The sequence below is a fragment of the Serratia sp. AR11 genome (assembly GCF_056376275.1).
This window is the reverse complement of sequence record NZ_CM150739.1, coordinates 2,474,540-3,397,285: the sequence shown is the minus strand read 5'-3', so window position 1 is coordinate 3,397,285 and position 922,746 is coordinate 2,474,540. Positions and strand designations below refer to the sequence as shown.

Sequence of the window (922,746 nt, the reverse complement as noted above, 5' to 3'; positions counted from 1 at the left end):
ATAAAGCAAACGATCTTTCTGCCTTGTAAATCATCTTTCAGCAGAACGATATTTTGTTTCTGCCAAATAAGTGCCTCTGCAGATTTGAAACGGTAAAAAATCTCTATGGATGGCTGCTGATTTATATCCCCATGAGATGATGATATCAACTCGAACCCTTGAACGGTGGTCTGAAGATCCTGAGTTAACCGCGCAGCAACTTTTTGCAGCGTATCCTCTACCGTTGCATTAGCGCGTGAAACAACAAAGGTAAATTCACTGGCGTTGTTTTCGCTGAGGGTGAAAATGTTCATTGTCCGGTCTTTAAATGCGTCGGGAAGTTCGAAGCTGGCTTCTTGCGTTAAATAATGGCTCATTCAATATCCTATATTACTTTTCTTCCTGTGAGAAAAAACTGTCTATTTGACTTTGAATTGTTTTTTGATGTTCGTCGCCTGGCGCATCGGTTTTCTTCTGGCCACTCGAAGGGTTGAGATTTAGCTTGCCGCTGGATGTGTTAATTTCGCCAGATTGGTCAACGGTAATATTAAAATTAATACCGGTAATATTAATGTCACCATCTTTGGTCAGTTCCAACACGCTTTTGCCACATTCAAGACGAATCGACGTACCAGAGCCAATAACCAATGCGCCGATAACGTTATCTGTACGCGTATGCTCAGTCAGCATGGTTGAGTGGCCTTTAACCGCAATAGTCTGGTCTTCGATAACCCGCTGTTCCTCATTAGCACCAACGAAATGCGTATGGTTCTTATCGATGGTATGGCTCTCATCGTTCTTCACCTGGGTGTCCATGTTGCGTTCCGCCTGGATCCACACCTGTTCCGAACCGGCTTTATCCTCGAAGCGCAGGGCGTTGGCGTTGTCGGCGGTGCCATCCTTGGTGCGGCTCATAAAACCCATCTGGGTTGCGGCGGCCGGCAGTGCCCAGGGCGGCATACTGGCGTCGTTATACACGCGACCGGTCACGATCGGCCGGTCCGGATCGCCATTGATAAAGTCCACCACCACTTCGTCGTTGACGCGAGGGATCTGTACTCCGCCATAACCCTGGCCGGCCCAGGCGCTGGACACGCGCACCCAGCAGGAGCTGCCGTCGTCTTTGGGCCCGAAGCGATCCCAGTGGAATTTCACCTTGATGCGGCCGTATTTGTCGGTCCAGATCGACTCACCGGCCGGGCCGACCACTTTTGCCGTCTGCGGGCCGTGAGTTTTTGGCCAACTGGCCTGTTGCGCCGGGTGCCAGGGAATATCCGCCGGCAGCACGGTGAAATCGATACGGTGTTCGCTGTGCTGATCGTCGCCGCTGGCGTAGCGGTTTTCCTTCAGGTGATATTTGGCCTGCAACGTCAAATATTCCCGGTTGTCGTCCGCATGCGGGGCGTTATACAGCGTGAAGGTGCTGCCGGGGGCAATGCCCAGTGCGGTAGCGGTGCCTTCAATCTGCTGATGCTCGGCCTGCCAGGCTTCCTGACGGATACGGGCGTAGAATTCCCCCTGCTGATGCTCGGTATAGCGGCCCGGCCAGTCGTAAACGTCAATCTGGCCCGGCGTCGGTGAGGCGGGGTTCTGACGGGCCTGGAACAGCCAGGCATTGGGTTTGCGGAAGTCGTAGTCGTCGAGGCTGTAAATACCCGGCGTGACGTGATCGGACAGGGTCCACTGGCTGATGCCTTCTTCGCTGGTACTGCCGCCAGACGGCGTCAGGTGGTAAGGGATCATCTCATAGCCCGGATAGGGCTGATGATGGTGAGGCGCATCGCCCAGCACCAGGGTGTGCTTGTCCATCTCGTGTTTGAAATAGTAATAGATACCCTCCAGCTCCATCAGCCTGCTGATGAAGTTGAAGCTGCTCTCGTTGTACTGCACGCAGTAGCCCCACAGGCGGTAGTCGCCCGTGAGCTGGTCTTCCAACTGAACATTATGTTCGGTCAGCAGGGTTTTGACGATCTGCGGTACCGTCTGTTCCTGGAAGATGCGGAAGTTGCGGTCCTTGGTCATCGGCCACAGATCCGGCTGCACGTGCAGGTTATACACCGCATAACGGGTGCCGCCGATCTCTTCGCTGCTGACGGCGATCGACGTGATCTTGCCGTTCAGGTAACGGGGCGGGCCAAGAAAACCCTGGGTCGGGATCTCCAGCGTCAGGGGTTGGCCCAGCAGCGCTTTGCGGTCGAGGCGGGCGTTTTTGCTCAGCAGTTCGATGGCGAAATCGAAGGGTGAGGAAAGGGCTTCAGTCCCTTCCAGCGAACGGAACAGCAATGACTCCTGGCCCAGTGGCGTATGCGCAATAATACGATCCAACATGAGAACGTCCTCTGTGAATGACGCATGCGTCAATCTCATGAAAATACGGTGAAGGCCCGCGGTGACGGGCCGGAAAAGCGGAGGGTTAGCCTGCGACGACCGGGTTGACCAGCCAGGTGCCGGCGTTCTCGATGCTGAGCTGTTGGCGGCGTAGCTGGTCGTTATGGCGGATTTCCAGCTGATAGCTGCCCGGAGCCAAATTCAGGCGGGCAAAACCGTTGTCACCTGGGGTCACCTGCTGGAGCTTGCCGTCCAGGCTGACCTGCTCACCGGGTTGCAGTTTGAAATACACCAGTGCCACCGGCGGTAGTGCCGGAGGGGTCTGGGCTGCAGGCGGCTGTTCGGCCGTCTGCGGTGCGCTTGGTGGCGGCGTTATGGGTTTATCCACCGCTGCACTGTCTGGCGTATTGGCCGCTATCGGGGCAGGGGCACTGTCGCCGCCGCTTAGCCAGGCGATGACGCCGATCACCAGCAAAGCGGCCACGCCTGCACCTGCCATCATCGGGCGTGTGAGCTTCATGCCGTGCGCGGTAACGGTGCCTGCCGCTGCGGCACCGGCGGCCGGATTGGTGGCCACCAGCAGGTTTTCCGGTGCGGCGGCCGGGGTGCTGATGATTTCGTTTTCATCGGCAATCGGCAGATGCAGCAGTTCGGCCATTTCGTCGATGGTTTGTGGCCGGTCTTCCGGTTTCAACGCCAGTGCATGGTCGATAGTGCGCAGCAGTTCCAGTGAATACCCCGCCGGGCGCTGCTCGGTCAGCGGTTGGTAGCTGTCCTCGATGCTGCGCACCACGCTGACCGGCGGCGGTGAACCGACGATCAGCGTATGCAGCACGGCGCCCAGAGCGTAAATGTCGGTCCAGGGGCCTTGCTCACCGTCGCTGTTCTCGGTGTATTGCTCAATCGGCGCGAAGCCCGGTTTGAGCATGATTTCCGTTTCGTCGGACAGGTTGCCGATCTCTTTGCGCGCTGAGCCGAAGTCCAGCAGCACCGGCAACTGGTTTTCCTGGATCTGAATGTTATCCAGTGAAATGTCGCGGTGCAGGTAACCTTCCTGATGGATGGTGTTGATGGCGCTGAACAGCGGGGGCAACAGTCTGCGGATCCAGGCCTCGTCGATTTTCTCCGGCTGCTGCGCCTGCAGGTTCTTCAGGGTAGTGCCGCTGTAAAACTGGGTGCCCATGTAGGCGGTACCGTTCTCTTCCCAAAAGCGCAGTACGTGCAGCAGCCCTGGATGTGAGAAACGCGCCAGCAGGCGGGCTTCCTGAATAAAGCTGTTTAACCCGGCCTGGAAGGTTTTGCTGAAACGCTCACCGCGTAGCCCGATGCTCAGATCGTCATTGCGCATCGCCAGCGAGGTCGGCATGTACTCTTTGATGGCGATGGTGCGTTCCAGCTGATGATCGTAGGCGCGGTAGACGATGCCGAAACCGCCTTCGCCGATAGCTTCCTTGATCTCGAATTCATTGAACCTATAGCCTATCGGCAGGCTGTTTGAATTCGGTTTGCTTACCCCGGTTCCCGACATAATGATGACTCTCTGTGAACAATGGCCGCCATACCGGCGGCCGCGGCGTTATGCCTGAAATTGACAAATAAATTCGTTTTGCTGCAGCGCGATATGCAGTTGGCGATAGCGCTGATCGTTGGCGCTGCCGGTCAGTAAGGTGTGGCTGATCTGCGGCAGCAGGGTGTTGGTCAAAATAGCGTCGACCATGCGGCCGCCGGACTCCACCTCGGTGCAGCGGCTGACGATTTGCTCGATCACCGCGTCGTCGAAGGTGCAGACGATATCGTGGTTCTCCGCCAGCCGGCGCTGCACTCGCCCCAGTTGCAGGCGCACGATATTGCCCAGCGTGGCGTCGGTCAGTGGGTAGTAAGGCACCACCAGCAAGCGGCCGAGCAGCGCCGCCGGGAATACCGACAACAGCGGCTCGCGCAGGACGCCGCTCAGTGCCTCCGGCTCCGGCATCAGGTCCGCATCGCTGCACAGCCCGGCGATCAGATCGGTGCCGACGTTAGAGGTCAGAATAATGATGGTGTTACGGAAATCGATGTGGCGGCCTTCGCCGTCCTCCATCCAGCCTTTGTCGAACACCTGGAAGAAGATCTCGTGCACGTCCGGGTGGGCTTTTTCTATTTCGTCCAGCAGCACCACGCTGTAAGGGCGACGGCGCACCGCTTCGGTCAGCACGCCACCCTCGCCGTAACCCACATAGCCGGGAGGGGCACCTTTCAGGGTTGAAACGGTATGCGACTCCTGGAACTCGCTCATGTTGATGGTAATCACGTTCTGCTCGCCGCCGTACAGCGTTTCCGCCAGCGCCAGCGCGGTTTCGGTTTTCCCGACGCCGGAAGGGCCTGCCAACAGGAAAACCCCGACCGGCTTGTTCGGATCGTCCAGCCGCGCGCGTGAGGTGCGTACCCGACGGGCGATCAGATCCAGTGCATGCCGTTGGCCGATAACCCGCTGGTTCAGCGTATCCGCCAATTGCAGTACCGCGTCGATCTCGTTTTTCACCATGCGACCCAGCGGGATGCCGGTCCAGTCGGACACCACTGCGGCTACCACGTTGGCATCGACGGCGGCGAAAATCAGCGGGGCCTCGCCCTGCAGTTCGCCAAGCTGTTGCTGCAACTGCGCCAATTGCGCGCGCAGTTCATCGGCAGAGGGCGCGGGTTGTGGCTCCTCGGTGGCCTCGTCAGTCGGTTCGGCCTCAACTTCTTCCCGATGCAACTGGGCGCGCAGGTCGATAATCTGTTGGATCAGCGCCAACTCATCCTGCCAGCGGGCAGTGAGCTGCTCGAGTTGTTGTTGCAACAGCGCCAACTGAGCTTCGATTTCCTGTGGGCGCAGCGGATTGCCGATGCCGACCTTGGCTTCGCGCCGGGCGATATCCCATTCAATCTGCAACGCTTCAATGCGGTGGCGGCAGTCTTCCACCTGGGCCGGCTCGGCATGTTGGCTGACCGCCACGCGGGCGCAGGCGGTATCCAGCAGCGCCACGGCCTTGTCCGGCAACTGGCGCGCCGGGATGTAGCGATGCGACAGGCGCACGGCGGCGTCGACTGCCTCATCGAGCAGCAGCACGCGGTGGTGCTGTTCCAGCGGACTGACGGTGCTACGCAGCATCAGCAGCGCTTTGTCTTCGCTCGGTTCATGCACCTGCACCACCTGGAAACGGCGGGTCAGCGCCGGATCTTTCTCAATGTATTTTTTGTATTCCGACCAGGTAGTGGCCCCGACGGTACGTAATTGGCCGCGTGCCAGCGCCGGTTTCAACAGGTTGGCTGCGTCGCCGGTGCCCTGTGCGCCACCGGCACCAATCAGCGTATGGATCTCATCGATAAACAAAATGATCGGGGTGGGGCTGGATTGAACTTCGTCAATCACCGTTTGCAGGCGTTTTTCGAACTCGCCCTTCACCCCGGCCCCGGCCTGCAGCATGCCGATATCCAGCAGATACAGCTGGACGTCGCGCAGCTGTGGCGGAACGTCACCGGCCACGATACGCAGCGCCAGGCCTTCGACCACGGCGGTTTTGCCGACCCCGGCCTCACCGGTCAGCAGCGGGTTGTTCTGGCGGCGACGCATCAGAATATCGACAATCTGGCGGATTTCCTCGTCACGCCCGGTCACCGGGTCAATCTCGCCATTACGCGCCTTGGCCGTCAGATCCTGAGCATATTGCGCCAGCACGCTGCCGCCGGTCTGCGCTGCCGTCGGCGTGTTGTCGGCCTGGGCGCTCGGCGTCAGGCTGTTTTCCGCCGAGTGGGCGGTGATAGTGGCAAATTGCTCCATCAGCAGATCGGCGTTGATGCGATCAAACTGTGAGGAGATGGCTTTCAGCAAGTGGCGCAGGCTGTAGGTTTTCAGGATACCGAGCAGCAGGTGGCCGCCGCGGATTTGCGCAGCACCGAATTTCAGCGAGCCATAAACCCAGGCCCGCTCCACCGCGCTGTCGATATGTTCGGACAGATCGGAAATCGCGCTGGCCCCGCGCGGCAGGCGATCGAGCGCCTCGACGATGTCACGCGCCAGTTGCCCCTCATCCAGCGCAAAGTGGCGGATCACCTGTTGCAGGTCAGCCTCCGGTGCCTGCATCAGTTGATGCAGCCAGTGCGCCAGCTCAACGTAGGGGTTACCGCGCAGCTTGCAAAACGCCGTCGCACTTTCCAGAGAGGTGAATAACAGGCTATCGAGTTTGCCAAATAATACCGAGCGGCTGATTTCAGACATGGTTTTCCTCAGGTCGTGGCGGAGCGCTGTGCGGCTCAGGCCAAAATAATAGTCAGAACGGGTTTTCCAGCGGTTCGGGGCTGAAGATCAGATCGTCAAGGTCGCGTTGCTGACGGGCGTCTTCCAGCCAACTGCTTAATCCCAGGAGCTGGGCACCGCCGAGTTGGGTACCGCTGAGCTGATCCTTGGCCAGGATCAGCCGCAGTTCCCAAACAAACTCAATGCCCAGATACTGGCGCACCCAGTCACGTAACTGCCGGCACAGTTCGGCTCCGGGCAAGAAGCCTTCATAGTTTTGTTGCGACATCGGCCCCAGTTCGATGCGGAATTTGTGCTGGATATCGCGCACGGCAATCCCAAGGAACGAAGACTCACCGAGCCGGGGGGCGCCGCGACCGGCCTTCAGGCGCGCCTGTTCGCGCGGTTCCACCCGCAGCCAGTGCGGGACGTTTTCCACGATGCGCACCGGCACCTTGAAGTACTGCTGCAAGATTTTGCTCAGGCCTTCCGGATCGCGGCTGTGGCGAATCAGATGACCGGCCATAAAATGCTTGGCATGGGCATTGATGCTGTCGCGCTGCTGCTGCGCCGGCTGGCCGATGCCAATCAGGCTGGAAAGGTATTGGTCGAAACGCCGGCTATCCTGACGATCCAGCGATACCGTGGGCTGTGCGTCGGCCCAGGCTCGGTAAAACAGCAGCGTCAGCCGGTGGTGAAACAGGTTGGCAAAGGCCAGCAGGGTGGTGTCCTGGTGGTGATAGACCCGTTCACGCACGTATTCGGTCAGGTGCAGCGGCAGCGGCCCGTTGGGGCCAAACAGGCCAAAGCTGAAAATCGAAACGTCGTGCAGCGGGCTTTGCGGCCGTGGGCTGACCTGTGCCAGCGTCGACGGAGCGAACGAAAGTGAAGGTTCTTGCCCCAGCCGCAGCATCTCATGGCGCGGCAGGGGGGCACGGCCCAGCAGGTATGGCTGGCCGCCCTGGGCGTCGAGGCGCCGCAGCAGCTGAAACAAATCGTGTTTATAAGGCGCATTGCCGAGCCGCAGCCAGAAATCCTCCGGCAGGCGGTGCAAGGCATTGATCTGTGGCGGTGCCGTCAGTTCCGCCTCGGCGTCAAGAGTGCTCAAATCAGCGTCCTTTTGCCCATGCGCGCCTGCCAGTGGGCTATCTCACCGCGCTGCTGGCTGGAAAGCGTCATTTCGGTAAAGGTGTTCATCGCTACCAGCCGGGAGAACAAACGCTCCAGAACGCTACCCAGCAGGTAGGGGCTGCTGCCGGAGAATGACTGTTCATCCACGGTCAGGTCGATGGCGATACCGCGGGCAAACACGATCGGCCCCGGCTCGGGCACCCGGCGGTATACCGGGCGCAGGTTACAGTGGCGAACGCCCTGGATCTGTTTGGTGATCGCCGGCTCGCTCAGGTTGCCGTACAGGCCGAGCAACTGACGCAGGCTGGCAGCCCCCTGTTCCGGGTCGCCGTCCATCATGCTGAGGTAGTTCAATTGCAGTTGGCTGATCAGCCGCCAGGTGATCATGCCTTCGGCCAGCGCCGGGCGCGGCGGCGTCGGGCCTTTTTTCAGCGACACCTGTTTGATCGGGATCGAGTCCGGCATCACGAAATTGCCCTGATCCTGCTGCAACAGCATCAGCGGCAGATCGCGACTGGTACACAGCACGTCGGCGGTGAGGTATTTCAGGTCGCTGTGCCACGGTGACTGCCGTTCATCTACCAGCGAGACGAACACTTCCGAGCCGACATAGCCGGTGCGGGTGCCGTAACGACGGGCGTGTTCGGACAACGTGCGCTGTTCGCGCCGCAGTGAAAAGTAGGCGCCGTAGTTGCCGTCATCCGCGCTCAGGGTACTGTAAAACGGTCGGAATTCCTGCTCATAGCGTTTTTCGCTGGCGCTGCCACCGAGCCGCTGAACAGAGAACACCTCATAATCAAGCGGACGAATGTTATCGACCACCAGATGATATTCATGGCTTTTTTCGCTGACCGTGATGCGTTCGGCGACCTTGGGGAACAGATTAATCACCGGCGTGCAGTGCAACGCCAAATGGGCGACGTCGATTACCCGCTCCAGCGCCGCATCCTGACGGTCAAGCAGCACCAGGATCTCAAACTGCCGCAGCGTTTTTTTGCCTTCGCGTACGCTTTGCAACAGCGGGCGTATGCCATTGACGCTGAAGAACTGAAAGCGCGCCGGAAAGGCAAAATATTCCTGCAGCAGGCGATAGCCTTCAAAATTACGCAGATCGTTCGGCAGCAGCGCCTGATCGGCGGCAAAGCCTTCCTGCCGCAACCCGTCCAGTGCCAGCACCCGCCGTTGCGGTTGCGCTTCCATCGTCTGGCAAATCAGCCCGACGCTGTGCTGCATCAGCAGTTCCAGCAGTTGCTGTGCCTGCAAGTCCGGGCCGGAGAGATAAAACATCAACTGGTCCAACTGCAGGTTGTTGAGCGTGACGCTGTCATAGCACTCCAGCCGGATGCGCAGCGCGCTGACGCAGCCACTTTGTTGCAACCCCAGGCTGGCCAGCGGAATATCGGCCGGAATGCCGCCCAGTTCGACGCTTTTTAGCCGCACCGGCTGCAGCGTGACGTCGTGTGCGGTGGTGTAGCTGCAGGTGATGCCACTCTTTTTCAGCGACTGGCTGTCCATCATGGTGCCGCGTGGCACGACAAAGCCGTTGCTGATATCGCCCTTGTTGCTGTCGGGTTGCAGCTCGGCAATCGCCATCGATGGCGTTGGCGACAGATAGTTGGGGTAGATAATCTCCAGCAGACGTTGGGAGAAACGTGGGAACTCCGCGTCCATCTTCAGTTGTACGCGCGAGGTGAGAAAGGCAAAGCCTTCCATCAGCCGCTCGATATAAGGATCCGCTACGTCGATACCGCGCATGCCAAGGCGGCCTGCCACTTTGGGATACTGCTCGGCGAACTCTGCGCCCATCTCACGCAGATAGGCCAGCTCGCGGTTGTAATAGTCTAAAAGTTTACTGTCCATCGGCTTACCCTATGTCTTTCAGATCGAAGTGGCCGTTCTCCAGGTCCACGTCGGTACGGAACAGAAACTCCAGCGGATAGGGCACGCACCACAGGCGCCCCTTGATTTCAATCGACAATACGTTGTGCAGCTCCAGCGAGCCGGTGTCTGAAATGCAGCGCACCTGCAGCCCTTCGGGCAGGATGCGCGGTTCGAAATTGAGGATGGATTCGGTCAGCGCCAACTGGATATCCTGCCATTCGATGTCTGACATGCGTTTGCCGGCCAGCGAGGCGATGCCGTAGTTCAGGGTTGAACGCCGTACCTGCGGAAAATCGCCCAAATCGAGGCTAGACTCGCTGTTCACGCAGTTAAACAGCCACTGCAGGTCGCGCAGCACCCGGCGGCGCAGTTCGCTGTGCGAGACCAGGTTGCGCACCTGAGCTTCCTTTTTTTTCTGTGGTTCGTCGTCGGTCAGCATGTCGAGCAGCACCGGCTGCATTTTGTCGCGCGAGGTCAGGCGTTCGCTGTCCTGGCGGGAGCGATAGCCCTGACGGCGCAGGTCACCATCATCATGTTGGGTTGGCCGCTTGCTGTTCATCGTCAGGCGCTCGCGTTAAAACTCAGGTGGCGCAGGCTGTGTAGCGGGAACTCATCGTTCTCGCTCAGCCAGGTTTTCAGACCCTGTCCGGCGTAGTGCGTCCCTTCGCCCAGCGCTTGCCATTCGGTGCGTTTGCCGAGCAACAGCGCATCGTCACTGTCTGCAATCAGGGGGTAGCGGGCAGGCAGTTGGCAGACCTGCTCGCGACCGTCGTTCAGGCGCACCAGTGCATGGCTCCACACCAGATCGACGGCGCTTTGTGGGGCCTGGAACTGAATTTCCGCAATCTCGGCGAACGGCAGCCAGTAATAGGTGCCGTTCAATGCCAGTTCGCAAACCGGGCCAAGACGACCATCACCGTCGGTCAGCCAATCAAACGCCACGGGCTGTGGCCGTTCAGCCAGGGTCAGTTGCCCGGCACTGGCCGGTGCCGCTTCCAGCGTGTCGTCACGCAATGCCTGCGCCTGTTTGGTTTCGCCCAGGGCATCGTGACGCAACGCCTGGATCATGGGTTGCAACCAGGGCTGACTTTGTTGCAGCAGCGCGGGAGGGGCCTCGCCGGCGAACACCGCCTGACGCTGCAGTTCCGCGTTGACCGATTGCATTAACAGCAATGTGGTGGGCTGGGCGATGGGCTTCAATGCCTGCCAGGATTTCAGCTGCGCATTGGCGCGCTGCCAGTTGCCGGCCAGACACAGCAGTTGCACCAGCGCGGCACGCAGATCGGCATCCGCCGGTCGCGCTTTGATTTCATTTTCCACTGCGCCGATAGCGGCGCTGACCGTGCCGCCTTGCAACATGTTTGTTAATGATTTCACAGGGCTTTCCTTAATAATCAATGAGTGGCGTTGTTAACCGACAGGTAGCTGCCACTGGCAGGGTCAAGGCGATCGTCGGCCAGCTTTTCCACCAGCTTGAAGTTCAGCGGCGTGGCCGGGCTGGCAAGCAGTGGCTGCCAGGCGCGCTGTGCCTGCTCAATACGTTGTTTGACTTTGGCGGTGTCTGCGGCTTCTGCACGCGGCATTTCGACGATCACTTCACCGTTAAATGACCAGGCGTGAAGCTGCGGGGCGAAAGGTAACAGCGCGAAACTGCCTGGTGCCTGCGGGTTGGCACCGAGGACCAGCCGCTGCACGTTGGCGCTGACCACGTTCAAGGGGTGTTCACCCACGTTGATCTTCACCAGTGGATAGCCCTGATAGAACGACAATGCCGGCGAGGCGGTTTTGCCATCTTGCTGTAGCGTGACGCTGCTGCTGCCGTTTAACCAGCCGTCATCACCACAACGCAGGGCGTCGTCACTCGGGATAAACAGCGCGCTGCCGTTGGCTTCTTCGCTCCAGTAGGTGCGGAAATGGCAGCCCTGCGGCAGGTCAAACTTGGGCACCGGCGCGCTGTCTGCCTGCGGCGAGGTGACCGCCACGGCGGCGGGGATCACCGGCGCTGGGGGTTCAGCCGGTTCGACGGCCTGCTGTTTGTGCACCGGCTTCCAGCCCCGTGCCTTGCTGGCTTCGCCGGACGCCAGTTTTTCACCGCGTTTGTCGGTCAGAGTCCAGGGGAGTTGGCTGGCTTTGGCGCACTGCTTGGCCAACAGATTGCCAACTCGCGGCAGGAAGTCGTCCAGCACTGCGGGATCTTTGCTCTGTGCCGAAACGATGCGCAGCGGGATGGTTTTGCCGCACCAGCTTGCCGGTTGGCTGTTTTTGACGCCATCGATAAACACTTCCAGCTTCTGGCTGGGGGAGTAGACCAAGCGATAATTCGCCGCCTGCGCGGCCGGTATCGCCATCAGGGCGATAAATCCGGGCATCCAGTATTTCATAGGTAACCTTGCTGTGAATTTGTACCTGACTCAGTCGCGGGACAGAAACCGCTCCGCATCCGCCAGAGAATGCAGCAGGGTGGTTTCCTGCGGTGAGCCAATCCAGACGGCGATAGCGCTGTAGTTATCGCTGTTATTATTTTTCTTCCATGCCTGCTCCATCAGGGCAATCCACTCGCTGGGGGAGTTGACCATATGTAGCGATTGTTCCAGTTCAGACTGGCTAAAGCTGTGCCAAAAACCGTCGGTACACAGCAGGAAAACGTCGCCGTCTTCCAGTTGCAACACGTCGCTGTAACTGGCGTCGCGTTCTTCATTCAGGCCCAGGGCGAAATACAGCAGGTTGCTGTTGATGCCGCTGGTTTGGTAGCCGGCGTCCTGCATTTGCTGGATCAGGCTGTGGTCGGTGGTCACCGAATGCAGATAGCCGCGCCGGAACAGGTACAAACGGCTGTCACCGGCGTGCGCCCAGTAAGCCAGTTGGTAATCGCGATCGATAAACAGGCTGACCAGCGTGGTGCCCATCTTGCCGTATTCGTCCGACTGCCGTTGCTGCTGGTGGATGGCGGCATTGGCACTGGCAATGTGTTGGCGAATGCTCTGGGCATTGAGATGTTTTTCACCGTCGAAGTTTTGCAGGATGGTGTCGTGTGCCAGTTTGGCGGCAACGTCCCCACCGGGAAAACCGGCGATGCCGTCACAGACCACGAAACAGGCGGCGCGGTTACCGACCACTTCACCGGTCTGATCCTGATTAGAGGCGCGGCCGCCCTGATTGGAGGTAGAGGCTATAGTGATATTCATTACGCGTCCGGTTGGGTCTGTGAGTCTTTATATTGATTCACTTCAACGTCATAGGCGTGCAGGAAGGCTTCGCCGAACAGGGTGTGAAAGTCGTCTTCGATTTCGCCGGAGGTCTGCTGATAGCTTTTCACGAAGTAATCCCACAGCGCCGCCTTGCGGCTGGCCGGCAGGGAAAGACGAGGTGCCGCGCCTTCCTTGCGCGCCTCCTCTTCGAGGCGATCCGGATTGAACGACTGCAGCATGGCGGCGATGATGGCGCGAATACCGGCGATCATGCCTAACTGGTGCGCCTGCAGGTCGATCAGTGCGTCGCGTACCGCCTGTTCCGGCGGCATAAACCCCGGCATTTTGCTGCCGAACATCTGCATCAATACCGTTTTGCCCGAGGGCAGCAGTTTGAACGGGTTATTGGCCTCGTCGAGGATCATGGTCATCTCGGCCTTCACACCGCGCTTAAGGATTGAGCGGGAAGAGAGCAGGGCGACGGTACCCTGAGAAAACAGGCTCAGCAGCCGACCGGCCTGGCGGAGCTGTTGCTCATCAAAGTGCGGCTGTGGCTGCAGGTCATCCAGACCCACCCCCTGCAGTAATGCGGCTAACAGTGGGCCTTCCAACCGCTCTCCCGCAGGTGCGCTACCGTTTTGGGCTCGCGCAGTCTGATAGGCAATAGGATCGATACCCAGGCGGTTGGCCGGGCGTGGACGCGGTTGCGGTGAGGGCGGTGGAGTTGAAGGCGAAAACTGTGGCTCAGGTTGCGGCATGGGCTGCGGTTGAGCGACCGGCTGCGGCGCGGCTTTGGGTTGTGGTGCTTCCATCGGGGCGGCCATCACCGGTTGCTGTAATGGGGACGCCGGTGGTGGCACCGCAGCCGGAGGCTCTGGCTGTGCCAGGGGGACAGCACTGCCCATCAGCAGGCCGAGCGGATCGTTGCTGTTCAACGCGTCCGGCGACGTGGGGGCAGAAGAACCGCCAAACAGCGCCAGCGGATCGAGCTCCTGCGCATTTTTTTCCGCCTCAGCGGGTTTGAGCGGCGCAGCCTGGCTGGTGGTCGGGCGTTGTTCGGCCAACAGCGCACTTGGGGTGGTATCGGCCAAAATAGGATCGCGTTCGAAAGTGGTGTCGGTGTTGAACAACATTGCCGGATCGGTTTGCTGCGACTGCAGTTGACATAGTTCGACGTCGCCCGCCAACTGCGCCAGCGGATCGGCCGGGTTCATCTCAGGCTCCGGCGTTTCCAGCAGCGGATGGCGGTCCTGATTAATGACCGGTGCCGAGGGCGCAGTCACCGCCGCGGCTGGCGTGAACTCTTCTACCAGGCTGTCCCAGATCTCATTCGGGATGGGGGCTGCCGCTTTCTCTTTGGCAGCCGGCGTAGTGACTGGCGCGGTGTCGGCGGTTTTAATTGCCGGCTGAGCCTGCGGTGCAGCCGCTTGCTGTAAGGAGCTGACCTGTATCTGATAATCGTCGATGCCGAGAATATCACCATCCTGCAGCTCCACCTGACGGCCGCGCTCCAGTGGAATATCGTTCAGCAACACGCGGGTGACGTTGCCACGGTTGGTTACGCGGCATTCGCCATCAGCAGAAATATGTACGATCGCCTGCAACCGGGAGATGGCACGCTCTTCGTCCGGCAATACCAGGTTGTTGTCCACGCTACGGCCAATGGTGCCGCCGGGCGGCAGAAAGTCGCAGCTGCTCTGTGGCGGAACCTGGCCACTTTTATTTTTGACAATAGAAAATCGCATAAGGCATTCCTGCTGATTAGAATATACTGCAGTTAATTATTATTTCGGTGTCTGGCTTACCAAAATTGGCGGTTATTTTGGTAAGCCGGTTAGTATGCGGCTTTTTGATTATGTGACTGGCTTTCTATTTTAATATTAATGGCGAGATGACTGCAGGCACGAATAGCCCGGTTTACTAATGAGAGGGTATAAATAGCCCCCGGCCGGAACCGGGGGAAACAGATTAAGCTTCGCGGTTTTCCTTGATATTCCAACCTGCGCTGCTTTCTGCGCCTTTACCACCTTTATCACTCTGCTCCCAGTACTGCTGTTTAACTTTCGATGCCTGGAAGGAGTAGGTTACGCCCACGGTGTCTTCACCGCCGGCACCGGTGTACTGCACGGCAGTGACCAGCACGTCATCCAGAGTGATTTTGACGTATTCAACCTGGCTGCCACCGGCTTTACAGACTGACAGTTCAATCTTGGTTAGGTGTTTACCGCTGGAGCAGTGCTTCAGCAGCGCCGGGGTTGATTTATCGACCAGCGCATTGACATGCAGATCGTTAAAGCAAACCTTACCGGCACCGCCGCCACCACCCACGCTCATGTTGCCTGGTTGAGAAGCGCCCCAGGAGAAAGAAGTAATGTCGGTCCAGCCTTTGTGATTTGAATCTTTAGATTCACCGCTGGCACCTTCAACTTTCAGGAACATATCAATAGCCATAGTATCTACTCTTTTTAGGGATAAATAACATTGCTGCTTTCGAAAAAGCACTGAATATGGCAAATAGGAAAGCATGGGGCCGAATAAAATCGTCCATATTTTACCTCTGCCTCGGCTTGAACTATTTTCATAGCTCAGTGAAACTCGAAACGACGATATAAGGTTCTCGCTCCGAATGGGTTAACCACAAAACACGGATGAAATGCTAGACATTAATCTACCTGTTACACTAGAATCATTCCCCAGTGTTTGTTTTGTGATCTTAGTGAGGTTGAAATGAAAAAAATTATTGCTGTCGTACTTTTGATTACTTCGTTCATTATTGGCGTTTATGCACTTGTTGATGTCATTCGCTCTGTTTACTATGTTGTGGCATATGAGTCTTTGACTGCAAATTCTATGGGGGTTGTTTTTGGTAAAACACTTTTCTTTATAATTTTGGTTGTCGTATTTTCACTATCTCATAAGTTTTATAAAAAAAATTAAATTTTTGATTTTATTTTTTCCGCAACATAGTAAATGGCGATCGACGCTAGGACTAATAACAAAAATGCTCCAGAGTTTATCGCCAAATTGGAAGGCTCATTACTCCAGTCAAAGAAAAGAATGTAGTAGCCTAAGGTCGAAAAGAAAGTTACGGAGGAAATGAAAATCATCATATATACCAATGAGTACTTAATGATTTTTCTAATCACGTGGTACCCCTGCTAAAAAACGGTCAAATATTTGTTTGTCAATACTACCATGCGAGCCTTGATAATTTATTGCATCAATAAATGGTTTGATATTATCTTCAACTAAAAAATAAAGTAGATCTAAATCTCCGGCAGCTCTTAGTTCGTTATAGATGTTTTGATTTAGTTTTCTTAGTTCGTATGATGAGTAAATAGAGCGTGAAACAGATGCACCAATGCTTAAAACCCCGGTCATGCCAGCAGAAACCAAAAACCTAGGGATGATTTTCGATACGAATAAAGAAATTAGTTCATTAATGAAGATCATTTTAAATGCCATATTACCTGAGGTACTGCCTGTTTTTTTTAACAGCAACTCTTTAGATTGCTCCTCAGTTAAACCTGTTAGATATTTTCTGATCACAATGTTAAGTAAACGTCGAACATCTTCTGAAGTTAAACCTTTTTTTATCAGTGTGATTAACCGAATTCTGTCCGTTTGATTGCGCCAACGATTATCTGAGTCAAAAAAATCCTTGGTAAGCATCCATAAATCTTCTGGGATCTCTATAAATCCGCTAACGGCACTCTTGGCAAAGATTTCAGCGCCATTTTTCTTGCGTGTATCGAAAATTTTCAACATGCCATCGGCAATTTCTCTTGGTGAGCTGGTTGCCATCATTAATCCCTATCATTAACGTTATCAGACTATTGCTACATAAAATTAGAATAGCCAGGCCGTGTTTCCACGGCCTGACTTTCAGCACGTCAGGATGCGTCGTTCTGCTTCAGTGAAGGCAGTTTCGATACCAGACGCAGGGAGACGGTCAAGCCTTCCAATTGGTAATGTGGGCGCAGGAAGAACTTGGCGCTGTAGTAGCCCGGGTTGTCTTCGATCTCTTCCACCTGAACTTCCGCAGCGGCCAGCGGTTTGCGCGACTTGGTTTCCTGCGAGGAGTTGGCCGGGTCGCCGTCCACGTAGTTCATGATCCAATCGTTTAACCAGCGTTCCATATCGTCGCGCTCGCGGAAAGAACCGATCTTGTCACGGACGATGCACTTCAGGTAATGCGCGAAGCGGCAGCAGGCGAACAGATAAGGCAGACGGGCGGAGAGTTGAGCATTGGCAGATGCATCGGCGTCGTAGTATTCGGCCGGTTTTTGCAGCGACTGGGCGCCGATAAAGGCGGCAAAGTCGGAGTTTTTCCGGTGCACCAACGGCATGAAGCCGTTCTTGGCCAGCTCGGCCTCGCGACGATCGCTGATGGCGATCTCGGTCGGGCACTTCATGTCCACGCCGCCGTCGTCGCTTGGGAAGGTGTGGCACGGCAGGTTCTCTACCGCACCGCCAGACTCCACCCCACGGATCGCGGTACACCAGCCGAACTCTTTGAACGAGCGGTTGATGTTGGCGGCCATGGCGTAGGCGGCGTTGGTCCAGGTGTAGTTACCGTGGTTCGCGCCGTCGGTTTCTTCCTCAAAGTCGAACTCGTCAACCGGATTGGTTCGGATGCCATACGGCAGGCGCGCCAGGAATCGTGGCATTACCAGGCCCAGATAGCGGGCATCTTCCGATTCACGCAGGCTGCGCCAGGCGGCGTATTCGGTATTTTGGAAGATCTTGGTCAAATCGCGTGGGTTGGACAGCTCCTGCCAGGATTCCATCTGCATCACGCTCGGTGCGGTACCGGCGATGAAGGGGCAGTGGGAGGCGGCGCTGATTTTCGCCATCTCACCCAGCAACTCTACGTCCTGTGGGCTGTGGTCGAAGTAGTAATCGCCCACCAGGCAACCGAAGGGTTCGCCGCCGAACTGGCCGTACTCTTCCTCGTACACTTTCTTGAAGATGGGGCTCTGATCCCAGCCCACACCTTTATGGCGCTTCAGCGTGCGGCCCAGCTCCTGCTTGGAAATGCTCATAAAGCGGATTTTCAGCATTTCATCGGTTTCGGAGTTGTTGACCAGATAGTGCAGGCCATGCCAGGCGCCTTCCAGCTTCTGGAATTCGGCGTGGTGGATAATCTGGTTAACCTGTTGCGACAGTTTTTCGTCGATTTCGGCGATCAGCGCCTGAATGGTGCGATAGGCGTCAGAGGAGACCGTCACGGTGTTTTCCAGCGCCTGCTGCGCCAAGGTTTTTACCGCATTTTCCACCGCTTCCTTTGCCTGATCGGTCTTGGGGCGAAACTCTTTGTTCAGCAGCGCGCTGAATTCATCGCTGGAGAAAGCTTCGCTGGTCTGCAGCGCTTTTTGTTGCTGAGGCGAGTTGCTCATCGATTAGTCCTCACGCTGATTGTTGTCGTCCGTGGCGGCCGGTTTCGGCGCATCGGTCAGGGATTGCAGTAAGGCCGGGTTTTGCAGGATTTTGGAGATCAGTTCTTCAGCGCCGTTTTTACCGTCCATATAAGACAACAGGTTGGAAAGCTGGGTGCGGGCGTCCAGCAGGTTGTCCAGCGCGTCCACCTTGCGGGCAATCGCCGCAGGGGAGAAGTCTTCCATGCTTTCAAACGTCAGATCGATATTCAGCTTGCCTTCGCCGGTCAGGGTGTTGTCGACCTGATAGGCAACGCGCGGTTTCAGCGATTTCATGCGTTCATCGAAGTTGTCGATGTCGATCTCCAGGAACTTGCGCTCATCAACGCTCGCCTGTGGATCAACCGATTTCCCCACCAGGTCTGCCATCACGCCCATCACGAACGGCAACTGGATTTTGCGCTCTGCGCCATAAATTTCGACATCGTATTCAATCTGTACGCGCGGTGCGCGGTTGCGGGCGATAAATTTCTGCCCGCTACGGGATTTCGAGTTTGGCATGATTTACTCCATCTAATGGCGATTGGGAACGCGCCTCTTCCGGCTTGGAGAGTCAGGTTCAAATGCGGTTATGAGTATCGTTAAGAGAACAAAGGGGTCGGCGGCTAGTTGTTCTCCTCGTTATCGGGGCGACCTAGAATGGTCTCCAGTTGGTTAAGACCATCGGGTGCCAAATCGCGGATTATTTGCATAAAGTCCAGTGCAATCAGCCGCTGTACCCGGTCGATCATCAGCGGCGCCGGGTGGCTGGGCTCATGAAGACGAAAATAGTGTTTTACCTTGTCCAGCATCAGTTGGGCGTCGTCGCGTGACTGAATTTGCGCACTGCGCCAGTTGAGCGTGGCGGCCGGGGCCGCTGCGGCAGCGCTGGTCGGTGGTACGGCGGCGTCATTTGGCTGTTCGGCTGACTCGCTGGCCGGGGCGCTGTCCTGGCCGAACTGAGCGACCAGGGCGAAAATTTTTGTCAGGTTGTGCATTTCCGGCAGGGCGCTTTCGCCTAAATGGCGAGTGACCGTAGTACGGATGGCAGCGAGGGTTTCGGCGATGCGTATCACCAATTGCGCCTCCGGGCGCTCCGGCTGAGACAGTTCATCCTGCAGGCGCGCACGGCCGCCAGGAAAGGTCGGGCACTCGAGCTTACTGCCGTCGAGCAGAGCTCCGGCGTCGCGCAGCGAGATTTCACCGGTAGCCCCTTTCAGCAGCGGCGCAGCGCGCACGCTGGTGGTCAGCGCGGCCTTGTCGCCGAGATCGGCCAGCACGTTGATGCGAAACAGCGGGTCAGCCTCGCCGTCGAACTCCAGCAACGGCAGCAGCGTGTCCCAGTAGCGCTCCAGCGCCTGGTGGATCAACATCAGACCGTCGGCGTAACCTTGCAATCCGCGCAGTTGCGTCCAGGCGCGGGTCAGGCACAGCATCACCCGTAAATCTTTGGTACGCATCAGCAGCGTGGTCGCGAGCCGTTCCACCTGCACCCAGTCCGGTGCTTCTGCCGGAATGATAGTGCTGCCGAACTGCTGCTCGCTCTTACCGGTCGCAGCCTGCTCCATCGCCAGAAAATCGGTGTCATATTCCAGGTTTTCGCCGCAGGGATTTTCTGCGTCAACCGGGGCTAACAGGGTGTCGATAGCCATAAAATTTCCTTCAACAGGCGAGGTTAATCAAACATCTGCGGATATTGACCGCCACGACCGGGGCGCGCCCAGCCATTGGGTTCAAACAGCAGAGAGAACAGTTGCACGGTAAGGTTACCGCTGTGCACATGGGTATAGAGCGGATGCCCATCGGCCTGATTGGTCCACCAGAAACTGGTGTATTGCGCCGGGTCGAAACAGTCGGCCGCCTGTTGCCAGCCCAGGCCGGGCACGTCCGGATGCTGGAAGCCAATAATCGACAGGATCTCGGAATCGGCCTCCGCCGGTGGGGTCGGCAGCGCGGGGATTTCCAGCAGCGAACGGTCGAGCTGCTCGGCGGAAAAACCGTTGCGTACGCCATTGAGCAGCCGGTGGCCGAGCTGGTTGTACCATTCCGCCGCCATGTTCAACTGCTGAGTTCGCCAGTCTTGCTGGCAGAACAGGCGCAGGGCGCAGATCGGGTAATGACGTCCCACCCGGTCACGAGCGGGCAACAGGCAGCCCATCTGGACATACTGACTGCCGAGCGTGGCCGGAATGACGAAGTTCCATACTGGCGCATTGCTGAAAGGATTTCCGTTCGGGCCCGGTGGATTGCGCTGCAGATTCACCAGGCCGTTATGGAACCAGTGGGCCCAATTGTTAACCACCATATCCGGCAGACGACGCTGCAGGAAGTCACCGGCGGAAGGGATCTTGCCATACCAGCCAATGCTTGTGGTTGGGATCAGGTCATTGCTCATCATCTTGTCCTTCGGGCCTACGGGCAGGAGAATGCCGGTAACTGGAACGGATTGCGGATACTGTTGGGAGTGAACTCCAGCGTTACGCGGTGGCCATCCAGGTTAAAGGTGGCCTGACGACCGAGGCTGCTGCTGCCGGCGGAAGTCTGCGCCATATCCACCAAACGGTTTAGCGCCCAGGGGCCGCTGGTGACCAGGCTGGCGGTGGAGCCGTTGGCCAGCGCCAGCTGCAGGTGCACCTGATTGGTATTGCGGGTACCCGGCCAACTGATCACCAGAGGAACCTGCGGCCCGTGGCTGTATTTGAACAGTTGCCCGTCGATATCCAGCGTCAGGTTGAGGATGTCGTTATCCATCCGTACCGGTCGAACGGTCACGCGGTAAGACGGCGTCGCGGTGCCGTTGGCGAAGAAGGCGTCACGAATGCGTTGCGCCTGCTGAAATGAACGCAGGATGCCTTCGCCACCGGGCAGCGTTTTGCCGTCTACGCCGGGAGTGAAACGCCAGTTGGCACGGGTGGTGTCGACCTTGCCCTGCAAATTGTCACGGAAGAAGCTGTCCATCAGCCCGCTGTTCGGCGCAAACATGCGCGCCAAATCGTCTGGCGTCACTTCCTGACGTGCCCGGGCGACCAGAGGATAACGCGCGGCAATCGCCTGGCGGCAGAAGCTGCCGACTTCGACGCTGATGCGTTTCTTGACGTTTTCCATCTCTTTGCGTTGCGTGTCGCTGCTGGCACCAATCGCCAGCGACAGCAGCATCTGTTTGAACGGCACCGGTAAACGACCGGACTCGGCCTGCAAGCGCGGGATGATATCGCTGGGCGGTGCCGACATGCCGCTGTTGGCCGCACCCTGAACCGCGGTCAGGTAGCTGTACAACTCATCAACCTGTTTCAGCACGCTGTCGAACGGGATCTCCTTGTTGCCTTCTCCCTGACTTTGCGCCAGCTCCAGTAATGCGGCGAAATGTGCCATCACCAGTTGTTCCGGCTGGGCAGAGACATCGCCGTCGGCGTTGGCCGGTCGATGGGTGAACAGGGCTTCCAGTTGGTGGTTGGCACTCTGGCTCAGCCGGTCTTCGGTTTTATCCAGCAGCGAACGGGAGTCAGCAGTGCTTTTCTCGTCGCGCAGGGTGACATTTTTGCTGACGTTAACCAGCAGGTTACGCATCGGCGAAGGGTTGCCTGACAACAAGCGTGCGCTGCTGATGCGCTGACTCAGGTTTCCGATATTGGCCAACTGAATATCACCCAGCAGTTCATCCCAGGCGCTGATAAAGTCCTGCATGTACAGTTGGCGAATGGTTTTGATCAAATCGGCATTTTTCTGATCCGGGGTTTTGCTGTTCAGTACCCAAACATCTTCCTGACGCAGGGTATCGGTCACCGGATCAATATTGTCGTTGAAGGTTTTCCAATAGCCCCGTGAGGTAAACAGGCCTGGCACCCCGTCGGTCACCGGCTTGCCGCTTTTGCGCGAAAAGGCCAGTTCGGTCTGCGGGCCGGCCAGGTCAACCAGGCTGACCGGTTTAATCTCGGTTTGCTTAAGCAGCAGGCGTTTCAGACGGCCGTACACCCGCTGCGACAGGGGAGCACGGTTTAGCGCGGCCTGGGCCTGTTCCACCATAGGTTCATCTTTGGCGTAAGGCGAAGCCTGGATCTGCTCGTCGAGCAGTTGGCTCAGGTGCCATTCAATCTGCTGCAGCTGCTTCTGGGTGCTGCCCTGCGGCAGGTTGCGTTGCAGGTTGAGCATGACCCAGGCGCGCAGGAATTTGCCGTCATACTGTTTCGGCAGATACAGCATCTGGTAGGCCTTCAGTGCTTCGTAGCTAAAATCGGCATCGCCGTGGTTGTCGTTGCGCAGCGTCGTGGCGATCTGCTGTGCCACCTGTGGCAGCAGCAACTCCTTTAGCGCTTTCTGATACAGCGAGTCGCTGGCATCACTGACCTGATCGCCACGATACAGCCCCATGCGATAGGTGAACGGGGGATCTTCCAGCGAGAAGTTCTGACTGTCCGGCAAATGCAGCACGCTGTTGAGGAACGGCAGCAGCGAAAGCATATCGCCATTGCCCAACTGCGTCAGACCCAGCCCCTGGCGTTCTACGCCGGGTACCTTGGCGGCCACTTCAGCCAGATAAGCCTTGTTGTTGCTGTAGCTGGTGAACCAGAAAATCGCCAGGATCGCCAGGCAAGCCGCCAGCAGGATATAGCCCGCCCAATGCACAGCGCGGTTACGGTATTCCCACCAGCGGTTGCTGCCCGCCAATCCGGACTCCTGGAAGATCACCGATTCCAGCGTGTCTTTCAGGAAGAAGCTTTGGCCCTTGCCAGCCGGGATGGGTGCGGCCGGATCCACATGGTTCCAGGCCGGGTTGGCGTGTGGTTGGCTGTTCGCCGTTGGCAATTGCAGGTAACGGTTCAGTTCGCCCATCACCCGATCGAACGGCAGACCTTCCTGGGTGCCGCTGGTGAAGTAAATACCGCGCGGAGTGAAGCGGGTTTCAAAACTGGAGGTGGCAAACACCTGTTCCAGATACTGGCCCAGCAGCGGACGCAGGGCCGCGAATTCCTGCGGGAACAGGTAGCTTTCAGCCCGCTGGCGACCATCATGCTCAACCAGCAAGGTCTCAGGCAGCGCGGCATCCAGCCGTTGCTGCAGCAAAGCATACTGTTGTTCGAAGGTGGCATTCAGATTGAAATCTGGCTGACGCGATGCTTCATAGGGGAAGGTAAACCCCCAGATTTGCTCGCGCTGCGCTTTATCAAAGCCGTTGAAATAGGCCATAAAGCCATTAAGCAGGTCGGTCTTGGTGACCAACACATAAACCGGGAAATGGATCCCCAACTGTTCATGCAGCTCAATCAGGCGTTTACGCAGCGAGCTGGCCTGCGCGGCGCGGGCTTCGCTGCTGTCGCTCAACAAATCGGCGATGCTGATGGTCACCATCACGCCGTTGATCGGCTGACGGGTACGGTATTTTTTCAGCAGGCCGACGAAGCTTTTCCACTCGTCGGCGTCTTCCTCGCGCTGGCTTTCCTGAGTGGTATAACGACCGGCGGTATCAAGCAGCACGGCGTCATTGGTGAACCACCAGTCGCAGTTACGGGTACCGCCCACACCGCGCAGGGCTGACTTGCCGAAGCGATCCGCCAGCGGAAAATGCAGGCCGGAGTTGACCAGCGCGGTGGTTTTACCGGCACCCGGCGCACCGATGATCACATACCACGGCAGCTGGTAGAGATATTGGCTGCTGAAGTGGGTCATCCAGCGGTGTTTGCTGTCCCCCTGACCCGGTGCGAAGCGGGCTTTCTTCAACAATTGCGCCGCTTCATCAAAGCGCTGGGCCAGCTGCTCATCCTGTTTGGCTACCGGCTTGCCGTTTTCAGCCGGGACTTCTTCGGCGGCACGCAGGTTACTCAGCAGGCGGCGGTTGAACCAGGCACTGTAGATGCGTGGAATAATGCGGCACAGGAACCAGATCAGATAGATAGCGCCGATGGTTAACTGGCGGTTGAGTGCCGGCTCCAGCGGCCGATAATCGCCGATAGCCACCAACGGGCCGATCATCCAGATGATGAACGCCAGCGCAGTAATGCCGGCAAAGCCCCATAACAGGCGGCTGGTGATGATGGAGAATAACGTACTGAGCATTACTTTCCGTTTCCTTGCGGCAAGCCGTTGATTTCCGCCTGGGTATTTTCTGGCGCAACCAACAGCGTAATTTCTACCCGGCGATTCAGCGCGCGGTTCACTTTGCTATTGTTCGGTGCGACCGGGTTGCTTTCACCGCGGCCTTCCGCCTTCACCCGTTGCGGGTTGTCGAGATGTTTCTGCAGTTGGGCGCTGACCGCGTCGGCGCGTGCCAGCGACAACTCCCAGTTGGAAGCGAAGCGTGCGCTGCGGATCGGCAGATTATCGCTGTAGCCGGTGACCAGGATCTTGCCGCTGACGCCGTTCATCGCCGCGGCAATGCGGTCAATGACCGGGATATAGTTGCCGCGCACCGTCGTTGCGGCGGAGTCGAACAGGCCATCCCCTTTCAGGATCACCACGCTCTGCTGAGCTTCGTCACGCACCACCACCAGACCTTCGGCAATTTCTTTGCGCAGGAAGCTTTTCAGGCTCAGCGTCGGTGGTGCCGCCGGTGCCGGATTGCTGATGGCAACCTGTGGCAGGTTGGTCTGATAAATAGCTGCCAGCACCGGACTGGTGCTGTCGCCCAGCCGCCAGTTGAGGCCGATAAACAGCAACGACGCCAGAAAACCGGTCAGTGCTACGCAGGCCCACAATGGCACCAGAGGGCGCCACAATTTTTGCTGTACCGGCAGATCCAGTGCGTTGGGGGACAGGGGCGGGGCGTAACCGCCGCGTACCGAGCGGATCAGTTGCAGCAGGCGTTGCTTCATGGTTTCCAACTGCGAGCGGCCGTTCTCCATCACTCGATAGCGGCCTTCGAACCCCAGCAGCAGGCAGAAGTTAATCAGTTCCAGCAGTTGGATGTGTTCGCGTGGGCTTTGCGACAGCTTGGCCAGCAGTTGGAAGAACTTCTCTCCGCCCCAGGTTTCGTTGTGGAAAGTCACCAACAGCCCGCTGCCGGACCAGACGCTGCTGCTGCCCCAGGGCGTTAGCGCGGCGGCTTCGTCCAGCGCGGTACACAGGCAATAACGTGCGCCGATAATCACTTCATACGGCAGGTTGGCGCGCTGACCCTGGAGTTCGAAGTGGCGAACTTTATCGATCAGTTGCTGGCGCAGCTGCGCCGGATTGGCGTGGGTGGCCGATTGGCGGATTTGCGAAATGGCGTTCAGCAAAGGGTTCGCGGCTTCTACCAACGGGTTGCCAGCCGGCGTCATGTTATTTTCCTGAGTCATAGGTTACCGGTCCGTATGGCTGCGAATCGCCCAGAATTCCATATCCAGACCCGGGAAGTCGCCGGCCAGGTGCAGAGCGAAGGCGCTGGATTTTTCCATCTGCTTCCACAGGTCACTGCCTTTTTCCAATTCGAAATAGGTATAACCCGCGTGATAGGGGATCTGGCGTGGTGCCGCCGGCATGGTGCGCAGCCCGATGCCTGGCAGTTGCAACTGCACCAGATCGCGAATACGCGTTACCGGGGCAATCTTCATTTGCGCCGGGAAGTGAGTCAGCAGCACTTCGGCGGCGACATCGGCACGTACCGCCAGCACGAAACCGAAGTCGCGCATCATTTTGGTGTCTTGTACGGTGGCAATGTTCAGACCATGCGAGCGTTCGACCAGCGTCAGTTGGATGGCGTTGTCTTCCAGCACCACCGACAGCCCCTGGCGCAGCAACAGCATCAATTTGCCGAAACACAGCGCCAGGTTGTCATGGTCATACACCGGCAGCCGGGCTTCCGGTGTGCGCTGCGCCGAGAAGCTGGCTAGCTCGGTGGCGAACTGCAGCCAGTCGGCGAACAGTCGTTCCGGGTGCAGGTGATCGAGATGGTAAGCGTGGCTCACCTGGCCGAGATGGCGGTTAATCAGTTGCAGCAGCATGAAATCGACCATCTCGGAACTGCCGCCGCGACCCGGTTGCAGCAGGCGCTGACTCATCTGCTGGCTACGCTGTTGCAGCAGGCCTTGCAGATCGTTGATAAAGGTTTTCAGCACCGAGCTTCCCTGACAGTTCAGCATCGGCGGAATTTGCACCTGATCGAGACGCAGGCTGGCGTCACCGCGTTTTTCCAGCACCCGGGTTACGCCGAGGGCCGTCCATTCGGCATTGAGTTCGCTTTCCAGCATCAGACGCAGACGCAACTGACCAAACTGCAATGCCGCGCTGCCGACCGAAACGGCGTTCAGGTCGTCGACTTCGTTTTCATAGGCCAGATAACGCGCCAGCGCGTCCGGTGCTTCCTGAAAAATCACGTCTTCACGGCCCGCGCGGTAGGTTGGCAATGCCAGAACCACGTTTTCGCCGGTTTTGTTTTCGGCAATGGCCAGCGGAGCAGGCGCCTGTTGGGCGCCGGAAAAACGAAAGGGCGTGCCGTCCGGCATGATGCCACTGGCGGCGTTAAGCGCAATTTTGCCCTGACGCAGCAGGGTTTGATCCAAATCCAGCTGGAGGAAGCCCCAAAAATAACCTTGGTGGGCCTGGCCCCAATTACGCATGTAGCTTTCGAGATAGTTTTCCGCCTGCTGGAAATGATGAGGGCGCAAAAACATCCCTTCAGTCCAGACGACCTTATGAGCATCTTTCATCGTCACACCTATAGTTACTTCGCTTGGCCCTGGCTGCAGGTCAGTCGGGATCTTTCACGGAGTGCAGGCCATTAATGCCTGCCACAATGTGGGCTTCCAGCTCATCCGGTGAGAATTGCCACACCTTGTAGAAATTGGTCTCGGTCGGTTCCGGTAGCGGCAGTGAAATGCGCCAGGCTTTGCCATCGAGGTTCTGATATTCGGCGATGATGCCGATATAACGAGTTTCGAGCGTGCTTTGGCCGCCGAGTTTCTTGCCCCTTTGGCCCGGGGTCAGGAAGAACTGGTCGCTGTCCAGCAGGCTGGCGCCGAGCTCGCTTTTGGCATCGCTCTGCAGGCTGAAGAAGTCAGCGTCCATAAATTCCGCATCGGAACGTAGCAGCAGTACCCGAATCTTTATCGGTGCCGGTCGTTGGCCTGCCGCGGCGTTCACCTGGCTGTCGGCATCGAAGACCAGGCTATAACGCGAGGGCACGCTCTTGGCAGAAGACATGCAGCCGTTGAGCACCAATGCGCCCAACAGCAGGAACACTATCCCGCACCAGCGGGAGGTGGTGGGTGTTGTTGTCATGGTGAGTCTCGTCAACCAGGGGGAAACTACTGAAGGATCCAGGTGGCAGAACCGCTGTCTTTACAGGCTTTGCTGTCACTGCCGACTTTCACGCAGTCCTGCCGGGTAGCACGATTCCGACGCGGTAAATCTTTACGCAGCGTCGATTTGTAGCGTGAAATCGGCACGCCGGCGTTGGCCTGGATGTAGCCCATCAGGTTTCCACCTTCGGCCTCGGTGATCGCCAGCCAATTGTTTTCGACTTCCCCCAGTGCATAAAACGCGGTGGCATTGTCCAGGCTGCCGACGGCGCTGCCGCTGTAACCCGGGCTACTCATGATGCTGGCCGCATACAGGCTGCGGTATTCCTTGCCGATAGGTTTGAACCGTTGCGGGGCCTTGATGGCTGCGCGGTGCTGAAGTTTTACGCCGTCCACCTCACTGCTGATCATGGCGTTGATATCGAGAGCCGGCGGCGGCGGTGGCGGGGTGGAACAACCGGCAAGCGTCAGGGCGGTTAGCAGCGTTAGGGCAATCCGTGTTTTCACAATATCCTCTTTGATCTTTTTATGGGCAGAAATGACATGAAGGGCTGTGTAATAAAAACGTCTATTTCAGGGGGAAAACAGCAATATCTCTGACCGACTGGGCGCGGTGTAGATGCCCAATGCAGTCGTGGAGTTTTGCAGATGGAGATTGGCTTTGAGAATGACGGGCTGAGGACGCCACTGTGTAAGCCGTAGCTCCTCGCTGGCGAGTTGCCGTAGTTCAGGCTCAGGGCGCAGACGCGGGGAAACCCCCATGTCGGTTAGCACCAAAATGGAGACATCCGGGTGATGTTGTTCCTGCCGGTGGCAAGAACGATAAGGCACGCTTGGACGCAATGTTTTTATGAGTTTCATTGTGTGTGTCAGGCTTCCTGTAGATATCAGCGAACAGTTGGCTGTATCGCTCAAAAACAATCCCGTTTTTCGGTTTAATAGATATCAGGCTACTTCACAATCTTGATGTTTTGGCTGCTTGTACGTCGTGGTTTTGTAGGGGCGGTGGTCAGGTTTTCAAGACTCAAAAATTCCAGTGAATTTCCCCTCCCGGAAGGTTCTTAAACCGTGGCTAAACAGGGTGGAGGGAATTGAGTAATGATAAGTTAATTCGTACTATCCCTGGCTTTAGGCATGGCTACCGCACGAGAGTTGACGCGCGATCCCGATAGCGTATTTGTCACGATTTGAGACATGGGCTGACGAAAAATTTAACAAAGTTTACATATAAACAGAGAATCTGCAGTCTACAATAGCCCTGAAAATTTGCAAAATAACCTTCTGGATCAATGTTTAATTCGTTAGCTCACTCACGTTTTGTTTTTAATGCATATAAAACATGGTGTTATGTGTAATTGATTTTTGTGCTCGCCTTTGGTGGTTCATTGGTAATACCATGAAATAATTATGTAACACTTAAGCCAATGTACTTAAATAACAACTATTTTTTAACGAAAAAAAAGTGACAGGCTGTTTTATGTGCTTACCATTTGCAGGGTAAAGATGATCACATATATAAATAAGTGGAATGTAATTTAGGAGGATTCCTATTTGTCTGGACGCGAAGCCACTCGCGCTGGGGCGCCTGGCTTGTTTGTTAAAACAGCAGAGTGGATGATTAACGGTGAAAAGAAGGAAGATTTAGCTGACTGAGAGTGTCGCATAACCATGCCAGCGCAGGGTCGCGTTTAACCTGCCGGCCGGCGACACATTCGATAGGGAAGGCAGGCATAGCCAATTCACTGGGGAGCGGCAGGAACTGAATTCGTGAAGGATCGGCAAATTGCCGGGCAACGCTGGTGGCCAGGGTGGCTATCAGATCGCTATCCGCCACCACGGCAGGTAGCGCGATAATATGTGAAAACGTCGCGGCGACCCGCCGCGCCAGCCCCATTTCAGTCAACCTCTGATCGATGATCCCGCGTGCCGAACCGTCGTCCGACGGCGCATAAAGCGCATGGGGCAGGCCAATGTATTGCTGCAAACTCCAGCTTTCGGCCGCTAGCTGTGGGTGATGTCGGCTGGCGATACAGGTGAAACTCTCGTTAAATAACGGCTGCACCAGCATGCCTTCCGGCACTTCAAGATGCCCGCCCAGGGCGACATCTATCTCTCCACGTTCAAGCTGTTGCACCACCGTGCGCCGATCCAGCCGTGATACGCGGATATCAATACCGGGCGCAGCCTGACGCAGCCGACTGATGATGGTGGGTAACAGTGTGATATCCGCATAATCACCGGCTGCCAGCCTAAAACGGCGCTGGCTGGCCGTTGCCGGATCGAAACGGGTCGGCGGCGTTAATGCCTGATGGATCTGTTCCAACACCGGTTGTATCTGCAGCATCAGTTGGTGAGCACGGGCGGTGGGCAGCATGCCGCCGCCGCTGCGAACGAACAATGGATCGTCAAACAGGGTACGCAGCCGGGCCAGCGCATTACTTACCGAGGGTTGAGCGCGGTTCAGGCGTTGGCCGGCGACGGTGACATTACGCGTTTGGTACAACGCCTCAAACACCACCAGAAGATTAAGATCGACGTTGGATAAATTCATATTATGAATACTCTATATACAGATAATCCATTTCCAGAATCATACCGCGTTGTTTAGGCTGAGAGCACGGCTATTCAATAACAACATAGGTGTGGCGATGGACAGGGTATTAGTGACGGGTATAGAGCCGTTTGACGGCGATGCGATTAATCCTTCATGGCAGGTCGCGCAAGCTCTGGCCGGGGAACAGGTGGCGGGTGCGGAGGTGGTGGTACGTCAATTGGCTTGCGTGCTGGGTTTGTCCAACCAGCAGCTCATTGCCGCGATTGAAGAGTTGCGCCCAAAGGTGGTTATCTGTCTGGGGCTGGCGGGGGGGCGCGGAGAAATCTCCATTGAGCGGGTGGCCATCAACCTGATCGATGCCCGTATTCCTGATAATGCCGGTAAACAACCGATAGATATACCGGTGGTGGAGGGCGGCCCGGTGGGCTATTTTTCCACGCTGCCGGTGAAGGCGATTGTGCATCATCTGCGTCAGTCAGGCATTCCGGCTGTGGTTTCGCATACGGCGGGGACCTACAACTGCAACCAGCTTTTTTATGGCCTGAGTCACCATATCGCCAGCCATAATCTGGCGATCAAGGGCGGTTTTATCCATATTCCCTACAGCCATGAGCTGGCGGTCAATCATCCGGGAAAACCAAGTATGGCATTAGCGACGATGATCGCGGCGGTGCGCAGTATTGTGCATACCGCGCTGACGGTGGGGGAAGATTTAACCATCACCGGGGGAGCGCTGCATTGAGGTGCCGGTAAAGTGTTCAGTGTTTCATGGTAGGGGCGCCGCATGCTGCGTCCGCCGGCATCATCAATGGGTTAAATCGGGTCGAACTCATTTTCGACCCGTAGCGGTTTTAGCGTTATTCGTCGCCGACGCGGATCACCAGTTTGCCGAAGTTCTTGCCGTGCAGCAGGCCGATCAACGCCTGTGGCGCATTCTCCAGTCCGTCGACCAGATCTTCGCGGAATTTGATTTTCCCTTGCTCGACCCACTCGCCCATCTGCTGCAGGAATTCGCCAAAGCCTTCTGCATAGTCATCAAAAATGATGAAGCCCTGCATGCGGATGCGTTTACGCAGAATCAGCCCCTGCAGCATCGGCAGGCGATCCGGGCCGGCAGGCAAGTCGGTGGCGTTGTAGTGGGCGATAATGCCGCACACCGGAATACGCGCCTGGGTATTGAGCAGCGGGATCACCGCATCAAACACCGCACCGCCGACGTTCTCGTAGTAAATGTCGATACCTTGCGGGCAGGCAGCGGCCAGCTGCTCGGCAAAATCAGGCGCCCGGTGATCGACACAGGCATCGAAGCCCAGCTCTTCTACCACATAGCGGCATTTCTCTTTACCACCGGCCACGCCGACCACGCGGCAACCCTTCAGTTTGGCGACCTGTCCGACGACCGATCCGACGGCGCCGCTGGCGGCTGCAACCACCAGGGTTTCACCGGGTTTCGGCTGACCAATATCCAACAGGCCCATATAGGCGGTGAAGCCCGGCATGCCCAGGACGCCGAGCAGGCGGGAAGGGTGTTTCTGGTCCGGACCGAGATTACGCAAGCCACTGCCGTCAGATAAAGCATAATCCTGCCAGCCGTCATAGCCTAACACCCAGTCACCGGCTTTGAAGTCGGGATGCTGTGACGTAACAACACGCGATACCGTGCCGCCAACCATCACTTCACCGATCTCTACCGGTGGTGCGTAAGAAGGGGCATCGCTCATCCGGCCGCGCATGTAGGGATCCAGTGACAGATAGACGGTACGTAACAGTACCTGGCCAGCAGCGGGTTGCGGCGTCGCCACTTTTTCCAGGCGGAAATTGTCTGCGGTAGGCTCACCATGCGGGCGTGAGGCAAGTAAAAAACGGCGGTTGTGTTGCATAGACTGGGACATCAGACATTCCTTATGCGGATGGAATCCCAAGTCTAGTCAATCATTGACCAGAGGAAATAGCCGAATGTGCTCAGCGTTAAAGAGGAATGATCAGTACGTCGATATGACTGGTATTGATAAAGCGTGCTGCAGAGCAGGAAACCTTGTTCATCATGCTGTCGCTATGATTGCCGCAAACCACCAGATCATAGGTCTGCCGATGGCTGGCGTAGTTGAGGCTGTCACCCAACTCGCCGTGGACGATCAGCGTATCGGCTATTGGATAATCGGCCCGCAGGCGCAGTTCTTCCATAAACAACAGAGTTTCCTCCTCCATTAAGGCACGCAGATCGCCCAACATCGGCCCGGCGAAGTTATTGTACATTTCTGGATTGGCGATCATGCTCAGCAGGGTGATTTTGCCGTTGTAGGGGCGCACGATGGAGACGGCTTTTTCAACCAGGCGATGGCTGTCTGCCGCTACGGCGACGGTAACCAAAACGTTTTGATATCCCATCTTCCACTCCTGTTTCCTGTTGTTAGGGTAAAAGGGTAGAACCTGGCGAAACTAATAAATGTGTTTTGTATCACGCGCGTCAATAAATCATGGGGCATTGCCGTTATTTAGCAATAAAAGATCAACAGACACGCGCGCGTAATAAAAAAATTATAGCACCTGCGCCCACAGAGTTTTGGGTACCTTGCCCAAATCGAACAGTTTTCCGGCAACCAGCTCGGCACGACGGTGATCGGCAGCACGGTACATGTTGCTGATTTCAATATCATTATCAATGGAATAATTGAGCTTGTCGTACACCTTTTCCACGCTGTCCAAACTGGTGCATTTGCGGAATGTCATCAGGTAATCCAGGGTATCGGTCATGATTAAAATATAGCCTGTTAAGAGTTGTTGTCGGACGAAGAAACATCACCCTGTCATCATGACAGCAGCAAAAGTGTGATGTGCGACCTGAAAAATTAATTTCAAATAAATAAATTTCAATACGGTAATAAATGGCTGCGCGCAAGTTGACCCTGCGCTGCAAATAATAATATGCCCGTGGATTGTCGGCAATGCCTGGCTGTCGATCGGCATACAAAATAGGGAAAGTCTCAGGCTTAAAAAGTCCGGGCGGCAAGGCTGGCGGGCGCCTTTCCCCCGACTTGTGCAAATGCGACATGCCTTGCTCTTGGGATCACAGAGGAGGGGGGATGCCAACCCGAGCTTTTTCATTCCCATTAGTGCCAACCTGACCACTCTTCTTCAGCATGAGCGACTGCCTGGCTGCAACGTGAAATCCACTGGGTATATATGAAACCCGTATAAAATAAAACGAAACTACGTTTTATTTTATACGGGGGGTTTTTAATGACCGATAAACATGAAGTGAGGTTTCAATCATTTTTAACTAACGATAAAAAATGATTAAAGTTTTAATTAATACCGCCGATAAATCGTTTTGAGATAATTTTAGCCAAAAAACATCCGAAACCTGCCGCTTTCATTCCCATGATCATGAAACATATGGTTACCTCTGCTTTCTTGTTCACAACCTCAGCGAGACATTGTTAACCTGATTGGATCATTAGCTGAAAATTAAAACAGCCAATGACTCGAATTTTAAGTCAAATCCGAAACCCTAAAACCATATAGTTTACGAGAGTTACTTTTCAATGCGGATAGTTTATTCGTCGGAAAATGGTTATTTATACTGTCTTTATCGGCTACGAGCAGATTTTTGTTCTGTTATTTTAGTTTGGTTATGCTTTTGTTCGAATTGATCTAAAAACGATATTTTTTTGGCTTATATACATTGTTTTTTAGACGTTTTTTTACCTGCGGTGATTTTGCGAGCAAAAATAAGGTCAAAAAAAACACTATAAATGCGATATTTGGCTTAATTATTTTTTATTTTTGTGATGCAGATCACATTGTATTTAAAATTGCCTCTCACTTACATTGTGTGTGCTAATGGTTCGGGGGTAGAGTTGCGCTGCATTAGGAATAATCTTATTAATTTTGTAAAAATAGTTTCACGGTGATTAAACACTGCTGAAGCAAAATGCTGTACATCCATACACGTTGGTTTACGCACGTATCAAATACTGAATGACGGTCCGAATTTAGTGATGTTGAAAAATTTATAACGGTCGTTATTCAGGGATTCATTTGCCAATTTAGGGAACAAACCCAGGTCACGGGCGATAAAAATTATCACCCAGCGTATGTTTTTAAACATAGTCTGTCGGGATGGGGAATATGGGTACGTCTGAATTACTTAAGCATATTTATGACATCAATTTGTCATATTTACTTTTAGCACAGCGTCTGATTAATGATGAAAAAGCATCGGCAATGTTCCGTCTGGGGATCGACGAGACCATGGCTGATGCGCTCGCTCAACTCACGTTGCCACAAATGGTCAAACTGGCTGAGACCAACCAGTTGGTCTGCCAATTCCGTTTTAACGATCACCAGACGATCGAGCGCCTGACGAAAGAGTCGCGCGTGGACGATCTGCAGCAAATCCATACCGGCATTTTGCTATCAAGCCACTTACTGCAAGAACTATCGGCTAAAGACGGTAGTGCGACGAAGAAAAGAGCTTGAAGATGGCAGAGAAAAGTATTGTTCAGGAAGCCAAGGACATTCAGCTGGCAATGGAGCTGATCACGCTGGGCGCCCGTTTGCAGATGCTGGAAAGTGAAACTCAGCTCAGCCGCGGGCGTTTGATCAAACTGTATAAAGAATTGCGCGGCAGTCCACCGCCGAAAGGGATGTTGCCGTTCTCGACCGACTGGTTTATGACCTGGGAACAGAACATCCATTCATCGATGTTTTATAACGCCTACAGTTTCCTGATGAAGAGTGGGCACTGCACTGGCGTTGAGGCGGTGATTAAAGCCTATCGTTTGTATCTGGAACAGTGTCCGCACCAACCGGGAGAACCGCCGTTGTTGGCGTTGACCCGTGCCTGGACACTGGTGCGTTTCGTCGATAGCGGTATGCTGCAGCTCTCGGCCTGCAACTGCTGTGGCGGCACTTTTATCACCCACGCGCACCAGCCGTTGAACAGTTTTGTATGCAGTTTATGCCAGCCCCCATCCCGCGCAGTAAAAAGACGTAAACTTTCGCCGCAACTGGCCGATATTATTCCTCAACTGCTGGACGAGCAGGTTAAACGCGCGATTTGAGCCGGCGACAGCGCCGGTTTATCCAGACTTAAATCGATTTGTGACACGCAAGGTTCGACATACCGAACCCATCGACGCAGCCCAGACTGCTGCGTTGGTGCGTCTCAAACGCGCGCTTATCCCACCTTCCATCCACATTGTTAATTTAAGGAATGCGTGTGCTAGTTATTTTGGGTTATCTCGTGGTATTGGGTGCGGTCTTTGGGGGCTACCTGATTGTGGGGGGCCATCTGGGCGCGCTTTATCAGCCGGCAGAATTTTTGATTATCGGCGGCGCGGGTATCGGCGCTTTTATCGTGGGCAACAACGGTAAGGCGATAAAATCCACGCTGCGTGCCATTCCCAAGCTGATGCGTCGTTCGAAATACAGTAAAGATTTATATATGGACCTGATGGCGCTGCTCTTCCTGCTGCTGGCCAAATCTCGTCAGCAGGGCATGCTGTCCCTCGAATTCGATATTGATAATCCGCAAGAAAGTGAAATTTTCTCTAATTATCCGCGCATTCTTGCCGATAACACCCTCGTGGAGTTTATTACCGATTACTTACGGCTAATGGTGAGCGGCAACATGAATGCGTTTGAGATCGAAGCGTTGATGGACGAAGAGATCGAAACCTTTGAACAGGAAAGCGAAGTCCCGGCAGGCAGCCTGGCGATGGTCGGTGATTCGTTGCCGGCTTTCGGCATTGTTGCGGCGGTGATGGGGGTGGTGCATGCGCTGGCCTCGGCCGATCGCCCGGCGGCCGAGTTGGGGGCGTTGATCGCCAACGCCATGGTCGGTACCTTCCTCGGTATTTTACTGGCTTATGGTTTTATCTCGCCGTTGGCCACTCTGCTGCGGCAGAAAAGCGCTGAAAACGTCAAAATGATGCAGTGCATCAAGGTCACTTTACTGTCCAGCCTGAATGGCTACGCACCGCAGATTGCCGTCGAATTTGGCCGTAAAACCCTGTACACCACCGAGCGTCCGTCCTTCGTCGAGCTGGAAGAACATGTGCGCCGGGTGAAGGCGCCGGCACAGCAGGCGACGGAAGAAGAACAGGCATGAAGCAGAATCACCCGGTTGTTTTGGTCAGAAAACGCAAGTCGCATCAGGCCGGTCATCATGGCGGCTCCTGGAAGATTGCCTACGCCGATTTTATGACGGCGATGATGGCGTTCTTCCTGGTGATGTGGCTGCTGGCGATCGCCAGTCCGCAGGAACTGACGCAAATTGCCGAATACTTCCGCACGCCGCTAAAAGTGGCGCTGACCAGTGGCGACAAGAGCAGCTCGGAAAGCAGCCCGATCCCCGGCGGTGGCGATGACCCGACTCAGCAAGACGGACTGGTGAAAAGGCAGATTGATACGCTGGAGAAGCGCGACGAGGAACTGCGCTTGAACAAACTGCGGGAAAAACTCGATGAGCTGATTGAGTCCGATCCGCGGTTGAAAGCGCTACGTCCGCATCTGCTGATCAACATGATGGATGAAGGTCTGCGCATTCAGATCATCGATAGTCAGAACCGCCCGATGTTCAAAACCGGCAGTGCGCAGGTTGAAAGCTATATGCGTGACATCCTGCGGGCGATTGCCCCGATCCTCAATGATCTGCCGAATAAAATCAGCCTGTCCGGCCACACCGACGACATTCCTTATGCCACGGGAGAGCGGGGTTACAGCAACTGGGAGCTTTCGGCCGATCGCGCCAATGCTTCCCGGCGTGAGCTGATTGCCGGTGGGCTGTCGGAAGGGAAGGTGCTGCGGGTGGTGGGCATGGCTGCCACCATGAGCCTGAAACAGCACGGCGCCGATGACGCCATCAACCGCCGCATCACCGTGCTGGTGCTGAACAAGCAAACCCAGCAGGGCATTGAACACGAAAATGGCGAAAGCAACGCAATCGAGGTCGCTCAGCCGGTCGAACTAAAATCGCTGACCCCGGCGGCGACGGCTCCGGCCACCCTCATTGCACCGGAGCAGCCGGCGGCTGACCCAGTACCGACTAACAGCGACTCACAGCAGAGGTGATCCCGTGAGCATGGATATTAGTGCGTTTTATCAGACCTTTTTTGATGAAGCAGACGAGTTGCTGGCCGATATGGAGCAACACCTGCTGGAGTTGGATCCGCTGGCGCCGGACATTGAGCCGCTGAACGCCATTTTCCGCGCAGCGCACTCTATAAAGGGCGGGGCGGCTACCTTTGGTTTTACGGTACTGCAGGAAACCACCCATCTGCTGGAGAACCTGCTCGATGGTGCGCGGCGTCAGGAAATGAGCCTGAGCACTGAGATTATCAACCTGTTTCTGGAAACCAAAGACATTATGCAGGAGCAACTGGACGCCTATAAGACGTCACAAAAACCTGACGCCGACAGTTTTGAATACATCTGCCAGGCGTTGCGGCAGCTGGCGTTGGACGCACAGCAACAGGATGCCCCCGCAGCGCATCCGGCCACGGAACATGCCGTCGCGGTACCTGCGGCGATCGAAGGCGGGATGCGAATTTGCCTGAGTGGCCTCAAATCCAGCGAAGTCCCGCTGATGCTCGAAGAGCTGGGGAATCTGGGCGAGGTGAAAAACCCGCAGCAGACCGAAAACAGCCTGGAAGTGACGCTGCTGACCTCCGCCAGCGAAGATGACATCAGCGCGGTACTCTGTTTTGTACTGGAGCCGGAGCAAATCAGCTTCGCTACGCCGCCGCAGGCCGAAGTCGCGCCTGCCGCACCGGTACAGTCAGCGCCTGTCGTCGCGACAGCACCGGTGGTCAAACCGGCACCTGCGGCTGTCGAAGTCGCCAAACCACGGGCCAAGGCCAGCGAATCCACCAGTATCCGCGTCGCGGTAGAGAAAGTGGACCAGTTAATTAACCTGGTCGGTGAGCTGGTGATCACCCAATCGATGCTGGCGCAGCGTTCGGGCAGCCTGGATCCGGTGAATCACGGCGACCTGCTCAACAGCATGAGCCAGTTGGAACGCAATGCGCGCGACCTGCAAGAGTCGGTGATGTCGATTCGTATGATGCCGATGGAGTACGTGTTCAGCCGCTTCCCGCGGTTGGTGCGCGATCTGGCCGGCAAGCTGAATAAACAGGTGGAGTTGCAGCTGCAGGGCAGTTCTACCGAACTGGACAAGAGCCTGATCGAACGCATCATCGACCCCTTGACCCACCTGGTGCGCAACAGCCTGGATCACGGCATTGAAGATCCCGATACGCGCGTCGCCGCCGGCAAATCGGCGGTGGGTAATCTGATCCTGTCGGCGGAACACCAGGGCGGCAATATCTGCATCGAGGTGACCGACGACGGCGCCGGTCTGAACCGCGAGAAAATTCTCGCCAAGGCGGCCTCGCAGGGGCTGGCGGTCAGTGACAGCATGAGCGATGAAGACGTTGGTATGTTGATCTTTGCTCCGGGCTTTTCCACTGCCGAACAGGTCACCGATGTGTCCGGGCGTGGCGTCGGCATGGACGTGGTGAAGCGAAATATTCAGGAGATGGGTGGGCATGTAGAAATCCATTCTCAGGCAGGCAAGGGGACCGCGATCCGCATCCTGCTGCCGTTGACGCTGGCGATCCTCGACGGTATGTCGGTCAAGGTGAACGACGAAGTGTTTATTCTGCCGCTCAACGCGGTGATGGAATCACTGCAGCCGCAGGCCGAAGACCTGCATCCATTGGCCGGTGGCGAGCGAGTGTTGCAGGTGCGCGGTGAATATCTGCCGCTGGTGGAACTGTTCCGGGTGTTCGAAGTGGCAGGCGCCAAAACCGATGCCACTCAGGGCATTGTGGTGATCCTGCAAAGTGCCGGTCGTCGCTATGCGTTGCTGGTAGATCAATTGGTCGGTCAGCATCAGGTCGTGGTGAAGAATCTGGAAAGCAACTATCGCAAAGTGCCGGGTATTTCCGCCGCCACTATTCTCGGCGATGGCAGCGTGGCGCTGATTGTCGATGTCTCGGCGCTGCAAACGCTGAACCGTGAACAGCGTCAGACCGACGCGGCCGCATAATAATTAATCTATTGATTTGAAGGGTGAATGACATGGCAGGACTGGCAACCGTCAGCAAACTGGCTGGCGAAACGGTAGGGCAAGAATTCCTGATTTTTACCTTGGGCAATGAGGAATATGGCATTGATATCCTCAAGGTGCAGGAGATCCGTGGATACGATCAGGTTACCCGCATCGCCAATACTCCGGCCTTTATCAAGGGCGTCACCAACTTGCGTGGCGTGATTGTGCCGATTATCGACCTGCGGGTGAAGTTTGCCCAGCAGGATGTGTCTTACGATGAAAACACCGTGGTGATCGTGCTGAACTTTGGCCAACGGGTGGTGGGTATTGTGGTTGACGGCGTATCCGACGTGCTGTCGCTGACCACCGAGCAGATCCGTCCGGCACCGGAATTTGCCGTGACGCTGGCGACCGAATACCTGACCGGCCTGGGTTCGTTGGGTGACCGTATGCTGATTCTGGTGGATATTGAAAAGCTGCTGAGCAGCGAAGAGATGTCCCTGGTCGACAGCGTGGCAAAAAGCGCCTGATCCGCCGATAGCATTCAGCGTAGGGGCGCTGTATACCGCGCCTTTAAGGCGGCTAACATTGCCCGTTATTAGGGAGAGCGTGCCGAAGGGGTCGTAGCAGCTTTAGCTGCCGGAGCCGCCCCTCGGTGCGCTAGGCCCGGGTATCTCAGGCTCAAAGGCAACCTTTGCATCAAAACCCTACATAAAAATAGTTACCTCCCCGCATAAAGTTCTTCCCCGCTGCGCCGATAACTCTGTCAGTCAACGTAATCAGGGCCTGTCCGCGCGGGCGTTTATCAAGGGAAAACATGTTTAATCGTATGAAGGTGGTCACCAGCCTGTTACTGGTGCTGGTGTTATTTGGCGCCTTGCAGCTGGTTTCAGGCGGGCTCTTCTTCTCCTCACTGAAGAATGATAAAGAAAACTTCACCGTATTGCAGACCATTCGTCAGCAACAGTCCGAGCTGAACGAAAGCTGGGTCAACCTGCTGCAGGCGCGCAACACGCTAAACCGTGCCGGTATCCGCCACATGATGGATACCAATAATATTGGCAGCGGTGCTACCGTCGCCGAGCTGCTGGCGCGAGCCAAAAGCAACCTGGTGGTGGCGGAACAACACTATGCCGCCTATGACAAAATCCCTCTCAATGCCCGCCAGGACTTGCAGTCGGCCGAAAAGCTCAAACAGCAATACGGCATTCTTCACGGTGCCTTGACCGAACTGACGGTGTTACTGGGCGAGGGCAAAATCAACGCTTTCTTTGACCAGCCGACGCAAAGCTATCAGGACGCGTTCGAAGATATCTACAACACCTATCTGGCGCAAAACGACAAGCTTTACCAGAGCGCAGTGGAAGACAGTAACCACTCCTTCAACTTCGCTATCTGGACGCTGGCGGTGGTGCTGTTGACGGTACTGGCAGTGATTGTTCTGGTGTGGAGCGGTATTCATCACATTCTGGTGCGTCCGCTGAATCGCATGATCGAACACATCAAAATGATTGCCGCCGGCGATTTGACCCAGCCGATCGCAGTGACCAGCCGCAATGAAATGGGCGTACTGGCCGCCAGCCTCAAGCATATGCAAAACGAACTGATCGACACCGTTAGCGGTGTGCGTCAGGGGGCCGACGCTATTTATAGCGGCGCATCTGAAATTGCCGCCGGCAACAACGACCTCTCTTCACGTACTGAGCAGCAGGCCGCCTCGCTGGAGGAAACCGCTGCCAGCATGGAGCAACTGACCGCTACGGTGAAACAGAACGCCGAAAATGCTCGTCAGGCCAGCCAACTGGCGTTGAGCGCCTCCGAAACCGCGCAGAAAGGCGGCAAGGTGGTAGCCAATGTGGTGCAAACCATGCATGACATCGCCGGTAGTTCGCAGAAAATTGCCGACATTACCGGCGTGATCGACGGTATTGCCTTCCAGACCAACATCCTGGCATTGAACGCGGCGGTAGAAGCGGCACGCGCCGGTGAACAGGGCCGTGGTTTTGCGGTGGTAGCAGGCGAAGTGCGCAATCTGGCACAGCGTAGTGCCCAGGCGGCGAAGGAAATCAAAGGATTGATCGAAGACTCCGTCAATCGCGTCGATATGGGCTCGGTACTGGTAGAAAGCGCCGGTGAAACCATGGGCGATATCGTCAATGCCGTCACCCGCGTTACCGACATTATGGGTGAGATTGCCTCGGCGTCCGACGAACAAAGCCGTGGTATCGATCAGGTCGGCCAGGCGGTAGCGGAAATGGACCGCGTCACCCAGCAGAACGCCTCGTTGGTGGAAGAGTCCGCGTCTGCGGCGGCGGCGCTGGAAGAGCAGGCCAGCATGCTGACCCAGTCCGTGGCGGTATTCCGTCTGAAAGCGGCAGGCCAGGACGAATTCAAAATGCCCGTCAGCAGCAAGGCAACAGTGACCCCGGTACTCAATCATAAAAAAATGAACGCCAGCGATCCGCAGGATAACTGGGAAACGTTCTAACCGGCATTGGGCCTCCTGCCTTTCAGGGGGAGGCCGATTCCCCGTTGGCCGATTGGCACAAGGCAGGAGAAACCCCGTTTCCCCGCCTGGCCAGAAATCTGAGCTGGCCACCGGCCGGCTGCAAGGAGGTTCACAGTGTTTAACCGAATCCGCGTCTCTACCAGTCTGTTTCTGTTGTTGATGACTTTTTGTGTTATGCAGTTGGCCACCAGCGGCCTGTCGTACACCGCTTTTCGTTCCGATAACCACAACCTGAATCTGATCACCCTCGGCAGCCAGCAGCGCGATGCCCTCAGCCTGAGCTGGGTATCGCTGTTACAGGCTCGCAATACGCTCAACCGCGCCGGAACCCGCGCGGCGCTCAAGCTGCCGCAGGATCAGGTCAATGCGCTGATGGGCAACGCGCGTAGTTCACTGCAAAAAGCCGACCTCTATTTCAACCAGTTCCTGGCGGTACCGCGTAACAGCGAACAGGAACAACAGCTGACGGCAACCACCAAGGCCAGCTATGACCGGCTGCGCAATACCCTGCGCGAGCTGATTGGCTTCCTGGAGAACGATAACCTGCAGGCGTTTATGGACCAGCCGACGCAGAAAACCCAGGACCTGTTTGAAGCCGATTTTGTCCAGTATCTGCAACTGGTGAGCGCCAACGTCAGTGAAGCCAATGCGGCGAATCAACGCTCCTTCACCCTGTCCGGCTGGCTGGTGGCCGGTGCGGTACTGATGCTGATCGTGGTCACCGGCAGTGCCATGTGGTGGCTGCGTAATATGTTGGTACGGCCGCTGAATATCATGCGCAGTCATTTTGACCGCATTGCCGCCGGCGATCTGGCCACGCCGATCCAGGTTTATGGCCGTAATGAAATCAGTCAATTGTTCGCCAGCCTGCAGCGTATGCAGCAGTCACTGATTGGCACCGTGGGTGCGGTACGCGACGGGGCGGAATCGATCCTGATCGGCCTGCAGGAAATTTCCGAGGGCAATAACGATCTCTCTTCCCGTACCGAGCAGCAGGCGGCCTCGCTGGAGGAAACCGCTGCCAGCATGGAGCAGTTGACCGCCACGGTGAAACAGAATGCCGATAATGCACGCCAGGCTTCACAACTGGCGCGTGATGCTTCCACCACCGCGGCCAAGGGCGGCGAGCTGGCGGGCGACGTTGTCACCACCATGCACGACATTGCCAATAGTTCGCAGAAGATTGGCGCTATTACCAGCGTGATCGACGGCATTGCCTTCCAGACCAATATCCTGGCGTTGAACGCGGCGGTTGAAGCGGCGCGTGCCGGTGAGCAGGGCAGAGGTTTTGCGGTGGTGGCCGGTGAAGTACGCAACCTGGCGCAGCGCAGCGCGCAGGCGGCGAAAGAAATCAAAGGGCTGATCGACGAATCGGTCAGTCGCGTCAAGCAAGGGTCGGTGCTGGTGGAAAACTCCGGTGCCACCATGCAGGACATCGTGCGTTCGGTCACCCGGGTGACCGACATTATGGGAGAGATCGCCTCGGCGTCTGATGAGCAGAGCCGCGGCATCGAACAGGTGACGCAGGCGGTCACCCAGATGGATCAGGTTACACAACAAAATGCCGCATTGGTGGAGGAAGCGGCCTCGGCGGCCGTCGCGCTGGAAGAACAGGCGATTACCCTGGCCGACGCGGTGTCGGTATTCCGCCTGGCGGACGATAACTTCACCGCCCCGGCCAACTCTCAAAACGCAGTTTCACCCGTGGTAAAGGAAGCCCCAGATTGTCAAACCGCATAAGCAGCCCGTTTTTATTGAGTGAGATGGTATGAAGCCGGCACCCTCGACCCCTAACCGAGACCCTGCGACCTTATTGACGCAGATGGTACAGCGTCTGCCGTTGCTGGATGTGCATTTCCGCCGTATCAGCCAGCTGATTTACCAGCGCGCCGGTATCGTGCTGGCAGAGCACAAACGCGAGATGGTTTACAACCGTTTGGTACGACGTCTGCGACTGTTGGGCCTGAACGATTTTGGTGACTATCTGGCGCTATTGGAAAGCGATCCGAACAGCGCCGAATGGCAGGCGTTTATCAATGCGCTGACCACCAACCTGACGGCTTTTTTCCGCGAAGCGCATCACTTCCCGATCCTGGCGGAGCATGCGCGTCAGCGGCCTAACGGTTATTGCGTGTGGAGCACTGCGGCATCGACCGGCGAAGAGCCTTATTCGATCGCCATCACGCTCAGTGAAGTGCTGGGGCAACGCGCTACCGGTTGCCAGGTGTGGGCCAGCGACATCGATACTCAGGTGCTGGAAAAGGCCGAAGCGGGCGTTTATCGCCAGGAAGACTTACGCACCCTGACGCCGACGCAGATGCAGCGTTATTTCCTGCGCGGCACCGGGCCGCATCAGGGGTTGGTGCGGGTGCGGCCGGAACTGGCGGGGCGGGTGAACTTTCAGTCGCTCAATCTGTTGGCCCCTGAATGGGCACTGCCGGGGCAATTTGACGCCATTTTCTGCCGCAACGTGATGATCTATTTCGACAAGGCGACACAGGAGCGCATTCTGCGTCGCTTCGTGCCCTTGCTTAAACCTGGGGGCTTGATGTTTGCCGGCCATTCAGAGAACTTCAGCCAGATCAGCCGGGATTTCTACTTGCGTGGGCAGACCGTGTATGGCCTGACCAAGGAGAGGTAATGAATAAAATCAGAGTATTGTGCGTGGACGACTCGGCCCTGATGCGGCAGTTAATGACCGAAATCGTCAACAGTCACCCCGATATGGAAATGGTGGCGAGCGCGCCGGATCCGCTGGTTGCACGCGATCTGATCAAAAAATTTAACCCACAGGTGCTGACGCTGGACGTCGAAATGCCGCGCATGGATGGCCTCGATTTCCTTGAGAAACTGATGCGTCTACGGCCGATGCCGGTGGTGATGGTGTCGTCACTGACGGGCAAGGGTTCAGAAATTACGCTGCGTGCGCTTGAGCTGGGGGCGGTCGATTTCGTCACCAAACCGCAGTTGGGTATTCGTGAAGGCATGCTGGCCTACAGCGAACTGATTGCCGAAAAAATCCGCACGGCGGCCAAGGCGCGGTTACCACAGCGCTCCAGCAGCCCGGCCCCGGCGATCCTCAGTCATGCGCCGCTGTTGAGCAGTGAAAAACTGATCGCCATCGGCGCCTCTACCGGTGGTACCGAAGCGATCCGTCAGGTGCTGCAACCGTTGCCGGCCACCAGTCCGGCGCTGTTGATTACCCAGCACATGCCGCCGGGCTTTACCCGTTCGTTTGCCGAACGACTGAACAAACTGTGCCAGATCACGGTGAAAGAGGCCGAAGACGGCGAACGCGTGCTGCCGGGCCATGCCTATATCGCACCGGGCGATCGCCATCTGGAGTTGTCCCGCAGCGGGGCTAATTACCAGGTGAAACTGCACGATGGCCCGGCGGTCAATCGCCACCGGCCTTCGGTGGACGTGCTGTTCCGCTCGGTCGCGCAGTACGCCGGCCGCAATGCCGTGGGCGTGATCCTGACCGGCATGGGCAATGACGGTGCGATGGGCATGCTGGAAATGCATCGCGCCGGGGCTTATACCCTGGCGCAGAACGAAGCCAGTTGCGTGGTATTCGGTATGCCGCGCGAGGCGATTGCTACCGGTGGCGTCAATGAAGTGGTGGAACTGGAGCGCATGAGCCAACGCATGCTGGCGCAAATTGCCGGTGGCCAGGCATTACGTATTTAATTTTATGTTGCCGCCCGATGGTGTTATGCCAATCAGAAAAGCAAAGTGCTGTAAATTTGTACGATATTGCTTGAGTGAAAGTCACCCTCTCCCTTGGGAGAGGGGACTATTACACCTTAACTGAAGAGCATGACCCAAACGGCGGCAGTTGTTTTGCATCTTTAACGGTTAAACCTTGGAGTAAAAATGGCAGACAAGAGCCTCAAGTTTCTGGTGGTCGATGATTTTTCCACTATGCGTCGCATCGTCAGAAACTTGCTGAAAGAGTTGGGATTCAACAACGTTGAAGAAGCCGAGGACGGCGCGGACGCACTGAACAAACTTCGTGCCGGTGATTTCGACTTTGTGGTCTCCGACTGGAACATGCCGAACATGGACGGCCTGGAACTGTTGCAAACCATTCGTGCCGACGGCGCATTGGCGAGCATGCCGGTATTGATGGTCACGGCGGAAGCCAAGAAAGAAAACATTATCGCGGCGGCGCAGGCCGGTGCCAGCGGTTACGTGGTGAAACCTTTTACGGCGGCAACGCTGGAAGAAAAGCTCAACAAGATCTTTGAAAAACTGGGCATGTAAGGAGAGGGGCGATGAGAGACATTCCAATGCCTGCCAGCGATGCGGCAACCGCGGGAGAGATTATCTCCCGCATTGGCCAACTGACGCGCATGTTGCGCGACAGCATGCGCGAACTGGGGCTTGATCAGGCGATCGCCCAGGCGGCAGAGGCAATCCCGGATGCACGCGATCGTCTGGATTACGTGGTCACCATGACGGCGCAGGCAGCGGAACGGGCGTTGAACTGTGTGGAAGCCGCGCAACCGCGTCAGGCGTCGCTGGAATCAGAGGCCAAGGCGTTAAAAGGCCGCTGGGACGACTGGTTCGCCGATCCGATTGAGCTGGACGATGCGCGCGAACTGGTCACCGACACCCGTCAATACCTGGAGCAGGTGCCGGAGCATACGTCATTCACCAATGCCCAGTTGCTGGAAATCATGATGGCACAGGACTTCCAGGACCTGACCGGTCAGGTGATCAAACGCATGATGGACGTGGTGCAGGAGATTGAAAAGCAGTTGCTGATGGTGCTGATGGAAAATATCCCTGAACAGCCGGCGAAAGAGAAAAAGCCAAACGACAACCTGCTTAATGGCCCGCAGCTCGACCAGAACGGTGCCGGTGTGATCGCCAACCAGGCGCAGGTGGACGACCTGCTCGACAGCCTGGGTTTCTGAGGTTCTCTGGGGCGCGGCTTTGCTGCGTCCCAGGTATCAGAAAGGGTCTTAACGCTGGGTCATTCACTCATCCCGCAAATAACCCGTCTTTTTCCCCGCTGTTCCATCAATGAAATCCGCGATTTTTTGGCATGCTGGCGGCAATTTTATTCCCTCCCGGCACAGGAAGCGCATCCGTGGCTGAAGACAGCGATCTGGAAAAGAGCGAGGCCCCCACACCCCACCGGGTGGAAAAGGCGCGCGAAGATGGCCAGATCCCGCGTTCGCGCGAGTTGACGTCGGTGTTGATGCTGGTGGCGGGCTTATCGATTATCTGGGTGGCTGGCAGCAATATGTCGCAACAGTTGGCGATGATGCTGACGCAGGGCCTGAATTTCGATCACAGCATGGTCAGCAACGATAAACAGATGCTGCGCCAACTGGGGATGCTGTTACGTCAGGCGGTATGGGCGCTGTTGCCGGTGATGGCAGGATTGACGCTGGTGGCCATCACCGCGCCGATGCTGCTCGGCGGCCTGCTGCTCAGCGGCAAATCGCTCAAGTTCGATTTAAAGCGCATGAATCCGCTGTCCGGTCTGAAACGGATCTTTTCCAGCCAGGTATTGGCGGAGTTGTTGAAGGGCATCCTGAAGGCGACGTTGGTGGGCTGGGTCACCGGTTTATATCTGTGGCACAACTGGGCGGCGATGCTGCATCTGGTAACGCAACAGCCGCTCGACGCGCTCGCTAATGCGCTGCAGATGATCATCTTTTGCGGTTTGCTGGTGGTGCTGGCGCTAACGCCGATGGTGGCGTTTGACGTGTTTTATCAGCTGTGGAGCCACTTCAAAAAGTTGAAGATGACCAAGCAGGACATCCGCGACGAGTTCAAGGACCAGGAGGGCGATCCGCACGTCAAAGGGCGTATTCGCCAACAGCAGCGTGCCATCGCCAGGCGGCGCATGATGGCCGATGTGCCCAAGGCCGACGTTATCGTCACCAACCCAACCCATTACGCTGTCGCACTGCAGTACAACGACAAAAAAATGAGCGCGCCCAAGGTGCTGGCCAAGGGTGCCGGCGAAATTGCGCTGCGTATCCGCGAACTGGGTATGGAACACCGCATCCCAATGCTGGAGGCACCGCCGCTGGCGCGTGCGCTGTATCGACACAGCGAGATTGGACAACACATTCCCGCCACCCTGTATGCCGCCGTGGCCGAAGTTCTGGCCTGGGTTTACCAGCTAAGACGCTGGCGGCGCGAAGGTGGGCTGATCCCGAAAAAACCTGAACGTTTACCGGTGCCGGAAGCACTGGATTTTGCTGGAGAAAGTGACACTAATGGCTAATTTGGCCGCCCTGCTTCGTTTGCCGGGCAGTTTTAAAGATACGCAGTGGCAGGTATTGGCCGGCCCGATACTGATTCTGATGATCCTGTCGATGATGGTGCTGCCGTTGCCGGCATTTATCCTCGATCTGTTGTTCACCTTCAATATTGCCTTGTCGATCATGGTGCTGCTGGTAGCGATGTTTACCCAGCGCACGCTGGAATTTGCCGCATTCCCCACCATCTTGCTGTTCTCGACCTTACTACGCCTGTCGCTCAACGTGGCGTCGACGCGCATCATCCTGATGGAAGGGCATACCGGTTCCGCCGCTGCCGGGCGTGTGGTGGAAGCCTTCGGCCACTTCCTGGTGGGCGGTAACTTCGCCATCGGTATTGTGGTGTTTATCATTCTGGTGCTGATCAACTTTATGGTTATCACCAAGGGTGCCGGACGTATCGCCGAAGTAGGCGCGCGTTTTGTACTGGACGGCATGCCGGGTAAGCAGATGGCGATCGATGCAGATCTCAACGCCGGCTTGATCGGTGAAGAAGAAGCGAAAAAACGCCGTTCTGAAGTTACGCAGGAGGCCGACTTCTACGGCTCGATGGACGGTGCCAGTAAGTTCGTTCGTGGCGATGCGGTCGCCGGCCTGATGATCATGATACTGAACGTGGTCGGTGGTCTGCTGGTCGGGGTGATCCAGCACGGGATGGAAGTGGGTACGGCAGCGGAAACCTATACCTTGCTGACTATCGGTGACGGCCTGGTAGCGCAGATCCCGGCGTTGGTTATTTCGACCGCGGCCGGCGTTATCGTGACCCGCGTGGCGACCGATCAGGATGTCGGCGAGCAAATGGTCGGCCAACTGTTCAACAATCCGCGCGTAATGTTACTCAGCGCCGCCGTGCTCGGCCTGCTTGGCATGGTGCCGGGGATGCCGAACCTGGTCTTCCTGCTGTTCACCGCCGCTCTGTTGGGGTTGGCCTGGTGGCTGCGTGGGCGCGATCAGCAAGCTCCCAAAGAGCAGGAAGCGCCGATAACGCAGGACAACCCGCAGGCGGTAGAAGCCAGTTGGTCTGACGTGCAGTTGGAAGATCCGCTGGGGATGGAAGTCGGTTACCGATTGATCCCGATGGTAGATTTCCAGCAAAACGGCGAACTGCTTGGCCGTATCCGCGGCATCCGTAAAAAGTTCGCGCAGGAGATGGGTTACCTGCCGCCGGTGGTACATATTCGCGACAACCTCGAATTACCGCCAGCCAGTTACCGCATCCTGATGAAGGGAGTAGAAATCGGCAGCGGCGAAGCCCAACCGGGACGTTGGCTGGCGATTAACCCAGGCAACGCGGTGGGTGAATTGGCGGGGGATAAAACCACCGACCCGGCGTTTGGGCTGGAAGCGGTATGGATTGACAGCGCGCTGCGTGAGCAGGCGCAGATCCAGGGCTTTACCGTGGTAGAAGCCAGCACCGTGGTGGCAACCCATCTGAATCATCTGATTGGTCAATTCGCCAGCGAGCTGTTTGGTCGACAGGAAACGCAGCAGCTGTTGGATCGCGTAGCGCAGGACATGCCGAAACTGACTGAAGATTTCGTGCCGGGCGTGGTGACGCTGACCACGTTGCACAAGGTGTTGCAGAACCTGCTGACGGAGCGAGTTTCGATCCGCGATATGCGCACCATTATTGAAACTCTGGCGGAGCATGCACCGACGCAAACCGATCCCTATGAACTGACCACCGTGGTGCGGGTCGCGTTGGGACGAGCCATCACCCAGCAGTGGTTCCCGGGCAACGGTGAAATTCAGGTCATTGGTCTGGACACCCAGCTTGAGCGCTTGTTATTGCAGGCGTTGCAGGGTGGTGGCGGTTTGGAGCCAGGGCTGGCGGATCGTCTGCTGGATCAGGCCAAACAGGCGTTGCAACGTCAGGAAATGTTAAGTGCGCCGCCGGTGCTGTTGGTGAACCATGCGCTGCGGGCCTTGCTGGCACGCTTCCTGCGCCGTAGTTTGCCGCAACTGGTGGTGCTGTCTAATCTGGAAATCAACGACGACCGTCAAATCCGCATGACCTCGACCATTGGGGCCGCATAATGAAATACAGCATGGCGATAATCTGCCTGTTGGCTCCGCTGAGCCTGCAGGCGGCGTCCGGTTCCTGGGTAGCCGACAGCGTGGGGGCTACGCTGGAACATGGCGGGGAACGGGGAGAGTCACCGGGGCTGCGTGCACCTAACGAGTTACCGAATGCCAATGCGCGTATTACCAGCGTCAGTTGGCGTTACCGGTTGCTGGCCACCGAACCGGCCGGTATGCAGGCGCAGCTTTGCAGCTTGACCCGCTGCATTGCGCTGAGCGGCGGCAGTGGCAGCAGCACCGGGTTACAGGGCGAACCGGCCAACGCCGAGCTGCGTTTTGTCTACTATGTGCAGGCGCGCGGCAGTTTGAACCCACCGCTGCGGGTGATCAGCAATCAGGTGATTGTCAATTACCAGTAACGGTCTAGGCGAGGATCGCCAGACCGTTGCGATCGACCAGCGAAAGAAGCTTCATGGCGGCGGAGTTGGGCACGGCTTCGCCACGCTCCCATTTTTGCACCGCCTTTTTGCTGACGTTCAGATGCAAGGCAAACACCGGCTGGCTGACGTTTTCACGCTCGCGCAGGGCGCGGATGTCCGCTGGAGTATATTGTTTGACCGGGCGTAAACACAGCATGTCGAAGGTGCGCATGGTGCCGGCATCAACAAATCCTGCCTGATGCAGTTCTTGGACTTCCTGATGGATCTCAGCAAGGATCTTGCTCATAGGTCAGTCTCCTCAACCTCTTGTCATTAACCAACTGATAAAGCCTGAAAGGCGAATAGTCCAGATAAAGGTAGATATCGATCATTCACTCCCCCTCAGAAATTATCCCCTTTACGGGTATAGATTAAGTGATTTAAAAACCAACACAGGGTGGGGGAACGGCATGGGAGAGGACAGGCGGAAATGCCAGGTTTGCGTAGTGTTACGAATACAAAATCAGAGGGCTGGATAAAGTGGCAATTGAAGTGCGAGTTGTCTCGCAATAGGGGAGACACACCCGGCGGAACGGTGACATGGCCGGGTGAGGTTTGGTTGATTTAAACGCCGATTTTTCGCCCCAGCAGGCTGGCGTTACGCGACTGGCCATCCGGGCCGTACAGCGATTTGTTTTGCTTGCTCAGGATCGCCAGCGCCTGGGCGTTGTGATCGATCTGCTGATTGAGCAGCATGCCGTTATGCTGGTTTTTTTCCCGCAGCAATTGGCTGAGCGACTGCACCCGTTGCCAGGCGTCTGCCAGGCGCGGATGAGCGGAATAGGGGGCTTGTTGCCCCAATGCACTTTCCAATTTCAGTCGCTGCTGTTCCAGGTAGTTTACCGTAGCCAGCAGTTGGCTCTTGGCGTCGGTGGCACGTTGCAGTGCCACGCCGGGCAATTGGCCGGAGCACAGCAAATGATGTTCTTCCGCCAGCACCGTATCCAGCGCTTGCAGGGTTTCCAGCAGCTTATTAATCAGTTGCGCCAGATTTTCCATTACGATAAATCACCTTTCAAAGAGTTCCGGATGTTTAACCTGGCGGTCAAACCTTTGGCGATGGGTTGCCGTTCGACATCCACTGGGCATCGCTTTGCACGTCCTGCAGCAATGCATCGGCAATTTTGCCGGCATCCATTTTCAGTTCGCCGTTGCGGATCGCCTGTTTGATGGCGTCCACCCGGTTTATATCAATATCCTGCGTTCCCGGTTGCATCAGGCGCGCTTGCGCGTCGCTCAATTTTACCTGGGTGCCGCTGACGGCGCTTTCCGTCTGGGCGGTTTTACGTGGCTGAAGTTGATTCTCCGCCGGCGTCTCACGCGCTTGCACCGTGGGAACGGGTTGCAGCCGCTGGGTGCGATCGATACTCATGGTCAATCTCCATCAATGCCGTCACCTGGCAGGCAATGGCTGATATTTTTTGTGGCCCTGGCGGCCAATAAAATACTGCTTATGACTTTGTTATCGGCAAGGTTTGATAAACCTTTACTTATTTATAGGGTGATGCGAATAGCTCCGTCGTCACCGACAATGCCGTTAACAATTTGCCCGGAGGCCATGCGCACGCGGACGCTATCTTCTGTGGCGGCGTTGTTCATCGCCTTGCCCGAGCCGCTGATGTTAAATCCGTCCCCCTGTGCGGTCACCTGCACTGCCTGACCGGCCTTGACCGCCCAGGCGCGACGCAGCATGGCCAGGTTCAGTGGCTGGCCAGGACTGATATTACGCAGGCTGACGGCCCCAAGAGCTTTGCCGGCCTCGGTCAGCGTGCGGGGTGGCAGAGTGTCGAGCCGACCGGTCTTCAACTTGATATCCGCCGCCGTCAGCTTGCTGCCAGCACTGATGCCGCGTGCCGACACCAGGTATTTGCCGATCACCTGAACCTGCGTCTGGATGAAACGCCGTTCCTGACCACAGCGCGCAGAAATACTGATGTTGCCCCAACGGCGGGCATTGGAGGCGAGAGACAGCTGTGGAAATTCGCACGCTGGCCACAGGGCTGCAGGCGTGCGCACCAGCACTTTAACCTGTACCGGACTGCCGCTGAATTGGCTGGTGACGAAGTTTTCAATCTGCGCCGCCAGATCCTCGGCCCGTGCGTTCAGGCTGCACAGCAGCGCTGCCAACAGCAGCATTCTACCTTTCATCTTCGCTTCCACCACAACCATCAGGATACGCGTAAGTGTACCCGGACTGTGTTCAGGCTAAGCAGATAAATAGCGACGCATTTTGCTCTTATTCCCACGATAGGCTGGCACAAGGGGCGTTTATGCTGTCGGCTCCAAATTCTAACCTCGCGGAGGGAGCATGATCGACAAACTGGACGCTGCTCTGCGCTTTGGTCAAGAGGCGCTGAACCTGCGCGCCCAGCGGCAGGAAATTTTGGCCGCCAACATCGCCAACGCAGACACCCCGGGTTATCAGGCGCGGGACATCGATTTCGCCGGCCAATTGAACAAGGTGCTGGAACAGGGCCGCGTCAGCGGCAGTGGCATTGCGCTGAACATGACGTCTGCGCGCCACATTCCGGCGCAGAACATGCAGCCGCCACAGCTCGACTTGCTGTTCCGCGTGCCGGATCAGCCGTCCATGGACGGCAACACGGTGGACATGGATCGCGAACGTACCAACTTCGCCGATAACAGCCTGAAATATCAGACCGATCTGACGCTGATCAACGGTCAGATCAAAGGGATGATGTCAGTGTTACAACAAGGATAAGGCGCATGTCGCTACTGAATATTTTTGATATCTCCGGCTCGGCGCTGTCCGCACAGTCGCAACGCCTGAACGTCAGCGCCAGCAACATGGCCAACGCCGACAGCGTCAGCGGCCCGGACGGCCAGCCTTATCGCGCCAAACAGGTGGTGTTTGAAGTCGCCAGCGCGGCCGGGCAGCCAACCGGCGGCGTACGCGTAGCACAGGTGGTCGACGACCCCGCTCCGGAGCGCCTGGTTTATCAGCCGGGCAACCCGCTGGCGGACGGCAAAGGCTATGTCCGGATGCCGAACGTGGATGTGGTGGGAGAAATGGTCAACACCATTTCCGCCTCCCGCAGCTATCAGGCCAACGTCGAGGTGCTCAACACCACCAAGTCGATGATGATGAAAACCCTGACGCTGGGTCAATAACCGGAGCTTGCCATGGCCATTGCCGCAACCACCACTGAATCGCTGGATAACAGCGTCATCGGTGCCAACGCCAAAAATAACACCAGCCAGGATCTGAACAACAGCTTCCTGACGCTGCTGGTGGCGCAGTTGAAGAATCAGGATCCGACCAACCCGATGCAGAACAATGAGCTGACCAGCCAATTGGCGCAGATCAACACCGTTCAGGGCATCGAGAAACTCAATACCACGCTGGGCTCGATTTCCGGCCAGATCAACAGCAATCAGTCACTGCAGGCCAGCGCCCTGATCGGTCACGGCGTGATGGTCCCCGGCAGCAATATCCTGGCCGGCAGCAAAGACGGCAAGGTCAGCACCACGCCGTTTGGTCTGGAACTGGAGCGTGCCGCCGATTCAGTGACCGCCACCATTACCGACGCTACCGGTAAAGCGGTGCGCACTATCGAACTCGGCGGCCTGACCGCCGGCGTGCATTCGTTTAGCTGGGACGGTTCGATGACGGACGGCACCGCCGCACCCGACGGAGCCTACAGCTTCACCATCAACGCCAAGGGCAACGGTGAGCAGTTGGTGGCGCGCAGCCTGCACTTTGGCATGGTCAACGGCGTTATCCGCGATGCGAACGGCGCGAAGCTGGATCTGGGCCTGGCGGGCAGTACCACGCTGGAAGAAGTCCGCCAAATTCTTTAATACGATTTTTTATTTCACTCATTCACAGGGCGTTATCGGACGATAGCCTAAACATTATTCGGAGAATGACATGGCCTTTTCTCAGGCAGTAAGCGGCTTGAACGCAGCAGCAACCAACCTGGACGTGATCGGTAATAACATCGCTAACTCCGCCACTTCCGGTTTTAAATCAGGCACCGTTTCCTTTGCCGACATGTTTGCCGGTTCGCAGGTCGGGCTGGGTGTCAAGGTTGCGGGCATCACCCAAAACTTTAAGGGCGGCACCACCACCGGGACCAGCCGTGCGCTGGACGTGGCGATTTCCGGCAACGGTTTCTTCCGCATGCAGGACCAGGACGGTGGCGTTTTCTACAGCCGTAACGGCCAGTTCAAACTGGATGAAAACCGCAACCTGACCAATATGCAGGGCCTGCAGTTGACCGGTTATCCGGCTGCCGGTACGCCGCCGACCATTCAACAGGGCGCCAACCCGGTGCCGCTCAGTATTCCTGAAGGCATGATGAACGCCAAGGCGTCCACATCAGGCACCATGGTAGCCAACCTCAAGTCCACCCATAAGGTACCGGACAACAAGACCTTCGATCCGGCCAAGCAGGATTCTTATAACTACGTCAACACCATCACCGCCTACGACTCATTGGGCAATGCACATAACATCAATGCCTATTTCGTGAAGACTGACGAAAACAAGTGGCAGGTGTATACCCAGGATGGCTCCGCTGCGCCTGTCGATGCCGGCACCATGACCTTCGATACCAGCGGCAACTTGACCGGTACCACCAGTAAACAAGGCACCGCCGCCGAGTTCAGCATGCTGGTCCCGATGTCCGCCAAAGACGGTGCTCCGGCACAGAACCTCAGCCTGAGCTTTGCCAAGAGCATGCAGCAGAGCGTTAGCGCAGATTCGGTCAGCAAGGTGTCGCAAGACGGCTATGGCGCCGGTGAGTACACCAATTTCCAGATTAACAACGACGGTACGGTCGTGGGCATCTATTCCAACCAGCAGACTCAGGTGCTGGGGCAGATTGTGATGGCCAACTTCTCCAACCCGGAAGGCCTGTCCTCGCAGGGCGATAACGTCTGGCAGGAAACCGGTGCATCGGGCCAGCCGCGTGTGGGTATTGCGGGTGGCGGCGGCTTCGGCAAGTTGACCAGCGGTGCGCTGGAAGCCTCCAACGTCGATCTGAGCCAGGAGTTGGTGAATATGATCGTCGCCCAGCGCAACTACCAGTCGAATGCCCAGACCATCAAAACCCAGGACTCCATTCTGCAGACGCTGGTCAGCCTGCGCTAATAGGATTGATTTATGGATCACGCGATTTATACCGCGATGGGCGCGGCGCGGCAGACGCTGGAGCAGCAATCGGTTACTGCCAACAACCTGGCTAATGCCTCGACGCCGGGTTTCCGTGCTCAGCTTTCGGCGCTGCGTGCGGTGCCGGTAGACGGGCCAAGCCTGCTGACGCGCACGCTGGTTACCGCGTCAACTCCGGGTGCCGACATGAGCCAGGGGGCGCTGAACTATACCGCGCGCCCGCTGGACGTGGCGTTGCAACAGGACGGTTTTCTGGCGGTCAGCCTGCCGGATGGCGGCGAAGCCTACACCCGCAACGGCAATCTTCAGATTTCCTCCACCGGGCAGTTGACGGTGCAGGGCAGGCCAGTAATGGGCGATGGCGGGCCGATTGAGGTACCGCCGTCGGCAGAGATCACCATTGCCGCCGACGGTACCATCTCGGCACTGAATGCGGGCGATCCGCCGAATACCCTCGCACAGATTGGTCGGCTGAAACTGGTCAAGGCCGACGCGCGCGAAGTGATGCGCGGCGATGACGGTCTGTTCCGTCTGACGCCGGAAACCCAGCAGCAGCGCGGTAATCAGTTGCCAAACGACCCATTGGTACGGGTCATGCCGGGCGTGCTGGAAGGCAGCAATGTCAAACCGATGGAAACCATGGTTGACATGATCGCCAACGCCCGCCGGTTTGAAATGCAGATGAAAGTCATCCACAGCGTGGATGAAAATGAACAGCGCGCCAACTCGTTGTTATCACTGAGTTAAGCAGCAAGGAAATAACCCATGATCCCATCTTTATGGATTGCCAAAACCGGTCTGGATGCGCAGCAGACCAACATGGACGTGATTGCCAACAACCTGGCCAACGTTAGCACCAACGGCTTCAAACGCCAGCGTGCGGTATTTGAAGACCTGCTGTATCAGACCATGCGCCAGCCGGGGGCTCAGTCCTCCGAGCAGACTACGCTGCCGTCCGGTTTGCAGATTGGTACCGGTGTGCGTCCGGTGGCCACTGAGCGCCTGCACAGCCAGGGCAATCTGTCGCAGACCAATAACAGCAAAGACATCGCCATCAAGGGGCAAGGCTTTTTCCAGGTGATGATGCCGGACGGCACCCTGGCTTACACCCGCGACGGTTCGTTCCAGAGAGATCAGAATGGCCAACTGGTGACGGCCAGCGGTTTCCAGGTGCAGCCGGCAATCATCATTCCGGCCAATGCCCTGAGCATTACCGTGGGTCGCGACGGCATTGTCAGCGTCACCCAGCAGGGCCAGACCGCGGCCCAGCAGGTGGGCCAGCTGACGTTGACCACCTTTATCAACGACAGCGGCCTGGAAAGCATGGGTGAGAATCTGTACCAGGAGACCGAAAGCTCAGGCGCGCCGAACGAAAGCACACCCGGCTTAAACGGCGCCGGCCTGCTGTATCAGGGTTATGTGGAAACCTCCAACGTCAACGTGGCGGAAGAGTTGGTCAATATGATCCAGACCCAGCGTGCTTATGAGATCAACAGCAAAGCGGTATCGACTTCCGATCAGATGCTGCAAAAACTGACTCAACTGTAATTGACGGGCGCGGCAGCGCCCGTAACCCTATTTTGTGAAACAAAGGCGATACCCGTGGTAATCACAACTCTGATGGCAAACGTGCCGCCGCAAGGCAAACGCTGGTTGGCGGCGATGGTGATGCTGACGCTGGGCGGCTGTGCTTATATTCCGCATAAACCTCTGGTGGATGGCACGACCACGGCGCAACCGGCTCCGGCGGGCGCACCGGTACCCAACGGCTCGATTTTCCAGACGGTACAACCGATGAACTACGGCTATCAGCCTCTGTTTGAAGATCGCCGCCCGCGTAACGTGGGTGACACTCTGACCATCGCGCTGCAAGAAAACGTCAGCGCCAGCAAAAGTTCTTCCGCCAATGCCAGCCGCAACGGTGCCAGCAAGTTTGGCGTTGCCACGGCGCCGCGCTACCTCGACGGCCTGCTGGGCAATGCGCGTGCCGATATGGAGATGTCCGGCGACAGCACCTTCGGCGGCAAGGGCGGAGCCAATGCCAACAATACCTTTAACGGCACCATTACCGTCACGGTCAATCAGGTGCTGGTTAACGGCAACCTGCACGTGGTGGGCGAAAAACAGATCGCCATCAATCAGGGCACCGAGTTCATTCGTTTCTCCGGGGTAGTGAATCCGCGCACCATCAGCGGCAGTAACTCGGTCACTTCCACTCAGGTGGCAGATGCGCGCATTGAATACGTCGGTAACGGCTATATCAACGAGGCGCAGACCATGGGTTGGTTGCAACGCTTCTTCTTAAATGTCTCACCGTTCTAAGGATTGACCGATGCTGAAAAAAATACTGCTTACGCTGTGGATTGGGCTGGTGTGTTTACCGGCAACGGCGGAGCGCATTCGCGATCTGGTCACGGTGCAAGGCGTGCGTGATAACGCGCTGATCGGTTACGGGCTGGTGGTGGGGCTGGATGGTTCCGGTGACCAAACCATGCAGACGCCGTTCACCACCCAGAGCCTGAGCAATATGCTGTCGCAGTTGGGGATCACCGTGCCGCCGGGCACCAATATGCAGCTGAAAAACGTGGCGGCGGTGATGGTGACCGCCAGGCTGCCGCCGTTTTCTCGTACCGGACAGAATATTGACGTGGTGGTGTCCTCAATGGGCAACGCCAAGAGCCTGCGCGGCGGTACCTTGCTGATGACGCCGCTGAAAGGCGTTGATAACCAGGTTTACGCACTGGCGCAGGGCAACGTGCTGGTGGGCGGTGCCGGTGCTTCGGCCGGCGGCAGCAGCGTGCAGGTCAACCAACTGGCCGGTGGCCGCATCAGTAACGGGGCCACCATTGAACGCGAACTGCCAACCACTTTCGGTGCCGGTGGCGTGATTAATCTGCAACTGAACGATGAGGATTTCACCCTGGCGCAGCAGATCAGCGATGCCATCAACCGCCAGCGCGGTGGTGGCACTGCCTCACCGTTGGACGCCCGCACTATTCAGGTATTGGTGCCGCAGGGCAACAGTTCACAGGTGCGTTTCCTGGCGGAGATCCAGAACATTAACGTCAGCGTCGGGGCGATGGATGCCAAAGTGATCATCAACTCACGCACCGGGTCGGTGGTGATGAACCGCGATGTGATCCTGGATTCTTGTGCGGTGGCACAGGGCAATCTGTCGGTGGTGGTCGATCGGCAAAATACCGTCAGCCAACCAACGACGCCGTTTGGCGGCGGGCAGACTGTGGTGACGCCAAATACCCAGATTTCGGTGCAGCAGCAGGGCGGTTCGCTGCAGAAGGTTAATGCCAGCGCCAATCTGAATAACGTGATCCGCGCGCTGAATGCTCTGGGGGCGACACCGATCGATCTGATGTCGATCCTGCAGGCAATGCAAAGTGCGGGCTGTCTGCGTGCCAAGTTGGAAATCATCTGATGGCCGGCGATCTGATGGCGATGTCGGGTGCCGCTTATGATGCGCAGGCGCTAAACGGGCTTAAGCGTGACGCGGCGAGCGATCCGCAGGGCAATCTGAAACAGGTGGCGCAGCAGGTTGAAGGCATGTTCGTGCAGATGATGCTGAAAAGTATGCGTGCCGCGCTACCCAAGGACGGGGTGCTGAGCAGCGATCAGTCGCGGCTCTATACCTCAATGTATGACCAGCAGATTGCCCAGCAGATGTCGCAAAAGGGGCTGGGGATGGCCGACATGATGGTCAGGCAGATGAGCAACGCCAACGCGGTGCCGAGTGAGACGGCGGGCATGTCGCCAATGGCGCTGGACCTTCTTTATCAGGACAGTGAGGTGCTGCAAACGCTGCCAAATCAGGCGCTGGAGCAAATGATCCGTCGTGCGGTACCGAAAGCACCTGCCGCGTCGCCGCTGTCGCTCAATAACGGCAACTTTGTCGCCAGGTTGTCTGTTCCGGCACGGGTTGCCAGCCAGCAGAGCGGCATTCCGCATCAGTTGATTGTGGCGCAGGCCGCGCTGGAATCGGGCTGGGGCCAGCGTGAGATCCCGACCGCCAACGGTTCGCCGAGCTACAACCTGTTTGGCATCAAGGCCGGCAGCAGCTGGAGCGGGCCGGTTACCGAGGTCACCACCACCGAGTTTGAGCAGGGGGCCGCGAAGAAGATCAAGGCGCAGTTCCGGGTGTACGGCTCTTACGTTGAAGCCATTGCCGACTACGTCAAGCTGTTGACCAATAACCCACGCTACGCCGAAGTGGCCAATGCGCGCAGCCCCGAACAGGCGGCACATGCGTTGCAGAAGGCCGGTTACGCTACCGATCCGCAATACGCCAACAAGCTGGTCAGCGTGATCCAGCAGATGAAAAACACCGGCGAGCAGGTGGTTAAGGCTTATACCCATGACCTGAAGGATCTGTTCTAAATCCCCGTCATTCTTGACGCTGCAGCTGTGTTGGCTGCACAAGCTCACCCCGGTCACTTGGCAGACCAAGCTTCCGGGGACTCCCTTGCTGGCCGCCGTGCTGCAACGCCAATTATTTTGGGGATTTGCGAATGTCATAAATCATGAATAGGGCTAGCAATTTGCTATCAAGTTTCCCCGCTTTTTGCCGATAACCAACACAGGCTGGGTGAACGACTCAGCAGATTAATTGACTTCTGTGGGCCAGCGGCGCCGCAGCAAAAGGAACTTTTATGTCCAATAGCTTAATCAATACCGCGATGAGCGGGCTGAATGCGGCTCAGGTGGCGCTCAGCACCGTCAGTAACAACATCTCCAATTACAACGTGGCGGGCTATAACCGCCAAACGGCAATTCTGGCGCAGAATGGCGGTATGAGTACCATGAATGGTTTTATTGGCAACGGCGTTACCGTCACCAGCGTCAACCGCGAATATAATCAGTTCATTACCAACCAACTGCGTGGCGCGCAGAGCCAGGCCGGGGCGCAGAACGCCTATTTCGAGAAAATTTCGCAGATCGATAATCTACTGGCCAGCAAAACCAATACCCTGTCGACCAACATGCAGGACTTCTTCAGTAACCTGGAGAATCTGGTCAGCAACGCCGGTGATGACGCAGCGCGTCAAACGGTGCTGGGCAAAGCCAATGGTCTGGTCAATCAGTTCAATAACACCGATAAATATCTGCGAGATATGGACAGCGGCGTTAATCAGCAGCTCAGTGATAGCGCGACGCAGATCAACAGCTATAGCCAGCAGATTGCCAAACTCAATGATGAAATCACCCGCCTGCGCGGCAGTGGCGGTGAGCCGAATGCCTTACTGGATCAGCGCGACCAGTTGGTCACCGAGCTAAACCAGGTGGTGGGGGTGCAGGTGACCCAGCAGGACGGCGATGCCTATACGGTCTCTTTCGCCAACGGCCTGACCCTGGTGCAGGGTAACAACGCCTACCAGGTTGAAGCCATCCCCTCCAGCGGCGATCCTGCCCGTTTGACCATCGGCTATAACCGCGGCAACGGTGTCAGCGAAGTGCCTGAAGGGCAAATTACCAGCGGCAGCGTTAGCGGCGTGTTGAAATTCCGCACGGAATCGCTGGATGGCGCTCGCAACCAACTGGGGCAGTTGGCGCTGGCGATGGCCGACAGTTTTAACCAGCAACACCGTGCAGGGTTTGATCTCAACGGCGATGCCGGGACCGACTTCTTCAACTTTGGCGGCGGACGCGTGGTGGATAACAGCCGCAATACCGGCGATGCGGCGCTGTCGGTGTCCTACACCGATACCGGCAAGGTAAAAGCCAATGACTACCGGGTAGAATTTGACGGCAGCAACTGGCAGGTGAGCCGTCTGCCGGACAACGTGAAGGTGAATGCCACCGCGGGTACCGATGCCGATGGCAAAGCGACGTTAAGTTTTGACGGCCTGAAGGTCGGCATCGAAGGTAACGCGCAAAAGAATGACAGCTTCACCGTGAAACCGGTCAGCGACGTAGCGGGCAGCCTGAAGGTCGCCATCACCAACTCTTCAAACATCGCCGCTGCCGGTAAGGATGACAGCGGCCGCGGCGATAACGAAAACGCCAAAAAGCTGCTTGATCTGCAAACCAAGAAGCTGGTCGACGGCAAGGCCACCTTCAGCGGTGCTTACGCCAGCATGGTTAGCAGTGTCGGTAACCAAACGGCATCGGCCAAGGTTTCGGTGACCTCACAGAACAATATCGTCAAGCAGCTGACTATCCAACAGCAGTCGGCTTCCGGCGTTAACCTGGATGAAGAGTACGGTGAGCTGCTGCGTTTCCAGCAGTATTACATGGCTAATGCGCAGGTGATCCAGACCGCCAGCTCGATGTTTGATGCGTTACTGAATATCCGTTGATTTTCATTTTGACCGGGGCCGCATTGGCTCCGGTCACCGATTTTGAGGAATCTGCACCATGCGTATGAGCACCAGCATGATGTACCAACAGAACATGTCCGGCATTACCGACAACCAATCACTGTTTATGAAGGCGGCACAGCAGCTTTCCAGCGGTAAAAAGGTCAGTAATCCGTCCGACGATCCGCTGGCGGCATCACAGGCGGTGATGCTGGCTCAGTCCCAGTCGGAAAACACCCAGTATGCACTGGCGCGGACCTTTGCCCGCCAAAGCGTGTCGATGGAAGAGACGGTGCTGGGCGGGGCAACCAGTACCATCGCCGATATGAAGGCGCTGATCGTCAATGCCGGCGGCACCGAAAGCGATAACGACCGCGATTCGCTGGCGACCCAACTGCAGGGGCTGAAAGACCAACTGCTCAACCAGGCCAACAGCACTGACGGCAACGGCCGCTACATGTTTGGCGGCTTCGTCAATGACAAGCCCCCGTTTGTCGATAACGGCGGTTCAGTCAGCTACGCCGGCGGTAACAAGGCCGTCGAGCAGAAAGTGGATGCCAACCGCACCATGACCATTGGTCATACCGGCGATACGGTGTTCATGTCATTGACCAGCAACCCGAAGCCGGAGCCGGATGGCAGCGCGCCGGTTTCTAACGTGTTTGAAAGCATTGATATCGCGCTGAAGGCGTTGAAAACCCCCTTGAAGGACGCGGACGACGCCACCAAGCAACAGGTGAACGATGCGCTGGCCAAGGCCAACCGTGGCCTGGACAACTCCTACAACAAGGTGCTCAGTGTGCGTGCCGAACTGGGTAACCAACTGCAGGAAATGGATACGCTGGACAGCATTGGCAAAGATCGCGACATGATCAACCAAACGCAGATGAGTGCGCTGGTGGATGCCGATCTGGCCGAGTCAATTTCCAGCTACTTTATGCAGCAGGCGGCCTTGCAGGCGTCGTATAAAACCTTCGGTGATATGCAGGGGATGTCGCTGTTCCAGATGAACCGTTGATACCCGTCGTCTTTCAAGCTGCAGCGTTGTTACCTGCACTCACACACCCCAGTCACTTACTTAAGTAAGCTCCTGGGGATGCGTGAGCTGGGCGCCTGGCTGCAGCATGAAATCCATAGGGTATGTTAATGAAACATCTCCGTTAGTTAGGGCGCAGCATGCAGCGCGCCTACAGAATGAATGGCAATAATAAATATCCGTTGTGAAGTCATGGCGGGTTACTAATTGGGTGTGCTTAGAAAACTCTATCTCTGTAGAGCATTCTTGAAACCGGGCGCACTTTTTTGGCACGTCACTCTTTCCCCCACGAAGGTTCGAGTGACGTGCTTTTTTTTCGCCTGATTTAACGGTGGGAAACGTTTAAATATTCAGACGGGAAGGGAATAACACCATGGGCTATATTTTATTTATAGCATGGCTGTTATTTTTTCTTTTTCACCATGGTCCACTTTTCACCGTTCGGTGAAGAGGATAGTGAAATTTGAATACGGTTGGTTGCCCAGTGCGCCATGCCTAAGGCTCTGCGTGCTCTTCGGTTGGTTTTCGCTTTCATTTCTGTGCTCCTGAGGGTAGAGGTAAAACCGCAGATAATAAATATGCCTGTCCCGCCGGCTGACCCCGGTGAGAAAGTATTTTTATCCCTGCAGATGATGGATGTCAGAGTTTTTATTTAACTTCCCTGTGCGTTATTTAATATTTAAATTCACTCCTTTATTTTGTTTTCGACGGCTGTTTTTACTGATGGCTTTATATTTAACAAGGCCATTCTAAGGTGGGTATTTTATTATTCAAGGCAATAACAATAATCGAAGCCAAATCGTGTTAATTTGGTTTTTTCAACTTTTTATAGCGAGAAAGGGGTTTTACTGCCAGTTTGTCCGGCGAGGTGCGGCCGTTAAGCCGCACTAATGGGGTAACGCTAGGGGGTCATGCTGCCAATCACATCGGCCAGCCTGTCGAAGAACTCACCGAACAGGTGCTCACAAAACGGTGCCAGCATCGGCATCATCATGCCAATGGTCATAATGCCGATGGTCATGGTGACCGGGAAGCCGATGACGAATACCGACAGTTGCGGCGTCATACGGTTGAGCAGGCCGAGCGCCATGTTCAGCGTCAGCAACAGGCAAATCAGCGGCAGCGCCAACATCATACCGTTGATGAAAATCAGCGAACCGGCCTGGGTCAGTGCCAGAAAACCGTTGCCGTTGAGCGGCTCGGCCTGGATAGGCAGGGTATGGAAGCTGTCGACCAGCAGGGAAATCAACCACAGATGGCCGTTAAAACTGAGGAACAGCAGCATTGCCAGCAGGTTGAGCAGCCGCGCCAGCACCGGGGTGTTCGGCCCGCCGCTGGGGTCAAAGAAGGTGGCGAACGACAGGCCCATCTGCATGCCGATCACTTCGCCGGCCAGGCGTATTGCCGCGAAGGCGAACTGCATGGTCAGCCCCAGCGCCACGCCGATCAGGATTTGCTGGGCGGCCAGCCATAGCCCGGCGGCGGAGAAGATAGGGACGGTACTGACGGGTAAACCAGGGGCGATCAGGATCACGATCAGTCCGCCCAGACCGATCTTCACCTTCTTGCTGATTTGTTTTTCGCTGAACACCGGCGCGGTGCTGATCAGCGCCAGAATGCGCAACAGCGGCCAGAAATATTGGCTAAGCCAGACGCCGAACTGCGCGCTGTCAAATGTCAGCATGGTTAACCAATCAGATTCGGCAGGTTGGTGAACAGCGTGCGCATATAGTCCAGCAGCAGGTTGAGCATCCAGGGGCCGGCAATCACGATGGTGGCGACCACCGCCAGAATTTTGGGGATAAACGACAACGTCATTTCGTTAATCTGGGTGGCGGCCTGCAGCAAACTGACCACCAGACCGCTGATCAAGGCAGCGAGCAGCATCGGGGCCGCCAGCGCCAGCGCCACTTTCATCGCTTCGGTGCCCAGCGCCATTACGGATTCAGGGGTCATCGGCGGCTCCGGTTATGAATAGAAACTTTGTGCCAGCGAGCCAAGCAGCAACTGCCAGCCATCCACCAACACAAACAACATCAGTTTGAACGGCAGCGAGATAGTCGCCGGGGGCACCATCATCATCCCCAACGCCATCAGCACGCTGGCCACCACCAGATCGATAATCAGGAACGGAATAAACACCGTGAAGCCAATTTGGAATGCGGTTTTCAGCTCGCTGGTAACGTAAGCCGGCAGCAGAATACGCATCGGCACCGCTTCCGGCCCGGCCAGTGGCGGCAGGTTGGCGAGCTTGGCGTACAGGGCCAAATCGGTTTCACGCGTCTGGCGCAGCATAAATTCGCGCAGCGGCTGCGAGCCTTTATCCATTGCCACGTCCAGGCTGATTTTGTCCTGGCTGAACGGCAGGTAGGCATCCTGATAGACCTTGTCGAATACCGGCGACATGATGAAAAAGGTCAGAAACAGCGCCAGACCCAGCATCACCTGATTCGGTGGAGCGGATGGGGTGCCCAGCGCGTTGCGCAATAGCCCGAGCACGATGATGATACGGGTGAAACTGGTCATCATCAGCAGCATCGCAGGCAGGAAACTGAGCGAGGTCAGCAGCACCAGCGTTTGCACCGGCAGCGACCAGCTTTGGCCGCCGCCCGCCAGTGGTTGGCTGATAAGCCCAGGCAATTGCGCGAAAGCCGCTGGGCTTGCCAGCAGCAGGGCAGTGGCCAGGAGGTGTTTTCCCCTCACCCCGACCCTCTCCCGGCAGGAGAGGGGGAAGATGGTGGCCTTCTGGCAATCCGCGCCGAGGGGGGCAATAGCCGGGGATGCTGATTGTTGAGTGTGAGTCATGCCGATTTTTCCGGACGTTTCAGAACTTTTTGCATCAGTTGGCGAAAATCAGCCGGCGCTGCGCTGTCGGTTGTGCTGCTATCTTGTGTTTGCGCAGGGACAGGCATGGTATGCAGCGGGGTGATTTGCTGGGCGGTGACGCCCAGTACCAGCAAGGTGTTGTCCACCTCGACCACCACCACGCGCTCACGCTGACCGACCTGGCAACTGGCCCGCAGGTTTAACAGCTTGCTGTTGCGTGCCTGTGGGGCGAACCCCAATCGGCGAAACAGCCAGCCGGCCAGCAGGATCAGCAGCAGGATCCCGCCGAGTGCGGTACTGACCTGTGTCAGCACCGAACCGGCCGGTAACGCCGGCGTGGCGGGTTGCAAGGTGCCCTGACCGGGCGCGGTGGCGTTTGGGTTCATCAGCGGCTCAGGCGGCGCATACGTTCGGATGGGGTAATGATGTCGGTGATGCGCACGCCGAACTTGTCGGCCACCACCACCACTTCGCCCTGGGCAATCAGATAACCGTTGATCATGATATCCAGGGGTTCACCCGCCAACCCGTCCAACGCCACGACAGAGCCTTGCGACAGGCGCAGCAGCTCCTTGATGGTCATTTTGGTGCGGCCCAGTTCGACGGTCAGTTTGACCGGGATATCCAGGATCAGATCGATATCCTGCAGGCTACCGCTGGCATCCTGCGGTTCCAGCGATTTGAATACCGCGTCGCTGGCAGAGGTTTTGTCGGTGGCAAGCTGCTCGTTAAACGCGTCAGCCCACAGGTCGTCCACGGATTCCTTTCCTTCGCCAGACGGTTGCTTAGGATCACTCATTTGGGCTGTTCCTCACTCAGGGCATTCAAAATAGGGTTAATCAAATGTTCAACACGCAGGGCGTACTGCCCGTTTAACGTGCCGTATTGGCTGGTTAGCACCGGTACGCCATCCACGTGGGCGATCAGGCGATCCGGTTTATCAATCGGTAATACGTCACCCGGCTGCAGCTTCAGGATTTTTGACAGCCGCATCGGGATATCGACGAAGTTGGCAATCAGCTCCAGTTCGGAATGCTGCACCTGTTTCACCAGCGTTTCGCGCCAGTGGCTGTCCTCCTGCCGTGAATTTTCCAGCGGCGGGTTGGTCAGCAGTTCGCGCAGTGGCTCGATCATCGCGAACGGAATACAGATGTTGAATTCACCGCTCAGCGCGCCGATTTCCACCTGGAACGGCGTGGTGACCACAATGTCATTCGGCGAAGTGGTGATATTGGTGAATTTCACCTGCATTTCGGCGCGCACGTATTCCACGTTGATCTTGTAAATCGCGCTCCAGGCATCGCCGTAAGCATCCAGCGCCAGACGCAGCATGCGCTTGATCACCCGCTGCTCGGTGGGGGTGAATTCGCGACCTTCCACTTTGGTCGGAAAGCGGCCGTCGCCACCGAACAGGTTATCGACCGCGATAAACACCAGGCTCGGCGCGAACACGAACAGCGCGGTACCGCGCAGCGGGTTCAGGTGCACCAGGTTGAGGTTGGTGGGCACCGGCAGGTTGCGGGCAAATTCGTGGTACGGCTGAATTTTGATCGGGCCGACGGTAATGTCCGGGCTGCGACGCAGCAGGTTGAATAACCCCATGCGGAACTGCCTGGCAAAACGTTCGTTGATGATTTCCAGCGCGTGCAGACGCTCGCGCACCACGCGGCGCTGGGTAGTCGGATCGTACGGCTTGACCTCGCTCTCGTTGCTGGTGACCGCGACGGGTTCATCTCCCGCGCTGTCGCCGTTGAGCAAGGCGTCGATCTCTGCCTGTGAAAGAATGCTGTCGCCCATAGTGATTACCGCAGTATGAAGGCGGTGAACAGCACGTCGCTGACCACCTGCTTCGGTTGTCCTTTAACCAGCGGCGGGCTAAGTACGTCCTTAATCTGCGCCACCAATTGCTGTTTCCCTTGTTCACTGCTCAACTGACCCGCCTCCTGACGGGACAGCAGCATCAGCAGACGGCTGCGCACCTCCGGCAGAAAATCGTTCAGTTGGCGGCGGGTGTTCTCGTCCGGCAAGCGTAATGTCAGGCCGATGTACAACACGCGATCGGGGTTGTTATCCGGCGTCATCAGATTGACGGTAAAGGTGTCCAGAGGCATAAACACCGGTGCGGCCGGAGGTTGCGGTTTGTCTGCGGGCTGTGCGCCATTCTGGTGCTGTTTAAGCTGCCACCAGCTGTAGCCGGCTGCGCCGCAGGCGAGCAGGGTAATCAACACCAGCAGGTAAGCCAGTAGCGGACGTTTTTTTGAGGCTGTTGGAAGGGAGTTCTGAGACATTGCTAAGCCAAATTCCTGTTTTCTGCGTACATGAAAACCGCACGCATGACATGTAGCGGTATTATCCCGTCTATTCCGGCGTGCAATAGCCAGAATAGGCGGGGAAAAGCGTGCCAGCTTGGGCGTTTGCGCTCAGTCAGGCGAAAATATCAACGCCGCTGACGGCCCGAGCCATCGCCTGCAATGCCTGTGGAGCACTGAGGGCCTCTGCGCCCGGTTCGTTGCCGGCGTGGCTATCGCGATAACCTGGTTGGCCCTGTTGCCCGGCGTTTTGTTGTTGCGCCTGTTGCCCCTGCGGCATGGACTCACTGCCGACGCTGCTTTGTCCCAGATTGATGCCGCTCTCTGCCAGCGCATGGCGCAGTTGCGGCATGGCGGCTTCCACGGCGGCACGTACCTGACCGTGGGCGGAGGCAATATGTAACTGTGCCTGGCTGTCATCGAGCTTGAGGGTGATCTGCAATGCCCCCAACTCCTGCGGATGCAGGCGCAGTTCTGCGCTTTGCTGACCGTTGCGATGGAACATCAGTACCTGCTGATTCAACGCCTGTTGCCACTCGGGGCTGCCAAGCTGAGCATTTAGCTGTGGCGTCGGCGGGGCGGTAACCAGCGAAGAGGCTGGAGCGGCTGCCACCGTCGGGCTGGAGACAGGCGGTGCCATCAGTTGATTGACCGGTGCCTGCGTATCGGCGCCGAATTTCAACGCGGTAGCATCCGGCTTATCCTGAGTGGCCGCCGTCTTTTGTGGCGCGTCGCTGCCGCTTTCCGTGCTGAGAGGATCTGTGCTCAGGGTCGGCGGGGTTTTCTGCGTGTCCGTTATCGGGCTACCGGAGGCGTCCGAGGGGCGGCCCAGCGTGGCGCTCAGCACAGCCGTAGGTTGTGTCGTACCCGATTCGCCTTCAATGCTCAGTTCCCCGGCGCCTGCCGCGGTGGCCGGCATCACCGGCGTTACGGCGATCGGTAACATGGCAAACAGCGCCTGTAAGGTGGCCGCGTCGATTTCACCGGCGGGGCGCAGGGCCGTATTTTCCGCAGTTTGATCTTTCAGCGCCTCTTCACCCGGCGCGACGGCCGCCTGCTGACCGCTGCTTAATAGCGAGGGTGCCAAAAGTCCATCTCGTTCGCCGAAGGTGGCCAGTAGCTGGGTTAGCTGATTGCGGCTCAGCGGCGCGGAGTCCTCGTCGGCACTCAGCGTCATCGGCGACAGCTTGCCTGTAGCCTTATCGGCCGGCAGCACACGTGCACCGAGCAGTTGAGCAAAGGCGGACGAAAGAGAGGATTCATCCAGCGGCAACTGCGCGTCCGGCAGTACTCCGCTGTCGCCTGGGGTCGACAGACCTGATAATAGGTTGAGGTTCATGGGTGGATATTCCTTTGTGCACTGCGTTGAGCAAACTCATCCATCAGTTTTTGATCCCGTTTATTCTCCAGCTGCAGCTGCGCACTTTGAGCACGGGTATGCAGGGTTTCGAAGGCATTCAGCCGTTGCTGTTTGTCCTGCCAGTGTTTCACGGCGCTCTCGACCTTTTCCCCCCACTGCGTCAGTTGCTGGCGATGCTGGGTGATGGCCTGCTCCAGCGTGCCGATAAACTGCTGGTAGTTCTGCCAGTTGGACGATTCCATACCGCCGCTCAGTTGATTATTCAGCTTCTGGCGGTACTCATCCTGATAATTGAGCAGCATGGAAAGCTGCTGCTCTGCCGCCTGTTGTGCCTTACGCACCTGGCCCAACTGCTGCGTCGCCTGTTCCACTGCGTCCTGCGCCAAATCGCGCAGGGTAATCAGGGGGGACTGTGATTTCATCGGATTTTCGCCTTTGGTGACGTTAAACGATCAACTGCTGTAACTGTTGGCAGGCGTCGTCATAACCGCTGCGTTCAAAAATGCCCTGTTGCAGATAGGCTTCCATCTGCGGGTAAAGTGCCATCGCCTTGTCCAGCAAAGGATCGCTGCCTGAAACGTAGGCACCGACGCTGATCAAATCACGGTTGCGTTGATAGCTGGCCAGCATCTGTTTGAAGTTACGTACCCGGCGGTAATGCTCCTCATCGATCAGCGAAGTCATGGCACGACTGATCGAAGCTTCAATGTCGATTGCCGGGTAGTGACCGGCCTCTGCCAGCCGTCGCGACAGCACCACGTGACCATCGAGGATGGCGCGCGCCGAGTCGGCAATCGGATCCTGCTGGTCATCGCCTTCGGTCAGTACGGTATAGAAGGCGGTAATTGAACCACCACCGCTGATGCCATTGCCCGCGCGTTCCACCAGTGCAGGTAATTTGGCAAACACTGACGGCGGATAGCCTTTGGTGGCCGGTGGCTCGCCGATGGCCAGGGCAATTTCACGCTGCGCCATGGCATAACGGGTCAGCGAATCCATAATCAGCAGCACGTGCTGACCGCGATCGCGGAAGTCCTCGGCGATACGCGTGGCATAGGCTGCCCCCTGCATGCGCAGCAGCGGCGAGACGTCTGCCGGTGCGGCAATCACTACCGAGCGTGCCCGACCTTCGGGGCCGAGGATGTTTTCGATAAAGTCTTTGACCTCGCGGCCACGTTCGCCGATCAGCCCGACGACAATCACGTCGGCCTGGGTATAACGCGCCATCATGCCCAGCAGCACGCTTTTGCCGACGCCGGAGCCGGCGAACAGCCCCATGCGCTGGCCACGGCCGACGGTTAACAGACCATTAATGGTGCGCACGCCGACATCCAGGACCTGTTCGATCGGCGTACGCTGCAACGGATTGAACGGGGCGGTGATCAGCGGCGCACGATAGCCGGTTTCCGGTGCGGGCAGGCCGTCGAGTGGCTTGGCGCTGCCGTCCAGCACCCGACCCAGCAATGCCGGGCCAAGCGGTAGCTGTTTGCTGGCGCTTTGTCCTTCCGGCGAGACGCGGGCATAAACCCGTGCGCCGGGCACAATGCCTTCCACTTCTTCCAGCGGCATCAGGAACAGCCGCTGGCCGTTAAAACCGACCACTTCGCTCTCGACTTCCTGAACTTCACCGCCGTCGTGACGTTCGATCAGGCAGGTGGCACCGATCGGCAGTTGCAGCCCGGTGGCTTCCAGCACCAGCCCGGTTGCGCGCGTCAGGCGGCCGTAACGACGAACCTTCGGCGCGTGCGTGATGCGTTTTTCCAACGTATCGAGTGAGGTCAGCCAGCGGCCGAGTCGAAGCGTCATTACACTTCTCCCGGAGCCGCCAGGCGGCAGAGTTCGTGCCAGCGGGTTGCCAGACTGGCATCCAGGTCGCCTTCATCGGCGCTGACCTTGCAACCGCCCGGGTGCAGTTGGCCATCTGCCAGCAGTCGCCAGCCGTGTAGGCTGAGCGTCGCGCCCAGTTGTTGCTCTATCCGCTGATAATCATCCGGATGTACGCGCAGCTGGGGTTTGCCGCTGAACATCGGCTCCTGCTGGATCAACTGCTGTATCTGCGCCAGCAGGGCGGTGCCGTCACACTCCGGCGGTTGACCGAGCACCTGTTTGGCGGCGGTCAACGCCAACTGCATCAGGCGCGAGGCGATCACGCTGTCCAGCGCGTCCAGCGTATGCTGGAATTCAGTCACCAATTGTTGCCAGTGGGCGGTCAGCGGTTGCTGTTGCTGTTGCGCTTCCAGCAAGCCCTGTTGACGGCCTTCTTCCATGCCGGCCTGGAACCCGGCTTCGTAACCTTTTTGCTGGCCGTCGGCATAGCCCAACTGCTGGCCTTGCTGCTCTGCCTGCAGGCGCAATTGGGCCAGTTGCTGTTCCTGAACCACGGTGTCGTCCAGTGGTGTGCCGAAAGATTCCACCGGCGGCAACGGCAGCGGCTCGACCACCGTTTTCGGCTCGGTCAAATCGTTAAGCGACCAGGGCTGCCAGGGCAGGGTGTTAATGCGATCAGACATAGGTGTCCTCGCCACCGCCAATAATCATTTCGCCGCTTTCCGCCAAACGACGGACGACCAACAGGATGGCTTTCTGTTCGTTCTCGACCTGCGACATGCGTACCGGGCCACGGTTGGCCAGGTCGTCGCGCAGGATATCGGCGGCGCGTTGCGACATATTCTTGAGGAACTTCTCGCGCAGCGGCTGTTCCGCGCCTTTGAGCGCCACCAGCAAGGATTCGCCTTCCACTTCCTGCAACAGGCGCTGGATGCTGCGGTCGTCGACCTCCACCAGGTTTTCGAACAGGAACATTTCGTCGATGATCTTCTGCGCCAGCTCGCCGTCGTATTCGCGCATGGCGTCGATCACCGCTTCTTCCTGCTGAGTTTTCATCAGGTTGATGATCTCGGCTGCGGTGCGTACCCCGCCCATTTTGCTGCGCTTGAGGTTCTGGCCGTCGAGCAGGTTGTTCAGCACTTCGGTCAGTTCCGCCAGCGCTGCCGGTTGCACGCCGCCGAAGGTGGCGATACGCAGCATCACGTCGTTGCGCAGGCGTTCGTCGAACAGCGCCAAAATATCCGCCGCCTGGCCACGTTTCAGGTGGACCAGAATGGTGGCGATGATCTGCGGGTGTTCGTCGCGGATCAGATCGGCGGCGCTCATCGGCTCCATAAAGTTGAGCGTTTCCATGCCGGTGGTGGTCTCGCGGGATTCGAGAATATCCTCCAACAGGCTGGCGGCGCGCTCTTCGCCCAGCGCTTTAACCAGCACCGAACGCAGATAGTCGCTGGCGTTGACGCTCAGTGCCGCATATTGTTCGGCGTCATCTTCAAATTCGCGCAGTATTTCATTCAGTTGTTTGTGCGAGACCTGGCTCATGCTGGCCATGGTGCCGCTCAACTGCTGGACTTCCCGCGATGAGAGGTGTTTGAACACCTCGGCGGCGCGATCTTCACCCAAGGTCATCAGCAGGATGGCGCTTTTTTCGGTTCCGGTCAGACTCATAATTCGTTGCTCATCCATTGGCGGATTACCAGAGCGACCACGCGTGGGTCTTTATCAGCCAGATCGCGGATCCGCTGGCTCTGGACTTCTGCACTGACGCGCTGTTGTGATTTACGGTGCTGCGCCAGCTCCTCGTTACTCTGTTTATTGCTCTCTGCCGGTTTGGCCATTGGCGTATTGGCGGCGGCGATAGCGGCCTTTTGTACTGCCTGACGGTTTTGCAGCTGCGGACGTACCAGTTTGCGCCATAGCAACCAGCCGACCAGCAGGACCAGCAGATAGCGACCGGCGTCGAACAGGCGATCGATAAACGCCTGACTTTGCCAGAACGGCAGCTCACCGCCGGTGATTTCGTTATCGGTAAACGGCGTGTTGACCACGTTGAGCGTGTCGCCGCGGGTGCTGGAGAAACCCATGGACTCGCGCACCAGCGATTCGATCTGCGCCAACTGCTCTTTACTCATCGGCAGTGGTTTGCCGTCTTTATCCGTACCGCGATAGTTAACCACCACTGCCACCGACAACCGCTGTACCGTCCCGGCTTTTTGCTGGGTATGGCGGATGGTGCGATCGACTTCGTAGTTGGTGGTTTCATCCAGGCGTGAATTTTGCGGCCCCGAGGCTGCGCTGCGGGTTGCCGCGGCATTGGGCTGGGTGGCGTTGGCGTTGTTGCCGGTAGCCGCCGGTTTGGCGGTTTCAATCGGCGCGGTCGCTGGAGCGCTAGGCTGATTGGACAAGGCACCCGGTACGCCACCGACCAGTGGCCCGCCAATTTGATCGCTTTGACTCATTTGTTTGGAGCGGACGGCGGCCTTATTCGGCAGTTGGTTCGGTTGGTATTCTTCGTCGGTTTGCTCGCGGGTGGCAAAATCAATCTGCGCAGTGACCTGGGCGCGCGCGTTACCGTTACCGACCATCGGTGCCAAAATTGCTTCGATACGGCGCTGGTAGCGGCTTTCCACTTCGTTGGCGTACTTGAGCTGTGCGGCGTTCAGATCGCGCCCGGCACCGTCAGACTGGGTCAGCAGGCGACCGGATTGATCGACCACGGTCACGTTGCCCGGCGGCAGGCCGGCGACGCTGCTCGAGACCATATAAACGATGGCATTGATCTGGCCGTCATCCAACGCGCGGCCGGGTTGCAGCGTCAGGGTCACCGAGGCGGAAGGGGATTTTTGCTCGCGCACGAACAGCGAGGGTTTTGGCAGTGCCAGATGCACCCGGGCGTTTTGTACCGGCCCCAGCGATTCGATGGTGCGTGACAATTCGCCTTCCAGCGCGCGCTGGTAGTTGATTTGCTCACTGAACTGGCTGATGCCGAATTTTTCCTGATCCAGCAGTTCGAAGCCAACGGCACCGCCTTTCGGCAGGCCCAACTGCGCCAGACGCAGGCGGGTTTCGTGCACTTTGTCTGCCGGGATCAGCAGCGCCGCGCCATTTTCGGCAAAGCGGAAGGGGATGTTCATCTGCGTCAGTTGGGTGACGATGGCACCGCCGTCGCGATCGTTAATGTTGCTGTACAGCACCCGGTAATCAGGACTTTTTGCCCATAACAGCAGCGCGACCACAATGGCGATGGCGGCGGAAGCGGCGATCAGCAGTGGGATTTTCGGGTTGGCGCGCAGACGGTTCCACATGGCTTGCAGGCCATTATCGCGGCTTTCGGTGGCGGAGATTGAAGCACTCATTTTAGCCAGTGTCCTTCAATGACGCTCAGGATCCGGTTCGGGCCACGGCGTAGCTCCCTGCCAGGCTGATGAACGATGTGGTTAGCGTTGTGTGACAAAACAGACTCCCTGATACACATATAAATACACCCTATGCCTTTCAAGTTGCAGCTAGGCGGCCAGCTCGCTCATCCCCAGGCGCTTACTCGAGTAAGTAACTGGGGATGAGCGAGTGCAGATAACAACGCTGCAACTTGAAAGACGACGGGTATAGCGGCGCTCCCATTACTGGGCAGGCCATTATTTGCTTTTATGGTGATTTCGATGGCCCGAAAAGCCGGGTTTTTTGCAGTTAATTAGCCGCTTTAGGATAAAAACGCTGTGTTAGGGTGTGCAGCATCAGAGTAGTGTCTGCCGCCACAATGGCCGGCAGCCGCATTTTTATTGGGGTTACCATGGCAATTCAGGGTATTGAAGGGGTATTGCAGCAGTTACAAGCCACCGCGATTCAGGCCGGGCAAATGGATCGCGGTGCTGCTGCGCCGGGCGTCAGTTTCGCCAGCGAGCTGAAAACGGCTATTGGCAAGATCAGCGATACCCAGCAGACGGCTCGCAAGCAGGCGCAGGATTTTGAGATCGGTGTACCGGGCATCAGCCTGAATGATGTGATGGTCGATCTGCAAAAATCGTCAATCTCGCTGCAGATGGGCGTGCAGGTGCGTAATAAGCTGGTTTCCGCTTACCAGGAAGTGATGAATATGGCGGTGTAATTGAATGTCACGCGCGCATCGCGTACCACGACATTGTCTTATTAAGTCTTATTAAAAGTCCGGCTGGCAATAGATCAATAGCTGGAGTAACAGGGCAGAAACCCTGCTTCAACTCACATTGCGGCACTTGTCACAGAGTTATAATTTTTGGGTTAAGGATGTTTTATTACCGGGAAAGACAATGAGCAGCAAAAGTGAACACAGATGGCGACTGTTGAGTATTTTGATTCTGGCCGTTTTGGTCGTATTAATAATCGTTTTAATTAAACAAAGCTAAAAACCCCGGGCCACTTTAGTGGCCTTGCCAGTTTATTTTCCCGCCAGTATCCGCATGACATCTTCCTCGTAGGTCAGGCCCAGTAGCCACATGCCGAGCAACAATATGGCCAGGGAAAACAGCAGTTTTTCGTTGAGCATGGTTTATCACCCCTGATTGAATTAATGCTCGCCGATGCTATCCCACCCGGCTGTTTTCCGCTAACCCGCACTGCATAAACGAGGCTCCCGTTGTTCAATGATTTAACTTATTGCCGTGGCTGTCATTCCTGCGCCTCCATCATGCTGAAATGATCGGGGCGAATAGCGCTGCCCTCCATTGCCCGTTGGTGGCCGCGAATGGCGGTGGGGGCAAAGCCAAAACGTTTGCGAAAACGTTCTGCAAACCTTGAGGAACTTTCATAACCGATGTGCTGGGCGATGGCGGAGATGGGCCAATCGGTGGATTGCAGCAGTGCCAGTGCGCTGCTCATGCGCACGTCTATCATCAGGGTACGCAACGAGGTATTTTCTGCCGATAATTTACGGCGCAGCATCACTTCACTCATCGACAGGGTGTCCGCTACCTCGGCCGCCGTCCAGATATTATGCGGATCGGTCGCCAGACAACGGCGCACCTGCTGGGTTAAATTTCTGACTTCGTTATGAATGAAGCTGATATTGAATTGCTTCAGCCACAGCAGAATCTCCAGCATTTTGTGGCGAATGATGACCGCAGGGAAACGATGTTTAAGTGCCAGCGCCAGGCTGGTGGTTTCAAAACTGTGTATTAGTGCGCAGGGCAGGTTGCGCAATGCCAGTACTGCGTCGAATGCCGTTGGGGCCTGGGTTTCAACCTGGGCCAGTGGTGCGGCGAACAGCAACGGATCGCAGGTCAACAACTGACAGCTGAATGCCCCTTCCTCTGAGGGCTCATTAATGATATCCACGGTTTGCCCTCCGTCGATAATCAACAATTCCCCGCTATGAGCCACCACTTCACGCTGTTGCCAACGTACGCGTTTATGGCCTTGCTGTACCAAATACAGATGGGGTTGTTCAAAATAGACTGAAGGGAATAATAATTCAGTATGCTGAATGATATGCGCCGAGGCACCAATTCCAGGACAAAGATTAATTGTACGTTCCATCGATATTCATTTCGCAGCCAGTATCTGGGAATATCTTTACGCTTTGATCGGCGCTGGAGCAACATTTTTCCATGCGTTGTGAAACACAACGACGTGTTTTATCTATCAAAAATCAATTTCCTGCTGAACAGAAAACGTCCGTGTCGGCGTAATATTTATCCGTCTCATAGGGGCGTTGCATGCTGCGCCCGTGTAGGTCGGGGCGAATATATTCGCGCCCTACCAGACCGAGGTGAAAAATACTATAGGTGTATATAATTCAAATGTCATGGATTAATATCCTGACTTAACCGGAGAATAATAGTGCATAGTGCTATTAATTCTGCTTTTCCCGTTATTGTTATGAGTTCATCTGATTTGCGGCTCTCCCAACAGCAGGGCGCGGTCGTTAAACTGGCCATAGGTGCTGTTAACCACGTTCTGACGAGTTGACTGGCCGATCAACTCTTTTAATTGGTCCATGCGTTGTTGCAGCAGGCGTTTGAGCTCGGTTTCGTTGTCCAGGATCTGCTGCAGCTTATTGCGCAGCAACTCCTGCAGTGCCATCGATGGGCCGGCCTGCCCGGTAAAGGCGGCGGTGCTTTCCACTGCGGTGACGTAGGCCAGTTCCAGTTCGACCAGATCCTCCCATCTTTCGGTTTGCGCCAGGGCGATCATCTGGCTGCTCAGGCTATGTATTTGTTGATACGCGGCTAGCAATTGCTGTTGACGTTCCATTAAACGGCGTCCTGAGAGGGGTGATAATTGGGGCCGATTTGGCGCCAGGCGTCGGCAATATTTTCCAACAGTTTGACCACTTCGGTGATCGCCGCCTCGTCATTATGCAGGTTGGCCTGCATCAGGCGTCGCTTCATATAGTCATACAGCGCCGCCAGATTATCGGCCATTTCGCCGCCCTGTTGGTGGTCGAGACCACTTTTCAGGCCGTTATCGATAATGTTGATGGCCTTTGACAGTGCCAGTCCCTTGCCGGCGATATCGCCCTGGTTCATCAGAATGCGTGCGCGTAACAGGGCGCTAAGCGCCCCGTCGAAAAGCATCACGATTAACTGATGCGGGCTGGCGCTCATTACGCCGCTTTCCAGACTGACCTGGGCGTAGGCTTGAGTTCCGCTTCGGTTATACATGTGATTTCTTACCTGGTTAAAAAGTTCTTATTTGAACTGTTGGGTTAAATAATTACCTGTACTGCCCAACTTGGACATCATGGTATCCAGTTGAACGAATTGTTGTTTATAGCGATCTATGGTGTTTTGAATACTGGCGGTCACGGTGGTGATCTGGCTGTTCAGGCGGTCGAGGTTGGTATTGATGCTTTTGGTCGAGTTCTCGATGATGCCGCCGGCCTTGATGTAGTTCTGGATCTCGTTATGGATCTCGGTCGCCATGCCGGTGTCTTTGCCGTTGCCGGCGAAGAAGTTGGCCACCTGTGCCGGTTTCTCATCAATGGCTTTGTTCAGCTTGGTGCTGTCGATTTCCAGTTTATTGGTTTTGGGGTTGGTCGAGATGCCCAGGTTGCCCAATCCTTTCAGTTCCGGGTTGTCCTGTGCGGCGCTGAGCGCGCTTTTAATCGACGACTGAATGCCACGCAGGGTGTTATCGCCCAGCAGTGCGCCATTTTTGGCATTCTGCGCTTCGCCGGTTTTGACCGGGGTAAATTTGCTCAGCGAATTAAAGGTGTCCAGCAGCGAGTTATAGTTATCGACCCACTCTTTTACTTTATCGGCGGTGCCGGCTTTATCGGTGCTGATCACCAGGTTCTGTGGTGCATCGGCTTTGGTGACGGCTTTTAGATCAATAGTCACACCCTGCAACGCATCAACAATCGAGTTGGTGCTGCGTTTGATCGGCGTGCCGTTGACCTCAATCAGGGCATCCTGACCGGCCACGGTTTGCTTCATCGAACCGCTTTTAGCCTTGTTGTCATAGTTGAGAATGGCTCCGAGCTTATCGTCATTATTGACCTTAACCGAGATAGTGCTTTTTTCCCCGGTGGTAGTAGAACTGAGCGCCAGTTGGTAGTCGTCATCCCCTACGCGCATGATGGTGGCATTGACGCCGGCCTTGGCGTTGTTAATCGCATCGCGCATTTCCACCAGTGAGGTTTGCTCATCGCTCAGTGGGATCTTCACGTCTTTTTGCGGATTGCCTGCGGTGATGGTAATTGAGCGGTCGCTGCTGCCTGCTGCGCCCAGTTTTTCCGTCTGATTGGCGATCGGGGCTTGGGTGGTCAGCGTTTGCGGTTGGGCCAATGCGTTTACTTTAACAATGTAGTTACCCGCTACGGCTTTATCGGTAGTGGTGACAGTGAACTGGTCGTGGGTGCTGGCGGTGGTGTTGTTGAAAAACGCCGGTTTCGCCAGTTCTTTACTCAAGTTATCAAACTTTTCCAACGAACCTTTCAAAGTGCCGTAAGCCGTCAGTTGGGCGTTATAGCTGGTTTGCTGGGTAGTATAAGGCGTCAGCCGCTGCTGTTCCGCTTTGGTTAGCTTGTCCAGCAAGCCGTTGAGGTCGAGTCCTGAGCCGATGCCTAATGAGCTGATCGATGCCATTGGTAATTCTCCTTGATTATGACTTTATTCGCTTTACGCGTTATCGGCCCAGTGGAGAAAAAGTTTACCGAAAAGTTTAAAAACCGATGGCGCAATAGAAGAAGGAAAAACCGCGTTATTTCTGCCATTGCTGCGAAGAGAAAAAAAAACAAAAAATTTCTAAAGGTTGCAGGGGGAGGGCCGATACCTGATGGGACGGTGGTTGACGCCGTGGGCAAAGCAGCCCGAACCATTTAAACCCTGTTGCGAAGATCGCAACTGACTCGTAAGGAAAGCATACAATGGCACAAGTAATTAACACCAACAGCCTGTCGCTGATGGCGCAGAACAACCTGAACAAATCTCAGTCTTCTTTGGGTACTGCGATCGAGCGTCTGTCTTCTGGTCTGCGTATCAACAGCGCCAAGGATGACGCCGCGGGTCAGGCAATCTCTAACCGCTTCACCGCTAACATCAAGGGCCTGACTCAGGCTTCCCGTAACGCTAACGACGGTATCTCACTGGCGCAGACCACTGAAGGCGCACTGAACGAAGTTAACGACAACCTGCAAAACATTCGTCGTCTGACCGTACAGTCTCAGAACGGTTCCAACTCTTCCAGCGACCTGCAGTCCATCCAGGACGAGATCACTCAGCGTCTGTCCGAGATCAACCGTATCTCTGAACAAACCGATTTCAACGGCGTGAAAGTGTTGAGCGGCGACCAGAAACTGACCATCCAGGTGGGTGCCAACGACAACGAAACCATCCAGATTGATCTGAAAAACATCAATGCTAAAACTCTGGGCCTGGACAAGTTCAGCGTTGCAGATCCAATCGATACCTCTAAAGTGGGTACGACTAAACTGACCACTACCGACAAAATGGGCGCACCGACCATTGATGCGGATTCCAAAACGGCACCAAAAGCTACCAGCGATGGCAAACTGTACTCTGCTGATGACGGTACTGGCACTGTTAACTACTTCGTTAAAGACACCGCTGGCGCTATCTATGACGCGACTGTAGATGGAACCGGTAAAGCGAGCTGGGACTCTACTGCTACTGCGACCAAACCGACTGCGGGCATGAAAGAAGCTACTCAGGTTAAAGTAGGCACCAACCCAGTAACCGGTCTGGCCGCTGGTGACGAACTGCGCACTTACACCGATCCAGCAGGTAAAGCCGGCTACGTGGTGAAAGGCAAAGACGCTGACGGCAACGACGCTTTCTTCAAGGCTTCTGTAGACTCCGCCGGTAAAGTGACCAAAGGCGTTCAGCAGTCTACCGACCCTAAAACTGCTGACCCACTGGCAACTCTGGACAAAGCACTGTCTCAGGTTGACGGTCTGCGTTCTTCTCTGGGTGCGGTACAGAACCGTTTCGATTCTGTTATCAACAACCTGAACAGCACTGTGAACAACCTGTCTGCTTCCCAGTCTCGTATTCAGGATGCTGACTACGCGACCGAAGTGTCCAACATGAGCCGTGCCAACATCCTGCAACAGGCTGGCACCTCTGTTCTGGCACAGGCTAACCAGTCTACTCAGAACGTGTTGTCCCTGCTGCGTTAATCGACTCTCCCCGATTAACCTGTCGCAAAAGAACCCCGCCTCGGCGGGGTTTTTTTATGGTCGCTTGCCGCCGGGATAGTGCATGGCGCAAATAAGGCCTGTTTTGTACGACTGTTCAGCCGATTGGCATTTTGCCCCCTACGGATAATAGCGCTGACTCTCTTATCCGCAGGTTTTAGACATAGTGAGCGATTTGTATACCGCCGAAGGCGTGATGGACAAAAATTCTCTCTGGCTACGCTACGTTCCGTTAGTGCGCCACGAGGCGTTGCGCCTGCAGGTCAGGCTGCCCGCCAGCGTGGAGCTCGACGATCTGTTGCAGGCCGGAGGAATCGGCCTGTTGAACGCCGTTGAGCGTTATGACGCTATGCAGGGCACGGCCTTTACTACCTACGCGGTGCAACGTATCCGTGGCGCCATGCTTGATGAGCTGCGCAGCCGCGACTGGGTGCCGCGCAGTGTACGTCGCCATGCGCGTGAAGTGGCGCAGGTTATGCGGCAATTGGAACAGCAACTGGGCCGCCCGGCCAGCGAAGTGGAAGTTGCGCAGACGCTGAATCTGTCACTGGATGAGTACCGTCAAATTCTGTTGGACACCAATAACAGCCAGCTTTTCTCCTACGACGAATGGCGGGAAGAGCATGGCGAAAGTGCGGAACCGCTGCTGGAAGGGCACGAAGAGGCCAATCCGTTACATCATCTGCTGGAGGGCAATCTGCGCCAACGGGTGATCGACGCCATCGAGGCGTTGCCGGAACGCGAGAAAATGGTGCTGACGCTGTATTACCAGGAAGAGTTGAACCTGAAGGAGATCGGTGCCGTGCTGGACGTGGGGGAATCGCGTGTCAGCCAACTGCACAGTCAGGCGATCAAGCGCCTGCGCGCCCGTTTGGCAAGCGAGAACTGACATGCATTCAACTCTGAACCTTCAACCTTGCCACCATTGCGAAAACCGGACTGCCTAATGCCAGGAATAATGTTGAAAAAACGGCCGCTGAGCCGTTATTTAAAAGATTACAAACACAGCCAGACTCATTGCTCCCAGTGCGGCAAGTTGTTGGATCGCATGGCGTTGGTGTTTCGTGGAAAAATCATCAATAAAGACGCCATCGCGCGTATGGATCAGCCGATTGACGATCACGTCTGGCTGAACGTGCAAAATGAGCTGACCGCACTGTGCCGGTTCTGCAGTGAAATTTCCTGCAACAGCCATCCGAGCTATTTCGACATTATGGCCTTCAAGCAGTATCTGTTTGAGCAGACCGAAATGAGCCACAGCACCATTCGCGAGTACGTGGTGCGCCTGCGTCGGCTGGACGAAATGCTGGTGGAGCGCAACTACCCGGCTGACAAGTTTGCCAGCAATGCCAGCCATCAACGCATCATTGAAGACTTACCTTCTGCTGCACACAACAATTACCGCATTGCCCTGCGTAAATACGACCAATATCTCGCCTGGCAGAAAAGCTACTGATCTTGCCTCCCCGGCAGGCCAGCCGGGGTTTCCACCGCTCTCCCATTACGAATAAAGAGTGATTATTAGGTTCACATCTGCTAAATCTATCCTTTAGCTATTGATACCTTATTCCCTGGGGGAAGTTGTGAATCTGCAACAAAAATTGGCGCAGTTCCCGCGTCTCGATTTAGTCGGTTCTGCCACACCGCTCGAAAAACTGTCTCGCCTCTCAGACTACCTTGGCCGTGAAATTTACATCAAACGTGACGACGTCACGCCGATGGCACTGGGCGGTAACAAACTGAGAAAGCTTGAGTTTTTGGCCGCCGATGCGCTGCGGCAGGGAGCCGATACGCTGGTCACCGCCGGTGCCATCCAATCCAACCATGTGCGCCAAACGGCGGCGGTGGCGGCCAAGTTGGGCCTGCACTGTGTGGCGTTGCTGGAAAATCCGATCGACACCCAGGAAGAAAATTATCTGACCAACGGCAACCGCCTGCTGCTCGGGCTGTTCAACGCGCAGGTGGAAATGTGCGAAGCGTTGCACGATCCGCAGCAGCAGTTGGCCGATCTGGCTACACGCCTTGAAGCACAAGGCTTCCGACCTTATGTGGTGCCGGTAGGTGGCTCCAATGCGCTGGGTGCATTGGGTTACGTACAGTGTGCGCTGGAAATTGCCGAGCAGAGTCAACGCAGTAACGTCGCTTTCAGCGCGGTAGTGGTGGCGTCTGGCAGTGCCGGTACCCATGCCGGGCTGGCGGTCGGTCTGCAGCAATTGCTGCCGGAGACTGAGCTTGTCGGTGTGACCGTTTCACGCAAAGTTATCGACCAATTGCCCAAGGTGGAACAGATCCAAAAAGCGCTGGCCAACAGTTTGGCTATCGACGCACTGGCACCCATCACCCTGTGGGATGATTACTTCGCACCGCAGTACGGCATGCCCAATGAAGAAGGGCTGGCGGCCATCCAGTTGCTGGCGCAGCAGGAAGGAGTGTTACTGGATCCGGTGTATAGCGGCAAGGCAATGGCTGGGCTGATAGACGGCGTAGCCCAGCAGCGTTTCCGCGATGACGGCCCGATTCTGTTCATCCATACCGGCGGTGCTCCGGCGTTATTTGCCTACCATCCACAGGTGTGAGCGCACTTGGTTATTCCATTTTGAACTATATTTATAATGTTATATTCCTGCGTTCAAATGTTGTGGCTGTTAAAGTGCTGATATCAAAAAAGATAAACAACAGATGGGGTGTTTATGATGTTTTCTAAAGTTCGTCGTCAATTGCTGCTGGGTGTGATGAGCGTGGCGCTGACCGCCGGTTTGAGTGCGCAAACCTATGCCGCCGATAACCTGCTGGAGCAGGTGAAGCATCACGGGACTCTGGTCGTCGGGCTGGAAGGCACTTACCCGCCGTTCAGTTTCCAGGGGGAAGACGGCAAACTGACCGGCTTCGAAGTAGATTTCGCCAATGCGTTGGCGCAGCATCTTGGCGTAAAAGCCAAGCTGAACCCGACCAAGTGGGACGGCATGCTGGCCTCGCTGGATTCAAAGCGTATCGACGTGGTGATCAACCAGGTGACCATTTCGCCAGAGCGTCAGAAGAAATATGATTTCTCCACGCCTTATACCGTCTCCGGTATTCAGGCGCTGGTGAAGAAGGGCAATGAAGGCACCATCACCAAGCCGGAAGATCTGAAGGGCAAGAAGGTCGGCGTCGGCCTGGGCACCAACTACGAACAGTGGCTGCGTGACAATGTGCAGGGCGTGGACGTGCGCACCTATGATGATGACCCGACCAAATACCAGGATCTGCGCGTAGGCCGTATCAATGCCATTCTGGTTGACCGTCTGGCCGCACTGGATCTGGTGAAGAAAACCGGCGATACGCTGGCGGTAGCCGGCCCGGCGTTCTCTCGTCAGGAGTCTGGCGTTGCGGTCCGTAAAAACAACCCGGAACTGCTGGCCGCGATTAACCAGGCAATTGCCGACATGCAAAAAGACGGCACGCTGGCGAAGATCTCTGACAAATGGTTTGGCGCGGACGTAACTAAATAATGCACGAAAGTATTCAACTGGCGCTGGATTCAGCGCCATTTTTATTGAAGGGCGCGATACTCACTCTCCAGCTCAGTCTGGGGGGCATGGCGCTCGGTTTAATGCTCGGTTTTCTGCTGGCGCTGATGCGCCTTTCGCCGTTATGGCCGCTGTCCTGGCTGTCGCGTTTCTACGTGTCGCTGTTCCGTGGCACGCCGCTGATTGCCCAGCTGTTCATGATTTACTATGGTCTGCCGCAGTTCGGCATCGAGTTTGATCCCTTCCCGGCGGCGCTGATTGGCCTGTCGCTCAATACCGCGGCCTATACCTCAGAAACCCTGCGTGCGGCGATTTCGTCGATCGAAAAAGGGCAGTGGGAAGCCGCGGCCAGCATCGGTATGACCCGCTGGCAGACGCTGCGCCGGGTGATCTTGCCGCAGGCGGCGCGCACCGCATTGCCTCCGTTGGGTAACAGCTTTATCGGCCTGGTGAAAGACACCTCGCTGGCGGCGACCATTCAGGTACCGGAGCTGTTCCGTCAGGCACAGTTGATTACCTCACGCACGCTGGAAGTGTTTACCATGTATCTGGCGGCCTCGCTGATTTACTGGGTGATGGCGACTCTGCTTTCTGCGCTGCAAAATCGTCTGGAAGCCCACGTCAACCGCCAGGATCAGGAGTAACGCATGAGTGCCATCGAAGTAAAACAGCTGATCAAGCAGTTCAAAGGTCAAACGGTGCTGCATGGGATTGATCTGGAGGTCAGTGCGGGCGAAGTGGTAGCGATTATCGGGCCCAGCGGCTCGGGTAAAACCACCTTGCTGCGCTGCATCAACCTGTTGGAAGTACCGGATTCCGGTACCATTCGCGTCGGCGATATTCAGATTGACAGTTCCAAATCGCTGAGCAAACAGAAAAATTTGGTGCGGGCGTTACGCCAGCAAGTCGGGTTCGTGTTCCAGAGCTTCAACCTGTTTCCACACCGTTCGGTGCTGGAGAATATTATTGAAGGCCCGGTTATCGTTAAAGGCGAGTCAAAAGCCAGCGCCGAACAGCGGGCACGGGCATTGTTGGCTAAAGTGGGTTTAAACGGTAAAGAGTCTGCCTATCCACGTCGTCTTTCCGGTGGCCAACAGCAACGGGTGGCGATTGCCCGGGCGTTGGCGATGCAACCGGAAGTGATCCTGTTTGATGAACCCACTTCTGCGCTGGATCCAGAACTGGTGGGCGAGGTGCTCAATACCATCCGTTCGCTGGCGGAAGAAAAGCGCACCATGGTGATTGTGACGCACGAAATGAGCTTTGCCCGTGATGTGGCCGACCGCGCCATCTTTATGGATCACGGCCGCATCGTTGAGCAGGGCCCGGCGAAAGAGCTGTTCGCTAATCCGCAACACCAGCGCACCCAACAATTCCTCGACAAGTTTTTGAATCAGTAAGAAGGGGGGTATTTTGCCCCCTGACTCTCGATTAGCCAGCGTTCAATAATTCATTACGGGCGGCTGCGGCCAAAAAGGCGCTGCGGCTACCATAGCCCGGATGCTGCTGTACCATTGAATCGATACGGTTCAGCAGGCGGTGCGGCAGGGTAATATTGATACGTTCAGCCCGACCGTCAAACTTATCCATATTGATGTCGACCAGCAGCCACTGTCCGCCATTCAGCGTGTCGCTCTCCTGCGCCAGATGGAAGGAAACGGCCTGTGGGCGTGGGATGGACTGGTTGTCTTCGCTCAGAAGTTCGAAATGTGCGTCCAGCGCGCTTTTGGCGTCTTCAAAGGCTCTATCGAGGGTATCGCCTGCAAAATAGCAGCCCGGCACATCGGGAAAGAAACCGCTGGCGCTGCCGTCGTGTTCTGAATGTACATAAGCAGGGTAGAACATAATTTCTCCTGTTAATTCATGGTGCCGGGGGTTAGCGCAGTCCGGCATCTTTCATGATTTGGCGCAGCGTTCCCGGTTTAAGATCCTTACGCGGGTGTGGAACGGTGATCACCAGGCGGGATCCTGGGTGTTTAAACTGATGGTGGCTTCCCTTTATCCGCTCTAAAACCCAACCTTCCTGTTCTAATAGCCTGATCAGTTCTGAACTTTTCACACGCCTACCGTCCTTTTATTGTACACACCATACACACTCAATGGCAACGAGATTAATACGCTAACGTGCCGCTTTTGTGCAGACAATAAAAAACCCTGCACGAGTGCAGGGTTTGCGGGAAGGTACGCAGGCTGGATGATAAAAGGCAGTAATCCAGCGCTACGGATTAACCAATGGTCATCAGGCTGGCGTTACCGCCGGCGGCTGCGGTGTTGACACTCAGCGAGCGTTCGATCAGCAGGCGTTCCAACAGGATATTGGTCTCGCCGTGGGCAAAGCCCTGCACCGAAACGATCGCGCCACTGCGCTGGGCAATTTGCTCGCACAGGGTACGCAACTGATCGGCGTCGCCGTGGTAAATGGCGGCGTCAAACTCCACCTTGTCCTGCTGCCAGTCCTTGCTGAAACTGATGCTGGCCTGAACCGCCACCGGCAGGCGGCGATACAGGGCGCGTTGCAGCTCGGCTTCCGGCCACAGCACGCTGCTGCCCACTGCCAGTACCGCAGCCAGTTGCGTCAGAGCATCGGCCTCGTTATCGGCCAGGCACAGTACCCGCTCACGCGGCAGCAGGGCGTAGGTATTGCGCTCGCCGGTCGGGCCTGGCAGAGGGCGCAGGGTGCCGCCCTGGCCCAGTTCGGCGTAGCGTTGTGCCAGCGTCACCAACTCAGATTGTTTTTCGGCAACGGCCCATTGCTCCAGAGCCTGATGGGCTTTGAGCAGTTGTGGCCGTGCGGTAGCCTCCAGTGGGCGCTCGTCGTCCTGACGGTTCAGGGTACGCAGCACTGCGTCATCCGGACGGTTGGCCAGCAAGCGGTACAGATACAGTGGGCCACCGGCTTTCGGACCGGTGCCGGACAGGCCTTCGCCACCAAACGGCTGCACGCCGACCACGGCACCGACCATGTTACGGTTAACGTACAGGTTACCGACCTTGGCGCGTTCGGTGACGCGGGCAATGGTCTCGTCGATACGGGTGTGGATACCCAGCGTCAGGCCATAACCGGCGGCGTTGATCTGATCGACCAGCGATTCCATATTCGAGCGCTGGAAGCGCACCACGTGCAGTACCGGGCCGAAGATCTCTTTTTGCAGCTCGTCGAAGCTGTCCAGTTCGATCAGCGTTGGCTTGATAAAGGTGCCGCGTGACCACTCTTTCTCATCCTGCGCATTGCCTTTCGCCGCCTGATAGACCTTGCGGCCCTTGGCGCGCATTGCCTGGATATGGCGTTCGATACCGGTTTTGGCCTCGGCGTCGATCACCGGCCCGATGTCGGTAGACAGGCGTTCCGGGTTACCCATGCGGCACTCGGCCATCGCACCGCGCAGCATTTGCAACGTATGGTCCGCCACGTCTTCCTGAATGCACAGGATACGCAGGGCAGAACAACGCTGGCCGGCACTGTCGAAGGCGGAGGCGACCACGTCCGTCACCACCTGTTCGGTCAGGGCGGAAGAGTCGACGATCATCGCGTTCAGACCACCGGTTTCGGCGATTAGCGGCGTTGGGCGACCTTGCGGATCCAGACGACCGGCGATATTGCGTTGCAGAATACCGGCAACGTCGGTAGAGCCGGTAAACATCACGCCACGCACGCGGGCATCATTGACCAGCACCGAGCCGACGCTTTCACCCTGGCCTGGCAGCAGTTGCAGCACGCCTGGTGGAATGCCGGCTTCCAGCAGAATACGTACCGCCTGTGCGGCGATCAGCGGGGTTTGCTCGGCCGGTTTGGCCAGCACGCTGTTGCCTGCCGCCAGCGCAGCGGCAATCTGGCCGGTAAAGATTGCCAGCGGGAAGTTCCACGGGCTGATACAAACCACCGGGCCCAGTGGACGGTGGCTGTCATTGGCGAAGTCATCGCGTACCTGACCGGCGTAGTAATGCAGGAAATCGACCGCTTCACGCACTTCGGCAATGGCGTTGTTGAAGGTTTTACCCGCTTCGCGTACCAGAATACCCAACAGGCTTTGCAGCTGGCCTTCCATCAGTTCAGCGGCGCGTTCAAGAATGGCGGCGCGTTCGGACGGCGGGGTGGCGAACCAGATTGGGCCGGCAGCGGCAGCGGCGTCGAGCGCCCGGCTGACTTCCCCTTCGGTGGCTTCACGCACGTAACCGACGATATCGCCCGGTTCGGCAGGGTTAATCACCGGTTGTTCCACGCCCTGATCCAGCTCGGCATCGATAATCGGTTCTGCGCGCCATGGCTGTGTGGCGCTGGTCAGCAATGCGCTGGACAGTGACGCCAAACGCTGTTCGTTGGACAGATCCAGACCGCTGGAGTTGGTACGTTTCTCGCCATACAGCTCACGCGGCAGCGGGATACGTGGGTGCGGCAGGCCAATTTGCCCTTCGCTGGCCGCCATGGCTTCAACGGCGGTGACCGGATCGGCCACCAGTTCGTCGAGCGGCAGGGTAGCGTCGGCGATACGGTTAACGAATGAGGTGTTGGCCCCATTTTCCAGCAGGCGGCGCACCAGGTACGCCAGCAGCGTTTCATGGGTACCGACCGGAGCATAGATGCGACACGGACGGTTTAACTTGCCGTCGGCCACTTTACCCACCACCTGCTCATACAAAGGTTCACCCATGCCGTGCAGACACTGGAACTCATACTGACCTGGGTAGTAGTTGTTGCCCGCCATGTGGTAAATCGCGCTCAGGGTGTGGGCGTTATGGGTAGCGAACTGCGGATAAATCAGGTTTGGCACCGCCAGCAGTTTGCGGGCGCAGGCCAGGTAGGAAACGTCGGTGTAAACCTTGCGGGTGTAAACCGGATAGCCTTCCAACCCGTCCATTTGGGCGCGTTTGATTTCGCTGTCCCAGTAGGCACCTTTCACCAGACGGATCATCAGGCGACGACGGCTGCGCTGCGCCATGTCGATCACGGCGTCGATGGCGAACGGGCAGCGCTTTTGATAAGCCTGGATCACGAAGCCGATACCGTTCCAGCCGGCCAACTGTGGTTCAAAGCACAGCTTCTCCAACAGATCGAGTGAGATCTCCAGGCGGTCGGCTTCTTCGGCGTCGATATTGATGCCGATATCATATTGGCGCGCTTGCAGGGTCAATGACAGCAGGCGAGGGTAAAGCTCTTCCATTACGCGTTCGTACTGCGCACGGCTGTAGCGCGGATGCAAGGCGGAAAGCTTGATCGAAATGCCCGGGCCTTCATAGATCCCACGGCCGTTAGAGGCCTTGCCGATGGCGTGGATCGCCTGCTGGTAGGACACCAGGTAGGCTTGCGCGTCGGCTTCGGTCAGCGCGGCTTCACCCAGCATGTCGTAGGAGTAGCGGAAGCCTTTGTCTTCCAGCTTGCGGGCGTTGGCCAGCGCTTCGGCGATGGTTTCACCAGTCACGAACTGTTCGCCCATCAGGCGCATCGCCATGTCCACGCCTTTACGGATCAGCGGTTCACCGCTCTTGCCGATAATACGGTTCAGTGAGCGCGACAGATTGGCTTCGTTATGGGTCGCGACCAGTTTGCCGGTAAACAGCAGGCCCCAGGTGGCGGCGTTAACGAACAGCGACGGGCTACGGCCAAGGTGAGAATGCCAGTTGCCGTTGCTGATTTTGTCGCGGATCAGCGCGTCACGGGTTGGTTTGTCAGGAATACGCAGCAGGGCTTCCGCCAGGCACATCAGTGCCACGCCTTCCTGTGAAGAAAGTGAGAACTCCTGCAGCAGGCCCTGCACCATACCGGCGCGGCCGTTTGCACTCTTTTGGTTACGCAGTTTCTCGGCAATATCGTAAGCCATCTTATGGGTGGCTTTGGCGAGATCGGCAGGTAAGCGCGCCTGTTCGAGCAACATCGGTACCGCTTCGGTCTCAGGACGGCGATAGGCTGCGGTGATCGCCGCGCGGTTGACCGACTGCGGCAGAATTTGTTCAGCAAATTCAAGGAATGGCTGGTGGGACTCTTCCTGCAGTTGCGGCATAATGTCGTCCGCTTCGGCCTGGCCGGCAGCGGCAATGGCAGGGATTTCAGGAATGTCGGAACCGTTCTCGAGACGCTCGAGATAATTAAAAATGGCCTGCTTGATCAGCCAGTGCGGCGTGCGATCGATACGCTGTGCTGCGCTTTTGATGCGATCGCGAGTTGCCTCGTCGAGCTTTACGCCCATGGTGGTAGTGCCCATGCCAATCCAACTCCTGTGTTTAAGAACCTATATACAAACGGCGGGCCAGATAGGCTGCTGGGATAGGTTCGTGCGTTGTGTGCTGTGATGAATGCAGACAATATCCAGCATGTTGCAACTTTGTGCAACCGTGTTAAATCAGGCGGATGAACGAAGTGTGAGTTCCATCGATTTTTTAACATCAATAATCGGCATGGTTCTTGCGTGGCCTTTGGTACGACAGGGTGGCGAGGGAGGGTTTGAGTGGGATATCCCCAGTGATATCAGGGCTAACATCAGATTTTTATTAGGTGCAACTCCGTTTAGTGTCGTTGGGTGTAACCCTGAGAGCGGTTAAATGTGACGCAGGGTAAACTTTGTGTAACTTTGTTGTTAAATATCTTGTTGGATAATGAATGGGTCATCTAGGATAGCCGGCAGTCAGACAATTGCGGGCGGAAACTATTTTCACCTGCGGGGGCCCGCAATTTCGCCACGTTCCGGCGGATTGGCAAGCAGTAACTATCGCAATACAGCGCGAAATAATAATGAGAGTGGAGAATTTCATGACAATGAGCACACCGATGCTGGTGACCTTCCTGGTGTATATCTTCGGGATGGTGTTAATCGGCTTACTTGCCTATCGGGCAACCAATAACTTTGACGACTACATTCTGGGCGGTCGTAGCCTGGGTAGCGTAGTGACCGCGCTTTCTGCCGGCGCATCAGACATGAGCGGCTGGCTGTTGATGGGCCTGCCGGGCGCCATCTTCCTGTCCGGCATCTCCGAAAGCTGGATTGCCATTGGCCTGACGATCGGTGCTTATTTCAACTGGAAATTGGTGGCGGGGCGGCTGCGCGTACATACCGAAGCCAACAATAATGCCCTGACGCTGCCGGATTACTTCACCAGCCGTTTCGAAGACAACAGTAAGCTGCTGCGGGTGATTTCCGCCATTGTTATCCTGGTGTTCTTCACTATCTACTGTGCTTCCGGCATTGTGGCCGGTGCGCGCCTGTTCGAGAGCACCTTCGGGATGAGCTACGAAACCGCGCTATGGGCCGGTGCTGCTGCTACTATCCTTTATACCTTTATCGGCGGATTCCTGGCGGTGAGCTGGACCGATACCGTGCAGGCCAGCCTGATGATTTTCGCGCTGATCCTGACGCCGGTGATTGTTATCTTCGCGGTTGGCGGCATTGATACCTCAATGATGGTGATTGAGGCCAAGAATCCGGCCAATCTCGATATGCTGAAAGGTCTGAACTTTGTGGCGATCCTCTCGCTGCTGGGTTGGGGCCTGGGTTACTTCGGTCAGCCACACATTCTGGCGCGCTTTATGGCGGCAGACTCTCACCGCACCATTCGCAGCGCACGCCGCATCAGCATGACCTGGATGATCCTGTGTCTGGCCGGTACCATTGCGGTCGGTTTCTTCGGGATTGCCTACTTCGCCAATAACCCGGATCAGGCGGGCAATGTGTCACAGAACGGTGAACGCGTGTTTATCGAATTGGCGATGCTTCTGTTCAACCCGTGGGTAGCGGGCATTCTGCTGTCGGCGATTTTGGCGGCGGTAATGAGTACTCTGAGCTGCCAACTGTTGGTGTGTTCAAGCGCGATTACCGAAGACCTGTACAAGGCCTTCCTGCGTAAGGGTGCCAGCCAGCGTGAGCTGGTGTGGGTCGGGCGCTTCATGGTGTTGCTGGTGGCGCTGATTGCCATTGCGCTGGCGGCAAACCCGGAAAACCGCGTACTGGGTCTGGTGAGCTACGCCTGGGCCGGCTTCGGTGCAGCCTTTGGTCCGGTGGTGTTGATCTCGGTAATGTGGTCACGCATGACGCGTAATGGCGCTTTGGCCGGTATGTTGGTGGGCGCGGCAACGGTGATCGTCTGGAAACAGTTTGCCTGGTTGGATTTGTATGAAATTATCCCGGGCTTCCTGTTCGCTTGTATCGCCATCGTGGTGGTGAGCCTGATGGGGCGTCAGCCTTCGGCAACCATCACCGAACGTTTTGATCAGGCAGAAGCCGAGTTCAAAACCGTTTAATCCTCTCGAGGTAATCATCTCAAAGGGCGCTTAATGCGCCCTTAGGTTGCTGACAAAGCAGGAAAAAACGTGGTTTTTCCTGCTTTGTAGTGATCAGCCGAAAATCAATAAATTGATTTTCCTGATTTTTATTTATCGACCTCTACTCGCTCTGGGCAGGAATGAGGTTTGTCATCAGTCTGAGGGCGCTTAATGCGCCCTTTGTCATTTATCACGCCGCGGTTTTCTGTCACCTGCCTGAAACACCTGGCGACATTTGATTAGAAAAAATCACCCTTGCGGCTCTTGTATTTCTTCCAGCCAGAATGATAATCACTATCGTTGTGTTTTACTTTTCTTTACATTGGCGTTGCCGCTATTTCTGGCGTGCGGGCGCTTCGCAGCAGATGCCTTTTTAGGGGTTATTAATTATGTTTGTTCCCTTCCTTATCATGTTCCGTGAGGGGCTGGAGGCGGCGTTGATCGTCAGCCTGATTGCCAGTTACCTGAAACGCACGCAGCGCGGTCAATGGTTAGGCGTGGTATGGATAGGGGTGATTGTTGCCGCTGCCCTGTGCCTGGCGCTCGGCATTTTCATCAATGAAACCACCGGCGAATTCCCGCAGAAGCAACAAGAGCTGTTTGAAGGCATTGTTGCGGTGGTGGCGGTGCTGATCCTCACTTATATGGTGTTCTGGATGCGCAAAGTATCCAAGTCGGTCAAGGTGCATCTGGAAGGCGCTATCGATAACGCACTCAACTCAGGTAAAGGCCAGGGCTGGGCGCTGGTGGCGATGGTGTTTTTTGCCGTGGCCCGCGAAGGCCTGGAATCGGTGTTTTTCCTGCTGGCAGCCTTCCAGCAGGACGTTGGCATTGCGGCGCCTATCGGTGCGGTACTCGGCCTGGTGGCGGCCATCGTGCTGGGCATGATGATCTACTGGGGCGGGGTAAAGTTGCACCTGGCCAAGTTCTTCAAGTGGACCAGCCTGTTTATCCTGTTTGTGGCCGCCGGTCTGGCTGCCGGGGCGATCCGCGCTTTCCACGAGGCCGGGCTGTGGAACCACTTCCAGGATATCGCGTTCGACTTCAGTAACCATCTGTCGACCCATTCGCTGTTTGGCACCCTGCTTGAAGGCATCTTCGGCTATCAGGAAGCGCCAACGGTAAGCGAAGTGGCGGTCTATTTCCTGTATCTGATCCCAACGCTGATTTTCTTTTTCCTGCCGCAGCGTGCGGAACCGTCAGCGGTTTCGGCGCAACGTAAAATCAATCATTAATTTAAATAGGGAATCTGTATGTCTACTCCATTATTCCGCCGCAAGGCGTTGCACGCAGCATTACTGGCTCTGCCGGCGTTCGCGCTAAGCATCAACGCTCAGGCGGCGGACGTGCCGCAGGTGAAAATTACCGTTAACGACAAACAGTGTGAGCCGATGCAGTTGACGGTAGCGGCCGGTAAAACCCAGTTTGTGGTGCACAACACCAGCCAGAAAAACGTCGAATGGGAAATCCTCAAAGGGGTGATGGTGGTGGAAGAGCGTGAGAATATCGCGCCGGGCTTCACCCAGAAGATGACCGCCAACCTGGAGGCGGGCGAATACGATATGACCTGCGGACTGCTCAGCAATCCGAAGGGCAAGCTGACCGTGACCGCTGCCGCAGGTGCCGCCACCGACGGCAAACCGAATGCGATGGATTTGGTCGGGCCGATTGCCGAATACAAGGTTTATGTGACCAAAGAAGTGGAAGGCCTGGTTAAACAGACCAAGCGGTTCACCGATGCGGTGAAAGCCGGCAACGTGGCCGAGGCGCGTAAACTCTATGCACCGACGCGCCAGCACTACGAGCGCATTGAACCGATCGCCGAACTGTTCTCCGACCTGGACGGCAGCATCGACGCCCGTGAAGACGATTACGAGAAGAAAGCGGAAGATCCGAAGTTCACCGGTTTCCACCGCCTGGAAAAAGCGCTGTTTGCCGATAACACCACCAAAGACATGAGCAAATACGCGGACCAACTGTACAACGACACCGTCGAGCTGCAAAAACGCGTCACCGATCTGACCTTCCCGCCGAGCAAAGTTGTCGGCGGGGCGGCCGGTCTGATCGAAGAAGTCGCGGCGAGCAAAATCAGCGGTGAAGAAGACCGTTACAGCCGTACCGACCTGTGGGACTTCCAGGCTAACGTCGACGGCGCGCAGAAAATCGTTAACCTGCTGCGTCCGTTGCTGGTCAAGGCCAACAAACCGCTGCTGGACAAGATCGACGCCAACTTTAAAACCGTTGATACCATTTTGGCGAAGTACAAAACCAAAGACGGCTATGAGTCTTACGAGAAGTTAACTGATGCCGATCGCAATGCCATGAAAGGGCCAATCACCACTCTGGCGGAAGACTTGTCACAACTGCGTGGCGTTCTGGGTCTGGATTGAGGCAAGCATAATGAGTAACAAGATCGGCCCGGAAAACGGGCCGCATCCACAGGGCGCGGCGTCACCGTCGCGCCGCCGTTTGTTGCAGGGGTTGGGGCTGGGTGTGCTGGCGCTGGGCGGCAGCCGTCTGACCCAGGCGGCGGATAAAACGGCCGAACCGCTGGCGGTACCGCAGGACGAACGTTGGCAGAAGCAACCGTTCTATGGCGTGCATCAGGCCGGGATCCTCACGCCGCAGCAGGCCGCGATGATGCTGGTCGCGTTCGACGTGCTGGCGAGTAACAAGCAGGATTTAGAGCGTTTGTTCCGGTTGCTGACCACCCGTATTGCCTTCCTGACTACCGGCGGCAGGGCACCAGAGGTGGATCCCAAACTGCCACCACTTGATTCGGGCATCATGGGGCCGGAGATTTATCCGGATAACCTGACGATCACCGTGTCGGTCGGTACCTCGTTATTTGACGAACGTTTCGGTCTGCAGGCGCAAAAACCGCTGCGGCTGCAGAAAATGACGCGCTTCCCGAACGACTCGCTGGACGCCAGCCTGTGCCACGGGGATTTGGTGCTGCAGATTTGCGCCAATACCAATGAAACTGCTCTCCACGCGCTGCGCGACATTATCAAGCATTCGCCGGATCTGCTCAGCGTGCGCTGGAAGCGGGAAGGGTTTATTTCTGCCCACGCCGCGCGTAGCAAAGGCAAGGAAACGCCGATCAACCTGCTGGGCTTTAAGGATGGCACTGCCAACCCGAAAACCAGCGACAAACCCTTGATGGATCAGGTGGTGTGGACAGCAGACAACGCCGGGGAACCGGCATGGGCGGTGGGTGGCAGCTATCAGGCCGCGCGTATTATCCGTTTCCATGTGGAATTCTGGGATCGCACGCCGTTGCAGGAGCAGCAAACCATCTTCGGTCGCGACAAGCACAGCGGTGCGCCACTCGGCATGAAGCATGAGCACGACGAGCCGGACTACGCGCAAGATCCCGAGGGCAAAATGATCCCGATGGACGCGCATATTCGCCTGGCCAACCCGCGCACGCCGCAAACCCAGAGCAACTTACTGCTGCGCCGTGGTTACAGCTATTCAATTGGCGTGTCCAATTCCGGCCAGTTGGAGATGGGGTTGCTGTTTGTTTGTTATCAGGCCGATCTGGAAAAAGGCTTCCTGACGGTGCAAAAACGCCTGAACGGCGAAGCGCTGGAAGAGTATGTCAAACCGATCGGCGGCGGCTATTTCTTTGCGCTGCCGGGGGTAAAAGACGCCAATGATTACCTGGGCAGCGGCCTGTTGAAAGCGTAACTCACCTCTTACAAGGCGGGGGATCCCCGCCTGAATTTTGCAGCCATTCACGACGAACCGCCGTTAATTAAAATCAATAGTGACCTTGCGCAATTGGGGGACCGGGCTTTAATTAGGCTAACTATTTTCATTTTTTGTTAAAAGCATTAACATGCTGGCCATAACGTTCCAAATGGTTCATACCCTTCGATCCCTTTAACGGCATTTTCCTGATGAAAAGCACTCATAAAAACCGGTTGGCAGTTTCAGCGCTGGTTATTCCAGCCCTACTGCCTGTTTCTGCCAGCTTTGCGCAGGACAAGGATAGCGAACAGACCATGGTGGTCACGGCCAAACGCAGCGGTCTTTCTGAACTCTCAACCCCGGCTGCCGTCAGCGTGGTCACGGGCGATCAAATCCGTGAGGCGAGGCCGCAGATCAACCTGTCGGAAAGCCTGGGCAGCGTGCCGGGTCTGCAAATTCAGAACCGCCAGAACTATGCGCAGGATTTGCAGCTCTCGGTGCGTGGTTTCGGCGCGCGCTCAATGTATGGCGTGCGCGGCGTGCGTATCTATGTCGATGGCATTCCGGCCACCATGCCGGATGGGCAGGGGCAGACCTCGAATATTGACCTTAACTCGGTCGAGAAGGTGGAAGTGTTACGTGGCCCGTTTTCCGCGCTCTACGGTAACGCCTCCGGCGGCATGGTGAATGTGGAAACCGAAACCGGCCAACAGCCGCCCCGCATTGAGGCCGGTTCGTACTTCGGCAGCTACGGCACCTGGCGCTATGGCGTCAAGGCCACCGGGGCAACCGGTGACGGTACCCACGCCGGTGATGTCAACTACACCATTTCCGGCACCCGTTTCACCACTCAGGGGTTCCGTGACCACAGTGGCGCGCGGAAAAATCTTGGTAATGCCAAGCTCGGTGTTCGCATCGACGATGTCAGTACGCTCACGCTGCTGTTCAACAGTGTTGATATCAACGCCAACGATCCGGGCGGCCTGACGAATGCCGAATGGCACGATAATCCGCGCCAGGCACCACGAGCCGATCAGTACAATACGCGCAAAACCACGTCACAAACTCAGGCCGGGTTGCACTACCAGCGTGAGATGGGCGTTGATGACGATCTCAGCATCATGATGTATGCCGGTGAGCGTGAAACCACTCAGTACCAGTCGATCCCGGTCGCGGTACAGCAGCGCAGTGCGCAGCATCCGGGTGGGGTGATTGATCTGACGCGCCATTATCAGGGGATTGATACCCGCTGGACGCACCGTGGCGAGCTGGGCGTGCCATATACCCTGACCGGCGGGCTGGATTATGAAACCATGACCGAGCAGCGTAAAGGGTATGAAAACTTTACTCAGGTCAACGGCGTCACCGAGTTGGGCACCGAGGGAGCGCTGCGCCGTAACGAACGCAACCTGATGTGGAATGTGGATCCTTACCTGCAAACCTCATGGCAGTTGACGCAACAGCTGACGCTGGATGTTGGAATGCGTTACAGCACCGTCAATTTCGACTCTAACGATCACTACGTTACCGGTGCCAATGGCGATGACAGCGGCAGCGCCAGTTACCATCAGTGGCTGCCTGCCGGTTCCCTCAACTATGCGGTGATGAGCGGTTGGAACCTGTATCTTTCCGCCGGTCGCGGTTTTGAGACGCCGACCATTAACGAACTGTCTTACCGTTCAGGCGATCAGGCCGGGCTGAACTTCGGCCTGAATCCCTCGACCAGCGACACGGTGGAGTTGGGCAGTAAAACCCGCATTGGCAATGGCCTGCTGACCGCCGCCGTTTTCCAGACTGACACCCGCAACGAAATCGTGGTGGATGAAAGCAGCAACGGGCGCACCAGCTACAAAAACGCTGGGCAGACCCGCAGGCGTGGTTTGGAGCTGGCGCTGGATCAGCAATTCGCTTATGACTGGCGGGTACAGTTGGCCTGGACGCTGCTGGATGCACGTTATCGCGATGATGTGTGCGGCGACAGCCAGTGTTCGGCGACCAACATGGTGCCCAGTGGCAACCGCATGCCGGGCATTGCGCGCAATATGGGCTATGCCTCGCTTGCCTGGTCACCACCGGAAGGTTGGTATGCCGGCGCAGAGGTGCGCTATATGAGTGATATTGAAGTTAACGATGCCAACACGGAGCAGGCCCCGGCTTATACCACCGTTGGTTTGAATACTGGCTACCGCTATCCGCTGGGTAATTGGATGCTTAACGTTTTCGGCCGGGTAGATAATCTGTTTGACCGACAATATGTAGGGTCGGTGATCGTTAATGAAGGTAATGGCCGTTACTACGAACCGGCACCGGGCAGAAACTGGGGCGGCGGATTGAGCGTCTCTTATACCTTCGAGTAACTTCAGGACTTGCCTGTCGGCGTAATCATTCAGCATCAGGGCGGGAGCTTTCCCGCCTTTTTTATTTATAAATTTCGGCGGATTGACAGGTTCTGAGTTGGATGAAATTTAATCGGGAAACCAAACTGTCATCAACGCCATTTAATGGTAACTATTTGATATTATTCATGTTAAAAATTTCATTGAATGACGTAATCGGCGTGATATAGTGTTCTTGCGCCGCGTGAAAACAAAAAAGATTAAAATTTTTTACATTTTAGTAACGCGGCAGGGTTGAATGTCATTATACTGTAATCATCTGGCGGTAGTTTTCACAAGGTGCACAGCTCGAAGCTGTAAATAACACTGCGGGGATCGCTAATGGTAAAGTCCTTGGTTGGGCTAGAAAGAAAAAATAACAGACCTTCCCTGATTTCTCGTTGTAACGAGGGCATTCGCTCCGACTCTCTTTTCCTGGCTACTCCGCACTCTCGTCATCACAAATTCTTGTCACTTTTTAATCTGGTTTTAATTACGCAATCGCGTTATCCCGTGAAACATCGGTGTGCCGTCACGCCCGCCGTATATTCACTTTTTCAATTGGCTATTGTTGGCTCGAAAGGAAGCCGAAACCTAATCTGTGTGTGAAACATAATCGCGCGGCCAGGCCGTTGCGGTAGGTGAAACAAACTGTAAGGTGCCACTATGAGACAAAAAGCAGTGATCAAAGCACGTCGTGAAGCGAAACGCGTTATTCGTCGTGACGCTCGTAGTCATCGCCAGCTTGAAGAAGAGTCCGTAACCTCGCTGGTACAAATGGGTGGTGTTGAGTCTATCGGCATGGCACGTGACAAGCGCGATAGCTCTCCCATAGAGGCACGAACCGAAGCTCAGGGTCATTACTTAATCGCCATAGATAAGAAGCAGTTGATTTTTGCCACCGGTGAAGCCGGCTGCGGCAAAACTTTCATCAGCGCTGCGAAAGCGGCAGAAGCCCTTATACATAAAGAAGTGGATCGGATTATCGTTACTCGTCCGGTTCTGCAGGCGGATGAAGACCTCGGTTTCTTACCCGGGGATATTTCTGAGAAGTTCGCCCCTTATTTCCGTCCGGTGTATGACATTCTGGTGCGCCGTTTAGGATCGTCCTTTATGCAATACTGCCTGCGTCCGGAAATCGGCAAGGTAGAGATCGCGCCTTTCGCCTACATGCGCGGGCGTACCTTCGAAAATGCGGTCGTTATCCTGGATGAAGCCCAGAACGTAACCGCCAGCCAGATGAAGATGTTCCTGACCCGTTTGGGTGAGAACGTAACGGTAATCGTTAATGGTGACGTCACCCAATGCGACTTGCCACGCGGCGTGAAGTCCGGCCTCAGCGATGCGATGGAACGCTTCGAGGAGGATGAAATGATCGGCATCATCCGCTTTGACAAACAAGACTGCGTCCGCTCCGCCCTGTGCCAGCGTACGCTCAACGCCTACAGTTAAAACCTGCCTGCTAATTCAAGGCCGCCTCGGCGGCCTTTTTCATGATGTTCCCCGCACGTATTATTTGTTTTTATTATTGTTCGTGGTGTTGTTATTTATTTTAAATAACACCCTGAGTTAAACATGGGGGGATTATGATGCACTGATCGAAATCAAATTATTAATTTATTGTTTTACCGTGACTTACACGTTCCACTTATAGCTTAACGGCAAAGTTAATTTTTGTTTATTGCCTTTGGCGGGCCGCTTTGGTTGGCCTGGTTGGACAGCGCTGAACCGTCAATCTCCGCTTGTTTACCTCTTGTGTAAACTATTGTGGTTTTTTGTATAGATTTTAGTTGGGTTAGCGTTAATGCTTAGTGGTGTTCCAGACGGGCGAAGGGGTTCATCCGCCAAAAGGAAATATCTGGGAGTATGCTGGGTTGGCGTACTGGGCATTGGGATTTTCAAAGCGGTTCAATCATGAAATATATTATTTTATTGCTATTTATTTTGTGCGTTGTGTATGTCCATTACCGTGGCAGGGTGCGTTACACCTTCTGGCGGCAACTTTCCGATCATTCGACCTTCACTGCGCCATTGAACGTTTTTATGTATTTATTCTCACGCGTGCCGACCACGCCTTATCTGCAACCGGAGCAATTTCCAGAACTGCAGGTGCTGCGGGAGAATTGGCAAACCATTCGCGATGAAGGGCTGCAGCTGATGGCGATCCAACAGATCAAAGCCTCGGATCAATTTAATGACGCCGGATTCAATTCGTTTTTCAAAACCGGCTGGAAGCGTTTCTATTTAAAATGGTATGAAGACAGCCACCCGTCGGCGATGAGCCTGTGTCCGCAGACCACGGCTTTGTTACGCAGCCTGCCTTCGGTCAAGGCGGCGATGTTTGCCGAACTGCCGGACGGCAGCCGCCTGCCGCGTCACCGCGACCCTTACGCCGGTTCGCTGCGTTATCACCTGGGGCTGATTACCCCGAATGACGACCGCTGCTTTATCGAAGTGGATGGCGAGCGTTATAGCTGGCGTGATGGTGAGGGGGTGATGTTTGACGAGACCTATCTGCATTTCGCCGAAAACCAAAGTGGGCAAAACCGGCTGATCCTGTTTTGTGATATCGAAAGACCGATGCGTTTCCGCTGGGCGCAAGGCATCAACCACTGGTTGGGGCGTAACCTGATGAGCGCGGCTACCGCACCCAATGAAGAGGGCGATCGCACCGGTGGCGTCAACAAGCTGTTCAAGTACATTTATGCGGTGCGTAAAGTGGGCAAGCGGCTGAAGGCGTGGAACCGTACCGGGTATTACATCATTAAATGGATTTTGTTTGGTGGGATTGCGGCGGGCATTTTCTTCGCGATTTAAACTTTCGCGCTATAAAGGCGATGGGCGCCAACAGGGCGCCCATCGGTTAATCAGGCAAAGATAGTCATCATATAGGCGGCGAACAGCGCCAGGTGCGCAGTCCCGTTCAGCACGTTGGTTCTGCCGGTGGAGAACGAAAGCTGGCACAGCAGCAACACCGTCAGCATCACCACGATATGTGGCGTCTGCAAACCGAAGATCAACGTCTGACCGGTCAGCGTGGCGATGACGGTGACCGCCGGTACCGTCAGGGAAATGGTAGCCAGCACCGAGCCGAAGAACAGGTTCATGGCGCGCTGTACCTGATTATTCAATACCGCACGCAGTGCCCCCAGACCTTCAGGCGACAGGATCAGCAGAGCGACCAGGAAGCCGGTAAATTGCGCCGGGGCATTTACCTTGGTCAACAAACCTTCCAGCGGATTGGCGTTAAACTTGGTTACCGCGATCACCGCAACCAGATGCACGATCAGCCAAACGGCATGCCAGGCACTGCTGTGCGAGGAAGGCTTGCCATGGTGCGGATCGCCATCGTCATCTTCGTGCTCATAGACAAACAGGCTCTGGTGAGTTTTGGTCTGGATCACCAGGAACACACCGTACATGGCGGCAGAAATCACCGAAACCAGCAGTGCCTGACCGGTAGTGAAGTTACCGCCGGGCAGCGCACTCGGGAACACCAGCACAATCACCGCCAGTGGGAAAATCGCCATCAGATACTGTTTTATGCCGCCCAGGTTTACGTACTGGGTAGCGAATTTACGGCCGCCAAGCAGCAGCGCAACGCCGACCAGCCCCGCGCTGACAATCATAATGATCGAGTAAAGCGTATCGCGCATCAGCGCCGGCGCGGCGTCGCCGGTGGCCATCAGCGCTGAAATCAGGCTGACTTCCAGGATCACCACCGACAGGCTGAGGATCAGCGAGCCATAGGGTTCACCCAGGCGGTGGGCCAGAACGTCGGCGTGGCGCACTACGCTGAACGCGCTGCTGAGAATACCGATCAAGGCAACGATGTTAATGCCGACGATCAGCGGAAAGTTGCTGGTAGTGCCCCACAGATTCAGCACCACCAGGGCGGCGATAGGGAGCAACAGGGAATACTCAGTGTGGCGGGATTTGGATCGGCCAGGATCGTTTTGCGACTTCATTTTGATGGTACTCCTTCTCAAACAGCGTGGTCCCGTCATCGCTGACTGCCGTTAAAGGCAACTCTGCGCATCCAGAATGTAATTATATTTAATAATAATAGGATACACCCGGTGGTGCGTGCCGGGGAATGATGTGATGTTGTTTTAGTTGCGAAAGCAAATGCTTGCTTTATGTGACTAGGTTAACAAAAAAACCGCACGGGATGCGGTTTTCTTTACTTTCTTTTACGCAGTAACATGAAATTACTTCATTAACGGCACATAAATTGCAGTTTGAGCGTGTATGACACCGTTAATAAAGGAAAAAATCCACATCAGTCATCAATATTGTCCATAATTTCATGCCGTTTATTATGATAACCCTCTTCGTTTAACCCCTCACGCCAGTAAGGTACGGCATAAAGCCGATTACGCTCACATTGACGATCGCGGCGCAGGAAGCGGCGCAGTTCAACCACCAGACGATCTTCACCGGCCAGCCAGTATTGGGTCGCGGCCTGTGGCTGCGGCAAGGCGCAAAACTGGGTGATCAGCTCGGCGGTTTTCTCGGTGCCGCCAATAATCCAGCTTAGCTCAAGGCCTGCAGGTTTTTTCAGCTCGATCACGTCGGCCGAGCTATCTACACGGATAAAGGCATTGCCTTCGCTGTGTGCCGGTAGCCCTTCCAGCAAAGCCGCCAATGCGGGTAAAGAAGAAGGATCGCCGGCCAGGCAGTAGAAATCGGCCTCTGGCAGCATGGGTTTCGGGCCACCGGGGTTACTGATGCCAATTTTATCACCGGCTTTTGCCGCGCGCGCAAAGTCAACGGCCGGGCCGCTGTGATCATGAATGGCGAATTCAATGTCGACCTCTGCCAGTTCTGGACGCACCGCACGGATGGAATAGGTGCGAACAATGGGGCGTACCGCGTCTGCTGCCCAGCGCGGGCCATTTTCGGTCAGTGTCGGCAGATCCGGTTGTGTCTGGCCTGCAAGCGGTAGGAAAACCTTAATGTGTGCGGCGGCGGCGTTGGCCGGGTAATAGCGCAGGTCCGGCGCGGTGAAGGTGATACGGCGCAGGTGCGGGGTAATATCGCGAATGGCACTGACTGCAATCAGGTAGGGTGCGCGTGAGCGTGGGGCTTCGGTAGTCACGGGTTTCTCCTTATGTTCGTTTGGCGCAGAGTATATCACGCCATTTGATAATGAGAATTGTTTGCTGATGAGGCTGGTGACAACGGCAGCTGCGCAAAAGCAGGCATTCTTTCCGAAGGGATAACCTAATTGGGAGGCATCATCTGGTTATGCTTAGGTGTGGCATTTTACCTTTTGATATTATTGCTGCTGAGTACAAATACTTTTTCACTTTAAATCCCGCGTGAAACTTGATTGCTCCACGAGAAAAGAATAAGGTCATTATTATCGCGGAAAGGGTTATAGAATTAATAAAATTCCGCAGCTAATAAATATACCCTATAGCTTTCAAGTTGCAGCTAGGCGACCAGCTCGCTCATCCCCAGGCGCTTACAAAAGTTAAGTAACTGGGGTGAGCGACAAATCTGTCGGAAACAGATTTGAACGCTGCTTGCAGCGGCCCTGAAAGGGCAAGGCCCATGGATGGGCCTTGTAAGCAGATAACAACGCTGCAACTTGAAAGATGACGGGTATAAGATGAACAGTGGCAAGGGAGTATGAGCAATCTTATTCCCGGGAGGTTGTTAAGGTGTTAACGCGAGATTTTCTGCAAAATGCGGATTGCAAAACAGCATTCGGCACCATTGAGGAGTCGCTGTTACTGACATCAGAGCAGCGTGCGGCCTCACTGGATTGTACTTTATCCCGCCGGCCGGATAACAGCCCGGTGTGGGTTTTCGGCTACGGTTCATTGATGTGGAACCCGGTGTTTGAATCCGAAGAAGTGCGACCGGCCACGCTGCAAGGTTGGCACCGTGCCTTCTGTTTGCGGTTGACTGCCGGACGTGGCACCTTGCATCAGCCGGGGCGTATGCTGGCGCTGAAAGAGGGCGGCCATACCACCGGTCTGGCGTTCCGCCTGCCGGAAGCCAAACTGCGCGAAGAGCTGGAACTGCTGTGGAAACGTGAAATGCTGACCGGCTGTTATTTGCCGACCTGGTGTGACCTCACCCTGGCCGATGGCCAAGTGGTGACCGCGTTGGTGTTTGTGATGAACCCCCAGCACCCGCTGTTTGAAGAAGATACCAGCCACCAGGTGATCGCGCCGTTGATCGCCAGCGCCAGCGGGCCATTGGGCACCAACGCTCAGTACCTGTTCTCACTGGATAACGAGCTGAGAAACCATGGTATGAAAGACGACTGCATTGGCGATTTGGTCAGCTATGTGCAGCAGTGGTTGCAGCAAAATACCTCCGGCCCTGTTGGTGGAGAGGCGACGGCATAATCCCCGCACCGCGCTTTCATAAGGCTCAGCATGCTGAGCCTTTTTTATTTGATATATCTAATACCTATATTTAATAACTTTATTCTGCATGAGCACTTAATCCATGCTTTATTAGTGGGTATTTATCTCATTAATATTAAAGGAATTGATTATTTTCTGGCTTGGAAACAGTTAATTCACCGCGGTGAAAAAATTCACTTAGCATGAAAATGCATAACTAAAGGTTATTTCTTATTTGTCCCCTTACCCCAGACTCCGTATCACTGTGTTTAACAATATTGTTCGACCGGGGGGAGTGGATGAACTTTCAACAATTAAAAATTATTCGGGAATCGGCGCGCTGCAACTACAACCTGACCGAGGTAGCCAACACTTTATTTACCTCACAATCTGGGGTCAGTCGTCATATTCGGGAACTGGAAGAAGAACTGGGTATTGAGATATTTATCCGCCGTGGCAAACGTTTATTAGGCATGACCGAGCCGGGCAAAGAGCTGCTGGTGGTGGCAGAACGCATCCTGAATGATGCCAATAATATCCGCCGTCTGGCAGACGTATTCAGCAGCAACGACGCCGGTCAGTTGCACATTGCCACTACCCATACCCAGGCGCGCTACAGCCTGCCGGGGGTGATCAAAGAGTTCCGCGCGCTGTATCCACGGGTGAGAGTAGTGCTGAATCAGGGCAGCCCCGAGGAAATCGTTGGCATGCTGGCCTCTGGCGAAGCCGATATCGGCATTGCCAGTGAGCGCCTGATGAGTGATGAGTCTCTGGCGGCGTTTCCCTACTACCGCTGGCACCACACCATACTGGTACCGGAAGGGCATGAACTGACCCGCCAGCCGCAGGTGACGCTGGAAATGCTAAGCACCTTGCCGCTGATCACCTATCGACAGGGTATTACCGGCCGTTCACGGCTGGATAGCGCTTTCAAAGCCGCCGGGCTAACGCCGGATATCGCCTTAAGCGCGCAGGATTCAGATGTGATTAAGACCTATGTCGAACTGGGGTTGGGAGTGGGGGTGTTGGCGGATATGTCTTACGAGAAGGAACGCGACCATGGGTTGGTCAGCCTTAATGCCGAACATCTGTTCGAACCCAATACCGTTTGGTTGGGTTTGAAACGCAGTCAGTTACAACGTAACTATGCCTGGCGATTTATCCAGCTGTGTAACCCGACGCTGTCGCTGACGGAAATCAAAGATAAGGTATTTTCCTCACAGCTCGATACGGTGATCGACTACCAGATTTAGTTCAGAGGGCGGCGAAAACGCGCCGGGCATAGCACCCGGCGATAGATAAAGCTAAAGCTGTTTTCTCAACAGTTTTCTCACCAAACGGCGTTTGCTTTTTTGCACTGGGCCAATGACTTCCAAAATGGGGATTTCTTCAGGAGGCAGTGGATTCGCCATTTGCCAGCGAAGTTGTCGCTGCAAAATTTCGATCATGATTTCTTTTTCTTCTTGAATGGTTAGCGTTGGGTCGTTCAGGTCCCTGTCCTTCATGCTGCTCTCCTTTTTGAACGTTATTTGTACACACCATATCACGCAAGGACTTACCGCTGAATTTTTTTAAAGCGGCGTAGGTATTTTCTCAACGAGTTAAAATCCGTTGTGCAGTTCATGGTACCGGGTATCACGGTGAATGATGCCTGGCGGGTATAAAGCTCGAGCAGATGATTGTTGAGAACGTTGCTGATCAATATGTTGGGCAGCGCTGCACTTATCAGATCTTGCCCACGCAGATTAACGCCATAAAAGTAGAGGGCGTGCATGCAGTGTTGCAGCATATTACCGCTTAGCGGATGTTTAGCGGCATGGCCTGTAAATCTCTCTAATGCGACCAGTTCGATGACGTTATCCACTCGGTGGTAGTAACACAGGCAAAAGCCAGCACGAGTCAACGGCGCAGCAATCCACCTGAAAACAAAAGCAAAGCTTCCTGGCCTGAGCGCTGTGCTGTTATAAAATTTCAACAGTGAGCGCCAGTTAAGCGTATGACCGTTTTTTCTGCCCTTTTGCCAGCGGCGATCTTGTTCGGTCAATGGGCTAATGAACAGCCCCGATTGGGCCAGCACGGTGTTCATATCTTCAATTGTTTGTTGAACCGCCCGATTATGTGAATCTTTACCGCCATCCGTTGGCGTGTTTGCTTCCATTTGATAGCTCCCTGTAGCAATTAGTCGCACACTAATTGCTGCTAAGGGGCTGTACAAAACGTTGTTTTCTCTTATGCGCAGCGGTACGCAAAAGATGTCACTAGTACTCAGAATTTCCACGGCGATTGCGCCGCCACCCGCAAAACCCCGCCTGCTTAATAATCAAAATCGCAGCTATAGACATAAAAAGAATATCTATAGTTATTTAAGTACCTTCGCCTGCCGATGGCTCTCACATACACTCGCGAAATTACTATAAATTCCATCCGCTTGGAGAGTTTTGATGAAAGCGTTCGTCCCTTCTTTGGTGTTTTTGGCCGTGGCGGCCAGTTTCAGCACGCAGGCAGCAACTCCGGCGAATACGTTGGTCATTGCCCAGTCAATCGATGACGTAGTCAGTTTTGATCCGGCTCAGGGTTTTGAATTAACCACGGTGCAGTCATTTAACAGCCTGTACCAACGCCTGATCCAGTCCGATCCAAAAAATCCGATTGAGCTTAAACCGACGCTGGCCAGCGAATGGCAGGCGGGCAGCGACAACCGCAGCCTGACTTTTACCCTGCGACCGGACGCCAAATTTGCCAGCGGCAATCCGCTGCGCCCGGAGGATGTGATCTTCTCGCTGTCGCGGGTGGTGAAGCTGAATCTGGAGCCGTCGTTTATCCTCACTCAACTGGGCTGGAACGCTAAAAATGTCGACCAGTACCTGACCAAGGTTGATGACCATCGGGTAAAAATCAGCTGGAGCGAAAACGTCAGCCCGGCGTTTGTGCTTAGCCTGCTTTCGGCACCGGTGTCTTCCATTGTCGATGCCAAAGAAGCGTTGGCACATCAGCAGGGTGATGACTTTGGTCATCAATGGTTGAACAGCCATTCCGCAGGTAGCGGCCCGTATAAAATTCGCACCTATGTGCCGCATGAAGTGGTGGTGCTTGACGCCAACCCTGGCTCGCCGGAAGGCGCACCCACGCTGAAAACCATCCTGATCAAGAACGTGCCGGATCCGGCCGCCCGCCGCTTGCTGATCGAACAGGGGGACGCCGATATTGCGCGAAACCTTGGTGCAGACCAGATGGCAGCGCTGAAAGGTAAGCCGGGCGTCAAGCCGCTGGCGATCCCGTATGCCTCACTCTATTTCCTGCAGTTCAACGCCAAGGCGTCACCGGCACTGGGTAACCCGGCATTTTGGGAGGCGGCGCGCTGGCTGTTTGACTATAAAGGCATTGCCGACGATCTGCTGAAAGGGCAGTTCCAGACCCATCAGGCGTTCCTGCCGGAGGGTTACCTGGGGGCGTTGAAGGATAAGCCTTACAGTTTTAATCCGACCAAGGCCAAGGAGATTCTGGCCAAGGCCGGTTTGAAAGACGTCAGCTTTAAGCTGGAGGTCAACAACCAGCCGCCGTATCTGGATATCGCACAGGCATTACAGGCCAGTTTCGCGCAGGGCGGGGTGAAGGTGAGTCTGGTGCCGGGCCTCAGTGCACAGGTCTCCACCAAGGTCAAATCCCTCAACTACGACGCGACCCTGACCTCCTGGGGGCCGGATTATTTTGACCCAAATACCAACGCCGCCGCCTTCGCCTATAACCCGGAAGACGGCAGCAAAACGCTGGCCTGGCGTGCCAACTGGCAGATCCCTGTGCTGAACAAGCTGACGCTGGCGGCCACGGCGGAAAATGACACCGCCAAACGGGTGGTGGATTACCAACAGTTGCAGCAAGCCGTTCAGCAAAGCTCGCCGTTTGTGATCGGTCTGCAGGCACGCAGCCTGATTGCGGTGCGCGACAACCTGAAAGGCTATGAGCAGGGCATCAACCCTGACATGGTGTTCTACAGCAAGGTCAGCAAGTAATGATCAGCCGTTCCTCTTCGGCCGGGTTCGCCCGGCACGGTTGGCGCTGGGGCCGCAGGCTGTTTACCGGCTTGCTGTCGCTGTCGCTGACGCTGCTTGGCCTGCTGCTGTTCACCTTTATGCTCTCACACCTGGCACCGATCGATCCTACGTTGCAAATTGCCGGCGATCACGCCAGCGAAGCGACCTATGCTCAGGTGCGCCATGATTTGGGGCTGGATCAGCCGTTGCCGGTGCAGTTCTGGCGTTACCTGGTGCATCTGGCGCACGGGGATATGGGCATCTCACGCATTACTTCGCAGCCGGTGCTGAGCGATTTACTTCGTACCTTCCCGGCAACGGTGGAACTGGCGACCTGCGCGATCATCCTCGGCGCCGTCGGCGGCATTACGCTGGCGTTTCTGGCGGTGATCAAACCGGGCGGCTGGCTGGACAACGTGGCGCGCCTGCTGTCACTGATCGGCTATTCGGTGCCGATCTTCTGGCTTAGCCTGCTGGGGCTGCTGCTGTTTTATGCCACATTGCATTGGTCGGCGGGGCCGGGGCGGCTGGACGATATCTATCTGTACAGCATGGAGCCGCGCAGCGGATTTATCCTGGTTGACAGTTGGCTGTCCGGCGATCGTGAAATGTTCTACAACGCCATCAGCCACCTGTGGCTGCCGGTGGTGGCGCTGGCGCTGCTGTCGATGGCGGGCATCACCCGTTTACTGCGTGCCTCGATGCTGGAAGAGTGCAATAAAGAGTACGTTACCCTGGCGCGTTCCAAAGGGGCCAGCCGCGCGCGCATTCTGGTGCGTCACGTATTCCCCAACGTGTTGGGCACGTTGATCACCGTACTGTCGCTGTCCTACGCCAGCCTGCTGGAGGGCGCGGTATTGACCGAAACGGTATTTGCCTGGCCCGGTGTAGGGCGTTATCTGACTACCGCGCTGTTTGCCGCCGATACGCCGGCCATCCTTGGCGCCACCTTGCTGATTGGCACCTGTTTTGTGGTGCTTAATGCGCTGGCCGACGCGCTGACCTATTTAGTGGACCCGCGAACCCGATGAGCCAATATCTTTCTGAACATGAACCCCAGGGCGAACCGGCCGCCGCTTACCGCCCACGCGGCCGACTGACCACGCTAACGATTGGCGCAACGCTGGTGGCTATTTTAATCCTCACTGCGCTGTTGGCCCCCTGGCTGGCGCCGTTCGATCCCAATTTGCAACACATCGAGCTGCGACTGTTGCCGCCTTCTTCCGGCCATTGGCTGGGCACCGACGGCTTTGGTCGTGACCTGTTGTCGCGGGTGATTTACGGGGCTCGTCCAACGCTGATCCTGGTGTCATTGATCCTGCTGCTGACCATTCCGATTGGCCTGCTGGTGGGCATTAGCGCCGGTTATCTCGGTGGCTGGGTCGAGCGTATTCTGATGCGCATAACCGATATTTTTCTGTCGTTGCCCAGCCTGGTGATCGCACTGGCGTTTGTTGCCGTGCTGGGGCCGGGGTTGATGAACGGTGCGCTGGCGTTGGCGTTAACCAGTTGGCCTTCTTTCGCCCGGCAGGCGCGGGCAGAAACGCTGGCGCTGCGTCGCAGTGATTATTTGGCGGCGGCGCGGATGCAGGGCATTGGTGGTCTGCGGTTGATGATTGGGCACATTTTGCCGTTATGCCTGCCGAGTGCAGTGGTGCGTGCGGCGCTGAGCCTGGGCGGGATTATCCTGTCTGCCGCCGGTTTGGGCTTTCTCGGCATGGGCGTGGCGCCACCGACTGCCGAATGGGGGTCAATGGTAGCCGAGGGCAGCAAAGTGATTTTTGACCAATGGTGGGTCGCCGCGGTACCGGGTGGGGCGATCTTGTTTGCCAGCCTGGCCTTTAACCTGTTGGGCGACGGCCTGCGCGATAAAATGGATCCTCGTCATGGGCACTGATAACAATTTATTGACCGTTGAACGGCTATCGGTAGCGCTGCCGGGCGCGCAGCCGCTGGTCAAAGGCATTTCTTTCAGCATGGGACAGGAGCGGCTGGCGCTGGTCGGCGAATCCGGTTCCGGCAAATCTCTGACTGCGCGGGCCTTGATGGGGCTGCTGCCGCCGCCGTTGCAGCTACAGGCGCAGCGTTTAACCTTGGGCGGGGACGATCTGGCACGCCTGAGCGAGCGTCAGTGGAACCGTCTGCGCGGCAACAAAGTGGCGATGGTAATGCAGGATCCCAAGCATGCGCTGAACCCGACCCAGCCGATTGGCCGTCAGGTGGAGGAGCCGTTGCTGCTGCATACCCGCCTGGGCCGCGCCGAACGGCGAGAGAAGGTGCTGGATATGCTGGCGGCGGTTGGCTTGCCCGACCCTGCCGCGCTGCGTCAACGTTACCCGCACCAGCTGTCTGGCGGCATGGGACAACGGGTGATGCTGGCAATCGCGTTGATTAACGATCCGCAATTACTGATTGCCGACGAACCCACGTCCGCTTTGGATCACCAGATGCGCGATCAGGTATTGCAACTGATTGAGAACCTGGTGGAGCAGCGCAATATGGGCCTGATTTTGATCAGCCACGATTTACAACAGGTGGCGCACTACTGCGAACGGGTGTTGGTGATGTACAAGGGGGAACTGCTGGATCAGTTACCCGCCGATCGTCTGGCCTCGGCCACTCACCCCTATACCCGCACGCTGTGGTCGTGTCGGCCAAGTAAGGAAACCCATGGCAAACTGTTGCCGGTGTTGGATCGCGCGTTGCTGGAGTCGCTGAAATGAGCCTGATTACACTGGATAACCTCAGCGTCAGCCATCGGCAGGGCTATGACGTACGTACCGTGGTGCATGAGGTCAACCTGCATATCGAAGCGGGCGAATGTTTCGGCCTGGTCGGGCCTTCCGGCTGCGGTAAATCGTCGCTGCTGTGGGTGTTGGCCGGGCTGAATGAAAACTGGAGCGGCGGTTTCCAGTTGTTGGGGCGCAATTTGCAACCGGGTCGCCCGTTCACCGGTACGTTGCGGCGCGAGGTGCAGATGGTGTTTCAGGATCCTTATGCCTCGCTGCACCCCAAACATCGCTTGCTGCGCACGCTGGCGGAGCCGCTGAAATTGCTCAAAGAGAGTGATATCGAACAAAAGATCAGCGCCGGTTTTCGTCAGGTAGGCTTGGATCCGCGCTTGTTGGACCGTTATCCGCACCAGCTTTCCGGCGGTCAACGTCAACGGGTAGCGATAGTGCGCGCACTGCTGTTAAAACCCAAACTGCTGTTGCTCGATGAGCCAACCTCGGCGCTGGATATGTCGGTGCAGGCGGAGATCCTCAACCTGCTCAATGAGCTGAAACAGGCGGGTGACCTGACGATGATCCTGGTCAGTCACGACGCCGATGTGATCGACCACATGTGCGATCGCTCGGTGGCGATGGCGCACGGCCGTCTGGTCAGCTGAATTCTGCCCGCCGTTAACCCGGCGGGTATTATTTGAAATCAATAGACATCTGCGTAATAAATAAAGCAATTTATAGTCGTTCTTCATCTAAGCCACTGCCCCTACACTCGAAAAATAACGCATCCGCGTAATTCTGGAGAGTGCATCTAATGAAACGGTTAATCCCCACCTTATTGTTCAGCGCCCTGGCGGCGAGCTTTGGCGCACAGGCGGCTACCCCGAAAGACCAGCTAGTAGTGGTCAGTTCGCTGGAAGGCATCATCAGCCTGGATCCGGCGGAAAGTTTCGAAACCGTCAGCTCGGCCAACCTGGTCAATCTGTATCAGCGGTTGCTCACGCCGGACCGTACCACGCCGGAAAAACTGGCGCCGGAGTTGGCCAGCGGTTGGCAGGCGGGGGCAGACGGTCGCAGCCTGATTTTTACCCTGAAGGCAAACCAGCGCTTTGCTTCCGGTAATCCGGTGCGGCCGGAGGATGTGATCTTCTCCCTGGTAAGAGCGGTGAAACTGAACAAGGCGCCGTCGTTCATTCTCGGCGAATTTGGCTGGACGCCGGAAAACGTCGAGAGTCAGTTGAAGAAGCTGGGCGATAACCAGGTGCAGTTAAGCTGGTCGGCCAGTATCGGTAGTGGGCTGGCGCTGCGGCTGTTGACCGCGCCGGTTGCCTCGATCGTCGATGAGAAACTGTTGAGTGAGCACAGCCAACAGGGAGATTTCGGCAACGCCTGGCTGCGTTCCAATTCCGCCGGTGCAGGGCCTTATCGCGTCAGTAACTATGTGCCGCATGAGGCACTGTTATTCAGTCGGAACGACTACGCTCAACCGCAGGCGAAGATAAAAACGGTGCTGCTGAAGAACGTCAGCGATGCCGGAACCCGGCGCCTGTTGCTGCTGAAAGGAGACGCCGACGTGGCTTACGACCTGGGTGCCGATCAGTTCAATTCGTTGCGTAAAGAGCCGGGGGTCAGGATAGAGCAGCAGGACTCGTCCAAAGTCTATTATCTCGGCTTCAACACTGGCAGCAAACAGACGCCGGCGTTGAGCAACCCAGCCCTGTGGCAGGCGGCGCGCTGGCTGGTGGACTATCAATCCATTGCCGACAACCTGTTGAAGGGGCAGTACCGTGTTCACCAGGCGTTTCTGCCGCTGGGGCTGGATGGCGCGATCGACGACCAACCGTTCAAGCTCGACGTAGCCAGGGCCAAACAGATTTTGCATGACGCCGGGATTGCCGAAGGTACGCGCATTGATCTGATCGTCATCAACCAGCCGCCGTATACCGATATTGCCCAGGTACTGCAGGCCAGCTTTGCCAAGGCCGGTTTGCAACTGGATATCCATCCGGTGGTGGAAAGCGATCTGTGGGGCAAGATGCGCAGTCGTGATTTCCAGGCCATTTTCACCTATTGGGGTGCCGACTATCTGGATCCGAACACTAACGCCAGCGCCTTTGCCTATAACGTGCCTAACGGGCCGAAAACCCTGGCATGGCGTACCCAGTGGAACATCCCGGCGCTGAGTGCGGAAACCCGCGCAGCGGCGGCGGAAGGTGACGGGGCAAAACGCGCCGCGCACTACGCCAGCTTGCAGCGTGAATTACAGACCAGCTCACCTTACGTGGTGGCATTGCAGGGGCAAACGCTGGTGGCGCTGCGCGACAACGTTAAAAACGCCAAAGTGGATATCGCCAACAGCATGCTGTATCTCGATCGCGTGAGTAAGTAACCCACCACGGCACGGCTTTTGCAGGATCGGTTTATTTAGCGAATCGGGGATCCTGTCATGAGCCGCAATCACGTTTTCCCACCCAGCGCCGGCGACTTTTTGCTGGCCTCCAGGCGCTGTGAAATCACCGTATTGCAGCAACTGTTGCAAATGGGGCAGTTGGTCGGCCGGGTCAGCCAGTTGATCCACGTGCTCCAACGGGAACGCGGTACCGTCAATATTTACCTGTGTTCACAGGGAGCATTGTTCGGTGAACGCTTGGCCGGAAGGGCGCAGGAAGTGGAACAGGCTGAACTGGCGGTGCAGCGCCAGTTGATGCAGTTGGATGACAACACCGCCCCCCTGGCCAGCGCCAGCCGTCTTTTCAGCCGCATTGCCTGCGCATTGCATAATCTTGCCGGCCTGCCCGCGTTGCGCTGCCAGGTGCAGCAACGTCAAATTTTGCAGCCTGCCGCCATGGGCATCTTTAATGAAGTTATTCATAGCCTGCTGGCGCTGGTGTTCGAAGCGGCGGATGCCTGCGCGGAACCCACCACGGCACGTGCGTTGATCGCCATGTTCAGCTTTATGCAGGGCAAGGAGCTGGCTGGGCAGGAACGGGCGATCGGCGCGGCCGGTTTTGCCTCCATGCATTTCGATGAGTCGGCGCACCAGCAGCTACTGGTGCTTATTGAAGGGCAAGAGCGCTGTTTTGCCACCTTCGGCGAGTTTGCCGATGAGCCTTCGCTGGCCCAGTGGCGGCGAATGCAGCAACAGGATGACCGCGAGTTTGAGCGCCTGCGCCGTATTGCCTGCACCCAATGGCAACTGAGTAACAAAGCCGACACCAGTCTGCGCTGGTTTGAGATCACCAGTGCGCGTATCGATCTGATGAAACAGATTGAGGATCGGCTGGAGGAGGCGCTGATGGTCAGTTGCCGCCACAATCTGACCCAGGCCCGGCACGCAATGGCGGAGGACTGCGCAATTTACGCGCCACAGCCGATGCGAGAAAGTTACGCGGTTTTCGTGGCTGCGCCTTTGGGGGATGCATCGCCGCTGGTGGGGGATGGTATCCACCCGCGCCTGGGACGCTCGATGCTGGAATTGATTCAGCAGCAGTCACAACGTCTGCATGCGCTGTCGGAGGAACTGGCCACGGCGCGTGCGACCTTGAGTGAACGCAAGCAGATAGAACGCGCCAAAGCGCTGCTGATCCAGCATCGCGGATTGACCGAGGCGGCGGCCCATCGGCTGTTGCTAAAGATGGCGATGAACCAGAACCAACGGCTGATTGATATCGCCAATGCCATGCTGGCGGTGGCGGATATTCTGCCGCCAGTGGCGGATACTCCCTAAGGGGTATATGCACACAGTCGGTGCAGTTACTGCCTTGCGATCGTGCAAATACCCGTCGCCTTTCAAGTTGCAGCGTTGTTACCTGCACTCAGTTATGTGGCCCGTCCATGGGCCACACCCCTTTGGGGCCGCTGCTGGCAGCGTTCAAATCTGCTCCCGGCAGATTTGTCACCCCAGTTACTTAACTTTTGTAAGCGCCTGGGGATGAGCAAGCTGGGCGCCTAGCCGTGCTGTACAGGGATGTACAAATGCCGCGAGCGCATGGACGCGCTAGAGCGGCCAACTTGAAATTCATAGGGTATAAATTACATAACTATAAATTGGGGTATGTAAAATGACAGATCTGGCACGCAAGCTGCATTACTAAAACGTAGCCCGGCCAATGGCGGTCGGGTTGCCAACAAGATTATGGATAAAGGCGTCCTTTCAGCATGTTCACCCCAACGGTGGAATGTGCTGATGGGACGCCTTTTTTATTTTATTGCCTGATTGAAGGAATTGCCGATGACGCACACCAAACCCTCCGGACTTAGCCTGACGCGCCGCCGTTTTTTGGCCGGTAGTGCGGCGTTGGGCGGCAGCATGATGTTGCCCGGCCTGATGAACGCCGCCTGGGCGGCAGGCTCTGACGCCCCGGAGAAAAAAGAGATCCGCGTGGGCTTTATTCCACTTACCGATTGCGCTTCGGTGGTGATGGCGGCGGTGAAACAGTTCGATCAGAAGTACGGCATCAAAATTATCCCCAGCAAGGAGGCCAGTTGGGCGGCAGTACGCGACAAACTTTTGTCCGGTGAACTGGATGCGGCGCACGTACTGTACGGCATGGTGTATGGCCTGCAGCTTGGCGTCGCCGGGCCGCAGCAGGATATGGCGGTGTTGATGACGCTCAACAACAACGGTCAGGCGATTACGCTCTCCAACCAGTTAAAGCAGGTCGGTGTCACCGATGCTGCGAGCTTGAAAAAAACCGTCGATGCCAGCGCCAAAGGCACCTATACCTTCGCCCAAACCTTCCCGACCGGCACCCACGCCATGTGGCTGTATTACTGGCTGGCTAACGCCGGAATTCACCCGTTTGACGACGTGCGCAATGTGGTGGTGCCGCCGCCACAGATGGTGATGAACATGAAAATCGGCAACATGAGCGGCTTTTGCGTGGGTGAGCCGTGGAACCAACGTGCAATTGCGGAAGACATTGGTTTTACCGCCGTGACCAGCCAGGAGATTTGGCCCGATCACCCGGAAAAGGTGCTGGGTACCACCGGTAACTGGGTGACGACCAACCCCAATAGCGCCCGTGCGCTGACCGCTGCGGTACTGGACGCCGCACGCTGGATCGACAGTTCGGACGCCAATCGACAGGAAACCGCTCAGGTGGTGGCGGGGCGCGCCTATATCAACACCAGGCCGGAAATCATTACCGGCCGCATGCTCGGTCAATACCAAAACGGTCTGGGTAAGTCGTGGCAGGACTCACATGCGATGCGTTTTTTCCACGATGGCGAGGTGAGCTACCCCTACCTGTCCGACGGCATGTGGTTCCTGACCCAGCATCGCCGCTGGGGCTTGTTGAATGCCGAACCGGACTATCTGGCCGTCGCGAAGAAAATCAACCGTATCGAAATCTATAAGCAGGCGGCCAGCGCGGTGGGTGGAGTGAACCTGCCCGGCAGCGATATGCGTACCAGCACGCTGTTAGACGGCAAGCGCTGGGACGGCAGCAATCCGGCGGAATACGCCAACAGTTTCACTTTAAAGCGTTGAGGTCACCAATGAAAAATCTTGCTGAACGGATCGAGATTCCTGCGTCATCGCGGGCAGAAGTCAGTGCGGAAATCGTGCCGCTAAAGCGCCCGGTAATGCCATTGCCGCAGCGCAAAGCCCGCTGGGGTTTGCTGTTACAGCAGAGTTTCCGCCGTGGCGTGCCCGCCGCGTTGGGATTGGTGCTGACCCTGGTGGTGTGGCAGGTTGCGGCGCTTAACAGCAAGGGTTTCCCTACGCCATGGGCCACCTGGCAGGCGGCACTGGTGCTGTTTGCCGACCCATTTTATTCCGCCGGGCCGAACGATCAGGGCATTGGCTGGAACGTACTGGCCTCGCTGCAGCGTGTGGCGACCGGTTTTGGGCTGGCGGCGCTGGTCGGTATTCCGGCCGGTTTTCTGCTGGGGCGCTTTGCGTTTTTGGCCAACATGCTCAACCCGATCATTTCACTGCTGCGCCCGGTCAGTCCGCTGGCCTGGTTGCCGATTGGTCTGCTGCTGTTCCAGCGGGCGGAGCCTGCTTCAACCTGGACCATTTTCATCTGTTCCATCTGGCCGATGATCCTCAACACCGCCGAGGGTGTCACGCGTATTCCGCAGGATTACCTCAACGTGGCGCGGGTGCTCAAGCTGTCGGAGTGGACGGTAATGCGCAAAATCCTGTTCCCGGCGGTGCTGCCTTATGTGCTGACCGGTGTTCGCCTGTCGATTGGCATCGCCTGGCTGGTGATTGTGGCGGCGGAAATGCTGACCGGCGGCGTTGGCATCGGTTTTTGGATCTGGAATGAGTGGAACAACCTCAACGTCGAAAACATCATTATTGCCATCATCGTGATCGGTGTGGTCGGGCTGCTGCTCGAACAGGGACTGATGTTACTGGCAAAACGTTTTAGTTATCCGAACCGCTAGGAGTACGCCATGAAACCGATTATTCAGGTCCAGAACGTCAGCCAGCGTTTTGCCACCCCGCAGGGGGAGTTTATTGCGCTGGATCGGGTGAGTTTTGATATTCAGGCCGGGGAAACCCTCAGCCTGATCGGCCACTCCGGCTGCGGTAAATCAACGCTGCTGAATTTGATCGCCGGGCTGACCTTGCCCAGCGACGGCGTGTTGCTGTGTGACAACCGGCAAATCACCGGGCCTGGCCCGGAGCGCGGGGTGGTGTTCCAGAACCATTCACTGCTGCCGTGGCTGACGACCTACGAGAATGTGGCGCTGGCGGTGCATCAGGTGTTTCGCCATGAGATGACGCGCAGCGAAATGCGCGACTGGATTGAACACAACCTGGCGCTGGTGCATATGAGCCATGCGCTGGACAAACGGCCGCATGAAATCTCCGGTGGTATGAAGCAGCGCGTTGGCATAGCTCGCGCACTGGCGATGAAACCCAAAGTGCTGTTGATGGATGAACCCTTTGGCGCACTGGATGCGTTAACTCGTGCACATCTGCAAGACGCGGTGATGGAAATTCAGCAGCGGCTGCACACCACCATAGTGCTGATTACCCACGACGTCGACGAAGCGGTGCTGCTGTCTGACCGGGTGTTAATGATGACCAACGGCCCGTCGGCCACCGTCGGCGAAATCCTGCCGGTGGCGCTGCCACGCCCGCGTTCACGAGTCGCGCTGGCGGATGACCCGCAATATCACCATTACCGTCGGCAGGTGCTGAAATTCCTTTACGAGAAGCACGCGAAAGCGGCATGAGAGCCGGACGATGGATAAACCCAGACTGGTGGTGATTGGTAACGGCATGGCCGGTATGCGGCTGGTGGAAACCCTGTGTCGGCTGGCGCCAGAGCGTTATGCCATCACGGTGATTGGCGAAGAGCCGCGCGGCAACTACAACCGCATTCTGCTGTCGCCGGTGTTGGCAGGGGATAAGGCCTTCAGCGACACCCTGCTGCATGACTATGACTGGTATCGGCAGCAGGGAGTGCAACTGCTGCCCGGGGAACCGGCGCTGGCGGTGGATCGGCAGCAAAAGTGGGTGAGTACTGCCCGGCATCGGTTGCCTTATGACCTGCTGGTGTTGGCTACCGGTTCGCGCCCCTTGCTGCCACCGCTGCCGGGTGGGGCATTGAACGGCATTTATGGCTTCCGCACTCTGGATGATGTTGAAGCGATGATCGCTCGCTGTCGTCCAGGCCGACCGGCGCTGGTGATGGGCGGCGGCGTCTTGGGGATTGAGGCGGCGGCGGCACTGGCGCAGCGCGGCATGAGCGTCACCGTGGTGCACCGGGGCGAGCACCTGATGGAACGTCAGTTGGATGCCCGTGCGGGGCGGATGCTGCAACATAACCTGTTGCAGCGCGGAATCGAATGCCGGCTGAACTGCGAAGTCAGCCGGTTTCAGGGAAGCGAGCGGGTCAGTTCGGCCAGCCTGAGTAACGGCGAGATAGTGGCCTGCGAACTGGTGGTGATCGCCGTCGGGGTGCAGCCGGAAATTAGCCTGGCGCACTCCGCCGGACTGGCCTGCCGGCGCGGCATCGTGATTGACGACCAGATGCAAACGGCAGATCCGGCGGTGTTCGCCATCGGCGAATGTGCTCAGTTTGGCGAGACCACTTTGGGCCTGGTGGCCCCCTGCTGGCAGCAGGCTGAACTGTTGGCGCGACGGCTGAGTGGGGAACTGGTGGCGGGCTACCGGCCAACGCCGTTACATACCCGCCTGAAGGTCAGCGGCGTCGAGGTGTTCAGTGCCGGTGAGATGGCCACAGACGGGCTCACCGAGGTCCATCACGCCGAAGACCCGCAGGCACAGCATTACCGCCGCCTGCTGGTGCGCGACGGAAAATTACAGGGCGTGGTGTTGTATGGCGACGCTCAGGACAGCCCTTTTTATCTGCAGCAGCTTGGCCTGCCGGTGCAACACCCGGACGACTTGCTGTTTGGCAGCAGCGAACCCGTGACGCCTGCGGCGTCTGACGAGAGGATATCTGATATGCACAAGCCCGTTTTGGTGGTTGCCGGTCACGGCATGGTCGGTCATCACTTCCTGGAACAACTGGTTACGCGCGAGCTGCATTTGCAGTACCACATTGTGGTGTTTGGCGAAGAGCCGGTGGCGGCTTACGACCGGGTACACCTGTCCGAGTTTTTCTCCGGCCGCAGTGCGGACTCGCTGTCGATGGTCGAGGCGGGGTTTTTCGAGCGTAGTGGCATAGAACTGCGGTTGGGGCAGGAGGTGTGCGCTATCGACAGACAACGCAAATGCGTGATTGATGCCGAGGGCCGTGAGACGGCCTACGACCAGTTGGTGCTGGCGACCGGCTCTTATCCGTTTGTACCGCCGATCCCCGGCAACGATCGCCCTGGCTGCCTGGTTTACCGCACGCTCGACGATCTGGCCGCGATCGCAGACTGCGCCAAAACCGCGCGCGTCGGGGTGGTGGTCGGTGGCGGCTTGCTGGGACTGGAGGCTGCCAATGCGTTGCGTCAGCTTGGGCTGAACACCCATGTCGTGGAGTTTGCGCCGCGCCTGATGGGGGTACAGTTGGATGACGGTGGCGAGACCATGTTGCGCAGTAAAATTGAGGCATTGGGCGTCAGTGTGCATACCGGCAAGCAAACTCAGGCGATTATTGAAGGTTCGTTACACCGTCACTGCATGAGTTTTGCCGATGGGGAGCAGTTAGAGGCTGATTTAATTCTGTTTTCCGCCGGTATCCGTCCTCGTGATCAGCTTGCCCGAGCTGCCGAACTGGAGGTGGGGGCACGCGGCGGTATTGTGATTGATAGCCAGTGCCGCACCAGCGACGAGGCAATTTATGCCATCGGTGAATGTGCCTTGTGGAACGGGCAAATTTTCGGCCTGGTGGCACCGGGCTACCAAATGGCGCGTATCCTGGCCGATCGGCTGGCCGGAGGCGAAAACGTGTTCTGTGGCGCGGACATGAGCACCAAACTGAAACTGTTGGGCGTGGAAGTGGCGTCGATCGGTGATGCCCATGCTCACACCCCCGGCAGCCAGAGCTACACCTGGGTCGACGGCCCGCAGCAAGTGTATAAAAAAGTGGTGATTGACGCGGATGGCAAGCGATTGCTGGGGGCGGTGCTGGTGGGCGACAGTGCTGAATACAGCACGCTGCAACAGATGATGCTTAACTGTCTGCCGTTACCCACCACCCCGGAAAGCCTGATTTTACCCGCAACGGCGGGGGCTGCGCCGAAAGCGCTGGGCGTTTCCGCCTTGCCAGCCACGGCGCAGATCTGTTCTTGCCATAACGTCAGCAAGGGCGATATCAGTGACGCGGTGGAGCAGGGTTGCGGTGATTTGGCGGCGGTAAAAGCCTGCACCAAAGCGGGCTCCGGCTGTGGCGGCTGTTCGGCGCTGGTAAAACAGCTGATGGAGCACGAATTGCAGCAGCGCGGCGTGGTGGTGAAGAAAGACATTTGCGAGCATTTCGCCCATTCACGCCAGGAGCTGTATCACCTGGTCCGCGTTGGCAACATCCGCACCTTTGACGAGTTGCTGGCCCGACATGGTCATGGGTATGGCTGTGAGGTTTGCAAACCGCTGGCGGGGTCGATTCTGGCTTCGTGCTGGAACGAATATCTGCTAAAGCCGCAGCATCTGCCGTTGCAGGATACCAACGATCGCTTTTTTGCCAATATCCAGAAAGATGGCACTTATTCGGTGGTACCGCGGGTACCTGCCGGGGAAATTACTCCGCAAGGATTGATCGCCATCGGCCAAATCGCTCTGCGCTATCAGCTCTACACCAAGATTACCGGCGGCCAGCGGGTTGACCTGTTCGGCGCCCGGCTGGAGCAATTGCCGGAGATTTGGCAGCAGCTGGTCGACGCCGGATTTGAAACCGGGCATGCCTACGGCAAGTCACTGCGCACGGTGAAATCTTGCGTCGGCTCCAGTTGGTGCCGCTATGGCGTGCAGGATTCCACCGCGCTGGCTATCGAGCTGGAGCATCGCTACAAGGGGTTGCGGTCGCCGCATAAAATCAAGATGGCGGTTTCCGGCTGCACGCGAGAGTGTGCGGAGGCGCAGAGTAAAGACGTCGGGGTCATTGCCACCGAGAAAGGCTGGAACCTGTACCTGTGCGGCAACGGCGGCATGAAACCGCGCCATGCCGATTTATTTGCCAGCGATCTTGATACCGCCACGCTGATCCGCACGGTCGACCGTTTCCTGATGTTCTACATTCGTACCGCCGATCGCCTGCAGCGCACCAGCACCTGGATGGACAACCTGGAAGGCGGGCTGGACTACCTGCGTGGCGTGGTTTTGCAGGACAGCCTGGGGATCGGTAGCGAATTGGATGCCGAAATGGAAACTGTGGTCAGCCATTACCAATGTGAATGGCAAACCACGCTCGCCAGCCCGGATCGCCTCAAGCTGTTCCGTCCGTTTGTGAACAGCGAACAGCCGGATGAGGCCATAGTCTGGCAGGCGGAGCGCGGACAACGTCGCCCGGCGGCAGGAGTGGAACGCGGGCAGGTGATTGAGGTGCAACCGGCAGTGGCCGCCCGGGAACAGTGGCTGGATGTCTGTGCGCTGGCGGAAATCCCGGTCAACGCCGGCATTGCCGCCCGGCTGGGGCAGCGGCAGATTGCGCTATTCCATCTGGCGGACAAGGGCGTTTATGCGTTGGCCAATCAGGAACCGGACAGTGACGCCAACGTGCTGGCACGCGGGCTGTTGGGGGACGTAGCCGGTGAGCCGGTGGTGATTTCTCCGCTATACAAACAGCGTTTTCGTTTGAGTGACGGTATCTGTGCAGATAATGCCGGGCGTGCCGTCACCGCCTGGCCGGTCCGGGTAGAAGCAGGCCGTGTGTGGGTATGCAGTACGCCGCTGTCGATACAGGCCAAACTGCCAGAAACGGCGGAAGTGACGTCATGAGCGCGGTACATTGCACCACCTGTCCCTACTGTGGCGTGGGCTGCGGGGTCGCCATTGAACAGCACAGCAACGGTGAACTGACGGTCGGCGGCGACGTTACGCATCCGGCCAATCAGGGACGGCTGTGTGTCAAAGGCAGCGCGCTGGGCGAGACGCTGAGCCTGACGGGCCGCCTGTTACAGCCGCAGGTCGATGGCCTGCCGGTTAGCTGGGATCAGGCGCTTGAGCAGGTGGCACAGCGTTTTAGCCAGATTATTGAGCAATATGGCCCGCAGGCGGTGGCGTTTTATGCTTCCGGTCAGCTGCTGACCGAAGATTATTACGTGGCAAACAAACTGATGAAGGGATTTATTGGTGCGGCCAATATCGACACCAACTCCCGGCTGTGCATGGCGTCGGCGGTAGTCGGTTACAAGCGGGCATTCGGCGGGGATGTGGTGCCTTGTTGTTATGAAGATATCGAACAGGCGGATCTGGTGATATTGACCGGTTCCAACACCGCCTGGGCGCATCCGGTGGTCTACCAACGGTTGGTGAAGGCCCGTAAGTTGCGCCCGCAAATGCGGGTGGTGGTGATTGACCCGCGTGAGACGGCGACCTGCGATATTGCCGACTTGCATTTGCCGCTGCGGCCCGGCAGCGATGCGGCTTTGTTTACCGGAGGGCTGCACTGGCTGGCTGAACAGCAGGCTCTGGATACCGCCTTTTTGCAACGGCATGCCAGCGGCACAGAGGCTACGCTGGCAGCGGCGGCGGATTGGACACCACGGCGGGTGGCCGATTTTTGCGAACTGCCACTGAGTGCCGTGCTGGCGTTTTTCCACCTGCTGACCGCGTCCCACAACTGGGTCACGCTCTATTCGATGGGCATTAACCAGTCTGCCAGTGGCGCGGATAAATGCAATGCGATTATCAATCTGCACCTGGCGGGAGGGCGCATTGGCCGCGCTGGCAGCGGCCCGTTTTCGATCACCGGTCAACCCAATGCCATGGGCGGACGGGAAGTCGGTGGATTAGCCAATCAGCTGGCGGCGCATATGACGTTCAACCCCGAGGACACCGATCGGGTACAACGTTTTTGGCAGTCGCCACGCATCGCCCAACAACCGGGGCTGAATGCGGTGGATTTATTTCAGGCGATCGCCGCTGGGCAGGTAAAGGCGGTGTGGATTATGGGCACCAACCCAGTGGTTTCCCTGCCGGATGCCGATGCAGTCAGGCAGGCGCTAAAAAATTGCCCGCTGGTGGTGGTGTCCGAAGTGATGGCGATGACCGATACCGCCGAACTGGCACATATCCGCCTGCCGGCATTGGCCTGGGGAGAAAAGGAGGGCAGCGTGACCAATTCCGAACGCTGTATTTCACGCCAGCGTGCATTTTTGCCGGCGCCGGGGCAAGCCCGTGCCGACTGGTGGATCCTTAGCCAGGTTGCGCAGCGTATGGGGTATGGTACGGCCTTTGGCTATCAACATCCTTCGGAGATATTCAGTGAGCACGCGGCGCTGTCAGGATTTGAAAATAACGGCACGCGCGCGTTCGATATCAGTCAACTGGCGGGATGGGATCTACAGCAATGGTTGCAGATGGCACCGGTACAGTGGCCGGTCAATGCACGGCATCCTGTGGGTTGTCGACGAATGTTTGACGACGGGCGTTTTTTCCATGCCGATGGCAAGGCGCGACTGCTGCCGGTGACGCCACGCTTGCCGCAGAATGCGCTATCACCCAGTTATCCACTGGTGCTGAACACCGGTCGCATCCGCGATCAGTGGCACACCATGACGCGCACCGGCAAGGCCGCGCGGCTGATGGGCCATTTGAGCGAACCCTTCTGCGAAATACACCCGCAGGATGCGGTCGAACTGGGAATTGCCGATAGCAGTCTGGTTCGCCTGAGCTCGCCCCACGGCTGGATGCTGGCGCGTGCACAGTACCATCCTGGGCAGCGGCGCGGTAGCCTGTTTGCGCCGATGCACTGGAACGGTCAATTCACCGCGCAGGGTCGGGTCGACAGCCTGATCCCGCCGATAGTGGATGCCGACTCCGGCCAGCCGGAAAGCAAGCATGCGCCAGTGCGGGTCAGCCATTGGCCCACGAGCTGGCAGGCGGAAATTTTTATTCGTGCCGAGGTTGCCGCCCCCAAGGGTATCTACTGGAGCCGGGTCGCGCAGGAGGGTTTGACTCACTACATTATGGCCGGGCAGCGGCCGGTTGAAGACTGGCAAGCCTGGTTACGACGGCATTTCTCGCTGGAGGGCATGACGCTGCAAACGGCACAGTTGGCCCAGTGCGGTCTGCACCTGATTGGCTGGCGGCAGGGCGAGGTGCAATTGGCGTTTTATGTTCGCCAGCAGGCCCCGCAGCTGGATCGCCCGGCGATCCTCCGTGCCTTTGAACAGGCTCCCACCGCAGGGGCTGAACGGCTGGCACTGCTGGCGGGGCGTGGTGCGTCAGGCCAGTCAGCGGCTGGTGCCACGATTTGTAGCTGTTTCGGCGTGGGCGAGAATCGCGTCATTGCGGCCATCCAGGCAGGTTGCCACAGCACAGAGGCATTGGGTGCCCGTCTGCAATGCGGCACCAACTGTGGCTCCTGCCTGCCGGAGCTAAAAAAACTGATTCAACAGCATACATCCCAACGGGTGGCCTAGCGGAGGTAGTGAGATGAACAATATAGATAAACTGATGCTGGCCGGAGATCTGCGCCAGCCGGTACGTAACGGTGAAGTGTGGCTGGTGGGCGCCGGGCCGGGGGATGCGGAGTTACTGACGTTAAAGGCATTACGGGTGATTCGGCAGGCGGACGTGGTGGTGTTCGATCGTCTGGTTTCCCCGGCGGTAATGGCCTTGCTGCCGCCGGAGGCGCTGTGCATTGACGTGGGAAAATCCATGGGGTGCCACACTTTGTCGCAAAAGCAGATTGACCACCTGCTGGTCGAATTAGCCCTGTCCGGTAATCGGGTAGTGCGACTCAAGGGCGGCGACCCTTTTATTTTTGGTCGCGGCGGCGAAGAGATGGTTGAATTGCAGCGCCATGGCGTGGTTTGCCATGTGGTGCCGGGTATCACCGCCGCCAGCGGTTGTGCGGCGGAGAGTGGTATCCCGCTGACACACCGCGATTACGCGCAATCGGTGCGTTTTGTCACCGGCCATTGCCGTAACGGTGAGGTGAGTCTGGACTGGCACGGCCTGGTCTCTGCGGGGCAGACGCTGGTGTTTTATATGGGGCTGACATTAAGCGAAACCATTGCCACGCAACTGATGCGCCATGGCATGGCGGCACAGACACCCTTGGCCATTATTGAACGCGGTACGCTACCGCAGCAGCGGGTATTAACCGGTACGCTGTCAGAATTACCGACGTTAATTGCCCGTCAGCGGCCGGTTTCACCCAGCCTGCTGGTGATTGGTGAGGTGGTCAGCCTGTACCGCGCGCCGGCTATCGTCAGCGAAAAACCGGCAGAGGCGTTGACCGCCTGAGCCGCTATTGGCCGAAGCGACCGATAATGCCTGCACCGCCCTTGGCGTGGCCCTGTAATTTCTCCAGTAGTTGTTCGCGGGTAAGCCCCGGCCCGAGCGCGTGGGGGGGCAGATCGGTGGCGATCAACACAAAGGTGTAGTGGTGAAACCCGGACCCCGCTGGAGGACAGGGACCATGATAAACCGAGGTGCCCGGTGAGTTTTTGCCACCGACAAAGCCTTTGCCCTGGGTGAGATCGCCCTCGGCGAAGCCGCTGGCGTTGGCAGGTATGCCATAGGCCACTAAATGGCTAACGCCCAGACCTGCCTTGCCCTCGGGATCGGACAGTAACAGGGCGAAGCTTTTGGTGTCTGCCGGTGGGTTGGCCCAGCTTAGCGGCGGCGAAACATTGTCGCCGGTGCAACTGGCGTTGCCCGGTGTAGCTCCGGCATATTTCTGCGCCAGCGAGCCACCATCCTGGAATGCCGGTGAGCTGAGGGTAAAGGTGCCGGCGGCCTGTGCCGCGAACGACAGCAAACCGCTGGCCAATGCCGCGCTAAGCGCAAGTGCAGATAAACCACGACCTGACATACAACCTCCTGTGTTGATTTGGGTAAACCCCGTTTTGCCTTGGGCAAAGCATAGTGCTGCAGGCGGAGGGGCGCCATAACAGCTACGCCAACAGTAGGCTATAACAGCGGGAAAATAGCCGGGCCAGTCTGGCATCAGGGTGAAATAAGGTGAAATGCTGTGATTTCTCCGCTGAAAGGTGAAGGGCCGCTATCGGCGGTCGCCAACAGAACCAACCAGCCGGAAAGCGCCAGATAAAGGCCAAAGGGCAGCGTATCCTGCCTGCCGGCTTTGCGCAGTAAACGGGCTATTGCCGTAGCGCACAACCCGGCCGCTGCGGCGCCGCTGACCAGCATCGGCAGGGCGGCCCAGCCGGTCCAGGCACCCAGTGCCGCCAACAGTTTAAAATCCCCCTGACCGATACCGTCCATTTTCCGCCTGCGGCGATAAGCCACATTGAGCAACCACAGCGAAAGATAACCGATGCAGGCCCCGGTCACCGCTTCGGTCAGCGAAACAAAATAGCCTTGTTGATTGACCAACAGCCCGGCCCATAGCAGCGGTTGGGTCAGGCGATCCGGTAATAGTCGCTGTTGCCAGTCAATGAGAGCCAGCGCCAGTAATATCGCCGCTGCCGGCAGCAGCAATAGCCGTTGTAGCAGTGGAATATTGAAAGGCAGGGCCGCCAGCCCGGCACTGACGGCAATCAACATCACCGTGCGTTCCCTCGGTAGCGGGTGTTGCGTCAAGCCTGGTGAGAGGATGCCGATCAGTCTGGTGGCGAGCGCTGCGGGCAGTAACATGGCCGGGATAAATAGACCGCGAAACCAGAAATCGAGCTGAGGATTATCGAACATAAAAGCTTCCTTACCGGTCTGAAATTAGCGTTCAAAATAGCGGCAAAAAGGGTTTCATGCAGAGCGATTGTTTTATCGATTACCGGTATTGCGCAGGGGGCCGCAATCCACGGTTAAGTGCCAGGTGAAATACACTGAAATTGCGAATTGCTACGCATAATCAATAGATTAATTTCTTGGTGAATTTAAATTTGCGGTTTTTTTCGGCAAAATCAGCGATGAAATAAAGTGAATTCTCGTTTTCAGCCGCAAGAGTTTCAGCGTTTTTCTGGCACTCCATCACCGACTGAAATAATTGAAGGCCATGTGACGTTGTCACTAAATTAAATGAGGTTTATCCGATTGTTTCTGATGATAAAGCCATTAGACTTTAGGGTTCATGATGCAGTTTGGCTCGCAACTGCCCGTTAGGGGCAAAATGCCAGACTGCGCAAAGTTTGGGTGGTCTGTCGTCTGGAGTGATGGCAGCAAGAAAGGGTTTATTTGCCAACCCTCTGGATCAAGGGGTGGCGACTGTGCAATGACAGACGTTATTCATAAAGCGCGTTACCGATTGAAAAAAGTTGTGCCTTTTGCCACGGGGTGTTTACCGGCGATGGGGTTGGCGTGGCTATGCGGCGCGTTGCCCGCCTACGCCGAATCGCCACCCGCACCGGACTCGGTTGTTCAGCAACCGGCCAACGATTTGCCGGAACTGGGCGGCAATGCTTCCAATGACGCCGAGCGTGAAAAAGAGTGGGCCACCATGGCCAAACAGCTGGGCGAACGTAACCTGAATAACGTTTCGAGCCAACAGGTGCGTACCCGTGCCGAGAGCTATGCGGTCGGTCAGGCCAGCAGCGTGCTGCAACAGCAGGCCCAGGAACTGCTTTCACCGTTGGGTAACGCCAAACTGTCGCTGGTGATGTCCGACCAGGGGGATTTTTCCGGCAGTAGCGGTCAGTTGTTCAGCCCGCTGTATGACGTTAACGGCTTGCTGACCTATAGCCAACTCGGCCTGTTGCAGCAAACCGAGGGTTCGCTGGGTAATTTTGGCCTCGGCCAGCGTTGGGTCGCCGGCGATTGGCTGTTGGGGTATAACACGGTGCTCGACAGCGATTTCGAGCGCCATCATAACCGTGCCAGCCTGGGGGCCGAAGCCTGGGGAGATTTCCTGCGTTTTTCCGCCAACTATTACTACCCGCTGTCGGCGCTGGCGCAACAGAGGGATAACGCCCAGTTCCTCAGCCGTCCGGCGAGCGGATATGACATCACCACTCAGGGCTACCTGCCGTTTTATCGCCAGATTGGCGGCTCGCTCAGCTATGAACAGTACTGGGGTGAGAACGTCGATCTGTTTGGCAGCGGCAAAAAGCAAAATGACCCGCGTGCCATGCAACTGGGGGTGAATTACACCCCGGTACCCCTGGTGACGGTGAAAGCGTTGCACAAGATGGGAGAAGGCGGGGTAAGTCAGGATCAGGTCGAGCTGGCGTTAAATTATCGGCTTGGTGTGCCGCTGGTGAAGCAGATTTCGCCGGAATATGTTGCTCAGGCCAAGTCGCTGCGTGGCAGTCGTTATGACAACATCGAACGGAAAAATGTGCCGGTGATGGCGTTTAAACAGCGTAAAACGCTGCAAGTGTTCCTGGCCACGCCGCCATGGCGCCTGCAACCGGGAGAAACCTTGCCGCTGGTGCTGGAAATCAAAACCACCAACAAAATTACCCGGGTCAGTTGGCAGGGAGATACGCAGGCACTAAGCCTGACGCCGTCGCAAAACGGTAACGATCCACATGGCTGGAGCCTGATTGTGCCGCAATGGGATGACTCACCGGATGCCGCCAACCGCTACCACCTGTCGGTGACGCTGGAAGATGACAAACAGCAATTGGTGACCTCTAACTGGATCCAACTGCAGGTGACGCCGCCTTTGACCGTTTCATCTGAAATAGAGCAGGGGCTGCCACCGGCAAAAGTACTGCAACCACCGACTATCCCGGCAGAAACCGGGCCGTTGAACGGCAGTGATTAACCGTTTTTTCCCTGCAGTACCCAGACGGCGGCTTCAACGCGCGATTTCAGCTTCATTTTTTTCAACAGGTGTTTGACGTGCACCTTGACGGTGCTTTCGGTGATGGTCAGCTTACGGGCGATCATCTTGTTCGGCAGACCCTGGGCGATCAGTTTGAGAATGTCACGCTCACGTGGCGTCAACTGCTGGATATCGCGCTCGGCACTGGGGCGGTTCTCACGCAGGCTGGCCGCCAGGATCGGTGTCAACGCCTCGCTTAACACCATCTGACCGGCCGCCGCCTGATGCAGGGCTTTCAGCAACTCCTCTGGCTCCATATCCTTCAGCAGATAGCCGTCGGCACCGCGTTTTAGCGCGCTGACTACGTCATCCTCGTGATTAGACACGCTAAACACCACAATGCGCCCAGAGAGCGCAGTCATGCGCAGGCGATCCAGCGTCTCCAGGCCATTGATGCCCGGCATGTTCAGATCAAGCAGGATCAGATCCGGATCATGCTCTTCGGCCAGTGCGACACCCTGTTCGCCGTTGCCGGCTTCAGCGATCACCTGCAGGCGGGAGTCCATGCCGATGAGCTGTTTTACGCCATTGCGCAGCATCGGGTGGTCATCAATCAATAAAATAGTGGCGGCAGTTTCGGTGGTCATGGTTTCTCCCATTAGTCGATGGCGTGGTTGTCCGGTTTAAATACCACCCGGACCTCAGTGCCGCCGCCGCTGCGGGGTAAAATCTCGCAGCGGCCGTGCAGGCTTTTGGCGCGATCGCGCATAATTATCAGGCCGTAGTGATCGGGGCGATCGGTGTCTGGCGGCAATCCGCAGCCGTTATCGCAGACGCTCAGTGTGACCTCGCCTCGTTGATTGACTACCTGAATGCTCACCTGGCTGGCCTGAGCATGTTTGTTGATGTTGCTTAACGCTTCGCGGGCAATTTGCAGCAGGTGGATAGCCTGATAAGCGGGCACCGTACGCGGCGTTAACTGATAGTCGAGCTGGATGGAAATGCCGAGCCGTTGGCTAAACTCCTGCACCGTCGACTGCAAGGCTGCCAGCAGTCCTGGCTCTGTCAGCCGCAGGCGGAAGGTGGTCAAGAGTTCACGCAACTGGCGGTAGGCGATGTTTAACTCTTCGCGCATCTGTTGTACCAGCGCCAGGTTGGCGGGTGAAAGTTCGGCCCCCTGCATTTGCAGGCAACTGGTTTGCATCTTCAGGCACGATAATGATTGGGCAATAGAGTCATGCAACTCACGGGCTATCGCCGCGCGTTCTTCCATCAGCATCAACTGCTGTTGATGATCCACCTGGCGTTCAATCGCCAGCACGCTGGTCAACTGTTCGACCAGGGTACTCATCAACTGCCGATCTTCGTCATTCAGCGGGCGTTGTGGCGCATGTTGCGCAACGATCACCCCGTAATCTCCCAGTTTGTCACTCAGGCTCCAGCTCAGCGAAGGATGATCGGCATGTTGCTGATTGTCGTCGCTCAGGCAGGCGCTGCACACCGGATTATTGCAATATTCCGGCCGCAACGGCTGGTTGCCGCACAGCTGTACAAACTGTTCCTGACTGTTGTTTTCGTACAGGCGTACCTGGATGGCGCGCAGTGGCGTCAGGGTTTGCAACTGATTGAGGATCGGTGTCAGGCGGCTGCACAATGGTTCGTTGGCATGCAACTGACGGCTGGCGTGATACAAAAAGCCCAGCACCTGATTCTTTTGCTGCAGATCGGCGGTTTTTTCTGCCACCCGCTGCTCCAGCCCGTTGTACATGGTAGCCAATTCGTCGGACATGGTGTTCAACGCGCCGCCGAGTGAGGCCATTTCATCCTGATGGCCACGCTGGGCAAAACGGCGGCTGAAATCGCCGCGACCCGCTGACAGCGCCATCGCCACCAATTGACGCCACGGATGCAGCAGACGACGGCGCAGGTAACAGATAGTCCCCACCAGCAGCAGCAGCGTCAGCGCGATAAACACCGCCTGTACCAGCGTCACCGTCAGCAGGCGCCGCTCGGTATGGTGGTCAATATCCGAGACCAGCGTATCGAGCAGGGAGACGAAATGTACCACCTGCGGGGTTGCCTCCGCCGGTTGCCGGGCTGACCGCAACCTTGGCAGCAGGGTTTCTTGCCAGTAATTATTCAGCGCCTGAAACTGTTCGGTCAGTTGCTCTTGCGTCACTGAACGCTGAAGATCGGGACTGTTGGCGTCCTGATCCAGCTCACGGATCAGTGCTTCGCTGTGTGAATTCAGCGGCACCTGAGCCAGCAGGCGATAACTTTGCATTCGCAGCGAACCGGCTTTGTTGATGGCATGCGCGTTGCCCTGAATGCTTTGTGACATCCAGGCTGAAATGCTCATACCGGCCACGCCCAGTATCCCCAGCAGCAACATCAGGACGGCCACCTGATTCACGATGGAAAGTGGTGCTAACAGGCGTTTCATAGGTTTTTGGCCCCCGAAGGCAGAGCAAGATACGGCTGGTAACCAGAGGACAAGCGCAGGTGGCATCAGCGGGTGTGGTAACGATTCCGCGTTATTTTTCATCATACCCGGCGATAACCCCATACCTCTAACGAAGTACCCACTAGTTTCCCGTCTGCCTTGCCAGCCGCTGCCAATGGCGTTGAGTAATAGCCAATAGATTGATTTTCAATGTTTTAAATCTATGCGGAGAGTTACTCATAAAGGGATGGCGGGGCTTTTCGGGCGGTTGGCTACCTGCATCCGGGTTGATTTACATCAACTTTGCCGTAGGGGCCGCCGCCTAGGGTGGGCGAAGTTATCATCCTGTGTCTGAGGTTTTTATGTCGCAATCTGCAACGTCATTATCAAAACAAACAGGCGCGGTTATTCAGGACTGGCAGCCTGAGGATGCCGCATTCTGGCAACAACGCGGCCAACGTATCGCCAACCGCAACCTGTGGATTTCCATTCCTTGCCTGCTATTGGCTTTCTGCGTCTGGATGCTGTTTAGCGCGGTGGCGGTCAATTTGAATAAGGTTGGCTTTAATTTCACCACCGATCAGCTGTTTATGCTCACCGCGTTACCTTCCGTTTCTGGCGCTATCCTGCGTGTGCCTTATTCCTTTGTGATCCCGATGTTCGGCGGCCGTCGCTGGACGGCGATCAGCACCTGCCTGCTGCTGGTACCCTGCCTGTGGCTGGGGTTTGCGGTGCAGGACGCGACCACGCCATATAGCGTGTTTGTGATTATCTCTTTACTGTGTGGTTTTGCCGGGGCCAACTTTGCCTCCAGCATGGCCAATATCAGCTTCTTCTTTCCAAAGGCCAGACAGGGCGGTGCGCTGGGTCTGAATGGCGGCCTGGGCAACCTGGGCGTTAGCGTGATGCAGTTGGTGGCTCCACTGGCCATCTCTGTTGCCATCTTTGGCGCCTTTGGTGGTACCGGTCAGGTACAGGCTGATGGCAGCTCACTGTGGCTGGAGAACGCCGCCTGGATTTGGGTACCTTTCTTGCTGGTCGGTACGCTGGCGGCCTGGTTCGGTATGAACGATCTGGCGGCCTCCAAAGCGTCGCTCCGTCAGCAACTGCCGGTACTCAAACGCGGTCACCTGTGGGTGTTGAGCCTGCTGTACCTCGCCACCTTTGGTTCCTTTATCGGTTTTTCCGCCGGTTTTGCCATGCTGTCCAAAACTCAGTTCCCGGACGTGGTGATTTTGCATTATGCCTTCTTCGGTCCGTTCCTCGGCGCTCTGGCACGGCCGGTGGGCGGGGCGCTGTCGGATCGCTTCGGCGGCATTCGCGTCACGCTGATTAACTTTGTGCTGATGGCCGTGTTTGCTGCCTTGCTGTTCCTGACTTTACCGGGAGCAGGGCATACGGGCTCGTTTATCGCATTTTATAGCGTCTTTATGCTGCTGTTCCTCACTGCGGGATTGGGCAGTGGTTCCACCTTCCAGATGATTGCCGTGATCTTCCGTAAAATTACCGTAGATCGGGTTAAGGCCAGCGGCGGCAGTGACGAAAGCGCTCAACGCGAAGCGGTTACCGATTCCGCGGCCGCCCTGGGCTTCATCTCGGCGATCGGGGCCGCAGGCGGCTTCTTTATCCCAAAAGCCTTTGGCACTTCCCTGGCGTTGACTGGCTCACCGGCAGGGGCGATGAAAATCTTCCTGGTGTTCTACGTGGTCTGTGTGCTGGTCACCTGGGTCGTCTACGGCCGTAAAAAATAGTTCACATATCCCCAGTTCCTCCCCGGCAGGGGAGGAGCTATTTCCCTTCTTTGCCATGTGAAGTTTTACTCCCTCAGTGAAATCCCTGTCGCTCTAGGTAATATTCTTATTACCGCTCACCATTTTTCCCTTTGTTTATATACCCGTCATCTTTCAAGTTGCAGCGTTGTTATCTGCACTCGCTCACCCCAGTTACTTACTTGAGTAAGCGCCTGGGGATGAGCGAGTTGGCCGCCTAGCTGCAACTTGAAAGCTATAGGGTATAGGCATCTCTCTCAAATTGCGTTTTTCACTTTAGATAGACGGTTTTTTTTCTGTTGGTTATTTTTCATTTTTCAGTCGAATTTCTTACTAAAATAAAACACTGTGAATGACCCATAGCATGGTAATAATTTTGTTTTTTCCGTTATTCGAGAATCATCCCATCAAGTTAACAATAGTCCTTTGTAATTTGGTGCTATATTTTAACCTGGTGCCCTGTGAAGGATTAAATCAGACAACTCTCATTCTGTTTTGACAGGCTTTTTGTAGGCTATCTGGCAATCGGATTAGGTGGAAAAACAGGTGATATTCTTCAAGGGCAGGGTAGGATTTCACAATTTCACTTAGCTAACAAACTGATAACATAATTATATTTTTATTTAAAAACAGTGTGTTGGCTGTATTTTATTGCCGGTAAGCATGATGAGAAACCATGTTGCCAACAGGGAAATAATGACATTCAAACAATCATAACCTCCATTTGAGGAGGGATGTAAAAAATGAAATCAGCAAATTTTTATAAAAATAAATATCTGATGAATGCAACCTGTTGAGTTTACATTTAATTTCTTGAACATTTTTTCATATTTCTATACAAAGTGTGCAGGACAGGCACGCTAAGGAAATTAAAAGTGAATCTTGATAAAAGAATAAAGATTAGGAATCTAGATGTTCTGACACCGTCCAGGGAAAAGTTTCGCCTACGTTGGAAGGAGTATCAGATACTTTCACTTCTTGTCGCCAGATCCCCAGAACTGGTTAGCCGTACGGAAATTATAGAAAACATATGGAAAGGAACTTATTGTTCAGATTCAACGATAAATCAAACGATTAAATCTATTCGTCAAAAAATAGGGGATGCTGAGCATACACTTATCAGAACCATTCCTCGCCTGGGCTATAAGGTGGAAAACAAGGCGGTTTTTCACTTTATTTCTGAAGAGGATGAATACGTCGCCGATGAAATATGGAATATCGAAAGCGATGCCAATAAAGATATTCAAGCGGAACTTTCTGAAAGTGACAATAAAGATGATGAAATTATTACTGAGGAAATAGAACGGCCGGAGGAAGTGGTTGCTCCGGTTTCTTCGTCTGTCACGCCCGCAGCGCTTAAAAATACGGCAATAAGAAACAAAGCTTCGGCCTCAGCGGGTTTTTTCTCAGTTCCTGCCATTCGCGTGGTGAAATACCTGTCGGTATTCGTGTCATTGCTGGTTATTTCACATTTTTCATATGTACTGGGGAACCAAACTCGTCCGCCAATTATCAATGATATTCAAAACAATACCCGCGTGGTACTCACTCTGACGCTGAATAATCCTTTGGCCAAGGGGCCGCAAAGCCTGCTTTGTCTGTATCAGGGTGAAAACCTGGAGCAGGCGACCATTGAGTGCGTTGACCCCAAGCAGGGGAAGTTTAAACAGCCGGTGAAATACGATACTTCAGACGCACAGGGGGTGGGTAAGATTAATCTTATATTGCCGGGTAAAACCATGGAATATCAAGTTGCTTACGATGTTAAAAATTAGCACCAGATGATATTTCACCTTTGTCGATAATTTTACATTCGGCTAATATTTTTATTTCATTATTTGTTATTTGAAAGCCCGCTCTGTTTTGTCCAGTCTGGTTTCCATGTTCTAACGCCAATTAGCGTCCTGCCTCATGGTGCGGTAGGGAATAATGGGAAACCGGATTGAGTGACAAATTATGGATAAGCGTAAAGTAGCTATCATCGGGGGTTCCGGCTTTATCGGGACGCGTTTGGTTAAACGTCTGAGTGCGCGTAACGACCTGCTGTTGACCATCGTGGATAAAAAGCAGAGTGAGCATTTTCCTGAACTCTATCAGTTTGGCGATGTAACCCAGCCCGAAACCCTGCGGCAGGCGCTGGCGGGTTGTGACGCCGTGATTAATCTTGCGGCCGAGCACCAGGATAACGTCGATCCTGTCTCACTGTATTATCAGGTTAACGTTGATGGTGCGCGCAATGTTTGCATGACGGCCTCGGCGCTGAATATCCAACAAATTATCTTTACCTCCTCAGTGGCGGTATACGGTTTCGTGACTCAGGAAACCGGTGAGGAAGGGCTTTTTGAACCCTTTAACCATTATGGCAAATCCAAGCTGGAGGCCGAGTATGTTTACGAAGCCTGGCGCAAAGCCGATGCTGGCAACAAATTAACCATCATCCGCCCAACGGTGGTGTTTGGTGAAAATAATCGTGGCAACGTCTATAACCTGTTCCGGCAAATCGCCAGCGGCCGATTCGTGATGATTGGCAGCGGTAATAATATGAAGTCTATGGCTTACGTGGAAAATATTGCCGCCAGACTGGAGCATGCGCTGGATCAGCAGGCAACCTACCAGGTCAGCAATTATGTTGATAAGCCCGACTTCACCATGAATCAACTGGTCGACGTTATTTCTTCTTCATTAGGAAAAAGTAATAAGACTATTCGCATTCCCTATTTATTTGGCCTCTGTGGCGCAACGGCATTGGATGTGGTGAGCAAAATAAGTCACCGTAAATTCCCAATTAGCCGCGTGCGAGTGCAAAAATTCTGCGCCAGAACGCAATTTAAAAGCAATGTGCAAAATGATTTCGTGGCGCCGGTCGATCTTAATTTGGCAATCGAAAAAACAATTAAACACGAGTTTTCCTAGAGATAACTTTTTCTAAAACCAGGGCTGTTTATTTTTCGTCGATGACAACCGGATAAATCTGTAATTAACAGGATTAACTCATGCTGACTTATATCCTGGCAATATCAATTTTGTTTTTGTTAATAGCGCATTGGGAGCTGTAACTCAAGGGCGGTAGCGTGCTTATTCGCTGGAGGAACCATGTTATATCAACTGAGTGTGATATTTATTTTGGCGCTGATGCTGGTAGTTATTGCCCGCCGCGCTGCGCTGGCGGTGGGGTTAGTGGATAAACCCAATGCCCGTAAGCGCCATCAGGGGCATGTACCGCTGGTCGGTGGCATTGCTATCTACCTGATCATGACGCTGGTGACTTTCTGGCAACCGGACTGGTTGCCGCACAGTACCACCTATTTGTTGTGCGTCACCGCATTAGTGATGCTGGGGGTGCTTGATGACCGTTTTGATCTGCCGGTGGCGCCGCGCGTCATTGTGCAGGGAGGGATCGCGCTGGCGATGATGCTGGCGGCAGGGATGCAACTCTCTTCATTGGGGTTCCTGTGGGGCCACCAGGAGCTGTTGCTGGGTTATGCGGCGTTGCTGATCACCCCGTTGGCGGTATGGGGGGCGATCAACGCCTATAACATGGTTGACGGGATCGACGGCCAGCTTGGCGCACTGTCCTGTGTCACCTTTATGGCGTTGGCCATTTTGTTCGGGCTGGCCGGGCATGAGGCTCAGGCCTTGTGGTGCCTGAGCCTGATAGCGGCCCTGGTGGCCTACCTGCTGTTCAACCTCAGCGTATTCGGTGCGCGCAACAAGATTTTCATGGGTGATGCCGGCAGCATGGTGATTGGTTTCAGCGTGTTGTGGTTGCTGATTGTCGCCACCCAGGGTGCGGACGCGGTCATACGACCGGTGACCGCACTGTGGTTAATCGCCATCCCGCTGATGGATATGGTGACCGTGATGGTACGCCGTTTAATGCGTCGCCAGAGCCCTTTCAAGGCAGGACGCGATCACCTGCATCACATTCTGATGCGCCGCGGTCTCAATGCGCGCCAGGCGCTGGGGATGAGCTGCATGTTGGCGGTCACTCTGGCCTGTGTCGGCATCTGTAGTGAAGTGCTGCAGACACCGGACCACCTGATGCTGCTGGCCTTTGTATTTTGTTTCTTCGGTTATTTTGCCCTGTTGCGCGAACCGCGCCAGGCAAGCATTTTTACTGATAATCCCACCGCCGATCGTTAATCCCCAACGTGGCTCTGACCAAGCCCGTTATTAGGGAGAGCGTGCCGAAGGGGTCGTAGCGGCTTGTCCGCCGGAGCGCCCCTCGGTGCGCTAGGCCCGGGTATCTCAGTTCTTAAAGACAACTTTGTCATTCATCTGACGGGCCGCAATGGTGGCCCGTTTTCTCACGGTACCGTTATGAACCTTCATTTTCCTCATTGGATGCCACTGGTGCTGTCCAGCGTTTTGCTCAGCGGTTGCACTGCCTTTCCGGGGTCGCACCTGCCGACCCATGGCAAAGACGTCGTGACTCAGCAGGACGAAGACTTCGATTTGAACAAGCAGGTCCAGGTGTATCGCGTTACGCCGCTGCTACTGCAGAAAATGCGCCGGGTAGAGCCGGTGGCGCGGCCAAATCTGGCGCTGGACCAGCGTCTGCAAAGTTATCAGTACCGTATTGGTATCGGCGATGTGCTTAACGTTACCGTCTGGGATCACCCCGAATTGACCACCCCGGCGGGGCAGTACCGCAGCGCCAGCGACACCGGCAACTGGGTGCATGCCGACGGTTCAATCTTCTACCCCTACATTGGCCGGGTGAAGGTAGCAGGTAAAACCGTCAGCGAAGTGCGCAACCAGATCGCCGGCCGGTTGGCGACCTATGTGGAAAGTCCACAGGTCGACGTCAGCATTGCCGCCTTCCGCTCGCAAAAAGTCTATGTGACCGGCGAAGTGAAAACCTCCGGGCAGCAGGCGGTGACCAACGTGCCGCTGACCATTCTTGATGCGATCAATGCCGCCGGTGGTCTGACCGATAACGCCGACTGGCGCAACGTGGTGCTGACGCATCAGGGCAAAGAGCAGCCGATTTCCCTGCAGGCGCTGATGCAGCGCGGCGATATCAGCCAGAACCACCTGCTGGAGCCGGGAGACATCCTGTATGTGCCACGTAACGACGAACTGAAAGTCTTTGTGATGGGTGAGGTCGGCAAGCAGTCGACGCTGAAAATGGACCGCAGCGGAATGACGCTGACCGAGGCACTGGGCAGCTCCGAAGGGATCAGCCAAACGGTGGCCGACGCCACCGGCGTATTCGTGATCCGCCCGAATGGCGGCAAACAGCCGCAGCGGCTGGCGTCGCTGTACCAGTTTGACCTGTCCGATGCCTCCGCGCTGGCGATGGGCACCGAATTCCAGTTGGAACCTTACGACGTGGTGTACGTCACTGCGGCGCCGATCGCGCGCTGGAACCGTTTGATCAGCCAGTTGGCACCGACCATTTCCAGCTTTAACGACCTTAGCGAGGCCACGTTGCGGGTCCGTAATTGGTAAACCCGTAACGGTGACTTAAGGAATACTGATGATGAAGAACAACGCATTGCCGATTGTGATGGCTGAACAGGACGACAAACTGGAGTGGGAGCGCCTGATTGGCCCGCTGTGGGATAACCGCTGGCGCATTCTGCTGGTGACCGGCGTCGCCGGTATTCTGGGCTGCGCTTATGCACTGATGGCGACGCCAATCTATCAGGCTACGGCCCTGGTACAGGTGGAAAAGCAGCTCTCGGGCGATTCATTGCTGCGTGAAACGCTGGACAGCTCTATTGGCGGCTCCATCGGGCAGAACTCGGCGACTCAGGACGAGGTTTCGCTGGCGAAATCGCGCTACGTGATTGGCAAAACCGTCGACGATCTTGGTCTGACTGTGCGTATCAGCCCGGATTACTTCCCGCTGCTTGGCAAGGGCATTGCCCGCCTGAGCGGTGAAACGCCGCCGCTGTTGAACATCTCCGGCATGAAGGTGCCGGCGGTCATGCAGGGCCAGGAACTGACCCTGACCGCAGAAGATCAACAGCGTTATAGCCTGAGCCATGACGGCAAAAAATTGTTCAGCGGCAGCGTGGGGCAAGCCCTGCAGCAGGGCGGTTGGGCAATGAATGTGACCGCGCTGGAGGCCTTGCCGGGCACGACTTTCACTATAGTTAACGTGCCGCGCCAGAAAGCGGTGGATGACCTGCGCAATATGCTTGACGTTGCCCCCGGCGGCAAGGAAAGCGGCATCATGACCTTCAGCCTGGCGGGGGAGGATCCGCAGCGTGCAGAGGCGGTGCTCAAAAGCATCACCGATAACTACCTGCAACAGAACGTGGATCGCAAAACCGAGGAGGCGCAGCGCATGCTGGCCTTCCTGCACGAGCAGTTACCTCGTACTCAGAGCTCGCTCAACAACGCCGAAAATCAGCTTAATCAGTTCCGTCAGCAAAACGACTCGGTGGATTTGTCACTCGAGGCCAAATCGGTGCTGGATACCCAGGTTCAGCTTGAAGGCCAGTTGAATGAGCTGACCTTCAAAGAGGCGGAAATCTCCAAGCTTTATACCCGCGTGCATCCGGCCTATCGGGCGCTGTTGGAAAAACGCGCCACGCTGGAAGCGGAAAAAGCCCGCCTTGGCAAGCAGGTACAAAGCCTGCCGAAAACCCAGCAGGAAATTCTGCGCTTAACCCGCGACGTGCAAGTGGACCAGCAGGTCTATATGCAACTGATGAACAAACAGCAGGAGTTGAGCATCAGCAAGGCCGGCACGGTGGGCAACATCCGCATTATCGATGAGGCGGAAACCGGTCTGCGCCCGGTGCAGCCGCAAAAGGCGATGATTGTTTTGTTCGCTCTGTTGATGGGGGGCGTGCTGTCAGCCTCGGTGGTGGTGTTGCGCGCCGCGCTTCATCGCGGCATTGGTGACACCGATACGCTGGAAAAACGCGGTATCAGCGTGTACGCCACGGTGCCGCTGTCGCCATGGCAGCAAAAACGCAACCGCGCTCAGCAGCAACTGTTGACTAAACACGGCAGCGGCAAACTGCCGATATTGGCGCAGGAGGAACCGGAAGATTTATCCGTTGAGGCGATCCGCAGCCTGCGCACCAGCCTGCACTTCGCCATGATGGAGGCCAAAAACAACATTCTGATGGTCTCGGGCGCCAGCCCCGCCAGCGGCAAAAGCTTTACCAGTACCAACCTCGCGGTGGTGATCGCTCAGGCCGGTCAGCGTGTGTTGTTGATCGACGCCGATATGCGCAAAGGCTTTTTGCACCGCTGGTTGAACAACAGCGCCAAGGCCGGTCTTTCAGACATGCTGTCCGGGCTGATCGCACCCGACCAGGCGGTGAAGAAAACCGATATCGTCAATCTGGACTTTGTGCCGCGCGGCCAGGTGCCACCGAATCCGTCTGAACTGCTGATGCATCAGCGCTTTGCCGACTTCCTGCGCTGGGCGGGGCAAAATTACGATCTGGTGCTGATCGACACGCCGCCGGTACTGGCGGTAACCGACGCCGCCATCGTTGGCCATCATGCCGGTACGGCGCTGATGGTGGTGCGTTTTGAGGTCAACACCGTCAGACAGATTGAAACCAGTATCCGTCGCTTCGAGCAGAACGGCGTGACGATTAAAGGGGTGATCCTTAACGGCATGGTGAAAAAAACCGCCACCGATGCCGGTTACTATGCTTTTGCTTACCCCAGTCACCAGGAAAAGGTTCAGTAACCGCATGAAAGCGATGCTGATGAACTCCCTGTGGTTGATGTTGGAACGGGTATCGCTGAGCCTGTCAGGCATTTTTGTTTCGGTGTACGTGGCGCGCTACCTGGGGCCGGCGCAATACGGGCTGATTAACTACCTGCTGTCGGTGATCGCCATTGCCGTACCGCTGGTGCAGCTGGGGGCCGACGCGGTGTTGTTTAACCGTGTCGCCCGGCACCGGCACAGCGGCATCCGGCTGATGCTGGCCTCGATGCGCCTGCGGCGGCAACTGTTCGCGTTGATCGCCATACCTCTGATGGCCTGGGCGTTGCTGACGCAGGATCGTACCAGTCAGATCATGATGGCGTTGATGCTGTTCAGCGCCTATTTCTCGGTGCAGGACGTTTATAAGATTTATTACGACGCCCTGCTGAAATCTAAGTTGAACACGCTGATCAACAATTTGGCGCTGTTACTGTCGATCGTGGTTCGGCTGGCGCTGGTGCATGCCAAACTGCCGCTGGAGTGGTTTGCCGTGCCCTATGTGCTGAGCAGCCTGATCCCCTACGCGGTGCGCTGGCTGCTGTTTCGCCGTGAGCAAGTGGGCATGCGGCCGATCGCCAGGCGTCATCAACGGCGTTACGGACGTTACCTGCTGAAAGTAGGGTTGCCACTGGCGGTTTCGGGCCTGTCGATTGTCATCTACACCCGTATCGATCAAATCATGATCGGTAACTATCTGGGGGAACATAGCGTCGGGTTGTACAGCGCCGCCATCACCCTGAGTCAGGGCTGGATCTTTGTGCCGATTGCGCTGATCACCTCAATGATGCCCGGAGTGGCGAATGCCCGCACTTTGCTCGAACAGGAAGGGCGTATCCGGCTGCTGTATCTGGTGGTGCTGCTGCTTTCGATGCCGGTGATTTTGCTGCTTTCACTGTTTCCCGGGCCAATAGTGGCGCTGATGTTTGGCGACAGCTACCGTGAAACCGCCACTATCCTGGCGCTGTGTTCGGTGACTTCGTTGTTCTCGGTGATGGGCACCGTCTCTTATCGGGCGATTGTGCTGTTCGGCGGCTACCGGTTTATCGCGATAAAAATGCCGCTGGCCGCCTTGGCCAATGTATTGATGAATCTGGTGTTGATCCCGCGTTACGGCATTGCGGGCGCTGCGGTTGCAACGCTGATCACCGAGTTTATTTCATTTTTTGTACTTAATGGTTTTTTCAGAAGAGGACAAATTACCCGGCTGCAGGTGACCTGCTACCGTTGTTTACCTCAACTAATAGGGAAGGTGCGAGAACTTTATGCTAAATAATCTGGTGGAGGGTTTTTACCGTAATATACCCGATGCACTATATCATCAGTTAAAGTACGCATTATTTTTCCGCAAGATGCCGCATTTGGCCAGACCGGTGGGGTATAGCGAAAAACTGATGCGTAGAAAAGTCTATCCCCTGGCAATGTACACGCAATTATCCGATAAATATCAGGTGCGGGAGTATATTAAAAAACTGTGGGGGGAAGAGTACCTGATTGAACTTTACGCACAGGGAAAAGAACTGACTGAGGAAATATATGAGGCATTGCCTGATGCATTCGTTATTAAAGCCAACCATGGCAGTGGCTATAACAAACTGGTTTTTGATAAGAGCCAGACCAGTTTTAATGAGCTAAGAGTCCTGACCAACAGTTGGCTGCGGCAGAATTTTTATCAGGTTTACCGCGAGCGCCATTATAAGGATATTCCGCCCTGTGTAATGGTGGAAAAAATGTTGCTGGAAGACGGCAAAACGCCGAATGACATCAAGGTCCACTGCTTTAATCGCGGCGGTGAAGTGCGGTTTTTCATCCAGATTGATTATCAGCGTTTTATTGATCACCGGCGTGACTTTTTTGACGCCGACTGGAACCGTACCGAAATCCGCCTGGGCGTGCCCAACAGCGAAGTGCCGATGGATAAACCCTGCCGGCTGGAGCTGATGCTGGCGTTGGCACACCAGGTCGCCGAGCAATTCTCTTATGTACGTGTTGATTTTTATCAGGTGCAGCAACGTATCTATTTTGGCGAGCTGACATTCACCCCGGGGGCCGGCCTGCAAAGGCTGACGCCAGAAACCATTGAACAGGAGTGGGGAGGTTATTTCCAGGAGTAGTTGAATAACCGGTAGGCTGCGCGGGTTTTACCCGCGTCAGGACGGGGGGTAATAACCGGACAAGGATATTCTGGGATAACAAACTATTCCGTTGGCAATAATGCTGTTTTGCCAAATGATAATATATTGTTGAGGTAATAAATGGACTTATCGATTGTCATGCCCGTTTTTAATAACTCAGCCAGTTTGGCCGCCACATTAGTCAGGATGACTAATGCCTGCCTGGGGTTCGATTATGAAATTATCGTGGTTGATAATGCTTCCGACCAATCAGAGCTGGATAATATGCGCGGCTTATTGGCCGCCAATCGCCGGGCACGGTTACATGAAAATAAAGTTCGCAGTAATACGGCGGTTTCCTGTAATACCGGTTTTCGTTTGGCGCGCGCGGAAGTGGTTTTCTTTCTGGAACCGGAGGACTCCTTTAGTACCAACTATATTATCCGCCGCCTGGAACGCCATCAGGACACCCGGCTGGACATTATTTTTGGTAATTACGCCACGGTGAGTGACAAAAATATTCGCAGCTATCGATTTGATTACAAGGAGGGGGCGGCAGGGGCGGATTTTTTATTTCTCGACATGGGGGATATTCGCACCTCCACCATCAGTCTGCGTAAAAAAGATGACCGACGGTTTTTATTCCCGGAGTTCCTCTACAAGTACCAGGACTGGGGGTTTTTGGTCAATGCCACCAATCTGGGGGCTAAAGTGGCCTTTGACGAAGGGCTAGGGGTGTTCATCCGCTGCGGTGATGCCGATACGGATCGTTGCCGGATGAACCTCGACGACAGCGAACAGTTTATTGATGCCTACCTGAATGCCAGTGGCCGTTACATCAGCGGGTTTGCCTGCAAACACCTGCTGGCCTCGCTGTACAGCGAGAACCTGCAGGCTTTCAACTATTACTCATCGCGCACGGAACGCCAGGCTCTGAGCAGCAAGTTCAGGGCGATCAAACTGTACGGCGACTGCCTGGCCAGGCTAGGGCTGTTTCCGTTGGGGGGACGTCTGTTACGCAGCGCCCGTGAGGGATTTCGGAGATGACATGCAGCAACGAAAAGTAGCAATCGTGATTGAGAACATCGCCGAAAAAGGCGGTACCGAACGGGTCGCCAGCAGCCTGGCCAATGCGTTGGCTACGCGTTTGGGGCATCAGGTGGAACTGGTGTCGATCAGCGGCGACCGGGCATTTTACCCGCTGGACGCCGCGGTGACCCTGCGCTTTATGCCCGGCAGAACGCTGCTGTGGCCCTGGCGGCTGGCGTGGTTTCTGCGGCGCGGCCGTTATGACGTGATTATCACCGTTTCGATGGGAAAACTCTCGTCGCTGATGGTGCCCTACCTGCGTTTACTGTGTCCGCACAGCCGCCTGTTGCTGAGTGAGCACGTCAGTTTCCATCAATACGCCTGGCCGATGAAATGGCTGAAGGTGCTGGTTTATCGGTTGGGCGACCGCACGGTACTGCTGACCCAAAAAGATCTGGCCACCATCAGCCGCTGGGTACCGGAACGCAAATGTCTGGTTATCGAAAACGTCTCCCCCTTCCCGGTGCAATCGCCGCAGACGAAGTTGCAACAGCCGGTGGCGCTGGCGGTCGGTCGGCTATGCCATCAGAAAGGGTTTGATCGCCTGATAGCCGCCTGGCAACGGGTGGCACGGCAAACGGCGGGCTGGCAACTGCATATCGTCGGTGATGGCCCGGATCGGGCGGCGTTACAGCAGCAGATTGACGCCGCCGGGTTGGCTGAACAGGTGAAGTTGCTGCCGGCGACCGCGGACATTGCCGGCCATTATCGCCAGGCGGCAATGCTGTTAATGACCTCGCGTTACGAGGGGCTGCCGATGGTGTTGATTGAAGCCATGAGCTTCGGCCTGCCGCTGGTGGCGTTTGACTGCCAGACCGGGCCAGCTGAGCTGATCGATGACGAGGGCAATGGCTATCTGGTGGCGGAGGGCGATATCGAGGCCTTCAGCCGACGTACGTTGGCGCTGATCGACGACGGTGAATTGCGTCAACGTTTTTCCCTGCGCTCGCTGGAGCGGGCGCAACAGTTCATCCCAGAGCGGATTTATCCCCAATGGCAACAGCTTATCGCTGGAGGTTAAGATGGAAAAAGTTTCAGTTATCATGCCGGCTTACAACGCCGCAGGCTTTATCAAACAGTCGATCCTCGGGGTGCTGAACCAGACCTATCAGGATTATCACCTGTATGTGATCGACGATGCCTCCACCGATCAAACCGCTGAGGTGGTGAAACCCTTTATTCACGATCGCCTGACTTACATTCGCAACAACACCAACCAGGGCGTGGCCGAAACCCGCAATATCGCGATAGAAGCGGCGCGTGGCGATTATATTGCCTTCTGCGACAGCGATGATGTCTGGCACCCGAACAAGCTGGCACGCCAGGTCGGCATTCTGAAAACCGACCGCTATGACGTGGTGTGCTCGCACTATTACACCTTTGAAGATGACCCGGCGCGGGTGAAAAACTACCGCGGTTCCGGGGAGATCATCGCCTACCGGGACATGCTGAAAAGCAACTGGATCGGCAATTTGACCGGGATGTATAACCAGCGCCAGGTCGGCAAGGTGTACCAAAGCAAGGTCGGGCACGAGGACTACGTGATGTGGCTGTCGGTGCTGGAAAAAGCGCGTAACCACCTGGCGTATTGCATACCCGAGCCGCTGGCCTTTTATCGCCTTTCTGCACAGTCGTTATCCGGCAATAAAATTCAGGCGGCCGACTGGCAATGGCAGATTTATCGCCGTCATCTGGGGCTTTCCTACCAGAAGTCCTGCTATCTGTTCTTCTCTTATCTGTACAACGCGGTGATGAAACGCCAATGAAACTCAGCAAGCTAACCACCGCCTGCCTGCTGGTAGGCTCCGGGCTGGCCAATGCCGCCCCCTGCGGTAATAACCTGCTGCAGGATCCCGGGTTCGAGCAGGGAGGTGCTGGCTGGTCACTGGCCTCGGCACAGGTGGTAGCGGGCGGCCACGGTGGCCGGAGCAGCCTGTTCTATCAAAATCACAATCCCGCCAACTACCACAATATGCTGCAGACGCTGGCGGTTAAACCGGGCCAGCAGCTGGCTTTTGGCACCTGGGTGCGCGGTGAGAACCTGAAGGGCAAGGGCGAAAATCAGGGGGCCGGGGTGTTTATCGAAAGTTATGACAGCCAGGGGCGTTTTTTGGCCGGCAGCTACCCGCAGGGCCTGCTGGGCACCAGCGGCTGGCAGCCGGTCACCGGGGATTTTCGGGTGCCGCCGCGCGCGGTGAAGGTGGTGCTGGGCGTTTACCTGCGGCGGGGGACTACCGGCAGCGCCTGGTTTGATGACGTCTACGCCTGTCAGCAGCCGGTCGCGCCGGAGCTATACCAGATGCGCAGTAGCCAGGGGACGGCATCGAGCCTGATCGAAGTGGTTGATCCGCAGCAGGTGCAGGTGGACAGCACGCTGGTCGACGACAAAAACACTGCCGTGAAACACGACAGCCGCCGTTACCGCATTAACGGAAAGCAGCAGGTGGAGTTCCCGCTGCCTGCCGACCTGGCTGCCGGGGAATATCGCCTGCAGCAGCAGGTGACGGACGTGGCTTCACAGCGCAGCCAGAGTAGCGAAATGCCGATCAGCGTCGGCCGTGAACAGCCTAAAGTGGCGTTGGATGCACAGGGTTATACGCTGAAACAGGGCAAGCGTTTCTTCCCGCTCGGGATTTATATGTACGGCGAGATGGTGACGGATGAGCATCTGGCACGCATCCGCGATGCCGGTTTCAACACCTTGCTCAATTACAACTACGGCACCGGACGTGACCCCGATAACTATTTCCGCAAAACCCAGCAGTACGGTTTGCAGGTGATTTTCTCGCTCAAGGACATGTATGCCGGCACCCGCTTTGCGCCGGAAACCAAAATGAGCTATCCGCAACTGACGGCGAGCTATGTGGAAAGGTTTAAACACCAGCCAAACCTGCTGGCCTGGTATATCAACGACGAACTGGGGCCGGAATACGTGCCGCAGATTGAGCAAAAGCATCTGCAGGTAAAACGCCTGGATCCGGATCACCTGACGTTCCAGGTGCTGGACAAGACCGGCACGCTCAACGCCTATTTCAACAGTTCGGACGTGCTGGCCAGCGATCCTTACCCGGTCGGCAGGGACGCAGATCTGACGCGGACGCTGGAGTACAGCCGCATTACCAGCCAGGTCGCGCGGCAGGTCAAAGGGGCCTGGCTGGTGATGCAGATTATGGATCACGCCGCTTATGCGCCGGGGCGTAAACCGCGCCAACCGACGGAGGCGGAGATGCGCAATCAGGCCTGGCTGGGGCTGATTGGTGGCGCTAAAGGCATTCTGTTTTATTCCTATACCGACTTGTTCTACAAGCGCCAACGCGGCGGCTTTAGCCAGCAGGAGTTTGATGCTATCTGGCGGGGTGTGGCCAGCGTGGCGCAGCAGATTGTCAGCTTTAACCCTTACCTGCTTTCCGGCGAAAGCACCCTGCTGCAGGGCAACAATACCGCCATCCCGGCAAGGTTGTTTATCGACGGTGATAAGGGCCTGGTGCTGATCGCCAACCCTTACTACCGGCCGATGTCGGCGCGCTTTGATTTGCCAACCGGTTGGCAGGCGCAAGGCCAACGGCAGATTGAGGCCGAGTTGCCGTCGATGGGCAGCCGGGCGGTTTGGGTGCAACTTCAAAAAGAAAAGAAAGGATAACCGATCATGAATATCACTCTGAGCCTGATTATTCCGGTGTATAAGGTCGAGGCTTATATTGAGGCTTGCCTGTGCTCAGTGCTGCAACAACTGCCGGACTGGGCGGAAGTGATCATCGTGGATGACGGCAGCCCGGATGGCGCTATCGGCATTGCCGAAGAGGTGCTGTGCCGCTATCCGCAGCACAAACTGCGGGTCAGTATTCTGCGTCAGCAAAACCAGGGGCTGAGCGAGGCGCGTAACAGCGGCATTGCCCATGCCGAAGGACGCTATATCGGCTTCCTCGACTCCGACGATGTGCTGCTGGAAGGCTATTTCAGCATTTTGGGACGCCTGCTGGCGGATAACCCTTTGGCAGACATCGTCGCCTTCAACGCCCAGCGTTTTTCGGCTTTCAATAACGGCAAGATCCAGCCGGACGGCACCCTGGCTATCGTACCGGGCAATGCCGCCCCCCAGCAGCGTGATGCCCATATGGCGCTGCTGGCGGACAGCTTCAACCGCAGCCTGTGGTACGCCTGGGCGCGTATTTATCGCAAAACGCTGTTCGAGCAGGCCCGCTTCCCGGCGGGGCGCAATTTCGAAGATATTCAGCTGATCCCGCAACTGTACCTGAAAGCGGAACGTATCGTGTTGTGCGACACGCCGCTGGTGGGTTACCGCGCCAACCCGAATGGCATTACGCGTGCGCCTAAACGCCGCGATCTGGACGATCTGGATTATGCGCTCGGCGGTGCCGACACGGGACGCCGGGAGGGAGTGGGTCATGGGTTGTACTCGGTACTCTTCGTTACCACGCTGAAGGCGCGTTTGCTGGTCGGGCTGGATTTTTTCGGGCTGCGTGACGCGCTGCGCGAAACCCGCGAGCTGAAACGCCGCTACTCCGGCCTGCGGGCAGAGGAGCGCAAAATGCTGAGCCGCAAGAATCGGCTGTTTTACCGCAGCCCGCTGGCTTACTACCTGATGGCCCGGCTGTATAACCTACGGGTGAAATAAAACTATGAGTATTACCGTCAGCGTCATCATACCCACCTATGGCCGCAGTGAACTGTTGGCACGCGCCATCGACAGCGTGCTGGCGCAAACCCATCGCCCGCTGGAAATTATCGTGGTGGATGACAACCCGCAGGGCGATGCGCATCGCCTGGCGACCCGCGAACGCCTGGCCGACTATATCGAGCAGGGGCAGATCATTTACTACCCGCGTCGCCACAACGGCGGGGGCGCACAGGCACGTAACAGCGGGATCCTGCGCTCGCGCGGTGAGTACATTACCTTTCTGGATGATGACGACTACTACCATCCGCAAAAAATCGCCCGTCAGTTGGCGTTTATGCAGCAGGGCAATTACGACGTCAGCCTGTGCGACATGGATATTCTCAAGGACGGGCAGATCAGCGCCGGGCATTATTACCGGGCGCGTTGCGCAGGGCTGGAAGATTTTATGCTGGCCGGCGTCGCTTACACGCCGATGATCATGATGCGGCGCAGCATGGCAATTGCGGTGCGCGGTTTCTTTAATACCCCGCGCTATCAGGATCATATCTTCCTGTACCGGCTGTTGGCGGCCGGGGCGAACATCGGCACGCTGCATGAACGCCTGGCAGTGCATAACGATCATGATGGTGAACGCATCACCTCCAGCCCGAAAGGCATCCTGGGTTACCGCAATAAAATGCAGTTTGAAAAGCGCTTGATGCCGCAGATCTCGCCCAGGGCGCGCAACATCATGCGTTTGCGCCACACCTGCATTAACTCGCGCATCATTACCGACGGCAAGAGCCGTCTGGCTGGGGTGTTATACGGGCTAAGGGGCATTGTCTACGTCAATAGCGGCCTGATGGCTGGGGTCTATATGAAGAATATCATCCGCAATGTGTTTTTCCGTGGCGTGCCTTTCTGAATAAACATAACCCTCTCCCAAAGGAGAGGGCCGGGGTGAGGGGCTTTTGCCTCTGATCTGTCTGTTTCCCCTCACCCTAACCCTCTCCCACAGGAGAGGGGACAATATCGCCTAATACTCCCAAATGAGAGGGAATTATTTAGCCAGAGGATGATTATGCGCTTTGAACGTTCTACGCTGATTGGCAGCGTGCTGCTGCTGACGGTACCGCTGTTTGCCTTGCTGCACAGCATTGGCACCCTGCGGGCGGGAAAGAAAAATACGGTGGCCTATCTGCTGATTGCGCTGTGTTTTTTCTTCTTCTTTATCAAGATCCCGCCATTGGCCGATCTCTACCGCCACTTTGCCAACTATGATGCGATTAACTCGGCCACCAGCCTGGGTGATGTCGTTCAGGGCAAGGTGGACGTGGTGCTGTACGCCAACTTTTATATTTTCAAAACCCTGGGTATCCCTTTTTACGTCATTCCGGGGCTGTACGTTGGCCTGTCGGTTTACTGCTATCTCGCCGCGCTCAATATTGTCATGTTGCACTCCGGCAAGGTGTTTTCAGCCAGGCAGTTTGTATTGCTGCATCTGGCGGTGCTGTTTCTGATCAACCCGTTTATCATCGGCATGGGGCTGCGTTTTGGCTTCTCGATGGCGGTGATGACGCTGGCGATGGTGCTGTTTTGCCATAAACAGAATCGGCCGCTGGCCGCCGGCCTGATGTTATTCGCCATGCTGACCCACTTTTCCAGCATGCTGCTGGTCGGGGTGTTTCTGTGCAGCCGGGTAATGCGGCTAAACCGCCTGCTGACGGTGGTGTTTAGTGCCATTGCGTTGCTGACCGCCAAGTTCGCACTGCCGTTTATTCTTTCTCACATTACGATTTCTGGCATTAACAGTTATTCCGACGTCTATACCTCCGGCATGTATGCCAGCGATTATCTGACCTCCGGCAATGCCAATGGGATGATTAACTTCCTGATTGTGCTGTTCCCGGCGCTGTTTCTCGGGGTCTTCATGCTGGCGAATCCGATGCGTAACCAGGCGGGGGACATCAAAAACACCGCGGCCTGGCTGGTGGTATTTGTGTTCCTGTGTTCCAGTTCGCTGCAGGCGGCCAGCCGCTATGCCAGCGTGGCGTCGGTATTCCTGCTGTTTTACTATGTGGCTCATCATCGCTCGTTCATGCGCGGCAGATTTAACTACTTCTTCCTGTGCTTCATGCTGATGGCCACCGGTTATAACCTGATCGAGAATATCTATGTCCCGCGTCGGCCGATCATGCTGGGGCAGATGTGGCAGTCATTTTATAAAACGCCGTTGCTGAACCTGTTCTACGGCGAACAGGAGTATGAGCAGTATCTGCGGGTTATCAACCGTGACAGCGGCGAGTGGATCGGCCATGAGATGGATGCAGGTTAATGAGCTTCTTCCTCCACTAACATCAACATAGCAGCCAGGGATGCGGACGCCCGCCCGCATCCTACCCCCAAATACCCCAACTCACTTCGCAGTACATCCCGCCTAATATCTAAATCATGATTTTTATTCTATTTTCAATTAATTAGCGCCACTGCCTGCCCTGATACTTTAGGGGTAGGCACGCCGTTGCCGCCGTTATTCTCCCTCCGTTCTCTTGATCGCAATCAATTTGCCGCTGCAACCGCATTAGTAGGCTGGCGGCAGATTGAGCAATGCCGTTCCTTTAACGGTAAAAATATTAAAAGCTTTCAGGAGAATTCCGGATGAGCAAGTTTCTAGACCGATTCCGCTATTTTAAGCAGTTGGCGGAACCCTTTTCTGGCGAACATGGCCAGACGCTAAACACCAACCGCGACTGGGAAGACGGCTATCGCAGCCGCTGGCAACACGACAAGATTGTGCGATCCACCCATGGGGTTAACTGCACCGGCTCCTGTAGCTGGAAAATATATGTAAAAAACGGCCTGGTGACCTGGGAAACCCAGCAAACCGATTACCCGCGAACCCGCCCGGACTTGCCCAACCATGAACCTCGCGGTTGCCCACGTGGCGCCAGCTACTCCTGGTATCTGTACAGCGCCAACCGACTGAAATACCCATTGATGCGCAAACGCCTGATCAAACTGTGGCGTGAGGCCAAGGCGCTGCACAGTGACCCGGTCGATGCCTGGGGCTCGATCGTCAGCGATGTCGAAAAATCCAAAAGCTACAAAGTCGCGCGCGGACGCGGTGGTTTTGTCCGATCCAGCTGGCAGGAGGTGAACGAACTGATTGCCGCTTCCAACGTCTACACCGCCAAAACCTTCGGCCCGGATCGCATTATCGGCTTCTCACCGATCCCGGCGATGTCGATGGTGTCTTACGCCGCCGGTGCCCGCTATCTGTCACTGATTGGCGGCACCTGCCTGAGCTTCTACGACTGGTACTGCGATTTACCCCCGGCCTCGCCAATGACCTGGGGCGAGCAGACCGACGTGCCGGAATCGGCCGACTGGTACAACTCCTCCTACATCATCGCCTGGGGTTCTAACGTGCCGCAGACGCGTACCCCGGACGCCCACTTCTTCACCGAAGTGCGCTACAAAGGCACCAAAACCGTGGCGGTGACGCCGGACTATGCCGAAGTCGCCAAACTGTGCGACCAGTGGCTCAATCCGAAGCAGGGCACCGACAGCGCCATGGCGCTGGCAATGGGCCACGTGATGCTCAAAGAGTTCCACCTGGATCGTGAGGTGGGCTACTTCCGTGACTACGTGCGTCGCTACACCGATATGCCGATGCTGGTGATGCTCGAGCCGCGCGAAGCGGGCTATTACGCCGCCGGTCGCCTGCTGCGAGCCGCCGATCTGGTGGATGGCCTGGGGCAGGAAAACAACCCAGAGTGGAAAACTGTCGCCATAGATCAGCGCAACGGTGAGCTGGTGGCACCGCAGGGGTCGATTGGCTTCCGCTGGGGCGAGCAGGGCAAATGGAACCTGGAACAGCGCGCCGGTGAAGACGGGCAGGAAGTCGAATTGCAACTCAGCCTGCTGGGCGCACATGACGAAGTGGCCGACGTCGGGTTCCCTTACTTTGGCAGTACCGAAAGTGAACATTTCAACAGCGTGACGCTGGACGAGATCCTGCTGCACAAACTGCCGGTCAAACGCCTGCGCCTGGCGGACGGCAGCGAAGCCCTGGTGACCAGCGTTTACGATTTAACCCTGGCCAACTACGGCCTCGATCGTGGTCTGGACGACGCCAACTGCGCCACCGACTATGACGACGTCAAAGCCTACACTCCGGCCTGGGCCGAGCAGATCACCGGCGTCTCACGTCACAACATTATCCGCATTGCCCGTGAGTTTGCCGACAACGCCGAGAAAACCCATGGCCGTTCGATGATTATCGTCGGTGCCGGAGTTAACCACTGGTACCACATGGACATGACCTACCGTGGCCTGATCAATATGCTGATCTTCTGCGGCTGCGTTGGCCAGAGCGGCGGCGGCTGGGCGCACTACGTCGGCCAGGAAAAACTGCGGCCGCAGACCGGTTGGCTGCCGCTGGCGTTTGGCCTCGACTGGCAACGTCCGCCGCGCCATATGAACAGCACCTCGTTCTTCTATAACCATTCCAGCCAGTGGCGCTATGAAACCGTCGGCACCGAAGAGCTGCTGTCGCCGTTGGCGGACAAGACCCGCTTTGGCGGTAGCCTGATTGACCTAAACGTGCGCGCCGAGCGCATGGGCTGGCTGCCGTCGGCACCCCAGTTGGGCACCAACCCGCTGCATCTGGCGGCGCAGGCGAAAGCCGCCGGTCAATCGCCGCTGGACTATACCGTCGAAGGGTTGAAAAAAGGCAGCCTGAATTTTGCCGCCGAACAGCCGGACAACCCGCAGAACTTCCCGCGTAACCTGTTCGTTTGGCGTTCCAACCTGCTGGGCTCATCCGGCAAGGGCCACGAGTACATGCTCAAGTATTTACTGGGCACCGAAAACGGCATTCAGGGTAAGGATCTGGGCCAGCAGGGCGGCGCCAAGCCCGAGGAAGTGGAATGGCTGGATAACGGCGGTGAAGGCAAGCTGGATCTGGTGGTGACGCTTGATTTCCGCATGTCCAGCACCTGTCTTTACTCCGATATCGTGTTGCCGACCGCTACCTGGTACGAAAAAGACGACATGAATACCTCGGACATGCATCCGTTTATTCACCCGCTGTCGGCAGCGGTCGATCCGGCCTGGGATTCGAAAAGCGACTGGGAGATTTATAAGGGCATCGCCAAAGCCTTCTCCGAGGTGTGTGTCGGGCATTTGGGCCAGGAAACCGACGTGGTGACGCTGCCTATTCAGCATGACTCGGCCGCCGAGCTGGCGCAGCCTTATGGCGTCAAAGACTGGAAAAAGGGCGAGTGCGAACTGATCCCGGGAGTTACCGCGCCGCATATCATGGTGGTAGAGCGTGATTACCCGGCCACCTACGAGCGTTTCACTTCGCTGGGCCCCTTGCTGGATAAGCTGGGCAACGGCGGTAAAGGGATTAGCTGGAACACCCAGACCGAAGTCGACTTCCTGAAAAAACTCAACTACGTGAAGGCCGATGGCCCGGCGGCCGGTCGGCCGAAGATTGAAAGCGCCATCGATGCCGCCGAGGTGATCCTGGCGCTGGCACCGGAAACCAACGGACAGGTCGCGGTCAAGGCGTGGGACGCGTTGGGCAAGATGACCGGCCGCGATCACCGCCACCTGGCGCTGAACAAGGAAGATGAAAAAATTCGCTTCCGCGATATTCAGGCCCAGCCGCGCAAAATCATTTCCAGCCCGACCTGGTCAGGTTTGGAAGACGAACATGTGTCTTACAACGCCTGCTATACCAACGTGCATGAGCTGATCCCATGGCGCACCATCAGCGGCCGTCAGCAGCTGTATCAGGACCATGAGTGGATGCGTGCCTTTGGCGAAAGCCTGCTGGTGTATCGCCCGCCGATCGACACCCGTGCCGCGCAGCCGTTGCTGAACCAGAAGCCGAACGGCAACAAGGAGAAGGCGCTGAACTTCCTGACGCCGCACCAGAAATGGGGCATTCACTCCACCTACAGCGACAACCTGCTGATGCTGACCCTGTCGCGCGGTGGGCCGATCGTCTGGATGAGTGAGGAAGATGCCAAAGATCTGGGGATTGAGGATAACGACTGGATCGAAGCCTTTAACGCCAACGGTGCGTTGACGGCGCGGGCGGTGGTCAGCCAGCGCGTCCCGGCCGGCATGACCATGATGTACCACGCGCAGGAACGCATCGTGAATATTCCCGGTTCGGAAATCACCAGCCAGCGCGGCGGTATTCATAACTCGGTGACCCGCGTCTGCCCGAAACCGACCCATATGATCGGGGGTTATGCGCAGTTGGCCTACGGCTTCAACTATTACGGCACCGTCGGCTCCAACCGCGATGAGTTTGTGGTGGTACGCAAGATGAACCGCATCGACTGGTTAGACGGTGAAGGCAACGACGACTCGCAGGGTAGCCAGCAGGAGAAAGCAAAATGAAAATTCGTTCGCAAGTTGGCATGGTGCTGAACCTGGACAAATGCATCGGTTGCCACACCTGTTCGGTGACCTGTAAAAACGTCTGGACCAGCCGCGAGGGCATGGAATACGCCTGGTTCAATAACGTGGAAAGCAAACCCGGCGTCGGTTATCCGCACGCCTGGGAAGATCAGGAAAAGTGGAAGGGCGGTTGGATCCGTAAAATCAACGGCAAGCTGGAGCCGCGCATGGGCGGCCGCGTCGGCCTGTTGTCGAAGATATTCGCCAACCCGGACGTGCCGGCGCTGGACGACTATTACGAGCCGTTCGACTACGACTACCAGAACCTGCATACCGCGCCACAGGGCAAGCATCAACCGATCGCCCGGCCGCGCTCGTTGATCACCGGCCAGCGCATGAAGAAGATTGAAAATGGCCCGAACTGGGAAGAGATCCTCGGTGGCGAATTCTCCAAGCGTTCGAAGGACAAAAACTTCGACAATATGCAAAAGGAGATGTACGGCCAGTTCGAAAACACCTTCATGATGTACCTGCCGCGCCTGTGCGAACACTGCCTTAACCCGGCCTGTGTCGCGACCTGCCCGAGCGGGGCGATCTACAAGCGTGGCGAAGACGGCATTGTGCTGATCGATCAGGATAAATGCCGTGGCTGGCGCATGTGTCTGACCGGCTGCCCGTACAAAAAGATCTATTTCAACTGGAAAAGCGGCAAGTCCGAGAAGTGCATCTTCTGCTATCCGCGTATCGAGTCCGGCCAGCCGACGGTGTGTTCGGAAACCTGTGTGGGTCGTATCCGTTATCTGGGCGTGCTGCTGTATGACGCCGACCGCATCGAGCAGGCGGCAGCGGTCGAAAATGACAAGGATCTGTACCAGAGCCAGCTGGATATCTTCCTCGACCCGCACGATCCGGCGGTGATTGCCCAGGCGTTGGCCGACGGCATTCCACAAGGGGTGATCGAATCTGCCCAGCAGTCGCCGGTATACAAAATGGCGATGGACTGGAAGCTGGCGCTGCCACTGCACCCGGAATACCGCACGCTGCCGATGGTGTGGTACGTACCGCCATTGTCACCGATTCAATCCGCCGCCGATGCCGGTGAGCTGGCGCACAGCGGCGTATTGCCGGACGTGGAAAGCCTGCGTATCCCGGTGCAATACCTGGCCAACCTGCTGACCGCCGGCGATACCGCTCCGGTGCTATTGGCGCTCAAACGCATGCTGGCGATGCGCCACTACAAACGGGCGGAAACCGTTGACGGCGTGCTGGACACCAGCGCACTGGAACAGGTGGGGCTGAGCGAAGCGCAGGCGCAGGAGATGTACCGCTATCTGGCGATCGCCAACTATGAAGACCGCTTCGTGATCCCGTCCAGCCATCGCGAACTGGCGCGTGAGGCCTTCCCGGAAAGCAAAGGCTGCGGCTTTAGCTTTGGTGACGGCTGCCACGGTAGTGACGGTAAATTCAACCTGTTCAACAGCCGACGCATTGACGCTATTGATGTGACGAAAAAAACGCCCCGCCAGGAGGATGCCTCATGATCAGCCTGAAAGTGATTGCTCGCCTGCTGGACTACCCGGAGCAGGCGCTGTTTGACCATCAGCAGGCGCTGGTGGAGGCGCTGGAACCGGCCAGCGAACTGGATTTGCACCACAGCGCGAAGTTGATCCTGTTTATTCGCCGTTTCTGCGCCCGTCCGTTGCTGGATGTGCAGGCTGAATACTGCGAGCTGTTCGATCGGGGCCGCGCCACCTCGTTGCTGTTGTTTGAGCACGTACATGGCGAGTCGCGCGATCGCGGTCAGGCCATGGTCGATCTGATGGCGCAATACCGCGAAGCCGGGCTGGAGATCGACAGCCGCGAGCTGCCGGACTTCCTGCCGCTGTACCTGGAGTATCTTGCCAGCCGCAGCAAGGAGCAGGCCGCGGAGGGGTTGCAGGACATCGCACCGATCCTGGCGCTGTTGGGCGCCCGGTTACTACAGCGGGAAAGCCCGTATGCGGTGCTGTTTGATCTGCTGCTGGTGCTATCTGGCAGTGACGTTCAGGCACAGGCGCTGACGTCTCAGGTAGCAAAAGAAACCCGCGATGACACGCCGCAGGCGCTGGATGCGGTATGGGAAGAGGAGCAGGTTAAGTTTCTAGGTGAGGAAGGTTGTGCTTCGGCACAGCAGGCGGCGCACCAACGGCGCTTTGCCGGTGCGGTAGCCCCGCAATACCTGGACCTGACGGATGCGCTAACCGGAACCAAAGGACGCTAATCATGCAATTTTTAAATCAGTTCTTCTTCGATATTTACCCCTATCTGGCGGGAGCGATTTTCCTGATCGGCAGTTGGCTGCGTTACGATTACGGCCAATACAGCTGGCGCGCCGGATCCAGCCAGATGCTGGATAAAAAAGGAATGCGACTGGCCTCCAACCTGTTCCACATCGGCATTCTGGGCATCTTCGCCGGGCATTTCCTTGGCATGCTGACGCCGCACTGGATGTATGAATCCTTCCTGCCGATCGACGTGAAGCAGAAACTGGCGATGATCGCCGGGGGGGCCTGCGGCGTAATGACCCTGATCGGCGGTGCGCTGCTGCTGAAACGTCGGTTGACCAACCCGCGGGTGCGGGCGACCAGCAGCTTTGCCGACATCATGATCCTGACGTTGCTGGTGGTGCAGGTGTGCCTGGGGCTGCTGACCATTCCGTTCTCCGCCCAACATATGGACGGCAGCGAGATGATGAAGCTGGTGGCCTGGGCGCAGGCGGTGGTGACCTTCCACGCCGGGGCGTCACAGCATCTGGTGGGCGTTGCGCCGATTTTTAAACTGCATATGGTGCTGGGCATGACGCTGTTCGTGCTGTTCCCGTTCTGTCGCCTGGTGCATATCTGGAGCGTACCGGTGGAGTACCTGACCCGCCGTTACCAGCTGGTGCGTAATCGCCGCTAAAGACATTTCCACCTCTATTACCCTCTATCTGGCGAAACGCGATCCGTCAGATGGGGGGAATTCGTGATACAAACTTTTTCTTCCCTCAGCCCCAGTTCCATCGACGCCTGCCAGTTTGCCAGCAAGGCTCGCGCTCGCTGTGGCGCCAGAGCAAATAACTCCACCTCACTGTGCAACCCCAACTTCTGCATTAAGTGGCGCTTCTGGAAACTGACCGTTTTCACGCTGCGCCCCTGCTGGTGTGCGATGTCCGACACGCTGTGGCCATTGAGCAGGGCATTGAGCACCTGTTGCTCGCGCGGCGCCAGTAACTGACGGCGGGCGGTAATATCCACAGATAGCGGCGGATTGAGCAGCGCCCCCAGCGCATACAGCATGGCATTGCTGGTCAGACCGAGCTTACCCATAGCCCGTTGCTTGTGGCTGCTGATGGTGCGGATATTGCGTTGCAGCTTCCAGGCAATTGCCGTCAAGTCCTGGCCACTGAGCAGCGCCTGCACTATATGGCGCTCCGTGGGGGTCAGGCGTGCGAGCAGATAGGCCGGCAGCAGAGCCTGGCGAACAGGCTCACTGTCGTGCTGGAGCGGCTGCGGACCCGCGTGCGTGTAACACGATGCCGCAAAGGGATAAACCGGCGTGAGCTTCAATTGTTGTACCAAATGGTAAAGGTGGCGCTGGCATTGGCACTGCCGCCGGTCACCGTGTCGCTGGTGGCGATGTAGCGTGCACTGAAGGTCAGGTTGTTGATCGTGCCGATGCCGCCCTTGATCGGCATCAGGGCGGAAAGTTGGCCCGGTGGCAGTATGTTGCCCGCCGCATCCTGCAGCAGCACCCCCACACCGCTCGCGACCTTGGTACTGGTGGTTAACGCCAGGGCGTTGCTGTCTCCACTGGCGGAGGTGCCGTCAAACTGTACTTTTACCTGGCTGATTTCCGCCGGGCAGTTTTTCAAACGCAACTGGAAGTCGACGCCGGGGGAGGTGGCACCTTTGGTGCCAAACACCGAGCGGTGAATGGTCCCGAGCGGTACGTTTAGCGGGTTGACGTCCGGCTGGCAGGCGGACGTCAGGATGCGCCCGGTGATATTCACCGTGGCGCTGTCGGCCAGGGTGGTACCGGACAGCAGTAATGCCAGCCCGGCCGCCATCAGGGGCTTGAAAACGGTCATGTGCTTCTCCCGGTTTACTGGTAGGTGATATTCAGGGTGGCGCTGCTGTTGGCCAGCCCACCGCCGATGGCGGTTTGGGTCTGGTAATAGCGTGCGCTGAACGGCAGGGTTTCCTGACCGCCGACGGAGGTTTTCAGCAGGATACGGTTGTTGAGTTTGAGTGGTACGCTGCCGTACAACAGTTGCACCCCGACGCCTTTGGCGGTGCCGCTCTGCCCGGCGTTGGTCAGCGCCAGCACGCTGGTGTCGGTGGTGTCCGCGTTTTGGCTGCCGGCCAGTGCGACGTTGATGTTGGCGTCCTTGTCGCAACTCAGACCCAGATTGAAGGTTTTATCGCCGGCACCGCTGCCGATCCCGCTAAAGGCGCTGCTCTGCACATCCCCCAGCGGCACGCTGATGGTGGTATTGGTGAGGGAGCAGGCGAGTTTGGTTACGGTACCGGTGATATAGATAGGGATTTCAGTGCCCCAACTCGTCGGGAGGATATTATTATTTCCATTTATCAGAGCACCGATTTGACCAGTCAATGGACCACTATCCAGCATGCCTGTTTTATACAGCTGGATTTGGGGAGTTAAAGGCCAGTTAGGGTTGACGGTAGCTCCAGCACTAGTAGCCATAATCCAGGTGTCGGTAGAACCCGGAATACCCTTACCACCAATCCATCTGGAGTTTTTATCAACACCAAGAATGTATCCGATGCCGGATATATTGCTGGCAAAAACCCGCTTTACCCCATCAATATTGTTATTTGCGTAAGCGCCATTGGTTTTGACTCCAACAGCAACGATGCTATCCGAATTTGTGCAGTTGTAGCCGCTGCGGGTTCCTTGCAGCACACCTGTTAATGCGGTTAAATTTGGTGTATCTCTCTGCACAATAATTGTGCCCACATTTATTGTGGCCGAACTGGTTATCGATGTACAAGTCCATGCTCGCCCTGGCTGGCTATACAACCCCATCAGTGCAGCGGCAGCCACCAGGCACCGCATCTTCAGGCAATGTGTTGTTGCCATTGTCGGTCTTCTCTTTTTTATTGGACCATTCATCTGCACACCTCGTTAATCTGTACCACACCACCCGGCTGGGGCGCTGTGGGCAATTGATAATTGACCCGACACTCTCCACCGCTGCCGTTGCCCCATTTCACCCGCAGCCTGCCGCTGTCGGCCAGGCCGCTCAGGTACACCTGGCCGCCGTCGCCGACAATGCTACCCTGTGCCGCGTTTTGGTCGGCCTCGCTGACCGTGGCGCCAAAGGGCACCGGGCGGCCATCGGCCTGGGTTAAGGTCATCAACACCCGTGCGCCCACCTTGGCCATAAAGGTGGCGCGCACCAGCGCGCCCCGCGTCGGGGTGACCCGTTGGCTGTTCTGCTCAATCTCCGCGTCCGTCGGCAGCGTTTCCGGGTTTAGCGTCACGTTGCCGTATCGGTACGGCGTCAGGTAGGGCACCAGCGCGTAGCCGCGGTAGTCGGTGCGCACCCCGGTCTGGTTGCTCACGCTCACCCCCGGCGCGCCCGGGGCCGCCACCAGCGCGGCGGTTTCCCCCAGCGGCTGGCCCAGCGTAATGCCATTCTGGTGCGCCACCAGGCTGCCCTGCAGCCCGTAGTTCAGGCGTCGGTTGTATTTGTCGTAGCCGTAACCGGCAGCCACTTCGCCGTAGGTGCCGCGGTAATCCAGATTGCTGTTGCCGCCATAGCCCTGGCCCCGGCTACCGTAGGTCTGCTGCACGCCCCAGCTCAGGCTGTTGTCACGTAGCGCCACGCCGCTCAGCCCCAGATTGTGGCTGGTCGCCCCCCCTTTGGTGTTGTTGAGGCCGTAGTTGACCCAGGCGCTGTTGTTGTCCCACAGGTTCAGCGGCACGTTGAGGTTCAGCGCTATCTGCTGGTCGTTACTGCGGGTGGCGCCCTGGGTGTTGCGGTTGTAGTTCCAGTTGACGCCGTAACTGATGCCGCGCCAACTGTTGCTGTAGCCCAGCCCCAGTGACGCCAGGCTGCGCTCGCTGTTCCAGTAGTCTTCCCGTACCGCGCTCAGCGACAGGCTGCCTGCCTGCTGCCCCAGTTGCTGGTTCATGCTCAGTTCGGCCCGATTGCGCCGCCGCTCGTTCAGCCAGAACGGGGTGGCGCTGCTGCGCCAGCCGTCCAGCACTTCCGCCAGCGAGTAGAACCCCGCGGTGGAGTAACGGTAACCGGCGATGGCGAAGTTGGTGCCGGTCTGCACCAGATTCTTGCTGTAGCGTACCCGCCATGACTGGCCGGTGGCGCTGTCCTGGTCTTTCGGCTGGCTGCGCGACTGCGTCATGTCCACGGAGAACGCCCCCCAGTCGCCGAGGTTGTTGCCCAGCCCCAGTGCCGCCGACTGGTAGTGTTGCGCCGCCTGCACGCCGCCATACAGGGTGGTGTTCCACGGCAGGCCGTAAATCGCGGTGCCCTGCATCAGGGCGCTGTTGTCGACGTTGTTGTCATAGCTGCGGTACTGGCCGCCGGTCAGGCTGTATTTGAGCCGGCCTTCCCGCTGCAACACGGGCAGGGAGGCGAAGGGCACCACTAACTGTTGTTCGCTGCCATCGGCTTCTTTAATGGTGACCTGCAGGTCGCCGCTGCCGCCGGTGGGGTACATGTCGTTAATCACGAAGGCGCCGGGGGCCACAAAGGTGCGGTAGATTTCATAGCCGTTCTGGCGCACCACCACCTGGGCATTAGTGCGGGCGATGCCGCGAACCGAGGGTGCGTAACCGCGCAGGCTGTCGGGCAGCATCTCGTCATCCGAGGCCAGCTGCACGCCGCGAAAGGGCACGGCGTCAAACACCTCGGCCGGGGCATTGCTGTCGCCCAGGGTCAACTGGCTTTGCAGGCCAATCAGGTTGCGCTGGGCGTAGGTGTACACCGTATCCCACTTGTCCTGGCCGTCACTGCTGCGGCTCCAGGTGGTGTAGTTGCGCAAGCGCCAGGGGCCGGCGTTCAGGCCGGGCCGCAGGTTGGCGAACTGGCTGTTGCTGTCGCCGCCCTGACCGCTGCCGCGGGCGGTGTTGTCTGCGCCGTTCAGGCTGTAATTGAGTATCAGTGCCGGGATACCCTCGTCCCATTGTGACGACGGCACATAGCCGCGCGGTTGTCGATCCAGTGCGGCCTGGGGAATGCTCAGCACCAGTTGCTGACGGTCAAACAGCAAGCGTGCCGAGGCCTGGGGAATGGCGGCCAGATTGGCGCAATGGCTGTCTGCGTTACCGAGAGCAGGGAACAGAGTGGTTCGCACCCCCCAGCCGGCCAGGTCATCCACGCTCAGACAGGGTTGTAGCCCCTGACCGTCAGCACCGGTTGAAAAGGTCACCGTCCGGGCATCGATCTGTTGATCGTTAATCAGAATATCAACCCGGTAATCCCCCGGTAATTGGCCGCCGTTCTCTTCGAACGTTGCCAGATTGGCGGCCCCTTGCTGTGGCCCATCCAATTCCAACAAGGCGGGGTTGAAGTAGTCTCGCGCCTGTACCGGTGGTGAGCCGGTCAGTGCCAGTGCTATCAACATGGTAAGGCGGTCCGGACGATATGCCGGCCAAAAGTGTGTCATACCTTGCTCCTTATTATTTTCCGTTGCCGACAGTCGATCCTTGCTGTCGTAGCGGCGCACCGCCCGGTCGTCACTGCATTAATGGACCCTGTTGTGGGGCGCCGATGCCGCCGTAGTCAGTAATCAGCCGCCAGATAACCGCTTTGCCGCGTGCGGTGGCCGGCAGATTGAAGGTGGCAGTGCTACGCGGAGCTACATAGGTAGCGTCTTGAACTTCCAATCCGTTGATCGTCACGCTCTGAAAATTCATATAGAAGGGCGTGGGGTTGTTTACGGTCAGCGTTGTGCCGGCCTGTCGCCAGGTCAGTTGTCCGCTGACCGCTTCGGGGCTTTGCCCGTTCAGGGCTGCGGGACGATAAAGCAGTTTGATGCGGGTTTTGACGGCGATTTGCAGGGTGTTGTCCTGGCGGGATGCCGACGGGATGGATTTGACGTTCAGCCAGTACAGTGATTCGCGGTCTTCGGGCAACGTGCCCCCTACGCGCACTACACGCAGTACGTTTTGCAGCCCGCCGTCCAGGCGAAACAGCGGTGGCGTCAGGATGAATGGGGCTTTTTCGCTGCTGCCTTCCTGTGGGTCAACCCAGGACTGGATCAGATAGGCCAAGGTGTCGGGATTACTGACGCTCAGGGTGCTCTCTTTTTTATCTCCGTCATACACCAGACGGGTGGCGCCAATCACCACGCCGGCCTCAGCCAGGCTGCTGGCCATCATCACGCCGCCACACAGGGCGGTGAGCCAATACTTCATGCGCTTTCTCCCAGAAAAGGGCGGCGGGTTTACGCCGCCCGAACACCGGTACTGCGTGTGGCGAGCGTTACCGGGGGTGGTTCATCAGTTGTATTTGACGATGAAACTGGCGGTGGCGTTGGCCTTGCCTGAGGTTACCGCCGTTGCGGTGGCGATATAGCGAGCGGTGAAGTCCAGTGAGTTGACATTGTCAGCCGTAGAAGTACCTGCAATCAGGTCATAGCTGGCGGATTCTGTTTTCAGCGGCAGTACGCTACCGCTCTTGTCGCTGATCTGGATACCGACGCCGGTAGCGGTCGGATCCGTGACAGTACCGGCGGTGAGTGCCAGCACCTGGTTATTGTTGCTGTCGGCCGTGCCATCGAACTCTATGGTGGCCTTGGTGTAGGCCGCCGGGCAGGTTTTTAACTTGATTGAAAATTTGGTGGCGTTTGAGACGGTGCCTGAACCGCCGCTAAAGGCGGTTTTGTTAAAAGTACCCATTGGGATACTTAAGCTGGTAGTTCCCCCCAGATCTACCACGCAGGTGGTGTCTTTGATATCACCGGTAAAGTTTAGGGTGCCGTCGGCGGCAAAGGCGGAAGAGACAGAGAATATTGTGGTTGTGGCCAGGGCGGCCGCGATCAGAGTCTTTTTCATAAATACGATTCCTTGAGGAGTGCATTCTTGCACAATGTCCATTTAACTCATTGATTGAGTTGTCCTTTTTTTAGTCGACGCTCGTGTTGCCATAGCGATGCAAACGCAACATTTTGAGTCAAACTGTCACATTAGGCAGATAGTTCTTCTGGTTGATTGGTTTGGAGTGATGTATGGGAGATAACACCATGGATGGTGTTTAAATTGGTGAGTGATGCTGCTTAATTATTCATTAATGATTCAGGGAGAGAAAAGAAATCGACCGAGTGTGACGGAAAGTCTGGAATTGATGAGAATAGTCATGTGAAGGCGTTAGTGAGGGATGGGTTTATTGTGTTGATATTGATAGAGTTATAGGCAAGAATAAAAAAACCACAAAACAAACATTGACTTTTTTTCAGGATATTCCTAGTTTAGTTGTCAGTTTGACTCAAAATGTTACATTTTCCTCCTCTTTTTCCTCCTTCCACAGGTGTTTAAATCGTCCGGCATTGGCCGCGGTGTACAGCACCGTATGCTGAATATTACGGTGTCCCAGATAGTCCTGTATCACCCGGGTATCGGCGCCATTATCTGCCAGCGCATAGCCACAGGCATGGCGCAACATGTGCGGATGGGCGTCCACATCAAGTCCGGCCTGCTTACCGTAAGCCTGCAACATGCGATAAATGCGCTGGCGTGACAACCGGTAGCCTTTCTGCGACAGAAACAGCCACTCTTCATCCTCCAGATTGCGACAGGACCGGCGTTTTTCCAGCCAGCGGGTCAGTAGATTTTTCTCGGTGGTTTCCAGCGGATGGATGGTGGATAGCCCGTTTTTAAGGCGGTTCATATAGACGCAACCGCTTTCCATATCCAGGTCCGCCATGCGCAGGCCGTTAAGCTCACTAACGCGGCAGCCGTGAATGAAACCCATCCAGATCAGGCAGCTGTCTCGCTCGGGCGCTCGTCCGGCGGCGGCCTGTTGCAGCAGGCGGGTGACCTCGGTACGGGTCAGGTGCTTGCGGTGGTTGTGAGATTTTTGCATTGCTTCTCCTCGAAAAAAACAAAGGCCGGCAACAGGCCGGCCATTGGCGTCGTCCGTCAATCATTGACGATGCAAGGGGCAGTATAGTGCAGGTTGGGTGCAAAAGTTCGAAAGTCTGTGGGCTGTAAAATCCGATCTTCTTTAATATCTGGCAGCAATAGGCTGACTTTTCATATTTGCCAGTTCGATGAGACGTTTATTTCGCGCAACCTGCTGAATTTGCGAAGCGTTACGCAGTTCACTAATTGAACAATGATCGCTGGTGAAGTAAGCTTTTCTCCACTAACTGACAGCCACAGGAGGTGGGGTATGCGTAGTTTGCCAATTCGGTTATCAAATAAAATTGACGACGATCTGAATGATATTGCCAAGCGGCATGGAATGGAGAAAACCGAGGTGATCAAGATGGCTTTCGCGTTGATTGCCATTGCTGATAAACAGTGGGTGAAACAAGATGGTTCATCCCTGGGTATCGTGCGAGGGAACGGCCAGGATTTGGAGGCGGTGGGGCAGGTCGTGGGGATTTTTCCATGAAGGCTGAAGAGACGAAAATACTGGCAGAAGCCAATGGACTTTATCAGGAACAAGTGTTGGTGTTTGACGAAATGGAACGTCTTCGTCTGGCGCGACAGGTATTGTGCGGTATCTTCGTTATCAGCGTGGGCGTTTTTGTTGCCCACGCGTATTGGGATCAAAATGAATCCATCAGGCAGGTGTTTGAACTGTTGAAGATTGGCGCACTGCCGTTGGTCACATTGGTGATCTCCTTTTATTTCCCTCATCGTACCGCCAGATAATGCCTGCCGATTTGCGCATTTTTGCTTCCTTGCCGTAAACTTGCTATCTCAGTATTGTTACAATTAATTGTCGGCGGCCGCCGGCTGTTTGCAGTGCATAACAACAATCAATAGCCCAGTTTTGCGGGCACTTTGGGATTTAAAACCGGGGATGGCTCGGTGCTGTCACAGGATAGCGCCGGGAGATCGCTTTATGGATATGCAGGTTAGTTAACAATAATAATGACAACACAATCATGTTCACCCACGTTGCTGCCGTTGAAAGTCATCGCCACGGGGGCAGCACTGCCACCCAACCGAGTCGACTCCTCCGCGCTCGATAGCCTGCTGTGCAAGCCGACAGGCTACGTCGAGAAACGCTCCGGTATCAGCTACCGTTTTCACGCCAGCGATGATGCCAGCCAGGCTGAACTGGCCGTCGCCGCATTGCAGGATGCCTTAAACCGTTACGGGATCGACGCGCAGTCGATAGATCTGCTGATTTCCGCGTCGGCGATTTCAGTACAGGCCCTGCCTTGCACGGCGGCGCATATTCTTAAGGTGGCCGGACTGGCACCGGGCACTGCCGGTTTCGATATCAACAGCAGCTGTGTCAGTTTTATCTCCGCCCTGCAGGTGGCCGCCGGGCTGCTGAATGCCGGTACCTACCGGCGAATTGCTATTGTCTCAGCCGATTTGGCTTCTCGCGGTATTGACTGGGAGCATGAAGAGTCCTCGCTGATTTTTGGCGATGGCGCGGCCTGCGCCATCGTCGAGCGTGGCGACGGCAGCAGCGGTATTTTGGCCAGCCTGGTGGAGACCTATCCTGAAGGTAGCGAGCTGTGCGAGATACGTGCCGGGGGGACGCGGCGCAACCCGCGCGCCGGCATGACTAACAGCGATTTCCTGTTCCATATGCAGGGCAAACAGCTGTTCCGCCAGGCGTCGGCACTGATCGAAGATTATCTTGCTCGTTTGCTGGCAGCCAGTGGCCTGACACTGGCGCAGATCGCGACGGTGGTGCCGCATCAGGCAAGTCACCTGTCGCTCGAACATATGCGCAAGCGGCTGCATGTTCCCCCTGAAGTGCTGGTGGATATTTATCGCTATCACGGCAATCAGGTGGCGGCATCTATCCCCACGGCGTTACACGCTGCGGTTACCGGCGGGCGATTTAACCCAGGTAAGCCGGTGATGCTGATCGGCACCGCAGCCGGGCTGTCGCTGGCCGGCATGGTGCTGCTGCCATGAGGGTGTTGGTCACCGGGGCCACCAGTGGGCTGGGGCGTAACGCGGCACAGTGGCTGTTGGAAGCGGGTCATCAGGTGCATGCCACCGGTCGTGACAGTCACGCCGGTCAGGAACTGCGTGAGTTGGGTGCCGAGTTCAGCCCGCTGGATTTGGCGCAGGCCACGGTGGAGCAGTGCCGTCAACTGATGGCCAACTGTGATTGGGTCTGGCACTGCGCAGCAAAATCTTCACCCTGGGGCAGCAAAAGCGAGTTCTATCAGGCCAACGAGGCCGCGACCGAAAAACTGGCGCAGGCGGCAGGGGACTGTGGCGTCCGGCGTTTTGTTCACATCTCCACGCCGGCAATCTATTTCGATTTTCGGCCGCACCAGAATATTGACGAAGGCTATCGCGCCAGGCGTTTCGCCAACCATTACGCCGCCAGCAAATATGCCGCCGAGCAGCGGTTGCAGGCACTGGTACCGAGTTACCCGCAAACGACCTATATTATTCTACGGCCCAGAGGGCTGTTCGGCCCACACGACCGGGTGATTGTACCGCGGGTGCTGCAACAGTTGGATCGCGATCGCGGGGTGCTACGGTTGCCTGGCGGTGGCAAAGCGGTATTGGATCTGACCTTTGTACTTAACGTGGTGCATGCGATGGATCTGGCCAGCCGCCAGCACGGGTTGCCATCCGGCGCGGCCTACAACATCACTAATCACCAGCCGCAGCGGCTGGCGGAGATGCTGGATTCGCTGCTGCGTCAGCAATTGGGGCTGCGCTACCGGTTGCAGGCGGTGCCTTATTCCTTGCTGTATGCTCTGGCGGGCGGGCTGGAGTTGCTGGCCCGTTTTACCGGCAAAGAACCCATGCTGACGCGCTATAGCGTGGCGGCGGTGCATTTCGATATGACGCTGAGCCAAACCCTTGCCGTGGAACAGTTGGGCTATCGGCCACGCTATTCGATGGAAGAGGGGATCCGCATCACCGGCGAGTGGCTTAAACGGCAAGGAGAGCAGCTCCATGGCTAAGGTCACTGTTTTTGAGGTGGGGTACTGTACCCATATCGGCTGCATGGCGTTGCGTGGTGCGGGATTCCGGGTGTGCAAGTTCCCGGCCCGTGCTTATTTGCTTGAAGTGGGGGATCGCCGTTGGCTGTGGGATACCGGCTATGCGCACTATTTCCAGCAGCAGACGCAGTCCGGCATTTTCCGCATTTACCGCCAAATGACGCCGGTGTATTTCGACCCCCGTGAGTCACTGAGCCAGCAGTTGCTGTCTGCCGGTTACGCCGCTAATGATATTCAGGCGCTGATTATTTCGCACTTTCACGCCGACCATATTGCCGGGCTGCGTGATTTCAAACATCTCGATTTTATCTGCTCTGGCGAAGGCTGGCGGCAAACTCGTACCTTACGGGGCTTCGCGGCATTAAAACGCGCCTTTATCCCCGGTTTGATCCCTGATGATTTTGAGAGTGGCCTGCAGTTTATCGAGGGTTTCCAACAGGTCAGCCTGCCTGCGCTGCTGGCACCCTTTGATCGCGGCTATGCGCTGCCGGGCAGTGAAGGGCAGATCCTGCTGGTTGATTTGCCGGGGCATGCGGCCGGGCATATTGGCGCGTTTATTCTCACCGACGGTGGCTGGACGCTGCTGGCCAGCGACGCGGCCTGGTCACCGCTGAGCTATCAGCAATTGCGCGGGCCTTCACGCTTGGCCAATCTGGTGATGGACGACGCCAAGGCTTACTACCGCACGCTGGAGCGACTGAATCAGCTATGGGCGAGCGGCAACGCGAATATTTTACTCTGTCATGAGGGGGATTTATGATCCCGCTGATGACGCTGTGGCATTACTTTCGCACCCGACGCTTAACTTTTGCCGACCGCCAGGCGCTGGAGGCATACCAGGCCAAACGGTTAAAGAGTTTTGCGCGCCGGGTGCTGGCGAAGAGTCCTTATTTCAGGCGTTTCAACCGGCAAGATATTGCCACCTGGCCGCTGATGGACAAGGCGCTGATGATGGCGCAGTTTGATCAAATGAACACCGCCGGGCTGCAGCGCGATCAACTGCTGGCCTGCGCGCGGCGCAGCGAGCAGCAGCGAGATTTCAGCCCGAAAATCGGTAAATACAGCGTGGGCCTGTCGTCGGGGACTTCCGGACAGCGCGGTATTTTTGTCGTCAGCCCGGATGAACAAAGCCTTTGGGCCGGTGGCATGCTGGCGAAAATGCTGCCGGACGGCCTGTTTGCCGGCGAGCGTGTGGCGCTGTTTCTGCGGGCGGACAATAACCTGTATCACAGCGTCAACAACCGCTGGCTGAGCCTGGAGTTTTACGATCTTTTCGCCCCCTTTACCGCGCAGTTGGCACGGCTGGAGCAACAGGCGCCCACCATTATTGTCGCGCCGGCTCAGGTACTGCGGGCGCTGGCGCTGGCGGTGCTGGCCAACCAGATTCGGCTCGAGGTCAAAAAGGTGATTTCGGTAGCCGAAGTGTTGGAAGAGCAAGACCGACGGCTGTTGGCGCAGGTGTTTCCGGCGGTGGGTGAGGTCTATCAGGCCACCGAAGGCTTCCTGGCGGCCACCTGCGCGCACGGGACTCTGCACCTGAACGAAGAGTTTTTGCATATAGAACCCCAATGGATTGATGATCAGCGCTTTACGCCGTTAATCACCGACTTCACCCGCAGCACCCAACCGATCGTACGCTATCGGCTGGATGACGTGCTGGTCAGGCAGACGGAGCCATGCCCCTGTGGGCAGGCGTCGATGGCGATTGCCCGTATTGAAGGGCGACGGGACGATCAACTGATGTTGCCGGATGCCCTTGGCCTGCCTCAACTGGTGTTTGCCGATTTATGCAGCCGGGCGATCGCCAATGCGCTGCCGCTGACCAGCGATTACCGGCTAATCCAGAGCGGCGAGCGGCAGTTGCAACTGATTGCCGACTGTAGCGAAGCAGAACTGGCGCACTGCCGGCTGCAGCTGTCTGCCTTGTTTGAACGCCATGGTATCGACAGCGCTGGGCTGGAATGGCAACTGAGCGTGCAGGCGGTGATGCCGCAGTTTGACCGCAAGAGAAGACGGATTACCCGGCAGGTGGCGGCATGATGAAAACGCTACCGTACCGGCTGTGGCAAATGCTGTTGGGTTGGGGATTCGTTGGGGTGATTTATAGCAGTACCGATCGCCTGCAGGGCGTGGGCACGCTGCTTCCCCCTTCGGCGATTGACCGTTGGATCCCCTTTAGTCCGACGGCCATTTGGCTGTACCTGTCTTTCTTTATCATTATTCCGTTGGGCTACTTGTTGGCACCGATCCCGCGGGTTCGATGGTTGCGTGCCGCGATGCAGCTGACGGCATTGGGGGCCGGGGCGGTTTACCTGTTGTGGCCGACCACTATGGCTTACCCGCCGGACAGCGGGGTAGGCGTAAGTTCAAAACTGCTGGCGGTGCTGACCCAGGTAGATTCGCTGCAAAACTGCCTGCCCTCACTCCATATGGCGCTGACGGTGCTGGCGGTATGGGCACTGAGCTGCCGACAGCGAAAAGTGAGAACCGCGCTGTTGATACTGTGGGCGCTGGCGATTGCCTTTTCCATTTTGCAACTGCGCCGCCATCTGCTGGTCGATCTGGTCAGTGGGGCGTTGCTGGCATTTTTGGCCGGCTGGTTGGTTCAGCGCAAACAAAGTTGGCGGCGTAATGCCACCAAAGGAGAGATAGGATGAGCGAACTGGCGATGCCGATCCTGTTCATGCTGTTTGTGGTGATTGGCGAGGCGCTGGTGCTGCAGTATGCACAGCGCCAGCAGGTCAACTGGCACGATCTGGTGTTCAATCTCAACTCCGGCCATATCATGCTGTGGTTGTTCCGCGGGCTGGAAATCACCTGCTACGGCTATGTGGCGGCGCACTTCAGCCTGGATCTGCTGAGCAGTTGGCCACCGGTGCTGATGTGGCTGTTTGCCCTGCTGGCGTGGGACTTCGGCTTTTACTGGTTGCATCGCTTGCATCATCACCTGCGCGTGCTGTGGGCGGTACATGTGGTGCATCATCAGGGTGAGCATTTCAATCTGTCGCTGGGGGTGCGCAATTCTTGGTATTCGTCGTTGACCTCGATCCCGTTCTTTTTATTGTTGGCGTTGCTGGGCGTGCCGCTGTCGGTGTTTGTCACGGTCTCGATCCTGCATTACAGCATCCAGCTGTTTAACCATAATGCGCTGACCCCCAAGCTCGGCTGGCTGGAGCATATTCTTGTTACGCCAGCGCACCATCGGGTGCATCACGTTAAAGATATGGCCTATTCGAACCAGAACTTTGGCGGCAGTTTTATTTTTTGGGACAAACTGTTCGGCACTTTTTGTCCGAGCCTGCCGGAAACGCCGTTTGTGTATGGCGTTAGCGGCGATAAACCTTCCGCCAATCCGTTCTGGGCCAGCAATCTGCCATTCTTGCGTTACTTTCGCCTGCGTTGGCGGCCCAGGGCGAGCAACGGCCGATTCCGCTACTCGGCGCTTAGCGTGTTCAGCGGCGCGATGCTGCTGTTTGCGCTGGTGATTGGCTATGTTTACCAGTACGGCTATGGCTACAGCGATATCAGCTGGCCGCAAATGGCGCTGTTGATGTTGTTGGCGTTGGGTTCGGTGGCGCTGGGCGGCATGACCGAAGGGCGTCGCTGGGCGGTTGTCGCCTGGTTGATGATTACGCTGAGCCTTTCGCTGCTGTTTATTGGTTACCTCGGCTGGTCGCAACTTTATTGGCATCTCGCGATGGTCTTGATCACATTGCACGGGGTTTGCGTGGCGCTGGGCTGGGGCCGCGTGCGCGCTCTTAAGCCGGTGGAGGAACCCCATGGCTGACACACTGGCACCACTGAAGTTTCCCGCCGACGGTGAGCAGGCGTTTCATCGCGATCTCAAACGGGCGGCTCATGCCTATCTGGCCGGTGACCATCGCTATGCCGACGGTTGGCGGCTGGCAAAGGCGGCGCTGTTGTTGGCGCTGTGCGTGGGCTTTTATGCGCTGAGTCTGATGCAGCAGCAGGTTTGGGCATTTTTGGCCTGCTATTTTTTGTTCGTGATGATGGGCATGTTACTCAACGTGAATGTGAACCACGATGCTTCGCATAATGCTTTTCTACGCGCCCCTTGGGCCAACCGATTGGCGGGGCGGCTGGTGACGCTGCCGCTGGGGGTAGACCCGGATTATTGGCGGGTGCGGCATGTGGAATATCACCACGTTTATGCCAACGTCGAACACTACGATCTGGATACCGAAGAGAATGGTTTTTTCCGCCAGACGCCGTTCCAGCGCTGGCGCAAACATATGCGTTATCAGCACCTGTACTGGCCGTTGATTGCCGCACTCTCCTTGCCCTATATCGCCTGGATATTTGACTGGTCGGATCGCCTGGGGAAAACCCCGCTGCATGAAAAGAACATTTTACCGGGCCGCAGCGGCTGGGCGGTGTTTATCCTGTGCAAGATTGGCCATCTGTTGTTGGTGCTGGCAATCCCCCTGGTGCTGTGCCAGCAGAACGGTATCGGCTGGCCGTGGGTGCTGCTGGCCTATGCGCTCAGCCAGATGTGTGCCTCGTTGTTGGTGGTGTTTCTATTGCTGGGAACCCATTGGGCGCAGGCCGAATTTTACCCGGTGCCGGAGGGCGAAAGCATGCCACATGGCTGGTATCGCCATAATTTCGCTACCGCCTGTGACTGGCAGACTTCGCCGCGTGGGTTGCAGCACCTGACCGGCGGGCTGAATTATCATCTGACCCATCATCTGTTTCCCGGCTGGAATCATCGCCATTATCCGGCGCTGGCCGCCATAGTGGCGCAGTTGGCGGCGCAACACGGTATGGAATACCGCTGCATTGGCTACCGCGAACTGCTGGCGCAGCAACAGCATTTCTTACGTCGGATGGGGCAGCCATGAAGCCGTTACGGCCGTTGGCTTTCAAGCCGGATGACACCGGGCTGCATCGTGCGCTGATGCAGGCCGCGCAGGGTTATCTGGCCGACAATCGCGACCATCGTTTTGCCGACGGCGGCATGCTGGCGAAGGTGCTTTTCCTGCTGGCGCTATGCGCGCTTTGTTATGGGTTGAGCCTGCTGCAGCAGAGCCTCTGGGGCTTTTTTGCCTGCTACTTCGGGTTCATTTTCATCGGCATGTTCCTCACGGTCAACGTGGTGCACGACGCGTCGCACAACGCATTTTTCAGGCAGCCCTGGGCCAACCGCTGGCTGAATTGTCTGGTGAGTATCCCGCTCGGGTTAGATCCCGATTGCTGGCGGGTGCGGCACGTTATTTTTCATCATGCCCACAACAACATCGAGCATTACGATCCCGATATCGACGCCAATGGGGTGCTGCGGCAGACGCCGTTCCAGCGTTGGCGGCCCTTTATGCGTGCGCAGCGCTTTTACTGGCCGCTGGTGGCGGCGATGACCTTTCCGTATTACATCTGGCTGTTCGACTGGCTTGACCGGGCAGGGCGAACCCGGGTCAGGGCGCGGATGGCGCAACAGGGCCTGCGTGGTTGGAGTATTTTTCTGGCGGGCAAAGCGGCGCATTTGCTGTTGGCGCTGGCGATCCCGTGTTATCTGCTGCCGCCGGCAATCGGTGTCGGGCAGATCCTGCTGGTTTATCTGCTAAGCCAGATGTTGTCGTCACTGCTGTTCGTAATGTTGATTATCGGCACCCACTGGGCCAAGGCGCAATTTTATCAGGCACCGACGCAGGGGCCGTTAGCGCACGGCTGGTACCACCATGTGTTTGCCACCACCTTTGACTGGTTCCCGCGGCCGCGCTGGCTGGGCTATTGGTTGGGCGGGGCAAATCTGCACCTGACCCACCATCTGTTCCCGCACTGGAGCCACCGCCATTACCCGGCATTAAGCCGTATCATTGCCGAGGTGGCACCTCGCTTTGGCATCGACTATCGGGTATTGGAACTGGGGGAGTTGCTGCGTCTGCAACAGCGTTTTCTCAGCGCTATGGGGCGTAAACCGGTTTAGTTATTAGCGTGGGCATTTTACTGCCCACGCTTGCCAGACAGCGCCTGGATTAATGCGATCTCATGCCCGCTGCATTCATCAACAGGCGGAACAGCGAAGCGACCGCGAACAGCCCCAGCACGCTGGCGCTCCAGATCACGACCAGCCAGCCGACGCGTTTCCACCAGGGGGCCGGTACAGGTGCGGTTTTATCCTGCATAGTTTCTTCCCTCATCAGTGATAACCCTGTTCATGGCTGACCTTGCCGCGGAACACGTAGTAGCTCCAGAAGGTGTAAACCAAAATAATAGGAATGATAAACAGCGCGCCAACCAGCATAAAGCCCAGGCTTTGTGGCGGCGCAGCGGCTTGCCACAGAGTGATGGAAGGGGGGATCAACAGCGGCCAAATGCTGATGCCCAACCCGCTCAGGCCAAGGAACACCAGCAGCAGGGTGAGCAAGAACGGCGAGTAGTGCGCCGCATTTTTCACCCCATGCCCAATGCCCCAGGCGCTGAGCAGCACCAGGATCGGCACCGGCAGCAGCACAAACAGATTCGGCAGTGAGAACCAGCGGGTGGCGATCTCCGGGTGAGCAATCGGCGTCCAGATACTGACTACCGCCAACACCAGCAGCAGGGTAGCCAACAGTGGCATTGTCAGCCGGTACATCCGCGCCTGCAGGTCACCGGCGGTTTTCATCACCAGCCAGGTGCAGCCGAGCAACGCATAGGTCACCACCAGCCCCAACCCGCAAAACAGCGCGAACGGGGTCAGCCAGTCGAGGGCACCACCGGCATAGGTGCGGCCGTTGACCGGGAAACCCTTGATGATGGCACCCACCACCACCCCCTGGCTGAAGGTGGCGAACACTGATCCCCAGATAAACGCCTTATCCCAGATGTGACGTTTTTCCGCCGTGGCCTTAAAGCGAAACTCAAAGGCCACGCCGCGGAAGATCAGGCCAAACAACATCAGGGTCAGCGGAATGGCCAGCGCGTCGAGGATCACCGCGTAAGCCAATGGGAAGGCGCCAAACAGCGCCGCTCCGCCCAGAACCAGCCAGGTTTCATTGCCGTCCCACACCGGGGCGACGGTGTTCATCATCACATCACGGTCACCGCTGTCCTTAACCCAGGGGAACAGGATGCCGATACCCAAATCAAAGCCGTCCATTACCACGTACATCATGGTGCTGAACACGATGATCACAAACCAAATCAGCGGAAGATCAATGCCCATGCTCAGCTCCTGTCATCCAGAGTTTCTTTCACCGCAGACAGCGGACGTGCCGGTCGGCCTTCGGTGTCATCTTCATGCACTTCATGCTGCTGCGGCCCTTTGCGGATCAGCCGCATCATGTAGGAGTAGCCCACGCCGAACACCGAACAGTAGACGATGATAAACGCCAGCAGGCTGATGCTCATGTGCAGGTCGCCGTGCGCGGAGACCGCATCCTTGGTGCGCAGCAGGCCATACACCACCCACGGCTGACGCCCAATCTCGGTAGTGAACCAACCCGCCAGCAGGGCTAGCAGCCCGGAAGGCCCCATCCACAAAATGAAGTAGAGGAACGGCCGGGACTGATACAACCCGCCGCGCCAGCGCAGCCACAGGCTCCAGACCCCGGCGAGGATCATCAGCATGCCCAGCGCCACCATGATGCGGAACGACCAGAACACAACGGTGGAGTTCGGGCGGTCCTCCGGCGGGAAGGATTTCAGCGCCGGTACCTGCTCGGTCAGGCTGTGGGTCAGGATCAGGCTACCGAGATACGGCACTTCAAGCTTGAAGCGGGTTTCCTCACGCTGCATATCCGGCCAGCCGAACAGGATCAGCGGGGTGGCTTCACCCGGCGGGTTTTCCCAGTGGCCTTCGATGGCTGCGATTTTTGCCGGCTGATATTTCAGCGTATTCAGGCCGTGCGCATCGCCGATCATCGCCTGTATCGGCGCGACAATCAGCGCCATCCACATTGCCATCGACAGCATTTTGCGCATCGCCGGAGTGTCACGTCCGCGCAGCAAATGCCAGGCGGCGGAGGCACTGACAAAGAACGCCGAGGACAGGAAGGCGGCGGTCGACATGTGCAACAGCCGGTACGGGAATGACGGGTTGAAAATCACTTTGAGCCAGTCGACCGGTACCACCTGGCCGTTAATGATTTCGTGGCCCTGTGGGGTCTGCATCCAGCTGTTGGACGCCAGGATCCAGAAGGTGGAAATCAGCGTCCCCAGCGCCACCATGCAGGTAGCGAAGAAGTGCAGGCCAGGGCCGACGCGGTTCCAGCCGAACAGCATTACCCCGAGGAAACCGGCCTCCAGGAAGAAGGCGGTCAGCACTTCATAGGTCAGCAACGGGCCGGTGATACTGCCGGCAAACTCGGAGAAAAAGCTCCAGTTGGTGCCGAACTGATAGGCCATCACCAGGCCGGATACCACGCCCATGCCGAAGTTGACGGCGAAGATTTTTGACCAGAAATGATAGAGATCGCGGTAGGTTTCATTTCGCGTTTTCAGCCACAACCCTTCCAGCACCGCCAGATAACTGGCCAGACCGATGGTAATTGCAGGGAAAATAATATGGAAAGAAACGGTGAAGGCGAACTGTATTCTGGCAAGTTCCAGTGCATCAAGACCCAGCATGGCGCCTCCTTGGGTTGTACATAAAATGGCCTCTTCAGTATAGCGGTAATTTTTCTATCGAAAGCTTGGCGTCAAGTTAAGCACGGAGTACATTAACTATAATAGTGACAGTTATTTCACTTTTTCATATAACAGTTAGGGCCTATGACCAGATACGAACAGCTTGCACAACAGATTCGTGAACAGATCCAGAACCGGGTATGGCGGGCGGGGGATAAGCTGCCGTCGCTGCGAGAGAGCGGCAAACGCGCCGGGCTGAGCCTGATGACGGTGGTGCAGTCGTATCAATTGCTGGAGAGTCAGGGTTGGATCGTCGCACGGCCGCAATCCGGTTATTACGTGGCGGCGCGTCCGCAGCCATTGCCGCAGCCGGCACACGGCGCAAAGCTGTTGCTGAGCGAGCAGGTGGATATCAATACCTTCATTTTTGATGTGCTGCAGGCGTGCCAGGATCCGGATATTGTGCCCTTTGGCTCGGCGTTTCCCGATGCCACCTTATTTGCCCAACCGAAGCTGGCGCGGGCGCTGAGCAGCGTGGCACGCAAGTTTACGCCGCACAGCTCACTGGCCAATCTGCCACCCGGCAATGAAGCACTGCGCCGCCACATCGCCCAGCGTTATGCGCTGAGCGGCATGCAGGTGGCGCCGGACGAAATCGTGATCACCGCCGGGGCGATGGAATCATTAAGCCTCAGCCTGCAGGCGGTGACCCAGCCGGGGGACTACGTGGCGATTGAATCGCCGGCGTTTTATGGCGCGTTACAGGCACTGGAGCGGCTGCGTCTGAAGGCGGTGGCGATTGCCACTCACCCGCAGGACGGTATTGATCTCGATGCGCTCGAACAGGCGCTGGAGCAGTATCCGATCAAGGCCTGTTGGCTGATGACCCACTTCCAGAACCCGCTGGGGGCCAGCCTGTCGGACGACAACAAGCAGCGGCTGGTGAGTTTGCTGCGTGAGCGGCAGATTTCCCTGATTGAGGACGACGTTTATGGCGAGCTGTATTTCAGCGCCGAGCGGCCGCAGCCGGCCAAGGCGTGGGACAGCGGCGGGCAAGTCCTGCACTGTTCGTCGTTCTCCAAATGTCTGGCCCCGGGTTTCCGCGTCGGTTGGGTGGCGGCGGGGCGCTATGCGCAGCAGATCCAGCGTTTGCAGCTGATGAGCACGGTGTCCACCAGCGTGCCGACCCAGTTGGCGATAGCCGACTATCTGCTGCACGGCGGCTACGATACTCACCTGCGGCGCCTGCGCCGTTTGCTGGCGCAGCGCCAAAGCATGATGCGCCAGGCGATTGCCCATCATTTTCCGCCTACCGTCAAAGTCAGCCAGCCGGACGGCGGCTATTTCCTGTGGCTGGAACTGGATCCGGCGCTGTCGTCGATGGAACTCTACCAGCGAGCGCTGGCATTGGGAGTGAGTATCGCGCCGGGCCGAATGTTCACCACCGGTAACCATTTCAATCACTGCTTCCGCCTGAACGCTTCTTTTGACTGGAACGACAAGCATGAGGCGGCAATCAAAACCTTAGCCAAACTTATCCGGCAGCTCGAACCGGCAGGCTGAACAGCGCCAACGGCGGGGCATCGCAATAGAAAAATTCATAATGCTTTTTTTGGCAATGGAATGCCGGTTTCGTTGTTAGACAGCCCTCCGGCCGCCCATTACTCTGCGATAAATTTTGTCACATTTTATCAACGGGTAGACAAGGGGCAGTGGGTGAGAAAAATAAAAAATAATATAAACAGACTGTTGCAAAAACGACTGGTGCCCCTGGCGCTGGCTGGTGCGATAGGCATTTCATTGGGTGCGCAGGCGGAAACGCTGACGGAAGGGATCACTCCGGCCACCGACGCCAGCCTGGTACCGAATGCCGCCAAACTGCGTAAAGACACCGTGGTGGCCGGTATTCTCGAGCCACAGGGCAACTTTAACCCTTATCTGTTCACCAACGGTTGGGATGAGAACGTCACCGACGTGATCTTCACCCGGCTGATTGGCCTGGACAGCCAGGGTAAACCGGTCGCACGGCTGGCGGAGTCCTGGCAGGTCAGCCCGGATAACCGGGTGTATACCATCAAGCTGCGCCCGAACCTGCTCTACAGTGACGGCTCGCCGATCAAGGCCGAAGACATCGCCTTTACCCTGACGCTGCTGCATGACCCGGCCTATGATGGGGATACCGACATTGCTCCGGCGCATATTCAGGGCGGTACGGAATACAAAAACGGCACCGCCCCCAGCATCAGCGGGTTGAAGGTGATTGACGATCGCACTCTGCAGATCACCACCACCCAGCCGGGTGCGACCACGCTGCAACTGATCGGCGGGCCGGTGTTGTCGAAAGCCTACTATGGCAAGGATTATCAACGCGGCAAGCTGGAAAGCGTGCGCGCGTTGAATGGTAAGCCGTTGGGCAACGGCCCCTATATTTACGACAAATACATTCCGGGGCAGGAAATCCGCTTCCACGCCAACCCGAATTTCTACCTCGGCCAGCCGGCGGTGGCGCGCTTTATTTACCGCGTGACCAACCCGGCCACCAACTTCCAACTGTTCCAGACCGGTGAAACCGACTATGACGCCTTCACCTCCAAGCCCGATGACATTGAACAGTTGAAACTGTTGGGCTTTGCCAACATCAATTTGTACAGCTCAAGCGACTACAGCCGGGTGGATTTCAACTTTAAGCGCCCGGCGTTGCAGGACGTGCGTGTCCGTCAGGCGCTGATCTACGGTTTGGATCGCCAAAAACTGATTACCGTGGTGTATCAGGGATATGGCTCAGTGGCTAACCAGCCGATCTCACCCGTTTCCTGGGCCTATGATCCGCAAGGCATCAATCCATACGTTTATGACGTCAACAAAGCGAAACAATTGCTCGATCAGGCCGGGTGGAAACCGGGTGCAGACGGCATTCGCCAGAAAGACGGCAAGAAACTGGAGCTGACGCTGCTGGTGACCAAAAAGCTGCTTAACGATGCGCTGGTGCCGATCGCCAAAGACAACTATCGGCAGATAGGCGTGCTGCTCAAACCGCAGGTGTTGGATTTCAACGCGTTGCTGGCGCAGCGCAAGGCCGGGAATTATGACCTGGCGTCGCTCAGCACCAGCGGGTTGAATGACCCGCATGATGGGGTGCGCGATTTCATCAGCCAGGTGAGTGAAACCGGCTATCACAACCCGCAGGCCGACCAACTGATCGGTCAGGCTAACGCCACGCTGGATATCGGGCAGCGCAAACCGCTGTATCACCGGCTGTATCAGGTGCTGGCGGAAGACCCACCGGTGATCCTGCTGGGTAACCGCAAAGTGCTCAGCGCCAGCAGCGCCCGCGTCACCGGCTTTAAACCGGATGTCTACAATGGCCTGACCGGCAGCCTGCCGGACGTCAAACTGGCTCAGTAACGGCAAGGTACCGCCGCGCTCCTCCGTGCGGCGGTAATGGAAAACACCATGAGAAATTTTATCCTGCGCCGCCTGCTGCAAACCCTGCCGATGCTGCTGCTGGCATCACTGCTGATTTTCTTTATCTTCGCGCTGACGCCCGGCGATTTTATTGACGGCAACATTAACCTGACGCCGCAGCGCGCCGCCGAATTACGCGCGCTGTACGGGCTGGACCAGCCACTGCTGATCCGCTATTGGCACTGGCTCGGCCAGTTGCTGCAAGGCAATCTCGGTTTTTCGCTGCAGTACCAGATCCCGGTCAGCACCTTGTTGAATCAGTACATCTGGAATTCGTTCCTGCTGGCTTCGGTCGCCCTGGTGCTGTACTGGGGCATTGCGCTGGCGGTTGGCGTGGCTTCGGCGATGAAACCCTATTCGCTGTTCGACCATCTGGTCACGGTGGCGGTGTTCGGCGCCATGTCATTTCCGACCTTTTTCCTTTGCCTGCTGCTGATCAAATGGTTTGCCGTCGATCTGCATTGGCTGCCGGCGGGCGGCATGCTGCGCACCGGCAGCGAAGCGACCGGGCTGGCCTGGGTGGCAGAGGTGGCGGCGCACCTGCTGTTGCCAGTGTTGGCGCTGGTGATGCTGCAGGCCGGTACCCTGACGCGCTATTTCCGCGCCAGCATGCTGGATGTGATCCGCATGGACTACATCCGCACCGCTCGCGCCAAAGGGCTGAAGGAGAAAACGGTGATCGTCAAACACGCGCTGCGTAATGCTTTGTTGCCGATTATCACGCTGCTGGGGTTTGAATTACCGGCGCTGTTTTCCGGCGCGCTGATCACCGAAAAAATCTTCAATTGGCCAGGGGCGGGGCATATCCACATCGACTCGCTGGCCGCCCGTGACTATCCGGTGCTGATGGGCTTCACGCTGTTTCTGGCGGTGCTGACCATTTTGGGCAATCTGCTGGCGGACATTCTGTACGCCTATGCCGATCCACGAATTCGTTTGAGGTGAAGATGTTGGCAACGCTGTTTTTTGGACGCCGTCGCCGCTGGCGGCAGGCGCAACTTCCGGCGCTGGCGCAGCTGTCGCCACCCCCAACCGCTCAGGCCTGGCAACGGCTGCGGCGTCACCGGCTGGCGATGGCCTCGCTGCTGTTGCTGCTGATACTGGCGGTGCTGTGCATCTTCGGGCCGATGCTGTCGCCCTGGCAGGACGATGCCGGTGATGCGCTAAACATCAACCAGGCACCCAATGCGGCACACTGGCTCGGCACCGATTTCCTCGGTCGCGATATTTATACGCGCCTGCTGCTGGCGGGGCGTATCTCACTGACCATCGGCCTGGTGTCGATGCTGCTGTCCGTCACGCTCGGCTACCTGTTGGGAGCACTGTCCGGCTATCTGGGCGGCATGGTGGACAAGCTGATCATGCGCTTTGCCGATCTGCTGATGACCATCCCCAGCCTGCCGCTGCTGATCATTATGGGTGCGATGCTGTCCGAGCTGGACGTCTCTCCGGACTACCGTATCTACATGGTGATGATCATGCTCAGCCTGCTGGGCTGGCCTTCATTGGCGCGGCTGGTACGCGGCCAGATCCTGTCGCTGCGCGAGCGCGATTTTATGCTGGCGACCGAAGTGCTCGGGCTGTCCACCCGGCGGCGTTTGTTCGGCCATCTGTTGCCGAACACCATTCCCATCCTGGTGGTGGTGGCCACCATGGGCGTTGCCAACGCCATTCTCAGTGAGTCGGCACTCAGCTACCTGGGGCTGGGCGTGGTACCGCCGATGCCGTCCTGGGGCAACATGATGGACGCCGCCAACAGCCTGATCGATTTTCAACGTCGTCCCTGGTTGTGGATGCCACCCGGCCTGGCGATTTTTATCACCGTGGTCGCGATTAACATTCTGGGTGACGGCCTGCGGGACGCGCTCGATCCGAAAATGAACGGAGCAAGACCATGAGCCGACCCCTCCTGGCTTTTAATCAACTGTCGGTGGCCTTCAATGGCGAGCAGGGCCGGGTGCAGGCGGTGCAGCAACTGAGTTTTGAACTGCATGCCGGACAGACGCTGGGAGTGGTCGGCGAGTCCGGCTGTGGTAAAAGCGTCACCGCCATGGCGCTGATGGGGCTGTTGCCGCAGCCGCTGGCGCAGATTGACGGCGGCGAAATCCATTTTGACGGGCAAGATTTATTGAAACTGCGACCGCAGCAGATGGCCGATCTGCGCGGTAACCGGCTGGCGATGATTTTCCAGGAACCGATGAGCGCCCTGAACCCGGTGCTGACCATCGGCGAACAGCTGGTGGAACCGCTGATCCGTCATCGCGGTGCTTCGCCGAAGGCGGCCTGGCGCGAGGCGACGGCGCTGATTACCGAGGTGGGGTTGGCGCGTGCGGAGCAGTTGATGACCAGCTACCCGCACCAGCTCTCCGGCGGCATGTTGCAGCGTATTATGATTGCCATGGCCATCAGCTGCCGTCCGGCCCTGTTGATTGCCGATGAGCCGACCACCGCGCTGGACGTCACCGTACAGGCGCAGATCCTGGCACTGCTGCGAGAACAGACCCGCAAAAATAATATGGCGATGATGCTGATCACCCACGACCTTGGCGTGATTGCCCAGATGGCCGACCGGCTGGTGGTGATGTACGCCGGACGGATAGTCGAGCAGGGGGCAACGCGTGAAGTGCTGGCTAACCCGCTGCATCCTTATACTCAGGGGCTGATGGCTTCGCGGCCGGTGGCCGGGCAGCGGCGACGCAGATTGTATTCGATCCCCGGTCAGGTACCTGATTTGGCTAAACTGCCCGACCATTGCGCCTTCGCCGATCGTTGCGCTCAGGCCAGTGCGCGCTGTCGCGACGGTATCCCGCCGTTGTATGGCCCATTGCAGCGCCAGTCGGCCTGTTTTCTGAATGCCGGAGGGCGTATTCATGTCGGCTGAGTGGTTAGTGGAAGTCAAAGGTTTGAAGAAGCATTTTCCGCTGCGGGAAGGCCTGTTCGGCCGGACTACCGGGCAGCTGCGAGCGGTGGATGACGTCAGTTTCGGCATTCGAAAAGGCACGATTTTCGGCCTGGTGGGCGAGTCCGGCAGTGGGAAAACCACCGTGGGCCGCACGCTGCTGGGGCTGCATGACAAAACCGCCGGTGAGGTGCTGTTCAAGGGACAGGCGCTGGATGCGCTCAGCCCACGACGGCTGCGTGAGATGCGCCCGAAGATGCAGTTGGTGTTTCAGGATCCCTACAGTTCGCTGAACCCGAGGATGCGCATTGGCGATGCGATTGGTGAAGCCCTGTTGCAACATGGGCTGGCGCAAAGAAACGAGCTGCGTGATCGGGTGATCGACACCATGGAGATCTGCGGGCTGTCGGCGCAGCACTACGGCCGTTTTCCGCATGAGTTTTCCGGTGGTCAGCGGCAGCGTATCGGTATTGCCCGCGCGCTGATCCTGCAGCCGGAATTTATTGTCGCGGACGAGCCGATTTCGGCGCTTGACGTCTCAATACAGGCGCAAATCATCAACCTGTTTTCCGATCTTCAGGAGCAGCAGGGGGTGACCTTCCTGTTTATTTCGCACGATCTCGGGGTGGTGGAACACCTGTGTCAGGACGTGGCGGTGATGTATCTCGGCCAGATTGTCGAGAGCGCAGACCGCGACAGCCTGTTTGGCCAACCGCGCCATCCCTATACCCAGGCGTTGCTGGCGGCGGTGCCCAGTCTGGATCCGCAACGCCAGCCGCAGGCGATGGCGCGGGGCGAACTGCCTAACCCGGCGCAACCGCCGCACGGCTGTCGTTTTCACACCCGTTGTCCGCAGGCCACCGCACAGTGCCGGGAACAGGCCCCGGCATTACGGACGGTGGCCGCAGGGCATCGGGTAGCCTGCCATTATGCCGATTAGCCTAGGCCAGATAATGTTTGAGCGCCCGCCCAGCCTGATGGATGGCGGAATGCACCGCCGGCACATGAGCGATAGGGTTTAGCAGCCCGTAATCGTGGATCAGTCCATTGTAGCGAGTGGAAGTGACCTCTACCCCGGCGGCATTCAGCAGCCGGGCATAGGCTTCACCCTCGTCACGCAGCACGTCCAGTTCGGCGGTCTGCACCAGTGCCGGCGGCAGTCCTTTTAGCTGTTCCAGCGTGGCATTGAGCGGTGAGGCGTAGATCTCCTTACGCTGCGCTTTATCGGTGGTGTAGTTGTCCCAGAACCATTTCATCATGTTGCGGGTCAGGAAGTGGCCTTCGGCGAACTGGTGATAAGAGTCGGTATCAAAGCTGGCGTGCGTTACCGGCCACAGCAGGATCTGCGTGCGCAGCGCCGGGGTGCCTTTTTCTTTGGCCATCAGGCTGACCACCGCCGCCATATTACCGCCGACGCTGTTGCCGACCACCGCCAGCCGCGAGCCGTCAACGTTGATTTTCTCGCCGTATTCGGCCACCCATTCGGTGGCGGCATAGGCCTGATTGATGGCGGTTGGGTAATGAGCCTCCGGTGACGGGGTATAGTTGACGAACACCGCTGCCGCACCTGAGCTGTAAACCAAATCACGCACTAGCCGCTCATGGGTAGGGAAATCTCCCAGCACCCAGCCGCCGCCGTGGAAGAACATAAATACCGGCAGTGTTTCCTTGACCTTGGCCGGTCGCACAATGTGCAGCAGGATATCCTGCCCCTCGACATGAATGGTTTTCTCGCTGATTTCGACCTCGCGCAGTGGCACTTCGACGCTACGCTGCGCGCCCTCCAGCACTTTGCGCGCCTCTTTCGGTTTCATTTGTTCCATCGGCTTGCCACCGCCGGCATTCAACGCATCCAGAAAGGTGCGGATATCATGCTGTGCGGCCGGTTGGGTGGGATCTACAGTTTTCTTGGACATCATGGCTCCTCAAGCGTTTTTCGGTCGAGATCACAGTGTAGTTGAATGGCTGCCGTTTGCTGGCCCGACAGCACGTTGAGAAAAGGCGTGCCAAGCCACGCTTTCGTCCGCCTGAGTTTGACTTTTCTACGGGGCGAAGATACTTTTTAAACACCAACGGAACACGTGTTCCATTGGTGCCGAACACCGGATAATCCGGTGCCTCTTTTGGGCGCTTAACGCCGTGCGGGAAACAGAACCCTATGATTGTGATTGCAAACTCTGAAGGACATCCGGGCATCGGTCTGTCGGCCGAACGGCTGCAGCAGGGGCACAACGGCCTGCGCGCCATCGTTGAGGGCATCAAGCTGGTGGAGTTGGATCCGAGCGTGCGCACCGTGGGCTATGGTGGCTGGCCCAACGTGTTGGGTGAGATGGAGCTGGATGCCTCGGTGATGGACGGCGATAGCTTGCGCACCGGCGCGGTAGGGGCATTGCAAGGGTACCTGCATCCGGTGGAGGTGGCGTTCCGGGTGATGGAAGATCTTAACCACGAGATCCTGGTTGGTGCCGGGGCGGCACGTTTTGCCGCTGAAATTGGCGCACTGGCCGGTGACAATCTGATTGCCGACTCCAAACGCGTCTGGTGGGAAAAGCTCGAGCAGGCGATGAGTGCCGAACAGCGTCGTGACTGGCCGAATATTCCGCTGGCCGGGCTGTCGAACAACGCCACCGATCCGGAGCGAGTGCGCGATACCACGGTATTTTTAGCGCAGGATGGCAGAGGGACACTCAGTGCCGCTACCTCTACCTCGGGCTGGGCGTGGAAATACCCTGGGCGGTTGGGAGACAGTCCGATCATCGGCAGCGGCTCCTATGCCGACAGCCGCTATGGCGCCTGCGCCTGCACCCACACCGGGGAAATGACCATCCGCTGCGGCACCAGCCGCGCCGTAGTGTTGTATATGAAAATGGGCATGACGCTGGATCAGGCGGTGTATGAAGCGATCGAGGATTTGAACTACCTGAAGGACGGTTATACCGAAGGGGTGACGATCCATGCCGTCGATAAGCAGGGCAACCACAAGGTGGTCAGCCTCAATTGCCCCGGCCCGATCCAATACTGGCTGTGGCAAACCGGCATGGCAGCACCGGAATTACGCGATGCCGAGATTATTACTACCCGCTGAAAGGCGGGGTTAGCAGGAGGCGCGCACCACCAGTTCGGTGGGGATGGTCACCTGCTGCGGCGCGGCCTGCGGGCTGCTGCTGCGCAGTTCGATCAGTTGCACGATGGCGGCTATCATCGCACTGATATCCCGCCGCACCGAGGTCAGTTGGTAGCTCGGCCAGGCGGCCATCGGAATATCGTCGAAGCCGTAGACCGCGACGTCCTGCGGGATCCGCAGCGGCGTATGCAAACGAATATAATCCATCACCCCCATCGCCATGGAATCTGCGGTGCAGAAGATCGCCTGCGGGGCCGGCCGAGCCGCCAGCAGTTGCGGTGCCAGTTTGAAACCGCTCAGGTAGCTGTAGTCACCGCTGAGCTGGGCCACGATCTGCAACTGCTGCTGCGCCGCCTGGGCTAAAAAGGTCTGTTGGCGCAGCTGTTCCCCTTTGGCGCTGCTGCGTCCGCCCAGCACCGCCACCCGTTGTTGCCCCTTTTGCGCCATCAGCGCCGCCAATTGTTGCAGGCTGGGGGCCTCATCGGCGTTGAGCGCATCGCACAGGGCATCGCCTGCCAGGCCGTTGAGCATAATCGGCGTGGCGACGCGAAACAGATCTTTCGCGGCGCGGGCGCTGATGTTGTCGGCGAATACCACGGCAGAATCGACGTGATAGGAAATGGTTTGTTTCAGGTAGCCGGCCGGATCTTCGATGCCTTCCAGCCGAATCATCACCGCCTGCCGGTTGCTGTTTTGTAACTGCTCCACCAGACGGTCGAAAAACTCCAGGTCGGACAGGTCATGAAAGTGGTTTACCACCACCGCGACAAAGCCGGTTTTGCCGGTGTGCAGGCTCTGGGCGATGGCGTCCGGGGCGTAGCCCAGTTGGCTGGCGACGCGCATCACCAGATCACGGTTTTTCTGCGATACCCGGCCCTGATTGGAAAAGGCGCGGGAAACCACGGTGCGTGAAACGCCGGCCACGCGGGCGACATCGTGAGAGGTGACTTTTTTAATCGGCATGGTGCGCATACTCAACGGAAAACGGGGCGCTGCGGTAGGGTCGCGCAGCGGGCATAGGGTCTCACAGAATGCCGCTCGGTAACACCGTTTCCCCCTGCGGTGCCAGTCGTTCGCCGGTTTGTGAGTCAAAAAAGTGCAGTGCGCTGGTATCCAGCGTCACCGCCAGCGGTTGCCCCTGTGGCTGCTGCAACTGAGAATGCTGTTTCACGATGTATTGCGCGCCGTTGTCGCCTTGCACGAACAGATTGCTTTCTGCCCCCAGATTTTCACTGTACACCAGCGTCCCGGTCAGATGCGGTTCTGCCAGCGGTTCGCTGATTCGGCAGGCCTCCGGACGGCAACCCAGCGTCAGCCAGGCCCCCTGTTGTTGAGCCAACGCCGGGAAATCCGCGGTGGCCAGCGGCAGCACCAGGCCCGAATCGCCCTGCAGCACAATCCTCTCCCCCTGAACCTGGACCTGTACCTCAAACAGATTCATTTGCGGTGAGCCGATAAACTCGGCGACAAAACGATTAACCGGACGGTGGTAGAGATCCAGCGGCGTGCCGATTTGCTGTACTTTGCCCTGGTTCATGATCACCACTTTGTCCGCCATGGTCATTGCTTCCACCTGATCGTGGGTGACGTAGATAATGGTGGCACCAATCGCCTTGTGCAGCGCCGACAGTTCCTGACGCATGCGGTTGCGCAGCTTGGCGTCGAGGTTGGACAGCGGTTCATCAAACAGAAACACCTTCGGCCGCCGGACGATCGCCCGGCCGAGCGCCACCCGCTGGCGTTGGCCACCGGAGAGCTGCCCGGGTTTGACCTGTAGAAACTCGCTCAGGTGCAGCATTTCGGCGACGGCGGCAATCTGGCCGGCGATCTCCGCTTTGGCCATGCCTTTGATTTTCAGCGACAGCGCCATGTTGTCGTACACCGTCATGTGCGGATACAGCGCATAGCTCTGGAACACCATGGCGATATCACGGTATTTGGGCAGCACTTCGTTCATGCGTTCGCCGTCGATGCGTAATTCGCCGGAGGACAGGGTTTCCAGCCCGGCGATCATCCGCAGGGTGGTGGATTTGCCGCAGCCCGATGGGCCGAGCAGCACCACAAATTCGCCTTTTTCCACCTGCAGATTAACGTTGCTGGCGGCCTGATAGCCGTTGTCATAGCGTTTGTTGATATCAAGCAATTCTACGTAAGCCATTAGTGCTCCGTTTCGGCAAGCAGGGAACTCAGCCGTGCCAGCAGCAGCACGCCGAATGAGGACGCGCCGTTGGCATACAGTTTGCGGTGCGGCATATCGGTCGACATGGCGGCGATGTCCAGATGCGCCCAGCGTTGACCCGGTTGCACGAATTCGCTGATAAAGGTCGCCGCCACGCACGGGCTGCCGTGTGGATCTTCACCGCCGTGGCGGTAGTCGGCGAATTCAGACTTCAGCACGCCGCGATACCAGCCGCCGTGCGGCATCGGCCACACCGGTTCTGCGCTGACCTGGCCCGCCTGGGTGACCTGCGCCAGAAAAGATTCGTCGTTGCCCATCATGGCGGCATATTCCTTGCCCAGCGCCACGCCGGCGCCGCCGGTCAGGGTCGCGATATCCAGCAGATAATCCGGCTGGAAGCGTTGCTGGGCATAGCTGATCACGTCCGCCAGCACCATGCGGCCTTCGGCGTCGGTGGAAATGATCTCCACCGATTTACCGTTGTGCATAGTGACAACGTCACCGGGGCGTTGGGCGCGGGAGGAGGGCATGTTTTCCACCAGCCCGCACAGACCAATGACGCGGATGGGTAATTGCAGTGCGTCGATAATGCGCATGGCGCCCACCACCGCGGCGGCACCGCCCATATCGAACTTCATGGTGCTCATGCGTGCCGCGCCTTTGATACTGATGCCGCCGCTGTCGAAGGTAACGCCTTTGCCGACCAGTGCCAGCGTGTGGCGGGCATTGGCCGGGTGGTGATCGAGGATCAGCAGCTGCGACGCACGGGCGCTGCCCTGGCCGACCCCGAGCAGGCCGCCAAAGCCCAGCTCCGCCATTTGTTCATCCCCCAACACCTCCTGGCGCAGGTGACGGAAGGGCAACTGTGCTACCGCTTCTACAAAGCTTTCCGGGTAGAGAATATTGGCCGGTTTATTCATCAGTTCGCGACCGGCGATCACGCCTTCGGCATGCAGATTGGCCCAGTCGCACAGGGCCTGGGTGGCCGCGTCCTGGCTAGCCAGTGGCAGGGTGGGATCGGTGAGCGTCGCGCTGGCGTGATGCTGATAGCGGTAAGCCCCTAAACGCAGGCCGAACAGCAACCAACGCCAGTTCTCGGCATCAGCCGGCAATTCCGGGGCCAGCGTCAGGCGGAGCTGTTGCAGCCCGTAGTCTTTTTGCCCGGCGGCGATCGCCGCACCGGCATCCTGCAGCGCGGCAGGGGTCAGCGGCGTGCCGATGTTGAGCGCAAAATGGCTGTCACCCAGTGGATAAAGTACGCCGACGGCCGCCCGTTGCAGACCGGCATTTTGCAATGTGGCAGGCAGTTGGTCTTCTGCGGCGGCAAACAGGATCACTTGTTGACGCTCGCTCGCGCCGTTAGCGCGGTAAATATCGATTGATTGCATAAGTTATCCTTTGACCGCCCCACGGGTGAGGCTTTCCATCATTTGTTTGGACGAGAAGATAAAGGCGATCAACAGCGGCACGATCGCCAGGAAACTGCCGGTCATCACCAGGTTCCACGGCGTGGCAGTGGCGCCGCTCAGGCTGCGCAGCACCAACTGGAGAATTTGTTTGTCCGGCGACTGCAACGCCACCAGCGGCAGCATAAAGTTGTTCCAGGTATCGACCACCACCACGATCGCCACCGTTAGCAGCGCCGGACGCATTAGCGGCAGGCCGATACGCAGGAAGATTTGCAGTTCGTTCAGGCCATCCATGCGCGCACTGTCGAGAATTTCACTGGGCAGTGAGGAGCTGACGTACTGACGTACCAGGAAAATGCCGAAGATGTTGACCCCGGCGGGCAGCCAGACGGCGGCGAACTGATCCAGCAGGCCGACGCTTTTGATCACGAAGAAATAGGGCACCAGGTTGACCACGCTGGGCACCATCATGGTCAGCATCAGGGTAGTGAACAGGACCTTTTTGCCTTTGAACTGATAAACGCTGAAGGCGTAGCCCGCAGCGGCGGAAACCAGCACGCTGGTCAGCGTCGCCATGGCGGTGACATACAGGGTATTGAGCAGCGCATGGGTGAAGGGGACTTGCTGTTCCAGCCCTTGGTAGTTTTCCAGCAGGTGGCTGCCAAAGCGCAGCGACATGCCCATGATGCTGCGGGTGTCCTGCGTCGCCAGCAAGGCCGACCAATAGAACGGGAATAATGACAGCGAAGCAAACAGTGAGACCAGCAGGTAAATCACCAGCTTGCCGGTGTCAAAACGGCGGCCGTTAGCGTTCATTGTTCAATCCTCCACGCTTGCCAAAGCCCCAGAACACCAGGGCGCTGACCACGGCAATCAACAGGAACAGGATCCAGGAGATCGCCGAAGCGGTACCCATGTCCAGATAGGACCAACCGGTTTTGTACACGTACATCGATACCGTCAGGCCGCTGTTGTCGACGCCGCCGGTGCCTTGCGTGAGGATCATCGGTTCATTGAACAATTGCATATTGCCGATCAGCGTCATCAAGGTGGCGAAGAAGATAAAGGGCGCCAACAGCGGCAGGGCGATATAACGAAATTTTTGCCAGCGGCCGGCACCGTCCAGTTCGATCGCTTCGTACAGGTCCGGTGAGATCGACGCCAGACCGGTCATGTAGATCACCGTATTGATGCCGGTAAACTTCCAGGTCACCTGATTGGCGATGGTGAAGCGGATCCAGTCACTGTCAAAGAAGTTGATGGGCAACGCCGCTGCCAAGGTCGCGAGGTGCAGTTTGGTGGCTAGCCCGCTGAGCAGTTCGTTAACCATGCCGACCGGGGAGAACAGGTTAAACACAATCAGGCTGACGGCGACGGACGAGGTGATGTAGGGCAGGAAGATCGCCGCCTTCAAAAAGCGTCTGCCGCGCACGATGATGTGCAGCAATGAGTAGGCCAGGGTGATGGCGAACAGGTGCTGGCACAGGCCGGACACCAGCGTAATTTTGATGGTGTTGACCAGCGACACCCAGAAGGCATCGTCGGTGAAGGCATAGTAAAAGTTATCCAGTCCGACAAACTTCATCGAACTGAGCCCTTTGACCGGGTTCCACGACTGAAATGACAAAAACGCCGAGAAGAAGATCGGGAAGGCGTTGAACACCGCGAACAGCAGCATAAACGGCAGCAGCAGCAGGTAGGCGGTGCGGTGATCGTGCAGCAGCCCTTTGAAAAATCGCTTACGCATAGACTCCCCGAACCGACGGAAATAAAACATGGGTGGCCGAAAGGCCTGACTGAAAATCGCCTCTTTCTGGAGGAGAGGGGGAAGGTTATTCGTGTTTCCCCCTCACCCTAGCCCTCTCCCAGGGGATAGGGGATTATAGTGCGCGCATCCGCCGCTCGAGCAGCTTGTTGGCATCGCGCAGGGTGCTGTCGATGTCCTGATGCTGCACCAGAATTTTCTTCGCCGCTTCGTTAAGGATCTCGTTGGCGATATTGTCTTCCGGCGATGAGGCGACCGGTTTCAGATCTGGCACCAGGCTGGCGTAGTAGCGCATCGAATGCTGACCGCCGAGAATGCTGCTCGGTGTGTCAAAGTAGGGTGCGTTATACACGTCGAGACGGGCAGGCAGGGTACCGGCGGTTTTCGCCGCATCGATCACTACGTCACGCTGCATAAAGTACTGAATGAACTGCCAGGCCGCCTGGGCGTTTTTGCTCTGTTTCGGGATCACCAGCGTGGTGCCGCCGGCATTGACCTTGATATTGCCCGGCACGCCGGTCACGCGCCACAGGCCGGCCTTGGCGCCGTCCGGATCCAATTCCTGTTCAATACGACCTTCGTCCCACGGACCGTCGATATCGGCGAACAGTTTCCCCTGGCGGTAGAGCTTGATGTATTCCTGCGAGTTGGTTGAGCCGTCGAGCGAGGCCGCCAATCCTTTGTCATACAGCGTTTTAATCACCGTCATCAGCTGTTTGATCTGCGGCGAATCAAGATTGGGTTTGCCGTCTTTGGTGTATACCGGCTTGCCCGGTTCACTGTTCATGCCCACCACCAGCGGGTTGATCAAACTGGTGGCGGCCGGGAGCAGGTAGGCGCCTTGCTCTTTTTTCAGCTTTTCCCCGAAGGCGATAAAGCTGTCCCAGCTTTGGGTGATGTCTTCAATCTTCATCCCCGCCTTCTGCACCATGTCGTTACGGTAGATCATGACCACCGGCCCGGTGTCGTAGGGCACACCATAGATATTGCCGTCGTTGCCCTTCGCCAGGCTGATCATCGAAGGATCAAACTGCCAGCCCTGGCTATCGATGCTAAACGGTGGGGTGCTCAGGTTGTTCAGGCCGCCGGAATTGGCAAAACTGCCCAGCTTGATGGTGCTGACGCTGAAAATATCGGCGGCCCCCTGGCCGACGGCCAGCGCGGTCGTCAGCTTTTGATGGCAGTCGGCGAAGCCGCATTTGATCGACTGCACCTGGATGTCCGGATGTGCCGCCTCAAAGTCTTTAATCACCTTGTTGATGTAATCATTCGGCAAATAGTTGGCGAAGGTAATGCTGGTGTTGGCGCTGGCGGAAACGGGCAGGGCCAACAGCACGGCCAGTGCGGCCCCGGTGATCCTATGGTTAGTACGCAAGCAGAAATGAGCCATGATAACCCCGATGCTGTGCAGTCGATGTGGTGTGTGTTTTTTCATCATGGAACACGTGTTCCATTGAAATTAACCTATTATCGTGTCCCCAGACTGTCAACAAATTGTTCGGTAAGTTAACAAATATGAGATCTGGCGCGGAAGTTGCCCGCAGAGACGCCCGATGATGGTTCACCTGGCGTCACGCAGAGCCTGATCTGACGCGGGTTTGCCCGTGTTTGGTGCGTTCATTGCACCGAAGTGGGGCGAAAGTGTGATCGGGCGCAGATCGGGCCAAATTATTTTTGCGAGCGCGATCAGAATTATTGAAGTTTTTTGTAATTGAATAGGATTTCGCGGCCAACGATGATTTTTAGCCTTATTTTTCCAATTATTCATTACCAATGCATATTTATTGAATAAGTATGCATTGTAAGCCGTTGTTTTAGCGTAAAAAAACGCAAAATCCGCCAAAAATCCCAGTTTGGCACGATAGCTGCTCTACACTCTTTATCAAACGGCATGTATTTTAACTGCTCGTTAACATTTATTCCCCGTTACAGGACCCGATACCCGGCATAAATAGCGAAAAAGGCGTTTGATGTAACAGATTTGTTTCTGAATAGACGGTGAAAGGCAGAGTTATCACCGGTCGAAAAGTCGAACCCACGGCGCAGTTTTTGTTGTTTTGTTACGGAACATTCGGGCTGGAGCGGCCCTTACAGTCAAAATTCAGTCTTTGCTGAAGTTATGAGGTCATTATGGAACAGCCAATCGCAGTTACCCGCCAGTCTTTCGACGACTGGATGGTCCCGGTTTACGCCCCCGCTGATTTTATTCTGGTACGGGGAGAAGGTTCGCAGGTCTGGGATCAACAGGGTAAGTCTTACATCGATTTTGCCGGCGGTATCGCGGTCAACGCGTTGGGCCATGCTCACCCGGTGGTGACGGCAGCATTGGTGGAGCAGGCGGGCAAACTGTGGCATCTGGGCAACGGCTACACCAATGAGCCGGTACTGCGTTTGGCCAAACAGCTGATTGACGCCACCTTTGCCGACAAGGTGTTTTTCTGTAACTCCGGGGCGGAAGCCAACGAAGCGGCACTGAAGCTGGCACGTAAACGTGCGCTGGACCAGGGCAACAGCAGCAAGAATCAGATTGTGGCATTTAACAACGCCTTCCACGGCCGCACGCTGTTTACCGTCTCTGCCGGCGGCCAGCCGAAGTACTCCAAAGATTTCGCCCCGCTGCCGGGCGGTATCACCCACACGCCGTTTAACGATCTGGCGGCCGCCGCCGAAGTGATCAACGACCACACCTGCGCAGTGATCGTCGAGCCGATTCAGGGCGAAGGCGGCGTGCTGCCGGCCGATCCGGCCTTCTTGCAGGGGCTGCGTGAGCTGTGCGACCGCCACGACGCGGTGCTGATTTTCGATGAAGTGCAAACCGGCATGGGCCGTACCGGCGAGCTGTACGCCTATACGCAATACGGCGTGGTGCCTGACGTGCTGACTACCGCGAAAGCGCTGGGTTGCGGCTTCCCAATCGGCGCCATGCTGACCACTGACGAACTGGCTAAAACCCTGGGCGTGGGTACCCACGGCACCACCTACGGCGGCAACCCGCTGGCGACGGCGGTAGCGGGGGCGGTGTTCTCAATCATCAACACGCCGGAAGTGCTGGATGGGGTTAAACAACGTCACCAGTGGTTCCTCGACGGCCTGAACAAGATTAACCAGCAATACCCGATTTTCTCTGAAATCCGCGGTGGTGGCCTGTTGATTGGCTGTCAGTTGACCCAGGATTATGCCGGTAAAGCGAAACAGATCACCCAACTGGCCAACGAAGAGGGCGTGATTGCCCTGATCGCCGGCCCGGATGTGGTGCGTTTCACTCCTTCGCTGATCATTCCTGAGCAGGATGTGAAAGAGGGGCTGGCGCGATTCGCGCGAGCCGTGGCGCGGATTTGCAGCTAACACACGGGCTGCGCCTTCACCTGCGCAGCCTGCTTAAGAAGAGGTTCGCATTATGATGATTATTCGCCCTATAGAGCGTCGTGATTTGGCTGATTTACTGACGCTCGCCGGTAAATCCGGCATCGGTCTCACTTCCCTGCCGCAAGACGAAGATACCTTGCTGGCACGCATTGAGCGGGCGTTAAAAACCTGGCAAGGCGAACTTCCGCGTGGTGAGCAGTGTTATCTGTTTGTGCTGGAAGACACGGAGCGCCAACAGGCGGTCGGGGTTTGTGCCATTGAAGTGGCCGTTGGCCTGACCGAACCCTGGTATAGCTTCCGCGTTGGCACCCAGGTGCATGCCTCCAAGCAGTTGAATGTGTATAAATCGGTGCCGACGCTGTTCCTCAGCAACGATCACACCGGCCATTCCGAACTGTGCACGCTGTTCCTCGATCCGGACTACCGTCACGGCGAAAACGGTAAGCTGCTGTCGAAGGTGCGTTTTCTGTTTATTGCCGCTTTCCGTGAGCGTTTCTCTGAGCGTCTGATTGCCGAAATGCGTGGCTTCTCCGATGAAGAGGGCCGTTCCCCATTCTGGGAGAGCGTTGGCAATCATTTCTTTTCCATCGAGTTCGCCAAGGCAGACTACCTGAGCGGCACCGGTCAGAAGGCGTTTATTGCCGAACTGATGCCAAAGCACCCGCTGTATGTCGATTTCCTGGCCGAAGACGCGCAAAAAGTGATTGGCGAAGTGCACCCGCAGACGGTACCGGCGCGCCGGGTACTGGAGTCGGAAGGCCTGCGTTATCAGGGCTATGTCGATATCTTTGACGGTGGCCCGACGCTGGAAGCGGAAATCGATCATATCCGTGCGGTCAAGCAGAGCCGCTTGGTGAAAGTGGTGCTGGATGAAACGCCGATGCGCGCCGATGCGCCGGTTCATCTGGTGGCTAACGATCATTATCAAAATTACCGCGCACTGCTGGTCAATGCCGATCTGTATGACGATCGTCTGCACCTCAATGCGGCCACCGCTGCGGCGCTGGGCGTTGAGCAAGGCAGCCCGGTGCGGGTTATCCCCCTTATTGCACAGGAGAAAGCGTAATGTCACATCCTGCACTGTTTATTAATGGCGCCTGGCAGCAGGGCCGTGGTGCTGAATTCAGCAAAACCGATCCGGTCGACAATCAGCCGCTGTGGCAGGCTAACGCCGCCGACGGCAGCGATGTGGCCGCCGCTTGCGAAGCCGCTCGTGCCGCATTCCCGGCCTGGGCGCGCACGCCGTTTGAACAACGCGAACAGTTGGTAAAACGTTTTGCTGCCCTGTTGGAAGAGCACAAGTCGCATTTGGCGGCCACCATCAGCCGTGAAACCAGCAAACCCCGTTGGGAGACGCTGACCGAAGTCCAGGCGATGATCGGCAAAGTGGCGATTTCCCTGCAGGCTTATCAGGCTCGTACCGGCGTTAGCCAGACCGCGATGGCGGACGGGGCTTCGGTGCTGCGCCACCGGCCACACGGCGTGCTGGCGGTGTTTGGGCCTTACAACTTCCCCGGCCATTTACCCAATGGGCACATCGTACCTGCCTTGCTGGCGGGTAACACGGTGGTGTTCAAGCCGAGTGAGCTGACGCCGCAGACTGCCGAGGAAACCCTGAAACTATGGCAGCAGGCCGGTTTGCCTGACGGGGTGATTAATATGGTGCAAGGCGGACGTGAAACCGGCGAGGCGCTGGCCGCCAGCACCGATATCGACGGTCTGCTGTTTACCGGCAGCGCCGGCACCGGTTATCACCTGCATCGTCAGTTGGCGGGGCAGCCTGAGAAAATTCTGGCCTTGGAAATGGGCGGCAACAACGCGCTGATTGTTGACCAGATTGAAGACTGCGATGCGGCGGTCAACCTGGCGATCCAGTCGGCGTTTATTTCCGCCGGGCAGCGCTGCACCTGTTCGCGCCGTATTCTGGTGAAACGCGGCAGTGAGGGCGATGCCTTTATCGAGCGTTTGGTGCAGGTAGCCAGTGCGTTGCGTATTGGGCGTTGGGACGCTGAACCCCAGCCGTTTATGGGCGGGGTGATCTCTTCCGCGGCGGCAGAAAAAATGCTGGCGGCACAACATCACCTGCTGTCGCTGGGCGGCAAAGCCTTGCTGACCATGCAGCGCCTGGAAAGTGGCAGCGCGTTGCTCAGCCCCGGCATTATTGACGTCACCGGCGTGCGTGACGTGCCGGACGAAGAGTACTTTGGCCCACTGACGACCATCATTCGCTATAACGACTTTGATGAAGCCGTGCGTATCGCCAACCAGACGCGCTATGGCCTGTCGGTCGGTCTGATATCGCCGCAGCGTGAGCGCTTTGACCACCTGTTGCTGGAAGCGCGCGCCGGTATCGTCAACTGGAACAAGCCGTTGACCGGGGCTTCCAGTGCGGCACCGTTCGGCGGTGTGGGGGCCTCCGGCAACCATCGTCCAAGCGCCTACTACGCGGCGGATTATTGCGCCTGGCCAATGGCGTCGCTGGAAAGCGAAAGTTTGACGTTGCCGGCCAGCCTGTCACCAGGACTGTCATTTAATTAAGTTTTAGCCGCCGCTTTTCAAGCCACAGCGTTGTTACTGTAGGGGCGCAGCATGCAGCGCCCCTACAAGATCAGGAGAACAGCATGTCAGGATATGAAGTCAATTTCGATGGTCTGGTGGGCCTGACGCATCACTACGCCGGATTGTCATTTGGTAATGAGGCTTCGACCCAGCACCAAAATAGCGTGTCGAACCCGAAACTGGCGGCCAAGCAAGGCTTGCTGAAGATGAAGGCGTTGGCCGATCTCGGTTTCCAGCAGGGGGTTTTACCGCCGCAGGAACGCCCGCATGTGCCGATGTTGCGTAAACTGGGCTTCAGCGGCAGCGATGAAAGCGTGTTGGCGCAGGCGATGCAGCAATCCCCGCGCCTGCTGTCCGCGCTCAGTTCGGCTTCCTGCATGTGGACCGCCAATGCGGCCACGGTATCGCCTTCCGCGGACAGTGCTGATGGCAAGGTGCATTTTACTGCCGCCAATCTGAACAATAAATTCCATCGTGCGATTGAGGCTGAAACCACCTCTGGCGTACTGCGAGCGATGTTTAACGATCTCCGCCATTTCGCCCATCATGAGGCTTTGCCGCAGGTGGCGCTGTTTGGTGACGAAGGCGCGGCGAACCACAACCGCCTGGGTGGCGACTACGGCAAGCGCAGCGTGCAGATGTTTGTTTACGGCCGTCAGGAGTTTGGTGGCGAAATTGGCCCAACGCGTTATCCGGCGCGCCAGACGCGTGAAGCCGGGGAGGCGATTGCCCGCCTGCACCAGTTGGATGAGCAGCACACGGTGTTTGTGCAGCAGAATCCGGAGGTGATCGATCAGGGCGTGTTCCATAACGACGTAATTGCCGTCAGCAACCAGAACGTGCTGTTCCATCATCAGCAGGCTTTTTATCGGCAGCAACAGGCGCTGGATGAAGTGCGTCGCAAGATGGCGACGCTGGACAGCGAACTGGTGGCGATTGAAGTGCCGACGACGCGGGTTTCCGTGGCGGATGCGGTGGCAACCTACCTGTTTAACAGCCAGATCCTGACCAAGCCAAACGGCAAGATGATGATCGTGGTACCCGAAGAGTCGCGCCAGCACAGCGGCGTCTGGAGTTACCTGAGCGAGATGGTGGCCAGCGGCGGGCCTATTGATGAAATCAAGGTATTCGATCTGCGTGAGAGCATGCGCAACGGCGGCGGGCCTGCCTGTTTGCGGCTGCGTGTGGCGCTGAATGAGCAGGAGCTGCGGGCGGTGAATCCGCGCGTGATGATGAACGATAGCCTGTTCGTCACGCTCAATGAATGGGTCGATCGCTATTACCGCGATCGCCTGACGCAAAATGACCTGGCCGATCCGCAACTGTTGCGTGAAGGGCGTGAAGCGCTGGACTCCCTGACAACCATCCTCGGGTTGGGTTCGGTTTATCCTTTCCAACAATAGACGGAGCCACCATGTTTGATTTGTTGGCCCTGACGCTGGCGGGGCAGGTTCCCGCTGAGCAACAGGGCGAAAATGCGAATTTGCACTGGCGTTGGCTGACGGAAGGCCTGCTGGAAATGACCCCGAAGCCAGGTTACCGTCAGGCAGTGGTACTTTCTGCGGGTATCCACGGCAATGAAACCGCCCCCATTGAGCTGTTGAATCAGTTGGTCAAAGACCTGCTCAATGGCGATCGCCCCCTGGCGGTTCGGCTGCTGGTGGTGTTGGGTAACCCGGCGGCGATGCGTGCCGGAAAGCGTTATCTGCACAGTGACATGAACCGGATGTTTGGCGGACGCTACCGCGATTTTGACCACAGCGGTGAAACCGCGCGGGCGCAGCAACTGGAGCAGGTTATCGCGGAGTTTTTCGCCGATGAGGGCGCTGCACGTTTCCATTATGATCTGCATACGGCAATCCGTGATTCGCGCCTGCCGCGTTTTGGTATTCTGCCTTTCCAGACGCGACCTTACAGTGCAGAGATGCTGGCCTTGCTGGACGCAGCCGATTTGGATGCATTGGTGATCCACAGCGCACCGGGCGGTACCTTCAGCCATTTCACCAGCGAACATGCCGGCGCCGCCAGCTGCACGCTGGAGCTGGGTAAGGCGCGACCGTTCGGCGCGAACGATCTGCAGCAGTTTGCCGCCATTAACCGTGCACTGCAGGCGGCGGTGAGCGGGGAGACTTTGCCGTTGCGGTCAGGAAGTGAACTGCGAATATTCCGCGTTGAACGTTCGCTGATTAAGCGTAGTGAAGAGTTCAGGTTGCATCTCAGTGATGATACCGCCAACTTTACCGAGCTGAAGCAGGGAACGCTGCTGTGTGACCAACCTGGCGAAGAGTACCGGGTTCAGCATGTCAGCGAATGGATATTGTTCCCTAACCCAGGGGTAGCGCTTGGGTTGCGTGCCGGCATGGTGCTGGTTGAAGCGCCGCGCAGCACGCTATATTGAAAGAACGCCTTATAAGGCGGTTTTATTCTTATGCTATTTAAGGTTGTAGCGATGTTGGCTGCAACCTCAAATAACCTCGGTATATAATGCTACTTATTTCTCTTATTTCCTCTGGGTTATATTCTGCGATTTGTTTTTTCCTTTTTTATCCTTGCCTCTCTCCCATTGTAATTTTTGGTGATTTGAATCGAATTAATTATTCGAATCGGTAAAAGCTTGCCTTAAATCGGGGTAACAGCCCTAAATCAGCTCAATGACTTTACTCAGATAAAAATGTGAAATAAGTAACGTTATTCATAACCCTGCTAAGTTTCATGGTATTTATGAATCGAATGGAAAGCATACAAAAAAGAAACCAAACTGCACCAAATTAGTGCATTGCACCAAATTGGTTATAACTTATGTAGTAAATTTCAATGATAATCAATGGTTTGATTGGCGCGCTGATTGTAATATTTACTTACAAATAAACATGCTTTATCCACGGTGTTTTATGAACTTTTTTATTTGAAGTTGGGATTCATGATGCTAATGTCACATGGCTCCTTAATTAGGGGCGCTCATAAAACACTAAATGATAAAGATCACAGCCCAAACCATAAATTGGGCGTGATGGGCAGGAATTAAAAATTATAATATCTAGGAAAATAAATGATGAAACGCAGTGTATTAGCCTTAGCTATTGCCCTCGGGGCAATCACCTCCTTTGCCAACGCGGCTGAAATTTATAATAAAGATGGCAATAAACTCGACCTCTATGGTCGTGTAGCGGCCAAACATGTTTTCAGCGATGATAAATCCGAAGACGGCGACAAGACTTATGTCCGTTTGGGTTTTAAAGGCGAAACGCAAATCAATGATCAACTGACCGGGTACGGCCAGTGGGAATACAACGTCCAGGCCAACCACGACGAAGGGCAGGGTACCGCGGGCACCAAAACCCGTCTGGGCTTTGCCGGTCTGAAATTTGCTGACTACGGTTCATTCGATTACGGTCGTAACTACGGCGTAGTGTACGACGCAGAAGCTTACACCGACATGCTGCCGGAATTCGGCGGTGACTCCTACAGCTACACCGATAACTACATGACCGCACGTTCCAACGGTCTGGCAACCTACCGTAACCGTGATTTCTTCGGTCTGGTGGAAGGCCTGAACCTGGCGTTGCAGTACCAGGGTAAAAACGACGGTGACGGTCGTGCCGTGAGCAAGCAAAACGGTGACGGTTACGGCATGTCCCTGGATTATCAGGACATCGGCGGCTCCGGCATCGGTGTAGCGGCGGCATTCTCTGACTCCAACCGCACCAGCAAGCAGAAAGAACTGGCTTACGGCAAAGGCGACAGCGCAACGGCCTGGACCACGGCAATTAAGTATGATGCCAACCAGGTGTACCTGGCCGCCATGTACGCCGATACGCGTAACATGACGCCAATCAGCGGCAACGGCATTTCCGGCTTCGCCAACAAAACGCAGAACTTCGAAGTTGTGGCTCAGTACCAGTTTGAAAACGGTCTGCGTCCATCTCTGGCCTACGTACAGTCCAAAGGCAAGGATATCGAAGGGATTGGCGACGTCGATCTGGTGAAATACGTGGAAGTGGGTGCGACTTACTACTTCAACAAAAACATGTACACCTATGTTGACTATAAAATCAACCAGTTGAACGACGATAACAAGCTGAAACTGAGCACCGACGATATCGTGGCAGTGAACCTGACCTATCGTTTCTAAGTTTCAACGCTATTACCTTCTCCTGTGTCGGGATCAAAGGGTAATGAGGCAGAGCGCTAGCTCTGCCTTTTCTTTTATGGGAGCCACTATCCTCTGGGGGCTTGCCCCATCACTTCAATGGCGGAGCGTAATGTGGCAGAGCGCTGTTGATTGGTCTCATGCTCAATCTCGTTCACCAAATGGGCCAGAATATTATTACCGGAAATTTTTTTATTGAGATTGATCAGCTGGATCACTGCGCCGCCGACCACCAGGCTGACGTCGCGTAGCAGGGCTTCATAATGTTCGTTTGAGAGGGTAGATACGGGCATGACACCGTCTCCATATCGTTCGGGTGAGGCAATTTAGCAAACTGGCGGCATAAAACATCGTCGGTATACCGATTTTCCGATGAATTAGGAAATTCCTCAAAGGAAAATAGCGGAAAAGTTGCCCGACCTCTTACATCGGGGCATATTCGTTGGCAGGTAACCAGAAACCATCGATAAAATCTTCAAACGGAAAACAACCGGCATGGCGCAGGTTCTGTTCTTTCATGCTGATCAGGCACTGGCGTTCATCGCGCAGTACGTCAACCACGATATCGGCGCAGCCACCATCCAGATAACAGACAAACATCACCAAGGCGTACATCGCGTCTCATGTCCTTCATCGACTCTTCCATAACCTTATTGTAGGTAAAGTCGGCGATTGTTTCATCTCGGGCTTGCTGCAACCGGGCCGATTGGCAACCCAGGATGGCACTTTCGGATTACTCTAACCGCTTAATACCTCAGGGCCAATGGAATATCCCTCTTGCAGTGCTAAGCTTAACTAGCCTTAAGTCAATGCAACATTGTAACCATCGAAAGGAGTGAATATGGGTTTGTTTAACTTCGTCAAAGAAGCGGGCGAAAAACTGTGGGACACAGTGACCGGCAATGCCACTGCTGAAGACCAAAGCGCCAAGCTGAAGGATCACCTCAATAAAACCGGTTTGCCGGGTATCGACAAGGTTGATGTGCAGGTGGTTGACGGTAAAGCGGTGGTGACCGGGGACGCAGTCAGCCAGGAGCTGAAAGAGAAGATCCTGGTGGCCGTAGGGAATGTCGCCGGCATCAGCGGTGTGGAAGACAAGGTGTCGGTTGAACAGGCTGCTGCAGAAAGCCGCTTCTATACCGTGAAAAAGGGCGACACCCTGAGCGCAGTTTCGAAAGAAGTGTATGGCAACGCCAATCTGTACAACAAGATTTTCGAAGCGAACAAGCCAATGTTGTCCAGCCCGGACAAAATCTATCCGGGGCAGGTACTGCGTATCCCTGAGTAACAACGACAGCCTATGCCTGGCCCGATCTTTGGTCGGGCTTTTTTATTTTATTTAGTATAAGTTAGGCTAATTATCTTCTAGTAGTAATAAGATTTTCGAATGCTATAGGTTCTACGCTATCTCAGTTCTGAGCCAATGTTGACCCTCGGCAGGAAAATTGATAGCGTCTTGCCACTCTTGAGGTCTGAGCGGTATTGGCGCGGAATCTGATAAACCCGCAATGACGGGCTTTTATCAATCACCCCTCACAAAAACGTTAACGCGTGATGAGTTAAGATAGATTCTGTGAAACAACAACGTAATACCTCACAAGATAAAAACTACCGTGAAACTTTGGGAGATGCGCAATTTGCTGTCATTGTGCTGGCGATAGCGTCTTGCTCCCTGATCATCTTTACGCTGTCAGTCACGCTGTGGCTGACATGACGTCTTTCAATACAGGGGATAAAATGGAGCACAATCTCCACGATGAAACCAAACTGTTGGCCGTTATCGGCTTGCTGGTTTCCGTGTTGTTAGTGGTATCAATACTCTTTGGCGTGACTTACTTCTCCGATCTGAAGCATGCGCGCGATGAGGTCGATATAAAGGGTTGCTATATCAAGTCGTCCTAGCGCCAGGGCCTCACAGGTTGCGTTCTGGATGCCGGCTCATGCTAAGCTGGCATCCGGCTACTCACTCACCTGTGTGACGTTCTGGAGGCGTTTTATCATGAGCAATTCCCGCCCAACTCATTCTTCATCTTCCCGTGATTGTCCCGTGGTTGACGGTGTCCGTCAGATCCAACGTATTGCCGTACGCAACGCCGAAGTTGGCGGCATAGGGATTAATCGTGCCTTACCTACCCGTGAGCGGCGCACCGTGGGTGCCTGGTGCTTTCTCGACCATGCCGGACCCTCGGTTTTCAGCGGTTCTTCGCAGGGGATGGATGTTGGCCCGCACCCGCATATTGGTCTGCAGACCTTTACCTGGATGATTGAAGGGGAAGTGCTGCACCGTGACAGCCTGGGTAGTGAGCAGATTATACGGCCCGGGCAGGTCAATCTAATGACCGCAGGGCAGGGTATCACGCATACCGAGCAATCAACCGGAGAACAGCGGCGTTTGCATGCCGCGCAATTATGGATCGCCTTGCCTGCCGAACATGCCGATATGGCGCCGCGTTTTGATCATTATCCTGATTTGCCATGTTGGGTCAGTGATGGGGTCAAACAGACTTTGTTGGTGGGGGAGTCTGAACAATATCGCTCTCCGGTGTTTACTCTTTCACCATTAATCGCCATTGATCTGGAATGGCAGGCCGACGGCTATTTGCAGTTGCCCCTGCGGGAAGATTTTGAAATAGGCTTTTTGCCCCTTATTGGTGCATTTGAGCTTAATGATGAAAATTTTTCACCCAATGAGTTCGCCTATTTAGGTAAGAATCTTAACCGTATCGGGTTACATGCCAAGAAAGGAAGCCGGGGGTTATTAATCGGCGGAGTTCCATTAAGCGAAGAGATTCTCATTTGGTGGAATTTTGTTGGGCACAACAAGCAGGAGATTGCCCGTGCGCAGCATGACTGGGAGCAGGGGAATAGGCGTTTTCCCGATGTTGTAGGCTATTGCGGCCCGCGCATGGCCGCGCCCCGCCTGCCCTGGAGCGATGTTTGATATCATCAGGCTATAACAAACTAATGGTTTTATTCATTTCGCTCTATTAACGTTAAAATAATGTGATCGAAATTCCATGTTTGGGCGTAAATATAGTTTATCTGGTAAATAGTGATCTGGCGCAAATAAAAGGTCGGAGCAGTGGATTAAGATAAATCTCAAGAAGTGATGTTGTCCACCGCTAGTCTGAAGCCTGTGAGGTCATTATGAGCCAAGTACTCTATCGTGCAAGATTATCCCATGTTGTTATTGCAACGGCGGCTTTTTGGATCTCGATCGCAGCGATGCTGGTTGTTGTTCTTAACTAACTCTGAATGATTATGCAATAAACCCGCCCTGGCGGGTTTTTTTATGTCTGCATATTCGCAATATTCAGAGTGTGGTTATACTTGTTAAACCTAATACCTGATTAACCCTGCAAAATAAAATGATAATTATTTCTAATATAATAGTGCTGCTAATTGCCGCGATTCATCTGTATATCCTGATCCTGGAAATGTTCCTTTGGCAGAAGCCCACCGGCAGACGAGTGTTCGCTACTACCGCCGAGTTTGCTGCGGCAACGCGGGTGTTGGCGGCCAATCAGGGGCTGTATAACGGCTTTCTGGCGGCAGGACTGGCATGGGGCGTCTGGCGAGATGAGCCTGCGATACAGCTATTTTTCCTCGGCTGCGTGCTGGTGGCGGGGGTGTTTGGCGGGCTGACGGCCAGCCGTAAAATTCTCAGGGTACAGGCGTTGCCCGCGTTGATTGGTCTGGTGGCGGTACTGTGGACGCATTAACCCGCCGCTAGCGGCGGCGGGAAAGTCGGTCAGGCGGTCTTTTGATGAATGACGTGCAGCGGTGGAGCGATATGCAGATCCACGCTTAAATCCTGACGAAAATCATAAGGCGTGATATCGAAGCGCTTTCTGAACATATAAGTGAAGTGTGACTGTGAGCCGAAACCAAAATCGAGGGCGATGTCGAAAATAGAGGCGTCACTGCTACGCAACTGGTAAACCGCACCGGCCAGTCTGCGTTCGCGGATGTACTTGCCCAGCGAAATCCCGGTCGCTTCTTTGAACAACTTCTGCATGTGCCACAGAGAGTAGCCGGAGTATTCGGCCAGCTCTTCAAGATGGATCACTCTTCCAAGGTGAGTTTCGACCCATTTACTGAGGGCGCAGACCAATGAGAGGTGGTGTTCTTGTATCATCAGTGCGTCTGTGTGAGATCTACATAGCGCTGAAGTATACACAACTTGCCGCCATGGACAAAAAAGCCGCCGACACCAGGGTGAAATTATTCGGAAAAACCATTGTCAGGTGGCTTGTCAGACCGAAGGGAAAACGGCTAATCTGGGCTTGCCCGCTGCCGCTGCTACCGAAGTGGGTCAGGTCGCAAAAAATAACAGCCTAAGCAGAGTCAGCCGTGACAATTCAGCGTTGATGGGGTGATCGCATGTTAATGACAGTGATTATTACTCTGGTTGTAATTGTAGGTGTAACCGCTTTTATGGTGACACCGGTGATGAGAATGAATAATGCGGAAGGTGTGGGAGGTGAAGAGCCGTGAAATCAGGGCAGAACATGACCCCAAAAGGGGTCTGACAGACTACCGAAAAAGCCTGGGCAATCAGTGACCCGGGCTTTTTATTGACGAGCGTTTGCCGATCAGACGTTTTTCCGCTCCACGGTTTCTTCGCCCCAGTACAGCTGGTCGGCGCTGGTTTTGGCAAACGCCATTTGCAACGCTTCGTCACTGCCTTCTTCCCAGATTTTTTGTGCCAAAACCTCGTCATTTTTCGCCAGTTCAAAAATAGCCTCGGCGATCTCAACCGAGGTCTCACGCACTGTAGCCCAGGATTTCACATTGTGGTTTGCCATAACTTTCTCCTGTTGGGGTGTGGCTGAGGGATACGCCGAAATGCGCGCCGCTCAAGCCCCAAGTATAGGTCAATTCAGCCGGGTGTTTTGACGCCCAATGCGCAATAACGTTGAAAATTCAGCGGCAAACGGCCAGGGGGCAGCAAAGCGCCAGTCGGCATGCTATTGTGTGCGGCGTCTGAATCAAGAAGGAAAGGTATTATGTCCGACATGCTGAACAACGATCAGGAATTGGCTTCCGACCTGGTTGCCTGCCAATTGGTGATCAAACAGATCCTGGATGTTATCGATGTAATCGCACCCACCGAGGTGCGGGACAAGATGGCCAGCCAGTTGAAAAGCATCGATTTTACTACTCACCCAGCCGGTGCCGATCCCGTGACCCGGCGGGCGATTGAAAAAGCGATCGCGCTGATTGAAATGAAGTTTACCCGCAACTGAGGGGAAACCGCCGCTGAGCGACGGTTTGGGCGGTGGTGATTAATCCACCACCGTTTCGACTTTCTTGAACAGCGGACAGTCGGCAACGCCAATCAGGCCGTTGTCACCATGCAGATACTGGGCAATCACCAGGTTGCGTGCCGTCATGTACTTACATTGCAATCCCAATCCCCCGACGTTTTTATTGCTGCCGACCAATACGCCATATCCCGAGAACAAAAACGCGCCATAAACTACCGCCAGCAGAACCGCCCATTTAATCAGCTTACCCATTGTGACTCCTTGTTATTTATCTTCGTTGCGATATAGCCATGCGGAAGAAAGGGCAGCAATAGTAACAATCTGAAAAGTGGTGCTGGCGCTGGTTTCTAAACGACAGGTTAAAGTTCGTTTAAGTTGGCTGTGATACATTCGGAACAAATTATCAAGATAACAATGAGGCTGCTAAATTTGTTGCGGAAAAAAATCCTCGTGATAATAGCCTTCCTTGCTGCCTGCCTGTTCTTTTATCTGCTGGCGCTGGATAGCTATTGCGATGCGGGGGGCACATTTGCGTTGGGCGTTTGCTCCGTCACCCGTTTCGTTCCCTGGTGAGTTGCGTAGCGGTGCACAACAATTTTCTATCGAGATGTCCGTGCCGGTGCCCGGAGTGCTAAGATGTCCGCCTGTTTTTAGCAGTAGATAGGGTTGTCCATGTACGATTTAGGTTTTGGTCCGAATAGCCTGGTGTCGCTGGTTGTCGCCGTGTTGGCATTGTTGGTGGGATTATGGATCTGGTTCCTGGTGAATCGCGCCAGTGTGCGAGCCAATGAGCAGATCCGCCTGCTGCAGGAAATTGCCGAGCAGCAGCGTCAACAAACCGCGTTATTGAAAAGCCTGGCGCAAAGCGCGCGCGGCGATAGCGTGACGGACGATGACGATCTCAGCCCGACGCTGGATTTCAAAGGTTTTATCCCCGAGCGTTAATCAAACTTTCTGCCGGGTGGCATTGCCACCCGCGTTGCTCTGAAAAACATTAGTATAGATAATATGAAAAGCCATCCCATTGTCATAAATCTGTCGTATTGGCGTCGTAATGTAGCGCCAACTCTACGAAAGATGGATAAAGCCGATGATTAAATGGTATGAAGAAAGCGACGCCGAAGTGAACCGCAGCATTGCGCTGATCACCGGAGAAAATCCGGACAAGTGGTATCCTTACGGCGGCGTGAAAGGTAAAGACTATTGCAAGAACCCCTCCGATGCCTGGCCGATTATCTGCGCCAATAAAATCAGTCTGAATGCCGATACTCAAAGCGATAGCTCGCAGTGGCAGGCACGCATGAGCACCCAGCGTGGCGAGTGGCAGGCGGATTGCAGCAGCCCACTGCGCGCGGCAATGATCTGTTTCCTGCTGAGCCAGCAAACTAACGAAATGGTACGTTGAAACACCAGAATTACTGATGACTTTCCCTTTTTATGACAACAGAACTTGTCTCTGGCGGAGCCTGTTTATGAAGCGCATTATTAAAGGTGATAAAAACTTGTCTCATTTGGTGGTTGCCCATGCGGCAATCGATCGTCATGCCGAAAGCTTCGGTCAGCGCCGACAGGGCTGGCCGTCAACCTATCTGATAAAATATCAAAACGATCGCGTGGCGGTCGAAGTGGTAACGCGTCGTCAGTCCTACGTCGCTACGCTGATGATTGGCGCGCGCAATCTGACCAAGTTGTGCGGCCTGTCCGGCTAAAAACCTCCTCTCTATAGGGTTACTCCCAGTCTAAAATAGCGCCCTGGCCATCCTTGCCGGGGTGCTACTCCTTGATGCTCACGGGGTTAAGTGTTAAAAAGCCGCCCGCAGATACATTTATTGATTGGCGAAATCTTGCGCAAAAGCGACAGGATCCCACGCCATATGAGGATAAGATGGGCGGTCAGCAGCAGGATACCCCGCTAAAACGCGGTTTAAAAAACAGACATATACAACTTATCGCCCTGGGCGGCGCCATTGGCACCGGCCTGTTTCTCGGCATTGCACAGACCATTAAAATGGCTGGCCCTTCGGTGCTGCTGGGCTATGCCATCGGCGGCTTTATCGCTTTTTTGATCATGCGGCAATTGGGTGAGATGGTGGTTGAGGAGCCGGTTGCGGGTTCGTTCAGCCACTTTGCCTATAAATACTGGGGTGATTTTGCCGGTTTTCTTTCCGGCTGGAACTACTGGGCGATGTTCATTTTGGTCGGCATGGCCGAACTGACCGCGGTTGGCATCTACATTCAATATTGGTGGCCGGACATCCCTACCTGGGTTTCCGCCGCGGTATTCTTTGTCCTGATAAATTTGATCAACCTGGTTAATGTGCGGCTGTACGGTGAAACCGAGTTTTGGTTTGCCATTATCAAGGTGGTGGCGATTGTCGGCATGATTGTTTTCGGTGCCTGGCTTTTGGCCAGCGGCAACGGCGGTCCGCAAGCCAGTATCAACAACCTGTGGGAGCAGGGCGGCTTTATGCCACACGGCATCGAAGGGTTGGTGATGGCGATGGCGGTGATCATGTTCTCATTCGGTGGGCTGGAGATGGTGGGTATTACCGCCGCCGAAGCGGCCGATCCGCGTCGCAGCATTCCCAAGGCCACCAATCAGGTGGTGTACCGCATCCTGATTTTTTATATCGGTTCGTTGACGGTACTGCTTTCACTCTATCCCTGGCACAAAGTGGTGGAAGGCGGCAGCCCGTTCGTGATGATTTTCCATGCGTTGAACAGCAACCTGGTGGCGACCCTGCTGAACGTGGTGGTGCTGACTGCAGCGCTGTCGGTGTATAACAGCGGGGTCTATGCCAATAGCCGTATGCTGTTCGGGCTGGCGACACAGGGGAATGCGCCCAAGGCATTGACCCGGGTGAATAAGCGTGGTGTCCCGGTATTGTCGATCGCGCTGTCGGCGCTGGTGACCTCCGTCGGCGTGCTGATCAACTATGTCATGCCCGGTAAGGCGTTTGAATTGCTGATGGCGCTGGTGGTGTCCACTCTGGTGATTAACTGGGTGATGATTTGTCTGGCACACCTGCGATTCCGCGCGGCGAAAAATCGCCAGGGCGTGATCCCGGTCTTCAAGGCCTTGTGGTACCCCTTCGGCAACTATCTGTGCCTGGTGTTCCTGAGCCTGATTCTGGTGATTATGTATTTCAGCGAGGGGATCCGTATCTCGGTATTACTGATGCCGGTGTGGATCTTGCTGTTGTGGGTTGGCTTTATGCTGACGCGCCGCAAAGGCACTAAAATACGGCGGTAATTTTAACGGAGGCGCTATCTGGCGCCTCCGTTCCATCCATTAGCTGCGCGGCATAAAGGCATTGCCTGGGTTGGCGCGGCCCAATCCCAACAGCTTCCTGCACAGCAGGAACAGGGTGGTGATGACATCGATAGCCACCACGCTCAGCATCAGTACGCCCAGCATGAAGAAACTCACCAGCGCACCCAGCAGCAGCACCAGCGGTGCCGGTACGCGTACCCGGCGCAGTTTCATCGCGGCATACATTTTCCAATACTGCATCTGTGCCAGCATCGCGCTACGGATACGGCCCAATCGAACACGTGACTTGCGTGATGTAGAACGGCTCATAACTTCTCCTTTTCTGAATGTCCTATAAGTAAATCACAAGGATCTTAAGAGATGCTTAACAGGCTCTAGTCGGCCCTGGCATTCTCACAGAGACTGTGACAACACAATACCCGAAAAGGTCACTCAAGGTGAGCACGGTTCACAAAGCACGCCGATCGAGTATCTTGTTATGTTATTCACCTGCCCGTGTTGGGTGTCCGCAGTGGTCGGGAGAGCAATTTGAAGATAACCAATCGTTACTATGATGCCGGCAAAACGCACCATACCCCGCAGGGGTTTCGTAACCCGGAGCCTTCGCAGCGTCGGGATGGGGATTTGAAACGCTGGCAGAACGAGCGTAAACAGCAGGGGTTGCCCAAACCTCCGCAGATGGGCTATCAGCAGTTTACCCAGCGCTGGTGGCAACGTGCCGACCTTGGCGGCAGCGATAACAGCATTTGGTGGTTGGGGCACGCCTCAATGCTGCTGCGCCTGGATGGCCGATACATCCTGATCGACCCGGTATTGTCTGAACGTGCATCGCCGCTGAGTTTCTATGGCCCAAAGCGCAAAACACCGCCGCCGTTGACGGTGCAACAGTTGCCGGCAGTGGACGTGGTTTTAATCTCTCACAATCACTATGACCATCTCGATCGGCGCACCGTGCGGCAGTTGGCACGGCGTTTTCCGCACGCGACCTTTATTGTGCCCTTGGGGCTGAAAAACTGGTTCCGACGTTACCGGCTGCAACGGGTAGAAGAGCTGGACTGGTGGGATAGCCTGCAGTTGGGCGATTTGACTTTCTATTGCACGCCGGCGCGTCACTGGAGCATGCGTACCCTGTGGGACCGCAATCGCTCTCTCTGGTGCGGCTGGGTGATTCATCATCCGGCGCTGCGTTTCTATTTTTCCGGAGACAGCGGCTATTCGGATCGCCTGGCAGATATTGGCGCCCGTTTAGGGCCGTTTGACGTGGCGGCATTACCGATTGGCGCCTACGCACCACGTTGGTTCATGCAGGAACAGCATATGGATCCACAACAGTCGGTGACGCTGTATCAACAATTAAATGCGCCGCGGGTCATTCCGATCCATTGGGGCGTTTTTGAGTTGGCCGATGAGTCGTTGGATGAACCGCCGCAGCAATTAAATCTGGCTCTGAGTGCGGCGGGAATAGAGCAGCACCAGTTCCAGCCCATCAAAATTGGCGAGCGCATTGCGCTTGATGCTAACTCTTAAGCGTTATTCCTGGTCCTGTGTGGTGGGTGCGCTTGTCGTCACCGCCTGCAGGCCAGTCCCAATGCGGGTTGTAGCCATTCGGTGGTGCAGGGCCTGGCTTATCCCGCGTCTGACGTAACCTGTTGGCATGAATAGGGACAACGCGTAGGAAAAGATAAAATAAATACGCTCACACGGCATTGTTATTGATGGCGTAAATACCTATGCCGATTTTAAGATTTAATTCAGCTATGGATTCCCACTGTTCTCAAGATTATTGCCGTTATTTAACCCTCGCAGACAGTAATGTATTTCTCTGCCACCGCACGGCAAGAGTGCGTAAATTCTGATTTTGCATGCTTATGCACTATAAAGTGGCACGTTATTTGATTTTTGTCGTGAGAACTCCGCTGCACAAATTGTGCGCACCCTCACTGAGGGCAATAATGATCTTCAGTATTATTTCGTTGTCACAAGCGAGTGAGGTCGCCGACGTGAGGCGGTAGCAGCGTTGGGCCGTCCGGATGGCGGGCCGATGGTCGGATCATCCGATATCAAATGTACCCGTTCATCGATATTCAAAAGTTTTATAAGAAATACCATAAAGATTCAAAATTTTTAACGTTCTAAGCGTCCGTCAGGGGTTATATGTTGCCACATACATTGTTCAATCGGATGAAAGAATTGTTAAAATTCAGTCTGGGTGCGGAGTGTAGCGGGGTGCCATTGTTAAGCAGAAAATAGCTAAGGCTTCAACATCTTTTAGTCTATTTAAGCTTATGTTGCTCTCGACCGTTTCAAATATGTGCGACAGCTCCACCAGTGATTAAAAATGGCTTGCCATCGAATACAGAGTATGTGATAACGCATCTGGGTAAAACGAGGTACAGTTCTGTATATGTGTGGCATTTTCAGTAAAGAAGTTCTGAGTAAAAACGTTAGCGTTGAATACCGCTTCTCTGCCGATCCTTATCTTAGTGCCTCAAGCAGTAACGACTCTAGTTTGTCTATGTAACGCCTCCGGGCGGTTTAAACAATCCAAAGGAAATACTCAAGATGGCAAAGATCAAAGGTCAAGTTAAGTGGTTCAACGAATCTAAAGGTTTCGGTTTCATCACTCCAGCTGACGGCAGCAAAGACGTGTTCGTACACTTCTCTGCAATTCAGGGTAACGGCTTCAAAACCCTGGCTGAAGGCCAGAACGTTGAGTTCGAAATCCAAGATGGCCAGAAAGGCCCATCTGCAGTAAACGTTACTGCAATCTAATCAGCGTCAGCTGTACAAAAAACCCGCCTCAGTGCGGGTTTTTTCGTTTCTGTTATCCGCCGGTAATAATAATTCCCGCGTACTGATTGCGCCCTCTAATCCCCGGATGAGTGGGATCTTGTTCACGTCGGTGGCTGTTGCGCCGGTAGCTGGTGTATTTAAAACGCTGTGGCTGGCGCGGATCCGTGTTGGGGGTGCAGATGGTGCAGCTACCGGCATGGTCAACGGCGGAAAAACCCAATTCACGCAGTTTGGATTCGGCGATGGCGGCCAGGTCCAGGTGGCGAAAGCGTGGGCTGATTAAGGCCGCGGGCAGTGGCAGCTGTTGCTTGAAGCGCGCGACCAGTTCCTCGTTGACTTCGTAACAGCAGGGGCCGGCGGCAGGGCCGATGGAGGCCACCCAGTTAGCCGTCGAGTCATCACGGCGGATACGCGCCGCCAGTTGCTCCAGTATGCCATCCAGCAGGCCACGCCAACCGGCATGGACGGCAGCAATGGCAGAGCCGTCGTTGCGGCTGAAAATCACCGGCAGGCAGTCTGCCGTTAACACACTCAGCAGAATGCCGGGCTCAGTGGTATAGAAACCATCGGCTTCGCCGCACTGTTGTTCCGCCTGCGTCACGTCAACAATGCGTGTGCCATGCACCTGTTTTTTTTCCGGCAGGGTAGAACGATAGGCCAACAGATGGCCTGGCAGCAGCGCACTTTTGTTGCCGAAACCGTGCTGAATGGACGGGATGGCGTTGAGCAGTGGGGAAAAATCGGTCATATCACGTCTTTGCCTGCGTAAGAAAAGTTAACGTCAGTGTAGCCAGTTTTTTTCCTCCCTGGCTAGGGGCTTGCGGCATCTGTCTTGCATCGTACAGAAGGCTTCTTTAGACTAGCCGCGCCGTATCTCTCTGGAATCCAAGCCATGTCTTATCAGTGCCCTCTGTGTCATCAGCCGCTTCATCTTTCTCATCTGCAATGGCGTTGCGACGCTAACCATCAGTTTGACTGCGCCAAAGAAGGCTATGTCAACCTGCTGCCGGTACAGCACAAGCGCTCAAAGCAGCCCGGAGACAGCGCGGAAATGATGCAGGCGCGGCGTGCGTTCCTTGATGCGGGTTTCTATCAACCCTTGCAGCAGCGGGTGGCTGAACTGTTGGATCAGGCGTTGGCGAGCGATGCGCAGGCGTTGCTGGATATCGGCTGTGGCGAAGGTTATTACACGGCGGAAGTGGCCGCCCGGTTGGCGCAGCAGCGTAATATCACCGTTTATGGCCTGGACGTCGCCAAGGTGGCGATCCGCTATGCGGCCAAGCGTTACCCGGCAGTCTCATTCTGCGTGGCGTCGAGCCACCGGCTGCCGTTTGCTGATGCCTCTCTGGACGCCATACTGCGTATTTACGCCCCTTGCAAAGCCGAAGAACTGGCTCGGGTAGTAAAACCCGGTGGGGTGGTGGTCACGGTATCGCCTGGCCCACGTCACCTGTATCAATTGAAAGAGCAGGTGTATCAGCAGGTGCAACTGCATGTCGAACAGGATGAGCAGTTTGCCGGTTTTGACTGCGAACGAGTGGAGTCATTGGCATACCCGATGACGCTGCCGGGTGAACAGGCGGCCAACCTGCTGCAGATGACGCCTTTCGCCTGGCGCGCCTCTCCCGAGGTTCAGCAGCACCTGAGTGGCTGTGAGGCCTTCGCCTGCGAAACCGATTTTGTTATCGCGTTGTACCGCCGCCAGCCCGATTAAGCCGGCGGACAGACGGCCGGGCCATTGGTCCGCTCGTCTTCCAGGCTGTCAGGGGTGAGGGCGAAATGCGTTTTCAACGCCACCCAGCCCTTTGGCGTCACCGCGAGCGCTCGGGAGGACGGCAGCCGTTGCAGCCAACCCCACAGACAGAAAGCATTGAGCAGGTGAGCCGCCAGCGGCCCTGCAAGATGATATTGTCTCTCGGTCCAGTCCAGGCATTGGCGTCCTTTACCCACTTCACCGGACGACAACGCGGCGGCCTCAGCCCCTAGCTCCTGCAGCCAGTCGGCCCCTGCGGGCGTCAGTGAATATTCTTGCAGGTCGTTTTCGACCATCAACCCCTGTTCCAGCAGGCGGCGCGTTATCGCTACGCCGACCTTTCCGGCTAAATGATCGTAACAGCAGCGCGCAAAGCGCATCTCCCGTGCCGAGCGATTGGGCGTGCTGCGCCAGGCAGGTGTAACCGGCCCTATCGATGCCAGACTTTCCAGCAGATGTGAAACATGAGGCCCGGCAAGGCGATAATAGCGGTAGCGGCCCCTCTGTTCGACGTTCAGCAACCCGCCATCCAGCAGTTTGCCCAGATGTGAACTGGCTGTTTGCGGGGTGACGCCTGCGGTCTCTGCCAGGGCACTGGCGGACAGGGCATTGCCGTCGGCCAGTGCGATCAGCATCACCGCCCGCACCGGTTCGGCAATCAGATGTGCCACGGTGGCAATATTGTGTTGGCCCACGACGTTATCCTCCCAAGATGGTCGGTGATATTTTAAGCGCTTAAGGCACACTTCGATACGGCTCGAACTATTCCAGGCTAATCGTTGTTTATAGTCAACGCCTATTTCTTCAGCCGGGGGCCGCTGCGAGTGGCAAGCTTGAATCAACATCAAAAATCGGTCCTGATGGCGACCAGCCTCAGTTATGTCATCGTTATTCTCGATACTTCGATTGTAAACGTTGCTCTGCCGTCGATCGCCGGCGAACTTGGGGCAGGGGTGAGTGGCCTGCAGTGGGTAGTCAATGCCTACACGTTGGCGTTTGCCAGCCTGTTACTGAGCGGCGGAGCACTGGGGGATCGGTTGGGGGCCACAAGGCTATACCTTGGCGGGCTGGCGGTTTTTGCCGGCGCTTCGGTCATTTGCGGCCTGGCTGAAACCCTACCCGTACTGGTGGCGGCCAGAGTCTGCCAGGGGGTTGGCGCCGCGTTGCTGGTACCCAGTTCATTGATGCTGATTAATGCGGCATTCGGCGATGCCAGGCAGCGGGCAGGGGCGATTGGCGTGTGGGCCGGATGTGGTGGCGTGGCGATGGCGGCGGGACCGCTGGTCGGCGGCGTGCTTATCGAACTATGGGGCTGGCGCAGCCTGTTTTGGATCAATCTTCCGGTGATTGTGCTGGGGATAGGTCTTACCCTGCGAATTGAAGTTCGGCGTCCGGTACCGGCCTTGCGACAAATGGATTATGCCGGGCAGGGCGCGGTGATCCTGGCGTTAGCCAGCTCAGTCTGGGTGCTGATCGAAGGCACCAGGCTTGGCTGGTGTTCTGGCTGGATCCTCGGCGGTATGGCTATCGCTGCTCTGAGTTGGTGGCGATTTGTGGTTATCGAACGGTGGCACCGGCAGCCGATGCTGCCGCTGACATTGTTCCGTAGCCCCCTGTTTTCTGCCTCTGCGCTGGTTTCGTTAGTCTCGGCGCTGGTGTTCTACGGCGCATTTTTTCTGCTTAGCCTCTATTTTCAGCGGGTGCGAGGCTGGACGCCATTACAGTCTGGTATGGCGTTTCTCCCCCTGACGATGATGGTCACGCTGGGCAGTTTTATTTCTGGCAGGCTGGTGCGGGCATGGGGGGCCGGGCGAGTGGTTTATTGCAGTTTGTTGCTCTATGCGCTGGGTTTTGTCGGTTTACTGGCGCTGGTGGAAAGCCCGCCCTACTGGCGCATTGCCTTGTCTTTTCCGTTGCTTGGTCTGGCGGCCGGTATCATTACCCCGGCGGCCACATCGGTATTGATGAATGATGTCGTGAATGAACAGGCGGGGATTGCAGCCGGCGTACTCAATGCCGCCCGTCAGAGCGGTTCGGCCTTTGGCGTGGCCATCTTTGGGGCGCTGATGTCGACCTCCCTTTCGCAGGCCGGCGGTATTCAGACTGCGGTGTACGGTGCCCTTGGGCTGTCATTATTCACCGCCATTGGTTGGCGTTTAGCGATAAATTTAGCGGCTGGTCCAGGTGCGTCGGTGAGGAATGAGCAAAGAGAGTGACGGGCCACAAACAAAAAAACCTGCCGTTGGGCAGGTTTTCTTTGGGTTCATCGCTATCAGGCCAGATAGCCCAAATGCTCCAGCAGGATGTTCACACCGATACCGATCAGTACCACGCCGCCGAGGATCTCCGCGCGTTTGCCGAGCAACGGTCCGATAAAGCGGCCTATCATCATGCCCAGGGTGGCCATAATCATGGTGGCGCAGCCGATGGCCATGGCGGTGTGTACGATGTTCACCTGCAGGAAGGCCAGGCCGACACCGATAGCCATGGCGTCGAGGCTGGTAGCGATGGCGGTAGCGACCAATAACCAGAAGCCGTGACGCTTCACTTTTTCCTCTTCGTCAGGCCGGTTCCTGACGCCTTCGACGATCATGCGCATGCCGAGGATAAACAGCAGCGAGAAGGCGACCCAGTGATCCCACTCCATAATGTATTGGCTGGCGAATAAGCCGATGCCCCAACCGATAATCGGCGTAATGGCTTCTACCACTCCGAAGATAAGTCCGGTGCGTAGTGCTTCACGAAAACGGGGTTGATGCAGGCTGGCACCTTTGCCAATTGATGCGGCGAACGCATCCATAGACATGCCAAAAGCGAGAATGAGTGTAGCTGACAAGTTCATGAAAAATAACCTCGGCCGGGCGGCTCCATATACACGTAACCCACCCCCAACCATACGACGGAGTTACGTGTCTATGGTCTCGCCAACCTTACCTGGCTGCCCGCACCACGTTTTAATGTATAAAACGAGTATGTTGATACGGGCGTTTCTGGCGTTTTATTATCCAGAAACCGGCTACTCCCCAATGACGGCGCAACCATAGCATATTAATTCCGTTACCAACAACTCCTATTCACCATGGTTATTGGTTTGAAATTGATAATGGTTTTCATTAATGAAGTGTATAAGAAGGAATATAATGTAGTCGAGTGCAACAATATTGCGTAAATAATCATCAGGTAGCCATATGCGCTGATGATTAAATATCCACATACAGCGCGGGGCAACACGGGAGAAGGATTAAGGCTGTTTTTTACTCACTGATTTTCAACAAAAAAGTGGTAAATTTTTTCCAGGTCGTCTAATTGAGTGACCTGAATCAACAACCGACGCTGCTCAAGATCTATCACCAGGATGCCATCCTCGGATAAATTCATGGCCTTAATCCGGTTATATTCAATAAAGGCATTGGCATAAAAGAAACCCTGCGCTTTAAACAACATCTTGGGCCAGCGGATATAAGAAATATAAATGGCGATCAGTGCTAAAGAAATAAGCAGATAGGTGGTTATTACCGCACCCTGGGTGGTGACATTTCGGTAGAGCAGAATAGCGATCAGGCCGACAAAAATCAGGCAGTCAATCCGATTCCGGCGCTTTAACTGCACCTTGAGCAAGGTTTTGCCTTTCAGCAGGTTCATGCCGAACTCGTCGTAAATCGCATACACCAGCATCAGCGCGGTGAAAATCAGTAATACGCCATCGGTCAGCGACATCTTCCAACTCCAAAAATAAAAACCCGGGGGTTTCCCCGGGCAGACGGCTGGCAGAGCCAGTTATTAGGGAGAGCGTGCCGAAGGGGTCGTAGCAACTTTAGTTGCCGGAGCGCCCCTCGGTGCGCTAGGCCCGGGTATCTCGGGCTAAATATCAAACTCAAACCGGGGGTTTCCCCCCGGCGGTTAAAACGCTTACAGACCCAGCAGACCTACCCAATAACCGAAGATACCGATGGCGAAGAAGCCAATGATGATCCACAACGCATTCACTTTCCTGCGCAGCAGCCACATACAGCCGAAGGTCAGCAGCAGCGGCACCAGGCCCGGCATCAACTGGTCGAGGATGGTTTGCACCGTGGTCACCGTGGTATGCCCGGTCTGGTCGGTGATCTTCGATACCACCAGCGGGATATTCACGTGCGTCCACTTGTTAACCAAAGCCCCCATGACAAACAGGCCAAGAATGGACGCTCCTTCCGTCAGTTTTTGCAGGAAGCCGCCGCCCATATCATTAACGATATCCACGCCTTTGCGATAACCGTAGGCCACGCCGTAATAGCGGGTCAACAGGCGCACCAGGTTGAACAGGACGAAGAACAGAATCGGGCCCAGCAGGCTGCCACTCATGGCGATACCGGCGCCGAGCGCAGCGAAAACCGGACGTACGGTACCCCAGAAAATCGGGTCGCCGACACCGGCCAAAGGCCCCATCAAACCGACTTTGATACCGTTGATGGCAGCATCGTCTATAGGCGCGCCGTTAGCACGCTGTTCTTCCATCGCCATGGTAACGCCAAGGACCGGCGCCGCCACGTAAGGGTGGGTGTTAAAGAACTCCAGATGGCGCTTGATCGCCTGTTTGCGGTCGTCGTTATTTTCCGGATACAGGCGACGGATCACCGGCACCATTGAGAAGCAAAAACCCAGCGCCTGCATACGTTCGAAGTTCCATGAACCCTGGAACAGATTCGAGCGCATAAACACACCGCGAATATCGGCCGGCGTGAGTTTCTTTTGAGCTGTTGTATCAACCATTTCTCTCACCTATTCCTAGTCGAGTTCGTTATCGAGGTCGTTGGCATTTGCCGGGCCAGCCTGAACTACCTGAGACTTGTTATATTTCGGGCTGAGCTGGATATAAAGCACGGCCATCACCACGCCGATCACGCCGAGGGCGACCAGGTTAAAGTTGGTGAAGGCAGCGGTAACGAAGCCGAGGTAGAAGAATGGCATCAGGTAGCCGGCACGCATCATGTTGATCACCATGGCATAACCAACCACCACGATCATCCCGCCGGCGATGTTCAGGCCGCTGGTGACGACTTCCGGGATCGAGTTAAGCAGCGCGTGAACGCCAGATGTCCCCACCGAGATAGCGACGATAACGGCCGGAATGGCAATACGCATCGCCTGCAGCAGCAGGGCAGAGATATGCAGCCAGGTGATGGCTCGCAAACTGCCTCGCTCCGCCGCGCTGTCCGCCGCGTGCTGGAAGGCCACGGTCAGGGTACGCACGATGATGGTCAGCACTTGCCCGGCCGCCGCCAGCGGAATGGCCAGGGCGATACCGGCACCGACGCTTTGTCCGCCGGCAATAACCAGAATGGTGGAAATAATTGACGCCAACGCCGCATCTGGCGCTACCGCCGCACCGATGTTCATCCAGCCCAGGGCGATCATCTCCAGCGTACCGCCGATGATGATACCGGTTTTCATGTCACCGAGAATAAAGCCGATCAGGGTACAGGCGACCAGCGGACGGTGGAACTGAAACTCGTCGAGGACGGAACCCATCCCGGCGATACAGGCAACGATAAATATCAGTACAATCTGAAGAGTGGTAATCTCCATTGCACTTCTCCTATGACCAAAGATCTCTGAGTAAAATAATTATTGGCTGTCGCCATTAATTGAGTTTGTTAATCAGGTCCATCATTTTTAACCGACTGTCGGACGAGACTTTACGAACTTCCAATTCAATACCGCGCTCGTTTAATTTCTTAAACGCTTCGATATCTTTTTCGTCAACCGAGACGGCGTTGTTCACCTGGGTTTTGCCCTGACGGAACGCCATACCACCGATATTCACCGATTTGATATCCACGCCGGCTTCCACCAAACGCCAGACATCGGTCGGATTGGTGAACAGCAGCATCACGCGATCGCCAGCATATTTTGGGTTGTTCCACACCCGGATGGCTTTCGCCACGTCGACTACGTGTGCGGTGACGCCCGGTGGGGCAACCTGAGTCAGCAAGGTTTTGCGAACGTGGTCGGCGGCGACTTCGTCGCTGATCACGATGATACGGCTGACGTCGGTTTCCTTGGTCCAACGGGTCGCGACCTGACCGTGGATCAAACGGTCATCGATACGGGCCAGGCCGATTTTCATATGGTCATTGGGACCCAGCGGCGCCTGAGGGGCGGCGGGTTTAGCGGTGGGAGCACTTTGTGGTGCCGCGGGCTTAACACTCTCTTCGGCCGGTTTTTTCAGCGCTTTCACGCCTTCACGGCCGGTTTCCAACGCCAGCGCGACCAGTTCGTCGAAGCCAGGGTTGTCGTCTCGTGCCATGAACGTTTCCACCAGCATCGGAATGTTAACCCCGGTGACGACCTCATAGTTCTCTTTATCGACGGCGATGCGGCTGGCCGCGTTGAACGGGCTGCCGCCCCAGGTATCCACCAGGAACAGGACGCCACCACTGGTGTCTAGTCCGCTGATTTTACCCTTGTACTTCTCGATTAACGTTTCGGCATTCTCACCGGGGACGAAATCTATAAAAGCGACGTTATCCTGTTCGCCCAATAGCATTTCCGTGGTCTTCAGCAATTGTTCTGCTGCGGTCCCGTGTGTGCCGATGATAATAGCTATTGCCACTCGCTACCTCCTCATAGAACTTCATGCACGGATGGTGTGTAGGTTCAGTTCATTTTATTGCTGGCGGTCACTTCCGTGGTTCAGATACATTATGGTAGAAATTTAGAAACCCGCCGTTAACATTTCTCGCGCAGTTTCAAAAGCCTGTGCGCGTTGATCCACGCCAGCGCCATTTATTTTAGTGAGTGAAAAAATAAATTTTGTGACATTGCTCTGCTATTGAGCGCTCGGATTACTCCTAACCCGGTGTTTGCGGAATTAAACAACAGAGCTGTTACAAGACGATGCAGAAGGTAAAAAAGCTTCTTTGCCGGCCAAAAAATTCCTGCTAGAGTATTTCTTCTTTCATATTCAGGAGTGAAGGGCCTCAGCCCACCCTATGGACTGTCACCGAAGTTACTGTTTTTCAAGGTTCCACCCGCCACCTGCTGGCGTAGTACAAATCACACGGCCGCTCGGCCATTCCCCGGTACTGCAATCCCGATATCTTGCTATTTCTGTCCGCGCCTTTGCTGCGTCGGCATCGTCACGCCTGAGCATCGCTCGGCCATCCTGTCTTTTTTTCGGAGTCTGATATGGAATTTCTAATGGACCCCTCAATTTGGGCTGGGTTACTGACACTGGTAGTATTGGAAATCGTACTGGGCATCGACAACCTGGTGTTTATCGCCATTCTGGCCGATAAACTGCCGCCGAAGCAGCGCGATAAAGCGCGTATCCTCGGCCTGTCGCTGGCGCTGTTTATGCGTCTTGGCCTGTTGTCGGTGATTTCCTGGATGGTGACGCTGACCACGCCGCTGTTTAGCGTCGGGGAGTTCAGCTTCTCCGGTCGCGACCTGATCCTGTTGTTTGGTGGTGTGTTCCTGTTGTTCAAGGCCACCATGGAGCTGCACGAACGGCTGGAAGGGCAAACGCACCAGGATGGCGCCAACCGTGGCTACGCCAAATTCTGGGCGGTGGTGGTACAGATTGTGATCCTTGACGCCGTGTTCTCACTCGACGCGGTAATTACCGCCGTGGGCATGGTGAACGACCTGCCGGTTATGATGACCGCCGTTGTCATCGCCATGGTGGTGATGCTGGTGGCTTCCAAACCGCTGACCAACTTCGTTAATGCGCATCCGACTATTGTGGTGCTGTGCCTGAGCTTCCTGTTGATGATCGGCCTTAGCCTGATCGCCGAAGGCTTTGGTTTGCATATTCCTAAAGGTTACCTGTATGCCGCAATTGGCTTCTCGATCCTGATCGAGCTGTTTAACCAAATTGCCCGCCGTAACTTTATCAAACATCAGGCTCATCGCCCGATGCGTGAACGCACCGCAGAGGCGATCATGCGCCTGATGGGGCAGCAGCGCGCACAGCAGACTGACGAAGCGGCACCGCAACCGGTGAATGAAACCTTCGCCGAGGAAGAGCGTTATATGATCAGTGGCGTGTTGACGCTGGCCTCACGTTCTTTGCGTAGCGTGATGACGCCGCGCACCGATATTTCATGGGTGGATTGCGATCGTTCCCGTGAAGAGGTGCGTGAACAACTGCTGGATACGCCGCATAGCCTGTTCCCGGTGTGCCGCGACTCGCTGGATGAAATTATCGGCGTGGTGCGTGCAAAGGATCTGCTGGTGGCCGTAGAGCGGGGCGAGGATATCGCCGAGTTTGCCGCGCGTACGCCACCGATTGTGGTGCCGGACACCATGGATGTGATTAACCTGCTGGCGGTATTGCGCCGTGCCAAGGGGCGTCTGGTGGTGGTCACCAACGAATTTGGTGTCGTGCAGGGGCTGGTCACGCCACTGGACGTGCTGGAGGCGATTGCCGGTGAATTCCCGGACGAGGATGAAACGCCGGATATCGTGGTGGAAGACGCCAGTTGGCTGGTGAAGGGCGGCGCCGACCTGCACTCACTGGAGCAGGCGCTGAACTGCGACGATCTGGTCAGTCCGACGGCGGACTTCGCCACTCTGGCGGGGTTCCTGCTGTCCCACTACGGCCAAATGCCGGCGGTGGGTGAAACGGTGGAGCTTAACCGACTGCGTTTCGAAGTCGTTGCCGTGTCCGAGTACCGCATTGAACTGGTGCGTATTACCAAAGTTGAACCTCACGACGAGGAACACCAGTAACCTACGGGCCGGAGGCATCACGCCTCCGGCTTGCTTTCCTGCTCCATCCGCCGTTCCTCCCGCTGATTCACCGCCCGCAACCGCGACTCATACTGCTGTAACCACAGTGGGAATACATTGATTGGCATCGGTTTGGCGAAATAGAACCCCTGCAACGCGTTCACCTCGCGCGAACGCAGATAATCCGCCTGTTCGGCGGTTTCTACCCCTTCCGCCACCAGTTTCAGCTTCAGGCGATGTGCCAGGGTAATGATGGTATCGGTGACGGTGGCGTTAATCGCATCGGTACCTATGGCGGCGGTGAAACCCCGGTCGATTTTCAACACGTCAGGGCTGAGTTTTTTCAGGTAACTGAGTGAACTGTGCCCAGTGCCAAAGTCGTCGATAGCCAGCATGATGCCCATTTCCTTCAGCGTTTTGATTTGTTCATACTGAATTTCCGACAGGGCGGTACGTTCGGTCAACTCAAGCATCAGCGAAGGCATAGGATGGGCAGGAAGCCACAGACGGCGGATATCATCGATAATGGTCACCCCGTTGAAATGCTCGGCCGCGACGTTGATGCTGATATAAAACGACGGGCGTGGCGGGAACAACTGCAGGTTTTCCACCACGGTGCTCATCAGGTAACGGGTCAGGGTGATGATCAAGCCATGCTGTTCCGCCAGCGGGATAAACACGTCGGGGGAGATCCAGCCCTGTCGTTTGTTTTTCCAGCGCAGCAGCATTTCAACCCCGACACAGCGGCCGGTTTCAGCATTGATGATTGGCTGACAGTAAACACGGAATTCGCGGTGGGAAATGGCATGACCAATGTGGTACGACAGGCTCATGCGATTAGCGGTGAGCAGATACACCACATAGGCCGCCAGCAGACTGATCAACAACGACAGCGGGATATGGCGTGGCAGCGCCGCCAGCGCCAGCATGCTGGCCTGCGGGCCGAACAGTGAAATAGAGAACGGATACCGAGCGGATTTTGCGGTATAGCGCAGGTCAGTGGTCAGGGTATCGCTGCGCAAGATTTCCCGACGACCATACTCCAGGCTGTAGTTGCCGACGTTCAGCACCACTCGCTGCGCGTAGGGTTCCTGAGGTTCCAGCAGGAAGTTCGCCAATAGCTCAATATTGAACACGTGCAACACGCCGTTACTGTTGTTATCTGGCTGCGCGGGAGTCCACATGATCAGGGTCGGCACGCCTTTGGCGACAGAGAGCGAAGGGCGCAATACCAGCTTCGCGCCATCGTTTGCTACGCTGGGCAAAATAGTGCTGAAAAGGTACTTACGGGTGCCAAACAGGCTGGAACAGTAAATAACCCCGTCCTTAACCAACAGCATTGCCCGCAGAGCCTGGTTTTGCGCAGCGCGAAAACGCAGCGTTGGTATCACCTCTTCGCAGGTGGAGTCCAGCAGTGGCATGGAGCGCTCGGCCTGTTGCATTGCCGGTGTCAGCAGATCGTTAATCTTGGCGACGGTGCGGGTCGCGAGCACCTGCCGGTTTTGTTCAATAGTGCCAATTTCTTGATAATAACGGGTGTAGAGCGATAACAGCAGAATAGCCAACCCGACCGCCCCGGCCAGTAGCCAACGGTAATAGCGGTATTTGCTCACGGCAAGTTGGGTCATCAACATCGCTAAATCCTTGTTCGGTAAGCCAGCCCTGAATCACCGTCAGGCCAAACTGCCCTGAATGATACTTGGCTAATTCTAGCCTGTCGTTATACAAGAGTGATGTTAACCCAATAAATTATTTAAATTTGGCGAAACAGAGGGCTAAATTGCCGGTTAACTGTGGGATAGGGTTTTGAATAGCGGATGTGACGTTGTCACTAAAAAGAGGCAATGATTTGACTGACTCAGGGGCAGGAAGAAAAACCCCGCCGGAAGGCGGGGTTAGAGGGTCAGTCACACTGCACTTTGATCGCCAGACCGCCGCGAGAAGTTTCGCGATATTTGGCGTTCATGTCTTTACCTGTTTCGTACATGGTTTCGATGACCTTATCCAGCGAGACACGTGGTTCACTGGTACGACGCAATGCCATACGCGCCGAGTTGATCGCCTTCACGGAAGCAATGGCGTTACGTTCAATGCAAGGAACCTGAACCTGACCGGCAACCGGGTCACAGGTCAGCCCCAGGTTGTGTTCCATGCCGATCTCTGCCGCGATGCAAACCTGCTCCGGGCTGGCGCCCAGCAGTTCGGCCAGGCCGGCCGCGGCCATTGAACAGGCCACGCCCACTTCACCCTGACAACCCACTTCGGCGCCGGAGATAGAGGCGTTCATCTTGTACAATGCGCCTACTGCGCCCGCAGCCATAAAGTAACGGATATAAATATCCGGGCTGACGGATTCAATAAAGTGGTCATAGTAAGCCAGTACGGCAGGGACGATGCCACAGGCGCCGTTGGTCGGTGCGGTGACGACTCGGCCGCCGGCCGCGTTCTCTTCGTTGACCGCCAATGCGAACATGTTGACCCAGTCAATCACGTTCATTGGATCGTTGGACAGTTTGTCGGAAGACACCAGCATACGACGCAGCGCGGAGGCACGGCGTGGCACACGCAGTGGCCCCGGCAGTACGCCCTCGGTATTCAGGCCACGATCGATACAGGCGCGCATGGTTTGCCAAATGTTGCCGAAGTAGGTCTCGATATCCTGCTTGCTGTGCAGCGCCAGTTCGTTCTGCATCACCAGGCCAGAAAACGACAGTCCGGTATCACGGCAGTGGGCGAGAATATCACGGGCAAAACTGAACGGATAAGGGACGCTCAGCTCGTGTGCGTCGGCTTTACCGAAGTTCTCTTCGTCGACGATAAAACCGCCGCCGAGTGAGTAGTAAGTCTTGCTGTAAACTTGTTTATCCCCGGCGAAGGCGTGGATCTGCATGCCGTTCTCATGCAGCGGCAAATTGTCGCTGCGGAAAACCATGCCGCCGTCACGCGGGAAATCAACCTCATGCGAACCGTTGGCCAGCATCAGGCGTTGACGTTGTTCTACATCGCGAATAAAGCCCGGGATGCTATCGATATCAACGGTGTCGGGCATATTGCCCGCCAGGCCGAGGATGATAGCGATATCGGTATGGTGACCTTTACCGGTCAATGAGAGTGAGCCGTAAACATCTACGGCAACACGCGTGATAGAAGGCATCAGGCCTTGATTTACCAGATCGTCGACAAACTGTTTGCCGGCTTTCATCGGTCCAACCGTATGAGAGCTGGACGGGCCGATGCCGATCTTAAACATGTCGAAAACGCTAATCACGCTAAAACTCCTTAGAGGCATATTGTTATGGCTGCAGCGGTTAAAAACCGAGCAGGGAACAGCGATATTGTAAAAGGGCCGCACGGGTTTGGCTGCCTTTTTCGCATGAAATTAAATAATCCTTGGTGTTAGTTTTTTACTGATTGCCGCAGGCATTCGGCCGTTCGTGGAACATCCGTTGCCTAAACTCGGTTAATGGCAATCGCGCCAGCTTCCGCTGCTGAACGCGGCCGGCTTAAACCCTGCTGAAATAGTGGTTTATTCCGGACTGCGGTATTTTACAGGTATTTCGTAAGGTTGAAGAGAGGGTTTACAGTTTTTTTAAAACTCTGATAGCCAGAAAGGTAGTTTAAAAAGCAAACCAATGAAGTGATGCCGATCGCTTTACCCACGCCTGTTGCGCAGGTAACCGTTTGGCTTGTGATGGGCATCACATTATTGGCGTTAAATGCTGACCTGCTGTGCCAGCCGTCGAATGATGGCGGCGGTCATTCCCCAGACAAATTGGCTCTGATACCAGGACAGATAAATGCGGTGTGAATGACCGGCGCGGTGAATATCCAACGGATAATAGCGCGAAAGCGTCAGCGCTTCGTGCAGCGGCATTTCAAAAACCTCGGCCACTTCGTCTTCATTGGCGAAAAATTGCACGTCGGGTGAGATCAAGCCAACCACCGGGGTCACCTGAAAACCGGTGCTGCTGTCTAGGGGGGCCAGTTGACCCAGAATGGTCACGGCCTGAGGTGGAATAGCCACTTCCTCCTGAGCTTCACGCAGGGCGGTGATAATCGCCGAGGCGTCTTCAGCATCGGTTTTACCCCCCGGAAATGCCACCTGGCCCGGATGTTTGCGCAGTGAGTCGGCGCGGCGGGTCAACAACAGGGTAGGTTCGGGGCGGCAGATAATCGGGATCAGCACCGCTGCGGGCCGAACGTTATGCGAAATCTGCGATGCCTGCGGCAGTTGCAGCTGAAAGCGGCTGATAAAGGCTGCCAGCGAGGTGGGATAGGTCGGTGGGTTCATGAAGCGATAAACTCCCCCAGTTGCGGCAGGATGCGGCCGACTTTATCAAAGGTTTCCTGATATTCCGCCTGTTCCTGGCTGTCGGCAACGATACCGCCCCCGGCAGAGCAGTAAATGCGGCCGTTTTCGGTGATCAGGGTGCGGATAGTGATGTTGGTGTCCATGGTGCCGCAGGCACTGATATACCCGATGCTGCCGCAGTAGGCGTTTCGTCGCTGCGGCTCCAGCTCTTCAATAATTTCCATCGCTCGCACCTTGGGCGCCCCGGTAATGGAACCGCCCGGGAAGCAGGCGCGCAGCAGTTCGGTCGCCGGAGTGTGTTGCGGCAGGGTGGCGGTGATGGTGCTGACCAGGTGGTGTACCGCCGGGAAGGGTTCGACCACAAACAGTTCGGGAACCTGCACGCTGCCCGGTTCGGCAACTCGGCCGATATCATTGCGCAGTAAATCGACAATCATCAGGTTCTCCGCACGGTCTTTGCTGGAGTTTGCCAAGCGTTGTGCCTGCTGCGCATCCTGATCGGCATCGGCCAGCCGCGGCAGGGTACCTTTGATCGGGCGGGTTTGAATATGTTGGTTTTCCAGCCACAAAAAGCGCTCGGGTGAAACGCTCAGCACGGCGTTTTCCGGCAGACGCAGGAAGGCAGAGAAGGGTGCGCGATTGCTGGCGCTCAATTGCTGAAAGGCTTGCCATTCATCGCCCTGATAATCGGCAGCAAAACGTTGCGCCAGATTGATTTGATAACAGTCGCCACTGCGCAGGTAATGCTGAATACGCTGGAACTTTTCACCGTACTGCCGTCGCGTCATATTGGCCTGCCAGGGGCTGGTCAGGGCAAATGCCGACTCTGGCGCAGGCTGCTGATTGCGGAGCCACTGCCAGCGCTGTTCCCCATCACCATAGCTGAGTAACGTCAGCGTCTGTCGGTGGTGATCGGCTATCACCGCCCAGTCGTAAATACCGATCGCCATATCCGGCAGCGTGATATCTGCCTGTGCCCATTGAGGCAGTTTTTCTACCCGACGACCCAAATCGTAACCGAACAACCCGAGGGCGCCGCCCTGGAACGGCAAGCAGGCATCCACCTGCGGGTGCAGGTTCAGCTGTTCCAGCTGCTGTTGTATCAGGTGGAAAGGATCTTCCGGCGACGTCCAATGCTCTTCACCGCGACGGATCTCGGTAATGGGGCCACGAGTGCTCAGGGTTGCACAGGGTTGCGCCACCAGAATATCGAAACGGTTATGTGAGTGTTCGGCAAAACCGGAATGTAGCAACATCGCCCAAGGCTGTGAGGCCAGTGGGGCAAACAGCTCCAGCAGGGCAGTGCGGGTGTAGGGTAAAGACTTTATATTCGGTGCGGTTGCGCTCATGGGCCTCAATAAACCTGACTAACGGGGCGGCGGTTTCTGACGGCTATTCTGCCATATTCAACCGGCTGACGCATGCTCTGGCATCAGGCGCATAAGCACACTCCGTATAAACGATGATTAAACATTTTTGCAAATGAAGCATTTTTTGCGACTTTGACTATAATCCAATATGTTAAAAACTACACCAGTGAAGGGTTGAGATAATTCTCGGACTCGATGTTTTCAAATTCTAAACTTCATTATTAGTTTCATTCGGTTATTGTTTTTGCTTGTTATCACTCGTCTGTGAAAGCGCAGATCTTAAAATATAAATGATAACAAGACACATTTGTGCCCCGGCAGAGTCGATGGGCCAATGCCTTATTTAATTGCACCCTGATATTTTTAAAAAATAGAAATATTCATTCGTTACTTTTTGCGAAGAGCTGCCTATGCCCCTAATGCTGAGTGTTATTGTCCCGTTGCACAACGTGGGCGAACTGTTTGAGCCGTTTCTGGCATCACTGCTGGCCCAGAACGAACGTCGGTTGGAAGTGATCATCGTTAATGATGGTTCCACCGACGGCTCTGGTGATATCGCCCACCGCTATGCGCAGCAACACACGCATATTACCGTGATTGATCAGCATAATGCGGGGGTGTCCTGCGCCCGTAATGCCGGGTTGGCGGTTGCCAGGGGGAAATATGTGGCATTCCCCGATGCCGATGACTTACTGGCACCGGAAATGTATTCAACGCTGATTGAATTAGCCGAACAAAACCAATTGGATGTCATGCAGTGTAACGGTGAACGTTATTTCACCGACCAGGATGAATTGCAGCCGATTATTCCGCTAAAGCGATTAGGTGATACCGATGTTATTAGCGGCGTGCAATGGCTGGAGCGTGCGTTAGAATCAAGAAAGTTTATTCATGTGGTCTGGCTGGCGGTATATCGTCTTGATTTTATTAAGCAGCACCGGTTGTATTTCGAACCGGGTTTGCACCATCAGGATATTCCCTGGACTACTGAAGTGATGTTTAATGCACAGCGGGTGAAATACCTTGGCAAAGCGCTGTATCGCCAACGGGTGCACGGCCAGTCGATCAGTAACCGCCGCCGTACGGGCAAGGCAAATGTCGAGTATCAGCGCCATTACATGAAAATTGTAGCCATGCTGGTGGCGTTGAATCGGCGTTATGCCGATAAAATTGCCATCCGCCCGGCTTTCCACTGGCAGATTACCCGTGAAGCCTTGGGCATTTGCCACAGCATCCGTCGTGAGCCAGAGCTGGCGGCCCAGTGCCGTATCACCGATGAGTTCTTTCAGCTTGGCATCGATCGGGCGATGGTTGATAACGCGCGCGGCCTCAAACAGGGATGGCACGTTATTCTCTGGCTTCACCGCCTGAAGCAGTGGCGACATGGCGATCCTTGTTCACTGCCGGCGGCCGAATAACAGACGTTGGGATCCGTCGGTTTAAGGCGTATACTCAGCCTCCATTTTGCCGGAGAGAAACACATGCTTGCAGGTATGCCGTCACTGAGTCATCTAGAGCAGCAGGAAGCTGCAGATCGTATCCATCTGTTGATGGAACAAGGCATGAGCAGTGGTGAAGCCATCGCGCGCGTCGCGCAGGAAATCCGCGAAAAACATCAGGGTGATCAGGTTAGCGTCATGTTTGATGACGAAGACGACGATGAAGAGTATCAGGAACGGCCGGATGACCAGGCTGATGACGACTCGGAAGAAGACGAAAACTATTGATGTTGTCGGGGCCGGCAAACCGGCCCCAAAGCATTAACCTTCAATCACCACCGCAGCTGCGGCCCGTTTGGCCGATTCCACCGCCAGCGCTACATTTTCTGCCGTAGCCAGCGCGACCCCCATCCGACGTTGACCGTTAATTTCCGGCTTGCCGAACAAACGCAGTTGATTGTGGCCGACCAGCGCGCGATCCAGCCCACTAAAGCGCAGGTCACTGCTGATTAACTGTGGCAGGATCACCGCCGAAGCAGAAGGGCCAAACTGGCGAATGGCGCCAATCGGCAGACCGAGGAAAGCGCGAACGTGTAGCGCAAATTCGGACAGATCTTGTGAAATCAGAGTCACCATGCCGGTATCGTGCGGGCGCGGTGAAACCTCGCTGAAGATCACTTCATCGCCACAAACAAACAATTCAACGCCGAACAGGCCAAAACCGCCCAGCGCCTTCACCACATTTTCTGCAATCGCCTGTGCGCGGCTTAGCGCCAGGTCACTCATCTGCTGCGGTTGCCACGATTCGCGGTAATCGCCGTCCTCCTGGCGATGGCCGATCGGCGCACAGAAATGCACACCGTCGACAGCGCTGATGGTCAGCAGGGTGATTTCAAAATCAAATTTTACCAGCCCTTCAACAATCACCCGGCCACCACCGGCACGACCGCCTTGCTGGGCATAATCCCAGGCGGTTTTCAGCTGGTCCGGGCTGCGGATCAGGCTCTGGCCTTTGCCGGAAGAGCTCATCACCGGCTTGATAATGCACGGGTAGCCAATTTCGTCGACCGCCTGGCGGAAAGCGGTTTCGCCGTCGGCAAAACGGTAACTGGAGGTTGGCAGGCCAAGGGTTTCCGCCGCCAGACGGCGGATGCCTTCGCGGTTCATCGTCAGGCGCGTTGCCTCGGCGCAGGGCACCACGCGGTGTCCTTGCTGTTCCAGTTCAACCAGCATGCTGGTGGCGATGGCCTCGATCTCCGGCACGATATAATCAGGACGTTCCTGCTCAATCACGGCTTTAAGCGCGTTGTCATCGAGCATGTTAATCACGTGGCTGCGGTGCGCCACATGCATGGCAGGGGCATCAGCATAGCGATCTACGGCGATCACTTCGAGGCCCAAACGCTGGCATTCGATAGCAACTTCTTTACCCAGCTCGCCGGAGCCGAGCAACATAACGCGGGTGGCGGACGGGCGCAGGGCGGTTCCAATAGTTAACATAGTCTCGTACCTGGATCTGTGGAGTGTAATGCGGTCGGATAATGGCCCGGCAGTATATACGAAAACGTTTGCGTATGCAGCCGGAGGCTATTGAACTGCCGATGTGGTGGCCAAAAGCCGCAGTTGGCGGCTTTTTTTATGCGTGAAATCCGTAATCCACCCTATCTCTGTTATCATCTGCGGCTGATTCGGTGCTGCCCTGAGCGCGCCGCCATTCCATTTGCCATAAAGAGTTATCGCCGTGAGCACAGTATCTTTTTCTTCCCTGCCGCTGCCAGCCGAACAGTTGGCCAACCTCAACGAACTGGGGTATGCCGAAATGACACCGGTGCAGGCCGCCGCACTGCCCGCCATCCTGAATGGGCAGGACGTACGTGCCAAAGCAAAAACCGGCAGCGGTAAAACGGCGGCGTTCGGCATCGGTCTGCTGGACAAAATTAACGTAGCCCAGGTGGCCGCGCAGGCGCTGATCCTGTGCCCGACGCGTGAGCTGGCTGACCAGGTGAGCAAAGAATTGCGCCGTTTGGCGCGCTTCACCCAGAACATTAAAATTTTGACCCTGTGCGGCGGCCAGCCGATGGGGCCGCAGCTTGACTCGCTGGTGCACGCGCCCCATATCGTGGTGGGGACGCCGGGGCGCATTCAGGAACACCTGCGCAAGAAAACGCTGGTACTGGATGAACTGAAAGTGCTGGTGCTGGACGAAGCTGACCGCATGTTGGATATGGGTTTCGCCGATGACATCGATGACGTGATCAGTTACACGCCGCCGCAGCGCCAAACGCTGCTGTTCTCGGCAACCTATCCGAGCGGTATCGAACGCATCAGCGCCCGCGTGCAGCGCAGCCCGTTAAATGTGGAAGTGGACGACGGTGAAGAACAAACCACCATCGAACAACGCTTCTATGAAACCACCCGCGATCAGCGTCCGGCGGTGCTGGTGTCGGCAATCCGCCATTACCAACCTTCTTCCTGCGTGGTGTTCTGCAACACCAAGCGCGACTGTCAGAGCGTGTATGAAGCGTTGGAGTCTCGCGGCATCAACGTGCTGGCGCTACATGGCGATCTGGAACAACGCGATCGTGACCAGGTGCTGGTGCGTTTTGCCAACCGCAGTTGCCGGGTGCTGGTGGCAACCGACGTTGCCGCACGCGGCCTGGATATCAAAGAGCTGGAGCTGGTAGTCAACTACGAGCTGGCATTTGATCCGGAAGTGCACGTTCACCGCATTGGCCGTACCGGCCGTGCCGGTTTGAGCGGCAAGGCGATCAGCCTGTGTACACCGCAGGAAATGACGCGCGCGCATGCCATTGAAGACTATTTGCAAACCAAGGTTAAGTGGGCACCGGTATCTGAGCTGAGCGGGGCGAGGAATACCACGCTGGAAGCCGAAATGGTCACCCTGTGCATCGACGGTGGGCGCAAGGCCAAAATCCGTCCAGGCGACATTCTCGGCGCATTGACCGGCGATGCCGGGCTGACGGCGGCGGAAGTGGGCAAGATCGACATGTTCCCGGTACATGCCTATGTGGCGATCCGCAAGGAAAGCGCCCGCAAGGCACTGCAACAGCTTCAGCAGGGCAAAATCAAGGGTAAGAACTGCAAGGTGCGGTTGTTGAAATAAGTCGCGTCAGGGGTGCGCTTGCATCCCTGCGTAAAATCACCTTATACTGTATAAAAATACAGTATTCTAACCTTTGAGGAATGCACACATGGCCGTTGAAGTTAAATATGTGGTGGTGAGAAACGGTGAGGAAAAGATGACTTTCGCAACCAAGAAAGAAGCCGACGCTTACGACAAAATGCTGGATCTGGCAGATAGCCTCGGTGAATGGCTGCAGCAGTCACCCCTGACCCTGGATGATGAGCAGCGTGAAGGGCTGAGCTTCTTCCTGGCGGAGAATAAAGACGTGCTGGGGCAAATTCTGCGCGGCGCAGCGCCGACAGAAGCGCCGAAGAAATCCGCCAAAGTGAAAACGGAAAAACCTGTCGCTACCACTAAAGAGGGATCTGCGTCAGAAAAGCAGGCAGCATAATGACTTATGTTGCGGCAATGTGATGAAAAAGGATCTAGAATGAGCCGTGAAATAACTTTCTTCAGCCGCTTTGAGCAAGATATTTTGGCCGGGCGCAAAACCATTACCATTCGGGATGCCAGTGAATCCCACTTTCAACCCGGTGAGGTATTGCGCGTTAGCCGCAATGAAGACAACGTCTTTTTCTGCCAGATTGAAGTGCTGTCAGTCACGCCGGTGCGCCTGGACGGGTTAACCGAGCAGCATGCCCGGCAGGAAAACATGTCACTCAGCGAACTGAAGCAGGTGATCAAGGAAATCTATCCGGGGCTGGATGAGCTGTTTGTCATCACCTTCGCCAAACGCTGATCTGTCGCCAGGCCAGTTGTGAGCCAAGGGCCAATGCCTGCGGATAGCGTTAATCACAACTGGAGGGAATATGAAAACAACGGGACTGAGTTTGGCGGTAGCGCTGTTGGCCATGGCGGGGTTAACCACCTCGGTGCAGGCGCAGGAGCAACGTAGCGCCAAAGTCGCGCAATGCGCGGGTCTGCAACCGGCAGACGTTGCCGCTCAGGTGAAACGCGATTTTCTGCAAAACCGTATCACACGCTGGGAATCGGATAAAAAACTGCTGGGCACGGCCACCCCGATCGCCTGGATCAGCCCGGAAGCCATTACCGGTAAAGATGCCGTCTGGCAGGTCCCTTTGACGGTTCGCGGCACCAAACAGGATAAAACCTATCATGTGATCCTGGACTGTAACGCCGGTAAGATCACCTACAGCGAACCACAGTAATTACATAAATTTCAGGCGGTGTTGCGTATAGCTTGCCCAACTGAAAAGACTCAGCCCGCCTTATCAGCGGGCTTTTTGTTTTAAACCGTCGGCCTTAGTCGGTGAACGGGATCACTAATTCACCCGGTTTCACTTCCAGTCCTTTCGCCAGTTTCTTGGCCATCGCCTCGGTTTTACTGTTATCCGGGTTCAGCACGTAGGCCGGTTTTTGGTCGAAGTAGGATTTCAGCGACTGGTTCAGGTAAGGCGTCAGCGCCTTCATCACCGTCTGCATTTTCTCTGGCTGCACGCTATAGTCGGTCAATTCCATATCCTTCAGGAATACCGCACCTTGCTCGCGGTCATAGACCGGCTGTGCCTTCAGCGTCAGCTTCAGATCCGCTGTCTGCGGGCCAAGGATCGAGGTAATGTTCACTTTCGCATCGCCGGAAAGGGTGACCTTGCCAGGTTCACTGCGGCCGATTTGGCTCTGCAACTGCGTCAGCACGATATTGGCGTCCAGTAATCCCGGCACGCCGATCTGCTTCTGGTAATCGTTATGCTTTTGCAGGTAGTCGTTCACTTCCTGCTCGCTAAGTGTGTATTGGGTCAGTTGGTTGCAGCCGACCAATGCGCCAACAAATGCCAGGGCTGCCACACCCATTAGGATCTTTTTCATAAGTACTCACGTGTTGGGGGCGTAGCTATCTGCCCCGATTGACATGGCCGCAGTATACCGCGGCCCTTCCGAAACATGGGATAATATTGATAATGCGCGGAAAACTTGTCACGACCTATCGGATAACGCCGAAACTGTTCAGCGCCGCAAACGCAATGCCAGCAACAATACTCCCCCCAGACAGGCTAACCCGCCCAGTGCCGGAAACAGCGGAATGCCCCACAACCGCACCGAGGATTGCATCAGATAGGGCGCCAGGCCCAGCGTGAAGGCGGCGGTCACTATGGCAATGGCCAGCGTGACGGCAGAACGTTCCAGCGCTTTGCTTAACTGACTGATGTTCTTGAGGTTGATATCGGCGCTGATTTGCCCGCGTTTTAGTCGGCGCATCAGCAGACGCAGGGTCTGCGGAAGTTCTTCGCCCGCATCCAGCGCTTCACCACCTAGCGCCAGCATCCGCCGACGCACAGCCTCAGGGGTGTAACGCTGCAGCATCACCTGTTGCAGCATGGGTTTCAGGGTGGCGATGATGTCGAAATTGGGATCCAACCGGTGCAACACGCCGTCTGCGGTGATTAACGCCTTGAACAGCAACACCAGATCCGGTGGCAGCGCCAACTGATGTTCACGCGCCATCACCAGCAGATCGGTCAATGCCTTACCCAGCGTCAGGGTTGCCGAAGCCTGCTTATCGAGAAAGTTTTGCGCCGCCAGTTCCAAATCCAGCAGATCCAAAGGATCGCTGTCCGACCAGGCGATCAAGGTATTGACGATACCGCCGGACTCCCGCTCGGCAATCGCCTGCAGCAACAGCAGTAACTGATTGCGCCGCCGTTCGGAAAGTTGGCCGACCATACCGAAATCGATAAAGCCGACGCGATTATCCGCTAACGCCATCAGATTACCCGGGTGCGGATCGGCGTGATAAAGCCGGTGCTCCAGCACCATTTTCATAAAGGCCTGTGCGCCGCGCTGTGCCAGAAGTGGGCCATCAAAACCGGCGGTTGCCAATTGCTGTGGATTTTCCGGCGCGATGCCGGGCAGAAACTCCTGCACCAGCAGGCGTTTTGACGACCATTGCCAGTAAATTTTCGGTATCACTACTTCGGGCTGTTGAGCAAATTGCTGAGCCACCCGTTCGCAGTTATTGCCTTCGTGAGTCAGGTCCAGCTCATGATTAAGCGCGGTTGCCAGCGCTCGTACCATCTGACGTGGCCGATAGCGGGCCAGCGCCGGGCTTTGTTGTTCCACGGTTTCCGCCAGATAGGCCAGCAGGCGCAAATCGGCGTGAATGGTTTTTGCCAGACCGGGGCGTAATACCTTGATCACCACGGCTTCACCGCTGTGCAAACGGGCGCGATAAATCTGTGCCATCGATGCGGCGGCCAGTGGGGCTTGATCAAACTCGGCGAACAGGTGGTGTGGGTCACCCCCCAAATCGGCGGTAATCTGCGGCGCCAGTTCGCTCCAGGCCAGGGTTGTCGCCTGGCTGTGCAGGCGATCCAGTTCGTCGGTCCAGCTCGAGTCCAACAGGTCTGAGCGGGTAGCCAGGATCTGGCCGAATTTGACAAAGGTTGGCCCCAGCGCTTCCAGTGCGGCACGCAAGCGTTGTGGCAAGGTTTGGTTATCTTGCGGTTCACCGCCGCCTTCACCGCCGCTTAGCAGGGTGCTCAGGCCCAGCAGGCGAATGACATCCTGTAGGCCGTAGCGGATCAGCACCGCGGATATTTCTTTCAGCCTCGCCCGATCGCGGGCGGTAACCAGCACCATTTTCAACATTTGCGCGCTATATCCTTATTGCGGGGGATCACTGTTCCATATCGAACAGCAGTGGAATATCACTGCGCTGCGCCATCCGGTTACGATAGGCTTCGATGTTATCCGGCAGCGTAAGCCCGGCGACGATCGACAGCGAACGCAGCAGTGGGAACAGGTGAATATCGTCCTCCGACAGGGTACCGTTCACGGCATCAGGGGCGGCTATCAGCCCGGAAAGCACCTGGAGATCGGCTTCCAGTTGTGCGATCAGATCGGCGCTGTCGGCAAGGTGCGTGGAGAAGTCACCGATTGAAGCCTGCTTTTTGTCGGTAAAATACTGGCGCGCTCCTGCTGTGGCGAACTCTTCGAAATCCGCGTTGGCGAAGCGTGGCAGCAGCAAATTGAGGCTGTAGCTACCGACCCGTTGTAGCCATTCGGCGATCGCCGGGTTGGTTTTACCGGTCAGCAGGGGGTTACCGTCGAGTTGGTCGACGTAATGCACGATATCCATGCTTTCCGGCAGGTAACTGCCGTCGTCTTTTTGCAGAATGGGGGCCATTTTCTTGCCAATCATGCCGATCGGCGTCGCTTCATCATCGTTGAGCAGAGTGACCAGGCGGACGGGCAGATTTTTCAGGCCAAAAATCATACGGGCTTTAACGCAGAATGGGCAATGATCGTAGATAAACAGTTTCATGCTTGCTCCGGTTGTCAGGTTTTAACAGCAATAGTTATCACAGCATACTGAGGCTGTCGCGAAGAGTTCTTGTTGGAAGGTGCGTTATTGTTGAATGGCCCGCGCAAAGTACGCGGGCCAAAGCAGGCGTTATTTTTTGGTTGGAACGGAATTGATCACTTCTATCAGGTGGATACGCGCCTCTTCCAGATCGATTTTATCCCGTTCGTTGCTGGCGTTGACTATCTGCAACTGTTTGATGATGTCGCTTTTCAGGTCGGCATTTCCAGCAATAATATGGGCCAGTGCTTTTTCTACCAGAGTTGAGCGCGCGTACAGCATGCGCAGGTTCAGTACCATGTGCTCCAGTAACTGCGGTAATTTTGATTCATCGGTCATCGCCAACTTCTCCTGTTTATGTTTTTACTATCAGGATAGCAGCTATGGGAAATTCGGCTGATTTTCTGGCAACTTAGAGAAAAAATTAGCCGCCGGGGGCAACTGCCGGTGCGCTGCTGCGCGGGTTGAACTGCCAGTAAAGTGCAAACAGGGTAATAAAGCCTACGATACCCAGCAGTATCCACGGCAGTTCCGGCATGTTCATCGAGTGGCCGGTGTCGTACATCCAGCCGCCACCGGTGTAACCCAGTGCGCCGCCCAATGCCAGCCCCAGGCGGCTGAACCCCATGTAACTGCCGCGTGCGCGGGGATCGGCCAGCGAGGCGCTGAGGGTTTCACGCGCAGGCTCGGCGATGATGGAACCGAGATAGAAACAGCAGATCAGGGTAAAGACGCCCTGCAGGCTGGTTGCCAGCCCAACCGGCATCAGGCTGAGGGTCATCAGCAGCAAGCCGGCCATCAAGCGTTGCTCCAGCCGAAAACGTTTTTCGCTCCAGCGAGCCAGTGGATACAGCAGTGACAGCGACAGCGCGGCTTCGATGGCATACATCCATTTTACCGCCGTGGGTGAACCGGCGATTTCATTGACCACGATCGGCAGCATCAGCATCACCTGTACCGACAGCATGTAGTAGCCGGTCAGCGTCAGCACGTAGGTCAGGAAACGGCGGTCGCGCAGTACGCGCATCATGCCTTCCTTCATTGGGGTGCGGACGGTAGAAATACGGTATGCCGGCAGCAGCCAGGCGTTCCAGCCCGCGGCCAACACGAAAATGCCCGCGCCGACCCAGCAAACGAAGTGGAAATCATATTGCAGCAACCAACTGCCGATCAGGGCGCCAATCACCGCCCCGGCACTGTCCTGCATCATTAACAGAGAGTAAAAACGGCCGCGCTCATGCGGACGGGTGAGCTTAATCACCAGCGCGGTGCGCGGTGGGTCAAACAAGGTGCCACCGAGGGCGGAAAGGGCGCAGGAGAACCACAGCAGCCAGGGCTGATCGGCCATTGCCATGGTGGCGAAACCGGCCGCGCGCATCAGCATGCCGGTGACAATCATCGGTTTGGCACCAAATCGGTCGGCGATTGCTCCGCCAAAAATGCCCAATCCCTGTTGGATTAATTGCCGTAAACCCAGTGCGGCACCGACCACCACGGCCGCCCAGCCAAGTTGATCGACAAAGCGAATCGAAATAAGTGGAAAGACTACAAAAAAGCCTAAAACCACTAACAGGTTATCGAGTAATAGAAAATACTTACCCAAGCTCCGAGCTTGCGATACCAGAGACATGCTTCACCACGAGCAATTAAGGGGGAGAGGAGTGCGACCGCTCTAGTTTGTACCCATTCCCGGATTGCCGATAGGGGCGAGGAAGATAATATTTTTTTATCGTCAATACGTTACCTGCACGGCAAAACAGCACGAAAATAGCCGTAAAATGGTTAATCGCTTATTTACTGAGCTGCCGGGATTTTACCTCCGGGGCAGGCTACGGTTATATTAAATGAGGGTAAGTGCGGTTCTGCGCCGGTGTTTAAAAAATAATGGCCCAGGATAGGTTCGTCGCAGGATGAATATCCAGACGTGCGCCCAATAAATACTTCTTATCGAACCGTTCTGACCGCGGGGGAAATGATGTTTGGCTATCGCTCTGCATCACCAAAAGTACGCCTCACCACCGACCGGCTGGTTGTCCGTTTAGTTCATGAACGCGACGCCTACCGGCTGGCGGAATACTATGCCGAAAACCGAGCCTTTCTTAAGCCCTGGGAACCGGTCCGGGATGAAAGCCATTGTTATCCTTCCGGCTGGCAGGCACGGCTGGGGATGATCACCGAAATGCAAAAGCAGGGCAGCGCCTACTATTTTATCCTGCTCGATCCGGAAGAACATGAAGTGCAGGGCGTGGCGAACTTCAGCAATGTGCTGCGCGGTTCTTTCCATGCCTGTTTCCTCGGTTATTCATTGGCCGAAAAATGGCAGGGGCAGGGGCTGATGTATGAAGCGCTGCAGTCCGCAATCCGCTATATGCTGCGTCAGCAGCGAATGCATCGCATTATGGCCAACTATATGCCGCACAATCAGCGCAGCGGCGCGTTGTTGACTCGCCTGGGATTTGAACGTGAAGGTTATGCCAAGGACTATCTGCTGATCGACGGGCAGTGGCAGGATCACGTACTGACGGCATTAACCAATAAAGAATGGCTACCGCCACGCTGAGGCCAGAAAATGAAATATGAATTAAGCGCTAAAGAAGCCAGGGTGATTGGCTGCCTGCTGGAAAAGCAGGTCACTACCCCGGACCAGTATCCCCTTTCTCTCAATGGCATCCAGCTTGCCTGCAACCAGAAAACCAACCGCGAGCCGGTGATGGAACTGACGGAAAGTGAAGTGCAGCAAATTCTCGACCTGTTGCTAAAGAAGCATTTTCTGCGCACTCTCAGCGGCTTCGGCAATCGAGTGGTCAAATATGAGCACCGCTTCTGTAATTCGGAGTTCGGTCAGCTAAAACTGTCTGCTGCCGAGGTAGCGGTGGTTGCCACCCTGTTGCTTCGTGGCGCGCAAACCCCCGGTGAACTGCGCACCCGCACCAACCGCATGCATGAGTTCAGTGATGTCAGCGAAGTCGAGCAGGTGCTGACGAATCTGAGCGCCCGTGAGGATGGGCCTTTTGTGGTGCGTTTGGCACGTGAGCCAGGCAAACGTGAAAGCCGATTTATGCATTTGTTCTGCGGCCAGATTGACGAGGCACCGGCAGAAGCCGCATTGGAAAATGACGCTGAATTGAGCCAGCGCGTGAGCGTACTGGAAAACGAAGTCGCGCAGCTTAAACAACAACTGCAGGCATTATTGGAGCGGGGGACGCATGACTAAATTACGCGTTGGCGTCGTGGGGCTGGGCGGCATTGCGCAAAAAGCCTATTTGCCGCTCCTCAGTCAGGCGGCGGACTGGACGCTGGTCGGCGGCTTTTCTCCCAATCAGCAAAAGGCGCAGCCGATTTGCGACAGCTATCGGATGGCCTGTTTTTCGGGGCTGGATACTTTGGCTCAGCAATGCGATGCCGTTTTCGTCCACAGCAGTACCGCCAGCCATTTTCAGGTGATCGGCGAATTACTGCGCTACGGCGTTCACGTCTATGTCGACAAGCCGTTGGCGGAGACGGTTGAACAAGGCGAGCAGTTAATCGCGCTGGCTGAAAAGCAGGGCAAAACGCTGATGGTGGGTTTTAACCGTCGCTTTGCGCCGTTATATCTTCAGTTGAAGCAACAGATGCAGCAACCGGCATCGCTTCGTATGGACAAACACCGCGCCGACAGCGTCGGGCCAAACAACCTGCGCTTTACCCTGCTGGACGATTATCTGCACGTGGTGGATACCGCGCTGTGGCTGGGCGGCGATGAGGGGAAATTACTCAGCGGTAGCCTGCGAGCTACGGCGGCCGGTGAGTTGATGTATGCCGAGCATCATTTTGAGTGCGGCGAAACGCTGGTGACGACCAGTATGCATCGCCGGGCCGGCAGCCAGCGCGAAAGCGTGCAGGCAGTCACCGACGGCGCGGTCTATCAGCTGAGCGATATGCGCCAGTGGCTGCGAGAAGACTCACAAGGCGTGCTGGAGCAACCGACGCCAGGCTGGCAGACCACCCTGGCACAGCGCGGTTTTGACGGTGCAATCCGCCATTTCCTTGCTTGTGTCAGCAACCAGACGGTGCCGGAAACCGCCGGAGAGCAGGCAATTGCTGCTCAAAGGGTGATTGAAAAACTGCTGCGCGATGCCGGTTTATAAGGTAACCCCATGTAACATATGGCGGTAGCTATTCTGCCGCGGATGGGTAAACTTAGCCGATAGTTTTACTGACGCCTGCTGATGCAGGCGTCGACATTTACAGGGCACATCAGAAAAACCACATGAACCTACTAAAATCGTTGGCCGCCGTCAGCTCTATGACGATGTTTTCGCGGGTGCTGGGCTTTGCCCGTGACGCTATCGTGGCGCGGGTGTTTGGCGCCGGAATGGCAACAGATGCCTTTTTCGTGGCGTTCAAACTGCCCAACCTGCTGCGGCGTATTTTTGCCGAGGGCGCATTTTCTCAAGCCTTTGTGCCGATCCTGGCCGAATATAAAAGCCAGCAGGGTGAAGAGGCGACGCGTACCTTTATCTCATACGTTTCTGGTCTGTTAACGCTGATACTGGCGTTGGTCACGGTGTTGGGGATGCTGGCCGCCCCCTGGGTTATCTATATTACCGCACCGGGTTTTGCCGATTCACCGGACAAGTTTGCTCTGACGTCGTCGCTGCTCCGCGTGACCTTTCCCTACATTCTGCTGATTTCGCTGGCCTCGCTGGTCGGCTCGATCCTCAATACCTGGAACCGTTTTTCAATCCCGGCGTTCGCGCCAACCTTGCTGAACGTCAGCATGATCGGTTTTGCGCTGTTTGCCGCGCCTTACTTCAATCCACCGGTGATGGCGCTGGCCTGGGCGGTGGTGGTCGGTGGGGTACTGCAACTGGGTTATCAACTGCCGCATTTGAAGAAGATTGGCATGCTGGTGCTGCCGCGCATCAAGCTTGGTGATGCCGGCGTATGGCGCGTGATGCGTCAGATGGGGCCGGCGATTTTTGGCGTTTCGGTTAGCCAGATTTCACTGATTATCAATACCATTTTCGCCTCGTTTCTGGTCTCGGGATCGGTTTCCTGGATGTACTATGCCGACCGTCTGATGGAGTTCCCTTCCGGGGTGTTGGGTGTGGCATTGGGCACCATTTTGTTGCCGTCGCTGGCGAAAAGTTTCTCCAGCGGTAACCACGACGAATATTCCCGACTGATGGACTGGGGGCTGCGTCTGTGCTTCCTGCTGGCGCTGCCGAGTGCTATCGCACTGGGGATCCTGGCCAAGCCGCTGACCGTTTCGTTGTTCCAGTATGGCAAGTTCAGTGCCTTTGATGCCGCCATGACTCAGCGTGCGCTGGTGGCCTATTCGGTCGGGCTGATGGGGTTGATCGTGGTGAAGGTGTTGGCGCCAGGGTTCTATTCGCGTCAGGATATTAAAACACCGGTTAAAATTGCCATTATCACGCTGATTTTGACCCAGGTGATGAACCTGATGTTTATCGGCCCGCTGAAACATGCCGGGCTTTCGCTGTCGATTGGTCTCGGGGCCTGCCTTAACGCTTCGCTGTTGTACTGGCAGTTGCGTAAGCAGAAGATTTTCCACCCGCAACCGGGTTGGGCGATGTTCCTGACCAAGCTGGTGATTGCGGTGATGGTGATGTCGGTGGTGCTGGTCGGTGTGATGTGGCTAATGCCTGCCTGGGATCAGGGCAATATGCTGGAGCGCCTGTTGCGGTTGGCGGTCGTGGTGGTCACCGGCGTGGTGGCTTACTTTGGCGTATTGGCTGGCTTGGGCTTCCGGCCACGCGACTTTGCACGCCGGGTGGCATAAACGGATATTGCCGTTGCCAAAGCATAAAAAAGGGTCGCCGTGGCGACCCTTTTTCGTATTCAACCCGAGAGGTTACATACGCTCGACGGTTTCGATGCCCAGCGTGTCCAGACCGGCCTTCAACGTTTTGGCGGTCAACAGCGCCAGCTTCAGGCGGCTCTGACGCGCTTCTTCGCTATCTGCATTGAGGATCTGGCAGTGCTCGTAGAAGCCGGAGAACAGGCCCGCGAGATCATACAGGTAGCTACACATCACGTGTGGGGTGCCTTCACGCGCCACTGTGGTGATCACTTCTTCAAACTGCAGCAGACGGGTTGCCAGCGTGATTTCACGCTCTTCGGTCATCACCAGTGGCAGGGTCAGGTTGCTTTCATCGACACCGGCGCGTTTGAACACCGAGGCAACGCGGGTATAGGCATACTGCATATAAGGTGCGGTATTGCCTTCAAACGCCAGCATGTTATCCCAGTCGAAGATGTAATCGGTAGTCCGGCTTTTTGACAGGTCGGCGTATTTCACCGCACCGATGCCAACGGCATTGGCCAGGCTTTGCATTTCTTCTGCCGGCATATCCGGGTTTTTCTCGGCGATCAGTTTGCCGGCGCGATCCACCGCTTCATCCAGCAGATCGGACAGTTTCACCGTGCCGCCTGAGCGGGTTTTGAACGGCTTGCCGTCTTTACCCAGCATCATGCCGAACATGTGGTGTTCCAGCGACAGCGAGTCCGGGATATAGCCGGCCTTACGCACGATGGTCCAGGCCTGCATCAGGTGCTGGTGCTGACGCGAGTCGATGTAATACAGCACACGATCGGCGCCCAGCGTTTCATAACGGTATTTGGCACAGGCAATATCGGTAGTGGTGTACAGGTAGCCGCCATCCTTTTTCTGGATGATGACGCCCATCGGCTCGCCGTCTTTATTCTTGTATTCATCGAGGAATACCACGGTGGCACCTTCGCTTTCCACCGCCAGACCCTTGGCCTTGAGATCGGCAACAATCCCCGGCAGCATCGCGTTGTACAGGCTTTCACCCATCACGTCGTCTTCGGTCAGGGTGACGTTCAGACGGTTATAGGTCAGCTGGTTTTGTGCCATGGTAATGTCGACCAGCTTGCGCCACATCTTCAGACAGTACTGGTCGCCGCCTTGCAACTTCACCACATAGGCGCGAGCGCGCTCGGCAAAATCGGCGTCTTCGTCATAGTGTTTCTTCGCTTCGCGGTAGAACTGTTCCAGGTCGGACAAATCCATATCGCTGGCGTTCTCGTTCTGCATTTTTTCCAGATAGGCGATTAACATGCCGAACTGGGTGCCCCAGTCGCCAACGTGGTTAGCGCGGATCACCTTGTGGCCCAGGAACTCCTGGGTACGTGCGGCGGCGTCACCGATAATGGTGGAGCGCAGGTGACCGACGTGCATTTCTTTCGCCACGTTGGGGGCAGAGTAGTCAATAACGATGGTCTGTTGCTTGACTGGTGCAATATCCAGTTTTGGCGCGCTCAGCACGCGATCGGCTTGCTGGGCAACCCATTGGCTGTTCAGGAAAATATTGATAAAGCCGGGGCCGGCGATTTCCACTTTGCTGGCGACGTCGCCGAGGTCAAGCAGTTGCACCACTTTTTCCGCCAGCTGGCGCGGCGGCATGCCGAGTTTTTTGGCGACGGACATCACGCCATTGGCTTGATAATCACCGAACTGTGCTTTTGCTGATTGACGGACCTGCGCTTCGCAATCGGCTGGCGCGCCTGCGGCAATCAGCGCCTGGCTGACTTTATCTGAAAGAAGAACCTGAATATTCACCGGGTTACCTTAATGACGAACGAGGGGCCGTATGCCATGCCCCTGCGGGATTCAAAGGTGGTTTTTTTGGCTGCGCGTCAACACGGCGGCCCACCACAAAACAGCCTGTAATTGTAACTGATTTGATGGGTTACGTCAGCAGTTGGCGCGGGAGGATTAGGTGAAAGTCTTGGTTCATTAATGCCCGCCTGCAATGAGTTGCGGTGGCAGAGTGAACGGCATACGAGAAAAACATGGATGGGATAAAATGGAATCAGCAGAACTAGTGCTTTTTGTTTCGGCGGCCGGCATCCAGCGTGTTATTGCGACGTGATTTAAAATGACGATATATCGCATAGGCAGCAATAACTACCAATAGCAAAGAAACTATTAAAAGGAACATAAGTGATTATCTCTGACTCAATTTTCACTAAAGTAGCTCAATTGATATTTCCAAGCAATTACCGTACTCGTGTTTAGGAAGATTCTCATGCTTGATTTATTGTAAAGTCTTTAGTTAACAGGTTGTTACTGTTTGTTTTTGTATGGGGATTCATTTCCAATCGTTTTTTGCTACGTATGAATTAACTATTTCTTAAGCATTTATGAATGTTGACAGCGCTGAATTATTTGGCTTAATAAGTTAGCAATATCTTCAGTGCTCTGGTCATAAGAAAAAGCTATAAACTTATGCCATAGCCTTTGTCAGGAATTAAAGGCTGAAAAAGTAAAATCCGCAGTGTAATAAAAAACGTGAAAATTATTCTTTCGTGCTTTTTATGTTCAGCGAATAGCCACTTTATCTTGTCGCGATTTTTGAGAGCAAAAAATATTAACTTGCCGCGTCAGCCGGGTGGCTAGCAGCACCTCAGACGTGTAAATTACACCTCCTGAAAACCGCTTTCCGCAGTATCGAGGACGTTATGACCACTTTCCCGGCGATGGCCGAACTTAACGATTTAGCGCTGGATTTACCCCGCTTTGAACTGGCGTTGAGCCGGTTTGCCGAAAAGCTGCATTTGGATTTGTCCCAGTTTACGGCGGATCATATCTCGGTGCGTTGCCATCAAAACACCACGGCCGATCGCTGGCGGCAGGGGTTGCTGCAGTGTGGCTCATTGCTGTCAGAGTCGATGATCAATGGTCGTCCTATTTGCTTGTTTGATCTCCAGCAACCGCTCAAGGTTGGGCCATGGTTGATCGACTGCGTGGAGCTGCCTTATCCCGGCGATAAACGTTATCCACACGAGGGCTGGGAACATGTGGAGCTGGTGCTGAGTGGCGAACCGGCCACCTTGTATGCGCGGGCGTTGAGTCATTTGCCTGATGAAGCGTTGTTGGCACCTGGGATTAAATTGAAACAGAGTTCACCGCAGGGCGAGGGCGAGCGTTTGCCTAATCCGACGCTGGCGATTACCGACGGGACTGTGACTATCAAATTTCATCCTTATTCCATCCGGGAAATCGTCGCCAGCGAGCAAGCCTAATTTGGCATCAGCGCCTGGGTCGCCAGCATCATGCGATCCAGCGCCTGACTCAGTAGTTCACGCCGACAACCGAAATTCAAACGGACGAAATGGCGGTTGCCAAAATCCAGCCCCGAACTTAACCCGACGCCAGCCTGTTCAAAAAAGGCGTGTGGGTTATCGACTGCCAGTTGGCTGCAGTCGATCCAGGCCAGATATGTCGCTTCGATGGGCTGCAGCAACAGTCCGGGCATGGCATTAATACGCTCGGTCACCAAATCACGGTTGGCGCGCAGGTAACTTAACAGCGCGTCCAGCCAGTCTTGGCCATGCTGGTAGGCGGCCTGGGCGGCAACCAGCGCCAGTACGTCCACCTCTGGCACGATGCCGCTGCGAGCACGGGCCAGCTTCTGACGTAACTGCGGGTTGGGAACAATCGCCATTGAGGCGCCAAGACCGGCAATGTTGAAGGTTTTTGACGGCGACATCAGCGTGATACTGCGCTGGGCAGCATCTTCATTCAAGGTGGCAAAGGGGATGTGCTCACAGCCGGGCTCAAGCAGCAGGTCGCAATGAATTTCGTCCGAACAGACTGTCAGGTCATAGGCCAGGGCAAACTCATGGTGTTCCAGTAACTCCTGCCGGCGATAAACCGTACCGCCCGGATTTTGCGGGTTGCACAACAACAGTAATTTCTCTTTGCCGCTGAGCTGCCCGGTAATGGCATTGAAATCCAACAGCCAGCGATGGTCGCGCAACGTCAACGGCACCGGCAACTGGGTGCGTCCGGCGAATTTCGCCGCTTTGCGAAACGGGGGATAAATGGGTGACGGTGCCAGGGTGCCTTCTCCTTCGGCGGTAAAGGCACGCACGCATAAATTAAGACCGCAAACCAGACCGGGCAGGAAAATCAGCCATTCGGGGTTGATTCGCCAGCCGTAACGTTCCAGCATGCGGCGGGTAAAAACCTCAATAAGTTCGGGTGAGGGATGACTGTAGCCGAATACCGCATGCGCTACGCGCTGCTGTAATGCGTCGATGACGGTCGGCGGTGACGGGAAGTCAGTATCAGCGACCCAGAGTGGAATAATGTCGCGGTCGCGATATTTATCCCACTTAACGCTGTCACTGTGACTACGGTCTACCCATTGATCAAAATTGAATGCCATAGTTACTACCCTGTATAGGTTGATACCTATGTATCAGCCTAAGAGATAAATTGAAAAATTAACAATTGCCGTCGCAGGTTAGCCGTCATCTGGGGGTGACAATGATAAAACTGGAAGTTTGTTGCTATAGCGTCGATTGCGCGCTGACGGCTGAGCGGGCAGGTGCCGATCGCATAGAATTGTGCGCCAGCCCGAGTGAGGGCGGTTTGACACCCAGCTACGGCTCATTACGCCTGGCGCGCGACAGAGTCAGCGTGCCGGTGCATCCTATTATTCGTCCACGCGGTGGGGATTTTTGCTACGGTGCGGTGGATTTTGATGTGATCAAGCATGATATTGCGCAGATCCGCGATATGGGTTTTACCGGTGTGGTGGTCGGCATGCTGGATGAAGAAGGGCATATCGACCTGCCGCGCATGCGTGAAGTGATGCGCTTGAGTGGCAATATGGCGGTGACCTTTCATCGCGCGTTTGATATGTGCCAGAACCCGATGGTGGCGCTCAGTCAACTAACACAGTTGGGCGTGGCGCGGATACTGACTTCCGGCCAGCAGCAAAATGCGGAGCTGGGTTTACCCTTGCTGCGTGATCTGCTGCAGGCCAGTCAGGGGCCGGTAATTATGGCCGGTGCCGGCGTACGCCTGAGCAATCTGCATAAATTTGTCGATATCGGTATTCAGGAGCTGCATAGCTCATCCGGTCATGCAGTGCCTTCGACCATGCGTTATCGCAAAGCCGGCGTGACCATGTGTTCAGACAGTGAGTTTGATGAATTTAGCCATTATTGCGTGGACGGCGAAATGGTCGAAGCCATGAAAAACTCGTTGGCGCTGGTCGATCCGCTGGTGCAAAGTGCCTAATAACTAATAGATAGCCAAGGGGGCAGCCGTACAGCTTCGGGCAGTCCCCTTAGGCGCCACTCTCCGTAAGTATTCCTTCCGTATCTACCGTTAATATAAAATCGGTAAAGCAAGAAATTATGTCAAAAATATATCGGCCACTCGCGATGTGATACCCATGGGCGGAATACAGTCATTTTTCATCTGGGATTTGTTTTTCTGGATGATGTTATATATTCCCTTGTGCAAGTTATTATCAGCTGATAGATTTTATTTTTTAATGTCGGATGGCATTATTTTTATAGATTAATTTGATAGTAGTTATTTGTTTTGTGAATGTGTTTGGTTAAATGTTAACGGCCCCTTGTTTTTATTTTAACTGATTTTATTCTATGTTATTAATTTCATTGGTTTATTAAATTTAAATGACGTTAGCGATAACTATGTTGCGATATAACTACTTCGACCTGTCTCAACGCGCCAAGTGGCCGTTATGGACATAAACTGAAGTCCTTTTTGGACTTAATAATGGAGATAAAAACAATGACCAGATCGGCATATTGCCTAACCGCTACCCTTTTGTTGGCCATGACATTGACCGGCTGTCAAAAGGTCAAACGCCCCGTGACCGCCGTGAATAAAATCGGTGCAACAGAAACGATAGAGCAAGATAAAAAACAACGCGAGGCCGAACGTATACAGCAATGTCAACATGAACTTGAGGCCATGAAAAATATGGACCCCGAGAAGTACAAAAAATTCAAACTCGAATTTGACACTTTGATGAGCGGCGCGGCGCAATATGCCGGAGTACGATCAAGTGTCACGATGGATACTCAGGAAACTGTTGATTCGCTTTATCGCTATCGCATTAGCCGCACTTGCGCTGATATCAGCGCCACCATGATGACCACCCTCGCCGATCGAGGAGAACGCATACAATGAGCTCTTGTTCCCGATTGACTCTTTTGGGCTTAATGCTGCCGCTGATGGTGGCGCCGGGCTCGCTTTATGCGGATGACGGCGTACCCGCCTTGCTGCAGTTTGCAGAGCAATATCACCGGCAGGAGCCACAGCAAGCTCCGAAAGACAAGTTACCGCCGGCCAAGACACCGGCCGCAAAGCCCGTGAGCAAGGGGGGCCAGACGCGAGAGCTTTCCGTGCGCCAGCAGCAGCAATTGGCGGCAGCCCGGGCGACACTGCGTGAAAATGAAGCTCAACTGGAGCATCAGCAGGCCAGAATACAGTCTTTGCAGCAGGAGTTAACGGCATTGCGCGCGAAGGAATCAAATAAGGTGATGTCACAACAGGATCTTACCGAATTAAGCAAGTTCGCCAGCGGCTTACGACAGGCGTTTAATTTGACGCCGAAGGAACAACAGATGCAGGCGCTAATCGCAAAGACGCAGCAGGAGCTGGAACAGCAAAAGTCTGAGGCCGCCAAGGCGATAAGTGGGCTTCAGCAGCAGCTCACGCAGCTTCAGGATAAGAATCTGCAGCAGGCGAAACAGTCTGATGAAGCGCAGGTCACTGCCAATCGGGTGCAAAAAAAACTGCGTGACGAAATCGAAGGGTTGCGTTCCCAGGGCAGACTCTTGCTGGACCATCAGGCATTGGAAAAAGACCGTGATCGGCAGAGTTATGCCGCCGGTGTGGCACTGGGACGAGATATTCAGACCCTGCTGACCGAACGTAAGAGTTGGGGTATTGATCCCGATAGGACTGCACTGTTGGCCGGCGTGATTGACACTTTCAATGGGCAGTACCAATTGAGTGAAAAACTATTGGCAAGCGCGCTGACGGAATCGGAACAAGCCGTGAATGTTGCCAGAAACCAGGTGTTAATGGATCAGCGCGCCAAGGGTGAATCTTTTGTCGCTGAATTCAAAAAGAAAAAAGGGGCAAAGAAATCGTCCTCCGGTTTCTGGTACCGGATTGACTACCCGGGCGACGGAGCCATCGCTGAAACCTCTCGGGTAGATGTGGTGGTAAAAGAAACGCTGACCGATGGACTCGTCATTCAGGATATGGAGAGCAGTGGGAAGGTACTTTCCCAGTCGCTGTCGGCGTTCCCGCCGTTATTCCGTGAAGCCATCGGTTACCTGAAAAATCATGGTTCACTGACGATGGTGGTTCCGCCAGAGCTGGCCTATGGAGAGGCGGGCTACGCGCCCCAAATCCCACCGGATGCCACTATGGTGTATGAACTGCGGATTGTAGATGTCGACAAGTGATAATACAGGGCCTGGTCTCCCAGGCCCGATTGGCAAGCATTAAGGTTTTTTGGCCACCAGCACGGCGCGCAGCGGGGCGGGGTAACCTTCGATGGTTTTGCCCGGGTCGTTAGGATCGAGGAACTCGGCCAGTGACTCGCTGGTCATCCAGTCGGTGCGGCGTTGCTCTTCGGTGCTGGTCACGCACATGTCGGCGATTTTCACGTCGACGAAACCGCACTTCTCCAGCCAGCACTTCAGCGCTTCGGCAGACGGAATAAAATAGACGTTGCGCATTTGCGCATAGCGGTCACCGGGTACCAATACCTGATTGCGGTCGCCTTCTATTACCAGCGTTTCCAACACCAGTTCACCTTCGCTAACCAGCTGGTTTTTCAACTGGTAGAGGTGATCCAGCGGCGAGCGGCGGTGATACAGCACACCCATCGAAAATACCGTGTCGAAGGCGGCCAGCTCCGGCAGTTGCTCAATGCCGAGCGGTAGCAGGTGAGCGCGCTGATCGCCGCCCAGCAGTTTACGCACCGCTTCGAACTGACACAGGAACAGTTGCATCGGATCGATGCCGACCGCCAACTGCGCACCGGCGCCAAGCATGCGCCACAGGTGATAACCGCTGCCACAGCCGACATCAAGAATGGTGCGGCCGGCCAGCGGTGAAATGTGCGGTAAAACGCGATCCCATTTCCAGTCGGAATGCCATTCGGTGTCGATATCGATGCCATACAGCGAGAACGGCCCTTTACGCCACGGCATCATGGTGCGCAGCATTTTTTCGATGCCTTCCAACTGACCCGGTGACAGAGGGGTGTCCATCTCGGCACGCACGCCGTTCAGCAAATTCAGACGGGTCGGCGTCAGTGCCGGCAGGTGTTCAACCGAATTAAACCACTGTTTGAACTTGCCGTGCAGCGACTCACGCTGCCAGGCGCTAAGCTGCGCGGGCAGGGTATCGAGCCAATGGCTGAGGTTGCCTTTTGCGATGCGTTGATAAAAATCACCAAACTCAATCATGCTGCCGCCCCCGATTTCAGGGCGATCAGTGAACCGAAGTTAAAGCACTGGAACCAGACTTCCGCATGCTCGAAGCCGGCCTGCTTCAAACGCGTCTTGTGGGCGGCTACGGAGTCGGTCAGCATGACGTTTTCCAGCATGCTGCGCTTCTGGCTGATTTCCAGTTCGCTGTAGCCGTTGGCACGTTTAAAATCGTGGTGCATGTTGAACAGCAACTCGCCGACGTCGGCATCTTCAAAACTGAATTTCTCCGACAGCACCAGTGCGCCGCCCGGACGCAGCCCGCGATAAACCTGTTCCAGCAGGCGCAGGCGGTCGGCCGGCTCCAGGAATTGCAGGGTGAAGTTCAACACCACCATCGAGGCATTTTCGATTTTGATATCGAGAATATCAGCCTCAATCACTTCTACCGGGGTGTCGGCGCGGAAGGCGTCAATATGGCGGCGGCAGCGTTCCACCATCGCCGGGGAATTGTCGACGGCAATGATGTTACAACCCGCCACCTTGATATTCCTTCGCATCGACAGCGTCGCGGCGCCCAGTGAACAGCCGAGGTCATACACCTGGCTGTCGGGCTGAACGAAACGTTCGGCCAGCATGCCAATCATTGAAATGATATTGGAATAGCCGGGAACGGAACGCTGGATCATGTCAGGGAACACTTCAGCGACGCGTTCGTCGAAGGTCCAGTCGCCCAGTTTGGCGATTGGGGCAGAAAAAAGAGTATCGCGGTTTGGCATGGCGGCAAATCAGTTCAGAATTCGAAGGCGCATATGCTAACAGAAAATGGCAAGAAAGAGCAGCGGAAGCAGGCGGCGTAACCGCCTGAGGTGGTGCGGGGATCAATGAAGGCTGAAAATAATATCCCACGGCAGATAGAAAATATTGGCCAGCACCATTAACACCAACGAAAGGTAGGTGGCAGTCATGCCGGAACGACGCCAGCGGACTTCACGATTGCGTAAACCGTAATAATGCACCAAACGGCCGGCCATCAACATCAGGCCACAAATATGGATCATCCATACTTCAGCGCCGTTCATCTCCATGATCACCAGCAAAACGGCGGCGATAGGAATGTATTCTACGGCATTGCCGTGAACGCGGATGGCGGTCTGTAGCTCGTAAAACCCGCCGTCTCCGTAAGCGACACGGTATTGCATCCTTAGCCTAACCACGTCATAAGATAGTTTGAGCAACAACAGTGCGCCGAGCACGACATAAAGCGCGCTTACCATTTTTAACTCCATTCCCTAACCAAAACTGGCAGCCAGCATCATAGCCGCCATTGCATTCACTGTCGCGAGGAAAAATCTGATGTTATTGGTCAGATTAATAGGTCAAAACAGTGCATCCTGCTCGGGCCAGTCGGGTGGGGGCGGTAAATTAGGAATAGCCTGATGCAGTTGCTGCCAGATTTTCTGGGCCTGTTGCGGGGAATCGCCGTTATCCGGCGTATGGATAAACAAGAAGGGTTGATGTTGAGCTTGCCAACTGGGCAGTTTCTGTTGCCAGGCGTCGAACCAGCGCAGGTTATCCTGCAACACATCGCCACCGATAAAACGTACCAATGGATTGTTGGCGGTGACCAGCGCGTGTACCGGCAGTTTGGGTTTTTTCTGCTGTGCATCGCGCACTGCCGCGCTATTGGGCACGGCGTGATGCACCGGCCGGCTGTCGAGGATCACCCGGTTGATACCGCGCTGATGCAGCCCCTGATTCAGCAGTCTTTCTTCTTCCCCCTTGCCAAAGAATGCCGGGTGGCGGACTTCCACTCCGTAGGTAAACTCTTTTGGCAAGGCGTCAAAAAATTGCCACATTGCCGGTAGCTCCGCCGGGCCGAACGCGGCGGGCAATTGCAGCCACAGTTGACCGATACGTTGATGCACCGGGCTCAGGCACTGGTAAAAGGCTTGTAGATCGGCGTCACAGTTGCGTAGTGCGGCCTGATGGCTGATGGTGGCGGGAAATTTGAAACAGAAGCGAAAATCATCGGTGGTCATGTCGCGCCAGCGCTGGACGATTTCCAGTTTCGGTAACGCGTAGAAGGTGGTATTACCTTCCACGCAGTTAAAGTAGCGGCTGTAATCCGCCAAATCGCGCAGCCCGATACGGTTCCAGGCCGGGTGTTGCCACTGTGGGAGTCCGATATACATCAAGCTGGCATCTTCCTTAATTATCCCTGTCAGTCGAACGCGGGCGCAGTATGCGGCGCCCCTACAACTTAACGTTACTCGCCGATGGCGGCAAGAATTTCACGGGTGCTGCGAACGCGCGCCAGACGCGGGAAGATGTTGTTGAAAGCAAACTGGTGCATTTCAGCGTTGGGTGCGCTGCACAGGTCTTCGGCGATCACCAATTCATAGCCGTGTTCCCAGGCGTCACGGGCGGTCGATTCCACGCCAATGTTGGTGGCAATGCCCCCCAGCACGATGGATTTGATGCCGCGGCGACGCAGTTGCAGCTCAAGGTCGGTACCGTAAAATGCGCCCCATTGGCGTTTGGTCACCAGGATATCGCTGTCGCTAACCGCCAGAGACTCGGGGAATTCCCACCAGTTGGCCGGCAACCCGCCTGCAGGCGCTGGGGCAGGTTGATCCACCGGCTGTTTCAGCGCTTCGGCAAAGGTATCTGACCAGCCGACGCGTACCAGGACAACCGGTGCACCCAGCGAACGAAAGTGTGCTGCCAATTGTGCACCATGGGCAACCACGCTCTCGGCGCTGTGTGGTCCACCGGCATAGGGCAGAATGCCGTTTTGTAAATCAATCAAGACCAGGGCCGTGGTTTGAGCATCAAGTTTTAACATGGGAATATCTCGTTACGAGGTGGATAAAATACGCGCAGGTGAGCTGGCGTGCTAAACAGGGGTTGATTCAGGCTACGTGAAAAAAGCGTCACGGGTTAATGGGAAATTTGTTAATCAATGTGTTACTTCGGGCAAAAACACGTCATTTAGTGCTGCAACAAAACCGTGTTCGCACTTATCTGGCGCATGAATTTCCTTTATAATGATCGCCTTTTTTCAACACACTTTACTCCGACGACCTATGCCGATTTATGAATATGCATGTGGTGCTTGCAGCCTTCGGTTAGAGAAACTGCAAAAATTTTCCGATGCGCCGCTGACAGATTGTCCGGCGTGTGGGCAGCCCGCGTTAACCAAGCTGATTTCGTCCACCGGTTTCCAGTTAAAGGGTACGGGTTGGTATGCAACAGACTTCAAACCGGGTAATAAGTAGAGTTCATCAGAAATCATCAGAAAACAGCCGCGTGGCAGGCGCTAAAGCCCGCGCGGCATCGGCTTAAGCCAAAAGGATAGCGTATGCGTACTGAATATTGCGGGCAGTTGAATCTGTCTCACGTGGGCCAGGAAGTCACTTTGTGTGGTTGGGTCAACCGTCGTCGCGATCTGGGCGGCCTGATCTTTATTGATATGCGCGACCGCGAAGGCATCGTGCAGGTGTTTTTCGATCCGGACCAGAAGGCCGCGTTCGATAAGGCGTACGACCTGCGCAATGAATTCTGCATCCAGATCGTCGGCACCGTGCGTGCCCGTCCGGACAGCCAGATCAATAAAGATATGGCCACCGGCGAAGTGGAAGTGTTCGCCCACGCTCTGGAGATCATCAACCGTTCCGAGCCTCTGCCGCTGGACTCCAACCAGGTCAACAGCGAAGAAGCGCGCCTGAAATATCGCTACCTGGATCTGCGTCGTCCGGAAATGGCCGATCGCCTGAAAACCCGCGCCAAAATCACCAGTTTTGTGCGTCGCTTTATGGACAGCCACGGCTTCCTCGATATCGAAACGCCGATGTTGACCAAAGCCACGCCGGAAGGTGCCCGTGACTACCTGGTACCAAGCCGGGTACATAAAGGCAAATTCTATGCGTTACCGCAGTCACCACAGCTGTTCAAACAGTTGCTGATGATGTCCGGTTTTGATCGCTACTATCAAATCGTTAAATGCTTCCGCGACGAAGACCTGCGTGCTGACCGTCAGCCTGAATTTACCCAGATCGACGTAGAAACCTCTTTCATGACCGCCGAACAGGTGCGTGAAGTGATGGAGAAACTGGCGCGTGAACTGTGGCTGGACGTGAAGAACGTAGATCTGGGTGATTTCCCGATCATGACCTTCGAAGAAGCGATGCGTCGTTACGGCTCGGACAAACCGGACCTGCGTAACCCATTGGAACTGGTGGACGTTGCCGATCTGGTCAAAGACGTCGAGTTCAAAGTGTTCTCCGGCCCGGCTAACGATGCCAAAGGCCGCGTAGCCGCGATTTGCGTTCCGGGCGGCGCGCAGCTAACGCGTAAACTGATCGACGAGTACGGCGCTTTCGTTAACATCTATGGCGCCAAAGGCCTGGCCTGGTTGAAGGTCAATGACCGTGCCGCCGGTATGGAAGGCGTACAGAGCCCGATCGCCAAATTCCTCAGCGCAGAAGTGCTGGAAGCGATCCTGGCGCGCACTAACGCGCAGTCAGGCGACATTCTGTTCTTCGGCGCCGACAGCTTCAAAATTGTCACCGATGCGATGGGCGCACTGCGTCTGAAACTGGGCCGCGATCTGGAACTGACTAAACTGGACAGCTGGGCACCGCTGTGGGTGGTTGACTTCCCAATGTTCGAAGAAGACGGTGAAGGCGGCCTGGCAGCGATGCACCATCCGTTCACTGCTCCACGCGACATGAGCCCGGAAGAGCTGGCTGGCACGCCAACTAACGCTATTGCCAACGCTTACGACATGGTTATCAATGGCTATGAAGTGGGCGGCGGTTCAGTGCGTATTCACCGCAGCGAAATGCAGCAGACGGTGTTCAGCATTCTCGGTATTAACGAGCACGAACAGCGCGAGAAGTTTGGCTTCCTGCTGGACGCATTGAAGTACGGCACACCGCCACACGCCGGCCTGGCTTTTGGCCTGGATCGTCTGGTAATGCTGCTGACCGGTACCGACAACATTCGTGACGTCATCGCCTTCCCGAAAACCACCGCAGCGGCCTGTCTGATGACCGAAGCGCCGAGCTTCGCTAACCCGGCGTCGCTGCAGGAGCTGGCGATCTGCGTGGTGAAGAAAGCCTCTGAACAAGAGAGCGAGTGATGAACTACAAGCGACCCGAGTCTATTCTGGTAGTGATTTATGCAAAATCCAGTGGTCGGGTGCTGATGTTACAGCGGCGCGATGATATCGAATTCTGGCAGTCGGTGACCGGCAGCCTGGAGGAAGATGAGTCGCCGCCGCATGCCGCCCGGCGTGAGGTCATGGAAGAAGTCGGCATCGATATCGAAGCAGAGAATCTGCCGTTGTTCGATTGCCAGCGCTGTGTGGAGTTTGAACTCTTTGTCCATTTGCGACATCGCTATGCCCCGGGAACCACGCGCAATAAAGAGCATTGGTTCTGTCTGGCTTTGCCTGAAGAGCGCGATCCGGTGATTACCGAACATCACGCCTACCAGTGGCTTGAGGCGGCGCAGGCCGTGAAGTTGACCAAGTCCTGGAGCAATCAGCAGGCGATTGAAGAGTTTGTGATTAATTCAGTCCAGTAATTTTTTTCGGAGATTTTTTATGGCAGGTCATAGTAAGTGGGCCAACACCAAGCACCGCAAGGCAGCGCAGGATTCCAAGCGCGGTAAAATTTTCACCAAAATTATTCGTGAGCTGGTGACCGCCGCGAAACTGGGCGGTGGCGATCCGGGGGCTAACCCGCGTCTGCGTGCGGCTATCGACAAGGCGTTGTCCAACAACATGACGCGCGATACCCTGAACCGTGCCATCGCGCGCGGCGTGGGCGGTGACGATGATTCCAACATGGAAACCATCATTTATGAAGGCTACGGCCCGGGCGGCACTGCCGTCATGATCGAATGCCTGAGTGATAACCGTAACCGTACCGTGGCCGAAGTGCGTCATGCCTTCACCAAATGTGGCGGTAACCTGGGTACTGATGGCTCCGTGGCTTACCTGTTCACCAAGAAGGGCGTAATCACTTACGCACCGGGCCTGGATGAAGACGTGGTGATGGAAGCGGCGCTGGAAGCCGGTGCCGAAGATATCGTCAGCTACGACGACGGCGTGATCGACGTATTCACCGCCTGGGAAAACCTCGGCGAAGTGAAAGACGCTCTGACCGCAGCCGGTTTCACCGCCGACTCGGCGGAAGTTTCCATGATCCCATCGACCAAGGCCGATATGGATGAGGAAACCGCGCCCAAGCTGTTGCGCCTGATCGACATGCTGGAAGACTGTGACGACGTGCAGGAGGTTTACCACAACGGTGAGATCTCCGACGAAGTCGCGGCCACGCTGTAATCGGCTTGAAGTACGGCGCTGCCTGGTGGCAGCGCCTGGCGAAGTTAATGCTTAACGCAAGGTGGGTGTAGGGATGACGATCATTCTCGGTATCGATCCCGGATCGCGCGTCACCGGTTACGGCCTGATTCGCCAGCAGGGCCGCCAGTTGACCTATGTGGCCAGCGGCTGTATCCGTACCGTGGTGGATGACATGCCGACGCGTTTGAAGCTGATTTATGCGGGCGTCAGCGAAATCATCACCCAGTTTAAACCGGACTTTTTTGCCATCGAACAGGTGTTTATGGCGAAAAATCCGGATTCGGCGCTCAAACTCGGGCAGGCGCGCGGTGTGGCCATTGTCGCCGCCGTGAACCAGGATTTGGAAGTGTTTGAGTATGCGGCACGCCAGGTGAAACAAACGGTGGTCGGTACCGGCGCAGCAGAAAAAGCACAGGTGCAGCATATGGTGCGCTCCTTGCTGAAGCTGTCGGCCAACCCTCAGGCTGATGCCGCCGATGCGCTGGCCATCGCCATCACCCACTGCCATCTCAGCCAGAACGTGTTGCGGATGAGTGAAGGGCGCTTGAACCTGGCGCGTGGGCGTTTAAAGTAGCGCTTGATCGGTGATACCTTAGGCTGGATATTCATCCAGCCTTTTTTATGTTATAAGCTTTACCAGCACGGCATGACAGCAGGTCATGCTCATGAATTCTGCAGGAGGGTAAATGATAGGTCGTCTCAGAGGTTATATTCTGGAAAAGCAGCCGCCGCTGGTGTTACTGGAGGCAAACGGCGTGGGCTATGAAGTGCATATGCCGATGACCTGCTTTTATGAGCTGCCGGAACTGGGGCAAGAGGCTATCGTGTTTACCCAATTCGTGGTGCGCGAAGATGCACAGCTGCTGTACGGCTTTAATGATAAGCAAGAGCGTGCGCTGTTCCGCGAGTTGATCAAAGTCAACGGCGTAGGGCCAAAGCTGGCGCTGGCTATTTTGTCCGGCATGTCCGCGCAACAGTTCGTCAGCGCGGTAGAGCGTGAAGAGATCACTTCATTGGTGAAATTGCCGGGCGTAGGCAAGAAAACCGCTGAGCGCCTGGTGGTGGAAATGAAAGACCGCTTCAAAGGGCTTAATGGCGATCTGTTCAATAACAGCAGTGAAATCACGCTGCCAACCGCAGCGCAAGCCGCCGAGTTGGACGCGGAAGCCGAGGCGGCATCTGCACTGGTGGCATTAGGCTACAAACCGCAGGAAGCCAGCCGTATGGTCAGCAAAATCGCCAAGCCTGGCGCCGATTGCGAAACCCTGATCCGCGACGCGTTGCGCGCCGCGCTGTAAGCGCCGATAAGGGATAGAGAATGATTGAAGCCGATCGCCTGATTTCTGCCGAACCGATCAATGAAGAAGAAATTCTTGATCGCGCCATCCGGCCGAAGCTGCTGACGGAGTACGTCGGTCAGCCACATGTCCGCGAGCAGATGGAAATCTTTATTCAGGCGGCCAAGCAGCGTGGCGACGCGCTGGACCACCTGCTGATTTTCGGTCCGCCGGGGCTGGGTAAAACCACGCTGGCCAACATCGTTGCCAATGAAATGGGCGTTAACCTGCGTACCACTTCCGGGCCGGTATTGGAGAAGGCGGGCGATCTGGCGGCGATGCTGACCAACCTCGAGCCACACGACGTGCTGTTCATCGATGAAATCCACCGCCTCTCTCCGGTAGTAGAAGAAGTGCTGTATCCGGCGATGGAAGATTACCAACTGGATATCATGATCGGCGAAGGCCCGGCCGCTCGCTCGATCAAACTCGATTTGCCGCCGTTCACGCTGGTGGGCGCAACCACCCGTGCCGGTTCACTGACGTCACCATTGCGTGACCGCTTCGGTATTGTGCAGCGCCTGGAGTTTTATCAGGTCGCCGATTTGCAGCATATCGTTTCACGCAGCGCTAATTGCCTGGGGCTGGATCTGTCGGAAGAGGGTGCTCATCAGGTAGCTCGTCGTGCGCGCGGCACACCGCGTATTGCCAACCGTTTACTGCGCCGGGTGCGTGACTTTGCCGAAGTTCGCGCCAATGGCGTCATCAATGGCGAAGTGGCGATGCAGGCGCTGGATATGTTGAACGTCGACGCCGAAGGTTTTGACTATATGGACCGCAAGCTGTTGCTGGCGATTATCGACAAGTTCACCGGCGGGCCAGTGGGCCTGGATAACCTGGCGGCGGCGATTGGTGAGGAGCGGGAAACTATCGAAGACGTTATCGAACCCTTCCTGATCCAGCAGGGTTTTATCCAGCGCACACCGCGTGGGCGCATGGCGACCAATCATGCCTATAAGCACTTTGGCATGGTGCGCGAAGAGTAAGAGAACGCTGTGCATTAAAAAGGGCCGCAATTGAATCAATTGCGGCCCTTTTGACATCGCTAGCTGCCGGGGGTCAGGCTTGCTGCTTCTTGGATAAGCTTAAAACAAACAGCACCGCGGCGCTCAAGACGACCGACGGACCGGCCGGGGTGTCGTAGAAGGCCGAAAAGGTCAGCCCGCCGGTTACGGCAAGTATACCCACCAGCACCGCGTATCCGGCCATTTGTTCCGGCGTGCGAGCGAAGCGGCGTGCGGTCGCCGCAGGAATAATCAACAGTGAAGTGATGATCAGCGCACCGACGAATTTCATCGCCAGACCGATGGTCAGGGCCGTCACCAGCATCAACACGGTGCGCGCACGTACCAGATTAACACCGTCGACATGTGCCAGTTCCGGACTGACGGTCATCGAAAGCAGGTTGCGCCACTGCCACCACAGGATCAGCAGCACGACGGTTACGCCAATGCCAATCATCCAGATATCGGTGAGGGTGACCGACAGCAGATCGCCAAACAGGTAGGCCATCAGATCGACCCGCACGTTCGACATCAGCGCCACCACGACCAGCCCCAATGAGAGTGCGCTGTGTGCCATAATCCCGAGCAGGGTATCAACGGAAAGCTGCGGGCGACGCTCCAGCCACACCAACACCAGAGCCAACACCAGCGTCACGGCAATCACCGCATAGAAGGGATTGATGTCCAGCAGCAGACCGAAAGCCACGCCAAGTAACGAGGCGTGCGCCAGGGTATCGCCGAAATAGGACATCCGTCGCCAGACCACAAATGAGCCAAGCGGACCGGCGGCGCAGGCCAACAGGACGCCGGCCAGCCAGCCGGGTAATAACAGTTCGATCATGCCTCACGGCCCCCGGTTTTCTTCAACACAATTCGTCCTTGCAGGTCGTGACGGTGGTTATGGTGGTGGCGATAGACCGCCAGTTGTTCCGCACCGCGGTTGCCGAACATGGCGATAAATTCAGGATGCATCGAAACCACCTCCGGCGCGCCGGAACAGCAGATGTGTTGGTTGAGGCACAGCACTTCGTCGGTTTTCGCCATCACCAGGTGCAGGTCATGGGACACCATCAATACCGCGCAGCCCAACTCTTTACGCAGTTGGTCGATCAGATCGTACAGCGCCAGTTGGCCGTTAACATCAACCCCCTGGGTCGGCTCATCCAGCACCAGCAGTTGTGGCTTGTTCAGCAGCGCCCGAGCCAGCAATACGCGCTGGTTTTCACCGCCAGAGAGTTTTTGCATGGGCTGATCGAGCAGGTGGGCCGCCTGCACACGCTTAAGCGCCGGCAGAATATCGGCTTTTTTGACGCCGGGCTTCAGGCGCATAAAGCGGCTGACGGTCAGCGGCAGGGTGGCATCGAGGTGCAATTTTTGCGGCACATAGCCAATGCGCAGACCAGGCTCGCGTTCCAGTGTCCCCTCGGTGGGCGCAATCAGCCCCAGCACCACTCGTACCAGCGTGGATTTGCCCGCGCCATTTGGGCCGAGCAGCGTCAGAATACGGCCCGGCTGCAGGCTGAGCGAAATATTCGACAGCACCTTGCGGTTACCAAAGGAGACGGAGATATTTTTTAGCGTTGTCAGTGTGGACATCTCATGATTACATTTTGCAGAACTAACCGAATGTTATAATATCACGCCTCGCTGATGAAAACGACGGGATTACTGATAATGGCACAGAAAAATAAATGGCTGCAGCGTACGTTGCTGGCCAGCGCATTGATGATGGCCGGGCCGCTGAGCAACGCGTCTGCGGCGGTGGTGACTTCTATACGGCCGGTGGGTTTTATCGCCGCGGCAATAGCCGACGGCGTAACGCCGACCGAAGTGCTGTTGCCGGATGGCGCATCACCGCACGATTTCGCGCTGCGGCCTTCTGATATCCAGCGCCTGCGTGCCGCCGATCTGGTGGTATGGGTGGGGCCGGATATGGAAGCCTTTCTGGCCAAACCCTTAATCTCCATATCGGCTAACCGCCAGGTTGCCATCAGTGAATTGAGTGGGGTCAAACCGCTGCTGATGAAGGGTGAAGACGACGATCACGACCATGCACACGACCATGATCATGCAGCAGATGCGCATAACCATGCCGGAAGTGACGAAGGGGATAGGCACCATCACGGCGAATATAATATGCACGTTTGGCTGTCCCCGGAAGTGGCAAAAGTGACCGCGATCGCGATTCACGACAGGTTATTGGAACTTATGCCGCAAAATAAAGACAAATTAGACGCAAACCTGCGCCAGTTCGAGAATCTGCTGACGCAAACTGACAAAAATGTTGGTAACATGCTTAAGCCTGTGCAAGGCAAGGGATATTATGTTTTTCATGATGCTTACGGCTACTTTGAGAAACATTTCGGTTTGAGCCCGCTGGGCCATTTTACCGTTAATCCCGAAATCCAGCCTGGGGCACAGCGCTTACACCAAATTCGAACACAGTTGGTTGAGCAGAAAGCAGTATGCGTTTTTGCTGAGCCACAATTCAGGCCGGCCGTAATCAATGCGGTTGCCAAGGGGACCAAAGTGCGTTCTGGAACGCTGGATCCGCTGGGCACCGGCATCGCACTGGGGAAAGACAGCTACGGGAACTTCCTGACTCAGCTGTCAAACCAGTACGTGAGCTGCCTGAAGTAAAGATTATGAGGATAAAATCGAGTGCAGCAGATAGTCAAAACTATCGCTCTGGCGTATAACAACCTGCCACGGCCCCACCGCGTCATGCTGGGGTCGTTGACAGTGGTTACATTGGCCGTTGCCGTCTGGCGGCCTTTTGTTTATCACCCAGAACATAACCCCATCGTTAAGAGTATCGAATTAGAATCCAGCCAGTTACGATCCTTGCTGCCAGAAGCCAGTGAGCCGATCGATCTTGACCAAGCCACCCCCGATGATGACATCCCACAGGATGAACTGGACCAGAAGGTCGCCGGCGAGGATGGAGTGCATGAATATGTGGTTTCCACGGGTGACACCCTCGGCAGTATCCTGACCCAATATGGCATCGATATGTCGGACGTCACGCTGTTGGCATCGCAGAACCGCGATCTGCGTAATCTGAAAATTGGCCAACAGCTGTCATGGACAGTGAACGATGCCGGCGATCTGCAGCGTTTGACCTGGGAAGTGTCCCGCCGCGAGACCCGTACTTACGATCGTACGGGCAACAGCTTCAAAGAAAGTCAGGAATCTCAACAGGGTGAATGGCGTAATAATGTGATCAGCGGCCGACTCAACGGCAGCTTTGTTACCAGCGCCGCTAACGCCGGCCTGAGCCGTGCCGAAATCAATGCGGTGATCAAGGCGCTGCAGTGGCAGTTGGATTTCCGCAAACTGCGCAAGGGCGATCAATTCTCGGTATTGATGTCCCGCGAACACTTTGATGGCAAGAGTGCGCAGAGCCAGTTGCTGGGTGTGCGTATGCGCACCGGCGGTAAGGACTACTACGCTATTCGTGCCGAAGACGGTAAATTCTACGATCGTCAAGGTTCTGGTCTGGCGAAAGGCTTTATGCGTTTCCCGACCATGAAGCAATTCCGCATTTCCTCAAACTTCAACCCACGCCGGGTTAACCCGGTCACCGGGCGCATTGCGCCGCATAAAGGCGTCGACTTCGCGATGCCGGTTGGCACCCCGGTGCTGGCCGTGGGTGACGGTGAAGTACTTATCGCCAAACGCAGTGGCGCTGCGGGTAACTATGTGGCCATTCGTCATGGTCGCCAGTACACCACGCGTTATATGCATCTGAAAAAACTGCTGGTTAAGCCAGGTCAGAAAGTGAAGCGTGGTGATCGTATTGCGTTGTCCGGTAACACCGGCCGCTCTACCGGCCCACATCTGCACTTTGAAATGTGGACCAACCAACAGGCCGTGAACCCGTTGACGGCGAAACTGCCGCGCTCTGAAGGATTGACCGGTAAAGATCGCAGTGATTATCTGGCGCAGGTGAAGGAAGTCACCCCGCAGCTGCAGTTGGATTAATCCCTTGTTTGGGCGCTATGCGCCAGTGATACCATCGGCCTGATTTCGGGCCGATGTTGTTTTATATTGGCGCTTCGCCGTGGTTAATTGCAAAATCAATCTTTGCAATTATGATTAGCCGAACCGCTAAGTTAAGAGCTTGTGCATGCAAAACGAAAAAAAATCTAACTCAGAGTTCATCCCGCAATTTCAGAAAGCCTTTTACCACCCGCGATACTGGGGCGTTTGGCTGGGAACCGGGCTGATGGCCGGTATTTCATTGGTGCCTGCGCGCTTGCGCGATCCGGTGTTGGGTGCCGTTGGCAAGCTGGCCGGCAAGGTGGCTAAAGGCGCCCGACGTCGTGCGCGCATCAACCTGCTGTATTGCTTGCCGGAAGTGCCGGAAAACGAGCGTGAGCACATCATTGATGAGATGTTTGCCACCGCGCCGCAGTCGATGATCCTGATGGCCGAACTGGCCTGTACCAAACCGGAAAAAGTGTTGAAGCGCGTTCGCTGGCACGGTGAAGAGGTGCTGGATAAAATCCGTGAAGAAGGCCGTAACGTGATTTTTCTGGTACCACATGGCTGGGCGGTGGATGTTCCGGCGATGTTAATGGCGGCTCGCGGTCAGCCGATGGCGGCGATGTTCCACAACCAGAGCAACCCGTTGGTCGACTACCTGTGGAATACGGTGCGCCGTAAATTTGGTGGACGGATGCATGCGCGCAATGACGGCATCAAGCCATTTATCAGTTCAGTGCGCCAGGGCTATTGGGGCTATTATCTGCCCGATCAGGATCACGGTGCCGAACACAGTGAGTTCGTCGACTTCTTCGCCACCTATAAGGCGACGCTGCCGGCAGTGGGCCGTCTGATGAAAGTCTGCCGTGCGGCCATTGTGCCTTTGTTCCCGGTGTATGACGGCAAAACCAGTATGCTGGATGTTTATATTCGTCCGCCGATGGACGATTTGGCCACCGCCGATGACCACACCATTGCGCGTCGGATGAATGAAGAGGTCGAAAATCTGGTAGGGCCGAACCCGGAACAGTACACCTGGATCCTCAAATTGTTGAAAACGCGTAAAGAAGGTGAGATTGAACCTTATTCGCGCGATGATTTATACCGCTAAGCGACCGTTTTCCTGGCGTCAAGGGCCAGTCATCTCAGGGTGACTGGCCCTTTGTGTTAAATATGCACCATGCAACCCTGAGCCATTAGCGGCTCCAGTACGGCGGGGATCTGGGCAAAGTTGTTCCAGCGCAGGTCTAACCGTCGCAGACGGGTCAATGCCGCCATGCTGTCAGGTAAGGTACTCAGGCGGTTGGCACGCAGGTCTAGCGTGCTCAGGGTCGTCAACTGGCCAAAGTCCGCCGGTAACTGCTGTAACTGATTAGTCCGCAGGTTGAGGTGAGTCAGGTTGGCCAACTGGCAGAATGCCGCCGGTAGACGATTGATCGCGTTGTTTTCCAGATCCAGCACGGCCAGTTCAGACAACTGAGCTATTTCATTCGGCAGCGTGGCCAGACGGTTTTTCATCAAGTGCAGTTCCCGCAGCGCGGTCAACTGGCCGATGGTGGCAGGTAACGCACTAATTTGATTGTTGTACAGCCGCAGTTCTTGCAGATTACTGAGCTGCACAACAGCTGGCGGCAGTTCACTGAGCTGGTTATCCGTCACGTTCAGATAGCGCAGCTGGTGCAGTTTACCCAGCTCGATGGGTAGGCCGCTAAAGGCGTTGTCGCTCAAATACAAATAGGTCAGCTCACGCAGTTCACCAATACTTGCAGGAACGCTGGTGGCTTTATTGTGGCCGCAATCGAGCATAGCCAGCCGTTGAAGTTGACCAATTTCGCTCGGTAACTCATTGAGCTGGTTGCAGGAGATATTCAATACCTGCAGGTTGCGATGTTGCAAGATTTGCATTGGGAACTGGCGAAGTTGATTGTCGTACAGACTGATTTTCAGCAGAGAGTTGCCCCGCAGACTGGCATCGTCCAGGTTTCCCAGCCCCTGGCCGTCAAGGTCCAGCGTTTGCGTATTGTGATTTTGCTGTGGGTGTTGATGAAGCATCGGTGGCTCTCCATTTGCCGTAACGGCGACTGGACATGAGTTTCTCAGGGGGAAGGGGGAGCGTAAAAAAATGCCGACCGCGTTAACGGCCGGCAGCAGTATATTTTACTCGACGCGCAGGATACGGCTGGTATTGGTGGTACCCACGGTTTCCATCACGTCGCCCTGGGTGACGATCACCAGATCGCCGGAGACCAGGAAGCCTTTATCACGCAGGCGGTTAACCGCGTCATTGGCCGCGATAACGCCGTCATTATGGCTGTCGAAGTACACTGGCGTAACGCCGCGGTACAGCGCAGTCAGGTTCAACGTGTGCTCATGGCGTGACATGGCGAAGATCGGCAGACCGGAGCTGATACGTGACATCATCAGCGCGGTGCGGCCTGACTCGGTCATGGCGATCAGTGCGGTAACCCCTTTCAGATGGTTAGCCGCGTACATTGAAGACATGGCAATGGCTTCTTCAATGTTGTCGAACTGCACGTCCAGACGGTGTTTGGAGACGTTGATGCTTGGGATTTTCTCTGCACCCAGACAAACACGCGCCATAGCCGCCACGGTTTCTGCCGGGTACTGGCCTGCCGCGGTTTCAGCAGACAGCATCACGGCGTCGGTACCATCCAGCACGGCGTTCGCCACGTCCATGACTTCGGCACGGGTAGGCATCGGGTTGGTGATCATCGACTCCATCATCTGGGTCGCGGTAATGACGGCGCGGTTGAGCGTACGGGCACGGCGGATCAGTTTTTTCTGGATGCCGACCAGTTCCGGATCGCCGATTTCGACGCCCAGGTCGCCACGGGCTACCATCACGACGTCGGAGGCCAGGATGATGTCATCCATGGCTTCGTCACTGCAAACGGCTTCGGCACGTTCAACCTTGGACACGATCTTGGCGTTGCAGCCGGCATCACGCGCTAGTCGACGTGCGTAGTTCAAATCTTCGCCGGTACGCGGGAAGGAAACCGCCAGGTAGTCGACGCCGATTTTAGCCGCGGTGACGATATCGGCCTTGTCTTTCTCGGTCAGGGCTTCAGCGGACAGGCCGCCACCCAGTTTGTTGATGCCTTTGTTGTTGGACAGTGGGCCGCCAACGGTAACTTCGGTAAACACTTTCATGCCCTGAACTTCGAGCACTTTCAGCTGTACGCGGCCGTCATCGAGCAGCAGTACGTCGCCGGGTACCACGTCGGCAGGCAGGCCTTTATAGTCGATACCGACTTTTTCTTTATCGCCTTCGCCCTTGGACATGTTGGCATCAAGCAGGAATTTATCACCGATGTTAAGGAAGATTTTGCCTTCCTTAAAGGTGGAAACACGAATTTTCGGCCCTTGCAGGTCACCCAGAATAGCGACGTGGCGTCCCAACTTGGCAGCAATTTCGCGCACTTTGTCAGCGCGGATCTGGTGGTCTTCTGCGGTGCCGTGGGAAAAGTTAAGCCGAACTACGTTAGCGCCGGCGGCAATGATCTTTTCCAGATTATTGTCGCGGTCTGTAGCCGGACCCAGGGTGGTAACAATTTTGGTTCTTCTGAGCCGTCTGGACATGTATTACTCCGTTGACTGGTGAAGCAAATTATTGGTGTTGCGATAACGTCGGATAACGAAACCAGGAGTGAAATGTCATTTTACTACACTGATATTTCACCCGGGTTACCCGCATGAGCGTATTACAGGGTACTGCCTCTAATGCTGCCGTCCAGATGACTTTGAACGACAGTTTTTTTCACATAGGTTACGAGTCGAAACTGTTGGGGATAACCACACCCTTATCAAAGCGCGATTCTTTCAACGCTTCCTTGACCCGCTTCAAGTTATCTCTGAATTTGGCCCCTCTACGCAAGGTAAATCCGGTGGCCAGCACGTCGATGAGTGTTAATTGCGCAATTCGCGATACCATCGGCATATAAACGTCGGTATCTTCCGGAACATCGAGCAATAATGCCAGCGTGGCTTCATGAGCCAGTGGGGTATCGCGCGAGGTAATGGCTATTACCGTGGCATCGTTTTCACGTGCCAGTTGCGCCATCTCCACCAGGTTCTTGGTGCGGCCGGTATGGGAGATGAGTACTACCACATCCCCCTCGCTGGAATTCATGCATCCCATGCGTTGCATGACGATGTCATCGAAATAGACCACCGGAATATTGAAGCGGAAAAATTTGTTCATCGCGTCGTGGGCCACTGCCGCCGAGGCACCCAAACCGAAGAAAGAGATTTTTTTTGCCTGGGTAAGCAAGTCAACCGCACGATTGATTGCTGCAATATCCAAATTTGCCTTTACTGTATCAAGGCTGGCCATGACGGATTCGAAAATTTTACCGGTATAGGAAGCAACGCTGTCATCTTCCTCCACGTTACGGTTTACGTACGGGGTGCCGTTGGCCAGGCTTTGGGCAAGATGCAGTTTAAAATCGGGAAAACCCTTGGTATCGAGACGGCGACAAAAGCGGTTGACGGTGGGCTCGCTAACGTCCGCCATCCTGGCCAGCGTCGCGATACTTGAGTGAATGGCGGTCTGCGGGGAGGCGAGGATCACCTCGGCGACTTTCCGTTCAGATTTGCTCAGCAGCTCCAGATGGCTCTGGATTTTTTCCAGCGTATTCATATAACGAGAGTCACTCATGGGTTTTGTCGATTTCAATCAAAGGAGAAATCAATGCCGGTTTAGTGAAAATATACTACGTGCTGGTAACCGTTGGCAGTGTCGACAGAGGGTATGCAGAGTTTTTTCATCAGAACATGACCTGTGTCTAACTTTCATAATGGTAAAAGAGCGTCAAAAAAGACAGAAAATTACAGTTTTTGGTTCAGTCAGCGGCATTTACTGCCAATAGCGCTTAACACTGCAATTTTTGGGGCTTTTTTTCTACTTTTGATCCGGGTTTACTGGCTGTAGTTAAAGAGAGTACATTAGTAATGTAAGAAAATTACAAATATCCTGCAACGAGGAGATGAACATGGCGGTAACCTCTACAGCCCAGGCGTGTGACCTGGTTATTTTCGGCGCGAAAGGCGATTTGGCGCGTCGTAAGCTGTTGCCTTCCCTGTACCAGTTAGAGAAAGCCGGTCATATCCACCCGGATACCCGTATTATCGGCGTCGGCCGTGCCGAGTGGGATAAAGATGCCTATATCAAGGTGGTCAAGGAAGCGCTTGGCACCTTTATGAAAGAAAAACTCGATGACGAACTTTGGGCCACGCTGAGTGCGCGCCTGGACTTCTGCAACCTGGATGTGAACGACAGCAAAAATTTTGCCAAATTGGGCAAAATGCTGGATCAGAAACATCGCACCACCATCAACTATTTTGCCATGCCGCCCAGCACTTTCGGCGCGATCTGCAAAGGGTTGGGTGAAGCCAAGCTGAACCACGAGCCGGCACGCGTCGTGATGGAAAAACCACTAGGTACCGATCTGGCCTCTTCGCGCGTGATCAACGATCAGGTGGCGGAGTATTTCAACGAGTCCCAGGTTTACCGTATTGACCACTATCTTGGCAAAGAGACGGTGTTGAACCTGCTGGCACTGCGTTTTGCCAACTCACTGTTTGCCTCCAACTGGGACAATCGTACCATCGACTCGGTGCAAATTACCGTAGCGGAAGAGGTGGGTATTGAAGGGCGCTGGGGTTACTTTGACCAGGCCGGCCAGATGCGCGACATGATCCAGAATCACCTGTTGCAAATTCTGACCATGATTGCCATGTCACCTCCGGCGGATCTGACCACTGACCGTATTCGCGATGAGAAAGTGAAGGTGTTGCGCTCACTGCGTCGTATCAATCAGACCAATGTGCGCGAAACCACGGTGCGTGGCCAATATACTGCCGGTTTTGTGCAGGGCAAAAAGGTTCCTGGTTACCTGGAAGAGGAAGGGGCGAACAAAAGCAGCAACACCGAAACCTTCGTCTCTATCCGTGTCGATATCGACAACTGGCAGTGGGCCGGCGTGCCGTTTTACCTGCGAACCGGTAAGCGCTTGCCGACCAAGTGTTCTGAAGTGGTGGTCTACTTCAAGAACCCACCGCTGAACCTGTTCAGCGATTCTTACCAGCAACTGCCGCAGAACAAATTGACCATTCGTCTGCAGCCGGATGAAGGCATCGAGATCCAGGTCTTGAACAAGGTCCCTGGCCTGGATCACAAACACCGCCTGCAAACCACCAAGCTGGATCTGAGTTTCTCAGAGACCTTCAACCAGGAGCACGTGGCAGACGCCTACGAGCGCCTGCTGCTGGAGACCATGCGTGGTATCCAGGCGCTGTTTGTGCGCCGTGACGAAGTGGAAGAAGCCTGGAAGTGGGTTGACTCCATCATGGACGCCTGGAAAGCGGATAACGAAGCGCCGAAGCCGTATCAGTCCGGTACCTGGGGTCCGGTAGCCTCGGTGGCGATGATCACCCGCGATGGCCGTTCCTGGAACGAGTTCGAATAACGACCCGGCCGGCAGTTTATCTGCCGGCATTTTTTTGCCTGCACGACCGGGGCGCAACATCACTTGGGGTACGGCCGGACGCCTGCGAGACTCCGTGGGCCCCTGTGGCAGGGGCGTGCCATTGATAACCCGTAAGTAATGGAGAAGTAACGATGAAAAACTGGAAAACCAGCGCAGAACAGATCCTGACCGCCGGTCCGGTAGTTCCGGTGATTGTGATTAATAAGCTGGAACATGCGGTGCCACTGGCCAGGGCGCTGGTCGCCGGTGGCGTGCGCGTATTGGAAGTCACTTTGCGCACTGCCTGCGCGATGGACGCGATCCGCGCTATCGCGGCAGAGGTGCCGGAGGCGATTATCGGTGCCGGCACTGTGCTTAACCCGCAGCAGTTACAGGCGGTGACCGAAGCCGGTGCGCAATTCGCTATCAGTCCGGGCCTGACGGAGGCGCTGCTGAAAGCCGCTACCGCAGGCAGCATTCCATTGATTCCGGGTATCAGCACCGTTTCAGAACTGATGCTGGGCCTGGATCACGGTCTGCGTGAGTTCAAGTTCTTCCCGGCGGAAGCCAACGGTGGCGTTAAGGCGTTACAGGCGATCGGCGGCCCATTCCCGCAGGTACGTTTCTGCCCGACCGGTGGCATTACACCAGGCAACTACCGTGATTACCTGGCGCTGAAAAGCGTACTGTGTATCGGTGGTTCCTGGTTGGTACCGGCCGACGCGTTGGAAAATGGCGACTACGCACGCATCACTGAACTGGCTCGTACCGCAGTGAGTGGCGCCACGGCGTAACCCGCGCTGGGCCTGGGTTTGGCGATTATTTGCCCGAACCAACCTAAACCAAGGTTCAACAGAATGTTGAACCTTTTTTTTATTTTTAAATTCCTTAACTTTCTTATTTATAGACTATTTTTTTATAGTTTTTGTGAAAATAGCGGTTTGCTTTATGATTGTTGCTATGGTACAACTATTGCAGTTAAAATTTTACTTGATGAGGATATTGGGCAAATCGCACTCCGTGTAACAAGATTATGTGCGGCTGAGAATAGAGAATACTTATGATGACAACTAATGGAATTACCCTCAGAACCTCTACTTGCCAGCTTTTCCTGTCTGCCATCCTTGCCAGTGAGCATCACTGGTGCAGCGAGCTATAGCGTCTTTCTCCCTTAACCGGTGCTGGTGACAGGCTCAGTCCTTCGTCATTTCGCGTAGCCGGGCAAACATTTTTATTACGTTTGGGTCAGTTTATCCCCAGGGATCTCTGCGTCTTCAGCGCCTGTTTGCGCCTGTCTGACGAGATAAATCGGGATAAATATGCCTTAGCGTGCCTTATTCGCCGTTTGGGAGAGAAATCATGATTTATTGGATCTTTTTAGGTTTGGCCATAGCGACCGAAATTATCGGTACCCTGTCAATGAAATACGCCAGCATTAGCGGCGGTATGACCGGCCATATAGTGATGTATGTAATGATCACCGCATCGTATGTAATGCTGTCGATGGCGGTAAAACGGGTTGCTCTGGGCGTCGCTTATGCCCTGTGGGAAGGTATCGGTATCCTGTTTATTACCCTGTTTAGCGTGCTGTGGTTTGACGAACCGATCTCGGCGTTGAAGGTGCTGGGTCTGGTGACGTTGATTGTCGGCATCATGCTGGTGAAGTCCGGCACCCGCAAACCACGAAAACAGGTAACGCCGCGAGGTGACAACCATGCAACAGCTTGAGTTGTACCACATTGCTTTTCTGGGATTGGCGATCGTACTGGAGATTATCGCCAACATTTTCCTGAAGATGTCGGACGGTTTCCGTAAAGTTTGGTTGGGCCTGCTGTCTCTGCTGTCGGTACTGGGGGCGTTCAGTGCGCTGGCGCAGGCGGTGAAGGGGATTGATCTTTCGGTTGCCTATGCGCTGTGGGGCGGTTTCGGTATCGCCGCGACAATCGCTGCCGGCTGGATCCTGTTTGGTCAACGGTTAAATGCCAAGGGCTGGATTGGTCTGGTGTTGTTACTGGCGGGGATGGTGATCATCAAACTGGCTTAATCAGCCGCAAATACGACAAAATAAAACCGCAGGCGTTATCGTCTGCGGTTTTTTTGCTTTACAGCGCGGCAATGATTTTGATTTCAACCTTGTACTTCGGGTTCATCAATTTTGCCTGCACGGTACAGCGCACTGGGGCACTACCGGCAACCACCCAGGCATCCCAGGCGGCATTCATCCCGGCAAAGTCAGCGCCGTCGGCCAGAAAAATGGTGGCGTCCAGCACCCGGCTTTTGTCGGAACCCACACGGGCCAGGATCACGTCAATCGCCGCCAGGGCGTTGGCCGTCTGTGCGATAGCGTCATCATCCAGATTTTCCGGCACGCTGGTGTAATAAACGGTGTCGTTGTGAACCACGGCTTCAGACCAGCGATCGGCGGGATCAATTCTTTCAATATTCATTCGGTTATCTCCATATCATAGTCGCGTGTAGGGTATCACAGCCATCGGCAGAAATACTCGACGTTAAAGTCGGTGGTAGCCGCGCTGCAGGATTGGCATAATCAACGCTGAATAATACCGGCAGAGAGATAGCGTGACAGACGATTTCGCAACAGACGGCGCCCTGGCGCAGGCAATCAAGGGTTTCAAACCGCGTGAAGCACAGCGGCAGATGGCGGAAGCGGTCACCGAAGCCATTAACTTCAAGCAGGAGTTGGTGGTCGAAGCGGGCACCGGCACCGGTAAAACCTTCGCCTACCTGGCACCGGCACTGCGGGCCGATCGCAAAGTGATTATTTCCACCGGTTCAAAAGCGCTGCAGGACCAGCTTTATGCACGGGATCTGCCCACCGTTGCCAAGGCGCTGAACTACAAAGGCAAGATGGCGCTGTTGAAGGGGCGTTCTAATTATCTGTGTCTGGAACGTCTGGAGCAGCAGTCGATGGCCGGTGGCGAACTGGCCGGACAGGCGCTGATCGATCTGGTCCATCTGCGCAAATGGTCATCAATGACCAAAGAGGGTGACATCAGTAGCTGCAGCGACGTGGCGGAAGACAGCTTCGTCTGGCCGCTGGTGACCAGTACCAACGATAACTGTCTGGGCAGCGACTGTCCGTTGTATAAAGATTGCTTTGTGGTCAAGGCGCGTCGCCGTGCCATGGATGCGGACGTGGTGGTAGTGAACCACCATCTGTTCCTGGCGGACATGGTAGTGAAAGAGGGCGGTTTTGCCGAACTGATCCCCGAGGCCGATGTGATGATCTTCGATGAAGCGCATCAGATCCCTGACATCGCCAGCCAGTATTTTGGCAAACAGCTAACCAGCCGCCAACTGCTGGATCTGGCCAAAGACATTTCCATTGCTTACCGCACCGAAGTGCGTGACGCGGCGCAGCTGCAAAAAAGTGCCGACCGTCTTAGCCAAAGTACGCAGGATTTCCGCTTAATGCTGGGAGAGCCAGGCTTTCGCGGTAACCTGCGCGAGGTACTAAGCCAACCTAATGTGCAGCGCGCCTTGCTGTTGCTCGATGATGCGCTCGAACTCTGCTACGACGTAGTCAAGCTGTCCCTCGGTCGTTCAGCCTTGCTGGATGCCGCCTTCGAACGCGCCACGCTGTATCGTGCGCGCCTCAAACGTTTGAAAGAAGTGACGGAACCCGGTTTCAGCTACTGGTACGAGTGCAATTCACGCCATTTTATTTTGGCGCTGACGCCGTTGACGGTCGCCGATCGTTTCCGCGAGTTGCTCGATGAGAAACCGGGCAGTTGGATTTTCACCTCGGCAACGTTATCGGTTAATGAGCAAATGGGGCATTTTACCGATCGTCTGGGCCTGAATAAGGCCAAAACCCTGCTGTTGGCCAGCCCGTTCGACTATGCAAAACAGGCATTGCTGTGCGTGCCGCGCTTTTTGCCGTCACCAAACCAGCCGGGCGGGGCACGGCAATTGGCGCGTATGCTGCGGCCGTTGATTGAGGCCAATAACGGCCGGTGTTTCTTCCTCTGTACCTCGCACCAGATGATGCGTGAACTGGCGGAAGAGTTCCGTGCAACCATGACCTTGCCGGTGCTGTTGCAGGGGGAAACCAGTAAGGGCCAACTGTTGGCGCAATTTGTTGAGTCCGGTAATGCGCTGTTAGTGGCGACCAGCAGTTTCTGGGAAGGGGTCGACGTGCGCGGCGATGCTTTATCGTGCGTGATTATCGACAAGCTGCCGTTTACCTCGCCCGACGATCCCTTGCTGAAAGCGAGGATTGAAGATTGTCGACTGCGCGGTGGCGATCCTTTTAACGATGTGCAATTGCCGGATGCGGTCATCACTCTGAAACAGGGCGTTGGGCGCTTGATCCGCGATACCGACGACCGTGGCGTGTTGGTGATCTGCGATAACCGCCTGGTGATGCGGCCGTATGGAGAAGTGTTCCTCAACAGCCTGCCGCCGACGCCCCGTACCCGCGATATCGCCCAGGCGATTGCCTTCCTGCAGGCAGAGCGCTAGCGGATAGGCGTGACCACAGGGCTGTGCTACAATGCGCGCCCTGTATGAAAAACCCTGTTTTTTTCCCGCCTGAGGTTGGCATGTCCACGCGAATTTTAGCGATCGATACAGCGACGGAAGCCTGTTCCGTTGCCATCTGGAATCAAGGCGAAATCCACGCCCTGTTTGAACTGTGCCCACGTGAGCATACGCAACGCATTTTACCTATGGTGCAGCAAGTGCTGGCGGAATCCGGCGTCACTCTTAATCAACTCGATGCTCTGGCCTTTGGCCGTGGCCCAGGGAGTTTTACCGGCGTGCGTATTGGTATCGGTATCGCGCAGGGTCTGGCGTTGGGCGCCGACTTGCCGTTACTGGGTATTTCTACTTTGCAGACCATGGCACAGGGTGCCTGGCGCGTCGCCGGGGCTGATCGAGTGCTGGCGGCGATAGATGCGCGCATGGGTGAAGTTTACTGGGGCCAGTTTGAGCGTCAGCAAGACGGCCATTGGCTGGAAAGCGAAGGTGAGGCGGTACTTTCACCTCCGCAGGCGCTGACGCGAGCGCAAGGCCTGCAGGGGCACTGGGCGCATGTTGGCACCGGCTGGCAAACCTATCCGGATCTGGTCACCGGTTCTTCGCTAAGCTTGAGCGATGGTCAAATGCTGTTGCCGCAGGCGGAAGATATGCTGCCATTGGCGCTGCATGCCTGGCAACAGGGGCAGGCCGTAGCGGTAGAAAATGCCGAGCCGACCTACCTGCGTAACGAAGTCACCTGGAAAAAATTGCCGGGGCGTGAATAGCGCAAACCTATTGTGCTTTGCTGGCGTTCGGCATATGAATGAACTGCAACTTGCTCGGTGAACTGATGTCAAAGTTACAGCTATTTCAGGAGATTGCGACGATGCTAACCCGCACTGTAAGTAAAAAAATGGCGCTACTGGCTATTGCCGGTGGTGCGTTTGCGTTGTCGGGCTGCGTTACCGTGCCCGATGTAATTAAAGGCAGCACGGAAACGCCGGTGCAGCAGTTGTCCTCGGTGCAGAATGCACCGAACCTGTTTGTGGGTGCTGAGGCCCGTTTTGGCGGTACCGTGGTGAATGTCGCTAATGAGCAGGGGCGTACGGTGTTGGAAATTGCCGCCGTGCCGCTCGATTCCGGTGCCCGACCGATTTTGGGCGAGCCGTCACGGGGGCGCTTGCTGGCCTCTGTTAACGGTTTCCTGGAACCGGTTGATTTCAAAGGTCAGCTGGTTACCGTGGTGGGGCCAATTACCGGCGTCAGAGACGGCAAGATTGGCATGACGCCGTACAAGTTTGTCACCATGAACGCCACCGGTTATAAACGCTGGCACCTTAGCCAACAGGTGATGATGCCGCCGGCGCCAATGGGGCCATGGGGCTGGCGTAGCGGTACCTGGGGCCCCGGCTGGGGCGTGGGTTACGGCTGGTACAATCCTGGTCCGGTGCAGGTGCAAACCATAGTTACCGAGTAGTGTTCGCGAGAAGTTAACAATTTTGAAAGGGCGGCTCCGGCCGCCTTTTCCTTTTGGCGCAGGGAAACGGCGCCAATTAGTGACGTACATCGCAACCTTAATATTGTTTAAAACTCAAACTGGTCTGCTGAGTTAAAATATTGTTATGGTTTGGCTGCATATTTAGGGGCTGCGATGATAATGAATAATGATTTCAGGAGTAATACCTTGGATAAGGTTTGGTTAAAACGTTACCCGGCAGATGTTCCGGCAGAGATCGACGCCGATCGTTATTCATCTTTGGTCGAAATGTTTGAAAATGCGGTTAAGCGTTATGCGGATCAACCCGCTTTTATGAACATGGGCGAGGTGATGACCTACCGCAAGCTGGAAGAGCGTAGTCGCGCTTTTGCCGCTTACCTGCAAAATGAACTGGGTCTGCAGAAGGGTGACCGCGTTGCCCTGATGATGCCGAATTTGTTGCAGTATCCGATCGCACTGTTTGGCATTTTGCGAGCCGGTATGGTGGTGGTCAACGTTAACCCACTGTATACGCCGCGTGAACTGGAGCACCAATTGAACGACAGCGGTGCCAGCGCCATCGTGATCGTCTCCAACTTCGCCCACACGCTGGAAAAAGTGGTGTTCAACACCCAGATAAAGCACGTGATCCTGACGCGCATGGGCGACCAGCTCTCCGCTGCCAAAGGTACGCTGGTTAACTTTGTGGTGAAATACATTAAGCGGCTGGTGCCGAAATACCATCTGCCGGCGGCTATTTCTTTCCGCAGTGCGCTGCAGCGCGGCCGGCGGCTGCAGTATGTCAAACCCGATATCATCAACTCTGACCTGGCGTTCCTGCAATATACCGGTGGCACCACCGGCGTGGCAAAAGGCGCGATGCTGACGCACCGTAACATGCAGGCCAACCTGGAACAGGCCAAGGCGGCCTATTTACCGCTGTTCCGCGAAGGGCAGGAACTGGTGGTGACGGCGCTGCCGCTGTACCACATCTTCGCATTGACGGTGAACTGCCTGCTGTTTATCGATCTGGGCGGACATAATCTGCTGATCACCAACCCGCGCGATATTCCGGGGCTGGTGAAGGAACTGGGCAAATATCCGTTCACCGCCATGAGCGGGGTGAACACCCTGTTCAATGCGCTGTTGAACAACGAGGACTTCCACAAGCTCGATTTCTCCACGTTGCGTTTCTCCGTCGGCGGTGGCATGTCGGTGCAGAAAGCGGTGGCGGAAAAGTGGGAGAAAACCACCGGCAAGCACTTGCTGGAGGGGTATGGCCTGACGGAGTGTGCGCCACTGGTCACCGGAAATCCTTACGATTTGAAACACTACAGCGGCAGCATCGGTTTGCCGGTGCCGTCGACGGACATTCGTCTGGTGGACGACAATGGCCATGATGTGCCGGTCGGCGAGCCGGGTGAACTGTGGGTTAAAGGGCCGCAAGTTATGTTAGGCTACTGGCAGCGGCCGGATGCCACTGATGAAGTGTTGAAAGATGGCTGGCTCGCGACCGGCGATATCGTTACAGTGGATGAGATGGGCTTTGTGCGCGTCGTCGATCGCAAGAAGGACATGATCCTGGTTTCCGGGTTCAACGTCTACCCGAACGAGATTGAAGACGTGGTCAGCCAGCACCCTAAAGTGTTGGAATGCGCGGCGATTGGCGTGCCAAGTGACGTCTCCGGTGAAGCTGTCAAGATCTGCGTAGTGAAGAAAGACGCCTCGTTGACCAAAGAAGAGCTGTTGACCCATTGTCGTCGGCAGCTTACCGGGTATAAAGTGCCTAAAATTGTTGAGTTCCGCGACGAGTTGCCGAAGTCTAACGTCGGTAAAATTTTGCGGCGAGAACTGCGTGATGAACAGAAAAAACCTGTGGCAGCCGATGCCGCCTAGGCTATCATCTACGCCTTACAGATCAACAACGCCGGTGAATGCCGGCGTTGTTGTGTTTGAATCATGAAAGCGACCAAGAGAATGACGTTTTGAACTATCAGTTGATCACTACCGATGCCGGATTGCAGCAGGTCTGCGATCAGGCAAAAAAGCATGCCCAGATTGCGCTGGACACCGAATTTGTCAGAACGCGCACTTACTATCCGCAGTTAGGCCTGATTCAGTTATACGATGGTGAACAACTCTCCCTGATTGACCCCTTGCCAATCAAGCAGTGGCAGCCGTTTATCGAGCTGCTGAGCAACACTCAGGTGGTGAAATTCCTGCACGCCGGCAGTGAGGATCTGGAAGTGTTCCTCAACGCGTTCAAAACGCTACCCACGCCAATGGTGGATACCCAGATCCTGGCGGCCTTTACCGGTCGTCCGATGTCTTGTGGCTTCGCTACCCTGGTGGCGGAGTACATGCAGGTGGAGCTGGATAAAAGCGAAGCCCGGACCGACTGGCTGGCGCGTCCGCTGACGGAAAAACAGTGTGTCTACGCCGCTGCGGATGTGTTCTATCTGTTGCCAATGGCCAAACGGCTGGTGCAGGAGACGGAAGAGGCCGGTTGGACGGCGGCTGCCAGCAACGAATGCCTGCTGTTGTGTCAACGCCGTAGCGAGACGCTGACGCCGGAATTGGCCTATCGCGAAATTACCAACGCCTGGCAATTACGTCCCCGCCAGTTGGGTTGCTTGCAGAAACTGGCTGAATGGCGACTGCGTCAGGCGCGTGAGCGTGATCTGGCGGTGAACTTCGTGGTACGTGAGGAAAACCTCTGGCAGGTAGCGCGTCATATGCCGACCTCGCTGGGTGAACTGGACTCGCTGGGGTTGAGCGGCCCTGAAATTCGTTATCATGGTAAAACGCTGGTGGCGTTGGTGGCAGAGGCCGCCGAGCTGGAAGAATCGGCATTGCCGGAGCCGTTACCGAACCTGATTGACCAGCCGGGTTATAAGAAAGTATTTAAGGAAATCAAAGCGGCGATCGTCATTGCCAGTGAGCAAAGCGGGTTGAGCAGCGAATTGTTGGCATCGCGTCGGCAGATTAACCAGTTGCTGAACTGGCATTGGAAATTGAAGGTTGGCGACAATTTGCCAGAATTAGTCAGCGGATGGCGCGGTGATTTATTAGCGGCACCACTTCAGGACATTTTGAAGGGTTATTAATCGGGCTGTAAAACGTTGGGGTAGGGTAAGGAAACCCTGCTCTGATTATTTATTAGAAATAGTCGAAGTCAAAACACTTATTGGTAGCTTTTACTTTAAACAAACGTGACGCAAGATTAATTGAGATTAATCCCAAAGGATAAAAACGATTATTAAGTCTTTTTTATCTCAATAACTGGTTATGCATACAGTTACCCCCTGTATAAAATACACAGGGGGTAATTAATGCGTCACACTCATTTAGTTACTTCTTCCGATTCCGGTAATGTCACGTTGAGTTCAAGCACCGAAATATCGTCCCCTTTCTGCTCAAACTGCACGTGCAGCATTTCAGGGTCGATTTGAATGTATTTGCAAATTACCGCCAGAATATCGCGTTTCAAATCAGGCAGATACGGGGGCTCACTGTCCCCCCGACGACGCTCAGCGACGATAATCTGCAGCCGTTCCTTGGCTATATTGGCTGTCTGCTTTTTGCGGGACAGAAAGAAGTCTAGTAATGCCATGGTTTATCCCCCAAAAAGGCGTTTCAGGAAACCCTTCTTCTCTTCTTCAATGAAGCGGAAGGGGCGTTCTTCCCCTAACAAGCGGCTAACGGTGTCGTCATAGGCCTTGCCAGCGTCTGATTCGGCATCAAGGATCACCGGCTCACCCTGGTTGGAGGCCCGCAGCACGGACTGGTCTTCCGGGATAACGCCGACCAGTGGAATGCGCAGGATTTCCAGTACGTCTTCCATGCTCAGCATATCGCCACGGCTCACGCGGCCCGGGTTATAGCGAGTCAGCAGCAGATGTTCCTTAATCGCCGATTCGCCTCTTTCAGCGCGACGGGATTTGGATGACAAAATGCCCAGAATACGGTCGGAGTCACGTACTGAGGAAACTTCCGGGTTGGTGGTGATGATGGCTTCATCTGCGAAGTACAGCGCCATCAGCGCGCCGGTTTCGATACCTGCCGGAGAGTCACAGACCACGAAGTCAAAATTCATCTCGCCCAAATCGTTGAGGATCTTTTCAACGCCTTCGCGGGTCAGCGCGTCTTTATCGCGCGTTTGCGAAGCCGGCAAGATAAACAGGTTATCGGTGCGCTTGTCTTTGATCAACGCCTGGTTCAGCGTGGCATCACCCTGAATGACGTTAACGAAATCGTAAACCACCCGGCGTTCGCAGCCCATGATCAGGTCAAGATTCCGCAGACCGATATCAAAATCGATCACCACGGTTTTCTTACCTTTTTGGGCTAGGCCGGTAGCGATGGCCGCGCTTGAAGTGGTCTTGCCAACGCCCCCTTTACCCGATGTAACAACAATAATGCGTGCCATGAAATGGATTCCTTGTCAAAAGGGCTTAATTTAAAGGTTGTATGGTTAAAGCGTTATCCAACAGGCTGAGTCGTACAGCCTGCCCGACAAAGTCGGACGGGATTTGGTCGCTCAACCAGTACTGCCCTGCGATAGAGACTAGCTCAGCACCCAGGTGCGTGCAAAAAATCTGGCACTGCGTATCACCTGAAGCACCAGCCAGCGCACGACCGCGCATCATGCCGTAAACGTGAATATTGCCATCGGCAATTAATTCAGCGCCGGCGCTGACGCTGCTGGTCACGATCAGATCGCTGTTGCGGGCATAAATCTGTTGGCCGGAACGAACAGGGGTACTGATGATGCGCGTCTTGGCGGGGGCGTTGGGATCCACCACCGGGGCTGGCGCGGGCGCCGGTTCCGGGGGAGCCATCTTCTGGCCTTTGCCTTCGTTCAATAACGGCAGCCCGGCACGGGCTATTGCACGTTTTTGCCGCTCATCTCTGCAACCGCTGATACCCACAACGCGCAGCCCTGCTGCCGTGACAGCCTGTTGAAGTTCTTTCCAGTTTGCGTCGCCGTTCAGCGTTGCAACGTTGATAACAACAGGGGCATTTTTCAAAAAAGCGGGCGCTTGCTCGACTTTTTCTTGTAACGCCTGACGTATTACCTCGGGTTCCGAATTATACAAATGAACAACCGATAGGGTAAAACTGCTGCCTTTTAGTTCAATTGGCGATTGTGACATCTATCCTGACTCAGTCTCAGCAACTTTAAATCCCCGGAATACCAATCGGGGTGCGATATTCCGAAGTACTATAAGCATGTTATAGTCAGAGTTATATCCAGGCAAGACGCTGCCCCAATTAAATAGAGTTAAAAACATGCTTTGTGTGATCTATAGAAGCTCGAAACGCGATCAAACTTATCTTTATGTCGAAAAAAAAGACGATTTCTCCCGAGTGCCGGAAGATCTGCTGAAAAGTTTCGGCACGCCGCAATTGGCAATGGTGCTTTCTCTTGAAGGTCGGGAGAAATTAGCCTCGGCAGATATTGAGAAAGTGAAAGAGGCCCTGAAAGAAGAAGGGTTCTATCTGCAGGTTCCACCGCCGCTGGAAAATTTATTAAAACAGCACTTGTCTGACGACAAAAAATAACCGTCGTTGGCGTACAGGGGCTACGCTGGATCAGTAACCCCAAACCAACAAAGGAGCTGGGTGATGAGAGGGTCAGCGAAGACAGCGATAGTGGCTCTGCTGGCGCTGGGAACTGGCGTATGTCCGCAACTGATGGCACAGGTCGCTTCACCGGCTACAACTGCTGCGCCAGCACAAGGCACGTTGGCTGAAACCGGTCGCGATCCGGCACAGTTCCCAGCCTATGTAGAACAACTGAAACGTCAGGCGCTGGCGCAGGGCATTAGCCCGGCTATCGTCGCCAGCGCTTTTGCCAACGCGCATTTTGTCGACCGAGTGATTAAGGCAGACCGTAATCAGCCGGAAAAGAAAATCACGCTGGATGATTATCTAAAACGTGTATTGCCGCCGGCCAAGATAGCGCAGGGCCGTGCTCTTTACCGGCAATATCAACCCCAGTTGTCTCGTGTTACCGCTCACTACGGTGTTCCTGGGCGTTATGTGGTGGCGCTGTGGGGGATGGAAAGCGCCTTCGGCAAGATCCAGGGCCGTGAAGACGTGATATCTGCGCTGGCTACGCTGGCCTTTGAAGGTCGCCGTGAAGCTTTCTTCAGCCAACAGCTAATGGCAGCACTGCGGATCCTCGAACAGGGGCATGTCAGCCGTGAACAACTGAAAGGCTCCTGGGCCGGTGCGATGGGGCAGTGCCAGTTTATGCCGACCTCATTCCTGAATTATGCGGCGGATGGCGATGGCGATGGCCGTATTGATATTTGGAACAACGTTGATGATGTGTTTGCCTCTACGGCCCGTTATCTGTCGCGTGAAGGTTGGCAACCGGGCGTAGGCTGGGGCAGGGAAGTTAAACTGCCTGTCGGTTTCAGCAGTGACAGCCTGGGGCTGAAAGTGAGCCAGGCCCACAGCGTCAATGAATGGCAAAAACGTGGCGTGCGTCGTGCGGATGGTTCAGCCTTGCCGCATTCTACCCTGCGCAGCTGGGTGATCACGCCGGATGACATGCAGGGCCGGGCGTTCATGGTTTATGACAATTTTCGCACGATCATGCACTGGAATCGCTCTTACTATTTTGCCATCGGTGTGGGTATGATGGCTGACGGTATCGGGCAATAAATTAGGGCCAGGGTACCTCCACCCGCGCGTGGGATAACGGGCTTAGCAAGCTAAGCCCCTACATGATTGTAGGGAGATGCGGTATGTATCAACATAGAGACTGGCAGGGTTCATTACTTGATTTTCCGGTAAACAAAGTGGTTTGTGTCGGCAGTAACTACGCCGATCATATTAAGGAAATGGGTAGTGCGACCTCGGCAGAGCCGGTAGTGTTTATCAAGCCTGAAACGGCGCTGTGCGATATCCGCCAGCCGGTGGCGATCCCCAAAGAGTTCGGTTCGGTACATCATGAAGTGGAACTGGCAGTGTTGATTGGCACGCCGTTAAAGCAGGCTAATGAAGATCGAGTGGCTCGGGCTATCGCCGGTTACGGTGTTGCGCTGGATTTGACGCTGCGTGAGCTGCAGGCGGGGTTCAAGAAGGCCGGACAGCCTTGGGAAAAAGCCAAGGGTTTTGACGGCTCCTGCCCGATCTCCGGTTTTATTCCGGTGGCAGAGTTTGGCGATCCGCAAAATGCCGAGCTGTCACTGACGGTCAATGACCAGGTGCGTCAGCAGGGCAATACTCGCGATATGATCACCCCGATCCTGCCGCTGATCAGCTATATGAGCCGCTTCTTCACGCTGCGTGCAGGTGATATTATTCTTACCGGTACACCGCAAGGCGTTGGCCCGATGAGCTCAGGCGACATGCTGAAAATCACGCTCAACGGTAAATCATTAACGACTCGCGTGATTTAAAGCCAGGCAAGACGCACTAAAAAAGGCCCCATGGGGCCTTTTGTCTTTTTCTTCGGTTAGGGGTGGGCAAAATGCTTATTTACGGCCCAGCAAGAAACCGAAAACAATCCCGACTGCAGCGGCGATAGCCACGCCGGCAAGTGGGTTGGATTCAACCTGAGTCCGCACCGTATCAGCCGCATCGCGAGCCGCGTAGCTGGCCTGAGAGGCATATTTGCGGGCCGCGCCTTTAACCTGATGATCCGGCGAGTCCGTTGCCTTACCAAAGGCTTCTTCAACGGCACCGGCAGCTTCATTGACCTTGTCTTCTGCTTTTCCAAACATACTTGGCTCCCTATCTCGGTTATAAAGGCGAACATTAAACATAGCAGGATTATGCCGTTCCTGGCGGCAAAAAGTGCTTTATAAGATGAATCTTAGCGGTGAGTTGAAGCGTTGGCCGGCAATAATCCTGGGGGAAACGAAAGGGTGATAGGCCTGTGATTTGTACGTATAATTAAGCGATGCGAGCCGTGTTGTTTTCCACCGAAAGCCCACAAAAATTGGCCGATGGTCATGACGCTTAATGCTGAATACTGTTGTTTTAAATAGCATTTTTTTTAAACAGATATATTGTTATCGCTATGATTATATTGTGTTTTCAGCCTTTCCATTTGGTTGGGATATCTATATAGTGCATCCTCAAAACCTGTACGCAGGTTATCTATTCATTTACCTATACCGGACGCGAACATGTCACAAACCCCTTTTTGGCAACAAAAAACGCTGGCGGAAATGTCAGAACAAGAGTGGGAATCGCTGTGCGACGGTTGTGGGCAATGCTGTCTGAATAAGCTGATCGACGAAGATACCGACGAGATTTATTTCACCAACGTAGCCTGTGACCAGTTGAATATTAAATCGTGCCAGTGCCGCAACTATGAACGTCGCTTTGAGCTGGAAGAAGACTGCATCAAGTTGACGCGTGAAAACCTCACGACGTTTGACTGGTTGCCACCGACCTGCGCATATCGCCTGATTGGCGAAGGCAAACCGTTATTCTCCTGGCATCCACTGGTTAGCGGTTCCAAGGCGGCGATGCACGGTGAGCGCATTACGGTGCGGCATATTGCGGTACGTGAAAGTGAGGTGGTGGACTGGCAGGACCACATCATGAACAAACCAAGCTGGGCGCGATAAACGAAAAAAGCCCCTGCAAAGAAGAGGGGCAAGACACACAACAACACCAGGGAAATCGTTAATACTAACTTGCGGATACTATAAGGTTTTTGCGGCCAAACTTCATCAAAATATCGATGCAATAATGCATCACTATGATGAGTTTTTTTGTATAAGGTGGGTGAGAGCAGATAAGTTGTTCCGTTATAGTACGATTTTATAGCGGAAAAGTGAGATTGTAATCCCGCGAATAAGACGTTTTCCCCCGCTAACTTAATGTTATGTAAATTACGTGCCAAATCTTGCCCGGATGCTTCTTTTTATACAGAAGGTTAGGTAGTTTGACCGCTCTCACGCTAAGTTCCGAGAGTAAAATAATGAAAATGATACGTCTGTTTGCCGTCGCTGGGGCACTGATAGTGCTCGTTTATTACCTTACGCACACTTGATATCGCTTTATCTCTGAAGAGTCTCCTCAACTCCATAAAAAACGGCGCCCTGAGGCGCCGTTTTTTATTCGGGCATGCTTAACGACCAAACAGGTCACGTCGACGCGGGCGCACAAACTGCGCGATCAACACAATGATGGCGAAAAGCAGATAAGCCGTGAAGATACCCACCAGCCACTGCGGCATCTCCAGAGTCAGAAACTCCCATTGACGCACTGAACAGTCACCTGACGCGTGAAACACGGCAGGCAGCCACTTATCCAGCGGCAGCCAGGATGGGAAGCTGACAAAGAAATCACAGGTATTAAACGGCGAAGGATGCAGTTGGATCATGGTGTGTTTCCATGCCAATTGCAGGCCTTCCCAGGCGCTGTAAATCCACAGCAGGATAGCGGCATAACGCAGTGGCGTTTTTGGTGCGATGGCACCGAGCAGCGAGGCGCCCAGAATGCCAAACAGCGCACAGCGTTCGTAAATGCACATCACACAGGGTTGCAGCAGCATTACGTGCTGAAAGTAGAGAGCAACTAATTCCAGCACCAGCGCAGTCAGGGCCATCAACAGCCAAGCACCGCGCCCCTGCGAGCAGCGGTTAAAGAATTGCAACATATATTTATTCTTCCATGCAGTAAGCAATTGAACTGGCAGTGTAAACCAATTCAACTCTGCTGCCAGCTACCTGAGCCTGTTTCAGCACAAAAATAGTCGCTGACAGCGGAGTGGGTTAACAGGGTCAGTGTGCAGCGGCTTCAATCGATGGCAGCGTCAGCCAATGCCACTGGGTCAGCAGCTCAGTCGCAGGTGCCAGTGTAAACTGGACGCACAGCAGACCCACCAGGGTTAATACCACAGTATAGGGTAAAGCCATCCATACCATCCGTCCGTAAGACAAACGCACCAGCGGTGCCAGCGCAGAGGTCAGCAGGAACAGGAAAGCCGCCTGACCATTCGGCGTGGCGACCGATGGCAGATTGGTGCCGGTATTAATGGCGACCGCCAGCATTTCGAACTGCTTCAGGGAAATCACACCGTTTTCAAATGCAGCACGGGCTTCATTGATGTATACCGTACCGACGAACACGTTGTCAGATACCGAAGACAGCAGGCCATTAAACAGATAAAACAGCGCCAGTTGTGAAGAGGGTTGCGCCTGCAGAACAAAATGAATAATCGGTGTAAACAGGTGTTGCTCAATAATTACTGCCACCACGGTGAAAAATACCGTCAGCAGCGCGGTAAAAGGCAGCGCCTCCTGGAAGGCTTTACCGATGGCGTGTTCATCGGTGACGCCGCACAGTGAAGTGGCGAGAATAATGACCGACAGGCCAATCAGGCCTACTTCCGCCAGATGAAAGGCCAGCGCCACCACCAACCAAATGCCGATTAGCGCCTGAACGACCAATCTGACCTGTTCTTGTTTACTGCGTCCGGCGGTAGCCTGGCGGTCAAACTCGGTCAGTACCTCACGTACGCGTTCCGGCAGTTTTGCTCCGTAGCCGAAGACGCCGAAGCGTTCGAGCAGTAAGCAAACCAGCAGGCCGCACGCAAACACCGGCAGGGTAACCGGTGCCATGCGCAGGAAGAAGTCAATAAATCCCCAGCCGGCGCTTTTGGCAATAATCAGGTTCTGCGGTTCACCCACCATGGTCATCACGCCGCCCAGCGCGGTACCGACGCCTGCGTGCATCAGCAGGCTGCGCAAGAAGGCGCGGAACTGCTCGAGCGTCTGTTTGTGATCGTCACTGACCAGGGTGCTATCGTCACCGACATCAATATTACCGTCATTACCGTCAGAACGGTTTGAAGCCACGTTGTGGTAGATCGAATAAAATCCGGTAGCGACGCTGATAACCACCGCAACGACCGTCAATGCATCGAGGAAGGCTGACAGCAGCGCCGCCGCAAAACAGAATGCCAAAGAAAGCAGCATTTTTGAGCGGATGTTGAGCAGTAGCTTGGTGAAAACGAACAGTAGCAACTGCTTCATAAAGTAGATGCCGGCTACCATAAAGATCAGCAACAGCAGCACTTCGAGATTATGGGCAATTTCCTCACCCACCCGATCGGGACTGGTCATGCCGATCAGTACTGACTCAATGGCCAGCAGACCACCCGGCAGCAGTGGGTAGCACTTCAGCGCCATTGCCAGGGTAAAGATAAATTCGACTACTAACAGCCAACCCGCAATGAACGGATCGACCAGGAAGAAAACCAGTGGGTTGACCACCAGGAAAACCAGAATGGCCAGTTTGTACCAGTCTGGTGATTGCCCGAGGAAGTTTTTCACCAGGGCACTGCGAAAGGTCGTTTCCATTATGCGTTACACGTCCTGAAAATAAGTTGTCTCATACTAGCCTAACAATGCCGCCGGGGCAGATGCAATAAGGGCTTGCTTTACGATGAGAAATTTCTCTAAGCGGTGTTTTTGCACGTTTTTTGCCACTTTATGCACAGTTTCGTTCAATGTTTTTCGCTCACGCTAGGTCATGCAATAGCGATCTGGTATGATCAGCCGACTACTATTACTGATTATCGTCGCTACGGAACGTCAAACACATGGTCATAAAGGCGCAGAGTCCTGCCGGTTTCGCGGAAGAATACATTATCGAGAGTATCTGGAATAATCGCTTCCCTCCTGGCACTATTTTGCCCGCGGAGCGTGAGCTTTCAGAACTGATTGGTGTCACGCGCACCACGTTACGTGAAGTTTTACAACGCCTGGCGCGTGATGGCTGGTTGACCATTCAGCATGGCAAACCGACCAAAGTAAATAATTTCTGGGAAACATCCGGCCTCAATATTCTTGAGACGGTGGCACGCCTCGACCATCAGAGCGTTCCACAATTGATCGACAATCTGCTGTCTGTGCGAACCAATATTGCGGCGATCTTTATTCGCGCAGCGGTGCGTAACCATCCAGAGGCCGCTCAGGAAGTGTTGGCGAAAGCCACTCAGGTGGAAGATCAGGCGGATGCTTTCAACCTGTTGGACTACGAAATTTTCCGTGGTCTGGCGTTTGCCTCCGGCAACCCGATTTACGGTCTGATCTTCAACGGTCTGAAAGGCTTGTATACCCGCGTTGGCCGTTACTACTTCTCAAACCCGGAGTCTCGCAAACTGGCGCTGACTTTCTATAGCAAGCTGTCGACGCTGTGCCATGAGAAGTCATACGATCAGGTAATGGACTGCGTGCGTAACTACGGTAAAGATAGCGGCGCCATTTGGCAAAGCATGCAAGGCACTATGCCAAGCGATCTGACCGAAGCCCGTCGTTAACCTCAACACCGCATTACGTAAAAGGGGCGCCATTTGGCGCCCCTTTAGTTTTTAGTTATTGAACAGTCTTACAGCGGTGTTGGGCGCGGTGGGCAACGCTCCAATAGCTCGACGCTGCCGTCTTCGTTCTGTTGCTCCAAAATAATGTCGAAGCCCCACAGACGGTGCAGGTGTTTCATCACTTCACGCCGACTTTTATCCAGCGGGGCGCGATCCTGCGGGATATAACGCAACGTTAATGAACGGTCACCGCGTAAATCTACATTCCAGATCTGTATGTTCGGCTCGTGGTCGCTCAGATTATATTGCGCCGAAAGCTCCTGACGGATTGCGCGGTAACCGGCTTCATCATGGATCGCGGCTATTTCCAGGTAGTTATTGCGATCGTCATCCAGTACGGTGAACAGCCGGAAATCACGCATGATCTTCGGCGACAGGAACTGGCTGATAAAGCTTTCATCCTTGAAGTCACGCATGGCGAAGTGAAGTGTTTCCAGCCAGTCTTTACCGGCGATGTCCGGGAACCAGTAACGATCTTCTTCCGTCGGCGACTGGCAGATGCGCTTGATGTCCTGGAACATGGCAAAGCCCAGTGCGTAAGGGTTAATGCCGTTGTAATAAGGGCTGTTGTAAGGCGGTTGATAAACCACGTTGGTATGGCTGTGCAAAAATTCCAGCATAAAACGTTCGGTTACCCGGCCCTCGTCGTACAGATGATTGAGGATGGTGTAGTGCCAGAATGTCGCCCAGCCTTCGTTCATCACCTGGGTTTGTTTCTGCGGATAAAAATACTGACTCACTTTGCGCACAATTCGCAGAATCTCACGCTGCCAGGGTTCCAGCAGCGGCGCATTCTTCTCCATAAAGTAGAGGATGTTTTCCTGCGGTTCGCTTGGATAGCGGCGCGCCTGCTCAGGTGCCTCTTCACGTTCAACCCGTGGCAGGGTCTTCCACAGCGTGTTTACCTGGCTTTGCAGGTACTCTTCGCGGCTTTTTTGCCGGGCTGTTTCTTCGACCAGTGAAATTTTCTGCGGCCGTTTGTAACGGTCCACGCCGTAGTTCATCAACGCATGGCAAGAGTCGAGCAGCCTCTCCACTTCTTCAACGCCGTAGCGCTCTTCGCACTGGCTGATGTAGTGGCGGGCGAACAGCAGGTAATCGACAATCGAACTGGCGTCGGTCCAACTGCGGAACAGGTAGTTATTCTTGAAGAAGGAATTGTGCCCATAGCAGGCGTGCGCCATCACCAAAGCCTGCATGGTGATGGTGTTTTCTTCCATCAGGTAGGCGATGCAGGGGTTGGAGTTGATCACAATCTCATAGGCCAGGCCCTGTTGCCCATGCTTATAGCGCTGCTCGGTCTCAATGAATTTTTTACCGAATGACCAATGGGTGTAGTTAATCGGCATGCCGACGCTGGAATAAGCGTCCATCATCTGCTCTGAGGTAATGACCTCGATCTGATGCGGGTAGGTGTCGAGCTTGTAATGTTTGGCTACGCGATCTATGTGCTCCAGATACACCTGCAGCAACTCGAACGTCCAGTCCGGTCCATCGCTCAGACGTTTATCTTCCTTGACCTTATCATGTGTTGAAGTAGTCATCAGCGCACCCTCGTTATTACGGACCTTGCTCGAACGGCAGACCCTGTATCAATCGTAGCTCAATCTACGCAGAGGTAATAATGATATAAAGCTTAAAAATTCAACGATCTGTCGTCGGCAACTCACCTGGAGAGCTACCGGGGAGCTTTTACCCTGAGTTTTTTCTGCTGGAACAGGATCTCACTCCGGCAAAGCGTTATATCAATAAAGTTGCTATTTTGTAGTTTATTACTCTGTGGTATTGGCGCTGTTTCATTTTTATATTCTGTTAAATCCTTGTTGCTTTCTTGGCTTTTACTTGGTGCTATCAATGCAGTCATTGACTGCACATCGGCCTGTGTTTCGCTCTCAAATCCTCCTTTCACCGCATCTTATCGCTATTTATAGGTAGCTATTGCAAAAGAGACGGCCATGAACGATAAATTAATTGTGAATGTTGTCACGTTTGATGACGAAGATGTTGGACGGATTTTTCCACTGAGTTAATTTCCTGTGAGCAGAAGATTATGCTTTGTGAAGCCTTAAGCTGGAGTCAGCGATGCGAGTGGTAATTTTAGGTAGTGGAGTGGTGGGTGTTGCCAGCGCCTGGTATTTGGCGAAAGCGGGGCATGAGGTGACGGTGATCGATCGTCAACCCGGCCCGGCGATGGAAACCAGTGCGGCGAATGCCGGTCAGATCTCACCGGGCTATGCGGCTCCGTGGGCTGCACCTGGCGTGCCTTTGAAGGCGGTCAAATGGATGTTCCAGCGCCATGCGCCTTTGGCGGTTCGTCTGGACGGCAGCAGCTTCCAATTGAGCTGGATGTGGCAGATGCTCAAAAACTGCAACACCGAACACTACATGACCAATAAAGGGCGTATGGTGCGGCTGGCGGAATACAGTCGTGACTGCATCAAGGCGCTGCGCCAGGAAACCGGCATCCAGTATGAAGGCCGTCAGGGTGGGACGCTGCAGCTGTTCCGTACCCAGCAACAATTTGAAAGTGCGGCGAAAGACATCGCGGTGTTGGAAGATGCCGGCGTGCCCTACAAACTGCTGGAAGCCAGTCAGTTGGCCAGCGTTGAACCTGCACTTGCGCAGGTGGCACATAAGCTGACCGGTGGGCTGCAACTGCCTAACGATGAAACCGGCGACTGCCAACTCTTTACCCAGCAACTGGCCAAACTGGCGCAGCAGGCCGGGGTTACTTTCCTGTATAACCGCAGCGTCGATCGCCTGCTGGTGGAAGGGGATAAGATCAGCGGTGTGCAATGTGGCGGAGAAATCTTCAAAGCCGACAGCTACGTAGTGGCCTTTGGTTCTTATTCCACCGCGCTGTTGCGTGACCTGGTGTCGATCCCTGTCTATCCGCTGAAAGGCTACTCGCTGACCATTCCTATTACCGATGAGTCCGCCGCACCGTTCTCGACCGTGCTGGATGAAACTTACAAAATCGCCATTACCCGTTTCGATCAGCGTATTCGCGTCGGCGGCATGGCGGAAATTGTTGGTTTTAACACTCAGCTTGAACAAAAGCGTAGAGAGACGCTGGAGATGGTGGTGCGCGACCTTTACCCTAACGGTGGACGGGTGGAAGACGCCACCTTCTGGACCGGTTTGCGGCCGATGACGCCGGACGGCACGCCAATTGTCGGCAAGACCTCGCTGAAAAATCTGTTCCTGAATACCGGCCACGGCACCCTGGGCTGGACCATGGCCTGTGGTTCCGGCCAACTGCTTTCAGATTTGATTTCCGGTATCACGCCGGCCATTCCTTCAGACGATCTGGGAGTGGCACGTTACAGCGCCGGATTTCGCAGCCTCTACACCGGCCCTTTGAACGATGTGCATCCCGCGCGTTAAAAACCCTAATTTATAATGTTATTGTCACGGGCGTTGGCCCGTGACCGCATTTGCCGGCCCGTAGGAGTGCCCATGCCTCGCCCGATTTCCGCCACGTTACACCTTGGCGCTTTTGAAAATAACCTGCAGGTGGTTCGCCGTTTCGCCCCCAAAGCCAAAGTCTGGTCGGTGGTCAAGGCCAATGCCTATGGTCACGGTATCAAACATGTCTGGCGCAGTCTGGCGCAGACCGACGGTTTTGCCTTGCTGGATCTGGCCGAAGCCATTTTGCTGCGTGAGTCCGGCTGGCAAGGACCGATTTTGCTGCTGGAAGGTTTTTTCAAACCACAGGATTTGGCCCTGCTGGACCGTTATCGTTTGACGACCTCGGTACACAGCGACTGGCAACTGGCGGCGATAGCCGAGGCCAAACTGTCGGCACCGCTGGATGTTTATCTGAAAGTGAACAGCGGCATGAACCGTCTGGGTTTTGCACCGGAACGTTTGCACTCTGTCTGGATGAAGGCTCAGGAGATCGGCAATATCGCCAGCCTGACGCTGATGAGTCATTTCGCCACCGCGGACGGTCCACAGGGCGTCGAGGCGCAAATGGCCAGCATAGAACGGGCGGCGAAGGGCATCACTTTGCCGCGCTGTCTGGCCAACTCTGCCGCTACGCTGTGGCACCCGCAAACCCATGGCAGTTGGGTGCGGCCGGGCATTGTGCTCTATGGTGCTTCTCCAAGCGGCCAATGGCGTGACATTGCCGACAGCGGTCTGCAACCCACCATGACGCTGAGTAGCGAAATTATCGGTGTTCAAACGCTGAAATCCGGTGATCAGGTGGGTTATGGCTGGCGTTACCGCGCCGAGGGAGCGCAACGCATCGGCGTGGTAGCCTGTGGTTATGCCGATGGCTATCCGCGTCATGCACAAACCGGTACGCCAGTCTGGGTGGACGGTGTGCTGACACGAACGTTAGGCACGGTTTCAATGGATATGCTGGTGGTCGATCTGACGCCTTGCCCGCATGCGGGTATCGGGGCGGAAGTGGAACTGTGGGGGCGACGTCTGCCGGTTGACGATGTCGCCACCGCGGCAGGTACGCTGGGTTATGAATTACTGACGGCACTGGCCGCCAGAGTGCCAATCATCACCGAGGCCTAAGCCTCAGGCAATCTTCTTCAACTGACCTTTTATTTGCTTGCTGCGCTGTCGTGCGTGCAGCGCCAGCAGGCAACCCACCAGCATCACCAGCGCCAGTGACAGTTTGGGCTGCAATGGCAGCGCCATCGCCAACAAGCCCAGAGCCGCACCGCCGGCCATCTGCACAAAACCTACCAATGCAGAAGCTACCCCGGCCTCATTGGAATACGGCTCCAGCGCGTAGCTGGTTGCCGGGCCCATCACAAAGGCTAAACCAGCACAGGCAAAAGCGACCGGTAGCATATAAGCCAGCCAGTGAGTTTGTGCCGCACCAGACAGTAAGGAGACGCCCAGCAGTAGCCCAATAGCCCCGATACCCATCAATATACCGCCGGTTGCCAGACAGACTGGGCGTCCGACCTTGTGAATGATGCGGTTGGCGAAAAAACTCACCAGCATGATCCAAAAACCATTGGCGCCAAACACCAACGAGAATTGCAACGGCGTCAGCCCGGCGGTGCCCATTAGCACGTTGGGGGCCAGCGAAACGTAGGTCAGCGCCATGCCCATGGCACCGGAGTTGACTACGGCGAAGGACAGAAAGCGGCGATCTCGGGCGATGCGTGCATATTGTCGCACCGGCAATCCTTTGACGCGCACGGTGTCCGCCGGACGGGTTTCCGGCAGGCGAAGGGCGATAAGTACCAGTACCGCCAGCGCATAACATACCAGGAACCAGAATGGGGCGCGCCAGCCAAAGGCTTCTGCCAGCAGCCCACCCAGCAAGGGGGCCAGAGCAGGAATAATATTCAGCGTACCGTTGAGAAAACCGAAGGCACGGGCTGCATCGTCGCCGTTCATCCGATCGCGCACGCCACTGAATGCCACCACTGCGGTACAGCACACCGCCACACCCTGCAACAGGCGAGAGGCGACAAACATCGTTGGCGTGGTGGCCAGCGCCGCCATCGCCGCGCCAATCATGTAAATCACAATACCGGCCAGAGCCACCGGCTTGCGGCCGTAGTTATCCACCAGCGGGCCGGCAATAACCTGCCCGAGGCCCAGCACCAAAATGAACAGAGAAATGGTGGACTGAATCAGCGCTTCACTGCTGTTAAGGCCAACGGCGATAGCGGGGATGGTCGGCAGATAGAGATCGATACCCAGCGGGCCGAGCAGCACCAGGCTAAGAAGCAGAAACAGAAATTTTTGCATAACAAAAACAGCACATCCGAGTGACAAAGAGGGCTAGAGTAGAGATTCTGGCGCTAAATGGAAAGAGGCAAAACATCGGTCCGCCGCCGGTACGCCAGTCCGGTTCTATTTATGACCCAGCGGCTTTGCGATAGTAAAGTGCCGATACCGTATCCGCCACGTAACGCGCCTGATGTTTGGCGTCGTCCAATGCCCGGTGGGGCGTGCCTTCAAATGCCCGTTCTTTCTTCGGATTAAAGCCCAGCATTTCTGCCAGGGTGATCACCGTGCGCACATCTTGCGTATCCCAAAACTTCCATGGACAGGGCATATCAAGCTGCTGGAAGGCATGTTCGAGGATGGCGCAATCGAACTCCTTGCCGTTACCCCAAACCTTGACCTTATCGGTGCTGTTCATATGGATAAACCGGCTCAGGTTGGTCAATGTGCGTTTAAGGCTTTCTGTGCCGCCGAAAGCCAGCTTGCGCGCTTCGTCAGACTGTTTCGCCCACCAGGCGACGGTATCCAGGCTGATGGTTCTGCCGGGCTGATCTTTTTGGCTGCTGACGGCGTTTTCAAATTCCGCACCGAGCTGCCCGGTTTGAGGATCGAAAAATACCGCGGCGACCACCAGGATCACCGCACTGGGTTTTATATCCAGCGTTTCAATATCTAACATCAGATGGTGCATTGGGTCTCCCGGCCGGTTGAGGTACCGCATAATATTACTACAAACCGGGCCAGGATGCGCCGTCAGCCCCGACGGTTGCCGGCGGTATTGGCCAGCGTTACTGCGAGCACCGCCAGTAATATCAGAGCGATCGCCGGTGCCAGGACTCCCCACGGCGCCCGTTCGATATAAGGCATGCCTTCCGCCAGCACCAGCCCCCATTCTGCGCTGGGTGGCTGCGGACCCAGGCCAAGGAAACCCAGGGCGGCCAGCGCCAGCGCAATCCCCGGCAGGCGCAGCATGGCATGGCGCAGCAGTGGCCCCCATAAGGCAGGCAGCAGGTAATGCGTCAAGGTGCGCAGTCGACCAATCCCCAACACCGGCAGCATGCGGATATAGGGCTGAGTGCGGGCTTCCATCAGCAGCGAAGCGCAATGAGCGGCCAGCGGAGCCCAACTGACCAACATCACCGCGCAGGCGGCGCCGTAGGCTGAAGGGCCGCTAATGGCGACCACTAACAGGCCTGCGATAATCGGCGGTGTGGCGTTGGCCAGCTCAATCATTCCGCACATCAGACGTGGCATCAGCCCGAACATTATCCCGAGGAACAGCGAAGCGAAGCTGACCGCCAGTGCCAGCAGGCTGGTATTCAGCGCACCGTAAGCGACGCGCGCCAGGATGTCCCGACCGGTGGCATCCGCGCCGAAGGGCAGATCGAGGCTGGGCGGATGGAGGCGAATATGCAGAGACGAAAGTGGATCGCGTATGATCCCGCTCAGCACCAACAAGCACAACAACAGCGCGGCAAAGGTGGCGAAAACGTAACTGCCTTTGCCGCTGTGCGGTGGCGGCATCGAATTGGCCAGGCTTGGCGCTACCCGACCCAGCAACAGATAATGCGTGCTCTGTGCCAAAAAACCGGTGCTGAAGGCGATCAGCAACAAGATCAGAATGCCGCACTGCAGCGTTGGCAGATCTTGTGCGATGGCGGCACCTAATGTCGCTCTGCCCAGACCGGGAATGGCGAAGACTTTCTCGACGGCGATGGCGCCGCCGGTAAGCCCAACCAGCACCAAACCGATTTGCGGTAACAAGGCGGGTAGCGTGCGGCGCAACACCGCCAGCAGACAATGCCACCGGGAGATACCGGCCAGGCTCCAGGTGATTAACCAGCGTTCGGATAAGGTCGCGGCCAGACCGTCACTGAACAACAGGCCCAGCAGGCCGCCGGCAGGTAAACCCAATGCCAGCGCCGGCAGCACCACATGGCGCAAACTTTGCCAGCCGTAGGGGGGAAACCAGTTTAGCCAGACGGCGCCGAGGATCAGTAACAGCGCGGCCAGTAGAAACTCGGGCAGGGCGGTCAGCGCCACCGCCAACACGCCTGCAGAACGGCGGTACTCGCCATGCAGGCCGCGCCAAAGGGTTGGCAGTGCCAGCAACCCTGCGACTAACAGCGCTATCGCCAGCGCGTAGCCCATTAACGTAAGAGAAACCCCGGTAGCCTGTAACAGCCCCTCCAGTACCGGGCGACCGGAGATCCAGGAGTGACCGGCGTCGCCATGCAATACCCCATTAAGCCAGCGGCCAAGCAGCATCAGCGGCCCGTCGTCCAGAGCAAAGCGTTGGCGAATGGCATTCAGGGCTTCGGGCGTCGCTTCCTGTTCGGCCGAGCGAGCTCGCAGCAGGCTAATTGCCGGGTCGCGACCGGATAGCCAGGGCATCAGACCGATCAGGGATATCATTGCCAACAGGGCAAACAGGCGTGAGGCCAGTGGCAATAGCCATTGCGCCAGTCGCATCAGGGCTGTCCGCTGACGATCATGCTGCGCGGTGTCACCAGTTGGCGTTCTCGCGGATCGCGCTCTGCATTCTTCATGCCCACGGCTTCCCCCTGGATCACTCGTTCATGCAGCAGCGGGATCGCGGCATTAGTGGCCAGTATGCGGTTTTCCGCCGCCATGATCGCCTGACGTCGCTGTGCTCCGGCCGCAATAGCGGCAGCCTGAGTTATAGCCGCATCCACCTGCGGGTCGCACAGTTGGGCGATATTGAACGAGCCCTGACAGGCGAAATCGCTGAACATATAAGCCAGCGGATCGCCGGAGTCCAACACCGTGGCTCGCGACAGAATAAATGCGTCGAATTTGCCTGCCAGCGCATCGGCCTCAATATGCGCATATTCCCGCACTTCCTGTTTCACCACAAAGCCTGCTGCGCCAAGCTGTTGCGCCAGATAAACGGCGACTTCCGGTAGCTCGGCGCGATCGCTGAAGGTGGCCAGGGTGATGGTTTTATTCGTTACCGTCTTGGTGGGCAGCAAGGGTTGCGGCTGTCTCAATGGGGCGGCCCAGGGCAGTGCCGGGCCAAGCAGCCCGCTGGCGACATCGGCACGGCCTTCGTAGACATTGTCCACCAGGGGTTGACGCTCAATAGCCGCGGCGGCGGCGGCACGCACCTGCGGATCGCTAAAGACACCTACTCGGGTGTTTAGATACAGAGTGTTGGTGCGCGGCATCGGCACTTCATGGATGCGTTCTGCCGCAATCAGTGGCAACTGTGATACCGGCACGGCTTCAACCAGATCGGCACTGCCGGTGCGCAGAGCTGCGGCTCGGGCGGAACCGTCCGGTACAAAACTGACGTCGATACCCGGCGCTGCGGCTTTTTGGCCCCAATAACCTTCAAAACGCTTTAGTCGCGCGCTGCTGGTCCCGTTGATTTCCGTCAGCACAAAAGCGCCGGTCCCGGCCAGCAATGGGTTAACCACGCCGTTGGCACCGTAAGCCCGTTCGGCAAGGATCGCCAACTGTGGGCTGGACAGCCGTTGCGGAAGTAAAGGGTCGGGGACCGCGGTGGAAATAATCACGGCGTGATCGCCTTCAATGCTGACTGATAATTCAATGCCGTCGAGGATACGCGGTTTGGGGGCGGCGTTGATTGCCGCCGAAAGTGAGCGTACGACGCTCTGTGCTGTCATCACACTGCCGTCGTGGAAACTGACCCCCTGCCGCAACACAAAGCGCCAGCGGTGTTGATCTATCTGCTGCCATTCGGTGGCCAATGCCGGTTCGGCATCACCATTGGCGTTCAGCAGCACCAGCGTTTCGGTATTGCTCCAGCGCGAAAGTTTAAACGCATCATCGCTGAGCGGCGTGAGCCCGGAACGAGGCGGTTGCAACATGGCCAGCCGGATGCGTCGTTCTTCGCCGGCATCGGCTTTCGGTTCGGCAGGGTCAAAACAGCCGCCAAGCAGCAAGCTGCCGGCGAGCAGGCAGCCGGTGGGGCCAATAAAGCGTGGGTTCAACATGAAAAAGTCCTCAGAATGTCAGGGCTGATAAAGGGCGGGTAACGAGGGAATGGCGGCCAGCAGATCGCAGGTGGCGGCATGTCGCGGGCTGCGCAGCAGTTCATCGGTTGGACGATCTTCCACGATGACGCCGCAGGCCATCACCAGCGTTCGTTGGCATAGGGCGGCGACCAGTGAAATATCATGGGAGACAAGCAGCATGCCCATATTTTGTTGACGAGTAATCTTGTCCAGCAGGCCGATGATCTGCTGACGCAGTGGCAGATCCAGACCGCTGACCGGTTCATCGGCGATTAAAAAACGGGGCTGTAGCGCGATAGCACGCGCCAGCGCCACCCGTTGTGCCTGCCCACCGGAGAGCTGGCCGGGGCGGGCGTGTATCAGGTGATCATCCAATTCGACCTGCCGCAAGGCCCGCTCAGCGGCAATGCTCAAATCCTGCCTGGGTGCCAGCTGACGCAGAGGTTCAATAATCAACTCGGCCACCGTGTGGCGCGGGTTAAGTGAGGCATGGGCATCCTGAGGGACGTATTGCACCAAACGTCGATACCAGCGCAATGGGTTCACAGCGGTTGGGCGGACGGCATTACCCTGGCAGAGGATATGGCCGGCATCCGCGGTTTCCAATGCCAGCAACAGCCTGAGTAGCGTCGATTTCCCTGCGCCGGAGCAGCCTACCAGCCCGACGCGTTCCTCCGGATACAGATTCAGGTCGGTGGGTTTCAGTCCGTCAGATTGCGATGAATATCGGAGGCAAACTTGCTGCAGGCTGATAAAGGGCAGCGTTCCGCTGATTGACATGCCATTCATTCCGTTAACCTGCCAGACTCAACGGCGATGTCCGCTTGAAGGTTGGGCGCTGCGCTGTGGCAACCAATTGCCGGGTATAGGGGTGAGCAGGGTGATGCAGCAATTGTGCGAACGATCCCTGCTCGACTATTTTGCCATCTACCATCACGATGGCGCGCTGACACAGGTTGGCGGCAACGGTGAGATCGTGGGTAATAAACAGCAATGCCGGTGCGTGAGGACGTTCGGTGTAAGCTTTCAGGATCTCGAGCAGTTGATGTTGGCTGACCATGTCCAACGCAGTGGTAGGCTCATCGGCGATTAGCAGGCTTTTCTCACCCACCAATGCCAGCGCCGCGCAGACTCGCTGGCATTGTCCGCCAGACAGTTGGCCAGGATAGCGTGACATGATGATCTCCGGTGGCAAGCCTAATACTGCCAGTAACTCGATGGCGCAACGCTGTGCCCGTTGTTTTTTCATGTTGTTCTGCCCCTGTAGTGCCAGGATTAGCTGCTGGCCCACGCGGGTCAGGGGATTGAGACTGGTAAAGGGATCCTGAAAGATGGCTGCCAGTGCGGGATGTTTGCGCTGTTGCAAATGCCGGCCAGCGAGTTCTTGCCCTTGCAGCCGAATGGAACCATTGACTGTCGCGCCAGTCGGCAGAGTCCCCAAAATGGCGGCGGCAGTGAGTGATTTACCTGAACCCGATGCACCCAACAGACACAGACGTTCGCCGGCATACAGCGTAAAATTCAAATCGTGAATTTTGACGTCTCCATCAAGCGACAGCGTCAGGTGTTCTACGGTGAGTAACGGCGAGGGTTGGTTATCCATGGCACATTTTTTTTGTGATTTTTGTTATGTGATAACATAACATTTGTGTGCCGGAAATAACCAGCGGATTTACGAAATACTTTGAAATAGTCTAAAACGGGGTAAGCAAGGTATGATGCTGAGGGTTTTGTTGTCAGGTTGGTCTTATCGGTGAGAACGCTTATTTTTGTTTTGTGTATGGCAGGTTATCTGCTGGTATTGAGTTACCTTGGTGTTTTCGTCACGGATAAAATATGTGAGAAATCCAATAACTACACCAAGGTGTGCCGTCTGGTCGATATTTCAGAGCCGCATATCCCAAAGTAAATTCGGCTGTCAGCTCAAATAGTCAGCGGTGATCAACGGCGTCAACAGCCCTGCTAATGCCGCCAGCGTTGCCCACTGCCGCCACCCAAGTCGTGCCAACCAATCCTGGCGCAGTGGCGGTGTCGCAAGCTGACCCACCGCAACCGTGCCGGTCAGCAGCAGCGTCAGAAAAATGAAAACCAACCCACGGCTCCATGCATTGAACTCGATGTGCAGCACATTGGCGTAGTACAGCCGCATCAGAATGTAATAGGCCAGCATCACCCAGGCGAAATGGGTGCGTTTTTTCAGCACCTGGTAAAGTAAAAATGCGATGAAAATACTGTGGCACACGGAGATCAGCGGCGCTTCAATCGGGCGCCTGACGCAGCCGTTATAGACCGCCAGATAGATATTAAAGACCAACTGGGCATAGAGGGTATAGATATACCAGCCATAGATGATTTTGAGCTTTTTGGGGGTGGGTGGGGTTGGGCAATAATCCGATATCATTGGAGCCTCCTGAGCTGACTAGCGTTATACCACCTAAAAACTAAATGAAAATTAAACGCCAAACAGGCTTTATTTTACCCCCGATCTGGAACTAAGCCGCATTCGCCAGGTCTGTTAAATGCTGCGACACGCAAGGTGTTTTTATGTGGTTTATGATGGTAACTCATTGATATGAAAGATTATAAAAGCGATAACTCCGCCGTGTATCTGCTGATTATCACCCTGGGACTTTATTTTTTCCTGCCACCAGCGCTGGTCGCTTTCTTCTTTGATTGGTTAAACCTCAACCCCTTCGTCATTATTCGCTTCTGGCATTTTAATCCGTTTTCCGCCGACCGCGGGATCCCCCTCTATCAAACCTTTATATACATATTAAGTTTATGGGTTATAGCGAATATTCTGCTGGCGCTTATTTTGCTGGTGGCTCGGCGTCTCTATTTTTGGTTCGTCAAAGGAACTCGTTGAGCACTGGCACCAGATAGATCATATTGATTCGAGTTTGTATGCCAGCCAAATGCTGGCATTTTTTTATTGTTGATTTTCAATCTACTTTTCCACAATCAGCCCAAGGTTTTTTGCCGACGGCAGGTTAGTTCGCCTGCTGATAAAAAGTATCCTCATGCTTGTAATTCCTTATCGATAAAGATAATAATTATCATTAATATTTCCTTTTCTTTACATACAGCACACCGATAGATCTTTTGCACTCTTGTCAGCCAGCGCTGCTGATGGGGGCGGGTCGGGGGTGACTTAATGATACTTACCGGGGATTACAAATATGCAGATGATTTTTCCTGTCAAACGGTCGCGTGTTTTGTGTGCATTCGCGATGTTCCTGCCGTTGACTTCGTTGGCTGAAGACACCCTGGTGGTTAGCGCCAGGCCCGCTGATACTGCCGAGTCGGTAACTCAGGGCTACCAGGCGACCACCAGTCAGGGGGCGACTAAAACCGACCAGCCGCTGATCCTGACAGCGCAATCTGTTTCCGTGGTGACACGCCAACAAATGAGCGATCAGAATACCCAAACGGTTAACGATGCACTGAAATATACCCCGGGCGTTTTCACTAACTTCGCCGGCGGCGCGACACGCTATGACACCATTGCATTACGCGGTTTCCACGGCGGCGATGTCAATAACACCTTCCTCGACGGCCTGCGCCTGTTAAGTGACGGCGGCACCTATAATGCCTTGCAGGTTGATCCCTGGTTCCTGGAGCGTATCGACGTTATCAAGGGGCCTTCTTCAGTGATGTATGGGCAAAGCATTCCGGGCGGGCTGGTGGCCTTGACCACCAAGCGCCCGCAGTTTGCCACGCAGGGGCAGGTTAATCTTTCGGCGGGTAATAACAGCACCCAGGGCGCGGCTTTCGATGTGACCGGTCCTTTGTCGGAGCAGTGGGCTTACCGGTTGACCGGAATGACGCGCAGCAGCGATACCATGTATGACCATCAGCGTGAAGAACGCTATGCAATTTCGCCGTCATTGCTGTGGCAACCAGATGAAAATACCTCACTGTTACTGAAAGCTTACCTGCAAAAGGATCCGTCCGGCGGTTATCACAGTGCAGTACCGGCAGATGGCAGTCTCTATTCCAGCGCGGGTGACAAACTGGGGCGCGGATTTTTTGATGGCGAGAGTAGTCGTAACGTCTTCAAACGTTGGGAGCAGATTTACAGCTACGCTTTCTCGCACAGCTTTAATGACGTTTGGTCATTCCGACAGAATGCCAGCTATACCCATTCTAACGTTGAACTGCAGCAGGTTTATCAGATTGGCTGGGATCAGGATCACCAGTTGCTGAACCGCTATTACAGCGGCTCGGCAACCTCACTGGATGCATTCGCCGTCGACAACCAACTGGAGGCTGACTTTGCTACCGGGCCGCTGGATCACAAAGTGATGCTGGGCCTGGATTACCAGCGTTTTCGTAATAACCTGTGGGATGAATCTGCCGGCGCCTCTCAATTGAACCCTTATACCGGTGTGTCGGGGCGCGCGGGACTGACCAATCTGACGCATACCGATTCCCGACGCCACTATGAACAGACGGGCGTTTATCTGCAGGATGAAATCAGCCTGCAGAACTGGTATCTGAATCTGTCTGGCCGTTTTGACCGTATAGAGGCAAAAAATACGGTGCTCAACACCGGCACCAGCGATGAACGTCGTGACGACAACTTTAGCGGCCGTGCCTCGTTGCTGTATCGCTTTGACAGCGGTTTCTCACCGTACGCCAGTTACAGCACGGCGGTGACGCCGGAAGCGCTGGCCGATCAAAACGGCCATATGCTGAAGCCGAGCACCAGCGAGCAGTACGAGGTGGGCCTAAAATATCAACCGCCGGGCAGTTCATCAATCTACAGCATGGCCCTGTATGACCTGACGCAGAATGACGTCGCCAACCGGGTGGTGCAGCAAAGTTATTATCTGCCTGCCGGGAAAGTACATTCTCAGGGGATTGAACTGGAGGCTCGCAGCAAGTTAACCGAACATCTCGATCTGATAGCGGGCTACACCTACAACAAGGTGAAGTTTAAAGATGCGATTGACGGCAACAATGGCAATACGCCGTATCTGGCACCGGAGCAAATGGCTTCGCTGTGGGGCAAATATGCCACTGCCTACGGCGTGGATCTGGGGGCTGGGGTGCGTTATATCGGCAAACAGTGGGCGGATAACGAAAATACGCTACGTATTCCTTCCGTGACGCTGGTGGATGCTTCGGTGCGGATGAATCTGGATCGCGTTAATCCATCGTTGAAAGGGGCATATGTGCAGTTAAACGTGAATAACCTGACTGACCGAAAATATGTCGCGGCCTGTTATGGCACCGGTTATTGCTATTGGGGGGCAGAACGCTCCGTACTGGCGACGGTAGGGTACGATTTTTAAGGGAAGGCTCATGACTGCCCCGTCGCTCTTTGGCGGGGCGGTATCTCAAGCGTTAGAACAAGGAGAACATCAACACTACCGGCAGGCTCAATGGCCAGGTTAGGCCAATGGTTAACGCACTGATAAAACGAATCTTAATGGTATCTCGGCTGACCAGATAGGTAAAAATCATAGAAACTAACAGGCCAATTAAATAAAAGTATTGTGTTGCTACCCACAGCGACGACATGAAACCAATCCCAGTTGTATTTTTAAGCCTTAAATTTTAAGACCTCAATCCCACATAATCAATGCTTATTAATTCTTTCTTTTTTTAACGAAATATACCCACAGAATTTGTAGATATATACCAATTTAACGGTTTTATTAGACTGCAGGGAGAGAGCGTAATTTGAAAATGTTAAGGATATGTAATATATTGGTGTCTTATAAAGCAAAATGAGGCGTTATTATGAGCTTTTGGAGAATTGTATTTACCATCATCTTGCCCCCTTTGGGTGTACTGCTGGATAAAGGGATCGGCGGGGCGTTTATCCTCAACATTATTCTGACCTTGCTTGGCTACTTCCCTGGTCTGATCCACGCATTCTGGATCCAGACCAAACAGTAATGGTCTTGCGGGCATATCGCCCAGGGAAGCGGTCTGTTCAGCGTAACGCTATCAACCCTGGTATGGGCACATGCCGGGGTTTTTATCTTTGAAGAGGCTAATGAATATTGAGGCCGTAGACAAACAACCATGAAAAAAGCATCGCCAGCAGGCCTGCGATACAAAGAATGGAGATCATTTCCTTCACTGAATAATTCCCTTTTGGTTTCGTTGAAATTACTTCCCATTGTTTTTTCATGAGATTTTAGATCGTAATGGGTAAAAATCCTAGTTTTAATGTCGTGATGTGACCGAACCGTGGACTTATGCTGACGGAAATCTGGCAGATCACCCGAGCTGAATGGAACGCCAGAAGGGATATAACCAAGGGTTAACTATTCGTAGCTATTGCTGAAAGCGGCGGCAGTGAACTATATACAACAGGGCATATAAGGCGTTTTGGCTTGGTGCAGATGGCGCTGGAAGCATGGCGATGTTGATTATCGGGTCTGGCGTAACGCCTCCACGTGGTTAAAGAAGGAATTTGTAATGAATGCAAAACCTACAGTAGTCCTGGTCCATGGATTTTGGGGCGGTGCAGCCCACTGGAGTAAAGTCATTACCGAATTGTCGCATAAAGGATATCACTCGATTCATGCCGTAGAGATGCCGCTGACATCGCTGGCCGATGATGCAGAGCGCACGCGCAAGATGGTGGCACAGCAAGAAGGCCCGGTGTTATTGGTCGGGCACTCTTATGGTGGCGCGGTAATCAGCGAAATGGGCAATTTGCCTAATGTGGTCGGGCTGGTGTTTATCGCTGCCTTTGCACCAGATGCAGGGGAAAGCCCTGGCGGCATCACTCAGCAACATCCTCCAATTGCGGCGGCGAACCTGGCACCGGACAGTGATGGCTATTTATGGATTAAAGCCGATAAATTTCACGAAAGCTTCTGTCAGGATCTTTCCGCCGATGCAGCACTGGTGATGGCGGTGACCCAGAAGGCACCGCTGGCCAGCACCTTCGGTAACGTGATCACCGAACCGGCCTGGAAACACAAACCTTCCTGGTATCAAATTTCCAGCAATGACCGAATGATTGCACCAGAAAATCAACAGCATATGTCCGCGCGGTTGAAGGCTAAAAAAGTGATTACGCTGAATGCCAGCCACGCCTCGCTCGCTTCACATCCGCAGGAAATCGCCGCTTTGATCGACGATGCCGCTAACGCCCCGTAAACCTACATCGCTCAGGCCCTGCGACTGCGGGGCTTTTTTATGACGGTCGGTTACTCGCGGACGTCTACCAGACCTCAAAATCTCTTCTGGCTATCCTGTTGATCTACAAAGCTCGACGCCAAAAAAATCCCGCACAGCGGCGGGATTAAGGGATGATAGCGACAAACTGGATGTTGTTCTGATTCTGCGGTGTTGTGTGTTTCCAGAACACGACAGTAGCGCACCTGAATTTCGACGACAAGACGAAAAACGGCAATAGCGCAGGTATCAGAATATCCTCATAAGAAACTGAAATTGTTTGCTAAATGGGTAACTCAATGGAAGGGGCATAGCCTGATAGCGATTATAGAACCACTTCCTTGTGGAGAGGCGTCCTAGCGTCGTTTCCGCTTGGTGTTGAAAGTAGTTCCCCTTCTTTGCCGCAAATACATGACAAAGGAAAATACGACAACTGCGATCAAAACGACGATGATTGCAACGGGAAGGTATTCCATAGCACTCACCTGAGATGGCAATTCGGCATCCCATTAAATAGGACTTTTCCTAATTCAAGCAATAAGCATTGCGTCAGGGAAGCGTAATTAGGAATTACCTTAGCTATTGTCCCCTGGATCTGTGCAGGAGAAAAAACCATTAAACGAACAGTGACTTACAGTTTTATCTGAGAGGCAGGGAAGGCGGGCAGTTGATTTGATCGACCGGGGCGTTAGGTAAACCTGAATTAAAACTTTCCAGTGGCAGTTTTCATTATTTTTGCAAAAGAAAACGGCCGATAAGTCTGATTAACCGGCCGTTGGTAAAGATGTTAATTATGCGGTCTGCTTGTGGAAAAGCTCGCGGAACACCGGATAGATATCGTCCGGTTCGCGAATATGCTGCATGGCAAAGTTTTCGAATTTCGCCTGCAGGTCTTCATACTCACGCCACAGTGTTTGATGGGCACGGCGGGTGATTTCAATGTAGCTATAGTAACGCACCATCGGCAGCAGTTTCTTCGCCAGCAGTTCGTGACACAGCGGTGAATCATCGGCCCAGTTATCGCCATCCGATGCCTGTGCGGCGTAGATGTTCCATTGCGCCGGGTCGTAACGTTCTTCAACCACTTCATTCATCAGTTTCAGCGCGCTGGAAACTATGGTGCCGCCAGTCTCCTGCGAGTAGAAGAACTCCTGTTCATCCACTTCCTTCGCCTGGGTATGGTGACGGATGTACACCACGTCGACGTTTTTATAGGTTCTGCTCAGGAACAGATAGAGCAGAATATAGAAACGTTTGGCCATGTCTTTGGTGGCCTGGTCCATCGAGCCGGAAACGTCCATCAGGCAGAACATCACCGCCTGGCTGGAGGGTTCGGGCCGCCGTTCATAGTTCTTGTAACGTAAATCGAAGGTGTCGATAAAGGGCACGCTTTCGATTTTTTTGCGCAACTCGGCAATTTCCTTCCGCAGCCGTTCCTCTTCCAGCAGTTGCACCGGTTCGGTGTTTTCCATCTGGGTGAGTTCGTCTTCCAACTCATGTAAGGCGCGCCGTTTACCGGCGGTCATGGCGGTTCGTCGCGCCAATGAGTTTTGCAGCGAACGTACTACGCTGATGTTAGCCGGCACGCCGTTGGCGGTGTAACCGGCCCTATGGGTTTTGTACTCGGTGAGCTGCTTGTACTGATTCTTTTTCAGGTTTGGCAGCGCCAGATCCTCAAACAGCAGATCGAGATATTCGTCCTTGGAGATCTGGAAGACGAATTCGTCCTCGCCTTCGCCATCCTGGCTGGCGTTACCCTGGCCGCTGCCACCGCCGCCGCCACCCTGTGGGCGCTCAACGCGGTCATTCTGGACAAAGTGGTCATTACCGGGATGAACGCGGTGGCGTGTGCCACCGCGACCCTGATGAAACATCGGCTCGTTGATATCGCCAGTGGGGATCGAGACGGACTCCCCGCTGTCTACGTCGGTGACCGAACGCTTGTTGATGGCTTCGGCAATCGACTGTTTGATTTGCGACTTGTAACGACGCAAGAAGCGTTGGCGGTTCACCATGCTCTTGTTTTTACCGTTCAGCCGTCGGTCAATAAAATAAGCCATACTTCCCCCAAACGACGTTGCCAACTTTCTACGCCATCTCCATGACGCTAATTCTCATTAGACGTTATGAAGACTTTCTGACCCGCAGATACCATTCACACAGCAGGCGAACCTGTTTGCGGGTGTAGCCTTTCTCCATCATGCGATCGACGAAGTCGTCGTGTTTCTTCTGCTCGTCCGTTGAGGTCTTAGCATTAAACGAAATGACCGGCAGCAACTCTTCGGTGTTCGAGAACATTTTCTTCTCGATCACGGTACGCAGCTTCTCATAGCTGGTCCAGTTAGGGTTGCGGCCACTGTTATTAGCCCGGGCGCGCAGCACGAAGTTGACTATTTCGTTGCGGAAATCTTTCGGGTTGCTGATGCCGGCCGGCTTCTCGATTTTTTCCAGTTCGGCGTTCAGCGATTCGCGATCGAACAGTTGGCCGGTATCCGGATCACGGTACTCTTGATCCTGGATCCAGAAATCTGCATAGGTCACGTAGCGGTCAAAAATGTTCTGGCCGTATTCCGAGTAAGACTCCAGATAAGCCGTCTGGATCTCTTTGCCGATAAACTCGGCGTATTTCGGGATCAGATAGCCTTTCAGGTGCTCCAGGTATTTCTCTGACTGATCCTGAGGGAATTGCTCACGTTCGATCTGCTGTTCCAGCACGTAGAACAGGTGTACCGGGTTAGCGGCGACCTCTGCGTGATCGAAGTTGAACACCCGTGACAGAATTTTAAACGCGAAACGGGTAGACAGGCCGTTCATGCCCTCATCAACCCCGGCATAGTCGCGGTATTCCTGATACGACTTGGCTTTGGGATCGGTGTCCTTCAGGCTTTCACCGTCATAGACGCGCATTTTCGAGTAAATGCTCGAGTTTTCCGGCTCTTTCATGCGTGAGAGCACGGTAAAGCGAGCCAGCGTTTCCAGAGTGCCAGGGGCACATGGCGCATGGGTCAGTTCACTGTGATCCAGCAGCTTGTCGTAGATTTTGATCTCTTCCGACACCCGCAGGCAGTAAGGCACCTTGACGATGTAAACACGGTCGAGGAAGGCCTCGTTGTTTTTGTTGTTACGGAAGGTCACCCATTCTGATTCGTTGGAGTGAGCCAGGATAATACCGCTGAACGGCAGGGCGGAAATCCCCTCGGTCCCGTTGTAGTTACCTTCCTGGGTGGCGGTCAGCAGAGGGTGCAGCACCTTGATCGGCGCTTTAAACATCTCTACGAACTCCATGATCCCCTGGTTGGCGCGGCACAGGGCACCGGAATAACCATAGGCATCCGGATCGTTTTGCGCGTGATTCTCCAGCTTGCGAATATCGACCTTGCCGACCAGCGCGGAGATATCCTGGTTGTTCTCATCGCCCGGTTCGGTTTTGGCGATGGCAATCTGTTCCAGAATAGAAGGGCGTACTTTGACGACTTTGAATTTGGTGATGTCGCCGCCAAACTCATGCAGGCGCTTGGCCGCCCACGGCGACATGATGGTGCCGAGGTAGCGATTCGGGATGTTATATTCTTTCTCCAGAATATTGGCATCCTCCTGCGGGTTGAACAGGCACAGCGGGTGGTCGTTAACCGGGCTGCGTTCCCCGTTGGCGCTCAGGGTGTAGATAGGCACCAACTGCATCAATGCTTTCAGGCGTTCTGCCAGTGATGATTTCCCGCCGCCCACCGGGCCCAGCAGATAAAGGATTTGTTTCTTCTCTTCGAGGCCCTGCGCGGCGTGTTTCAGGTAAGAGACTATCTGCTCGATAGCTTCCTCCATGCCGTAGAACTCTTCGAATGCCGGATAGCGTGCGATCACGCGGTTGGAGAACAGGCGAGACATGCGCGACTCAAGCGCAGTGTCGACCATGACTGGTTCACCGATAGCCATTAGCAGACGTTCGGCCGCATTGGCATATGCACTGCGATCTTGCCGGCAAATGGTAAGAAAGTCCTGCAGTGTGAACTCTTCGTCCTTGGCAGCTTCGTAGCGCTGGCGATAGTGGTCAAATATGTTCATGGCGATGCCCGTCCTTTCGTTATTAGCACAGGTTAAAGGGAGCTGGTGATAGTGTTTTGGCTCCCGAAAGAAGAAGTTATCCCTGAGTACAGCAACTCGTATGCCAACTTGGTGCGCTTATTATCGCGAGTTGCGCTGTATTGCCACTGGCTCAGGATTTATTCACCTTCTGATTTAAGCTTAGTTTGCATACCAGAAAATTTCCTGCGTGATAAAAAGCTTTTTTTAAGTCATATCAATGACTCAGTTATTACAGGGATAGCCAAATGCCTTGTCTGGCGCGGCCTGCGGCAAAAAACGTCATGGTTCTGCCATGATTAATTCATATTTAGGTTCTAAGTTATTCGATCTCGGTCGTTTTCTATTGTAAAGATTCAGCGCCTAACTAAATTCTCACATAAACTAAGCACGCTATTAACTCTGTTATTTATGGAAAAAGAACCAGTGAAGATTTTTAAACTCAAAACGCTAGCAATTATCGCTTCCGCAATGGTTTGTGCGCAAAGTGCTCAGGCAGGAACTTGGTCACTCGGCGCTTCCGCGCTGGTTAGCCCGGATCCGTATCGTGGCTATCAGGACCGCGTGTATCCGGTGCCCGTCATTAACTATGAAGGTGACGACTTCTACTTCCGTACGCTGACCGCCGGTTATTACCTGTGGAAAGATCAGCAAAACCAATTGAGTCTGATGGGCTACTTTTCACCGCTGGGCTATCGCCCGGGTGACAGCGACGATGACCGCATGAAGCAGTTGAACAAGCGTCGCGGTACGCTGATGGCCGGTCTGGCCTATTCGCATTTTGCTGAGTGGGGGATTCTGCGCACCACCTTTACCGGTGATACGTTAGACTACAGCAACGGTATGGTGGGTGATTTGGCCTATCTGTACAAATTTGATCTGGGCGATTTCACCTTGGTACCTGGTGTGGGCGTGTCGTGGAGCAGCAAAAACCAGAACAAATACTACTACGGTATCAGCGAAAATGAATCTCGCCGCAGCGGTCTGGACAGTTACACGCCAAGTGATAGCTGGGCGCCGTACGTTGAACTGAGCGCCAACTATAAGATTAACAAAGATTGGGATGCCTTCTTTGTTGGGCGTTATGTCCAACTGTCCGATGAAGTTAAAGACAGCCCAATGGTGGATAAATCTTACACCGGACTGTTGATGACGGGTGTGAAATACAGCTTCTAATCGAAGCCTGCACCAATGTTGTGCAATGTAGGCATCATAAAGGGGCGCTAGCGCCCCTTTTGCACATCTGTAGCGCAGCAAGTCTTTGCTGCACTTAAAAGGGATCAGCCGTTGTTACGAACACGGAAGGTCACTGCCAGCCGGGCCGGTTGTTCACCGGCTGCCACCAGGGGTTTACTGACGCGACCGGTTTCTACGCAAACCATGGTTTTATAACCGTCATTTGGCATATCCGCCATGCTGCAAGAAAGCTCCACGCCGGGATTCCAGGCAATCACGTCACTCATGTGATGGTGATGAACCTCAATGGTGCGTTGTTGCGCCGCATCTTTGATCAGGCTGAAGGCGTCCGGCTGGGTATAAACCCGGTCGGTCTGGCCGACAAAGGTCACGTCACCCACCTGGCGAGCTTCTGCGCCGCCGGCAACCTTATCGATATAGGGTTCGCCGAGCCCGGCAACTTTAACCTGCCCGATATCACCGATCTGGAAGTAGGTGTGCAACGCCGCGGTTGCCTGATAGTCGCCGTGGGATTCCAGCTCAATTTCGCATTCCTCACCCAGTTTGAAGCGGGCAATCAGCGTAAAGGCATGTGGCCACAGGCTGCGGGTCTGCTCATTGTCTTTCAGCGTGAAGGTCAGTATAACGCCGTTGTCGTCTTCATCATGCGCGGTCAGAGTCCACGGCTGATTGCGTGCGAAACCGTGTGAAGGTTTTGCTACCGGGCCAAACCAGGGCCAGCAGATAGGCACGCCGCCACGGATGGCGTTGCCCTTTTTAAAGGGGGTGTTATTGCTCAGCCAAATAACCGGTTTTTCACCGCTAGGTTGCCAGGCCAACAGATGCGCACCCTGAAGTGAGATAGCGGCACGCACTTTCGGATGGGAAACCACTACGACAGGCAGTTCATCGAGCTGGCGCTGACTGATAAAAGGGGAAATTTGTTCGGTAACGGGTAGGGTGAAAATCTTTTCGTTCATCGGGTTGCCTTTTGTTCGCCGTAGAAACAAAAAAAGGGTGACAAAAATGTCACCCTCATCATCAGCTTAACATCAATCCATTATTTGGAGATGTGAGCGATCAGATCCAGAACCTTGTTGGAATAGCCGGTTTCGTTGTCGTACCAGGAAACCAGTTTCACGAAGGTGTCGCTCAGAGCGATACCGGCTTTGGCATCGAATACGGAAGTCAGAGTTTCGCCGTTGAAATCGGTAGAAACTACTTCGTCTTCGGTGTAACCCAGTACGCCTTTCAGCTCGCCTTCAGAAGCGGCTTTGATAGCAGCACAGATTTCTTTGTAAGAAGCTGGTTTTGCCAGACGAGCAGTCAGGTCAACCACAGACACGTTCGGAGTTGGAACGCGGAACGCCATACCGGTCAGTTTGCCGTTCAGTTCTGGGATAACTTTACCTACTGCTTTAGCAGCACCGGTAGAAGAAGGGATGATGTTCTGGGATGCGCCGCGGCCGCCGCGCCAGTCTTTGTGAGACGGGCCATCAACAGTTTTCTGAGTTGCGGTAGTTGCATGCACAGTGGTCATCAGAGCTTCAACGATACCGAACTTGTCGTTGATAACTTTAGCCAGTGGTGCCAGGCAGTTGGTGGTGCAAGAAGCGTTAGAAACGATTTCCTGGCCAGCGTAGGATTTGTGGTTAACACCCATAACGAACATTGGGGTGTCGTCTTTGGATGGGCCAGTCAGAACAACTTTCTTAGCGCCTGCAGCGATATGTTTACGTGCAGTTTCGTCAGTCAGGAACAGGCCAGTTGCTTCAGCAACGACGTCAACGTTGACTTCGTTCCACTTCAGGTTAGCCGGATCTCTTTCTGAGGTACAACGGATGGTTTTACCGTTAACAACCAGGTGGCCGTCTTTAACTTCTACAGTGCCGTTGAAGCGGCCGTGAGTAGAGTCATATTTCAGCATGTAAGCCATGTACTCTGCGTCTAACAGGTCGTTGATTGCAACGATTTCGATGTCAGAACGTTCTTGAGCAGCACGAAAAACAATGCGACCGATACGGCCAAAACCGTTGATACCTACTTTGATAGTCATATATTCCACCAGCTATTTGTTAGTGAATAAAAGGTTGCCTGTAAAATTACAAAAACCTTACCAAGCGTCAAGCGGAATCGTGTCAATTCTTGCTGCAAATCAAACCTGGAAGCCGGGTTTGAGTGCTTATTGCACATTCCGTTTGCGTTCGGCCTCATCCGTTATATGGGGTCAAACCGCTAAGTATAAAGTCAGCCTGTTTAAGATATGTGATCGGTATCACATATTGTCATGACGTGACCTTTATGGGCTACAGTTTAGGCCAAAAAGCGCTGCAGTGTTGTTAATTTTTTGTTATTATTACTCATTGTTTTCGTTGACATTATCCACATTCAGAGAAACGCACAAATGGCTAAAGAGACAACCCCTGACCATCCGGCCACGGAACTGAATGAAATCCAACGTTATGTGACTCAGGAACGTGGTACCGAGGCGCCGTATTCCGGCAAATTGCTGCACAACAAGCGCGAGGGCGTGTACCATTGCCTGTGCTGCAACCAACCGCTGTTCTACTCCGACAGCAAGTATGATTCCGGCTGTGGCTGGCCGAGCTTCTATCAGCCGGTTTCCGACGATGCTATTCGTTATCTTGATGATAATACGCATAATATGCATCGCGTTGAGATCCGCTGTGGGCATTGCGACGCACACCTGGGGCATGTCTTCCCCGATGGCCCGCAGCCAACCGGTGAGCGTTTTTGCGTTAACTCGGCGTCGCTGAGCTTTACCGACGGTGAGAACGGCGACAAAACCGCCGGCTGACGGATTATTCAGTGAGAAAAATCGATTCAGCTAATTATTCTTCCAAGAGTGAGGAAATGCTCTGATGGACGTAAAAGATCTGATTGCCGCCATGACGCCGGAAATCTATCAGCGACTGGTACTGGCCGTTGAGTTGGGCAAGTGGCCGGATGGCGTAGCGCTAACGCCGGAACAGAAAGAAAACAGTCTGCAGGCGGTGATGCTGTGGCAGTCATTGCACAACGCTGACCCGCAGCATATGAGTATCGGCACTGACGGACAGATCGTGATGAAGAGTAAGCAGGAGCTGAAACAGCAGTTCATTGCTGAACCGCTGGTCAAGTTAAAGCCACAGTAAGTCTGACAGCTGGGCGATGCGAACATCGCCCGCTGAATTACTGTTTCCCGCCGTTAATCCCCAGCGATTCCGCCAGTTGATGTGCTAACCGGTTATTGTCGTCTGCGCCATATTCCCAGAACATCGCACCGCCCAACCCCTTGCTTTTGATGTAGTCAGCCTTGAGTGCAACCGAACGTGGGTTCTCGTAGGAAATAGCGAACAGCGGCTTGCCCTCGGCGGATTTCATCGTCAGATAAGGCACCTGGGCGTCACTGTCCCAATGGGCGGTGAAGCGCCGTTGGGGATCGTTTAGCAGCTTGCTGACGATATCGTTGTATTTGAAATAGCTGTCCTTGGTCAGATCCAGCCCCATAGCCTTGAACACGGCAGTTTCGCGTGCGGTGAAGTAGGGTTGGGTGACCGGGTTTTTGGCCGCGTCCGCTTTGTCCCAATTGATGCCTGGCTCGGTAGCCCGCTTTGGCACCCGGCCATAGAAACCAATGCCCAGGTTCAACTGAGCAGGTTTTAACCCGGCGGCCAGATAGTTATCCACCACAAAATTGGCGCTGTAACGATCGGCAGCGGCGACGGTTGGCCATTGTTTGGAGTCATACAGATTGGAGTTGAAGTATTGGGTGCCGTACGCCATATCGTAAGTCATCAGGTTGATGTAATCGAGGTAGGGCGCAATGCCTTTAACATCGACCCATTCCTGCGGGCTTTTCACGTTGGCCCCGACGGCGATGGTCAGCAACTTGCCTTTATCCAATGCTTTATGCAGCTCTGCCAGCAACAGCGTGAAGTTGGCACGATCCGCCGGTTGGCTTTCGACCAGTCCCCAGGCACCGTTAACCGGGTATTCCCAGTCGAGATCGATGCCGTCCAGATGATATTGCTTGATGACCTGCTGCACCGAGCGGATAAACACCGCCCGGCTTTCCGCTGTGGCGGCTGCGCCTGAGAACCCGCGTGCGCCCCAGCCACCGACGGACAGCAAGACTTTCAGCTCCGGGTTCTGTTTACGCAGTACCGGCAACAGTTGCAAATCCGCCATCACCTTGGGTGACAGATAAATTTGGTGCAGGCGGGATGGATCTTTTAACGCCGGGTTGGTTTCCTGTTTCTCGTCGTTGTAGATCAGACCGAAAGAGTAATTGAGGTGGGTAATTTGTGTGACGTCGAGCTTGTTGATATCGCCACCAGGGCCGGCGGTAACATCACCGCCACCGTTGAAATAACCGACGGAAAGGTAAGAAGCGGCATGAGCCATGCCGGCACCAGCCATACCAAGCTGCACCGCTACCAGCAAAGGCAGCAGTTTACGGGTTAATACCATGTCATCTCCTTTGGTCGGCAAGGCCGACCGAAACCGCCTGAGGCGGTAACATAAAGCCGGGCTCAATGGGCCCCGGATGCGTATAACTTACTGATGCCAATGCATCAGCGGTCATAACAGCAAAAGCGCCGCACGCGAACAAGATGTAATCACAGGAGAATGGTCGGAATGTGAGCGATGTCGAGATTTGGGCCGGGGAGGAAAGGGCGCAAAAGCGCCCAATGGCATCAGCGGTCGATGAATTGTGACAGGGTAACTAATTGCGCTCCGGCCTGTTGCATTATCCGCAGGGCTTCCTGACTGTCGCCGGGCTGCAAATCAACCCCGCGGCAGCCGTCGGTAATCACCGTAGTTCTGTAGCCCAGCTCCAGCGCATCCAGCACGCTGAATTTTACGCAGTAGTCGGTCGCTAACCCCATAATCGCCAGATGGCTAACGTTCTGCGCTTTCAGCCAGTTGTCCAACTCGGTGTGCGAGCGGTGACCGTTGTCGAAGAAGGCGCTGTAGCTGTCGATATCCGTATTTTGGCCTTTACGGAACACCGCGATAATGTCCCGTTGCTGTAATTGCGGATGAAACTCTGCGCCCTGGCTTTCCTGTACGCAATGCACCGGCCACCAGACCTGTGGCAAACCCTCAAGCTCACCCAGAGTGCCCACGGGGGCGTTGGCATTTACCGCAAAGCTGCGGTGATTGGCGGGATGCCAGTCCTGACAGGCGACCACTGGCTCACCGCGTGCGCTGCAGGCCGCTATGGCCTGATTGGCAACGCTGATGACGGCATCACCGTTGGCCACAGCCAGTGCGCCGCCGGGGCAAAAGTCGTTTTGCAAATCGATAAGCAACAGGGCTGTTTTCATTGCGCCTCCGTGGTGTATGGGTTAACCGCTAATGCTTAGCTCGCCACGCAGATCCAGTTGCATCTGGCTGCGAATTTGTTCCGGCGTCAGCGGTTGGCTCAGCAGGTAATGCAGCTTGGTCAATGCGGCCTCGACTGTCATGTCAAATCCACTGATGACGCCGGCATGGGCCAGTGCATTACCGGTGGCGTAGCCTTCCATATTGACCCTCCCGGAGATGCACTGCGTCAGGTTGACCACCACAATGCCGCGTTCGGAAGCGTCGCGCAATTCATCCACCAACTCTGCTTTTTGCGGCGCGTTGCCTACCCCGTAAGAGCGCAGGATTAAGGCTTTCACCGGCTGTAGCAGGAAGTTGCGTACTACCGCGCCGGAAATGCCTGGGTAAATGGTCACCACACCGATCGGTTGCGGCGTAATGTCATGCACCTTGAGTTCGCCATTGCAGACCGGGCTGTCGATGCCGTTCTGGCGACGAATATGAATACCGGCCTCCAGCAGCGGCGGCAGATTGGGTGAAGCAAAGGCGTCGAAACCGTCAGCATGCGCCTTGGTGGTCCGGTTGCCGCGGAACAGTTTGTTATTGAAGAACAGGCTGACTTCATTTACCGGATGGTTGGCTGCCAGATACAGCGCGTTCAGCAGGTTGGTCTGGCCATCGGAGCGCAGTTCCGCCAGTGGGATCTGAGAACCGGTGACAATCACCGGTTTGGCCAGATTTTCCAGCATAAATGACAGCGCCGAGGCGGTGAAGGCCATGGTGTCAGTACCGTGCAGGATCACGAAGCCGTCATAGCGGTCATAATTCAGTTTGATATCGTCGGCGATATGCTGCCAGTCTTCCGGCGTCATGTCGGAGGAGTCGATCAGCGGCGCATATTCATGAATGGTGAAGTCCGGCATTTCCGGCCGGTGGAATTCCGGCATCAGGGCCAGTTGCCGCTGCAGGTGGCCGGAGACAGGAATATAACCGTGCTCAGAACGCTGCATGCCGATGGTCCCGCCAGTGTAGGCGACGTAAATCGATTTCTTTTGCATAGTGATTGTTTTAACAGAAATAAGATGGGCTGAATTATAGGGGGATAAGCGCAGAAAAAAAGCCCGGCGGGTGCCGGGCTGAGGATTAATTTGTTAGCGGACTTCTCCGCAGGTCAAACAGATGGCATAACGGTTTTGCGGATCGTTCAGGTTATTGAACAAACCCGGTTGCTCTTTAACCGCCATGGCCACTGATGCCAAGGGAGCAGGCAGCATCGACTGGATGGCTGCCGGCAGCATGGCGTGAATGGAAACGCCAAACTGACTGAGAACCATATCGGTCAGGCTTGGCGTATCGACAAACCAGTTAAGCTGCCACTGTTTCAATTGCGCCAGTTCGGCGGCTTTCTTCACCGCGTCGTCGAAGTCACCCAACTGATCGACCAGACCATTGGTCTTGGCATCGCTGCCCAGCCACACGTGGCCCTGAGCAATCTGATCAACCTGCTGCGGTGTCATTTTGCGTGACTTGGCGACCAGGTCGATAAAGTTTTGATAACCTTTCTCGATGTTCAACTGCATCATCTGCGAGAACTCCGGCGGCAGCGCCTTGGTGACCGCCAGATCCGCCAGCGGCGAGGTTGCCACGCCGTCGGTATGCACGCCGATGCTGTCCAGCGTCTGTTCGTAGGTGTTAATCACCCCGAAGATGCCAATGGAACCGGTGAGGGTGCTCGGGCTGGCGATGATGTAGTCCGCCGGTGTAGAGACCCAATAGCCGCCCGAGGCCGCCATGCCGCCCATGGAAACCACCACAGGTTTGCCGGCGGCACGTACCGCAGCCAACTCGGAGCGGATCACTTCCGAGGCGCTGACGCTGCCCCCTGGGCTGTTGACCCGGAAAATCACCGCCTTGATGGCCGGATCCAGTCGCGCCTGACGCAGTTCTGCGGCGGTAGTATCGCCGCCAACGGTGCCTGGTGTTTGCGGACCGTCCATGATCGCGCCGTTAGCGAAGATCACGGCAATTTTACCGCCTTGATCCGGCGTCGGCTTCGGCTGGTAGTCGTAGATGCTGGTCGCGTTGAAATCATTGGCCTGCTTGTCCCAACCGAAAGTCTTGATCAGTTGGTTTTCGATGACGGTGCGCGACGCCAGTTCATCGACCAGTTTGTTATCCAGCGCATACTTGGCCGTATCCCCCCCGGCAGCCTGCATACCGCTCAGCACGCCTGCGGCCCCTGGGAACAGCTGTTGCGCCGTGATCTGGCGGTTAGCCGCCACGGTATCCAGATAGTTTTGCCACAATCCACCAATCCAGCGGCTGTCTGCCTCACGGGCGGCCGGTGACATATCGTCACGGATCAAGGGTTCCACGGCGGATTTATAGGTACCGACGCGGAAGATGTTGGTGGTGACCTTGAGTTTTTCCAACAACGATTTGTAGTAAAGGTTGTTGGTGGCAAAGCCGTGCAGGTCGACCGCACCCTGTGGCGACAGATAAACCTTGTTGGCGTAGCTGGCCAGATAATATTGCGTCTGGTTATAGCTGTCGCCAATGGCAAAGATCGGTTTGCCACTGTCACGGAATTCACGTAGCGCCTTGCCGATGTACTGCAGCGAAGGCTGATCGGCACCGGCAAAGTCATTCAACTGCAATACCATGCCGGTAATGTTTTTGTCGTCTTTAGCCTTGCGGATGCTGTCAACCACGTCAAACAGGGAGTTTTCCTGCAGGCGGTTGCTGGAAGCGCCCAACAGTTCACGACCCCATTGGCGAACCTTGTTGTTCATCGACGGTTGGTCAACGACCACGCCGCTCAGGTCCACCAGCAACGCACCGCGGGTAGGCACGGCAGGGGTGGTGGCACTCTGGAATGAAAGATAGATACCGACCCCAACCAGGATCAGCAACACCAGGAACAAATTGAGGATCAGTTCCCTGATAAAGTTCAGCAGACGCCATGTCCACCTGAAAACGCCGGCAATGATTTGCCACAATGTGCGCATGTGCTCTCCAGCAAGAGTCGAGAATGTTCCGCTATCCTAATGAGCGGCCAAAGAAATGTCAGCTTTAAATCGTGGGTCACAGAGGCTAATGCCGAGGCTGTCACTCGCCGTTTAGCTATGTTAACGTGATTTGAATGAAAATTGTTATCAGGAGTTTACGATGGATGCACTGGATCTTTTACTGAATCGCCGCTCTGCGTCACGCCTCGCGGCCCCGGCGCCGACGGGTGAGGCGCGCCAGAATATCATCAACGCGGGCCTGCGAGCGCCCGATCATGGTGCCTTGCAGCCATGGCGTTTTGTGATGATCGAAAACCAGGGTCTGGAGCGTTTTAGCCAATTGTTACAAGCTGCTGCAAAGCAGGACGAAATGGATGAAGCCGCGCTAGAAAAGGCCACAAAAGCGCCATTCCGCGCCCCGCTGATTATCACCGTGGTGGCCCATTGCACTGAAGAAACCAAGGTGCCGCGCTGGGAACAGGTGGTTTCTGCCGGTTGTGCGGTTCAGGCGATGCAGATGGCCGCACTGGCGCAGGGTTTCAACGGTATCTGGCGCACCGGCGCCTGGACCGAACATTCACTGGTTCGTGAAGCCTTTGGCTGTCGCGAGCAGGACGAAATTGTCGGCTTCCTGTATTTGGGGACTCCACAGTTAAAAGCTTCCACCAAAGTGATCGCCCCAGACAGCACGCCTTTCGTCAGCTATTTCTGATCCCACTGGCGGGATTGCGGCAAAAATGCGCTAAATCCCGCCATTCTGTGTTGTTTATGAGCAGGCCGTTCGGTTATCGGCAGCCCGCTCTTACCAATCCCGTCGGCAAGCGCTACCCTATGATATCTTGAATGCCGTTAACCGAAGGGAGTGGTATATGACATCGCCAGCGATCCGTTTAACCCAGTACAGCCATGGCGCCGGCTGCGGTTGTAAAATCTCACCGAAAGTTCTCGAAACTATTCTGCACAGCGAGCGGGAGAAATTTGTCGATCCGCGCTTGCTGGTGGGTAATGAAACCCGTGACGATGCGGCAGTGTATGACATCGGCAACGGCGTGGGCATTATCAGCACCACCGACTTCTTTATGCCGATCGTCGATAACCCGTTCGATTTCGGTCGCATCGCCGCCACCAACGCCATCAGCGACGTGTATGCCATGGGCGGCAAACCGATCATGGCGATTGCCATTCTGGGCTGGCCGATTGCCACGCTGCCGGCAGAAGTGGCGCAGCAGGTGATCGACGGCGGGCGCTATGCCTGTCAGCAGGCGGGTATCGCCCTGGCGGGAGGCCATTCTATCGATGCGCCAGAGCCTATTTTTGGCCTGGCGGTGACCGGCATCGTCAATACCGAACGGGTGAAGAAAAACAGCGCGGCGCAGGCCGGAGCCAAATTGTACCTGACCAAGCCGTTGGGCATTGGCGTGCTGACTACCGCCGAGAAGAAAAGCAAGCTGTTGCCAGAGCATGAAGGCCTGGCAACCGAAGTGATGTGTCAATTGAACAAGCCGGGCACGGATTTTGCCGAAGTCGAAGGCGTGACGGCGATGACCGACGTTACCGGTTTTGGCCTGCTGGGGCATCTGAGCGAGGTTTGCCAGGGCTCAGGGCTGCAGGCGACGGTATGGTTTGATCAGGTACCTAAATTGCCGGACATCGAGCGTTATATTGCCGAAGGCTGCGTGCCTGGCGGCACCGGGCGCAATTTTGAAAGTTACGGCCATCTGGTCGGTGAAATGACTGACCTGCAGCGCCAATTGCTGTGCGATCCGCAGACCTCCGGCGGCTTGCTGCTGGCGGTACTACCTGAAGCGGAGCAGCAGGTGCAGGCGATTGCCGAGCGCCACGGCATTCAACTCCAGGCTATTGGTGAACTGCATGCGGCAGTGCCGGGCAAGCCGTTGATTGAGGTTGCCTAGTGTCAGCTACCAGGGAACGGGAAGACGGCCAGGATTATCGCCGTATTTTTTTGCAGGATATCCCGCTGATTGACGTGCGTGCGCCGGTTGAGTTTCAGCAGGGCGCGTTCGCTAATGCTGTGAATCTGCCGTTAATGAACGACGACGAGCGGCAGGCCGTCGGCACCTGTTACAAACAGCAAGGCCAGCAGGCAGCGATTGCGCTGGGCCACAGCCTGGTTAATGGCAGGCTTCGTGAGCAACGTACGGCAGCCTGGCTGGCGCAATGTGCCCAATGGCCGGAAGGCTATATTTACTGTTTCCGCGGCGGTTTGCGTTCTCAGTTGGTGCAGCAGTGGCTGCGTGAGGCCGGCGTCGCCTATCCGCGCATCACCGGTGGTTACAAGGCCCTGCGCAATTTCTTGCTCACCACGCTGGAGCAGAGCGCTGAACTGCCGATGGTGCTGATTGGCGGCAATACCGGCAGCGGTAAAACTCTGTTGGTCAATGAGCTGGCCGACGGCGTTGATCTGGAGGGGGCAGCGCACCACCGCGGTTCATCTTTTGGCCGAACGCTGGTGAGTCAAAGCGGACAGATTGATTTTGAGAATCGTCTGGCTGTGTTATTGCTGAAAAAACAGCATGGTGGCTGCCGCCGCTGGGTGCTGGAAGACGAGGGGCGCATTATCGGCAGCAACAATCTGCCATTACCCGTCTTCAACCGTATGCAGCAGGCACCGGTGGCGGTGATAGACGATCCTTTTGAGGTGCGTCTGGCGCGGCTGCAGCAAGAATATATCGACCGGATGCGTATTGAGTTTGAACAGGCCTACGGCGCGCAACTTGGCTGGCAGAAGTACGATGAATATCTGCATCACGGCCTGTTTGCCATTCGCCGCCGCCTGGGGCTGGAGCGTTTCCAACTGCTGACGCAGCACCTGGAACGGGCACTGCAGTATCAGCAGGCCAGTGGAAATAGTGACGAGCATCAGCAGTGGCTGGTGCCGTTGTTGCAGCACTACTACGATCCGATGTATCACTATCAATTGGAAAAGAAATCCCAGCGGATTGTGTTCCGCGGGAATTATGCTGAAGTAAGAGAATTCCTGATGACGTACAGCCAGAATAACGGTGAATAATGCGACTGTTTATTGCCGAGAAACCGAGTTTGGCGCGCGCCATTGCCGACGTACTTCCCAAGCCGCATCGCCGCGGCGATGGGTTTATCGCCTGCGGTAACAATGATGTGGTGACCTGGTGTGTGGGCCACTTGTTAGAACAGGCGCAGCCGGATGCCTACGACAGCCGTTATGCGCGCTGGTCGTTGGCCGATCTGCCGATCATCCCCGAAAAGTGGCAGTTGCAGCCACGGCCTTCGGTCAGCAAACAGCTTAATGCCATCAAAAAGCTGCTGCACGAGGCCGATGAAGTGGTGCATGCCGGTGACCCGGACAGGGAAGGCCAATTGCTGGTGGATGAGGTGCTGGACTATCTGGCGCTATCGCCGGAAAAACGCCACAGCGTCCGCCGTTGCCTGATCAACGATCTCAACCCGCAGGCGGTGGAACGCGCTATCGAACGGTTGCGTGACAATCGCGACTTTATCCCACTTTGTGTCTCCGCCCTGGCGCGTTCCCGCGCCGACTGGCTGTATGGCATCAACATGACCCGCGCCTACACCATTTTGGGGCGTAATGCCGGTTATGATGGCGTGTTGTCGGTGGGCCGGGTTCAGACGCCGGTGTTGGGGTTGGTCGTCAGACGTGACGAAGATATTGAAAATTTTGTCTCGAAGGACTTCTTCGAGGTTAAAGCGCACATCGTAACGCCCAAAGACGAGCGTTTTGTCGCCCTGTGGCAACCGAGTGACTCCTGCGAACCTTATCAGGACGAAGAAGGGCGCTTGCTGCACCGATCGTTGGCAGAACACGTGCTCAAGCGCATCGAGGGCCAGCCGGCGCTGGTCACCTCTTATAATGATAAACGGGAATCGGATACCGCACCCTTGCCGTTTTCACTGTCTACCTTACAGATTGAGGCTTCCAAACGCTTTAACCTGAGCGCGCAGCAGGTACTGGACGTGTGCCAGCGACTGTATGAAACCCATAAATTGATCACTTATCCGCGTTCCGACTGTCGCTACCTGCCGGAAGAGCATTTTGCCGGGCGGCATTCGGTGTTGAATGCCATCAGCGTTCATCAGCCGGATCTGTATCCGCAGCCGGTGATCGACAGCGATCGCCGTAACCGTTGCTGGGACGACAAGAAGGTTGATGCTCACCACGCCATTATTCCGACCGCCCGCGCCAGTAAGGTTAGCCTCAGCCAGGATGAGCTGAACGTTTATGGCTTGGTGGCGCGGCAGTACCTGATGCAGTTCTGCCCGGACGCCATGTTCCGCAAATGCGTGATTGAGCTGGATATTGCCGGCGGCAAGTTTATCGCCAAGGCGCGTTTTCTTGCTGAAGCAGGCTGGCGAACACTGTTGGGCAGTAAAGAGCGTGATGAAGAAAATGAAGGCGCTCCGTTGCCGGTGGTGGCGAAGGATGACCAGCTACTGTGTGAACGTGGAGAGGTGGTTGAACGTCAGACCCAACCGCCACGTCCTTTTACCGATGCCAGCCTGCTTTCCGCCATGACCGGGATTGCACGTTTCGTTCAGGATAAAGCACTAAAGAAAATCCTGCGAGCGACCGATGGTTTAGGGACAGAGGCCACGCGCGCGGGCATCATTGAGTTGCTGTTCAAGCGGGCGTTTTTGTATAAGAAAGGGCGCTATATTCACTCCAGTGAAACCGGCCGGGCGTTGATCCATTCGCTGCCGGATATTGCTGCCCGTCCTGATATGACCGCCAACTGGGAAGCCACGCTGACGCAAATCAGTGAGAAATCCTGTCGTTATCAGGACTTTATGCAACCTCTGGTAGGTACTCTGCAGGAGCTGATCTATCAGGCCAAGCAGAGCCGGGCGAGTATGGCGTTTCGCGGGTTGCCGCCGTCGCCTTCTGGCGGGGCGAAAAAACGCAAGAAAAGCGCCGGTAAGGCGCGGGAGAAGAGCGAATGAATCACGGCTTACTGATGCTGGCCGGTAGCGCACTGTTGTTTTGCAACGCGGCGATGGCCAATCGTGGCGATGTCGATGTGGTGGTGCCAGTGTCGCCGGAGATCTGGGGGGCAGCAAAAAACGCTGCGGCTCAACCCGCGGCACAACCTTGCAGTCGTTGCTGCATCTATCAGGATAAAAACTATTCTGAAGGGGCGGTTCTCAAGGTGGAAGGGGAAGCGTTGCAGTGCGTACGCGACCCCAACGTGGTAGGGACGAATCCGTTAATCTGGGTGCGTCTGAAGAAGTGACGCTGTAACTCAGGCTTCCGCCTGCAATGCGCTAATATAGGCGGTTAATAGCGGCACGTCCGCCGGAGCCAGGGGATAGTCAAACGCCTGCTCCGGCGCCAACCAGACAAAATCCGAATGGCAGCGCTTTTGTAATTCGCCGCTAAAGGTATCAACCTGCCAGGCATGTAGCCGGATCATTCGCTCACTTTGTTGCCACTGGTTGCTGGCGACATAGCGGCCAACACTGGCCACAATTCCCAACTCTTCGTCCAGTTCACGCGCCAGTGCCTGTGGCTGGCTCTCGCCTGCCTCAACCTTGCCGCCGGGAAACTCCCACAATCCGGCCTGATCGCTGTCAGCATTACGCTGCGCCAAAAGAATTTGGCCATTTCTTTCAATGATGGCGGCGACGACATCGATAATTTTCATAGGTACCACATAGCAAAACCCCGGCAATGGCCGGGGTTGGGTCAATTACAGTGAGAATTCCGCCCAGACTGGCGCGTGATCCGACGGTTTTTCCATCCCGCGGATCTGATAATCGATGCCGGTGGCGGTGCAGCGTGCAGCCAATGGCGTGCTGGCCAGCAGCAGATCGATACGCAGGCCCCGGTTTTCATCGAAACCGCGTGAACGGTAGTCGAACCATGAGAATTGATCGTTACGTTCCGGGTTAGCGTGGCGGTAGGTATCTACCAGGCCCCAGTTCATCAGGCGATCCATCCATTCGCGCTCCTCCGGCAGGAAGGAGCACTTACCGGTACGCAGCCAGCGCTTACGGCTTTCCTCGCCGATGCCGATATCGTAATCGCTTGGGCTGATATTCACGTCACCCATCACCAGTACCGGTGAGTCCACCGACATTTGCTGCTCCAGGTAGTTTTGCAAATCCTGATAGAAGCGTGTCTTGGCGGGGAATTTGATCGGATGGTCACGGCTTTCCCCCTGCGGAAAGTAGCCATTGATCACCGTCAGCGTGCCTTGCGGCGTCGCCAGATCGGCCATGATGATGCGGCGCTGTGCGTCTTCATCATCGGTAGGGAAACCACGGCGTACGGCAAGCGGCTTTTCTTTGGTTAGCAGCGCCACGCCATAGTGACCTTTTTGGCCATGATAGAACACGTGATAGCCATGCTGGCTGACTTCTTCCAGCGGGAACATGTCATCGTGAACTTTCGTTTCCTGCAGGCCGATCACGTCGGGCTGGTGCTGTTCGATGATCGCGGCCAGTTGGTGCGGACGCGCACGCAGTCCATTGATATTAAAAGAGACAAACTTCATGAGCGGTGCCGTTTTTACAAGAAAAATGTGTTGAGATAGTAGCAGAGTTTGACCAGAAATGTAACGCAGGCCAGCGGCATCGGGCCGCCGGCGGCAAGTAGAATTATTTTGCCCAGCGGTCGTAAGTTTTGGGCTGATAGTCGTCAAATTGTTGCAGTAAGGTTTGCGCTGATTCACTGATGTGCATGGTGCCCAGATAGTCATGGCGCATAAAGCCCTGATCGGCCACGTGCTGCAGGAAACTGTTTAGCGGGCGATAGAACCCGTTCACATCCAGCAAACCAACCGGTTTACTGTGATAGCCGATCTGGCCCCAGGTCCAGATTTCAAACAGTTCCTCGAGGGTACCTATGCCGCCGGGCAGAGCAATAAAACCGTCTGCCAGAGCCGCCATGCGCGCCTTACGGGTGTGCATGTCAGGAACCACTTCCAGTTCAGTCAGGCCACGATGTGCGGTTTCTGCTTCTACCAACCGCTCAGGAATAATTCCCACCGCCTCACCTCCGGCGGCAAGCACGGCATCCGCCACAATGCCCATCAACCCTTTTTTGCCGCCGCCATAGATTAGGCGTCGACCCTGAGCGGCGAGCGTTTGACCCAGTTGCCGCGCATTCTCGGCATAAGCAGGATTAACGCCTTCGCTGGCACCACAAAAAACGCAGATATTGTTACGCATGCACTTTCTTCCTTACTGCATTAAAGAAGTCAGTGGTATAGCGAATTGTTGGCCGGAGTTCAAGTTGAGGATGCGCTGAATGGTTAAGGGAATTGATAAATGATGACCTGATAGAGTCATAGGGATACTTTCAGGTTTGATTTGATTCTGGGGAGTATACAAGGATGGTGGTGGGGGAAGGATTATTCGTCGCTGTGCGACTCACCCTTCGGGCCGCGCTGAAGCGCGTTGTCTCACTGCGTGAGACTCGAACCTTGTCGAAGCTTCTCATCCTTCCCGCTTGGGAGTGACATGGAGCATTTAGGTTTGATTTGATTCTGGGGGGTATACAAGGATGGTGGTGGGGGAAGGATTCGAACCTTCGAAGTCTGTGACGGCAGATTTACAGTCTGCTCCCTTTGGCCGCTCGGGAACCCCACCATGGTATTCATGGTTTTACTTATTTTTTAACAGGAGATCGGCTAGATTCCTGTGGCGCTTCGTCTGAAGGATTACCGCGCTGAAGCGCGTTGTCTCGCTGCGCTCGGCTCGAACCTTGGCGAAGCTTCTCATCCTCCCCCTCAGTGTTTTATGTAGCTTCAGCTTTCGCTGCGCTCTCATTAACAGAGAGAAGATGGTGGTGGGGGAAGGATTCGAACCTTCGAAGTCTGTGACGGCAGATTTACAGTCTGCTCCCTTTGGCCGCTCGGGAACCCCACCACTGGCCTTGCTTGCGAAACATCTGTCTCGGTAAGCGGGGCGCATCATATCAAATGAAACGGGCGTGTAAAGTATTGAAATGCAGAAAATGAATCGTTTGCCGTTTTTTTACTCGTGGCGGTGCATCCCTGAACGAAAGGCACCGCTTTCTTGAGCAATTACAGGATAACCGTCCGGTTACCGTAGACAAATACCCGTTGCGCCAACACATGGTAAAGCGCGCGGCTGAGCGCATTTTTCTCGACGTCTCGTCCGGCACGCATCATATCTTCAGCAGAATAGGTGTGATCGACATGAATCACGTCCTGCATGATGATCGGGCCTTCGTCCAGATTATCGTTAACGTAGTGGGCCGTAGCGCCGATGATTTTCACGCCACGCTCGTAAGCCTGATGATAAGGCCGTGCACCGATAAAGGCCGGCAGGAACGAGTGGTGAATATTAATCACCTGGTTCGGGTAGTGCTGTACGAATGCTGGCGTCAGTACGCGCATATATTTGGCCAACACCACGTAATCCGGCTGATACTGATCGATCTGGGCCATCATTTTCTGATCGTGTTGATCGCGCGTCAGGCCTTCATGGCTGACCAGGTGGAACGGGATATCGAAACGCTCCACCAACGTTTGCAGCGTATCGTGGTTACCGATAACCGCCGCAATTTCCACATCCAGGCCGCCGTAGGCGCTTTTCATCAGCAAGTCACCCAGGCAATGCGCTTCTTTGGTCACCAGCACCACAATACGACGACGGCCGGAGTTATGCAGTTCGCGGACCGAACCCACCGGCAGTGCGCTATCGAGATCCGCCAGCAAAGTAGTGTCGTTAAAAATGCCTTCCAGCTCGGTACGCATAAAGAAGCGGCCGGTGCGGTGATCAACGAATTCATTGTTCTGAACAATGTTGAGTTCATGTTTGTAACAAATATTGGTGATCTTGGCGATCAGACCTTTGGCATCCGGACAAATGGTGCGCAAAACTTTTCTTTGTACATTTTGGTGTGGCATGGGAGTGAGGATCCTGTCTGATACTGAACGTCCTGTCTTCGCAGGCGAGAGTTTTTATCATCTATATTTTCAAGCGGCGACCGGATTGGCTGCGACCTGAAATCTATCGGGCTCTGTGACTGCCGGCTAACGCCCGCAGCACTTTTTATATTTTTTACCTGAGCCGCAGGGGCAAATGGCATTTCTGCCCGGCTGGGGTTTGGTTCCGTCAATATAATACCAGCGTTGGTCAAGTTGAAGGAAGCGTGAACGCTCGTGCATCGCCTGGCGTTCACCGGTGTTGCCGTCAACGAATTGGGCAATGAATTCGACAAAACCTTCCCCGGCCTCATGGCCCTGTTTTTCTTCAACCACCGTCAAACCCAGCCATTCGGTATTTTTGAAACTGTCGACGATCGCGTTGCGCCATTCTGTGGCATGGCAGTCGGGATGCCAGGTGGCAATCAGATAATCCACGTTGTGTTTTACGTACGCGCTAAAGCGCGAACGCATTAATAGTCCGGGTGTCGCTGGCGTTTGAGTGCCGTTGACGTAGGGTTCGCAGCATGCGCTATACTCCAGTCCGCTACCGCAGGGGCATAATTCGGGCAAGGTGACTCCTAAAATGGCCGGAACGAAATGAACGGGCCGATGCCGAAAGTAATTTAGCGCATATGTTACCTAACAACATTCGACCCTGACAATCTACGCTGACGGCAGGATCGAAGCAATTCACCGAAAAAGGACCGGAACTATGCGAAAAATTAAGGTTGGATTGGCATTGGGCGCGGGGGCGGCTAAAGGATGGGCACATATTGGCGTGATCAATGCACTAAAGAAGTTGGGTGTTGAAGTCGATATAGTAGCCGGTTGTTCGGTTGGCGCATTGGTAGGGGCGGCTTTTGCCAGCCATCGTCTGCCGGCCATGGAAACCTGGGTGCGTTCATTCAGCTATTGGGATGTGATCCGTTTGATGGATTTGTCCTGGCAACGTGGTGGGTTGCTGCGCGGTGAGCGGGTGTTTAATGCGGTAGGGCAGTTGTTGAAGATCGATGATATCGCCGAGTGTTCATTGAAGTTTGGTGCCGTGGCGACCAATCTGAGTACCGGGCGGGAACTGTGGCTGACCGAAGGTGACATTCATCAGGCGGTGCGAGCCTCATGCAGCATGCCCGGCCTGTTGGCGCCGGTGTGGTTTGACGGCTATTGGCTGGTGGATGGCGCTGTGGTGAATCCGGTACCTATCTCATTGACCCGGGCGTTGGGGGCCGACATCGTGATCGCCGTTGACTTGCAACATGATGCCCATCTGATGCAGCAGGACTTGTTCTCGGTACGCAGTCCAGATATGGACGCGGCAAAAGATCTCCCCGCCCGTAACTGGCGAGGACGATTAAGGGAACGCATCAGCAAAATGACCACCAGAAAGCCTAATTTCACGCCAACGGCGATGGAAATTATGGGGACTTCTATTCAGGTGCTGGAAAATCGATTGAAACGCAACCGCATGGCGGGCGATCCGCCGGATGTGTTGATCCAACCCTATTGTCCGCAGATTTCAACGTTGGATTTCCATCGTGCCGAAGAGGCGATTGAAGCCGGCAGGCTGGCGGTTGAAAAACAGCTGGATAAACTGTTGCCCTTGATAAAAAACAGATAATTTACGGTTCTTGACTGTATAACCTGCGATGGGAGCAATTTCCGACAGGCATAAAAGGTCTTTTTGAGCCACTATTACATTATGAAAAGGGAAGAGGCTCGGCTGATGGCATTACCATTGACTCACAAGCGCATTTTGGTCGTTGAGGACGAACTGGTTTTTCGTTCCGTGCTTGTTGGCTATTTGAAATCGTTGGGGGCGGAAACCAGTGAGGCCCCCAATGGTTTGCAGGCGTTGAGTCTGGTGGATGATGTTCATCCCGATTTAATCCTGTGCGATCTGGCGATGCCGGAAATGGATGGGATTGAGTTTGTCGAACATCTGCGGCTGCAAGGGGTGCAAACTCCGGTGTTGGTGATTTCGGCTACCGATAAAATGGCCGATATCGCCAAAATGTTGCGGTTAGGCGTTCAGGACGTGTTGTTAAAGCCGGTGACCGACCTTAATCGTCTGCGTGAAGCGGTGTTGGGGTGTCTGTATCCCAATATGTTCACTTCGCCAGCCATTGAGGAGGTGGAACTGTTCCAGGACTGGGATGCGCTGAGTAAAAATCCTTCCGAAGCGGTGAAGTTGCTCAAACAGTTACAACCACCGGTGCAGCAGACCGTGGCTCATTGCCGGATTAATTATCGGCAATTAACCACTAGCGAGAATCCGGGGCTGGTGCTGGATATTGCGGCACTGTCGGATAAAGACCTGGCGTTCTATTGTCTGGATGTGACCCGCGCAGGAGATAATGGCGTATTGGCGGCACTGCTGCTGCGCGCATTATTTAATGGATTGTTGCAAGATCATTTAGCTAATCAGCGTCATCGGCTGCCGCAAATGAGCGCATTGTTAAAGCAGGTTAATCAATTATTACGTCAAGGCAAGCTGGAAGGGCAATTTCCGATGCTGGTCGGTTATTATCACACCGAATATAAAAACCTGATCCTGGTCTCCGCCGGCCTGCATGCCAATGTAAATACCGGTGATAATCAAATTCAACTGAGCAACGGTGTACCACTGGGAACGCTGGGTGCGACGTACATGAATCAAATCAGTCAGCACTGTGCCGCCTGGCAGTGCCAGGTTTGGGGCTCGGGTGGCAGGCTACGCCTGATGCTCAGTGCTGAATAATTCTCCTGGGTCAAAATAGTATTTGAAATTTATATATTTGAGATGCTTATTTTTACCTCAGTCAGTCCATTGGGTAATTGTCCTAAAGTTTTTCTATTTGTGCTGCGGTTAATGCCAGTCAGTCATAAGCTGGTATACTCCGAGGGTTTTTGTATGGCGGATGAAGCTCATAAACTGAGCGCTATTAAGAGAGGAAATAATGCCTGCTGTAAATCGTAAAGTCAGAAAGGCTGTGATCCCGGTTGCAGGCTTGGGAACACGGATGTTACCGGCGACAAAAGCCATTCCTAAAGAAATGCTGCCGCTGGTTGACAAACCCTTGATCCAATACGTTGTTAATGAGTGTATTGCGGCAGGGATTAACGAAATTGTGTTGGTTACCCATTCCTCCAAGAATTCGATCGAAAACCATTTCGACACCAGTTTTGAACTGGAAGCGATGCTGGAAAAACGCGTTAAGCGCCAGTTGCTCGATGAAGTGCAGTCTATTTGTCCCAAGGGCGTTACCGTAATGCAGGTGCGTCAGGGGGTGGCTAAAGGCTTGGGTCACGCGATCATGTGTGCTTACCCACTGGTGGGTGACGAACCGGTGGCGGTGATTTTGCCGGACGTGATCCTCGATGAGTACAGTTCCGATCTGAAAAAAGACAATCTGCACGAAATGCTGCAGCGCTTTGAGCAAACCGGTATCAGCCAGATTATGGTGGAGCCTGTGCCGCATAAAGATGTTGGCAACTATGGCGTGGCCGATTGCAAAGGGTATGAGCTGCAGCCGGGCGAAAGCGCCCCGATGGTTAGCGTGGTAGAGAAACCTTCGCCGGATGAAGCCCCTTCCAACCTGGCCATTGTTGGCCGTTATGTGCTCTCCGCCGATATCTGGCCGCTGCTGTCGAAAACCCCTCCGGGCGCTGGTGGTGAAATCCAGCTGACCGACAGCATTGAAATGCTGATGCAGCAAGAGACGGTAGAGGCGTATCACCTGAAAGGGATCAGCCATGACTGCGGCAACAAGCTGGGTTATATGCAGGCATTTGTCGAGTATGGCATGCGCCATGCCGGGCTGGGTCAAGAGTTCACTCAGTGGTTGAAACAGTTAATGGCCGCTGATAAGAAATAATTTAATCATCTTTCGTCTTAATTTGAAAAACTAGGATTTTCCCATGAAAGTAACAGTTTTTGGTATTGGCTATGTTGGCCTGGTGCAGGCTGCGGTGTTGGCTGAAGTCGGCCACGACGTTATGTGTATTGATATAGACGAGCGTAAAGTCGAAAACCTGAAGAAAGGGAATATCCCTATTTTTGAGCCAGGCCTGACGCCGTTGGTGCAGCAAAACTATGAAGCAGGTCGCCTGCAGTTCACCACCGATGCTAAAGCCGGCGTTGAACATGGCACCATTCAGTTCATTGCCGTGGGCACGCCACCGGATGAAGATGGCTCTGCCGACCTGAAGTATGTGACTGCCGTGGCCCGCACCATCGCGGAACACATGACCGATCATAAAGTGGTGATCGATAAATCTACCGTACCGGTTGGCACCGCAGATAAAGTCCGTCAGGTTATGGAAGAAACGCTGCGCAAACGCGGCAGCACGGTTCCTTTCGATGTGGTTTCCAACCCCGAGTTCCTGAAGGAAGGCGCGGCAGTAGCAGACTGCATGCGTCCTGAGCGCATTGTTATCGGTACCGATAACAAAGATGTGATTGAACCTATTCGCGAGCTGTATGAGCCGTTCAACCGCAATCACGATCGCATGATCATGATGGATATTCGCAGTGCTGAACTGACCAAGTATGCTGCCAACTGTATGCTGGCGACCAAAATCAGCTTTATGAATGAAATGTCTAATCTGGCCGAAATGCTGGGTGCAGACATTGAGAAAGTGCGTCAGGGTATCGGTTCTGATTCCCGTATTGGCTATCACTTTATCTACCCAGGCTGCGGCTATGGTGGCTCCTGTTTCCCTAAAGACGTTCAGGCCCTGATCCGCACGGCTGAACATATCGGCTACCAGCCAAAACTGTTGCAAGCCGTAGAGCAGGTTAACTATCAGCAAAAATATAAGCTGACCAAGTTTATCAAGCATCACTTTGGTGAAGATCTGAAAGGTAAAACCTTTGCGCTTTGGGGGCTGGCATTCAAGCCAAATACCGATGACATGCGTGAGGCTTCCAGCCGGGTGCTGATGGAGCAACTGTGGGAAGCGGGTGCTACCGTTCAGGCGTACGACCCTGAAGCAATGAACGAAGTTCAGCGCATCTACGGTCAGCGTGACGATCTGAAGCTGGTAGGTACCAAAGAAGCGGCGCTGCAGGGCGCTGACGCGCTGGTTATCTGTACCGAATGGCAGAACTTCCGCGCACCGGATTTCGACGTGATTAAAGGCTCGTTAAAGCAGCCGGTGATCTTTGATGGTCGTAACCTGTTTGATCCTGAACGTCTGGAAAGTCGTGGCTTTACCTATTATGCGATTGGTCGCGGTGCGTCCATTCAGCCGGTTATTTAAGGGATAAATATGAAATTCCTGGTTACAGGCGCGGCAGGGTTTATTGGTTATCACACCGCTGAGCGTCTGTTGGCCGCTGGGCATCAGGTTGTCGGTATCGACAACCTGAATGATTATTACGATGTGGGCCTGAAAATGGCTCGCCTCGATCTGCTGGCGGATAAACCCGCCTTCCGGTTTATTAAGCTGGATTTGGCCGATCGCGAGGGCATGGCGCAGCTGTTTGCCGAGCACCAGTTCCAACGGGTGATTCATCTGGGTGCTCAGGCCGGGGTGCGTTATTCATTGGATAACCCGCTGGCGTACGCAGACTCGAATCTCATCGGGCATTTAAATGTGCTGGAAGGGTGCCGACACAATAAAGTTGAGCATCTGTTATATGCCTCATCCAGTTCGGTATATGGTCTGAATCGTAAGCTGCCCTTTGCGACCGAAGATTCTGTTGATCACCCGATATCTTTGTATGCGGCAACCAAAAAAGCCAATGAGCTGATGTCGCACAGCTACTCCCACTTATATGGTCTGCCAACCACCGGTCTGCGTTTCTTTACCGTATATGGCCCGTGGGGACGCCCGGATATGGCGCTGTTCAAATTTACCAAGGCCATATTGGCGGGTGAAAGCATCGATGTATATAACCACGGAGAGATGCACCGTGACTTTACCTACATCGACGATATCGCTGAGGCTATTGTGCGGTTGCAGGCAGTTATTCCTCAGGCAAATGCTAGCTGGACGGTTGAGCAGGGTTCACCGGCGACCAGTTCTGCGCCATACCATGTCTATAATATCGGCAACAGCAGCCCGGTTAAGCTGATGGAATATATCAGCGCACTGGAACAGGCGTTGGGGATCGAGGCGCGTAAGAATATGCTGCCGATGCAGCCTGGCGACGTGTTAGATACCAGTGCCGATACTGCGGAGCTTTATCGTGTGATTGGCTTCAAGCCTGAAACCAGCGTTGAAGAAGGTGTGAAACGCTTTGTTGAATGGTATAAGTCTTTTTATAAAGTTCAGTAATTGAGCTGTACGTAAATGCTATAAGGGGCCACGGCCCCTTTTTTATGCTTTGCAAAAGTCAGGAAGGGTAAGCTAGCCGAGAAGCAAGACCAATGAGGTAGAAGGTTACCTGCATAGGATAATTACGCAAAGCCTGACTTGTGTTCTACTACTTCTGAAAATAAGCATAACAAAAAGGCTCCCAAGGGAGCCTTTTTAACTTGCAGCTGAATGCTATTACAGCAGGAAATCGTCCAGAGATTTACCTTGCTCTTCGATAGCTTTCTTAATCACTGCTGGGGTACGGCCCTGGCCAGTCCAGGTTTTCAGTTCGCCGTTTTCGTCTTTATATTGGTATTTGGCCGGACGTGCTGCACGTTTAGCTTTACCAGCGGCTTTAGTTGCAGCCATAGTTTGCAGCAGTTCATTAGGATCAATACCGTCAGCAATCAGCATTTCACGATATTGCTGCAGTTTACGGGTGCGTTCTTCAACTTCTGCTTGAGCCTGGCTGTCTTCTTCGCGACGTTCGTTCACAACAACTTCCAGTTTTTCAAGCATTTCTTCCAGCGTTTCCAGGCTGCATTCTCTTGCCTGTGCGCGTAGAGTACGGATGTTGTTCAAAATCTTTAATGCTTCGCTCATTGTCCTAGTCTCAAATTATATTGGTGGGGGGCGTCTGGATAATAATAGAGTGCTCTTTTCTTTTCTGCAATAGCCAAATTGAAAAGGAAGGCTCAAATTTACCTTTTAAAACACTAAACCAGAACACTCTGGCTAATATAGGCGGGGGAGATAAGTATTACAACCGTCATTTTTAAGTCAAATTTTCAACAGTGACGGTATGTTTGCTATGCCGGAATGGCATTCATGACTAAGTTATAATTGTGTTTTATATCAATATTACGTCGAATTCTGTGGGTTAAATCACGCGACCCAGTATGCAAACACTGTAAACAATGGGGGTATACGAGTAAAGATAACGTCAAGAACTGTACCCTGGCTGTTTTATGTCATTAAATACTCAGGCGTGGCGCTAAGTAGTGTTAATAGATTTAATTCCGTCCCGACCTGGCGCTTCTGGGGCTTTACTGTGCTGGCATAACCATTAATGCCGGGTGCTAATCATTAGCAGTAATTAAATGTGATGTCAGACAGAAATTATCCTGTAAATAGATGTAAAAGTAAGAGGTGCAGCGAACAGAATGTTTCACTTGAAAGTTTGGCATTCGTTTAGCGAGATGTTGATTAACCCGGAGGCGTGAGCAGGCCGATAGGTTATGGTACACTTTACCTCTGAATCAACCTTCGAATATTTCTTATACCATTGGAGTTGCGGGCCCATGGCTCAACTTTATTTTTATTACTCTGCTATGAACGCAGGGAAATCTACCGCGTTGTTGCAATCTTCATATAATTATCAAGAGCGTGGAATGCGTACGTTGGTGTTTACCGCCGAAATAGATCATCGGTTTGGTGTCGGTAAGGTCAGCTCGCGGATCGGGCTGTCGTCACAGGCGCAGCTCTATAATAATGAGTCGATGCTCTATGCGATGATTGCACAGGAACATCAACAGCAACCGGTACATTGCGTGTTGTTGGACGAAAGTCAGTTCCTGACGAAACAGCAGGTTGAGCAATTGTGTGATGTCGTCGACCAACTGGATATTCCGGTTCTGTGTTATGGCTTGCGCACCGACTTCCTGGGGGAACTGTTCATTGGCAGCCAATACTTGCTGGCCTGGGCAGACAAACTGGTAGAGTTGAAAACTATCTGCCATTGCGGACGCAAGGCCAATATGGTGCTACGGCTGGATGAAAGCGGGCAGGCTATGCATGCCGGTGAGCAGGTAGTGATAGGCGGGAACGAGAGCTACGTCTCCGTTTGCCGCAAGCATTACAAGGAAGCCATACAGGCACTGGAGTAGCGTTTAGAACGCCGCAGGGAGCCCTGTGGCGTGTTTGAGCGCTATTGTGCACTCAGGTAAGTACTGGCCAACGTGACACATAAAAAAACCGCCTTTCGGCGGTTTCAGACTACTGACAAAGCCCGTTATTAGGGAGAGCGTGCCGAAGGGGTCGTAGCGGCTTGCCCGCCGGAGAGCCCCTCGGTGCGCTAGGCCCGGGTATCTCGGATTCAAAGACAACTTTGTCATCAAACTCAAACCGCCTTTCGGCGGTTTTTTATTGGTTCAATGAACCGTTATTTTTTGGACTTTTTTTCTGCTTTGGCCGCCGCTGGAGCTACCAAAACTTCTTCATCTTCCGCTTCACTAAACTTACGGCCGTAGAAGGTATCCAGCATGATTTGCTTGAGTTCGGCAATCAGCGGATAACGCGGGTTGGCGCCGGTACATTGGTCGTCAAAGGCGTCTTCAGACAGTTTGTCGACTTTCGCCAGGAAATCGGCTTCTGTCACACCGGCTTCACGGATTGAGGCCGGGATGCCCAGTTCAGCTTTAATCTCGTCCAGCCAGGTCAGCAACTTCTCGATTTTCTGCGCGGTACGGTCGCCCGGTGCGCTCAGACCGAGGTGGTCTGCGATTTCACCGTAGCGGCGACGAGCCTGTGGGCGGTCGTACTGGCTGAAAGCCGTTTGCTTGGTTGGGTTGTCGTTCGCGTTATAGCGAATAACGTTGGAGATCAGCATGGCGTTGGCCAGACCGTGTGGGATGTGGAACTCAGAACCCAGTTTGTGGGCCATTGAGTGGCAAACCCCCAGGAAGGCGTTGGCGAACGCGATGCCGGCGATGGTCGCGGCATTGTGCACGCGCTCACGGGCGACCGGGTTCTTGGCACCTTCTTTATAGCTGGCTGGCAGATATTCTTTCAGCAGTTTCAACGCTTGCAGCGCCTGACCATCAGAGTATTCGTTCGCCAGTACTGAAACGTAAGCTTCCAGTGCGTGAGTCACCGCATCCAGGCCGCCAAAGGCGCACAGGGATTTTGGCATGTTCATCACCAGGTTGGCGTCAACAATGGCCATGTCCGGGGTCAGAGCGTAATCCGCCAGTGGATATTTCTGGCCGGTCACGTCATCGGTCACTACCGCAAATGGCGTCACTTCTGAACCCGTACCTGAGGTGGTGGTCACGGCGATCATTTTCGCTTTGACGCCCATTTTTGGGAACTTGTAGATACGTTTACGGATATCCATAAAGCGCAGCGCCAGGTCTTCGAAATGGGTCTCAGGATGTTCGTACAGCACCCACATGATTTTCGCCGCATCCATCGGTGAACCACCGCCCAGCGCGATAATCACGTCTGGTTTGAAGGAGTTCATCTGCTCCGCGCCTTTACGCACGATGGACAGGGTTGGGTCTGCTTCAACTTCAAAGAACACTTCTGTTTCAATGCCGTGTGACTTCAGTACGGAAGTGATCTGGTCAGCATAACCGTTATTGAACAGGTAGCGGTCGGTCACAATGAAGGCACGTTTTGCCCCGTCGGTCGCTACTTCTTCCAGCGCGATAGGCAGTGAGCCACGGCGGAAGTAGATTGATTTCGGAAGTTTATGCCACAACATGTTTTCTGCTCGCTTCGCTACAGTTTTCTTGTTGATCAGGTGTTTTGGACCGACGTTTTCAGAGATGGAGTTACCGCCCCAGGAACCGCAGCCCAGCGTCAGAGACGGAGCGAGTTTAAAGTTGTACAGGTCACCGATACCACCCTGAGACGCTGGGGTGTTGATCAGGATACGTGCGGTTTTCATCTTGTCGCCGAAGAAGGCAACGCGTTCCGGCTGGTTATCCTGGTCGGTGTACAGGCAAGAGGTGTGGCCGATACCGCCCATGGCAACCAGTTTTTCCGCTTTGCTGACGGCGTCTGCAAAGTCTTTGGCGCGATACATGGCCAGCGTAGGCGACAGTTTTTCGTGAGCGAAAGGCTCGGTTTCATCAACCAGTTTCACTTCACCGATCAGCACCTTGGTGCTTGCCGGCACTTTGATGCCCGCCATTTCAGCGATTTTTGGTGCAGACTGGCCAACGATAGCCGCGTTCAGGCCGCCGTTTTTCAGGATGATGTCCTGCACGGCTTTCAATTCTTTACCCTGCAGCATGTAGCCACCGTGGCTGGCAAAACGTTCGCGTACGGCATCATAGATGGAGTCAACCACGATGACCGACTGCTCAGAGGCGCAAATCACACCGCTGTCGAAGGTTTTAGACATCAGAATTGAGGCGACAACGCGTTTGATATCCGCAGTTTCGTCAACCACAACCGGAGTGTTACCCGCACCCACGCCGATTGCCGGTTTGCCGGAGCTGTAGGCGGCTTTCACCATGCCTGGGCCACCGGTTGCGAGGATCAGGTTGATGTCAGGGTGGTGCATTAACTGGTTGGAAAGTTCAACGGTAGGTTGGTCGATCCAACCGACGATGTCTTTTGGTGCACCGGCGGCAATTGCGGCCTGCAACACGATATCCGCTGCTTTGTTGGTGGCGTTTTTCGCACGAGGGTGCGGGGAGAAGATGATGCCGTTACGGGTTTTCAGGCTGATTAACGCTTTGAAAATGGCCGTAGAAGTTGGGTTGGTGGTAGGCACGATACCGCAAATCAGGCCAATAGGCTCTGCAATGGTGATGGTACCGAAAGTATGGTCTTCGGCCAGGATGCCGCAGGTTTTTTCATCTTTATAGGCGTTGTAGATAAACTCTGATGCGAAGTGATTCTTGATCACTTTATCTTCAACGATACCCATACCGGATTCTTCAACGGCCAGTTTGGCCAAAGGAATACGGGCATCGGCAGCGGCGAGGGCAGCAGCGCGAAAAATTTTATCAACTTGCTCTTGAGTGAAGTTGGCATATTCGCGCTGGGCTTTTTTGACACGTGCAACTAGCTCGTTCAGTTCAGCGACATTTGTTACAGCCATAATGCTCTCCTGATAATGTTAAACTCTTTCAGTAAATCAGCCGTGCGAGCAAGTAGTATAGACATTTCGGTGGGAAATGCTGTTTTAAAAACAAAGGCTTTCCACCTTTTTGTGCCGCATGCTGCTGATTTGCTTAAAGAGCTTTACCCGATGCTTCAGCAGGAGAAGACAGCGGGCCGAACAGAGATACCACTTTTTCCTTAACCTGTTCTACTCCCTGACTACGACTAAGAGCTTAACTACTCTTGGGTAGTGATTTTGTGATTTAAATCATAAAAAACGCAAGCTGACACCATTCAGCCATGGTTTTTGAGAATCATTATTGATAACTGTGATGTCAGGCTCTTTTCTCAACATAAAAAATCATAAACCGTACATTGCTTTAACAATGGAGAATTATCTTATCTGCGAAGGTGTAAATAGAGATAAATCTCGCGCATGAGCAATGGATTACCCATGGCAATTCTATTACATTAGCGCGCGAAGGCAGTGTCACTTTTAAAGCTATTAAAGCGGAGTCATTTGTGGGCCAATCTCTGTTGGATTTTTCCGGCTTCATTAAATTTTTTGTCGGCCTGTTTGCGCTGGTCAACCCGGTGGGTATTTTGCCGGTGTTTATCAGCATGACCAGCTACCAGGCGGCGGCTGGGCGCAATAAAACCAACCTGACCGCCAACCTGTCGGTCGCCATCATCCTGTGGACCTCGCTGTTTTTGGGGGAGGGGATTTTGCGCATGTTCGGTATCTCTATTGATTCATTCCGCATTGCCGGCGGCATCCTGGTGGTCAGCATTGCCATGTCGATGATCAGCGGCAAACTGGGTGAGGACAAACAGAACAAGCAGGAAAAATCAGAGAGCGCAATCCGTGAAAGCATTGGCGTTGTGCCACTGGCATTACCGCTTATGGCCGGGCCAGGTGCTATCAGCTCCACCATTGTCTGGAGCTCCCGCTATCATAGCTGGCAGAACCTGCTGGGGTTCAGCCTGGCTATCGCGTTGTTCGCTTTTTGCTGCTGGCTGTTGTTCCGGGCTGCGCCTTTACTGGTGCGCCTGTTGGGGCAAACCGGTATTAACGTCATTACCCGTATCATGGGGTTGCTGCTGATGGCATTGGGTATCGAGTTTATCGTGACTGGCATAAAGGCGATATTCCCCGGCTTGCTGTAATCAGCCGAATGAGTCGCGAATAGGATGATTCGCGGCTCAAATTAATTTTAAAATTAAAAACTATTATTAGCTCGCATTAATATAGTGCGTAATATGAATGAATTTTCTTCACTTGCACCATGATGTGGCATAAATCTCAATTTGTTGCTCAATAAAAGCTCTAAGCGTTGTTTTTACCCCTTATCTTCCTCACTTCCTGCCCTTTTTCGCCTCCCGAATATCAAATTTGCTGTTAATTTAATCACATCATTCTGTAGGGCTTGTCTCGCTTTCATCCAGGTGTTATTAGTGATTAACCGCACATAAGCAGGTGTTTGTTCTTTGAACGGCGGCTTTGTTAACTGAATGTTTCTTTATCTGGTGTGTGGGTTCGCTGCGTACGGCTTTGATGGTGGTACATTCAATTTTAATGATTAAATTCAATAAGTTGATTTGCACCTTTGTTACCCCTTCTTCGGGATGACAAAACCCGTCTGATGCAATAAAAGAGAATTGCTTAACATTTCTGTAAAAATTATTGGCTATGGAAATTGCCTTCTGCTAATTTCCGAGCAACTTTCTACGCGTAATTAACGGTATCGCGTCGACAAAGTGGGAATGATTTTTGCTGGTGTCTGTTTATTTAGAATTCTTATAAATACTTCACGAATATCGATAAGCAATGCTTGTTGGTGAAAAGGAGCCTCGACCATGCAGCAAACCCTAAAGCACACACCATTAGCTATGTTGATTGCCGGCCTGCTGAGTATCAGCGCCGTTTATTCTGCTCAGGCGGCTGATGTTCCGGCCGGGGTGCAATTGGCCCAGCAGCAGAAGATCGTCATTAACAACGGCTCGGAAGTGGCTTCATTGGATCCGCACAAGGTTGAAGGCATACCGGAAAGCAATATCATTCTGAACCTGCTGGAAGGGCTGGTCAGCACCGACGCCAATGGGCACGTGGTCGCGGCTGCGGCGACAAATTGGGAAAATCAGGATTTTAAGACCTGGACTTTCCACCTGCGTCCCGACGCAGTTTGGAGTGACGGCTCTCCGGTTACCGCGCAGGATTTTGTCTACAGTTGGCAACGCTTGGCCGACCCGAAAATTGGCTCACCTTATGCCAGCTACCTGCAGTACGCCAAAGTTGAAAATATCGACGCCATTCTGACCGGTAAGCAAAGCCCGCAGACGCTCGGTATTAAAGCTATCGATGATAAAACTTTTCAGGTCACGCTAAGTGAGCCGGTGCCGTATTTTATCAGCATGCTGAGCCACACCTCGCTGAAACCGGTAAAACGTTCGGTGGTTGAGAAGTTTGGCGACAAGTGGACGCTGCCGGCAAACTATGTCGGTAATGGTGCGTATCGCTTGAAAGATTGGGTGGTGAATGAGCGCATTGTGCTTGAACGCAGCCCGAGCTACTGGAACAACAAGAAAACGGTTATCAGCCAGGCAACCTTCTTGCCGATATCTTCAGAGGTCAGTGACGTCAACCGCTTCCGCAGCGGTGAAATCGATATCACCAACAGCGCCATCCCGCCGAACCTGTTCGCGAAAATGAAAAGCGAGATCCCTGAGCAATTACACGTTAACCCTTACCTGTGCACCTTTTATTACGAGATTAACAACCAGCGCGCGCCTTTTACCGATGCACGAGTGCGAGCCGCAGTGAAACTGACGTTGGATCGCGACATCATTGCCAACAAGATCATGGGCCAGGGCCAGATCCCGGCCTACAGCTTTACTCCGAGCTTTACCGAGGGTGCCAAATTCACGGCGCCGGAATGGGCAGGGTGGAGCCAGGAGCAACGCAATGCCGAGGCGAAGAAACTGTTGGCCGAGGCAGGCTTCAGTGCGGCTAATCCGCTGAAATTCACATTGCTGTACAACACTTCAGATCAAAATAAGCAGCAGGCGATCGCTGCCGCGTCCATGTGGAAGAAAAACCTCGGCGCGGATGTCCAGCTGCGCAATCAGGAGTGGAAAACCTCGTTGGAAAGCCGCCATCAGGGGCAGTACGACGTGGCACGGGCCACCTGGTGCGGAGACTATAACGAGCCTAGCGCTTTCCTGAATCTGGTGGTCTCCAATAGCAGCATCAATACCATTTTTTACAAGAGCCCGGCGTTTGACGCCCTGATGGCCAGCACGCTAAAAGCGCCGGACGAAGCTGCGCGTGCTGCTCTTTATCAGCAAGCGGAGGCTCAGTTGGACAAAGACTCGGCGTTGATCCCGGTGTATTACCGCGTCAGTGCGCGCCTGATCAGACCGTCGGTGGGGGGCTTTACCGGTAAAGACCCGCTGGATTACACCGATGTGAAAAACCTGTACATCATCAAGCAGTAACGAGGGGTATTACGCCACGCCAACAGGGGTGAGTAATACAAGGGAGTCCGCCTGCCGTATTCGTTCAACGGCAGCCGGTATAACAAGGTCCGCTCACGGGCAACGCAGGTTCCACGACGAGCCTGTGATAATAAAAACTGGAGTATACACACATGACCAACATCACGAAAAAAACCATCCTTGCGGCCGGCATCATTGCCGCGCTGGGTATCACAGCAACCGGAAGTGCTTTTGCGGCCGTTGTGCCGGCGGGCGTACAACTGGCAGACAAGCAAGAGATAGTTAAAAACAACGGTTCGGAAGTACAGTCGCTGGATCCGCACAAAATTGAAGGCGTACCGGAAAACAACGTTACGCGCGATCTGATGGAAGGCCTGGCCAACAACGGCCCGGATGGTTCCATTGTTCCAGGCGTGGCCGAAAGCTGGGATAACAAAGATTTTAAAGTCTGGACCTTCCATCTGCGTAAAGACGCAAAGTGGTCGAATGGCAAGCCGGTAACGGCACAAGATTTCGTGTATAGCTGGCAGCGCGTGGTGGACCCTAAAACTGCATCCCCATATGCCAGCTATCTGCAATATGCTCACGTAGAAAACGTTGATGACGTTATCGCCGGTAAAAAAGACAAGTCTACCCTGGGCGTAAAAGCCATCGACGATCACACCTTCCAGGTCACTCTGACCGAGCCGGTGCCTTACCTGGTTGAAATGACGCCGCACTATGCGATGAAGCCAGTATTTAAAGACGCGGTCGAGAAGTTTGGCGAGAAATGGACCCTGCCGGCGAATTACGTCAGCAATGGTGCCTATAAGTTAAAAGACTGGGTCGTTAACGAACGTATCGTGCTGGAACGTAACCCGGAATATTGGGATAACGCGAAAACCATCATTAATAAAGTGACGTTCCTGCCAATTTCGTCTGAAGTGACCGACGTAAACCGCTACCGTACCGGTGAAATCGACATGACCTATAACAACATGCCGATTGAACTGTTCCAAAAGTTGAAAAAAGAGATCCCGAAAGAAGTTCACGTCGATCCATATCTGTGTACTTATTACTACGAGATCAACAACCAGAAAGCGCCATTTACCGATCAGCGCGTCCGTGAAGCGCTGAAGCTGGGCCTGGATCGCGACATCATCACCAATAAAGTGAAAAACCAGGGTGATTTGCCAGCCTACAGCTTCACCCCACCTTATACCGATGGTGCCAAGTTGACGCCACCAGAGTGGTTCGGCTGGACGCAGGAAAAACGCAACGAAGTGGCGAAAAAACTGCTGGCTGAAGCGGGTTACGGCCCGGGCAAACCACTGACTTTCTCACTGCTGTACAACACTTCTGATCTGCACAAAAAACTGGCGATCGCCGCAGCCTCCATCTGGAAGAAAAATCTGGGCGTGGACGTGAAGCTGGTGAACCAGGAGTGGAAAACCTTCCTCGATACCCGTCATCAGGGTACCTATGACGTAGCGCGTGCCGGCTGGTGTGCCGACTACAACGAACCAAGCTCGTTCCTGAACATGATGCTGTCCGACAGCAGCAGTAATACCCCGCACTATAAGAGCGCGGAGTTTGATAAGCTGATGGCGAACGTGCTGACGGCGAAAACCAAAGAAGAACGCGCTGATTTGTATCAGAAAGCCGAAGTGCAGCTGGATAAGGATTCGGCCATCGTTCCGGTTTATTACTATGTGAATGCCCGTCTGGTGAAACCTTATGTTGGCGGTTACACCGGTAAAGACCCACTTGATAACGTGTACGACAAAAATCTGTACATCATCAAGCATTGATACGGTAAGTGCCGGCGGTGTAAACCGCCGGCCCATGTTGAGAATAATAAGCCGTTATCAGGCTGCAGCACAGGGTTAGGGCAATGCTTAAATTTATATTTCGTCGCTTATTAGAAGCGATCCCGACACTATTTATCCTTATTACCATCTCATTCTTTATGATGCGTCTGGCTCCCGGTAGCCCATTTACCGGTGAGCGCGCGTTGCCACCGGAAGTCATGGCTAACATCGAGGCCAAATATCATTTGAACGATCCGATCTGGAAGCAGTACGGCCATTATTTGGCGCAACTGTCGCAAGGCGATTTCGGCCCGTCGTTCAAATACAAGGATTACTCGGTTAACGATCTGGTCGCCGCTTCATTCCCGGTATCCGCCAAGCTCGGCCTTGCCGCATTCTTGTTGGCGGTAGTCCTGGGGGTTAGCGCCGGGGTAGTGGCTGCACTGAATCAAAATACCAAATGGGATTATACGGTGATGGGCTTTGCCATGACCGGGGTAGTGATACCCAGTTTCGTGGTGGCGCCGTTACTGGTGTTGATTTTCGCCATCACGCTGAAATGGTTACCAGGCGGTGGTTGGAACGGTGGCGCACCGAAGTTTATTATCTTGCCGATGGTGGCGTTGTCACTGGCTTATATTGCCAGTATCGCCCGTATTACGCGTGGCTCGATGATTGAAGTGCTGCACTCAAACTTTATCCGTACCGCCCGTGCCAAAGGGTTGCCGATGCGTCGCATCATTTTCCGCCATGCGCTCAAACCGGCGTTATTGCCCGTGCTTTCCTATATGGGCCCGGCGTTTGTCGGCATCATCACCGGTTCTATGGTGATCGAAACCATCTACGGCCTGCCGGGTATTGGCCAGCTGTTTGTTAATGGTGCGCTGAACCGCGATTATTCTTTGGTATTGAGCCTGACCATTTTGGTGGGTGGCCTGACCATTTTGTTTAACGCGATCGTCGACGTGCTGTACGCCGTTATCGATCCAAAAATCCGTTATTAAGCTGGAGCACGCAAATGATGTTGACGAAAAAGAACAGCGAGGCTCTGGAGAACTTCAGCGAAAAGCTTGAAGTGGAAGGGCGCAGCCTGTGGCAGGATGCCCGTCGCCGCTTTGTGCACAACCGTGCGGCAGTCAGCAGCCTGTTTGTGCTGGCGCTGATTACCCTGTTTGTGATTGTAGCCCCCTGGCTGTCACAGTTTGCCTATGACGATACCGATTGGGCGATGATGTCGGCAGCACCGGCCTTTGACGCAGGGCACTACTTCGGGACCGATTCCTCCGGGCGTGATTTGCTGGTACGTGTAGCGATTGGCGGACGTATCTCGTTGATGGTCGGCGTTTCCGCTGCGCTGGTGGCGGTCATTGTCGGCACCCTTTACGGCGCAATGTCCGGCTACCTGGGCGGTAAAATTGACTCGGTAATGATGCGTCTGCTGGAGATCCTCAACTCCTTCCCGTTTATGTTCTTCGTGATCCTGCTGGTGACCTTCTTTGGTCAAAACATTCTGCTGATCTTTGTAGCGATCGGCATGGTGTCCTGGCTGGACATGGCGCGTATTGTGCGTGGACAGACCCTGAGCCTGAAACGCAAAGAGTTCATTGAAGCGGCGTTGGTATGCGGGGTTTCCAGCCGCAATATCGTACTGCGTCACATCGTGCCGAACGTGCTCGGCGTGGTGGTGGTATACGCATCATTACTGGTGCCGAGCATGATCCTGTTCGAATCCTTCCTCAGTTTCCTGGGGTTGGGTACTCAGGAGCCGTTAAGCAGTTGGGGTGCATTGCTGAGCGATGGGGCCAACTCGATGGAAGTTTCACCGTGGTTGCTGCTGTTCCCGGCGGGTTTCCTGGTTGTTACTCTGTTTTGTTTCAACTTTATCGGCGATGGTCTGCGTGACGCCCTCGACCCGAAAGATCGTTAAGGAGTGCAATCATGAGCACCATTGAAAATCCGCAGTTGCAAACCGGTACCGGTGTTAAATCACTGCTGTTACTGGATGTTAAAGATCTGCGCGTGACCTTCGGCACTCCGGACGGTGATGTGACGGCCGTTAACGATCTTAACTTTGACCTGCGTGCCGGCGAAACGCTGGGGATCGTGGGTGAATCCGGCTCCGGTAAATCCCAGACCGCTTTCGCGCTGATGGGGCTGTTGGCCAGCAATGGCCGTATTGGCGGCTCGGCCAAATTTAACGGCCGCGAAATCCTCAACCTGCCGGAAAAACAGCTCAACAAGCTGCGGGCAGAAGAGATTTCGATGATCTTCCAGGACCCAATGACTTCGCTCAACCCTTATATGCGGGTTGGCGAGCAGTTGATGGAAGTGCTGATGCAGCACAAGAAAATGAGCAAAAGCGAAGCCTTTGAAGAGTCGGTTCGCATGCTCGATGCGGTTAAAATGCCGGAAGCGCGTAAGCGCATGCGTATGTACCCGCATGAGTTTTCCGGCGGTATGCGCCAGCGTGTAATGATTGCCATGGCGCTGCTGTGCCGGCCCAAACTGCTGATTGCCGATGAGCCGACCACCGCACTGGACGTGACGGTTCAGGCGCAGATTATGACGTTGCTCAATGAGCTAAAGCGCGAGTTCAATACGGCCATCATCATGATCACTCACGACCTGGGGGTGGTGGCCGGTATCTGTAACAAGGTGCTGGTGATGTACGCCGGGCGGACCATGGAATACGGCAGCGCGCGTGACGTGTTCTATCATCCGAGCCATCCTTACTCCATCGGTTTGCTGAATGCGGTACCGCGTCTGGACGCCGAAGGTGAGGCGCTGATGACCATTCCAGGTAACCCGCCGAACCTGTTGCGCCTACCGAAGGGCTGCCCGTTCCAGCCGCGTTGTGCGTACGCGATGCCGCAATGTTCGAGCGCTCCGCCATTGGAGCAGTTTGGTGAAGGGCGCTTGCGTGCCTGCTTTAAACCGGTGGAGGCGTTGGTATGAGTACGGTAACCGACAAGAAAGTGTTGCTTGAAGTGGCCGATTTGAAAGTGCACTTCGACATTCATGATGACAAACAGTGGTTCTGGCAGCCGCCGAAAACCCTGAAGGCCGTTGACGGCGTGACGCTGCGCCTGTTCGAAGGGGAAACTCTGGGCGTGGTGGGTGAGTCTGGTTGTGGTAAGTCCACCTTCGCCCGCGCCATCATCGGTTTGGTGAAGGCCACCAGCGGGCGCGTTGCCTGGCTGGGTAAAGACTTGCTCGGTATGAGTGACGTTGACTGGCGCAAAACCCGTAGCGATATCCAGATGATTTTCCAGGATCCGCTGGCTTCGCTGAACCCGCGCATGACCATTGGTGAAATCATTGCCGAACCACTGCGCACCTATTACCCAAAAATGCCGCGTCAGGAAGTGAAGGACAAGGTCAAGGCGATGATGCTGAAGGTTGGCCTGCTGCCAAACCTGATCAACCGCTATCCACATGAGTTCTCTGGCGGTCAGTGTCAGCGCATCGGCATTGCCCGTGCCCTGATCCTTGAGCCGAAGTTGGTGATTTGCGATGAACCGGTTTCGGCACTGGACGTGTCGATTCAGGCTCAGGTGGTGAACCTGTTGCAGCAACTGCAGCGCGAAATGGGCCTGTCGCTGATATTTATCGCCCATGACCTGGCGGTGGTAAAACACATCTCTGACCGTGTGCTGGTGATGTATTTGGGTCATGCGGTGGAGCTGGGCACCTATGACGAGGTGTATCACAATCCTCAGCACCCTTATACCAAAGCGCTGATGTCTGCGGTGCCAATTCCGGATCCGGACAAGGAAAAGGACAAGCAGATCCAACTGCTGGAAGGGGAACTGCCTTCGCCAATTAACCCGCCATCCGGCTGCGTGTTCCGTACCCGTTGTCCGATTGCCGGGCCGGAATGCGCCAAGACGCGTCCACTGCTGGAAGGCAGCTTCCGCCATGCGGTTTCTTGTCTGAAGGTCGACCCGCTGTAACTGGCCACTTCAATCCGTTGTGTCGCCTAATTCAGGGTTCATGTTCATCATGAACCCTTTTTTTATAATCCCACATTACAAAACCGATAAAACCACATTTTTAATGGTTGCCTACATCACTGTTGTTTTTAGAGTAAAAATCAATTTACTGATTATAAGGCAGTTAATTGCTTTTTTTTGTGTTTTCTGGGTTTTTCTCTAGTGTTGATTTATGTGGTTTTGGTGTTGTAATTGCCGTGCTTGTGTGGTTTTATTGTCACATGTTTCGTGGTGAGATAACGCGTATGACACAGCTGAATGAAAATGTTGATGTGGTAGTTATTGGTGGTGGCGTGGTGGGGTGTGCCGTTTTCCGGCGTTTCACCCTTATGGGGGCGAAAACGCTATTGCTGGAGCGGGGCGGTGATATCTTGTCGGGCGCCAGCAAGGCTAACAGTGCCATTTTGCATACGGGCTTTGACGCACCTACAGGAAGCCTGGAGTTACAATGCATGCAGGCTGGCTACGAAGAATATTTGGCGATCCGGGAAAAGATGAATCTCCCACTGTTGCAGACCACGGCTATTGTGGTGGCCTGGAATGAAGAACAGCTTGCCGCTCTCCCTGGCATTGTGAAGCAAGCGCATGAAAATGGGGTGACTGACGTGGAGCAAATTACAGCCGCTGATGTTTACCTGCGCGAGCCAAAATTGGCCGAGGGGGTGTTGGGGGGCGTATTTGTCCCCGGCGAATATGTCATCGACCCCTGGAGCGCGCCGCTCGCTTATGTCACGCAGGGCGTGATGCATGGCGGAGAATACCGTTTCAATTGCGAAGTGACCAACGCGACGCAGGATGAGCAAGGCTGGTTATTAAACACCCGTCAGGGCAGTGTGAGAACCAGACTGGTGATTAACTGTGCAGGCAACCATGGCGATTTGATCGATGGCCTGTGGCGTACGCCGGACTATGAGATCCGCCCGCGCAAAGGGCAGTTTCTGGTCTATGACAAAGCGGCGGCCGCAGATATCAATGCCATTATCTTGCCGGTACCGACAGCTACCACCAAAGGCGTTCTGCTGTGTCGGACTATCTTCGGCAATATGATTTTGGGTCCAACGGCCGAGGAACAAACCGATCGTGATCGTGCGGATGTGGATGAGGCGGTGCTTAAAGGGCTGATTGAAAAAGGCAGCCAAATGCTGCCGACGTTGGGCCAATATACCGTTACCGCCACCTATGCTGGCCTTCGCCCAGCAACGGAAAAGAAAGAGTATCGAATTTATCATTACCCTCAGGATAATTGGGTCAGCGTAGGTGGCATTCGGTCCACCGGGCTGACTGCCGCGTTGGGCATTGCCGCCCATGTGGAAGATCTTTACCGCAACCATTTCAGCGAGCTGTTTCCAACCCAACCGCCAGCCGAGGTGCAGTGGCCGGTGATGCCGATGTTGTCTGACTACCAACCGCGCGATTATGCCTGTTCGGGCAATGGCGGCATCATTTGTCATTGCGAATTGGTTACGCGACGCGAGCTGGAGGCGGCCTTCCACTCGGCGGTACCGCCTGAATGTATCGGGGGTCTGCGTCGCCGCACACGCGTCATGATGGGACGTTGTAACGGTTTTTTCTGTAGTAACCAGGTTGCCGAAATTGCGGGCGACCGTCTGGATAATATGCTGGTCGTCGGGAGGGTAGAATGAGTCGATTATACGACGTCATTATTATTGGCGCAGGGCCTGCCGGTTTGGCCGCCGCCCGGACTTTATGGGACGAGGGAGTAAACCGCGTTCTGTTGTTGGAAAGAGAAAAGGAGGCGGGTGGTGTACCGCGCCATTGTCGCCACCCAACCTTCGGCATGCAGACCTTCCACCGACCGATGAAAGGACATATTTGGGCTGAACGGATATTGAGCCTGGTGCAAAACAATTGTGAAATCAGAACCGGCACCACGGTGGTGAATATCAAACCAGGTGGTGAAGTGACGGTCTCCAGCGACCGGGGTCTTGAAACCCTGGTAGGTAAACGCGTCATTATTGCCACCGGTGTGCGCGAAACGCCACGCCACGCCAGACTGGTTAGCGGCGTCAGGCCGCAGGGGGTGCTGACCGCGGGGGCATTGCAGCAGTTTATCTATTTGAAAAAACTAAAGCCGGGTATTCAGCCGGTGATCATAGGGTCTGAATTAGTCAGTTTTTCCACTATCTGGACGTTACGCAATGCGGGTATTAAAGCCCTGGCGCTGATTGATGAAAACACCCGGCCAACTGCGTTTCGTCTGGCAGCAATATATGCCCGCCTTATGGGGGTGAAACTCCATCTGGGGGCGCATGTTACCCAGATCAATGGCCGTGAACGGGTAGAAAGTATCGAATTTACCGCCGCAGACGGCAGTGCGCAGCAACTGGCCTGCGACAGTATTATCTTTACCGGCCGTTTTACCGGCGAGTATACGCTGATTCGTAACAGCCACCTGGCCTACGAGCCAGAGAGTGGCCGTCCATGGTTCGATCAACATGGCCGTTGTTCTGACCGCGATTATTATGTGGTGGGCAATATGACTCATCCCGCTGATATGGGCGATCAGTGTTACCTGGAGGGGTTACGCGTAGGTCGGTTGGTTGCACAATCACTACTACGGCAAGGTGCGCAGCGTTTTGATATTCCAGTTCAATTGGATGAGGTATTCCGTATTGCCGCACCCAATGTTATCTCCGTCTCGGCAGAGGCCGCGGATCGCGTCACATTGAACGTGCGTGTTAACCGCTATCATAAAGGCGAAATCATCGTGCGTGATGGTGAAAAGGAACTTTACCGTGGTAAACACCGTTGCTTGCCTGAGCGGCGTATTCTTCTGAAAAATATCGATATTTCTGGCTTAACATCGGACAGCCAAATAAGGGTTATCGCCCGCTAGGCCCGGGTATCTCGGACTCAAAGACAACTTTGTCATCAAACTCAAGCCTGCAAATTTGCAGGCTTATTTTTTTGGTCGGATTACAGAGAGTTATTTAAATTCGTGCTCAACTTCTGACCACAGGCTTACGCGTTGATTGCGAGATTGATAGAACTCAATCTCTCGCTTGATGCCTGCACTGTTATCCCAGCCGGCAAGATCCAAAATAACCAACTCTTCCATCAAATCTAAAAACAGGGCGTCAACGGGAGCCCATATTTTACCAATCTCTGCCTTATCGGACTTTGCCAACTGCAAATTAATCGGGTGCGACATGGTTACCTGACTGAAAACCGCATGGCCCGCCTCGATGATGTTGGCAGCGACTTTGTTACAAGCCAGGAAACGCTCCTGGACTACATTCTCATCGGCATGGCTGTAGGGGCAGGCAAGGAATATCTTACGCATGGTGACCTCATAGACTTAAAATAAAGCTGCGCCTTGGGAAGGCACAGCAAGGGGATAAAATAGGGGGATTAAATGGTTTGAGGGACGGCCGGTCGATCGTTTTGTACCGCGTCCTCTTCAACCTGATCGCGCTTTTCCATACGTTGCGCTTCCGGTACGGAAATGAAGATAGCGATGGCTACGGCAATGGCGCCGGCAAGAAATTTTCCGACCATAATTGGCAGGACCAGGGTCGGCTGGAAGTTAGCGGTAAAGGCCAAATGGTCGCCTAATGTGGCCTGGGCGCAGATACCAAAAGCCACGCATAACACTTTGTCACGGGCTCGCATATCTTTGAACAGGTGATAGACGGCGATGATATTTGCCAGCACCATGACCATGCCAATGGCTCCAGCGTCGGTAAGCCGAAGTTGGCGGCCAATGAACTTCATCGGGCGCTGACAATATTTTTGGAACAGGTAACAAATCGGGAAGGTACCTGCCAGCATGATGCCGATATAACCGGCAATCTCAATGGCCCGATAAAGCTCTTTTTCGTCGGCGAAGAGGGGATCAAATACCCAACCGCCAAAGATTTTGCTAAACACGCCGGTGAAGTGCTGAATAATGCAGGCGGCCAGCACCATCTTGATAAAGGCATCCATAATTTTGCCAAAGAACAGGAAGCATTTAACCATCCACAAGGTTCGGTATTTCAGTCCCAATGCCAGCAGAATACAAAAGACAAACAGGGGCGAAAGCAGCTGTAAGGCATTGAAAAAGTCGATGCTCAGGTAATGGTTGGCGGGTGAAGATGTGGAGATAATGTCCCTCACAGGAATATTATTGAAGGTGATGATCGTCAATGAAATCAATACCCCAAATGGGATGCTGATCAAGCCTGCCATGGCGCCCAGAGCCAGATATTTGTGGTCTTTGGGTTGTAACATCACCAGACCGACCGGGATCAAATAAACGATGCTGGCACCCGAGGTGTAGCCAATCAGCATCGCGGTGATCCATTGATCCCGGTTTGCGGCAATGGCGTCCGCCAACTGGTAGCCCCCCATATCAACGGCGATAATGGAAAGGGCGGCAATGGACGCATCCGATCCCATTGATTGGAACAGTGGGCCGACGGTGTAGGTAATGGCGTAAGAGAGGATCGGGATCGCCGCCATAATACCTGCTTGTGCCAGAAATACGGGGCCAATCGAGTGGATACCATTGACGAACTCCTTGCCTAAGCCGCTTTCGGGTTTTATCACCGATGCCATGGCACCGAGCAGGGTTCCGGCCATAATGATATAGATAATGATGTTGCCAATCTCAGACATAACTGCCTCCATTTTTCTTATTATTTATTCACTACGCAGATTGCGGGAACGGGAAATAATGTCCTTATATTTTGCAAAATAAGGGGACAGATCGCGTTCTGCAGGTTCAGTAGTAACGTGTTGTGTGCTGACGTTCATGGGGTGGGCATTACCTAACCCCTTGCGCGCCAATAAAGCGACGCCCTGGGCGGTAATTTCCCGGTTTGACGGAGTGACGATGCGTTTTTGGATCAGGCTGGCCAGAAACTGTTTAAAGTAGAGATTTGCCGATAGGCCACCGTCCACAGAAATGGTGTCGCCAATGGGGCGAACTTTGTCCATGGCGTAGATCACCTCGGCTGAGCGCATGGCGATCCCTTCAAGAATGGATTGCAGCATATCTTTGCGTTCGGTTTCGAGCGACAACCCGGCCCAGAGACCCGCAGCGGAGCGATCCCAATATGGGCAGCCCAACCCGGAGAGCGCAGGGATAAATGCCAATCCACGAGCAATAGCAGGTTGAGCCGGGAAGTCTGAGAACTCCTCGATATCACTGTACAAGCCGATCTTTTTGGCCCAGTTGATGGCTGATGCCGCGTTATAGACGCCGCCATCCAGGCCATAGAGCGGGGGTTCACCCGGTAATTTCCAACATAGCGTCGGCAATAGACCCGAGCCCTGCGCATCGGGCACCACGGTACCGGTAATAGACTGCAAAAATGCGCCAGTACCGAAAGTGATTTTCATCTGGCCGGGTTGCAGGCAGCCATGGCCATAGGTACCGGCAAATTGATCGACGATGCAGGCGGTCAATGGTGTGGTATTGCCAGAGCAAGTCACATCGCCAAAGTGGCCGATATTATCCCGAATTTCTGGCAATGCGGCGATTGGAACACCAAAAATCCGGCACAGTTCTTCATCCCATTGCAGGGTGTGAATATTGAACAGCGAAGTCCTGGAGGCTGAGTTGTAGTCCGTGACATGAGTACCGCACAGATGGAACATGAAAAAACTGTCCATGGTGCCAAGCCGTAACTGACCGCGGCGAGAAAGCTCGTCGGCACCGGGCACATTGCGCATAATCCAACCCAGCTTACTGCCTGAGAAATAGGTATCCAGTGGCAAGCCGGTTTTTGCTCGAACGGTTTCTTCTACACCTTCTGCTCGCAGACGGCGGAGAACGGATTCAGTTCGCTGATCTTGCCAAATAATGGCGTTATATAGCGGTAAACCGCTCTGCGCATCCCAGGCAACAACGCTCTCTCCCTGATGAGCCAAACCCATAGCATCGACGACGCCACACTGGCTGAGACAGGTTCGTATATTGCGCAGGATCTCCATAGGGTCATGTTCAACCCAACCCGGATTGGGCGTTAACTGTTTATGCGCGATGGCGGCGGGGGAAAAGTGTTTCCCATCCTCGCCGAACACCACGACGCGTGTTCCGGTTGTTCCTTGGTCAATGGCTGCATAGCGTTGGTTCAGCATAAAGCCCTCAGGTCTATTTGTGGTTTAGATGTTGTCATTGTGCCCGTTTATATTACTTATTATCATTAAAGCACATTAAATCAACATTAAAATCACAACATTCGATTTAATTGTGACCAATATCGCGGTTTTTACTGATGGCAGTGTGGTTATGATGTGGTTGTTGCTGTGTTTTTGTGTGTGAAAGTTCAATAGGCTGTTGCTTCATGGTTGGAGTTGGTGAACAATTGCCAACTAAGCAATGAAAAACCCTTAAATCCACAATTTTTATCATGTTAAATGCAGCGAGATGGGTTAGAAGATGGATTATTCAAACGCACTAGAACGCAGAAACATCATTCTCGAAAAGTTGAAAACTAACGGGCAAGTCTTCGTCAATGAACTGGCTGATGATTTTAATGTTTCGCAGGAGACCATCCGCAGAGATCTCAATAAGCTTGAAGAACTCAAACACATCAAGAAAATCCATGGCGGGGCAGTCATCGCTCAGTTTGGGTTTGAGCTGGAGTTTAATCAGCGAGCCAGATTGGCTGAGGATGACAAAAAGGCCATAGCCGTTAAAGCTGCCGAATTGATCAAGCCCGGTGACTCACTGTTTATCGATTTTGGTACCACAACCTTAGAATTTGCCAAACAGATTGCCGGCATTAACCAGCTTACCGTTATCACCAATTCACCGGTTATTGCCAACCTGTTTCATGAAAATACGACGATTGACCTGATTTTGATCGGCGGGCAATTTGGTCTGTCAAAAATGGAATGCATTGGGCCGGTGGCATTGCAGGGCATCAGCGCTTTCTATGCGGATTATGCGGTTATAGGTGCGGGTGCGGTGAGCCCTAAGGCCGGGGTGATGGATCAGGATTTGAACGAAGCGGCGATCGCCCGTCAGATGATCAAAAACAGCAACAAAACCATTGTTCTCGCCGATGGACATAAGCTGAATAACCATGCGACGGGCCTGGTCGCAGATTTAAAAGATATTTCGTGGTTGGTGACCAGCGATCCGGAGAAGAAATTGAAGAACCTGGTTTTCCCGGCCAATCTCCAGGTGATCGTCGCCTGACGGCAAAGGTAAATAACCATGCCGGTCAACGTGACCGGCATGGTTTATATTGATGTATACGCTGTTACTCTTTCCACAGAATGTGGCAAAGCTTGTGGTCTTTCTCACGGCACAGTAACACGCGGGCAAACACGTCATTGATCGGTTCACCATCGCTGTCCGCCAGGCCAATCACCACTTCGGCGAAAAAGTCCGGGTTCAGGTCAAAGTCCACATGTTCTGACCAGTCTTCCGCCGGGTCATACAGTTCTGCGCCACCGCGCTCCTCAAACTGCAGGTTGAACAGCAGAATATCCGCCGGATCCAGATTGTCGCCGGCCAACTCCAAAAAGATGTCGTAAGCCTGTTCCAGCGTTTCGTCTTCAGTAAGGCGGTTATTCAAATCCATAATTAAATCCTGATAACAAATGATTCCTCATTATACCCTATGAATTTCAAGTTGCAGCTAGGCGACCAGCTCATTCATCCTCAGGCGCTTACTTAAGTAAGTAACTGGGGGTGACAAATCTGCCGGGAGCCGATTTGAACGCTGCTTGCAGCGGCCCCGAAGGGGGGTGGCCCATGGACGGGCCACATAACCGAGTGCAGGTAACAACGCTGCAACTTGAAAGGCGACGGGTATGAAGCATGCCCACTACGGCATTTATAGCAGCGGGCTGAAAAAGTAGAACAGGCGCTCAACAATACGGTGCCAGAACGGCCGTTTCTGCCACTCTGCGGCATTCAATAACTGCGAACGAGCAATATAGTCGTCCTGCACGCAGGCCAGATCGCTACCGAAACCGTCATCGTCAATCACCAGGGTAATTTCAAAGTTCAACCACAGGCTGCGCATGTCCAGATTCACCGTGCCGACCAGGCTGAGCTGGCCATCAACCAGTACGCTTTTGGTATGCAGCAGGCCGTCTTCAAACTGATAGATGCGTACGCCAGCCTCCAAAAGTTCGGAGAAGAAAGAACGACTGGCCCAACGGACCATCGTTGAATCGTTATCGCGTGGGACAATGATGCTGACTTCAACCCCGCGCAGGGCGGCGGTGCAAATCGCATGCAGTAAATCGTCGCTGGGTACGAAGTAGGGGGTGGTCATGATCAACTGTTCACGTGCTGAGTAAACCGCAGTCAGCAACGCCTGGTGGATCATTTCTTCCGGGAACCCGGGGCCTGAGGCGATAACCTGAATGGTGTGGCCGCTTTCCTGTTCGAACGGCATGATATTGACGTCCGGCGGCGGCGGCAGGATCCGTTTACCGGTTTCAATCTCCCAGTCACAGGCATAAACGATGCCCATGGTACTGGCGACCGGGCCTTCCATACGGGCCATCAAATCGATCCACTGACCGACCCCGGCATCCTGTTTGAAATAGCGTGGGTCGACCATGTTCATACTGCCGGTGTAGGCAATATAGTTGTCAATCAGCACTACTTTACGGTGCTGACGCAAATCCATTCGGCGCAGGAAAACGCGGAACAGGTTTACCTTGAGTGCCTCCACCACCTCGATACCGGCATTGCGCATCATGCCAGGATAGGGGCTGCGGAAGAACTGCAAACTACCGGCAGAGTCCAGCATCAGGCGGCAATGTACGCCACGGCGCGCAGCGGCCATCAGCGATTCGGCTACCTGATCGACCAACCCGCCAGGCTGCCAAATGTAAAACACCATCTCTATATTATGTCGTGCCAGCTCAATATCACGGATCAGCGCCTTCAGCGTTGCATCGGTAGTGGTGAGTAACTGGAGTTGGTTGCCCTTAACGCCATCGATGCCCTGACGGCGATCGCAGAGTTGGAACAGGGGTCTGGCGACCTCGCTGTAATCGGTGGCGAAGATGCGCTGGCTCTCTTTTAACTCGCTCAGCCAGCGTGCGGTAGAAGGCCACATTGCCTTGGCGCGTTCGGCACGCCGTTTGCCCAGATGTAATTCACCAAAAGATAAATAAGCCACAATACCGAACAGCGGCAGAATATAGATCACCAGCAGCCAGGCCATAGCGGAAGGTACGGCGCGGCGTTTCATCAGAATACGCAGTGTCACACCAGCGATAAGCAGCCAGTAACCGAACACCATGAGCCAACTGATTACGGTATAAAATGTTGTCATAAAGGCGAAAAATCCCGTTCGCAAACCACCAACGATGAGTGTACGCACAGAACGCTAAAGGGGAAACCTTTTCTCGGCGCTTATGTTGCAAAAATATGATTGGCTTAAGGCACTTGCTGTAAACAAAAAAACATTTTGGCGCGGAAGGCGCGTCGCCCAGCCGAATGAAAATACGCTGAACTGTGGCTTGGATCCTGTAATGAAAGGACTATAATGCCCGCCGTTGGCATTTGACGAATGAGTGACAAAACGATGAGACGCAGTAGAAACGAGGTGGGCCGCTGGCGGATGCTGCGGCAGAGTCAGCGCCGCAGGCATCGCTGGTTGGAACGCCAGTCTTGCAGCAATCGGCATATTATTCGGGTGCGTCGTCGCCTGGATGACCAGCACCGGCGTTCATTGCTGTTTGTGGTGGCCTACGAGTGGTAAAACAAAAACAGTCCCCTTGGGGACTGTTTGAGTACTGAAAAGAAGGAAAATCCGGTTTTGGCTGCCGGGGGTTATTTCCCCAGATAGGCGTTAAGCATCCACACCTGTTTTTCCTGCTCTTTGATGTAGTCGCTCATCAGTGAAGCAGTACCTTCATCACCCGCATCGGCGGCCAGCGTCAACAACTCGCGCTGCTGTTGCAGCAGCACCGAATAGCCGTGCAGCAAACCACCCAACGTGCCTTTATCGTCGGTGACATTAGTGTCTTCCTTGATATCAGACGTTTTCAGATAATCGCTGAACGCATGGCGCGGCTGCGAGCCCAGAGTCAGAATACGCTCTGCCAGCTCATCAACCTTGGTCAGCAGATCGTTATAGGTTTCTTCAAATTTGACGTGCAGTTCAAAGAAGTGCGGGCCGGAAATATTCCAGTGGTAGCCGCGCACGTTCATATACAGCACCTGATAATTTGCCAGCAGCGCATTCAACGCTTCCGATAGTTTTGCCGATTGTTTGCTGTCCAGGCCGATATGGTTTTTCGCTGCTTTCTTCGTCGTTGCCATAATAATCTTCTCCTGATTATTTGATTCGATGATTTACACAATATCCATAACAAACACAGTAACCGGATTTATCGCAGGGTTAAAGACGATCAAAAGCATCAATGCAATCGCTGAAACCGATAACGATAAACCCGAGAAGCCAATTGCCAATTCAGTGTAAGCAGAATGTGTTAACAACAACAGCGGCTTTGCATCATTACTTGCGCAAGGACATTTTTGCCACGCCGGCACTTAGCGCCATCAGTAATGCTGCTGCAATCAGCACCACGATAAATGCTCGGTCGAAAGCCAACCGAGCCAGTTGTCTCAGTTGTTCAGCTTGTTCGACAGCCAGATTAGCTGCCAGCCGCAGGGCTTCATCAATGCTGTCGTAAGCGACATCGCCCACCGGCAGATTGTCGGGTAACACCAGGCTGTGGCTATAGATGGCGGTCATCAACCCACCCAGCAAGGTAATACCGAGTACGCCACCCAGCTCATAGGACACGTCCTCGATCGAGGCAGCCATACCGGATTTTTCTTCCGGAGCGTTGAGCATGATGGCGGTCGACGCGGCGGTAATGGCACCACCGATGCCAAAACCGGCGATAAACAGACAAACCAACTGCGACATCAGGCTGTTCTGGTAAAGCAGGGCCAGCCCGGCAATGCCCAGGCCGGTCAGGAACAATCCACCGAATATCATGTTGCGCTCGCCGTAACGCGGCAGCAGTAAACCGGCCAGCGGACCGGCCAGTGCGGAGGCCACCGGGATCGGCAGAATAAACAGCGCGGCCTGTAATGGACTCAGCTCAAGCACCAGTTGCAGGCGTTGAGTCAGTACCAGTTCAACACCGACTAGCGCAACCATCGACACCAGAGCCACGCCGACGCCGCCGGCAAACAGCCGATTCTGAAATAGTGAGAAGTCGATCATCGGGTAACGGGCCCGACGCTGTCGACGAACAAACAGCCAGAGCGACAAAATGCCAATGGTGGCGGCGATTGCCAGCGCAGAAATGGAGGGCGTTGTTTTGCTCATCTCCTTCAGGGCATAGATGCTACCCACCAGACCGGCCATGATCTGCACGGACCCGATGATATCGTAAGGGCGCTTATTTTCCCCACCGCAGTGCGGTATCAATCGCCAGGCCAGCGGCAGCACCACCATGACGACAGGGACGTTGATCAAAAATACCGATCCCCACCAGAAATACTCCAGCAAGACTCCACCGACCACCGGGCCGATAGCGGCACCACCGGACGCGACTGCGGCCCAAATGCCAATCGCCAGGGCGCGTTCACGTTCGTCGGTAAACACATGGCGGACAATGGACAGGGTTGCCGGCATCATCATCGCCGCACCTACCGCGAGGAATACGCGGGCGGCGATCAACCATTCGGCTGTCGGAGAAAAGGCGGCACAAAGGGAGGCGACGGCAAACACCGGCAGTCCGGCAATAAACAGCCGTTTATGACCAATGCGATCGCTCAGCATGCCCGCACCGGGCAGTAACCCGGCGACCACTAGCGGGTAGGCATTCACAATCCATAATTTTTGCGAGGCGCTGGCGTCCAGCGCCTGGGTCAGCCGTGGCAATGCGGTGTATAGCACCGTCATATCGATAATGATCAAAAATAGCGCGCTGGAGATCATTGCCAGGATCAACCAGCGGTTGTTTGCGTGCATAATATTATTCCAAAAAAGCAGGCGACGCGGATGCGTTGCCATAAGGTCACCACCCGAACGCGCCGGGTGGTATACTGGCGTAATATATATCCATACGTATGTATTGAAAAGAGGGTTTCTCAATGGGACGTCAACGGAGCATCGATCGCGACAAGGTTCTGGATATGGCCGAGGAGATTGTCGCCAGGCAGGGTGCCGCCGGTTTGACCATTGATTCTGTCGCCAAGGCGATGGGAATTTCCAAGGGCGGGGTGCAGTATTGCTTTGGTACTAAAGACGCGTTGATTGATGCGATGTTCGAGCGTTGGGGTAAAGCCTATGACCAGGTTTTCGATGCCATTGCCGGGGAAAGTCCCTCGGCCACAACAACGGTGCAGGCGCATATGCAGGCCACCCAAAGTTCCGATCAGGCATCCAGCGCCAAGGCCGCAGGGCTGATGGCGACCCTGATCCAAACGCCAGAGCATTTGGAAAGCACGCGCGAGTGGTACCGCAGCCGGATCGCCGGTCTGGATTTAACCACCGAGGAGGGCAAGAGGGCGCGGTTGGCCTTTCTGGCTACCGAAGGGGCATTTATGTTGCGTTTCTTTGGCCTGATGGAGATTAACCAGCCGGAATGGGATGCCATGTTCGCGGATATGCAGACGCTGATTCTGGCGAAAAAATAGTTCACCTATCACAGCGATAGCTGGCGGACCGGCAGGTGAAAAGAGTAATTTTATCGAACAAGATATTCCCTCGAAGAACCCTTTAGCCAGCCACTCCGTGCTGGCTTTTTTTTGTCTGTAATTTAGCGGGAAAGGTGATAATGCCTAACCCGCGGCAGCAGAATCCAGCGGGTCGTGATTAAAACTAGAACACCTGTTTAAAGGGTTTAACCGTCACGTCAGCATAAACGCCGGCGTCAACGTAGGGATCCTGCTCGGCCCAGGCTTGGGCGTCTGCCAGTGAGGCGAATTCCGCAATCACCGTAGAACCGCTGAAACCGGCACTGCCTGGGTCGTTGCTGTCGATGGCAGGATTGGGACCGGCCACCACCAGACGGCCTTCATCACGCAGTACCTGCAGGCGTGCCAGGTGGGCCGGGCGTACCGACAGGCGATTTTCCAATGAATTGGGTACGTCTTGTGCGTAGATCAGATAAAGCATGTTTCACCTTTAAAATCATTGCTATAGAACGGTAAATGTAAAGTAGCGCAAAAGGGGATACATGGGAATGCCTGCCCGTTGGAATTTGCCTGCGGCTGGCGCTTATGCCTTGAAGCGACTAGCTTTTATTCGTATAGTGCGGCCGCGCAATTTAATGAGACAAGGATCCAGAGGTGAGGAAATGACGGAACTGGTTAGAGATAAACTCGACTTGCCTGAAGGCAAAAGCAAACTGCTACTGCACTCTTGCTGTGCGCCTTGTTCCGGTGAGGTGATGGAAGCTATTCAGGCTTCTGGCATCGAATACGCCATTTTCTTCTATAACCCGAACATTCATCCGCAAAAAGAATATCTGCTGCGCAAGGATGAGAACATCCGTTTTGCCGAGCAGCACGGCGTGCCTATTATCGACGCCGATTACGATACCGATAACTGGTTTGCTCGCGCCAAAGGAATGGAGCACGAACCTGAGCGCGGGATCCGTTGCACCATGTGTTTCGACATGCGTTTCGAACGCACTGCGCTGTACGCGCATGAGCATGGCTACGACACCATATCCAGTTCGCTGGGAATTTCACGCTGGAAGAATATGCAGCAAATCACCGACTGCGGCGTGCGCGCAGCGGAAAAATACCCGGACCTGGAGTATTGGGATTACAACTGGCGCAAAAAGGGCGGTGCGTCGCGGATGATTGAGATCAGCAAGCGGGAACGCTTTTATCAGCAGGAGTACTGTGGCTGCGTCTATTCGCTGCGTGACAGCAACCTGCATCGCAAGGCGCAGGGCCGGCCGTTGATCAAACTGGGCGTGCTGTATTACGGCGATGAAGAGTAACGCTGCATTGGTGACGAATGACCCGCTACGGCGGGTTTTTTATTTTCGGCGGCGGTAAATCAGGTTAATGAAGCGTGTAAAAGCCTAAGTAAAAAGGCAAATGAAAGGTTAATATCCCCATGAGTTTGCAGGTTTTAGCGATGAATAATGACGATTAGAGCGATAGTTTGCCATTCGTTATTGAATATGATTGCTATTTGCATTTAAACTTGGCGAACCAGAGGAAACAGAATCATTATGCCGCTAAAAAAGATGTTCCTTAATCGCCGTTTGTCCGTGCCAATTATCCTGTCTGTTGGCTTACATAGCGCCCTGGTGGCGGGTCTGCTCTATGCTTCTGTCAAGGAAGTGATGGAGTTGCCTAAACCTGAAGATGCGCCGATCAGCGTCATGATGATCAATACCGCCGCGATGGCAGAGCCGCCTCCGCCTGCACCGGCCGAACCTGAGCCAGAGCCGCAGGTAGAGCCGGAACCGGAGCCGGAACCGCTCCCAGAGCCACCGCCGAAGGCGATACTGAAGCCGGAGCCGGTAAAACCCAAGCCGAAGCCAAAACCGAAGCCGAAGGTCGAAAAAACGGTTAAGCGTGAACCACAGAAAGCCGAACCGCGTGAGCCGTCGCCGTTTGAAAATAACCAACCGGCCAAGCCTATCGATAAGGCCCCGGTGAAGCAGGGGCCGGCAGCACCGATTCAGGGCAATTCACGAGATGTGGGGCCGAAACCGATCAGCCGTGCCGATCCGATTTATCCACCGCGTGCCAGAGCGTTGCAGATTGAAGGCAATGTGCGGGTGCAGTTTGATATCGACAGTGATGGTCGTGTGAGTAACGTGCGTATCCTGTCTGCGGAGCCGCGCAATATGTTTGAGCGTGAAGTGAAACAGGCATTACGCAAGTGGCGTTATGAAGCCAAAGAAGCGAAAGATCGTACCGTAAACATTCGCTTTAAAATTAATGGCACCACGGAAATGAACTGACACTGAGATGGTTTTTTTATAACGAAGAGGGTCGCCATGCGACCCTTTTTGCTGTCTGCGACCCGGTAAAACATCGTCTTCGCTTTGAAATTTTGTTGGAAATAAAAGAGTGTAACGATAAACCTTTAGTTGATTCGCCCCTGGCCTAATGAATAAAAACCCTACTCTGGGGTTAATTCTCTGGATTTACCTCAAAAAAACACGATCCCCATCCCACTTGTCGTATTAATAACAGCCTTCTGAACGAATTGTGAACCCGATCACTTCAATAAAAAGGTGCATAAAACAAAATAAATTGGTGTAACGTTAAACCTTTTCAGGGAAAGCTATGAGTTCTTACAAAGCAAGTTTACTGTCAGTCTCATTTATGACCTACATGGTGATGGCCGGACTCCTCACTCAAATAGGCATTGTCATTAGTCCGATGTCTCAATATCTGGATATCAGTATTACGGACGCCGCGGCCATGTTCTCGTACCTGACCGGCGGTACTCTCCTGGGGACATTCATCTCGATGGTGGTGTATTCCCGATTTGAGATCCGCCACATTTTGCGAGCCACCTATGCAATTTTTCTGATTGTTATGGCCGCATTGGTCTTTCTCGAGGTCAGAAATCCGTTCGTCGTCTCGTTTTATCTGTTTGTTTTGGGAGCCTGCTGCGGTACCGGTTTGTCAGGTGGTGCCGTACTGATCTCCAAAGTTTTTGATGAAAACAAACGCGCTTCCGCCTTTATCGCCACCGACTGTGCATTTAGCGCATCAGGTTTTATTTTTCCATCGGTGGCGACAATGATCATCGCTGCCAACATGCAATGGACCAATGCTTACGGATTGGTCGGCATTATTGCCGCACTGGTGTTTATCAGCACCTTTGTTTTGCAATACCCGAAAGGGGATTTGGCGGAAAACACGAGAGGTGAAGCCAACGCCAGCGCTTCCGGATTTAACTTCAAACAGATTATGACCCCCAGAGTGATTCTGATGGGGCTAGCGCTGGGTATCTATCTGTTCGCCCAAAGCACTTTCCTGACCTGGTCGCCCAGCTACCTGCAGCAGGCGTTTGGTTTATCTTCGACGGATTCCGGTGCGGCAGTGCGAAATTATTGGGGGCCATCCGTGTTTGGCCTAATCGCCGCCGCCATATTAGTGAATAAGATCCCCGCGAGGGTCATGTTGGTGACGGTCTCTGTCATCGCCATTGTCGTAACCTTCTACTTAAGCATGACCCATAGCCCGAAAGTCTTTTTGACCGCCACCCTGGGGTTCGGTTTCCTGACCTCGTGTGTCTATAAATTAGGGATTTCTGTTGGCTCTCAGCAGGTTAAAAACTCACCCGCGGTGCTCGTCACCTTCTTGCTGACGTGCGGAACCCTTGGCAGCACCATTTCACCGGCCTTGTCTGCCGCCATGGTTGCGCGGTTCGGGGTTGCCAGTGCGATGGTCATGACCGCCCTGGGTTTTACTGCCGTATGCGTTTGCGTTGTCGCCTGCCTGATCCTTGAGAAGGTTGAAAATTCCAAGTCCACAAAGGAAATTTACTTATGAAGAGAAAAGTCATTTTTGATACGGATCCCGGTATTGATGACACTATGGCGATGCTATTGGCACATGCCAGTGACCAGATCGAGCTGGTGGGCATTACCACGGTTTTTGGCAATGCGACCATTGAGAATGCCACAAGAAACGCCCTGTATATAAAGCAGCGGTTTGGCCTGACTGCGGATGTCGCCGTGGGCGCGGATACGCCTTTGGTGGTAGCGGCGGGTGAGGCGACCACTTTCGTTCACGGCGAAAATGGTTTGGGGGATATAGATATCCCCGCGGGGGATTACCAGGGTATTGATAAGCGAGCGGCACATGACTACATCATCGATAGCGTAAAAGCGCATCCCGGTGAAATCACGCTGATTGCCGTCGGCAGGTTGACCAATCTTGCCCTGGCGGTTGAAAAGGATCCCGGCATCGCCAGCCTGGTTAAAGAGGTGATTATTATGGGTGGGGCATTTGGCCATAACGGTCATACGGGCAATGTTACCCCTTTTGCCGAGGCCAATATCATCGGTGATCCCCATGCAGCCGATAGGGTGATGACTACCGACTGGCCGGTTACCGTCGTCGGACTGGATGTCACTCAGCAAACGGTGATGAGCAGCGAATATATTGAGCGGTTGCGCATCAATTCAGCCCGGTACGGTGAATTCATTTACCAGATCACGCGTTTTTACGCTGATTTTCATAAGAGGGAGATCGGCATGGATGGATTCTATGTACATGACTCCTCGGCCATTGCCTATGCCATTGCGCCCGAGTTGTTTGACGTAAAAGTCGGTGCTGTACGGGTGATTACCGAGGGGCCGGCCATCGGGCATACCCTGCTTAAGGAAGGGGCGAAACCTTACCCTATCGATGAGTGGAGTGGCAAACCTCAGCAACGGGTCTGTGTTCAGGTTGACCATCGGGGTGTGCTCGATCTCTATATGGCAACCATGGCGGAGAGGGTTACCGCTTAGACTACGCGTTTTTGACGGTCATTTGCCAAAATCGGTGGGTTCACTGACTGAGCCCCTGACAACCAGGCTGGGCGTGGCGGATATTATTGCTTTACTGCCTGGGGTGGACATTTTCATGCTCAACCCTTCCAGCGCCTGGTAAGCAATGTCGTCCAAAGGAATTCTGACCGTGGTGAGTGACGGGAAAGACAATTTGGACATTTCTATATCATCATAGCCAATGACCGAGAGTTCTCTGGGTATTTTCAAACCTAACTCATTCGCTGCATTTTGTACGCCAATGGCCATTAAGTCGTTATGACAGATAATGGCCGTTGGCAACGCCACGGAGGAAAATAGTTGATACATGGCATCAACGCCACTCTGATAGGTGTAATTCCCTTCGATAAAATCGACCGCGTCTTCCGGCAGGTTAAAATCTGCAAGTGCCTTTTTCAAACCCGCGATGCGATTCACCGTGGTTTTTAACGCTTTTGGGCCGGTAACGCAGGCAATTTTTTTGTGCCCTTTGGACAGCAAAAACCTGCCGGCTATGTAGCCGCCGGTCTCATTGTGTAAATTGAATTCCGTACCGCCGCACAGGCTCATTACATCACCGATATCGAAAGCGATGGCAACGACGGGGACCGCATGGATATGTTTGATTACGTTATCGATTTTATCGCGCTTTAACGAGATAAGGATGATTCCGTCAACACGACCCGACATCAGATTAATGTAGGTGTGTAAATCCTCTTTATCTTTATGGCGGAAGCAGGAGATAACGGTAAAGTCTTGCTTGAAGCACTCATTTTCCAGCTTGAAGAATAACTCGGAGAAAAAGGGATTTTGGTCAACGATGGAAATGATGCCAATACTTCTCAGGCTCGCAGAGCTTTTCTTCAATGAGGCGGCCAGGGCATTGTGTCGGTAGCCGGTAGCTTGAATAGCCTCCAGAATGTTATGCCGGGTATCATCTTTGAGCTTTTTTTTATTATTAATAAAATTCGATACTGTCGTTACAGAGACACCGGCATGGAGTGCAACGTCTTTAAGGGTAGCCATTCTCTACTTATAACCTCAGTTTTATGTCACAAGATGGATTGATAGTGCGCATCCCTTAACAGAATACCCATAGGCGCCCCAGGTCGTGAGGGTACCCGGTTGATTATACACAAGCAAAATCAAGATTCAGGCCTTTAACGTTCAAAAGGCGTTATCGAAACTGGGTATTGCGGCACCGGGTAATCAGCATCAATAAAAAAACCCGATGGGTCACATCGGGCTTTTTGAAAAAGAATCCTGGCGCTAAGGCTTATTCTTCGAATCCGACGCGGAAGTTCATCTTGCCATCGGGCAGGGCGCGTGAATTGCCTTCATCGTCTACGGCAACATAGGTAAACACCGCTTCGGTGGCGCGATAGCGCTGGCCGATAGGGGCGGAAGACACTTTCTTGACCCACACTTCGATATTGATGGTGATCGAGCTGCGTCCGGTACGGATACAGTGCGCGTAGCAACATACCACGTCACCTACCGCGACCGGCTTCAGGAAGGTCATGCCATCCACACGCACGGTGACTACGCGGCCTTCGGCAATTTCTTTGGCCTGAATAGCGCCGCCGATATCCATCTGCGACATCAGCCAGCCGCCAAAAATATCGCCGTTGGCATTGGTATCTGCCGGCATTGCCAGCGTTCGCAGCACCATTTCGCCACTGGGTAAAGGTCGTTGTTGAGTCATAGCTGTCTGCTTATCAAAGAAGGGATTTCACTATACTGCCCGTAGCAAAGGCCACGGGCATTAACAATTTTGTAACTATTTTTTCTGTTCTTCCGGCATGTGCCGATAAATATATACGCCGCTGAGCAGAGTAAAGACCAGCGTCAGCGCGGTCAGGCCGAACACTTTAAAGTTAACCCAAACGCTCTGAGGCAGCCAGAAGGCGACGTAGATGTTTGCCAGGCCGCAGACCAGGAAGAACACCGCCCAGGCCAGATTGAGGCTGTTCCAGACCTTATCCGGCAGCGTCAGCTCTTTGCCCAGCATGCGTTGCACTAACGGTTTTTTGAGCACCAGTTGGCTGATCAGCAGCGCCAGCGCGAACAGGGTATAGATGATCGTCACTTTCCACTTGATAAACAAATCGTTATGGAACACCAGCGTCAAAGTGCCGAACACCAGCACCATCAGGAAGGTGATCAGCGTCATCTTCTCGATTTTGCGGTATTTGAACCAGGTGAACACCAGCGCCAGGGCGGTAGCAACAATCAATGCGCCAGAGGCCACATAGATATCGTAGAGCTTATAAAAAGCGAAAAAGACAATTAACGGGAGGAAATCAAGAAACTGCTTCATAAATCAATCCATCATCTGTTTATCGGCCGACTATACCGGATTTGGCGGGCTCTGTGTACCGCTGGCAACTGCTGATTATCGGCGTTTGGCCGCCGGATTTCCGCCATGAAAGCAGGAATTTGCATAAACTTACGATTGGGGTCGCGAGTTCGCGGCGGGCAGATTGCCAGCACGGCATTGGCATCGCATGATACGCGCAATAATAGCCGGATAATTTATAACGGAAAACAGTTTATGCAGTGGAAATCTCTCCAGGCGCTTACGCCCGGTTTGACGCATTTATTAGGGTATCAACGCAGTTGGCTCAAACCGGACATCCGCGCCGGGCTTTCCGTCGCCGCCGTGGCCTTGCCGGTAGCGATTGCCTACGCCGAATTGGCCGGAGTCAGCCCGATAGTGGGGTTATATTCCTGTATTTTACCCATGGTGGCCTATGCGTTTTTCGGCTCCTCACGCCAACTGATTGTGGGGCCGGATGCGGCGACCTGTGCAGTGATTGCCGCCGTTGTGACCCCGTTGGCGGCGGGTAATATGGAACGCCACTGGCAATTGACCATTATGATGACGGCGATGATGGGTGCCTGGTGTCTGTTGGCCAGCCGCTTCAAACTGGGCGCACTGGCCGATTTACTCTCACGGCCGATACTCAGCGGGTTGCTGAACGGCGTGGCGGTTACCATCATGGTCGATCAGATTGGCAAGGTGTTCGGATTTGGCGTGCACCCGGCGCAGCTGATCGAACGTATTTACGCGTTGCCAGGCAACCTGATGCACAGTGATTGGCTGACCATGGCGGTCTCGTTACTGGCTTTGGTTACGCTGATCGGGTTTAAAAAATGGCGTCCCAACTGGCCGGCACCGTTATTTGCCATTGTTCTGGTCACGTTTATTACCTGGGCATGCAAGCTGCAGCAGCATGGCGTGGTGACGGTCGGCGGCTTTAGTGATGTCTTGCCGATAGTACAGTGGCCGGATTTTCAACCGGGTTTGCTACGTGACATGGTGATCCCGGCGCTCAACCTGGCCGTCGTCAGTTTTGTCAGCATGATGCTGACCGCCCGAAGCTTCGCGGCGAAAAACGGTTACGAGGTGAATGCGGATGCCGAGTTTCGTGCGCTCGGGCTGGTGAATATCGTCTCGGCGCTGTCGCAGGGGTTCGCCATCAGCGGGGCGGATTCACGCACCGCGGTCAATGATGCCAACGGCGGCAAGAGCCAACTGGTGTCGATCATTGCGGCGGCGGTAATTGCCTTCGTGCTGTTGTTCCTGATGGCGCCGCTACAGTTTATTCCGGTCGCGGGGTTGGGCGTGGTGTTGATGTACGCCGCCTGGTCGCTGCTGGATATTCGTGGCATCTGGATCATGCGGCGACGCAATGCCCAGGCCTTCCGGCTGGCGATGTTTACCTTCCTTAGCGTATTGCTGGTCGGGGTGATCAGCGGCATTGGCCTGGCGGTTTTACTGGGCCTTATGCAGTTTCTGCGCACGGTGTTCCGCCCGACTGAGCAGCTGTTGGGCGTCAACGAAGAAGGGATGATCCACTCGATGGGCAACAATAACGGCATTAAAGCGGTACCCGGTGTGATGATGTATCGCTTCAACTCGCCGCTGACCTATTTCAACGTGGCGTATTTCAAACGGCGGATCCTGAACCTGGTGGACAGCACACCGTTCCAGCCGCGTTGGGTGGTGGTGGACGCCGTTGCCAGCTTTACCCATGCCGATATCAGCGTACTGGCGGCCATCGACGAATTGAAACGTGATTTGTTACAGCGTAACGTGAAGCTGGTGCTGGCAGGGCGACGAACCGAACTGACGCGCTGGTTCCGTATTAATCGGATGGGGCGCGACCGGGAATTGATCCTGGTACCGGATTTGTACCTGGCGCTAAAGCTGATCCAAAGTAAGGAACAGGCGGAACCGACCGCGGCTCAATAAACAAAAAGGCACGCCGAAGCGTGCCTTTTGGATTTCTACCGCAAGATTAGCTGCGCAGCAGCATATACAGACGGAACAGGTAAATCAGCAACAGGGCCGAAACCAGGTTGCTCAGGGCGGTCAGCACCACGCTGGCGACGTTCGGGGTCAGCACCGAAAGGTGGCTCACCATAAACAGCACCAGCAGCTTGGCTGCCAGCCACAGCATCATCGCCGGAACAATCACCCGCGCATTGGCGAACGCCAACTTGCAGCTCAGCTTAATCGAGGCGAAAACGCCTTTCTTGTCGGTAGCCGTAATCACCGGCGCCAGCGAGAAGGCTATCGCCATGATCACGCCCGGCACCACAAACAGCGTCAGACCCAGCTGGATCAACAGCGTGCAGATAAACAGCAGCAGCAGTAAACGCGGCAGTTCCGGCGCGGAAGCACCGATAGCGCGCAGTGCGCTGATGCGCTGCCCCTGAGAAACCAGACGAATCAATGTCAGCATCCCGCCAACCAGCAACACGTTGCCCACTAAGGCGGAAAAAGTGGCGGCGGCTGAAACCTTCAATAACACCATCTGTTGCTCAGGCGTCATTTGTTGAATGATTTCCTGAATCCCCATACCGGCGGATGCAGCAAAGTCACCTTCCGTTGCGCTCAGGATCTTCAACTGCTCGACGTCAGGGCTGAAAGCCTGATTGAGCAGCACAGAAATGAACGCGGTCAACAGCGCCAGCATCAGAATACTGGTCAGTTGGTTACGGAAAAAATTAAAACTGTCACGGTACAACGTGTTGGCCGTGATAGGCATGCAGACTCCTTGGCATCGAGAAACAGAGATAAATCAAAATCAGTGGGCGATTGTACCCTGTTCCAGGCCGCTGTGGCACCCCGCGAAGTGCACTGTGACGATTTCTTCTGCAATCAGCCTCATCGACATTCCCCGTCGTCTTTCAAGTCGCGTCCTGGCAACTGAACATGTAGATAATTTGCAACAAAAGGCGTTTTTTGATTCAGATCAATCCTTGATTTATTAGCCTCTTAGGTAACCTTGTTTTTAGTAGGAATTAAAACTTTTACACATAAGATGTGATCTCGATGGGATCATAAATACCCGTAAGTAGGTATATTCCCCCTGGATGATAACCACACAAATGGAATGGATAATGAAAAAGACAACTCTGGTGGTATTGGCGGCGATGATGGCCCCTATGTTGGCAAGTGCGCATCAGGCAGGCGATTTTCTGTTCCGCGCAGGCGCTGCTACTGTGCGGCCAAACGCCGGATCGGACGACGTGCTGGGGCAAGGCTCATTCAGTGCCGACAATAATACCCAGCTTGGTCTGACCTTCGGCTATATGGTAACGGACAATATTGGCGTCGAACTGCTGGCCGCAACGCCGTTTCGCCACAAGGTAGGGCTGAATGGTGGCGCAGTGAACGGCAACATCGCGACGGTACACGATTTGCCCCCGACCCTGATGGCGCAATACTATTTTGGCGACAAACAGGACAAACTGCGTCCGTACCTGGGGCTTGGCGTTAACTACACCACCTTCTTCGATGAAAAATTCAACGATAACGGTAAAAGTGCCGGGCTGAGCAACCTGAGTTTAAAAGACTCGTGGGGCGTAGCCGCGCAGGCGGGCCTGGATTACAACCTGGATGAACACTGGATGCTGAACATGTCAGTGTGGTGGATGAACATCGAAACCAAAGCTCGCTTTGACGATGCGGACGGTAACCATCACAGCATTGATACGCGTTTGGATCCGTGGGTGTTTATGTTCGGGGCAGGGTACCGCTTCTGACAGGGGTGAAACAGGGAGGCGCATGCAGCGCCTCCGTTTTACTTTTACTACTTGATATTCATGACGTTCTCAACGGATTTCACACCCGCTACGCCACGAGTCACCTGTACCGCACGGTTGGCATCGGCGCTTGAGCTGACAAAGCCGCTCAGTTGCACACGACCTTTAAAGGTCTCGACGCTGATTTCGGTAGATTTGATGGTTTTATCCGCCAACAGCGCTGACTTCACCTTGGTCGTCACTACCGTATCGTCAATATAACCGCCAGTCCCTTCAGATTTCGCTGTTGGCGCGCAGGCACTCACTGCGAATGCCACAACGGCTGCCATGCATAAGACCGAAAGGGTTTTAAATAGCTTCATAAATTACTCTCCATGCAATGTTATTGTTGAAACTACATTTGGGTATTCACCTGAAAACATAGCGCATTCCCCCGAATAAAGAAATGCCCAACGCGCAAGGTTAATTGTGAGACAAGAATTGGGTTTGTTCAAATCCAGGCTGTAAAAAATAGCACAACTTTTAAGAGAAACAATATGTTAACAACGGACACAGGTCCTCTGCGCCCGTTGCTGGCCAATTATGCCCGGGTTGCGGCTTTCATCTCACTGACGAAGGTCGCCAGTCGCGCCAGCATTTCGGCCGGTTGCGTATGGTTTTGTTCGATAATCTTGACGATCGCCGAGCCGGATATCGCCCCGGCAGCCCCGGCCTGCAGTGCATCACGCACCTGGGCCGGCTCAGAGATACCAAAGCCTTGCAGCGGTGGTGCTGCATGGTATTCACGCAGTTTGTTCACCAGATGATGCAGTGGCAACTGGGCGCGGCTTTCGGTTCCGGTTACCCCTGCACGTGACAGCAGGTAGGTGTAGCCCCGGCCATGTGAGGAGATTTCACGCAGCAAATCGTCGTCTGCATTGGGCGGGCAGATAAAGATCGGCGCGATGCCATGGCGGATAGCGGCGGCACGGAAAGGCGCGGACTCTTCATACGGCACGTCGGCAATCAGCACCGAGTCTACGCCCACTTCGGCACAGCTTTGGTAAAACGCATCGATACCTTTATGGAACACCAGGTTGGCATACATCAGCAGGCCGATCGGAATGCTGGGGTGTTTCTGGCGGATGGCAGCCAGCATTTCGAAACACTGAGTCGGCGTGACGCCAGAGGCGAATGCGCGCAGCGCCGCACTTTGAATGGTTGGACCGTCAGCCAGCGGGTCGGAGAACGGGATACCCAACTCCAGCGCGTCGGCACCGGCTTCAACCAGGGTATCGATGATTTGCAATGACAATGCCGGGTTAGGATCGCCGAGGGTCACGAACGGGACGAAGGCGCCTTCCTTGTTGCTTGCCAGGCGGTCGAACAGTTGCTGGTAACGTTCCATCAGATTTCTCCCCGTGCTTTCAGAATGTCGTGAACGGTAAATATGTCTTTGTCGCCGCGGCCGGACAGGTTAACCACCAGGATCTGTTCCTTTTGCGGTGTTTCACGGATCATTTTCAGCGCATGCGCCAGGGCGTGGGAAGACTCCAGCGCCGGGATAATCCCTTCGCTACGCGACAGCGCCTTGAATGCGTCCAGCGCTTCGTCATCGGTAATCGACACATATTCGGCTCGACCGATGCTGTTTAGATAGGCGTGCTGCGGTCCGACGGAAGGGAAGTCCAGCCCGGCGGAAATGGAGTAGGACTCTTCAATCTGGCCTTCGGAAGTCTGCATCATCGGCGCTTTCATGCCGAAATAGATGCCGACGTGACCGTGTTTCAACGGCGCGCCGTGCTGACCGGTTTCGATACCCAGACCGGCAGGCTCAACGCCGATCAGCCCTACGCTGGTATCATCGATAAAGTCGGCAAACATGCCGATGGCGTTGGAGCCGCCACCCACGCAGGCCAGTACCGCATCCGGCAGGCGACCTTCGCGTTCCAGCATCTGCGCTTTGGTTTCTTCACCGATCATGCGTTGGAACTCACGCACGATAGTAGGGTACGGGTGTGGGCCGGCAGCGGTACCCAACATATAGTGGGCGGTTTCGTAGCTGCCGGACCAGTCGCGCAGCGCTTCGTTACAGGCGTCTTTCAGCGTAGAAGAACCGCTGTGTACCGGGATCACTTCCGCACCCATCAGGCGCATGCGGAATACGTTAGGCGACTGGCGTTCAATATCTTTGGCACCCATATAGATGCGGCATTTCAGACCGAGCAAGGCACAGGCCAGGGCCGAGGCAACGCCATGCTGACCGGCACCGGTTTCGGCAATGATTTCGGTTTTACCCATGCGTTTGGCCAACAATGCCTGACCCAACACCTGGTTGGTTTTATGCGCGCCGCCGTGCAGCAAGTCTTCACGCTTCAGGTACAGCTTGGTTTTGGTACCGGCCGTGAGGTTTCTGCACAGCGTCAGCGCCGTTGGGCGACCGGCGTAGTTTTTCAGCAGGTCAATAAATTCAGCCTGAAACTCTGGGTCGCGCTGAGCGCTGACAAAGGCTTCTTCCAGTTGTTTTAGGGCCGGCATCAGAATCTGCGGCACATATTGGCCACCAAATTCGCCGAAGTAGGGGTTAAGCAGCGTCATTATAGTTCCCGTTATTATCCGTTAATGATCTTCAGTAAGCGCGCAGGGTCTGGAACACCGCCGTGAGGCGGGCAGGATCCTTAATGCCGGGCTGGCTCTCAACGCCGGAGTTAAAGTCCAGACCGGCACAGCCAAGTTTGGCCGCGTCAACACAGTTATCCGCGCCCAGGCCACCGGCCAGCATCACGTTCTCCAGGTTTTCGCCGTGCAGTACTGACCAGTCGAAACGCTGCCCGGTACCACCCGCGCCGTTATCCAGCAGATAGCGGTCAACGTGCAGCAAATCGCGCTTTGGCAAATGGTCTTTTACGCTCAGCGCTTTCCAAATTTGGCAGTCGGCCGGCAGTTTGGCACGCAAGGCGGTGATATAGGCTTGATCTTCAGCGCCGTGCAGTTGCACCGCTTTCAGGCCCAGGCGCTCGACGGTCTGTACTACCGTCTCTACCTGCGCGTCACAGAACACGCCGACGTATTTTAGCGGTGCACCGGCAATCACTTCGCGGGCACGATTGATATCAACATAGCGCGGCGAGCGCCCGACAAAAATCAAACCCCCGTAGACGGCACCGGCCTGATAAGCCGCGGCAGCATCCTGTGGACGGGTCAGCCCGCAGACTTTATTGTCGCCCAGTATCACCCGGCGAACGGCTGCGCGCAGGTCAGTTTCCGACATTAATGCGCTGCCAATCAGGAAACCGTTGGCAAAGTGGCTCAATTCGCGGATCTGACCGTAATTGTTGATGCCGGACTCGCTGATCACCGTCACGCCGTGTGGCACGCGTGGTGCCAACTGACGGGTGCGATCCAGATCGATACTCAGGTCGCGCAGGTCACGGTTATTGATGCCCACCACGCGCGCTTCCAGAGCAATGGCCCGTTGCAGCTCTTCTTCGCTGATCACTTCGGTCAGTACACCCATGTTCAGGCTATGGGCCACTGCGGCTAACTTGCGGTATTGCTCGTCGTCAACCACCGACAGCATCAGCAGGATGGCATCGGCCTGATAGAAACGCGCCAGATAGATCTGATACGGGTCGATAATGAAATCTTTGCACAGCACCGGCTGTGTCACCGTTTTGCTGACCAGCGGCAGAAAATCGAAGCTGCCCTGGAAGTATTTTTCGTCTGTCAGCACCGAAATTGCCGAGGCAAAATCTTTGTAGACCGAAGCTATTTCTACCGGATCGAAGTTTTCGCGGATCAACCCTTTGGAAGGGGATGCCTTTTTACATTCAAGAATAAACGCCGTTCTGGCTCCCTCTAACGCGTGGTAAAAACCGCGTTCGCTTGGGACGATTTCATTTTGAAAACTGGCCAGTGGCTGTTGTTGCTGTCGTGCTGCGACCCATTGCGCTTTGTCACGAACAATCTTGTTGAGCACGGTTTCCTGCATCATTTATCCTCTTGCTGCCAGTGCGGTGACACGCTCGTAAGCCTGCCCGCTGTGAATCATGTCCAGTGCCTGCTGCGCATTTTGGCGCAGGTCTTCATGCCCGAATAACTTCAGCAGCAGCGCCACATTAGCGGCTACCGCAGCGGCGTGCGCCGGGTCACCTTTACCTTGTAACAACCTTGCCAGAATGTCACGATTTTCTTCCGGCGAGCCGCCCAGCAGGGCTTCCAGCGGATAGCTTTGCAATCCGAAGGACTGCGGCGTCAACTGATAGCTTTCAATTTCGCCGTTGTTCAGCTCGGCCACGTGGGTCGTTGCATGGATCGCCACTTCGTCCATACCGCCGCCGTGTACCACGGCCGCCCGTTGATAACCCAGTACGCGCAGGGTTTCGGCAATCGGCAACACCAGTTCCGGGCTGTAAACGCCGATCAGCGCCAGCGGTGGGCGTGCCGGGTTAATCAACGGGCCGAGCACGTTGAACACCGTGCGGGTTTTCAACTGCTGGCGTACCGGCATCGCATGGCGGAATCCGGTGTGGTACTGCGGGGCAAACAGGAAGCACACGCCCAGTTCGTCCAGTGCCTTACGTGCTTCTTCTGCCGGCAAATCCAGACGAATGCCAAATGCTGCCAGCAGATCCGATGAACCCGACCGGCTGGAAACGCTACGGTTGCCGTGTTTGGCCACTTTGGCGCCGCACGCCGCCGCCACAAAGGCGCTGGCGGTGGAGATATTAATACTGTTGGTGCCGTCACCCCCGGTGCCGACGATATCGGCAAAAGGGTAATCCGGGCGCGGGAACGGCAGGGCATCGGCCAGCAGCGCTTTGGCTGCACCGGCGATCTCTTCCGGGTGTTCGCCGCGGATCTTCATGCTGATCAGTGCGGCGGCCAGTTGGCTTGGCTCCAGTTCACCGCGCACGATGGCGCTGAATAACTGCTGGCTTTCCTGCTGGTTCATCGACTCTGAACGGTACAGTTTTTCAAGAATAGTTTGCATCGTCGTTTCCCCTCGTTATTTCGCCAGCGCCCAGGCCAGAGTCTGCTCAAGCAAACGCGCGCCATGGGTGGTCAGGATCGATTCCGGATGGAACTGGAAACCGCATACGCGATGCTGGTCATTACGCACTGCCATCACCATCTCGTTAAAATGGGCGTTAACGGTGAGTTCGGTCGGGATATTGCTGCCAACCAGTGAGTGGTAGCGTGCTACCGGCAGCGGGTTCGCCATACCGGCAAACATGCCTTCGCCGTCATGACTGATGGCCGAGGCCTTGCCGTGCAAGATCTCACCGGCCTGGCCGACGTGGCCGCCATAGGCTTCGACAATCGCCTGATGTCCCAGGCAAATACCGATAATGGGTAACTGGCCGCGCAGGCGCTGCAACAGCTCCGGCATGCAACCGGCTTCGGACGGGGTACCCGGACCCGGTGACAGCATCAGCACCGGTTGCTCCATCTGCTGCAGGCGTTCGATAATCACGTTGGCAGAAATCTGGTTACGGTAAATCACTACCTGATGGCCGCTGGCGCGCAGCTGATCGACCAGGTTGTAGGTAAAGGAATCGACGTTATCGAGCAGTAAGATATCGGCCATCAGAACACCTCCTTGGCCTGGTGCGCGCTGGCAATGGCACGCAGCACGGCACGTGCCTTATTACGGGTCTCATCGGCTTCCGCCTGAGGAACAGAATCCAGCACCACACCGGCACCGGCTTGCACGGTAGCAATGCCGTCTTCAACATACGCGGAGCGGATGACAATACAGGTATCCAAATCGCCGGTGGCGGTGAAATAACCGACCGCACCGCCGTAGCTGCCGCGGCGGGTGCCTTCAGAGGCGGCGATTAACTGCATGGCGCGCACTTTGGGGGCGCCGCTCAGGGTGCCCATGTTCATACAGGCCTGATAAGCGTGCAGCACGTCGAGGTCGGCGCGCAGGGTGCCGATCACACGGGAAACCAGGTGCATCACGAAAGAGTAGCGGTCCACTTTGGTCAGGTCGGCCACATAGCGGCTACCGGCCTGACAGATGCGCGCCAGATCGTTACGTGCCAGATCGACCAGCATCAGGTGCTCGGCCAGTTCTTTATGATCGGTCCGCATTTCCAGCTCGATACGGCTGTCGAGATCCAGATCCAGCGAACCGTCGGCGCGACGGCCGCGAGGACGGGTACCGGCAATCGGGTAGATCTCGATCTGGCGGTTGCCGGCGTCGTATTTCAGCGCGCTTTCCGGCGAAGCACCGAACAGGGTGAACTCGTCATCCTGCATATAGAACATGTATGGGCTTGGGTTGTTGTCCTTCAGCGTTTGGTAAGCGGCCAACGGTGCCGGGCACGGCAGTGAGAAACGGCGCGACGGCACCACCTGGAAGATTTCGCCCTGACGGATGGCCTGTTGCAATTCGCTGACAACTGCACCATATTCTTCATCGGTCTGGTTACAGCTCAGTTGCATGTTTTCCAGCTTCTGGTGCGGGATCGGCTGTGGGGTCTGTTTCAATTGCAGCTGCAACTGCTCCAGGCGCTGTTGCAAGCGCTGTTCTTCTGCCGTATCGGCCGTGAAAACGCTGGCCTGCAGACGGGCAACGCCGCGTTGATGATCCAGTACCAACAAGGTTTCCGCCAGATAGAAGCAGAAGTCCGGGCAGCGGTTTTCCTGACGCAGCGGCGGCAGGTCTTCGAACCCGGCGACCAAGTCGTAGGCAAAGAGTCCGCCGAGCATCACCGCTTCACGTTCGTCAGCCGGGGAGCCAACCAGTGTCAGCAGGGTGCGCAGTGCATCAAACACCGACAGCGAACGCAGGCGGGCATCTTCATCCTGAATCGCATCAATCACCGGGAAAGTCAGTTCACGTCCATTAGGACGCACCTGGTTCTGGACTTCTGCCGGCAGGGCCTCATCCAGCAGCGGCAGCATCGCCGCGCCGTTGGCGGTCAGCGCATGCAGCGTCACGGTGCGGCCCAGTGCGGTGATGCGCAGAGCGCTGTCAATGACCAACAGGCTCTGCAGGTTTTGCTTGCTGTTGATTTCAGCTGATTCCAACAGCAGGGTGGCCGGACGAGCGCCGCACAGCTGGTGGAAAATGGTGGTCGGATCGCCCCGGTAACTGGCCTCCGCCTTCAGTAGTTTGAGTTGTGGTTTGATGTTCATCATTGGTGGTTCCAGTTAAAATTTGTCCATAAAAAAGCCCGCGTTACCAGCGGGCTTAGGGAATCTGCAGTGTCAGATGACAGGTATGCGTGATTACTCCGCCCGAAAAAGGGAGTGACGCCACCAACGAAGAAGAGAAGTTTGCTTATTCATTTCTATGCTCTCTTGTTTATCATCCAACCAGGGAACTGCCCTGAACTTGTGTACTAGTTAACTGGTTCGCAGGAATAAAGTCAACCCTCTTTTCGCACAATGTTTTAGCGCCAGGCGTGAATTATTTTCATCAAGGGGAAGGGGACGTGACCCAGAATAGATTTCCGTCCGGCGGGCGATCGCGGGTATGATAGAAACCCAAGCCATTGCCGGATATTCCTTTTGACAGACAGCAACCCCCAGCCCTCCGCCTTTACTCTCTACGACTTACACAGCCACACCACCGCCTCTGACGGTTATTTGACGCCGGCGCAGTTGGTGCAGCGAGCGGTTGAAATGCGGGTAGGCGTTTTGGCGATTACCGATCATGACACCACTTCCGGCCTGGCCGCAGCGGCCGCCAGCATTGCTGAATTGTCGCTGCCGTTGCAATTGGTTAATGGCGTAGAGATCTCCACGCTGTGGGAAAATCACGAGATTCATATCGTGGGTCTCGGGATAGAGACCGAGCACCCGGCGATGGTGCAATTGTTGGCCGAACAGACTGAACGCCGTAACCTGCGCGCTCAGGAAATAGGTATACGGCTGGCTAAAGCGCGTATCGACGGTGCTTTTGAAGGTGCGCAAAAGCTGGCGGACGGTGGTGCGGTGACCCGTGGCCACTTTGCCCGTTATCTGGTGCAGATCGGCATGGCCGATAATATGGCTCAGGTGTTCAAGAAATACCTGGCCAAAGGCAAAACCGGTTACGTTCCGCCCCAGTGGTGTACAATAGAACAAGCCATTGATGTGATTCATCAATCTGGTGGCCAGGCGGTGATAGCTCACCCAGGTCGTTATGACCTGACGGCCAAATGGCTGAAGCGGTTGTTGGCGCACTTTGCGGAACATGGCGGTGATGCCATGGAAGTTGCGCAGTGTCAGCAGGCGCCGCATGAGCGTTCGCAACTGGCAAAGTATGCGCAGGAATATCAATTACTGGCGTCGCAGGGTTCTGATTTCCATCAACCCTGTTCGTGGATCGAACTGGGTCGCAAACTGTGGTTACCCGGCGGTGTTGAACCCGTGTGGCGTGACTGGCCGCAGCCGCAACCGGCCAAGGTCGATTGATTTAACGTGGGCGACGCCGCCCGCGTGCATCATTTTTAGGAGCAAGTCATGAGTCAGCTTTTTTATATTCATCCAGACAATCCGCAACCGCGACTGATCAATCAGGCGGTGGATGTGCTGCGTAAGGGCGGGGTGATCGTCTATCCCACCGATTCCGGTTACGCGCTGGGTTGCAAGCTGGAAGAGAAGTCGGCAATGGAACGTATCTGCCGCATCCGTCAATTGGACGGCAATCATAACTTTACGCTGATGTGTCGCGACCTGTCCGAGCTGTCGACTTACGCTTATGTCGACAATACCGCGTTCCGACTGATCAAGAACAACACACCCGGCAACTACACTTTCATTCTGAAAGCGACCAAGGAAGTGCCGCGTCGTTTGATGAACGACAAACGTAAAACCATAGGTTTGCGTGTGCCGTCGAACCCGATTGCGTTGGCGTTACTGGAAGTCTTAAACGAGCCGATGATGTCGACCACGTTGATGCTGCCGGGCAATGATTTTGCCGAATCCGATCCGGAAGAGATCAGCGATCATCTGGGCAAGCAGGTGGATCTGGTGATCCACGGCGGTTTCCTGGGCCAGCAGCCAACCACAGTTATCGATCTGACCGAATCCGCGCCGGAAGTGGTGCGCGAGGGCGCGGGCGACCCAGCGCCTTTCCGCTAAGTTATTGCCGGAATTTTTGCTCATTTTCTGAAAAGTGGCTGAAACGACGTCATTTATCGTTAAAGCCGCTATTCTACAATCATCAAAAATTGATAATCAGGCAGGATGCGTAGCGATGCTTAAGTGTGTTTCTCTTTTAGCGGCCATATTGTTTTCCTCTGCGGCCAGCGCGGGTTTTTATTCTGGCAGCGCCTTGCTGTCTGAGACCAGCGGTTATGTGAAAAATAAAGACGGGGCCGCCACCGTTGCCGAAGCGCTCGATGGCGGGTTGTTTATGGGCTATGTGGCTGGGGTATTCGATACCTTTTCGATGCAAGGCAACCGCAATATTTGCCCGGATGCCGGTATGAGCGTTGGCATGGCATCAGATGCAGTCATGCAGTATTTAAATGAACACCCGGAGCAACTGCACTACTCAGCACCTTCGGTGATTATGCTGGCGTTAACCGCCGCTTACCCTTGCGAACGGCATTAAAACTGTTCGTTTAGTGCGTATTTTTTCATTAGGTGCGAAGCCGATTATTTAGCACCATTTCCGATCGATGAAATCGATAAACGCTGTCATTTTACCGCTAACGCACAACACCCCTAACCGATGGGGGAATATGACGTTCAGGAGATAAAATGACAGCGTTTCGCCATGGTACTCTTTCCCTCGATTATCAAGATTCCGGCTCAGGTCCGCTGACGCTGGTATTACTGCCCGGTTGGTGTGAGCCGAAAACCGTTTTTGCCCCTTTCACCGCTTTGGCGGAACAACAATACCGGGTGATTAGCCTCGACTGGCGCGGCCACGGCCTGTCAGCCCGCGATGCCGGACTGTCGCTGGGCGCCGACGATTTGCTGGCGGATCTGCGCCAACTGTTACTGGCACTGCAAGTGGAGCGATTTGTGACCCTGTCTGTCGCGCACGCCAGTTGGATTGCGGTGGCGCTGGCCGAAAGCCTGCCACAGAAGACGCAAGGCATGGTGTTTCTCGATTGGATAATGACACCGCCCGAAGCGGAATTTTTCGATTCGGTACAACAAATGCAATGGCCAGAAAAATGGCTGGCGGCGCGCGATGCTTTGTTTAACTTCTGGCAAGGTGGCATTGAGCAACCGCAGGTTAAACATCATTTGACCGTTGAAATGGCGCGGGAAGATTTTCGTGTCTGGCAGGCGGCCGGCGTGGCGATTGAACAAGCCTATCGGCAATACCATTCGCCGCTTAACCGACTGCGTGAATTAAGCTCACCCCCGGCTTGTCGGCATATTTACTCTCTTGATCGTGACGCCGATTACCTGCGGCAACAACAGACGTTTGCCGCTGAGCATCCGTTTTTCTCGGTTGTACGACTGGAACAGGCCCGTACTCATCTCGGTATTCTGGAACGGCCGGATGCGGTGTATCGGGAGGTCGTCAATTTCCTCGGTAATTAATCAGCCGGGCAATAAAGTGGGTTTCAACCCCATTGAAAGCCTGTATAATGCGCGGTTCGATCTATGTAAACGTATTGTTACTGCTGCGGTGCCCGACGCCGCGGCAGTCATCCCCCCGACGCCTGTGAAGGCGACACTAGAGGTTGCTCAATGAGCGAGAAGTTACAGAAAGTTTTAGCGCGCGCCGGCCATGGCTCGCGTCGTGAAATCGAAACCATTATTGAAGCCGGCCGCGTCAGCGTCGACGGTAAAATCGCCAAATTGGGTGATCGCGTTGAAGTCACCGCTTCAATGAAAATCCGTTTGGATGGCCACGTTGTCTCAATTAAAGAATCCGAGGAAGAAGTTTGCCGTGTGCTGGCGTATTACAAGCCAGAAGGTGAACTTTGCACCCGTAGCGATCCTGAAGGCCGCCCGACGGTGTTTGATCGCCTGCCTAAGCTGCGTGGCTCACGCTGGGTAGCGGTAGGGCGTCTGGACGTCAATACCTCAGGTTTGCTGCTGTTCACCACCGACGGTGAGCTGGCGAACCGCCTGATGCACCCTAGCCGTGAAGTTGAACGTGAATATGCGGTGCGTGTATTTGGTCAGATTGATGACGAAAAAATCAAGCAACTGAGCAAGGGCGTTCAGCTGGAAGACGGCCCGGCCGCTTTCCGCACCATCAGCTTCCAGGGTGGCGAAGGTATTAACCAGTGGTACAACGTAACCCTGACCGAAGGACGTAACCGTGAGGTTCGTCGTCTTTGGGAAGCGGTTGGCGTTCAGGTTAGTCGCCTGATCCGCGTACGCTACGGCGATATCGATCTGCCTAAGGGCCTGCCGCGTGGCGGCTGGACTGAACTGGATTTGCCGGCGATTAACTATCTGCGTGAACTGGTTGAATTGAAGCCGGAAACCGTTAGCAAGATGCCGATTGAGCGCGAACGTCGCCGCGTGAAAGCCAATCAGATCCGCCGTGCCGTCAAGCGCCATACCCAGGTTGCCGGCAGCGGTCGCCGCAGCACCGCGGGCAGCAAGCCTGGCAGTAAGCCCGGCAACAAACCTAGCAAGCGTAGTTAATCATCACGCCGCAGCTTATTCGGGCTGCGGCGTTTTCTTTCTGTTACCAGTCAATTCCCTGTTGCGCCTTGATACCCGCGTCGAACGCGTGTTTCACCGGCCGCATCTCCGTGACCGTATCCGCCAGTTCCAACAGATCGCGATGGCATCCCCGCCCGGTGATAATCACCGTTTGGTGCGCAGGGCGCTGTCGTAACGCCTCCAGCAGTTCCTCCAGCTCAAGATAGCCGTAGCTGACCATATAGGTCAGTTCGTCCAGCAGCACCAGATCCAGGCTGCTGTCGGCCAGCATGCGCTTGCCGTGTTGCCATACGGCCTGACAGGCTGCGGTATCGCTGGCTTTATCCTGGGTTTCCCAGGTAAAACCGGTAGCCATCACCTGAAATTCAACGCCATGTTGCTGCAACAGATTTTTTTCCCCGTTCGGCCATTCACCCTTAATGAACTGAATAACGGCGGCTTTCATGCCGTGGCCGACGGCGCGGGTAACGGTGCCAAACGCCGCGGTGGTCTTGCCCTTGCCGTTACCGGTGAATACCAGCAGCAAACCCCGTGCGTCCTGAGCCGCAGCGATACGGGCATCGACCTGTTCTTTCAGGCGTTGCTGACGTTGTTGGTGGCGGTCTTCAGCCATGGTAAAACCTCTTTTATTCGGCGGCGCCGGGTTTACGGTTTGGCTGGGCGTCGAAGCTCATGCCGGTTTTACGGCGGCTGTCGTCACCCATCAGATAGAGGTAAAGCGGCATAATATCAGCCGGAGTTTTCAGCTTGCTTTTGTCTTCATGCGGGAAAGCCGTTGCGCGCATTTGAGTGCGCGTTCCACCAGGATTGATGCAATTTACCCGAAGATTGCGACTTTTATATTCATCGGCCAACACCTGCATCATGCCTTCGGTGGCAAACTTGGACACCGCATAGGCACCCCAGTTAGCCCGCCCGCTACGGCCGACGCTGGAGCTGGTAAAGACCAGCGATCCGGCATTGGATTTCAATAGTAGCGGCAACAGCGCCTGGGTGAGCATAAAGGTCGCGTTGACATTCACCTGCATCACCTCGTTCCACATCTCCATCGACAGCTCGGCCATCGGGGCGATATCGCCCAGTAGCCCGGCATTATGCAGCACGCCGTCGAGGCGCGGGACATGGGTAGCCAATTCTTCGGCCACCTGTTGGCATTGTTCCTGAGTGGTATGCAGCAGATCCAGGGTGATGATGTAGGTTGGCTCGCTGCTGAGCCTGGCGATTTCTGCTTGCACCGCCTGCAGTTTGCTTTCGGTACGGCCTAACAGCACCAGTTGCGCACCAAATTTTGCGTAAGTGAGTGCCGCTTCGCGACCGATACCATCACCGGCGCCGGTGACCAAAATAATACGTTTTTCCAGCAAATCTTGTTTAGGTTGGTAATGCACAATAATTCCTCGCGCCTTGGCGGCTGGTCTCCCGCTTGCATCGGGGAGAGGGGTGGGTTGAGAGGCCATGACAGGAGCTAAGGCTCGACCGCATGCAAGGCCCCGCAGCGAATTTGGATCATCATGTTGATGAATAATCCGTGTTATATGCCTTAAATGGATCGTATTTTCAATGATTAGGCAGCAGAATCGGCATTCTTTTGTAACAAAAACGGAACAGCAGCGGCTTGGTTAAGCCAAAATGCGCCCACATAGTAAAGAGGTAGCACAAGGAATTTTTATTTAGCCGCGACAGCCACTGCGTCGGTTGGCTAGAATGAATGAGATAGTACTAACAACCTGTTAATAAAGGCGGAATCTGTGGAGTTTATATCTGTTTACGGCCTGTTTTTGGCCAAAGTCGCGACGGTAGTGATTGCCATCGCCGCGCTGGCGTTGCTGGCGGTCAGCCTGGGGCAACGCAAGAACCGCCAGAAAGGGGAACTGCAGCTGACTGACCTCGGTGAACAATATCGCGATATGCAGCGTGATATGCGCCTGGCGCGCATGGGTGATGCGGAACAAAAGGCCTGGAACAAGCAGTTTAAAAAACAGACCAAGGCCGATGATAAACTGAAGAAACAACGCGCTAAAGCCGGTGCGGTTGAAGCCACCAAGCCTTGCCTGTACGTGATGGATTTCAAAGGCAGCATGGATGCCCATGAGGTGACCTCACTGCGTGAAGAAATCTCGGCGGTGCTGGCGGTGGCGACGCCGCAAGACGAAGTGTTGCTGCGGTTGGAAAGCCCGGGTGGGGTGGTACACGGTTACGGCCTGGCGTCATCGCAACTGGCACGTTTGCGCACCGGCGGTATTCGCCTGACGGTCGCGGTAGACAAGGTGGCGGCCAGTGGGGGCTATATGATGGCCTGCGTGGCGGATCGCATTGTTGCGGCTCCCTTTGCCATCATCGGTTCAATCGGCGTCGTGGCGCAAATCCCCAACTTCCACCGCCTGCTGAAAAAGAATGATATTGATGTAGAGCTGCACACCGCCGGCGAGTTCAAACGCACGCTGACGCTGTTTGGTGAAAATACCGAGCAGGGGCGTGAGAAATTCCGTGAAGATCTGAACGACACCCATGAGCTGTTTAAACAGTTTGTGCATCAGCAACGTCCATCGCTGGATATCGACAGCGTGGCGACCGGTGAACACTGGTTCGGCACTCAGGCGAAAGAGAAAGGGCTGATTGACGCTATTGGCACCAGTGACGATTTACTGATCGCTGAAATGGAGAATCACGAGGTGGTCGGGGTGCGCTATGCACGTCGCAAACGCATGATGGACCGTTTTACCGGCAGTGCGGCAGAAAGTGTCGATCGTCTGCTGTTACGCTGGTGGCAGCGTGGTGAAAAGCCACTGCTTTAAACCGCAGAATTAAACATCAAAGGGGCCAGGGCCCCTTTTTAATGCTTAGTCGACTAAATGATATTTATCAGAAAACACGTGGGCCAAGTGTTTAAACATATTAAATACTGCGGTAGTTTTTATTGTTGGCAATCCGTCCGGATCCAAAAAGAATTCGCCGCGGAAAACTAAAACGCTGCCTTTTTGTTCAACATCGGTGGCAACCATACCTTGCAGATAATCATCATGCTGACGAATTAGATTATTTGCTTCTTCCAGCAGGGCTTCACGGGCAATAGGTGAGGTTTCAGCGCGCATTTATTACACTCCAATGAAAAATTCTGCACATATTCTAACGCCAGTTCGCATTTATCCGCAAACAGACTAAGGTTTATTTGCCGTCTGGATGGCCAGCACTATCTGCCGATTGGCGAAATCTGCCTTTCCGTGCTAATTAGGTTGCGTGACGCTTTTTATCAGGTACAGTGTGGGATTTTGCGGCGTCGGGTGGAAGGTTTTGTTTACGCCATAAATGAGTTTCACACAGCCATACCTCTGGGGCATGGGTGAATAGCGGCCAGGATCAACAACTTGCGTTCAGGTTGAGCAGTTAAGCAGCCAATAGAAAAAAACATGTTGATCTCTTGCCAGACTGCCGCAATATAAAAAAGAGATACGAATCGCTGCGGCAAGGCGAGATAAAAGACTTCTTTTTAGAAGAAATAAAATTAGGTAAAGGTAAATATGGGTAAAGCTCTCGTAATAGTTGAGTCCCCGGCAAAAGCCAAAACTATTAATAAATATTTAGGTAATGACTACGTGGTGAAGTCCAGCGTCGGTCATATCCGTGATTTGCCGACCAGTGGCTCAGCCAGCAAAAAGAGCGCTGACTCAACCGAAGACAAAGCCAAGAAGAAAGTTAAAAAAGATCCAACGACGGCGCTGGTAAATCGTATGGGCGTCGATCCCTACCATGGCTGGAAAGCGCATTACGAAATCCTGCCGGGTAAAGAAAAAGTTGTTGCCGAGTTAAAGTCGTTAGCGGAAAACGCCGACCACATTTATCTCGCAACCGACCTTGACCGCGAAGGGGAAGCCATTGCCTGGCACCTGCGGGAAGTTATCGGTGGTGACGACAAACGCTTTAGCCGCGTGGTGTTTAACGAAATTACCAAGAACGCGATCCAAAACGCGTTCAAACAGCCCGGCGAACTGAATATCGACCGTGTCAACGCACAGCAGGCGCGTCGCTTTATGGACCGCGTGGTGGGTTACATGGTCTCGCCACTGCTATGGAAAAAAATTGCCCGTGGCTTGTCCGCTGGGCGAGTGCAATCCGTTGCGGTTCGACTGGTGGTGGAGCGTGAGCGCGACATCAAAGCCTTCGTGCCGGAAGAATACTGGGAGTTGCACGCCGATCTGTTGGCGAAGGGTGATACCGCGCTGCAGATGGAAGTGACCCATGCCCACGACAAACCCTTCAAACCGGTTAACCGTGAGCAGACTCACGCCGCACTCAACGTGCTGGAAAAAGCCCGTTATACGGTACTGGATCGCGAAGACAAGCCGACCAGTAGCAAGCCGGGTGCACCTTATATTACTTCTACGTTGCAGCAGGCGGCCAGTACCCGACTAAGCTTTGGCGTGAAGAAAACCATGATGATGGCTCAGCGCCTGTATGAAGCCGGTCACATCACCTATATGCGTACCGACTCCACCAACCTGAGCCAGGATGCGCTCGAGATGGTGCGGGGCTACATCGGTGACAATTTCGGCGACAAGTACCTTCCGAAAGCGCCGAACCAGTACAGCAGCAAAGAAAACTCGCAGGAAGCACACGAAGCCATCCGTCCGTCGGATGTCAACGTGCTGGCCGAGCAGTTGAAAGATATGGAAGCGGATGCGCAAAAACTGTATCAGCTGATTTGGCGCCAGTTTGTCGCCTGTCAGATGACACCGGCGCAGTACGACTCCACCACGCTGTCGGTGAAGGCCGCTGATTACCAGCTGCGCGCCAAAGGCCGTACGCTGCGTTTCGATGGCTGGACCAAAGTGATGCCTGCTCTGCGTAAGGGTGATGAAGACCGCACCTTGCCGTATGTTGAAGTAGGCAGCGATCTGGAACTGCAGAAACTGATCCCAAGCCAGCACTTTACCAAACCGCCAGCGCGTTATAGCGAAGCGTCATTGGTAAAAGAGTTGGAAAAACGGGGTATTGGGCGTCCTTCAACCTACGCTTCGATCATTTCCACCATTCAGGATCGTGGTTATGTGCGAGTCGAAAGCCGCCGTTTCTACGCTGAGAAAATGGGTGAGATCGTTACCGACCGTTTGGAAGAAAACTTCCGCGAGCTGATGAACTATGACTTCACCGCACGCATGGAAAACGGTCTTGACCAGGTAGCCAACAATCAGGCCGAGTGGAAAGCGGTGCTGGATGAGTTCTTTGCCGAGTTCAGCGAACAGCTGGAAACGGCGGAGAAAGAGCCGGAAGAAGGCGGTATGCGCCCGAATCAGATGGTGATGACCAGTATCGATTGCCCAACGTGCGGTCGCAAGATGGGTATCCGTACTGCCAGCACCGGCGTTTTCCTGGGTTGCTCCGGCTATGCATTGCCGCCGAAAGAACGTTGTAAAACCACCATTAACCTGGTGCCGGAAACGGAAGTGCTCAACATTCTCGAAGGGGATGACGCGGAAACCAACGCGTTGCGTGCCCGCCGTCGCTGCCAGAAATGCGGCACGGCGATGGACAGCTACCTGATCGATAACCAGCGCAAGCTGCACGTGTGCGGTAACAACCCGGCGTGTGACGGCTATGAGATTGAAGAGGGTGAGTTCCGCCTGAAAGGGTACGACGGCCCTGTGGTTGAGTGCGATAAGTGTGGTTCTGAAATGCACCTGAAAATGGGGCGCTTCGGTAAGTACATGGGTTGCACCAACGAGAGCTGCAAAAATACCCGTAAGATCCTGCGTAATGGTGATGTTGCACCGCCGAAGGAAGATCCGGTTCCATTGCCGGAACTGCCATGCGAAAAGTCGGACGCTTACTTTGTTCTGCGTGACGGCGCTGCCGGTGTGTTCCTGGCGGCCAATACCTTCCCTAAATCGCGCGAAACCCGTGCGCCGTTGGTGGAAGAGTTGGCCCGCTTCAAGGACCGTCTGCCTGAAAAACTGCGTTATCTGGCGGATGCGCCGGTGGCAGATGCGGAAGGCAACAAAACGCTGGTGCGTTTCAGCCGCAAGACCAAGCAGCAGTATGTCTCGGCAGAGAAAGACGGCAAAGCCACTGGTTGGTCTGCTTTCTACATCGATGGCAAATGGGTTGAAGGCAAAAAATAAATTTGCAGCCTGAATGCAACATTAAAAACCAGCCCATGTGGCTGGTTTTTTTATTGGCCAAAGAGGGCTAACGGATCTATCCTTGGCTGTTTTTTTCCTCCTGGGGCCAGGGTTTCACCTTGATCACAATGCAAAATAATCGTTACCACAGTGTGACGTGGATCTATACTTGAAGCTGTAGCGTGATATAGTGGTTATATAAAAAGTTTTTTTATGATTAAAGCTTATTAACAACGGCGGTTTCTTCAGCGTCTGGGTGAAACACGGTGTTTATGGCTTGTTACTTTTCAGCATACCGGGGCGACACCGATATACCTGGCTGCGGCTCAACGCAGTGTTTAACCTAGGATGGTATAAGATATGAAATTGCAGCAGCTTCGTTACATCGTGGAAGTGGTTAACCACAACCTGAATGTCTCCTCGACGGCAGAAGGGCTTTACACTTCACAACCCGGTATCAGCAAACAGGTGCGGATGCTGGAAGATGAACTGGGCATCCAGATTTTCGCCCGTAGCGGTAAGCACCTGACTCAGGTGACACCGGCAGGCCTTGAAATTATCCGGATCGCCCGTGAAGTCCTGTCCAAGGTAGATGCCATCAAAGCCGTCGCCGGCGAGCATACCTACCCGGACAAAGGCTCACTGTATGTGGCCACCACTCACACCCAGGCACGTTACGCGCTGCCTAACGTCATTAAAGGCTTCATTGAGCGTTATCCGCGTGTTTCGCTGCATATGCATCAGGGGTCGCCGACGCAAATCGCCGAAGCCGTATCCAAAGGCACCGCAGACTTTGCCATTGCCACTGAAGCGTTGCACCTCTACGACGATTTAATCATGCTGCCGTGCTACCACTGGAATCGCGCGGTGGTAGTAAAACCCGATCATCCATTAGCCGGTAAAAGCCACATCACCATCGAAGAGTTGGCGGCTTACCCGATTGTTACCTATACCTTCGGTTTCACTGGCCGTTCCGAGTTGGATACCGCTTTTAACCGCGCCGGTCTGACGCCACGCATCGTATTCACCGCGACTGACGCCGACGTGATTAAAACTTACGTGCGACTGGGGCTTGGTGTAGGGGTGATTGCCAGCATGGCTGTGGATCCGGTTCAGGATCCTGACCTGGTGACGGTGGATGCGCGTGATATCTTCACTTATAGCACCACCAAAATCGGTTTCCGCCGCAGCACCTTCCTGCGCAGTTATATGTACGATTTCATTCAACGCTTCGCTCCACATCTGACGCGTGACGTGGTCGATAGCGCAGTTGCGCTGCGTTCCAACGAAGAGATTGAAGCGATGTTTAAAGACATCAAACTGCCGGAAAAGTAAGCCGTCAGGTTAATGGCTGATAGCAGGAGGGGAACCGACCCCTCCCTGTTTCATCTTTTCAGGTTTGTTCACCTCTGATATCCCCTTTGTACTCCCACAGAACGCTGCCAGTACCGGCATCCATTCGTCAGCTGTTTCTCATTGCCAGTTTCTGCTGCACGGCAAGCAGGGTGCGGCGCCTTATCCAACCGCTGGCCGGGCGAATGGCTCCCCAATAGCAGGCAAAACGCGCTTTTACCTGGGGCGTAGGGCACCAGACGAAGGTTTCCGTACTCAGTATTGCCCATCCGGCATTGTCCTGTGTGACGTTGAAGCGCAACACCAGCTTAGCCGCAGCGGGATCGTTGTAATGGGCAAACTCTTCTGCATTGGCCAGATTTGCCACCCCCATGGTTGGGCGCCAGAAACGACCGGCCAATCCAAGAGAAATTTCATTAGTGTTCTGATGCAGCAGGGTAAAAGTGTCAAAACCAAATGCAGCGGCCGGCGTAGTATTTTTGGTGTTGGTGAACCATTGGCGCAGCTTCGTGGGTAACTGACGCAGCATCAGTAACCGGCTTATGATTGGGTCCTCGGCCATATCCAGCGCAAGCACCGCCTGAATAATGGCTTCAGGTGTGGCATTAATGGGGGCTGACTGATGTTTTTCATGAAAGCTGAAGGCGGGAATATAGGGCGGCGCGCCTTGCCAGCGCTGACACTCACGTTCACTGACGAATCCCAAAAATGCCACTATTCTCTCCCTGGATTTAAAATATGACTTTGGCATCACGGCCAATGCCGTGCGGACGGCTGGAAAGGAACCTTAACAGATAGCAATCGACGCAGGAATATGGCCCTGTTGCTATTCTGTGCTCAGCGAAGCCCATGCCTAAGCCGTTGGGAAAAAACGACTTCTCCCTTCTTGATTACTTCTGCCTATCGTTATGATCAAAACGTGTTGTTATCAAAACGTTACATCATCTTTGTGTTATCTTTAAGTAAGACCTCAGTGATTACCCTGTTTTATGCATAATAAGAAATGGAGGAGCTATGTCGTCCGATCTTCGTGAAACGAGTATGGATAAGCTGGTTGCACTGAATAACGAGTATCGTTATTACAGTCTGCCACTGGCCGCGAGACAGCTGGGTGATATCGACCGGTTGCCAAAATCAATGAAAGTGCTGTTGGAAAACCTGTTACGCCATGTGGATGGCGACACCGTGCAGGTTGACGACCTTAAAGCTATCGTCGGCTGGTTACAGACCGGTCATGCCGACCGCGAGATTGCCTACCGACCGGCTCGCGTACTGATGCAGGACTTTACCGGCGTGCCCGCAGTGGTGGATTTGGCCGCTATGCGTGAAGCGGTGCAGCGATTGGGCGGCAATGTTGACCAGGTCAATCCGTTGTCACCGGTCGATCTGGTGATTGACCACTCGGTCACCGTTGATGAGTTCGGCGATGACGAAGCGTTTGAAGAAAACGTGCGTATCGAAATGGAGCGCAACCACGAGCGCTATACCTTCCTGCGTTGGGGGCAGAAAGCCTTCAACCGCTTCCGCGTAGTGCCGCCGGGTACCGGTATCTGTCACCAGGTTAACCTGGAATATCTTGGCCAAACGGTGTGGCACACCGACGAAAGCGGTCAGCGTATTGCCTACCCGGACACGCTGGTGGGCACCGACTCCCATACCACCATGATCAACGGTCTGGGCATTCTTGGTTGGGGTGTGGGGGGTATTGAAGCCGAAGCGGCGATGCTTGGTCAGCCGGTATCGATGCTGATCCCGGACGTGGTGGGCTTTAAACTCACCGGTAAGCTCAGCGAGGGCATTACCGCTACCGACCTGGTGTTGACCGTCACCCAGATGCTGCGTAAACACGGCGTGGTGGGCAAGTTTGTTGAGTTCTACGGTGACGGTCTGGCGGATCTACCGCTGGCTGACCGAGCGACCATTGCCAACATGTCACCGGAGTTTGGTGCGACCTGTGGCTTCTTCCCGGTGGACGAAGTGACGCTGGGGTATATGAAGCTGAGCGGCCGCAGCGATGAGCAAATCGCGCTGGTGGAAGCCTATGCCAAAGTGCAGGGCATGTGGCGCAATCCTGGCGACGAACCGGTGTTCACCAGTACCCTGGCTCTGGATATGTCGACGGTGGTAGCCAGCCTGGCTGGGCCGAAGCGTCCGCAGGATCGCGTGGCGTTGCCAGATGTGCCCAAGGCTTTCAATGCCGCTACCGAGCTGGAGATCGGCAACCAGCAACGCAAATCCGAATTCAAGCCCTTCACCCTTAATGGGCAGCAGCACGACCTGCATAACGGCGCGGTGGTGATCGCCGCCATTACCTCCTGTACCAACACTTCCAACCCCAGCGTAATGATGGCCGCCGGCTTGCTGGCAAAAAATGCGGTGAAAAAAGGGCTGCGAACCAAACCCTGGGTGAAAACCTCATTGGCGCCGGGATCCAAAGTGGTGACCGATTATTTCGACAGCGCCAAGCTGACGTCCTACCTGGAAGAACTTGGGTTTAACCTGGTAGGTTACGGCTGTACTACCTGTATCGGTAACTCCGGGCCGTTACCTGAGCCTATTGAGCAGGCGATTAAAGAGGGCGATCTGACCGTTGGTGCGGTGTTGTCAGGTAACCGTAACTTCGAAGGCCGTATTCATCCGCTGGTGAAGACCAACTGGCTGGCCTCGCCACCCTTGGTGGTTGCCTATGCGCTGGCCGGCAGTATGAAGATTGATCTGACCAACGAGCCACTGGGTGAAGGCCGTGACGGCCAGCCGGTTTATCTGAAGGATATTTGGCCGAGCAGCCAGGACATTGCCCTGGCAGTCGAGGAAGTGCGTACCGAGATGTTCCATAAGGAATACGGTGCGGTATTTGACGGTGACGCCAACTGGCAGTCGATTCAGGTTGCCGGTTCGGCCACCTATCCATGGCAGGCGGACTCCACCTATATTCGCCATCCGCCGTTCTTCAGCAGCATGAAAGCGCAGCCGGATCCGGTGCAGGACATCAAGGACGCCCGCATTCTGGCGATCCTGGCCGACTCGGTGACCACCGACCATATCTCACCGGCAGGGAACATTAAACGCGACAGCCCGGCAGGCCGCTATCTGAGCGATCACGGCGTTGCGGCGCTGGACTTCAACTCTTACGGCTCGCGCCGTGGTAACCATGAAGTTATGATGCGTGGCACCTTTGCCAACATCCGCATCCGTAACGAAATGGTACCGGGGGTTGAAGGGGGTTATACCCGCCATATCCCGTCACAGAATCAGTTATCAATCTACGATGCTGCGATGCAGTATCAGCAGGAGCAGGTACCGCTGGCAGTGATCGCCGGTAAAGAATACGGTTCCGGTTCCAGCCGTGACTGGGCTGCGAAGGGGCCACGACTGTTGGGGGTTCGCGTGGTGATTGCCGAGTCCTTTGAGCGTATTCACCGTTCCAACCTGATTGGTATGGGCATTCTGCCACTGGAGTTCCCGGCAGGTGTGACGCGCAAAACGTTGGGACTGAGTGGTGATGAGCAGATCAGCGTCAGCGGGTTACAAACGCTCAAACCAGGGCAAGTGGTGCCGGTGCTGATCGCTTATGCCGATGGGCGCAAGGAAGTGGTCAATACCCGTTGCCGAATCGATACCGGCAATGAGCTGACCTACTATGAAAATGACGGCATCCTGCACTACGTGATCAGGAAAATGCTGTAATAAAAAGGGCGCCTTTCATGGCGCCCTGATTTTTCCCGCGGGAAATTACTCTTGGTCCAGTAAATGGCCCATTTTTGCGGCCTTGGTGGCCAGGTAACGCTCGTTCTTCGGGTTGCGACCGACGATCAGTGGCACACGCTCGGTAATGTTAATACCGGCTTCGGTCAGGATCTCGACCTTTTTCGGGTTGTTGGTCAGTAAACGCACCGCATCCACGCCCAGCAGTTTGAACATGTCCGCACACAGGGTGAAATCACGTTCATCCGCAGCAAAACCCAACTGGTGGTTGGCTTCTACCGTATCAGCGCCCTTGTCCTGCAGGGCATAAGCGCGGATCTTGTTCAGCAAACCGATATTACGACCTTCCTGGCGATGGTAGAGCAGAATACCGCGGCCTTCTTCCGCGATATGCTCCAGTGCGGCTTCCAGCTGAAAACCACAGTCGCAGCGCAGGCTGAATAAGGCATCACCAGTCAGACACTCAGAATGTACACGTGAGAGTACCGGTGTTGCGCCAGAAATATCCCCGAACACCAGTGCCAGATGATCGTGCCCGGTCGCCAGTTCTTCGAATCCTACCATCAGGAAATCGCCCCAAGGTGTTGGCAATTTGGCCTCTGCCACCCGTTTAAGCTGCATGTTGCTCTCCACAAATACTTCCGATTCAATCATGGTTGCGCATCCTACTTCCGGGTCAGTTGGCTGACCAGTATTAAATGCACAACGACGATCGGCATTTCGTTAATTATCGGCTATTTTGCCATAACTTCTTGCCCTGAGGTGCTCAGCAAATCAGCATCCGACGCTTTCAGCCAACTATTATTGCGATAGTCCGTTTATCTGTTTAATTTTTCGAGTGTTATCAATATTGCAAGATTGTTACACTGCAAATTGGCTTATGCAAAGGACGATGGGAATGTTTGAGATTGCAAAACGTACGGCAGCAGGTGCAATAGTGCTGTTGCTGATGCCGCTGGCGGTATGGATTTCCGGCTGGCAATGGCAACCGGGTGGCGACGGCAGACTGCTGAAAGGCCTGTACTGGCTGACTGAAACTGTCACTTCGCCCTGGGGTATCCTTACCAGTATTATTCTTGGCGCCTGGTTTCTGTGGTGCCTGCGCTTTCGTATCAAACCGGCCATTGGGTTGTTGGTGTTGCTCAGCGCGTCGATTCTGATCGGACAGGGCGTGAAGTCTTTTATTAAGGATCGCGTGCAGGAGCCTCGGCCATTTGTGTTGTGGCTGGAGTCGGCCCACCAGATTGATGAAAAGTACTTTTACTCGCTCAAGCGCAAAGAGCGGGGCGCGTTGGTGAAAGAGCAACTGCAGGAGCAAACGCTGGTACCGGTATGGCTACGTGAGCACTGGCAGTTTGAGACCGGCTTTGCGTTCCCTTCAGGCCACACGATGTTTGCCGCCAGTTGGGCGCTACTGGGCGTAGGGTTGTTGTGGCCACGACGGCACTACAAGACCGTCGCGGTCTTGATGGTGTGGGCAATAGGTGTCATGGGCAGCCGTTTGCTGCTGGGCATGCACTGGCCACGGGATCTGGCAGTGGCGACCTTGATCAGCTGGCTGTTGGTGACGATAGCTTGCTGGTTGGCTCAACGCTGGTTTGGCCCTTTGACGCCACCGCCGCAAGAACAGCAGGAAATTGCGGAAAGAACCTCGGAAGAGAAAATCAGGTGACGCTGTCACTTAATGCGGTGTCGCCATGGCACCGCATTAACCGCTTACATTTCCGGTCATTGTAATTCTTATTAATGCCCCCACATCCTTATTAATCTATTATTTTGAGAAGCTTTCTCATTAATTTGTTCGGGAGCGTCGTTTACTGTCGAATATGCCAGCAGATATGTGGTTTTATCGTGCCGCAGGGTTTCCCTGCCACGATGGGAAATGCTAACTTAAAGGTTAGGGAAGCCACGTATTGGCATATACCCGTCATCTTTCAAGTCGCAGCGTTGTTACCTGCACTCGCTCACCCCAGTTACTTACTTGAGTAAGCGCCTGGGGATGAGTGAGTTGGCCGCCTAGCTGTGCTGTACAGGGATGTACAAATGCCGCGAGCGCATGGACGCGCTAGAGCGGCCAACTTGAAAGCTATAGGGTAGAATTCATCCGATTAACTCGGCATTGCGGGAAAGAATGTGAAATATTTGCTGATTTTTTTGTTGGTTCTGGTGATTTTCGTGATTTCTGTCACGTTGGGCGCGCATAACGATCAGGTTGTGAGTTTTAACTATCTGGTTGCGCAGGGCGACTACCGCGTATCGACCCTGTTGGCGGCGTTGTTTGGCGCCGGTTTTGTTCTTGGCTGGGTCATTTGTGGCCTGTTTTATCTGCGTACCCGCATTGCGTTGGGGCGAGCCGAACGCAAAATCAAAAGGCTGGAACTGCAGCTTGAACAACCTGCTGAATCGGCAGCTCCGTCCGTTGTCAGCAAGGAATAACCTTCTATGTTAGAGCTGCTGTTTCTGTTGTTGCCCGTGGCTGCCGCGTACGGCTGGTACATGGGGCGCAGAAGTGCTCAACAGGACAAACAACAGGAAGCCAACCGTCTGTCGCGTGAGTATGTGGCCGGGGTTAACTTCCTGCTTTCCAACCAGCAGGATAAAGCGGTCGATCTGTTCCTTGATATGTTGAAAGAGGACAGCAACACCGTTGAGGCCCACCTGACGCTGGGTAACCTGTTCCGTTCGCGTGGCGAAGTAGACCGCGCAATCCGCATCCATCAGGCGCTGATGGAAAGCGCTTCCCTGACCTTCGAACAACGCCTTTTGGCCGTGCAACAGCTGGGGCGTGATTATATGGCCGCCGGCATGTACGATCGCGCCGAAGATATGTTTGGCCAGTTAATCGGCGAAGAAGATTTTCGCATTTCCGCGTTGCAGCAACTATTGGTGATCCACCAGGCAACCAGCGATTGGCAAAAAGCCATCGACGTGGCGGAAAAACTGGTCAAGTTGGGTAAAGATAAACAACGTATCGAGATCGCCCATTTCTACTGCGAACTGGCTTTGCAGGCGATGGGCAGTGACGATCTCGATAAGGCGATGGGCTTGCTGAAAAGAGCGGCCTCGGCAGATAAACAGTGCGCCCGGGTTTCTATAATGGTAGGGCGTATTTATATGGCGCAGGGTGAATACGCCAAGGCGGTTGAATCGCTCACGCGAGTGTTGAACCAGGATAAAGAGCTGGTGAGCGAAACCTTGCCGATGCTGCATGAGTGTTACCAGCATCTGGAACAGCAACAGGATTGGGCGGACTTCCTCAAGCGCTGTGTTGAAGAAAATACCGGTGCCACCGCTGAGCTGATGCTGGCGGAAATTATTGAGCAGAATGAAGGCCGTGACGTGGTGCAGGTGTATATCAACCGCCAGCTCCAGCGTCACCCGACGATGCGGGTATTCTATCGCCTGATGGATTATCACCTGGCAGATGCGGAAGATGGCCGTGCGAAAGAAAGCCTGTTGCTGCTGCGTGATATGGTCGGCGAACAAATACGTACCAAGCCGCGTTATCGCTGCCATAAATGCGGATTTACCGCACACTCGCTGTATTGGCATTGCCCGTCATGCCGGGCCTGGTCATCGGTTAAACCGATCCGTGGGCTGGATGGACAATAAGCTGCAATAAAAACGGGGCTAAAATAGCCCCGTTTTTTATGATGTTAGCGATTTATTTTTTCTTGCCGGCTTTGACGCTGCCTTTCAGCAGTTGACGCAACTTCTTCAATTCTTTCTGGTTCAGCGGTTGCTCGATTTCCTCTTCAATCCCCTGATTGTCAATTTCACTGTGATGTAACTCCGCCGATTTTTTAGCGTTTTTGTCCGCCTTGGCCGGTAAGTCGAAGCTATTTTCAAGGCGTTGACAGACCTCGGCGCTCAGAGAAAGTTGGTTATCGGCAGCAATGGCACGAATTTTTTCTTTGAGTTCCAGAGGGATTTTAATCGTTAGTGTAGATATCTCGCTCATTTTGAAGCCTTTCTGCGGGAAGATTGCCTTCAAGCTAAGCCAGTCGCGAGTGAGAGTCTAGTGTGTAATAAAAATTTAATATTTATGTAACATTGGACGAGGGAATAATGAACAATAAGGCGGGAGTATTGAGGTAGAGCCCGGCGTGCCGGGCTCTATACCAGAGTGCTTATTTGTAGATGACGGCGCTGCCACTTAGCATGTTATTACCACCGGCAGAGATAATGCGGTAGCTGCTGGCGCCCTGGGCTTCGGCTTTGGCGGCCAGTTTGGCTTCCAGGCTGCTCAGCGTCGTGGCATGGCCTGCAGAGACGACGCCGGATGCGCTCAGGCTGGTGGCCTGCTGCAGGTCTACCGGTTCAGCGGCGAAGGTAGCGAAAGAGGTCATGGCGATAGCGGCGGCTGCTGCAAAATATTTGATGCTTTTCATAAGAAACTCCAGTCTGTTTGTTTGGGTTGGAAGCCGTTCGCTTCCGATGTGTTGAATAATAAAGCATCCAGAAAGATTTAAAATCTGATAATGCTGAGCATCTTGTTCAAATTATTTGATTTATAATTTACGCATCTTTACGGCGCTTTACGCAGCCTGGGTTAATGGCAGCGGGGTTATATTGACGCTTGATGACGAACCTGGGCCTAACATTACTTAACCGCAGGGTGCGCTGCGGCTGGGATTTCTGTCGGCTGGCATGTAGAATGCGGCGGTCAGTTTGGCGGGTTGTTACCTGGTTATGTCCATTTTACAGAAGGTAGAAGAAATGAAGTCTGAAAATAACATTAATAACAACGACTTAAAATCATCTCCGATCATTGTTGCGCTTGATTACGCAGATATTGGCGCAGCATTGGCATTTGCCGATCGTATCAGTCCGCAGGACTGCCGGCTAAAAGTGGGCAAGGAAATGTTCACCCTGTTTGGACCACAATTGGTACGCGACTTGCACGCCCGCGGTTTCGATGTATTCCTGGATTTGAAATTTCACGATATTCCCAACACCACCGCCCGTGCGGTAGCGGCGGCGGCTGAACTGGGCGTGTGGATGGTTAACGTCCACGCCAGCGGCGGTGCACGGATGATGACCGCAGCCAAAGAGGCGTTGCTGCCTTATGGCGCGCAGGCGCCGTTGTTGATTGCCGTGACCGTGCTTACCAGCATGGAGGCGGAGGATTTGCAGGCTATCGGTATCGACCTCTCTCCGGCCGAGCAGGCGGAACGACTGGCGCGTCTGACCCGCGATTGTGGACTGGACGGCGTAGTCTGTTCTGCGCATGAGGCTGAACGCCTGAAAGCGGCCTGTGGCCAGCCGTTCCAGTTGGTGACACCAGGTATCCGTCCGGAAGGTAGCGATGCCGGCGATCAGCGCCGTATTATGACGCCGGTGCAGGCACAGGCGGCCGGTGTTGACTATATGGTGATTGGGCGCCCGATCACCCAATCTGCCGATCCTGCCGCTACGCTGAGCGCCATTCGCGCTTCACTGGCCTGAGGAGTTACTGATGAAGGACGATAACAGCCGTCTGGTTTACTCCACCGACAGCGGACGCATCAAGCCGGAAGAGGTTAAGCCACAGCGTGACAAGGGTGACGGCATCGTGCGCATTCAGCGCCAGACCAGCGGGCGTAAGGGGAAGGGCGTTTGCCTGATCTCAGGCGTCGATCTGGATGATGCGGCACTGGAAAAACTGGCGGCTGAACTGAAGAAGAAGTGTGGCTGTGGTGGCTCGCTCAAGGATGGTGTGATTGAGATCCAGGGTGATAAGCGCGATTTGCTAAAACAGCTGCTGGAAGCCAAAGGGATGAAGGTCAAACTGGCGGGCGGTTAATCGCCTGGGGGAATTGCCATGCCGCGGTGCAATGCTGCGGCATGGCAGTGGGTGATGCTGCCGGGCGTTAACCCGTTAATGGCAATGATGCCATTGACTAAAAGTAAAACAGACCTGAAATAATCTTTATTATGGTTAATACGTCAAAGCGTAAACGCTTTTGCCAGCCTGTCGGCTAGTGATCGGACAGGTTACTTGCCTACCTGATGACCAATGATGCCCCCAACGGCGGCCCCGCCGAGCGTACCCAGTGCGCTACCATCGGTCAACACCGCGCCGCCTACAGCCCCCGCACCGGCACCAATAGCGGTGTTACGGTCACGTTTGGACATGTTGGAACAAGCGCTGAGTGAAAACGCCAGCGTAAGCGCCAGAGCGGCGGTGGCGAAACGTTTATTGATAATCATCATAGTGACTTCTCCTTAGCATTGGCTTATGGGAGTGCCCTATAAGTATAGGCATGAACCCTAAATTCGGCCTGCTATTGGCTCCCAAAGCGTATCGATATAAAAAATGGCATTTTTTGTTAAAGGCAGAACAATTGAAAAGCTAAAAGCGCTCTCTCTGCCAATATCCACTATAAGCCTCTGCCTGACGATAAACAGGTAAATAGTCCTAAAGTCCATTTACCCGCTTTTGGCCGGCCCTTTCCTCTGTGCTCCACAGTTCTCGGTTTCCAGCAGAAGGCTACGCGGTCTTTAGCGATTTACGCCATACCCTCTCAGGAGCCGCCTGCCGACAATATTCCCTACAGGCTTAACCGGGAAAGACACATGCTTAACGAACTCAAGCAGCAGGTATTAGAGGCCAACCTGGCCTTGCCACGCCATCATCTGGTGACTTTCACCTGGGGTAACGTCAGTGCTGTCGATCGCCGTGAGGGGCTGATGGTGATCAAGCCGTCGGGGGTAGAGTATGCATTGATGACCCGTGACGACATGGTGGTGGTGGAACTGGAAAGCGGCAAAGTGGTGGAAGGGAGTAAAAAGCCGTCATCGGACAGCGATACCCATCGCGTGTTGTATCTGGAGTTTGCCGCTGCCGGGGGGATTGTTCATACTCATTCGCGGCATGCCACCATCTGGGCGCAGGCGGGGCTGGATATTCCTGCCTGGGGCACCACCCACGCCGATTATTTTTATGGTGATATCCCCTGTACCCGCCAGATGCACAATGAGGAAATCAATGGCCGCTACGAGTGGGAAACCGGCCGGGTGATCGTCGAAACCTTTGCAGAACGCCAGTTGGATCCGGCGGCGATACCGGCGGTGCTGGTGCATTCGCACGGTCCCTTTACCTGGGGAAAGGATGCGGAAAACGCGGTGCACAATGCGGTGGTACTGGAGGAGATTGCCTACATGGGGATTTTTTCGAGCCAACTGACACCAGGGCTGGCGAACATGCAGCAGACGCTATTGGACAAACATTACCTGCGCAAGCACGGTAAAAATGCCTATTACGGTCAGTAACCCTCAGGTAGGCCGTCGTTTGACGGCCACCATTTCCCCGCCTGGAGCCTAGTCGTTTACTATATCCAACTGTATTCCCTGGCGTTTTAACTGGTGCTGATAGTCCAGCGACAGCCGGGAATCGGTGATCACCCGATGCACTTTTCCCTGCTGAGTCAGTGGGTTGGGCTGTATTTGACCAAACTTGGACGAGTCGGTCAGGACAATATTCTCTACGCCCTTCGCCAGCACGGCATTAACCACATCGGCGCGCATCATATCGCGACCGGTAAAGCCGGTGTCCGCATGGTAGCCATCAATGCCGATAAACGCCTTGCTGAAATGCACCTGCTGAATACATTGTCGCGTTAACGGCCCGACCACGGTTTCGCTTTTTTTCTGATACAGGCCGCCCAGCACGATCACCTCGCAGTCGGTCTCTTTCAGCAGGTTGGCGATATAGTGGCTGACGGTGATCAGCGTGATGCGCTTGCGTTCGGCAATGTAGCGAGCCAACAGCGCGTTGGCACTGCCGCTTTCGATAAAAATGGTTTCATCGTCGTTAACCAGCGATGCGGCATATTGCGCCAGCTTTTGCTTGAGGGTGAAGTTGGACATCATGCGTGCATCGACGTCGTCACTTTCCAGCGCCAGCGCGGAACCATGCACCCGTTTCAAATAGCTGCGTTTCTCCAGCAGGTTCAAATCCTGACGGATTGTCACCTCAGAAACGCCGGTAGCGGCAGCTAAATCGCTGACGCTGATGCGCCGACGATCGTTAACCAATTGCAATATTGTCTGTTGTCTTGAATTCATATCAACCTGATGTGCGGCCACCAAGGTGCGGCCGCTAATATTTGTTGTTTAAATAGTATGTTCTGTTCGCGCAATAATATCATCCTGCGCGTCAGGGGATAATGCGGTAAAGAACGCGGAATATCCAGCAACGCGAACCACTAAATCACGATACTGGTCAGGATGTTGCTTCGCTTCCAGCAGGGTTTCCCGCGACACAATGTTGTACTGTACGTGCCAGCCCAGGTAGGTCTCAAAGAAGGTGCGCAGCATCAACATCAGCTTTTCACGGTCGACCGGGTTTTCCAGCGTGGCCGGGTTGAGTTTCTGGTTCAGCAGCACGCCACCGAGGATTGAAGCGGTAGGCAACTTGGACAGTGAATTGAACACGGCAGTCGGCCCGAGATGGTCGGTACCTGATGCCGGGCTGGCACCTTCCGCCAGCGGCGTATGCGCTTTGCGCCCATCAGGGGTTGCCAGGGTAGCGGCGCCAAAGGGGACGTTAGCCGAAATGGACGAAGTGCCGGCGTAGTAAGTGCCGCCAATCGGGCCACGACCAAAGCGGGTATTGTGGTATTGCGCGAGTTCGTCAATGTAGCTTTGATAAGCGCGTACCAGCAATTGGTCGACCTCATCCACGTCATTGCCGTATTTTGGCGCGGCGTTGAGCAACCGCTGACGTAACTGCTCGCCGCTCAGCCCGTCAAAGTCATTGGCCAGCGCTGCCGCCAACTGCTGCTGGCCGATCGCACCCTGTTCGAACACCAGTTTACGCACTGCCGCCAGGCTGTTGCCCAGGTTGGCGATACCGACCTGCAGGCCAGAAACCCAGTCGTATTTTGCACCGCCTTGCTTAATGCTTTTACCGCGTTCGATGCAGTCGTCCACCAGCGCTGAACACAGGATGTCATGAGCATTTTCTTCCAGCACGCTATCGACCACGCACTCAATTTCAATCGACTTACGGGTGTAGTAGCGGATCTGGCTGTCCCAGGCACCCAGCACCTGGTCGAAATGGCTGAAGTTGCCCCGCGACAACGCCAACTCCTGGGGCAAGAAGACCTTGCCGGAGGTGGCATCACGCCCTTGCTCCAGTGCTGCCAGCAATACTCGGGCGAAGTTGATAAAACTCATGCCGGTGCAGCGATAACCCCATTTTCCGCCGACGGCGGTTTCGATGCAGCCGATCGCCGCATAATCATAGGCATCCTGAGGTTCCACGCCCAGCTTGATAAACTCCGGAATCACTATCTCATCGTTGTTGAAGGCCGGCATGCCAAACCCACAGCGGATCACCTGCACGCAGGCATCGAGAAAGTCGCTGCTCATCCCGGCATGGTAACGAACGCTGAGGTTGGGTTGGGTCGAACGCAGGCGGCCGCAGGACTCCAGAATGGTATAGGACAAAGGGTTCACCGCGTCGCGGGGTGAGCCATCGACCAGCTGTTGTCCGCCGATAGTGACGTTCTGATACAGCGGGCTGCCTGCCGAAGCTTTGGAGTGCGAGCCGGAACGGATCTTGTTGATCTCCAAAAGTTTCAGCCAGCAGCTGTGCAGCATTTCAATCGCACGCTCACGTGGCAGAGTCTGCTCCAGCTCGACATCGCGGCGATACCAGGGGTACAGATATTGGTCGAGACGGCCAAAGGACACCGAATGGCCGTTGGATTCAATTTGTAGCGTTAACTGAATGAAGTAACACAGTTGCAGCGCCTGCCAGAAGGTCTGCGGTGGGCGGTGGGCGATCAACTCGCAGTTTTCCGCGATGGCCTGCAACTCTTCACTCCGCCAGTGGCGGCTTTCCGCCTGTGCCATGCTGCGGGCCAGTTCGGCAAAGCGCAGGATATGGGCGCTAAGTGCCTCCAGGGTCAGGTCGATAGCCTTCAGGAATTGTTCCTGCTGTAACTCTTGCCAGTCGGTGAGGTGAATGCGGCTGCGGCGCTCGTCCACCTTGTCGCGTAGTCCGTCGAGGCCTTTTTCCAACAGCAGTGGGAAATTCACCGCCAGGTGGGCATCTCCCGAAGTCATATTGCCTTCGGCCTTGATGATGCCGGTGGCCAGCAGCGCCCGTTGTTCATCGGTGAACATGCCGTAGCAGCGGTCTTGTACCGTTTGGCCACGCCACCACGGGCATATCCGGTGCAGGATGGCCTTATTCTCTTCGCTGATGGAAAAACCGGCACCCGGACGGTCGGCCAACTGGTCAATCTCGTCTTCGATCCAACTGACGGTATATTCCGGGAAGATCGGCGCGGCGCGCAATTCGCTGGCCTGGTTGCCGATAATCAGCTCATCGTTTTCGATTCTCAGGGTTCGTTTGGCCAGATGATTAGCTAATGCCAGCGCCCGACGCACCGGCAAGGGTTTGTCCAGGTGTTGCTGATAGGCTTCGGTATAGTGTTGCGCGCGTTCGGTGCAAACCGGCGGTTTGACGATATGGATCAACGCGTTCTTGTGGGCCAGGGTGCGTGCGGTCAGGGTGGTCAGGTCCAGCGTGGTCATGATGTTATCCTCGCAAAATAGCGGTCAGCCCTTTGGTGTTGGCGTACTGCTCGGCATAGGCCAGCAGTTCGGGCGCATCCAGTGGGGTACGGGCAGCGTGATAGGGTTCGCCGAGCAGGTGGTATTTGTTGATGCCCAGTGTGTGGTATGGCAAAAAATGAATCTCTTTGGCGCCGGCTTCATCGGCGGCGAAATCGACAATCGCACGGACAGAGTGGCGATCGGCGTTAAACTCCGGGATCAGTGGCACGCGCACAATAGTTTGGGTACCGCGCTCGGCCAGCCGACGAAAATTGTCCATCACTCGTTTGGCGGAGCCGCCGGTCCACTGTTTGAAGCGCCGTTCATCGACGTGTTTCAGATCCGCCAGCATCAGGTCAAGCCAGGGCAGTGACGGGGCGATGTATGACCAGGGGGTATGCAGACAAGACTCCACCGCGGTATGAATACCGGCCTCACGACTGCGGCGCAGCAGTTCAGCCGCCACGGTCGGTTGCATAAAGGGTTCACCGCCGGACAGCGTCAGCCCACCGCCGGTGCGCAAATAAAAGGGTCTGTCGCGCAGAACCTCGGCCATGATATCGTCGATATTTATCGCGCTGCCGCACAGGCTGAGCGCGCCGGTTGGGCAACGGGCAGCCAATGCGGCATAATCCTCATGGCTGAGTAAATTGCGCTGGATCACCAGGCTATCGTCTATCCGCCGGACAGCCTGCGGATCCACTTCAATACACAGCGTGCAGCCGCCAAGACACAGGCGTGGATCGAACAACAGGTCTGCCTTTCGCGCCCGGCTTTCCGGGTTCTGGCACCAGAGGCAGCCAAGCGAGCAGCCCTTTAGAAACACTACGCTGCGAATGCCTGGGCCATCATGGGTGGAATAACGCTGCAGATTGAAAATCACGAGTCACCTGTCATTCGGTTGCTTTGCTGCTTTCATTAAAGTTGTTTCGAATGAAAGTTTATTTGATTTCGATCAAATATAAACCTATTGCATGTCCTACTATGTTCAGAGTTTGAATTCGCCCACAGAAGATTCAGGAGTCCGTAATGGAGCTTTATCTCGATACCGCTGATGTGAACGCCGTGAAACGCCTGGCGCGCATCCTTCCGTTGCATGGTGTGACCACCAATCCAAGTATTGTGGCCAAAGAGGGGAAACCAATTTGGGAGGTGCTTCCGGCGCTGCGCGATGCGCTGGGAGGCACCGGTAAGCTGTTTGCTCAGGTGATGGCCAACGATGCCGAACTTATGGTGGCAGAAGCGGCGCTGCTTCATCAGCGTGTACCAGGGCTGGTGGTGAAGGTGCCGGCGACCGCGGAAGGGCTGGCAGCAATCAAGAAACTCAAAGCGATGTCGATCCCTACGCTGGGGACGGCGGTCTACGGCGCGGGTCAGGGATTGCTGGCGGCGCTGGCCGGGGCAGAGTATGTCGCCCCTTACATTAACCGGGTGGATGCGCAGGGCGGTGACGGCATTAAGATGGTGCAGGAGCTGCAGCAGTTGCTGACGCTGCATGCACCAGGAGCCAGAGTGCTGGCCGCCAGTTTTAAAACGCCGCGTCAGGCACTGGAATGCTTACTGGCAGGTTGCCAGGCCATCACCTTACCGGTCGACGTTGCCGAACAGTTCCTTGCCGCACCGGCGGTACAGGTGGCGGTAGAGAAATTCGAACAGGATTGGCAGGGGGCCTTTGGGACTAATTTATTGAACTGAGTTGTAAACAAAGAAAAGGGCACTGACCAAGTGCCCGGTTGTTTAGAAGTAGGGGCGCTGCATGCCGCGCCCAATCGCAGATTTACCCATTCTCACGCAGGACGATCGGTGACTCCTGAGCGGTAGGCAGGCTGGAGTTCAACGCACGGCGGATCACAAAGAAGGCGGAGACCAGCATGGTTACCGCCACCAGCATAAAGAAAGCACAGAGCGCGGCGTTAATCTGGTTGCTGAACACGATGGTTTCCATATCCTTTAACGTCTTGGCCGGTGCGATTAACGTACCTTGCTCAATACCGGTAGAGAATTTCTTCGCCTGTGCCAGGAAGCCGATACTCGGTTTTTCATGGAAGATCTTCTGCCAGCCGGCGGTCATTGAGGTGATAAACAACCAGACGGTGGGCAGGATAGTCACCCAGGCGTAGCGCTGTTTTTTCATTTTGAACAGCACCACGGTACCGAGGATCAGCGCCATCGATGCCAGCATCTGGTTACCGATACCGAACAGCGGCCACAGGGTATTGATGCCACCGAGCGGATCGACCACCCCCTGATAGACAAAGAACCCCCAGCCTGCGACTGCCACCGTAGTCCCCGCCAGATTACCGAACCACGAACGGTTGTTGGCCAGCCGTGGGATCGCCACGCCAACCAAATCCTGCACCATAAAGCGACAGGCACGGGTGCCGGCATCGACGGCGGTCAAAATAAACAGGGCCTCGAACAAAATGGCGAAGTGATACCAAAACGCCATCATCGCGCGGCTGTTAAATACCTCGGTAATGATGTGCGCCATACCTACCGCAAAGGTCGGTGCGCCGCCGGCACGGGACAGAATCGAGTGCTCCCCGACGTCTTTGGCAATCATCGTCAAGGTTTCCGGGGTGATCATAAAGCCCCAGCTGTTAATCACCTGCGAGGCATTTTCCACCGTGGTGCCGATCAGCGCCGCCGGTGAGTTCATGGCGAAGTAAACGCCCGGATCGATAACCGAGGCGCAGATCAGCGCCATGATGGCCACGAAGGACTCCATCAACATGGCACCGTAGCCGATAAAGCGGATATGGCTTTCACGCTCCACCAGTTTCGGTGTCGTGCCGCTGGACACCAGCGCATGGAAGCCGGAAATCGAACCGCAGGCGATGGTAATAAACAGGAACGGGAACAGCGATCCGGCGAACACCGGGCCGCTACCGTCGATAAAGCGCGATACCGCCGGCATTTTCATTTCCGGCATGGCGAAAACAATACCAATCGCCAGCCCGATAATGACGCCAATCTTCATAAAGGTGGACAGATAGTCACGCGGTGCCAACAGCAACCACACCGGCAGCACCGAGGCGACAAAGCCGTAGACGACCAGTACCCAGGTCAGCGTAGTGCCGTGCAGCGTGAAGAACGGGCCCCAGTAGGGGTCTTGCGCCACATTGCCGCCGTAAATTATCGCCAGCAGCATCAGGGCAAAACCCACCACCGAAATTTCGGCGATTTTACCCGGCCGGATAAAGCGCATATACACGCCCATAAACAGAGCGATAGGAATGGTGGCGGCGATAGTGAACAGGCCCCATGGGCTGTCGGCCAGCGCTTTTACCACTACCAGCGCCAGCGCAGACAGAATGATAATCATCACCCCCAGCGCACCCAGCATGGTGATCACCCCAGCGAAAGCCCCCAGTTCCTGCTTGGCCATTTCACCCAGCGAACGGCCATCGCGGCGAGTGGAGATAAACAGGATCAGGAAGTCCTGCACGGCACCGGCCAACATCACCCCAACCAGGATCCAGATGGTGCCGGGCAGAAAGCCCATTTGTGCTGCCAGGATCGGGCCAACCAACGGCCCGGCACCGGCAATGGCGGCAAAATGGTGTCCAAACAACACCCATTTGTTGGTGGGCACATAGTCCAGCCCGTCGTTGCGACGTTCTGCCGGCGTCTTGCGGCGATCGTCGAGCTCAAAGACTTTCTTGGCAATAAACAGGCTGTAGAAGCGGTAAGCGATGCTGTAGCAGGCGACCGCCGCGACGACTAGCCAAACCGCATTGACATGCTCCCCACGGCTTAGCGCCAGCATGGCGAAGGCAAATGCGCCCACCAACGCCACCGCCAGCCAGATGATCCCGGACTTGACGTTTTTCATGATCAACAACTCCTAGGTGCGCAGAAATAAAAAAAGAAGCTCTTATTGGAGAATGGATACAAATTAAAAGTAGGAGTTTTGTGCGTTAAGAACAGCAAGTCGGATGAGAAATGTGAAGCAGGTTGAGTAATGACGTAAAAACAATGTGATGGGTGTGAGGCTGGCTTACCTGGCTGTGGCGCAATAGCGGGGACGCGACTGTTTGAGCGACGAAAAAAAACACCGGAGGTTGACCCGTCCGGTGTTTGTCTGGCGTGCGATTAATCTCGCGAGGTTAGGCCGCCGGTCTGGCGATCACGCTGCGGGTTTCCATACGCACTTCGGCGATAGTGACCTGCAGATTATCCCCCTGGCGATAGACGACTTCGCCTTTGATCTGAACGGTGCCGGTCTCCTGGCTGCAGACCATTTCATCACGCACCGCGTGAATAAAGGGAGCCGGGATAAAGGCCACTGCGCCGTTGTCCAGCAGGCGTACACGCAGGCCGCCGCGGGTCACGTCGATGATCTCTGCATTGAAGCGCTCATCGGTGCCGGCTTTATCTTTCAGGTAGCGAGCGTACAACCAGTCACCCACGTCGCGCTCCGCCATGCGGTTCAGACGACGGCGTTCTGCCAGTTGGACGGTGACTTCATCCTGAGGTTTTTCGGCGGGCTGCTCGGCGATAATGGCTTTCAGCAGACGGTGGTTAACCATATCGCCGTATTTACGGATCGGTGAGGTCCAGGTGGCGTAGGCTTCCAGCCCCAGTCCATAATGCGGGCCCGGTGTGGTGCTGATCTCGGCATAGGTCTGGGAACGACGGATGCGGCTGTCGAGGAACTGGGTCGGCTGTGAATCCAGGTGACGACGCAGTTCGCAGAACCCTTCCAGCGTCAGCAGTTTCTCGGCATCGGCTTCCACGCCGTTGGCCTGCAGCACGGTAACCGCCTGTTCAACCAGCAGCGGATCGAAACCGGTATGCACGTTGTAAATGCCGAAGCCGAGACGGTCGCGCAGCACAATAGCGGCGCAAACGTTGGAAGCAATCATGCACTCTTCAACGATACGGTTGGCCGTGCGGCGCTGCTCGGTGACGATCTCCAGCACTTCGCCTTTTTCGCCCAGAACAAAGCGGTAGTCAGGGCGATCCTTAAATACCAGAGCGTGCTGGTGGCGCCAGGAATTACGCACATCGCAGACACGCTTGAGCAGGGTGATTTGCTGTGCAATGTCGTCACTTGGCGGTTGCCAGCCGGCAATGCCTTCCAGCCAGTCGGACACTTCGTCATAAACCAGTTTGGCTTTTGACTCGATCTCGGCGGCGAAGAAGCGAATGTCGTCAGCCAGGGCACCATCGGCACCGATGGTCACGCGGCAGGCCAATACCGGACGGCGTTGGTTCGGGCGCAGTGAACACAGGTTGTCTGACAGATCGCGTGGCAACATAGGGATGTTGAAGCCCGGCAGGTAGTTGGTGAAGGCGCGCTTGCGGGCGATTTCATCCAATGGGCTACCTTGCTCGACGTAGGCGGTCGGATCGGCAATAGCGATGGTCAATTGCAGTGAGCCGTCACCGTTGTCCTGTACGAACAACGCATCGTCCATATCTTCGGTGCTGGCACTGTCAATGGTGACAAAATTCAGCGCAGTCAGGTCTTCACGCGGCAGTGAAGCATCCGGCTCGCTGATGGCGATCATCTCCGGAGCTTCTTTTTCCAGATTATGACGGGCCAGCGTGACCCACCATGGCGCCAGGTGGTCTTCACCATCGGTAATGAATTGGGTCAGATCGGCATTGAAACCGCGGTCGCCTTTCAGCGGGTGGCGACACATTTCTGCCACTGCCCAGTCACCGGCCTGGAAATTGTGGTTCAGGCCACGCACGGGACGACACTGAATCGCGTCTTTCAGCAACGGATGATCGGGCACGATTGACAAGCGGTCATCGCGCTTTTGCACTCGGCCAACAAAGCGCGACAGGAATGGCTCGATCAGAGTTTCCGGCTCGGCGATTTCGCGCTCTTTCTCGGTGTGCAGAGTCGCGCTCACCCGGTCGCCGTGCATGACTTTCTTCATGTACGGTGGCGGAATGAAATAGCTTTTTTGACCGTCTACTTCAAGAAAGCCAAAGCCTTTCTCAGTCCCTTTTACTACGCCTTCAACGCGCGGGGTCTGAGAGTGAAGTTGCTGTTTAAGCTGCGCCAGCAGCGGGTTATCTTGAAACATATCGTCCAGTGAATGGGTTGTGAGTGGCAAGATTTGCGGCTGACAGTTTTACGCGAATCACCCGCTGCGGGCAAGCCTAACGTCACGGTTTTACCGCGTTAGCGCGTGATTATAGGGAATATCCAGTCATCAAAAGTCGCCGGAGAGAAAAGCGGGCCCGTTGGCGATCGAGATATTAGCGCGCCCGGCGTAAACCGGGCGCTGCAGGTCAGGCGATACGCAGCGTCGGCTGCGCGGCGCAACGGCGTATTTCCACCGGTATCGACTTGGAGGTCGGCGTGCCGGTGCCGTCACCAAAGCTGGCCAGCGGCACCAGTGGGTTGGTCTCGGGATAATAAGCCGCCAGATTACCGCGTGGGATATCGTAGCTCACCAGTTTGAAACCGCTTACCTTGCGGGTGATGCCGTCATTCCACAGGGTTTCGATCTCCACCAATTCGCCATCCTGCATATCCAGAACGGCCAGATCTTCCGGGTTAATAAACAGCACTTCTCGTTGACCATACACGCCACGATAGCGGTCATCCAGCCCGTAGATAGTGGTGTTGTACTGATCGTGCGAACGCAGGGTCTGCAGTGTGAAGGGCGCCTGGCGACCATCCAACTGCGGGAACAGGGTGTCCGGCAACGGGGCAGCCCCGAATTCCGCCTTGCCGCTCGGGGTATTGAAGCGCAGTTCGGCGGCGGCATTGCCCAGATAGAAACCACCCGGCTGATCGCAGCGATGGTTAAAATCTTCGAAGCCCGGAATGGTGGCGGCGATATGGTTGCGGATCAATGAATAGTCATCCGCCAACTCCAGCCAGTCGAGCTGTTGGTTGCCCAGCACCGCATCAGCGATACCGCAGACAATGGCGGTTTCCGAGCGTTGGGTTTCCGCCAGTGGCTTGCCGACGCCTTCGGACGCATGCACCATGCTGAAGGAGTCTTCTACCGTGATGTACTGCGGGCCGCTGGCCTGCAAGTCCTGCTCGGTTCGGCCCAACGTTGGCAGGATCAGTGCGTCCTTGCCGGTGACCAGATGGCTACGGTTAAGCTTGGTACTGATATGCACCGTCAGGTCGCAGCAGCGCAGAGCGCGGGCTGTGCGTTCGGTGTCCGGCGCGGCGGCGGCCAGATTACCGCCCAGCGCCAGCAAAACCTTCACTTCACCACGCAGCATGGCCTCAATCGCCTCTACGGTGTTATGGCCCGGTTCGCGTCGCGGCGAGAAGTTAAAATGTTGTTCCAGGCTGTCTAGCAGCGCCTTGGGCGACTTCTCGTCGATCCCCATGGTACGGTTGCCCTGCACGTTGCTGTGGCCGCGTACCGGGCACAGACCGGCGCCCGGTTTGCCTAACTGACCGAATAGCAGTTGCAGGTTGGTGATTTCACGTACCGTCGGCACCGAGTGTTTATGCTGGGTCACACCCATTGCCCAGGTGCAGATCACGCGCTCGGCACCCTGATAAATGGCCGCCGCCTGGCGTAGTTGTGCTTCGCTGAGGCCGGACTGCTGGGTGATTTGCTCCCATGAGGTGGCATCCACCTGGGCCAGATAGCTCTCCACACCGACGCTGTGCTGCTCAATAAAGGCCTGGTCGAACAGGCCCGGCTCACCGGCAACCAAGCGCTGACGGTGGCCTTCAAGCAAAGCTTTCACCATGCCGCGTACCGCGGCCATATCTCCGCCGAGGTTGGGTTGGAAATAGGACGAACTGATCGGTGATGACTTGGGCGTCAGCATCTGAATCGGGCTTTGCGGATCGGCAAAGCGCTCCAGCCCACGTTCGCGCAGGGTGTTAAAACTGACAATGCGCGCCCCACGGCTGGCCGCGTTTTTCAGGCTGTGCAGCATGCGCGGGTGGTTGGTGCCGGGGTTCTGACCAAATACAAAGATGGCATCGGCCTTTTCAAAGTCATCCATACGGATGGTGCCTTTACCCACGCCGATACTTTGTTTCAGCCCGACGCCGCTGGCTTCGTGGCACATGTTGGAGCAGTCAGGAAAGTTACTGGTGCCGAGCATGCGACCAAACAGTTGATACAGGTAGGAGGCTTCGTTACTGGCGCGCCCCGAGGTATACAGCTCGATCTGGTTCGGATTATCCATTTGCCTGATGTGCCGGGCAATCAATGCCAGCGCGTCTGGCCAACCGATCGGCTCATAGTGGTCGGTTTCGGCGTTATAGCGCATTGGGTGGGTGAGGCGGCCCTGATACTCAAGAAAGTAATCGCTTTGTTGCTGCAGAGTGCTGACGCTGTGAGCGGCAAAGAATTCCGGTTCGACCGCGTTACGCGTGGCTTCCCAACTGACCGCCTTGGCGCCGTTTTCGCAGAAGCTGAAGGTGCTGTGATTATCATCGCCCCAGGCGCAGCCCGGGCAGTCGAAGCCGCGGGCCTTATTTACGCGCATCAGGTTACGCAGGTTTTTCAGCGTTTGTTTGCTGTCGAGCACATAGCGAGTGGTGGCTTCGAGTGAACCCCAGCCGCCCGCCGCGCCGGTATAAGGCTTTATTGACGGTTTAAATTTCATTTTGGTCTTCGCAGGTGGTTGTAGCTAAAAAGTGAACGCTTTTTTAAGCGCTTTCAGTGTTTATGTCACAAGTTTAGGAGGGCGCGGCTTCAGCGTCTAATCGAATGGGGCTATGGCGGCATAGAGCCGGTTTATCGCATGATCGGCCCGGACAAACAAATGGTTGCATAATGACATGTGCTGAAAAAGAGTAATGATTCCGCTTTCGCCACAATTAATGCAGTCTATGCCTCGGATTATATTGGTATTTTATTTTGCCCGCAGGGCCTGAGGAACAGCAATTGAAGCGTTCAGTATTGGCGGTGATCACCGGAGTTTTGCTGCCGTTGGCGGTACAGGCGGCAGATGCGCCACTCAACTTTCCCCTTAATACCCCGCCGGCGATAGACGCCGCCTCTTACGTGTTGATGGATTACACCACCGGTCAGGTACTGGCACAGGAAAATGCCGATCAGAGGCGTAATCCGGCCAGCCTGACCAAACTGATGACCGGGTTGGTGATTGATCACGCGCTCGATCAACACAAGATTGGTCTGGATGACGTGGTAACGGTGGGTAAAGATGCCTGGGCGCAGGGCAATCCGGTGTTCAAAGGCTCTTCGTTGATGTTCCTGAAGCCCGGTGACAGGGTCACGGTTCGCGATCTCAGCCGCGGCATTATCATTGACTCCGGCAACGACGCCTGCGTAGCCATGGCGGACTACGTGGCGGGCAGTCAGGCCGCATTTGTCAAACTGATGAATGAGAAGAGCGCCCAGCTTGGCCTGCAAAACACCCATTTTGAAACCGTCCACGGTCTGGATGCCCCAGGGCAATTCACCACGGCGGGCGATCTGGCGGTGATCTCCCGCGCCATTATTATGAGCGAACCGGCGGAATACCATATGTACAGCGAGAAATCGCTGACCTGGAACGGTATCACCCAGCAGAACCGCAACGGGCTGTTGTGGGACAAAAACCTGCGGGTGGACGGTCTGAAAACCGGCCATACCGAATCCGCCGGTTTTAACATTATTGCGTCTGCCACCGAAGGCGACCGTCGACTGATCGCCGTAGTGATGGGCGGTAAAAGTCCAAAAGGGCGCGAAGAACAGGCGCGTAAACTGCTGACCTGGGGGCTGCGTGATTTCGTTACCCTACATTTGTTTAGCGCTGGGCAAAGCCTGGGGCAGGAGAAAGTGTGGTACGGCGATCGCCATGAGGTTGCGGTGGGCAGCCGGCAGGATCAATATCTCAGCCTGCCGAAAAGCGAAGCGGGCAAGCTGAAGGCGCAATATGTGATCAATACGCCGCGTCTTGATGCTCCGCTGACTCAGGGGCAGTCGGTCGGTGAAATTCGTATCAGTGACAATGGCAAAGTACTGAAAACCTTGCCGCTGGTGGTGTTGCAGCCGGTCAATCAGGGCGGCATGTTCTCGCGCCTGATGGACTATGTGAAGTTGAAAATCTGACTCTCGGGGCGCAGCGCTCCGCGCCCGAAATCCAGCAGCGATGATATACTCAGGTTAGTCATGACTTGTTGAGCCGTTTTATGGATATTAAGCAACTGATCTACCTGTGTAATCTCGAACGTGAACGCCACTTTGGCCGTGCGGCGCAAGTCAGCTTCGTCAGCCAGCCGACGTTATCCATGCGGCTGAAAAATCTGGAAAAAGAGCTGGGCGTTTCGTTGATCAATCGCGGCAACAATTTCGAAGGCTTCACCGCTGAGGGTGAACGAGTGCTGTCGTGGGCGCGTGAGATTGTCTCGGTTTATCAGGGGCTGAAGCTGGAGGTCGAGTCGCTTAAGCACGGCCTTAGCGGCACGCTGCGCATTGGTGCCGTTCCTCAATGCAGCATTTCGCTGGCACAAATGTTAAAGGCGGTCAGCGAGCGTTTCCCGCAGTTGGACTACCGGGTGTCCGTGTTGAGCGCCGATCAGTTGCTGGAGGCGTTGACGGCGCATACCGTGGATATCGGCATCGGCTTCTTTGAACTTTCCACGTTGCAGGAGCTGCATTTCCAGTCGCAGCCATTGGCGGACGCCGGCGTTGAATTGGTGTTCCACCCTGAGTACTTCCCCGAACTGACAGGGGATACGCCAATGACGTTGGAGGAGGTGGCGGCACTGCCGCTGTGCCTGGCGGAACCGACGCGCTATTTCCGCCGCTACCTTGATCAAAACTTCCGTGAAGCCGGTTTGACGCTGCATGTACGTATGGAAACCACCTCGATATTCCAATTGCTGCAGGGCATTTTTGTTGGCTTGGGCTGCGGATTGTTTCCGCCAGGCAACCTGTTGCCGACCATGATGCCGGAGCTACAACGCAGGCCGGTGACCATCGCAGCCATGTCACGTCACGCCGCAGTGGTCACCGCCGAGCCAGGGCGCGCATCGCCATTGGCGCAGCACTTTTTTGATGCCGCGCGCGGTTGGCTGCTGCGGTAACTATTCCGCCTGGTTTTCGTTGAAGTACTGTGTGTCACCCAGAGTTTGGCGTAAACGGTTCTCCCAGGCGTAAAGTGCCCCGGTGAGGATCACGTCCAGCGCCTGGGCCTGATTCATCCCACTGTTAAACAACGGCTGCACGCTACGTGGAGTGAACTTTTCCGGCGTGCGGGTCAGGTCTGCTGCCACGCGGATCACCGCCTGATAAACCGGGTTATCGGTGCTCTCCAGCCCATGATCAATATTCTCGAACAGAGCACTGACCAATAAGTCATGCTCAATATCCTGCGCCACGGTGGAGGCACAATAGCGGCTGCCGTTGATGCGGGAAACTGCCAGCGTCGCCAGTGCCTTCAGCCGCGCCGACAGGCCATAGCCGTCGGCGTTGATACTGTTAAATACGCCGTTGCGCTCACGTAGCGCGGGGGCATCGTGGGCCAGCAGCAGATAATAAGACTCGCTGCGGGCGTCGGGGTGGCTTTGATCCAACACGTCAAGTTGTTCAGCGCATGCTTCCTCCAGCACCACCGATGGCAGCCGTGCTTGCCATGCCAATTCTTCCGTCGTGAAGGGCACACTTTCAGCATCCGCTATGTTCGGGAAACCGGGCACCACGCCAGTTGGCCGCCCGGCTAAGGCGGCCACGCCAGCCACCACCCGCGCCTGATAGCTGACAAAGCCGATAATCTGCGAAAACGCCACAATATCCGCCGGGCTGAGCCCGACGTCGCTGAGCTGTTGTAAGGCTTTAGGGCAAATCAGGGTCGGCTGACTGGCGAGCTGACGGGCATATTGGGTGATTTGTGCCAGGCGGATGTTGCTTTCTCGGGAGGCGTCAGGGCTGTACAGCGGGGCGAGGCGGGCAGCGTAATGGCTACAGAGGGATTGCACGCCGGTCACCTGTGCCACCGTCAGCGCAGTACTGAGACGGTCGTAAGGTGACAATGTCACTGTTCGCGTTAATTCGACCCGATCCGGGAACAGTACGTGGTAACTGGCCAGCGAGGCGTTAAATACCCCCGCGCGTGCGGTCAGTGCCGTATTCAGCGCTTCGTCGGCAAAAGCGCCCAGCCCCAGCAGGAAGCGATCGCGGATACCGGCCGCCTGGGGTTCCAGCGGCTGGTCACCGCGCACGCTGCTTTGGGTTTCGTGATACCACTGGGCATTATGTTGTCGACGTAGTAGTTCCATAGGGGATAGTCCTTAATCAAGCACAACAGCCACCGCTGCAAGAGGCAACGGCGGCAAGATAAAAAGGCAACCTGCCCACACAGGGGCACGGAATGGCAGGATCAGCGCTGACTGTCGCAACACAGTGCGTGGCCATAAACAGAGAAACCTGCGGCTAAAGCGAGCAAAAACTGCGCGAGTTGGCGATGGCGTGGGCTGTTCATCAGTGCGATATCCTGTCGTTTAAGAAGCTCAACGTAGGGGATATCCTCACCGATTCGATTGACGAGATAAAATAATGTTAAGTGCTAATCAATAACTGAATGGAATAAAATATAATGAGATATAACAAAAATGTAATTTGTATTTGAGGATATTGGCTAAGCCAGTGCCGGGTAGATCAACAAGTCTGTCCGGCATGGCTTAAGCGGACGTCACCCTCTCCAGGGGGAGAGGGCCGGGGTGAGGGGCTCATGCATCTCAGGACCGAAGGGTCAGAACCTGCCGCCGTCGCGCCGCCAAGCGTCCGCGGTCAGGGCTTCACCGAAGTGGCTGGCGATCAGGCGTTTGGTCAGTTCGTGAAGAGGGGAAGCCAGAACCTCTGCGGTACTCCCGCGTTCGACGATTTCCCCTTCGTGCATCACCATCACCTGATCGCTGATATGCTTCATCATTCCCAAATGCTGGGTCACGTAGATATAGGAGATGCCGTGTTTCTCCTGCAGCTCCAGCATCAGGTTGATGATCTGCGAGCGCATCGACATATCCAGCGAGGCCAGTGCCTCATCGGCAACGATCACCTTGGGTTGCAGGATCAGTGCCCGGGCCAGCGCCACCCGCTGTTTCTGGCCTGAGGCCAGCATGTGCGGGTAATAATTGGCGTGGTCCGGCAACATGCCTACCTGGCGTAGCGTCTGGTTGATGTGCTGCTCGCGCTCCGGGGCGGCCATTTCGGTATTCAGCCGCAGCGGGGCATCCAGCAGTTGGCCAATACGCTGACGAGGATTGAGCGACGTGCTCGGGTCCTGAAATATCATGCGAATGCGCTGGCTACGATAGCGATAGTCACCATAGTCAAGCCGATGATCGTCGATCAGCAGCTCGCCGGATGAAGGCTCCACCATGCCGGACAGCATCTTGGCCAGCGTCGACTTACCGGATCCGTTCTCGCCGATGATGGCCAGCGTTTGCCGTTCGCGCAGGGTGAAACTGACCGATTTCACCGCCTCAACGTGCTGGCGGCGAAACAGCCCGGTACGGTAGCGGTAGGTTTTGCTCAGATTGCGCACTTCCAACAGCGTTTCCATGTTATTGCTCCTCCATGTTCAGCGGGAAGTGGCAGGCGAACAGGTGGTTTTTCACCGGGCGCAGGCGGGGTGTCTCAATGCACTTTTTCTGTGCGTAAGGGCAACGCGGCCCCAGGCGGCAACCGATAGGTAAATGCTCCAGCGACGGAATGGCTCCCGGCAGGGTGTTGAGCCGGCTTTTATGCGGCAAGGCGCGGCCGAAGTCAGGCATTGAGCGGATCAGCGCCTGGGTGTAAGGATGGTGCGGTGCAGCCAGCAGATCTTCGCACTGGGCGCTTTCCACCGTTTGGCCGCAGTACAGCACGTTGACCCGATCCGCCCATTTACTCATCATTTGCAAATCGTGGCTGATCAGCAAAATGGTGGTGTTGTTGTTTTGGTTCAGGCGCGCCAGCAGGCGGAAAATCTGCGCCTGAGTGGTCGGTTCCATGGCGTTGGTCGGTTCGTCGGCAATCAGCAGGCGTGGCTGATTGGCCAGGGCGATGGCGATCATCACTTTCTGGCACTCGCCGTCGGTCAGCTCATAGGGGAAGCTGCCCATGATGTCCTTGTGATCCTTGATACCCACGCGGTGCAGTAGCTCAATCGCGCGGCGTTTGCGCCAGTTAAAACGTTGCCACCAACGGCCCTTATAGGTCCAGCCAGGGATCGCCTGCGCCAACTGGCGACCAATGCTTTCGGACGGATCCAGACAAGACTGCGGCTCCTGGAAAATCATCGAGACGTTATGCCCGACCAGTTTGCGCCGTTCACGCGGGGTCAGTTGCAGCAGATCGATATCGTCAAAACGGAAACGGTCGGCGGTAACGCGCCAGTTGTCTTTGGTGACGCCGCAAATTGCCTTGGCAATCAGGCTCTTGCCTGAGCCGGACTCACCCACCAGGCCGCGAACTTCACCTTCGCTCAACGTCATGCTGACGCGGTCAACCGCCTTGACCGGCCCTTCGGCCGTCATAAATTCAATCGTCAGGTTGCGGATATCAAGTAATGGCATTATTCCACCCCCGTATTGATTGCGCGGCGCATACCGTCGCCCAACAGGTTAACCAGCAGCACGCTGATCAGGATCGCGGCACCGGGCAGCATGACTGTCCAGGGGGCGACATACACCAGCTCCAGCGAATCGCCGAGCATGGCTCCCCATTCCGGAGACGGGAGTTGTGCACCGAGATCGAGGAAACCGAGTGCGGCAATATCCAGGATCGCCATCGACAGCGCTCGGGTGAATTCAGTCACCAGCACCGCCACAATATTGGGCATCACGGCATACCACAGGATCTGCAGCGTAGAGGCACCGTCGAGACGCACCGCGACTACGTATTCTTTTTCCAGTTCGTCATGTACTGCGCTGTAGATAGTGCGCACCATGCGTGGCAATAACGCCAGCCAAACGGCCAGCATGGCGTGTTCGAGCTTGGGCCCAAGGAACGCCACCACCACAATCGCCAGCAGCAGAGAAGGGATGGAGAGCAGGGTGTCGAGAATATGATTGAGCACCGCAGAGCGAAAACCACGGGTTACGCCGGCAAATACCCCGAGGATCACCCCGACAACGGATGCGGCCACGGTGACCAGCAGTGCGGCGCCGTAAGTGGCAGCGGTACCGGCCAGCAGACGGCTGAGAATATCGCGGCCGAGGTCGTCAGTGCCCAGGAAGAAGGAAACGTTGCCGTAACGCGACCAGGAGGGTGGCAGCAACTGATAGCCCAGGAACTGTTGATCGAGCGCATAAGGCGCCAGCAGGCTGCCGAACAGGGAAAGCAGCAGCAGCGCTATCACGCCGTAGAAACCAATCATCGCCAGCGCATCACCGTAAAAAATCCGCCAGGTGTAGAGCAGCGGACTCGGCATTTTCTTTTCGCGGTATACGTTATCTAAGGGCATACCATTCCTTATGTTTCAGTGGGTTGGTGGCAGCGCCCAAGATATCGGCCAGCACGTTAATGGTGATCACCAGCGTGCCCACCACCATTACACCGGCGGAGATCGCCGCGTAATCCTGCTGGCGGATGGCGTTAATCATCCAGCGCCCGAGGCCCGGCCAACTGAACACCACTTCGGTGATCATCGCCAGCGTCAGCATGGTGGAAAACTGCAGGCCCAGTTTGGGCACGATCGGTGGCAGTGCATTGTGCAGCACGTGGCGACGGATAATGGTGAAACGGGAAAGCCCACGGGTCGCGGCGGCCTTAATGTAGTTCTGGTTGAGCACATCGTCGGTGCTGATACGCATCAGTCGCACCACCTCGGTGGTAGGTGCCACTGCCAGCGCGGCAATCGGCAGGATCATATGGCGTAGCGCGCTGCCAATCATTTCTCTGCGATAGGGCGAATCGGACAGCCAGGCGTCAATCAGGGCAAAGCCGGTGATCGGTTTAACCTGATACAGCAGATCGAAACGGCCGGAAACTGGTAGCCAGCCGAGGTGCAGCGAGAAAAACAGCATCAACAGCAGCGCCAGCCAGAACACCGGCATCGAGAAACCGAGCAGCGCAAAGGTACTGATGGCGGTGTCCTGCCATTTGCCGCGCATCACGCCGGCAATAATCCCCAGGGGAATGCCGATAAATAACGCCATGGTGAACGCCAGAATGCACAGCTCCATGGTCGCCGGGAACACTTCACGAAGTTGTTCGCTGATGGCCTGGCCGTTAATGCTGGAAACGCCAAAATCCCAGTGCAGCAGGCTGACAAAGTAAAACTGGTAGGCATCCAGCAGGGCGGCGCCGTTCAGCGGAGCGCGCGGTGTGAAATAGCTCAGGCTAAAGCTGACCAGCGTCAGGAAGAACAGCGTGATCAGCAGCAGCAGGCAACGGCGTAAGGTAAAGATAATCACTTTTTCGGCCCCTGGGCAGATTCACGGAACACGCCGGCAAATGATGCATTGCCGAACGGGCTCAGAACCAGTCCCTTAATGTCGTAACGATAGGCCTGCAGGCGCAATGAAGACGCCAGCGGCAACACCGGCAGTTGTTGTTCGAGAATTTTCTGCGCCTTCTGATAGTTTTCGATTCGCTGCGCCAACTGTTGTGACAGCAGGGCATTTTGCAGCACTTCGTCAAATCCTGGATCACACCAGTGAGCATAGTTGGTTTGTGAACGGATTGCCGCGCAGCTCAGCAGCGGCCGGAAGAAACTGTCCGGGTCGTTACTGTCGGTGGCCCAGCCGGTCAGGGTCAGGTCGTGATTCATCTCCATCAGCCGGGCTTCCTGGAAGCGACCTTCAACCGGAACTATGGTGACTTTGATCCCCACCTGGGCCAAATCGGCCTGGATCAGCTCGGCGGTCTTCAGCGGGCTGGGGTTGTAGGATTGTGACGCGGTAGGCACCCACAAGCGCAGGTTTAGCGACTCAATGCCTGCCTGTTTCAGCATTTCGCGTGATTTGGCCGGGTCAAACTCGGTGACGTGCGCATCATTGTCGTATGCCCACGAAGCGCGCGGCAATATGGATGCGGCGGTTTCCGCCGTGCCGTAGTAAATCGACTGCATCAGACGCTGGTTATTGATTGCCAGCGAAATTGCCTGACGGACCTTCAAATCGTCAAGCGGCGGTTTACGGGTATTAAAGGCCAGATAGGCGATATTCATCCCCGGGCGCAGCGTCAGGCGCAGACGCGGATCATCACGCAGAATAGAAAGCTGGCTGGCGGCCGGATAGGCCAGCACATCACACTCGCCGGTCAGCAGCTTCGACAACCGACCGGTGCCGCCGGCACCCAGGTCGATCACCACCTGCGGCATGCGTGGTTTACCTTTCCAATACAGGTCGTTACGAGCCAGCCGAATGTATTGCCCGGAGCGATATTCATTCAACAGGAAGGGCCCGCTACCGACAGGTTCACGGTCGATCATCTCCTGACGGCCTTCACGCGTCAGGTTGTCAGCATATTCCGCCGACAGCACTGGCGCATAGTGGGTCGCGATATGCCACAGGAAGGAGGCGTCCGGCGCTTGCAGACGGATCTCGACCGTGTACTCGTCGAGCTTTTTCACGCTTTGCACCGAGTCGCCAAACTGCAGGCTGTCGAAGTACGGATATTCGCCGCCGTTGACGTCATGGTATGGGTGCTTCTGGTTAAATACGCGCTCAAAGCTGAATACCACGTCGTCGGCGTTCAGTTTACGGGTCGGCGTGAACCAGGCAGTGGTCTGGAAGGGCACATCCTTTCGCAGATGGAAACGGTAGGTCGCGCCGTTATCCAGCACCTCCCAGCTTTGCGCCAGTTCGGGGATCAACCGATAAGTATAGGGGTCAACATCCAGCAGACGATCGTACAGCTGTGCGGACAGGGTATCGACCGTCAGGCCGCTGCTGGCCATCTGCGGGTTAAAGGTGTTCAGTATGCCGCTGACACAATAGACAAAGCCGCTTTGGCGGATGTCCGGCAGCGGGGGGGCCGCGGCGGGCGCAGGAGGTGTTGAGGCCAGGGCGGTGCTCGCCAGGCAACTCAGCGACAAAATCCAAAGGGGTAAACCACGCATAGAGGCTTCATGGGTTAATAAGCAATAGCCTTAGTGTATCGCACTCTGACGAACAGCCCAATCCATTGAGCAAAATGGCTGAGTTTTCTGCTACTTGATTGAACAATTCGCCGTCATGAGCAAAAAAAGATTAATTGATATGTTATAACATAACAAAATAATGTTACCTTTCTCTGGCAATGTATCAATAATCGCAAGGGGATGTATGAACAAGGTTGCACTTCCACCAACCCAGCCGCTGCCGGATGCACAGGCCTGGCAGGGGGCAATGAGTGATGTCGGACTCGATTGGGTAGGGATGCAAGGGATCGCACTGCCGCTGGAGTTGGCGGGCAAGCCGCTGATGGCAAAAGTTAATGCCGGGATCAATCTGCGTGCCAGTCGCCATGGCGCGCGTGGAATACATATGTCGCGCCTGTACCTGACGCTGGATGAATTGACTCAGGGCGAACTGACGCCGCAACGTATTGCTGATTCGCTGCGGGCTTTTCTGGCATCACAGCCGGAACACAGCGACAGTGCCAGCCTGAGTATCAGTGGCGAACTGATGTTGTCGCGCCCGGCGCTGCTGTCGGCACATCGCGGCTGGAAAGCTTACCCACTGAAAATTGACGCCAGCCTAACCACCGGGTTAACCCTGTCGCTGACGGTGGGCGTGCCCTATTCCTCCACCTGTCCGAGTTCGGCAGCGCTAAGCCGCCAACTGGCACAACAGCAGTTTCAGTTTGATTTCGAACAGGCGCCGGACAAAGTCAGTCAACAGCAGGTGATTGACTGGCTGGGCGAACAGGGCATGCCTGGCACCCCGCATAGCCAGCGCAGTTGGGCCTGGGTGACGGTCACGCTCAATGAAGGCGAAGCCGAATTGCCGGTGGTCAATTTAATCGATCGCATCGAGCATGCGCTGGGCACGCCGCTGCAGACGCTGGTGAAACGTCAGGACGAGCAGGCATTTGCCCTGGCGAATGGCCAGAACCTGATGTTCTGTGAGGATGCCGCGCGCCGTTTGTATCGGATGTTGCGCAGTCAGTGCCACCACCGCGCTTTTTCATTGCGTGTGGAGCACCAGGAAAGCCTGCACGCGCACAATGCGGTGGCGGAATTAAGCTGGCAGGAGGCTGAAAATGCTGCGTAAAAACCCCAGTGGCCATCTGCCACAGGTTTCACCGAAAGCCTACATCGATCCTACCGCCATTATTTGCGGCCGAGTGATTGTCGAAGATTTTGTCTACGTTGGCCCCTATGCCGTGATCCGTGCGGACGAGCTGAATGCGGTCGGGGACATGGAGCCGATCATTATCGGTTCCCATTCCAATATTCAGGACGGCGTGGTGATCCACTCTAAAAGCGGCGCAGCGGTCACCATCGGCAGCTTCAGCTCTATCGCCCATCGCGCGATTGTCCACGGCCCGTGCCGCATTGAAGATCGGGTGTTTATCGGTTTTAACAGCGTGCTGTTCAACTGCCATATCGGCTCCGGCTGCGTGGTGCGCTATAACGCGGTGGTGGACGGCGTGACGCTGCCGGAAAACCTGTATATCCCGTCAACCGAGCGCGTCGGTATCGACAGCGATCTGTCGCTTTACCCGCAGGTGGATCGCGGCGCGCTGCAATTTTCTGAAGAAGTGGCGGCCACCAACGTTGAACTGGTGCGCGGCTACCAGGCATTACGCAATGAGTTTTGAGTGAGGAACCCCATGAATCCATTACCTGTAACCGTACTTTCCGGCTTTCTCGGCGCCGGTAAAACCACGGTGCTGAACCATATTCTGAATAATCGTCAGGGCATGCGTGTGGCGGTGATAGTCAACGACATGAGTGAAGTGAACATCGACGCTGCGCTGGTCGAGAACGAAGTCCAGCTCGACCGACAACAGGAAAAGCTGGTGGAGATGAGCAATGGCTGCATCTGCTGCACGCTGCGTGAAGACCTGTTGATTTCGGTGCGCGAACTGGCGCAGGCCGGCCGCTTTGATTATCTGCTGATCGAGTCCAGCGGTATCTCCGAACCTTTACCGGTGGCAGAAACCTTCACCTTTGAGGACGAGCAGGGTGAAAGCCTGTCGCACTTCGCCCGCCTCGATACCCTGGTCACCGTGGTTGATGGGGTTAACTTTATCCAACAGTACCAGCAGGCGCAAACGCTGCAGGAAGCCGGTCAAAGTTTGGGCGAGGATGATTTGCGTAGCGTGGCCGATCTGTTGATCGAACAGATTGAGTTCTGCGACGTGATGCTGGTGAGTAAAACCGACTTGCTGACTCCGGAACAACAGGGAGAAGTGATGGCGCTGCTCGCAAGCCTGAACCCGGATGCCAAAATCATCGCTATCTCTCCCGGCAAACTGCCGCTGGAGGCGGTATTAAACACCGGCAGCTTCAGCTTTGACAAAGCGCAGCGGGCTCCCGGCTGGCTTAAGGAGCTGCGCGGTGAGCACCTGCCTGAAACGGAGAACTATGGCATCAGCAGTTTTGTTTATCGGGCGCGTCGACCTTTTGCACCGGATAAATTCTATCGGGTGATCAACGGTGACTGGGGCGGTGGCAAACTGTTGCGTTCCAAAGGGTTCTACTGGTTGGCGACGCGTCCGCGTCAGGCCGGGCAGTGGAGCCAGGCCGGCGGCATCGCCCATTATGGGTTGGCCGGGACTTTCTGGCGCGCTATCGCGCAGGATAACTGGCCGCAGGATGAAGAGACCCAGGCACAGATTATGGAGAAGTGGGTGGAGCCCTTTGGCGATATGCGCCAGGAACTGGTGTTTATCGGGCAGAACCTGCCGCAGGCTGAAATAACGCGTTTGCTGGATGCCTGCCTGCTAAGTGATGAGGAAATGGCTGCCGGGGTAGACTACTGGCATGAGATGGCCGATCCCTTTCCTGAGTGGTAATTGCACAATGACAGTGTGGTAATGAGAAAAATTCTCAACAAAGTGCTTTACAGGTGATACTGATAACTATTATCATCGCCTGGCAGTTCACGGAAGGCCACGGTTTGTGGCTCTGCTGTGAAAGGCACGACATTGCTCACATTGCTTCCAGTGTTTTTTAAGCCAGCTCGGGTGCTGGCTTTTTTTTTGCCTGTTATTCTTCTTCTGCCTCGCCATTTTGCAACAGCGCGTGCTTTTTCAACATGCCACGTAATTGGTGATAGGTCAGCCCCAGCAGCTCCGCCGCCTTACGCTGATTAAATCTTCCCTGTTGAAGTGCGGCTTCGATTAGCGATTTTTCCTGCGCCAACTGCCAGGCTTTCAAATCCAGCGGCAGGACTGGCCGCTCAGTTGGCGTTTCGCGCGCCATGGGCAGCGGCATAGTTTCCCGTTGGGCGAAGGGGTTGATGACTATCTGATCCAACGCGCTGTCGCTGGTACCATGCCGATACATCGAACGTTCCACCACGTTTTTAAGTTCACGCACGTTGCCCGGCCAGTGATAGCCGAGCAGGGTGTCTCTGGCACGTTCGGTAAAGCCAGGGAACAGTGTCAGCGACAGCTCACGGCACATCTGAATCGCAAAGTGCTCGGCCAGCAACATGATGTCTTGCTGCCGCTGGCGCAGCGGCGGTAACTGCACTACGTCGAATGCCAGCCGATCCAGCAGGTCGGCGCGGAATTTGCCCGCCGCCGCCAGTGCCGGCAGATCGTCGTTGGTGGCACACACCAACCGCACATCGACCTGCAACGGCTGGCTGCCGCCGACGCGCTCCAGATGGCCGTATTCAATCACCCGCAGCAATTTTTCCTGCACCAGCATCGGGGCGGTGGCCAGTTCGTCGAGAAACAGCGTGCCGCCGTCGGCACGTTCAAAGCGGCCCAGATGGCGCTTTTGCGCGCCGGTAAAGGCCCCGGCCTCGTGACCGAACAGCTCGGAGTCCAGCAGGTTTTCATTCAGGGCCGCGCAGTTAAGCGAGATAAACGGCCCCTGCCAACGGTTGGACAGGTAATGCAACCGGTGGGCAATCAGTTCTTTACCGGTGCCGCGCTCACCGATCACCAACACCGGTTTGTTCAACTTTGCCAGTTGCGAGACTTGCTCCAATACTTCGACAAAGGCATTCGCTTCGCCCAACAGGTTTTCTAACTGTTCGCTCATGATGAAATTCGCCAATGTTTGGTGAAAATAATCACTCTACAGTATGCTCACAGAGAGTCAAAAATATATAATCGTTATTATTCAATGAAATAAAAGTTGGCACGGGTTTTGATTAGGTATTAGGGAAATCTGTATGACCCAACACGGCGCTTCAGACGCCATCAGAACCAAGAGGAAGTGAATTATGGGTATTTTTTCTCGTTTTGCCGACATCGTGAACGCCAACATCAATACGCTGCTGGATAAGGCGGAAGATCCGCAAAAGCTGGTGCGTTTGATGATCCAGGAAATGGAAGACACGCTGGTTGAAGTTCGCTCCACCTCAGCGCGTGCGCTGGCGGAGAAAAAACAGTTACTGCGTCGCATCGAGCAGGGTGAAAACCAGCTTAGCGATTGGCAGGACAAAGCCGAACTGGCACTGCGTAAAGAGAAAGAAGATCTGGCCCGTGCGGCACTGATCGAAAAACAGAAAGTGGCCGACCTGATCACCACGCTGACGCATGAAGTGTCCACCGTAGAAGAAACGCTGGCGCGTATGAAAAGCGAAATCGGCGAGCTGGAAAACAAGCTGACCGAAACCCGCGCTCGCCAGCAGGCGTTGACCTTGCGTCACCAGGCGGCGTCGTCTTCCCGTGACGTGCGTCGTCAGCTCGACAGCGGCAAACTGGACGAGGCGATGGCTCGTTTCGAGCAGTTCGAACGCCGTATCGACCATATGGAAGCCGAGGCGGAAAGCGTCATCATCGGTAAAAAGAAGTCTCTGGATCAAGAGTTTGCCGAGCTGAAAGCCGACGACGCCATCAGTGAGCAACTGGCAGCGCTGAAAGCCAAAATGAACCGCACTGAGTAAGGCAACAGCGGCCACGGTGTGTGGCCGCCCACCAAGACGCATTAAGAAGGAAAAGAAATGAGTGCTCTATTACTTGCCATTCCGTTGACAATCTTTGTGTTGTTTGTCGCACCGATTTGGCTTTGGCTGCATTACAGCAATCGGCAACAAAACGGCATTCAACTGAGCCATCAGGAGATGCAGCGACTGGCGCAGTTGGCTGAAGATGCCAAGCGCATGCGTGAACGCATTCAGGCGCTGGAAGAGATCCTTGATGCAGAACACCCGAACTGGAGACAGTCTTGATGAACAACACTCTGGGCAGTAAAAAGCTTTATCGCGTTCCTGAAGAAGGCATGCTGAAGGGCGTCTGCGCCGGTCTGGCCCATTATTTTGACGTGCCGGTACGCCTGATCCGAGTGATCGTGGTGTTGTCGATGTTCTTCGGGCTGTTCTTCTTCACCCTGATCGCTTATTTCGCGCTGGTATTCGTGCTGGACGAAGCACCGGCCAGCCGTTTTGAGGGCGAGCAGCAAAAAACACCGCGCCAGTTGCTCGACCAATTAGAGTACGAACTGGGCAGCGGCGAACAGCAACTGCGACAGGTTGAGCGTTATGTCACGTCGGACACCTTCGGCGTACAGAGTCGCTTCCGCAAGTTATAACCCCGCCTTGCGCGCAATGGCCTGCGCACGGCGCAGGTCAGGCATCGCACCTGACATCATCCTTTTGAACCAAACTGTGCCGGAGGGCATTGCTAATGAAAAAAACCTATGCCGTAAACGCCGTTAAATCCGGTGGATTTAAACAAGGAGCAGGTGCAATGTTGAAGACATTGTCTAAAGTCATCATCATAGCGTTACTCAATTACGGCCCGGCAGGGGCAGCCAGCTGGCTGCTGCGCACCGTAGGCCGCAAACCGATTCGCTTTGTCCTGGCGCTGGTGCTGGAACCGCTGTTCCGCAAAGGGCTGAACAAGGTATTTGGGCGTTATGCCGCAGGTGAAAAAATACCGCCCCAGTAGGGCGGCATAAATTCTAATTGGCGGTGGTCGCTTTCGTCCCCGGGGCTGCCAAATAGACCCAGTCTGAGCCATCGCTGATGATGGCCTGAGCTGCAGGAGAGGCTGCAGTATCGGTGCAATAAATAACGGTTCCTTTGCAGACGTTCGCAGCAGGCAGCTGAGAAAATGTCATTGACGATAAATTGGTACCAAAGCGGCTGATGCGGCTATTAGGTCGCCAGCCTGCCGCTGTTTTCACCCAGCTGTAAATAGCACCTTCTTGGTTCCCGTTTACCGTCGTATTGAACCATTCGGAGCCGACAGGGCGCATGATACCGCCTAGCTCTTTTGGACCATCCGCAACGCGAGCCACAGTATAGTTGGATCTACCTGGCTGATATGAACTACCGTAGCTCGTGCTTATTGTAGTGGCGCCTTCAACATCGACATCGATGACTGAACCTGCTCCAGACCGCGATACGTAGCGAAAATCACCCAAACAGCGGCCGCCAAGAAAGCGTAGATTACTGGTGTTGCAGCTTACGCTGCCATACTGACAGTCGACCAGATCGATTCGGGTATTGGCGCCGTCTTCAGTAATAGCAAGTTTGCCGGAAAATTGAGTGTCAGAAATAGTGCCAGCATAAGAGGGGTAATTCCACTTTAGATTTGCCAACCGGCAATTGCTGATCATGGCTTTTACGCTGGGTGAAAAATTCATGTCCTGCAACCAACACCCATTCATGAAAATATTGAACTGTTTGCCTGATGCTGCATGTGTAACATCCCCTCCTCGGTTAATGTTGGTAGCATATAAAACACCATATCCTGTACTATAAACTAGATGTTTTACTTCAGATGCCTGAATTTCATTTAGATAAACCTCACCTGAGTTGTTCATATACAGTAGGCAACTGGCATTGGGATTGTCGCCAATCAATTTCTTTAATGGGCCGGTACGATGTTCCATATGCAAGTTTCTGAACCAAAGACCAATCCCTCCATGAACGTAAATTGTCGGGCTTATTAAGTTTGCTTCCCATTGACAGTTTTCAAAGCGCAACATATTACATTCGTCATCTTTGATGGTTGAAGTTAAGTGAATTGGGGCAAGGAGCATTTTTCCATTATTTGTGATGTCAGTGTAACTGTCATAGTCACCTGATGTTCTGCCGCAACCCTGAACCTCCAGGAATTTAAAGTAACTGTCCTGAACCTTATCTAGATAGAGTCCGGCACCTTTGCAGTAGAGGATGCTTACATTCTGTACTTGCACATAACCGGCATACTTGATACTTAATCCACTAATAACTTTATGATTTCCACGAATTTGAAAGTTTCTGAAATTAATGCCGCTGTAGGTCATTTCACCTTGGTTAGCAGTAACGGTGATTATTCCACTAATGTCTGAAATATCAGCTAAATCCGGTCCTGAATAGGTTAACACTGCTCGCCCGTTAAAACTGCTCTCGCCATAGAGTGCGATCCCTCTGTTGGCCGGGAAGATAATTGGTTTTGCAATATTCCAGTAACCACTTGGAATTTTTACTGAACGATCGCCTTGTATCAATGAAATGTTTTGAATAAACGTGCTGTTATCGTTAAGAGTTGGGTCACAACCTCCATCGTATAAAGAGAGTTGTGTCAGATCGTTTCGACGCCACACAGCTGTTGTCTGACCGACTTTAATAGTGGAATATCCGCCATCATCTATTGCGTTGGGAATGTTGAGATGACCTGTAAACATCCCACCACCTTTACCTTTTCCTGCATAATATTCGGTTAAAAATATACGTTGTCCATCATATTCAGGTGAGGTGACTCTTAAGTCTCCCATAACACTTACTGTGGGAATGTTTTGTTCTAAATTAATTGCGATCATAGTTAACTCCGGGTAACATTAAATTTCATGAAATAGTACTTTCGACACTAAACCTTGCATGGATTAATGGTTAATTATTGGGATTAATCCCAGAAAGATAATGCTATCTTGATTTTATATAGGATGCGACATTAGAACGTTTGGCTATATACCACACAATGAATGAAAGTTAAGGGGCGGTGATGATGTCAAAACACGTATCCATGCATAAAACAGCTTCGCTTATGACTATAATAATGAGCATAGGTGCCAAAAAATGATGATTTTTGTTTAATTGTCTGTTTTTTATGATAAAAGGAAGTAATTTCACGTAAAATGAAACGACTGCAAAATGAGTTAACGTCGCTGGTCAACCGCGGGATGGATCGCCACCTGCGTCTGGCGGTGACCGGCCTGAGCCGCAGCGGCAAAACCGCCTTTATCACCGCTTTCGTCAATCAATTGCTGCATGTTCACAGCGGTGCCCGCATGCCGCTGTTCTCGCCGGTGCGCGAAGAACGCCTGCTGGGCGTGAAGCGCATTCCGCAACGCGACCTCGGTATTCAGCGTTTTACCTATGATGAAGGGCTGGCACAGCTTTATGGCACTCCGCCGAGCTGGCCGACCCCGACGCGTGGCGTCAGCGAAATTCGCCTGGCGTTGCGTTATCGCTCCAATGATTCATTGCTGCGTCATTTCAAAGACACTTCAACGCTGTATCTGGAGATTGTCGATTATCCCGGCGAATGGTTGTTGGACTTGCCGATGCTGGAACAGGACTATCTGGCCTGGTCGCGGCAAATGGCCGGCTTGCTGCAGGGCGATCGCGCCGAATGGGCCAGGCCCTGGCTGGAACTGTGCAAAAGCTGCGATCCGCTGGCACCCGCCGATGAAAACAAGCTGGCGGCCATCGCCCAGGCCTATACCGATTATCTGTTGCGCTGCAAAAGTGAAGGGCTGCATTTTATTCAGCCGGGTCGCTTTGTGTTGCCGGGCGATCTGGCCGGTGCGCCGGCATTGCAGTTTTTCCCGTGGCCAAACGTCGACAGCCTTGGCGAGTCAAAGCTGGCGCAGGCGGATAAACACAGCAACATCGGCATGCTGCGTGCGCGTTTCAACTATTACTGCCAGACCATCGTCAAAAACTTTTATAAAGAGCATTTTGTCCGTTTCGATCGCCAGATTGTGCTGGTGGATTGCCTGCAGCCACTCAATAGCGGCCCGCAGGCGTTCAATGACATGCGGCTGGCGCTGACCCAACTGATGCAGAGTTTCCACTATGGCAAGCGCACGCTGTTCCGCCGTTTATTCTCACCGACCATCGATAAACTGATGTTTGCCGCTACCAAGGCCGATCACATCACCGCCGATCAGCACGCCAATTTGGTGTCGTTGTTGCAGCAGCTGGTGCAGGAAGCCTGGCAGAACGCGGCGTTTGAGGGCATCAGCATGGACTGCGTCGGGCTGGCCTCGGTGCAGGCGACCGAAAGCGGCATCGTTGACCATCAGGGGCAGCGCATCCCGGCGCTGAAAGGCAATCGCCTGAACGACGGCGCACCGTTGACGGTGTTCCCCGGCGAAGTGCCAGCACGTTTGCCTGGGCCGGCGTTCTGGCAGAATCAGGGCTTCCATTTTGATGAGTTCCGGCCACGAGCGATGAGTGTGGACAGTCCGTTGCCACATATCCGCCTGGACGCGGTGATGGAGTTTTTACTGGGAGATAAATTGCGATGAGCGAGCCGATAAAACCGCGTATCGATTTCGAACAGCCGTTGGAGCCACCGCAGGAGCCGGTGCTGCGTGCCAACGTTGCTTTCGACGAACAGCAGGCTGAGCACTTTTTCCCGGCGGCGCCGGAGCTGCAGCAGGAAGAGGAAGAGGGGCGTGCCGAAGGCATTATCAACGCAGCCTTGAAACCCAAACGCAGCCTGTGGCGCAAAATGGTTACCGCCGGGCTGACGTTGTTCGGCGTCAGCGTGGTGGCGCAGGGCGTGCAGTGGGTGCATACCGCCTGGGTGCAGCAAGATTGGATCGCCATGGGCGGTGGCGTGGCAGGTGGGTTGATTGTCTTCGCCGGGGTAGGTTCGGTGGTGACCGAATGGCGCAGGCTATACCGTCTGCGCCAGCGTGCAGAAGAACGAGATGTGGCACGTGAACTGTTGCACAGCCACGGATTGGGCAAAGGGCGTGAATTCTGCGAAAAACTGGCGCGTCAGGCTGGCCTGGATCAGGGGCATCCGGCGTTGCAACGCTGGCAGGCTTCACTGCATGAAACTCAGAACGATCGCGAAGTGGTAGCGCTGTACGCCAAGCTGGTGCAACCGGTGTTGGATAATCAGGCGCGGCGTGAAATCAGCCGTTCGGCGGCGGAGTCCACCTTAATGATTGCCGTCAGCCCGTTGGCGGTGGTGGATATGGCGTTTATCGCCTGGCGTAATATTCGGCTGATTAACCGTATCGCCGCGCTGTATGGCATCGAGCTGGGTTACTTCAGTCGTCTGCGCTTGTTCCGTCTGGTGCTGTTGAATATTGCCTTTGCCGGCGCGTCCGAGCTGGTACGCGAAGTGGGAATGGACTGGATGTCGCAAGACCTGGCCGCCCGATTGTCCGCCCGAGCGGCGCAGGGCATCGGTGCCGGTTTGCTGACGGCCAGGCTCGGTATCAAGGCGATGGAGCTTTGTCGTCCGTTGCCCTGGCTGGAAGGGGAAAAACCGAAGCTGGGTGATTTCCGCAGCCAACTGATTGGCCAGTTGAAAGACACCATGAAAAAGAGCGACAACAAGGCCAAATAATCTGCCCACGGCGTCTATTCAGGCGCCGTGGTTATTTTTACCGCAATGATTTTCCCCGCTAACGCCAATACGTAACCCGCGCTTGACGAAAGACGATCCCCCTGTAAATGCATTATATTTATCTGCAAATTTACTGGCGGTTGTGATAACTCTCTGCTGATAAGCTAAAATGACGCCGATGGTGTTATTCACTTGCGTTTAAAATCATCAACAACAACGATAAATCAGAGTTCTGTCAACTTTTGCTGACAGATTGCTTCTACCGCTCGGGGTGAGAGAGTATCATCATCTTCAGTCATCCCCGCACCTGCAGAGATAAGGCCAATACTGATGCGTTTGGAGGTTTTTTGCGAAGACCGGATCGGTCTGACTCGAGAGTTACTCGATCTTTTGGTATTGCGCAGCATAGATTTACGTGGCATCGAAATCGATCCCATCGGCCGCATTTACCTCAATTTTTCCCAACTGGATTTTGACACCTTCCGCGCGCTGATGGTGGAAATCCGCCGCATTGCCGGCGTGACCGATGTTCGCACCGTGAATTTCATGCCGTCTGAACGCGAACACCGCGCACTGCGTGCGTTGTTGGAGTCGATGCCTGAGCCGGTATTCTCGATCGATATGAAAGGCAAAGTTGAACTGGCCAATCCGGCAGCGCAGGCGCTGTTCGGGCTTAGCGAAGACAAAATTCGCAACCAGACGGCCACCGCATTGATTGGCGGTTATAACTTCAACCGTTGGCTCGAGAGCGAACAGACGGCGCCACAATCTGAGCGGGTGGTGATCCGCAGTCAGGACTTCCTGATGGATATCACGCCAATCTACCTGGAGGACGAAAACCAGCAGAATGCCGCCGTTGGCGCGGTAGTGATGCTGAAGTCCACGGCCCGTATGGGGCGTCAGTTACAGAATCTGTCGGTGAACGACGATACCGAGTTTGATCATATCGTTGCCGCCAGTCCGAAAATGCGCCAGGTGCTGGAGCAGGCGCGCAAGTTGGCGATGCTGGATGCGCCACTGTTGATTGTGGGCGATACCGGCACCGGCAAAGATATTCTGGCCCGGGCCTGCCATTTGCGCAGCCCGCGTGGCAAGCAGCCGTTCCTGGCGCTCAATTGCGCCGCACTGCCGGATGACGTAGCGGAAAGCGAGCTGTTCGGCCATGCGCCGGGGGCTTACCCGAATGCGCTGGAAGGCAAGAAGGGCTTCTTTGAACAGGCGCACGGTGGCTCGGTGCTGCTGGATGAAATCGGTGAGATGTCGCCGCGCATGCAGACCAAACTGCTGCGTTTCATTAACGATGGCACTTTCCGCCGCGTGGGTGAAGAACACGAAGTCCATGTAGATGTGCGGGTAATTTGCGCGACGCAGAAAAACCTGACCGAACTGGTGCAGCGTGGTGAGTTCCGTGAGGATCTCTATTATCGACTTAACGTGTTGACCATCACCATTCCCCCGTTGCGTGAGCGTCCACAGGACATCATGCCGCTGACTGAACTGTTTGTGGCGCGTTTTGCCGATGAGCAGGGTGTGGCGCGGCCGAAGCTGGCGGGCGATCTGGGCAGTTTCCTCAGCAAATATGGCTGGCCGGGCAACGTGCGACAGTTAAAAAACGCCATTTACCGGGCGTTGACGCAAACCGAAGGTTTCGAACTTCGTCCGCAGGACATTGTACTGCCGGAGTTCGAGGTTGAAATGTCGCTGGGCGATGAGGTGATGGACGGCTCGCTTGATGATATCAGCAAGCGTTTCGAACGTTCGGTGCTGACCCGTTTGTACCGTACTTACCCGAGTACCAGAAAACTGGCGAAACGCCTGGGGGTTTCACATACCGCGATCGCCAATAAGTTGCGCGAATATGGGCTCAGCAGCCGTAAGCCTTCCGGGGAAAACGAAGAATAAAAAAACGGGCGCCATAAGCGCCCGTTTCAACGTTTAGAGGCCGGCAATCGTCGGCCTTCTGGCATTACTTCAATGCAGCCAGCGCCGCATCGTAGTTCGGCTCGGTGGTAATTTCATTCACCAGCTCGCTGTACAGCACGTTGTCCTGGCCATCCAATACCACAACCGCACGTGCGGTCAGGCCTGCCAGCGGGCCTTCAGCGATTTCAACGCCGTAAGCCTGTTTGAATTCTGCGCCACGCAGCGTGGACAGGGTGACTACGTTGTTCAGGCCTTCTGCACCGCAGAAACGTGACTGGGCGAACGGCAGGTCGGCCGAGATGCACAGCACCACGGTGTTATCCAGGCCGCTGGCCAACTGGTTGAATGTACGAACCGAAGTTGCGCAAACGCCGGTATCAATACTTGGGAAAATGTTCAGAACTTTGCGTTTACCCGCGAAGCTGCTCAGCGCCACGTCCGACAAGTCTTTGGCAACCAGTGAGAAGGCTTTGGCTTGTTCGCCGGTTTGTGGCAGGTGGCCTGCAACGCTAACCGGGTTGCCTTGAAAATGTACTGTCTGAGTCATTAGCTTGATTCCTTTTACAGGTGTTTATACAAAGGGCATGAACCTAATAAAATGGCTTTTTGGCCGCTTTTAACATTAGGTTCACACCCTGGCATCAGTTTATGTCAACAATTGTGGGTTGGATAGATAAAGTTTGCTAAATAGTTGTATATATTAGAGTGTGTCCAAAAAAGCACCCGCGCGTTCGCCCGATTTTATACGCAATTTCCGTTCAGGAGCCGTTATGAGAAGCATGCGTTTTTACCCAGAAGCCTGGCCGTTGCATACCGCCTTTGTTATTGCCCGTGGCAGCCGCACCGAAGCCAAAGTAGTGGTGGTCGAAATTGAGCAGCAGGGCGTGCGGGGGATTGGTGAATGCACTCCTTATCCGCGTTACGGTGAAAGTGAGGCTTCGGTGATGGAACGGCTGGCCGAAGTGGCTACGGCGGTCGAACGGGGCGTGACGCGCGAGCAACTGCAGCAGCTAATGCCGGCCGGCGCGGCACGTAATGCGGTGGATTCCGCCTTGTGGGATTTGGAGTGTCAACTGAGCGGTCAGAGCCGCTGGCAGCGTAGCGCTGTTGCCGAGCCAGAACGCATTCTGATGGCGCAAACCGTCAGCATAGGTTCGCCGGAAGCCATGGCCTTCGCCGCACGCGAACTTGAACAGCAAGGGGCACGCTTGCTGAAAATCAAACTGGACAATCATCTGATCAGCGAACGGCTGGTGGCGATCCGTGCGGCGGTGCCGGATGCCACGTTGATTGTCGATGCCAATGAGTCCTGGCAGGCGGAAGGGCTGGCGGCGCGCTGCCAACTGTTAGCGGATCTGGGCGTGGCGATGCTGGAGCAACCCCTGCCGGCAACGGATGACAGCGCACTGGAAAACTTTATCCACCCGTTGCCAATTTGCGCCGATGAAAGCTGCCACACCCGCGGTGATTTACCCAAGCTGGTTGGCCGTTATCAAATGGTCAATATCAAGCTGGATAAAACCGGCGGCCTGACCGAAGGGCTGGCACTGGCGCAGGAAGCGCGGCAACAAGGGTTCGCTATTATGCTCGGTTGCATGTTGTGCACTTCGCGGGCGATCAATGCCGCATTGCCGCTGGCACCGGGCGCGCGATTCGTCGATTTGGACGGCCCGACCTGGCTGGCTAATGACGTTGAACCGGGGTTGGATTTTGAATGTGGGGCGATTAATCTCGCCCCATAGCCGGTTTAGCCCGGGTAAGTCAGCAATTCTACCATTGCGTTGAGGTAGTTTTCGCTGGCCGCATCGGCCGAGATCGGCGGGAATTCCGCAGTAATGCAAGGCAGTGACAAATCGGCGCACCAGCTGCCGAATGATCCCGGCGTCTCGTAACCGACGCTGGTGACCAGCGGCAGGGCAAACTTATGCGAAAGCCAGACGCCGAGCTGGGAACTGGCCGGATCTTCAATACAGGCCAATGGCTCGTGGAACGACACCACCCAGTGCGGCTTCAACCGATGGATCAGATGGCACAGCCCCTGGGTTTCCGGTTCGGAACCTGGGCGGCCGCCGGTTGAGAGTTTTACATCCCGCGCTTCCGCCGCGCTGTTCCAACGATAAACCGTATCCCCGGATCGCCAATTGGCCGCCGGGAAGTTACGGTTCAAATCAACCCCGTTAGCGTTGGCGCGCAGCCCGAGTTGGCAACCGTCGGGATTGACCGCCAGTACTACATGGTGACGCAACTGGTTTGGTGCAATGCTGCGTAATGCGCAGGACAGGGTAACGATAGCGGCGCTCTCATCACCGTGGGTACCGGCAATAATCAGCCCGGTTTGCGGGCCGCTGACGGCCGCCGGGAAATAGAGCAGTGGTGCACCCAACAGCGAACTGCCGTAATTCTCTCCTGCAACGGCCAATTGGCCACGTTCACTGCGCGGTCGATGCTGGGTCATGATGTAGTCCCTGATTTAAAGGTCGAGAGTGATTATCATTTTATTCAGTGTATTACGCTTTCGCTTAACTTTCCCAGAGCAATTTCTCACCCAGTGACAAAATTGATTGTCATAAAATTCTGAACAGTGATTCCAATTATTGATGACTGGCAGACGATCTTGGGTTCGCTACACTGGCTCCTATTGTGAACAGATAAACTGGAGCTCTTCATGAAAGCGATTGCAGTCAAACAACTCGGTGCTACGCCAGAACAGGTAGAGATCGCCAAACCCTCACTACAACCCGGCCAGATCCTGGTTAAAATGGTCGCTGCCGGGCTAAACCCGGTTGACTGGCGGATAGCCGACGGCATGCTGCAGGGGAAATTGCCACACGTTTTCCCTTTGGTGATCGGTACCGACGGTGCGGGCGTGGTGGAGGCAGTCGCCGATGATGTCAGCGGATTCAGCGTCAATGAACGGGTGGCCGGCAAGTTTATGTTCGGCGTTGTCGGCGCCGGTAGCTACGCCCAGTATGCGGTGATTGACCAAAAAGCGGTACTGGCGCGAGTACCTGATGAGGTGAGTTTGACCAAGGCGGCGGCCATGCCGATTGCGGCCGGTACCGCGCTGAAACTGGTTGAGAAACTGCAACTGAGCGCGGGTGCGACTCTGCTGGTGGTGGGCGCAACCGGCGGCGTTGGGCGTTTCGTTATTCAACTGGCCAAACGTCAGGGGCTGAAGGTAATTGCTACCGGCGGGGCTGATGCCGAGGCCGCATTGCGTGAGCTGGGGGCTGAGAAGGTGATTGATCATCACCGGGCACCCGTGCTGCAGCAGGTTCAACAACTATACCCGCAGGGCATTGACGGCATGATCGATCTGGTCAGCAATGCCGAAGCATTCAGCGCCTTACTGGTTATTCTGCGTAAGGGCGGCGTGGCGCTGAGCACCATTTGGTCGGCAGCTCCGGAGCAGATGCAGCAACAAGGTCTGCGTGGCGGCAATATTGAGGCGCAAATCAGTGCGGATGAGCTGGAGCAACTGTTACAGAGCGTCGCGCGCGGTGAGCTGCAGGTGCCGGTGGAACGTCTGGTATCGATTAAACAGGCACCGGAAATGCTGGCGGAGAGCAAAGCCGGTGGCTCACGCGGCAAAACCGTGCTGAACATTGATTGGTGAAGCCAATAAAACCACGCCAGCTATTTCGCTGTTGTTATACTATCGGCAAAGCTAACCAAACAGGGGATTTAACATGCCAGTAGCCAGAATAGTTGCCAGCTATAGCGAAAATGATAAGGATACCATCACGCTGCTGTGCGGCGTGGACGAGGAAAACCAGATCCGTCAGGGTGAATGGTTTGGCGTGGTGAAGAACGACGACGGGCGTGGCGATGAGTCCAACTATCCGTTTACTCTGCACGTCGATTACCAGAAAAACAGCTTCTATCTCGACTATGGTTTTGACGATGCCGAGTCGCGCCAGATGCAAAAAACCGATATTCATGCCAAGCCATTGGCCGAGAAAGGCTTCTTCACCATTTTTGATGAAGAAGAGGGTGAAGAATTCAGCTACCGCATCAATAGCATTCACCTTTACGACTAATAAAGCCGACTAACAGAAAATGCCCGTATCGACACCGTCGTGCGGGCATTTTTATTGCCTGGCCCCCAGTTTTTACATCTTGTCCGCCGGGAACTCTAGGTGAGACTAATCTTGTGCTATAAGATAAAAAATTCAGATGGTTAACGGGGGATGAATCAGAATGACGAGAAAAAAAATTCAACAGGGTTTTCGTTTGGCGCTGTGTGCCGTGGCGATTGGCGCAGGGGTGAGCAGCGCCATGGCGGCTCAAGTTCCCCCAGGTACTACGCTGGCGGAGAAACAGGAAATAGTTCGCCATATCAAAGATGAGCCGGCCTCACTCGATCCCATTAAAGCGGTTGGCCTGCCGGAAGCACAATTGGCGCGCGATCTGTTTGAAGGGCTGGTGAACCAGGATGCCAACGGCAAGGTGATCCCCGGCGTCGCAACCCGCTGGCAAACCACCGATAACCAAACCTATATTTTCACCCTGCGTAAAGATGCGCGCTGGTCTAACGGTGACCCTGTCACGGCGAAAGACTTCGTTTACAGTTGGCAGCGGCTGGTTGAGCCGAAGAACTTGTCACCTTTTGCCTGGTTTGCCCAGTTGGCCGGCATCCAAAACGCCGATGAGATCATTACCGGCAAGCTGCCTGCCGATAAGCTGGGCGTCACCGCGCTGGATGATTACACCTTCAAAGTGCAGTTGAACAAACCGGTGCCGTATTTTGTCAGCCTGACGGCCAACTTCAGCCTGTTCCCGGTCAACAAGGCGGTGGTAGAGAAATTTGGCAACGACTGGACCAAGGTCGGCAACCTGGTCGGTAACGGCGCGTTTAAACTGCAGGAACGGGTAGTTAACGAGAAACTGGTACTGACGCCAAACGATCACTATTGGGATCATGCGCATACGGTGTTGACCAAAGTGACCTTTGTGCCGATTAACCAGGAATCCAACGCCACCAAGCGTTATCTGGCCGGCGATATTGATATCACCGAGTCCTTCCCGAAAAACATGTACCAAAAACTGCTGAAAGACATCCCAAACCAGGTCTATACCCCGGATCAGCTCGGCACCTATTATTATGCTTTTAATACCCAACGCGCGCCGACTAACGATGTGCGGGTGCGCAAGGCATTGTCTTACGCTATCGATCGCAAGATTATCGCCGAAAAAGTGTTGGGGACCGGTGAAAAACCGGCTTACCACTTCACCCCGGATGTCACCGCCGGGTTTAAGCCGGAAGTGAGCCTGTTGCAACAGCAACCACAGGCCGAACTGGACGCCCAGGCCAAGGCGTTGATGCAGGCGGCAGGTTATGGCCCGAACAATCCGCTGAAACTGACGCTGTTGTACAACACTTCGGAAAGCCATCAGAAAATTGCGATTGCCGTGGCTTCAATGTGGAAGAAAACGCTCGGTATTGACGTCAAGCTGCAAAATCAGGAATGGAAAACCTATATCGATAGCCGTAACACCGGCAATTTCGACGTGGTGCGCGCTTCGTGGGTCGGCGATTACAATGAAGCCTCGACCTTCCTGTCGCTGTTAAGCTCAACCCACAGCGGAAATATCGCTAAATTCAAAAGTGCGGATTACGACAAACTGCTCGCGCAGGCCAGCCGAGAAACCAGTCCGGCAGCCTTGACCACTGACTACAACAAACTTGAGCAGATCATCGCCGAACAGGCACCGATCGCGCCAATTTATCAGTATACCAATGGCCGATTGATCAAACCCTGGGTGAAAGGCTACCCGATCACCAATCCGGAAGACGTGGCGTACAGCCAGACGATGTATATTTTGAAGCATTGATATATTGCGATAGTCCCATGTGTTGCCATCAAACCCCGCGAGAGCGGGGTTTCTACTTAGGTGGCAGGACTATGGGGCATCAAACAATGCGCTACGGCCTGTCGTCGAAGGAAATACGCAGGCTACATCGTGGGCACAGTCGGGAACGATCAGCAAATCACGTTTGGCGTGCGGCGCAATAAACCGCCGGTCGTAAGCGGCATAGGCGATGCCACGCTGTAGTCGGTAGGGGCCTTGTGCCTGAGCTGCGCAAGATTTATCGAGTATTTTGTAGAAAGTGCCGGGTGCGCTGCCGGTATCCTTCTCGCCTTCAAGATAGGTGATATCCGCCGATGCATAGCGCTGGCGCACCGATGTGCTGTTTTGGTCGAGAAAGGCCGGAACCGCTTCAATGCCGTATTTCCAACGATCGACGTTCGGGCAGACATCGTTCCTGTTATCAACCCAATCAAAGCTACAGTCGCCTTGTTGGTTACAGTCGCGCCAGTCGGCAGGGCGATCATTTTTTACCGGCTGCGGCCGTCGGCTATCGAAATAGAGCCAACTGCCGGGGGCGGCGATGACGTAACGCAGCTTCACGCCGGCCGGCGGATGGGCGAACCCGACATAGTGCTGCACAAACTGTGCCCCGGCAGAGAAGCCGGCGATGGTCACCGACTGAACCGTTGGCCATTTTATTTTCAGCTCGGCAACCAGACTATCCAGCGCAGCAAATGAGCTGGTACTCCCCTGATTGTCCAGATCCCCTTCGATCCAGGAACTGCAGCTCCAGAGTGCGTCACCTGCCTGTGCGGCTGGCACTCCGGGGGAGTGACAGCGTGCGGCCTGCGCATCGCTAACCGGAAACAGCGGGGCAACCAGCAGCCTGTCGTCGGTTTTTGTTGCCAGTTGAGCGGCTTTCAGCGCCGCAGCCAGGGTTTTCCCCGCATCTCTGGGGTGTCCGTGCAGTACGATTAATGCGCTGTGTGGTGTGGGGCCATGATATTTCGCAACGAAGTAAGGCAGGTCGCCCGCTGAGTCAGCTAATTTGACCCGATATGCGTCCGCGATAGCGTTGAGTGAGTTATCTGCGGCAAACAGCGGATGAAACGGCGCCGGAGCAAACGCCAAAACTGAGGCTAACAAGAATGTCGAAGTGGATTTCATTAGGTGCCCGGCCGCGCGTGGTGCGTTATTTATCCATGTTAGCGCATAAGCTCCTCCCAGGTGCAGTATTCGCACGGCTTCATCTTTGATCCGCTTACCATTAACGCTAGACTCTGGAATAACTGAAAAGCAGAGGGGATGAGGAATGGAAGTCATTGAGGGGCGCGAGTTACAGGTTCCTGACGCAGTGTATGCCTACCAGCTCGATGGCAAGGGTGGTGTAACATCGATTGATTACGATGACAAAGTCACCTGCGATGAGCCTTGCTGGCTGCATCTCGATTATGCGCACCCTGCCAGCGCCGAATGGCTGGCCACCACGCCACTGCTGCCGGATGCGGTCAGAGAGGCGCTGTCAGGAGAGAGTTCGCGGCCACGCGTCAGTAAGGTGGGCGATGGCACCATGATTACACTGCGCAGCATTAACTTTAACGCCAATTCGCGGCCGGATCAGTTGGTGACCATTCGCGTCTACATGACGGATAAACTGATCGTTTCCACCCGCCATCGCAAGGTTTTTTCCATCGACCAGGTAGTGAACGATCTGCAAAGCGGCATCGGGCCGACCAACAGCGGCAACTGGCTGGTTGAAATATCGGATGCACTGACCGATCACGCCAGTGAGTTTATCGAGGATCTGCATGACAAGATCATCGATCTGGAAGATTCGCTGTTGGAGCAACAGGTTCCCGAACGCGGGCAACTGGCGCTGATCCGCAAACAGCTGATCGTACTGCGCCGCTATATGGCACCGCAACGTGATGTATTTTCCCGGCTGGCCAGCGATCGTCTGCCCTGGATGAATGATGACGACCGTCGTCGCATGCAGGATATTGCCGATCGATTAGGGCGCGGCCTGGATGATTTGGACGGCAGCATTGCCCGTACCGCGATCCTTTCTGATGAAATCACCACCGTGATGGCTGATGCCATGAACCGCCGAACCTACACCATGTCATTATTGGCGATGGTGTTTTTGCCGACGACCTTTTTGACCGGGTTGTTCGGCGTTAACCTGGGCGGCATTCCAGGCGGCGGCAACCCTTTGGGTTTTGCTACGTTTTGCCTGACGCTGACCGGATTGGTGTTCGGCCTGGGCTGGTGGCTGAAGCGACGCCGCTGGCTGTAGCCAAAAAACGCTGATAACCCGGTTAACATTGAGCGATATCAACTTTTACCGGAGGGAAATGGGGCATGATCTATCTCGCAGGTGAATGCAACGTCAAGCGATGGGCGTTGTGCTCCATAATTGTCTTACTTTCTTATATTTAGAATTACTGCATAGCACATTGATTCATACGATGCCGGTTTAATCACCGGCATTTTTTTGTCTGCAATTTGCCCGTCAGGCCGCACTCTCATCCCAGAAACTGGCCTCGATCTTATGTCCGTCCAGATCCCGAACAAAGCAGCCGTAATAGGCTTCGCCATAGTGTGGCCGTGAGCCGGGGGCACCTTCATCTGTCGCACCGGCCTGCAGCGCCTGGCGGTAAAAATCATCGACCTGCTGTTTGCTGGTGGCGAAAAAACCCACGTGCAGGCCATTGCCGGTAGTGGCCGGTTTACCGTCGATCGGTACCTGCAACCAGAACTCCGGATAGTCACGCCCATAGCCAATGGCGCCAGGGTGTTCCAACACCCGCCGGCAACCTAGCGCGGCAAGAGTGCGATCGTAGAAGTCGGCTGCGGCGTCAAAATGATTGCTGCCGAGAGAAACGTGAGACAAGCAAGGGGTGATGTTCATCGGTAATCTCCAGTGACTGTATAAAAACACAGTATAGGATAAAAACGGCACTGTCCGATGAATTCTGCTGAAATTGCGAGCGGGATCGAAAACTGATGAAGGGAAATTTCCGCCCACAGCGTGCGGGCGGAATAACGACTTACTTGATCTCGAGTACGTCTAAACGTACCGGGGCGGCTTCATCCGCATCTTCCGGCTGCCAGCCGATCGGCTGCATTGGAATATCTTCACGGTCAAAGGCCAGATCGCCACCGTCAACCACTTCGCTGCCGTGGTGAATCCCTTTGAAATCAAAAAGGTTGTAGTCACTCAGGTGCGAAGGCACTACGTTTTGCATCGCGCTGAACATGGTTTCCAGCCGGCCCGGATAACGTTTATCCCAGTCGCGCAGCATGTCGCCAATCACCTGGCGTTGCAGGTTGGGCTGCGAGCCGCACAGGTTGCACGGGATAATCGGGAAGCCTTTGGCGACCGAGAACCGTTCGATGTCTTTTTCACGGCAGTAAGCCAGCGGGCGAATGACCACGTGTTTGCCATCGTCGCTCATCAGCTTGGGTGGCATGCCTTTCAGCTTGCCGCCGTAGAACATGTTGAGGAACAGAGTCTGCAGAATATCATCGCGGTGGTGGCCAAGGGCAATTTTGGTGGCCCCCAGCTCGGTAGCGGTGCGGTAAAGAATGCCGCGGCGCAGGCGTGAACACAGTGAGCAGGTGGTTTTGCCCTCAGGGATCTTGTCCTTGACGATGCTGTAGGTGTTTTCCTCAACAATCTGGTATTCCACCCCCAGGCTTTCCAGATAGGCCGGCAGAATATGCTCGGGGAAACCGGGTTGTTTCTGATCGAGGTTGACCGCAACCAGTGAGAAATTGACCGGGGCGCTTTGCTGCAGGTTGCGCAAAATCTCCAGCATGGTGTAGCTGTCTTTGCCGCCGGACAGGCAAACCATGATGCGGTCGCCTTCCTCAATCATGTTGAAATCGGCGATCGCCTGACCCACGTTACGACGCAGGCGCTTTTGCAATTTGTTCAGATTGTACTGCTCTTTTTGACTAACTGTTTGTTGTTCTGACATTTAAATCGTGCTCGTTCTCAATTGGGGGCACTATGGGCATAAAGTTTTAGGCAGCGAGTTTAGCATTCTATGGGCTGCTTGGGTATTTCATCCATCCGCTCCGGATAGCAAATGCGGTTTGCTTGCCTCAGTACACGCGGGCACGCGGCAAATCTGCCACCCGCGTGGTGTAAGCGGGAGAGAGAAACTCGCGTTTCATCGACCATGTCTGTTGGTTTCCTTGCCCGGCAAACCAGATCCCGGCATGCCAGGACTGATTGATTTTATCCAACGCGGCCATTAAGCGTGCGCTGTTAGGCCGTGGCTGATACTCATCGAAGAGGTCCAACTGAGCGACGCCTTGTGAGTAAAAGTCTTGTAGCATAACGCCGGCTTTTAGATAGCGGTGGCCGGGCTGCCATATCTTATCAAGGCATCGAATCGCAGCGGCGATGATGTCGCGCGTATCTTGCGTGGGCGTATTGAGCCTGATGCTCGCGGTGTTGCCGTAATACTTTTCATTGGCCGAGAAGGGGCTGGTTTTAACCCATGCATTGATATTCCGGCAATACTGGTGTTCTGCACGCAGTTTTTCTGCCGAGCGGGAAGCGTGCATGCAGATCGCCTGATGCATATCCTGGTATTCAGTGACGCGTTCGCCAAATGATCTGCTGCAAATGATTTGCTGTTTGGTGGGGGCAAACTCCTCAAGTGACAAACAGGGTTCACCACGCAGTTCACGCACCGTGCGTTCAACCACCACGCTGAAATGCTTGCGGATCATCGTGGTGCTTGCGTCCGCCAGCTGCAGTGCGCTTTTGATCCCCATATTTTGCAATTCTTTGGTTATGCGCCGCCCGATGCCCCAGACTTCTGCTACCGGTACTTTATCCATTAGTTTTCGCTGCCGCTCCTGGTTGGAAAGGTCAACCACGCCTTGGGTCTGACTCCATTTTTTCGCCGCGTAGTTCGCCAACTTTGCCAGCGTCTTGGTCTGGGCAATACCGACGCCGACGGTGAGGCCGGTGCATCGCAAAACGCGGGCGCGAACCTGATGCCCAAAGGTGGCCAAATCGACACAATTTTGTACCCCGGCAAGCTCCAGGAAGCTTTCGTCGATAGAGTACATTTCGGTCCGCGGTGCCATTTCTTCGAGCACGGCCATCACTCGCATCGACATATCGGCGTACAGCTCGTAGTTGCTGCTGAATGCGATACCCCCGGCACGCTCAAAGTCGTGTTTTATTTTGAAATAGGGCGCGCCTGTTTTCAGGCCCAGGGCCTTTGCCTCTTTGCTCTGCGCCACCACACAGCCGTCGTTGTTCGACAGAACAACAATCGGTCGGCCACGCAGGTCCGGACGCCACAGCGTTTCACAACTTGCATAGAAGTTGTTTACATCGGCCAGGGCGTACATTATTTCAGCCTGGTGATGGTTGAAACCACCACGCCGACAATGTCCAGTTCCGCACCATCATCCGGGAGCGGTATCGGCCTGAATGTCGGGTTCATCGGCTCAAGTTGTTTGACAGGATGCAGGCACAGGCGCTTAACCGTGAACTCGCCTGCGATGCTGGCGATCACGATATCGCCGTGACAGGCACCAATACTGCGATCGACCACCAGCATGGATCCGTCGGTGATCCCGGCTTCGATCATGCTTTCTCCTGAAGCGATCAGAAAGTAAGTTGCCGAAGGGTGGCTAATGCAGTACTCGTTGAGGTCGATTCGCGCGTGTATATAGTCTTGCGCCGGGCTGGGAAAGCCCGCCGGGACGTTATCGGCGTAAAGCGGAATGAACTGTTTCTCTGGGGTTGGTGTGGGGAAAAAGTGTTTCATGGTGCATTTCTCTATACTGTTTTTATATACAGTATAGGCGAGTTTTAGCCATTACAACCATAAAGAAAGTCAAGGGCGAGAGGATCCACAGCTATCCCCTTGTTGGGCAAGATGATCCTCTCGGAAAATTTTTAGGGTGTGGCTTGCAGGGCCGAATGTAGCGGTGTTTTTACGCCCGGAAACGTTTTTTATCAGCCGGGAAAGGCGAGCTACGTGCGGGGGGCGGTGAAAGAGGCACAGCGGCAAAGCTGGCTGGAAGCGGGGCGCGAACCGGTCGCGCCCCGATGATTTACTCGGCGGAGGATTTTTCCCCTTTGCCGGCCAGCAGGCTGAGGAAGTCGTACTTCTCCTTCAGCTCTTTCTCTGCGGCCTGATACAGCGCGCTGGCGACCTCCGGCTGCTGCGAGTTCAGGCGGCGGAAGCGCTGTTCTTTCAGCAGCGTTTCGGTCAGGTTGCTGTTTGGCGGCCGGGAGTCCAGCGCCAGCGCAGCTTTGCCCTCATCGGCACGGCGTGGATCGAAGCGGTACAGCGGCCAGAAACCGGTGGCGGTCAACTGTTTCATTTGGTCGTGACTGAGCGCCAGATCGTAGCCGTGCTCTTCGCAGGGGCTGTAGGCGATAATCAGTGATGGGCCGGGATAGGCCTCGGCCTCCTGAATCGCTTTCACCGTCTGGTTGAGCTGCGCACCCAGCGAGATCTGCGCCACATACACATGGCCGTACATCATCATGCTGACGCCCAGATCCTTACGCGCCTTGCGCTTGCCGTGCTCACCGAACTTGGTGACGGCACCCAGCGGGGTAGCTTTCGACTGTTGGCCACCGGTGTTGGAGTAACATTGGGTATCCAGCACCAGTACGTTGACGTTCTCGGTCAGGCTGAGGACGTGATCCAACCCACCGAACCCGATGTCGTAAGCCCAGCCATCGCCGCCAATCAACCAGATGGACTTATCTACCAGATAATCGGCGTCGGTCGCCAGTTGGCGTGCATCGTTACCTTCGATTTTCGCCAACAGGCCGCGCAGTTCAGCAATCTGCTGGCGGCGTGGTTCCGGTGCGATATCTTCCATCTGCAGAGCATTAACCAATTGTGTCGGCAACTGTGGTGCCAGCGTGTTCAACAGGCGCAATACGCGGCTGCGGTGCTGGTCGACAGTCAGGCGGAAGCCCAGACCGAATTCGGCGTTGTCCTCAAACAGCGAGTTGGCCCAGGCCGGGCCGCGCCCTTCGGCATTGGTGGTGTAAGGCGTGGTGGGTAGGTTGCCGCCGTAAATGGATGAGCAGCCGGTGGCATTGGCAATCAGCAGCCGGTCGCCATAAAGCTGGGTCAACAGTTTGATATACGGCGTTTCGCCGCAGCCGGAACAGGCGCCGGAGTATTCGAACAGCGGCGAAATTAGCTGCGAGGTGCGAATATCGATCCGCTCGAGCTGCGCCGGGTCGATCTCCGGTAGTTGCAGGAAGAAGTCGTAGTGTTCTTTTTCCACGGCCAGATGCTCCAGCCGTGGCGCCATGTTGATGGCCTTGATGTCAGGATCCTGGCGGTCTTTCGCCGGGCACACCTCAACGCACAGGTTGCAGCCGGTACAGTCTTCCGGCGCCACCTGCAGCACGTATTTCTGACCGCGCATATCTCGCGCTTTTACATCCAGCGATTGCAGCGAGGCAGGGGCATGCTCCATGGCCTCCGGCTGAACCACTTTGGCGCGAATGGCGGAGTGCGGACAAGCTGCAACGCAGTGGTTGCACTGGGTGCACAGATCCGGCTGCCAGATAGGGATCGCCTCGGCGATATTGCGTTTTTCCCACTGGGTGGTGCCCACCGGCCAGGTGCCGTCCGGCGGGAAGGCGGACACTGGCAGTGCATCGCCCAATCCGGCCAGCATCGCGGCGGTGACGGTTTTGACAAAGTCAGGCGCGGCGTCGGAAACGATTGGCGGTCGCATTGGGCTGCTGTCGTTAACTGGCTGCAGCGGGATCTCAATCAGTGCATCGAGCGTAGCGGCCAGCGCCTGCCAGTTGCGTTCAACAATATCCTGGCCCTTGCTGCTGTAGCTGCGGGCAATGGCGTCGCGCAATTGCTGCAGTGCCACATCGCCCGGCAGGATCTGGGTCAGGTGGAAAAACGCCATCTGCATCACGGTATTGATGCGTGCGCCAAGTCGGCATTCCCGCGCCAGTTTGGCGGCGTTGATGATGTAAAATCGCGCCTGACGCTGTTGCAGCACCGCCTGCACTTCCTGCGGCAGCCGCGACCAGGCTTCTTCCGCACCGTACGGGGTATTGAGCAGGAAAATGCCGCCGGGTTTCAGGCGCTCCGCCATCTGGTAGGTATCGATAAACTGCAATTGGTGACAGCCGACGAAATCGGCGCGACTGACCAGATAGGCCGAGTTAATTGGCTGTTCACTGACGCGCAGATGCGACACCGTCAGGCCACCGGCCTTTTTCGAGTCGTAGACAAAATAGCCCTGTGCGTACAGCGGCGTGCTGTTACCGATGATTTTGATGTTGTTTTTGGTGGCGGAAACCGACCCGTCGCTACCCAGGCCGTAGAATAACGCCTCCAGCGAGGCACGCTGCGGCAGGGTTTCTTCACTGAGCGGCAGGGAAAGGCCGGTCACATCGTCAAAAATACCGACGGTAAAACGCGGGCGCGGTTTGTCCAGCGTCAGTTCTTTAAATACCGCCAACGCGCAGTCCGGCCCGAACTCTTTCGAGGACAATCCATAACGGCCACCGATCACCATCGGCAGGTTGGCGCGTTCACCCCGGCTGAAGGCTTCGGCCAGCGCGGTCATCACGTCCAGATACAGCGGTTCTGCCAGCGCGCCTGGCTCCTTGGTGCGATCCAGTACGGCGATTTTCGTTGCGCTTGCCGGCAGCACGCTGAGCAGGTGTTGCGCGGAGAATGGCCGGAACAGTCGTACTTTCAGCACGCCGACTTTTTCGCCGCGAGTCAGCAGGGCGTCGATCGCTTCTTCACAGGTACCGATAGCGGACCCCATCAGGATCACGACGCGTTCGGCCTGTGGATGACCGTAATATTCAAAAGGCTGATAGGCCCGGCCGGTGATCTGGGCAAACTTGTCCATCGCATCAATCACGTGCTGACTGGCCGCGTTATACCAGGGGTTGGTGGCCTCACGGGACTGGAAATAGGTATCCGGGTTGGCGGAGGTACCGCGCACCACGGGATGGTCCGGTGACAGCGCGCGGCTGCGGTGCGCATCAATCGCTTCCTGCGGCAGCATCTGGCGCAGGGCATCGTCGCTCAGCGGGACGATCTTGTTGATTTCATGCGAGGTGCGGAAACCATCAAAAAAGTGAATAAACGGCAGGCGACTGTTGAGGCTCGCCGTTTGAGAAATCAACGCAAAGTCCTGCGCCTCCTGCACGTTACTGGCGCACAGCATGGCGCAGCCGGTCTGGCGTACCGCCATCACGTCGGAATGGTCGCCGAAAATCGACAGTGCGTGCGTAGCGATGGTCCGTGCGGCGACGTGCAGAACAAACGGCGTCAGTTCACCGGCCAGTTTGTACAGCGTCGGGATCATCAACAGCAGGCCCTGCGACGAGGTAAATGAGGTCGACAGTGCGCCGGTTTGCAATGCACCGTGCACGGTGGCGATCGCACCGCCTTCCGACTGCATTTCCACCACTCGCGGTACGTCGCCCCAGATATTCTGACGGCCGTCGCCGGACCAGGCATCGGCCTGTTCCGCCATGGTCGAACTGGGTGTAATCGGGTAGATGGCAATCACTTCGCTGGCGCGATAGGCCACGGAAGCGACTGCGTTATTACCATCTGTAGTAATCATCGACTTTACCTTTCATTGCTCAAAAAGCCGCAAAAGTCGCCTCTTGCAGTAATTAACAAAGTCTAGCAGAGGGATATATTGGCCCTTTATCGCATTTGTGTGACGGTGGAAAAATCGACCAGAGTTACTGTAAGTTGATATTTCCCGCATTAAAATCACGCCGCGAAGACGAATTGTCATGGTTGTTTAACGACAATTTATTTCCAGCGCGTCATACTGTCGAACAGGTGAACTTACGGAAGAAAAAACGATGAGCGGATTTATGTATTTAGCCATGGCGATTGTGGCGGAAGTGGTCGCCACTACCATGCTGAAAGCCTCTGAAGGCTTTACCCGCCTGTGGCCGTCGCTGGTGGTGGTGGTCGGTTACGCGGTCGCTTTTTGGGGGCTGTCGATGGTGGTTAAAACCATGCCGCTAGGCATTGTCTACGCTATCTGGTCCGGTATGGGCATTGTCCTGGTGTCCATTGCGGCAGTATTTGTTTATCAGCAAAAACTGGATTTACCGGCAGTTCTCGGGATGGGGTTAATTATTGCCGGCGTACTGGTGATTAATTTACTGTCGAAAACGGCGGCGCACTAATTGTTATTTTAAGGTGAACATAGCCAGCGTGACATTCAGTGACGCTGGCTGAACGCCTCAGTAATAATAACTGAAAATAATTAATCAGTTATATTCATCCAGTAACAAAACCAACGCTGTTTTTTTACTATTGTCTGACAATTCCCAGCCCGTCTATTGCTCCCAATCTGTTCCTTCGAACCTGTTATCGCACGTGTCGCCCAGACCGCACGCTGGCTGCTCCATGAGCTGCGTGAAAGCCGCGGTGACGACAAGAATGATCGCAACGTTCAAATAAACGCCAAATAATTGCAGGAATATATTTTCATTATTTATATATCAGGCTAGATTAAATAGGTTTGCATCAAAGATAACGAAACGTGTCCGCATAAAGTGACGCGAGTTATCGGCAATGGCGATTTTACACAGCTTAGTTCCGGGTTCAGGAGTGGGATAATGACAACATCAAAATGGTTGCTGGCCGGTGCCGTATTGCTTTTGGCCGCATGCAGCAGCAAAAATGAAGAGCCAGTACAGCAGGGCAACAGCGCCAGAATCAATACCTTACAGACCAGCGCGAACTGCGCCAGCGTGGGCGGTACCACTACCGTGACGCACAATTTAAACGGCGAGGCGGTAAGAATGTGCCAGATGCCGAATGGTAAGCAATGCGAAGAATGGACGCTGGGGCAGGGAGCCTGTTCAACCGCCGGTTAAACCGGAAAGAACACCAGGCCACCTGGGCCTGGTGAACAGGGATTACTGCACCCAGTCTCGCTGGGTATAGACCAGGACGTGGCCGCTGCCGCTCAGTGTCAATTTCTGAGCGCTGAGGGTGACTTTTGCCCCTTTGCCCAGCACGTCGCCAATCAACCAATCCCACTGGTTGAGTTGCGGGTCTGAGCAGGCCATGCGGGTTGAAGCCAGCCCTGGCACCGTCAACACGCCGTCTTGCAATTGGCCGCCACCAAAGAAGTGATTACACATGGCGCCGGAAACGTGCATTTTCTCACCGAACTCAAGATTGGGTCCGTTGCCGGGGCGTGACTTTACCGCCACGCCATCGACGCTTTGCAGCGCAAAATTGTGATGCAACAGATCGCTTTCTGTCACCGTTTTACCGTTCTGGCTCATACCACACCCCGCTAACAGCAGCGCCGTTAACGCCACTGAGATAGACTTTTTCATCGACTCTCCTTGTTAAAAATATCAGGCATTAAGCTGATTCGGGCAGTTCTCGCCCTGTTCCAATTGGTGAATGTTTTTCAGCGTGGTTTCCGAGATGCTGGTCAGCGCCTCTTCGGTCAGGAAAGCCTGATGGCCGGTAAACAGCACGTTGTGGCAGGCTGACAGGCGGCGGAAGATATCGTCCTGGATCACGTCATTGGATTTGTCTTCAAAGAACAGATCGCGTTCATTCTCATACACATCCATTCCCAGTGCGCCGATTTTCTGCTGTTTCAAGGCATCAATCGCCGCCGAGGAGTCAATCAGTGCGCCACGGCTGGTGTTGATAATCATCACGCCGTTTTTCATCAGGCTGAAAGCATCACTGTCCAGCAGATGGTGGTTTTCCGGCGTCAACGGGCAGTGCAGGGTGATCACGTCGGACTGTGCGTACAGCGTTTTCAGATCGACATATTCGGCACCCATCTCCAGCGCTTGTTCGCTTGGGTAGGGATCATAAGCCAATAGTTTCATGCCAAACCCTTTCAGGATCCGCATGGTGGCGATGCCAATTTTACCGGTGCCAATCACCCCGGCGGTGCGGTTATGCATATTGAAGCCAATCAACCCCTCGAGCGAGAAGTTGGCATCGCGGGTACGCTGATAAGCGCGATGAATACGACGATTCAGGCACATCATCATCCCCACGGCGTGTTCAGCGACCGCTTCCGGCGAATAGGCCGGGACGCGTACCACTTTGATGCCCAATTCTTTGGCGGCGTCCAGATCCACGTTATTGAAACCGGCGCAGCGCAGGGCCAGGATTTCCACCCCCAGCGCCGCCAGTTCTTCAAGGACTTCACGGCTGCCGTCGTCGTTAACGAAGATACAGATGGCTTTGCAACCGGCGGCGTTTTTGGCGGTTCTTTTACTGAGCAGGAAATCGAAAAACTCCAGCTCGTAGCCAAACTGCTGATTCACCAGTTCGAGATATTTACGGTCATACTGTTTAGTGCTGTATATCGCCATTTTCATCGTGGTTTCTCCAGCGTCATTTTTGTGATCAATTTAACAGATTTTAGTAAATTCTACAATTGGTTAGCCGGCTTCGGTAACGTTAAAAAAGGGTAACTACTATCGCCTGGGGCGGTATCAATTAAGGGTAGCTGGCGACGCTGGAGTATGGCGGATATTCGTGGTGGGTGGATTGGCAAGGCGATGTGCGGCGCAAGGCTCTTTCGGCCTGAGCCAAAAAAAATCCCCACGGGGGGTGGGGAATGGCTTCTCAGTATAGTTAGCTAGCAGCTGACTTTTGTTAGAATGCTTGCAAGACTATTAATGATCAAATGTAACGACAATAACAAAAGTCTGAAATAGGTCATATTCATGTGATGAATATGTAACTAAAACTTACAGCATCCGCAGCAATGGCTATAAAAGCCCCGGGACAAGGTATCTTCTTCGGTCTCAGCTTCACCCTATGTCAAATTCATGCCATCATTATTGCCAATTCAGGCATAGACTTAGCCTAAACCTAAACGGTCTTTGGCCCGGGCAAAGGGCGCCTAACTCAGGAATGAAACAATCATTTAATGACTAAGCGATTGAAAGTATTCATAGGGATTGTGGTGAGTGTGCTGATCCTGCTGGTGGCGCTGTGGCAAACTCTGCCGCGCTGGCTGCCGCGTGTGCTCTCGCACTGGTTACCGCAGGGCAGCCAGTTGGTTTTGCAGGGCAAACTACAGTGGCACCAGGGCGCCTTGCAGTTGGATGGCGCCCGCTTTTTAGCGCAAGACTGCCTGCTTGCCAGCGCCGGCCCAACCCGATTGGCTTATCAGCAAGGGCGTTGGCAACTGATCGGCGACAAGCTGCATGTCGATACGGCCTGCCTATCAAAATTGCCTGCCGGTGATGCCAATAGCGCCCCCCTGGCGCTTGACCAACTGCAAAAACAACTGCCGCTGCTGGATATCACCATTAAGGATCTCTCGGTGCTGCCGTGGCAATTCTATGCCGGTAAACTGCAGATACACGCCAAGCCAGAAGGCCAGAGCCTGCAATATCAAGGCCCCAACATCAGCGTTGACGCGCTGCTGGATCAACATCAACAACTGACGCTGAATAGCCTGACGCTCACCGCACCCAACAGCCCACAGCCGCTGCATCTGACCGGAAAAATCAGCATTCCTCTGGATTTGGACAGCATGCCGACGCAAGGCGCATTGCAGGGCGAACTGCAGACCGCTTATCTGGAAAAGCCTTTGCTGCTGGATATGCGCTGGCAACAGCAGCAGGGGGTGATGACGCTGACAGAAAAGGGGGCAGATAAACCCTTGGCCACCTTGCCGTGGGAGATCAACCCGCAGCAGGTGAGTATCAAGCAGGGCGAGTGGCGCTGGCCGTACAGTCAGCAACCGCTTAACGGCGGCTTGAGCATCGCGCTGCATGACTGGAGCAAAGGCTTTGATGAAGCCCAGATCAGTGCCCGTTTAAATGTGATCACCGACGGACATAACGGCAAGGGCAACGCGGTGTTGACGCTGGGGCCGGGTAAGGTCGGGCTGATCGACAGCGACTTACGCTTCCAACTGACCGGTCAGGCGAATATGGCCGATTTTTCCATGACCGCTTCCATCCCCGGCATCATCAGCGGCACTATTCTTAACCCGACGCTGGTGTTGCAGTCAGGGGCACTGCTGCGTTTGTGGGGCAACGCCACACCGGAAATGAAACTGGAAGAGGCGCGGTTGCCGCTGGCCGGCGTGAAGGTCACCGCGGGCGGTATCACCGGCCGCCTGCAGGCGATCATCAATGCCAGCGACAGCTATTGGGGCCGTTTTAAACTGCATCTGGACGGCAAGGCCCAGGATTTTTGGCCGGATCACGGTAACTGGCAATGGCGCTATTGGGGTAACGGCCAGTTGCCGCCGCTACAGGCTGCCTGGGACGTCGCCGGCAGCGGCAGTTGGCAGGACAGCACCCTGGTGCTCGATCGCCTTTCTACCGGTTTTGATCAATTGAAGTACAGCATGGTGACGGTAGACGCACCGCGTCTCAGTCTTAGCCAACCGCTGCGTTGGCAGCGTGACCAGCAGGCCCCGGCATTCAATGGCGAACTGCAGCTGGTTTCCGGCAAGGTTAGCTTCACCAACGGGGGTTACCTGCCGGCCCCGGTGCTGGCGCTGCAGCTCAAGGGCAAGGCGCCGGACAGTTTCCAGCTACAGGGCAAACTGCAGGCGGAACAGATTGGGCCGATAGCACTGCGAGGCCGCTGGGACGGTGAGCGTTTGCGCGGAGAGGGCTGGTGGCCAAAACAGTCGCTGGAAGTGTTCCAACCCTTGATCTCACCCGATCTGAATATCAAACTGCGCGACGGCGAGTTTTATGCCCAGTCGGCCTTCTCTGCGGCCCGGGTACAGGGCTTTGAGGCCGGTGGCCACTGGGTGGTGAAAAACGGCGGCATGTGGCTGAAAGACGGCGAGATGAGCGGCCTGGACTTTGTGATGTCCTACCGACTGAAAAACCATCTCTGGCAGTTGGGGGCCAAAAAGCCGGTGATGTTACGCATCAGGTCATTCAGCAACCTGTTTGAAATGCAGAATATTACCGCCGATCTCCAGGGGACCTACCCGTACAGCGAACAGGCACCGCTGACGCTGAGCAACGTCGGAATGGATGCATTAAACGGTCATATCAGCCTGTCGGCGCTGCGGATGCCGCAGCATGACGCTGCCGTATTGAAACTGGATAAAGTTGATCTCAGCGCCTTGTTTACCGCGCTAAAGCCAAAACAGTTTGCCATGTCCGGGCGGGTGGACGGCGAACTGCCGCTGTATCTCAATCATCCCAAATGGCTGGTACGCAACGGTTGGATCGCCAACTCGGGCATGCTGACGCTGCGGCTGGACAAGGATATGGCCGATGCCATCGGCAGCAATAATCTGGCGACCGGCGCGGCGATCGACTGGCTGCGCTATATGGAGATTAACCGCTCGAAAGCCAGGGTTGATCTCGACAACCTCGGTGAGCTGACGCTGAAGGCGCGCATTGACGGGGTTAATCCGCAAAAAAGTACCAAACGAGAAGTTATCCTGAACTATAGCCATCAGGAAAACGTGTTTCAGCTGTGGCGCAGTCTGCGCTTTGGCGACAATTTACAGGAGTGGCTGGAACAGGCCCTCTCAAAACCTGGGGAACAACCATGAAAATCATCAGCGGGCCATTGCTGGTCGCCGTGCTGGGCACGTTTTTGCTGAGCGGCTGCGTGCCGCGCATCGAGGTCGCGACGCCTAAAGATCCGATCACCATCAACATGAACGTGAAGATCGAGCATGAGATCCACATCAAGGTAGATAAGGACGTTGATAATCTGCTGAAAACCCAAAGCGGCCTTTTCTAGGAGCCAACATGAAAAAACGTTATTTAGGCTTGATGGCCGCCGCCTGGATGTTCAGCAGCATGGCGATGGCGCTGACGCTCGATGAGGCCAAACAGCAGGGCCGCGTAGGGGAAACGCTCAGCGGTTATATCGCGCCGGTGAAGCAGGACGCCGAAACGCTGACGTTGGTGAAAAACATTAATGCCGGGCGCACCGAAAAATACCAGCAAGTGGCGGACAGCAATCATATTGCCATCGACGATGTGGCGCGCATGGCGGGGCAGAAGTTGGTAACGCGAGCCCCGGCAGGGGAATACGTGCGCGGTATTAACGGGCAGTGGCTGAAGAAATAAAAAAACGCGCCGTCAGGTGTAATGCCGGTCAGTTAAGCAAAGTTCTGAATAAGAATGTACGACGTTGTTTAAGTGGGCGTCCCCCTCTCCCGAGGGAGAGGGCCGGGGTGAGGGGCTTTCGTGTTGGTATGTATCCCCTCACCCTAACCCTCTCCCAAAGGAGAGGGAACAATACACCTTAACTGACAATCATTACGCCCCAGCGAGGGACATCAGGCGGCAACCACCTGAGTCAGTAAGGCCTTGGCGTCGGCCTGTGCTTTGGTCGCGACGTCCGGGCCGTAAGCGATGCCTTCCGCAAACACGAACTCAACGTCGGTGATGCCGATAAAGCCCAGGAACAGACGCAGGTAAGGTTCAACCAGGTCAGTCGGGGTGCCTTTATGAATGCCGCCGCGGCTGGTCAGGATGATGGCGCGTTTGCCTTTCACCAGGCCTTCAGGGCCGTTTTCGGTGTAACGGAAGGTGACGCCGGCACGGGCAATCAGGTCGAAATAGTTTTTCAACTGGGTCGGGATGTTGAAGTTGTACATCGGTGCCGCCATAACGATGGTGTCATTGGCCTGCAGTTCAGCGATTAGTTCGTCGGACAAGGCCAGCGCTTCGGTCTGACGTGGGGTCAGCGGCGTATCGGAAGGGCGCAGTGCACCCACCAGCTCACCGTCCAGTACCGGGATTGGCTGTGCAGCCAGGTCACGTACGGTGATAGTGTCGTTGCCATGAGCGCTTGCCCATTGCTCAACGAAGAAATCGGCCAGTTGGTTAGACTGAGAGTAACCTGCCAGGATGCTTGATTTAAGAACCAATACTTTGCTCATCGGTAATTCCTTAGGTTAAGACAGTGACATCAGGACGGTGCGTCCCTTGCATGCAGTACACTCTATTCACATTTTTCCAGCAGTGATAGCGCAATATTTCGAGACCTTTGTTCGATTTTATTGAATAACCTTTTGGGCCTTAAGCGGCGGGATTATGGGGAAAAAGCGGCTTGTGATATTCTTCGCGTCCAAAGCTAAAAACGGGCTAACCCATTACCAAACCGTTGCTAACGCTTGATACAGCAGCGATGAAACAAGGAATACCGAACGTGAAATCTCCGCTCGCGGCATTGTCTGCCCAACTGGGCGAGCTGATGCTCCGTGATCAACAGCGCCTGCAACGTCGGCTGCAGGGCGCACGAAAAATCAAAAATCCCGATGCTCAATTGGCGGCTGCCGTTGAAATCGAAAGTGACATGGCGCTGGCGTTGCGTAAGGTGCAATCCCGCGCTGCGACCTGCCCGAAAATAACCTATCCGGAAAACCTGCCGGTCAGCCAGAAAAAGCAGGATATTCTGCAGGCGATCCGTGACCATCAGGTGGTGATTGTTGCCGGTGAAACCGGCTCGGGGAAAACCACCCAGTTGCCGAAGATCTGCCTGGAATTGGGGCGCGGGGTCAAAGGGCTGATCGGCCATACCCAGCCTCGACGCCTGGCCGCGCGCACCGTGGCCAACCGCATTGCCGACGAACTGGAAACCCCATTGGGCGGCAGCGTCGGTTATAAGGTACGTTTTAACGATCAGGTCGGGGAAAATACCCTGGTCAAGCTGATGACCGACGGCATCCTGCTGGCGGAAATCCAGCAGGATCGGCTGTTGATGCAGTACGACACGCTGATTATCGATGAGGCGCATGAACGCAGCCTGAACATCGATTTTATCCTCGGCTACCTGCGCGAACTGCTACCGAAGCGCCCCGATCTGAAAGTCATCATCACCTCGGCAACCATAGATCCGCAGCGGTTTTCACGTCACTTCAACAACGCGCCGATTATTGAAGTTTCCGGCCGGACTTATCCGGTGGAAGTCCGTTACCGCCCGGTGGTGGACGACGCCGACGATACCGACCGCGATCAACTGCAGGCGATTTTTGATGCGGTGGATGAGCTTGGCCGCGAAGGGCCGGGGGATATCCTGATCTTTATGAGCGGTGAGCGCGAAATCCGTGATACCGCTGATGCATTGAATCGCCTCAATCTGCCACATACCGAAGTCTTGCCGCTGTATGCCCGGCTGTCCAACAGCGAACAGAACCGGGTATTTCAGTCACACCACGGGCGGCGCATTGTGCTGGCCACCAACGTGGCGGAAACCTCATTAACCGTACCGGGCATCAAGTATGTGATTGATCCGGGGACGGCGCGTATCAGCCGCTACAGCTTCCGTACCAAGGTACAGCGACTGCCGATCGAGCCGGTGTCGCAGGCCTCGGCCAACCAGCGTAAGGGCCGCTGCGGCCGTGTGTCGGACGGTATTTGTATTCGCCTGTATGCGGAACAGGATTTCCTGTCGCGACCGGAGTTTACCGATCCGGAGATCCTGCGCACCAATCTGGCATCGGTGATTTTGCAGATGACCTCGCTCGGGTTGGGCGACATTGCCGCATTTCCGTTTGTGGAAGCACCGGACAAACGCAATATTCTGGACGGCGTGCGCCTGCTGGAAGAATTGGGGGCGATTAAAACGGCAGACAATGGCCACTACCAGCTCACCGCCCAAGGCCGTCAATTGGCACAGTTGCCGATCGACCCACGCCTGGCGCGTATGGTGCTGGAAGCGCAGAAGAGCGGTAGCGTGCGCGAGGTGATGATTATCACCGCGGCGTTGTCGATTCAGGATCCGCGTGAACGGCCAATGGACAAACAGCAGGCGTCGGATGAAAAGCACCGTCGCTTCGCGGATAAAGACTCGGACTTCCTGGCCTACGTGAACCTGTGGGACTGGCTGAAAGAGCAGCAAAAAGAGCATTCCTCCAGCCAGTTCCGTCGGCTGTGCCGCAATGATTTCCTGAACTACCTGCGGGTGCGCGAATGGCAGGATATTTACACCCAACTGCGTCAGGTGGTGAAAGAGCTGGGGCTGCCGGTTAACAGCGAACCTTCCGATTACCGCAGCGTGCATACCGCACTGCTGACCGGCTTGCTGTCGCACATCGGTCAGAAAGATGTCGACAAGCAGGAGTTCACCGGTGCTCGCAACGCGCGTTTCTCCATCTTCCCGGGTTCCGGCCTGTTCAAGAAGCCGCCGAAGTGGACCATGGTGGCCGAACTGGTGGAAACCAGCCGCCTGTGGGGGCGTATTGCCGCACGTATCGAGCCGGAATGGATAGAACCGCTGGCTCAGCATCTGGTGAAGCACAGCTACAGCGAACCCCACTGGTCCAAATCCCAGGGGGCGGTGATGGCCAGCGAAAAGGTAACGCTGTTCGGGTTGCCGATCGTTGCCGCGCGCTCGGTCAATTACAGCACCATTGATCCGCTGCTGTGCCGTGAGCTGTTTATCCGCCATGCGTTGGTGGAAGGCGACTGGCAGACGCGACATGCGTTCTTTGCCGCTAACCTGAAACTGCGTGCCGAAGTGGAAGAGCTGGAACATAAATCGCGTCGCCGTGACATTCTGGTGGACGACGAAACCCTGTTTGCTTTCTACGATCAGCGCATTCCGAACGATGTGGTGTCCGGACGCCATTTCGATAACTGGTGGAAAAACGCCGGTAAGCAAAATTCAGACCTGCTCAGTTTTGAAAAGGAAATGCTGATCAAAGACGGCGCCAATCAGGTCAGTGCGCTGGACTACCCAAACACCTGGTACCAGGGCAACCTCAAACTGCGCCTGACTTACCAGTTTGAACCGGGCACCGACGCCGATGGCGTGACGGTACACATTCCGCTGCCTATTCTTAATCAGGTTGAGCAGCAGGGCTTCGAATGGCAGATCCCGGGCATTCGGCGGGAACTGATCATTGCCTTGATCAAGTCTTTGCCGAAGCCGGTACGCCGCAATTTTGTGCCGGCACCGAACTACGCCGAAGCTTTCCTGGGGCGGGCGACGCCGCTGGAGATGCCGCTGCTGGATTCACTGGAGCGCGAGCTGCGTCGCATGACTGGTGTGACGGTGTCACGTGAAGACTGGCAATGGGATCAGGTGCCCGATCACCTCAAGATGACATTCCGGGTGGTGGGTGAAAAACACAAAACCCTGCTTGAAGGCAAAGATCTGACGGCATTGAAGCTCAAGCTGAAGGACAAGGTGCAGGAAACGCTGTCGGCGGTGGCGGACGATGGGCTGGAACAAAGCAATCTGCATATCTGGAGCTTCGGCAAACTGCCGGAGTTTTATGAGCAGAAACGCGGTGGCTACTCGATGAAGGCTTACCCGGCGCTGGTGGACGAAAAAGACAGCGTGGCGATCCGCCTGTTCGACAGCGAGCAGGAGCAGCGACAGGCGATGTGGCAGGGTACGCGCCGCCTGCTGTTGTTGAATATTCCTTCACCTATCAAATATCTGCATGAAAAACTGCCGAACAAGGCCAAGCTGGGGCTGTACTTTAACCCTTACGGTAGGGTGTTGGATCTGATCGACGATTGCATTTCGTGCGGTATCGACAAACTGATCGCCGAACACGGCGGGCCGGTGTGGCAGGAAGAAAACTTTGCCCGTCTGCAGGAACTGGTGCGCGGCGAACTGAATGAAACGGTGGTGGGCGTAGCCAAACAGGTCGAACAAATCCTGACGGCGGTGTTTAACATCAACAAGCGCTTGAAAGGCCGGGTTGATATCTCGTTGGCGCTGGCACTGTCAGATATCAAAACTCAGCTCGGCGCTCTGGTTTATCGTGGGTTCGTCACCAACAACGGCTGGAAGCGCCTGCCGGATACGCTACGTTATCTGCAGGCGATTGAACGTCGGTTGGAGAAACTGGCTATCGATCCGCACCGCGACCGCGCGCAAATGCTACGGGTGGAACAGGTGCAGCAGGCCTGGCAGCAATGGCTGAACAAACTGCCGCCGAAACGCCAGCAGGATGAAGAGGTGAAAGAGGTGCGCTGGATGATTGAAGAGCTGCGCGTCAGCCTGTTCGCTCAGCAACTGGGCACGCCTTATCCGATCTCGGACAAACGCATCCTGCAGACTATCGAGCAGCTTTCAGTGTAATTAATCGGGGGCAATAAGTTGCCCCCGGGTTTTATTTTCCCGCCGCCAGCGCGTCCAGCGCATCGCGGATGCCGGTCACAGCCAGCGCGCGGTTATCGGCGCGGTAACGGTCTTTGGCTGCCGGTGCGGAGCTTTGAATGGCAATAAGCCGCCAACCGTCGGCAGTTTTCAGCAGTAACGGCGAACCGCTATCGCCGGGCAGGGTATCGCACTGGTGCGACAGGACGCCTTGTTGCGCCCAGCCGGTCACTTTACAGTTCTGGTGGCTGTAGAGGTCGTCCAGATGGTCTTCCGGGTATCCCGCCTGGGTAATCAGCCGTTTGGCTTGTTTCATTGCCTGGGTCAGTGCCTTGCTGTCGCCTTGCCACAACGGCAGCGGCTTAATCGGCAAGGTTTTTTTATCCTTCAGACGGATCAGGGCAAAGTCATAGGCTGCTGCCGCTGGCGGTACAATCCAGCCATCGCCGTCAGGTTTGAGTTTTTTCCCCAGTTTGCGATCCACCAGCGTCTCAATATTGTCGGTCTGGTATTTCCAGGTCTTATTACCGGCAACAAAACGCAGCGCAATGGCTTTATCCAGTTGACCCGGTGGTGCCAGCACGCAGTGGCCTGCGGTGAGCGCCAGATGCGGAGAGATCAGCGTGGCGGTGCACAGGTTACCGCTGGCGGTTTCCACTTGCCCAATGGCCTGCCACGGCCAACCGTCGGTTTCCGTTACTTTTATTCGTTCATCTTTGCCAAAAAAAAGGCGGGTTTGCTCAGCGGTCGACGAATCGGATGGGCTGTCAGCCCGTGCTGAGAGGGAGAGTGCGAGCGGGAATGAGCACAGCAACAGCAAAACGGTTATGCGCATAGGTTTCTTGCCTGGAAAATACGGATCATCCATAAACACACTGAATGGTAACTATAGACTGAATTAGTCGCCGTGTGGATGGGCAGTGATTGATTTTTCAATAATTTATTATCCAGAGGGCGGTGTGGCTACAGATAAAAAAAGGCGGCGATCAGTCCACAGAGGATCAGCGTGGTCAGAATGATTTCAAATAGGTAGCGACGCAGCATGATGAGAACCCCCGATGAAAAAACACCCGGCGAACCGGGTGTTGGACAACTCAAGCCTGAACTGGTGAGGGGAGCCTCACATTAATTGCTGTTTACGCCGCTTTTTTATGGCTGGCTGTTTTGTGGTGTTTTTTAGCTGCCTGGGCTTTCTGAGCCGGCGCTTTTTTAGCGGTGGCTTTGTGGTGCTTTTTAGCCGCCTGAGCTTTTTGAGCTGGCGCTTTCTTCGCGTGATGTTTTTTCACGTGAGTGGTCTTGGCTGGTGCAGCCGCGGTGGTGGTAGCCGTCGCCGCAGGTGCGGTAGTGGTGGTAGTGGCAGCGTCAGCAGCGAAGGCAACAGAAGACAGACCCATTGCAGCGGCAACAACCAGAGCTAATACTTTTTTCATCGTTGATTCCTCAAGTTACTCATCATGTATCAAGCCCACTGCGGGGCCGGTGATAAGATAGTAGGCAAACGGCCCGATGCTTTCCGTGAGTGATTGGTTTCGGCGTGTAACCTAATGTACATCGCGAGCACTGGCCGGTTAACGAACTGGATCCATCGAGCTTTAAATCTCACTTTAGTTACAACATACATATAGGGAGTGGCCAACCGGTACTCTGCAGCCTGGGCGTCTTGGGTGGAGGAGGTGCGCTATGGAATAGCGGCGGCAAAGCAGGGGGAAAAAGGCACGGGATTAGCCGTGCCTGGGGATCTTACAGGTAACGACTTTCCAAATGCTTACGGAAATAGTCTGGGTTCAGGGCCTCGCCGGTCGCATTGGCGATCAGGGTATTCGTAGGGAAACGGCTGCCGTGACGCCAGATATTCTGCTTCAGCCATTGGAACAATGGATTCAGATTGCCTTCAGCAATGTCACTGTCCAGCGTTGGCAGAGCTTTGCGGACGCTGTGGAACAGTTGCGCGGCATACATGGCACCCAGGGTGTACGTCGGGAAGTAACCGAAGGCACCATCGGTCCAGTGAATATCCTGCATACAGCCGTTACGGTAGTTGCCGATAGTATCGAGGCCAAGGTAACCGTGCATTTTCTCGCCCCACAGCGCCGGGATATCTTCTACCTCAATCTCGCCTTCGACCAGAGCCTTCTCGATTTCATAGCGCAGGATCACGTGCGCCGGGTAGCTGACTTCGTCAGCGTCTACGCGGATCAGGCCTGGTTTCACTCGCTGATTTAGTCGGATGAAGTTACCTTCTTCCAATGCCGGTTGCTCGCCGAATTGTTTGACCACCAGTGGACGCAGGATCTTCAGGAAATCGCTGCCGCGCGCCAGTTGCATTTCAAACAGCAGACTCTGCGACTCATGGATAGCGGTTGAACGAGCCTGGGCTACCGGCTGGCCCAGCCATTCGCGTGGCAGATTTTGTTCGTAACGAGCATGGCCGGTTTCATGCACGATGCCGAGCAATGCGGTCAGAAATTCTTTGTCGTTGTAGCGGGTGGTAATACGAACATCTTCCGGTACGCCGCCGCAGAATGGGTGAGCGCTGACGTCCACGCGACCGCCGTCGAAGTTAAAGCCGAGCAGCTTCATCACGCTCAGGCTCAGTTGACGTTGGGTTTCCACATTGAACGGCCCCTGCGGAACCAGACAAGGTTCCTGGGCCTGTTTAGCCACTACCTTCTGCAGCAGGTCGGGCAGCCAGGTTTTCAAATCGCCAAAAATGCGATCAATATCGCTGCTGCGCATTCCCGGTTCATAAAGGTTCAGCAGGGCATCATAACGACTGCTACCTGCCGCTTCGGCACGGATCTGCGCTTCCTGGCGGCTCAGTTTAACCACTTCGCGCAGATTTTCCGCGAAACCTTCCCAGTCGTTGGCTGGGCGTTGGGAACGCCAGGCATGTTCACAGCGTGCACCGGCCAGGGATTTAGCCTCGACCAACGATTCTGGTACCAGCACTGCATTGTCATACTGGCGGCGCATCTCCAGCAAATTCGCCTGGTCAATGTCGTCCAGCGTTTCTTGCTGTGCGCGTTCAAACAGACGACCGGTTTTATCCGACGTTAAAATCTGGTGTTGCAATACGCTTAGCTCAGCCAGTGCCTCGGAACGTGCTTTACTGCCGCCCGGTGGCATCATGGTTTGCATATCCCAGCCGGCAATGGCGGAGAGATGGCCGAAGCGTGACAGGCGGGTGAAAATGGCACGCAGCTCGTCGTAAGAAGAAGGGGAATGTGCAGATGTCATCGTTTAGCTCCATTTTTTGTAAACCGGATCACTGTTTCGCGTTTTTATGCTGCCACGTAAACGGGGTTACACCGGGTCTGCTTTTAAATTGAAAGTGGGCTTTAGCGGCCAACAGAAGCGGAAGCTGGCACCACCGAGAGAGCTGGCGTCAACGTAGACCTGGCCCTGGTAGGCCACGGCAATCGAATGAACAATCGCCAAACCCAGGCCACAGCCGCCGGTAGCGCGATCGCGGCTGGGATCGAGACGTACAAAGGGCTCGAATACCCGCTCACGTTCTTCCGGCGGAATACCTGGCCCATCGTCTTCTACCTGCAGGCAGGCGTTGTCGCCGTCAAACCACAGGCCGATGCGCAAGCGTTGCTCACTATAACGCAGCGCATTGTTCACCAGATTATCCAGCACCCGCTCCATTAGCCGTAAATCGACGCCGCCAAAATCACCGACGTGCGGGATGTTCAATTCGATTTCACGTTCCGGGTGGATCAGGCGCAGGTCGTCAGCCTTGTCCTCCAGCCATTTGGGCAAATCCAGCGGTTCTATATTGAGTGCGACCTGCGGACGGTCCAATCGTGCATAGGTCAGCAGTTCGTCGATCAGTGACTCCAACTGACCGATATCGCGGTTCAGCGCCTGCTGTTCACTCTCGGAAAGGTTATCGCTCATCGCCAGGCGGTAACGCAGCCGTACCAGCGGAGTGCGCAGTTCATGGGCGATACCGTCTATCAGCTGTTTCTTGCTGGCGATCAGCGTATTGACGTTATCCGCCATCTGGTTAAAGGCTACGCCAAGCCGATTCAGGCTGGAGGTAGGGTCGAAATGGGTTCGCTCATCCAGATGCCCGGCACCGAGGCGCTGAGCCGCGTTTTCCAGCTTGAGCAAGTCCTGCCAGTGCGGACGCATCCACAGAAATACCGGCAGCGCCAGCGACATGCCGATGAACACCAGCAGCGCCAAATCCAGCAGCCGCATTTGATGCAGATAGAACAGATAAGGGATCGGCCCGACCACCAGCACGTAGTGGCTGCGCGGGATACGCTGCATAAAGGTGTATTGATCGTCGAGGGCGATAATCTCCCCCAGACGCAGCCGTTTTTTCAAATCTTCGCTCAGATCCTGTTTGCCCAGCGGCTCGATGTGCAGCTTAAACGACAGATTCAAGTCCAGCGTGGCGATGGTCTTGTTCCAGTCTTTCAGCGGAATTTCCCGTAGTTCGCTGCGCATCAGGTACAGCGAGCTTTTCATCAGATCGTCCATCGACTGGCGGCCGGCGCGTTCGGCGGTGACTTTGTACACCAACCCCACCAGCATCGCCATCACCAGGAAACACACGAAAAGCAGCAGGAAGAACTGCACAAAGAGCTTTCTCATTGCTGCACGAACTCCCAGGCATTCGGAGCGAACAGGTAACCTTTATTACGCACGGTTTTGACGCGGAAGGGTTCCAGGGCATTGTCGTACAGCTTGCGGCGCAGGCGGGAAATCGCCACGTCTATACTGCGATCCAAACCGTCATAACTCACGCCACGCAGGTTCTGCAGCAGGGCTTCGCGATCCATTATTTGGCCGGCGTGGGTGGCCAGTTCCCACAGCAGATCAAAATCTGAGGTGGAAAGGGTGATGACCTCTTCACCCAACGTCACCTGCCGGTTGACTGGGTCGATGCATAACAGGCCAAAGTGCAGGGCGTTGTGTTGAGTGAGCGGTTGTGTTGACTCTTCCTTTGGCTGGCTGCCATGCTGACGCAGGTGCAAACGCAGTCGCGCCAGTAACACCGCTGGCGGCGTGGTCTTCAGGATGTAATCGTTAGCGCCCATTTCCAGCGAAAGAATATGGTTCATATCGCTGTCGAGTGAGGTGAGCAGCACGATCGGGCCGGGGAAGGTTGGGCGCAAATCACGGCACAGCGTCATACCATCCTTGCCGGGCAACATAATATCCAGCAGCACCAAATCAGGTTGCTCCAGCTCGATGCGGGCCTGTGCACTGTCGCCGCGTGGCTCAATCAACACTTCAATGTCGTGCTTGCCCAAATAGGCGGCAATCAGTTTGCCGACTTCGGGATCGTCTTCCACAAAAACAATTTTATGCATATTCAGCGGTTTTATCAGAATAACGAAATTCAGCATAACGCGGGGCTCCGCGATACGCCATGCAGATCATGCGTTAGCGCAGCGGGCGTCCGCCGTCGACGCCATGGGTACGGCCGGTGACATAGCGGCTGTCCAGCAGATAGTTCACCAGATTGACCACTTCGCTCTCGCCTGGGGCGATTTTCATCAGTGATTTTGCCAACGCCTGTTGCCGATAATGCTCGTCGTCGCCCGGATTGAAAATAATCAGCGCCGGGGCGATGGCGTTGACTTTAACTTCGGGTGCCAGCTTGCGGGCAAAAGAGCGGGTCATATTGTCCAGCGCGGCCTTACTGGCGGCATAGGCAATGTGCTTGTCGCTGCCTTTCTCTACCACATAGTCGGTCAGATGGATGATATCCGCACCGGCTTGCCCCTGGCCCAACAGACAAGATTCCAGCAGTTGATTGAGCAGATAAGGCGTATAAACGTGAATTTGCAACATGGCCGCCATCACTTGCTCCGGTGGCACTTCCGGTGATTCGGCCTGCCAGGCGCTGGCGTTGTGGATCACCGCGCGCAGTTTGGCCGCTGCCTGGCGAACCTGCTCGGCGAAACGATAGATACCGTCGTGCGTTGAGAAATCGCCCTGAATGCAGGTTGCCCCCAGTCTTTTCAGTTCGCCCAGCGCCGGGTAGTCGCTGCGATAGGCAATGATCACGGGAATATCACGTTGCAAGAATGACCTGGCCAATGCCAGTCCAATCCGGCGTGCGCCGCCCGTAATCAGCACCGGGGCTGAGTTGTGAAGTTCCATTGATTAAAGCTCCTGGACAGACTGGCAAACAATAGGGGAATTATGCCATTATACGGCGGAAATTCGTTAAAGCTTCGCATCGATTATCCATTTCAGGATGTAATACACCCGGCAATGAGAGGAAGGGATGAACAGCAGTCACCTTGCACCCGTCGCCCGCAGTGAGAAAGTCTGTTTTGATTACATGGATTTTCTGTCCGCATCGTGCAAGAAGCACTGGCGCTTTGTTGATGCAATTTATGGCGTGATGCCATTTTTTGGCATGGTATTGAAATCTCAGGCTTCCGCTTCGCAAACGCGGAAAGAGCAGTTGAAAGCGTTGGCGCTGCAGGTGGTTTCTACCCAGGTCAGCGACGAAACCAACATCGTGCGCCTGATCGACCTGGCACAGCAACAGGGGCTGGCGGTATTCGACATTAAGCTGCCTTACGCTCTGGACACGCAGCAGTTGGCGACCATTCAACAAGAGTGCGTTGAGGGAGTGATTATCTCTCAGGTTGGCGAACGCATGACCATCAGCCTGCGTACATCTCAAAGTAACTGACCGGGTGATCCCACCCGGCCATTTTTCACCTACTGCAGCATAAACCAGCCGGCCGGTACCGTGGCCACCAGCAACAGAAAAATACTGCCTTTCTCCAGCTGATTCAGCAGCTTGACGTCGTTATGTCCGCTTCGGGCATAAATAAACACCAGCAGCCCCGGTGCATACAGCAACACCGACATCAGCAAATGCATTAACCCGGAAGCGTAGAGCAGCCAAATACCGTACAGACAGGCACCTGTGGCGGCGAACATCAGCCGTTTGTCCTGACGACGAATTGCCACCTTAAACAGGAAGGCACCGACCAGGAAATAAGGCACCAGGATCATTTCCGAGGCGATAGTCAGCAAAGAATTATAATTGCTGCCGGTCAGCCAGATCAGCACCAGTGCGAACTGCACGGCAATATTGGTCAGCCACAGTGAAGCTGAAGGCGCATGATTTTTGTTCTGCTTGCGGAAAATCTTTGGGAAAGCGCCGTGTTGTGCCGCCAGCAACGGGACTTCGGCGGCCATAATCGTCCAGCTCAGATAGGCCCCGCAGACCGAAACAATCAGCCCGGCCGCGATAATCACGTCACCCCAGGGGCCAATCAGATCGACCATCAGCACCGCCATGGAAGGATTGCGCATTTCGGCCAATTCGCTGCGCGGCACCACACCCAGGGACAACAAAGTCACCAGCAGGTAAACCGCCAGCGCGGAGATCACTGCCAGCATGGTTGCACGGCCGACATCCTTTTTATGACGCGCCCGCGCTGAAACCACGACTGCGCCTTCCACACCGATAAATACCCACAGGGTAATCAGCATGGTGTTTTTTACCTGTTCCCACACCGGTTTACCGAGAGCGACGCCGTGGAAATCCAGCGTAAAGACGTCCATGTTGAACGCCATCGCCGCCAACACGGCGAACATCCCCAGCGGCAATAGCTTGGCCAGGGTTGCCACCAGATTGATGCTGGCTGCAGTTTGCACGCCGCGCAACACCAGCGCATGGACGATCCACAGCAATACTGACTCTGCCAGTAGTGCCTGCCAGGTATTGCCATCGCCCAGAATGACGTTTCCGCCGCGATCGGTGAATAAACTCAGTGCGGCGAACACGATAACCAGGTAAGAGACATTGGCGATCACTGCGCACAACCAGTAACCCCAGGCGGAACAAAAGCCCACCAGCTCGCCAAAGCCTTCTTTCGCATAGGTAAAGATGCCGCCGTCCAGATCGGGACGCAGGCGGGTTAGCAACAGCATGGCAAAAGCCAGAAACAGGATGCCGACGCCGGTGATTGCCCAACCCAATAGCAGGGCCGCCGGGCTGGCAACCTGCGCCATGTTTTGTGGCAGGCTGAAAACCCCGGCGCCCAGCATTGAGCTCAGCACCAATGCGGTTAACGCGGTAAGACCTAGTTTTTTTTCCAATGACGGATCCTGAGCGCAGAATAAACAACTGGAAGGGAACTGCTTGGCAGTAACAACGTAATGACAATTACTGAACGAGTAGACAATAGCCCTAAAAATTGGCGCAAATTCTACGGCTGGATGCGTGTGGATGCAATGATTAAGTATGCGTGATTTACAAAAAACTATTCAACTGGCAGGGCGGTATCAGCGACAAAAAAACGGGCAGCTCAATGGCTGCCCGATGGTAAACCGCAAAGTGAAACTTATTTGAACAGGTCGGCGCTGACGGTCAGGTTGCCGCCGCTCTTGTTCTGCCACTGGCGGGTCACGTGATAGTACTTGGCGCCTTTCTCGGCTGCACGTTTGGCAACTTCGCTAGAAACGTCAGTCATGCTGTTGAAGTGACCAGTGAAGGTCACGGAATCAAACGGCACCATCTGCGCGGCAGTCACGTTGTTCACTTCCTGAATCTTGGTCCCGTTCGGTAAAGTGACAGTATAACGTTTGCCGGTAGACGACTGGGTTTCGAAGAAACGGCCTACGTCGCGACTTGGTGAGCCAGAAGAGGCAACACCCGGAATTTCAACCTTGGCAGCAGCAGCGCCACCGGCAGCCAGTGCGGCCTTACCGGCTTCAGAGTCGGCCGGAATGGCATCCGGGCTCTGAACGGTACGTTTAGGGGCATCGGCCTTATAGATATAAGCGGTAATGAACTGGTTGCCGCCCTGGTTGGCATCTACCTGACGCACGATAAAGAAGGAGGCTGCGCCTTTCTTTTTCGCTTCTTTGGTGATGGCATCGTTGATGTCCGGCTGGCTGCGGTAGAAACCGCTGACGCTCACCGTGTCGTACGGCTCCAACAGGAAGGCTTGTTCTTTCGGCAGTTCGGTAACACCGTTAATCACGCGGTATTTTGGTTCTTTGCTCACTTCCGGCGCATCTTTATGATAAAGATCTGCGGTGACGCGCCAGTTGCCGCCATTGTTGCTGTTGTTGCTGTCCTGAATGTAGAAGGAGTCTGCACCCAGTTTATCTGCACGGCGGGATATGGCATCAGCGGCTTCATTGATGGCATTAAAGCGGCCGGTAATCGTGATGCGATCAAACGGCTTCAGCGCCGCTGCTTTTTCAGGAGTTAACTCTTGTGCCGCCTGAGCAGACAGCGCTGTGAGTGATAACAAGGCTGATGCGATGATCGTGTTCTTCAGCTTCATAAAAAATCCTTTCGCCTAGCGCATTAACGTTTATAACGTGCTGAACTGTTTAGGTGTAATTCAGCCGCCGATTATTACATGTAATCTCGACCAGTGTCTCAGCATTTTATGTCATCCCGTGAGACAAACCCCCAGAAGGATTGTGCCCGATATATTGCGCAGAATCGCCATAAGTTTCAATAATAAAGCCTTTGATGTCATAAGTGTTAATTATTCACAATTTTATAACTTTTATGCGTCCTGGCCATGTATCACTGGAAAATCGCCAACCTCCACCAGCCACAATATGGCCGCAAAAACGGCATTCCACCGGGGTTTTTAACTTTAATTTGCGATTTATCATGTCACTGCCTGAGTTTTTATGTAAAAACAGACATGAATGCGTAAGCAATTATGGATCATCGATCATATTTTCAGTAGGTTATAGATGGTGCCTTAATTCGTTGCCGACAAGGCTAATAAAAACCTGTCGGCCGGGGCCATCGCTATGGGTAGGAAGATAATAAACATCATCATAGACAGGTGAGAAGGGAACATTATGCGTATTGGTGTACCAAGAGAACGGTTGGCCAATGAAGCCCGGGTCGCAGCAACGCCGAAAACGGTGGAACAACTGCTGAAGCTGGGCTTTACCGTCGCGATTGAAAGCGGGGCGGGTAAACTGGCAAGTTTTGACGATAGCGCTTATGAAGCCGCTGGGGCAACAATCACTGACACCGCGGATGTCTGGCAGTCAGATCTGATTTTGAAAGTTAACGCACCGCTTGAGGACGAGATTGCGTTAATGCGCGAGGACAGCACCCTGGTCAGCTTTATCTGGCCGGCGCAAAACCCGGAGCTGATCGCGCAGCTGGCCGCTCGCAACGTCACTGCGATGGCGATGGATTCTGTACCGCGTATTTCACGCGCACAATCCATGGACGCACTGAGCTCAATGGCCAACATCGCCGGTTACCGTGCGATTGTTGAGGCCGCGCATGAGTTTGGCCGTTTCTTCACCGGGCAAATCACCGCTGCCGGCAAGGTTCCACCCGCCAAGGTAATGATTATCGGTGCCGGCGTAGCGGGCCTGGCGGCCATCGGTGCCGCAGGCAGCCTGGGGGCGATTGTTCGCGCCTTCGACACCCGCCCGGAAGTCAAAGAGCAGGTGCAGAGCATGGGCGCTGAATTCCTCGAGCTGGATTTTGAGGAAGAAGCGGGCAGCGGCGATGGCTATGCCAAAGTGATGTCCGAAGCCTTTATCAAGGCCGAGATGGCTCTGTTCGCCGCCCAGGCGGCCGAGGTCGACATTATTGTCACCACCGCGTTGATCCCGGGCAAACCGGCACCGAAGCTTATCACCAAAGAGATGGTGGCTTCGATGAAACCGGGTAGCGTGATCGTCGATCTGGCGGCGCAAAACGGTGGCAACTGTGAACTGACCGTGGCCGATCGCGTGACCGTGAGCGACAACGGCGTGAAAATCATTGGCTATACCGATTTGCCAAGCCGCCTGCCGACTCAATCCTCACAGCTTTACGGCACCAACCTGGTTAACCTGCTGAAATTGCTGTCGAAAGAGAAAAACGGCGAAATTGACGTTGATTTTGAAGATACCGTGATCCGCGGCGTTACCGTGGTGCGCAGTGGCGAAGTCACCTGGCCGGCACCGCCAATCCAGGTTTCTGCCCAGCCTAAACAGGCACCGGCAGCGGCACCGGTCGCCAAACCGGCGGCAAAACCGGTTTCGCCATGGTTGAAATATGGCCTGATGGCGCTGGCCATCATCCTGTTTGGCTGGCTGGCCAACGCCGCACCAAAAGAGTTCCTGTCTCACTTTACCGTGTTTGCGCTGGCCTGCGTGGTGGGTTACTACGTGGTTTGGAACGTCAGCCATGCATTGCACACCCCGTTGATGTCGGTCACCAATGCGATCTCAGGGATTATCGTGGTCGGTGCGCTATTGCAGATTGGCCATGGCGGCTGGGTGAGTTTCCTCTCCTTTATCGCCGTGCTGATCGCCAGCATCAACATTTTTGGTGGATTCACCGTCACTCAGCGCATGCTGAAGATGTTCCGCAAGAACTAAGGGGTAGCATATGTCTGGAGGATTAGTTACAGCTGCATACATTGTTGCCGCTATCCTGTTTATCTGTAGTCTGGCCGGCCTGTCGCGCCATGAAACGTCCAAGCGGGGCAACCTGTTTGGCATCGCCGGGATGGCGATTGCGCTGATCGCCACCATCCTCGGGCCGGATTCCGGCAACGTGGGCTGGATCATCATCGCGATGATTATCGGGGGTTCCATCGGGGTTTATCTGGCGAAAAAGGTCGAAATGACCGAAATGCCAGAGCTGGTGGCGGTGCTGCACAGTTTTGTGGGTCTGGCGGCGGTTCTGGTGGGCTTGAACAGCTACCTGGATCACGGCGCGCCAATGGAGCCGGTGATGGAGAATATCCATCTGACCGAAGTGTTCCTCGGTATCTTTATCGGTGCGGTCACTTTCACCGGTTCGATTGTCGCGTTCGGCAAACTGCGCGGCATCATCTCTTCCAAACCGCTGGCGTTGCCAAACCGACACAAAATGAACCTGGCGGCACTGGTGGTCTCCTTCGTCCTGTTGGTGGTGTTTGTTCGCGCCGACAGCGTGGGTTGGCAAGCGGTGGCGCTGGTGCTGATGACCGCTATCGCGCTGGCGTTTGGCTGGCATCTGGTGGCTTCCATCGGCGGTGCCGACATGCCGGTCGTGGTGTCGATGCTTAACTCCTATTCGGGTTGGGCGGCGGCGGCGGCCGGTTTCATGCTGAGCAACGATTTGCTGATCGTGACCGGTGCGTTGGTGGGTTCTTCGGGGGCCATCCTGTCTTACATCATGTGTAAGGCGATGAACCGTTCGTTTATCAGCGTGATCGCCGGAGGCTTCGGTACCGATGGCTCTTCGACCGGTAATGCGGAAGAAATGGGCGAGTATCGCGAAACCACCGCGGAAGAAGTTGCCGAGCAGTTGAAGAACTCCACTTCGGTGATCATCACCCCAGGCTACGGCATGGCGGTAGCGCAGGCGCAGTACCCGGTGGCAGAAATCACCGAGAAACTGCGCGCTCGTGGTATCAAGGTGCGTTTCGGTATTCATCCGGTTGCCGGGCGTTTACCGGGCCATATGAACGTGCTGTTGGCCGAAGCCAAGGTGCCATATGACGTGGTGCTGGAAATGGATGAAATCAATGACGATTTCGCCGATACCGACACCGTGTTGGTGATCGGCGCCAACGACACGGTGAACCCGGCCGCACTGGAAGATCCGCGCAGTCCAATCGCCGGTATGCCGGTGCTGGAAGTGTGGAAAGCGCAGAATGTGATTGCCTTTAAGCGTTCGATGAACACCGGCTATGCCGGCGTGCAGAACCCGCTGTTCTTTAAAGAGAACACCCAGATGCTGTTTGGCGATGCCAAAGAGAGTGTGGAAGCGATACTGCGTGCGCTGCAGGCGTAACGCAAACAAATAAAAACGGGCCTTTTCGGCCCGTTTCTTTATGCGTCAAACATCAATCCTCGTCGTCGTGCTCATCGTCCTCATCGACTTCGATCGGGCAATTGAAGTTTTCCGGCTTAATCACCAGCAGGTCACATTTCAGATGGTCGATCACATGTTCTGCCGTGTTACCGATAAACGCCGCCGAAATGCCGGTGCGCCCCAGAGTACCCAATACCACCACACCCGCCTGCAAGTGCTCGGCCAAATCGGGGATCACCTCTTCCGGCAGGCCTTTTTCAACGTGGGTAAACTCTTCTTTAATGCCGAATTTTTGCCTTAACGCCTTCATGGCGATCAGGTGCTGCCCGCGAATGGCGTCGTTGTAGACGCTGGGGTCAAAGTCCGGGAGTTCGATAGCAATATTGATGGGGGTAACGGGGTAGGCGCCGACCAGGTGAACTTCGGTTTGGTTGACGTTTTGCGCCAGTTCAACGGTTTCCTGTACCAGCTTGATGTTCAATGGGTCATGGTAGGGTTCTTCACTGGCCAGATTGACCGCCACCACCGCTTTGCTGCCTTCCTGCCAGGGTTGGTCCTTGACCATCCACACCGGGCAAGGGCATTTTCGTAACAGATGCCAGTCGGTGGGGGTGAAAATAACGGATTCGAGGCGGTCGTGCTGATGCGCCATTTTTAACAGCAGATCGTGCTTGCTGGCGATCACTTCCTGAATAATCGCTTCATAAGGGCGGTTATGCCAGACCACTTTGATTTCAATAGGAACGCCTTCGTCGAGGTAAAAACGGCATTGCTCGTTAATCCATGCGGCACGTTGGCTGATAACACCTTGTCGCATCGCCGTCCTTTCGTCCGGTGAGAGCAAGGTCGTCATCTCGTAAGAGAAGTCGTAAATAGGCAGGAAGGCCTTAATGCGCCCGCCATTTCGTTTAATCAGGTACACCGCCCGGCGCAGCGCCGGCTGGTCATCCTGGTTGGGGTCAATAGCCACCAGAAGATTCTGATACTTCGCCATAGGGCCTCCTTACAGCTGAAAATCAACAGTCTGTCAATTTACAGAGTAACCCAACATTGAAAAACAGAACAGCAGCAGAGATAGGCTGGGTCAATAATTCTGTTGAATTACTAACCCAGCTTGGGATCAGGCGTTTACGGTCACGTTAATGCGTGGCGTACCGGCCAGCACCGACAGGGCGTCGACGTTTTCGATGGTGATATATTTACCTTTAACGCTGAGGATTTCGCTTTTCTGGAAGCGGCCCAGCAGGCGGCTGATGGTTTCTACCGTCAGACCAAGGTAGTTGCCGATGTCGCCACGGGTCATGGTCAGACGGAACTCACGCGGTGAGAAACCGCGTTCCGCAAAGCGGCGCGACAGGTTATAGACGAATGCGGCCAGGCGCTCTTCGGCGTTTTTCTTCGACAACAGCAGGATCATGTCCTGGTCGCCTTTAATCTCGCCGCTCATCAGACGCATGATTTGCTGGCGCAGGTTAGGCATTTTACCGGACAGGTCATCCAGGGTTTCGAACGGGATCTCACACACCATGGACGTTTCCAGCGCCTGAGCGAAGCTTGGGTGCTTCAGGCCGCCAATGGCGTCAAAACCGACCAGATCGCCCGCCAGGTGGAAACCGGTGATCTGCTCATCGCCTTGCTCGGTAATGGTATAACTTTTGATGGTCCCGGAGCGGATAGCGTACAGCGATTTCAGTTCATCGCCGGCCTTGAACAAGGTCTGGCCCTTCTGGATAGGCTTCTTCCTTTCGATAATGTTGTCGAGCTGGTCCAGCTCATGGGCATTAAGAGTAAAAGGAATACACAGTTGGCTGATACTGCAATCCTGACAATGGATCGCACAACCACCAGACTGGATACGACGAATCACGCGTTTTTCCGGGATCATAGATTACGCTCATTCAATAATTGATATGCGTCAATTTTAACATCTTTTCCGGCAGGTGATAAGGGTAGCATTAATAACAACGGGGGCATTCTGTGCGAATTTTGCGCAAACATGCCGCCGAATATCCTGTAGTGGCCTGAAATGTTTTGATTTCTTTGCCACTTACATCAATACGTAACGCTTACCGCAGCCGGGGTATCTTGCGATGTATCGGCTGCGGTGGGATTAAAGCAGATCGTTTTGCAAATACCCTTCGTGCTTGAGCAACCACTGCTTGCGCTGAACGCCACCGGCATAGCCGGTCAAGGCGCCTTGCGAACCAATCACCCGGTGGCAGGGCACCACGATGCTGATGGGGTTGGAGCCGTTAGCCATACCCACCGCGCGTGAAGCGGTCGGCCGACCGATGCGTTTCGCCAGTTCGCCATAGGTAATGATTTCCCCGCAGGGGATTTGGCGCAGTTGCTGCCAGACGCTGCGCTGGAATTCGGTACCGGCGGTCATTACCGGCAACTGATCAATGACATCCAATTCACCCGAAAAATAGCGTTGCATCGCTTCGGTCAGGCCGCCGGGGTTGCGTTTGTCTATCAGTTGAAAACGATCGGCTCGGTAATGAGTATTCAGCAGCTTCATCAGGCGTACTTCATGCTCAGTCCAGTCGATGGCGCGCAAGCGGTCCTGCTCATCGGCAATCAGCACCAGTTCGCCTACCGGCGTCGCCATACGGTCAATAAAAAAGGTCTGCATGTGAACTCTCCTCTCGTTTGATGAGGGGATTATTGCACGAAATGCGGGGGAGCGATGGCGGATTCCGGACATGAAGATGGGCAACCTTGGGTTGCCCATACTGTGAGCATGAATATGGTGTGTCGCTTTATGCCTCAAATGTATAAAATAAATTTACAAATCTTCAATAAGTTTATTTAATTGAGTCAAAATTAATACTAAAAAAGTTTCGCAGGTGATTAATAAAAGTAACCTGAGTTATTAATAAAGTAACGCAGGTTATTTATAGCTGATTATGATGTTCTTTAGTTTTTCGTTATTATTAATGGTTTCGGTTGTCACGTTGGAAACCAGTTCAGGCGACATGTTGTTTAATGAGCTAATGCCAGGACTCTTGCCATTGGCTAGAGTTATACCAGAGCAATTAGAAACGATCCCTTCATTCAGATGTTTGATAGTGCAGGCTGGCGCTGTGATTTCGCCGGTAAAACGGATGGTGCCAGAAGCCACGCGGCTGTTGTAGCCCTGAGCTGCCTGCAAGGTCGCTGGAAGAAGGGCCAGGAGTACCAAAGCCATGCGAGAATAGTTCATTATTAATTCCTTTTTAAAATGAAATGAAAAATAATTGACTCCAATTAAATAAACATTAAACGGGTATGTTGAATGTCATCCTGATCCAAATTCCACTAATCTCCGTTTTGAATGGTTTATATACTATTCTTAATTTTTAGTGCCAATAGATTTGATAATAGGGAGGGGGGCGGGAAAAACCATGATTTAGATCATGCTGAAGACGGCTTAATGATTTGCAGGCGGATGTAGCGGGTGGGCTGTGAACTCTGTCACGGTAAAAAAATGGATTTGGCCGCCATTGAATCTTAAGCGGCGGCCAGCTGTGGTGATTTATGCTGAGTTACAGCATGCCGCTGCTGCCGCAGATGCGGATTTTCTCGGCCACCACCTCCTTCATCGCCAATTTGCCAGGCACGATATACTTACGCGGGTCGTTGGCGTCCGGGTGCTGGGAGAAATAGCTCTTCACCGCATCGGCAAAGGCAATTTTGAGTTCGGTCGCCACGTTGACCTTACAAACACCCAGTGAAATGGCGCGTTTCACCATGGCTTCAGGAATGCCGGAGGCCCCGTGCAGCACCAGCGGGATATCGACCTGTTCGCGGATCAGCGCCAGACGATCAAAATCCAGTTTGGGTTCGCCGTGGTACAGGCCATGGGCGGAGCCAATCGCCACCGCCAGCGAATCGATGCCGGTCGCGGTGACAAATTCGCGCGCGGCGGCCGGGTCGGTAAAGAAGCTGTCGGTCGAATCGACAATCAGGTCGTCCTCCTGCCCACCGAGTCGTCCCAGTTCAGCCTCCACGCTGGCTCCGTAGCGGTGGCACAGTGCCACGGCTTCGGCCACCTTGGCAATATTCTGTGCGAATGGCAGGTGTGAGCCGTCGATCATTACCGAACGGATACCGCTTTTGACCTTATATTCGATGTCATCCATTTCTTCGTGGTGGTCCAGGTGCAGCGCCAATGGCAGATCGTAACGATGTGCGGCTGCCTGACAGATGCCGATCAAATAGTCGGTGCCGGCATAGCTGAAGGTGCCAGGCGTACCGGCCATGATCACCGGTGAGCGCAGTTCGGCAGCGGTTTCCGCCACCACCTGCACGGTTTCCAGATTATGCACGTTGAACGCCGGCACGGCATAACCCTGGCGCTGCGCTTTTAACAGCATTTCGCGGTTGGATATCAGGTACATAGAGATTCCTTACGCCACAGATGACGGGTAACGGTAAATAGTAACGCCTTTAACCACCCGGTTAACTTCTCCGGTCGGGCATGGGTTATCCGGCGTCAGGCCAAGTGCCAGCGAACTTTCAAAGGCCAGCATCTGGGTGAATAACAGATAAGGGAACAGCAACCAGACGTCATCTTCGGCGTGGTGCAGGTTCAGCATTTGTTCACACAGCGCCTGAGTATTGCCGGTCAGGCCGACCATCTGCATTGCCAGACCGTCGCGTTGCAGCTCGTTCCACAGATCGCGATCGTACTGGCGGGCATAGTCGCCGCTGGAGAACATCAGCAGTACCAGGGTTTGGTTGTCGACCATAAATTTTGGCCCATGGCGCAGGCCGAGCGGCGAGTCGTAGCGGGTGACAATCTGTCCGGCCGTCAGCTCCAGCATCTTCAGCGAAGCCTCTTCTGCCAGCCCGGTAAAACAGCTGCCGCCCAGCGTGATGTAACGCCGGAAACCGCTGGCAGCCAACGCCTTCACCTGCGGTTGCAGAGTTTCACGCAGTTCGCGGCAGCGCTCCACCATGGCCGTCAGAGGCCGCTGGGCCTCGGCTAGGGAATAGGGGCCGAGCAACAGCGCGGCGGACAGCATCATGCAGCTGAAGCTGGAGGTCATGGCAAAGCTTTGATCGTTGGAACCCTGTGGCATCACCAGCGAGCAGACGTTATCGCGTTGATGGGCATATTGCGCCAACTGGCTGTCCGGATTGCACACCAGCATCAGGTGATAGCTTTCCGGCAGCAGTTGATCGGCCAGCTCCACCGTTGCCACGCTTTCCGGGCTGTTGCCGGAGCGAGCGAAAGACACCAGCAGCGTAGGGCGGGTCAGGTCGAGATATTGGTGCGGGTTGGCGACAATATCGGTGGTGCCGTAGGCCACCACGTCGCGACCGGTTTTCTCGCGCAGCCAGGGTGCCAATGCCCGACCGGCAAAGGCTGAGCTACCTGCGCCGCACAGAACAATCTGCAGGCGCGGGTTAGCCAGCAGCGGGGCAAGGAAAGGCTGCCACAGCGTTTGCTGCTCCTGCAATTGCCGGTGCAGGGCGGCCCATAAGTCCGGCTGCTGCCAGATCTCACGTGCGGTATGCAGCGCATGTCGTTGTTCCAGCCAGCCCGCATCGTAAGCAAAATAACCGTTCATGTTGAAACTCCTTAAAAACCTCGGTTAACGGTCGGCGATAATCACGTCGACCCCTAAATGGTTCAGCGCATGCAGGTAGCTTTCCGGGATGCGGCTGTCGGTGACCAAACGCTGGATTTGGCCGATTTCACGGATCATGCAAAAGCTGGTGCGGCCGAACTTGCTGGCATCCGCCACGGCGATCACTTCACGCGCTACGTCGCACATGGCGCGGTTGAGTTGCGCTTCACCGGGATCCGGCGTGGTGATGCCGCTAATCAGGTCAAAACCGTCGACGCCGAGAAACAGCTTGTCGAAACGGAACTGACGCATGTGTTGCTCGGCGGCCGGGCCATACAGTGACCAGGATTTGCGTCGTACGCTGCCGCCGACCACCATCAGATCAACCTGTTCGTTGTTGGCCAGTTCGAAAGCGATATTCAGCGCATTGGTCATCACCACCAGATCCTTTTTACCGACCAGCTGCTGCGCCATTTGGCTGGTGGTCGAACCGGAGTCGAGAATGATGGCATCGCCGTCGTTGACCAGTTCTGCCGCCGCGCAGGCAATGGCGTATTTCACGTCGCGATTGAGGCGCCCCTTGTCCTGTAGCGGACGATCGAAGGCGAACTGCTTATTGAGCATTGCGCCGCCATAGGCACGGACCGCACAGCCGCTTTTTTCCAGTTGGCGCAGGTCGCTGCGAATAGTGACGCTGGAAACCGAAAACTGGGCGCTGAGTTGCTCGACGCGCACTGAGCCTTCGCGACAAAGCTGGTCGATAATTAATTCCCGTCGTTTTAGGGTATTGATCATTAACGCGTGACTCCTGATTTAGCTGTAGCCATACCCGGCCGCGGCGCAATGCGTCGCAGTTAATCTGGCAGGAGTGCTTTCAGTTGTTCGTGGCGAATTACAGCAAACGAAACAGTGAAATGCAATCGGTTATTTTATAAAAAACCATATGTATCAGTTGCTTATATTTAAAAAGCCTTTCGATTGGCCCTCAACCGAAAGCTGCCTGGAAATAAAGTGAAAAGCCGTAATCCGTTATTTATCAGGCGGCAACTTGCCGCCTGGGTTAATTTGCCAAAAGCAGGATGAAAGCTGCGGCACTAATTTTTTCCTGGTGGTCTTTTCACTATTTTTTATTGCCAGCTTTGGCGTAATAACGCAGCGCCGCGTACACCGCTGCTGTCGCCGTGCACCGGCGGGTAGATTGCCGCTGGTTCGGTACCGGGTAACAGCCAATGGCTCATGGCCGGGGGCAGCAGTGAATACAGCTCGCCAACGTTGGACAGGCCGCCACCCAGCACAAAAGCATCGACATCCAACAACAGTTGCAGGCCGGCCAGCGCACTGGCCAGAATATCTACGTACATTGCCATCAGCCGCCGCGCCAACGGGTCGCCCTGTCGATAACTGGCGATTAACGCCGGTACGTGGTCGGCCGGGTGGCCGAAATGACGGCTCAGCGCCAACAGACCGCTGCCGGAAACGTAGCGTTCAAAGCAGCCAGTCAGCCCACAGTTACAGGTGAATAATGGCAAGTCGTAGCGCTGCGCCAACTGGGCGGAGATCGGCGTGTGGCCCCATTCGCCTGCCAGCCCATTGCGGCCTTTATGCAACTGCTTGTTCATCACCAGGCCGCCGCCGGCCCCGGTACCGATAATGGCGCCGAACACCAGCGCCAGATGCTCGGTTTGCGGCGTGCTGGCTTCGGAAAGGGCGAAGCAGCGGCAGTCGTTTTCAATCTCAACCGGCCGCGCCAACTCTTGTGCCAAATCGTCTGCCAGACAGTGGCCGGTCAGACAGGGGACGTTAACCGCCAGTTGCCGGCGGCTGCGCGGGTCGGTCACGCCCGGTAAACCGATGCCAATACTGCCCTGGGTGTGCAGCTGGCTGTCGGCACTGTCGACCAATTGATGGATGCAGGACAAGAACTCGCGATAATTACCGGTGGGAGTCGTGACTCGCTGGCACAGTACCTGTCTGAGCTGCCGGTCGTAGGCCGCCATCTCGATCTTGGTGCCGCCGATATCGAAACCGTAGCGCATCTGTGATATTTCCACGTTTTCAGGCTCCGCTCAGGGTGATCACTGCAGATTCACGGCGTGCACGTTCCGCCGCAAACACCATCAGGTGGCTTTCCAGCGTTTCTGCCGGGCCGGACAGCACCTGTGAAGGATCGTTGGTGCGAATGGCGTCGATAAAATGCTGCATCAGGTAGTAATCGCCACCGCCGTGGCCGGACATGGCGTGCAGATCTTCGGCCTCATCGACGTCGTAGACCTTTTCACTGTCGTCGACGAATGAGGTAATGCGGATGTAGCGTCCGTCTCCCTCAAGACAGCCATGGCTGCCGAAAATACGGGTCTGGCGATCTTCCAGCCGGGTAAAGGCGGTCATGGTGAAGGAGGCGGTGCGGCCACCGGCAAATTGCATGTTGACCACCTGATGGTCGACCACGTTATTGTCGCAGCGATAGACGCAGCGGCCATACTGACCGTCGCGCAGCGCCGCCTGCAGATGCGGCTGGCTGACTTCTGGGGTCAACACCCGCAGGAAACCCGGTGTCGCCTTGTGGTCGTCACCCAGGTAGATGCGTTTGGCGGAGTAGGGGCAACTGGCTTCCACCGCGCAGTCCAGGCAATTATCTGCTGCCCCGGCCGGTTGGTTTTCCTGGCGAAAATGGCGCAGGCCACCGAATGAACTGATCTGCTCGCAGGGCAATTCCATGATGTAGCGGATCCAGTCGATGTCGTGGCAGGACTTCTGCAGCAGCATAAAGGCGGCTTCGTTGTCGTTGCGCCAGTTGCCGCGCACGAAGGAGTGCGCCTGGTGCCAGTAGCCCACTGGCTCCAGATGTTGCAGGCTGACGATGTCGCCAATCACGTTATCGCGCAGCAGTTGCTTCAGTTTTTGGGTGTAACGCGTATAGCGCAGCACGTGGCCGACGGAGAAAATCAGCTTCTGGCGCACCACTTCCTCGACGATGGTGCGGCATTCGCTGGCGTCCGGCGACAGCGGTTTCTCCAGCAGCATGGCATAACCCTGTTTGGCGAAGGCCAGTGCCGGTTCGAGGTGCAGGGTATCCTGAGTGCAGATCAGCACCGCATCGGCCAATTTGCCTGCGTCGGCGGCCTGCCGCCAGTCGGTGAACACCTTGTCCGCCGCGATAGCGTGCTGTTCGACAAATTGCTGACGGTAGACGTCACGTGGCTCGGCCACTGCCACCACCTGCATTAAATCCGGGTGAGCCAACGCGTAGCGCGAGTAAATTTCTCCACGCGCCCCGGCACCAATCACCAGTACCCGAACCGGGCGGCCGGCAAAACCATTTTGTTGAGCTGACGACATTGCACATTCTCCGATCTAATTATTTGAGGTTTTGGCCGCTGATTTCGTCAAACAGGTGCGCGCGGGACAGGTCGAAAGCCAGGTGGATCTGTTCCCCCAGGTGTGGCTCCCAGTCAGGCTGCGACGCCATGCGCAGCACAAAGCGCAGTCCGGCCAGTTCGCAGTGCAGCAACTCTTCATTGCCCATGCGTTCGATAGTGACAATCTTCGCCGGGAAGCAATTACTGCTGCCGGGCGCACACAGCCGCAGAGACTCCGGACGAATGCCAAGGCACACGCGTGGGTGCGGGTAATTTTCCAACTGTCCTTGCAGCGTCGCCGGCAGTTCGAGGGGATATTCGTCACCAATGCGCAGCCCGATACCCTCAGCGCTGCGGGTAATCGCCATATCGTGCAGGTTCATCGACGGGCTGCCGATAAACTCGGCGACAAAGCGGTTGGCCGGTTGGTGGTAGAGATTGATCGGTTTATCCACCTGCATAATGGCGCCACGGTTCAGCACGCAAATGCGGTCCCCCATGGTCATTGCCTCCACCTGGTCGTGGGTGACATACACCATGGTGGCGGCAGCACCCTCCTGCTTGAGTTGATTGTGCAGTTCGATCAGTTGAACGCGCATCGAGACCCGCAGCTTGGCATCCAGATTGGACAGCGGTTCATCGAACAGAAATACCTTGGGCTTGCGCACAATGGCACGGCCGACCGCCACGCGCTGGCACTGGCCGCCGGATAACTGGCCCGGCTTGCGTTGCAGCAGATTGGTGATTTCCAGTTTTTCGGCCGCGTCCCGCACCCGGCGGTCAATTTCGGCTTTGCTTTCCTTGCCGATCAGGCCAAACGCCATGTTTTTGTAGACCGTCATGTGCGGATACAGCGCATAGTTCTGGAACACCATGGCGATGCCGCGATCTTTCGGCATGGTGTCGTTGACGCAGCGGTCATGGATTAATATCTGGCCTTCACTGACGCTCTCCAGCCCGGCGATCATCCGCAGCAGGGTGGATTTGGCGCAGCCGGATGGCCCGACAAACACCATAAACTCGCCGTCTTTAATATCCAGATCGATCCCGTGCAATGCTTTGAACCCGTTGGGATAAACCTTCTTCACACTGTTTAACTGTATACCGGCCATATTATTTACCTTGTGTACGCGGTTAGCCTTTTACCCCAGCGCTGGCGATGCCCTGGATGAAGTAGCGTTGGAAAAGAATGAATAGCATCAGCATCGGGATCACCGCCATCAGCGCACCGGCCATCAGCAGCGGGTATTCCACTCCGGCACGGCTCGACAGCGATGCCAGCCCGACCGGCAGCGTCAGTTTTTCGGTGGTGGTGTTGACGATCAGCGGCCACATCAGGTTGTTCCAGCTCCACAGGCCGTTGATGATGATGCAGGCGATAATGCCGGGGCGGATCAGCGGCAGCATGATGCGCCAGAAGATAGCGAAGTAGCTGTAACCGTCGATCAGCGCCGCTTCTTCCATCTCTTTCGGCACCGCCAGGAAGAACTGGCGCAGCAGGAAGGTGGCGTAAATACTGAAAATACCCGGCAAAACCAGCCCGGTGATGCTGTTCACCAACCCCAGTTTCTGCACCACCAAAAACTGCGGGATCAAAAAGGCCTGACCAGGCACCATCAGGATCGAAATACACACCAGGAACACCGCATCACGGCCGCGAAAGTGCAGGCGAGAGAAACCGTAGGCAGCCATGGTGGCGATCACCATCTGCAGCGTGACGGTGAAAAAGGTCGCCAGCAGCGAGTTCACATAGAAGTCGGTGAACGGAATTTCACGCATCACCTTGCCGTAGGCCTGCAGGCTGGGGTGTGCCGGTAACAGCGTCAGCGGGATCTGAATGCTCTCGGCCTGGGTTTTCAGCGAAGTCACCAGCATCCAGATAAAAGGCACCACCGAGGCCAGCGCCGCCAACACCATAAACAGATACACCAGCGTTCTTTTACTTATGCTCATCGTCGTGGCTCCTCAGCTGACTTTCAGGCGTTTGCCAATCATCATTTGAATCAGGGTGATCAGCAGGGTGACGGCGAACAGCACCACGGTGATGGCGGAGGCGTAACCTTTCTCCTGCAGGTAAAAGGCATACTTGTAAAACAGGTTGGTGACGGTCATCACGTCGCTTTCCACCAACGCGCGGTCGAACATCAGGAACACCACGTCGAATATTTGCAGGATCTCGATAAAGCTCATCACCGAAACGAAGAACAGCGTTGGCACCATCATCGGCAGGGTGATGCAAAAGAAGCGGCGTAGGGTGCTGATACCGTCAATATCGGCGGCCTCATACAGTTGACGTGGAATGCTTTGTAACCCGGCCAGCAAAATGATGATTTTCAGCGCCAGCGACGACCAGATAATGATGATGGAAACGCTGATGCGCACCACGTCCGGGTCGGACAGCCAGGCCACCGGCGAAATCCCCAGCAGGCCAATCGCCTGGTTGATCAAACCGAAATCCTTGTTGAACAGCCATTGCCAGACCATCGCCACGGCGGCAGGCATGGTGACCGCCGGCAAGAACAGCAGGGTGCGTAGCAGCGCCTTGCCGCGAATGTTCTGGTTCAGGCCAATCGCCAGTAGCAGCGACAGGCTCAGGCTGACGGGGACACACACCACCACATAGAACAGTGTGTTTCCGGCGGCGGTGTAAAAGTCGTCGTCTTCAAACAGATTGACGTAGTTATCGACGCTGAGGGTGCTCCAGCGCATAAATTGGTTGAGGTCGGTAAAACTGTAAAAGATGTTCTGTAAGAAGGGGACCAGGTAAAACACCGTCAAGCCAATCAGCAACGGCAAGATCATCACCCAGCCCCAGAAACGCTCGGCACGCTCCAGGCGGCTGAGTGCGGGTCGTGGGGTACTTTTTTGTTGTTTTAGGGCACCGTAGCTTTCTGCCAGCGACATGTTGCCTTTCCTCACCTGTAACTGCTTTGCGGTATTCCGCAGCCGGTGCGCCTTCGGGCAGGCGCTACCGGCTCGGGGTGATTACTGCTCCATTACGCGTTCGATCTTCTTGACCGATTTGTCCATCTCGGCTTTGGCATCCGCGCCCATAAAGATTTTCTTCAGGCTGGCAATCCACATGTTTTGCCATTTCGGCGTATTGGTACCGGCTGTGGGGTAGGCTTCGGTCACGTTGAGAGTGTCAATATAAGGCGTGACATCGACTTTTTTGATCTCCGCCGCCCAGGCTTTGGCCGCCAGTTTGTTGGCCGGGATCACCGCTTTTGCCAACTCGGTCTGCGAGGCTTCGGAGCTCATAAATTCAATGTATTTCCAGGCTTCCTGCTTGTGGGCGCTGTTGGCGGACATGGCAAATGCCAGGCTGTGCGCCACGCCGGACTGGCGCTCGATTTTCGGCATCATGACTACGCCGATATGGTCGTTGATCAGCGGATTGTTGGCGAACGGGGCTGCCAACCATGAACCGGCATACACCATCGCCGCACGGTTGGACTGGAAGATGTTTTCGGTTTTGACTTCGCTCATCTGTTGGGCGCTGGGCATCAAGCCATCTTTCATCATGGATTGCAGCTGTTGATAGACCCAGATGGATTTATCGTTAGCGATATCGGTGGGTTGACCGTCTTTCGGGACTATGTGGTTGCCGTTTTGGAACAGCAGGTTCATATAGCTGTCCTGCCCGTCAATGCTCAGATCCATCACCAGCGGGAAGGCACTGCCCTTCAAGCCGGTTTTCAGCGCGGTGGCTTTGTTTTTCAGGTCATCCCAGCTCCAGTCGTTGGTCGGGTAGCTGACGCCGGCCTGGTCGAATAATTTTTTGTTGTACCACACGGCGATTGAGTCAACGTCGCGGGGGATGGCCATTTGCTGCCCATCATACTGATAGGCTTTAACCGAACTGGCGACGATATTATTTAATTGCACGCTGCTGCCGGTAATATACGGCGTTAAGGGCTGCATAATGCCATTTTTGGCGTATTGAACGAAATAAGGCATGTTTATCCAGAATATATCTGGCGCGACACCCCCTGCGGCGGCGGAATCCAATTTAACGAAGTATTGTGCCGACGGCGTTAATTCTATGGTGATTTTAATGTTAGGGTTTTCTTTTTCAAATCTTTTGGCAATCTCCTGCTCGGCAGGTAATTGATTTCTGTCCCACACGGCGTAACGCAGGGTTATTTGATCGGCGGCATATAACATGGTCGGCAATAATAATGCAACCGTAATGGCAGAGTGCGCCAGAAGACGGCCGGTATTTTTTATCGGTGACATTGCTTTCCCCTCGGTGAACGACGAATAAATATTTTCGTAACGTGAATTCTTTCTATCCCTTAACTTTCAATGTGTCAATACGCCCCGATCTGCCCAAAAAAGGGGCATGAATGTTTCGTTGTTGTTAAAATCGAAAGGGTTGAAGCTTAAACCGAAAGCGTTACTTGTTCACAATCTGTTAACCTCTTGAGCCGGTTTTGGCCCTGCCAGGCAGTAATTCCGGGCCACTGGGGTCATAGGAATAAATGATAACCCTTGCACCATAATGGGGATTAAAAATATTTTTATTGTGCATGCCGGGTTATCTTTCATTTTTGTGATGCAAATAAACAAAAAAATCGTATAGGGCAGTCGCTGCCACGGCGTGTTGTCGATTTTTGAATGGGCTCTATTGTTTACAGCGATAAAAGGGTTTAGCCTGAAAATCACTCGTCGGTATTTCCCAATAAAAGAGAGCTAACCGTTATGCGCCTTTCATTGACCCTTACCCATTGCCTGGAAAAGATATTCCACAGCCATAACTCGCCGCAGATTATGCAGATAAATAAACTCAGCGGTCTTAATAATGAAACTGTTTCCTGGCAGGCCGTTTATTGCCTGCAACGGGCAGGAAACGAAACGCGTCGTGAATTAGGCTATCGTATTGAGGGGCCATTGGCGGAGTATATCAGCGTGCGTCAGGTGCAATCGGTGCCCAGCCACTTTCCCTGTTATGCCGAGACCGATGAGAACTATCTGCGTACCGAACCGGGGTTATTTCCCGATCCGCTGATGCCCCTGGTCGATCGACGTTTCTTTGCCGCCTGCAATTATTACGGCAGCCTGTGGTTGACCTTAACCCCACCGGCAATGCCAGTAGCGGGCGGGGACTACCCACTGACGCTGACCTTGTTTGATGTGGCCAGCGAGCAAGTGCTGGCCAGTGCTGCATTGACGCTACATATCGTCCCGGCCGCGCTGCCACCGCAAACCCTGCTGCACACCGAATGGCTGCACTCCGATTGCCTGGCGGATTATTACCAGTTGCCGGTGTTCAGCCGGGAGTACTGGCTGGCGGTACGCAACTTTGTCCGTACCGCGGTTAACAGTGGGGTAAACATGCTGTTGACGCCGATCTTCACGCCGCCGCTGGATACCGCCATCGGCGGCGAGCGTACCACCGTACAACTGGTGGGCGTACAGCGCTCTGCGCAGGGCTACCGCTTTGATTTCCAACGTTTGGCGCAATGGGTGGCAATGGCGCAGGAAGAGGGCATTGAGCACTTTGAAATTGCGCCGCTGTTTACTCAGTGGGGGGCGGCACACGCGCCGAAAATCATGGTGGAGATAGACGGCACGCTGAGTCCGCTGTTCGGATGGCATACCAACGCCCACGCCGAAGAGTATCAACAGTTTCTACAGGCTCTGCTGCCGGCGCTGACCGACTGGTTCCGCGAGCGGCAGTTGCAACAGCGGGTGTGGTTTCATATTTCTGACGAGCCGACGCTGGACAATATCGACGTTTACCAGCGTGCCAGCGCTACCTTGCGCCCACTGCTGGCCGGTTTTCATACTTTTGATGCGCTATCTGATTATGCCTTTTACCAACAGGGGTTGGTGGAAACGCCGGTGGCTGCCACCGATCATATTGAGCCATTTATTGAGAATCGGGTGCCAGGCCTGTGGGCCTATTACTGCTGCGTACAAAAAACCGAGGTGGCCAACCGCTTCTTTGCCCAGCCTTCGGCACGTAACCGCATTTTGGGGATCCAGCTCTACCGCTACAACATCACCGGCTTTTTGCATTGGGGCTTCAACTTCTATAACAGTGGTCATTCGCGGGAGCAACTCAACCCCTACGCGGTGACGGATTGCCGCAATGCCTTTCCCTCCGGCGATGCCTTCGTGGTCTATCCCGGTGAGGATCTGACGCCGGTGGAGTCCCTGCGATTGCGGGTACTGCACCAGGGTCTGCAGGACATGCGAGCCTTACAGCTGCTGGAAAGCCTGACGGACCGCGCGACGGTGCAGGCTTTGATTGAACAACAGTTGGGGATGGACATCACTTTTAAACGTTATCCACATCAGGCGGAGCCGCTGTTGCGGCTGCGGGAGGTGGTAAATCAGCGCATCGAAACCTTAATTTCGATGGCATAAAATGCGGCTTTGGTGGCGACAGGCTTCTCTTCGCCACCAAATTTTCAATAATTTGCTATACCTGATAGTTGAGGGATTTCATTTTTCTGTCATGTTTCTGACATGTTAGGGTCATAGCGCTGGCTTAAGTTTGCAGCGACTAAGCCAGGAGATAACGCGATGTTTAGCTTGGACTCTCTGTTGCATGATGCATTTCCACACCGCAAGACCCCTGCCTGGCAGCGTAGCCTGCTGAGAACTTTACTCTTCGAAAAAGAATTCAAACAGTTTGCCGCCGACTATCCACACCTGAAGGGGCTGGATTTGATAGAGCAGGTGGTGGACTACTTCAACCTCAGCTGTGAGTTGGTCGATGGTGACCTGGAAAATATTCCGAGCCAGGGTCCGGTGGTGCTGGTGGCCAACCACCCGATTGGCTCGCTGGATGGGCTGGTGCTGCTGCGTGCCGTGGCGGCAGTGCGCCCGGATGTCAAAGTGGTCGCCAGCCAACTGTTGACCTACATAGAACCGCTGCGCAACCTGTTTGTGCCGGTGGACAACGTCGGCAACAAGACCAATCGCAAGCAAATTGAAGGCATGCAGGCCCAGTTGGATAAGCAGGGCGCCCTGATCCTGTTTCCTGCCGGAGAGGTGTCGCGCATGAGCCCGAAAGGCATTCGTGACGGCCACTGGCATACCGGCTTCCTGCGGCTGGCGGCCAAGGCGCGAGCGCCGATTGTGCCGATCCACATCAGCGCGCGTAACAGCAACCTGTTCTATTTCACCTCGCTGGTTTACCGACCTCTGTCCACACTCTTACTGGTACGTGAAATGTTCCAGCAGCAGGGCGGACGCATCAAAATTCGCGTAGGTGGCCGTATTCCGTTTAGCAACTGGCATGATGGCCACACCAGCGCCAAAGATTTGGCCGAGCGTTTCCGCCGCCATGTCTACCGTCTGGGCCAGGGTAAAGAAGGATTGTTTGCCAGTGAGTCACCCATCGCCTTGCCAGAGGATCGGTTGGAGCTGAAGAAGGCACTGGCAAACTGTGAGCGTCTTGGGGTGACGCCGGACGGGAAGATTATCTTCCTGTATCGCCGTCAGGGTGAGGCGCGTGCGCCTATCCTGCGTGAGCTCGGTCGGCTGCGTGAGATTGCTTTCCGCGCGGTGGGCGAAGGTTCCGGTCGCCGTCGTGATTTGGACAGCTATGACGACGACTATTATCACCTGGTGCTGTGGGATGCGGACGAACTGGAGATTGTGGGTGCCTACCGCTTTATTCCTACTGCCGAGCAGTTGGAGCGCAAAGGGCTGGAAAGTATCTATAGCAACAGTCTGTTCCATTATGACCGCGAGATGGCACCGATCCTGGCGCAGGGCATCGAACTGGGCCGCAGCTTCATTCAGCCTGCCTATTGGGGCAAACGCGGTCTGGATTACCTGTGGTTGGGGATTGGCGCTTACCTGGCAAAATATCCGCAGTACCGCTATCTGTTTGGCCCGGTTTCCATTTCCGGCGGCATGCCGGTGACGGCGCGTGACCTGTTGATTGCCTTCTACCGACTGTACTTCTCACCTAATCATGCCCTGGCGCAGTCTCGCCAGCCTTATCCTGCTTCGTTGCCGCAGGTTTTGGCACAGTTTGCCGGCGATAACTATCAGGAAGATCTGGTGCGGCTGAAAAGCCTGTTGAGCAATATCGGCTGTTCGATACCTACGCTGTATAAACAATATACCGAGCTGTGTGAACCCGGCGGGGTGCAGTTTATTGATTTCGGCACCGATCCGGCCTTCAACAACTGCATTGATGGCCTGGTACTGGTCGACCTTACCCGGCTTAAACCGGCGCGGTTCCAGCGTTATATTGCGGTGCATCAGCCACAGGACACCTGTATAGAGTAATTGGCATGCGCTTCATGCTTTTTTGATCTAACCCGAAGCTTGGCAACGGTGGTGGGGTATAGCCTAAGATAAGGCTTTGTTCCGCCACCGGAGTTTTTCATGCCACAGTCGTTCGTCTCATCTTTGTTATCCGCTGAAGACCCCGCCGCCGTGGCGATTGAAACGCCCAGAGGCGTCGCGCCTTTTCTATTACTCTGCGATCACGCCGGCCAGGCGATACCGCAGCAGTTGGGCGATCTGGGTCTGCCACCCGGTGAAATCGACCGCCATATCGGTTGGGACATCGGCGCATTAAACGTTTCGCGTCATCTCAGCCGTCAGTTGGACACTACGTTGATCCATCAGCGTTACTCCCGTTTGGTGATTGACTGTAACCGTACGCCCGGCATCAATAGCTCGATCCCGTCACTGTCAGAATTGACGCCGATACCCGGGAATGTCGATATTGATGCCAGACATGCGCAGGCTCGCGAGCATGCCATTTTCAGGCCTTATCATCAGGCGATAACCGACCATCTGGATGAACGCCAGCGCAACGGGCTGCCGACGGCGGTTATCGCCATGCACAGCTTCACGCCGGTATTCAAAGGCAACGAGCGGCCGTGGCAGGTGGGGCTGCTGTTTAACCGCCAGCCGGAGTTCGCGTTGCTGCTGGCAGAGCTGCTGCGGGAGGAAGGGGATTTGCAGGTCGGCGTTAACGAGCCGTATGCCATGACCGATGCAACGGATTACACCCTGCCGGTGCACGCCGAGCGACGGGAGCTTCCCTACGTTGGCATTGAGATCCGCCAGGATTTAATCGCCGACCAACAGGGTCAGCAAGCCTGGGCTGAACGCTTCGCCAGACTGCTTCCACAGGCCTGGCATCGCTGGCAAATTTGACTTTAGGAATATTCCCAGTGATGATAACTGTAAGGAACGTGTAAAGCGTCATTGGGAAGAGTCAGGAGCGACGAGTGGAGCAGAATGATAACGGATTGTTTATCAAGCAGGAGCGATTCGAAGTACTGGCAATACTGCGTGAAATTTGTAAACAGCGCACGCCACTGAAGGTCGTCAATGATCGGCAGCAGTTTCAAAGCCTGCTGTTGAGCGTCGGACCGGATAATATTGTGTTCAGCGGCGATGAGGTGGACAACAAGGTCGACGGTGAATGTACCATTGTGATTGAAAGCCATGACGCGAAGATCGAATTTTCCGTGGGACAGGCCGAGTTCACCGACCATCAAGGGGTTAACGCCTGTTCAACCCGATTGCCGAAAGAACTGATCTACATCCAGCGCCGTCGTCAGTTTCGCGTCACCACTCCCCACTGGCGTGAATTTCTCTGCAGCGGCGAATACGCCGATGGCAGCGAGTACCAGTTGAGGATCCACGACCTGTCTGCCGGTGGCGTTGGTTTGCGAGTTGATGGCCCATTGCCGGAAAACCTGCAGCCCGGTTTTCAGTTTAAAAAGGCCTTGTTGGATCTCGGCAGCTACGGCAGTTTCAAGGTCAATATGGAACTGGTGGTGATCAATGAAGATCACGAACTCGATGACGACGACAACATGGTGCACTTCTCGCGCCTGTCGTGCCGTTTTATGAAGCTGGGCCTGGCAATGGAAAGAAAAATTCAGAGCGCAGTGTTTGCTTTCGAATTGGATTTCAATAAAAAGAAAAAACGCTAAATAGGAAATCAGCGGGGCAGCAGGCTGCCCCGCCACTCCGTTCTATTCTATTTCAAGGCACGCAGGCTGCCGATTTCCTCCAAACCGAAATGCGCCGCTTCAGTCAGCACATCGCAGACCTCACTGCTGGCGGTCAGGACTGCACTATTGAGATTTTTCCCGTTCAACAAATGGCTGACCAGCAACGCGGTGAACATGTCACCGGTGCCCTTTACCTTCGACTGAATCTTGGGATGGGTATAGCTTTGCACCTCGTCGTGGCTGACCAACAGTAAGCCAATCTGATCGTCATTTTCCGCCACGCCTGGCGCACTGGTCACCAGTACCCACTCGGTAGTGTCATTCAATAACGCCTGTGCGGCATGCTGCGTTTGCTCTCGGCTGGTTAACGGATGCCCGCAAAGTTGCTCCAGTTCGAAACCGTTGGGGGTGAGGCCATTAGCCAGTTGCAGGAACGGCGAGCGATAGCAACTGACGATACGCTCATCCACGTAAACGCCTTCACCGTAATCGCCCATCACCGGGTCGATATAAATTTTTATCTGCGGATTGATAGCGCGCACGCGCTGTAGCCAGGTGTGTAGAAAATGACATTGGCCAACGTCGCCCAGATAACCGACGATCACCGCCCGGGTGCGTTTCATTACGCCGCGGGTCAGTAAATCCTCGAGAAAGCCGCTGAACCACTCGGCCGGAATGACGCCACCGCTGGGCGCGCCATAATAGGGCGGGCAGCCGAACAGCACGCTGGGCACCTGTAACGCTTCCAGCCCTTTTTTCAGCAAGGTGCGATAGGCGATCCCGTTGCCGACGCTGCCATACGCGACCTGCGATTGAATACTGATCACATCAATCTGCGGCGGTTGTAATTGAGAAACCTGTTGCATCTATAACATCCTTGGTTCGACTTTATCCAGCCACCGCGTAAATACCTGACGGGCGCGCTGTTCTAATTCTGTACCGTAGCGAGCGGCCTGTTGGCGCAAACGCTGTGGCAGAATACCGGCCAGTTCAAGCTCACAGGCATGGCCCACCAGCCAGCGTTCCAGATCCTGATGATCGGCTTCCAGATGGAACTGTAGCCCAAGGGCGAAATCCTGATACTCAAAAGCCTGATTAGGACAAACTTCGGTACCGGCCAGGCAGGTCGCGCCCTCCGGGATCATAAACATATCGCCGTGCCAATGCAGCACGGGTGTTGTTCCCAAGGGCGCCAGCACCGAGTCTTCATGCTCTGAGAGCGTTAACGGTTCGAAACCGATCTCTTTCACGCCGAGCGAAACCACGTCGGCCCCCAGGGCCTGAGCCATCACCTGTGCGCCAAGACAGACGCCCAGCGTAGGCCGTTTTTGCTGCAGCCGCTGGGTTACCAGTGCTAATTCATCGTTGAGAAACGCATAATGCTGCTGACCGGCAAAATGCTGCGCCGCGCTGATCGGGCCGCCAAGCACCACCAACAGGTCGGTCTCCTCATTATTGATGGCGCGTATATCGTCACGGCCCGCATCGTAATAATCAATCTGATAGCCCCGTAGTGAAAGCAGTGAACCCAGGATACCGAGGTTTTCAAAATTCACATGTCTGATAGCGACAACTTTCTTCATGGCTGCACCTCCGTGCCAAGGGGATAAGGTTCCAGTTCCAGCGTATCGCCAAGGATGGTGATACCGCCAATGCCGCTTTGATAAACTATCCGACGCTCTTTGACCTGGCTGATATGCAACCGGTAGCCCTGCTCCGTAGGAAACAGCGCCTGGGCCTGCTGCAGTTGGTCGCTGGCCCAGGGGGTGAACATCTGCAAACGGGCGAAAGCTTTGCCATCGTGTTGAATATCGAGTACGTAATGTTTTTCCATCTTTACCCCTTAACTTTTACGTTCCAAACAGGTAATCTGTTTTGAACTAATACAAAAAGGCTTTATGTATGGGTTCATTGTATGCAAAAGGCGGCAGCGCTGTCCAGATTGCTGAACAGATCAGCACGCAGATCAAGCAGGGGGATTTACAGCCGGGTGACCTATTGCCGCCGGTGCGTCAACTGGCCGGCGAGCTGGGAGTTAACCCCAATACCGTTGCCAGCGCCTATGGCAAGCTGCGCGATGCCGGGTTGGTCGCTACCCGCGGGCGTGCCGGTACTCAGGTACTGGAGCAACCCCTGATGGCGGTACGCAGTGTTCGGCAAGTACCCGAAGGCATGCGTGATTTGGCCAGCGGCAATCTGGATGGCACCTTGCTACCGGCACTGTCGCTGAGTGCGGCCGACGTCTTCCCACAGCAGAGTGGCTATGACATCAGCGGTGATTTACCGGCGCTATGTCAGCTTGCCGCTGGCTGGTTGAGCCAACAGGGGGCGGAACTGGGTGAGACGGCGGTGTTTTCCGGGGCACTGGATGCCATCGAAAAGGCGCTGCGCAGCCATGCGGCACCGGGGGCCTCGGTGTGGGTGGAAGATCCCTGTTGGCCACCGTTATTGACGCTGCTGCGGCATCTGCGTCTCAAACCCTTGCCGTTGCTGGTGGATGAACAGGGTTGCCGTCTGCCGGAAAAGGACGCGGGTACGCAGGGGTGTGCAGTGATCCTGACGCCACGCGCACAGAACCCAACCGGTATGTCGCTTAGCGCTACACGTGCCAATGACTGGCGTGAGTTCCTGGCCCAAAATCCGGGTTGTCTGGCGATTGTCGATGATTTCTGGGGGCCGCTATCGCAACAGCCACTGAATTTGCCGTTTACGGCAGACAAGGGTTTGTATGTGCTGTCACTGAGCAAGTTTCTCAGTCCGGATCTGCGTATAGCGCTGGCCTGCGGCAAGCCGCAACTATTGCAGGCAATGCGTGCGGATCAGTACATACGCGAACGCTGGGTCAGCCATATTCTGCAGCAAATTGCCGCCAAATTATGGATGCAGGCGCAGCGTGATGGCTTGCTGGTGCGGGCGCAGCAGGCTTACCAGCAACGACGAGACGCGTTGACGGAGCGGTTGCAAGAATTGACCGGCTCGCGGTTAGCGCCGGGAGAAGGGGTACATATCTGGCTGCCGGTGCGTTCAGAAGCCGCCGCCAGCCAAATCATGGCACAGCGCGGCTGGTTGGTGCAGGGTGGTGAACCCTTCCGTCTGAAAAGCGGCCCGGCGATCCGTGTCAGCCTGGCCAACCTGTTTCCGGAGCAGTTAGAGGAACTGGCTCAGGATCTGGCCGTGGCCATCGGCGCTGGTGCCGTGGTGAACTGATTGGGCAGGCTCAGGCCTGCGCCAACAGTTGCAAAGAGGTCAAGCGGGCGACAGGCTCGCTGATCGGCGTGTCTATCACAAACTCTTCCACGCCATATTGCTGCTGTAATTGATCTAACTGACTGCGTACCTGCCGGGCAGTGCCGAGCAGGATGTGGCTTTCGCGCGGCTCAATACGGTAATCGGTAGCTCCGGCCTGCTGAACATAACTCTCTGCCTGCTCAAGGCTGCCGACCGTCACGCTTTGTCCGCCGGTCACATGTACCCGGTATTGCTGGATCCCGGCGGCCAACGCCTGGGCCTGATCGGTCGTGTCGGCAACGATCACCGCGACGGCCAGCAGGGCTTTGCGTCCGCCACTTTGCTCGGCGTAATGAGCCAGTGCGCGCTGGATATCGTCCGGGTTACCATTGAGCTGCGCGGCAAAGACAAAGGCCCAGCCGTGTTCTGCAGCCAGTTGGGCACTTTCTTTGCTGGCCCCCAGCAGGAAGCGTTGTGCGGGCTGAGACGGTTGCGGTGTGGCACTCAGGCCGGGTTGCGCGTCATCATTGAGGTAGGCGTTGAGCTGGGCAAGCTGCTGCGGAAAGTCCGGTTTATTCTGTTGATCGTGGGCGGCCTGCAGCGCCTGGGTAGAGAGCGGCAGCCCGCCGGGCGCTTTGCCCACCCCCAGATCGACCCGTCCCGGTGCCAGTGTCGCCAGCAGATTGAAGTTTTCCGCCACCTTATAGGCGCTGTAATGTTGCAGCATGACCCCGCCGGAGCCAATGCGGATGCGGGAGGTTTGCCCGAGTAAATAGGCGATCAGCACTTCGGGGGAGGGGCAAGCGAGCTGCGCGGTATTGTGATGCTCGGCCAGCCAAAAACGACGGTAGCCCCAGATTTCCGCCTGCTGCGCCAAATGCAGCGTGCGTGTCAGCGCCTGGGCGGCGCTCTCTCCTTCGGCAATCGGACTTTTTTCCAACACGCTCAGGGCATAAGCCATTTTCCTGCTCCTTTATCATCAATTATTGATGACAAATAGCATGCCCGGCCCCACAGGCTTAATATTGATTGGAGATAGGATATTCCATTGATAAAAAACGGATTTAGATATACGCAGAACGGTAAAGGGGCGCGTGATTAACGCGCCACAAAAAATCAGGATTCCAGCCAGGCTTTCAGGCGAATGGCGTCTTTATAGTGGCCATAGCGCTGCTTCGAGCCGAGCAGGATGATCACCACCGGCTGCCCTTTAATCAGGGTATGCATCACCAGACAGTGTCCGGCTTCGTCGGTGAAACCGGTCTTTTGCAACTGGATTTTCCAGGCGGGATTGTTGATCAGTCCATTGGAGCTGCGGTAGACCAATTGACCGCGGCCAGGACGCACGATTTGCTGTTTGTCGGTACTGAAACGGCGAATGGTCTGATAACGGTAGGCGTGATTAACCATTTTCAGCAGGTCATTGGCGCTGGCGACATTGCGCGGTGTCAGCCCGGTAGGATCGTAGAAGCGGGCGTGTTTCATGCCAATGGTGCGCGCTTTCTGATTCATTTTCGCCACGAAGGCTTTGCGCCCCCCGGGATAGTTGCGACTCAGCGCCGAAGCGGCGCGATTTTCCGACGACATCAGCGCGATATGCAGCATGTCACGGCGGCTGAGGGTAGAACCGATCGTCAGGCGCGAGTGGGTTTTCTTCAACAAATCACGGTCGGCGGCGGTGACCATCATCCTGTTGCCCAGCGGACGCTTGCTGTCCAGCGTGACCATGGCAGTCATCAATTTGGTTAGCGAGGCGATAGGCTGCACCCGGTTGGCTTGTTTCTGATACAGGATTTTCCCGCTACGTTGATTGACCACCAATACCGATTTCGAGTACAGCGCCAGCGGCGCAGCGGCTTGTGCTGCGGGCAGAATGAACAGCAGTGTGAGAACCAAAATGGCGCCAAAGCGGCGTGCGGGAAAACGGATGAGGGAATTAAATAAAGACATGGCAGACGTGACTATGATCCTGACAGGTGAATGAATATTGCCAAGAGTCTGCACAGCAAATGTGGAGAAAATAGGGTGGCGTTGTAACGGGATGAGAATCCGACAGGGATCAGGGAGGCGTTGTACTGCCTCCCTGGATAAATCAATACACTTCAGGCACCACCATATTGTCGGGCACCGGGTGGCGGTTGTAATCCGGGCTGCGTTTACGCGGCGGCAGGGTGATGACATTGCCTTCCGCCTCTTCGTATGGCAGTTGCTCAAGCAGATGGCGAATACAGTTCAGGCGCGCCTTTTTCTTGTCAACGCCCTGAACCACCCACCATGGCGCCTCAGGAATGTTAGTGCGCGCTAACATGACCTCTTTGGCCTCGGTGTAGTCTTCCCAACGGCGGCGGCTCTCCAAATCCATCGGGCTAAGCTTCCACTGCTTTAACGGATCGTGGATGCGGCTGAGAAAGCGCAGTTCCTGCTCATCGTCAGTAATAGAAAACCAGTATTTGACGATCTGTATGCCGCTGCGCGTCAGCATTTTCTCGAACTCCGGCACGCTACGGAAAAACTCTTCATATTCCTCGTCGTTGCAAAAGCCCATCACTTTTTCCACCCCGGCGCGGTTGTACCAGCTGCGATCGAACAGCACCATTTCACCCGCCGCCGGCAGATGGGCGATAAAACGTTGGAAGTACCACTGGGTACGTTCGCGGTCGTTCGGCGCAGGCAGCGCGGCCACGCGACAGGTGCGAGGGTTCAGGCGTTGAGTGATACGTTTGATCACGCCACCTTTGCCGGCGGCGTCGCGGCCTTCAAAAATGATCACCAGCCGGTGGCCGGTGCGCATCACCCAGTCCTGCAGTTTGACCAGTTCCCCCTGCAGGCGCAGCAATTCGCGAAAATACTGTTTGCGCCAGGCTTTCTTCTGGTCACTGTCCACTTCGCTGTCGTCAAAGCGCAGGTCGTCCAGTTCCATCTCCAGCTCTTCGTCGTAACTGTCGTAAAACTCCTGCAGCAGGCGTTGGTTGAAGCTTTCGTCGCGGTCAAATTCATGCATGGCCATAATTAATTCTCCGTGTTAGCCCGGTTTTAGAAATGGGTGAAAATCCAGTACAGCCCGGCAGAAAGCAGCACCGAGGCCGGCAGTGTCAACACCCAGGCCATCAGCAGATTGCGCAGGGTGGACATTTGCAGGCCGGAGCGGTTGGCCGCCATGGTACCGGCGATGCCGGATGACAGAACGTGGGTGGTGGAGACCGGTAAGCCAAAAATGTCCGCCGCGCCGATAGTGGTCATCGCCACCAGTTCGGCACTGGCCCCCTGGGCATAGGTCAGATGACTTTTGCCGATTTTCTCACCAACGGTGACCACAATGCGCCGCCAGCCGACCATGGTGCCCAACCCCAGAGCAATAGCTACCACCACCTTGACCCAGAACGGGATAAAGCGGGTGGCGCTGTCCAGATCGCTTTTCAGGGCGTCCAGATTGCGCTGCGAGTCAGCGGATAATTGCAGTTGTTTTTCCGACTTCAGGTGTTTAATCACCTCCGATGCCAGATACATATCGTTACGGGTGTTGGAAACCGCCTGCGCAGGGATTTTGTCGACTGAGCCGTACTGACGAATTTGATCGCCAATGGCCCCGGTCAACTGTGCCAGCGCAGGGACCACTTCTGTGGTCAGCTCACTGGTACGCACATAGCCGGTCAGCACGTCGCGCGGCGGAGTCTGGCTGACCTGCGGGAACTGGTGCAGAAGTTGGTTTTTGGTGACCTCCGCCAGTGCCGCCACGCGGGGGATTTGTTCTGGCGGCATGGAGCGGTTCAGCGCGTAGGCAATCGGCATGGTCCCGACCAGGATCAGCATGATCAGCCCCATGCCTTTTTGCCCGTCGTTGGAGCCGTGGGCAAAGGAAACCCCGGTACAGGTGAGGATCAGCAAACCGCGGATCCACAGCGGCGGCGGCGAATCATTCTTGGGGGCGGTGTACAACTGACGATTTTTGACGAAGACTTTCAGCGCCAGCAGCAGCAGGGCGGCAAACACAAAACCGATCACCGGGGAAAGCAGCAGCGCATAGCCCACCTTAATCGCCTGGCCCCAGTCAACACCGCTGGTGCCGGTGCGGCCATGGATTAGCGCATTGGCTACCCCAACGCCGATAATCGAGCCAATCAGGGTATGAGACGAGGAGGCAGGCAGCCCGAGCCACCAGGTGCCGAGGTTCCAGATAATCGCCGAGAACAGCAGGGCGTAAACCATGGCAAAGCCATTGCCGGTACCGGCCTGCAAGATCAACTCAACCGGCAACAGCGAAATGATGCCGAACGCCACCACTCCGCTGGAAAGCAACACGCCGAGAAAATTAAAGAACCCTGACCAAACCACGGCCACCATGGGCGACAATGAATGGGTATAAATAACGGTGGCCACCGCATTGGCGGTATCATGAAAACCATTAACAAATTCAAAGCCCAGCGCAATCAGCAACGCTAACCCCAATAAAAGGAACGGCAGGTAGCTGGTATATACCGCACCGGCATCGCTAACGTCGTTAAATAAATTCACCCCGGCAAAAGCTATCCCCAGTACTAATAAAAAAACAAAAAAAAGAACAGTGAGTCGACTGTTCTTTTGGTAGATTTTTGGCAGGCTGGACGCGGTAGGCGCACCTGCCTGAACGGCGCTGTTATCGCTCATAAAGGACCTTCCCGATAGACTTCATTAGAATACTGACGATGTTGTACAGTGCTGCCATCAAAGTATTGGGAAATAATGTGACTTTTTTATGACGCTAATATTAATCATCGGGAAAAGTGAAAATAATTAACGTTGTCATTTAAAGATTGATATAAAGGCGAAAGCCAATTAATTAATCAGTGCGGTTATTCAGGATAAAGGTTTATGGCTCAAACGGTTGCGGGAAAATTGCACAAACTTGATTTCGATGATGAGGTTACCGGGCTGATTTACGGACACGTGTTCCGCACGGCAGAGCCGCCGCAGCCGGTGTCTTCGCAGCAGGCTTGCCAGGCCTGGCAGGCGTTATTGCCGGGGGAGGGATTTATCTGGCTACATCTCAACCTGAACCATGCGGCCGCAGAAAAATGGCTAAAAAACCACTTTGCCATTTCCGATTTTTTCTTTGACGAAATTCGTCACGGTTCCCATACCACCCGCATTGAGCGCCAGGGCGATGATCTGTTTGCGGTGCTCAACGACGTCATTTTTCACCCCAAAGAGAACAATCCAGAGATTGCCACGCTGTGGCTGTACTGCCGTAGCGGGCTGGTGGTCACGGCAAGGCACAAACCGCTGCGTTTGATTGAGCGGTTGCTGGGCCGTCTGGGGCCGCTGCAACTGGCATCCTCTACCGAGCTGTTGGCGCACCTGCTGGAAGAACAGGAAGAGGTGCTGGAGCAGGTGGTCCGTCAGGCCAACCAGTATGTCGACACCATTGAAGATCGCCTGTTGAGCAATCATGTGAAGCGTAACCGCACCGAACTGGGACGCATGCGTCGCATGCTGCTGCGATTTCAGCGGCTTTTGGCACCGGAGCCGGCGGCGCTGTTTCGTTTACTGAATCGGCCGCCGACCTGGCTGAGCCGCGACGTGGTGCAGGATTTACGCCAGTTCACCGAAGAGTTCACCGTGGTATTGAACGACCTTGCCAGTCTGACCGAGCGAATTCGTCTGTTGCAAGAGGAGATTGGCGCCAAGCAGATGGAGCAGAACAACCGCACGCTGTACACCCTGACGGTGATCACCGTATTGGCGTTGCCGATCAATATCGTTGCCGGTTTCTTCGGTATGAATGTGGGCGGGATCCCGCTGGCCAGCAATCACCACGGTTTTATCCTGTTGGTGTTGCTGGTCGGCGGCTTTACGCTGGTGACCGGCTATCTGGCCTTCAGACGCCGGGATGAAGGCTGATCAGAGTCTGGCCCGGTACTCTTCTTCCAGCCTGGCGTGGGTACTCCAGAAGGGCTGAGGTTGCCGGTCGTGCAGACGGTCGACCAGAATATCCAGATGAGTGTGCCAGCCGCCGGCCACGCTGAGCATTTCGTCACGGTTAGCCAGGCGACGATGGGTCACCGTCAACAGCACCGCGTTACCCTGTTCGGTCAATTCGAAGGTCACTTCGGAAGGGCGGTTCTGCCCCTGTTCCGCCCAGGTAAAGCTCAGCAGCCGTGGCGGGAACAGGCAGGTGATATGGCCGACGTTGCTGACGCTGCAACCGTGGTTTTTATATTTGGCCGGCGTTTGTTCATGCTCACCGGTCAAGTCGGAATTGCGGAACACCAGCTCAACCTGGGCACCGTTTTCCAGCTTCATATCGCCGGCGGCCAGCCAGGTGGCGCGTTTGTCGGATTCCGTCAGATAGGCCCAGACCCGTTCGATCGGGCCGGGCAGCAGCCGCTGAATGCGCAGCGTGCCGGTTTCAATAATCATGCCGTAGTCGTTCATAGTTCACTCCTTGGGAGGATTCGGTTCGGGCTGCAGCAGCGCTATTTCCAGCGCGTCCAGCCGCTCTGTCCAGAAATGCTCGTAGGTTTTCAGCCATTGCATGGCCTGCGCCATTGGCTCGGGTTCAAGCCGGCAGATATGGTTTCTTCCCTGCACGGTTCGCTGCACCAGCCCAGCAAGCTCCAGCGCCTTGATATGCTTGGATGCGCCGGCAAACGACATTTGCAGCGGCGCGGCCAGTTCACCAATGCTGTGCTCACCACCGGCCAACGCACGCAGTATCGCGCGCCGCGTTGGGTCGGAAAGTGCACGAAAAATGGCGTCCAGCTGTGAGGAAGATAATTTAACCATATGGTTGAATATAGAACAGGTGGGCTAATATTCAACCAGTTTGTTGAATATTTTTTTACAGGCCCCGGCCGATTAACCGGGGCTGCGGGATCAGGCGCGGGTTTGTGCCAGCAGCGCGTTAAGCAACACGTTGGCACCGGCGGTCGCCCACGCAGGCGAGATGTTTTCCAGTTCGTTGTGGCTGATACCGTCCACGCAGGGAATAAAAATCATCGCCGTGGGGGCCACCCGACTCAGGTAGCAGGCGTCGTGACCGGCACCGGAAACCATATCGCGGTGTGAATAGCCCAGCGCCTGTGCCGCCTGGCGGACGCTGTCGATACAGCCTTGATCAAAACGTATCGGTTGATACTGGAAGATACGCTCGGCACTGGCGCTCAGCCCCTGGGTGCCAACCTCGGCCACCGCTGCCAGCAGCTGTTGTTCCATCTGTTCCAGTACCGCCTCTTGCGGGTGACGAAACTCAACGCTGAAGAACACCTTGCCAGGCACCACGTTGCGTGAATTGGGAGTGATTTGTGCCATCCCCACCGTGGCGCGCGCGTCTGGCATGAAATGCTTGCCGATGTTGTTGACTGCCGTAACCAGGGTGGCGAAACCAAGCAGGGCATCACGGCGGCGATCCATCGGCGTGGTACCGGCATGGGCGCTAAAACCGGTGATCTCCAGCTCATACCAGCGTTGACCTTGCGCTGTGGTTACTACGCCAATCTCAATGTTTTCCGCTTCGAGGATAGGGCCTTGCTCAATATGCAGCTCAAAGGCGGCGTGGATCGGCATGTCGCCCACGGTGTGTTCACCGGCGTAGCCAATCTGCTGCAACGCCTCACCGATACTGATGCCTTGTGCATCGCTGCGTGACAGGCCGTATTCCAGATCGAACACCCCGGCAAACACCCCGGAGGCAATCATTGCCGGGGCGAAACGAGCGCCTTCTTCGTTGGTCCAGTTGACCACTTCCAGCGCTCGCTCGGTGGCAATCTGGCGATCGTTAAGGGTGCGGATCGCTTCCAGACCGGCCAACACGCCATAAATACCGTCGAAACGGCCGCCGTTGGGCTGGGAGTCTACGTGGGAACCGGTGATCACCGGCGCCAATTCCGGACGGGTGCCTTCACGGCGCAAGAACATATTACCCATGCGATCGACCCGTACACGGCAACCGGCTGCCAGCGCCCAGTCACGCAATTGGTCGCGTGCCTGACGGTCCTCTTCGCTGAGCGCCAGGCGGGTGACGCCGTCTTTCGGGATGGCGCCGAATTGCGCCATGTCGAGCAGGCTTTGCCACAGGCGTTCGCCATTCACCTGATGCGTCATTTTTTCTCTCCCGGCGCTTTGGCGGTGTAGCGGAAATCGCAGCAGGACGCGCCGGACATAATGGTCTGGGTACGCTGCAGTTCGACATCCGGCGCATAGCCGACGATAAACTGACTGTCGCGAGCGCAGGACAACAGGTGGCCGATTTCACCCAGCCCCATCTGGTGGTACATTTCGGCATAACGGCAGCGGGTGACGTTATAGTCGAAATGCTGCTCGTCCTGGTTGATCACCTTCACCTGCAGCGCATCGTCTTTTTCCCACAGGTACTGCAAGGCGGCGAAACTCTGCAAATCAGCGCCATTCGGCTCCTGCGCGGCAAAGTTTTTACCGGCCTCGATGGCCGCGTTTTCGATGGCTTCGCCAATCACCGCCTGCGCTCGCTCTTTACCGATCTCACGCACCAGGATTTGGTAGATTGGCTTGATGATTTCCGCCTCTATCCGGCGTCGGGCCAGAATGCCCAATTCGTTTTTTGCCTCGCTCATTGCCTTGCTCCTCACTGCCTTGCGGATTGTTATTGTGCTTTTGCGCCGCCCAGTACGCTTTGCGGCTGCCATTTGCCGTCAACCACCCGGTAAAGAGTGAAACTCGGCTGCTGCAGATTGCCCTGTGCATCGAACGCAATAGTGCCCGTGACGCCCTGATAATGGATGGCGCGCAGCTTCGGCAGATAATCGGCCGGATCGGCGGACCCCGCCTGCTCGATGGCGGCAATCAAAACCCGCGTAGCGTCGTAGGCGAAGGGCGCATGCAGTTCGATATGGGTTTTGTAGCGGTCACGGTAGGCCTGCTCAAAGGCTTTGCCGCCTGGCATCTGTTCCAGCGGCAGGCCCGGCTCCAGTGCCACCACGCCTTCACCTTCTTTCTGTGCCAGCGTCAGGAAAGTCTGGCTGACAAAGCCACCTGCGCCCATCAGTTGGGTGTTCATCCCCAACTGTTTGATGCGACGGGCCAGCGGGGCGGCCTGCGAGTCGACGCCGCCGAAGAAGATCAAATCGGCGTTCTTGCTGCGCACGGTGGTCAGTACCGCACTGAAATCAACGGTCTTGTCGTCGACATACTCCCGCGCGACCGGTTGCAGGCCCTGAGCCGCCAGCGACTTGATAAACTCATCTGCCAGCCCCTGGCCGAACGCGGTGCGATCGTCGATTACCGCAATACGCTTGGCCTTCAGCACCTTCACCGCATAGTCACCGGCATAATGACCGCCGTCATCGTCGTGGCCCATTACGCGGAAGCTGGTATCGAACCCTTGCTGAGTATAGCCGTGGCCAGTGGCGACCGGTGCGACCTGAGCAATACCGGCGTCGTGGTAAATGCGTGCCGCCGGGATGCTGGTGCCGGTGTTCCAATGGCCGACCACGCCGGCAACGCCTTCGTCCACCAGGCGTTGGGCTACCGCAACGGCGGTGCGTGGGTCTGACTGATCGTCCTCGGACAGCAATTTAAAGGTGACCGGCTTGCCTTTCAGCGTCGGTTTCTGGGCGTTGGCATCGGCGATGGCCAACTGCGCGCCATTTTCCAAATCTTTGCCGATACGGGCGGAAGGGCCGGTCAGCGGGCCTGCCAGCCCGATCAAAATAGTTTCATCGGCCTGAACCGGCGATGTCGCGCCCAGGCTGACCAGAACGGCGGCGGCCAGCGCCAACGGCTTGAAGCGAGTTATCTTGCTCATGTAAAACTCCCGGTGTGGTTAAAAGTAAAAGCGGTTATTCGCCCAAATAGGCTTGTTTGATTTTTTCATCGTCCAGCAGGTCGGCAGAGCGACCACAGTGGCTCAGGCTGCCGCTGTCCAGCACATAGGCGCGATCCGTAGATGCCAGTGCCAGTCGGGCATTTTGTTCCACCAAAAGCAGCGTGACACCGTCACGAGAAAGGCTTTTGATAACCTCAAAAATGGCTTCAACCACGATCGGCGCCAACCCCATAGAGGGCTCATCGAGCACCAACAGGCGCGGACGGCTGAGTAACGCCCGGCCAATGGCCACCATCTGCTGCTCACCGCCGGAAAGCAGCCCGGCCTGCTGTTGCAGCCGTTCACGCAACCGCGGGAATATAGAGCAAACCTGTTCCAGATCCTGGCGCACCGCCGGTTTGTCACGGCGCGAATAGGCACCAAGCTGCAGGTTTTCCAGCACCGTCATGCGGGCGAAAATACCGCGTCCTTCCGGGACCATCACCAGGCCCTGTTGCAATAAGCGATGGGGTGGCATACCGCGAATGGAACGGCCATCGAACAGGATTTCCCCTTCGAAGGGTTGCAGGCCGGTCAGCGCGCGCAGGCTGGAGGTTTTACCTGCACCGTTAGCACCGATTAAAGTCACCTGTTCGCCGCTGTTCACCGTGAAATCGATGCCTTTCACGGCATGAATGCCGCCGTAAGACACTTTTAACTGTTTGACCATCAATAAGGGTTCAGACATCGGCAGCTCCCCCCAGATAAGCGCGGATCACCGCCGGTTCACGTCGTACCTGTGCCGGTTCGCCTTCGGCTATCACTCGGCCGTAATCAAGTACTGTCAGACGGTCGCACAATCCCATCACCAGCTTGACGTCGTGCTCGATCAACAACAGGGTTTTGCCGCTTTCGCGGATACGTTGCAGTAGCTCGCGCAGCGCCACTTTTTCGGCGGCGTTCATACCGGCAGCCGGTTCATCCAGCGCCAGTAATTTCGGCTCGGTCGCCAGCGCCCGGGCGATTTCCAACCGCCGCTGGTGGCCGTAGGAAAGATCGCCGGCGCGATAGTGGGCAAACTGGCTGATGCCGACGTACTCCAGCAGCGCGTGGGATTTCTCTCGTGTGGCTTGCTCTTCCTCTCGGGTACGCCGATGGCGTGAGATCGCCGCCCACAGACCGTTGCGGGTGCGCAGATGGCAACCGACCATCACGTTCTCCAGAACGCTCATTTCATTGAACAAGCGCAGGTTCTGGAAGGTACGGGCGATACCGGCCTGTGCCACCTTGTCGATGGCCTGCGGCTTGTAGCGGCGATCCTGCAGACGAAACTCGCCGCTGTCGGCCCGGTACAGGCCAGTGATCAGGTTGAAACAGGTGGTTTTTCCTGCACCGTTCGGCCCGATCAACCCGTAAATTTCGCCCTGGTGAATGCTGATGCTGACGTCATCCACCGCGGTCAGCCCGCCAAAGCGCTTACTGACGTGACTGAGTGTGAGAAGTGGCGTCATGAAGCGGCTCCCGGTTGGTGACGTGCCGGCCACAGGCCCGCAGGGCGATACAGCATCACCAGAATCAGGGCCAGCCCGTAGAACAGTTGGCGAATAATCTCTGGATCTATCCACACCTGGCCGAATAGCGCCTGTTGCAGAGGGCCCATGGTGCTGCGCAGCAGTTCTGGCAGGGCGGCCAGCAGCAATGCGCCGAGGATCACGCCGGGGATGTGGCCCATGCCGCCCAACACCACCATTGCCAATACGGCGATCGACTCTTGCAGAGTGAAGGATTCCGGTGAGACAAAGCCCTGAAACGCCGCAAACAGTGCGCCGGCGACACCGCCAAAAGTGGCTCCGATGGCGAAAGCCAGCAGCTTGAAGTTGCGTGTGTTGATGCCCATCGCCCGCGCCGCGTCTTCATCTTCGCGAATGGCGGTCCAGGCGCGGCCAACCCGCGAATTCTGCAGGCGCAGGCAGACAAACAGGATCAGCAACAGCAGAGCAGCGAACAGGTAATAATAGAGATACAGCGATGAAAAACGGATGCCAAACCACGAGTGCATACCGGAAAATTTCAGGCCGAACAGCGTGACCGGATCGATAGCGGAAATCCCTTTAGGACCATTGGTGATATTGAGTGGCCGGTCCAGATTACGCATCAAAATACGCACTATCTCACCGAAACCCAGCGTGACGATCGCCAGATAGTCGCCACGCAACCGCAGCGTAGGTGCTCCCAGCAGAATGCCGCACAGTGCTGCCAGCACCGCTGCCAGTGGGATCAACAACAGGATCGACAGATGCAGCCCCTCAGGGAACCACTGCAACAGCAGCGGAAATTGTTGAGTAAGGTGCGGTGACGAGAGCAGTGCGGTCAGATAGGCGCCGACGGCGTAAAAAGCGATAAATCCCATGTCCAGCAGGCCGGTGAGGCCGACCACGATGTTCAGACCCAGCGCCAGCATCAGATACAGCAGTGCGAAGTCGATCACCCGCACCCAATAGTTACCGCCGACGGATCCGGCCACCCAGGGGGCCAGCAGCAGACCGAGAAAAAACAGAACCACACCAAGTCTGGCGCGATGAGGGGAAGCGGTGTGTAGAGTAGCGGTCAGAATAGTCATCTCGTGTCCTCAGGCGCGGGTGGCGACGCGTTCGCCCAACAGCCCGGATGGGCGCAATACCAATACGGCAATCAAGATCAGGAAGGCGAAAACGTCCTGATAGTTACTGCCGAAGGTGCCGCCGGTCAGTTCGCCGAGATAACCGGTGCCCAGCGACTCGAACAGCCCCAGCAATAATCCGCCGAGCATGGCACCGCGCAGGTTGCCGATACCGCCCAGCACGGCGGCAGTAAAGGCCTTGATGCCTGGCAGGAAGCCCATGGAGAAACCGGCGTTACCATAATTGCTGGCCATCATGATGCCCGCTATGGCTGCCAGCGCGCCGCCGAGGGCGAAGGTCAGAATGATGATGCGGTTGGGATCGATGCCCATCAGGCTGGCGACCTGCGGGTTTTCCGCCGTGGCACGCATGGCGCGGCCAAAGCGCGAGTGCTCGACCAGCAGCAGCAACCCGAGCATCACCAGTACGGCGACCCCCAGCGTGGCGATACCGGTACCGGTGATCACCGCTGGTGCGTGTCCAGCGCTACCCTGAGTCAGGGCAATAGGTGACATGGGCAGCAGTTGCGGGAACATTAACGGATTGCGCGACCAGATCAGCATCGCCAGCGTTTGCAGCAGTAGCGATACGCCAATCCCGCTGATCAGCGGAGCCAGACGCGGAGCATTACGCAGGCGACGGTAGGCCAGCCGTTCAATGCTCATCGACACCAACGCGCAGACCGCCATGGCAACCAGCGCCGCCAGCAACAGCATGACGTAAGGTGACAGGCCAGGGAAATGATGCTGCAACACGCCCAGGGTAGACAGGGCGCTCAGTGCGCCAACCATCAACACATCGCCGTGGGCAAAATTGATAATGCGCAGAATGCCGTACACCATGGTGTAACCCAGGGCGATCAACGCATAAATGCTGCCGAGCATCAGTCCGTTGACGGTCTGCTGTACCAGCGTATCCATAGGGGGAGTCCCGAAAAATTATGATTCAGGAAGCTCAGAGTAGAGAGTTAGAGAAAATTGTAAAATACGGAAATATAATTTCTTATACAGAAAATGTGTGTTTTTAATTTATTGATTTGTTTGTATATTAATTTTAAACCGCCGACGATGTTTAACCGAAATAGTCAACATATGAAAAAAACAGAACAATGCGTCACAGCGTTGCCTAACGATCCGCCGCTGCGCGCGGTGCGGGCGTTTGAGGCTATCGCCCGCCTGGGTAGCATCACCGCCGCGGCGAAAGAACTTGCGATATCCCCTTCGGCAGTCAGTCACCAACTCAAAACGCTGGAGGCCTTTCTGCAAATGCCGCTGACCGAGCGGCAGGGGCGTAACCTGATCCTGCGCAACGAAGGGCGGGATTATTACCGCTCTATTCGCTCGGCGTTTAACGTATTACGCCAGGCGACCGAGCAGGTGCGTGAGCAATCGGCTTCCCGGCAGGTCACCATCAGCCTGATCCCGCTGTTCGGCATGGGCTGGTTTATTCCGCGTTTGCATGGGTTTCTGCGCGAAAACCCTGATATCGACATCAATGTGGTGTACGCCAACCACCGTAATTACCTCAGTGACGCTGCCGATATCTCGATTCGTTTTGGCACCGGGCAATGGAGCGGTTATCGCAGTGAAAAACTGATGTCCGGCAAAATGGTGCCGGTGTGCAGTCGGGGGTTTATCAAGGTGCACGGACTGTTGGACACGCCGGATCAACTTTCACCACTGCCGCTGCTGCATGACGAAGAACGCACCACCTGGATGCAATGGTTTCAGTTGGCCGGAGTCCGTCGGCCGCTACGCAGTACCGGCCCGATGTTTGAAGATGGCTTGCTGACGCTGGCGGCGGTGCAGGCGGGTTTGGGCTGCGCCCTGATGCGTGAGCCGTTGATCGCGCCTTACCTCAGCAGCGGCGAACTGGTTAAGCTGTTTGACCTGGCAATTGATGACGGCCGAGATTACTACCTGTGCGTAAGGCAGAACACCGAACTGTCGCCGGAAGGGTTGGACCTGCAACGCTGGTTGCTCAAAGAGGCTGAAGGTTGAATAAGGTCACGTGCTAACTGCCTGAACTGTCTATCCTGAATATATCGCGATTGCTATTCAGGAGCGCTTGATGACCACAGAGAATGAACCGGAAACGCCTAAAATGAGCCTGCCACTGCTGGCCGGTGGCGCATTGGGGGTGGTGTTCGGCGATATCGGCACCAGCCCGCTGTATACCCTGAAAACCGTGCTGTTTCTCTCCGGTGATGCGCCGTCGCCACCGGTGATCCTTGGCCTGCTGTCGCTGATTTTCTGGACGCTGGTGATTGTCACCTCACTGAAATACGCCATGTTTGCCATGCGTATCGATAACCGTGGCGAAGGCGGCATCATGGCGCTGATGTCATTGTTGGTCAGTAAGAAAAAGATCCGACCGATGGTGGTGTTTGCCGGCCTGTTTGGTGCCGCGCTGATCTACGGCGATGGCGCGATCACCCCGGCGATTTCGGTATTGTCGGCGCTGGAGGGGCTGAATATTGTCCTGCCCGAGTCTCAACCCTATATCCTGCCGGCGGCGGTGGTGATCCTGGTCAGCCTGTTCGCCATTCAGCCCTTGGGCACCGCGCACATCGGCAAAGTTTTCGGGCCGATTATGGCGCTGTGGTTCTTTTCCATCGCCGCGCTGGGCATTTGGGGAATTATCCAGCATCCGGCGGTGCTGATGGCGTTAAACCCGCTGTATGGCATTGATTTTCTGTTTTCCAATGGGCTGACCAGTTTCCTGGTGCTGGGCGGCGTTTTCCTCTGTGTTACCGGTGCGGAAGCGCTATACGCCGATATGGGGCACTTTGGCAAAAAGCCGATCTGGCTCGCCTGGTTTGGCATTGTGTTCCCCAGCCTGTTACTGAACTATGCCGGGCAGGCCGCGCTGATCCTCTCCGGTGCGGACGTCACCCAGAATATCTTTTTCCGCCTGTGTCCGCCGATACTGCAAATTCCGCTGGTGATTTTGGCGACCCTGGCCACCATTATCGCCAGTCAGGCGATCATCAGCGGGGCGTTTTCCATGACCCGCCAGGCGATCCAGCTTGGTTGGCTGCCGCGATTGCGGGTCAAACAGACCACCGAAGAAAGTTATGGGCAAATTTACATCAGTGCCATTAACTGGCTGCTGATGGCGGCAACGGTATTTTTGACCGTGTTCTTCAAGTCCTCCGATAATTTGGCCGCCGCTTACGGTATCGCCGTATCGCTCACCATGATCATGACTACCGGACTGCTGTTTGTGGCCATGCGCGAGGTGTGGCGTTGGGGAGCGATCGCCAGCCTGTTGGTGGCCGGAAGCTTCTTTATCGTCGATCTTAGCTTCCTGCTGGCCAACCTCAGCAAGGTAATGCAGGGCGGGTACGTCCCGCTGCTGCTGGCGACTCTGGTGTATGGCGTGATGTTAATCTGGCATCGCGGGGTGATCGCGGCTTCCCGTACGTTGGGTGAGAAGAGTCTGCCGCTGGCAGATTTTTTGGTCCATCTTGAGGAGCAGAGTATCCCCAGGGTTCCGGGCACGGCAATCTTTCTTACCCGCACCCTGAGCGGCACGCCGCCGGTGATGAAATGGCATGTCAAACGCAACGGTTCGCTGCATGCCAATGTGCTGTCGCTGCATATCACGATCGTTAACGAACCCCGGGTGGCGAATGCCGAACGGCTGGTGATGCGGCAACAATCACCGGGATTTTGGTGTGGCGTGGCGAGCTATGGCTTTATGGAACGACCCAATATTCCTCGTCTGTTACACCATGCGGAGGCACAGAAAACCGGGCTGAATTTTGACGATGCCACCTATTATCTGGGGCTTGAAACCGTGGTGCGCCGCGAGGCCAATGACCGATTACCGGCCTGGCAACGCAACATTTTTGCGCTGATGGTGCGTAACGGTATGCACGTGACGGATTACTATTATTTGCCGAGTGACCAGGTAGTCGAAATCAGCCGTCGGGTGCCGGTGTGAGCCGTTTGGCTATAGGTTAAAATCAATGGGTATTTAGCCAGCGGCGAGTGAGAGGGTAAATTGCCGTGGCAGCGATGGTGCTGCTAACGGACGAAGCCCCTATGTCATTATTCGATCTTGCTGCGCTGGCCAGCGATTTACCGGAAGCGTGGCGTTCCAGCGTATTGGGCCATGTCGGCCCGGCCAATATCAAAGTATTGCGGATGGATCCGCGCACCATTGACGATGAAGTTCATGACTATCACGAAGGATTACTGGTGATCGCCGGGCAACTGCGGCTGGAAGTGAAGGGCGAGGAAATTACGGTCAACGCCGGGCAACTGTATCAGGCCACTGCCGGCGTGCCGCATCGGGTGCTGGCGGGCAGCCACGGCACCCTGGTGATATTTGATTTACCGGAGTGATCAATCCAGCGCCGAAAGCGCAATCTTGACCGCTGCCTCTAATCTTGCCCGGCTGACGCCATCGCGTGCCTGCACCGACAAACCGTGCAGGAAGGCGGCAAAATAGTCGCCAAGAGCGTCAGCATCGGTTTCTGGTGGCAGTTCCCCCGTCGCAACGGCGGTTTGCAGCCGGTCAATCATGCCCTGGGTGCGTTGCAAACGATGCTCCGCCAGCCAGTCTTTGATACCGCTGTTTTCGTCACTGACGCTGGCGGCGGAAGACACTACCATGCAACCTTGCGGCAGGTCAGTGCGGCTGTAGAGTGCTACCGCGTCGTCCAGCAGGCGTTTTATCGCCACACGCACGCTGCTTTCTTCGCTGAAAGCGCGATCGGCAAAGCCACCTTCATGGTTTTCGTAGCTGGCAATGGCTTCGCGGAACAGCAATTCTTTCGAACCGAACGCTTTATAAATACGCGCAGAGGCAATGCCCAACTCGGCGACCAAATCCGACATGGAGGTGCCTTCATACCCCTGACGCCAGAAGAGATCCCGGGCCTTCAATAACGCCTGTTCACGGTCGAATTCGCGCGGTCTGCCTGCCATTCCTCTGTTCCTGTTTATCTGTTGCTCTGCGCAACAGGATCGCTTAAAACCACTGTAATACCAACGATTTTTTAAAATTCACTTGCTGAGGAATTGATTTAAGCCTATTGTTTGTCAATCGACAACCAATTGGAGTTTAGAATGAAAACCTTGAAAGGTCCAAGCCTGCATCTGGCACAGTTCAGTGACGATGCCGCCCCCTTTAACAGCCTGCCGGCTATCGCCCAGTGGGCGGCGCAAACCGGCTTTAAAGCTTTGCAAATTCCGGCATGGGATAGCCGCCTGTTTGATTTGGCCACCGCCGCAGAAAGCCAAACCTATTGTGATGAGCTGGTCGGCATGTTGGCAGACCATGGCCTGGTGGTCAGTGAACTCACTACCCATATTTTTGGCCAGTTGATGGCGGTGCATCCGGCCTATGACGCATTGTGCGACAGTTTTGCGCCAGCGGAACTGCATGGCAACCCGCAGGCGCGCGGTGAATGGGCGCACCGGCAGTTGCTGTTGGCGGCCAAAGCCTCTGCGCGGTTGGGACTGAGCGATATGGGCACCTTCTCCGGTTCCCTGGCCTGGCCGTATTTGTTCCCGTTCCCGCAGCGTCCGGCGGGGCTGATCGAAACGGCGTTCGATGAACTGGCCAAACGCTGGTTGCCGGTGCTCAACGCCTGCGACGAGCAGGGAGTGAACCTGTGTTATGAAATCCACCCGAGCGAAGATCTGCACGACGGCGTGACCTTCGAAATGTTCCATCAACGCGTTGGGGCTCATCCGCGCTGCCAGATCCTGTTCGACCCGAGCCATTTCGTGCTGCAACAGCTGAACTATCTGGATTACATCGATATTTACAAGGACTTTATCCGCATGTTCCACGTCAAGGACGCCGAGTTCAACCCGACCGGACGGCAGGGCATTTACGGCGGCTATCAGTCATGGACCGATCGTGCCGGACGTTTCCGCTCATTGGGTGACGGCCAGGTGGATTTCAAAGGCATTTTCTCGCGGCTGACCCAGCATGGCTACGCCGGTTGGGCGACGCTGGAGTGGGAATGCTGCCTGAAACACCCGCAGGATGGCGCACGCGAAGGCGCGGCCTTTATTCGTGACCACATCATCAACGTCACCGACAAGGTGTTTGATGACTTTGCCGGTGCGCCGGTTGACCAACAGCAAATCAATACCTTGCTTGGCCTGCGCTGAGCCACACAATTCCACCACGGAGAACACCGATGACACTGCAAAATAACGGGTCCATGTTGAATGGACCTGAACCCGAACACGTCTATACGCGGGTAAACGGCAACCGAATTCACTGCGTGACGCTTGGCGAAGGGCAGCCGGTACTGCTGATCCCGGGGTGGCCGCAAACCTGGTACACCTGGCGTCATGTGATGCAAGCCCTGGCGGCGGCAGGCTTTAAGGCGATAGCGGTAGATCCGCCGGGCATTGGCGATTCGGACAAGCCGAACGGCGGCTATGACACCGGCAGCGTGGCCGCTACCTTGCACCAAACCATGCTGCAACTGGGGCATCCGCGCTATCAACTGGTCGGTCATGATATTGGCATGTGGGTGGGTTATGCCATGGCGAGCGATTTCCCGCAGGCGGTGACGGGGCTGGTACTGACGGAGGCGGTGATCCCAGGGTTGGCACCCGCGCCACCGATTTTTGTACCGGCAGAACAAAACATTTTCCTGTGGCACTTCATGTTCAACCAACTGGCGGATTTGCCTGAAGCCTTGACGCTGGGCCGTGAGCGGGAGTATCTGAGCTATATCTTTAACCGCTGGTCCTATCGCCGCGATCGGGTAGCGGCGGAAACCTATATCGCCGCCTATTCGGCACCGGGCAGCCTGCGGGCCGGTTTTGATTATTATCGCGCCATTCCGGAAACCATCCGGCAAAACCAGCGTCGGGCCCAGACACCGCTCAGCATGCCGGTGATGACCATTGGTGCCGAGCACGCCACCGGCGATGCGCCCTATGTCACGTTGCAGGGCAACGCCGTTAACCTGCGCGGCGAAACGGTCGCCGGCTGCGGTCATTTCATCACCGAAGAGTGCCATGAGGCGTTTATCGCTCTGGTAGTGCCATTCTTGTCAGGGAGCCTGGCCGATGCCGCTTGACTCACAGATTGCCCGTTTTCTGGCGGAAACGGCAGATGCCGCCGCGCCTGAATCCCTGAGTGAAATGCGTGCCGCCGCGCAGGCCGGGTTGTTGGCGTTGCAGGGGGAAGCAGAAGCCAGTGGCGGCGTCCGTGATGGAAGTGTGACCGCTGACGATGGCCATGAGATCGCCGTTCGCGCTTATGTGCCGCTGGGCGTGACGCAGGGTGAACCTCTGCCCGCGATGCTGTACGCCCACGGCGGCGGTTGGTGTCTGGGGACGCTGGCGCTGTACGACCAGCCTTGCCAGGCGCTGGCCAATGCCACCGGGCGGGTGATCTTGTCGGTTGATTACCGACTGGCGCCGGAGCATCCCTATCCGCGGCCGCTGGAAGACCTGTATCAGGCACTGTGCGGCGTGGTTGAACGGGCCGATGAGTGGGGCGTTGACGTTATGCGCCTTGCAGTTGGCGGCGACAGCGCCGGTGGCAACCTGGCCGCCGCCGTGGCGCTGTTGGCCCGCGACCGGAATGGCCCACGGATTGAGCATCAACTGTTGCTGTATCCGGCGTTAAGTCGTGCTATGGATACGGCGAGTTACCAGGCTTATGCGCAGGGTTACTACCTGACCAGGGAGGTCATGGAGTTTTGCTGGGGGCAGTATCTGGGGGACGGAGCCCAGGGGCATGACCCTTACGCAGAACCGCTGCATGCCGCGACGTTGCGGCAGTTGCCACCGGCGACCATTCTGAGTTGTGAGTACGATCCGTTGCGCGATGAGGCCGAGCATTATGCCCAGCGGTTGCGTGAAGATGGGGTCGCGGTGCGCTGTGAACGGTTGCCGGGCATGGTACACGCCTGCATTCATATGCTGGGCTTAACCCCGGCAGCGCGAGTGTTATTCGATAAGGTTGGTTGAATAAAATGCCCCGTATCGAACGGGGCATTGGTCGTTGCCTGTGTTAATTAGCGCCCGGCGACGGTGACAAAGCGGGTTTCCAGATAGGATTCGATGGCTTCGCTGCCGCCTTCGGTACCGTGGCCAGAGTCTTTAACCCCACCAAACGGCGTTTCCGGCAGGCCGAAACCGATATGGTTGATGCTGAGCATGCCGCTTTCCACATCCCGGCCCAACGCCGTTACCGTAGCGATACTCCGGCTGTAGGCATAGGCCGCCAGACCGTAAGGCAGGCGATTGGCTTCGGCGATGGCTTCCTCGTAGCTGGCGAACGGGCGCAGCAGGGCGACCGGGCCAAAGGGTTCTTCAGACATCGCTCGCGCACTCAGTGGCACGTCGCGCAATACCGTCGGTTCGAAGAAATTGCCGGGGCCGGCCACGCGCTTGCCACCGGTAGTGGCTTTAGCCCCCTCGGCGACGGCATCCTTCACGAAGGCCTCAATGGCGTCCACGCTGCGTTGCAGCACCATCGGGCCCATAGTCACACCGTCCTGCAAGCCATTGCCCATTTTGATTTCGCGCACCGCTGCGGTGAACTTCTCGATAAAGGCTTCATAAACGCCTTGCTGGATCAGGAAGCGGGTTGGGGCGATGCACACCTGACCGGCGTTGCGGAACTTGGCCAGCGCCAGCTCTTTGGCGGCCGCATCCAGATCGGCATCGTCAAAAATCAGTACCGGTGCATGACCGCCCAGCTCCATGGTGGCTTTTTTCATATGCTGACCGGCCAGCGCCGCCAAATGCTTGCCCACGCGGGTTGAACCGGTGAACGAGATTTTGCGAATGGTCGGATGCGGGATCAGGTACTCGGAGATTTCTGCCGGGGTGCCGTACACCAGTGCGATCACACCGGCAGGAATGCCCGCATCGGCAAAGGCTCTGATCAGTTCCGCCGGGGACGCCGGGGTTTCTTCCGGGCCTTTAATGATGATGGAACAACCTGCGGCCAACGCGGCAGACAGTTTGCGTACAATCTGGTTAATCGGGAAGTTCCACGGGGTAAACGCGGCAACCGGTCCCACCGGCAGTTTCAGGGTTTGCTGCTGAACGTCCTGGCTGCGGGACGGGATTACCTGGCCGTAGGTGCGGCTGGCTTCGCCGGCAAACCAGTCAATCACGTCCGCCGAGTTAAGAATTTCTACCTTGGCCTGCGCCACAGGTTTACCTTGTTCCTGGCTCATGATTGCGGCAATTTTATCTGCACGCTCACGAAACAGAGCAGAGGCTTTACGCATCAGATTGGCCCGCTGGTAAGCGGAGGTTTCGCGCCAGATTTTAAAACCGCGCTCGGTTGCGGCCAGCGCCAGATCGAGATCGGCTGTGGTAGCGTGCGCCACGCTGCCAATCACTTCATCGGTAGCGGGGTTGGTGACCGGCGTGGTTTTACCGGCGACTGCGTTGCGCCATTGTCCGTCGATATAGAGTTGAGTATCTGGATACATTGTTGCCTCTTACTTTCAGGGGGTTAAAGACAGGTTTCCCACTCTGCGGCGGGATAATCAAGGTGTCGACGCTGGCAGGCAGGCGTTGAGCACCGGATAAAATACCCTACGCGGAATGAACCGCAGCGTCCAGCGCACCGCGTGCGCCACTACTCAAACCACACCGCTTTGACTATCATACAGCCAGCAATGACATTGAAGCAGGGTGGTACGGTGCAGGGTGTTCCAGAGCAGTTTCCCTTTGAAAAAGACAGTGCGCAGTTCCGGCAGTTAGTGCAGGTGCCGGGCGTAGAGCTTTATCACGCCCATATTGAGCGCTATGCCTTTGAGCCGCACACTCATAATGCTTTTGCCATCGGTACCGTCGATTTTGGTGCCGAGCGTTTCCGCTATCGTGGCGCGCAGCACCGGGCTGCGCCGGGTTCACTGGTGTTGATGAACCCGGATGAGCTGCATACCGGTGAAGCAGAAACCCCAGGTGGCTGGAACTACCGCATGCTTTATCTGGAACCGGATACGCTGGAGTTGCTGTCTGGTGAACAGGGATTCTGGTTCACCGATGCGGTGCGCCAGGACTTGCAGGCGGCACAGCAATTGTCTGCCACGTTGGCCGCACTGTGGCAGGCCAGCGATCCGCTGACCATTGACCACTTGCTCGCGCAGGTGGTCGACATTTTCCGCCCGCATATTCAAGTGGCTCGCCCGTTAAAGGCCGAAGCGGCGCACCGTTTTGATATCGTCAAAAGTTACCTGCAGGATAACTTCTCTGCCGTAATTACTCTCGATCAACTGGCGGCACTGGTTTCCCTCAGCCCTTATCACTTTCTGCGTAAGTTCAAAGCCCAATACCATGCATCCCCCCAGCAGATGCTGATGGCGATCCGCCTGTCGCAGGCCAAGCAGATGTTGGGGCGCGGTATGCCTGCGGCACAGGTGGCGGTGGCGGCGGGGTTAACCGATCAGGCGCATTTGACCCGCGCTTTCGCTAACCGTTACGGTGTCACGCCGGTGCGTTATCAAAAACAGGTTACGGCCCGGTGAAAACGGGGGTTACGATTGCAGTTGATATAAATCTTAATAAAAATTATTATCATTTACGTATTTTTGACCCAAAAGAAATAAACAATAATTAAGAACAACCCCACTCCTGAGGACCTCCATTTTATGGGCGCTCGAAATTTTAGAACCTTTATGCTGTTCGCCATTTTTTTAATTATGCCTGGCATCACCAGTGCGGCCACGACCACATTAACCGATGTTCTGGGGCGGAAGATTACGCTTGATACCCCGGTAAAAAGGGCGGTTTTAGGTTTTTACTTTGAAGACTACATGGCCGTGGGTGGGGAAGCGGCATACGAGCATGTCATCGGCATTTCTCGTGAGGCCTGGCGGGGAAAGGTTCCGGCAAATTGGAATATGAATGTTAAACACCAGCCATCACTGGCTCGTATCGCTGATATTGGCGAGGTGGATCTCCATAATATCTCGCTTGAAAATATAATATCTTTGAAGCCGGACGTCATTATTTTGGCTGAATGGCAATATGTTGCTTTGAAACATGAGGTCTCACGCCTGGAAGAATTAAAAATTCCAGTGGTCGTGGTAGACTACAATGCGCAAACTGTCGAAAGACATGTCAGCTCTACAAAAATATTCGGCATACTCACGGGGCAAGAAAAACGCGCTCAGGAATTATCAGAACTTTACGCTAATAACATTGCTGACGTGCAGCGTAGAGTCAATGCGTCAGGATTAAAGAAACCCAAGGTTTATATTGAATTTGGGAATAAAGGGCCTAGCGATTATTCATTCACCTACGGTAAGAATATGTGGGGTGCGATGCTGAAACTTGCCGGAGCAGACAATATTGCCGAACCTTTTTTTGAGTGGTGGGGTGTGATTAACCCAGAACAGCTGCTGTTTGCCAAGCCTGATGCTATTTTCATCTCCGGCAGAGAAAATAATAAGGTTTCGTCAGCGCTATCAATGGGGGTGGGAGTTGATAAAAGCACGGCTGTTCAACAGCTTATAGCTTTTTCCACTCGTAATGGCTGGAACTCATTGCCGGCGATAAAAAACAAGCAATTATTCGGCGTGTACCAGGGCGCATCAAGAACGCTTTCCGACTTCGCCATGATTCAGTTTATTGCCAAATCACTTTACCCAGAACAGTTTAAAGATGTTGACCCGGTAAAGAACTACCTGGATTACTACGAAAAATATTTACCGGTTAAACCGGAGGGGACATTTGCTGTTGCCGCTTGGCAATAAAGTCACCGCGCCCCCATGATGAGATGCGACCCGAAACATTCAGTTCGGTTTGCGAAGTCTTTACCAGACCGGCGAAAACAGCAATTTGCTACAATATTCCTCTGCACGAGTAGGTTAGGCTGGCGCCAGATTTAATTGATGGGGCCAGCCTGCTGCGCCTGTTCGTTGATGGAGTCATTATGTTTGTTGGCGTGTTATTTGCCCTGGCTGCCGGGCTGATGTGGGGGCTGATTTTTGTCGGTCCGGTTATGATCCCTGAATATCCGGCGGCGTTGCAGTCTACCGGGCGTTATCTTGCCTTTGGGTTGATCGCTTTGCCGCTGGCGTGGTTTGATCGTCAGCGGTTGAAAAAGTTACATCGTAACGATTGGCTGGAGGCGCTGAAACTGACGGCGATCGGCAACCTGCTGTATTACCTGTGCCTGGCCAGCGCCATTCAGCGCACCGGAGCGCCCATTTCCACCATGATTATTGGTACGCTGCCGGTGGTGATCTCGGTGACCGCCAACCTGTTTTACAGCCGGCATGACGGGCGACTTTCGTGGCGTAAACTGACTCCGGCGTTGGTATTGATCGCCTGCGGACTGGCGCTGGTTAACGTTGCCGAGTTGCGGGGGAATACGGCACCAATTGATGTCTGGCGTTACACCAGTGGGCTTGGGCTGGCACTGCTGGCGGTGGCTTGCTGGACCTGGTTCCCGCTGCGCAATGCCCGCTGGCTACGGGAAAACCCGCACCAAAGGCCTGCTACCTGGGCGACCGCGCAAGGGCTGGTCACTTTACCGCTGGCGTTGGTGGGCTATCTGTTGGTTTGCGGGCAATTGGCTTTAACCCAGCCGACGTTTGCGCTGCCGTTTGGGCCAAGGCCGGAAGTGTTTATTCCCTTGATGATCGCCATTGGCATGCTGTGCTCGTGGATTGGCGCCCTGTGCTGGAATGAGGCGAGTCAACGCTTGCCGACGGTATTGGTGGGGCCGCTGATCGTCTTCGAAATACTGGCCGGACTGGCTTACACCTTTATGCTGCGTCAGGCCTGGCCGCCGCTGTTGACGCTGGGCGGGATTAGCTGCCTGATTATCGGCGTGATTTATGCGATGCGGATCAAACCGCAGCCGGTGGTGGTGGCTCTGGCCACAAAAGAGTAAAGCCTGCCGCTGGGGGCGGCAGGCAGTCAACTCAGGATTTCCGGTGATGAATGATCTCTTCGGCCACGTTGCGCGGTGCTTCTGCGTAGTGGCTAAATTCCATGGTATAGGTGGCGCGGCCCTGTGACATGGAACGCAGTGTGGTTGAATAGCCGAACATTTCGGATAACGGCACCTTGGCGTGGATCTCCTTACCGCCACCGCCGGGAATGTCTTCCATACCTTGCACCAGACCGCGCCGCGATGACAGGTCGCCCATGATGCTACCGGCGTAATCCTCGGGTGTTTCCACTTCTACCGACATGATCGGCTCGAGGAGAGCAGGGTCGGCCTGGCGACAGGCTTCTTTAAAGCCGAAGATCGCCGCCATGCGGAAAGCCTGTTCCGAAGAGTCGACGTCGTGGTAGGAGCCGAAGGTCAGGTGAACCTTGACATCCACCACCGGATAACCGGCCAGTACGCCGGTATTCAGCGCCTCCAGCACGCCTTTTTTCACCGCCGGGATAAACTCGCCCGGGATCACGCCGCCCTTGATCTCATCGAGAAACTCAAAGCCCTTGCCAGGCTCATTGGGTTCCACGGTAAACACCACGTGGCCGTACTGACCTTTCCCCCCGGATTGGCGCACGAACTTGCCTTCCACGTCGGCCACGCGCTTGCGGATGGTTTCGCGGTAAGATACCTGCGGTTTGCCGGTGGTGGTCGCTACGCCAAACTCACGCCGCATACGATCGACGATGATTTCCAGGTGCAGTTCGCCCATGCCGTAAATAATGGTCTGGCCGGAATCCTCGTCTGTGCGAACGCGGAACGACGGATCTTCCGAAGAGAGGCGCTGCAGGGCAATCCCCATTCTTTCCTGATCGGCCTTGGTTTTAGGCTCAATCGCCTGGGCGATCACCGGTTCAGGGAACACCATTTTTTCCAGTGTGATAATGGCGTTAGGGTCACACAGCGTGTCGCCGGTAGTGACGTCTTTTAGCCCCACGCAGGCGGCGATATCCCCGGCATGCAGTTCTTCGACATCTTTACGGTCATTGGCGTGCATTTGTACGATGCGGCCAATGCGTTCTTTCTTGTCTTTCACCGGGTTATAGACGCTGCTGCCTTTGGTCAGCACGCCGGAATAGACCCGCACGAAGGTCAGTTGGCCGACGAAAGGGTCGGTCATCAGCTTGAAGGCCAGCGCCGAGAACTTTTCGTCGTCGGCGGCCCGGCGAATGACAATATTGTCTCGCTCGTCATGGCCTTCCATCGGTGGAACATCCAGCGGTGAAGGCATCAGTTCAATCACCGCATCCAGCATGCGCTGCACGCCCTTGTTACGGAAGGCCGAGCCGCACAGCATCGGCTGAATTTCGCCGGCCACGGTGCGCAGACGCAGACCACGGACGATCTCTTCTTCGCTCAATGGCACCTGATTGAGGTATTTGTCCATCAGCTCTTCCGAGCCTTCTGCGGCGGCTTCGATCATTTTATCTCGCCATTCCTGCGCGGAGTCGCGCAATTCGGCCGGGATCTCTTCAAAACTGAAGCTCATGCCTTGCGTAGCCTCGTCCCACAGGATGGCTTTCATGCGCACCAAATCGACCACGCCGGTGAAATGGTCTTCGGCACCAATCGGGATGACGATCGGCACCGGGTTGGCTTTCAACCGTTCGATCATCATTTTGCGCACGCGGAAGAAATCGGCACCCACTCGGTCCATTTTATTGACGAACGCCAGACGCGGAACCTTGTATTTATTAGCCTGACGCCAGACGGTCTCAGATTGCGGCTGTACGCCGCCGACCGAGTCATAGACCATTACCGCGCCGTCCAATACCCGCATGGAGCGCTCGACCTCAATGGTGAAATCCACGTGTCCTGGGGTGTCGATAATATTGATGCGGTGCTGCGGATAATTATGCTGCATGCCGTTCCAGAAACAGGTAGTCGCCGCCGAAGTAATGGTGATGCCGCGTTCCTGCTCCTGTGCCATCCAGTCCATGGTGGCGGCGCCGTCGTGCACTTCGCCCAGCTTGTGACTGACCCCGGTGTAAAACAGAATCCGCTCGGTGGTGGTGGTTTTGCCGGCATCGATGTGCGCCGAGATGCCGATATTGCGGTAGCGCTCAAGGGGGGTAGTACGTGCCATAATTAACCTTTCTTAGCCGCATCAAAGAAGGGCGGCTTTAAGCAGTATGAATAATTATGATAATCCTCTGTGGGTTATCTCCGGACGGGTGAATGTTTACACCGGTCACAGACTAATCGTAGTTGATGAAGGGGGTTTTGGTATTCGATGGCTGCGATAGGTTTTTTCGTTCGAGCGTTGGCACAAGACTAAGGCTCAAAGGGGCGGTAAGCCCCCTTGATGGGCTACTCGGCAAAGATATGCGCCTGGCCGATGATGTTCAGATTGACGTGAGAACCGGTACGGAGACCTTCGCGGCTGATGGTTTTAATCTCGATCGCGATATTACTGCCGGTCATGTGCAGGTTTAAGGTCGAGACAAAACCGGCAAAATCAATACCGGTGACCACCGCCTGGCTCTGTTGCTGTGGCTCGGACTGGCTAATCTGAACCTGCTCAGGACGGAGCATGATGCGAGCGGGGCCGCGGCGCTGACGATCGTCAACGGCAATCCGCCCTAACGCGCAATCCGCCCAGCCTTGCTCCAGCTCAGCGGAAAGTACCAGCGTTTCGCCTAAAAAGGTGGCGGTCGGTTCGTCCACCGGCCTTAAGTAAAGATCTTGCGGCGGCCCGACCTGCGCCAATCGGCCATTGCGCATTACCGCTACCTGATCGGCAAACGACAAGGCTTCGGTTTGATCGTGGGTCACCAGAATCGACGCGACTTTGGCTTCGGCCAGCAGTTCCGCCACCGCTTTGCGAGTCGCGGCGCGCAGACCGGTATCCAGCGCGGAGAAAGGTTCGTCCAACAACATCAACCTGGGTTGCTGAGACAGCGCACGGGCCAGCGCCACCCGTTGTTGCTGACCACCGGAAAGCTCATGTGGCCACAGCGCCCCCAGCCGACGATCCAGCGCTACCATCTCCATCAGTGCGTCAATCCGCAGTTGCTTGTCGCGTTTGCTGCCCTTCAGGCCGAAACCAATATTGCCGGCTACGGTAAAGTGCGGAAATAACGCGCCATCCTGGGGGACAAAACCAATGCCACGCAGGTGTGCCGGCACCCAGCCGCTGCCGTTGGCCATCGCTTGCCCTTGCAGCATCACCTGGCCGCTGTCCGGTATTTCAAAACCGGCGATAATACGCAACAGGGTGGTTTTCCCCGAGCCGGAAGGGCCGACAATCGCCGTACGGCTGCCCTGTGCCACGTTTAAATCAACATGCTCGAGCACCTTGACCGAGTTATAGGATTTACCGATGCCTTGCAGTTCAAGCGTGCTCATAATCCCGCCGTACGTTTGGATTGAGAATAAAGAAGCCAGGTCAGTGGCAATGACAACACCACCATAATCAGGGCGTAGGGTGCGGCCGCCACATAGTCTATCTCGCTGGTCAGCGCCCAGAAGCCGGTGGCCAGCGTGCGGGTACCGTTGGGGGCCAGCAGCAGCGTGGCGGTCAGCTCATTGGTGATAGCCAAAAACACCAATGCGGCACCGGCGGCGGCTCCGGGGGCCGCCAGACGCAGCGTGGTGCTCCATAATGCTGCCGCCGGCGAACGGCCGAGACTACGGGCCACGTTTTCCAACTCGACCGGTGCCTGGGCAATCCCCGCGCGCAGGTTGATCAGCGCCCGTGGCATAAACATCAGCAGGTAGGCCAGCAGCAGGGTGATTTCAGTCTGATAAATCGGTCGAAAACTGTGAATGGTGATGGTCACCAGCGCCAGTGCCACCACAATGCCGGGCAGTGAACTGGTGATGTAATTACAGCCTTCCAATACCCGATACAGCCGTGCCGGGTAGCGTACCGACAGCCAGGCCATAGGGATAGCGCACAGCGTGATCAGCAGCGCACCACTGGCGGCCAGTGACAATGTTTGCAGCAAGGCAGGCAGCAATTCGCTGTTGCGCCACACCTCAACGCCTCCCAAGGTCAACCAACGGGCCAAGGTGATAAAAGGCACGCCAAGCGCCAGCGCGGTGAGGCTCAGGGGCAGCAGCAGGCAGAACAGGGTGGTGATGGGCCCAAGGCGATAAGCCGTTTGACTGCGCGCACTGCCGGAACCGACGCGGGCATAACGCGCTCGCCCACGGCTGACGGCTTCCAGCATTAATAATCCCAGGCAGCACAGCACCAGCACCCCGGCCAGCATATTGGCCGCCGGGCCGTTAAAGGTCGATTGGAACTGGTCGAAAATGGCGGTGGTGAAGGTGTCAAAGCGGATCATCGCATACAGGCCGTACTCGGCCAGCAGATGCAGCGCGATCAGCAGCGAGCCACCCCAAACTGCCAGTTTTAGCTGTGGCAGCACCACGCGGAAAAACACCGCCAGCGGGCGCGTACCGAGCGAAGTGGCGACGTCTTCAATTCCGGGATCCAAGCGGCGTAATACCGCAGCGGTTGGCAGATAAATAAAGGGGAAGTAGGCGATGACCGAAATAAATACCCCGGCTCCCAACCCATGCATCGAAGGCACCAGACTGATCCAGGCGTAGCTCTGTACGAATGCCGGCACCGCCAGCGGCGCGGTGGCCAATAACGACCAAATGCGACGGCCCGGCAGCGTAGTGCGTTCGGTTAGCCAGGCCAGCGCTACCCCCAGAATGGCGCAAATCGGCAGCGTGAACACCACCAACAGCAGCGTGTTGAGCAGCAGTTCGGCCACCCGGGGGCGCAATACCAGAGCTTTTACCGTTGGCCAACCGGTTTCAAACGCCACGCTAATGACAAACCCCAGCGGCAATAGCGCCAGCAGGGAGAGTAAAATGGCGACCGCCACGATAAACAACCCGGGCCGCTGATGGCGGCGGGCCGAAGTATACCGTGGCTTTGAACCGGCGGCGTTGAGACCTGTATTCGACATAGGGCTAAAAACTCTCTGTACTAATCAACCGGCTTACATCAGCCCGGCTTGAGTCATCAGTTCGACCACTTTTTTACCGTTCAATGCAGAAGCATCAACTTTTGGCGCATCCAGTTCTTTCAGCGGTACCAGTTTCGGATTAGAAGCCGCGTTGACGCCAACGGCATATTCGAAGGCGTTATTGGTACGCAGGATCTCCTGGCCGTTTTTACCGGTGATCCACTTAACGAATTCTTGCGCCTGTTTTTGGTGTTTGCTGGAAGCCAGCACGCCACCGCCGGAGATGCTGACGAAAGCGCCCGGATCCTGATGTTTGAAGTAATACAGTTTGATATTTTTACTGTTCTCGCCGGTCTTGGCACCGTCGACGAACGGATAATAATGGTAGATCACGCCGCTGTCGATTTGGCCGGCATTGACCGCTTTCATGACGGTACTGTTGCCTTTATAAGCGGTGAAGTTGGTTTTCATCGCTTTCAGCCATTCCAGCGTGGCTTTTTCGCCTTTCAGCTCCAGCAGTGCGCTGACAATGGCCTGGAAATCAGCCCCTGAAGGCGAGGCGGCCCAGCGGCCTTTCCATTCTGGCTTGGCCAGATCCAGCAGTGACTTGGGCAACTGTGCCTCGGTCAGTTTCGCCGGGTTATAGACGAACACCGTTGAGCGGGCGGCAATGCCAATCCAGTGGCCGTGTTGCGGACGGTACTGTGGTTCAACCTGGGCCAGCGTCGCGGCATCCAGCGGGGCAAACAGCTTGGCGTTATCCACCAGTACCATCGACGGGGAATTTTCCGTTAAAAACACGTCGGCAGGGGATGCGCTGCCTTCTTGCACCAGTTGGTTGCCCAACTCGCTGTCGCCGCCGTTACGCAGGGTCACTTTAATGCCGGTGTCTTTGGTAAAACCGTCCACCCAGGACTTCACCAGGTTTTCGTGTTGGGCGTTATAAACAACAATGCCTTCATCCTGGGATGCCGCATTAGCCGAGAAGGCCAGCATCATGGACGATGCCAACAGGGCAATCGGGCCGAGAGAAGTGAAACGCAGCTTCATACAGTCATCCTTATTTAGAGAGTGCAGAGAGGAAATGCTAATTATGCCAAACGGACGTTGGGAGCCCTGATTGTATATAAGAACATTAATAATGATAGTGAAAACGATTCGTATTAATTTATTTTTAGTTTTAGCTCAATAATTATCTCGTCTTAAGGAAAAATTAAGCTTTTAGAATATTACCCAGGCATGGAGGGCGGCTATTTGATTGAATATGAAAGAAATTCACGTTGTTTGCTGAGTGCTGTTTTGGTTATGAGTCATAGCGTTTAATCATTTAAGTTATTCAACTGCTTCAATGTATATATACGTCGACAAAACACCAACAAGGGATAGCGACGTGAAGTATTCATTCAAACTTAAAGGATTGGCTGGTCTAATCATCTTGTCTTTTCAGGCGGGAGTAGGGGTTAACGCCGCCGAGGTACCGGCAGGAACGTCACTGGCGGCGACGCAGGAGCTGGTACGGGCCAATGGTTATGAGCCTGCAACGCTGGATCCGAATCTGGCGGAAAGCAACGTAGAGTTTTATATCTTCAATGACCTGTTTGAAGGGTTATTGCGGGTGGGTAAAAATGGCGAAGTGATCCCCGCGTTGGCGACAAAATGGGAGAATCAGGGCAATGTCTGGACCTTCCATCTGCGCCCGGACGCCAGGTGGTCCAACGGCGATCCGGTGACTGCCGGGGACTTTGTCTTTAGCTGGAGACGCCTGACTGACCCAAAAACCGCTTCTCCCTACGGCAGTTATCTGGCATCCGCCTACGTGCTAAATGCGGCGGAAATTAACGCCGGCAGTAAACCACCGACAGAACTGGGCGTGAAAGCGCTGGATGCACATACCCTACAGGTGACCTTGGCCGAGCCTAACTCTTATCTGCTCAAACAGTTGGTCCATTTCCCGGTGCTGCCGGTCAACCCGAAAGTGGTGGAGAAGTACGGTAAAAACTGGACGCAGCCGCAGAACTTTGTCGGTAATGGGGCATTCCGACTGGCGCAGTGGGTGGTCAATGAAAAGGTGGTGGTGGTGCGCAATACCCAGTATTGGGATAACGCCCATACGGTGCTTAACAAAGTGACTTTCCTGCCGCTGCAGGGGTTCCCGGAGGTGGCGCGCTTCCGGGCCGGAGAGATTGAGCTGGGTTACAGTGCGCCACCGGAACTGTACCAACAGTTAAAAAATAGCCTGGGTGATGAGCAATTAATCACTTACCCGCTGTTGTCGACCAGTTACTTTGCCTTTAACAACCGCCAGGCCCCGTTTAACGATGTGCGGGTGCGTCAGGCATTAAATCTGGCGCTGGATAAAACGGTTATTGCCACTAAAGTGCTGGGCTACGGTCAGCAACCGGCCTGGACTTTTACCCCAACCGGTGCCGGTGGCTTTAAACTGCAGGCCGGTGAGGCGGCGGGATGGTCACAAGAACAACGCATCACGCAGGCGAAAAAACTGCTGGCCGAGGCCGGGTTTACGGCGGAACGTCCTTTACGCTTTACCCTGCTGTACAGCAATGACGCGACCATTAAGAAGATTGTGATCGCCGCCAGCGCCATGTGGAAAAAGAACCTGGGTGTGGACGTCAGCCTGCAGAATCAGGAGCGCAAGGTGGTGCTGGACAATATCAATAACGGGCAGTACAGCGTGGCTTTCAGCCGCTGGCTGGCGGACTACAACGATCCCTCGACTTTCCTGAACGTTTTCCGCTCCACCAGCAGTGAGAACTCGGCCAAATACGCCAATCAAAATTACGATCGCTTATTGCATCAGGCCACTGCGGCCCAGACACCGCAGCAGGTACAACAGTATTTCCAACAGGCCGAAGATCTGCTGACGAAAGATACCCCGGTGGCTCCGGTTTATTACGAAGCAAACGCTACGCTGGTCAAACCCTATGTAAAGGGCATCGACTTTACCCGGCAGGGGCCGCTGTACGATAAAAATGTGTATATCATTGCGCATTGACGATTTAATAATGCGGATTGGGATGAATCTGGTCCGCTGTTAATCTATTTTTCTAAATGTTTCATAAACGGTCAGCCGGTTTTTCACCCGAAAATAAAAAACGCGCCTATACTGCCTCCCGTAGTTTATATGCAGTATCTCGTTTGGCGAGGCTCCTATACAAACACAGGTTACTGATCTGACGACATCGAGAGATGCCCAAGGTTAAGACAGGCTTTATCGGATTAAGGTTCAGCCCAAGGTAACTTCTGATGAATACATCAGATACGTTGTATAGTGCTAAAACCTGGACGCGGAGATAGGCTTTCTGCACTCCCTCTGTGGTTAACGCCCCTATGCGATTCGCTGTTGAAGTTCAAACAGAAATAGGGACTAACATAATGAAGTCACATCACAACACACTATCCCCGGCGCTGGCCACAACTGAAACTCTTGATGAGTCTTCGGTGGCGGGCTATATGAACGCCGATTTCATTACCATCCCAGGTAATATGACGGTTAATAAGGCAAAGGAATATTTTCTTTCGCAACTTAAAACCGACGAAATTCCGACTCAACTGTTTGTTACCGCCGACGATTATCATTTGCGCGGTACACTTTCGGTTAAAAAATTACTGCAATGTGAAGATAACGATAAAGCCGTTGGGGTCATGATCAACCACAGCTATTTTCAGGTTTCACCCGATGACGATCGTAATGATGTCGCGCATTTATTGGGTAAGGGCGGGTTGGACGTGGTGCCGGTGGTGGTCAATAAAACCCTGGTGGGCGTGTTGGGTGAAAAAGAAATTGCCCGACTGATTGAAGACGAAAACACCGAGGATGCACAGCGCCAGGGCGCCAGCCTGCCGCTGGATAAACCTTATCTGGAAACCAGCCCCTGGGCGTTATGGCGCAAGCGTTCGGTCTGGTTACTGATGTTGTTTGTCGCGGAAGCCTATACCGGGAATGTGCTAAAGGCATTTGAAGAACAGTTGGAAGCAGCGATTGCGCTGGCGTTCTTCATCCCGTTACTGATTGGTACCGGCGGTAACAGCGGCACCCAAATCACCTCCACTCTGGTTCGTGCCATGGCGCTTGGCGAAGTCAGCTTGCGTAACCTGGGCGCAGTGATCCGCAAAGAGGTGTCTACTTCGCTGCTGATAGCTGCCACCATTGGTATAGCCGCCTGGGCGCGCGCCTGGATCATGGGGGTGGGCATGGACGTAACGATGGTGGTCAGCCTGTCGCTGGTGGCAATCACCGTCTGGAGCGCCATTGTCTCCTCGATTATCCCAATGCTGCTCAAGCGGCTGGGGATTGACCCGGCGGTGGTGTCGGCGCCCTTTATCGCCACCTTTATTGATGGCACCGGCCTGATTATTTACTTTAAAATCGCCCAGTATATTCTGGGGATTTAAACCGACATCCGCTCCGTGTCGTAGCCGGGGCGGGTATTTTATCTCACCGAAAAGGAGCAACGTAAATACTCATGAGTAATGACAATCCCCGATTTTTAATTAAAGGGGCATCTATCGATAATAGTTAACCGAGGACAAGACAATGGGAAATATGACAATTTTTGTAGGATTCCTGAGCATTATCAGCTCACTGGGCCTGTTAGCCGCCTATATGAGCACTAAATGGGATGATTAATGAACGCTAAAGATCCGCCTGGATGCATCCTCCCTGAAGGTTTTATTTACTACGGGGAGGATGCGATTAAACTCTGACCGCCCAATGGGGACTTTGGGAGTATAACCACCATGATCCTTCTTATTCTTGGCTTACTTTATGCCATTTTGATGATCTCTGTTGGTGTGAATGAGATTTATTTTTATTCAACCGGAAAATCAGAATTCCTGTCTAGTTTAATACTGACATTCTCGGGTACTATGCTGCTGGTTGCCTTTGTCTGGCAATGCTCTACTAAAATAAAAAAATGAATTGCCCATTTGAATGTGAGCCGTAATATGCAAAATGAAAAACAATCCGTTGCCAGAAATTCCATGATAGCCAGTGGGCTATTGGCAACCGGTAAATTTATTGCCGGTATTTTTACCGGCAGTATTGGTCTTATTTCCGAAGGGATCCACTCTTTCACCGATTTTATCGCCACCAGCATTACCTGGCTGGCGGTGCGTATCAGCGACAAACCGGCTGATGATGATCACCATTTTGGTCATGGCAAAGTCGAAAACCTGGCGGCGTTGTTTGAAGTGCTGCTGCTGTTGGGCGCGGCGGGGTGGATTGTTTATGAGGCCGGCAAAAGCCTGTTGGGGGAGGCCCATGAAATTGTCGCGGCTCCGGTGGTGATTGCCGTGCTGTTGATTTCGATTGTGGTCGACTTTTTCCGCGTCAGGGCGCTCAATCGCGTGGCGAAGGCTACCGACAGTGCGGCGCTGGAAGCCGACGCACTGCATTTCTTCTCTGATATGCTTGCCTCCGCCGTGGTGCTGTTAGGTATGGTCTTTGTGATGCTGGGCTTCACCCGCGCAGATGCCATCGCCGCGCTAATCGTCGCTTGTTTTATCGTAGTGGCAGCGGTGAAATTGGGTAAACGTTCGTTTGATTCGCTGATGGACACGGCACCGGCCGGTGCCAAGGAGGAGATCGGTGCTTTGCTGGAGTCCTTCCCGGCGATCCTGGCCACGGAAAATATCCGCATTCGCAACGCCGGCGCCATCTTGTTTATTGAGGTCACCGTCGCTGTCTGTCGCACTTTACCGCTGGAACGCATCAACGCGTTGAAGCAATCAATTGCCGAACGGCTGGAGCAGCAGTATGCCCATGCCGAAGCCACGGTTATAGCTAATCCACAAACCCGCAGTGACGAAGACATGGCGACGCGTATCCGGGTGATCGCCGCCAACCACGGCGCGGTAGTACAAAATCTGGCGTTGCAGCAACTGCCGGAACGCATGTCGATAAGTATGGATCTGGCCGTGCCGGCCAGTGCCAACGTGGCGCAGGCGCATGAAATTGCCAGTGAGATTGAAACGCTGTTACGGCAGGCGATTGGTGAAGATACGGAGATCGAAACTCATCTGGAACCCCAGACGAATCACTGGATCGCCAGCGAAGATGTAGCGCCGGAGCAACTGGCGAGCATTCGCCAGATATTGGAAACCGCGGTGGGAAAAGGCGAGATGGTGCAGGACGTTCATAACATCCGCGCACGTAAAACCGCTGGCGGCATTATCGTCAATTTCCATTGTCGGGTTTCCCCGGCGGCTTCTATCGCGTCGGCGCATGCGGCGGTAGACAGCATAGAGCGCCAGTTACGTGCGCTTTACCCGAGTATCTCGCGGGCGGTAGGGCATGTGGAACCGATAAAGCCCAAATCGGTCGTCTGAGTCCGGCAGCGGAGCCTTGTGGAAAGGCCGCCCGTGGGCGGCCTGTAAAGGTTACTCCAGATTCAGTCGTGCGGTGAGGGTGGAAATCTCACTGCGCCATTGTTGCTGCAACTGCGTTTTTTGATGTTTTGGCTTGCGCGCCAAATCCTCCTGCAGTTTACTTTCCAGTTCAAACAGCGCGGCCAACAGCCGTTCCTCGTCATCGTGCTGCAACGGATGATTGACGGCATCCTGGCTTAGGTTTGTCACAGTGACGGTGTCACGTTCTTCTGCCAGGCGGGCGTAAACCGGCTCCAGATCCTGCCACTCTTCCAGCCGCTGATGGTCAATCAACCAGAAACGGTTGCAGCTATTTTCGATTAGCATTCGGTCATGAGTGACCAATATGACTGCGCCGTCAAACTGGCGCAAAGTCTCCGCCAGCTCCTCCTTGCCTTCCATATCCAGATGGTTGGTGGGTTCATCGAGCAACAACAGCGAATGGTTAGCCAGCGTCAGGCCGACAAACAGCAGGCGTGAACGCTCGCCACCGCTCAGGGTACTGATGCGTTGTTGATGACGCAGATAGGGGAAACCGGCACCAATCAACGCCATCTTGCGCTGATCTTCGGTCAACGCTGCAAAGTGGGTTAATGCTTCACTCAGCGTGTCATCATCGTGCAGTTGCTGCAGGCTTTGGTCGTAATACCCGATGCGAACCCGGGGATGGAAAACCGTTTCCCGCAGGGTCGTATCCTGATACTCACGCCACAGATGATGCAGCAGAGAAGATTTCCCACAGCCATTGCGTCCGACGATGGCGATGCGGTCACCGCTTTTGACCCGCAATGGGTCGAGGCGAAACAGCACCGGCGCGTCGATTGCCGGGCGAACCTCCATTGGTGGCAGGGCCAGCAGGCGATCGGCATCCAGCGCCTCTCCCTTCAGCCTGAGCCGCCATTGGCTGCCCGCGCTCAGCGTGGTTTGCTCCTCTTTCAGCCGGTCAACGCGTTTCTCCATTTGCTTGGCCTTGCGGGCCAGATCTTCGTTGTCGTAAACCTTGCCCCAAATGGCCAGCCGATGGGCGCTTTTCGCCACCCGGTCGATCTCTTTTTGCTCCGCCTGACGGCGATGGGCATCCGCCGCATCCTGTTCCTCCAGCGCCTTGCGCGCAGCCGTGCAGGGTAAGCGGAAGAATTGCAGGGTCTTGTCGCGCAAAATCCAGGTGCAGTTAGTGACCTGATCCAGCAGATAGCGATCGTGGGACACCAGCACAAAACTGCCGGACCAGCTTTGCAGGAACCGCTCCAGCCACAGCAAAGTAGGAAGATCCAGGTGGTTGCTGGGCTCATCGAGCAGTAGCAAGTCCGGTTGGCGGATTAATGCTCGTGCCAGCAGCAGACGCGTGTGCTGGCCGCCACTCAGGGTACCGGCGGTCAGCGTCCATGACGGTGGCGCAAAACCCAGGCTGGTCAGAAGAACCTCAGCCTGCCAACTTTCACTGATGCGCTGTTTTTCAGGCAGCCGGGCCAGTACCGCATCCAGCAGGGTACAGCCGTGCAGGGCTTCAGGCAGATGCTGTTCTACCCGCGCCATCAGACACTGGTGGGAAGGGGTGACGCTGCCGGTACCGGCAGGCAGATCGCCGCTGAGGATTTTAAGTAGGGTGCTTTTGCCACAGCCGTTGTGGCCGATTAAACCGATGCGATCGCCTTTTTTCAGGCTGAAGGAAACCTCAACCAGCAGAGGGCCGAAATTGTTGTCGTAACCGACAGATTGTGCAGATAGTAATGTGGTCATTGCTTACTCAAGAGTTACAGGCATGCAGATGCCTATCGTCAAACATCGCTGACGACAACCCGGTAAGCCGGAGGGAAGGAACTTCAGATTTTAATCAGCTTCGCTCAAGCCTGGGTTATCGCAGCACGATACCGGTAATGCTTGAGCAGCAGCGATTACTATAGAAGTGTGAGTAAAAAAACAATTCACACATCGGCATAGTAATCCTCCTTTTATTTCGTTGGTTAATGAGTGAGCTGAGTATAGGGCGCTTTGTCCGCTTACGCCACTGTGAATTACTCTAGTTATCAGTGCCGTAAGCGGAAAGTTCTGGCGGGATTATGCAGACAGAGGCGGCGGTGCGGATAATCGTGCTGAATGGGAGTAATACTGATATTTAAGCGCAGATTAAGCAGTTATCATAATCACAGTTTATGATTAGCCAAACGGGTCGGTGAATACTGGCCCGTTAGACGCTGACAAAGTCCTCTATGGTTAAAACCCTCGGACTGAGGGCCAGTAAAAACAAAGGATTATGTCTTCTGAATTTACCCCAAACATCCGAAAACCACGCTTTTCGGGTGTTTGTTACAACCTTGCGGGACGGTATTTATCGGCCCGCTTGTTTCGTCTGTCTATCATGCAAATGCTGAGCACCGAATTTATGTTAAAGCCCCGTCAAATTATTCTTTTCCTGTTCCTGCTGCTTGGCTTGCAGTTGGCGCCGCTGACCAGCGTCGCCGCACAGGATGATGATGTTCCTGTTGTTGAAGCCCCGGTAGACCCTGCGGTTGCGCTGAAGAACTACCAAAAGCAGTTGGACAGCATCAAACAGCAGGTCTCCAAGGCCGACAACGATAACCAACTCAGCAAGCTGAAGCTGGCTACCGACGATCTGGCCGCCGGGTTGGATAAACTGGCAACCGATCTGCAACCGGCACAGGAGAAACTGCAGGGGCAACTTGATGTGTTAGGCCCACAGCCGGCCGCCGGTTCGATGGCCGAAACCGCCGCCGTGGTGCAGCAGCGTAATACATTGAATAACAGTAAAAAACAACTGGATGATGCGGTGAAACGCGCCCAGGCCATGCGGGCCGGTGCGATTGATCTGGGCCAGCAAATCAGTGATTTGCGTCGGGTGGCGTTCAAAACCCAATTGGCATTGAATACCGGTAGCGTGCTGGGCAGCAAGTTTTGGTCGCCGGTGGTGCAACCTGCCGCCAGTGACATGCAGCGCTTGGACGAGTTTAATACGGCCATGAAACAGGCCTGGGACACCAGCTGGCAGGAAGAGTGGCGCTACGGCACCCTCACTTTTTTGGTATTGGCGGTGATTATCTGGTCATGGGGGCGTTATTTTTCCGAGCGTTTTCTGGCCTGGGTGAGTATTCGTTTTCTGCCGGATGGCCGTTTACGCCGCAGCTTTATGGCGATAATGACCGTCACCGTTACGGTTATCACTACCAGTATTGCGCTGAATCTGCTGTATCTCACTTTTACCCGCGTGCAACCGTTGCCGGGAATGCTGGAAGATTTTGCCGAAGGCTTTTATCGGTTGGGGATCTTCTGCGCACTGATTGCCGGTCTGGGCCGGGCGACGCTGTCTCTTAACCGTCCGTCATGGCGTCTGGGTGCCATGGATGACGCGGTGGCCGCCGGTTTACGCTATTTCTCGCCGCTGCTGGCCGGGTTAGCCTTGGCATTTGGCTCAATTGAGCTTATCAACAACGTGGTGAGTGCCAGTCTGGGCACCACCATTTTCGGCAACGGTCTGGTTGCCGGATTAATCGGTATGGTGCTGTTGGCGATGCCGTTGCGCTCCCAGCGCATTCGCCGCCAACTGGAGCAGCAGGGTGAGCACGTAGAGAAGCGCTCTACTCTCAGTGGCTTGTTGCACATGAGCACCCTGGTGTGTTCGGTGATAATCCTGTTTTCACTGTTGGTGGGGTATATCGCCTTCGCCCGATTCCTGACCTATCAAGTGATCTGGGTCGCTCTGGTACTGATGGCGTTTTATTTTCTGCTGATGTTCGCCACCGATCTGTGCGGTGCGATATTTTCTTCGCAGACCGCCAGCGGCAAGATGCTTAAAAAGTCCTTCAACTTCAAAGACCGTCATCTGGAGCAAATGGCGATTATCTTCACCGCCATTGCCAAGTGTTCTCTGTTGTTATTAATGATTGTCTCGCTGTTTAACGGCTCGTTCGGCACCACCACACCCAACTCGTTGCTGGACAAGATCATTGCCATTCTGAGCGGCGAAGGGCTGCAACGGCTGAATATTGTGCCGGGCAACCTGATTAACGCGGTTATTTGTCTGGCGATCGGTATCTATATTCTGCGGGTGACCCAGCGCTGGCTCAGTCAGGAACTGTTGCCGAAAACCATTTCAGACATCGGTATTCGTGCATCACTGGTCACGCTGTTCAGCAATGTGGGTTACGTGCTGCTGATCCTGATCACCCTGGCGGCGCTGGGCATCCAGTGGAACAATCTGGCGTGGATCGTCAGTGCGTTGTCGGTGGGTATCGGTTTTGGTCTGCAGGAGATAGTGAAGAACTTCATTTCCGGCCTAATCCTGCTGACCGAACGGCCGGTAAAAGTGGGCGATATGATCGGTATTGGCGGTGTAGAAGGGGATGTGCGTCGTATTAACGTGCGCGCCACCGAGATCCAACTCAGTGACCGTTCGACCATGATCGTACCCAACTCGCAGCTAATTTCGCAAAACGTGCGTAATGCCACCATGGGCAATGCGCAGGGCGTGGTGACCATCGCGCTGACCTTCCCGACGGATATCGATCCGGAGCAGGTACGTAATATCTTGCTGAGTGCTTACCAGGAGTATGAAGCGATTCAGGAAACGCCCGCGCCTTATGTTCGTTTTAGTCAGCTTGGCCCGGACGGCATTATTCTTAGCGTGACCGGTTATGTAGCCAGCCCACGCATGGTGGGTGCCACCAAAAGCGAACTGCTGTTCAATATCCTCAAGCTGCTGCGCGCGGAGCGGGTCAATATGTCCAGCCCGCAGGAAGTGGTGTTTATGAAGCAACAGGCGAAAAACCTGGCCAACGACGAAGAACAATCTTCGTAATAATACCCTCTCCCTTGGGAGAGGGGGCGTTCACGGAAGTGCATAAATTAACGACACTGAGATGCAGAGCAAACTCAGTGCATCGCCGGTACCACGGACTGCGAGCAATCGCTGTTGGCACTGGCAGACGTGTTATTACAGGTTTGTGGATCGTTATGTACGGGCGGTGGCGGGACATCCTGTGGGCCGCCTCTGCCCATACAGCCGGAAAGCATCAGCATCAACAGCACAGGGATCATTGTTTTCATCGCAGTTACCTCCATCCTGAACACTCTGTTAAGTATATGCCCAGAAAGGCCCCGGGGCCGCCCAATGATGCGTTATCGACTGGATGACAATTACAACAGAGGGCGGATCGGCTCCAGGTGCTGCTGCATTAACCTTTGCATCTGCACCAGGTGAGGGGCATCCGCTTTTTCGCGCATCAGATAAATGCCGACGGTACAGCGTTGGCCTGGCTGAGTCAGTTGCAATGGCTCGATCCCGTAATCGGCAAAATAGCCCGCCATGCAGGCAGGATAGGCCAGCAGCACCGCGTCGGAATCGTTGATCATATCCACTGCCGACATCATCGAGTTGGTCGAACAGATCACCCGTTCCGCCAGGTGCAGGCGGTTGCGCGCCAGCTTTTTCGGCTGCATGTCCTCCACCATATGATGATAACGGCTTTCATCCGGCGTCAGTTCGACACAGGGATAGTCCAGTAATGCGTCCGGCGCTACCGGTTGGCCCAGTAATGGATGCCCGCGCCGCACGAACATGGTGTCGCTGGTGCCGAACAGCGGCAGAAAACTGATGCCTGCCTTGGGGTTCAGCCCCTGAATTTCATGACCGATAAACAAATCGATATCGCCGCCCAACAGTAAATCCATCAGGCGCAGATGGTTACCCAGATCGATATGGATATTCACCGACGGGTGCAGCTTGCGGTAGGCGTTGAAACTGTCGCGCACAAACATATACCACCAGGCATGACCGGTGCCCATGCGCAAGCTCTGCTCCTGACGCGCCTTGATAAATGCCAGTTTGATCAGCGTATTGTCGTAAATTCGCTGCATCATCTGTGCCTGCTCCAGCAGCAAGTCACCGTATTCGGTGGTTTTCACTCCGGTTGAGGTACGCTCCAGCAGTTGCACCCCCAGATTTTCTTCCAGTTTCTTCATGTTGTGGGTCAGCGTTGGCTGGCTCAGGCAAAGCTTGTTTGCTGCATGACTCACATTTTTGAACATCGCTACTTCGATAAACTGCCGCAGAATTTTGTCCACGATCATATTTTCCACTGGTGGTATAGAAAGTTTCTATATCGTAGCGATGAAAAACGATTTCCGCCAATGACCCGCCTTCGATAGCTTGCTCCCATGCCGGTATTCCCAGCCGCCACCCCAGAGGATGCAATGAGAAGATTGATACCGAGTATGGTTGCTGCCGCACTGGCGTTGTCAGCGGGCCAGGCGCAGGCCGACACGCTGCGCATGCAGTGCGCACCCAGCAAAGAAGGGCGCCAGTACTGCAATGAGATCAAGCAGCGCTTCGAGGCCCAGACTGGCCATAGCCTGGAGTTTATCGATCTGCCTCCTGCTTCTGATGAAAAACTGTCGCTGTTCCAGCAACTGTTTGCGGCCAAAGACGCCAGCGCCATCGATCTGTTCCAGGCCGATACCGTGTGGATCGGCGTACTGAACAAGCACCTGCTGGATTTGACCGACAGCGTGAGCGACATCCAACCGGATTTTTTCCCTGCCGCCTGGCAAAACAACGTGGTTAACGGCCGGGTCAAAGCGGTACCGGCCTATCTGGACAGCGGCGCGCTCTACTACCGTAAGGATCTGCTGGAAAAATACGGCGAACAGCCGCCGGTAACCTGGGCCGATCTGACCCGCATCGCCACCCGCATTCAGCAGGGTGAACGTGCCGCCGGTCATAAGAACTTCTGGGGGCTGGTGTTCCAGGGGAAATCTTATGAAGGGCTGACCTGCAACGCACTCGAATGGGTGGCTTCACAGAACGGCGGCAGTTTTATCAACGCCGAAGGCAATATCACCATCAACAACTCACAGGCGGCGCAGGCGCTGGATATGGCCGCCGGCTGGATCGGCAAGATTACCCCCAGGGGAACGCTTGGCTACATGGAGGAGGAGTCGCGGGCGGTATTCCAGAACGGCGATGCCATGTTTATGCGCAACTGGCCATACGCCTACGTGCTGGCACAGGACAACAGCAGTGCGATCCGCGGCAAGGTGGGCGTGATGCCGCTGCCGAAAGGCGCAGATGGCCGTTCAGTCAGTGCGTTGGGCGGTTGGCAGTGGGCGATCAACGGTTATACCAAAAACCCTCAGGCGGCCATCGCGCTGCTGAAAATCGTCAGCGATGCCGAATCGCAAAAAAGGGCGCTGGCACTGCTGGGCCAGGCTCCTTCCCGCACGGCGTTATACGACGATCCGCAGGTACTGGCACAGGCGCCTTATCTGGCGGACTTCAAGGGCATTTTCGCCCAGGCGATGCCGCGCCCGGCAACCCAAACCAAAAGGCAGTATGCGCAGGTCTCCCGGGTTATTTACAACGCCACCTTTAACGTGCTGCGCGGTGATAGTGACGGTGTCACGGCAGTGGCGGATCTACAGCAAAGACTGGAACGGATTAAAGCCAGAGGATGGCGTTGAAAGCAGGGTAACTATCCATTAACCGCCGGAGTCTGATGCATGAAACGCGATACTCACGCTTTATCCCTGACGGCCACGCCAGCCCCTGCCCAAGCGCGGTCGGTCAGGCGCAGCAAGCTTAATCACCAACAGCGTCGCAGCCGCATCGCCTGGCTGCTGGTGGCACCGGCCATGCTGTTGCTGGCGGCGGTGGCGGGTTGGCCACTGCTGCGCACCCTGTTTTACAGCTTCACCGACGCCATGCTGGACGCGCCGGACGACTATCGTTTTGTCGGTTTCGCCAACTACCTTGACCTGACTACGGACGGCCACCATTACGGCGTGCTGGCGGATCCGCTGTGGTGGCTGGCGGTGGGCAATACGCTGCGCTTTAGCCTGCTTTCGGTCTCTCTGGAATTGGTGTTCGGCATGCTGCTGGCGTTGCTGATGAATCAGAAATTCCGTGGGCAGGGGCTGGTCCGCACCGCCATTTTGGTGCCCTGGGCCATTCCGACCATTGTTTCCGCCAAAATGTGGGGCTGGATGTTTCATGACCAGTATGGAGTGGTCAACGACCTGCTGCTCAAAAGCGGCGTCATCGCCACGCCTTTGGCCTGGGTGGCGGAACCGGGGCTGTCGATGTGGGCGGTGGTGATTGCCGACGTCTGGAAAACCACGCCGTTTATGGCCTTGATGTTGCTGGCTGCGCTGCAACTGATCCCCGGCGATTTATATGAGGCCGCGCGGGTCGATGGTGCCAACGCCTGGCAGCGTTTCCGCCGTATTACCTTGCCGTTGATTATGCCGGCGATGATTGTTGCGCTGATTTTCCGGGTGATGGATGCGTTGCGGGTGTTTGATCTGATTTATGTGCTGACCTCGAATAGCGAGGCTACGGTGTCGGTATCCGGTTATGCCCGCGACCGCATGGTCAGCTATCAGGAGATGGGTTCTGGCTCGGCCGCTTCGGTGCTGGTGTTTATGATGGTGGCAGGTATCGCCGCCTGTTTCCTCACGCTGGGTCGCCTGAATGATAAGGAGAAACGCGCATGAAACTGAGTCGCCAACAGCAAAAGTACGGCCACAAGGCGCTGATATTTGCCGCTGCCGCATTGGCCAGCCTGATTTGCCTGTTTCCGTTCTATTACGCGCTGATCACCTCATTGCGTTCGGGGCAGGATTTGTTCCAGGTCGCCTATCTGCCGAGCAACCTGCACTGGGGCAATTACCTGACGGCGTTGCTGGAAAACGGCATCGCCCGCAGCCTGCTCAATTCCATCGCCGTGGCGACGTTAACGGTGGGCATCTGCTTGCTGGTGTCAATTACCGCCGCATTCGCCCTGGCGCGTATCCGTTTTCGCGGCCGCAAGTATCTGCTGTTCACGATTCTTTGCGTGTCGATGTTCCCGCAGGTGGCGGTGCTGTCCGGCATGTTCGAACTGGTGCGCTTTATGGGGCTGTATGACTCTCTGGGCGCGCTGGTGCTGTCCTATACCACCTTTTCACTGCCGTTTACCGTCTGGGTGTTGACCACCTTTATGAAGGCGATCCCGGCGGAACTGGAGGAGGCGGCGATCGTCGACGGTGCCGGTACCTGGACCATCATCAGCCGTATTTTTGCGCCGATTATGGGCCCGTCGCTGGTGACTACCGGGCTGCTGGCATTTATTGGTGCCTGGAATGAATTCATGTTCGCGCTGACCTTTGTCATCTCCAGCGGCAAACGCACCGTGCCGGTAGCGATTGGCATGCTGCAGGGCGCCTCTCAGTTCGAACTTCCCTGGGGCGCCATCATGGCGGCCTCGGTCATCGTCACACTGCCGATCATCGCACTGGTTCTGATTTTCCAGCGCCGTATCGTCAGCGGATTAACCAACGGCGCAGTAAAAGGCTGATTTTCGATTAACCCTAAGCAGGAGCAAACCAATGGCTACAAAAATCGTTTTAGTGGGTGCGGGCAGCGCGCAATTCGGCTACGGCACGCTGGGGGATATCTTCCAGAGCAAAACGTTGTACGGCAGCGAAATTGTGCTGCATGACATCAACCCGGCCGCTCTGGCGGTGACAGAGAAAACCGCCCGGGAATTTTTGGCGGCGGAAGATTTACCCTTTACCGTCAGTGCCACCACCGATCGTAAAACCGCGCTGCGCGGGGCGGAGTTTGTGATTATCTCCATTGAGGTGGGCGACCGCTTTGCGCTGTGGGATCTGGACTGGCAAATTCCGCAGCAATACGGCATTGGGCAGGTGTATGGTGAAAACGGCGGTCCCGGCGGGCTGTTCCACTCGCTGCGGATTATTCCGCCGATCCTCGACATCTGCGCCGACGTCGCCGACATCTGCCCAAATGCCTGGATATTTAACTATTCCAACCCGATGAGCCGTATCTGCACCACCGTGCATCGTCGCTTCCCGCAGCTCAATTTTGTCGGCATGTGCCACGAAATTGCCTCGCTGGAGCGCTATCTGCCGGAAATGCTCGGCACTTCGTTTGAAAACCTCAACCTGCGGGCCGCCGGGCTTAACCACTTTAGCGTACTGCTGGAAGCTAGCTACAAAGACAGCGGTAAGGACGCTTATGCCGATGTGCGTGCCAAGGCACCGGATTATTTTTCCCGCCTGCCGGGCTACAGCGACATTCTGGCTTACACCCGTACCCACGGCAAACTGGTACAGACCGAGGGCAGCACCGAGCGCGATGCGCTGGGCGGCAAAGACAGTGCCTATCCCTGGGCCGACCGCACGCTGTTTAAAGAAATTCTGGAAAAATTCCACCACTTGCCGATCACCGGCGACAGTCATTTTGGCGAATACATCCGCTGGGCCAGTGAGGTCAGCGATCATCGCGGAATCCTCGATTTCTACACCTTCTATCGCAATTACCTCGGCCATGTGCAGCCGAAAATAGAACTGAAGCTGAAAGAGCGCGTGGTGCCGATCATGGAAGGGATCCTGACCGATTCTGGCTATGAAGAGTCGGCGGTCAATATCCCGAACCTGGGGTTTATCAAACAATTGCCGGAATTTATTGCGGTTGAAGTGCCGGCCATTATCGATCGCAAGGGCGTGCATGGCATCAAGGTCAATATGCCGGCCGGCATCGGTGGCTTGCTCAGCAATCAGATTGCCATTCACGATCTGACCGCTGACGCGGTCATTGAAGGCTCGCGTGACCTGGTGATCCAGGCGCTGTTGGTCGATTCGGTCAACGACAAGTGCCGGGCGATCCCCGAACTGGTGGACGTGATGATTTCACGCCAGGGGCCGTGGCTCGATTACCTTAAATAAGCCGGATGGCGGGGCGCTGGTTGGCGTCCCGCCAAATGCCAATTGGGTGTGAGAACGGGAGGAATATGGCGCAATTAACGCTGGAAAAACTGCAAAAACGCTACGGGGCGAACGCCGAGGTGATCAAATCGCTGGATCTGCAGATTAATAGCGGAGAGTTTGTGGTGATCGTCGGGCCTTCCGGCTGTGGCAAATCTACCCTGTTGCGGATGATCGCCGGGCTGGAGGAGATCAGCAGCGGTGGCATGTATATCGATGGCAACTATGTCAATGACGATACGCCCGCCGAACGTGGCATCGGCATGGTGTTCCAGTCTTACGCACTTTACCCGCACATGAGCGTGTATAAAAACATGGCGTTTGCGCTGGAATTGGCGGGGCATTCAGCGGCGGAAATCGACAATCGAGTACGTGAGAGTGCGCGTATCTTGCAGCTTGAGCCATTGCTGGAACGTCGGCCGAAGGATCTTTCCGGTGGTCAGCGGCAACGGGTGGCGATTGGCCGCGCCATCGTGCGCGAACCCAAGCTGTTTCTGTTCGATGAACCACTTTCCAACCTCGACGCGTCGCTGCGGGTGCAGATGCGTATGGAGGTGGCATCGCTGCATAAGCGGCTGAGGTCGACCATTATTTATGTCACCCACGATCAGGTGGAAGCCATGACGCTGGCCGACCGCATTGTGGTGCTCAACCAGGGGCAGGTTGAACAGGTGGGGACGCCACTGGAACTGTATGACCAGCCGGCCAATGAATTTGTCGCGCAGTTCATCGGTTCGCCAAAAATGAACCTGATCCCGGCAATTTTACGGCGTGCCGGTGAACGCCAAAGCGTGGTGGAACTGGACAACGGCAAGGCGCTGGTACTGCCGATCGCCACGCCAGCCGGAGCGGAAGGCCAAAGCGTTAACGTCGGCATTCGGCCGGAGCATATTCGCGGCGGTGAACTGGCCCAGTGCGAGTTTCAGGGAGAGGTGATGTTCGTTGAACATATGGGCAATGAAACCTATCTCTATCTGGATAATGGCAACGCTTGTGAGCCCTGGGTGCTGCGTAACCCCGAGCGTTCGACCATTCAGGCCGGTGATACGGTGGGTGTGCGTCTGCCGGTGGAGTGCTGTTATTTGTTTGACTCTCAGGGCCAAGCGTTCCAGCGTATTCTGGCGTCGGAACAGGCGCATTAATCAATTAAAGGAAGTCGGGACATGAGCAGTGGGAAAACCGTGCGTTGGTGGAAACAGGCGGTGGTTTATCAGATCTATCCGCGCAGCTTTATGGATTCTAACGGCGATGGTATTGGCGATCTGAATGGCATCACCGACAAGCTGGACTATTTGCAGTGGCTGGGCATTGACGTGATTTGGATCTGCCCGATGTATCGCTCGCCGAACGACGACAATGGTTACGATATCAGTGATTATCAGGCCATTATGACGGAGTTCGGCACCATGGCGGACTTTGACCGTTTGTTGGCCGAAGTGCATGCCCGCGGCATGCGTTTGATACTGGATTTGGTGGTCAACCACACTTCGGATGAGCATCCGTGGTTTATTGAATCCCGGTCATCTCAATCGAGTGCCAAACGCGACTGGTATATCTGGCGCGATGGCAAAAACGGCGCGGAGCCCAACAACTGGGAAAGCATCTTCAACGGTTCCGCCTGGAAATATGACCCCGGCAGCGAACAATACTTTCTGCACCTGTTCTCTGAACGTCAACCGGATCTGAACTGGGAGAATCCGCAGGTGCGTGCGGCGCTGTATGACATGATGCGCTGGTGGCTGGACAAGGGCATTGACGGCTTCCGCATCGACGCTATCTGCCATATGAAAAAACAGCCGGGCCTGACCGACATGCCCAACCCACAGGGACTGCGTTACGTGCCGTCGTTCGAACGGCATCTTAACTACGAAGGCCTGCTGGATTATGTCGATGACCTGTGCGAGCAGGTATTTAACCGCTACGACATCATGACGGTGGGCGAAATGAACGGGGCCTCGGCACAGCAGGGCGAGGACTGGGTGGGGGAACAGCACGGCCGCCTGAATATGATCTTCCAGTTTGAACACGTCAAACTGTGGGAAAGCAGCCATCAGCAGTCACCGGACGCTGGGCTCGATGTGATGGGTCTGAAAGAGATCTTTACCCGCTGGCAGACATTGCTGGAAGGGAAAGGCTGGAACGCGTTGTACGTCGAAAATCATGATATTCCGCGCGTGGTTTCTAAATGGGGTGACGACAGGCAGTATTGGCGTGAAAGTGCTACCGCCATCGCCGCCATGTATTTCCTGATGCAGGGAACACCGTTTATTTATCAGGGCCAGGAACTGGGGATGACCAATACCCGCTTCACGAGTCTGGCGGATTTTAACGATATTGCCGCCAGAAACCGCTTTGCCAAACTGCAGGAGCAGGGCATGGATGAAGCTCAGATCCTGGCGTTTCTCGGTCGTAGTGGGCGCGATAATTCACGAACCCCAATGCAGTGGGATGACGGGCCTCATGCTGGCTTCAGTACCGTTACGCCGTGGTTCTCGTTGAATGCCAACTTTGAACAGATTAACGTGGCGCATCAGCGTAACGAGCCGGATTCGGTGCTGAGTTTTTACCGGGCCTTGATCCGGCTACGCAAGCAGGATCCGATGTGGGTCTATGGCCGCTACCAATTACAACTGGCGGCGCATCCCCATATTTACGCCTACAGCCGTAGTCTGGATCAACGGCAAGGGTGGGTATTGTGCAACCTGAGTGGTGAAACACAACAAATTGACTCTCAACTCTTGCCATTGGGAAAAAGATCATTGTTGTTGAGTAATTATTCCCACCAGGGTGAACGACAAATACTTCGTCCTTATGAGGCACGAATCTATCAATAGGGGAAATACGGCAATAGATTGAGTTAGGCCCTAAATTAATTTCTATGGGAAAGTTATTTTAAATCGCTAACTTTCCCAGTCAATGACTTCCCAGAAAAATGGCAAAATACCGTTTGACCCACTTTAAGGCGTATGGGATGACTTAAATCACCAGAAACCTTACAGACTTTTGTTTGATTCCTCCCCTTGTAGCCATAAAACCAATCAATCTGTTGATATTTAATCCATTTTTCTTTTGGGGGAGCATTTCACTGGCTGTTTCCCAGCCGAAACACGGCCTAAACCAAGGTGAAATTTTATGATTTTTTACGATTTCACTTTTAATTTCACATTAACAACTCATGTGTTAGCCCTAATGTTATTTTTTTTCACATGTCAACGTGCAACTTTAGCGCTACTCTGAACAGGCTGTGTCTAATTAAGGATGATGCCATGTGGAATATGCAAACTAACATAGGGATATGTTATGAATTCCTCTGTTGTCCCATTGAATTTCATTTCCTCGAAATTCTTTCCAAAAGCACACCTTTTTCATGACTCCGCGATAACACTAATGGCGCAGGGTTAATTTGTCTTCAATTGTCAGGATGGCAATAATAATATCATGTTGTGATTATTATTTAATTGTTCTTTTTACAACCGGATAAATTTCTCGGCCAGTCTAATTATTCACTCAGGAGCACTCTAATGAACCCGTGTTTGGACTTTATCGGTATTGGCATCGGTCCGTCCAACCTCAGTATTGCTGCCCTTGGCAGCGAAATCGAAGGTTTTAATTGCAAATTCCTCGAGCGCAAATCGCAGTTTTCCTGGCATCCAGGCATGATCCTGGCGGAATGCAGTATGCAGACCAGTTTTTTGAAGGATTTGGTGACCGCCGTCTCGCCAACCAACCCTTTTAGCTTCCTCAACTATCTGGTGAAAAGGAAAAAGTTCTACCGTTTCCTGACAACAGAACAACGCACGGTGTCACGTGAAGAGTTTGCCGATTATCTCAACTGGGCTGCCACGGGGCTGGATTCGCTGGTTTTCAACCAGGACGTTCAGCACGTGGAGTTTGATAGCCAACAGCGGCAGTATGTTGTCACCACTCAGAATCAGGTGTTTTACGCTAAACATGTCTGCGTGGGCATTGGCAAGAAAGTCAAACTGCCGGACTGCGTGACCGAACAAAATGCTCAATGTTTTCACGCCAGCGAAATGATGTTTCGCCAGCCAAACCTTAGCGGGAAACGCGTGGCCATTGTGGGCGGGGGTCAAAGCGGAGCCGATCTGTTCCTTAATATTTTTCAGGGCGAGTGGGGCCAGCCAGAGCAACTGAGTTGGATCTCCCGACGTAACAACTACAACGCTCTTGATGAAGCGGCCTTTGCTAACGAGTATTTTACGCCCGATTATGTCGATGACTTCTACACGCTCAGCAACACCGCCAAACAGCAGATGCTGCGCGAACAAAAAATGACCTCCGATGGCATCACCAGCGAGTCTCTTTTAGCTATTTATCGCGCCATGTATCACCGTTTCGATGTTCTGCAAGAAAAACGCTGGGTACGCCTGCTACCCAGCCGCTCCGTGACTGCCCTTAATGCCCAGGATAATTTTTATCGGTTGGAGACGCAGCATCATCTTGACCAGGGGCGCGAGACCCTGGATGCCGATGTGGTTATCTTTGCTACCGGTTATGAACAGGCTAGACCGGCTTTTCTTGCCTCCCTGGCGGACCGGATGTTAACCGATGCCGATGGGCAATATCGTATTGCCTCTGATTTTACTCTGGAGCGTGAGGGGGAGCATGAGAATGCTCTGTTTGCCGTCAATGCCAGCATGCACCACCACGGGATTGCCGATCCTCAGCTCAGTCTGGTGGCCTGGCGATCGGCCCGTATCCTCAATCGGGTGCTGGGCGAGAATAAATTTGATCTGAGTACCGCGCCGGCGATGATTCAATGGCGTAGTGAGCAATAACAGCCAATAGCAACAAATCTCCTTTGGTTCCTTCCAGGAGCCGTTTTAATACTTTGTTCAAGTTATGAGACAGGTTGTATGAAAAAGAATATTAATAAATTTATCATGAACCAATTGGCTACATTCACACCGACTTTTAAAACCAAATTAATATATAAAAAAGCATTCGGGAAGAGGTTAAATCTTAACCCGCCTGTGACCTGGAACGAAAAGATAAACTATCTAAAACTTAACGATTACAGCAACAATGCACTGGTTACGCAATGTGCGGATAAATACGCAGTCAGGGAGTATTTGAAGGCGAAAGGGTGTGAAGAAATTCTCAATGAGCTTTACTTCGTTTGCGATTCAGTCGATGAGATCCCTTGGGCTTCCTTGCCTGATAAGTTTGTGATTAAGGGCAATCATGGTTCAGGTTACAACCTGATTTGTCAGGATAAAAAGTCCCTGGACGTTACCAGGGCCGCTAAAACCATTGATAACTGGATGAAAGAGGACTACTGGAAGGTCTATGCAGAGCTGAACTATAAGCAAATCAATAAAAAGATAATAGGTGAGAAATTTATAGAGTCATCCAGTGGTCATGGCCCTGATGATTATAAAATATACTGTTTCCATGGTGTTCCTTACTGCACATTACTTTGTGTTGGCAGAGAAACCGGCATGCCGAAATATTACTTTTTTGACAAAGACTTCAAGTTTCTTTGCTACAGTCAGGATTGCCTGGCGCTTAGTCAGCAGGAGATAGATGCCTTTGTTAAACCCGCGGGATATGACGAGCTCTTCGAGTACGCCAGAAAATTATCTGCGCCCTTTGAGTTTGTCCGTGTCGATTTTTATATTGCCAACGGCAAACCCGTTTTTGGCGAATTGACCTTTACGCCCTCCGCAGGTATTGATACGGACATGCTCGAATCAACCGATATTTTGCTCGGGAAAATGCTCCGGTTGAAATAACCGCTAACCTCAACACTGACTGCTGCCGGCGCAGTAAGGTATGCCAGTTAACATCCCGACGCCCTGTTAACGCCGCAGGGCGCTTTTTATCTGCAAGAAGTTTTCGCCTGCGGGCGTCTCCTTACCCGTTCAAACCGGTGTGAATGCGCTGGACGTCTGCCGCTATGGTTTGAAACATAATACTATTTTTAAATTTTCAATAAACGGATGCCAGACCCGCGAAAACTGGCAATAATGTCAGTATGGCTGTTCACAAGGCAGGCATTGCCAGACAGGGTGAGCAGGCTTATGGCCGCCATCATGCAGGTCGAATTTTATCCGTATTCTTCGCAAGCTTCTGGAAGCAAGATGCACACCACTGAGTTACCCGGCGCCACTAAATTACGCCTCGCGCTAATCGTCTTTTTGCTGGTGTTCTGCACCTGCATTTTGGGTATTGAAAGCCGTCCCATCGGTCTGTTAGCGCTATTTTGGCCAACCAATGCGGTGCTTTTGGCCGTGCTGGTACGCTGCCCGGCCATGGGCAGTCCTGTTGGCTGGTTGATGGCTATGTCAGGCTATTTGGCTGCGGATCTGATCACCGGCAGCCCATTTGGCAAAGCCATACTGCTCAATGGTGCCAATATTGCCGGCGTGGCGGTCGGGTTTTACCTGTTTATGCGTTTATCGCCGCAGGTCAGAACCCTGGAACGCACCTCATCGAGCATTTATCTGTTCGCTATCTGTCTGGCGAGCGCGACAGCTACGGCGTTACTTGGTGCCGGGGCTTCGGTGCTGCTGTTTGGCCGCCAGTATCTGCCTTCATTGGCGTTGTGGCTGTCTTCGGAATTTACCAACTACATCACGCTGATGCCGTTTATTCTGGCTTTTCCGCGGGACTGGAAAGGTTATCTGCGCAGCATTTTCCAGGCCGTGACCCTACGCAGCCAGTGGCCCAATACCGTCAGAAAAATCGCGGTGTTACTTCTGCTGCTGTTGGCCTGCTTCGGTAGCATCCTGATTGGTGGCCCCGGAGCGGTGATTTTCCCGATGCCGATCCTGCTATGGTTGGCGATGTCATTCTCGCTGTTCAGCACAATGATCGCGGTATTGGTTTATGTGTTGTGGTGCCACCTGGCGATAGATCTGGGCCTGATTACCACTAACCTTGATATGAAAATGCTGCAAAACACGGTGTCTATGCGACTTGGCGTGGCGTTACTGGCGCTGGGACCTATTGCCGTGGCCAGTATGAATTTTGCTCGCAATGCGCTGCTGCAAAGGCTTGAGCACGTGGCGAATCATGATGCTCTGACCCATGTATTGACCCGCAGCGCTTTTATGCAGCGCGGAACGCGGCTGGTCAGTCAAAAGGGCGAGCGGATCTGCATCATGATGCTGGATATCGACTACTTTAAATCGATCAATGACCGCTTTGGGCACGCCGGAGGCGATGCGGCGCTGCTGTCCTTTACCCGCGCCATTACTGGCGATCTGCGCGATAACGATTTGTTTGGCCGCATGGGGGGTGAAGAATTTGCGATCGTCGCCCCCATTGCGCAACAGCGGGATGCGCTATCGCTGGCCGAACGTCTGCGTCACCGAGTTGAAATTGAATCCATCAACATGCCCGCAGGTGCTGCTTTACAGATCACCGTCAGCATCGGTATGGTCACCTGCATCGGCGGTTCAGGACAAAATCTGGACAACCTGCTGAAAATCGCCGATCTGGCGGTCTATAAAGCCAAAAATAGCGGCCGCAACCGGGTCGCCACGCCAGAACTCCTGCCGCACCATTCCACCGAGATCTAAAGCCCGGCCGCCCTCGTCATGGTTGACCCCGCTAATGGGGTCTAAAATGGAAGAGGGCGCAGGCAGTTCCGCCGGCGCCATCCCGACTGTCTAATCGACAAGAGGACACTCCGATGAAATATGTTGATGGTTTTGTAGTGGCGGTGCCGGCCGCCAATAAGGAGGCGTATCAAAAACTGGCCGCCGCGGCTGCACCGCTGTTTAAAGAATTTGGGGCTACGCGGGTCGTCGAATGCTGGGGCAATGATGTTCCCGACGGAAAACTCACCGACTTTCGCGGTGCGGTTAAGGCCGAGACCGACGAGGTAGTGGTGTTCAGTTGGATCGAATATCCGTCAAAACAAGTTCGCGATGATGCCAACCAGAAGATGATGGCCGATCCGCGCATGAAAGCGCTCGGCGATCAAATGCCGTTTGACGGTAAACGTATGATCTTCGGCGGCTTCGAACCTATCCTGGACCAGTAGCGGAGGGGTATCGTGAAAATTACCCAACACCTGTGGTTTGAGAAGGATATGGAAGCGGCGCTGCGTTGCTATATCGCTTTGATCCCCGGCTCTTCCCTGACCTGGCAATCCACCTTGCCGGCCGATACTCCCAGCGGCCCGGCCGGCAGCGTAAAACTGGCGTCTTTTATCCTTGGCGATCAGCGCTATGCAGCGATTGAGGCCGGCCCGTTGGATGCTTTCAATCACAGTTTTTCCATTATGGTCGAATGTGCCGATCAGGCAGAAGTCGATCGACTTTGGCAAGCGCTGAGTGACGGTGGCAAGGTTGAGCAGTGCGGTTGGCTGCGCGATCGCTGGGGGCTGAGCTGGCAGATAGTTCCCAAGCGGTTGGCCGAACTGATGAGTGACTCCGACAGTGCGAAGGTACGCAGGGTCACCGAAGCGATGCTGCAGATGGTCAAACTGGATATCGCCGGATTGGAGGCGGCGGCGCGCGGATAAGATTACGCGGGTTGATGCCCCGTAGCATCCAGAGTTACGGGGTATTTAAGGTGATTCAGCATCACTCAAACCGTCAGTACCGCTGATAAATTGACGAGCATCATCTTTTTGCATCAATTCTGCTCACGCAAGGCTCAAATTTTATCATTTGTCAGCCTGGGGAAATCGCTGCACCCTAGAGCTAACCTTATGCAGCGCAGAGAACAACCATGGAAAAGACACAGATTCAGCAGCTGGTTAAGCAATTCCCGCTGGTGCAGGAACTGATCGAACTAAACCCGGTAACCTGGTTCAACCCACGAGCGACCACTTTGCAGGCCGGGTTGCCGTTCGTTGGGCTGGATGCCGCAGACGTGGCCGACGCAGAACAACGTCTGGCGCGTTTCGCCCCTTATCTGAGTGCCGCCTTCCCGGAAACCCGAGCCGCAAATGGCGTGATTGAATCTGAAGTGGTGGCGCTTCCTGCAATGCAAACTGCGCTCGACCAACGTTATGGCTTGTCGCTAGCCGGGCGGTTGCTGTTGAAAAAGGACAGCCATCTGCCAATTTCCGGTTCGATCAAGGCGCGCGGCGGTATCTACGAGGTGCTGGCGCATGCGGAAAAACTGGCGCTGGCAGCGGGGCTGCTGCAGCTGACGGACGACTACGCCAAGCTGTTCTCGGCGGAATTTCGCGAATTCTTTGGCGGTTACCGCATTGCCGTCGGCTCGACCGGCAATCTGGGGATGTCGATCGGTATTATCAGCGCCCGGCTGGGGTTTAGCGTGAGCGTGCATATGTCGGCGGACGCTCGCGAATGGAAAAAACAGAAGCTGCGTGACAATGGCGTCAACGTGGTGGAGTACGAACAGGATTATGGCGTTGCCGTTGAACAGGGCCGTTTGCAGGCGGCGAGCGATCCGCGCTGTTTCTTTATCGATGACGAGAATTCACAGACGCTGTTTCTGGGCTATGCCGTGGCCGGTGGCCGCCTGAGACGTCAGTTTGCCGAAAGTGGCGTCCAGGTTGATGCTCAGCACCCGTTGTTTGTTTATTTGCCTTGCGGCGTTGGCGGCGGGCCTGGCGGGGTGGCCTTTGGGCTGAAACTGGCCTTTGGCGACCATGTACACTGCATCTTTGCTGAACCGACGCATTCACCTTGCATGTTGCTTGGTGTGCATACCGGCCTGCACGATGGTATCGCGGTACAGGATCTGGGCATTGATAACCAGACCGCGGCGGACGGGCTGGCGGTAGGGCGCGCATCCGGCTTTGTCGGCCGGGCTATGGAGCGCCTGCTCTCCGGCTTCTACACCCTCAGCGACCGCGAGATGTTTGCACTGCTGGGGTTATTGGACAGTCATGAGCATATTCAGCTCGAACCTTCAGCATTGGCGGGGATGCCGGGGCCGTGGCGCGTGACGGCTGACACTGAGTGGTTGGCGGCTCAGGGCTTGAATGAGCAACAAATGAAAAATGCCACCCACCTGGTGTGGGCGACCGGTGGCGGCATGGTGCCTGAGGCGGAAATGGCCAAGTACCTGGCCAACGCGCGCCAGTCGATTTAGTGGTTTAGCAGCGAAAGTTCCTGTGAGCCTTCGAGCAGGATCGGCAGGATACGTTCGGTCAGTTCGCTCAGCGGGACATGGCCGGCCTGCACCCCAACGTTTAACGCGGCAGTGACGCCGCCGTTGACCGAGGTAATCGGTACCGCGATGGATCGCAGACCGATTTCCAACTCCTGATCGTTAATCGCGTAACCCTGAGCGCGAACCTTATCCAGTTCTTCCCGCAGTTTATCAATCGAACTCAGGGTGTATTGCGTGTAGCGCGTCAGGGTGATGCGTTGCAGGTAATCCTCACGCTTATCAATCGGCAAATGGCTCAACAGCACCCGGCCCATCGAGGTGGCGAAGGCCGGCAGGCGGCTACCGATGTTCAGATCTATGGTCATGATGCGTTCGGCAGAGGCACGGGCGATATACAAAATATTGTCGCCGTCCAGCGTGGCGATAGAACAGGACTCATTCAACAACTGGCTGATGTGTTTCAGCACCGGCTGGGTGGCTTTCGCCAGCGGCGTGGCACCGAGATAGGCATGGGCCAGCGTCAGGATCCGTGGGCGCAGCTCAAAATTTTTGCCGTCCTGCGCGTAAACAAACCCCAGCTTGTTCAGGGTATACAGGCAACGACGCACCGCAGCGCGTGGAATGCCGGTTTTCTGGCTGATTTGTGAAATCGACATCAGACGACGCTGCGGAGTAAAAGCCTGGATCACCTCAAGGCCGCGGGCCAGCGAGGCCATAAAATTGGGGTCGCCCTTAAAGGGATCGCCGCTGGCGGCGGACACTAAACTATCAGGCGCGGTGATTTCTTCGCCGTCGGTGATTTTGGTCATCACAATCTCCCAGGGAGCAGTGCTTACAGCGCCAGATAGCGCAGGGTGGCCACCACGGCCAACTGACGGATATGACGAACCTGATCTTCCGGCGGTTGATGGCTTTCAAACAGGGCATTAAAGGTGTACTGGTTGGCAACGTAGTGGAAACAAAGGCTGCTGATCAAGCGATGCACGTCGGCTGCGCTGGCGTCCGGCGTGAACAGTTTTTCTTGCTTGCCGCGCAGCAAGATATCTTCCAGCAGGGTCAATGCACTTTGATTTAACGCCTTAATGCGTGAGGACTGGCGTATATACTGGCCGCGCATCATGTTTTCCATACAGATAACCCGGATAAAATCGGGGTGTTCAGCATGGTAATTAAAGCTTTCTTCGACCAAACGAGTCATGGCTGCAACCGGGGCTAATGCTTGCAGATCCAGCCCGGTTTCATGTGCGCGAATATGCTGATACACGTGTTCCAGCACCTCCAGGTACAGTGATTCCTTGGTCTTGAAATGATAAACCACCATGCGTTTGGTGGTGGCCGCGTGCTCGGCAATGTTTTCCATGCGGGCACCTTTCAGACCGGCCTCGGCGAACTCGGCCAGCGCCGCAGCGAAAATACGCTGTTTCAGCCCGACAGGGTCATTTTTGCGTTTAGTCGCGGGGAGATCATCATTGTTCAAAACATCAGTCACTTATCTTGGAGGAACACCGGTTAAGAGTAACTGGGGTGACCCGGTAATACAATCCGCTGCCGCTGCGCTTTTGTGAACGACGTCATATTGCTCACACGTAAACCCTGGCGACGATAACTGCAGGGTTGGGAAGATCCCTCTCACAATTTGACAACATTATTTTCCGCGTGCCCAGGGTGTATTTCCGGTCAGCAAAGGGCATTTATGGCTCAATTCCAGCGTATTGTCTTGTCGGTGAAAGCTGTCGTGGTTTTTTTGATGGTGATCGAACGTACCATTGGGTTCAATGAGCGCCAGGTTATCAATAATCTCCGTTGCCGAGCCGCACGGGAGTTCTTACAGTAGACGCCAGAATCTTTAATCTCGGTTCGATTATCGAACATTTGCATTTATTGGCGTCTGTACCAAGGAAAAATTGTGGCTTCAAACGAAATTGATGTTCGAACGCTGATCAACGATCGTCCGATATCCGGTTATCAAAAACTGATTATTCTGCTGGGTTTTATCGTTATTGCGCTGGATGGCTTCGATATTACCCTGATGGGGTTTATTGCTCCTGAGCTGAAAAGCCAGTGGGGCGTCAGCAATCAGCAACTTGGCATGGTGATTAGCGCCGCGCTGGTTGGCCTGACGATCGGTGCGCTGCTGGCCGGCCCGCTGGCCGACTGGCTGGGGCGTAAAGTGATCATTATCAACAGCGTGTTCTTTTTTGGCCTCTGGACGCTGGTCACTGCGTTTTCGCACAATATCGATCAAATGATATTTTTTCGTTTTATGACCGGGTTGGGGCTGGGGGCGGCAATGCCGAACGTCGGCACTTTAATCTCCGAATATGCGCCGGAAAAGAAACGTTCCTTCATTATCACCGTGGTGTTTTGCGGCTTTACCTTCGGTGCCGCGCTGGGCGGGTTCGCGGCGTCATGGGTCATTCCACAAATGGGGTGGCATGCGCTGCTGTTGCTCGGTGGCATATTGCCGCTGCTGAGCGTTCCGCTGTTGATAGCCAGGCTGCCTGAGTCGGTGAGGTTTTTGGTTACCCGGCGAGCCAGTAATCAACGCATTGGCAAAATTGTGGAAAAGCTGGCGCCGGGCAGTACCAATGCCGAAACCCGTTATACGCTGCCGCCACTGGTGGCGCCTGGCAAGGGAGCCATGCAGATTGTGATCTCGCGGCAGTACCGCCTTGGCAGCCTGATGCTGTGGCTGGGTTATTTCATGGCGCTGTTTCTGGTTTATCTGCTGGGCAGTTGGTTACCGACGCTGGTAAAAGGCATCGGCATGAGCGTGGCGCAGGCGGCGGTGATTACCGCGCTGTATCAGGCCGGCGGTACCTTAGGCTCGCTGTTTGCCGGCTGGCTGATGGATAGGGTGGATCCACATCGGGCGCTGGGCATGATTTACCTGCTGGGGGCGGGGCTGACATTGTCGATTGGCCTGGCGTCACACAGCAGCCTGATGCTCGGTGTGTTGGCACTGGCCTGTGGTTTTTGCCTGAACGGTGCCAATACCGGCATGAACGCGCTATCGGCGCATTATTACCCAACCGAGGCGCGCGCCACCGGGTCGAGCTGGATGCACGGCGTTGGGCGTATTGGTGCCATCCTGAGCGCCTTTGCCGGTGCGGAAATGCTGGCGTCAGGCTGGGGGTTCGACCGCATTTTTGCCATTATCGCCATTCCGGCGTTGATCACCGCCTGTGCCATCTTTATCAAAGGTGCCAGAGGGTATAACCGTCAGGCGCAGTTGGTCAGCCGGGAAACCGCCAAAGGCCTTTGATCTCACTGGCTGAGCCGTTGCAATTGGATTTGATCGGCCTGCCGCGCCTGCTCTGCCAGTGAGGAAAACTGTGCCGGACGATAGAATGTTTTGGGCACCGGCAGGCGGCGCATATCTCTGCCTTTATGAATTTGCAGTTCGCCCAGATGGCTTAAGGTGAACCCGGCTATTTTCACCGGCATGGTCAAGCGATACGGCGGTGCCTTTTCGAAAGGCACTTCGGTAGGAATTCGGTTTTCGCCAAGCGAGTAATTCCGTTTCAGGACTAAAAATTTATCGGGCACCCGGCGTTTGCTGTTCCACCAATCGCCATCGACCTCACGGAATTGGCGTTCTGTTTCAGCCTCATTGACTGCCTCAAGGCCGATTAAAGCTTGTGAAAGCGCCTTATCCATCGCCAGATTGTAGTTTTCCACAGAGCCGGCATGTCCCTGCAAAATCACGTTTACCGCCAGCCTCGCTCCCAGCAAATTTGCGTAAAGGTCTTCCGGTGAAAAAGCAGAAATTTCCTCAGAAAATCCGGCGACAGACTGGAAGTCGTACCACTGGGCGATTTCATGCCACTGTGCCAGTTGAAACGCCACATGCCCGGCCAGCCAGGCCGCCAGATTATATCTGTCGGTCATCGATGCCGGAGGGGTAAACGCGTAAAACTGAGCGCGTCTGAGCCCTAATTCCTCACTGTAAAACAGGCGCCATTCGCGGCCCAGTTTCGGATACAGGCGGGTAAAGAGATAAAAGGTGTTATCGGCGGTATCGCGAACATGGGCGATATCAATAAACCCGCCGCGTCGCGTATAGATAAGCCCGTTGGCTTCGTCGCTCAGACCAACGATATTTTTCACCGCGCCCAGCGCACTGTCATTGTAGTGATGGTGGCCTAGCGTACTGAGTGAGAGCAGGTTGCCAATTTGATAAACGGGAATCGGGATGCCGGCCGCGCGCACCTGCAGGTTATAGCCAAATGCACAGCAGGGGCGAAGTGATTCCGGTGGCGAAAGGTTTTGCGCGACGGGCCAAATGCGTCTTGCCTGCTCAAAGGGTAAAATGTCGGTCTTGCCCGGTTGCGCCTGTGCCAAACTGGCGACAACCAACGACAGGGCGAGAAAAAAAACACGCATTAAAAGGCCTCCGCGACCTGAAAATAAAATCCTGCGCTCTCACGTCCCACGCCGAGATCGAGTCGCAGATTCATATTAGGTTTTATTTCAAAACGATAACCCGCACCCAGGGTCGGCAGAATAGGGTGTTGTCCCATTTTATCCAGGCTGCCACCCAGCGAGCCGGCGCCTAGCCAGAGTACGTAGCCGTGCCGCCAGTTTAATTTTTTGCGGTATTCGATTTGGCTGCTCACGACATCTTTGTCACGGTAACGCCCCTGATAATAACCGCGTAATCGGCGGTCATCACCGGCCTGTGAAAGGCGATCCCATGGCACATCTCCGCGGGAAAAACGTCCCCAGGCATCGAATGCCAGCACGTCATTGTCGTTAAGCGGAAAATAGTAATTGTATTGCAACTGCAGAGCGGTGAAATGGGTATCCGAACCCAGCGATGGATCAAACAGGCTGTAGCTGGCACTGGCATACTGCCCTTTTTTCGGCTGCGTGATGGCGTCGCGGGTGTCGTAATTGAGGGCGAAAGTAGCACCGGAACTCAGCGGCGTGGTGGAGTCCGTATAGCGAGAGAAGGTATCGCCAGGCTGCGGATCATCAACTTTGGCATTCAGCGTGGAAAAATCCCAGCCAACACCGGCATAAAGATTATCGACCAGCCGATAAAAAACCTGCGGATGAACGCTAAACGAATCCTGAGTATATTTCTGGCTCGAGCCCTGCGCCGCATCGTAGCCCACGCCCCAGAATTCCGTCGGGATCTTGGCAACCGAACCTACCACAAAGAGACGCCACTGATCATCGCTAAAGAACGTGTAATTGTTCAGACCCAACCCCAGGGCGCCACTGGTGCTGACAAAACCGGTAAATGAGATAGATGAGTTTTGCGTGACCTGATCGTGTGGATCGACCCGATAAAGCCCGGCCGCTGCCGCCCCCAAGCCCAGTTTTAACTCAGGGGTATAAAAAGGGCCGGGTAACACCGTCCAGTTCACGCCTTTAGCCTGGTTGTATTGGTCGTCGGCCCCCATGGTGCCGAGAAACGCATCAATGGATTCACGCGTAAGCATCTCCGCATGAATAGGGGCAACCAACAGGCTCAGTAGTCCACTCAGGAACCGCACGGGTATCTTCATTAGAATCGATATTCACCCGCCAGGAAAAAACTGTTTCGCTCATTGAAACCGACCTCGGCCAGGACGTTGAAGTTCTGTGTGAGTTCGTACTGCGCCCCAATCAGCGTATTCCACGGCGAGGAGAGATGCTGTTTGACATCAAAGCGCCCGGCGTTGTCCTTATTCACGGCGTCAATCAATGGCTGAAGTTCTGCCGGCATGTGCAGATCTGAAATATTGCCTTTAAACTCCTGGTCCACATCCTGATACATGCTGCCAATCCACAAGCTCAGGTGAGAAGGGCCAGAGATGGCTGGCATATCAAAGCGATAGCCCACGCGTGGTGAAACCGTAATGGCTGATATTTTGCCATCCAGAATGTCAAACTCCGTGCGGGTATAATTGGTGTCAACCAGTGCAAACCATTTCTCATAGCCCCCTGCCAGGGTAAACCCGGTGCCCCAGGTGGTACCTTTAAAGTCGAGAGCAAAATCAATGTCCTGCAGATCGCCATTTTGATTAAGGCGATGGACCGCAGAGGCGATGATACGGTCGATACCGGTGTATTTCGACGGATCGGCATCGACAGAAACCTGGGATAAAGATGACCCTCTGGTGTGCCCGACCAATCCATAAATGTTTAAAAAGGGGAAGACCCACATATCCAGCCGAAGGTTCTCGCTTTTGCTGCGCTGGCGTGTCTTCCCGACATCAATATTGAACAGATCGCTGGGGATTGGGTGATCGCCGAGTTTCAGACCGGAAAACGTAATGCTATCGACATCAATATTCTGACGTATATTCATGTAACTGAGATTGACGCCAAACGGCAGCGGAATGCTATAGCCGCGTGCGCGGGCCTCATCCCCCCAGATAGGAAAGGTGCTGTCGCTTTGAGCCGGGGCATGGGTTGCCGCACCAAAGGCGGCACCCGACCATAGCAACAGGGGGAGAATCATTCGTTTTGCGTACTGGAGCGGGAGATGATTGCCGCTATTTTGGCAATGCCACGGTATTGTCATTATTTGATTCTCCACGTCAGGCAAGGAACCAGCAGGGCACTCAAGTTTGTCATGAGGGTTTATCCGGTTGCACGGCCGGCGCGGTGTACCAGTGATCCTGACTGACCATCACCGCATTTTCGGGCTGAAGTACGAAGTTAGGCGACATAATCTGGACGTTAAATTCATTGAACACATCCTGAATGTGGCTATGTAATTCGCTTTTAACGCTTGCCAATGCTTCGCCGGCACCCAGCTTGACCTGTAATTCATAGGCGATGTACCAGTCCATTAAACTGAGCTGACGAACAAGAGGAGGAACCCGGTTGTCGATACCCCTGGTGCGATTGGCAGCAAGTTCCAACATCGCGTGGACCTGACGCCATGGAGTGTCGTAGCCAATAGTCACGCTGGTGGTCAGATTCACCCCATCACCGGGCTTGAGTGCGCTGAGATTGGTTATTTTCCCGCTGACAACAACGGCATTGGGTACTGTTACAACGTAACTTTCGCGGGTGAGGATTTTAGTGGCCAGCATCCCGACTTCGCTGACCAGGCCTTCATTGTCACCGATCCTGATAAAGTCGCCTTTGCGCAGCGCACGCGAATAAGTCAGTACCAATCCGCTCATGGCATGGTTCATCAACCCGGCCGAGCCGAGGGTTAGCATCAGCCCAAAGAAAACGCTGACGCCTTTAAATGCCAGAGAGTCGGCACCCGGTAAAAAAGGATAGGCGGCCGACAACGCAAACAGCCAAACCATTACCGAAATCAGTTTGCGTGTGGCGCCTACCGTTTCGGGATGCAGACCTGGCACCACCAGCTTTCCGCTCTCGACGCGTTTTAACAGCACTTTGAGCAGTTTGAGAATAAAACCGGTCAGCAAAAAGATAATGGCGACAATCGCCAAGCCAGGGAAAGCAGACACAATGGATAGAGTGACTTGCTGTATCACGCTGATAGACCAGTTACCCAGTGAGTCGCCCCAAATGCGCGTCCACGGAAATAACCGAAATACCCAGCTCAACCAGATATAAAAAGCGCCGATGCTCAGCAAAACCATCAGCAGCGCATACAGGCGAGATTCAAAAGCCCCGAGCACCATACGCCAGCTTTGCGGGATCCATCCTCGTTTGAGCGCAATTCGGGTGGCATAAAACTTTTTAACTCGTTGCCAGGATTTGAATGCTGCGTAAAGTACCAACCCCAGTACCAGGGTTCCGGCTGCGCTTTTCACCACCGCAATGGCCAGATAAGCAGAGGAATATTGTTCCAGCAACGCCGAGCGTTGGGCATTGAATCTTGCGAGTACTCGTTGGGAAGCCTGATCAAGCGTCAGATCATCTCCTTCATCAAGATCTCCCTGCGTTAATAACATAAATGGCTTGCCGTTAATGCTAAACAGCCGTCCCTGCTGGTTATAGCGCTTTATGACATGAACCTGTACCGGCTGGCGGATGTCTTCTTCGGTGAGGGAGCGCAGGGTGTTGCGGATGCGCAGAACGCGTTGTTCCGGGGTGGTAAAACCAAACTTTGCCTGCAGCATGACTATCGGTTGATGAAAGATATAAAGCGTGCGGGCTTTTTCTTGTTCGGTGGCGAGTTGGCGCGGTTCAGCGCCAAAACACAGGGAAGAAATCAGAAATAACAGACAGCAAACAACGCCATTCACTTTCTTGCTCATGGTTACCTGCCCAGTCAGTAATTTATTTTTATTATTTTGTGCTCTTCAGTTTCAGCTTAGCCCAGACGCTTGTGCTTTCAAGTCGCTCAATCAAGCTCGGTTTTTGCGACGTGCAATTAAAACTGCCGGTCGAAGCAGACTGAATCCCAAAGCCAGACAACGGCTGAGTAAATGGCCATGGAACAGGATCAGGAATGGTTTCATCAATGTTAATTGGCTCACAGAACCCATACGCCATCCTTTCCCGTAAAAACATGGCATCCAATTGATAATAATACTCTTCCTGTAAAACAGTCCTTTTCTCGTTCGGTTATCGCACGCTAATTAATTTAACAATATTGAAACTTATTGTTGGCGATGCTTTTATGGGAAGGCGATTAACGAACCAAGTTTCGATAATCGCACAAATGCGACTTTGCCAGGGATAGGCCTGGCCGTTACCGCCGGGGCTATTTAGCCTGGCCAACCCAGGAAGCGCACTATGTCCCAGTCAAATACCATAGAAATTCAATCATTTATTAATAACAACCCGTTCTCCCGCTACCAGTGGCTGATCCTCATTTTGTGTTTTCTTACCGTGGCGCTGGACGGCTTCGACACTGCGATCATCGGTTTTATCGCCACCTCGTTGGTACAGGACTGGGGAATAGAGAAAACCTCGCTGGGGCCGGTGATGAGTGCGGCGCTGGTGGGGCTAGCCGTGGGGGCGCTCACCGCCGGGCCGTTGGCGGATCGCATCGGTCGCAAGAAGGTGTTGGTGCTGTCGCTGGTGCTGTTCGGCGGTTTCAGCCTGTTGACGGCGTTCGCCACCACCTTGCCAATGCTGACATTGCTGCGCTTCTTAACCGGGCTGGGGCTGGGTGCGGCAATGCCGAACGCGGCCACCCTGATGTCGGAATATGCGCCGGAACGCAAGCGTGCGCTGCTGGTCAACCTGATGTTCTGCGGCTTTCCGCTCGGGTCATCGATGGGCGGTTTCGTTTCCGCCTGGCTGATCCCGCACTTCGGTTGGCAGAGCGTGATGGTGCTGGGCGGCGTGATGCCGCTGCTGTTGGCGGTGGTGCTGATTGTCGCGCTGCCGGAGTCCGCCCGTTTTATGGTGGTGCGTGGCTATCCGGCACAGCGTATTGCCGCGGTGCTTAAGCGCATTGCACCACTTAATTTAACCGAACTGCCGCGCTTTAGCCTGGTTGAAGAGGGCCAGGTGAAAGCCAAATCGGCACTGGGGGTGATTTTCTCTCCACGCTATCTGTTGGGCACCCTGATGCTGTGCCTGACCTACTTTATGGGCCTGATGATCTTCTATCTGCTGACCAGTTGGTTGCCGCTGCTGATCCGTGAAACCGGCGCATCCATTCGTCAGGCCTCGTTGATTACCGCGCTGTTTCCTTTGGGCGGTGGCATTGGCGTGCTGATCATCGGTTGGCTGATGGATCGCATGAATCCGCACAAGGTGGTGGCGGTGGGCTATCTGTTGACCGCGCTGTTTGTCTGCGCCATTGGCTACGTTTATACCGATCCCATATTGATGGCGGTGACGGTGTTTATCGCCGGTACCTGCATGAACGGCGCACAGTCCTCAATGCCGGCGCTGGCCGCCGGTTTTTACCCGACGCAGGGACGGGCGACCGGTGTCGCCTGGATGCTGGGGCTGGGGCGTTTCGGGGGCATTCTTGGCGCGATGAGCGGCGGGGTGCTGATGCAAATGCAGCTGTCATTCAGCACCATTTTCACCCTGCTGGCGATCCCGGCGCTGGTGGCAGCACTGGCGCTGATAGTCAAACATTTTGCTACCAGGGCAACGGCATTGGCCGGCTCGCTCAATAAGGCTTTATAAGGAGATAACCATGCGTACACAAATAGCAATTATTGGTGCCGGTCCGGCCGGATTGATGTTGTCACATCTGCTGCATTTGCAGGGCATTGAGTCAGTGGTATTGGAAACTCGCGGCCAGCAGGCGGTGGAATCCACCATTCGCGCCGGAGTGCTGGAGCAGGGAACGGTCGATTTACTCAATCAAACCGGGCTGGGTGAGCGTATGCGCGCAGAAGGGGCGCAGCACCATGGCATCCGGCAGGCATTTGGCGGTCAACAGCACCGGATCGATCTGACCGAACTGACCGATCGGGCAATCACCGTCTACGCCCAGCATGAAGTGTTGAAAGATTTGATTGCCGTGCGGCAGGCGGCAAACGGACAGCTCCATTTTGAAGTGGAACAGGTGGAACTCAAGGCGCTGGACAGCGAGCGGCCACAGGTGCATTACCGGCATCGGGGCGAGCAACGGCGAATTGACTGTGATTTTGTCATTGGCTGTGACGGTTTTCACGGCATTAGCCGGGCCGCGATGCCCGGCGGACTGCGACAGGACTATACCCGGATTTATCCCTTCGGCTGGTTCGGTATTCTGGTGGAGGCCCCTCCGTCCAGCGATGAGCTAATCTATGCCCGACATTCACGAGGATTCGCGCTGATCAGCACCCGTTCGCCTGGCGTTCAGCGGATGTATTTCCAGTGCGACCCGACGGAAAACGTTGAGCAATGGTCGGACGATCGCATCTGGAACGAACTGGAGAGCCGGCTGGAGAATCACGATGGCTGGTCGCTGAAAAAGGGCCGTATATTCCAGAAAAACGTGGTCGGCATGCGTAGTTTTGTAACCGAGCCGATGCGATGTAAACGCCTGCTGTTGGCGGGCGACTCAGCCCATATTGTACCGCCGACCGGGGCCAAGGGGCTGAACCTGGCGATGGCGGACGTTTGTCTGCTATCGCAGGCACTGGAGACGTTCTATCGCCACAAAAGCTGGCGGCGGCTGGACAGCTACAGCGACGATGCTTTGCAACGCGTTTGGCGTGCGGAACATTTCTCCTGGTGGATGACCAACATGTTGCACACCCGCAGTGACGACAGTGCGTTCCAGCAACGCTTACAATTATCGGAGCTGCAATACACCGTGAAGTCGCGCAGCGCCATGACGGTGCTGGCGGAAAACTACGTCGGCTCACCGTTTCAGATGATGTGACCCGAGAAATATCACAAAAACCAATAAATTCGCTCAATGTACCGATAATCGCCCAGCGTCGCGTTTAGCGGTCTTGACGCTGCTGACCGCGCCGCGCCATCATCGGATACTCGTCTTTTTGCCTGGAGGAACTATGGAGTTACTGACGCCGCTGCTGCGGTCTTCGGCGGTGACCCCTTGCTTTAGCGATACCGCTACGTTGCAGGGAATGCTGGATTTCGAAGCAGCGCTGGCCAATGCACAGGCCGGGTTGGGCATTATTCCTGCCGAAGCTGCGCAGCACATTAGCGAGGCTTGCCACAGCCATTTATTTGATGCGGCCGATCTGGCACAGGCGGCCGCGCAGGCAGGCAATCTGGCGATCCCGTTGGTTAAGCAATTAACCCGCCAGGTGGCACAGCAAAATGCCGAGGCTGCACGTTTCGTTCATTGGGGGGCAACCAGCCAGGACGCCATTGATACCGGGTTGATACTGCAATTGCGGCAAGTCATCGAACTGACGCACAGCGATTTGAACCGGCTGATTGCGGCGTTGGTGTCACAAATGACTCGCCATCAGGATTGCGTGCTGGTCGGCCGCACCTGGATGCAACACGCTTTACCCACCACCTTGGGGTTAAAGCTGGCGGGCACGCTGGATGCCTTGTTGCGCTATCGACAGCGGCTGGATGAAATGCGGCCCCGCGTGTTGGCACTGCAATTGGGGGGCGCCGCCGGCACCCTGGCTTCTTTGGGTGAGCAGGGAAGTCTCCTGGTGACGGAGTTAGCCAGCGGGCTACAACTGACCGCCGCAAATACTCCCTGGCACAGTCAACGCGATCGCCTGCTGGAGATCGCCGGTTGGTATGCCGGGTTATGTGGCTCGCTGGGCAAACTGGCGCGTGATATTTCGTTACTGACACAGACCGAAGTAGCGGAAGTTGCTGAACCGGTGGCGGCTGGGCGCGGTGGCTCTTCGACCATGCCGCACAAGCGGAATCCGGTGGCCTGCGCGGTGATCCTCGCCGCGGCCAATCGGGTACCTGCGCTGGTTGGCGGGTTATATGCCGCCATGGTGCAGGAGCATGAACGCGGCCTGGGCGGTTGGCACGCCGAATGGGAAAGCCTGCCGGAGTTGGTGATGTTAACGGCGGGGGCGTTGCACACGGCGGGTGATCTGCTGGACGGGCTGCAGGTGTTTCCGCAACAGATGGAACATAACCTGAAGTTAACCCACGGCCTGATCATGGCCGAGGCGGTCACCATGGCATTGGGTGAAGCGATTGGCCGCCAGCAAGCGCATCAGCATATCGAAAAACAGTGTCATTTGGCGCTGGCACAGCAGCTCACGCTGCTAGAGGTGTTACTGGACGACCCACTGGTTATGGCGCATTTATCTGCCCAGCGGCTGGCCGAGCTGTTGGATCCCCAGCAGTACCTCGGCAGTGCAAAAGTCTTTACTCAGCGGGTGCTGGAACAGGCCGCGGCCGCAACTTCAGGAGCAAATCAACATGAATGATCAACAACGTTATCAGCAGGGCATTGAGGTGCGCAGAGCGGTACTGGGGGATGCACATGTGGAACGTACCCTCAGCCAGCTCACCCCGTTAAATGAAGAGTTCCAGGATTTTATCAGTCGCTATGCCTGGGGGGAGATCTGGACCCGACCGGGGCTGGCTCGTCATACCCGCAGCCTGATCACCATAGCGATGCTGATCGCCCTTAACCGCGAAGCCGAACTGCGCATGCACCTGAAAGCGGCGGTGAACAATGGAGTGACTCGCGAGGAGATTAAAGAAGTACTGATGCAAAGTGCGCTGTACTGTGGCCTGCCGGCGGCCAACTCGGCGTTTCATCTGGCGGCAGAAGTGTTTGCCGAACAGGACCGGGAAGCCGATTAAGCAGAACGCACTGCGCCAGCGATACCACGCACGGTGGAGATAAATGCCAGTACGGCCTCGCTTAATTCACCGTCGTTACGGGTCAGAATGCCTACCGCTTCTTCCATTCCCTGAGTCGGCAGCGGCAGCGGGATCAACTGACCGGCGGCAATATCGGCTTTCACCGCGCTGGAAGGCACAAACCACAGATAGTCAAATTGCAGCGTCATCTGACGGGCCAGCGAAGCGGACAGCGTTTCTATGTATTGGCCGGGCAGACTGAAGCCCTGGGTTGAAAGCAGACTCTCGGTGTTGTGGCGCGGCACCGTGCCCTTCGGCGAGATAATGGCAGGATAATGCAGCGCGCGCTCCAGAGTGATGGTCTCACTTAACAGTGGGTGCCCCGGACGCGTCACCATCAGCAGTGACTCCAACAGCAACAGCTCGAAAGCCAGCCCGCTCATCATTTCCGGATCGGCCATGCGGCCAATCGCCACGTCAATCTCACCCGCTTTGAGCTGTGCCAGCAACTCGGCATTTTTGCCGGTAATCACCTGAATGCGTGAATGTGGGTGGGCCTGCTGATACTGGCCGATGGACTGCGGCAGCATGCCCAGTGCGGTGGTCGGTAGCGCACCGATACGTAATACCCGTGCAGGTGCATCGTCGAGCCGGTCAAGCGCGTGCCCGGCGGCGGTCAGCGCCTCCAGCACCCGCGTGGCATAGCCGAGGAACTGCTCCCCCTGTTCGGTCAGCAGGGTTCCCTGGCGGTTACGCACCAACAGGCGGTTGCCAGTTAGCGCTTCCAGTTCGCTCAGCGTCTTTGAAAGTGCGGGTTGGCTCAGGTTCAGCTTATCGGCTGCGCGGCTCAGCGAGCGTTCCTGCGCCACGGCAACAAAGCCGTTGATGTGGCGTAAACGCATGCGTTGGATGAATAAATTTGCTTTTTTCATCCCCCAGTGTAGGGAGTTTTTCCCATCGCTAACAAGTGACGGCGGCCGCATTTTTGCACTGACGTACGATTTTTTGCGGCCGCAGACTGGCGGCGTTTACAGGTCGAAGAACACCGTTTCGCCTTCGCCCTGGATCACGATATCAAAACGATAGACCAACTCTTCACCCCGGCGTTCTGGCTGGGCAATCAGCGTTTTTCGCCGTACCTCGAGCTCGATCAGGTTCAGTACCGGATCCTGCTGATTAGCGGCATCCTCATCGGCAAAATACAGCCGGGTGTGCAGGCCAATATTGATACCGCGCGCGACGATCCACAGGTTAATGTGCGGTGCCATCATCCGGCCGTCCCGGCCACAGACGGCACCCGGCTTGATGGTTTCAAAACGGTAGAGACCGGTTTCAAAGTCGCTGCAGCTGCGCCCCCAGCCCCGAAACGCGGCATCCAGCGGTTTGTTTTGTTGCTGGTCGCCGGGGTGGCTATAACGGCCGTGACTATTGGCCTGCCAGATTTCCAACAACACATCGCGGATAAGGCTGCCGCTGCCGTCAAACACCCGGCCTTCCAGGGTAATGCGCTGGCCCTGAGTTTCCGGCTGGGCCAGTACCTGGCCGAAGTTATTCTCAAAAATCTCAAAACCCGCGGCCAGAGGAGCGAGGCCAATGTGCACATAAGGCCCTGCGGTTTGTGACGGGGTTTCCTGTAGGTAGTTTTGCGGCATCATGCTTTCCCCTGCAGACGGTTTTCAAACAAGGTGGCGCGGTGGCCGCGTAACACCAGATCGAAACGATAGGCCAGGCTGTCCAACTGTACCGCGGCGGTTTTGTCCAGTCCGGCAATCAGTGAGCGCACCGCATCGTCATTTTTGATGGCGCGCACGATGGGGCAACTGGCAATCAACGGGTCGCCCTCAAAGTACATTTGAGTGATCAGCCGTTGGGCGAAAGCGCTGCCGGAAAGCGAGAAGTGAATATGCGCAGGGCGCCAGTCATTGACCCGGTTGCGCCAGGGATAAGGGCCGGGTTTGATGGTGCGGAAAAAGTAATAGCCGTTTTCATCGGTCAATACCCGGCCGCAGCCGCCAAAATTGGGATCTATCGGTGCCAGATACTGATCCTTCTTGTGGCGGTAACGCCCACCGGCATTGGCTTGCCATACCTCGACCAGCGCATTGCGCATCGGCAAGCCGTTTTCATCACGAACGTAGCCGTGCACGATAATCCGCTCGCCGATCGGCAAGCCTTGTTTGGCGTAGTTGAGGATCAGGTCGTTATCCAGTGCGCCGAGTTCGTGTTGGCCAAATAACGGCCCGGTGATCTCGGACAGTGAGTTTTGCAGGGATATCAGCGCATTTTTAGGTGAGCGCAGCACGCTGGTTTTATATTCCGGTGCCAGCACCGGCGGATGGCGATCGTAGTTACGTTGGTAGAGTTCATCTATCTGGCTCATGCGGAAATCCTCATGGCGTAGGCAGGGTGCAGAGGGCTGATCTGTTTTGGTTTAATGTCAGCACGAAGGGGAGAACAGCTTTCCCTATCCCGAGTCTCGCAAGCCAGGGTGTTACAAGAAAGTGAAATTTAGCGGTGTTTTGCATAACCTGAGGTTATGTTCGTGAGGAAAGAATTGCGATCACGTAACAAAGCCATTACAGATTTGCGGGCCAATGATGCAAGAGAAAATATCATTATAATTCATTGATATATGAATATTTATGTGTTCACTACCTCCTCAAATCGGAACAGTCATAAGTATCGCTCAGGTGTGAAAATTTTTCATATGCGTAGGAAATGAATCACTACAGGTCTACATTGCTGATAAAAATCAACCGATTATAAACCTGCAGTATCTCTTCCTAAACCGGCATAGTAATTGATGAAATATTTTGTTTCACTTGTTGACATTTTACTTACGCATGGCAATATCACCACAAAGAGAACGATAATCATTATCAACAATTTTTTGCTCACTGAAGCCGGAGGGTTACTCTTTGGCGGCTTGGCAGGAGAATATTTAGGTAATGGAAAAAAATAAAATCGATCCTGCACTCGATTCAGTTCCTTCACAGAGTGATTCAAATAAAATATTGAATGACCCTAATTGGGGGGATGCGCATTTTCGAAAAATACCAGGGTTAACCGGTGGCAAGTATAAAGAAGCTTTGCAGAGGTCAGTGGATGACCCATCCTCGTGGAATAATTCAATGAAGCAAAAATGTACTCGATGTCATTAATGAGGTGACAGGTTTGAATATTTTTATATACATCATGATTTACATTTCTTGGTATGGAGCTTTCTTTCTTCTAAAGAAGAGATTGTATAAATTAAATACTTTATACTCTCTAATTCCTGCATTTTTAACGCAGGTTATAGTTGAGAAATTTTCCTAATAAAAATAAATTTTTTAAGTTATATCGCTTATCGAGTTTTTTAAATAGGGACGGAGAATCTTAGTGAAAATAATTTCTGGTTTAAATTAATAAGCTTGATGGCTTTATCGTTTTTTCCATTTTATGCTTTCTCTATAGAAAAGCCTATAGAGAAGTAGGTTTAAGGGCGGCAACGCCGCCCTTAAGAAAATAGATATGACTAAAGCTGTTCGCCGTTGCTGGCGATCACGCGGCGGTACCAGTCGAAGCTCTTCTTGCGCGATCGCTCCAGCGTGCCGGTGCCGTCGTCGTGTTTGTCGACGTAGATAAAGCCGTAGCGCTTGCCGTATTCACCGGTGGTGAAGGAAACGCAGTCGATACAGCCCCACGGGGTGTAACCAATCAGATCCACGCCGTCTTCGATCACCGCTTTTTTCATTTGTTCGATATGCGCACTCAGATAATCGATGCGGTAGTCATCGTTGATTTGACCGTCGGCCTCGACCTTGTCGAAGGCACCAAAGCCATTTTCAACGATAAACAGCGGCTTCTGATAGCGCTCGTAGAGCACGTTCAACGAATAACGCAGGCCAACCGGGTCAATCTGCCAGCCCCAGTCGGAGGCTTTAACATGCGGGTTCGGCACATTGCCGGGGAAACCGAACATCGGGTCGCTGCTGCTGACCGCATCTGCCTGCAGGGCGTTGCTCATGTAGTAGCTGAAACCGATGTAATCCGCGCAACCTTCACGCAGGGTTTGCTCGTCCTGTGGCTGCATTTCTATCTGGAAACCTTTGCGCTGCCAGTCACGCAGCAGGTACGACGGATAGTAACCGCGCACCTGAACGTCGGTGAACAAATAACGCTGGTGCATGGCTTCGACGCTGTACATCACGTCATCCGGCTTGCAGGAGAACGGGTAGAAGGGCACGCAGGCCAGCATACAGCCGATTTTGAACTCAGGGTTAATCTGGTGGCCCAGTTTCACCACCTGGGCGCTGGCAACGAACTGATGGTGCAACACCTGATACAGCGTTTGTTCCGGGTTTTGTTCTTCACTGTAGACCACGCCGGAGCAGCAGTAGCCGAACAGCGGATACTGGTAGTTGCTCTGGTTGTTGATCTCGTTAAAGGTCATCCAGTATTTGACTTTGTGCTGATAACGGCGCAGTACCACTTCACTGAAACGTACAAAGAAATCAACCACCTGACGGTTTTTCCAGCCGCCATACTCTTTCACCAGATGATAGGGCATTTCAAAGTGGGACAGGGTGATCACCGGCTGGATATTGTATTTGAGCAGCTCATCAAACAGATCGTCATAGAATTGCAGACCGGCTTCGTTCGGCTCCAGTTCGTCACCCTTGGGGAAAATACGCGTCCAGGCGATTGAGGTGCGGAAGCATTTGAAACCCATCTCGGCGAATAGCGCGATATCCTGCTTGTAGCGGCCGTAGAAATCCACTGCCTCATGGTTAGGATAACGATAACCTTCAAGTACGCCATCGGTCATTACGCGATCCACGCCGTGCGCGCCACCTGACAGTACGTCAGCAATGCTTGGGCCTTTACCGCCCTGATCCCAACCACCTTCAACCTGGTGTGCGGCGACCGCGCCACCCCACAGAAAATCTTTCGGTAACTGTTGCTGTTTCATCGTTGGTTTCTCATTCGCTTATTAATGAAAGGTAATGAGAAGATACTAGCAAGCTGGAATGGAATGTCACGATATAACAAAATAGTGTTCGGGTAACTTGTCACATTAAAAAAACAGGCTGTTTTATTTGGCGGCGTTAATATGGCCCAACCGCTTGCCGATGGTTTCGATAATGTAAATGACCGGGATCTGGGTGGTGATGTTATGTTGCCCAGCGATCAGCTGTTGGGGAACGTGATAGGAGAGGTTGAAGTCCGCCATACGCGCCAGCGACGAGGTTTCGTTGTTGGTGATGCTGACGATTTTGCAGTGGTGCAGGCTGAACTGGCTGGCCAGGCGCAGGATCTCTTCGGTTTCACCAGAGACGGAAAGCATAATCGCTACCGCACTTTTATACATGTCGCTATTGACCGGATAATAAGGGTCATCAATATGGGTGCTGAATTTCCCTACGTTGGAAAAGAAACGAGCGCCATATTTCCCCAATGCCCCCGAGGTACTTACCCCGACGAAAATAATGCGCTCGGCGGCGGCAATATGTTGCACCGCCTGGTCAATCAGCTGATTAAATTCGTCGTTGTTAATGCTCTTAAAGAAACTGATTATTTCGCTGGTGCCAAAGTCTACCGGCGGCGCTTCGTTTTGCTCAAGATATAACTTAAAGCGAATACGGAATTCGGAATAACCCGCGCAGCCCATTTTCTTGCAAAAACGCAATACGGTGGTGGTGGACACCCCGGCGGCCTCGGCCAGCTCGCGGATGGTCATATACATCACCGCGTTTTTGTTTTTGATGACGTAGTTATAAATCATCAACTCCAGCGTATTGAGTTCGGCAATGGCTTTATGGGTAAACATAGACCTATCCGGCGAGTAACAACAGACCTTAATCAGAGCGGGCTAACATAACAAATTTTGCCGTTGCCCGCTCGTGGTTTTCGTTGTTATTCAGGCGCGTTTGGCCTTATCCAACAGTGGGTCATGCGCCGGCTCGCTGCTGGTCAGGTCACATTCTCTCGGCAAGCGCCAGGCGATAATACCGGCGATGATCAGCGATACCGCCAACGCGCAAACCGCGACGTTTTGACCGTACAGGTAGATCATCACACCGACCAGATAAGGCCCGCAGAAACCACCCAGATTGCCCAGACCGTTAATCACACCGCGCGCGCCACCGGCCACCTCCGCCGAAGCGATACGCCCTGGCATCGACCAGAACGGGCTGGTTGCCGCCTTCAGGAAGAAGCCGCACACCACTAATGCGATATAGGCCGCCACCACGTTATGGCGCAGCACCACCGAGGCCAACAGCGCTGCGGCGAAGCAGAACAGGGAAACCATTACCCACAGGCGGCGCTTGCCGGTTTTATCGGTCAGCACCGATATCAGGTAAATCCCCAGCAGGGTGGCGACGAACGGCAAAATGGCCAGGAAACCCACTGAGGCCATAGTGCCACCGGTCAGGTTTTTCAGAATGGTCGGTAACCACAACGTATAACCATAGTCGCCGGTCTGGTAGAAGAAGTTCAGCAATACCAGTTTCATCAGCCCCTTATTGCGGAACACGTCCTTCAACGGTGCGTTACTGACCGGCTGGGTTCTGCTGCGGGCCTGACGTTCGCGCGTCAGCTCGGTGATCAGATATTCGCGCTCGCGGGCCGGCAGCCAGCGCGCCTCCTGCGGCCGATCGCTGATCAACAGCCACCAGACGGCCAGCACCACCAGTGACAGCAAACCTTCGAGGATAAACAGCCAGCGCCAGTCGAGCTGGTTGATGATGGCACCAGAAATGGGGGCGGTGAGCATGCCGCCCAGCGGGGCGAACATCATCACGAAGGCGTTGGCGCGGCCCAGTTCTTTTTCCGGGAACCAGTTGCTGATCATGGTCAGCACCACCGGCAACATACCCCCTTCGGAAATACCCAACACAAAGCGCAAGATCAGCAGTTGATAGTGATTAGTAACAAAACCGGTAGCCACCGAAACCACCGCCCAGGCACACAGTGACCAGGCAATAAAGCGCTTGCCGCTGCCGTTAACCGCAATGCGCCCGCCGGGAACCTGCAAAAACAGATAGCCGATAAAGAAGATGCCGCTGGCCAAACCGGCCATCTGGCTGGTGATGCCCAAATCACTTTCCATCCCGCCGGGCAGGGCAAAACTGATATTGACCCGGTCCATAAAGGAAATAATGCAGGCGATCAGGATCGGGGCAATAACCCGCAGCCAGCGGGTGTTGGGTATTTTATTATCCATGGCGATCTCTCTTTATAAGGCGCAGGGAGAACCTCTCAATTCAATAAAGAGGTTCTGTGGTACGGCGATAATAAATTCGAAAGAAACGGCTTAATTACTCAATGGCGTGGGGTAACGGTGCCTGGTTGAAAAAGGCTTCAACGTTGGTAAATACGATGTCGCTCATTTTTTGCCGGGTTTCCTGCGTGGCACTGGCAATATGCGGCTGCAACACGACATTATCCATGGCGATCAGCTCGGTAGGCACCTGTGGCTCGTGGGCATAAACATCCAGCCCGGCACCGGCAATGTCACCGTTTTGCAACGCGGCGATCAGGTCCTTTTCGTTGACGATGCTGCCACGGGCAATGTTGATCACCAGCGCATGCGCCGGCAACGCATCAAATACGGTTTTGTCCACCAGGCCTGCGCTGTCCTTGCCACCGGAGATGGCGATCACCAGAAAATCGCTTTCCCGCGCCAGCGCCAGCAAGTCCGGGTAATAAGCATAGGGCAGCGTGGTGTCCTGCCGATGGCTGGCATATTGGATACGCATGTTGAAACCGGCGGCGCGCTGGGCGATGGCGCGGCCGATGTTACCCATACCAAAAATCCCCAGACGTTTACCGCTGACCTGCACCGATAAGCCCGGTGCCTCCTGCAGCCAGCGGCCTTCACGGACAAAACGGTCGTTATGGCAGAGCTGACGGGCGGTGGCCAGCAGTAACCCCAGCGCCATATCTGCCACGTCTTCGGTCAATGCGCCGGAGGTGATGGTTACCGCGATGTCGCGCTGACGGGTGTAGTTCAGGTCAATGGCGTCAGTACCGACGCCGAACACTGCAATCAGCCCCAGTTGCGGTAGCTGCTCGAGCACCGGCGTGGTGACACCGATATCGCCACGGGTGACGACCGCGCGGATGGCTTCGCCGCGGGTCGCCAGAAAATTGACCGGGTCCGCCTGCTCATACAGCCGGTGCACCACAAAGGTTGCCTCAAGACGGGCAAGCAGGTTTTCCATCACGGGAGCGATTAACAGCAGTTCATTGGGCGTATGAGTCGTCATGGTTTCACCTGTTTAAAAATAGCGTTGATACGTTATGGCTATCAAAGCGGTTTTCCGCAGGCGGTTTTGCGACAGATATCACGCTGAAGGATGTTAAAAAAGGGTGTTACCCGGAATGTGATCGACGGGGAAAAAGTGGTAACAGCAATCCGTAACATGTCGGCAGTAACGCCAAAATAAGGTTATTCCCGATAGTCGCATAATGATTTTCATTAGCCGTATTTTAGCTAAGCCCGGCTAGATGTTTTTACTATAAACCCTAATTAAAAGTTATTTATTCCTGCTCTGAAAAGGATAATAGATTGGAATTAATCAAAGGGAATAAGCTGATTGAAAAATAGAGAAGACGCCGGAGGTTAATATGCCCGTAACATTAAATTACGCGACTGCACAACAGGTTAAAAACCATCCCAAGGTCAATGTTGATAGCCCGTACCCTGATCATCAAAGCACGCCAAACACCCCGATTTTCGAACGCGATCTGACGCCGGAGGCGAGCTGGCAATTAGTGAAGCTTGGAGCGGCAGTGTTGGTGGATATTCGCACCCCGGAAGAGCGCAAGACCTTCGGTTACGTTGAGCTTTCCTCGCAGGTTCCCTGGTTAACCGGGTCGAATAAAATCCGCAATCCCCGTTTTTTCATTGAGTTAAGCAAGGTTGTCGATAAACAGCAGCCGATCATTTTGCTGTGCCAAACCGGTAAACGTTCCACGGATGCCCGACTTGCCGCCCTTAAGGCCGGTTACACCCAGGTCTATGGCGTGCTGGGCGGGGTTGAGGCGGCACGCCATTTGCCGTGGTTTACCGACGATAATCGGCACCCCTGAAGCAGGTTTGCCAGCAGGAATTTCGGCCATTTGAAGCGATGTAATAAGGGAAAATATGACTAACTTGTTCCAGATAAAAGAACAGGCCCACTGGCAACTGGCCGACATTGTGAACGAACTGCGCACCACGCGGCTGCTCTGGCGTGAGCGCAGTGGCCAGTCTTCGCGCTCCGGGCACAAGGAACTGCCTTCCAGAGCGGTCGTCAACCAGATTGCCGAATCCCTGCGGGCCATACTCTTCCCGATGCGGCTGGGGCCGGACGATTTACGGCATGAAAGCGAAGATTACTATGTCGGCCATACGCTGGATGCGGTACTGAATGCCTTATTGGCTCAGGTGCGTCTGGCCCTGAGTTTCAGCCGTTCGGACGAGCAGGCCGCGACGCCCGGCGACGACGAAGCCATCAATCTGAAAGCGGTGGCGCTGGTTCGCCAGTTCGCCAGCGTGCTGCCGACAATCCGCAGTCGCCTGGATAGCGACGTTCTGGCGGCCTACCATGGCGACCCTTCGGCACGCAGCGTTGACGAGGTTTTACTGTGTTTCCCCGGCGTTAACGCCATTATCCATCATCGGTTGGCACACTATTTCTATCAGGTGGGCGTGCCGCTGTTGGCACGGATTATCGCGGAGAAGGCGCATGGTGAAACCGGTATCGATATTCATCCCGGCGCGCAAATTGACGACGGATTCTTTATTGACCACGGTACCGGCGTGGTGATTGGCGAAACCGCCGTTATCGGCAAGCGAGTGCGGCTCTATCAGGCAGTGACGCTGGGTGCCAAGCGGTTTGTGACCGAAGAGTCCGGCATCTTGCAGAAAGGGCAGCCACGCCACCCGATTATCGAGGACGACGTGGTTATCTATGCCGGGGCCACCTTGTTGGGCCGGATCACCATCGGCAAAGGTTCTTCTATTGGCGGCAATGTGTGGCTGACGCGCAGCGTAAAACCCGGCAGCAATATCCGCCAGGCCAATATCCAGAGTGACAGCCAGGAGTTTGGTTCCGGGATTTGATGCTAATGGTTCGCTATTATTAATTATTCCACAGGGGGTGACGCTATTAGCTAATAGTAGGTTTGTTGCTATTTAATGATATTAACGCGCTATTTGATTGGCAGTTCTTAATTATTTATTCGCCATTATTTATTCGCCACCTATTTTTTCAGGAGAATCACCCGATGTCACAACAAAATGAAGCCCGGCTTGCATTAGGGGATAATGCTGCGCGGCAATTGGCCAACGCAACAAAAACCGCCCCGCAATTATCTATTCTGACGCCGCGCTGGCTGGTGCATCTGCTGCAATGGACGCCGGTAGAAGCGGGTATATTCCGGCTTAACAAGGTAAAAAATCCGCTCAATGTGCAGGTTGCCTGCTCGCAGCGAGATGAAGGATTATTACCGCAAACCTATGTTGATTACGAAGAGGCGCCGCGCGAGTATTTTCTTAATGCCGTGACCACCATTCTGGATGTTCATACCCGGGTATCCGATTTATACAGCAGCCCGCACGATCAAATTCGCGAACAGCTGCGTCTGACGATTGAAACCATTAAAGAGCGCCAGGAGAATGAGCTGATCAATAACCCTGAGTACGGGTTGTTGGCCAGCGTTGATGAGTCGCAACGTATTTCTACCCTGACCGGCGCGCCGACGCCCGACGATCTGGACGAATTGATCACCAAAGTGTGGAAGGAACCGGGTTTCTTCCTGGCCCATCCTCTGGCCATTGCAGCCTTTGGCCGTGAGTGCACTCGCCGTGGCGTGCCACCGCCGACCGTCAGCCTGTTTGGTTCGCAGTTCCTCACCTGGCGCGGTCTGCCGCTGATCCCATCCGATAAGTTACCGATCGATGACGAGGGTAAAACCAAGATTATCCTGTTGCGTACCGGCGAAAAACGCCAGGGTGTGATCGGTCTGTATCAGCCGGGCGTCGCCGGTGAACAGAGTCCGGGGTTGTCGGTGCGCTTTATGGGGATTAACCGCAATGCGATCGCCTCCTACCTGATCTCACTTTATTGCTCATTGGCGGTTCTGACCGAAGATGCCGTTGCCGTTTTAGACGATGTTGATGTGAGCAAATATCATGACTATCCAGACAGTTACAAGTAGTTCATTGCCCCACCAGGCGCAGCCTCCAGCCGGTTTGCCGGACGTCAACGCCTTGGCCAATTTGGCCAATCAGATCTTCAGTGCCTTGCCTGGACGCGAGATTGGCGCGACGTTGCCGCAGGCTGCCGAGGGTGAACAAGCTGCGACGGTACTGCCACAGTCCTATGCTCCGGCGCTGGAGCCGACACTGGCCACCGAGGTGCCTGAAACGCCAACGTTGTCTGGTCGCCAGCAGGGCGTGCAGCGGCAGGCTTTTCTGGCACCGCCCACTCTGCCTCAACCGCAGGGGCCGGTGGCGAGCGCCGGCTTCTATTTTTTGAAAGAAAACCAGCGTCAGCCGTCGGAGGCGGGGTTAGACCGCCTGGCGAACCAGGCGCTCACCGGTCAGGGCTCGCTTAGCGATCAACCCTTTGCGGGGGCGATTAATGGCGGGCTGGAGGCGGTGATTGGCTCGCTGTTTCCGGCTGTCCCACTACCGGTTCATGGTGTTGCACAGGATAACGTCAGTGGAAACTACTATTTTCTGGAACAGGCGCGGCCCGGGCGCGAAGCAACGCCACAACAGCAATCGCGCAGCAGTTTTGATGTCCACGCCGTACGCCGCGATTTCCCCATCCTTGCGGAGCGGGTCAATGGCAAACCCCTGGTGTGGCTGGATAACGCGGCGACAACTCATAAGCCGCAGGTGGTGATCGATCGGCTGGCGTATTTTTATGCGCATGAGAACTCGAATATCCACCGTGCGGCGCATGAACTGGCCGCCAGGGCTACTGATGCCTATGAGGGGGCCAGAAACAGCGTAGCCCGTTTTCTCGGGGCCAAGTCGGCGGCGGAAATCATCTTTACCCGTGGCGCGACGGAGGCCATCAATCTGATTGCCAATACCTTTGGTCGTCAGCACATTGGCGAAGGCGATGAGATCGTGGTTTCCCAGTTGGAACACCACGCCAACATCGTGCCCTGGCAGCAGCTCGCCGCCAGCGTGGGCGCGAAAATTCGGGTGATCCCGGTGGACGATAGTGGGCAAATTCTGTTGGCAGAATACCGCAAACTGTTGTCATCGCGTACCCGTCTGGTTTCCATTACCCAGGTGTCCAACGCGTTGGGCACGGTGACCCCGGTGGAGGAGGTGATTGCGTTGGCGCATCAGGTCGGCGCGCGGGTGCTGGTCGATGGGGCGCAGGCGGTCTCGCACCTGAAGGTCAATGTGCAGGCGCTGGACGCGGATTTTTACGTGTTCTCAGGCCACAAGGTGTTTGGCCCAACGGGTATTGGTGCGGTGTACGGTAAGGCAGAGCTGCTGGACACTCTGCCACCGTGGCAGGGGGGCGGCAATATGATTGCCGACGTCACCTTTGAAAAAACGCTGTATCAGCCGGCTCCGGCACGGTTTGAGGCGGGAACCGGTAACATCGCCGATGCGGTGGGGCTGGGGGCGGCGCTGGACTATGTCGAACGTCTGGGGCTGGACAATATCAATCGTTACGAGCATGAGTTACTGCAGTATGCCACCGATCGGTTGGTTCGTATTCCCGGCCTGCGTCTGATTGGCACCGCAGCCAATAAGGCCAGCGTGCTGTCGTTCGTGCTGAGCGGTTATCGTACCGAGGAGGTGGGGAATGCGCTAAACCGTGAAGGCATTGCGGTGCGCTCCGGTCATCACTGTGCGCAGCCGATCCTGCGGCGCTTTGGCGTAGAGGCCACGGTGCGGCCTTCACTGGCGTTTTACAATACTTACGAAGAAGTGGATCTGCTGGCAGCGACCTTGCACAAGCTGGCCAAAGGGCGCTAACAGTTCCCCGAGGCTAATGACAAGGCTGCCTTTGATTCCGAGATACCCGGGCCTGGCGCACCGAGGGGCGCTCTCCCTAATCATGGGCTTTCTCGGCAGTCTGAGCGCTAACGGCGTCTGCTGATTTTCGACCCGGCGTGGATCCTTCTGCGCCGGTTTTTTTCTGCCTGTCGGACTTAAAAGTACGGAAATTCATAATAAATACCCACTTTTCGGTAAAGCAATTCACGCTACATACCCTTAACATCACTAAGTGTTCTAATGATTATAATTAGCAGGCTGTGAATCATTCACCGCAGTGATATTACGGAGAAATCCGTTTAGTTAAGGATATATTTCACCATGGAAATCAAAATAAACGGCCGGATGGTCGCGCTTGACGACGTCTCGCCCGAAACGCCTTTACTCTATGTGTTACGCAACGATCTTGGCCTAAACGGCCCCAAATACGGCTGTGGTTTGGGGGAGTGCGGTGCCTGTACGGTGCTGGTCGATGGCGTTGCTGCTCGTTCTTGTTCCATCCCTCTGAGCGGTGCGCTCAATAAATCCATTACCACGCTGGAAGGCATCGGTGAAGCGGGGCAATTGCATCCGGTGCAACAAGGCTTTATCGATGAGCAGGCCGCACAGTGCGGTTATTGCACCAACGGCATGATCATGACGCTGGTCGCTCTGTTTGAGCGCAATCCGCAGGCCGATGAACAACAAATCAAAAACGAACTGGCCTATAACCTGTGTCGTTGCGGCACCCATATCGAAATCCTGCGCGCCGCCGCCAAAGCCCGGCAGCTGTTGGCTGAAAGGGGGCAGGCATGAGCCGCCTGGAAATAACCCGCCGCCGCCTGTTACAGGCCGGTGGCGTGGTGATGGTCAGCAGCCTGTTGCCCGTATCACTTAATGCTTTCGCCGCCGAGCCTGCCACCCTGGGCAACCTGCCGCTGGATCGCGTGGACAGTTTTATCGGTCTGACCGCCGACGGCCGGGTCACCGCCTTTAACGGCCATGTGGATCTCGGTACTGGCATTCGCACGGCATTGGCGCAAATTGTTGCCGATGAAATCTGCGTCCCTTTTGATCAGGTGACGGTCATTCTGGGGGATACCCAGCGCACGCCGGATCAGGGGCCGACCATCGCCAGTGCCACCATTCAGGTGACTTCAATTCCGCTGCGTCAGGCGGCGGCACAGGTGCGGCAATTGCTGTTGGGGCTGGCCGCTCGCGCTTTCGCGTTGCCGGTGGACAGGCTACGTGCAGAAAATGGCCGGGTATTTGCAGCGGATAAACCCCATGTCAGCCTGAGTTATGGCGATCTGGCCAGCGGGCAAAACTTACAGGTGGCACTGGATAAAACGGTCATGTTGAAGAGCGTGACGGAGAGTCGTTACGTCGGCAAGGCGGTACCACGGGTGGATATCCCGGCCAAGGTCACCGGCCAACTGACCTATGTGCACGATCTTCGCCTGCCGGGCATGCTGCACGGCAGAGTGGTGCGGCCGCCTTATATCGGGGCTGACAGCAGTGCCCCGCTGGGCAGTGGGCTGCTGTCGGTGGACAGAGCTTCCATTGCTCATTTGCCAGGTATCGTAAAGCTGGTGGTGATTAACGATTTTATCGGCATCGTCGCCGAGCGTGAAGAGCAGGCGATCGCAGCCATGCGCCAATTGAAAACCGTGTGGCGCCCATGGTCCGGGCTACCGGATCTCTCGGCGGATGGGCTGCATGCGGCGTTGGTGGCTAACCCGAAAACCGACCGCGTACTGCGTGATGATGCGGGGGTCGATGCCGCGCTGGGGTCGTTACATACCGAGGTTAATGCCGATTACGTCTGGCCCTATCATCAGCATGCTTCCATCGGGCCTTCCTGTGCGGTGGCCGACGTCAGCAGTGAGCATGCAGAAATTTGGTCCGGGACGCAAAACCCTCACGATCTGCGTAAAGACATTGCCCATTTGCTCGACCGGCAGCCGGAGCAGGTGCACATCAACCGTATGGAGGCCTCAGGTTGCTATGGCCGCAACTGCGCCGATGACGTATCGGCAGATGCCGCACTGTTATCACAGGCGACCGGCAAACCGGTCAGGGTGCAGTTGATGCGCGAGCAAGAGTCGGGCTGGGAGCCCAAGGGCACCGGGCAGTTGATCCGGGTGCGCGGTGGGCTGGATCAGCACCGGCAGGTGGCGGCCTATGAGTTGAAAACCAGTTATCCTTCCAATAATGCCGTGACATTGTCACTGGTGTTGGCCGGCAAGGTGGCCAATCGGGCCGACGTACAGCAGATGGGCGACAGAACTGCCATTCCACAGTATGAATATCCGAACATGCGAGTAATTTGCCAGGACGCTGCGCCAATCGTTCGGGCTTCCTGGATGCGCGGGGTGTCGGCGCTGCCCAACGTGTTCGCCCATGAGTCGTGGATTGATGAACTGGCGTGGCATGCCGGGCAGGATCCGATCGCTTTCCGCCTGCAATATCTGAAAGACCCGCGTGCGGTCGCGTTGATCAATGCGCTGAAGAAACAGGCTAACTGGCAGCAGGGGCCGTCGCATCGCAACCCGGCACCGGATACGCAAGCGTGGGTCACGGGACGTGGCTTTGCCTATGCGCGTTACTTCCACAGCAAATTCCCCGGTTTCGGCGCCGCCTGGGCTGCCTGGGTGTGTGACCTTAGCGTCAATCGCCACAGCGGCCAGATCAAGCTCGATAAAATCTTTGTTGCCCATGACTGCGGACGCATCATCAACCCGGCCGGAGTGCGCCATCAGGTGCATGGCAATATTCTTCAGTCCGCCAGCCGGGTGCTGAAAGAGTTTGTCACCTTTGACGCTTCGGCGGTGACGTCGCTGGACTGGGGCGGCTACCCGATCCTGCGTTTTGACGAGTTGCCACAGGTGGATGTTCAACTGCTGGACTATCCGGATGAGCCGCCGATGGGCGCGGGAGAGTCGGCTTCGGTGCCGAGTGCGGCCGCCATCGCCAATGCGTTATTTGATGCGCTGGGGGTGCGTCTGAGGGAAGTGCCGTTTACTCCCGAACAGGTGCTGAAAGCGTTAAAACAGCAGGCTTCCGCCAACGCAGCAACCAGGGATAAGTCATTATGAGCAAATTAAAGAAAGCCGCTGGATGGGGCAGCCTGGCCGTCATCGCCGTAGCAGTCACCGGCGCTATTATCAGCTGGCAGCCGGAAATTTCGCCTCGTGATGTGAACGAGACCCAGGTTTTTAGTCAGCAACAGATTGTCCGTGGCAAAATGCTGGCCGATCTCGGCGACTGTTCGGTTTGCCATACCCGGCCGGGCGGTAAACGCAATACCGGCGGGCTGGCGATGGAGATCCCATTCGGCACCATCTACACCACCAACATCACTCCGGATAACGAAACCGGCATTGGCAAATGGTCGTATGCTGCCTTTGAACGGGCAATGCGTCATGGGGTCGATCGCCAGGGGCGCTATCTCTATCCTGCCTTCCCCTATACCGCCTTTACCCGTACCAGTGACGAAGATCTGCAGGCGTTATACGCCTATCTGATGTCGCAACCAGCGGTGAACTACCAGCCACCCGTTACCGCACTGAGTTTTCCGTTTAACATTCGCCAGGGCATAGTCACCTGGAACTGGCTATTCCTGACGCCGGGCGCGATGAAGGCAGACCCCGACCAAAGCGCCGAATGGAACCGGGGAGCCTATCTTACCGAGGGGCTGGGTCATTGCAGCGCCTGTCATTCACCCCGCAATCTGATGTTTGGCGAAAAAGGCGGCAATGCGCACTTGACCGGCGGCGTGGCGGAGGCCTGGACGGCGCCGTCGCTTACCGGCAGTTCGGTGGCACCGCTGGATTGGACCCGGCAGGATCTCCTCAGCTTTATGCGCAGCGGATACTCGGCAAATCACGGCGTAGCGGCAGGGCCGATGGCACCGGTAATCGAAGAGGGGCTTTCACGCCTGCCGGAGCAGGACCTGCAGGCCATCGCTACCTATCTTCGCAGCTACCACCCGGCGCAAGCCAAGGCTGCGGAGGCACAAAGACTGAACGACTGGGCAGAGTTAAAAACGCAGCCGTTAACCACCGAAGGGGCGCGTATTTTCTCCGGAGCCTGCATGGCTTGCCATGCTCAGGAAAAGGGGGCGCAAATGGCCGGTGTCAGGCCTTCACTGGCGCTGAATACCAATCTGTTTGCCGATACGCCAGACAATGCGATTAGGGTGGTGCTGGACGGTATCCAGCGGCCGGCCAATATCAATCTGGGATATATGCCGGCATTCCGCCATAACCTGAACGATGCGCAGATTGCGGCGTTGCTTGATTTCCTGCGGCAAAGTTACGCCGGGAAAGCGCCGTGGCCTGACCTGCAGGCGCAAGTCAGCCGCTTACGCAGTGAGACTGAAGATAGATAGGTTTGGTAAATAGATAGGTTCGTTAAATTGGCGGGGCCATTGCAGGCCCCCAATTTAGCATTTGCCCCGTAAACTCTCGCCCCCTCGGGCGGGGATATAAGGGGAGCTAATCAGGTATTTTCTGCGATGGTACATAGGTTTTCAGTGTTTCGATTGTTGCGCTGCGGTGAGATAAAAACTCGTCCAGAATGGACAACGCATTTGCTGACCCAATGGCAACGGTGAAGATAACCGGTCAACTTATAGTGATACACATTTTCTGGTCAAAGGCTTCCTAAGGTCATACAGTACAAGCTGATTATCGGTAAGGTGTCCAGTATCACCCTCAGCCGTGGCGCGACAGGAAAATATTACGCCTCAATACTCTGTGACGATGGGCTGACCGAGCCAGCCAAACCCACACTGATAACCCGCGTAACCGGTTGTGATTTGGGTTTGTCACATTACTTAATTCAATCGAACGGCAAAAAAATAGCCAACCCACGACATCTGGTACGTGCCAGCCGTAATCTGCGGCGTAAACAAAAAGCGCTGTCACGAAAGATAAAAGGCAGTGTAAACCGGGCAAAAGCGCGTTTGCAGGTAGCGAAATGCCACGAGCATGTGGCGAATGCCCGTGCTGACTTCCAGCATAAATTGTCTCGGACACTGGTTGACGAAAACCAAGCGGTCATTGTTGAGACACTGAAAGCAGCAAACATGATGAAAAATCACAAGCTGGCGCGGCACATTGCGGATGCGTCGTGGTCTGGGTTCGTGATGAAACTGGAATACAAAGCGGAGCAGTCCGGCAAACACCTGGTGAAAATTGATCAATGGTTTGCCAGCTCTAAAACCTGCCATTGCTGCGGTTATAAAATGACGGAAATGCCGCTGAATAAACGTATCTGGCCATGCCCGGCGTGTGGTGTTGAGCATGACCGCGATATTAACGCGGCCATCAACATCCAGCACAAGGGTATAACGGATTTACAGGCGGCGGGACTCGTCGTTTCTGCCCATGGAGGCCAGCGTAAATCTGTCATATCGACGGTTGCGGCCTGAGAAGTGGGAAGCCTCGCCGTTTACGGCGGGGAGCAGTCACTGAGTCACGCACAGCTCATTCCAGTAGCTGAAACGGACGCGCTGTTTCAGTCGGTTATTCCACAAATAAAGCGTCATCGTTTGTTCCTCCGCCATGTCTGTCTTAATAAATAACAGCTATTGCTGAATGGGGCGAATACCTTATTTTGCTGAGCTTTTGATATTTTTGGGATAACCGTGCCTGGGTTTATCGGTGATAAATTCGGTTTAAGGCAGGTTAACTCTCGTCCGCCAGACAGGGCTTTTTCTTCGCCCGCATCAGCCGCCAACCAAAATTCATGCCCGCCGCCGCCAGCAAGATGGCCGCAGCGCCCAACAGTTGCATCAGGCTCAGGCGGTGGCCGAACACCGCCCAGTCGACGATAATCGCCACCAACGGATAGATAAACGACAAGGCACCCACCAGGCTGGTCGGGATTTTCTGGATCGCGCTGTACAACAGCGAAGACATCAACCCGGTATGCACCAGGCCCAGGGTTGCCAGCAGCAGCCAGGCATTTGCCGTTGATGGCAGAGCGGCCAGCCCGGCGAAGGGGGCCAACAGCACCACGCCAACGGTGAGCTGAATCAACACGATCAGATGCGGTGGCACCCCTTTCAACTGTTTGACAATCGCTGCCGCGACCGCATACATAAAAGCCGCACCCAGCGCCAGCATCACACCGGTAAAGTAATGGGATCCGGAAGCAGCGCCTTCATGTTTGCCGATAATAATCAGCAACATGCCGCCAAAGGCCAGCAGCAGCCAGCCGATTTTGTTTGCGGTCAGTTTTTCACCAAAAAACAACAGCCCCAGCCCGACCAACATAAAGGGTTGCACGTGGTAAGTGACCGTTGCCACGGCAATCGAGGCGTAGGAATAGGCAGCAAATAACAGCGTCCAGTTCAACACCAGCGCGATCCCACCCAGTACCGCAATCGCGGCCTGTCGCCGGGTTAACCGGCCCTTTTTCAGCAGGCCGAGCAGGGCGCAGGCAACCAGCATCGCCAGCGCGCCAAAGGCACAACGCCAGAAGACCACCGTGGTAGCCGGTTGCCCCAGCATCACCACCGGCCAGCCTACGGTGCCGGAAATCATCATGGCGAGCGTCATCTGCCATACGCCGCTGGTTTTCACCTTCATTCACCTTCTCCCCGTTTGCGCTCAGTGCTTGCCGACATCGGCAGTTACCATTAAAATGAACAACTGAACATTATGATGAACAGCTCGCAACCGTTCGTCAAGTCGAACAAATGGATGATATGGTGAACAATGAGCGCTAATACCGACAGTAACCTCACTCCTATTGGCCTGCTTTCTAGCGCTATTCGCCGCGAACGCGAGCGGCTGGGGCTGTCGGTTACCGAGTTGGCCCGGCGGGCGGGTATAGCAAAATCGACGCTTTCACAGCTGGAAACCGGCAACGGCAATCCCAGTCTGGAAACGCTGTGGGCATTGGCGATGGCGCTGGATGTGCCGGTCAGCCGGTTAATCTCCCAGCCGCGTCAGCACGTTCAGGTGATCCGCGCTAATGAAGGGGTGACCACCGTTTCCGAACAGGCCAATTACGCCGCGACCTTGTTGGCAACCTGTCCGCCAGGCGCGCAGCGCGATATTTACCGCCTGAGCGTGCAACCGGGCGAGGCACGCATTTCGCGCCCGCATATGCCGGGTACCATTGAGCACGTGATTATCAGTAGTGGCAGGGCGCTAGTCGGGCCGAAGGACCAGGCGGTGGAGTTGAGTCCGGGGGATTACATCAGCTACTCCGCCGATCGGGAGCACATTTTCGAAGCCCTGGCAGCGGATACCACGGCGGTGATGCTGATAGAGCAAGGCTAGTCCCATTGGGTCACTCAGGCAGGGGGGCTGTGTAAAAGGTCATCTTCTGATAATGGTCGTTGAGTAGATTGACCTCCGCCGTCACGTTGAACCCCAGCGTTTGATACATTCTGCCCAAATAGGGTTTATTCTTGTCGGCCAGCAAACCGACCTTTTGGAAACCCTGTTTTTTGGCCTCAAGCGTCACCTGATTAACCAAACGTTTGGCTATGCCCTTACCCCGGCATTCCGGTAACACCGCCAGAGAATCAATATAGATTTCATCCGGTTCAGACTCATTTTCCATATCGGGCAGATGTTCGGTGATGGACTGAAAACCGGATTCATCTTCACCGCGAAAGTAAAGGATACAACCCAGGATCCCGCTGTGGCTTCTGGCGACAAAGATGTTTCTGTAACTGAAGTAGATATCATCACGACTGAAATTTATTTCGTACTGGTGGAGGGCATCGTTAATATCATCCTTACCGGAAAGAGCCAATACGGCATCTTTATCTGCCAGGGAGATGAGCCTTACAATTTCTGCCGCATCGGTTTTTTTCGCTTTTTCGATAATGATATTTTCCATAAATTGCCTTCCTTTTAAAACGTGGCCTTTGTACTTTGAAACTTGCTGCCCCGAATGATACCTCGGATCCTGTCAGGCGAATCGGTATTTTATTGAAAACGCTTCTCATTTATACTATTGTGCCGCGCCTGATTAAGGCCACCGTCATGGTTTAACAACCTTCAAGGACTGAAGATGAAAATTGTTGTTCCCTCGATACTTTTGCTTGCCGGTCTGACTGCGGCGCAACCGGCAACGCTGCTGGCTGCAGAGGCCCCGACGGCTACCGCACAGGAAAACGCTGCCCGTAATGATTTTAGCTTTGTGCGTTACCGCGCCGATTATCAAGTGCGAGCCAATGCCAGCAATGTGAAAACCGAGAGCTACGAAGTCCTGCTCAAAACCAAAGCCGCGGTCGAAAAATTCAGCCAAATCCGCCTGAGTTACAGCGAGAAAATGGAAACGCTGGAGGTGCTCTCCGCTTATACGTTGACCGCCGATGGCCAGCGCCATGATGTGGCGCCCGATCGTATCTATACCCAGGAAAGTTATTCCAGCGCCTCGGCGCCCTTGTATGCCGATCGCAAGGTGCGGGTTATCGTCTTCTCCAACCTGGCACCGGGTTCGCGCGTGGTGTATGAACTGCGTCGCACGCAAAACACGCCGTATTTCCCTGATTACTTTGGCCTGTGGGAAACCTTCAGCGTATTCGATCAATTTGATGACGCGGAAGTTAACCTGCTCGCGCCGGCAGATTTGCCGATGCATGTGTTTACCCGTGGCGTGGAAGGTGGCAATGCGCCGCAGGTGCGCGATGGCCAGGCACACTGGCGCTGGCGTTATCAGCGCAGCGATCCGCTAAAGGCCCAGAACTGGTCGGCGAACAGCTGGACGTTCAGCCCAACCATCATGGCCAGCACCTACCGCGAATGGCCGCAGTTGGCCAAAGCCTACCAGTTGAAAGCCAGCCAGGCGGCGAAAGTCACCCCGGCAGTGCAAGCCCTGGCGGACAAAATTACCAGCGGTATCAGCGATCGTCGTGAACAGACGGCGGCGATCTACCGCTGGGTGGCACAGAATATTCGCTACGTTGCCGTGTATTTGGGCAACGGTGGGCTGGAGCCCAATTCGGCGCAGAGTATCCTCGATAACCATTACGGGGACTGCAAGGATCACGTGGTGCTGCTGGAGGCGTTGTTGGCCGCCAAGGGCATCGTCAGTTCGCCGGTGCTGATCGGCATGGATGAAGGGCCAACTTTACCAACGGTGCCGCTGTTGGGGCGCTTCAACCACGCGATTACCTACGTGCCGGAATTCAATCTGTATCTGGATTCCACCAATCCCTGGGCTCGTTTTGGTCAACTGCCGGGGGCCGATCTCGGGGCACCGGTATTGATCACGCGCGAAGCGAAATTGGCACGCACCCCAGACAATGATGAACTGTGTAATAACACGTCACTCAGCGTGGACTTTGTCTTCGATAAAGCGGGCAATATGCGTGGGCAGACGGAGCGCAAACTGGGTGAGGTGGATGAGATTGACCTGAGGGGCTATTTTTCCCAACTTAACCAGCAAAACCAGGCACGGGTGGAAGAAACCATTATGGCGTCTTCCGGTATTGATGGCCGTGGGGAAATTGCACTGCATGGCGATCCACTCGATCTCAAAAAGCAGTTTGGTTACAGCTATCGTTTCAAGGCCGAGGACTATGTCGATTTTGGCGTGGTAGGCGGGATGACGGTGCCAACGCCGCCCGGTGGAAAATCTTTCCGTACGCTTTACTCGACGACGTCGGCACCGACCAACGAAACGCCGTTCTATTGCACCGCACAACGCTATGATGAGACCTATCGTCTGAGTTTGCCCACCGGCGTGCCGATCATTGCGGTTCCAAAGAACCAGCAGTTCAATAATGCCGCCGGTGAATACCGGGTGACATGGCAGCTGGAGGGACGGCAGGTGGTGGTTAACCATCGGTTGCAGATGAATGCCGTTCGCGGCAAGGATGCCCTCTGTCAGCCGCAGGATTACCCGGCATTCCGCGAACTGTTCCAGCAGGTACGTCGCGGTTTCCGTGGGCAGGTGGTTTATGGTGAATTGACTCAAGGGGCCGTTAAAGCGGCTACGGCTGCGAGGTAATAAAGCCAACCGGGCGGGCTTACTGTGAAGCCGCCCGGTTTTTATCGTTACTTTTTCACCACCAATCCCACGCCGCGGCCACGAGGGTCGGACGCCGTCTCTGGCGTATCGCCGTTGACGCGGATCGCCTGAATATCCCCCATATACCAGCCCTGATCTTCCAGCTTATAGCCCATGGCTTTCAGTTGTTCCGCTACTTTGCCGGTCAGTGGGGCAAAGCTGTCGAAGAAGATGGTGTCTTTAGGGAGAAGTTGGTGATGAACGCGTTGGGCGGCCACGGCTTTGTCCAATGGCAGTTGGTAATCATAGATGTTGTTGATCACCTGGAAAATCGAGGTGAAAATGCGCGAGCCGCCGGGGGTACCAATCACCAGGCTGACGTTACCGTCACGGGTGATAATGGTCGGGCTCATGGATGAAAGCATGCGTTTACCCGGTTCAATGGCATTGGCATTGCTACCGACCACGCCAAAAGCGTTGGCTACGCCCGGTTTGGCGCTGAAGTCATCCATCTCGTCATTCAGCAGGAAGCCGGCCCCTTTCACCACCACGCCGCTGCCAAAGTCCCAGTTCAGCGTATAGGTGTTGCTGACCGCATTGCCCTGGGCGTCAACAATCGAGAAATGGGTAGTCTGGTGCGGTTCTAAGCCAGGACGTACTTTTTCGGTTGGCGAAATGGCGGTGGGGTTGATCTCCGCTGCGCGTTTTTGCAGGTAGTCCGGCGCGACCAGTTGAGCCACAGGGACCTTGGCAAAGTCCGGGTCGCCGAGGTAATCGGCGCGATCGGCAAACACGCGTTTCTCTATTTCCGACAGCAGGTGAATATAACGTGCGGAGTTAAGTTCTACGCCTTTGAAGTCGGCGGCACGATCTTCTTTGATCCCCAGCAACTGCGCCAGCGCAATGCCGCCAGAACTGGGCAGCGGGGCGGTGTAAAGGGTATTGCCGCGCCAGGAGATTTGCATCGGTTCACGCCATTTAACCCGGTAGTCAGTCAGATCGGCCTGGGTAATCAGGCCGCCATCGTGCTGCATCTGGGCCACCAGCAGTTTGGCCGTTTCCCCCTGATAGAAGTCTTCGGCGCCTTTATTGGCGATGCGCTCCAGCGTTTTGGCCAGCTCCGGTTGTTTAAACACCGCGCCGGGTTTCATACTGCCAAAGTAATCGCCAAAGTTGGTTTTTCCGGCGAACAGCTTGTTGGCGTCTTCACGGTACTGATATTGCTGATCGGCGACCTTAAAACCTTGCTGCGCGTAGCCGATGGCCGGGGTCAACAGCTCCGCCCAGGGTAATTTACCAAAGCGTTTATGTGCCTCCCACAGCCCCAGCACCGTGCCGGGCACTCCGGCGGCCTTGGTCCCCACCAAACTGAGGTTTTCAATCACTTCACCTTTTTCGTTCAGGTACATGGTTTTGGTAGCGGCTTTGGGGGCGATTTCACGGTAGTCGAGGAAATAGGGTTTGCCGTCGACGTACAGCGTCATAAAGCCGCCGCCGCCAATGTTACCGGCTTCCGGGTAGGTCACGGCCAGGGTAAAAGCGGTGGCGACTGCCGCATCGACCGCGTTACCCCCGGCCTGCAAAATTTGTGCGGCCACTTTGGCACCGTATTGATCCGGTGCCGCTACGGCGCCGGCATTCAGATTTGCGGCCAACACCGAGGGGCTAAGAGTGGCGAGTGCCACGCTGAGTGCTAAGGTTTTCAATAAGCCAGAATGCATAGCGGTTCCTTTTCGAATTGAACGATGGCAGGTGACTTCAATCTCAACAATTACTTAGCGCCATTCTGTGCAGGTTTTCGGGCGCCTGATTGAAGGTAGCATCGCTCAATCCGTCATGCTTTATCCGCTGCATGGATCCGTGAACTGGAACATTAAACGGTGGACGGCAACTGTGTTAGCAACCACTCACAAAACTGCCGGGTATGCGGACTCTGTTCGCTGTCGCGGTGGACAAGCCAGGCCCAGTGGGGTCCGCGTACGCTTTGTTCCGTCAGGGGTTGCAACACGCCTTTTGCCTGCGCCTGTCGGGCCAGCAATTGGCTGACCAGCGCGATCCCCAGGCCATCGCAGGCGGCATCCAGTAATAGGCCAGGATCTGAAAAATTCAGCCCGTGACTGCTTTGCCCGACATTGACGCCGCCCTGAACGGCCCAATGGCTCCAGTCCATCTCACGTTCGCCGTGCAGAGTGGTTCGTTGCTCAGCCTCCAGTTTCAGTACGTCAGGATGACCAGCCGGATAGAGTCGGTCCTGATGTAATACCCGGAGGCTGCATTCGGCTTGTGCGCTGAGATCGTCACGGATAGCCAGATCGACGGTTTCCGTCGCCATATCCGGTGGGGCGATGGTGGTGAACAGCCAAAGGTCGATATCCGGGTGCTGCCGATGAAAACTCTTCAGGTTCGGCACCAGCCAGTGGCGGGCAAACGCCGGAGTGGTATTGACGATCAGTTGGTTGGGTTTGCGGTATTGATCCAGACGGCGGATGCCGACTGCCAGTTGTTGCAGCATCACCTGGGCGGTGCTGTAGAGATCGTGCCCGGCGTCGGTCAGGCTGACGCTGCGACCGCTGCGGAAAAACAACGGTTGTTCCAGATAGGCTTCCAGGCTGCGTATTTGCTGACTGATCGCCGACTGGGTGAGGTGCAACTCATCGGCGGCCTGGTGGAAACTGCCCAGGCGGGCAGCGGCTTCAAAACCACGTAACGCGTTCATCGGGGGCCAGTGCTTTAGCATTATTGATAAGCCTATCTAATCAGGTGTCTGCTAAATGTATCCTTTGTTATGGCAGCGTTGGAAGCTTTAACATGTATTACATCGAAATCACGCCGTCTTTCACTGAATAGAATATCTTATTTAAATGACGGCAATACAGGAGCTAAGCATGTCAACGCGTCGTGAATTTATTAAGCAGGCATCCCTGATTGCCGGCATGAGCCTGACGGCATCCATGGGGCTGACGTTATCCGCCCATGCCGCGCCAGCCGTGCGAGGAGAAGGCTGGCGTATGCCGGATGAAGGCGAAGAGCAGCAACGCGCTTTTATCGCCTTCGGTGCGCAACGGGCTATTTGGGCTGATTACACTGCGGGTGTGCAGGATGCTTTGGGGCGCATCGCTCGGGCGATCGCTCAATATCAACCGCTAACCGTATTTTGCCGTGAGAGTGAACGTCGTCTGGCGGAAGAAAAATGCGGCAGCCACAATGTGACCTTTATTGTCACCGAGCTTGATGATATCTGGATGCGTGACATTGGCGCCAATTTTGTCGTTAATCAGGCGGGCAAACTGGGGGCGGTGGACTTTAACTTTAACGGCTGGGGCAACAAACAGCAGCACCGCTACGATGCGCGTTTGGCGGCGTTTGAAGCCAGCCATTACGGTGTGGCCAACATATGGCGCAGCGGACTGGTGGGGGAAGGCGGCGGCATCGAAGTGGATGGCCACGGCACCGGTATCATGACCGAGAGCAGTTGGGTCAACAAGAACCGTAACCCAGGCTGGAGTCGTGATCGGGTGGAGCAAGAGTTGAAAGAGATGCTCGGGCTGCGCAAAATCATCTGGCTGCCGGGGATTAAAGGCAAAGACATCACCGACGCCCACGTCGATTTCTACGCCCGTTTTGCCAGTCCGGGAGTCGTGGTGGCCAATCTGGATACCGATCCCGACTCTTACGACCATAAAGTGACCCAGGCGCATTTGGCGATCCTCAAACAGGCGACCGATGCCGATGGCCGCAAGTTGCAGATACATACCATGTCGCCGCCGATGGAACCGCGCCGTAGCCGTTTCAGCAAGGGTAATCCGGACTTTGCGGCGGGATATATCAATTACTTTGTGATCAACGGCGCGGTTATCGCTCCCGAATTTGGCGATCCGGATGCGGATGGTGAGGCGTTGCGGCTCTTAACCGGGCTTTATCCGGATCGTGAAGTCGTGCAGTTGAATATTGACGCCATTGCCGCAGGCGGCGGGGGCATTCACTGCGTGACCCATCAACTGCCGGCGGTTTAAGTCGGGTAACAGTGCAGGGCCGGTTTGGCCCTGCAATCACACTTGAGGCCCCAGACCGTGGGTCAACAGCGTTATGGCGTGGCGGGCGATAACATCGGCGCTCAGTGGGTTGCTGTCATCACGGTGCCATTTGGGTGCGGTGGCCAACGGCAACAATGTCATGCCAAACAGGGTGATAAACAGCAAAGAGGGTTCCAGTCCGGCATGCAGTTTACCTTCCGCCTGCCAACGGATGATCGATTGCAGCGCACTTTTGCGCTGGGTGTCGCCAAAACGCTCGTTCATGCGCTGCTTCAATACGCCGTTATCACTCATCACCTCACGCAGCCACAGCGGGGGAAACCACGGGTGCTCACTGGAAATATCAATAAACCGCTGCGCCAATTGGGTAAATGCGGCCACCGGATCGTCGGTATTGGCGTCAAAAACGCTGCTGGCAGCGAGCCTCACCGGCATAAAACGTTCGTCGATCAACACATCCAGCAGCTGTTCACGGTTGTGAAAGTAGTAGTGCAGCATGGCTGGCGTCACGCCGGCCTCACGGGCGATGGCGTTGAGTGAAGTTTCGGCAATGCCCTGACGGGCAAACATATTTAGCGCCGTGTCGAGTAAATGTTCACGTTTTTCTGCGCCATTGGCGCTGCCGCTGGGGCGACCGGGGCGGCGTGGTTTTTGAACGTTTTGTGCTGTCATCGCGGTGAGATCCATTGACCGGAGAAAAGAATAACCCATATATTAATTACTCGATTAATTAATTACAAGCAGGCTCGGCTAAATGGGTATTGATAACGTAGCTGGCAACGAAGAAAGCGGCAGGGCGTCTGAACAGGCACCCTCGATCCGCTTGCTGTTCTCCGCGCTGCTGCTGGTTATGCTGCTGGCAGCACTCGATCAGACCATTGTGTCTACCGCATTACCGACCATCGTTGGCGAATTTGGTGGCCTGGAGAACCTGTCGTGGGTGGTGACCGCCTATCTGTTGGCATCCACCATCGTGGTGCCGCTGTATGGCAAGTTTGGCGACCTGTTCGGTCGCAAGATAGTGCTGCAGATCGCCATTGTGGTGTTCCTGCTCGGTTCGGTGCTGTGTGGGTTGGCACAGAATATGACGGAACTTATCCTGATGCGTGCGCTGCAAGGGCTGGGCGGTGGGGGTCTGTTGGTGGTGACCATGGCGGTGGTCGGCGATGTGATCCCACCGGCCGATCGTGGACGCTATCAAGGGTTGTTTGGCGGGGTATTTGGTCTGGCGACGGTGGTCGGCCCGCTGATCGGCGGGTTGCTGGTGCAGCATTTCTCCTGGCGCTGGATTTTCTATATCAACCTGCCGCTGGGGATTTTCGCGCTGTTGGTGATTGGCGCGGTGTTCCAGTCGAAGGTCAATCGGGTTAAACATGAGATTGATTTTCTCGGGGCCAGTTATCTCGCGGCGGCACTGACCTGCATCATCCTGTTTACCAGCCAGGGAGGCACGGTGATGGCCTGGTCGGACGGTCAACTGTGGTGCATTCTGGCCTTTGGCCTGGTGTCGATAGGCGGGTTTATCTACGAAGAGCGGCTGGCGAGCGAGCCGATTATTCCGCTCGACCTGTTCCGTAATCGCACCTTTGTACTCTGCGCGTTGATAGGTTTTATCGTTGGTATGTCACTGTTTGGATCGGTGACTTTTCTGCCGCTGTATCTACAGGTAGTGAAGGATTCCACACCTACCCAGGCCGGGATGCAGCTGCTGCCGCTGATGGGTGGGATTATGCTCAGTTCGATCATCAGCGGTCGGTTGATCAGCAAGCGCGGCAAATACCGCATTTTCCCGATTATCGGCACCCTGTGTGCCTTGGCAGGCATGGTGTTACTGGGAACGTTGAAAAACTCGACCCCGGTGCATTTGCTGTACCTCTACATCAGCCTGCTGGGGTTGGGGCTGGGTATGGTGATGCAGGTGATGATCCTGGCGGCGCAAAACAGCGTAGAGCCAAAGCATATGGGGGTAGCGACCTCCAGCGCCACGCTGTTCCGCTCTATTGGCGGCTCTATCGGCGTGGCGGTGTTTGGCGCAATTTTCACCAATGTGCTGCACAGCCGCCTGGCCACCTTGCTGCCGGAGGGCGCAGAGCTGCCGCGTTCACTGGGGGCTGATGCCGTGCACCATTTGCCGGCGCAACTGCAAAACGACTACCTGCAGGCCTTCGGCGGTGCGATCCACTCGGTGTACCAGATTGCGGCGGGAGTAATGGCGCTGGCCTTTGCCTTGACCTGGCTGTTGAAAGACGTGCCTCTGCGCAAGAAATAAACCCAGAGCCGGTGCGCGAAATGCGTGCGTACCGGCTATCCACTCGCTTTGCAGTGCACTTTTACTGAATCCTTACGGAACCCTGTCAGACTAAAAACGTCGCTTTCTATATATTGAGAATAAACGTTCTCAATAGGATGAAAAGTCGATGCAAAGGAACAAGGTTTTACTGGTTAGCCTGTCGCTGTCGCTGTTGTTGTCTGCCTGTGATGGTCAGTCCGACAGTACACCGGCTGGTGCGGTCGGCGCGCCTGAGGTTGGCGTGGCAACGTTGCGCAGCCAGCCGGTCACGCTGAGCAGTGACCTGACGGGCCGGGTCAATGCCACCATGACCTCGGATGTTCGTCCGCAGGTGGAAGGCATTATCAAGGCACGCCTGTTTACCGAAGGGGCGGAGGTCAAAGCCGGACAGGTGCTGTATCAAATCGATCCCGCGACCTACCAGGCCAGTTACGATCAGGCCGCCGCGCAGTTGAAAAGCGCCCAGGCCACGGTGAAGTCCAGCCGTTTGAAGGCGCAGCGCTACGCCGCACTGGTGAAGGAGAATGGCGTCTCCAAACAGGATGCGGATGATGCGATGGCAACCTACCTGGAGGCCGTAGCCGCCGTTGCGCAGTATCAGGCGGCGCTGGAAACCACCAAAATCAATCTTGCCTATACCCAGGTACGCGCACCGATTTCCGGCCGTATTGGTATTTCTTCGGTCACGCCGGGTGCGCTGGTGACCGCCAGCCAAACCGATGCACTGGCAACCATTCGCGCGCTCGATCCTGTCTATGTCGATCTCACCCAGTCCAGCAGTCAACTGCTTAAATTGCGCAAGCAGCAGGCTTCACTGCAACGTGACGATGTCACGCCGGTAGCGATCAAACTCGAAGACGGCACGCCCTATACCCACCCCGGCAAGCTGGAACTGACAGAAGTGTCGGTGGATGAATCTACCGGCTCTGTCACGCTGCGTGCCGTGTTCCCTAACCCCGAGCACGAATTGCTGCCGGGCATGTATGTCCATGCCACCCTGGACAATGGGGTCGATCCCAAAGGCATTTTGGCACCGCAACAGGGCATTACCCGCAATGCCAGGGGCGAGGCGACCGCGTTGGTGGTTAACGCGCAAAACAAAGTGGAACAACGCACCGTCACCACCGGACAGGTTATCGGCAGCAACTGGCTGGTCAGCAAAGGGCTGAATGCAGGCGACCGACTGATCGTCGAAGGCACCAGCAAGGTGGCCGTCGGCGTTGAGGTCAAGGCCGTTGAAGTGCAACAGCAGGCGAATACGGCTGCGACTAACGGCGGGGATCAATAACCATGGCGCAGTTCTTTATTCGGCGGCCGGTGTTTGCCTGGGTGATTGCGATCATCATCATGCTGTGTGGCCTGATGTCGATCAATTCGCTCCCCATCTCGCAATATCCGGACGTCTCCCCACCGCAGATTTCCATTTCCGCCACCTACCCGGGGGCCGATGCGGAAACTCTGGAAAACAGCGTTACCCAGGTGATTGAGCAGCAGCTTACCGGCCTGGACGGACTGCTTTATTTTTCTGCTACCAGCAGCTCCGACGGTTCGGTGAGCATTAACGTGACCTTTGATCAGGGCACGGATCCGGATATCGCTCAGGTGCAGGTGCAAAACAAGGTGCAGCAGGCGGAAAGCCGTCTGCCGGGCGAGGTGACCGCTCAAGGGGTCACGGTCAAGAAATCCCAGAGCAGTTTTTTGCTGATCGTCGGGCTGTATGATGAAACCGACAAGGCCAGCATGGCGGATATTTCCGACTATCTGGTGAGCAACATTCAGGATCCGCTGTCGCGCATAGACGGCGTCGGTGATGTGCAGGTATTCGGGTCAGAATACGCGATGCGCATCTGGCTTAACCCGACCAAACTGGCGTCTTTTTCGCTGATGCCGTCCGATGTGGAAACGGCGATTGAGGCGCAAAACACCCAGGTTTCTGCCGGTAAGGTCGGCGATTTGCCTTCCGGTGCCGATCAGCAACTGACCGCCACGGTGAAGGCGCAGTCGCGGCTGCAAACGCCGGAGCAGTTCCGCAATATTATCCTGAAAAGCGACAGCAGCGGGGCGTTGGTGCGCCTGGGCGATGTGGCACGGGTTGAACTGGGCAACGAGGATTACTCCTCCAGTGCCCGCTTGAATGGCCACCCGGCCTCAGGGATTGCCGTCAAGCTGGCCGCCGGGGCCAATGCGCTCAATACCGCCAAACTGGTCAAGGCCAAGGTGGCGGAATACCAAACCTCAATGCCGCATGGCTACAAGGTGGCCTATCCGAAAGACAGCACCGACTTTATTAATATCTCGATCGAAGAGGTGGTGAAAACCCTGATCGAGGCGGTGGTGTTGGTGGTGATCGTGATGTTTGTCTTCCTGCAGAACTTGCGTACCACGCTGATCCCGACCATTACCGTGCCGGTGGTGCTGTTGGGCACCTTCGGTGTACTCGCCGCCTTCGGCTATTCAATCAACACCCTGACGCTGTTTGGCATGGTGCTGGCTATCGGACTCTTGGTGGATGACGCCATCGTGGTGGTGGAGAACGTCGAACGCGTGATGCGGGAAGAGAAACTGCCGCCGCGCGAGGCAACCGAAAAATCGATGAAGGAAATCACCGGCGCGCTGGTTGGCATTGCCATGGTGCTGTCGGCGGTCTTCCTGCCGATGGCGTTTTTCGGCGGTTCCACCGGGGTGATCTACCGCCAGTTCTCGGTCACTATTGTGGCTTCCATGGTGTTGTCGGTGATCCTGGCGTTGACCCTGGCTCCGGCACTGTGCGCCACCTTGCTGAAACCTGCGCATGAGGAACTGACCAACAAGGGCCTGCTGGGCAAATTTAACCGCGGCTATAACCGCCTGCAGGAGAAATATGCCGATAAGGTCGGCAGGGTGATCCACAGCCCAATGCGCTATCTGCTGCTGTATGGCCTGTTGTTGATAGCCGCTGCCGTGATGTATATGCGTTTGCCGACCGGCTTTCTGCCCAATGAAGATCAGGGGGTGGTGATGGTGCAGTATACGCTGCCTGCCGGTGCCACCAATGCCCGTACCTCGGCGGTCAGTGACGAAGTAAAAGATTATTTCCTCAACGATGAGAAGGCCAACGTCAGTACTATTTTCACCATTAACGGCTTTGGTTTCAGCGGCAGTGGACAAAACGCCGGTATGGCCTTCGTCAGCCTGAAAGACTGGAGTTTACGCTCAGGCAGTGCCAATACCGCTGATGCGATTGCCAAGCGTGCGATGGCGCACTTTGCCAAGATCCGCGATGCCCAGGTGTTCTCGATGAGCCCTCCGGCGATTGACGGTTTTGGCCAGTCTGACGGTTTCACCTTCGAATTGCAGGCCAAAGGCGCAACGACCCGTGCAGAGTTGCAGGTGATGCGTGACCAGATAATTGCGGCGGCGGCGAAAAATTCCAGCCTGAGCGCGGTTCGCGCTAACACTCTGCCGGATACCCCACAGCTGCAGGTGGAGATCGACAATGACAAATTGCAGGCGTTGGGGCTGAGTAATAGCGACGTCAGCAGCACGCTTACCAGCGCCTTCGGCAGCACCTATATCAACGACTTTATCGACCGCAACCGGGTGAAAAAAGTCTATATGCAGGGTGACGTCGAGTACCGTTCAAAACCGGAGGATCTCGACAAATGGTTTGTCCGTGGGACTTCCAGCAGCGGTACCACCAGCATGACGCCGTTCTCGGCCTTTGCCTCTTCCCATTGGATTTACGGGCCGGAAAACCTGTCGCGCTACAACGGTCTGTCGTCGTTTGAGATCACCGGTGAAGGCGCGCCCGGAACTAGTTCCGGTACGGCGATGGATGAGATGGCAAAGCTGGCGGCGAAGTTCTCTTCCGCCAGCAGCTTTTCCTGGAGCGGTCTGTCTTATCAGGAACGCTTGAGCAGCGGACAGGCTGGGTCCCTGTATGCCATTTCACTGGTGGTGGTGTTCCTGTGCCTGGCCGCACTGTATGAGAGCTGGTCAATTCCGTTCGCGGTGATGATGGTGGTGCCGATGGGCGTGGTCGGGTCGCTGTTGGCGATCACTCTGCGTGGGCTGGAAAACGATATTTACTTCCAGGTGGCGCTGTTGACCATCATTGGGCTGTCGGCCAAGAACGCCATTTTGATCGTCGAATTCGCCGAAGAGAAATACCTGCGGGGCGAAACCTTGATCGCCGCGGCGGTCGAGGCATCCCGCATGCGTTTGCGCCCGATTCTGATGACCTCCCTGGCGTTTAGCGCCGGCGTGTTGCCTCTTGCGGTGTCCAGCGGTGCCGGGGCCAACAGCCGTATCGCCATCGGTACCGGGATCATTGGCGGCACCATCACGGCAACGTTACTGGCGATCTTCTTTGTTCCGTTGTTCTACGTCTTGGTGCGCCGGATGTTTTCACGCAAAACCGTCGTCGCCAAACCGTTAGAAAACACTGCGCCACAGGCAGGAGAATAATGTGTTGCAACGTTTAATCACTCTGACATTTCCGCTGTTACTGGCGGGGTGTATCTCGCTGGATCCGAACTACCAGCGCCCACCGGCACCGGTACCGACCACCATGCCACAGGGGGCGGCTTATACTGCGCCTTCCGGTAAATTATCACTGAGCTACCCGGACATTCCGTGGCGTGACTATGTGGTCGACGCCAAACTGCGGCAGGTGGTAGAGATGGGGCTGAGCAGCAGTCGAGATCTGCGTGAAGCCATTGCCAATATTGAATCGGCGCGGGCGCTCTACGGCGAGCAGCGCTCCGATTTGTTCCCGACCATTAACGCCGGTATGGACGGCAGCCGTGGGCGGGCACTAACCGGTAACGGTAACGCCACCGCGATTAGCCAGAGCTACGAAGCCACGGCCGGCACCAGTGCATTTGAGCTGGATTTGTTCGGCAAGAACCGTAGCCTGTCACGATCGACCTTTGAAACCTATCTGGCAGAATCGGAGGCGGCCAAAAGTACTCGCCTGACGTTGATCGCCGATATCGTCACCGACTGGGTGAACGTGGCCGCCGAACGCAGCAACCTGAATGCGGCCAGGGGCACCATGGAAAGCGCCAAATTGTCACTGGCCGTGACGCGCAAAAACCAGCAAAACGGCATTCTGTCGATGGTTGATGTTGCTACGGCGGACACGGTGTATCAGCAGGCTCGCTCGGACGTGGCCAGCTACACCACCAGCGCCGCACAGGCGAAAAATGCGCTGGATCTGGTAGTGGGGCAAAGTGTACCTGAGAACCTGTTGCCGACGGATATCGCAGCATTGTCCGGCATAATGAAAGATATTCCGGCGAATCTGTCATCCCAGGTGCTGCTGAACCGTCCGGACGTGCTGGAGGCTGAGCATAACCTGAAGGCGGCCAACGCCAATATCGGTTCCGCTCGCGCGGCGTTTTTCCCGTCTATCAGTCTGACGGCCAGTGGCGGTATAGGCAGCAGGGAATTGTCATCACTGTTCAGCAAGGGGGCTGGCGTCTGGTCATTTGCACCGAGTATCAGCCTGCCGATCTTCACCGGTGGCTATAACACCGCCCAGTTGAATTACACCAGGGCGCAGAAAGACCTGTACGTTGCCACCTACGAGAAAGCGGTGCAGACGGCATTCCAGGAGACCGCCGATGCCCTGGCGCGTAAGGGCACTATTCAGGAACAGTTAGCGGCGCAAACCGGCTATGTGGCGGCTTCACAGGAATATTATCGCCTGGCAGAGCTGCGTTATCGCCACGGGGTGGATACCTATCTGACGATGCTTGACGCGCAGCGTACCTTGTATAGCGCCCGTCAGTCGTTGATTTCCACCCAGCAAACCGAATACCAAAACCTGATCACGCTGTATAAAGTGCTGGGCGGGGGTATTAGCGCAGAGAAGCAGGGCGATGGCGTTATTGCCAATAATGTCTCCCTGACCCAATAAGATTTACTGCAAGCAACCATGCTAATACGCAGGATGCCGACAACATTCTGCGTATTTTTATATTCACTCTGTGGTGAAAGTGTAAAGAAAAGGAAAATCACTTTGTCATGCAGAACTCGCTACCTTAAGAAAGGTCTGAATATTATCGCATCATTCTCGCGGCCAAATAGTTTGAGGTTGAAATGGAAAGTGATATTCAGCAGCAGGTGATTTCAGTGGTCGATCGTTATAACACGCCGGGCCTGCTCAAAAGAGGCATAGACGTGACTCTCAATACCGAAATAAACAAAGAGCTAAACCTGTCTTTACCTATGTCGGAGACGCTGATGCATGGCTACTTCGACGCCTTCCGAATAGACAGCAGTAATTACAACCATGAGCTGTATTTTCGTCAGGAGTCTAAATCAGTGTCATTATTTTCCTCATCATCCCGACGTGGTAATCATTGGGATCTTGAGATGGAAAGGATCCGACCCTTGTATGTTTATATGCTGGTGCGATCCGCCCGGGCAAAACGTTGGCTCTATGACATTCACTTTCTGATTGAACAATTAAAGTAACCCCGAATTGTTGGCGGAATAATTAACCCACGAACAGTCAAAGTAAAATATTGGCCCGCGCTGGATTGCGGGCCTTTTCATTGCGTTATTCCGCCAGCAGTTCGGCAAATTTCGCCAACCATTGTGGATGTGCCGGCCAGGCCGGGGCAGTCACCAGGTTGCCATCAACATGGGCCTGATCGATGCCGATGTCGGCAAAGTGTCCGCCAGCCAACTGCACTTCTGGCGCGCAGGCCGGGTAGGCGCTACAGGTTCTGCCTTTCAACACGCCGGCGGCGGCCAGCAGCTGCGGACCATGGCAAACGGCGGCAATGGGCTTGCGTGCGGCGTCAAAGGCCTGCACCAGCTTGATGACCTGCGGGTTCAGTCGCAGATACTCTGGCGCTCGGCCGCCGGGGATCAACAGGGCGTCGTAGTCTGCTTCTCTGGCTACCGAAAAATCGGCGTTCAGGGTGAAACGATGACCCGGTTTCTCACTGTAGGTTTGCGCACCGTCAAAATCATGGATCGCCGTCATGATGTAGTCGCCTATGGCCTTATCGGGGCACACGGCATCCACCTGATGACCTATCATTTGTAACGCCTGAAATGGCACCATGGTTTCATAATCTTCGGCGTAATCGCCAACCAGCATCAGGATCTTTTTCTTGCTCATCAGGGGCTCTCCGGGAGGGGAAATGATCCCTAACATATAGCCTATCAGGCAGCGGAGCGCGAACCTTTACACTGGTATGACCTCGTCTATACTGATTACTGCCGTGGTTTTTTTTCGCCGCAGGCTGTTCAGGGAGAGCAACCTCAGCGAGGTCGCGCAGTATCTCAGTCGATGACTCACCGGGCATGCCCGGTCTCTGCTTTCGAGAAAACCTCATGCTAAATTTGGCTACATTGCTTGAAGAGAGTGCGCGTTCGTTTCCGGATCGGCTGGCGTTGGTGCAGGAGGATATTCAGTTTAGCTACGCCACGTTGAATCAAAGGGCCAATCAGATCGCTAATTTGCTGATTGCCCGGGGAGTGCAGCCCGGTGAAAGGGTGGCGCTGGCTTGCCCGAACAGTTGGGAGTTTCCCGCTATTTACTATGGCATCCTCAAAGCCGGTGCGGTGGTCGTCCCTTTGAACACCTTGTTAAAAGCGGGGGAGTTTGAATATTACCTGCAGGATTGCCAGGCGGTAATGTTCTTCTGCTTTGAGGGCGGCAATGGATTAACGTTGGGGGAAGAAGCTCGACGCGCGTTTGAAACCGCAGAACATTGCCGTGATTTTATTGTTATCGGCGATAGCCTGCCGCTGGCGGGTGACCGTTTCAGTCAGGCGATCGGCAGCCAGTCCACCGATTTTGACAGCGTCAGCACGGTGGAATCCGACACCGCCGTGATCCTCTACACCAGCGGCACCACCGGCCGTGCCAAGGGGGCGGAGCTGACCCATTCCAATCTGGTGCTGAATGCACTGGGTTCGGTACAGTTGTTCAATAGTTCGTTAGAAAATCCCGATCGCCATTTGGTGACGTTGCCGTTATTCCATACCTTTGGTTCCACCGTGCAGATGAACGCCGGTTTTGCCCTGGCGGCGACGTTGGTCATGGTGCCGCGTTTCGATGCGAAGCAGGCCATTGCGCTGATGCAAAAGCACGCTATCACCTTTTTTGCCGGTGTCCCCACCATGTACTGGGCATTACTGAACGCGCTGGATGATACGGCGGATCTTGCCCTGTTACGTAAAAACCTGCGCATGGCGGTCTCCGGCGGTGCCAGTTTGCCGGTGCAAATTATTGAAGATTTTGCCCAGCGTTTCGGGGTGAATATTCTGGAAGGCTACGGCTTATCGGAAACCAGCCCGGTAGCGACCTTTAACCATCCGGGGCGGATCAATAAAGTGGGTTCTATTGGCCAGCCGATTTGGGGGATTGAAGTTCGTCTGGTTGATGTCACCGGCAAAACATTGACGGAGATAGATCAGGTTGGCGAGATTGCAGTGCGTGGCCACAACGTGATGAAGGGCTACCTTAACCGCCCGGAAGCCACGGCCGAGGTGCTGGAAAAGGGCTGGTTCAGAACCGGTGACCTGGCACGCCGTGATGCCGATGGCTTCTATTTTATCGTCGACCGGTCGAAAGATGTGATTATTCGCGGCGGATTTAACGTCTACCCGCGAGAAGTCGAGGAACTGATGATCCGCCATCCGGCCGTGTCATTGGTAGCCGTGATTGGCGTACCACATCCGTCACTCGGCGAAGAGATTAAAGCGGTGGTGGTGCTGAAGGATTTGGACGAACCGGTGAGTGAAGAACAGCTGATCGCCTGGACCAAAGAACGGCTGGCGGCGTTTAAATACCCACGCGTCGTTGAGTTTGTCGAACGGTTACCGATGACCAGTACCGGCAAGGTGATGAAACGATTGCTGCGTTGAAGGGGATCGCTTTGAAATAATCCCGGCCTGCAGAGCAAGCCGGGAGAGATAACGCATTAACCTGGGTAAATGCCACGCTCTTTACGTGCGGTCAGGATACGCTCACAGGCGACGATATAAGCCGCTGTGCGCAGGCTGCACTCTTTCTCTTCGGACTTGTTCCAAACGTGAATCATGGCGTCGGTCATGATCTTGTCCATACGCTCGTTGATTTCGCTTTCGCTCCAGAAGTAGCTGGCCATGTCCTGCACCCATTCGAAGTAGCTGACCGTTACGCCGCCGGCGTTACAGATAACGTCAGGTACCACGGTGATGTTGCGTGAACGCAGCACGTCGTCCGCATCTGGGTAGGTTGGGCCGTTAGCGCCTTCCAGAACCAGTTTGGCGCTGAGGATTTCTGCACGTTGACGGGTAATCTGACCTTCCAGTGCGGCTGGGATCAGGATATCCATGTCTACGGACCAGAAAGCTTCGCTTTCGATTTCGCTGGTGCCAGGGAAGCCGGCGATTTGCTTGTTCTTGGCCTGCCATTCGGTCAGTGCAGTCAAATCGATGCCGTTGGCGTTGAACAGGGTAGCGGAGTGGTCCTGAATCACCACTACACGCGCGCCGATACCGACAAACAGGCGGGCGGCTTCGCTACCCACGTTACCAAAGCCCTGAACCGCAACCTTGGCACCTTCGATTTGCACGCCCAGACGTTTCGCCACTTCACAGCCGGTAACGAATACACCGCGACCGGTGGCTTTCTCACGACCCAGAGAGCCGCCCAGGTGAATAGGTTTGCCGGTAACCACGCCGGTGATGGTAGTGCCGTGGTTCATGGAGTAGGTATCCATCATCCAGGCCATGACTTTGGAGTTGGTGCCGACGTCCGGTGCCGGGATATCTTTCTGTGGCCCGATGATAAAACCGATTTCGCTGGTGTAGCGACGGGTCAATCTTTCCAGCTCGCCTTCAGACAGTTTGAAAGGATCGACGCGGATCCCCCCCTTGGCGCCACCGTAGGGCAGGTTGACTGCCGCACATTTGATGGTCATCCAGGCTGACAGCGCCATGACTTCATCGAGATCAACGTCCGGGTGATAACGGATGCCGCCTTTACCCGGGCCGCGCGACAGGTTGTGCTGAACGCGGAAGCCTTCGAAATGGCGGATTGAACCGTCGTCCATCTGCAGTGGGATATCAACGATCAGCGCACGCTTCGGGTGACGCAGGGTATCAACCCAACGCGACAGATCACCCAGGTAAGGTGCAACGCGGTCGATTTGTTGCAGATAGGTGGCCCAGGCCGTTGTGCTGCTTTCTGAAGCGTAGGATAGCTTTTCCATAACCAACCTTTTTTATATAGAGGTGTTTATTTTGTTTAACCGTGGTTTACCAAGTGCATAACACTTTTGCGACGCCAAATTTACCATTAAAAGCGCGGCTTGTTAGCCCCCCCTTGATGGGCTGCGGGGCGGTTTCCAGCGGGTTTTTCGGTGCAAAAATGAATAGTTAATTACTTTTTCAGGAGAGGTTAGCTGACCACGCATACTTTATGCATAAAAAGTGCATAAAACGCGTTTTTATCTATTTTTCAGAACCTTGAATGTGATCAAAAAGTTTCATTTTATTTAAGTGTCGTGTTGACAATGCCGTTTCCTGACGCCAGAGTTAAATTCATGTTAAATCTGTGTTGGCCGCATGTTTTTCTTGAACAGGAATGATAATAACCCACTGATATAAAGCCATTTATCCTCCATGCTCATGCTTCGCATGCTAAATGTGGGCTGGCACTCGGTTCGAACAGTCGTTTTCTGAGTCGTACAGATATTTACTTCCCTTTAACAAAAGGGCAGGCAGCGTTTGGCCTGAATTTCTTTTTTGCCGGTAGAACGCCAACGGCGTTTCACTCCTGCTGCAGCGGTAAAAGCTGCTTAATCGCCTTAATGACGGACAGGTAACACCATGACAAAAAGTAAGCAACATCGGTTGAATACCCTTTCAACCGAGGGGCACGACTGCGCCCAAACATTGCAACGAGGTCTGAGCGAACGCCATATTCAGCTTATTTCCATCGGCGGTGCCATTGGCACCGGGTTGTTTATGGGCTCGGGCAAAACCATCGCGCTTTCCGGCACTTCCATTGTTTTGACCTACGTCATTGTCGGTTTCTTTATGTTTATGGTGATGCGGGCGATGGGCGAATTATTGCTGACCAAGCTCGACTATCGCTCATTTGCCGATTTCGTCTCTGAATACCTGGGGCCCAAAGCCAGTTTTTTTCTCGGTTGGTCTTACTGGCTGAGTTGGGTGGTGACCTGCATTGCCGATGTGGTGGTCTGCGGGGGTTACGTGCAGTACTGGTACCCGGAAGTTTCGCCCTGGCTGCCGGCCTTGCTGACACTGGGGCTACTGTGCCTGTTCAATATGCTGTCGGTGAAGATGTTTGGTGAAGCCGAGTTTTGGTTTGCCATCATTAAAGTGATTGCCATTATCGCGCTGATCCTGACCGGTGCCTGGATGGTATTTATTGGCTGGACCTCGCCGGATGGGGTTAAAGCCTCGGTGAGTAATATCACCGACCCCAATATCTTTATGCCACACGGCATATTCGGCTTTTTTGCCGGCTTCCAGATTGCCATATTCTCCTGTACCGGCATTGAGCTGTTGGGCACCATGTCGGCCGAGACCAAGGATCCGCAGAAAGTACTGCCCAAGGCGATCAACGTGATCCCGGTGCGCATCATCATTTTCTATGTGTTTTCGATGCTGGCGATTATCGCCGTGACCTCATGGAGCCACGTTTCGCCGGACAGCAGCCCGTTCGTTATGCTGTTTGACCAGGCTGGTTTACCTGCGGCAGCCGCGGTGATTAACTTTGTCGCCTTGACCTCGGCCATGTCTTCGGCCAACAGCGGGGTTTATTCCAGCACCCGCATGCTGTATGGCCTGTCGATGGAGAAACACGCGCACGGGCAGTTCAAAATACTGTCACGTACCACCGCTATTCCAATCCGCAGCCTGATGTTCTCCTGCTTCTGTATGGTGGTGGGCACCATGCTGTTGATCCTGATGCCGAACGTGATGACGCTGTTTACCATTGTTTCTACCGTGGCGGCGATACTGGTGGTTTACAGCTGGGGCATGATCCTGGTGGCCTATCTGGTTTATCGTAAGCAACGGCCCGAACTGCATGAGCGTTCTACCTTCAAGATGCCGGGTGGGGTGATCATGACCTGGCTGACGTTGGCGTTTTTCGCCTTCACGCTGGTGCTGATGGTATTTGACCGGGATACGCTGATAGCGCTGTGCAGTATGCCGCTGTGGTTTATCGCCCTGGCGTTAGTTTGGCGCTTCAGAATCAAAAATAGCCTGGCCCGGGAAGGCTATGTGTATTACCAGGCTGGTCAAGAGGCTGAGTAGGTTCAGCGATAAAAAAAGGCGAGGGCGCCCCCTAAGAAGCCCTCGCCAAAAAGCGGGGGTGAACCCGCCTATGCCTAGAGAACAGGTTTAAACGATAAAGTCCGTGCTGGCGTTGGCATGGCCGACGATGTTCACCAGAAAATCAGGCTGCCAGGCGGTATTGCCGGTGTCATGGCCTTGCAGATCCAGCTTCAGAATGCTGTTGCTGCCGCTGTTGGTTATGGTCGCTTCGTTGCTGTTGCCACTAAAGGCACCGACGAACTGGATATCGGCGGCAAAAGCGCTCAGATCAATTTTGTCGACGCCGGTTGTGAAGTCCTTAATCGTGTCCGGTGCCTTTGCTTTCGAGTCAGATGCTGCGGCGAAAGCGAAGGTATCTTTACCCGCACCACCCCATAAAGTGTCCGCACCGGCGCCGCCAAAGATAAAATCGTTTCCGGCACCGCCTTTCAATAGGTTATTTAACGCATTACCGACCAGAATATCGTTGCCGCTGCCGCCTATGGCGTTCTCGATGTTGGTTCCCTGGGTAATAGACACGTTGCCTTTCAGGCCACCGACATCGGAGAACGATCCCTGATTGAGGTTGATACGCTGGGCGGCGGTGTAACCGGAGAAATCAAAGGTGTCGTTGCCGCCGGTATCCCAGGCGGAGAAAATCACTTTATTGTCGTTACTGTCGGTGGAGAGATAGTCACGCTGAGTATTTGAGTTAAAGCCATAGACGGTGTTGCCGGAGAACGCATGGGTGTTGGCACCGTACAGGTATTGTATGCCGGCAATGTCATCCATCAGGGGACCTGAAGCGAAATCCCCGTGGAAGTCGCCAATCGCCGGGTTACTGGCGGGACTGAGCTCTGAAAAATAGCTCATGATGGAAAACTGGTTGGTATCTTCCACATACTTGGCGTCTTTTTGATAGGTTGCCCCATCACCATTATAGGTTCCAGGGTGATCAAGCCCCAGGGCATGGCCAATTTCATGAGTGAAGACCTGCGCACCATAACCGCCAACAGAGGAAGGATCGCGGTTTTCTGGGAGATCAAGAAACCACACCTGACCAGACGTATCATGTCCCCAACTGTCAACGATCGGTTTTCCACTCTCCTCATCCAGGGTGTGGGGCAAAATGGCGTAGTTGCTGTCATCATCTTTAACCAGCGTGAAATTGCCGAATTTAATTTGCGCATTCTGGCTTTGGTTGGCAGGCAATTCTTTAAACGTCAGATTGGCGACGTCAGCCCAGGCTTGTAATGACGCTTTTGCATAGGCTTTCTGCGTGGCGTCCAGCCCGGTTAAACCTCCGTCGCCCAAGCCATTTTTCTGATGTTCCTGCCAGGTCGGGAAGGCGTAAGTAATCGTGGCGCCTTTACCATTCGCATTGTCACCTGTGCCATTCCAGCTTTGCTGGTTACGAGCGAGGTTGACACCGGCGGTCCATGCGGTGTCTGAAGGACGGCCGTTCAACGTATAATTTCCACGTTCTTGATAATGCCAGAACAGATCAATATTTTTATAAACACCAGGGTTGTCACTGTCCGTCAGGACAGATTTATCATACTGGTTATAAATATAGTTTTCATTACTCATCGGTTAATGCCCTCGAGGTAGGTTAGTCCGTTGTTGATGTATGCGTGTTAAAACCTGTTAATCCCGTGGCATCGATAATGATGAAACTAATTAAACCCGTGTTTTTATTTTAACGACCAGAAGAATCTAGTCATAGACCAGGGTTGTGTAAATGAAACAGTGAAATTCCCAACAGGAAGGAGTGTTTTAAATCCAACTGGTACCCTCTGGCAATCAATATCCGGTCTGTGCGGATTATTCTGGTTTTCTCACGCCAACCATTTCAATGGCTACGCGATAAAGCTTACGGGTGTAATCACAGGATTGAGCTTCTATTTCATTTACCAAATGGGCCAGAATGCCAGCCCTGCTGACGGTTTTTTTTGCTGATGCGATATGGGTAAGGCATTTCCCCAATATCTCATAGATCTCGAGGTGGATTTCCTCTTCATTACCAATAAGACCATAGAATTTTAAATCTATCTCTCTTTTCATTGATTAAACCTTGATATTAATGTGCTAGCGATACGGTGTTTCTATTTTTGCTCATGCAGCGAATTCACCGATGGTAGACTGGCCTGTAAGTGAGTTTTGATAAAATCAACGCTGGTGCGAATGAGATGGGTCTTTTTCTCCTGGTTCTTTATCACCGCGATAATATCGGCAGATTGCTGATACTGCGGCAATACCCTAACCAAAACACCCGACGCCAATTCTGGTGCAATGCCCCAAATTGGCAGCAGGGCAATGCCATGGTTTTTGACGGTCCAGGTTTTGACTACGTCACTGTGGCTGGTGGACAGCGTCCCCTTAACCTTGACTTTGCTTTCCGTGGCGCTGCGGCTATCGGTGAGCCGCCATAGCCCCATGCTTTCTTCGCGTGGGCGATACAGTATGCAGTTGTGGTCTCTGAGTTCGTCTAGCTCTAGCGGGGTGCCATGCCGTTTGAGATAAAGCGGTGAGGCGCACAGTACCCGAAAACTGGTGGCTATTTTATAAGCCACCAGATGTGGCTCTTTTACGCTGCCAATGCGGATATCGATATCAATGTCGTCAGCAATCAGGTCGTTCTGTTGATTGTTGAGATCCAGCCAGATGTTGAAGCCGGGGTTCTGTCGCTCCATTAAAGACAATACCGGTGCAAGATGATGCTGCCCAAAATAGGTATTGCAGCTTATCCGCACATTGCCGCTGGTGACGTCCTGTAAGGCATTAACGCCCAGGATGGCATCCTCAACGTCACCCAGAATATCTTTAACTTTGATAAAAAAGAACTCGCCGCTTTTACTCAGCATCACCTGTCGGGTAGTTCGAACGAATAGCTTGGTATCCAGGGCTTTTTCAAGAGAGTGGATACACTTTGTTACGTATCCGGGGGTGATCCCTAACTCCTGTGCTGCCCGGTTGAAACTGAGCAATTTGCCCACCAGAAAGAACAAATTCAAATCCCATAAAGATATCTGTTTGGGCAGGGTTTTAAGCACCGACATGCAACTATTCTCATATAAAACATACGGATATCAAGGGCGGCAACATTATTTCAATGCCAAAAATATGACAGAACCTATTTAAACAAGTAAAAAAACCACGGTAATTAAAGTGAAGACTGTTTTCACATTTTACCCGAAATAAATCCAGTATACATTAGGACTTTATTGATGAAATATTCTCAAGTTAAGCTTGTGGCTTGTTTTATATTGATATAATTAATGCGAATAATTATATAACTAAAAAATAAGTTTATCTATTTTATTGAGAGTTTTCTCATTCATTGTTGATGTGTTGTGTAAGTTTTTATTGCTGTCATTTTATTTCCATATAGGAACTTCTGTTTTTCGCGTAAGAGAATTGGAATATAGTTATCCGGTGATTTATATCTGTATGACCTAATGGGATTTACCCGCCTGGGCGGGCAGGGTGAGATTGCAGGGATTGGCAGGTTTGGTTTTAATTTTATCGTATGAAAAACACGCCGTATAAAGGAAGAATGCATGACAATTCTGGTATTCGAAAAATGCCATTATACATGGTTGGGATTAAGAGAGTTATTATTGAGTTATGATGCCTCCATGCGGATTGTGTATTGCAATGAAGTCCTGGAAGAAATGAAGCAGATCGTCGAAAAGGCAAATATTGACGCGGTAATTATAGGCTCCCATGACTTGTTCAGCGATGTTGATTCTTGTTTCGATTTTCTGCACAGGTTCAAGGCAAGAGGCCAGATCAAGAAAATCATCATGCTGTCTGAGTTTAATCCTTTTTATCTTCATAAGTTAAAGAGCTCAGGATTGATCAACTCGATTGTGCACAAGCAGGGAAAGTTGTGTGAGTTATCGCAGGATATAGAGCGCTCTATGCTGCTGGACTCTTTTATCAGCAGTCATATCCGTCGCATGAGCAAAGTGGTGTCCAGCGCCCCTGAGTACAGCCTGTTAACCTTCTCAGAGAAGAATATCTTGACCAATTTGCTCTTGGGGAAAACGTTGACGCAGATATCAACGTCGCTGAATCGCAGCATCAAAACCATCAGTTCTCAAAAGCGAACGGCGATGAAAAAACTGGGGCTGAGAAGCACCCGCGATCTCGTCGCGGTACAAGAAAAACTGCGTTTGTACATTAATTCCCAGCAACTAGTTAGTGGGCACTAACAGCCACGGGTGACGCTTCACTTCACAGCAATGTATTGCTGCCTTTGTGCCAACTTTTCAGGCAGCAGAAAACTTCCCGCTCTCACCAGAGCTTTTTCCCTCTTTGTTTCGATAGGTTCTAGGAAAATGGCAAAATTAATCCGTCATGTGAACAGTTTTACCCGTCCTGCAGTTTTTCCTATCTTGTTCTTCGCTCCCTTCAGCGCCATAGCCGCCGGCAACTATTACGATGCGCGTAATGATGCTATGGGGGGAACCGGCGTTGCATCGTCGACTTACGGCACTGCCGTGCTGGCCAACCCGGCGCTGATGACCAAAGCCAAACCCGCTGATGGGGTCAGCATTATTTTCCCCGCTGCGGGCTTGCAGGAGAATGACAAAAACCAGCTGATTGATAAGGTTAACGATCTGCACGACAGTGCCAATCGCTACAAGCAGATGGCCAAACAGCTGTCCAGCTTTGCGGATTACCCAAAAATTCAGGCAGCCGCAGGCGATTTAGCCAACCAGCTGCGCGGTATTAAAGGCAATCAGGCGTCCGGCACCGCCGGTGCGGCTTTTGCGGTCACTATTCCCGATCAAACGCTGGCATTTGCGTTTGTGACCAAGGCTTATGGCACGGCGCATGTCACGGCCAATGTCACTCAGAACGATATCGATTATCTTCAGGGCGTGGCAGACGGTACCGTGATCCCACAGCCCGGAGACCGTAAAAAGGCGACATCCACCGTTCTGGGGCGCGGCGCAATAGTTTACGATTACGGCGTTGCCGTGGCGCATGAGTTTAACATCGCCGGACATCCGGTTTCGTTTGGTATCACGCCAAAGCTGCAGAAGACCTATCTGTATAACTACAGCGCCTCTGTTTTCAGGTTCAAAAAGTCGGATTTCACCAACGGACGTTATAAAAACACCGACACTGGCTTTAACATTGATGCAGGTGCGGCAACGGATATCGGTGACCACTGGACGCTGGGCCTGAGTGCGCAAAACCTGATCTCGCGCGATATTGAGACCAAACAAGTGCGTGGCTACAAAGACAGCTATCAGATCGGCCCGGTCGTGACGCCCGGTGTCGCTTTTCATACCGAACGCCTGACGGCGGCGCTGGATGTGGACGTAACCCCAACCAAGCGCTTCAAGTCGCAGGAAGATAGTCAGTACGCCGGCGTGGGTGCCGAGTATCGCCTGCTAAGCTGGTTGCAGCTTCGAGCCGGTTACCGTGCTGATATGAAGTCTAACGACACCGACGTGTTTACCGCCGGTTTGGGGATTTCACCGTTTGCCAATCTGCATCTGGATCTGGCCGGTATGAAAGGCAACGATCGCACCTGGGGCGCGGTTGCCCAGATGAACTTGACCTTCTGATACGGCGTGCGCCATGAATAATGGCGCACGCCTGTTAATTATTCGATATGCGCACTAAACCCTATCCGTTTTGGGGCAACACATTTTCTGTTTGTGATGTCGGTGCTGGCAAATTCAGATCTGGTGGCGATGTTGCCATCGCGGTTGGTACGCAACAACAATGCGCTGCAGGTGGTTGAACCGCCGCTTCAAGTGCCTGACCATGTTGTGGCATGAGCGTTCCCATCGTGATCCGGCACATCAATGGCTACGTGAGCATATTGTTGCCTCGGTTGGCTGAAGTTCAGGGATGCCTGCTGTATTTCAGTAATTTACCTTGAAGCAACAACATCAGCGTACGCACAAACAGCAGGCCAATCAGCACGTTGCTGAAGACAAAAAGAGGTAATGCAAGCGCAGACAATATTCCCTCCTGGCTTGCATGCCCCAGATGCAGCGCGGTGGTCGCCAGGGCAGAAAGTCCGAATGAGAAGCTCCAGAACGAGACATTGAAGGGACCTTTCAGACACCAGGGAAGCAGACGCACGATAAACAACAGTTGCAGCAGGCCGTAGCCGAAAAGCATTTTGGCCAGTACGTCCGCTTCCCCCCCATTAATCGCCAGCCAGGCGCTGCAGGCCACCAGAGCCGGGGCCAACTGGATCCCGAGGGAAAGACGAACCGGTGTTGGCATTTCGCCCTGGCTACGCAACCGCTGCAAAATGGACGGCTCCAGACTCAGCCAGGAAAGGATCCCCGCCCCCAGAAACAGCAGGCCCAGATCCTGATAACCTAATGCACCGCAGGCCATGCAGCTGATAAAGTTGTTGGCGACCGTTGGTAAATAGAGCCCGGGCGTGGTGGCTTCAGCAGGATGAGCCCCGCGCCACAAACCGGCACTTTGCCAGGCGGCATAGCTCAGTTGTGCCACGGCCCCCAGGGTGAATATCGCAACGGCCAGTGAACGCCACCAGGGCACCACACCAATGGCGACCAGGATGGTGGTGGCCGGGAGCAAACTGACAAAACTGCTCATCAGTGGATGCTCTATTTCTGCTTTCACGCTGTGGGGAAAACACAGTAGGCGGTATAAAAATGCGCAGGCCAGAAAAAACCAAATGCCGATGGCGATGATGATCAGCGCCTCACCAATCATTGAGGAGACGGGCAGGATAGTGGCGGCATAACGCCAACCAAAACCCGAGCCAATGATACCCAATACCATACCAAAGTAGCCGGCAGGCAAATCGAGGAAACGCGGTGCATCGTTTAAAATAGGCTTATTCATTTTGTTTATTTTTTAAAATATATTTTAAGCGATCTTAGCGAGTTTGGGGTGGGGAAGCAATAATACTTAGGGAGTGAGAACAGGCTCAAAAGGGGCTTTGCCAGGGGGCAAAATTAGCCACATCCCTGAGGATGCGGCATAAAAGGTTATTTCAGGTTGGTTTTAAAGAACGACGTCAGCTTGGCAAAAGGGATCAGGTCGGTACGGTCGTACAGATCGACATGGCCTGCGCCTGGGACGATGTACAACTCTTTCGGTTGTCCGGCACCTTGGTAAGCATCTTCGCTAAATTCTTTCGAATGCGCCTGACTGCCGGTGATGAACAGCATCGGGCGTGGCGAGATGCTCCATTCCTTTCGGCATAAACAGGTTGCCGACCACATTCATCTGGTACTGGTTTTTAAAGGTCACCTTTTGTTGGGTGACTTTATTGCTTTGGTAAAAGTTATCTGCTCCGTTAGACATATCGGCTCCTGTGGCAGCAAACGAGCTGATTAACAGCCCCAATAACATGGTTAATGTTCTCACTGAATAATCCTCAATTGGTTTGGTAGAGATCTTTACGTGACGTCCATAAAGTCAGGGCAGCCGCGATCACTAATAAAACGATGCTGATGGTGAAAGTGCTTTGATAACCGCTATGGTCAAATGCGAAACCACCGAGGGTGGATCCCAGTGCGATTGACAGTTGCACTATGGCAACCATCAACCCACCGCCGGCTTCTGCATCATCAGGCAATGTTCTGGCGATCCAGGTCCACCAACCGGTCGGAGCAGCCGTAGCGAACAACCCCCATAAACCCAGCAGCAGTGTGACAATCCAGACGCTGTGGCCAAAAGCGATCAGCGCTCCGGCTATGGCAGCCATCAGCAATGGGATGGCGATCAACGTCAGATAGAAGGTGGATTTCAAGAAAATGCCAATCAGCAAAGTACCGATAAAGCCCGCAACCCCGATGGTCAGCAAAATGAGCGACAGCGTGGTGATATCCACCCGTGTTACCGTTTCAAGAAACGGACGCAAATAGGTAAACAAAGAAAACTGGCCCATAAAGAACAATCCACAGGCGGCAAGGCCAAGGGTCACCAACGGATTGGCAAAAAGGCGAAATACAGTGCCGCTACGCTTGGCGTCTTTATCCGTAGTCATGGCCGGCAAGCTGAACAACTGCCAAATAAAAGCAATTACCGCGACCGGCACAATGCAAAAGAATGCGCCACGCCAGCCGATGACAGAACCCAGATAACTCCCCAATGGAGCGGCTATAACAGTGGCCAGCGCGTTGCCCCCATTAAAAATAGCCAGTGCGCGAGGTACCCGATGTTGCGGAACCAGGCGAATAGCCGTGGCAGCCGATAGTGACCAGAAGCCACCAATAGCAATTCCAATCAGGGCTCGGCCAGCCATGTAAATAAAATAGCTGGGCGCTAACGCTATGATGGCTCCGGAAAGCGCCATCAAAGCCGTCATACCCAACAGCAAGATTTTGCGATTCGCAGCCCCAGCCAGCGTAGAAATGGAGAGACTCGTCAATACGGCAAAAAGTCCGGAAATAGCGATCCCCTGACCAACCAGTCCCTCACTCACGGCCAGGTCCGCGGATATTGGTGTCAGTAGGCTATAAATTCCGAAGCAATTAAGGTGAAGACGCACAATGTCATGGCGAATACGCCGCTCCAGTACGCGCGCTCATTGTGAAGTGGTGTGTCACTCGACGATCTGGGCATAAACTGCTGACTCCGAATAATCCCCGCCTGTGTTTAGGCAAGTCGGGGCCGTACGCTATTGGCAGGAATAACGTCAGAAAAGGTGAATGAAAGATGAAATAGCAACGGCGTTTATCCGCCATCGCTTAAGAAACTCTTGCTGAAAATTTTACATGCAGGGTGCAAAATAACTAGCTAATGAATACTTAATGACTTTATAACCAATGCTTATTAATAGGGTGGCTAGACCAGATGAAACGCAACCTGAATGACCTGCTTTATTTTGTTACGGTCGCACGTGAAAGCAGCTTTACCCGCGCGGCGGCACAGTTGGGCGTCACTCAACCGGCTCTGAGCCAGGCGATTTCCGCACTTGAAGAACGGATGCAAATTCGCCTGCTAACGCGTACCACCCGTAGTGTGTCACCGACTTCCGCTGGAGAACGATTGTTACTGGCTATAGGCAATCGTATCGATGAGATTGAAGCCGAGCTGGATATGCTGACGGAGCTGCGCGATAAGCCGGCGGGTAGGGTCCGCATCACCTGCGGGCCAGACGTTTTACACAGCACGCTGTTGCCAAAGCTGGCGCCCCTGTTGCGAGAGTACCCGGATATAAATATCGAATTCGACGCTAATCATGGTTTCCGCGACATTGTGACAGACCGTTTTGATGCGGGCGTTCGGCTGGGTGACACCATTGATAAAGACATGATAGCCGTTCCGATTGGCCCCAAATTACGCATGGCTGCAGTGGCAGCACCGGACTACTTTTCACGTTACCCGATCCCCAATACCCCCCACGAATTGACGCAACACCTGTGCATAAATCAGCGAATGGTCAGGTCTGGCGGGCTGTATGTCTGGGATTTTGATCAGGATGGTGGGGATCTTAATGTGCGCGTCAGCGGACAACTCATTTTCAATACTTCTGTACATATTGTTGATGCCGCGCTTGCAGGGCTGGGGATTGCATTTTTGCCAGAAGAAGAATTTGGAAAGCATATTGAAGACGGGCGTCTGATTCGCGTACTGGAGCCATGGTGTAAGCCGTTTCCTGGCTACTACTTGTATTATCCCAGTCGTAAACAGCCTTCCCCAGCGTTCTCATTGGTTGTTGAAGCGCTTCGGGTAGGGTGAAAATGCAGACCCGCCCAAGTCACTTGGGCAAAAATCTTTGCCGGGCGATGATAATCACCACCCGGCTCGGTTTAGTTAGAAGGTGACGTTGACCTTGGCCCAGAGGGTGCGCCCTGGCTCATTTACCGAAGTATTCGATGAATAACCGAAGGTGCTGTTGCCAGCCAGATTGAGATGCTCGCTGTAGGTTTTGTTGAAGATGTTATCCAGGCCGGTGCTGAGTTTGACCTGCGGAGTGACCTTGTAGGCCACATTGGCGGAAAGCACGCCAAAGCCCGGACTGTCGGCAAAGTCTTTACCCACCACGTTACCCTGATTGATCGCCACACGGTGCTGGCTACTGACCAGTCGCCAAAGGCCGGTGCTGCTCCAGTCGCCACGTTCGTAGGTTAAACCTAAGCGTGCTTCCAGCGGCGGTATTTGTGGCAGTGGCTGGTGGTCAGTGGTGTTTTTACCCCAGGCATAGGCCAGGCTGGCATCGGTTTTCCAGTGCTCGGCAAGTTGGTAACCCATGCCCATTTCACCGCCCATAATCGTGGCGTTCACGTTATCGGCCTGACTGATACGAGCATGTTGGGGATCGTATTTGAACAGGATAAAGTCATTCACATGACCCAGGTACGCGGACACCCAGCTGTTAAAGCGTTTATCGGTGTATTGAGCGCCGATATCGATTTGCGTGGTCTTTTCACTTTTCACGCTATCAAACGGGCTTTTACTGCCGTTCGGCCCCAAAGTCGGGGAGAACAGTTCCCAGTAGTCAGGGAAACGTTCGGTATAGCCAATCCCGGCATAAACCATCAGCGGCATGCCGGCAAGCGTATGCTCAATGCGCGTAAAACCGCTAGGCAGGGTATCGGAACGTTCACGCTCATTAGCCGATTGATAGTTATCCACCAGGCTGCGATCGAGGCGTGCACCGCTGATCACTTTGCTTTGTTCGGTCGCGGTCCAGGTCAGCTCGCCAAAAGCACCGTAGTTATGAAATTGCGCATCTTTCTGCCAGCCGTCACCCTGTCTATTGCGGTGAGTGTTGGTTTGCGTATCCATACCGCTTTCCAACTTGAAATCTTGCCATAGCCAGGTACCCATGACGCGCCCGCCGACGGTGCGGCGATCCAGTTGCATCGTCATCCCCATATTCATATGACCCATGCCCATATGTCCCATCGCCATGCCACCCTGACCGGGGGAGCGAAGGGTGACGTTATCCATAATATGGTTGGCGTAGTTGTAATAAACCTGAGCTTCAAGTTTATCCAGCACCTCACCAATGTTGGATTTTTCAAACCGCATGCCCAGACTTTCACGCTTGAACTGTGAACCGTCCATGCTGCGCCCGGCATAACGTGCCTCACCATTACCCCGGCCCATGGTCACTTCCAACAGAGTATCGCTGTCTGGCGTCCAGCCCAGTGCCAAATCACCATTCCATTTATCCCAGCGTGATGGTACGCGGTCGCCATTGCCATCCTGATAGTCGTTGGAGCGCGATTTGTTGCCCATCAGGCGTAAATAGCCTTGTTCGCCCCCCAGACTGGCGTCGATATTTTCATCCCAGCGACCGTTAGAACCGGCCAATACGCTGGCATTGCCCTTGATGCCGGGCTGTTCAAAGCGCGGACGCTCACGTTCGAAACGTACCGTTCCCGCTGAGGAACCTGGCCCCCAGAGCACCGTCTGCGGGCCTTTGGTGATGGTCAGCAGGTCATAGCTTTCCGGCGAGATATAGGAAGTAGGGGCGTCCATCCTTGCCGGACAGGCACCCAACATTTCGCCGCCGTCGGTCAGAATTTTCAGTCGTGAGCCAAACATGCCGCGAAACACCGGATCGCCATTGGTGCCGCCGTTACGGATTTGCGAGAAGCCTGGAATGGTTTTCAGATAATCAGAACCATCGCTGGCCGGCACCGGCTGACGCGGTGTTTTAGGGGACGTCACTATGGTCATCGGTGAATAGAGTGGCGCAGTCACGGTAATGACGTCACCGTCGTTGGTTTTGACGGCAACATCATGCTGATGCTGTTCTGCGGCATGGCCGTTAAAGGCTACCAGAGCAAACAAAGGCATCGCCGCAGTAATATGCAGTGACAGAGGGTGTTTTTTATAATTCTTGGTTTTACCGAACATCATCGTTCCTTAATGCAAATTTTGACGCTAAACGTATTTTCACATCACGACCGGTTATTATTTAGACGCAGTGATGCCCGGAGCATCATGCCGCCGTAAATAGAGGGTCGTCCTCACCATGACGGATTAATAACGCCAGTCGAGTTGCGATAAATAATGATCTGCAGCAGTAAATCTGACAGGCGTGCGTCAACCTCCTGATTGAATTATCTCAACAGGAATAATTTGGCTGCAGTCTATTAACTTTTAAATCAGAGGAAGTGATGCTGGTGGTGCGCGAGGTTGTGACTCGGAGTAGGTCAGATGGGCGAATAACGGGAAGATATAATGCGCTGGTGGAGCACGGGACAGCAACGAACCAGACCAGAACAACGGCGAATAGGCCAGATCCAATAGCGGCACATGGATCAGCAGCACACAGTAACCGCAGGCGCTGTCATCCATCATCATCGCCATATTGTGGCTGCCGGTCTGCATGCCCATTGGCATACCAGGCATGCTGGCCTTACCGCTCGGTGCTGAGGGTGGCGGATGATGCATATGCGCCGACATATCCATACCGCAGTCTGCCATACTGGCGGTTTCAGACTGCCCGACGCGCGCATGCTCCAGCGATCGGGAGATCACCGGGGCAATGAACAACATCAGGATCGCAAAAATCCCCAGACAGGCGGGGAGACGGCTTCGCGATGTGGCAGTCCTAATTAACGACACATATATCCTAAAAATAGTGCGAAATTAACGGACGGAATTGTACTGTTTTATCTGGCAAATGTTAAAACATTTTATCCGGGGTTAGCCTATTGATAAAGTGAATTGCCGTTTGTCTCACATTCTCAACCAATTTAACCATTGGGATATATCTTGGTTCTGACGGAAAATAATACCGGCAGTAAAGAAGTGGTTATATCTCGAACACCGTATTCCTGTCGAAAATATCATCCTCGACAACAAAGACGATTAAGTGATATTACCTGCCCACATCCGCATTTCCGTGAGAGATTTATGCTTACGCCGGTTGTTCCCCCAGGGTTTTTAACCAAGCAATGAAGGCGTCAATCTTCGGCCACTGGCGGTCAGAAAGTGTCGATACATAGTAGTGCTGGTCACATTTCAGCTCCATTTTCGGGAATGGCGCCACCAGTTCACCGGAGTTAAGCCGTTTGTGGATCAACCGTTTGCGGCCCATAGCCACGCCAACATGATTGATGGCTGCCGTAACGGCCAAATCGGAACGATCAAAACCTATACCCGGAGAGGTATCCAGATTGACACCGAAATGCTGAGCCCAACTGTGCCACTCATCGGTACCGGAATCATAGCTCCAGGCTTGTCGATCGTGGAGCAGGGTGCAGTGGGAGAGGTTGCCGGGAAAGTTGGCCAGCTCAAATTGACTAGCGTACTCCGGGCTGCATACCGGGATGATCGCTTCATCCATCAGGTATTGATAATGAAGCTGCGATGACGGGGTGGCGTCAAAGTAAACCGCCAGATCAATGCCGGCGCGTTGGAAGTTCACATATTCGTTGCCGGTCAGAATGGTCAGATTAATGGCGGGGTATCGGCGGGAGAAATCCGCCAACGCCGGCACGATCCAGCACTGAGCAATGGAGGGGCGGGAGTATATCGTTAATGAACCTGATAGCGCCTGATTCTTGATATCCAGAATCTCCTGGTTCAGGGTGCCAAGTGAAGATTTTAGCGCCCAAAAAACCCGTTTGCCTTCGGTTGTGAGTTCCACCTTACGGTGAGAGCGGACAAACAGCTGGATACCCAGATTGGCTTCAAGCTGGTTAATATTATGGCTGACGGCGCTGGGGCTGACAGAAAGCTCATCGGCCGCCATGGCGAAAGACTCATGCCGCGCAGCCACTTCAAAGGTAAATAACCGCGATAACTGCCAGCCATTCAGTGAGCGATGTGGCCCCGTTAGATTTACCGTCATAATCTCCCCAGAAAATTTAAAAATATCTGCGATTTACACACCAGCTTGGTGAGTAAAGTTGACCCATGTCGCTAAACTGCACCATTTTTTGGCGTAAGTCACTCGTTTGATTCTGTTTCACTCATGTGAGAGCGGATTTTTATCGTTTGTCACCGATCGTCGTTTTCCTGTCCAATGACAGTCAGTTTATGACGGGGGTATGGGCTATGGATTCGCAAGTTTGGGTTGCCGGCACGCTGATCGCCAGTATCGCGATCATCATTTTGACCATCGTGAAGTTTAAGTTTCACCCTTTTTTGGCGTTACTGTTAGCAAGCTTCTTTGTCGGCAGCATGATGGGGATGGGCCCGATTGATATGGTCAATGCCATAGAAAACGGTATCGGCAGTACGCTAGGATTTTTGGCAGCGATCATTGGGCTGGGGACCATTCTGGGTAAAATGATGGAGGTCTCCGGCGCGGCAGAGCGCATTGGTATTGCGTTGCAACGCTGCCGCTGGTTGTCTGTCGACGTGATTATGGTGCTGGTCGGCTTGGTTTGCGGTATCACGCTGTTTGTTGAAGTGGGCGTAGTTCTGTTGATCCCATTGGCTTTCTCCATCGCCAGAAAAACCGGGACTTCATTACTCAAGCTGGCTATTCCTTTGTGTACCGCATTGATGGCTGTGCATTGTGTAGTTCCCCCTCATCCCGCAGCGTTATTTGTTACCAACAAGCTGGGAGCCGATGTGGGCACAGTGATTGTTTATGGCCTGTTCGTCGGGCTGACGGCGTCACTGGTCGGTGGTCCACTGTTCCTGAAATTGCTGGGTAAACGCTTGCCGTTTAAAGCGGTACCGCCTGAGTTCTCCAACTTGGCCGTGCGAGAAGAACATTCACTGCCATCACTGGGAGCAACGCTGTTTACGGTTTTGCTGCCCATAGTGCTGATGCTGGTCAAAACGGTCGCTGAGCTGAATCTGAATAAAGAAGGGCGCTTGTTTGCCGCTATGGAGTTTATCGGTAACCCGATCATTGCCATGTTTATTGCTGTATTTGTGGCTTATTACGTTCTGGGGATACGTCGTCACATGGGGATGAGCGCGCTGTTGAGCCATACTGAGTCCGGTTTCTCCTCCATTGCCAATATCTTGTTGATCATCGGGGCCGGCGGAGCATTTAACAGTATTTTGAAGACCAGTGGCCTGGCCGATACCCTGGCGCTGATGCTGTCAAACCTGCATATGCATCCTATCTTGTTAGCCTGGTTGGTCGCGCTTATTCTGCATGCTGCCGTGGGTTCCGCCACCGTAGCCATGATGGGCGCTACGGCGATAGTCGCACCGATGTTGTCGCTTTATCCCAATGTCAGCCCGGAGATCGTGACCATTGCCATCGGTTCTGGTGCAATTGGCTGCACCATAGTGACGGATTCACTGTTCTGGTTGGTGAAGCAATATTGTGGAGCGACGCTGAATGAAACCTTCAAGTATTACACTACGGCCACCTTTATCGCTTCGGTATTGGCGCTGGGCATGACCTTCCTGCTTTCATACATTATTTGAGTATCTTCATCGGTAATCGTCGCCAGGTGTTGTCCTGCGACGATTGCCGTTATTAAGGTTGTTTTGGGGCAGAAATGATGCGGCGAGGACGATAAATTGCAGGTATTCCCGGGTTATTACCGCTGATCAGCTCTTCACTGACCATTCTGCCCAGGGTAGCCGCACAGGTAACCGCCGGATGCATGACGGCAACATAAACTCCAGGCCTCTCGCCGACAAATCCGATGACCGGACATCCATCTTCCGGCACTGGGCGCTGTCCCACCGATTGGCTCAGTAAGTGCAGCGAAGCTGCGCCGTTCAATCCTGATTTCATCGCTGCCAGGGTCTCAGCGGCGACATTATCGGTATTGCCCGATAGCGGAAAGTCTTCCGCAGCCAAAATATCACCGTTACGGGCATGCAGGGCTTCTACATCATGACCTGAAATCAGGGTGTTAATTAAATGCTTTTCGGTGCCGAACCGTAACAGAATTGCCGGTGACGCCAGGATCGGCAACGGGATCCCAATGGTAGCAAGTAGGGGAGTTATACCTGTTCCGCAGGCCAGGATAACCGCATCCGCATTTAATACGCCCTCCGGGGTTTGGATGCCGGTAACATGGTTGCCATTTTGGAGAAAACCGATGACCGGCGTTTGAATTTTCAGTGTAGCGCCCAAGTTACAAGCCTTTTCCAGCAGGGCGTGCGTGGCATCGATGGGGTCGACAGCACCATCATAAACCGCATAATATGCACGCCATGGCGGGTTGTTAAACACGGGTTCAAGCCTGGATATCTCGGGTTGTTGAAGCAGGTTTTCATTGGGCTGACTTTCATATTGGGCAACACCAGGCGGCGGTGTTGAACAAGGTGAGTCCTATAAGCAAGCGGCTGTTAGAGAGCTACAGGAAGAAACGGGCATTGTGTGCGAAGAAGTTGGCCAGTGTGTGGCGCAAAGAAACTTTGAGATGATGTTGCCGAATGGCGAGATGGTTGAAGCTCAGGAAAAGTTTTACGTTGTGCGAGTGAGACATCGCGAGATCAACACTGACCGTTGGAGCGGTGAAGAAAAGCGTGTCATCAGCGAGCATCACTGGTGGAGTATCGAAGAGTTAAGAACAACGGATGAGATTGTCTATCCAGAAAACATAGCTGAGATACTCGAGTCGATTTAGCCGTGGAAATTCATCCGGTGGGCTGGCGACCAACCAATTTAGAGATATCTTGATAAGGCCATGATAAAAGCCAGAAGCTCAGATTCTACGTACAGTTACCTTGGTGCGCATAATGTATATTATGTTAAATTGCATTTATGGCTACGCACCGGGCTGTCTATCCTGTCCATAACTCACCTCGCCTTTCTCTTTGTCGGTTCTTGTCTGTTCATTGGTGATAGTTGGTTTGCGGCTCAACATCACCTGTGTCAACAATTGGTCGGCGTGCCCTGATGAAAACGCATCTGCCATTGACCGCCATTGTCATTTGCAGATAACAACCAGATCGACGATCGCAATGTACATCGAGTAACGCCACCATCGTCACCCTGTTGAAAACTACGGTACGTCAGCAACACCGCACCTTCGGTAATAATGGCCAGCTTAAACCCTTCGGAAAAAATTGGTGTCTGACCACTTTCGATTTGAAGTGCCGCCAGGGTTTGCTGTTTATCATAGTAATGACCTGAACGCCCAATCTCTTCAAAGTCGTCATGCAGCAACTCGCTGACCACAGCGACGTTGTTTCTCGTTACCGGCTGATGCAGCTTAACTTCCAGGGATTGGATTAATGCCAAAAGTTGTGTCGAATCGGTCAAAATACCCTCCTTTTTTGATCGCGCTACGTGAAATCTGAAAACAATTGGCACTAATCCCCCTGCAGATTTCGTCAAAATGCGCCGTGTCAGCCGAGCTGTGTTTTCAGGAACGGAATCACCTTATGCAAGGCTGCACGTACCGCTTCCGGTTGCACCAAATTGAGGGTAATGTAACGACTAAATTGTTACGGTGTCACGAAAAAGGCAGAAGGGATTTTGAATCAGAACTCCCCGCTCAGTAACGGGGAATTCCACCAGATAAGCCAATATAGACGCCAACCTGACTTATCTGTTGAGCGCTAGCGGGCCAGTTCCACTCCGTCCAGTTCAGAGATGGCAAGGCAGAATACTTCAGTGATGGCATCCACCGTGTAGGCGGTTTTAGCCGGGATCATCAACATCTCATGAGCCTGTAGAGTCTGCTCGCCAATTTTCAGCTCACCCGACAGGACCATCAGTTTGACCCAGCCCGGATGCATTCTGGCTGACTGGTGGCTGCCAGCATCAAGTTTCAACAGCGCCGTGTGCCCCTGCGCCTCACGTTTCAAGATGTGGTAATACACTCCATCGTAAGGCATTTTCTCGTAGTGCAGTGTCGCCAGTGTTCTTTTATGCATGATAGCTTCCTAGTAATCGGTGATTAGTTGGATCAAGTATCACAATTCCCTAACGGCCTATGGGCCTGTTAATAAATATATAGGACGTATGCCTCATACGCAAAAACTCACTTTTGCGAACTCAATCAGCCAGATCGCTCAAGAACTTCCGTGCAGGAACAAAGAAGTTAACACCGGCTACGGCCGTGGAGAAATCAAGGATCCGGTCGTGCAGAGGGGCTGGATTGCCAATGAACATACGCTCAAGCATCTTCTCAATCACCCAGAGATGGCGTGAATAGCCGATAAAATAGGTGCCATATTCACCACGCCCCGGTGAGGCAAAGGGCATATTATCGCGCAAAATGTCGTGTTCACCCTGCTCGTCCTCAATAGTACACAGAGTCTTATGTGATTTTTGACCCTCTGTCGCATCCGGTAACTCGACGTTATCAAACTTGGTGCGCCCGATAATGGCTTCCTGAGTTTCCACCTTCTGTGCACGCCAGGCGGCCATATTGTGCAAGTATTTTTGTATCACCACATAGCTGCCACCCGCATAGTCAGGATCCTCATCACCAACGATTGTCGCCTGTGGCAAAGCCAGACCCACCGGATTCGCGGTACCATCGACAAACTCCAGCAGGTCACGCCCGTCGAAATAACGGAATCCCGCAACTTCATCGACAACAGTGATCGAATCCCCAAAGGCTTCCAGCAGGATTTTCTCGAACTCAATGATTAAATCTGTCGCACCTGCGCGCACGTGGTACAGCAAATCGCCGGAGGTGGCCACGGCCGTATGCTTGGCGCCTTTTATTTCCTTAAACGGCGTCAGCTCTTTGGGCGCGGGTTTTCCGCTAAGGCTCTCCCAGACGCGATGCGAAATACCGACGTTGCAGGTGAAGCTGACATCGATGGATCGTATCTGGACATTTTTAATCAGATCTTCGGTACTGGCGATCACGGCTCGGGCGGTGGCGAGTGATGCACTATCGTCGTTGATCTTGAGGATAAGAAAGGCGGCTGCGGCCGTCATGGGTGCATCAATGTATTGGGGCTCGGTCTCCAGCGCGCGTTGCGCCAACGACAGTGGTGAAGATGATTCTTGGCTCACGAAAATCTCCCTTAATGGGTGAGTAATCAAGGGTATTTATCTTAGCGTCGAAGACGCCGCATAGCCAAGCTATATCCCTGCGGATGCCATTGACATTGAGTAACAAATTGATTGGCGGGAATAGCAGAAATGTCCGCAAAATGCGGGCGATATCCAGTACATTCGTACCCTGTCATCCTTTTTTAGACTGCCGCTCGCCGGCAAACAACCCCCGCTCTCTGGCCCAGACAATGGCTTCGCTGCGGCTGTGTACGTCGAGTTTGGAGTAAACCATCGCCACATGATTGCGCACGGTATTGGGGGCAAGATTGAGTCGCGTGGCGATTTTCTTGTCTGGAAGGCCCTCGCAGATTAACCCCAACACATCGCGCTCACGGGCGGTAAGATCGGTGAAGGAAAATCCGGACAGATTGGGCTTATTGATACTTTTCACATTGGCCAGTTTCTCGAGCAGCGTCTGACTGAACCAGGAAGCGTCCTGCATCACTTCCTCGATGGCGGAAACCAACTCCAGTTCCGAACGTTTGCGCTCGGTAATGTCCATCATAACCAACAGGTAACAGGGGACGTCATGAATACTCACGGCATCAGCAGATACCACGCAGTCGAGCACTTCATTGCCCTTCTTGCGGAGTTTAAGGTCCTGACTTTCTACGTTGCCGGTTTTTCCCAGTGAGGTAAACAAGCGCCGACATTCCCCCTGCCCGTCGATGACATTGATATCCTCGACCCTCTTGCCAATCAGCTCCTCAGCGAGGTAACCGGTGGTCTTCATAAAGGCTTCGTTAATATCCAGCACCTGCTGCTTGTCCGCCGTGCACACCAGCGTGGGAACCGGGCTCAAACGAAAGGACTTGGCGAACCGCTCTTCACTCTCGCGCAGCGCCGACTCGGCCTTACGGCGGGGCTCAAGGTCAGTGAAGGTGAACAGCATGCAATCGACTTCATTAATATCCAGCGGCTGACCGGCGACGATCACCAGTTTGGTTCCTCCGGCCGGCAGTTTTAACTCCGCCTGCATCTGCGGAATGGTTGCCCCTTCGCTCAAGCGCTGCACCGCCAGATCCTTATGTTCCGCTTGCTCCAGCACATCCAGCGCGTAGACCGAGTTACCCATCACCTGATCGCGGCTATAGCCGGTCATATCGAGGAACCCCTGGTTAACCTTGATGTAACGCAGGTCGCTCAGGCTACAGATCACCGCAGGCGCCGGATTGGCATTAAAGGTTTTCTCAAAGCGCTCTTCGGCGCTGGCCCACTCGGTAGCGTCACTCAGGATCAATACCAGCAGCTCGGGCTGCCCTTTGGCGTCAGTGATCGTCAGGCTGCGTAAACGGTGAACCCAGAGAAAATCCGGCTCGCCAACGGGCCGTACCTCGACCAGCACGTCGTTGAATTCCTCGCCAGCAGCCACCCGGTTAAGCGGATATTGCTCTGAACTCAAAGGATGATTGTTGCGATAACGCAAGGCAAAACGCTCTTCATACTCCTGGGCATTGGCCCCCAACTCACTCAGTCTGGTCAACCCATGCATGCTCAGTGCGGCCTCATTGGCCCACAGAATGGTCCGGTCGACTTCAGTCAGGATCACCCCTTCGGTCAGTCCCGAGATGATCTGTTGTAGTTGGCTACGGTTGGTTTCGCTGGCAAGAACGGACTGGCTCATTATTTCTCCATAAGACAAAAGATCTCAGGCCACCGGGCGGCGATCGGAGCGCCTGACAATGACACGACTTCCCCACCAGCATAGTGCTTAAGTAGTTCATTCGCGGGGTGTGAATGCACTAGCTCCATGGGTGCAAATGAACCGGGACGTTCAGTGGTGCACAGCGGCAGACTGATTCTGTCGGTGCAGCGGAGTGCTGCGCGTACAACCACTTGTCCAGTAAATATAAGGAATAACAATGACCACTGTCTATGAATCCAATCGCCTGGCGTTTAACGTTTCATGGGGCTCAATATTGGCCGGGAGTGCCATGGCGCTGGTGACCTATCTGATATTGAGTGTACTGGGTACTGCTGTCGGCGCATCGGCCGTGGATCCGTTGCACGCAGGCAATCCCCTGAGTGGCTTCGGCGTGGGGACCGGCATCTGGCTGTTCGTCACCACCTTACTCTCCCTGGCCGCCGGTGCCTTTGTCGCCGGCCGAACGGCCCCCAACCGCGGCGGCTTGCATGGCCTGTTGAGCTGGGCGGTCACAACCTTGCTGACCACCTGGCTGGTTATTTCATTGGCGAGCGGCGTGGTCGGTCTGGCCGGCAGTGCGGTTGGCAAGGGGTTGTCTCTGGCGGGTAACGGTGTGGCGGCGGCAGCGCCGGGCATTGGTGACAGCGTAAAACAGCAACTTGATAAAAAAGGCATCAGCCTGGATTGGGATGACCTGCAAAATCAGTTGGCTACCACGCTCAAGCAAACCGGCAAGGCTGAATTAGACCCGTCCAAACTGCAACAAAAAACCGAGCAGGCCGGTGCAGATGGCAAGCAGTCGGCGACCGATGCGGCTAGCGACCCGGCACAGGCGGCAGCGGAGCTTAAGCAATGGTTCGAGCGCGTTAAGCAATCCGGTGAACCTACCCTGAACGCGGCGGATAAAGACGCGCTGGTGAACATCGTCGCCGCACGTACCGGCAAGAGCCACGCAGAGGCGACCCAAATTGTCGACAATTACGCCCAGGCTTATCAGCAGGCGGTGCAAAAAGTCGAACAACTTAAGGCTCAGGCCGAACAGAAAGCGCGTGAAGCGGCTGACGTTGCGGCCAAACAGGTATCCCGTGCCGCCTGGGGCTCCTTGCTGATGCTGCTGTTGGGGGCTGGCCTTAGTTTTGCTATCGGGCGTATTGCGCTGTCAACGCGTCGTACTCTTGTTGTGAGCGAATGAAGATGGACGTTTCCATAAAGCGAGAGCTGTCATCTATCTCATTAAATTATCGTAAAGTCGTGGGGGCTTCAGTACCGGTGCTTACCATCGATTTCTACAATGAAAAAAACGAGCGCTATACCCTGCGTTATAACTTGCCGCCGGACACGCCGGAACGGACAGAACGACGGGTGTCTTTACTGCTGCATCTGTTGAGCAAGCAAAAACCGCTGGAGATCGATAACGCGACGGCTTAATTCAAATTAAGTGACCCGCCAGGCCCGAGCCGGATACACCACCGGACTCGGGCCTTTTAATTCTCTGATGCCAATTACCTGACCGCAATCCCCCACTTTTTCATGCGTGAAAGCAGCGTAGTGCGCTTGATACCCAGGCGCTGCGCGGCGCCACGTGGGCCGGCAACCACACCGTTGGTTTCTTTCAATACGCGGATAATCCGCTCGCGATCGTCCTCACCCGCCTGGACAGGCTCCGCCGAGGGCAAGGGTAAGGCCATCGACGGCACCGGATAGCGCAGCTCCGGCAACTCCAGGTTAAGTACCGTGCCACGCGTCAGCAATACTGCCCGTTCGATGACATTCTCCAGCTCGCGTACATTGCCCGGCCAGGGCATTTGACTCAGCAGGCGCAGCGTCTCCGCCGGAATGCTGTCGATAGTGCGCTTCATCCGGCGCGCAATTTTGTAGGTGAGAAACTTCACCAATTGCGGGATGTCTTCCGGCCGTTCACGCAATGGCGGGATGACGATCGGGAACACGTTCAGCCGGTAAAAAAGGTCACTGCGAAACTCCCGGTCGGCCACCATTTGCTGCAGGTCGCGATTGGTGGCGGCAATCAGGCGCACATCCACCGAAATCACCTTGTTGCCGCCTACCCGTTCAAACTCCCTTTCCTGCAGCACTCGTAGCAGTTTAGGCTGCAGTTCCACCGGGATTTCACCTACTTCATCCAGAAACAGCGTTCCTTTATCCGCCAGCTCAAAGCGCCCCATCCGCTGGTTGGTTGCGCCGGTGAAAGAGCCTTTTTCATGACCAAACAGATCGCTTTCCAACAGCCCGGTCGGCATCACCGCACAGTTCATTTTCACCATGCGCTGGTCACGTCGCTCGCTCAGGTTGTGGATAGCGCGGGCAATCAACTCTTTACCGGTGCCGGTTTCACCGAGGATCAGCACCGAGCAGTCGCTTTTCGCTACCATTTCAACCTGTTTGAGTACCGCAGACATCACCACGCTGCGCCCGACAATCTCACCAAAGTCCGGGTTGTTGCCGTTGATTTGCTCGGTCAGATAGAGGTTTTCATGCACCAGGCTCTCTTTGAGTCGGCTGATTTCCTGGTAGGCCAACGCGTTGTCCACCGCGATGGCGATACGCTCGGCGATCTGTTGCAACACCCGCAGATTGGCGGCGTTGAAGTTGTCCGGCTGACATTGCGCCAGCTTCAATACGCCCAGGGTCTTGTTGCCAAACACCAGCGGCAAAAGGCACAGCGTTTGGATTTGATCCTGCCAGAGATCGAACAGTTGGCGTTCATAAGCCGCCAGACGATCGGAATGCTTCAGATTGAGCAGCAGCATTTCCCCGCTCTGCATCACCTGTTCGGATAAGGTACCGGCCAGTGCCACGCTGTACTGCTGACGTTCAACCACGTCATCTTGCAAATAATGGGTGGAATAGATGGTCACCCGATCGGTTTTATCGACGCATAGCACCATGCTGATGGCATCGATCTTGAAAAAACGGTGGATCTCGGTAGATATTTCACCAATCAAGTCATCCAGATCGAGTTTCGATAACACTGCGTTGGTGACGTCGACCAAAACGCGGTAATCGTCACGCTCATGGCATAACTGACGTTGGCGGTTTTCCGCCTGCTCACGCAACCTGATCTGTTCCACCGCCAGCGCAACCAATTCCATCAGGGTCTGCAACTGCACCAGACTGGCATCACTGAAGGGTTGCGAACTACTGCGCAACAGTTCACAACCGCCGATCAGGCTACCGCCTGCGTGCAGCGGCATCAGGCAATATTGGTTAAACGGCAGATACAGCGCCAGGGCGTTGATTTGCGGATAACGCGCATGCAGATCTTCACTCTGCCAGCGCTGCGGCAACGGGCTTTGTCGCAGCCGGCTCACCGGCCCATTGGCCAGCAAAGTCTCATCCTGATAGATGACCGGCTGCCGCTGCGCATCCAGCCCATGAAAGCTGACCCGCTCACTGTGCAAATCAAACAGCACCAGCGTCACATGATCTGCCAGTTGCTGACGTTGCAGCACCTGGCGCAGTTGCCGTAACAAATCGGCGAAGCTGTGCTGACTGAGCAGCGTGCGGGTCGTTTCCAGTAATTCTTGTTTTTCTAATTGAGCATTCGACATTGTTTATCACTTGCCTGAGTCGCGATGATGATTTTAGTGAGTCACGTCACAAAGTGTAACGCTGGGCGACAAGGTTCTCCCCCGACAGGATCAACAAATGCGCGGCAAAGGCTCGGCATGCGGCAAATCCAGCAGGCGGCTGATGCCATAAGCGCCCTGCAGCCTCACTTGTCGTCCGGCAGTCACCCGGCCAATCAATGCCGCGGCCTTACCCAGCGGATGCGCCTGTAACGCAGCCAGTACCGCCTGTTCGGCTTCCGGCGCGGCCACCACCACCAGCTTGCCCTCGTTGGCAAAGTTGATGGCATCCAGCCCCAGCAACTCGCAAATCCCTCGCACTGCCGGTGCTATCGGTAACAGGTTCTCTTCAACTTCAATCCCCACGCCCGCCGCACGAGCAAACTCATGCAGGATGGCGTTCACCCCGCCACGGGTAGCATCGCGCATGGCTCGCACGCCGTTAATGCCACGTAATGGCGCGATCAATGGTGCCAACACTGCGCAGTCACTGATCACGTCCAGCGACATGCCCAGCTTTTCCCGCAGGTTGAGGATCGTCGCTCCGTGATCGCCGAGAGTGCCGCTGACAATCACCGCGTCACCGGCGCGGATATTTTGCGCTGCCCAATCCAGGCCCGGCGGGATCACCCCAATACCGGCGGTATTGATAAACACTTTGTCGGCCGCGCCGCGCTGCACCACCTTGGTATCCCCGGTCACAATGCGGATACCGGCCTGCTGCGCAGTGGCCGCCATCGAAGCCACCAGCCGTTGTAAATCAACCAGCGGCAAACCTTCTTCGAGGATAAACCCGCAGGAAAGATAACGCGGAAACGCGCCGCTGACCGCCAGATCGTTAGCCGTCCCGCAGACCGCCAGTTTGCCAATATCACCGCCCGGGAAGAAAATCGGGTCAATCACGTAGCTGTCGGTAGTAAACGCCAGCCGATCGCCCTGTTGGGTTAACTCGGCCAAATCCAACCGGGCCTGGTCTTCACGCTGATCCAGCAGCGGATTGGCAAAGGCCGGCAAGAAAATCTCATCCAGCAGTTGCTGCATCGCGCTGCCGCCGCTGCCGTGCGCCATAGTAATCACGTTATTCATGCCGGGGTTTCCTCTGTTTCACGACGGTATTGGTACCAGGCGGCGCAGGCACCTTCCGAAGACACCATCAACGCGCCAAAAGCATTTTGCGGTGTACAGCCACCACCAAACAGTGGGCAGTCACGCGGTTTGCAACGCCCGGTCAGCACCTCTCCACAGCGGGCACGAGGATCGTCAGCCACCTGCCGGTGTTGCGGACGGAAACGTCGTTCCGCATCAAAGGTGCTATAGGCCGGGGTTAAGGCAATGCCCGAATCGGCAATGGTGCCAAGGCCGCGCCATTCGCTGCCACCGCCCAACACAAAGACTTCGCTCATTGCCTGCTGTGCCAGCAGATTGCCCTGTTCAGGTACCACCCGGCGGTATTGGTTCTCGGTTTGGCTCTGCTGCCCCACAAACTGCTCAACCAGCATCATCACCCCTTGCAGGATATCCAGCGGTTCAAAGCCGGTCACCACCAGCGGTTTATGGTATTGCCGACTGATAAAGTCATAGGGTTGGGTACCGATCACCATGCTGACGTGGCCGGGCGCCAGAAAGCCGTCGATGCGGACATCCGGCTGTTGCAACAGGCTGCGCAAGGTGGGGATCAGGCTGATGTGCTGGCAAAACACGCTGAAGTTATTCAACCCTTCCAGCCGGGCCTGTTGCAGGGTAATGGCGGTGACCGGCATGGTGGTTTCAAACCCCAGGGCAAAGAACACCACCTGCCGCTGCGGGTTTTGCCGCGCCAGCATCAGAGCATCCAACGGCGAATAAACCACACGCACATCGGCACCGCGCTCGCGGGCCTGCAGTAACGAGCCTTGTGTGCCCGGTACCCGTAACGCGTCGCCGAAGGTGCAAAAAATCACCTCCGGGTGAGCGGCGATTTCACAGCAGGCATCTATACGCCCCATGGGTAACACACAAACCGGGCAGCCCGGTCCATGAATGAACTCAATCTGTGGCGGCAGCAGCTTATCCAGGCCAAAGCGGAAAATGGCATGGGTATGACCACCGCACACTTCCATAATTTGCAACGGCCGCTCAGCGCTAAACGGCAATTGTGTAGCTCGCTGCCGAATATGCTGCAACAGGGTTTTTACCCGCTTCGGATCGCGGAATTCATCAACGTAATGCATGGTTGCCTTCCCCCGCCAAAAACAGCGCCACGTCCTGCTCCACTTCCCCCATCGCCTGCAGTGCCGAAAGCATCTCCTCGGCCTCTTGCCTGTCGAGCCGACTCATGGCGAAGCCGACGTGGATCAGCACCCAGCAGCCGATCATCGCTTCCCTGGGCTCACCCTCCTGACGCACCAGTGCAATATTCACTTCGCGCTGCACGCCACAGACTTCGGCCCAGGCATGCTGAGGCTGCTTTTCATCCAGCGCCACGATCTGCCCTGGAACGCCTATGCACATAACTGTGTCTCCAGCCAGGCCAGCCACTGATCCATGCCTTCACCGCTGGTCGCCGAAAGGGTAATCACCTCAATCGTCGGGTTCACCTTGCGGGCATTGTCGATACAGGCTGCCAGGTCGAAGTTCAAATACGGCAACAGATCGATTTTGTTCAGCAGCATCACCCGTGCGGCGGCAAACATATGTGGGTACTTAAGCGGCTTGTCTTCCCCTTCGGTAACCGACAGCACCGCTACCTTGTGGCGCTCCCCGAGATCAAAGCTGGCCGGGCAAACCAGATTGCCGACGTTCTCGATAAACAACAGGCTGTGGGGTTTGAGTTCCAGACGCCGGGCGGCCTCGTGAACCATTTGCGCATCCAGATGGCAGCCTTTACCGGTATTGACCTGGATCGCCGGCACCCCGGTGGCGCGGATACGTTCCGCGTCATTGGTGGTTTGCTGATCGCCTTCCACCACCGCGCACGGGTGCTGACCCCGCAGCCGCAGCAGCGTTTCTGTCAGCAGCGTGGTTTTGCCAGAGCCGGGGCTGGAAACCAGATTCAGCGCCAGAATATGTTGGTCGGCAAAATACTGGCGATTACCCTCCGCCAGACGATCGTTCTTATCCAGCACCCGGGTTTCAATTTCCAGCATCCGGCGCTGGCTGATACCCGGTGCATGGGTGCCTGCCAGCCCCAATCCGTAATGCAGATCGCCCTGCACATTGCGTTGCGGACGGAATGGCACCTTCACATCCCCTTCAATGGTTAATTCACCCTGGGCACAACCGCAGGTACTGCACATATTCATTCCCCTCTGTTATTCAATTTCCAGGCGTTTTATTTGCAAGCCGTCATCGGCCTGTACCCGCAGATTTCGTCCGGTACAGTGCGGACAGACCAGCACCTGCGGTATCAGCAGCTCGACATCGCTCTGGCAGTCATGGCACCAACACAGCGCTTTCTGTTCCGCCAGATGCAGTTCGCAGCCTTCGGCCAGCGTGTCGCGGCACACCATGTCAAAACAAAACCGCAGCGACTCCGCTTCAACACAGGAAAATGCGCCAATCTCGAACCATACCGCGGTGATCCTTTGCGCATTATTTTGGCGAGCCTGTTGCTGCATTATTTCCATCGCATGTTGGCATAAGGTTATTTCGTGCATCCGGCCTCCGTTAATGGCGATAAACGCGTTATTCCCTTCACGTTGCAAATATGATGCCAAGCCGCCAATGACATATTTGTCGAACCGACTGTCATCGTCAGTCATTAAATCAGTTATTCCCTAACGGATTGACGGATTAATTTCACTCTGATGGTTGAATTAAAAGGAAATAATGTAATTTACCGGAATTTGGCACGCTTTATGCTTTAACTCGCTGACCCGGAGCTATTTCGACAACGACTATCAATTTTGAGTGAGGACCATGAGTACAATCAGTGAAGTAACCAGTCAGGCCGATTACATCGCCAACAAAAGCAATCGTCTGATGGCACAATGGCAGACCTACCACAGCACTCTGGTCAAAGCGGTCACCACCACCAAAAAGAAGATTAATCATCAGTTTACCTACGGGCAGGAAAACGATCTGCGCTTTGTGCTGTTTAACCACTTTACGGTCAGCATCCAGTTGAGCGAAGGGTTTTACAGCCGGGATATTTGCTACCGGATTAATCTGGCCACGGCCCATGAGCCGGAAAACTTTGCCCCTTTCGCCCATGCCACGCTGGATGAAAACGGCAATATCGACGAAGTAATAAACAACCGCGACATGCAGGCGGTATTTGAACATTACCTGGATAAGATCGCCGTTATTTATCAATGCCTGTTTGATTCCTTGCATGATGGTCACGCCATTCAAGACGCTCTGAAAAAAATAACCTTACCCGTCTGATCGCAGGCGTTAATCACCGACAGAAAACTGTCGAGGCGTCATTTTTTACTGACGATTTCGTCATAAATGACGAAGCAAGGAGTGTGCATGAACCGCTTTATTATTGCGGACCCTAAATTGTGTATTGGCTGCAATACCTGTATGGCCAGTTGTTCTGCGGAACATCGGCAATATGGATTGCAGTCATTACCCCGCCTGCAGGTGATTCGCAACGCTCGCGACTCTGCGCCGGCGATGTGCCACCAGTGTGAAGATGCCCCCTGCGCGCAGGTATGTCCGGTCAATGCTATTCGCCATCAGGATGACGCCATCGTACTGAACGAAAGCCTGTGCATCAGTTGCAAGCTGTGCGGCATTGCCTGCCCGTTCGGTGCCATAGGTTTCGGCGGCAGCACCCCACTGGCGATCCCTGCGGACTGCAACACCTCGCTGGCATTGCCTGCGCCCCAAGCACCACGCCCAATCAGCCCCTTCCTCGATTGTGTGCCCGGTGTCCGTGCCGTGGCGGTGAAGTGCGATCTCTGTGACTTCAGCCCCGAAGGACCCGCCTGTATCCGCACCTGTCCGACCCAGGCGATCCGGCTGGTGACCGACCGAGACGTGCGCAACGCCAGCGAACAGAAAAGGCGCAATGCGATGCAGGCGCTCAGCGCCGAGTTGCCGTTTGCGGCCGTCCCTGGATCCCACAAGGAGCCAAATTGATGATATATGCCCTGTTGCCCGACCCGTTGTTACTGCTGACTTCGGCCCTGGTCGGGTATTTGCTCTGCGCCCTGTTGGGCTGGCTACTGGCCCCCTGGTCGCGTGTCAGCACTTTGCTGAGCGGCGTCACCTTAATCTGTGCCGTCGCTACCCTGCTGGCCGCGGTGCAAATGCTGTTTGCGCCACTGCACAGCGCCCATTTACCGTGGCTGCCTTACGCGGTGGAAATCAGTGGCCTTAACGCCCTGTTACTGCTGGTGATGGCTCTGTGCGGGGTCTTTGCCGCGCTGTATCACGCCGGTAGCTTATCCAGGCTGAACCCGCGTGCTCGCGGCCGATTGGCTGGCTTAAGCAACCTGATGCTGGCGGCCTTAAGCGCTGCGGTGATGGCCGATAATGCCCTGGCCTTGCTGTTGTTGCTGGAATTGGCGGCACTGTGCGGCTATTTCCTGATTGTCCATGCCCCAAGCGCTAAAAGCCTGCGTGCCGGACATAGCCAGTTCTTGCTGATGCGCTCAGGCACCCTGCTGTTGGTTGCGGCCTTCGCGCTGATCTATTGCCATAGCCACAGCCTGCAGTTCAGCGTGATCCGCGCTACGCCACTGCCGGACGCGTTACGTAACGGCGTATTCCTGCTGGCATTGGCCGGGTTTGGCATTTTTGCCGGGCTGATGCCGTTACATGCCTGGGTGCCGCAATCCCATAGCAGTGCGCCTGCCTCCGCCGCCATGTTGTTTTCCAGCGCGCTGATGAAGGTCGGCCTGCTGGGCATCCTGAAAGTCGGGCTGGATCTGCTGGGTACGCCGCCGCTGTGGTGGGGAGTGCTGGTCTTGCTGTTGGCTGCCGGTACGGCTTTCTTCGGCGGGCTGTATGCGCTGATGGAGCACGACCTGCGCCGCTTGCTGGCTTATCACACGCTGGAGAACATCGGCATTATCCTGCTGGGCATCGGTGGCGCAATGGTCGGTACGGCGCTGCAACAACCGCTATTGACCGCCTTCGCCCTGATCGGCGGCCTGTTCCATTTGTTGAGCCACAGCCTGTTTAAAAGCGCATTGCTGCTGGCAGCCGGCGCCATTGAACAACAGACCGGGCTGAAAGACATGGAGAAAATGGGCGGTTTGGCGCGGCTGATGCCCTGGACCGCCGTTTCTCTGCTGATTGGCCTGGTGGCGATGGCCGCGTTGCCGCCGTTGAACGGTTTTGCCAGTGAATGGTTGATCTACCAGGGATTGTTCCACTTCAGCGCGGCACCCGGTTTTATTGGCCATCTGTTTGGCCCGCTGCTGGCGGTGGCATTAGCCCTGACCGGTGCGCTGGCGGTGATGTGCGTCAGCAAAGTGTTTGGCGTGGCTTTTCTGGGCGCTCCGCGCTGCGACGCTGCGGCAAACGCGGTTCAGGCCAATGTTTGGCTGACGCTAAGCCATGCGCTGCCGGCCGTGTTGTGTCTGGTTTGCGGTCTGGGGGCTCCCTGGATCATTCCACTGTTTGCCCACCTGATCGGCCTGACGTCCGAACAGGCGCTCTCCTTGTCCGATACGCTGGTTTCCACCCCGCTGATCGCCATTTTATTGCTGGCGATGCCGTTACTGCCGTTGTTGATCGCGGCGCGTTACCAGACGCGTCGGCAACCTCGGCGGGTACAAGGCAGCGCCTGGGCCTGTGGTTACGGCCATGAAGACGCGATGGTGATCACCGCCACCGGTTTTGCTCAGCCGTTGCGAGTGATGTTTGCCCCACTGTATCAACTGCGCCGCTGGCTACCGGGATCCTTCGGTGACCGGTTACACCGTAACGCATTCGTTGCCTTCTGCCGCGGTCTGGCCGCCGTAGAGTTGGCGGTGCTGCTGGTCGTGGCTTTTGCCTGAGGAGATAACGATGACCTATCCCTATGTGTTACTCGGTTTGCTGCAGGCCTTGCTGTTACTGGCTGTTGCCCCGCTGTTTGCCGGCATCAGCCGGGTGCTGCGTGCCCGCATTCATACCCGACGCGGCCCCGGCGTATTACAGGAATACCGTGATATCGCCAAACTGCTTAAACGCCAAAGCGTGGCGCCGGGGGCTTCCGGCCTGGCTTTTCGCGCCATGCCTTACTTACTGACCGGCACCTTGCTGGCCATCGCCTGTGCACTGCCGATGCTGACTACCGCCTCACCACTGCCTGCCATCGGTGATGTGATCACCCTGATCTATCTGTTCGCCGTGGTGCGCTTTGTGTTTGCCATTGCCGGGCTGGATACCGGTAGCCCCTTCACCGCTATCGGTGCCAGCCGTGAGGCAGTGTTAGGCATTCTGGTCGAACCGATCCTGTTGCTGGGTCTATGGGTGACGGCGCTGGTCGCCGGTTCCACCCAACTGAGCGCCATGGTGCAAAGCCTGCTGGGCTTGCCGCATCACGCCTGGCTGCCACTGCTGTTGGCCGGTTTGGCCTGCGCGTTCGCCACCTATATCGAAATGGGCAAGCTGCCGTTCGACATGGCAGAAGCCGAACAAGAGCTGCAGGAAGGCCCGCTGACGGAATATTCCGGCGTCGAGCTAAGCATTATCAAATGGGGCATCAGCCTCAAGCAACTGGTGGTGCTGCAACTGTTCCTCGGCGTGTTCCTGCCCTGGGGCCAGGCGGCACAGCTCACTGCCCCGCAGCTGTTGACTGGACTGGTGCTGGCGCTGTTCAAGCTGTTGTGTGCGGTGGTGCTGATCGCGGTTCTCGAAAATAGCGTGGCACGTTTGCGCTTCCTCAAGACGGGCCGTACCACCTGGGCCGGTTTTGGGCTGGCTTTTCTGGCGCTGGTTTCCTGGCTGGTCGTCGGCTGAACAATGATTAAGGCAATCAATAATGACTAACGAACATCAAGGCCAGCACTATCTGGCGGCGTTGCAGCAACAATTCCCCGCTGCCATGCTGGCGGCAGAATGGCAAACGGCCGACCAACTGACGGTGACCGTCAAACTCAACGCGCTGCCGGAAGTGGTGGAATGGCTGTATTACCAACAGGGCGGCTGGTTGTCGGTGCTGTTTGGTAACGACGAACGCACGCTGTGTGGCAATTACGCGCTGTATTACGTGCTGTCGATGGAGCAAGGCACCAAATGCTGGATCACGGTACGGGCCGAGGTTGACGCCCAAACGCTGGAGTTCCCTTCCGTTACGCCACGGGTGCCTGCTGCCGTCTGGGGTGAACGCGAAGTGCGCGACATGTATGGCCTGCGCCCGATCGGTTTGCCGGATGAACGCCGGTTGGTGCTGCCGGACGACTGGCCGGACGATCTCCACCCGTTGCGCAAAGACGCCATGGATTATCGTCAACGGCCCGCGCCCACCACCGATGTGGAAACCTATCCGTTCCAGAGCCTGGCCGGAGACAAAGCCAACGTGGTGCCGATCGGCCCGCTGCATATCACCTCGGATGAACCCGGTCATTTCCGCCTGTTCGTCGACGGCGAAGACATCATTGATGCCGACTACCGGCTGTTCTACGTCCACCGTGGCATGGAGAAACTGGCCGAAACCCGCATGGGTTACAACGAAGTGACCTTCCTGTCGGACCGGGTATGTGGCATTTGCGGTTTTACCCACAGCGTGGCCTACACCAGTTCGGTGGAGAACGCGATGGGCATCCAGGTGCCGGAACGCGCCCAGATGATCCGCTCAGTGCTGCTGGAAGTGGAACGCCTGCACAGCCATCTGCTGAATCTGGGGCTGGCCTGCCATTTCGTCGGTTTCGACTCCGGTTTTATGCAGTTCTTCCGGGTGCGCGAACAGTCGATGAAGATGGCGGAGATCCTGACCGGCGCACGCAAAACCTATGGTTTGAACCTGATTGGCGGCATCCGTCGCGACATTATGAAAGACGACATGCTGCAAACCCTGCGGCTGGCGGCGCAAATGCGCAGTGAGTTGGTGGATCTGGTCGATATCTTGCTCAGCACGCCGAATACCGAACAGCGCAGCGTCGGGGTTGGCCGTCTCGATCCGCAGGTGGCTCGCGACTACAGCAACGTCGGCCCGATGATCCGCGGCAGCGGCCACCGCCGCGATACCCGTATCGACCATCCCTTTGCCGGTTACGCCAAACTGCCGGTGGAACTGTGCGTAGAGGACGGCTGCGACGTCTATTCCCGCCTTAAGGTACGTATTCACGAAGTGTTCAACTCGCTCGGCATCATCGAGTTCGGCCTGCAAAGCCTGCCGAGCGGGCCGCTGGCGGTTGATGGGTTCACCTATATCCCGCACCGCTTTGCCCTGGGCTTTGCCGAAGCCCCGCGCGGTGACGATATTCACTGGAGCATGACCGGTGATAACCAAAAGCTGTTCCGCTGGCGCTGCCGTGCCGCGACCTACGCCAATTGGCCAACCCTGCGTTACATGCTGCGCGGCAACACGGTTTCCGACGCTCCGCTGATCATCGGCAGTCTGGATCCCTGCTATTCCTGTACCGATCGCATGACCATCGTCGACGTGCGCAAGCGCCAGTCCATCATAGTGCCGTACAAAGAGATTGAGCGTTATGGCATCGAACGGAAAAACAAACCGTTCTAACCGGAGCCCATCATGCTGAAACTGATTAAAAAAGTGCTGAAAACCGGCCCGGCCACCGTCGCCTATCCGAGCCAGCCGTTGGTTGTAGACCCCAACTTTCGTGGCAAGCCCGAATACAACCCACAGCAATGTATTGCCTGTGGGGCCTGCGCCAACGCTTGCCCATCCAATGCGTTGAGTATGACCACCGATCTGCCCCGCGGCACGGTGCGCTGGCAGCTGTTTCTCGGGCGCTGCATCTTCTGCGCCCGCTGTGAAGAAGTTTGCCCCACCGCCGCCATCCGGCTTTCACAGCAGTTCGAGCTGGCAGTGTGGCGTAAAGAAGACTTATACGAGCAGGCCGACTTTGCCATCTGCCATTGCCGTCAATGCGGCAAAGCCTATGCGTCGCAGAAGGAAATTGACTATGCCATGGCGCTGCTCGGGCTAAGCAGTACAGAAACCGCCACGCGCCGTACGCAGTTTGAAACCTGCCCGGCGTGTAAACAGCAGCAAAACCTGACTCAGGCCGATCGCATAGACGTTGGCCGCCATTTGACCCGGGAGATCATCTCATGAATCCGCCACTGATTGGCCCACGCGACGAAAATGGCCTGCCGGTGCCGATCACCCTCGACGAAAGTATCGCCAAGCTGAAAACCACCTTACTGCAGGATATCCGCCGCTCGGCCTATGTTTATCGCGTGGACTGCGGCGGGTGCAATGGCTGCGAAATTGAGATTTTCGCTGCCGTTTCCCCGTTGTTCGACGCCGAACGCTTCGGTATCAAAGTGGTTCCTTCACCACGCCATGCCGATATTTTGCTGTTTACCGGGGCGGTCACCCGCGCCATGCGTATCCCGGCGATCCGCGCCTGGCAGGCTTCACCCGATCCGAAAATCAGCATCTCTTACGGTGCCTGCGGCAACAGCGGTGGCATTTTCCACGATCTCTACTGCGTATGGGGCGGCACCGATCGCATCGTACCGGTTGATGTCTATATCCCCGGCTGCCCCCCGACGCCGGCCGCCACCATTTATGGCTTTGCCATGGCACTCGGCCTGTTGGATCAGAAAATCAAAGGCCGTCAGCATGACGAAACCCAGGGCGAGGCCACCCGCCTGTTGCACCCGGCATTACCTCAGCCGCTGCGGGTGCTGCTGGATCGCGAAGCCCGGCGGATGGCCGGTTATCGCTATGGCCGCCAGATCGCCGACCAGTTTATGCAACTGTTGGCCGCAGACAGCCCATTGCCGGTCGAACAGCGCATTAGCGCTTACCTGCAACAGCAGGACGATATGCGTTTAAGCGAGATTGTCGGCAATCTGCTGGGGATCTATCAACGGGTACTGCGGGGGGAACTGCGACTATGAGCCACTCCCATGCCCAGGTGGTGTTCTACTCCCTGAGCCGCAAATTCGTGCAAGAGAAAAAGGCCCCACCCAAAGCCCAAGAGGTGATCTATTACAGCCTGGCGATTGGCCACCATCTGGGCGTCATCGACTGTCTGGAAGCCAAACTCAGCTGCCCGCTGGCCGGTTTCCGCGCCTGGGTAGAACAACTGCCCGCGGCCAGCACCGCCCGGCGCAAGCTGGAAGGGGTCGATCGCTTCGGTGAAATCTGTATCGACAGTAGCCATACCCACCTGCTGGCCACCGCGTTAAGCGCTGCCGCCCCGCAAATGAACCCCCAACAGCAAGACTGGAGCCAACAGTTGATCGCCCTGCTGCAGTCGATTGAAAACGAACCCGCCATCTACCTGATGGTCCGGAGGCATGATGACTGACGTTTTATTGTGTGTGGGCAACTGCATGATGGGCGATGACGGCGCCGGCCCGCTACTGGCGGAGCTCTGTGCCGGCAATCCCCCCGCCGGCTGGACGGTGATCGACGGCGGAGCCGCACCGGAAAATGACATTGGGCATATCCGTGAACTGCGCCCTGCGCGGCTGGTGATTGTCGATGCCACCGACATGGGGCTGGCTGCGGGAGAAACCCGGGTGATCGATGAAAAAGACATTGCCGATATGTTCATCATGACCACCCATAACCTGCCGCTGAATTTCCTGATCGACCAACTGCGCGAAACGGTGCCGGAAATCACCTTTATCGGCATTCAGCCTGAGGTGGTGGCGTTTTACTACCCGATCGGCGCCGCGGTACGCCGTGCGGTGACCACCCTGCACCAGCGGCTACATGACTGGCCAATAAATGGCGGTTACCCGCCACTGGTGGTGACGAATGTCTGACGCCGCATCGTCATTTGTGTCGAGATGCCGTCGGTCACTTCGTCAGCATCAGGCTAACCCTCTGCTTTTATTTGATTTTCAGGGTTGGCACGCTTTATGCGTAACCCAAGGCACAACCTATCCATAGTCATACCCGGATGAAGGGTAACTCAGGAGTTATTGATGAACCGGTTTATCATCGCCGATCCCAAGAAATGCATCGGCTGCCGTACCTGTGAAATTGCCTGCGTGATGGCACACAGCGAAAACCAGGATATTTCAGCGCTCAACGCCGCCAGCTTCGCCCCACGGCTGCATGTGATCAAAGGCGTTAACGTCAGCACTGCCGTGCTGTGCCGCCAGTGTGAAGACGCGCCTTGCTCCAACGTTTGCCCCAATGGGGCGATTAGCCGTACCAACGGCATGGTGCTGGTGATGCAGGAGCGCTGCATCGGCTGCAAAACCTGCGTGGTGGCCTGTCCCTACGGCGCGATGGAAGTGATCACCCGCCCGGTTGTCCGCCAGAACGGCGCCGTGATGAGTGCCACCACCGAGAAAGCCGAAGCCCATAAATGCGACCTGTGCATCGGTCGTGATAGCGGCCCGGCCTGTATGCAAACCTGCCCGACCAATGCGTTGCACTGTGTGGATCGCAACATGCTGCAAGAAATGAACGCCGAGAAACGCCGTCGCGCCGCGCTCGATACCCTGTCGTCACTGTTTTAGGAACTGAACCGATGAAAAAAATCACAACCGTCTGCCCATACTGCGGTGCAGGCTGCAAAATGAAACTGGTGGTCGACAACGGAAAAATCATCCGCGCCGAGGCGGCTGACGGCGTGACCAATCAGGGCGAACTGTGCCTGAAAGGCTATTACGGCTGGGACTTTCTCAACGACACCAAACTGCTGACCCCACGTCTGAGCCAGCCACTGATCCGCCGTGAAAAAGGCGGCAAGTTTGAGGCCGTCAGTTGGGATGAGGCCATTAGCTACACCGCGCAGCGGCTACAGCAGATCAAGGATAAACACGGCGCCAGCGCCATCATGCACACCGGCTCTTCACGCGGTACCGGCAATGAAACCAACTACGTGATGCAGAAGTTTGCCCGTGCGGTCGTCGGCACCAACAACGTCGACTGCTGCGCCCGCGTCTGCCATGGCCCGTCGGTAGCGGGTTTGCAGGCCACGCTGGGCAACGGCGCGATGAGCAACTCGATTGGCGATATCGAAAACTCCAAATGCCTGCTGGTCATCGGTTACAACTGTGCCGATTCGCATCCTATCGTGGCTCGCCGGGTGCTGAAGGCCAAAGAGAAAGGCGCGCAAATTATCGTCTGCGACCCGCGCCGTATCGAAACCGCGCGCATTGCCGACCAGCATTTGCAGATCAAGAACGGCTGTAACATGGCGCTGGTGAATGCCTTCGCCTATACGCTGATTGAAGAAAACCTGTATGACCGCGACTACGTGGCGAAATACACCGAAGGTTTCGAGGCTTACCGCCAGCAGTTAGCGGATTACGCACCGGAAGCGGTAGAACAGCTGACCGGCGTCAGCGCCCAGCAAATTCGCCAGGCGATGCGCACCTACGCCAGTGCCCCTTCCGCCACCATCATGTGGGGCATGGGAGTCACCCAGTTCGGTCAGGCGGTCGACGTGGTCAAAGGGCTCGCCAGCCTGGCCTTGCTGACCGGTAATCTGGGCCGGCCCAACGTGGGAGTTGGCCCGGTGCGTGGGCAGAACAACGTTCAGGGTGCCTGCGACATGGGCGTGCTGCCTAATGAGTTCCCAGGTTATCAGGCCGTCACCGACGCCGCGGTACGCGCCAAGTTCGCCGCCGCCTGGGGCATTGACGCCGCCAGGATGGACCCGGAAGTCGGTTACCGCATCACCGAGATCCCGCATTTGGTGCACGAAGGCAAAGTGAAGGCCTACTACATCATGGGGGAAGATCCGTTACAGACCGAAGCCGATCTGAGCCTGGTGCGCGGCGCGTTCGAAGCGCTGGAGTTTGTGGTAGTGCAAGACATCTTTATGACCAAAACCGCTGAACAGGCCGATGTGATCCTGCCAGCCACCTCCTGGGGTGAGCATGGCGGCGTGTTCTCCTGCGCCGATCGCGGCTTCCAGCGTTTCGAGAAGGCCATTGAACCGCAGTACAACGTCAAACGCGACTGGGAGATCATCAGCCTACTGGCCACCGAGATGGGCTATCCGATGCATTACGACGATAACCAGCAAATCTGGGATGAAATGCGTGAGCTTTGCCCGCTGTTTTATGGGGCCACCTACGAAAAAATGGGTGAGCTGGGCCATGTGCAATGGCCTTGTACCACGCTGGAAAGTCAGGGCACTCCTTACCTGTATCAGGGCAACCAGTTCACCACCCCGACCGGTAAAGGCCAGCTGTTCGCCACCACCTGGCGTGCTCCGGCGGAAGTGCCGGATGCAGATTATCCGCTGGTGCTCTGTACCGTGCGTGAAGTCGGCCACTACTCCTGCCGCTCTATGACCGGCAACTGTGCCGCGCTGCAAACCCTGGCGGATGAACCCGGCTTTGTGCAGATCAATCCGCAGGACGCCGAAGCGTTGGGTATTGCCGATCAGCAACTGGTGTGGGTCAGCTCACGCCGTGGCAAGGTGATCAGCCGTGCCAACTATAACGAGCGTATTAACCTGGGCGCGGTGTATATGACCTACCAGTGGTGGATTGGTGCCTGTAACGAGCTGACTCAGGAGAATTTGGATCCGATCTCCAAAACGCCGGAAACCAAATACTGCGCGGTAAAACTGGCGGCAATTAGCGATCAGCACTGGGCGGAAAACTACGCGCAACAGAGCTACAGCGATATGAAGGCCCGCCTGCGTCGCGCAGCAGAAGATGTGATGTAAAGTTGCACTGTCACTTTGTAGAGGGGCGAAGAAATTCGCCCCGATTCACCCGGGCGCAGCATACAGCGCCCCTACAAAAACCACAGAGAGTAATAAAAAGTGTCCCATTCAGGATTACTGCTGCGCATCAGCGGCAAGGTACAGGGCGTCGGCTTCCGGCCTTTTGTCTGGCAACTGGCCGAACAGCTCAACCTGCGTGGTGAAGTCTGGAACGACAGCGCCGGGGTGGAAATTCGCCTGGTGCAACCTGTCGATCTTGAGATACTCCTGCACGTGTTACATCACCAGGCGCCACCGTTGGCACAAATCGACCGCATTCAGCAGCGCTCGTTTACCTGGTTGCAAGCCCCCACCGATTTTAGTATCCGCCCCAGCCAAAGTGGCGCCATGGCAACCCAGATCGTGCCGGATGCCGCGACCTGCCCACAGTGTCTGCAGGAAATGAACGATCCGCAGGATCGGCGTTACCGTTATCCCTTTATCAACTGCACCCATTGCGGCCCGCGCTTTACCATTATTCGCGCCATGCCATACGATCGTCCGGCAACCAGCATGGCGCCCTTCACCCTCTGTCCGCACTGCGCCTGGGAATATCATTCTGCGCAGGACCGACGTTTTCATGCCCAACCGGTGGCCTGCAGTGATTGCGGCCCACAGCTGTTTAGCTGTCTGGCGCCAGGGCAGCCGCAGCATCAGGGGGATGAAGCGCTGCAACAGGCCGTTGCTGCGTTGGCTGCCGGGCAGATTGTGGCGATCAAAGGCCTGGGCGGTTTTCATCTGGCTTGCGATGCCACCAACACTCAGGCCGTCGAACGGCTGCGCCTGCGTAAACGGCGGCCGGGCAAACCACTGGCGGTGATGCTGCCTGATGCCGGCTGGCTGGTACGCTGCGTAAGTGGCGTTAGCCTGGCGCAATTACAGGCATTGTTAACTTCACCCGCCGCGCCTGTGGTGCTGGTCCCCCAATCCCCTTACTCGCCGCTGTCTGCCGCCGTGGCTCCGGGGTTGGATGAAGTTGGCCTGATGTTACCCGCCAACCCGATTCAACATTTATTGATGCAGGCGATACAGCGCCCCCTGGTGATGACCTCAGGCAATGCCGCTGGCCGTGCTCCGGCGTTAACCAATGAGCAGGCATTGGCTGATTTGGTCGACATTGCCGATCTGTGGCTGATGCACGATCGCGAGATCTTGCAACGCGCAGACGACTCGCTGGTGCGTTTGCTCCCCAAAGGCCATGAAATGCTGCGCCGGGCGCGCGGGTTCGTTCCCGACGCCCTGCCGCTGCCGCCCGGCTTCCCTGCTCAGCAGCCCCTGTTGGCGGTGGGCGGCGATCGCAAAAATACCTTTTGCCTGGTTCAGGGAAATCAGGCCCTGCTCGGCCCGCACTTTGGCGATTTGGAGCAAGAGGATATTCGGCAGCAGTGGCAACAGGCCATCAGGCACTTCACCGGTTTATACCATTGCCAGCCGCAACGGCTGGCCAGCGATGCCCATCCCGGTTATGTCAGCCACCAATGGGCGGCCCGGCAGTCACTGCCGGTGACCCCGGTGCTGCATCATCATGCGCATCTGGCCGCTTGTCTGGCCGAGCACCGTTGGCCACTGGAAGGCGGTGCCGTGATCGGCCTGGCGCTGGATGGTCTCGGTTATGGTCAGGGCGGCGCCCTGTGGGGCGGCGAGTGTCTGCTGGTTGATTACCGCCGCTGTCGTCATCTGGGGGGATTGCCCGCGGTGGCGCTGCCCGGTGGCGATCTTGCGGCTCAGCAACCCTGGCGCAATCAGTTGGCGCACTTCGCGCGCTTCGTACCGGACTGGCAAAGCTACCCTCAGGCCGAACGGCTGTTGGCTTCCCCATGGCGACCGTTGCTGCAAGCGATTAAGGCCGGTATTAATGCCCCGCTGGCCTCCTCCTGTGGCCGCTTGTTTGATGCTGCCGCCGCCACCCTGGGCTGTGCCCCGACACAGCAAAGTTGGGAAGGCGAAGCGGCCAGCCGGTTTGAGGCGCTGGCGCACCAAAGTGGGCCTTGCCCACACCCGGTGACATTGTCACTAACAGACGAGCAATTTGATCTTGCCGCGTTCTGGCAACGCTGGCTGGCCTGGCAAGCGCCCGCCCCGCAACAGGCCTGGGCCTTTCACGATGCGCTGGCGCAGGGTTTTGCCAGTCTGGCCAAGCATTTTGCCCTGCAGTATGGCATTGGCCATGTGGCGTTGAGCGGCGGTGTGCTGCATAACCGCCTGCTGCGTCAACGCCTGCAGCACCATCTGGCCCCTTTGCAGATACTGCTGCCACAGCAACTGCCTGCAGGTGATGGCGGGCTGGCGCTGGGCCAGGCGCTGGTCGCTTGCGCCCAACATTCTCCGGCTTCTTCTTCCACCTTTGACAGGACCTGACATGGTAAACCGCGAGTTTTTCCGCACCCATACCCGCGCCTTTTGGCTATTACTGGCGCTGGTGGCGCTAAACCTGTTGGCCTGGGGAGCGGCTTTTGCCGCATTCCATCACTACCCGGCGTTAATCGCTGCCGCTTTGCTGGCTTACGGCTACGGGCTGCGTCATGCGGTAGATGCCGATCATATCGCCGCTATTGATAACGTCACCCGCAAACTGATGCAGCAAGGCCAGCGCCCGGTTTCCGTCGGCGCATTCTTCTCTTTGGGCCACTCCAGCATTGTGATCCTGGCCTGCATCGCCATTGCCGCCACTTCATTGGCATTTGGCGATCGTATTGGCTGGCTGCATCAGTACGGCGCGACACTGGGCACGCTAATTTCATCGCTGTTCCTGTTGGCCATGGCGCTGTTGAACTGGCTGATTTTCCGCGATGTTTACCGAATTTTCCGCCAGGTGAAACGCGGGGAAAAACTGGTTGAACAAGATGTGGCCCTGCTGGTTAACGGTAGCGGCGGCGTGATGACACGTCTGTATCGCTTCGCTTTTAATCTGGTGAATAAAAGCTGGCATATGTATCTGGTTGGCTTTTTATTTGGCCTGGGTTTTGACACCGCCACCGAAGTCGGCCTGTTGGGCATCTCCGCGGCCGGTGCCACTTCCGGCCTGTCGGTCTGGTCGATTATGCTGTTCCCGTTGCTGTTCGCCAGCGGCATGGCGTTGATTGACTCGCTGGATAATTTTGTGATGGTCGGCGCTTATGGCTGGGCCTTCAATAAACCGATCCGCAAGCTGTATTACAACATGACTATTACCGCCACCAGCGTGGCTATTGCACTGGTGATCGGTGGCCTGGAAGGTTTGGGGTTGTTGGTCGACAAACTTGGGTTACAAGGCGGGCTGTGGCGCGGTGTTGAAGTCCTCAATGACCATATGGGCAGCGTGGGTTACGCCGCTATCGCATTATTTGTGGTGCTGTGGGCGTTGTCCGCGCTGAATTACCGCCGCAAAAACTATGACTCGCTGACCCTCTAGTCCCCTTACCGGCAGCCACCGAGGCTGCCGGTAAAAAACACTGCATTGGTTATTAAATCCTTTCAGTTAATATTATAACCCAGGATATTAATCAACCTGCCCCGCATATTATCTTTATCAACCAATAACAATGAGTTATTTAAATAACCAAAAATTTCAATAAAAAACACTTAAGAAAAAATGACGTACCATTGAGATTCAGACTATGTTTATTACTGTTGCAACTCACTCGCGACTAAATAAAACTAAAGTTAGTCGCCATCTTTGTTAGCCATTAATATTCCATTTTAAAACAGCATTCGCATGTTACTCGCCACGTCCGAGCTACAGGCAATATCCAATCATAACTTATTAATATAGGTGATATTATGTCCATTGATAAAACACAGATGACTAATGCCATCAATGCGGCGTTAGAAGAACTTCACTCCGCAATAAGAATCGCTAATTTAAACTCTGATAAAACTACTGACGGGTCAATTGGTTGCGTCCCTTTTGCAGGAGCCGTTTATGAAAAGGCCGGAGGAAAAGACACGGATAAAATGTACAGAATCAACGTCAATAACCTGACCGGAGACGAACTTAAAAAATATAAGAATGGCGATCTGGTTAATATACTGCTCAACTACAATGACTGGGATTACACTCACGCATGCTGCATTTATTTCTCTTCAGACACCTCTTATGTTATCCAGACCTACCTTAACCACACCGTACGCATCGTCACCTCATTTGAACACGCTGTTTTAAATCAACGTTGGCATCAATACGCAGAGACCAAAGGCGGCAATGCCGACGTCTTTAATTCGCTTTTTTCAGTAAAACCCGTGAACCTGCCCAATGTGGTCGAGGTTATTATCACTGAATTACTTTGAAGACGGCTTGGCACATTGATTGCCTTTAACGGCAGCCCAGCTCTCCTTGGTTGGGCTGCCACCAGCGCAGGCTCGCATTAACGGATGGCATAGGTCCCTTTGCCGGCGGATTTGGCCTGATACATGGCATCGTCTGCTTTGGTCAGCAGGGCTTCGGCGCTCATATCGTCGCCAGAAGTAATGGCTGCACCGATACTGGCAGAGAGTCTCACGTTTTGATTACCGACCCGTTCCGTCGCCGCCAACCTGGCCAACACGCTCTCGCAAAACGCGCTGACCTGCAGCTGCGGATGCGCCAAAGGCCAGAGAATGACAGTAAACTCATCGCCGGCGAGGCGCGAAACGCTGTGATGAGGCCCGGCACAGACACTGAGTAATTCGGCGAAGGTTTTCAGGATAAGATCGCCGAAATCATGGCCAAAACTGTCGTTAAGCGTTTTGAAACCATCAAGATCTATAAACAGCAACGCCATCTGCTGTTGTGGGCAACAAGCCTGCAGCGTCGCGCCTAACCGGAGCAAGAAAGCCCGCCGATTGGTTAACCCGGTCAGCATGTCATGAGAAACGTCGTACTCTAACCGCCGCTGCAAACGTTTAAGCTCGGTAATATCCATGGAAAGAATATAAAAGCCCCGGGTTTCGCTGGGTACCAGGGTGTTATGAATGATCGCTGTCCCCTGGCGCGTTTGCAGTTCGTTCTCAAAACTGACGGTTTCCCCCTTTAACGCCCGCTCGATCATAGGCTTGGCTGCGGCATAAGCCTCGTCGCCCATAAATGCCTGTACGGTCATCGCGCTGAGGTGAGATTCATCCAGACCGAACCAGCTTTTGTAGGCGCTGTTGGCAAACAGATAACGCTCATTGGCGTCGATCTGGCTGATCAAGGCCGGCATATTATCGGTAATGGCCCGCAGGCGTTCTTTTTCACTACTCAGTTGCAGCTCGGTGAGTGCCCGATTGGCAATCTCGTGATTGAGTTTATTAACGGCAAAATTCAACTCACGGGTACGTGTCACTACCCTGTCTTCGAGCTCATGTTGCAGAGTGTAGAGGTCGGCCTCTGCCGCTTTGCGCTCGCTGATATCGACAATAACCGAGATAAAATGATGGGGCTCACCATTGGGCAAGCGATTAAGCGACACGGTAAGCTGAACCCAAATCCTTGAGCCATCAGCGCGGATATAGCGCTTTTCCATCGAATAGGTGTCTATTTCATTGGCCAATAACTGGTGCAGCAGCCCGAGGTCGTTGTGCAGGTCTTCGCGATAGGTGATGTCCTGGAAGGTACGCTCCAGCAGTGCCCGTTCAGAGTACTGCAACATCTCACAGAGCCGCGGATTCACCCGCAGCCAATATCCCTCTAGTGAGACCAGGGCCATGCCCACTGCCGCTTGTGAAAAGGTCTGTTCAAATAAGGCTTCGCTACGTTGCAGGTTTGATTTCAGATCCTCGGTATAAATATCACGCTCAATGCTGTGCAAATACTCTTCGATAACGGCGGCAAAATCGCGTAAATCATGCACCATCTCTGAAGAGAACGCCTGTGGGTGACCGTCGATAATGCACAGGGTACCCAGCGGCAGACCATCCAGAGACAACAAGGGTTGCCCGGCATAGAAACCGATTTTTGGCCCGCCGGTGACCAAGGGGTTGTCGAAGAAACGTGGATCGGCCGCGGTATCCGGCACCACCAACGCATCACGTTGCAAAATGGCGTGTCCGCAAAACGAAATATTGCGTGGCGATTCCCGTGCCTCCAAACCCGAGCGAGAAAGGAACCATTGGCGCTCACGATCGATCAAGGAAATCAGGGCAATACTGACGCCAAAATATTTGGCGGCCAGGCGCGTGACCCGGTCTAATTTCTCTACCGAATTCGTGTCCAGTACGTTGAGTGAATGCAGAACCGACAGCCGTTCGGTTTCATTTTCTGGAAAACAGGGTTCGTACATAGGTTACTCCGGCTTATCCTTTTTGGGCGATGCTGATTCACAACCTGCATGGCTAGCCGTTACCTTTAATGGCTTAACACCGCACCGTAAATGACTTATTTCATTCAGCTTAGACGGTTCTGCTGGTTTTACTGACCCTTGGGAGGAATTAATCATGCCGACTAAACGTCAATAAAACCCTCGATATTTAAGTTCAACGACCATAGACCCTGCTTTTCTTCTGTGTATGCCAGCCTTAAGTCGGTTAATTTCTAAGCAACGATTTATTTATAATAAGTTGTTGCTTAAAAAACACCCAGGCGTCAACCCGGCGACAATCAGAAAATTGTCAGCAAAATAAATGCATTGGGCCAGTAGCCCTACTTTTATTGCGGTAGCTTTACGTGCCTTGTCAACTCCCCTGGCACGGCCATACGACGGGATTATTGGCCAATAAACCAGCAATTTATTGTTTTTAATAGAAAAAACATTAAATTTTATGCGGCTAAATAACTATTGAGCCGGGGGGTAAAAAGCCATATATTGGGCGCGTTTTTTCACGGTAGTTACTTATTCATTTTAATAATTCAACTAGGGCGTTACTGATACCCCCAGTTGTAGGAGAGATATGATGACGGATAAAGTCCGTATTGATAATTTCGGTGTGAATTTAGAAAATGTAAACAACGAAACATATTTGGCGAGACAAGCCGAATTTGAATCGAATGTCAGGAGTTACCCCCGTAAATTGCCGTTGGCAATTGCGAAAGCCCAAGGCGTGTGGATCACCGATGTTGAGAATAATCAATATCTTGATTGCCTGGCTGGTGCGGGTACGCTGGCTCTGGGTCATAACCATCCTGACATCCTCCAAAGCATCCAAAATGTCATTACCAGCGGCTTGCCGTTACATACCCTCGATCTTACAACGCCGTTGAAAGATCAGTTCTCAGCTTATTTGCTCTCTTTATTGCCAGGACAGGGCCAGGAATACTGCCTGCAGTTCTGTGGCCCTTCGGGCGCAGACGCGGTTGAAGCCGCTCTGAAACTGGCGAAAAAGCACACCGGCCGTTCTGGCGTGATCAGCTTCTCCGGCGGCTATCATGGCATGACCCATGGCGCGCTGGCGGTTACAGGCAACCTGTCACCGAAAGAAGCGATTAACGGCATGATGCCGGAAGTCCAGTTTATGCCTTACCCGCATGAGTACCGCTGCCCGCTGGGTATCGGCGGCGAAGCTGGCGTTAAAGCACTGACCTACTATTTTGAAAACCTGATTAATGACGTCGAAAGCGGCGTGCGCAAACCTGCGGCAGTCATCCTGGAAGCGGTTCAGGGTGAAGGCGGCGTCAACCCGGCGCCGGTCGAATGGTTGCAGCGCATTCGCAAGGTCACTCAGGAACACGGCATTCTGCTGATTATCGACGAAGTTCAGGCCGGCTTTGCCCGTACGGGTAAACTGTTCGCCTTCGAACACGCCGGTATTGAGCCGGACATCATCGTGATGTCCAAAGCGGTGGGCGGCGGCTTGCCGTTGGCCGTTCTGGGTATCAAGAAAGAATTTGACGCCTGGGAACCTGGCCACCATACCGGCACCTTCCGCGGTAACCAACTGGCGATGGCCACCGGCCTGACTACCCTGCAGCATCTTAAAGACCACAACGTGGCCGCTAAGGTCGCCGCACAAGGCGAATGGCTGAAAGCCAAACTGGCCGAGCTGCAAAAACGTTATCCGGCCATTGGCCACGTGCGCGGCCTGGGCTTGATGATCGGCATGGAAATCGTTAAACCAGGTGAAGCCCAAGATCATATGGGTTGTTACCCGGCGGACCCGCAATTGTCTGCCCTGCTGCAGAAGAAATGTTTCGAAGCCGGGTTGATCCTGGAGCGTGGCGGCCGTAACGGCAATGTACTGCGTCTGCTGCCTTCGCTGTTGATCACCAACGACGAACTGGGCATTTTCCTGGATAAATTTGAACAGGCCCTGTTAGCCGCCGGCGTCAAGCCTGTAGGTATGGAGTGAATTCGATGTCCCGGTTAAACCCGATTCTGGCCGCTTCGGCGCAAAGCACCGAAGCCTACCAGCAAGCGATCGAGCAAAGCAGCCAGGCGGTAGTGCAGTGGCTGCAACAACCCGAGATGTATCAGGGGAAAACCGTTGCCGAATTGCGTGAACGCATTACGCTTGATTTTAATCCGCAGGGCCTGGGCAACCAGGCGGCGATCGAACGCGCGATTGAGTACTTTTTAAAAGACAGCCTGTCGGTGCATCACCCACAGTGCGTCGCGCATTTGCATTGCCCAAGCCTGGTGATTAGCCAGGCCGCGGAAGTGCTGATCAACGCCACCAACCAGAGCATGGACTCCTGGGATCAAAGCCCGTCAGCCACCATCATAGAGATGAAGCTGATCGAGTGGTTGCGTACCCAGGTCGGTTATCAGCCTGGCGATGCGGGCGTGTTCACCAGCGGCGGTACCCAGAGTAATCTGATGGGCCTGATGCTGGCTCGCGATGCCTTCTTCGCCAAACAGGGCCACTCTGTGCAACAGGATGGCCTGGTCGGTAACCTGCGCAAGATTAAAGTCTTATGTTCTGAGAATGCCCATTTCTCGGTGCAAAAGAACATGGCGTTGCTCGGCCTGGGTTATCAATCCGTGACGCTGGTGAAAACCGATCAATTCGCACGAATGGATGTGAACGACCTGGCCGAAAAACTGGCGCAAGCCCAGGCCAATGGCGAACAGATCCTGGCGATCGTCGCCACCGCTGGCACCACCGATGCCGGAGCTATCGACCCGCTGCGTGCGATTGCGCAGTTGGCGGCAGAACACCAGATCTGGGTGCATGTTGATGCGGCATGGGGTGGCGCGTTGCTGCTTTCCGAGAAGTACCGTGACTATCTGGACGGCATTGAATTAGTGGATTCCATTACCCTGGACTTCCATAAACAGTTCTTCCAGACCATCAGTTGCGGTGCCTTCTTGCTGAAAGAAGCCCGTCACTATGAGCTGATGCGCTATCAGGCGGCTTACCTGAATTCCGAATTCGACGAAGCTCAGGGCGTGCCTAACCTGGTGTCCAAATCCTTGCAGACCACCCGCCGTTTTGATGCGTTAAAACTGTGGATGGGGCTGGAGGCATTAGGGCAACAGCAATATGCTGCGATCATCGATCACGGCGTGACGCTGGCGCAACAGGTTGCCCACTATATCGGCGACCAACCGGCGCTGGAACTGGTGATGCAGCCACAGTTGGCCAGTGTGCTGTTCCGTTACCGTCCGCAGTCATTAGCCGCCAGCAGCGATGCCGCAGTAGCACTGCTGAACCAGCGAATTGGTGATGCATTACTGGAGTCAGGACGTGCCAACGTTGGGGTGACCGAATTTAATGGCGTAACCTGCCTGAAAATGACGTTGTTAAACCCAACGGTCAGCCTGGACGATATCAAAGTCCTGCTGGCACTGGTGGAAAAAACCGCGCAGCAGTTGCCTGCCGCCTAATCCACCTGCCCTGACCGGCAGCCAAAAGCCGATAGCCTTTACGGGTTATCGGCTTTTTTGCACCAGACGCCTTCCCTTATTGCCTGCTCAGGATGCCCGACATGACAGATCCCGATCTTAATTTACTGATTGCTCTCGATGCCCTGCTTTCCCTGGGTAGCGTCGCGGGTGCTGCCCGCCGTCTTAAATTAAGCGCCTCTGCGATGAGCCGCACGCTTAGCCGCCTGCGAGCGGTCACCGGCGATCCCTTATTGGTGCGCGCTGGTCGCAAAATGGTGTTGACGCCCTATGCCGAAGAGATACGCGAGCGCACGCAAAACGCCGTGTTTGAAGCCCGTGCGGTATTGCGCCCCTCGGTGTCAGAACTGAATTTAGCCACTCTGGAACGCACCTTTACCCTGCGCGCCAACGAAGGTTTTGTCGAAGCCTTTGGCGCCGTGCTGATCGCAGCAGCCGCAAAGGAAGCCCCTTTGGTACGCCTGTGTTTTGCCCCCAAGCCAGAGAAAAGCTCCACCCATTTGCGCGAAGGATTGGTCGATCTTGAGATTGGCGTGCTGGGGGAAATGGGGCCGGAGATTCGATTACAGACCCTGTTCCGTGACCGATTTGTCGCGGTAGTCCGCAAAGGCCATCCGTTTGAGCAGCAGACCGAAATTACGGCCCAACAGTATGCCGCCTGTGGTCATGTGGTTGCCTCGCGCCGTGGGCTATTAACCGGGCCAGTAGACCAGGCGTTGACCGAATTAGGACTGGAACGCAAGGTGGCCGCAGTGGTACCGAGTTTTCCCGCCGCGCTGGCGGTGGCTCAGGCCTCTGATTTAGTGGCATTGGTCCCCGCCTCTTTCCTGATCAACCAACCGGTCGGCACCACACTTTATGCGTTTGAACTGCCGGTAAAAACACAGGGCATTACCGTTTCGCAAATGTGGCATCCGCGTTTAGAAGCCGATCCAGCCCATCGTTGGCTGCGACAATGGGTGTTAGGCGTGGTTAAACAGCGTTTCGCGACGATAAATGATTGAGTTGTACTGAAAATTATTCATCGGTGCCGGGGGGGGATTATTGATTTATTACTTAAGAATAAAGCCAGATTTAATAGTGCCCACTATGCAGTACATTAAAACGATGACGCCCAATCAACCGAAGCACTGCATAGCGGAATACTAATAATAACGTAACAAATTAAAACATTTAACCTTATGTAACTAAATAAACCGAAAAGGCCCGATTAACGGGCCAGAGATATCAATAACACCAAATACAGCCTGGGTTTTGTATATTAGCTGTTCATAAACACTAGCAGTTTTTATTTGCCCTGATTTTCCCAGGGTTAATAAAGTAATCAATAACCTCATCATCAACACATTGATTCAGTCCGGTAAGTGCGAGGGTATGTCCGTCCCCTTCTACCTTAATGATCGGAGCATTAAAATCTTTTGCCATCTTTTTGGCTCCCTCATAAGGGGTAGCCGGGTCAAAACGCTGTGCGACAAATAATAATGGCGGCAGTTTGGATGAGGCTACCGGCGTATGCGGCTGTAGCTTTCCTTTAAAGGGCCAGGTATCGCAAATATTACGTGGCCATTCTTGCTTGCCGGGATAGTTACTGAATGCCGAAGCCTCCTGCAATTTTTGCTCTTTTAACCGGCTCTTTTCCAGATCGCCCCCCGGATTGGCGGAGTCCGCACAGGAAATGACCGTTAAATTGTCAGCTTCTTGATCTGCCTGGCTTTTATCGTCCAATTCCCTGTTATTACCAGGCATGCGGGCGGCTCTTGGCTGGGGGACTGCCTCCGTACTCAGGGTATTATCCAATGATGCCAGCGTTTTGAAGTCGAATTTTTCGCTATCGATAGAGCGCAACAGTTTTGCCAACGCAGGCCAATCCTCGGATGAATACAGGGTGCTGGTGGTAACGCGCACGATATTATCCGCGTTGACCTCCCCGCCGTTTTTATCAGTCAGCGCCAGTTCATCCACCTTTTTAAGTAACCCGTGATAGATCTCCGTGGCATTGGCTTTATTTAACTGACATTGGTTTTTTTGCTCACAATAGAGCGCAAACTGCTCAAAGGTTCTTTGGAACGACAGGGCCTGTTTGTAATCACTGGTGTAAGCATCCTCCGTGATGTCGACGACGCCGTCCAATACCATGGCTTGCACTTTATCCGGGAAGCGTTCTGCATATATTTGCGCCACCTGGGTACCGTAGGATAAGCCGATAATACTCAGTTTGTCTTCCCCCAGCGCCGCCCGAAGCCTATCCACATCATTGACCGCTTCATCGGTACCCAGATGTTTTAATACATTAAGTCCGGTGTTAGTAATACAGCCTTTTACCCAATCGGCATTTTGCTGCTCAAGCGTCAGAGTATCAGGTTCAGCATCGGTATCATTATCCGGCTGTGCCGGGCAGGATATTTTGGGCCGGGACTGCCCTACACCGCGTGGGTCATAGCCAATAATATCGAAATTTTCATTTAACGTGTCCGCTTCGAAAGGAACTACTATCCCCGCCATTCCCGGGCCACCGGTAATAGACAGCAGGCTGCCCTGTTTTTCGCCGGTCGCGGGTAAACGCGTGACCGCTATTTTGACGGTTTCATTCTCTTCATCGCCAGCATAGGACAACGGGGCTTCCAGATAACCGCATTGCAGACGCTCGGGAATTTCTTGTCCGTCGAACCATGGATTAAATTGGCCATTATTACAGGATTGCCAATTTATCGGCTTAACCTGATGAGCTGCCCCCTCACTGGCAAAAGCCGCACAGGGGGAAAGCATGCCGACAATAAAAGCTATTTTCAACAACCTCACATCACCACCTCGGTCAGATAAAGCAGAATTAAGTCTGTAACTTGCTAACGACCTGGTTATATACCTAAACCATCAGCGGTAAATTTAAGAAACTAAATAAACACGTGTTTTTTGATCGGCAGGCGAAGCTTGAACAGCATCCCACCCTCGGGATGGACTTCGGCTACCAGGCTCCCACCGTGTAGCTCACAGATGGCGCGGGCGATAGAAAGCCCTAACCCACTGCCGCCGGAGTGCCTGGCCCTGGAGTTATCCGCTCTGGCGAAACGTTCAAACATTTGCGGTATAAACTCACTGCTGACGCCCGGGCCATAATCGCGAAAGCGTATCACCCAGTGGTCCGGTTCTTCATTCAGGCGGATAGCCAGATACCGCCCCTCTCTGGCATAGCGCAAGGCATTGTCCATAATAATGATGAATGCTTGTCCTATGCGGTAAGGATCAACCTGCAGGATCACCGGGGCGTGTGGCAATAGCGTAAAAATAAACCCTGCCTGCTCAGCCTGCGGTTTAAACCAGAGGATGCGTTCTCTTAGCAGTTCCACGATATCGACCGGTGATTTATCCAATGACAACTGTCCGGCCTGTGCCATAGACAACAGGTAGAGATCGTCAATCAGTCGGTTGAGATGATGAAGTTGATTCATGACCATACCGAGCTGTTGCGTTTCCTGCGGGAAAACACCGTCCATCATCCCCTGCAGCCGACCGATGGCGGCGGTTAAGGGAGAACGCAGCTCGTGAGCCATCGCCACGTGAGAGGCTTTCAGCTCACGCTCGTATAGTGAAAGACGTTCCGTCATTGTATTAAAGTCATTAGTGAGTTTGATAAGTTCTGCCGGTGCTTTTTTTTCCAACCCGACGCGTTGGGTAAACACCCCTTCAGACACTGCCCTTGCCGTCACCGCAAGACGCATAAATTGACGGGACAAGGGTCGGGCTGCGTACAACCCAAGAACCACAATCGCCGGGATCGCTACCAAAAGCAGGGAACAGAGCAGCATCCAGTCAATCGTGACGATGCCCGGATTCGTGTAATTTACGCCATACCAGGTATCCACCAACTGATGATAACGTGAAATATTGACGTACGGATCCGCAAACAGTTTCTGTGCCTCTTGTCGGATAGATTCAGGCATAGACTGCATTACCCAAAAATTAATCAGGCGATATGCAAGCCACATGCAACCGGCAATAATGAACACACAGCCGACGGCCAGTGACAGGACACGTAGTAAGATCCAACGCCATAACGACGGCGGCTTGACCGGTTTATCCATGATTATCTAAACCTGTAGCCGATGGCCCGAACGGTGAGCAGCACTCCGGTAATGCCGACATTTTCCAGTTTTTTACGCAGATTATAAATATGGGTATCCACCACGCGCTCCATCGCGTCACTGTCGGGCAAACACTTTTCCAACAAATCCTGTCGTGAAAATGCTTTGGTTGGCGCCCGCAGCAAGGTTGACAACAGATTAAACTCCGTGCGAGTCAGCTCGAGAAACTGTGTTCCACCGTTGGCGCTTTCGACAGAGGCCGTCATGGCTTCGGTATCGACTTGCAAGGGGCCAAAAGTAAGGCTCCCTGTCGTACTGGTTTGTCCTAAATAACGTCGCATTACCGCATGCACCCGCGCCATCACCTCACCGGGGTGGTAGGGCTTAACGATATAGTCATCGGCGCCATAGCGAAGTGCGCCGATTTTATCCGCTGCGTCGCCCATAGCGGTGATCATGATGACCGGCGTGTCGCTTTTTTTCCGCAGTCTGCTCAAAATTTCAGTTCCGCTGATACCGGGCAGCATCACGTCCAGCAAGATCAGATCCGGCTTCCAGCGCAGCGCCATCTCCATCCCCTGTAAGCCATCCCCAGCGATTAAGACGTTAAAGTGTTCCCTTTGCAGGTAGGCTTCCAGCACCAGAGCCGCATCTCGGTCATCTTCAATAATTAAAACCCGTTTGTCGCCCATGACGTTTCCCAACCTGACTAATAATGACGAGCAATGTTCTCTTTGCCATTTACTATGGTTGCTGACGTCTATTGTCGCCAGCAGCCGGTTAAATCAGCGTTATGGTTTATCGAGCTGGTTAATAATGGCGTCGAACCCGGCACGGGTATAAGCATCGACCTCATCGTTATCTGCTTGCGGCAAGCTGGATTGCTTAACAATGACGACCTTCGATGTTGGGTCGATGTAGAGCCATTGGCCGTAAATCCCAATCGCGGTATAGGCATGATGTGCATTGTTGCGGATCCAGAACAGATCCTTGTAACTCCAGCCGGGCAGTCCCTGCACGTCGTCACTTTTCGCAAAGGTGGCGGTATCGCCACCGGCTGTGATGTCCTCTATCGCTTTGACCGGCAGGATCTGTTTGCCGTTGAATTTCCCCTGGTTTAATAACATCTCACCGATCTTCGCCATGTCAATCGCTGTGACGTTCATTCCGCCGCCACAGGACGCTGTCCCAGCCTGATCGACCAACACATAGGCATCCCGACTCATGCCGATTTTAGACCACACCCGGTCTGACAATAATTTTTCGAACGGCTCGCCTGATGCGCGTTCAGAGAGCCAGCAGACCACGTCGGCGTTCGGGGTGACGTAGTGGAACTTGTCGCCGTGCGCGCCCTGCTTCTTCAGGGTCGTCAAGAACTGGCGGATGGTTATCGGCCCGCCGGTATTTTCAACGTCAGGCACCAGGCCCAGGATGCGGATATAAGTGGAAACTTCAGCATTGGGGTCCGTATAGTCCTCCGAATACTTTACCCCGACGGTCATATCCAGCACCTGACCCACCGTAGCATCGCCGTAAGCGGAGTCTTTCAACTCAGGGATATACTCCGTGACCTTGGCGTCGCGGTTTAGCTTGCCTTCGGCAACCAGCGTGGCGGCCAGCATACCGGTTATAGACTTGGTCACAGACATCATCAAATGGCGGGTGCGACTATTTTGCCCATCGAAGTAGTTTTCGTAACGTATTTCGCCATTTTTGATGACAATAAACGCATCCGTGCGGGTTTGATACAACATGTCTGCGACCGTTTTCTTTGACACCTTTTCGGTGACCGGGTCTTTAAAATCGAAATGCACTTCGTTGATGTTTAACTTTGGTTGGCCTTGTTTAAATAAATAAACAGGCGTACCCAATGTGTCTATGGTTTTGTTGGGAATAAATTGACCAACATGCTTGAAGCCATAGCGGTTATTTTCCGGACTTAGCATGTTACTTTTATCAATGCCCAGTTCAGCACGAGTTTTCCCCGCCGTTGAAACCTTGTCACCCAGCCCGATAACGGAGACTGACGGTTGTGCATTGACGGATGAGGCAACCAGCAATGAAACGACTAAGGATAGTGTGCATTTTTTCATTTTTGATGTTCCCCGATCAGAAATAAGTCAGGATTAAACATCGCCAATATCCAGAAGCCGTGTGCGAATTTTCAAGACTTCGTCAACAGACCCCATTTTCCTGCTGCCAGCTCCCCCGCTGCATTTGTTGCAATTCGGGCTAATATTTACCGCAACAAGCAACATATCCTTAACCTCATAACGAATCAAATGGTACAATAGCGAAATCCCATCGTTTGATTTACGCTCTGCACCTTTATCCTGCCAGGGAACAGCAAGACCGCGATCACTCGAGGTAAACATGAAGAAAAACATTATCTTGGAGTCTGTCAGCCATGCCTGAATCAAATACCCGTCCGGGTATAAAACTTAAACTATGGTGTTGTTTATTGGGGATAATCCTGACCCTGGTCGGCTTATTCTTTGCCATTGCCGGCGGTAAATTAGTCTCGCTGGGGGGCAGCAGCTACTTCCTGGTTGCCGGTATCGTCACCCTGCTTGCCGCAGTGCAATTCTTCCGCCGTAAGTCCTCCGCGGTAGTGCTGTTCCTGCTGGTGTTTATCGGTACGCTGATTTGGTCGGTGTACGATGCCGGTTTCGATTTCTGGCCACTGGTTTCGCGCTTAATGGTTCCTACCGGTTTGATGCTACTGGCCTTGCTTGGCTGGCCAACGCTGCGTAAATCGGAAGGCAAGGCACCGCTGGCGAAGCTGTCCTACCTGCTCAGCGCGGTACTGGCGGTTGGCATGGTTGGCACCTTTGTGCAGATGTTCCAGCCGCACCCTACCGTTGCTTTCAGCGGAAAACCCTTGCCGTTGATCCCGGTGGATAAAGCCAAACAGCAGAAAGACTGGGACAACTACGGCAACACCCCAGGCGGCAGCCGCTTCGTGGCGTTGGATCAAATCACCCGCGACAATGTAAAAGAGCTGAAAGTCGCCTGGACCTTCCACACTGGCGATACGCCACTAAGCCCGGACGGCAACGGTGCGGAAGATCAGCAAACGCCGCTGCAAATCGGCAACCGCGTCTTCCTGTGTACGCCGCATAACAATGTCATCGCCGTCGATGCCGACAGTGGTAAAGAAATTTGGCAGCGTGAAATCAACGCAAAATCTCAGGTCTGGAACCGTTGTCGCGGCCTGGCCTACTTTGATGTCACCAAGCCACTACCGGCTCCGACGGTGCCGGGTTCAACGCCGGCCATACCTGCTACTTTGGCGGCCGGTGACAGTTGCCAGCGCCGTATTCTGATGAACACCATCGACGCGCGCCTGGTGGCGATCAACGCCGATAACGGCGAGTTCTGTCAGAACTTTGGCAACCAGGGTGTGGTCGATCTTAAGGCCGGTCTGGGTGATGCTGCAGATCCCAAATACCAACTGACCTCGGCCCCTACACTGGCCGGCACCACCATCGTGGTCGGCGGCCGCGTGGCCGATAACGTGCAAACCGATATGCCTGGCGGCGTACTGCGTGGTTTCGACGTGATCACCGGTGAAATGCGCTGGGCGTTCGACCCGGGTAATCAAGAGCCGAACTCGGCATTGAAACCGGGGCAGACCTTCGTGCGCAGTACGCCGAACTCCTGGGCGCCAATGTCCTATGACCCGGCAATGAACACCGTGTTCCTGCCCATGGGCAGCTCTTCGGTTGACCTGTGGGGCGCTAACCGCAACGCACTGGATCACAAATACGGCGCCTCTATCCTGGCGCTGGATGCCACCACCGGTAAAGAAAAATGGGTTTATCAAACCGTTCATAACGACCTGTGGGACTTCGATCTGCCCATGCAGCCGAGTCTGATCGATTTCCCAATGAAGGATGGCACCAGCAAGCCGGCGCTGGTGATTGGTGCCAAAACCGGGCAGCTCTTCGTGCTGGATCGCCATACCGGTAAACCTTTGACCGAAGTTAAAGAGCTGCCGGTGAAAACCCGCACCATCCCAGGCGAGCAATATTCGGCCACTCAACCCTTCTCTGTCGGCATGCCGCAGATCGGCAATCAAAAACTCACCGAATCCGACATGTGGGGGGCTACGCCGTTCGATCAACTGATGTGCCGCATCAGCTTTAAATCGATGCGTTATGACGGGCTGTTCACCGCTCCAGACACGGATATTTCGCTTAGCTTCCCCGGCTCGCTGGGTGGCATGAACTGGGGTGGACTGTCGACCGATCCAAACAACCACTATATCTTTGCCAATGATATGCGTCTGGGCCTATGGGTACAGATGATCCCGCAGAAAACCGATGCCAATGCACCGGCCAGCAACGGCGGTGAGTCGGTCAACGCCGGGATGGGTGCCGTGCCGCTGAAAGGTACCCCTTACGGCGTGAACAAGAACCGCTTTATGTCACCGCTGGGCATTCCATGCCAGAAACCGCCTTTCGGCACCCTGTCCGCTATCGATCTGAAAACGCAGAAAGTGGTGTGGCAAGTTCCGGCCGGTACGGTGCAGGATACCGGGCCATTCGGCATCAAAATGCGCGCACCTATGCCGGTGGGCATGCCAACGCTGGGCGGCACGCTGGCGACTCAGGGCGGCCTGGTGTTCATTGCCGGCACTCAGGATTACTACCTGCGAGCATTTGACTCTTCCACCGGTGAAGAAGTCTGGAAAGCACGCTTGCCTGTCGGCAGCGGCGGCACACCAATGAGCTATATTTCACCGGTCACCGGCAAACAGTACGTAGTGATCTCCGCCGGTGGCGCGCGCCAGTCGCCAGACCGTGGCGACTACGTTATTGCCTATGCGCTTGATAGATAAATCTTCCCATAAGCTATAATTAACCAGCCCCCGCTTAATCACGGGGGCTTTTTTATATCTGTCGGCATAACGGTTTAATGATATTTAACAGTGAGAACCGCCGGAGAAAACCGGAAGAGTTAAAAAACATCAATACAAGAGTATTCTTAATGTGTTACCCGGGATTATATCTCATTCTCTCTGGTGTTTTTTATTGCGCAGGCCAGGTTATATAATGATTGCCGCTGGCAAAATATTTTTTGGCATGAATGTCCGGCGGTTTTCAGAGGAAATGACAAATGAGTGTTTTACCCGAGTGCAATGATGGCAACCATCCTTTTGATATAGCTCATGAAATATTTGACGGTTTGCCGAATATCATTGGCGTAGGTAATAGCCTCGGGGGACATTTCAATAAATTGTGGTGTGAGTATTCCGGCCTGTCTTCATATGATAACCGGAACACCGGCTGGTTGAAGGCCTTGCACCCGGATGACTATGCCCTGGTTGATTCGTTGTGTCAGCAAGCGATGACCACCGCAACTTCTTTCGTTAAACAAGCCCGTCTGCGCCATTGCAGCGGTGAGTATCATTGGTTTCTGCTGTCGTTCGGTGTAAAAAAAGCCCCGAATTCCGCGCATAGCCATTGGTTTCTCAGCTGTACCGATATCCATCATCAAATGCTGGAAAAACAAATCATTGCCGAAAAACTGGCGGCGCAGAAAAATATGCTTGATGCCAGTGTCGACTGTATCAAAGTGATTAATAATGATGGTTCATTGCTGCATATGAACAAAGCGGGCAGCATCGCTTTGGGTGTAGATGAGAACCAGCAACAGTTTGGCATGCCCTGGTTGGGTCTGCTGCAGCCAGAAGTTCGCCAGCGTGGCCAAAAAGCGCTCCGCAAGGTGCTGAGCGGGAAAAATGCCAGATTCGCCGGCCTTAGCGCCACCCCGGATGGCAGACTGCAGCATTGGGATAATATCCTTAGCCCGGTGTTCGACAAGGACGCCCGGATACAAAATATATTGTGCGTTTCGCGCGATGTCAGCTCTCAACGGATAGCGGAAAAACGCTTACTGATCGCCAGTGAATATGACGAACTGACCGGTTTGCCCAACCGGCGATTATTCAAGAAAAGATTAAAACAGGAAATGAAACGCTCGCGGGCCAATAATAAATCGCTTGGGCTGATTTTGCTGGATCTCGATCACTTTAAGTTGGTCAACGACACCCTGGGGCACGATGCCGGCGATCATCTGTTGCGTGTATTGGCCCGGCGGCTCAAGGCCGATTTGAACGCTAACTCATTTGTTTCCCGATTGGGCGGCGATGAGTTTGCGGTAGTGATCAGCGACGTCGAAAACGAACAGGATATCTTCAAAATCGCCAATAACTTTCTGCTGCAGCTTGAAACGCCGATTACCCATGGCGGTAAAGCACTTCATTGCGGCATGAGCATTGGTGGAGCCCTCTACCCGCAGGATGCCCGTGATGCGTCAGAATTGATGAAATGCGCCGATACCGCCCTGTACGAGCTTAAGGACGGCGGCCGTGGCGGCGTTTATATGTTTAATCCGCAGATGATGGATAAGGCCAGGGAACGTGCGACACAGCTTAATCACGCACGTCAGATTGTGCGTAACAACCAGATCCGCCCCAGCTATCAGCCCAAGGTCAATCTGGCAACCGGCGCCATTGTCGGCTTTGAGGCCCTGCTGCGCTGGTATTGCCCGCAAAATGGCATCCAGACGCCGGATAGCGTGTGCGAAGCGTTTAACGATTACGAACTGGCAACCAAAATCGGCGAAACCATGCAGTTGAAAGTGTTTGCCGATATCTCGGCCTGGCTTGCTTCTGGTGCCGAAGTTTTGCCAGTGTCGCTGAACGCTTCCCCTATCGAATTTTTACGTGATAGCTACGCCGAAACATTCCTTCAGCGCTTGCAGATGTTTAATATCCCTCACCATCTGATTGAGCTGGAAGTGACCGAACATGCCTTTAATAAGCATGGCTCGAAGTATGTGCTGCGGGCTTTGCAAATGCTCAAGGAAATGGGGATACGAATTGCGCTTGATGATTTTGGCACCGGGCACTCTTCCTTTACCCACCTGATGAACTACCCACTGGACTGCATAAAACTGGATCGCGACTTTATCCGCCGTATGAATAACGAGACGGCTATTCTAGGCATTGTGGAAAGCATGGGCATTTTGGGACAAAAATTATCCATCGATATCATTGCCGAAGGGATTGAAACCGAGCAGCAGCGGCAAACGCTGTGCAACTCCGGCTATCATTTGGGCCAGGGTTTTCTGTTTAGCCAGGCCGTTGAGGCGCCCCGTGCGCTCAGTATGTTGTTAAAGAGACCCGCCCCCAAAATAACCGCTTGACCTTCCCGTGGTGGGAAGCTTTAAGCTCTCCACCAACAGACACTATAAGGGACAGTTCAATGACTTCCGTTTCTCTCAAACCCGACTCCACCCCGGCGATGGCCCCGGTCACCCGACTGAGCCTGCCGGTCGAAGGCATGACCTGCGCCTCTTGTGTAGGCCGTGTCGAACGTGCGCTGAAGGCGGTACCCGGCGTGGATAGCGCTTCGGTCAATCTGGCCACCGAACGCGCCGATCTCACCTTCAGCGGCACGGCTGACCCGCAGGCAGCGGTTCACGCCATTGAGAACGCCGGATATAGCGTGCGTGAGGAAACTACCGAGCTGGCGATAGAGGAAATGACCTGCGCGTCCTGCGTCGGCCGGGTAGAAAAGGCGCTGAACCAAATACCTGGCGTGCTTGAGGCCAATGTCAATCTGGCGACCGAGCGTGCGCGGGTGCGTCATCTTGCCGGTGTCGTCTCTATAACAGACCTTGAGGCCGCGGTTGAAAAAGCAGGCTACCGACCACGACGCCTGTCCACCGCCACCGTCAGCACAGAGGATCAGGATACCGAGCGACGTGAGCATGAGGCCCGGGGATTACGGCGCTCGTTGCTGATTGCCGCCATCCTCACCCTGCCGGTGTTTATTCTCGAAATGGGGTCGCACCTGATCCCCGCCGTGCATCACTGGGTGCTGGGCGTGCTGGGTGAACAAACCAGCTGGTATCTGCAATTTGTTCTCACCACCCTGGTGCTGTTTGGGCCGGGGCTGCGTTTCTTCCGCAAAGGGATCCCGGCGCTATTGCGCGGCGCTCCCGACATGAACTCGCTGGTGTCGGTCGGCACGGTGGCGGCGTATGGCTATTCGGTGGTGACGACTTTCATTCCCGAGGTGCTGCCGCAGGGTACCGCCAACGTCTATTACGAAGCCGCTGCGGTCATCGTCACCCTGATCCTGCTTGGCCGGACTTTAGAGGCTCGCGCCAAGGGGCGTACCTCACAGGCCATCAAGCGGCTGGTCGGCCTGCAGGCCAAGACTGCACGCGTCGAGCGCAATGGCGAAACCGTCGAAATCCCGCTCGATCAGGTGGCCCCCGGTGACATCGTGCTGGTTCGTCCAGGCGAAAAAGTGCCGGTTGACGGCGAAGTCGTCGAAGGAACCTCTTACGTAGACGAAAGCATGATCACCGGCGAGCCGGTGCCGGTACAAAAAGGCGTGGGTGCCGCTGTTGTCGGTGGCACCATCAACAAAACCGGGGCTTTCAGTTTCCGCGTCACCAAAATCGGTGCCAATACGGTGCTTGCGCAGATCATTCGTCTGGTCGAGGAAGCTCAGGGCTCCAAACTGCCGATCCAGGCGCTGGTCGACAAAGTCACCATGTGGTTTGTGCCGGCAGTGATGGCCGCCGCCGCGCTGACGTTCCTGGTTTGGCTGGTGTTCGGCCCGTCCCCGGCACTGACTTTTGCGCTGATTAATGCGGTGGCGGTGCTGATTATCGCCTGCCCTTGTGCCATGGGGCTGGCTACGCCAACCTCCATTATGGTCGGAACCGGCCGCGCCGCCGAGCTTGGCGTGTTGTTCCGCAAGGGCGAGGCCTTACAGGCGCTGCGCGATGTCAGCGTGATTGCGCTCGACAAAACGGGCACCCTGACCAAAGGTCGCCCTGAACTGACTGACCTGGTGCCCGCCGAAGGCTTTGAATACGATGAGGTTCTGGCTCTGGTGGCAGCAGTGGAAACTCGCTCCGAACACCCGATCGCCGAAGCAATTGTGGCGGCGGCCAGGCAGCGGAACATGACGCTCGCCGCGATAGAAAGCTTTGATGCCACACCGGGCTTCGGCGTCTCTGCCGGCGTCGCCGGGCGCACCGTCGCCGTGGGTGCGGACCGCTTTATGACCCAGCTCGGCCTCGATGTGAGTCAATTCCAGCAGGCTGCCCAGCGCCTCGGTGAACAGGGTAAAAGCCCACTTTATGCAGCCATAGATGGCCGTCTGGCGGCGGTGATCGCGGTCGCTGACCCGATCAAGGAAAGCACCCCGGAGGCAATCAAGGCGCTGCATGCGCTTGGCCTTAAGGTGGCGATGATCACCGGTGACAACGCGGCCACCGCTGCGGCGATCGCCAAACAGCTTGGTATTGATGAAGTCGCCGCCGAGGTTCTGCCCGACGGTAAGGTTGCGGCGCTGAAAAAATTCCGCAGCGGCGGTGCCCGGGTGGCCTTTGTGGGGGATGGCATCAACGACGCACCGGCACTTGCCGAAGCCGACGTTGGTCTGGCCATCGGCACCGGAACCGATGTGGCCATTGAGGCGGCCGACGTGGTGTTGATGTCGGGCGACCTGCGTGGCGTCCCCAATGCCATTGCCCTCAGCCAGGCGACGATCCGCAACATCAAGCAGAACCTGTTCTGGGCCTTCGCTTACAACGCGGTGCTGATCCCGGTCGCGGCCGGCGCGCTCTACCCGCTGAACGGCACATTGCTTTCACCGATCTTCGCCGCGGCGGCGATGGCGCTCTCCAGCGTCTTTGTGCTCGGCAACGCGCTGCGGCTCAAAGGCTTTCAGGCACCCATGAAGGTCGAAGCCAAACAGCGCTGATTATCCGCGGTCGGCGGGTTCCGTTCCCGCCTGCCGCGCAACCACCCCATTTTTAAAATTAGTTAGCCAATTTTGTTCGTTCACAGATTTAGCGGCATAAAGGATAGTGAGTTGACCGCCTCAACCACATAATAATGCAGGTAATAATAATGATGTATAGCGCAAAACTCACCGCAGCGGCGGCACTCCTGAGCCTTTCCGCCCTGGCCCATGCCGCACCGGGCATTGACCTGGTTGCCAATGAAACACCGATCAATACGCAAAAAAATCCTGAAGCGGCCGCCAAAATCCCGGCCGGATTCAAATTCGTCGAACCGGGCACATTGACCGTAGCCGTGTCGATACTGGGCAGCGGCCCGCCGTTTGGGCTGTACGCCCGTGATAATAAAACGGTGATTGGCAGTGAGTCAGATATTGCCCGCTTGGTGGCCGATGGCCTGGGGCTCAAACTCAAGCTGGTACCCACCTCGTGGGAAGACTGGCCGCTGGGCGTCACTTCCGGCAAATACGACGCGGCGATTTATAACATTACCGTGACCCGAGAGCGTAAGACCAAGTTCGACTTCGCCACTTATCGCCAGGATACGCTGGGGTTCTACGTTAAGACCGGCAGTAAAATCACCTCGATAAAATCGGCGCCGGATATTGCCGGCAAGAAGATTATCGTCGATTCCGGCACCAATCAGGAGGCGGTGTTGCTGGCCTGGGATAAAGAGAATCAGGCCAAGGGGCTACCCGCCCTACAGCCGATCTACGTGACCGACAAGGCGGCCGCCACGCTGGCGATTCAGTCCGGCCGGGCTGACGCAACCTTTGGGCCAAACGTCGCCGGTGCATACCAGGCAAAATTGAACGGTAAAACCACGTTGGTCGGTATCGTGCCGGGCGGCTGGCCACGCAGCGCCAACATTGCCGTCACGGTGAAAAAAGGCAATGGCCTGGTGGATGCGGTGCAGGCTTCGCTTAATAGCGCTATCGCCAATGGCAGCTACCTGAAAGTGTTGGATCGTTGGGCGGAAAGCGACGAGAAAATCGAACATTCTGAAATTAATCCACAGGGGCTGGGCGACAACTAACCCTCCGGCCTTGGCCCTGAAAGGGGCCTTGGCGATTGGGCGGTCATTCTACTGCCCGCCCTCGGCGTTTCTCCATCTTGCGATAAAGCGTGCTGCGTGAAACACCCAGCCGTTTCGCCGCCAGGCTGATATTGCCATTAGCGCTTCGGATAGCGTCCAGCATCTCCTGCGGTGCGGCATGGGGATCAGCGGGCAGCGGTAAGACGCAAAATTGTTCGGGGAGTGCGTCAGGCGTAATCAGCTCGCCATCATCTGCCAGGGCCAACAGCACTTTCAGCGTACTCAACAACTGTCGAACGTTACCGGGCCACGGATAGCGAGCCAGCACCGCGACGGTCTCCGGCGCCAGCCGGATACTCCGAGACTCGGCACCCAATTCACGCCACAAATTAAGGATAAAACGATCGACGTGCGCCCGTTGGCGCAGCGGTAAAATACGCAGGTTGAATTCCTGAATCCGGTACATCAAATCTTCACGGAACGCCCCCGTCGCCACCTGCTGCGCCAAATCCTGATGGGTCGCGCAAATAAGCGAAAAGTCGACGGCATAGCTGAGTCGGCTGCCGAGCGGCGTGACCGTTTTTTCCTGCAGCACCCGCAGCAGTCGGGTCTGTAAACTCAATGGCATATCGCCGATTTCATCCAGGAACAATACGCCACCGTCGGCCTCTCTGATCTTGCCGAGGTAGCCTTTCGGGTTAGCGCCGGTAAAGGCACCGGGCGCATAGCCAAAAAGCTCTGATTCGATCAGGTTTTCCGGCAGCGCAGCACAGTTGATCGCCACAAAATTGCCCTGCCGCCGATGACTTTCCTCGAACAGCCGTTGGGTGAAATACTCTTTGCCACAGCCGGTTTCCCCACTGATGCACAGCGCCAGCCCGGCATTCAAAATACGTAATGCTTTTTGTCTGTCGGCACCGTCCCGATCAAAGGGCAGTTCCCGAGGCCGGACGACCTGCGAATGCCGTTCCGGCATCTGCAACAGCGAATAATAGTGGCGATTATTGACCGCCAGCGTTTGGCGTGGCGCGTTCAGCGTCTGACGCTGCATTTCCGGGAACAGCGTGGCGAAGTCAAGGGTGCCAAAAGAAGCGGCGGTGAGATTAAATTCCTGCATTGCCAGCCGGTTGGCGGCGGTGAGAATCTCGTCGCGAAACACCAGTATCAGCTCATGGGCGCTACCAAGCACCCGCGCATCGCTGTGCAGGCGTAACGTCCAGTGCTGAGACGTCACGCAGCCCATCACCCACTGGTGTTCTATGTGCCTGACAGCCTGCAGGATCAATGAACGCGCGTCATCAAAAGGCCGCTGCGCGGGCGTCGAGATGTCCAGTACCCCGGCAATCAGGCCGTCTGGCCGGTAAATCGGCGCGGCTGAGCAGTAAAGCCCGGCATTTTGATTGAGAAAGTGCTCATCGCCATTAACTTCACACAAACCGCCTAATGCCAGCGCAGTGCCGATGGCATTAGTCCCACGCGCCTGTTCACCCCATAAATTGCCCGGGGCCAGCGAGATACGCGACGCCTTACGCAAAAAATGGCTATTGCCACAGGTTTCCAGCACCAGTCCCTTGGCATCAGAGACCACCACTATTGAGGGTTGTCGGTTAATTTCGCCGCCCAGGCGTTCGATCAACGGCCGCGCCAGTTGCGCCACCCAGCCGTTTTGCCCACGGACTTCATTGAGCAACGCAGGCCGAACAAAAGGGACAAGATCGTCGGTCCGATCAAGGCCGTAATGCCGACTGCGTAACCAAGATTCCGACAAGGGGCCAGGGAGAGACAGGTTATCGCTATCAGAGACAAACCCGGTCTGGTCTTTCTGCAACATGCCCGACTCCCGTCAATAAAGTGTTGCATTTTTGTATCACGAATGTGTCGCATGCGTTGCGACGTGGGACACAAAAAATAATAGAAATGAATAATAAGCCAGGGGTTTTATTGCCATCGACAGGTATTTTTATTCTTTAATAACTTGATATTAAACATTTTGTATTTTTATAAGCCTGGCGCTGACGCAATGTGGCACAGGCAATGCTTAGGGTTACTGTGATGGTGCCACGCAGTCGGGCACAACCCTACACAGTCTGTTCCCCTGAGAGGTGTTTACATGAAATACGTTCATCCCGGTTTACCTGGTTCGCTGGTTTCTTTCAAACAACGTTATGGCAACTACATTGGCGGCAAATTTGTCGAACCCGTTTCAGGCAACTACTTCACCGATACCTCCCCAATGACCGGTCAGACTGTCGCCGAGTTTCCGCGCTCCGACGCGAAAGATATCGAACTGGCGCTGGATGCCGCCCATGCCGCGGCCGAAACCTGGGGAAAGGCCAGCGTACAGGAGCGTTCCAACGTATTGCTGGCGATCGCCGATCGTATGGAGTCAAAACTGGAGCTGCTGGCGCTGACCGAAAGCTGGGACAACGGCAAGCCGATCCGCGAAACGCTGAACGCGGATATCCCGCTGGCGATTGACCATTTCCGCTATTTCGCCGGTTGCCTGCGCGCACAGGAAGGCACCGCCGCAGAGATCGACCAAAATACCGTCGCCTACCATATTTACGAGCCGTTGGGCGTGGTTGGGCAGATTATCCCCTGGAACTTCCCGCTGCTAATGGCAGCCTGGAAACTGGCTCCGGCGCTGGCTGCTGGCAACTGCGTGGTGCTCAAACCGGCCGAGCAAACGCCGCTCAGCATCTGCGTGTTGCTGGAAATGATTGGCGACCTGCTGCCACCCGGAGTTCTCAATGTGGTTCAGGGCTTTGGTAAAGAAGCCGGAGAGGCACTGGCGACCAGCAAGCGCATCGATAAAATCGCCTTCACCGGCTCCACCCCGGTCGGCCGACATATCCTGGCCTGCGCGGCGGAGAATATCATCCCGAGCACTGTGGAGCTGGGCGGCAAATCACCGAATATTTTCTTTGAAGACATCATGCAGGCCGAACCGGAGTTTATCGACAAGGCGGTTGAAGGGCTGATCCTCGGCTTCTTCAACCAGGGTGAAGTCTGTACCTGCCCTTCACGCGCCCTGATCCAGGAGTCTATCTACCCGCAATTTATGGAAAAAGTGCTGGCGCGTATCACCACCATTCGCCAGGGCGACCCCTTTGATACCGACACCATGATCGGTGCGCAGGCGTCCCAGCAGCAGTTCGACAAGATCCTGTCTTATATCGAGATAGCCAAGAACGAAGGCGGGAAAATCATTGCCGGCGGCGAGCGCGCCAGCCATCAGCAGCAGTTGCAAAGCGGTTTTTATCTGCAGCCGACGCTGATCACCGGTAACAACAGCATGCGTTTCTTCCGCGAAGAGATCTTCGGGCCGGTGATTGGCGTCACCACCTTCAAAGATGAAGCGGAAGCGCTGGCATTGGCCAACGACAGCGAGTTCGGGCTGGGTGCCGGCCTGTGGACCCGCGACGTCAACCGCGCTTATCGCATGGGGCGCGCCATCAAGGCCGGGCGCGTGTGGACCAACTGTTATCACCTCTACCCGGCGCATGCCGCCTTCGGTGGCTACAAAAATTCCGGCGTCGGCCGCGAAACCCACAAAGTGGCGTTGTCACATTACCAGCAGGTGAAAAACCTGTTGGTCAGTTACGATGCCAAACCGCTTGGGCTGTTTTAAGCGCTTGCCGTGAACGCTAATACCCCGTTACCGGGGTAAAGCACGCCAAGGTTAGGCTATACTCCTCCCGCTCTGTCTGTGACAGACAACGGTCGGCACCCGCCGGCCGTTTCTTTTTGAGGAGAATACCGTGATCAAATCACCACAGCACCGCAAGCACCTCACCCGGGGTGAAGTCGGGCGTCTGCTGCTGGAAGCCGCCGCCGGCCGGGCGCCCGAGCGTGATACCTGCCTGATCTGGATGGGCTTTATTCATGGCTGTCGCGTCAGCGAACTCACCGGGCTACGCCTCGCCGACCTCGATATGGACGACGGCTGCCTTTACATCAGCCGCCTCAAAAACGGCCTGTCCACCACCCACCCGCTGGAAACTACCGAGAAACGCCTGTTGCAGCGCTGGCTGGAAAAACGCCAATCCTGCCGTAACCTGGACGACCAGGACTGGCTGTTTCTGTCACAAAAGGGCTATCGCCTGTCGCGTCAGCGTATCTTTCGTATGTTGCGTGAGTATGGCCGTCGGGCCGGGCTGGACGTCGAGGCGCACCCGCACATGTTGCGTCATGCCTGTGGCTATGCGCTGGCGGATAACGGTGCCGATACGCGGGTAATTCAGGATTATCTGGGGCATCGCAACATTCAACACACGGTGTTGTACACCGCCGCCAATGCCGGACGATTCAGGGACTTATGGGAGGAAAAACGCCAAAAAAATGTAACACTTTGAGCCAAACTGACACATAAACTAAGAATTACCCGAAAAGAAGTCAATACCGCCGTCGTATTTTTTTCATCCCCCGATTAAACATCACATTATCAGTAAGATATATCCCACTCCGTTTACCCGTTCCTTTCCTGATAAAAACCCGGTTTCGCTCACTGCCCTGTTTGATTTTTACCCACCCCGCGCAATGATTACTATTCACCCAGATATAGGCTCGTTAAAAACACCGTCCATGGTGTTATCTCCTGACAATGCCTCTGTTTAGCCTGTCTTTCAGAACAATATGTAAAAGGTAACACTTTGGCTCAAAGTGTTACCTTTTTTCCAGTAAACCAATGCAACCCAAAAAAAGATAAAAATCAATATTATCAGTCGGTTATTACATGATTTTGTATGGAGCACATGTTGAAAGGAATTTATCAATGAAAAAAACACGACTCGCCACCATTTTGGCCGCTAGCGCCGTTTTCTCGGCCTCATCTTCCTTCGCTGCCGACAGCGTAGACCTCAAGGTTATCGGGACTATTACGCCGGTGGCCTGTACCCCAACCCTGAGCGGCGGCGGCACCGTGGACTACGGCACCATCAAGGCCGATACGCTGAAGGCAGACGATTACACCCTGCTGCCGATGAGAACGCTGGATTTCTCCATTACCTGTGACGGCAATGCCAAGGTGTCCGTCAGTGCGTCCAGTGGCCGTCTGGGCACTACGCTGGGCGCTGACGAAGCCAGCAACGGAGCCGCCACCGTTCCGGCCGGAGTCACGCTCTTCGGCCTGGACTCAGCCACCCAGGGCGTTCAGGCGTTTGGGTTGGGGCTGGACGGTACAAACAAAATCGGCGGCTATGGCGTAAAAATGGCGCTGTCGAACGCGAAGGCTGACTCCGTGGTTGTGGATACTTTATACCGCAAATACAACCCCAGCAGTGCCTGGACCAAAGCAGCAAGTGGCTTGATTTCGGTACAACCCTATCAGCATATCAGTTGGGCAACCACCGGCACCCTGACGCCACTGGCATTCAAAACGCTGGCCACCACGCTGGACGTGCAGGCCTACCTCAACAAAACCTCGGAGCTGGATATCACCAAACCGATCCAGCTGGACGGTCTGGCCACTATTGAGCTGACCCGGCGTGAATGGCCGCCGCAACCGTGTTGGAAAAAGATTTTGCCTGTTAGCAGGCAAATACCAAGGAACCCCCTCCCAAGGGGGAAATGGATATTTATGTGTGGAACACATGATGAAAGGAATATATCAATGAAAAAAACTCTACTCGCAACCCTTTTGGCCGCTGGTGCCGTTGTTTGCGCCTCATCCGCCTTCGCTGCCGACAGCGTAGACCTCAAGGTTATCGGGACTATTACGCCGGTGGCCTGCACCCCAACTCTGAGCGGCGGCGGCACCGTTGACTACGGCACCATCAAGGCCGATACCCTGAAGGCGGACGATTACACCGTGCTGCCGGTAAAATCGCTGGATTTCTCCATTACCTGTGACGGCAATGCCAAGGTGGCCGTCAATGCGTTCAGTGGGCGCATGGGCACTACGGTAGGTGATGCCGAAGCCACCAACGGAGCATCCACTATTCCGGCCGGGATCTCGCTTTTAGGCGTAGCCGGGATCAATCAGGCCTTTGGGTTAGGGCTGGATGGCACAAAAAAAATCGGTGGGTATGGCGTGAGACTCGCATTGACGGGTGCTAAAGCTGACGGTGTAGAAGTAGATTCTATAAATCGTTTAAGTCCAGGTGGCGTGTGGACCAAGCCAACGCATAACTTCCTTTCGACTAAAAGTTTCCGACATATTACCTGGGCCACCACCGGCGCCCTGACCCCAGTTGCGTTCAAAACCCTGGCCACCACTCTGGACGTTCAGGCCTTTATCAACAAGGCCTCAGAGCTGGATATCACCAAGCCGATCCAACTGGACGGTCTGGCTACCCTTGAACTTGTCTATCTGTAACCCGGCCTGAATAAAGGCTACGGCAACATTGCACAAAGATTTTGCCTTTTTCCAGGCAAATACCAAGGAACCCTCTCTCAAGGGGGGAATGGATATTTATGTGTGGAACACATGATGAAAGGAATAAATCAATGAAAAAAACTCTACTCGCCACCCTTTTGGCCGCCGGTGCCGTTGTTTGCGCCTCATCCGTCTTCGCCGCCGACAGCGTGGACCTTAAGGTTATCGGAACAATCGAGCCGGTGGCCTGTACCCCAACCCTGAGCGGCGGCGGCACCGTGGACTACGGCACCATCAAGGCCGATACCCTGAAGGCGGACGATTACACCGTGCTGCCGATAAAATCGCTGGATTTTTCCATTACCTGTGATGGCAATGCCAAGGTGGCTGTCAATGCGTTCAGTGGGCGCATGGGCACTACGGTAGGTGATGCCGAAGCCACCAACGGAGCATCCACTATTCCGGCCGGGATCACGCTTTTCGGCAAGGACTCAGCCACCGAAACTGTGGCTGCCTTTGGGCTGGGGTTGGACGGCACAAAAAAAATCGGTGGGTATAAACTCAGGCTCAATATTACAAGCGCAAAGGCTGACGGTGTGGCCGTAGACCCCATTACCCGAGCTGGTCTAACAGGTACATGGTCAAAGACAGTAACTGGCAATCTTGTATCTAAATCCTTCCCCCAACCCTCTTGGGCTACCACCGGCACTTTGACCCCGGTAGCGTTCAAAACTCTGGCCACCACGCTAGATGTCCAGGCCTTTATCAACAAGGCCTCAGAACTGGATATCACCAAGCCGATCCAGCTGGACGGTCTGGCTACCCTTGAACTGATTTATCTGTAAACCGGCCTGAAGCCCCGTCATTGACGGGGCCTACCCAACCACAATCCTCTACCGGGCAGGTTACAAGGGTTACCTGCCCGGTCCAAGAAAGAGTCCATTTATGCCACACATTCCTTTTGTTCGTTATGGGGCGCTGGCCCTGTGCCTGTTTTCTGCCCTGGCTCAGGCCAGCGGCGTGGTGCCGGACAGCTCGGTGGTGATTGTAGAAGCCGCCGACGGCGAAGGCACCATCAATGTCCAAAACACCGATCCCTACCCGGTGCTGCTGCTGACCACCCTGGTGCCCCTGCCTCAGGACAAGGCGCCGTTACTGACCGTCACCCCACCGGCCGCCCGGGTTGAACCCGGCAAGAGCCAGAGCGTGCGCTTCTTGCTGACCGACAAAACGCCGCTAAGCACCGAACGCCTGATGCGGGTGATCTTCGAAGGGGTGCCGCCCCAGCAAAAAGATAAAAGTGAAGTCCGCATGACGGTGCGCCAGAACCTGCCGCTGATTATTCGCCCGGCCGGTCTGGCGCGCGATCTCGCCCCCTGGAAACGGCTGGTCTGGCAGCGCACCGGCAACACTCTGAAAGTGAGTAACCCCTCGCCCTATGTGGTGCGCCTGGGTGAAGGGGTTCAGACCCTGCCGGGCAACGGCGTCTGGACACTGCCGCACAGCTATGTCCTGCCGGGGCAAATACTCACCCTGACCCAGAACGGGACTAAACCGCTGGGTACGGAAACACAGGTGCGCATTGCCCCGGCCACCACCTGGGGGTTCAGCGTCGCCCATTATGATGCGCCCCTGACGCCGTTGCCGTGAGGGGGATACCGTGAGGAGTCTGTTATGCTTTCCCCCCGCTCGCCCGTTGCGCTGGCAGGCACTGGCGATAAGAGTGGCCCTGGCACCGCTGTTCCTGGTGTCACCGGCCAACGCCGAGGGTTCCCTCTCTCGCCCGGAAGAAACCCTGTTTGACCCGGCCATGCTGCAGTCCCGGGGTATCGACCGCACCGTGGCGGACAGTTTCCGCCACGGCCCGCGCTTTTTACCCGGCGAAAATCCGCTGATGCTGAACGTTAACGGGCGTGGCCGGGGGCGCATCACCGCGCGCTTTAACGAACAGGGGCAACTTTGTGCCGACGCCGCCTTCCAAAAACAGGCCGGTCTGCAAACGCCACCGGGTTTTACCGGCCGGGAACCCTGTTTTGACCTGCGCAGCGCCTGGCCACAAACCGAACTGCATCTGGACCCCGCTGAACGTCGGGCAGATCTGGTGGTGCCCGCGCAGGCGGTTTCCGCCCCCGGCTCGGCCGAGGGCAATTGGCAGCACGGTGGCATCGCGGGCCTGTTCAACTACGATGCGCAATACATGGACAGCGCCGGGAATAGCGGTGGGGTCAGTTTTGTCCAACTGGACAGTGAGGCCGGTTTCAACGCCGGGGACTGGATCGTGCGTAGCCGCCAGACCCTCTCGCGCTTTGATGGCGAAGACAGCCTGCAACATCAGGCGGCCTATGCCCAGCGCAGCTTTGCCGGCATTAAGAAGGTGTTTCAGACCGGGCAAATTAGCCTGGGCAACTCGCTGTTCGGTACCGGGCAGGTGATCGGCGCCCAGCTGTTTCCGGAGAGCGCCCTGACCGGCAATTCGGGCGGAGCCGGTCTGGTGGAAGGGATTGCCGACACTCAGTCGGTGGTGGAAGTCCGCCAGTCCGGCGTGCTGCTTTACAGCACCACCGTCCCTGCCGGGCCATTCCGCCTGCAAGGGTTCTCGCTGCTCAATACCCGTAGCGATCTGGCGGTCAGCCTGAGCGGCAGCAACGGCGAAAAACGTCAGTTTACCGTCCCGGCCAGCGCACTGCTGCTCAATGGCAACAGCGTCGCACCCGGTCTGTCCGTCGGCGTGGGCAAGCTGGATCAACAAGGCAGCAGCGAAGCGCCCTGGCTGGGCACCCTCGCCAGCGGTTGGGTACTGACGCCGCGCACCACGCTTAACACCGGCCTGCTGGTTTCGGTGCCGTACCGGGCGGTGGCAGCAGCAGTGGACAACCAGCTTCCCGGCGCGGGGCAACTCTCATTGCAGAGCACCGTGGCGCAGGATGAACGCCATAACAACACCGGCACGCTGGTTTCGGTCTCGCTCGGCTACCCGCTGACGGAACGGCTGGGGGTCAGCCTCAACAGCCGTCAACAGACCCGTCAATACCGGGAATTGAGCGATGCCTTGCAGCGGGACACCCAAGATAGTCAGGGTCGCTCCCGCAGCCAGTACGGTGCGGGTATCAGTTGGGGAATGCCGTCAGTCGGTAATTTCGCCCTCTCATGGGCGCAGGGCACCACCTTTGGCGGCGATGACACCCGCTACTTGCGCGCTGGCTGGAGCGCTCAGATTGCTCAGGCCTATGTCGGACTGAGCCTGGAACGCAATACCGGTAGCGGCGACAACGGCAATGAGGATCGCGCCTACCTGACCGTCAGTATCCCGTTCGGCGCACGCAGCCTCAGCAGTTATATCAATACGGCCCGTCACAACAGCCGTGCCGGGGTGCGCTACAGCGACCGCAGCAGTCAGGACCGGGGCTGGAGCTTATCTACCGAGCATGATACCGGCAGCAGCCGAACCAGCGGTACCGGCACCCTGGACTGGGTCACGCCGGTCAGCCAGCTCAGCGGCAGCCTGACCCGTGACTCGAACGACTACACCAGTTGGAATATCCGGGCATCCGGCGGCGTGGTGGCGCACGGCGGCGGGGTCACGCTCACGCCGTACTCCGTCGGGGACACTTTCGCCATTGCCCGGGTCGGTCAGGAAGGCGGGATCCGGCTGGAAACACCGGCAGGCCCGACCTGGACCGATGCCCGGGGTTACGCGGTATTACCATCGCTGAGTGGCTATCACCGCTCGACCGTCCAGGTCGACACGCGCAGCCTGCCGAAAAATGTGGATATCAGCAACGCCTGGCTGGAGACGGAACTGGCGCGCGGCGCGGTGGGACGGATGGATTTTGACGTGGTGCGTACCCGCCGGGTCCTGGTCAACGTTCAGGATGCCCAGGGTGCGCCATTGCCCCACGGCGCGGCCGTTTTCAATACCGAGGGGCAATTTGTCACCGTGGTCGGTTCGGCCGGGGCGGTCTTCCTGCCGGACGCGGCACCGGGAATGCAACTGGAGGTGCAGAATGCCGGACGCCCACTGTGTTCGCTGACGCTCTCTCTGCCGGAACAGGCTGACAGCAGCGGTTTATATGAAACCAGCGCGGCAGTTTGCCGCTGAACAAGGAGTGTGAAATGAAAAGATTCATGGCGCTGGCGGGGCTGCTGGCCAGCCTGACGGCGCAAAGTGCCGAGCTGGAACCTGCGCAACTCATCCCGCATCCAGCGGAAAGCCGCTGCAGCGTATCGGCCAGCACCGACCAGATTGATTATGGCCGGCAGACCCGCTGGCAACTGCGGACTACGCCGGGTACGGCGTTGTTATCACCCGGGGAGCGCCCGGTAACCATCAGGGTAGCCTGCCCATACCGCCAGACGCTACGCCTGAAGTTACAAGGGGAAACTGGCCCGAATGGTCGGCTGCGCTACGGTGAACGCGGCTATCTCCAGGTCAGGCTGGATAGCGCGCAAATAGACGGTCATCCGGCAAATTTAACGCTGAGTCCAGCAGGAGAAGCGGAAACCACCGTGACACTGCCCGCCATGATGCCAACCAATGCGGTGCTGACCGCCGGGGAGCCGGGTCGGGCCGAGATCGGCCGCAGTTTAAGCCTGCAAATATCGCTCACCCCCCTGCTGACCGAACAAGATAGCCGGGTCAGCGCTCAGACCGACAGCCGGGGTGCATTGTCGTTTGTACTGCTGGATTAATCACCCTCGCCCACCGGGCAAGGACAGTTCGCCGGAAAGGCGTTTAATCGGACAGGAGAGTCCCATGATAACCGTATTGTTACCCCCGCATCTGGCAGAGAAATTAACGCCGAACGAACGTCTGGTGCTGCAGGCCCTGCTCAACGGGCAGGACCTGACTACCATTGCCCAACGGCGTAACCGCAATATCCGCACCGTCAGCAACCACAAGCAACGGGCGATGGAAAAACTGGGCCTGAACAACAACGCCATGCTGTACGCCCTGGCCGCCCTGCTGAGTCCGCCCTTACCGCAGGCCTCTCCTCAGCAAATGCAGTCGCTCTCTCCACGGGAGCATCGGGTGCTGACGGGCCTGCTGCAGGGTAAAACGGTGGGCGCGATTGCCCGCGAGCAGCATAAAAGCATCAAAACCATCAGCCTGCAAAAACAGCGGCTGATGGAGAAACTGAGACTATGCAGTGCGGTAGACTTGTTCAGGTCGGCGCCCGGACAGGCGCAGACGCTGTTGGCCAACTGGAGCCAGGTTTTTAAAGCGTCGACTAATTAAATCCGGAATTCCCTCTTCCAGAGAAGAGGGAAATACATCGTCTCAACAGAGCAGAATTATGACGCGGAAAGATCGATAACCATACGGCCACGAATGGTGCCGGATTTCATCTCTTCAAAGATGGCGTTGATGTCACCCAGCGGCCTTTTGGTGACTTTCGGCGTCACTTTGCCTTCGGCGGCAAACTGGAAGGCTTCTTTCAGATCTTCCCGGGTCCCGACCAGCGACCCCACTACCTGGATCCCGTCCAGTACCAAACGCGGAATGCTCAGGTCCATACTCTCTGGCGGCAGGCCCACGGCCACGACCTTGCCCCCGGCACGCACGGCATTCACCGCAGAGTTAAAGGCCGAACGCGCCACGGCGGTGACCACGGCGGCATGTGCGCCACCGACTTTTTGCTGAATAATTTCTTCGGCGTTTTCAGTTTTAGAGTTGATAACCAGATCCGCCCCAATTTCTTTGGCGAAATCCAACTGGCCCTGATTGACGTCAATGGCGATCACTTTGGCATTGAACACGTTCTTGGCGTACTGCAACGCCAGATTGCCCAATCCGCCCAGGCCATAAATCGCGATCCATTGCCCCGGTTTGATGTCGGAAATTTTAACCGCCTTATAGGTGGTGACCCCGGCGCAGGTGATGCTGCTGGCGGCAAACGAGTCCAGGCCGTCAGGCACCTTGACCGCATAGTCCGCCACCACGATGCACTCTTCCGCCATGCCGCCGTCCACGCTGAAACCGGCATTTTTAACCGAACGGCACAGGGTTTCGTTACCGTTGACGCAATATTCGCAATGGCCACAGCCCTGATAGAACCAGGCGACGCTGGCACGGTCCCCGACTTTTAACGAGGTTACGCCCTCGCCGACGGCAGTGACCACCCCGACCCCTTCATGACCCAGGGTGATACCGGGGACTTCGCCAAAATCGCCGTTTTTGACGTGAAGATCGGTGTGACAGACCCCACAACACTCCATCTTGAGTGCCGCTTCGCCATATTTCAGTGGGCGAAGCTGCTTTTCCTGAATATCTACACTGTGGTTTTTAGTGACTACGGCAGCTTTCATAGGATGTCTCTCCTCAGGTGAGTTGAAGTACAGCTGTTAATGTAGTTACTGTACCCCCTGAGGGCAAGAAGTCTGACGTTTTCTTTAAAAACAGAAGGTTAATAATTATTTCTTGTGAAATAATCAAACAAAATTCTTCAGGCGAAATAATGATTAACGCTTGGTTTTAGTGATTTTTGTTGCCTTGGCGGGGTTACCGGCAACAAATTCCAGGGTGGGCGAGTAGTAAAACGGCAACCAGGCGTGGTAACTGCTTTCCCACTCCCACTTGACCGGGCAAGGCCACAGAATATCTTCGTGCAGAATATAGTAGACCCATCGCCCATGCGGACGGCGTGGTTTGGCTGTGCGCATAGACCCTGACTTCTTTGGCACGGGTAGCCGTTGTTCCATATGAAATTCTCTTTGTCATCAGGGGCTACGGAGTGGCAAAGGTCAAATTTAACATGGACGGCGGTCGGCAAGCCATCTTTCCCGTAGGGACATTCGTTCACGACTTTTAGCCTCAGGCAAAACCCACATCAGGACGCCAGCCCACCGCCGCCTATGTAGGGGGTCTTACCGGCAATCTTCATCACCTCGGCCCCCAGCGTGACAAAAGGCGTCTGGCGGCTGGCATAAATCAGTCCACCCGCTTTAGCGCGCACCGCTGTTATCGTATCGGTGATCGGGTCGATAATTTCGGCTACCGCTTCATCCGCTTCTACCCACTCCCCCGGCTGGCGGAGTAACAACAGGATGCCGCTGGCGGGCGCGGTGACAATCTCCCCGGCAGTAAATGGCAACATGGCGACCTCAAGCTGCGGTATCACCGGGGAAGCACCGGCAACGGCACCGCGGTGTTGCAAGTATCGATAGAGGCGTTCGGCATCGCCGCTGGCCAGCTCGTGGCTAATATCCCGCTGACCGCGTAACTCCAGCGTGACCGCCATGCAACCCGGTTGCATCCCATCCAGGGCGGGATGCTCTGCTGCCAGCCGGTGCCAAGGCAGGCCGCAGGCTTCATCAAAGGAACCGCCGCCGCTGTCTTGCGAAAGCAGCACCGCCCCCATGCCCATAAAACGAGCCAATATTTCTGCCTGTTCGCCCCAGGCCGGGTCGGCGTACATGTGCAGGATCGCCCGGTCGTCGCAGTGCAGATCCAGCACCACATCCGCATCACAGGCCAATAGCAACAGTTGCCTGCGCAGCGCCGTGACTTCGCTGATGTCTGGCGCCGCCTGTAAAACATTGCGCATTGCGATGCGCACCTGCTGATGCAGGGGTTCTGTGGTACTGAAATCCTGCTGCCGTAACAAACGGGCTAAATCGGGAAAATCACGGTTAAAATTGCGGCCACTGACCAGATCAAAGCGCCCTACACCCGTGTTGAGCAGCACCTGCGCCAGCCCCGGCGGGTTGGCTACCGGGACAAGAATTATTTCACTTTGCAGTTCACCCCGCCGTTCCGCCTGGCTGAGCAATCTTTTAAGATAGTGCAGTACCAGCATGCCGGGCAGCTCATCGGCATGCAGACCGGCCTGCAGGTAAATTTTTTCGCCTTTACCCGGCTGGCCGAAATGAAAACTGGTGAATTGGCGCTGCCCACCCAGAGCATGTTCAGGTAACTTATGATGATTAGTTTTCATTGGACGCCCTATCTGTGGAAAAGAAAGCCCGGCTTGATCGCATCGACAAAAAAATCCTTGAAATACTGTGCCGGGATGGCCGCATTTCGTTTCAGAAACTGTCCGAACAGGTCAATCTGACTGCCCGCCCTTGCCTGGAGCGGGTTCGCGGGCTGGAGCGCGACGGAATTATTCGTGGCTACAGCGCCATTATCGAACTGCCGGAGCCGGAACATGCGTTTGTGATCCAGGCGCAGATCGCATTGGCCGATCACGGCCACTCCCAACCGGCCTTTGAGCAGGAAATGCGTAATACCCCCGAGGTATTGGACTGCTGGCTGGTCAGCGGCAACTTCGATTTTCTGGTGCGCATCGGCTGCCGCAGCATGGAAAACTACCGGCTGCTGGCCGATACCTGGCTGACCAGCAAGAAATTTCGGGTGGATAAAATCGTCACCCTGACCGAGCTACAGTCGATCAAGCGCTCCTGAACTGCATCAATCGCGGCGGATAAACGCCAGCCAGCGACGCTCTGCCCGCGAAAACATGAAGATCAGCAGGAAAGTGCACAGCAAATACAGTGCCGCCGCCATCAGGAACGGAATAAAGGGTGAATAGGTGGCGGCATAAAATGCGCGTGCCACGCCGGTAATATCCAGCAGCGTGACGGTACTGGCCAGCGAGGTGGCATGCAGCAGGAAGACCATCTCGTTATTCAGCGCCGGAATGCCACGCCGCAGCGTTGCCGGCAGCACCAGGCGGCGGATAATCTGCCACTGGCTCATGCCATAGGCCTCACCGGCAATCCACTCCTGACGCGGGAAGGTTTCCATCATGCCTGCCAACAGTTGGGCAACGTAAGCGCTGGTATTGAGTACCAACGCCAGCGTGGCGCAGAAAGTGGCGTCGCGAAACAGCAGCCAGAAAGGCTGGTCGTTCTGCCAGCCCAATTGCACCACGTCAAACTGTGACAGGCCGTAGTAAATCAGCATTAATTGCAGGTACAGCGGCGTGCTGCGGAAAAAGTAAGTCACGCTGCGGATCAGCCACGACAGCGGCCGCGGGCCGTATACCTGGCCGATCGCCATCAGCGCTGCCAGCAGTAACCCTGGCACCACCGATAACAAGAACAGTTTGGCGGTCATCGCCAGCCCGGTGACGTCGGAACCGTCGCTCCACAGAAAGCTCGGTGCCGCATCCAGCATATTTTGCAGATTCATCAGCGTGCTCCTGCCGAATGTGAGGAAGCCAACGCGTAACGCCGCGCCAACCGGCTAAAACCCCAACTGGAGACGGCGGTAATCACCATATAAATCAGCGCCACCAGAAAATAAAACAGGAAAGGCTTTTGCGTGGCCCGCCCGGCCTGCTCTGCCAGCCAAACCATGTCCTCAAGCCCGAGGATTGACACCAGCGCCGAGGCTTTCATCAGCCCCAGCCAGTTGTTGTTGATACCGGGAATGGCGAAGCTCAGCATCTGCGGCAGCAGCACCCGGCGAAACACCTGGCCCGGCCGCATGCCGTAGGCCATTGCCGCCTCGAGCTGACCGCGCTCCACGGTGAGAAACGCCCCGCGAAAGGTTTCGGTGTAGTAAGCGCCAAACACAAAACCAATCGCCAGCACCCCGGAGATGAAGGTGTTAAAGCGCAGCGGCCCCAATCCCACCAGGCCAAGCAAGCCGTTGACCAGCATTTCGCCGCCAAAGAACAGCAACAGCATGATCACCAACTCGGGAATGCCGCGCACCAGCGTGGTGTAACCCGTCGATACCCAGCGCAACCAGCGCGGACCAAAGAGTTTAATCAGCGCATTGATCATGCCGAGCGTCAACGCCACCGCCAGTGAAACCAGCATCACGCACAGTGACAGCAACGCGCCATGTGCCAGCAACGGCAAATACTCTATGACCATTCCCGGCCTCCCCTGGATGACTGGATCCGAGCCGGTTTAGTTGCCATATATGTCGAAGCTAAAATATTTTTTCTGGATGGCTTCATAAGTCCCGTCGGCACGGATCGCCTTGATGGCCCCGTTTAGCGCATCGCGCAGCGCCGGATTGTCTTTACCCACCGCAATGCCAACGTCAGAGGAGATACTGCTGTCTTCAATCACCGGTCCGGCGAAGGCAAACTTCTGCCCGCGTGGGGTATCGATAAAGCTGCTGGCGGCCTGAGTGTTGTCCTGCAGTGACGCGTTAATGCGCCCGGACATCAGATCCAGATAGACGTTATCCTGGTTGGCGTAAGAGACAATTTTCACCCCTTTCCCGCCCCAGTGCTGTTTGGCATAGGCCTCATGGATCGAGCCGGTCTGCACGCCAACGGTTTTGCCTTTCAGGCTGGCAACGTCCGGCAGTAACGCGCTGCCCTTACGTGCCACCAACTGGGCAGAACTGCGGTAATAGCGGTCGGTAAAATCCACCTCTTTCTTGCGTTCATCGGTAATGGTTAACGACGCAATAATGGCATCAAATTTATGGGCGTTAAGCGCGGCAATCATGCTTTCGAACGGCTGTTTGACGAACACGCATTTGGCATGCAGCTGGGTGCACAGCGCGTTGGCGATATCGATATCGAAACCGGTGATCTCACCGCTGGGTGCCAGCACGTCAAACGGCGGATAACCGCCGTCCACGCCAAAACTGATGGTGTCGAAGGTCTGAGCCGCCGCAGGGCCGCTTAATGCCAGACTGGTCAGTAAAACCGCTAATGTTTTTTTCATGGCTGAGATCCCCGGTAAAAGAAAGTGTCAGAAACGCAGTGACAGGCAGGTCAGGCCGCCGTCCATTTTTTTAAATTCGCTGGTGTCGAGCTGAACGATCGGCATGCCTAATTTTTCGATTTGCGCCAGCGTTCGCGGGTAACCCTGCGGGGTGATCAGCGTATCGTTGATCCACAGCGTATTACCGGCGTAGGACTCGGCTTCCGGAATGACGATGCTGTTAAAACCGCTAAAGGCAGCATGGTGCTGGTAGTCTTCCGTCAACAACAGGGTATTGCGCCCCACGTAATTGACGATTGATTTCAGGTGCAGCCCGGCGCTCACCTCAATGGCCGTGACCCGATAGCCATAAGGTTCTACCGCCGCGGCAAATTCGCCGATACCGGCCTCATCGGTGCGAGACGTCAGGCCGACAAAAAACTGGCGATCGACCAGCAGCACATCCCCACCGTCAAGATGGCCGCGTTGGCTCATGCGCACCACCGGGCGTTCTCCTTCGAACAGCGGTGCAATGGTGGCCACTTCGCCCTGGCGGCTTGGCGCGCCCGGATGGGTGATCACCGCCAGCTCCGGCATCACTACCGCGGTGTCTTCAACAAAGTGGGCGTCAGGAAATGCCGGGGCAGCCGGTAACACTGTCACTTTTAGCCCCAGGCGGAGCAAGGTGTCCACATAGGCCAAAAACTGGTGGCCGGTGACGGCAATATCCGGCGCCCCCAATTGGGCGGTGGTCTGGCCGCTGGCGCAGCTATCGGCAGGGAGTCTGGCAATGGCTTGAGTAAAGTGCATGGGCGATTCTCTCGGTTGAAAAGGACGGTCACTGTTGCTTCGATTATCAAACAGATACCCGTACCAATCAGGCTGAATCTACTCACCGTCACTCTACATTTGCGCTGTTTATCGCCCCGCTAACGACCAATTCCGCTGTACGTCCTTCTCATGCCGTTGGCGCATGGGCGCCGGTGATGCGTGGCATTATTGGAGGGCCACGCTTATTTCGAGTTAGCCGCCATAAACTCGGCCAGATTATCCCGGGTGATAACTTTATAAGGCACCCAGTTGTACGGCTCGGTTTTTTGCTTTTCCAGCAGCGCTTTGGTCACCTGCACCGCCCCGGTAGCCTGCCCCTTGGCGTCCTGGAAGATGGTCAGGGTCATACCGCCATTTTTGACAAACTGCTGACCGTCCGGCGTGCCGTCAATTCCCGCCACCAGAATGTTTTTATTTTTGGCCTGGTTCAACGCCATGATGGCACCAATCGCCATTTCGTCATTGTTGGCGGCGATGGCGTCAATCGGACGGCCGTTCAACAACCAACCGGACACCACATCCACCGCCTCATTGCGCTGCCATTTAGCAGTCTGTTTCTCCAGCACCTTCATGTCTTTATACTTGGCGATCACCGCTTCCACCGCCCGCGTGCGTTCGCGCGCCTCTTCGTTGGACAGCGCTCCCATCAGGATCGCCACGTTGCCGCGATAGTTCATCTGTTTCGCCAGGGCTTCCATCTGCATTTCACCGCCCGCCGCCGAGTCAGAGCCAACATAGGCCATTGCTTTGCCCAGTTTCACCTCTGGCTTGCGGTTGACGAATATCAGTGGAATGTTGGCGCGTTCGGCCGCATCCATCATCGGCTTCACGCCCTGGGTATCAACCGGATTGAGGATAATCGCGTCCACCCCAAGGTTGATAAAGTCATCCACCTGCTGCACCTGCAGCGCTACGTCCCCTTTGGCATCGACAAACTGCCCGTCCATATTCAACAGCTTTAGCTCACTGACCATCTGCGAGCGCAAAATAGAGACAAAGTTAAGATCGAAATTGGCCAGCGCTACGCCGACCTTATAGGTTTTCGCCTGGGCGCTGAAGGCCATGACCAGGCTCAGCAGTATCAACAACAAGGTTTTGGTTTTCATGATGACATCCCGTAGGTTGAGGTTTATTTATTATTAAAATCAAGGCATCACTAATTATTCCGGGCAACAGGCCAATACCCGGTTTGTTGTGGTTTATAGAGTGAAATGGTCGCGGAACTGGTGCAGCGCCTCGGTGCTGTCACCGGATGCCCAGCCTTCCATCGCCACCACCCCCTGATAGTCCATTTCATCCAACGCACGGGCAATGGCGCGGTAGTTGATTTCACCGGTACCGGGTTGTTTTCGCCCCGGCACGTCCGCCACCTGAATTTCACCGATTGCCGGGCCGCAGCGGCGCATCAGCTCAATCAGGTTGCCCTCGCCAATTTGCGCATGGTAAAGATCGAGGTTCATCTTCAACCCCGGTCGATTAACCGCCTCCACCAAAGCCAAAGTGTCGTCGGCTTTGGCAAAAGGCGTACCCGGGTGATCCAGCGGCAGGTTGAGGTTTTCCAGCGTGAAAACCTTCCCCACGCGCTCTGCCATTTCTGCCAGCCGGGTCAGCGTATTGGCCGCCTTCATCCACATGGCACCTGTTACCACCGCCACCGGTTTCACCGGCAGCCCTTGCGAGTCCAGGCCGGTACCGTGCAGATTCAAACTCGGGCAGTTCAAGCGTTGCGCCACCGCCAGCGACTGTTCGGCGCTTTGCAACAGTTGAGCGATCTCCACATCGTCGGTCAGATTGCCGCTGAGATAGCCGGTCATCGAAGTCAAGCGCGCTCCGGTAGCCACCAAAGCATCAAGGTCTTTATTGGCCCAGTTCCAGATTTCGACGCCGAAACCCAGCGCATCAATACGCACCACACGTTCTGCAAACGGCAGGTCGAGAAACACCATTTCGGCGCAAACGGACAGTTGAAAACTCGCCATTATTGCTCCCCCAACCTGATCGGTTTGCCCTGCTGTACCGACGCAATACAGGCCAGTGCGATTTCCAGGGCATTGCGCGCATCCTGCCCCGTCGCCCGAGGCTTTTGTCCTTGCTGAATGCATTGGGCGAATTCGGTCAGCTCCGCCACATAGGCGTCATGCAGCAGATCGGTATCCTGGCGCGAAGTCTCAATGGCGATGCCTCCGGCGTGATAACGCACGCAGTTATTCAAATTGATATTGCCCGCCTGCAACATGCCTTTACTGCCAAACACTTCACCGCGTACGTCATAGCCGTAGACCGCCTGGAAATTAGCCTCGGCCGTCGCGATAGCGCCGTTATCAAAGCGAATAGTGACTACTGCGGTATCCAGCAACCCCTTGTCCTTGAAGTCCGGACGTACCAGCGCATCCGCCAGGGCGTAAATCTCTACCGGCCTGGCTCCGGGGTTGAAGTGCAGCAAGGTGTCAAAATCATGGATCAGGGTTTCCAGAAAGATGGTCCACGCCGGGATCGGCGCCGGATCGCGCAACTGCGGGTCACGGGTGACCGAGCGGGACAACTGGGTGGTGCCATTTTCGCCCGACTTGACGGCAGCAATGGCCGCTGCGAAACCGCTGACAAAACGGCGGTTAAACCCCACCTGTAGCACCACACCTGCCTGATTAGCGGCGGCGATGGCGCAGTCTGCCTCCTCCAGCGTGACGGCCATCGGTTTTTCACAGAAGACGTGTTTACCCGCCCTGGCTGCCGCTATCACCCACTGCGCATGGGTGCGCGCCGGAGAAGCGATGACTACGGCATCAATGGCCGGGTCATCCAGCATCGCCTGCAGATCGCTATGGGCCTTGACGCCCAGACGTTCCGCCAGCCGCTGCGCGGCCCCTGGTAACGGATCGGCCACCGCGGCCAGTACCGCGCCCGGCACACGCCGCGCCAGAGACTCTGCATGGAAACTACCCATTCGTCCGGCACCAATCAGACCAACACGCAGGGTTTGGGGTAAATGGCTCATCGTGATTCCTCATGTGGGTAACGCCCTTGCGGGCAACAAGTTCACTGAGGGTATTGCAAAGGGGATGCCAGCTTAAAACGCGGGGAATTTGTGAGGCGTTGCACAGATAGCCATAACAAAGTGACAACTAAGTTGACATGTAAATTTCACATGTCAATAAAATGGACATTACATTCCAAAATGGAGTTGCCGATGCCTACCGCCGCAGACCTGCTGCCAATCAAAGATGAGAGCGATCCGATCTTCAGCCTGCCGGAAGGGCCGGAGGCCGGTGAATGGGACAGCCTGTTTTGGCAAGGCTGGCAGGCATTTAACGAAGGGAGTCAGCCGGGCTGGATACGCAAGTCAATCCTGCAATCCTGGCGGCGCTCGCGTGAGTACGGTATTGATCCTGATGAGTTTGTCTATCACGCACCGCCGGCAGAACAACTACAGGCCATCCTGTTGCACAACGCCGGGCTGATTAGCGTGGCGCGCAGCATCATGGAAAATCTGTTGGCCTACAATCCCGACGGCCATATCAATCTGACCGATGCCCACGGCGTTACCCTTCACTACTGCGGTGCGGACATGACGCCGGTCGGCAGTATTCTGCGTGAAGAGGTTCAGGGCACCAATTGCACCGCACGCTGCCTGCTGGAACAGCGACTGGTGTATGTGTTAAGCGGCGAAAACTGGAAGATGGGGCTGCGCCAGCGTCATCGCCAGTGCGCCGCCGCACCGGTACGTAACGCCGAGGGAGTGATGATTGGCGTGCTGACCCTCACCGCTACGCCGGATAATTTCAATGCCCACACGCTGGGCACCGTGCAGGCAGCGGCGGAGGCCGTTGGTCAACAGCTCAAGCTGCAGCAACTCCTGGCAGAACAGCAGTCCATTCTGGAAACCCTGAATGAAGGCGTGATGGTTTGCGATCGCCAGGGCCGCCTGAAAACCGTTAATCGCTATGCGCGCCAGATTTTTGACGGCCTGGAGCCGGGCAACAAATCAATCGATGAGCTACTGCGCCCGCAGTCCGGCTCGCTGCTGACCATGCCATTTTGTAACGATCGTGAAATGGTGTTTATGCCAGCCGGTAAACCGGTCCTCTCCTGCGTCATTTCATTGATGCCCGCGCCGGATGACGGCCGGGTGCTTTCAGTACGTGAGAATCAGCGTATCCGTGCCATTACTCGCCGCGTCATGGGGGTTAGCGCCAGTTATACCTTTGAGATGATATATGGCCACTCCAGCCGTATGCGCGAGGCGATCATGCAGGCGCGCACCTGCAGTCGCAGTGACAGCACGGTACTGTTGACCGGCGAAAGCGGCACCGGCAAGGAGCTGTTTGCCCAGGCAATCCACAATGCTGGTGGACGTTGCAACGAACCCTTTGTCGCCGTCAACTGCGGTGCCTTACCGCGTGATTTGGTGCAGAGCGAGCTGTTTGGTTATGTGGACGGTGCCTTTACCGGTTCGCGCCGAGGGGGAGCCGCCGGCAAGTTCGAACTGGCGGACGGGGGCACCCTGCTGCTGGATGAAATTGGTGAAATGCCGCTGGAAGCCCAAACCAGCCTGCTGCGCGTGCTGCAGGAAAGTGAAGTGTTGCGCATTGGTGCGGCGCAGCCGGTAAAAGTGAATGTGCGCATCATTGCCGCCACCCATTGCGACCTGGTGCAGGCGGTGGAGACAGGCGCCTTTCGTCGCGATCTCTATTACCGTTTGAACGTGCTCTCGATCCCGGTTCCGCCGCTGCGCGAACGCCGGGACGACATCGCCGGTCTGGTCAACGGCTTTATTCACAAGCTTAGTGCGCGGATGAAAAAAGTCCCACCGCAGGTTTCACCAACGGCCATGGCCTGCCTCAACGCCTGGCATTGGCCGGGCAACGTGCGCGAACTGGAAAACCTGGTGGAGCGGATGGTAAACCTGTGTGAAGGATTACTGATCGACGTTGACGACCTGCCCGAGGATATCCGCCGCATTGCGCCTGAACCGGCCACGCTCCCCTCCAGCCGGCTGGAAGATCATGAGCGCCTACATATCATTCAGGTCATTGCAGCCAACGGGGGCAATTTGAGGCAGGCCGCCCAGATGCTAGGGCTGTCGCGCACTACGCTGTACAACAAAATCAATAAGTGGCAGATCGATTTGACGCTTTTGCGCCCCTGATTGCTCTGGAGATAGGCCGTTTTATTATCAAAACACTCAGCGTTCAGGGCTGGAAATTTCTCCACTTTTTTTCCTCATTTTGCATCCGGTGATTCAAATGCCAACACATATGAATTATCATATATGTAGTTTAAGCGCATTGAGGTTCAAAATGCTACAACCCGTTCAGCTTTTCAAAATTTTGTCGGATGAAACTCGACTGGCCATCATTATGCTTCTCAGAGAGTCGGGGGAGTTATGCGTTTGTGATATCTGCGGGGCCACTTCGGAGTCACAGCCTAAAATATCCCGCCACATGGCGATATTACGCAATGCAGGGCTGGTCATTGATCGTCGTGAGGGGAAATGGATCCACTATCGACTCTCGCCGCAGATCCCTGCCTGGGCGGCAGAGACCATCACGGCATCCTGGCAGTGCCTGCGTGAGGATGTTCGCGGATCGCTGGCAAAATCAGCGACGTCCTCCTGTTAAGCCATAGGGAACACATTGATTTAATCATATATAACGGAGTCTGATATGTTACTGGCAGGGAGTCTCTTTTTACTGACGCTGATTCTGGTCATCTGGCAGCCCAGAGGGCTCAGCATTGGCTGGAGTGCGAGTCTGGGTGCCGTGCTGGCATTGGTCTGTGGTGTTATCCACCTTGATGACATTCCTGTCGTCTGGAATATCGTCTGGAATGCCACGGCAACCTTTATTGCGGTGATCATCATCAGCCTGCTGCTCGACGAGTCGGGCTTCTTTGAATGGGCCGCACTGCATGTTTCCCGCTGGGGCAAGGGACGAGGACGTTTACTTTTCACCTGGATTATATTGCTGGGTGCGACGGTCGCCGCCTTGTTCGCCAACGATGGCGCAGCGCTTATCCTGACGCCAATCGTCATTGCCATGTTGCTCGCGCTGGGTTTCAGCCAAGGAACAACGCTGGCCTTCGTGATGGCAGCCGGATTTATCGCGGATACGGCCAGTTTGCCGCTTATCGTTTCAAACCTGGTGAATATTGTCTCTGCTGACTTTTTCCAGCTCGGTTTTACACAATACGCTTCGGTGATGATCCCGGTGGATATTGCCGCTATTGCCGCTACGCTGGTCATGCTGCACCTGTTTTTCCGCAAGGACATCCCGGCGACCTACGACGTAGCGTTATTGAAAACACCTGCCAGCGCCATTAAAGATCCGGCAACGTTTAAAGCCGGCTGGATCGTCCTTGTGCTGCTGCTTACCGGTTTTTTCGTTCTTGAACCGTTAGGGCTCCCCGTCAGTGCCATTGCCGCTGCTGGCGCTGTCGTCCTGTTTGCCGTAGCGAAAAGAGGCCATGCCATTAATACCGGGAAAGTGTTGCGAGGGGCACCCTGGCAGATCGTTGTCTTCTCGCTGGGGATGTACCTGGTGGTCTACGGACTGCGGAATGCTGGGCTGACAGATTACCTTTCCGGTGTTCTCAATATACTGGCAGATAAAGGACTATGGGCTGCAACATTGGGCACCGGCTTCCTGACGGCATTGCTGTCGTCGGTCATGAATAATATGCCTACCGTACTGATTGGCGCATTGTCGATTGACGGCAGCACGGCCTCCGGTGTCATCAAAGAGGCGATGGTTTATGCCAACATCATAGGCTGCGATTTAGGTCCAAAAATCACGCCTATTGGCAGCCTCGCCACACTGCTGTGGCTCCATGTGCTTTCACAAAAAAATATGACGATCACCTGGGGATATTACTTCCGTACCGGCATCGTCATGACCCTGCCCGTTCTGTTTGTCACTCTGGCCGCGCTGGCGTTGCGGCTCTCCGTTACTTTCTAATGAGATACTGATATGAGCAACATTGTCATCTATCACAACCCGGCCTGTGGCACCTCACGTAACACGCTGGAGATGATCCGCAACAGCGGTAACGAACCGACGATTATTTATTATCTCGACACACCACCATCGCATGATGAACTGGTTCACCTTATTGCGGATATGGGAATTAGCGTCCGTGCGTTGCTGCGCAAAAACGTTGAACCCTATGAGCAGCTTGGCCTGGATAATGGAGTATTGACTGACGAGCAGCTGATTGAATTTATGCTTCAGTATCCGATCCTGATCAACCGCCCCATCGTCGTCACCCCCATGGGAACCCGATTGTGTCGTCCTTCCGAAGTGGTGTTGGAGATCCTTCCAGATCCGCAACAAACCGCATTCACCAAAGAAGACGGTGAAAAGGTGACAGACCAGGCAGGCAATAGAATCAAGCCAGATTGACATCCTCCCCGTCCTAAATGAACTGCCCCCCAAAAGGACGGGGTTTTACGGCACGCTGGATAATAAAGCGGTTAAAAGTTAAGGCATAACCGCCTGCGGCGGGAGCTATGACGCTATCAGAAGGTATATTATTCGGCAGCCATAATTCGTTATAATCCGCGCATATATATATATCATCAGGGAATTCGATCTTAACGATCTTAAAATAATATTGTGAAAATCCTAGCCTTTGCTATTAATTAGATGTCACACAAAACACATTCGAAAATCAATCATCCTTTCGTTTGTTGAAAGTAAATTAATTAATTGAAGCAACCAATTATTGGTTGTGCCAAGCGTGTGGCATTTATTTAAAGTTACCACCTTAAACACACCACCATATAAATTAAAAATCAAAGGAAGATAAGGTTACCATCCTATATATTTTTAATTTTTACAAATAAACCCGGAGGTGAAATATAACGTTAACTTTTCAACACAAACAATTTAAATTAGATTTTTCATGAGTTTAACCAAGCATTAAGAGGATTTAAAATGAAAATTGAATCATCCAAGGTTGAAGGTTTGTTTAGCTCATCTTTTACTCGTGTTAATGCTGTCCCTCTCCCGAGCGATACTTTACCCGGCGTAGGTATTATTGGTTGTGGCTACAATCCATTTTTAGCCTATGCAGATGCTTCTGCTGTCCTGCATCCTATTCTCGACTGGTCAAAATCTCAGTTTCACGAAATTACTATGAACGGCCAGCAATATCAATTACCTGATGTGCTTCAGGCGGTATGGCTCAGTAACCAGTCTTACGCATCGGTAACGGGGAAATCGCTCCAAAGCTATTTAACTGAATTGGCTAACAGTATTAAAGTAAGTGGTAACTATGGCTTTTTTAGTGCCTCAGCCACAAATGAATTTAGCGACAGTTCATTGAGAAAGTCAGAAAATGAGTTTAGTCGATGTCAGCAGTCATTTGACTTGTGGTCAATTAGTATCCCAGCCGATATTGCAAGGTTGCAAAACTATGTTTCAGATGATTTTATAAAACTGATTAATGCAATAAATCCAGAAAGTAAAGATTCATTAGCCACTGTATTCAACGTTTATGGCAGCCATGTTCTAATGAGTGGCGTTATGGGCGGGAAAGCTCACGTATCCGCCTCAGCAAACAAGTTAACACTCACCCAAAAATTTGAGATGAGTACGATTGTTCAGGCTAAATACGAACAACTAACATCACAACTTAGCGTCGAAGACAAACTTAAGTATTCAGAAGCCTTCGATAGTTTCAGCGAAAGCGGTAGTTACACATATGATATTCTAGGCGGTAGCCCTTCTTTAGGGGCGCTAGTTTTTAAAAATAACTCGCAAGGTAGTAGTGACGATAATTTAAAAAATTGGATACAGTCTATTTCCAGTATGCCGGTGTTGACCAAGTTCATAGACCAAACCTCGTTAATGCCTGTATGGCTATTGTGTGAAGACAAGACAAAAGCCGATGCATTAAAAAAATATTACGATAATACATGGTCAAAATCGCAGATGGCCGTTGCCAGTCTCAGAGCAAACTACATCGACGAGCTGACATTTGTCCTGGGTGACAACTCAGATATCCCTGCTCCAGTCGGATACACTAAAGTTCCGATTGATCTTAACTCTGATGCTGGAGGTAAATATATCTATCTTTGCTATCATGAAGCGCAGTTCACGCCAGTAAATGGCAAACAGCCGATTGTTGATATCCAAGTGCTCTATGGTAGCCAGATGCCAGCGCCTGGATATATAAAAATTGATGTTGATTTGAATAGCGGTGCTGGCGGGGAATTTGTCTACCTTTCATACAAAAAGGGAGAACCAACGTCGTCCGATGTAATTAATAAAATCACCGCTGTATATGGAAAAAATGAGTACGTCCCAACCCCATATGGATATAAACAAATTAGCGGTGACCTTAATGCTGGAGCAGGCGGTGACTTTGTTTACCTCTGTACTTATCAAGGTGGTACAGAATAATAAAAGAGCGTTAAAAACGGTGGGTATAACCCACCGTGACTGATTTAAACAATAAAGTCAGTGGCCGTATTTGCTTGCCCGACAATATTAACCAGGAAATCCGGAGCCGCCTGGCCATTTATATTTAGCGCCAACTCACTTAAATTACTTTGTGAGTCATAGGTTAGCAATGCCTCCCCCGCCTGCCCGCTAAACGAGTCGACGAAATGAATAAAGCCTGCGCCATTGTCGCCATGATTAAAGAAGGACAGATCGATTTTGTCGATGCCGGTTTCAAAGTCCAGGATTTTATCCGGTGATTTGAACGACGAATCACTCACCGCAGAGAAGACAAAGATATCTTTACCGCTGCCACCGAATAACTGATCCTGCCCACCGCCACCGTAGATAACGTCATTACCCGCACCACCATGGATAATATTGGCCGCGTCATTGCCGACAATCACATCATTACCTGAACCACCAATGGCATTTTCAATCACAGCACCAACGGCGATGGAAACGTTGCCCTTCAACCCGCCGACGTCAGAGAAAGAGCCTTCCGTCAAATTGATGCGTTGGTTTTGCGTATAACCCGAGAAATCAAGCGTATCATTGCCGCCGGCATCCCAGACGGAGAACACCAGCTTCTGGTTGCTGTCCGTCAGCGTGTAGAAATCCCTTCCGGTATTAGAATTGAACCCGTACACCGTATCCCCGGTGCGCGTAGTGGTATTGGCGCCATAGAGATATTGAATAGCGGCAATATCGTCAACCAGCGGCGCGGCGGCAAAATGACCGCCGTTATCACCACCGGTAAGGGACTCATCCCAATAGCTCATTACGCTGAATTGGCGCGTATCCTCGGCGTAATTCGCCATGCTGTAGTTGGGTGGATTGTTTTCATCGGCATTATATTTTCCTGGATGATCCAGTCCCAACGTATGCCCCAGTTCATGGGTGATGCTCAAACGGCCATAGTTACCCAACTCCGGGTGCAGATTGGCGTAAACCCCATCCCGGGGATCCGCGTAATCGTAATTGATGTTGAACCAGCTTTGACCATCGGTATTATGCCCTCGATAGTCGTTACCCGCCCCGCTAAATGGCTTAATTGCATAAGCCTGGCCAGAACCCTCATAATTTCCGAAGGTAATATTGGACTTTTGATCCGGGGCAACTTCAACAAACGTAAGGTTAGCTACATCAGCCCAGGATTGCAGCGAAAGCTTGGCCTGGGCCTTTTGCTCTGCGGTAAAGGCGCTAAGGCCGGTATCTTGATTATTGGAGCCAAATCGGAAGTTTAAATTACTCTGATTATAATCCCAGTCAGGGAACGAATAAGTGACGGTGGCACCTTTTCCGGTGACATGAATGCCATTCCAGGTCTGCTCACTACGCGCTATTTGCTTGCCAGCCTCTTCCACACCAAAAGAAGGCTTATTATTGAGGGTTAAACCATTTCCTCTATTATGATAATTCAGCAAATCATTAACATCATCCCAACCGCTGGTCTTTCCATTTAGGGAATTGTCCATATCCATCTCCAGTAGGTTAATTCATTTCCGTTATATAGAAATAAAATTTCGATATATAGAATTACCGCAACATCATATCGCAGCATTTAAATGCTAGTATGATTTTCAGATACCTCAATATATTTTGATAAAATAATTTATGACGGAGTAATCATCTTTCAAATATCTAATTATCAGGGTGAATAACCCAATGACACCGACCAGTGATAATCCAGGGCTGCTCCCCTCAATCGAGCCAAGTCCGCTTGCCATTTGCCGGGCCTGTTGCGCTATACTGTGGCCCACTTTTTGTAACGAACTCAGTTGACTATGGAACGCTTTCTAGAAAATGCCATGTACGCCTCTCGCTGGCTACTTGCCCCGGTTTACTTCGGCCTGTCGCTGGCCTTGCTGGCGCTGTCGATAAAATTCTTCCAGGAGATCATCCATGTTCTGCCGAACATTTTCGCCATAGCCGAGGCGGATTTGGTTCTGACGCTGCTGTCGTTGATCGATATGGCGCTGGTAGGCGGACTTCTGGTAATGGTGATGTTCTCTGGCTACGAGAACTTTGTTTCGCAACTGGATATCAGCGACGACAAAGAAAAGTTGAGCTGGTTGGGCAAAATGGACTCCACATCGTTGAAGAGCAAAGTGGCCGCGTCAATTGTCGCCATCTCTTCCATCCATCTGCTGCGGGTGTTTATGGATGCCAAAAACGTGCCGGACAATAAGCTGATGTGGTATGTGATCATCCACCTCACCTTTGTGCTTTCCGCCTTTGTGATGGGCTACCTCGATAAACTGACGCGCGATAAAAAATGATCCTCCGTTAGCCGTCACCCTCTGCTGACGGCTAACCACTCCCCCGTTTAAACCTGCTATTAATCAGTGAATTGAGTCGAATTTTAAACCTCTTCTTTTAGTGACACCGTCACCATTTAATTTTTATCCACTCATCTGCTCAATTTCACTTGGTGCATCCAATGATAATAACATTATAATGTTATTACACTTCGACAGGCACAGATGCCGGCATAAGCTGAGCTTTGTCCCGCTGACAGGACCCTAATCAATCATGCCGCTCAATGGTAAACCACTACAGTTTCAGGATGTTCAATCTATCCTGCCGCACCGCTTCCCCTGTCTGCTGGTTGACCGTATTCTGCCTGATGGCACCTCCGTTGCCGAAGGCCGCTTAAGTGCCATCAAAAATATCACTGCCAATGAACCGACCTTCTGGACTGGCCACCACCAGACCACGGTGTTTCCCGGCATATTAATGGTGGAGGCACTGGCACAAACCACCGGCTTGTTGGCGCATTACTTTCTCAGCCCGCTATTACCCGGCGAACATTACTATTTTGCCGCCATTCATCACGCTCGCTTCTATCGCTCGGCCCGGCCTGGCGATCAGCTTCGCATGGATGTCGCCTTTGTCCGACAGCGCTCCGGCCTTGCCCGCTTTACCGGTCGTGCTACGGTAAATGGCCGCCGCATCTGTACCGCCGAGTTTATGTGCGCTCGTAAGTAGAAGCGCCGTTTTTGATGGAGGCTTAAAGAAATAACTATGTCTATGGTTGATAAATTGCTCAATAGCCTGGATTTTTCTCCTCGCGGTCAGGTGATTGCTCGCGAGCAAGACCACTGCGGTGAAATTATTGTCTCTGACCACAAGGGCTACCGAACCCTGCGTTTTGACGGTATTTGCGAACAAAGCAAAATGTGCATCGATGCGCCACAGGTTCCGGTTCACAACTACATCAAAACCATGCTGATGGCCGTGGCCTGGCAGCCGCCTTCGGCGGTGCTGATCCTGGGATTGGGCGGCGGCGGTCTGGTACGGGCATTACATGCCTATGACCCCAATATGCTGCTGGAAGTGGTGGAACTGCGCGAAGCGGTGGTCTCTGTTGCGCAAAGTTATTTCACCTTGCCCAGCGACGATACGGTTATCTTGCGCGTTGCTGACGCGGGCGACTTTTTACGTGCCCCCATAACCCGGCAGTATGATCTGATTTTTTCCGATCTCTACAGCGCCTTCAGCATGGATCCGCAACAGGGTACGCAAAGCTTTCTTCAGCGGTGTGCCGGACGGCTTTCACCACAAGGTTGGTTGGTGCTGAACTACCATGAAGTGCCCGATGAAGATTCACTGCTGTACCACAGTTTGCACCGGGTGTTTAACAGCGTGTTGTATTGTGTTGCCCCCAGCGGCAACGTGATTATCTATGCCGCATTAGCTGAAATCGAGACGCCGCTAAATCTGCTGCGTCGCCTTAGTGCCGAAGTCGGGCCGAGTTTTAACTGTGACCTCGGCTACCTGTCACGCAAGATTGAACGCTTGCACTTTAGCTAAGTCGGCATGGTCATTTCACTATTATCATTTGATTATTATTCTCTGGAGTCACCATCATGGAAAAGAAAACGGCGCGCCTGACCGTACTCATTGATCCTGACAAGAAAAAAGCGTTGGAAGAGCTGTGTTTGCAACAGGACGTCACCCCCTCCCAGGTGATCCGCCAGCTGATACGCGACTATCTGCACAAACACCAGGTGGAATATCCGAGCCAGCCGACGCATTCCAATCCGCGCGTGGATAATGCCTGAAGTCAGATGGCGCAAGACTCGCGCCATCTGTCATCGCTACAGTAATGCCAGGCATGAGTGATATCTGATGGCAACGATTCTGGAGTGTTCACCGGCGCCCATCTGGCGAGCACTTTGGCAAATCAGCGCCCCTTCATATCATTAGCAAGGTATAAATATCATTACCTAACTATTATGATGACTATTTCAACTGTTTAATTAGTTATTCACAACCTTTATGATTAAAGAAATTCCTACTGTTAAACTAATTTCACAGCTAATGATATGACCTATTTTAACAATACCTTTCCAACCCACACAACCTCTATGTGCAATTCATTGATTTGTTTTGCTTTATAAATTCCGTTAACAAAATAAATACAATTGACCGTTGTTTATTTGATTCTTTAAATAATTTTTCCATGGTTTTGTTAACGCCGTGATTTGCTTGATTATCTCGATCACAACAAAAAAATACTTCATTTATTTTTAAGTGTCAGTTGATTTTTTAGTCGCCATTGCTATTGTTGAAGTTGAGTAATTCATCGCTCCCGACCCGAAAAGTAAATTCTATTTTTATACTCACAAATGTATAAGGATCAGATCATGCCCATTAAAAAATACGTCATTCTTGACAGCAATCCGGCTGCTGTTGGGAATGATGACTTTATTCTATTAGGTTTGAAAAATGAAGGTTTTGCCAGAGGTTGTCCGATGTTATTTGGCGGAACTGCTGATGCAAAAGACGGCCCGGTCGATGGCAAGAACTTTGCCTTAAACGTAATTAAAAGAGAAACCTGGGAAGAGACCCTGCACAATATCGAAGTTGAACAAGTCGTTCGCTATAAAGTTTTCCCCAATGATATTACTTTCTATACCAGCAAGGTATTTACCTTCAACGGAACAGTGAAGCTTGGTGGCGAATTCGCCTGGATACGCAAAGTCAGCAAAGGAAAACTAAAAGCCTATTTTAAAAACAAACCTTCTGCCACTAAAGATATGTTTGCTCAAGAACTGTATGCCATGACGTTGGATCCCCATATAGAACCTACAGATACTCAATTCGAAGAATATCTTGGTTCGGATACCCTGAGCGCCATTTACGCTTATTGCAAAGAAACCTGTAAATAAATCATTAATCGCTTAATTAGCTATGGTTTGGTTCATTGCCACCATCGCTTGCGCACGTTTATGTCTGAAACTTATTGGGTACTGATATTATGATCACTCAAGGTTATACGTCAGATGAGAAGACTATTGTTAAAAATGTCATCAGCAAATATAGCAATGCCGGCCTGTTTATTATTGAACCCGGCGATCCCTTGCTGGTCAGTTTTTACGATATTCAATTAAAACTTGCCGGTCTTACCCCGGGTAATACTCCGCAGTTTACTCAATGCTGGCAACAGGCAAAACGGCTTAAACTCAGTGCCGGCCGGTTGAGCGATGCCGGTAATGGCTCTGCTCAACCGGTATACAGCATTGTCCGGCTGGACTCTACCGACGGTCGAAATTATCGTGCCAATGCCATAGGTTCCCTGCCTGTCTCGGCGACAAACGTAACGCAGACCCTTGGGCTGTTTGACGGCGAAGCCGCCAATGTAGGGCCGGTTAACTACAACCAGGCCTATGTCTACGCCGCAGACTGCGCCCTGAGTGCCGACGGGGTTTATCCGGGTAGCCAGATTGCTGCAGATTATCCGGTCACGGTGATTTATACCTTTGCACAGACTATCGGTAACCAGACGGTGTACGGGGCAGAGATCATTACCAGCCAGAGTTATCCAAAAAATATCTATAATGAGTCACCGCGGAGTCTTATTAATCCAAATGAAATCAAGATCTGCCTGACCCGCGATGAGGCCGACTGTGACTACCGTAATAATTATGACGGTTCGGTCAGGGTGCCTATTAAAGGCAATATTACCTACCTGGGGCAAATTGAGCTCAACGGTGGTCAGCCTGTTAAAGCCAGCAATACCATTTATTTGATACGGACTCGTGCCGGCGGCGATCCTGTCACCCCTTTCGGTAACTACAATATTTTCAACTCGGCCAACACCCGAATCATTGGTGACAATATCTCCTGGGATCTGGACTGGCTGAGGTTCAATCAGGTTGACTTTGACTCCGGCGAGTGGATTTATTATGTATTCAAAGTCATTCTCAATGTCGATGGAAAAAGCATTGCGACCTTTATCACCAACGCACCTAAAAGCCTTGAGCCAGACCAGCGCTTCTTAAATACTGAGCTATTAAAACCCATGCGTATTGTTTATGGCTGCCTGGCTGAAAACACAAGAATTCTGATGCAGGACGGTGGTGAAAAATCAATTTCCGACCTGGCTATCGGCGAATACGTATTATCGAGAAACAATATCCCGCTCAGAATTGAAGCTATCACTAATGGTCTGGAGCGCAATTTCATCGAAATAACCACCCAGAACAGCAAGGGTAAAATAAGAACCATCACCAGCAGCCTTGGCCACCCTTTTATTACCTCAGCCGATGTAGTGATTGCTCGCGAATTGAATCACACCTCTAAATTAATCACCCTGGAGGGTGAGTGCGAAATTATAAGCATTGAGCAACAGCAAGGAGAACTGAAGGTATATAACCTGCAGCTGACGGCTGAAGCGCCCGTTGACAAAGGTCTGTACGATGACAACACCCTGTATGCCAACGGTATATTGGTCGGTGACCTCCAGATGCAGCGTATCTATGAGGACGAATATTACCAGCGCCCGGTGAATATCCTGAGCAAACTGCCAAAAGAATGGCATCAGGATTATCAAAACCATCTCAACGCGGCGGGTAAATAACTCATGTATCAGGGCTACCCGGATTTTCAGCAGATTATCATTAGCGATCGGCTTAGGTTTATCGCTACCTATCAACAGAATGATAGCTATTTCTTATACCCGGACTCCGTCAGCATTCTGGTCGCGGAACCACTGGCTTTCTCGCTGGATATTGTTCGCAGCCCCAGCACCGACAGCATTTACGGTTGGCTGAATTTCACTACCGAACTGCAGTATGCCGCAGGCCAAAGCCTGGTGGATTTCAAGCAGCAACACCCGGATAAAGCGGTGAAGGTGTTACCCGTATTACCAGGCAGCCTGGGGTTTGACGTCCCTATTGAGTATCACAGTGCCCTGCGCGGACAAAGCTATGACGCCACCTGGTATTCGGCTCAGTGTATTCAGTTTATTATTTTGCTGAACTCGGCCAGCACCCAACTGATTGAGAAAACCTTGCTCGACGATACCATCGGCTTTAATGCCCGGCTGGACGGTTTTGTTGAGGGGGTATCGCCGCGCATGGCGTATTCCGTCGAGTTTGATCCCCGCGCGCTGATGCTGGTGCTGGCCGACGGGGCCAAAGGCACGCATCTTGTTGACGATGACCGGGTAGCGTTTGACTATGACCTGCTGACGCAATATATCTATCAAAATCTCGCGCGGCTGCCGCTGCAAATCAGTCCCCCCTTGCCGGAGAATCATCCCGAGGAGAATCTGCTTTTCAGCCAGACATTGCTCGATCGGCTCTATAATTCGCTGGGTTCGCCCTACGCCGGTCCCGCCTCCAGCAATACGGCGATGATCGCCCTGCGGGTACCGGCGCAAGGCGGCCGGGTGATCTTTAAACTCGACTCGGTGGTGCTGAGCCAGCGCCCGCTGTGCTTTATTCTGGATCCTTTTGCCGCCGCACAGCAAATCGCCAGGGTCTCGCCCGACAGCATTATTCACCGCACTACCGCCCCGCCAATTCCGCAGGGTGAACGGGAGATAGACGTTTTCTACGCCTTCCCGCTGGGGTTGAAAAGCAATGTTTCTATCGATATCCAGCTTATCGTGCCGGCGGGGGATATTTACCCGCTGGAACAAAGCCAAACTCAGTTGCTGCGCCCCGACCAGAGCCGGTTGACCTTCCGTTTTTATACCAGCTCACTGGAGGCCGAACCCTTCTTCTACCAAATCCGGGTTAATTATCCGCAGGAGGGTGGCTGGCGCATCCTGTACGGTGAACGACAATCGTGCGAACAACAGGCTCTGGTGCTCGATTACGCCGCGTTACCCTGCCAGTTCCTAACCATCAATATTGATCCGGGTTTTGCCCGGGAAAGCAGAATTGGCGGGCTTTATCATTCTGCCGGCTGGCAGCAGGATTTGGCCTTAACCGCCGCCGCACCCTACTTCAGTTGTCCGATCCTCGGTGATGAAACCTATGCCGAAGCAACCGCCTATCAGCTTGCCGGCAGCGGCGTCGTGCCGCTGCCGATGCCAATTACCCAGCCCACCACCATCGGGGCTTACAGCTTCCCGCAGTTTGGCTCACAGCGAGCACGGATCACCGTCATTCTGCCCACTGAAATGCTTAAAGCCACGGTGCTCTTTCAACCCCAGGACACCGACCGCACTACGGAGCATACCTTCACCCACCAACAAAACAGTTTCGATTACTCGTGGACTGTCACTTCTATCTTTGCCTGCGGATTCCGCTACCAGACCCCTTCGGGCCAATGGTCGGCATATGTGACCGGCGAACAAACGATTGATATCAAAGGTGAAAAATGAACGCTGAAGATTTGAACCCTCAACAAACGCTACAGAACTTTTTCCTGCTTGGTCGAGCCTTCGCTTTTCACGACCAGACGCAACCGTCGGAGTGCTACACCTACGGCAGTTTTACTCCGCAGGTGGTGCTGGAGGGTAAGGTCAGCGCGCTGCATTTGCTGACCAGCCCCGGTGGCGGTCTGGCGACCTTTATCGCGCCCAATCTGCCGGTGGATACCGCGGCGATTGAATCCTATATCCGCCAGCATTTCATCCCGGCGCCGGGAAAAATAACGCTGCAACAGGGCGACATACGCCAGTCGCTGTTTCTGCGCTTTGTCCACCAGCCGGAGTCCGGCAGTTATAACGTCGAATTCGAACAGTCAAAAATGCCGCTGACCCATGCCGAAGCCGGTCTGCTGGACAACGCCATTCGCGGAGCAAAGAGCCAGGTTTATCTGGTGACCCACAGTCGGTTTAGCGTTAGCAGCCGCGTTGCAGCCAGGTTGGAAACCGACTGGGTGGCTTTTTTAACCCTGGCCTTTAACCAACAGGCGCGGCAACCGGAAGTTATCGCCGTTTTGCTTAATCAGCAGATCGACGCCGGGGTCATAACCCTGCTGGAACAGTTTGATAACGATCCTTCGCAACAGACCCGCGAACTGGTCAGAAACGCACTGGTGAATACCGCAGCGCTACTGGTCAGCAATACGCTGCGTAACATCCATTCCATCGATGAGATCCCCAGCAAGATCAGCTACGACGTCAGCTACAGCAATAGCGTGCCGCAACGCTATTTGCTGGTTCAGCAGCAGGATATTGCCGCCTTGCTTGGCCAACTGCCCGCCGACGGCATTATCACTTTTACGCCGACGCCGTTGCCCGAACCTACCCGGCCGGATAAGCCGATAAAACACCGCGAATGCGTGGTGAGTCTGGGGTTCAACCCCAAGAGTTTTAACATCATGTCGATCGAGTTGCGTTATGCCCAGTCGCAAACGCCGATGCAGTGGCCCAGCTTCCCTCCGGTCACCTTGAAAACCACAGAGGAGGTCAGCGTTATCACCCTCAAAGTGACGTTTTCCGATTACACCAGCTATGAAAGCCAACACGGCTGGCAAGACACCCTGGCGCTCACCCCGCAAGACCTGGGTTTCTATAGCCTGCTGTTCGAGGCCGAACAACTGAAGGCGAAATTTAAGTCAATTAGCGGCACCGCCACTTATCAGCCGGCAGGTCAGGCAAAAAAACAAAACTTCAGCTTTTCGTTTTCCACCCAGCAGTGGCAGGCCAACTGGTGGATTAATGCCCATGCCAGCGGTTTAAACGGCCGCGTTGACTACCAATGGCAAGGCAAACTCGACTCGATATTCCCCAAAACCTACGACTCTGGCCCGCTACAGGCCAGCGCCAGCCCCGTCAAACTGCAATACAACAAGTGACATAAACAAGAGGAACGCCCTATGTTAACCACCGCTTTGCAGCAATCGGTCAAGATCGCCACGGATAAGTATCTGGGTATTAAGGAATATGCCTTTACCTGTTATGGCGACAGCATTGATAAGAATATTTACTATGTGGTGCCGGAGATCCCGGTGTTTGTCGCCAGGGATACCAAAAGCCCCTATTTCATGTTCTACAAGTATCGTAGTGAAGACACCCAGGGCGGCTATGCGCAATTTACCGTAATGCTGCCGCAGCCTGATTCGGAGATGAAGAAAAAGATCAGCATCGAGTTACTCGGCAAGCTTAAAGATCCGCTGATCGCCAAATCCACCCTGATCGTCAAGTATGTTCAAGCCGAGCAGGCCTCGGTGGCCGACCCTGAAAATGCGACCAAAAAAACCGCCATGGATACCGCGTTGCGCAATACCGGTTTAAATGACGATCAGGCTGCCAGATTTGTCGCGTTATATGACAGCAACCAAGGCAATGACCAATTCGTGCCTGAATTGACGCCAATAGAAATCAAGCTGGAAGTCCCAAGACTCACCTCGGCACATGCTTCATTGATTCTGGACAGCAACGAGAAATTCTATCGCCAAATCCCCACCACGGTGTCGCCATCAGGCCTGGGGGATAACAACACCGTTTTCAGCCTTTCACTCACGGGCGAAGGCGCCACCCTGTTCGAACAGGTGTTGAAAGGCACCGATACCAACTCCAGCGTAGGCATTCGCTTCGATTTCAGTCTGGATGCTTCCCTGCCAGCGGCCAAAGTTACGGTCAGCTACGACAGTGAAATCACCAAATCGGTGACGCAAAACATCACCTACCACACCTGGTCGGCCGATGAGAAAAAGATTGAACGCGAATATATCGAAAAAGGCGCGATCAAGGTCGATGTTCAGACCGGACTCTCTTACGAAGAAATGGGCATGACCGAGGACCAATACCTCAAATGGAAAGAGGGGCTGACCGCCTGGGGGCAAAAACAGGTAGAGCAGATTTTGAGTAGCCAAACCGGGCTGGACATGAGCCTCGAATTGCTTAACGACGCCGACGGCTTTGATAAATTCAAATCCAGCCTCAGCGAAACCAAAAGTTTTACCCGCGTCTATGAGGAAAACTCGGTGGTCTCTTTCTCCATCGCCCCTCAGACCCAGTTGCCGTCTATCCAATCCATCGTCGGCGAAGAGAATCTGAAAGATTACTTTAAAGAGTACGATCTCAACGATCCTTTCTATCAGTACATTCAGCCCGAGTTTTTTGTCACTCAGGATCTGGCGAAGTACAACGTGGCCAATATCGTGGTGACCGCCATCTACGACAAAGACAATCAGAGCACTCTGCAGTTTTCCCCTGGCGACAGCGAACCGAAGAAAACCGGCAAATGGTTTATCAACCCCGAGCTGGGCCGGGCATTTAGATACTCCTATACCGTCAATTTCACCGGTATGCAGGCCAAGCCCTATCACTCTGGCGAACTTCAGAGCGATCAGGATTTGGTTATCTCCATCAACGTGGCCGAATGCGGCATCGTTTATGCCGACATTTCCACGCTGCTCGATCCTATGGGATGGAAAGTCTTCAGCCAGGTGGTGATCAAAACGCAATATTCCGATCCGGATAAGGGCGTCAAAATCAAAACCGACAGCCAGGTAGTCAGTGAGTCGACGCCTCCTCACCCCTTTATTTACCCGATTGGTGTTGATGTGGATAAGCCGATTTATTTCTCCACCGATTACTATGCCCTGGATGGTGACAGCCTGACCTACATCCCCGACGGCGTTGAGACCAGCCCGCAGCTACCGGGTTATGGGCTGATCCGTGGCCACCAGATCCTGGTCGCCAATGCCCTGCCGAAAGCGCAGAAGTACACCATTATCTTCAAGCCAAGCCAGAAGGAGATCACGCTGATCACCTATGAAATGGTGGTGTATTACCCGAAATGGGACTTTACGCAATCCCAATCCCTTGCCCTGACCGAGTTTGATTCTAAATCCCTCACCCAGTATCTGACCTTCAATCTGATGCAGGCTGAAAAAGACAACAAGGTGGAGATCAAATACATCGCTACGGTGTATTACGGCGAAGATAACCAGGAAAAAACCGTTGAGAAGGAAGTGACAGGAACCAGCACCATTGTGGTGGTGACTTTCTGATGCGTTGAGCCCCCAGGGCAAAGCTTCTTTGCCCTGGATCACCTTCATCAAATGGGAAGGTCGCTATGAACACTCAGGTCGTAGTGCAAAACATCTGTTTTATCCGGGCCGACCCGGACAGGCCCATTTATTATTATTGCGCGGCCGCGCCGGGCATTAGCGTTATTAACGGTGACCAACCGGCAGTCCAGCTACAGATATTCAGGAACAGCAGCCAACCGGCCACGGTTTACTATGCCATGCTGTCGTTGCAAACCCAGTTAACCAGCAGCCCCGAGGCGGCACGGGTGGCGGCAGCGGCCAGTCCCGACATGCCGCGCGACGCGGTGTTATTACCCATGCAGGCGATCGCTTGCAGCGCCACGCTGAACATTCCCGGCTTTATCGATGGCCAAACCAGCAAGACTTCACTGAGCGACCAACAAAACTGCTATCTGTTGGCCAAATTACCGGCTGACGCGGATATCGCTCTGTTGGCCAGTCTGATGGCGACCCCCGCCACTGCGCCCATCACCATCAGCTACAAAATTGACTATCTGCTGCAGTTGCCGCCAGCCACCTTTGAGCTGGAAGCCCGTTGGGATCAGGTTTATCAATTTCTGCAACAGTCGGTCGGTTTCAATCTGCTGATTTTTTCCGTCGATATAGAGGAAACCTCATCGCAGTTAATCAGCAAGAAAGTGGTGACCATTAAAGTCAGGGACACCGACCCCGATGGGCACTTCAAGCAGGCGGTGGCCGAGTTGACGCAGATCCTGACCGGCGAGTTCTTTACCCCGGTGTTTGCCGAAGTGCCGCAGCAAGACAAGCCCAGGGCCGGTTTTTATCTGCAAAGACTGTCGGTAGAAGATATTGATCAGCGGCGTTTAAGCGGCAAGCTGAGCGAAACTACGGTGGTCAAACGTTCGCTTTATCCGCAGGCACTGTTTGCCGAACTGGTCGCCGGCACCGACTATCAGGCCGACCGGGTGATCAGCCAAAGTGACCTGCAGGATGACTTTTTCGCCCACCGTGAAGTTCGGGTCAGCCTGCTGTCAGACGAGCTGGACGTTAACGTCCAATTGGTCATGGTGCGCCTGCGCTATGGCTCGGACAGCAAGCAATACACCTTTCGCCTCGGCGATATCGGGCCGAAGCTATTCAGGTCACCGAGTATTACCGATCCTGAAACCGGCAAAATGCTGTGGCCGGTCGAATACAGCTTCACCGTCTATCTCAATCAGGCCGTGGGCGGCGTGAGATCGGTCAGTTCCAGCGTAATGCAAACCGAACTGAACGATGTCTATCTGGATATTGAGTCGGTCTACGGCCGCTACGATTTTGTCATTGAGGCCGCCAGCCTGTTCGACTGGCGTTGGTACCAGTCGGTATTGGTCACCCTGCGCTGCCGCCATATTGGACAGCCGGTAGCCAGCCTGACGAAAAGCTTTCAGATTAGCCAGACAACGCAGCAGGACAGCTACCCGGTGATGCTGCCCAACCCGGATCAGTATTTGTTTGACGTCACCAAGGAATACAGCAGCGCCGTTAACTCGCCCCATATCTCTGTGCTGTTAAACGAACCGACCAGCCAGGATGTGTACCTGGTCTCCAGCCTGTATCACCAGCGGGTGTTGATGATTGCCGCCAACATGGACTGGCAACAGGTGGCGTCGGTGCTGGTTTCTGCCAATTATGCCTATTTGCCCGGTGATGACGCCCCACCTCTGCAGCAAATTTTTCAGTTTACCGCAGCCGATGCCGCCCCTCAGTGTTTTAGTGCCGACCAAATCGACCCCGAACGACGTAGTGTCGATCTGGAGATTTGGTTTACCTACCAACCGGACCAAGGCGGGGATAAGCCCGATTACGTCCAAACCGCAACCGTTCAAGACGATATCGATATCGCCAACCTCATTTAAGGAACCATCATGTTATTACTCAGAGCAAGAACTGCCACAATCAACAACATCACCTTCTTTGCCGACGACTCCGATGACAAGCAGTTCTGGTATTTGCCCGGTGATATCCATATCGCAGAAAAAGACGGGAAACCCGTTTTTTCATTGATCAAATACACCGGCGACGGCAGCGGTCAGCAAGGGGGTTACATCAACTTCGAGGTCAATACCTCGATCGATGCCGCCGAGCTGGACGCCGCATTTAACGAATACCTGCGTAAACTCAAGGTTGATCCGAAAACCGCCCGCAAGGCTCAGGTGCCGTATGACAAAGGTACGGTAAATTTCTTCGTGCTTGACGTCGGCAGCAATGCCAACGGTGAGTTGATCAGCGCGCAGTGCCCCAGCCTGTTTGGCAACAATAGCGCCATTTTCAGCGCCAAACTGACGCCACAGCAGGCGGTGATCCTGGAGGCGGCCTTTAACCAGGCGCAGGCACCGGCGGCCGTGGCCTATAACCTCAGCTTTACCGGTATCACCCCGGCGTTAAAAGTTGAAGTCGAGGCCAAGTTTGAAAGCATCTACAAAGAGTTCGATGTTAAATTTGGCGCCAATATCCCGATCCCGGTGCAAACCCCGGCCAGTTTTTGGCTGGGCTTTGACAGCGTAATCAAAAAACTGCAGCAGGATCAGAAGTTGATCATCAAGGTCACCGAGAGCATGCCGAGCGAGGAGGAAGCCAAAGAGAAAGAATGGGCGCTGCAGTTTGTCAAAGAGGAGATCCTGAAAAGCTTCTTCACCGCATCGCTCAAACCCAATGATGACAGCAATACCCAGGCCAAATCAGCCAGCGACTCCATCCTGGAATCTCTGCTCGCCAGCGGCAAAGAAGACGGCGAAGAAGGCGGCAAAGGCGGGCTGTTCCCCAGCGCCTCGCTGGAAATAAAACTGGTGCGCATCGAAGAAACCAAAAGCCTGAACTTCAACTACACCTCATCAAAAGCCCTCAGTCAGTCGGCGGTGCCGCAAAACTTTATCGGCAGCGACATTCTGCGTGCCAAAAAAGAGCCGCCTTATTTTATTGAAGTTAACGTTAACGATCCCTTCTTCCAGAAAATCGACTTTACCGTGCTGGGGCCGGACGGTTTTGCCGAATACGGCATTAAGGCCGCTACCTTCAAAATCGAATATAACAAACAGATTTATACGCCGACCGAGGCGTTCACGGCTGATGATGAGAAATGGGGCAAGGTCATCTCCCGCAGCCCGGATATCAATGAACGCTTTGTGATCCACAGCGAGTATGCCTTCAAGTCTGCCGCCACCACCGGCTGGGAAGGCAGCAGCAGCTACCAGCCGCGGTCGGTTTCGGCTTCGACCCTGCTGAATTTGGATCCCGGCGCGGTGCTGACCTTCAACGAGATCTCCATCTTCCTCGACCGGAAATTCTCCTGGGAGAATTACAACCAGGTGATCGTCGAACTGACCTACCTGGACGACAAAAAGAGCCGAAAAATCAAGAAATACTCGTTTAATCCGGATAAAACCGAGGAACAGACCTTTAAGTATCGCTGTCTGACCGAGCAGCCCTGGACGGTCGATTACAAAATCACTTATCTGCTGGTCGGTGGTGACAGCGTCACGCGTGATGGCAGCGAGAATCCGCCGGCCATTGTTATTCCTGCCGTGGCATAGGTCATTGACGATGACCGAACGCAATACGATATTACCAGCGGCATGGAACGCCCTGGTAAGCGCCCTGTGTCAGGAGGCGCCCTATTTACGCCGCTCACTGGTGCCCGAAATCACCCGTTTTAGCCAGGCGCGCCAGGCTTCAGGCTGCTTGTCCGCGGCCTTTAACACCAGCCTGTTGGGGTATAACGGCTGTCCACTGGAGTTCACCGTCTCATCGTCAAAACCGCAGGCACTTTCCTGCACGCTGGACCCTTTTTTGCCACGCTATGCCGAAAATCGTGGGATTGAGGCTTTTTATCGGCACTACCAACAGATCACGGATTCACCCGCGCAGGACGATGCAGAGGCCTGTTTGGCCAGCGTCAGCCAGATGCAGCGCCAGGCGGTCCACCCCCTGCGGTTTGGCTCCTGGCTGGGACGCAAATATAGCCCGGAGACGGTTAAAACCAAGGTCTACTCCGAGGTACCGCCCGACGGTGCGGTGGAAGTGGTCAGGCCTGATTACCCTGCTGCTGCCTGCCAGCAGGCCGGTTTGTCACTACTGATGCTGGGTTATTACCCACAACAGGTCGACTCGCCGCGTGAATATTACTTTCAGTGGCACAGTGCGCTAATCACTGAGGCTGATATTGCGGCAGTCATGGCCTTTTTTGACTGTGAAGGGCTATTTCCGGCGTTGGCCCCCCTGCTGGAGCGCGCCCGGCAACAAACCCTGAGTCGCGAAGGTTTTCCACCCACCACCTACGGTTTTAGCCTGGTCTATAGCCCCGGTGGTGAACTGGAAAGCTTCACGCTGTTTTCCATGGCGGCCAGTTTCTTTGGTGATAACCTGCGGGTGTTCCCCGCGGTACAAGCCTTGTTGACGCAAAGTGGCCAAGCCATGCCCTTGTTGCAAGGCGTCATGACCGCGCAGGTTCCCCTGCAATTCAACGTGGTGGGTTTTTCGGTGGATATGCAGGGCCGTCATGCCATCAGCTGTACTTTCAGCCCGCAAAATACCCACTTCGAAGTGCAGCCGCAGCAACCGATTTCATCCGCCAGCAATAATAATGAGGGTGCCAGTTTAAGCGCCTTACTGAGTCAGCAGTGTGCCAGCGGCGCCTTTGCCGCCCATGTCAGAACCCCGGACGGACGCTGGCATCAGGATGAAAACGCCTTTGTTACCGCGCAGGTGCTACGCACCCTGGATCACACCCCGCAGACCGAGCCTTATATCGAGAAAGCGCTCGATTTTTTAATCGCCTGTGAAACCCGCCCGTGCCATTTCAGCTTTTGGCCGCGCACTGCCCATCCGCAATGGATGGCGAACCAGAGTATCTGCGCCGACATTGACGACACCGCGATTATCACCGAATTGCTGTACAAGTTTGGGCGCATTTCACTGTCACAGGTCGGGGAGACGATTTCGCACATGAACGGCTATCAGCTACGCCGGGTCGATCCCCGTCAGGCCGCCGAGCAGCACCAATGGGCGGAGTGCCAAAGTTTTCACACCTGGATGAAAGATGACAATGACATCCGTCAGTTGGATTGCTGCGTGAACACCAACGCGCTGATCCTGCTCCACGCCCTGGTGAACGGCAGCGACGCCGTGTTACCGGCTTACCGACGCATTATTCAGATGCTGAATCAGGCGCTGCAGTGGAGTGACCACCGTTACGATCGGCTCAGTTCGCTAACGCCCTATTACGCTCACCCCAACGAATGGCGCATTGCCCTGGAGTACGCCAGGCTGGCGGGGATCCCGCAACTCACGCCGCTGATTGACGCATTGGCCCACTGGCAGTGGCCCGCCGGCCAGTTGGAAAGCCCGCTGTACCGTCGGCACGACGGGCGCTTTCTCTGGACCTCCTCCTGCCTGAACCAATTCAGAACTTTGGCCCAAACCGAACCCACTGAGGATAGCCATGAATACCTTTCTCAATGATCTGGTGACACTAAACCAAATTATTCTGCTCAATGCCCGTGAGCAATTTCCTGACGTTGAGGGCAAACAGCTACGCTACCGGGCGGCAGCGCCAATGCGAGAGGATGACCTGACCGCGGAGGTCTGCACCGAAATCGTTTCAGGGGAAACCCGCTACCAGATTGCCACCAGCACCGACGGCACCAGTTGGCGCATGCAACTGGACTTTGCCCTGAATCACTCTATCCCGCAGATTCCCTATGTGGTGCTGAGCTACACCCGCTTTGGCAGCGTCGAAGAGATGATTTTTGACCAGGTATTGCTGACACCACAGGAAAATCGCTATCAGGCACAGCTGGATCTGTACAAGCTGGAGCAACGCGACGCCTTGCTGCAGGCCTTGTCGGATTACGATGCGCAAACCACGCTGGTGGTAGCAGTCAAAACCGAGCACGGCCTCACCAACACCGTCACCGACCCAAAAGTATTCTACTTTGCCGAAAACTATTATCCGTATATTTATCAGGGCATTGTGCCGCCACCGCCGCGCCTGCAGCTGATCCTCACGCCATTGCAGTACCAGCAACTCTGGTATAACTACTATCAGGACTACGTGCGCAAGAATTACCTTTATTATCTGCCGGATACCTTCCTGCTGGGCACGGATACCGATGGCAAGCCAATGCTGTCGATATCCTTCTCCGCCGACGATCACGCTACCTCGTTGGGGGATATCAAAGTGACCTTTGACTACTTCCTGTCCCCCAAGGTCAATCAGGGCCGCATTGCCGATGCCACGGCACAGTTTTCACAAATGCAGCCGGACGCCCGGCTGGCGCCTTTCGCCAATGCGGACTCACTGGTGTTGCAGTTGGCGTTACCCGAAGGCAAAACCGAGGAGAAAAATGCGCTGATCAACCTGCAAAGCGGCATAGTCGATTCATTCACGCTGCCCGCCCAGCAGTTCGCGTTGATCTGGGACGCGTTATTCGATCGTTCGCCGCAAAACCTGTTGCTGAAAGGCTATCTGGCGGTGCAGTTTATCGGTTTTAACCCGGATAACCTGCCGGTGATACTGGCGCTGGATGCCAAATATCAGAGTAAGGTACGTGACTTTATCAAACAGACGGCACCGGTCGACATCTACAAAACCATTGAATTCAGAAGCGACAGCGGAGCTTACGATCCCTCTGGGCCGCGACCTATCAAACGCATTTTGGTAAATATCGATAACCAAACCGTTGAGTTGAACAGGGAGCACCCTAATCATGACGTCACGATCAAGGTCTCGGCATTGGATCTGATCCTCAATCCGGATAAAAAGCTGATTTATCATTACGACCTGCAGGTTTTCTACGTCGATGGCGGCATGACGCCCTACTACGATAAAACCTCCAGCTTTGAGATCATTTACGTGCCGTGAAGAGCGCTCAGTCTGCTGTTGGCATCCACAGCAGACTGCGCAAAAACAACATAATCAACCGGCCGGAGGGATCAGCCCCCCCACGGGTACGTTGCAAAGCCAGCCCGTGCGCCATCGCCATGAATGCCGCCGCCAGCTCATGGGGTTCCGCGGGCGGCGTCTTACCCACCTGCTGAAACAGCGAGGCTATCACCACGCCAATTTTTGCCTGATGAGTATCCCAGACCCTTTGATACTCGATGGCGAAGGCCGGGCTGCGCTGCGCATGCAGTTGCAGCTCTATCGACAGCATGCACCAGTCCACCTCCAGATTCAGGGTCGCCGACCAGGTCTCCAGCGCCGCAACGACCTGCTCCGGACTGCCCATATCACTCTGGGTCAGGCGGGTGAGCTGTGCCGCCTCGGTTTCCATATGCCGCTGCAACAGTTGCAACAGCAGATCCTCCTTGGAGGCGAAATTGGAATAGAACGCCCCCTGTGAATAGCCAGCCTCGCTGGCAATATCACGGATCGAAGTGCCGCCATAACCGCCGACAATAAATAATTGGCGAGCGGTTTCAATCAGCCGTTCTCTGGTCTGATGTTGGCTCTCCTCACGGGTTAATCGTTTTTTGATCGTTTTCATCTGTATCAACTTTACGCGGATTGTCACTACTCTATAAGCATTCAAGATATCACTTGATATTTTAAACCTCTACCACTAGATTTGGATATCACTTGAACTTTGAAATTCACTTAAGATGTTAATCATGATGAAAATAGAAACGGCATTTGTCACCGGCGCAACCGGTTTGCTCGGTAATAATCTGGTGCGTGAGTTGATCTCTCGGGGTGTCAGGGTCAAAGCTCTGGTTCGTTCCACGGAAAAAGGTCACCAGCAGTTCGGGGGGATCGAAGGCGTTGAATTAATCGCAGGCGATATGACTGACGTCGCCGCCTTCGCTGAACACCTGCAAGGCTGCGACATCTTGTTCCATACCGCGGCCTACTTCCGTGATAATTACAAGGGCGGTAGCCATTGGCCGAAGCTGAAAGCCATCAACGTCGAGGGTACCAGACATCTGCTGGAACAGGCTTACCATGCAGGGTTACGTCGTTTTATCCATACCTCATCTATCGCCGTGCTCAACGGCAAACCGGGCCAGTCGATCGATGAAACCTGTTTACGGCGGCCCGAAGACGCCGATGATTACTACCGCAGTAAAATACTGGCGGATGACGTGGTTTTGGAATTCCTGCGGCAGCATCCGGAAATGAACGGCAGCCTGATCTTGCCGGGCTGGATGTGGGGGCCGGGCGATCTTGGCCCCACCTCTTCCGGTCAGTTGGCCAATGACGTGATGCAGGGGAAATTACCGGGACTGGTGACCGGCAGTTTTTCTGTGGTCGATGCACGAGATGTGGCAATAGCCATGATACTGGCGGCAGAGCGAGGCCAAGGAGGTGAACGTTATTTGGCCGCAGGGCAACACATGACCATGCACCAGTTGGTCCCCATGCTGGGGGATATTGCCGGTGTCAAAACCCCCACCCGCACGTTACCACTGCCGTTACTCTACCTGCTGGCGACGCTACAGGAGGCCTACGCCCGCCTCAGTGGCAAACCGGTGTTGCTCAGCCTGGCCACGGTGCGTCTGATGGTAAAAGAGGCCAACCGTTCTCATTTCAATCACGCCAAAAGTGAACGTGACCTGGGGCTGACATTCCGACCACTGGAACAAACGCTTCAGGATACCGTTGCCTGGCTGCGTAATAACAGGCCAACCTAATCCCCCGGCCAAGGGGAAACAGGGTTCCCCAGCCGTTGTCAGTTACGCCGTCTGCGATTCCACATAGCCCAGGGCCGAGCGCAATGTGGTTTCGTTAAGCGCCAGCGGCAGCAGATGAATCGACTCTCCCGCTTGCAGGGTACGCTCAATCAACCGTTTGATTTGCTCCTCGTCGTGAATATCCACCTGCAGGGCAGCCAGACTCACTGGCAAATCCAGACGGTGATAAAGTGCTTTCAACTGCGCCACGGTTTCCGTCTGCCCCAACAACGCGCTTTGCACCAAAATGCCATACGCGACTTTGGTGCCATGCAGGAAGGCATCGGTCTGCGGCAATGCGGTCAGGCCGTTATGCACCGAATGCGCCGCGGCGATGCGGGTATAACGATCGCCCAGTCCGCCCACCAAACCGCCGCCGGCAATAATCGCCTCCAGCACATTAAGGAAAGCCTGACTCGATTGCCCTTCTGCCTGGGCTTTTAGCGCCGCTTCGCTTTCGTTGAGCAATACATCGCGCAGCGTCAGCGCGGTATTAAGACCCAGCTGGACGGTGAGCGGCAAACGTTCCGGTTGTGGACTGAGTACCACGGCTTCATACCATTTCGCCAGGGTGTCGCCGATACCGGCCAGCAAATACTCTTTTGGCGCACGCAGGATAATTTCCGGCTCCACCAACACCAGATGATTGGCATCGTCGAAAATCTCATAGCGCAGGGCCTGCCCCTGATCGTTATACCAGACCGAAAGCGGCGTCCAGGCGGCACAGGTCGCGGCAATGGTCGGGATCGTCACCAACGGCAACCCCAGCCGACGCGCCACCACCTTGGCGGTGTCCAGCACCGCACCGCCACCAACGCCAATCACCACCTGCCGGTCTGTTCCCGCCTGACGCACGATGTCTTGTACCGTGCTTTCACTGCAGTGGCTGTTAAACAACACCCGACGGGCATCGACGGCATCAAACACCGCCGGCAGCCAGGGTTTGGCCGCGGCCAGCGCACGTTCGCCATACACCCACAGCGCGTTGTTCAGCTGTTGCGGGGAATAAAATTGCGTCAGTTGGTCAATGGCCCCGGGGTAAGCAAAATAGTTGGCGGGGCCGGCGACCACGCGAATGTGGCTATCACTCATGTTCAAGTCCTTATTTTGTCTGATCTTGCCATCATAAAGGCGAGTTTAGCGTTGCCTAATACTCTTTAGCATTAGCTTATGATTTTTCGTTCATTGTCATCCGTTCAGCCCGCGTGGAAACTGACGGCTTCAATTCATTCTTTGAATAAACAACCATCCCAATGGTGACGATGAATTGTCCTCCCGTTTTTTAATGATGCTTAACCATGCAGGGTAAAACTTAATGAAACTGTTCAACACCTCATTACTGGCGTTAAGCCTGTTCGCCGTGTTTCCCGCGTTCTCCGCCTCAACAACCGCCCCCGTCCCGGCGGCGATCGCCAATCATCAGGGGCCAATCCGCATCGCGGTGATCCGCAATCTGGGTTCAGACGACAATACCACGCAGTTTGTCTCCGGGGCGGTGCAGGAAGGCCGCAAATTGGGTTTCCAGGTCAATACCTTCCTGACCAACGGTGACGACGCCAAGTTCCAGGATTTCGTTAATCAGGCGATCAGCCAGAAGTACGACGGCATTATTCTGTCCCAGGGGCGCGATCCCTATTCCACCGCCCTGCTGAAACGCATTGCCGACAGCGGCATTGCGGTTGCGGCCTTTGATACCGCAGTACAGGGCGAGATCCCAGGCGTTACCGTCAGCCAACAGGATGATGCTTCGTTGACCGATCTTTCATTCGGCCAACTGGTGAAAGACTTCGACGGCAAAGCCAATATCGTCAAGCTATGGGTGGCGGGTTTCCCACCGATGGAGCGGCGTCAGGCGCAGTATCAGAAACTGCTGAAAGATCAGCCCGGCATCAAAGAGCTGGAGTCAATCGGCGCGGTATCCTCCGACGTACAAGGCGACACGGCCAACAAGATCGGCGCTATTCTGGCCAAATATCCAAAGGGTAAAATCGACGCTATCTGGGGAACCTGGGATGCCTTCAGCCAGGGGGCTTATAAAGCCCTGCAGGAAAATGGCCGCACCGAAATCAAACTTTACAGCATTGATATTTCGAACCAGGATTTGGCGCTAATGCGTGCCAAGGGCAGCGCCTGGAAACTCAGTGTGGCCGTAGATCCCAAGCTGATTGGCGCCGTTAACCTGCGTTTGGTCGCCAATAAGATTGCCGGTGAGAAAACCCCGGCAACCTATGAATTTAAAGCCGCCGCCATCCCGCAAGACCTGTTGCTCAGCCACCCGGAGGCCACCAATGTCGCTTCTTTGGTAAAAGTCATTCCTGGCTGGGGCAAATCGGACGATTTTATTGCGCCGTGGTTCGCCACGCTTGAAGCGCAACAGGCTAAAAAATAAGGAGCGGTGATAATGGCATCGCCAGCGCTTCCCCAACCCGAATACAGCCGCAACATGCGGCTGATCGGTCACAGCGATCAGGGCGGTAAGCCTGACGGTGTGCAGGTTATGGTTCACCGAGGCTATGCCTATGTCGGGCATATGGTTTCGCAGGGGTTTTCTATTATCGACGTGCGTGACGTGAAAAATCCGCGCGCTGCCGGTTTTTTCCCCGCGCCACCGGGCACCTGGAACGTACATTTGCAGGCGCATGATGATTTGTTGCTGGTGATCAACGCCCGCGATCTGTTTGCCGACACCCGTTTTGCCGATGAAAAGGTCTACTACACCCGAGCCATCAGCCAGACGGTGTCAGGCAATGATGCCCGCGGCTGGAGTGCCGGGGTGCGCATTTTCGATATTTCAACGCCGGACCAGCCGCAAGAGATCGGTTTTTTGGCGCTGGAGGGGATCGGTGTCCACCGCATCTGGTATGTCGGTGGCCGCTGGGCCTATGTTTCCGCCCTGATTGACGGCTACAGCGATTACATTTTTCTGACCGTCGATTTGGCCGATCCACGTAACCCGCAGATCGCTGGACGCTGGTGGCTGCCAGGCATGCACAGCGCCGGGGGTGAAACGCCCAACTGGCCGGAAGGCAAACGCTACGCCCTGCACCATGCGATTATCAGCGGCGACACCGCCTATGCCAGTTGGCGTGACGGTGGGTTAACCCTGTTGGACATTAACGATCGCAGCCAACCGCAGTTAATTGCCCATCGCAACTGGAGTCCGCCGTTTGGCGGCGGCACCCACACCGCACTACCGCTGCCGGATCGGGATCTGCTGGTGGTACTGGATGAGGCGGTACTCGACAATCAGCAGGACGGCGAAAAGCTGATTTGGCTGTTTGATATTCGCCAACCGGCCAACCCGGTGAGCATCGCCACTTTTCCGCAACCGGATGAACGCGACTATGTCAGTAAAGGCGCGCACTTCGGCCCGCATAATCTGCATGAGAATCGCCCCGGCAGCTTTGTCAGCTCAACGCTAATTTTCGCAACCTACCAAAATGCCGGAGTCCGCGCCTACGACATCAGCAACCCGTATCAGCCAAAAGAAACCGGCGCGTTGGTGCCCGCTGCACCGGAAAGGATGATGGATAAACGCCCTGACCGACCACGGGTGATCCAGTCCTGCGACGTGTTTGTCGACGCACAAGGGATTATCTACAGCACGGATTACAACGGCGGTTTGTCGATTATCGAATATTTGGGTTGAATACATTTCGTTGCCGCCAGGGTTAAAACAACGCCCGGTCACGCCAGATGGCGGCCCCGCCGCACGTTGATCCATATCGCCTACCGGGGTGACCTGCTGTAATCAGCGTCGCGTTTAATGGCGGCACGGCTCCTGATAGTCATTACCAGCGCAATGGCCACCAATACGCCAGCCGCCAGATAGGTCACTCGCATGCCATTGGATATCGCCTCGGCGGTCGCCAATTTGATATCGTCGGCGTTCGCCGCCAGCATAAACAACGCGCCCATGGCGGAAGCACCGGTGATCAAACCCAGATTGCGTGAGAGATTGATCATGCCGGAGATCACTCCGCGCTGCTCAGGGGCCGCATGCTTCATCAGCGCGGTATTATTGGCCACCTGAAATAGCGAGTAACCCAGGGTAATCAGGCAAAGAGGGGCCACGTAGCCGAAAACACCCTGCCTGATTGACATCATCGACATTACTCCCGCGCCGACGACCATGATCGCCAGCCCCACGGCAGTTGTTCTTGCCGCTCCCAGGCGATCAACCAGTCGGCCGGCAGGCACACCGAACAAAGCGGCCACCAGCGGCCCGGCTGACATCGCCAACCCGGCCTGTCCCACCGTCAAGCCCAAACCGCGCGTCAGGTAAAACGGCCCCACTACCATCGACGTCATCATCACCGTCATCACCAGTGCGCTCATCATTAAGCCACGGCTCAGCCCTGGCTGGCGGAACAGTGCCGGCTGTATCAAAGGCGATGCCGTGGTATTTTCCAGCCGCACAAACAGTCCGATCCCCAGCCCCGCGCACAGCAACAACAGCAAATTGATGGCACCGAAATTACCATGCCCCAGCGTCATCGACAGTGCATAGCAGGCCAGTGTCACACCAAGCAGCAAAGTGCCGGGTAAATCAAACCTGCCGCTCTCCGATTGCGGTTGCGGCCGACCGTGCGGCAGATAACGGTAAGCCAGCAGCAAGGCCAGCAGGCCCAGCGGAAAGGTAACCAAAAACACCGCACGCCAGCCAAAGCCAAAAATCAATGCGCCGCCAAGCGAAGGGCCCAGCGCCGTGCCAATCGCCGACATGCTGCCAAGCAGCCCCATGGCACGGCCGGTATTTTCTTTCCCCAACGTCTCACCGACCAGCGCCATGGTCATCGCCATCATCACTGCCGCTCCCAGCCCTTGTGCAATACGGGCGGAGAGCAGCAGCCAGATATCAGGTGCCATGGCACAGAGTGCGGAAGCGACGCTGAACAGGCCAATCCCCAGCAGCAGCAGGCGACGTCGGCCAATGCGGTCTCCCAGACGCCCGACCGCGATGATAGAGGTGGTAATGGTCAGCAGATAGACGATCATTACCCACTGCACCGCCTGAAACGAGGTGTTAAACGCCAGCGCCAGCGAGGGCAAACCGATGTTGGCAATACTGGCACCCAGTGAGGAAACCAGCATGGACAAGGAAAGGCTGGCGAGGATCCCACCGATATGGGGGCTGGGGGCGGTATGCTGAGTAATTGGCTTCATAGTCTGACTCCTGAAAGAACCTGTCAGTAGCCTATGCCAGCCAATAACCTGGCGGAAGGCGCAGCATATGCAGTTTATTAGTGCATGCTACGCCATATCACTGTTTGTACTGGGCAGCATTAAGCAGCAAACCTCAAAACCGGATCAGGCAGATGATGGGCAATACCCTCAAGGAGACAATATGAACATGGACCTGCTGTTTGATGATCTGTCAGTACGCGCGGTGCAATACAATGCCCGCAACTCGGTAGAGGATTTTGACGCCTGCATGACGCAATACGCGACGCTGGCTACCCAGGCCAAGGCGCAAACGCCGGGGATTTATGACATCCACTACGGCATGGGCATTGCCGAACGTCTGGATCTGTTCCCGGCCGCCAACCAGCCTGCGCCACTGTTGGTCTTTATTCACGGTGGATATTGGCACTCCCAACGCAAGGAAGAAGCCTGCTCGATGGCCGCCAGCTTCACCCGCCACGGCGTAGCGGTGGCCACGCTGGAATATACCCTGCAGCCGGAAGCCACACTGGCGGAAATCGTTCGTGAGGTGCGCAGCGCGATAGCCTGGCTTTATCACCATGCCGGCCAATATGGCATCGATCCCGATCGTATTTTTGTCAGTGGCAGCTCGGCGGGCGGCCACCTGAGCGGCATGCTGATCGCCGATGACTGGCAGCATCTTTATCAGGTGCCGGTCAATGTGATTAAAGGGGCGCTGGCGCTCAGTGGCTTGTACGATATTCGCCCGCTGTGTGATATCTACGTGAATGACTGGATGCGTCTGACGTCAGAACAGGCGGCAATGCTCAGCCCGCTATTTATGCTGCCGGAAAAGGCCAATGCGCCGCAGATCCTGCTCGACGTAGGAGCCAAAGAAACCCAGGGCTTTAAAAACCAGACGCTGGCCTACTACGCCGCCTGCCGCGAAAAAGGGCTTAATGTCACGCTGCTGGAAGACCGACACTGCAACCATTTCACCCTGGTGAACGAGTTGGCTAATTCTGACAGTGCCATGTTCAAACGCGTCATGGCGATGATTATGTAACGCCGCCCAAACGGCAGAATAGCGCCCGGCTATTCTGCCAAGGTCATTTTATTAAGATCAATTGCGCCTTTGCTATGCACAAAATTGACTAAGGCGAAGGCAACTCCGTATTGCTTCGCTTTCTCTGGGCTACCTGCTCCCTTTCATATTCCATTTGGAAATATGAAAGTCCCGTTCGTTCTTTCGGCCCCCGCAAAATCGCCACACAATGAAGTCTGAATTGCAGTCCCATGCATAACCGCATAAAAAATCAGGTTTTATATCTTGTCATCGCTCATAACCGCTCAATTTGCCCGACTGGTGCTGGATAGCCGGCCCGAAGCCTCCGCCCTGCTGGCCGCCCGTGTTGGGTTGATGGATTATTTCGCCTGCGCATTGCCTATCGCCCAGGGCGCAATCACCGACAGCGGGCTGGCGGCGGTGAAAACGGTATTCCCACCTGTCGGGCCAGAGAACCGCGCGCTGTATTTTGGCTATGTCAGCCACTCGCTGGATTTTGATGATTATCACCCCGCGCTACGCGGTCACCCGACCACGGTGGTGCTGTCTGCGCTGTTAGCGCTGACCGGCGATACCCCGGACGTTAATGCGCTGCTGAGTGCCTATGCCGTCGGCGTTGAAGCCGCCGGGCGACTGGGGCTGGCTGCGGGAAGCCAGCATTATCAGTTGGGTTTTCACAGCACCGCCACCCTGGGCGCGGTGGCCGCCAGTGCGGCTGCGGCGCGTTATTTACAACTGACACCACAACAAACCCAGATCGCACTCGGGCTGGCCGCCACCCAGGCCGCCGGGTTGCGCAGCCAGTTTGGTTCGGCCGCCAAACCGCTGCATGCGGGACTGGCGGCACGCGCGGCGGTAAATGCGGTGCTGCTGGCTCAGGCGGGTTTTATCGGTCAGTCGGAAGGCGTGATAGACAGCCTGTTGCACTCGCACGGTGACGGACGGCAGCGGCCGGAACTGCTGACCGCCGACTGGGGCGTCCCCTGGCGCATTCTGCAACCGGGCCTGGAGTTTAAACGCTACCCGACCTGCGGCGGTACCCACAGCGCCGCCGAAGCGGCATTCATCCTGCGTGAGCGCCTGCTCGAACAAGGCATTACCGCCGCCGATATCCCCGCGGCAATCCGCCACATTCAGGTCAGTTTTCCACCTGGTGCCGATACCGCGCCCTATATTCGTCGCCCGTCAAACGGGGTCGAAGCGCGTTTCAGCCTGGAGTATGTCATTGCCGATGCGCTGTACAGCGGTAGCGTGCCGCTGATGCACTATGGCGAAAACCCGGTTGATCCGCTGATTGCTGCACTGGCGGCGCGGGTTGAGCGCCACGCCGACCTGACGGCTCCACCGGATGAACTGGATGCAGAGTTACGCTTCCACCGCGTGACCTTAACCCTGCATGACGGCCGCCAGTTAAGTGACATTGTCACAAGAAAGCAAACTGCCGCCCGCCAAACCGACGTCAACGCCAAGCTGCGCAGCATTCTGCAACTGTTGCCGCATCTGGACAGTGACCGCGTGATCGGCGACTGCGCCTTAGCGCAGCCCGAGGCGCTGCTCCGTTTAATCAAATTATTAAATCAATAATAAATATAGGAATAATTATGAGTACTTCACCTTCAACACCATCGCGTCAATTACGTCTCGGCCTGTTTGTTCAGGCGCTGGGCCACCACGTCGGCGGCTGGCGTGCCGCCGGTGCCAATGGGTCTCCTACGGACATTGACTGGTTCACCTGGATCGCTCAAAAGGCCGAAGAAGGCACCTTTGACATGTTCTTCGTCGGCGATGCGCTGGCAACCAGCGTACACCGTTTGCCCTCTACGATGTCGCGCCTGGAGCCGCTGACACTGTTGGCTGCGCTGGCGGTGAATACCAGTCATATCGGGCTGGCGGCCACCGCCTCCACCACCTTCGATCAACCCTTCCATCTGGCACGCGCCATGGCCTCCATCGACCATATCAGCCACGGCCGTGCCGCCTGGAACGTGGTGACCTCATTCTCCAGCGATGCCGCTCGCAACTTCAGCCGTGACGATCTGCCCTCACACGCCGAGCGCTATGAAGTGGCACGCGAGTTCCTGGAGGCCAGCTACAAACTGTGGGACGGCTGGGAAGAAGATGCCATCGTGCGTGACAAAGAAAACGGTGTGTACGCCATTGACGATAAAATTCATGCCGCCAATCACAAGGGCAAACATTTCTCGGTACAGGGGCCGCTGAATATTTCACGATCTCCGCAGGGCCGCCCGGTGATTATCGAAGCCGGCTCCTCACCGGCCGGGCAGCAGTTGGCGGCAGAAACCGCCGAGGTGGTGTTTACCGCCGCCGCCACGCTGGAAGAAGGCCAGGCTTTCTACCGCAGCCAGAAGAAGTTTGTCGCCGATGCCGGTCGCAACCCGGATCACTTGCTGATCCTGCCGGGCGTGATGCCGATCATCGGCCGTACCAAGGCCGAAGCGCAGGAAACCTGGTATCAACTCAATCAGTTGGTGGATATCGATAACGGCATCGAACAACTTTCTGCTCGTTTTGGCTTCGATTTGAGCGGCTTGCCGCTTGACGGCCCGGTGCCGGACGTTGGCGCGACCGAAGGCGGCCAAAGCCGGGTGAAACTGCTGACCGATCTGGCAGCGCGTGAAAACCTGACGCTGCGTGAACTGGCTGCCGTGGCCGCCGGTTCTCGCGGGCATCGCGTGGTGGTGGGCACCGCCGAAGAGATAGCCGATGACTTCCAACTGTGGCTGGAACAGCAAGGCGCCGACGGCTTTAACATTATGCCTGCGGTGCTGCCGAACCAATTGGAACTGTTCGTCGAACTGGTGATCCCGGAGCTGCGCCGCCGTGGCCTGTTCCGCGAAGAATATCAGTATGCAACCCTGCGTGAAAACCTGGGCCTGCCGCAACCGGCAATCAACTTCGCCAACGTTAAATCGGCTTAATTCGCAGGGGAACATCATGAAAATCACCATTAAACGCACCGCTCTGTCCCTGCTGCTGGCCTCCGCTGCACTGGCACCGCTGGCCAACGGCTTCGCCGCCGAAGGCGATGTGCCCTTCCGTGCCGCCGTGAAAGCCAGCGCCGATCCGGCGCTGCACGACAGCCTGCCTGAAGCCATCAAAAAGGCCGGTTACATTGTGGCAGGCACCAACCCGAATACCCCACCCACCACCTTCTACGAAGCGGATAACAAAACGCTGGCCGGTCGTGAAATTGATGTGATGAGCGCGATTGCCGATCGCCTGGGCGTGGCCATTCACTGGAAAGATACCGGCGGTTTCGACAATATCATTCCCGGCCTGAAATCCGGCCGCTATGACGTGGCGCTGGCCAATATCGATGCCAACAAAAAACGCTTCCAACAGGTTGATTTTGTCGGCTATTACAACGCCTCCAAACTGGCACTGATTGCCCGTAAAGATGCGGCACTGGGGCCATATACCGATCTGGCGCAGCTTTGTGGCCAGACCGTCGGTGCGGGTGCAGGCACTTCGCAAATCACCCGTTTGCAGCAGGCCAGCGAACAATGCGTCAGCGGCGGCAAACCGGCCATTACCATTCCGATTTTCCCAGACCGCCCGGCCGGGGTTCAGGCGGTGATCAGCGGCCGGGTGCCGATGTTCTTCGGCCCTTATGAAGGCTTGCGTTACCAGGCGACCCACGTTAAACCGCTGGCGCTGGCCGGTGATATCAACATTGAAGGCACTACGGTGGCCATCGCCTTGCCGAAAGGCTCCGAACTGGTGAAACCGGTACAGGCGGCGCTGAACTCGCTGATTGCCGATGGCAGCTATCAGAAAATCCTCGACGGCTGGGATATCGGTTTTGGCGCGGTGAAAACCGCCGGTATTAATGAAGAGATCGCAAAATGAGTGGGCAATACCCTACCGATGATGCCGAGCTGCGCATTGTCGGTCATCGGCATTACGGCCGCTGGTTCAGCGCACTGCTGGTGCTGCTGATCGTTGGCATTATCGCCCATTCGATGCTGCATAACCCGCGTTTCGAATGGGCCGTGGTGGCGGAAAACTTCACCGAAGAGTCGATTATCAACGGCGTGATCATGACGCTGAAGCTGACGGTGATTTCAGTGATCTTCGGCTTCGCCGGCGGCGTGCTGCTGGCACTGATGCGCCTGTCTGCTAATCCGGTACTGGTGGCGGTGAGCTGGTTCTATACCTGGTTCTTCCGCGCGGTACCGATGCTGGTGCAGCTTTTCCTGTGGTACAACATCGCCGCGCTCTATCCGCGCATCAGCCTGTGGATCCCATTCCTTGGGGAAGTTGCCAGCGCGCCGACCAATACCATTATCAGCACCTTCAGCGCGGCGGTGATCGCATTGGTAATGCATCAATCGGCTTACGCGGCAGAAATTGTGCGCGCAGGTATCCAAAGCGTCGGCAGCGGTCAGTTGGAAGCCGCCAAGGCCCTGGGCTATCGCCGTGGGCAAATCCTGTGGCGGGTGGTTTTGCCGCAGGCGATGCGCACTATTTTGCCACCGGCCGGTAATGAGGTGATCGGGCAGCTTAAAACTACCGCGGTAGTGTCGGTGATCGCCCTGCAGGACGTGCTGTATTCGGCGCAGATCATCTACCAGCGCACCTACGAAGTCATTCCGCTGCTGCTGGTGGCCACGCTGTGGTATCTGGTGATGACCTCAATTTTGTCGATCGGCCAGCACTACGTTGAACGCTACTTTGGTCGAGGCAGCCAGGCCAGCCGCAGCAACTGGTTGTTTCGCCGCCGCAAGGCACCGGTTGGCCAGTCACAGGGAGCTGAATCATGAGCGCTGCCATTCACATTAATCAGGTTCGCAAGTCCTTCTCCGGCACCGAAGTGTTGAAGAATATCAGCCTGCAGATCCCGGCCGGCTCGGTCACGGTGATCCTTGGCCCTTCCGGCTCGGGTAAATCAACCTTGCTGCGCTGCATCAACCACCTGGAGAAACTCGATGGCGGCACCATTCGCGTAGGCGAACAGCTCATCGGCTATCGCCAGAAAGGCAATCACCTGTATGAACTGAAGGAGCGTGAAGTCGCCGAACAGCGTAAAAGCATCGGCATGGTGTTCCAGCAGTTCAACCTGTTCCCCCACCGCACGGTGCTGGAAAACGTGACGGAAGCCCCGCTGCTGGTTAAAAAGGAAAAGAAAACCGTGGTGCTGGAGCGCGCAAAAGCATTGCTGACCCGCGTCGGGCTGGAACATCGCATTCACGCCTGGCCACGCGAGCTTTCCGGTGGTCAGCAACAGCGGGTAGCGATTGCCCGCGCGCTGGCGATGAACCCGGAGGTACTGTTATTCGATGAGCCAACCTCTGCACTCGATCCCGAACTGGTAGGTGAAGTGTTGCAGGTGATGAAAGGCCTGACACATTCCGGCATGACCATGGTGGTAGTGACGCACGAAATCGGCTTTGCGCGCGAAGTGGCGGATCAAATCATCTTTATGGATCAAGGGAAAGTGGTGGAAACGGGGACGGCACAGCAGGTGCTGGATGCACCACAGCACCAAAGAACGCGGGACTTCCTGGCAACGGTACTCTAAAACTGCATCGGGGGCATTGCGCCCCCGATCATTAAATTCAGTCTTTTTTTCGGCCAATGGCAGAGAAAAGATTACACAGCTCACCCAGACCATAAATCGAGCCAAGCAGTACGGCTATCATTACCGGCACCAGGATCACCACGGTTGCCAAACTCTCAATCATTTCTAACATCGTCGTTTCCTGGTTTTAAACAGAGAACCCTCTTCCGAACCCGAGGTTTCCCCTTATTTATCTTGAGGTTATTTTTTTGGTTGGTTCCAATCTGTGATGCAGATCACACCACCATTTGGCTAATGTAACTGACACAGTTGCATTACCGCAATACAAAAAAATGCTCTCTCCCGGGGGCCAGAACACGTGCCTTTCCGTAGGGGCATCTTCAAGCAGCGAACAAGGGTATGCCCGGCAGCTTGGGTTAACTAAATCCTCAGCGTTATCCGTCAGCACCTCAATAAATACGATTAGCATTGTATTAATTCAAAATTTAATTTTATTTAACAGGCGGGCATTCTCTCTCCATCCAATTTTTTTTGGTGGGAATACATATTTTTAATTTCCACAAAAAGCAATTATAAGGAATCAACAGCAAGAATGAAGTAGTTGATGCCGTCCAGATTATGCAAAAATAATAGATGTAGCTTATAGCTACCTCACAAGCATTATTAAATTCAGATGTAAAACGTCGGATTGTTAAATTTTTGTTTCAGGGAGAGACTAATGAAATTAAAAGAAAAGAAACGTTTAGGGGCTTCAGCGATCAAAATTCCGCTCGTACATATGAATAGAATACAAGTAGTTAGCCGCCGCAATCGCCAGCAAAAGCATAAGCCAGGGATAATCACCAAACTGACATCCATGACCGTCAATCATCGGGCATCGACGTCACCGGTAAAAATGAAAAAAACGGCCATTCAATGGATGGAAAATTATGCCTGGCATGGCGTATTTATAATCAGTGGGTTATTTTGGCTGGCGGTTATGGGGTTTATTTGGTTTTTAACTTCACTGTAGAAACCGGTATGGTATTTCATCTCCAGTCTAACCAGATGAAATACCCTACGTATAAGTAACACGATTCTGTTTTATATTTACATCCATGTTTATCAGTCATGTGTAAATGTGTTGGATACATGTTGCACCACCGTGCCCATCCGCAACATCTTGCTGCTTTGCACCAGCACCTCACCCAGTATCCCCTGACCGAAAACCATAATGTGCGGATGAACCTTCGGATTTTTCACGGTTCCGCCTGATGACCGGTCTAGTCGCCGTACAAACTGGCGATTTAATCAACAACCCAGCGTATGACTGAAACGAGTTAAAATCTGGCCGCTCAAAATTAAGAATATTTACCTATTCTAATTTCCTGCGCAGGAATACATTCATCTCAACTTTTACCGGCCGATTAACCTGTGCTTTCTTTGTCGGTTAATTAGGCAATTTACCAGGAAACTCTTATGAACTTTAAACGTGCCGCAGGTGTGATGGTTGTTGTTATGGCAACTCTTTCAGTAACTGCATGTGGGAATATGTCTCACCGCGATCGCAACACCGCGATCGGTGCCGGCGTCGGTGCATTGGGTGGCGCAGTATTGACCGACGGTAGCACGCTGGGGACCTTGGGCGGCGCAGCGTTGGGCGGCATCATCGGTCACCAGACCAGTCGCTGATCCCAGCAGCAAAAAATATCAGTCTCAGATCGGTTATTATCTATTTAAAATAACCGATCTGAAATTCACACCATTCTATTACTTTTATCATCTGAGCTAAAAAATTAATATCCCCCACGTCATTTCATCCCAATAAAATAAAACCCACTTATAATAGAAACACTGGCACTACCGCCACCCACTCTCGTTTTCCAACGACGCCACGACAGATGTTGCTGCTGTTCTTACCCGGCCATTTTTATTTCTTGACTTACACAATCTCAGGATTATAGTTTTCAAATAAAATTTGAAACAAAGTTTCGCATTTGAAACTTTACCAAACTTAAAATAATAAACACTTAACTAAAACTTGTCTCATATATAAAACCCAGCGAGAAATTCCATTATTTCATGGCGGAATAGGCTCGTTTTTTAAAACGTCAACTTTCATCAGGGGAAAGTCATGCGCAAAGCCTTTATCGCATTTTTACTATTTTCACCAATGAGTTACGCTAACACCCTCACCCCCGCCAGTGAGAAGCCTGCCACGAAACCTGAGGCAAAAAAGAGTAGTCCGGCATTCCCGCATCTGCATTGGCAAAATGAGGAAAATAATAAAAACATTGATATCGGTGGTGCATTACGCGCCAACTATCGTTATGAAGACTGGGGCAGCAGTAATTACCGCAACCCACCCCACTTGCGTTTTGATACCTTTCGCATCGATGCCAGTGGCAATTATAATGACGCCTTCTTTGATTCCGGCTTTTGGTTTCAGGATCGCCGAAAATACGCCATCGACCGTGCCTATGTCGGCTATCACCTGAACGGGAATTCTGACCTGCAGCTGGGCGCACCTTTCAAACCCTTTGGTTTGCAGCCTTATCCCCAGTTCGGCTGGTCCTACGGCATCCCGTTTTATCTCGGTTTCGGGGTCAATAACGGGCTGGGTGCCAAATACCAATTCCATGACCAGGGTTGGGCGCTGGATGCCGCCTATTTCCCCCGCATGATGCCGGCAGGCGTGCGCTATGCACCGGAAGTGGGCAATTTCGACGATCTGAAAAATACCAACTACGGTTCGCAACATTTGCAAGCTAACGAGAAGCGCGACCAGGTGAACCTGCGCCTGGCGCGTGAATTCCATCAGGGTGACTGGAACAACGAACTCGGCGCTTCGCTGGCGGTTTCCCGGCTCTATAATCATGACACCGGGGATAATGGCACCTACTGGGCGACAGGTCTGCATGCTTTGGTGAACTACGATCCGTGGCATCTGTCGTCACAAGTAATCCGTTATTCTTATGACGCCAAGGGACCTGAGGGAGCCAACAACTCGGTAATCTTAATGGGCGGTAACGGCCTGACGCCTGCCTATTTAATTCCGGCGCAGGCCACCACGGCGTCAATCAACCTGGCGCGTGATGTCGAGGTGCCCTGGGGTCCGGTGAAAAAACTGCGTTTTTATAACGACTACAGCGTGCTGTGGAAGGATAAGGACGGCGGTTCTGATTCTAAAATGAATACCCTTGGGGTGCAGATCTTTGCCCTGCCGGTGATGGTGTGGGTTGATCTGACCTGGGCGCAAAACGCCAATCCCTGGGGCGGAGCCGAAAACGCCACCGGCTGGACCAGTACTCAGTCTTCCGGCAGCAATAAATGGTATTTCCGCACTAACCTGAACATTGGCTATTACTTCTGATCCTTTTCCCCCTCCAGCGAGGGGGAAAGATGGTGTTAGCCCTTAACCTGAGACACCACATTCAACGGTTGGGCATCGGGCAGGATATTCATATGTTCCAGAACCTGAGCCATGATTTTGCCAAACACCGGGCCGGCTACCGAACCACCGAAGTGTTTGCCGGCTTTCGGGTTATTAACCATTACCACCAGCGCTACCTGCGGATCGCTGGCCGGGGCGACACCGGCGGTGTAGTTGATGTAACCGCCGTCGTATTTGCCATTAGGCCCCATCTTCTCTGCGGTACCGGTTTTAATCGCCAACCGGTACCCCGGCACTGCGGCGCTGAGCCCGCTGCCGCCAGGCAAAGCATCGCTTTCCATCATATGCACCACGGTTTTTACCGTATCCTCCGGCAGAATGCGCTGCCCCATTACCGGTGGCGTGACTTTAGTTATCGACAATGGGCGATAAACGCCATAGGAACCGATGGTCGCATATTCACGCGCCATCTGTAACGGCGTTACCCGCAGGCCATAGCCGAAGGAGAAGGTCGCCCGTTCGATATCCGCCCAGCGCTCACGGTGCTGCGGCAGGTAGCCGCTGCTCTCGTTACCAATCCCCAGGTCAGTCGGCAGCCCCAGGCCAAAGCTTTTGTAAACGGCCGGCAACACGGTGGCAGGCAGTGCCAGCGCGATATGTGAAACGGCGATGTCACTGGATTTTTGCAGTACCCCGGTAATGGTCAGTTTCGACCAGTGGCCCACGTCCTTGATTAAATGACCATTGACCCGGTAAGGCGTGGTATCCAGCACGGTATCCGGTTTGATTAAGTGGTGTTCCAGCCCAACCATCACTACCACGGGTTTCACCGTGGAGCCTGGTTCGAAACTGTCGCTGCTGCATACGTTGCGAATATCTTTTGACGGCGTATCCGCATAGTTGTTTGGGTTAAATGACGGGTAGCTGGCCATGCCCAGCACCTCGCCGGTGTTCACCTTCACCAGCACGGCACAACCGGAGTCTGCCTGGTTGGCGACCACGCCGTCGCGGATCTGCGCATACAGCACGTACTGGATAAATTTGTCGATGCTCAGCGTGACGTTCGGCGGCGGCACAGGATCGACGTTCTTGATCACGCCAATCACCGCCCCGCTGCCATCCTTCTGGTATACGCGCAATCCGTTCTTGCCTTGCAGCAGGTGGTTAAAGCCCAGCTCGATGCCTTCAAGCCCCTGATTATCCTGTCCGACAATACCGATCAGCCCGGCGGCATCCTGGCTCATCGGATAAAAGCGGCTGAAGTCCTGCTCGGTGCTGACGCCGGTCAAATGCAGCTTGCTGATATAGCTGGCATTATCATCTTCAACCTTACGGGCCAGATAGACAAAACGCTTATGGGCGTTGGTCTGGATCTGCTTTTGCACCTCAGTCAGCGGCATTTTCAGCACGTTGGCCAGGCTCTGCCAACGTTCATTGGTGAGGTCGGTATGGCTATCGAGAATATGTTTGGGATCCAGCACGATATCGCGTGAAGACACGCTCACGGCCAGCGCTTCACCATTGCGATCGGTGATCATCCCCCGGTTGGTCGGCAACACCTGGGTGCGGATCGAACGCTGATCCGCCTGGTCAGTCAGTTGTTGATGCTCCAACAGTTGTAAATAGCCCACTCGAAACGCCAGCAGGAAAAAGCAAACCAGTATCCCGGCGCAAATCCAGCCAAAGCGAAGGGTTGAATAATTTTTACCGCTTTTTTTTATTAATGGCGCCACTGTTAACCCTGCGTTTTTATTAAGGTTATGTAATGATTTCAGTCTAACCTGACGAAAATCTTTAGAAGATTGCAGTTTGTAAGAAAGTAAAAACAAACGCGTTTACTGTTGCACATCCGCGCTGTCGTTTAACTCCGGTTTAACTTCCTGCCCTTGTTCAGGCTGCGGGGCGTTGGCCGGGTCAAATATATGGTCGAGGATCGCCCGCGCGGTCGGCCCTGCCACCACACCGTCGCCACCACCGTTTTCCAGAATCAGCGCCATCGCCACCCGTGGATTTTTATAGGGGGCAAACAGCGTATAGAAGATATGGTCACGCAGCCGCACCGGGATCATTTTGGCGTTATAGGTCTGATTCTCTTTCAGCCCAAACACCTGCGAAGTCCCGGACTTGGCGGCAATTTGGTACGGCGCGGTGTGGAACAGCTTGTAGCCGGTCCCGTTTGGCAGGTTGGCCATGCCATACATGCCGTTGCGCACAATGCCCCAATACGGCGATTTGGCATCGCCAATCTGCGCGGCCTGCTTCGGCGGTTGATAGAGGTTCACCTGGCGCCCCTGACGCATGGAATACAACAGATGAGGCGTCTTCACCTTGCCGTTATTGATAAGCGTGGTGAGTGCCTTCACCATCTGGATTGGCGTGGCGACCCAATAACCCTGGCCGATGCCCACCGAGATAGTGTCCCCCTGGTACCAGGTTTTTTTATGCACCCGCTGCTTCCATTCGCGGCTTGGCAAGACACCGCGATATTCTTCGTTAAGGTCAATTCCGGTAGCCTGGCCGTAACCAAACTTGCTCAGCCAGCTATGAATGCGGTCAATGCCCATTTCATAGGCCACCTGATAGAAGAAGGTATCGGCGGACTCTTCAATCGCCTTGGTCACGTTCAGCATCCCATGGCCGCTTTTTAACCAATCGCGATAGCGACGCTGGGTACCCGGCAACGTCCAGGTCGGTGCGCCAAAGAAGGTGGTATTGGGGGTGATCACCCCGGCGAACAGTGCAGAGGTCGCCATGTAGGGTTTCACTGTGGATGCCGGTGGGTACAGCCCCTGGGTTACGCGGTTTATCAGCGGCAAATCGGGGTTAGCCAACAGAGATTTATAGGCGGAGTAACTGATGCCCTTCACGAAAGGATTGGGATCGTAGCTGGGGCTGGAAACCATCGCCAGAATACCGCCGTCACGCGGGTCTTCAACCACCACTGCCGCTCGCTGCCCTTTGAGCACCGATTCGATATATTGCTGCAGCGGCAGATCGAGCGTCAGGTAAATGTTTTTGCCCGCCTGCGGCGGCTGCTCCTTCAGCAGACGTATCACCCGGCCGTGGTTATCCACCTCCACTTCCTGATAGCCGGTGGTGCCGTGCAGTTCAGACTCGTAATAAGCCTCAATGCCCTGCTTGCCGATATTGTGGTCGGCGGCATAGTTCTCACTCAGACCGGCTTTATCCAGCCGCTTCAAGTCACTATCATTGATTTTCGACACGTAACCCACCACGTGGGCCAGTTCGGCACCGTACGGATATTCCCGTTGCTGGTAGGTATCGATGGTTACCCCATCAAAGCGGTACTGATTGACCGCAAAGCGCGCCACCTCGGTCTCGGTCAGCCCGCTTTTCAGCGTCACCGGCTTGTAGCGACCGTTATGGTGCATATCATCGCGAAAGGCGGTGATATCTTCCGGGGTCAGATCGACAATCGGCGTCAGCTCTTGCAGCAACGCGGTCATGTTTTCGATTTTGCTGGGAATGATCTGGATTTGGTACAGCGTAATATTACGCACCAGCGGGGTGCCATTGCGGTCGAAGATCAGCCCACGACTCGGGGCAATCGGCACCATTTTAATGTCGTTCTGATTGGAGCGAGTTTGGTAGAACCCATGCTGTTTGACCTGTAATCGATACAGGTTGGCGACCAGCACGCCAAAACAGGCGACGACCAGCACCATTGCCACGCCGGCACGGCGAATAAACAGCATTTCCTCTGCGGAATGGTCACGAATTTTATCTTTTAATAGGGCCATGCGTGGCGAGTTACCTGTCAGACGTCACAATTTCCCAAGATAAATCAGGGCAGTGAAAAGTCGGCAAGCATAGCGTTATTGGCAAAGGCTCCCCATTAAAAGGTTGCTAATGAAATGGCATAAATGTTTCAGCATGTTGGAATGTTACCAAATGCCGATTTTTCTGCCGCTCAGGGATTGAGCCGTGATTTATGCCGGGCTACAATGTGACGCAGATCACACTAATTCATTTTTGCCCGCACGGCCCCCCGCCGACTGCGGCTTTTTCCAAGGACCATGTTCGATGAGTGCCATTGCCACAGGTTTTATCATGATGCGCTGGGAGTTACTGAGCGCCGTTATGATGTTTATGTCCAGCCAGCTAAACGTCGTTTGCCGCAAGACCAGCCGCAACGGCATGGCATTTATGTTCAGCAGCCTGGGGCTGTTCACCACCTGCTGGTTCGTCATGGGCCTGATGGGCATCAGTTTCAGCCAGGAAGGCTTTACGCAGTTCTGGTCCCACGCCTGGGATATGTATGTCGAAGTGGTCAGCAACACCCCCACCGACTGGCCACTGCCCTGAGCCAGAATGGAGAGGCAAGGCGTGACGCGTTTTGCCTGTCGTCTTTCTTGCGTTTGAACGTCGGTGGTAACATCCCGTTATTACCCAAAGGTTCATAAAATAAATAAAATATAAAGTAGCCGTCTGAAACGCATACCGGCTTATGCTGGCCCCAGACAACCTTGTCACACTGACGGGAAGGCAAACTTCCTGCTCACCTTTCCTGTTCCCCCCTTAATTAATCCAGAATCCGGCTTAATACTTAACCGATGACTGGCCTGGCTGATGGATAGCCATGCGCCGCCATCAGGATGCGTCATGATTTCTGCTTCTGCCCGTATTGCCGACAACAGCGTGATTGAGCCAGGCGTGATTATCGGTGCCCGCGTGAGTATCGGCCCTTTTTGCTTCATTTCCGCCGGGGTTGAGATAGGTGAAGGCACCACTATCGCCTCGCACACGGTGATTAATGGCCTGACGCGCATCGGCCGCGACAATGTTATCGGTCAGTTTTCCTCGATCGGCGAAGCCAGCCAGGATCTGAAATATGCCGGTGAGCCGACCACGCTGACCATTGGCGATCGCAATCGCATCGGCAAATACGCCACCCTGCATCGCGGTACGCTGCAAGGCTGCCAACGCACCGTCATCGGTCATGACAACGACCTGCGCGACAATGTGCATGTTGCCCATGACTGCATCATCGGTGACGGCGCTTACCTTGGCGATCACAGCGGCCTGGCGGGTCATGTTGAATTAGGCGATGCCGTCTGGGTCGGCGTTCGGTGCGCGGTACATCAGTTTTGCATTATCGGTGCCCATGCGCGATTAGCCGACGCCACCCTTCTGGTGCAGGACCTGCCTCCCTTTGTGCAGGCTGGCGGTCATCGCGCCAAACCTGATGGTCTGCATCTGGCTGCACCGGCTTTTCTGGCCGCCGATCCGCAACAGCAACGGGTGATTCACTCGCTGTATGACATGCTCTACCACCGGGCGATGCCGCTGGAGGAGGTTCGGCAGGAAGTGACTCACCTCAGCGTGGAATACCCGCTGCTGAGCCTGTTCCTCGACTTCTTCACGCGCTCGACGCGCGGCATTATCCGCTGAGCAACGTGGCCGCTATGCCACCTTATGGCAACGCACCGCTGAGCCACCCAGATTAACCCGCAAGTTTTGCGGTAGTTGGCAGCCTTCTCCGGCATAAGGGCAACGTTCGCGGAAGAAACACCCCTGCGGCAACTGGCGGTTGCCCGGCAGTTCGCCCTTGCGATCTTCAATCGTGCTGTCGGTCAATGAGCGCCCTGCGCGAGGCACCGAATCCAGCAGCAACCGGGTATAGGGATGCTGCGGCTGACTCAGTACCTGCGCGGTCGGGCCCAGTTCCACAATTTGCCCCAGATACATCACGGCGACACGGTCACTCATGTGCTGAATCACCGAGACGTTATGCGAAATCAGCACATAGGTCAGATTGCGTTGGCGCTGCAATTCCACCAATAAATTGAGGATCTGCGCCTGCACCGAGATATCCAGCGCCGAGGTCGGTTCATCCAACACAATGATATCCGGTTGCGAAGATAGCGCACGAGCAATGGAGATACGCTGCCGCTGTCCGCCGGAAAACTCGTGTGGCAAGCGGTCAATCGCCTCTGGCCGCAGGCCGACCTGTTGCGCCAGTTCCGCCGCCTGTGCCCGCCGCTGCACCACGCTGGTATGCTGCTGCACGTACACCGGTTCAGTAATAATGCGCCACACCGGCAGGCGGGGATCGAGCGACGACTGCGGATCCTGAAACACCATCTGCATACCACTGCCAAACCAGGATCCATCGTTGCGCGCCCGCAGCAGCTCACCGCTACTCGGTTTCAACAATCCCATCAGCAACTGCGCCAGCGTACTCTTGCCGCAGCCGGATTCGCCAACGATACCCAGGGTTTCCCCGCGCATGATGTTGAGATCCACCCCGTTGAGCGCGTGGACATACTCACGCGGCTTGCCACGCCAGTTATAACTGGCGGGAAAGCGTAGCCGCACGTCGCGCAGTTCCAGCAGCGCTTCAAGGTTCATTTCGCACCTCCAAATCAATAGACTGCGGATGCCAGCAGGCCACCCGCTGGGCCGGTTCTGCGGCTAAGGGCATTAGCGGCGGTGTTTGTCGGCACTGGCCGTCGGCGTGGCTGCAACGGTTGCTGAAGGCGCAGCCCGGCGGCAGCGCACTCAAATTAGGCACCGTGCCGGGAATGGCCCGCAGCAGGCTGCGCGGCTCGGCGCGTTCCGGTGCCGCCAGTAACAGCCCAATGGAATACGGGTGGCTTGGGTGTTCGATCACCCGCTCTGTAGTACCACTTTCAATCACGTGCCCGGCGTACATCACATACACCCGGTCGCAAAGCTGCGATACCACCGCCATATCATGGGTGATAAACAGCACCGCCGTGCCGCTGGCACGCGCTTTTTGTTGCAACAACCTCAGCACCTGGCGCTGCACCGTTACGTCCAGCGCGGTGGTCGGTTCATCGGCGATAATCAGCTCCGGCTCGCAGGAAAACGCCATGGCGATCAACACCCGCTGACGCATACCGCCGGACAGCTCGAACGGATAACGTTCCATCACGCGTTCCGCGTCGGCAATTTGCATCTCCTGTAAAAGTTGAATTGCCTTGTCACGCGCTGCCCGAGCCGAGAGCCGCTGATGCAGGCGGATCACTTCACACATCTGGCGACCAATCTTGCGCGTCGGATTCAGTGCGCTCATCGGTTCCTGGAAAATCATCGATACCCGCGCGCCGCGCAATTGACGCATTTGCCGCTCACTGGCATTGAGGACGTCGGTGCCCAGCATCTGCAGCGCTCCGCCGGTCACGCTGTAGCCGTCCTCCGCCAGCAGTCGCAGGGTCATCATCGCCGTCACCGACTTGCCGGAACCTGACTCACCCACCACGCCGACAATTTCGCCGGCCTTAACCTGCAGCGAAACGCGGTTAAGTGCCTTGACGCTGCCGCCGTAGACCGGGAATTCCAGTTGCAGCTCTTCGATAGATAAAACGGTAACTTCACTCATCAGCGCCCCCGGGTTTTAGGATCCAGCAGGTCGCGCAGACCGTCGCCGAACAGGTTAAAGCCGGTGGCGGTGATCAGGATCGCCGTACCGGGAAAGGCCGAATACCACCACTGGTCGAGCACATAGTTGCGCCCGTTGGCCACCATCGCCCCCCACTCGGCGGTCGGCTGTTGGGCACCCAGGCCGATAAAGCCCAGCGTGGCCGCCATCAGGATCGCCGTGCCAATATCCAGCGACGCCTGCACCACCAACGGCGGCATTACGTTACGCAGCACATGCCAACCGATCAGGTGCCAACGCGAGGCACCAAAGGTGCGTGCTGCCTGCATATAAGCCTGATGGCGTAGCGTTAAGGTTTGGCCACGCGCCAGCCGCACATAAAACGGAATGCGCACCACCGCGATAGCCAACATGGCATTGAACAGGCTGGGGCCGAGCGCCGCCGCCAGCGCCATGGTCAGCACCAGCGAAGGCACCGACAGCATAATATCCATGCAGCGCATAATCAGCGCATCCACCGTGCCGCCCATCACGCCGGAGAAGCAGCCAAGCAGCGAGCCAATGCCCCCCGCCAGCACCACCACCGCCAGCCCGGCGGCCACCGACTGACGGCTGCCGACCAGTACCCGGCTGAACAGATCGCGGCCTACTTCATCGGTACCGAACCAGTGTTCTGCCGAAGGCGGCAGCAGCCGTGCGGTAAGATCAATCGCATCCGGGTTGTGCGGTACCAGCCACGGCGAGAACAGCATCAGGAACAGTACGGCAATCATGATGGCGGCACCCAGCAGCGTCAGCGGGCTACGCCGCACGCGGTACCAGGCACGGCGCAGGCTGACAAAACGCAAGGCCGGTTGCGCCGCCGGCGGTTGTTCGATTTGAGTCATTGTCATTATCCCTCGCGCCCCATTCGCGGGTCGATCCACAGATAAAGCAGATCGACGATCAAATTCACCATCACGTAGGCGAAGGACACCACCACGGCAAACCCCATTACTGCCGGGAAGTCCAGCGCCTGAATGGAGTCCACCACATAGGCCCCCATACCCGGCCAGGCGAATACCGTTTCGGTCAGTACCGCGCCATACAGTAAATCCCCCAGCGCCAGCCCCAACACCGTCACTGAAGGGATCAGGGCGTTGGGCAGCGCATGCCCGAGCACCACGCGCCAATGCGAAAGGCCGTTGGCGCGCGCAGTGCGGATGTAGTCTTCTCCCAACTGTTCCAGCATCGCCGATCGAATTTGCCGCGCCACCACCCCGAGGTGAACAAAGGCCAGGGTCAGCGCCGGCAAAATCAGGTGCTGCAGGCTGTTCCAGAAGGCTTCGCCATTGCCGGTCAACAGGGAATCGAGCAGGTAGAAGCCGGTGATATGGGTCGGTGGATCCAGCCAGTCGTCCAGCCTGCCGCCGCCGGGTAACAGATTGAGTTGGCCGTAAAAAAGGATAATGACGCCCAGCCCCAGCCAGAATGCCGGGGTGGAGATACCGGTCACCGACAGTAACCGCACCAGATGATCGGGCCATTTATTGCGATAAACCGCCGATACCACGCCGAGCGGCACGCCCAGCGCGATTGCCAGCAACAAGGCGCAAAAAGCCAGTTCCAGCGTGGCGGGAAAGAAGGCACGTAGATCTTCCAGTACCGGTCGCCCGGTGCGAATGGAAGTTCCCAGATCGCCATGCAACAGATCCAGCACGTAGCGGCCAAATTGCACATATAACGGCTGATCCAACCCCAGCTGCTGGCGAATATGCTGGACAATTTCTTCGCTGGCGCGGTCACCGGCCAGTAACCGCGCCGGATCGCCGGGGATCAGGTGAGAAATGGTAAAGGTGATAACGCACACCCCGAACATCACCAGCACCAACCCCCAGCAACGCTGACGGATAAGGCTCCAAACGTTCATAGCGATTTCCCATGGTGCAGGGGCAGCCAAAAGGCTGCCCGAAGAAGATTACTTGCTCATCTGCCCAACGTTGAACACCTGCTCCAGCATCGGGTTATATACAAAGCCCTTCACCTCTTTGTTCATCGCCACCTGATAGTTTTTCTGGAACAGATAAACATAAGCCGCCTGGTCGATGACAATTTTCTGCGCCGCCTGGTAATCGGCAGTACGCACCTGCTGATCGGACACCGCTACCGCTTTCTTCAGCAGCGCGTCCACCTGCGGATCGCTGTAGAACGAACGGTTGCCCGGTAGTCCTTTCTTGTCGGATTCGAACCAGTAGTTCATGAACATGTAGGGGTCGGCGAAGTCCGGGCTCCAGTTGCCGATGGCGATGTCGTAGTTACCCTGGCCGATACGGTCACGCATGGTGGCGTTGGCCAGTTTCTCCAGCTTGACGTTGATGCCCACCGTCGCCAGGCTGGCCTGTACCGACAGCGCTATCGCCTCCCAGTTGGGGTCGCTTACCGAATACAGGAAATTGAGCGAAGCCGGTTTGTCCTTCACCGCCGCCAGTGCTGCTTTGGCCTTGTCCGCATTCTGGCTATATTGCTGCGCGGTGGCGTCGTATCCCCACATGCCTTCCGGGATCGGGCCACGCATCTGTTTGCCGTTGCCGCCGAGAATGCCCTTCACCATGCCCTGGTAATCCACCGCGTAGGAAATGGCGCGGCGCAGATCAACCTGATTCAGCGGCGCTTTGCCGTTGTTGAGATATAAGTAGGTCACCCGCAGCGACGGATACTCATTGACCGCCACCTTGTTTTCGCTCTTCAACGCCGTAAGCTGGTCGATCGGCAAGGATTCGGCAATATCCAGGTCACCACGGGTCAGTTGCAAACGACGGGTGGCGCTTTCGCCGATGATTTTCACCGTTACCCGCTTAAAGGCCGGTTTGGCACCGCTGTAATGCGGATTCGGTACCAGCACCAACTGCTGGCCTTTTTGCCAACGGTCCAATTTGTACGGGCCGGAACCGGCGCTGTGGTTCGCCAGCCAGGCTTTACCTTCGTCCGCCGGATTAGCCTTGGCGATGGCCGGGTTAACAATACCGGCCCCGTCGTTGGCCAGGGTGTACAGGAACGGTGCAAACGGGGTTTTCAGGGTGAACCGCACGGTTAGCGGATCCACTGCCGTCACCTGCAAGTCTTTCGGGAAAGCTTCGGAAGGCCCCTGACCAATTTTCATCAGGCGTTCGAACGACCACCTCACCGCCTCGGCATTAACATCCGTACCGTCATCAAACTTGTTGCCGGGTTTGAGCTTAAAGGTCCACACCAGCTGATCGTCAGAAGCCGTCCAGCTTTCTGCCAGCTCGCCCTCCACCTGAGTCGAGCCTTTGCCGCCCTCGGTTTTGTACTGCACCAGTCGTTGGTAGGCCGGATAGGTCACCGTCCAGTCGTTGTTATCTATGGTCACCGCCGGATCCAGCGTTTGCGGGTCGGCCGCCTTGCCAATCACCAGCATGTCTTTGGGTACAGCGGCCTGCGCCTGCCCCATTACCGCCATGCCCAACGTCACTGCAGCCGCCAGAGCGGCGTATTTGATCTGATTCATAAACAAAGCTCCTGATGCGTTGAATGTGTGTTGTTTTAATCGTAAGAAAAACAGCCGAAGCGATCGGCCAAAAGCGGATACTCGCCCGCGTTGGGCAGCTCAAAATGCCACCATTCGCTGGCGATAGCGCGAAAACCTCCGGCGGCCATCACCGCATTCAGCAGCAGCCGGTTGCGCTGCACCTCCGGAGGGAAGTCAGGGTAAAACGGGTGGGATCTTTCGCTCATCTCATCAAAGGCGGTGCCCATGTCCAGCGCCACACCGGCGGCATCCAGCAGCGTCACGTCAATCGCCACGCCCCGGCTGTGGTGCGAACCGGTTAGCGTGCTGGTGACATATTGCGGATCCGGACACGCCTGCCACAACAATGCCTGCGCCTGCTGTGGCCGATAAGCGTCGAACACCAGCAAGGAAAAACCGGCCAGCCGCGCCGCCAGCAAACAGCGCCCTAATCCCTGCACCGCGTCGGGATGCAGCAGGCAGCGACTCTCAAGATAAATCGCCCGGCCGGTCAGGTTGTCGGCGCTGGCGTATTTCAAGTCGATAGGCAACTCGGGAAAGGCTTCGGCCAAATCGACTAACGTTACATTGTCACTCATTGCGTTTTCCCATAGTGATTAAATAGTGATTAAGATTCAAATTGCCCCAGCTCTTTTTGCAGCATGCGGTTATTGGCCAGCCGTTGCTCCACCGCCGCGCCGCCCTGTTCCAGCACCGAAGACAGCAGCAGATTGAACAGACAGCTCAGCGGTGCCAGTGAGTCCCAAAACTGGCCGGTGTCGGTTTTCACCTGCAGCAGATCAATCGGGTAATCCCTTGCCCACGGGCAGTAAATATCGGTGATCAGCGCCAGCCGCAGCCCGCGCGCACAGGCGGCCTGACAATATTTTTGGGCGATAGTGGAATAGGCGCGGGTGTCGGTCAGCACCAGATAAGGCGCGCTGAATTCCGAATTGAGTGATTCCACATAGGTGCCGGACAGTCCGTCGGCGTAATAGACTTTGGGCCGCAGATATTCCAGATGGCTGTAGAAGGCGTTGGCGATGCCGCGCGTGGATTGAATACCGACCACGAACACCGCTTCCGCCTGCGCCAACTGTCGGCTGACCTGGGCAAAGGCATCACCGCCGGCCAATTGGTAAACATGCTCGACAGCCTCCAGCTCCAGCGTTAACGACTGGCGCAGTTTTTGCGGCTGTGGCTGTTCGCGCCGTTGGCGATAAGCGCCCAGGCGGTCGGTCACGCCCCAGGGCTGATACAGCGCCGTCCCCTGTTCACGCAGCGTGCGTTTCAAATCGTCAAGATTGCGGTAACCCAGACTACGCAGGTACCGTCCCACAGAGATGCCGCTGGTGGCGGTGCTGCGGGCGATGCTGTCTGCCGTTTCAAACGGTACCTGCGCCAAGTTGGCCAGCAGATATCCGGCGATACGTTTCCCGGTCGGGGTCTGTACCGCAAATGACGCTTCTATTTGTGCGATCACATCTGGATGCTCAGCCATAGTTCGCCCGTTGTTGTTGAGTTGTCATTACGCCACCCTTTGTTACTCAGGTAACAAAGACTGATGATGACAATGCATGGCCCGTGCCAATGGCGAACTGCTGGGGGAAAATTATCGCATGGCGGCGTATGGCGCTGCAGAAACGGTAGCGCATGCGGTTACAACATAGTCATCAGTTGATAACTATTGCACAACAATTGGGCAATGCATCTGGCAATGCACCGCCGTGAACCCTTAATTTCAATTTTATGACCAGGCTTGCGAAACCAGTGCAAAAGTCTGTGCAAGATGGCAATCCGGTCTATGAGGTGTACCACGAACCATGATGGTGGGCGTATCCACGCAAGGCAGGCCGCGCTGGTTCAGCCATTCGCCAAGACCAGTGGTCAGCGGCGTATCTACCCGCACGAACTGGCCGCTGCAGGGGTGGCATAAGGCATCAATCAGGATAACCGCGTCGGCAAGTTCAGGCGCCACCACCGGGCCGATCATGCTGCCATGGCCAAAACGACGGCGCAAAGCAAAACCGACGGCCATCCCGTGGCGTTCCAGCACCAGCGCCTGCTCGGCGCTTGCCAGTATCTCCGCCAACAATGGCTGACGTCGCAGGCCACTGGCGGCAAAATCCAGCTCACTCAGTAAGGCAATATCCGATGCTAATGCCGGGCGCAGGAGTAAACCTTCCGGTAAAGGCTGGGCATTGCGCATTGGCAACTCCCGGCATTGATGTTGCGCCAACGTCCCTTGTTCGATAAACCCCAATTGCCGATACAGCGGTTTTCCCTGTTCAGTCGCTACCAAATGAATCTGATAAGGCGTCAATGGTGCCATCAGCTGCTGCAACATGGCCCTGGCGATACCTTGCCCGCGCTGCTGCTCGGCAACAATCACCAACCCCAGCGTGGCACGCTGTTCACCCCACAGCCAGCGCAGCGCACAGCCCACCACCTGCCCTTCGGCCTCGGCTATCACACCGGCACCCAACGACCACGCCTGCTGCCAATCCTCCAGCCGGTGGGGCCACTGTATCTGTTGCGACAGTTCGAACGCGGCCAGAAGATCCGTGTCGATCATTGGGCGCAGAATAATGCTCGGTTTTTCCTGGGGCACCTTTACCTCCTGATTCATTTAGCGGCGAAAATCGCCCTGTCACAAAGTAGCAAATTCGGTTGTGTCTGGCACATTGCTTATGGTCTTAATATGGACTAAATTTGACACATTCGTTCAGCGAGGAGAGCAGTATGAAAGTTGAAACCATTAGCTATGTAAAGAAACACGCCGCCGCGCTCGATTTGTCTGAACCTATTTTGGTTACGCAAAATGGCACACCGGCTTATGTGATCGAGTCTTATGAAGAGCGCAAACAACGGGATGACGCTATTGCCTTGCTTAAATTGCTAACGCTGTCTGAAAAAGACAAAAAAGAAGGGAAGGTTTATACCCGCGACCAGTTACTGGCTGATATAGATAACTAATGCGGTAAAAAGGAGATGTCGCATGAAGGAACAGCTTGATATTGAGTATACCGCAACGGCAAAAAGCACCCTGGTCGAGATTATCCGTCATCTTAAAGCCAATAATGTCCCTCCGATGCCTGTCGTGGGCGAGATCATCACCGCGTTTGAAGCAAGGGTAAGTCAGTTCTCAACCGGTTGTCAGATATGCCCTGAACTTTTAAAGATTGGCTGCGATAAATACCGTGAATGTAATACGGTAAATGGTTATCGCGTCATCTATTCGCTCGAAGATTCACTCATTACCGTGCACGCTTTTCTTGCACAAAAGCAGGATATTCAGCAAATATTATTTAATCGACTGATAGCCCCCTAAGCCCCACCGCCCGGCACCTTTTACGTTTGTTCACCGATTTCGCCCAGCAACACCTGATAACCGGTGTTATTATTACTCTGCTCAATAAACTCCTCCCAATTCAAAGTGGTACGACAAGCTGATGGAAGCGTGGAAACTCAATCTGATCTCGGTCTGGCTCGGCTGTTTCTTTACCGGGCTGGCGATGAGCCAAATCCTGCCTTTTCTACCGCTGTACGTCGAACAGCTCGGCGTCAGTGGCCACCAGTCGCTGAGTATCTGGTCCGGACTGGTGTTCAGCGGCACTTTTTTGGTCTCAGCGCTGGTATCACCGCTGTGGGGCAGCCTGGCTGACCGCAAGGGCCGCAAGCTCATGCTGTTGCGTGCTTCGCTGGGGATGGCGGTCGTGATTGCGCTGCAAGGCATGGTCACCAACGTTTACCAGCTGTTTGCACTGCGTGCCTTGATGGGGCTGACCTCCGGCTATATCCCCAATGCCATGGCGTTGGTCGCTTCGCAGGTACCGCGTGATAAAAGCGGCTGGGCTTTGGGCACTTTGTCTACCGGCCCGGTGACCGGGGTGATCGTTGGCCCACTATTGGGTGGCCTGATGGCCGACCATCTGGGGCTGCGCGTGGTGTTCTTCGTCACCGCCGTGCTGATGTTTGTCAGTTTCCTGATTACCCTGCTCCTGATAAAAGAACGCCATATCGAGGTAAAAAAAGCCGATCGATTAAGCGGTAAAGCGGTATTCCAGTCGCTGCCCTATCCGGCGCTGATTGTGACCTTGTTTGTCAGCACTCTGATGATCCAATTGGCCAACTCATCGATCAGTCCGATACTGACGCTGTTTATCAAGGATTTGTCCGGTGATAGTGGCAATCTGGCCTTTATTAGCGGCATGATCGCCGCCGTTCCTGGCGTTGCCGCATTGATGTCTGCCCCGCGTCTCGGCCGGCTTGGCGACCGTATCGGCACCGCACGCATTTTGTTGGCCGCATTGGGATTGACTACGGTGCTATTTGCCATCATGGCCTGGGTGGAAACGCCGCTCCAGTTGGGGATCCTGCGTTTTCTGTTGGGGTTTGCCGATGGTGCCTTGATGCCTGCCGTGCAGACGCTGCTGCTGAAGTACTCTTCCGATCAGGTCACCGGACGCATCTTCGGCTATAACCAGTCGTTTATGTATCTCGGTAACGTGGTGGGTCCGCTGATTGGTTCTGGCGTTTCGGCGCTGATGGGCTTCCGCTGGGTGTTTGTGGTCACGGCGGTGCTGGTGCTGATTAACTGCCTGCAACTGCGCAGCCAGTTTAACAAGGTCGAAGCGAAGTCCTCTCCCTCCGGCCAAGAGGGAGAGCGTTGATTAATGGTTAATCACGTAACCAGGGGGTAAAGGTCACGCCGATCAACAGCCCTTCCGGGCTGAGCAACCGGGTGACGCTCTGGCCCCAGGGTTCTTCGCGGTTGGCGATCAACAGACGATAACCGCGATCGATCAACCCCTGAGTTGCCAGTGCCATATCGGCAACGTCAAACTCCATCCAGGCCTGCGGCACCGGCAAATCGGCCGGCCATTGATCGCTGCCGAAGCAGGACTGTGCGGCCTGCGCCAACGGCCACAGGGCGAAGTGTTTAACCCCCTCCAGTGCGCCATGCTCGGTCAGCAAATAATCGGCATTGCCGTCCATGGGCTTCAGCGGCAGCCCCAGCGCGTCAGCGTAGAACGCCTTGCTTTGTTCCATATGCTGGGTAATCGGCCCAAATCCGGCGATAAACAACACGCCCAGTCCTGCGAACTGCTGTTCCATGTTCTCTCCTGTTGGCTATCAACGCCCCTGACGCATTTGCGTTGGGGAAAATCCATAGGCCGCCTTGAAGCGGTTGCTGAAATGGCTGGAGGAACTAAAACCGCACTCCAGCGCAATTTGCGTCAGTGGCAGCAGGCTGTGGCGCAGCAGTTTTTCTGCCTGCTGCAGCCGCGCGCGCATCACAAACTGATGTGGTGCCAGGCCCGTGTCATGTTTGAACATCCGGGCAAAATGGAACTCACTCAGCCCTGCCTGTGCCGCCAGGTCTGCCAGCAACAACGGCTGGTCGAGATGCTGCTCAATATACTCTTTCACCCGTTTGGCGACCGCCGGAGCCAGACCGCCGCGGACCTGCGGTAACGCCCATTGCAATTGGCTGTAACGCTGGACCAGGTGCGACATCAGCAGGGTTGTGGCGCTGCTGAGTGCCAGTTGATTGGCGCGCTCATGCCAGTCGCAGTTGAGTAAAAATTGACGATACAGCAGTGTGATCTGCGGATCCTCGCCAAAAGCGTAGGGTTCGAGATTGATCGCCGCCGGGCTGCGATCCCAGGTTTGCTCTGCCACCTGACGCAAATGCTGGTCGGTACAGTAAAGGTGCACGAAAGACAAATCGCTGCGCACGTCCCAGGTAGATTCATACTGGCGCGGCATAATGCAGAAGCGATCCGGCCCGCCGCCGTTCTTCCAGCCACCGGGAACTTTTTGATAGCACTCATAGCCGTCGGCAATATACAGACTCAGAGTATGGTGATCGGCGCTTTCCTGGGTAATACGGTCATTGCAGTTGGACCAGGCGGCCAGTTCCACGCCAGAACCCAGCTGCACGCTGTTGTGCAACCGCGCTTTATGTTCCCGCAGTGTTTCAAACGCCTTGTAGCCGGACATCGCCGTCCCCTTTTTCACCCATCCACCCAGTGTAGAGAGTGGCGCAGCGCCACACCAGCCGTCAGCCCGCGCTTTTGCCAAAAAAAGCGCAAGAATATGCAATTGTACGCAAAGCGCTGAAAGCACGCCGACAGGCAACGACGGATACTGAGCCGGTCTATTTTGCTGGAGTCTATTATGAATACGCTGCTGTACCTTGCCGTGGTGCTGATTTGGGGCACCACCTGGATTGCGATTACCCTGCAGCAGGAAGGCCCGGTGGCTATTCCCGTGTCCATCAGTTACCGCTTTGTGGTCGCCGCGCTGGTGATGTTGGTTATTTTGCTACTGGCGCGCCGCCTGCGCCGCATTACGCTGCGTGACCATCTGTTTTGCATCCTGCAAGGCTGCTGTGTGTTCGGGTTCAACTTTTACTGCTTCTACCATGCGGCGGCCTATATCAGCAGCGGGCTGGAATCGGTGATTTTCTCAATGGCAGTGCTGTTCAACGCGGTCAACGGGTTGATTTTCTTCCGGCAACGTCCCAGCCCGAACCTGCTGCCGGCGGCGGTGCTGGGTATCACCGGGATCGTCGCCCTGTTCTGGCAAGATCTGGTCGCCACGCAAATGGCGCCGGAGCTGTTGAAAGGCATCGGGCTGAGCGCGCTGGGCACTTTCGGTTTTTCTTTGGGCAATATGATCAGCTCCCGCCACCAGCGGCGCGGGCTGGATATTCTGTCTACCAATACCTATGCCATGAGCTATGGCGCTATCCTGATGGCGCTGATCGCCCTGGCCCAGGGTGCGTCATTCCAGATTGAGTTCAGCACTCGCTATATCGGCTCACTGCTGTATCTGGCGATATTCGGTTCGGTGATTGCCTTTGCGGCCTATTTCAGCCTGCTGGGCCGTATCGGTGCCGGTGCCGCAGCCTACAGCACCCTGTTGTTCCCCCTGGTGGCACTGAGCATTTCGACAATTTATGAAGGCTACCAGTGGCACCTGAATGCGGTGATTGGCCTGTGCCTGATCCTGCTGGGTAATCTGGTGATGTTCGCCAAACCGGGCCGGTTCACGGCTTTGTGGCGTCGCCGGGCGGTATAAAATAAGTAAATAACGCCTTCTGGAAGGCGTTTTATCCTGCTCTAAACGATCACAAGTGAATCTCCCTCTTTATTATAACCAATAAAAATTAACAATTAATGCTGAAAGCCTGAGATCAGCATTGACATTCATGCCATCAAATCAATACATTTAATACTAAACCGTTACAGTATTATGGTAATTTTTTGTATTTTATTAACCAATTGGTTTGGAAAATAAAGATGAGCAATAAGATCCCTCATTTAATGATAAAGATCCTCGCCGGTTTTATCGTCACGGCAATCTCTTTATCTACTTCTCTGAGTTACGCTGAAGTTGTCGATGCAGGTAAGGATCTCAGGCTGATAAAAGGCCGCTATTTAGCTATCGCCTCTGACTGTGTGGCCTGTCACACGGCATCCGGAGGCAAACCTTTCAGTGGCGGCTTAGCCATGCCTCTGCCGATGGGAAATATCTATTCTACCAACATCACGCCAGATAAAACCTACGGCATTGGCGAATATTCACTGGACGACTTCAAGAAAGTGTTGCGTGAAGGTATCAGGCGCGACGGCTCGAATCTTTATCCGGCAATGCCATTCCCGTCTTATACCAAGCTGACTGATGATGATATTGCCAGCCTTTATGCCTATTTTATGCATGGCGTTGAACCTGTTAATCAAGAAAATAAGGAGCCCGACTTCCCGTGGCCACTCACTATGCGCTGGCCGCTGATCGCATGGAATACCCTGTTCCTGGAAAAAGGCGCTTATCAATACAAATCTGACCGGAGCCCAGAGTGGAACCGTGGCGCTTATTTGGTACAGGGCGCGGCGCACTGCGGCTCCTGTCATACCCCCCGCGGGCTAGGCATGCAGGAAAAAGCCTATGACGAAAGCCAGAAAGGTTTCCTGGCCGGTGCGAAGATTGGCGGCTGGGAAGCTTTTAACATCACCAGCAACATGGCCTCGGGAATCGGTAGCTGGTCACAGCCGGAGATCGTGCAATATCTTAAAACCGGCAATGTGCCGTTTAAAGCTCAGGCTGCCGGTTCAATGGCTGAAGCGGTCACCCATAGTTTTAGCAAAATGGACGATGCGGACCTACAGGCTATCGCTTTGTATTTAAGAGATATACCGTCCGTAGGTGATAACCAAACGCGACCTCGCTCATCAAAGATTCAGCCAATAGAAAATAACGATCCCACCGGAGCCAACGTTTACCTAAACAACTGCGCCAGTTGCCATGGCAGAACAGGCAGCGGAACAACGGACGGCTATTACCCTTCCATGGTCGGCAACAGCGTTGTCGGTGCCATGGACACCAACAATCTGATCAAAGTCATCTTACAAGGTGCCGAGGTGAACAATGGCAAGGAACACTACTTCATGCCCGCGTTTGCCGACCAATTAAGCAATGAGCAAGTGGCACAACTGGCTGAATACCTGGTGGAAAGTTTTGCGGGGCACAAGCTCACCGTGGACGCCGATCAGGTTAAAAAGCTCCGTGATTCCAGCAATTAGGACGTCGTATATGAAAAATAAATCGAGCTATGGCTTATCCCGACGTCGCCTGCTGAAAAGTAGCGCCATTGCGGGAGCCGCCTTGCTGTCTATCAATATCGTTTCAGCCCCGCTCAAGTTAGTGGATGATAGACCTGGTGTGGATGCCTTTTTGAAACTGGCCCGGTTGCTGACCAACAGGCCGACACTCGAACCCGCATTTTCCGCCGCAATGTATTCGGCCCTGGTCTCCCATACGGAGCAGTTTAATCACCGCCTCAACACCCTGGAAAAAGCGCTTTCTATCAGCGGCGCGCAAGACGTTCAATCCTTCATTTCTGCCCTTCCCTCCGAGGATGAAAACCGAAAACTGGCGTTGCTTATTATAGAAAGTTTTTATACCGGCAATGTGGGGCGCGGTCGCCAGGCGGTAGTGGTGAGTTATGAAAAGGCATTGATGTTCCAAAAGACCATTGATGTCACCGTGATCCCTACTTATATCCGCGCCCAGCCTAATTACTGGGTGGCTACGCCAAATTTAGACAATTAAAAATTTATAGTGAGCAAACTATGGCCATTGAATATGATTGCGACATTCTCGTCGTGGGTGCCGGTATTCTGGGCGGAGCCGTCGCCAACAGCCTTGCCAAACAGGGACGATCAGTCACCATTTTAGAGGCTGGCCCTCGCGTTAAGCGTTCGGAAATCCTTGAAGCATTTCGCCAATATGGCAATAAATCGGACTATAACGGTCCTTACCCTGACGTACCCTGGGCGCCAAAATCCGCTTCGGGTAAATATTCTGACGACTATATCGAGAGCGTCGGCAATATCACCCAAAAGCCTGCTTTCTTGCGTTTGGTCGGTGGAACCACCTGGCACTGGGGCGGTGCAACCTGGCGAAATCTGCCCAGCGATTTCAAATTAAAAACGCTGTACGGCCATGGCCGTGACTGGCCGCTTGACTACGACATGCTGGAACCCTGGTACCAACAGGCTGAAGAAGAGATTGGCGTGAGTGGTTCAAACACCGACGATCAGCGAGGTCTGGGGCAACAACCTTATCCCCCGCGCTCTAAACCTTATCCCATGGCAATGCAGCCCTGGAGCTATTTGACTCAGCAAGTGGCCGAAAAGGTATCAACAGTCAATCACCACTTTGTTGATGAACCTAATGCACGCGCGACGCGCCCCTATCAAGGGCGACCGATCTGCGCGGGCAATAATAACTGTGCGCCTATCTGCCCAATTGGTGCACAGTTCTCCGGCGATAAACCTGTTGTATGGGCCGAACAGAATGGCGCTAAACTGTTAGTCAATGCAGTGGCTTACCGCATTGAAAAAGGACCGGATAACAAGATTGTCGCTATCCACTATAAAAATCCGCAGGGTGAAAGCACACGCCTTACTGCACGTTATTTCGTATTGGCCGCACATGGGGTAGAAACGCCGAAACTGATGCTGATGTCGGACATCGGTAATTCATCCGATCAGGTAGGTCGTAACATGATGGGGCACACCGGGCGGTCTATCTCTATGCTGGCGAAAGATCCCGTTTGGGCGGGACGTGGTCCGACTCAACAAGGAAGCATCAACACCTGGCGCGACACGCCGCTGCGGCACCAGCATGCGGCTATTCGCCACTTCCTGGATAATACCGTTCCTAACGAACTGATTACCCGCCGATTGCTGAGTCAAGGTATTGTAGGCCCGGAGCTTGATCGTTTGATCCGCCACAATTCCGCGCGCTACCTGAAGATTGCATCTTACGTCGAGGTATTGCCCGATCCGACCAACAGGGTCACCCTGAGCAATAAGCGCGATGCACTGGGTCTTCCTACGCCACGCATCAACTATGACATTGCCCATGAATACACCATGAACGCCATGGCTTTGCTCTATAAAGACTATGACCAATTCAGGAGTCTGTTCGGTGCGACTGAGGTACTGAATGATATTCAGGCTTGGGTACCAAGTTCCCATATCATGGGCACCACCATTATGGGGAGTGACCCACGGGACTCCGTGGTCAACCATGAATGCCGCTCTTTCGATCATGCCAACCTCTTTATCACCAGTACCAGCGTACACCCCAGTTCCACCGTGGTTAACCCAACTCTGACCGGTTATGCGATTGCTCTACGCGTCGCTGAAATTATTAATAAAGAGATTTAATAACGCATCGCCGTTGCGCTGGCAGGGCTGAACCGCAGCGCACTGGCCGATGTCACGTCTGGCAATGCGCCATTCGTCGCTCCAACCGTAGATAATCCGATCTGCATCAGCTTCAACGAAAACCCGCTCGGCATGTCACCCAAGGCACAAGCGGCGACGTCGCCCTGAAAACTCAACCATTAGGGCTATACTCAGACTCTTGCCGATTTTTCATAAGGACATCAGGATGCTGAGATTTTCCCGTCGTTGGCTGTTATCCGTCGCCCTCACCGCTTTTACCGCCACAGCAGCGACCGAATCGCCAAAATACGGCCAAGAGCTGCAGGGTTTTCACTACCCTTACCCCTTGCAGCAGTTTAGCTTCACCTCTCAGGGGCAGCAGTTAAGCATGGGGTATATGGACGTGCCGCCAGAAGGTGAAGCCAACGGTCACACTGCGGTGCTGATGCACGGTAAGAACTTCTGCGCCGCCACCTGGCAAGACACTATCAAAGCGCTGAGCAAAGCCGGTTACCGGGTGATCGCACCGGACCAAATTGGCTTTTGCAGTTCGACCAAACCGCAACATTACCAATACAGCTTCCAACAGTTGGCACAGAACACCCACGCGTTGCTCAATAACCTGAAAATCAGTAAAGCGGTGATCGTTGGTCACTCCACCGGGGGCATGCTGGCGACGCGTTACAGCCTGATGTATCCGCAGGCGGTTGAGCGACTGGTAATGGTGAACCCGATTGGGTTGGAAGACTGGAAGGCCAAGGGTGTTCCCTGGCGCAGCGTCGATCAATGGTTCGAGCGTGAACTGAAAACTTCCGCGGCAGGTATCAGGCAATATGAGTTGAATACCTACTACATCGGCCGCTGGAAACCAGAGTATGACCGCTGGGTCGATATGCTCGCCGGGCTGAACAACGGGCCGGGGCATCGCCTGGTGGCCTGGAACTCGGCGCTGATTTACGACATGATTTTTACCCAGCCGGTGTACTACGAATTTAAGGATCTGCAAACGCCAACCACGCTGATGATTGGTACCGCCGACACCACCGCCATCGGCAGCGACATTGCCCCACCGGCGGTCAAAGCCAAACTTGGGCATTACAATGTGTTGGGCAAACAGGTGGCAAAACTGATCCCGCACGCCCGCCTGATCGAGTTTCCGGGGCTGGGCCATGCGCCGCAAATGGAAGAACCCGCACAGTTTAATCAGGCGTTGATTAAGGCATTGCGCCCCTAACGATTCGATACAGGACAGGAAATTAAAACCCCTTGCCCTTCACTCACCCGGAAACTGGGATCGTGCTATGGTATTAACGGATTTAAGTAAGGAGTGGCCGATGCCGAGATTTCTCTCTATACGCGCAGTACGGCGCGTTGCCCTGACAGGAGTTGTTATGAGCATGATGTTAAGCAGCACTACCTTTGCCAGTTCACTGCCCCTGCTGGCCCCCTCTGCGCTGAAAGGGCACTGGCAGTTGAACGATGCCGAAGGCAAAGCCGCCGCCTGCGAAGTTGAGTTAAGCGATGAATTGATCGAAGGCACCAACGCCTACCGTTTTACCGCCTCTGCACAATGTCTGCAGCCGCTGGCCCTCGCCGAACTGCCGGTCGCCTGGCGCCCAACGCCGGACGGCATGACGTTAACCAACGCCGACGGCAGCATGGTGGCGTTTCTGGCGCTGACCGCCCCCAAACGCTACGAAGTGATAAATCATCACGGCAAGCCGCGCTTTACTCTGACGCCACGCCAATAACCGTCTTTTCTGGCGTGACGGCAGCGTAAAAAACCTGTCGTCACGCCACCAACAATCCCATTAACGCACCGCCCGCCAAAACCCACAGCGGATGAATACGCTTGCTCATGCTCACGACCGTGGCCAGCAGAATAATCGCCGCCAGCGGCCAGCTTGGCGCGGAAGCCTCGGCAATCAGCACCCCACTCGCCGCCACTAAACCGACGGTAACCGGCACCAGGCCACTCTGCACTCTGCGCCGCCAGGGTTTATCCTTGAAGCGTCGCCAGGCCCCCATCACCAGCAGGGTGACGATCGACGACGGGCCGAACTTGGCAACCGAAGAGACCAACAGCCCGGCCCAGCCGGCCACGTGCCAGCCAATCAGCGGCACGATCATCATATTCGGCCCCGGTGCAGCCTGCGCCATGGCGAACAGCGCACTGAACTCCTGCGCGCTCATCCATTGATGAACCTCCACCACCTGGCGCTGCATTTCCGGCAGAATGGTCATGCCACCACCGAACGCCAGCAGCGACAATTCGGTGAAAATCAATGCCAGTGAGATCAAGATAGCGATCATGATGGATCCCTCCACCACAGCAGCAGAATGCTCAGCGGTGCCAGCACCAGCATGGTCGGTAATAACGGCAAACGCAGCCAGGCAATGGTAATCAGGCTGAGCGCCACAATCGCCAGTGCCAGCCATTTACCGCGCAGCGGTAACAGCATTTTTATCCCGGTGGACAACAGCAAACCGGCCGCCGCAGCGGCTAAGCCGGCAAACACGTGTTGCACATGGGCATCGTTCTGGAAACGGGCGTAGACCATACCCAACCCGACCACAATCGCCGTTGGCGCGCTGATCAGCCCCAGCAGCGCGCACAAGGCACCGCGTACCCCACGAAACTCCATACCCACCGCCACTGAAAGGTTGATCACGTTGCCGCCGGGCAAAAACTGACACAACCCCAGCAGTTCGGTGAACTGTTCACCGCTCAACCAGCGCCGGTCTTCCACCAGCATGTTACGTGCCAGCGGCAGCACGCCGCCAAAACCAATCAGCCCCAGCATCAGAAAGCCCAAAAATAGCTCACTGTTACCCGGAGGGGCCGCTAGTTGGCTGTTTTTTACTGCATCAGATTCAGACATTGCCGCTTCCAGATTGCTTTTTATGATGGCTGGTATGATGCGCGCCGCCATGTCATGCTGTCTAATGCATTTCATAAGCAACAAGGATACCTTCAAGGTATGTCTATGATTGAACTCCGTCGCCTGCGGGCGTTCGTTACCGTGGTGGAAGAAGGCAATATCACCCGCGCCGCCGAACGGCTGTTTATTCAGCAGCCGCCGTTAACCCGCCTGTTGCAAGGGCTGGAGGATGAGCTGGGGGTAAAGCTGTTGCAACGCCTGCCACGCGGCGTGCGCGTCACCGAAGCCGGCAATGTGCTGTTCAATGAAGCTCGTGCCCTGTTGGCACGGGCAGAGCAACTGACCGAGGCGGTGCACCGTGCCGCACGGGGTGAACAAGGGCATATCGCCATCGGCTTCACCAGTTCGGCCGCTCTGCACCCTTTCGTGCCCAATCTGCTGCGCCGCTACCGGGAGATCCTGCCGGGCATTACCACCCAGTTGGAAGAGGCCGGCAGCGGTGAGCTATTGGAGGCACTGGTGGATGAACGCCTTGACGTGGCCTTTGTGCGCTCGCCGGTGGGCGGCATTCCAGGGTTGACGATTGAACCGGTGCTGCGCGAACCTATGCTGGTCGCCCTGCCTGTCGGCCACCCGCTGGCCGTCAACAGTGAGCCCCCTTGCCGCTGGAGGCATTAACCCAAGAAGCCTTTATTCTTTATCGTCGGCCTGCGGGTCAGGGTTTGTACGACGCCATTCTGGCGGCCTGCCACCGCGCCGGTTTCAGCCCACGCGTGATTCAGGAGGCCCCGCGCCTGCCCGCGACCCTCAGTTTGGTCGGTGCCGGTTTGGGGCTATCCATCGTGCCTGCCTCGATGCGACGTTTGGGGGGCGACGGCATTGTCTACCGGACGATTGACGATCGGGCCCAGCTCAGTGCGCCGCTTTATCTGGCGCTGCGCAACAACCGAACATCGGCCATCATCACGCGTTTTCGCGATTTGGTGACCGAAGCGGTCAGCGAGCAGCCACCCGGCTAATCTTCCTTGTCGGCGATGCGCGTCAGGTGGATCACCAGATACAACAGCTCATCGTTCGACATTTCCATTTGCAGCAGATTTTTCACGTAGTCGCGGATCAGCAGCGCACCACGGTAGGCGTGCGGATACTCTTTGGTTACCTGAGCAAAGATAAAATCGTCTTTCGACGTCATCTGTTGCCCCTCGACCATACGCTGAATAAAAAACTGCATATGCACCAGAAAACGCGAGTAATTGAGCGAATCGGTGTCGATATTGATGCGAAAATGGTATTTGATGATATTGAAAATATCTTTCAGCATCTTCACCGCCAGCAGCGTGTGCTCCATGTTTTGCACATCGGTCTGGCCATTAACCAGATGGAAAGCGATGTTGCCCGCCTCTTCTTCCGGCAGGCTGATGTTCAACCGCCGGTTGATGTGCGCCAGCGCCTGCGTGGCCACCGCGAATTCCTGCGGATAAAAGCGCTTCACCTCAAACAGCAGCCGGTTCTGGATAGCCATCCCTTTGTGGTAGCGCTCAATGGCGAAGCTGATATGGTCCGCCAACGTGAAGAAAATCTGCTCGTTAATCCGCCCATTGAGCTGGCGGTTAGCCTCGGCAAGGATCATCTGCACGATCTCAATGTGCTCTTCCGGCGTGGTTTCTATCAGCCGCAGGTAATCACGGCCCTTTTGGCTGTTTTGCACCACATACACTTTCTCTATCGTGGCCGGGTCGAGAACGTCACCCACCTTGCTGTTAAAGCCAATACCCTTGCCCATCACGATAACTTCATTGTTATCGCCGTCAGTCGATAGCACCAGGCTATTATTGAGTACCTTAATGACTTTCATCGTCGCGGCCATCACCCTTTATTTTTAGCGTTGCCGGCCATCGGAGGCAATCAGCCGTTGATACCAGTCAAAACTGCGCTTTTTAATTCTCCGCAGATCTTTCAGATCCTGCTCACCCCGGTTGACATAGACAAACCCGTAACGCTTGGCATAGCCCTGATGAGTGCTGACCACGTCTATCGCCGCCCACGGACAATAGCCGATCAGTTCTACCCCGTCGTTGATCGCCAACTGCATCTGTTCGACATGCTGACGCATAAACTCAATGCGGTAATCGTCGTTAATTGTACCATCGGCCTGTAACTCATCCGGAGCACCGATGCCGTTTTCAGTAATTAATATTGGCAAATGGTAGCGTTCAGCGGTTTTGCGCAACGTTAGCCGTAATCCGACCGGGTCGATCACCCAGCCGTAGCGGGTTTTACCGACGAACGGATTCTCCGCTGCACGGTAAACTCCCGATTCCCCCAGCATGATTTGCTGATCGCCTGCGCGCGCGCTGATGTCGGAGGCGTCGCCACGGCTGGCGGCAATGGTGGCGGTAGAATAGTAGTTTATCGCCACATAGTCCGGTTTGCCCTGCAGCAACAGCGCCGCATCGCCCGGCTCCATCTGCGGAGCCAGTTCGCGGTCCAGCAAATAACGCCAGGCCAGGGGGTTATAGCGGCCATGCACCGCCACGTCGAGGAAACTCCAGCAACGCAGCGTCTCCCAGTTATGGGCGGCAATAGCATCCAGCGGATGGCAGGTTTCCTGATACATCGAGGTGGTGTTAATCGCCGGGCCAATCTTCCCTGCGGGGCAGCGCTGGTGACACAGCGCCATCACCCGCGCCTGAGCCACCAGCATATGGTGGCTTTGCTGATACAACACCCGTTTGGACGGCAGTACGCCACCCTTTGGCGTACCAATCGCCCCAGGGTGCAGGATCATGGTGTTTTGTTCGTTGATAGTCAGCCAGTACTTCACCCGGTCGCCAAAGGCGTCGAACAGCACCCCGGCATAATCGACAAAGGCGTCGATGGTGGCGCGATTAGACCAGCCCCCCTGCTGCTCAAGCACATAGGGCAGATCGAAATGATACAGCGTCACCACCGGCTCGATGCCATGGCTCAGCAGTTCATCAATCAACTGGCGGTAGAAATTCAGCCCGGCAGCGTTGACCTCGCCAGTGCCATTGGGCAGCACCCGCGTCCAGGCAATGGAAAAGCGATAGGCCTTCAGCCCCAACTCGGCAAACAGTTTCACGTCCTCGCGAAAGCGATGATAGTGATCGCTGGCCACCTTAAAGTCGGCGGTGCCTGGCGGATGATCGAGCATATCTACAATCGACGGGCTTTTGCCATCTTCGTCCCAGGCCCCTTCTACCTGATAGGCGGAGGTAGAAGCCCCCCACAGAAAATCTTTGGGGAAATCGTTCAGTCGTTGATAAATCATGCCGGCTCCTGCTGCGCATTATTCAGGCTGATGATGGGTTCGCCAAAGCCGATCCGACCCGGCTGACGGCAACTCAACTGCGGGAAATCTTCGCTGTTGACCACCAGTACCGGCGTGGTGAGGTCGTAACCCAGCGCAGCAATCGCCGCCAGATCAAAACGCACCAGTTCATCCCCCATCTTGACCCGGTCGCCAATTTGCAGATTGGAGCTAAAATGCTGCCCGGCCAAATTAACCGTGTCGATACCGATGTGCACCAGCAGTTCAACGCCATTATCCCCCTTGATACCCACCGCGTGCATTGAAGGCAGGAAGGTCACCACCTCACCGTCCAGCGGCGCACGCAGCAGCCCTTCCTGCGGCCGTATCGCTACGCCCTGGCCCAATAACCCCTGGGAAAAGACATCGTCGTTCACTTGGTCCAGCGCCACCAGTTGGCCGGACAGCGGGCTGAAAATCTGCTGTTCCACGTCGCGGTGAGAGCCCGTCTTCGGCGTCTCCTGCTCTTCGACCGGATCTTCAAAACCGAGGATCCAGGTCAACGCAAAGGCCACAACGATAGCAATGGCGCAGGTGACCAGCGCATGGACGATATTCATCGGATTTTCACCGATAAACGCCGGCAGCGCCGCCAGCCCCGGAGAGACAAAGGCATAGCGCACCAGCCCGCTCAACCCGGCATAAACACCGGCACAGCCACCACCGATCATCGCGGCAATCAGCGGTCTGCGCAGCTTAAGCGTCACGCCGTACAGCGAAGGCTCGGTGATACCCAGCAGCGCGGTGAAACCGGCAGAGGACGCCAGTTGGCGCAGGTTTTTGTTTTTGGTACGGAAGGCCACGCACAGGGTGGCCGCGCCCTGCGCAATATTGGAGGCCAGCATGCCCGGCCCGTTAATCATTTCGAACCCGTTTTTGCTCAACTGACCGGTCGCGATCGGCGTCATCGCCCAGGCGGTGCCGGTGATCACCAGGAAGGGTTGCAGCCCGCCCATCAGCATCGGGATCAGCCAACTGGCCTTACCGTCGACGATCGCCGCGCCGGCGGCAACCAGATCGTTAAGGAAAATGCCGAACGGGCCTACCACCACCAACGCCAGTGGCGCGGTGACCAACAGAATAATCATCGGCTTGGTGAAGAACTTGATCATCGTCGGCGAAACTTTTTCGGCAAAGCGCTCGATATACGACATCAGCCAGACGGTGAAAATAATCGGCAGCACCGAACCGGCATAGTCGGCCATTCGCACTGGGATACCAATAAAATCAATCGGAGCTCCCGCCGCCAGCATCTGCGCCAGATTAGGGTGCAACAACACCCCGGCGATGGTCATGGCCAGTATCGGGTTACACTCGAACTTGATTGCCGCACCATAGGCCAACAGCACCGGCAGGAAGAAGAAAGCCGCATCGGCAATGGTGTCGAGCAGGTGATAGGTCGGGCTGGCGGCGTCTATCGTCCCGGTCAGTTTGAGGATCGCCAGCAGCGCCTTAATCATCCCCGCGCCGGTGATCGCCGGGATCACCGGGGTAAAGGTGGTAGAGATCACGCTGATAATCTGTGAAATCACTCCGCCGCGAGCCTGTGATTTCTTATCGCTCTGTCGCCCCTCGAGAGCGCCGATTTCTTTTTGTAGGGTACGGAAAGTTTGCTGCACGTTGTTGCCGACCACGATCTGGAACTGGCCGCCGCGCTCCACCACGCTGATTACCCCCGGCAAGGCCTCAATCGCTTTCGCCTCTACCAGGCTGTCATCGTTAAACTCCATGCGCAGACGAGTAGCGCAATGCGTCAGTTTGCTGACGTTGCCCTTGCCCCCTACCCGCGCCAGTATTTCCAGGCCCAGCTGTTTGTAATCCATAAAGTTTCCCCGTAAAAAAAACAAAAAAAAAGACCAAAATCAAAATGCGCCTCATCGCAATGAGAGGTGCATTCCTATTTTGGTCTTGCCTGCCTGAGCAGTAACACGCCGTAATAAAAATGTCTGGCGATCGCTAAGATCGCGGCGAAAGTATCGTCATAGTTGTGATTTTTCGGCAATAGCCTGCGTTAAGCTTTGTGATTAACATCACTAATTTTCGAAAATGCACTGCAATGTTGCCCACCACGCCCCACTTTAGCGCATTGGTTGAATTAACCGATTAAAATAACACTGACAAAAAAATTCCCGCCTAAATAAATTAACTCTGTTTATTATTTATTGAACAAAAAACACAATTAAATTGATACCGATGCATTATTATTTAATAGTAAATACAATAATTACAGCCTCTCTCAATTGGTAACACAAACAAATAAATTATTTGCGGTGAATACGGCCTAAGCCACTATGATTTAACCGTCGCAGAGCATTTTAATGCGGCAATAACACACCTGCAACCAATAAAACCATCAGATAAATCCTGCCGATATTTTGGCAGGCATTCTATATATTGGAGAAAGTCATATGTTATCGCGTCGTGATATATTAAAAGCCTCTGCGGTCAGCGCAGCTGCAGCCAGCGTAATGGGCGGTATGATTAAATCCGCCAGCGCCGACGAACATCGTAATATTGTCCCACCCAGTACTTTCCAACCCGCCGCCGATGCACAAAACCTTTATAAATATGTCTTTGCCAACAGCAAAAAACGCAGCCTGCCCAGCGGGTGGGCCAGAGAGGCCACCGTCGAACAATTCCCGATTTCTGAAGGCGTTGCCGGGGTAGATATGACGCTGGAGCCGGGCGGTGTCCGCGAGCTGCACTGGCACGCCATTGCCGCCGAATGGGCATTTATGCTGGAAGGCCATGCCCGTATCACCATCATCGACCCAGAGGGCAAGTGTGAAGTGGCGGACTTCGGTGCAGGGGATGTTTGGTATTTTCCCAAAGGTTACGGGCACTCGATCCAGGCGCTGGCGGACGGCGCGCACTTTGTTTTGACCTTTGATAACGGCCATTTTTCCGAGTTTGGTACTTTCAGCATTACCGACTGGGTGGCACACATGCCCAAAGAGGTGTTGGAAAAAAGCGTCAATATGCCGGCAGCGGTATTTTCCAAAGCCAAACAGGGTGAGGCCTATATTGTCGGTGGTGCGGTTCCCCCGACTCTGCCTCTGCCCAGCAACGACGGCGGCTTGAATAACTCTCCGTTGGCCCACCGTTATGAATTAATGAAGCAAAAACCTTTTTTTGAAAATGATGCAGGCAGCGTTCATTTGGTATCGTCAAAAGAATTCCCCATTTCAACCACCATGACCGGCATTATCGAAATCGTTAAACCCGGTGCCGTGCGGGAATTGCACTGGCATCCCAACGCCAATGAGTGGCAATACTATATTTCAGGAAAGGGCCGCATGACGGTATTCAGTTCACACGGCCATGCGCAGACCGCAGAATATGCACCGACAGACGTCGGTTATGTCCCGCAGGGTTTTGGTCATTACATTGAGAATATGGGCGATGAGGATCTCAAAGTGCTAATCGTACTGGATAACGGTATTTATCAGGATATTTCGCTGTCTGACTGGTTGGCAAAAACCCCGGCCTATCTGCTGGCAGATAACTTCAATAATCAGATTGCCGACTGGCAAGATCGCCCCAGGGACAAACTGGTAATGTCCCGACGTAAAAACTGATGGGTAGCGAGGGGGCGTTAACCCCCTCGCCAAGGGTTACTGCTTACGCTGCTCCGCCACCTGTTTGGCGGTCACCTTGCCTTGTTTTTCACCAAACTGGCCCACCACGTAGTTCGCTACCGCAGCCACTTCTTCGTCCGAGTACTGGCTACCAAAGTCCGGCATAAACTCGTGCTGCTCACCAATGCTGATGCGCGTACCTTTGAGGATCGCCTGCACCACGCTACGGCCCTGCGGATCGTTAACCGCGGTGCTGCCAACCAACGAAGCATATTTGCTCTGGCGGCCGGTGCCGTTCCACTGGTGACAACCGCTACAGTCCCCGGCGAACAGCCTGCGGCCCAGCGAATCTTCCTGCCCACCCGGTAATACCGCGCTGGAAGAGGTGGCGCCCTTCGGCTGCAGATTCACCGCGCTGGCACTGTCGGTGGCGATCGGCTCGATATTGCGCAGATATTTCACCAGGGCCTGGTTGTCCTCCGGCGTCAGGTACTGCAGGCTGTTTTCCACCGCTTCCGCCATCGGGCCGGAAGCGCTGCTGCGCCCTTCCGCATGGCCGGTGGCCAGATATTGCGACAGTTGCTGTTCGCTCCAGGCGCCAATACCGGTCTGCCGATCCGGGGTAATATTGCCGGCGAACCAGCCCTGGATCACCTCACCGCTGAGGTTTTTGCTCTGATTAATGCCAAAACCCAGATTGCGCGGGGTATGACATTCGCTGCAGTGGCCCAGAGCCGTCGCCAGATAGGCCCCGCGATTCCATTGCTCATCCTGATTGAGGTTCGGCTCGAAGCGTTTTTCGTTGAAGAACGCCAAATTCCAGAACTTCATGCCCCAGCGCTGGTTGAACGGGAACGACAGACCGTTTTCCGGATTCGCCTGCTTCACCGGCGGCAGGCTGAACAGGTAGGCTTTGATCGCCAGTACGTCGTCACGGCTTAACCCTGTGTAGGAAGTATAAGGCATTGCCGGATACAGATTCCCCTGTGGACCGACGCCTTCACGCACCGCACTCACAAACTGATCGTCACTCCAGCCACCGATCCCGGTTTCCGGGTCGGCGGTAATGTTGGTGCCGTAAATGGTGCCGAATGGCAGTTTAAAGGCAAAACCGCCGGCGAAAGGTTTGCCGCCAGGCGCCGTGTGGCAGGCCACGCAGTCGGCGGCACGTGCCAGATATTCACCGCGGGCCAGCTTATCGCTAATGCTCGCCGGGGCCCCGGCGATAGGAGCAGCAGGCTCCGGGCCGACCGGACGTAACAGGGTATAAAGCGCGTAGCCTCCCGCTAGCACCACTATTGCGACAATCAGCCATAACAGCCATCTCAGGGCGTTGCTCATGGGTTTCTCCCTTAATCCAACGCCTTGGCGGCCTGGTGAATGGCGGCGCGAATGCGCACGTAGGTAGCGCAGCGGCAAACGTTGCCACTCATCGCCGCGTCAATATCTGCATCGCTCGGGTTCTTGCTTTGGGCCAGCAGTGCGCTGGCGCTCATGATCTGGCCGGACTGGCAGTAGCCGCATTGCACCACGTCCAGATTGACCCAGGCCGCCTGCACCGCTTTGCCCGTCGGCGTTTCACCTATCGCTTCGATGGTGGTAATTTTCTTGCCCTCGGCGGCAGAGACCGGCGTCATGCAAGACCGCACCGGCACGCCGTCCAGATGAACGGTACAAGCGCCGCACATCGCAATGCCGCAGCCAAATTTAGTGCCGGTCAGCCCGGCTTCATCACGCAGGAACCACAGCAGCGGCATATGCGGGTCGCCATCAAACGTCAGCGGTTGGTCGTTCACGGTTAAAGTTATCATGCTGTTCTCCTTGTCAGACGCTGGCGTCACTGTTGGGACGGTGTAAAGGCAGGCTCAGTGAACTGCGGGGCCGCCCGAGCAGCGCCAGAGCATTCCCGACCGCCGGGGCAATGGTCGGCACACCCAGTTCACCCACGCCGGTCGGGGCCTCGCTGGAAGGCACGATAATCACCTCTATTTCCGGCATTTCATCGATACGCAGCGGGCGGAAATTGTTGAAGTTGGACTGCTCAACCACCCCGTCTTTTAGCGTAATATTGCCGTACAGTGCGATGCTCAGACCGTAGCCGATGCCGCCTTCAATCTGCGCGCGGATCACATCCGGATTGACCGCAACGCCGCAGTCCACCGCACACCACACTTTGTGCACCCGTGGAATGCCGCCTTCGCCGATCGACACCTCGGCAATCTGCGCTACCCGGGTATTAAACGCCTTGGCGACGCCAACCCCCCGCGTCCGGCCATCCACCACCTTCGCGCCCTGCCAGTTAGCGGCTTTCGCCACCGCCCGTAATACGCCAGCCTCACGCGGCGCATCCCCCATCAGTGCCAATCGCCCCTCTACCGGATCCTGCCCGGTTTCCTGCAACAGTTGGTCGATAAAGCTTTCCACCGCGTGGCCGGTGTGGGTACTGGCCACCGACCTCAGTGAGGTAGTGGGTACCTTGCCCGGCACGATATGGGCGTCGCAGCGGAAACTCTCGAAGGTATAAGGAACTTCGCTGGCACCTTCGATCATCATCTGATCGACACCGTTAACCACCAGTGCCGTCATCGCACTGTTGAGCGTCCAGGAATGGCCGACGACGGTGTCACTCCAGCCCACCACCTTGCCGCCGCGGATCGCCCCGCGCAGCCGGTGCAGGATCATCGGGCGATACCAGCCGTTGCGGATATCGTCTTCACGCGTCCACACCACCTTCACCCCGTGCCCAGGGCCAATCGCCTTGGCCGCCGCCGCCATGTCTGCGGCCAGATCCGGCCCCAGCTTCGGGTTGCCCAGATCGATACGGCGACCAAAGCTACCGCCGGCTAAAATGGTTTCAATTTCTACCTTCTCCGGCGGCAATTGGAACAGATCGCACAGTTGCTGGTGATCGAGGGTTTGGATCTGGCAGCCATAACGCGCCTTGACGCTTTCGCCGTCCCAGAACAGATAGCCGTCCAGCGGCTCCATCGGCGCATGGGCCACATACGGGAAGGTGTATTCCGCTTCGATCACTTTGTCTGCTTTATCAAAAACCTCGTCCGGCTGGCCGTGACTTTTCGCCACCGCACCGGGCTTTTGCGCCACCTGGCGGAACTCGGCGAAAATCTGCTCGGTGTTGCGCCGCTCGGCCTGCGAGTCGTCCCACTCCACCTGTAATTTTTCACGCCCCTGGATCGCCGCCCAGGTATTTTTGGCGTACACCGCCACGCCGGTATCGGTCTGCTTCACCGCCACGACGCCCGCCACCGCCAGCGCCCGACTGGCGTCAAATGAGGCCACCTTGCCGCCGAAACGCGGTGGCTTTTTGATGGTCACGGTCAACATATCCGGCTCATGAATGTCCTGAGTGAATTGCGCCGAACCATTGGTTTTGGCCAGCGAGTCCACCCGGTGCAGGCCGCTGGCCTTGCCGATCAACGTAAAATTGGCGGGATCTTTCAGTGTCAGAGTCGCGGGGTCGGGTGGCGGTAACTGGCTGGCCAATACGGCAAACTCGCCGAAGCCCGCTTCACGCCCACTGGCTGCATGGCGGATCTTGCCCGCCTGCACGGTAATTTCCTGCGCGGAGGTTTTCCAACTTTGCGCGGCGGCCTGCACCAGCATTGCACGCGCCATGGCCCCCATGCGACGCATCTGCTCATAGGCATTGGCCACCGAACTGGAGCCACCGGTGCCCTGGAAACCGAACGACAGATTTTTATAGACGTTGGTATCAACCGGCGCGGCAACCACCCGCACCTGCGACCAATCGGCGTCCAGCTCTTCGGCGACCAATGTCGCCATGCCGGTATACACCCCCTGGCCCACCTCGGTATGTTTACTGATAACGGTGACAATGCCTTCCTGATCAATCTGCACGAAGGCATTGGCTGCATGAGGATTGTTTTCAGGCGCCGTGGCGGAGTTGGCTCGAGCCTGCGCACCGGTAGACGGCAGATAGGCACCGATCACCAGCGCACTGGCGCCGACGATAAAACGCCGCCGGGTAAGCGGGACTTCGGGTAGATTCATTGCTCATCGCTCCAAAATGCCGATCAACCTTAATCAATGCGGCGAAATCATTCTTTTTATGCGCGCCGTCTGCATACACCAGCGCGACGGGCTAATAGTTAGCGTAGCCTATTATTTTGTCTGTCTGGCATTCAGGCGGGGTTTTCTATTGTGGATTTGTGCTATGCGCAATTGCATGCCTGGAACAGCTAAGGATGCCCCGTCACGGCCCATGGATTGCATCAAATTGCATCAAACGACTGCCCGATAGCGCGCCAGCGCTCGGTTTGCGGACTGGTATGGAAATTGCTTATCCCGATCATGGCTATGAGGGAGAAGCAGATGAAAGCAATTGTCATTGGTGGCGGCATCGGCGGCCTGTGTACCGCCATCGCATTACAGCGTGTCGGTATCGACACCGAGGTTTTTGAAGCGGTCAAAGCAATCAAACCGGTCGGGGCCGCCATTTCCATCTGGCCCAACGGCGTAAAATGCCTTAATTATCTGGGGATGAAAGAACCGCTGCGCGCGCTCGGCGGCCCGATGCACTATATGGCCTATCAGGAATACCTGCACGGTCAGACCCTGACGCGCTTTAGCCTGGATCCGCTGATCGCCAGCGTCGGCGAACGGCCGTACCCGGTGGCCCGAGCCGAGCTACAGGCGATGTTGCTGGACACCTATGGCCGCGATCGGGTGCATTTCGGCAAACGCGTCAGCGGCATTGAAGAAACTTCGCAGGGCGTGACCGCCTGGTTTGAAGACGGCAGCCAGGCCAGCGGTGATTTTCTGATCGCCGCCGACGGCACTCATTCCGCCATTCGCCCTTATGTGCTGGGCCACGGGGTGGATCGTCGCTATGCCGGTTACGTTAACTGGAACGGGCTGGTAGCCATTGATGAGTCCATCGCCCCCGCCGACCAGTGGACCACCTTTGTCGGTGAAGGCAAGCGGGTGTCATTGATGCCCGTCTCCGACAACCGCTTCTACTATTTCTTCGACGTTCCTCTGCCCACCGGGCTGGCGGAAGACCGCAGCACGGCGCGCGCCGATCTGCAGCGTTACTTTGCCGGCTGGGCCGAGCCGGTGCAGAAACTGATTGCCGCGCTCGACCCCGATACCATCAACCGCATTGAGATCCATGATATCGAACCTTTCGAACGGTTGGTGCGCGGGCGCGTGGCATTACTGGGCGACGCCGGGCACAGCACCACGCCGGATATCGGCCAGGGCGGCTGTGCGGCAATGGAGGACGCGGTGGTACTGGCGATTGCCTTACAAACCAACTCGCTCGGCATTGAAGACGCGCTGTTGCGTTATCAGGAAAAACGCAGCCACCGGGTGAAGGACCTGGTGCTGAAGGCGCGCAAGCGCTGTGATGTCACCCACGGTAAAGAGATGGCGATCACCCATGGCTGGTACGAAGAACTGAAAAGCGAAACCGGCGAGCGCATTCTCTCTGGTATGCAAGAAACCATTATGGGCGGACCGCTGGCCTGACTCAGCCCATTCTCTATGGCAAGGCAAGGCTTTACCGTCAAACGCTCAAAGTGCGGATGCGCCCCGCCGCCAGTTCGATCACCCGGTCCGCCGTGGCGATGGTTTCCGGCCGGTGGGCGATCAGTAAAATGGGTAACCCAAGCTGGCGTAAAGTCTGGCCAATCAGCGTTTCGTTAGTAACGTCCAAATGACTGGTGGCTTCATCGAGGATCAGCAACTGTGGCTGCTTGTACAACGCCCGCGCCAACAGTAAGCGCTGTTTCTGCCCGGCGGACAGGGTTCCCCCCATTTCGCCGATTAACGTCTGGTAACCCATCGGCAGTTTTTCGATGTCCTGTTCCAACTGCGCCAGACGAGCACATTCGCCAAGCTTTTGCTGATCAACCCGGGAAGAGAAAAACGTCATGTTTTCGGCAATGGATCCACGAAACAGTTGGTCCTCCTGCAATACCACGCCGATATGCTGGCGAACCTGTTGATAATCCCCCTGCCGGTGCTCGATGCCCAACGTGCGGATCACCCCGGCGGTCGGCGGATACAGGCCCAGTACCAGCTTGGCCAGCGTGGTCTTGCCGCAACCAGAGGCACCGACCAGCGCCAGCACCTCGCCGGGCATGATTTGCAACGAGACCTGCGACAGGATCTCACGTTCGGTTCCGGCGTATTTAAAACTGACCTGCTCCAGGCTCAACGCAGGACGATCGCTCGGCCAGACGCAGGCCGCTGATGGCCCATTGGCACCACCTGCCGCCTGTGACGCCGCATCTTCACGCGCCGCGAGCACAATATCCGCCAGCCGTTGGTTATAGACATCCAGCATGCGGTACGCGACCAGTTTGTCGATCAACCCATTGATGCTGGACGAAAAACGCCCCTGAAAGGACATATAAGCCACCAGCATACCCACCGAAAACTGACCGGCCAGCACCGCGCTGGCCCCCAGCCACAGCACCGCCGCCCCCACCACGCTGCCGATAACGGTCTGCATAATGCCGTACACCATCATCAGTTTGCTTTCGTGCAGTTGAGCATTGCGGCGGGCGACATTCAGATTACGCCAGACCGATTCGCGCGGCGTCAGCGCCCCATTGACCCGCAAGCTCAACACCCCGCGCAGGCTCTCCAGAAAGTGGCTGGATTCCTGGGTACCGGCGACCCAGCTATCATCTGCCGCTATACGCAGAGTACTGAACCAAAACAGCCGCAGCAGGCCATAAACCAGAGCGGCGGCCAACGCGACCAGGGTTAATTTGGCACTGTAGAAAAACATCATGGTCAGCGTGCCCACCACCAGTAACACATCCAGAAAGGCTTCGAGCAGCGTGGTGGTCAGCGTGTCCTGAATGGTGTCGACGGCATCGAATTTGGCGCTGATATCCCCCATATTGCGTGCCTCAAACCAGCTAATCGGCAGCCGCAACAGGTGGTGAAACACGTTCGCCGTCCACTGCATGTTGAAGTTGACCGCCATGGTGAGGGTCGCCCACTGTCGGGCCAACTCCAGTAGCGTTTGGGTCGCGGCCATCAGCAACATGGCGATGACGATCAGCGTCAGCAGGCTGGCGTCCAGCGCCACCAACACTTCATCAATCACCAGTTGGTTGATCAGCGGGCCAATCAGCGCAAAGACTTCGAGTGCCAGGGCGAAACAGAAGATCCTGCCCAGCGCCGATTTCAGGCCCTGAGTCTTGCCAATAAGATCGAACAGGCGGATCTTTTTTCGCTGATCTTTGACCGCAAACTGGTGCGTGGGCGTCAGTTCCATGGCAACGCCGGTAAAGTGACGGTTCGCTTCCCGCAGGCTCATGGTTACCGCACCACGAGCCGGATCGTGCAATTCCAGCCTCTGCCCTCGCACCCGTTTGAGTACCGTAAAGTGATTCATGTCCCAGTACAAAATGCAGGGCACCGCCAGCAGGTGCAACTCTTCAAGCTCCAGCTGCACGGCGCGACCACTTAAGTGCAACTGTTCGGCACAGCTCATCAACTGCGAAAATGTCATGCCGAGCTGCGAAACGTTAAATCGTGCTCGCAACGTGGGCAGATCAACCCGGTATCCATGCCATCCGGCAATCATCGCCAGGCAGGCCACGCCGCACTCCGCCGATTCCGTTTGGCGAATCAACGGCAGGCGCTTGCGCCATCCCCAGTTAATCACTTCGGTAACGTCCATGTTCAGATCCTTCCTTGCAGACTCCATAACGGTTCCAGCAGCCACTCGTACAGGCGGCGGCTGTCCAGCTCCACATCCGCAGACACGGTCATGCCGACTCGCAACGGCTCCTGTCGGCCATAGGCCGTAATGGTGGTTTTATCCAAGGCCACGATGACGCGGTAATGCCCTTCGTTTTCCTTCCACACCATCGGGTTTTGCAGCAGCGCCTCGCTGGCGCTGAGGCTGGTGTCGGTTATGGCGCGGGTGACGCCATACTGCACACCAAACTTTTCATAGGGGAATGAGGCAAAGCGCAGCCCCACTCGCTGCTGGGGCTTGATAAACCCCACCGCTTTGCTTGGGGCAAACAATTCGACCTGTAACTGTGCATCATCAGCGACCATCATCAGTAAAGGATCGCTTTGTTTTACCGTCTGACCGGCCCGCGCCAGTACCACGGCGATATGCCCATCCACCGGGGCGGTCAGCGTATGATCGCGCTGGGCGCCCAGTTCGATCTCCTGCTGTTTAATGCCCTGTAACTGACGTTCAAGCTCGGCGTCGCGCCCTTGCTGTTGTTGTTCCAGGGTGCGCAGCTCTGAGGCCGCCGCGGCAAGCTCGCGTTTTAGCCGCAGCTGCGCCTGTCGCTGGAGTTCAACCTTTTCCTGCGCCGTCGACAGCGTCATTCGCTGCTGCTGAAACTCCAGCTCGGAGACATAGCCTTTGGCGATCAGTTTGCGGTAGCGCTCCATCAACGAATGTGAAAGTTTCGCCTGTTGCTGAACCAGCAGCATTGCCGCGTCTGCGCTGGACAGTTCCTGATTGAGCTGCGCGATGCGTTGCCGTACGCCGGTTTGCTGCAGAACGCGGGTCGCCAGCTCTTGTGCACGCTGATGCTCCAGCATGCGATATTGACGATTTAATGAATCAGAAACCGACGCCAGCGTACCGACGCCCTGCCCATTGAAATATTCACCGCTGAGCCGATACAGCGCCTGACCGGCCTTGACCGCCGCCCCTTCCGCCACCAGCCGTTCGGTAACCTGCCCGGCGCTGCGGGCAACCACCTTGATCAACCCACTGGACGGCATCACCACCCCTTCCAGCCGCGCTTTGCGGGTATATTCGCCCAACATTAGGAATAGCAAGATGGCCAGCACCAGCAGGACGCTGACCCAGGCATAGACGGTTAAACTGAGGCTAGCGGGGATAATCACTTCCCCCTCGGCTCTGGTGGCCTGAGCGGCAAAATAACCCTCGCGGTAAAGCTGGGGAGGACGTCCTGTCATTGGGGGTTATACCTTTATCGGCATTATAGGTCGATAATCATCTTACTGACCGCGACGCTTCCATTTACGGACCAATCCTTGCGCCGAGGTATATATTGACTTCATAAAAGTCATTGTCCCTAACAGCACGAAAAAATAAATCATCCACTTGGCCAATTCACAAGGGATATTGATTTTTAACAGACCGCTATATTGGCTAAGCCCCACATTAAAAAACAGATTACGGGATAGCGTGACGGCAAGAATGACCATAATAAAATCCGACCAAAACGTCTTCACAAAAGACACCCATTCAACATTAATATGTAATCATACCAATATGTTACATAGAATACTCATACCAAATTAAATTCACACCACTCATATTAAAACCACATATTCGAAAAACGCAAGGCAGACATAGATATAAACACCATCCAGCATCGTGTCAATATATAAAACCATTTCCACCAATATAATAAACTCAACTAAAGCGAATATCTTATACGAGGCACTTAATTACACAGTTAGCAAGGTTGCGATATTTTATCACCCCACTTCGTTTATTCATATTTTAAGCACCGCCAAATTTGATATTCAATTCACAAGGCCAATAAACCATTAAATAAACGCCGGCGCAAAAGCCCCTCACCCCGGCCCTCTCCCTCGGGAGAGGGGGACGCCCACTTAAACGACGTCGTACATGCTTATTCAGAACTTTGCTTAACTGACCGGCATTACGCCCTTAGTGTGGAGATTAATGGCTGCCCGGATTGGCGCGTAGTCTGGCCACCTGCGCTTCCACATTGCGCCAGGCCGGTTTGTCACCGGCATAACGCTGGCGCAGGTAGTTCACCAGATCTGCCACCTGCCGATCGGAGAAACTGTCCTTAAAGCTCGGCATAAAACCCAAATCGGCGGTGGCAGGTTTGGCAATCCCCTGCAGGATCACCTTGATCAGGTTATCCGGTCGCTCACTGAAAATATTGGTGTTATTGGCCAGATCCGGACTGACGCCAAACAGCTGTGGCCCACCGGCAGCGGCACTGTGGCAGGCCTGACAGGCGCCCTGAAACAGGCGTTCACCGGCCTGTTGCCCCAGAGCAGGTTGCAGACGGGTGGCCAGTTTGACCTGCGGCTCTACATTTAATTGAGCCGGACTGCTCAGGGATATCAGATAGTTGGCCATCGCCCGCACGTCAGACTCCGGCAACGTCGCCAGTTCGCTGACCACCGGCCCCATTGGCCCGGCCGCGACGCCGTGCTCGGCGGAATGACCGCTGCTCAGGTACTGGAACAGCTGTTCTTCATCCCAGGGTTTCTCCACCGTGGCCAGTTGGTTCAGCGCCGGTGCCTCCCAGCCGTCCACCATCGCTCCGGCCAGGAAGCTGCTGCCCCCCTTTTCCGCCCCCATCAGATTACGCGGCGAATGGCAGGCCGCACAGTGCCCCAACCCATTGACCAGATAAGAGCCCCGGTTCCACTGGGCGGTTTGCGCAGGGTCCGGCTGAAACTCGCCCTGACGCAGAAACAGTGCATTCCAACCGGCCATCAACGGGCGGATATTGAACGGAAAACGCATCTGGTTCGCCGGATTGCTCTGCGCGACCGCCGGCTGCGACATCATATAGGCATACAGCGCCTGCATATCACCGTCGGTCATTTTGCTGAACGAAGTATAAGGAAAAGCCGGGTACAGATTACGCCCGTCGCGGCTGATGCCCTGACGCATCGCCCGGTCAAAAGCGCCAAACGACCAGTTGCCGATACCGGTCTCCACATCTGGCGTGATATTGGTGCTGTACAGGGTGCCAAACGGAGTCTCCATTGCCAGTCCGCCGGCGTTGGTCGCCCCTTCAGAGGCGGTATGGCACACCGCGCAATCCCCGACGGCGGCCAGTTGACGACCGCGCTCCAGGGTCGCTGCCGACCAGGTACCCGAACCAGGGGTTGCCACCGGGGCAATCTCGGCACGCCACGGCAGTGCCGTAGCCGCTACGCCCAACAGCGCACCGAAAATACCGGCCGCACCGCCAAACCACCATTTACTGCGCCTGGGTTTAACCGCTGGCGCAGCTTCCTGTCGGGCGCTATCCGGGCCGTTCAGCGCCTCGCGCAGTCGGTCGGAAGTGATCGGCAACTCGCGAAAACGAATGCCGGTGGCGTCAAACACCGCGTTGGCAATGGCCGCGGCACTGGGCACCGAAGCAGACTCCCCGGCACCGAGCGGCGGATCGTAAGGCCGTGGCATCATCACCACGTCCACCTCCGGTACCTCCGGGAAGGTCAGGATCGGGTAAGCCCCCCATTCCTTGCTGGAAATAGTCGATTCTTCGAAGGTCACCCGCTCTTTCAGCACCCGGCTGGTCGACTGGATCACATTGCCGTGGATCTGGTGACGCACGCCGTCCGGGTTGACCATCATGCCCGCGTCATGCCCGACCACAATACGCGTGACCGCCACTTCGCCACTGGCCTTGTCGATCGCCACATCGGCGACCCAGGCCGCCCAGGCGGCACCAAAGCCGGGGAATTTGCTGTGAATATAGCGCGCATAGGCAAAACCACGTCCGCGCAACACACCGTCTTCCGCCGGGGTTTGCATCGGTTCGGTGTGCGGCGTCCAGCCAGCGCGCTCGGCGGTGCTGAGCATCAGTTCTGTGGCACGTTGATCCTTGATATAACGCAGCCGATATTCCAGTGGATCCACGCCGGCCGCCATGGCCAGCTCATCAATATAGGATTCGTGCGCGAAGGTATTCGGCAGTGCCGACACCCCGCGCATCCAGGAGGCTCGAACGATGGGTGCCATGTCCTCAATGCTGACGCGCAGTTCCGGGTATTCATATGGCGGCACCGAGGTGCGGTCCCCCATCTCATAAGCCACCGGTACCGGTTCAACCATTCCGGTCAGCAACAACGCCAGCGTGGGTGCGCCATTGGACGGGTAATAAGTACGAAAATCGTAGGCCACCGGGTGACCGTCGGCGTCCAGCCCACCGTCAACCTCCATCAACTGTGCCGTGCCCTTGGGTTCCCACAGGTGTTCCTGCTCGCGGGTGAGCTGCACCCGTACCGGACGCCCTGCCGCACGCGACAATAACGCCGCATCGGCGCAGACATCATCGGCACAGTTGCGGCCATAGCAGCCCGCCGCCTCCATGCGGATAATGTCGATCTGCTGTTCCGGGTACTCCAGCAGCCAGGCGAGATCGGCACGCAGCAGATGCGGGTTCTGGCTACCTGACCAGACTCGTAACTGCTGCGGCTGGTAGTCCGCCAATGCGCAGGAAGGGCCGATCGAAGCATGCAGTTGGTACGGCCACAGGTAACTGCGGGTAAAGCGACGATCGGCGGCGGCCAATGCCGCATCCACATTGCCGGTGTCATGCACCACCCGTGTCGAATGCGGGTTATCACGCAGCGCCTGCGCCACGTCGGTCATCTGCGGCAGGTTACGCCGCCAGTCCTTCCAGCTGACCTGCAACGCTTCTGCTGCCTTGATCGCCTGTTCTTCGCGCTCGGCGACGATGCCGATAAAATCCCCGATCACCACCAGTTTGACGATGCCGGGAATATGGGCAATGGACTGCTCGTCCACCGTCAGCAGGCTGGTGCCGACAAACTCACCGCTGTCATAGCCGGCATACGGCGGCCGCACCACCCGGCCATGCAGCATGTTCGGCAGCCGCATGTCGTGCACATAGGTGGATTCGCCGGTAGCCTTGGCCGGGATATCAACGCGTGCAGTGCTGGTGCCAACCAACCGGTATTCGGCCTGCGGCTTGAGCGGCGCATCGCCGGAGACGGGCAGTTCTACATGCACGCCAGTGACCAGTTCGCCGTAGCTCACCGCCGGCCCTTGTGGGCTGGTAATCATACCGTCGTTCAACGTCAGTTGCTCAACCGCAACGCTAAAACGCTGCGCCGCCTGTTGCAGCAGCCAGCGACGTGCCTCGGCGGCAGCATTGCGCAGCGGCACGGCAGAAATTTGCAACGTAGCGCTGGCGATGGTCGCGCCCTGATTCGGCGTGCTTTCAGTATCGCCCAACACCATGCGTACCTGCTCCATACGCAGGTAGAGTTCTTCGGCGACGATTTGCCCCAGCGCGGTGCGCACACCGGTGCCGAGATCAACATGGCCGTTGAAGGCGTAAACCTCACCGCTGTCGCAAATGGCAATAAACAGCCCCTGCTCTTTGGGTTTCAGGTTCGGCGTCTGGCCTTTAGGCACCAGCCCCGGCGGCGGTTGGATCTGATCGATAACCAGCAAGGCGCCATGACGCTGCAATAATTCGGCCTGGCTCGGTACTGAGGAATGGGCGTCAGTCATGGGGCGAGGTTTCCTCACTGCGGCAGAGAATGATGGCGCGCTGAACCGCACGCAGGATTTCGATATGGGTGCCGCAGCGGCACAGGTTGCCGGACAGCGCCTGGCGGATTTCGCGGTCGCTGGGCGACGGATTGCGATCCAACAGGGCTTTGGTGGTCATGATCATGCCATTGAGACAGTAACCGCACTGCGCGGCCTGTTCTTCGATAAAGGCACGTTGCACCGGGTGCAGACGGTCGCGATCGCCCAAACCTTCCAGCGTGGTCACCGCGCGGCCGGTCACACCCAGCGCCGGGATCACACAAGAACGTGCGGCAATGCCGTCGACCAACACGGTACAGGCTCCGCACTCACCCAGGCCGCAGCCGTATTTCGGGCCGTTGAGCGCCAGATCGTTACGTAACACCAATAGCAGAGGAGTATCCGCCATTACCCGGGTATGAATATTTTCGCCGTTGACTGACAGCATCAGCGGATGCTCCGTCAGTGTTTTTACCGCGCCTTCCCTGGGCAATTGCACTTCAGCTATCGCCATTGTCGCGTCTCCACCTGCGCTCTGGTTATTGTGTCGGCCCACCGCACTCACCAGACAACCGCAGTTGCGGGTGGCGAATCAGCCGGGCGGCTGGTCTTCCAGCATTTTATTGAGCAGGAACATCAGTGCTATACGTTCGGCCGGATTCAACGTGCCGAAAGTTAATTCTGTGATCGTCGCCGCATGCGGCAGCGTTCCCGCCAGCAGCACGGCACCGGCGTCGGTCAGCCCGACCACCACTTTGCGCCGATCGACAGGATCCGGCATCACGGTAATCAGCTCGCGCGCTTTGAGCCGCTCGATAATGCCGCGAATGGTGGCCTGATCGACCGCCGTCACCTGTACCAGCTCGGTCAACGAACTCGGGCCCATGTCGCGCACCGCGCACAGGGTAATAAACTGCACGGCGGTCAGTTGCGAATCCCCAACGTTTTGCTGGAAAATCGCCACATGGCGCTGATAAACCTTACGCAGCAGGTGCCCGACCTGTTCGGTAAAATGATAATTTTCAGTCTTGCCGCTCTCTGCAGCCGGGTATTCGGGGGGCGTCATTGCGTTACTCTCACCATCAATGGAAACCACCGAGAATAGTACAAACCCCTGCTTTTGGCAGCAAGTTAACTCTGGCTGACCCGCGATGCCGCCGGTGCCACCACTTCACCATCCGCCACCACCGTCTTGCCATCCAGACTGATGTCGCAATGACGTAGCGCGATATCCATATGGCACGGGGTTTTGCGCGTACCGCCGACTTCGGTATTCGGCCCGGTGGAGAACAGGAAATTGCCGTAGAAAGCACGTGCATCCATACACATACCGTCGTTTTTATCGTGCAGCCCCATCGCCGTCCACTGCGCACGCGGCTGCAGGCCCCAGCCGATATGCGAAATGCCGTACACCTCCGGATCGTTGAAATACTTCATGTACTCCCGCAGGTACTCCGCCTCGAAGCCGCCGTGAATGCGCGTCACAAAGCCTTTGTCGATCTCAAGCGTTATGCGTTCGCGCGCGTAACTTTTAAACGGCAGCAGGATATCGCCCACCTCCAGCACCAAAACCCCTTCTGCCTGTTCTTCATTCGGCCAGGTGAACAGGAAACCGCTCGGCCAGTGATCCCAGCGCCCCGGTTCGTCGGCATAGCCATATTCGGTCACCGTGGGGTATTGCCCCAATGGCGCACGGAAGTCACTGCCGGCGGCAGACTTCACCTGCATCAAACTGGCACGCTCCAGCACCTCGGCGGCGGCCAGCACCCGCGCTTTATCCTCAACATTAGGCAACATGCGTGCCAACACCTCCGGCGGCTCGACCGCCAGCAGAATGCGCGTGCCGGTTTTCAGGATCTGCTCCTGTTCCGGCGAATGCAGCAACATCATGGTGTCGACAATCAGATCGGCCGCCTCCAGTGCACGTTGTGCCGCATGGTTACCGGTCAGCGCCGTATCGCCACAGTAAGCCGTCATGTCATTGCCCATGGCGCGCGGATGGTTGAACGACGGCAGTTCTACCGCGTAAACCCTGGCCCCCAGGCGCAGTGCCGCATCGGTGGCGGCGCGCACAGTACGCGCATCGGAATAGTGACTCTTCAGGATCGCCACGCTTTGCGAAGCATCAACCTTCGACAGCGTAAGCACCTGCTCGAACAGTTGTACCAACTGACTATCATTGACCGCCATGGTGTATCTCCTGTCTCGCTAAGGGTTGGTCGACGCAGCAAGCATCGATGAGGTTATTTTGCGCAAATTAAAGTGATCACGCTCTTTTAAACATCTAGACCAAAATCAATCGGGAAGCAAGCCCCCGTTTCCAGCCATAAGAAAACCCTATTTAAAGCCCTGTACATCCTGCTGTTAACATGAGTTTAACAGTAATGGCCGGTCAATTAGCGTGAGCCAGATCTAAATTAACACTTGTGCAACTTTGCGTTATTTAGCGTATACACTATAAATCGATCATCCGGCATCACTGCAGATGCCAGGTAAAAAACCAACAGTCAGGGGAAAAATGATGAGCAAACAACAACGCATTGCCGTGGTCGGTGCCGGTCTGGGTGGCGCTGCCGCCGCCGGTCTGCTGCAAAAAGCCGGCTTTATCGTCGACCTGTACGAACAGAGCCCGGTGTTTTCCCGCCTGGGGGCCGGCATCCATATGGGGCCAAACGTACTGAAAATTTTCCGCCGTCTCGGCATCGAGCAACCGCTGGAACAAATGGCCTCGCATCCGGATTTCTGGTTCAGCCGCGACGCCGAAAGCGGTGATTATTTGTCGCGTATTGAACTGGGGACCTTTGCCCGTAAAGAGTACGGTGCGGCTTACGTGACGGTGCACCGGGGCGATTTACAGGCGTTGCAGATGGCGGCGCTGCAACCGGGCAGCGTGCATTTTGGCAAGTGTCTGAGCAAAATTGAGGAGCGTGACAACCAGGTGGTGCTGAACTTTGCCGATGGCACCCAGGCCAGCGCCGATATCGTGATTGGGGCCGATGGTATCAACTCACGTATTCGCGAACATCTACTGGGGGCAGAAGCGCCAACCTACAGCGGCTGGGTCGCCCACCGCGCGTTGATCCGCGGTGAGAAGCTGGCCAAATACAATCTGAGCTTTGAAGACTGTGTGAAGTGGTGGTCGGCAGATCGTCACCTGATGGTCTATTACACCACCCAAAAACGCGACGAATATTACTACGTCAGCGGTGTGCCACACCCGGCATGGGATTTCCAGGGCAGCTTTATCGACAGCAGCCGCGAGGAAATGTACGAGACCTTCGCCGGTTATCACCCGATTGTGCAAGCGCTGATCGAATCCAGCGAACAGGTCACCAAATGGCCACTGTTGAACCGTAAGCCCCTGCCGCTGTGGAGCGAAGGCCGCATGGTGCTGCTCGGCGACGCCTGCCACCCAATGAAACCGCACATGGCGCAAGGCGCGGCGATGGCGATCGAAGACGCCGCTATGCTGGCGCGCTGTCTGCAGGAAACCGGCCTGAGCGACTACCGCACCGCTTTCCAACTGTATGAAGCCAACCGTAAGGAACGCGCCTCCCGCGTGCAGGCCGTCTCCAATGCCAACACCTTCCTGCGCACTCAGGAAGATCCGGCCTGGGTCTACGGTTATGACCTGTACGCACAGGCGCTGAAATCGGAGAACGCCGCATGAGCCATTTTCTGTATGGCGCCAACGTGCAGGCCAACGGCATCCGCCAGCATTACCTGCGCTATGGCGGCCAGGGGCCGGTACTGATCCTGATCCCCGGCATCACCAGCCCGGCGATCACCTGGGGCTTCGTTGCCGAACGCCTGGCCGAGCGCTATGACACCTACGTGCTGGACGTTCGTGGTCGCGGTCTGTCCGCCAGCGGCCCGGATCTGGCCTATGACGCCGAAACCTGCGCCGAGGACGTCAACGCCTTCGCCGCCGCATTAAAACTGGAAAACTACGCCCTGCTTGGCCATTCAATGGGCGCGCGCTTTGCCCTGCGCGCCGCAGCACTGCAGCCGGATGGCGTACGGCGATTGGTATTGGTCGATCCGCCGGTCTCCGGCCCCGGCCGCCGTGAATACCCAGGTAAATGGCCCTGGTACGTGGATTCGATCCGCCAGTCATTGCAGGGAATGGACGCCGAGCAGATGCGTGCCTACTGCCCGAGCTGGAGCGAACAACAGCGCCAACTGCGTGCCGAATGGCTGCACACCTGCTATGAACCGGCGATCCAGCGCGCCTATGAAGATTTTCATCAGGTCGATAGCCATCGCGATTATCCCGCGCTGCGCATGCCAACCTTGCTGATGGTGGCAGGCCTGGGCGGCGTGATCCAACCGGAAGACGAGGCAGAGATCCATCAGTTGCAGCCGGAAATCACGTTGGTTCACGTCGAGAAAGCCGGCCATATGATCCCGTGGGACGATTTCGACGGTTTCTTCCGCGCCCTGGGCGATTTTCTGGATTAATCAAGGAGCCTTTGTCATGAGCAAAAATTACCGTATCGGCCAGATAGTGCCCAGTTCCAACACCACGATGGAAACCGAGATCCCGGCGATGCTGACCGCACGCCAGTTGATCCGTCCGGAACGCTTTACCTTTCACTCCAGCCGCATGCGCATGAAGCACGTCAGCAAGGCGGAGCTGGCGGCGATGGACGCCGAATCAGACCGCTGCGCACTGGAGCTTTCCGACGCGCAGGTTGACGTACTGGGCTATGCCTGCCTGGTGGCAATTATGTCGATGGGCCTGGGCTATCACCGTGAATCCCAGGCCAGGCTGGCGCAGGTCACCCAGGACAACAACGCCGCAGCCCCGGTGATCAGCAGTGCCGGTGCGTTGGTCAACGGCCTGAAGGTGCTGGGTGCCAAACGCATTGCGCTGGTGGCCCCCTATATGAAGCCGCTGACCCAAATGGTGGTGGACTATATCGAGCACGAAGGCATCGAGGTCAAGGTCTGGCGCGCGCTGGAGATCGCCGACAATCTGGCGGTAGGTCGCCACGATCCGGCCAATCTGCCGGGCATTGTCGCCGAGATGGATCTCAGCGGCGTCGACGCTATTGTGCTGTCCGCCTGCGTACAAATGCCGTCCTTACCGGCGGTCGCTACGGTGGAGGCGCAAACCGGCAAGCCAGTGCTGACCGCCGCCATCGCCACCACCTACGCCATGCTGACCGCACTGGAGCTGGAACCTATCGTTCCCGGTGCCGGGGCCCTGCTTTCCGGCGCTTATTAAGGAGGCAAAATGGCAGCCGATAATTCACTTACCGATAACTACCAGGGCGTTTGGGGCAACCGCATCGGTTTCGGCCAGCGTCCGGCCCTGCTGGTGATCGATTTTATGCAGGGCTACACCACCGAGGGTGCGCCTCTGTTCGCCCCCGGCGTGGTCAGCGCGGTCGATGAAAGCGTGGCACTGCTGGCAGCCGCACGCCAGGCGGGAGTTCCGGTGATCCACACCAATATCCGCTATCATGCAGGGCATTTTGCCGATGGTGGGGTCTGGGTGAAAAAAGCACCGGTTATGAAGGACATGGTGGAAGGTAATCCGTTGGCGGCATTCTGCCCGCAGGTGGCCCCGCTGGCCACGGAAGTGGTGCTGACCAAGCAGTACGCCAGCGCCTTTTTCGGCACTTCGCTGGCCCCGATGCTGGTGGCGCTCGGCGTCGATACCCTGCTGCTGGCCGGCTGTTCCACCAGCGGTTGTATCCGTGCCAGCGCGGTAGACGCGGTGCAACACGGATTTCGCACCATCGTGGTACGTGAATGTGTCGGCGATCGCCACCCTGGCCCACACGAGGCCAACCTGTTCGACATCGACAGTAAATACGGCGACGTGGTGGCCAAACAGGAGGCTATCGCTTATCTGAAACGGTTGTAATCGAGAGTTTCACCTGCACGGAGTGCTGAAAAATCAAGAAGGCGCGACAAGCGCCTCGAAAGCAAACACACAACGCTCCTCCTCCGGAGGCCACTATGCACCACCTGGAGACATCATCATGGCCATTGTTGAAACCCCGTTAGCCGGGAAAGCGGGCGCAGAATCGCTTCTGTACCGCAAAATCACCTGGAAGCTGATCCCGTTCCTCTGTCTGTGCTATTTGGCCGCCTACCTCGACCGCATCAATGTCGGGCTGGCCAAGCTGCAGATGGCCGACCAACTGCAACTGAGCGAAGCGGCCTTCGGCCTGGGCGCCGGGCTGTTTTTTGTCGGCTATATCCTGTTTGAGGTGCCGAGCAACCTGATCCTGCAACGGGTCGGCGCCAAGGTGTGGATTGCCCGCATCATGATCACCTGGGGCCTGCTTTCCGCCTGCACCATGTTCGTTACCACCCCCAATCAGTTTTATGTCATCCGCTTTCTGCTCGGCGTGGCGGAGGCCGGTTTTCTGCCCGGCGTGCTGTATTACCTGACGCTGTGGTTCCCGACTTACCGTCGCGGCCGCATTATTGCGTTATTCATGATCGGCCTGCCGCTGTCGAGCGTGCTCGGCGGCCCGATTTCCGGCTGGATCATGGGGCATTTTGATATGCGCTACGGGCTGCACGGCTGGCAATGGCTGTTCCTGCTGGAGGGCATCCCCAGCGTGCTGTTGGGTATATTGACGTTCTGGGTGTTACCGAACCATTTCCGGCAGGCCAAATGGTTATCCGATGAAGAGAAACAACGTATTGCCGACGACCTGGCGCAGGATGACGCCGAGGCCAGTCACAGTAAACACAGCTTCCGCGATGGCTTCTTTAATCTCAAGGTCTGGATGCTCGGCGGCATTGATTTTTCGATCCTGCTGAGTGCCTATGCGATGGGGTTCTGGATGCCGACCTTTATCAAAACCGCCGGGGTGACCGACATTACCACCATCGGCATGCTGACCGCGCTACCGAGCGTCGCCGCCCTGCTGGGAATGCTGGTGATCGGCACCAGTTCGGACCGTATGCGTGAGCGGCGCTGGCATATCATTGTGCCGTTTATTATTGGCGCGATGGCGATGGCCGGCAGCACCTTCTTCACTCATAGCGTGATCGCCACGGTGTTGTTGTTCTCTGTGGCCCAGGCGGCGATCATCGGTGCAGTGCCGGTGTTCTTCAGCCTGCCCGCCACCTTCCTGCGCGGTACCGCGGCGGCAACCGGCTTCGCGCTGGCCTGCTCGTTAGCCAATATTGCCGGGTTGGTGAGTAATTCGCTGATGGGGCTGGCGCTGGATCTGACCGGAAAAAGCGGTGGCGCACTCTGGGCGTTCGCCGGTTGCCTGCTGTTAAGTTCGTTACTGGTGGTCGCTCTGCCGGCCAAGGTGGTTAACCGCTAAGATCAGGGGGCGTGAGTTTCCGCGCCCCTGCTTCACTCCCTAATCTCAACCAAACTGCTTATAACAAATAATTAGGGCGTAATTTCTTACGCCCTCTTATCACTACTCACCAGGCTAATGCCATGACCTGTTATTCGTCTTTCAAACCACGGTTGATCAGCATCGGCTCAATGCTTGGCTCTTTGCCGCGCCAGTCGATGTACAGTTTTTCCAGATCCTGACTGTTGCCGCGCGACAGGATCATATTGCGGAAACGCTGGCCGTTCTCTGCCGTCAGGCCGCCATGTTCGGTGAACCACTGGAAGGCATCATCCGCCAGCATTTCTGTCCACAGATAGGCGTAATAACCGGCAGCATAGCCGTTACCCCAAATGTGCTTGAAGTAACTGGAGCGATAGCGCGGCGGCACATAGCTGAGATCGATTTTGTCTTTCATCAGCGATTCCGCCTCGAACTTGTCCACGTCCTGCTGCGGCTGGTCGGCGCTCAACATATGCCAGTGCATGTCCAGCAGTGCCGCAGAAAGCAGCTCGGTCATGTCATAACCTTTGTTGAACTTGTCGGCCTTTTTGATTTTGTCGACCAGTTCCTGCGGCATGGCTTCACCGGTTTTGTAATGCTTGGCGAAGTGGGCAAAGACTTTCGGATCGCTGGCCCAATGCTCGTTAAACTGCGATGGGAACTCAACGAAGTCACGGGCCGTGTTGGTGCCGGACAGGCTTGGATATTCCTGATCGGCGAACATGCCGTGCAGCGCATGACCAAATTCGTGGAACATGGTGATCACGTCATCGTACGACAACAACGCAGGCTGGCCCGGTGCCGGTTTGGTGAAGTTGGCGACGTTGTAAATCACCGGCTTGGTGCCTTTCAGCTTCGATTGTTCGACAAAATTGCTCATCCAGGCGCCACCGCCCTTGTTGTCGCGCTTAAAGAAGTCGGTATAGAACAGCGCCAATGATTTGCCGTCTTTATCGAACACCTCATAAACCCGCACGTCCGGCTGGTAAACCGGGATGTCCTTGCGCTCTTTGAAACTGATGCCGTACAGCAGGTTGGCGGCATAGAACACGCCGTTGTTCAGCACGTTATCCAGTTCGAAGTAAGGTTTGATCTGCGACTCATCCAGGTCATATTTGGCTTTGCGCACCTGTTCGGCGTAAAACTGCCAATCCCAGGCTTCGACCTTGAAACCGCCTTTCTGCTGGTCGATGACCGCCTGAATATCTTTGGCTTCACGTTCGGCGCGGGCGGTGGCCGCCGGGACGATATCACGCATAAAGCTCAGCGCCGCATCCGGGGTTTTGGCCATCTGGTTTTGCAGCTTCCAGGCCGCGTAATTCGGGAACCCCAGCAGTTTCGCCTGCTCGGCACGCACTTTAGCCAGGCGAGCAATGGTCTGACGGGTGTCGTTAGCATCGCCCTTTTCCGCACGGTTCCACGAAGCATCAAACAGGGCCTTGCGGGTCTCGCGGTTTTTCAGGCTCTGCAATTCCGGCTGTTGGGTGGTGTTTTGCAACACCAGCAGCCACTGTTTATCCAGCTTGCGTTCGCCGGCCGCCTGGGCCGCCGCCGCCAGTTCGCTTTCCGACAGGCCGTCCAGCTTGCCTTTGTCAGCGATCGCCAATGCGCCATCTTTGGTCGCCGCCAGCAGTTTGTTGGAGAACTGAGTGCTCAGCGTGGCCGCTTCCTGGTTCAGCGCCTTAAGTTTGGTTTTATCGGCGTCGGACAGATTGGCCCCCGCCAGCTCAAAGTTCTTGTAGATCACTTCTACCAGCCGACGCGATTCCGCATCCAGTTTTAGCTCATCGCGCTGTTGATAAACGGCCTTGATACGGGCAAACAGCTTGCTGTTTAGCATGATGGCATCATCCAGCGCCGCCAGCTTCGGCGAGCTTTGCTCATCGAGTTTTTGCAACCCGTCGCTGGTGTTGGCCGAGGTCATGGCGCCAAAGACGTTCATCACTCTCGACAGCAACGCGCCGCTTTGTTCCATTGCCACAAAGGTATTTTTAAAATCAGGCTTGGCCGGGTTGTTGGCAATCTTCTCAATCTCTTCCAGCTTCTGCTTGATGCCCGCATCAATTGCCGGGGCATAATCACTTTCTTTGATCAGATTGAACGGCGGCGCCTGGAATGGCAGACGGCTTTGATAGAAGAACGGGTTTTGGTTCTTTTTGTTGTCGTGTTGGTTGGCTTCACCGGTCACGGTTGCCTCCTTCGCCTGGCCACTTGGCAACGCGCTATGATCCGCGTGCGGGTTGGTTTCTGCTGCCTGTGCCTGCGTGCCCAGCGCCATGCCGATCGCCAGCACCAATGTCGATAAACGCATCAAATCGAAACTCCTCCATGTCCACAGAATAATGTCGCGGAGAGCTCATCTCCCCTTGAGTCACATCCTAGCTTAGGCGCAGTTGGCAGATTGAGCAAAAACAAGTGATTAGAAGCTCTCCAGCCTCGACAACAGGCCGTTGATTGTCCGATTTTATATAACGGTTCATCCCAAACTCACCTATAGACGCTTTATTAGCGGCGCATTAGCCTAATTCAAACGACTAATTATTCATCGAAATAACCCGACCTAACCGCTTACCAATATCAAATCCACCCTCAACTAATTCTGAAAACGCGTCATGCACATGACCTAATCCGCACCAGCTTAGACCTGCGGCTATTTAAATCAGGAGATGGATATTTCATGGCTACAACACCTCAACCTAATGAACAGGCTATGGAGGGATATTCGCATCGTCAGCAAAACCGGACCACGCATGAACATCCCCTACTGAGCGCCAGGGTTATCGGTCAGGGCACCCGATGCGTGGTGATGCTGCCGGGTTGGTTTGGTGACCATAGCGTCTATCAGCCGATGTTCCCTCATCTGGACACCGAGGCCTTCACTTATGTGTTCGTGGATTTTCGTGGCTACGGGCAATCACGCGGCATAGCCGGCAGCTACACCACTAATGAAATGGTTGCTGACGTGGTCAACCTGATGGACAGCCTGGGTTGGCAGCGCTTCGACGTGGTTGGGCATTCCATGGGGGGGAAAATTGCGCAGATCATTGCCGCTCGACACTCTGAACGAGTACGCAGTGCGGTGGGCCTGACACCCGTTCCTGCCAGCGGGCTGGACGTAGAACAGCAGGTTTGGCGCATCTTCGAGCAGGCGGTCGAGGATGATACCTGCCGCCACTCTCTGATTGATTTTTCCACTCATCACCGGCTGCCCCGCCGCTGGGTCAGCGATACCGTTCAACAGTCGCGTGCGGCCTGTGCCCCACCGGTGTTCGAAGCCTACCTCCGTAGCTGGGCACTGGAGGATTGTTCCATCGAAACTTACGGCTGCACGGTTCCCCTGCTGTTGCTGATCGGCCAGCACGATCCGGCACAGACGCTGCCGATGATGGATAACACCTGTTTGAAGTGGTTCGTCAATGTGGAGATGGAACTGCTCGAAGGCTGTGGACACTACCCAATGCAGGAAATCCCGCTTTATCTGGCGGGTGCCATCGAGCGTTTCTTACGCAAACAAACTAAGTAGCAGTGACTCTGCTGGAGGTTTACATCATGCATACCGATCTTCCATCGTCTAAAAAAACGGCGGTTAAAACCGACGACCATGCCAGGCCGATCCGTCGGCTGCACCATTTTGCCTGGCGCTGCCGGGACGCAGAGGAAACCCGTCATTTCTATGAAGATATTCTCGGCTTACCGCTGGTCCATGTGATTAAAAACGACCATGTCCCCAGCACCGGGGAGTACTGCCCGTATGTGCATATCTTTTTCCGCATGAAAGATGATTCGCATATCGCCTTTTTCGATTTGGGGGACGGGATAGCGGCGCAACCCAGCCCAAATACCCCGGAATGGGTTAACCATATTGCCTTGAAAGTGGATAACCGGGCCGATCTGGACAGCATGCATCAAAGACTCCTCGCGCAGGGCATTGAGGTGATTGGGGTTACCGATCACGACAGCTATATTGAATCCATTTACTTCTTCGATCCGAACGGGTTTCGTCTGGAATTGACCACCGAAGTGGCGGCGGCCGAAACAGTGGAAGCCTTTGCCCACACGGCGCATCAGGAGTTGGCAACCTGGACCCGAGAGCAGGCACGACGCCTGGCCCTGGCTGAGGGGAAATCATGAGCGCCACTCTGGCTCCGCAATTACGTTTGGCCACACGAGAAAACGGCCGTCGGGATGGCGAATTGGTGCTGGTCTCTCCCGATCTTTCACGTTGCATTGCCGTGCCCGCTATTGCCCGCACCCTGCAGGAAGCGTTAGATAACTGGTCGGCTATAGCGCCGCAGCTGATGCAACTGGCAGAGAACGGCTGGGACGGCAGTGACCTTTTCAATGCCTCAAGCTGCCTGGCACCGCTGCCCCGAGCCTATCAGTGGGTCGATGGTTCCGTTTATCGCCACCACGCCAAACTGATGTATCAATGGCGAAATGAACCTATCCCTCCGCAATATGAAGAGAAGCCGCTGGTTTATCAGGGCGGTTCGGACGTGATGTTAAAGGCAACCGCACCGATCGAAGCCACTGATGATGAGCTGGATATTGATTTTGAAGCAGAGATCGCCGTAATCACCACTGACGTCCCTCTCGGGGTGACGCCCGAGCAGGCGCTGGAGTGTATCGCGTTAGTGGTGTTGCTCAATGACGTCTCTCTCCGCGGTCTGATACCCGACGAAGTGGCGCGGGGCTTCGGTTTCTACCAGAGCAAGCCCGCAACCAGCTTTGCCCCGGTTGCCGTGACGCCCGCGGCGCTCGGCGCGCACTGGCGGGACGCAATGTTACATTTGCCGGTGCACGTCAGTCTAAATGGAAAATGGTTTGGAGCTCCGGACGCCGGCGATGATACGGCATTTAATTTCGGGCAGCTTATTGCACATCTGGCCTGCACCCGCGCTTTAGCGGCCGGCAGCATCGTGGGTGCAGGCACCATCAGCAATGCCGATCCGGCATCCGGCAGCGCCTGCATTACCGAAGCCCGGGTGCGTCAGGCGCTGAGTGGTGTAGATGAAAGTCAGCGGCAGCCCTATTTGGTACAGGGTGACCAGGTGCGGATCGAGGTATTCGATGCTGATGGACACTCCGTGTTTGGTGCCATCGACCAAAAAGTGGTGATCCTTCAAAAATAACCCGCAGTGGCCAGGTTAGCGCTGGCCGTAACAGGCAATGATCTCTCCGGCCACCGCGACTGCAATCTCGGCCGGCAGTTTGCCTTTTACGTCCGGCAGCCCCAGCGGACAGCGCATGCCGGCGATTGCCGCTTCGCTGATGCCACGCTGACCGAGTTTATATTCGAAGCGTTTGCGCTTGGTCAGCGAACCGATCAGGCCGAAGTAACCGGCATCGCCACGGCGTAAAATCCGCTCCGCCAGCGCCAGATCCAACGCGTGGTCGTGTGTCATGACAATGAAATAACTGCCCGGCGGCATGGCGTCGACGATCTCCAACGGTTCTTCACAGACGTTTTGTTGCACCCCAGCCGGGAGCAGCGCCGGGAACTCCGCCGCCCGGCCATCAACCCAGCGTACCCGGCACGGCAGCGTGGCGAGGATATTGACCAGTGCGCGGCCCACATGTCCGGCGCCAAACAGCGCAATTTGCGGGCGTGGCGGGATCAAGGGTTCGAACAGCACGCTGGTGCTGCCGCCACAGCACTGTCCCAGCCGTGCTGCCAGCGGAAAGCGTTCCAGCCGCAGCGTGGCCGCCTCTTGTTGTAGCATCTCGCGGGCAATCGCCAACGCCTGGAACTCCAGGTGCCCGCCGCCAATGGTGTTAACCGCCCGTTCGGCCGTCACCAACATTTTGGTGCCACGATTGCGCGGCGTGGAGCCCAGCTCATCCACCAGCGTCACCAGTACGCAGGGTTCTCCGAGCCGTCGCAGATCGGCCAGTGCCTCAATCCACTCATCCATCGCCGTTCTCCTCCGCCAATTCAGTGACAATGTCACTTGAAAGCATCTGCTGTACTCCCCACAGCACCCGCTCCGGCGTGGCCGGTGCGTCAATATTGGGCTGCAGACGGTAGTCCGCCAGGCTGGCCACCGCATCCTTGATGGCACACCAGACCGAGATGCCCAACATAAACGGTGGCTCGCCCACCGCTTTCGAATGAAATACCGTGTCCTCGGGATTTTTGCGGTTCTCCAGCAGCGTAACGCGCAGATCCGCAGGAACGTCACCAATCGCCGGGATTTTGTAGCTGGCCGGGCCATGGGTCAGCAACCTGCCTTGATCGTCCCACACCAGTTCTTCGCTGGTCAGCCAGCCCATGCCCTGCACAAAACCACCCTCTACCTGACCGATGTCGATTGCCGGGTTCAGCGAGTCGCCCACGTCGTGCAGAATGTCGGCGCGCAGCAGTTTGTATTCGCCGGTCAGCGTATCAATTAACACCTCTGCGCAAGCCGCGCCGTAGGCAAAGTAATAGAAAGGATGGCCGCAGGCCTTGTCGCGATCGTAAAAGATCTTCGGTGTGCGGTAGTAACCGGTACTGGCAAGTGAGATTTGATTGAAATAGGCCTGTTCTACCACCTGTTCGAAGCTGAAATAGCGTTCACCCACCCTGACCTGCCCATTGTTGAAGAGGATCTGCTCAGCGCTAACCTGATGCTGCCTGGCCAGCATGTCAGTCAATCGCTGTTTGATGGTCAAAGCCGCATTCTCCGCCGCCTTGCCGTTCAGGTCGGTGCCGGACGATGCCGCCGTCGGCGAGGTGTTCGGCACTTTACCGGTATCGGTGGCGGTGATCTGAATACGCTCTATTTCCACCTGAAACACTTCGGCGACAATCTGCGCCACCTTGGTGTTCAACCCCTGGCCCATCTCGGTACCGCCGTGGTTGAGTTGAATGCTGCCGTCCGTATAAATCAGCACCAACGCCCCCGCCTGATTGAGGAAGCCGGCGGTAAAGGAAATACCGAATTTGACCGGCGTCAGCGCCAGCCCTTTCTTGAGGATTGGGTTTTGTGCGTTGAACTGCCGGATAGCCAGCCGCCGCGCCTGATAATCTGCACTGCGCTCCAGTTCGGCGGTGATCTCTTGCAGCAGATTCTGTTCCACCGGCTGATGGTAATGGGTGACGTTGCGCTGATCTTTACCGTAGTAATTGGTTTTACGCACCGCCAGCGGATCGAGCGCCAGATAGCGCGCAATGTGGTCCATGATCTGCTCGATCGCCATCATGCCCTGTGGCCCGCCAAAGCCACGATAGGCCGTATTGGAGGCGATATGGGTTTTACAGCGGTGGCCGGTTATCAGCACATCCTGCAGGAAATAGGCGTTATCAGCATGGAACATGGCGCGATCGACGATAGAACCGGAAAGATCGAGCGAGTAGCCGCAGTTACCGGCCAGGCTGATTTTCACCCCATTTAACAGACCGCTGTCGTCAAAACCGACGTCATACTGAATATAAAACGGGTGGCGTTTGCCGGTGATCAGCATGTCGTCGCGGCGGTTCAACCGCATTTTGACCGGCCGCCCGGTAAGGTGTGCCACCACCGCACACAGGCACGCCGGGCCGGCGGCCTGAGTCTCTTTGCCGCCAAAGCCGCCGCCCATGCGCCGCGTGTCGATAGTCACCTTGTGCATCGGTAAATTAAGCACCGAGGCCACTAACTTTTGGATTTCGGTGGGGTTCTGGGTCGATGAATACACCAGCATGCCGCCGTCCTCAGCCGGCAGCACCGAGGCAATCTGGGTCTCAAGATAAAAATGTTCCTGGCCACCGACGTGCAGTTCGCCCTGAATGCGATGCAACGCCTGCGCCAGTGCGCCATCCGCATCGCCGCGTCGATGGTGGTGAGCTTCCTGCACCACGAAGCCTTCCCGCAACGATTGGGTGACGTCCAGCTGTGCTGGCAGCTCCTGATAGCTCACTTTAATGGCCTGCGCGGCCCGCCAGGCGATCTCCGGATCCTCCGCCGCCACCACCGCAATCACCTGCCCGACGTATTCGACCACGTCTTTCGCCAGCAGCGGATCGCCGTAGGTTAACGGAGCAATATCCAGTTCGCCCGGCACGTCCTGCCAGGTGATCACCCGTATCACACCAGGAAAATCGTAGCAGGCGGACAGATCCAGTTTTACGATGCGCGCATGCGCTTTCTCACTCAGTTTTGCCGCCAGATGCAACTGGTTGGGAAACTCCAGCCGGTCGTCAATGTATTGCGCTTCACCGCTGACGTGTTTGTCGGCGCTCTCGTGTTTGCGACTGCGCCCCACGCCGTTGGTCAGCGGCTGACGGAAACGTTCGGCCAACTGCTGTTGGGTATATTCGGTGCGTTTGCTATTACTCATAAGCCGTCACCTCGATCGCCAGCTGTGGCTCAGTCAGCGCAATGAAATAGCGACGCAACAGATTCTGCGCCACCAACAGGCGATAAGCGCTGCTGGCACGGAAATCGCTCAGCGGGGTGAAGTCCTGCGCCAGCGCCTGAGCCGCAAGCTCCAGGGTAGCCCGCCGCCACGGCTGCCCCACCAGTTGCCGTTCGCACAATACGGCCCGTTTAGGTGTCGCGGCCATGCCACCAAAGGCCAGCCGGGCATCGCGGATCATCCCCTGTTCAATCGTCAGGTTGAAGGCCCCGCACACCGCCGAAATATCATCCTCCAGCCGCTTGGAGACTTTCCAGGCGCGGAAATCCGCCGGGGCCTGGCCCGGCAGCACGATGCTTTCAATAAACTCCCCCGGCTGCAGCGCGGTCTGACGATAGTCCAGGAAGAAGTCGTTCAGCGGCAGTTCACGCCGCACGGCACCACAGCGCAACATCAACCGCGCATCCAGCGCCAGCAACAGCGGCGCTGCGTCACCAATCGGCGAAGCGTTGGCGATATTGCCCCCCAACGTGCCCTGGTTGCGGATTTGCTGCGAAGCAAAACGCGCCAACAGTTCGCCAAAGGCCGGGTGGTAGTTAGCCAACAGCGGGTAAAGGTCACTCAACGCCGCCCCGGCACCAATAATCAGACGATCGTTGTGCCGACGAATCTGTTTTAACGCCTCAATCTGGCCAATGGCGATCATCAAGGGTAAATCCTGATGCCGCTGGGTGACTTCCAAAGCCAGATCGGTGCCACCGGCCAACAGTTTGGCCTGCGGATGCTGTAGATACAGCGTCGCCAGTTCATCAAGGCTCTGCGGCAGCAGACAGCGTTTCCCCGCCGCCTCCAGCGGCGTCGCCGCCGGGATAGTCCGCAGTTGTTGCAAGGTTTGCTGTTGATGGCGTTCAAAACTATCTGGCGTTTTGCTGTCGCACGCCTGCTGCGCCGCCGCCAAAATCGGCCGGTAGCCGGTACAGCGGCACAGATTACCGGCCAGTGCCTGCTGCGCCTGTTCGCGATGATAGTTTTCACCGTTTTTTTGCAGGCAAAACATCGACATCACGAAGCCCGGAGTACAAAAACCGCACTGCGATCCATGGCAGTCGACCATCGCCTGCTGCACGCTGTGCAATTGACCCTGTTGTTTTAAATCTTCCACCGTGATCAACTGTTTGCCGTGCAGCGCACTGACAAACGTCAGGCAGGCGTTAACGCTGCGATAGCGCAACCCTTCGCCGTCCGGCTCCGCCAGCACCACGGTGCAGGCGCCACAGTCACCGGAAGCGCAGCCTTCTTTGGTGCCACAGCGGCCGAGATCGCGGCGCAGATAATTAAGCACCGTGGTATTGGGGTCGATCGCGCTTTCATTTTTCAGCGTTTGATTAAGCAGAAACTGGATCATGCCGCCTCCTGCTGCGTAGCCGGTCGGTACACCACTTTACCGTCGACGTAGGTTCGGTAAACGTTGCGGTCATCGCCCAGCGTCATCAGCACAAACAGTTGCTCCGCCAGCTCACGGCTGTTTTCATGCCGCAGTTTTTGCAGCGGCGATACCGCCGGATCCAGCACCACAAAATCCGCCTCTTTGCCGACCGAGAAATTACCGATTTTGTCATCCAGCGACAGCGCCCGCGCCCCACCCAATGTGGCGTGGTAGAAGGCTTCGCAGGCCGAGAGCTGGTAGCGCTGCAGTTGAGCGACCTTGTAAGCTTCGCCCAGCGTTTGCAGCATATTGAAGGTGGTACCGGCACCGACGTCGGTGCCAATACCCAGCCTGACCTGTTTCTGCCAGGCCTTTTGCAGGTTGAACAAGCCGCTGCCGAGGAACAAATTGGAGGTCGGACAAAAGGCGATGGCCGAACCGGTGTGACACAGGCAATCCCACTCTTGCTCTTCCAGATGCAGGCAATGGGCAAACACGCTTCTCTCTCCGGTCAACCCATACTGGTGATAGACATCCAGGTAACTGCGGCTGTCCGGGAACAGTTCTTTCACCCAGGCGACTTCTTCCAGGTTCTCGCTCAGGTGAGTGTGCAGATAGGCATCCGGAAACTCTTCACGCAACCTTTGTACCTGAGCCAACAGCGCCGGGGTGCTGGTGGGCGCAAAACGCGGCGTGATGGCATAGCTCAGCCGTTGCTTGCCGTGCCAGCGCTCAATCAGTTCGCGGGTCTGGCGGTAGCTCTGCTCCGGGGTTTCCAGCAGTTCCTCAGGCGCATGGCGGTCCATCATCACCTTGCCGGCGATCAGCCGCATATTCAGCGCCGCCGCCTGACTGAACAGCGCTTCAACCGACTGCGGGTGTATGGTGCCGAACACCAGCGCCGTGGTGGTGCCGTTGCTTAACAGTTGCTGTAAAAAGAACGCCGACATCTTGCCGGAGTGCTGCTCGCAGCAGAATTGGCTTTCCGTCGGGAAGGTGTAATGCTTCAGCCATGCCAGCAGCCGATCGCCATAGGCACCGATCATTTCGGTTTGCGGGTAGTGAATATGGGTATCGATAAAGCCCGGCACTATCAGTTTGTCCTGATAATGAGTGACCTCAAACCCCGGCGGCAACAGCGTTTCACCCTGCTGCCAGGGGCCAAACCAGACAATGCGGCCTTCATCGAGCAGCAGCAATCCGTCAGGAATATGTCGCAGTTGCTGCTCCAACTGCTGCGGTTGATCGACACAGGCAGCAATATCGAAAAAATGACCACGGATCGCCGTGGTGAATGACAGGCTCATTTTGCTTTCCTTCTCTACCGGCCAGCGCACAGCCCCCGGCTGAGTTAATTCAGCCCAGGGAGCCATGGCGGTCTTTTATCGTTCGCAGGTGTTGATTTAAGGATAGCAAGCAGCGTGCCAGTTGGTTTTTTATTAAGATTTTTCATTTAAAAACAAAAAGATAAAAACTCACCTCGCAATAATCCGAATCAATAAAAATAAGCGGCAAATAAGCAAACGGTTGCCCTTAAATAGCAACCGTTTGCTTATATTGAGTTAATGGTGAGCCTGCACCAATAACGGGCAAGAATACAAATCGGGGGAATGAAATTTATGACTTCAATAACACTTCATAGCGCGGGTTAAATTCATCAAACAGCGGTAACGCGGCCGCGCCTAATGCGGCGGTATCCGCGCCGGTAGTCCCCAATCGAACCCGCAGGCCGTCGAGATATTTGCTGCGCACCGACCGGTGCAGTGGCGCCAGGCGCTTGATCAACTGTTCTACGATAATTTCCGGCATCAGCCCGCCAATAATCACCGCTTCGGCATCGAACATACACTCAATAATATTGATCGCCTGGCGTAACGCCGGCACCGCCGTATCCAGCCAGGCGTCGATCTGCGGCTGCGGTAGCGTCAGCAGGTCTTGCGGCATGGCGCGCATCGGATCCAGCCCGCAGCTCTCATAAGCCGCCTGCAACGAGACATAACGCTCCAGACACCCCTGGTTGCCGCAGTAGCAGGCCCGCCCGCCCGGTTGCACAATCATGTGGCCGACTTCACCAGCATTGTGCGCATGGCCGGTATAAATTCGGCCATCGGTAAAAATCCCTGCCCCAAGTCCGGTACCGAGATACAAATAAATAAAGGAATTAAGCTGCCTGGCTACGCCGTGCAAACGCTCGCCGATAGCGGCCACGGTAGCATCGTTCTCCAGCGTCACCGGCAGGCCACTTTGCGCGTTAAGCTCAGCCACCACATCGATATTTTTCCAACCGTTAAGCGTGGTCGGCCCGACCGACGAGATCCCTTCCACGCCAAACGGCCCCGGCATCACTACGCCGATGCCCAGCATTTTTCTCCAGCTCAGATCCGGCTGCTGGCGCATTTCTTGCAGTACATCACAAATCAGTTTCAAGGTGGCAGCAGGTTGCGGCTTTTGTACCATAATCAGCCGGTGGAAACGAACGCTGCCTGAGAGATCAACCACGATGATCAGCAGTGACTGGTGATCCAGATGGATACCGATGGAATACGCGCTATCTGGATTCAGGGTCAACGGCGTGGCCGGTTGACCTCGCCCCCCGGCACGACGCGGCAGGTGCGAGGAGAGAATACCGGCCTGTTCCAGTTCTGTTGCAATGTTTGAAACGGTTTGCGGCGTCAGTGAGGTCAGCCGGGCAATTTCGGCACGGGTCAGTTCACCGTGCAGACGGATAGCCTCTATCACTACGCGCCGGTTGTGTGCACGAGCATGTTCAAGGTTAGTGCCGGAAGTCGTCATAACTGCCTATGCAGAAAGGGAAATCGTCTTTGCAGTATGGTGCCCTCCAATAAAGCAATCAAATTGATTTAAGAATCTTTTTAACACCGGAGAACGCACAATGAAAAGCCATACCCTTGCCGCTACGGCAATCTGTACCCTGTCGCTCCTGGCGCTTAGCCTGTCATCTGCCTATGCCGCCCCGACGCAAATTAACGCGTTGTTTATGACCCAGGCGGCGTACAGCGAAAATGATATCCGTGCCATGACCGCCGATTTTAGCAAGCAGCACCCGGACATCACCGTTAACCTGGAGTTCGTTCCTTACGAGGCGCTGCACGATAAAATCGTCGCGGCGCGCGGTGCCGGCAGCAACGGCTACGATGTGGTGCTGTTCGACGCCATCTGGCCCGCGGAATTCACCAAGTTCGGCCTGCTGCAGGACGTGACCTCGCGCATCAGCGCCGACGACAGCGCCAAAATCTTTGCCGGTGCCATGACCACCGTCACCTATAAGGACAAGCGCTGGGGCATGCCGTGGATCCTCGACACCAAATACCTGTATTACAACAAAGCCATGCTGGCCAAGGCCGGGATTGCCGCCCCGCCGAAAACCTGGCAGGAACTGGCGCAGCAGGCAGAGATCCTGAAGCAAAAAAACGTGGTCAAATACCCGCTGGTATGGAGCTGGTCACAGGCCGAGGCACTGGTTTGCGATTACACCACCCTGGTGTCCGCCTATAAGGGGCAGTTTATCCAACAGGGAAAAATCACCTTCTCCAGCCCAGGTTCACTGCAGGCCGTCGACTATATGAAAGCCTCGCTGGACAAGGGGCTGACCAATCCGAACTCCCGCGAATATCTGGAAGAGGACGTGCGCAAAACGTTTTCCAACGGTGACGCGGCCTTCGCCCTTAACTGGACCTACATGTACAACATGGCCAACGATCCCAAGCAAAGCAAAGTGGCCGGTGACGTCGGCATCGTGCCGGCTCCGGGATCGGTGGCGGGTCAGGTCTCTGCGGTTAACGGTTCGATGGGGCTGGGCATCGCCAAGGCCAGCGCCCACCCCGATCAGGCCTGGCAATACATCAGCTACATGACCTCACAGCCGGTGCAGGACAAATACGCCAAACTGAGCCTGCCGATCTGGAAGTCGTCTTACGACGATCCGGCGGTGCAGAAGGGTCAGGAGCCGTTAATCGCCGCCGCCAAACAGTCGTTGAACGTGATGCTGTCGCGCCCTGAAACCGCCGATTACTCTCGTTTGTCCAACGGCCTGCAACAGGATTTGCAGCAAATTCTACAGGGCAAGGTGACGCCGCAGGCCGGGCTGGATGCGGCCACCCAAAGCGCTGCGCGGCTGCGTTAAGCGATGACGATGCTCACTTTACCTCAACGTGAGCGGCGTCAGGCATGGGTGCTGCTGGCACCCATGCTGCTGATGATGCTGCTGTTAACCGCCTGGCCGCTGGCTCGCACCCTGTGGCTGAGCTTCACCGATGCGGCGCTGGTGGGCGACGGCGTAACCCCGGCCTGGGTCGGTACGGATAACTTTTTCTACGCTCTGACCGACCCGGACTTCCAGGCCGCACTGGGGCGCACGCTGTATTTCACCCTGGTTTCGGTGGCGTTCGAAGGGGTGATCGGCGTGCTGGTGGCGCTGCTGCTCAACCAAAAATTCCACGGCCGTAATGTTCTGCGGGTGCTGGTTATTTTGCCCTGGGCGCTACCGACCATCGTCAATGCCACCATGTGGCGGCTGAATTTCAACCCGGATTACGGCAGCATCAACGCGCTGTTAACCCAGCTCGGGGTGATTGACCACTACCGCAGCTGGCTGGGTGACCCGGCGTCGGCGCTCAACGCGGTGATGCTGGCGGATATTTGGAAGAACTACCCGCTGATTACCCTGCTGACGCTGGCGGCGTTGCAATCGATCCCGGACGATTTGTACGAAGCGGCGCGACTGGACGGAGCCTCTGCCTGGCGGCGCTTCCGGGCCATCACCCTGCCCGCCATTCTGGCCCCGCTGGCGGTGGCGTTGGTGCTGCGTACCATTGATGCCTTCAAGGTGTTCGACATCATTTACGTGATGACGCGCGGCGGCCCCATGGACAGCACCAAGACCCTCAGCTTCTTCGTTTACCAGGAGTCGTTCAGCTATCTGCGGGCCGGCAGCGGCGCAGCCTACGCGGTATTGATGACCTTGCTATGCGGCCTGCTGATCGCGCTGTACATGCTGATGCTGTTCCGCCAACGCAGAAGGAACCTCGCCGATGAAGCGTAAAATCCGCCTGGTATTGCGCTACGCTGCCGCATTGCTGCTGGCGTTGTCGATCCTGGCGCCGATGCTGTGGCTGTTTCTGATGAGCGTCAGCTCCTCGGCCGATCTGACCCGCATACCGCTGGAATGGCTGCCGCGCCACTGGGATTTTTCGCGCTACGGCAGCCTGCTTTCATTGCAGCCCGGCCAGCCGGGTGCCCTGTTCCTGCACGCGCTGTTCAACAGCCTGCTGGTGGCCTGCGGCGCTACGCTGATTTCGCTGTTGCTGGCGATCCCGGCGGCGTTCAGCTTCTCGCGTTATCCGGGACGCGACGGTTGGCTGTTCGCCAGCCTGGCCATTTATATGGTGCCACCGGTGGCCTTTGTGCTGCCGCTGTACTTTATTTTGCAGCAGTTGGCGCTGCTGAACACCCATATCGGTCTGGTATTGGTCTACTGCTCGCTGATCCTGCCATTCCTCACCTGGATGCTGAAAAACCAGTTCGACGCCCTGCCGATAGACATTGAACAGGCCGCACGGCTGGATGGACTGCGTCAGTGGCAGGTGCTGCTGCGCATTACCCTGCCCTTGGCCAAACCGGCACTGGGCGCTTCTGCGCTGTTTGGCTGGCTGCTGGCCTGGGACGAATTTTTCTACGCGCTGCTGTTCACCAGCAATATTCAGGCGCAGACGCTGCCGGTGACCATCGCCGGTTTCACCGCCGGGCGCGCCACCGATGACGGGTTGATCGCCGCCGTCGGCATTCTGGCCGCCATTCCACCTCTTTTTATTGCCATCTGGCTGCAAAAAACGCTGGTTAGCGGCTTAACCAGCGGTGGCAGCAAAGGCTAATTTACTCAGGGAAATTAACATGATGAGCACCAACACCCGGCCCACGCTGTACGTGGTGGGCAATATCAACGTCGATGTGATCATGAGCACCTTGCAGCAGTGGCCGCAAAAAGGCACCGAGGCGATGCTGGATCACAGCGAACTGCGCCCGGGCGGTTCGGCCGGGAACTGCGCACTGGCGCTGGCGGCGCTGGAAACCCCTTACCGGCTGGTGGCCAATCAGGGCAACGACTATTTCAGCCCCTGGCTGGCGCAACTGTTCCCGGAAAGCTCGCTGTACTGGCCGACCTACAGTTGCGAAACCTCGCTGACCTTCGGTGTCACCCACCCCGACAACGAGCGCACCTTTTTCAGCAATCAGGGCCATATCACCCGCCTGAGTCAGGACGACGTATTGCATCAGATCCCGCTGTTCGCCGGTAATGGCGACACCATTTTGCTGTGCGGCACCTTCCTGTGTACCACCCTGTTGGCGGAATACCCGGCGCTGCTGCAAACCCTGCGCCAGCGCGGCTATCGCATCGCGGTTGATACCGGTTGGCCGCCGCAGGGCTGGAGCGATACGCTGCGTGGGCAGATCGCCGACTGGCTGCCGTTCTGCGACATCCTGTTGCTCAATGAAGTGGAAACCTGTGGCATGGCAGGTCATGAAGATTTGTACACCGCCGCCCGGACGCTGAACCGCCAACAGCCGGCCGACGCCGCCTGCGTGGTGAAATGCGGCCCGGACGGTGCACGCCTGTGGTGCGGCGAACGGCAGTTGCAGGCGGCGGCACACCCGATCAGGGTGGTCGATACCATAGGTGCCGGCGACAGTTTTAACGCCGGTTTCCTGAGCGCTTGCCTGCACGGCCATTCGGCTGCGGTAGCGTTGCGCTGGGGCATTCGCGCCGCCAGCCACGCCATCAGCAGTTCGCCACGCCAGTATCTGGACTGGAACACGCTGAAAACCTGCGCCGGAGAAATGGTCTGATGGCAAGTGTCGAACTGGTAAAAGTCGCCAAATACTATGGCAAGCAGCGGGTGCTGAATCCGTTGGATCTGACCATCCCCGACGGCAGCTTTACCGTGCTGGTTGGCCCGTCCGGCTGCGGCAAGTCCACCCTGCTGCGGCTGCTGGCCGGGCTGGACACGCTGACCGAGGGGGCGATCCTGCTGGATAAGCAAAAGATTAACGATCTGGATCCGGCCGATCGCGATATTGCCATGGTGTTCCAAAGTTATGCGCTCTACCCACATCTGACGGTGGCAGAAAACATGGCATTTCACATGCAGGTGATGAAGGTCGCCAAAAGCGAACAACAGGCCAAGGTCCAACAGGCCGCGCGCATTTTGGCGATCGACCATCTGTTGCAGCGTTATCCGAAAGAACTGTCCGGTGGCCAACGCCAGCGAGTGGCGATGGGCCGTGCCATGGTGCGTAACCCGAAGGTCTTTTTATTCGATGAACCGCTGTCCAACCTCGACGCCCAGTTGCGGATGGAGCTGCGCGCCGAGATTAAATCACTGCATCAGCAGTTCAAGACCACCACGGTGTATGTCACCCACGACCAGATCGAAGCGATGACGCTGGCTGACCAAATCGTGGTGATGAAAGACGGCAATATCGTGCAGCAAGGCAAGCCGCTGGAGATCTACGATGCGCCCGCCAACACCTTTGTGGCGCGTTTTATCGGCTCACCGCCAATGAATTTGTTGGAGGGCATCGTCACGCCGCGTGACAATCTGCCCGGTGTGGCCTGCGGTGAATTGTGGCTACCGCTGCCGGCCAAGTGGCGCTTGGCGACGCCCGGCAGCCAGGTGATCCTCGGGCTACGTCCGCATGATTTCCGTTTAGTGGAAACCAGCCAGCAGCCTGCCGCCACCTTGCGCCTGATGGAGATCACCGGCGATGTCAGCCTGCTGCACCTTACCTGGGGCGGTTATCGTCTGCATGTCCAGCTCAGCGGGCGGGTTAATGCCGAAAGCGGTCAGCCGCTGTGGCTGATGCCCAATACCGAGGCGATCCACCTGTTCGACGCCGCGACAGGGCAACGCTTGAGTGAAAATTGAGTCGCTGATAATGCGCTAAGACCAAACCGGCCAACAACGTTGCGGGCGCTATTGCTGCGCCCGCTAATTATCACCTGCTTAACCTCTTTTTAACCTCTGTGTGATGCGCTATGCTCCAAAACTCTGCCAGCGTTAACATTTTTGAAACGAGGTTTCTGTCATGCCTGCATGCTGTTTTTACTCCGCCCGGCGCACTCAGCCATGAGTTTTTTTTCACGCGCCAGCGCGCTGCCGCTGCTGGTGGCGGGTGCCTTCTTTATGGAAAACCTCGACGCCACGGTGATTGTCACCGCCATGCCGCAGATGGCGGCGGCCTTCGGCGTAAGGCCGGTGGACATGAACATTGGTATCTCGGCTTACATTCTGACGCTGACGGTGTTTATTCCTGCCAGTGGCTGGATTGCCAACCGCTTCGGCGCCCGCAATATCTTTGCCGCCGCGGTGCTGATTTTTACCCTGGCATCGGTGCTGTGCGCCGCCAGCGTTAACCTGCCCACCTTCACCGCCGCCCGGATTCTGCAAGGCTTCGGGGGTGCGCTGATGGTGCCGGTGGGTCGCCTGGTGGTGCTACGTAACACTGCCAAACCGGATCTGATCAAGGCCATTGCCACCATTACCTGGCCGGGTCTGGTAGCCCCGATCCTCGGCCCGCCGGTCGGCGGTTTTATTACCACCTATGCCTCGTGGCACTGGATCTTTATTCTTAACGTGCCGCTGGGTATCGCCGCGCTGTGGTTGGCCTGGCGGCTGATCCCGCAGGAAGCGTCGCAGAAAGGGGTGCCTTTTGACGCACTCGGCTTCGTATTGACCGGCATCGCCTGCTTCGGCCTGATGTTCGGTCTGGATTTGATCAACCATCCGCAACTGTCCTGGCTGGTGCCTGCGCTGTGTATTCTCGGCAGCCTGGCATTAGGCACACTGGCGGTTCGTCACGCCAAACGCACCGAGCACCCGCTGATCAATCTTTGGGCGATGCGAATCAAAAGTTACGCTGTCACCATTTGGGGTGGCACGCTGTTCCGCATCGCCATTGGCGCCGTGCCCTTCCTGCTGCCGCTGCTGTTCCAGATCGGTTTTGGCCTGAACGCCTTCGACGCCGGGCTGCTGGTACTGGCGGTTTTTGCCGGGAATCTGGTGATGAAGCCGTTTACCTCGGCGGTGCTGTACCGTTTTCGCTTTCGCACCACGCTGGTGGTCAATGGTTTGTTGAACGCTGCCACTATTTTCGCCTGCGCGCTGTTGACGCCACAGACCCCGACCTGGCTGATTCTGGCGCTGCTGTTCGTCAGCGGGCTGACGCGATCCATGCAGTTCACCGCGCTCAATACGCTGGCGTTTTCCGAAGTACCGCAGCCACAGATGAATGGTGCCAACACGCTGTTCAATGTGTCGCAGCAAATGGGCAGCGGGCTGGGTATCGCCATCGGCGCACTGGCCCTGCGGCTGGCAGAGATGCTGATGCCACAATCGGGCGAGCGCATTCCCCTGGTCGATTTTCAGTGGGCATTTGTGGTCATCGGCGTGATTGCCCTGCTGGCCGTGGTTGACTGCTTTACCCTGAACGCCAACGCCGGCAGCGAGGTTCGCCAGAGAAAACCGGCCGCCACGGTGCCAAACTCCCCCCAACGATTGCAAAAATAAGTCGCATCTGCCGCCAATCAACGTAATATCGATGATCCGCCCCGTTTCACCGGTGCGGATTTTTGCCGTTTTGGCCTGAAAAGCGAGGTAATAATAATGATTCACAGTGACCTTTCTCAGTGCCGCGTGAACACCGACCGGTTGTTGATTGCCCCTTTTACCGCAGCAGACGCCGACGATGTTTACCAGGCGATCACCCCTACCTTGACGCGCTTTATGAACTTTGAGCCCGAGGAGTCGCAGGAAGCCTTTGCCAACGTTTGGCAAACCTGGCTGCCGCTGATCCGCGAAGGCGAGGAAATGATTTACATCGCCCGCCTGCGCGACACCAAACAGTTTGTCGGCATGGGCGGCGTGCACGATCTGTACAACACCACGCCTGAACTGGGCATCTGGGTGAAAGAGAACCTGCACGGCAATGGCTATGGGCGTGAAATCGTTCACGCCATGGCGGTGTGGGCAAGCGAACGTTACCATCCGCGCCACTTTATCTACCCGGTGGCCGAACAGAATACGCCAAGCCGACGTATCGCCGAATCTCTGGGCGGCGTAGTGGCCGGCCGACGTGAAAACACCAAATACGACTGCGTGGTCTATCACATACCCCCGCAGCTTTAACTGCTATCCCCAGGGCCGGATCGACCGGCCCACAGTTCGTCATCACCTATGTTAACTGTTGAAAAAACCGCCCGTCTGGCAGCAGCGATGGCGGTTTTTCAGTGTGGAAGCCGATAACCACTGCCACTTAAAGTGGGATTATGCTAATGCTAGTAGCATGTAGGGTAAAAACAGTTGAGGAACAGCAACATGATCATTTTTGTTACGGGGGCCACATCCGGATTTGGTGAGGCCATTACACGGCGTTTTATCCGCGAAGGTCATCAGGTGATTGCCTCTGGCCGTCGTATCGAACGTCTGGAAGAGTTGAAAGACGAGCTGGGTGAAGCACTGCATATCGTCCGCCTCGACGTGCGTAATCGCGCGGCCATTCAGCAGGTGATTGATGAGCTGCCGGCAGCGCTGCGCCACATTGATATACTGGTCAATAATGCCGGGCTGGCGCTGGGTCTGGAGCCGGCGCACAAGGCCAACGCCGACGACTGGGAAACCATGATCGACACCAACACCAAAGGCCTGGTGAATATGACCCGCGCCCTGCTGCCGGATATGGTCGAACGTAACATTGGCCACGTAATCAACATCGGCTCGGTCGCAGCCAACTGGCCGTATGCCGGTGGCAACGTTTATGGCGCAACCAAGGCCTTTGTCAAACAGTTCAGCCTCGGTCTGCGTGCCGATCTGCACGGTACCCGCATCCGTGTGACCGATATTGAGCCGGGCCTGGTGGGCGGCACCGAATTTTCCAACGTGCGCTTCAAAGGCGACGACGGCAAGGTGGATAAGGTCTACTACGGTGCCAATGCGCTGACGCCGGAGGATATCGCCGAGTCGGTGTTCTGGGTCGCGACCCTGCCGGCCCACGTCAACATTAACTCACTGGAAATCATGCCGGTCAGCCAATCCTTTGCCGGGTTGAATATCCACCGCGAGTCTTAATCCTGAGCGGCAGGGCCTGTCCCTGCCGTCGTTTCTCAGGCCGCTCGCCAGCCGGAAACGATAATCAACATGCCAGCCAGGGCCACGCCGGCTCCCAACCAGTCCAGCGCTGATAGTTTCACTCCGTCTACCACCCGCAACCACAATAACGCCGTCGCCACATAGACCCCGCCATAGGCCGCGTAGACCCGCCCACTGGCTGCCGGGTGCAGCGTCAACAACCAGACAAACAGCATCAGACTGGCCGCTGCCGGCAACAGTAACCAGGCACTGGCGCTTTTTTTCAGCCACAAATAGGGCAAGAAACAGCCGATGATCTCGGCCAGTGCGGTGGCGAAAAATAACAGGGTGGTCTTTAACATCGGGGAAACTTTCTCTCTGTAAACTAAACAAGGCCGTGCTTGACTGGTGCAGTCCGACAGCGCGATGGTATATTTATCAACACGCCTGCGGGCGCGGTAAAGCCAGTGTTGCCGTTATCAGGCAACACTAACTCATAAGGATGAAACGATGAAAACACTTTCGACTCAACGACTGCTGCGCGGGATGCTGCCGGTCGCCATGCTGATGCTGATGGGGGCCTGGCAGGCTCCGGCGCTGGCCGCCAGCTGCACTCAGGGCAGCACCTGCGTTACCGTCGATGGCAGCAACAGCGGTGCCATGAGTACCGAAGCGGCCCGTCAGAGCAAACAGCAGTTTAACGATACCAAATCCCTGCGCAATAAGGTTAACACCCGCGTGGAGAAAGAGTTCGACAAGGTAGACAAGGCGATTGACAGCGAAGAGCGCTGCGATGATAGCCTGAACGTCAATGCTTACTGGGAACCAAACACCCGTAAATGTCTGGATCGCCAGACCGGTCGTCAGATTAATCCTTAATCTGGTCGCAGCAAGACGGTGGCCGTTACTCTTCGCCACCGTAGCTGCTATCCTGACAAAGTAAGCCCATTTTCAAATAAGGACGAATGGATGAAAAAAGCGCTTATTCTGGGTGCACTGCTGATGGCCGCTGCGCCGTTGGCCGCCCTGGCCTCATGCGAAAGCGTGAAGGCAGACATTTCGCAGAAAATCGTCAAAAACGGCGTGCCTGAGTCTGGTTTCAAACTGGATATCGTGCCGAACGACCAGGCCCAACAGGCCGGTGGCCTGGTAGTTGGCCACTGCGAAAATGACACGCAGAAGATTGTTTATACTCGCCTGGGCAACGGCGATGACAATGGTGACGCGGCTCAGACCGGCACCAGTCAGGATACCAAAACCTCGCAATAATTACCGTTCAGGGCGCTCGGTGCGCCCTTTCCTTTTTATTTATGCCTGTTCCGCCTCTTCTCCCTCACCCTGTGGCCTGTGCCGCGCCGGGATCAGCATCGCCGCCGCCAGTGCCAGCAATGACAACAGTGCAGAAACCAAAAATACCCAATGCAACGAAGCGGCAACCTGCTGCGTCATCTCCGCCAGTATTTCTGGCGTCATCGCGCTACGCGCAGCCGGTTCCATCAGTTGTTGTACCGGATCGGTCGTTTGCGGCAAACGAAACTGCAAGTTGATGTTCAGCGTTGCGCCCAAAAAGGCGGTACCAATGGCCGAACCCATCATCCGGGTAAACACCGTGCAGGCAGTGGCAATGCCGCGGATGCTGTGGTGAGCCGCGTTCTGCACCGAAACCAGAAACGTGGTGTTGCACAACCCCATACCGGCACCAACCATAAACGCCGCCACCCGGCCCCACAATAAGCCGCCGGTCGGCTGCAGCAACAACAGAATCAGGCCGCCGGCCAGTAATAACAACGCTCCCAATAGTGCCGTGGTGCGATAAGAAGTCATCAGCATCAGTCGACCACTGAAGGTACTGGCCAGCGGCCAGCCAATTGACATCAGCGCCAGCGTGGTACCGGCCTCCAGGGGCGTTCCGCCCATCACGCCCTGAATAAAGGTCGGCAGAAAGGCGCTGATGCCCATCATCGCCGCGCCAATCACCAGACCGCCAATATTGCCGGCCACGATCACCCGGCTTTGCCATAACGCCAACGGAAACAGTGGCTCCGGCGCTCGTCGTTCCTGGCGGATCAGCAACATCAGCGAGACGGCCGCCAACGCCAACAACGGCAGCACCCACCAACCGAGATTTTCTGCCTGCAGCAGTGACAGCAGCAGCGCGGTAACAAACAACGTCAGCCAGGCGGTCCCCGCCAGATCCAGCGCGTGTTCGCGCACCTGCTGACGGGAAGGCAGATAACGAGCCAGGAAAAACATCGCCAACAGACCGATCGGCAAGTTGACCCAGAACACCAACGCCCAGGGCAAATGCTGGACGATAAACGCCCCCAGTAAGGGTCCAATAATCGCCGACACACCCCAAACGCTGGAAATATAGCCCATCACCTTGGGCCGCTCGGTAGGGCTGTAGATATCACCAATAATGGTGGTCGCTGTTGGCATAATCGCCCCGGCCCCCAACCCCTGCAGCAGACGAAAACCGATCAGCCAGTACATGTTCGGCGAGAAACCGCACAGCACCGAACCCAGTAAAAACAGCGATGCACCAAAGAAAAATACCCGCTTGCGCCCCAGCAGGTCCGCCAGCCGACCATAAATGGGAATAGTGATGGCCTGCGCCAATAGATAGACCGCGAATACCCAGCCTAGCAGGGAAAAACCACCGAGATCGCCGATAATGGTTGGCATCGCCGTGGCGACTATGGTCGCTTCTATGGCCGACATAAACATCGCCAGCATGCAGGCAATCAGGATTAAGGGGCGATGAGCGATCGGGGCTGATGCATCGTTATTTGTCATAGTGTTATTACAAACCGTGGGTTCTTATTTTCATCCAATTATACCAGCCGGATTAAAGGTTGCCGTTACCGGTATCTATTTCCCTGTTTTTACTGATTATAAACGCACCATTTGAACAGAAAGTGACATCGTAACACAAAGCCATCTCGTGGCTCGTCGTAACGAATAAACCGCGAGCCTGTCTGCGGATCTGTAAAGATTCTCTGGTCTTCGGCCAGGGTGGCAAGCACAATGCTCAGCGACCCTTTCATTTTTCTCACGATTTTACTGACGCATGAAACGATTGGTCCACCTGCACCACTATCGCGCCCTGCTGCGCCGCCTGTTTATCGCCATCTTTCTTGGTATTGCCGCTGCGTTGGTGGTTTGGCTGTTTCACCGTGCGATGCTCGGGCTGGAATGGTTATTGCTCGATCATGAAGACGGCAGCCTGGTGGCCGCCGCCGCCGCATTGCCCGGCTGGCGCAGAGCGTTAACCCCGGCGCTGGGTGGGCTGGCGGCAGGCCTGCTATTGTGGGTTTATCAGCGCTATCAGCACCAGCGGCAGGTTGCTCCCACTGATTATATGGAGGCGATCGAAACCGGTGATGGCCGCCTGGACGTCAGCGCCAGCCTGGTGAAATGCCTGGCCTCACTGCTGGTGGTCTCCAGCGGCAGTGCTATCGGCCGCGAAGGCGCGATGATCCTGCTGGCGGCATTGGTAGGTTCCGTCTTTGCCCAGCGCTTCACCCATGAGAAAGAGTGGAAACTGTGGGTGGCCTGCGGTGCCGCAGCCGGTATGGCCAGCGCTTATCATGCCCCACTGGCTGGCAGTCTGTTTATCGCCGAAATTCTGTTTGGCACACTGATGCTGGCCTCACTGGGTCCGGTGGTGATTGCCGCCGTCAGCGCCCTGCTGGTGACCAATCTGCTCAACGGTGGCCAGGCACCGCTGTATCTGGTAGAGCCGCTGCCCGCCCCCTGGCCGGTGCAATATCTGTTGATGGCACTGCTCGGCGTTTTAGCCGGGGTCTGCGGCCCGTTGTTCCTGTGGGCAATGTCTTCTTCCGGTCGCGCATTCCGTTCGCTACGGCTAAAACCACCGCTGCAATTGGCGTTAGGGGGGTTGATTGTCGGGCTGCTGTCGCTGCTGTTTCCTGAGGTATGGGGCAATGGCTACAGTGTGGTGCAGGCGCTGCTCAGTGCGCCGCCCGGCGTATTGCTGGTAGGCGCCATTCTGATCTGCAAGTTGCTGGCGGTGCTCGCCAGCAGCGGATCCGGTGCGCCTGGCGGTGTGTTCACACCCACGCTGTTTGTCGGCGCGGCGCTCGGTTCGTTAGTTGGGCAACTCTGCGCCATCTGGCCGGAGTTGGGCAGTGCGATACCGATTCTGATGGCGTTAACCGGCATGGCTACGCTTTTGGCGGCCACCACCCACGCGCCGATAATGGCTGCGCTGATGGTGTTCGAAATGACCGGTGAATATACCCTGCTACCGGGGATCCTGTTGGCCTGTGTGATCGCCACCACCGTCTCACGCGGTTTACGTTCGGTGTCGGTCTATCACAACGCCTAACGGTTTAGCAGTGGAGAGATATCCAGATAACGTGCCAGTTCCCGCTGTTCGGCGCGTGGCAGATAAGGTATTTCACCCAGCAGCGGCGCAGGAATGCGTTGCTGCATCGCATCGATAGTTTCGGCGTAATGTGCCAGCCCCGGATTGATGCGGTTCGCGACCCAGCCCAGCAGCGGCAAGCCGTCATTAATGATCGCCTGCGCCGTTAATAAAGCGTGGCTGACACAGCCCAGTTTGATCCCCACCACCAAAACCACCGGCAGTTGTTCCTGAATGACCCATTCGGCGTAAGGCCGCATATCGTTCATCAACACGCGCCAACCGCCGCTCCCTTCTACCACCACGGTATCGGCTTTGGTGGACAAATGTTGCAGCCCACTGCTCATCACACCGTAGTTGGTTTCCTTGGTAGGTTGCGCGTGAAAGACTTCTTCCAGACAGGTAATGGGATTAATTTCCTGATACGACAGCGGCATGGTCGAAGATGCCTGCAAAACCAAAGCGTCTTTATTGCGAAGACCTTCGCTGGTTTCCTGACAGCGCGCAGCGACAGGTTTATAGCCGGCCACAGAACGGCCCTGCGCAGCAAGCGCCTGTAATAAAGCGCGAGAAACCACGGTTTTACCGACATCGGTATCCGTACCTGTAACAAATAAACGCGTTAACATGACTTAATTGCCCCGAGATGCACCGTTAACCAAAAAGTCGCCAAGAATGTGGCGAAAGCGACGAACGGGAAAAGTCTAGAGGATGCCGGGGAGACGGGGCTTGAGGTAGCTCAACCTTTTGTCGTTAAACGATAAGAATTGCTGATTGGTATTAGCCTTGCAGCAACTGCACCAGCAGCGAACCGTTGTATAGCGCTTCTTTCACCAGTGCCGCGCCGGGCATAGTGCCCTTATTGAAGAACTGAGTGGACTCCACCTGAACCTGCTCACTGTAGGCCGGCAGCGACTGCTGACGTATACAGGAGGCAATGGCCGGATGCAGAATTTCTGCTGCCCGGTTCAGCGGGGAACCGACCAGGATTTTTTCCGGATTGAACAGATTAACCATGATCGCCAGAATGCGGCCCACGCTGTGCCCCACCCCCAGGATAATGTCTTTCGCCAACTGGTCACCCGCCAGCGCCGCATCACACAGCGACTCGACCGTCAGCGGTGCACCATGCAGACTGGAACTCATTGAGGTACCGAGGCGCGAACGGGCAATTTCCAGCATATTCTCGATGCTGGCGACGGTTTCCAGGCAACCGTGATTGCCGCAGTAACAACGTTTGCCGTAAGGATCGACCTGAGTATGGCCAATCTCCACCACGCTACGGCTGCCGGCATGCAGCACCCTGCCACCGGTGATCACCCCAGCGCCAACGTTGTGGTCGATCACCACCTGAATCACGTTTTGGCTGCCGCGCGATGCACCGTATAAGGCTTCGGCCATGGTCCAGGCGCTGATGTCGTGCTGCAGGTAAACCGGCAGACCGGTACGCGTTTCCAGCGCCGGGCCTAACGGCATATCCTCGACATCGTAAAACGGCATGCGGTGTACCACGCCGGAAATCGCGTCAACCATGCCCGGCAGCGTAATGGCGATCGCCGTCAGGCGTTCAAGCTTGCTTTGATGGCGGATAAAGAACTGGTCGACTTCAGCAAGAATGCGTTTTAACAATGGATCGGGATGTTCAGCGGCCAGTGGCAACAACTCTTCCACCACCAGTTTGCTGCTGATATCGCGCAGCGCCAGCGTAATGGTGCCACGGCTGATGCGTGCGGAAAGGTAGTGCCAGGCTTCGGTGTCCAGCACCAGCCCAACCGCCGGACGGCCACGGCTGCCAACTTCCTGGAACTCGGTTTCTTTAACCAGATGGGCTTCCAGCAGTTCGCGTACGATTTTGGTGATGCTGGCGGGGGCGAGCTGCGCCCGTTTTGACAGTTCGATGCGCGAAATTGGGCCCAGTTGATCGATTAGCCGATAAACTGCCCCTGCATTTGTTTGCTTGATTTGATCGATATGCCCAGGCTGCCCAACAGCAATCACAAACCTGCTCCTACTATTTTTCGCGCTTCTAAATAAAGACTATCGGCTATGGTGGGGCTTTTGTAATACAGCGTCAACTATTTGATTCGTTATGTGATTTGCTGCACAAATTCACCCCACTTTCCCTGCGGAATGCGTTTTATTTGCCCAGTTGGCTTTCAGGGCAACAGTAACGCCATCAGGGATTTGGCCGCTGCCGTCAGGGGGCGTTGGCGGTGATGTACCAACCAAACCTCGGTCATCGCCTCAGGCTCCGCCAGCGGTAAATATTGCACGCCGTCGATTTTAACCCGCGCGAAAGACGCCGGCAGAATCGAGATGCCCAAGCCGGAGGAGACCAGGCCGATAATGGTCATCGCCTCACCGACTTCCTGGGTGATATAAGGGGTGATACCCGCTTTGGCCAGCAGCGACAAGATCTCGTCATGCAGCGCGGTTCCTACTTCACGCGAGAAAAAGACAAAGGGTTCTTCCGCCAGATGTTGGAAGCGCAGCGTACCGGGTGCCACATGGGTTAGCGGATGCCCTTCCGGTACCACCGCCACCAAGGGTTCACACAGTAAAAGCTGATGCTTTAACACGTCCGGTAAGCGCGTGTTGCGCATCACGCCCAGATCCAGCTCGCCATTAAGTAAGGGTTCGATCTGCTGCTTGGTGTTCACTTCGCGCATCTTGATGTGCACCTGTGAGTGCTGCTGACGAAAAGCTCGCAGGCTGCGCGATACCACGCTGATAAAAGGGGCCGAAGAGGTGAAACCTATGGTCAACTCACCCAGTTCGCCACGTTCCAACCGCGCCGCTTTCTCGGCAGCGCGACTCACCTGATCAAGCACCTGATAGGCCTCTTTCAGAAACATGTCTCCCGCCTGCGTCAGGCTGACATTGCGGTTGTTACGTGCCAGCAGGCGTGCGCCGACCATTTCCTCCAGCGCCTGAATTTGCTGGCTAAGCGGCGGCTGAGAGATACGCAGACGTTCTGCGGCCCGACCAAAATGCAACTCTTCCGCCACGGCGACAAAATAACGCAGATGCCTCAATTCGATATTCATACTTTAAACGTCTCAATTTTAATTATTAATATATTAGACAAAAAACTGGCCCCTCCCTATGATTTTGTTAACTCATAATGTGTTGATATATACCCTAGTTCGGTAAGGAAAAACTGTGACAACCCCTGTGCGTTCTGCGGCCGGTATGCCGTCGACGCTGGCCGCCAACGACGATGCGGCTGCTGCGCCAAAAACCCGACGCTCCACCCTTAACAAACTTCCCTACATCGAACGCGGAACGCCGCAGTTTATGCGCGTTACTTTGGCGTTGTTTTCCGCCGGCCTGGCCACTTTCGCCTTGCTGTATTGCGTGCAGCCGATCCTGCCGGTTCTGTCTCAGGACTTTGGCATCTCCCCGGCGGAAAGCAGCCTGTCGCTGTCAGTTTCCACCGGGTTATTGGCGATCGGCCTGATGTTTACCGGCCCGCTGTCCGACGCCATCGGCCGTAAATCAGTGATGGTGGTGGCGCTGCTGCTGGCGGCTATTTGCACCCTGATTTGCGCCTTTATGACCAGTTGGCATGGCATTCTGCTGATGCGCGCGCTGATAGGCCTTTCACTTAGTGGCGTCGCCGCCGTTGGCATGACCTACCTGAGCGAAGAGATCCATCCCAGCTTTGTCGCCTTTTCGATGGGGCTGTATATCAGCGGTAACTCCATCGGCGGCATGAGCGGCCGCCTGGTGACGGGGGTACTGACCGACTTCTTCTCCTGGCGGGTATCGCTGGCGGTGATCGGCCTGTTCGCGCTGGCCGCGGCCTGCATGTTTTGGCGTATTTTGCCCGAATCAAAACATTTTCGGGCCAGTTCGTTGCGTCCGCGCACCCTGCTTATTAACTTCCGCCTGCATTGGCATGACAAAGGCTTACCACTGCTGTTTGCCGAAGGTTTTCTGCTGATGGGCAGTTTTGTCACCATGTTCAACTATATTGGCTACCGCCTGCTGGCGGATCCTTATCACCTCAGCCAGGCGATAGTGGGTTTGTTGTCGGTGGTGTATCTGACCGGTTCCTACAGTTCGCCGAAGGCCGGAGCCATGACCTCCCGTTTTGGCCGTGGGCCGGTGCTGTTGGCGTCGACACTGATTATGCTGATCGGGATCCTGATTACCGCGCTGGCACCGGTAGCGGTTATTTTCATTGGCATGATGCTGTTCACCGCCGGTTTCTTTGCTGCCCATTCGGTTGCCAGCAGTTGGATTGGTCGCCGCGCGCGCCGTGCCAAGGGCCAGGCATCTTCACTTTACCTGTTCTGTTATTACGTGGGTTCCAGCGTCGCCGGTACCCTCGGCGGCGTGTTCTGGCACAGTTTCGGCTGGAATGGCGTGGTGGCCTTTATCAGCGTGATGCTGTTGTTGGCCCTGTTGGTCGTGCATTACCTGAAGAAACTGCCGGAAGCGGCCCGCGTTTAACCCCTGCCTTACCGCCTGCCTCTCGTGCAGGCGGTAACCCCCTTAAAACCGCTGCCAGGCTGGACTACTCGGTATCCCTGCTCACACTGCTGCCGATGTTGCCCTTTCGTTTGCTACTCTCTTATTATATGTTGTAACTAAAATGGGAGTGCATGATGGATAAATACGGTTTAATAGGTAGGATGAATGCTTGTTTCAGCGAACTGGAACAGGCACTAACGGGCCTCCACCAGCAGATCCTGCCATTGCGCTTGCTGGCTGGGCGGGTGTTTAGCCTGCCCGAAATAGAGAAAGGCAAGGAACATGACGCGGTGGCACAGATTGCCGTCGAACAGCATGTTGGCCTGGCCGCACGCGATTTGGCGCTGGAGCACTATCAGCGGCTGTTTATCCATCACAACAAGCACAACATCAGTAGCAAAGCGGCAGTGCGCCTGCCCGGTGTCATTTGCCTGGCGGTGGAGCAGCCGGAATACCTGGCGCTGCAACAGCAAATTACCCTGATTAACCGGCTGAAGGCCGAACTGGAACAGATCATCACCGTCGACTCCGGCCTGGCACCAGAGCAACGCTTTGACTTTGTCCACACTCACCTGCATGGCTTAATCACCCTTAGCGCCTATCGTACCCTCACCCTGTTAACCAATCCGGATTCGGTGCGTTTTGGCTGGGCCAACAAGCATATTATCAAGAACGTGAAACGCGACGATATTCTGGCTCAATTGGAAAAAAGCCTGAAAGCCGGACGTGCGGTGCCGCCCCATAATCGCGAACAATGGGCCGAACTGGTTAGCCGTGAGATCGACGATGTCAGTCGCCTGCCGCAGCAGACGGTGCTAAAAATCAAACGGCCGGTAAAAGTGCAACCCATCGCCCGGGTGTGGTATCAGCCGCAGCAAAAACAGGTGCAGCACCCCTGCCCGCTGCCGCTGATTGCCCTGTGCCAGGTAGAAAACGGCGCTCAGTTACCGAAAATTGGCGAATTGCTCAATTACGACGCCGCGGCGGTCAAACATAAATACAAACCCGATGCCAGACCGCTGCGGCTGCTGGTCAAACGACTGCATTTATATACCGACGTTCCCGAACGCTGAGGCTGCACACTCGCAGACGATGACCATCCGGCTCCAGGCATTTCTCTCAATAAAAAAGGCTTACCTCAAGTAAGCCCCAGACTACTGACAAAGCCCGTTATTAGGGAGAGCGTGCCGAAGGGGTCGTAGCGGCTTGCCCGCCGGAGCGCCCCTCGGTGCGCTAGGCCCGGGTATCTCGGATTCAAAGACAACTTTGTCGCCAAACTAAGGCTTACCTCAAGTAAGCCCTTTGCCACTGGTGCTATCAATTACTTCTTCATGCTGCCGACCATATCTTCCGGGCGCACCCACAGGTCGAATTCCTCTTCGGTCAGGTAGCCCAGCTTCAGCGCCGAGGCTTTCAGCGTCAGGCCTTCCTTGTGCGCTTTCTTGGCGATTTCTGCCGCTTTGTCATAACCAATATGGGTATTGAGCGCGGTCACCAGCATCAGTGACTCATTCAGCAACTGGCTGATGCGGTCACGGTTAGGTTCGATACCCACCGCACAGTGCTCATTAAAGCCCTGCATACCGTCGGCCAGCAGGCGAATGGATTGCAAATAGTTGTGGATCACCATCGGTCGGAACACGTTTAACTCAAAGTTGCCGGAAGCACCGCCGATATTCACCGCTACGTCGTTGCCCAGCACCTGTGCGCACAGCATGGTCATCGCTTCGCACTGGGTTGGGTTGACCTTGCCCGGCATGATGGAACTGCCCGGTTCGTTTTCCGGAATCGAAATTTCCCCGATGCCGCAACGCGGGCCGGAGGATAACCAGCGTACATCGTTGGCAATTTTCATCAGCGAAGCCGCCAGCCCTTTCAGCGCGCCGTGGCCGTGCACCAACGCATCGCAGGTGGCCAGCGCTTCAAATTTGTTGGGTGCGGTAACGAACGGCTGCCCGGTCAGGTCAGCCAGCGCCTTGGCAACGCGAACCGCGTATTCCGGATGGGTATTCAACCCGGTACCCACGGCGGTACCGCCCAACGCCAGCTCACTGATATGCGGGATACTGGCTTCAATGTGCTGCAGATTATGCGCCAGCATGGCTGCCCAGCCGGAAATCTCCTGGCCGAGGGTCAACGGGGTCGCATCCTGCAAATGGGTACGGCCAATTTTGACGATATCGCGGTAGGCCTCTGCCTTGTCGCTCAGGGTTTTATGCAGCACTTTCAGTTCGGGGATCAGGTGCTCACGCACCGCGATCACCGCGGCCACGTGCATCGCGGTTGGGAACACGTCATTGGAACTCTGGCTCTTGTTGACGTCGTCGTTCGGATGCACTCGACGCTCTTCGCCACGGACCCCGCCCAACAGCTCACTGGCACGGTTGGCCAACACTTCATTCATATTCATGTTGGTCTGGGTGCCGGAGCCGGTTTGCCAAATCGACAAGGGGAATTCATTGGCATGTTGATCCGCCAGCACTTCATCGGCGGCGCTGATAATGGCATTGGCACGCTCGGCAGGCAGTAAACCCAGGTCCATATTCACGCTGGCCGCCGCGCGTTTGGTCAACGCCAGCGCATGGATCAAGGCGGTCGGCATCTTTTCAGAAGAAATACGGAAGTGCTCCAGAGAACGCTGAGTTTGCGCCCCCCATAGCCGATCGGCCGGCACTTCAATCGGGCCCATAGAGTCTTTTTCAATACGAACGGCAGCCATCACGATCTCCTTAGTACAATTCCTAAAAATGTACGATTACGCCAACGCGCTCATGCCCGCCGGCACACCCCAACCAGTATAGTGACATAATAACTATTCGCATTAAGAGAGTTGGCTCACAGCATTTTTTCTCCATATGTCCCGTTTATTGTACGGCCATTATTGGCTGGTGAATTTTCTCGCTCCGCAAGATGAACATCAGCAATAAAAAAAGCGCCGCCTGGCGCTCTGATTATTTATTTTCAGTCAGAAGATTAATGGTGATGTTGATCATAGGCATTAATTCTCTGGTCCTGCAGATGATTGATTTCATCATAAGCGTCCTGACGTTCATTATGGCGATAGACCCCCGCCCCCACCGCACCGACAGCAGCGGCAACCGGGTGAGCAACCGGTGTTGCCACCACCGGCGCAGCAGACACCACGACTGGCATCGGCGTGACTACCACCGGCCGCGGTACAACCACCACCGGACGTGGCGCTACGATCACCGGTCTTGGCGCCACCACCACCGGCCGGGCAATCCCATACCCATAGGCATGAGTGACCACCACGGCCGCATTGGCCCCGGAAGTACAGAGCAACAGGGCCAGTAACATTTTTTTCATCATCGCCTCAGTATTAATAATATTTAAATGGGGTTATAGGCGAGCACTGTATAGCGGCATTGCCTATTAAATTTAGCTAGCCGTGTGGTTGCCAATAGAAACGGAATAATTATGATGAGAAAGATATTCAGCCGGTAATAATTCAATGCAAAAAACACAGTTTGAAATATGCAGCAGTGATATGGGCCAAAATATTCAGACCTTCACTTTCTGCCAGAAGATATATTCAATAGCAAATTCATTGGCGTTTTTTTAAACTCTATTTACTCCGTAGTCACCGAAGGCGCAATTGTGACGGCGGTTGCTATCACGTTATACTTTGCCGGCCTTGGGCCACTTGTTTGATCGCGCCCCGCTTCCACGCCACCGTTCGCGTGTAGGATAAGGCGCACAAGGTTTTTAACAGTCAGCTACTACCGCCCCTGGCGGCGAACGCAAAGGATGTTTATCAAGATGCAAAAAATGACCAACGCAGTGCAAAACTATGCATGGGGCAGCCACGACGCGTTAACCCGGCTTTATGGCATCGCCAACCCACAAGGGCAGCCGATGGCGGAGCTGTGGATGGGCGCTCATCCGAAAAGCAGCTCCCGCGTGGCCGGTGCCGACGGTAATTTGCGCTCGTTGCGCGACGTGATTGATGAAGATCAGCCCAAACAACTGGGTGCCGACGTTGCCCGCCGCTTTGGTGAGTTGCCATTCCTGTTCAAGGTGCTGTGTGCCGACCAGCCGCTGTCTATTCAGGTGCACCCGAGCAAATCGGCCGCAGAAACCGGTTTTGCCAAAGAAAATGCCGCCGGTATTCCACTGGACGCGGCTGAACGCAACTATAAAGATCCTAACCACAAGCCGGAGCTGGTGTTCGCCCTGACGCCTTTCCTGGCGATGAATGGCTTCCGCGAACTGTCCGACATTGTTTCCCTGCTGCAGCCGATCGCCGGAGCCCATCATGATATCGCCGCCTTCCTGCAACAGCCGGATGTCAGCCATCTGTCGTCCCTGTTTGCCAGCCTGCTGGCGATGAGCGGCGAACAGAAATCGCTGGCGCTGGGCGTGCTGAAGGCCGCACTGAATAACCAACAGGGTGAAACCTGGGACACGATTCGCTTTATCGCCGGTTTTTATCCGGACGACAGCGGCCTGTTCTCGCCGCTGCTGCTGAACGTGGTACAGCTCCAACCGGGTGAAGCGATGTTCCTGTATGCCGAAACGCCGCATGCCTACCTGAAGGGCGTGGCGCTGGAAGTAATGGCTAACTCGGACAACGTGCTGCGTGCCGGTCTGACACCTAAATTCATCGATATTCCAGAACTGTTAGCCAACCTGCAGTTCCGTCCACAGCCGGCATCCGGCCTGCTGACCCAGCCGCAAAAGCGCGGTGACGAACTGTTCTTCCCGATCCCGGTTGAAGACTTCGCCTTCTCACTGCATGACCTTTCCGCCGCCCCACAGGCGCTGGCGCAAAATAGCGCGGCCATTGTGTTCTGCGTTGAAGGTGAAGCGGTCTTAACCAAACAGGATCAGCAACTGGTGCTCAAGCCGGGTGAATCCTGCTTTATCGGCGCGTTCGAATCGCCGGTCAGCGTCAGTGGCAGCGGCCGAATCGCCCGCGTTTATAACCTGTTGTCGTAAACACTCGGTAAATTTCCGCAAATTGGTTGCTGAAAGAGTGGCTTACCTTCACAATTAAACGCCTGCGGGTAAACGCCTGCCGGCGTTTTTTATTGGCCCAAATTTGCCCATCCATCTGTTTGCAACAGATGGCTTTATAAGGATGAACAGAACTATGAAAAAATCGTTAGTCGCTGTTAGCGTCATTGTGGTTCTTGGCGCAGCATGGACCGGGGCTTCCTGGTACACCGGCAAACTGATCGAACAACGGATGGGTGAAGTGGTTGATAACGCCAACAGCCAGCTGAAAGCCTACCTGCCGAAAGCGGGAGTCAAACTGGGTTATGAAAATTACCAACGCGGTATTTTCAGCAGTAAAATTCGCTATGTACTGCGTGCCGACGGCAGCGTCACCACCGACGATGCTCCGCTGAAAGCCGGTGACGAAGTGGCGTTTATGGAAACCATCGACCATGGCCCCTTCCCGTTTGCCCAGTTGAAAAAATTCAACCTGCTGCCAAGCATGGCGTCGGTGCATACCGAGCTGGAAAATACCCCGGCGACCAAGGGCCTGTTTGAAATCACCAAGGGCAAATCGCTGTTCACCGCCGATTCCCGTATCTCCTACAGTGGTGATACCTCGTCTGCCATTGACGTGATCCCGCTGGAATACCAGAAAGACAAGTCCTCGCTGAAGTTTAGCGGTGCGACCATCAATGCCGACGTGTCCCGCGATATGAAAGCCATCACTCTGGACGCCAGCAGCGACAACGCGGTGATCAGCGGCCCGAACCAGTTTGGTCAGACCGAGCAGGTTCAGCTGCAGGGCTTCTCGCTGAAAAGCCAGACCCACGCCGGGCAGTTCGATCTCAGCCTGGGCAACCAGAACATGGAGTTGAAACAGGTCAAGGTTGCCGTTGACGGTAAAGAGACCCTGACGCTGGACGGCTTCAAGCTGGCAAGCCAATTCGGGGAGAAAGACACTAACCTGAACGGCCAGATTGATTACACCATGGACGCGCTGAAGATCCAGAACAGCGACTTCGGCTCCGGCAAGCTGTCGCTGAAAATCGACAAACTGGATGCCAAATCGCTGAAAGAGTTTGCTGACCGTTACAACCAGCAGGCCATGCAGATGCTGCAACAGGCGCAGACCATGGATCCGGTTGCCTATCAGCAACAAACCACCGATATCCTGCTGCAGAACCTGCCGCTGCTGTTGAAGGGTAACCCAAGCATCAGCATTGCTCCACTAAGCTGGAAAAACAGCAAGGGTGAAAGTACCTTTACCCTGAATCTGGACCTGACCGATCCTGCGCAAGCCGGTTCCCCGGCAGAATCACCGGATCAGCTGATTGCCCGTTCAGTGAAAAAACTGGACGCTAATCTGAGCATTCCAGTGGCGATGGCGACCGAAACCACTTCGCAAACCGCGTTACTGCAAGGCTATAGCGCCGAAGAAGCGCAGAAACTGGCGCAGCAACAGGTGCAGGGTCTGGCGGCCATGGGGCAGATGTTCAAATTGACCACGCTGAAAGACGGGGTGATCGGCAGCAGCTTCCATTACGCCGACAACCAGGTTGATCTGAACGGCAACAAAATGTCGCTGCAAGAGTTTATCGGCACCTTTGGCCTGTTGGGTGCACCTGGCCCGGTCGAAACTCCGGCTCCGGACGCAGTCCCTGCTCCGGCACCCGCCCAGTAATATTTCCCCTCGGGGCCCGCTTGCTCGGGCCCCTGTTTTATCCTTAATCGCCGTACACCGCATCGCGTATCTGCTGAGGATACATCCCGCTCATGCCTTCAAACGCCGTGTTGGTCAGCGCCACCACGCTCAATGCCGCCTGCGGATCGTAAAACCAACTGTGTCCATAAACGCCACCCCACTGCAGGGTGCCGTTGTGCTGTGGCGTCGCCGCCAACTGGGCATCCACCAGCACCGCCCCACCAAAACCAAAGCCCCAGCCCGGCCCCTGAACCTCAGCCTCGGCCCCGACATGCGGCTGGCGCATCAGCTCCACGCTGGCCGGCTGTAAAATGCCCTCACCGCCGCTGCGTAACGTCTCCACCATGCGCAGCACGTCGTCAGCATCACCGACCATACCCGCCCCGCCAGAGGCAAAAGCCGACGGATCAAGCGCTCGTGACGGCGACATTTCGATATCAAAGCCAAACTCCTCCGGCAGTGTCAGCAGCATGCCATCCAGTAAAGGTTCCGGCCTGGTGGCGGTATCGTGATACGCGGTCGCCAGGTTGGCGGCGTCACTGGTGTAGAAACCGGTATTGCCCAATCCCAACGGCTGCGCGACCCAGTGTTCGAACACCTGCGGCAACGGCTTGCCCGCCACCTGCTCCAGCACCGCTCCCAGCACGTCGATCGCCAGAGAATAATGAAATTCGCTGCCGGGTTCCGCCAACAGATCCGCCTGCGCCAACAGACGTAAATTCTGCTCCAGCGTCAGCGACGACAACGCCAGTCCATCTTGAATACCCAACTGCTGGTACGGCCCATCAACGGGCTGATTAAAACGATAGCCCAGTCCGGCGCTGTGGCTGAGCAAGTGGCGGATTTTAATTTCTGGCTGACGGCCATCGGCCAACGACGGAGTGAACCAGGGCAGCCAGCGGCTGACCGCGTCATCCAGCCCCAGCTTGTGCTGTTCGACCATGCGCATCGCCGCCAGTGTGATATAGGGCTTGGACACTGACGACAGTCGAAACTGTGTTTCACGACGCATCAACTTCTGTTGTTCTCGGTCGGCGTAACCGCTAGCCTCGGCGTAAATGACCTTGCCGTGCTGCGCCACCAGCACCACGCTGCCAACGATGCGCTGTTCGGCTATCGCTTTCTGGCTAACCGCCTGTACTCTTTTTATTAATGACTGATTCAGTTCCGACATGTTTTGTTGCTCTCTAAGGGATAATAAAATCAGTCTAAAACGATTATTATAAATTTAAACACCCAATTACTTAATGAATCATTAAGCAGGAATTACTGATAGATGAGTTCACTGTTGCAGTTACTGCCGTTTTTCGAAGCCGTTGCCCGGCTGGGCAGCTTTACTCAGGCGGCCAGTCAGTTAGGCGTCACCCCACCCGCGGTGTCGCAAAACATTCAGGCGTTGGAAACCCGGCTTGGCGTACGGCTGTTCAACCGCACCAGTCGGTCGGTGCGGCTAAGCGATGAGGGCCGCCTTTTTTACCAACGGGTGGCACCGGCGATGGGCCAAATAGAGGGGGCCGCAGACGACGTTCGCACCCTGCGTGGTCACCCTTCCGGCCTGCTGCGCATTACCCTGCCGCAGTTGGCCGCCTCGCTGTTGGTGATGCCTCATCTGGCAGAGTTTCAGGCGCTTTACCCCGAGGTGCAGCTTGAACTGTTTACCGACGACCACTTTTCCGATTTGGTGTTGGACAGTTTCGATGCCGGTATCCGCATGCACGCCATGTTGCCAAAAGACATGATTGCAGTGCCGATCGACAACGGACAACGGCGGATGATTATCGCCACGCCCGGCTATCTGGCGCAGTACGGCACACCACTGACGCCGCAGGCACTGTACGAGCACAACTGCCTGCGCTACCGTTTCCCCGTTAGCGGTAAGTTTGAGCCATGGTATTTCAGGCAGGATGAAGAGCTATTAATGCTGGAGTTCAGCGGCAGCCAGATATTTAATGAAGATCGCCTGATTAAAGACGCCGCGTTGGCGGGATTAGGCATTACCCAGCGCTTTAGCGGCACGGTGCAACGCGAACTAAACAGTGGACAACTGGTGGAAATACTGGCCGATTATGGCAGCGACTTCCCCGGGTTTTTCATCTACTTTCCGGCCAGTCGGCATATGCCGCTCAAGCTGCGGGTATTTGTTGATTTTATGCGGGAAAAGCGGGCGCAACAGTCATCGTCTCAGGACGCCATTACAGCGTCCTGAGAGGCCATTAATTAACGTTTATCCAGCGCCTGTATCAACTGGTAGGTGGCCGCAACCCGATCGTCGTTCGGGAACCATTTGTTGGCCAGCATCACCACGGCAATTTTCTTCGATGGGATGAATACCGCATAGGTGGAGAACCCACCGGTCGAACCGGTTTTATTGTACCAGGCAGCGCCCTGATCCTGCTTCGGTGGCGTGATGGCGGTGGCCGGAGTGCCGTTCATGATCATCCCGGCGTTGTTGCCTTCCGTCAGCGTCGTCAACTTTTCCGGATAAACGTAGCTTTCCCACATCAGATCCTGGGTGAACACCCCGGCCCGGTAATAACCGGTATGGGTAGCTGCCAGTGCCTTACGCCACTTATCCCCCACCTTGGCCACCTGCATGTTGGCTTCAAGGTAACGGATCAGATCCTCGGCATTGGATTTGATGCCGTAGGATTCTGCGTCCAACGGGCCGGGGGTGACTCGCACCGGTTGGTCTTTCTTGTTGTAGCCCTGCGCGTAATTATCCATCTGCGCAGCCGGAACATTAACGTAGCTGTGGTTCATGCCCAAAGCCGGCAGCAGCTGTTTTTCCATCGCCTGCGCAAAGGGCTGGTTCAGGCTTTTGGCGGTGATCATCCCCAGCATGCCAATACCCAGGTTGGAATAAACCCGATAACTCCCCACGGCATGTGGTGGCTGCCAGTTTTTGTAATACGCCATCAATTGCGCGTCATTGGTCACTTCGTCCGGGACAAACAGCGGCAAGCCGGAGGTGTGTGTCGCCAGGTTCAGCAGGCTGACACGGTCAAAGGCGCTGCCACGCAGCTCAGGCAGGTAATGGCTGGCCGGTTCGGCGAACGACAGTTTGCCCTCATTTTGCGCATAGGCCGCCAGCGTGGCGGTGAAGGTTTTGCTCAATGAGCCCACTTCAAACAGGGTCTGGTTGGTGATCGGCTTGCCGGTCTGTTTTGACGCCACACCATAATCATAAAACTGCTGTTTCCCGTCCACCGACACGGCGATGGCCATGCCCGGCACGCCATATTTTTGCATCAGCGGCTGAATAATGGCGTCAATCTCGGCTTTGTCGGCAGCATGGCCTGCCGGCAGGATCATTGCGGCCAACAACGCGGCCGCCAGGCGATTTATTTTGGTCATGTGAAAGCTCTTGGTTTGCAGGGTATCGGCCGATGGCAAAAGATTTTATTGCCTGTCGACGCGAAGATATCCTTGGATGATGGTGTTATTCCTTTTCTGACTGCGTTAATTCCGCACCAGCAGGCTAAATATCAGGGTTTATCCCTGGGTTGACAAGCGATAAGAATTTCAGCCAGCATAAAGAAAAACTTATGGCTAACTTTATGCGTAACCGACTTCCCCTCAATGCCCTGCGAGCGTTTGAATCCTCCGCCCGTCACCTGAACTTTACCCGCGCCGGGCTGGAACTGAGCGTCACCCAGGCTGCCGTCAGCCAGCAGGTGCGTATGCTGGAACAGCAACTGGGTATTCAGCTGTTCCGCCGTCTGCCGCGTGGGTTGGATTTGACCGAAGAAGGACAGGCACTGTTGCCGATATTGACCGACGCTTTCGACCGCATTGAATCGGTGTTGCAACAGTTTGAAGGCGGGCATTTCCATGAGGTGCTGACGGTAGCCGTGGTCGGTACCTTTGCCGTCGGCTGGCTGATGCCCCGTCTGGCGGCGTTCAGAGAGTCGCATCCGTTTATCGACCTGCGGGTGTTAACCAACAATAACCTGGTTAATTTGTCCGCCGACGGGATGGACTTCGCTATCCGTTTCGGTGAAGGGCGCTGGCCGGCAACCCACAACCTCAAATTGTTTGATGCCCCGCTGACGGTGCTGTGCCCGCCGGAGGTTGCCGCCCGCCTCCACAGTCCGCAGGATTTGCAACACGAGCGGCTGATGCGCAGCTACCGCAAGGACGAATGGGAACGCTGGTTTACCGCAGCACAGGTCACGCCGTGGCGGATTAACGGCCCGGTGTTCGACTCTTCCCGGCTGATGGTGGAAGGGGCGATCCACAGCGGCGGTGTAGCGCTGGCCCCAGCGCGCATGTTTGCTCGGGAGCTGCGTGAAGGTCTGTTACAGCGCCCTTTCAGCGCCGAAGCGGATCTCGGCGGCTACTGGCTGACCCACCTGAAATCACGCGATATGACCCCGGCAATGAAAGTGTTTGTCAGTTGGATCCAGCAACAGGTCACGGATGAACAACAATGAGGTCAGGCCGAGCCGCGCTTGATCAGCAACGGCGGCAGGATCACGTTTTGCGGCGGTAAGTCGGCGTCGGCAATCCGTTGCAGCAAGCGTGAGGCGGCGCTGCGTCCCACTTCCCGCGCGGAACTGGAGACCAGCGTCAGCGGCGGTTCGGTCAGTTCGGCCTCAGGCACGTCGCCGAAACCAATCAGCGCCACCTGCTGGCCGTAATAGGTATCCACACCCTCAGAACCGATGCTGCGCCCACTACGCACAATGCCAAAATAGGCGCCCAATGCCACCGACGCCTTGTGGCAAACCAGCGCGCTGATATTGGGATGTTGCCGTAGCAGGTTTTCCGCCGCCTCCGCCGCGGCCCGTTGATGGCAGTCACATTCGACAATCCAGTCGGAGCGGAAAGGCAGGCCATATTGCACCAGCGTGGCACAAAAGCCCCCCAGCCGTTCGGCGCGGGTTAACGAACTGCCTTGTCCGCCCAGATAGGCGATTTGGCTGTGACCGCGTTTGATCAGAAATTCGGTGGCCATTTTAGCCGCCTGCATATTGTCCGGCCGCACCACGTCGACCCCTTCCAGCCCATTAGAGCGCGCTGCGCACACCAGCGGCACGCCCTGCTCCGCAGCCTTTTCCTTCAGGCCCTCAGCCGAGCGTACGCCGCCCGCCAGCACCATGCCGTCAATGCCGTGCTCGAGCAAAGTATCAAAACAGCGCATCAGCCCCTTGCCGTCGCGACCGCTTTGAGTCAGAAACAGCACTTTGCCGTGCGCCTCCAGCACCTCGCTCAGGCCCGCGGTCATTTCCGCATAAAACGGCTCGCAGATATCACGCAGGATCAGCCCAATCACCCCCGACTCGCCACCACGTAGCGTCGCCGCCTGACGGTTGCGCACGTAGCCCAAGCGCTCAATCGCCTGGTTCACCCGCGCCACGGTGGTGGGTGAAATACGCCCTTTGCCGCTCAGCACCAGCGAAACGGTAGTGACCGAGACGCCGGCCTGCTGTGCGACATCGGTGATGGTGATCTTTTTGATGGTCATGACCTCTGCAAGCCCGATCCTGGGCATTCTGCCTGGTAAGGCAAATGGTATACCGAATCTGTTTGGTCAGTAAAACGTTTTACTGGCCTTGCCATTGTCGCCGTAAAGTGCACGCCGGAATTGTGATTAGCGGCGCATTTTTGCTAGGTAAAACGTTTTATCTTATTTTTACCTAACAGGGGTACACACCACTTTCGCACGTTTTTTCGCCAGGAGCCGCCGGTTATGCCAGCACCTAAAAAACAAAAAATCACGCTCTGGGAGTTTTTCCAGAGCCTGGGCAAAACATTCATGCTGCCCGTCGCCTTGCTGTCGTTCTGCGGCATCATGCTGGGCATCGGCAGTTCGCTAAGCAGCCGCGATGTCATCACCCTGCTGCCGTTTATCGGCCACCCTGCTTTCCAGTTGCTGTTCACCTGGATGAGCAAGATCGGCTCCTTTGCCTTTAGCTTCCTGCCGGTGATGTTCGCCATCGCCATTCCGCTGGGCATGGCGCGTGAAAACAAAGGGGTCGCCGCGTTCTCCGGCTTTGTCGGCTTCGCGGTGCTGAATCTGGCCACCAACTTCTATCTGACCACCACCGGTATTTTGCCCACTACCGATCCGCTGGTACTGAAAGCCAACAACATCCAAAACATTCTCGGGATCCAGTCGATTGATACCGGCATTCTGGGTGCGGTGATCGTCGGGATTATCGTTTATCAATTGCATGAGCGTTTCCACAACATTCGCCTGCCGGATGCGCTGGCATTTTTCGGCGGCACCCGTTTTGTGCCGATCGTCACTACCCTGGTACTGGGTCTGTGTGGTTTGGTGATCCCGCTGATCTGGCCGTGGTTCGCCGCCGGCATTACCGGTCTGGGCTGGGTGATCAACAGCGCCGGTGCCTTTGGCCCGATGCTGTTCGGCACCGGTGAACGTCTGCTGTTACCGTTCGGCCTGCAACATATTCTGGTGGCGCTGATCCGCTTTACCGAAGCGGGCGGCACGCTGGACGTCTGCGGCCATAGCGTGAGCGGCGCGCTGACCATTTTCCAGGCGCAACTCTCTTGCCCGACCACCACCGGCTTTGCTGAAAGCGCCACCCGCTTCCTGTCCCAGGGCAAGATGCCGGCCTTCCTCGGCGGTCTGCCGGGTGCGGCGCTGGCGATGTACCACTGCGCCAAGCCGGAAAACCGCCATAAGATTAAGGGCCTGCTGATCTCCGGCGTAGTGGCCTGCGTGGTCGGTGGCACCACCGAACCGATCGAGTTCCTGTTCCTGTTTGTCGCGCCTTTCCTCTACCTCATTCACGCCGTCCTGACCGGGCTGGGCTTCACCGTGATGGCGCTGCTGGGCGTGACCATCGGCAATACCGACGGTAATATCATCGACTTCGTGGTGTTCGGCATTCTGCACGGTACCGCCACCAAGTGGTATCTGGTGCCGATCGTCGCGGCCATTTGGTTCGCTGCCTACTACGCCATTTTCCGTTTCTCCATTCAGCGCTTTAATATCAAAACGCCGGGCCGCGAGAGCGAAACCACCGCCAGCCAGAGCGCATCCGCGGGCCCGGTCGGCAAATCCGGCTATAACGTACCGGCTATTTTGGCGGCGCTGGGCGGCAGTGAGAATATTGTTTCGCTGGATAACTGCATTACCCGTCTGCGCCTGTCGGTCGACGACATGAGCAAGGTGGATGACGCCGCGCTGAAGGCCAATCGCGCCATCGGCGTGGTACACCTCAACGAGCACAATCTGCAGGTGGTGATCGGCCCGCAGGTGCAATCGGTGAAAGATGAATTAGACTCACTGATAGCGGCAGCGCCTCCTGCTGCGGCCCTGCAGGGAGCGTCAAATGTTTGATTTTTCCACCCCGGTCGATCGCCACGGCACCTGGTGCACGCAATGGGATTATATCGCTGACCGCTTTGGCAGCGATGACCTGCTGCCGTTCACCATCTCCGATATGGATTTCGCCACCGCCCCCTGCATTCTCGAGGCGCTGCAACAGCGCCTGCAGCATGGCGTGCTGGGCTACAGTCGCTGGCAGCATGAAGATTTCCTCGGCGCGGTGCGCCACTGGTATCAGCAGCGCTTCAATACGTCCATCGACACCCAGATGGCGGTGTATGGCCCGTCGGTGATCTACATGGTGGCGCAGTTAATCCGCCTGTGGTCGGCACCGGGGGAATACGTCGTCACCCACACCCCGGCCTATGACGCGTTTTATAAAGTGATCCTCGGTAATCAGCGCCAACTGCTGGCCTGCCCGTTGCACAAAGACGGCAACGACTGGCAGTGTGATATGGCCCACCTGGAAGCGTTGCTGGCACGGCCGCAAACCAAAATTCTGCTGCTGTGCAGCCCGCATAACCCGACCGGTAAGGTGTGGCGCACAGAGGAATTACAGCAAATGGCCGAGCTGTGTGAACGCCATGAGGTGCGGGTGATCAGCGATGAGATCCATATGGATATGGTGTGGGGCGAGCAACGCCATACGCCGTGGAGCCAGGTTGCCAGCACGCCCTGGGCACTGCTGACCTCCGGCTCCAAAACCTTCAATATCCCGGCGTTGACCGGGGCCTACGGCTTTATCAGCGATGATGCCGCGCGCGACGCCTACAGCCAGCAACTCAAGGCCCGCGACGGGCTGTCTTCCCCGGCGGTGTTGGCGGTATTGGCGCATATTGCCGCTTATCGCCACGGCGAACCCTGGCTGGACGCGCTGCGCGATTACCTGCAGGACAACCTGACCTACGTCGCCGAAAGGCTCCAGCAGGCGTTCCCGCAACTGGCCTGGCAACCGCCGCAATCGACCTATCTGGCCTGGATCGATCTGCGCCCGTTGGGCATTGACGACCAACAGTTACAGCAGGTGCTGATCGAGCGTGAGAAGGTCGCCATTATGCCGGGGTTCACCTACGGCGAAGAAGGCCGTGGCTTCCTGCGGCTGAACGTCGGTTGTCCGCGCAGCAAGGTAGAGGCCGGTATGGATAAGCTGATTAACGGAATGAAATTTGTGTTGGACGAGGTTTAATCCACAGAGGCAGGCGAAAGCCTGCCTTTCCAGATGCTTACAACGCCACCTGCGGAATATCGTCCAGACGGTAATTAACGCCTAATCCTCGCTCATTGGCCAGCCGCACGTCGTTATCTGCCCCCGCCGACGCCCCGTCAATGCGATAGACCGCCTGGCACTGAGCAATCAGCCGATGAGCCACCGGGTAGAGATACTCCTCGCAAATGGCATCGCCATGTTGGGTTGAACCGGCCGCCGCCGCCAGCGGTAACGCCAGCCATTCGCCAATTACCGGGACATGACCGCGCTGGTAGACCTCCAGCGCCGCCTGCTCCAACCGCTGTAAATTAGCAGCAATCCGCTGCGCGTCGCCATCGGTACCGCTCCGATAAGGGCCGGCAATCAAAATCAGTTGAGCTTTCATAACACATTCCTCAGGGTGTGATTCAGGGCGACAAACTGCAACAGCATGATGGTTTTGGCATCGACGATGGTCCCCTGCGCAATAGCGCTCAAGGCCTCTGTCAGTGGCAGTTCAATCACCTCCAGGTCTTCGCCTTCCGCTTCCACCCCGCCGCCATCACTGACCCGGTCGGCGGCATGGTATTCACCGACAAAGAAATGCAACTTCTCGGTGACGGAGCCTGGGCTCATATAGGCCTCAAACACCTTTTGCACGTTCTGCACGATATAGCCGGTTTCTTCTTCCGCTTCGGCGCGGATACGCTCTTCCGGCGAAGCATTGTCCAACAGACCGGCGGCAGCCTCGATCAGCATGCCGTCGTGGCCGTTGACGAACACCGGGAAGCGAAACTGACGCGTCAGCACTACCGTCTGCGCCTGCCGGTTAAACAGCAAAATGGTCGCGCCGTCACCGCGATCGTAGGTTTCGCGACTTTGCCGCTGCCATACGCCATCGCGGCGTAAAAAATCAAAGGTGGTTTTTTTCAGCAGATACCAGTCATCGGACAACACCCGGGTTTCGATAATGCGAACCCGTTCTTTGGTGGTTATCATGTTGGTCAACTCCAGGGTCAGGAAAGGAAATTGATACTATCGTGCAGTTTCGTGTATGATCAAGGCATTTCGTGCAGTGGAAATTTAACGGGAAAACACCATGCTCACCAGCCAACGTAAAAAAATCATTCTGGAAAAACTGGCCGAGGACGGACAGGTTGTGGCCAAACAGCTCAGTGAGATGTTCGGGTTATCCGAGGATACTCTGCGGCGTGACTTGCGTGAGCTGGACAGCGAAGGACTGTTGCAACGGGTACACGGCGGTGCGCTGCCGGTCTCCCCGGCGATTGCCACCTTTGCCGAAAGAAACGGGCAGGAATCCACCGCCAAGCGGGCGATTGCCAAAGCCGCGGCGGCCATGATCGCCCCCGGGCAGGTGGTGATTATTGATGGCGGTACCACCTCCGCAGAACTGGTGAAACACCTGCCACCCACGCTGGAAGCCACCATCGTCACCCACAGCCCCAGCGTGGCGGTCGGCCTGGTTGATCACCCCAAAGTTGAGGTGATCCTGATTGGTGGGCGGTTGTACAAACATTCGATTGTCAGCGTGGGCGCGGCGGCGGTTGAGGCGATGTCGCACATTCGCGCCGATCTCTACTTTATGGGCGTGACCGGCGTACACCCGACCGCCGGCCTGAGCACCGGCGATCTCGAAGAGGCCTATATCAAACGCGCTTTGGCAGCGCGCGCAGCCGAAACCGTAGTGTTGGCCTCTGCCGCCAAGCTGAATGCCGCCTCGCAGTATGCGATTGGCGATCTCAGCCTGGCACAGAGCATTATTGTCGAACGTTCGACCGACGCCACGCTGATTGCCCCGCTGGAACAGGCCGGGTTGACGGTAATCAAAGCCTGAGTGGCCTGCGCAATTAAATGACCTAATAAATACGTGGCTATTAAAACTTCCGCGTATTTATTATGGTTAATCTCCGCACGTCGGATAAAAATGCGAGAACAATCACACTTCATTAAACTTATTTCCTCCTGGCGAGTCACTTTCCCCTTGGCAAATAATTTCATAACAACTCAAATGTAACGTGATGATTATTAATAAATAGTGTTTAAATCCCGGTTATAGCCCCCAAATAAAAACGAGATCTCCCTCTCAAAAACCTCACCCATCATCAGCATATCAAGGTCATTCACGAAAATATTTGTGATTGTTTTGTGATATCGCCTGCAAATTTTAGCGATGCCAAAAATGACAATGAGCTCCACGGAACAGATTGGGAGCAGGCATATGAAAATCGGTGTGGTAATAAGCGGCGGCGACGTCACCGGTATCAATAACTTTATATTCCAGGTCGCGAGACTGACGCAGGCAGATATCATTCTGTTTAACGGCGGAATACCCGGATTATTGGCCAATCATCATCAAGCTATCAGTCATCGTGACCTGGTTGATTACGCTATTTCACCAATGCCAATAATGTCTTCCGGCCGCACGGCCAAAAAACTGGTCGCCAATGAATATGAAACCATCAGCAAACAGCTTAAGGCTTTGCACATTGATGTGCTTATTATGGCCGGTGGCGACGGTTCGCTACAGTTTTTAAATACCCTCAGTGAATTTGGCGTTAACTGTTTTGGCGTAGGCATGACCATCGACAATGATGTTTTTGGCAGCCTTTACAGCATTGGTTTTTCCACCGCCTGCGAACAGGTGATCAAAGAGGTTTCCAAACTGCGTAACACCGGGCGCGCCCTGCCCGGACGGGTGTTTATGATTGAACTGCTTGGCGGTTACTGCGGGGAACTGACGCTGCAGGCGGCGATCAAATCCAATGCCGACTTTGCCCTGATCCCGGAATGCCAATATGCCTTAAGCCAACTGGCAGATAAAATAAGCCAGCGACTGGAACAACAAAATAGCGTTATTATTTTATGTTCAGAAGGCTATACCAAAGAATATTCACCGGGTTTTCAGGGTGCCATCGACACCATGATTAAACAGCTTGAGCCAAAAATTGGTGTGCGCATCCGTAAAACCATTATGGGGTATGGCCTGCGCAATGGTGAGCCTACCTGTGAAGAGATTTATCAGGGCACTATTATGGCCAGCGAAGTGGTTCGCTGTATTCACTCCGGCATGAAAAACAAGGCGGTCATTATTAATTCCGCTAACCAACCCATCCCTATTGATTTAATCAGCATGCAAAAACGTTTGGTTGATACCGAAGGACACCATTATAAACTCGCCAGGCAATTAAATATAATCTGAGGAGAGACTCATGCTTAAAATACTGTGCGTATGTGGCTGTGGCCTCGGCTCCAGCTTTGCCATCGAAATGAGCGCAAGAGCGGTGCTGAAAAAATTAGAGATTGAGGCAGATATTGATCACACCACTATCTCTGAGGCCAGCGCCTTTAAATCAGACATTATTCTGACCCAAAAAACCTTCGCCGACATTTTAAATGCCGACGCCAGCGAAGAAGAAAAGAAACGGGTGATTATTCTCCACCGGCTCACCGATAAGGCGGAAATTGAGCAAAAGATTGTGGCCTTTTTGAAAGAGCGCGATATGAAGGAAGCCCACCATGAATAGCCTGATTGACTTTATCGTCAAGGACCTGCTCGGTCAGGCTTCGATCCTGATCGCCTTTATTGCCATGCTGGGGCTGATACTGCAGAAAAAATCCACCGGGAAAGTGGCCGAGGGCACCTTTAAAACCCTGTTGGGCTTTCTGATCATGATGGCGGGCATCAACATTATTGTCGGCGCCCTGACCTATTTGAACAGCATCTTCACCCACGGCTTCGGCATGACCGGCTACATCACCGACGTCGCCGCCATTGCTGGTCTGGCCAACCGCGAACTCGGCTCGGAAGTGGCGATGACGCTGATGGTGATATTCGCGGTGAATATCATTATTGCGCGTATCACCCCGTTCAAATACATCTTCCTGACCGGGCAAGCCTTGCTGTGGATGGCCACCATAGGGGCGGTGATCGGCTATAAAGCGGGGCTAACCGGCCTGCCACTGATCCTGACCGGTGGCATATTTGGCGGCGTGATGGCGGTGTTAATGCCGGCGTTGGCGCAGCCGGTGGTGCGCAAGATTACCGGTTCGGATGATGTCGCTTTGGGGCATTTCTGCACCATCGGCTATCTGGTGCAGGCGGCGGTCGCCAAAGTGGTCGGTAAAGGATCCCGCTCAACCGAAGATCTGGAACTGCCCGACAACTTCAAGTTCCTGCAGGACACCTACCTGTCGATGGCGGTGGTGATGATCCCGATGTATCTGATCCCCGCACTGGCCGCCGGCCCGCAGTACATCGCCCAGTATGCCGGCGGCATGAATTATCTGATGTACTCCTTTATGCAGGCCATCCAGTTTGTTGCCGGGGTATTTATCCTCTACAGCGGCGTGCGTCTGCTGCTCAATGAGTTGGTCCCGGCCTTTCGCGGCATCGCCATGCGCATCGTACCGGACGCCAAACCGGCGCTGGACTGCCCGGTACTCTTCCCCTACGCCCCGAACGCGGTGATCGTTGGCTTCCTGGCTACCACCCTGGGTTCCATCATCGGCATGATCGTTTTCCCGATGTTCGGGCTGGCGATGATCCTGCCCGGCCTGCTGACCAACTTCTTCGCCGGAGGCACCGCTGGCATCTTCGGCAATGCGCTTGGCGGCCGACGCGGCGCCATGATCGGCGGCGTGGTCCACGGCCTGTTTATCACCTTCCTGCCCGCCATTCTGGTGCCAATGCTGGAAAGCTACGGCTTTGTCGGCGTGACCTTCAGCGACTCCGACGTCATCAGTAGCGGCCTGGTGATGGGGCATGCCTTCCAGGGTAACTGGCTGTTCATCGCTCTGTTCATCATCTTCGTCACGCTGATTGCGTGGTTTGTTAACGGTAAATCAACCAAGCACCATGAGGAAAAAGTCCATGAAACTCTATAACTTCAACGAGCTGTTGTCCGTAGCCAAAGCCCGTGATTTCAAGGCAATAGGTTCATTCAACCTCCACTGTCTGGAGATGCTGCCGGCCTTTTTCAAAGCGGCCAGGGACACCCACAGCCCGCTGATGATCCAGATTTCAACCGGCACCGCCGAGTATCTGGGCTACAAACTGCTGGTTGATTCGGTACGCTCACTGGCAGAGAGTGAAGATGTGCCCACCTGCCTGCATCTGGATCACTGCTCGGATATCGCCTCCATCGTGACCGCGATCGACGCCGGTTTCAGTTCGGTGATGTACGACGGTTCTCACCTGGAAATGGACGAAAACATCGCCAATACCCGCAAGGTGATCGACATTGCACGCCAGCGCAACGTTTCGGTTGAGGCCGAATTGGGCGCTATCGGCGGCTCGGAGGACGGCAAAGCGGTGGCGGAAGAAGACATCACCTTTACCACGGTGGAAGACGCCAAACGCTTTGTCGATGAAACCGGGGTCGACATGTTGGCCGTCTCGGTCGGTACCGTTCACGGCATGTACACCGGTAAGGCACATATCCAGCATCAGCGGCTGGCGGAAATCACCGCGGCCACCCGTACCCCACTGGTCCTGCACGGCGGTACCGGAGTCAGCGATGAGGACATGCGACGAGCAGTGGCAGGCGGCATTGAAAAGGTCAATGTGGGCACCGAGATGAACGTGCAATGGGTCGGCCGCTGCATGCAAACATTCGAAAAGGGCAAGGTGAATGACAGCGTGCGCAAATTCCTGATCCCGGCCAATAATGCCGTCACCCAGGTATTAACGGAAAAGATCGGCCTGTTTAGATAATCACTGCCCCGTTCTCTTTTTAATATAACCCTACAACCCTGGTGCCCCGGCGCCCGTCGGGGCTGGAGAATACTATGCTTAATTTTATGAAATTACAGCGAAATAAAAAGGCCGCACCTGATGCGCAAAACGATGCTGAAGCCAATGATATATCAGCCGAAATAACATTGCTGGAGCAGCAATTGGCAGCCACGCCGGCAAACGGCGAAATTCATAAAACATTAATGCTGGCCTATAATCGGGCATTAAAGATTTATGCCAAAAATAAAAATCACCGTCAGCAAATCGATGTGGTTTTTATCAAAATGGACGAGCTGCGCAATATTATCAGGAAGTCTCTTTGAGGGAACATGATGACCATTAAACAACTGTTGATCGAGGCCGGAGCAATACAGGTCGGCGTGCAGGAAACGGACTGGAAAAAGGTGATTGAGTTGGCGGCACAGCCTTTGGTCGAGAACGGCTATATTCACCCTTCCTATCACCAGGCGGTGATCAGTAATACGCTGGCCCATGGCGCTTATTATGTGTTTGATGAGGGGATTGCCATCCCCCATGCCCGGCCGGAATGTGGCGTGATCAAAGATTGTTTCAGCATGGTGCTGCTGGATCAGCCTGTCGCCTTTCAGGACAGTGAAAAGGCCGATATTGTCATCCTGTTCGGCGCAACGGACAGCAACCGGCATATTGAAGAAGGCATCCGGGCGATCGTCGAGTTACTGGACAACAAACAGCGGCTCGATAAACTGCGCGCCGCCAAACTGTGGCAAGAGGTGGTAGAAATCTTATGACTGCGCTAACTGACAGCGGCGACAAAACCGTTATTTTGGTCAATGGCATTCCGGCTTCTGGCAAGAGCACCCTCGCTCGTGCGCTGGCGCAGCACTTTGGCCTGCCTTATTTGAGCCTCGACGGCATCAAGGAACCCTTTATGGCGCAGCTGGACAACGTGGATCGTGAGCTTAATCGTCGGCTAGGTTACGCCGCCTATCAGGCCATTTGGTCTATGGTGGCGCAGGCACCGCAGCGCTGTATCTATGTGATTGACGCCTGGTATGGCTTTCAACCCAGAGAGTTGCTGCGCAAATACCTGCGCGAAGCGGGCGTGACTCAGGTTTTGGAAGTGTGGAATCAGATCTCCGCGGAGTTGGCGGCCGAACGCTATGCTGCCCGCCTCGGCCAGCGATCGGCAGGCCACCCCGGCGCAGAATATTTGCCTGAGCTGCGGGCGCTGGCGGAACGTGCCATGCCGATGGCCATCGGTCCGGTGATCCGCGTTGATCAAGCGCTACCGCTGGAGATCGGCAAAATTACGCATTGGCTGGCGCTGCATGGCGTAGCCGATAACAACGATGAAAATATCACTAAACTGAGGGTCGGCTGATGGGGTCAACTCACAGTTTACCTGTCGGATCGCGGGGGCGATTTTTCTCCCGCCTTCGCCTGAAAATGCGGCACCAGTCGCAATTAATGTGATTACAGTCACTTTTTTATGCAACGACATGGCAATTTTCATCATTTTGTTTTTATACTGATCTGCACTTTACCTACAACAAAATAACGAGTGCACATCATGATTGACTCCCGCCTTCCGCTGACCGACATCCACCGTCACCTCGACGGTAACATTCGTGCGCAAACCATCCTCGACCTGGGCCGTCAGTTTAACCTTGCCCTGCCAGCCGACGAACTGGAAGCCCTGCGTCCGCACGTGCAAATCACCCATGCCGAACCGGATCTGGTCAGCTTCTTGCAAAAGCTGGACTGGGGGGTGGCGGTGCTGGGGGATTTGGAAGCCTGCCGCCGGGTCGCTTACGAAAACGTTGAGGACGCCGCTAACGCCGGTCTGCACTACGCCGAACTGCGTTTTTCGCCGTATTACATGGCGATGAAGCACCAGTTACCGGTGGCCGGGGTGGTAGAAGCCGTGATTGATGGCATTCGTTCCGGCTCCCGCGATTTGGGCATTGATGTGCGCCTGATCGGCATCATGAGCCGTACCTTCGGCGAGGCCGCCTGCTTGCAGGAGCTGGAAGGTCTGCTGGCACACCGTGACGGTATTACCGCGCTGGATCTGGCCGGTGACGAACTCGGCTTCCCGGGTGGTCTGTTCCTCAACCACTTTAACCGCGCCCGTGACGCCGGGTTGCGTATCACCGTGCACGCCGGTGAAGCCGCCGGCCCGGAAAGCATCTGGCAGGCGATCCGTGAGTTGGGCGCAGAGCGCATCGGCCACGGGGTGAAAGCCGTTGAAGATCCGGCATTAATGGACTTCCTGGCGGAACACGGCATTGGTATCGAGTCTTGCCTGACTTCCAACATTCAGACCAGCACCGTGGCTTCTCTGGCGCAGCATCCGCTGGCGAAGTTCCTGCGTCACGGCGTCATGGCGTCGATCAACACCGACGATCCGGCGGTTCAGGGCATAGAAATTGAGCATGAATACCTGGTAGCGGCACCACAGGCCGGGCTGACGCCGGCGGAGATCCGCACCGCTCAGGAAAACGGCCTGAAAATGGCGTTCCTCAGCGAGCAGGAAAAGCAGGCGCTGCGCGATAAAGTCCGCGCCTGATTGAATGGAATAACGGGCGCTCTTACGCGTAATACTTGCCAGTTGAGGCGATATTGTTCCCTCTCCTTTGGGAGAGGGTTAGGGTGAGGGGATACATGCAGAATTGATGCAAAGCCCCTCACCCCGGCCCTCTCCCCATGGAGAGGGGGACGCCCACTTAAGCCACGACGTAGATTCTTATTACGCGATTTCGCGCCCATTTTTTACTTGGCTGTCTGCACTTCTGCACGCTGTTTGGCGGTTTTGCGCGCATAGCGCTGGGCCAGCACGGCACACACCATCAATTGCACCTGATGGAAAATCATCAGCGGCAACACCATCGCACCCACTGCCGCCGCCGGGAACAGCACGTTAGCCATCGGGATACCGTTCGCCAGGCTCTTTTTCGAACCGCAGAACACTATGGTGATCTCGTCAGCGGTGTTGAATCCCAGCCAACGCGCGGCATAGGTGTTAATAATCAGTACCACCGTCAGCAGCACCAGAGACATCACCAGGATGGTCAGCAGCGACCAGCCGTCAATCTTGTGCCAAATGCCCTCTACCACCGCGGCGCTAAAGGCGGTATACACCACCAGCAAAATCGATGACCGGTCAGTAAGATTAATCAGCTTGCGGTGGCGATCGACCCATTTGCCGATCAGCGGCCGTGCCAGATGGCCCACCACAAACGGCACCATCAGTTTCAAAATGATCGAACCGATGGCGTGCAATACGTCAGTATCACCGCCCTGGGTGTGCATCAGTGCGCCCACCAGCAGCGGCGAGAGGAAAACGCCGAGGATGCTGGATGCCGAAGCGCTGCATACCGCCGCCGCCACGTTACCGCCCGCCGCCGAAGTGAAGGCAATCGCCGACTGAACCGTCGCCGGCAGCGCACACAGGTAAAGGAAGCCCATATAGACCGTCGGCGTCATCAGCCCCGGCACCATCAAATTCATCGCCAGCCCCAGCAGTGGGAACAGCGCAAAGGTACTGAGGAACACCACCAGATGCAGCTTCCAGTGGCCCATGCCGGCGATAATCGCCTCACGCGACAGCTTGGCACCATGCATAAAAAACAGCAGCGCGATGGCGGCGGTGGTCAGACGATCAAAGAAGGTTTTCCATATCCCTTCGCAGGGGAAAACCGAGGCGACGATCACCACCAGAATCAAAACCAGCAAAAATTTATCAATGCGCAGACGTTGCAACCAGGACATGGAACCGGATCCTTCGAGGAGTAAGGCGGGTTCGGTCAGCCGAACCCGGATAAGAAAGCACGACGGTTAGGCTACCGGCAGCGCTCTTTGCTGTTTTGCCGATTCCAGGCCCAGTTCGATCAGTTCCATCACCTGGATGGCATCGGCGGCCGGTACCGGGTTTTCACCCACACCGTTAATCGCATCACGCACGGCCGCGTAATAGGCTGGGTAGTTGCCCGGAATACTCAGCAGCGGTTTTTCCGCCAGCACGCCATCACGTGACAACGTCACTACACCGTCGCGCATATCATAACCCCAGTCCGCCTGCGGCAAACGCTCACCTGCTTTTAGCCGGTCTTCCTGCGGATCCAGGCCAAATTTGATAAAGCTGCCCTGGGTGCCATGCACGATATAACGGGCGGATTCCGCCGCCGCCAGCATCGTAGCGTGCAGGACCACCCGACGTTTGCCGTAGTTAAGCACCGCGTGGAAATAGTCCACCGACTGCGCGCCTGGACGCAGTTCGGCCAAATCAACAAACAGCGTTTCCGGCTTGCCGAACAGTTGCAGCGCCTGATCGATCAGATGCGGCCCCAAATCGTACCAAATGCCGCTACCTGCGCCGCCCAACTCACGCCAGCGCTGACGCACTTCTGGCCGGAAGCGATCGAAATGAGATTCGAAATAAACCACCTCGCCGAGCGCGCCTTCTTTCAGCAGCGTCTTAAGCGTCAGAAAATCACTGTCCCAGCGGCGGTTGTGGAATACCGACAACAGCCGGCCGCTCTGCTCCGCCTGTTGTTTTAACGCCTGAGCCTGTGACAACGTCACGGTAAACGGTTTATCCACCACCACATGTTTACCGGCGGCCATGGCCTGCTGTGCCAGCGGGAAGTGGGTATCGTTGGGGGTAGGAATGACGATCAGATCGATAGAAGGGTCGTTAAACAGCGCCTGCGGATCGCTGACTACCGTCATCGACGGCCAGTCTGCGTGCACTTTCCCGGCATCGCTGCTGGAAACGGCGGCCAACTCTACGCCGGGAGTGCCAACGATCAGTGGCGCATGAAAGGTTTTGCTGGCATAGCCGTAACCGACCAGCCCAACCCGAAGTTTTTCTGCCATGGTGTTTCCTCTTACTGGCTCGCAATAGACCCATCAGATTTGACACCATGATGCAGGCGGGAACAAGAAGTAAATTTAATGTTAACTTGAGGCCGCCACATAAGGCTGTTCACGTTGATTTCTGGCCGGGTAGTTTATCTCCAGGCTGCGGCGGCGGAAATCGCTCGGGCTAACGCCCACCCGCTTGCGAAATACCCGGGAAAAGTACAGCTGATCGTCATAACCCACCACCCGACCTATGGTGGCGATCGACTCCTGCGTAGTCTGCAACAGCAGCTTGGCGCGGATCACCCGCTGATCTTCGCGCCAGCGCAGAATATTGATGCCCACCTGCTCGCGGAACAAATGTGCCAACCGCGATGGTGACAAACAGACATGCCGCGCCACCTCGTCAATCCGCAGCTCGCCGGCCAGGTTGCCGGTGATAAACTGGCAGGCTTCAATGACTCGCGGATCCATAATTTTCTGTGGGCTGAGCGGGTCTTCCTCCATCGCGCGCAATAGCAGACGCTCCAGCAGGTTCATCCCCAGCTCTTCGGCAAAGCGGCGACCGGAACGCTGAGTCTGTTCGATATTGGCGAACAGCCGATCGAACTCCAGTAACAGGTTATTGTTCGGCAAGGTCAGCCGCCCCACTTCATGGGTTTTGCTGTGCCATTCCAGCCAGTCGGCCCAGTAGGCGCGCGGACGGAAATACACCCAGCGGTGATACCAGCAGTCGCTGTCCGGCGAACGGCCGTAGTAATGCGCCGCTTTGGGCGGAAACAGCAGCAGATCGCCAGGATTGCAGTAAAGGGTATCTTCGCCGTCAAACACCTTGCCCTGGCCCTTGATGGTCAGGTTGAGAATATAGCCCTTCATGCCGCCGGGGCGGTCGATAAAGAAATCCAGCGGACCGTCCGCCATAATCGGCGTCAGCCCCGCCACCAGATAAGCGTTAAAGGTGTAACCCGGCAACAGCGGGTTCGGTTGCGGTTCCTGTGCCATGCGATGATACATCGGTCCTCCCGGCAATCTTATAGCTTAGATATCAATCCTAGCTTAGCGGCCCGGTGGATAACTGCCCGGGCCGATAACAGAACTGTGAACAGGGTTGGCAATTTAAACGCTGCGCTTGGCCTGCTGTTTGTAACGGTCGAAAATCACCGCCGCCAGCAGGATCACGCCGCGCACCACATACTGCGAGAACGGCGAGATATTCAGCAGGTTCATGGCGTTTTCCACCGTGCCCAGGATCAGAATGCCGGCGATAACGTAGGAAATTTTACCGATGCCGCCTTTCAGTGACACACCACCCAGCACGCAGGCGGAGATCACGATCAGCTCATAGCCAATTGAGGTCATTGGCTGGCCACTGGTCATGCGCGAAGCCAGAATGATACCGGCGGCGGCGGACACCAGCCCGGACAGCATAAAGATCACGATTTTGGTGCGTACCACCGGCACCCCGGCCAACCGCGCGGCCTCTTCGTTACCGCCAATCGCCAGCGTATTGCGGCCAAAGGTGGTCTTGTTGAGCAGGAAGCCAAACAGGATCAGACAGGCGACGGTGATCCAGATCGGCGCAGGCAGGCCCAGCCAGTTGGCGTAACCCAGGGCGAAGAAGCGTTCGTCCTCAATGCCCACCGCTTTACCGTCGGAGATAATGTAGGCCAGCCCGCGGAAAATCTGCATGGTGGCCAGGGTGGTGATCAGCGCGTTGATTTTCAGCCGGGCGATAACGAAACCGTTAATCAACCCGGAGACCATGCCCAGTAACAGACCGGCGGCCACGCCGATCCACAGGCTTTCGGTCATGTTGATCACCACCGCGGTGGTCACCCCGGCGCAGGCAATCACCGAAGCGACCGACAGGTCAAAGTCACCGGAGGCCAGGCAGAACAGCATGCCGCAGGCCACCATGCCGGACATCGAAATCGCCAGCCCCAGCCCTTTCATATTGATAAAGGAACCAAAGTTGGGCACAAACAGCGCACAGGCTAAAAACAGCACCGCAAACACCACCAGCATGCCGTAGCTGTCCCAAATTCGCGCCAGCCCCAGGCCGTTGCGTTTTTTCACAGAATGGGTCGTTATGGTCGACATCTCTTTCTCCTTCACAATCAGGCCACCGCCGCAGCGGCATCTGGGGCTATATCGGGGGTGCGCAGCATCGCCAGGCTGAGGGCTTTTTCCTCACTGGCCTCGTCATGCCGTAATTCGCCGGACAGTGCGCCTTCACGCATCACCAGGATACGGTCAGCCAGCCCCAGCACCTCTGGCAGGTCACTGGAGGCGAACAGCACCGCAATGCCGCGCTGCGCCAGTTGGTAAATGACGTGATAAATTTCATGCTTGGCACCGACGTCGATGCCGCGTGTTGGTTCATCGAGCAAGATCACTTTCATCTCTTCCGACAGCCAGCGGCCCAGAATGGCCTTCTGCTGATTGCCGCCGGACAAATTCATAATCAACTGCTCAGGGCCAGGCGTTTTGATATTCAATGCACGAATATGATGATCGGCATTGCTGGCCTCCCACCCTTTGTTGATCAGGCAACCGGCGCGCAGGCTGTTGCGCCTTGCGCTGATGTTGATGTTGTCACGCACCGAGTGCACCGGGATGATGCCGTCCGCCTTGCGATCCTCCGGGCACAGCATGATACCGGCGCGGATCGCGTCAATCGGTGAACGAATGGCGATCGCCTGTCCATCCAGCATCAATTGCCCGGCACTGACCCGTGTGGCACCAAAAACCCCCTTCATCAGTTCACTGCGCCCGGCTCCCACCAGGCCAAACAGCCCAACGATCTCTCCGGCCCGCACGCTAAGATCGATCGCCGTTTTGACGCCCGGTGCTTTCAGCCCCTTGAGCTCCAGACGCACTGGCCCCAGCTCACGTGGCTGGTAGCCATAGACGTCACCCAGATCGCGCCCGACCATCGCCTGCACCAACTGCGCGTTATCCACCTGCTGCATATCGTCAAAGGTGCGCACGTAGCGGCCATCTTTAAACACGGTAATGGCGTCGCTGAGGGCAAAAATTTCTTCCATACGGTGCGAGACATACAGGATCACCCGCCCTTCGGCACGTAATTCCCGGATCACCCGGAACAGTTGCTCAATCTCTCTGGCGGACAGTGAACTGGTGGGTTCGTCAAAGGCGATCACCTTGGCGTTGCGCGCCAGCGCCTTGGCGATTTCCACCATTTGCCACTGGCCGATCGACAGATATTTCAGCGGCGTATCCGGATCAATATCCAGGCCGAGGTGTTGGAGCTGCAAGCGGGATTCATAGCGCAGCAGTTTTCTGTCTACCAGCCCGCGTTTGGTCGGCAGTTGGCCGAGATAAATGTTCTCCGCCACCGTCATTTCCGGCACCAGATGCAGTTCCTGATAGATAATCGCCACCCCGGCATTCAACGCATCGGTGGTGTTGGCAAACTGCACCGACCGTCCCTGCAGCTGAATTTCCCCCTGGGTTGGCGCGTAATTGCCACTGAGAATTTTCAGCAGCGTGGATTTCCCGGCGCCGTTTTCCCCCATCAACGCGTGGATCTGCCCGGCCTGACAGCTAAAGCTGATGTCATCCAGCGCCTTCACGCCCGGGAAGGTTTTACCTATGCCTTTAAACGCCAAATACGGCAATGCGGCGGTCATGGTGTGCTCCTCCTGCAGTCAAAAATGCCGCCCGACAGAGTGCCGTGGGCGGCTCGCTTATTACATCAGGCCTTTTTTCTGCAGTTCGGTTTTAAAGTTGTCGCGGGTGATCAGCACCACGTCGGTCACTTCGGTGAACTTTTGCGGCTCTACGCCCTTTTCGACCCAGTCATGCAGCATCTGGATACTCTTGTAACCATGGATATCCGGGCTTGGCAGCAGCGAACCGTAGAAACCGGTGGCCTGTGCCTTGGACAGCTCGCTGACCGCATCCACCCCGTTGATGCCGATGCCGATCACGTTCGGCGCTTTGAAACCCTGGCCTTCGGTGGCGCGCACGCCGCCCAGCACGGTGTTGTCATTCATGCCGACAATCAGCCAGTTTTTCACTTCAGGATGCTGCACCAGCATTGAGTTGGCGGCGTCAAACGCCCCAGGGATATCGTTGGATTTGGTCGGCACGCGATAAATTTGTTTCTCCGGGAAGCCGGCCGCCTTCAGCGCGTCTATCGAACCACCGGTGCGACGACGTGCGGTGTCCAGCTCATCGGCGGTGATCGCCATTACCGCAGTGTCCGCTAATTTCCAACCGCGCTTATTCTGCTCTTTCCACAATTCCTGCCCCTGACGCTCACCGATTTTGGTGGCGGCCATCATAACTAACGGCACGCTGTCCATAGGTTTGCCCTTGGCGGTGACAAACTGGTCATCCACCGCAATCACTTTCAGGTTGTAACTGCGTGCCTTGGCGACAATCGCCGAGCCGAGTTTCGGATCTGGCGTACAGATAACAAAGCCCTTGGCCCCGCTGGCCGCCAGGCTGTCGATGGCATTGAGGGTTTTCTCCCCGTCCGGCACGGCGATTTTTATCACTTCAAAACCGAGATCCTTACCGGCCTTGTCGGCAAACTTCCATTCGGTCTGGAACCAGGGTTCCTCCGGCTGCTTGACCAAAAAGCCCAGCTTCATGGTCTCGGCGATAGCTGAATGTGACATAACGGCCGCCAGACTCAGTGTCACCAGCGCCTTAGTGAATTTATGCATGATGCTCTCCGCTATTTTGTTTTCTGTGGCGACGAAAGCCGCTCGCCGTGAAAACGTTATCATTAGGGTGTCTGCTGTCGGCGCGTCGCTTATCTCGCGACATTCACCCACAACAAGAGTAAGACGGCTTAAGTTTTAGCGGGTATTTGTTACTGAAATGTAGAGCGCTATCACATCCGTGGAATACAGCAGATATGTGCATATATTTAGCGAATTCCGCCAAGCGATAACTTATGACAGCCGTCACAAAACCACTGCGGGAAGCAGAAAAGTGCATACTTCCAGCTAACGGCTCCTCACCTGCCCACCGCTTCGGCTCCTATGGTTGTCACAGCGTATTAACACATCAGGAGTCAACATCATGACGGCAGGTGCTATTGCCCTGGGATTGGACTTCGGCAGCGACTCGGTGCGGGTGCTGGCGGTCGACTGCCATAACGGCGCGGAACTCGATACCGAAGTGGTCTATTACCCCCGCTGGCAGCGCGGCGAATTCTGTAACGCGGCGGAAAACCGTTTTCGCCACCATCCGCTCGACTATATAGAAGCCATGGAACAGGCGATCGTCACTCTGGTGCAGCGCATGCCCCCGCAACAGCGGCTGCAGGTGATTGGCATTGGCGTTGACTCCACCGGTTCCACACCGGCGCCGATCGACGAGCAAGGTCAGGTGCTGGCACTGCGTCCGGAATTTGCCGATAACCCGAATGCCATGTTTGTTTTGTGGAAAGACCACACCGCCATTGAAGAGGCTGACGCCATCAATCGGCTATGCCGCAGCGGCGAGTTTCCCGATTATTCCCGCTATATCGGCGGCGTTTATTCCTCTGAGTGGTTTTGGGCCAAGATCCTGCATGTCACGCGCCAGGACGCCGAGGTACGCCAGGCCGCCTCCTCCTGGGTTGAACTGTGCGACTGGGTACCGGCGTTGTTGTCCGCTACCACCGCGCCACATCAGTTAAAACGTGGGCGCTGTAGCGTCGGTCACAAAACGCTGTGGCACCCGGACTGGGGTGGCCTGCCGCCCAAAGCCTTTTTTGCCGCGCTCGATCCTCTGCTGGTTGAACACCTGCCCTGGCCGCTGTTTGAAGACTGCCATACCGCCGACCTGCCGGTAGGTACCCTGAGCACCGAATGGGCGGCACGCCTCGGGCTACCCACCACGGTGGTGCTGTCCGGCGGGGCCTTCGACTGCCATATGGGGGCCGTCGGTGCCGGTGCCCAGCCTTATACCCTGGTGAAGGTGATCGGCACCTCCACCTGCGACATTCTGATTGCCGATCGTCAGCGAGTCGACGGCCGCGCTATCGAGGGCATTTGCGGTCAGGTCGACGGCAGCGTAGTGCCGGGAATGATTGGCATGGAGGCCGGGCAGTCGGCCTTCGGCGATATGTATGCCTGGTTCAGCCGTCTGCTGAGCTGGCCGTTACATGCAGCGGCAAAAAACCAGCCTGAACTGCAACCGCAGCTACAAAAGATTGAAGCCGGTCTGCTGGCGGCACTGACCGATGCCTGGGTGGAAAACCCGTCACTGGATCATTTGCCGGTGGTGCTGGACTGGTTTAACGGCCGCCGAACCCCCTACGCCAACCAGCGGCTGAAAGGCGTAATAGCCGATCTGAACCTCGGCACCGATGCACCGACGCTGTTCGGCGGCTTTATCGCCGCCACCGCCTTTGGCGCCCGCGCCATTATGGAATGTTTTGAACAGCAGGATATTCCGGTCGATAACGTGCTGGCGCTGGGCGGCATTGCGCGTAAATCTCCGGCAATTATGCAGGCCTGCGCCGACGTGATGAACCGACCGCTGCAAATTGTGGCCTCCGATCAGTGCTGCGCGCTGGGTGCTGCCATCTTCGCCGCCGTAGCCGCCGGCCGTTTCATCAGCGTGCCCGAAGCCCAGTTCCAGATGGCCTGCGGCATCGAACGTACCCTGCAGCCCGATCCGCAGCGCGTCGCTCGCTACCAACAACTTTATCAACGCTATCAACAATGGTGCCAGGCCGCCGAGCCGCGCTACGCCCCGACCTCCGGTTCTGCAAATTAAGCCTATACCCAATACAGAGGAGTCTTTTTTAATGAATGCATTCAAGCAGCGCGAAGTCTGGTTCGCCATTGGCAGCCAACATCTGTACGGCCCGCAAACCCTGCAACAGGTCAAGGCACACGCCGAACAGGTGGTGGACAGTCTCAACCGCGAAGCCGGCCTACCGGTAAAACTGGTGCTGAAACCGCTGGTCACCACGCCGGATGAAATCACCGCCCTGTGTCGTGACGCCAACTATCAACCGCAGTGTATTGGCATCCTGGCCTGGCTACACACCTTCTCACCGGCCAAAATGTGGATCGCCGGTCTGTCCGTGCTGCATAAGCCGCTGTTGCAGTTCCATACCCAGTTCAACGCCCAGGTGCCCTGGGACAGTATGGATATGGACTTTATGAACCTCAACCAAACCGCCCACGGCGGCCGTGAGTTCGGCTTTATCGGCGCCCGTATGCGCCAGCAGCACAGCGTGATTGCCGGTCACTGGCAGGATCCCGAGGCACACCGGCGCATTGGCCAGTGGATGCGTGTCGCCAGCGCCAAACAGGCCGGCCAGCAGCTGAAAGTGGCCCGTTTTGGCGACAACATGCGCGAAGTGGCGGTGACCGATGGCGACAAGGTCGGTGCGCAGATCCAGTTTGGTTATTCGGTCAATGCCTATGGTATTGGCGATTTGGTCAGCGTCATTAACGAAGTCAGCCGTGGCGATGTAGATACGCTGATTGAAGAGTATGAGGCCAGCTATGTGCTAAGCGATGCGGCCAAAATCAACGGCGCAAAACGCGAAAACCTGACTGACGCGGCACGTATCGAGCTGGGCATGAAACGTTTCCTCGAACAGGGCAACTTCCAGGCCTTCACCACCAACTTTGAAGACCTGCACGGCATGAAACAGCTGCCGGGGTTGGCGGTACAACGCCTGATGCAACAAGGCTACGGCTTTGGCGGCGAAGGCGACTGGAAAACCGCCGCGCTGCTGCGCATCCTGAAAGTGATGGCCGATGGGTTACACGGCGGCACCTCGTTTATGGAGGATTACACCTATCACTTCCAGCCGGGCAACGATCTGGTGGTCGGCTCGCATATGCTGGAGGTCTGCCCGTCGATCGCCAAGGAGCCTAAACCGCTGTTGGATATCCAGCCGCTCGGTATTGGCGGCAAGGCAGATCCGGCGCGGCTGATTTTCTCTACTCCGGCCGGCCCGGCAGTCAATGCCAGCCTGATCGACATGGGCGATCGCTTCCGCCTGCTGGTCAATCAGGTGGACACCGTGGAACAACCGCATCCGCTGCCCAAGCTGCCGGTGGCGCGCGCCATCTGGCGGGCCCAACCCACGCTGGCAACCGCCGCCGAAGCCTGGATCCTGGCGGGCGGCGCCCACCACACGGTGTTCTCCCAGGCGCTGGACGCCGATATGCTGCGGCTGTATGCCGAAATGCATAACATTGAGTTCTTGCTGATTGACCAGGACACCACCCTGCCGGCATTCAAAAACGAGCTGCGCTGGAACGAAGCCTACTATCAACTTAACCGCCGTTAATCGCCCGGCTACCGGTGGCAAAATCGCCTGCCGGTAGCCAAACGTGCTGCCACGCCGCCTTGCTCCCGACCATCCGCTTGATATTGATGACGAAGCCCGCATTACCCGCTAAGCTATGCGGCTGTCACATTGGATCATGTCTTACCCAGGAAGCCGTTTATGTCTCAAGCTGATTACACCCGTATCGGCGGTTGGTTGCTGGCCCCGATGGCCTATCTGATTGTCACCCTGCTTAGCGCCAGTCTGATGCTGCTCCTGTATGGCATGGCGATTTTCGTGCCGGAATCGCGCGAATATCTGCTCACCAACGCCCAGGCGTTTAGCATGCAGTGGTATTTCTCGGTGCTGACCACCCTGGCGATGTGGTGCTTTACCCTGTGGCTGCTGTGGCTGTTCTGCCACCGTTCGCAGCGGTTCCCCAAATTGTTCCTGCTGTGGCTGCTGATTACCGTTTTGCTGGCGGTGAAAGCCTTTGCCTTTGCGCCGGTGCCGGATGAATTGGCGGTACGCAGTCTGGGCTGGCCACTGTTGATGGCCGCGTTGCTGGTGCCTTATATGAAGCGTTCCAAGCGAGTCAAAGGCACCTTTACCGAGAGCTGAACAACGTTGTACATAAATATGGCCCGTCGCCTTTCAAACCGCAGCGTTGTTACCTGCACTCGCTCACCCCAGTTACTTACTTAAGTAAGCGCCTGGGGATGAGCGAGCTGGGCGCCTAGCTGCGATTTGAAATTCATAGGGCTTGGTTGTGTAAATATTCAACAAAAATGGGCAAAAAGTGGCAAAAAGGGTAATAACCCTGCTATCCCTATGTTGTGGTCAGGCCGCCAATTCCCGATAATAGGCGGCTTTTATTTTTTTAGGCATCGCAATGACCGAATACCTGCTCCTGTTTGTCGGCACCGTACTGGTGAATAACTTCGTCCTGGTGAAGTTTCTTGGCCTGTGCCCATTCCTCGGCGTTTCCAAAAAGCTGGAAAGCGCCATTGGCATGGGGATGGCCACCACTTTTGTTATGACGTTGGCCTCGGTCAGCGCCTGGGTGATTAACACCTTTATTCTGGTTCCGTTGGATCTGGTGTATCTGCGCACGCTGTCATTTATTTTAGTGATCGCCGTGGTGGTGCAATTTACCGAGATGGTGGTACGCAAAACCAGCCCGGCCCTGTATCGCCTGCTGGGTATTTTCCTGCCGCTTATCACCACCAACTGTGCGGTGCTCGGCGTCGCACTGCTCAACGTCAACCTCGGCTACAATTTCCTGCAGTCTGCGGTATACGGCTTCAGCGCCGCCGCGGGCTTCTCATTGGTGATGGTGCTGTTTGCCGCCATCCGTGAACGTCTGGCGGTAGCCGATGTGCCTGCGCCCTTCCGGGGCTCTTCCATCGCACTGATCACCGCCGGGCTGATGTCGCTGGCCTTTATGGGCTTTACCGGGCTGGTGAAATTCTAATGACCGCGTTATGGATTGCGATTGCTGCGTTAAGCGCCCTTGGCCTGCTGTTCGGTCTGGTGCTGGGCTATGCCGCGCGCCGCTTTGAAGTGGAAGAAGATCCGGTAGCCGAACAGGTCGACGAGATCCTGCCACAGAGCCAGTGCGGCCAGTGCGGTTACCCCGGCTGCCGTCCTTATGCCGAAGCCGTCGCCAACGGTGAGATGATTAACAAATGCGCTCCGGGTGGCGAGCAGGTGATGCTGAAGCTGGCAGAATTGCTCAACGTCGAACCACAGCCGCTCGGTAGCGAAGCCGCCGTCGAACCTGTGCGCCAGGTGGCCTACATTGACGAAGCCAACTGCATCGGCTGCACCAAGTGCATTCAGGCCTGTCCGGTGGACGCCATTGTCGGCGCTACCCGCGCCATGCATACCGTCATTACCGATCTTTGTACCGGCTGCGACCTGTGCGTTGCACCGTGCCCTACCGACTGTATTGAAATGAGACCGGTCGCCACCACTACCGCCAACTGGAAGTGGGATATGAAGACGATACCGGTGCAAGTGATCCACGTGGAGCAACATGCTTAATCTGTTCGCCGCCTTCAAAAAAGACCGGATTTGGGATTTCGACGGCGGGATCCATCCGCCGGAAATGAAGACCCAGTCCAGCGGTGTCCCGCTGCGTACCGCCCCGCTGCCGGATAAGTTTATTATCCCGTTGCAACAGCATCTGGGGCCGGAAGGTGAACTGTGCGTCAAGGTCGGCGACGCCGTGCTGAAAGGCCAGCCGCTGACCGTCGGTCGGGGCCGTACCGTACCGGTGCACGCACCGACCTCCGGCACCATCAGCGCTATCACACCGCATATCACCGCTCACCCTTCCGGGCTGGCAGAACTGTGCGTGATTATTCAACCTGACGGCGAAGACCGCTGGTGCGAGCGTGCGCCGGTAGCCGACTACCGTCAACTGACCGCCAGCGAGTTGATCCAACGTATTCATCAGGCCGGCATCGCCGGGCTGGGCGGCGCCGGTTTCCCGACCGCCAGTAAGCTGCAGGGCGGCATGAACGGGGTGGAAACCCTGATCCTCAACGCCGCCGAGTGCGAGCCTTATATCACTGCCGATGACCGCTTGATGCAGGAACATGCCGATCAGGTGATTGAAGGCACGCAGATCCTGCGCCACCTGCTGCAACCCAAAGTCACGCTGATTGGCATCGAGGACAATAAGCCCGAAGCGATCGCCGCGTTGAAACTGGCGCTGCGCGGTCAGCCAGGTATTGCCCTGCGGGTGATCCCGACCAAATACCCTTCTGGCGGCGCCAAACAGCTCACCAAGATCCTGATTGGCAAGGAAGTACCGCACGGCAAGCACTCTTCCGCTATTGGCGTGCTGATGCAGAACGTCGGTACTGCCTTTGCCATTAAACGTGCGATTGTCGACGGCGAGCCGCTGATCGAACGCGTGGTGACTCTGACCGGTGAAGCTCTAAGCCTGCCGGGCAACCTGTGGGCGCGCATAGGCACACCGGTACAACACCTGTTGAAATTTGCCGGTTTCCAGCCTCAGGCTCAGCAAATGGTCGTGATGGGCGGCCCGCTGATGGGCTTTACCCTGCCCGCGCTCCACGTCCCCATCGTCAAGATAAGCAACTGTATTCTGGCCCCCTCGGTCAGCGAAATGGCACCACAAGAACAGGAACAGTCCTGTATTCGCTGTGGCCTGTGCGTTGATGCCTGCCCGGCGGGCCTGTTACCGCAGCAACTTTACTGGTTCAGCCGCGGCGAAGAACACGAAAAGGCCCGCAATCATAATCTGTTCGATTGCATTGAATGTGGTGCCTGCGCCTTTGTCTGCCCGAGCAATATCCCGCTGGTGCAGTACTACCGCCAGGAAAAGGCCGAGATCAAGGCCATCGATCTGGAAGCGGCACGCACGGCTGAAGCCAAGGCGCGTTACGAAGCCAAGTTGGCGCGTCTGGAACGTGAAAAACTGGCGCGTGAAGAGCGCCATAAGAAAGCGGCAGTCAAACTGACCGATGGCGACCAGGATGCGGTTCAGGCGGCCCTGGCGCGAGTTCGCAGTAAAAATGCTGTACCGGCGACCGGCACCATCAGCGGCGACGCACCGGACAACAGCGAGATGATCGCGGCCCGCGAAGCCCGTAAAGCGCAGGCCCGTGAACGACGTGCCCAGCAGGAAACCCCTGTCGTACCGGTAACGGCATCGGCTAGCGAAGATGAAGATCCACGCAAGGCGGCAGTTGCCGCTGCGCTGGCGCGAGTTAAGGCCAAGAAAGCGGCGCCGCAGGCCACAGCGGTGGAAACTCCTGCCGAATCACCCGCAGTGGTGACGGAAGAAGATCCACGCAAGGCCGCGGTTGCCGCTGCGCTGGCGCGAGTTAAGGCCAAGAAAGCGGCGCAGCAGGCCACAGCGGTGGAAACTCCTGCCGAATCACCCGCAGTGGTGACGGAAGAAGATCCACGCAAGGCCGCGGTTGCCGCTGCACTGGCGCGAGTTAAGGCCAAGAAAGCGGCGCAGCAGGCCGCAGCGGTGGAAACTCCTGCCGAATCACCCGCAGTGGTGACGGAAGAAGACCCGCGCAAGGCCGCGGTCGCGGCAGCCATTGCCCGCGCCAAAGCCAAGAAAGCGGCGCAGCAGGCCACAGCGGTGGAAACTCCGGCCGAATCGCCGGCAGTGTCGACGGAAGAAGACCCGCGCAAGGCCGCGGTCGCGGCAGCCATTGCCCGCGCCAAAGCTAAAAGAGCGGCGCAAAGTCTGACCACGGCGGATACGGATAAAGAGTGACGGTGAGAGGTGCCTTGCAGGGCGCAAGGCACTTTTTAATCGATAGAAATCAGATAGGTATAATCAACGTCAATCTGGCGCATCTTGGAATCCAGACTCCTCGCCTTAGTTTGAATAATCTCCATCTCCACGCTGCCCTTCACCTCATGGCGCAATCCTGGCATCACGTGGGTAATCAGATAAGCGAAGAATTTTGTACACTCCATGGCGCTTCCCTGATGGTTGATAGAGATATATTCGCGGCCGACAATAGGGATGGTGTCGATATGGTGGCCCGACAAAATATCCTGTTTGTTCTCAGGATCCACCGCCATGATGTGGGTAGCCGAATATTGACTGTCATCCGTGCTGCGGACGGAATGGATGCTGTACACCCGATGGCAGTCCACACTCAGGCCACGGAAGAAGTCGGTAAAAATCTCGTCCTTCATCGCCATGCAGGACGAATGTTCGATCTCCGTTTCCGAAGAGAAATCCAACTGCCGCGAGAACCCCACCAGTTGCATGTTCGGCAGCGTCAGGCGCTTCACCTCCGGGTAAAAATCGGCCGCAAAATCGGCGTCGAAACTAAAACGCGGCATCAGGTTCTTCACGTCCCAATGTTCCATCGAGCGGTAACGATTGGGGGTGGTTTCGAAGCGCTGTTTGAACATACGGGTAAAGGTTTGCTGCGAGTCGAAGCCCAGTTCGTCTGATATATCGATGATGGAACGGTGGGTAATGCGTAACGCCACCGCAGCGCGCGTCAGAATGCGTGAACGGATATAGGTGGCGAGTTGAATGCCGGTGATGCGTTTGAACTTGCGTTGCAGATGCCATTTGGAATAGCCGGAAATGCGCGCGACTTCGTCCAGGTTTGGCCGTTTCTCCAGATGTATCTCAACCCACTCAATTAACTCTTCAATAAAAAATACATCTTCATTTGTCATTAATTTACATTCACTAACTCAATAATACTCGGGATAATAACCCACATAGATTATGTAAAAGTTGTTATTTTGTGCGAAAAAACGAACCAAAAAAAACCATATCAATCCAGAGGTTATTGCCTGCCACCGGCCATAAATACCGGCAGTTTCGATCTTGCACTACCAATCTAGCCCGATTATATAACCAACAAAAATCCGATCGCGCCATAGGTCGGAGAAATTTAGGATTACATCCAGTGCTAAAAGGCTAATAGCCCTACAATTAAGACGTATTACCCTCCGGGTGATTCAGGTAGAATGCAGCGCTATAATTTTTCCTGCGTCTCCGCTGAGAGGCGCGTTGAACCTGCCGATGTCCGGCAAAGATAGGTGTAGTTCTCTATGAAGTTCAGGCCGGTACAACCCACAGCCAGCAAAGGCTTGCACATCGCCAGTTCCCCCTTCACCCATAACCAGCAAAGCACCAGCCGTATGATGCTGTGGGTGATGTTGGCCTGCATTCCCGGTATCGCTGCGCAGGTATGGTTTTTTGGCTATGGCACGCTGGTCCAGACCGCACTGGCGATGATCGTCGCCCTGCTGGCGGAAGGGATCATCCTTTCTCTGCGCAAATTGCCGGTGCGCACCCGGCTGGCGGATAACTCGGCCCTGCTGACCGCCCTGTTGCTGGGCATCAGTCTGCCGCCATTGGCCCCCTGGTGGATGATTGTCATCGGCACCTTCTTCGCCATCGTTATTGCCAAACAGCTGTATGGCGGCCTCGGGCAGAATCCGTTCAATCCGGCCATGGTCGGTTATGTGGTGTTGCTGATCGCCTTCCCGGTTCAGATGACCAGTTGGTTACCGCCGGATGAACTGCGGGCTACCGCGCTGTCGTTCCAGGATACCCTGTTGGCTATTTTCAGCGGCCACACGACGCAGGGCGCCACCATCCATGAACTGCAAATGGGTATTGACGGCATCAGCCAGGCCACCCCGCTCGACGGTTTCAAAACCGGCCTGCGCAGCGGTCATAGCGTTGAGCAGGTGCTGCAACAGCCGCTGTTCGGTGGCGCATTGGCCGGTATCGGCTGGCAATGGGTTAATCTCGGTTTCCTGGCCGGTGGCCTGTTTATGCTGGGTCGTCGTCTGATCCACTGGCAGATCCCCTTCAGCATGCTGGCGGCCATCGCCCTGTGTTCCGGTTTGGCCTGGTGGCTTGACCCGGCGCAGCAGGCCTCGCCGCTGATCCACCTGTTCTCCGGTGCCAGCATGCTGGGCGCATTCTTTATTGCTACCGACCCGGTCAGTGCCTCCACCACGCCGAAAGGCCGCCTGATTTACGGCGCATTGGTGGGCGTGCTGGTGTGGCTAATTCGCGTTTACGGCGGTTATCCGGACGGCGTAGCCTTTGCGGTGTTGCTGGCCAACATTACCGTCCCACTGATCGACCACTACACGCAGCCGCGCGTGTACGGTCACCGCTAAGGAGCCATGATGCTAAATTCAATGAAAAAGCATGGCACCACGTTGGCGGTGTTTGCCGCTGTGACCACCGGCCTGACTGCGGTGGTCCATAGCCTGACGCAGAACACCATCGCTCACCAGGCCGCACTGCAGCAAAAAGCGCTGCTTGATCAGGTGGTGCCGCCAGAACATTACGACAACAATATGCAGACCGAGTGTTTCCTGGTCAGCAACCCGGCGTTGGGCAACGATGCGCCACATCGCCTGTATCTGGCGCGTAAAAATGGCCAACCCACCGCCGCTGCACTGGAAACCACCGCGCCGGACGGTTATTCCGGCGCCATTCAATTGCTGGTCGGTGCCGATTTCAACGGTACCGTGCTGGGTACCCGGGTGGTGGCACACCATGAAACCCCTGGCCTCGGCGATAAAATCGAACTGCGTATATCGAACTGGATCTCGTTTTTCAGCGGTAAAAAGATTGACGGCCCGGACGATAAACGTTGGGCTGTGAAGAAAGACGGCGGTATGTTCGATCAGTTCACCGGCGCCACCATCACGCCGCGTGCGGTGGTCAATGCCGTTCGACGCACGGCGTTGTATATGGAAACGCTGCCGCCTAAACTTGATAGCTTACCTGCCTGTGGAGCCAGCGAATGAGTGAAGCCAAAGATCTGATTGTCCAGGGGCTGTGGAAGAACAACTCCGCGCTGGTGCAATTGCTGGGGATGTGCCCGCTGCTGGCCGTGACCTCTACCGTCACCAACGCCCTCGGGCTGGGGCTGGCGACCACGCTGGTGTTGATATTGACCAACACCTCGATATCCGCAGTACGCCGCTGGGTACCGAATGAAGTCCGTATCCCGATTTACGTAATGATCATCGCTGCGGCGGTGAGCATTGTGCAAATGCTGATCAACGCCTATGCCTTCGGCCTGTACCAGTCGTTGGGGATCTTTATCCCGCTGATCGTCACCAACTGTATCGTGGTTGGCCGCGCCGAAGCGGTAGCCTCTAAAAAACCGGTCGGTCTGTCCGCACTGGACGGCCTGGCGATTGGTCTGGGGGCTACCGGCGTGATGGTGACGCTGGGTGCGATGCGTGAGCTGCTGGGTAACGGTACCCTGTTCGACGGCGCCGATATGCTGCTGGGCAGTTGGGCCAAGGTACTGCGGATTGAGGTGGTTCACTTCGACAGCCCGTTCCTGCTGGCGATGCTGCCACCGGGGGCCTTCATTGGTCTGGGCCTGTTGTTGGCGGTAAAATACCTGATTGACGAAAAAATGAAGGCGCGCACGGCCAAGGCATTATTGGCCGAACCGGCGCAGGGACAAGGACAGGCAGAAAAAGCGTAATGAATAAACAGAAACGGCTGGAAATTCTTACCCGACTACGCGACAACGATCCGCATCCGACCACCGAGCTGGTGTACACCACGCCGTTTGAGCTGCTGATTGCCGTGCTGCTGTCCGCTCAGGCGACCGACGTCAGCGTCAACAAGGCTACCGCCAAGCTTTATCCGGTGGCCAATACGCCGGCCGCCATGCTGGCTCTGGGCGTCGACGGCGTTAAAGGCTACATCAAGACCATCGGCCTGTTTAACAGTAAGGCCGAAAACGTGATCAAAACCTGCCGCATGCTGCTGGAGTTGCACGCAGGTGAGGTGCCGGAAGACCGTGCGGCGCTGGAGGCCTTGCCCGGCGTCGGTCGCAAGACCGCCAACGTGGTGCTTAATACCGCCTTTGGCTGGCCGACCATTGCCGTCGATACCCATATCTTCCGCGTTTGTAACCGCACTAATTTCGCGCCGGGCAAAAATGTCGATCTGGTTGAAGAGAAGTTGCTGAAGGTCGTACCGGCAGAATTCAAGGTTGATTGCCACCACTGGTTTATCCTGCACGGGCGCTATACCTGCATCGCACGAAAACCCCGCTGCGGCTCCTGCATGATTGAAGACCTGTGCGAGTTTAAAGAGAAAGTTTATCCCGACGCCTGATTGCTATGGGCGCAACCTGGCGCCCCTCTATCAGCCCCGCCACTGACCTATTTTTTATCGGAAATGTGATATCAAGCAGCAGTAACCTTGGTGTTCTCGCGGATTTTAGTGAAAAACTCACTTCCCGCTTATTTTCAAGCGGAAAATTAGTCAAATATTGCGGCAAGTCTCACGTTTTGACGATCACATTGTCGTCACAACCGCCAGTGCTGTTTTCTCAAATTTCTATAATTTTACAAAACCCGCCATATGCACAACATTCCAATGGATTATTCACCCCACCTATTGATATGAACCATAAAAAGCCGATGCAGCAGAATATATCCCTGTTTGAATTCCGTATAGCTTTTAATCAAAACAAAAACTCGGCAAAGTAAATAAAGTCGAAAGTTAATGCTGCATAACATTTGCAACATGGTCGTTTCACTTCGCGAGCGTTATATGTAACAGGATATGACAAACGTATTGCCTCGTTGACAAAGATAGTGAACATTAACCGCCGTCATCCCATCCTATAACAACGCAGAAGGATGCAGTCCTGCATCACCTTTTGCAATTTCCCGTCTTTCTGAGTCGGGGCAGTGAAAAATCAGAGGTACCAGTGTCAACAGCAAACAACAACAGCGAACACCCTGAAAGCGTTAGTCTCAATGCCTTCAAACAGCCCAAGGCGTTTTACCTGATCTTCTCTATTGAGCTCTGGGAACGTTTTGGTTATTACGGTCTGCAAGGCATCATGGCGGTTTATCTGGTCAAGATGCTGGGCCTGAGCGAAGCCGACTCGATCACCCTGTTCTCCTCCTTCAGCGCGCTGGTGTATGGTTTTGTCGCCATCGGTGGCTGGCTTGGGGATAAAGTACTGGGCTCCAAGCGCGTGATCGTGCTGGGTGCGCTGGTACTGGCCGTCGGCTATGCCATGGTGGCCTACTCCGGCCATGAGATCTTCTGGGTATACCTGGGTATGGCGACCATCGCCGTGGGCAGTGGCCTGTTCAAGGCTAACCCGTCCTCCCTGCTGTCCACCTGCTACGAGAAAGACGATCCGCGTTTGGACGGTGCATTCACCATGTACTATATGTCCGTCAATATCGGTTCTTTCCTGTCCATGCTGGCCACGCCGTGGTTGGCGGCCAAATATGGCTGGAGCGTCGCGTTCTCTCTGAGCGTCGTCGGCATGCTGATCACCCTGGTCAACTTTATGGTGTGTCACAAGTGGGTGAAACAACACGGTTCCAAGCCTGACTTTAAACCGCTGCAGGTTAAAAAACTGCTGATGGTGCTGGTGGGCGTGGTGGCGCTGGTCGCACTTTCAAGCTGGCTGCTGCATAACCAGATCATTGCTCGCTGGGCGCTGGCGATTGTTTCCATCGGTATCGTGATTGTGTTCGCCAAAGAAACCTTCGCGTTGCACGGCGCGGCACGTCGCAAGATGATCGTTGCCTTCCTGTTGATGCTGGAAGCCGTCGTGTTCTTCGTGCTGTACAGCCAGATGCCAACCTCGTTGAACTTCTTCGCCATCCACAACGTTGAGCACAACATTCTCGGTCTGGCGTTTGAACCCGAACAGTATCAGGCACTGAACCCGTTCTGGATCATGCTGGCCAGCCCGATTCTGGCGGCGCTGTATAACAAGATGGGCGACCGTCTGCCGATGCCGCACAAGTTCGCCTTCGGTATGATCCTGTGCTCCGGCGCCTTCCTGGTGTTGCCGTGGGGCGCCAGCTTCGCCAATGAGCAGGGTATCGTTTCGGTGAACTGGCTGATCCTGAGCTATGCGCTGCAGAGTATCGGCGAACTGATGATCTCCGGCCTGGGCCTGGCGATGGTCGCGCAGTTGGTACCACAACGTCTGATGGGCTTTATCATGGGTTCCTGGTTCCTGACCACCGCCGCCGCCGCGCTGATTGCAGGTAAAGTGGCAGGTCTGACCGCCGTGCCTGGCGACGTCAACGATGCGCACGCTTCACTGGCTATCTACAGCCACGTGTTTATGCAAATCGGTATCGCTACCGCCGTGATCGCCATCCTGATGATGCTGACCGCGCCGAAGCTGCATCGCATGACGCTGGACACCGCAGAAGATACCGAGAAGAAAGCTCAGGCGGCCGCTATCACCAACTGATTGCTGACAACGGATTCAGACAGGTAAAAGAAAGCCGGGGCATTAATTTGCCCCGGCTTTTTTATGTCATCAGGCTGTGGATTTTGCGCTCAAATTGTCCCACATAAACTCACTGACCAGTGCACCGTGGAATGCGGCCTGTTTCTTGTCCGCCGCGGCACTGTGCCCGCCTTCGGTATTCTCATAGAAATAGGCCTGCGGATACCCCATCTGCTGCATGCGTGCCGCCATTTTACGGGCATGCGACGGGTTGACCCGATCGTCACTGGTGGCGGTGTAAAACAGCACCGGCGGGTAGGACACTCCGGCTTTGATATTGTGATACGGCGAGAAGGTTTTGATGTAGGCCCATTCTTGCGCCTTGCTCGGGTCGCCATATTCGGCAATCCAGGAGGCACCGGCGGAAAGCTGGGTATAGCGCTGCATATCCAGCAACGGCACTTCACAGACGATGCAGCCGAAAAGTTGCGGGTACAGCGTCAGCATATTGCCCACCAGCAAGCCACCGTTACTGCCACCCCGTGCGCCCAGATGTTGTGACGATGTCACTTTTCGTGCGATCAAATCTTCAGCCACGGCGGCAAAGTCCTCATAAGCGCGATGCCGGTTTTGCTTTAACGCCGCCTGATGCCAGGCCGGGCCATACTCGCCACCGCCACGAATATTCGCCACCACATACACCCCACCGCGTTCCAGCCAGGCCGGGGCCTTAGCTCCCATGTACCCCGGCAAGAGCGACACTTCAAAGCCGCCATAGCCATACAGCAAGGTTGGGTTACTGCCGTCAAGCTTGATGCCCTTGGCTGAAATTTGGAAATACGGTACGCGCGTGCCGTCTTTAGACTCGGTGAAATGCTGGCTGACCTGATAACCGCTGGCATCAAAGTCCTGCGGCCCCTGCTTGAGCAGTTCTGCCTCACCGCCGTCGAGATTGCCCAGATACAGCGAAGTCGGTTGCAGGAATCCGCTGATCGTCAGGAAATAGTCGTTGGTTTCGTCATCGACCCCACCGGCGGAAATAGTGCTGATCGCCCCTGGCTTGCCCAGCGGCTTGCGCTGCCAGGTTTTGCCCTGCGGTGTCAGGACTTCCAATCGGTTGACCACATTGTCCATGATGCTGAGGATCAGGTGGTCGCGAGTACCACTGTAACCGCTCAGCGCCGCCTGCGCGGTCGGGGCAAATAACACCGTTAGCTCACGTTTGCCCGCCAGATAATCATCAAAATGGGCCGCCAGCAGTGAGCCTGAAGGATAGCGCACTCCGCCCACTTCCCAATCACTGCTCGGTTTAATCAATATCCACTCGCGGTGCGTGCTGAACTCGGCATCGGCGGGGATATCGATTTTGACCTGTTGATCTTGCGCGGTCAGCAGATAGGTTTCACGGCGGTAGAAGTCCAGACTGCGGCCCACGTAGTTGCGTTCAAACCCCGGCGTCTGGTCGTGATAAGCAAACACCGTCATATCCTGCGCTTGCGCTTCATACAAGGTCTGGGCGGCGCTCAGTGGCGTACCCCGCCGCCAGCGTTTGGCAATACGCGCATAGCCGGACTGAGTCATTGAGCCTGCACCGAAATCAGTGGCGATAAACAGCGTGTCTTTATCAATCCATGAGGCCTGGCTTTTCGCTACCGGCAGCACAAAGCCGTCTTTGACAAACTCTTTGTTAACCAGATCAAACTCACGGATTTCGGTAGCGTCACCGCCGTCCGGCGACAGTTCCAGCAGGCAATAGCGATACTCCGGCGCTAACGACTGCGAGCCGTGGAATACCCAATCTTTGCCCTCGGCCTTGCCTAACGCATCGATATCCAGCACCGTTTCCCAGGCTGGCTTGGCCTTGCGATACTCTTGCAGCGTAGTGCGTCGCCATAAGCCACGCGGATTGGTTTGATCCTGCCAGAAGTTGTAATAGTAATCGCCGCGCTTGGCGACCCACGGAATTTGGCTCTCTTTATTGAGAATATCCAGCACCTGTTTTTCCACCCGTTGGAAGCCTTCACCCTGGGCGAAACGCGCGGTGGTACGCTGGTTTTCCTGTTTAATCCACGCCTGTACGGCCTTGCCCTGCAGCTGTTCCAGCCATAAAAATTCATCGGTTGTTCCGGCGCCATTTTCTGCCGCCATCGCCAGGCGGATACTGCTCGGTAATGAAGTCATCGCGAATACGGCTCCTGCGGTTTGTGCGCCGAGTTTAAGAAACTGACGTCGGTTGCGGTGGGTAATAGGCAAACTCAAGCTCCCTTTGATGGTTAATAATAATCATTTTCAATAAACTAGGCGTTTGGCGAAGCCGAGTCAAAGCCTGCGCCCATGCCGTTGAGTCAAAATTTAGGATAATGGATAAGATCGTGAATGCGCACCGTCTGTTGACTGTCATTGCGATAGGCATGTGGCCTGTCGGCCTGAAAGCGCATCGCCTCACCGCAGGTCAAGTGGTGCCATTGGCCGTCAACCGCCAGTTCCAGTTCACCGCTGATGACAATCACGTGCTCAATCACTCCGGCCTCGTGGGCCGAAGATTCGCTGAGCGCACCTGGCGCCAGATCGATAACGAACATGTCAAAACCCAGCTGCCTGTCGAATGGAAACAGCGGCACCACCCGCATATCGGCGTTGCCTTGATTGAACACCGGAGCATCGCCGTAGCGATGTAACGTGGCTTGCTGTTGCAGCGGCGAGATCTCCAGAAAGGCGGAAAAAGCCACGTTAAAGCCGGTGGCGATTTTCCATAAGGTTGCCACCGTCGGGCTCGATTCCCCCCGTTCGATCTGCCCCAGCATCGCCTTGCTGACGCCGGTGTTTTCAGCCGCCTGCGCCAAACTCCAGCCGCGCTGGCTGCGTAGAGAACGAAGCGTTTGGGCCAAATGGCCAGACAGTTCCTGCATGTTTTTCTCCCCTGATATTGCGGCTGATTATAGCCACTTGTGCGCTATAACGCACGGTGCTATGCTCGTCGCTTATCGTGCGTTATAACGCACAACCTTTGCCGGAGTTGACCATGCGCCCTGCCATCTCTCTGCGTCATCTGTCTCTGCCTGCCGTTATGGCCGGGTTTGTTGCGGTATTGGTCGGCTACACCAGTTCGGCGGCCATTATCTTCCAGGCGGCTGCGGCTGCCGGTGCTACCCCCTTGCAGATCGGCGGCTGGCTGAGCATGCTGGGACTGGGGATGGGCATTACCTCGCTCGGGCTTTCGCTGTATTACCGCACGCCGATCCTGACCGCCTGGTCGACCCCCGGCGCAGCGCTGCTGGTCACCAGCCTGCCCGGCACGCCGATTAACGAAGCGATTGGCGTATTTATCTTTGCCTCAGGGCTGATCCTGCTGTGCGGCGTAACCGGACTGTTCGCCCGGCTGATGGATTATATTCCGCAGGCTATTTCGGCGGCGATGTTGGCGGGGATTTTGCTGCGCTTTGGCCTGGATGCCTTTGCCTCGCTACAGGTCAATTTCGCACTCAGCGCCGGAATGGGGCTAGTGTATCTGGTGACGCGGCGTTATCTGCCGCGTTATGCCATTGTACTGACGCTGCTGACCGGGCTGGCGATTGCGGCGCTGCAGGGCAACATTCATCTTTCACCACAACCGCTGGCATTCGCCATGCCGGAATTTATTACGCCGCATTTTAGCTGGTCGACACTGCTGGGGATTGGCGTGCCGTTCTTCGTGGTCACCATGGCGTCACAAAATGCCCCCGGTATTGCCACGCTAAAGGCGGCCGGCTACAGCGTGCCCACTTCGCCACTGATTAGCTGGACCGCGTTGACCGCGCTGCTGCTGGCCCCCTTTGGTGGATTCTCGGTGTGTATTGCCGCCATTACTGCCGCCATTTGTATGGGGCCAGACGTACACCCCAATCCACAGCGCCGCTATATGGCTGCCGTCGCCGCCGGGGTGTTTTATCTGTTGGCCGGCCTGTTTGGCGGCGTTATCAGTATGTTGTTCAGCGCGTTGCCCGTGGCCCTGATCCATACCATTGCCGGGCTGGCCCTGCTGGGCACCATCGCCGGCAGTTTGCAACGCGCGCTGCAGGATGAAAAGCAACGCGACGCCGCACTGATCGCCTTTTTGATCACTGCATCCGGCGTGACGCTGCTCGACGTCGGCTCGGCATTTTGGGGGATTATTGGCGGCGCAATCGCCCATATCATCCTGTCGTTACCGCAACGCGCCAGCCGTTCAGGGGACTAACCAGCAAGTTGGGCTATAAATCGATCCCATCCGGCAATTTCTCCCCCCTTTGGCGATCTTCTGCTTAACTGAGAGAGGGACGAATGTTGCCCTCCAGGGATCGTTAAGGGAGTTTCTATGCCATCTTCAGCGCAGATTGACCTGATTCAACGGATAGACGCCGCATACCGCCACTGGACAGGTGACGGATTGCCCGGCCCACAGGCCGCAGTCGGCGAACGCTTGACCTGGCTGCATCAACAGGCACCCTACAGCCTGCTGGCCCACACCGGCGGCGGCGATCCGGTGTTTATTTATGCCAATCACTGCGCACAACAATGCTTTGGCTATTCCTTTGATGAGTTTATCGCGCTGCCTTCCCGGTTAAGCGCTTCTCCGGCAGACCGCGCGGAGCGTCAGCAATTGCTGGACAAGGTCACTGAGCAAGGTATTGCACAGGGATATCGCGGACTGCGGGTCGATAAATTCGGCGACACCTTCACCATTTATGACTGCGAGGTGTGGCAGATCCCAGACGGAGGCCAGGCCGCACTGTTCTGGCCACAGCCGAAACGCCGACCGGGCTGGTATGGCCAGCAGGAACATGCAAATCGATAATGACCGGGACGCGCCATTGATTAAGTTACATTGTCACGAGATAACCTATGAATGAGCAAGCCACGCTGTTAGCTCAGCGTTTGATCCGTAATTTCGAACAGGTTGAAAAAACGCACGACGCACGCCCGCCACTGTACGACAGCCTTGGTGCGCGTTTGGGTACCGGCACCGCGGCCGGTAAGCTGGGTGCCTCTATCGACGTAGTGGCACCGGGCATGCGTTCCTGCCCTTATCACTTCCACTATGCGCAGGAAGAAATGTTTATCGTGCTGGAGGGAACCGGTACCTTACGGGTTGCCGGAGAACAACTGCCGATCAAAAGCGGTGACGTGATTTTTATCCCACCGGGGCCGGAATATCCGCATCAGATCATCAATACGTCGCAAGCGCCGTTGAAATACCTTTCCATCAGTACCCGCGAACAGCCTGAACTGGTGGAGTATCCGGACTCAGGCAAGTTCCAGGCGACGGCGCTGCGTGAAGGTAAAGCGGTGCGCTATGTGCAACGCCCCTCAGCCTCGCTCGATTACTGGCAGGATGAACCCTGAGTCCCCTTCCGGTAGCGAAAGCCCCAACGCACGGGCGGCCTGTTCTGCGACGCGAAAATCGATATCCGCCGCCTCGCCGTCTTCCATAAACCAGGCCGCGGACAATCCGGCCCAGGCGAGGATCCACCGCAGCAGCCGCTGGCGATCCAGTCCGGCCAACCGGCAGACCTGCTCGACCCGACAAAGGAAAATCTCGGGATCGGTGGCGATACCGTAGTTGGGATTGCAGAAGATATTGGCGTAATCGAAAGCACGCTCGCCATACAGACGTTTGGGATCGATCGCCAACCAACCGCGCTCAGCGAAGTCCAGCACGTTATCATGATGAATATCGCCGTGCAGCACCGTCTGTTCGCGCGGGCTGGTCAGTAACTCAGCCGCCACGCTGGCACTAAGACGCAACATACCGCCATGCGCCTGCGCCGCCGGCCACAGTGAGTTGAACCACTGGTCCAGGGGAATAAGCTCTGGCAAAGGCTCGGCACGCGGCGCATGCAGGCGGGCAACCACCTGGCACAAAATCGCCGTGGCCTGTCGATCTTCGCCATCACGTACCATCTGCGCCAGCGAGAGGCGGCCTTGCGCACGCTCCAGCAAAATGCCGTCGTCATGCCAGGCCAGCACTCGAGCTGCACCATCGCCCTGCCACCAGCACATCAATAACCCGCCGAACTTCTCTTCCTGTTCACGGGCAATTTTCAACATGGCGGCGGCCCCCTGATAGCGTACCGGTATCAGCAGGCTGCTGTGAGTTTCAAATGCCTGACCGTCGGGCTGCAACTGCCAGCGTTGCATATAGGGAATTAAGGCCTGATTCATTACCCTGAAAGGTCCTTCACAGTTATAAATAAATGTTAGTGATATTATTAAAAAACAATAAATCTCTGCGTACTTCCGATGTTCGTCTCACTATCCTAACCAAGTTTGTATATTTTTTAATTAATCTCTCGGGGTTTTTACCATGACATCATTGAAGCGCATTAATTATCCGCAATTACCGACGCCGGGCGGGCCCTATGTCCATGCTGTGTGCCATGGCAATACGCTGTACATTTCCGGCCTGACGGCATTTGCCACCGAAGCGCAAGGGCAAACCACGCAACAACAGACGCAGGCCATTCTGGAGCAGTTGGCGACCATCACCGCCGACGAGGGAACGAATCTAAAAGCGCTGATTAAAATCACGGTCTTCTTAACCGATATCGGCGATCTGCCGGCCCTGCGGCCGGTACTGTTTGATTATTTTGATGGGGCGCTGCCGGCCTGTTCGCTGGTTGCGGTCAGCGCACTGTTCTCACCGTTGGTCAGCGTGGAGATCGAGGCCGTAGTGGCGTTATGAGATTGGGGCGACAGCACCCGATGAAAACCGAACCGGCGCACGTTTGTCTTTTCCACCATCGGGAAACTTCTGCTAATTTACCACTAAGAAATTTATTACCGACGAGACGTTATGCAGCAAAAGCCGGTTATGCACGAAGCCAGACAGTTAAAGCGCCTCAACGCCGCCACGCGACGGCAATCCCATATGTATAAATGGATTGCCTTTATCGCAGCGACGGACGCCGTGCTGGTGTATTTTTATGACCGGGATATGCGCAACATTACCTTTTCAGGCGCCGTCGCGCTGGTATGCGGCTATTTGTGGATCCGCGATCGCAACAAGGCGCGCGGTTACCGACGGGAGTACGATCGCAAATTTGGCAAACACAGCGGCCTTTAGCCCTGCATGGCCTCCAGCACTTTTGCACTGTCAACAATTTGCACAAACTTGATGATTTTCCCGGCGCGCAGCTGATAAATATGCGCAAAGGATGCGGTAAATGATTTGCCGGTCACGCCATAGGTGCCATGGTAGAAGCCCTGGGCAATCACGTTTTCACCGGCATCATAAAAATGGTCGACATCGGCGCGGTAGCCCTGCCATTCCGTTCCCAGACGTTGATGAACATTTTTGAAGATCGCCTGCGGGCCAATGTAGGTGCCGGCATAAGGAAAACCTGCGGCTTCGGTCCACTCCGCGTCGGGCGCTAGTGCCGCCAACAGGTTACGACCATTCTCTTCGGCACTGCCGCCTTCATAGGTAGCGCGTACAATTTCAAGATTCGTTGGCATGGGGTTTCTCCGATAGCATTAGCAGGATATTCCGGTCACACCCCGCAGACACAGGCTTACACCAAGCGGGAATGACCGGAACAAGGCTATTGTAAGTTGCTTATTCCGGCACAAAAACCGTGATTATGGCAATAGTCTGTTGCAGTACAGTAAACAATCTTTTTACCGCGCCGTCATAACGGTCTCATCGACGGCTGTTATGGTTTTAGGTTTCCCCCCATAAGGAGCATAGCGTGCATTTTTCAACCCTGGCGCAAGCATTGTTGCAGCCGTTTTCACCGCATCAGGAATTGGCCCAGGCCCTGTTGCCACTGACACTCGATTCCGATGATGGCTCACATGACGTGGCTCATTTACACCGGGTGTGGAAAAATACTCGCAATATCAGTCAGCAAGAAGGCGGTGACCGTCGCATTCTCTGTGCGGCCGTGCTGTTACATGACTGCGTGGCGGTGGAAAAAAACTCGCCACAGCGCCACCTGGCTTCACGCCTGGCGGCGGAAAAAGCCACCCTGACGTTGACGCAACTGGGCTGGGAGCCGCAGGACATCGCCAAAACCGCCCATGCTATCGAGGCTCACAGTTTCTCCGCCGCCATTACCCCGGAAACGTTGGAGGCCAAAATTATTCAGGACGCTGACCGCCTGGACGCCATCGGCATGATTGGCGTGGCGCGCTGTTTCTATATTGGCGGGCGCATGCGCAGCGCGCTGTACGACGCTGCCGATCCGCTGGCGCAGCAACGCCAATATGACGATAAGCGTTTTTGTCTGGATCACTTCGAAACCAAACTGTTCAAGCTGCAGGAAGGCTTCCAAACCGCTACCGGCAAGAAAATGGCGCGGGAGCGCACAGACCGCATGCGGCGTTTTCTCAGCGAGTTGCAGGAAGAAATGTGACAGGTTGCTTCACCCTACCCGGCATTTCCGTTACGGCATCGGCATCTTCGGGCCTCTAATTGCTGTACACTGGCTGCCATCTTCACTGACCAGGCTATAACGATGAAAAAACTGACGCTGAAAGACATGACGGAAAGCGAACAACGTGAAGTAAAAACCGAGCTGGACAAGGCACGTAAAAACCTCGGCAGAGCATTAACCAACGCCGAAAATAACAAGATCAAGGACGAAGTGGTGGCGCGAATTACCGCCGCCCGCGCGAAAATTGAAAAAGCTACCCGCGCCGAGCGTAAAGCCAACCGTATTCAACCCACTGGCGAAACTTTCAACTGGACAGCCTCGATCAACAGCACTCGCCGTCCGCGTTAACCCCAGAAAACCCTGCCAAGGCGTAATGCTTGTCAGTTAAGGTGATATTGTTCCCTCTCCTTTGGGAGAGGGTTAGGGTGAGGGGATACATACCAAGGCCAAAGCCCCTCACCCCGGCCCTCTCCCTCTGGAGAGGGGGACGCCCACTTAAACAACGTCGTACATTCTTATTCAGAACGTTGCTTAACTGACCGGCAGTAGGCCAAGGCGGGGTTTTTATTTCCTCCTTTTTATTAGCCAAACTCATCCGTGCCGCTTAATCATGATTAACCCTGTTATCAAGCGGTTGTAAATTGACAGCCTCATGCAGAATATTCATTATCAGCGCATCGTCCCTCGCTTGTTTTCTTATCTGGCTTCTTATTGCTCGTACTGAAGGAACTTATTATGGCCTCATTTTCCGGTATTTGGGTGGCGCTGGTTACCCCATTTAATCATCATGCAGTCGACCTGCCGGCCACCCAGCGGCTGGCTCAGCATCTTATTGCCTCCGGCGTCGATGGACTGGTGGTCTGCGGCACTACCGGTGAGGCGGCCGCGTTAAGCCAGGACGAACAATTGGCGGTGCTCGACGCAGTGCTGGCCGTCACTCCGGCTCATCAGGTGGTGATGGGCCTGTCCGGTAATAACATGGTCGACACTTTGCAAATGCAGCAGGCCATCCACCTGCGTGATATTGCCGGCGTATTGATCCCGGCCCCCTATTATATTCGCCCATCGCAATGCGGCCTGGTGGACTACTTTACCCAGCTTGCCGACGCCTCAAGCGTGCCGGTGATCCTGTATAACATTCCGCAACGCACCGGTATTACTATCGAACTGGCCACCCTGCGTCAGATCGCGCGCCATCCGCGGGTAAAAGCGATTAAGGAATGCAGCGGTAATCCTGACACCATGATGGCGCTGATTAATGACGGTGAAATCGACGTGCTGACCGGTGAGGATAACCTGATCCTGACTACGCTGTGCCTGGGTGGCACCGGTGCAATCTCGGCTTCCGCACACATTCATCCACAGCGCTTTGTACAACTGGTGCAACAGGTCGCAGAAGGCGATTTGATTGCCGCCCGCGCCAACTTCTATGCCCTGCTGCCGATGATCCACCAGATGTTCAGCTTCCCTAACCCGGCGCCGGTAAAAGCCGCACTGGCACAGCAAGGGCTGATCCGCAATGAACTGCGCTCACCAATGCAAGCCGTGCCGCAAGCGTTGCAGCAGCAAATTGCCGCTACCCTGGCGCAGTTGCAACCGCAAGCCGCACTGATAAGTTAAATTTGTCGATTAAGGCGCTGTAATTTTGACGTTATAGGACTAGGATCAGAGGTTAAGCATGCCTGTCACTCATCACTATCAAGGAGCTTTCGATGAAACTGTTCTATAAAGCCGGCGCCTGTTCTCTGTCCCCCCATATTGTATTGCGCGAAGCAGGCCTGGACTTCACCGCAGAAAAGGTCGATCTGGCGCTGAAAAAGACCGAAAGCGGTGCGGACTATCTGACCATCAACCCGAAAGGACAGGTCCCGGCGCTGCTGCTGGATGATGGTAGCCTGCTGACCGAAGGCGTGGCAATTGTGCAATATCTGGCGGATCGCGTGCCGGATCGCGCTCTGATCCCCGCAGCCGGTACCCTGTCGCGTTATCATGCCATTGAATGGCTGAACTATATTGCCACTGAGTTGCACAAGGGGTTCAGTCCGCTGTTTAACCCGAAAACGCCTGAAGAATACAAAACCATCGCGCGGGAAAAACTGGACACGCAGTTCGACTATCTGGATTCGGTGCTGGCGAAGCAGCATTTCCTGTTGGGCAACAAGTTCAGCGTGGCGGATGCCTATTTGTTCACCATTCTGCGCTGGGCCATCGCCCTGCAGTTTGATATCAAAAAGCGCAGCCAGCTTTCGGCCTATTTTGATCGCGTGGCCGCACGACCTGCGGTGGACGCAACGTTGAATGCGGAAGGCTTGAAATAATACTCACGCCCCGGCGGCGAGAATACGCCGGGGCGCTCTGCCGGCAGCGTTACAGCATTACCGCTTTAAACTCGCAGCCCGGCTGCACAATACGCTCCTGAGCCGCCACCACCTGCAACTCATACTCACCCATCGCCTGGGTCGTCAGCATCACTTCATACACCGCCGCCGTGACGTGCTCGAGTGCTTTGTCCAAAGCTTCCCCCTTGAGCAAATTAACCAGCAACAGACCACTGGTCAGATCGCCTACGCCCACCGGTTGACGCTCGCCGAAGTCCACCAGCGGACGGCTGATGTGCCAGGCCTGGCTAGCCGTGACCAGCAGCATTTCGAAACAGTCAATATTATAACCGGCGCGGCTCAGATGCTTGACCAGCACCAGCTTCGGCCCTTTGGCAATCAGCTCGCGTGCGGCGCTTACCGCCTGCTCCACGTTGGTCACAGTACGCTGGCTCAGCAATTCCAGCTCCAGCAGATTGGGCGCAATCATGTCACTGCACGGCAACGCCTGCTGACAATGAAACTCCGCCACGCCCGGTGCCACGATGCAACCTTTTTCCGGATGACCCATCACCGGATCGCAGAAGTACCAGGCGTTCGGATTGGCCTGCTTAACCTGACGCACAATCTCAAGGATATGGTTGCCCTGCTCCGGCGAACCGATATAACCGCTCAGCACCGCATCGCAGTGCTTGAGTTGGTCTATATCCGCAATACCCTGGGCAATCTCGGTCAGATGGCTGGCCGGCATCACGCAACCGGTCCACTTGCCGTACTGAGTATGATTGGAAAATTGCACGGTGTTCAGCGACCAGACGTTAACGCCCATGCGGCGCATCGGAAACTCTGCCGCGCTGTTGCCTGCATGGCCAAACACCACATGGGATTGAATAGAAAGAATGTTTTTCATTGGAACAACCTGACCTCGCCATACCGTGTGCATCAGCCCGCGGCGAAATAGAATGAATAAATAACGTACATAAACGTTATGCCGGCGCGTCTAAAAACAAGAAACTAGAGGACTTTTTTATTTTTTTGGCGGCGGGATATTGTAACGAATGCTAGCCGGCAAAAAAAGCAGATAGCCAGAACATCATTCAGCTTTCTGCCATTAATCCAGATTTTCCTTAGGGACTCTCGTATTGCAATCGACAGATTTTGAACTGTACTTGGAGGTGATCCTTTTTCTTAAAAACCACACAGGGAAATACAATGAGTCTATTGACGTTACAGCAGGATGTTGCCATCCTTTTTTACGCCACTCTGGGTAAAAAGGCCGACGATAAGGCCCTGACCTACTTTGCCAAAAAACTTGAAAGCGGCGCTTACACCCAGAGTGAGTTAGCCAGTAAATTTATTCTTTCGCAAGACGGTCAACACCGTTACGATGGCCTGACCACCAGCCAAAAAGTGCAGTACATCTATCAAAATACCAATGGCACCCCGCCGGATGCCGCAACGCTAAGCGCCCTGACCGCACAGGTCGATGCCGGTAAAACGTTGGGCAGCCTGACCACCACCTTAATTAGTGAAACCAAAAATTATGCCGGCAGTGATGCGTTGCCGCAAAGTCAGCAACAACATCTGGAAAATGTCATCAACACCACGTTATATCCGTCGCAAGTCGAGCAGCCGGCACAAATTGATGCAGCGGCGGACATACAGGGTATTTATTATCTGCTCGGCAGCATGACCAACTCTACCGCCATCAATTACTGGAGCGGAATTTTGGACAGCGGCAAAAAAACTGCCGCAGATATCGCTAATTATTTTGCCGCGTCCAAAAGCTACATCAGCTCTCTTAACAACGAAGACTTTGTGAAGAAAATCTTTTCCGAAGCCTTTGGTACTGCCGCCAGCAACAGCGATGTGCAAAATTACGTAACTGGCCTGAATAATCAGAGCGAAACTCGCGGTGATGTGATTATGCGTATGATGGCCGATATCAGAAATGATACCAGCCACGAGGCAGCCAAACAGAACTTCATGGCAGCAACCCATGTTTATGCGCCAGGAGAACTCCCGTCCGCACAATTTACTGAATCCGTGATGTCGCTTTATCTGACGGTTGCAGGCGTGGCGGCAGATGCCACCGCACTTGATACTTATAGCCGTCTGCTTGCCAGCGGCACGACGAACGACCAACTGCTAAAAATCCTGTCCGGTGCCTATCAATTCCGCAATGCCGGCGATTACCAGAATATTTATTTGAAGCTCTATGGCAGTGCGCTGGACAGCAATTCAGCTCAGGCGATCCTGCTCAAGGCCGGGAACGATAAAATCAAAGCCAGTTCGCTGATCATTGACGCATTCCGTGACGGTAAATATCCCCTGGACAATAACCCAGCACCGCCACCGACGAGCCAACTACACAACTTTGACGTGAAGCTGGGTGAGGCATTGGGCTATCAGAAAGTGTTTAACGGCGCATTTAGCCTTTCTGACAGCGGCAAACTGATGGCGGACATCAATGCGCGGGCGTCTCATGAAGTGACATCCACAGAACTGGCCTCCCTGACATCCTTTAGCCAGTTGAATATCAATGCCAATGTCAATATCGCGGTGGATCTAAGTCTGGTGCCACTCAACGATATTCATAGAATAGTGCTTTCCGGCGACTATGCTACCAGCACCACGGTCCGGGATTCATTAGGTAATAAGATTGTCGAACTGTTGCTTAACGACGCAAATATCGCTAACGCGAACGCTGCACTGCCGTTAAAAGCGACGGCTGCCACGGTGGAAGCTGACGCCGTTCTGAGCAACGCCAAGATCAACCTGTTGCTCGACAGCGCATTACGTTGGGCAGGAAACGGCGTTAACGGAGGAGCCAATCACATTGGCAGCGAATTCTTCGCCCAGAAAAATACTCAAAGCGATAACTATACTGGCTCTCTATCAGCCAACTTTATTACCAAGTCGGTTTATTTGACCACCAACGATAGCGGTGGCATCGATGGCAGCATCGTCAGTAACCTCAACCAGTTCCTGTATTTCACCACCATAGATTTGACCCATTATCGCGGCACGGGTGAAATCTATCTGGATGGTAAGTTGGTCGCTACCGAAGGCAGCAAAGTCTTTGACTTTGGCTTATTCAGCCAGAATGCCAGCATTTATAACTCTGCCTACAACAACGTCAGTTCACTACAGCAAGCTCAATTACCAACGACGAGCTCAGGTGGCAAGTTTACCGGCCAGGATAGCGCCCTGATCTCCGACTACTCCGGAGACTTAACGCTACTCAATTACAGCAGCGCTAAGTTTACGATTGGCGGCGAGTTGACCAAAGACAGCAACATCCATATTTACGATACGGCTCAAAGCGATACCAGCTTCTTGTTGGACTTCACCCAAACTGCCAGCCAAATTCACTATCTGAATATGGGCACATTTAGCCTGACTTCCGACCATAAAAATTTGTTGGAAATCTATATGGCCAGTAATATCAATACGGTACAGAACCGAACGCTGACACTTAGCGGCGGGGACAACTCGATAGAGGTATTAATGCTCAACGGCCTCATGTATACGGGTGACCGCGCTGTGGCACTCAACCTGACCATTGCCGCCGATTTCAGCGACAGCCTGAAAACGATTATAGGCAGTGACTATACCGACCGCAGGTACTATTCCGACATGAAGTTATTACTGGTGGCGGAAAAAGGCGGCACCGGCGGAGGCAGCTTCTATAACACCCTTAACACCCTCACCAACAAAAATGATTTTAGCCATATCATCGACACACTCGCGGGGGACCAGCTTAAGGTCGACGACACCGGCCTGACGGTATACACGGCCAATGTTAAAGGCAACACCACCGTGGACACTACGCGGGAGCTGACCTTTACCGACAGTACTATCGATAGCATGGTCACCCTGAATGCCGGCTACCAGAACAGCGTCATTACCGCCGGTGATGTCGGCAATCAATGGATTTTCTCCAAAACCGGCGACAAAACCGCCACACTGTACGGCAGCGCCACCACGGCCACTGAGCTTAACAATGCTTTTACCGGCCTGACGGCAACCGACAACGCTCAGGATCTGTTCTCACAGGTACTGGCCAACATCACCAACGGAACCAGCACCAATAACCTGTCTGAAGTCGGCTTGCTTAAGCTGGATAAATCGGTTTATGTCATTGTGGACAATAACCACAACCAGACATTTGATGCCGATGATCTGGTGTTCTCGATCGGTGATCAAGACCCGTATCTTGCCGCCGTCTCCCTGCACTACCAGGCACCGACCATCGCGGTTAATGGTGTCAGCCAACACAGTGTCGAATTAGTTTGATCTAGCCTGACCTCGAGGCTGCGACAGCCGTTTCGCAACCGCAGCCTCAAGGAAACAAAAATTGTCTTAGAAGCTCTCGTATCACAACCTGCAACTTTGGACTGTACCTGTTGCGGGTTCTTTTCTTACATACACAGGAATACCCCATGAGCCTACTGACATTGCAGCAAGATGTTGCCATCCTTTTCTACGCCACTCTGGGTAAAAAGGCCGACGATAAAGCCCTGACCTACTTTGCCAAACAGCTTGAAAAAGGCACCTACACACAAAGCGAACTGGCCGAAAAATTTATTCTCTCGCAAGACGGTCAACACCGTTACGATGGCCTGACCACCAGCCAAAAAGTGCAGTACATCTATCAAAATACCAATGGCACCCCGCCGGATGCCGCAACGCTAAGCGCCCTGACCGCACAGGTCGATGCCGGTAAAACGTTGGGCAGCCTGACCACCACCTTAATTAGTGAAACCAAAAATTATGCCGGCAGTGAGGCGCTGCCACAAAGTCAGCAACAACATCTGGAAAATGTCATCAACACCACGTTATATCCGTCGCAAGTCGAGCAGCCGGCACAAATTGATGCAGCGGCGGACATACAGGGTATTTATTATCTGCTCGGCAGCATGACCAACTCTACCGCCATCAATTACTGGAGCGGAATTTTGGACAGCGGCAAAAAAACTGCCGCAGATATCGCTAATTATTTTGCCGCGTCCAAAAGCTACATCAGCTCTCTTAACAACGAAGACTTTGTGAAGAAAATCTTTTCCGAAGCCTTTGGTACTGCCGCCAGCAACAGCGATGTGCAAAATTACATCGCTGGCCTGAATAATCAGAGCGAAACTCGCGGTGATGTGATTATGCGTATGATGGCCGATATCAGAAATGATACCAGCCATGAGGCGGCCAAACAGAACTTCCTGGCGGCAACCCATGTTTATGCGCCAGGCGAACTCCCGGCTGCACAATTTACCGAAACCGTGATGTCGCTTTATCTGACGGTTGCAGGCGTGGCGGCAGATGCTACCGCACTTGATACTTATAGCCGTCTGCTTGCCAGCGGCACGACGAACGACCAACTGCTAAAAATCCTCTCCGGTGCCTATCAATTCCGCAATGCCGGCGATTACCAGAATATTTATTTGAAGCTTTATGGCCTCGCGCTCGACAGCATTTCAGCTCAGGCGATCCTGCTTAAGGCCGGGAACGATAAAATCAAAGCCAGCTCACTGATCATTGACGCGTTCCGTGACGGTAAATATCCCCTGGACAATAATCCCGCTCCACCGTCACCCTATCCGCTGCAGCACTTTGAGGTGAAGTTAGGTGGATCATTGGGCTATCAGAAAGTATTTAACGGCACATTTAGCCTTTCTGACAGCGGCAAATTGATGGCGGACCTCAATGCGCGAGCGTCTCATGAAGTGACTGCCACAGAAATGGCTTATCTGGCGCCGTTGGGCCTGTTGAATATCAATGCCAATGTCGATATCGCGGTAGACCTCAGTCTGGTGAAATTCAAAGCCTCTTATAACTACAAAATAATGCTTTTTGGCGACTATGCCACCAGCGCCACAGTGCTAAACTCATTGGGTTATAAGCCTATTGAAATATTGCTTAACGACAAAAATATCGCAAACGCGAACGCAGCCCTGCCGTTAAAAGCGAAGACTGCTAGTGTGGAGGCTGACGCAAGCTTAAGCGATGCAAAAATCAGTCTGTTAGTGGCTCGATTATATTGGGATGGAAACAGCGTCAACGGCGGAGCAAACCATATTGGTAGCGGCTTTCACGCCGAATCTCGCGATTTGTCGAGCTCTTCCGTCCCAATATCAGCTAATTTTATTACCAAATCGATTTATTTGACCACCAATGATAGCGGTGGCATCGACGGCAACATCGTCAGTAACCTCAACCAGTTCCTGTATTTCACCACCATAGATTTGACCCATTATCGCGGTACGGGTGAAATCTATCTGGATGGTAAGTTGGTCGCTACCGAAGGCAGCAAGGTCTTTGATTTTGGTTTATTCAGCCAAAATGCCAGCATTTATAATCCTGCCTACGACAACGTCAACTCTCTGCAACAAGCTCAATTACCAACCAGTTTGGATGGCAAGTTTACCGGTAGTGGGCTCGCCATGATCTCCGATTACTCCGGTGATTTAACGCTACTCAATTACAACCGCGATGGCTTTCTAATTGACGGTGAGTTGACCAAAGACAGTAACATCCATATTTACGATACGGCACAAAGCGATACCAGTTTCACTCTGGTTTTCCTCCACCTTACCGAGCAAAGTCACAATCTGGATATGGGGAGCTTTAGCCTGACCTCCGACCATAAAGACTTGTTGGAAATTGAAATAGTCGGATATGGCAATACGGTACAGAACCAAACGCTGACGCTTAGCGGCGGGGATAACTCAATATCCAAGTTGCTGCTGAGGGCTCTCATTGATAAGTATGACAACCCTGAGTCACTCAATCTGACCATTGCCGCTGATTTCGGCAATAATCTGCAAACCATTACCGGCACCAGTATCTCTTCAGGGACACAAATCTCTAAAATAGATCTCAACCTGGTGTCTGAAAAAAGCGGTACCGGCGGTGGGAGTTTCTACAAAACCCTTAACGCACTCGCGAACAAAAGTGATTTTAGCCATATCATCGACACACTGGCGGGTAACCAACTCAGCGTGAAAGATGCCGGTTTGATAGTGCTCTCGGCCGACGTTAAAGGCAACACCACTCTGGATTCCTCGCGAGAGTTGATCTTTAGCGACAGTACTATCGATAGCATGGTCACCCTGAATACCGGCTACCAGAACAGCGTCATTACCGCCGGTGACGTCGGCAATCAATGGGTTTTCTCCAAGACCGGTGACAAAACAGCCACGCTGTACGGCAGCGCCACCACGGCCACTGAGCTCAAAAATGTCTTTACCGGCCTGACGGCAAGCGACAATGCTCAGGATCTGTTCTCACAGGTGTTGGCTAAAATGACCAATGGAACCAGCACCAATAACCTGTCTGAAGTCGGCTTGCTTAAGCTGGATAAATCGGTTTATGTCATTGTGGACAATAACCACAACCAGACGTTTGATGCCGATGATCTGGTGTTCTCAATCGGCAATCAGGACCCATACGTGGCCGCCGTTTCCCTGCACTACCAGGCACCGGCGATCACTGTCAACGGTGCAGCGGCAGGAACGCATCTGGTGGAGGAAATGGCCTGAAGACTGATTAGCTAACCCGTATCAGCCCTCGCTGAAAATGAAAAAGCCCGGAGGTTATCCCCCGGGCTTTTTCCATTCAGACAGACGCGTTTACTGCCAATCAACCAGGCAGTAATGCTTTTTGCCGCGGCGCAGCAGCGTGTAGCGACCGAACAGACGATCGGCATCGCTGAAGCTGTATTCGGCGTTGGACTGCTTCTCACCGTTGATGGTCACCGCATTGGAGCCGATCATGGTGCGCGCCTGACCACGGGAAGGCACCAGCTCAGCGTTAACCAACGCCTGCTGCAGATCGGCATCGCCATCGAGTTTAATGGTCGGCATACCGTCCTGTGCCAACTGGGCGAAGTCCGCTTCGGTCATTTCGTGCAATGCACCGGAGAACAGACTCTGGGTGATACGCTTGGCCGCAGCCAGACCTTCAGCACCGTGTACCATACCGGTCACTTCTTCTGCCAAAACATATTGGGCGCGCGGCGCTTTACCGCTATTTTTGTCTTCTTCTTCCAGCGCGTTGATCTCGGCCAGATCCATAAAGGTGAAGAACTTCAGGAAGCGGTACACGTCGGCATCTGCGGTATTGATCCAGAACTGGTAGAACTTGTACGGGCTGGTTTTTTCTGGTGCCAGCCAGACTGCGCCACCTTCGGTCTTGCCGAATTTGGTGCCGTCAGCCTTGGTGATCAAAGGCACGGTCAGGCCGAATACCTGTTGCTGGTGCATGCGGCGGGTCAGATCGATGCCGGAGGTGATATTGCCCCACTGGTCGGAACCGCCGATCTGCAGTTCAACCTGATGACGGTTGTACAGCTCGGAGAAGTCGAAGCCCTGCAACAGGTTATAGGAGAACTCGGTGAAAGAAATGCCCGAGTCGTCACGGTTCAGACGCTGCTTCACCGCTTCCTTGTTGATCATCTGGTTGACGGAGAAATGCTTGCCGATGTCACGCAGGAAGGTCAGCACGTTCATGCCGCCGAACCAATCGTAGTTGTTGGCGGCAATTGCGCTGTTGCTACCGCAGTCGAAATCGAGGAACGGAGAAACCTGTTTGCGGATTTTATCCACCCACTCATTCACCGTTTCGGTGGTATTGAGCTTGCGCTCAGCCGCTTTGAAGCTCGGATCACCGATAAGGCCGGTGGCACCGCCAACCAAGGCTACCGGCTTGTGGCCTGCGAGCTGGAAGCGCTTCAGGCACAACAGAGGAACCAGATGGCCCAAATGCAAGCTGTCAGCGGTCGGATCGAAACCGCAATACAGTGCAATTGGCCCTTGCGCCAGTCGCTCTGCTAACGCTTCTTCATCCGTAACCTGGGCAACGAGGCCCCGCTCTTGCAGTTGTTTAATCAAGTTGCTGCTTGCCATCAATGACTCCATGTATAAACGAATGCACCTTTGTCGGTACACGACCTTTCGCCCACTGGCGAAATATTAAATTCAGAATAACGCATAGAATAAAGCGCCGGCGACATCAGTGCCAGCGCTTAAGGGGGATTTTCACCGATCAGGGTGCCAGTCGGTCAATTTTCCAGTCATTCCCGTCCCGTTGATACAGGAAACGGTCATGCAGACGGTTGGCTCCGCCCTGCCAAAACTCGACGGAGTCGAAATTAACCCGGAATCCACCCCAGAAACTCGGCAATGGCACTTCGCCCTGTTGGAATTTTTGCTTCAGTTCGAGGAATTTGCTCTCCAGCACGCCGCGCGCTGAAATACGCGATGACTGCTGCGATACCCAGGCGCCGATCTGACTGTCTTTCGGCCGGCTGGCAAAGTATTTCATGACTTCGAACGTGGACAGGCGCTCCGCTTTACCGAGGAAAATGACCTGACGATCAAGCATGTGCCACGGGAACAACAGGCTGATGTGCGGGTTATTCGCCAGTTGCTGCGCCTTGCGGCTGCCCAGGTTGGTGTAAAACACCAGCCCTTTATCATCAAAATGCTTGAGCAACACAATGCGCTGGTAAGGTTGGCCGTTTTCATCCACCGTCGCCACACACATGGCGGTCGGATCCGCCAAGCGGGCGTCACAGGCCTGTTTCAGCCAATGCTCGAACAGTTCCAGGGGATTGGTGGTCAGATCGTTACGGCGCAGGCCGCCACGGGTATATTCGCGGCGCAGGTCCGCAACATCAAATTCATTATTTTCAATCATTCGGTTATCAACCAACTGAAAAATCGTGATTCTATTCTGCGCCTGCGGCGTCAGGATCTCAATCGCTCTGACGCCGCAACGACCGGATCAATTCGTCAGCGTACAGTCGCTCATAATCACTTTGCCATTACGCTCAAGATAGGCGTTTTGGCCCTTCGACCAAAAGGTGTACTTATCATCGCTGTATTTTGCACCGGACATGGCCAGTACCTGTTTCAGCTTCAGTTGCTCTCCATCCATCAGCAGGCTGACGGTGCTTTCCTTACCGTCCAGTGACACCGTCAACGGCGTGGTGCCGCACTGGTAATGCAAGGTTTGGCTGTTTTGCGGCAGAACATAGCTGCAGCCGGCCAGCACCAATGTGCCGGCGGCAATAATGATTTTTTTCATGCTGTTGCTCCTTAGGGAAATCCATCGATTTCTATCCTAACAGAGCTAACGGCCCCCCAAAGGCAAAACCGGATAAATCCCACCCAGCAGGGTTTCACAGCTGGCACCGGTCACCGAAGGCAGATTGCCGGGCTGCCCGGACAGGGTGCGAAACGCCAGCCAGGCGAAGGCCAGCGCCTCCATATCGTCGCCGCTAATGCCGAAATCATCCGTCAGGCACACCTCGGTTCCTGGCAACAACGCAGACATTCGTGCCATCAGCAACATATTCCGTGCCCCACCGCCGCAAACCAGCAGACGTTCACAGCCGCCCGCCAACTGAACCTGTTCGCAAATGGTGACCGCCGTCAGTTCCGTCAACGTGGTTTGCACATCAACCGGGCTGACTGCCGCCAGACCCGCGAGCTGACGCTCCAGCCAGGCCGCGTTGAAATATTCACGCCCGGTGCTTTTCGGTGCCGGTAGCGAGAAGTAAGGATCGGCCAGCATCTGTTGCAACAGCGGCAAGCAAACGCGCCCCGCCATCGCCCAGCCACCATCCTTATCGTAAGGCTGTGATTGATGACGCCATATCCAGGCATCCATCAGCATATTGCCCGGCCCGGTATCAAAGCCACGCACCGCAGCCCCCGGCAACAGCATCGACAGATTGGCTATGCCGCCGATATTCAGCACCATGCGGCGCTCTACCGGGTGCGACAGCAGTGCCTGATGGAAAGCAGGTACCAACGGAGCGCCCTGACCGCCGTAGGCCATATCACGTCGGCGAAAATCGCCAACGGTGGTGATATTGGTCAGTGCGGCAATGCGATTATTGTCGCCCAACTGCATAGAAAAACGCGCATCCCCCTCGGGTTCATGCCAAACCGTCTGGCCATGACAACCAATGGCGGTAATGTCGTGCGCAGCCACACCGGTTTGCTTCAGCAAGCCCAGTACCGCCTCGCCAAACAGCGTGCCAAGCTGCGCATCCAGCCGTCCAACCGCAGAAAGCGTGGTCTGCTGGCCCTGGCACATCCCGAGAATATCCTGCTTCAGTTGGAGCGGCATCGGATGGCTGTAACTGGCCTGTTGCGCCACCATACGTCCGTCAATCGCAGCAAGCACCACATCGACCCCATCCAGACTGGTGCCAGACATAACACCTATATAGCGGCCTGACTTCATAGCGACATCCTTTACCCTTTACGGGGAAGCAAAATTTTGACCTGACAAATAAACCAGAATTGCCACATTAACGCCATGAAATATGTTGTATTTTTTCACCTCTGTGAGCGATGCGCCTGTTTTTAACCCATGCCGAATATTGATAAGTACGGCTAAACAGCGCTTCAACACGCAATGGAATTTCTTCCAACGCTGTTATAAAGCTAAACCACCGTTTATTATTGGTTGAACAGAACAAAGCTAAGCTGCGTGCAGTAGCGGGTTATGGTGATATGCGTGCGTTTAAGCCATACTTTGTCTATCATTTTTATGAATCTGGCCTGGTAAGGTTTCCCAGGTTATGGACTACTACCAACAGGAGTTTTATATGATCAAGCGTCTTCTCGTCGTTGCCATCGCCGCAGTTACGCTGGCAGGGTGCGCCAATGATTCCATGTCCGGCGACGTTTATTCCGCTTCGCAGGCCAAACAGGTGCAAACCGTGACTTACGGCACGCTGGTTTCTGTGCGCCCGGTCAAGATCCAGGGTAGTGAAACATCGAACACCATTGGTGCCATCGGCGGTGCCGTGCTGGGTGGTTTCCTTGGTAACACCGTCGGCGGCGGCACAGGCCGTAGCCTGGCGACGGCAGCCGGCGCTGTAGCAGGCGGCGTAGCAGGTAACAGCATCGGTGAAGCTGCCGGTCGTACTTCAGGCTATGAGCTGGAAATCAAGACCGACCAGAAAGAGAATATCGTGGTGGTTCAGAAGGCGGGCGACACCAAGTTCAGCCCAGGGCAACGCGTTCGTATGGCTCGCACTGGCGACACCATCACCGTGTCCCCACTGTAAGCTGAACCTAGCGGGTAAAACCGGAGGCTTTAGGCCTCCGGTTTCATTTCCGATGCTGTGAAATCTAATCGTATAAAGAAGAAGTTCTTATTGTTTATTTTGCAGTTCAGTAATGTTTTGTTCCAACTTGCCAATCAAACCTACCAACAATTGCACTTCGTCAGTGGTAATCCCACTCAAAATTTCACCACGCGTCGAACTGATCACGCTGTCCACCTCCCTGATAATGGGATCGGCAGCTTCAGTCAGCTTGATACGCTTCGCACGCCGGTCGTTGGCGCAGGTGTGGCGAGTAATCAGCCCCTTTTCTTCTAACTGGTCCAGAGTACGAACCAATGACGGTTGCTCAATGCCGATCGCCTTGGCCAGCTGGATTTGCGACTGCTCCGGCGGTAAGCGATTGATACTGTGCAGGGTTACCCAATGTGTTTGCGTCAGCGCCAGCGGCTTGAGCCGATGATCGATCAGCGCGCGCCAAACACGAACTAATCGTGCTAAATCGGAACCTAATGTTGACTCCACTTACCCCTCCTTATAATTAGCATGCTAACATACCCTCCCAGAGTTTAGACTATTTTGAGTAACTAACATTAAAAACACAAATGTATATAATGTATATTGTGGAATTAGCCACCATTTTGGCCAGTTATTGTTTATTCTCTATGCAAAGACTCAACATATTCACTCATCGGGATTGTTAATGTGAATACTTCATGGCTCCATGCCTCGTCCCCGCTACCCGATTTGGTGCTGGGCGCCTCGCTTTATTTTCCACCCATATTTAAGGCTGTGTTGCTTGGCCTGGTTTTATGGCTACTGGTACACCACCTGTTGCGAGACTGGATTTATTCCGGCGAAATTTGGCATCCCATGCTGATGGATTTGTCTATTTTCGTCATTGCCGTCAGCGGCGCCCTGTGGCTTTTAGCAAGTTGGTAACCGATGACACATAAAACATTAAAATATTTTTCTACGGTAATCGTCTGCGCCATTGCCATCTGTGCCGGCTGGTGGTTGTGGAATTATTATATGCAATCCCCGTGGACCCGTGATGGAAAGGTACGCGCCGAACTCGTCAATATCACACCAGAAGTTTCTGGAAGATTAGAGAAAATAACCGTTCATGACAATCAGTTCATACCTGCGGGAAGTCTGATTTTTGCGATCGACCCCGTGCCATACCAGATTGCGCTCGACAATGCTGAGGCCGCACTGGCAAAAGCACAGTCCGATATGGCCAAAACCGACCATGAAGCGGCTCGCCGTCGCAGCCTGCCAAAAAATGTTATTTCTGCAGAAGATATGGATGAGTCAAATTTAGCAGCCCAGGCAATGAAAGCGGCCTATAAAGCCGCTCAGGCCAATCTGGAACAGGCCAAATGGAATTTAAGTAAAACTAAAATTTATGCCCCTACCGATGGCTATATCACCAATTTACAAGCCCGGGTCGGAAACTATGCCAGTGCCGGGACTCCGCTGGTCGCACTGGTCGACGTACATTCTTTTTATGTCCTCGGCTATTTTGAAGAAACCAAGCTAAAGCATATAAAAGAAGGCAATAAAGCGGATATCGTTTTATATAATGGCAACACTCAGCTCCGGGGCGAAGTAGAAAGCATCGGCCGCGCCATTTACGATCAGAGCGTTGAAAGCAGCAGTGATTTATTAATGGACGTGAAGCCCAACGTGCCTTGGGTACGGCTGGCACAGCGCGTGCCGGTGCGGATAAAGCTGCTGGATGTGCCTGCTGATTTACCCTTGGTCGCCGGCACCACCTGCACCATCTCCATTCATCAGTAAGGCTTACCAGTGAACCTGCCTTTTTTGGAATGGAACCGTACCCCCTGGGGGAAAGCCAGCGCTGGGCAATGGCGTTATGCGCTGCGCAATTCGCTGGCGATGTGCCTTTCGTTATGGGTAGCGTTCGTCCTCAATCTTGATGAGCCTTACTGGGCACTCACCTCAGCGGCGGTGGTCAGTTTCCCCACCGTCGGTGGCGTGATCAGTAAAAGCATCGGGCGAGTTTTCGGCAGTCTGGTCGGTGCTGCCGCGTCAATGGCCATCGCCGGTCATTGCCTGAACGATCCCTGGCTATTCACGCTGTTCATTGCCGCCTGGATCGGCCTGTGCACTTACATCTCCAATCATTATCAAAACAACGTCTCCTACGCCTTTGCATTGGCGGGCTATACCGCCGCCATCATTGCCTTTAGTACGGTCAACGTCACCGACACCCAGCAAATCTTTGATATCGCCCAGGCGCGCGTTTGCGAGGTGATTACCGGTATTCTGTGCGGCGGCCTGATGATGATGATCCTGCCCAGCACTTCGGACGGTGAAGCGCTATTAACCTCTCTGCGGCGCATGCACCTGCGGTTGCTGGAGCACGCCGCAATGCTGTGGCAACCCGAGATCACCATACAGATGCGCACGTCACATGAAGGGGTCATCGGCCAGATCCTGACCATGAACCTGTTGCGTATTCAGGCCTTCTGGAGCCACTACCGGCTGCGTCGGCAGAATAACCTGCTCAACTATATGCTGCATCAGCAACTGCGCATTACCAGCGTGATCTCCAGCCTGCGCCGCATGCTGCTGAACTGGCCGGATCGCCCGGACAACCTGGCGACCGCTTTGGATCAGCTGCTGAACGAACTGCGCAATCCCGATACCGATAAATACCGACTGGCCCGCATCCTGCAGCAGATCGCGCCACAGGATCCTGCCGATTACCGCCACCGCGCCTTTTGGCTACGTCTACGCCATTTCTGTTGGTTGTACCTTAACTGCAGCCGATGGTTGCAACGGTTGGAGAACGCCACCCCGGTCAGCGAGATACAGCCGCCACGTGTGACTTCTCTGGCTCGTCATACCGACAGTTACGAGGCCGCCTATAACGGCCTGCGCACTTTTCTGTGCATTATCCTCGGCTGCGCTTACTGGATTAACACCCAGTGGGATGCCGGCAGTTCGGCACTGACGCTGGTCGCCATCAGTTGCGTGCTCTATTCCTCCACACCTTCGCCGATCAACAGCATCACCACCCTGCTCAAAGCGGTAACGCTGCTTTCGATCGTCTGTTTTTTGGTGAAGTTTGGCCTGATGATTCAGATAGATGATTTGTGGCTGTTCTGCGCCTTCCTGTTCCCGGTGTTGGTCACCATGCAGATGCTCAAGCTGCAGAATCCCTCCTATGCTGCACTCTGGGGGCAACTGATCGTGTTTATGGGCTCGTTTTTGTCCGTCACCAATCCGCCAAGCTACGATTATCAGTCGTTTATCAATGACAGCATCGGCAAAATTGTCGGCGTGCTGTTGGCCGGTCTGGCGTTCCAGATCTTGCGGCCGAGCTCAGACAAACGCAAAAGCCGGCGCATTATTCGCGCCCTACGGCGAGACTTTATCGATCAACTGAGTAAAAAACCGCAGCAGAGCGAGAGCCAGTTTGAATCGTTGATTTATCACCGCATCAGCCAATTGAATCAAAGCCAGGATCAAGAGGCACGCAGTTGGTTATTGCGCTGGGGCGTGGTGCTGCTCAACTGCAGCCATATCGTTTGGCAACTGCGCGACTGGCAGACCCGCTCCGACCCGCTCTCGGCGGTGCGCGACGTCTGCATTCACTGTTTGCGGGGCATTATGACGGAGAAAGGCGTACAGCACCGTTCGCTGGACGCCAGCCTGCAGGAGCTGCAGCGCATGAGCAATGCGTTGGCGCACCACCCGGAACAGGCGGCGCGCGATCTTGCCGGATTAATTTGGCGGCTTTATTGTTCGTTGCAACAGTTACAGCAGGCGATCACCCCGTCTGACAGTACCGCGGCAACCGCGAGCTAAGCGTCTTTATCACTTAATGACGCCGCAGGCGAAACGCTCCCCTCCGCCCCCCAGCGGTTTCGGGCTATCGGCGTGGTTATCGCCTCCGGCGTGCACCATCAGCGCCTTGCCGGTTATTTCACTGATTTTTTTCAGCCGCGGCGCCAATAAAGGGTCGTTGGCCATGCCGTCGTTGGTCACGTAAATCGCCGGCAGATCCCCCAAATGGCCTTCGGCATAGGGGCCAAGGTGTTTACCGGTTTTTTGCGGATCAAAATGTCCGCCCGCGGCCAACGCCGCAACCGCCTTGCCCTCTTTCATCCCCGGCTCGCAACTGCCGTTCTCATGAACGTGGAAACCGTGCACGCCAGCCGGTAACGCTTTGAGCTGTGGGGTAAACAGCAGACCGTAGGGCGTTTCACTGATCGTCACTTTGCCAATCTCCTGGCCAATTCCCTGTCCGGTCACCAGATTCATGTCAACATCCGTCGTCGCCGCCTGGGCGACTCCGCAGGCCATCAGGCCGAAGGCCGCATACCAATAATGTTTCATTAATCAATCTCCTTGGATTTCCTGTGAGTATTGAGTATACGAGAATATGTGACGCCGATGCTCAAAATGAGCACAATTTTGCCGATCAAATTCGCATTATTAATAATTCATACTAATAATAATTCTACCGATGTCGGTCCTCTGACCAGCTGCCGTTCGGTATACCTTATTAACCTGCACAAGCTGCAACAGCTATTCAAAGATCACCCTGGCAATGCAGCAAATTCATAAGGAACTGATATGGGAATCTTTAATTATCAAGGGCTGGACGAGGAAAAGTCCAAGGCGTTATTCACTGACGCCCTGGCGATTTCCACCTATGCCTATCACAATATCGATAACGGCTTCGATGAGGGCTACCACAATACCGGTTTTGGGCTGGGCTTGCCCTTCACGCTGGTGACGGCGTTAATTGGTAGCACGCAATCACAGGGTGGGTTACCCGGTATTCCCTGGAACCCCGACTCGGAAAAGGCGGCGCTGACGGCGGTAAATGACGCCGGTTGGTCATTGATAGGGGCCGACCAATTGGGTTATGGCGGTAAAACCGACGCGCGTGGTACCTATTACGGTGAAACGCTGGGTTATACCACCGCCCAGGCCGAAGTATTGGGTAAATATGACAGCGAAGGTAATCTCACCTCCATTGGTATTGCTTTTCGTGGCACCAGCGGCCCTCGAGAATCCCTGATTACCGATAGCATTGGAGATTTGATTAATGACCTGCTGGCGGGGTTTGGCCCTGCCGGTTATGCCGATAATTACAGCCTGAAGGCCTTTGGTACCCTGCTGGGGGATGTCGCCAAATTCGCCCAGGCACACGGGCTGAGCGGCGATGATGTGACCATCAGCGGCCACAGCCTGGGCGGGCTGGCGGTGAACAGCATGGCGGCGCTCAGCGACGACAATTGGGGCGGCTTCTATGCGCAATCAAGCTATGTGGCTTTCGCCTCGCCAACGCAATACGAGACCGGCGGCAAGGTGATTAATATCGGCTATGAAAATGACCCGGTATTTCGTGCGCTGGACGGCACCACGTTAACCCCGGCAACTTTTGGCGTGCATGATGCGCCGCAGGAGTCCGCCACCAATAATATCGTTAATTTCAACGATCACTACGCCTCTGCCGCCTGGAATATTCTGCCCTTCTCAATCCTGAATATTCCAACCTGGCTATCCCATCTGCCATTCTTTTATCAGGACGGCTTGATGCGGGTGCTGAATTCAGAGTTTTATTCGCTGACCGGCAAAGACTCGACGGTGATTGTCTCCAACCTCTCGGATGTCACCCGCGGAACTACCTGGGTTGAAGATCTTAATCGCAATGCCGAAAAACACAGCGGCCCGACCTTTATTGTCGGCAGTGACAGCAATGATTTAATCAAGGGCGGCACCGGCAACGATTATCTTGAGGGGCGCGCCGGTAATGACACTTTCCGCGACAACGGTGGTTTCAATATAATTTCCGGCGGCGAAGGCAATAACACCCTGGATCTGCAGCAGGCATTGAAAAATAGCGAGGTCGCCTACGACGGCAATACGCTCTACCTGCGTGACGCCAAAGGCGGCATCACGCTGGCCGAGGATATTGGCACACTGCGCACGAAAGAAACCTCTTGGATAATCTTCAGCAAAGAGCTGGATCATCAGGTTACCAGCGCCGGATTAAAATCGAGCGAAGGGCTAAAAGCCTATGCTTCGTCGCTCAACGGCGGCGCGGGCGATGACAACCTGCAGGCGCGCGCCGGTGATAAATGGTTGTTCGGCAACGATGGCAACGACACCCTGCTTGGCCATACCGGCGGCAATTTAACCTTCGTCGGCGGCACCGGTAACGACGTCATACACAGTCAGGGCGGCAGCAACACCTTCCTGTTCAGTGGCGACTTTGGTCAGGACCAGATTTACGGCTATCAGGCGCAGGACAAACTGGTCTTTATGGGGACCGATGGCAGCAGCACGGGCGGTAACTTCCACGATTTTGTTTCTGAAGTGAACGACAATCTGGTGTTTAACTTTGGCGGCAATACGGTCACGCTGGTCGGACTGGGGCTTAACAGTCTGTCGGACGGCCAGGTGGTGCTGGCCTGAGCCCTGAAGAATCAAAAAGTAAAACCGGGCAGTCACCGCTGCCCGGCTTCTTCTGACAATGGTGATTTAAGGTACGTCGTAACCCAGGGCCGCCTTGCGAATACGGAACCATTGCTGACGACTCAACGTCAACTGCTGTGCCTGCAGCGCCGAACGCACGCGCTCAATCTTGCCGGAGCCAATAATCGGCAGAGGAGACGACGGCAACCGCATCACCCAGGCGTAGACCACCTGTTCGATAGTCTCGGCGCCAATCTCCAGTGCCACCGCTTGCAGCTCATCACGCAGTGGCTGGAATTCGGCGTCGTTGAACAGACGGCCGCCACCCAAACAAGACCAGGCCATCGGCTTGATGCGCAATTGCTGGCACTGATCCAGCGTGCCATCCAGAATAGCCGGCTGATGGATCGGCGAAATCTCCAGTTGATTGGTCACCAGTGAGAACGGCAGACGCGACTGCAACAGCGTGAACTGCGTCGTGGTGAAGTTGGATACGCCGAAATGGCGTACCTTGCCGCTTTTATGCAGCGCCACAAAAGCTTCAGCCACCTCATCGGCATCCATTAACGGATCCGGACGGTGGATCAGCAGCAGATCGAGGTAATCGGTATGCAGATGCTCCAGTGAGCGTTCCGCACTGTTAACGATATGCTCACGGTCAGTAATGTAGTGGCCAATCGGGTTACCCGGTTTGGCGGTGGTGGCGATACCGCATTTGGACACCAGTTCCATCGACTGGCGCAGTGAAGGCTTCAGGCGCATCGCTTCACCAAAGGCTTGTTCGCAGGCATAGCCGCCGTAAATGTCCGCATGGTCAGCGGTAGTGACACCCAGCTCAATATGCTGCTCTATAAACGTCAGCAACTGCTGTGGTGACATGCCCCACTCCATCAAACGCCAGTATCCGCAAATCATGCGGGAAAATTCAGGCCCCTGCGGCGCGAGTTGTACACGGTTTACCATTGTTGAAACCTCATGACATTGTTTAATGCCAGCATACACAAGCGGATAACACGGTGGGAAGCGGAAAGCCGCGCTTACGTGCGGCAGATCAGAAATGACTTAGAACAACGACGGTTGTTCCGGCAAGGGCTCATCCGGCTGTTTACTGGCTCGCTGCAGGCGCAGCAAGCGTTGGTGGCACAGACGCAGCACGTCGCGTTTTTGTGCATCGCTCATTTGCATCCAGCCAAAGCGTTCCTCGCGGCTGCGCAGGCAACCACGGCAAAAGCCGCGATCGTCGGCCTGACAAATGCCGCGACACGGGCTGGGGATATCAAAAAACTCGAGCTGCTGCGCCACACGTCCTCCTGCGTTCTCTTGCTAATTGAAGACGCCATCGGCGCCGCTGGCAAGTGACTTTTCGGCATGTCGGTGAAAATAGTCGCGTAAATAACGCAGCGCCTGACGATTTTTCTCCGGCATTGCCCGTTCTAGCGTCAGCGCGTGCAGCCGCAGCGGGGCCGGTCGCCATTCAGGCATCAGTTGGATCAGTTCACCGCGCTGCAATTCATCCTCTATTTCATACAGCGGTTGAATCGAGATCCCCAGACCGCTGCGGGTGAAGCCGCGCATCACGGTCATGCTGTCGCTGACGATCTGCCCTTCCGCCAGACGTAATTTTAGCTGCTGACCGCCCTGATGATGCAAATCCAGATGCGCACCGCTGAAAGCGCCCGAGATCCAGCGATGCTGCACCAGGTCCTGCGGCGCTTCCGGCACCCCGTGCTGGCTAAGGTAGCGCGGAGCTGCACACAGCACCATTGGCCATTCGGCCAGCGGGTGAGCAATCATATTGGCATCGGCAAGTTGACGATTGACCCGCAGTGCAATGTCGATCCGTTGTTCGATCATGTCGACGATTCGATCGTCCGCCAACACCCGCAGAGTCAGTTTGGGATGCGCCTGCAGCAGCGGTGCCAGCGCCTCTGCGAGCGGACGGCCACCGATGCCAATGGTCGTAGCGATACGCAGCTCCCCCACCAGAGTGTCACGCAACTCGGCCAGCCGTTGTTCAGCCTGCTGCGCCTGAAACAACATTGCCTCGCAGCCGGGGTGAAATGCTGCCCCTGCCTCGGTCAGCGCCAACCGTCGTGTAGAACGATGTAACAACGGCACACCGAGCGCTTTTTCCAACGAACGCATATGCTGGCTGACCGCCGATGGTGTCATGCCCAGCCGCCGGGCCGCGCCGGCAAAGGATCCTTCCGCCACCACGGTAGCGAAAACCGCCATTCGATTCAGTTTATCCACGATTATGAAGTTTTACTTACTCAAGAAAGCATGAATATGGCACTAATCAACCCTATTGTTAAGTACTACATTGTAGATACGCGCTCAGGTGAATCTGAGCTGATACACGACAGGAGCAAACAGATGAAAGTAGCCATTATTGGAGCAACAGGTTTTGTTGGCCGCCGCGTGGTGGAGGAAGCGCTGAACCGCGGTTTGCAGGTCACGGCGATTGCACGTCAGCAAAAAGATTTGCCCGACAACGCAAACCTGACCATCGCTTTGGGCGACGTCGCCGACACCGAATGGCTGGCAAAACAGCTAACCGGTCAGGACGCGGTAATCAGCGCCTTTAATCCGGGTTGGGCGGAAGAAAACCTGTACGAGAAAACCACCAGGGGCTCCCAACAGATCCTGGACGCGGTGAAAAAATCCGGCGTCAAACGCCTGTTGGTGGTTGGCGGTGCCGGCAGCCTGGAAGTGGCTCCGGGCGTTGAACTGGTCGATACCCCGCAGTTCCCGGAAAATATCCGTCCGGGCGCTCAGGCCGTACGTGATTTACGCAATAAATTGCGCAATGACTCTCAACTGGACTGGACCTATTTGTCTCCGGCGGCACTGCTGGAGCCCGGCAAGCGTACCGGTCAGTTCCGTCTGGGCACCACCAAACTGCTGATGAACGGCCAGGCCCCGGCGGGTATCTCCGTGGAAGACCTGTCGGTAGCGATTATCGATGAGATCGAAAAACCGCAGTTTATTAAAGCGCAATTTACCGCCGCCTATTAATCATTCTCGCCTTAATCCCCCGCGCCAGACCGCCCGGTCTGGCGTCTCTCAAGCTAAACCAAAATTAAACAACTCTGCCACCAAACTGAATCTCTAAGGTTTTCTTAAGTTTCATCCTGTAAATTTCAGCGCATTACACAATATCAGGATTCAGATTTGGCAATGTCGTTACGTCAACGCTTACAGTGCAACAGCCTGGGTTTTATCCTCGCCAGTGCCTTATTCTTCACTCTGTTCCAGAATGCGTTATTCCTTCATAAGGCCTGGTCGTATATCACCTTCGATAACCTCCACAGCGTGATTTTCGCCGCCACCATGCCGGTGGTGATTTTCTGTGCGCTGAATATTATTTTCAGCGTGCTGACCGTGCCGTTCTTGCGCAAGCCACTGATGATTTTCTTCCTGCTCGGCAGCGCGACCGCCAACTACTTTATGTTCAGTTACGGCGTGGTGATCGACGGCAATATGATGCAGAACGCCTTCGAAACCAATCCCCAGGAAGCAACGGCGCTGTTGACGCCACGCATGGGTCTGTGGCTATTCCTGCTGGGTATTCTGCCTGCGGTATTGGTTTGCTTTATCGAAATCCGTAAAACTCGCCCATGGTGGTACATGGTCGGGTTGCGTGCCGCTAACGTGATGCTCTCGGTAGTGGTGATCCTGATTATCGCCGCCCTGTTTTATAAGGATTACGCCTCGCTGATCCGCAATAACAAAAGCGTGGTGAAAATGCTGACGCCGTCGAACTTCGTTTCCGGCACCATCAAATTTACCCAGCAACGTTACTTCACCCGCAATTTGCCGCTGGTGAAAATCGGTGAAGATGCACGTAAAGGGCCAGTAATCACCGCACAGCAAAAGAAAACCCTGGTGATCCTGGTGGTCGGGGAAACGGCGCGTGCCGAGAACTTCTCATTGGGCGGCTATGAGCGTGAAACCAACCCTCGTCTGAAGCAGGACAACGTGGTGTATTTTAAAAACGCCAGCTCCTGCGGCACCGAAACCGCGATCTCCGTGCCTTGCATGTTCTCCAACATGCCACGCAAGGATTATGACGCCACCCAGGCTACCCATCAGGAGGGCATGCTTGACGTACTGGCGCATGCCGGTGTCAATGTGTTGTGGCGTGAAAACGACGGCGGATGCAAAGGTGCCTGCGATCGCGTGCCCCACGTTGACATGACCAAGCTAAAACTGCCGCAGGATTGCGACGGTGAAGTCTGCATGGATAACGTGCTGCTGTATAAACTGAACGACTACATCAACAGCCTGAAAGACGACGGCGTGATAGTGCTGCACCAGATGGGCAGCCACGGGCCGGCCTATTTCCGTCGCAGTACGCCAGAGTTCCAGAAGTTCTCACCCACCTGCAACAGCAATCAGATCCAGGATTGCAGCCACGAGCAGTTGGTGAATACCTATGACAACTCACTGCTGTATACCGACGCCATGCTGGACGACACCATCAAGCTATTGCAACAGCACAGCGACAAGTTCAACACCGCGCTGGTGTATCTCTCTGACCACGGTGAATCGCTGGGTGAAAATGGCATGTATCTGCACGGTACTCCTTACGTGTTTGCCCCAAGCCAGCAGACCCATGTCCCCTTCCTGATGTGGATGTCTGCGGACTATGAGCGCAACTTCAAGGTTGATCGCCAGTGCCTGAGTACCATGGCAGAAAAGGATGATATCTCGCAGGACAACCTGTTCCACACCATGCTCGGCATGCTGAACGTGCAAACCCGTGAATATCAACCGCAGCTCGATATTCTGCAACGCTGCCGGGGAGCCGCCTAAGGGCTTAACTTCCGCACTTTATTCAGGCAAAGTATCACTCGTCGTAACCGGCATTTTTATGCCGGTTTTTTTATTGTTATTGACCTAGACCAATCGGTCTATTATGCTGACACCCATTATGACTAAACATGCGCACTGCCCTACAGATACCCGTGAACATTTGCTCGCTACCGGCGAGACCCTCAGCCTGCGCCTCGGTTTTACCGGCATGGGACTGAGCGAACTGCTGAGCACGGCGGGCGTGCCAAAAGGCTCGTTCTACCACTACTTCCGGTCGAAGGAAGTGTTTGGCGAAGCGATGCTGCAGCGCTATTTCGAACACTATGATGCGGCAATGCAGCAGCTGTTTGCCGACGATAAAGGCGATGCGCGCCACCAATTGTTAAGCTATTACGCACAGGCGATCAGCTACCACTGCCGCAGCGAATGCCATAACGCCTGCCTGGCGGTGAAATTGTCTGCCGAGGTGAGCGACCTGTCGGAGCCCATGCGTCATGCGCTGGAAACCGGCAGTGCCCGGGTGATTGGTCACCTGCAGGATACGATCGAACGCGGGATCCGCGAAGGTTCATTGTCGCTGGCCATGAGCCCGGCGGCCACGGCGGAAACGCTGTACTCCCTGTGGCTTGGCGCCTCTTTACGCGCCAAAATCCGCCACTCGGTCGCCCCGTTGACCAGCGCGCTGGAAAGTATTGAACTGTTGTTGCGTCCGGCGCAGCGCTAAAAAAAACCTGATTTATCATGAATTGCCGCATTGGGCGGTTTTACATTCGTTACTAGTCGACCGGTCTATTAATATAGGATGCACTATGAAGATTGAAAAATTGTTCTCCCCGCTGAAGGTTGGCGCTGTAACCCTGCCGAACCGCGTGTTTATGGCCCCGCTGACGCGCCTGCGCAGCATTGAGCCTGGTGATATCCCGACGCCGCTGATGGGGGAATATTATGCCCAACGCGCCAGCGCGGGTCTGATTGTCACAGAAGCCACCCAGATTTCTTTCCAGGCGAAAGGCTATGCCGGCGCACCGGGGCTGCATACCCCAGAGCAGATCGCCGCGTGGAAAAAGATCACTCAGGCTGTGCATGACAAAAACGGCCATATCGCCGTTCAGCTGTGGCACGTGGGCCGTATTTCCCATAACAGCCTGCAGCCAGGCCAACAGGCTCCGGTTGCCCCTTCTGCGATCAATGCCGACACCCGTACTACCGTGCGTGACGAAACCGGGGCCTGGGTACGAGTACCAACCTCTACCCCTCGCGCCCTGGAAACTGAAGAGATCCCTGGCATCATTAACGATTTCCGCCAGGCGACTGCCAACGCTCGTGAGGCCGGTTTCGACTTTATCGAACTGCATGCGGCGCACGGCTATCTACTGCACCAGTTTATGGCTCCGGCATCTAACCAACGTACCGATCAGTACGGCGGCAGCATCGAAAACCGTACTCGCCTGACACTGGAAGTGGTTGACGCCAGCATCGCTGAATGGGGTTCAGAACACGTCGGTATCCGTATTTCACCGCTGGGCCCGTTCAACGGCCTGGATAATGGTGAAGATCAGGAAGACGCGGCGCTGTATCTGATTGAAGAGCTGAACAAGCGTAACATCGCTTTCCTGCACATTTCCGAACCCGACTGGGCCGGTGGCAAGCCTTACTCCGATGCCTTCCGTGACTCGGTACGCGCCCACTTTAAAGGGGTGATTGTCGGTGCCGGTGCCTATACCGCCGAGAAAGCAGAAGAGCTGATCAATAAAGGCTTTATCGACGCCGTGGCCTTTGGTCGCAGCTATATCGCCAACCCGGACCTGGTTGAGCGCTTCAAGCAGAGCGCTGAGCTGAACGAACCTAAACCGGAAACTTTCTACGGTGGTGGTGCTGAAGGCTACATCGACTACCCAACGCTGTAAGTAAAACAGCAAAGCCCGCCGGTATGCCAATGCCGGCGGGCTTTTTGCCATTTAGGGGGAAACCTGTCAGTTAACTCGCAGCCAACCTTGCCCAACGTTCCATTTCATTGGCGCCAAGATCCTTCATTATTGTCAGAAACCAAACGGTAAACTTTTCAGGATTGCGCGTTGTTTCATCCGTTAATTGCTGAATATCAGTCCACGACCAACTATGGGCCTCTTCAGGCGCCCCCTGCGGCTTGCCGTCAAATAAACCGACGTAGATATGATCGAATTCGTGCTCAATTAAATCGCCGGGTACCGCAGCCTGATAGGTAAAACTGGAAACTTGTTGTAGCTCAGTGCTGAACCCCATCTCTTCCTGCAGGCGGCGCTGAGCCGCGGCCAGCGTTGACTCACCCCAGCGCGGGTGGCCACAGCAACTGTTGGTCCATAGCCCGGCCGAGTGATACTTACTGAATGCCCGCTGTTGCAACAGCAGGCGGCCCTGGCTATCAAAGATAAAAATTGAAAATGCCCGGTGCAGTAACCCCTGTTGGTGTACCCGCGTTTTGCTTTGGGAGCCAATGGCATTATCATCAGCGTCCACCAGAATTAGCATTTCATCCATTGATCGGCTCCTTCGGCAAACGCGATGTTCTCGTACTGAAAAAAGTCATATTAACCAGATCCAAATTTATAAATTAATCCCGCCCAATCCGGACGCAACAACGTTATCGTGACGCGCCATCCCTTGCAGTGGTTATAGTACCTATTTCCACCCGCCACACGGCGACAAAGTGTGCGGTTGTGTTACCCTGCCGAACTGATGAGTGACAACGTCACTGATGTAGTAATGCTCCCTGCCGTGGCATACATTGAAATCCCTTATGCGGCAACGCTATACTGGATTTGCTTCAATCCATCCGCCATTGGCAACGGCACATCCAATCAGAGGAATTATGCGCTTACTCCATACCATGATCCGCGTCGGTGACCTGCAACGCTCCATCGACTTCTATACCAAGGTATTAGGCATGCGCTTGCTGCGTACCAGCGAGAACCCGGAATACAAGTACTCACTGGCGTTTGTAGGCTATACCGATGAAAGCGAAGGTGCGGTGATTGAACTGACCTATAACTGGGGCACCGACAGCTACGAAATGGGCACCGCATTCGGCCACCTGGCACTGGGTGTGGATGATGTCGCCGCAACCTGTGACAGCATTCGTAATGCCGGCGGCAAGGTCACTCGCGAAGCCGGCCCGGTCAAGGGCGGCACCACGGTTATCGCCTTTGTTGAAGATCCGGACGGTTATAAAATCGAACTGATCGAAAACAAACACGCCGGCCACGGCCTCGGCCACTAAGGTCAACCAGGGGCGCTTACTGCGCCCTTGTTTTTCCCGCGTGATTACCGCCTGCAACCGGGCGCAAAATTTGCCATAATGCGCGCTGCATTCGATGAAGATAAGAAACTGATGGCCGAAAAAAGTGATCTTAACGCCCTGAGTGGCCGTTTTCGTGGGTTTTACCCCGTAGTAATAGATATAGAAACTGCCGGATTTAATGCCAAAACTGACGCGCTGCTGGAGATTGCCGCCGTTACGTTAAAAATGGATGAAGACGGCTGGTTGCAGCAGGACGAAACCCTGCATTTTCACGTGGAGCCTTTTGAAGGTGCCAACCTGCAACCCGAAGCGCTGGCTTTTAACGGCATAGATCCGAGTAATCCCCTGCGCGGTGCGGTCAGTGAATACGATGCACTGCACGCTATTTTTAAAGCGGTGCGCAAGGGCATTAAGGATCGCGGTTGTAACCGGGCGATAATTGTGGCGCATAACGCCAATTTTGATCACAGTTTCCTGATGGCTGCCGCCGAGCGTGCCAGCCTGAAACGCAATCCTTTCCATCCTTTCGCCACCTTTGACACCGCGGCGTTAAGCGGACTGGTGTTGGGACAAACGGTACTGGCCAAAGCCTGCATTGCCGCCGATATTCCCTTCGATAGTGCCCAGGCCCATTCAGCGCTGTATGATACCGAGCAAACTGCTCAGCTGTTCTGCGAGCTGGTTAACCGCTGGAAACGCCTTGGCGGTTGGCCGCTGGCGGTCACGAATACCGACTAAGAAAAAAATCGGGCGGCCCAGTATTAGCTGGCACCGCCCGATGACTTCCAACAATAAAACCGAGCCGATTATGGCTGCTGGTCTTCCTGCTGTTTGTACTTCTCTGCCGTTTCTTTGATCAGCTGCTGCAATTCGCCGCGCTGATACATTTCCATGATGATATCACAGCCGCCTACCAGCTCACCGTCTACCCACAGCTGCGGGAAGGTCGGCCAGTTGGCGTATTTCGGCAACTCGGAACGGATGTCCGGGTTCTGCAGAATATCAACGTAAGCAAAGCGTTCGCCACAGGCAGACAGTGCCTGCACGGCTTGCGCCGAGAAACCGCAGTTTGGCAATTTCGGTGAACCTTTCATGTACAGCAGAATTGGGTTCTCAGTGATCTGGTGCTGAATTTTTTCAATCGTCGTCGTCATTATATTGCTTCCTCAAGCCAAATCTCATGGCTACAACATGCATCACACTGGCTATTGTAGCGGCTGGAACAGTTGCAAGAAAACGCCATCTTTTGCAAGGGCATTCCCCCGTTGTCAGTCGCGTCTCACCGGCAGGGCCTTTCCGGTCAAAACATATGCTCAGAATAACATTTTTAATCCGGCCATTTCACTAATATATTTCCTGTCAAAAAGTGCACATTAATAAATTCCCTGGCGGTCATTGTTGGTTTTTTATACATCAACAGTTTGATTTTTCGGCAAAAAAAATGCTATTAACGTTTTCTCACAATATGGATTATCATTTATGAGTTCTTCGCTGTTTTATATGGCGAAATTCGGGAATACTGTCACTCATTCGATATCTGTTCCGGGGCCAAGGTTGGTAACGTCGACATGCGTTTAATTCTTACGCTTTTTGTGCTGTTGTTTACACAGCTATTCTTTAATCTGGCGCATGCAGCGCCACAGGCACGTGTTGCCGCTGAGCAGCGCAAGAGCCACGTAAACGAAGCCCGGCCGGATGACCGCAAGAAAAAGAAAGCGGTTAAGGCCAGCAGCAAAAAAGTAAAAGTCACTACTCCGCAGAAAACCGCCAAGGTCTCCAAAGCCAAAACAGAAAAAACCGCTAAAAAGATCGTTAGCGCAAAATCGAAAAACAAAACTCATAAAATAGCCAAAATTAAAGTGACCCCGCCGAAGAAGGGCTATAAAAAAGGCTATGGGCGCCATCGTGAAACCGGTATGGCAACCGCCAAATTGGTGGCTGACGAAAAACCATTGAAGCTCAGCCCTGCGCACAAAAAACGCTACCAGCATGCCAAGCAAACCGCGATGGCCAAGCTGATGGATCAAATGGGTAAACCTTATCGCTGGGGTGGCTCCTCGCCAAGAACCGGCTTTGACTGTAGCGGTCTGATTTATTACGCCTATAAAGACATCGTTAAAATTAAAATGCCGCGTACCGCCAACGAGATGTATCACCTGCGTGACGCAGCGCCGATCAAGAAGAGTGAGCTGGAAAGCGGCGATCTGGTGTTCTTCCGCATTAACAACCGCGGCGTGGCCGACCATGTTGGGGTTTATTTGGGTAACGGCAAATTCATTCAGTCCCCGCGTACCGGTGAAGAAATCCGCATCAGCCAGCTCGATAACGACTACTGGCAAAACCACTACATCGGCGCACGCCGGGTAGTCACGCCAAAAACCATTCGATAAGCACCCTTGCGGCTGGCGCTGTCAGCCGCTCTCCCCTGATCATTTCCCCAAACCTCGTAGTCATAGCCAATCCCTTGCCCGTTCCCCCTGTAATTCATCGCGAAAATTGCTAAGCTAAATACCCACAATAAAAACAGGCCAATCTCATGCCCGTTGTTACGACGGTGGACTGGCACTGTACAAGGAGAAAGCAATGTCGTTCGAACTTCCTGCATTACCTTATGAAAAAAACGCCCTCGAACCGCACATTTCCGCAGAAACTCTGGAATACCATTATGGCAAGCATCACAACGCCTACGTGGTGAACCTGAACAATCTGCTGAAAGGCAGCAAGTTTGAAGGGTTGTCCCTCGAAGAGATCGTTAAGGCCTCTGACGGCGGCATCTTCAACAATGCGGCCCAGGTATGGAACCACACTTTCTATTGGCACTGTCTGTCGCCACAGGGCGGCGGTGAGCCTGAAGGTAAACTGGCCGTGGCGATTAATCAGGCATTTGGTTCTTTCGCCGAATTTAAACAGCAATTCAGCGACGCCGCAGTGAAAAACTTTGGCGCAGGCTGGACCTGGTTGGTGAAAAAACCGGAGGGTTCGCTGGCGATTGTTAACACCTCGAACGCAGCGACACCGCTAACCGGTGATGATAAACCGCTGCTGACCGTCGACGTTTGGGAACACGCCTATTACATCGATTACCGCAACGCACGACCTGCCTACCTGGAAAACTTCTGGGCACTGGTTAACTGGGCATTTGTGGAAAAGAACCTGGCGTAACGCGGGGAAAAACAATCAGGCGCAGCGGGCTGCGCCTGTTTTACTTGAGGGGATCAGTTCAAAGCAGCGGTGAAGCTGAAAGCAATAATCACGGCCAGTGCACAAACGGTGGTGAACAGTGACATTTTCAGATCGGTATCCATTACAACTCCTTTTCAGATTGGGTTTCCCAAGGGTAAAAGGCACACAATTAATGCGTCAAACCATTTTCACACAGTTGAACAATAAAATCTTGTTATCATTTCCCGGTTTATTATACCGATTACCTCTTCCACTTTGGCTCAATATGGGACAAAATTCGCAGTTCACAACTGTGTACCGGCAAAATGCCCCTCCTGATCAAGCGCTGACGACTTCAACACACTAAAAACTCAGTTTTCGCTTCTTTGGAGAAGGATCTACGCAGGCAAACGATTAACATCACACTTACATACTGCAACATGTGAGTTCAGGAGTCATTCTTTACATGGCAACGATTAAAGATGTGGCCAAACGCGCTGGCGTTTCCACCACCACCGTTTCGCACGTCATCAATAAGACTCGTTTCGTCGCCGAAGAGACAAAAGCGGCCGTTGGCGCTGCGATTAAAGAGCTGCATTACTCACCCAGCGCCGTAGCGCGCAGCCTGAAGGTCAATCACACCAAATCGATTGGCCTGCTGGCCACCTCCAGCGAAGCCCCCTACTTTGCCGAAGTGATCGAGGCGGTAGAAAACAGCTGCTACAGCAAAGGCTATACGCTGATTTTATGTAACTCGCACAACAATCTGGACAAACAGCGGGCCTATCTGGCGATGCTGGCGCAAAAGCGTGTCGATGGCCTGCTGGTGATGTGTTCGGAATATCCAGACCAATTGCTCGGCATGCTGGAAGACTACCGCAACATCCCAATGGTCGTGATGGACTGGGGCGCGGCCCGCGGTGATTTTACCGATAGCATCATTGATAACGCCTTCGCAGGCGGCTATCTGGCCGGGCGGTATCTGATTGAACGCGGTCACCGCGATATCGGAGCCATTCCAGGCCAACTGTCGCGCAATACCGGTGGCGGCCGCCATCAGGGCTTTTTAAAAGCCATGGAAGAAGCCAATATTGAAGTACGTGACGAGTGGATTGTTCAGGGTGACTTTGAGCCGGAATCCGGCTACAAGGCCATGCACCAGATCCTGTCGCAAAAACATCGCCCGACCGCGGTATTCTGCGGCGGCGACATCATGGCGATGGGCGCGATCTGCGCCGCCGACGAACTTGGGCTGCGGGTGCCACAAGACATTTCGGTGATTGGCTACGATAACGTGCGTAACGCCCGCTATTTCACCCCGGCACTGACCACCATTCATCAACCCAAAGAGCGTTTGGGTGAAATGGCGTTCACCATGTTGCTGGACCGTATTATCAGCAAGCGTGAAGAGTCGCAGGTGATTGAAGTGCATCCGAAACTGATTGAGCGTCGTTCGGTCGCTGACGGCCCATTCATCGATTACCGCCGCTAATTGCTAATGCCGGAGGCCGCTGTGGTTTCCGGCACCACTTCGCTTAGCCATTCCTGATTCAGCGTTTCACTGTCCCCCAGGTAATCCAACAGCCAGGCCATCGCCGGTGATGGCGTATTCTGCTGCCAGGTCAGACAACAGGGGCTGGCCGGAAACGGCTGCTGCAGCTGCAACGCTACCAGTTCCCCACGCTGCACCAATGGCAAGGCCTGATGCGCCGGCATCATGCCAACGCACAGGCCGGCACACAGACAATCCAGCGCCGAGGCCCAGTCCGGCACCACCAGCCGCCGTTGGTTGTCCAGTGTCCAGGTGACCCGCTTGGGCAGGTTGCGCGAGGTATCTTCCAGACACAGCGACGGGAAAGGCCGCAGTTGCTCATCTTTCAACAGGCCATCCATCATCGCCAGCGGATGCTGCGGACTAACCACGCACAGCCAGCGCATGTCGCCCATATCGCGAAAGGCAAACCCGCCGCCGACCGGCACCGCACGCGTCGCCCCAATCGCCATATCAGCACGCCCGTCCACCAGCGCATCCCAGACGCCGTTAAACACCTCAGGTTGAACCATCAGTTCTACGTCGGGGAAATGGCGATAGAAGTCCAGTACCAGTTGGCGGCAGCGCTGGGGTTTAACAATGATGTCTACCGCAATTTTCAGTTGGCCACGCCAACCGTTAGCCACCTGCTGACACTGGCGGCGGGTGTCGAGCATTTTTTTGATGACACTGCGTGCCTCCTGCACAAACACCACGCCGGCCGGGGTCAGTTCCACGTCACGATGACGCCGTTCAAACAGCGGAACCGCCAGCCATTGTTCCAATTGCCGCACGGTATAACTGACCGCCGAGGGCACTCGGTGCAGCTCATGCGCCGCTGCGCTGAAGCTGCCGGTGCGGGCGACCGCATCTACCACATCGAGAGAATATTCAGACCACATAACCTTGCCTTCAATTTTTTTAACAGCACCTCGCAAATATTACCGTTTCACAAGCAGAGATCCAGCCGGATACACTTGCCGGCGCTAAAAACCTGCGACAATAAAATATTAATGAGAAATACCATGCGAAATTCCTTTGGTTTTATGTTCTATCTTGCCGGCCTGAGTATGCTGGGTTACCTGGCCACCGACATGTACCTGCCCGCCTTTGGCATAATGCAGCAAGACCTGCAAATTTCCGCCGGGGCGATCAGCGCCAGCCTGAGTATCTTCCTGGCCGGCTTCGCCTTTGCTCAATTGCTCTGGGGGCCACTTTCCGACCGCCTCGGCCGTAAACCGGTGTTGCTGATTGGCCTGGCGCTGTTTGCCCTGGGTTGCCTTGGCATGCTGTGGGTACAAAATGCCGTTCAACTGTGGTCACTGCGTTTCATCCAGGCCATTGGCGTCTGTTCCGCCGCCGTTACCTGGCAGGCACTGGTGATTGACCGCTACCGTGAAGGCAAGGCCAACCGGGTCTTCGCTACCATTATGCCGTTGGTGGCACTTTCACCAGCGCTGGCGCCGTTGGTCGGTGCCTGGCTGTTGAACCACATGGGCTGGCGTGCCATTTTTGCCGTGCTGCTGGGCATTACCGTCATTCTCCTGCTGCCGACTCTGCTGTTGAAAGAAAACGCTAAACCCTTGCCTTCCGCAGAAAAGAAAAACAGCCTGACCTTCTGGCAACTGCTTAAATCCCCGGTGTTCAGCGGCAGCGTTACCATCTTTGCCGCCTGCTCAGCCGGCTTCTTCGCCTGGCTGACCGGTTCACCCTTTATTCTTGGCGATATGGGGTACAGCCCAAATGATATCGGCCTGAGCTATGTGCCGCAGACCCTGGCCTTCCTGTTAGGGGGTTATGGCTGCCGCACCGCGTTAAATCGCATTAATGGCAACACCTTACTGCCGTGGCTGCTGGTAGCTTATGGCATCAGCATGGTGGCGTTATATCTGGTTGCCACGCTGACCGAACCAACGCTCACCACGCTGCTGATCCCGTTCTGCGTGATGGCGCTGGTCAACGGTGCCAGCTACCCAATCGTAGTGGCGAATGCGTTAACCCCGTTCCCGGAAGGCACAGGCAAAGCCGCAGCGCTGCAAAACACCCTGCAGTTGGGGCTGTGTTTTGTCGCCAGCATGCTGGTATCGGCCTTTATCGAACAGCCGCTGTTGGCAACGGTGACGGTGATGGTTTCTACGGTAGTATTAGCCGCATTGGGCTATATGCTGCAACGGGGAAAAGTGATGGATGAACAGCAGGCGACGCGACAGGAACATGCTAACTCTGCGTCATAATTGTATGTATTAATAATCACTTAAAGAATATTTTTGCCGAGTGCGATTTACAGTTGAGTAAGCGCCTCGGCAAGCCTATACTCAAAACGACCTTTTAAAATAACACTTTTATAATTTCTTTATCACAAATTGCTGTTGTGTACGCGTATGGCGTCACACTTTTTTAAGGATTGTCTTTCCAGCGTTTCTTGCGCAGGAACCTTCTTAAAATTTTCCTCTGTTCATAGTCGGATATCAGACGCCACGGGACTTTTTACCGTAGGTAAACGTATGCACCCGCAGAATTTGTCTAAGCTATTTTTTGGCGGGTCATAAGTCAGAAGAAGGTGATGGAGAAGCTATGAGTTCATCGTGTATAGAAGATGTGAGCATCCAGGACAACCCATGGTACCGTATCGCTCATGAAATGCTCAGCATGGCCGGTATTGAAATAAACGGCTCGCGCCCATTCGATATTCAGGTTAAAAACCCCAATTTTTTTAAACGCGTGCTGCAAGAAGGCTCTCTGGGCCTGGGTGAAAGTTATATGGACGGCTGGTGGGAATGTGAACGGCTGGATATATTCTTTCAACACGTGGTCCGTGCCGGTCTGGAAAAGAAACTCCCCCACCATCTTAAAGATACTTTGCGTATTGCCGCCGCGCGACTCACCAATTTGCAATCGAAGAAACGCGCCTGGATAGTCGGGAAAGAACATTACGATCTGGGGAACGATCTGTTTACGCAGATGCTCGATCCGCATATGCAATATTCCTGCGCCTACTGGAAAGAAGCCACTACGCTGGAAGAAGCGCAAGAAGCCAAGCTGCGGATGATTTGCGAAAAGCTGCAGTTGCAGCCGGGTATGAACCTGCTGGATATTGGCTGCGGCTGGGGCGGACTTTCCGCCTATGCGGCGAAAAATTATGGTGTTTCGGTGGTGGGCGTGACCATTTCCGCCGAACAGCAAAAACTGGCGCAGGAGCACTGTGCCGGGCTGGATGTCGAAATCCGCTTGCAAGACTACCGCGATTTACACCTGCAGTTTGACCGTATTGTTTCAGTCGGCATGTTCGAGCACGTCGGTCCGAAAAATTACCACACCTACTTTAAAGTGGTGGAACGTAATTTAAAACCGGACGGTCTGTTCCTGCTGCACACCATTGGCTCGAATCGGACAGATATGAATGTTGACCCGTGGATCAACAAATATATCTTCCCGAATGGCTGCCTGCCATCGGTCTCGCATATTGCCCAGGCCAGTGAGGGGCATTTCGTGATGGAAGATTGGCATAATATTGGCGCCGATTATGATCGCACCCTAATGGCCTGGTATGAACGCTTCAAACAGGCATGGCCACTGCTTGCCCAGCGTTATTCAGATCGTTTCGAACGCATGTTCAGCTATTACCTGAACGCCTGCGCCGGCGCCTTTCGCGCACGTGATATTCAACTATGGCAGGTGGTATTCAGCCCTAAAGGGGTTGAAGGCGGTATACGCGTAACGCGATAATCGCGACGACATGCAATAAAAGAACCCCGGCTAGCTTGCACTGACCGGGGTTCTTTTTATGTATTGACCAGCGCGGGTATATCAGCCGCAATACACGCGGATGATCTTATCATCGCTGTCACCGAGGAAGTTCAGGCGACGCAGGTTAAAGTCCATCGTGACCGCAGAGTTATACGGAATAGCGCGCACTTGCGACTCAATCTGCACGCCTTCCAGCGCTGACATCGGTTTACCGACATAGCTCTGATATTGCGCCGCGCCACAGGTATCATTCTCTGTATCCACTGCGGTATTGGCCGCGCCCTGCTCAGGCGAGCTGCTACAAGCACTCAGCGCCAGCAGCGCCGTTAACATCAACGTTTTCCCATAAAACTTCACGCGATTGCTCCTCTCTGGTTTGTCGTTCGTCAGATCTTCTGCGCCAGCGCACTCGCCGCCGCCATTGCCGCTTCACGGCTCGCCAACACCCGCTCGACAGTGTCAACCACCGCCTGCGTTTGTGGATCGATCTCAATATTCACCTTATCACCCAGGCGTTTTTTACCCAGCGTGGTGCGCTCCAGGGTTTCCGGGATCAGATGTACGCAAAAACGGTTATTGACTACCTCACCGATAGTCAGACTAATACCATCGATGCCAATGAAACCTTTGTGCAGAACGTATTTCATCAGTTCCGCATCCGGCATGCGCAACCACACCTGACGATTATTCTCAGAGGTATAAATCTTGGCCACCTCTGCCGTGCAGATAATATGGCCGGACATCAGGTGACCGCCAATTTCATCATTAAATTTGGCCGCTCTTTCGATGTTGACCACGTCACCCAATGCCAGCTCACCGAGGTTGGTCAGGCGCAGCGTTTCTTTGATCAAATCAAAACTGACGCGGTTGCCCTCTACCGCCGTGACGGTCAGACAGCAACCGTTATGAGATACCGACGCGCCAAGCTCCAGCCCGGGCAGCAGTTCAGTGGGCATCTCGATGACATGAGTACGGAAGTTGGATTTTTCATCAATGGCGACCAGCGGCGCGGTGCCTTGTACGATACCGGTGAACATGTGGGCCTCTTCTTTCTAAAAATGTTTAAAGCGCTTGGGGCAGTTTGCCCCAGTTGACGAGGAAAACCAAACCCGAGGCGACAAAAAATCTGCGGCTGCGCATTTAATAACTATTTCATCACAGCATTTGCTTAACCACGCCGAGCGGGTACAATCTTTTTGAGAAAATTCCGCTATTTTTAATTGTTGTCCTTTCACGACGACCCTTCCCTCCATCATAAATAAATAGAAAAGGTGTATGCGTGCAGAAGTACTTAATTGAAGCGCGTAGCTTATTGGCCCTCGCAATCCCGGTGATCATCGCGCAAATATCACAAACCGCAATGGGCGTGGTTGATACCATTATGGCCGGTGCCTACAGCGCCACAGATATGGCGGCGGTTGCCGTTGGTACCTCAATCTGGCTACCGGCTATCCTGTTCGGCCACGGCCTGCTGCTGGCGTTAACGCCGGTGATTGCACAGCTGAACGGCGCCGGCCGACGCGATCGCATCGCTCATCAGGTGCGTCAGGGCTTTTGGCTGGCGGCCGCCGTCTCACTGCTGGTGATTATCGTGCTGTATAACAGCAAGTTTGTCATCGACATGATGCACAACATCGACCCGCAGTTGGCGGATAAAGCGGTGGGCTATCTGCATGCCATTATGTGGGGCGCGCCGGGTTATCTGTTCTTCCAGGTGCTGCGTGGCCAATGCGAAGGCCTGTCGAAAACCAAACCGGGCATGGTGATTGGTTTTCTCGGCCTGCTGGTGAATATCCCGATTAACTATATTTTCATCTACGGTAAATTCGGCATGCCGGAACTGGGCGGCGTCGGTTGCGGCGTGGCAACCGGCAGCGTCTACTGGTTTATGTTCCTGGCGATGCGCTGGTACGTGAAACATGCCCCATCACAGCGTGACATTCTGCCACAGGAAGGCAGCAGCATGCGGCCGGACTGGGCGGCGATGAAACGCCTGTTCGGCATTGGCCTGCCGGTGGCACTGGCGCTGTTCTTTGAAGTCACGCTGTTCGCCGTCGTCGCCCTGCTGGTGTCGCCACTGGGCATTGTTTCCGTGGCCGGGCACCAGATTGCACTTAACTTCAGCGCACTGATGTTTGTGTTGCCATTGTCACTGGGCGTCAGCGCGACTATCCGCGTCGGCTATAGATTGGGCGAAGGCTCGGTCGAAGGCGCGCGGGTTGCCGCTTATTCGGCTATCGGCGTCGGTATTCTGATGGCCTGCTGCACCGCGTTGTTCACCGCCACCTTCCGCGAGCCAATCGCCCTGCTGTACAACGACAGCCCGGCGGTAGTTGCCATGGCCTCGCAGCTGATGCTGCTGGCGGCGATTTACCAGATCTCCGATTCCATTCAGGTGATTGGCAGCGGCGTTCTGCGTGGTTATAAAGATACCCGTTCAATCTTCTTCATCACCTTTATCGCCTATTGGATCCTGGGTCTGCCGAGCGGTTATGTGCTGGCGCTGACCGATATTCTGGTACCGGCAATGGGGCCAAGCGGATTCTGGATTGGCTTTATCATTGGCCTGACCTTCGCCGCCATCATGATGGCTATGCGCATGCGCTGGCTGCAAAAACAACCGGCGGCGCTGATCCTGCAGCGATCCACCCGTTAAGCGTCGCTGTCGGCCGGTAAGTTAAACTGGTCGACAGCTTACGCACCATTGTTTGCAGAAAAAACCACCGCACTGCACACAAGCGCAGCAATCGCGTGAAATACCGGATAAAATTACGTTTTTCTCCTTGCCAGCACGCAGGTTGCTCGTTAATATTCGTCCCCGCTGTCAGCCATGACAGACAGGAAAAGATGCGTCCGTAGCTCAGTTGGTTAGAGCACCACCTTGACATGGTGGGGGTCGGTGGTTCGAGTCCACTCGGACGCACCAAATTCCTAAAAGCAGTACAGTGCGTCCGTAGCTCAGTTGGTTAGAGCACCACCTTGACATGGTGGGGGTCGGTGGTTCGAGTCCACTCGGACGCACCAAATATCTAAAAGCAGTGCAGTGCGTCCGTAGCTCAGTTGGTTAGAGCACCACCTTGACATGGTGGGGGTCGGTGGTTCGAGTCCACTCGGACGCACCAAATCATTGTTTCCTCAGTTTCACCCTATCGACTCGCGCTCCCTTTACCGTTAACTCGCCAGTACGATCCCGTAGCTTTGCTCCTGTCACCGCAAGCCGTATCAGGTATCATCAAGGCGAATACCTTATCAGGACCGAATCCATGCTGACATTTACTGCCCAGACCCCGTTCGAGAAACTCGACAACGGCCTCATCCGCCGGCAAGGCATCATGAGCAACGGCGCCCGTGCCACCGAAGTGAAATTCGACGCCGGTACCTTTGGCCAGTTGCAAAAGCGCGATTTCTCTTTGCAAACGCAGGTGGTTTCCGGTGAGTTTGAATTCACTCTGGGCAATGACATTCAGGTGGTGGTAGCCGGGGAAAGCATCGTTATTCCTGCCAACACCGCCAGCGGCTGTTTCTGTCTGACTGCAGGTACCCTGTGGGAAATCATTACCACAAGCTGAACGACAATACCCAGATTAATTAAGTGGTTATTTGCGCAACAAACACCGGCCAAGGGTTTGCATTTGCGCCATATTTACTGCTGATTTGACGGAACCGAGGTTTTGCGTCGGTTTTTTATTTTGTTTCCCGCCGCTTAGCCTTTATAATGCGCAACGTCTTTCAGTTGAATGGTTTCAGCCCTTGATCTGCGAAAACGCAATAACAACACATTTTCTTCTCATCACGTTGCGCAGCATCCCCGCATCCCAGCGCGGGCTGAATTTTTCCGCCCCATTTCGACTCTGGTCACCTATCCTTAACTGTGTTTTGCACCACCAGGCACGACTCAAATCCCTTATCAGTGGCCTGACCGCTGGTTTTATTCGTTTTATTATCCATCACAACTTGTAGAAAACTCCGTCATGAAAAAGACCAAAATTGTTTGTACCATCGGTCCAAAAACCGAATCGGAAGAAATGCTGACCAACCTGCTGAATGCAGGCATGAACGTAATGCGCCTTAACTTCTCCCACGGCGATTATGAAGAGCACGGCAACCGCATCAAGAACATGCGTGCCGTGATGGCGAAAACCGGTCAGAACGCCGGCATCCTGTTGGATACCAAAGGCCCGGAAATTCGCACCATGAAACTGGAAGGCGGTAAAGACGCGGCGCTGGTTGCCGGTCAGACCTTCACTTTCACCACCGATCAGAGCGTTATCGGCAACAACGAACGCGTTGCGGTAACCTACGCCGGCTTTAGCGCTGACCTGAAAATCGGCAACACCGTATTGGTGGATGACGGCTTGATCGGCATGGAAGTCACCAACGTGACCGAAAGCGAAGTGATCTGTAAGGTGCTGAACAGCGGCGACCTGGGCGAAAACAAAGGCGTTAACCTGCCGGGCGTTTCCATCCAACTGCCTGCACTGGCCGAAAAAGACAAACGTGACCTGATTTTCGGCTGCGAACAGGGCGTGGACTTCGTTGCCGCTTCCTTCATCCGCAAGCGTTCTGACGTGCTGGAAATTCGTGAGCACCTGAAAGCGCACGGCGGCTCGCAGATCCAAATCATCTCCAAAATCGAAAACCAGGAAGGCCTGAACAACTTCGACGAAATCCTCGAAGCTTCTGACGGCATCATGGTTGCTCGTGGCGATCTGGGCGTTGAAATCCCGGTAGAAGAAGTTATCTTCGCTCAGAAGATGATGATCGAAAAATGTAACCGTGCACGCAAAGTGGTGATCACCGCCACCCAAATGCTCGATTCCATGATCAAGAACCCACGCCCTACCCGTGCAGAAGCCGGCGACGTAGCTAACGCCATTTTGGACGGTACCGATGCCGTGATGCTGTCTGGTGAGAGCGCCAAGGGCAAGTACCCACTGGAAGCCGTTACCATCATGGCGACCATCTGTGAGCGCACCGACCGCGTGATGCCAAGCCGTATCGACAGCCTGCATGACAACCGCAAGCTGCGCATCACCGAAGCCGTATGCCGCGGTGCCGTTGAAACCGCAGAGAAACTGGATGCACCACTGATCGTGGTTGCCACCAGCGGCGGTAAGTCAGCCAAATCCGTGCGTAAATACTTCCCTAACGCCGTGATCCTGGCGCTGACCACCAACGAAACTACCGCTCATCAGCTTATTCTGACCAAGGGCGTGATCCCACAGATGGTCAAGGAAATTGCCTCTACCGACGACTTCTATCGCATCGGTAAAGAAGCGGCATTGGCCAGCGGTTTGGCTCAAAAAGGCGACGTTGTAGTGATGGTTTCTGGTGCACTGGTACCAAGCGGCACTACCAATACTGCCTCGGTGCACGTACTCTAATATAAAACGTGACATAATTATTTTGACAAAAACGCCGCTTTGCGGCGTTTTTTTTAACACTGGTAAACCGTTTTCTCAAAAACGCAACCGCGGATTGCTCATTATTTAGCTAATTATAAATCGGAGTTGTCCCATGGAATCCAGCTGTTTTCCCTACATTTTTTAACTTTTTTTCAAAAGAAGATGCAAGTTTGAGCGAACGATCAAAATAAAGCACTCCAATCCAAAAAAATTATTCTCTTTCGAAAAAAGTTTGTGTAATACTTGTAACGCTACATGGAGATTAACTCAATCTAGAGGGTGTTATAATGAATCGTACTAAACTGGTACTGGGCGCGGTAATCCTGGCTTCCACTATGCTGGCTGGCTGTTCAAGCAATGCTAAAATCGATCAACTGTCTTCTGACGTTCAGACTCTGAACGCTAAAGTTGACCAGCTGAGCAACGACGTGAACGCAATCCGTTCTGACGTTCAAGCAGCTAAAGACGACGCAGCACGTGCTAACCAGCGTCTGGACAACCAAGCACACGCTTACAAAAAGTAAGATAGCTTCGGTTATTGAAAACGGCGCACAATGTGCGCCGTTTTTTTTATCTGTAGATCCCCCCTGCTTCCCCCTGCCACCAGGCGAAAAAAAGGGCTCAGCACGCTGAACCCCTCAGAATTATCCATTAAGACCGCGTTTTAATTCACCGAACTGATGGGTGCGCTCTTAAATAGGCCTTTATTCGCTTCCTGTGAGGCTACAGGCGCTAAACTGACTTCAGATGGGTTCTGACCCAGGTTAACCAGTACCGGCATGCCAGAGCGGCGTACAACCGCGCTGTCGAACACGGTCTTATCGGTCTGCGCATCCCCGACAAAAGCCTTCTCGGTTTTCGACAACGTGATCGGCATGGTCTGCGGATCGTCACTCTCAACTCTCGACAGTGGCTGATGCACTTCTACGTAGCGCTTACCGTCCGGCTCAACGGAGATTTTCACCGGATCGTTGATTACCTGCACGCGGGTGCCACGCGGAACCATATTAAACAACGCTTCAATATCCGTTGGGCGCAGGCGGATACAGCCGGAGCTGACGCGCATACCGATACCAAAGTTGGCGTTGGTGCCGTGGATCAGGTATTCACCGTGTCCCATGGCCAGACGCATGGCGAACAGGCCCATTGGGTTTTCAGGCCCGGCCGGCACAACGCCAGGCAGTTTCACGCCTTTTTCCAGGTAGCGTTTACGGATATTGGCCGTCGGCGTCCAGGTCGGGTTCGGGATTTTTTGGCTGACAGAGGTCACCTGCAGCGGCGTGTGCATCCCCGTTTGGCCGATACCGATCGGATAAACAATCACTTTGTTTTCGCCTTTCGGGTAGTAATACAGACGCAGTTCCGCCAGGTTGACCACGATCCCCTCACGCTTGGTATCCGGCAACAGCATCTGGGTCGGGATAGTTAATACCGAGCCAGGCTTGGGCAGGAAGGGGTCGGTGCCCGGATTGGCCTCCAGCATGCCCAGCAAACCAATTTTATAATCGGCGGCAATCGCCTCCAGCGGGCGGCCATCGTTCGGTACGGTATAGGTGGTGTTCTCGCCAATCAGACGGCTGTCCGGCGGCGGCAGCGGGTATTCGCTCGCACTGGCGGCCTGGGTGCCAGTCAGTACGGTGGCAAATAGCATGCCCATTAAACTCAACGCACGTTTCATTATCATCCCTATTATGCTTATTACGGTTCGGCCACAAGGCTAACGGGCACTTGGCGGCGGGTAAATCAGACAAGACCTGATTAATACTAGCAATGCTGCAGTTAAAGGCAATAAGTCCTCTAAAAATCAACATGTTATAACGTAATCGCTTTATGGATTTGTCAATGCAACGTCAAGGGGTAAGCTGCTGATATGTCACTGATTTGCGAGGCGAACGAACAGAGTGTTGAGGGTTTGTAAAGACTCATTGACATAGGAAAAACCAGTAACGCATCAATGAGTCTCACCGCTATGTCAGAATTTGGCAGCCTGACTGCGGATAGCGCGGATCATCGCCTCTAACCCTTGCGAGCGTGAAGGCGTCAGGTGCTGACTCAACGCCAATTCGGCGAAGAAGGGACGAACATCCAGCTCGACGATCTGCTGCGGCGTCATTTGGTGATAGAGGATAAACACCACGGCCAGCAGCCCTTTGACGATGGCCGCATCACTGTCACCATGGAATTCAACACGCCCTTGATCATCAAGCTGCATCACAATCCATACCTGGCTCTGACAGCCGGAAATCAGATTGCCCGCCTGACGTTCAGTATCGTCAAGCGCCGGCAGCTTGGCGCCCAGCTCAATGACATACAGGTACTTATCTTCCCAATTCAGGCAGCGGGAGAAATTACGCACTAACTTATCTTTGTCCGGCAAATTCGCCATGAGGATCCTTTCAATCATTCAGGGGCCGGCATGCCGACCCCATGTCACTGACTACCGATATTTATTCACCCGGAGGGATAAAGCCCCGGTTTGTCCTATCCCAGCAGTTTCTGGATACGCTGCAATCCGGCCACCAGCCGGTCTACTTCATCGCGCGTATTATATAACGCCAACGAAGCGCGGCACATGCTCGGCACATTATAGAACGCCATCAGCGGCATCGCGCAATGGTGGCCGGTACGAATAGCAATGCCGTACTGATCCAGGAAGCTGCCGACGTCATAGGCGTGGTGCTCACCCAGGTTAAAGGCGATCACTCCGGCACGCTCCGCCGGGCCGTAGATTTTAAGCCGGGGTACCTGCTGCAGAGCCTCCAGCGCGTAATGCATCAGCGACTGTTCGTAGTCACCAATCGCCTCCAGCCCCAGCGTATTCACATAGTCAATTGCCGCACCCAGCCCCATCATGCCGGCGGTGTTGGGTGAACCGGCCTCAAAGCGCCACGGTGGCTCGGCGTAGGTGGTTCCTGCCGTCAGGCTGACCTGTTGGATCATCGACCCGCCCCCTTCCCAGGGTGGCATTTGCTGCAACAGTGCCTGACGACCGTAAAGAATACCGATGCCGGAAGGCCCATACAGCTTATGCCCGGAGAACACGTAGAAATCGCAATCCAGCGCCTGAACATCCACCCGCTGGTGCATCACTGCCTGCGCACCGTCAATCAGTACCTTCAGGCCCGCCGCTTTTGCCTGGGCCGTAATTTCCTGCACCGGGTTCACCGTGCCCAACACGTTGGACACCTGGGTTAGCGCCAATAGTTTGGTTGACGCGTCGATCAAGCCCGGCAACCGGGCCAAATCCAGGGTGCCATCTGGCTGTAGCGGCCAGACACGCAGATTTAATCCGCGTTCCTTTGCCAGCATCTGCCAGGGTACGATGTTGGCGTGGTGCTCCATCTCGGTGATGATAATGCTATCACCGGGCTGCAAAAAGTGGCGGCCAAAACTGTTGGCTACCAGATTGATGCCTTCGGTAGTACCCTTGACGAATATTATCTCTTCCGCCGAACCGGCATTGATAAACGCCGCCACCTTTTCACGCACCGCTTCCATTTCCTGCGTCGCTTCGGCGCTTAACGTATGAATACCGCGGTGTACCGCCGCGTAGCCATGACGGTAAAAATCCAGCTCGCGATCGATAACTGCCTGCGGTTTCTGCGCGCTGGCGGCGCTGTCGAGGTAAGCCAGCGGCTGGCCATTGACTTCTCGTGCCAACAGCGGAAATTCACTGCGTACCCGTTCAATCGGAAAACTCATGCTGCCTCCCCTGGCCCCGGCAGGCGCTGTGCAATCCGCGCCAGCACCGATTCACGGATGGTGTCGTTGCCAATCCCCTCGGTCAGCTCCGCGGCAAAGGCAAAGATGATCATCTGCTGCGCCGCATGCTTGTCGATACCGCGCGATTGCAGATAAAACAGTTGCTCTTCATCGATACGCCCAACGGTAGCACCGTGACTGCACTTCACGTCGTCAGCGTAGATTTCCAGTTGCGGCTTGGTATCTACCTCCGCCACCTTGCCCAGCAGCAGATTGTGGTTGGTCATCTGGCCATCGGTTTTAATCGCATGTTTGGCCACTTTGATCATGCCGTTAAACACCGCTTTGGCGCGATCGCTGACCACCACTTTGTGCAGTTGGCGGCTCTCGCAGTAACCCTTGTTGTGCTCCAGGTAAGTACGGGTATCGCAAACCTCTTTACCGACCGGCAGCACCAGGCTGTTGATCGTCAGGTTGGAACCTTCACCATTCAGCTGTGCGCTGGTGTTATGCCGCGTCAAGCCCGCCCCGAGCAGGAAACTGTCACTCTTCACCCGCGCATCGCGGCCAATCACCAGATCGTTATGGGCGAAGTGGTAGCTCGGCCGGCTTTCAAATGCCAGTTTGCAGTGCTGCAGTTGAGCATTGTCACCCACATTAGCGGTCAGGCGTGCGCCGGTGAAATGCGCGGCGTCGTTAAGGCTGACGTAATGTTCGATCACCTCAGCCTGCGCATTACGCGCAATCTCAAGATGATGGCGGTGATGGACGGTATTCACTTCGCCTTCAGCGCCGCGTCCGCTGCTGATATGCAGCAGATACAACGGCCGCTCTGCAATTTTGCCGGCCGCCACGCGGATAATGCTGGTTTCCTGCGCCAGACTTTCGGTCAGGTGCAGGAATATTTCGGCCTGGATCGGCTCCGGCAAGGCCTGTAGCGTCCCGTAGGGGGCCACGTCAAACTGGTAATCGCCCAGTTCGCTGTCACTCAATGCCGCGCTGAAACGCCCGTCGATAAACACCAGGCGGTAAGCGTCGATATCCAGCGCCAATGCATCGCGCTGAGCGGCAGTGACCGGCTCGAGTGGCGGCTCCAGAAACTGTTGCTCCAGCAAACCTTCAAGCGGGGTGTATTTCCAGTTTTCATGCTTGCGGGTCGGCCAGCCCAGGCGCAAGGCCTGTTGCCAGTGTGCCAGCGCATGGGCGGAGTGCTCGCCGCCGCGGGCTTCAAACAGACTGTAGAGTTGCTGCAGCGCGCGCGAATTATTGCTCGTCGGTAAGCCAGCCATAGCCCTGCTCCTCCAACTGTTTCACCAGGGTGAAATCGCCGGATTTGACGATGCGCCCCTGAGAAAGAACATGAACGTAATCCGGTTTGATATAGTCCAGAATGCGCTGGTAGTGCGTGACGATAATGAACGAGCGCTTGCCGTCCCGCAGTGAGTTAACGCCGTTGGCAACAATTTTCAACGCATCAATATCCAAACCGGAGTCGGTTTCATCCAGAATGCACAGGTCCGGTTCCAGCGCGGCCATCTGCAGGATGTCATTACGCTTTTTCTCGCCGCCGGAGAAGCCAACGTTAACCGAACGGGTCAGCAGATCGGGCGGCATATTCAACAGCTCAATTTTTTCTTCGATAAAGTCAGCGAAATCGAAGCGATCGAGCGGCTCCTGCTCGCGATATTTACGCACCGCATTAACCGAGGTCTGCAGGAAGAAATGGTTGCTGACGCCGGGGATCTCCACCGGATACTGGAACGCCAGAAACACTCCTTCACCCGCACGGTCTTCCGGCGCCAGTTCAAGCAGATCCTTGCCTTTGAAGGTCACTTCGCCTGCGGTCACTTCGTACTCTTCGCGCCCGGCCAGGGTCGCAGAAAGCGTGCTTTTGCCCGAGCCGTTCGGCCCCATGATGGCATGCACTTCGCCCGGTTTGATTTCCAGATCCAGGCCCTTGAGGATCTCGTTGCCTTCCGCGCTGACTTTTAAATTCTTGATACTTAACATGCAGTGTCCTTAGGTCGCGCTTTCGCGCTGTAAATCCGGCGATTAGCCCACGCTGTGTTCCAGGCTGATGGCCAATAGCTTCTGTGCCTCAACGGCGAACTCCAGCGGCAGCTCAGAGAACACGTCCTTACAGAACCCGTTGACGATCATCGAAATGGCATTGTCTTCGCTGATGCCACGCTGCAGACAATAGAACAGCTGGTCATCACCAATTTTTGAGGTCGTCGCCTCGTGTTCCAGCTGCGCACTGTTGTTGCGGGTTTCAACATACGGGAAGGTATGAGCGCCGCTATCCGGCCCGATCAGCATCGAGTCACACTGGGTAAAGTTACGCGCGTTTTCCGCACCCGGCAGGATCTTCACCAGCCCGCGGTAGGTATTCTCGCTGTGCCCGGCGGAGATGCCTTTGGCGATGATGGTCGAACGGGTGTTCTTGCCGATGTGGATCATCTTGGTACCGGTGTCCGCCTGCTGATGGCCGCTGGTCAGCGCCACCGAGAAGAACTCACCGATAGAATTGTCGCCCTGCAGGATCACGCTCGGGTATTTCCAGGTGATTGCCGAGCCGGTTTCCGACTGGGTCCACGACATTTTCGAACCCGCGCCTTCACACAGCGCGCGCTTGGTGACGAAGTTGAGGATACCGCCCTTGCTGTCACCGCCGGAGAACCAGTTCTGCACCGTCGAATATTTCACTTCGGCATCTTTGTGCAGGATCACCTCCACCACCGCCGCGTGCAGCTGGTAGCTGTCACGCACCGGGGCCGAACAGCCTTCGATATAGCTGACATAGCTGCCTTCATCGGCGATCAGGATGGTGCGCTCGAACTGGCCGGTTTTG

General features: G+C 55.2%; 829 protein-coding genes, 5 tRNA genes, 1 other RNA gene, 7 pseudogenes, 2 riboswitches and 1 other annotated feature (2 of these 845 only partly in view). Of the genes and pseudogenes, 457 read left to right on the top strand and 385 right to left on the bottom strand.

Annotated features, from left to right (window positions below):
• The 12 genes from ACSOSI_RS16000 to ACSOSI_RS15945 all read right to left on the bottom strand — a co-directional run.
• Positions 1-356, bottom strand: the start of a protein-coding gene (locus tag ACSOSI_RS16000) for a DcrB-related protein (protein WP_012145738.1). Its footprint begins 451 nt before the window's first position; the window shows 356 of its 807 coding nt (coding positions 1-356); its start codon is at positions 354-356; the stop codon falls past the left edge of the window.
• Positions 357-369: 13 nt separating this feature from the next.
• On the bottom strand, positions 370-2,307 hold the full coding sequence (locus ACSOSI_RS15995) for a type VI secretion system Vgr family protein (protein WP_012145737.1): 1,938 nt from the start codon (positions 2,305-2,307) through the stop codon (positions 370-372).
• A gap of 85 nt (positions 2,308-2,392) precedes the next feature.
• Positions 2,393-3,835: a serine/threonine protein kinase gene (locus ACSOSI_RS15990; RefSeq protein WP_476705762.1), complete on the bottom strand. Its 1,443-nt coding sequence runs from the start codon at positions 3,833-3,835 to the stop codon at positions 2,393-2,395.
• A 48-nt stretch (positions 3,836-3,883) separates the two neighbouring features.
• Positions 3,884-6,547, bottom strand: coding sequence for a type VI secretion system ATPase TssH (tssH, locus tag ACSOSI_RS15985; protein ID WP_476705761.1), 2,664 nt, complete (start codon positions 6,545-6,547; stop codon positions 3,884-3,886).
• A gap of 52 nt (positions 6,548-6,599) precedes the next feature.
• Positions 6,600-7,673 (bottom strand): type VI secretion system baseplate subunit TssG, encoded by a 1,074-nt coding sequence (gene tssG / locus ACSOSI_RS15980; RefSeq protein ID WP_476705760.1) that lies wholly within the window; start codon positions 7,671-7,673, stop codon positions 6,600-6,602.
• Positions 7,670-9,556 (bottom strand): type VI secretion system baseplate subunit TssF, encoded by a 1,887-nt coding sequence (tssF, locus tag ACSOSI_RS15975; RefSeq protein ID WP_476705759.1) that lies wholly within the window; start codon positions 9,554-9,556, stop codon positions 7,670-7,672. Before tssF ends, tssG begins: the two co-directional genes overlap by 4 nt.
• Before the next feature lie 4 nt (positions 9,557-9,560).
• Positions 9,561-10,136: a type VI secretion system baseplate subunit TssE gene (locus ACSOSI_RS15970; protein WP_017893256.1), complete on the bottom strand. Its 576-nt coding sequence runs from the start codon at positions 10,134-10,136 to the stop codon at positions 9,561-9,563.
• Between the two features lie 2 nt (positions 10,137-10,138).
• Positions 10,139-10,954, bottom strand: a complete 816-nt coding sequence (locus ACSOSI_RS15965) for a type VI secretion system accessory protein TagJ (RefSeq protein WP_476705758.1) — start codon at positions 10,952-10,954, stop codon at positions 10,139-10,141.
• A gap of 17 nt (positions 10,955-10,971) precedes the next feature.
• Positions 10,972-11,958 carry a type VI secretion system-associated protein gene (locus ACSOSI_RS15960; RefSeq protein ID WP_476705757.1) on the bottom strand — a complete coding sequence of 329 codons (987 nt, stop codon included), beginning with the start codon at positions 11,956-11,958 and terminating at the stop codon, positions 10,972-10,974.
• Between the two features lie 30 nt (positions 11,959-11,988).
• Positions 11,989-12,762 (bottom strand): PP2C family protein-serine/threonine phosphatase, encoded by a 774-nt coding sequence (locus tag ACSOSI_RS15955; RefSeq protein WP_012145729.1) that lies wholly within the window; start codon positions 12,760-12,762, stop codon positions 11,989-11,991.
• Complete coding sequence (tagH, locus tag ACSOSI_RS15950; RefSeq protein WP_476705756.1) at positions 12,762-14,510, bottom strand: type VI secretion system-associated FHA domain protein TagH; 1,749 nt, start codon at positions 14,508-14,510, stop codon at positions 12,762-12,764. Before tagH ends, ACSOSI_RS15955 begins: the two co-directional genes overlap by 1 nt.
• Before the next feature lie 223 nt (positions 14,511-14,733).
• Positions 14,734-15,216, bottom strand: coding sequence for an Hcp family type VI secretion system effector (locus ACSOSI_RS15945; protein WP_012145727.1), 483 nt, complete (start codon positions 15,214-15,216; stop codon positions 14,734-14,736).
• Between the two features lie 276 nt (positions 15,217-15,492).
• On the opposite strand from ACSOSI_RS15945, the gene ACSOSI_RS15940 reads away from it, so the two are divergent.
• Complete coding sequence (locus ACSOSI_RS15940; RefSeq protein ID WP_261278185.1) at positions 15,493-15,702, top strand: hypothetical protein; 210 nt, start codon at positions 15,493-15,495, stop codon at positions 15,700-15,702.
• Between the two features lie 201 nt (positions 15,703-15,903).
• On the opposite strand, the gene ACSOSI_RS15935 is transcribed toward ACSOSI_RS15940, so the two are convergent.
• The 12 genes from ACSOSI_RS15935 to ACSOSI_RS15880 form a co-directional block, all read right to left on the bottom strand.
• Complete coding sequence (locus tag ACSOSI_RS15935) at positions 15,904-16,572, bottom strand: hypothetical protein (protein WP_476705755.1); 669 nt, start codon at positions 16,570-16,572, stop codon at positions 15,904-15,906.
• A gap of 86 nt (positions 16,573-16,658) precedes the next feature.
• Positions 16,659-18,164 carry a type VI secretion system contractile sheath large subunit gene (tssC, locus tag ACSOSI_RS15930; protein ID WP_012145726.1) on the bottom strand — a complete coding sequence of 502 codons (1,506 nt, stop codon included), beginning with the start codon at positions 18,162-18,164 and terminating at the stop codon, positions 16,659-16,661.
• Between the two features lie 3 nt (positions 18,165-18,167).
• Positions 18,168-18,704, bottom strand: a complete 537-nt coding sequence (gene tssB, locus ACSOSI_RS15925; RefSeq protein WP_012145725.1) for a type VI secretion system contractile sheath small subunit — start codon at positions 18,702-18,704, stop codon at positions 18,168-18,170.
• A gap of 104 nt (positions 18,705-18,808) precedes the next feature.
• A complete protein-coding gene (gene tssA, locus ACSOSI_RS15920) occupies positions 18,809-19,834 on the bottom strand; it encodes a type VI secretion system protein TssA (protein WP_012145724.1) in 1,026 nt (341 codons plus the stop codon).
• 23 nt (positions 19,835-19,857) lie between these two features.
• Positions 19,858-20,577: a type VI secretion system-associated protein TagF gene (gene tagF, locus ACSOSI_RS15915; RefSeq protein ID WP_017893252.1), complete on the bottom strand. Its 720-nt coding sequence runs from the start codon at positions 20,575-20,577 to the stop codon at positions 19,858-19,860.
• A gap of 17 nt (positions 20,578-20,594) precedes the next feature.
• Entirely contained in the window at positions 20,595-24,233 is a 3,639-nt protein-coding gene (gene tssM, locus ACSOSI_RS15910) for a type VI secretion system membrane subunit TssM (RefSeq protein ID WP_476705754.1), read from the bottom strand.
• Positions 24,233-25,435 (bottom strand): DotU family type VI secretion system protein, encoded by a 1,203-nt coding sequence (locus tag ACSOSI_RS15905; protein WP_017893250.1) that lies wholly within the window; start codon positions 25,433-25,435, stop codon positions 24,233-24,235. The genes tssM and ACSOSI_RS15905 overlap by 1 nt, the downstream gene beginning before the upstream one ends.
• 21 nt (positions 25,436-25,456) lie before the next feature.
• Positions 25,457-26,803 (bottom strand): type VI secretion system baseplate subunit TssK, encoded by a 1,347-nt coding sequence (gene tssK, locus ACSOSI_RS15900; protein ID WP_476705753.1) that lies wholly within the window; start codon positions 26,801-26,803, stop codon positions 25,457-25,459.
• Between the two features lie 40 nt (positions 26,804-26,843).
• Complete coding sequence (gene tssJ, locus ACSOSI_RS15895; protein ID WP_476705752.1) at positions 26,844-27,374, bottom strand: type VI secretion system lipoprotein TssJ; 531 nt, start codon at positions 27,372-27,374, stop codon at positions 26,844-26,846.
• Positions 27,375-27,400: 26 nt separating this feature from the next.
• Entirely contained in the window at positions 27,401-27,901 is a 501-nt protein-coding gene (locus tag ACSOSI_RS15890) for a type VI secretion system accessory protein TagV (protein ID WP_476705751.1), read from the bottom strand.
• Between the two features lie 66 nt (positions 27,902-27,967).
• Positions 27,968-28,255, bottom strand: coding sequence for a hypothetical protein (locus ACSOSI_RS15885; protein ID WP_476705750.1), 288 nt, complete (start codon positions 28,253-28,255; stop codon positions 27,968-27,970).
• Between the two features lie 757 nt (positions 28,256-29,012).
• Positions 29,013-29,945, bottom strand: coding sequence for a LysR family transcriptional regulator (locus ACSOSI_RS15880; protein WP_476705749.1), 933 nt, complete (start codon positions 29,943-29,945; stop codon positions 29,013-29,015).
• A 97-nt stretch (positions 29,946-30,042) separates the two neighbouring features.
• On the opposite strand from ACSOSI_RS15880, the gene pcp reads away from it, so the two are divergent.
• On the top strand, positions 30,043-30,690 hold the full coding sequence (pcp, locus tag ACSOSI_RS15875) for a pyroglutamyl-peptidase I (RefSeq protein ID WP_115184392.1): 648 nt from the start codon (positions 30,043-30,045) through the stop codon (positions 30,688-30,690).
• A 115-nt stretch (positions 30,691-30,805) separates the two neighbouring features.
• On the opposite strand, the gene ACSOSI_RS15870 is transcribed toward pcp, so the two are convergent.
• The 3 genes from ACSOSI_RS15870 to ydgT form a co-directional block, all read right to left on the bottom strand.
• Positions 30,806-31,840, bottom strand: a complete 1,035-nt coding sequence (locus tag ACSOSI_RS15870; protein WP_259189747.1) for an NADP-dependent oxidoreductase — start codon at positions 31,838-31,840, stop codon at positions 30,806-30,808.
• Between the two features lie 76 nt (positions 31,841-31,916).
• Positions 31,917-32,336, bottom strand: coding sequence for a universal stress protein UspC (gene uspC, locus ACSOSI_RS15865; RefSeq protein ID WP_012145713.1), 420 nt, complete (start codon positions 32,334-32,336; stop codon positions 31,917-31,919).
• 150 nt (positions 32,337-32,486) lie between these two features.
• Positions 32,487-32,702, bottom strand: a complete 216-nt coding sequence (gene ydgT / locus ACSOSI_RS15860; RefSeq protein ID WP_012145712.1) for a transcription modulator YdgT — start codon at positions 32,700-32,702, stop codon at positions 32,487-32,489.
• 1,377 nt (positions 32,703-34,079) lie between these two features.
• On the opposite strand from ydgT, the gene flhD reads away from it, so the two are divergent.
• The 15 genes from flhD to ACSOSI_RS15785 all read left to right on the top strand — a co-directional run bounded on the left by flhD (position 34,080) and on the right by ACSOSI_RS15785 (position 50,240).
• Positions 34,080-34,430: a flagellar transcriptional regulator FlhD gene (gene flhD, locus ACSOSI_RS15855; RefSeq protein ID WP_012145711.1), complete on the top strand. Its 351-nt coding sequence runs from the start codon at positions 34,080-34,082 to the stop codon at positions 34,428-34,430.
• Positions 34,431-34,432: 2 nt separating this feature from the next.
• Positions 34,433-35,014, top strand: a complete 582-nt coding sequence (gene flhC / locus ACSOSI_RS15850) for a flagellar transcriptional regulator FlhC (RefSeq protein ID WP_012145710.1) — start codon at positions 34,433-34,435, stop codon at positions 35,012-35,014.
• Positions 35,015-35,172: 158 nt separating this feature from the next.
• The gene (gene motA / locus ACSOSI_RS15845; protein ID WP_017893240.1) at positions 35,173-36,063 is read left to right on the top strand and encodes a flagellar motor stator protein MotA; all 891 of its coding nucleotides are present in this window, start codon (positions 35,173-35,175) and stop codon (positions 36,061-36,063) included.
• Positions 36,060-37,025, top strand: a complete 966-nt coding sequence (gene motB / locus ACSOSI_RS15840; protein WP_126501758.1) for a flagellar motor protein MotB — start codon at positions 36,060-36,062, stop codon at positions 37,023-37,025. The genes motA and motB overlap by 4 nt, the downstream gene beginning before the upstream one ends.
• Positions 37,026-37,029: 4 nt before the next feature.
• Complete coding sequence (gene cheA, locus ACSOSI_RS15835; protein ID WP_329906791.1) at positions 37,030-39,003, top strand: chemotaxis protein CheA; 1,974 nt, start codon at positions 37,030-37,032, stop codon at positions 39,001-39,003.
• 32 nt (positions 39,004-39,035) lie between these two features.
• Entirely contained in the window at positions 39,036-39,536 is a 501-nt protein-coding gene (cheW, locus tag ACSOSI_RS15830) for a chemotaxis protein CheW (RefSeq protein WP_012145706.1), read from the top strand.
• 287 nt (positions 39,537-39,823) lie between these two features.
• Positions 39,824-41,494, top strand: a complete 1,671-nt coding sequence (locus ACSOSI_RS15825; protein WP_012145705.1) for a methyl-accepting chemotaxis protein — start codon at positions 39,824-39,826, stop codon at positions 41,492-41,494.
• A gap of 135 nt (positions 41,495-41,629) precedes the next feature.
• Positions 41,630-43,255: a methyl-accepting chemotaxis protein gene (locus tag ACSOSI_RS15820; protein ID WP_126501755.1), complete on the top strand. Its 1,626-nt coding sequence runs from the start codon at positions 41,630-41,632 to the stop codon at positions 43,253-43,255.
• Between the two features lie 28 nt (positions 43,256-43,283).
• Positions 43,284-44,156 (top strand): protein-glutamate O-methyltransferase CheR, encoded by an 873-nt coding sequence (gene cheR, locus ACSOSI_RS15815; protein WP_012145703.1) that lies wholly within the window; start codon positions 43,284-43,286, stop codon positions 44,154-44,156.
• Complete coding sequence (locus tag ACSOSI_RS15810; protein WP_012145702.1) at positions 44,156-45,205, top strand: protein-glutamate methylesterase/protein-glutamine glutaminase; 1,050 nt, start codon at positions 44,156-44,158, stop codon at positions 45,203-45,205. Before cheR ends, ACSOSI_RS15810 begins: the two co-directional genes overlap by 1 nt.
• 186 nt (positions 45,206-45,391) lie before the next feature.
• Positions 45,392-45,781, top strand: a complete 390-nt coding sequence (cheY, locus tag ACSOSI_RS15805) for a chemotaxis response regulator CheY (RefSeq protein WP_012145701.1) — start codon at positions 45,392-45,394, stop codon at positions 45,779-45,781.
• An 11-nt stretch (positions 45,782-45,792) separates the two neighbouring features.
• Complete coding sequence (gene cheZ / locus ACSOSI_RS15800; protein ID WP_012145700.1) at positions 45,793-46,437, top strand: protein phosphatase CheZ; 645 nt, start codon at positions 45,793-45,795, stop codon at positions 46,435-46,437.
• Between the two features lie 176 nt (positions 46,438-46,613).
• On the top strand, positions 46,614-47,765 hold the full coding sequence (gene flhB / locus ACSOSI_RS15795) for a flagellar biosynthesis protein FlhB (RefSeq protein ID WP_017893234.1): 1,152 nt from the start codon (positions 46,614-46,616) through the stop codon (positions 47,763-47,765).
• Positions 47,758-49,836 carry a flagellar biosynthesis protein FlhA gene (gene flhA, locus ACSOSI_RS15790; protein WP_476705748.1) on the top strand — a complete coding sequence of 693 codons (2,079 nt, stop codon included), beginning with the start codon at positions 47,758-47,760 and terminating at the stop codon, positions 49,834-49,836. The genes flhB and flhA (ACSOSI_RS15790) overlap by 8 nt, the downstream gene beginning before the upstream one ends.
• Positions 49,836-50,240 (top strand): flagellar protein FlhE, encoded by a 405-nt coding sequence (locus ACSOSI_RS15785; RefSeq protein ID WP_476705747.1) that lies wholly within the window; start codon positions 49,836-49,838, stop codon positions 50,238-50,240. The genes flhA (ACSOSI_RS15790) and ACSOSI_RS15785 overlap by 1 nt, the downstream gene beginning before the upstream one ends.
• Positions 50,241-50,244: 4 nt before the next feature.
• Here the strand turns inward: ACSOSI_RS15785 and ACSOSI_RS15780 are convergent, their stop codons facing one another.
• The 4 genes from ACSOSI_RS15780 to flgA form a co-directional block, all read right to left on the bottom strand.
• Entirely contained in the window at positions 50,245-50,547 is a 303-nt protein-coding gene (locus tag ACSOSI_RS15780; protein WP_112364480.1) for a helix-turn-helix domain-containing protein, read from the bottom strand.
• Between the two features lie 317 nt (positions 50,548-50,864).
• Complete coding sequence (locus tag ACSOSI_RS15775; protein ID WP_017893231.1) at positions 50,865-51,299, bottom strand: flagella synthesis protein FlgN; 435 nt, start codon at positions 51,297-51,299, stop codon at positions 50,865-50,867.
• A gap of 46 nt (positions 51,300-51,345) precedes the next feature.
• Entirely contained in the window at positions 51,346-51,672 is a 327-nt protein-coding gene (flgM, locus tag ACSOSI_RS15770) for a flagellar biosynthesis anti-sigma factor FlgM (RefSeq protein WP_476705746.1), read from the bottom strand.
• A gap of 122 nt (positions 51,673-51,794) precedes the next feature.
• Complete coding sequence (gene flgA, locus ACSOSI_RS15765; protein WP_476705745.1) at positions 51,795-52,448, bottom strand: flagellar basal body P-ring formation chaperone FlgA; 654 nt, start codon at positions 52,446-52,448, stop codon at positions 51,795-51,797.
• Between the two features lie 160 nt (positions 52,449-52,608).
• On the opposite strand from flgA, the gene flgB reads away from it, so the two are divergent.
• The 11 genes from flgB (at position 52,609) to flgL (ending at position 62,763) form a co-directional block, all read left to right on the top strand.
• Complete coding sequence (gene flgB / locus ACSOSI_RS15760) at positions 52,609-53,022, top strand: flagellar basal body rod protein FlgB (protein WP_012145692.1); 414 nt, start codon at positions 52,609-52,611, stop codon at positions 53,020-53,022.
• A 5-nt stretch (positions 53,023-53,027) separates the two neighbouring features.
• On the top strand, positions 53,028-53,432 hold the full coding sequence (flgC, locus tag ACSOSI_RS15755) for a flagellar basal body rod protein FlgC (RefSeq protein ID WP_012145691.1): 405 nt from the start codon (positions 53,028-53,030) through the stop codon (positions 53,430-53,432).
• 12 nt (positions 53,433-53,444) lie between these two features.
• Positions 53,445-54,122 carry a flagellar hook assembly protein FlgD gene (flgD, locus tag ACSOSI_RS15750; RefSeq protein ID WP_012145690.1) on the top strand — a complete coding sequence of 226 codons (678 nt, stop codon included), beginning with the start codon at positions 53,445-53,447 and terminating at the stop codon, positions 54,120-54,122.
• Positions 54,123-54,192: 70 nt separating this feature from the next.
• Entirely contained in the window at positions 54,193-55,416 is a 1,224-nt protein-coding gene (gene flgE / locus ACSOSI_RS15745; protein ID WP_012145689.1) for a flagellar hook protein FlgE, read from the top strand.
• Between the two features lie 12 nt (positions 55,417-55,428).
• Positions 55,429-56,184 (top strand): flagellar basal body rod protein FlgF, encoded by a 756-nt coding sequence (locus tag ACSOSI_RS15740; protein ID WP_017893227.1) that lies wholly within the window; start codon positions 55,429-55,431, stop codon positions 56,182-56,184.
• 18 nt (positions 56,185-56,202) lie between these two features.
• Positions 56,203-56,985, top strand: a complete 783-nt coding sequence (gene flgG / locus ACSOSI_RS15735; RefSeq protein WP_012145687.1) for a flagellar basal-body rod protein FlgG — start codon at positions 56,203-56,205, stop codon at positions 56,983-56,985.
• A gap of 72 nt (positions 56,986-57,057) precedes the next feature.
• Positions 57,058-57,759, top strand: coding sequence for a flagellar basal body L-ring protein FlgH (gene flgH, locus ACSOSI_RS15730; protein ID WP_012145686.1), 702 nt, complete (start codon positions 57,058-57,060; stop codon positions 57,757-57,759).
• 10 nt (positions 57,760-57,769) lie between these two features.
• Positions 57,770-58,870 (top strand): flagellar basal body P-ring protein FlgI, encoded by a 1,101-nt coding sequence (locus ACSOSI_RS15725; protein ID WP_012145685.1) that lies wholly within the window; start codon positions 57,770-57,772, stop codon positions 58,868-58,870.
• Positions 58,870-59,826: a flagellar assembly peptidoglycan hydrolase FlgJ gene (gene flgJ, locus ACSOSI_RS15720; RefSeq protein WP_261408785.1), complete on the top strand. Its 957-nt coding sequence runs from the start codon at positions 58,870-58,872 to the stop codon at positions 59,824-59,826. The genes ACSOSI_RS15725 and flgJ overlap by 1 nt, the downstream gene beginning before the upstream one ends.
• A gap of 272 nt (positions 59,827-60,098) precedes the next feature.
• Entirely contained in the window at positions 60,099-61,745 is a 1,647-nt protein-coding gene (gene flgK, locus ACSOSI_RS15715; protein WP_012145683.1) for a flagellar hook-associated protein FlgK, read from the top strand.
• A 58-nt stretch (positions 61,746-61,803) separates the two neighbouring features.
• Positions 61,804-62,763, top strand: a complete 960-nt coding sequence (flgL, locus tag ACSOSI_RS15710; RefSeq protein WP_012145682.1) for a flagellar hook-associated protein FlgL — start codon at positions 61,804-61,806, stop codon at positions 62,761-62,763.
• 421 nt (positions 62,764-63,184) lie between these two features.
• On the opposite strand, the gene sra is transcribed toward flgL, so the two are convergent.
• The 14 genes from sra to fliF all read right to left on the bottom strand — a co-directional run bounded on the left by sra (position 63,185) and on the right by fliF (position 74,459).
• Positions 63,185-63,316, bottom strand: coding sequence for a stationary-phase-induced ribosome-associated protein (gene sra, locus ACSOSI_RS15705; RefSeq protein WP_017893223.1), 132 nt, complete (start codon positions 63,314-63,316; stop codon positions 63,185-63,187).
• A 366-nt stretch (positions 63,317-63,682) separates the two neighbouring features.
• Positions 63,683-64,465, bottom strand: coding sequence for a flagellar biosynthetic protein FliR (gene fliR / locus ACSOSI_RS15700; protein WP_012145681.1), 783 nt, complete (start codon positions 64,463-64,465; stop codon positions 63,683-63,685).
• A gap of 2 nt (positions 64,466-64,467) precedes the next feature.
• Positions 64,468-64,737 carry a flagellar biosynthesis protein FliQ gene (gene fliQ / locus ACSOSI_RS15695; protein WP_012145680.1) on the bottom strand — a complete coding sequence of 90 codons (270 nt, stop codon included), beginning with the start codon at positions 64,735-64,737 and terminating at the stop codon, positions 64,468-64,470.
• Between the two features lie 12 nt (positions 64,738-64,749).
• Complete coding sequence (gene fliP, locus ACSOSI_RS15690) at positions 64,750-65,586, bottom strand: flagellar type III secretion system pore protein FliP (protein WP_261128486.1); 837 nt, start codon at positions 65,584-65,586, stop codon at positions 64,750-64,752.
• Positions 65,583-65,993, bottom strand: coding sequence for a flagellar biosynthetic protein FliO (gene fliO, locus ACSOSI_RS15685; RefSeq protein WP_476705744.1), 411 nt, complete (start codon positions 65,991-65,993; stop codon positions 65,583-65,585). Before fliO ends, fliP begins: the two co-directional genes overlap by 4 nt.
• The gene (gene fliN / locus ACSOSI_RS15680; protein WP_012145677.1) at positions 65,993-66,406 is read right to left on the bottom strand and encodes a flagellar motor switch protein FliN; all 414 of its coding nucleotides are present in this window, start codon (positions 66,404-66,406) and stop codon (positions 65,993-65,995) included. Before fliN ends, fliO begins: the two co-directional genes overlap by 1 nt.
• Positions 66,403-67,404, bottom strand: coding sequence for a flagellar motor switch protein FliM (gene fliM / locus ACSOSI_RS15675; RefSeq protein ID WP_012145676.1), 1,002 nt, complete (start codon positions 67,402-67,404; stop codon positions 66,403-66,405). The genes fliN and fliM overlap by 4 nt, the downstream gene beginning before the upstream one ends.
• A gap of 5 nt (positions 67,405-67,409) precedes the next feature.
• Positions 67,410-67,895, bottom strand: coding sequence for a flagellar basal body-associated protein FliL (fliL, locus tag ACSOSI_RS15670; protein ID WP_017893219.1), 486 nt, complete (start codon positions 67,893-67,895; stop codon positions 67,410-67,412).
• Positions 67,896-68,031: 136 nt separating this feature from the next.
• Complete coding sequence (locus tag ACSOSI_RS15665) at positions 68,032-69,255, bottom strand: flagellar hook-length control protein FliK (RefSeq protein ID WP_476705743.1); 1,224 nt, start codon at positions 69,253-69,255, stop codon at positions 68,032-68,034.
• Positions 69,252-69,698 (bottom strand): flagellar export protein FliJ, encoded by a 447-nt coding sequence (fliJ, locus tag ACSOSI_RS15660; protein WP_012145673.1) that lies wholly within the window; start codon positions 69,696-69,698, stop codon positions 69,252-69,254. The genes ACSOSI_RS15665 and fliJ overlap by 4 nt, the downstream gene beginning before the upstream one ends.
• A gap of 22 nt (positions 69,699-69,720) precedes the next feature.
• Positions 69,721-71,082, bottom strand: coding sequence for a flagellar protein export ATPase FliI (gene fliI, locus ACSOSI_RS15655; RefSeq protein ID WP_012145672.1), 1,362 nt, complete (start codon positions 71,080-71,082; stop codon positions 69,721-69,723).
• Complete coding sequence (fliH, locus tag ACSOSI_RS15650; RefSeq protein WP_476705742.1) at positions 71,082-71,786, bottom strand: flagellar assembly protein FliH; 705 nt, start codon at positions 71,784-71,786, stop codon at positions 71,082-71,084. The genes fliI and fliH overlap by 1 nt, the downstream gene beginning before the upstream one ends.
• A complete protein-coding gene (fliG, locus tag ACSOSI_RS15645) occupies positions 71,779-72,771 on the bottom strand; it encodes a flagellar motor switch protein FliG (RefSeq protein ID WP_012145670.1) in 993 nt (330 codons plus the stop codon). Before fliG ends, fliH begins: the two co-directional genes overlap by 8 nt.
• Positions 72,768-74,459, bottom strand: a complete 1,692-nt coding sequence (fliF, locus tag ACSOSI_RS15640) for a flagellar basal-body MS-ring/collar protein FliF (protein WP_476705741.1) — start codon at positions 74,457-74,459, stop codon at positions 72,768-72,770. The genes fliG and fliF overlap by 4 nt, the downstream gene beginning before the upstream one ends.
• 434 nt (positions 74,460-74,893) lie before the next feature.
• On the opposite strand from fliF, the gene fliE reads away from it, so the two are divergent.
• The gene (gene fliE, locus ACSOSI_RS15635) at positions 74,894-75,208 is read left to right on the top strand and encodes a flagellar hook-basal body complex protein FliE (protein ID WP_218217167.1); all 315 of its coding nucleotides are present in this window, start codon (positions 74,894-74,896) and stop codon (positions 75,206-75,208) included.
• A gap of 539 nt (positions 75,209-75,747) precedes the next feature.
• Here the strand turns inward: fliE and ACSOSI_RS15630 are convergent.
• From ACSOSI_RS15630 to fliD, 4 genes are all read right to left on the bottom strand, one after another.
• Entirely contained in the window at positions 75,748-76,614 is an 867-nt protein-coding gene (locus ACSOSI_RS15630; protein ID WP_476705740.1) for a helix-turn-helix transcriptional regulator, read from the bottom strand.
• A gap of 348 nt (positions 76,615-76,962) precedes the next feature.
• Positions 76,963-77,331 (bottom strand): flagella biosynthesis regulatory protein FliT, encoded by a 369-nt coding sequence (gene fliT / locus ACSOSI_RS15625; RefSeq protein ID WP_012145665.1) that lies wholly within the window; start codon positions 77,329-77,331, stop codon positions 76,963-76,965.
• Positions 77,331-77,741 (bottom strand): flagellar export chaperone FliS, encoded by a 411-nt coding sequence (fliS, locus tag ACSOSI_RS15620; protein WP_012145664.1) that lies wholly within the window; start codon positions 77,739-77,741, stop codon positions 77,331-77,333. The genes fliT and fliS overlap by 1 nt, the downstream gene beginning before the upstream one ends.
• Before the next feature lie 27 nt (positions 77,742-77,768).
• Positions 77,769-79,166: a flagellar filament capping protein FliD gene (gene fliD / locus ACSOSI_RS15615; protein WP_259189722.1), complete on the bottom strand. Its 1,398-nt coding sequence runs from the start codon at positions 79,164-79,166 to the stop codon at positions 77,769-77,771.
• 12 nt (positions 79,167-79,178) lie between these two features.
• On the opposite strand from fliD, the gene ACSOSI_RS15610 reads away from it, so the two are divergent.
• The 8 genes from ACSOSI_RS15610 to tcyN all read left to right on the top strand — a co-directional run bounded on the left by ACSOSI_RS15610 (position 79,179) and on the right by tcyN (position 85,646).
• Complete coding sequence (locus tag ACSOSI_RS15610; protein ID WP_258524908.1) at positions 79,179-79,403, top strand: histidine kinase; 225 nt, start codon at positions 79,179-79,181, stop codon at positions 79,401-79,403.
• A 44-nt stretch (positions 79,404-79,447) separates the two neighbouring features.
• Entirely contained in the window at positions 79,448-80,719 is a 1,272-nt protein-coding gene (locus tag ACSOSI_RS15605; RefSeq protein ID WP_476705739.1) for a FliC/FljB family flagellin, read from the top strand.
• 184 nt (positions 80,720-80,903) lie between these two features.
• Entirely contained in the window at positions 80,904-81,626 is a 723-nt protein-coding gene (locus tag ACSOSI_RS15600; RefSeq protein WP_012145661.1) for an RNA polymerase sigma factor FliA, read from the top strand.
• A gap of 57 nt (positions 81,627-81,683) precedes the next feature.
• On the top strand, positions 81,684-82,193 hold the full coding sequence (gene fliZ / locus ACSOSI_RS15595) for a flagella biosynthesis regulatory protein FliZ (protein ID WP_012145660.1): 510 nt from the start codon (positions 81,684-81,686) through the stop codon (positions 82,191-82,193).
• 127 nt (positions 82,194-82,320) lie between these two features.
• Positions 82,321-83,313 carry a D-cysteine desulfhydrase gene (locus ACSOSI_RS15590; protein ID WP_476705738.1) on the top strand — a complete coding sequence of 331 codons (993 nt, stop codon included), beginning with the start codon at positions 82,321-82,323 and terminating at the stop codon, positions 83,311-83,313.
• A gap of 114 nt (positions 83,314-83,427) precedes the next feature.
• Positions 83,428-84,228, top strand: coding sequence for a cystine ABC transporter substrate-binding protein (gene tcyJ, locus ACSOSI_RS15585; RefSeq protein ID WP_135344173.1), 801 nt, complete (start codon positions 83,428-83,430; stop codon positions 84,226-84,228).
• Entirely contained in the window at positions 84,228-84,890 is a 663-nt protein-coding gene (gene tcyL, locus ACSOSI_RS15580) for a cystine ABC transporter permease (RefSeq protein WP_012145657.1), read from the top strand. The genes tcyJ and tcyL overlap by 1 nt, the downstream gene beginning before the upstream one ends.
• Positions 84,891-84,893: 3 nt before the next feature.
• Complete coding sequence (gene tcyN, locus ACSOSI_RS15575; RefSeq protein ID WP_012145656.1) at positions 84,894-85,646, top strand: L-cystine ABC transporter ATP-binding protein TcyN; 753 nt, start codon at positions 84,894-84,896, stop codon at positions 85,644-85,646.
• Between the two features lie 31 nt (positions 85,647-85,677).
• Here tcyN and ACSOSI_RS15570 read toward each other — a convergent pair whose 3' ends face one another.
• From ACSOSI_RS15570 to putA, 3 genes are all read right to left on the bottom strand, one after another.
• Positions 85,678-86,091, bottom strand: a complete 414-nt coding sequence (locus ACSOSI_RS15570; RefSeq protein ID WP_012145655.1) for a type II toxin-antitoxin system HicB family antitoxin — start codon at positions 86,089-86,091, stop codon at positions 85,678-85,680.
• A 31-nt stretch (positions 86,092-86,122) separates the two neighbouring features.
• Positions 86,123-86,305: a type II toxin-antitoxin system HicA family toxin gene (locus ACSOSI_RS15565; RefSeq protein WP_476705737.1), complete on the bottom strand. Its 183-nt coding sequence runs from the start codon at positions 86,303-86,305 to the stop codon at positions 86,123-86,125.
• A gap of 166 nt (positions 86,306-86,471) precedes the next feature.
• A complete protein-coding gene (putA, locus tag ACSOSI_RS15560) occupies positions 86,472-90,443 on the bottom strand; it encodes a trifunctional transcriptional regulator/proline dehydrogenase/L-glutamate gamma-semialdehyde dehydrogenase (protein WP_476705736.1) in 3,972 nt (1,323 codons plus the stop codon).
• A 545-nt stretch (positions 90,444-90,988) separates the two neighbouring features.
• On the opposite strand from putA, the gene putP reads away from it, so the two are divergent.
• The 7 genes from putP (at position 90,989) to lpxO (ending at position 101,382) form a co-directional block, all read left to right on the top strand.
• Positions 90,989-92,473, top strand: a complete 1,485-nt coding sequence (gene putP / locus ACSOSI_RS15555) for a sodium/proline symporter PutP (RefSeq protein WP_012145652.1) — start codon at positions 90,989-90,991, stop codon at positions 92,471-92,473.
• A 410-nt stretch (positions 92,474-92,883) separates the two neighbouring features.
• Positions 92,884-93,729: an iron uptake transporter permease EfeU gene (gene efeU / locus ACSOSI_RS15550; protein WP_129939754.1), complete on the top strand. Its 846-nt coding sequence runs from the start codon at positions 92,884-92,886 to the stop codon at positions 93,727-93,729.
• Between the two features lie 18 nt (positions 93,730-93,747).
• Entirely contained in the window at positions 93,748-94,884 is a 1,137-nt protein-coding gene (gene efeO, locus ACSOSI_RS15545) for an iron uptake system protein EfeO (RefSeq protein WP_329906802.1), read from the top strand.
• Positions 94,885-94,894: 10 nt separating this feature from the next.
• The gene (gene efeB / locus ACSOSI_RS15540; protein ID WP_476705735.1) at positions 94,895-96,187 is read left to right on the top strand and encodes an iron uptake transporter deferrochelatase/peroxidase subunit; all 1,293 of its coding nucleotides are present in this window, start codon (positions 94,895-94,897) and stop codon (positions 96,185-96,187) included.
• A gap of 212 nt (positions 96,188-96,399) precedes the next feature.
• A complete protein-coding gene (gene pqqU, locus ACSOSI_RS15535) occupies positions 96,400-98,547 on the top strand; it encodes a TonB-dependent receptor PqqU (RefSeq protein ID WP_012145648.1) in 2,148 nt (715 codons plus the stop codon).
• 684 nt (positions 98,548-99,231) lie between these two features.
• Positions 99,232-100,017, top strand: coding sequence for a phosphate starvation-inducible protein PhoH (gene phoH, locus ACSOSI_RS15530; protein ID WP_004945903.1), 786 nt, complete (start codon positions 99,232-99,234; stop codon positions 100,015-100,017).
• Positions 100,018-100,479: 462 nt separating this feature from the next.
• The gene (gene lpxO / locus ACSOSI_RS15525; RefSeq protein ID WP_129939756.1) at positions 100,480-101,382 is read left to right on the top strand and encodes a lipid A hydroxylase LpxO; all 903 of its coding nucleotides are present in this window, start codon (positions 100,480-100,482) and stop codon (positions 101,380-101,382) included.
• A 50-nt stretch (positions 101,383-101,432) separates the two neighbouring features.
• Here lpxO and chaA read toward each other — a convergent pair whose 3' ends face one another.
• Positions 101,433-102,533: a sodium-potassium/proton antiporter ChaA gene (gene chaA, locus ACSOSI_RS15520; RefSeq protein WP_012145643.1), complete on the bottom strand. Its 1,101-nt coding sequence runs from the start codon at positions 102,531-102,533 to the stop codon at positions 101,433-101,435.
• A 314-nt stretch (positions 102,534-102,847) separates the two neighbouring features.
• On the bottom strand, positions 102,848-103,666 hold the full coding sequence (locus tag ACSOSI_RS15515; protein WP_012145642.1) for a siderophore-interacting protein: 819 nt from the start codon (positions 103,664-103,666) through the stop codon (positions 102,848-102,850).
• A gap of 568 nt (positions 103,667-104,234) precedes the next feature.
• Between ACSOSI_RS15515 and ACSOSI_RS15510 the strand changes: the two genes are divergently transcribed.
• A complete protein-coding gene (locus ACSOSI_RS15510) occupies positions 104,235-104,930 on the top strand; it encodes a gamma-glutamylcyclotransferase (protein ID WP_017893197.1) in 696 nt (231 codons plus the stop codon).
• Positions 104,931-105,229: 299 nt separating this feature from the next.
• Entirely contained in the window at positions 105,230-106,183 is a 954-nt protein-coding gene (gene cbl / locus ACSOSI_RS15505) for an HTH-type transcriptional regulator Cbl (RefSeq protein WP_012145640.1), read from the top strand.
• A gap of 51 nt (positions 106,184-106,234) precedes the next feature.
• Here the strand turns inward: cbl and ACSOSI_RS15500 are convergent, their stop codons facing one another.
• Both ACSOSI_RS15500 and ACSOSI_RS15495 read right to left on the bottom strand, forming a co-directional pair.
• On the bottom strand, positions 106,235-106,435 hold the full coding sequence (locus ACSOSI_RS15500) for a hypothetical protein (RefSeq protein WP_476705734.1): 201 nt from the start codon (positions 106,433-106,435) through the stop codon (positions 106,235-106,237).
• Positions 106,436-106,485: 50 nt separating this feature from the next.
• Positions 106,486-107,088 carry a hypothetical protein gene (locus ACSOSI_RS15495; protein ID WP_476705733.1) on the bottom strand — a complete coding sequence of 201 codons (603 nt, stop codon included), beginning with the start codon at positions 107,086-107,088 and terminating at the stop codon, positions 106,486-106,488.
• Between the two features lie 283 nt (positions 107,089-107,371).
• Here ACSOSI_RS15495 and ACSOSI_RS15490 point away from each other — a divergent pair, with 283 nt between their 5' ends.
• The 13 genes from ACSOSI_RS15490 to cobA all read left to right on the top strand — a co-directional run bounded on the left by ACSOSI_RS15490 (position 107,372) and on the right by cobA (position 126,514).
• On the top strand, positions 107,372-108,940 hold the full coding sequence (locus ACSOSI_RS15490) for an ABC transporter substrate-binding protein (RefSeq protein WP_476705732.1): 1,569 nt from the start codon (positions 107,372-107,374) through the stop codon (positions 108,938-108,940).
• Complete coding sequence (locus tag ACSOSI_RS15485; protein WP_476705731.1) at positions 108,940-109,992, top strand: ABC transporter permease; 1,053 nt, start codon at positions 108,940-108,942, stop codon at positions 109,990-109,992. Before ACSOSI_RS15490 ends, ACSOSI_RS15485 begins: the two co-directional genes overlap by 1 nt.
• Positions 109,989-110,858, top strand: a complete 870-nt coding sequence (locus ACSOSI_RS15480; protein WP_135344178.1) for an ABC transporter permease — start codon at positions 109,989-109,991, stop codon at positions 110,856-110,858. The genes ACSOSI_RS15485 and ACSOSI_RS15480 overlap by 4 nt, the downstream gene beginning before the upstream one ends.
• Positions 110,848-111,684, top strand: coding sequence for an ABC transporter ATP-binding protein (locus tag ACSOSI_RS15475; RefSeq protein WP_261128505.1), 837 nt, complete (start codon positions 110,848-110,850; stop codon positions 111,682-111,684). Before ACSOSI_RS15480 ends, ACSOSI_RS15475 begins: the two co-directional genes overlap by 11 nt.
• The gene (locus ACSOSI_RS15470; RefSeq protein ID WP_261128506.1) at positions 111,681-112,352 is read left to right on the top strand and encodes an ABC transporter ATP-binding protein; all 672 of its coding nucleotides are present in this window, start codon (positions 111,681-111,683) and stop codon (positions 112,350-112,352) included. Before ACSOSI_RS15475 ends, ACSOSI_RS15470 begins: the two co-directional genes overlap by 4 nt.
• A 149-nt stretch (positions 112,353-112,501) precedes the next feature.
• Positions 112,502-114,076, top strand: a complete 1,575-nt coding sequence (locus ACSOSI_RS15465; RefSeq protein WP_476705730.1) for an ABC transporter substrate-binding protein — start codon at positions 112,502-112,504, stop codon at positions 114,074-114,076.
• A 57-nt stretch (positions 114,077-114,133) separates the two neighbouring features.
• The gene (locus tag ACSOSI_RS15460) at positions 114,134-115,414 is read left to right on the top strand and encodes a nitrate- and nitrite sensing domain-containing protein (protein WP_476705729.1); all 1,281 of its coding nucleotides are present in this window, start codon (positions 114,134-114,136) and stop codon (positions 115,412-115,414) included.
• Between the two features lie 504 nt (positions 115,415-115,918).
• Positions 115,919-117,178 carry a CmpA/NrtA family ABC transporter substrate-binding protein gene (locus ACSOSI_RS15455; protein WP_476705728.1) on the top strand — a complete coding sequence of 420 codons (1,260 nt, stop codon included), beginning with the start codon at positions 115,919-115,921 and terminating at the stop codon, positions 117,176-117,178.
• An 8-nt stretch (positions 117,179-117,186) separates the two neighbouring features.
• On the top strand, positions 117,187-118,083 hold the full coding sequence (gene ntrB, locus ACSOSI_RS15450) for a nitrate ABC transporter permease (RefSeq protein ID WP_261423442.1): 897 nt from the start codon (positions 117,187-117,189) through the stop codon (positions 118,081-118,083).
• A 9-nt stretch (positions 118,084-118,092) separates the two neighbouring features.
• Complete coding sequence (locus tag ACSOSI_RS15445) at positions 118,093-118,881, top strand: ABC transporter ATP-binding protein (protein WP_012145630.1); 789 nt, start codon at positions 118,093-118,095, stop codon at positions 118,879-118,881.
• Positions 118,882-118,891: 10 nt separating this feature from the next.
• Positions 118,892-123,037 carry a nitrite reductase large subunit NirB gene (nirB, locus tag ACSOSI_RS15440; RefSeq protein WP_476705727.1) on the top strand — a complete coding sequence of 1,382 codons (4,146 nt, stop codon included), beginning with the start codon at positions 118,892-118,894 and terminating at the stop codon, positions 123,035-123,037.
• On the top strand, positions 123,034-125,685 hold the full coding sequence (locus tag ACSOSI_RS15435) for a nitrate reductase (protein WP_476705726.1): 2,652 nt from the start codon (positions 123,034-123,036) through the stop codon (positions 125,683-125,685). Before nirB ends, ACSOSI_RS15435 begins: the two co-directional genes overlap by 4 nt.
• A 13-nt stretch (positions 125,686-125,698) precedes the next feature.
• Positions 125,699-126,514, top strand: coding sequence for a uroporphyrinogen-III C-methyltransferase (gene cobA / locus ACSOSI_RS15430; RefSeq protein WP_476705725.1), 816 nt, complete (start codon positions 125,699-125,701; stop codon positions 126,512-126,514).
• Between the two features lie 4 nt (positions 126,515-126,518).
• Here the strand turns inward: cobA and ACSOSI_RS15425 are convergent, their stop codons facing one another.
• Both ACSOSI_RS15425 and ACSOSI_RS15420 read right to left on the bottom strand, forming a co-directional pair.
• Positions 126,519-127,085: a YbhB/YbcL family Raf kinase inhibitor-like protein gene (locus tag ACSOSI_RS15425; RefSeq protein ID WP_476705724.1), complete on the bottom strand. Its 567-nt coding sequence runs from the start codon at positions 127,083-127,085 to the stop codon at positions 126,519-126,521.
• Between the two features lie 134 nt (positions 127,086-127,219).
• Complete coding sequence (locus ACSOSI_RS15420; protein WP_261098109.1) at positions 127,220-127,921, bottom strand: prepilin peptidase; 702 nt, start codon at positions 127,919-127,921, stop codon at positions 127,220-127,222.
• 520 nt (positions 127,922-128,441) lie between these two features.
• Between ACSOSI_RS15420 and ACSOSI_RS15415 the strand changes: the two genes are divergently transcribed.
• Positions 128,442-129,935 (top strand): YchO/YchP family invasin, encoded by a 1,494-nt coding sequence (locus ACSOSI_RS15415; RefSeq protein WP_112364062.1) that lies wholly within the window; start codon positions 128,442-128,444, stop codon positions 129,933-129,935.
• On the opposite strand, the gene narL is transcribed toward ACSOSI_RS15415, so the two are convergent.
• Together narL and narX are read right to left on the bottom strand one after the other, a co-directional pair.
• The gene (gene narL, locus ACSOSI_RS15410; RefSeq protein WP_012145623.1) at positions 129,932-130,582 is read right to left on the bottom strand and encodes a two-component system response regulator NarL; all 651 of its coding nucleotides are present in this window, start codon (positions 130,580-130,582) and stop codon (positions 129,932-129,934) included. The two genes, ACSOSI_RS15415 and narL, sit on opposite strands and share 4 nt — an antisense overlap.
• 11 nt (positions 130,583-130,593) lie before the next feature.
• A complete protein-coding gene (narX, locus tag ACSOSI_RS15405; protein ID WP_259189687.1) occupies positions 130,594-132,378 on the bottom strand; it encodes a nitrate/nitrite two-component system sensor histidine kinase NarX in 1,785 nt (594 codons plus the stop codon).
• A 362-nt stretch (positions 132,379-132,740) separates the two neighbouring features.
• On the opposite strand from narX, the gene ACSOSI_RS15400 reads away from it, so the two are divergent.
• From ACSOSI_RS15400 to narI, 19 genes are all read left to right on the top strand, one after another.
• Positions 132,741-134,129: a NarK family nitrate/nitrite MFS transporter gene (locus ACSOSI_RS15400; protein WP_112364060.1), complete on the top strand. Its 1,389-nt coding sequence runs from the start codon at positions 132,741-132,743 to the stop codon at positions 134,127-134,129.
• An 893-nt stretch (positions 134,130-135,022) separates the two neighbouring features.
• Positions 135,023-135,922 carry a transcriptional regulator gene (locus ACSOSI_RS15395; RefSeq protein ID WP_012145620.1) on the top strand — a complete coding sequence of 300 codons (900 nt, stop codon included), beginning with the start codon at positions 135,023-135,025 and terminating at the stop codon, positions 135,920-135,922.
• 181 nt (positions 135,923-136,103) lie between these two features.
• Complete coding sequence (locus ACSOSI_RS15390) at positions 136,104-137,060, top strand: NAD-dependent epimerase/dehydratase family protein (protein ID WP_012145619.1); 957 nt, start codon at positions 136,104-136,106, stop codon at positions 137,058-137,060.
• Positions 137,061-137,240: 180 nt separating this feature from the next.
• Positions 137,241-138,290 (top strand): UDP-N-acetylglucosamine--undecaprenyl-phosphate N-acetylglucosaminephosphotransferase, encoded by a 1,050-nt coding sequence (wecA, locus tag ACSOSI_RS15385; protein WP_012145618.1) that lies wholly within the window; start codon positions 137,241-137,243, stop codon positions 138,288-138,290.
• A 177-nt stretch (positions 138,291-138,467) separates the two neighbouring features.
• Positions 138,468-139,601: a polysaccharide export protein gene (locus ACSOSI_RS15380; protein WP_126501747.1), complete on the top strand. Its 1,134-nt coding sequence runs from the start codon at positions 138,468-138,470 to the stop codon at positions 139,599-139,601.
• A 28-nt stretch (positions 139,602-139,629) separates the two neighbouring features.
• Positions 139,630-141,813 (top strand): polysaccharide biosynthesis tyrosine autokinase, encoded by a 2,184-nt coding sequence (locus ACSOSI_RS15375; protein ID WP_476705723.1) that lies wholly within the window; start codon positions 139,630-139,632, stop codon positions 141,811-141,813.
• 4 nt (positions 141,814-141,817) lie between these two features.
• Entirely contained in the window at positions 141,818-143,107 is a 1,290-nt protein-coding gene (locus ACSOSI_RS15370) for a flippase (protein WP_012145615.1), read from the top strand.
• Positions 143,097-143,945, top strand: a complete 849-nt coding sequence (locus ACSOSI_RS15365; protein WP_476705722.1) for an ATP-grasp fold amidoligase family protein — start codon at positions 143,097-143,099, stop codon at positions 143,943-143,945. Before ACSOSI_RS15370 ends, ACSOSI_RS15365 begins: the two co-directional genes overlap by 11 nt.
• A 141-nt stretch (positions 143,946-144,086) precedes the next feature.
• Complete coding sequence (locus ACSOSI_RS15360) at positions 144,087-144,992, top strand: glycosyltransferase family 2 protein (RefSeq protein ID WP_012145613.1); 906 nt, start codon at positions 144,087-144,089, stop codon at positions 144,990-144,992.
• Between the two features lies 1 nt (position 144,993).
• Positions 144,994-146,055 (top strand): glycosyltransferase family 4 protein, encoded by a 1,062-nt coding sequence (locus tag ACSOSI_RS15355; protein ID WP_261098125.1) that lies wholly within the window; start codon positions 144,994-144,996, stop codon positions 146,053-146,055.
• A 1-nt stretch (position 146,056) separates the two neighbouring features.
• Complete coding sequence (locus ACSOSI_RS15350) at positions 146,057-146,800, top strand: glycosyltransferase family 2 protein (protein WP_012145611.1); 744 nt, start codon at positions 146,057-146,059, stop codon at positions 146,798-146,800.
• A complete protein-coding gene (locus tag ACSOSI_RS15345) occupies positions 146,797-148,674 on the top strand; it encodes a carbohydrate-binding protein CenC (protein WP_476705721.1) in 1,878 nt (625 codons plus the stop codon). The genes ACSOSI_RS15350 and ACSOSI_RS15345 overlap by 4 nt, the downstream gene beginning before the upstream one ends.
• A 6-nt stretch (positions 148,675-148,680) precedes the next feature.
• Positions 148,681-149,670, top strand: a complete 990-nt coding sequence (locus tag ACSOSI_RS15340) for a glycosyltransferase family 2 protein (protein WP_129939849.1) — start codon at positions 148,681-148,683, stop codon at positions 149,668-149,670.
• Positions 149,671-149,674: 4 nt separating this feature from the next.
• Positions 149,675-150,577 carry a glycosyltransferase family 2 protein gene (locus ACSOSI_RS15335; RefSeq protein WP_476705720.1) on the top strand — a complete coding sequence of 301 codons (903 nt, stop codon included), beginning with the start codon at positions 149,675-149,677 and terminating at the stop codon, positions 150,575-150,577.
• Positions 150,578-150,733: 156 nt separating this feature from the next.
• The gene (locus tag ACSOSI_RS15330) at positions 150,734-151,987 is read left to right on the top strand and encodes an EpsG family protein (protein WP_218216620.1); all 1,254 of its coding nucleotides are present in this window, start codon (positions 150,734-150,736) and stop codon (positions 151,985-151,987) included.
• A 323-nt stretch (positions 151,988-152,310) separates the two neighbouring features.
• The gene (locus ACSOSI_RS15325; protein WP_476705719.1) at positions 152,311-156,072 is read left to right on the top strand and encodes a nitrate reductase subunit alpha; all 3,762 of its coding nucleotides are present in this window, start codon (positions 152,311-152,313) and stop codon (positions 156,070-156,072) included.
• Complete coding sequence (gene narH / locus ACSOSI_RS15320; RefSeq protein WP_085117243.1) at positions 156,069-157,613, top strand: nitrate reductase subunit beta; 1,545 nt, start codon at positions 156,069-156,071, stop codon at positions 157,611-157,613. Before ACSOSI_RS15325 ends, narH begins: the two co-directional genes overlap by 4 nt.
• The gene (narJ, locus tag ACSOSI_RS15315; protein ID WP_112364446.1) at positions 157,610-158,332 is read left to right on the top strand and encodes a nitrate reductase molybdenum cofactor assembly chaperone; all 723 of its coding nucleotides are present in this window, start codon (positions 157,610-157,612) and stop codon (positions 158,330-158,332) included. Before narH ends, narJ begins: the two co-directional genes overlap by 4 nt.
• Before the next feature lie 2 nt (positions 158,333-158,334).
• Positions 158,335-159,012, top strand: coding sequence for a respiratory nitrate reductase subunit gamma (gene narI / locus ACSOSI_RS15310; protein ID WP_112364447.1), 678 nt, complete (start codon positions 158,335-158,337; stop codon positions 159,010-159,012).
• Positions 159,013-159,029: 17 nt separating this feature from the next.
• Here the strand turns inward: narI and ACSOSI_RS15305 are convergent, their stop codons facing one another.
• The 7 genes from ACSOSI_RS15305 to ACSOSI_RS15275 form a co-directional block, all read right to left on the bottom strand.
• Positions 159,030-159,659, bottom strand: coding sequence for a response regulator transcription factor (locus tag ACSOSI_RS15305; protein WP_476705718.1), 630 nt, complete (start codon positions 159,657-159,659; stop codon positions 159,030-159,032).
• Positions 159,656-160,180 (bottom strand): fimbrial protein, encoded by a 525-nt coding sequence (locus tag ACSOSI_RS15300; RefSeq protein WP_476705717.1) that lies wholly within the window; start codon positions 160,178-160,180, stop codon positions 159,656-159,658. Before ACSOSI_RS15300 ends, ACSOSI_RS15305 begins: the two co-directional genes overlap by 4 nt.
• A 14-nt stretch (positions 160,181-160,194) precedes the next feature.
• Complete coding sequence (locus ACSOSI_RS15295) at positions 160,195-160,707, bottom strand: fimbrial protein (RefSeq protein ID WP_476705716.1); 513 nt, start codon at positions 160,705-160,707, stop codon at positions 160,195-160,197.
• Positions 160,708-161,225: 518 nt separating this feature from the next.
• On the bottom strand, positions 161,226-163,748 hold the full coding sequence (locus tag ACSOSI_RS15290; RefSeq protein ID WP_476705715.1) for a fimbria/pilus outer membrane usher protein: 2,523 nt from the start codon (positions 163,746-163,748) through the stop codon (positions 161,226-161,228).
• A gap of 70 nt (positions 163,749-163,818) precedes the next feature.
• Positions 163,819-164,499, bottom strand: coding sequence for a fimbria/pilus periplasmic chaperone (locus ACSOSI_RS15285; protein ID WP_476705714.1), 681 nt, complete (start codon positions 164,497-164,499; stop codon positions 163,819-163,821).
• Between the two features lie 84 nt (positions 164,500-164,583).
• Positions 164,584-165,138: a fimbrial protein gene (locus tag ACSOSI_RS15280; RefSeq protein ID WP_476705713.1), complete on the bottom strand. Its 555-nt coding sequence runs from the start codon at positions 165,136-165,138 to the stop codon at positions 164,584-164,586.
• Positions 165,139-165,568: 430 nt separating this feature from the next.
• The gene (locus ACSOSI_RS15275; protein ID WP_476705712.1) at positions 165,569-166,165 is read right to left on the bottom strand and encodes a tyrosine-type DNA invertase; all 597 of its coding nucleotides are present in this window, start codon (positions 166,163-166,165) and stop codon (positions 165,569-165,571) included.
• 309 nt (positions 166,166-166,474) lie between these two features.
• Between ACSOSI_RS15275 and ACSOSI_RS15270 the strand changes: the two genes are divergently transcribed.
• The 10 genes from ACSOSI_RS15270 (at position 166,475) to ACSOSI_RS15225 (ending at position 175,188) form a co-directional block, all read left to right on the top strand.
• Positions 166,475-166,699: a hypothetical protein gene (locus tag ACSOSI_RS15270; RefSeq protein ID WP_017893154.1), complete on the top strand. Its 225-nt coding sequence runs from the start codon at positions 166,475-166,477 to the stop codon at positions 166,697-166,699.
• A complete protein-coding gene (locus tag ACSOSI_RS15265; RefSeq protein ID WP_012145593.1) occupies positions 166,696-166,962 on the top strand; it encodes a hypothetical protein in 267 nt (88 codons plus the stop codon). Before ACSOSI_RS15270 ends, ACSOSI_RS15265 begins: the two co-directional genes overlap by 4 nt.
• Before the next feature lie 222 nt (positions 166,963-167,184).
• Positions 167,185-168,192, top strand: a complete 1,008-nt coding sequence (locus tag ACSOSI_RS15260; RefSeq protein ID WP_261408823.1) for a 3-oxoacyl-[acyl-carrier-protein] synthase III C-terminal domain-containing protein — start codon at positions 167,185-167,187, stop codon at positions 168,190-168,192.
• Positions 168,189-169,205, top strand: a complete 1,017-nt coding sequence (locus ACSOSI_RS15255) for an NAD-dependent epimerase/dehydratase family protein (protein ID WP_476705711.1) — start codon at positions 168,189-168,191, stop codon at positions 169,203-169,205. Before ACSOSI_RS15260 ends, ACSOSI_RS15255 begins: the two co-directional genes overlap by 4 nt.
• Positions 169,198-170,004: an MBL fold metallo-hydrolase gene (locus tag ACSOSI_RS15250; protein WP_261128537.1), complete on the top strand. Its 807-nt coding sequence runs from the start codon at positions 169,198-169,200 to the stop codon at positions 170,002-170,004. The genes ACSOSI_RS15255 and ACSOSI_RS15250 overlap by 8 nt, the downstream gene beginning before the upstream one ends.
• Positions 170,001-171,284 carry a F390 synthetase-related protein gene (locus ACSOSI_RS15245; protein WP_476705710.1) on the top strand — a complete coding sequence of 428 codons (1,284 nt, stop codon included), beginning with the start codon at positions 170,001-170,003 and terminating at the stop codon, positions 171,282-171,284. Before ACSOSI_RS15250 ends, ACSOSI_RS15245 begins: the two co-directional genes overlap by 4 nt.
• Complete coding sequence (locus ACSOSI_RS15240; protein ID WP_476707275.1) at positions 171,284-171,901, top strand: phosphatase PAP2 family protein; 618 nt, start codon at positions 171,284-171,286, stop codon at positions 171,899-171,901. Before ACSOSI_RS15245 ends, ACSOSI_RS15240 begins: the two co-directional genes overlap by 1 nt.
• Entirely contained in the window at positions 171,898-173,031 is a 1,134-nt protein-coding gene (locus ACSOSI_RS15235; RefSeq protein WP_476705709.1) for a sterol desaturase family protein, read from the top strand. Before ACSOSI_RS15240 ends, ACSOSI_RS15235 begins: the two co-directional genes overlap by 4 nt.
• Positions 173,024-174,106, top strand: a complete 1,083-nt coding sequence (locus ACSOSI_RS15230) for a fatty acid desaturase family protein (RefSeq protein WP_476705708.1) — start codon at positions 173,024-173,026, stop codon at positions 174,104-174,106. The genes ACSOSI_RS15235 and ACSOSI_RS15230 overlap by 8 nt, the downstream gene beginning before the upstream one ends.
• Positions 174,103-175,188 carry a fatty acid desaturase family protein gene (locus tag ACSOSI_RS15225; protein WP_476705707.1) on the top strand — a complete coding sequence of 362 codons (1,086 nt, stop codon included), beginning with the start codon at positions 174,103-174,105 and terminating at the stop codon, positions 175,186-175,188. Before ACSOSI_RS15230 ends, ACSOSI_RS15225 begins: the two co-directional genes overlap by 4 nt.
• Before the next feature lie 49 nt (positions 175,189-175,237).
• Here ACSOSI_RS15225 and ACSOSI_RS15220 read toward each other — a convergent pair whose 3' ends face one another.
• Genes ACSOSI_RS15220 through ACSOSI_RS15210 form a run of 3 tightly spaced genes read right to left on the bottom strand, consistent with a single transcriptional unit; the run spans position 175,238 to position 177,812 of the window.
• Complete coding sequence (locus ACSOSI_RS15220) at positions 175,238-175,387, bottom strand: DUF2474 domain-containing protein (RefSeq protein WP_071593056.1); 150 nt, start codon at positions 175,385-175,387, stop codon at positions 175,238-175,240.
• Between the two features lie 14 nt (positions 175,388-175,401).
• Positions 175,402-176,409, bottom strand: a complete 1,008-nt coding sequence (gene cydB / locus ACSOSI_RS15215) for a cytochrome d ubiquinol oxidase subunit II (RefSeq protein ID WP_476705706.1) — start codon at positions 176,407-176,409, stop codon at positions 175,402-175,404.
• Positions 176,410-176,411: 2 nt separating this feature from the next.
• Entirely contained in the window at positions 176,412-177,812 is a 1,401-nt protein-coding gene (locus ACSOSI_RS15210) for a cytochrome ubiquinol oxidase subunit I (RefSeq protein ID WP_037419213.1), read from the bottom strand.
• Positions 177,813-177,956: 144 nt separating this feature from the next.
• Between ACSOSI_RS15210 and ACSOSI_RS15205 the strand changes: the two genes are divergently transcribed.
• From ACSOSI_RS15205 to ACSOSI_RS15180, 6 genes are all read left to right on the top strand, one after another.
• Positions 177,957-179,375, top strand: coding sequence for an aminotransferase-like domain-containing protein (locus ACSOSI_RS15205; RefSeq protein WP_012145581.1), 1,419 nt, complete (start codon positions 177,957-177,959; stop codon positions 179,373-179,375).
• A 153-nt stretch (positions 179,376-179,528) separates the two neighbouring features.
• Positions 179,529-181,217: an ABC transporter substrate-binding protein gene (locus ACSOSI_RS15200; RefSeq protein WP_476705705.1), complete on the top strand. Its 1,689-nt coding sequence runs from the start codon at positions 179,529-179,531 to the stop codon at positions 181,215-181,217.
• Positions 181,218-181,265: 48 nt separating this feature from the next.
• Positions 181,266-182,222, top strand: a complete 957-nt coding sequence (locus ACSOSI_RS15195; RefSeq protein ID WP_017893140.1) for an ABC transporter permease — start codon at positions 181,266-181,268, stop codon at positions 182,220-182,222.
• A 2-nt stretch (positions 182,223-182,224) separates the two neighbouring features.
• Complete coding sequence (gene opp4C, locus ACSOSI_RS15190) at positions 182,225-183,175, top strand: oligopeptide ABC transporter permease (RefSeq protein ID WP_261422397.1); 951 nt, start codon at positions 182,225-182,227, stop codon at positions 183,173-183,175.
• Positions 183,172-184,158: an ABC transporter ATP-binding protein gene (locus tag ACSOSI_RS15185; protein WP_368459965.1), complete on the top strand. Its 987-nt coding sequence runs from the start codon at positions 183,172-183,174 to the stop codon at positions 184,156-184,158. The genes opp4C and ACSOSI_RS15185 overlap by 4 nt, the downstream gene beginning before the upstream one ends.
• A complete protein-coding gene (locus ACSOSI_RS15180; protein ID WP_112364470.1) occupies positions 184,148-185,116 on the top strand; it encodes an ABC transporter ATP-binding protein in 969 nt (322 codons plus the stop codon). The genes ACSOSI_RS15185 and ACSOSI_RS15180 overlap by 11 nt, the downstream gene beginning before the upstream one ends.
• A 1-nt stretch (position 185,117) precedes the next feature.
• On the opposite strand, the gene ACSOSI_RS15175 is transcribed toward ACSOSI_RS15180, so the two are convergent.
• On the bottom strand, positions 185,118-186,092 hold the full coding sequence (locus ACSOSI_RS15175; protein ID WP_261422399.1) for an alpha/beta hydrolase: 975 nt from the start codon (positions 186,090-186,092) through the stop codon (positions 185,118-185,120).
• Between the two features lie 242 nt (positions 186,093-186,334).
• Between ACSOSI_RS15175 and ACSOSI_RS15170 the strand changes: the two genes are divergently transcribed.
• The gene (locus ACSOSI_RS15170; RefSeq protein WP_476705704.1) at positions 186,335-187,261 is read left to right on the top strand and encodes a glycosylasparaginase; all 927 of its coding nucleotides are present in this window, start codon (positions 186,335-186,337) and stop codon (positions 187,259-187,261) included.
• A gap of 9 nt (positions 187,262-187,270) precedes the next feature.
• Here the strand turns inward: ACSOSI_RS15170 and ACSOSI_RS15165 are convergent, their stop codons facing one another.
• From ACSOSI_RS15165 to ACSOSI_RS15140, 6 genes are all read right to left on the bottom strand, one after another.
• Positions 187,271-188,263, bottom strand: a complete 993-nt coding sequence (locus tag ACSOSI_RS15165) for a LacI family DNA-binding transcriptional regulator (protein ID WP_476705703.1) — start codon at positions 188,261-188,263, stop codon at positions 187,271-187,273.
• A gap of 61 nt (positions 188,264-188,324) precedes the next feature.
• Positions 188,325-189,458 carry an ABC transporter ATP-binding protein gene (locus ACSOSI_RS15160; protein WP_476705702.1) on the bottom strand — a complete coding sequence of 378 codons (1,134 nt, stop codon included), beginning with the start codon at positions 189,456-189,458 and terminating at the stop codon, positions 188,325-188,327.
• The gene (locus tag ACSOSI_RS15155) at positions 189,458-190,867 is read right to left on the bottom strand and encodes a leucyl aminopeptidase family protein (protein ID WP_476705701.1); all 1,410 of its coding nucleotides are present in this window, start codon (positions 190,865-190,867) and stop codon (positions 189,458-189,460) included. Before ACSOSI_RS15155 ends, ACSOSI_RS15160 begins: the two co-directional genes overlap by 1 nt.
• A 3-nt stretch (positions 190,868-190,870) precedes the next feature.
• On the bottom strand, positions 190,871-191,704 hold the full coding sequence (locus tag ACSOSI_RS15150) for a carbohydrate ABC transporter permease (protein WP_012145570.1): 834 nt from the start codon (positions 191,702-191,704) through the stop codon (positions 190,871-190,873).
• Positions 191,694-192,635 (bottom strand): carbohydrate ABC transporter permease, encoded by a 942-nt coding sequence (locus tag ACSOSI_RS15145; RefSeq protein ID WP_017893132.1) that lies wholly within the window; start codon positions 192,633-192,635, stop codon positions 191,694-191,696. Before ACSOSI_RS15145 ends, ACSOSI_RS15150 begins: the two co-directional genes overlap by 11 nt.
• Before the next feature lie 133 nt (positions 192,636-192,768).
• Complete coding sequence (locus ACSOSI_RS15140; RefSeq protein ID WP_017893131.1) at positions 192,769-194,091, bottom strand: ABC transporter substrate-binding protein; 1,323 nt, start codon at positions 194,089-194,091, stop codon at positions 192,769-192,771.
• Positions 194,092-194,783: 692 nt separating this feature from the next.
• On the opposite strand from ACSOSI_RS15140, the gene ACSOSI_RS15135 reads away from it, so the two are divergent.
• The 6 genes from ACSOSI_RS15135 (at position 194,784) to ompC (ending at position 202,710) form a co-directional block, all read left to right on the top strand.
• Positions 194,784-195,998, top strand: a complete 1,215-nt coding sequence (locus tag ACSOSI_RS15135) for an aspartate aminotransferase family protein (RefSeq protein WP_012145567.1) — start codon at positions 194,784-194,786, stop codon at positions 195,996-195,998.
• 52 nt (positions 195,999-196,050) lie between these two features.
• The gene (gene astA, locus ACSOSI_RS15130) at positions 196,051-197,085 is read left to right on the top strand and encodes an arginine N-succinyltransferase (RefSeq protein WP_012145566.1); all 1,035 of its coding nucleotides are present in this window, start codon (positions 196,051-196,053) and stop codon (positions 197,083-197,085) included.
• Positions 197,085-198,557 carry a succinylglutamate-semialdehyde dehydrogenase gene (gene astD / locus ACSOSI_RS15125; RefSeq protein ID WP_476705700.1) on the top strand — a complete coding sequence of 491 codons (1,473 nt, stop codon included), beginning with the start codon at positions 197,085-197,087 and terminating at the stop codon, positions 198,555-198,557. The genes astA and astD overlap by 1 nt, the downstream gene beginning before the upstream one ends.
• An 83-nt stretch (positions 198,558-198,640) precedes the next feature.
• Positions 198,641-199,981: an N-succinylarginine dihydrolase gene (astB, locus tag ACSOSI_RS15120; protein WP_476705699.1), complete on the top strand. Its 1,341-nt coding sequence runs from the start codon at positions 198,641-198,643 to the stop codon at positions 199,979-199,981.
• 11 nt (positions 199,982-199,992) lie between these two features.
• Entirely contained in the window at positions 199,993-200,976 is a 984-nt protein-coding gene (astE, locus tag ACSOSI_RS15115) for a succinylglutamate desuccinylase (RefSeq protein ID WP_419245854.1), read from the top strand.
• A gap of 651 nt (positions 200,977-201,627) precedes the next feature.
• Positions 201,628-202,710, top strand: a complete 1,083-nt coding sequence (gene ompC, locus ACSOSI_RS15110) for a porin OmpC (protein WP_476705698.1) — start codon at positions 201,628-201,630, stop codon at positions 202,708-202,710.
• Between the two features lie 86 nt (positions 202,711-202,796).
• Here ompC and ACSOSI_RS15105 read toward each other — a convergent pair whose 3' ends face one another.
• Together ACSOSI_RS15105 and ACSOSI_RS15100 are read right to left on the bottom strand one after the other, a co-directional pair.
• Positions 202,797-203,021, bottom strand: a complete 225-nt coding sequence (locus tag ACSOSI_RS15105; RefSeq protein WP_112362316.1) for a biofilm development regulator YmgB/AriR family protein — start codon at positions 203,019-203,021, stop codon at positions 202,797-202,799.
• 130 nt (positions 203,022-203,151) lie between these two features.
• Complete coding sequence (locus tag ACSOSI_RS15100) at positions 203,152-203,343, bottom strand: YdfD/YebW family protein (protein WP_012145560.1); 192 nt, start codon at positions 203,341-203,343, stop codon at positions 203,152-203,154.
• Positions 203,344-203,569: 226 nt separating this feature from the next.
• Here ACSOSI_RS15100 and lysM point away from each other — a divergent pair, with 226 nt between their 5' ends.
• The 5 genes from lysM to ACSOSI_RS15075 all read left to right on the top strand — a co-directional run bounded on the left by lysM (position 203,570) and on the right by ACSOSI_RS15075 (position 206,450).
• Positions 203,570-204,016, top strand: a complete 447-nt coding sequence (gene lysM, locus ACSOSI_RS15095; RefSeq protein ID WP_012145559.1) for a peptidoglycan-binding protein LysM — start codon at positions 203,570-203,572, stop codon at positions 204,014-204,016.
• 285 nt (positions 204,017-204,301) lie between these two features.
• Positions 204,302-204,442 (top strand): hypothetical protein, encoded by a 141-nt coding sequence (locus tag ACSOSI_RS15090; protein WP_165366775.1) that lies wholly within the window; start codon positions 204,302-204,304, stop codon positions 204,440-204,442.
• Positions 204,443-204,465: 23 nt separating this feature from the next.
• A complete protein-coding gene (locus ACSOSI_RS15085) occupies positions 204,466-204,630 on the top strand; it encodes a hypothetical protein (RefSeq protein WP_017893125.1) in 165 nt (54 codons plus the stop codon).
• A 97-nt stretch (positions 204,631-204,727) separates the two neighbouring features.
• Positions 204,728-205,669 (top strand): pirin family protein, encoded by a 942-nt coding sequence (locus tag ACSOSI_RS15080; protein ID WP_476705697.1) that lies wholly within the window; start codon positions 204,728-204,730, stop codon positions 205,667-205,669.
• Between the two features lie 427 nt (positions 205,670-206,096).
• Positions 206,097-206,450: a DUF1304 domain-containing protein gene (locus tag ACSOSI_RS15075; RefSeq protein WP_112362314.1), complete on the top strand. Its 354-nt coding sequence runs from the start codon at positions 206,097-206,099 to the stop codon at positions 206,448-206,450.
• 29 nt (positions 206,451-206,479) lie between these two features.
• Here ACSOSI_RS15075 and ACSOSI_RS15070 read toward each other — a convergent pair whose 3' ends face one another.
• Together ACSOSI_RS15070 and ACSOSI_RS15065 are read right to left on the bottom strand one after the other, a co-directional pair.
• The gene (locus ACSOSI_RS15070; RefSeq protein WP_012145556.1) at positions 206,480-206,866 is read right to left on the bottom strand and encodes a helix-turn-helix domain-containing protein; all 387 of its coding nucleotides are present in this window, start codon (positions 206,864-206,866) and stop codon (positions 206,480-206,482) included.
• A gap of 457 nt (positions 206,867-207,323) precedes the next feature.
• On the bottom strand, positions 207,324-207,536 hold the full coding sequence (locus ACSOSI_RS15065) for a YccJ family protein (RefSeq protein WP_012145555.1): 213 nt from the start codon (positions 207,534-207,536) through the stop codon (positions 207,324-207,326).
• A 201-nt stretch (positions 207,537-207,737) separates the two neighbouring features.
• On the opposite strand from ACSOSI_RS15065, the gene ACSOSI_RS15060 reads away from it, so the two are divergent.
• On the top strand, positions 207,738-207,977 hold the full coding sequence (locus ACSOSI_RS15060; RefSeq protein WP_012145554.1) for a DUF2766 family protein: 240 nt from the start codon (positions 207,738-207,740) through the stop codon (positions 207,975-207,977).
• A gap of 39 nt (positions 207,978-208,016) precedes the next feature.
• Here the strand turns inward: ACSOSI_RS15060 and ACSOSI_RS15055 are convergent, their stop codons facing one another.
• Complete coding sequence (locus ACSOSI_RS15055) at positions 208,017-208,250, bottom strand: YobH family protein (protein ID WP_012145553.1); 234 nt, start codon at positions 208,248-208,250, stop codon at positions 208,017-208,019.
• Between the two features lie 177 nt (positions 208,251-208,427).
• Between ACSOSI_RS15055 and mgrB the strand changes: the two genes are divergently transcribed.
• The 5 genes from mgrB (at position 208,428) to ACSOSI_RS15030 (ending at position 211,251) form a co-directional block, all read left to right on the top strand.
• Positions 208,428-208,571 carry a PhoP/PhoQ regulatory lipoprotein MgrB gene (gene mgrB / locus ACSOSI_RS15050; RefSeq protein WP_112362318.1) on the top strand — a complete coding sequence of 48 codons (144 nt, stop codon included), beginning with the start codon at positions 208,428-208,430 and terminating at the stop codon, positions 208,569-208,571.
• 99 nt (positions 208,572-208,670) lie between these two features.
• A complete protein-coding gene (locus ACSOSI_RS15045; RefSeq protein WP_012145551.1) occupies positions 208,671-208,943 on the top strand; it encodes a YebO family protein in 273 nt (90 codons plus the stop codon).
• A 145-nt stretch (positions 208,944-209,088) separates the two neighbouring features.
• A complete protein-coding gene (locus ACSOSI_RS15040; protein WP_012145550.1) occupies positions 209,089-209,403 on the top strand; it encodes a phage protein NinX family protein in 315 nt (104 codons plus the stop codon).
• A 67-nt stretch (positions 209,404-209,470) separates the two neighbouring features.
• Complete coding sequence (locus tag ACSOSI_RS15035) at positions 209,471-209,707, top strand: DUF4060 family protein (RefSeq protein WP_012145549.1); 237 nt, start codon at positions 209,471-209,473, stop codon at positions 209,705-209,707.
• Between the two features lie 176 nt (positions 209,708-209,883).
• On the top strand, positions 209,884-211,251 hold the full coding sequence (locus tag ACSOSI_RS15030; protein WP_476705696.1) for an amino acid permease: 1,368 nt from the start codon (positions 209,884-209,886) through the stop codon (positions 211,249-211,251).
• 39 nt (positions 211,252-211,290) lie between these two features.
• Here the strand turns inward: ACSOSI_RS15030 and ACSOSI_RS15025 are convergent, their stop codons facing one another.
• A complete protein-coding gene (locus tag ACSOSI_RS15025) occupies positions 211,291-211,581 on the bottom strand; it encodes a hypothetical protein (RefSeq protein ID WP_012145547.1) in 291 nt (96 codons plus the stop codon).
• 219 nt (positions 211,582-211,800) lie between these two features.
• Here ACSOSI_RS15025 and ACSOSI_RS15020 point away from each other — a divergent pair, with 219 nt between their 5' ends.
• The 3 genes from ACSOSI_RS15020 (at position 211,801) to cspE (ending at position 214,044) form a co-directional block, all read left to right on the top strand.
• Entirely contained in the window at positions 211,801-212,799 is a 999-nt protein-coding gene (locus ACSOSI_RS15020) for an MBL fold metallo-hydrolase (protein ID WP_476705695.1), read from the top strand.
• 877 nt (positions 212,800-213,676) lie between these two features.
• The gene (locus ACSOSI_RS15015; protein ID WP_071593021.1) at positions 213,677-213,793 is read left to right on the top strand and encodes a DUF2627 domain-containing protein; all 117 of its coding nucleotides are present in this window, start codon (positions 213,677-213,679) and stop codon (positions 213,791-213,793) included.
• 41 nt (positions 213,794-213,834) lie between these two features.
• Positions 213,835-214,044 (top strand): transcription antiterminator/RNA stability regulator CspE, encoded by a 210-nt coding sequence (gene cspE / locus ACSOSI_RS15010; protein ID WP_002221949.1) that lies wholly within the window; start codon positions 213,835-213,837, stop codon positions 214,042-214,044.
• A 52-nt stretch (positions 214,045-214,096) separates the two neighbouring features.
• Here the strand turns inward: cspE and pgeF are convergent, their stop codons facing one another.
• Complete coding sequence (gene pgeF / locus ACSOSI_RS15005; RefSeq protein ID WP_012145545.1) at positions 214,097-214,813, bottom strand: peptidoglycan editing factor PgeF; 717 nt, start codon at positions 214,811-214,813, stop codon at positions 214,097-214,099.
• A gap of 144 nt (positions 214,814-214,957) precedes the next feature.
• Here pgeF and rlmA point away from each other — a divergent pair, with 144 nt between their 5' ends.
• The gene (gene rlmA, locus ACSOSI_RS15000) at positions 214,958-215,779 is read left to right on the top strand and encodes a 23S rRNA (guanine(745)-N(1))-methyltransferase (protein WP_012145544.1); all 822 of its coding nucleotides are present in this window, start codon (positions 214,958-214,960) and stop codon (positions 215,777-215,779) included.
• On the opposite strand, the gene ACSOSI_RS14995 is transcribed toward rlmA, so the two are convergent.
• Positions 215,776-216,513, bottom strand: coding sequence for an ArsR/SmtB family transcription factor (locus ACSOSI_RS14995; RefSeq protein ID WP_476705694.1), 738 nt, complete (start codon positions 216,511-216,513; stop codon positions 215,776-215,778). The genes rlmA and ACSOSI_RS14995 overlap by 4 nt on opposite strands.
• Positions 216,514-216,642: 129 nt before the next feature.
• On the opposite strand from ACSOSI_RS14995, the gene ACSOSI_RS14990 reads away from it, so the two are divergent.
• Positions 216,643-218,034 (top strand): MFS transporter, encoded by a 1,392-nt coding sequence (locus ACSOSI_RS14990; protein ID WP_476705693.1) that lies wholly within the window; start codon positions 216,643-216,645, stop codon positions 218,032-218,034.
• Positions 218,035-218,090: 56 nt separating this feature from the next.
• On the opposite strand, the gene mntP is transcribed toward ACSOSI_RS14990, so the two are convergent.
• The 5 genes from mntP to manX form a co-directional block, all read right to left on the bottom strand.
• Positions 218,091-218,660 carry a manganese efflux pump MntP gene (gene mntP / locus ACSOSI_RS14985; RefSeq protein WP_476705692.1) on the bottom strand — a complete coding sequence of 190 codons (570 nt, stop codon included), beginning with the start codon at positions 218,658-218,660 and terminating at the stop codon, positions 218,091-218,093.
• A gap of 11 nt (positions 218,661-218,671) precedes the next feature.
• Positions 218,672-218,855: riboswitch (yybP-ykoY riboswitch) on the bottom strand.
• Positions 218,856-219,076: 221 nt separating this feature from the next.
• Positions 219,077-219,535 (bottom strand): DUF986 family protein, encoded by a 459-nt coding sequence (locus ACSOSI_RS14980; protein WP_017893114.1) that lies wholly within the window; start codon positions 219,533-219,535, stop codon positions 219,077-219,079.
• Positions 219,536-219,727: 192 nt separating this feature from the next.
• A complete protein-coding gene (locus ACSOSI_RS14975; RefSeq protein ID WP_012145539.1) occupies positions 219,728-220,570 on the bottom strand; it encodes a PTS mannose transporter subunit IID in 843 nt (280 codons plus the stop codon).
• A 15-nt stretch (positions 220,571-220,585) separates the two neighbouring features.
• On the bottom strand, positions 220,586-221,386 hold the full coding sequence (locus ACSOSI_RS14970) for a PTS mannose/fructose/sorbose transporter subunit IIC (protein ID WP_017893113.1): 801 nt from the start codon (positions 221,384-221,386) through the stop codon (positions 220,586-220,588).
• A 55-nt stretch (positions 221,387-221,441) separates the two neighbouring features.
• A complete protein-coding gene (manX, locus tag ACSOSI_RS14965) occupies positions 221,442-222,413 on the bottom strand; it encodes a PTS mannose transporter subunit IIAB (protein WP_012145537.1) in 972 nt (323 codons plus the stop codon).
• Positions 222,414-222,988: 575 nt separating this feature from the next.
• Between manX and ACSOSI_RS14960 the strand changes: the two genes are divergently transcribed.
• Positions 222,989-224,533 carry a TerC family protein gene (locus tag ACSOSI_RS14960; RefSeq protein WP_476705691.1) on the top strand — a complete coding sequence of 515 codons (1,545 nt, stop codon included), beginning with the start codon at positions 222,989-222,991 and terminating at the stop codon, positions 224,531-224,533.
• Positions 224,534-224,550: 17 nt separating this feature from the next.
• Here ACSOSI_RS14960 and ACSOSI_RS14955 read toward each other — a convergent pair whose 3' ends face one another.
• From ACSOSI_RS14955 to pabB, 4 genes are all read right to left on the bottom strand, one after another.
• Positions 224,551-226,167 carry an EAL domain-containing protein gene (locus ACSOSI_RS14955; RefSeq protein ID WP_476705690.1) on the bottom strand — a complete coding sequence of 539 codons (1,617 nt, stop codon included), beginning with the start codon at positions 226,165-226,167 and terminating at the stop codon, positions 224,551-224,553.
• 269 nt (positions 226,168-226,436) lie between these two features.
• The gene (gene sdaA, locus ACSOSI_RS14950; protein ID WP_017893109.1) at positions 226,437-227,801 is read right to left on the bottom strand and encodes an L-serine ammonia-lyase; all 1,365 of its coding nucleotides are present in this window, start codon (positions 227,799-227,801) and stop codon (positions 226,437-226,439) included.
• Positions 227,802-228,245: 444 nt separating this feature from the next.
• The gene (locus ACSOSI_RS14945) at positions 228,246-228,824 is read right to left on the bottom strand and encodes a CoA pyrophosphatase (protein WP_012145533.1); all 579 of its coding nucleotides are present in this window, start codon (positions 228,822-228,824) and stop codon (positions 228,246-228,248) included.
• On the bottom strand, positions 228,821-230,194 hold the full coding sequence (gene pabB, locus ACSOSI_RS14940) for an aminodeoxychorismate synthase component 1 (RefSeq protein WP_476705689.1): 1,374 nt from the start codon (positions 230,192-230,194) through the stop codon (positions 228,821-228,823). The genes ACSOSI_RS14945 and pabB overlap by 4 nt, the downstream gene beginning before the upstream one ends.
• A 431-nt stretch (positions 230,195-230,625) precedes the next feature.
• On the opposite strand from pabB, the gene ACSOSI_RS14935 reads away from it, so the two are divergent.
• Both ACSOSI_RS14935 and ACSOSI_RS14930 read left to right on the top strand, forming a co-directional pair.
• A complete protein-coding gene (locus ACSOSI_RS14935) occupies positions 230,626-231,633 on the top strand; it encodes a glycosyltransferase (protein WP_476705688.1) in 1,008 nt (335 codons plus the stop codon).
• A 63-nt stretch (positions 231,634-231,696) separates the two neighbouring features.
• Positions 231,697-231,942: a YoaH family protein gene (locus tag ACSOSI_RS14930; protein ID WP_012145530.1), complete on the top strand. Its 246-nt coding sequence runs from the start codon at positions 231,697-231,699 to the stop codon at positions 231,940-231,942.
• Between the two features lie 33 nt (positions 231,943-231,975).
• On the opposite strand, the gene purT is transcribed toward ACSOSI_RS14930, so the two are convergent.
• Complete coding sequence (gene purT / locus ACSOSI_RS14925; RefSeq protein ID WP_476705687.1) at positions 231,976-233,154, bottom strand: formate-dependent phosphoribosylglycinamide formyltransferase; 1,179 nt, start codon at positions 233,152-233,154, stop codon at positions 231,976-231,978.
• Between the two features lie 241 nt (positions 233,155-233,395).
• Here purT and dbpA point away from each other — a divergent pair, with 241 nt between their 5' ends.
• From dbpA to yebF, 4 genes are all read left to right on the top strand, one after another.
• Entirely contained in the window at positions 233,396-234,778 is a 1,383-nt protein-coding gene (gene dbpA, locus ACSOSI_RS14920; RefSeq protein ID WP_476705686.1) for an ATP-dependent RNA helicase DbpA, read from the top strand.
• An 88-nt stretch (positions 234,779-234,866) separates the two neighbouring features.
• On the top strand, positions 234,867-235,190 hold the full coding sequence (locus ACSOSI_RS14915; protein WP_012145527.1) for a YebG family protein: 324 nt from the start codon (positions 234,867-234,869) through the stop codon (positions 235,188-235,190).
• A gap of 39 nt (positions 235,191-235,229) precedes the next feature.
• Positions 235,230-235,538 (top strand): N(4)-acetylcytidine aminohydrolase, encoded by a 309-nt coding sequence (yqfB, locus tag ACSOSI_RS14910; protein ID WP_017893103.1) that lies wholly within the window; start codon positions 235,230-235,232, stop codon positions 235,536-235,538.
• Between the two features lie 70 nt (positions 235,539-235,608).
• Positions 235,609-235,968, top strand: coding sequence for a protein YebF (gene yebF / locus ACSOSI_RS14905; protein WP_012145525.1), 360 nt, complete (start codon positions 235,609-235,611; stop codon positions 235,966-235,968).
• A 94-nt stretch (positions 235,969-236,062) separates the two neighbouring features.
• On the opposite strand, the gene ACSOSI_RS14900 is transcribed toward yebF, so the two are convergent.
• The 5 genes from ACSOSI_RS14900 to mdtH all read right to left on the bottom strand — a co-directional run bounded on the left by ACSOSI_RS14900 (position 236,063) and on the right by mdtH (position 240,750).
• Positions 236,063-236,626 carry a lipoprotein gene (locus ACSOSI_RS14900; RefSeq protein WP_012145524.1) on the bottom strand — a complete coding sequence of 188 codons (564 nt, stop codon included), beginning with the start codon at positions 236,624-236,626 and terminating at the stop codon, positions 236,063-236,065.
• A gap of 138 nt (positions 236,627-236,764) precedes the next feature.
• Positions 236,765-238,405 (bottom strand): ABC1 kinase family protein, encoded by a 1,641-nt coding sequence (locus ACSOSI_RS14895; RefSeq protein WP_261098205.1) that lies wholly within the window; start codon positions 238,403-238,405, stop codon positions 236,765-236,767.
• A gap of 28 nt (positions 238,406-238,433) precedes the next feature.
• Positions 238,434-239,081, bottom strand: coding sequence for a glutaredoxin 2 (gene grxB, locus ACSOSI_RS14890; protein WP_261413642.1), 648 nt, complete (start codon positions 239,079-239,081; stop codon positions 238,434-238,436).
• A gap of 129 nt (positions 239,082-239,210) precedes the next feature.
• Positions 239,211-239,459 carry a hypothetical protein gene (locus ACSOSI_RS14885; RefSeq protein ID WP_153860077.1) on the bottom strand — a complete coding sequence of 83 codons (249 nt, stop codon included), beginning with the start codon at positions 239,457-239,459 and terminating at the stop codon, positions 239,211-239,213.
• A gap of 85 nt (positions 239,460-239,544) precedes the next feature.
• Complete coding sequence (mdtH, locus tag ACSOSI_RS14880) at positions 239,545-240,750, bottom strand: multidrug efflux MFS transporter MdtH (protein ID WP_012145520.1); 1,206 nt, start codon at positions 240,748-240,750, stop codon at positions 239,545-239,547.
• A gap of 345 nt (positions 240,751-241,095) precedes the next feature.
• On the opposite strand from mdtH, the gene rimJ reads away from it, so the two are divergent.
• The 4 genes from rimJ (at position 241,096) to murJ (ending at position 244,905) form a co-directional block, all read left to right on the top strand.
• Positions 241,096-241,680, top strand: coding sequence for a ribosomal protein S5-alanine N-acetyltransferase (gene rimJ / locus ACSOSI_RS14875; RefSeq protein WP_012145519.1), 585 nt, complete (start codon positions 241,096-241,098; stop codon positions 241,678-241,680).
• A 9-nt stretch (positions 241,681-241,689) separates the two neighbouring features.
• Positions 241,690-242,334 (top strand): YceH family protein, encoded by a 645-nt coding sequence (locus ACSOSI_RS14870; protein WP_476705685.1) that lies wholly within the window; start codon positions 241,690-241,692, stop codon positions 242,332-242,334.
• Positions 242,327-243,247 carry a Gfo/Idh/MocA family protein gene (locus ACSOSI_RS14865; protein ID WP_476705684.1) on the top strand — a complete coding sequence of 307 codons (921 nt, stop codon included), beginning with the start codon at positions 242,327-242,329 and terminating at the stop codon, positions 243,245-243,247. Before ACSOSI_RS14870 ends, ACSOSI_RS14865 begins: the two co-directional genes overlap by 8 nt.
• A 122-nt stretch (positions 243,248-243,369) precedes the next feature.
• Positions 243,370-244,905, top strand: a complete 1,536-nt coding sequence (gene murJ, locus ACSOSI_RS14860; RefSeq protein ID WP_012145516.1) for a murein biosynthesis integral membrane protein MurJ — start codon at positions 243,370-243,372, stop codon at positions 244,903-244,905.
• A gap of 72 nt (positions 244,906-244,977) precedes the next feature.
• Here the strand turns inward: murJ and argS are convergent, their stop codons facing one another.
• A complete protein-coding gene (gene argS / locus ACSOSI_RS14855) occupies positions 244,978-246,708 on the bottom strand; it encodes an arginine--tRNA ligase (RefSeq protein ID WP_476705683.1) in 1,731 nt (576 codons plus the stop codon).
• Positions 246,709-247,610: 902 nt separating this feature from the next.
• Between argS and ACSOSI_RS14850 the strand changes: the two genes are divergently transcribed.
• A complete protein-coding gene (locus ACSOSI_RS14850; protein WP_012145514.1) occupies positions 247,611-248,174 on the top strand; it encodes a VOC family protein in 564 nt (187 codons plus the stop codon).
• Here the strand turns inward: ACSOSI_RS14850 and ACSOSI_RS14845 are convergent.
• Positions 248,171-249,322 (bottom strand): MalY/PatB family protein, encoded by a 1,152-nt coding sequence (locus tag ACSOSI_RS14845; RefSeq protein ID WP_476705682.1) that lies wholly within the window; start codon positions 249,320-249,322, stop codon positions 248,171-248,173. The two genes, ACSOSI_RS14850 and ACSOSI_RS14845, sit on opposite strands and share 4 nt — an antisense overlap.
• 101 nt (positions 249,323-249,423) lie before the next feature.
• On the opposite strand from ACSOSI_RS14845, the gene cutC reads away from it, so the two are divergent.
• The 3 genes from cutC (at position 249,424) to ACSOSI_RS14830 (ending at position 252,395) form a co-directional block, all read left to right on the top strand.
• Complete coding sequence (cutC, locus tag ACSOSI_RS14840; protein WP_476705681.1) at positions 249,424-250,182, top strand: copper homeostasis protein CutC; 759 nt, start codon at positions 249,424-249,426, stop codon at positions 250,180-250,182.
• 522 nt (positions 250,183-250,704) lie between these two features.
• Entirely contained in the window at positions 250,705-251,106 is a 402-nt protein-coding gene (locus tag ACSOSI_RS14835; protein WP_218216585.1) for a hypothetical protein, read from the top strand.
• Entirely contained in the window at positions 251,103-252,395 is a 1,293-nt protein-coding gene (locus ACSOSI_RS14830; RefSeq protein ID WP_476705680.1) for an FKBP-type peptidyl-prolyl cis-trans isomerase N-terminal domain-containing protein, read from the top strand. Before ACSOSI_RS14835 ends, ACSOSI_RS14830 begins: the two co-directional genes overlap by 4 nt.
• A gap of 39 nt (positions 252,396-252,434) precedes the next feature.
• Here ACSOSI_RS14830 and cmoB read toward each other — a convergent pair whose 3' ends face one another.
• The 5 genes from cmoB to ACSOSI_RS14805 form a co-directional block, all read right to left on the bottom strand.
• Positions 252,435-253,406: a tRNA 5-methoxyuridine(34)/uridine 5-oxyacetic acid(34) synthase CmoB gene (cmoB, locus tag ACSOSI_RS14825; protein ID WP_476705679.1), complete on the bottom strand. Its 972-nt coding sequence runs from the start codon at positions 253,404-253,406 to the stop codon at positions 252,435-252,437.
• Entirely contained in the window at positions 253,403-254,146 is a 744-nt protein-coding gene (cmoA, locus tag ACSOSI_RS14820; protein ID WP_012145510.1) for a carboxy-S-adenosyl-L-methionine synthase CmoA, read from the bottom strand. The genes cmoB and cmoA overlap by 4 nt, the downstream gene beginning before the upstream one ends.
• Positions 254,147-254,248: 102 nt before the next feature.
• Positions 254,249-254,644, bottom strand: coding sequence for an MAPEG family protein (locus ACSOSI_RS14815; protein ID WP_012145509.1), 396 nt, complete (start codon positions 254,642-254,644; stop codon positions 254,249-254,251).
• Between the two features lie 102 nt (positions 254,645-254,746).
• A complete protein-coding gene (locus ACSOSI_RS14810; RefSeq protein ID WP_261278342.1) occupies positions 254,747-255,562 on the bottom strand; it encodes a DUF72 domain-containing protein in 816 nt (271 codons plus the stop codon).
• Between the two features lie 74 nt (positions 255,563-255,636).
• The gene (locus ACSOSI_RS14805; RefSeq protein WP_259189626.1) at positions 255,637-256,215 is read right to left on the bottom strand and encodes a hydrolase; all 579 of its coding nucleotides are present in this window, start codon (positions 256,213-256,215) and stop codon (positions 255,637-255,639) included.
• A 202-nt stretch (positions 256,216-256,417) separates the two neighbouring features.
• On the opposite strand from ACSOSI_RS14805, the gene ACSOSI_RS14800 reads away from it, so the two are divergent.
• The 7 genes from ACSOSI_RS14800 (at position 256,418) to ruvB (ending at position 262,066) form a co-directional block, all read left to right on the top strand.
• A complete protein-coding gene (locus ACSOSI_RS14800) occupies positions 256,418-256,648 on the top strand; it encodes an FmdB family zinc ribbon protein (RefSeq protein WP_331251156.1) in 231 nt (76 codons plus the stop codon).
• An 83-nt stretch (positions 256,649-256,731) separates the two neighbouring features.
• Positions 256,732-258,513 (top strand): aspartate--tRNA ligase, encoded by a 1,782-nt coding sequence (aspS, locus tag ACSOSI_RS14795; protein WP_012145505.1) that lies wholly within the window; start codon positions 256,732-256,734, stop codon positions 258,511-258,513.
• On the top strand, positions 258,513-258,959 hold the full coding sequence (gene nudB / locus ACSOSI_RS14790) for a dihydroneopterin triphosphate diphosphatase (RefSeq protein ID WP_017893088.1): 447 nt from the start codon (positions 258,513-258,515) through the stop codon (positions 258,957-258,959). The genes aspS and nudB overlap by 1 nt, the downstream gene beginning before the upstream one ends.
• A gap of 19 nt (positions 258,960-258,978) precedes the next feature.
• Entirely contained in the window at positions 258,979-259,722 is a 744-nt protein-coding gene (locus ACSOSI_RS14785; RefSeq protein WP_012145503.1) for a YebC/PmpR family DNA-binding transcriptional regulator, read from the top strand.
• Between the two features lie 73 nt (positions 259,723-259,795).
• Positions 259,796-260,317, top strand: a complete 522-nt coding sequence (gene ruvC, locus ACSOSI_RS14780) for a crossover junction endodeoxyribonuclease RuvC (RefSeq protein WP_012145502.1) — start codon at positions 259,796-259,798, stop codon at positions 260,315-260,317.
• A gap of 112 nt (positions 260,318-260,429) precedes the next feature.
• Complete coding sequence (gene ruvA / locus ACSOSI_RS14775; RefSeq protein ID WP_012145501.1) at positions 260,430-261,041, top strand: Holliday junction branch migration protein RuvA; 612 nt, start codon at positions 260,430-260,432, stop codon at positions 261,039-261,041.
• 20 nt (positions 261,042-261,061) lie between these two features.
• Positions 261,062-262,066, top strand: coding sequence for a Holliday junction branch migration DNA helicase RuvB (gene ruvB, locus ACSOSI_RS14770; protein ID WP_012145500.1), 1,005 nt, complete (start codon positions 261,062-261,064; stop codon positions 262,064-262,066).
• 73 nt (positions 262,067-262,139) lie between these two features.
• On the opposite strand, the gene znuB is transcribed toward ruvB, so the two are convergent.
• Together znuB and znuC are read right to left on the bottom strand one after the other, a co-directional pair.
• Positions 262,140-262,925, bottom strand: a complete 786-nt coding sequence (gene znuB / locus ACSOSI_RS14765; RefSeq protein WP_012145499.1) for a zinc ABC transporter permease subunit ZnuB — start codon at positions 262,923-262,925, stop codon at positions 262,140-262,142.
• Complete coding sequence (znuC, locus tag ACSOSI_RS14760) at positions 262,922-263,680, bottom strand: zinc ABC transporter ATP-binding protein ZnuC (protein ID WP_012145498.1); 759 nt, start codon at positions 263,678-263,680, stop codon at positions 262,922-262,924. Before znuC ends, znuB begins: the two co-directional genes overlap by 4 nt.
• A 78-nt stretch (positions 263,681-263,758) precedes the next feature.
• Here znuC and znuA point away from each other — a divergent pair, with 78 nt between their 5' ends.
• From znuA to lpxM, 3 genes are all read left to right on the top strand, one after another.
• A complete protein-coding gene (znuA, locus tag ACSOSI_RS14755; protein WP_476705678.1) occupies positions 263,759-264,724 on the top strand; it encodes a zinc ABC transporter substrate-binding protein ZnuA in 966 nt (321 codons plus the stop codon).
• 21 nt (positions 264,725-264,745) lie between these two features.
• On the top strand, positions 264,746-266,068 hold the full coding sequence (mepM, locus tag ACSOSI_RS14750; RefSeq protein WP_012145496.1) for a murein DD-endopeptidase MepM: 1,323 nt from the start codon (positions 264,746-264,748) through the stop codon (positions 266,066-266,068).
• Positions 266,069-266,213: 145 nt separating this feature from the next.
• Positions 266,214-267,182, top strand: coding sequence for a lauroyl-Kdo(2)-lipid IV(A) myristoyltransferase (gene lpxM, locus ACSOSI_RS14745; protein WP_012145495.1), 969 nt, complete (start codon positions 266,214-266,216; stop codon positions 267,180-267,182).
• A gap of 56 nt (positions 267,183-267,238) precedes the next feature.
• Here lpxM and ACSOSI_RS14740 read toward each other — a convergent pair whose 3' ends face one another.
• The 3 genes from ACSOSI_RS14740 to ACSOSI_RS14730 form a co-directional block, all read right to left on the bottom strand.
• The gene (locus tag ACSOSI_RS14740) at positions 267,239-268,123 is read right to left on the bottom strand and encodes a leucine-rich repeat domain-containing protein (RefSeq protein WP_261408859.1); all 885 of its coding nucleotides are present in this window, start codon (positions 268,121-268,123) and stop codon (positions 267,239-267,241) included.
• Positions 268,124-268,228: 105 nt separating this feature from the next.
• Positions 268,229-269,671 carry a pyruvate kinase gene (gene pyk, locus ACSOSI_RS14735; protein WP_012145494.1) on the bottom strand — a complete coding sequence of 481 codons (1,443 nt, stop codon included), beginning with the start codon at positions 269,669-269,671 and terminating at the stop codon, positions 268,229-268,231.
• Positions 269,672-269,858: 187 nt separating this feature from the next.
• Positions 269,859-270,731, bottom strand: coding sequence for a MurR/RpiR family transcriptional regulator (locus ACSOSI_RS14730; RefSeq protein WP_012145493.1), 873 nt, complete (start codon positions 270,729-270,731; stop codon positions 269,859-269,861).
• A 352-nt stretch (positions 270,732-271,083) separates the two neighbouring features.
• On the opposite strand from ACSOSI_RS14730, the gene zwf reads away from it, so the two are divergent.
• From zwf to mdtI, 4 genes are all read left to right on the top strand, one after another.
• Entirely contained in the window at positions 271,084-272,559 is a 1,476-nt protein-coding gene (gene zwf / locus ACSOSI_RS14725) for a glucose-6-phosphate dehydrogenase (protein WP_012145492.1), read from the top strand.
• A 152-nt stretch (positions 272,560-272,711) separates the two neighbouring features.
• Positions 272,712-273,353, top strand: a complete 642-nt coding sequence (locus ACSOSI_RS14720) for a bifunctional 4-hydroxy-2-oxoglutarate aldolase/2-dehydro-3-deoxy-phosphogluconate aldolase (RefSeq protein WP_012145491.1) — start codon at positions 272,712-272,714, stop codon at positions 273,351-273,353.
• A 565-nt stretch (positions 273,354-273,918) separates the two neighbouring features.
• Positions 273,919-274,287 (top strand): multidrug/spermidine efflux SMR transporter subunit MdtJ, encoded by a 369-nt coding sequence (mdtJ, locus tag ACSOSI_RS14715; RefSeq protein WP_012145490.1) that lies wholly within the window; start codon positions 273,919-273,921, stop codon positions 274,285-274,287.
• Positions 274,274-274,603, top strand: a complete 330-nt coding sequence (mdtI, locus tag ACSOSI_RS14710) for a multidrug/spermidine efflux SMR transporter subunit MdtI (RefSeq protein WP_012145489.1) — start codon at positions 274,274-274,276, stop codon at positions 274,601-274,603. The genes mdtJ and mdtI overlap by 14 nt, the downstream gene beginning before the upstream one ends.
• A 58-nt stretch (positions 274,604-274,661) precedes the next feature.
• On the opposite strand, the gene ACSOSI_RS14705 is transcribed toward mdtI, so the two are convergent.
• On the bottom strand, positions 274,662-275,006 hold the full coding sequence (locus tag ACSOSI_RS14705; protein ID WP_476705677.1) for a RidA family protein: 345 nt from the start codon (positions 275,004-275,006) through the stop codon (positions 274,662-274,664).
• A gap of 133 nt (positions 275,007-275,139) precedes the next feature.
• Here ACSOSI_RS14705 and ACSOSI_RS14700 point away from each other — a divergent pair, with 133 nt between their 5' ends.
• The 5 genes from ACSOSI_RS14700 to rnd all read left to right on the top strand — a co-directional run bounded on the left by ACSOSI_RS14700 (position 275,140) and on the right by rnd (position 281,625).
• Entirely contained in the window at positions 275,140-277,044 is a 1,905-nt protein-coding gene (locus ACSOSI_RS14700; protein WP_012145487.1) for a DNA repair helicase YoaA, read from the top strand.
• An 80-nt stretch (positions 277,045-277,124) separates the two neighbouring features.
• A complete protein-coding gene (gene tsaB, locus ACSOSI_RS14695; protein WP_476705676.1) occupies positions 277,125-277,826 on the top strand; it encodes a tRNA (adenosine(37)-N6)-threonylcarbamoyltransferase complex dimerization subunit type 1 TsaB in 702 nt (233 codons plus the stop codon).
• Positions 277,827-277,927: 101 nt separating this feature from the next.
• Positions 277,928-278,518: a Slp family lipoprotein gene (locus ACSOSI_RS14690; RefSeq protein ID WP_112364017.1), complete on the top strand. Its 591-nt coding sequence runs from the start codon at positions 277,928-277,930 to the stop codon at positions 278,516-278,518.
• A gap of 207 nt (positions 278,519-278,725) precedes the next feature.
• Entirely contained in the window at positions 278,726-280,414 is a 1,689-nt protein-coding gene (fadD, locus tag ACSOSI_RS14685; RefSeq protein WP_017893083.1) for a long-chain-fatty-acid--CoA ligase FadD, read from the top strand.
• An 89-nt stretch (positions 280,415-280,503) separates the two neighbouring features.
• Positions 280,504-281,625: a ribonuclease D gene (rnd, locus tag ACSOSI_RS14680; protein WP_476705675.1), complete on the top strand. Its 1,122-nt coding sequence runs from the start codon at positions 280,504-280,506 to the stop codon at positions 281,623-281,625.
• 236 nt (positions 281,626-281,861) lie between these two features.
• Here rnd and minE read toward each other — a convergent pair whose 3' ends face one another.
• From minE to minC, 3 genes are read right to left on the bottom strand one after another with little or no spacing between them, the layout of a single operon-like run.
• Complete coding sequence (gene minE / locus ACSOSI_RS14675; protein ID WP_012145482.1) at positions 281,862-282,131, bottom strand: cell division topological specificity factor MinE; 270 nt, start codon at positions 282,129-282,131, stop codon at positions 281,862-281,864.
• A gap of 3 nt (positions 282,132-282,134) precedes the next feature.
• Positions 282,135-282,947 (bottom strand): septum site-determining protein MinD, encoded by an 813-nt coding sequence (minD, locus tag ACSOSI_RS14670; protein WP_012145481.1) that lies wholly within the window; start codon positions 282,945-282,947, stop codon positions 282,135-282,137.
• A 25-nt stretch (positions 282,948-282,972) separates the two neighbouring features.
• A complete protein-coding gene (gene minC / locus ACSOSI_RS14665; protein ID WP_419245840.1) occupies positions 282,973-283,674 on the bottom strand; it encodes a septum site-determining protein MinC in 702 nt (233 codons plus the stop codon).
• A gap of 136 nt (positions 283,675-283,810) precedes the next feature.
• On the opposite strand from minC, the gene ACSOSI_RS14660 reads away from it, so the two are divergent.
• From ACSOSI_RS14660 to ACSOSI_RS14650, 3 genes are all read left to right on the top strand, one after another.
• A complete protein-coding gene (locus tag ACSOSI_RS14660; protein WP_012145479.1) occupies positions 283,811-284,083 on the top strand; it encodes a YcgL domain-containing protein in 273 nt (90 codons plus the stop codon).
• Between the two features lie 63 nt (positions 284,084-284,146).
• Positions 284,147-285,193 carry a lytic murein transglycosylase gene (locus ACSOSI_RS14655; RefSeq protein ID WP_476705674.1) on the top strand — a complete coding sequence of 349 codons (1,047 nt, stop codon included), beginning with the start codon at positions 284,147-284,149 and terminating at the stop codon, positions 285,191-285,193.
• An 83-nt stretch (positions 285,194-285,276) separates the two neighbouring features.
• Complete coding sequence (locus ACSOSI_RS14650; protein WP_012145477.1) at positions 285,277-285,933, top strand: fumarylacetoacetate hydrolase family protein; 657 nt, start codon at positions 285,277-285,279, stop codon at positions 285,931-285,933.
• Between the two features lie 75 nt (positions 285,934-286,008).
• Here the strand turns inward: ACSOSI_RS14650 and ACSOSI_RS14645 are convergent, their stop codons facing one another.
• The gene (locus ACSOSI_RS14645; protein WP_012145476.1) at positions 286,009-286,257 is read right to left on the bottom strand and encodes a CsbD family protein; all 249 of its coding nucleotides are present in this window, start codon (positions 286,255-286,257) and stop codon (positions 286,009-286,011) included.
• 408 nt (positions 286,258-286,665) lie between these two features.
• Here ACSOSI_RS14645 and ACSOSI_RS14640 point away from each other — a divergent pair, with 408 nt between their 5' ends.
• Positions 286,666-287,112 (top strand): YcgN family cysteine cluster protein, encoded by a 447-nt coding sequence (locus ACSOSI_RS14640; protein WP_012145475.1) that lies wholly within the window; start codon positions 286,666-286,668, stop codon positions 287,110-287,112.
• Between the two features lie 506 nt (positions 287,113-287,618).
• Here the strand turns inward: ACSOSI_RS14640 and dsbB are convergent.
• Together dsbB and nhaB are read right to left on the bottom strand one after the other, a co-directional pair.
• Positions 287,619-288,149, bottom strand: a complete 531-nt coding sequence (dsbB, locus tag ACSOSI_RS14635; RefSeq protein WP_012145474.1) for a disulfide bond formation protein DsbB — start codon at positions 288,147-288,149, stop codon at positions 287,619-287,621.
• A gap of 124 nt (positions 288,150-288,273) precedes the next feature.
• A complete protein-coding gene (nhaB, locus tag ACSOSI_RS14630; RefSeq protein WP_476705673.1) occupies positions 288,274-289,854 on the bottom strand; it encodes a sodium/proton antiporter NhaB in 1,581 nt (526 codons plus the stop codon).
• Between the two features lie 242 nt (positions 289,855-290,096).
• On the opposite strand from nhaB, the gene fadR reads away from it, so the two are divergent.
• Positions 290,097-290,816: a fatty acid metabolism transcriptional regulator FadR gene (gene fadR, locus ACSOSI_RS14625; RefSeq protein ID WP_012145472.1), complete on the top strand. Its 720-nt coding sequence runs from the start codon at positions 290,097-290,099 to the stop codon at positions 290,814-290,816.
• Between the two features lie 68 nt (positions 290,817-290,884).
• Here the strand turns inward: fadR and ACSOSI_RS14620 are convergent, their stop codons facing one another.
• Together ACSOSI_RS14620 and ACSOSI_RS14615 are read right to left on the bottom strand one after the other, a co-directional pair.
• Positions 290,885-292,420 (bottom strand): SpoVR family protein, encoded by a 1,536-nt coding sequence (locus ACSOSI_RS14620; RefSeq protein WP_012145471.1) that lies wholly within the window; start codon positions 292,418-292,420, stop codon positions 290,885-290,887.
• A 134-nt stretch (positions 292,421-292,554) separates the two neighbouring features.
• The gene (locus ACSOSI_RS14615) at positions 292,555-292,785 is read right to left on the bottom strand and encodes a hypothetical protein (protein ID WP_476705672.1); all 231 of its coding nucleotides are present in this window, start codon (positions 292,783-292,785) and stop codon (positions 292,555-292,557) included.
• Positions 292,786-292,958: 173 nt separating this feature from the next.
• On the opposite strand from ACSOSI_RS14615, the gene ACSOSI_RS14610 reads away from it, so the two are divergent.
• The gene (locus ACSOSI_RS14610) at positions 292,959-294,263 is read left to right on the top strand and encodes a D-amino acid dehydrogenase (protein WP_012145470.1); all 1,305 of its coding nucleotides are present in this window, start codon (positions 292,959-292,961) and stop codon (positions 294,261-294,263) included.
• A gap of 72 nt (positions 294,264-294,335) precedes the next feature.
• Complete coding sequence (dadX, locus tag ACSOSI_RS14605) at positions 294,336-295,409, top strand: catabolic alanine racemase DadX (protein WP_476705671.1); 1,074 nt, start codon at positions 294,336-294,338, stop codon at positions 295,407-295,409.
• A 3-nt stretch (positions 295,410-295,412) separates the two neighbouring features.
• On the opposite strand, the gene ACSOSI_RS14600 is transcribed toward dadX, so the two are convergent.
• The 7 genes from ACSOSI_RS14600 to ACSOSI_RS14570 form a co-directional block, all read right to left on the bottom strand.
• Positions 295,413-296,606: a multidrug effflux MFS transporter gene (locus ACSOSI_RS14600; protein ID WP_012145468.1), complete on the bottom strand. Its 1,194-nt coding sequence runs from the start codon at positions 296,604-296,606 to the stop codon at positions 295,413-295,415.
• Between the two features lie 109 nt (positions 296,607-296,715).
• Positions 296,716-297,276: a 3'-5' exonuclease gene (locus ACSOSI_RS14595; protein ID WP_012145467.1), complete on the bottom strand. Its 561-nt coding sequence runs from the start codon at positions 297,274-297,276 to the stop codon at positions 296,716-296,718.
• 62 nt (positions 297,277-297,338) lie between these two features.
• A complete protein-coding gene (locus ACSOSI_RS14590; protein ID WP_476705670.1) occupies positions 297,339-299,057 on the bottom strand; it encodes an ABC transporter permease subunit in 1,719 nt (572 codons plus the stop codon).
• Positions 299,057-300,565, bottom strand: a complete 1,509-nt coding sequence (locus ACSOSI_RS14585; RefSeq protein WP_476705669.1) for an ABC transporter substrate-binding protein — start codon at positions 300,563-300,565, stop codon at positions 299,057-299,059. The genes ACSOSI_RS14590 and ACSOSI_RS14585 overlap by 1 nt, the downstream gene beginning before the upstream one ends.
• Positions 300,566-300,583: 18 nt before the next feature.
• Positions 300,584-301,366, bottom strand: coding sequence for an ABC transporter ATP-binding protein (locus ACSOSI_RS14580; RefSeq protein ID WP_261408867.1), 783 nt, complete (start codon positions 301,364-301,366; stop codon positions 300,584-300,586).
• A 13-nt stretch (positions 301,367-301,379) separates the two neighbouring features.
• Entirely contained in the window at positions 301,380-302,189 is an 810-nt protein-coding gene (locus ACSOSI_RS14575; protein ID WP_476705668.1) for an ATP-binding cassette domain-containing protein, read from the bottom strand.
• A 315-nt stretch (positions 302,190-302,504) separates the two neighbouring features.
• Positions 302,505-302,987: a hypothetical protein gene (locus tag ACSOSI_RS14570; protein ID WP_017893072.1), complete on the bottom strand. Its 483-nt coding sequence runs from the start codon at positions 302,985-302,987 to the stop codon at positions 302,505-302,507.
• A 171-nt stretch (positions 302,988-303,158) separates the two neighbouring features.
• Here ACSOSI_RS14570 and ACSOSI_RS14565 point away from each other — a divergent pair, with 171 nt between their 5' ends.
• Both ACSOSI_RS14565 and ACSOSI_RS14560 read left to right on the top strand, forming a co-directional pair.
• Positions 303,159-303,452 (top strand): hypothetical protein, encoded by a 294-nt coding sequence (locus ACSOSI_RS14565; RefSeq protein WP_476705667.1) that lies wholly within the window; start codon positions 303,159-303,161, stop codon positions 303,450-303,452.
• A gap of 313 nt (positions 303,453-303,765) precedes the next feature.
• On the top strand, positions 303,766-305,883 hold the full coding sequence (locus tag ACSOSI_RS14560) for a TonB-dependent siderophore receptor (RefSeq protein WP_476705666.1): 2,118 nt from the start codon (positions 303,766-303,768) through the stop codon (positions 305,881-305,883).
• Positions 305,884-305,935: 52 nt separating this feature from the next.
• Here the strand turns inward: ACSOSI_RS14560 and ACSOSI_RS14555 are convergent, their stop codons facing one another.
• Positions 305,936-306,112: a GhoT/OrtT family toxin gene (locus ACSOSI_RS14555; RefSeq protein ID WP_012145459.1), complete on the bottom strand. Its 177-nt coding sequence runs from the start codon at positions 306,110-306,112 to the stop codon at positions 305,936-305,938.
• A gap of 222 nt (positions 306,113-306,334) precedes the next feature.
• On the opposite strand from ACSOSI_RS14555, the gene ACSOSI_RS14550 reads away from it, so the two are divergent.
• A complete protein-coding gene (locus ACSOSI_RS14550) occupies positions 306,335-306,493 on the top strand; it encodes a YqaE/Pmp3 family membrane protein (protein WP_006322621.1) in 159 nt (52 codons plus the stop codon).
• 528 nt (positions 306,494-307,021) lie between these two features.
• Positions 307,022-307,711, top strand: a complete 690-nt coding sequence (locus ACSOSI_RS14545) for an alpha/beta hydrolase (protein WP_261137088.1) — start codon at positions 307,022-307,024, stop codon at positions 307,709-307,711.
• Positions 307,712-308,520: 809 nt separating this feature from the next.
• On the opposite strand, the gene ACSOSI_RS14540 is transcribed toward ACSOSI_RS14545, so the two are convergent.
• Together ACSOSI_RS14540 and yeaG are read right to left on the bottom strand one after the other, a co-directional pair.
• Positions 308,521-309,789, bottom strand: coding sequence for a YeaH/YhbH family protein (locus ACSOSI_RS14540; RefSeq protein ID WP_112364545.1), 1,269 nt, complete (start codon positions 309,787-309,789; stop codon positions 308,521-308,523).
• A 64-nt stretch (positions 309,790-309,853) separates the two neighbouring features.
• Positions 309,854-311,788, bottom strand: a complete 1,935-nt coding sequence (gene yeaG, locus ACSOSI_RS14535; RefSeq protein WP_012145456.1) for a protein kinase YeaG — start codon at positions 311,786-311,788, stop codon at positions 309,854-309,856.
• 429 nt (positions 311,789-312,217) lie between these two features.
• Between yeaG and ACSOSI_RS14530 the strand changes: the two genes are divergently transcribed.
• Positions 312,218-312,982, top strand: coding sequence for a MipA/OmpV family protein (locus ACSOSI_RS14530; protein ID WP_012145455.1), 765 nt, complete (start codon positions 312,218-312,220; stop codon positions 312,980-312,982).
• 104 nt (positions 312,983-313,086) lie between these two features.
• On the opposite strand, the gene ACSOSI_RS14525 is transcribed toward ACSOSI_RS14530, so the two are convergent.
• Together ACSOSI_RS14525 and gapA are read right to left on the bottom strand one after the other, a co-directional pair.
• Entirely contained in the window at positions 313,087-313,962 is an 876-nt protein-coding gene (locus ACSOSI_RS14525; protein WP_012145454.1) for a D-hexose-6-phosphate mutarotase, read from the bottom strand.
• Positions 313,963-314,042: 80 nt separating this feature from the next.
• Positions 314,043-315,038 carry a glyceraldehyde-3-phosphate dehydrogenase gene (gene gapA, locus ACSOSI_RS14520; protein WP_012145453.1) on the bottom strand — a complete coding sequence of 332 codons (996 nt, stop codon included), beginning with the start codon at positions 315,036-315,038 and terminating at the stop codon, positions 314,043-314,045.
• A gap of 348 nt (positions 315,039-315,386) precedes the next feature.
• Between gapA and msrB the strand changes: the two genes are divergently transcribed.
• Complete coding sequence (msrB, locus tag ACSOSI_RS14515) at positions 315,387-315,800, top strand: peptide-methionine (R)-S-oxide reductase MsrB (RefSeq protein ID WP_012145452.1); 414 nt, start codon at positions 315,387-315,389, stop codon at positions 315,798-315,800.
• 64 nt (positions 315,801-315,864) lie between these two features.
• Positions 315,865-316,137 carry a YeaC family protein gene (locus tag ACSOSI_RS14510; protein WP_012145451.1) on the top strand — a complete coding sequence of 91 codons (273 nt, stop codon included), beginning with the start codon at positions 315,865-315,867 and terminating at the stop codon, positions 316,135-316,137.
• A gap of 37 nt (positions 316,138-316,174) precedes the next feature.
• On the opposite strand, the gene chiD is transcribed toward ACSOSI_RS14510, so the two are convergent.
• The 4 genes from chiD to sppA all read right to left on the bottom strand — a co-directional run bounded on the left by chiD (position 316,175) and on the right by sppA (position 321,303).
• Entirely contained in the window at positions 316,175-317,455 is a 1,281-nt protein-coding gene (gene chiD, locus ACSOSI_RS14505; protein WP_476705665.1) for a chitinase ChiD, read from the bottom strand.
• A gap of 227 nt (positions 317,456-317,682) precedes the next feature.
• Complete coding sequence (pncA, locus tag ACSOSI_RS14500) at positions 317,683-318,315, bottom strand: bifunctional nicotinamidase/pyrazinamidase (protein ID WP_476705664.1); 633 nt, start codon at positions 318,313-318,315, stop codon at positions 317,683-317,685.
• Positions 318,316-318,336: 21 nt separating this feature from the next.
• Positions 318,337-319,353, bottom strand: a complete 1,017-nt coding sequence (gene ansA, locus ACSOSI_RS14495) for an asparaginase (RefSeq protein WP_012145448.1) — start codon at positions 319,351-319,353, stop codon at positions 318,337-318,339.
• Positions 319,354-319,446: 93 nt separating this feature from the next.
• On the bottom strand, positions 319,447-321,303 hold the full coding sequence (sppA, locus tag ACSOSI_RS14490; RefSeq protein WP_012145447.1) for a signal peptide peptidase SppA: 1,857 nt from the start codon (positions 321,301-321,303) through the stop codon (positions 319,447-319,449).
• A 160-nt stretch (positions 321,304-321,463) separates the two neighbouring features.
• On the opposite strand from sppA, the gene ACSOSI_RS14485 reads away from it, so the two are divergent.
• The 5 genes from ACSOSI_RS14485 to ACSOSI_RS14465 all read left to right on the top strand — a co-directional run bounded on the left by ACSOSI_RS14485 (position 321,464) and on the right by ACSOSI_RS14465 (position 326,549).
• On the top strand, positions 321,464-322,015 hold the full coding sequence (locus tag ACSOSI_RS14485) for an NAD(P)H nitroreductase (protein WP_012145446.1): 552 nt from the start codon (positions 321,464-321,466) through the stop codon (positions 322,013-322,015).
• A gap of 157 nt (positions 322,016-322,172) precedes the next feature.
• On the top strand, positions 322,173-323,216 hold the full coding sequence (gene selD / locus ACSOSI_RS14480) for a selenide, water dikinase SelD (RefSeq protein ID WP_476705663.1): 1,044 nt from the start codon (positions 322,173-322,175) through the stop codon (positions 323,214-323,216).
• The gene (mnmH, locus tag ACSOSI_RS14475; RefSeq protein WP_476705662.1) at positions 323,216-324,334 is read left to right on the top strand and encodes a tRNA 2-selenouridine(34) synthase MnmH; all 1,119 of its coding nucleotides are present in this window, start codon (positions 323,216-323,218) and stop codon (positions 324,332-324,334) included. The genes selD and mnmH overlap by 1 nt, the downstream gene beginning before the upstream one ends.
• Positions 324,334-326,259, top strand: coding sequence for a DNA topoisomerase III (locus tag ACSOSI_RS14470; protein ID WP_012145443.1), 1,926 nt, complete (start codon positions 324,334-324,336; stop codon positions 326,257-326,259). The genes mnmH and ACSOSI_RS14470 overlap by 1 nt, the downstream gene beginning before the upstream one ends.
• Positions 326,256-326,549 carry a DUF1496 domain-containing protein gene (locus ACSOSI_RS14465; RefSeq protein ID WP_218216558.1) on the top strand — a complete coding sequence of 98 codons (294 nt, stop codon included), beginning with the start codon at positions 326,256-326,258 and terminating at the stop codon, positions 326,547-326,549. The genes ACSOSI_RS14470 and ACSOSI_RS14465 overlap by 4 nt, the downstream gene beginning before the upstream one ends.
• 9 nt (positions 326,550-326,558) lie before the next feature.
• Here the strand turns inward: ACSOSI_RS14465 and ACSOSI_RS14460 are convergent, their stop codons facing one another.
• The 8 genes from ACSOSI_RS14460 to ACSOSI_RS14425 all read right to left on the bottom strand — a co-directional run bounded on the left by ACSOSI_RS14460 (position 326,559) and on the right by ACSOSI_RS14425 (position 330,785).
• Positions 326,559-326,960 (bottom strand): pyrimidine (deoxy)nucleoside triphosphate diphosphatase, encoded by a 402-nt coding sequence (locus ACSOSI_RS14460; protein WP_218216557.1) that lies wholly within the window; start codon positions 326,958-326,960, stop codon positions 326,559-326,561.
• 45 nt (positions 326,961-327,005) lie between these two features.
• Positions 327,006-327,812, bottom strand: a complete 807-nt coding sequence (gene xthA / locus ACSOSI_RS14455) for an exodeoxyribonuclease III (RefSeq protein ID WP_115184531.1) — start codon at positions 327,810-327,812, stop codon at positions 327,006-327,008.
• A 103-nt stretch (positions 327,813-327,915) separates the two neighbouring features.
• Complete coding sequence (locus tag ACSOSI_RS14450; RefSeq protein ID WP_012145439.1) at positions 327,916-328,488, bottom strand: LOG family protein; 573 nt, start codon at positions 328,486-328,488, stop codon at positions 327,916-327,918.
• Between the two features lie 165 nt (positions 328,489-328,653).
• Positions 328,654-328,780: non-coding RNA, RtT sRNA (locus ACSOSI_RS14445), on the bottom strand.
• 43 nt (positions 328,781-328,823) lie between these two features.
• A tRNA-Tyr gene (locus tag ACSOSI_RS14440) sits at positions 328,824-328,908 on the bottom strand.
• 194 nt (positions 328,909-329,102) lie between these two features.
• Positions 329,103-329,187 (bottom strand) — tRNA-Tyr (locus tag ACSOSI_RS14435).
• A 158-nt stretch (positions 329,188-329,345) separates the two neighbouring features.
• Complete coding sequence (purU, locus tag ACSOSI_RS14430) at positions 329,346-330,194, bottom strand: formyltetrahydrofolate deformylase (protein ID WP_012145438.1); 849 nt, start codon at positions 330,192-330,194, stop codon at positions 329,346-329,348.
• Positions 330,195-330,320: 126 nt separating this feature from the next.
• Positions 330,321-330,785: a YchJ family protein gene (locus ACSOSI_RS14425; RefSeq protein WP_026142401.1), complete on the bottom strand. Its 465-nt coding sequence runs from the start codon at positions 330,783-330,785 to the stop codon at positions 330,321-330,323.
• Positions 330,786-330,927: 142 nt separating this feature from the next.
• On the opposite strand from ACSOSI_RS14425, the gene rssA reads away from it, so the two are divergent.
• The 5 genes from rssA to ACSOSI_RS14400 all read left to right on the top strand — a co-directional run bounded on the left by rssA (position 330,928) and on the right by ACSOSI_RS14400 (position 336,476).
• Positions 330,928-331,833 (top strand): patatin-like phospholipase RssA, encoded by a 906-nt coding sequence (gene rssA / locus ACSOSI_RS14420; protein ID WP_012145436.1) that lies wholly within the window; start codon positions 330,928-330,930, stop codon positions 331,831-331,833.
• A gap of 105 nt (positions 331,834-331,938) precedes the next feature.
• Positions 331,939-332,952, top strand: a complete 1,014-nt coding sequence (gene rssB / locus ACSOSI_RS14415; RefSeq protein ID WP_012145435.1) for a two-component system response regulator RssB — start codon at positions 331,939-331,941, stop codon at positions 332,950-332,952.
• Between the two features lie 199 nt (positions 332,953-333,151).
• On the top strand, positions 333,152-334,069 hold the full coding sequence (gene galU / locus ACSOSI_RS14410; RefSeq protein ID WP_476705661.1) for a UTP--glucose-1-phosphate uridylyltransferase GalU: 918 nt from the start codon (positions 333,152-333,154) through the stop codon (positions 334,067-334,069).
• Positions 334,070-334,112: 43 nt separating this feature from the next.
• A complete protein-coding gene (locus ACSOSI_RS14405; RefSeq protein WP_017893054.1) occupies positions 334,113-335,456 on the top strand; it encodes a UDP-glucose dehydrogenase family protein in 1,344 nt (447 codons plus the stop codon).
• Positions 335,457-335,465: 9 nt separating this feature from the next.
• Entirely contained in the window at positions 335,466-336,476 is a 1,011-nt protein-coding gene (locus tag ACSOSI_RS14400; RefSeq protein WP_112363635.1) for an NAD-dependent epimerase, read from the top strand.
• A gap of 216 nt (positions 336,477-336,692) precedes the next feature.
• Here ACSOSI_RS14400 and hns read toward each other — a convergent pair whose 3' ends face one another.
• Positions 336,693-337,100, bottom strand: coding sequence for a histone-like nucleoid-structuring protein H-NS (gene hns, locus ACSOSI_RS14395; protein ID WP_006321188.1), 408 nt, complete (start codon positions 337,098-337,100; stop codon positions 336,693-336,695).
• 698 nt (positions 337,101-337,798) lie between these two features.
• Between hns and ACSOSI_RS14390 the strand changes: the two genes are divergently transcribed.
• Entirely contained in the window at positions 337,799-338,383 is a 585-nt protein-coding gene (locus ACSOSI_RS14390) for a thymidine kinase (RefSeq protein ID WP_017893051.1), read from the top strand.
• 275 nt (positions 338,384-338,658) lie between these two features.
• Here ACSOSI_RS14390 and adhE read toward each other — a convergent pair whose 3' ends face one another.
• Entirely contained in the window at positions 338,659-341,331 is a 2,673-nt protein-coding gene (gene adhE / locus ACSOSI_RS14385; protein WP_012145430.1) for a bifunctional acetaldehyde-CoA/alcohol dehydrogenase, read from the bottom strand.
• Between the two features lie 524 nt (positions 341,332-341,855).
• Here adhE and ACSOSI_RS14380 point away from each other — a divergent pair.
• From ACSOSI_RS14380 to ACSOSI_RS14340, 9 genes are all read left to right on the top strand, one after another.
• Complete coding sequence (locus tag ACSOSI_RS14380; protein WP_012145429.1) at positions 341,856-342,500, top strand: YchE family NAAT transporter; 645 nt, start codon at positions 341,856-341,858, stop codon at positions 342,498-342,500.
• 690 nt (positions 342,501-343,190) lie between these two features.
• Complete coding sequence (locus ACSOSI_RS14375) at positions 343,191-344,828, top strand: ABC transporter substrate-binding protein (RefSeq protein ID WP_112363632.1); 1,638 nt, start codon at positions 343,191-343,193, stop codon at positions 344,826-344,828.
• A gap of 152 nt (positions 344,829-344,980) precedes the next feature.
• Entirely contained in the window at positions 344,981-346,618 is a 1,638-nt protein-coding gene (oppA, locus tag ACSOSI_RS14370; protein WP_012145427.1) for an oligopeptide ABC transporter substrate-binding protein OppA, read from the top strand.
• 83 nt (positions 346,619-346,701) lie between these two features.
• A complete protein-coding gene (gene oppB / locus ACSOSI_RS14365; RefSeq protein ID WP_012145426.1) occupies positions 346,702-347,622 on the top strand; it encodes an oligopeptide ABC transporter permease OppB in 921 nt (306 codons plus the stop codon).
• Between the two features lie 14 nt (positions 347,623-347,636).
• Complete coding sequence (oppC, locus tag ACSOSI_RS14360) at positions 347,637-348,545, top strand: oligopeptide ABC transporter permease OppC (protein WP_012145425.1); 909 nt, start codon at positions 347,637-347,639, stop codon at positions 348,543-348,545.
• An 11-nt stretch (positions 348,546-348,556) separates the two neighbouring features.
• A complete protein-coding gene (gene oppD / locus ACSOSI_RS14355) occupies positions 348,557-349,573 on the top strand; it encodes an oligopeptide ABC transporter ATP-binding protein OppD (RefSeq protein WP_476705660.1) in 1,017 nt (338 codons plus the stop codon).
• On the top strand, positions 349,570-350,571 hold the full coding sequence (oppF, locus tag ACSOSI_RS14350) for a murein tripeptide/oligopeptide ABC transporter ATP binding protein OppF (protein ID WP_012145423.1): 1,002 nt from the start codon (positions 349,570-349,572) through the stop codon (positions 350,569-350,571). Before oppD ends, oppF begins: the two co-directional genes overlap by 4 nt.
• Positions 350,572-350,855: 284 nt before the next feature.
• Positions 350,856-352,253, top strand: a complete 1,398-nt coding sequence (locus ACSOSI_RS14345) for an FAD-dependent oxidoreductase (protein ID WP_476705659.1) — start codon at positions 350,856-350,858, stop codon at positions 352,251-352,253.
• Positions 352,250-353,467: an FAD-dependent oxidoreductase gene (locus ACSOSI_RS14340; protein ID WP_476705658.1), complete on the top strand. Its 1,218-nt coding sequence runs from the start codon at positions 352,250-352,252 to the stop codon at positions 353,465-353,467. Before ACSOSI_RS14345 ends, ACSOSI_RS14340 begins: the two co-directional genes overlap by 4 nt.
• Before the next feature lie 90 nt (positions 353,468-353,557).
• Here ACSOSI_RS14340 and ACSOSI_RS14335 read toward each other — a convergent pair whose 3' ends face one another.
• From ACSOSI_RS14335 to ACSOSI_RS14325, 3 genes are all read right to left on the bottom strand, one after another.
• A complete protein-coding gene (locus ACSOSI_RS14335) occupies positions 353,558-353,914 on the bottom strand; it encodes a DUF1937 family protein (protein WP_476705657.1) in 357 nt (118 codons plus the stop codon).
• 68 nt (positions 353,915-353,982) lie between these two features.
• Complete coding sequence (gene eutH / locus ACSOSI_RS14330; RefSeq protein ID WP_112362452.1) at positions 353,983-355,230, bottom strand: ethanolamine utilization protein EutH; 1,248 nt, start codon at positions 355,228-355,230, stop codon at positions 353,983-353,985.
• Positions 355,231-355,254: 24 nt separating this feature from the next.
• Positions 355,255-356,697, bottom strand: a complete 1,443-nt coding sequence (locus ACSOSI_RS14325; protein WP_476705656.1) for an FGGY family carbohydrate kinase — start codon at positions 356,695-356,697, stop codon at positions 355,255-355,257.
• A 301-nt stretch (positions 356,698-356,998) separates the two neighbouring features.
• Here ACSOSI_RS14325 and ACSOSI_RS14320 point away from each other — a divergent pair, with 301 nt between their 5' ends.
• Positions 356,999-357,763, top strand: coding sequence for a DeoR/GlpR family DNA-binding transcription regulator (locus tag ACSOSI_RS14320; RefSeq protein WP_012145417.1), 765 nt, complete (start codon positions 356,999-357,001; stop codon positions 357,761-357,763).
• Between the two features lie 64 nt (positions 357,764-357,827).
• Here ACSOSI_RS14320 and ACSOSI_RS14315 read toward each other — a convergent pair whose 3' ends face one another.
• Both ACSOSI_RS14315 and cls read right to left on the bottom strand, forming a co-directional pair.
• A complete protein-coding gene (locus ACSOSI_RS14315) occupies positions 357,828-358,151 on the bottom strand; it encodes an HI1450 family dsDNA-mimic protein (RefSeq protein ID WP_004945300.1) in 324 nt (107 codons plus the stop codon).
• Between the two features lie 255 nt (positions 358,152-358,406).
• Entirely contained in the window at positions 358,407-359,867 is a 1,461-nt protein-coding gene (gene cls / locus ACSOSI_RS14310) for a cardiolipin synthase (RefSeq protein ID WP_012145416.1), read from the bottom strand.
• A gap of 252 nt (positions 359,868-360,119) precedes the next feature.
• On the opposite strand from cls, the gene ACSOSI_RS14305 reads away from it, so the two are divergent.
• Positions 360,120-360,296 (top strand): YciY family protein, encoded by a 177-nt coding sequence (locus tag ACSOSI_RS14305; protein WP_071593055.1) that lies wholly within the window; start codon positions 360,120-360,122, stop codon positions 360,294-360,296.
• A 71-nt stretch (positions 360,297-360,367) separates the two neighbouring features.
• On the opposite strand, the gene ACSOSI_RS14300 is transcribed toward ACSOSI_RS14305, so the two are convergent.
• Positions 360,368-360,859: a Dps family protein gene (locus ACSOSI_RS14300; RefSeq protein WP_012145415.1), complete on the bottom strand. Its 492-nt coding sequence runs from the start codon at positions 360,857-360,859 to the stop codon at positions 360,368-360,370.
• 196 nt (positions 360,860-361,055) lie between these two features.
• Positions 361,056-362,528: an MFS transporter gene (locus tag ACSOSI_RS14295; protein WP_476705655.1), complete on the bottom strand. Its 1,473-nt coding sequence runs from the start codon at positions 362,526-362,528 to the stop codon at positions 361,056-361,058.
• 122 nt (positions 362,529-362,650) lie between these two features.
• Here ACSOSI_RS14295 and ACSOSI_RS14290 point away from each other — a divergent pair, with 122 nt between their 5' ends.
• Positions 362,651-363,196, top strand: a complete 546-nt coding sequence (locus ACSOSI_RS14290; RefSeq protein ID WP_259189530.1) for a TetR/AcrR family transcriptional regulator — start codon at positions 362,651-362,653, stop codon at positions 363,194-363,196.
• 184 nt (positions 363,197-363,380) lie between these two features.
• On the opposite strand, the gene ACSOSI_RS14285 is transcribed toward ACSOSI_RS14290, so the two are convergent.
• Positions 363,381-363,677 (bottom strand): YciI family protein, encoded by a 297-nt coding sequence (locus ACSOSI_RS14285; protein WP_476705654.1) that lies wholly within the window; start codon positions 363,675-363,677, stop codon positions 363,381-363,383.
• A gap of 181 nt (positions 363,678-363,858) precedes the next feature.
• On the opposite strand from ACSOSI_RS14285, the gene ACSOSI_RS14280 reads away from it, so the two are divergent.
• From ACSOSI_RS14280 to ACSOSI_RS14265, 4 genes are all read left to right on the top strand, one after another.
• Entirely contained in the window at positions 363,859-364,512 is a 654-nt protein-coding gene (locus tag ACSOSI_RS14280; RefSeq protein WP_017893038.1) for an epoxyqueuosine reductase QueH, read from the top strand.
• A gap of 237 nt (positions 364,513-364,749) precedes the next feature.
• Positions 364,750-365,490, top strand: a complete 741-nt coding sequence (gene tonB, locus ACSOSI_RS14275; protein ID WP_261098294.1) for a TonB system transport protein TonB — start codon at positions 364,750-364,752, stop codon at positions 365,488-365,490.
• A gap of 328 nt (positions 365,491-365,818) precedes the next feature.
• The gene (tsgA, locus tag ACSOSI_RS14270) at positions 365,819-367,036 is read left to right on the top strand and encodes an MFS transporter TsgA (RefSeq protein ID WP_012145408.1); all 1,218 of its coding nucleotides are present in this window, start codon (positions 365,819-365,821) and stop codon (positions 367,034-367,036) included.
• Complete coding sequence (locus tag ACSOSI_RS14265; protein WP_017893036.1) at positions 367,033-368,001, top strand: nucleoside hydrolase; 969 nt, start codon at positions 367,033-367,035, stop codon at positions 367,999-368,001. The genes tsgA and ACSOSI_RS14265 overlap by 4 nt, the downstream gene beginning before the upstream one ends.
• An 18-nt stretch (positions 368,002-368,019) precedes the next feature.
• Here the strand turns inward: ACSOSI_RS14265 and ACSOSI_RS14260 are convergent, their stop codons facing one another.
• The 3 genes from ACSOSI_RS14260 to ACSOSI_RS14250 form a co-directional block, all read right to left on the bottom strand.
• Positions 368,020-369,045 carry a LacI family DNA-binding transcriptional regulator gene (locus ACSOSI_RS14260; RefSeq protein WP_218216540.1) on the bottom strand — a complete coding sequence of 342 codons (1,026 nt, stop codon included), beginning with the start codon at positions 369,043-369,045 and terminating at the stop codon, positions 368,020-368,022.
• 250 nt (positions 369,046-369,295) lie between these two features.
• A complete protein-coding gene (gene yciA, locus ACSOSI_RS14255; RefSeq protein WP_012145405.1) occupies positions 369,296-369,724 on the bottom strand; it encodes an acyl-CoA thioester hydrolase YciA in 429 nt (142 codons plus the stop codon).
• 75 nt (positions 369,725-369,799) lie between these two features.
• Positions 369,800-370,339, bottom strand: a complete 540-nt coding sequence (locus ACSOSI_RS14250) for a septation protein A (RefSeq protein ID WP_012145404.1) — start codon at positions 370,337-370,339, stop codon at positions 369,800-369,802.
• Positions 370,340-370,573: 234 nt separating this feature from the next.
• Between ACSOSI_RS14250 and ACSOSI_RS14245 the strand changes: the two genes are divergently transcribed.
• Positions 370,574-372,277 (top strand): SulP family inorganic anion transporter, encoded by a 1,704-nt coding sequence (locus tag ACSOSI_RS14245; RefSeq protein WP_476705653.1) that lies wholly within the window; start codon positions 370,574-370,576, stop codon positions 372,275-372,277.
• 46 nt (positions 372,278-372,323) lie between these two features.
• Here ACSOSI_RS14245 and ACSOSI_RS14240 read toward each other — a convergent pair whose 3' ends face one another.
• Positions 372,324-373,076, bottom strand: a complete 753-nt coding sequence (locus ACSOSI_RS14240; RefSeq protein ID WP_012145402.1) for a YciC family protein — start codon at positions 373,074-373,076, stop codon at positions 372,324-372,326.
• 355 nt (positions 373,077-373,431) lie between these two features.
• Between ACSOSI_RS14240 and ompW the strand changes: the two genes are divergently transcribed.
• Positions 373,432-374,076 carry an outer membrane protein OmpW gene (ompW, locus tag ACSOSI_RS14235; protein WP_017893033.1) on the top strand — a complete coding sequence of 215 codons (645 nt, stop codon included), beginning with the start codon at positions 373,432-373,434 and terminating at the stop codon, positions 374,074-374,076.
• A 47-nt stretch (positions 374,077-374,123) separates the two neighbouring features.
• Here ompW and ACSOSI_RS14230 read toward each other — a convergent pair whose 3' ends face one another.
• The 6 genes and pseudogenes from ACSOSI_RS14230 to ACSOSI_RS14205 form a co-directional block, all read right to left on the bottom strand.
• Entirely contained in the window at positions 374,124-374,438 is a 315-nt protein-coding gene (locus ACSOSI_RS14230) for a BON domain-containing protein (RefSeq protein ID WP_012145400.1), read from the bottom strand.
• A gap of 218 nt (positions 374,439-374,656) precedes the next feature.
• A complete protein-coding gene (trpA, locus tag ACSOSI_RS14225) occupies positions 374,657-375,463 on the bottom strand; it encodes a tryptophan synthase subunit alpha (RefSeq protein WP_017893032.1) in 807 nt (268 codons plus the stop codon).
• On the bottom strand, positions 375,463-376,656 hold the full coding sequence (gene trpB / locus ACSOSI_RS14220) for a tryptophan synthase subunit beta (RefSeq protein ID WP_172491194.1): 1,194 nt from the start codon (positions 376,654-376,656) through the stop codon (positions 375,463-375,465). The genes trpA and trpB overlap by 1 nt, the downstream gene beginning before the upstream one ends.
• A gap of 28 nt (positions 376,657-376,684) precedes the next feature.
• Positions 376,685-378,046, bottom strand: a complete 1,362-nt coding sequence (gene trpCF / locus ACSOSI_RS14215; protein ID WP_476707274.1) for a bifunctional indole-3-glycerol-phosphate synthase TrpC/phosphoribosylanthranilate isomerase TrpF — start codon at positions 378,044-378,046, stop codon at positions 376,685-376,687.
• 3 nt (positions 378,047-378,049) lie between these two features.
• Positions 378,050-379,645: pseudogene (gene trpD / locus ACSOSI_RS14210) on the bottom strand (bifunctional anthranilate synthase glutamate amidotransferase component TrpG/anthranilate phosphoribosyltransferase TrpD).
• The gene (locus tag ACSOSI_RS14205; protein ID WP_476705652.1) at positions 379,645-381,207 is read right to left on the bottom strand and encodes an anthranilate synthase component 1; all 1,563 of its coding nucleotides are present in this window, start codon (positions 381,205-381,207) and stop codon (positions 379,645-379,647) included. The pseudogene trpD and the gene ACSOSI_RS14205 overlap by 1 nt, the downstream one beginning before the upstream one ends.
• Before the next feature lie 25 nt (positions 381,208-381,232).
• Positions 381,233-381,336 (bottom strand) — a sequence feature (Trp leader region).
• Positions 381,337-381,579: 243 nt separating this feature from the next.
• On the opposite strand from ACSOSI_RS14205, the gene rnm reads away from it, so the two are divergent.
• The 5 genes from rnm (at position 381,580) to rluB (ending at position 385,620) form a co-directional block, all read left to right on the top strand.
• A complete protein-coding gene (gene rnm, locus ACSOSI_RS14200; protein ID WP_476705651.1) occupies positions 381,580-382,467 on the top strand; it encodes an RNase RNM in 888 nt (295 codons plus the stop codon).
• A 48-nt stretch (positions 382,468-382,515) separates the two neighbouring features.
• Complete coding sequence (locus tag ACSOSI_RS14195) at positions 382,516-383,136, top strand: L-threonylcarbamoyladenylate synthase (RefSeq protein ID WP_012145392.1); 621 nt, start codon at positions 382,516-382,518, stop codon at positions 383,134-383,136.
• A gap of 115 nt (positions 383,137-383,251) precedes the next feature.
• Entirely contained in the window at positions 383,252-383,611 is a 360-nt protein-coding gene (locus ACSOSI_RS14190; protein WP_476707273.1) for a Rap1a/Tai family immunity protein, read from the top strand.
• Between the two features lie 149 nt (positions 383,612-383,760).
• Positions 383,761-384,558, top strand: a complete 798-nt coding sequence (locus tag ACSOSI_RS14185) for an alpha/beta hydrolase (RefSeq protein WP_476705650.1) — start codon at positions 383,761-383,763, stop codon at positions 384,556-384,558.
• 150 nt (positions 384,559-384,708) lie between these two features.
• A complete protein-coding gene (gene rluB / locus ACSOSI_RS14180) occupies positions 384,709-385,620 on the top strand; it encodes a 23S rRNA pseudouridine(2605) synthase RluB (protein ID WP_017893026.1) in 912 nt (303 codons plus the stop codon).
• Positions 385,621-385,663: 43 nt separating this feature from the next.
• On the opposite strand, the gene cobO is transcribed toward rluB, so the two are convergent.
• Positions 385,664-386,254: a cob(I)yrinic acid a,c-diamide adenosyltransferase gene (gene cobO, locus ACSOSI_RS14175; protein ID WP_012145388.1), complete on the bottom strand. Its 591-nt coding sequence runs from the start codon at positions 386,252-386,254 to the stop codon at positions 385,664-385,666.
• A 13-nt stretch (positions 386,255-386,267) separates the two neighbouring features.
• Positions 386,268-387,029: a YciK family oxidoreductase gene (locus ACSOSI_RS14170; protein ID WP_261128611.1), complete on the bottom strand. Its 762-nt coding sequence runs from the start codon at positions 387,027-387,029 to the stop codon at positions 386,268-386,270.
• A 360-nt stretch (positions 387,030-387,389) separates the two neighbouring features.
• Here ACSOSI_RS14170 and sohB point away from each other — a divergent pair, with 360 nt between their 5' ends.
• Positions 387,390-388,436, top strand: coding sequence for a protease SohB (gene sohB / locus ACSOSI_RS14165; RefSeq protein WP_476705649.1), 1,047 nt, complete (start codon positions 387,390-387,392; stop codon positions 388,434-388,436).
• Between the two features lie 45 nt (positions 388,437-388,481).
• Here sohB and ACSOSI_RS14160 read toward each other — a convergent pair whose 3' ends face one another.
• Entirely contained in the window at positions 388,482-388,733 is a 252-nt protein-coding gene (locus tag ACSOSI_RS14160; protein WP_012145385.1) for a YciN family protein, read from the bottom strand.
• 426 nt (positions 388,734-389,159) lie between these two features.
• On the opposite strand from ACSOSI_RS14160, the gene topA reads away from it, so the two are divergent.
• Positions 389,160-391,757 (top strand): type I DNA topoisomerase, encoded by a 2,598-nt coding sequence (gene topA, locus ACSOSI_RS14155; RefSeq protein ID WP_012145384.1) that lies wholly within the window; start codon positions 389,160-389,162, stop codon positions 391,755-391,757.
• Between the two features lie 360 nt (positions 391,758-392,117).
• On the top strand, positions 392,118-393,092 hold the full coding sequence (gene cysB / locus ACSOSI_RS14150; protein ID WP_012145383.1) for an HTH-type transcriptional regulator CysB: 975 nt from the start codon (positions 392,118-392,120) through the stop codon (positions 393,090-393,092).
• A gap of 127 nt (positions 393,093-393,219) precedes the next feature.
• On the opposite strand, the gene ACSOSI_RS14145 is transcribed toward cysB, so the two are convergent.
• Positions 393,220-393,825, bottom strand: a complete 606-nt coding sequence (locus tag ACSOSI_RS14145) for a hypothetical protein (protein ID WP_041418580.1) — start codon at positions 393,823-393,825, stop codon at positions 393,220-393,222.
• A 299-nt stretch (positions 393,826-394,124) separates the two neighbouring features.
• Here ACSOSI_RS14145 and acnA point away from each other — a divergent pair, with 299 nt between their 5' ends.
• Complete coding sequence (acnA, locus tag ACSOSI_RS14140; RefSeq protein WP_261128616.1) at positions 394,125-396,797, top strand: aconitate hydratase AcnA; 2,673 nt, start codon at positions 394,125-394,127, stop codon at positions 396,795-396,797.
• Between the two features lie 45 nt (positions 396,798-396,842).
• On the opposite strand, the gene ribA is transcribed toward acnA, so the two are convergent.
• A complete protein-coding gene (gene ribA / locus ACSOSI_RS14135) occupies positions 396,843-397,436 on the bottom strand; it encodes a GTP cyclohydrolase II (protein ID WP_012145380.1) in 594 nt (197 codons plus the stop codon).
• A gap of 277 nt (positions 397,437-397,713) precedes the next feature.
• Between ribA and pgpB the strand changes: the two genes are divergently transcribed.
• The 3 genes from pgpB to lapB all read left to right on the top strand — a co-directional run bounded on the left by pgpB (position 397,714) and on the right by lapB (position 400,427).
• Positions 397,714-398,487 carry a phosphatidylglycerophosphatase B gene (gene pgpB, locus ACSOSI_RS14130; RefSeq protein ID WP_261277949.1) on the top strand — a complete coding sequence of 258 codons (774 nt, stop codon included), beginning with the start codon at positions 397,714-397,716 and terminating at the stop codon, positions 398,485-398,487.
• 461 nt (positions 398,488-398,948) lie between these two features.
• Positions 398,949-399,251 (top strand): LapA family protein, encoded by a 303-nt coding sequence (locus tag ACSOSI_RS14125; RefSeq protein ID WP_017893019.1) that lies wholly within the window; start codon positions 398,949-398,951, stop codon positions 399,249-399,251.
• A gap of 6 nt (positions 399,252-399,257) precedes the next feature.
• Positions 399,258-400,427 carry a lipopolysaccharide assembly protein LapB gene (lapB, locus tag ACSOSI_RS14120; protein ID WP_012145377.1) on the top strand — a complete coding sequence of 390 codons (1,170 nt, stop codon included), beginning with the start codon at positions 399,258-399,260 and terminating at the stop codon, positions 400,425-400,427.
• A gap of 52 nt (positions 400,428-400,479) precedes the next feature.
• Here the strand turns inward: lapB and ACSOSI_RS14115 are convergent, their stop codons facing one another.
• Together ACSOSI_RS14115 and bhsA are read right to left on the bottom strand one after the other, a co-directional pair.
• Entirely contained in the window at positions 400,480-400,776 is a 297-nt protein-coding gene (locus ACSOSI_RS14115) for an Arc family DNA-binding protein (protein WP_218216531.1), read from the bottom strand.
• Between the two features lie 169 nt (positions 400,777-400,945).
• Complete coding sequence (bhsA, locus tag ACSOSI_RS14110) at positions 400,946-401,206, bottom strand: multiple stress resistance protein BhsA (RefSeq protein ID WP_218216530.1); 261 nt, start codon at positions 401,204-401,206, stop codon at positions 400,946-400,948.
• Between the two features lie 328 nt (positions 401,207-401,534).
• Here bhsA and pyrF point away from each other — a divergent pair, with 328 nt between their 5' ends.
• Both pyrF and yciH read left to right on the top strand, forming a co-directional pair.
• Positions 401,535-402,263 (top strand): orotidine-5'-phosphate decarboxylase, encoded by a 729-nt coding sequence (pyrF, locus tag ACSOSI_RS14105; protein WP_476705648.1) that lies wholly within the window; start codon positions 401,535-401,537, stop codon positions 402,261-402,263.
• A 10-nt stretch (positions 402,264-402,273) separates the two neighbouring features.
• Complete coding sequence (gene yciH / locus ACSOSI_RS14100) at positions 402,274-402,600, top strand: stress response translation initiation inhibitor YciH (protein ID WP_012145373.1); 327 nt, start codon at positions 402,274-402,276, stop codon at positions 402,598-402,600.
• 191 nt (positions 402,601-402,791) lie between these two features.
• On the opposite strand, the gene osmB (ACSOSI_RS14095) is transcribed toward yciH, so the two are convergent.
• Positions 402,792-403,010: an osmotically-inducible lipoprotein OsmB gene (osmB, locus tag ACSOSI_RS14095; RefSeq protein WP_004945176.1), complete on the bottom strand. Its 219-nt coding sequence runs from the start codon at positions 403,008-403,010 to the stop codon at positions 402,792-402,794.
• Between the two features lie 363 nt (positions 403,011-403,373).
• Here osmB (ACSOSI_RS14095) and araD point away from each other — a divergent pair, with 363 nt between their 5' ends.
• Complete coding sequence (gene araD, locus ACSOSI_RS14090; RefSeq protein ID WP_012145372.1) at positions 403,374-404,069, top strand: L-ribulose-5-phosphate 4-epimerase; 696 nt, start codon at positions 403,374-403,376, stop codon at positions 404,067-404,069.
• 48 nt (positions 404,070-404,117) lie between these two features.
• Here the strand turns inward: araD and ACSOSI_RS14085 are convergent, their stop codons facing one another.
• The 3 genes from ACSOSI_RS14085 to ACSOSI_RS14075 are packed head-to-tail and all read right to left on the bottom strand — an operon-like array spanning position 404,118 to position 408,249.
• On the bottom strand, positions 404,118-404,864 hold the full coding sequence (locus ACSOSI_RS14085; protein WP_012145371.1) for a DeoR/GlpR family DNA-binding transcription regulator: 747 nt from the start codon (positions 404,862-404,864) through the stop codon (positions 404,118-404,120).
• 48 nt (positions 404,865-404,912) lie between these two features.
• Entirely contained in the window at positions 404,913-407,345 is a 2,433-nt protein-coding gene (locus tag ACSOSI_RS14080; protein ID WP_261423296.1) for a formate C-acetyltransferase/glycerol dehydratase family glycyl radical enzyme, read from the bottom strand.
• A gap of 4 nt (positions 407,346-407,349) precedes the next feature.
• Positions 407,350-408,249 (bottom strand): glycyl-radical enzyme activating protein, encoded by a 900-nt coding sequence (locus tag ACSOSI_RS14075; protein ID WP_476705647.1) that lies wholly within the window; start codon positions 408,247-408,249, stop codon positions 407,350-407,352.
• Positions 408,250-408,395: 146 nt separating this feature from the next.
• Between ACSOSI_RS14075 and fsa the strand changes: the two genes are divergently transcribed.
• Positions 408,396-409,061, top strand: coding sequence for a fructose-6-phosphate aldolase (gene fsa, locus ACSOSI_RS14070; RefSeq protein WP_476705646.1), 666 nt, complete (start codon positions 408,396-408,398; stop codon positions 409,059-409,061).
• An 82-nt stretch (positions 409,062-409,143) separates the two neighbouring features.
• Here the strand turns inward: fsa and ACSOSI_RS14065 are convergent, their stop codons facing one another.
• From ACSOSI_RS14065 to ACSOSI_RS14055, 3 genes are all read right to left on the bottom strand, one after another.
• Positions 409,144-411,201: a carbon starvation CstA family protein gene (locus tag ACSOSI_RS14065; RefSeq protein ID WP_261423298.1), complete on the bottom strand. Its 2,058-nt coding sequence runs from the start codon at positions 411,199-411,201 to the stop codon at positions 409,144-409,146.
• 274 nt (positions 411,202-411,475) lie between these two features.
• Positions 411,476-413,410 carry an exoribonuclease II gene (locus tag ACSOSI_RS14060; RefSeq protein ID WP_375190526.1) on the bottom strand — a complete coding sequence of 645 codons (1,935 nt, stop codon included), beginning with the start codon at positions 413,408-413,410 and terminating at the stop codon, positions 411,476-411,478.
• Positions 413,411-413,618: 208 nt separating this feature from the next.
• Positions 413,619-415,925, bottom strand: coding sequence for an FdhF/YdeP family oxidoreductase (locus ACSOSI_RS14055; RefSeq protein ID WP_476705645.1), 2,307 nt, complete (start codon positions 415,923-415,925; stop codon positions 413,619-413,621).
• Between the two features lie 281 nt (positions 415,926-416,206).
• Between ACSOSI_RS14055 and dacD the strand changes: the two genes are divergently transcribed.
• Both dacD and ACSOSI_RS14045 read left to right on the top strand, forming a co-directional pair.
• Positions 416,207-417,376 (top strand): serine-type D-Ala-D-Ala carboxypeptidase DacD, encoded by a 1,170-nt coding sequence (gene dacD / locus ACSOSI_RS14050; RefSeq protein WP_476705644.1) that lies wholly within the window; start codon positions 416,207-416,209, stop codon positions 417,374-417,376.
• An 80-nt stretch (positions 417,377-417,456) separates the two neighbouring features.
• Positions 417,457-418,353, top strand: a complete 897-nt coding sequence (locus ACSOSI_RS14045; protein ID WP_012145363.1) for a LysR family transcriptional regulator — start codon at positions 417,457-417,459, stop codon at positions 418,351-418,353.
• On the opposite strand, the gene ACSOSI_RS14040 is transcribed toward ACSOSI_RS14045, so the two are convergent.
• From ACSOSI_RS14040 to sapA, 6 genes are all read right to left on the bottom strand, one after another.
• On the bottom strand, positions 418,354-419,544 hold the full coding sequence (locus tag ACSOSI_RS14040; RefSeq protein WP_476705643.1) for a CMD domain-containing protein: 1,191 nt from the start codon (positions 419,542-419,544) through the stop codon (positions 418,354-418,356).
• 473 nt (positions 419,545-420,017) lie between these two features.
• A complete protein-coding gene (gene sapF, locus ACSOSI_RS14035) occupies positions 420,018-420,830 on the bottom strand; it encodes a putrescine export ABC transporter ATP-binding protein SapF (protein ID WP_012145361.1) in 813 nt (270 codons plus the stop codon).
• Between the two features lies 1 nt (position 420,831).
• Positions 420,832-421,824, bottom strand: a complete 993-nt coding sequence (gene sapD / locus ACSOSI_RS14030) for a putrescine export ABC transporter ATP-binding protein SapD (protein ID WP_012145360.1) — start codon at positions 421,822-421,824, stop codon at positions 420,832-420,834.
• Entirely contained in the window at positions 421,824-422,714 is an 891-nt protein-coding gene (gene sapC / locus ACSOSI_RS14025; RefSeq protein WP_012145359.1) for a putrescine export ABC transporter permease SapC, read from the bottom strand. Before sapC ends, sapD begins: the two co-directional genes overlap by 1 nt.
• Complete coding sequence (sapB, locus tag ACSOSI_RS14020) at positions 422,701-423,666, bottom strand: putrescine export ABC transporter permease SapB (RefSeq protein ID WP_476705642.1); 966 nt, start codon at positions 423,664-423,666, stop codon at positions 422,701-422,703. Before sapB ends, sapC begins: the two co-directional genes overlap by 14 nt.
• Positions 423,663-425,315 carry an ABC transporter substrate-binding protein SapA gene (gene sapA / locus ACSOSI_RS14015; protein WP_017893003.1) on the bottom strand — a complete coding sequence of 551 codons (1,653 nt, stop codon included), beginning with the start codon at positions 425,313-425,315 and terminating at the stop codon, positions 423,663-423,665. Before sapA ends, sapB begins: the two co-directional genes overlap by 4 nt.
• Positions 425,316-425,520: 205 nt before the next feature.
• On the opposite strand from sapA, the gene folE2 reads away from it, so the two are divergent.
• The 3 genes from folE2 to zigA are packed head-to-tail and all read left to right on the top strand — an operon-like array spanning position 425,521 to position 428,200.
• Entirely contained in the window at positions 425,521-426,450 is a 930-nt protein-coding gene (folE2, locus tag ACSOSI_RS14010) for a GTP cyclohydrolase FolE2 (protein ID WP_476705641.1), read from the top strand.
• Positions 426,440-427,000: an LbetaH domain-containing protein gene (locus tag ACSOSI_RS14005; RefSeq protein WP_112362425.1), complete on the top strand. Its 561-nt coding sequence runs from the start codon at positions 426,440-426,442 to the stop codon at positions 426,998-427,000. Before folE2 ends, ACSOSI_RS14005 begins: the two co-directional genes overlap by 11 nt.
• A 12-nt stretch (positions 427,001-427,012) precedes the next feature.
• On the top strand, positions 427,013-428,200 hold the full coding sequence (gene zigA, locus ACSOSI_RS14000) for a zinc metallochaperone GTPase ZigA (RefSeq protein ID WP_261423303.1): 1,188 nt from the start codon (positions 427,013-427,015) through the stop codon (positions 428,198-428,200).
• Positions 428,201-428,393: 193 nt separating this feature from the next.
• On the opposite strand, the gene pspF is transcribed toward zigA, so the two are convergent.
• Complete coding sequence (pspF, locus tag ACSOSI_RS13995) at positions 428,394-429,401, bottom strand: phage shock protein operon transcriptional activator (RefSeq protein WP_012145353.1); 1,008 nt, start codon at positions 429,399-429,401, stop codon at positions 428,394-428,396.
• 184 nt (positions 429,402-429,585) lie between these two features.
• On the opposite strand from pspF, the gene pspA reads away from it, so the two are divergent.
• The 4 genes from pspA to pspD all read left to right on the top strand — a co-directional run bounded on the left by pspA (position 429,586) and on the right by pspD (position 431,254).
• Positions 429,586-430,251, top strand: coding sequence for a phage shock protein PspA (gene pspA / locus ACSOSI_RS13990; protein ID WP_012145352.1), 666 nt, complete (start codon positions 429,586-429,588; stop codon positions 430,249-430,251).
• 57 nt (positions 430,252-430,308) lie between these two features.
• Entirely contained in the window at positions 430,309-430,536 is a 228-nt protein-coding gene (pspB, locus tag ACSOSI_RS13985; protein WP_012145351.1) for an envelope stress response membrane protein PspB, read from the top strand.
• On the top strand, positions 430,536-430,895 hold the full coding sequence (gene pspC, locus ACSOSI_RS13980; protein WP_012145350.1) for an envelope stress response membrane protein PspC: 360 nt from the start codon (positions 430,536-430,538) through the stop codon (positions 430,893-430,895). Before pspB ends, pspC begins: the two co-directional genes overlap by 1 nt.
• 95 nt (positions 430,896-430,990) lie before the next feature.
• The gene (gene pspD / locus ACSOSI_RS13975; protein ID WP_476705640.1) at positions 430,991-431,254 is read left to right on the top strand and encodes a phage shock protein PspD; all 264 of its coding nucleotides are present in this window, start codon (positions 430,991-430,993) and stop codon (positions 431,252-431,254) included.
• A 13-nt stretch (positions 431,255-431,267) separates the two neighbouring features.
• On the opposite strand, the gene ACSOSI_RS13970 is transcribed toward pspD, so the two are convergent.
• Entirely contained in the window at positions 431,268-433,115 is a 1,848-nt protein-coding gene (locus ACSOSI_RS13970; protein WP_041418579.1) for a hypothetical protein, read from the bottom strand.
• 315 nt (positions 433,116-433,430) lie between these two features.
• On the opposite strand from ACSOSI_RS13970, the gene ACSOSI_RS13965 reads away from it, so the two are divergent.
• From ACSOSI_RS13965 to tyrR, 3 genes are all read left to right on the top strand, one after another.
• Entirely contained in the window at positions 433,431-434,828 is a 1,398-nt protein-coding gene (locus ACSOSI_RS13965) for a YcjX family GTP-binding protein (protein WP_017892998.1), read from the top strand.
• Positions 434,825-435,886, top strand: coding sequence for a YcjF family protein (locus tag ACSOSI_RS13960; protein WP_012145346.1), 1,062 nt, complete (start codon positions 434,825-434,827; stop codon positions 435,884-435,886). The genes ACSOSI_RS13965 and ACSOSI_RS13960 overlap by 4 nt, the downstream gene beginning before the upstream one ends.
• Before the next feature lie 330 nt (positions 435,887-436,216).
• Positions 436,217-437,788: a transcriptional regulator TyrR gene (gene tyrR / locus ACSOSI_RS13955; protein WP_012145345.1), complete on the top strand. Its 1,572-nt coding sequence runs from the start codon at positions 436,217-436,219 to the stop codon at positions 437,786-437,788.
• 64 nt (positions 437,789-437,852) lie between these two features.
• On the opposite strand, the gene tpx is transcribed toward tyrR, so the two are convergent.
• The gene (tpx, locus tag ACSOSI_RS13950; RefSeq protein WP_261408909.1) at positions 437,853-438,356 is read right to left on the bottom strand and encodes a thiol peroxidase; all 504 of its coding nucleotides are present in this window, start codon (positions 438,354-438,356) and stop codon (positions 437,853-437,855) included.
• Positions 438,357-438,579: 223 nt separating this feature from the next.
• Between tpx and ycjG the strand changes: the two genes are divergently transcribed.
• Positions 438,580-439,551, top strand: a complete 972-nt coding sequence (ycjG, locus tag ACSOSI_RS13945) for an L-Ala-D/L-Glu epimerase (RefSeq protein ID WP_261423421.1) — start codon at positions 438,580-438,582, stop codon at positions 439,549-439,551.
• Between the two features lie 5 nt (positions 439,552-439,556).
• On the opposite strand, the gene mpaA is transcribed toward ycjG, so the two are convergent.
• Entirely contained in the window at positions 439,557-440,264 is a 708-nt protein-coding gene (mpaA, locus tag ACSOSI_RS13940) for a murein tripeptide amidase MpaA (RefSeq protein ID WP_112362855.1), read from the bottom strand.
• A 210-nt stretch (positions 440,265-440,474) separates the two neighbouring features.
• Here mpaA and ACSOSI_RS13935 point away from each other — a divergent pair, with 210 nt between their 5' ends.
• The 3 genes from ACSOSI_RS13935 to ACSOSI_RS13925 all read left to right on the top strand — a co-directional run bounded on the left by ACSOSI_RS13935 (position 440,475) and on the right by ACSOSI_RS13925 (position 443,644).
• On the top strand, positions 440,475-441,425 hold the full coding sequence (locus tag ACSOSI_RS13935) for an NADP-dependent oxidoreductase (RefSeq protein ID WP_476705639.1): 951 nt from the start codon (positions 440,475-440,477) through the stop codon (positions 441,423-441,425).
• A gap of 73 nt (positions 441,426-441,498) precedes the next feature.
• Positions 441,499-441,849, top strand: a complete 351-nt coding sequence (locus ACSOSI_RS13930; protein WP_012145340.1) for a hypothetical protein — start codon at positions 441,499-441,501, stop codon at positions 441,847-441,849.
• A gap of 160 nt (positions 441,850-442,009) precedes the next feature.
• A complete protein-coding gene (locus tag ACSOSI_RS13925; RefSeq protein ID WP_476705638.1) occupies positions 442,010-443,644 on the top strand; it encodes a peptide ABC transporter substrate-binding protein in 1,635 nt (544 codons plus the stop codon).
• Positions 443,645-443,713: 69 nt separating this feature from the next.
• Here the strand turns inward: ACSOSI_RS13925 and ACSOSI_RS13920 are convergent, their stop codons facing one another.
• Positions 443,714-444,790: a hypothetical protein gene (locus ACSOSI_RS13920; RefSeq protein WP_476705637.1), complete on the bottom strand. Its 1,077-nt coding sequence runs from the start codon at positions 444,788-444,790 to the stop codon at positions 443,714-443,716.
• A gap of 145 nt (positions 444,791-444,935) precedes the next feature.
• On the opposite strand from ACSOSI_RS13920, the gene zntB reads away from it, so the two are divergent.
• A complete protein-coding gene (zntB, locus tag ACSOSI_RS13915; protein ID WP_476705636.1) occupies positions 444,936-445,919 on the top strand; it encodes a zinc transporter ZntB in 984 nt (327 codons plus the stop codon).
• A gap of 216 nt (positions 445,920-446,135) precedes the next feature.
• On the opposite strand, the gene ACSOSI_RS13910 is transcribed toward zntB, so the two are convergent.
• From ACSOSI_RS13910 to nifJ, 5 genes are all read right to left on the bottom strand, one after another.
• Complete coding sequence (locus tag ACSOSI_RS13910) at positions 446,136-446,534, bottom strand: VOC family protein (protein ID WP_012145336.1); 399 nt, start codon at positions 446,532-446,534, stop codon at positions 446,136-446,138.
• A gap of 139 nt (positions 446,535-446,673) precedes the next feature.
• The gene (gene ttcA / locus ACSOSI_RS13905; protein WP_017892990.1) at positions 446,674-447,606 is read right to left on the bottom strand and encodes a tRNA 2-thiocytidine(32) synthetase TtcA; all 933 of its coding nucleotides are present in this window, start codon (positions 447,604-447,606) and stop codon (positions 446,674-446,676) included.
• 127 nt (positions 447,607-447,733) lie between these two features.
• Complete coding sequence (umuC, locus tag ACSOSI_RS13900) at positions 447,734-449,002, bottom strand: translesion error-prone DNA polymerase V subunit UmuC (RefSeq protein ID WP_476705635.1); 1,269 nt, start codon at positions 449,000-449,002, stop codon at positions 447,734-447,736.
• A complete protein-coding gene (umuD, locus tag ACSOSI_RS13895) occupies positions 449,002-449,424 on the bottom strand; it encodes a translesion error-prone DNA polymerase V autoproteolytic subunit (protein ID WP_012145333.1) in 423 nt (140 codons plus the stop codon). The genes umuC and umuD overlap by 1 nt, the downstream gene beginning before the upstream one ends.
• Before the next feature lie 289 nt (positions 449,425-449,713).
• Complete coding sequence (nifJ, locus tag ACSOSI_RS13890; RefSeq protein WP_476705634.1) at positions 449,714-453,247, bottom strand: pyruvate:ferredoxin (flavodoxin) oxidoreductase; 3,534 nt, start codon at positions 453,245-453,247, stop codon at positions 449,714-449,716.
• 250 nt (positions 453,248-453,497) lie between these two features.
• On the opposite strand from nifJ, the gene ACSOSI_RS13885 reads away from it, so the two are divergent.
• Both ACSOSI_RS13885 and ACSOSI_RS13880 read left to right on the top strand, forming a co-directional pair.
• On the top strand, positions 453,498-453,830 hold the full coding sequence (locus tag ACSOSI_RS13885; RefSeq protein ID WP_012145331.1) for an SMR family transporter: 333 nt from the start codon (positions 453,498-453,500) through the stop codon (positions 453,828-453,830).
• A gap of 435 nt (positions 453,831-454,265) precedes the next feature.
• On the top strand, positions 454,266-454,526 hold the full coding sequence (locus tag ACSOSI_RS13880; RefSeq protein WP_017892986.1) for a DUF333 domain-containing protein: 261 nt from the start codon (positions 454,266-454,268) through the stop codon (positions 454,524-454,526).
• 42 nt (positions 454,527-454,568) lie between these two features.
• On the opposite strand, the gene hslJ is transcribed toward ACSOSI_RS13880, so the two are convergent.
• Positions 454,569-454,997 (bottom strand): heat shock protein HslJ, encoded by a 429-nt coding sequence (gene hslJ, locus ACSOSI_RS13875; protein ID WP_012145329.1) that lies wholly within the window; start codon positions 454,995-454,997, stop codon positions 454,569-454,571.
• 21 nt (positions 454,998-455,018) lie between these two features.
• Positions 455,019-456,011 carry a 2-hydroxyacid dehydrogenase gene (locus ACSOSI_RS13870; protein ID WP_012145328.1) on the bottom strand — a complete coding sequence of 331 codons (993 nt, stop codon included), beginning with the start codon at positions 456,009-456,011 and terminating at the stop codon, positions 455,019-455,021.
• Between the two features lie 557 nt (positions 456,012-456,568).
• On the opposite strand from ACSOSI_RS13870, the gene ACSOSI_RS13865 reads away from it, so the two are divergent.
• Genes ACSOSI_RS13865 through ACSOSI_RS13855 form a run of 3 tightly spaced genes read left to right on the top strand, consistent with a single transcriptional unit; the run spans position 456,569 to position 459,707 of the window.
• Positions 456,569-459,181: a YdbH family protein gene (locus ACSOSI_RS13865; RefSeq protein ID WP_476705633.1), complete on the top strand. Its 2,613-nt coding sequence runs from the start codon at positions 456,569-456,571 to the stop codon at positions 459,179-459,181.
• A complete protein-coding gene (locus tag ACSOSI_RS13860; protein ID WP_012145326.1) occupies positions 459,178-459,375 on the top strand; it encodes a YnbE family lipoprotein in 198 nt (65 codons plus the stop codon). Before ACSOSI_RS13865 ends, ACSOSI_RS13860 begins: the two co-directional genes overlap by 4 nt.
• An 8-nt stretch (positions 459,376-459,383) precedes the next feature.
• Entirely contained in the window at positions 459,384-459,707 is a 324-nt protein-coding gene (locus ACSOSI_RS13855) for a YdbL family probable chaperone protein (RefSeq protein WP_012145325.1), read from the top strand.
• Positions 459,708-459,919: 212 nt separating this feature from the next.
• Here ACSOSI_RS13855 and azoR read toward each other — a convergent pair whose 3' ends face one another.
• The gene (azoR, locus tag ACSOSI_RS13850) at positions 459,920-460,525 is read right to left on the bottom strand and encodes an FMN-dependent NADH-azoreductase (protein ID WP_218216510.1); all 606 of its coding nucleotides are present in this window, start codon (positions 460,523-460,525) and stop codon (positions 459,920-459,922) included.
• Between the two features lie 269 nt (positions 460,526-460,794).
• Here azoR and hrpA point away from each other — a divergent pair, with 269 nt between their 5' ends.
• A complete protein-coding gene (gene hrpA / locus ACSOSI_RS13845) occupies positions 460,795-464,682 on the top strand; it encodes an ATP-dependent RNA helicase HrpA (RefSeq protein WP_261408917.1) in 3,888 nt (1,295 codons plus the stop codon).
• A gap of 31 nt (positions 464,683-464,713) precedes the next feature.
• Here hrpA and ACSOSI_RS13840 read toward each other — a convergent pair whose 3' ends face one another.
• The 7 genes from ACSOSI_RS13840 to folM form a co-directional block, all read right to left on the bottom strand.
• Positions 464,714-465,535: a trypsin-like serine peptidase gene (locus tag ACSOSI_RS13840; RefSeq protein ID WP_041418578.1), complete on the bottom strand. Its 822-nt coding sequence runs from the start codon at positions 465,533-465,535 to the stop codon at positions 464,714-464,716.
• A gap of 128 nt (positions 465,536-465,663) precedes the next feature.
• Complete coding sequence (ydgU, locus tag ACSOSI_RS13835; protein WP_455431200.1) at positions 465,664-465,744, bottom strand: small membrane protein YdgU; 81 nt, start codon at positions 465,742-465,744, stop codon at positions 465,664-465,666.
• A gap of 92 nt (positions 465,745-465,836) precedes the next feature.
• The gene (gene asr, locus ACSOSI_RS13830; protein WP_259189448.1) at positions 465,837-466,130 is read right to left on the bottom strand and encodes an acid resistance repetitive basic protein Asr; all 294 of its coding nucleotides are present in this window, start codon (positions 466,128-466,130) and stop codon (positions 465,837-465,839) included.
• Between the two features lie 310 nt (positions 466,131-466,440).
• A complete protein-coding gene (locus ACSOSI_RS13825) occupies positions 466,441-467,937 on the bottom strand; it encodes a carboxypeptidase M32 (RefSeq protein ID WP_012145320.1) in 1,497 nt (498 codons plus the stop codon).
• Positions 467,938-468,003: 66 nt separating this feature from the next.
• On the bottom strand, positions 468,004-469,308 hold the full coding sequence (gene rstB, locus ACSOSI_RS13820) for a two-component system sensor histidine kinase RstB (RefSeq protein WP_012145319.1): 1,305 nt from the start codon (positions 469,306-469,308) through the stop codon (positions 468,004-468,006).
• The gene (rstA, locus tag ACSOSI_RS13815; protein ID WP_026142393.1) at positions 469,305-470,030 is read right to left on the bottom strand and encodes a two-component system response regulator RstA; all 726 of its coding nucleotides are present in this window, start codon (positions 470,028-470,030) and stop codon (positions 469,305-469,307) included. Before rstA ends, rstB begins: the two co-directional genes overlap by 4 nt.
• Positions 470,031-470,103: 73 nt before the next feature.
• Complete coding sequence (gene folM / locus ACSOSI_RS13810) at positions 470,104-470,826, bottom strand: dihydromonapterin reductase (protein ID WP_476705632.1); 723 nt, start codon at positions 470,824-470,826, stop codon at positions 470,104-470,106.
• Positions 470,827-470,953: 127 nt separating this feature from the next.
• Here folM and ACSOSI_RS13805 point away from each other — a divergent pair, with 127 nt between their 5' ends.
• Positions 470,954-471,370 carry a hypothetical protein gene (locus tag ACSOSI_RS13805; RefSeq protein WP_012145316.1) on the top strand — a complete coding sequence of 139 codons (417 nt, stop codon included), beginning with the start codon at positions 470,954-470,956 and terminating at the stop codon, positions 471,368-471,370.
• Positions 471,371-471,399: 29 nt separating this feature from the next.
• Here the strand turns inward: ACSOSI_RS13805 and ACSOSI_RS13800 are convergent, their stop codons facing one another.
• On the bottom strand, positions 471,400-472,791 hold the full coding sequence (locus ACSOSI_RS13800; RefSeq protein WP_112362866.1) for an amino acid permease: 1,392 nt from the start codon (positions 472,789-472,791) through the stop codon (positions 471,400-471,402).
• Between the two features lie 245 nt (positions 472,792-473,036).
• On the bottom strand, positions 473,037-473,987 hold the full coding sequence (gene ydgH / locus ACSOSI_RS13795; RefSeq protein WP_419245805.1) for a DUF1471 family protein YdgH: 951 nt from the start codon (positions 473,985-473,987) through the stop codon (positions 473,037-473,039).
• 538 nt (positions 473,988-474,525) lie between these two features.
• Here ydgH and pntA point away from each other — a divergent pair.
• Together pntA and pntB are read left to right on the top strand one after the other, a co-directional pair.
• Positions 474,526-476,055: a Re/Si-specific NAD(P)(+) transhydrogenase subunit alpha gene (pntA, locus tag ACSOSI_RS13790; RefSeq protein ID WP_476705631.1), complete on the top strand. Its 1,530-nt coding sequence runs from the start codon at positions 474,526-474,528 to the stop codon at positions 476,053-476,055.
• Positions 476,056-476,065: 10 nt separating this feature from the next.
• Positions 476,066-477,460: a Re/Si-specific NAD(P)(+) transhydrogenase subunit beta gene (pntB, locus tag ACSOSI_RS13785; protein ID WP_112362868.1), complete on the top strand. Its 1,395-nt coding sequence runs from the start codon at positions 476,066-476,068 to the stop codon at positions 477,458-477,460.
• Positions 477,461-477,512: 52 nt separating this feature from the next.
• Here pntB and uspE read toward each other — a convergent pair whose 3' ends face one another.
• From uspE to ACSOSI_RS13720, 13 genes are all read right to left on the bottom strand, one after another.
• Positions 477,513-478,475, bottom strand: coding sequence for a universal stress protein UspE (gene uspE, locus ACSOSI_RS13780; protein ID WP_012145311.1), 963 nt, complete (start codon positions 478,473-478,475; stop codon positions 477,513-477,515).
• Positions 478,476-478,601: 126 nt separating this feature from the next.
• Positions 478,602-479,366: an FNR family transcription factor gene (locus ACSOSI_RS13775; protein WP_012145310.1), complete on the bottom strand. Its 765-nt coding sequence runs from the start codon at positions 479,364-479,366 to the stop codon at positions 478,602-478,604.
• 225 nt (positions 479,367-479,591) lie between these two features.
• On the bottom strand, positions 479,592-480,116 hold the full coding sequence (gene ogt, locus ACSOSI_RS13770; RefSeq protein WP_112362869.1) for a methylated-DNA--[protein]-cysteine S-methyltransferase: 525 nt from the start codon (positions 480,114-480,116) through the stop codon (positions 479,592-479,594).
• 258 nt (positions 480,117-480,374) lie between these two features.
• Positions 480,375-480,686, bottom strand: coding sequence for a hypothetical protein (locus tag ACSOSI_RS13765; protein ID WP_218216506.1), 312 nt, complete (start codon positions 480,684-480,686; stop codon positions 480,375-480,377).
• Positions 480,687-481,008: 322 nt separating this feature from the next.
• Positions 481,009-481,863: a tagatose bisphosphate family class II aldolase gene (locus tag ACSOSI_RS13760; protein ID WP_012145307.1), complete on the bottom strand. Its 855-nt coding sequence runs from the start codon at positions 481,861-481,863 to the stop codon at positions 481,009-481,011.
• 9 nt (positions 481,864-481,872) lie between these two features.
• Positions 481,873-483,039, bottom strand: coding sequence for an SIS domain-containing protein (locus ACSOSI_RS13755; protein ID WP_476705630.1), 1,167 nt, complete (start codon positions 483,037-483,039; stop codon positions 481,873-481,875).
• Between the two features lie 24 nt (positions 483,040-483,063).
• Positions 483,064-483,834, bottom strand: a complete 771-nt coding sequence (gene agaR / locus ACSOSI_RS13750) for a transcriptional repressor AgaR (protein ID WP_115184608.1) — start codon at positions 483,832-483,834, stop codon at positions 483,064-483,066.
• A 332-nt stretch (positions 483,835-484,166) separates the two neighbouring features.
• The gene (locus ACSOSI_RS13745) at positions 484,167-485,075 is read right to left on the bottom strand and encodes an ROK family protein (RefSeq protein WP_041418576.1); all 909 of its coding nucleotides are present in this window, start codon (positions 485,073-485,075) and stop codon (positions 484,167-484,169) included.
• A 19-nt stretch (positions 485,076-485,094) separates the two neighbouring features.
• Positions 485,095-486,378 (bottom strand): Gfo/Idh/MocA family protein, encoded by a 1,284-nt coding sequence (locus tag ACSOSI_RS13740; RefSeq protein ID WP_012145303.1) that lies wholly within the window; start codon positions 486,376-486,378, stop codon positions 485,095-485,097.
• 19 nt (positions 486,379-486,397) lie between these two features.
• Entirely contained in the window at positions 486,398-487,510 is a 1,113-nt protein-coding gene (locus ACSOSI_RS13735; protein WP_476705629.1) for an ABC transporter ATP-binding protein, read from the bottom strand.
• Between the two features lie 22 nt (positions 487,511-487,532).
• Positions 487,533-488,351: a carbohydrate ABC transporter permease gene (locus ACSOSI_RS13730; protein WP_012145301.1), complete on the bottom strand. Its 819-nt coding sequence runs from the start codon at positions 488,349-488,351 to the stop codon at positions 487,533-487,535.
• Between the two features lie 12 nt (positions 488,352-488,363).
• Positions 488,364-489,302, bottom strand: coding sequence for a carbohydrate ABC transporter permease (locus ACSOSI_RS13725; protein WP_012145300.1), 939 nt, complete (start codon positions 489,300-489,302; stop codon positions 488,364-488,366).
• Between the two features lie 81 nt (positions 489,303-489,383).
• On the bottom strand, positions 489,384-490,637 hold the full coding sequence (locus tag ACSOSI_RS13720) for an ABC transporter substrate-binding protein (RefSeq protein ID WP_476705628.1): 1,254 nt from the start codon (positions 490,635-490,637) through the stop codon (positions 489,384-489,386).
• Between the two features lie 465 nt (positions 490,638-491,102).
• Between ACSOSI_RS13720 and ACSOSI_RS13715 the strand changes: the two genes are divergently transcribed.
• The 4 genes from ACSOSI_RS13715 (at position 491,103) to ACSOSI_RS13700 (ending at position 496,324) form a co-directional block, all read left to right on the top strand.
• On the top strand, positions 491,103-492,773 hold the full coding sequence (locus tag ACSOSI_RS13715; RefSeq protein ID WP_476705627.1) for a DUF4091 domain-containing protein: 1,671 nt from the start codon (positions 491,103-491,105) through the stop codon (positions 492,771-492,773).
• Between the two features lie 159 nt (positions 492,774-492,932).
• Positions 492,933-494,654: an ornithine lipid synthase OlsF gene (gene olsF / locus ACSOSI_RS13710; RefSeq protein ID WP_012145297.1), complete on the top strand. Its 1,722-nt coding sequence runs from the start codon at positions 492,933-492,935 to the stop codon at positions 494,652-494,654.
• Positions 494,655-494,753: 99 nt separating this feature from the next.
• A complete protein-coding gene (locus tag ACSOSI_RS13705; protein ID WP_012145296.1) occupies positions 494,754-495,536 on the top strand; it encodes an N-formylglutamate amidohydrolase in 783 nt (260 codons plus the stop codon).
• Between the two features lie 74 nt (positions 495,537-495,610).
• A complete protein-coding gene (locus ACSOSI_RS13700; RefSeq protein WP_259189425.1) occupies positions 495,611-496,324 on the top strand; it encodes a flagellar brake protein in 714 nt (237 codons plus the stop codon).
• Positions 496,325-496,371: 47 nt separating this feature from the next.
• On the opposite strand, the gene pdxY (ACSOSI_RS13695) is transcribed toward ACSOSI_RS13700, so the two are convergent.
• The 3 genes from pdxY (ACSOSI_RS13695) to ACSOSI_RS13685 are packed head-to-tail and all read right to left on the bottom strand — an operon-like array spanning position 496,372 to position 498,179.
• The gene (gene pdxY, locus ACSOSI_RS13695) at positions 496,372-497,211 is read right to left on the bottom strand and encodes a pyridoxal kinase (RefSeq protein WP_476705626.1); all 840 of its coding nucleotides are present in this window, start codon (positions 497,209-497,211) and stop codon (positions 496,372-496,374) included.
• On the bottom strand, positions 497,212-497,928 hold the full coding sequence (locus ACSOSI_RS13690) for a glutamine amidotransferase (protein ID WP_476705625.1): 717 nt from the start codon (positions 497,926-497,928) through the stop codon (positions 497,212-497,214).
• A complete protein-coding gene (locus ACSOSI_RS13685; RefSeq protein ID WP_012145292.1) occupies positions 497,925-498,179 on the bottom strand; it encodes a hypothetical protein in 255 nt (84 codons plus the stop codon). Before ACSOSI_RS13685 ends, ACSOSI_RS13690 begins: the two co-directional genes overlap by 4 nt.
• A 68-nt stretch (positions 498,180-498,247) precedes the next feature.
• Between ACSOSI_RS13685 and ACSOSI_RS13680 the strand changes: the two genes are divergently transcribed.
• Positions 498,248-499,552: an aminotransferase class I/II-fold pyridoxal phosphate-dependent enzyme gene (locus tag ACSOSI_RS13680; protein WP_476705624.1), complete on the top strand. Its 1,305-nt coding sequence runs from the start codon at positions 498,248-498,250 to the stop codon at positions 499,550-499,552.
• A 10-nt stretch (positions 499,553-499,562) separates the two neighbouring features.
• On the opposite strand, the gene ACSOSI_RS13675 is transcribed toward ACSOSI_RS13680, so the two are convergent.
• The 4 genes from ACSOSI_RS13675 to ACSOSI_RS13660 all read right to left on the bottom strand — a co-directional run bounded on the left by ACSOSI_RS13675 (position 499,563) and on the right by ACSOSI_RS13660 (position 504,217).
• On the bottom strand, positions 499,563-500,534 hold the full coding sequence (locus tag ACSOSI_RS13675; RefSeq protein ID WP_112362883.1) for an LLM class flavin-dependent oxidoreductase: 972 nt from the start codon (positions 500,532-500,534) through the stop codon (positions 499,563-499,565).
• Between the two features lie 155 nt (positions 500,535-500,689).
• On the bottom strand, positions 500,690-501,523 hold the full coding sequence (pbpG, locus tag ACSOSI_RS13670) for a D-alanyl-D-alanine endopeptidase (protein WP_476705623.1): 834 nt from the start codon (positions 501,521-501,523) through the stop codon (positions 500,690-500,692).
• Positions 501,524-501,665: 142 nt separating this feature from the next.
• Positions 501,666-502,580: a polyphosphate kinase 2 gene (gene ppk2 / locus ACSOSI_RS13665; RefSeq protein WP_012145288.1), complete on the bottom strand. Its 915-nt coding sequence runs from the start codon at positions 502,578-502,580 to the stop codon at positions 501,666-501,668.
• Positions 502,581-502,606: 26 nt separating this feature from the next.
• Positions 502,607-504,217, bottom strand: coding sequence for an inorganic phosphate transporter (locus ACSOSI_RS13660; RefSeq protein WP_476705622.1), 1,611 nt, complete (start codon positions 504,215-504,217; stop codon positions 502,607-502,609).
• A 204-nt stretch (positions 504,218-504,421) separates the two neighbouring features.
• Here ACSOSI_RS13660 and ACSOSI_RS13655 point away from each other — a divergent pair, with 204 nt between their 5' ends.
• A complete protein-coding gene (locus ACSOSI_RS13655) occupies positions 504,422-505,450 on the top strand; it encodes a transporter (RefSeq protein ID WP_012145286.1) in 1,029 nt (342 codons plus the stop codon).
• Here ACSOSI_RS13655 and ACSOSI_RS13650 read toward each other — a convergent pair whose 3' ends face one another.
• The 9 genes from ACSOSI_RS13650 to ACSOSI_RS13610 form a co-directional block, all read right to left on the bottom strand.
• Entirely contained in the window at positions 505,451-505,984 is a 534-nt protein-coding gene (locus tag ACSOSI_RS13650) for an SRPBCC family protein (protein ID WP_012145285.1), read from the bottom strand.
• A 3-nt stretch (positions 505,985-505,987) separates the two neighbouring features.
• Entirely contained in the window at positions 505,988-506,335 is a 348-nt protein-coding gene (locus ACSOSI_RS13645) for an ArsR/SmtB family transcription factor (RefSeq protein ID WP_012145284.1), read from the bottom strand.
• Positions 506,336-506,425: 90 nt separating this feature from the next.
• The gene (locus ACSOSI_RS13640) at positions 506,426-507,652 is read right to left on the bottom strand and encodes an allantoate amidohydrolase (RefSeq protein ID WP_476705621.1); all 1,227 of its coding nucleotides are present in this window, start codon (positions 507,650-507,652) and stop codon (positions 506,426-506,428) included.
• On the bottom strand, positions 507,649-508,140 hold the full coding sequence (locus ACSOSI_RS13635) for an L-2-amino-thiazoline-4-carboxylic acid hydrolase (RefSeq protein WP_017892947.1): 492 nt from the start codon (positions 508,138-508,140) through the stop codon (positions 507,649-507,651). The genes ACSOSI_RS13640 and ACSOSI_RS13635 overlap by 4 nt, the downstream gene beginning before the upstream one ends.
• A 29-nt stretch (positions 508,141-508,169) precedes the next feature.
• Positions 508,170-509,330 (bottom strand): branched-chain amino acid ABC transporter substrate-binding protein, encoded by a 1,161-nt coding sequence (locus tag ACSOSI_RS13630; RefSeq protein ID WP_017892946.1) that lies wholly within the window; start codon positions 509,328-509,330, stop codon positions 508,170-508,172.
• Between the two features lie 34 nt (positions 509,331-509,364).
• A complete protein-coding gene (locus ACSOSI_RS13625) occupies positions 509,365-510,078 on the bottom strand; it encodes an ABC transporter ATP-binding protein (protein WP_012145280.1) in 714 nt (237 codons plus the stop codon).
• Entirely contained in the window at positions 510,071-510,841 is a 771-nt protein-coding gene (locus ACSOSI_RS13620; protein WP_476705620.1) for an ABC transporter ATP-binding protein, read from the bottom strand. The genes ACSOSI_RS13625 and ACSOSI_RS13620 overlap by 8 nt, the downstream gene beginning before the upstream one ends.
• Positions 510,838-511,950: an ABC transporter permease subunit gene (locus tag ACSOSI_RS13615; protein WP_476705619.1), complete on the bottom strand. Its 1,113-nt coding sequence runs from the start codon at positions 511,948-511,950 to the stop codon at positions 510,838-510,840. Before ACSOSI_RS13615 ends, ACSOSI_RS13620 begins: the two co-directional genes overlap by 4 nt.
• Before the next feature lie 9 nt (positions 511,951-511,959).
• Positions 511,960-512,910, bottom strand: coding sequence for a branched-chain amino acid ABC transporter permease (locus ACSOSI_RS13610; RefSeq protein WP_153860332.1), 951 nt, complete (start codon positions 512,908-512,910; stop codon positions 511,960-511,962).
• 171 nt (positions 512,911-513,081) lie between these two features.
• On the opposite strand from ACSOSI_RS13610, the gene ACSOSI_RS13605 reads away from it, so the two are divergent.
• The 3 genes from ACSOSI_RS13605 (at position 513,082) to ACSOSI_RS13595 (ending at position 516,342) form a co-directional block, all read left to right on the top strand.
• Positions 513,082-513,990 carry a LysR substrate-binding domain-containing protein gene (locus tag ACSOSI_RS13605; RefSeq protein ID WP_476705618.1) on the top strand — a complete coding sequence of 303 codons (909 nt, stop codon included), beginning with the start codon at positions 513,082-513,084 and terminating at the stop codon, positions 513,988-513,990.
• Positions 513,991-514,060: 70 nt separating this feature from the next.
• On the top strand, positions 514,061-515,938 hold the full coding sequence (locus ACSOSI_RS13600; protein ID WP_476705617.1) for a potassium transporter Kup: 1,878 nt from the start codon (positions 514,061-514,063) through the stop codon (positions 515,936-515,938).
• Positions 515,939-516,039: 101 nt separating this feature from the next.
• Positions 516,040-516,342: a cupin domain-containing protein gene (locus ACSOSI_RS13595; protein WP_419245794.1), complete on the top strand. Its 303-nt coding sequence runs from the start codon at positions 516,040-516,042 to the stop codon at positions 516,340-516,342.
• Here the strand turns inward: ACSOSI_RS13595 and ACSOSI_RS13590 are convergent, their stop codons facing one another.
• Complete coding sequence (locus ACSOSI_RS13590; RefSeq protein ID WP_012145273.1) at positions 516,343-516,927, bottom strand: TetR/AcrR family transcriptional regulator; 585 nt, start codon at positions 516,925-516,927, stop codon at positions 516,343-516,345.
• A 141-nt stretch (positions 516,928-517,068) separates the two neighbouring features.
• Here ACSOSI_RS13590 and ACSOSI_RS13585 point away from each other — a divergent pair, with 141 nt between their 5' ends.
• Genes ACSOSI_RS13585 through ACSOSI_RS13575 form a run of 3 tightly spaced genes read left to right on the top strand, consistent with a single transcriptional unit; the run spans position 517,069 to position 519,948 of the window.
• Positions 517,069-518,124, top strand: a complete 1,056-nt coding sequence (locus ACSOSI_RS13585) for a sugar phosphate isomerase/epimerase family protein (RefSeq protein WP_476705616.1) — start codon at positions 517,069-517,071, stop codon at positions 518,122-518,124.
• A 29-nt stretch (positions 518,125-518,153) separates the two neighbouring features.
• Positions 518,154-519,050 carry an alpha/beta fold hydrolase gene (locus ACSOSI_RS13580; RefSeq protein WP_261135720.1) on the top strand — a complete coding sequence of 299 codons (897 nt, stop codon included), beginning with the start codon at positions 518,154-518,156 and terminating at the stop codon, positions 519,048-519,050.
• The gene (locus ACSOSI_RS13575; protein WP_476705615.1) at positions 519,040-519,948 is read left to right on the top strand and encodes an alpha/beta hydrolase; all 909 of its coding nucleotides are present in this window, start codon (positions 519,040-519,042) and stop codon (positions 519,946-519,948) included. The genes ACSOSI_RS13580 and ACSOSI_RS13575 overlap by 11 nt, the downstream gene beginning before the upstream one ends.
• Before the next feature lie 47 nt (positions 519,949-519,995).
• Here ACSOSI_RS13575 and ACSOSI_RS13570 read toward each other — a convergent pair whose 3' ends face one another.
• Positions 519,996-521,429 carry an NAD-dependent succinate-semialdehyde dehydrogenase gene (locus ACSOSI_RS13570; protein ID WP_112362895.1) on the bottom strand — a complete coding sequence of 478 codons (1,434 nt, stop codon included), beginning with the start codon at positions 521,427-521,429 and terminating at the stop codon, positions 519,996-519,998.
• Between the two features lie 213 nt (positions 521,430-521,642).
• Here ACSOSI_RS13570 and ACSOSI_RS13565 point away from each other — a divergent pair, with 213 nt between their 5' ends.
• The 3 genes from ACSOSI_RS13565 to ACSOSI_RS13555 all read left to right on the top strand — a co-directional run bounded on the left by ACSOSI_RS13565 (position 521,643) and on the right by ACSOSI_RS13555 (position 524,845).
• Positions 521,643-522,470 carry an AraC family transcriptional regulator gene (locus tag ACSOSI_RS13565; protein ID WP_012145268.1) on the top strand — a complete coding sequence of 276 codons (828 nt, stop codon included), beginning with the start codon at positions 521,643-521,645 and terminating at the stop codon, positions 522,468-522,470.
• Between the two features lie 123 nt (positions 522,471-522,593).
• A complete protein-coding gene (locus ACSOSI_RS13560; RefSeq protein WP_476705614.1) occupies positions 522,594-523,700 on the top strand; it encodes an ABC transporter substrate-binding protein in 1,107 nt (368 codons plus the stop codon).
• Between the two features lie 179 nt (positions 523,701-523,879).
• On the top strand, positions 523,880-524,845 hold the full coding sequence (locus ACSOSI_RS13555) for a DMT family transporter (protein ID WP_476705613.1): 966 nt from the start codon (positions 523,880-523,882) through the stop codon (positions 524,843-524,845).
• A gap of 31 nt (positions 524,846-524,876) precedes the next feature.
• Here ACSOSI_RS13555 and fusA read toward each other — a convergent pair whose 3' ends face one another.
• The 4 genes from fusA to ACSOSI_RS13535 form a co-directional block, all read right to left on the bottom strand.
• On the bottom strand, positions 524,877-526,982 hold the full coding sequence (gene fusA, locus ACSOSI_RS13550; RefSeq protein ID WP_017892933.1) for an elongation factor G: 2,106 nt from the start codon (positions 526,980-526,982) through the stop codon (positions 524,877-524,879).
• Between the two features lie 224 nt (positions 526,983-527,206).
• Positions 527,207-528,244, bottom strand: coding sequence for an ABC transporter ATP-binding protein (locus tag ACSOSI_RS13545; protein WP_368460072.1), 1,038 nt, complete (start codon positions 528,242-528,244; stop codon positions 527,207-527,209).
• Positions 528,241-529,824: an ABC transporter permease gene (locus ACSOSI_RS13540; protein WP_126501707.1), complete on the bottom strand. Its 1,584-nt coding sequence runs from the start codon at positions 529,822-529,824 to the stop codon at positions 528,241-528,243. The genes ACSOSI_RS13545 and ACSOSI_RS13540 overlap by 4 nt, the downstream gene beginning before the upstream one ends.
• Positions 529,825-529,857: 33 nt before the next feature.
• Complete coding sequence (locus ACSOSI_RS13535) at positions 529,858-530,874, bottom strand: iron ABC transporter substrate-binding protein (protein ID WP_476705612.1); 1,017 nt, start codon at positions 530,872-530,874, stop codon at positions 529,858-529,860.
• A 298-nt stretch (positions 530,875-531,172) separates the two neighbouring features.
• Here ACSOSI_RS13535 and ACSOSI_RS13530 point away from each other — a divergent pair, with 298 nt between their 5' ends.
• The 5 genes from ACSOSI_RS13530 to ACSOSI_RS13510 all read left to right on the top strand — a co-directional run bounded on the left by ACSOSI_RS13530 (position 531,173) and on the right by ACSOSI_RS13510 (position 536,172).
• A complete protein-coding gene (locus ACSOSI_RS13530) occupies positions 531,173-532,837 on the top strand; it encodes an ABC transporter substrate-binding protein (RefSeq protein WP_476705611.1) in 1,665 nt (554 codons plus the stop codon).
• A gap of 131 nt (positions 532,838-532,968) precedes the next feature.
• Positions 532,969-533,142: riboswitch (M-box (ykoK) riboswitch) on the top strand.
• 75 nt (positions 533,143-533,217) lie between these two features.
• Complete coding sequence (locus tag ACSOSI_RS13525) at positions 533,218-534,237, top strand: magnesium transporter (protein ID WP_172491157.1); 1,020 nt, start codon at positions 533,218-533,220, stop codon at positions 534,235-534,237.
• 142 nt (positions 534,238-534,379) lie between these two features.
• Positions 534,380-534,472 carry a protein MgtS gene (gene mgtS / locus ACSOSI_RS13520; RefSeq protein ID WP_013813036.1) on the top strand — a complete coding sequence of 31 codons (93 nt, stop codon included), beginning with the start codon at positions 534,380-534,382 and terminating at the stop codon, positions 534,470-534,472.
• Positions 534,473-534,582: 110 nt separating this feature from the next.
• On the top strand, positions 534,583-534,762 hold the full coding sequence (locus ACSOSI_RS13515) for a hypothetical protein (protein WP_071593016.1): 180 nt from the start codon (positions 534,583-534,585) through the stop codon (positions 534,760-534,762).
• A gap of 27 nt (positions 534,763-534,789) precedes the next feature.
• Entirely contained in the window at positions 534,790-536,172 is a 1,383-nt protein-coding gene (locus ACSOSI_RS13510) for a cation diffusion facilitator family transporter (RefSeq protein ID WP_476705610.1), read from the top strand.
• Positions 536,173-536,223: 51 nt separating this feature from the next.
• On the opposite strand, the gene ACSOSI_RS13505 is transcribed toward ACSOSI_RS13510, so the two are convergent.
• On the bottom strand, positions 536,224-537,951 hold the full coding sequence (locus ACSOSI_RS13505) for an ABC-F family ATP-binding cassette domain-containing protein (RefSeq protein ID WP_476705609.1): 1,728 nt from the start codon (positions 537,949-537,951) through the stop codon (positions 536,224-536,226).
• 643 nt (positions 537,952-538,594) lie between these two features.
• Here ACSOSI_RS13505 and ACSOSI_RS13500 point away from each other — a divergent pair.
• A complete protein-coding gene (locus tag ACSOSI_RS13500) occupies positions 538,595-541,024 on the top strand; it encodes a DUF3772 domain-containing protein (RefSeq protein WP_026142387.1) in 2,430 nt (809 codons plus the stop codon).
• Positions 541,025-541,098: 74 nt separating this feature from the next.
• Here ACSOSI_RS13500 and ACSOSI_RS13495 read toward each other — a convergent pair whose 3' ends face one another.
• Both ACSOSI_RS13495 and ACSOSI_RS13490 read right to left on the bottom strand, forming a co-directional pair.
• Positions 541,099-541,272 carry a hypothetical protein gene (locus tag ACSOSI_RS13495; protein ID WP_017892925.1) on the bottom strand — a complete coding sequence of 58 codons (174 nt, stop codon included), beginning with the start codon at positions 541,270-541,272 and terminating at the stop codon, positions 541,099-541,101.
• A gap of 90 nt (positions 541,273-541,362) precedes the next feature.
• The gene (locus tag ACSOSI_RS13490) at positions 541,363-542,295 is read right to left on the bottom strand and encodes a LysR family transcriptional regulator (protein WP_012145255.1); all 933 of its coding nucleotides are present in this window, start codon (positions 542,293-542,295) and stop codon (positions 541,363-541,365) included.
• Positions 542,296-542,418: 123 nt separating this feature from the next.
• Between ACSOSI_RS13490 and ACSOSI_RS13485 the strand changes: the two genes are divergently transcribed.
• The 12 genes from ACSOSI_RS13485 to ACSOSI_RS13430 all read left to right on the top strand — a co-directional run bounded on the left by ACSOSI_RS13485 (position 542,419) and on the right by ACSOSI_RS13430 (position 557,034).
• On the top strand, positions 542,419-543,684 hold the full coding sequence (locus ACSOSI_RS13485; RefSeq protein ID WP_476705608.1) for an ABC transporter substrate-binding protein: 1,266 nt from the start codon (positions 542,419-542,421) through the stop codon (positions 543,682-543,684).
• A 39-nt stretch (positions 543,685-543,723) separates the two neighbouring features.
• Entirely contained in the window at positions 543,724-544,716 is a 993-nt protein-coding gene (locus ACSOSI_RS13480) for a carbohydrate ABC transporter permease (RefSeq protein WP_012145253.1), read from the top strand.
• Positions 544,713-545,558 carry a carbohydrate ABC transporter permease gene (locus tag ACSOSI_RS13475; protein WP_012145252.1) on the top strand — a complete coding sequence of 282 codons (846 nt, stop codon included), beginning with the start codon at positions 544,713-544,715 and terminating at the stop codon, positions 545,556-545,558. Before ACSOSI_RS13480 ends, ACSOSI_RS13475 begins: the two co-directional genes overlap by 4 nt.
• A 31-nt stretch (positions 545,559-545,589) precedes the next feature.
• On the top strand, positions 545,590-546,951 hold the full coding sequence (locus ACSOSI_RS13470; RefSeq protein WP_012145251.1) for a family 4 glycosyl hydrolase: 1,362 nt from the start codon (positions 545,590-545,592) through the stop codon (positions 546,949-546,951).
• A 65-nt stretch (positions 546,952-547,016) separates the two neighbouring features.
• Complete coding sequence (locus ACSOSI_RS13465; protein WP_041418573.1) at positions 547,017-548,132, top strand: ABC transporter ATP-binding protein; 1,116 nt, start codon at positions 547,017-547,019, stop codon at positions 548,130-548,132.
• A gap of 21 nt (positions 548,133-548,153) precedes the next feature.
• Complete coding sequence (locus ACSOSI_RS13460; RefSeq protein WP_476705607.1) at positions 548,154-549,824, top strand: alpha-glucosidase; 1,671 nt, start codon at positions 548,154-548,156, stop codon at positions 549,822-549,824.
• 687 nt (positions 549,825-550,511) lie between these two features.
• Positions 550,512-551,789 (top strand): lysine N(6)-hydroxylase/L-ornithine N(5)-oxygenase family protein, encoded by a 1,278-nt coding sequence (locus ACSOSI_RS13455; protein WP_476705606.1) that lies wholly within the window; start codon positions 550,512-550,514, stop codon positions 551,787-551,789.
• 78 nt (positions 551,790-551,867) lie between these two features.
• On the top strand, positions 551,868-552,746 hold the full coding sequence (locus tag ACSOSI_RS13450) for an ATP-grasp fold amidoligase family protein (protein WP_012145247.1): 879 nt from the start codon (positions 551,868-551,870) through the stop codon (positions 552,744-552,746).
• A 348-nt stretch (positions 552,747-553,094) separates the two neighbouring features.
• Positions 553,095-554,537 (top strand): GGDEF domain-containing protein, encoded by a 1,443-nt coding sequence (locus ACSOSI_RS13445; protein WP_476705605.1) that lies wholly within the window; start codon positions 553,095-553,097, stop codon positions 554,535-554,537.
• 113 nt (positions 554,538-554,650) lie between these two features.
• A complete protein-coding gene (locus ACSOSI_RS13440) occupies positions 554,651-555,004 on the top strand; it encodes a DUF1428 domain-containing protein (protein ID WP_476705604.1) in 354 nt (117 codons plus the stop codon).
• A gap of 12 nt (positions 555,005-555,016) precedes the next feature.
• Entirely contained in the window at positions 555,017-555,487 is a 471-nt protein-coding gene (locus tag ACSOSI_RS13435) for a VOC family protein (protein WP_135344286.1), read from the top strand.
• Positions 555,488-555,696: 209 nt separating this feature from the next.
• Positions 555,697-557,034: a D-serine ammonia-lyase gene (locus ACSOSI_RS13430; RefSeq protein ID WP_012145243.1), complete on the top strand. Its 1,338-nt coding sequence runs from the start codon at positions 555,697-555,699 to the stop codon at positions 557,032-557,034.
• On the opposite strand, the gene ACSOSI_RS13425 is transcribed toward ACSOSI_RS13430, so the two are convergent.
• Both ACSOSI_RS13425 and ACSOSI_RS13420 read right to left on the bottom strand, forming a co-directional pair.
• Positions 557,031-557,864, bottom strand: coding sequence for an IclR family transcriptional regulator domain-containing protein (locus ACSOSI_RS13425; protein WP_012145242.1), 834 nt, complete (start codon positions 557,862-557,864; stop codon positions 557,031-557,033). The two genes, ACSOSI_RS13430 and ACSOSI_RS13425, sit on opposite strands and share 4 nt — an antisense overlap.
• A 23-nt stretch (positions 557,865-557,887) precedes the next feature.
• Positions 557,888-558,532: a TetR/AcrR family transcriptional regulator gene (locus tag ACSOSI_RS13420; RefSeq protein ID WP_261098449.1), complete on the bottom strand. Its 645-nt coding sequence runs from the start codon at positions 558,530-558,532 to the stop codon at positions 557,888-557,890.
• A 426-nt stretch (positions 558,533-558,958) separates the two neighbouring features.
• Between ACSOSI_RS13420 and ACSOSI_RS13415 the strand changes: the two genes are divergently transcribed.
• Positions 558,959-560,320 (top strand): MFS transporter, encoded by a 1,362-nt coding sequence (locus ACSOSI_RS13415; protein ID WP_413469846.1) that lies wholly within the window; start codon positions 558,959-558,961, stop codon positions 560,318-560,320.
• Positions 560,321-560,322: 2 nt separating this feature from the next.
• Here ACSOSI_RS13415 and ACSOSI_RS13410 read toward each other — a convergent pair whose 3' ends face one another.
• From ACSOSI_RS13410 to ACSOSI_RS13395, 4 genes are all read right to left on the bottom strand, one after another.
• On the bottom strand, positions 560,323-561,441 hold the full coding sequence (locus tag ACSOSI_RS13410; RefSeq protein WP_476705603.1) for a DUF4056 domain-containing protein: 1,119 nt from the start codon (positions 561,439-561,441) through the stop codon (positions 560,323-560,325).
• On the bottom strand, positions 561,441-562,571 hold the full coding sequence (locus ACSOSI_RS13405; protein WP_476705602.1) for a BamA/TamA family outer membrane protein: 1,131 nt from the start codon (positions 562,569-562,571) through the stop codon (positions 561,441-561,443). The genes ACSOSI_RS13410 and ACSOSI_RS13405 overlap by 1 nt, the downstream gene beginning before the upstream one ends.
• Positions 562,571-563,509, bottom strand: a complete 939-nt coding sequence (locus ACSOSI_RS13400) for a hypothetical protein (RefSeq protein ID WP_165366730.1) — start codon at positions 563,507-563,509, stop codon at positions 562,571-562,573. The genes ACSOSI_RS13405 and ACSOSI_RS13400 overlap by 1 nt, the downstream gene beginning before the upstream one ends.
• 112 nt (positions 563,510-563,621) lie before the next feature.
• Complete coding sequence (locus tag ACSOSI_RS13395; protein WP_115184633.1) at positions 563,622-565,235, bottom strand: mechanosensitive ion channel family protein; 1,614 nt, start codon at positions 565,233-565,235, stop codon at positions 563,622-563,624.
• 481 nt (positions 565,236-565,716) lie between these two features.
• Between ACSOSI_RS13395 and ACSOSI_RS13390 the strand changes: the two genes are divergently transcribed.
• The 4 genes from ACSOSI_RS13390 (at position 565,717) to pcaC (ending at position 570,141) form a co-directional block, all read left to right on the top strand.
• On the top strand, positions 565,717-567,072 hold the full coding sequence (locus ACSOSI_RS13390; RefSeq protein ID WP_017892905.1) for an MFS transporter: 1,356 nt from the start codon (positions 565,717-565,719) through the stop codon (positions 567,070-567,072).
• Positions 567,073-567,082: 10 nt separating this feature from the next.
• Positions 567,083-568,261 (top strand): 4-hydroxybenzoate 3-monooxygenase, encoded by a 1,179-nt coding sequence (locus ACSOSI_RS13385; RefSeq protein WP_476705601.1) that lies wholly within the window; start codon positions 567,083-567,085, stop codon positions 568,259-568,261.
• Between the two features lie 133 nt (positions 568,262-568,394).
• Positions 568,395-569,759 (top strand): 3-carboxy-cis,cis-muconate cycloisomerase, encoded by a 1,365-nt coding sequence (locus ACSOSI_RS13380; RefSeq protein ID WP_476705600.1) that lies wholly within the window; start codon positions 568,395-568,397, stop codon positions 569,757-569,759.
• A complete protein-coding gene (pcaC, locus tag ACSOSI_RS13375) occupies positions 569,752-570,141 on the top strand; it encodes a 4-carboxymuconolactone decarboxylase (RefSeq protein WP_476705599.1) in 390 nt (129 codons plus the stop codon). Before ACSOSI_RS13380 ends, pcaC begins: the two co-directional genes overlap by 8 nt.
• Here the strand turns inward: pcaC and ACSOSI_RS13370 are convergent.
• The 7 genes from ACSOSI_RS13370 to ACSOSI_RS13340 form a co-directional block, all read right to left on the bottom strand.
• Positions 570,138-571,073 carry a LysR substrate-binding domain-containing protein gene (locus ACSOSI_RS13370; protein ID WP_041418570.1) on the bottom strand — a complete coding sequence of 312 codons (936 nt, stop codon included), beginning with the start codon at positions 571,071-571,073 and terminating at the stop codon, positions 570,138-570,140. The two genes, pcaC and ACSOSI_RS13370, sit on opposite strands and share 4 nt — an antisense overlap.
• A gap of 96 nt (positions 571,074-571,169) precedes the next feature.
• Entirely contained in the window at positions 571,170-571,793 is a 624-nt protein-coding gene (gene pcaG, locus ACSOSI_RS13365) for a protocatechuate 3,4-dioxygenase subunit alpha (protein WP_476707272.1), read from the bottom strand.
• On the bottom strand, positions 571,793-572,521 hold the full coding sequence (pcaH, locus tag ACSOSI_RS13360; RefSeq protein WP_476705598.1) for a protocatechuate 3,4-dioxygenase subunit beta: 729 nt from the start codon (positions 572,519-572,521) through the stop codon (positions 571,793-571,795). Before pcaH ends, pcaG begins: the two co-directional genes overlap by 1 nt.
• A 1,137-nt stretch (positions 572,522-573,658) precedes the next feature.
• Positions 573,659-575,095 carry a 6-phospho-beta-glucosidase gene (locus ACSOSI_RS13355; RefSeq protein WP_012145228.1) on the bottom strand — a complete coding sequence of 479 codons (1,437 nt, stop codon included), beginning with the start codon at positions 575,093-575,095 and terminating at the stop codon, positions 573,659-573,661.
• 123 nt (positions 575,096-575,218) lie between these two features.
• Positions 575,219-575,953: a MurR/RpiR family transcriptional regulator gene (locus ACSOSI_RS13350; protein ID WP_012145227.1), complete on the bottom strand. Its 735-nt coding sequence runs from the start codon at positions 575,951-575,953 to the stop codon at positions 575,219-575,221.
• Between the two features lie 90 nt (positions 575,954-576,043).
• The gene (locus ACSOSI_RS13345) at positions 576,044-577,351 is read right to left on the bottom strand and encodes an MFS transporter (protein WP_476705597.1); all 1,308 of its coding nucleotides are present in this window, start codon (positions 577,349-577,351) and stop codon (positions 576,044-576,046) included.
• A 94-nt stretch (positions 577,352-577,445) separates the two neighbouring features.
• On the bottom strand, positions 577,446-578,396 hold the full coding sequence (locus tag ACSOSI_RS13340; protein WP_476705596.1) for a 2-hydroxyacid dehydrogenase: 951 nt from the start codon (positions 578,394-578,396) through the stop codon (positions 577,446-577,448).
• A 361-nt stretch (positions 578,397-578,757) separates the two neighbouring features.
• Here ACSOSI_RS13340 and ACSOSI_RS13335 point away from each other — a divergent pair, with 361 nt between their 5' ends.
• The 8 genes and pseudogenes from ACSOSI_RS13335 to ACSOSI_RS13300 all read left to right on the top strand — a co-directional run.
• Positions 578,758-579,222 carry a rhodanese-like domain-containing protein gene (locus ACSOSI_RS13335; protein WP_261140824.1) on the top strand — a complete coding sequence of 155 codons (465 nt, stop codon included), beginning with the start codon at positions 578,758-578,760 and terminating at the stop codon, positions 579,220-579,222.
• Between the two features lie 55 nt (positions 579,223-579,277).
• Positions 579,278-580,237, top strand: a complete 960-nt coding sequence (gene epsC / locus ACSOSI_RS13330; protein WP_017892896.1) for a serine O-acetyltransferase EpsC — start codon at positions 579,278-579,280, stop codon at positions 580,235-580,237.
• 164 nt (positions 580,238-580,401) lie between these two features.
• On the top strand, positions 580,402-581,334 hold the full coding sequence (locus ACSOSI_RS13325) for a family 2A encapsulin nanocompartment shell protein (RefSeq protein WP_012145222.1): 933 nt from the start codon (positions 580,402-580,404) through the stop codon (positions 581,332-581,334).
• Positions 581,309-583,126, top strand: coding sequence for a family 2A encapsulin nanocompartment cargo protein cysteine desulfurase (locus tag ACSOSI_RS13320; RefSeq protein ID WP_476705595.1), 1,818 nt, complete (start codon positions 581,309-581,311; stop codon positions 583,124-583,126). The genes ACSOSI_RS13325 and ACSOSI_RS13320 overlap by 26 nt, the downstream gene beginning before the upstream one ends.
• Positions 583,127-583,468: 342 nt before the next feature.
• The gene (locus ACSOSI_RS13315; RefSeq protein WP_476705594.1) at positions 583,469-583,942 is read left to right on the top strand and encodes a (2Fe-2S)-binding protein; all 474 of its coding nucleotides are present in this window, start codon (positions 583,469-583,471) and stop codon (positions 583,940-583,942) included.
• Positions 583,939-586,224 (top strand): xanthine dehydrogenase family protein molybdopterin-binding subunit, encoded by a 2,286-nt coding sequence (locus ACSOSI_RS13310; protein WP_261408958.1) that lies wholly within the window; start codon positions 583,939-583,941, stop codon positions 586,222-586,224. Before ACSOSI_RS13315 ends, ACSOSI_RS13310 begins: the two co-directional genes overlap by 4 nt.
• On the top strand, positions 586,221-587,519 hold the full coding sequence (locus tag ACSOSI_RS13305) for a c-type cytochrome (RefSeq protein WP_476705593.1): 1,299 nt from the start codon (positions 586,221-586,223) through the stop codon (positions 587,517-587,519). The genes ACSOSI_RS13310 and ACSOSI_RS13305 overlap by 4 nt, the downstream gene beginning before the upstream one ends.
• A 303-nt stretch (positions 587,520-587,822) precedes the next feature.
• A pseudogene (locus tag ACSOSI_RS13300) lies at positions 587,823-588,563 on the top strand (RNA-guided endonuclease TnpB family protein); the annotation flags it as partial.
• A 256-nt stretch (positions 588,564-588,819) separates the two neighbouring features.
• On the opposite strand, the gene ACSOSI_RS13295 reads toward ACSOSI_RS13300, so the two are convergent.
• Entirely contained in the window at positions 588,820-589,725 is a 906-nt protein-coding gene (locus ACSOSI_RS13295; RefSeq protein ID WP_476705592.1) for a DMT family transporter, read from the bottom strand.
• Between the two features lie 129 nt (positions 589,726-589,854).
• Here ACSOSI_RS13295 and ACSOSI_RS13290 point away from each other — a divergent pair, with 129 nt between their 5' ends.
• The gene (locus ACSOSI_RS13290) at positions 589,855-590,424 is read left to right on the top strand and encodes a helix-turn-helix domain-containing protein (protein ID WP_017892889.1); all 570 of its coding nucleotides are present in this window, start codon (positions 589,855-589,857) and stop codon (positions 590,422-590,424) included.
• 10 nt (positions 590,425-590,434) lie between these two features.
• Here ACSOSI_RS13290 and ACSOSI_RS13285 read toward each other — a convergent pair whose 3' ends face one another.
• Complete coding sequence (locus ACSOSI_RS13285; protein WP_476705591.1) at positions 590,435-590,992, bottom strand: GNAT family N-acetyltransferase; 558 nt, start codon at positions 590,990-590,992, stop codon at positions 590,435-590,437.
• A 174-nt stretch (positions 590,993-591,166) separates the two neighbouring features.
• Here ACSOSI_RS13285 and ACSOSI_RS13280 point away from each other — a divergent pair, with 174 nt between their 5' ends.
• On the top strand, positions 591,167-593,110 hold the full coding sequence (locus ACSOSI_RS13280; protein ID WP_476705590.1) for a DUF3857 domain-containing protein: 1,944 nt from the start codon (positions 591,167-591,169) through the stop codon (positions 593,108-593,110).
• A 47-nt stretch (positions 593,111-593,157) separates the two neighbouring features.
• On the opposite strand, the gene ggt is transcribed toward ACSOSI_RS13280, so the two are convergent.
• Together ggt and ACSOSI_RS13270 are read right to left on the bottom strand one after the other, a co-directional pair.
• Positions 593,158-594,831, bottom strand: a complete 1,674-nt coding sequence (gene ggt, locus ACSOSI_RS13275) for a gamma-glutamyltransferase (protein WP_476705589.1) — start codon at positions 594,829-594,831, stop codon at positions 593,158-593,160.
• A 152-nt stretch (positions 594,832-594,983) separates the two neighbouring features.
• Positions 594,984-595,847 carry a LysR family transcriptional regulator gene (locus tag ACSOSI_RS13270; protein WP_476705588.1) on the bottom strand — a complete coding sequence of 288 codons (864 nt, stop codon included), beginning with the start codon at positions 595,845-595,847 and terminating at the stop codon, positions 594,984-594,986.
• 148 nt (positions 595,848-595,995) lie between these two features.
• Between ACSOSI_RS13270 and ACSOSI_RS13265 the strand changes: the two genes are divergently transcribed.
• Positions 595,996-597,123, top strand: coding sequence for an agmatine deiminase family protein (locus ACSOSI_RS13265; RefSeq protein ID WP_476705587.1), 1,128 nt, complete (start codon positions 595,996-595,998; stop codon positions 597,121-597,123).
• Between the two features lie 36 nt (positions 597,124-597,159).
• On the opposite strand, the gene ACSOSI_RS13260 is transcribed toward ACSOSI_RS13265, so the two are convergent.
• Positions 597,160-597,855 carry a TetR/AcrR family transcriptional regulator gene (locus ACSOSI_RS13260; RefSeq protein WP_476705586.1) on the bottom strand — a complete coding sequence of 232 codons (696 nt, stop codon included), beginning with the start codon at positions 597,853-597,855 and terminating at the stop codon, positions 597,160-597,162.
• Positions 597,856-597,898: 43 nt separating this feature from the next.
• Here ACSOSI_RS13260 and ACSOSI_RS13255 point away from each other — a divergent pair, with 43 nt between their 5' ends.
• The 5 genes from ACSOSI_RS13255 to ACSOSI_RS13235 all read left to right on the top strand — a co-directional run bounded on the left by ACSOSI_RS13255 (position 597,899) and on the right by ACSOSI_RS13235 (position 605,896).
• Positions 597,899-599,413 (top strand): MDR family MFS transporter, encoded by a 1,515-nt coding sequence (locus ACSOSI_RS13255; protein ID WP_126501695.1) that lies wholly within the window; start codon positions 597,899-597,901, stop codon positions 599,411-599,413.
• Positions 599,414-599,561: 148 nt separating this feature from the next.
• Positions 599,562-600,722 carry an efflux RND transporter periplasmic adaptor subunit gene (locus ACSOSI_RS13250; RefSeq protein ID WP_476705585.1) on the top strand — a complete coding sequence of 387 codons (1,161 nt, stop codon included), beginning with the start codon at positions 599,562-599,564 and terminating at the stop codon, positions 600,720-600,722.
• A gap of 2 nt (positions 600,723-600,724) precedes the next feature.
• Positions 600,725-603,880: an efflux RND transporter permease subunit gene (locus tag ACSOSI_RS13245; protein WP_476705584.1), complete on the top strand. Its 3,156-nt coding sequence runs from the start codon at positions 600,725-600,727 to the stop codon at positions 603,878-603,880.
• 1 nt (position 603,881) lies between these two features.
• Positions 603,882-605,336: an efflux transporter outer membrane subunit gene (locus ACSOSI_RS13240; RefSeq protein ID WP_476705583.1), complete on the top strand. Its 1,455-nt coding sequence runs from the start codon at positions 603,882-603,884 to the stop codon at positions 605,334-605,336.
• A gap of 182 nt (positions 605,337-605,518) precedes the next feature.
• Complete coding sequence (locus ACSOSI_RS13235) at positions 605,519-605,896, top strand: DUF1493 family protein (RefSeq protein ID WP_112364402.1); 378 nt, start codon at positions 605,519-605,521, stop codon at positions 605,894-605,896.
• 85 nt (positions 605,897-605,981) lie between these two features.
• Here ACSOSI_RS13235 and ACSOSI_RS13230 read toward each other — a convergent pair whose 3' ends face one another.
• Positions 605,982-606,551: a DJ-1/PfpI family protein gene (locus ACSOSI_RS13230; protein ID WP_012145203.1), complete on the bottom strand. Its 570-nt coding sequence runs from the start codon at positions 606,549-606,551 to the stop codon at positions 605,982-605,984.
• A gap of 215 nt (positions 606,552-606,766) precedes the next feature.
• On the opposite strand from ACSOSI_RS13230, the gene ACSOSI_RS13225 reads away from it, so the two are divergent.
• Positions 606,767-608,305 (top strand): long-chain-fatty-acid--CoA ligase, encoded by a 1,539-nt coding sequence (locus tag ACSOSI_RS13225; RefSeq protein WP_476705582.1) that lies wholly within the window; start codon positions 606,767-606,769, stop codon positions 608,303-608,305.
• A 56-nt stretch (positions 608,306-608,361) separates the two neighbouring features.
• Here the strand turns inward: ACSOSI_RS13225 and ACSOSI_RS13220 are convergent, their stop codons facing one another.
• Positions 608,362-609,636: a Glu/Leu/Phe/Val family dehydrogenase gene (locus ACSOSI_RS13220; RefSeq protein WP_476705581.1), complete on the bottom strand. Its 1,275-nt coding sequence runs from the start codon at positions 609,634-609,636 to the stop codon at positions 608,362-608,364.
• A 619-nt stretch (positions 609,637-610,255) separates the two neighbouring features.
• Between ACSOSI_RS13220 and ACSOSI_RS13215 the strand changes: the two genes are divergently transcribed.
• Complete coding sequence (locus ACSOSI_RS13215) at positions 610,256-611,713, top strand: amino acid permease (protein ID WP_476705580.1); 1,458 nt, start codon at positions 610,256-610,258, stop codon at positions 611,711-611,713.
• 87 nt (positions 611,714-611,800) lie between these two features.
• Here the strand turns inward: ACSOSI_RS13215 and ACSOSI_RS13210 are convergent, their stop codons facing one another.
• The 3 genes from ACSOSI_RS13210 to ACSOSI_RS13200 all read right to left on the bottom strand — a co-directional run bounded on the left by ACSOSI_RS13210 (position 611,801) and on the right by ACSOSI_RS13200 (position 614,772).
• On the bottom strand, positions 611,801-613,303 hold the full coding sequence (locus ACSOSI_RS13210) for a serralysin family metalloprotease (RefSeq protein WP_476705579.1): 1,503 nt from the start codon (positions 613,301-613,303) through the stop codon (positions 611,801-611,803).
• Positions 613,304-613,537: 234 nt separating this feature from the next.
• The gene (locus ACSOSI_RS13205; RefSeq protein ID WP_112349853.1) at positions 613,538-613,777 is read right to left on the bottom strand and encodes a biofilm development regulator YmgB/AriR family protein; all 240 of its coding nucleotides are present in this window, start codon (positions 613,775-613,777) and stop codon (positions 613,538-613,540) included.
• A 41-nt stretch (positions 613,778-613,818) separates the two neighbouring features.
• Positions 613,819-614,772 (bottom strand): LysR family transcriptional regulator, encoded by a 954-nt coding sequence (locus ACSOSI_RS13200; protein WP_112349852.1) that lies wholly within the window; start codon positions 614,770-614,772, stop codon positions 613,819-613,821.
• A gap of 501 nt (positions 614,773-615,273) precedes the next feature.
• On the opposite strand from ACSOSI_RS13200, the gene ACSOSI_RS13195 reads away from it, so the two are divergent.
• The 3 genes and pseudogenes from ACSOSI_RS13195 to ACSOSI_RS13185 all read left to right on the top strand — a co-directional run.
• The gene (locus ACSOSI_RS13195) at positions 615,274-615,930 is read left to right on the top strand and encodes a helix-turn-helix transcriptional regulator (protein WP_112349851.1); all 657 of its coding nucleotides are present in this window, start codon (positions 615,274-615,276) and stop codon (positions 615,928-615,930) included.
• Positions 615,931-616,056: 126 nt separating this feature from the next.
• Positions 616,057-617,298, top strand: a complete 1,242-nt coding sequence (locus tag ACSOSI_RS13190) for a conjugal transfer protein TraF (RefSeq protein ID WP_261140875.1) — start codon at positions 616,057-616,059, stop codon at positions 617,296-617,298.
• Positions 617,299-617,379: 81 nt separating this feature from the next.
• Positions 617,380-617,578 (top strand): annotated as a pseudogene (locus ACSOSI_RS13185) (LysR family transcriptional regulator); the annotation flags it as partial.
• A 3-nt stretch (positions 617,579-617,581) separates the two neighbouring features.
• Here ACSOSI_RS13185 and tehA read toward each other — a convergent pair.
• The 4 genes and pseudogenes from tehA to ACSOSI_RS13165 all read right to left on the bottom strand — a co-directional run bounded on the left by tehA (position 617,582) and on the right by ACSOSI_RS13165 (position 620,293).
• Entirely contained in the window at positions 617,582-618,565 is a 984-nt protein-coding gene (gene tehA, locus ACSOSI_RS13180; RefSeq protein ID WP_476705578.1) for a dicarboxylate transporter/tellurite-resistance protein TehA, read from the bottom strand.
• A 146-nt stretch (positions 618,566-618,711) separates the two neighbouring features.
• Positions 618,712-618,912 (bottom strand): annotated as a pseudogene (locus tag ACSOSI_RS13175) (alpha/beta hydrolase); the annotation flags it as partial.
• Positions 618,851-619,093, bottom strand: coding sequence for a hypothetical protein (locus tag ACSOSI_RS13170; RefSeq protein WP_476707299.1), 243 nt, complete (start codon positions 619,091-619,093; stop codon positions 618,851-618,853). The gene ACSOSI_RS13170 and the pseudogene ACSOSI_RS13175, both read right to left, overlap by 62 nt.
• Positions 619,094-619,103: 10 nt before the next feature.
• A pseudogene (locus tag ACSOSI_RS13165) lies at positions 619,104-620,293 on the bottom strand (MFS transporter).
• A gap of 231 nt (positions 620,294-620,524) precedes the next feature.
• On the opposite strand from ACSOSI_RS13165, the gene ACSOSI_RS13160 reads away from it, so the two are divergent.
• On the top strand, positions 620,525-621,412 hold the full coding sequence (locus ACSOSI_RS13160; protein ID WP_476705577.1) for a LysR family transcriptional regulator: 888 nt from the start codon (positions 620,525-620,527) through the stop codon (positions 621,410-621,412).
• Positions 621,413-621,487: 75 nt separating this feature from the next.
• Here ACSOSI_RS13160 and ACSOSI_RS13155 read toward each other — a convergent pair whose 3' ends face one another.
• The 3 genes from ACSOSI_RS13155 to dsdC all read right to left on the bottom strand — a co-directional run bounded on the left by ACSOSI_RS13155 (position 621,488) and on the right by dsdC (position 625,487).
• A complete protein-coding gene (locus ACSOSI_RS13155; RefSeq protein WP_476705576.1) occupies positions 621,488-623,545 on the bottom strand; it encodes a TonB-dependent copper receptor in 2,058 nt (685 codons plus the stop codon).
• A 243-nt stretch (positions 623,546-623,788) separates the two neighbouring features.
• Complete coding sequence (locus ACSOSI_RS13150; protein ID WP_476705575.1) at positions 623,789-624,187, bottom strand: DUF2946 domain-containing protein; 399 nt, start codon at positions 624,185-624,187, stop codon at positions 623,789-623,791.
• A 364-nt stretch (positions 624,188-624,551) separates the two neighbouring features.
• Entirely contained in the window at positions 624,552-625,487 is a 936-nt protein-coding gene (dsdC, locus tag ACSOSI_RS13145; RefSeq protein ID WP_476705574.1) for a DNA-binding transcriptional regulator DsdC, read from the bottom strand.
• 206 nt (positions 625,488-625,693) lie between these two features.
• Here dsdC and dsdX point away from each other — a divergent pair, with 206 nt between their 5' ends.
• Complete coding sequence (dsdX, locus tag ACSOSI_RS13140) at positions 625,694-627,031, top strand: D-serine transporter DsdX (protein ID WP_115184657.1); 1,338 nt, start codon at positions 625,694-625,696, stop codon at positions 627,029-627,031.
• A gap of 52 nt (positions 627,032-627,083) precedes the next feature.
• Here the strand turns inward: dsdX and ACSOSI_RS13135 are convergent, their stop codons facing one another.
• Entirely contained in the window at positions 627,084-627,791 is a 708-nt protein-coding gene (locus tag ACSOSI_RS13135) for an NAD(P)/FAD-dependent oxidoreductase (protein WP_476705573.1), read from the bottom strand.
• A 118-nt stretch (positions 627,792-627,909) separates the two neighbouring features.
• Here ACSOSI_RS13135 and ACSOSI_RS13130 point away from each other — a divergent pair.
• A pseudogene (locus tag ACSOSI_RS13130) lies at positions 627,910-628,188 on the top strand (NUDIX hydrolase); the annotation flags it as partial.
• A 248-nt stretch (positions 628,189-628,436) separates the two neighbouring features.
• On the opposite strand, the gene ACSOSI_RS13125 reads toward ACSOSI_RS13130, so the two are convergent.
• The 4 genes from ACSOSI_RS13125 to ACSOSI_RS13110 all read right to left on the bottom strand — a co-directional run bounded on the left by ACSOSI_RS13125 (position 628,437) and on the right by ACSOSI_RS13110 (position 632,205).
• A complete protein-coding gene (locus ACSOSI_RS13125; RefSeq protein ID WP_261278471.1) occupies positions 628,437-628,826 on the bottom strand; it encodes a nuclear transport factor 2 family protein in 390 nt (129 codons plus the stop codon).
• Positions 628,827-629,125: 299 nt separating this feature from the next.
• Positions 629,126-629,443: a cupin domain-containing protein gene (locus ACSOSI_RS13120; protein WP_476705572.1), complete on the bottom strand. Its 318-nt coding sequence runs from the start codon at positions 629,441-629,443 to the stop codon at positions 629,126-629,128.
• A gap of 121 nt (positions 629,444-629,564) precedes the next feature.
• Complete coding sequence (locus ACSOSI_RS13115) at positions 629,565-630,539, bottom strand: Dyp-type peroxidase (protein WP_112362844.1); 975 nt, start codon at positions 630,537-630,539, stop codon at positions 629,565-629,567.
• Positions 630,540-630,711: 172 nt separating this feature from the next.
• On the bottom strand, positions 630,712-632,205 hold the full coding sequence (locus ACSOSI_RS13110) for a PAS domain S-box protein (RefSeq protein ID WP_112362845.1): 1,494 nt from the start codon (positions 632,203-632,205) through the stop codon (positions 630,712-630,714).
• 238 nt (positions 632,206-632,443) lie between these two features.
• On the opposite strand from ACSOSI_RS13110, the gene ACSOSI_RS13105 reads away from it, so the two are divergent.
• Together ACSOSI_RS13105 and ACSOSI_RS13100 are read left to right on the top strand one after the other, a co-directional pair.
• On the top strand, positions 632,444-633,418 hold the full coding sequence (locus ACSOSI_RS13105) for a hypothetical protein (protein WP_112362846.1): 975 nt from the start codon (positions 632,444-632,446) through the stop codon (positions 633,416-633,418).
• Between the two features lie 2 nt (positions 633,419-633,420).
• Positions 633,421-633,654, top strand: coding sequence for a hypothetical protein (locus ACSOSI_RS13100; protein ID WP_256138017.1), 234 nt, complete (start codon positions 633,421-633,423; stop codon positions 633,652-633,654).
• 74 nt (positions 633,655-633,728) lie between these two features.
• Here ACSOSI_RS13100 and flhA (ACSOSI_RS13095) read toward each other — a convergent pair whose 3' ends face one another.
• From flhA (ACSOSI_RS13095) to hypA, 6 genes are all read right to left on the bottom strand, one after another.
• The gene (flhA, locus tag ACSOSI_RS13095) at positions 633,729-635,795 is read right to left on the bottom strand and encodes a formate hydrogenlyase transcriptional activator FlhA (RefSeq protein ID WP_135344312.1); all 2,067 of its coding nucleotides are present in this window, start codon (positions 635,793-635,795) and stop codon (positions 633,729-633,731) included.
• A gap of 90 nt (positions 635,796-635,885) precedes the next feature.
• Complete coding sequence (gene hypE / locus ACSOSI_RS13090) at positions 635,886-636,899, bottom strand: hydrogenase expression/formation protein HypE (protein ID WP_476705571.1); 1,014 nt, start codon at positions 636,897-636,899, stop codon at positions 635,886-635,888.
• Positions 636,896-638,023 carry a hydrogenase formation protein HypD gene (hypD, locus tag ACSOSI_RS13085; RefSeq protein ID WP_476705570.1) on the bottom strand — a complete coding sequence of 376 codons (1,128 nt, stop codon included), beginning with the start codon at positions 638,021-638,023 and terminating at the stop codon, positions 636,896-636,898. Before hypD ends, hypE begins: the two co-directional genes overlap by 4 nt.
• The gene (locus tag ACSOSI_RS13080; protein WP_012145165.1) at positions 638,010-638,303 is read right to left on the bottom strand and encodes a HypC/HybG/HupF family hydrogenase formation chaperone; all 294 of its coding nucleotides are present in this window, start codon (positions 638,301-638,303) and stop codon (positions 638,010-638,012) included. The genes hypD and ACSOSI_RS13080 overlap by 14 nt, the downstream gene beginning before the upstream one ends.
• Positions 638,294-639,088 carry a hydrogenase nickel incorporation protein HypB gene (gene hypB / locus ACSOSI_RS13075; protein WP_012145164.1) on the bottom strand — a complete coding sequence of 265 codons (795 nt, stop codon included), beginning with the start codon at positions 639,086-639,088 and terminating at the stop codon, positions 638,294-638,296. The genes ACSOSI_RS13080 and hypB overlap by 10 nt, the downstream gene beginning before the upstream one ends.
• Before the next feature lie 15 nt (positions 639,089-639,103).
• On the bottom strand, positions 639,104-639,448 hold the full coding sequence (gene hypA / locus ACSOSI_RS13070) for a hydrogenase maturation nickel metallochaperone HypA (protein ID WP_261099090.1): 345 nt from the start codon (positions 639,446-639,448) through the stop codon (positions 639,104-639,106).
• Between the two features lie 262 nt (positions 639,449-639,710).
• Here hypA and hycA point away from each other — a divergent pair, with 262 nt between their 5' ends.
• The 14 genes from hycA (at position 639,711) to ACSOSI_RS13000 (ending at position 654,826) form a co-directional block, all read left to right on the top strand.
• Positions 639,711-640,178: a formate hydrogenlyase regulator HycA gene (gene hycA / locus ACSOSI_RS13065; RefSeq protein ID WP_012145162.1), complete on the top strand. Its 468-nt coding sequence runs from the start codon at positions 639,711-639,713 to the stop codon at positions 640,176-640,178.
• Positions 640,179-640,265: 87 nt separating this feature from the next.
• Positions 640,266-640,880 (top strand): 4Fe-4S dicluster domain-containing protein, encoded by a 615-nt coding sequence (locus ACSOSI_RS13060; protein ID WP_419245757.1) that lies wholly within the window; start codon positions 640,266-640,268, stop codon positions 640,878-640,880.
• A complete protein-coding gene (locus ACSOSI_RS13055) occupies positions 640,880-642,748 on the top strand; it encodes a proton-conducting transporter transmembrane domain-containing protein (protein ID WP_476705569.1) in 1,869 nt (622 codons plus the stop codon). The genes ACSOSI_RS13060 and ACSOSI_RS13055 overlap by 1 nt, the downstream gene beginning before the upstream one ends.
• Positions 642,749-642,758: 10 nt before the next feature.
• Positions 642,759-643,694 carry a respiratory chain complex I subunit 1 family protein gene (locus ACSOSI_RS13050; RefSeq protein ID WP_476705568.1) on the top strand — a complete coding sequence of 312 codons (936 nt, stop codon included), beginning with the start codon at positions 642,759-642,761 and terminating at the stop codon, positions 643,692-643,694.
• 22 nt (positions 643,695-643,716) lie between these two features.
• A complete protein-coding gene (locus ACSOSI_RS13045; protein ID WP_476705567.1) occupies positions 643,717-645,420 on the top strand; it encodes a hydrogenase large subunit in 1,704 nt (567 codons plus the stop codon).
• Positions 645,421-645,432: 12 nt separating this feature from the next.
• Positions 645,433-645,978 (top strand): formate hydrogenlyase complex iron-sulfur subunit, encoded by a 546-nt coding sequence (locus ACSOSI_RS13040; RefSeq protein ID WP_115184665.1) that lies wholly within the window; start codon positions 645,433-645,435, stop codon positions 645,976-645,978.
• A complete protein-coding gene (locus ACSOSI_RS13035; RefSeq protein WP_012145156.1) occupies positions 645,975-646,772 on the top strand; it encodes an NADH-quinone oxidoreductase subunit B family protein in 798 nt (265 codons plus the stop codon). Before ACSOSI_RS13040 ends, ACSOSI_RS13035 begins: the two co-directional genes overlap by 4 nt.
• The gene (locus tag ACSOSI_RS13030; protein WP_012145155.1) at positions 646,769-647,185 is read left to right on the top strand and encodes a formate hydrogenlyase maturation HycH family protein; all 417 of its coding nucleotides are present in this window, start codon (positions 646,769-646,771) and stop codon (positions 647,183-647,185) included. The genes ACSOSI_RS13035 and ACSOSI_RS13030 overlap by 4 nt, the downstream gene beginning before the upstream one ends.
• Positions 647,178-647,648, top strand: a complete 471-nt coding sequence (gene hycI, locus ACSOSI_RS13025) for a hydrogenase maturation peptidase HycI (RefSeq protein ID WP_012145154.1) — start codon at positions 647,178-647,180, stop codon at positions 647,646-647,648. Before ACSOSI_RS13030 ends, hycI begins: the two co-directional genes overlap by 8 nt.
• 162 nt (positions 647,649-647,810) lie before the next feature.
• The gene (gene hydN / locus ACSOSI_RS13020; RefSeq protein ID WP_012145153.1) at positions 647,811-648,353 is read left to right on the top strand and encodes an electron transport protein HydN; all 543 of its coding nucleotides are present in this window, start codon (positions 647,811-647,813) and stop codon (positions 648,351-648,353) included.
• Positions 648,354-648,364: 11 nt separating this feature from the next.
• Positions 648,365-650,521 carry a formate dehydrogenase subunit alpha gene (gene fdhF / locus ACSOSI_RS13015; RefSeq protein WP_012145152.1) on the top strand — a complete coding sequence of 719 codons (2,157 nt, stop codon included), beginning with the start codon at positions 648,365-648,367 and terminating at the stop codon, positions 650,519-650,521.
• Positions 650,522-650,620: 99 nt separating this feature from the next.
• Positions 650,621-652,918: a carbamoyltransferase HypF gene (gene hypF / locus ACSOSI_RS13010; protein WP_476707233.1), complete on the top strand. Its 2,298-nt coding sequence runs from the start codon at positions 650,621-650,623 to the stop codon at positions 652,916-652,918.
• A gap of 1 nt (position 652,919) precedes the next feature.
• Positions 652,920-653,951, top strand: a complete 1,032-nt coding sequence (locus ACSOSI_RS13005) for a HoxN/HupN/NixA family nickel/cobalt transporter (RefSeq protein ID WP_017892844.1) — start codon at positions 652,920-652,922, stop codon at positions 653,949-653,951.
• 368 nt (positions 653,952-654,319) lie between these two features.
• Positions 654,320-654,826 (top strand): hypothetical protein, encoded by a 507-nt coding sequence (locus tag ACSOSI_RS13000; RefSeq protein WP_017892842.1) that lies wholly within the window; start codon positions 654,320-654,322, stop codon positions 654,824-654,826.
• A 77-nt stretch (positions 654,827-654,903) separates the two neighbouring features.
• Here ACSOSI_RS13000 and ACSOSI_RS12995 read toward each other — a convergent pair whose 3' ends face one another.
• On the bottom strand, positions 654,904-656,778 hold the full coding sequence (locus ACSOSI_RS12995; RefSeq protein WP_476707232.1) for a diguanylate cyclase domain-containing protein: 1,875 nt from the start codon (positions 656,776-656,778) through the stop codon (positions 654,904-654,906).
• A 610-nt stretch (positions 656,779-657,388) separates the two neighbouring features.
• Between ACSOSI_RS12995 and ACSOSI_RS12990 the strand changes: the two genes are divergently transcribed.
• From ACSOSI_RS12990 to ACSOSI_RS12980, 3 genes are all read left to right on the top strand, one after another.
• A complete protein-coding gene (locus ACSOSI_RS12990; protein ID WP_017892840.1) occupies positions 657,389-658,780 on the top strand; it encodes a diaminobutyrate--2-oxoglutarate transaminase in 1,392 nt (463 codons plus the stop codon).
• Positions 658,781-658,785: 5 nt separating this feature from the next.
• The gene (locus tag ACSOSI_RS12985) at positions 658,786-660,258 is read left to right on the top strand and encodes a pyridoxal phosphate-dependent decarboxylase family protein (RefSeq protein WP_012145146.1); all 1,473 of its coding nucleotides are present in this window, start codon (positions 658,786-658,788) and stop codon (positions 660,256-660,258) included.
• A 101-nt stretch (positions 660,259-660,359) separates the two neighbouring features.
• On the top strand, positions 660,360-661,280 hold the full coding sequence (locus ACSOSI_RS12980; protein ID WP_476707231.1) for a LysR family transcriptional regulator: 921 nt from the start codon (positions 660,360-660,362) through the stop codon (positions 661,278-661,280).
• Between the two features lie 274 nt (positions 661,281-661,554).
• Here ACSOSI_RS12980 and ACSOSI_RS12975 read toward each other — a convergent pair whose 3' ends face one another.
• The 5 genes from ACSOSI_RS12975 to ACSOSI_RS12955 all read right to left on the bottom strand — a co-directional run bounded on the left by ACSOSI_RS12975 (position 661,555) and on the right by ACSOSI_RS12955 (position 666,775).
• Positions 661,555-663,075: an alpha/beta hydrolase gene (locus ACSOSI_RS12975; protein WP_476707230.1), complete on the bottom strand. Its 1,521-nt coding sequence runs from the start codon at positions 663,073-663,075 to the stop codon at positions 661,555-661,557.
• A gap of 92 nt (positions 663,076-663,167) precedes the next feature.
• Positions 663,168-664,355, bottom strand: coding sequence for a sensor histidine kinase (locus tag ACSOSI_RS12970; protein WP_112349811.1), 1,188 nt, complete (start codon positions 664,353-664,355; stop codon positions 663,168-663,170).
• Between the two features lie 2 nt (positions 664,356-664,357).
• A complete protein-coding gene (locus ACSOSI_RS12965; RefSeq protein ID WP_112349810.1) occupies positions 664,358-665,047 on the bottom strand; it encodes a response regulator in 690 nt (229 codons plus the stop codon).
• Between the two features lie 99 nt (positions 665,048-665,146).
• On the bottom strand, positions 665,147-666,448 hold the full coding sequence (locus tag ACSOSI_RS12960) for a serine hydrolase domain-containing protein (protein WP_476707229.1): 1,302 nt from the start codon (positions 666,446-666,448) through the stop codon (positions 665,147-665,149).
• A 33-nt stretch (positions 666,449-666,481) separates the two neighbouring features.
• On the bottom strand, positions 666,482-666,775 hold the full coding sequence (locus ACSOSI_RS12955; protein WP_261278453.1) for a hypothetical protein: 294 nt from the start codon (positions 666,773-666,775) through the stop codon (positions 666,482-666,484).
• Here ACSOSI_RS12955 and ACSOSI_RS12950 point away from each other — a divergent pair.
• From ACSOSI_RS12950 to ACSOSI_RS12935, 4 genes are all read left to right on the top strand, one after another.
• Positions 666,763-669,198 carry a glucose/quinate/shikimate family membrane-bound PQQ-dependent dehydrogenase gene (locus tag ACSOSI_RS12950; RefSeq protein WP_476707228.1) on the top strand — a complete coding sequence of 812 codons (2,436 nt, stop codon included), beginning with the start codon at positions 666,763-666,765 and terminating at the stop codon, positions 669,196-669,198. The two genes, ACSOSI_RS12955 and ACSOSI_RS12950, sit on opposite strands and share 13 nt — an antisense overlap.
• Positions 669,199-669,476: 278 nt before the next feature.
• Entirely contained in the window at positions 669,477-671,570 is a 2,094-nt protein-coding gene (locus ACSOSI_RS12945; RefSeq protein WP_476707227.1) for a bifunctional diguanylate cyclase/phosphodiesterase, read from the top strand.
• Between the two features lie 59 nt (positions 671,571-671,629).
• Positions 671,630-674,152 carry a copper-translocating P-type ATPase gene (locus ACSOSI_RS12940; RefSeq protein ID WP_368453413.1) on the top strand — a complete coding sequence of 841 codons (2,523 nt, stop codon included), beginning with the start codon at positions 671,630-671,632 and terminating at the stop codon, positions 674,150-674,152.
• Between the two features lie 149 nt (positions 674,153-674,301).
• A complete protein-coding gene (locus ACSOSI_RS12935; protein ID WP_012145140.1) occupies positions 674,302-675,228 on the top strand; it encodes an ABC transporter substrate-binding protein in 927 nt (308 codons plus the stop codon).
• Between the two features lie 43 nt (positions 675,229-675,271).
• Here ACSOSI_RS12935 and ACSOSI_RS12930 read toward each other — a convergent pair whose 3' ends face one another.
• A complete protein-coding gene (locus ACSOSI_RS12930; protein WP_476707226.1) occupies positions 675,272-677,059 on the bottom strand; it encodes a sigma-54-dependent Fis family transcriptional regulator in 1,788 nt (595 codons plus the stop codon).
• 279 nt (positions 677,060-677,338) lie between these two features.
• Here ACSOSI_RS12930 and exaC point away from each other — a divergent pair, with 279 nt between their 5' ends.
• The 8 genes from exaC (at position 677,339) to ACSOSI_RS12890 (ending at position 686,780) form a co-directional block, all read left to right on the top strand.
• Entirely contained in the window at positions 677,339-678,859 is a 1,521-nt protein-coding gene (exaC, locus tag ACSOSI_RS12925) for an acetaldehyde dehydrogenase ExaC (protein WP_126501676.1), read from the top strand.
• A 130-nt stretch (positions 678,860-678,989) separates the two neighbouring features.
• Positions 678,990-679,583, top strand: a complete 594-nt coding sequence (locus ACSOSI_RS12920; protein ID WP_476707225.1) for a tyrosine-type DNA invertase — start codon at positions 678,990-678,992, stop codon at positions 679,581-679,583.
• A 419-nt stretch (positions 679,584-680,002) separates the two neighbouring features.
• Positions 680,003-681,544 (top strand): DUF1120 domain-containing protein, encoded by a 1,542-nt coding sequence (locus ACSOSI_RS12915; RefSeq protein ID WP_476707224.1) that lies wholly within the window; start codon positions 680,003-680,005, stop codon positions 681,542-681,544.
• A gap of 131 nt (positions 681,545-681,675) precedes the next feature.
• Complete coding sequence (locus tag ACSOSI_RS12910; RefSeq protein ID WP_476707223.1) at positions 681,676-682,389, top strand: DUF1120 domain-containing protein; 714 nt, start codon at positions 681,676-681,678, stop codon at positions 682,387-682,389.
• 100 nt (positions 682,390-682,489) lie between these two features.
• Complete coding sequence (locus ACSOSI_RS12905) at positions 682,490-683,194, top strand: fimbria/pilus chaperone family protein (protein WP_419245742.1); 705 nt, start codon at positions 682,490-682,492, stop codon at positions 683,192-683,194.
• A 10-nt stretch (positions 683,195-683,204) separates the two neighbouring features.
• Complete coding sequence (locus ACSOSI_RS12900; protein ID WP_476707222.1) at positions 683,205-685,643, top strand: fimbria/pilus outer membrane usher protein; 2,439 nt, start codon at positions 683,205-683,207, stop codon at positions 685,641-685,643.
• A 14-nt stretch (positions 685,644-685,657) separates the two neighbouring features.
• Positions 685,658-686,233 (top strand): DUF1120 domain-containing protein, encoded by a 576-nt coding sequence (locus ACSOSI_RS12895; protein WP_112362466.1) that lies wholly within the window; start codon positions 685,658-685,660, stop codon positions 686,231-686,233.
• A 64-nt stretch (positions 686,234-686,297) separates the two neighbouring features.
• A complete protein-coding gene (locus tag ACSOSI_RS12890; protein ID WP_476707221.1) occupies positions 686,298-686,780 on the top strand; it encodes a helix-turn-helix domain-containing protein in 483 nt (160 codons plus the stop codon).
• A 56-nt stretch (positions 686,781-686,836) separates the two neighbouring features.
• Here ACSOSI_RS12890 and adhP read toward each other — a convergent pair whose 3' ends face one another.
• The 3 genes from adhP to ACSOSI_RS12875 form a co-directional block, all read right to left on the bottom strand.
• Positions 686,837-687,850: an alcohol dehydrogenase AdhP gene (gene adhP / locus ACSOSI_RS12885; RefSeq protein ID WP_012145131.1), complete on the bottom strand. Its 1,014-nt coding sequence runs from the start codon at positions 687,848-687,850 to the stop codon at positions 686,837-686,839.
• A 153-nt stretch (positions 687,851-688,003) separates the two neighbouring features.
• The gene (locus ACSOSI_RS12880) at positions 688,004-688,204 is read right to left on the bottom strand and encodes a hypothetical protein (protein ID WP_017892824.1); all 201 of its coding nucleotides are present in this window, start codon (positions 688,202-688,204) and stop codon (positions 688,004-688,006) included.
• 167 nt (positions 688,205-688,371) lie between these two features.
• Positions 688,372-689,478, bottom strand: a complete 1,107-nt coding sequence (locus tag ACSOSI_RS12875; protein WP_476707220.1) for a succinylglutamate desuccinylase/aspartoacylase family protein — start codon at positions 689,476-689,478, stop codon at positions 688,372-688,374.
• A gap of 14 nt (positions 689,479-689,492) precedes the next feature.
• Here ACSOSI_RS12875 and ACSOSI_RS12870 point away from each other — a divergent pair, with 14 nt between their 5' ends.
• On the top strand, positions 689,493-689,948 hold the full coding sequence (locus tag ACSOSI_RS12870) for an Lrp/AsnC family transcriptional regulator (RefSeq protein WP_012145128.1): 456 nt from the start codon (positions 689,493-689,495) through the stop codon (positions 689,946-689,948).
• Between the two features lie 6 nt (positions 689,949-689,954).
• Here the strand turns inward: ACSOSI_RS12870 and ACSOSI_RS12865 are convergent, their stop codons facing one another.
• The 7 genes from ACSOSI_RS12865 to ACSOSI_RS12835 all read right to left on the bottom strand — a co-directional run bounded on the left by ACSOSI_RS12865 (position 689,955) and on the right by ACSOSI_RS12835 (position 695,984).
• Positions 689,955-690,677, bottom strand: a complete 723-nt coding sequence (locus ACSOSI_RS12865; RefSeq protein WP_012145127.1) for an ABC transporter permease — start codon at positions 690,675-690,677, stop codon at positions 689,955-689,957.
• Positions 690,677-691,369: an ABC transporter permease gene (locus tag ACSOSI_RS12860; protein ID WP_017892822.1), complete on the bottom strand. Its 693-nt coding sequence runs from the start codon at positions 691,367-691,369 to the stop codon at positions 690,677-690,679. Before ACSOSI_RS12860 ends, ACSOSI_RS12865 begins: the two co-directional genes overlap by 1 nt.
• 36 nt (positions 691,370-691,405) lie before the next feature.
• Entirely contained in the window at positions 691,406-692,179 is a 774-nt protein-coding gene (locus ACSOSI_RS12855; protein ID WP_012145125.1) for an ABC transporter substrate-binding protein, read from the bottom strand.
• A 27-nt stretch (positions 692,180-692,206) separates the two neighbouring features.
• Positions 692,207-692,968: a dimethylarginine dimethylaminohydrolase family protein gene (locus tag ACSOSI_RS12850; protein ID WP_476707219.1), complete on the bottom strand. Its 762-nt coding sequence runs from the start codon at positions 692,966-692,968 to the stop codon at positions 692,207-692,209.
• Positions 692,969-693,171: 203 nt separating this feature from the next.
• Positions 693,172-694,095, bottom strand: coding sequence for a substrate-binding domain-containing protein (locus tag ACSOSI_RS12845; protein WP_017892818.1), 924 nt, complete (start codon positions 694,093-694,095; stop codon positions 693,172-693,174).
• Between the two features lie 93 nt (positions 694,096-694,188).
• Complete coding sequence (locus ACSOSI_RS12840; protein WP_476707218.1) at positions 694,189-694,968, bottom strand: TIM barrel protein; 780 nt, start codon at positions 694,966-694,968, stop codon at positions 694,189-694,191.
• The gene (locus ACSOSI_RS12835) at positions 694,968-695,984 is read right to left on the bottom strand and encodes a Gfo/Idh/MocA family oxidoreductase (protein ID WP_476707217.1); all 1,017 of its coding nucleotides are present in this window, start codon (positions 695,982-695,984) and stop codon (positions 694,968-694,970) included. The genes ACSOSI_RS12840 and ACSOSI_RS12835 overlap by 1 nt, the downstream gene beginning before the upstream one ends.
• Positions 695,985-696,176: 192 nt before the next feature.
• Here ACSOSI_RS12835 and ACSOSI_RS12830 point away from each other — a divergent pair, with 192 nt between their 5' ends.
• The 5 genes from ACSOSI_RS12830 to ACSOSI_RS12810 all read left to right on the top strand — a co-directional run bounded on the left by ACSOSI_RS12830 (position 696,177) and on the right by ACSOSI_RS12810 (position 702,390).
• Positions 696,177-698,135 (top strand): sigma-54-dependent Fis family transcriptional regulator, encoded by a 1,959-nt coding sequence (locus tag ACSOSI_RS12830; RefSeq protein WP_476707216.1) that lies wholly within the window; start codon positions 696,177-696,179, stop codon positions 698,133-698,135.
• Between the two features lie 151 nt (positions 698,136-698,286).
• Positions 698,287-698,607, top strand: a complete 321-nt coding sequence (locus ACSOSI_RS12825) for a metalloregulator ArsR/SmtB family transcription factor (RefSeq protein WP_476707215.1) — start codon at positions 698,287-698,289, stop codon at positions 698,605-698,607.
• 45 nt (positions 698,608-698,652) lie between these two features.
• Positions 698,653-699,942: an arsenic transporter gene (locus ACSOSI_RS12820; RefSeq protein ID WP_261422032.1), complete on the top strand. Its 1,290-nt coding sequence runs from the start codon at positions 698,653-698,655 to the stop codon at positions 699,940-699,942.
• A gap of 12 nt (positions 699,943-699,954) precedes the next feature.
• The gene (gene arsC / locus ACSOSI_RS12815) at positions 699,955-700,386 is read left to right on the top strand and encodes a glutaredoxin-dependent arsenate reductase (RefSeq protein ID WP_115184687.1); all 432 of its coding nucleotides are present in this window, start codon (positions 699,955-699,957) and stop codon (positions 700,384-700,386) included.
• Between the two features lie 534 nt (positions 700,387-700,920).
• Entirely contained in the window at positions 700,921-702,390 is a 1,470-nt protein-coding gene (locus ACSOSI_RS12810) for an MAC/perforin domain-containing protein (RefSeq protein WP_476707214.1), read from the top strand.
• Between the two features lie 44 nt (positions 702,391-702,434).
• Here ACSOSI_RS12810 and ACSOSI_RS12805 read toward each other — a convergent pair whose 3' ends face one another.
• Complete coding sequence (locus ACSOSI_RS12805; protein WP_476707213.1) at positions 702,435-703,907, bottom strand: serralysin family metalloprotease; 1,473 nt, start codon at positions 703,905-703,907, stop codon at positions 702,435-702,437.
• Positions 703,908-704,216: 309 nt separating this feature from the next.
• On the opposite strand from ACSOSI_RS12805, the gene ACSOSI_RS12800 reads away from it, so the two are divergent.
• The 13 genes from ACSOSI_RS12800 to ACSOSI_RS12740 all read left to right on the top strand — a co-directional run bounded on the left by ACSOSI_RS12800 (position 704,217) and on the right by ACSOSI_RS12740 (position 721,540).
• Positions 704,217-704,711 (top strand): TIGR00645 family protein, encoded by a 495-nt coding sequence (locus tag ACSOSI_RS12800; protein ID WP_012145114.1) that lies wholly within the window; start codon positions 704,217-704,219, stop codon positions 704,709-704,711.
• Positions 704,712-704,964: 253 nt separating this feature from the next.
• A complete protein-coding gene (gene fabZ / locus ACSOSI_RS12795; protein WP_012145113.1) occupies positions 704,965-705,420 on the top strand; it encodes a 3-hydroxyacyl-ACP dehydratase FabZ in 456 nt (151 codons plus the stop codon).
• A 36-nt stretch (positions 705,421-705,456) separates the two neighbouring features.
• On the top strand, positions 705,457-706,245 hold the full coding sequence (locus ACSOSI_RS12790; RefSeq protein ID WP_012145112.1) for a spermidine synthase: 789 nt from the start codon (positions 705,457-705,459) through the stop codon (positions 706,243-706,245).
• A gap of 56 nt (positions 706,246-706,301) precedes the next feature.
• On the top strand, positions 706,302-706,496 hold the full coding sequence (locus ACSOSI_RS12785) for a ribbon-helix-helix protein, CopG family (protein ID WP_012145111.1): 195 nt from the start codon (positions 706,302-706,304) through the stop codon (positions 706,494-706,496).
• A gap of 585 nt (positions 706,497-707,081) precedes the next feature.
• Positions 707,082-707,606 (top strand): NUDIX hydrolase, encoded by a 525-nt coding sequence (locus ACSOSI_RS12780; protein WP_041418562.1) that lies wholly within the window; start codon positions 707,082-707,084, stop codon positions 707,604-707,606.
• A gap of 89 nt (positions 707,607-707,695) precedes the next feature.
• The gene (locus ACSOSI_RS12775) at positions 707,696-709,297 is read left to right on the top strand and encodes a Hint domain-containing protein (RefSeq protein ID WP_476707212.1); all 1,602 of its coding nucleotides are present in this window, start codon (positions 707,696-707,698) and stop codon (positions 709,295-709,297) included.
• Positions 709,298-709,300: 3 nt separating this feature from the next.
• Complete coding sequence (locus tag ACSOSI_RS12770; RefSeq protein WP_476707211.1) at positions 709,301-711,052, top strand: hypothetical protein; 1,752 nt, start codon at positions 709,301-709,303, stop codon at positions 711,050-711,052.
• Positions 711,049-712,473 carry a hypothetical protein gene (locus ACSOSI_RS12765; RefSeq protein WP_476707210.1) on the top strand — a complete coding sequence of 475 codons (1,425 nt, stop codon included), beginning with the start codon at positions 711,049-711,051 and terminating at the stop codon, positions 712,471-712,473. Before ACSOSI_RS12770 ends, ACSOSI_RS12765 begins: the two co-directional genes overlap by 4 nt.
• Before the next feature lie 21 nt (positions 712,474-712,494).
• Entirely contained in the window at positions 712,495-714,636 is a 2,142-nt protein-coding gene (locus ACSOSI_RS12760; RefSeq protein ID WP_476707209.1) for a hypothetical protein, read from the top strand.
• Between the two features lie 65 nt (positions 714,637-714,701).
• A complete protein-coding gene (locus ACSOSI_RS12755; protein WP_476707208.1) occupies positions 714,702-716,537 on the top strand; it encodes a hypothetical protein in 1,836 nt (611 codons plus the stop codon).
• Positions 716,538-716,546: 9 nt separating this feature from the next.
• Positions 716,547-718,211, top strand: coding sequence for a hypothetical protein (locus ACSOSI_RS12750; protein WP_261407957.1), 1,665 nt, complete (start codon positions 716,547-716,549; stop codon positions 718,209-718,211).
• Between the two features lie 10 nt (positions 718,212-718,221).
• Positions 718,222-720,138, top strand: a complete 1,917-nt coding sequence (locus ACSOSI_RS12745) for a hypothetical protein (RefSeq protein WP_476707207.1) — start codon at positions 718,222-718,224, stop codon at positions 720,136-720,138.
• Positions 720,119-721,540 (top strand): hypothetical protein, encoded by a 1,422-nt coding sequence (locus ACSOSI_RS12740; protein ID WP_476707206.1) that lies wholly within the window; start codon positions 720,119-720,121, stop codon positions 721,538-721,540. The genes ACSOSI_RS12745 and ACSOSI_RS12740 overlap by 20 nt, the downstream gene beginning before the upstream one ends.
• A 7-nt stretch (positions 721,541-721,547) precedes the next feature.
• Here the strand turns inward: ACSOSI_RS12740 and ACSOSI_RS12735 are convergent, their stop codons facing one another.
• Complete coding sequence (locus ACSOSI_RS12735) at positions 721,548-722,165, bottom strand: TetR/AcrR family transcriptional regulator (protein ID WP_476707205.1); 618 nt, start codon at positions 722,163-722,165, stop codon at positions 721,548-721,550.
• A 124-nt stretch (positions 722,166-722,289) separates the two neighbouring features.
• Between ACSOSI_RS12735 and ACSOSI_RS12730 the strand changes: the two genes are divergently transcribed.
• Positions 722,290-723,309, top strand: a complete 1,020-nt coding sequence (locus ACSOSI_RS12730; protein WP_476707204.1) for an SDR family oxidoreductase — start codon at positions 722,290-722,292, stop codon at positions 723,307-723,309.
• 42 nt (positions 723,310-723,351) lie between these two features.
• Here the strand turns inward: ACSOSI_RS12730 and ACSOSI_RS12725 are convergent, their stop codons facing one another.
• Entirely contained in the window at positions 723,352-724,440 is a 1,089-nt protein-coding gene (locus tag ACSOSI_RS12725) for an oxidoreductase (protein ID WP_476707203.1), read from the bottom strand.
• Between the two features lie 223 nt (positions 724,441-724,663).
• On the opposite strand from ACSOSI_RS12725, the gene ACSOSI_RS12720 reads away from it, so the two are divergent.
• Positions 724,664-725,737, top strand: a complete 1,074-nt coding sequence (locus ACSOSI_RS12720) for a sugar ABC transporter substrate-binding protein (protein WP_017892798.1) — start codon at positions 724,664-724,666, stop codon at positions 725,735-725,737.
• Between the two features lie 12 nt (positions 725,738-725,749).
• Positions 725,750-726,997, top strand: a complete 1,248-nt coding sequence (locus tag ACSOSI_RS12715; protein WP_112363389.1) for an LVIVD repeat-containing protein — start codon at positions 725,750-725,752, stop codon at positions 726,995-726,997.
• An 80-nt stretch (positions 726,998-727,077) separates the two neighbouring features.
• Here ACSOSI_RS12715 and ACSOSI_RS12710 read toward each other — a convergent pair whose 3' ends face one another.
• Positions 727,078-728,514, bottom strand: a complete 1,437-nt coding sequence (locus tag ACSOSI_RS12710) for an MFS transporter (protein WP_476707202.1) — start codon at positions 728,512-728,514, stop codon at positions 727,078-727,080.
• Positions 728,515-728,695: 181 nt separating this feature from the next.
• Here ACSOSI_RS12710 and ACSOSI_RS12705 point away from each other — a divergent pair, with 181 nt between their 5' ends.
• From ACSOSI_RS12705 to ACSOSI_RS12680, 6 genes are all read left to right on the top strand, one after another.
• The gene (locus ACSOSI_RS12705; protein ID WP_476707201.1) at positions 728,696-729,559 is read left to right on the top strand and encodes an alpha/beta hydrolase; all 864 of its coding nucleotides are present in this window, start codon (positions 728,696-728,698) and stop codon (positions 729,557-729,559) included.
• Positions 729,560-729,823: 264 nt separating this feature from the next.
• Positions 729,824-731,143 (top strand): MmgE/PrpD family protein, encoded by a 1,320-nt coding sequence (locus tag ACSOSI_RS12700; protein ID WP_476707200.1) that lies wholly within the window; start codon positions 729,824-729,826, stop codon positions 731,141-731,143.
• A gap of 17 nt (positions 731,144-731,160) precedes the next feature.
• The gene (locus tag ACSOSI_RS12695) at positions 731,161-732,498 is read left to right on the top strand and encodes an LLM class flavin-dependent oxidoreductase (RefSeq protein WP_476707199.1); all 1,338 of its coding nucleotides are present in this window, start codon (positions 731,161-731,163) and stop codon (positions 732,496-732,498) included.
• 16 nt (positions 732,499-732,514) lie between these two features.
• A complete protein-coding gene (locus ACSOSI_RS12690) occupies positions 732,515-733,429 on the top strand; it encodes an ABC transporter substrate-binding protein (RefSeq protein ID WP_261128934.1) in 915 nt (304 codons plus the stop codon).
• Positions 733,426-734,343 (top strand): amino acid ABC transporter permease, encoded by a 918-nt coding sequence (locus ACSOSI_RS12685; protein ID WP_476707198.1) that lies wholly within the window; start codon positions 733,426-733,428, stop codon positions 734,341-734,343. Before ACSOSI_RS12690 ends, ACSOSI_RS12685 begins: the two co-directional genes overlap by 4 nt.
• A complete protein-coding gene (locus tag ACSOSI_RS12680; protein WP_012145089.1) occupies positions 734,340-735,101 on the top strand; it encodes an amino acid ABC transporter ATP-binding protein in 762 nt (253 codons plus the stop codon). The genes ACSOSI_RS12685 and ACSOSI_RS12680 overlap by 4 nt, the downstream gene beginning before the upstream one ends.
• Before the next feature lie 37 nt (positions 735,102-735,138).
• Here ACSOSI_RS12680 and ACSOSI_RS12675 read toward each other — a convergent pair whose 3' ends face one another.
• A complete protein-coding gene (locus tag ACSOSI_RS12675) occupies positions 735,139-735,273 on the bottom strand; it encodes an AcrZ family multidrug efflux pump-associated protein (protein ID WP_017892788.1) in 135 nt (44 codons plus the stop codon).
• A 546-nt stretch (positions 735,274-735,819) separates the two neighbouring features.
• On the opposite strand from ACSOSI_RS12675, the gene ACSOSI_RS12670 reads away from it, so the two are divergent.
• The 3 genes from ACSOSI_RS12670 to ACSOSI_RS12660 all read left to right on the top strand — a co-directional run bounded on the left by ACSOSI_RS12670 (position 735,820) and on the right by ACSOSI_RS12660 (position 738,453).
• The gene (locus ACSOSI_RS12670) at positions 735,820-736,113 is read left to right on the top strand and encodes a hypothetical protein (protein WP_476707197.1); all 294 of its coding nucleotides are present in this window, start codon (positions 735,820-735,822) and stop codon (positions 736,111-736,113) included.
• 446 nt (positions 736,114-736,559) lie between these two features.
• The gene (gene osmB, locus ACSOSI_RS12665; RefSeq protein WP_017892786.1) at positions 736,560-736,772 is read left to right on the top strand and encodes an osmotically-inducible lipoprotein OsmB; all 213 of its coding nucleotides are present in this window, start codon (positions 736,560-736,562) and stop codon (positions 736,770-736,772) included.
• Positions 736,773-737,214: 442 nt separating this feature from the next.
• Entirely contained in the window at positions 737,215-738,453 is a 1,239-nt protein-coding gene (locus ACSOSI_RS12660) for a hypothetical protein (protein ID WP_476707196.1), read from the top strand.
• A 35-nt stretch (positions 738,454-738,488) separates the two neighbouring features.
• On the opposite strand, the gene ACSOSI_RS12655 is transcribed toward ACSOSI_RS12660, so the two are convergent.
• The gene (locus ACSOSI_RS12655; protein WP_261278417.1) at positions 738,489-740,207 is read right to left on the bottom strand and encodes a penicillin-binding transpeptidase domain-containing protein; all 1,719 of its coding nucleotides are present in this window, start codon (positions 740,205-740,207) and stop codon (positions 738,489-738,491) included.
• 102 nt (positions 740,208-740,309) lie between these two features.
• Positions 740,310-742,235, bottom strand: a complete 1,926-nt coding sequence (gene mrdA, locus ACSOSI_RS12650; RefSeq protein ID WP_476707195.1) for a penicillin-binding protein 2 — start codon at positions 742,233-742,235, stop codon at positions 740,310-740,312.
• Positions 742,236-742,518: 283 nt separating this feature from the next.
• Between mrdA and ACSOSI_RS12645 the strand changes: the two genes are divergently transcribed.
• A complete protein-coding gene (locus ACSOSI_RS12645) occupies positions 742,519-742,800 on the top strand; it encodes a YjcB family protein (RefSeq protein WP_012145083.1) in 282 nt (93 codons plus the stop codon).
• 297 nt (positions 742,801-743,097) lie between these two features.
• Positions 743,098-743,886, top strand: a complete 789-nt coding sequence (lpxA, locus tag ACSOSI_RS12640) for an acyl-ACP--UDP-N-acetylglucosamine O-acyltransferase (RefSeq protein ID WP_261407972.1) — start codon at positions 743,098-743,100, stop codon at positions 743,884-743,886.
• Between the two features lie 12 nt (positions 743,887-743,898).
• On the opposite strand, the gene ACSOSI_RS12635 is transcribed toward lpxA, so the two are convergent.
• From ACSOSI_RS12635 to ACSOSI_RS12600, 8 genes are all read right to left on the bottom strand, one after another.
• Complete coding sequence (locus tag ACSOSI_RS12635; RefSeq protein WP_476707194.1) at positions 743,899-744,846, bottom strand: oligopeptide/dipeptide ABC transporter ATP-binding protein; 948 nt, start codon at positions 744,844-744,846, stop codon at positions 743,899-743,901.
• Positions 744,836-745,840, bottom strand: a complete 1,005-nt coding sequence (locus ACSOSI_RS12630; RefSeq protein WP_012145078.1) for an ABC transporter ATP-binding protein — start codon at positions 745,838-745,840, stop codon at positions 744,836-744,838. Before ACSOSI_RS12630 ends, ACSOSI_RS12635 begins: the two co-directional genes overlap by 11 nt.
• Complete coding sequence (gene ddpC, locus ACSOSI_RS12625) at positions 745,840-746,727, bottom strand: D,D-dipeptide ABC transporter permease (protein WP_012145077.1); 888 nt, start codon at positions 746,725-746,727, stop codon at positions 745,840-745,842. Before ddpC ends, ACSOSI_RS12630 begins: the two co-directional genes overlap by 1 nt.
• 5 nt (positions 746,728-746,732) lie before the next feature.
• Positions 746,733-747,749, bottom strand: coding sequence for an ABC transporter permease (locus tag ACSOSI_RS12620; RefSeq protein ID WP_012145076.1), 1,017 nt, complete (start codon positions 747,747-747,749; stop codon positions 746,733-746,735).
• 48 nt (positions 747,750-747,797) lie between these two features.
• Positions 747,798-749,348 (bottom strand): ABC transporter substrate-binding protein, encoded by a 1,551-nt coding sequence (locus ACSOSI_RS12615; RefSeq protein WP_476707193.1) that lies wholly within the window; start codon positions 749,346-749,348, stop codon positions 747,798-747,800.
• A 35-nt stretch (positions 749,349-749,383) separates the two neighbouring features.
• The gene (gene ddpX / locus ACSOSI_RS12610) at positions 749,384-749,947 is read right to left on the bottom strand and encodes a D-alanyl-D-alanine dipeptidase (RefSeq protein WP_115184712.1); all 564 of its coding nucleotides are present in this window, start codon (positions 749,945-749,947) and stop codon (positions 749,384-749,386) included.
• A gap of 29 nt (positions 749,948-749,976) precedes the next feature.
• Positions 749,977-750,849, bottom strand: a complete 873-nt coding sequence (locus ACSOSI_RS12605; protein WP_112362702.1) for a MurR/RpiR family transcriptional regulator — start codon at positions 750,847-750,849, stop codon at positions 749,977-749,979.
• Between the two features lie 246 nt (positions 750,850-751,095).
• Complete coding sequence (locus tag ACSOSI_RS12600) at positions 751,096-751,959, bottom strand: GNAT family N-acetyltransferase (protein ID WP_419245718.1); 864 nt, start codon at positions 751,957-751,959, stop codon at positions 751,096-751,098.
• Positions 751,960-752,090: 131 nt separating this feature from the next.
• Here ACSOSI_RS12600 and ACSOSI_RS12595 point away from each other — a divergent pair, with 131 nt between their 5' ends.
• The 3 genes from ACSOSI_RS12595 to ACSOSI_RS12585 all read left to right on the top strand — a co-directional run bounded on the left by ACSOSI_RS12595 (position 752,091) and on the right by ACSOSI_RS12585 (position 754,021).
• The gene (locus ACSOSI_RS12595; protein WP_012145071.1) at positions 752,091-752,324 is read left to right on the top strand and encodes a type II toxin-antitoxin system Phd/YefM family antitoxin; all 234 of its coding nucleotides are present in this window, start codon (positions 752,091-752,093) and stop codon (positions 752,322-752,324) included.
• Positions 752,325-752,346: 22 nt separating this feature from the next.
• Complete coding sequence (locus ACSOSI_RS12590; RefSeq protein WP_112362704.1) at positions 752,347-752,679, top strand: type II toxin-antitoxin system RelE/ParE family toxin; 333 nt, start codon at positions 752,347-752,349, stop codon at positions 752,677-752,679.
• Positions 752,680-752,800: 121 nt separating this feature from the next.
• Positions 752,801-754,021: a multidrug efflux MFS transporter gene (locus ACSOSI_RS12585; RefSeq protein WP_476707192.1), complete on the top strand. Its 1,221-nt coding sequence runs from the start codon at positions 752,801-752,803 to the stop codon at positions 754,019-754,021.
• Positions 754,022-754,028: 7 nt separating this feature from the next.
• Here ACSOSI_RS12585 and ACSOSI_RS12580 read toward each other — a convergent pair whose 3' ends face one another.
• Complete coding sequence (locus ACSOSI_RS12580; protein ID WP_476707191.1) at positions 754,029-754,466, bottom strand: VOC family protein; 438 nt, start codon at positions 754,464-754,466, stop codon at positions 754,029-754,031.
• Between the two features lie 18 nt (positions 754,467-754,484).
• Entirely contained in the window at positions 754,485-755,354 is an 870-nt protein-coding gene (locus tag ACSOSI_RS12575) for a helix-turn-helix domain-containing protein (protein ID WP_261278410.1), read from the bottom strand.
• 177 nt (positions 755,355-755,531) lie between these two features.
• Between ACSOSI_RS12575 and ACSOSI_RS12570 the strand changes: the two genes are divergently transcribed.
• The 6 genes from ACSOSI_RS12570 to ACSOSI_RS12545 all read left to right on the top strand — a co-directional run bounded on the left by ACSOSI_RS12570 (position 755,532) and on the right by ACSOSI_RS12545 (position 761,844).
• Positions 755,532-756,437 carry a DMT family transporter gene (locus tag ACSOSI_RS12570; RefSeq protein WP_476707190.1) on the top strand — a complete coding sequence of 302 codons (906 nt, stop codon included), beginning with the start codon at positions 755,532-755,534 and terminating at the stop codon, positions 756,435-756,437.
• Positions 756,438-756,658: 221 nt separating this feature from the next.
• Positions 756,659-757,939, top strand: a complete 1,281-nt coding sequence (locus tag ACSOSI_RS12565; protein ID WP_112362708.1) for a c-type cytochrome — start codon at positions 756,659-756,661, stop codon at positions 757,937-757,939.
• Between the two features lie 10 nt (positions 757,940-757,949).
• Positions 757,950-758,468, top strand: a complete 519-nt coding sequence (locus tag ACSOSI_RS12560; protein ID WP_476707189.1) for a sugar dehydrogenase complex small subunit — start codon at positions 757,950-757,952, stop codon at positions 758,466-758,468.
• Positions 758,469-758,488: 20 nt separating this feature from the next.
• Positions 758,489-760,093 (top strand): GMC family oxidoreductase, encoded by a 1,605-nt coding sequence (locus ACSOSI_RS12555; RefSeq protein ID WP_261128977.1) that lies wholly within the window; start codon positions 758,489-758,491, stop codon positions 760,091-760,093.
• 226 nt (positions 760,094-760,319) lie between these two features.
• Entirely contained in the window at positions 760,320-761,327 is a 1,008-nt protein-coding gene (locus tag ACSOSI_RS12550) for an alpha/beta fold hydrolase (RefSeq protein WP_476707188.1), read from the top strand.
• 157 nt (positions 761,328-761,484) lie between these two features.
• On the top strand, positions 761,485-761,844 hold the full coding sequence (locus ACSOSI_RS12545; protein ID WP_017892763.1) for an AprI/Inh family metalloprotease inhibitor: 360 nt from the start codon (positions 761,485-761,487) through the stop codon (positions 761,842-761,844).
• A gap of 40 nt (positions 761,845-761,884) precedes the next feature.
• Here the strand turns inward: ACSOSI_RS12545 and ACSOSI_RS12540 are convergent, their stop codons facing one another.
• Complete coding sequence (locus ACSOSI_RS12540; RefSeq protein WP_012145056.1) at positions 761,885-762,406, bottom strand: chromate transporter; 522 nt, start codon at positions 762,404-762,406, stop codon at positions 761,885-761,887.
• On the bottom strand, positions 762,403-762,975 hold the full coding sequence (locus ACSOSI_RS12535; protein WP_017892762.1) for a chromate transporter: 573 nt from the start codon (positions 762,973-762,975) through the stop codon (positions 762,403-762,405). Before ACSOSI_RS12535 ends, ACSOSI_RS12540 begins: the two co-directional genes overlap by 4 nt.
• A 99-nt stretch (positions 762,976-763,074) precedes the next feature.
• On the opposite strand from ACSOSI_RS12535, the pseudogene ACSOSI_RS12530 reads away from it, so the two are divergent.
• Positions 763,075-763,994: pseudogene (locus tag ACSOSI_RS12530) on the top strand (LysR family transcriptional regulator).
• Here ACSOSI_RS12530 and licT read toward each other — a convergent pair.
• From licT to ACSOSI_RS12515, 3 genes are read right to left on the bottom strand one after another with little or no spacing between them, the layout of a single operon-like run.
• On the bottom strand, positions 763,991-764,830 hold the full coding sequence (gene licT / locus ACSOSI_RS12525; protein ID WP_261435660.1) for a BglG family transcription antiterminator LicT: 840 nt from the start codon (positions 764,828-764,830) through the stop codon (positions 763,991-763,993). The pseudogene ACSOSI_RS12530 and the gene licT sit on opposite strands and share 4 nt — an antisense overlap.
• A gap of 24 nt (positions 764,831-764,854) precedes the next feature.
• On the bottom strand, positions 764,855-766,267 hold the full coding sequence (locus tag ACSOSI_RS12520) for a glycoside hydrolase family 1 protein (RefSeq protein WP_017892759.1): 1,413 nt from the start codon (positions 766,265-766,267) through the stop codon (positions 764,855-764,857).
• Complete coding sequence (locus tag ACSOSI_RS12515) at positions 766,264-768,129, bottom strand: beta-glucoside-specific PTS transporter subunit IIABC (RefSeq protein ID WP_476707187.1); 1,866 nt, start codon at positions 768,127-768,129, stop codon at positions 766,264-766,266. The genes ACSOSI_RS12520 and ACSOSI_RS12515 overlap by 4 nt, the downstream gene beginning before the upstream one ends.
• A 585-nt stretch (positions 768,130-768,714) precedes the next feature.
• On the opposite strand from ACSOSI_RS12515, the gene ACSOSI_RS12510 reads away from it, so the two are divergent.
• Positions 768,715-769,884, top strand: coding sequence for a cupin domain-containing protein (locus tag ACSOSI_RS12510; protein ID WP_476707186.1), 1,170 nt, complete (start codon positions 768,715-768,717; stop codon positions 769,882-769,884).
• Between the two features lie 36 nt (positions 769,885-769,920).
• On the opposite strand, the gene ACSOSI_RS12505 is transcribed toward ACSOSI_RS12510, so the two are convergent.
• From ACSOSI_RS12505 to ACSOSI_RS12495, 3 genes are read right to left on the bottom strand one after another with little or no spacing between them, the layout of a single operon-like run.
• Positions 769,921-771,225: a cytochrome c gene (locus ACSOSI_RS12505; RefSeq protein WP_012145049.1), complete on the bottom strand. Its 1,305-nt coding sequence runs from the start codon at positions 771,223-771,225 to the stop codon at positions 769,921-769,923.
• A gap of 11 nt (positions 771,226-771,236) precedes the next feature.
• A complete protein-coding gene (locus tag ACSOSI_RS12500; protein WP_012145048.1) occupies positions 771,237-771,695 on the bottom strand; it encodes a (2Fe-2S)-binding protein in 459 nt (152 codons plus the stop codon).
• Positions 771,696-771,708: 13 nt separating this feature from the next.
• Entirely contained in the window at positions 771,709-773,916 is a 2,208-nt protein-coding gene (locus tag ACSOSI_RS12495; RefSeq protein ID WP_476707185.1) for a xanthine dehydrogenase family protein molybdopterin-binding subunit, read from the bottom strand.
• Positions 773,917-774,237: 321 nt separating this feature from the next.
• Between ACSOSI_RS12495 and hpxO the strand changes: the two genes are divergently transcribed.
• On the top strand, positions 774,238-775,395 hold the full coding sequence (hpxO, locus tag ACSOSI_RS12490; protein ID WP_218216924.1) for an FAD-dependent urate hydroxylase HpxO: 1,158 nt from the start codon (positions 774,238-774,240) through the stop codon (positions 775,393-775,395).
• Positions 775,396-775,432: 37 nt separating this feature from the next.
• On the opposite strand, the gene ACSOSI_RS12485 is transcribed toward hpxO, so the two are convergent.
• The 6 genes from ACSOSI_RS12485 to ACSOSI_RS12460 all read right to left on the bottom strand — a co-directional run bounded on the left by ACSOSI_RS12485 (position 775,433) and on the right by ACSOSI_RS12460 (position 785,362).
• Positions 775,433-777,568, bottom strand: coding sequence for a peptidase domain-containing ABC transporter (locus tag ACSOSI_RS12485; RefSeq protein ID WP_476707271.1), 2,136 nt, complete (start codon positions 777,566-777,568; stop codon positions 775,433-775,435).
• 2 nt (positions 777,569-777,570) lie between these two features.
• A complete protein-coding gene (locus ACSOSI_RS12480) occupies positions 777,571-778,839 on the bottom strand; it encodes an HlyD family secretion protein (protein ID WP_259189196.1) in 1,269 nt (422 codons plus the stop codon).
• Between the two features lie 736 nt (positions 778,840-779,575).
• Positions 779,576-783,151: a molybdopterin cofactor-binding domain-containing protein gene (locus tag ACSOSI_RS12475; RefSeq protein ID WP_476707184.1), complete on the bottom strand. Its 3,576-nt coding sequence runs from the start codon at positions 783,149-783,151 to the stop codon at positions 779,576-779,578.
• Positions 783,144-783,686 carry a (2Fe-2S)-binding protein gene (locus tag ACSOSI_RS12470; protein WP_115184731.1) on the bottom strand — a complete coding sequence of 181 codons (543 nt, stop codon included), beginning with the start codon at positions 783,684-783,686 and terminating at the stop codon, positions 783,144-783,146. The genes ACSOSI_RS12475 and ACSOSI_RS12470 overlap by 8 nt, the downstream gene beginning before the upstream one ends.
• Positions 783,687-783,764: 78 nt before the next feature.
• Positions 783,765-784,238: a MarR family winged helix-turn-helix transcriptional regulator gene (locus ACSOSI_RS12465; RefSeq protein ID WP_012145041.1), complete on the bottom strand. Its 474-nt coding sequence runs from the start codon at positions 784,236-784,238 to the stop codon at positions 783,765-783,767.
• A 65-nt stretch (positions 784,239-784,303) separates the two neighbouring features.
• Positions 784,304-785,362: a 2,5-dihydroxypyridine 5,6-dioxygenase gene (locus ACSOSI_RS12460; RefSeq protein WP_012145040.1), complete on the bottom strand. Its 1,059-nt coding sequence runs from the start codon at positions 785,360-785,362 to the stop codon at positions 784,304-784,306.
• A 328-nt stretch (positions 785,363-785,690) separates the two neighbouring features.
• Here ACSOSI_RS12460 and ACSOSI_RS12455 point away from each other — a divergent pair, with 328 nt between their 5' ends.
• The 5 genes from ACSOSI_RS12455 to ACSOSI_RS12435 all read left to right on the top strand — a co-directional run bounded on the left by ACSOSI_RS12455 (position 785,691) and on the right by ACSOSI_RS12435 (position 790,473).
• Positions 785,691-786,842 carry an FAD-dependent monooxygenase gene (locus tag ACSOSI_RS12455; protein WP_476707183.1) on the top strand — a complete coding sequence of 384 codons (1,152 nt, stop codon included), beginning with the start codon at positions 785,691-785,693 and terminating at the stop codon, positions 786,840-786,842.
• Complete coding sequence (locus tag ACSOSI_RS12450; RefSeq protein ID WP_476707182.1) at positions 786,839-787,633, top strand: alpha/beta fold hydrolase; 795 nt, start codon at positions 786,839-786,841, stop codon at positions 787,631-787,633. The genes ACSOSI_RS12455 and ACSOSI_RS12450 overlap by 4 nt, the downstream gene beginning before the upstream one ends.
• A gap of 16 nt (positions 787,634-787,649) precedes the next feature.
• Positions 787,650-788,402, top strand: coding sequence for a maleate cis-trans isomerase family protein (locus ACSOSI_RS12445; protein ID WP_112362921.1), 753 nt, complete (start codon positions 787,650-787,652; stop codon positions 788,400-788,402).
• A gap of 9 nt (positions 788,403-788,411) precedes the next feature.
• Complete coding sequence (locus tag ACSOSI_RS12440) at positions 788,412-789,047, top strand: N-carbamoylsarcosine amidohydrolase (protein ID WP_368453375.1); 636 nt, start codon at positions 788,412-788,414, stop codon at positions 789,045-789,047.
• Between the two features lie 118 nt (positions 789,048-789,165).
• Positions 789,166-790,473 (top strand): MFS transporter, encoded by a 1,308-nt coding sequence (locus ACSOSI_RS12435; protein WP_476707181.1) that lies wholly within the window; start codon positions 789,166-789,168, stop codon positions 790,471-790,473.
• Positions 790,474-790,603: 130 nt separating this feature from the next.
• Here the strand turns inward: ACSOSI_RS12435 and dcp are convergent, their stop codons facing one another.
• Positions 790,604-792,805, bottom strand: coding sequence for a peptidyl-dipeptidase Dcp (dcp, locus tag ACSOSI_RS12430; protein WP_476707180.1), 2,202 nt, complete (start codon positions 792,803-792,805; stop codon positions 790,604-790,606).
• A 366-nt stretch (positions 792,806-793,171) separates the two neighbouring features.
• Between dcp and ACSOSI_RS12425 the strand changes: the two genes are divergently transcribed.
• From ACSOSI_RS12425 to ACSOSI_RS12415, 3 genes are read left to right on the top strand one after another with little or no spacing between them, the layout of a single operon-like run.
• Entirely contained in the window at positions 793,172-794,017 is an 846-nt protein-coding gene (locus ACSOSI_RS12425) for an alpha/beta fold hydrolase (protein ID WP_476707179.1), read from the top strand.
• Between the two features lie 26 nt (positions 794,018-794,043).
• On the top strand, positions 794,044-794,625 hold the full coding sequence (locus ACSOSI_RS12420; protein WP_476707178.1) for a VOC family protein: 582 nt from the start codon (positions 794,044-794,046) through the stop codon (positions 794,623-794,625).
• Complete coding sequence (locus tag ACSOSI_RS12415; RefSeq protein ID WP_476707177.1) at positions 794,622-795,626, top strand: fumarylacetoacetate hydrolase family protein; 1,005 nt, start codon at positions 794,622-794,624, stop codon at positions 795,624-795,626. The genes ACSOSI_RS12420 and ACSOSI_RS12415 overlap by 4 nt, the downstream gene beginning before the upstream one ends.
• A gap of 15 nt (positions 795,627-795,641) precedes the next feature.
• Here the strand turns inward: ACSOSI_RS12415 and xdhC are convergent, their stop codons facing one another.
• The 5 genes from xdhC to ACSOSI_RS12390 form a co-directional block, all read right to left on the bottom strand.
• Positions 795,642-796,409 carry a xanthine dehydrogenase accessory protein XdhC gene (gene xdhC / locus ACSOSI_RS12410; RefSeq protein WP_476707176.1) on the bottom strand — a complete coding sequence of 256 codons (768 nt, stop codon included), beginning with the start codon at positions 796,407-796,409 and terminating at the stop codon, positions 795,642-795,644.
• On the bottom strand, positions 796,402-798,795 hold the full coding sequence (gene xdhB, locus ACSOSI_RS12405) for a xanthine dehydrogenase molybdopterin binding subunit (RefSeq protein WP_476707175.1): 2,394 nt from the start codon (positions 798,793-798,795) through the stop codon (positions 796,402-796,404). Before xdhB ends, xdhC begins: the two co-directional genes overlap by 8 nt.
• Positions 798,788-800,218, bottom strand: coding sequence for a xanthine dehydrogenase small subunit (gene xdhA, locus ACSOSI_RS12400; protein WP_476707174.1), 1,431 nt, complete (start codon positions 800,216-800,218; stop codon positions 798,788-798,790). The genes xdhB and xdhA overlap by 8 nt, the downstream gene beginning before the upstream one ends.
• Positions 800,215-801,546, bottom strand: coding sequence for a guanine deaminase (gene guaD, locus ACSOSI_RS12395; RefSeq protein ID WP_476707173.1), 1,332 nt, complete (start codon positions 801,544-801,546; stop codon positions 800,215-800,217). Before guaD ends, xdhA begins: the two co-directional genes overlap by 4 nt.
• 310 nt (positions 801,547-801,856) lie before the next feature.
• Positions 801,857-803,032 (bottom strand): ROK family transcriptional regulator, encoded by a 1,176-nt coding sequence (locus ACSOSI_RS12390; RefSeq protein WP_476707172.1) that lies wholly within the window; start codon positions 803,030-803,032, stop codon positions 801,857-801,859.
• 100 nt (positions 803,033-803,132) lie between these two features.
• On the opposite strand from ACSOSI_RS12390, the gene ACSOSI_RS12385 reads away from it, so the two are divergent.
• The 8 genes from ACSOSI_RS12385 to ydfG all read left to right on the top strand — a co-directional run bounded on the left by ACSOSI_RS12385 (position 803,133) and on the right by ydfG (position 811,380).
• Positions 803,133-804,383, top strand: coding sequence for an extracellular solute-binding protein (locus ACSOSI_RS12385; RefSeq protein ID WP_476707171.1), 1,251 nt, complete (start codon positions 803,133-803,135; stop codon positions 804,381-804,383).
• 9 nt (positions 804,384-804,392) lie between these two features.
• The gene (locus ACSOSI_RS12380) at positions 804,393-805,301 is read left to right on the top strand and encodes a carbohydrate ABC transporter permease (protein ID WP_041418556.1); all 909 of its coding nucleotides are present in this window, start codon (positions 804,393-804,395) and stop codon (positions 805,299-805,301) included.
• Complete coding sequence (locus ACSOSI_RS12375; protein ID WP_112362752.1) at positions 805,291-806,130, top strand: carbohydrate ABC transporter permease; 840 nt, start codon at positions 805,291-805,293, stop codon at positions 806,128-806,130. The genes ACSOSI_RS12380 and ACSOSI_RS12375 overlap by 11 nt, the downstream gene beginning before the upstream one ends.
• Positions 806,131-806,149: 19 nt before the next feature.
• Positions 806,150-807,103: a carbohydrate kinase family protein gene (locus ACSOSI_RS12370; protein ID WP_476707170.1), complete on the top strand. Its 954-nt coding sequence runs from the start codon at positions 806,150-806,152 to the stop codon at positions 807,101-807,103.
• Complete coding sequence (locus ACSOSI_RS12365; protein ID WP_261413841.1) at positions 807,103-808,182, top strand: ABC transporter ATP-binding protein; 1,080 nt, start codon at positions 807,103-807,105, stop codon at positions 808,180-808,182. Before ACSOSI_RS12370 ends, ACSOSI_RS12365 begins: the two co-directional genes overlap by 1 nt.
• Positions 808,183-808,383: 201 nt before the next feature.
• Positions 808,384-809,823: an MFS transporter gene (locus ACSOSI_RS12360; protein ID WP_017892730.1), complete on the top strand. Its 1,440-nt coding sequence runs from the start codon at positions 808,384-808,386 to the stop codon at positions 809,821-809,823.
• Positions 809,824-809,919: 96 nt separating this feature from the next.
• On the top strand, positions 809,920-810,441 hold the full coding sequence (locus tag ACSOSI_RS12355; protein ID WP_476707169.1) for a GNAT family N-acetyltransferase: 522 nt from the start codon (positions 809,920-809,922) through the stop codon (positions 810,439-810,441).
• A 189-nt stretch (positions 810,442-810,630) separates the two neighbouring features.
• Entirely contained in the window at positions 810,631-811,380 is a 750-nt protein-coding gene (ydfG, locus tag ACSOSI_RS12350) for a bifunctional NADP-dependent 3-hydroxy acid dehydrogenase/3-hydroxypropionate dehydrogenase YdfG (protein ID WP_476707168.1), read from the top strand.
• A gap of 35 nt (positions 811,381-811,415) precedes the next feature.
• Here ydfG and ACSOSI_RS12345 read toward each other — a convergent pair whose 3' ends face one another.
• Complete coding sequence (locus ACSOSI_RS12345) at positions 811,416-811,742, bottom strand: YnfA family protein (protein ID WP_012145017.1); 327 nt, start codon at positions 811,740-811,742, stop codon at positions 811,416-811,418.
• A gap of 148 nt (positions 811,743-811,890) precedes the next feature.
• Between ACSOSI_RS12345 and ACSOSI_RS12340 the strand changes: the two genes are divergently transcribed.
• Positions 811,891-812,259: a DUF1283 family protein gene (locus ACSOSI_RS12340; protein ID WP_012145016.1), complete on the top strand. Its 369-nt coding sequence runs from the start codon at positions 811,891-811,893 to the stop codon at positions 812,257-812,259.
• 90 nt (positions 812,260-812,349) lie between these two features.
• On the top strand, positions 812,350-812,649 hold the full coding sequence (locus tag ACSOSI_RS12335; RefSeq protein ID WP_017892728.1) for a DUF1161 domain-containing protein: 300 nt from the start codon (positions 812,350-812,352) through the stop codon (positions 812,647-812,649).
• Between the two features lie 39 nt (positions 812,650-812,688).
• Here the strand turns inward: ACSOSI_RS12335 and ACSOSI_RS12330 are convergent, their stop codons facing one another.
• Positions 812,689-814,176 (bottom strand): MDR family MFS transporter, encoded by a 1,488-nt coding sequence (locus tag ACSOSI_RS12330; protein ID WP_476707167.1) that lies wholly within the window; start codon positions 814,174-814,176, stop codon positions 812,689-812,691.
• Between the two features lie 274 nt (positions 814,177-814,450).
• Here ACSOSI_RS12330 and clcB point away from each other — a divergent pair, with 274 nt between their 5' ends.
• Positions 814,451-815,731, top strand: coding sequence for a voltage-gated ClC-type chloride channel ClcB (gene clcB, locus ACSOSI_RS12325; RefSeq protein WP_476707166.1), 1,281 nt, complete (start codon positions 814,451-814,453; stop codon positions 815,729-815,731).
• Here the strand turns inward: clcB and bioD are convergent.
• The 3 genes from bioD to ACSOSI_RS12310 form a co-directional block, all read right to left on the bottom strand.
• Positions 815,728-816,399 carry a dethiobiotin synthase gene (bioD, locus tag ACSOSI_RS12320; protein ID WP_012145012.1) on the bottom strand — a complete coding sequence of 224 codons (672 nt, stop codon included), beginning with the start codon at positions 816,397-816,399 and terminating at the stop codon, positions 815,728-815,730. The genes clcB and bioD overlap by 4 nt on opposite strands.
• Before the next feature lie 151 nt (positions 816,400-816,550).
• Entirely contained in the window at positions 816,551-817,768 is a 1,218-nt protein-coding gene (gene mlc, locus ACSOSI_RS12315; protein ID WP_017892723.1) for a sugar metabolism global transcriptional regulator Mlc, read from the bottom strand.
• 158 nt (positions 817,769-817,926) lie between these two features.
• Positions 817,927-818,817: a LysR family transcriptional regulator gene (locus ACSOSI_RS12310; protein ID WP_115184750.1), complete on the bottom strand. Its 891-nt coding sequence runs from the start codon at positions 818,815-818,817 to the stop codon at positions 817,927-817,929.
• Between the two features lie 145 nt (positions 818,818-818,962).
• Between ACSOSI_RS12310 and ACSOSI_RS12305 the strand changes: the two genes are divergently transcribed.
• Positions 818,963-820,228 carry an MFS transporter gene (locus tag ACSOSI_RS12305; protein ID WP_172491196.1) on the top strand — a complete coding sequence of 422 codons (1,266 nt, stop codon included), beginning with the start codon at positions 818,963-818,965 and terminating at the stop codon, positions 820,226-820,228.
• A 155-nt stretch (positions 820,229-820,383) separates the two neighbouring features.
• On the top strand, positions 820,384-821,322 hold the full coding sequence (tus, locus tag ACSOSI_RS12300; RefSeq protein WP_476707270.1) for a DNA replication terminus site-binding protein: 939 nt from the start codon (positions 820,384-820,386) through the stop codon (positions 821,320-821,322).
• Between the two features lie 248 nt (positions 821,323-821,570).
• On the opposite strand, the gene fumC is transcribed toward tus, so the two are convergent.
• Complete coding sequence (fumC, locus tag ACSOSI_RS12295; RefSeq protein ID WP_115184753.1) at positions 821,571-822,968, bottom strand: class II fumarate hydratase; 1,398 nt, start codon at positions 822,966-822,968, stop codon at positions 821,571-821,573.
• Between the two features lie 254 nt (positions 822,969-823,222).
• Complete coding sequence (locus ACSOSI_RS12290) at positions 823,223-823,576, bottom strand: hypothetical protein (RefSeq protein ID WP_476707165.1); 354 nt, start codon at positions 823,574-823,576, stop codon at positions 823,223-823,225.
• Positions 823,577-824,029: 453 nt separating this feature from the next.
• On the opposite strand from ACSOSI_RS12290, the gene manA reads away from it, so the two are divergent.
• Both manA and ACSOSI_RS12280 read left to right on the top strand, forming a co-directional pair.
• A complete protein-coding gene (manA, locus tag ACSOSI_RS12285) occupies positions 824,030-825,208 on the top strand; it encodes a mannose-6-phosphate isomerase (RefSeq protein WP_115184972.1) in 1,179 nt (392 codons plus the stop codon).
• Positions 825,209-825,362: 154 nt separating this feature from the next.
• Positions 825,363-826,892 (top strand): YdgA family protein, encoded by a 1,530-nt coding sequence (locus ACSOSI_RS12280; RefSeq protein WP_476707164.1) that lies wholly within the window; start codon positions 825,363-825,365, stop codon positions 826,890-826,892.
• Positions 826,893-826,935: 43 nt separating this feature from the next.
• Here ACSOSI_RS12280 and ACSOSI_RS12275 read toward each other — a convergent pair whose 3' ends face one another.
• Positions 826,936-828,087 (bottom strand): serine hydrolase domain-containing protein, encoded by a 1,152-nt coding sequence (locus tag ACSOSI_RS12275; RefSeq protein WP_476707163.1) that lies wholly within the window; start codon positions 828,085-828,087, stop codon positions 826,936-826,938.
• Between the two features lie 102 nt (positions 828,088-828,189).
• Between ACSOSI_RS12275 and ACSOSI_RS12270 the strand changes: the two genes are divergently transcribed.
• Positions 828,190-829,119 carry a LysR family transcriptional regulator gene (locus ACSOSI_RS12270; protein ID WP_476707162.1) on the top strand — a complete coding sequence of 310 codons (930 nt, stop codon included), beginning with the start codon at positions 828,190-828,192 and terminating at the stop codon, positions 829,117-829,119.
• Between the two features lie 11 nt (positions 829,120-829,130).
• Here the strand turns inward: ACSOSI_RS12270 and ampC are convergent, their stop codons facing one another.
• Positions 829,131-830,267, bottom strand: coding sequence for a class C beta-lactamase (ampC, locus tag ACSOSI_RS12265; RefSeq protein WP_261098582.1), 1,137 nt, complete (start codon positions 830,265-830,267; stop codon positions 829,131-829,133).
• 191 nt (positions 830,268-830,458) lie between these two features.
• Here ampC and ACSOSI_RS12260 point away from each other — a divergent pair, with 191 nt between their 5' ends.
• Positions 830,459-831,346, top strand: a complete 888-nt coding sequence (locus tag ACSOSI_RS12260) for a LysR family transcriptional regulator (protein WP_012145000.1) — start codon at positions 830,459-830,461, stop codon at positions 831,344-831,346.
• A 2-nt stretch (positions 831,347-831,348) separates the two neighbouring features.
• Here ACSOSI_RS12260 and ACSOSI_RS12255 read toward each other — a convergent pair whose 3' ends face one another.
• Entirely contained in the window at positions 831,349-832,380 is a 1,032-nt protein-coding gene (locus ACSOSI_RS12255) for a Mal regulon transcriptional regulator MalI (RefSeq protein ID WP_017892712.1), read from the bottom strand.
• 225 nt (positions 832,381-832,605) lie between these two features.
• Here ACSOSI_RS12255 and malX point away from each other — a divergent pair, with 225 nt between their 5' ends.
• Positions 832,606-834,225 carry a maltose/glucose-specific PTS transporter subunit IIBC gene (gene malX / locus ACSOSI_RS12250; RefSeq protein ID WP_476707161.1) on the top strand — a complete coding sequence of 540 codons (1,620 nt, stop codon included), beginning with the start codon at positions 832,606-832,608 and terminating at the stop codon, positions 834,223-834,225.
• Positions 834,218-835,399 carry a MalY/PatB family protein gene (locus tag ACSOSI_RS12245; RefSeq protein ID WP_476707160.1) on the top strand — a complete coding sequence of 394 codons (1,182 nt, stop codon included), beginning with the start codon at positions 834,218-834,220 and terminating at the stop codon, positions 835,397-835,399. The genes malX and ACSOSI_RS12245 overlap by 8 nt, the downstream gene beginning before the upstream one ends.
• A 37-nt stretch (positions 835,400-835,436) precedes the next feature.
• On the opposite strand, the gene ACSOSI_RS12240 is transcribed toward ACSOSI_RS12245, so the two are convergent.
• Both ACSOSI_RS12240 and ACSOSI_RS12235 read right to left on the bottom strand, forming a co-directional pair.
• Entirely contained in the window at positions 835,437-835,805 is a 369-nt protein-coding gene (locus tag ACSOSI_RS12240; RefSeq protein ID WP_476707159.1) for an NUDIX hydrolase, read from the bottom strand.
• On the bottom strand, positions 835,802-836,398 hold the full coding sequence (locus ACSOSI_RS12235) for an NUDIX domain-containing protein (RefSeq protein ID WP_375190039.1): 597 nt from the start codon (positions 836,396-836,398) through the stop codon (positions 835,802-835,804). The genes ACSOSI_RS12240 and ACSOSI_RS12235 overlap by 4 nt, the downstream gene beginning before the upstream one ends.
• Positions 836,399-836,498: 100 nt before the next feature.
• Between ACSOSI_RS12235 and ACSOSI_RS12230 the strand changes: the two genes are divergently transcribed.
• The 9 genes from ACSOSI_RS12230 to add all read left to right on the top strand — a co-directional run bounded on the left by ACSOSI_RS12230 (position 836,499) and on the right by add (position 843,705).
• Positions 836,499-837,254: a DeoR/GlpR family DNA-binding transcription regulator gene (locus ACSOSI_RS12230; protein ID WP_012144989.1), complete on the top strand. Its 756-nt coding sequence runs from the start codon at positions 836,499-836,501 to the stop codon at positions 837,252-837,254.
• A gap of 384 nt (positions 837,255-837,638) precedes the next feature.
• Entirely contained in the window at positions 837,639-838,619 is a 981-nt protein-coding gene (locus ACSOSI_RS12225) for a 6-phosphofructokinase (RefSeq protein ID WP_476707158.1), read from the top strand.
• 10 nt (positions 838,620-838,629) lie between these two features.
• Positions 838,630-838,944 (top strand): PTS sugar transporter subunit IIB, encoded by a 315-nt coding sequence (locus ACSOSI_RS12220; protein WP_012144987.1) that lies wholly within the window; start codon positions 838,630-838,632, stop codon positions 838,942-838,944.
• Complete coding sequence (locus ACSOSI_RS12215; protein ID WP_012144986.1) at positions 838,937-840,304, top strand: PTS sugar transporter subunit IIC; 1,368 nt, start codon at positions 838,937-838,939, stop codon at positions 840,302-840,304. Before ACSOSI_RS12220 ends, ACSOSI_RS12215 begins: the two co-directional genes overlap by 8 nt.
• The gene (locus ACSOSI_RS12210) at positions 840,291-841,133 is read left to right on the top strand and encodes a class II fructose-bisphosphate aldolase (RefSeq protein WP_115184764.1); all 843 of its coding nucleotides are present in this window, start codon (positions 840,291-840,293) and stop codon (positions 841,131-841,133) included. Before ACSOSI_RS12215 ends, ACSOSI_RS12210 begins: the two co-directional genes overlap by 14 nt.
• Before the next feature lie 74 nt (positions 841,134-841,207).
• Positions 841,208-841,477, top strand: a complete 270-nt coding sequence (locus tag ACSOSI_RS12205; RefSeq protein ID WP_476707157.1) for a hypothetical protein — start codon at positions 841,208-841,210, stop codon at positions 841,475-841,477.
• Between the two features lie 9 nt (positions 841,478-841,486).
• Entirely contained in the window at positions 841,487-841,924 is a 438-nt protein-coding gene (locus ACSOSI_RS12200; protein WP_012144983.1) for a PTS sugar transporter subunit IIA, read from the top strand.
• The gene (locus ACSOSI_RS12195; protein WP_261408013.1) at positions 841,921-842,517 is read left to right on the top strand and encodes a P-loop nucleotide/nucleoside kinase family protein; all 597 of its coding nucleotides are present in this window, start codon (positions 841,921-841,923) and stop codon (positions 842,515-842,517) included. Before ACSOSI_RS12200 ends, ACSOSI_RS12195 begins: the two co-directional genes overlap by 4 nt.
• Before the next feature lie 189 nt (positions 842,518-842,706).
• The gene (gene add, locus ACSOSI_RS12190) at positions 842,707-843,705 is read left to right on the top strand and encodes an adenosine deaminase (RefSeq protein WP_476707156.1); all 999 of its coding nucleotides are present in this window, start codon (positions 842,707-842,709) and stop codon (positions 843,703-843,705) included.
• A gap of 203 nt (positions 843,706-843,908) precedes the next feature.
• On the opposite strand, the gene ACSOSI_RS12185 is transcribed toward add, so the two are convergent.
• From ACSOSI_RS12185 to ACSOSI_RS12160, 6 genes are all read right to left on the bottom strand, one after another.
• Complete coding sequence (locus tag ACSOSI_RS12185) at positions 843,909-844,907, bottom strand: bile acid:sodium symporter family protein (protein ID WP_012144980.1); 999 nt, start codon at positions 844,905-844,907, stop codon at positions 843,909-843,911.
• A 66-nt stretch (positions 844,908-844,973) separates the two neighbouring features.
• Positions 844,974-846,014 carry an oxidoreductase gene (locus ACSOSI_RS12180; protein ID WP_012144979.1) on the bottom strand — a complete coding sequence of 347 codons (1,041 nt, stop codon included), beginning with the start codon at positions 846,012-846,014 and terminating at the stop codon, positions 844,974-844,976.
• A gap of 81 nt (positions 846,015-846,095) precedes the next feature.
• On the bottom strand, positions 846,096-847,013 hold the full coding sequence (gene araC / locus ACSOSI_RS12175) for an arabinose operon transcriptional regulator AraC (protein ID WP_012144978.1): 918 nt from the start codon (positions 847,011-847,013) through the stop codon (positions 846,096-846,098).
• 102 nt (positions 847,014-847,115) lie between these two features.
• Positions 847,116-848,099 (bottom strand): L-arabinose ABC transporter permease AraH, encoded by a 984-nt coding sequence (araH, locus tag ACSOSI_RS12170; protein WP_012144977.1) that lies wholly within the window; start codon positions 848,097-848,099, stop codon positions 847,116-847,118.
• A 17-nt stretch (positions 848,100-848,116) separates the two neighbouring features.
• The gene (gene araG, locus ACSOSI_RS12165) at positions 848,117-849,652 is read right to left on the bottom strand and encodes an L-arabinose ABC transporter ATP-binding protein AraG (protein ID WP_017892700.1); all 1,536 of its coding nucleotides are present in this window, start codon (positions 849,650-849,652) and stop codon (positions 848,117-848,119) included.
• A 60-nt stretch (positions 849,653-849,712) separates the two neighbouring features.
• Complete coding sequence (locus ACSOSI_RS12160; RefSeq protein WP_012144975.1) at positions 849,713-850,696, bottom strand: arabinose ABC transporter substrate-binding protein; 984 nt, start codon at positions 850,694-850,696, stop codon at positions 849,713-849,715.
• Between the two features lie 361 nt (positions 850,697-851,057).
• Between ACSOSI_RS12160 and ACSOSI_RS12155 the strand changes: the two genes are divergently transcribed.
• From ACSOSI_RS12155 to rsxC, 6 genes are all read left to right on the top strand, one after another.
• Positions 851,058-852,743, top strand: coding sequence for a ribulokinase (locus tag ACSOSI_RS12155; protein WP_476707155.1), 1,686 nt, complete (start codon positions 851,058-851,060; stop codon positions 852,741-852,743).
• 31 nt (positions 852,744-852,774) lie between these two features.
• Positions 852,775-854,280: an L-arabinose isomerase gene (araA, locus tag ACSOSI_RS12150; RefSeq protein WP_017892697.1), complete on the top strand. Its 1,506-nt coding sequence runs from the start codon at positions 852,775-852,777 to the stop codon at positions 854,278-854,280.
• 159 nt (positions 854,281-854,439) lie between these two features.
• Positions 854,440-854,880, top strand: coding sequence for a DUF2569 domain-containing protein (locus tag ACSOSI_RS12145; RefSeq protein ID WP_012144972.1), 441 nt, complete (start codon positions 854,440-854,442; stop codon positions 854,878-854,880).
• Between the two features lie 271 nt (positions 854,881-855,151).
• Positions 855,152-855,733: an electron transport complex subunit RsxA gene (gene rsxA, locus ACSOSI_RS12140; protein WP_004938443.1), complete on the top strand. Its 582-nt coding sequence runs from the start codon at positions 855,152-855,154 to the stop codon at positions 855,731-855,733.
• A complete protein-coding gene (gene rsxB, locus ACSOSI_RS12135) occupies positions 855,733-856,305 on the top strand; it encodes an electron transport complex subunit RsxB (protein ID WP_476707154.1) in 573 nt (190 codons plus the stop codon). The genes rsxA and rsxB overlap by 1 nt, the downstream gene beginning before the upstream one ends.
• On the top strand, positions 856,298-858,526 hold the full coding sequence (gene rsxC / locus ACSOSI_RS12130) for an electron transport complex subunit RsxC (protein WP_476707153.1): 2,229 nt from the start codon (positions 856,298-856,300) through the stop codon (positions 858,524-858,526). Before rsxB ends, rsxC begins: the two co-directional genes overlap by 8 nt.
• 35 nt (positions 858,527-858,561) lie before the next feature.
• Here rsxC and ACSOSI_RS12125 read toward each other — a convergent pair whose 3' ends face one another.
• Positions 858,562-859,455 carry a helix-turn-helix domain-containing protein gene (locus ACSOSI_RS12125; protein WP_012144969.1) on the bottom strand — a complete coding sequence of 298 codons (894 nt, stop codon included), beginning with the start codon at positions 859,453-859,455 and terminating at the stop codon, positions 858,562-858,564.
• 381 nt (positions 859,456-859,836) lie between these two features.
• Here ACSOSI_RS12125 and rsxD point away from each other — a divergent pair, with 381 nt between their 5' ends.
• From rsxD to dtpA, 6 genes are all read left to right on the top strand, one after another.
• Positions 859,837-860,922, top strand: coding sequence for an electron transport complex subunit RsxD (rsxD, locus tag ACSOSI_RS12120; RefSeq protein ID WP_476707152.1), 1,086 nt, complete (start codon positions 859,837-859,839; stop codon positions 860,920-860,922).
• A 9-nt stretch (positions 860,923-860,931) separates the two neighbouring features.
• Complete coding sequence (rsxG, locus tag ACSOSI_RS12115; protein WP_476707269.1) at positions 860,932-861,561, top strand: electron transport complex subunit RsxG; 630 nt, start codon at positions 860,932-860,934, stop codon at positions 861,559-861,561.
• Complete coding sequence (locus ACSOSI_RS12110; protein ID WP_012144966.1) at positions 861,558-862,256, top strand: electron transport complex subunit E; 699 nt, start codon at positions 861,558-861,560, stop codon at positions 862,254-862,256. The genes rsxG and ACSOSI_RS12110 overlap by 4 nt, the downstream gene beginning before the upstream one ends.
• Positions 862,256-862,897, top strand: a complete 642-nt coding sequence (gene nth / locus ACSOSI_RS12105; protein ID WP_012144965.1) for an endonuclease III — start codon at positions 862,256-862,258, stop codon at positions 862,895-862,897. Before ACSOSI_RS12110 ends, nth begins: the two co-directional genes overlap by 1 nt.
• A gap of 5 nt (positions 862,898-862,902) precedes the next feature.
• Positions 862,903-863,274 (top strand): hypothetical protein, encoded by a 372-nt coding sequence (locus ACSOSI_RS12100; RefSeq protein ID WP_375190044.1) that lies wholly within the window; start codon positions 862,903-862,905, stop codon positions 863,272-863,274.
• Between the two features lie 224 nt (positions 863,275-863,498).
• Positions 863,499-865,019, top strand: coding sequence for a dipeptide/tripeptide permease DtpA (gene dtpA, locus ACSOSI_RS12095; protein ID WP_012144964.1), 1,521 nt, complete (start codon positions 863,499-863,501; stop codon positions 865,017-865,019).
• Positions 865,020-865,088: 69 nt separating this feature from the next.
• On the opposite strand, the gene ACSOSI_RS12090 is transcribed toward dtpA, so the two are convergent.
• A complete protein-coding gene (locus ACSOSI_RS12090) occupies positions 865,089-867,179 on the bottom strand; it encodes a prolyl oligopeptidase family serine peptidase (RefSeq protein WP_476707151.1) in 2,091 nt (696 codons plus the stop codon).
• A gap of 164 nt (positions 867,180-867,343) precedes the next feature.
• Entirely contained in the window at positions 867,344-867,907 is a 564-nt protein-coding gene (locus ACSOSI_RS12085; RefSeq protein ID WP_012144962.1) for a helix-turn-helix domain-containing protein, read from the bottom strand.
• 113 nt (positions 867,908-868,020) lie between these two features.
• Between ACSOSI_RS12085 and ACSOSI_RS12080 the strand changes: the two genes are divergently transcribed.
• The 3 genes from ACSOSI_RS12080 to ACSOSI_RS12070 all read left to right on the top strand — a co-directional run bounded on the left by ACSOSI_RS12080 (position 868,021) and on the right by ACSOSI_RS12070 (position 870,359).
• Positions 868,021-869,214, top strand: coding sequence for a benzoate/H(+) symporter BenE family transporter (locus ACSOSI_RS12080; RefSeq protein WP_476707150.1), 1,194 nt, complete (start codon positions 868,021-868,023; stop codon positions 869,212-869,214).
• 117 nt (positions 869,215-869,331) lie between these two features.
• Complete coding sequence (locus ACSOSI_RS12075) at positions 869,332-869,811, top strand: MEKHLA domain-containing protein (RefSeq protein ID WP_476707149.1); 480 nt, start codon at positions 869,332-869,334, stop codon at positions 869,809-869,811.
• Positions 869,812-869,858: 47 nt separating this feature from the next.
• Positions 869,859-870,359 (top strand): cupin domain-containing protein, encoded by a 501-nt coding sequence (locus ACSOSI_RS12070; RefSeq protein ID WP_012144959.1) that lies wholly within the window; start codon positions 869,859-869,861, stop codon positions 870,357-870,359.
• Here ACSOSI_RS12070 and ACSOSI_RS12065 read toward each other — a convergent pair.
• Positions 870,324-871,178: an aminoglycoside phosphotransferase family protein gene (locus ACSOSI_RS12065; protein ID WP_261129118.1), complete on the bottom strand. Its 855-nt coding sequence runs from the start codon at positions 871,176-871,178 to the stop codon at positions 870,324-870,326. The two genes, ACSOSI_RS12070 and ACSOSI_RS12065, sit on opposite strands and share 36 nt — an antisense overlap.
• 142 nt (positions 871,179-871,320) lie before the next feature.
• Here ACSOSI_RS12065 and ACSOSI_RS12060 point away from each other — a divergent pair, with 142 nt between their 5' ends.
• Both ACSOSI_RS12060 and ACSOSI_RS12055 read left to right on the top strand, forming a co-directional pair.
• The gene (locus ACSOSI_RS12060; RefSeq protein WP_017892687.1) at positions 871,321-871,698 is read left to right on the top strand and encodes a RidA family protein; all 378 of its coding nucleotides are present in this window, start codon (positions 871,321-871,323) and stop codon (positions 871,696-871,698) included.
• A gap of 111 nt (positions 871,699-871,809) precedes the next feature.
• Positions 871,810-872,079 carry a hypothetical protein gene (locus tag ACSOSI_RS12055; RefSeq protein ID WP_026142356.1) on the top strand — a complete coding sequence of 90 codons (270 nt, stop codon included), beginning with the start codon at positions 871,810-871,812 and terminating at the stop codon, positions 872,077-872,079.
• On the opposite strand, the gene ACSOSI_RS12050 is transcribed toward ACSOSI_RS12055, so the two are convergent.
• The gene (locus ACSOSI_RS12050; RefSeq protein ID WP_012144956.1) at positions 872,076-872,471 is read right to left on the bottom strand and encodes a nuclear transport factor 2 family protein; all 396 of its coding nucleotides are present in this window, start codon (positions 872,469-872,471) and stop codon (positions 872,076-872,078) included. The genes ACSOSI_RS12055 and ACSOSI_RS12050 overlap by 4 nt on opposite strands.
• Before the next feature lie 233 nt (positions 872,472-872,704).
• On the opposite strand from ACSOSI_RS12050, the gene ACSOSI_RS12045 reads away from it, so the two are divergent.
• From ACSOSI_RS12045 to gstA, 4 genes are all read left to right on the top strand, one after another.
• Complete coding sequence (locus ACSOSI_RS12045) at positions 872,705-873,370, top strand: HD domain-containing protein (protein WP_012144955.1); 666 nt, start codon at positions 872,705-872,707, stop codon at positions 873,368-873,370.
• Between the two features lie 102 nt (positions 873,371-873,472).
• Positions 873,473-873,739 (top strand): YjbD family protein, encoded by a 267-nt coding sequence (locus tag ACSOSI_RS12040; protein WP_012144954.1) that lies wholly within the window; start codon positions 873,473-873,475, stop codon positions 873,737-873,739.
• 387 nt (positions 873,740-874,126) lie between these two features.
• A complete protein-coding gene (gene dapA / locus ACSOSI_RS12035) occupies positions 874,127-875,011 on the top strand; it encodes a 4-hydroxy-tetrahydrodipicolinate synthase (RefSeq protein ID WP_476707148.1) in 885 nt (294 codons plus the stop codon).
• Positions 875,012-875,103: 92 nt separating this feature from the next.
• Complete coding sequence (gene gstA, locus ACSOSI_RS12030) at positions 875,104-875,709, top strand: glutathione transferase GstA (RefSeq protein ID WP_261098596.1); 606 nt, start codon at positions 875,104-875,106, stop codon at positions 875,707-875,709.
• Positions 875,710-875,758: 49 nt separating this feature from the next.
• Here gstA and pdxY (ACSOSI_RS12025) read toward each other — a convergent pair whose 3' ends face one another.
• Positions 875,759-876,619 carry a pyridoxal kinase PdxY gene (gene pdxY, locus ACSOSI_RS12025; RefSeq protein ID WP_017892681.1) on the bottom strand — a complete coding sequence of 287 codons (861 nt, stop codon included), beginning with the start codon at positions 876,617-876,619 and terminating at the stop codon, positions 875,759-875,761.
• Positions 876,620-876,921: 302 nt separating this feature from the next.
• Here pdxY (ACSOSI_RS12025) and ACSOSI_RS12020 point away from each other — a divergent pair, with 302 nt between their 5' ends.
• Together ACSOSI_RS12020 and ACSOSI_RS12015 are read left to right on the top strand one after the other, a co-directional pair.
• Positions 876,922-880,008 (top strand): DUF4214 domain-containing protein, encoded by a 3,087-nt coding sequence (locus ACSOSI_RS12020; protein ID WP_476707147.1) that lies wholly within the window; start codon positions 876,922-876,924, stop codon positions 880,006-880,008.
• Positions 880,009-880,154: 146 nt separating this feature from the next.
• A complete protein-coding gene (locus tag ACSOSI_RS12015) occupies positions 880,155-883,247 on the top strand; it encodes a DUF4214 domain-containing protein (protein WP_476707146.1) in 3,093 nt (1,030 codons plus the stop codon).
• Between the two features lie 90 nt (positions 883,248-883,337).
• On the opposite strand, the gene tyrS is transcribed toward ACSOSI_RS12015, so the two are convergent.
• The 4 genes from tyrS to anmK form a co-directional block, all read right to left on the bottom strand.
• Complete coding sequence (gene tyrS / locus ACSOSI_RS12010; protein WP_115184778.1) at positions 883,338-884,612, bottom strand: tyrosine--tRNA ligase; 1,275 nt, start codon at positions 884,610-884,612, stop codon at positions 883,338-883,340.
• Positions 884,613-884,751: 139 nt separating this feature from the next.
• Positions 884,752-885,405 (bottom strand): pyridoxamine 5'-phosphate oxidase, encoded by a 654-nt coding sequence (gene pdxH, locus ACSOSI_RS12005; RefSeq protein WP_012144949.1) that lies wholly within the window; start codon positions 885,403-885,405, stop codon positions 884,752-884,754.
• 87 nt (positions 885,406-885,492) lie between these two features.
• Positions 885,493-885,795, bottom strand: coding sequence for an MliC family protein (locus ACSOSI_RS12000; protein WP_017892676.1), 303 nt, complete (start codon positions 885,793-885,795; stop codon positions 885,493-885,495).
• A 45-nt stretch (positions 885,796-885,840) separates the two neighbouring features.
• Entirely contained in the window at positions 885,841-886,962 is a 1,122-nt protein-coding gene (anmK, locus tag ACSOSI_RS11995) for an anhydro-N-acetylmuramic acid kinase (RefSeq protein WP_012144947.1), read from the bottom strand.
• Between the two features lie 367 nt (positions 886,963-887,329).
• Between anmK and ACSOSI_RS11990 the strand changes: the two genes are divergently transcribed.
• Complete coding sequence (locus ACSOSI_RS11990; RefSeq protein WP_026142354.1) at positions 887,330-887,794, top strand: outer membrane lipoprotein; 465 nt, start codon at positions 887,330-887,332, stop codon at positions 887,792-887,794.
• Between the two features lie 87 nt (positions 887,795-887,881).
• Here ACSOSI_RS11990 and slyA read toward each other — a convergent pair whose 3' ends face one another.
• Positions 887,882-888,316 carry a transcriptional regulator SlyA gene (gene slyA / locus ACSOSI_RS11985; protein WP_012144945.1) on the bottom strand — a complete coding sequence of 145 codons (435 nt, stop codon included), beginning with the start codon at positions 888,314-888,316 and terminating at the stop codon, positions 887,882-887,884.
• Positions 888,317-888,496: 180 nt separating this feature from the next.
• Here slyA and ACSOSI_RS11980 point away from each other — a divergent pair, with 180 nt between their 5' ends.
• The 3 genes from ACSOSI_RS11980 to ACSOSI_RS11970 are packed head-to-tail and all read left to right on the top strand — an operon-like array spanning position 888,497 to position 891,631.
• Positions 888,497-888,733, top strand: a complete 237-nt coding sequence (locus ACSOSI_RS11980) for a DUF1656 domain-containing protein (protein ID WP_012144944.1) — start codon at positions 888,497-888,499, stop codon at positions 888,731-888,733.
• 3 nt (positions 888,734-888,736) lie between these two features.
• Positions 888,737-889,594 (top strand): efflux RND transporter periplasmic adaptor subunit, encoded by an 858-nt coding sequence (locus ACSOSI_RS11975; RefSeq protein ID WP_115184780.1) that lies wholly within the window; start codon positions 888,737-888,739, stop codon positions 889,592-889,594.
• A 9-nt stretch (positions 889,595-889,603) separates the two neighbouring features.
• Positions 889,604-891,631: an FUSC family protein gene (locus tag ACSOSI_RS11970; RefSeq protein WP_476707145.1), complete on the top strand. Its 2,028-nt coding sequence runs from the start codon at positions 889,604-889,606 to the stop codon at positions 891,629-891,631.
• 9 nt (positions 891,632-891,640) lie between these two features.
• Here the strand turns inward: ACSOSI_RS11970 and sodC are convergent, their stop codons facing one another.
• Entirely contained in the window at positions 891,641-892,162 is a 522-nt protein-coding gene (gene sodC / locus ACSOSI_RS11965) for a superoxide dismutase [Cu-Zn] SodC (RefSeq protein ID WP_476707144.1), read from the bottom strand.
• Positions 892,163-892,402: 240 nt separating this feature from the next.
• Between sodC and ACSOSI_RS11960 the strand changes: the two genes are divergently transcribed.
• Positions 892,403-894,253: a polyurethane esterase gene (locus tag ACSOSI_RS11960; RefSeq protein ID WP_476707143.1), complete on the top strand. Its 1,851-nt coding sequence runs from the start codon at positions 892,403-892,405 to the stop codon at positions 894,251-894,253.
• A gap of 66 nt (positions 894,254-894,319) precedes the next feature.
• On the opposite strand, the gene ACSOSI_RS11955 is transcribed toward ACSOSI_RS11960, so the two are convergent.
• The 3 genes from ACSOSI_RS11955 to ACSOSI_RS11945 all read right to left on the bottom strand — a co-directional run bounded on the left by ACSOSI_RS11955 (position 894,320) and on the right by ACSOSI_RS11945 (position 896,506).
• Positions 894,320-895,216, bottom strand: a complete 897-nt coding sequence (locus ACSOSI_RS11955) for an aldo/keto reductase (protein ID WP_261277056.1) — start codon at positions 895,214-895,216, stop codon at positions 894,320-894,322.
• A 99-nt stretch (positions 895,217-895,315) separates the two neighbouring features.
• A complete protein-coding gene (locus tag ACSOSI_RS11950; protein WP_012144938.1) occupies positions 895,316-895,555 on the bottom strand; it encodes a DUF1289 domain-containing protein in 240 nt (79 codons plus the stop codon).
• 21 nt (positions 895,556-895,576) lie between these two features.
• Positions 895,577-896,506 (bottom strand): LysR substrate-binding domain-containing protein, encoded by a 930-nt coding sequence (locus ACSOSI_RS11945; RefSeq protein ID WP_261277055.1) that lies wholly within the window; start codon positions 896,504-896,506, stop codon positions 895,577-895,579.
• Positions 896,507-896,629: 123 nt separating this feature from the next.
• Between ACSOSI_RS11945 and ACSOSI_RS11940 the strand changes: the two genes are divergently transcribed.
• The 4 genes from ACSOSI_RS11940 (at position 896,630) to nemA (ending at position 900,978) form a co-directional block, all read left to right on the top strand.
• A complete protein-coding gene (locus ACSOSI_RS11940; protein WP_261098604.1) occupies positions 896,630-897,271 on the top strand; it encodes an NAD(P)-dependent oxidoreductase in 642 nt (213 codons plus the stop codon).
• 162 nt (positions 897,272-897,433) lie between these two features.
• Positions 897,434-899,071: a phosphoethanolamine transferase EptA gene (eptA, locus tag ACSOSI_RS11935; protein ID WP_375190056.1), complete on the top strand. Its 1,638-nt coding sequence runs from the start codon at positions 897,434-897,436 to the stop codon at positions 899,069-899,071.
• 103 nt (positions 899,072-899,174) lie between these two features.
• The gene (locus ACSOSI_RS11930) at positions 899,175-899,795 is read left to right on the top strand and encodes a TetR/AcrR family transcriptional regulator (RefSeq protein ID WP_012144934.1); all 621 of its coding nucleotides are present in this window, start codon (positions 899,175-899,177) and stop codon (positions 899,793-899,795) included.
• Between the two features lie 85 nt (positions 899,796-899,880).
• The gene (nemA, locus tag ACSOSI_RS11925) at positions 899,881-900,978 is read left to right on the top strand and encodes an N-ethylmaleimide reductase (RefSeq protein WP_476707142.1); all 1,098 of its coding nucleotides are present in this window, start codon (positions 899,881-899,883) and stop codon (positions 900,976-900,978) included.
• A 70-nt stretch (positions 900,979-901,048) separates the two neighbouring features.
• Here nemA and idi read toward each other — a convergent pair whose 3' ends face one another.
• Positions 901,049-901,588: an isopentenyl-diphosphate Delta-isomerase gene (idi, locus tag ACSOSI_RS11920; protein ID WP_115184785.1), complete on the bottom strand. Its 540-nt coding sequence runs from the start codon at positions 901,586-901,588 to the stop codon at positions 901,049-901,051.
• A 331-nt stretch (positions 901,589-901,919) separates the two neighbouring features.
• On the opposite strand from idi, the gene gloA reads away from it, so the two are divergent.
• Positions 901,920-902,327 carry a lactoylglutathione lyase gene (gloA, locus tag ACSOSI_RS11915; protein WP_012144931.1) on the top strand — a complete coding sequence of 136 codons (408 nt, stop codon included), beginning with the start codon at positions 901,920-901,922 and terminating at the stop codon, positions 902,325-902,327.
• A 78-nt stretch (positions 902,328-902,405) separates the two neighbouring features.
• Positions 902,406-903,086: a ribonuclease T gene (rnt, locus tag ACSOSI_RS11910; RefSeq protein ID WP_012144930.1), complete on the top strand. Its 681-nt coding sequence runs from the start codon at positions 902,406-902,408 to the stop codon at positions 903,084-903,086.
• A 68-nt stretch (positions 903,087-903,154) separates the two neighbouring features.
• Here the strand turns inward: rnt and ACSOSI_RS11905 are convergent, their stop codons facing one another.
• Complete coding sequence (locus ACSOSI_RS11905; RefSeq protein WP_012144929.1) at positions 903,155-903,502, bottom strand: Grx4 family monothiol glutaredoxin; 348 nt, start codon at positions 903,500-903,502, stop codon at positions 903,155-903,157.
• A gap of 414 nt (positions 903,503-903,916) precedes the next feature.
• Here ACSOSI_RS11905 and ACSOSI_RS11900 point away from each other — a divergent pair, with 414 nt between their 5' ends.
• Complete coding sequence (locus ACSOSI_RS11900) at positions 903,917-904,738, top strand: C40 family peptidase (protein ID WP_012144928.1); 822 nt, start codon at positions 903,917-903,919, stop codon at positions 904,736-904,738.
• A 193-nt stretch (positions 904,739-904,931) separates the two neighbouring features.
• Positions 904,932-905,510: a superoxide dismutase [Fe] gene (gene sodB / locus ACSOSI_RS11895; RefSeq protein WP_012144927.1), complete on the top strand. Its 579-nt coding sequence runs from the start codon at positions 904,932-904,934 to the stop codon at positions 905,508-905,510.
• Between the two features lie 53 nt (positions 905,511-905,563).
• Here sodB and cydH read toward each other — a convergent pair whose 3' ends face one another.
• Entirely contained in the window at positions 905,564-905,653 is a 90-nt protein-coding gene (gene cydH, locus ACSOSI_RS11890) for a cytochrome bd-I oxidase subunit CydH (RefSeq protein WP_004943739.1), read from the bottom strand.
• A 323-nt stretch (positions 905,654-905,976) separates the two neighbouring features.
• Between cydH and purR the strand changes: the two genes are divergently transcribed.
• Complete coding sequence (gene purR, locus ACSOSI_RS11885; RefSeq protein ID WP_012144926.1) at positions 905,977-907,002, top strand: HTH-type transcriptional repressor PurR; 1,026 nt, start codon at positions 905,977-905,979, stop codon at positions 907,000-907,002.
• Here purR and punR read toward each other — a convergent pair.
• Positions 906,999-907,943, bottom strand: coding sequence for a DNA-binding transcriptional activator PunR (punR, locus tag ACSOSI_RS11880; RefSeq protein ID WP_112363793.1), 945 nt, complete (start codon positions 907,941-907,943; stop codon positions 906,999-907,001). The genes purR and punR overlap by 4 nt on opposite strands.
• 123 nt (positions 907,944-908,066) lie before the next feature.
• Here punR and punC point away from each other — a divergent pair, with 123 nt between their 5' ends.
• Together punC and cfa are read left to right on the top strand one after the other, a co-directional pair.
• A complete protein-coding gene (punC, locus tag ACSOSI_RS11875; protein ID WP_261129136.1) occupies positions 908,067-909,275 on the top strand; it encodes a purine nucleoside transporter PunC in 1,209 nt (402 codons plus the stop codon).
• Positions 909,276-909,615: 340 nt separating this feature from the next.
• A complete protein-coding gene (gene cfa / locus ACSOSI_RS11870) occupies positions 909,616-910,767 on the top strand; it encodes a cyclopropane fatty acyl phospholipid synthase (RefSeq protein WP_218217746.1) in 1,152 nt (383 codons plus the stop codon).
• 81 nt (positions 910,768-910,848) lie between these two features.
• Here the strand turns inward: cfa and ACSOSI_RS11865 are convergent, their stop codons facing one another.
• Both ACSOSI_RS11865 and ACSOSI_RS11860 read right to left on the bottom strand, forming a co-directional pair.
• Complete coding sequence (locus ACSOSI_RS11865; protein WP_017892657.1) at positions 910,849-911,145, bottom strand: I78 family peptidase inhibitor; 297 nt, start codon at positions 911,143-911,145, stop codon at positions 910,849-910,851.
• A gap of 29 nt (positions 911,146-911,174) precedes the next feature.
• Positions 911,175-911,825 carry a riboflavin synthase gene (locus ACSOSI_RS11860; protein WP_012144921.1) on the bottom strand — a complete coding sequence of 217 codons (651 nt, stop codon included), beginning with the start codon at positions 911,823-911,825 and terminating at the stop codon, positions 911,175-911,177.
• A gap of 242 nt (positions 911,826-912,067) precedes the next feature.
• On the opposite strand from ACSOSI_RS11860, the gene ACSOSI_RS11855 reads away from it, so the two are divergent.
• The 7 genes from ACSOSI_RS11855 (at position 912,068) to ACSOSI_RS11825 (ending at position 916,717) form a co-directional block, all read left to right on the top strand.
• A complete protein-coding gene (locus ACSOSI_RS11855) occupies positions 912,068-913,444 on the top strand; it encodes an MATE family efflux transporter (protein ID WP_012144920.1) in 1,377 nt (458 codons plus the stop codon).
• A 193-nt stretch (positions 913,445-913,637) separates the two neighbouring features.
• Positions 913,638-913,714 (top strand) — tRNA-Val (locus ACSOSI_RS11850).
• A 21-nt stretch (positions 913,715-913,735) separates the two neighbouring features.
• Positions 913,736-913,812 (top strand) — tRNA-Val (locus tag ACSOSI_RS11845).
• 21 nt (positions 913,813-913,833) lie between these two features.
• A tRNA-Val gene (locus tag ACSOSI_RS11840) sits at positions 913,834-913,910 on the top strand.
• 141 nt (positions 913,911-914,051) lie between these two features.
• Positions 914,052-914,357 (top strand): cupin domain-containing protein, encoded by a 306-nt coding sequence (locus tag ACSOSI_RS11835; RefSeq protein ID WP_476707141.1) that lies wholly within the window; start codon positions 914,052-914,054, stop codon positions 914,355-914,357.
• 402 nt (positions 914,358-914,759) lie between these two features.
• Positions 914,760-916,172, top strand: a complete 1,413-nt coding sequence (gene pykF, locus ACSOSI_RS11830) for a pyruvate kinase PykF (protein ID WP_012144918.1) — start codon at positions 914,760-914,762, stop codon at positions 916,170-916,172.
• 308 nt (positions 916,173-916,480) lie between these two features.
• Positions 916,481-916,717, top strand: coding sequence for a major outer membrane lipoprotein (locus tag ACSOSI_RS11825; protein WP_005165631.1), 237 nt, complete (start codon positions 916,481-916,483; stop codon positions 916,715-916,717).
• 140 nt (positions 916,718-916,857) lie between these two features.
• Here the strand turns inward: ACSOSI_RS11825 and ACSOSI_RS11820 are convergent, their stop codons facing one another.
• From ACSOSI_RS11820 to sufB, 6 genes are all read right to left on the bottom strand, one after another.
• Complete coding sequence (locus ACSOSI_RS11820) at positions 916,858-917,871, bottom strand: L,D-transpeptidase family protein (protein WP_476707140.1); 1,014 nt, start codon at positions 917,869-917,871, stop codon at positions 916,858-916,860.
• 294 nt (positions 917,872-918,165) lie between these two features.
• Positions 918,166-918,579 (bottom strand): cysteine desulfuration protein SufE, encoded by a 414-nt coding sequence (sufE, locus tag ACSOSI_RS11815; RefSeq protein ID WP_012144916.1) that lies wholly within the window; start codon positions 918,577-918,579, stop codon positions 918,166-918,168.
• Between the two features lie 95 nt (positions 918,580-918,674).
• Positions 918,675-919,895, bottom strand: coding sequence for a cysteine desulfurase SufS (gene sufS / locus ACSOSI_RS11810; RefSeq protein ID WP_476707139.1), 1,221 nt, complete (start codon positions 919,893-919,895; stop codon positions 918,675-918,677).
• Positions 919,892-921,184, bottom strand: coding sequence for a Fe-S cluster assembly protein SufD (gene sufD / locus ACSOSI_RS11805; RefSeq protein WP_135344360.1), 1,293 nt, complete (start codon positions 921,182-921,184; stop codon positions 919,892-919,894). Before sufD ends, sufS begins: the two co-directional genes overlap by 4 nt.
• Positions 921,159-921,905 (bottom strand): Fe-S cluster assembly ATPase SufC, encoded by a 747-nt coding sequence (gene sufC / locus ACSOSI_RS11800; protein ID WP_115184789.1) that lies wholly within the window; start codon positions 921,903-921,905, stop codon positions 921,159-921,161. Before sufC ends, sufD begins: the two co-directional genes overlap by 26 nt.
• A 42-nt stretch (positions 921,906-921,947) precedes the next feature.
• Positions 921,948-922,746: the 3' portion of a Fe-S cluster assembly protein SufB gene (gene sufB, locus ACSOSI_RS11795; RefSeq protein ID WP_476707138.1), read on the bottom strand. It continues 698 nt past the right edge of the window; only the last 799 of its 1,497 coding nucleotides appear in the window; its start codon lies beyond the right edge, outside the window; its stop codon occupies positions 921,948-921,950.

Coding starts and splice junctions, on each gene's coding strand:
- ACSOSI_RS15995 (WP_012145737.1), bottom strand. CDS start 2,307: ATGTTGGATCGTATTATTGCGCATACGCCACTGGGCCAGGAGTCATTG.
- ACSOSI_RS15990 (WP_476705762.1), bottom strand. CDS start 3,835: ATGTCGGGAACCGGGGTAAGCAAACCGAATTCAAACAGCCTGCCGATA.
- tssH (WP_476705761.1), bottom strand. CDS start 6,547: ATGTCTGAAATCAGCCGCTCGGTATTATTTGGCAAACTCGATAGCCTG.
- tssF (WP_476705759.1), bottom strand. CDS start 9,556: ATGGACAGTAAACTTTTAGACTATTACAACCGCGAGCTGGCCTATCTG.
- ACSOSI_RS15970 (WP_017893256.1), bottom strand. CDS start 10,136: ATGAACAGCAAGCGGCCAACCCAACATGATGATGGTGACCTGCGCCGT.
- ACSOSI_RS15960 (WP_476705757.1), bottom strand. CDS start 11,958: ATGAAATACTGGATGCCCGGATTTATCGCCCTGATGGCGATACCGGCC.
- ACSOSI_RS15955 (WP_012145729.1), bottom strand. CDS start 12,762: ATGAATATCACTATAGCCTCTACCTCCAATCAGGGCGGCCGCGCCTCT.
- tagH (WP_476705756.1), bottom strand. CDS start 14,510: ATGCGATTTTCTATTGTCAAAAATAAAAGTGGCCAGGTTCCGCCACAG.
- ACSOSI_RS15945 (WP_012145727.1), bottom strand. CDS start 15,216: ATGGCTATTGATATGTTCCTGAAAGTTGAAGGTGCCAGCGGTGAATCT.
- ACSOSI_RS15940 (WP_261278185.1), top strand. CDS start 15,493: ATGAAAAAAATTATTGCTGTCGTACTTTTGATTACTTCGTTCATTATT.
- ACSOSI_RS15935 (WP_476705755.1), bottom strand. CDS start 16,572: ATGATGGCAACCAGCTCACCAAGAGAAATTGCCGATGGCATGTTGAAA.
- tssC (WP_012145726.1), bottom strand. CDS start 18,164: ATGAGCAACTCGCCTCAGCAACAAAAAGCGCTGCAGACCAGCGAAGCT.
- tssB (WP_012145725.1), bottom strand. CDS start 18,704: ATGCCAAACTCGAAATCCCGTAGCGGGCAGAAATTTATCGCCCGCAAC.
- tssA (WP_012145724.1), bottom strand. CDS start 19,834: ATGGCTATCGACACCCTGTTAGCCCCGGTTGACGCAGAAAATCCCTGC.
- tagF (WP_017893252.1), bottom strand. CDS start 20,577: ATGAGCAATGACCTGATCCCAACCACAAGCATTGGCTGGTATGGCAAG.
- tssM (WP_476705754.1), bottom strand. CDS start 24,233: ATGCTCAGTACGTTATTCTCCATCATCACCAGCCGCCTGTTATGGGGC.
- ACSOSI_RS15905 (WP_017893250.1), bottom strand. CDS start 25,435: ATGACGCCGGCTGGCAACCCGTTGGTAGAAGCCGCGAACCCTTTGCTG.
- tssK (WP_476705753.1), bottom strand. CDS start 26,803: ATGAAAGATGCTCATAAGGTCGTCTGGACTGAAGGGATGTTTTTGCGC.
- tssJ (WP_476705752.1), bottom strand. CDS start 27,374: ATGACAACAACACCCACCACCTCCCGCTGGTGCGGGATAGTGTTCCTG.
- ACSOSI_RS15885 (WP_476705750.1), bottom strand. CDS start 28,255: ATGAAACTCATAAAAACATTGCGTCCAAGCGTGCCTTATCGTTCTTGC.
- ACSOSI_RS15880 (WP_476705749.1), bottom strand. CDS start 29,945: ATGAATTTATCCAACGTCGATCTTAATCTTCTGGTGGTGTTTGAGGCG.
- pcp (WP_115184392.1), top strand. CDS start 30,043: ATGGACAGGGTATTAGTGACGGGTATAGAGCCGTTTGACGGCGATGCG.
- ACSOSI_RS15870 (WP_259189747.1), bottom strand. CDS start 31,840: ATGTCCCAGTCTATGCAACACAACCGCCGTTTTTTACTTGCCTCACGC.
- uspC (WP_012145713.1), bottom strand. CDS start 32,336: ATGGGATATCAAAACGTTTTGGTTACCGTCGCCGTAGCGGCAGACAGC.
- ydgT (WP_012145712.1), bottom strand. CDS start 32,702: ATGACCGATACCCTGGATTACCTGATGACATTCCGCAAATGCACCAGT.
- flhD (WP_012145711.1), top strand. CDS start 34,080: ATGGGTACGTCTGAATTACTTAAGCATATTTATGACATCAATTTGTCA.
- flhC (WP_012145710.1), top strand. CDS start 34,433: ATGGCAGAGAAAAGTATTGTTCAGGAAGCCAAGGACATTCAGCTGGCA.
- motB (WP_126501758.1), top strand. CDS start 36,060: ATGAAGCAGAATCACCCGGTTGTTTTGGTCAGAAAACGCAAGTCGCAT.
- cheW (WP_012145706.1), top strand. CDS start 39,036: ATGGCAGGACTGGCAACCGTCAGCAAACTGGCTGGCGAAACGGTAGGG.
- ACSOSI_RS15825 (WP_012145705.1), top strand. CDS start 39,824: ATGTTTAATCGTATGAAGGTGGTCACCAGCCTGTTACTGGTGCTGGTG.
- cheR (WP_012145703.1), top strand. CDS start 43,284: ATGAAGCCGGCACCCTCGACCCCTAACCGAGACCCTGCGACCTTATTG.
- ACSOSI_RS15810 (WP_012145702.1), top strand. CDS start 44,156: ATGAATAAAATCAGAGTATTGTGCGTGGACGACTCGGCCCTGATGCGG.
- cheY (WP_012145701.1), top strand. CDS start 45,392: ATGGCAGACAAGAGCCTCAAGTTTCTGGTGGTCGATGATTTTTCCACT.
- cheZ (WP_012145700.1), top strand. CDS start 45,793: ATGAGAGACATTCCAATGCCTGCCAGCGATGCGGCAACCGCGGGAGAG.
- flhA (WP_476705748.1), top strand. CDS start 47,758: ATGGCTAATTTGGCCGCCCTGCTTCGTTTGCCGGGCAGTTTTAAAGAT.
- ACSOSI_RS15785 (WP_476705747.1), top strand. CDS start 49,836: ATGAAATACAGCATGGCGATAATCTGCCTGTTGGCTCCGCTGAGCCTG.
- ACSOSI_RS15780 (WP_112364480.1), bottom strand. CDS start 50,547: ATGAGCAAGATCCTTGCTGAGATCCATCAGGAAGTCCAAGAACTGCAT.
- ACSOSI_RS15775 (WP_017893231.1), bottom strand. CDS start 51,299: ATGGAAAATCTGGCGCAACTGATTAATAAGCTGCTGGAAACCCTGCAA.
- flgM (WP_476705746.1), bottom strand. CDS start 51,672: ATGAGTATCGATCGCACCCAGCGGCTGCAACCCGTTCCCACGGTGCAA.
- flgA (WP_476705745.1), bottom strand. CDS start 52,448: ATGAAAGGTAGAATGCTGCTGTTGGCAGCGCTGCTGTGCAGCCTGAAC.
- flgB (WP_012145692.1), top strand. CDS start 52,609: ATGATCGACAAACTGGACGCTGCTCTGCGCTTTGGTCAAGAGGCGCTG.
- flgC (WP_012145691.1), top strand. CDS start 53,028: ATGTCGCTACTGAATATTTTTGATATCTCCGGCTCGGCGCTGTCCGCA.
- flgD (WP_012145690.1), top strand. CDS start 53,445: ATGGCCATTGCCGCAACCACCACTGAATCGCTGGATAACAGCGTCATC.
- flgE (WP_012145689.1), top strand. CDS start 54,193: ATGGCCTTTTCTCAGGCAGTAAGCGGCTTGAACGCAGCAGCAACCAAC.
- ACSOSI_RS15740 (WP_017893227.1), top strand. CDS start 55,429: ATGGATCACGCGATTTATACCGCGATGGGCGCGGCGCGGCAGACGCTG.
- flgG (WP_012145687.1), top strand. CDS start 56,203: ATGATCCCATCTTTATGGATTGCCAAAACCGGTCTGGATGCGCAGCAG.
- flgH (WP_012145686.1), top strand. CDS start 57,058: ATGGCAAACGTGCCGCCGCAAGGCAAACGCTGGTTGGCGGCGATGGTG.
- ACSOSI_RS15725 (WP_012145685.1), top strand. CDS start 57,770: ATGCTGAAAAAAATACTGCTTACGCTGTGGATTGGGCTGGTGTGTTTA.
- flgJ (WP_261408785.1), top strand. CDS start 58,870: ATGGCCGGCGATCTGATGGCGATGTCGGGTGCCGCTTATGATGCGCAG.
- flgK (WP_012145683.1), top strand. CDS start 60,099: ATGTCCAATAGCTTAATCAATACCGCGATGAGCGGGCTGAATGCGGCT.
- flgL (WP_012145682.1), top strand. CDS start 61,804: ATGCGTATGAGCACCAGCATGATGTACCAACAGAACATGTCCGGCATT.
- sra (WP_017893223.1), bottom strand. CDS start 63,316: ATGAAAGCGAAAACCAACCGAAGAGCACGCAGAGCCTTAGGCATGGCG.
- fliR (WP_012145681.1), bottom strand. CDS start 64,465: ATGCTGACATTTGACAGCGCGCAGTTCGGCGTCTGGCTTAGCCAATAT.
- fliQ (WP_012145680.1), bottom strand. CDS start 64,737: ATGACCCCTGAATCCGTAATGGCGCTGGGCACCGAAGCGATGAAAGTG.
- fliP (WP_261128486.1), bottom strand. CDS start 65,586: ATGACTCACACTCAACAATCAGCATCCCCGGCTATTGCCCCCCTCGGC.
- fliO (WP_476705744.1), bottom strand. CDS start 65,993: ATGAACCCAAACGCCACCGCGCCCGGTCAGGGCACCTTGCAACCCGCC.
- fliN (WP_012145677.1), bottom strand. CDS start 66,406: ATGAGTGATCCTAAGCAACCGTCTGGCGAAGGAAAGGAATCCGTGGAC.
- fliM (WP_012145676.1), bottom strand. CDS start 67,404: ATGGGCGACAGCATTCTTTCACAGGCAGAGATCGACGCCTTGCTCAAC.
- fliL (WP_017893219.1), bottom strand. CDS start 67,895: ATGTCTCAGAACTCCCTTCCAACAGCCTCAAAAAAACGTCCGCTACTG.
- ACSOSI_RS15665 (WP_476705743.1), bottom strand. CDS start 69,255: ATGAACCTCAACCTATTATCAGGTCTGTCGACCCCAGGCGACAGCGGA.
- fliJ (WP_012145673.1), bottom strand. CDS start 69,698: ATGAAATCACAGTCCCCCCTGATTACCCTGCGCGATTTGGCGCAGGAC.
- fliI (WP_012145672.1), bottom strand. CDS start 71,082: ATGACGCTTCGACTCGGCCGCTGGCTGACCTCACTCGATACGTTGGAA.
- fliH (WP_476705742.1), bottom strand. CDS start 71,786: ATGTCTGATCGCATTAACACCCTGCCCTGGCAGCCCTGGTCGCTTAAC.
- fliG (WP_012145670.1), bottom strand. CDS start 72,771: ATGAGTCTGACCGGAACCGAAAAAAGCGCCATCCTGCTGATGACCTTG.
- fliF (WP_476705741.1), bottom strand. CDS start 74,459: ATGAGTGCTTCAATCTCCGCCACCGAAAGCCGCGATAATGGCCTGCAA.
- fliE (WP_218217167.1), top strand. CDS start 74,894: ATGGCAATTCAGGGTATTGAAGGGGTATTGCAGCAGTTACAAGCCACC.
- ACSOSI_RS15630 (WP_476705740.1), bottom strand. CDS start 76,614: ATGGAACGTACAATTAATCTTTGTCCTGGAATTGGTGCCTCGGCGCAT.
- fliT (WP_012145665.1), bottom strand. CDS start 77,331: ATGGAACGTCAACAGCAATTGCTAGCCGCGTATCAACAAATACATAGC.
- fliS (WP_012145664.1), bottom strand. CDS start 77,741: ATGTATAACCGAAGCGGAACTCAAGCCTACGCCCAGGTCAGTCTGGAA.
- fliD (WP_259189722.1), bottom strand. CDS start 79,166: ATGGCATCGATCAGCTCATTAGGCATCGGCTCAGGACTCGACCTCAAC.
- ACSOSI_RS15605 (WP_476705739.1), top strand. CDS start 79,448: ATGGCACAAGTAATTAACACCAACAGCCTGTCGCTGATGGCGCAGAAC.
- fliZ (WP_012145660.1), top strand. CDS start 81,684: ATGCCAGGAATAATGTTGAAAAAACGGCCGCTGAGCCGTTATTTAAAA.
- tcyJ (WP_135344173.1), top strand. CDS start 83,428: ATGATGTTTTCTAAAGTTCGTCGTCAATTGCTGCTGGGTGTGATGAGC.
- tcyL (WP_012145657.1), top strand. CDS start 84,228: ATGCACGAAAGTATTCAACTGGCGCTGGATTCAGCGCCATTTTTATTG.
- tcyN (WP_012145656.1), top strand. CDS start 84,894: ATGAGTGCCATCGAAGTAAAACAGCTGATCAAGCAGTTCAAAGGTCAA.
- ACSOSI_RS15570 (WP_012145655.1), bottom strand. CDS start 86,091: ATGTTCTACCCTGCTTATGTACATTCAGAACACGACGGCAGCGCCAGC.
- putA (WP_476705736.1), bottom strand. CDS start 90,443: ATGGGCACTACCACCATGGGCGTAAAGCTCGACGAGGCAACTCGCGAT.
- putP (WP_012145652.1), top strand. CDS start 90,989: ATGACAATGAGCACACCGATGCTGGTGACCTTCCTGGTGTATATCTTC.
- efeU (WP_129939754.1), top strand. CDS start 92,884: ATGTTTGTTCCCTTCCTTATCATGTTCCGTGAGGGGCTGGAGGCGGCG.
- efeO (WP_329906802.1), top strand. CDS start 93,748: ATGTCTACTCCATTATTCCGCCGCAAGGCGTTGCACGCAGCATTACTG.
- efeB (WP_476705735.1), top strand. CDS start 94,895: ATGAGTAACAAGATCGGCCCGGAAAACGGGCCGCATCCACAGGGCGCG.
- pqqU (WP_012145648.1), top strand. CDS start 96,400: ATGAAAAGCACTCATAAAAACCGGTTGGCAGTTTCAGCGCTGGTTATT.
- phoH (WP_004945903.1), top strand. CDS start 99,232: ATGAGACAAAAAGCAGTGATCAAAGCACGTCGTGAAGCGAAACGCGTT.
- lpxO (WP_129939756.1), top strand. CDS start 100,480: ATGAAATATATTATTTTATTGCTATTTATTTTGTGCGTTGTGTATGTC.
- chaA (WP_012145643.1), bottom strand. CDS start 102,533: ATGAAGTCGCAAAACGATCCTGGCCGATCCAAATCCCGCCACACTGAG.
- cbl (WP_012145640.1), top strand. CDS start 105,230: ATGAACTTTCAACAATTAAAAATTATTCGGGAATCGGCGCGCTGCAAC.
- ACSOSI_RS15500 (WP_476705734.1), bottom strand. CDS start 106,435: ATGAAGGACAGGGACCTGAACGACCCAACGCTAACCATTCAAGAAGAA.
- ACSOSI_RS15495 (WP_476705733.1), bottom strand. CDS start 107,088: ATGGAAGCAAACACGCCAACGGATGGCGGTAAAGATTCACATAATCGG.
- ACSOSI_RS15490 (WP_476705732.1), top strand. CDS start 107,372: ATGAAAGCGTTCGTCCCTTCTTTGGTGTTTTTGGCCGTGGCGGCCAGT.
- ACSOSI_RS15485 (WP_476705731.1), top strand. CDS start 108,940: ATGATCAGCCGTTCCTCTTCGGCCGGGTTCGCCCGGCACGGTTGGCGC.
- ACSOSI_RS15480 (WP_135344178.1), top strand. CDS start 109,989: ATGAGCCAATATCTTTCTGAACATGAACCCCAGGGCGAACCGGCCGCC.
- ACSOSI_RS15475 (WP_261128505.1), top strand. CDS start 110,848: ATGGGCACTGATAACAATTTATTGACCGTTGAACGGCTATCGGTAGCG.
- ACSOSI_RS15470 (WP_261128506.1), top strand. CDS start 111,681: ATGAGCCTGATTACACTGGATAACCTCAGCGTCAGCCATCGGCAGGGC.
- ACSOSI_RS15465 (WP_476705730.1), top strand. CDS start 112,502: ATGAAACGGTTAATCCCCACCTTATTGTTCAGCGCCCTGGCGGCGAGC.
- ACSOSI_RS15460 (WP_476705729.1), top strand. CDS start 114,134: ATGAGCCGCAATCACGTTTTCCCACCCAGCGCCGGCGACTTTTTGCTG.
- ACSOSI_RS15455 (WP_476705728.1), top strand. CDS start 115,919: ATGACGCACACCAAACCCTCCGGACTTAGCCTGACGCGCCGCCGTTTT.
- ntrB (WP_261423442.1), top strand. CDS start 117,187: ATGAAAAATCTTGCTGAACGGATCGAGATTCCTGCGTCATCGCGGGCA.
- ACSOSI_RS15445 (WP_012145630.1), top strand. CDS start 118,093: ATGAAACCGATTATTCAGGTCCAGAACGTCAGCCAGCGTTTTGCCACC.
- nirB (WP_476705727.1), top strand. CDS start 118,892: ATGGATAAACCCAGACTGGTGGTGATTGGTAACGGCATGGCCGGTATG.
- ACSOSI_RS15435 (WP_476705726.1), top strand. CDS start 123,034: ATGAGCGCGGTACATTGCACCACCTGTCCCTACTGTGGCGTGGGCTGC.
- cobA (WP_476705725.1), top strand. CDS start 125,699: ATGAACAATATAGATAAACTGATGCTGGCCGGAGATCTGCGCCAGCCG.
- ACSOSI_RS15425 (WP_476705724.1), bottom strand. CDS start 127,085: ATGTCAGGTCGTGGTTTATCTGCACTTGCGCTTAGCGCGGCATTGGCC.
- ACSOSI_RS15420 (WP_261098109.1), bottom strand. CDS start 127,921: ATGTTCGATAATCCTCAGCTCGATTTCTGGTTTCGCGGTCTATTTATC.
- ACSOSI_RS15415 (WP_112364062.1), top strand. CDS start 128,442: ATGACAGACGTTATTCATAAAGCGCGTTACCGATTGAAAAAAGTTGTG.
- narL (WP_012145623.1), bottom strand. CDS start 130,582: ATGACCACCGAAACTGCCGCCACTATTTTATTGATTGATGACCACCCG.
- narX (WP_259189687.1), bottom strand. CDS start 132,378: ATGAAACGCCTGTTAGCACCACTTTCCATCGTGAATCAGGTGGCCGTC.
- ACSOSI_RS15400 (WP_112364060.1), top strand. CDS start 132,741: ATGTCGCAATCTGCAACGTCATTATCAAAACAAACAGGCGCGGTTATT.
- ACSOSI_RS15390 (WP_012145619.1), top strand. CDS start 136,104: ATGGATAAGCGTAAAGTAGCTATCATCGGGGGTTCCGGCTTTATCGGG.
- wecA (WP_012145618.1), top strand. CDS start 137,241: ATGTTATATCAACTGAGTGTGATATTTATTTTGGCGCTGATGCTGGTA.
- ACSOSI_RS15380 (WP_126501747.1), top strand. CDS start 138,468: ATGAACCTTCATTTTCCTCATTGGATGCCACTGGTGCTGTCCAGCGTT.
- ACSOSI_RS15375 (WP_476705723.1), top strand. CDS start 139,630: ATGATGAAGAACAACGCATTGCCGATTGTGATGGCTGAACAGGACGAC.
- ACSOSI_RS15370 (WP_012145615.1), top strand. CDS start 141,818: ATGAAAGCGATGCTGATGAACTCCCTGTGGTTGATGTTGGAACGGGTA.
- ACSOSI_RS15365 (WP_476705722.1), top strand. CDS start 143,097: ATGCTAAATAATCTGGTGGAGGGTTTTTACCGTAATATACCCGATGCA.
- ACSOSI_RS15360 (WP_012145613.1), top strand. CDS start 144,087: ATGGACTTATCGATTGTCATGCCCGTTTTTAATAACTCAGCCAGTTTG.
- ACSOSI_RS15355 (WP_261098125.1), top strand. CDS start 144,994: ATGCAGCAACGAAAAGTAGCAATCGTGATTGAGAACATCGCCGAAAAA.
- ACSOSI_RS15350 (WP_012145611.1), top strand. CDS start 146,057: ATGGAAAAAGTTTCAGTTATCATGCCGGCTTACAACGCCGCAGGCTTT.
- ACSOSI_RS15345 (WP_476705721.1), top strand. CDS start 146,797: ATGAAACTCAGCAAGCTAACCACCGCCTGCCTGCTGGTAGGCTCCGGG.
- ACSOSI_RS15340 (WP_129939849.1), top strand. CDS start 148,681: ATGAATATCACTCTGAGCCTGATTATTCCGGTGTATAAGGTCGAGGCT.
- ACSOSI_RS15335 (WP_476705720.1), top strand. CDS start 149,675: ATGAGTATTACCGTCAGCGTCATCATACCCACCTATGGCCGCAGTGAA.
- ACSOSI_RS15330 (WP_218216620.1), top strand. CDS start 150,734: ATGCGCTTTGAACGTTCTACGCTGATTGGCAGCGTGCTGCTGCTGACG.
- ACSOSI_RS15325 (WP_476705719.1), top strand. CDS start 152,311: ATGAGCAAGTTTCTAGACCGATTCCGCTATTTTAAGCAGTTGGCGGAA.
- narH (WP_085117243.1), top strand. CDS start 156,069: ATGAAAATTCGTTCGCAAGTTGGCATGGTGCTGAACCTGGACAAATGC.
- narJ (WP_112364446.1), top strand. CDS start 157,610: ATGATCAGCCTGAAAGTGATTGCTCGCCTGCTGGACTACCCGGAGCAG.
- narI (WP_112364447.1), top strand. CDS start 158,335: ATGCAATTTTTAAATCAGTTCTTCTTCGATATTTACCCCTATCTGGCG.
- ACSOSI_RS15300 (WP_476705717.1), bottom strand. CDS start 160,180: ATGACCGTTTTCAAGCCCCTGATGGCGGCCGGGCTGGCATTACTGCTG.
- ACSOSI_RS15290 (WP_476705715.1), bottom strand. CDS start 163,748: ATGACACACTTTTGGCCGGCATATCGTCCGGACCGCCTTACCATGTTG.
- ACSOSI_RS15285 (WP_476705714.1), bottom strand. CDS start 164,499: ATGAAGTATTGGCTCACCGCCCTGTGTGGCGGCGTGATGATGGCCAGC.
- ACSOSI_RS15280 (WP_476705713.1), bottom strand. CDS start 165,138: ATGAAAAAGACTCTGATCGCGGCCGCCCTGGCCACAACCACAATATTC.
- ACSOSI_RS15275 (WP_476705712.1), bottom strand. CDS start 166,165: ATGCAAAAATCTCACAACCACCGCAAGCACCTGACCCGTACCGAGGTC.
- ACSOSI_RS15270 (WP_017893154.1), top strand. CDS start 166,475: ATGCGTAGTTTGCCAATTCGGTTATCAAATAAAATTGACGACGATCTG.
- ACSOSI_RS15265 (WP_012145593.1), top strand. CDS start 166,696: ATGAAGGCTGAAGAGACGAAAATACTGGCAGAAGCCAATGGACTTTAT.
- ACSOSI_RS15260 (WP_261408823.1), top strand. CDS start 167,185: ATGACAACACAATCATGTTCACCCACGTTGCTGCCGTTGAAAGTCATC.
- ACSOSI_RS15255 (WP_476705711.1), top strand. CDS start 168,189: ATGAGGGTGTTGGTCACCGGGGCCACCAGTGGGCTGGGGCGTAACGCG.
- ACSOSI_RS15250 (WP_261128537.1), top strand. CDS start 169,198: ATGGCTAAGGTCACTGTTTTTGAGGTGGGGTACTGTACCCATATCGGC.
- ACSOSI_RS15245 (WP_476705710.1), top strand. CDS start 170,001: ATGATCCCGCTGATGACGCTGTGGCATTACTTTCGCACCCGACGCTTA.
- ACSOSI_RS15240 (WP_476707275.1), top strand. CDS start 171,284: ATGAAAACGCTACCGTACCGGCTGTGGCAAATGCTGTTGGGTTGGGGA.
- ACSOSI_RS15235 (WP_476705709.1), top strand. CDS start 171,898: ATGAGCGAACTGGCGATGCCGATCCTGTTCATGCTGTTTGTGGTGATT.
- ACSOSI_RS15230 (WP_476705708.1), top strand. CDS start 173,024: ATGGCTGACACACTGGCACCACTGAAGTTTCCCGCCGACGGTGAGCAG.
- ACSOSI_RS15225 (WP_476705707.1), top strand. CDS start 174,103: ATGAAGCCGTTACGGCCGTTGGCTTTCAAGCCGGATGACACCGGGCTG.
- ACSOSI_RS15220 (WP_071593056.1), bottom strand. CDS start 175,387: ATGCAGGATAAAACCGCACCTGTACCGGCCCCCTGGTGGAAACGCGTC.
- cydB (WP_476705706.1), bottom strand. CDS start 176,409: ATGGGCATTGATCTTCCGCTGATTTGGTTTGTGATCATCGTGTTCAGC.
- ACSOSI_RS15210 (WP_037419213.1), bottom strand. CDS start 177,812: ATGCTGGGTCTTGATGCACTGGAACTTGCCAGAATACAGTTCGCCTTC.
- ACSOSI_RS15205 (WP_012145581.1), top strand. CDS start 177,957: ATGACCAGATACGAACAGCTTGCACAACAGATTCGTGAACAGATCCAG.
- ACSOSI_RS15195 (WP_017893140.1), top strand. CDS start 181,266: ATGAGAAATTTTATCCTGCGCCGCCTGCTGCAAACCCTGCCGATGCTG.
- opp4C (WP_261422397.1), top strand. CDS start 182,225: ATGTTGGCAACGCTGTTTTTTGGACGCCGTCGCCGCTGGCGGCAGGCG.
- ACSOSI_RS15185 (WP_368459965.1), top strand. CDS start 183,172: ATGAGCCGACCCCTCCTGGCTTTTAATCAACTGTCGGTGGCCTTCAAT.
- ACSOSI_RS15180 (WP_112364470.1), top strand. CDS start 184,148: ATGTCGGCTGAGTGGTTAGTGGAAGTCAAAGGTTTGAAGAAGCATTTT.
- ACSOSI_RS15175 (WP_261422399.1), bottom strand. CDS start 186,092: ATGTCCAAGAAAACTGTAGATCCCACCCAACCGGCCGCACAGCATGAT.
- ACSOSI_RS15170 (WP_476705704.1), top strand. CDS start 186,335: ATGATTGTGATTGCAAACTCTGAAGGACATCCGGGCATCGGTCTGTCG.
- ACSOSI_RS15165 (WP_476705703.1), bottom strand. CDS start 188,263: ATGCCGATTAAAAAAGTCACCTCTCACGATGTCGCCCGCGTGGCCGGC.
- ACSOSI_RS15160 (WP_476705702.1), bottom strand. CDS start 189,458: ATGGCTTACGTAGAATTGCTTGATATCAACAAACGCTATGACAACGGC.
- ACSOSI_RS15155 (WP_476705701.1), bottom strand. CDS start 190,867: ATGCAATCAATCGATATTTACCGCGCTAACGGCGCGAGCGAGCGTCAA.
- ACSOSI_RS15150 (WP_012145570.1), bottom strand. CDS start 191,704: ATGAACGCTAACGGCCGCCGTTTTGACACCGGCAAGCTGGTGATTTAC.
- ACSOSI_RS15145 (WP_017893132.1), bottom strand. CDS start 192,635: ATGCGTAAGCGATTTTTCAAAGGGCTGCTGCACGATCACCGCACCGCC.
- ACSOSI_RS15140 (WP_017893131.1), bottom strand. CDS start 194,091: ATGATGAAAAAACACACACCACATCGACTGCACAGCATCGGGGTTATC.
- ACSOSI_RS15135 (WP_012145567.1), top strand. CDS start 194,784: ATGGAACAGCCAATCGCAGTTACCCGCCAGTCTTTCGACGACTGGATG.
- astA (WP_012145566.1), top strand. CDS start 196,051: ATGATGATTATTCGCCCTATAGAGCGTCGTGATTTGGCTGATTTACTG.
- astD (WP_476705700.1), top strand. CDS start 197,085: ATGTCACATCCTGCACTGTTTATTAATGGCGCCTGGCAGCAGGGCCGT.
- astB (WP_476705699.1), top strand. CDS start 198,641: ATGTCAGGATATGAAGTCAATTTCGATGGTCTGGTGGGCCTGACGCAT.
- astE (WP_419245854.1), top strand. CDS start 199,993: ATGTTTGATTTGTTGGCCCTGACGCTGGCGGGGCAGGTTCCCGCTGAG.
- ompC (WP_476705698.1), top strand. CDS start 201,628: ATGATGAAACGCAGTGTATTAGCCTTAGCTATTGCCCTCGGGGCAATC.
- ACSOSI_RS15105 (WP_112362316.1), bottom strand. CDS start 203,021: ATGCCCGTATCTACCCTCTCAAACGAACATTATGAAGCCCTGCTACGC.
- ACSOSI_RS15100 (WP_012145560.1), bottom strand. CDS start 203,343: ATGTACGCCTTGGTGATGTTTGTCTGTTATCTGGATGGTGGCTGCGCC.
- lysM (WP_012145559.1), top strand. CDS start 203,570: ATGGGTTTGTTTAACTTCGTCAAAGAAGCGGGCGAAAAACTGTGGGAC.
- ACSOSI_RS15085 (WP_017893125.1), top strand. CDS start 204,466: ATGGAGCACAATCTCCACGATGAAACCAAACTGTTGGCCGTTATCGGC.
- ACSOSI_RS15080 (WP_476705697.1), top strand. CDS start 204,728: ATGAGCAATTCCCGCCCAACTCATTCTTCATCTTCCCGTGATTGTCCC.
- ACSOSI_RS15075 (WP_112362314.1), top strand. CDS start 206,097: ATGATAATTATTTCTAATATAATAGTGCTGCTAATTGCCGCGATTCAT.
- ACSOSI_RS15070 (WP_012145556.1), bottom strand. CDS start 206,866: ATGATACAAGAACACCACCTCTCATTGGTCTGCGCCCTCAGTAAATGG.
- ACSOSI_RS15065 (WP_012145555.1), bottom strand. CDS start 207,536: ATGGCAAACCACAATGTGAAATCCTGGGCTACAGTGCGTGAGACCTCG.
- ACSOSI_RS15060 (WP_012145554.1), top strand. CDS start 207,738: ATGTCCGACATGCTGAACAACGATCAGGAATTGGCTTCCGACCTGGTT.
- ACSOSI_RS15055 (WP_012145553.1), bottom strand. CDS start 208,250: ATGGGTAAGCTGATTAAATGGGCGGTTCTGCTGGCGGTAGTTTATGGC.
- ACSOSI_RS15045 (WP_012145551.1), top strand. CDS start 208,671: ATGTACGATTTAGGTTTTGGTCCGAATAGCCTGGTGTCGCTGGTTGTC.
- ACSOSI_RS15040 (WP_012145550.1), top strand. CDS start 209,089: ATGATTAAATGGTATGAAGAAAGCGACGCCGAAGTGAACCGCAGCATT.
- ACSOSI_RS15035 (WP_012145549.1), top strand. CDS start 209,471: ATGAAGCGCATTATTAAAGGTGATAAAAACTTGTCTCATTTGGTGGTT.
- ACSOSI_RS15030 (WP_476705696.1), top strand. CDS start 209,884: ATGGGCGGTCAGCAGCAGGATACCCCGCTAAAACGCGGTTTAAAAAAC.
- ACSOSI_RS15025 (WP_012145547.1), bottom strand. CDS start 211,581: ATGAGCCGTTCTACATCACGCAAGTCACGTGTTCGATTGGGCCGTATC.
- ACSOSI_RS15015 (WP_071593021.1), top strand. CDS start 213,677: ATGTGTGGCATTTTCAGTAAAGAAGTTCTGAGTAAAAACGTTAGCGTT.
- cspE (WP_002221949.1), top strand. CDS start 213,835: ATGGCAAAGATCAAAGGTCAAGTTAAGTGGTTCAACGAATCTAAAGGT.
- pgeF (WP_012145545.1), bottom strand. CDS start 214,813: ATGACCGATTTTTCCCCACTGCTCAACGCCATCCCGTCCATTCAGCAC.
- rlmA (WP_012145544.1), top strand. CDS start 214,958: ATGTCTTATCAGTGCCCTCTGTGTCATCAGCCGCTTCATCTTTCTCAT.
- mntP (WP_476705692.1), bottom strand. CDS start 218,660: ATGAACTTGTCAGCTACACTCATTCTCGCTTTTGGCATGTCTATGGAT.
- ACSOSI_RS14980 (WP_017893114.1), bottom strand. CDS start 219,535: ATGTCGCTGACCGATGGCGTATTACTGATTTTCACCGCGCTGATGCTG.
- ACSOSI_RS14975 (WP_012145539.1), bottom strand. CDS start 220,570: ATGGTTGATACAACAGCTCAAAAGAAACTCACGCCGGCCGATATTCGC.
- ACSOSI_RS14970 (WP_017893113.1), bottom strand. CDS start 221,386: ATGGAGATTACCACTCTTCAGATTGTACTGATATTTATCGTTGCCTGT.
- ACSOSI_RS14960 (WP_476705691.1), top strand. CDS start 222,989: ATGGAATTTCTAATGGACCCCTCAATTTGGGCTGGGTTACTGACACTG.
- ACSOSI_RS14955 (WP_476705690.1), bottom strand. CDS start 226,167: ATGTTGATGACCCAACTTGCCGTGAGCAAATACCGCTATTACCGTTGG.
- ACSOSI_RS14945 (WP_012145533.1), bottom strand. CDS start 228,824: ATGAACCCACCGACCTATCCCACCTCGCTGGCAGCCTTTATCAGCCGC.
- pabB (WP_476705689.1), bottom strand. CDS start 230,194: ATGAGCGCAACCGCACCGAATATAAAGTCTTTACCCTACACCCGCACT.
- ACSOSI_RS14935 (WP_476705688.1), top strand. CDS start 230,626: ATGCCCCTAATGCTGAGTGTTATTGTCCCGTTGCACAACGTGGGCGAA.
- ACSOSI_RS14930 (WP_012145530.1), top strand. CDS start 231,697: ATGCTTGCAGGTATGCCGTCACTGAGTCATCTAGAGCAGCAGGAAGCT.
- purT (WP_476705687.1), bottom strand. CDS start 233,154: ATGTTAACTATTGGAACCGCCCTGCGCCCGTCCGCCACCCGCGTTATG.
- ACSOSI_RS14915 (WP_012145527.1), top strand. CDS start 234,867: ATGGCCGTTGAAGTTAAATATGTGGTGGTGAGAAACGGTGAGGAAAAG.
- yqfB (WP_017893103.1), top strand. CDS start 235,230: ATGAGCCGTGAAATAACTTTCTTCAGCCGCTTTGAGCAAGATATTTTG.
- yebF (WP_012145525.1), top strand. CDS start 235,609: ATGAAAACAACGGGACTGAGTTTGGCGGTAGCGCTGTTGGCCATGGCG.
- ACSOSI_RS14900 (WP_012145524.1), bottom strand. CDS start 236,626: ATGAAAAAGATCCTAATGGGTGTGGCAGCCCTGGCATTTGTTGGCGCA.
- ACSOSI_RS14895 (WP_261098205.1), bottom strand. CDS start 238,405: ATGTTGAAAATGGTGCTGGTTACCGCCCGCGATCGGGCGAGGCTGAAA.
- grxB (WP_261413642.1), bottom strand. CDS start 239,081: ATGAAACTGTTTATCTACGATCATTGCCCATTCTGCGTTAAAGCCCGT.
- ACSOSI_RS14885 (WP_153860077.1), bottom strand. CDS start 239,459: ATGACCGATGAATCAAAATTACCGCAGTTACTGGAGCACATGGTACTG.
- mdtH (WP_012145520.1), bottom strand. CDS start 240,750: ATGTCTCTGGTATCGCAAGCTCGGAGCTTGGGTAAGTATTTTCTATTA.
- rimJ (WP_012145519.1), top strand. CDS start 241,096: ATGTTTGGCTATCGCTCTGCATCACCAAAAGTACGCCTCACCACCGAC.
- ACSOSI_RS14870 (WP_476705685.1), top strand. CDS start 241,690: ATGAAATATGAATTAAGCGCTAAAGAAGCCAGGGTGATTGGCTGCCTG.
- ACSOSI_RS14865 (WP_476705684.1), top strand. CDS start 242,327: ATGACTAAATTACGCGTTGGCGTCGTGGGGCTGGGCGGCATTGCGCAA.
- murJ (WP_012145516.1), top strand. CDS start 243,370: ATGAACCTACTAAAATCGTTGGCCGCCGTCAGCTCTATGACGATGTTT.
- ACSOSI_RS14850 (WP_012145514.1), top strand. CDS start 247,611: ATGACCACTTTCCCGGCGATGGCCGAACTTAACGATTTAGCGCTGGAT.
- ACSOSI_RS14845 (WP_476705682.1), bottom strand. CDS start 249,322: ATGGCATTCAATTTTGATCAATGGGTAGACCGTAGTCACAGTGACAGC.
- cutC (WP_476705681.1), top strand. CDS start 249,424: ATGATAAAACTGGAAGTTTGTTGCTATAGCGTCGATTGCGCGCTGACG.
- ACSOSI_RS14835 (WP_218216585.1), top strand. CDS start 250,705: ATGACCAGATCGGCATATTGCCTAACCGCTACCCTTTTGTTGGCCATG.
- ACSOSI_RS14830 (WP_476705680.1), top strand. CDS start 251,103: ATGAGCTCTTGTTCCCGATTGACTCTTTTGGGCTTAATGCTGCCGCTG.
- cmoB (WP_476705679.1), bottom strand. CDS start 253,406: ATGATTGAGTTTGGTGATTTTTATCAACGCATCGCAAAAGGCAACCTC.
- cmoA (WP_012145510.1), bottom strand. CDS start 254,146: ATGCCAAACCGCGATACTCTTTTTTCTGCCCCAATCGCCAAACTGGGC.
- ACSOSI_RS14815 (WP_012145509.1), bottom strand. CDS start 254,644: ATGGTAAGCGCGCTTTATGTCGTGCTCGGCGCACTGTTGTTGCTCAAA.
- ACSOSI_RS14810 (WP_261278342.1), bottom strand. CDS start 255,562: ATGTATATCGGACTCCCACAGTGGCAACACCCGGCCTGGAACCGTATC.
- ACSOSI_RS14805 (WP_259189626.1), bottom strand. CDS start 256,215: ATGTTAAAACTTGATGCTCAAACCACGGCCCTGGTCTTGATTGATTTA.
- ACSOSI_RS14800 (WP_331251156.1), top strand. CDS start 256,418: ATGATCGCCTTTTTTCAACACACTTTACTCCGACGACCTATGCCGATT.
- aspS (WP_012145505.1), top strand. CDS start 256,732: ATGCGTACTGAATATTGCGGGCAGTTGAATCTGTCTCACGTGGGCCAG.
- nudB (WP_017893088.1), top strand. CDS start 258,513: ATGAACTACAAGCGACCCGAGTCTATTCTGGTAGTGATTTATGCAAAA.
- ACSOSI_RS14785 (WP_012145503.1), top strand. CDS start 258,979: ATGGCAGGTCATAGTAAGTGGGCCAACACCAAGCACCGCAAGGCAGCG.
- ruvC (WP_012145502.1), top strand. CDS start 259,796: ATGACGATCATTCTCGGTATCGATCCCGGATCGCGCGTCACCGGTTAC.
- ruvA (WP_012145501.1), top strand. CDS start 260,430: ATGATAGGTCGTCTCAGAGGTTATATTCTGGAAAAGCAGCCGCCGCTG.
- ruvB (WP_012145500.1), top strand. CDS start 261,062: ATGATTGAAGCCGATCGCCTGATTTCTGCCGAACCGATCAATGAAGAA.
- znuB (WP_012145499.1), bottom strand. CDS start 262,925: ATGATCGAACTGTTATTACCCGGCTGGCTGGCCGGCGTCCTGTTGGCC.
- znuC (WP_012145498.1), bottom strand. CDS start 263,680: ATGTCCACACTGACAACGCTAAAAAATATCTCCGTCTCCTTTGGTAAC.
- znuA (WP_476705678.1), top strand. CDS start 263,759: ATGGCACAGAAAAATAAATGGCTGCAGCGTACGTTGCTGGCCAGCGCA.
- lpxM (WP_012145495.1), top strand. CDS start 266,214: ATGCAAAACGAAAAAAAATCTAACTCAGAGTTCATCCCGCAATTTCAG.
- ACSOSI_RS14740 (WP_261408859.1), bottom strand. CDS start 268,123: ATGCTTCATCAACACCCACAGCAAAATCACAATACGCAAACGCTGGAC.
- pyk (WP_012145494.1), bottom strand. CDS start 269,671: ATGTCCAGACGGCTCAGAAGAACCAAAATTGTTACCACCCTGGGTCCG.
- ACSOSI_RS14730 (WP_012145493.1), bottom strand. CDS start 270,731: ATGAATACGCTGGAAAAAATCCAGAGCCATCTGGAGCTGCTGAGCAAA.
- zwf (WP_012145492.1), top strand. CDS start 271,084: ATGGCGGTAACCTCTACAGCCCAGGCGTGTGACCTGGTTATTTTCGGC.
- ACSOSI_RS14720 (WP_012145491.1), top strand. CDS start 272,712: ATGAAAAACTGGAAAACCAGCGCAGAACAGATCCTGACCGCCGGTCCG.
- mdtJ (WP_012145490.1), top strand. CDS start 273,919: ATGATTTATTGGATCTTTTTAGGTTTGGCCATAGCGACCGAAATTATC.
- mdtI (WP_012145489.1), top strand. CDS start 274,274: ATGCAACAGCTTGAGTTGTACCACATTGCTTTTCTGGGATTGGCGATC.
- ACSOSI_RS14705 (WP_476705677.1), bottom strand. CDS start 275,006: ATGAATATTGAAAGAATTGATCCCGCCGATCGCTGGTCTGAAGCCGTG.
- tsaB (WP_476705676.1), top strand. CDS start 277,125: ATGTCCACGCGAATTTTAGCGATCGATACAGCGACGGAAGCCTGTTCC.
- ACSOSI_RS14690 (WP_112364017.1), top strand. CDS start 277,928: ATGCTAACCCGCACTGTAAGTAAAAAAATGGCGCTACTGGCTATTGCC.
- minE (WP_012145482.1), bottom strand. CDS start 282,131: ATGGCATTACTAGACTTCTTTCTGTCCCGCAAAAAGCAGACAGCCAAT.
- minD (WP_012145481.1), bottom strand. CDS start 282,947: ATGGCACGCATTATTGTTGTTACATCGGGTAAAGGGGGCGTTGGCAAG.
- minC (WP_419245840.1), bottom strand. CDS start 283,674: ATGTCACAATCGCCAATTGAACTAAAAGGCAGCAGTTTTACCCTATCG.
- ACSOSI_RS14660 (WP_012145479.1), top strand. CDS start 283,811: ATGCTTTGTGTGATCTATAGAAGCTCGAAACGCGATCAAACTTATCTT.
- ACSOSI_RS14655 (WP_476705674.1), top strand. CDS start 284,147: ATGAGAGGGTCAGCGAAGACAGCGATAGTGGCTCTGCTGGCGCTGGGA.
- ACSOSI_RS14650 (WP_012145477.1), top strand. CDS start 285,277: ATGTATCAACATAGAGACTGGCAGGGTTCATTACTTGATTTTCCGGTA.
- ACSOSI_RS14645 (WP_012145476.1), bottom strand. CDS start 286,257: ATGTTTGGAAAAGCAGAAGACAAGGTCAATGAAGCTGCCGGTGCCGTT.
- ACSOSI_RS14640 (WP_012145475.1), top strand. CDS start 286,666: ATGTCACAAACCCCTTTTTGGCAACAAAAAACGCTGGCGGAAATGTCA.
- dsbB (WP_012145474.1), bottom strand. CDS start 288,149: ATGTTGCAATTCTTTAACCGCTGCTCGCAGGGGCGCGGTGCTTGGCTG.
- nhaB (WP_476705673.1), bottom strand. CDS start 289,854: ATGGAAACGACCTTTCGCAGTGCCCTGGTGAAAAACTTCCTCGGGCAA.
- fadR (WP_012145472.1), top strand. CDS start 290,097: ATGGTCATAAAGGCGCAGAGTCCTGCCGGTTTCGCGGAAGAATACATT.
- ACSOSI_RS14620 (WP_012145471.1), bottom strand. CDS start 292,420: ATGACTACTTCAACACATGATAAGGTCAAGGAAGATAAACGTCTGAGC.
- ACSOSI_RS14610 (WP_012145470.1), top strand. CDS start 292,959: ATGCGAGTGGTAATTTTAGGTAGTGGAGTGGTGGGTGTTGCCAGCGCC.
- dadX (WP_476705671.1), top strand. CDS start 294,336: ATGCCTCGCCCGATTTCCGCCACGTTACACCTTGGCGCTTTTGAAAAT.
- ACSOSI_RS14600 (WP_012145468.1), bottom strand. CDS start 296,606: ATGCAAAAATTTCTGTTTCTGCTTCTTAGCCTGGTGCTGCTCGGCCCG.
- ACSOSI_RS14595 (WP_012145467.1), bottom strand. CDS start 297,276: ATGCACCATCTGATGTTAGATATTGAAACGCTGGATATAAAACCCAGT.
- ACSOSI_RS14590 (WP_476705670.1), bottom strand. CDS start 299,057: ATGCGACTGGCGCAATGGCTATTGCCACTGGCCTCACGCCTGTTTGCC.
- ACSOSI_RS14585 (WP_476705669.1), bottom strand. CDS start 300,565: ATGTTGAACCCACGCTTTATTGGCCCCACCGGCTGCCTGCTCGCCGGC.
- ACSOSI_RS14580 (WP_261408867.1), bottom strand. CDS start 301,366: ATGTCAATCAGCGGAACGCTGCCCTTTATCAGCCTGCAGCAAGTTTGC.
- ACSOSI_RS14575 (WP_476705668.1), bottom strand. CDS start 302,189: ATGGATAACCAACCCTCGCCGTTACTCACCGTAGAACACCTGACGCTG.
- ACSOSI_RS14570 (WP_017893072.1), bottom strand. CDS start 302,987: ATGATATCGGATTATTGCCCAACCCCACCCACCCCCAAAAAGCTCAAA.
- ACSOSI_RS14565 (WP_476705667.1), top strand. CDS start 303,159: ATGAAAGATTATAAAAGCGATAACTCCGCCGTGTATCTGCTGATTATC.
- ACSOSI_RS14560 (WP_476705666.1), top strand. CDS start 303,766: ATGCAGATGATTTTTCCTGTCAAACGGTCGCGTGTTTTGTGTGCATTC.
- ACSOSI_RS14555 (WP_012145459.1), bottom strand. CDS start 306,112: ATGTCGTCGCTGTGGGTAGCAACACAATACTTTTATTTAATTGGCCTG.
- ACSOSI_RS14550 (WP_006322621.1), top strand. CDS start 306,335: ATGAGCTTTTGGAGAATTGTATTTACCATCATCTTGCCCCCTTTGGGT.
- ACSOSI_RS14545 (WP_261137088.1), top strand. CDS start 307,022: ATGAATGCAAAACCTACAGTAGTCCTGGTCCATGGATTTTGGGGCGGT.
- ACSOSI_RS14540 (WP_112364545.1), bottom strand. CDS start 309,789: ATGGCTTATTTTATTGACCGACGGCTGAACGGTAAAAACAAGAGCATG.
- yeaG (WP_012145456.1), bottom strand. CDS start 311,788: ATGAACATATTTGACCACTATCGCCAGCGCTACGAAGCTGCCAAGGAC.
- ACSOSI_RS14530 (WP_012145455.1), top strand. CDS start 312,218: ATGGAAAAAGAACCAGTGAAGATTTTTAAACTCAAAACGCTAGCAATT.
- ACSOSI_RS14525 (WP_012145454.1), bottom strand. CDS start 313,962: ATGAACGAAAAGATTTTCACCCTACCCGTTACCGAACAAATTTCCCCT.
- gapA (WP_012145453.1), bottom strand. CDS start 315,038: ATGACTATCAAAGTAGGTATCAACGGTTTTGGCCGTATCGGTCGCATT.
- msrB (WP_012145452.1), top strand. CDS start 315,387: ATGGCTAAAGAGACAACCCCTGACCATCCGGCCACGGAACTGAATGAA.
- ACSOSI_RS14510 (WP_012145451.1), top strand. CDS start 315,865: ATGGACGTAAAAGATCTGATTGCCGCCATGACGCCGGAAATCTATCAG.
- chiD (WP_476705665.1), bottom strand. CDS start 317,455: ATGGTATTAACCCGTAAACTGCTGCCTTTGCTGGTAGCGGTGCAGCTT.
- pncA (WP_476705664.1), bottom strand. CDS start 318,315: ATGAAAACAGCCCTGTTGCTTATCGATTTGCAAAACGACTTTTGCCCC.
- ansA (WP_012145448.1), bottom strand. CDS start 319,353: ATGCAAAAGAAATCGATTTACGTCGCCTACACTGGCGGGACCATCGGC.
- sppA (WP_012145447.1), bottom strand. CDS start 321,303: ATGCGCACATTGTGGCAAATCATTGCCGGCGTTTTCAGGTGGACATGG.
- ACSOSI_RS14485 (WP_012145446.1), top strand. CDS start 321,464: ATGGATGCACTGGATCTTTTACTGAATCGCCGCTCTGCGTCACGCCTC.
- selD (WP_476705663.1), top strand. CDS start 322,173: ATGACATCGCCAGCGATCCGTTTAACCCAGTACAGCCATGGCGCCGGC.
- ACSOSI_RS14470 (WP_012145443.1), top strand. CDS start 324,334: ATGCGACTGTTTATTGCCGAGAAACCGAGTTTGGCGCGCGCCATTGCC.
- ACSOSI_RS14465 (WP_218216558.1), top strand. CDS start 326,256: ATGAATCACGGCTTACTGATGCTGGCCGGTAGCGCACTGTTGTTTTGC.
- ACSOSI_RS14460 (WP_218216557.1), bottom strand. CDS start 326,960: ATGAAAATTATCGATGTCGTCGCCGCCATCATTGAAAGAAATGGCCAA.
- xthA (WP_115184531.1), bottom strand. CDS start 327,812: ATGAAGTTTGTCTCTTTTAATATCAATGGACTGCGTGCGCGTCCGCAC.
- ACSOSI_RS14450 (WP_012145439.1), bottom strand. CDS start 328,488: ATGCGTAACAATATCTGCGTTTTTTGTGGTGCCAGCGAAGGCGTTAAT.
- purU (WP_012145438.1), bottom strand. CDS start 330,194: ATGCCACACCAAAATGTACAAAGAAAAGTTTTGCGCACCATTTGTCCG.
- rssA (WP_012145436.1), top strand. CDS start 330,928: ATGCGAAAAATTAAGGTTGGATTGGCATTGGGCGCGGGGGCGGCTAAA.
- rssB (WP_012145435.1), top strand. CDS start 331,939: ATGGCATTACCATTGACTCACAAGCGCATTTTGGTCGTTGAGGACGAA.
- galU (WP_476705661.1), top strand. CDS start 333,152: ATGCCTGCTGTAAATCGTAAAGTCAGAAAGGCTGTGATCCCGGTTGCA.
- ACSOSI_RS14405 (WP_017893054.1), top strand. CDS start 334,113: ATGAAAGTAACAGTTTTTGGTATTGGCTATGTTGGCCTGGTGCAGGCT.
- ACSOSI_RS14400 (WP_112363635.1), top strand. CDS start 335,466: ATGAAATTCCTGGTTACAGGCGCGGCAGGGTTTATTGGTTATCACACC.
- hns (WP_006321188.1), bottom strand. CDS start 337,100: ATGAGCGAAGCATTAAAGATTTTGAACAACATCCGTACTCTACGCGCA.
- ACSOSI_RS14390 (WP_017893051.1), top strand. CDS start 337,799: ATGGCTCAACTTTATTTTTATTACTCTGCTATGAACGCAGGGAAATCT.
- adhE (WP_012145430.1), bottom strand. CDS start 341,331: ATGGCTGTAACAAATGTCGCTGAACTGAACGAGCTAGTTGCACGTGTC.
- ACSOSI_RS14375 (WP_112363632.1), top strand. CDS start 343,191: ATGCAGCAAACCCTAAAGCACACACCATTAGCTATGTTGATTGCCGGC.
- oppA (WP_012145427.1), top strand. CDS start 344,981: ATGACCAACATCACGAAAAAAACCATCCTTGCGGCCGGCATCATTGCC.
- oppB (WP_012145426.1), top strand. CDS start 346,702: ATGCTTAAATTTATATTTCGTCGCTTATTAGAAGCGATCCCGACACTA.
- oppC (WP_012145425.1), top strand. CDS start 347,637: ATGATGTTGACGAAAAAGAACAGCGAGGCTCTGGAGAACTTCAGCGAA.
- oppD (WP_476705660.1), top strand. CDS start 348,557: ATGAGCACCATTGAAAATCCGCAGTTGCAAACCGGTACCGGTGTTAAA.
- oppF (WP_012145423.1), top strand. CDS start 349,570: ATGAGTACGGTAACCGACAAGAAAGTGTTGCTTGAAGTGGCCGATTTG.
- ACSOSI_RS14345 (WP_476705659.1), top strand. CDS start 350,856: ATGACACAGCTGAATGAAAATGTTGATGTGGTAGTTATTGGTGGTGGC.
- ACSOSI_RS14340 (WP_476705658.1), top strand. CDS start 352,250: ATGAGTCGATTATACGACGTCATTATTATTGGCGCAGGGCCTGCCGGT.
- ACSOSI_RS14335 (WP_476705657.1), bottom strand. CDS start 353,914: ATGCGTAAGATATTCCTTGCCTGCCCCTACAGCCATGCCGATGAGAAT.
- eutH (WP_112362452.1), bottom strand. CDS start 355,230: ATGTCTGAGATTGGCAACATCATTATCTATATCATTATGGCCGGAACC.
- ACSOSI_RS14325 (WP_476705656.1), bottom strand. CDS start 356,697: ATGCTGAACCAACGCTATGCAGCCATTGACCAAGGAACAACCGGAACA.
- ACSOSI_RS14320 (WP_012145417.1), top strand. CDS start 356,999: ATGGATTATTCAAACGCACTAGAACGCAGAAACATCATTCTCGAAAAG.
- ACSOSI_RS14315 (WP_004945300.1), bottom strand. CDS start 358,151: ATGGATTTGAATAACCGCCTTACTGAAGACGAAACGCTGGAACAGGCT.
- cls (WP_012145416.1), bottom strand. CDS start 359,867: ATGACAACATTTTATACCGTAATCAGTTGGCTCATGGTGTTCGGTTAC.
- ACSOSI_RS14305 (WP_071593055.1), top strand. CDS start 360,120: ATGAGACGCAGTAGAAACGAGGTGGGCCGCTGGCGGATGCTGCGGCAG.
- ACSOSI_RS14300 (WP_012145415.1), bottom strand. CDS start 360,859: ATGGCAACGACGAAGAAAGCAGCGAAAAACCATATCGGCCTGGACAGC.
- ACSOSI_RS14295 (WP_476705655.1), bottom strand. CDS start 362,528: ATGCACGCAAACAACCGCTGGTTGATCCTGGCAATGATCTCCAGCGCG.
- ACSOSI_RS14290 (WP_259189530.1), top strand. CDS start 362,651: ATGGGACGTCAACGGAGCATCGATCGCGACAAGGTTCTGGATATGGCC.
- ACSOSI_RS14285 (WP_476705654.1), bottom strand. CDS start 363,677: ATGCTTTATCTGATCTACGCACAAGACGTACCCAATTCATTGGAAAAT.
- ACSOSI_RS14280 (WP_017893038.1), top strand. CDS start 363,859: ATGACGGAACTGGTTAGAGATAAACTCGACTTGCCTGAAGGCAAAAGC.
- tonB (WP_261098294.1), top strand. CDS start 364,750: ATGCCGCTAAAAAAGATGTTCCTTAATCGCCGTTTGTCCGTGCCAATT.
- tsgA (WP_012145408.1), top strand. CDS start 365,819: ATGAGTTCTTACAAAGCAAGTTTACTGTCAGTCTCATTTATGACCTAC.
- ACSOSI_RS14265 (WP_017893036.1), top strand. CDS start 367,033: ATGAAGAGAAAAGTCATTTTTGATACGGATCCCGGTATTGATGACACT.
- ACSOSI_RS14260 (WP_218216540.1), bottom strand. CDS start 369,045: ATGGCTACCCTTAAAGACGTTGCACTCCATGCCGGTGTCTCTGTAACG.
- yciA (WP_012145405.1), bottom strand. CDS start 369,724: ATGACTCAACAACGACCTTTACCCAGTGGCGAAATGGTGCTGCGAACG.
- ACSOSI_RS14250 (WP_012145404.1), bottom strand. CDS start 370,339: ATGAAGCAGTTTCTTGATTTCCTCCCGTTAATTGTCTTTTTCGCTTTT.
- ACSOSI_RS14245 (WP_476705653.1), top strand. CDS start 370,574: ATGCAGTGGAAATCTCTCCAGGCGCTTACGCCCGGTTTGACGCATTTA.
- ACSOSI_RS14240 (WP_012145402.1), bottom strand. CDS start 373,076: ATGCCTATCACGGCCAACACGTTGTACCGTGACAGTTTTAATTTTTTC.
- ompW (WP_017893033.1), top strand. CDS start 373,432: ATGAAAAAGACAACTCTGGTGGTATTGGCGGCGATGATGGCCCCTATG.
- ACSOSI_RS14230 (WP_012145400.1), bottom strand. CDS start 374,438: ATGAAGCTATTTAAAACCCTTTCGGTCTTATGCATGGCAGCCGTTGTG.
- trpA (WP_017893032.1), bottom strand. CDS start 375,463: ATGGAACGTTACCAGCAACTGTTCGACCGCCTGGCAAGCAACAAGGAA.
- trpCF (WP_476707274.1), bottom strand. CDS start 378,046: ATGCAGGAAACCGTGCTCAACAAGATTGTTCGTGACAAAGCGCAATGG.
- ACSOSI_RS14205 (WP_476705652.1), bottom strand. CDS start 381,207: ATGATGAACATCAAACCACAACTCAAACTACTGAAGGCGGAGGCCAGT.
- ACSOSI_RS14195 (WP_012145392.1), top strand. CDS start 382,516: ATGAGTCAGCTTTTTTATATTCATCCAGACAATCCGCAACCGCGACTG.
- ACSOSI_RS14190 (WP_476707273.1), top strand. CDS start 383,252: ATGCTTAAGTGTGTTTCTCTTTTAGCGGCCATATTGTTTTCCTCTGCG.
- ACSOSI_RS14185 (WP_476705650.1), top strand. CDS start 383,761: ATGACAGCGTTTCGCCATGGTACTCTTTCCCTCGATTATCAAGATTCC.
- rluB (WP_017893026.1), top strand. CDS start 384,709: ATGAGCGAGAAGTTACAGAAAGTTTTAGCGCGCGCCGGCCATGGCTCG.
- cobO (WP_012145388.1), bottom strand. CDS start 386,254: ATGGCTGAAGACCGCCACCAACAACGTCAGCAACGCCTGAAAGAACAG.
- ACSOSI_RS14160 (WP_012145385.1), bottom strand. CDS start 388,733: ATGCGCGCTGAAACCTCACCTATTGCCCGTGAAGCCCTGCTGGAAGAA.
- topA (WP_012145384.1), top strand. CDS start 389,160: ATGGGTAAAGCTCTCGTAATAGTTGAGTCCCCGGCAAAAGCCAAAACT.
- cysB (WP_012145383.1), top strand. CDS start 392,118: ATGAAATTGCAGCAGCTTCGTTACATCGTGGAAGTGGTTAACCACAAC.
- acnA (WP_261128616.1), top strand. CDS start 394,125: ATGTCGTCCGATCTTCGTGAAACGAGTATGGATAAGCTGGTTGCACTG.
- ribA (WP_012145380.1), bottom strand. CDS start 397,436: ATGCAGCTTAAACGGGTGGCAGAGGCCAAATTGCCAACACCTTGGGGC.
- pgpB (WP_261277949.1), top strand. CDS start 397,714: ATGTTTGAGATTGCAAAACGTACGGCAGCAGGTGCAATAGTGCTGTTG.
- lapB (WP_012145377.1), top strand. CDS start 399,258: ATGTTAGAGCTGCTGTTTCTGTTGTTGCCCGTGGCTGCCGCGTACGGC.
- ACSOSI_RS14115 (WP_218216531.1), bottom strand. CDS start 400,776: ATGAGCGAGATATCTACACTAACGATTAAAATCCCTCTGGAACTCAAA.
- bhsA (WP_218216530.1), bottom strand. CDS start 401,206: ATGAAAAGCATCAAATATTTTGCAGCAGCCGCCGCTATCGCCATGACC.
- pyrF (WP_476705648.1), top strand. CDS start 401,535: ATGAAGTCTGAAAATAACATTAATAACAACGACTTAAAATCATCTCCG.
- yciH (WP_012145373.1), top strand. CDS start 402,274: ATGAAGGACGATAACAGCCGTCTGGTTTACTCCACCGACAGCGGACGC.
- osmB (WP_004945176.1), bottom strand. CDS start 403,010: ATGATGATTATCAATAAACGTTTCGCCACCGCCGCTCTGGCGCTTACG.
- araD (WP_012145372.1), top strand. CDS start 403,374: ATGCTTAACGAACTCAAGCAGCAGGTATTAGAGGCCAACCTGGCCTTG.
- ACSOSI_RS14085 (WP_012145371.1), bottom strand. CDS start 404,864: ATGAATTCAAGACAACAGACAATATTGCAATTGGTTAACGATCGTCGG.
- ACSOSI_RS14080 (WP_261423296.1), bottom strand. CDS start 407,345: ATGACCACGCTGGACCTGACCACCCTGACCGCACGCACCCTGGCCCAC.
- fsa (WP_476705646.1), top strand. CDS start 408,396: ATGGAGCTTTATCTCGATACCGCTGATGTGAACGCCGTGAAACGCCTG.
- ACSOSI_RS14065 (WP_261423298.1), bottom strand. CDS start 411,201: ATGAAAAACGTCAAGTCCGGGATCATCTGGCTGGCGGTGGCGTTGGTG.
- ACSOSI_RS14060 (WP_375190526.1), bottom strand. CDS start 413,410: ATGTTTCAAGATAACCCGCTGCTGGCGCAGCTTAAACAGCAACTTCAC.
- ACSOSI_RS14055 (WP_476705645.1), bottom strand. CDS start 415,925: ATGAAATTTAAACCGTCAATAAAGCCTTATACCGGCGCGGCGGGCGGC.
- ACSOSI_RS14045 (WP_012145363.1), top strand. CDS start 417,457: ATGGATATTAAGCAACTGATCTACCTGTGTAATCTCGAACGTGAACGC.
- ACSOSI_RS14040 (WP_476705643.1), bottom strand. CDS start 419,544: ATGGAACTACTACGTCGACAACATAATGCCCAGTGGTATCACGAAACC.
- sapF (WP_012145361.1), bottom strand. CDS start 420,830: ATGGAAACGCTGTTGGAAGTGCGCAATCTGAGCAAAACCTACCGCTAC.
- sapD (WP_012145360.1), bottom strand. CDS start 421,824: ATGCCATTACTTGATATCCGCAACCTGACGATTGAATTTATGACGGCC.
- sapC (WP_012145359.1), bottom strand. CDS start 422,714: ATGCCCTTAGATAACGTATACCGCGAAAAGAAAATGCCGAGTCCGCTG.
- sapA (WP_017893003.1), bottom strand. CDS start 425,315: ATGCGTGGTTTACCCCTTTGGATTTTGTCGCTGAGTTGCCTGGCGAGC.
- folE2 (WP_476705641.1), top strand. CDS start 425,521: ATGAACAAGGTTGCACTTCCACCAACCCAGCCGCTGCCGGATGCACAG.
- ACSOSI_RS14005 (WP_112362425.1), top strand. CDS start 426,440: ATGCTGCGTAAAAACCCCAGTGGCCATCTGCCACAGGTTTCACCGAAA.
- zigA (WP_261423303.1), top strand. CDS start 427,013: ATGAATCCATTACCTGTAACCGTACTTTCCGGCTTTCTCGGCGCCGGT.
- pspF (WP_012145353.1), bottom strand. CDS start 429,401: ATGAGCGAACAGTTAGAAAACCTGTTGGGCGAAGCGAATGCCTTTGTC.
- pspA (WP_012145352.1), top strand. CDS start 429,586: ATGGGTATTTTTTCTCGTTTTGCCGACATCGTGAACGCCAACATCAAT.
- pspB (WP_012145351.1), top strand. CDS start 430,309: ATGAGTGCTCTATTACTTGCCATTCCGTTGACAATCTTTGTGTTGTTT.
- pspC (WP_012145350.1), top strand. CDS start 430,536: ATGAACAACACTCTGGGCAGTAAAAAGCTTTATCGCGTTCCTGAAGAA.
- pspD (WP_476705640.1), top strand. CDS start 430,991: ATGAAAAAAACCTATGCCGTAAACGCCGTTAAATCCGGTGGATTTAAA.
- ACSOSI_RS13970 (WP_041418579.1), bottom strand. CDS start 433,115: ATGATCGCAATTAATTTAGAACAAAACATTCCCACAGTAAGTGTTATG.
- ACSOSI_RS13965 (WP_017892998.1), top strand. CDS start 433,431: ATGAAACGACTGCAAAATGAGTTAACGTCGCTGGTCAACCGCGGGATG.
- ACSOSI_RS13960 (WP_012145346.1), top strand. CDS start 434,825: ATGAGCGAGCCGATAAAACCGCGTATCGATTTCGAACAGCCGTTGGAG.
- tyrR (WP_012145345.1), top strand. CDS start 436,217: ATGCGTTTGGAGGTTTTTTGCGAAGACCGGATCGGTCTGACTCGAGAG.
- tpx (WP_261408909.1), bottom strand. CDS start 438,356: ATGACTCAGACAGTACATTTTCAAGGCAACCCGGTTAGCGTTGCAGGC.
- ycjG (WP_261423421.1), top strand. CDS start 438,580: ATGAGAAGCATGCGTTTTTACCCAGAAGCCTGGCCGTTGCATACCGCC.
- mpaA (WP_112362855.1), bottom strand. CDS start 440,264: ATGACCCAGCATCGACCGCGCAGTGAACGTGGCCAATTGGCCGTTGCA.
- ACSOSI_RS13935 (WP_476705639.1), top strand. CDS start 440,475: ATGAAAGCGATTGCAGTCAAACAACTCGGTGCTACGCCAGAACAGGTA.
- ACSOSI_RS13930 (WP_012145340.1), top strand. CDS start 441,499: ATGCCAGTAGCCAGAATAGTTGCCAGCTATAGCGAAAATGATAAGGAT.
- ACSOSI_RS13925 (WP_476705638.1), top strand. CDS start 442,010: ATGACGAGAAAAAAAATTCAACAGGGTTTTCGTTTGGCGCTGTGTGCC.
- ACSOSI_RS13920 (WP_476705637.1), bottom strand. CDS start 444,790: ATGAAATCCACTTCGACATTCTTGTTAGCCTCAGTTTTGGCGTTTGCT.
- zntB (WP_476705636.1), top strand. CDS start 444,936: ATGGAAGTCATTGAGGGGCGCGAGTTACAGGTTCCTGACGCAGTGTAT.
- ACSOSI_RS13910 (WP_012145336.1), bottom strand. CDS start 446,534: ATGAACATCACCCCTTGCTTGTCTCACGTTTCTCTCGGCAGCAATCAT.
- ttcA (WP_017892990.1), bottom strand. CDS start 447,606: ATGTCAGAACAACAAACAGTTAGTCAAAAAGAGCAGTACAATCTGAAC.
- umuC (WP_476705635.1), bottom strand. CDS start 449,002: ATGTACGCCCTGGCCGATGTAAACAACTTCTATGCAAGTTGTGAAACG.
- umuD (WP_012145333.1), bottom strand. CDS start 449,424: ATGAAACACTTTTTCCCCACACCAACCCCAGAGAAACAGTTCATTCCG.
- nifJ (WP_476705634.1), bottom strand. CDS start 453,247: ATGATTACTACAGATGGTAATAACGCAGTCGCTTCCGTGGCCTATCGC.
- ACSOSI_RS13885 (WP_012145331.1), top strand. CDS start 453,498: ATGAGCGGATTTATGTATTTAGCCATGGCGATTGTGGCGGAAGTGGTC.
- ACSOSI_RS13880 (WP_017892986.1), top strand. CDS start 454,266: ATGACAACATCAAAATGGTTGCTGGCCGGTGCCGTATTGCTTTTGGCC.
- hslJ (WP_012145329.1), bottom strand. CDS start 454,997: ATGAAAAAGTCTATCTCAGTGGCGTTAACGGCGCTGCTGTTAGCGGGG.
- ACSOSI_RS13870 (WP_012145328.1), bottom strand. CDS start 456,011: ATGAAAATGGCGATATACAGCACTAAACAGTATGACCGTAAATATCTC.
- ACSOSI_RS13865 (WP_476705633.1), top strand. CDS start 456,569: ATGACTAAGCGATTGAAAGTATTCATAGGGATTGTGGTGAGTGTGCTG.
- ACSOSI_RS13860 (WP_012145326.1), top strand. CDS start 459,178: ATGAAAATCATCAGCGGGCCATTGCTGGTCGCCGTGCTGGGCACGTTT.
- ACSOSI_RS13855 (WP_012145325.1), top strand. CDS start 459,384: ATGAAAAAACGTTATTTAGGCTTGATGGCCGCCGCCTGGATGTTCAGC.
- azoR (WP_218216510.1), bottom strand. CDS start 460,525: ATGAGCAAAGTATTGGTTCTTAAATCAAGCATCCTGGCAGGTTACTCT.
- ACSOSI_RS13840 (WP_041418578.1), bottom strand. CDS start 465,535: ATGCGCATAACCGTTTTGCTGTTGCTGTGCTCATTCCCGCTCGCACTC.
- ydgU (WP_455431200.1), bottom strand. CDS start 465,744: ATGCTGCGTCGCTACCTATTTGAAATCATTCTGACCACGCTGATCCTC.
- asr (WP_259189448.1), bottom strand. CDS start 466,130: ATGAAAAAAGTATTAGCTCTGGTTGTTGCCGCTGCAATGGGTCTGTCT.
- ACSOSI_RS13825 (WP_012145320.1), bottom strand. CDS start 467,937: ATGACATCTGCACATTCCCCTTCTTCTTACGACGAGCTGCGTGCCATT.
- rstB (WP_012145319.1), bottom strand. CDS start 469,308: ATGAGAAAGCTCTTTGTGCAGTTCTTCCTGCTGCTTTTCGTGTGTTTC.
- rstA (WP_026142393.1), bottom strand. CDS start 470,030: ATGCATAAAATTGTTTTTGTGGAAGACGATCCCGAAGTCGGCAAACTG.
- folM (WP_476705632.1), bottom strand. CDS start 470,826: ATGGAACTTCACAACTCAGCCCCGGTGCTGATTACGGGCGGCGCACGC.
- ACSOSI_RS13805 (WP_012145316.1), top strand. CDS start 470,954: ATGAACAGCAGTCACCTTGCACCCGTCGCCCGCAGTGAGAAAGTCTGT.
- ydgH (WP_419245805.1), bottom strand. CDS start 473,987: ATGAAGCTGAAGAACACGATCATCGCATCAGCCTTGTTATCACTCACA.
- pntA (WP_476705631.1), top strand. CDS start 474,526: ATGCGTATTGGTGTACCAAGAGAACGGTTGGCCAATGAAGCCCGGGTC.
- pntB (WP_112362868.1), top strand. CDS start 476,066: ATGTCTGGAGGATTAGTTACAGCTGCATACATTGTTGCCGCTATCCTG.
- uspE (WP_012145311.1), bottom strand. CDS start 478,475: ATGGCGAAGTATCAGAATCTTCTGGTGGCTATTGACCCCAACCAGGAT.
- ACSOSI_RS13775 (WP_012145310.1), bottom strand. CDS start 479,366: ATGATCCCGGAAAAACGCGTGATTCGTCGTATCCAGTCTGGTGGTTGT.
- ogt (WP_112362869.1), bottom strand. CDS start 480,116: ATGCAGACCTTTTTTATTGACCGTATGGCGACGCCGGTAGGCGAACTG.
- ACSOSI_RS13765 (WP_218216506.1), bottom strand. CDS start 480,686: ATGAACTATTCTCGCATGGCTTTGGTACTCCTGGCCCTTCTTCCAGCG.
- ACSOSI_RS13760 (WP_012145307.1), bottom strand. CDS start 481,863: ATGTACCTGATATCCAACCGCGAAATGCTGTTAAAAGCGCAGCGCCAG.
- ACSOSI_RS13755 (WP_476705630.1), bottom strand. CDS start 483,039: ATGAACGGTTATTTTGCTTACGATGCGGGCTGGCTGGAACAACGACAT.
- agaR (WP_115184608.1), bottom strand. CDS start 483,834: ATGATCAATACCCTAAAACGACGGGAATTAATTATCGACCAGCTTTGT.
- ACSOSI_RS13745 (WP_041418576.1), bottom strand. CDS start 485,075: ATGCGCTACGGTTTCGATATCGGCGGCACCAAGATCGAGATGGCGGCC.
- ACSOSI_RS13740 (WP_012145303.1), bottom strand. CDS start 486,378: ATGTCGTCAGCTCAACAAAATGGTTTTGCCGGCCGCCCGGTTCGGGTA.
- ACSOSI_RS13735 (WP_476705629.1), bottom strand. CDS start 487,510: ATGGCCGGTATACAGTTAAACAGTGTGAAGAAGGTTTATCCCAACGGG.
- ACSOSI_RS13730 (WP_012145301.1), bottom strand. CDS start 488,351: ATGAGCATAAGTAAAAGAACGCTGGTGTATCTGTTTATGGTGTTGGCG.
- ACSOSI_RS13725 (WP_012145300.1), bottom strand. CDS start 489,302: ATGTCGCTGGCAGAAAGCTACGGTGCCCTAAAACAACAAAAAAGTACC.
- ACSOSI_RS13720 (WP_476705628.1), bottom strand. CDS start 490,637: ATGTCACCGATAAAAAATACCGGCCGTCTTCTGGCGCACTCTGCCATT.
- ACSOSI_RS13715 (WP_476705627.1), top strand. CDS start 491,103: ATGCGCCTTTCATTGACCCTTACCCATTGCCTGGAAAAGATATTCCAC.
- olsF (WP_012145297.1), top strand. CDS start 492,933: ATGTTTAGCTTGGACTCTCTGTTGCATGATGCATTTCCACACCGCAAG.
- ACSOSI_RS13705 (WP_012145296.1), top strand. CDS start 494,754: ATGCCACAGTCGTTCGTCTCATCTTTGTTATCCGCTGAAGACCCCGCC.
- pdxY (WP_476705626.1), bottom strand. CDS start 497,211: ATGCAACAGGTTTCTCAATTACAACCGCCGCAGATTGATGTGATCAGT.
- ACSOSI_RS13690 (WP_476705625.1), bottom strand. CDS start 497,928: ATGAAGAAAGTTGTCGCTATCAGACATGTGAATTTTGAAAACCTCGGT.
- ACSOSI_RS13685 (WP_012145292.1), bottom strand. CDS start 498,179: ATGGAAAAACATTACGTACTCGATATTCAACACGATGGCAAAGCTTTC.
- ACSOSI_RS13680 (WP_476705624.1), top strand. CDS start 498,248: ATGGGTTCATTGTATGCAAAAGGCGGCAGCGCTGTCCAGATTGCTGAA.
- ACSOSI_RS13675 (WP_112362883.1), bottom strand. CDS start 500,534: ATGGCTTATGCCCTGAGCGTGTTGGAAAAAAGTCCGATTGCCGAAGGA.
- pbpG (WP_476705623.1), bottom strand. CDS start 501,523: ATGTCTTTATTTAATTCCCTCATCCGTTTTCCCGCACGCCGCTTTGGC.
- ppk2 (WP_012145288.1), bottom strand. CDS start 502,580: ATGGCCATGCATGAATTTGACCGCGACGAAAGCTTCAACCAACGCCTG.
- ACSOSI_RS13660 (WP_476705622.1), bottom strand. CDS start 504,217: ATGAGCGATAACAGCGCCGTTCAGGCAGGTGCGCCTACCGCGTCCAGC.
- ACSOSI_RS13655 (WP_012145286.1), top strand. CDS start 504,422: ATGGCTCAAACGGTTGCGGGAAAATTGCACAAACTTGATTTCGATGAT.
- ACSOSI_RS13650 (WP_012145285.1), bottom strand. CDS start 505,984: ATGAACGACTACGGCATGATTATTGAAACCGGCACGCTGCGCATTCAG.
- ACSOSI_RS13645 (WP_012145284.1), bottom strand. CDS start 506,335: ATGGTTAAATTATCTTCCTCACAGCTGGACGCCATTTTTCGTGCACTT.
- ACSOSI_RS13640 (WP_476705621.1), bottom strand. CDS start 507,652: ATGACGCATCAGGTGAATGGCGAACGCCTGTGGCAAAGCCTGCTCGAC.
- ACSOSI_RS13635 (WP_017892947.1), bottom strand. CDS start 508,140: ATGAGCGAGGCAAAAAACGAATTGGGCATTCTGGCCCGACGCCGGATA.
- ACSOSI_RS13630 (WP_017892946.1), bottom strand. CDS start 509,330: ATGAGCAAGATAACTCGCTTCAAGCCGTTGGCGCTGGCCGCCGCCGTT.
- ACSOSI_RS13625 (WP_012145280.1), bottom strand. CDS start 510,078: ATGTCTGAACCCTTATTGATGGTCAAACAGTTAAAAGTGTCTTACGGC.
- ACSOSI_RS13620 (WP_476705620.1), bottom strand. CDS start 510,841: ATGACGCCACTTCTCACACTCAGTCACGTCAGTAAGCGCTTTGGCGGG.
- ACSOSI_RS13615 (WP_476705619.1), bottom strand. CDS start 511,950: ATGACTATTCTGACCGCTACTCTACACACCGCTTCCCCTCATCGCGCC.
- ACSOSI_RS13610 (WP_153860332.1), bottom strand. CDS start 512,910: ATGGATACGCTGGTACAGCAGACCGTCAACGGACTGATGCTCGGCAGC.
- ACSOSI_RS13605 (WP_476705618.1), top strand. CDS start 513,082: ATGAAAAAAACAGAACAATGCGTCACAGCGTTGCCTAACGATCCGCCG.
- ACSOSI_RS13600 (WP_476705617.1), top strand. CDS start 514,061: ATGACCACAGAGAATGAACCGGAAACGCCTAAAATGAGCCTGCCACTG.
- ACSOSI_RS13595 (WP_419245794.1), top strand. CDS start 516,040: ATGTCATTATTCGATCTTGCTGCGCTGGCCAGCGATTTACCGGAAGCG.
- ACSOSI_RS13590 (WP_012145273.1), bottom strand. CDS start 516,927: ATGGCAGGCAGACCGCGCGAATTCGACCGTGAACAGGCGTTATTGAAG.
- ACSOSI_RS13585 (WP_476705616.1), top strand. CDS start 517,069: ATGAAAACCTTGAAAGGTCCAAGCCTGCATCTGGCACAGTTCAGTGAC.
- ACSOSI_RS13580 (WP_261135720.1), top strand. CDS start 518,154: ATGACACTGCAAAATAACGGGTCCATGTTGAATGGACCTGAACCCGAA.
- ACSOSI_RS13575 (WP_476705615.1), top strand. CDS start 519,040: ATGCCGCTTGACTCACAGATTGCCCGTTTTCTGGCGGAAACGGCAGAT.
- ACSOSI_RS13570 (WP_112362895.1), bottom strand. CDS start 521,429: ATGTATCCAGATACTCAACTCTATATCGACGGACAATGGCGCAACGCA.
- ACSOSI_RS13560 (WP_476705614.1), top strand. CDS start 522,594: ATGGGCGCTCGAAATTTTAGAACCTTTATGCTGTTCGCCATTTTTTTA.
- ACSOSI_RS13555 (WP_476705613.1), top strand. CDS start 523,880: ATGTTTGTTGGCGTGTTATTTGCCCTGGCTGCCGGGCTGATGTGGGGG.
- fusA (WP_017892933.1), bottom strand. CDS start 526,982: ATGGCACGTACTACCCCCCTTGAGCGCTACCGCAATATCGGCATCTCG.
- ACSOSI_RS13545 (WP_368460072.1), bottom strand. CDS start 528,244: ATGAGCACGCTTGAACTGCAAGGCATCGGTAAATCCTATAACTCGGTC.
- ACSOSI_RS13540 (WP_126501707.1), bottom strand. CDS start 529,824: ATGTCGAATACAGGTCTCAACGCCGCCGGTTCAAAGCCACGGTATACT.
- ACSOSI_RS13535 (WP_476705612.1), bottom strand. CDS start 530,874: ATGAAGCTGCGTTTCACTTCTCTCGGCCCGATTGCCCTGTTGGCATCG.
- ACSOSI_RS13530 (WP_476705611.1), top strand. CDS start 531,173: ATGTATATATACGTCGACAAAACACCAACAAGGGATAGCGACGTGAAG.
- ACSOSI_RS13525 (WP_172491157.1), top strand. CDS start 533,218: ATGAAGTCACATCACAACACACTATCCCCGGCGCTGGCCACAACTGAA.
- mgtS (WP_013813036.1), top strand. CDS start 534,380: ATGGGAAATATGACAATTTTTGTAGGATTCCTGAGCATTATCAGCTCA.
- ACSOSI_RS13515 (WP_071593016.1), top strand. CDS start 534,583: ATGATCCTTCTTATTCTTGGCTTACTTTATGCCATTTTGATGATCTCT.
- ACSOSI_RS13510 (WP_476705610.1), top strand. CDS start 534,790: ATGCAAAATGAAAAACAATCCGTTGCCAGAAATTCCATGATAGCCAGT.
- ACSOSI_RS13505 (WP_476705609.1), bottom strand. CDS start 537,951: ATGACCACATTACTATCTGCACAATCTGTCGGTTACGACAACAATTTC.
- ACSOSI_RS13500 (WP_026142387.1), top strand. CDS start 538,595: ATGTTAAAGCCCCGTCAAATTATTCTTTTCCTGTTCCTGCTGCTTGGC.
- ACSOSI_RS13495 (WP_017892925.1), bottom strand. CDS start 541,272: ATGAAAACAATGATCCCTGTGCTGTTGATGCTGATGCTTTCCGGCTGT.
- ACSOSI_RS13490 (WP_012145255.1), bottom strand. CDS start 542,295: ATGATCGTGGACAAAATTCTGCGGCAGTTTATCGAAGTAGCGATGTTC.
- ACSOSI_RS13485 (WP_476705608.1), top strand. CDS start 542,419: ATGAGAAGATTGATACCGAGTATGGTTGCTGCCGCACTGGCGTTGTCA.
- ACSOSI_RS13480 (WP_012145253.1), top strand. CDS start 543,724: ATGAAACGCGATACTCACGCTTTATCCCTGACGGCCACGCCAGCCCCT.
- ACSOSI_RS13475 (WP_012145252.1), top strand. CDS start 544,713: ATGAAACTGAGTCGCCAACAGCAAAAGTACGGCCACAAGGCGCTGATA.
- ACSOSI_RS13470 (WP_012145251.1), top strand. CDS start 545,590: ATGGCTACAAAAATCGTTTTAGTGGGTGCGGGCAGCGCGCAATTCGGC.
- ACSOSI_RS13465 (WP_041418573.1), top strand. CDS start 547,017: ATGGCGCAATTAACGCTGGAAAAACTGCAAAAACGCTACGGGGCGAAC.
- ACSOSI_RS13460 (WP_476705607.1), top strand. CDS start 548,154: ATGAGCAGTGGGAAAACCGTGCGTTGGTGGAAACAGGCGGTGGTTTAT.
- ACSOSI_RS13455 (WP_476705606.1), top strand. CDS start 550,512: ATGAACCCGTGTTTGGACTTTATCGGTATTGGCATCGGTCCGTCCAAC.
- ACSOSI_RS13450 (WP_012145247.1), top strand. CDS start 551,868: ATGAAAAAGAATATTAATAAATTTATCATGAACCAATTGGCTACATTC.
- ACSOSI_RS13445 (WP_476705605.1), top strand. CDS start 553,095: ATGCACACCACTGAGTTACCCGGCGCCACTAAATTACGCCTCGCGCTA.
- ACSOSI_RS13440 (WP_476705604.1), top strand. CDS start 554,651: ATGAAATATGTTGATGGTTTTGTAGTGGCGGTGCCGGCCGCCAATAAG.
- ACSOSI_RS13430 (WP_012145243.1), top strand. CDS start 555,697: ATGGAAAAGACACAGATTCAGCAGCTGGTTAAGCAATTCCCGCTGGTG.
- ACSOSI_RS13425 (WP_012145242.1), bottom strand. CDS start 557,864: ATGACCAAAATCACCGACGGCGAAGAAATCACCGCGCCTGATAGTTTA.
- ACSOSI_RS13410 (WP_476705603.1), bottom strand. CDS start 561,441: ATGCGTGTTTTTTTTCTCGCCCTGTCGTTGGTTGTCGCCAGTTTGGCA.
- ACSOSI_RS13405 (WP_476705602.1), bottom strand. CDS start 562,571: ATGAAGATACCCGTGCGGTTCCTGAGTGGACTACTGAGCCTGTTGGTT.
- ACSOSI_RS13400 (WP_165366730.1), bottom strand. CDS start 563,509: ATGATTCTCCCCCTGTTGCTATGGTCGGGTGCCGCCTTTGGTGCGGCA.
- ACSOSI_RS13395 (WP_115184633.1), bottom strand. CDS start 565,235: ATGAGCAAGAAAGTGAATGGCGTTGTTTGCTGTCTGTTATTTCTGATT.
- ACSOSI_RS13390 (WP_017892905.1), top strand. CDS start 565,717: ATGTCCCAGTCAAATACCATAGAAATTCAATCATTTATTAATAACAAC.
- ACSOSI_RS13385 (WP_476705601.1), top strand. CDS start 567,083: ATGCGTACACAAATAGCAATTATTGGTGCCGGTCCGGCCGGATTGATG.
- ACSOSI_RS13380 (WP_476705600.1), top strand. CDS start 568,395: ATGGAGTTACTGACGCCGCTGCTGCGGTCTTCGGCGGTGACCCCTTGC.
- pcaC (WP_476705599.1), top strand. CDS start 569,752: ATGAATGATCAACAACGTTATCAGCAGGGCATTGAGGTGCGCAGAGCG.
- ACSOSI_RS13370 (WP_041418570.1), bottom strand. CDS start 571,073: ATGAAAAAAGCAAATTTATTCATCCAACGCATGCGTTTACGCCACATC.
- pcaG (WP_476707272.1), bottom strand. CDS start 571,793: ATGCCGCAAAACTACCTACAGGAAACCCCGTCACAAACCGCAGGGCCT.
- pcaH (WP_476705598.1), bottom strand. CDS start 572,521: ATGAGCCAGATAGATGAACTCTACCAACGTAACTACGATCGCCATCCG.
- ACSOSI_RS13355 (WP_012145228.1), bottom strand. CDS start 575,095: ATGAAACAGCAACAGTTACCGAAAGATTTTCTGTGGGGTGGCGCGGTC.
- ACSOSI_RS13350 (WP_012145227.1), bottom strand. CDS start 575,953: ATGTTTACCCATAAAGCCATTGCCGAACTCAATACGCTGGAGTTGATG.
- ACSOSI_RS13345 (WP_476705597.1), bottom strand. CDS start 577,351: ATGGATAATAAAATACCCAACACCCGCTGGCTGCGGGTTATTGCCCCG.
- ACSOSI_RS13340 (WP_476705596.1), bottom strand. CDS start 578,396: ATGACGACTCATACGCCCAATGAACTGCTGTTAATCGCTCCCGTGATG.
- ACSOSI_RS13335 (WP_261140824.1), top strand. CDS start 578,758: ATGCCCGTAACATTAAATTACGCGACTGCACAACAGGTTAAAAACCAT.
- epsC (WP_017892896.1), top strand. CDS start 579,278: ATGACTAACTTGTTCCAGATAAAAGAACAGGCCCACTGGCAACTGGCC.
- ACSOSI_RS13325 (WP_012145222.1), top strand. CDS start 580,402: ATGTCACAACAAAATGAAGCCCGGCTTGCATTAGGGGATAATGCTGCG.
- ACSOSI_RS13320 (WP_476705595.1), top strand. CDS start 581,309: ATGACTATCCAGACAGTTACAAGTAGTTCATTGCCCCACCAGGCGCAG.
- ACSOSI_RS13315 (WP_476705594.1), top strand. CDS start 583,469: ATGGAAATCAAAATAAACGGCCGGATGGTCGCGCTTGACGACGTCTCG.
- ACSOSI_RS13310 (WP_261408958.1), top strand. CDS start 583,939: ATGAGCCGCCTGGAAATAACCCGCCGCCGCCTGTTACAGGCCGGTGGC.
- ACSOSI_RS13305 (WP_476705593.1), top strand. CDS start 586,221: ATGAGCAAATTAAAGAAAGCCGCTGGATGGGGCAGCCTGGCCGTCATC.
- ACSOSI_RS13295 (WP_476705592.1), bottom strand. CDS start 589,725: ATGAAGGTGAAAACCAGCGGCGTATGGCAGATGACGCTCGCCATGATG.
- ACSOSI_RS13290 (WP_017892889.1), top strand. CDS start 589,855: ATGAGCGCTAATACCGACAGTAACCTCACTCCTATTGGCCTGCTTTCT.
- ACSOSI_RS13285 (WP_476705591.1), bottom strand. CDS start 590,992: ATGGAAAATATCATTATCGAAAAAGCGAAAAAAACCGATGCGGCAGAA.
- ACSOSI_RS13280 (WP_476705590.1), top strand. CDS start 591,167: ATGAAAATTGTTGTTCCCTCGATACTTTTGCTTGCCGGTCTGACTGCG.
- ggt (WP_476705589.1), bottom strand. CDS start 594,831: ATGCATTCTGGCTTATTGAAAACCTTAGCACTCAGCGTGGCACTCGCC.
- ACSOSI_RS13270 (WP_476705588.1), bottom strand. CDS start 595,847: ATGCTAAAGCACTGGCCCCCGATGAACGCGTTACGTGGTTTTGAAGCC.
- ACSOSI_RS13265 (WP_476705587.1), top strand. CDS start 595,996: ATGTCAACGCGTCGTGAATTTATTAAGCAGGCATCCCTGATTGCCGGC.
- ACSOSI_RS13260 (WP_476705586.1), bottom strand. CDS start 597,855: ATGGGTTATTCTTTTCTCCGGTCAATGGATCTCACCGCGATGACAGCA.
- ACSOSI_RS13255 (WP_126501695.1), top strand. CDS start 597,899: ATGGGTATTGATAACGTAGCTGGCAACGAAGAAAGCGGCAGGGCGTCT.
- ACSOSI_RS13250 (WP_476705585.1), top strand. CDS start 599,562: ATGCAAAGGAACAAGGTTTTACTGGTTAGCCTGTCGCTGTCGCTGTTG.
- ACSOSI_RS13245 (WP_476705584.1), top strand. CDS start 600,725: ATGGCGCAGTTCTTTATTCGGCGGCCGGTGTTTGCCTGGGTGATTGCG.
- ACSOSI_RS13235 (WP_112364402.1), top strand. CDS start 605,519: ATGGAAAGTGATATTCAGCAGCAGGTGATTTCAGTGGTCGATCGTTAT.
- ACSOSI_RS13230 (WP_012145203.1), bottom strand. CDS start 606,551: ATGAGCAAGAAAAAGATCCTGATGCTGGTTGGCGATTACGCCGAAGAT.
- ACSOSI_RS13225 (WP_476705582.1), top strand. CDS start 606,767: ATGCTAAATTTGGCTACATTGCTTGAAGAGAGTGCGCGTTCGTTTCCG.
- ACSOSI_RS13220 (WP_476705581.1), bottom strand. CDS start 609,636: ATGGAAAAGCTATCCTACGCTTCAGAAAGCAGCACAACGGCCTGGGCC.
- ACSOSI_RS13215 (WP_476705580.1), top strand. CDS start 610,256: ATGACAAAAAGTAAGCAACATCGGTTGAATACCCTTTCAACCGAGGGG.
- ACSOSI_RS13210 (WP_476705579.1), bottom strand. CDS start 613,303: ATGAGTAATGAAAACTATATTTATAACCAGTATGATAAATCTGTCCTG.
- ACSOSI_RS13205 (WP_112349853.1), bottom strand. CDS start 613,777: ATGAAAAGAGAGATAGATTTAAAATTCTATGGTCTTATTGGTAATGAA.
- ACSOSI_RS13200 (WP_112349852.1), bottom strand. CDS start 614,772: ATGTCGGTGCTTAAAACCCTGCCCAAACAGATATCTTTATGGGATTTG.
- ACSOSI_RS13195 (WP_112349851.1), top strand. CDS start 615,274: ATGACAATTCTGGTATTCGAAAAATGCCATTATACATGGTTGGGATTA.
- ACSOSI_RS13190 (WP_261140875.1), top strand. CDS start 616,057: ATGGCAAAATTAATCCGTCATGTGAACAGTTTTACCCGTCCTGCAGTT.
- tehA (WP_476705578.1), bottom strand. CDS start 618,565: ATGAATAAGCCTATTTTAAACGATGCACCGCGTTTCCTCGATTTGCCT.
- ACSOSI_RS13160 (WP_476705577.1), top strand. CDS start 620,525: ATGAAACGCAACCTGAATGACCTGCTTTATTTTGTTACGGTCGCACGT.
- ACSOSI_RS13155 (WP_476705576.1), bottom strand. CDS start 623,545: ATGATGTTCGGTAAAACCAAGAATTATAAAAAACACCCTCTGTCACTG.
- ACSOSI_RS13150 (WP_476705575.1), bottom strand. CDS start 624,187: ATGTTGTTCATTGCCCCGGTGATCTCCCGATCGCTGGAGCATGCGCGC.
- dsdC (WP_476705574.1), bottom strand. CDS start 625,487: ATGACGGTAAATCTAACGGGGCCACATCGCTCACTGAATGGCTGGCAG.
- dsdX (WP_115184657.1), top strand. CDS start 625,694: ATGGATTCGCAAGTTTGGGTTGCCGGCACGCTGATCGCCAGTATCGCG.
- ACSOSI_RS13120 (WP_476705572.1), bottom strand. CDS start 629,443: ATGCATAAAAGAACACTGGCGACACTGCACTACGAGAAAATGCCTTAC.
- ACSOSI_RS13110 (WP_112362845.1), bottom strand. CDS start 632,205: ATGAGCCAGTCCGTTCTTGCCAGCGAAACCAACCGTAGCCAACTACAA.
- ACSOSI_RS13105 (WP_112362846.1), top strand. CDS start 632,444: ATGACCACTGTCTATGAATCCAATCGCCTGGCGTTTAACGTTTCATGG.
- ACSOSI_RS13100 (WP_256138017.1), top strand. CDS start 633,421: ATGGACGTTTCCATAAAGCGAGAGCTGTCATCTATCTCATTAAATTAT.
- flhA (WP_135344312.1), bottom strand. CDS start 635,795: ATGTCGAATGCTCAATTAGAAAAACAAGAATTACTGGAAACGACCCGC.
- hypE (WP_476705571.1), bottom strand. CDS start 636,899: ATGAATAACGTGATTACTATGGCGCACGGCAGCGGCGGCAGCGCGATG.
- hypD (WP_476705570.1), bottom strand. CDS start 638,023: ATGCATTACGTTGATGAATTCCGCGATCCGAAGCGGGTAAAAACCCTG.
- ACSOSI_RS13080 (WP_012145165.1), bottom strand. CDS start 638,303: ATGTGCATAGGCGTTCCAGGGCAGATCGTGGCGCTGGATGAAAAGCAG.
- hypB (WP_012145164.1), bottom strand. CDS start 639,088: ATGTGCAGTACCTGCGGTTGTGCCCAGGGTGAATTAACCATTGAAGGG.
- hypA (WP_261099090.1), bottom strand. CDS start 639,448: ATGCACGAAATAACCTTATGCCAACATGCGATGGAAATAATGCAGCAA.
- hycA (WP_012145162.1), top strand. CDS start 639,711: ATGAGTACAATCAGTGAAGTAACCAGTCAGGCCGATTACATCGCCAAC.
- ACSOSI_RS13060 (WP_419245757.1), top strand. CDS start 640,266: ATGAACCGCTTTATTATTGCGGACCCTAAATTGTGTATTGGCTGCAAT.
- ACSOSI_RS13055 (WP_476705569.1), top strand. CDS start 640,880: ATGATATATGCCCTGTTGCCCGACCCGTTGTTACTGCTGACTTCGGCC.
- ACSOSI_RS13050 (WP_476705568.1), top strand. CDS start 642,759: ATGACCTATCCCTATGTGTTACTCGGTTTGCTGCAGGCCTTGCTGTTA.
- ACSOSI_RS13045 (WP_476705567.1), top strand. CDS start 643,717: ATGACTAACGAACATCAAGGCCAGCACTATCTGGCGGCGTTGCAGCAA.
- ACSOSI_RS13040 (WP_115184665.1), top strand. CDS start 645,433: ATGCTGAAACTGATTAAAAAAGTGCTGAAAACCGGCCCGGCCACCGTC.
- ACSOSI_RS13035 (WP_012145156.1), top strand. CDS start 645,975: ATGAATCCGCCACTGATTGGCCCACGCGACGAAAATGGCCTGCCGGTG.
- ACSOSI_RS13030 (WP_012145155.1), top strand. CDS start 646,769: ATGAGCCACTCCCATGCCCAGGTGGTGTTCTACTCCCTGAGCCGCAAA.
- hycI (WP_012145154.1), top strand. CDS start 647,178: ATGACTGACGTTTTATTGTGTGTGGGCAACTGCATGATGGGCGATGAC.
- hydN (WP_012145153.1), top strand. CDS start 647,811: ATGAACCGGTTTATCATCGCCGATCCCAAGAAATGCATCGGCTGCCGT.
- fdhF (WP_012145152.1), top strand. CDS start 648,365: ATGAAAAAAATCACAACCGTCTGCCCATACTGCGGTGCAGGCTGCAAA.
- ACSOSI_RS13005 (WP_017892844.1), top strand. CDS start 652,920: ATGGTAAACCGCGAGTTTTTCCGCACCCATACCCGCGCCTTTTGGCTA.
- ACSOSI_RS13000 (WP_017892842.1), top strand. CDS start 654,320: ATGTCCATTGATAAAACACAGATGACTAATGCCATCAATGCGGCGTTA.
- ACSOSI_RS12995 (WP_476707232.1), bottom strand. CDS start 656,778: ATGTACGAACCCTGTTTTCCAGAAAATGAAACCGAACGGCTGTCGGTT.
- ACSOSI_RS12990 (WP_017892840.1), top strand. CDS start 657,389: ATGACGGATAAAGTCCGTATTGATAATTTCGGTGTGAATTTAGAAAAT.
- ACSOSI_RS12985 (WP_012145146.1), top strand. CDS start 658,786: ATGTCCCGGTTAAACCCGATTCTGGCCGCTTCGGCGCAAAGCACCGAA.
- ACSOSI_RS12980 (WP_476707231.1), top strand. CDS start 660,360: ATGACAGATCCCGATCTTAATTTACTGATTGCTCTCGATGCCCTGCTT.
- ACSOSI_RS12970 (WP_112349811.1), bottom strand. CDS start 664,355: ATGGATAAACCGGTCAAGCCGCCGTCGTTATGGCGTTGGATCTTACTA.
- ACSOSI_RS12965 (WP_112349810.1), bottom strand. CDS start 665,047: ATGGGCGACAAACGGGTTTTAATTATTGAAGATGACCGAGATGCGGCT.
- ACSOSI_RS12960 (WP_476707229.1), bottom strand. CDS start 666,448: ATGAAAAAATGCACACTATCCTTAGTCGTTTCATTGCTGGTTGCCTCA.
- ACSOSI_RS12950 (WP_476707228.1), top strand. CDS start 666,763: ATGCCTGAATCAAATACCCGTCCGGGTATAAAACTTAAACTATGGTGT.
- ACSOSI_RS12945 (WP_476707227.1), top strand. CDS start 669,477: ATGAGTGTTTTACCCGAGTGCAATGATGGCAACCATCCTTTTGATATA.
- ACSOSI_RS12940 (WP_368453413.1), top strand. CDS start 671,630: ATGACTTCCGTTTCTCTCAAACCCGACTCCACCCCGGCGATGGCCCCG.
- ACSOSI_RS12935 (WP_012145140.1), top strand. CDS start 674,302: ATGATGTATAGCGCAAAACTCACCGCAGCGGCGGCACTCCTGAGCCTT.
- ACSOSI_RS12930 (WP_476707226.1), bottom strand. CDS start 677,059: ATGTTGCAGAAAGACCAGACCGGGTTTGTCTCTGATAGCGATAACCTG.
- exaC (WP_126501676.1), top strand. CDS start 677,339: ATGAAATACGTTCATCCCGGTTTACCTGGTTCGCTGGTTTCTTTCAAA.
- ACSOSI_RS12915 (WP_476707224.1), top strand. CDS start 680,003: ATGAAAAAAACACGACTCGCCACCATTTTGGCCGCTAGCGCCGTTTTC.
- ACSOSI_RS12910 (WP_476707223.1), top strand. CDS start 681,676: ATGAAAAAAACTCTACTCGCCACCCTTTTGGCCGCCGGTGCCGTTGTT.
- ACSOSI_RS12905 (WP_419245742.1), top strand. CDS start 682,490: ATGCCACACATTCCTTTTGTTCGTTATGGGGCGCTGGCCCTGTGCCTG.
- ACSOSI_RS12895 (WP_112362466.1), top strand. CDS start 685,658: ATGAAAAGATTCATGGCGCTGGCGGGGCTGCTGGCCAGCCTGACGGCG.
- ACSOSI_RS12890 (WP_476707221.1), top strand. CDS start 686,298: ATGATAACCGTATTGTTACCCCCGCATCTGGCAGAGAAATTAACGCCG.
- adhP (WP_012145131.1), bottom strand. CDS start 687,850: ATGAAAGCTGCCGTAGTCACTAAAAACCACAGTGTAGATATTCAGGAA.
- ACSOSI_RS12880 (WP_017892824.1), bottom strand. CDS start 688,204: ATGCGCACAGCCAAACCACGCCGTCCGCATGGGCGATGGGTCTACTAT.
- ACSOSI_RS12875 (WP_476707220.1), bottom strand. CDS start 689,478: ATGAAAACTAATCATCATAAGTTACCTGAACATGCTCTGGGTGGGCAG.
- ACSOSI_RS12865 (WP_012145127.1), bottom strand. CDS start 690,677: ATGAATCTGCAAAATATGCTGGATGCGGCACCGAGCTTTCTGTGGAGC.
- ACSOSI_RS12860 (WP_017892822.1), bottom strand. CDS start 691,369: ATGGTCATAGAGTATTTGCCGTTGCTGGCACATGGCGCGTTGCTGTCA.
- ACSOSI_RS12855 (WP_012145125.1), bottom strand. CDS start 692,179: ATGAAAAAAACATTAGCGGTTTTACTGACCAGTCTGGCATTAAGCGGC.
- ACSOSI_RS12850 (WP_476707219.1), bottom strand. CDS start 692,968: ATGCACTTTACTCAAGCCATTGCCAGACTCCCTGCCGATAGCTGCGCC.
- ACSOSI_RS12845 (WP_017892818.1), bottom strand. CDS start 694,095: ATGAAAACCAAAACCTTGTTGTTGATACTGCTGAGCCTGGTCATGGCC.
- ACSOSI_RS12840 (WP_476707218.1), bottom strand. CDS start 694,968: ATGGCGAGTTTTCAACTGTCCGTTTGCGCCGAAATGGTGTTTCTCGAC.
- ACSOSI_RS12835 (WP_476707217.1), bottom strand. CDS start 695,984: ATGAGCCATTTACCCCAAACCCTGCGTGTTGGTCTGATTGGTGCCGGA.
- ACSOSI_RS12830 (WP_476707216.1), top strand. CDS start 696,177: ATGCCTACCGCCGCAGACCTGCTGCCAATCAAAGATGAGAGCGATCCG.
- ACSOSI_RS12825 (WP_476707215.1), top strand. CDS start 698,287: ATGCTACAACCCGTTCAGCTTTTCAAAATTTTGTCGGATGAAACTCGA.
- ACSOSI_RS12820 (WP_261422032.1), top strand. CDS start 698,653: ATGTTACTGGCAGGGAGTCTCTTTTTACTGACGCTGATTCTGGTCATC.
- arsC (WP_115184687.1), top strand. CDS start 699,955: ATGAGCAACATTGTCATCTATCACAACCCGGCCTGTGGCACCTCACGT.
- ACSOSI_RS12810 (WP_476707214.1), top strand. CDS start 700,921: ATGAAAATTGAATCATCCAAGGTTGAAGGTTTGTTTAGCTCATCTTTT.
- ACSOSI_RS12805 (WP_476707213.1), bottom strand. CDS start 703,907: ATGGACAATTCCCTAAATGGAAAGACCAGCGGTTGGGATGATGTTAAT.
- ACSOSI_RS12800 (WP_012145114.1), top strand. CDS start 704,217: ATGGAACGCTTTCTAGAAAATGCCATGTACGCCTCTCGCTGGCTACTT.
- fabZ (WP_012145113.1), top strand. CDS start 704,965: ATGCCGCTCAATGGTAAACCACTACAGTTTCAGGATGTTCAATCTATC.
- ACSOSI_RS12790 (WP_012145112.1), top strand. CDS start 705,457: ATGTCTATGGTTGATAAATTGCTCAATAGCCTGGATTTTTCTCCTCGC.
- ACSOSI_RS12785 (WP_012145111.1), top strand. CDS start 706,302: ATGGAAAAGAAAACGGCGCGCCTGACCGTACTCATTGATCCTGACAAG.
- ACSOSI_RS12780 (WP_041418562.1), top strand. CDS start 707,082: ATGCCCATTAAAAAATACGTCATTCTTGACAGCAATCCGGCTGCTGTT.
- ACSOSI_RS12775 (WP_476707212.1), top strand. CDS start 707,696: ATGATCACTCAAGGTTATACGTCAGATGAGAAGACTATTGTTAAAAAT.
- ACSOSI_RS12770 (WP_476707211.1), top strand. CDS start 709,301: ATGTATCAGGGCTACCCGGATTTTCAGCAGATTATCATTAGCGATCGG.
- ACSOSI_RS12765 (WP_476707210.1), top strand. CDS start 711,049: ATGAACGCTGAAGATTTGAACCCTCAACAAACGCTACAGAACTTTTTC.
- ACSOSI_RS12760 (WP_476707209.1), top strand. CDS start 712,495: ATGTTAACCACCGCTTTGCAGCAATCGGTCAAGATCGCCACGGATAAG.
- ACSOSI_RS12755 (WP_476707208.1), top strand. CDS start 714,702: ATGAACACTCAGGTCGTAGTGCAAAACATCTGTTTTATCCGGGCCGAC.
- ACSOSI_RS12750 (WP_261407957.1), top strand. CDS start 716,547: ATGTTATTACTCAGAGCAAGAACTGCCACAATCAACAACATCACCTTC.
- ACSOSI_RS12745 (WP_476707207.1), top strand. CDS start 718,222: ATGACCGAACGCAATACGATATTACCAGCGGCATGGAACGCCCTGGTA.
- ACSOSI_RS12740 (WP_476707206.1), top strand. CDS start 720,119: ATGAATACCTTTCTCAATGATCTGGTGACACTAAACCAAATTATTCTG.
- ACSOSI_RS12735 (WP_476707205.1), bottom strand. CDS start 722,165: ATGAAAACGATCAAAAAACGATTAACCCGTGAGGAGAGCCAACATCAG.
- ACSOSI_RS12730 (WP_476707204.1), top strand. CDS start 722,290: ATGATGAAAATAGAAACGGCATTTGTCACCGGCGCAACCGGTTTGCTC.
- ACSOSI_RS12725 (WP_476707203.1), bottom strand. CDS start 724,440: ATGAGTGATAGCCACATTCGCGTGGTCGCCGGCCCCGCCAACTATTTT.
- ACSOSI_RS12720 (WP_017892798.1), top strand. CDS start 724,664: ATGAAACTGTTCAACACCTCATTACTGGCGTTAAGCCTGTTCGCCGTG.
- ACSOSI_RS12715 (WP_112363389.1), top strand. CDS start 725,750: ATGGCATCGCCAGCGCTTCCCCAACCCGAATACAGCCGCAACATGCGG.
- ACSOSI_RS12710 (WP_476707202.1), bottom strand. CDS start 728,514: ATGAAGCCAATTACTCAGCATACCGCCCCCAGCCCCCATATCGGTGGG.
- ACSOSI_RS12705 (WP_476707201.1), top strand. CDS start 728,696: ATGAACATGGACCTGCTGTTTGATGATCTGTCAGTACGCGCGGTGCAA.
- ACSOSI_RS12695 (WP_476707199.1), top strand. CDS start 731,161: ATGAGTACTTCACCTTCAACACCATCGCGTCAATTACGTCTCGGCCTG.
- ACSOSI_RS12690 (WP_261128934.1), top strand. CDS start 732,515: ATGAAAATCACCATTAAACGCACCGCTCTGTCCCTGCTGCTGGCCTCC.
- ACSOSI_RS12685 (WP_476707198.1), top strand. CDS start 733,426: ATGAGTGGGCAATACCCTACCGATGATGCCGAGCTGCGCATTGTCGGT.
- ACSOSI_RS12680 (WP_012145089.1), top strand. CDS start 734,340: ATGAGCGCTGCCATTCACATTAATCAGGTTCGCAAGTCCTTCTCCGGC.
- ACSOSI_RS12675 (WP_017892788.1), bottom strand. CDS start 735,273: ATGTTAGAAATGATTGAGAGTTTGGCAACCGTGGTGATCCTGGTGCCG.
- ACSOSI_RS12670 (WP_476707197.1), top strand. CDS start 735,820: ATGAAATTAAAAGAAAAGAAACGTTTAGGGGCTTCAGCGATCAAAATT.
- osmB (WP_017892786.1), top strand. CDS start 736,560: ATGAACTTTAAACGTGCCGCAGGTGTGATGGTTGTTGTTATGGCAACT.
- ACSOSI_RS12660 (WP_476707196.1), top strand. CDS start 737,215: ATGCGCAAAGCCTTTATCGCATTTTTACTATTTTCACCAATGAGTTAC.
- mrdA (WP_476707195.1), bottom strand. CDS start 742,235: ATGGCCCTATTAAAAGATAAAATTCGTGACCATTCCGCAGAGGAAATG.
- ACSOSI_RS12645 (WP_012145083.1), top strand. CDS start 742,519: ATGAGTGCCATTGCCACAGGTTTTATCATGATGCGCTGGGAGTTACTG.
- lpxA (WP_261407972.1), top strand. CDS start 743,098: ATGATTTCTGCTTCTGCCCGTATTGCCGACAACAGCGTGATTGAGCCA.
- ACSOSI_RS12635 (WP_476707194.1), bottom strand. CDS start 744,846: ATGAACCTTGAAGCGCTGCTGGAACTGCGCGACGTGCGGCTACGCTTT.
- ACSOSI_RS12630 (WP_012145078.1), bottom strand. CDS start 745,840: ATGAGTGAAGTTACCGTTTTATCTATCGAAGAGCTGCAACTGGAATTC.
- ddpC (WP_012145077.1), bottom strand. CDS start 746,727: ATGACTCAAATCGAACAACCGCCGGCGGCGCAACCGGCCTTGCGTTTT.
- ACSOSI_RS12620 (WP_012145076.1), bottom strand. CDS start 747,749: ATGAACGTTTGGAGCCTTATCCGTCAGCGTTGCTGGGGGTTGGTGCTG.
- ACSOSI_RS12615 (WP_476707193.1), bottom strand. CDS start 749,348: ATGAATCAGATCAAATACGCCGCTCTGGCGGCTGCAGTGACGTTGGGC.
- ddpX (WP_115184712.1), bottom strand. CDS start 749,947: ATGAGTGACAATGTAACGTTAGTCGATTTGGCCGAAGCCTTTCCCGAG.
- ACSOSI_RS12605 (WP_112362702.1), bottom strand. CDS start 750,849: ATGGCTGAGCATCCAGATGTGATCGCACAAATAGAAGCGTCATTTGCG.
- ACSOSI_RS12595 (WP_012145071.1), top strand. CDS start 752,091: ATGAAAGTTGAAACCATTAGCTATGTAAAGAAACACGCCGCCGCGCTC.
- ACSOSI_RS12590 (WP_112362704.1), top strand. CDS start 752,347: ATGAAGGAACAGCTTGATATTGAGTATACCGCAACGGCAAAAAGCACC.
- ACSOSI_RS12585 (WP_476707192.1), top strand. CDS start 752,801: ATGGAAGCGTGGAAACTCAATCTGATCTCGGTCTGGCTCGGCTGTTTC.
- ACSOSI_RS12580 (WP_476707191.1), bottom strand. CDS start 754,466: ATGGAACAGCAGTTCGCAGGACTGGGCGTGTTGTTTATCGCCGGATTT.
- ACSOSI_RS12575 (WP_261278410.1), bottom strand. CDS start 755,354: ATGTCCGGCTACAAGGCGTTTGAAACACTGCGGGAACATAAAGCGCGG.
- ACSOSI_RS12570 (WP_476707190.1), top strand. CDS start 755,532: ATGAATACGCTGCTGTACCTTGCCGTGGTGCTGATTTGGGGCACCACC.
- ACSOSI_RS12565 (WP_112362708.1), top strand. CDS start 756,659: ATGAGCAATAAGATCCCTCATTTAATGATAAAGATCCTCGCCGGTTTT.
- ACSOSI_RS12560 (WP_476707189.1), top strand. CDS start 757,950: ATGAAAAATAAATCGAGCTATGGCTTATCCCGACGTCGCCTGCTGAAA.
- ACSOSI_RS12555 (WP_261128977.1), top strand. CDS start 758,489: ATGGCCATTGAATATGATTGCGACATTCTCGTCGTGGGTGCCGGTATT.
- ACSOSI_RS12550 (WP_476707188.1), top strand. CDS start 760,320: ATGCTGAGATTTTCCCGTCGTTGGCTGTTATCCGTCGCCCTCACCGCT.
- ACSOSI_RS12545 (WP_017892763.1), top strand. CDS start 761,485: ATGAGCATGATGTTAAGCAGCACTACCTTTGCCAGTTCACTGCCCCTG.
- ACSOSI_RS12540 (WP_012145056.1), bottom strand. CDS start 762,406: ATGATCGCTATCTTGATCTCACTGGCATTGATTTTCACCGAATTGTCG.
- ACSOSI_RS12535 (WP_017892762.1), bottom strand. CDS start 762,975: ATGTCTGAATCTGATGCAGTAAAAAACAGCCAACTAGCGGCCCCTCCG.
- licT (WP_261435660.1), bottom strand. CDS start 764,830: ATGAAAGTCATTAAGGTACTCAATAATAGCCTGGTGCTATCGACTGAC.
- ACSOSI_RS12520 (WP_017892759.1), bottom strand. CDS start 766,267: ATGATTTATCAACGACTGAACGATTTCCCCAAAGATTTTCTGTGGGGG.
- ACSOSI_RS12515 (WP_476707187.1), bottom strand. CDS start 768,129: ATGGATTACAAACAGCTGGGCCTGGAAATACTGGCGCGGGTAGGGGGC.
- ACSOSI_RS12510 (WP_476707186.1), top strand. CDS start 768,715: ATGTTATCGCGTCGTGATATATTAAAAGCCTCTGCGGTCAGCGCAGCT.
- ACSOSI_RS12505 (WP_012145049.1), bottom strand. CDS start 771,225: ATGAGCAACGCCCTGAGATGGCTGTTATGGCTGATTGTCGCAATAGTG.
- ACSOSI_RS12500 (WP_012145048.1), bottom strand. CDS start 771,695: ATGATAACTTTAACCGTGAACGACCAACCGCTGACGTTTGATGGCGAC.
- ACSOSI_RS12495 (WP_476707185.1), bottom strand. CDS start 773,916: ATGAATCTACCCGAAGTCCCGCTTACCCGGCGGCGTTTTATCGTCGGC.
- hpxO (WP_218216924.1), top strand. CDS start 774,238: ATGAAAGCAATTGTCATTGGTGGCGGCATCGGCGGCCTGTGTACCGCC.
- ACSOSI_RS12485 (WP_476707271.1), bottom strand. CDS start 777,568: ATGGACGTTACCGAAGTGATTAACTGGGGATGGCGCAAGCGCCTGCCG.
- ACSOSI_RS12480 (WP_259189196.1), bottom strand. CDS start 778,839: ATGACAGGACGTCCTCCCCAGCTTTACCGCGAGGGTTATTTTGCCGCT.
- ACSOSI_RS12475 (WP_476707184.1), bottom strand. CDS start 783,151: ATGACTGACGCCCATTCCTCAGTACCGAGCCAGGCCGAATTATTGCAG.
- ACSOSI_RS12470 (WP_115184731.1), bottom strand. CDS start 783,686: ATGGCGATAGCTGAAGTGCAATTGCCCAGGGAAGGCGCGGTAAAAACA.
- ACSOSI_RS12465 (WP_012145041.1), bottom strand. CDS start 784,238: ATGACGCCCCCCGAATACCCGGCTGCAGAGAGCGGCAAGACTGAAAAT.
- ACSOSI_RS12460 (WP_012145040.1), bottom strand. CDS start 785,362: ATGGCGGTCAATGATAGTCAGTTGGTACAACTGTTCGAGCAGGTGCTT.
- ACSOSI_RS12455 (WP_476707183.1), top strand. CDS start 785,691: ATGATGAGCAAACAACAACGCATTGCCGTGGTCGGTGCCGGTCTGGGT.
- ACSOSI_RS12450 (WP_476707182.1), top strand. CDS start 786,839: ATGAGCCATTTTCTGTATGGCGCCAACGTGCAGGCCAACGGCATCCGC.
- ACSOSI_RS12445 (WP_112362921.1), top strand. CDS start 787,650: ATGAGCAAAAATTACCGTATCGGCCAGATAGTGCCCAGTTCCAACACC.
- ACSOSI_RS12440 (WP_368453375.1), top strand. CDS start 788,412: ATGGCAGCCGATAATTCACTTACCGATAACTACCAGGGCGTTTGGGGC.
- ACSOSI_RS12435 (WP_476707181.1), top strand. CDS start 789,166: ATGGCCATTGTTGAAACCCCGTTAGCCGGGAAAGCGGGCGCAGAATCG.
- dcp (WP_476707180.1), bottom strand. CDS start 792,805: ATGCGTTTATCGACATTGGTGCTGGCGATCGGCATGGCGCTGGGCACG.
- ACSOSI_RS12425 (WP_476707179.1), top strand. CDS start 793,172: ATGGCTACAACACCTCAACCTAATGAACAGGCTATGGAGGGATATTCG.
- ACSOSI_RS12420 (WP_476707178.1), top strand. CDS start 794,044: ATGCATACCGATCTTCCATCGTCTAAAAAAACGGCGGTTAAAACCGAC.
- ACSOSI_RS12415 (WP_476707177.1), top strand. CDS start 794,622: ATGAGCGCCACTCTGGCTCCGCAATTACGTTTGGCCACACGAGAAAAC.
- xdhC (WP_476707176.1), bottom strand. CDS start 796,409: ATGGATGAGTGGATTGAGGCACTGGCCGATCTGCGACGGCTCGGAGAA.
- xdhB (WP_476707175.1), bottom strand. CDS start 798,795: ATGAGTAATAGCAAACGCACCGAATATACCCAACAGCAGTTGGCCGAA.
- xdhA (WP_476707174.1), bottom strand. CDS start 800,218: ATGATCCAGTTTCTGCTTAATCAAACGCTGAAAAATGAAAGCGCGATC.
- guaD (WP_476707173.1), bottom strand. CDS start 801,546: ATGAGCCTGTCATTCACCACGGCGATCCGTGGTCATTTTTTCGATATT.
- ACSOSI_RS12390 (WP_476707172.1), bottom strand. CDS start 803,032: ATGACGACTTCCGGCACTAACCTTGAACATGCTCGTGCACACAACCGG.
- ACSOSI_RS12385 (WP_476707171.1), top strand. CDS start 803,133: ATGAAAAGCCATACCCTTGCCGCTACGGCAATCTGTACCCTGTCGCTC.
- ACSOSI_RS12380 (WP_041418556.1), top strand. CDS start 804,393: ATGCTCACTTTACCTCAACGTGAGCGGCGTCAGGCATGGGTGCTGCTG.
- ACSOSI_RS12375 (WP_112362752.1), top strand. CDS start 805,291: ATGAAGCGTAAAATCCGCCTGGTATTGCGCTACGCTGCCGCATTGCTG.
- ACSOSI_RS12370 (WP_476707170.1), top strand. CDS start 806,150: ATGATGAGCACCAACACCCGGCCCACGCTGTACGTGGTGGGCAATATC.
- ACSOSI_RS12365 (WP_261413841.1), top strand. CDS start 807,103: ATGGCAAGTGTCGAACTGGTAAAAGTCGCCAAATACTATGGCAAGCAG.
- ACSOSI_RS12360 (WP_017892730.1), top strand. CDS start 808,384: ATGAGTTTTTTTTCACGCGCCAGCGCGCTGCCGCTGCTGGTGGCGGGT.
- ACSOSI_RS12355 (WP_476707169.1), top strand. CDS start 809,920: ATGATTCACAGTGACCTTTCTCAGTGCCGCGTGAACACCGACCGGTTG.
- ydfG (WP_476707168.1), top strand. CDS start 810,631: ATGATCATTTTTGTTACGGGGGCCACATCCGGATTTGGTGAGGCCATT.
- ACSOSI_RS12345 (WP_012145017.1), bottom strand. CDS start 811,742: ATGTTAAAGACCACCCTGTTATTTTTCGCCACCGCACTGGCCGAGATC.
- ACSOSI_RS12340 (WP_012145016.1), top strand. CDS start 811,891: ATGAAAACACTTTCGACTCAACGACTGCTGCGCGGGATGCTGCCGGTC.
- ACSOSI_RS12335 (WP_017892728.1), top strand. CDS start 812,350: ATGAAAAAAGCGCTTATTCTGGGTGCACTGCTGATGGCCGCTGCGCCG.
- ACSOSI_RS12330 (WP_476707167.1), bottom strand. CDS start 814,176: ATGACAAATAACGATGCATCAGCCCCGATCGCTCATCGCCCCTTAATC.
- clcB (WP_476707166.1), top strand. CDS start 814,451: ATGAAACGATTGGTCCACCTGCACCACTATCGCGCCCTGCTGCGCCGC.
- bioD (WP_012145012.1), bottom strand. CDS start 816,399: ATGTTAACGCGTTTATTTGTTACAGGTACGGATACCGATGTCGGTAAA.
- ACSOSI_RS12310 (WP_115184750.1), bottom strand. CDS start 818,817: ATGAATATCGAATTGAGGCATCTGCGTTATTTTGTCGCCGTGGCGGAA.
- ACSOSI_RS12305 (WP_172491196.1), top strand. CDS start 818,963: ATGCCGTCGACGCTGGCCGCCAACGACGATGCGGCTGCTGCGCCAAAA.
- tus (WP_476707270.1), top strand. CDS start 820,384: ATGGATAAATACGGTTTAATAGGTAGGATGAATGCTTGTTTCAGCGAA.
- fumC (WP_115184753.1), bottom strand. CDS start 822,968: ATGGCTGCCGTTCGTATTGAAAAAGACTCTATGGGCCCGATTGAAGTG.
- ACSOSI_RS12290 (WP_476707165.1), bottom strand. CDS start 823,576: ATGAAAAAAATGTTACTGGCCCTGTTGCTCTGTACTTCCGGGGCCAAT.
- manA (WP_115184972.1), top strand. CDS start 824,030: ATGCAAAAAATGACCAACGCAGTGCAAAACTATGCATGGGGCAGCCAC.
- ACSOSI_RS12280 (WP_476707164.1), top strand. CDS start 825,363: ATGAAAAAATCGTTAGTCGCTGTTAGCGTCATTGTGGTTCTTGGCGCA.
- ACSOSI_RS12275 (WP_476707163.1), bottom strand. CDS start 828,087: ATGTCGGAACTGAATCAGTCATTAATAAAAAGAGTACAGGCGGTTAGC.
- ACSOSI_RS12270 (WP_476707162.1), top strand. CDS start 828,190: ATGAGTTCACTGTTGCAGTTACTGCCGTTTTTCGAAGCCGTTGCCCGG.
- ampC (WP_261098582.1), bottom strand. CDS start 830,267: ATGACCAAAATAAATCGCCTGGCGGCCGCGTTGTTGGCCGCAATGATC.
- ACSOSI_RS12260 (WP_012145000.1), top strand. CDS start 830,459: ATGGCTAACTTTATGCGTAACCGACTTCCCCTCAATGCCCTGCGAGCG.
- ACSOSI_RS12255 (WP_017892712.1), bottom strand. CDS start 832,380: ATGACCATCAAAAAGATCACCATCACCGATGTCGCACAGCAGGCCGGC.
- malX (WP_476707161.1), top strand. CDS start 832,606: ATGCCAGCACCTAAAAAACAAAAAATCACGCTCTGGGAGTTTTTCCAG.
- ACSOSI_RS12245 (WP_476707160.1), top strand. CDS start 834,218: ATGTTTGATTTTTCCACCCCGGTCGATCGCCACGGCACCTGGTGCACG.
- ACSOSI_RS12240 (WP_476707159.1), bottom strand. CDS start 835,805: ATGAAAGCTCAACTGATTTTGATTGCCGGCCCTTATCGGAGCGGTACC.
- ACSOSI_RS12235 (WP_375190039.1), bottom strand. CDS start 836,398: ATGATAACCACCAAAGAACGGGTTCGCATTATCGAAACCCGGGTGTTG.
- ACSOSI_RS12230 (WP_012144989.1), top strand. CDS start 836,499: ATGCTCACCAGCCAACGTAAAAAAATCATTCTGGAAAAACTGGCCGAG.
- ACSOSI_RS12225 (WP_476707158.1), top strand. CDS start 837,639: ATGAAAATCGGTGTGGTAATAAGCGGCGGCGACGTCACCGGTATCAAT.
- ACSOSI_RS12220 (WP_012144987.1), top strand. CDS start 838,630: ATGCTTAAAATACTGTGCGTATGTGGCTGTGGCCTCGGCTCCAGCTTT.
- ACSOSI_RS12215 (WP_012144986.1), top strand. CDS start 838,937: ATGAATAGCCTGATTGACTTTATCGTCAAGGACCTGCTCGGTCAGGCT.
- ACSOSI_RS12210 (WP_115184764.1), top strand. CDS start 840,291: ATGAAACTCTATAACTTCAACGAGCTGTTGTCCGTAGCCAAAGCCCGT.
- ACSOSI_RS12205 (WP_476707157.1), top strand. CDS start 841,208: ATGCTTAATTTTATGAAATTACAGCGAAATAAAAAGGCCGCACCTGAT.
- ACSOSI_RS12200 (WP_012144983.1), top strand. CDS start 841,487: ATGACCATTAAACAACTGTTGATCGAGGCCGGAGCAATACAGGTCGGC.
- ACSOSI_RS12195 (WP_261408013.1), top strand. CDS start 841,921: ATGACTGCGCTAACTGACAGCGGCGACAAAACCGTTATTTTGGTCAAT.
- add (WP_476707156.1), top strand. CDS start 842,707: ATGATTGACTCCCGCCTTCCGCTGACCGACATCCACCGTCACCTCGAC.
- ACSOSI_RS12185 (WP_012144980.1), bottom strand. CDS start 844,907: ATGTCCTGGTTGCAACGTCTGCGCATTGATAAATTTTTGCTGGTTTTG.
- ACSOSI_RS12180 (WP_012144979.1), bottom strand. CDS start 846,014: ATGGCAGAAAAACTTCGGGTTGGGCTGGTCGGTTACGGCTATGCCAGC.
- araC (WP_012144978.1), bottom strand. CDS start 847,013: ATGTATCATCGCATGGCACAGGAACCGCAACCGAACCCGCTGTTGCCG.
- araH (WP_012144977.1), bottom strand. CDS start 848,099: ATGTCGACCATAACGACCCATTCTGTGAAAAAACGCAACGGCCTGGGG.
- araG (WP_017892700.1), bottom strand. CDS start 849,652: ATGACCGCCGCATTGCCGTATTTGGCGTTTAAAGGCATAGGTAAAACC.
- ACSOSI_RS12160 (WP_012144975.1), bottom strand. CDS start 850,696: ATGCATAAATTCACTAAGGCGCTGGTGACACTGAGTCTGGCGGCCGTT.
- ACSOSI_RS12155 (WP_476707155.1), top strand. CDS start 851,058: ATGACGGCAGGTGCTATTGCCCTGGGATTGGACTTCGGCAGCGACTCG.
- araA (WP_017892697.1), top strand. CDS start 852,775: ATGAATGCATTCAAGCAGCGCGAAGTCTGGTTCGCCATTGGCAGCCAA.
- ACSOSI_RS12145 (WP_012144972.1), top strand. CDS start 854,440: ATGTCTCAAGCTGATTACACCCGTATCGGCGGTTGGTTGCTGGCCCCG.
- rsxA (WP_004938443.1), top strand. CDS start 855,152: ATGACCGAATACCTGCTCCTGTTTGTCGGCACCGTACTGGTGAATAAC.
- rsxB (WP_476707154.1), top strand. CDS start 855,733: ATGACCGCGTTATGGATTGCGATTGCTGCGTTAAGCGCCCTTGGCCTG.
- rsxC (WP_476707153.1), top strand. CDS start 856,298: ATGCTTAATCTGTTCGCCGCCTTCAAAAAAGACCGGATTTGGGATTTC.
- ACSOSI_RS12125 (WP_012144969.1), bottom strand. CDS start 859,455: ATGACAAATGAAGATGTATTTTTTATTGAAGAGTTAATTGAGTGGGTT.
- rsxD (WP_476707152.1), top strand. CDS start 859,837: ATGAAGTTCAGGCCGGTACAACCCACAGCCAGCAAAGGCTTGCACATC.
- rsxG (WP_476707269.1), top strand. CDS start 860,932: ATGCTAAATTCAATGAAAAAGCATGGCACCACGTTGGCGGTGTTTGCC.
- ACSOSI_RS12110 (WP_012144966.1), top strand. CDS start 861,558: ATGAGTGAAGCCAAAGATCTGATTGTCCAGGGGCTGTGGAAGAACAAC.
- nth (WP_012144965.1), top strand. CDS start 862,256: ATGAATAAACAGAAACGGCTGGAAATTCTTACCCGACTACGCGACAAC.
- ACSOSI_RS12100 (WP_375190044.1), top strand. CDS start 862,903: ATGGGCGCAACCTGGCGCCCCTCTATCAGCCCCGCCACTGACCTATTT.
- ACSOSI_RS12090 (WP_476707151.1), bottom strand. CDS start 867,179: ATGACTTCATTACCGAGCAGTATCCGCCTGGCGATGGCGGCAGAAAAT.
- ACSOSI_RS12085 (WP_012144962.1), bottom strand. CDS start 867,907: ATGCAGGAACTGTCTGGCCATTTGGCCCAAACGCTTCGTTCTCTACGC.
- ACSOSI_RS12080 (WP_476707150.1), top strand. CDS start 868,021: ATGCGCCCTGCCATCTCTCTGCGTCATCTGTCTCTGCCTGCCGTTATG.
- ACSOSI_RS12075 (WP_476707149.1), top strand. CDS start 869,332: ATGCCATCTTCAGCGCAGATTGACCTGATTCAACGGATAGACGCCGCA.
- ACSOSI_RS12070 (WP_012144959.1), top strand. CDS start 869,859: ATGAATGAGCAAGCCACGCTGTTAGCTCAGCGTTTGATCCGTAATTTC.
- ACSOSI_RS12065 (WP_261129118.1), bottom strand. CDS start 871,178: ATGAATCAGGCCTTAATTCCCTATATGCAACGCTGGCAGTTGCAGCCC.
- ACSOSI_RS12060 (WP_017892687.1), top strand. CDS start 871,321: ATGACATCATTGAAGCGCATTAATTATCCGCAATTACCGACGCCGGGC.
- ACSOSI_RS12055 (WP_026142356.1), top strand. CDS start 871,810: ATGCAGCAAAAGCCGGTTATGCACGAAGCCAGACAGTTAAAGCGCCTC.
- ACSOSI_RS12050 (WP_012144956.1), bottom strand. CDS start 872,471: ATGCCAACGAATCTTGAAATTGTACGCGCTACCTATGAAGGCGGCAGT.
- ACSOSI_RS12040 (WP_012144954.1), top strand. CDS start 873,473: ATGAAAAAACTGACGCTGAAAGACATGACGGAAAGCGAACAACGTGAA.
- dapA (WP_476707148.1), top strand. CDS start 874,127: ATGGCCTCATTTTCCGGTATTTGGGTGGCGCTGGTTACCCCATTTAAT.
- gstA (WP_261098596.1), top strand. CDS start 875,104: ATGAAACTGTTCTATAAAGCCGGCGCCTGTTCTCTGTCCCCCCATATT.
- pdxY (WP_017892681.1), bottom strand. CDS start 876,619: ATGAAAAACATTCTTTCTATTCAATCCCATGTGGTGTTTGGCCATGCA.
- ACSOSI_RS12020 (WP_476707147.1), top strand. CDS start 876,922: ATGAGTCTATTGACGTTACAGCAGGATGTTGCCATCCTTTTTTACGCC.
- ACSOSI_RS12015 (WP_476707146.1), top strand. CDS start 880,155: ATGAGCCTACTGACATTGCAGCAAGATGTTGCCATCCTTTTCTACGCC.
- tyrS (WP_115184778.1), bottom strand. CDS start 884,612: ATGGCAAGCAGCAACTTGATTAAACAACTGCAAGAGCGGGGCCTCGTT.
- pdxH (WP_012144949.1), bottom strand. CDS start 885,405: ATGATTGAAAATAATGAATTTGATGTTGCGGACCTGCGCCGCGAATAT.
- ACSOSI_RS12000 (WP_017892676.1), bottom strand. CDS start 885,795: ATGAAAAAAATCATTATTGCCGCCGGCACATTGGTGCTGGCCGGCTGC.
- anmK (WP_012144947.1), bottom strand. CDS start 886,962: ATGAAGTCAGGCCGCTATATAGGTGTTATGTCTGGCACCAGTCTGGAT.
- ACSOSI_RS11990 (WP_026142354.1), top strand. CDS start 887,330: ATGATCAAGCGTCTTCTCGTCGTTGCCATCGCCGCAGTTACGCTGGCA.
- ACSOSI_RS11975 (WP_115184780.1), top strand. CDS start 888,737: ATGACACATAAAACATTAAAATATTTTTCTACGGTAATCGTCTGCGCC.
- sodC (WP_476707144.1), bottom strand. CDS start 892,162: ATGAAACATTATTGGTATGCGGCCTTCGGCCTGATGGCCTGCGGAGTC.
- ACSOSI_RS11960 (WP_476707143.1), top strand. CDS start 892,403: ATGGGAATCTTTAATTATCAAGGGCTGGACGAGGAAAAGTCCAAGGCG.
- ACSOSI_RS11955 (WP_261277056.1), bottom strand. CDS start 895,216: ATGGTAAACCGTGTACAACTCGCGCCGCAGGGGCCTGAATTTTCCCGC.
- ACSOSI_RS11940 (WP_261098604.1), top strand. CDS start 896,630: ATGAAAGTAGCCATTATTGGAGCAACAGGTTTTGTTGGCCGCCGCGTG.
- eptA (WP_375190056.1), top strand. CDS start 897,434: ATGTCGTTACGTCAACGCTTACAGTGCAACAGCCTGGGTTTTATCCTC.
- ACSOSI_RS11930 (WP_012144934.1), top strand. CDS start 899,175: ATGCTGACACCCATTATGACTAAACATGCGCACTGCCCTACAGATACC.
- nemA (WP_476707142.1), top strand. CDS start 899,881: ATGAAGATTGAAAAATTGTTCTCCCCGCTGAAGGTTGGCGCTGTAACC.
- idi (WP_115184785.1), bottom strand. CDS start 901,588: ATGGATGAAATGCTAATTCTGGTGGACGCTGATGATAATGCCATTGGC.
- gloA (WP_012144931.1), top strand. CDS start 901,920: ATGCGCTTACTCCATACCATGATCCGCGTCGGTGACCTGCAACGCTCC.
- rnt (WP_012144930.1), top strand. CDS start 902,406: ATGCGCGCTGCATTCGATGAAGATAAGAAACTGATGGCCGAAAAAAGT.
- ACSOSI_RS11905 (WP_012144929.1), bottom strand. CDS start 903,502: ATGACGACGACGATTGAAAAAATTCAGCACCAGATCACTGAGAACCCA.
- ACSOSI_RS11900 (WP_012144928.1), top strand. CDS start 903,917: ATGCGTTTAATTCTTACGCTTTTTGTGCTGTTGTTTACACAGCTATTC.
- sodB (WP_012144927.1), top strand. CDS start 904,932: ATGTCGTTCGAACTTCCTGCATTACCTTATGAAAAAAACGCCCTCGAA.
- cydH (WP_004943739.1), bottom strand. CDS start 905,653: ATGGATACCGATCTGAAAATGTCACTGTTCACCACCGTTTGTGCACTG.
- purR (WP_012144926.1), top strand. CDS start 905,977: ATGGCAACGATTAAAGATGTGGCCAAACGCGCTGGCGTTTCCACCACC.
- punR (WP_112363793.1), bottom strand. CDS start 907,943: ATGTGGTCTGAATATTCTCTCGATGTGGTAGATGCGGTCGCCCGCACC.
- punC (WP_261129136.1), top strand. CDS start 908,067: ATGCGAAATTCCTTTGGTTTTATGTTCTATCTTGCCGGCCTGAGTATG.
- cfa (WP_218217746.1), top strand. CDS start 909,616: ATGAGTTCATCGTGTATAGAAGATGTGAGCATCCAGGACAACCCATGG.
- ACSOSI_RS11860 (WP_012144921.1), bottom strand. CDS start 911,825: ATGTTCACCGGTATCGTACAAGGCACCGCGCCGCTGGTCGCCATTGAT.
- ACSOSI_RS11835 (WP_476707141.1), top strand. CDS start 914,052: ATGCTGACATTTACTGCCCAGACCCCGTTCGAGAAACTCGACAACGGC.
- pykF (WP_012144918.1), top strand. CDS start 914,760: ATGAAAAAGACCAAAATTGTTTGTACCATCGGTCCAAAAACCGAATCG.
- ACSOSI_RS11825 (WP_005165631.1), top strand. CDS start 916,481: ATGAATCGTACTAAACTGGTACTGGGCGCGGTAATCCTGGCTTCCACT.
- ACSOSI_RS11820 (WP_476707140.1), bottom strand. CDS start 917,871: ATGAAACGTGCGTTGAGTTTAATGGGCATGCTATTTGCCACCGTACTG.
- sufE (WP_012144916.1), bottom strand. CDS start 918,579: ATGGCGAATTTGCCGGACAAAGATAAGTTAGTGCGTAATTTCTCCCGC.
- sufS (WP_476707139.1), bottom strand. CDS start 919,895: ATGAGTTTTCCGATTGAACGGGTACGCAGTGAATTTCCGCTGTTGGCA.
- sufD (WP_135344360.1), bottom strand. CDS start 921,184: ATGGCTGGCTTACCGACGAGCAATAATTCGCGCGCGCTGCAGCAACTC.
- sufC (WP_115184789.1), bottom strand. CDS start 921,905: ATGTTAAGTATCAAGAATTTAAAAGTCAGCGCGGAAGGCAACGAGATC.